General features: G+C 62.6%; 797 protein-coding genes, 20 tRNA genes, 13 rRNA genes, 13 pseudogenes and 2 riboswitches (2 of these 845 only partly in view). Of the genes and pseudogenes, 378 read left to right on the top strand and 465 right to left on the bottom strand.

Annotated elements, in window-relative coordinates:
- The 6 genes from RIN61_RS16490 to mreB form a co-directional block, all read right to left on the bottom strand.
- Nucleotides 1–3,478, bottom strand: the 5' portion of a protein-coding gene (locus RIN61_RS16490) for a YhdP family protein (RefSeq protein ID WP_313852908.1). Its footprint begins 344 nt before the window's first position; 3,478 of the gene's 3,822 nt are visible here — the first part of the coding sequence; it begins with the start codon at nt 3,476–3,478; its stop codon lies off the left edge, out of view.
- 82 nt (nt 3,479–3,560) lie between these two features.
- On the bottom strand, nt 3,561–5,018 hold the full coding sequence (gene rng, locus RIN61_RS16485; protein ID WP_112250764.1) for a ribonuclease G: 1,458 nt from the start codon (nt 5,016–5,018) through the stop codon (nt 3,561–3,563).
- A 54-nt stretch (nt 5,019–5,072) separates the two neighbouring features.
- Nucleotides 5,073–5,672, bottom strand: a complete 600-nt coding sequence (locus tag RIN61_RS16480) for a Maf family protein (protein ID WP_112250762.1) — start codon at nt 5,670–5,672, stop codon at nt 5,073–5,075.
- A 33-nt stretch (nt 5,673–5,705) separates the two neighbouring features.
- On the bottom strand, nt 5,706–6,194 hold the full coding sequence (gene mreD / locus RIN61_RS16475) for a rod shape-determining protein MreD (protein WP_015269051.1): 489 nt from the start codon (nt 6,192–6,194) through the stop codon (nt 5,706–5,708).
- Complete coding sequence (gene mreC, locus RIN61_RS16470) at nt 6,194–7,189, bottom strand: rod shape-determining protein MreC (protein ID WP_243432236.1); 996 nt, start codon at nt 7,187–7,189, stop codon at nt 6,194–6,196. The genes mreD and mreC overlap by 1 nt, the downstream gene beginning before the upstream one ends.
- Before the next feature lie 225 nt (nt 7,190–7,414).
- Nucleotides 7,415–8,452, bottom strand: coding sequence for a rod shape-determining protein MreB (gene mreB, locus RIN61_RS16465; protein ID WP_003255163.1), 1,038 nt, complete (start codon nt 8,450–8,452; stop codon nt 7,415–7,417).
- 205 nt (nt 8,453–8,657) lie between these two features.
- On the opposite strand from mreB, the gene gatC reads away from it, so the two are divergent.
- The 6 genes from gatC (at nt 8,658) to RIN61_RS16435 (ending at nt 13,879) form a co-directional block, all read left to right on the top strand.
- Nucleotides 8,658–8,945 carry an Asp-tRNA(Asn)/Glu-tRNA(Gln) amidotransferase subunit GatC gene (gene gatC / locus RIN61_RS16460; protein ID WP_056795914.1) on the top strand — a complete coding sequence of 96 codons (288 nt, stop codon included), beginning with the start codon at nt 8,658–8,660 and terminating at the stop codon, nt 8,943–8,945.
- A 15-nt stretch (nt 8,946–8,960) separates the two neighbouring features.
- Nucleotides 8,961–10,412, top strand: a complete 1,452-nt coding sequence (gatA, locus tag RIN61_RS16455) for an Asp-tRNA(Asn)/Glu-tRNA(Gln) amidotransferase subunit GatA (RefSeq protein WP_313852900.1) — start codon at nt 8,961–8,963, stop codon at nt 10,410–10,412.
- 11 nt (nt 10,413–10,423) lie between these two features.
- Entirely contained in the window at nt 10,424–11,869 is a 1,446-nt protein-coding gene (gene gatB / locus RIN61_RS16450) for an Asp-tRNA(Asn)/Glu-tRNA(Gln) amidotransferase subunit GatB (RefSeq protein ID WP_013971062.1), read from the top strand.
- Between the two features lie 143 nt (nt 11,870–12,012).
- Nucleotides 12,013–12,393, top strand: a complete 381-nt coding sequence (locus RIN61_RS16445) for a septal ring lytic transglycosylase RlpA family protein (protein WP_181457309.1) — start codon at nt 12,013–12,015, stop codon at nt 12,391–12,393.
- A 60-nt stretch (nt 12,394–12,453) separates the two neighbouring features.
- Complete coding sequence (locus RIN61_RS16440) at nt 12,454–13,497, top strand: calcium/sodium antiporter (protein ID WP_112250753.1); 1,044 nt, start codon at nt 12,454–12,456, stop codon at nt 13,495–13,497.
- A gap of 10 nt (nt 13,498–13,507) precedes the next feature.
- Nucleotides 13,508–13,879: a carboxymuconolactone decarboxylase family protein gene (locus RIN61_RS16435; RefSeq protein WP_112250751.1), complete on the top strand. Its 372-nt coding sequence runs from the start codon at nt 13,508–13,510 to the stop codon at nt 13,877–13,879.
- A gap of 120 nt (nt 13,880–13,999) precedes the next feature.
- Here RIN61_RS16435 and RIN61_RS16430 read toward each other — a convergent pair whose 3' ends face one another.
- From RIN61_RS16430 to RIN61_RS16415, 4 genes are all read right to left on the bottom strand, one after another.
- Nucleotides 14,000–15,358 (bottom strand): amino acid permease, encoded by a 1,359-nt coding sequence (locus RIN61_RS16430; RefSeq protein WP_112250749.1) that lies wholly within the window; start codon nt 15,356–15,358, stop codon nt 14,000–14,002.
- 56 nt (nt 15,359–15,414) lie between these two features.
- A complete protein-coding gene (locus tag RIN61_RS16425) occupies nt 15,415–16,356 on the bottom strand; it encodes an AEC family transporter (protein WP_112250747.1) in 942 nt (313 codons plus the stop codon).
- Between the two features lie 207 nt (nt 16,357–16,563).
- The gene (locus tag RIN61_RS16420; protein ID WP_025337806.1) at nt 16,564–17,124 is read right to left on the bottom strand and encodes a response regulator transcription factor; all 561 of its coding nucleotides are present in this window, start codon (nt 17,122–17,124) and stop codon (nt 16,564–16,566) included.
- Complete coding sequence (locus RIN61_RS16415) at nt 17,124–18,380, bottom strand: ATP-binding protein (protein WP_025337805.1); 1,257 nt, start codon at nt 18,378–18,380, stop codon at nt 17,124–17,126. The genes RIN61_RS16420 and RIN61_RS16415 overlap by 1 nt, the downstream gene beginning before the upstream one ends.
- Nucleotides 18,381–18,582: 202 nt before the next feature.
- Here RIN61_RS16415 and RIN61_RS16410 point away from each other — a divergent pair, with 202 nt between their 5' ends.
- The 13 genes from RIN61_RS16410 to RIN61_RS16350 all read left to right on the top strand — a co-directional run bounded on the left by RIN61_RS16410 (nt 18,583) and on the right by RIN61_RS16350 (nt 34,577).
- Complete coding sequence (locus RIN61_RS16410; RefSeq protein WP_015269044.1) at nt 18,583–19,299, top strand: SIMPL domain-containing protein; 717 nt, start codon at nt 18,583–18,585, stop codon at nt 19,297–19,299.
- A 470-nt stretch (nt 19,300–19,769) separates the two neighbouring features.
- The gene (locus RIN61_RS16405) at nt 19,770–21,395 is read left to right on the top strand and encodes an ABC transporter substrate-binding protein (protein WP_207877697.1); all 1,626 of its coding nucleotides are present in this window, start codon (nt 19,770–19,772) and stop codon (nt 21,393–21,395) included.
- 146 nt (nt 21,396–21,541) lie between these two features.
- Complete coding sequence (locus tag RIN61_RS16400) at nt 21,542–23,134, top strand: ABC transporter substrate-binding protein (RefSeq protein ID WP_215520306.1); 1,593 nt, start codon at nt 21,542–21,544, stop codon at nt 23,132–23,134.
- A 233-nt stretch (nt 23,135–23,367) separates the two neighbouring features.
- A complete protein-coding gene (locus tag RIN61_RS16395) occupies nt 23,368–24,747 on the top strand; it encodes an OprD family porin (protein WP_112250743.1) in 1,380 nt (459 codons plus the stop codon).
- A gap of 77 nt (nt 24,748–24,824) precedes the next feature.
- Nucleotides 24,825–26,435: an ABC transporter substrate-binding protein gene (locus RIN61_RS16390; protein WP_313852891.1), complete on the top strand. Its 1,611-nt coding sequence runs from the start codon at nt 24,825–24,827 to the stop codon at nt 26,433–26,435.
- 91 nt (nt 26,436–26,526) lie between these two features.
- Nucleotides 26,527–27,537, top strand: coding sequence for an ABC transporter permease subunit (locus tag RIN61_RS16385; protein WP_012316108.1), 1,011 nt, complete (start codon nt 26,527–26,529; stop codon nt 27,535–27,537).
- 10 nt (nt 27,538–27,547) lie between these two features.
- Complete coding sequence (locus RIN61_RS16380) at nt 27,548–28,474, top strand: ABC transporter permease subunit (RefSeq protein WP_025337799.1); 927 nt, start codon at nt 27,548–27,550, stop codon at nt 28,472–28,474.
- Nucleotides 28,475–28,484: 10 nt separating this feature from the next.
- Nucleotides 28,485–29,453, top strand: coding sequence for an ABC transporter ATP-binding protein (locus RIN61_RS16375; protein WP_003257886.1), 969 nt, complete (start codon nt 28,485–28,487; stop codon nt 29,451–29,453).
- The gene (locus RIN61_RS16370) at nt 29,453–30,421 is read left to right on the top strand and encodes a peptide ABC transporter ATP-binding protein (protein WP_313852888.1); all 969 of its coding nucleotides are present in this window, start codon (nt 29,453–29,455) and stop codon (nt 30,419–30,421) included. Before RIN61_RS16375 ends, RIN61_RS16370 begins: the two co-directional genes overlap by 1 nt.
- A 369-nt stretch (nt 30,422–30,790) precedes the next feature.
- Nucleotides 30,791–31,600, top strand: a complete 810-nt coding sequence (locus RIN61_RS16365) for an AraC family transcriptional regulator (protein ID WP_207877705.1) — start codon at nt 30,791–30,793, stop codon at nt 31,598–31,600.
- A 64-nt stretch (nt 31,601–31,664) separates the two neighbouring features.
- Entirely contained in the window at nt 31,665–33,071 is a 1,407-nt protein-coding gene (locus RIN61_RS16360; protein ID WP_207877707.1) for an NAD(P)/FAD-dependent oxidoreductase, read from the top strand.
- Between the two features lie 32 nt (nt 33,072–33,103).
- Nucleotides 33,104–33,445 carry a cupin domain-containing protein gene (locus RIN61_RS16355; protein ID WP_112250733.1) on the top strand — a complete coding sequence of 114 codons (342 nt, stop codon included), beginning with the start codon at nt 33,104–33,106 and terminating at the stop codon, nt 33,443–33,445.
- A 52-nt stretch (nt 33,446–33,497) separates the two neighbouring features.
- Nucleotides 33,498–34,577: a polyamine ABC transporter substrate-binding protein gene (locus tag RIN61_RS16350; protein WP_313852884.1), complete on the top strand. Its 1,080-nt coding sequence runs from the start codon at nt 33,498–33,500 to the stop codon at nt 34,575–34,577.
- Nucleotides 34,578–34,733: 156 nt separating this feature from the next.
- Here the strand turns inward: RIN61_RS16350 and RIN61_RS16345 are convergent, their stop codons facing one another.
- A complete protein-coding gene (locus tag RIN61_RS16345; protein ID WP_003257876.1) occupies nt 34,734–36,317 on the bottom strand; it encodes a peptide chain release factor 3 in 1,584 nt (527 codons plus the stop codon).
- Nucleotides 36,318–36,877: 560 nt separating this feature from the next.
- Between RIN61_RS16345 and RIN61_RS16340 the strand changes: the two genes are divergently transcribed.
- The 4 genes from RIN61_RS16340 to RIN61_RS16325 are packed head-to-tail and all read left to right on the top strand — an operon-like array spanning nt 36,878 to nt 40,323.
- Nucleotides 36,878–37,591, top strand: coding sequence for an ABC transporter permease (locus RIN61_RS16340; RefSeq protein WP_133970422.1), 714 nt, complete (start codon nt 36,878–36,880; stop codon nt 37,589–37,591).
- A 13-nt stretch (nt 37,592–37,604) separates the two neighbouring features.
- Entirely contained in the window at nt 37,605–38,519 is a 915-nt protein-coding gene (locus tag RIN61_RS16335) for a glycine betaine ABC transporter substrate-binding protein (RefSeq protein WP_112250727.1), read from the top strand.
- Nucleotides 38,516–39,169, top strand: coding sequence for an ABC transporter permease (locus RIN61_RS16330; protein ID WP_112250725.1), 654 nt, complete (start codon nt 38,516–38,518; stop codon nt 39,167–39,169). Before RIN61_RS16335 ends, RIN61_RS16330 begins: the two co-directional genes overlap by 4 nt.
- On the top strand, nt 39,166–40,323 hold the full coding sequence (locus RIN61_RS16325) for an osmoprotectant ABC transporter ATP-binding protein OsmV (RefSeq protein WP_215520303.1): 1,158 nt from the start codon (nt 39,166–39,168) through the stop codon (nt 40,321–40,323). Before RIN61_RS16330 ends, RIN61_RS16325 begins: the two co-directional genes overlap by 4 nt.
- Before the next feature lie 105 nt (nt 40,324–40,428).
- On the opposite strand, the gene RIN61_RS16320 is transcribed toward RIN61_RS16325, so the two are convergent.
- From RIN61_RS16320 to RIN61_RS16310, 3 genes are all read right to left on the bottom strand, one after another.
- Nucleotides 40,429–42,858: a TonB-dependent siderophore receptor gene (locus tag RIN61_RS16320; RefSeq protein ID WP_112250721.1), complete on the bottom strand. Its 2,430-nt coding sequence runs from the start codon at nt 42,856–42,858 to the stop codon at nt 40,429–40,431.
- A 107-nt stretch (nt 42,859–42,965) separates the two neighbouring features.
- Nucleotides 42,966–43,928: a FecR family protein gene (locus RIN61_RS16315; RefSeq protein ID WP_313852876.1), complete on the bottom strand. Its 963-nt coding sequence runs from the start codon at nt 43,926–43,928 to the stop codon at nt 42,966–42,968.
- A 20-nt stretch (nt 43,929–43,948) separates the two neighbouring features.
- The gene (locus tag RIN61_RS16310) at nt 43,949–44,446 is read right to left on the bottom strand and encodes a sigma-70 family RNA polymerase sigma factor (protein WP_112250717.1); all 498 of its coding nucleotides are present in this window, start codon (nt 44,444–44,446) and stop codon (nt 43,949–43,951) included.
- 493 nt (nt 44,447–44,939) lie between these two features.
- Between RIN61_RS16310 and RIN61_RS16305 the strand changes: the two genes are divergently transcribed.
- Nucleotides 44,940–46,103 (top strand): type III PLP-dependent enzyme, encoded by a 1,164-nt coding sequence (locus tag RIN61_RS16305; protein WP_043208127.1) that lies wholly within the window; start codon nt 44,940–44,942, stop codon nt 46,101–46,103.
- A 157-nt stretch (nt 46,104–46,260) separates the two neighbouring features.
- Here RIN61_RS16305 and RIN61_RS16300 read toward each other — a convergent pair whose 3' ends face one another.
- Nucleotides 46,261–47,010 carry a tetratricopeptide repeat protein gene (locus RIN61_RS16300; RefSeq protein ID WP_112250715.1) on the bottom strand — a complete coding sequence of 250 codons (750 nt, stop codon included), beginning with the start codon at nt 47,008–47,010 and terminating at the stop codon, nt 46,261–46,263.
- Between the two features lie 3 nt (nt 47,011–47,013).
- The gene (locus tag RIN61_RS16295; RefSeq protein ID WP_133978441.1) at nt 47,014–47,694 is read right to left on the bottom strand and encodes a Fe2+-dependent dioxygenase; all 681 of its coding nucleotides are present in this window, start codon (nt 47,692–47,694) and stop codon (nt 47,014–47,016) included.
- A 221-nt stretch (nt 47,695–47,915) separates the two neighbouring features.
- Between RIN61_RS16295 and RIN61_RS16290 the strand changes: the two genes are divergently transcribed.
- Together RIN61_RS16290 and RIN61_RS16285 are read left to right on the top strand one after the other, a co-directional pair.
- Nucleotides 47,916–50,228 carry a TonB-dependent receptor gene (locus RIN61_RS16290; protein WP_112250712.1) on the top strand — a complete coding sequence of 771 codons (2,313 nt, stop codon included), beginning with the start codon at nt 47,916–47,918 and terminating at the stop codon, nt 50,226–50,228.
- 267 nt (nt 50,229–50,495) lie between these two features.
- Complete coding sequence (locus RIN61_RS16285; protein ID WP_313857624.1) at nt 50,496–53,051, top strand: PepSY domain-containing protein; 2,556 nt, start codon at nt 50,496–50,498, stop codon at nt 53,049–53,051.
- A gap of 130 nt (nt 53,052–53,181) precedes the next feature.
- On the opposite strand, the gene RIN61_RS16280 is transcribed toward RIN61_RS16285, so the two are convergent.
- The 22 genes from RIN61_RS16280 to trmJ form a co-directional block, all read right to left on the bottom strand.
- Nucleotides 53,182–53,973: an amidohydrolase gene (locus RIN61_RS16280; RefSeq protein WP_087503096.1), complete on the bottom strand. Its 792-nt coding sequence runs from the start codon at nt 53,971–53,973 to the stop codon at nt 53,182–53,184.
- Nucleotides 53,961–55,109, bottom strand: a complete 1,149-nt coding sequence (locus RIN61_RS16275; RefSeq protein ID WP_112250711.1) for a pyridoxal phosphate-dependent aminotransferase — start codon at nt 55,107–55,109, stop codon at nt 53,961–53,963. The genes RIN61_RS16280 and RIN61_RS16275 overlap by 13 nt, the downstream gene beginning before the upstream one ends.
- A gap of 165 nt (nt 55,110–55,274) precedes the next feature.
- On the bottom strand, nt 55,275–56,297 hold the full coding sequence (locus RIN61_RS16270) for an RHS repeat-associated core domain-containing protein (RefSeq protein WP_112250710.1): 1,023 nt from the start codon (nt 56,295–56,297) through the stop codon (nt 55,275–55,277).
- A gap of 295 nt (nt 56,298–56,592) precedes the next feature.
- The gene (gene der, locus RIN61_RS16265; protein WP_114167747.1) at nt 56,593–58,056 is read right to left on the bottom strand and encodes a ribosome biogenesis GTPase Der; all 1,464 of its coding nucleotides are present in this window, start codon (nt 58,054–58,056) and stop codon (nt 56,593–56,595) included.
- 117 nt (nt 58,057–58,173) lie between these two features.
- Nucleotides 58,174–59,316: an outer membrane protein assembly factor BamB gene (gene bamB / locus RIN61_RS16260; protein ID WP_025337779.1), complete on the bottom strand. Its 1,143-nt coding sequence runs from the start codon at nt 59,314–59,316 to the stop codon at nt 58,174–58,176.
- Complete coding sequence (locus tag RIN61_RS16255) at nt 59,317–59,955, bottom strand: tetratricopeptide repeat protein (RefSeq protein ID WP_013971027.1); 639 nt, start codon at nt 59,953–59,955, stop codon at nt 59,317–59,319. It lies immediately after the preceding gene.
- A 39-nt stretch (nt 59,956–59,994) separates the two neighbouring features.
- Nucleotides 59,995–61,284, bottom strand: coding sequence for a histidine--tRNA ligase (gene hisS, locus RIN61_RS16250; protein ID WP_075043833.1), 1,290 nt, complete (start codon nt 61,282–61,284; stop codon nt 59,995–59,997).
- A 25-nt stretch (nt 61,285–61,309) separates the two neighbouring features.
- Complete coding sequence (gene ispG, locus RIN61_RS16245; protein WP_003257869.1) at nt 61,310–62,419, bottom strand: flavodoxin-dependent (E)-4-hydroxy-3-methylbut-2-enyl-diphosphate synthase; 1,110 nt, start codon at nt 62,417–62,419, stop codon at nt 61,310–61,312.
- A 2-nt stretch (nt 62,420–62,421) separates the two neighbouring features.
- Nucleotides 62,422–63,477 carry a RodZ domain-containing protein gene (locus RIN61_RS16240; protein WP_313852858.1) on the bottom strand — a complete coding sequence of 352 codons (1,056 nt, stop codon included), beginning with the start codon at nt 63,475–63,477 and terminating at the stop codon, nt 62,422–62,424.
- Nucleotides 63,474–64,235, bottom strand: coding sequence for a type IV pilus biogenesis/stability protein PilW (gene pilW / locus RIN61_RS16235; protein ID WP_112250705.1), 762 nt, complete (start codon nt 64,233–64,235; stop codon nt 63,474–63,476). Before pilW ends, RIN61_RS16240 begins: the two co-directional genes overlap by 4 nt.
- Nucleotides 64,236–64,249: 14 nt before the next feature.
- Nucleotides 64,250–65,395, bottom strand: a complete 1,146-nt coding sequence (rlmN, locus tag RIN61_RS16230) for a dual-specificity RNA methyltransferase RlmN (RefSeq protein WP_133970441.1) — start codon at nt 65,393–65,395, stop codon at nt 64,250–64,252.
- Nucleotides 65,396–65,419: 24 nt separating this feature from the next.
- Nucleotides 65,420–65,851 (bottom strand): nucleoside-diphosphate kinase, encoded by a 432-nt coding sequence (gene ndk, locus RIN61_RS16225; protein WP_023382208.1) that lies wholly within the window; start codon nt 65,849–65,851, stop codon nt 65,420–65,422.
- Nucleotides 65,852–65,940: 89 nt separating this feature from the next.
- The gene (iscX, locus tag RIN61_RS16220; protein ID WP_003257859.1) at nt 65,941–66,141 is read right to left on the bottom strand and encodes a Fe-S cluster assembly protein IscX; all 201 of its coding nucleotides are present in this window, start codon (nt 66,139–66,141) and stop codon (nt 65,941–65,943) included.
- Between the two features lie 10 nt (nt 66,142–66,151).
- Nucleotides 66,152–66,493, bottom strand: a complete 342-nt coding sequence (fdx, locus tag RIN61_RS16215) for an ISC system 2Fe-2S type ferredoxin (RefSeq protein ID WP_025337773.1) — start codon at nt 66,491–66,493, stop codon at nt 66,152–66,154.
- Nucleotides 66,494–66,496: 3 nt separating this feature from the next.
- The gene (hscA, locus tag RIN61_RS16210) at nt 66,497–68,359 is read right to left on the bottom strand and encodes a Fe-S protein assembly chaperone HscA (RefSeq protein ID WP_112250701.1); all 1,863 of its coding nucleotides are present in this window, start codon (nt 68,357–68,359) and stop codon (nt 66,497–66,499) included.
- A 42-nt stretch (nt 68,360–68,401) separates the two neighbouring features.
- Nucleotides 68,402–68,923: a co-chaperone HscB gene (gene hscB, locus RIN61_RS16205; RefSeq protein WP_015269012.1), complete on the bottom strand. Its 522-nt coding sequence runs from the start codon at nt 68,921–68,923 to the stop codon at nt 68,402–68,404.
- A gap of 8 nt (nt 68,924–68,931) precedes the next feature.
- Nucleotides 68,932–69,255: an iron-sulfur cluster assembly protein IscA gene (gene iscA / locus RIN61_RS16200; RefSeq protein WP_003257854.1), complete on the bottom strand. Its 324-nt coding sequence runs from the start codon at nt 69,253–69,255 to the stop codon at nt 68,932–68,934.
- A 28-nt stretch (nt 69,256–69,283) separates the two neighbouring features.
- Entirely contained in the window at nt 69,284–69,670 is a 387-nt protein-coding gene (iscU, locus tag RIN61_RS16195; RefSeq protein ID WP_003248539.1) for a Fe-S cluster assembly scaffold IscU, read from the bottom strand.
- Nucleotides 69,671–69,716: 46 nt separating this feature from the next.
- On the bottom strand, nt 69,717–70,931 hold the full coding sequence (locus RIN61_RS16190) for an IscS subfamily cysteine desulfurase (RefSeq protein WP_013971017.1): 1,215 nt from the start codon (nt 70,929–70,931) through the stop codon (nt 69,717–69,719).
- Nucleotides 70,932–70,977: 46 nt separating this feature from the next.
- Entirely contained in the window at nt 70,978–71,469 is a 492-nt protein-coding gene (gene iscR / locus RIN61_RS16185) for a Fe-S cluster assembly transcriptional regulator IscR (protein WP_008092572.1), read from the bottom strand.
- 179 nt (nt 71,470–71,648) lie between these two features.
- Nucleotides 71,649–72,434: a serine O-acetyltransferase gene (cysE, locus tag RIN61_RS16180; protein WP_112250699.1), complete on the bottom strand. Its 786-nt coding sequence runs from the start codon at nt 72,432–72,434 to the stop codon at nt 71,649–71,651.
- Nucleotides 72,435–72,437: 3 nt separating this feature from the next.
- Nucleotides 72,438–73,193, bottom strand: a complete 756-nt coding sequence (gene trmJ, locus RIN61_RS16175; protein ID WP_031325634.1) for a tRNA (cytosine(32)/uridine(32)-2'-O)-methyltransferase TrmJ — start codon at nt 73,191–73,193, stop codon at nt 72,438–72,440.
- A gap of 151 nt (nt 73,194–73,344) precedes the next feature.
- Here trmJ and suhB point away from each other — a divergent pair, with 151 nt between their 5' ends.
- Nucleotides 73,345–74,163, top strand: a complete 819-nt coding sequence (gene suhB, locus RIN61_RS16170) for a type III secretion system regulator SuhB (protein WP_025337769.1) — start codon at nt 73,345–73,347, stop codon at nt 74,161–74,163.
- Between the two features lie 168 nt (nt 74,164–74,331).
- On the opposite strand, the gene RIN61_RS16165 is transcribed toward suhB, so the two are convergent.
- The 6 genes from RIN61_RS16165 to queA form a co-directional block, all read right to left on the bottom strand.
- On the bottom strand, nt 74,332–74,874 hold the full coding sequence (locus RIN61_RS16165; protein ID WP_085623867.1) for a glycine zipper 2TM domain-containing protein: 543 nt from the start codon (nt 74,872–74,874) through the stop codon (nt 74,332–74,334).
- Nucleotides 74,875–74,993: 119 nt separating this feature from the next.
- Nucleotides 74,994–75,902, bottom strand: a complete 909-nt coding sequence (gene secF, locus RIN61_RS16160; RefSeq protein ID WP_013971011.1) for a protein translocase subunit SecF — start codon at nt 75,900–75,902, stop codon at nt 74,994–74,996.
- Between the two features lie 10 nt (nt 75,903–75,912).
- Nucleotides 75,913–77,775 (bottom strand): protein translocase subunit SecD, encoded by a 1,863-nt coding sequence (gene secD / locus RIN61_RS16155; RefSeq protein WP_112250697.1) that lies wholly within the window; start codon nt 77,773–77,775, stop codon nt 75,913–75,915.
- 63 nt (nt 77,776–77,838) lie between these two features.
- The gene (yajC, locus tag RIN61_RS16150) at nt 77,839–78,174 is read right to left on the bottom strand and encodes a preprotein translocase subunit YajC (protein ID WP_016713216.1); all 336 of its coding nucleotides are present in this window, start codon (nt 78,172–78,174) and stop codon (nt 77,839–77,841) included.
- 42 nt (nt 78,175–78,216) lie between these two features.
- A complete protein-coding gene (gene tgt, locus RIN61_RS16145; RefSeq protein WP_313857622.1) occupies nt 78,217–79,332 on the bottom strand; it encodes a tRNA guanosine(34) transglycosylase Tgt in 1,116 nt (371 codons plus the stop codon).
- Nucleotides 79,333–79,346: 14 nt separating this feature from the next.
- Complete coding sequence (gene queA, locus RIN61_RS16140) at nt 79,347–80,396, bottom strand: tRNA preQ1(34) S-adenosylmethionine ribosyltransferase-isomerase QueA (RefSeq protein ID WP_112250695.1); 1,050 nt, start codon at nt 80,394–80,396, stop codon at nt 79,347–79,349.
- Between the two features lie 107 nt (nt 80,397–80,503).
- Here queA and RIN61_RS16135 point away from each other — a divergent pair.
- Nucleotides 80,504–80,588 (top strand) — tRNA-Leu (locus RIN61_RS16135).
- A 212-nt stretch (nt 80,589–80,800) separates the two neighbouring features.
- On the opposite strand, the gene RIN61_RS16130 is transcribed toward RIN61_RS16135, so the two are convergent.
- Nucleotides 80,801–81,709, bottom strand: coding sequence for a LysR family transcriptional regulator (locus RIN61_RS16130; protein WP_207877716.1), 909 nt, complete (start codon nt 81,707–81,709; stop codon nt 80,801–80,803).
- A gap of 108 nt (nt 81,710–81,817) precedes the next feature.
- On the opposite strand from RIN61_RS16130, the gene RIN61_RS16125 reads away from it, so the two are divergent.
- Genes RIN61_RS16125 through RIN61_RS16115 form a run of 3 tightly spaced genes read left to right on the top strand, consistent with a single transcriptional unit; the run spans nt 81,818 to nt 84,368 of the window.
- The gene (locus RIN61_RS16125; RefSeq protein ID WP_313852845.1) at nt 81,818–83,059 is read left to right on the top strand and encodes a D-amino acid dehydrogenase; all 1,242 of its coding nucleotides are present in this window, start codon (nt 81,818–81,820) and stop codon (nt 83,057–83,059) included.
- A 28-nt stretch (nt 83,060–83,087) separates the two neighbouring features.
- Nucleotides 83,088–83,438 (top strand): RidA family protein, encoded by a 351-nt coding sequence (locus RIN61_RS16120; protein WP_112252058.1) that lies wholly within the window; start codon nt 83,088–83,090, stop codon nt 83,436–83,438.
- A 27-nt stretch (nt 83,439–83,465) separates the two neighbouring features.
- Nucleotides 83,466–84,368: a transporter substrate-binding domain-containing protein gene (locus RIN61_RS16115; RefSeq protein WP_207877720.1), complete on the top strand. Its 903-nt coding sequence runs from the start codon at nt 83,466–83,468 to the stop codon at nt 84,366–84,368.
- 95 nt (nt 84,369–84,463) lie between these two features.
- On the opposite strand, the gene RIN61_RS16110 is transcribed toward RIN61_RS16115, so the two are convergent.
- Complete coding sequence (locus RIN61_RS16110; RefSeq protein WP_207877722.1) at nt 84,464–84,709, bottom strand: helix-turn-helix domain-containing protein; 246 nt, start codon at nt 84,707–84,709, stop codon at nt 84,464–84,466.
- Between the two features lie 199 nt (nt 84,710–84,908).
- Here RIN61_RS16110 and RIN61_RS16105 point away from each other — a divergent pair, with 199 nt between their 5' ends.
- Nucleotides 84,909–85,802: a bestrophin family protein gene (locus RIN61_RS16105; protein WP_252378808.1), complete on the top strand. Its 894-nt coding sequence runs from the start codon at nt 84,909–84,911 to the stop codon at nt 85,800–85,802.
- 136 nt (nt 85,803–85,938) lie between these two features.
- On the opposite strand, the gene phnE is transcribed toward RIN61_RS16105, so the two are convergent.
- Genes phnE through RIN61_RS16085 form a run of 4 tightly spaced genes read right to left on the bottom strand, consistent with a single transcriptional unit; the run spans nt 85,939 to nt 89,193 of the window.
- Nucleotides 85,939–86,706 carry a phosphonate ABC transporter, permease protein PhnE gene (gene phnE, locus RIN61_RS16100; RefSeq protein ID WP_313852840.1) on the bottom strand — a complete coding sequence of 256 codons (768 nt, stop codon included), beginning with the start codon at nt 86,704–86,706 and terminating at the stop codon, nt 85,939–85,941.
- Complete coding sequence (locus RIN61_RS16095; protein WP_313852838.1) at nt 86,703–87,530, bottom strand: PhnE/PtxC family ABC transporter permease; 828 nt, start codon at nt 87,528–87,530, stop codon at nt 86,703–86,705. Before RIN61_RS16095 ends, phnE begins: the two co-directional genes overlap by 4 nt.
- Nucleotides 87,524–88,318, bottom strand: a complete 795-nt coding sequence (locus RIN61_RS16090; RefSeq protein ID WP_313852836.1) for a phosphonate ABC transporter ATP-binding protein — start codon at nt 88,316–88,318, stop codon at nt 87,524–87,526. Before RIN61_RS16090 ends, RIN61_RS16095 begins: the two co-directional genes overlap by 7 nt.
- 20 nt (nt 88,319–88,338) lie before the next feature.
- Nucleotides 88,339–89,193: a putative selenate ABC transporter substrate-binding protein gene (locus RIN61_RS16085; RefSeq protein WP_112252054.1), complete on the bottom strand. Its 855-nt coding sequence runs from the start codon at nt 89,191–89,193 to the stop codon at nt 88,339–88,341.
- 125 nt (nt 89,194–89,318) lie between these two features.
- On the opposite strand from RIN61_RS16085, the gene selD reads away from it, so the two are divergent.
- Together selD and mnmH are read left to right on the top strand one after the other, a co-directional pair.
- Nucleotides 89,319–90,353, top strand: coding sequence for a selenide, water dikinase SelD (gene selD / locus RIN61_RS16080; RefSeq protein WP_112252053.1), 1,035 nt, complete (start codon nt 89,319–89,321; stop codon nt 90,351–90,353).
- Nucleotides 90,353–91,465 (top strand): tRNA 2-selenouridine(34) synthase MnmH, encoded by a 1,113-nt coding sequence (gene mnmH / locus RIN61_RS16075; RefSeq protein ID WP_313852833.1) that lies wholly within the window; start codon nt 90,353–90,355, stop codon nt 91,463–91,465. Before selD ends, mnmH begins: the two co-directional genes overlap by 1 nt.
- 302 nt (nt 91,466–91,767) lie before the next feature.
- On the opposite strand, the gene RIN61_RS16070 is transcribed toward mnmH, so the two are convergent.
- The 15 genes from RIN61_RS16070 to hmpA all read right to left on the bottom strand — a co-directional run bounded on the left by RIN61_RS16070 (nt 91,768) and on the right by hmpA (nt 105,340).
- Nucleotides 91,768–92,154 (bottom strand): lysozyme inhibitor LprI family protein, encoded by a 387-nt coding sequence (locus tag RIN61_RS16070; RefSeq protein WP_112252061.1) that lies wholly within the window; start codon nt 92,152–92,154, stop codon nt 91,768–91,770.
- A gap of 22 nt (nt 92,155–92,176) precedes the next feature.
- A complete protein-coding gene (locus RIN61_RS16065) occupies nt 92,177–92,716 on the bottom strand; it encodes a hypothetical protein (protein ID WP_207877734.1) in 540 nt (179 codons plus the stop codon).
- 87 nt (nt 92,717–92,803) lie between these two features.
- The gene (locus RIN61_RS16060; RefSeq protein WP_112252050.1) at nt 92,804–93,367 is read right to left on the bottom strand and encodes a GNAT family N-acetyltransferase; all 564 of its coding nucleotides are present in this window, start codon (nt 93,365–93,367) and stop codon (nt 92,804–92,806) included.
- Between the two features lie 95 nt (nt 93,368–93,462).
- A complete protein-coding gene (locus RIN61_RS16055) occupies nt 93,463–93,714 on the bottom strand; it encodes a DUF3077 domain-containing protein (RefSeq protein ID WP_112252049.1) in 252 nt (83 codons plus the stop codon).
- Complete coding sequence (locus RIN61_RS16050) at nt 93,711–93,932, bottom strand: hypothetical protein (protein ID WP_181457336.1); 222 nt, start codon at nt 93,930–93,932, stop codon at nt 93,711–93,713. The genes RIN61_RS16055 and RIN61_RS16050 overlap by 4 nt, the downstream gene beginning before the upstream one ends.
- Before the next feature lie 484 nt (nt 93,933–94,416).
- Nucleotides 94,417–94,800, bottom strand: a complete 384-nt coding sequence (locus RIN61_RS16045; protein WP_112252047.1) for a YkgJ family cysteine cluster protein — start codon at nt 94,798–94,800, stop codon at nt 94,417–94,419.
- Between the two features lie 126 nt (nt 94,801–94,926).
- The gene (locus tag RIN61_RS16040; RefSeq protein ID WP_313852825.1) at nt 94,927–96,054 is read right to left on the bottom strand and encodes a hypothetical protein; all 1,128 of its coding nucleotides are present in this window, start codon (nt 96,052–96,054) and stop codon (nt 94,927–94,929) included.
- A 114-nt stretch (nt 96,055–96,168) separates the two neighbouring features.
- Nucleotides 96,169–97,377: an alanine transaminase gene (alaC, locus tag RIN61_RS16035; RefSeq protein WP_112252045.1), complete on the bottom strand. Its 1,209-nt coding sequence runs from the start codon at nt 97,375–97,377 to the stop codon at nt 96,169–96,171.
- Nucleotides 97,378–97,712: 335 nt separating this feature from the next.
- Nucleotides 97,713–98,600, bottom strand: coding sequence for a heme o synthase (cyoE, locus tag RIN61_RS16030; protein ID WP_025337747.1), 888 nt, complete (start codon nt 98,598–98,600; stop codon nt 97,713–97,715).
- A gap of 11 nt (nt 98,601–98,611) precedes the next feature.
- A complete protein-coding gene (gene cyoD / locus RIN61_RS16025; RefSeq protein WP_003259128.1) occupies nt 98,612–98,944 on the bottom strand; it encodes a cytochrome o ubiquinol oxidase subunit IV in 333 nt (110 codons plus the stop codon).
- A complete protein-coding gene (gene cyoC / locus RIN61_RS16020) occupies nt 98,944–99,567 on the bottom strand; it encodes a cytochrome o ubiquinol oxidase subunit III (RefSeq protein ID WP_025337745.1) in 624 nt (207 codons plus the stop codon). The genes cyoD and cyoC overlap by 1 nt, the downstream gene beginning before the upstream one ends.
- 3 nt (nt 99,568–99,570) lie before the next feature.
- Nucleotides 99,571–101,589, bottom strand: a complete 2,019-nt coding sequence (cyoB, locus tag RIN61_RS16015; protein ID WP_112252044.1) for a cytochrome o ubiquinol oxidase subunit I — start codon at nt 101,587–101,589, stop codon at nt 99,571–99,573.
- A gap of 3 nt (nt 101,590–101,592) precedes the next feature.
- Nucleotides 101,593–102,537, bottom strand: coding sequence for a ubiquinol oxidase subunit II (cyoA, locus tag RIN61_RS16010; protein ID WP_015268993.1), 945 nt, complete (start codon nt 102,535–102,537; stop codon nt 101,593–101,595).
- Between the two features lie 558 nt (nt 102,538–103,095).
- Nucleotides 103,096–103,602: a disulfide bond formation protein B gene (locus RIN61_RS16005; RefSeq protein ID WP_112252038.1), complete on the bottom strand. Its 507-nt coding sequence runs from the start codon at nt 103,600–103,602 to the stop codon at nt 103,096–103,098.
- Nucleotides 103,603–104,161: 559 nt separating this feature from the next.
- Nucleotides 104,162–105,340 (bottom strand): NO-inducible flavohemoprotein, encoded by a 1,179-nt coding sequence (gene hmpA / locus RIN61_RS16000; RefSeq protein ID WP_075043809.1) that lies wholly within the window; start codon nt 105,338–105,340, stop codon nt 104,162–104,164.
- 154 nt (nt 105,341–105,494) lie between these two features.
- On the opposite strand from hmpA, the gene norR reads away from it, so the two are divergent.
- The 11 genes from norR to RIN61_RS15945 all read left to right on the top strand — a co-directional run bounded on the left by norR (nt 105,495) and on the right by RIN61_RS15945 (nt 119,692).
- Nucleotides 105,495–107,048 (top strand): nitric oxide reductase transcriptional regulator NorR, encoded by a 1,554-nt coding sequence (gene norR, locus RIN61_RS15995; protein ID WP_112252037.1) that lies wholly within the window; start codon nt 105,495–105,497, stop codon nt 107,046–107,048.
- Nucleotides 107,049–107,237: 189 nt separating this feature from the next.
- On the top strand, nt 107,238–108,137 hold the full coding sequence (locus RIN61_RS15990) for a chemotaxis protein (RefSeq protein ID WP_112252036.1): 900 nt from the start codon (nt 107,238–107,240) through the stop codon (nt 108,135–108,137).
- Between the two features lie 88 nt (nt 108,138–108,225).
- The gene (locus tag RIN61_RS15985) at nt 108,226–108,537 is read left to right on the top strand and encodes a hypothetical protein (protein WP_112252035.1); all 312 of its coding nucleotides are present in this window, start codon (nt 108,226–108,228) and stop codon (nt 108,535–108,537) included.
- Nucleotides 108,534–109,268: a YkgJ family cysteine cluster protein gene (locus tag RIN61_RS15980; protein ID WP_313852818.1), complete on the top strand. Its 735-nt coding sequence runs from the start codon at nt 108,534–108,536 to the stop codon at nt 109,266–109,268. The genes RIN61_RS15985 and RIN61_RS15980 overlap by 4 nt, the downstream gene beginning before the upstream one ends.
- Nucleotides 109,269–109,599: 331 nt before the next feature.
- Nucleotides 109,600–110,763 carry an efflux RND transporter periplasmic adaptor subunit gene (locus tag RIN61_RS15975; protein ID WP_112252033.1) on the top strand — a complete coding sequence of 388 codons (1,164 nt, stop codon included), beginning with the start codon at nt 109,600–109,602 and terminating at the stop codon, nt 110,761–110,763.
- Complete coding sequence (locus tag RIN61_RS15970) at nt 110,760–113,858, top strand: multidrug efflux RND transporter permease subunit (protein ID WP_112252032.1); 3,099 nt, start codon at nt 110,760–110,762, stop codon at nt 113,856–113,858. Before RIN61_RS15975 ends, RIN61_RS15970 begins: the two co-directional genes overlap by 4 nt.
- A 3-nt stretch (nt 113,859–113,861) precedes the next feature.
- A complete protein-coding gene (locus RIN61_RS15965; RefSeq protein WP_025337735.1) occupies nt 113,862–114,536 on the top strand; it encodes a heavy metal response regulator transcription factor in 675 nt (224 codons plus the stop codon).
- Nucleotides 114,511–115,914 (top strand): heavy metal sensor histidine kinase, encoded by a 1,404-nt coding sequence (locus RIN61_RS15960; protein WP_215520296.1) that lies wholly within the window; start codon nt 114,511–114,513, stop codon nt 115,912–115,914. The genes RIN61_RS15965 and RIN61_RS15960 overlap by 26 nt, the downstream gene beginning before the upstream one ends.
- 289 nt (nt 115,915–116,203) lie before the next feature.
- Nucleotides 116,204–116,428, top strand: a complete 225-nt coding sequence (locus RIN61_RS15955; protein ID WP_085705421.1) for a hypothetical protein — start codon at nt 116,204–116,206, stop codon at nt 116,426–116,428.
- Nucleotides 116,429–116,633: 205 nt separating this feature from the next.
- Nucleotides 116,634–117,968 (top strand): OprD family porin, encoded by a 1,335-nt coding sequence (locus RIN61_RS15950; RefSeq protein ID WP_207879420.1) that lies wholly within the window; start codon nt 116,634–116,636, stop codon nt 117,966–117,968.
- Nucleotides 117,969–118,201: 233 nt separating this feature from the next.
- The gene (locus tag RIN61_RS15945) at nt 118,202–119,692 is read left to right on the top strand and encodes a diguanylate cyclase domain-containing protein (RefSeq protein WP_313852809.1); all 1,491 of its coding nucleotides are present in this window, start codon (nt 118,202–118,204) and stop codon (nt 119,690–119,692) included.
- Here the strand turns inward: RIN61_RS15945 and RIN61_RS15940 are convergent.
- Nucleotides 119,689–120,165 (bottom strand): ferritin-like domain-containing protein, encoded by a 477-nt coding sequence (locus RIN61_RS15940; RefSeq protein ID WP_112252027.1) that lies wholly within the window; start codon nt 120,163–120,165, stop codon nt 119,689–119,691. The two genes, RIN61_RS15945 and RIN61_RS15940, sit on opposite strands and share 4 nt — an antisense overlap.
- Before the next feature lie 202 nt (nt 120,166–120,367).
- Here RIN61_RS15940 and RIN61_RS15935 point away from each other — a divergent pair, with 202 nt between their 5' ends.
- Nucleotides 120,368–120,589: a DUF3820 family protein gene (locus RIN61_RS15935; protein WP_112252043.1), complete on the top strand. Its 222-nt coding sequence runs from the start codon at nt 120,368–120,370 to the stop codon at nt 120,587–120,589.
- A 121-nt stretch (nt 120,590–120,710) separates the two neighbouring features.
- Here RIN61_RS15935 and RIN61_RS15930 read toward each other — a convergent pair whose 3' ends face one another.
- The 3 genes from RIN61_RS15930 to ptsP are packed head-to-tail and all read right to left on the bottom strand — an operon-like array spanning nt 120,711 to nt 126,247.
- Nucleotides 120,711–122,450: a PTS fructose-like transporter subunit IIB gene (locus tag RIN61_RS15930; RefSeq protein ID WP_112252026.1), complete on the bottom strand. Its 1,740-nt coding sequence runs from the start codon at nt 122,448–122,450 to the stop codon at nt 120,711–120,713.
- A complete protein-coding gene (gene pfkB / locus RIN61_RS15925; protein ID WP_207879413.1) occupies nt 122,447–123,394 on the bottom strand; it encodes a 1-phosphofructokinase in 948 nt (315 codons plus the stop codon). Before pfkB ends, RIN61_RS15930 begins: the two co-directional genes overlap by 4 nt.
- Complete coding sequence (gene ptsP / locus RIN61_RS15920; protein WP_313852803.1) at nt 123,395–126,247, bottom strand: phosphoenolpyruvate--protein phosphotransferase; 2,853 nt, start codon at nt 126,245–126,247, stop codon at nt 123,395–123,397. It lies immediately after the preceding gene.
- A 284-nt stretch (nt 126,248–126,531) separates the two neighbouring features.
- On the opposite strand from ptsP, the gene cra reads away from it, so the two are divergent.
- Together cra and RIN61_RS15910 are read left to right on the top strand one after the other, a co-directional pair.
- Nucleotides 126,532–127,527, top strand: coding sequence for a catabolite repressor/activator (cra, locus tag RIN61_RS15915; protein ID WP_025337726.1), 996 nt, complete (start codon nt 126,532–126,534; stop codon nt 127,525–127,527).
- A gap of 2 nt (nt 127,528–127,529) precedes the next feature.
- Nucleotides 127,530–128,306, top strand: a complete 777-nt coding sequence (locus RIN61_RS15910) for a TatD family hydrolase (protein ID WP_207879409.1) — start codon at nt 127,530–127,532, stop codon at nt 128,304–128,306.
- A gap of 154 nt (nt 128,307–128,460) precedes the next feature.
- Here RIN61_RS15910 and ampE read toward each other — a convergent pair whose 3' ends face one another.
- The 3 genes from ampE to RIN61_RS15895 form a co-directional block, all read right to left on the bottom strand.
- A complete protein-coding gene (gene ampE, locus RIN61_RS15905) occupies nt 128,461–129,291 on the bottom strand; it encodes a regulatory signaling modulator protein AmpE (RefSeq protein ID WP_313852798.1) in 831 nt (276 codons plus the stop codon).
- On the bottom strand, nt 129,288–129,860 hold the full coding sequence (gene ampD / locus RIN61_RS15900) for a 1,6-anhydro-N-acetylmuramyl-L-alanine amidase AmpD (RefSeq protein ID WP_313852796.1): 573 nt from the start codon (nt 129,858–129,860) through the stop codon (nt 129,288–129,290). Before ampD ends, ampE begins: the two co-directional genes overlap by 4 nt.
- A 278-nt stretch (nt 129,861–130,138) precedes the next feature.
- A complete protein-coding gene (locus RIN61_RS15895) occupies nt 130,139–132,286 on the bottom strand; it encodes a DUF1631 domain-containing protein (RefSeq protein WP_207879407.1) in 2,148 nt (715 codons plus the stop codon).
- 242 nt (nt 132,287–132,528) lie between these two features.
- Here RIN61_RS15895 and nadC point away from each other — a divergent pair, with 242 nt between their 5' ends.
- A complete protein-coding gene (nadC, locus tag RIN61_RS15890; RefSeq protein WP_112252019.1) occupies nt 132,529–133,377 on the top strand; it encodes a carboxylating nicotinate-nucleotide diphosphorylase in 849 nt (282 codons plus the stop codon).
- 161 nt (nt 133,378–133,538) lie between these two features.
- Here nadC and trxB read toward each other — a convergent pair whose 3' ends face one another.
- Complete coding sequence (gene trxB, locus RIN61_RS15885; RefSeq protein ID WP_025337720.1) at nt 133,539–134,501, bottom strand: thioredoxin-disulfide reductase; 963 nt, start codon at nt 134,499–134,501, stop codon at nt 133,539–133,541.
- A 328-nt stretch (nt 134,502–134,829) separates the two neighbouring features.
- On the opposite strand from trxB, the gene cysZ reads away from it, so the two are divergent.
- On the top strand, nt 134,830–135,558 hold the full coding sequence (cysZ, locus tag RIN61_RS15880; RefSeq protein WP_112252018.1) for a sulfate transporter CysZ: 729 nt from the start codon (nt 134,830–134,832) through the stop codon (nt 135,556–135,558).
- Between the two features lie 171 nt (nt 135,559–135,729).
- On the opposite strand, the pseudogene RIN61_RS26820 reads toward cysZ, so the two are convergent.
- Both RIN61_RS26820 and RIN61_RS26815 read right to left on the bottom strand, forming a co-directional pair.
- A pseudogene (locus RIN61_RS26820) lies at nt 135,730–136,089 on the bottom strand (methyl-accepting chemotaxis protein); the annotation flags it as partial.
- Between the two features lie 234 nt (nt 136,090–136,323).
- Nucleotides 136,324–136,917 (bottom strand): annotated as a pseudogene (locus RIN61_RS26815) (PAS domain-containing protein); the annotation flags it as partial.
- Between the two features lie 302 nt (nt 136,918–137,219).
- Here RIN61_RS26815 and RIN61_RS15870 point away from each other — a divergent pair.
- Nucleotides 137,220–138,410, top strand: coding sequence for a glycosyltransferase family 4 protein (locus RIN61_RS15870; protein WP_207879405.1), 1,191 nt, complete (start codon nt 137,220–137,222; stop codon nt 138,408–138,410).
- 129 nt (nt 138,411–138,539) lie between these two features.
- Here the strand turns inward: RIN61_RS15870 and RIN61_RS15865 are convergent, their stop codons facing one another.
- On the bottom strand, nt 138,540–139,022 hold the full coding sequence (locus RIN61_RS15865; RefSeq protein ID WP_112252015.1) for a glutathione peroxidase: 483 nt from the start codon (nt 139,020–139,022) through the stop codon (nt 138,540–138,542).
- A gap of 143 nt (nt 139,023–139,165) precedes the next feature.
- The gene (locus RIN61_RS15860; protein WP_003247325.1) at nt 139,166–139,651 is read right to left on the bottom strand and encodes an FKBP-type peptidyl-prolyl cis-trans isomerase; all 486 of its coding nucleotides are present in this window, start codon (nt 139,649–139,651) and stop codon (nt 139,166–139,168) included.
- Here RIN61_RS15860 and RIN61_RS15855 point away from each other — a divergent pair.
- Both RIN61_RS15855 and pta read left to right on the top strand, forming a co-directional pair.
- Nucleotides 139,650–139,952, top strand: coding sequence for a DUF3565 domain-containing protein (locus RIN61_RS15855; protein ID WP_112252014.1), 303 nt, complete (start codon nt 139,650–139,652; stop codon nt 139,950–139,952). The genes RIN61_RS15860 and RIN61_RS15855 overlap by 2 nt on opposite strands.
- A gap of 31 nt (nt 139,953–139,983) precedes the next feature.
- Nucleotides 139,984–142,071, top strand: coding sequence for a phosphate acetyltransferase (gene pta, locus RIN61_RS15850; RefSeq protein ID WP_112252013.1), 2,088 nt, complete (start codon nt 139,984–139,986; stop codon nt 142,069–142,071).
- A 125-nt stretch (nt 142,072–142,196) separates the two neighbouring features.
- On the opposite strand, the gene RIN61_RS15845 is transcribed toward pta, so the two are convergent.
- The 8 genes from RIN61_RS15845 to RIN61_RS15810 form a co-directional block, all read right to left on the bottom strand.
- Nucleotides 142,197–142,916, bottom strand: a complete 720-nt coding sequence (locus RIN61_RS15845; protein WP_013970946.1) for a YiaD family glycine zipper/OmpA-like lipoprotein — start codon at nt 142,914–142,916, stop codon at nt 142,197–142,199.
- Between the two features lie 108 nt (nt 142,917–143,024).
- Nucleotides 143,025–143,669 carry an MBL fold metallo-hydrolase gene (locus tag RIN61_RS15840; RefSeq protein ID WP_313852787.1) on the bottom strand — a complete coding sequence of 215 codons (645 nt, stop codon included), beginning with the start codon at nt 143,667–143,669 and terminating at the stop codon, nt 143,025–143,027.
- 1,343 nt (nt 143,670–145,012) lie between these two features.
- On the bottom strand, nt 145,013–145,705 hold the full coding sequence (locus tag RIN61_RS15835; protein ID WP_112252010.1) for a sensor histidine kinase: 693 nt from the start codon (nt 145,703–145,705) through the stop codon (nt 145,013–145,015).
- Nucleotides 145,702–147,309 (bottom strand): tetratricopeptide repeat-containing response regulator, encoded by a 1,608-nt coding sequence (locus RIN61_RS15830; protein WP_215520288.1) that lies wholly within the window; start codon nt 147,307–147,309, stop codon nt 145,702–145,704. Before RIN61_RS15830 ends, RIN61_RS15835 begins: the two co-directional genes overlap by 4 nt.
- Before the next feature lie 146 nt (nt 147,310–147,455).
- Nucleotides 147,456–150,173 carry a winged helix-turn-helix domain-containing protein gene (locus RIN61_RS15825; RefSeq protein WP_313852784.1) on the bottom strand — a complete coding sequence of 906 codons (2,718 nt, stop codon included), beginning with the start codon at nt 150,171–150,173 and terminating at the stop codon, nt 147,456–147,458.
- A gap of 1,310 nt (nt 150,174–151,483) precedes the next feature.
- Entirely contained in the window at nt 151,484–152,848 is a 1,365-nt protein-coding gene (locus RIN61_RS15820; protein ID WP_215520286.1) for a DUF1329 domain-containing protein, read from the bottom strand.
- Between the two features lie 25 nt (nt 152,849–152,873).
- Entirely contained in the window at nt 152,874–154,760 is a 1,887-nt protein-coding gene (locus RIN61_RS15815) for a DUF1302 domain-containing protein (protein WP_207878478.1), read from the bottom strand.
- 332 nt (nt 154,761–155,092) lie between these two features.
- Nucleotides 155,093–156,775, bottom strand: a complete 1,683-nt coding sequence (locus tag RIN61_RS15810; RefSeq protein ID WP_313852778.1) for a fatty acid--CoA ligase — start codon at nt 156,773–156,775, stop codon at nt 155,093–155,095.
- Nucleotides 156,776–157,062: 287 nt separating this feature from the next.
- On the opposite strand from RIN61_RS15810, the gene RIN61_RS15805 reads away from it, so the two are divergent.
- The 3 genes from RIN61_RS15805 to RIN61_RS15795 all read left to right on the top strand — a co-directional run bounded on the left by RIN61_RS15805 (nt 157,063) and on the right by RIN61_RS15795 (nt 159,933).
- Entirely contained in the window at nt 157,063–158,028 is a 966-nt protein-coding gene (locus tag RIN61_RS15805; protein ID WP_252378795.1) for a 2-hydroxyacid dehydrogenase, read from the top strand.
- Nucleotides 158,029–158,082: 54 nt separating this feature from the next.
- Nucleotides 158,083–159,081, top strand: coding sequence for a class I SAM-dependent methyltransferase (locus RIN61_RS15800; protein WP_313852776.1), 999 nt, complete (start codon nt 158,083–158,085; stop codon nt 159,079–159,081).
- A gap of 39 nt (nt 159,082–159,120) precedes the next feature.
- A riboswitch (yybP-ykoY riboswitch) is annotated at nt 159,121–159,261 on the top strand.
- An 87-nt stretch (nt 159,262–159,348) separates the two neighbouring features.
- A complete protein-coding gene (locus RIN61_RS15795) occupies nt 159,349–159,933 on the top strand; it encodes a TMEM165/GDT1 family protein (RefSeq protein ID WP_133970279.1) in 585 nt (194 codons plus the stop codon).
- Between the two features lie 138 nt (nt 159,934–160,071).
- Here the strand turns inward: RIN61_RS15795 and RIN61_RS15790 are convergent, their stop codons facing one another.
- From RIN61_RS15790 to RIN61_RS15775, 4 genes are all read right to left on the bottom strand, one after another.
- Entirely contained in the window at nt 160,072–160,887 is an 816-nt protein-coding gene (locus RIN61_RS15790; RefSeq protein ID WP_025337703.1) for a M48 family metallopeptidase, read from the bottom strand.
- A 199-nt stretch (nt 160,888–161,086) separates the two neighbouring features.
- Nucleotides 161,087–161,707: an SOS response-associated peptidase gene (locus RIN61_RS15785; RefSeq protein ID WP_112252000.1), complete on the bottom strand. Its 621-nt coding sequence runs from the start codon at nt 161,705–161,707 to the stop codon at nt 161,087–161,089.
- Nucleotides 161,708–161,722: 15 nt separating this feature from the next.
- Nucleotides 161,723–161,983 carry a putative signal transducing protein gene (locus RIN61_RS15780; RefSeq protein ID WP_133970277.1) on the bottom strand — a complete coding sequence of 87 codons (261 nt, stop codon included), beginning with the start codon at nt 161,981–161,983 and terminating at the stop codon, nt 161,723–161,725.
- Nucleotides 161,983–162,165, bottom strand: a complete 183-nt coding sequence (locus RIN61_RS15775; RefSeq protein WP_012270508.1) for a CPXCG motif-containing cysteine-rich protein — start codon at nt 162,163–162,165, stop codon at nt 161,983–161,985. The genes RIN61_RS15780 and RIN61_RS15775 overlap by 1 nt, the downstream gene beginning before the upstream one ends.
- Before the next feature lie 125 nt (nt 162,166–162,290).
- On the opposite strand from RIN61_RS15775, the gene RIN61_RS15770 reads away from it, so the two are divergent.
- On the top strand, nt 162,291–163,457 hold the full coding sequence (locus RIN61_RS15770; RefSeq protein WP_112251999.1) for a 1-acyl-sn-glycerol-3-phosphate acyltransferase: 1,167 nt from the start codon (nt 162,291–162,293) through the stop codon (nt 163,455–163,457).
- Between the two features lie 33 nt (nt 163,458–163,490).
- Here the strand turns inward: RIN61_RS15770 and RIN61_RS15765 are convergent, their stop codons facing one another.
- Together RIN61_RS15765 and RIN61_RS15760 are read right to left on the bottom strand one after the other, a co-directional pair.
- The gene (locus tag RIN61_RS15765; RefSeq protein ID WP_046616028.1) at nt 163,491–163,751 is read right to left on the bottom strand and encodes a hypothetical protein; all 261 of its coding nucleotides are present in this window, start codon (nt 163,749–163,751) and stop codon (nt 163,491–163,493) included.
- Between the two features lie 166 nt (nt 163,752–163,917).
- Nucleotides 163,918–164,502 carry a YajG family lipoprotein gene (locus RIN61_RS15760; protein WP_013970929.1) on the bottom strand — a complete coding sequence of 195 codons (585 nt, stop codon included), beginning with the start codon at nt 164,500–164,502 and terminating at the stop codon, nt 163,918–163,920.
- Nucleotides 164,503–164,647: 145 nt separating this feature from the next.
- Between RIN61_RS15760 and RIN61_RS15755 the strand changes: the two genes are divergently transcribed.
- Together RIN61_RS15755 and mqo are read left to right on the top strand one after the other, a co-directional pair.
- Nucleotides 164,648–164,881, top strand: a complete 234-nt coding sequence (locus tag RIN61_RS15755) for a hypothetical protein (RefSeq protein WP_112251998.1) — start codon at nt 164,648–164,650, stop codon at nt 164,879–164,881.
- 600 nt (nt 164,882–165,481) lie between these two features.
- Nucleotides 165,482–166,990 carry a malate dehydrogenase (quinone) gene (mqo, locus tag RIN61_RS15750; protein ID WP_025337698.1) on the top strand — a complete coding sequence of 503 codons (1,509 nt, stop codon included), beginning with the start codon at nt 165,482–165,484 and terminating at the stop codon, nt 166,988–166,990.
- Nucleotides 166,991–167,169: 179 nt separating this feature from the next.
- On the opposite strand, the gene RIN61_RS15745 is transcribed toward mqo, so the two are convergent.
- From RIN61_RS15745 to RIN61_RS15730, 4 genes are all read right to left on the bottom strand, one after another.
- Nucleotides 167,170–167,460, bottom strand: a complete 291-nt coding sequence (locus RIN61_RS15745; protein ID WP_112252042.1) for a PA4642 family protein — start codon at nt 167,458–167,460, stop codon at nt 167,170–167,172.
- A 68-nt stretch (nt 167,461–167,528) separates the two neighbouring features.
- The gene (locus RIN61_RS15740; RefSeq protein ID WP_112251997.1) at nt 167,529–167,999 is read right to left on the bottom strand and encodes a hypothetical protein; all 471 of its coding nucleotides are present in this window, start codon (nt 167,997–167,999) and stop codon (nt 167,529–167,531) included.
- A gap of 187 nt (nt 168,000–168,186) precedes the next feature.
- Nucleotides 168,187–168,660, bottom strand: a complete 474-nt coding sequence (locus RIN61_RS15735; protein WP_112251996.1) for a WbuC family cupin fold metalloprotein — start codon at nt 168,658–168,660, stop codon at nt 168,187–168,189.
- 2 nt (nt 168,661–168,662) lie between these two features.
- Nucleotides 168,663–169,220 carry a hypoxanthine-guanine phosphoribosyltransferase gene (locus RIN61_RS15730; protein WP_003256346.1) on the bottom strand — a complete coding sequence of 186 codons (558 nt, stop codon included), beginning with the start codon at nt 169,218–169,220 and terminating at the stop codon, nt 168,663–168,665.
- A 161-nt stretch (nt 169,221–169,381) separates the two neighbouring features.
- Between RIN61_RS15730 and upp the strand changes: the two genes are divergently transcribed.
- Both upp and RIN61_RS15720 read left to right on the top strand, forming a co-directional pair.
- A complete protein-coding gene (gene upp, locus RIN61_RS15725; RefSeq protein ID WP_011532223.1) occupies nt 169,382–170,020 on the top strand; it encodes a uracil phosphoribosyltransferase in 639 nt (212 codons plus the stop codon).
- Between the two features lie 2 nt (nt 170,021–170,022).
- Nucleotides 170,023–171,294: a uracil-xanthine permease family protein gene (locus RIN61_RS15720; RefSeq protein WP_313852761.1), complete on the top strand. Its 1,272-nt coding sequence runs from the start codon at nt 170,023–170,025 to the stop codon at nt 171,292–171,294.
- Nucleotides 171,295–171,397: 103 nt separating this feature from the next.
- Here RIN61_RS15720 and hemH read toward each other — a convergent pair whose 3' ends face one another.
- Entirely contained in the window at nt 171,398–172,411 is a 1,014-nt protein-coding gene (gene hemH / locus RIN61_RS15715) for a ferrochelatase (protein WP_207878474.1), read from the bottom strand.
- 13 nt (nt 172,412–172,424) lie between these two features.
- Entirely contained in the window at nt 172,425–173,330 is a 906-nt protein-coding gene (locus RIN61_RS15710; protein WP_112251992.1) for a TIGR01777 family oxidoreductase, read from the bottom strand.
- Between the two features lie 187 nt (nt 173,331–173,517).
- Between RIN61_RS15710 and RIN61_RS15705 the strand changes: the two genes are divergently transcribed.
- The 5 genes from RIN61_RS15705 to RIN61_RS15685 all read left to right on the top strand — a co-directional run bounded on the left by RIN61_RS15705 (nt 173,518) and on the right by RIN61_RS15685 (nt 178,575).
- Nucleotides 173,518–174,504 (top strand): NAD(P)/FAD-dependent oxidoreductase, encoded by a 987-nt coding sequence (locus RIN61_RS15705; RefSeq protein WP_215520282.1) that lies wholly within the window; start codon nt 173,518–173,520, stop codon nt 174,502–174,504.
- A 97-nt stretch (nt 174,505–174,601) separates the two neighbouring features.
- Nucleotides 174,602–175,570 (top strand): YbgA family protein, encoded by a 969-nt coding sequence (locus tag RIN61_RS15700; protein ID WP_313852758.1) that lies wholly within the window; start codon nt 174,602–174,604, stop codon nt 175,568–175,570.
- Nucleotides 175,560–176,447, top strand: a complete 888-nt coding sequence (locus tag RIN61_RS15695; RefSeq protein ID WP_313852756.1) for a MerR family transcriptional regulator — start codon at nt 175,560–175,562, stop codon at nt 176,445–176,447. The genes RIN61_RS15700 and RIN61_RS15695 overlap by 11 nt, the downstream gene beginning before the upstream one ends.
- Entirely contained in the window at nt 176,438–177,880 is a 1,443-nt protein-coding gene (gene phrB, locus RIN61_RS15690; protein ID WP_207878470.1) for a deoxyribodipyrimidine photo-lyase, read from the top strand. Before RIN61_RS15695 ends, phrB begins: the two co-directional genes overlap by 10 nt.
- A complete protein-coding gene (locus RIN61_RS15685; protein WP_112251987.1) occupies nt 177,877–178,575 on the top strand; it encodes an SDR family oxidoreductase in 699 nt (232 codons plus the stop codon). Before phrB ends, RIN61_RS15685 begins: the two co-directional genes overlap by 4 nt.
- Before the next feature lie 123 nt (nt 178,576–178,698).
- Here RIN61_RS15685 and RIN61_RS15680 read toward each other — a convergent pair whose 3' ends face one another.
- The 6 genes from RIN61_RS15680 to hemA form a co-directional block, all read right to left on the bottom strand.
- Complete coding sequence (locus RIN61_RS15680; RefSeq protein WP_112251986.1) at nt 178,699–179,217, bottom strand: acyloxyacyl hydrolase; 519 nt, start codon at nt 179,215–179,217, stop codon at nt 178,699–178,701.
- A gap of 101 nt (nt 179,218–179,318) precedes the next feature.
- A complete protein-coding gene (gene murI / locus RIN61_RS15675) occupies nt 179,319–180,116 on the bottom strand; it encodes a glutamate racemase (RefSeq protein WP_252378791.1) in 798 nt (265 codons plus the stop codon).
- Entirely contained in the window at nt 180,109–180,864 is a 756-nt protein-coding gene (locus tag RIN61_RS15670; RefSeq protein ID WP_112251984.1) for a molybdopterin-synthase adenylyltransferase MoeB, read from the bottom strand. Before RIN61_RS15670 ends, murI begins: the two co-directional genes overlap by 8 nt.
- Nucleotides 180,858–181,688, bottom strand: a complete 831-nt coding sequence (gene prmC, locus RIN61_RS15665) for a peptide chain release factor N(5)-glutamine methyltransferase (protein ID WP_013970910.1) — start codon at nt 181,686–181,688, stop codon at nt 180,858–180,860. The genes RIN61_RS15670 and prmC overlap by 7 nt, the downstream gene beginning before the upstream one ends.
- Complete coding sequence (prfA, locus tag RIN61_RS15660) at nt 181,688–182,770, bottom strand: peptide chain release factor 1 (protein ID WP_013970909.1); 1,083 nt, start codon at nt 182,768–182,770, stop codon at nt 181,688–181,690. The genes prmC and prfA overlap by 1 nt, the downstream gene beginning before the upstream one ends.
- Nucleotides 182,767–184,044, bottom strand: a complete 1,278-nt coding sequence (gene hemA, locus RIN61_RS15655) for a glutamyl-tRNA reductase (protein ID WP_112251983.1) — start codon at nt 184,042–184,044, stop codon at nt 182,767–182,769. Before hemA ends, prfA begins: the two co-directional genes overlap by 4 nt.
- Before the next feature lie 553 nt (nt 184,045–184,597).
- On the opposite strand from hemA, the gene RIN61_RS15650 reads away from it, so the two are divergent.
- The 9 genes from RIN61_RS15650 to RIN61_RS15610 all read left to right on the top strand — a co-directional run bounded on the left by RIN61_RS15650 (nt 184,598) and on the right by RIN61_RS15610 (nt 193,290).
- Entirely contained in the window at nt 184,598–186,319 is a 1,722-nt protein-coding gene (locus RIN61_RS15650) for a tetratricopeptide repeat protein (RefSeq protein WP_112251982.1), read from the top strand.
- 4 nt (nt 186,320–186,323) lie between these two features.
- Nucleotides 186,324–186,941, top strand: a complete 618-nt coding sequence (gene lolB, locus RIN61_RS15645; protein ID WP_085626905.1) for a lipoprotein insertase outer membrane protein LolB — start codon at nt 186,324–186,326, stop codon at nt 186,939–186,941.
- 3 nt (nt 186,942–186,944) lie between these two features.
- Nucleotides 186,945–187,805 carry a 4-(cytidine 5'-diphospho)-2-C-methyl-D-erythritol kinase gene (gene ispE, locus RIN61_RS15640; protein ID WP_112251981.1) on the top strand — a complete coding sequence of 287 codons (861 nt, stop codon included), beginning with the start codon at nt 186,945–186,947 and terminating at the stop codon, nt 187,803–187,805.
- Nucleotides 187,806–187,825: 20 nt separating this feature from the next.
- Nucleotides 187,826–187,900, top strand: a tRNA-Gln gene (locus tag RIN61_RS15635).
- Nucleotides 187,901–187,947: 47 nt separating this feature from the next.
- Nucleotides 187,948–188,889: a ribose-phosphate pyrophosphokinase gene (locus RIN61_RS15630; protein ID WP_003247410.1), complete on the top strand. Its 942-nt coding sequence runs from the start codon at nt 187,948–187,950 to the stop codon at nt 188,887–188,889.
- Between the two features lie 121 nt (nt 188,890–189,010).
- Nucleotides 189,011–189,604 (top strand): 50S ribosomal protein L25/general stress protein Ctc, encoded by a 594-nt coding sequence (locus RIN61_RS15625; RefSeq protein ID WP_112251980.1) that lies wholly within the window; start codon nt 189,011–189,013, stop codon nt 189,602–189,604.
- Nucleotides 189,605–189,683: 79 nt separating this feature from the next.
- Nucleotides 189,684–190,268, top strand: a complete 585-nt coding sequence (gene pth, locus RIN61_RS15620; protein ID WP_009686183.1) for an aminoacyl-tRNA hydrolase — start codon at nt 189,684–189,686, stop codon at nt 190,266–190,268.
- Nucleotides 190,269–190,292: 24 nt separating this feature from the next.
- Nucleotides 190,293–191,393: a redox-regulated ATPase YchF gene (gene ychF, locus RIN61_RS15615; RefSeq protein WP_016713314.1), complete on the top strand. Its 1,101-nt coding sequence runs from the start codon at nt 190,293–190,295 to the stop codon at nt 191,391–191,393.
- Between the two features lie 184 nt (nt 191,394–191,577).
- On the top strand, nt 191,578–193,290 hold the full coding sequence (locus tag RIN61_RS15610; RefSeq protein ID WP_112251979.1) for a SulP family inorganic anion transporter: 1,713 nt from the start codon (nt 191,578–191,580) through the stop codon (nt 193,288–193,290).
- 89 nt (nt 193,291–193,379) lie between these two features.
- On the opposite strand, the gene RIN61_RS15605 is transcribed toward RIN61_RS15610, so the two are convergent.
- From RIN61_RS15605 to ehuR, 14 genes are all read right to left on the bottom strand, one after another.
- A complete protein-coding gene (locus RIN61_RS15605; protein ID WP_313852735.1) occupies nt 193,380–194,402 on the bottom strand; it encodes a DUF2955 domain-containing protein in 1,023 nt (340 codons plus the stop codon).
- A complete protein-coding gene (locus tag RIN61_RS15600; protein WP_112251977.1) occupies nt 194,392–195,489 on the bottom strand; it encodes an HlyD family secretion protein in 1,098 nt (365 codons plus the stop codon). Before RIN61_RS15600 ends, RIN61_RS15605 begins: the two co-directional genes overlap by 11 nt.
- Nucleotides 195,486–197,006, bottom strand: a complete 1,521-nt coding sequence (locus RIN61_RS15595) for an efflux transporter outer membrane subunit (RefSeq protein WP_313852733.1) — start codon at nt 197,004–197,006, stop codon at nt 195,486–195,488. Before RIN61_RS15595 ends, RIN61_RS15600 begins: the two co-directional genes overlap by 4 nt.
- A 13-nt stretch (nt 197,007–197,019) precedes the next feature.
- On the bottom strand, nt 197,020–198,117 hold the full coding sequence (locus RIN61_RS15590; RefSeq protein WP_215520276.1) for an AI-2E family transporter: 1,098 nt from the start codon (nt 198,115–198,117) through the stop codon (nt 197,020–197,022).
- Nucleotides 198,118–198,154: 37 nt separating this feature from the next.
- Complete coding sequence (locus tag RIN61_RS15585) at nt 198,155–199,351, bottom strand: monovalent cation:proton antiporter-2 (CPA2) family protein (protein WP_313852729.1); 1,197 nt, start codon at nt 199,349–199,351, stop codon at nt 198,155–198,157.
- Between the two features lie 36 nt (nt 199,352–199,387).
- Nucleotides 199,388–200,206: a polyphosphate kinase 2 gene (ppk2, locus tag RIN61_RS15580; RefSeq protein WP_112251973.1), complete on the bottom strand. Its 819-nt coding sequence runs from the start codon at nt 200,204–200,206 to the stop codon at nt 199,388–199,390.
- Nucleotides 200,207–200,470: 264 nt separating this feature from the next.
- Nucleotides 200,471–201,091, bottom strand: a complete 621-nt coding sequence (gene ycaC / locus RIN61_RS15575; RefSeq protein WP_010951959.1) for an isochorismate family cysteine hydrolase YcaC — start codon at nt 201,089–201,091, stop codon at nt 200,471–200,473.
- 125 nt (nt 201,092–201,216) lie between these two features.
- Entirely contained in the window at nt 201,217–202,602 is a 1,386-nt protein-coding gene (locus RIN61_RS15570) for an aspartate aminotransferase family protein (RefSeq protein WP_313852726.1), read from the bottom strand.
- Between the two features lie 12 nt (nt 202,603–202,614).
- The gene (locus RIN61_RS15565) at nt 202,615–204,081 is read right to left on the bottom strand and encodes an NAD-dependent succinate-semialdehyde dehydrogenase (protein ID WP_112251970.1); all 1,467 of its coding nucleotides are present in this window, start codon (nt 204,079–204,081) and stop codon (nt 202,615–202,617) included.
- Nucleotides 204,082–204,117: 36 nt separating this feature from the next.
- Nucleotides 204,118–205,137, bottom strand: coding sequence for a N(2)-acetyl-L-2,4-diaminobutanoate deacetylase DoeB (gene doeB / locus RIN61_RS15560; protein WP_112251969.1), 1,020 nt, complete (start codon nt 205,135–205,137; stop codon nt 204,118–204,120).
- A gap of 3 nt (nt 205,138–205,140) precedes the next feature.
- Nucleotides 205,141–206,331, bottom strand: coding sequence for an ectoine hydrolase DoeA (gene doeA, locus RIN61_RS15555; protein ID WP_207878459.1), 1,191 nt, complete (start codon nt 206,329–206,331; stop codon nt 205,141–205,143).
- A gap of 36 nt (nt 206,332–206,367) precedes the next feature.
- Complete coding sequence (gene eutC / locus RIN61_RS15550; RefSeq protein WP_112251967.1) at nt 206,368–207,360, bottom strand: ectoine utilization protein EutC; 993 nt, start codon at nt 207,358–207,360, stop codon at nt 206,368–206,370.
- A gap of 31 nt (nt 207,361–207,391) precedes the next feature.
- Complete coding sequence (gene eutB, locus RIN61_RS15545) at nt 207,392–208,363, bottom strand: hydroxyectoine utilization dehydratase EutB (protein ID WP_313852721.1); 972 nt, start codon at nt 208,361–208,363, stop codon at nt 207,392–207,394.
- 214 nt (nt 208,364–208,577) lie between these two features.
- The gene (gene ehuR, locus RIN61_RS15540; protein WP_112252041.1) at nt 208,578–209,972 is read right to left on the bottom strand and encodes a MocR-like ectoine utilization transcription factor EhuR; all 1,395 of its coding nucleotides are present in this window, start codon (nt 209,970–209,972) and stop codon (nt 208,578–208,580) included.
- A gap of 240 nt (nt 209,973–210,212) precedes the next feature.
- Here ehuR and ehuB point away from each other — a divergent pair, with 240 nt between their 5' ends.
- The 4 genes from ehuB (at nt 210,213) to ehuA (ending at nt 213,296) form a co-directional block, all read left to right on the top strand.
- Nucleotides 210,213–211,067 carry an ectoine/hydroxyectoine ABC transporter substrate-binding protein EhuB gene (ehuB, locus tag RIN61_RS15535; RefSeq protein ID WP_177421250.1) on the top strand — a complete coding sequence of 285 codons (855 nt, stop codon included), beginning with the start codon at nt 210,213–210,215 and terminating at the stop codon, nt 211,065–211,067.
- 62 nt (nt 211,068–211,129) lie between these two features.
- Nucleotides 211,130–211,789 (top strand): ectoine/hydroxyectoine ABC transporter permease subunit EhuC, encoded by a 660-nt coding sequence (gene ehuC, locus RIN61_RS15530; RefSeq protein ID WP_046616765.1) that lies wholly within the window; start codon nt 211,130–211,132, stop codon nt 211,787–211,789.
- A complete protein-coding gene (gene ehuD / locus RIN61_RS15525; protein ID WP_003256382.1) occupies nt 211,786–212,442 on the top strand; it encodes an ectoine/hydroxyectoine ABC transporter permease subunit EhuD in 657 nt (218 codons plus the stop codon). The genes ehuC and ehuD overlap by 4 nt, the downstream gene beginning before the upstream one ends.
- Before the next feature lie 59 nt (nt 212,443–212,501).
- Nucleotides 212,502–213,296 (top strand): ectoine/hydroxyectoine ABC transporter ATP-binding protein EhuA, encoded by a 795-nt coding sequence (ehuA, locus tag RIN61_RS15520; RefSeq protein ID WP_075046875.1) that lies wholly within the window; start codon nt 212,502–212,504, stop codon nt 213,294–213,296.
- Between the two features lie 130 nt (nt 213,297–213,426).
- Here the strand turns inward: ehuA and RIN61_RS26810 are convergent, their stop codons facing one another.
- Nucleotides 213,427–213,564 carry a Fic family protein gene (locus RIN61_RS26810; protein ID WP_353844704.1) on the bottom strand — a complete coding sequence of 46 codons (138 nt, stop codon included), beginning with the start codon at nt 213,562–213,564 and terminating at the stop codon, nt 213,427–213,429.
- A gap of 394 nt (nt 213,565–213,958) precedes the next feature.
- Here RIN61_RS26810 and RIN61_RS15515 point away from each other — a divergent pair, with 394 nt between their 5' ends.
- The 3 genes from RIN61_RS15515 (at nt 213,959) to RIN61_RS15505 (ending at nt 217,386) form a co-directional block, all read left to right on the top strand.
- Entirely contained in the window at nt 213,959–214,348 is a 390-nt protein-coding gene (locus RIN61_RS15515) for a YybH family protein (protein WP_112251964.1), read from the top strand.
- A 94-nt stretch (nt 214,349–214,442) separates the two neighbouring features.
- Nucleotides 214,443–215,942, top strand: a complete 1,500-nt coding sequence (locus RIN61_RS15510; RefSeq protein ID WP_207878455.1) for a purine-cytosine permease family protein — start codon at nt 214,443–214,445, stop codon at nt 215,940–215,942.
- Nucleotides 215,943–215,955: 13 nt separating this feature from the next.
- On the top strand, nt 215,956–217,386 hold the full coding sequence (locus RIN61_RS15505) for an aldehyde dehydrogenase family protein (RefSeq protein ID WP_313852709.1): 1,431 nt from the start codon (nt 215,956–215,958) through the stop codon (nt 217,384–217,386).
- Nucleotides 217,387–217,516: 130 nt separating this feature from the next.
- Here RIN61_RS15505 and RIN61_RS15500 read toward each other — a convergent pair whose 3' ends face one another.
- Complete coding sequence (locus tag RIN61_RS15500; protein WP_112251961.1) at nt 217,517–218,035, bottom strand: GNAT family N-acetyltransferase; 519 nt, start codon at nt 218,033–218,035, stop codon at nt 217,517–217,519.
- Nucleotides 218,036–218,208: 173 nt separating this feature from the next.
- On the opposite strand from RIN61_RS15500, the pseudogene RIN61_RS15495 reads away from it, so the two are divergent.
- Nucleotides 218,209–218,469, top strand: a pseudogene (locus RIN61_RS15495) (DUF3422 family protein); the annotation flags it as partial.
- A 69-nt stretch (nt 218,470–218,538) separates the two neighbouring features.
- On the opposite strand, the gene RIN61_RS15490 reads toward RIN61_RS15495, so the two are convergent.
- The 3 genes from RIN61_RS15490 to RIN61_RS15480 all read right to left on the bottom strand — a co-directional run bounded on the left by RIN61_RS15490 (nt 218,539) and on the right by RIN61_RS15480 (nt 223,056).
- Entirely contained in the window at nt 218,539–220,950 is a 2,412-nt protein-coding gene (locus tag RIN61_RS15490) for a DUF3772 domain-containing protein (RefSeq protein WP_313852706.1), read from the bottom strand.
- A 56-nt stretch (nt 220,951–221,006) separates the two neighbouring features.
- On the bottom strand, nt 221,007–222,059 hold the full coding sequence (gene ada / locus RIN61_RS15485) for a bifunctional DNA-binding transcriptional regulator/O6-methylguanine-DNA methyltransferase Ada (protein WP_112251959.1): 1,053 nt from the start codon (nt 222,057–222,059) through the stop codon (nt 221,007–221,009).
- Nucleotides 222,060–222,429: 370 nt separating this feature from the next.
- A complete protein-coding gene (locus RIN61_RS15480) occupies nt 222,430–223,056 on the bottom strand; it encodes a DNA-3-methyladenine glycosylase family protein (RefSeq protein WP_313852702.1) in 627 nt (208 codons plus the stop codon).
- A gap of 172 nt (nt 223,057–223,228) precedes the next feature.
- Between RIN61_RS15480 and RIN61_RS15475 the strand changes: the two genes are divergently transcribed.
- The 3 genes from RIN61_RS15475 (at nt 223,229) to RIN61_RS15465 (ending at nt 227,252) form a co-directional block, all read left to right on the top strand.
- Entirely contained in the window at nt 223,229–223,744 is a 516-nt protein-coding gene (locus RIN61_RS15475) for a sigma-70 family RNA polymerase sigma factor (protein WP_112251957.1), read from the top strand.
- The gene (locus RIN61_RS15470) at nt 223,731–224,687 is read left to right on the top strand and encodes a FecR domain-containing protein (RefSeq protein WP_313852700.1); all 957 of its coding nucleotides are present in this window, start codon (nt 223,731–223,733) and stop codon (nt 224,685–224,687) included. Before RIN61_RS15475 ends, RIN61_RS15470 begins: the two co-directional genes overlap by 14 nt.
- 96 nt (nt 224,688–224,783) lie before the next feature.
- A complete protein-coding gene (locus tag RIN61_RS15465; protein ID WP_313852698.1) occupies nt 224,784–227,252 on the top strand; it encodes a TonB-dependent siderophore receptor in 2,469 nt (822 codons plus the stop codon).
- A gap of 173 nt (nt 227,253–227,425) precedes the next feature.
- Here RIN61_RS15465 and RIN61_RS15460 read toward each other — a convergent pair whose 3' ends face one another.
- From RIN61_RS15460 to RIN61_RS15450, 3 genes are all read right to left on the bottom strand, one after another.
- On the bottom strand, nt 227,426–228,583 hold the full coding sequence (locus RIN61_RS15460; protein WP_112251954.1) for an MFS transporter: 1,158 nt from the start codon (nt 228,581–228,583) through the stop codon (nt 227,426–227,428).
- 83 nt (nt 228,584–228,666) lie between these two features.
- Complete coding sequence (locus RIN61_RS15455) at nt 228,667–228,804, bottom strand: hypothetical protein (protein WP_166674214.1); 138 nt, start codon at nt 228,802–228,804, stop codon at nt 228,667–228,669.
- Nucleotides 228,805–228,988: 184 nt separating this feature from the next.
- Nucleotides 228,989–230,203: an MFS transporter gene (locus RIN61_RS15450; RefSeq protein WP_112251953.1), complete on the bottom strand. Its 1,215-nt coding sequence runs from the start codon at nt 230,201–230,203 to the stop codon at nt 228,989–228,991.
- Nucleotides 230,204–230,385: 182 nt separating this feature from the next.
- On the opposite strand from RIN61_RS15450, the pseudogene RIN61_RS15445 reads away from it, so the two are divergent.
- Together RIN61_RS15445 and RIN61_RS15440 are read left to right on the top strand one after the other, a co-directional pair.
- Nucleotides 230,386–230,969: pseudogene (locus tag RIN61_RS15445) on the top strand (FecR family protein); the annotation flags it as partial.
- Nucleotides 230,970–231,058: 89 nt separating this feature from the next.
- A tRNA-Met gene (locus RIN61_RS15440) sits at nt 231,059–231,135 on the top strand.
- Between the two features lie 102 nt (nt 231,136–231,237).
- Here RIN61_RS15440 and RIN61_RS15435 read toward each other — a convergent pair.
- On the bottom strand, nt 231,238–231,855 hold the full coding sequence (locus tag RIN61_RS15435; RefSeq protein WP_112251951.1) for a LysE family translocator: 618 nt from the start codon (nt 231,853–231,855) through the stop codon (nt 231,238–231,240).
- Nucleotides 231,856–232,101: 246 nt separating this feature from the next.
- Between RIN61_RS15435 and RIN61_RS15430 the strand changes: the two genes are divergently transcribed.
- A complete protein-coding gene (locus RIN61_RS15430) occupies nt 232,102–233,019 on the top strand; it encodes a LysR substrate-binding domain-containing protein (RefSeq protein WP_207878440.1) in 918 nt (305 codons plus the stop codon).
- Here the strand turns inward: RIN61_RS15430 and RIN61_RS15425 are convergent.
- The 4 genes from RIN61_RS15425 to RIN61_RS15410 all read right to left on the bottom strand — a co-directional run bounded on the left by RIN61_RS15425 (nt 232,959) and on the right by RIN61_RS15410 (nt 235,661).
- Nucleotides 232,959–233,534: a D-Ala-D-Ala carboxypeptidase family metallohydrolase gene (locus RIN61_RS15425; RefSeq protein WP_112251949.1), complete on the bottom strand. Its 576-nt coding sequence runs from the start codon at nt 233,532–233,534 to the stop codon at nt 232,959–232,961. The genes RIN61_RS15430 and RIN61_RS15425 overlap by 61 nt on opposite strands.
- A 201-nt stretch (nt 233,535–233,735) precedes the next feature.
- Complete coding sequence (can, locus tag RIN61_RS15420; RefSeq protein WP_112251948.1) at nt 233,736–234,374, bottom strand: carbonate dehydratase; 639 nt, start codon at nt 234,372–234,374, stop codon at nt 233,736–233,738.
- A gap of 49 nt (nt 234,375–234,423) precedes the next feature.
- The gene (rimI, locus tag RIN61_RS15415; RefSeq protein WP_112251947.1) at nt 234,424–234,879 is read right to left on the bottom strand and encodes a ribosomal protein S18-alanine N-acetyltransferase; all 456 of its coding nucleotides are present in this window, start codon (nt 234,877–234,879) and stop codon (nt 234,424–234,426) included.
- Entirely contained in the window at nt 234,876–235,661 is a 786-nt protein-coding gene (locus tag RIN61_RS15410) for an energy transducer TonB (protein ID WP_207878436.1), read from the bottom strand. Before RIN61_RS15410 ends, rimI begins: the two co-directional genes overlap by 4 nt.
- 301 nt (nt 235,662–235,962) lie before the next feature.
- On the opposite strand from RIN61_RS15410, the gene mksB reads away from it, so the two are divergent.
- The 3 genes from mksB to mksF are packed head-to-tail and all read left to right on the top strand — an operon-like array spanning nt 235,963 to nt 240,777.
- Nucleotides 235,963–237,252, top strand: a complete 1,290-nt coding sequence (mksB, locus tag RIN61_RS15405) for an Mks condensin complex protein MksB (RefSeq protein ID WP_112251945.1) — start codon at nt 235,963–235,965, stop codon at nt 237,250–237,252.
- On the top strand, nt 237,242–237,949 hold the full coding sequence (gene mksE / locus RIN61_RS15400) for an Mks condensin complex protein MksE (protein ID WP_112251944.1): 708 nt from the start codon (nt 237,242–237,244) through the stop codon (nt 237,947–237,949). The genes mksB and mksE overlap by 11 nt, the downstream gene beginning before the upstream one ends.
- The gene (gene mksF / locus RIN61_RS15395) at nt 237,946–240,777 is read left to right on the top strand and encodes an Mks condensin complex protein MksF (protein WP_112251943.1); all 2,832 of its coding nucleotides are present in this window, start codon (nt 237,946–237,948) and stop codon (nt 240,775–240,777) included. The genes mksE and mksF overlap by 4 nt, the downstream gene beginning before the upstream one ends.
- Before the next feature lie 131 nt (nt 240,778–240,908).
- Here the strand turns inward: mksF and RIN61_RS15390 are convergent, their stop codons facing one another.
- The 5 genes from RIN61_RS15390 to rplU form a co-directional block, all read right to left on the bottom strand.
- Nucleotides 240,909–241,352 (bottom strand): CreA family protein, encoded by a 444-nt coding sequence (locus RIN61_RS15390; protein WP_313857617.1) that lies wholly within the window; start codon nt 241,350–241,352, stop codon nt 240,909–240,911.
- Between the two features lie 22 nt (nt 241,353–241,374).
- Nucleotides 241,375–242,493 (bottom strand): glutamate 5-kinase, encoded by a 1,119-nt coding sequence (gene proB, locus RIN61_RS15385; protein WP_112251941.1) that lies wholly within the window; start codon nt 242,491–242,493, stop codon nt 241,375–241,377.
- A gap of 85 nt (nt 242,494–242,578) precedes the next feature.
- A complete protein-coding gene (cgtA, locus tag RIN61_RS15380) occupies nt 242,579–243,805 on the bottom strand; it encodes an Obg family GTPase CgtA (RefSeq protein ID WP_112251940.1) in 1,227 nt (408 codons plus the stop codon).
- A 188-nt stretch (nt 243,806–243,993) separates the two neighbouring features.
- Nucleotides 243,994–244,251, bottom strand: a complete 258-nt coding sequence (gene rpmA, locus RIN61_RS15375) for a 50S ribosomal protein L27 (protein WP_003247464.1) — start codon at nt 244,249–244,251, stop codon at nt 243,994–243,996.
- A gap of 38 nt (nt 244,252–244,289) precedes the next feature.
- Nucleotides 244,290–244,604, bottom strand: a complete 315-nt coding sequence (gene rplU / locus RIN61_RS15370; RefSeq protein ID WP_003247466.1) for a 50S ribosomal protein L21 — start codon at nt 244,602–244,604, stop codon at nt 244,290–244,292.
- A 244-nt stretch (nt 244,605–244,848) separates the two neighbouring features.
- On the opposite strand from rplU, the gene RIN61_RS15365 reads away from it, so the two are divergent.
- From RIN61_RS15365 to RIN61_RS15355, 3 genes are all read left to right on the top strand, one after another.
- Nucleotides 244,849–245,817, top strand: a complete 969-nt coding sequence (locus RIN61_RS15365; RefSeq protein ID WP_112251939.1) for a polyprenyl synthetase family protein — start codon at nt 244,849–244,851, stop codon at nt 245,815–245,817.
- A gap of 187 nt (nt 245,818–246,004) precedes the next feature.
- Nucleotides 246,005–246,346: a zinc ribbon domain-containing protein YjdM gene (locus tag RIN61_RS15360; RefSeq protein WP_016713349.1), complete on the top strand. Its 342-nt coding sequence runs from the start codon at nt 246,005–246,007 to the stop codon at nt 246,344–246,346.
- A gap of 84 nt (nt 246,347–246,430) precedes the next feature.
- Nucleotides 246,431–246,676, top strand: coding sequence for a PA4570 family protein (locus tag RIN61_RS15355; protein ID WP_112251938.1), 246 nt, complete (start codon nt 246,431–246,433; stop codon nt 246,674–246,676).
- Nucleotides 246,677–246,818: 142 nt separating this feature from the next.
- On the opposite strand, the gene RIN61_RS15350 is transcribed toward RIN61_RS15355, so the two are convergent.
- From RIN61_RS15350 to RIN61_RS15330, 5 genes are all read right to left on the bottom strand, one after another.
- The gene (locus RIN61_RS15350; RefSeq protein WP_025337633.1) at nt 246,819–247,436 is read right to left on the bottom strand and encodes a BamJ family beta-barrel-assembly machinery protein; all 618 of its coding nucleotides are present in this window, start codon (nt 247,434–247,436) and stop codon (nt 246,819–246,821) included.
- 85 nt (nt 247,437–247,521) lie between these two features.
- The gene (locus RIN61_RS15345; protein WP_085626988.1) at nt 247,522–247,827 is read right to left on the bottom strand and encodes a DUF6482 family protein; all 306 of its coding nucleotides are present in this window, start codon (nt 247,825–247,827) and stop codon (nt 247,522–247,524) included.
- A gap of 157 nt (nt 247,828–247,984) precedes the next feature.
- The gene (locus RIN61_RS15340) at nt 247,985–248,473 is read right to left on the bottom strand and encodes a TIGR00645 family protein (protein ID WP_003247486.1); all 489 of its coding nucleotides are present in this window, start codon (nt 248,471–248,473) and stop codon (nt 247,985–247,987) included.
- Between the two features lie 194 nt (nt 248,474–248,667).
- Nucleotides 248,668–249,006: a PA4575 family protein gene (locus RIN61_RS15335; protein ID WP_003247487.1), complete on the bottom strand. Its 339-nt coding sequence runs from the start codon at nt 249,004–249,006 to the stop codon at nt 248,668–248,670.
- 161 nt (nt 249,007–249,167) lie between these two features.
- The gene (locus RIN61_RS15330; RefSeq protein ID WP_313852682.1) at nt 249,168–251,606 is read right to left on the bottom strand and encodes a Lon protease family protein; all 2,439 of its coding nucleotides are present in this window, start codon (nt 251,604–251,606) and stop codon (nt 249,168–249,170) included.
- 253 nt (nt 251,607–251,859) lie between these two features.
- Here RIN61_RS15330 and RIN61_RS15325 point away from each other — a divergent pair, with 253 nt between their 5' ends.
- The 4 genes from RIN61_RS15325 to RIN61_RS15310 all read left to right on the top strand — a co-directional run bounded on the left by RIN61_RS15325 (nt 251,860) and on the right by RIN61_RS15310 (nt 255,437).
- Complete coding sequence (locus tag RIN61_RS15325; protein WP_112251936.1) at nt 251,860–252,348, top strand: DUF3015 domain-containing protein; 489 nt, start codon at nt 251,860–251,862, stop codon at nt 252,346–252,348.
- Between the two features lie 74 nt (nt 252,349–252,422).
- Nucleotides 252,423–254,276 carry an Lnb N-terminal periplasmic domain-containing protein gene (locus RIN61_RS15320; protein ID WP_112251935.1) on the top strand — a complete coding sequence of 618 codons (1,854 nt, stop codon included), beginning with the start codon at nt 252,423–252,425 and terminating at the stop codon, nt 254,274–254,276.
- A gap of 239 nt (nt 254,277–254,515) precedes the next feature.
- Complete coding sequence (locus RIN61_RS15315) at nt 254,516–254,872, top strand: hypothetical protein (protein ID WP_207878432.1); 357 nt, start codon at nt 254,516–254,518, stop codon at nt 254,870–254,872.
- A 67-nt stretch (nt 254,873–254,939) separates the two neighbouring features.
- Nucleotides 254,940–255,437: a GreA/GreB family elongation factor gene (locus tag RIN61_RS15310; protein WP_313852677.1), complete on the top strand. Its 498-nt coding sequence runs from the start codon at nt 254,940–254,942 to the stop codon at nt 255,435–255,437.
- A 123-nt stretch (nt 255,438–255,560) separates the two neighbouring features.
- On the opposite strand, the gene gdhA is transcribed toward RIN61_RS15310, so the two are convergent.
- From gdhA to RIN61_RS15295, 3 genes are all read right to left on the bottom strand, one after another.
- The gene (gdhA, locus tag RIN61_RS15305) at nt 255,561–256,901 is read right to left on the bottom strand and encodes an NADP-specific glutamate dehydrogenase (RefSeq protein ID WP_313852675.1); all 1,341 of its coding nucleotides are present in this window, start codon (nt 256,899–256,901) and stop codon (nt 255,561–255,563) included.
- 313 nt (nt 256,902–257,214) lie between these two features.
- A complete protein-coding gene (gene ettA / locus RIN61_RS15300) occupies nt 257,215–258,882 on the bottom strand; it encodes an energy-dependent translational throttle protein EttA (RefSeq protein WP_085601695.1) in 1,668 nt (555 codons plus the stop codon).
- A 480-nt stretch (nt 258,883–259,362) separates the two neighbouring features.
- Nucleotides 259,363–259,776 carry a hypothetical protein gene (locus RIN61_RS15295; protein WP_112251931.1) on the bottom strand — a complete coding sequence of 138 codons (414 nt, stop codon included), beginning with the start codon at nt 259,774–259,776 and terminating at the stop codon, nt 259,363–259,365.
- A gap of 247 nt (nt 259,777–260,023) precedes the next feature.
- Here RIN61_RS15295 and RIN61_RS15290 point away from each other — a divergent pair, with 247 nt between their 5' ends.
- The 4 genes from RIN61_RS15290 to RIN61_RS15275 all read left to right on the top strand — a co-directional run bounded on the left by RIN61_RS15290 (nt 260,024) and on the right by RIN61_RS15275 (nt 267,836).
- Nucleotides 260,024–263,854, top strand: a complete 3,831-nt coding sequence (locus tag RIN61_RS15290; RefSeq protein ID WP_207879782.1) for a sensor domain-containing protein — start codon at nt 260,024–260,026, stop codon at nt 263,852–263,854.
- Between the two features lie 284 nt (nt 263,855–264,138).
- Nucleotides 264,139–265,392: a serine hydroxymethyltransferase gene (gene glyA / locus RIN61_RS15285; RefSeq protein ID WP_112251928.1), complete on the top strand. Its 1,254-nt coding sequence runs from the start codon at nt 264,139–264,141 to the stop codon at nt 265,390–265,392.
- Nucleotides 265,393–265,817: 425 nt separating this feature from the next.
- A complete protein-coding gene (locus RIN61_RS15280; RefSeq protein WP_207880112.1) occupies nt 265,818–266,789 on the top strand; it encodes an IS110 family RNA-guided transposase in 972 nt (323 codons plus the stop codon).
- A gap of 93 nt (nt 266,790–266,882) precedes the next feature.
- On the top strand, nt 266,883–267,836 hold the full coding sequence (locus tag RIN61_RS15275) for an arsenic resistance protein (protein ID WP_313852669.1): 954 nt from the start codon (nt 266,883–266,885) through the stop codon (nt 267,834–267,836).
- Between the two features lie 23 nt (nt 267,837–267,859).
- On the opposite strand, the gene RIN61_RS15270 is transcribed toward RIN61_RS15275, so the two are convergent.
- The 9 genes from RIN61_RS15270 to RIN61_RS15230 form a co-directional block, all read right to left on the bottom strand.
- Entirely contained in the window at nt 267,860–268,183 is a 324-nt protein-coding gene (locus tag RIN61_RS15270; protein WP_112251926.1) for a RidA family protein, read from the bottom strand.
- Between the two features lie 44 nt (nt 268,184–268,227).
- Nucleotides 268,228–269,646, bottom strand: coding sequence for an aldehyde dehydrogenase family protein (locus tag RIN61_RS15265; protein WP_313852667.1), 1,419 nt, complete (start codon nt 269,644–269,646; stop codon nt 268,228–268,230).
- A gap of 12 nt (nt 269,647–269,658) precedes the next feature.
- Nucleotides 269,659–270,702 carry a homoserine dehydrogenase gene (locus RIN61_RS15260; protein ID WP_207879778.1) on the bottom strand — a complete coding sequence of 348 codons (1,044 nt, stop codon included), beginning with the start codon at nt 270,700–270,702 and terminating at the stop codon, nt 269,659–269,661.
- A gap of 208 nt (nt 270,703–270,910) precedes the next feature.
- The gene (locus RIN61_RS15255; protein ID WP_085626668.1) at nt 270,911–271,348 is read right to left on the bottom strand and encodes an Lrp/AsnC family transcriptional regulator; all 438 of its coding nucleotides are present in this window, start codon (nt 271,346–271,348) and stop codon (nt 270,911–270,913) included.
- Nucleotides 271,345–272,733 carry a threonine synthase gene (locus RIN61_RS15250; protein ID WP_313852663.1) on the bottom strand — a complete coding sequence of 463 codons (1,389 nt, stop codon included), beginning with the start codon at nt 272,731–272,733 and terminating at the stop codon, nt 271,345–271,347. Before RIN61_RS15250 ends, RIN61_RS15255 begins: the two co-directional genes overlap by 4 nt.
- Nucleotides 272,734–272,756: 23 nt before the next feature.
- A complete protein-coding gene (locus RIN61_RS15245) occupies nt 272,757–273,641 on the bottom strand; it encodes a LysR substrate-binding domain-containing protein (RefSeq protein WP_112251922.1) in 885 nt (294 codons plus the stop codon).
- Between the two features lie 37 nt (nt 273,642–273,678).
- Nucleotides 273,679–275,127: an amino acid permease gene (locus RIN61_RS15240; protein WP_181457330.1), complete on the bottom strand. Its 1,449-nt coding sequence runs from the start codon at nt 275,125–275,127 to the stop codon at nt 273,679–273,681.
- 143 nt (nt 275,128–275,270) lie between these two features.
- A complete protein-coding gene (locus RIN61_RS15235) occupies nt 275,271–276,542 on the bottom strand; it encodes a cystathionine gamma-synthase family protein (RefSeq protein ID WP_112251920.1) in 1,272 nt (423 codons plus the stop codon).
- 169 nt (nt 276,543–276,711) lie between these two features.
- On the bottom strand, nt 276,712–277,596 hold the full coding sequence (locus tag RIN61_RS15230; protein WP_181457332.1) for a homocysteine S-methyltransferase family protein: 885 nt from the start codon (nt 277,594–277,596) through the stop codon (nt 276,712–276,714).
- Nucleotides 277,597–277,714: 118 nt separating this feature from the next.
- Here RIN61_RS15230 and RIN61_RS15225 point away from each other — a divergent pair, with 118 nt between their 5' ends.
- Both RIN61_RS15225 and RIN61_RS15220 read left to right on the top strand, forming a co-directional pair.
- Nucleotides 277,715–278,536, top strand: coding sequence for an ABC transporter substrate-binding protein (locus tag RIN61_RS15225; RefSeq protein ID WP_112251918.1), 822 nt, complete (start codon nt 277,715–277,717; stop codon nt 278,534–278,536).
- On the top strand, nt 278,533–279,354 hold the full coding sequence (locus tag RIN61_RS15220) for an amino acid ABC transporter permease (RefSeq protein ID WP_112251917.1): 822 nt from the start codon (nt 278,533–278,535) through the stop codon (nt 279,352–279,354). Before RIN61_RS15225 ends, RIN61_RS15220 begins: the two co-directional genes overlap by 4 nt.
- Nucleotides 279,355–279,563: 209 nt before the next feature.
- Here RIN61_RS15220 and RIN61_RS15215 read toward each other — a convergent pair whose 3' ends face one another.
- Nucleotides 279,564–280,493 carry a malate dehydrogenase gene (locus RIN61_RS15215; protein ID WP_313852656.1) on the bottom strand — a complete coding sequence of 310 codons (930 nt, stop codon included), beginning with the start codon at nt 280,491–280,493 and terminating at the stop codon, nt 279,564–279,566.
- 250 nt (nt 280,494–280,743) lie between these two features.
- Here RIN61_RS15215 and RIN61_RS15210 point away from each other — a divergent pair, with 250 nt between their 5' ends.
- Nucleotides 280,744–281,253 (top strand): ferritin-like domain-containing protein, encoded by a 510-nt coding sequence (locus RIN61_RS15210; protein ID WP_252379347.1) that lies wholly within the window; start codon nt 280,744–280,746, stop codon nt 281,251–281,253.
- Between the two features lie 42 nt (nt 281,254–281,295).
- Here RIN61_RS15210 and RIN61_RS15205 read toward each other — a convergent pair whose 3' ends face one another.
- The 4 genes and pseudogenes from RIN61_RS15205 to RIN61_RS26800 all read right to left on the bottom strand — a co-directional run.
- Nucleotides 281,296–282,171 carry a manganese catalase family protein gene (locus RIN61_RS15205; RefSeq protein ID WP_112251914.1) on the bottom strand — a complete coding sequence of 292 codons (876 nt, stop codon included), beginning with the start codon at nt 282,169–282,171 and terminating at the stop codon, nt 281,296–281,298.
- A 58-nt stretch (nt 282,172–282,229) separates the two neighbouring features.
- Nucleotides 282,230–282,322 (bottom strand): annotated as a pseudogene (locus RIN61_RS15200) (general stress protein); the annotation flags it as partial.
- Nucleotides 282,323–282,469, bottom strand: a pseudogene (locus RIN61_RS26805) (general stress protein); the annotation flags it as partial. It abuts the pseudogene before it with no gap.
- Nucleotides 282,464–282,583 (bottom strand): annotated as a pseudogene (locus RIN61_RS26800) (KGG domain-containing protein); the annotation flags it as partial. The pseudogenes RIN61_RS26805 and RIN61_RS26800, both read right to left, overlap by 6 nt.
- Nucleotides 282,584–282,918: 335 nt before the next feature.
- Here RIN61_RS26800 and RIN61_RS15190 point away from each other — a divergent pair.
- On the top strand, nt 282,919–283,050 hold the full coding sequence (locus RIN61_RS15190; RefSeq protein WP_286675422.1) for a hypothetical protein: 132 nt from the start codon (nt 282,919–282,921) through the stop codon (nt 283,048–283,050).
- Nucleotides 283,047–283,298, top strand: coding sequence for a hypothetical protein (locus RIN61_RS15185; RefSeq protein ID WP_313852649.1), 252 nt, complete (start codon nt 283,047–283,049; stop codon nt 283,296–283,298). Before RIN61_RS15190 ends, RIN61_RS15185 begins: the two co-directional genes overlap by 4 nt.
- Before the next feature lie 424 nt (nt 283,299–283,722).
- Here RIN61_RS15185 and RIN61_RS15180 read toward each other — a convergent pair whose 3' ends face one another.
- A complete protein-coding gene (locus tag RIN61_RS15180) occupies nt 283,723–283,950 on the bottom strand; it encodes a hypothetical protein (RefSeq protein ID WP_207879775.1) in 228 nt (75 codons plus the stop codon).
- Between the two features lie 1,012 nt (nt 283,951–284,962).
- Between RIN61_RS15180 and RIN61_RS15175 the strand changes: the two genes are divergently transcribed.
- The 3 genes from RIN61_RS15175 to RIN61_RS15165 all read left to right on the top strand — a co-directional run bounded on the left by RIN61_RS15175 (nt 284,963) and on the right by RIN61_RS15165 (nt 289,427).
- Nucleotides 284,963–287,146, top strand: a complete 2,184-nt coding sequence (locus RIN61_RS15175; protein WP_313852646.1) for a GmrSD restriction endonuclease domain-containing protein — start codon at nt 284,963–284,965, stop codon at nt 287,144–287,146.
- Nucleotides 287,147–287,282: 136 nt separating this feature from the next.
- A complete protein-coding gene (locus RIN61_RS15170; protein ID WP_313852644.1) occupies nt 287,283–288,665 on the top strand; it encodes an SIR2 family protein in 1,383 nt (460 codons plus the stop codon).
- Nucleotides 288,666–288,764: 99 nt separating this feature from the next.
- Nucleotides 288,765–289,427 carry a hypothetical protein gene (locus tag RIN61_RS15165; RefSeq protein ID WP_313852642.1) on the top strand — a complete coding sequence of 221 codons (663 nt, stop codon included), beginning with the start codon at nt 288,765–288,767 and terminating at the stop codon, nt 289,425–289,427.
- A 461-nt stretch (nt 289,428–289,888) separates the two neighbouring features.
- Here RIN61_RS15165 and RIN61_RS15160 read toward each other — a convergent pair whose 3' ends face one another.
- The 6 genes from RIN61_RS15160 to RIN61_RS15135 all read right to left on the bottom strand — a co-directional run bounded on the left by RIN61_RS15160 (nt 289,889) and on the right by RIN61_RS15135 (nt 294,988).
- Nucleotides 289,889–290,599 (bottom strand): hypothetical protein, encoded by a 711-nt coding sequence (locus tag RIN61_RS15160; RefSeq protein WP_313852640.1) that lies wholly within the window; start codon nt 290,597–290,599, stop codon nt 289,889–289,891.
- A 190-nt stretch (nt 290,600–290,789) separates the two neighbouring features.
- Entirely contained in the window at nt 290,790–291,065 is a 276-nt protein-coding gene (locus tag RIN61_RS15155) for a hypothetical protein (protein WP_313852638.1), read from the bottom strand.
- Nucleotides 291,062–292,042 carry an integrase domain-containing protein gene (locus RIN61_RS15150; protein ID WP_313852636.1) on the bottom strand — a complete coding sequence of 327 codons (981 nt, stop codon included), beginning with the start codon at nt 292,040–292,042 and terminating at the stop codon, nt 291,062–291,064. The genes RIN61_RS15155 and RIN61_RS15150 overlap by 4 nt, the downstream gene beginning before the upstream one ends.
- A gap of 895 nt (nt 292,043–292,937) precedes the next feature.
- Entirely contained in the window at nt 292,938–294,266 is a 1,329-nt protein-coding gene (locus tag RIN61_RS15145; RefSeq protein WP_313852634.1) for a tyrosine-type recombinase/integrase, read from the bottom strand.
- Between the two features lie 164 nt (nt 294,267–294,430).
- Nucleotides 294,431–294,506, bottom strand: a tRNA-Thr gene (locus tag RIN61_RS15140).
- 71 nt (nt 294,507–294,577) lie between these two features.
- Nucleotides 294,578–294,988 carry a pilin gene (locus tag RIN61_RS15135; protein ID WP_112251903.1) on the bottom strand — a complete coding sequence of 137 codons (411 nt, stop codon included), beginning with the start codon at nt 294,986–294,988 and terminating at the stop codon, nt 294,578–294,580.
- 215 nt (nt 294,989–295,203) lie between these two features.
- On the opposite strand from RIN61_RS15135, the gene RIN61_RS15130 reads away from it, so the two are divergent.
- Genes RIN61_RS15130 through yacG form a run of 4 tightly spaced genes read left to right on the top strand, consistent with a single transcriptional unit; the run spans nt 295,204 to nt 298,101 of the window.
- Nucleotides 295,204–296,412, top strand: coding sequence for a type II secretion system F family protein (locus RIN61_RS15130; protein ID WP_313852631.1), 1,209 nt, complete (start codon nt 295,204–295,206; stop codon nt 296,410–296,412).
- Between the two features lie 2 nt (nt 296,413–296,414).
- Entirely contained in the window at nt 296,415–297,281 is an 867-nt protein-coding gene (locus tag RIN61_RS15125) for a prepilin peptidase (protein ID WP_313852629.1), read from the top strand.
- Nucleotides 297,281–297,904 (top strand): dephospho-CoA kinase, encoded by a 624-nt coding sequence (coaE, locus tag RIN61_RS15120; RefSeq protein WP_112251900.1) that lies wholly within the window; start codon nt 297,281–297,283, stop codon nt 297,902–297,904. The genes RIN61_RS15125 and coaE overlap by 1 nt, the downstream gene beginning before the upstream one ends.
- Nucleotides 297,901–298,101 (top strand): DNA gyrase inhibitor YacG, encoded by a 201-nt coding sequence (yacG, locus tag RIN61_RS15115; RefSeq protein ID WP_003260624.1) that lies wholly within the window; start codon nt 297,901–297,903, stop codon nt 298,099–298,101. Before coaE ends, yacG begins: the two co-directional genes overlap by 4 nt.
- 260 nt (nt 298,102–298,361) lie before the next feature.
- Here the strand turns inward: yacG and RIN61_RS15110 are convergent, their stop codons facing one another.
- Nucleotides 298,362–299,045 carry an energy-coupling factor ABC transporter permease gene (locus tag RIN61_RS15110; RefSeq protein WP_112251899.1) on the bottom strand — a complete coding sequence of 228 codons (684 nt, stop codon included), beginning with the start codon at nt 299,043–299,045 and terminating at the stop codon, nt 298,362–298,364.
- A gap of 156 nt (nt 299,046–299,201) precedes the next feature.
- On the opposite strand from RIN61_RS15110, the gene RIN61_RS15105 reads away from it, so the two are divergent.
- The 3 genes from RIN61_RS15105 (at nt 299,202) to RIN61_RS15095 (ending at nt 301,518) form a co-directional block, all read left to right on the top strand.
- Nucleotides 299,202–299,831 carry a DUF1780 domain-containing protein gene (locus RIN61_RS15105; RefSeq protein ID WP_013970766.1) on the top strand — a complete coding sequence of 210 codons (630 nt, stop codon included), beginning with the start codon at nt 299,202–299,204 and terminating at the stop codon, nt 299,829–299,831.
- Between the two features lie 133 nt (nt 299,832–299,964).
- The gene (locus RIN61_RS15100) at nt 299,965–300,138 is read left to right on the top strand and encodes a DUF3094 family protein (RefSeq protein ID WP_013970765.1); all 174 of its coding nucleotides are present in this window, start codon (nt 299,965–299,967) and stop codon (nt 300,136–300,138) included.
- Nucleotides 300,139–300,222: 84 nt separating this feature from the next.
- On the top strand, nt 300,223–301,518 hold the full coding sequence (locus RIN61_RS15095; protein ID WP_025337608.1) for an NAD(P)/FAD-dependent oxidoreductase: 1,296 nt from the start codon (nt 300,223–300,225) through the stop codon (nt 301,516–301,518).
- A gap of 170 nt (nt 301,519–301,688) precedes the next feature.
- On the opposite strand, the gene RIN61_RS15090 is transcribed toward RIN61_RS15095, so the two are convergent.
- The 8 genes from RIN61_RS15090 to rluD form a co-directional block, all read right to left on the bottom strand.
- Nucleotides 301,689–301,764, bottom strand: a tRNA-Lys gene (locus tag RIN61_RS15090).
- Nucleotides 301,765–301,769: 5 nt separating this feature from the next.
- Nucleotides 301,770–301,846 (bottom strand) — tRNA-Pro (locus RIN61_RS15085).
- A 46-nt stretch (nt 301,847–301,892) separates the two neighbouring features.
- Nucleotides 301,893–301,968, bottom strand: a tRNA-Lys gene (locus RIN61_RS15080).
- A 6-nt stretch (nt 301,969–301,974) separates the two neighbouring features.
- Nucleotides 301,975–302,051 (bottom strand) — tRNA-Pro (locus RIN61_RS15075).
- Nucleotides 302,052–302,055: 4 nt separating this feature from the next.
- A tRNA-Asn gene (locus RIN61_RS15070) sits at nt 302,056–302,131 on the bottom strand.
- Nucleotides 302,132–302,596: 465 nt separating this feature from the next.
- Nucleotides 302,597–305,161: an ATP-dependent chaperone ClpB gene (clpB, locus tag RIN61_RS15065; protein WP_112251897.1), complete on the bottom strand. Its 2,565-nt coding sequence runs from the start codon at nt 305,159–305,161 to the stop codon at nt 302,597–302,599.
- A gap of 250 nt (nt 305,162–305,411) precedes the next feature.
- Complete coding sequence (pgeF, locus tag RIN61_RS15060; protein ID WP_313852623.1) at nt 305,412–306,152, bottom strand: peptidoglycan editing factor PgeF; 741 nt, start codon at nt 306,150–306,152, stop codon at nt 305,412–305,414.
- Nucleotides 306,149–307,111 carry a 23S rRNA pseudouridine(1911/1915/1917) synthase RluD gene (rluD, locus tag RIN61_RS15055; RefSeq protein WP_313852621.1) on the bottom strand — a complete coding sequence of 321 codons (963 nt, stop codon included), beginning with the start codon at nt 307,109–307,111 and terminating at the stop codon, nt 306,149–306,151. The genes pgeF and rluD overlap by 4 nt, the downstream gene beginning before the upstream one ends.
- A 147-nt stretch (nt 307,112–307,258) precedes the next feature.
- Between rluD and RIN61_RS15050 the strand changes: the two genes are divergently transcribed.
- The 10 genes from RIN61_RS15050 to RIN61_RS15005 all read left to right on the top strand — a co-directional run bounded on the left by RIN61_RS15050 (nt 307,259) and on the right by RIN61_RS15005 (nt 317,123).
- A complete protein-coding gene (locus tag RIN61_RS15050; protein ID WP_085626733.1) occupies nt 307,259–308,278 on the top strand; it encodes an outer membrane protein assembly factor BamD in 1,020 nt (339 codons plus the stop codon).
- Nucleotides 308,279–308,372: 94 nt separating this feature from the next.
- Nucleotides 308,373–308,603: a PP0621 family protein gene (locus tag RIN61_RS15045; protein WP_112251895.1), complete on the top strand. Its 231-nt coding sequence runs from the start codon at nt 308,373–308,375 to the stop codon at nt 308,601–308,603.
- 226 nt (nt 308,604–308,829) lie between these two features.
- A complete protein-coding gene (locus RIN61_RS15040; RefSeq protein WP_085626734.1) occupies nt 308,830–309,594 on the top strand; it encodes a FadR/GntR family transcriptional regulator in 765 nt (254 codons plus the stop codon).
- A gap of 90 nt (nt 309,595–309,684) precedes the next feature.
- On the top strand, nt 309,685–310,887 hold the full coding sequence (locus tag RIN61_RS15035) for an ABC transporter substrate-binding protein (protein ID WP_112251894.1): 1,203 nt from the start codon (nt 309,685–309,687) through the stop codon (nt 310,885–310,887).
- 65 nt (nt 310,888–310,952) lie between these two features.
- On the top strand, nt 310,953–311,813 hold the full coding sequence (locus tag RIN61_RS15030) for a branched-chain amino acid ABC transporter permease (RefSeq protein ID WP_039614952.1): 861 nt from the start codon (nt 310,953–310,955) through the stop codon (nt 311,811–311,813).
- Between the two features lies 1 nt (nt 311,814).
- Nucleotides 311,815–312,834, top strand: coding sequence for a branched-chain amino acid ABC transporter permease (locus RIN61_RS15025; RefSeq protein ID WP_085601755.1), 1,020 nt, complete (start codon nt 311,815–311,817; stop codon nt 312,832–312,834).
- Nucleotides 312,834–313,586 carry an ABC transporter ATP-binding protein gene (locus RIN61_RS15020; RefSeq protein WP_207879907.1) on the top strand — a complete coding sequence of 251 codons (753 nt, stop codon included), beginning with the start codon at nt 312,834–312,836 and terminating at the stop codon, nt 313,584–313,586. The genes RIN61_RS15025 and RIN61_RS15020 overlap by 1 nt, the downstream gene beginning before the upstream one ends.
- Nucleotides 313,586–314,281, top strand: a complete 696-nt coding sequence (locus RIN61_RS15015; RefSeq protein ID WP_112251892.1) for an ABC transporter ATP-binding protein — start codon at nt 313,586–313,588, stop codon at nt 314,279–314,281. The genes RIN61_RS15020 and RIN61_RS15015 overlap by 1 nt, the downstream gene beginning before the upstream one ends.
- A gap of 153 nt (nt 314,282–314,434) precedes the next feature.
- On the top strand, nt 314,435–315,712 hold the full coding sequence (locus tag RIN61_RS15010) for a Zn-dependent hydrolase (RefSeq protein WP_243432500.1): 1,278 nt from the start codon (nt 314,435–314,437) through the stop codon (nt 315,710–315,712).
- A 1-nt stretch (nt 315,713) separates the two neighbouring features.
- Nucleotides 315,714–317,123: an amidase gene (locus RIN61_RS15005; protein WP_215520196.1), complete on the top strand. Its 1,410-nt coding sequence runs from the start codon at nt 315,714–315,716 to the stop codon at nt 317,121–317,123.
- Nucleotides 317,124–317,237: 114 nt separating this feature from the next.
- Here RIN61_RS15005 and thiO read toward each other — a convergent pair whose 3' ends face one another.
- Genes thiO through RIN61_RS14980 form a run of 5 tightly spaced genes read right to left on the bottom strand, consistent with a single transcriptional unit; the run spans nt 317,238 to nt 320,065 of the window.
- Nucleotides 317,238–318,335, bottom strand: a complete 1,098-nt coding sequence (gene thiO / locus RIN61_RS15000) for a glycine oxidase ThiO (protein WP_112251889.1) — start codon at nt 318,333–318,335, stop codon at nt 317,238–317,240.
- Nucleotides 318,336–318,389: 54 nt separating this feature from the next.
- Complete coding sequence (locus RIN61_RS14995) at nt 318,390–318,779, bottom strand: type IV pilin protein (RefSeq protein WP_112251888.1); 390 nt, start codon at nt 318,777–318,779, stop codon at nt 318,390–318,392.
- Between the two features lies 1 nt (nt 318,780).
- Complete coding sequence (locus RIN61_RS14990) at nt 318,781–319,245, bottom strand: hypothetical protein (protein WP_112251887.1); 465 nt, start codon at nt 319,243–319,245, stop codon at nt 318,781–318,783.
- Nucleotides 319,242–319,886 (bottom strand): PilW family protein, encoded by a 645-nt coding sequence (locus tag RIN61_RS14985; protein WP_112251886.1) that lies wholly within the window; start codon nt 319,884–319,886, stop codon nt 319,242–319,244. The genes RIN61_RS14990 and RIN61_RS14985 overlap by 4 nt, the downstream gene beginning before the upstream one ends.
- Nucleotides 319,883–320,065, bottom strand: a complete 183-nt coding sequence (locus RIN61_RS14980; protein ID WP_112251885.1) for a prepilin-type N-terminal cleavage/methylation domain-containing protein — start codon at nt 320,063–320,065, stop codon at nt 319,883–319,885. Before RIN61_RS14980 ends, RIN61_RS14985 begins: the two co-directional genes overlap by 4 nt.
- Nucleotides 320,066–320,174: 109 nt before the next feature.
- On the opposite strand from RIN61_RS14980, the gene RIN61_RS14975 reads away from it, so the two are divergent.
- A complete protein-coding gene (locus RIN61_RS14975) occupies nt 320,175–320,690 on the top strand; it encodes a GspH/FimT family pseudopilin (protein ID WP_112251884.1) in 516 nt (171 codons plus the stop codon).
- Between the two features lie 136 nt (nt 320,691–320,826).
- On the opposite strand, the gene ispH is transcribed toward RIN61_RS14975, so the two are convergent.
- From ispH to murJ, 6 genes are all read right to left on the bottom strand, one after another.
- Complete coding sequence (gene ispH / locus RIN61_RS14970; protein ID WP_215520195.1) at nt 320,827–321,774, bottom strand: 4-hydroxy-3-methylbut-2-enyl diphosphate reductase; 948 nt, start codon at nt 321,772–321,774, stop codon at nt 320,827–320,829.
- A gap of 14 nt (nt 321,775–321,788) precedes the next feature.
- A complete protein-coding gene (gene fkpB, locus RIN61_RS14965; RefSeq protein WP_003258215.1) occupies nt 321,789–322,226 on the bottom strand; it encodes an FKBP-type peptidyl-prolyl cis-trans isomerase in 438 nt (145 codons plus the stop codon).
- A complete protein-coding gene (gene lspA, locus RIN61_RS14960) occupies nt 322,219–322,734 on the bottom strand; it encodes a signal peptidase II (RefSeq protein ID WP_112251881.1) in 516 nt (171 codons plus the stop codon). Before lspA ends, fkpB begins: the two co-directional genes overlap by 8 nt.
- Nucleotides 322,727–325,558, bottom strand: a complete 2,832-nt coding sequence (gene ileS / locus RIN61_RS14955; RefSeq protein WP_112251880.1) for an isoleucine--tRNA ligase — start codon at nt 325,556–325,558, stop codon at nt 322,727–322,729. Before ileS ends, lspA begins: the two co-directional genes overlap by 8 nt.
- On the bottom strand, nt 325,555–326,505 hold the full coding sequence (gene ribF / locus RIN61_RS14950) for a bifunctional riboflavin kinase/FAD synthetase (protein ID WP_112251879.1): 951 nt from the start codon (nt 326,503–326,505) through the stop codon (nt 325,555–325,557). Before ribF ends, ileS begins: the two co-directional genes overlap by 4 nt.
- Nucleotides 326,506–326,623: 118 nt before the next feature.
- Entirely contained in the window at nt 326,624–328,162 is a 1,539-nt protein-coding gene (murJ, locus tag RIN61_RS14945; RefSeq protein WP_112251878.1) for a murein biosynthesis integral membrane protein MurJ, read from the bottom strand.
- A 250-nt stretch (nt 328,163–328,412) separates the two neighbouring features.
- On the opposite strand from murJ, the gene rpsT reads away from it, so the two are divergent.
- Nucleotides 328,413–328,691, top strand: a complete 279-nt coding sequence (gene rpsT, locus RIN61_RS14940) for a 30S ribosomal protein S20 (protein ID WP_003247625.1) — start codon at nt 328,413–328,415, stop codon at nt 328,689–328,691.
- A gap of 245 nt (nt 328,692–328,936) precedes the next feature.
- Here rpsT and RIN61_RS14935 read toward each other — a convergent pair whose 3' ends face one another.
- The 8 genes from RIN61_RS14935 to RIN61_RS14900 form a co-directional block, all read right to left on the bottom strand.
- On the bottom strand, nt 328,937–331,237 hold the full coding sequence (locus RIN61_RS14935) for a PqiB family protein (RefSeq protein ID WP_112251877.1): 2,301 nt from the start codon (nt 331,235–331,237) through the stop codon (nt 328,937–328,939).
- The gene (locus RIN61_RS14930; RefSeq protein WP_015268842.1) at nt 331,230–331,853 is read right to left on the bottom strand and encodes a paraquat-inducible protein A; all 624 of its coding nucleotides are present in this window, start codon (nt 331,851–331,853) and stop codon (nt 331,230–331,232) included. The genes RIN61_RS14935 and RIN61_RS14930 overlap by 8 nt, the downstream gene beginning before the upstream one ends.
- A complete protein-coding gene (locus tag RIN61_RS14925) occupies nt 331,840–332,499 on the bottom strand; it encodes a paraquat-inducible protein A (protein WP_112251876.1) in 660 nt (219 codons plus the stop codon). Before RIN61_RS14925 ends, RIN61_RS14930 begins: the two co-directional genes overlap by 14 nt.
- Nucleotides 332,500–332,802: 303 nt before the next feature.
- A 5S ribosomal RNA gene (gene rrf, locus RIN61_RS14920) occupies nt 332,803–332,918 on the bottom strand.
- A gap of 144 nt (nt 332,919–333,062) precedes the next feature.
- Nucleotides 333,063–335,955 (bottom strand): 23S ribosomal RNA (locus tag RIN61_RS14915).
- A 292-nt stretch (nt 335,956–336,247) separates the two neighbouring features.
- Nucleotides 336,248–337,784: ribosomal RNA gene (locus tag RIN61_RS14910) — 16S ribosomal RNA — on the bottom strand.
- The 16S, 23S and 5S rRNA genes sit together here, the layout of an rRNA operon.
- Nucleotides 337,785–338,343: 559 nt before the next feature.
- The gene (locus RIN61_RS14905) at nt 338,344–339,837 is read right to left on the bottom strand and encodes a CoA-acylating methylmalonate-semialdehyde dehydrogenase (protein WP_023662877.1); all 1,494 of its coding nucleotides are present in this window, start codon (nt 339,835–339,837) and stop codon (nt 338,344–338,346) included.
- Between the two features lie 71 nt (nt 339,838–339,908).
- Nucleotides 339,909–341,255, bottom strand: a complete 1,347-nt coding sequence (locus RIN61_RS14900) for an omega-aminotransferase AptA (protein WP_112254165.1) — start codon at nt 341,253–341,255, stop codon at nt 339,909–339,911.
- Between the two features lie 118 nt (nt 341,256–341,373).
- Here RIN61_RS14900 and RIN61_RS14895 point away from each other — a divergent pair, with 118 nt between their 5' ends.
- From RIN61_RS14895 to RIN61_RS14875, 5 genes are all read left to right on the top strand, one after another.
- Nucleotides 341,374–342,291, top strand: a complete 918-nt coding sequence (locus tag RIN61_RS14895; protein ID WP_025337589.1) for a LysR family transcriptional regulator — start codon at nt 341,374–341,376, stop codon at nt 342,289–342,291.
- An 89-nt stretch (nt 342,292–342,380) separates the two neighbouring features.
- A complete protein-coding gene (locus RIN61_RS14890) occupies nt 342,381–343,043 on the top strand; it encodes a TetR/AcrR family transcriptional regulator (RefSeq protein WP_112254164.1) in 663 nt (220 codons plus the stop codon).
- 9 nt (nt 343,044–343,052) lie between these two features.
- On the top strand, nt 343,053–343,637 hold the full coding sequence (locus RIN61_RS14885; RefSeq protein ID WP_112254163.1) for an IMPACT family protein: 585 nt from the start codon (nt 343,053–343,055) through the stop codon (nt 343,635–343,637).
- Nucleotides 343,638–344,110: 473 nt separating this feature from the next.
- The gene (locus tag RIN61_RS14880; RefSeq protein ID WP_112254162.1) at nt 344,111–344,797 is read left to right on the top strand and encodes an SDR family oxidoreductase; all 687 of its coding nucleotides are present in this window, start codon (nt 344,111–344,113) and stop codon (nt 344,795–344,797) included.
- 86 nt (nt 344,798–344,883) lie between these two features.
- Nucleotides 344,884–345,831 (top strand): adenosine deaminase, encoded by a 948-nt coding sequence (locus RIN61_RS14875; RefSeq protein ID WP_112254161.1) that lies wholly within the window; start codon nt 344,884–344,886, stop codon nt 345,829–345,831.
- A 20-nt stretch (nt 345,832–345,851) separates the two neighbouring features.
- Here RIN61_RS14875 and RIN61_RS14870 read toward each other — a convergent pair whose 3' ends face one another.
- Nucleotides 345,852–346,565 carry an ArsR/SmtB family transcription factor gene (locus RIN61_RS14870; RefSeq protein WP_112254160.1) on the bottom strand — a complete coding sequence of 238 codons (714 nt, stop codon included), beginning with the start codon at nt 346,563–346,565 and terminating at the stop codon, nt 345,852–345,854.
- Nucleotides 346,566–347,052: 487 nt separating this feature from the next.
- Between RIN61_RS14870 and RIN61_RS14865 the strand changes: the two genes are divergently transcribed.
- A complete protein-coding gene (locus tag RIN61_RS14865) occupies nt 347,053–347,250 on the top strand; it encodes a hypothetical protein (RefSeq protein WP_133970167.1) in 198 nt (65 codons plus the stop codon).
- Here the strand turns inward: RIN61_RS14865 and RIN61_RS14860 are convergent.
- Nucleotides 347,201–348,382: a multidrug effflux MFS transporter gene (locus RIN61_RS14860; RefSeq protein ID WP_112254158.1), complete on the bottom strand. Its 1,182-nt coding sequence runs from the start codon at nt 348,380–348,382 to the stop codon at nt 347,201–347,203. The genes RIN61_RS14865 and RIN61_RS14860 overlap by 50 nt on opposite strands.
- A gap of 228 nt (nt 348,383–348,610) precedes the next feature.
- A complete protein-coding gene (locus RIN61_RS14855) occupies nt 348,611–348,808 on the bottom strand; it encodes a heavy-metal-associated domain-containing protein (RefSeq protein ID WP_087503147.1) in 198 nt (65 codons plus the stop codon).
- Nucleotides 348,809–348,952: 144 nt separating this feature from the next.
- On the opposite strand from RIN61_RS14855, the gene RIN61_RS14850 reads away from it, so the two are divergent.
- The 5 genes and pseudogenes from RIN61_RS14850 to RIN61_RS26790 all read left to right on the top strand — a co-directional run bounded on the left by RIN61_RS14850 (nt 348,953) and on the right by RIN61_RS26790 (nt 354,310).
- Nucleotides 348,953–349,339: a hypothetical protein gene (locus tag RIN61_RS14850; protein ID WP_112254157.1), complete on the top strand. Its 387-nt coding sequence runs from the start codon at nt 348,953–348,955 to the stop codon at nt 349,337–349,339.
- A 52-nt stretch (nt 349,340–349,391) separates the two neighbouring features.
- Nucleotides 349,392–351,791, top strand: a complete 2,400-nt coding sequence (locus RIN61_RS14845; protein WP_112254156.1) for a heavy metal translocating P-type ATPase — start codon at nt 349,392–349,394, stop codon at nt 351,789–351,791.
- Complete coding sequence (gene cueR, locus RIN61_RS14840) at nt 351,788–352,198, top strand: Cu(I)-responsive transcriptional regulator (RefSeq protein ID WP_112254155.1); 411 nt, start codon at nt 351,788–351,790, stop codon at nt 352,196–352,198. The genes RIN61_RS14845 and cueR overlap by 4 nt, the downstream gene beginning before the upstream one ends.
- 168 nt (nt 352,199–352,366) lie before the next feature.
- Nucleotides 352,367–353,452 (top strand): annotated as a pseudogene (locus tag RIN61_RS26795) (cache domain-containing sensor histidine kinase); the annotation flags it as partial.
- Between the two features lie 90 nt (nt 353,453–353,542).
- Complete coding sequence (locus RIN61_RS26790) at nt 353,543–354,310, top strand: methyl-accepting chemotaxis protein (protein ID WP_372239043.1); 768 nt, start codon at nt 353,543–353,545, stop codon at nt 354,308–354,310.
- A 122-nt stretch (nt 354,311–354,432) separates the two neighbouring features.
- Here the strand turns inward: RIN61_RS26790 and RIN61_RS14830 are convergent, their stop codons facing one another.
- Together RIN61_RS14830 and RIN61_RS14825 are read right to left on the bottom strand one after the other, a co-directional pair.
- Nucleotides 354,433–355,212, bottom strand: coding sequence for an AraC family transcriptional regulator (locus RIN61_RS14830; protein WP_112254153.1), 780 nt, complete (start codon nt 355,210–355,212; stop codon nt 354,433–354,435).
- A 39-nt stretch (nt 355,213–355,251) separates the two neighbouring features.
- Nucleotides 355,252–356,529: an acetyl-CoA C-acetyltransferase gene (locus RIN61_RS14825; RefSeq protein ID WP_112254152.1), complete on the bottom strand. Its 1,278-nt coding sequence runs from the start codon at nt 356,527–356,529 to the stop codon at nt 355,252–355,254.
- A gap of 117 nt (nt 356,530–356,646) precedes the next feature.
- Between RIN61_RS14825 and RIN61_RS14820 the strand changes: the two genes are divergently transcribed.
- From RIN61_RS14820 to RIN61_RS14785, 8 genes are all read left to right on the top strand, one after another.
- Nucleotides 356,647–357,999, top strand: coding sequence for a 3-oxoacyl-ACP reductase (locus RIN61_RS14820; protein ID WP_112254151.1), 1,353 nt, complete (start codon nt 356,647–356,649; stop codon nt 357,997–357,999).
- Nucleotides 358,000–358,001: 2 nt separating this feature from the next.
- Nucleotides 358,002–358,853, top strand: coding sequence for a MaoC family dehydratase (locus tag RIN61_RS14815; protein ID WP_207878858.1), 852 nt, complete (start codon nt 358,002–358,004; stop codon nt 358,851–358,853).
- 177 nt (nt 358,854–359,030) lie between these two features.
- Nucleotides 359,031–359,336: a MazG-like family protein gene (locus RIN61_RS14810; RefSeq protein ID WP_013970728.1), complete on the top strand. Its 306-nt coding sequence runs from the start codon at nt 359,031–359,033 to the stop codon at nt 359,334–359,336.
- Entirely contained in the window at nt 359,333–360,082 is a 750-nt protein-coding gene (locus tag RIN61_RS14805; RefSeq protein WP_100413275.1) for a methyltransferase domain-containing protein, read from the top strand. The genes RIN61_RS14810 and RIN61_RS14805 overlap by 4 nt, the downstream gene beginning before the upstream one ends.
- A gap of 21 nt (nt 360,083–360,103) precedes the next feature.
- A complete protein-coding gene (locus RIN61_RS14800; protein ID WP_112254150.1) occupies nt 360,104–360,739 on the top strand; it encodes a DUF4136 domain-containing protein in 636 nt (211 codons plus the stop codon).
- A 19-nt stretch (nt 360,740–360,758) separates the two neighbouring features.
- Nucleotides 360,759–361,328, top strand: coding sequence for a DUF4136 domain-containing protein (locus RIN61_RS14795; protein ID WP_112254149.1), 570 nt, complete (start codon nt 360,759–360,761; stop codon nt 361,326–361,328).
- 279 nt (nt 361,329–361,607) lie between these two features.
- Nucleotides 361,608–362,078: an A24 family peptidase gene (locus RIN61_RS14790; protein WP_207878856.1), complete on the top strand. Its 471-nt coding sequence runs from the start codon at nt 361,608–361,610 to the stop codon at nt 362,076–362,078.
- 119 nt (nt 362,079–362,197) lie between these two features.
- A complete protein-coding gene (locus tag RIN61_RS14785) occupies nt 362,198–362,974 on the top strand; it encodes a response regulator transcription factor (RefSeq protein WP_112254147.1) in 777 nt (258 codons plus the stop codon).
- Nucleotides 362,975–363,118: 144 nt separating this feature from the next.
- On the opposite strand, the gene RIN61_RS14780 is transcribed toward RIN61_RS14785, so the two are convergent.
- Both RIN61_RS14780 and pbpC read right to left on the bottom strand, forming a co-directional pair.
- Nucleotides 363,119–364,783 (bottom strand): ShlB/FhaC/HecB family hemolysin secretion/activation protein, encoded by a 1,665-nt coding sequence (locus RIN61_RS14780; protein WP_313852577.1) that lies wholly within the window; start codon nt 364,781–364,783, stop codon nt 363,119–363,121.
- Between the two features lie 225 nt (nt 364,784–365,008).
- The gene (pbpC, locus tag RIN61_RS14775; protein WP_112254145.1) at nt 365,009–367,363 is read right to left on the bottom strand and encodes a peptidoglycan glycosyltransferase PbpC; all 2,355 of its coding nucleotides are present in this window, start codon (nt 367,361–367,363) and stop codon (nt 365,009–365,011) included.
- Nucleotides 367,364–367,440: 77 nt separating this feature from the next.
- On the opposite strand from pbpC, the gene RIN61_RS14770 reads away from it, so the two are divergent.
- The gene (locus tag RIN61_RS14770; RefSeq protein ID WP_112254144.1) at nt 367,441–367,734 is read left to right on the top strand and encodes a hypothetical protein; all 294 of its coding nucleotides are present in this window, start codon (nt 367,441–367,443) and stop codon (nt 367,732–367,734) included.
- Nucleotides 367,735–367,895: 161 nt separating this feature from the next.
- On the opposite strand, the gene RIN61_RS14765 is transcribed toward RIN61_RS14770, so the two are convergent.
- The gene (locus RIN61_RS14765; RefSeq protein WP_313852571.1) at nt 367,896–372,797 is read right to left on the bottom strand and encodes an alpha-2-macroglobulin family protein; all 4,902 of its coding nucleotides are present in this window, start codon (nt 372,795–372,797) and stop codon (nt 367,896–367,898) included.
- Nucleotides 372,798–373,046: 249 nt separating this feature from the next.
- Between RIN61_RS14765 and RIN61_RS14760 the strand changes: the two genes are divergently transcribed.
- The 3 genes from RIN61_RS14760 (at nt 373,047) to RIN61_RS14750 (ending at nt 375,297) form a co-directional block, all read left to right on the top strand.
- Nucleotides 373,047–374,402: an MATE family efflux transporter gene (locus RIN61_RS14760; protein ID WP_313852569.1), complete on the top strand. Its 1,356-nt coding sequence runs from the start codon at nt 373,047–373,049 to the stop codon at nt 374,400–374,402.
- Nucleotides 374,403–374,537: 135 nt separating this feature from the next.
- Nucleotides 374,538–374,888, top strand: a complete 351-nt coding sequence (locus tag RIN61_RS14755; RefSeq protein WP_252192246.1) for a polymorphic toxin type 44 domain-containing protein — start codon at nt 374,538–374,540, stop codon at nt 374,886–374,888.
- On the top strand, nt 374,866–375,297 hold the full coding sequence (locus RIN61_RS14750) for a hypothetical protein (RefSeq protein WP_112254140.1): 432 nt from the start codon (nt 374,866–374,868) through the stop codon (nt 375,295–375,297). Before RIN61_RS14755 ends, RIN61_RS14750 begins: the two co-directional genes overlap by 23 nt.
- A gap of 35 nt (nt 375,298–375,332) precedes the next feature.
- On the opposite strand, the gene speA is transcribed toward RIN61_RS14750, so the two are convergent.
- The 4 genes from speA to RIN61_RS14730 all read right to left on the bottom strand — a co-directional run bounded on the left by speA (nt 375,333) and on the right by RIN61_RS14730 (nt 379,675).
- Nucleotides 375,333–377,246 carry an arginine decarboxylase gene (gene speA / locus RIN61_RS14745; protein ID WP_112254139.1) on the bottom strand — a complete coding sequence of 638 codons (1,914 nt, stop codon included), beginning with the start codon at nt 377,244–377,246 and terminating at the stop codon, nt 375,333–375,335.
- Between the two features lie 152 nt (nt 377,247–377,398).
- Complete coding sequence (locus RIN61_RS14740; RefSeq protein ID WP_112254138.1) at nt 377,399–377,770, bottom strand: translation initiation factor Sui1; 372 nt, start codon at nt 377,768–377,770, stop codon at nt 377,399–377,401.
- Nucleotides 377,771–378,068: 298 nt separating this feature from the next.
- Entirely contained in the window at nt 378,069–378,605 is a 537-nt protein-coding gene (locus RIN61_RS14735; protein WP_112254137.1) for an NUDIX hydrolase, read from the bottom strand.
- Nucleotides 378,606–378,607: 2 nt separating this feature from the next.
- Nucleotides 378,608–379,675, bottom strand: a complete 1,068-nt coding sequence (locus RIN61_RS14730; RefSeq protein ID WP_112254136.1) for a DUF2333 family protein — start codon at nt 379,673–379,675, stop codon at nt 378,608–378,610.
- 248 nt (nt 379,676–379,923) lie between these two features.
- On the opposite strand from RIN61_RS14730, the gene RIN61_RS14725 reads away from it, so the two are divergent.
- The 6 genes from RIN61_RS14725 (at nt 379,924) to accC (ending at nt 388,031) form a co-directional block, all read left to right on the top strand.
- Complete coding sequence (locus RIN61_RS14725) at nt 379,924–381,282, top strand: diguanylate cyclase (protein WP_112254135.1); 1,359 nt, start codon at nt 379,924–379,926, stop codon at nt 381,280–381,282.
- 225 nt (nt 381,283–381,507) lie between these two features.
- Nucleotides 381,508–383,469: a methyl-accepting chemotaxis protein gene (locus RIN61_RS14720; protein WP_112254134.1), complete on the top strand. Its 1,962-nt coding sequence runs from the start codon at nt 381,508–381,510 to the stop codon at nt 383,467–383,469.
- A 219-nt stretch (nt 383,470–383,688) separates the two neighbouring features.
- Nucleotides 383,689–385,461 (top strand): protein-disulfide reductase DsbD, encoded by a 1,773-nt coding sequence (locus tag RIN61_RS14715; protein ID WP_112254133.1) that lies wholly within the window; start codon nt 383,689–383,691, stop codon nt 385,459–385,461.
- Nucleotides 385,462–385,640: 179 nt separating this feature from the next.
- Entirely contained in the window at nt 385,641–386,096 is a 456-nt protein-coding gene (gene aroQ, locus RIN61_RS14710; protein ID WP_003255330.1) for a type II 3-dehydroquinate dehydratase, read from the top strand.
- A 100-nt stretch (nt 386,097–386,196) separates the two neighbouring features.
- On the top strand, nt 386,197–386,658 hold the full coding sequence (accB, locus tag RIN61_RS14705; protein ID WP_112254132.1) for an acetyl-CoA carboxylase biotin carboxyl carrier protein: 462 nt from the start codon (nt 386,197–386,199) through the stop codon (nt 386,656–386,658).
- Between the two features lie 17 nt (nt 386,659–386,675).
- Nucleotides 386,676–388,031 carry an acetyl-CoA carboxylase biotin carboxylase subunit gene (gene accC / locus RIN61_RS14700; protein WP_112254131.1) on the top strand — a complete coding sequence of 452 codons (1,356 nt, stop codon included), beginning with the start codon at nt 386,676–386,678 and terminating at the stop codon, nt 388,029–388,031.
- Nucleotides 388,032–388,315: 284 nt separating this feature from the next.
- On the opposite strand, the gene RIN61_RS14695 is transcribed toward accC, so the two are convergent.
- On the bottom strand, nt 388,316–390,169 hold the full coding sequence (locus RIN61_RS14695; protein ID WP_112254129.1) for a sigma-54-dependent Fis family transcriptional regulator: 1,854 nt from the start codon (nt 390,167–390,169) through the stop codon (nt 388,316–388,318).
- A gap of 283 nt (nt 390,170–390,452) precedes the next feature.
- On the opposite strand from RIN61_RS14695, the gene RIN61_RS14690 reads away from it, so the two are divergent.
- The 7 genes from RIN61_RS14690 to RIN61_RS14660 all read left to right on the top strand — a co-directional run bounded on the left by RIN61_RS14690 (nt 390,453) and on the right by RIN61_RS14660 (nt 398,395).
- A complete protein-coding gene (locus RIN61_RS14690; protein ID WP_207878840.1) occupies nt 390,453–391,508 on the top strand; it encodes an ATP-NAD kinase family protein in 1,056 nt (351 codons plus the stop codon).
- Nucleotides 391,509–391,530: 22 nt separating this feature from the next.
- Nucleotides 391,531–392,508, top strand: coding sequence for a thiamine pyrophosphate-dependent dehydrogenase E1 component subunit alpha (locus RIN61_RS14685; protein WP_015268810.1), 978 nt, complete (start codon nt 391,531–391,533; stop codon nt 392,506–392,508).
- A 33-nt stretch (nt 392,509–392,541) separates the two neighbouring features.
- Nucleotides 392,542–393,564 (top strand): alpha-ketoacid dehydrogenase subunit beta, encoded by a 1,023-nt coding sequence (locus RIN61_RS14680; protein ID WP_112254126.1) that lies wholly within the window; start codon nt 392,542–392,544, stop codon nt 393,562–393,564.
- Nucleotides 393,561–394,667, top strand: a complete 1,107-nt coding sequence (locus RIN61_RS14675; RefSeq protein ID WP_215521446.1) for an acetoin dehydrogenase dihydrolipoyllysine-residue acetyltransferase subunit — start codon at nt 393,561–393,563, stop codon at nt 394,665–394,667. The genes RIN61_RS14680 and RIN61_RS14675 overlap by 4 nt, the downstream gene beginning before the upstream one ends.
- Before the next feature lie 52 nt (nt 394,668–394,719).
- Nucleotides 394,720–395,784, top strand: coding sequence for a 2,3-butanediol dehydrogenase (locus RIN61_RS14670; RefSeq protein WP_243432387.1), 1,065 nt, complete (start codon nt 394,720–394,722; stop codon nt 395,782–395,784).
- 205 nt (nt 395,785–395,989) lie between these two features.
- Entirely contained in the window at nt 395,990–397,723 is a 1,734-nt protein-coding gene (locus tag RIN61_RS14665; RefSeq protein WP_313852549.1) for a C13 family peptidase, read from the top strand.
- Nucleotides 397,724–397,750: 27 nt separating this feature from the next.
- Nucleotides 397,751–398,395 (top strand): oxidoreductase, encoded by a 645-nt coding sequence (locus RIN61_RS14660; RefSeq protein WP_112254122.1) that lies wholly within the window; start codon nt 397,751–397,753, stop codon nt 398,393–398,395.
- 109 nt (nt 398,396–398,504) lie between these two features.
- On the opposite strand, the gene RIN61_RS14655 is transcribed toward RIN61_RS14660, so the two are convergent.
- The 4 genes from RIN61_RS14655 to RIN61_RS14640 form a co-directional block, all read right to left on the bottom strand.
- On the bottom strand, nt 398,505–398,792 hold the full coding sequence (locus tag RIN61_RS14655) for a YceK/YidQ family lipoprotein (RefSeq protein WP_252378999.1): 288 nt from the start codon (nt 398,790–398,792) through the stop codon (nt 398,505–398,507).
- The gene (gene ubiX / locus RIN61_RS14650) at nt 398,789–399,418 is read right to left on the bottom strand and encodes a flavin prenyltransferase UbiX (protein WP_013970698.1); all 630 of its coding nucleotides are present in this window, start codon (nt 399,416–399,418) and stop codon (nt 398,789–398,791) included. The genes RIN61_RS14655 and ubiX overlap by 4 nt, the downstream gene beginning before the upstream one ends.
- Nucleotides 399,415–400,764 (bottom strand): UDP-N-acetylmuramate:L-alanyl-gamma-D-glutamyl-meso-diaminopimelate ligase, encoded by a 1,350-nt coding sequence (gene mpl, locus RIN61_RS14645; protein WP_112254120.1) that lies wholly within the window; start codon nt 400,762–400,764, stop codon nt 399,415–399,417. Before mpl ends, ubiX begins: the two co-directional genes overlap by 4 nt.
- A 66-nt stretch (nt 400,765–400,830) precedes the next feature.
- Nucleotides 400,831–402,804, bottom strand: a complete 1,974-nt coding sequence (locus RIN61_RS14640; protein ID WP_215521448.1) for a sigma-54-dependent Fis family transcriptional regulator — start codon at nt 402,802–402,804, stop codon at nt 400,831–400,833.
- Nucleotides 402,805–403,059: 255 nt separating this feature from the next.
- On the opposite strand from RIN61_RS14640, the gene exaC reads away from it, so the two are divergent.
- The 17 genes from exaC (at nt 403,060) to RIN61_RS14555 (ending at nt 421,357) form a co-directional block, all read left to right on the top strand.
- Nucleotides 403,060–404,580 (top strand): acetaldehyde dehydrogenase ExaC, encoded by a 1,521-nt coding sequence (exaC, locus tag RIN61_RS14635; RefSeq protein WP_003257045.1) that lies wholly within the window; start codon nt 403,060–403,062, stop codon nt 404,578–404,580.
- Nucleotides 404,581–404,806: 226 nt separating this feature from the next.
- Nucleotides 404,807–406,255 carry an ethanolamine permease gene (gene eat / locus RIN61_RS14630; protein WP_025337550.1) on the top strand — a complete coding sequence of 483 codons (1,449 nt, stop codon included), beginning with the start codon at nt 404,807–404,809 and terminating at the stop codon, nt 406,253–406,255.
- A 46-nt stretch (nt 406,256–406,301) separates the two neighbouring features.
- Complete coding sequence (locus RIN61_RS14625) at nt 406,302–407,696, top strand: ethanolamine ammonia-lyase subunit EutB (RefSeq protein ID WP_112254117.1); 1,395 nt, start codon at nt 406,302–406,304, stop codon at nt 407,694–407,696.
- A gap of 8 nt (nt 407,697–407,704) precedes the next feature.
- Nucleotides 407,705–408,523, top strand: a complete 819-nt coding sequence (gene eutC / locus RIN61_RS14620; protein ID WP_025337548.1) for an ethanolamine ammonia-lyase subunit EutC — start codon at nt 407,705–407,707, stop codon at nt 408,521–408,523.
- Between the two features lie 109 nt (nt 408,524–408,632).
- The gene (locus RIN61_RS14615; RefSeq protein ID WP_003257044.1) at nt 408,633–409,091 is read left to right on the top strand and encodes a GNAT family N-acetyltransferase; all 459 of its coding nucleotides are present in this window, start codon (nt 408,633–408,635) and stop codon (nt 409,089–409,091) included.
- A 248-nt stretch (nt 409,092–409,339) separates the two neighbouring features.
- Nucleotides 409,340–409,987, top strand: coding sequence for a DedA family protein (locus tag RIN61_RS14610; protein WP_025337547.1), 648 nt, complete (start codon nt 409,340–409,342; stop codon nt 409,985–409,987).
- A 9-nt stretch (nt 409,988–409,996) separates the two neighbouring features.
- Entirely contained in the window at nt 409,997–410,812 is an 816-nt protein-coding gene (locus RIN61_RS14605; protein WP_112254116.1) for a M90 family metallopeptidase, read from the top strand.
- 93 nt (nt 410,813–410,905) lie between these two features.
- Complete coding sequence (gene ppa, locus RIN61_RS14600) at nt 410,906–411,433, top strand: inorganic diphosphatase (protein WP_003255365.1); 528 nt, start codon at nt 410,906–410,908, stop codon at nt 411,431–411,433.
- A gap of 439 nt (nt 411,434–411,872) precedes the next feature.
- The gene (locus RIN61_RS14595; RefSeq protein WP_112254115.1) at nt 411,873–412,574 is read left to right on the top strand and encodes an XRE family transcriptional regulator; all 702 of its coding nucleotides are present in this window, start codon (nt 411,873–411,875) and stop codon (nt 412,572–412,574) included.
- A gap of 432 nt (nt 412,575–413,006) precedes the next feature.
- Complete coding sequence (locus tag RIN61_RS14590) at nt 413,007–414,158, top strand: efflux RND transporter periplasmic adaptor subunit (RefSeq protein ID WP_313852537.1); 1,152 nt, start codon at nt 413,007–413,009, stop codon at nt 414,156–414,158.
- The gene (locus tag RIN61_RS14585; RefSeq protein WP_112254113.1) at nt 414,155–414,841 is read left to right on the top strand and encodes an ABC transporter ATP-binding protein; all 687 of its coding nucleotides are present in this window, start codon (nt 414,155–414,157) and stop codon (nt 414,839–414,841) included. The genes RIN61_RS14590 and RIN61_RS14585 overlap by 4 nt, the downstream gene beginning before the upstream one ends.
- On the top strand, nt 414,841–416,052 hold the full coding sequence (locus RIN61_RS14580; protein ID WP_112254112.1) for an ABC transporter permease: 1,212 nt from the start codon (nt 414,841–414,843) through the stop codon (nt 416,050–416,052). Before RIN61_RS14585 ends, RIN61_RS14580 begins: the two co-directional genes overlap by 1 nt.
- A complete protein-coding gene (locus RIN61_RS14575) occupies nt 416,052–417,248 on the top strand; it encodes an ABC transporter permease (RefSeq protein ID WP_112254111.1) in 1,197 nt (398 codons plus the stop codon). Before RIN61_RS14580 ends, RIN61_RS14575 begins: the two co-directional genes overlap by 1 nt.
- Nucleotides 417,249–417,628: 380 nt before the next feature.
- Nucleotides 417,629–419,374 carry a copper resistance system multicopper oxidase gene (locus RIN61_RS14570; RefSeq protein WP_112254110.1) on the top strand — a complete coding sequence of 582 codons (1,746 nt, stop codon included), beginning with the start codon at nt 417,629–417,631 and terminating at the stop codon, nt 419,372–419,374.
- A gap of 14 nt (nt 419,375–419,388) precedes the next feature.
- On the top strand, nt 419,389–419,718 hold the full coding sequence (locus tag RIN61_RS14565) for a hypothetical protein (RefSeq protein WP_112254167.1): 330 nt from the start codon (nt 419,389–419,391) through the stop codon (nt 419,716–419,718).
- Nucleotides 419,708–420,670 (top strand): copper resistance protein B, encoded by a 963-nt coding sequence (locus RIN61_RS14560; protein WP_207878824.1) that lies wholly within the window; start codon nt 419,708–419,710, stop codon nt 420,668–420,670. Before RIN61_RS14565 ends, RIN61_RS14560 begins: the two co-directional genes overlap by 11 nt.
- Nucleotides 420,671–420,679: 9 nt before the next feature.
- On the top strand, nt 420,680–421,357 hold the full coding sequence (locus RIN61_RS14555) for a c-type cytochrome (RefSeq protein WP_112254108.1): 678 nt from the start codon (nt 420,680–420,682) through the stop codon (nt 421,355–421,357).
- Nucleotides 421,358–421,713: 356 nt separating this feature from the next.
- Here the strand turns inward: RIN61_RS14555 and RIN61_RS14550 are convergent, their stop codons facing one another.
- The 3 genes from RIN61_RS14550 to RIN61_RS14540 form a co-directional block, all read right to left on the bottom strand.
- Nucleotides 421,714–421,977, bottom strand: a complete 264-nt coding sequence (locus tag RIN61_RS14550) for a DUF3077 domain-containing protein (protein ID WP_207879678.1) — start codon at nt 421,975–421,977, stop codon at nt 421,714–421,716.
- Between the two features lie 156 nt (nt 421,978–422,133).
- The gene (locus RIN61_RS14545) at nt 422,134–422,376 is read right to left on the bottom strand and encodes a hypothetical protein (RefSeq protein ID WP_112254106.1); all 243 of its coding nucleotides are present in this window, start codon (nt 422,374–422,376) and stop codon (nt 422,134–422,136) included.
- A 329-nt stretch (nt 422,377–422,705) separates the two neighbouring features.
- A complete protein-coding gene (locus RIN61_RS14540; RefSeq protein WP_313852528.1) occupies nt 422,706–424,883 on the bottom strand; it encodes a TonB-dependent siderophore receptor in 2,178 nt (725 codons plus the stop codon).
- Nucleotides 424,884–425,063: 180 nt separating this feature from the next.
- Between RIN61_RS14540 and RIN61_RS14535 the strand changes: the two genes are divergently transcribed.
- From RIN61_RS14535 to RIN61_RS14525, 3 genes are all read left to right on the top strand, one after another.
- Nucleotides 425,064–425,756: a response regulator transcription factor gene (locus RIN61_RS14535; protein WP_313852526.1), complete on the top strand. Its 693-nt coding sequence runs from the start codon at nt 425,064–425,066 to the stop codon at nt 425,754–425,756.
- Nucleotides 425,756–427,102: a HAMP domain-containing sensor histidine kinase gene (locus tag RIN61_RS14530; protein ID WP_207879683.1), complete on the top strand. Its 1,347-nt coding sequence runs from the start codon at nt 425,756–425,758 to the stop codon at nt 427,100–427,102. Before RIN61_RS14535 ends, RIN61_RS14530 begins: the two co-directional genes overlap by 1 nt.
- A gap of 82 nt (nt 427,103–427,184) precedes the next feature.
- Entirely contained in the window at nt 427,185–428,075 is an 891-nt protein-coding gene (locus RIN61_RS14525; RefSeq protein WP_112254102.1) for an alpha/beta hydrolase, read from the top strand.
- Nucleotides 428,076–428,122: 47 nt separating this feature from the next.
- Here RIN61_RS14525 and RIN61_RS14520 read toward each other — a convergent pair.
- Nucleotides 428,123–428,856 (bottom strand): annotated as a pseudogene (locus tag RIN61_RS14520) (RtcB family protein).
- 91 nt (nt 428,857–428,947) lie between these two features.
- Nucleotides 428,948–429,089: riboswitch (FMN riboswitch) on the top strand.
- An 80-nt stretch (nt 429,090–429,169) separates the two neighbouring features.
- Here RIN61_RS14520 and ribB point away from each other — a divergent pair.
- From ribB to dxs, 4 genes are all read left to right on the top strand, one after another.
- Complete coding sequence (ribB, locus tag RIN61_RS14515; RefSeq protein WP_112254101.1) at nt 429,170–429,820, top strand: 3,4-dihydroxy-2-butanone-4-phosphate synthase; 651 nt, start codon at nt 429,170–429,172, stop codon at nt 429,818–429,820.
- 207 nt (nt 429,821–430,027) lie between these two features.
- Nucleotides 430,028–430,270 carry an exodeoxyribonuclease VII small subunit gene (locus RIN61_RS14510; RefSeq protein ID WP_003255380.1) on the top strand — a complete coding sequence of 81 codons (243 nt, stop codon included), beginning with the start codon at nt 430,028–430,030 and terminating at the stop codon, nt 430,268–430,270.
- The gene (gene ispA, locus RIN61_RS14505; protein WP_112254100.1) at nt 430,267–431,154 is read left to right on the top strand and encodes a (2E,6E)-farnesyl diphosphate synthase; all 888 of its coding nucleotides are present in this window, start codon (nt 430,267–430,269) and stop codon (nt 431,152–431,154) included. The genes RIN61_RS14510 and ispA overlap by 4 nt, the downstream gene beginning before the upstream one ends.
- 208 nt (nt 431,155–431,362) lie before the next feature.
- Nucleotides 431,363–433,258, top strand: coding sequence for a 1-deoxy-D-xylulose-5-phosphate synthase (gene dxs, locus RIN61_RS14500; protein WP_112254099.1), 1,896 nt, complete (start codon nt 431,363–431,365; stop codon nt 433,256–433,258).
- A gap of 131 nt (nt 433,259–433,389) precedes the next feature.
- On the opposite strand, the gene RIN61_RS14495 is transcribed toward dxs, so the two are convergent.
- The 12 genes from RIN61_RS14495 to nrdR all read right to left on the bottom strand — a co-directional run bounded on the left by RIN61_RS14495 (nt 433,390) and on the right by nrdR (nt 442,223).
- Nucleotides 433,390–434,202, bottom strand: coding sequence for a cobalamin-binding protein (locus RIN61_RS14495; RefSeq protein ID WP_112254098.1), 813 nt, complete (start codon nt 434,200–434,202; stop codon nt 433,390–433,392).
- A complete protein-coding gene (locus RIN61_RS14490; RefSeq protein WP_075044459.1) occupies nt 434,202–434,621 on the bottom strand; it encodes an MFS transporter in 420 nt (139 codons plus the stop codon). Before RIN61_RS14490 ends, RIN61_RS14495 begins: the two co-directional genes overlap by 1 nt.
- The gene (gene ribA, locus RIN61_RS14485) at nt 434,618–435,235 is read right to left on the bottom strand and encodes a GTP cyclohydrolase II (protein WP_003260612.1); all 618 of its coding nucleotides are present in this window, start codon (nt 435,233–435,235) and stop codon (nt 434,618–434,620) included. The genes RIN61_RS14490 and ribA overlap by 4 nt, the downstream gene beginning before the upstream one ends.
- Before the next feature lie 260 nt (nt 435,236–435,495).
- Nucleotides 435,496–436,239 (bottom strand): substrate-binding periplasmic protein, encoded by a 744-nt coding sequence (locus tag RIN61_RS14480; protein ID WP_252379008.1) that lies wholly within the window; start codon nt 436,237–436,239, stop codon nt 435,496–435,498.
- A 16-nt stretch (nt 436,240–436,255) separates the two neighbouring features.
- Nucleotides 436,256–436,759, bottom strand: coding sequence for a phosphatidylglycerophosphatase A family protein (locus tag RIN61_RS14475; RefSeq protein WP_004376077.1), 504 nt, complete (start codon nt 436,757–436,759; stop codon nt 436,256–436,258).
- On the bottom strand, nt 436,756–437,724 hold the full coding sequence (gene thiL / locus RIN61_RS14470; RefSeq protein WP_112254095.1) for a thiamine-phosphate kinase: 969 nt from the start codon (nt 437,722–437,724) through the stop codon (nt 436,756–436,758). The genes RIN61_RS14475 and thiL overlap by 4 nt, the downstream gene beginning before the upstream one ends.
- Nucleotides 437,725–437,742: 18 nt before the next feature.
- The gene (nusB, locus tag RIN61_RS14465; RefSeq protein WP_013970674.1) at nt 437,743–438,243 is read right to left on the bottom strand and encodes a transcription antitermination factor NusB; all 501 of its coding nucleotides are present in this window, start codon (nt 438,241–438,243) and stop codon (nt 437,743–437,745) included.
- The gene (gene ribH / locus RIN61_RS14460; protein ID WP_003255395.1) at nt 438,240–438,716 is read right to left on the bottom strand and encodes a 6,7-dimethyl-8-ribityllumazine synthase; all 477 of its coding nucleotides are present in this window, start codon (nt 438,714–438,716) and stop codon (nt 438,240–438,242) included. Before ribH ends, nusB begins: the two co-directional genes overlap by 4 nt.
- Before the next feature lie 91 nt (nt 438,717–438,807).
- Nucleotides 438,808–439,899, bottom strand: a complete 1,092-nt coding sequence (ribBA, locus tag RIN61_RS14455; RefSeq protein WP_021783930.1) for a bifunctional 3,4-dihydroxy-2-butanone-4-phosphate synthase/GTP cyclohydrolase II — start codon at nt 439,897–439,899, stop codon at nt 438,808–438,810.
- Between the two features lie 18 nt (nt 439,900–439,917).
- The gene (locus tag RIN61_RS14450) at nt 439,918–440,583 is read right to left on the bottom strand and encodes a riboflavin synthase (RefSeq protein WP_112254094.1); all 666 of its coding nucleotides are present in this window, start codon (nt 440,581–440,583) and stop codon (nt 439,918–439,920) included.
- Between the two features lie 42 nt (nt 440,584–440,625).
- The gene (gene ribD, locus RIN61_RS14445) at nt 440,626–441,756 is read right to left on the bottom strand and encodes a bifunctional diaminohydroxyphosphoribosylaminopyrimidine deaminase/5-amino-6-(5-phosphoribosylamino)uracil reductase RibD (protein ID WP_252379009.1); all 1,131 of its coding nucleotides are present in this window, start codon (nt 441,754–441,756) and stop codon (nt 440,626–440,628) included.
- Nucleotides 441,757–441,758: 2 nt separating this feature from the next.
- Nucleotides 441,759–442,223 carry a transcriptional regulator NrdR gene (gene nrdR, locus RIN61_RS14440; RefSeq protein ID WP_003255402.1) on the bottom strand — a complete coding sequence of 155 codons (465 nt, stop codon included), beginning with the start codon at nt 442,221–442,223 and terminating at the stop codon, nt 441,759–441,761.
- A 106-nt stretch (nt 442,224–442,329) separates the two neighbouring features.
- Here nrdR and RIN61_RS14435 point away from each other — a divergent pair, with 106 nt between their 5' ends.
- The 3 genes from RIN61_RS14435 to trxA are packed head-to-tail and all read left to right on the top strand — an operon-like array spanning nt 442,330 to nt 444,358.
- The gene (locus RIN61_RS14435) at nt 442,330–442,782 is read left to right on the top strand and encodes a YbaY family lipoprotein (RefSeq protein ID WP_313852508.1); all 453 of its coding nucleotides are present in this window, start codon (nt 442,330–442,332) and stop codon (nt 442,780–442,782) included.
- A 15-nt stretch (nt 442,783–442,797) separates the two neighbouring features.
- Nucleotides 442,798–443,454, top strand: a complete 657-nt coding sequence (locus RIN61_RS14430; protein ID WP_243432469.1) for a class I SAM-dependent methyltransferase — start codon at nt 442,798–442,800, stop codon at nt 443,452–443,454.
- A 31-nt stretch (nt 443,455–443,485) separates the two neighbouring features.
- Entirely contained in the window at nt 443,486–444,358 is an 873-nt protein-coding gene (trxA, locus tag RIN61_RS14425; protein WP_112254090.1) for a thioredoxin, read from the top strand.
- 136 nt (nt 444,359–444,494) lie between these two features.
- On the opposite strand, the gene RIN61_RS14420 is transcribed toward trxA, so the two are convergent.
- The gene (locus tag RIN61_RS14420) at nt 444,495–444,839 is read right to left on the bottom strand and encodes a hypothetical protein (protein ID WP_313852504.1); all 345 of its coding nucleotides are present in this window, start codon (nt 444,837–444,839) and stop codon (nt 444,495–444,497) included.
- Between the two features lie 130 nt (nt 444,840–444,969).
- On the opposite strand from RIN61_RS14420, the gene RIN61_RS14415 reads away from it, so the two are divergent.
- The 5 genes from RIN61_RS14415 (at nt 444,970) to RIN61_RS14395 (ending at nt 448,962) form a co-directional block, all read left to right on the top strand.
- Nucleotides 444,970–445,548 (top strand): DUF2796 domain-containing protein, encoded by a 579-nt coding sequence (locus RIN61_RS14415; RefSeq protein WP_112254088.1) that lies wholly within the window; start codon nt 444,970–444,972, stop codon nt 445,546–445,548.
- Nucleotides 445,549–446,259, top strand: a complete 711-nt coding sequence (locus tag RIN61_RS14410) for an ABC transporter ATP-binding protein (RefSeq protein ID WP_112254087.1) — start codon at nt 445,549–445,551, stop codon at nt 446,257–446,259.
- Nucleotides 446,259–447,524, top strand: a complete 1,266-nt coding sequence (locus RIN61_RS14405) for an ABC transporter permease (protein WP_112254086.1) — start codon at nt 446,259–446,261, stop codon at nt 447,522–447,524. Before RIN61_RS14410 ends, RIN61_RS14405 begins: the two co-directional genes overlap by 1 nt.
- 162 nt (nt 447,525–447,686) lie before the next feature.
- Nucleotides 447,687–448,169 carry a DUF3299 domain-containing protein gene (locus tag RIN61_RS14400; RefSeq protein WP_313857614.1) on the top strand — a complete coding sequence of 161 codons (483 nt, stop codon included), beginning with the start codon at nt 447,687–447,689 and terminating at the stop codon, nt 448,167–448,169.
- Between the two features lie 109 nt (nt 448,170–448,278).
- Nucleotides 448,279–448,962 (top strand): OmpW/AlkL family protein, encoded by a 684-nt coding sequence (locus RIN61_RS14395; RefSeq protein WP_112254084.1) that lies wholly within the window; start codon nt 448,279–448,281, stop codon nt 448,960–448,962.
- Here the strand turns inward: RIN61_RS14395 and RIN61_RS14390 are convergent.
- On the bottom strand, nt 448,950–450,155 hold the full coding sequence (locus RIN61_RS14390) for an MFS transporter (RefSeq protein WP_112254083.1): 1,206 nt from the start codon (nt 450,153–450,155) through the stop codon (nt 448,950–448,952). The two genes, RIN61_RS14395 and RIN61_RS14390, sit on opposite strands and share 13 nt — an antisense overlap.
- A 103-nt stretch (nt 450,156–450,258) precedes the next feature.
- Here RIN61_RS14390 and RIN61_RS14385 point away from each other — a divergent pair, with 103 nt between their 5' ends.
- A complete protein-coding gene (locus RIN61_RS14385; protein ID WP_112254082.1) occupies nt 450,259–450,702 on the top strand; it encodes a winged helix-turn-helix transcriptional regulator in 444 nt (147 codons plus the stop codon).
- Between the two features lie 116 nt (nt 450,703–450,818).
- Here the strand turns inward: RIN61_RS14385 and RIN61_RS14380 are convergent, their stop codons facing one another.
- Together RIN61_RS14380 and RIN61_RS14375 are read right to left on the bottom strand one after the other, a co-directional pair.
- Nucleotides 450,819–451,751, bottom strand: coding sequence for an NAD-dependent epimerase/dehydratase family protein (locus tag RIN61_RS14380; protein WP_207879696.1), 933 nt, complete (start codon nt 451,749–451,751; stop codon nt 450,819–450,821).
- On the bottom strand, nt 451,744–452,628 hold the full coding sequence (locus RIN61_RS14375) for a sugar nucleotide-binding protein (protein ID WP_024086179.1): 885 nt from the start codon (nt 452,626–452,628) through the stop codon (nt 451,744–451,746). Before RIN61_RS14375 ends, RIN61_RS14380 begins: the two co-directional genes overlap by 8 nt.
- Nucleotides 452,629–452,890: 262 nt before the next feature.
- On the opposite strand from RIN61_RS14375, the gene RIN61_RS14370 reads away from it, so the two are divergent.
- Both RIN61_RS14370 and RIN61_RS14365 read left to right on the top strand, forming a co-directional pair.
- A complete protein-coding gene (locus tag RIN61_RS14370) occupies nt 452,891–453,364 on the top strand; it encodes a hypothetical protein (RefSeq protein WP_313852497.1) in 474 nt (157 codons plus the stop codon).
- A gap of 46 nt (nt 453,365–453,410) precedes the next feature.
- Nucleotides 453,411–453,734 (top strand): annotated as a pseudogene (locus RIN61_RS14365) (TSUP family transporter); the annotation flags it as partial.
- 7 nt (nt 453,735–453,741) lie between these two features.
- On the opposite strand, the gene RIN61_RS14360 reads toward RIN61_RS14365, so the two are convergent.
- A complete protein-coding gene (locus RIN61_RS14360) occupies nt 453,742–454,551 on the bottom strand; it encodes a helix-turn-helix domain-containing protein (RefSeq protein WP_112254080.1) in 810 nt (269 codons plus the stop codon).
- Nucleotides 454,552–454,730: 179 nt separating this feature from the next.
- Between RIN61_RS14360 and RIN61_RS14355 the strand changes: the two genes are divergently transcribed.
- A complete protein-coding gene (locus tag RIN61_RS14355; RefSeq protein ID WP_112254079.1) occupies nt 454,731–456,173 on the top strand; it encodes an alanine/glycine:cation symporter family protein in 1,443 nt (480 codons plus the stop codon).
- Nucleotides 456,174–456,244: 71 nt separating this feature from the next.
- Nucleotides 456,245–457,234, top strand: a complete 990-nt coding sequence (locus RIN61_RS14350) for an asparaginase (protein ID WP_207879698.1) — start codon at nt 456,245–456,247, stop codon at nt 457,232–457,234.
- 125 nt (nt 457,235–457,359) lie between these two features.
- On the opposite strand, the gene RIN61_RS14345 is transcribed toward RIN61_RS14350, so the two are convergent.
- From RIN61_RS14345 to RIN61_RS14305, 9 genes are all read right to left on the bottom strand, one after another.
- Nucleotides 457,360–457,455, bottom strand: a tRNA-Sec gene (locus tag RIN61_RS14345).
- A gap of 6 nt (nt 457,456–457,461) precedes the next feature.
- Entirely contained in the window at nt 457,462–459,384 is a 1,923-nt protein-coding gene (gene selB / locus RIN61_RS14340; RefSeq protein WP_313852489.1) for a selenocysteine-specific translation elongation factor, read from the bottom strand.
- A complete protein-coding gene (selA, locus tag RIN61_RS14335) occupies nt 459,381–460,808 on the bottom strand; it encodes an L-seryl-tRNA(Sec) selenium transferase (RefSeq protein WP_112254076.1) in 1,428 nt (475 codons plus the stop codon). The genes selB and selA overlap by 4 nt, the downstream gene beginning before the upstream one ends.
- A gap of 160 nt (nt 460,809–460,968) precedes the next feature.
- The gene (gene fdhE, locus RIN61_RS14330) at nt 460,969–461,889 is read right to left on the bottom strand and encodes a formate dehydrogenase accessory protein FdhE (protein ID WP_112254075.1); all 921 of its coding nucleotides are present in this window, start codon (nt 461,887–461,889) and stop codon (nt 460,969–460,971) included.
- A 4-nt stretch (nt 461,890–461,893) separates the two neighbouring features.
- A complete protein-coding gene (locus RIN61_RS14325; protein WP_112254074.1) occupies nt 461,894–462,550 on the bottom strand; it encodes a formate dehydrogenase subunit gamma in 657 nt (218 codons plus the stop codon).
- On the bottom strand, nt 462,547–463,497 hold the full coding sequence (gene fdxH / locus RIN61_RS14320; RefSeq protein WP_112254073.1) for a formate dehydrogenase subunit beta: 951 nt from the start codon (nt 463,495–463,497) through the stop codon (nt 462,547–462,549). Before fdxH ends, RIN61_RS14325 begins: the two co-directional genes overlap by 4 nt.
- On the bottom strand, nt 463,497–466,565 hold the full coding sequence (gene fdnG / locus RIN61_RS14315; RefSeq protein WP_207879399.1) for a formate dehydrogenase-N subunit alpha: 3,069 nt from the start codon (nt 466,563–466,565) through the stop codon (nt 463,497–463,499). The genes fdxH and fdnG overlap by 1 nt, the downstream gene beginning before the upstream one ends.
- Nucleotides 466,566–466,775: 210 nt before the next feature.
- Nucleotides 466,776–467,537, bottom strand: a complete 762-nt coding sequence (locus tag RIN61_RS14310; RefSeq protein ID WP_112254071.1) for an SDR family NAD(P)-dependent oxidoreductase — start codon at nt 467,535–467,537, stop codon at nt 466,776–466,778.
- Between the two features lie 22 nt (nt 467,538–467,559).
- The gene (locus tag RIN61_RS14305) at nt 467,560–468,345 is read right to left on the bottom strand and encodes a sulfite exporter TauE/SafE family protein (protein WP_313852481.1); all 786 of its coding nucleotides are present in this window, start codon (nt 468,343–468,345) and stop codon (nt 467,560–467,562) included.
- Nucleotides 468,346–468,660: 315 nt separating this feature from the next.
- Between RIN61_RS14305 and RIN61_RS14300 the strand changes: the two genes are divergently transcribed.
- Nucleotides 468,661–470,055 (top strand): aminotransferase-like domain-containing protein, encoded by a 1,395-nt coding sequence (locus tag RIN61_RS14300; RefSeq protein WP_207879401.1) that lies wholly within the window; start codon nt 468,661–468,663, stop codon nt 470,053–470,055.
- A gap of 323 nt (nt 470,056–470,378) precedes the next feature.
- Here RIN61_RS14300 and RIN61_RS14295 read toward each other — a convergent pair whose 3' ends face one another.
- Entirely contained in the window at nt 470,379–470,924 is a 546-nt protein-coding gene (locus tag RIN61_RS14295; RefSeq protein WP_003255446.1) for a single-stranded DNA-binding protein, read from the bottom strand.
- A 9-nt stretch (nt 470,925–470,933) separates the two neighbouring features.
- Complete coding sequence (locus tag RIN61_RS14290; protein WP_112254067.1) at nt 470,934–472,328, bottom strand: MFS transporter; 1,395 nt, start codon at nt 472,326–472,328, stop codon at nt 470,934–470,936.
- Between the two features lie 129 nt (nt 472,329–472,457).
- Between RIN61_RS14290 and uvrA the strand changes: the two genes are divergently transcribed.
- Complete coding sequence (uvrA, locus tag RIN61_RS14285; protein ID WP_313852474.1) at nt 472,458–475,292, top strand: excinuclease ABC subunit UvrA; 2,835 nt, start codon at nt 472,458–472,460, stop codon at nt 475,290–475,292.
- A 135-nt stretch (nt 475,293–475,427) separates the two neighbouring features.
- On the opposite strand, the gene bfr is transcribed toward uvrA, so the two are convergent.
- From bfr to tyrS, 56 genes are all read right to left on the bottom strand, one after another.
- Complete coding sequence (gene bfr, locus RIN61_RS14280; RefSeq protein WP_003257116.1) at nt 475,428–475,892, bottom strand: bacterioferritin; 465 nt, start codon at nt 475,890–475,892, stop codon at nt 475,428–475,430.
- A gap of 163 nt (nt 475,893–476,055) precedes the next feature.
- The gene (locus RIN61_RS14275; protein WP_313852471.1) at nt 476,056–477,495 is read right to left on the bottom strand and encodes a catalase; all 1,440 of its coding nucleotides are present in this window, start codon (nt 477,493–477,495) and stop codon (nt 476,056–476,058) included.
- A 172-nt stretch (nt 477,496–477,667) separates the two neighbouring features.
- The gene (gene rplQ, locus RIN61_RS14270) at nt 477,668–478,054 is read right to left on the bottom strand and encodes a 50S ribosomal protein L17 (RefSeq protein ID WP_003255451.1); all 387 of its coding nucleotides are present in this window, start codon (nt 478,052–478,054) and stop codon (nt 477,668–477,670) included.
- A gap of 42 nt (nt 478,055–478,096) precedes the next feature.
- Entirely contained in the window at nt 478,097–479,098 is a 1,002-nt protein-coding gene (locus RIN61_RS14265; RefSeq protein WP_003255452.1) for a DNA-directed RNA polymerase subunit alpha, read from the bottom strand.
- Nucleotides 479,099–479,120: 22 nt separating this feature from the next.
- Nucleotides 479,121–479,741, bottom strand: a complete 621-nt coding sequence (rpsD, locus tag RIN61_RS14260; protein WP_003257114.1) for a 30S ribosomal protein S4 — start codon at nt 479,739–479,741, stop codon at nt 479,121–479,123.
- 15 nt (nt 479,742–479,756) lie between these two features.
- Nucleotides 479,757–480,146 carry a 30S ribosomal protein S11 gene (rpsK, locus tag RIN61_RS14255; RefSeq protein WP_003255454.1) on the bottom strand — a complete coding sequence of 130 codons (390 nt, stop codon included), beginning with the start codon at nt 480,144–480,146 and terminating at the stop codon, nt 479,757–479,759.
- A gap of 18 nt (nt 480,147–480,164) precedes the next feature.
- Complete coding sequence (gene rpsM / locus RIN61_RS14250) at nt 480,165–480,521, bottom strand: 30S ribosomal protein S13 (protein ID WP_003257112.1); 357 nt, start codon at nt 480,519–480,521, stop codon at nt 480,165–480,167.
- 131 nt (nt 480,522–480,652) lie between these two features.
- Nucleotides 480,653–480,769 carry a 50S ribosomal protein L36 gene (gene rpmJ, locus RIN61_RS14245; protein ID WP_002555468.1) on the bottom strand — a complete coding sequence of 39 codons (117 nt, stop codon included), beginning with the start codon at nt 480,767–480,769 and terminating at the stop codon, nt 480,653–480,655.
- 28 nt (nt 480,770–480,797) lie between these two features.
- On the bottom strand, nt 480,798–482,129 hold the full coding sequence (secY, locus tag RIN61_RS14240) for a preprotein translocase subunit SecY (RefSeq protein WP_003257108.1): 1,332 nt from the start codon (nt 482,127–482,129) through the stop codon (nt 480,798–480,800).
- Nucleotides 482,130–482,564, bottom strand: a complete 435-nt coding sequence (gene rplO, locus RIN61_RS14235; protein ID WP_003257107.1) for a 50S ribosomal protein L15 — start codon at nt 482,562–482,564, stop codon at nt 482,130–482,132.
- A gap of 3 nt (nt 482,565–482,567) precedes the next feature.
- Entirely contained in the window at nt 482,568–482,744 is a 177-nt protein-coding gene (rpmD, locus tag RIN61_RS14230; RefSeq protein ID WP_003255463.1) for a 50S ribosomal protein L30, read from the bottom strand.
- A 2-nt stretch (nt 482,745–482,746) separates the two neighbouring features.
- Nucleotides 482,747–483,247, bottom strand: coding sequence for a 30S ribosomal protein S5 (gene rpsE, locus RIN61_RS14225; protein WP_003255465.1), 501 nt, complete (start codon nt 483,245–483,247; stop codon nt 482,747–482,749).
- Between the two features lie 3 nt (nt 483,248–483,250).
- A complete protein-coding gene (gene rplR, locus RIN61_RS14220) occupies nt 483,251–483,601 on the bottom strand; it encodes a 50S ribosomal protein L18 (RefSeq protein WP_009681973.1) in 351 nt (116 codons plus the stop codon).
- A gap of 10 nt (nt 483,602–483,611) precedes the next feature.
- Entirely contained in the window at nt 483,612–484,145 is a 534-nt protein-coding gene (gene rplF, locus RIN61_RS14215; protein WP_009681972.1) for a 50S ribosomal protein L6, read from the bottom strand.
- Between the two features lie 12 nt (nt 484,146–484,157).
- Nucleotides 484,158–484,550, bottom strand: coding sequence for a 30S ribosomal protein S8 (gene rpsH / locus RIN61_RS14210; protein ID WP_009681971.1), 393 nt, complete (start codon nt 484,548–484,550; stop codon nt 484,158–484,160).
- Between the two features lie 209 nt (nt 484,551–484,759).
- The gene (rpsN, locus tag RIN61_RS14205; RefSeq protein ID WP_110637824.1) at nt 484,760–485,065 is read right to left on the bottom strand and encodes a 30S ribosomal protein S14; all 306 of its coding nucleotides are present in this window, start codon (nt 485,063–485,065) and stop codon (nt 484,760–484,762) included.
- Nucleotides 485,066–485,078: 13 nt separating this feature from the next.
- Complete coding sequence (gene rplE / locus RIN61_RS14200) at nt 485,079–485,618, bottom strand: 50S ribosomal protein L5 (protein WP_003255474.1); 540 nt, start codon at nt 485,616–485,618, stop codon at nt 485,079–485,081.
- Nucleotides 485,619–485,638: 20 nt separating this feature from the next.
- Nucleotides 485,639–485,953 carry a 50S ribosomal protein L24 gene (rplX, locus tag RIN61_RS14195; RefSeq protein ID WP_016715319.1) on the bottom strand — a complete coding sequence of 105 codons (315 nt, stop codon included), beginning with the start codon at nt 485,951–485,953 and terminating at the stop codon, nt 485,639–485,641.
- 11 nt (nt 485,954–485,964) lie between these two features.
- Entirely contained in the window at nt 485,965–486,333 is a 369-nt protein-coding gene (rplN, locus tag RIN61_RS14190) for a 50S ribosomal protein L14 (RefSeq protein ID WP_002555479.1), read from the bottom strand.
- A gap of 23 nt (nt 486,334–486,356) precedes the next feature.
- Complete coding sequence (gene rpsQ, locus RIN61_RS14185) at nt 486,357–486,623, bottom strand: 30S ribosomal protein S17 (RefSeq protein ID WP_008089812.1); 267 nt, start codon at nt 486,621–486,623, stop codon at nt 486,357–486,359.
- Between the two features lie 2 nt (nt 486,624–486,625).
- On the bottom strand, nt 486,626–486,817 hold the full coding sequence (rpmC, locus tag RIN61_RS14180; protein WP_002555481.1) for a 50S ribosomal protein L29: 192 nt from the start codon (nt 486,815–486,817) through the stop codon (nt 486,626–486,628).
- Nucleotides 486,817–487,230, bottom strand: a complete 414-nt coding sequence (gene rplP, locus RIN61_RS14175) for a 50S ribosomal protein L16 (RefSeq protein WP_003255479.1) — start codon at nt 487,228–487,230, stop codon at nt 486,817–486,819. Before rplP ends, rpmC begins: the two co-directional genes overlap by 1 nt.
- Nucleotides 487,231–487,242: 12 nt before the next feature.
- Nucleotides 487,243–487,929 (bottom strand): 30S ribosomal protein S3, encoded by a 687-nt coding sequence (gene rpsC / locus RIN61_RS14170; RefSeq protein ID WP_003255481.1) that lies wholly within the window; start codon nt 487,927–487,929, stop codon nt 487,243–487,245.
- A 13-nt stretch (nt 487,930–487,942) separates the two neighbouring features.
- Entirely contained in the window at nt 487,943–488,275 is a 333-nt protein-coding gene (gene rplV / locus RIN61_RS14165; protein WP_003103908.1) for a 50S ribosomal protein L22, read from the bottom strand.
- Between the two features lie 11 nt (nt 488,276–488,286).
- Entirely contained in the window at nt 488,287–488,562 is a 276-nt protein-coding gene (rpsS, locus tag RIN61_RS14160) for a 30S ribosomal protein S19 (RefSeq protein WP_003255482.1), read from the bottom strand.
- A 16-nt stretch (nt 488,563–488,578) separates the two neighbouring features.
- A complete protein-coding gene (gene rplB / locus RIN61_RS14155; RefSeq protein ID WP_003255483.1) occupies nt 488,579–489,403 on the bottom strand; it encodes a 50S ribosomal protein L2 in 825 nt (274 codons plus the stop codon).
- Nucleotides 489,404–489,417: 14 nt separating this feature from the next.
- Nucleotides 489,418–489,717, bottom strand: a complete 300-nt coding sequence (rplW, locus tag RIN61_RS14150) for a 50S ribosomal protein L23 (protein ID WP_003255484.1) — start codon at nt 489,715–489,717, stop codon at nt 489,418–489,420.
- Entirely contained in the window at nt 489,714–490,316 is a 603-nt protein-coding gene (rplD, locus tag RIN61_RS14145; RefSeq protein ID WP_008089819.1) for a 50S ribosomal protein L4, read from the bottom strand. The genes rplW and rplD overlap by 4 nt, the downstream gene beginning before the upstream one ends.
- A 12-nt stretch (nt 490,317–490,328) precedes the next feature.
- On the bottom strand, nt 490,329–490,964 hold the full coding sequence (rplC, locus tag RIN61_RS14140; RefSeq protein WP_003257089.1) for a 50S ribosomal protein L3: 636 nt from the start codon (nt 490,962–490,964) through the stop codon (nt 490,329–490,331).
- A gap of 80 nt (nt 490,965–491,044) precedes the next feature.
- Nucleotides 491,045–491,356: a 30S ribosomal protein S10 gene (gene rpsJ, locus RIN61_RS14135; protein ID WP_003186070.1), complete on the bottom strand. Its 312-nt coding sequence runs from the start codon at nt 491,354–491,356 to the stop codon at nt 491,045–491,047.
- Nucleotides 491,357–491,497: 141 nt separating this feature from the next.
- Nucleotides 491,498–492,691: an elongation factor Tu gene (gene tuf / locus RIN61_RS14130; protein WP_013970626.1), complete on the bottom strand. Its 1,194-nt coding sequence runs from the start codon at nt 492,689–492,691 to the stop codon at nt 491,498–491,500.
- A gap of 27 nt (nt 492,692–492,718) precedes the next feature.
- Entirely contained in the window at nt 492,719–494,866 is a 2,148-nt protein-coding gene (gene fusA / locus RIN61_RS14125; protein WP_112249305.1) for an elongation factor G, read from the bottom strand.
- 30 nt (nt 494,867–494,896) lie between these two features.
- Nucleotides 494,897–495,367, bottom strand: a complete 471-nt coding sequence (gene rpsG / locus RIN61_RS14120; protein WP_003246741.1) for a 30S ribosomal protein S7 — start codon at nt 495,365–495,367, stop codon at nt 494,897–494,899.
- 106 nt (nt 495,368–495,473) lie between these two features.
- Nucleotides 495,474–495,845, bottom strand: coding sequence for a 30S ribosomal protein S12 (gene rpsL / locus RIN61_RS14115; RefSeq protein WP_003255492.1), 372 nt, complete (start codon nt 495,843–495,845; stop codon nt 495,474–495,476).
- A gap of 211 nt (nt 495,846–496,056) precedes the next feature.
- Nucleotides 496,057–500,256, bottom strand: coding sequence for a DNA-directed RNA polymerase subunit beta' (gene rpoC / locus RIN61_RS14110; RefSeq protein WP_112249306.1), 4,200 nt, complete (start codon nt 500,254–500,256; stop codon nt 496,057–496,059).
- Between the two features lie 64 nt (nt 500,257–500,320).
- Entirely contained in the window at nt 500,321–504,394 is a 4,074-nt protein-coding gene (gene rpoB, locus RIN61_RS14105) for a DNA-directed RNA polymerase subunit beta (RefSeq protein WP_013970631.1), read from the bottom strand.
- Between the two features lie 220 nt (nt 504,395–504,614).
- Nucleotides 504,615–504,980 (bottom strand): 50S ribosomal protein L7/L12, encoded by a 366-nt coding sequence (rplL, locus tag RIN61_RS14100; RefSeq protein ID WP_003255496.1) that lies wholly within the window; start codon nt 504,978–504,980, stop codon nt 504,615–504,617.
- Between the two features lie 77 nt (nt 504,981–505,057).
- Nucleotides 505,058–505,558, bottom strand: a complete 501-nt coding sequence (gene rplJ, locus RIN61_RS14095; RefSeq protein WP_016715872.1) for a 50S ribosomal protein L10 — start codon at nt 505,556–505,558, stop codon at nt 505,058–505,060.
- 197 nt (nt 505,559–505,755) lie between these two features.
- Nucleotides 505,756–506,451 carry a 50S ribosomal protein L1 gene (rplA, locus tag RIN61_RS14090; protein ID WP_085626170.1) on the bottom strand — a complete coding sequence of 232 codons (696 nt, stop codon included), beginning with the start codon at nt 506,449–506,451 and terminating at the stop codon, nt 505,756–505,758.
- Nucleotides 506,451–506,882, bottom strand: a complete 432-nt coding sequence (gene rplK / locus RIN61_RS14085; RefSeq protein ID WP_003255500.1) for a 50S ribosomal protein L11 — start codon at nt 506,880–506,882, stop codon at nt 506,451–506,453. Before rplK ends, rplA begins: the two co-directional genes overlap by 1 nt.
- Nucleotides 506,883–507,001: 119 nt before the next feature.
- Complete coding sequence (gene nusG / locus RIN61_RS14080) at nt 507,002–507,535, bottom strand: transcription termination/antitermination protein NusG (protein ID WP_003255501.1); 534 nt, start codon at nt 507,533–507,535, stop codon at nt 507,002–507,004.
- Between the two features lie 9 nt (nt 507,536–507,544).
- Entirely contained in the window at nt 507,545–507,913 is a 369-nt protein-coding gene (gene secE, locus RIN61_RS14075) for a preprotein translocase subunit SecE (RefSeq protein ID WP_112249307.1), read from the bottom strand.
- Between the two features lie 44 nt (nt 507,914–507,957).
- Nucleotides 507,958–508,033, bottom strand: a tRNA-Trp gene (locus tag RIN61_RS14070).
- A gap of 54 nt (nt 508,034–508,087) precedes the next feature.
- Nucleotides 508,088–509,281 carry an elongation factor Tu gene (tuf, locus tag RIN61_RS14065; RefSeq protein ID WP_013970626.1) on the bottom strand — a complete coding sequence of 398 codons (1,194 nt, stop codon included), beginning with the start codon at nt 509,279–509,281 and terminating at the stop codon, nt 508,088–508,090.
- Between the two features lie 78 nt (nt 509,282–509,359).
- Nucleotides 509,360–509,435: transfer RNA gene (locus RIN61_RS14060), tRNA-Thr, on the bottom strand.
- Nucleotides 509,436–509,464: 29 nt separating this feature from the next.
- Nucleotides 509,465–509,538, bottom strand: a tRNA-Gly gene (locus tag RIN61_RS14055).
- 24 nt (nt 509,539–509,562) lie between these two features.
- Nucleotides 509,563–509,646, bottom strand: a tRNA-Tyr gene (locus RIN61_RS14050).
- 152 nt (nt 509,647–509,798) lie between these two features.
- Nucleotides 509,799–510,224: a hypothetical protein gene (locus RIN61_RS14045; RefSeq protein WP_112254065.1), complete on the bottom strand. Its 426-nt coding sequence runs from the start codon at nt 510,222–510,224 to the stop codon at nt 509,799–509,801.
- 7 nt (nt 510,225–510,231) lie between these two features.
- On the bottom strand, nt 510,232–510,981 hold the full coding sequence (locus RIN61_RS14040) for a pantothenate kinase (protein ID WP_207879403.1): 750 nt from the start codon (nt 510,979–510,981) through the stop codon (nt 510,232–510,234).
- A complete protein-coding gene (birA, locus tag RIN61_RS14035) occupies nt 510,971–511,930 on the bottom strand; it encodes a bifunctional biotin--[acetyl-CoA-carboxylase] ligase/biotin operon repressor BirA (protein ID WP_112254064.1) in 960 nt (319 codons plus the stop codon). The genes RIN61_RS14040 and birA overlap by 11 nt, the downstream gene beginning before the upstream one ends.
- Nucleotides 511,931–512,221: 291 nt before the next feature.
- A 5S ribosomal RNA gene (rrf, locus tag RIN61_RS14030) occupies nt 512,222–512,337 on the bottom strand.
- A gap of 143 nt (nt 512,338–512,480) precedes the next feature.
- Nucleotides 512,481–515,373: ribosomal RNA gene (locus tag RIN61_RS14025) — 23S ribosomal RNA — on the bottom strand.
- 243 nt (nt 515,374–515,616) lie between these two features.
- Nucleotides 515,617–515,692 (bottom strand) — tRNA-Ala (locus tag RIN61_RS14020).
- A 24-nt stretch (nt 515,693–515,716) separates the two neighbouring features.
- A tRNA-Ile gene (locus tag RIN61_RS14015) sits at nt 515,717–515,793 on the bottom strand.
- 85 nt (nt 515,794–515,878) lie between these two features.
- Nucleotides 515,879–517,415 (bottom strand): 16S ribosomal RNA (locus RIN61_RS14010).
- Between the two features lie 714 nt (nt 517,416–518,129).
- Nucleotides 518,130–519,329: a tyrosine--tRNA ligase gene (gene tyrS, locus RIN61_RS14005; RefSeq protein ID WP_112251597.1), complete on the bottom strand. Its 1,200-nt coding sequence runs from the start codon at nt 519,327–519,329 to the stop codon at nt 518,130–518,132.
- A gap of 213 nt (nt 519,330–519,542) precedes the next feature.
- Between tyrS and RIN61_RS14000 the strand changes: the two genes are divergently transcribed.
- Complete coding sequence (locus tag RIN61_RS14000) at nt 519,543–520,964, top strand: peptidoglycan DD-metalloendopeptidase family protein (protein WP_112251595.1); 1,422 nt, start codon at nt 519,543–519,545, stop codon at nt 520,962–520,964.
- A 4-nt stretch (nt 520,965–520,968) separates the two neighbouring features.
- Nucleotides 520,969–522,060: an anhydro-N-acetylmuramic acid kinase gene (locus RIN61_RS13995; RefSeq protein WP_112251593.1), complete on the top strand. Its 1,092-nt coding sequence runs from the start codon at nt 520,969–520,971 to the stop codon at nt 522,058–522,060.
- Between the two features lie 57 nt (nt 522,061–522,117).
- Here RIN61_RS13995 and erpA read toward each other — a convergent pair whose 3' ends face one another.
- Both erpA and argC read right to left on the bottom strand, forming a co-directional pair.
- Nucleotides 522,118–522,468 carry an iron-sulfur cluster insertion protein ErpA gene (gene erpA, locus RIN61_RS13990; RefSeq protein ID WP_015268740.1) on the bottom strand — a complete coding sequence of 117 codons (351 nt, stop codon included), beginning with the start codon at nt 522,466–522,468 and terminating at the stop codon, nt 522,118–522,120.
- A 146-nt stretch (nt 522,469–522,614) separates the two neighbouring features.
- Entirely contained in the window at nt 522,615–523,649 is a 1,035-nt protein-coding gene (argC, locus tag RIN61_RS13985; RefSeq protein WP_112251591.1) for an N-acetyl-gamma-glutamyl-phosphate reductase, read from the bottom strand.
- 142 nt (nt 523,650–523,791) lie between these two features.
- Between argC and hemJ the strand changes: the two genes are divergently transcribed.
- The 6 genes from hemJ (at nt 523,792) to RIN61_RS13955 (ending at nt 528,218) form a co-directional block, all read left to right on the top strand.
- A complete protein-coding gene (gene hemJ / locus RIN61_RS13980) occupies nt 523,792–524,217 on the top strand; it encodes a protoporphyrinogen oxidase HemJ (RefSeq protein WP_313852439.1) in 426 nt (141 codons plus the stop codon).
- 28 nt (nt 524,218–524,245) lie between these two features.
- Nucleotides 524,246–525,202 carry an NAD(P)H-dependent flavin oxidoreductase gene (locus RIN61_RS13975; protein ID WP_112251587.1) on the top strand — a complete coding sequence of 319 codons (957 nt, stop codon included), beginning with the start codon at nt 524,246–524,248 and terminating at the stop codon, nt 525,200–525,202.
- A 67-nt stretch (nt 525,203–525,269) separates the two neighbouring features.
- The gene (locus RIN61_RS13970) at nt 525,270–526,052 is read left to right on the top strand and encodes an SDR family NAD(P)-dependent oxidoreductase (protein ID WP_112251585.1); all 783 of its coding nucleotides are present in this window, start codon (nt 525,270–525,272) and stop codon (nt 526,050–526,052) included.
- A gap of 63 nt (nt 526,053–526,115) precedes the next feature.
- Nucleotides 526,116–526,454, top strand: a complete 339-nt coding sequence (locus tag RIN61_RS13965) for a histidine triad nucleotide-binding protein (protein ID WP_012316537.1) — start codon at nt 526,116–526,118, stop codon at nt 526,452–526,454.
- A gap of 65 nt (nt 526,455–526,519) precedes the next feature.
- Nucleotides 526,520–527,167 (top strand): 2-polyprenyl-3-methyl-6-methoxy-1,4-benzoquinone monooxygenase, encoded by a 648-nt coding sequence (coq7, locus tag RIN61_RS13960; RefSeq protein ID WP_003258825.1) that lies wholly within the window; start codon nt 526,520–526,522, stop codon nt 527,165–527,167.
- Between the two features lie 10 nt (nt 527,168–527,177).
- Complete coding sequence (locus RIN61_RS13955) at nt 527,178–528,218, top strand: DUF2157 domain-containing protein (protein WP_313852434.1); 1,041 nt, start codon at nt 527,178–527,180, stop codon at nt 528,216–528,218.
- 132 nt (nt 528,219–528,350) lie between these two features.
- Here RIN61_RS13955 and RIN61_RS13950 read toward each other — a convergent pair whose 3' ends face one another.
- A complete protein-coding gene (locus RIN61_RS13950; RefSeq protein ID WP_112251581.1) occupies nt 528,351–528,773 on the bottom strand; it encodes an OsmC family protein in 423 nt (140 codons plus the stop codon).
- Nucleotides 528,774–528,965: 192 nt separating this feature from the next.
- Here RIN61_RS13950 and crp point away from each other — a divergent pair, with 192 nt between their 5' ends.
- Nucleotides 528,966–529,610: a cAMP-activated global transcriptional regulator CRP gene (gene crp, locus RIN61_RS13945; protein WP_112251579.1), complete on the top strand. Its 645-nt coding sequence runs from the start codon at nt 528,966–528,968 to the stop codon at nt 529,608–529,610.
- Here crp and RIN61_RS13940 read toward each other — a convergent pair.
- The 4 genes from RIN61_RS13940 to RIN61_RS13925 all read right to left on the bottom strand — a co-directional run bounded on the left by RIN61_RS13940 (nt 529,607) and on the right by RIN61_RS13925 (nt 532,944).
- Entirely contained in the window at nt 529,607–530,311 is a 705-nt protein-coding gene (locus RIN61_RS13940) for a lipoate--protein ligase family protein (protein ID WP_207879298.1), read from the bottom strand. The two genes, crp and RIN61_RS13940, sit on opposite strands and share 4 nt — an antisense overlap.
- Nucleotides 530,312–530,461: 150 nt before the next feature.
- Nucleotides 530,462–531,295, bottom strand: coding sequence for an indole-3-glycerol phosphate synthase TrpC (gene trpC / locus RIN61_RS13935; RefSeq protein ID WP_112251575.1), 834 nt, complete (start codon nt 531,293–531,295; stop codon nt 530,462–530,464).
- The gene (gene trpD, locus RIN61_RS13930; protein ID WP_087502057.1) at nt 531,292–532,341 is read right to left on the bottom strand and encodes an anthranilate phosphoribosyltransferase; all 1,050 of its coding nucleotides are present in this window, start codon (nt 532,339–532,341) and stop codon (nt 531,292–531,294) included. The genes trpC and trpD overlap by 4 nt, the downstream gene beginning before the upstream one ends.
- Before the next feature lie 9 nt (nt 532,342–532,350).
- Nucleotides 532,351–532,944, bottom strand: a complete 594-nt coding sequence (locus tag RIN61_RS13925; RefSeq protein ID WP_112251573.1) for an aminodeoxychorismate/anthranilate synthase component II — start codon at nt 532,942–532,944, stop codon at nt 532,351–532,353.
- A 369-nt stretch (nt 532,945–533,313) separates the two neighbouring features.
- Between RIN61_RS13925 and estP the strand changes: the two genes are divergently transcribed.
- On the top strand, nt 533,314–535,194 hold the full coding sequence (gene estP, locus RIN61_RS13920; protein ID WP_112251571.1) for an esterase EstP: 1,881 nt from the start codon (nt 533,314–533,316) through the stop codon (nt 535,192–535,194).
- Between the two features lie 132 nt (nt 535,195–535,326).
- Here estP and trpE read toward each other — a convergent pair whose 3' ends face one another.
- The 9 genes from trpE to RIN61_RS13875 all read right to left on the bottom strand — a co-directional run bounded on the left by trpE (nt 535,327) and on the right by RIN61_RS13875 (nt 546,232).
- Entirely contained in the window at nt 535,327–536,808 is a 1,482-nt protein-coding gene (trpE, locus tag RIN61_RS13915; RefSeq protein WP_013970606.1) for an anthranilate synthase component I, read from the bottom strand.
- 69 nt (nt 536,809–536,877) lie between these two features.
- Nucleotides 536,878–537,696: a phosphoglycolate phosphatase gene (locus RIN61_RS13910; RefSeq protein ID WP_112251569.1), complete on the bottom strand. Its 819-nt coding sequence runs from the start codon at nt 537,694–537,696 to the stop codon at nt 536,878–536,880.
- Nucleotides 537,693–538,367, bottom strand: coding sequence for a ribulose-phosphate 3-epimerase (gene rpe, locus RIN61_RS13905; RefSeq protein WP_027917448.1), 675 nt, complete (start codon nt 538,365–538,367; stop codon nt 537,693–537,695). The genes RIN61_RS13910 and rpe overlap by 4 nt, the downstream gene beginning before the upstream one ends.
- 194 nt (nt 538,368–538,561) lie before the next feature.
- On the bottom strand, nt 538,562–539,389 hold the full coding sequence (locus RIN61_RS13900; RefSeq protein WP_013970603.1) for an ABC transporter permease: 828 nt from the start codon (nt 539,387–539,389) through the stop codon (nt 538,562–538,564).
- A gap of 11 nt (nt 539,390–539,400) precedes the next feature.
- Entirely contained in the window at nt 539,401–540,648 is a 1,248-nt protein-coding gene (locus RIN61_RS13895; RefSeq protein WP_013970602.1) for an ABC transporter permease, read from the bottom strand.
- A 61-nt stretch (nt 540,649–540,709) separates the two neighbouring features.
- Nucleotides 540,710–541,744: an ABC transporter substrate-binding protein gene (locus RIN61_RS13890; protein WP_215521062.1), complete on the bottom strand. Its 1,035-nt coding sequence runs from the start codon at nt 541,742–541,744 to the stop codon at nt 540,710–540,712.
- A 40-nt stretch (nt 541,745–541,784) separates the two neighbouring features.
- Nucleotides 541,785–542,909 carry an ABC transporter ATP-binding protein gene (locus tag RIN61_RS13885; protein WP_112251565.1) on the bottom strand — a complete coding sequence of 375 codons (1,125 nt, stop codon included), beginning with the start codon at nt 542,907–542,909 and terminating at the stop codon, nt 541,785–541,787.
- 295 nt (nt 542,910–543,204) lie between these two features.
- Entirely contained in the window at nt 543,205–543,837 is a 633-nt protein-coding gene (locus tag RIN61_RS13880) for a response regulator (RefSeq protein WP_170929296.1), read from the bottom strand.
- Between the two features lie 7 nt (nt 543,838–543,844).
- Entirely contained in the window at nt 543,845–546,232 is a 2,388-nt protein-coding gene (locus RIN61_RS13875; protein ID WP_313852419.1) for a PAS domain-containing sensor histidine kinase, read from the bottom strand.
- Nucleotides 546,233–546,326: 94 nt separating this feature from the next.
- On the opposite strand from RIN61_RS13875, the gene RIN61_RS13870 reads away from it, so the two are divergent.
- Nucleotides 546,327–547,319 (top strand): alpha/beta hydrolase family protein, encoded by a 993-nt coding sequence (locus tag RIN61_RS13870; RefSeq protein ID WP_207879293.1) that lies wholly within the window; start codon nt 546,327–546,329, stop codon nt 547,317–547,319.
- A 126-nt stretch (nt 547,320–547,445) separates the two neighbouring features.
- On the opposite strand, the gene RIN61_RS13865 is transcribed toward RIN61_RS13870, so the two are convergent.
- The 3 genes from RIN61_RS13865 to RIN61_RS13855 are packed head-to-tail and all read right to left on the bottom strand — an operon-like array spanning nt 547,446 to nt 549,902.
- Nucleotides 547,446–548,213 carry a TerB family tellurite resistance protein gene (locus tag RIN61_RS13865; RefSeq protein ID WP_112251558.1) on the bottom strand — a complete coding sequence of 256 codons (768 nt, stop codon included), beginning with the start codon at nt 548,211–548,213 and terminating at the stop codon, nt 547,446–547,448.
- A gap of 1 nt (nt 548,214) precedes the next feature.
- Nucleotides 548,215–548,886 carry an N-acetylmuramate alpha-1-phosphate uridylyltransferase MurU gene (gene murU / locus RIN61_RS13860; RefSeq protein ID WP_112251556.1) on the bottom strand — a complete coding sequence of 224 codons (672 nt, stop codon included), beginning with the start codon at nt 548,884–548,886 and terminating at the stop codon, nt 548,215–548,217.
- Nucleotides 548,883–549,902 carry an aminoglycoside phosphotransferase family protein gene (locus RIN61_RS13855; RefSeq protein ID WP_112251554.1) on the bottom strand — a complete coding sequence of 340 codons (1,020 nt, stop codon included), beginning with the start codon at nt 549,900–549,902 and terminating at the stop codon, nt 548,883–548,885. Before RIN61_RS13855 ends, murU begins: the two co-directional genes overlap by 4 nt.
- 130 nt (nt 549,903–550,032) lie before the next feature.
- Between RIN61_RS13855 and RIN61_RS13850 the strand changes: the two genes are divergently transcribed.
- From RIN61_RS13850 to RIN61_RS13800, 11 genes are all read left to right on the top strand, one after another.
- The gene (locus RIN61_RS13850) at nt 550,033–552,834 is read left to right on the top strand and encodes an LPS-assembly protein LptD (protein ID WP_215521060.1); all 2,802 of its coding nucleotides are present in this window, start codon (nt 550,033–550,035) and stop codon (nt 552,832–552,834) included.
- On the top strand, nt 552,815–554,134 hold the full coding sequence (surA, locus tag RIN61_RS13845) for a peptidylprolyl isomerase SurA (RefSeq protein WP_215521059.1): 1,320 nt from the start codon (nt 552,815–552,817) through the stop codon (nt 554,132–554,134). The genes RIN61_RS13850 and surA overlap by 20 nt, the downstream gene beginning before the upstream one ends.
- Nucleotides 554,131–555,120: a 4-hydroxythreonine-4-phosphate dehydrogenase PdxA gene (pdxA, locus tag RIN61_RS13840; protein WP_112251548.1), complete on the top strand. Its 990-nt coding sequence runs from the start codon at nt 554,131–554,133 to the stop codon at nt 555,118–555,120. The genes surA and pdxA overlap by 4 nt, the downstream gene beginning before the upstream one ends.
- A complete protein-coding gene (gene rsmA / locus RIN61_RS13835; RefSeq protein ID WP_028699058.1) occupies nt 555,117–555,917 on the top strand; it encodes a 16S rRNA (adenine(1518)-N(6)/adenine(1519)-N(6))-dimethyltransferase RsmA in 801 nt (266 codons plus the stop codon). Before pdxA ends, rsmA begins: the two co-directional genes overlap by 4 nt.
- A gap of 287 nt (nt 555,918–556,204) precedes the next feature.
- On the top strand, nt 556,205–556,585 hold the full coding sequence (gene apaG / locus RIN61_RS13830) for a Co2+/Mg2+ efflux protein ApaG (protein WP_012270198.1): 381 nt from the start codon (nt 556,205–556,207) through the stop codon (nt 556,583–556,585).
- Nucleotides 556,585–557,451 (top strand): symmetrical bis(5'-nucleosyl)-tetraphosphatase, encoded by an 867-nt coding sequence (locus RIN61_RS13825; RefSeq protein WP_313852410.1) that lies wholly within the window; start codon nt 556,585–556,587, stop codon nt 557,449–557,451. The genes apaG and RIN61_RS13825 overlap by 1 nt, the downstream gene beginning before the upstream one ends.
- Nucleotides 557,452–557,465: 14 nt before the next feature.
- Nucleotides 557,466–557,795: a thiosulfate sulfurtransferase GlpE gene (gene glpE / locus RIN61_RS13820; protein WP_112251542.1), complete on the top strand. Its 330-nt coding sequence runs from the start codon at nt 557,466–557,468 to the stop codon at nt 557,793–557,795.
- 283 nt (nt 557,796–558,078) lie between these two features.
- On the top strand, nt 558,079–560,001 hold the full coding sequence (locus RIN61_RS13815) for a PrkA family serine protein kinase (protein WP_133970054.1): 1,923 nt from the start codon (nt 558,079–558,081) through the stop codon (nt 559,999–560,001).
- 130 nt (nt 560,002–560,131) lie between these two features.
- Nucleotides 560,132–561,403, top strand: coding sequence for a YeaH/YhbH family protein (locus tag RIN61_RS13810; RefSeq protein ID WP_112251538.1), 1,272 nt, complete (start codon nt 560,132–560,134; stop codon nt 561,401–561,403).
- Nucleotides 561,400–562,968, top strand: a complete 1,569-nt coding sequence (locus tag RIN61_RS13805; protein ID WP_112251536.1) for a SpoVR family protein — start codon at nt 561,400–561,402, stop codon at nt 562,966–562,968. The genes RIN61_RS13810 and RIN61_RS13805 overlap by 4 nt, the downstream gene beginning before the upstream one ends.
- Nucleotides 562,969–563,023: 55 nt before the next feature.
- Nucleotides 563,024–564,130, top strand: a complete 1,107-nt coding sequence (locus RIN61_RS13800) for a multifunctional CCA addition/repair protein (protein WP_112251534.1) — start codon at nt 563,024–563,026, stop codon at nt 564,128–564,130.
- Between the two features lie 111 nt (nt 564,131–564,241).
- On the opposite strand, the gene folK is transcribed toward RIN61_RS13800, so the two are convergent.
- A complete protein-coding gene (gene folK, locus RIN61_RS13795; protein ID WP_112251532.1) occupies nt 564,242–564,751 on the bottom strand; it encodes a 2-amino-4-hydroxy-6-hydroxymethyldihydropteridine diphosphokinase in 510 nt (169 codons plus the stop codon).
- Nucleotides 564,742–565,098: a dihydroneopterin aldolase gene (gene folB, locus RIN61_RS13790; protein WP_004375185.1), complete on the bottom strand. Its 357-nt coding sequence runs from the start codon at nt 565,096–565,098 to the stop codon at nt 564,742–564,744. Before folB ends, folK begins: the two co-directional genes overlap by 10 nt.
- A gap of 74 nt (nt 565,099–565,172) precedes the next feature.
- On the opposite strand from folB, the gene plsY reads away from it, so the two are divergent.
- On the top strand, nt 565,173–565,742 hold the full coding sequence (gene plsY, locus RIN61_RS13785; protein WP_112251528.1) for a glycerol-3-phosphate 1-O-acyltransferase PlsY: 570 nt from the start codon (nt 565,173–565,175) through the stop codon (nt 565,740–565,742).
- Between the two features lie 3 nt (nt 565,743–565,745).
- Here the strand turns inward: plsY and tsaD are convergent, their stop codons facing one another.
- Entirely contained in the window at nt 565,746–566,771 is a 1,026-nt protein-coding gene (gene tsaD / locus RIN61_RS13780) for a tRNA (adenosine(37)-N6)-threonylcarbamoyltransferase complex transferase subunit TsaD (protein WP_215521058.1), read from the bottom strand.
- 204 nt (nt 566,772–566,975) lie between these two features.
- Here tsaD and rpsU point away from each other — a divergent pair, with 204 nt between their 5' ends.
- From rpsU to RIN61_RS13750, 6 genes are all read left to right on the top strand, one after another.
- Nucleotides 566,976–567,191, top strand: a complete 216-nt coding sequence (gene rpsU, locus RIN61_RS13775) for a 30S ribosomal protein S21 (protein WP_003255575.1) — start codon at nt 566,976–566,978, stop codon at nt 567,189–567,191.
- Nucleotides 567,192–567,494: 303 nt separating this feature from the next.
- Nucleotides 567,495–569,477, top strand: coding sequence for a DNA primase (dnaG, locus tag RIN61_RS13770; protein WP_207879282.1), 1,983 nt, complete (start codon nt 567,495–567,497; stop codon nt 569,475–569,477).
- Nucleotides 569,478–569,544: 67 nt separating this feature from the next.
- Nucleotides 569,545–571,395 carry an RNA polymerase sigma factor RpoD gene (rpoD, locus tag RIN61_RS13765; protein WP_112251522.1) on the top strand — a complete coding sequence of 617 codons (1,851 nt, stop codon included), beginning with the start codon at nt 569,545–569,547 and terminating at the stop codon, nt 571,393–571,395.
- A gap of 185 nt (nt 571,396–571,580) precedes the next feature.
- Entirely contained in the window at nt 571,581–575,324 is a 3,744-nt protein-coding gene (locus RIN61_RS13760) for a bifunctional diguanylate cyclase/phosphodiesterase (protein ID WP_215521057.1), read from the top strand.
- Nucleotides 575,325–575,340: 16 nt separating this feature from the next.
- A tRNA-Ile gene (locus RIN61_RS13755) sits at nt 575,341–575,417 on the top strand.
- Nucleotides 575,418–575,737: 320 nt separating this feature from the next.
- Nucleotides 575,738–576,199: an Lrp/AsnC family transcriptional regulator gene (locus RIN61_RS13750; RefSeq protein ID WP_112251518.1), complete on the top strand. Its 462-nt coding sequence runs from the start codon at nt 575,738–575,740 to the stop codon at nt 576,197–576,199.
- A gap of 13 nt (nt 576,200–576,212) precedes the next feature.
- Here the strand turns inward: RIN61_RS13750 and RIN61_RS13745 are convergent, their stop codons facing one another.
- Nucleotides 576,213–576,503 (bottom strand): hypothetical protein, encoded by a 291-nt coding sequence (locus RIN61_RS13745; RefSeq protein WP_112251516.1) that lies wholly within the window; start codon nt 576,501–576,503, stop codon nt 576,213–576,215.
- Between the two features lie 604 nt (nt 576,504–577,107).
- On the opposite strand from RIN61_RS13745, the gene RIN61_RS13740 reads away from it, so the two are divergent.
- The 9 genes from RIN61_RS13740 (at nt 577,108) to RIN61_RS13700 (ending at nt 587,386) form a co-directional block, all read left to right on the top strand.
- Entirely contained in the window at nt 577,108–578,790 is a 1,683-nt protein-coding gene (locus tag RIN61_RS13740; RefSeq protein ID WP_112251513.1) for a flavin monoamine oxidase family protein, read from the top strand.
- 14 nt (nt 578,791–578,804) lie between these two features.
- Nucleotides 578,805–579,599 carry a carbon-nitrogen hydrolase family protein gene (locus RIN61_RS13735; protein WP_313852392.1) on the top strand — a complete coding sequence of 265 codons (795 nt, stop codon included), beginning with the start codon at nt 578,805–578,807 and terminating at the stop codon, nt 579,597–579,599.
- A gap of 158 nt (nt 579,600–579,757) precedes the next feature.
- Nucleotides 579,758–582,058, top strand: coding sequence for a pyrroloquinoline quinone biosynthesis protein PqqF (pqqF, locus tag RIN61_RS13730; RefSeq protein ID WP_313852390.1), 2,301 nt, complete (start codon nt 579,758–579,760; stop codon nt 582,056–582,058).
- 158 nt (nt 582,059–582,216) lie between these two features.
- Nucleotides 582,217–582,288: a pyrroloquinoline quinone precursor peptide PqqA gene (pqqA, locus tag RIN61_RS13725; RefSeq protein WP_003243383.1), complete on the top strand. Its 72-nt coding sequence runs from the start codon at nt 582,217–582,219 to the stop codon at nt 582,286–582,288.
- 78 nt (nt 582,289–582,366) lie between these two features.
- Nucleotides 582,367–583,278, top strand: a complete 912-nt coding sequence (gene pqqB / locus RIN61_RS13720) for a pyrroloquinoline quinone biosynthesis protein PqqB (protein WP_215521055.1) — start codon at nt 582,367–582,369, stop codon at nt 583,276–583,278.
- A gap of 159 nt (nt 583,279–583,437) precedes the next feature.
- On the top strand, nt 583,438–584,193 hold the full coding sequence (gene pqqC / locus RIN61_RS13715; protein ID WP_003255592.1) for a pyrroloquinoline-quinone synthase PqqC: 756 nt from the start codon (nt 583,438–583,440) through the stop codon (nt 584,191–584,193).
- On the top strand, nt 584,190–584,465 hold the full coding sequence (gene pqqD, locus RIN61_RS13710) for a pyrroloquinoline quinone biosynthesis peptide chaperone PqqD (RefSeq protein ID WP_085626239.1): 276 nt from the start codon (nt 584,190–584,192) through the stop codon (nt 584,463–584,465). Before pqqC ends, pqqD begins: the two co-directional genes overlap by 4 nt.
- Nucleotides 584,437–585,597 carry a pyrroloquinoline quinone biosynthesis protein PqqE gene (gene pqqE, locus RIN61_RS13705; RefSeq protein WP_252378496.1) on the top strand — a complete coding sequence of 387 codons (1,161 nt, stop codon included), beginning with the start codon at nt 584,437–584,439 and terminating at the stop codon, nt 585,595–585,597. Before pqqD ends, pqqE begins: the two co-directional genes overlap by 29 nt.
- The gene (locus RIN61_RS13700; RefSeq protein WP_313852384.1) at nt 585,563–587,386 is read left to right on the top strand and encodes a S9 family peptidase; all 1,824 of its coding nucleotides are present in this window, start codon (nt 585,563–585,565) and stop codon (nt 587,384–587,386) included. The genes pqqE and RIN61_RS13700 overlap by 35 nt, the downstream gene beginning before the upstream one ends.
- A gap of 132 nt (nt 587,387–587,518) precedes the next feature.
- Here RIN61_RS13700 and RIN61_RS13695 read toward each other — a convergent pair whose 3' ends face one another.
- Both RIN61_RS13695 and RIN61_RS13690 read right to left on the bottom strand, forming a co-directional pair.
- The gene (locus RIN61_RS13695) at nt 587,519–587,677 is read right to left on the bottom strand and encodes a YqaE/Pmp3 family membrane protein (protein ID WP_009681539.1); all 159 of its coding nucleotides are present in this window, start codon (nt 587,675–587,677) and stop codon (nt 587,519–587,521) included.
- A 153-nt stretch (nt 587,678–587,830) separates the two neighbouring features.
- Nucleotides 587,831–589,111 (bottom strand): aspartate aminotransferase family protein, encoded by a 1,281-nt coding sequence (locus RIN61_RS13690; RefSeq protein WP_313852382.1) that lies wholly within the window; start codon nt 589,109–589,111, stop codon nt 587,831–587,833.
- Between the two features lie 209 nt (nt 589,112–589,320).
- Here RIN61_RS13690 and RIN61_RS13685 point away from each other — a divergent pair, with 209 nt between their 5' ends.
- Nucleotides 589,321–590,244: a LysR family transcriptional regulator gene (locus RIN61_RS13685; RefSeq protein WP_112251499.1), complete on the top strand. Its 924-nt coding sequence runs from the start codon at nt 589,321–589,323 to the stop codon at nt 590,242–590,244.
- Nucleotides 590,245–590,628: 384 nt separating this feature from the next.
- Here RIN61_RS13685 and RIN61_RS13680 read toward each other — a convergent pair whose 3' ends face one another.
- The 9 genes from RIN61_RS13680 to bioB form a co-directional block, all read right to left on the bottom strand.
- Nucleotides 590,629–592,407, bottom strand: a complete 1,779-nt coding sequence (locus RIN61_RS13680) for an acyl-CoA dehydrogenase C-terminal domain-containing protein (RefSeq protein ID WP_112251497.1) — start codon at nt 592,405–592,407, stop codon at nt 590,629–590,631.
- A gap of 123 nt (nt 592,408–592,530) precedes the next feature.
- Entirely contained in the window at nt 592,531–593,814 is a 1,284-nt protein-coding gene (locus RIN61_RS13675; RefSeq protein ID WP_112251495.1) for a GGDEF domain-containing protein, read from the bottom strand.
- Between the two features lie 299 nt (nt 593,815–594,113).
- Nucleotides 594,114–595,919, bottom strand: a complete 1,806-nt coding sequence (locus RIN61_RS13670; protein WP_025337435.1) for a phenylacyl-CoA dehydrogenase — start codon at nt 595,917–595,919, stop codon at nt 594,114–594,116.
- A gap of 270 nt (nt 595,920–596,189) precedes the next feature.
- Nucleotides 596,190–596,486 carry a pyrroloquinoline quinone biosynthesis protein PqqE gene (locus RIN61_RS13665; RefSeq protein WP_112251493.1) on the bottom strand — a complete coding sequence of 99 codons (297 nt, stop codon included), beginning with the start codon at nt 596,484–596,486 and terminating at the stop codon, nt 596,190–596,192.
- Between the two features lie 230 nt (nt 596,487–596,716).
- Entirely contained in the window at nt 596,717–597,397 is a 681-nt protein-coding gene (gene bioD / locus RIN61_RS13660; RefSeq protein ID WP_313852374.1) for a dethiobiotin synthase, read from the bottom strand.
- A gap of 10 nt (nt 597,398–597,407) precedes the next feature.
- A complete protein-coding gene (gene bioC, locus RIN61_RS13655) occupies nt 597,408–598,226 on the bottom strand; it encodes a malonyl-ACP O-methyltransferase BioC (RefSeq protein WP_112251489.1) in 819 nt (272 codons plus the stop codon).
- Complete coding sequence (locus tag RIN61_RS13650) at nt 598,219–598,950, bottom strand: alpha/beta fold hydrolase (RefSeq protein WP_313852372.1); 732 nt, start codon at nt 598,948–598,950, stop codon at nt 598,219–598,221. Before RIN61_RS13650 ends, bioC begins: the two co-directional genes overlap by 8 nt.
- Nucleotides 598,943–600,115: an 8-amino-7-oxononanoate synthase gene (gene bioF / locus RIN61_RS13645; RefSeq protein WP_313852370.1), complete on the bottom strand. Its 1,173-nt coding sequence runs from the start codon at nt 600,113–600,115 to the stop codon at nt 598,943–598,945. Before bioF ends, RIN61_RS13650 begins: the two co-directional genes overlap by 8 nt.
- A gap of 1 nt (nt 600,116) precedes the next feature.
- Nucleotides 600,117–601,175 carry a biotin synthase BioB gene (gene bioB / locus RIN61_RS13640; RefSeq protein ID WP_013970556.1) on the bottom strand — a complete coding sequence of 353 codons (1,059 nt, stop codon included), beginning with the start codon at nt 601,173–601,175 and terminating at the stop codon, nt 600,117–600,119.
- A gap of 89 nt (nt 601,176–601,264) precedes the next feature.
- Between bioB and RIN61_RS13635 the strand changes: the two genes are divergently transcribed.
- The 4 genes from RIN61_RS13635 to rarD all read left to right on the top strand — a co-directional run bounded on the left by RIN61_RS13635 (nt 601,265) and on the right by rarD (nt 605,023).
- A complete protein-coding gene (locus RIN61_RS13635) occupies nt 601,265–601,996 on the top strand; it encodes a ComFC family protein (RefSeq protein WP_313852368.1) in 732 nt (243 codons plus the stop codon).
- Between the two features lie 172 nt (nt 601,997–602,168).
- Nucleotides 602,169–602,933, top strand: a complete 765-nt coding sequence (locus RIN61_RS13630) for a TOBE domain-containing protein (protein WP_252378491.1) — start codon at nt 602,169–602,171, stop codon at nt 602,931–602,933.
- 163 nt (nt 602,934–603,096) lie between these two features.
- Nucleotides 603,097–604,071 carry a serine/threonine protein kinase gene (locus tag RIN61_RS13625; RefSeq protein WP_313852362.1) on the top strand — a complete coding sequence of 325 codons (975 nt, stop codon included), beginning with the start codon at nt 603,097–603,099 and terminating at the stop codon, nt 604,069–604,071.
- 64 nt (nt 604,072–604,135) lie between these two features.
- Nucleotides 604,136–605,023 (top strand): EamA family transporter RarD, encoded by an 888-nt coding sequence (rarD, locus tag RIN61_RS13620; protein ID WP_112251477.1) that lies wholly within the window; start codon nt 604,136–604,138, stop codon nt 605,021–605,023.
- A gap of 352 nt (nt 605,024–605,375) precedes the next feature.
- Here rarD and RIN61_RS13615 read toward each other — a convergent pair whose 3' ends face one another.
- Nucleotides 605,376–605,894, bottom strand: coding sequence for a glycine cleavage system transcriptional repressor (locus RIN61_RS13615; RefSeq protein ID WP_112251475.1), 519 nt, complete (start codon nt 605,892–605,894; stop codon nt 605,376–605,378).
- Nucleotides 605,895–606,344: 450 nt separating this feature from the next.
- On the opposite strand from RIN61_RS13615, the gene RIN61_RS13610 reads away from it, so the two are divergent.
- On the top strand, nt 606,345–608,522 hold the full coding sequence (locus tag RIN61_RS13610; RefSeq protein ID WP_112251473.1) for a malate synthase G: 2,178 nt from the start codon (nt 606,345–606,347) through the stop codon (nt 608,520–608,522).
- Nucleotides 608,523–608,669: 147 nt separating this feature from the next.
- Here the strand turns inward: RIN61_RS13610 and RIN61_RS13605 are convergent, their stop codons facing one another.
- Nucleotides 608,670–609,146 carry a response regulator gene (locus tag RIN61_RS13605; protein WP_112251471.1) on the bottom strand — a complete coding sequence of 159 codons (477 nt, stop codon included), beginning with the start codon at nt 609,144–609,146 and terminating at the stop codon, nt 608,670–608,672.
- Nucleotides 609,147–609,324: 178 nt separating this feature from the next.
- Here RIN61_RS13605 and RIN61_RS13600 point away from each other — a divergent pair, with 178 nt between their 5' ends.
- The 8 genes from RIN61_RS13600 to RIN61_RS13565 all read left to right on the top strand — a co-directional run bounded on the left by RIN61_RS13600 (nt 609,325) and on the right by RIN61_RS13565 (nt 620,641).
- Entirely contained in the window at nt 609,325–611,262 is a 1,938-nt protein-coding gene (locus RIN61_RS13600) for a DUF294 nucleotidyltransferase-like domain-containing protein (protein ID WP_207878571.1), read from the top strand.
- A complete protein-coding gene (locus RIN61_RS13595) occupies nt 611,259–611,969 on the top strand; it encodes a 3'-5' exonuclease (protein ID WP_112251467.1) in 711 nt (236 codons plus the stop codon). The genes RIN61_RS13600 and RIN61_RS13595 overlap by 4 nt, the downstream gene beginning before the upstream one ends.
- A 236-nt stretch (nt 611,970–612,205) precedes the next feature.
- Nucleotides 612,206–612,724: an RNA polymerase sigma factor gene (locus tag RIN61_RS13590; protein WP_015268687.1), complete on the top strand. Its 519-nt coding sequence runs from the start codon at nt 612,206–612,208 to the stop codon at nt 612,722–612,724.
- Complete coding sequence (locus RIN61_RS13585; protein ID WP_207878573.1) at nt 612,721–613,677, top strand: FecR domain-containing protein; 957 nt, start codon at nt 612,721–612,723, stop codon at nt 613,675–613,677. Before RIN61_RS13590 ends, RIN61_RS13585 begins: the two co-directional genes overlap by 4 nt.
- Nucleotides 613,678–613,896: 219 nt before the next feature.
- Complete coding sequence (locus tag RIN61_RS13580) at nt 613,897–616,302, top strand: TonB-dependent siderophore receptor (RefSeq protein ID WP_112251463.1); 2,406 nt, start codon at nt 613,897–613,899, stop codon at nt 616,300–616,302.
- A gap of 157 nt (nt 616,303–616,459) precedes the next feature.
- Complete coding sequence (locus RIN61_RS13575; RefSeq protein ID WP_313852353.1) at nt 616,460–617,572, top strand: PepSY-associated TM helix domain-containing protein; 1,113 nt, start codon at nt 616,460–616,462, stop codon at nt 617,570–617,572.
- Nucleotides 617,569–617,754: a hypothetical protein gene (locus RIN61_RS13570; protein ID WP_112251460.1), complete on the top strand. Its 186-nt coding sequence runs from the start codon at nt 617,569–617,571 to the stop codon at nt 617,752–617,754. The genes RIN61_RS13575 and RIN61_RS13570 overlap by 4 nt, the downstream gene beginning before the upstream one ends.
- A 67-nt stretch (nt 617,755–617,821) precedes the next feature.
- The gene (locus RIN61_RS13565) at nt 617,822–620,641 is read left to right on the top strand and encodes a dermonecrotic toxin domain-containing protein (protein WP_313852351.1); all 2,820 of its coding nucleotides are present in this window, start codon (nt 617,822–617,824) and stop codon (nt 620,639–620,641) included.
- Here RIN61_RS13565 and RIN61_RS13560 read toward each other — a convergent pair.
- From RIN61_RS13560 to glnE, 8 genes are all read right to left on the bottom strand, one after another.
- Nucleotides 620,602–622,044, bottom strand: a complete 1,443-nt coding sequence (locus RIN61_RS13560; protein ID WP_112251457.1) for a lipopolysaccharide kinase InaA family protein — start codon at nt 622,042–622,044, stop codon at nt 620,602–620,604. The two genes, RIN61_RS13565 and RIN61_RS13560, sit on opposite strands and share 40 nt — an antisense overlap.
- The gene (locus RIN61_RS13555) at nt 622,044–622,796 is read right to left on the bottom strand and encodes a lipopolysaccharide kinase InaA family protein (RefSeq protein WP_207878579.1); all 753 of its coding nucleotides are present in this window, start codon (nt 622,794–622,796) and stop codon (nt 622,044–622,046) included. Before RIN61_RS13555 ends, RIN61_RS13560 begins: the two co-directional genes overlap by 1 nt.
- Nucleotides 622,793–623,527, bottom strand: a complete 735-nt coding sequence (locus tag RIN61_RS13550) for a lipopolysaccharide kinase InaA family protein (protein ID WP_112251455.1) — start codon at nt 623,525–623,527, stop codon at nt 622,793–622,795. The genes RIN61_RS13555 and RIN61_RS13550 overlap by 4 nt, the downstream gene beginning before the upstream one ends.
- Nucleotides 623,527–624,333, bottom strand: coding sequence for a lipopolysaccharide core heptose(I) kinase RfaP (gene rfaP / locus RIN61_RS13545; RefSeq protein ID WP_313852346.1), 807 nt, complete (start codon nt 624,331–624,333; stop codon nt 623,527–623,529). The genes RIN61_RS13550 and rfaP overlap by 1 nt, the downstream gene beginning before the upstream one ends.
- Nucleotides 624,330–625,454 (bottom strand): glycosyltransferase family 4 protein, encoded by a 1,125-nt coding sequence (locus RIN61_RS13540; RefSeq protein ID WP_207878581.1) that lies wholly within the window; start codon nt 625,452–625,454, stop codon nt 624,330–624,332. The genes rfaP and RIN61_RS13540 overlap by 4 nt, the downstream gene beginning before the upstream one ends.
- Entirely contained in the window at nt 625,454–626,512 is a 1,059-nt protein-coding gene (gene waaC, locus RIN61_RS13535) for a lipopolysaccharide heptosyltransferase I (RefSeq protein ID WP_015268679.1), read from the bottom strand. Before waaC ends, RIN61_RS13540 begins: the two co-directional genes overlap by 1 nt.
- Entirely contained in the window at nt 626,513–627,562 is a 1,050-nt protein-coding gene (gene waaF, locus RIN61_RS13530; protein ID WP_112251452.1) for a lipopolysaccharide heptosyltransferase II, read from the bottom strand. It abuts the gene before it with no gap.
- 222 nt (nt 627,563–627,784) lie between these two features.
- Entirely contained in the window at nt 627,785–630,718 is a 2,934-nt protein-coding gene (glnE, locus tag RIN61_RS13525; RefSeq protein ID WP_207878583.1) for a bifunctional [glutamate--ammonia ligase]-adenylyl-L-tyrosine phosphorylase/[glutamate--ammonia-ligase] adenylyltransferase, read from the bottom strand.
- 383 nt (nt 630,719–631,101) lie between these two features.
- Here glnE and aceE point away from each other — a divergent pair, with 383 nt between their 5' ends.
- The 5 genes from aceE (at nt 631,102) to RIN61_RS13500 (ending at nt 639,931) form a co-directional block, all read left to right on the top strand.
- Nucleotides 631,102–633,747 (top strand): pyruvate dehydrogenase (acetyl-transferring), homodimeric type, encoded by a 2,646-nt coding sequence (gene aceE, locus RIN61_RS13520; RefSeq protein ID WP_112251448.1) that lies wholly within the window; start codon nt 631,102–631,104, stop codon nt 633,745–633,747.
- 13 nt (nt 633,748–633,760) lie between these two features.
- Entirely contained in the window at nt 633,761–635,404 is a 1,644-nt protein-coding gene (gene aceF, locus RIN61_RS13515; protein ID WP_207878585.1) for a dihydrolipoyllysine-residue acetyltransferase, read from the top strand.
- Nucleotides 635,405–635,779: 375 nt separating this feature from the next.
- Complete coding sequence (locus tag RIN61_RS13510; protein ID WP_112251444.1) at nt 635,780–638,470, top strand: putative bifunctional diguanylate cyclase/phosphodiesterase; 2,691 nt, start codon at nt 635,780–635,782, stop codon at nt 638,468–638,470.
- Between the two features lie 165 nt (nt 638,471–638,635).
- Nucleotides 638,636–639,304 carry a peptide-methionine (S)-S-oxide reductase MsrA gene (gene msrA / locus RIN61_RS13505; protein WP_056805689.1) on the top strand — a complete coding sequence of 223 codons (669 nt, stop codon included), beginning with the start codon at nt 638,636–638,638 and terminating at the stop codon, nt 639,302–639,304.
- 3 nt (nt 639,305–639,307) lie between these two features.
- Nucleotides 639,308–639,931, top strand: coding sequence for a glutathione S-transferase (locus RIN61_RS13500; protein ID WP_207878587.1), 624 nt, complete (start codon nt 639,308–639,310; stop codon nt 639,929–639,931).
- Nucleotides 639,932–640,027: 96 nt separating this feature from the next.
- Here RIN61_RS13500 and rloA2 read toward each other — a convergent pair whose 3' ends face one another.
- A complete protein-coding gene (gene rloA2 / locus RIN61_RS13495; RefSeq protein ID WP_015268670.1) occupies nt 640,028–640,528 on the bottom strand; it encodes a retropepsin-like aspartic peptidase RloA2 in 501 nt (166 codons plus the stop codon).
- Nucleotides 640,529–640,710: 182 nt separating this feature from the next.
- On the opposite strand from rloA2, the gene RIN61_RS13490 reads away from it, so the two are divergent.
- Both RIN61_RS13490 and RIN61_RS13485 read left to right on the top strand, forming a co-directional pair.
- Nucleotides 640,711–641,598 (top strand): 1-acylglycerol-3-phosphate O-acyltransferase, YihG family, encoded by an 888-nt coding sequence (locus RIN61_RS13490; protein WP_207878589.1) that lies wholly within the window; start codon nt 640,711–640,713, stop codon nt 641,596–641,598.
- A 245-nt stretch (nt 641,599–641,843) separates the two neighbouring features.
- On the top strand, nt 641,844–643,193 hold the full coding sequence (locus RIN61_RS13485) for an APC family permease (protein ID WP_313852327.1): 1,350 nt from the start codon (nt 641,844–641,846) through the stop codon (nt 643,191–643,193).
- 247 nt (nt 643,194–643,440) lie between these two features.
- On the opposite strand, the gene RIN61_RS13480 is transcribed toward RIN61_RS13485, so the two are convergent.
- On the bottom strand, nt 643,441–644,028 hold the full coding sequence (locus RIN61_RS13480; RefSeq protein WP_112251436.1) for a DUF2780 domain-containing protein: 588 nt from the start codon (nt 644,026–644,028) through the stop codon (nt 643,441–643,443).
- A gap of 165 nt (nt 644,029–644,193) precedes the next feature.
- Between RIN61_RS13480 and RIN61_RS13475 the strand changes: the two genes are divergently transcribed.
- Nucleotides 644,194–645,120 (top strand): RHS repeat-associated core domain-containing protein, encoded by a 927-nt coding sequence (locus RIN61_RS13475; protein WP_313852324.1) that lies wholly within the window; start codon nt 644,194–644,196, stop codon nt 645,118–645,120.
- Between the two features lie 515 nt (nt 645,121–645,635).
- Nucleotides 645,636–645,845: a hypothetical protein gene (locus tag RIN61_RS13470; RefSeq protein WP_112251432.1), complete on the top strand. Its 210-nt coding sequence runs from the start codon at nt 645,636–645,638 to the stop codon at nt 645,843–645,845.
- Between the two features lie 42 nt (nt 645,846–645,887).
- Here RIN61_RS13470 and fdhA read toward each other — a convergent pair whose 3' ends face one another.
- From fdhA to RIN61_RS13435, 7 genes are all read right to left on the bottom strand, one after another.
- Nucleotides 645,888–647,087 (bottom strand): formaldehyde dehydrogenase, glutathione-independent, encoded by a 1,200-nt coding sequence (gene fdhA / locus RIN61_RS13465; protein WP_003255673.1) that lies wholly within the window; start codon nt 647,085–647,087, stop codon nt 645,888–645,890.
- A gap of 305 nt (nt 647,088–647,392) precedes the next feature.
- Nucleotides 647,393–648,250, bottom strand: a complete 858-nt coding sequence (gene purU / locus RIN61_RS13460) for a formyltetrahydrofolate deformylase (protein ID WP_112251430.1) — start codon at nt 648,248–648,250, stop codon at nt 647,393–647,395.
- 12 nt (nt 648,251–648,262) lie between these two features.
- The gene (locus tag RIN61_RS13455; RefSeq protein WP_112251428.1) at nt 648,263–648,895 is read right to left on the bottom strand and encodes a sarcosine oxidase subunit gamma; all 633 of its coding nucleotides are present in this window, start codon (nt 648,893–648,895) and stop codon (nt 648,263–648,265) included.
- 172 nt (nt 648,896–649,067) lie between these two features.
- Complete coding sequence (locus RIN61_RS13450) at nt 649,068–652,085, bottom strand: sarcosine oxidase subunit alpha (RefSeq protein ID WP_112251426.1); 3,018 nt, start codon at nt 652,083–652,085, stop codon at nt 649,068–649,070.
- Nucleotides 652,082–652,417, bottom strand: a complete 336-nt coding sequence (locus RIN61_RS13445) for a sarcosine oxidase subunit delta (RefSeq protein ID WP_039613194.1) — start codon at nt 652,415–652,417, stop codon at nt 652,082–652,084. Before RIN61_RS13445 ends, RIN61_RS13450 begins: the two co-directional genes overlap by 4 nt.
- Nucleotides 652,418–652,431: 14 nt before the next feature.
- Nucleotides 652,432–653,682, bottom strand: coding sequence for a sarcosine oxidase subunit beta family protein (locus tag RIN61_RS13440; protein ID WP_003255680.1), 1,251 nt, complete (start codon nt 653,680–653,682; stop codon nt 652,432–652,434).
- Nucleotides 653,683–653,697: 15 nt separating this feature from the next.
- Nucleotides 653,698–654,951, bottom strand: coding sequence for a serine hydroxymethyltransferase (locus tag RIN61_RS13435; protein WP_003255681.1), 1,254 nt, complete (start codon nt 654,949–654,951; stop codon nt 653,698–653,700).
- A gap of 338 nt (nt 654,952–655,289) precedes the next feature.
- Between RIN61_RS13435 and RIN61_RS13430 the strand changes: the two genes are divergently transcribed.
- Nucleotides 655,290–656,330: a threonine aldolase family protein gene (locus tag RIN61_RS13430; protein WP_112251425.1), complete on the top strand. Its 1,041-nt coding sequence runs from the start codon at nt 655,290–655,292 to the stop codon at nt 656,328–656,330.
- A gap of 153 nt (nt 656,331–656,483) precedes the next feature.
- Here the strand turns inward: RIN61_RS13430 and RIN61_RS26785 are convergent, their stop codons facing one another.
- The 4 genes and pseudogenes from RIN61_RS26785 to RIN61_RS13415 form a co-directional block, all read right to left on the bottom strand.
- The gene (locus RIN61_RS26785) at nt 656,484–657,212 is read right to left on the bottom strand and encodes a methyl-accepting chemotaxis protein (protein ID WP_370290110.1); all 729 of its coding nucleotides are present in this window, start codon (nt 657,210–657,212) and stop codon (nt 656,484–656,486) included.
- A 135-nt stretch (nt 657,213–657,347) separates the two neighbouring features.
- Nucleotides 657,348–658,376: pseudogene (locus RIN61_RS26780) on the bottom strand (HAMP domain-containing protein); the annotation flags it as partial.
- A gap of 223 nt (nt 658,377–658,599) precedes the next feature.
- On the bottom strand, nt 658,600–658,902 hold the full coding sequence (locus RIN61_RS13420) for a cell division protein ZapA (RefSeq protein WP_112251423.1): 303 nt from the start codon (nt 658,900–658,902) through the stop codon (nt 658,600–658,602).
- On the bottom strand, nt 658,899–659,129 hold the full coding sequence (locus RIN61_RS13415) for a hypothetical protein (protein ID WP_025337390.1): 231 nt from the start codon (nt 659,127–659,129) through the stop codon (nt 658,899–658,901). The genes RIN61_RS13420 and RIN61_RS13415 overlap by 4 nt, the downstream gene beginning before the upstream one ends.
- A 275-nt stretch (nt 659,130–659,404) precedes the next feature.
- Between RIN61_RS13415 and RIN61_RS26945 the strand changes: the two are divergent.
- Together RIN61_RS26945 and RIN61_RS26940 are read left to right on the top strand one after the other, a co-directional pair.
- A pseudogene (locus RIN61_RS26945) lies at nt 659,405–660,175 on the top strand (MCP four helix bundle domain-containing protein); the annotation flags it as partial.
- Nucleotides 660,158–661,030 carry a methyl-accepting chemotaxis protein gene (locus tag RIN61_RS26940; protein ID WP_404943662.1) on the top strand — a complete coding sequence of 291 codons (873 nt, stop codon included), beginning with the start codon at nt 660,158–660,160 and terminating at the stop codon, nt 661,028–661,030. The pseudogene RIN61_RS26945 and the gene RIN61_RS26940, both read left to right, overlap by 18 nt.
- A 126-nt stretch (nt 661,031–661,156) precedes the next feature.
- Here the strand turns inward: RIN61_RS26940 and gbcB are convergent, their stop codons facing one another.
- Nucleotides 661,157–662,257: a glycine betaine monooxygenase reductase subunit gene (gbcB, locus tag RIN61_RS13405; RefSeq protein WP_085626183.1), complete on the bottom strand. Its 1,101-nt coding sequence runs from the start codon at nt 662,255–662,257 to the stop codon at nt 661,157–661,159.
- A 295-nt stretch (nt 662,258–662,552) separates the two neighbouring features.
- On the opposite strand from gbcB, the gene gbcA reads away from it, so the two are divergent.
- Nucleotides 662,553–663,845 (top strand): glycine betaine monooxygenase oxygenase subunit, encoded by a 1,293-nt coding sequence (gene gbcA, locus RIN61_RS13400; RefSeq protein WP_313852313.1) that lies wholly within the window; start codon nt 662,553–662,555, stop codon nt 663,843–663,845.
- A 48-nt stretch (nt 663,846–663,893) separates the two neighbouring features.
- Here gbcA and RIN61_RS13395 read toward each other — a convergent pair whose 3' ends face one another.
- The 7 genes from RIN61_RS13395 to RIN61_RS13365 all read right to left on the bottom strand — a co-directional run bounded on the left by RIN61_RS13395 (nt 663,894) and on the right by RIN61_RS13365 (nt 673,231).
- A complete protein-coding gene (locus RIN61_RS13395; protein ID WP_313852311.1) occupies nt 663,894–664,640 on the bottom strand; it encodes an RHS repeat-associated core domain-containing protein in 747 nt (248 codons plus the stop codon).
- 776 nt (nt 664,641–665,416) lie between these two features.
- Nucleotides 665,417–666,187, bottom strand: a complete 771-nt coding sequence (gene etfB / locus RIN61_RS13390) for an electron transfer flavoprotein subunit beta (protein WP_112251418.1) — start codon at nt 666,185–666,187, stop codon at nt 665,417–665,419.
- 10 nt (nt 666,188–666,197) lie between these two features.
- On the bottom strand, nt 666,198–667,430 hold the full coding sequence (etfA, locus tag RIN61_RS13385) for an electron transfer flavoprotein subunit alpha (protein WP_313852308.1): 1,233 nt from the start codon (nt 667,428–667,430) through the stop codon (nt 666,198–666,200).
- Nucleotides 667,430–669,382, bottom strand: a complete 1,953-nt coding sequence (dgcB, locus tag RIN61_RS13380) for a dimethylglycine demethylation protein DgcB (RefSeq protein ID WP_133969981.1) — start codon at nt 669,380–669,382, stop codon at nt 667,430–667,432. Before dgcB ends, etfA begins: the two co-directional genes overlap by 1 nt.
- A 187-nt stretch (nt 669,383–669,569) precedes the next feature.
- Nucleotides 669,570–671,630 carry a dimethylglycine demethylation protein DgcA gene (dgcA, locus tag RIN61_RS13375; RefSeq protein ID WP_025337383.1) on the bottom strand — a complete coding sequence of 687 codons (2,061 nt, stop codon included), beginning with the start codon at nt 671,628–671,630 and terminating at the stop codon, nt 669,570–669,572.
- A 15-nt stretch (nt 671,631–671,645) separates the two neighbouring features.
- Nucleotides 671,646–672,176: a DUF5943 domain-containing protein gene (locus RIN61_RS13370; protein ID WP_013970507.1), complete on the bottom strand. Its 531-nt coding sequence runs from the start codon at nt 672,174–672,176 to the stop codon at nt 671,646–671,648.
- 77 nt (nt 672,177–672,253) lie between these two features.
- The gene (locus RIN61_RS13365; RefSeq protein ID WP_003257506.1) at nt 672,254–673,231 is read right to left on the bottom strand and encodes a dipeptidase; all 978 of its coding nucleotides are present in this window, start codon (nt 673,229–673,231) and stop codon (nt 672,254–672,256) included.
- A 286-nt stretch (nt 673,232–673,517) separates the two neighbouring features.
- Between RIN61_RS13365 and RIN61_RS13360 the strand changes: the two genes are divergently transcribed.
- The 3 genes from RIN61_RS13360 (at nt 673,518) to RIN61_RS13350 (ending at nt 675,365) form a co-directional block, all read left to right on the top strand.
- Complete coding sequence (locus RIN61_RS13360) at nt 673,518–673,919, top strand: lysozyme inhibitor LprI family protein (protein ID WP_112251414.1); 402 nt, start codon at nt 673,518–673,520, stop codon at nt 673,917–673,919.
- 116 nt (nt 673,920–674,035) lie between these two features.
- On the top strand, nt 674,036–674,752 hold the full coding sequence (locus RIN61_RS13355; protein WP_313852304.1) for a hypothetical protein: 717 nt from the start codon (nt 674,036–674,038) through the stop codon (nt 674,750–674,752).
- A 61-nt stretch (nt 674,753–674,813) separates the two neighbouring features.
- Entirely contained in the window at nt 674,814–675,365 is a 552-nt protein-coding gene (locus RIN61_RS13350) for a hypothetical protein (RefSeq protein ID WP_112251410.1), read from the top strand.
- A gap of 98 nt (nt 675,366–675,463) precedes the next feature.
- Here RIN61_RS13350 and RIN61_RS13345 read toward each other — a convergent pair whose 3' ends face one another.
- Entirely contained in the window at nt 675,464–676,408 is a 945-nt protein-coding gene (locus RIN61_RS13345) for a GlxA family transcriptional regulator (protein ID WP_112251408.1), read from the bottom strand.
- A gap of 145 nt (nt 676,409–676,553) precedes the next feature.
- Between RIN61_RS13345 and choX the strand changes: the two genes are divergently transcribed.
- From choX to RIN61_RS13320, 5 genes are all read left to right on the top strand, one after another.
- On the top strand, nt 676,554–677,498 hold the full coding sequence (gene choX, locus RIN61_RS13340) for a choline ABC transporter substrate-binding protein (RefSeq protein ID WP_215521038.1): 945 nt from the start codon (nt 676,554–676,556) through the stop codon (nt 677,496–677,498).
- 123 nt (nt 677,499–677,621) lie between these two features.
- The gene (locus RIN61_RS13335) at nt 677,622–678,506 is read left to right on the top strand and encodes a 3-dehydrocarnitine:acetyl-CoA trimethylamine transferase CdhC (RefSeq protein ID WP_207878597.1); all 885 of its coding nucleotides are present in this window, start codon (nt 677,622–677,624) and stop codon (nt 678,504–678,506) included.
- A 20-nt stretch (nt 678,507–678,526) separates the two neighbouring features.
- A complete protein-coding gene (locus RIN61_RS13330; protein ID WP_112251402.1) occupies nt 678,527–679,492 on the top strand; it encodes an L-carnitine dehydrogenase in 966 nt (321 codons plus the stop codon).
- A 10-nt stretch (nt 679,493–679,502) separates the two neighbouring features.
- Nucleotides 679,503–679,979, top strand: a complete 477-nt coding sequence (locus RIN61_RS13325; RefSeq protein ID WP_215521037.1) for a thioesterase family protein — start codon at nt 679,503–679,505, stop codon at nt 679,977–679,979.
- A gap of 385 nt (nt 679,980–680,364) precedes the next feature.
- Nucleotides 680,365–680,622, top strand: coding sequence for a hypothetical protein (locus RIN61_RS13320; protein WP_046614493.1), 258 nt, complete (start codon nt 680,365–680,367; stop codon nt 680,620–680,622).
- 119 nt (nt 680,623–680,741) lie between these two features.
- On the opposite strand, the gene gbdR is transcribed toward RIN61_RS13320, so the two are convergent.
- Both gbdR and RIN61_RS13310 read right to left on the bottom strand, forming a co-directional pair.
- A complete protein-coding gene (gbdR, locus tag RIN61_RS13315) occupies nt 680,742–681,848 on the bottom strand; it encodes a choline metabolism transcriptional regulator GbdR (protein WP_112251398.1) in 1,107 nt (368 codons plus the stop codon).
- A 498-nt stretch (nt 681,849–682,346) separates the two neighbouring features.
- Nucleotides 682,347–683,723, bottom strand: coding sequence for an L-serine ammonia-lyase (locus tag RIN61_RS13310; RefSeq protein WP_112251396.1), 1,377 nt, complete (start codon nt 683,721–683,723; stop codon nt 682,347–682,349).
- A 453-nt stretch (nt 683,724–684,176) separates the two neighbouring features.
- Between RIN61_RS13310 and RIN61_RS13305 the strand changes: the two genes are divergently transcribed.
- From RIN61_RS13305 to choV, 3 genes are all read left to right on the top strand, one after another.
- Nucleotides 684,177–685,124 (top strand): choline ABC transporter substrate-binding protein, encoded by a 948-nt coding sequence (locus RIN61_RS13305; RefSeq protein ID WP_112251394.1) that lies wholly within the window; start codon nt 684,177–684,179, stop codon nt 685,122–685,124.
- Between the two features lie 80 nt (nt 685,125–685,204).
- A complete protein-coding gene (gene choW / locus RIN61_RS13300) occupies nt 685,205–686,053 on the top strand; it encodes a choline ABC transporter permease subunit (protein WP_181457319.1) in 849 nt (282 codons plus the stop codon).
- On the top strand, nt 686,050–687,228 hold the full coding sequence (gene choV / locus RIN61_RS13295; RefSeq protein ID WP_112251390.1) for a choline ABC transporter ATP-binding protein: 1,179 nt from the start codon (nt 686,050–686,052) through the stop codon (nt 687,226–687,228). Before choW ends, choV begins: the two co-directional genes overlap by 4 nt.
- Nucleotides 687,229–687,348: 120 nt before the next feature.
- On the opposite strand, the gene hisF is transcribed toward choV, so the two are convergent.
- From hisF to RIN61_RS13265, 6 genes are all read right to left on the bottom strand, one after another.
- Nucleotides 687,349–688,119, bottom strand: coding sequence for an imidazole glycerol phosphate synthase subunit HisF (hisF, locus tag RIN61_RS13290; protein WP_025337372.1), 771 nt, complete (start codon nt 688,117–688,119; stop codon nt 687,349–687,351).
- A gap of 10 nt (nt 688,120–688,129) precedes the next feature.
- Nucleotides 688,130–688,867 (bottom strand): 1-(5-phosphoribosyl)-5-[(5-phosphoribosylamino)methylideneamino]imidazole-4-carboxamide isomerase, encoded by a 738-nt coding sequence (hisA, locus tag RIN61_RS13285; RefSeq protein ID WP_003257484.1) that lies wholly within the window; start codon nt 688,865–688,867, stop codon nt 688,130–688,132.
- Nucleotides 688,868–688,894: 27 nt separating this feature from the next.
- A complete protein-coding gene (locus RIN61_RS13280; RefSeq protein WP_046614499.1) occupies nt 688,895–689,155 on the bottom strand; it encodes a DUF2164 domain-containing protein in 261 nt (86 codons plus the stop codon).
- The gene (gene hisH, locus RIN61_RS13275) at nt 689,156–689,794 is read right to left on the bottom strand and encodes an imidazole glycerol phosphate synthase subunit HisH (protein ID WP_063914495.1); all 639 of its coding nucleotides are present in this window, start codon (nt 689,792–689,794) and stop codon (nt 689,156–689,158) included.
- Complete coding sequence (gene hisB, locus RIN61_RS13270) at nt 689,795–690,388, bottom strand: imidazoleglycerol-phosphate dehydratase HisB (RefSeq protein ID WP_003255736.1); 594 nt, start codon at nt 690,386–690,388, stop codon at nt 689,795–689,797.
- Nucleotides 690,389–690,634: 246 nt separating this feature from the next.
- Nucleotides 690,635–692,296 (bottom strand): OFA family MFS transporter, encoded by a 1,662-nt coding sequence (locus RIN61_RS13265; RefSeq protein ID WP_112251388.1) that lies wholly within the window; start codon nt 692,294–692,296, stop codon nt 690,635–690,637.
- 388 nt (nt 692,297–692,684) lie between these two features.
- Between RIN61_RS13265 and RIN61_RS13260 the strand changes: the two genes are divergently transcribed.
- The 4 genes from RIN61_RS13260 (at nt 692,685) to RIN61_RS13245 (ending at nt 696,430) form a co-directional block, all read left to right on the top strand.
- Nucleotides 692,685–694,931 (top strand): AsmA family protein, encoded by a 2,247-nt coding sequence (locus RIN61_RS13260; RefSeq protein ID WP_313852269.1) that lies wholly within the window; start codon nt 692,685–692,687, stop codon nt 694,929–694,931.
- Nucleotides 694,928–695,995, top strand: coding sequence for an A/G-specific adenine glycosylase (gene mutY / locus RIN61_RS13255; RefSeq protein WP_133969967.1), 1,068 nt, complete (start codon nt 694,928–694,930; stop codon nt 695,993–695,995). The genes RIN61_RS13260 and mutY overlap by 4 nt, the downstream gene beginning before the upstream one ends.
- Nucleotides 695,992–696,264 carry an oxidative damage protection protein gene (locus RIN61_RS13250; protein ID WP_003257478.1) on the top strand — a complete coding sequence of 91 codons (273 nt, stop codon included), beginning with the start codon at nt 695,992–695,994 and terminating at the stop codon, nt 696,262–696,264. The genes mutY and RIN61_RS13250 overlap by 4 nt, the downstream gene beginning before the upstream one ends.
- Nucleotides 696,265–696,354: 90 nt before the next feature.
- Nucleotides 696,355–696,430, top strand: a tRNA-Phe gene (locus RIN61_RS13245).
- Nucleotides 696,431–696,567: 137 nt separating this feature from the next.
- On the opposite strand, the gene RIN61_RS13240 is transcribed toward RIN61_RS13245, so the two are convergent.
- Nucleotides 696,568–696,870, bottom strand: coding sequence for an addiction module antidote protein (locus RIN61_RS13240; RefSeq protein WP_112251382.1), 303 nt, complete (start codon nt 696,868–696,870; stop codon nt 696,568–696,570).
- A 9-nt stretch (nt 696,871–696,879) separates the two neighbouring features.
- A complete protein-coding gene (locus tag RIN61_RS13235; RefSeq protein WP_112251380.1) occupies nt 696,880–697,170 on the bottom strand; it encodes a type II toxin-antitoxin system RelE/ParE family toxin in 291 nt (96 codons plus the stop codon).
- A gap of 148 nt (nt 697,171–697,318) precedes the next feature.
- Here RIN61_RS13235 and ppk2 (RIN61_RS13230) point away from each other — a divergent pair, with 148 nt between their 5' ends.
- Complete coding sequence (ppk2, locus tag RIN61_RS13230) at nt 697,319–698,299, top strand: polyphosphate kinase 2 (protein ID WP_112251378.1); 981 nt, start codon at nt 697,319–697,321, stop codon at nt 698,297–698,299.
- A 54-nt stretch (nt 698,300–698,353) separates the two neighbouring features.
- Here ppk2 (RIN61_RS13230) and RIN61_RS13225 read toward each other — a convergent pair whose 3' ends face one another.
- The gene (locus tag RIN61_RS13225; protein WP_112251376.1) at nt 698,354–698,587 is read right to left on the bottom strand and encodes a hypothetical protein; all 234 of its coding nucleotides are present in this window, start codon (nt 698,585–698,587) and stop codon (nt 698,354–698,356) included.
- A gap of 233 nt (nt 698,588–698,820) precedes the next feature.
- Between RIN61_RS13225 and RIN61_RS13220 the strand changes: the two genes are divergently transcribed.
- Nucleotides 698,821–699,264, top strand: a complete 444-nt coding sequence (locus tag RIN61_RS13220; RefSeq protein WP_112251374.1) for a hypothetical protein — start codon at nt 698,821–698,823, stop codon at nt 699,262–699,264.
- 181 nt (nt 699,265–699,445) lie between these two features.
- Here RIN61_RS13220 and gabP read toward each other — a convergent pair whose 3' ends face one another.
- Nucleotides 699,446–700,831 carry a GABA permease gene (gene gabP / locus RIN61_RS13215; protein WP_112251372.1) on the bottom strand — a complete coding sequence of 462 codons (1,386 nt, stop codon included), beginning with the start codon at nt 700,829–700,831 and terminating at the stop codon, nt 699,446–699,448.
- A 663-nt stretch (nt 700,832–701,494) separates the two neighbouring features.
- Between gabP and RIN61_RS13210 the strand changes: the two genes are divergently transcribed.
- The 5 genes from RIN61_RS13210 (at nt 701,495) to RIN61_RS13190 (ending at nt 705,806) form a co-directional block, all read left to right on the top strand.
- Complete coding sequence (locus RIN61_RS13210; RefSeq protein ID WP_003255746.1) at nt 701,495–702,268, top strand: ABC transporter ATP-binding protein; 774 nt, start codon at nt 701,495–701,497, stop codon at nt 702,266–702,268.
- An 11-nt stretch (nt 702,269–702,279) separates the two neighbouring features.
- The gene (locus RIN61_RS13205; RefSeq protein ID WP_075044342.1) at nt 702,280–703,035 is read left to right on the top strand and encodes an ABC transporter substrate-binding protein; all 756 of its coding nucleotides are present in this window, start codon (nt 702,280–702,282) and stop codon (nt 703,033–703,035) included.
- A gap of 54 nt (nt 703,036–703,089) precedes the next feature.
- On the top strand, nt 703,090–703,782 hold the full coding sequence (locus RIN61_RS13200) for an ABC transporter permease (RefSeq protein WP_112251370.1): 693 nt from the start codon (nt 703,090–703,092) through the stop codon (nt 703,780–703,782).
- A complete protein-coding gene (locus RIN61_RS13195) occupies nt 703,782–704,471 on the top strand; it encodes an ABC transporter permease (protein WP_015268628.1) in 690 nt (229 codons plus the stop codon). Before RIN61_RS13200 ends, RIN61_RS13195 begins: the two co-directional genes overlap by 1 nt.
- A 129-nt stretch (nt 704,472–704,600) precedes the next feature.
- Nucleotides 704,601–705,806: a methyltransferase gene (locus RIN61_RS13190; RefSeq protein WP_313857527.1), complete on the top strand. Its 1,206-nt coding sequence runs from the start codon at nt 704,601–704,603 to the stop codon at nt 705,804–705,806.
- Between the two features lie 364 nt (nt 705,807–706,170).
- On the opposite strand, the gene RIN61_RS13185 is transcribed toward RIN61_RS13190, so the two are convergent.
- Entirely contained in the window at nt 706,171–706,461 is a 291-nt protein-coding gene (locus RIN61_RS13185; RefSeq protein ID WP_313857525.1) for a DUF3077 domain-containing protein, read from the bottom strand.
- Between the two features lie 579 nt (nt 706,462–707,040).
- Here RIN61_RS13185 and RIN61_RS13180 point away from each other — a divergent pair.
- From RIN61_RS13180 to RIN61_RS13160, 5 genes and pseudogenes are all read left to right on the top strand, one after another.
- Complete coding sequence (locus RIN61_RS13180; RefSeq protein WP_112251364.1) at nt 707,041–707,289, top strand: hypothetical protein; 249 nt, start codon at nt 707,041–707,043, stop codon at nt 707,287–707,289.
- 98 nt (nt 707,290–707,387) lie between these two features.
- Nucleotides 707,388–707,463 (top strand) — tRNA-Thr (locus RIN61_RS13175).
- Between the two features lie 163 nt (nt 707,464–707,626).
- On the top strand, nt 707,627–708,946 hold the full coding sequence (locus RIN61_RS13170) for a tyrosine-type recombinase/integrase (protein WP_313857523.1): 1,320 nt from the start codon (nt 707,627–707,629) through the stop codon (nt 708,944–708,946).
- Between the two features lie 929 nt (nt 708,947–709,875).
- Nucleotides 709,876–710,107 (top strand): annotated as a pseudogene (locus RIN61_RS13165) (integrase domain-containing protein); the annotation flags it as partial.
- 194 nt (nt 710,108–710,301) lie between these two features.
- Nucleotides 710,302–714,030: an SIR2 family protein gene (locus tag RIN61_RS13160; protein WP_313857520.1), complete on the top strand. Its 3,729-nt coding sequence runs from the start codon at nt 710,302–710,304 to the stop codon at nt 714,028–714,030.
- A 385-nt stretch (nt 714,031–714,415) separates the two neighbouring features.
- Here RIN61_RS13160 and RIN61_RS13155 read toward each other — a convergent pair whose 3' ends face one another.
- Nucleotides 714,416–714,889 (bottom strand): helix-turn-helix domain-containing protein, encoded by a 474-nt coding sequence (locus tag RIN61_RS13155; RefSeq protein WP_061550697.1) that lies wholly within the window; start codon nt 714,887–714,889, stop codon nt 714,416–714,418.
- Nucleotides 714,890–714,935: 46 nt separating this feature from the next.
- Nucleotides 714,936–715,289: a type II toxin-antitoxin system HigB family toxin gene (locus RIN61_RS13150; protein WP_215521031.1), complete on the bottom strand. Its 354-nt coding sequence runs from the start codon at nt 715,287–715,289 to the stop codon at nt 714,936–714,938.
- A 177-nt stretch (nt 715,290–715,466) separates the two neighbouring features.
- Here RIN61_RS13150 and RIN61_RS13145 point away from each other — a divergent pair, with 177 nt between their 5' ends.
- The gene (locus RIN61_RS13145) at nt 715,467–715,673 is read left to right on the top strand and encodes a DUF3079 domain-containing protein (protein WP_112251351.1); all 207 of its coding nucleotides are present in this window, start codon (nt 715,467–715,469) and stop codon (nt 715,671–715,673) included.
- Between the two features lie 447 nt (nt 715,674–716,120).
- On the opposite strand, the gene RIN61_RS13140 is transcribed toward RIN61_RS13145, so the two are convergent.
- Nucleotides 716,121–718,418 carry a TonB-dependent siderophore receptor gene (locus RIN61_RS13140; RefSeq protein WP_207879660.1) on the bottom strand — a complete coding sequence of 766 codons (2,298 nt, stop codon included), beginning with the start codon at nt 718,416–718,418 and terminating at the stop codon, nt 716,121–716,123.
- 140 nt (nt 718,419–718,558) lie between these two features.
- On the opposite strand from RIN61_RS13140, the gene RIN61_RS13135 reads away from it, so the two are divergent.
- The 3 genes from RIN61_RS13135 to RIN61_RS13125 all read left to right on the top strand — a co-directional run bounded on the left by RIN61_RS13135 (nt 718,559) and on the right by RIN61_RS13125 (nt 722,568).
- Nucleotides 718,559–719,278: a response regulator gene (locus tag RIN61_RS13135; RefSeq protein WP_313857499.1), complete on the top strand. Its 720-nt coding sequence runs from the start codon at nt 718,559–718,561 to the stop codon at nt 719,276–719,278.
- Between the two features lies 1 nt (nt 719,279).
- The gene (locus RIN61_RS13130; RefSeq protein ID WP_313857608.1) at nt 719,280–720,647 is read left to right on the top strand and encodes an ATP-binding protein; all 1,368 of its coding nucleotides are present in this window, start codon (nt 719,280–719,282) and stop codon (nt 720,645–720,647) included.
- 253 nt (nt 720,648–720,900) lie between these two features.
- Entirely contained in the window at nt 720,901–722,568 is a 1,668-nt protein-coding gene (locus RIN61_RS13125; RefSeq protein ID WP_313857496.1) for an FMN-binding glutamate synthase family protein, read from the top strand.
- Between the two features lie 134 nt (nt 722,569–722,702).
- Here the strand turns inward: RIN61_RS13125 and RIN61_RS13120 are convergent, their stop codons facing one another.
- Nucleotides 722,703–724,022: an OprD family porin gene (locus tag RIN61_RS13120; protein WP_112251343.1), complete on the bottom strand. Its 1,320-nt coding sequence runs from the start codon at nt 724,020–724,022 to the stop codon at nt 722,703–722,705.
- Nucleotides 724,023–724,527: 505 nt separating this feature from the next.
- Between RIN61_RS13120 and RIN61_RS13115 the strand changes: the two genes are divergently transcribed.
- Nucleotides 724,528–726,603: a TonB-dependent receptor gene (locus RIN61_RS13115; RefSeq protein ID WP_313857493.1), complete on the top strand. Its 2,076-nt coding sequence runs from the start codon at nt 724,528–724,530 to the stop codon at nt 726,601–726,603.
- 133 nt (nt 726,604–726,736) lie between these two features.
- Here the strand turns inward: RIN61_RS13115 and RIN61_RS13110 are convergent, their stop codons facing one another.
- Nucleotides 726,737–726,934, bottom strand: coding sequence for a hypothetical protein (locus RIN61_RS13110; protein ID WP_080563721.1), 198 nt, complete (start codon nt 726,932–726,934; stop codon nt 726,737–726,739).
- Between the two features lie 184 nt (nt 726,935–727,118).
- Entirely contained in the window at nt 727,119–728,225 is a 1,107-nt protein-coding gene (gene aguA, locus RIN61_RS13105; RefSeq protein ID WP_112251339.1) for an agmatine deiminase, read from the bottom strand.
- Nucleotides 728,226–728,504: 279 nt separating this feature from the next.
- On the opposite strand from aguA, the gene rfbC reads away from it, so the two are divergent.
- From rfbC to RIN61_RS13085, 4 genes are read left to right on the top strand one after another with little or no spacing between them, the layout of a single operon-like run.
- Nucleotides 728,505–729,050 (top strand): dTDP-4-dehydrorhamnose 3,5-epimerase, encoded by a 546-nt coding sequence (gene rfbC / locus RIN61_RS13100; RefSeq protein WP_112251601.1) that lies wholly within the window; start codon nt 728,505–728,507, stop codon nt 729,048–729,050.
- Nucleotides 729,051–729,092: 42 nt separating this feature from the next.
- Nucleotides 729,093–730,907: a sensor histidine kinase gene (locus RIN61_RS13095; RefSeq protein WP_207879670.1), complete on the top strand. Its 1,815-nt coding sequence runs from the start codon at nt 729,093–729,095 to the stop codon at nt 730,905–730,907.
- Nucleotides 730,904–732,310 (top strand): sigma-54-dependent transcriptional regulator, encoded by a 1,407-nt coding sequence (locus RIN61_RS13090; protein ID WP_112251335.1) that lies wholly within the window; start codon nt 730,904–730,906, stop codon nt 732,308–732,310. The genes RIN61_RS13095 and RIN61_RS13090 overlap by 4 nt, the downstream gene beginning before the upstream one ends.
- The gene (locus RIN61_RS13085) at nt 732,310–732,765 is read left to right on the top strand and encodes a thioesterase domain-containing protein (protein ID WP_112251333.1); all 456 of its coding nucleotides are present in this window, start codon (nt 732,310–732,312) and stop codon (nt 732,763–732,765) included. Before RIN61_RS13090 ends, RIN61_RS13085 begins: the two co-directional genes overlap by 1 nt.
- A 48-nt stretch (nt 732,766–732,813) precedes the next feature.
- Here the strand turns inward: RIN61_RS13085 and cysQ are convergent, their stop codons facing one another.
- Both cysQ and nudE read right to left on the bottom strand, forming a co-directional pair.
- A complete protein-coding gene (cysQ, locus tag RIN61_RS13080) occupies nt 732,814–733,632 on the bottom strand; it encodes a 3'(2'),5'-bisphosphate nucleotidase CysQ (protein WP_313857489.1) in 819 nt (272 codons plus the stop codon).
- Entirely contained in the window at nt 733,629–734,195 is a 567-nt protein-coding gene (gene nudE, locus RIN61_RS13075; RefSeq protein ID WP_015268611.1) for an ADP compounds hydrolase NudE, read from the bottom strand. The genes cysQ and nudE overlap by 4 nt, the downstream gene beginning before the upstream one ends.
- A gap of 64 nt (nt 734,196–734,259) precedes the next feature.
- Here nudE and yrfG point away from each other — a divergent pair, with 64 nt between their 5' ends.
- The gene (gene yrfG / locus RIN61_RS13070; protein WP_085599973.1) at nt 734,260–734,922 is read left to right on the top strand and encodes a GMP/IMP nucleotidase; all 663 of its coding nucleotides are present in this window, start codon (nt 734,260–734,262) and stop codon (nt 734,920–734,922) included.
- 101 nt (nt 734,923–735,023) lie between these two features.
- Here yrfG and lysM read toward each other — a convergent pair whose 3' ends face one another.
- Nucleotides 735,024–735,464 (bottom strand): peptidoglycan-binding protein LysM, encoded by a 441-nt coding sequence (gene lysM, locus RIN61_RS13065; protein WP_313857482.1) that lies wholly within the window; start codon nt 735,462–735,464, stop codon nt 735,024–735,026.
- Between the two features lie 180 nt (nt 735,465–735,644).
- Between lysM and fdhD the strand changes: the two genes are divergently transcribed.
- From fdhD to RIN61_RS13050, 3 genes are all read left to right on the top strand, one after another.
- Entirely contained in the window at nt 735,645–736,475 is an 831-nt protein-coding gene (gene fdhD, locus RIN61_RS13060; protein ID WP_313857480.1) for a formate dehydrogenase accessory sulfurtransferase FdhD, read from the top strand.
- Nucleotides 736,476–736,480: 5 nt separating this feature from the next.
- Nucleotides 736,481–738,826, top strand: coding sequence for an FdhF/YdeP family oxidoreductase (locus RIN61_RS13055; protein ID WP_313857478.1), 2,346 nt, complete (start codon nt 736,481–736,483; stop codon nt 738,824–738,826).
- Between the two features lie 317 nt (nt 738,827–739,143).
- Complete coding sequence (locus RIN61_RS13050; RefSeq protein ID WP_112251322.1) at nt 739,144–739,626, top strand: YMGG-like glycine zipper-containing protein; 483 nt, start codon at nt 739,144–739,146, stop codon at nt 739,624–739,626.
- A 55-nt stretch (nt 739,627–739,681) separates the two neighbouring features.
- Here RIN61_RS13050 and RIN61_RS13045 read toward each other — a convergent pair whose 3' ends face one another.
- The 3 genes from RIN61_RS13045 to hslO all read right to left on the bottom strand — a co-directional run bounded on the left by RIN61_RS13045 (nt 739,682) and on the right by hslO (nt 742,978).
- Nucleotides 739,682–740,122 (bottom strand): acyl-CoA thioesterase, encoded by a 441-nt coding sequence (locus RIN61_RS13045; protein WP_112251320.1) that lies wholly within the window; start codon nt 740,120–740,122, stop codon nt 739,682–739,684.
- A gap of 235 nt (nt 740,123–740,357) precedes the next feature.
- Nucleotides 740,358–741,899: a phosphoenolpyruvate carboxykinase gene (locus RIN61_RS13040; RefSeq protein WP_133969941.1), complete on the bottom strand. Its 1,542-nt coding sequence runs from the start codon at nt 741,897–741,899 to the stop codon at nt 740,358–740,360.
- A gap of 179 nt (nt 741,900–742,078) precedes the next feature.
- Nucleotides 742,079–742,978: an Hsp33 family molecular chaperone HslO gene (gene hslO / locus RIN61_RS13035; protein ID WP_015268604.1), complete on the bottom strand. Its 900-nt coding sequence runs from the start codon at nt 742,976–742,978 to the stop codon at nt 742,079–742,081.
- 120 nt (nt 742,979–743,098) lie between these two features.
- Between hslO and RIN61_RS13030 the strand changes: the two genes are divergently transcribed.
- A complete protein-coding gene (locus RIN61_RS13030) occupies nt 743,099–743,893 on the top strand; it encodes a phosphatase PAP2 family protein (protein WP_313857474.1) in 795 nt (264 codons plus the stop codon).
- A 110-nt stretch (nt 743,894–744,003) separates the two neighbouring features.
- On the opposite strand, the gene RIN61_RS13025 is transcribed toward RIN61_RS13030, so the two are convergent.
- On the bottom strand, nt 744,004–744,405 hold the full coding sequence (locus RIN61_RS13025; RefSeq protein WP_013970457.1) for an RNA-binding S4 domain-containing protein: 402 nt from the start codon (nt 744,403–744,405) through the stop codon (nt 744,004–744,006).
- Between the two features lie 109 nt (nt 744,406–744,514).
- On the opposite strand from RIN61_RS13025, the gene rimB reads away from it, so the two are divergent.
- Nucleotides 744,515–744,997, top strand: coding sequence for a retropepsin-like aspartic endopeptidase RimB (gene rimB, locus RIN61_RS13020; RefSeq protein ID WP_041166351.1), 483 nt, complete (start codon nt 744,515–744,517; stop codon nt 744,995–744,997).
- The gene (rimK, locus tag RIN61_RS13015) at nt 744,994–745,899 is read left to right on the top strand and encodes a 30S ribosomal protein S6--L-glutamate ligase (protein WP_015268602.1); all 906 of its coding nucleotides are present in this window, start codon (nt 744,994–744,996) and stop codon (nt 745,897–745,899) included. Before rimB ends, rimK begins: the two co-directional genes overlap by 4 nt.
- A 129-nt stretch (nt 745,900–746,028) precedes the next feature.
- Here rimK and RIN61_RS13010 read toward each other — a convergent pair whose 3' ends face one another.
- Together RIN61_RS13010 and ompR are read right to left on the bottom strand one after the other, a co-directional pair.
- The gene (locus tag RIN61_RS13010; RefSeq protein WP_112251316.1) at nt 746,029–747,342 is read right to left on the bottom strand and encodes an ATP-binding protein; all 1,314 of its coding nucleotides are present in this window, start codon (nt 747,340–747,342) and stop codon (nt 746,029–746,031) included.
- 13 nt (nt 747,343–747,355) lie between these two features.
- Nucleotides 747,356–748,096, bottom strand: coding sequence for an osmolarity response regulator transcription factor OmpR (ompR, locus tag RIN61_RS13005; protein ID WP_112251314.1), 741 nt, complete (start codon nt 748,094–748,096; stop codon nt 747,356–747,358).
- 217 nt (nt 748,097–748,313) lie between these two features.
- Here ompR and RIN61_RS13000 point away from each other — a divergent pair, with 217 nt between their 5' ends.
- From RIN61_RS13000 to RIN61_RS12980, 5 genes are all read left to right on the top strand, one after another.
- Complete coding sequence (locus tag RIN61_RS13000) at nt 748,314–750,638, top strand: Tex family protein (RefSeq protein WP_207877579.1); 2,325 nt, start codon at nt 748,314–748,316, stop codon at nt 750,636–750,638.
- Nucleotides 750,638–751,021, top strand: a complete 384-nt coding sequence (locus tag RIN61_RS12995; protein WP_003257433.1) for a PaaI family thioesterase — start codon at nt 750,638–750,640, stop codon at nt 751,019–751,021. The genes RIN61_RS13000 and RIN61_RS12995 overlap by 1 nt, the downstream gene beginning before the upstream one ends.
- 286 nt (nt 751,022–751,307) lie before the next feature.
- Nucleotides 751,308–752,885, top strand: coding sequence for a glutamate--cysteine ligase (gshA, locus tag RIN61_RS12990; protein WP_215521027.1), 1,578 nt, complete (start codon nt 751,308–751,310; stop codon nt 752,883–752,885).
- Nucleotides 752,885–753,520, top strand: coding sequence for a TetR/AcrR family transcriptional regulator (locus RIN61_RS12985; protein ID WP_112251306.1), 636 nt, complete (start codon nt 752,885–752,887; stop codon nt 753,518–753,520). Before gshA ends, RIN61_RS12985 begins: the two co-directional genes overlap by 1 nt.
- Before the next feature lie 81 nt (nt 753,521–753,601).
- A complete protein-coding gene (locus tag RIN61_RS12980) occupies nt 753,602–759,091 on the top strand; it encodes a dermonecrotic toxin domain-containing protein (RefSeq protein ID WP_313857467.1) in 5,490 nt (1,829 codons plus the stop codon).
- 144 nt (nt 759,092–759,235) lie between these two features.
- Here RIN61_RS12980 and RIN61_RS12975 read toward each other — a convergent pair whose 3' ends face one another.
- The 8 genes from RIN61_RS12975 to RIN61_RS12940 form a co-directional block, all read right to left on the bottom strand.
- Complete coding sequence (locus tag RIN61_RS12975; protein ID WP_003255829.1) at nt 759,236–759,451, bottom strand: TOBE domain-containing protein; 216 nt, start codon at nt 759,449–759,451, stop codon at nt 759,236–759,238.
- Nucleotides 759,452–759,478: 27 nt separating this feature from the next.
- Nucleotides 759,479–760,291, bottom strand: a complete 813-nt coding sequence (gene ssuB, locus RIN61_RS12970) for an aliphatic sulfonates ABC transporter ATP-binding protein (RefSeq protein ID WP_207877583.1) — start codon at nt 760,289–760,291, stop codon at nt 759,479–759,481.
- Nucleotides 760,288–761,085 carry an aliphatic sulfonate ABC transporter permease SsuC gene (gene ssuC / locus RIN61_RS12965; RefSeq protein ID WP_112251300.1) on the bottom strand — a complete coding sequence of 266 codons (798 nt, stop codon included), beginning with the start codon at nt 761,083–761,085 and terminating at the stop codon, nt 760,288–760,290. The genes ssuB and ssuC overlap by 4 nt, the downstream gene beginning before the upstream one ends.
- A 10-nt stretch (nt 761,086–761,095) precedes the next feature.
- On the bottom strand, nt 761,096–762,244 hold the full coding sequence (gene ssuD / locus RIN61_RS12960) for an FMNH2-dependent alkanesulfonate monooxygenase (protein ID WP_207877586.1): 1,149 nt from the start codon (nt 762,242–762,244) through the stop codon (nt 761,096–761,098).
- A gap of 58 nt (nt 762,245–762,302) precedes the next feature.
- Nucleotides 762,303–763,268, bottom strand: a complete 966-nt coding sequence (locus RIN61_RS12955; RefSeq protein WP_252378462.1) for a sulfonate ABC transporter substrate-binding protein — start codon at nt 763,266–763,268, stop codon at nt 762,303–762,305.
- Between the two features lie 84 nt (nt 763,269–763,352).
- Entirely contained in the window at nt 763,353–763,946 is a 594-nt protein-coding gene (gene ssuE, locus RIN61_RS12950) for an NADPH-dependent FMN reductase (protein WP_112251296.1), read from the bottom strand.
- A gap of 289 nt (nt 763,947–764,235) precedes the next feature.
- A complete protein-coding gene (locus RIN61_RS12945; RefSeq protein ID WP_015268594.1) occupies nt 764,236–764,874 on the bottom strand; it encodes a peroxiredoxin in 639 nt (212 codons plus the stop codon).
- Between the two features lie 165 nt (nt 764,875–765,039).
- Entirely contained in the window at nt 765,040–766,374 is a 1,335-nt protein-coding gene (locus tag RIN61_RS12940) for an OprD family porin (protein WP_133978297.1), read from the bottom strand.
- Nucleotides 766,375–766,995: 621 nt separating this feature from the next.
- Here RIN61_RS12940 and tauA point away from each other — a divergent pair.
- The 4 genes from tauA to tauD are packed head-to-tail and all read left to right on the top strand — an operon-like array spanning nt 766,996 to nt 770,502.
- On the top strand, nt 766,996–767,967 hold the full coding sequence (gene tauA, locus RIN61_RS12935) for a taurine ABC transporter substrate-binding protein (protein ID WP_112251292.1): 972 nt from the start codon (nt 766,996–766,998) through the stop codon (nt 767,965–767,967).
- 28 nt (nt 767,968–767,995) lie between these two features.
- Nucleotides 767,996–768,784 (top strand): taurine ABC transporter ATP-binding subunit, encoded by a 789-nt coding sequence (gene tauB, locus RIN61_RS12930; protein WP_112251290.1) that lies wholly within the window; start codon nt 767,996–767,998, stop codon nt 768,782–768,784.
- On the top strand, nt 768,781–769,620 hold the full coding sequence (gene tauC, locus RIN61_RS12925; RefSeq protein WP_112251289.1) for a taurine ABC transporter permease TauC: 840 nt from the start codon (nt 768,781–768,783) through the stop codon (nt 769,618–769,620). Before tauB ends, tauC begins: the two co-directional genes overlap by 4 nt.
- A 48-nt stretch (nt 769,621–769,668) precedes the next feature.
- The gene (gene tauD / locus RIN61_RS12920) at nt 769,669–770,502 is read left to right on the top strand and encodes a taurine dioxygenase (RefSeq protein ID WP_112251288.1); all 834 of its coding nucleotides are present in this window, start codon (nt 769,669–769,671) and stop codon (nt 770,500–770,502) included.
- Nucleotides 770,503–770,621: 119 nt separating this feature from the next.
- Here tauD and betT read toward each other — a convergent pair whose 3' ends face one another.
- Entirely contained in the window at nt 770,622–772,583 is a 1,962-nt protein-coding gene (betT, locus tag RIN61_RS12915; RefSeq protein WP_166674205.1) for a choline transporter BetT, read from the bottom strand.
- Nucleotides 772,584–772,915: 332 nt separating this feature from the next.
- Entirely contained in the window at nt 772,916–773,848 is a 933-nt protein-coding gene (epsC, locus tag RIN61_RS12910) for a serine O-acetyltransferase EpsC (protein WP_112251286.1), read from the bottom strand.
- A 389-nt stretch (nt 773,849–774,237) separates the two neighbouring features.
- Here epsC and tcyJ point away from each other — a divergent pair, with 389 nt between their 5' ends.
- The 9 genes from tcyJ (at nt 774,238) to RIN61_RS12865 (ending at nt 783,276) form a co-directional block, all read left to right on the top strand.
- Nucleotides 774,238–775,032 carry a cystine ABC transporter substrate-binding protein gene (gene tcyJ, locus RIN61_RS12905; RefSeq protein ID WP_015268587.1) on the top strand — a complete coding sequence of 265 codons (795 nt, stop codon included), beginning with the start codon at nt 774,238–774,240 and terminating at the stop codon, nt 775,030–775,032.
- Nucleotides 775,029–775,697 (top strand): cystine ABC transporter permease, encoded by a 669-nt coding sequence (tcyL, locus tag RIN61_RS12900; RefSeq protein WP_252378459.1) that lies wholly within the window; start codon nt 775,029–775,031, stop codon nt 775,695–775,697. The genes tcyJ and tcyL overlap by 4 nt, the downstream gene beginning before the upstream one ends.
- A gap of 2 nt (nt 775,698–775,699) precedes the next feature.
- Entirely contained in the window at nt 775,700–776,458 is a 759-nt protein-coding gene (gene tcyN / locus RIN61_RS12895) for an L-cystine ABC transporter ATP-binding protein TcyN (RefSeq protein WP_112251285.1), read from the top strand.
- 329 nt (nt 776,459–776,787) lie between these two features.
- Nucleotides 776,788–778,029 carry an SfnB family sulfur acquisition oxidoreductase gene (locus RIN61_RS12890; RefSeq protein WP_112251284.1) on the top strand — a complete coding sequence of 414 codons (1,242 nt, stop codon included), beginning with the start codon at nt 776,788–776,790 and terminating at the stop codon, nt 778,027–778,029.
- Between the two features lie 136 nt (nt 778,030–778,165).
- Nucleotides 778,166–779,347, top strand: a complete 1,182-nt coding sequence (locus tag RIN61_RS12885; protein ID WP_313857454.1) for an SfnB family sulfur acquisition oxidoreductase — start codon at nt 778,166–778,168, stop codon at nt 779,345–779,347.
- Complete coding sequence (locus RIN61_RS12880) at nt 779,347–780,738, top strand: LLM class flavin-dependent oxidoreductase (RefSeq protein WP_313857451.1); 1,392 nt, start codon at nt 779,347–779,349, stop codon at nt 780,736–780,738. The genes RIN61_RS12885 and RIN61_RS12880 overlap by 1 nt, the downstream gene beginning before the upstream one ends.
- Nucleotides 780,731–781,531 (top strand): MetQ/NlpA family ABC transporter substrate-binding protein, encoded by an 801-nt coding sequence (locus RIN61_RS12875; RefSeq protein ID WP_196181228.1) that lies wholly within the window; start codon nt 780,731–780,733, stop codon nt 781,529–781,531. The genes RIN61_RS12880 and RIN61_RS12875 overlap by 8 nt, the downstream gene beginning before the upstream one ends.
- Nucleotide 781,532: 1 nt before the next feature.
- The gene (locus RIN61_RS12870; RefSeq protein ID WP_313857447.1) at nt 781,533–782,642 is read left to right on the top strand and encodes a methionine ABC transporter ATP-binding protein; all 1,110 of its coding nucleotides are present in this window, start codon (nt 781,533–781,535) and stop codon (nt 782,640–782,642) included.
- Nucleotides 782,632–783,276: a methionine ABC transporter permease gene (locus tag RIN61_RS12865; RefSeq protein ID WP_008096606.1), complete on the top strand. Its 645-nt coding sequence runs from the start codon at nt 782,632–782,634 to the stop codon at nt 783,274–783,276. Before RIN61_RS12870 ends, RIN61_RS12865 begins: the two co-directional genes overlap by 11 nt.
- Nucleotides 783,277–783,369: 93 nt before the next feature.
- On the opposite strand, the gene dibA is transcribed toward RIN61_RS12865, so the two are convergent.
- Nucleotides 783,370–785,265, bottom strand: a complete 1,896-nt coding sequence (gene dibA, locus RIN61_RS12860) for a phosphodiesterase DibA (protein ID WP_313857444.1) — start codon at nt 785,263–785,265, stop codon at nt 783,370–783,372.
- 146 nt (nt 785,266–785,411) lie between these two features.
- On the opposite strand from dibA, the gene desA reads away from it, so the two are divergent.
- Both desA and RIN61_RS12850 read left to right on the top strand, forming a co-directional pair.
- Nucleotides 785,412–786,596 carry a delta-9 fatty acid desaturase DesA gene (gene desA / locus RIN61_RS12855; RefSeq protein ID WP_112251272.1) on the top strand — a complete coding sequence of 395 codons (1,185 nt, stop codon included), beginning with the start codon at nt 785,412–785,414 and terminating at the stop codon, nt 786,594–786,596.
- 100 nt (nt 786,597–786,696) lie between these two features.
- Nucleotides 786,697–787,725, top strand: a complete 1,029-nt coding sequence (locus tag RIN61_RS12850) for a GGDEF domain-containing protein (RefSeq protein ID WP_112251270.1) — start codon at nt 786,697–786,699, stop codon at nt 787,723–787,725.
- Between the two features lie 115 nt (nt 787,726–787,840).
- Here the strand turns inward: RIN61_RS12850 and RIN61_RS12845 are convergent, their stop codons facing one another.
- From RIN61_RS12845 to RIN61_RS12825, 5 genes are all read right to left on the bottom strand, one after another.
- A complete protein-coding gene (locus RIN61_RS12845; protein ID WP_313857440.1) occupies nt 787,841–789,103 on the bottom strand; it encodes a response regulator in 1,263 nt (420 codons plus the stop codon).
- Between the two features lie 137 nt (nt 789,104–789,240).
- Complete coding sequence (gene gabT, locus RIN61_RS12840; protein WP_112251266.1) at nt 789,241–790,518, bottom strand: 4-aminobutyrate--2-oxoglutarate transaminase; 1,278 nt, start codon at nt 790,516–790,518, stop codon at nt 789,241–789,243.
- Between the two features lie 183 nt (nt 790,519–790,701).
- Nucleotides 790,702–792,144: an NADP-dependent succinate-semialdehyde dehydrogenase gene (gene gabD / locus RIN61_RS12835; RefSeq protein ID WP_015268576.1), complete on the bottom strand. Its 1,443-nt coding sequence runs from the start codon at nt 792,142–792,144 to the stop codon at nt 790,702–790,704.
- A 338-nt stretch (nt 792,145–792,482) separates the two neighbouring features.
- Nucleotides 792,483–794,159 carry an aryl-sulfate sulfotransferase gene (locus RIN61_RS12830; protein ID WP_112251264.1) on the bottom strand — a complete coding sequence of 559 codons (1,677 nt, stop codon included), beginning with the start codon at nt 794,157–794,159 and terminating at the stop codon, nt 792,483–792,485.
- 17 nt (nt 794,160–794,176) lie between these two features.
- Entirely contained in the window at nt 794,177–796,513 is a 2,337-nt protein-coding gene (locus tag RIN61_RS12825; protein WP_313857436.1) for a TonB-dependent receptor, read from the bottom strand.
- A gap of 192 nt (nt 796,514–796,705) precedes the next feature.
- Between RIN61_RS12825 and RIN61_RS12820 the strand changes: the two genes are divergently transcribed.
- The gene (locus RIN61_RS12820; protein WP_207877606.1) at nt 796,706–797,620 is read left to right on the top strand and encodes a LysR family transcriptional regulator; all 915 of its coding nucleotides are present in this window, start codon (nt 796,706–796,708) and stop codon (nt 797,618–797,620) included.
- 129 nt (nt 797,621–797,749) lie between these two features.
- Here RIN61_RS12820 and RIN61_RS12815 read toward each other — a convergent pair whose 3' ends face one another.
- The gene (locus RIN61_RS12815; RefSeq protein ID WP_133969912.1) at nt 797,750–798,655 is read right to left on the bottom strand and encodes a TauD/TfdA dioxygenase family protein; all 906 of its coding nucleotides are present in this window, start codon (nt 798,653–798,655) and stop codon (nt 797,750–797,752) included.
- 37 nt (nt 798,656–798,692) lie between these two features.
- On the bottom strand, nt 798,693–799,730 hold the full coding sequence (locus tag RIN61_RS12810) for an ABC transporter substrate-binding protein (protein WP_112251258.1): 1,038 nt from the start codon (nt 799,728–799,730) through the stop codon (nt 798,693–798,695).
- A gap of 297 nt (nt 799,731–800,027) precedes the next feature.
- Here RIN61_RS12810 and RIN61_RS12805 point away from each other — a divergent pair, with 297 nt between their 5' ends.
- Complete coding sequence (locus RIN61_RS12805; protein ID WP_243432227.1) at nt 800,028–801,629, top strand: ABC transporter permease; 1,602 nt, start codon at nt 800,028–800,030, stop codon at nt 801,627–801,629.
- Nucleotides 801,626–802,489: an ABC transporter ATP-binding protein gene (locus RIN61_RS12800; RefSeq protein WP_112251256.1), complete on the top strand. Its 864-nt coding sequence runs from the start codon at nt 801,626–801,628 to the stop codon at nt 802,487–802,489. Before RIN61_RS12805 ends, RIN61_RS12800 begins: the two co-directional genes overlap by 4 nt.
- A gap of 212 nt (nt 802,490–802,701) precedes the next feature.
- On the opposite strand, the gene RIN61_RS12795 is transcribed toward RIN61_RS12800, so the two are convergent.
- The 8 genes from RIN61_RS12795 to RIN61_RS12760 form a co-directional block, all read right to left on the bottom strand.
- Nucleotides 802,702–802,983, bottom strand: coding sequence for a DUF971 domain-containing protein (locus RIN61_RS12795; protein ID WP_112251254.1), 282 nt, complete (start codon nt 802,981–802,983; stop codon nt 802,702–802,704).
- Nucleotides 802,983–803,948 (bottom strand): HEAT repeat domain-containing protein, encoded by a 966-nt coding sequence (locus tag RIN61_RS12790; RefSeq protein ID WP_313857430.1) that lies wholly within the window; start codon nt 803,946–803,948, stop codon nt 802,983–802,985. The genes RIN61_RS12795 and RIN61_RS12790 overlap by 1 nt, the downstream gene beginning before the upstream one ends.
- Nucleotides 803,945–804,796: an ABC transporter ATP-binding protein gene (locus RIN61_RS12785; protein WP_112251250.1), complete on the bottom strand. Its 852-nt coding sequence runs from the start codon at nt 804,794–804,796 to the stop codon at nt 803,945–803,947. The genes RIN61_RS12790 and RIN61_RS12785 overlap by 4 nt, the downstream gene beginning before the upstream one ends.
- Nucleotides 804,796–805,578 carry an ABC transporter permease gene (locus tag RIN61_RS12780; RefSeq protein WP_112251248.1) on the bottom strand — a complete coding sequence of 261 codons (783 nt, stop codon included), beginning with the start codon at nt 805,576–805,578 and terminating at the stop codon, nt 804,796–804,798. The genes RIN61_RS12785 and RIN61_RS12780 overlap by 1 nt, the downstream gene beginning before the upstream one ends.
- A gap of 15 nt (nt 805,579–805,593) precedes the next feature.
- The gene (locus tag RIN61_RS12775; RefSeq protein ID WP_207877612.1) at nt 805,594–807,000 is read right to left on the bottom strand and encodes an ABC transporter substrate-binding protein; all 1,407 of its coding nucleotides are present in this window, start codon (nt 806,998–807,000) and stop codon (nt 805,594–805,596) included.
- Between the two features lie 118 nt (nt 807,001–807,118).
- Entirely contained in the window at nt 807,119–807,364 is a 246-nt protein-coding gene (locus RIN61_RS12770; RefSeq protein ID WP_046616397.1) for a 4Fe-4S dicluster domain-containing protein, read from the bottom strand.
- A 159-nt stretch (nt 807,365–807,523) separates the two neighbouring features.
- Nucleotides 807,524–809,248, bottom strand: coding sequence for a fumarate reductase/succinate dehydrogenase flavoprotein subunit (locus RIN61_RS12765; protein ID WP_313857426.1), 1,725 nt, complete (start codon nt 809,246–809,248; stop codon nt 807,524–807,526).
- Complete coding sequence (locus RIN61_RS12760) at nt 809,245–809,994, bottom strand: GntR family transcriptional regulator (RefSeq protein ID WP_207877616.1); 750 nt, start codon at nt 809,992–809,994, stop codon at nt 809,245–809,247. Before RIN61_RS12760 ends, RIN61_RS12765 begins: the two co-directional genes overlap by 4 nt.
- A gap of 208 nt (nt 809,995–810,202) precedes the next feature.
- Between RIN61_RS12760 and RIN61_RS12755 the strand changes: the two genes are divergently transcribed.
- Together RIN61_RS12755 and RIN61_RS12750 are read left to right on the top strand one after the other, a co-directional pair.
- A tRNA-Arg gene (locus RIN61_RS12755) sits at nt 810,203–810,279 on the top strand.
- A gap of 88 nt (nt 810,280–810,367) precedes the next feature.
- Nucleotides 810,368–810,559 (top strand): hypothetical protein, encoded by a 192-nt coding sequence (locus RIN61_RS12750; RefSeq protein WP_207877618.1) that lies wholly within the window; start codon nt 810,368–810,370, stop codon nt 810,557–810,559.
- Between the two features lie 6 nt (nt 810,560–810,565).
- Here the strand turns inward: RIN61_RS12750 and RIN61_RS12745 are convergent, their stop codons facing one another.
- From RIN61_RS12745 to RIN61_RS12735, 3 genes are all read right to left on the bottom strand, one after another.
- The gene (locus tag RIN61_RS12745; protein ID WP_112251240.1) at nt 810,566–811,885 is read right to left on the bottom strand and encodes an OprD family outer membrane porin; all 1,320 of its coding nucleotides are present in this window, start codon (nt 811,883–811,885) and stop codon (nt 810,566–810,568) included.
- Nucleotides 811,886–811,948: 63 nt separating this feature from the next.
- Nucleotides 811,949–813,337, bottom strand: coding sequence for an amidase (locus RIN61_RS12740; RefSeq protein ID WP_313857418.1), 1,389 nt, complete (start codon nt 813,335–813,337; stop codon nt 811,949–811,951).
- On the bottom strand, nt 813,334–814,650 hold the full coding sequence (locus tag RIN61_RS12735) for an MFS transporter (protein WP_112251236.1): 1,317 nt from the start codon (nt 814,648–814,650) through the stop codon (nt 813,334–813,336). The genes RIN61_RS12740 and RIN61_RS12735 overlap by 4 nt, the downstream gene beginning before the upstream one ends.
- A gap of 187 nt (nt 814,651–814,837) precedes the next feature.
- Here RIN61_RS12735 and RIN61_RS12730 point away from each other — a divergent pair, with 187 nt between their 5' ends.
- The 9 genes from RIN61_RS12730 to panB are packed head-to-tail and all read left to right on the top strand — an operon-like array spanning nt 814,838 to nt 824,688.
- Nucleotides 814,838–815,767, top strand: coding sequence for an asparagine synthetase A (locus RIN61_RS12730; RefSeq protein WP_112251234.1), 930 nt, complete (start codon nt 814,838–814,840; stop codon nt 815,765–815,767).
- A 57-nt stretch (nt 815,768–815,824) separates the two neighbouring features.
- Nucleotides 815,825–816,895: an LLM class flavin-dependent oxidoreductase gene (locus RIN61_RS12725; protein ID WP_112251232.1), complete on the top strand. Its 1,071-nt coding sequence runs from the start codon at nt 815,825–815,827 to the stop codon at nt 816,893–816,895.
- Nucleotides 816,888–818,111 (top strand): MFS transporter, encoded by a 1,224-nt coding sequence (locus tag RIN61_RS12720; RefSeq protein WP_112251230.1) that lies wholly within the window; start codon nt 816,888–816,890, stop codon nt 818,109–818,111. The genes RIN61_RS12725 and RIN61_RS12720 overlap by 8 nt, the downstream gene beginning before the upstream one ends.
- Complete coding sequence (locus RIN61_RS12715; protein WP_112251228.1) at nt 818,108–818,566, top strand: cobalamin B12-binding domain-containing protein; 459 nt, start codon at nt 818,108–818,110, stop codon at nt 818,564–818,566. The genes RIN61_RS12720 and RIN61_RS12715 overlap by 4 nt, the downstream gene beginning before the upstream one ends.
- A 34-nt stretch (nt 818,567–818,600) precedes the next feature.
- On the top strand, nt 818,601–819,839 hold the full coding sequence (locus RIN61_RS12710; RefSeq protein ID WP_313857414.1) for an ATP-grasp domain-containing protein: 1,239 nt from the start codon (nt 818,601–818,603) through the stop codon (nt 819,837–819,839).
- Nucleotides 819,836–821,332: a hypothetical protein gene (locus RIN61_RS12705; protein ID WP_112251224.1), complete on the top strand. Its 1,497-nt coding sequence runs from the start codon at nt 819,836–819,838 to the stop codon at nt 821,330–821,332. The genes RIN61_RS12710 and RIN61_RS12705 overlap by 4 nt, the downstream gene beginning before the upstream one ends.
- A 2-nt stretch (nt 821,333–821,334) precedes the next feature.
- Nucleotides 821,335–822,591, top strand: coding sequence for a methylaspartate mutase (locus RIN61_RS12700; RefSeq protein WP_112251222.1), 1,257 nt, complete (start codon nt 821,335–821,337; stop codon nt 822,589–822,591).
- A complete protein-coding gene (locus RIN61_RS12695; RefSeq protein ID WP_112251220.1) occupies nt 822,572–823,825 on the top strand; it encodes an ATP-grasp domain-containing protein in 1,254 nt (417 codons plus the stop codon). Before RIN61_RS12700 ends, RIN61_RS12695 begins: the two co-directional genes overlap by 20 nt.
- Nucleotides 823,826–823,872: 47 nt before the next feature.
- A complete protein-coding gene (gene panB / locus RIN61_RS12690; RefSeq protein WP_207877628.1) occupies nt 823,873–824,688 on the top strand; it encodes a 3-methyl-2-oxobutanoate hydroxymethyltransferase in 816 nt (271 codons plus the stop codon).
- On the opposite strand, the gene RIN61_RS12685 is transcribed toward panB, so the two are convergent.
- A complete protein-coding gene (locus tag RIN61_RS12685; protein WP_112251218.1) occupies nt 824,676–826,085 on the bottom strand; it encodes an aminotransferase-like domain-containing protein in 1,410 nt (469 codons plus the stop codon). The genes panB and RIN61_RS12685 overlap by 13 nt on opposite strands.
- Before the next feature lie 271 nt (nt 826,086–826,356).
- On the opposite strand from RIN61_RS12685, the gene RIN61_RS12680 reads away from it, so the two are divergent.
- Both RIN61_RS12680 and RIN61_RS12675 read left to right on the top strand, forming a co-directional pair.
- Nucleotides 826,357–828,087, top strand: coding sequence for a dipeptidase (locus RIN61_RS12680; RefSeq protein ID WP_112251216.1), 1,731 nt, complete (start codon nt 826,357–826,359; stop codon nt 828,085–828,087).
- A 233-nt stretch (nt 828,088–828,320) separates the two neighbouring features.
- Nucleotides 828,321–828,758: a CBS domain-containing protein gene (locus RIN61_RS12675; RefSeq protein WP_112251214.1), complete on the top strand. Its 438-nt coding sequence runs from the start codon at nt 828,321–828,323 to the stop codon at nt 828,756–828,758.
- Nucleotides 828,759–828,764: 6 nt separating this feature from the next.
- Here RIN61_RS12675 and RIN61_RS12670 read toward each other — a convergent pair whose 3' ends face one another.
- The 3 genes from RIN61_RS12670 to RIN61_RS12660 form a co-directional block, all read right to left on the bottom strand.
- A complete protein-coding gene (locus RIN61_RS12670) occupies nt 828,765–829,403 on the bottom strand; it encodes an NADH:ubiquinone oxidoreductase subunit N (RefSeq protein ID WP_112251212.1) in 639 nt (212 codons plus the stop codon).
- A gap of 69 nt (nt 829,404–829,472) precedes the next feature.
- The gene (locus tag RIN61_RS12665) at nt 829,473–829,715 is read right to left on the bottom strand and encodes a DUF2789 domain-containing protein (protein ID WP_112251210.1); all 243 of its coding nucleotides are present in this window, start codon (nt 829,713–829,715) and stop codon (nt 829,473–829,475) included.
- 60 nt (nt 829,716–829,775) lie between these two features.
- Nucleotides 829,776–830,234 carry an aminoacyl-tRNA deacylase gene (locus RIN61_RS12660; RefSeq protein WP_003260230.1) on the bottom strand — a complete coding sequence of 153 codons (459 nt, stop codon included), beginning with the start codon at nt 830,232–830,234 and terminating at the stop codon, nt 829,776–829,778.
- 98 nt (nt 830,235–830,332) lie between these two features.
- On the opposite strand from RIN61_RS12660, the gene RIN61_RS12655 reads away from it, so the two are divergent.
- Both RIN61_RS12655 and RIN61_RS12650 read left to right on the top strand, forming a co-directional pair.
- Nucleotides 830,333–831,679: an NfeD family protein gene (locus RIN61_RS12655; RefSeq protein WP_313857405.1), complete on the top strand. Its 1,347-nt coding sequence runs from the start codon at nt 830,333–830,335 to the stop codon at nt 831,677–831,679.
- Between the two features lie 2 nt (nt 831,680–831,681).
- On the top strand, nt 831,682–832,434 hold the full coding sequence (locus RIN61_RS12650) for a slipin family protein (RefSeq protein ID WP_025337287.1): 753 nt from the start codon (nt 831,682–831,684) through the stop codon (nt 832,432–832,434).
- A 72-nt stretch (nt 832,435–832,506) separates the two neighbouring features.
- On the opposite strand, the gene RIN61_RS12645 is transcribed toward RIN61_RS12650, so the two are convergent.
- The 3 genes from RIN61_RS12645 to abc-f form a co-directional block, all read right to left on the bottom strand.
- Nucleotides 832,507–833,139, bottom strand: a complete 633-nt coding sequence (locus RIN61_RS12645; protein ID WP_133969897.1) for a LysE family transporter — start codon at nt 833,137–833,139, stop codon at nt 832,507–832,509.
- Between the two features lie 199 nt (nt 833,140–833,338).
- Complete coding sequence (locus RIN61_RS12640; RefSeq protein ID WP_112251204.1) at nt 833,339–833,926, bottom strand: mechanosensitive ion channel family protein; 588 nt, start codon at nt 833,924–833,926, stop codon at nt 833,339–833,341.
- Nucleotides 833,926–835,836, bottom strand: coding sequence for a ribosomal protection-like ABC-F family protein (gene abc-f / locus RIN61_RS12635; RefSeq protein ID WP_112251202.1), 1,911 nt, complete (start codon nt 835,834–835,836; stop codon nt 833,926–833,928). The genes RIN61_RS12640 and abc-f overlap by 1 nt, the downstream gene beginning before the upstream one ends.
- A 50-nt stretch (nt 835,837–835,886) precedes the next feature.
- Here abc-f and RIN61_RS12630 point away from each other — a divergent pair, with 50 nt between their 5' ends.
- On the top strand, nt 835,887–836,369 hold the full coding sequence (locus RIN61_RS12630) for a TIGR02444 family protein (protein WP_112251200.1): 483 nt from the start codon (nt 835,887–835,889) through the stop codon (nt 836,367–836,369).
- Here RIN61_RS12630 and RIN61_RS12625 read toward each other — a convergent pair.
- Complete coding sequence (locus RIN61_RS12625; RefSeq protein ID WP_313857400.1) at nt 836,345–837,478, bottom strand: AlgP family protein; 1,134 nt, start codon at nt 837,476–837,478, stop codon at nt 836,345–836,347. The two genes, RIN61_RS12630 and RIN61_RS12625, sit on opposite strands and share 25 nt — an antisense overlap.
- Nucleotides 837,479–837,859: 381 nt before the next feature.
- On the opposite strand from RIN61_RS12625, the gene RIN61_RS12620 reads away from it, so the two are divergent.
- Entirely contained in the window at nt 837,860–838,498 is a 639-nt protein-coding gene (locus RIN61_RS12620; RefSeq protein WP_112251198.1) for an FKBP-type peptidyl-prolyl cis-trans isomerase, read from the top strand.
- A gap of 9 nt (nt 838,499–838,507) precedes the next feature.
- Here RIN61_RS12620 and rsd read toward each other — a convergent pair whose 3' ends face one another.
- From rsd to RIN61_RS12585, 7 genes are all read right to left on the bottom strand, one after another.
- Nucleotides 838,508–838,978: a sigma D regulator gene (gene rsd, locus RIN61_RS12615; RefSeq protein ID WP_112251196.1), complete on the bottom strand. Its 471-nt coding sequence runs from the start codon at nt 838,976–838,978 to the stop codon at nt 838,508–838,510.
- Between the two features lie 230 nt (nt 838,979–839,208).
- Nucleotides 839,209–839,715: a disulfide bond formation protein B gene (locus tag RIN61_RS12610; RefSeq protein ID WP_112251194.1), complete on the bottom strand. Its 507-nt coding sequence runs from the start codon at nt 839,713–839,715 to the stop codon at nt 839,209–839,211.
- A 221-nt stretch (nt 839,716–839,936) separates the two neighbouring features.
- The gene (locus RIN61_RS12605) at nt 839,937–841,175 is read right to left on the bottom strand and encodes a heme biosynthesis protein HemY (protein ID WP_112251192.1); all 1,239 of its coding nucleotides are present in this window, start codon (nt 841,173–841,175) and stop codon (nt 839,937–839,939) included.
- A complete protein-coding gene (locus RIN61_RS12600) occupies nt 841,172–842,272 on the bottom strand; it encodes a uroporphyrinogen-III C-methyltransferase (RefSeq protein ID WP_025337277.1) in 1,101 nt (366 codons plus the stop codon). Before RIN61_RS12600 ends, RIN61_RS12605 begins: the two co-directional genes overlap by 4 nt.
- A gap of 45 nt (nt 842,273–842,317) precedes the next feature.
- The gene (locus RIN61_RS12595) at nt 842,318–843,085 is read right to left on the bottom strand and encodes a uroporphyrinogen-III synthase (RefSeq protein ID WP_112251190.1); all 768 of its coding nucleotides are present in this window, start codon (nt 843,083–843,085) and stop codon (nt 842,318–842,320) included.
- Nucleotides 843,082–844,023 carry a hydroxymethylbilane synthase gene (hemC, locus tag RIN61_RS12590; protein WP_112251188.1) on the bottom strand — a complete coding sequence of 314 codons (942 nt, stop codon included), beginning with the start codon at nt 844,021–844,023 and terminating at the stop codon, nt 843,082–843,084. The genes RIN61_RS12595 and hemC overlap by 4 nt, the downstream gene beginning before the upstream one ends.
- 197 nt (nt 844,024–844,220) lie before the next feature.
- Nucleotides 844,221–844,964 carry a LytR/AlgR family response regulator transcription factor gene (locus RIN61_RS12585; protein ID WP_015268539.1) on the bottom strand — a complete coding sequence of 248 codons (744 nt, stop codon included), beginning with the start codon at nt 844,962–844,964 and terminating at the stop codon, nt 844,221–844,223.
- A gap of 295 nt (nt 844,965–845,259) precedes the next feature.
- On the opposite strand from RIN61_RS12585, the gene argH reads away from it, so the two are divergent.
- Entirely contained in the window at nt 845,260–846,654 is a 1,395-nt protein-coding gene (gene argH, locus RIN61_RS12580) for an argininosuccinate lyase (RefSeq protein ID WP_112251186.1), read from the top strand.
- A gap of 124 nt (nt 846,655–846,778) precedes the next feature.
- Here argH and RIN61_RS12575 read toward each other — a convergent pair whose 3' ends face one another.
- On the bottom strand, nt 846,779–847,441 hold the full coding sequence (locus RIN61_RS12575) for a glutathione S-transferase (protein ID WP_112251184.1): 663 nt from the start codon (nt 847,439–847,441) through the stop codon (nt 846,779–846,781).
- Nucleotides 847,442–847,588: 147 nt separating this feature from the next.
- On the opposite strand from RIN61_RS12575, the gene RIN61_RS12570 reads away from it, so the two are divergent.
- A complete protein-coding gene (locus RIN61_RS12570) occupies nt 847,589–847,891 on the top strand; it encodes a hypothetical protein (protein ID WP_023661318.1) in 303 nt (100 codons plus the stop codon).
- Between the two features lie 70 nt (nt 847,892–847,961).
- Entirely contained in the window at nt 847,962–848,207 is a 246-nt protein-coding gene (locus RIN61_RS12565; protein ID WP_015268535.1) for a TIGR02647 family protein, read from the top strand.
- Between the two features lie 133 nt (nt 848,208–848,340).
- On the opposite strand, the gene RIN61_RS12560 is transcribed toward RIN61_RS12565, so the two are convergent.
- Nucleotides 848,341–850,284, bottom strand: coding sequence for an FTR1 family protein (locus RIN61_RS12560; RefSeq protein WP_112251181.1), 1,944 nt, complete (start codon nt 850,282–850,284; stop codon nt 848,341–848,343).
- 290 nt (nt 850,285–850,574) lie between these two features.
- Here RIN61_RS12560 and RIN61_RS12555 point away from each other — a divergent pair, with 290 nt between their 5' ends.
- Nucleotides 850,575–851,030: an REP-associated tyrosine transposase gene (locus RIN61_RS12555; protein ID WP_112251179.1), complete on the top strand. Its 456-nt coding sequence runs from the start codon at nt 850,575–850,577 to the stop codon at nt 851,028–851,030.
- A gap of 203 nt (nt 851,031–851,233) precedes the next feature.
- On the opposite strand, the gene RIN61_RS12550 is transcribed toward RIN61_RS12555, so the two are convergent.
- The 10 genes from RIN61_RS12550 to RIN61_RS12505 form a co-directional block, all read right to left on the bottom strand.
- Nucleotides 851,234–851,485 (bottom strand): DUF3077 domain-containing protein, encoded by a 252-nt coding sequence (locus RIN61_RS12550; protein ID WP_112251177.1) that lies wholly within the window; start codon nt 851,483–851,485, stop codon nt 851,234–851,236.
- On the bottom strand, nt 851,482–851,757 hold the full coding sequence (locus RIN61_RS12545) for a hypothetical protein (RefSeq protein ID WP_112251175.1): 276 nt from the start codon (nt 851,755–851,757) through the stop codon (nt 851,482–851,484). Before RIN61_RS12545 ends, RIN61_RS12550 begins: the two co-directional genes overlap by 4 nt.
- Nucleotides 851,758–852,135: 378 nt before the next feature.
- A complete protein-coding gene (locus tag RIN61_RS12540) occupies nt 852,136–852,420 on the bottom strand; it encodes a helix-turn-helix domain-containing protein (RefSeq protein ID WP_003260206.1) in 285 nt (94 codons plus the stop codon).
- Nucleotides 852,421–852,433: 13 nt separating this feature from the next.
- Nucleotides 852,434–852,760: a type II toxin-antitoxin system RelE/ParE family toxin gene (locus RIN61_RS12535; RefSeq protein WP_112251173.1), complete on the bottom strand. Its 327-nt coding sequence runs from the start codon at nt 852,758–852,760 to the stop codon at nt 852,434–852,436.
- Between the two features lie 527 nt (nt 852,761–853,287).
- On the bottom strand, nt 853,288–854,706 hold the full coding sequence (locus RIN61_RS12530; RefSeq protein ID WP_313857388.1) for an efflux transporter outer membrane subunit: 1,419 nt from the start codon (nt 854,704–854,706) through the stop codon (nt 853,288–853,290).
- A complete protein-coding gene (locus RIN61_RS12525; RefSeq protein ID WP_023662453.1) occupies nt 854,703–855,578 on the bottom strand; it encodes an efflux RND transporter periplasmic adaptor subunit in 876 nt (291 codons plus the stop codon). The genes RIN61_RS12530 and RIN61_RS12525 overlap by 4 nt, the downstream gene beginning before the upstream one ends.
- Nucleotides 855,575–855,787 carry a DUF1656 domain-containing protein gene (locus RIN61_RS12520; RefSeq protein WP_003255905.1) on the bottom strand — a complete coding sequence of 71 codons (213 nt, stop codon included), beginning with the start codon at nt 855,785–855,787 and terminating at the stop codon, nt 855,575–855,577. Before RIN61_RS12520 ends, RIN61_RS12525 begins: the two co-directional genes overlap by 4 nt.
- Nucleotides 855,784–857,871 (bottom strand): FUSC family protein, encoded by a 2,088-nt coding sequence (locus RIN61_RS12515; RefSeq protein ID WP_015268530.1) that lies wholly within the window; start codon nt 857,869–857,871, stop codon nt 855,784–855,786. Before RIN61_RS12515 ends, RIN61_RS12520 begins: the two co-directional genes overlap by 4 nt.
- Nucleotides 857,868–858,320 carry a MarR family winged helix-turn-helix transcriptional regulator gene (locus RIN61_RS12510; protein WP_112251167.1) on the bottom strand — a complete coding sequence of 151 codons (453 nt, stop codon included), beginning with the start codon at nt 858,318–858,320 and terminating at the stop codon, nt 857,868–857,870. The genes RIN61_RS12515 and RIN61_RS12510 overlap by 4 nt, the downstream gene beginning before the upstream one ends.
- A 234-nt stretch (nt 858,321–858,554) precedes the next feature.
- Nucleotides 858,555–859,349 carry a tetratricopeptide repeat protein gene (locus RIN61_RS12505; RefSeq protein ID WP_112251165.1) on the bottom strand — a complete coding sequence of 265 codons (795 nt, stop codon included), beginning with the start codon at nt 859,347–859,349 and terminating at the stop codon, nt 858,555–858,557.
- Nucleotides 859,350–859,556: 207 nt separating this feature from the next.
- Here RIN61_RS12505 and RIN61_RS12500 point away from each other — a divergent pair, with 207 nt between their 5' ends.
- A complete protein-coding gene (locus RIN61_RS12500) occupies nt 859,557–860,117 on the top strand; it encodes a WCX domain-containing protein (protein WP_112251163.1) in 561 nt (186 codons plus the stop codon).
- A 119-nt stretch (nt 860,118–860,236) separates the two neighbouring features.
- Here the strand turns inward: RIN61_RS12500 and RIN61_RS12495 are convergent, their stop codons facing one another.
- The 6 genes from RIN61_RS12495 to RIN61_RS12470 all read right to left on the bottom strand — a co-directional run bounded on the left by RIN61_RS12495 (nt 860,237) and on the right by RIN61_RS12470 (nt 881,452).
- Nucleotides 860,237–861,100: an ABC transporter permease gene (locus RIN61_RS12495; RefSeq protein WP_112251161.1), complete on the bottom strand. Its 864-nt coding sequence runs from the start codon at nt 861,098–861,100 to the stop codon at nt 860,237–860,239.
- Nucleotides 861,101–861,114: 14 nt separating this feature from the next.
- Nucleotides 861,115–861,978: an ABC transporter ATP-binding protein gene (locus RIN61_RS12490; protein WP_112251159.1), complete on the bottom strand. Its 864-nt coding sequence runs from the start codon at nt 861,976–861,978 to the stop codon at nt 861,115–861,117.
- Nucleotides 861,979–861,984: 6 nt separating this feature from the next.
- The gene (locus tag RIN61_RS12485; RefSeq protein WP_207877648.1) at nt 861,985–863,004 is read right to left on the bottom strand and encodes an ABC transporter substrate-binding protein; all 1,020 of its coding nucleotides are present in this window, start codon (nt 863,002–863,004) and stop codon (nt 861,985–861,987) included.
- Between the two features lie 18 nt (nt 863,005–863,022).
- Nucleotides 863,023–863,922 (bottom strand): TauD/TfdA dioxygenase family protein, encoded by a 900-nt coding sequence (locus tag RIN61_RS12480; RefSeq protein WP_112251155.1) that lies wholly within the window; start codon nt 863,920–863,922, stop codon nt 863,023–863,025.
- A gap of 197 nt (nt 863,923–864,119) precedes the next feature.
- Nucleotides 864,120–864,461: a tryptophan synthase subunit beta gene (locus RIN61_RS12475; RefSeq protein ID WP_313857378.1), complete on the bottom strand. Its 342-nt coding sequence runs from the start codon at nt 864,459–864,461 to the stop codon at nt 864,120–864,122.
- A gap of 251 nt (nt 864,462–864,712) precedes the next feature.
- Nucleotides 864,713–881,452 (bottom strand): retention module-containing protein, encoded by a 16,740-nt coding sequence (locus RIN61_RS12470; protein ID WP_313857376.1) that lies wholly within the window; start codon nt 881,450–881,452, stop codon nt 864,713–864,715.
- Nucleotides 881,453–882,349: 897 nt separating this feature from the next.
- Between RIN61_RS12470 and RIN61_RS12465 the strand changes: the two genes are divergently transcribed.
- Nucleotides 882,350–884,506, top strand: a complete 2,157-nt coding sequence (locus RIN61_RS12465; protein ID WP_112251643.1) for a type I secretion system permease/ATPase — start codon at nt 882,350–882,352, stop codon at nt 884,504–884,506.
- Entirely contained in the window at nt 884,496–885,872 is a 1,377-nt protein-coding gene (locus RIN61_RS12460) for an HlyD family type I secretion periplasmic adaptor subunit (protein WP_112251644.1), read from the top strand. Before RIN61_RS12465 ends, RIN61_RS12460 begins: the two co-directional genes overlap by 11 nt.
- Nucleotides 885,873–886,045: 173 nt before the next feature.
- Here RIN61_RS12460 and lapD read toward each other — a convergent pair whose 3' ends face one another.
- Both lapD and lapG read right to left on the bottom strand, forming a co-directional pair.
- Nucleotides 886,046–887,992, bottom strand: a complete 1,947-nt coding sequence (lapD, locus tag RIN61_RS12455) for a cyclic di-GMP receptor LapD (protein ID WP_313857373.1) — start codon at nt 887,990–887,992, stop codon at nt 886,046–886,048.
- 10 nt (nt 887,993–888,002) lie between these two features.
- Nucleotides 888,003–888,764 carry a cysteine protease LapG gene (gene lapG, locus RIN61_RS12450; RefSeq protein ID WP_181457321.1) on the bottom strand — a complete coding sequence of 254 codons (762 nt, stop codon included), beginning with the start codon at nt 888,762–888,764 and terminating at the stop codon, nt 888,003–888,005.
- Between the two features lie 203 nt (nt 888,765–888,967).
- Here lapG and RIN61_RS12445 point away from each other — a divergent pair, with 203 nt between their 5' ends.
- The 4 genes from RIN61_RS12445 to RIN61_RS12430 all read left to right on the top strand — a co-directional run bounded on the left by RIN61_RS12445 (nt 888,968) and on the right by RIN61_RS12430 (nt 893,829).
- Entirely contained in the window at nt 888,968–889,657 is a 690-nt protein-coding gene (locus RIN61_RS12445) for a GntR family transcriptional regulator (protein WP_112251646.1), read from the top strand.
- Nucleotides 889,658–889,764: 107 nt separating this feature from the next.
- The gene (locus RIN61_RS12440) at nt 889,765–890,268 is read left to right on the top strand and encodes a sigma-70 family RNA polymerase sigma factor (RefSeq protein WP_112251649.1); all 504 of its coding nucleotides are present in this window, start codon (nt 889,765–889,767) and stop codon (nt 890,266–890,268) included.
- 4 nt (nt 890,269–890,272) lie between these two features.
- Nucleotides 890,273–891,223, top strand: coding sequence for a FecR domain-containing protein (locus RIN61_RS12435; protein WP_207877657.1), 951 nt, complete (start codon nt 890,273–890,275; stop codon nt 891,221–891,223).
- 191 nt (nt 891,224–891,414) lie between these two features.
- Nucleotides 891,415–893,829 (top strand): TonB-dependent siderophore receptor, encoded by a 2,415-nt coding sequence (locus RIN61_RS12430; protein WP_286675461.1) that lies wholly within the window; start codon nt 891,415–891,417, stop codon nt 893,827–893,829.
- Between the two features lie 130 nt (nt 893,830–893,959).
- On the opposite strand, the gene rrf (RIN61_RS12425) is transcribed toward RIN61_RS12430, so the two are convergent.
- The 9 genes from rrf (RIN61_RS12425) to RIN61_RS12385 all read right to left on the bottom strand — a co-directional run bounded on the left by rrf (RIN61_RS12425) (nt 893,960) and on the right by RIN61_RS12385 (nt 907,576).
- Nucleotides 893,960–894,075, bottom strand: a 5S ribosomal RNA gene (gene rrf / locus RIN61_RS12425).
- Nucleotides 894,076–894,184: 109 nt separating this feature from the next.
- Nucleotides 894,185–894,300: ribosomal RNA gene (gene rrf, locus RIN61_RS12420) — 5S ribosomal RNA — on the bottom strand.
- A 143-nt stretch (nt 894,301–894,443) separates the two neighbouring features.
- Nucleotides 894,444–897,336 (bottom strand): 23S ribosomal RNA (locus tag RIN61_RS12415).
- Nucleotides 897,337–897,628: 292 nt separating this feature from the next.
- Nucleotides 897,629–899,165: ribosomal RNA gene (locus RIN61_RS12410) — 16S ribosomal RNA — on the bottom strand.
- A 446-nt stretch (nt 899,166–899,611) separates the two neighbouring features.
- A 5S ribosomal RNA gene (rrf, locus tag RIN61_RS12405) occupies nt 899,612–899,727 on the bottom strand.
- Nucleotides 899,728–899,870: 143 nt separating this feature from the next.
- Nucleotides 899,871–902,763: ribosomal RNA gene (locus RIN61_RS12400) — 23S ribosomal RNA — on the bottom strand.
- Nucleotides 902,764–903,055: 292 nt separating this feature from the next.
- Nucleotides 903,056–904,592: ribosomal RNA gene (locus tag RIN61_RS12395) — 16S ribosomal RNA — on the bottom strand.
- 567 nt (nt 904,593–905,159) lie between these two features.
- On the bottom strand, nt 905,160–906,380 hold the full coding sequence (locus RIN61_RS12390) for a CaiB/BaiF CoA transferase family protein (RefSeq protein WP_207878727.1): 1,221 nt from the start codon (nt 906,378–906,380) through the stop codon (nt 905,160–905,162).
- 14 nt (nt 906,381–906,394) lie between these two features.
- Nucleotides 906,395–907,576, bottom strand: a complete 1,182-nt coding sequence (locus tag RIN61_RS12385) for an acyl-CoA dehydrogenase (RefSeq protein WP_112251756.1) — start codon at nt 907,574–907,576, stop codon at nt 906,395–906,397.
- 161 nt (nt 907,577–907,737) lie between these two features.
- On the opposite strand from RIN61_RS12385, the gene RIN61_RS12380 reads away from it, so the two are divergent.
- The 10 genes from RIN61_RS12380 (at nt 907,738) to RIN61_RS12335 (ending at nt 917,552) form a co-directional block, all read left to right on the top strand.
- Complete coding sequence (locus RIN61_RS12380) at nt 907,738–908,637, top strand: LysR family transcriptional regulator (protein ID WP_112251755.1); 900 nt, start codon at nt 907,738–907,740, stop codon at nt 908,635–908,637.
- Between the two features lie 437 nt (nt 908,638–909,074).
- Nucleotides 909,075–910,196 carry a Re/Si-specific NAD(P)(+) transhydrogenase subunit alpha gene (locus RIN61_RS12375; protein ID WP_112251754.1) on the top strand — a complete coding sequence of 374 codons (1,122 nt, stop codon included), beginning with the start codon at nt 909,075–909,077 and terminating at the stop codon, nt 910,194–910,196.
- Nucleotides 910,197–910,207: 11 nt separating this feature from the next.
- The gene (locus RIN61_RS12370) at nt 910,208–910,522 is read left to right on the top strand and encodes an NAD(P) transhydrogenase subunit alpha part 2 (RefSeq protein ID WP_003256966.1); all 315 of its coding nucleotides are present in this window, start codon (nt 910,208–910,210) and stop codon (nt 910,520–910,522) included.
- Between the two features lie 2 nt (nt 910,523–910,524).
- Nucleotides 910,525–911,961 carry an NAD(P)(+) transhydrogenase (Re/Si-specific) subunit beta gene (locus RIN61_RS12365; RefSeq protein WP_015268505.1) on the top strand — a complete coding sequence of 479 codons (1,437 nt, stop codon included), beginning with the start codon at nt 910,525–910,527 and terminating at the stop codon, nt 911,959–911,961.
- Nucleotides 911,962–912,147: 186 nt separating this feature from the next.
- Nucleotides 912,148–913,641 carry a succinyl-CoA:acetate CoA-transferase ScpC gene (locus tag RIN61_RS12360; RefSeq protein ID WP_112251753.1) on the top strand — a complete coding sequence of 498 codons (1,494 nt, stop codon included), beginning with the start codon at nt 912,148–912,150 and terminating at the stop codon, nt 913,639–913,641.
- 382 nt (nt 913,642–914,023) lie between these two features.
- Nucleotides 914,024–914,239: a DUF1127 domain-containing protein gene (locus RIN61_RS12355; RefSeq protein ID WP_112251752.1), complete on the top strand. Its 216-nt coding sequence runs from the start codon at nt 914,024–914,026 to the stop codon at nt 914,237–914,239.
- Between the two features lie 306 nt (nt 914,240–914,545).
- On the top strand, nt 914,546–914,863 hold the full coding sequence (locus RIN61_RS12350) for a DUF2388 domain-containing protein (RefSeq protein ID WP_112251751.1): 318 nt from the start codon (nt 914,546–914,548) through the stop codon (nt 914,861–914,863).
- An 85-nt stretch (nt 914,864–914,948) separates the two neighbouring features.
- Nucleotides 914,949–915,242 (top strand): DUF2388 domain-containing protein, encoded by a 294-nt coding sequence (locus tag RIN61_RS12345; protein WP_112251750.1) that lies wholly within the window; start codon nt 914,949–914,951, stop codon nt 915,240–915,242.
- A gap of 37 nt (nt 915,243–915,279) precedes the next feature.
- Complete coding sequence (locus RIN61_RS12340) at nt 915,280–915,600, top strand: DUF2388 domain-containing protein (RefSeq protein ID WP_003256970.1); 321 nt, start codon at nt 915,280–915,282, stop codon at nt 915,598–915,600.
- A complete protein-coding gene (locus RIN61_RS12335) occupies nt 915,597–917,552 on the top strand; it encodes a DUF7844 domain-containing protein (RefSeq protein ID WP_313857365.1) in 1,956 nt (651 codons plus the stop codon). The genes RIN61_RS12340 and RIN61_RS12335 overlap by 4 nt, the downstream gene beginning before the upstream one ends.
- A 126-nt stretch (nt 917,553–917,678) precedes the next feature.
- Here the strand turns inward: RIN61_RS12335 and RIN61_RS12330 are convergent, their stop codons facing one another.
- Nucleotides 917,679–918,080, bottom strand: coding sequence for a GFA family protein (locus RIN61_RS12330; protein WP_112251748.1), 402 nt, complete (start codon nt 918,078–918,080; stop codon nt 917,679–917,681).
- A 267-nt stretch (nt 918,081–918,347) separates the two neighbouring features.
- Here RIN61_RS12330 and RIN61_RS12325 point away from each other — a divergent pair, with 267 nt between their 5' ends.
- From RIN61_RS12325 to RIN61_RS12310, 4 genes are all read left to right on the top strand, one after another.
- A complete protein-coding gene (locus RIN61_RS12325) occupies nt 918,348–919,655 on the top strand; it encodes a CitMHS family transporter (protein WP_015268498.1) in 1,308 nt (435 codons plus the stop codon).
- Nucleotides 919,656–919,726: 71 nt separating this feature from the next.
- Complete coding sequence (locus RIN61_RS12320) at nt 919,727–920,497, top strand: TerC family protein (RefSeq protein WP_112251747.1); 771 nt, start codon at nt 919,727–919,729, stop codon at nt 920,495–920,497.
- 281 nt (nt 920,498–920,778) lie between these two features.
- Complete coding sequence (locus tag RIN61_RS12315; protein ID WP_112251746.1) at nt 920,779–922,437, top strand: Na/Pi cotransporter family protein; 1,659 nt, start codon at nt 920,779–920,781, stop codon at nt 922,435–922,437.
- A gap of 30 nt (nt 922,438–922,467) precedes the next feature.
- A protein-coding gene (locus tag RIN61_RS12310) for a M16 family metallopeptidase (protein ID WP_112251745.1) crosses the window boundary here: on the top strand, nt 922,468–922,746 show its 5' portion. 1,122 nt of this gene lie beyond the right edge of the window; 279 of the gene's 1,401 nt are visible here — the first part of the coding sequence; it begins with the start codon at nt 922,468–922,470; the stop codon falls past the right edge of the window.

Here is a 922,746-nt window from a genome sequence, read left to right as displayed (position 1 = left end):
CCAGGCCTTTGTCGAACAGGTCGGAAAAGTCCAGGCGCAAGCGCCGGCCGATGGAGTTGAAGTTCAGCAGGCCGAACACCCGTAGCGCTTGGGCACTGCCTTCGACCTCGACGAACTGGCCAGTGCGCAGCGCCGCATCCATGCTGCCGGAGAACCGCTTGAGGCTCACCGAGGCCGGCGAACCCGGCCAGCGGCCATCCACATCCAGACGGAAGTCGCGGCTGGTCGCTGTAGGGGCAAAGCCCCAGGCCTTGAGCACGTCCGCCAGGTTCTTGCCGTCCAGGCGCCCTTTGTACCAGCTGCTGGTGCGGCCCGGCTCACCTTCCCAGCCGCCACCACCATCAATACGCAGGCCTTTGAAGTCAAGGTCGATATCACTGGCGGTCACGCCACGCGCGGTCGGCCGCAGCTTGAGCGATGCACTGCCGTAAAGGTCGTCCCCGCGATAGAGCTTGTCGATGCTCAAGTCCAGCGCCGGCACCTTGCGCGGGTCGAACGAAGCCAGCGGGTCCGGGCCCTCCTCGGCCTGCTTTTCCGCGGCGCTGGCGGCGGGCAGGCGCAAGGTCTGCATGCGCACCACCATTGGCGCGCCCTTGGCATCCGGCACCCGGGCGTTGCCGATGACTTCCTTGCTGTCGAGGCGCAAGTCCCAGGCGGGGCCACCACGGGCCAGGCGCACCACAGCCTGGTTCAGGTCCAGGCCAAAAGCTTTCAGCTGGCCGATGCTCAGGTCTACGCCTTGCAGGTTCTGCCGCGCGCTACCGCCCGGGTCGCCGCCGGCCAGGCGCGCTGCCTGTTCCTGCCAGGGCGCCAGGTCCAGCGTCTCGAGGTGCCCACGCACTCGCAGCCCCTGGCCGGCAGGTACCTGGGCGTCGCCGGTGCCCAGCAGCAACTCGCCGCGGCCCTGGCCCAGCTTGTCGGCCGGTGCCGCGTAGGCAAAGCGGGCAAGGTCGCTGTAGGCGACATCGAAGCGCCGCTCCGGCCCCTGCAGGGTCATGCTGAAACGGGTGTCACGGGTATCACCCGCTGCCTTGCCGAAGGGCGCCGGCAAGTCCATGGCCAGGCCCTTGAGGCTGGAATCGACACGCAGGCGGTTGTCCCGGCTACCCAAGCTGACCTGCAACTGGTACGGCAAGTCGCCGGAAGCCGGCAAGGCCTGCTTGAACTGCAGCCAGTCGGTCAGAGCCTTGAGTGACACCTGGCCGCTGGCGTTGACGCGGGTCTGCATCTGCCCGGGCTGGCCTTCGGCGGTGATTTGCGCCGTAACCGGCTTGCCGAACGCTTGCAGGCTGATGCCCTTGCCGCTCAGGCCCTTGTCCAGATCGAAACTGAAGTCACCCTTCAGGCGGCTCAACTCCAGGCTCGGCGGCGCCACCTTCAGCCGCGCATCGTCGGTGGCGAAGTCCACCTGCACCTTCGGCCGCTGCCCGCGGGCCAGCGGAATGTCGAGCTTGACCTTGCCCTTGAGCGGCCCCTCGCCCTCCCACCCGGCAAAGATCTCGCCAGTGCCGATTGGCGCTTCCTTGAGGATCTTCAGGCCATCGCCCAGGCTGCCGTCGAAGTCGCCATCGAGGTACAGGTGGCTTTGCTGGCCCTCGTCGACATGCGGGATATCGACGCTCACATCGCTGACCTTGGTGTCGAGCAGTACGCCGCGCTGGGCCTTGATGCGCACGCCACTGTCCTCGATGAACACATCGCCATCCACGTGCTGCACCTGCGGCCAGCCCGGCTGGAAGTCCAGGGCTGCGTCACGCACCTTGAAGAACAGGCTGATGCTGCGGGCTTCCGGCGCGACGCCATGGTTCAGCGAGCCTTGGTACTGGAAGTAGCCTTCGTCCACCGTGCCTTTGACGATTGCACTGCGCAGCCATTCGTCGAGGGCGGGGCTGAGCACCTCGGGCAGGTACTTGGCGGTGTAACGGCCGTCGCCTTCGGTCAGGCCGACCCGCAGGTCCATGTAGTCTTCGCGGCCCTCCTCGAACAGCAGGCGAATGAGGAAATCACCGGCAATCTTGCCTTCCTCGCCCAGTACCTTGAGGTATGGCGCGACCAGGGTAAAACCATCCTTGTCCAAGGCCCAGGTCAGGCGCGCATTGGCCTTCTGGTAGTGCCAGGGTTTGGCGAAGATCGGGTACAGGTGCAGCATGAACGCATCGGTATCGAGGCGCAGTTCGCCATGGCCAAGGTCACCGCTGATGCTGCCGCTGACGTTACCGGCTGCCGGAGCATTGTGATAGGCATCGAAACCGACCTTCTCCAGGTTGGCTTCGAACTGCAGGCGCTGGTCGCCCTCGGCCTTGGGCCGGGCTTCCAGGCGCACATTGCGCAGCGCGCCGGTCACGTTCAGGCCATCGACCACGGCCATGACCTTGTCCGGCAGCGGCGCCAGGGCATCGATCAGCGGTGTCAACGGTGTGAGGTCCAGGCGGTCGGCCTGCAGTTGCCAGCTTTCCGCAGCAGCATCCTCGCCGGGGCGCTGCTGCAATTGCAGATGCGACTCCCAACGGGTCTTGCCGATATCCATGGCCAGGGAATCGACCACCACATCGAAGCCTTGCTCCTGGCGCTGGAACCAGGCGCCCAGTGCCAGGTTGTTCAGCTTGGCCGCCTTGCGCCCGGCATAGGCACCGTGCAGCTCCGGTGCATTGAGGCGTACAACGGCCTGCTGCAACTGCCCCTTGCTCCAGTCGACCCAGAACTCGCCTCCCGCCCGCAGGGCGTCGGCATGCCACTGGCCCAGCAGGCGTGGCGGTAGCCAACGCGCCCAGTCACTCTGTGGCAGGCTCAGGTAGGCTTCGACCTGGCCGTCGCGCCAGGCGTTGGCCGACGCACGACTGCGCAGGTTCAGCGACAGGGGCTGGCCATCGGGCAAGGTCGCGCGCAGGTCCAGGGCATGGCGCGAAGCTCCGGCCTGCAGGCCGACGCTTACATAGGTCAGGGTCAACGGGTCACGCTGCCAGGGGTGCAAGGTGACCTGACTGTCGAACACATCGATGCGGCCCAACTGGCGCAGGCGCTGCAACAACTCGGCGGGGTCGAGCGGCGCATCGTCCTTCTTCGGCAGGCCCTCGAGGTTCCAGGCGCCCTGCTCGTTCTCGCGCAGGATCAGTTGCAGGCCGCCCAACTGAATGCGCGCCAGGCGTACTTCGCGGGCGGTGAGGCTGGCCCAGACATCTGGGACCAGCTTGACGTCGTCCAGGCGCAGGGCCGTGGCCCCCTCGCCCAGTTGCAGGTCGCGCACCCGCAGCACAGGTGCCAGGCCGCTCCAGCGGCCTTCCAGGGCCCCCACGTGCACGGGCAGGCCCAATGCCTGCTCGGCCTTGCTCTCCACATCGGCGCGATACTCGGCCACCAACGGCACCAGTTCGCGACCGAGGCTGACATACAGCGCCACCAGTACCGCCAGCAGGGCGCAAGCGCCCAACCCCCAGCGGGTCAAGGCGACAAGAACGCGGGTCAGACGTCCCATGGCCATGGCCCTCCAGGTCGTTTATCCATGATGGCCCGTCGTCCCGGTTTTTCCAGCCCGGGCCACCCGCGGCGCATTTCAGAAGGCCTCAGAGCAGCACCACATCGTATTGTTCCTGCGAATACATCGACTCCACCTGGAAACGAATGGTTCGGCCGATGAAAGCCTCCAGCTCCGCAACGTTACCGGACTCTTCATCCAGCAGCCGGTCGACCACCTTCTGGTTGGCCAGCACGCGGTAGCCCTCGGCCTGATAGGCACGGGCCTCGCGCAGGATTTCGCGGAAGATTTCGTAACAGATGGTCTCGGGGGTTTTCAGCTTGCCACGCCCCTGACAGGCCAGGCAGGGTTCGCACAGCACCTGCTCCAGGCTTTCCCGCGTGCGCTTGCGGGTCATCTGCACCAGGCCCAGCTCGGTGATGCCGATGATGTTGGTCTTGGCGTGATCACGCTCCAGCTGCTTTTCCAGGGTGCGCAACACCTGGCGCTGGTGCTCTTCGTCTTCCATGTCGATGAAGTCGATGATGATGATGCCGCCAATGTTGCGCAGGCGCAGTTGCCGGGCGATGGCGGTGGCGGCCTCGAGGTTGGTCTTGAAGATGGTCTCTTCAAGGTTGCGATGACCGACGAAGGCGCCGGTGTTCACATCGATGGTGGTCATCGCTTCAGCCGGATCCACCACCAGGTAGCCACCGGACTTGAGCGGCACCTTGCGCTCCAGCGCGCGCTGGATCTCGTCCTCGACGCCGTACAGGTCGAAGATCGGCCGTTCGCCCGGGTAATGTTCGAGGCGGTCGGCGATTTCCGGCATCAGCTCGCCAACGAACTGCGTGGTCTTCTGAAAGGTTTCCCGCGAGTCGATACGGATCTTCTCGATCTTCGGGTTGACCAGGTCGCGCAGGGTGCGCAGGGCCAGGCCCAGGTCCTCGTAGATGACCGTCGGCGCGCCGCAGGTCTTGATCTGGGTGCCGATCTGCTCCCACAGGCGGCGCAGGTAGCGAATGTCCTGCAGGATCTCTTCAGCGCGTGCGCCTTCGGCGGCGGTACGCAGGATGAAGCCACCGGCGTCCTTGATGTTCTCGCTTTCCATGCAGCCGCTGACCACCTGCTTTAGGCGCTCGCGTTCGGCTTCGTCTTCGATCTTCAGGGAAATGCCGACATGACTGCTGCGCGGCATGTACACCAGGTAGCGCGACGGGATCGACAGCTGGGTGGTCAGGCGCGCGCCCTTGGTGCCGATCGGGTCCTTGGTCACCTGCACAACCAGGGCTTGCCCCTCATGCACCAGCGCGGTGATGTTCTCTACCGCCGAGCCTTCGCGCTGGGATATTTCCGAGGCATGGATGAACGCCGCGCGCTCCAGGCCGATGTCGACGAAGGCCGCCTGCATGCCCGGCAGCACGCGTACCACCTTGCCTTTGTAGATATTGCCGACGATGCCCCGGCGCTGGGTGCGCTCGACGTGTACTTCCTGCAGCACCCCGTTTTCCACCACCGCCACGCGCGACTCCATCGGGGTGATGTTGATCAGGATCTCTTCACTCATGGCAGGCTCTCGTCAAAGGTATTCGGTAATGATGGATCGCGGTCGGGTAGCTGGCTAGCGCGGTGCTGATACCTCGTGTTGCTGCCAGCATGGAATGGAAAACGCCTCCAGCAAGCGGGCGGTTTCGAACAGTGGAAGGCCGACAACGGTTGAATAACTGCCAATCAGCTCCCTGACGAAAACCGCACCCAAGCCCTGGATTGCATAGCCTCCAGCCTTGTCCAGCGGTTCGCCGGTAGCCCAGTAGCGCTCAGCCTCCTGTGGGCTGATAGCGCGAAAATACACATGGGTGCCGACGCACACGTCGAGACAGCGCGTGCCATCGGTCACGGCCACTGCAGTGATCACTTGATGATGGTCATCGGACAGTTCGGCGAGCATGGCCAGGGCATGTTCCCGATCACGGGGTTTGCCGAGAATCTGGCAGCGTGCCGATACCACGGTATCCGCAGCCAATACCACGCCAGGGCCACGCAATCGGGCAAAGCCTGCCTCGGCCTTGGCACGTGCCAGACGCACGGCGTAGGCCGAAACACCTTCATCGGGCAGCGGGGTTTCATCGATGGGGGCACTGATGACGGTGAACGGCACACCGATCTGGGTCAGCAGTTCACGTCGACGGGGCGAGCCGGAAGCCAGGTATAGCGGGTTCATGCAGACATCTCCCTGTCAGTCGCGGCGGCGCCGTCAGTTGATATGCAAGCGTCGACGCAGGTCGCGCAGGGCGAAACTGATCCACGGCCAGAGCAAGGCACTGATCACCGCCGACCAGACCAGCGCCAGGGTGGGCAGGCGGTTGCCGGTGAGCGCGCTGAGCCACAACTGGATCAGCTGGGCGATGCCGAAGATTACCAGGATCACCAGGCTCTGCTGCCACATGGGGAACATGCGCAGGCGCTGTTGCAGAGACAACACCAGGAAGGTGATGAGAGTCAGGATCAACGCGTTCTGCCCCAGCAGGGTGCCATACAGCACATCCTCGGCCAGGCCCAGCACGAACGCTGTAGTCATGCCGACCTTGTTCGGAACGGCGAGGGTCCAGAACGACACCAGCAAGGCCAGCCACATGGGCCGGAACACTTCCATGAACTGCGGCATGGGCGAGACGCTGAGCAGCAGGCCGATGGCGAAAGTCAGCCAGATGACCCAGCCGTTGTTGCGGCGTGATGCAGCCATCATTGCCTCCGGGTTTGGGCGGGTGCGGCAGGCGCTGCAGCCGGCGTGGCAGGTGCGGCTACCGGAACTGCAGGCTGCGCAGCCGGGGTTGCCGGGGACGCTGGTGTGGCAGGCGCGCTACCGGCAGGCGCACCCTGCTCGTCTGTCGTGGCCGGCTGGCCTGGGGCCGAAGTGCCCTTGCGGTCAGCTTCTTCCTGGGCCATACCGGCCTCGGTGGCGCGCTGCTCCGGGGTACGCCGGTCACTGAACACCAGCAGCATGTAGCGGCTACGGTTGAGCGCGGCGGTGGGGATGGCACGAACAATGGCGAACGGCTGGCCGGAATCGTGGATCACCTCGTTGACCGTGGCCACCGGGTAACCGGCCGGGAACCGTTGCCCCATGCCGGAACTGACCAGCAGGTCGCCTTCCTTGATGTCGGCAGTATCGGCCACATGGCGCAGCTCCAGTCGCTCCGGGTTGCCGGTGCCGCTGGCGATGGCGCGCAGGCCGTTGCGGTTGACCTGCACCGGGATACTATGGGTGGTATCGGTCAGCAACAGTACCCGCGAAGTGTACGGCATCAGCTCGACCACCTGGCCCATCAGGCCACGGGCATCGAGCACCGGCTGGCCAAGGAATACGCCATCACGCTCGCCCTTGTTGATCAGGATGCGGTGGGTAAAAGGGTTGGGGTCGACACCGATCAGCTCGGCCACTTCGACCTTTTCGTTGACCAGCGCCGAGGAGTTGAGCAACTCGCGCAGGCGCACGTTCTGCTCGGTCAGGGCCGCCAGCTTCTGCAGGCGCCCCTGCAGCAGCAGGGCTTCGGTCTTGAGCTTTTCGTTTTCGGCGATCAGTTCCGTGCGGCTGCCGAACTGGCCGGCCACACCTTGCCACGCACGCTGCGGCAGGTCGGTGATCCAGTACGACTCCATCAGCACCAGGCCCATCTGGCTGCGCACTGGCTTGAGCACGTCGAAGCGCGCGTCGACAACCATCAACGCGACCGACATCACCACCAGGACGAGCAGGCGAACGCCCAGCGAAGGGCCCTTGGAGAAAAGCGGTTTAATGGGCCGTTCCTCGTGAACGACTCAGGAGGTCATTGGACATGGGACAACGCACCAGCCTGGTTGCGGGTTGACGGATAAGGCGCCCGGAACGGGCGCCAGCCCAGCACATACAGGTAGCACTGTGTGTGCTACCTGTAAACCGGGCGCTCGTGACAGCGAGCGGGATCACTCGCTGGAGAGCAGGTCCATCGCGTGCTTGTCCATCATCTCCAGGGCGCGACCACCGCCACGGGCGACGCAGGTCAGCGGGTCTTCGGCGACGATCACCGGCAGGCCGGTTTCCTGCGCCAGCAGCTTGTCCAGGTCACGCAGCAGCGCGCCACCACCGGTCAGCACCAGGCCACGCTCGGCGATGTCCGAGGCCAGCTCGGGCGGCGATTGCTCCAGGGCACTCTTGACCGCCTGGACGATGGTCGCCAGGGATTCCTGCAGCGCTTCGAGCACTTCGTTGGAGTTCAGGGTGAAGGCACGCGGTACGCCCTCGGCCAGGTTGCGGCCGCGCACATCGACTTCGCGTACTTCGCCGCCCGGGTAGGCGGTACCGATTTCCTGCTTGATGCGCTCGGCGGTGGACTCGCCGATCAGGCTGCCGTAGTTGCGGCGCACGTAGGTGACGATGGCTTCGTCGAAGCGGTCGCCGCCAACGCGGACGGATTCGGCATAGACCACGCCGTTCAGGGAGATGAGCGCGATTTCAGTGGTACCACCACCGATATCGACAACCATCGAACCGCGGGCTTCCTCGACCGGCAGGCCGGCACCGATGGCGGCGGCCATCGGTTCTTCGATCAGGAACACTTCACGGGCACCGGCACCCAGGGCCGACTCGCGGATGGCGCGGCGCTCTACCTGGGTCGATTTGCACGGCACGCAGATCAGCACGCGCGGGCTCGGCTGCAGGAAGCTGTTCTCGTGAACCTTGTTGATAAAATATTGCAACATTTTTTCGCAGACGCTGAAGTCGGCGATGACGCCGTCCTTCATCGGACGAATGGCAGCAATGTTGCCAGGCGTACGGCCCAGCATGCGCTTGGCTTCGGTACCGACGGCGACGACGCTTTTCTGGTTGCCATGGGTACGGATGGCAACAACCGAGGGCTCATTCAGGACGATACCGCGCTCACGCACGTAAATAAGGGTGTTGGCAGTACCCAGGTCGATGGACAGATCGCTGGAAAACATGCCACGCAGTTTCTTGAACATGGGAAAGTGACCCTGGGGAAAGCGTGGGTAAAAAAGTGCGGCAAACTCTAACAATGGCAGGGATTTTGGGCAAGGAGCCAATATGTTAAATTGGCTGTTTTTCCGAGCAAGCCAGCAGAATTTCGCGGCCGTTAGACCGCCAGAAAGCTGACATGTTCCTCACTGCGGACCCAAATTCCGGTCTTTGTTTCCCCTGGAGATCCCCATGGCGCTTGAACGCTGCGACGTGGAAAAGATCGCCCATCTGGCCCGTCTGGGCCTGAATGATGGCGAACTGCCACGCATTACTGACGCACTGAACAGCATTCTCGGGCTGGTCGACCAGATGCAAGCGGTCGACACTACCGGCATCGAGCCACTGGCCCACCCCCTGGAGGCCAGCCAGCGTCTGCGTCCCGACCAGGTCACCGAGAGCAACCAGCGCGATACCTACCAGGCTATCGCGCCGTCGACCGAAAGCGGTCTGTACCTGGTTCCCAAAGTCATCGAGTAAGGGATAGAGCCTGCCATGCATCAATTGACCCTGGCCGAGATCGCCCGCGGACTCGCCGACAAGTCGTTTTCCTCCGAAGAGCTGACCGGCGCCCTGCTGGCGCGCATCAAGCAGCTCGACCCGCAGATCAACAGCTTCATCAGCGTCACCGAAGACCTGGCCCTGGGCCAGGCGCGTGCCGCCGACGCCCGTCGCGCCGCTGGCGAAACCGGCGCGCTGCTGGGTGCCCCTATCGCCCACAAGGACCTGTTCTGCACCAACGGCGTACGTACCAGCTGCGGCTCGAAGATGCTCGACAACTTCAAGGCGCCGTATGACGCCACCGTGGTCGCCAAGCTGGCTGAAGCCGGCATGGTTACCCTGGGCAAGACCAACATGGACGAATTCGCCATGGGTTCGGCCAACGAATCCAGCCACTACGGCGCGGTGAAGAACCCATGGAACCTCGAGCATGTTCCGGGCGGCTCGTCGGGTGGTTCGGCCGCGGCAGTGGCTGCGCGCCTGCTGCCAGCCACCACCGGCACCGACACCGGCGGTTCGATCCGCCAACCGGCGGCACTGACCAACCTTACCGGCCTCAAGCCAACCTATGGCCGGGTGTCGCGCTGGGGCATGATCGCCTATGCCTCCAGCCTCGATCAGGGTGGCCCGCTGGCCCGTACTGCCGAAGACTGCGCCCTGCTGCTGCAAGGCATGGCCGGTTTCGACGCCAAGGACTCCACCAGCATCGAAGAGCCGGTGCCGGACTACAGCGCCAGCCTGAATGCTTCGCTGCAGGGCCTGCGCATCGGCCTGCCGAAGGAGTACTTCGGTGCCGGCCTCGACCCACGCATCGCCGACCTGGTCCAGGCCAGCGTCAAGGAGCTGGAAAAGCTCGGTGCGGTGGTCAAGGAAATCAGCCTGCCGAACATGCAGCACGCCATCCCGGCCTACTACGTGATCGCCCCCGCTGAAGCCTCGTCCAACCTGTCGCGCTTCGACGGCGTGCGTTTCGGCTACCGCTGCGAAAACCCGAAAGACCTCACCGACCTGTACAAGCGTTCGCGTGGCGAAGGCTTCGGTGTCGAAGTGCAACGGCGCATCATGGTCGGCACCTACGCCCTGTCGGCCGGCTACTACGACGCCTACTACGTCAAGGCGCAGCAGATCCGCCGTCTGATCAAGAACGACTTCATGGCCGCCTTCAACGACGTCGACCTGATCCTCGGCCCGACCACGCCAAACCCGGCCTGGAAGCTCGGCGCCAAGAGCAGCGACCCGGTCGCCGCCTACCTCGAAGACGTCTACACCATCACCGCCAACCTGGCGGGCCTGCCGGGCCTGTCGATGCCGGCCGGCTTCGTCGATGGCCTGCCGGTCGGCGTGCAGCTGCTGGCGCCATACTTCCAGGAAGGCCGCCTGCTCAACGTCGCGCACCGCTACCAGCAAGTGACCGACTGGCACACCCGCGCCCCCAACGGCTTCTGAGGAATTCACACATGCAATGGGAAGTTGTGATCGGGCTGGAAATCCACACTCAGCTCGCCACCCAGTCGAAGATCTTCTCCGGCAGCGCCACCACATTCGGTTCCGAGCCGAACACCCAGGCCAGCCTGGTTGACCTGGGCATGCCCGGCGTACTGCCGGTACTGAACCAGGAAGCCGTGCGCATGGCGTGCATGTTCGGCCTGGCCATCGATGCCGAGATCGGCAAGCGCAACGTGTTCGCGCGCAAGAACTACTTCTATCCGGACCTGCCCAAGGGCTACCAGATCAGCCAGATGGACCTGCCGATCGTCGGCAAGGGCCACCTGGACATCGCCCTGGAAGACGGCACCATCAAGCGCATCGGGGTAACCCGCGCGCACCTGGAAGAAGACGCCGGCAAGAGCCTGCACGAAGACTTCAGCGGCTCCACCGGCATCGACCTGAACCGTGCCGGCACCCCGCTGCTGGAAATCGTCTCCGAGCCTGACATGCGCAGCGCCAAGGAAGCCGTGGCCTACGTCAAGGCGATCCACGCGCTGGTGCGTTACCTGGGCATCTGCGACGGCAACATGGCCGAAGGCTCGCTGCGTTGCGACTGCAACGTGTCGATCCGCCCGAAAGGCCAGGCCGAGTTCGGTACCCGCTGCGAGATCAAGAACGTCAACTCGTTCCGCTTCATCGAGCGCGCGATCAACAGCGAGATACAGCGCCAGATCGACCTGATCGAGGACGGCGGCAAGGTGGTACAGGAAACCCGCCTGTACGACCCGAACAAGGATGAGACCCGCTCCATGCGCAGCAAGGAGGAAGCCAACGACTACCGTTACTTCCCAGACCCCGACCTGCTGCCGGTGGTGATCGAGGACAGCTTCCTCGAAACCGTCCGCGCCGGCTTGCCGGAACTGCCGACGCAGAAGGTCGAGCGCTTCCAGAACCAGTACGGCCTGTCGGCCTACGACGCCAACGTGCTGGCTTCCAGCCGCGAACAGGCGGACTACTTCGAGGAAGTGGTAAAGATCGGTGGCGATGCCAAGCTGGCTGCCAACTGGGTCATGGTCGAACTGGGCAGCCTGCTGAACAAGCTGGGCATCGAGATCGATCAGGCGCCAGTCAGCGCCGCACAGCTGGGCGGCATGCTGCTGCGTATCCGCGACAACACCATCAGCGGCAAGATCGCCAAGACCGTGTTCGAGGCCATGGCCGCCGGTGAAGGCGATGCCGACAGCATCATCGAAAGCAAGGGCCTGAAGCAGGTCACCGATACCGGTGCGATCGACAAGATGCTCGACGAAGTGCTGGCGGCCAACGCCGAACAGGTCGAACAGTACCGCGCAGCCGACGAGGCCAAGCGCGGCAAGATGTTCGGCTTCTTCGTCGGCCAGGCGATGAAAGCCTCCAAAGGCAAGGCCAACCCGGGGCAAGTGAACCAATTGCTCAAGGCCAAGCTCGAAGGGTGATTGTTTTATCCCTGTAGTCCTGCGAGGGCTTCGCCCTCGTTCGCGGCTGAAGCCGCTCCCACAGGTACAGCGCTGCTCTCGAAGCGGTGGTGTACCTGTGGGAGCGGCTTTAGCCGCGAATGGGCCATATCGGAGCATCTGAGTTGCTAAAGCGATCCCTGAGCACCCTCGCCCTCTTCACCCTGCTGGCCGGCTGCGCCAGCCAGGACATCGACGTCGACCCCGACGGCTACGACAAGACCGGCACTGCTTCCTATTACGGCGCTCGCCACCACGGTAAACGCACCGCCAGCGGCGAACCGTTCAACCAGCATGGCCTCACCGCCGCACACCGCAGCCTGCCTTTCGGCACCCGGGTACGAGTGACCAACCTGGCCAACCAACGCAGCGTCGTGGTGCGCATCAACGACCGTGGCCCCCATACCCGCGGCCGTCTGATCGATCTTTCACGTGCCGCCGCAGAAAAAATCGGCATGATCCGTAGCGGAACCGCGCGCGTGCGAGTACAAGGGCTTAGCGACTGACGCGACAGGAGTCCGACCATTTTCGACCTGGCTACCCTTCCCACCTTCAGCCTTCTGCAACTGGGCATCGCGCTGCTGTTGCTGATCGGCGGTGCCGAACTGCTGGTGCGCGCATCCCTGCGCCTGGCCCAGCGCCTGCATGTACGCCCGCTGATCATCGGCCTGAGCCTGGTGGCCTTCGGCAGCACTGCCCCGCAAATGACCGTGAGCCTTCAGGCCGCCTACCAGGGCGCGCCAGATGTGGCGGTGGGCAGCGTGATCGGCAGCAACATCTTCAACGTACTGGTCATTCTCGGCCTGGCCGCACTGATAATCCCGCTGCGCGTGTCGCGGCAACTGGTGCGCCTGGACATTCCCCTGATGATCGTCGCCAGCGGCCTGGTCTATGCGTTATCCGCCAACGGCCACCTGGGCCGGCTCGAAGGAGGGCTACTGCTGATCGGCCTGGTCGGCTACCTGGCAATGCTTTGGCACCAGTCGCGCCACTACGCCCGCACCTACCCCGCACCGACCACCGTCACCAGCAGTACCGGGCGCTTCTGGTCGGGTACGCTGCTGCAGGTGCTGGCCGGCCTGGGTCTGCTGAGCCTGGCAGGCCACTTGTTGCTGGAGGCCGCCGTGGAGGTGGCCACCGACCTGGGGCTGTCCGAGCGCATCATCGGCCTGACTGTCGTTGCCATCTGCACTTCTCTGCCGGAACTGGCCGCTGCGCTGATCGCCGCCCTGCGCGGTGAACGGGAAATCGCCGTGGGCACAGTGATCGGCAGCAACCTGTTCAACCTGCTGGCCGTACTGGGCCTGACTGCACTGGTCACGCCCGAGCCGCTTTCGATCTCACCCAATGCCTTGGCCTTCGACCTGCCGGTAATGCTGGGTGTTGCTGTGCTGAGCCTGCCGGTGTTCTATTCCGGTTACCGCATCACCCGCGCCGAAGGCCTGGTGTTCCTCTGCCTGTACCTGGCTTATGGGCTGCATGTAGCCGCGTTTACCATGGGCATGCCACTGGCCGGCCGCCTGGAGCGGTTGATGCTGTTCTATGTATTGCCGGTGCTTGCCATGGTGTTGCTGTACACCACCGCACGAGCCTGGCGCCGCCAACACTAAGGAAAACAACATGGCTGATAGCAAGAAAACCGGCGAACAGATTCGGCGCCAGGTGATGGGCGATGCGTTCGTCGACCGCGCCTTGGGCAATGCCACCGACTTCACCCAGCCACTGCAGGATTTTGTCAACGAACATGCCTGGGGCAGTGTGTGGGCCCGCGACGGGCTGCCATTGAAAACCCGCAGCCTGATTACCCTGGCGACACTGACAGCGCTCAAGTGCCCGCAGGAGCTGAAGGGGCATGTGCGCGGGGCGTTGAACAATGGCTGTACGGTGGAGGAGATTCGCGAAGCGCTACTGCATTGCGCGGTGTATGCGGGGGTGCCGGCGGCGATCGATGCGTTCCGTGCGGCACAGGAAGTGATCGACAGTTACAAATAGGTTTTTCAGTACCGGCCTCTTCGCGGGTAAACCCGCTCCCACAGGTACTGCACAGGTTTCAGGGCCTGTGGGGTACCTGTGGGAGCGGGTTTACCCGCGAAGAGGCCAGTACTGTGTTACCTACCTTGCCTGGCGAGCCTTCTTCATCTTGAAGGCCACCCACAGCAGCAGGATCCACCCAGGGATCAGCATCACCGAGATGCGAATCGGCGGGGTCAGGTACATCACCACCAGGATCAGCACGATGAACGCCAGGCACAGGTAGTTGGTGACCGGGTGCCCCCAGCTCTTGTAGAACGGGGTAATCCCGGCCGCCAGCTTGGCCTTGCGGAACTTCAGGTGGGTAATACTGATGCTCGCCCAGTTGATCACCAGCGCCGACACCGCCAGGGCCATCAGCAAGCCAAAGGCCTCGCCCGGCATCAGGTAGTTGATCACCACGCACAGCCCGGTAGCGAAAGCCGACACACCCAGCGCGGTCAGCGGTACGCCGCTACGGCTTACCTTCAGCAACTGACGCGGTGCGTCGCCCTGGCTGGCCAGGCCGAACAGCATGCGGCTGTTGGCGTACACGCAGCTGTTGTACACCGATAGCGCAGCCGTCAGCACCACGATATTGAGGATGGTCGCCACCAGGTCACTGTCCAGTTCGTGGAAGATCATCACGAACGGGCTGCCACCCTGCACCACCTTCTGCCATGGGTACAACGACAGCAGCACCGCCAGGGCACCGATGTAGAAGATGAGGATGCGGTACACCACCTGGTTGGTGGCCTTGGGGATGCTCTGACGCGGGTTGTCGGCCTCGGCGGCGGTGATGCCCACCAGTTCCAGGCCACCAAACGAGAACATGATCACTGCCAGCGCCATCACCAGGCCGGTGACGCCGTTGGGGAAGAAGCCGCCGTACTGCCAGAGGTTGGCCACGCTGGCATCCGGGCCGCCATGGCCGCTGCTCAGCAGCCAGGCGCCGAAGCCGATCATGCTGACGATGGCCACCACCTTGACCAGGGCGAACCAGAACTCCATCTCGCCGTATACCTTCACCTGGGTCAGGTTGATCAGGTTGATCACCACGAAGAAGATCGCCGCCGTCGCCCAGGTGGGGAAGCCTGGCCACCAGTACTGAACGTAGATACCCACCGCTGTCAGCTCGGCCATGCCGACCAGTACATACACCACCCAATAGTTCCAGCCCGAGACGAAGCCGGCGAACTCGCTCCAGTACTGGTGGGCGAAGTGGCTGAAGCTGCCGGCCACCGGCTCTTCAACCACCATTTCACCGAGCTGGCGCATGATCAGGAAGGCCATGAGGCCGGCAATGGCGTAGCCCAGCAGGACGGAGGGGCCGGCCAGCTGGATGGTCTGGGCGATACCCAGGAACAACCCGGTACCGATGGCCCCGCCCAACGCGATCAGCTGGATATGGCGATTCTTCAGCCCGCGCTGTAACCGCTCGGGCGTGCTCTGGTCTTGCATGAAGTGTCCTTTAGCTCAGTGAGGCTGTGTTTTTTGTGTTGTTTGCAGTCAAGGATCTAGATCCATCCGCCCCACTGCAAGATGAAAATACCGATGTTGGTGGTGATCGCCGCCATCAGCGTGGTAATCACGATGATCGACGCCGCCAGCTCATGGTTGCCGTTGGCCGCCCGCGCCATGACGTAGCTGGCCGCTGCGGTCGGGCTGCCGATGTACAGGAACAGGATGCCCAGCTCGGCCCCGCGGAAGCCGCACAGCCAGGCACCGAGGGTGCCGAACAGCGGTAGCCAGACCATCTTCACCAGGCTGGCGTCGATGGCCAGCCTGCCACTGTCGCGCAGCGCCGCCAGCGACAGCGTGCCACCGATGCAGATCAGCGCCAGCGGCAGGGTCATCTGCGCCAGGTAGTCGCCCGAGGTCAGCAGCCAGTTGGGCAGCGGCACCTGGCCGTAGGCCATGGGCGTGGCCACCAGCACGCTGATGATCAGCGGGTTGCTGAGGATGCTTTTGCAGATGCTCCACGGGTCGGACTTCAGGTCCGGGCTGTACACCGCCAGCACCACTGCCGACAGCGAGTTGTACAGGAGGATGACCAGGCCGGCGAGCACCGCCCCCAGGGAGATGCCGTAGTCGCCGTAGAGACTGGCGGCCAGGGCCAGGCCGATCACTCCGTTGTTGCCGCGGAATGCGCCCTGGGTATAGATGCCCCGGTCGGCCAGCGGGCTGCGCCAGATGGCCAGGCCCCAGGCAATGGCGAAGCCGGCCAGGGTGGCGACGATGAAATAGAGAAGGACACCGGGCTTGACCGCCGTGGCCAGGTCGGCGTGATAGATGCCGAGGAACAGCAGCGCCGGCATGCACACGTTGAACACCAGCTGTGAGGCAACGCGGTTGAAATTGTCGTCGATCAGGCGAATACGTTTGAGCAGCACGCCCATGAACAGCATGGCGAAGACCGGTGCCGTGATGTTCAGTGTCTGGATAAGAAGGGCAAGCATGCGCAAGCGATCCTGGAGGGGTTGCCGTTAGGGGGCTAATGATACGCCAACGGCCGGGAGTTGCGGGGATCGCGGGGTGATAAAGAGAAGTTTCTGTCAGTTGCGGCCCTTTCGCGGGTAAACCCGCTCCCACAGGTACTGCACAGGTCTGGAGGCTTGTGAAATACCTGTGGGAGCGGGTTTACCCGCGAAGAGGCCGGTACTGAATCAGCGCCGAACCGGGCGCTTCTGCAGTTTGCGCTGCAAGGTCCGCCGGTGCATGCCCAGCGCCCGCGCGGTGGCCGAGATATTGCCTTCGTGCTCGTTCAGCACGCGCTGGATGTGCTCCCACTGCAGGCGGTCGACCGACATCGGGTTTTCCGGCACCAGGGTGTCCAGGTCGGTGTGCTCCGACAGCAGCGCCGCCAGCACATCATCGGCATCGGCCGGCTTGCACAGGTAGTTGCACGCGCCGCGCTTGACCGCTTCCACCGCGGTGGCAATGCTCGAGTAACCGGTCAGTATCACCACGCGCATTTCCGGATCCAGCTCCAGCAGCTTGGGCAGTAGCACCAGCCCGGAGTCGCCGTCCATCTTCAGGTCCAGCGTGGCGTAGTCCGGCAGGTCCTGCTGGGCCAGGATCAACCCTTCTTCGGCAGAGCTGGCAGTGCTCACGCGGAAACCGCGGCGGCTCATGGCACGGGCCATGACCCGGGTGAAGGTGGCATCGTCATCCACCAGCAGCAGGTGCGGCAGCTCTTCGCCTTCGACCTGGTTTTCTTCGCTCATCATTCATCTCCTCGCTTGCCATAGGGCAGGCGCAGTTCGGTCAGGGTGCCACCCTGTTCATGACTATAGAGTTTCACCGAACCGCCCGCACGGGTCACGCTGGCCTTGCTCAAGAACAGGCCCAGGCCGAAGCCTTTGCCTTTGGTGGTAATGAAGGGTTTGCCGATGGCTTCGGCGATGGCCGGTGGCACGCCGGGGCCATGGTCGCGGATGCTGATGACGATGTCATGGGCGTCCCAGTCCAGGCGCACTTCAAGGTCATCGGGGCAGGCATCGGCGGCATTGTTCAACAGGTTCAACAGCGCCTGGGTCAGGTCCGGCGGCGGGGTCAGGCGCGGCACCTGGCCGTCACGCAGGCGCTGGAAGCGGTAGCTGGCTTCCGGGCGCATCAGGTGCCAACGGTTGAGCGCTTCGTCCAGCCAGGCCGTCACGTCCTGCTCCACCACGGCCAGGCGGCGGTTGGCTTCGGCGGCGCGCACCAGCTGTTGCAGGGTTTCCTTGCACAGCTTCACCTGGTCCTGAAGGATCTGCAGGTCTTCCTGCAGCAACGGGTCGGCGTGGTCCTGGCGCATCTCATTCAGCAGCACGCTCATGGTCGCCAACGGCGTGCCCAGCTCATGGGCGGCACCGGCGGCCTGGGTGGCCACGGCCAGCAGCTGCTCGTCGCGCAGGCTTTCTTCACGCCGCTCGGAACGCAGCTGCTCCTGGCGGCGCAGCTCTTCGGCCATGCGCGCGGCAAAGAAGGTGATCACCGCGGCGGCCAGGGCAATGCTCAACCACATGCCATAGACCTGCATCTTGTCCCGCGCCATCGGCAGGCCTTCGAGCGGGTAGAACTGCACCAGCAGCAGGCTGTAGGCGGTCAGGGCAATGCCGGAAAGGATCAGCGAATACAACCACGGCAAGGTGACTGCGGCAATCGCCAGCGGCACCAGGTAATACGACACGAACGGGTTGGTCGAGCCGCCGGAGTAATACAGCAAGGCACTGTGGATCAGCAGGTCGCAGGCCAGTTGCAGGGCATACTCCAGCTCGGTGACCGGCAACGACAGGCGCAGGCGCAGCGCCGTGAAGGCGCACAGCAGCGAAGACAAGGCCAAGGTGCCGGCCAGCGACAGCCAGGGCAAGGGCAGCAGCTCGGTCCAGTAGGCGACCCCCACGGAGCCGGCCTGGGCAGCCAGGACCAGGACCCGAATGACGGTCAGGCGCCAGAGGTTCTGGCGGGTAGCAGACAGCGGTTGTACGGCGGCGAGCATGAGCTCTCCTGATGAGTGCTCCAGAAAAATCGGCTGGAGTATACCGAAGCCGGGCGCCTCGCTGCAGCGATGCGGCAAAGCGCCACACTTTGTCACAGGTTGATGATGGCACTTTTGAACCCACTACACTGTTGCCGGTCTGATGGGCCATGCGTGGAATGGATGACCACAACCCACGCCTTATATTGCCAAGGAGTACCACATGCAAATCCCACGTCGCGGCACCGCCCTGATCCTGTCCTGCGGCCTGCTCGCCAGCCTGCCGGCACTGGCTGCCGATGAGCCGCGCTACAACCAGGTCTCGCTGCGTGCCGAAGTCAGCAAGGAAGTGGCGCGCGACCTGATGGTCGTTACCCTGTACAGCGAAGCGCAGAACACCGACCCGGGCAAGCTCGCCAAACAGATCACCGAAACCATGAACAAGGCCGTACAGCAGTCGCGCCAGGTCAAGGACGTGAAGATCAGCCAGGGCAGCCGCAACAGCTACCCGGTATATGACAGCAAGGGCCAGAAGATCACCGGCTGGCGCGAGCGCGCCGAGTTGCGCCTGGAAAGCGCCAACTTCCCGGCCCTCTCGCAGCTGACCGCCGACCTGCTGCAAGAGCTGAAGATGGGTGGCATGGACTTCTCCATCGCCCCGGCCACGCGCAAGGCCAGCGAGGATGCACTGCTCAAGGATGCGGTGGATGCCTTCAAGGCGCGCGCGCAACTGGCTACCGAGGCGCTGGGTGGCAAGGGCTACAAAGTGGTCAGCCTGAACCTGAACAGCAGCGGTTACCCACGCCCGTACCTGCGCAGTGCGCCGATGGCGATGAAGGCCATGGGGGCTGATGAGTCGGCACCGGCGCCGGATATCGAGGCCGGGACCAGTGAAGTGAGCATGAATGCCGATGGCCTGATCGAAGTGCAGATGCCTTAGATCCACGAAATACCTGTGGGAGCGGGCTTTCCCGCTCTCATGGAACGGCACATAACTCATTGAATTAGCAGGGACCCTGTGGGAGCGGCTTTAGCCGCGAACACCGGCGCAGCCGGTGCCATGCACCGCGTTGGATTCTTCGCGGCTAAAGCCGCTCCCACAGGGTACGCGGATCGCTTGCGAATCCAGTTGTCCGTCAAATTAGGATTTTCGGAAGTTTCCTACGCACCAAAAAGGCGCTTCCTACACTAACCCCGCCTCGAAATTTCCCGCAAAAAGCCATCATTTTGCCTGCGCAAACGTTCAACTTCGTTGAAAGTTATAGCAATGCGACATTCATGTACGCGCGTACCACTTTTCTGGCGCCAATCATCCTTCCCCGTATTGCATTGGGAACAGCCCCTGCATAAGTATCCGCAGGTCGGCTCACGAGGCCACCTCAATCGAAAAATGACAACAATGAGGCCACCATGCTCAAACACGCAGTCATTCCGTTCCTGCTAGGCGCAGGCTTGCTCTCCGCCGCACCGTCGGCCCTCGCCGCGTCCAACCTGGTGTTCTGCTCCGAAGGCAGCCCGGCCGGCTTCGACCCGGGGCAATACACCACAGGAACTGACTTTGACGCCTCGGCCGAGACCGTGTTCAACCGTCTGACCCAGTTCGAACGCGGCGGCACTGCAGTCATCCCCGGCCTGGCGACCAAGTGGGAAGTCTCCGACGACGGAAAGACCTACACCTTCCACCTTCGCGAAGGGGTCAAGTTCCACACCACCGACTACTTCAAGCCCACCCGCCCCTTCAACGCCGACGACGTGCTGTTCACCTTCAACCGCATGCTCGACAAGAACCACCCGTTCCGCCAGGCCTACCCCACCGAGTTCCCGTACTTCACCGACATGGGCATGGACAAGAACATCGCCAAGCTGGAAAAGCTCGACGAACACACGGTCAAGTTCACCCTCAATGAAGTCGACGCCGCGTTCATCCAGAACCTGGCCATGAGCTTCGCCTCGATCCAGTCCGCCGAATACGCCGACCAGCTGCTCAAGGAAGGCAAGGCCGCCGACATCAACCAGAAGCCGATCGGCACTGGCCCGTTCGTGTTCAGCAAGTACCAGAAGGACGCGCAGATCCGCTTCAAGGGCAACAAGGACTACTGGCAACCCGATGACGTGAAGATCGACAACCTGATCTTCGCCATCACCACCGACGCCTCGGTGCGCATGCAGAAGCTGAAGAAGAACGAGTGCCAGGTCACCCTGTTCCCGCGCCCGGCCGACATCCAGCCGCTGAAGCAGGACCCCAAGCTGCAGATGCCGCAGCAAGCCGGCTTCAACCTCGGCTACATCGCCTACAACGTGATGGACAAGGTCAAGGGCAGCAACGAGGCCAACCCGCTGGCCCAGCTGAAAGTCCGCGAGGCGCTGGACATGGCCGTGGACAAGAAAAAGATCATCGAGTCGGTCTATCAGGGTGCCGGCCAGCTGGCGGTCAACGCCATGCCGCCAACCCAGTGGTCCTATGACGACAGCATCAAGGACGCCTCGTTCGACCCTGAAAAAGCCAAGCAGCTGCTCAAGGAAGCCGGCGTCAAGGAAGGTACTGAAATCACCCTGTGGGCGATGCCGGTGCAACGCCCGTACAACCCCAATGCCAAGCTGATGGCCGAGATGCTGCAGTCTGACTGGGCCAAGGTCGGCATCAAGGCGAAGATCGTCAGCTATGAATGGGGCGAATACATCAAGCGCTCCAAAAGCGGCGAACAGGGCGCCATGCTGATTGGCTGGAGCGGTGACAACGGTGACCCGGACAACTGGCTGGGCACCCTGTATGGCTGCGACGCCATGAACGGCAACAACTTCTCCAAGTGGTGCTACAAGCCCTACGACGACCTGATCAAGCAGGCCAAGGCCACCTCCGACCAGGCCAAGCGCACCGAGCTGTACCAGCAGGCACAGCACATCCTCAAGGAGCAGGTGCCGATCACCCCGATCGCCCACTCCACCGTGTACCAGCCCATGAGCGCCAAGGTTAAGGACTTCAAGATCAGCCCGTTCGCGCTGAACTCCTTCTACGGCGTCAGCGTGGACAAATAGGCTAGCCAAGGCACCCGCCGAGCGGCGGGTGCCCCGCCAACCTCGCACCCCTTCATGTCGTCCCGCGGCCATCCGCAGCGGGGTCGGCGACCTGTTGCCGCCATTCGTACCCCGAGGCGGCGCAAACAGACGTAAAAGGACTTTCCATGCGCCATACCACCCGCCTTTCCGCCCTGCTGGCCCTGGGCCTGATCAGCCAATCGCCGGCCCTGCTGGCCAAAAACCTGGTGTTCTGCTCCGAAGGCAGCCCGGCCGGCTTCGACACCGCCCAGTACACCAGCGCCACCGACAACGACGCCGCCGAACCGCTCTACAACCGCCTGGTCGAGTTCGAACGCGGCGGCACCGCCGTGCACCCTGCCCTGGCGACCCGCTGGGAAGTGTCCGAGGATGGCCTGCGCTACACCTTCCACCTGCGCGAAGGGGTGAAATTCCACAGCAACAACGCCTTTGCACCAAGCCGCGACTTCAACGCCGACGACGTGCTGTTCACCTTCAACCGCATGCTCGACAAGAACCACCCGTTCCGCCAGGCCTACCCGACCGAGTTCCCCTATTTCATCAGCATGGGCCTGGACAAGAACATCGCCCGTGTCGAAAAGACCGGTCCACTGACCGTGGTGTTCACCCTGAACAGCGTCGATGCCGCGTTCATCCAGAACCTGGCCATGAGCTTCGCTTCCATCCTCTCTGCCGAATACGCCGAACAGCTGATGGCCAGTGGGCGCCCCAGCGACATCAACCAGCAACCGATCGGTACCGGCCCGTTCGTGTTCCAGCGTTATCAGAAGGACTCGCAGATCCGCTACAAGGGCAACAAGGCCTATTGGTCACCGCAGGACGTGAAAATCGACAACCTGGTGTTCTCGATCAACATCGACCCTTCGGTGCGCATCCAGAAGCTGCGTCGCAACGAATGCCAGGTCACCCTGCACCCGCGCCCCGCCGACCTGCCGGCGCTCAAGGCCGACAGCAAACTGCAGGTGCTGCAGCAACCTGGCTTCAATCTCGGTTACATCGCCTACAACACCCAGCACCCACCGTTCGACCGCCTGGAAGTGCGCCAGGCGATGGACATGGCAGTGAACAAGCAGGCGATCATCCAGGCTGTGTACCAGGATTCCGGCCAGTTGGCTGTGAACGCCATGCCACCGACCCAGTGGTCCTATGACGACAGCCTCAAGGACGCGCCCTTCGACCCGGAAAAGGCCAAACAGCTACTGCAGCAGGCCGGGGTCAAGCCGGGCACCGAGATCACCCTGTGGGCCATGCCGGTGCAGCGCCCGTATAACCCCAACGCCAAGCTGATGGCGGAAATGCTCCAGGCCGACTGGAGCAAGCTCGGCTTCAAGGTGCGCATTGTCAGCTACGAATGGGGCGAGTACCTCAAGCGCATGAAAAGCGGCGAGCACGATATCGCCCTGATCGGCTGGACCGGGGACAACGGCGACCCGGACAACTGGCTGGGCACCCTCTACAACTGCGATGCCATTGGCAGCAACAACTACTCGCTGTGGTGCGATGCGCAGTACGACAGCCTGGTCAAGCAGGCCAAGCAAGTCACCGACCGCGCACAGCGCACCGCCCTGTACCAGCAGGCCCAGCAGCGGCTCAAGCAACAGGTGCCGATTACCCCGGTGGCGCACTCCACGGTCAACCAACCGCTCAGCGTCAAGGTTTCCGAGTTCAAGGTCAGCCCGTTCGGGCGCAATGATTTTTCCGGTGTGAGTGTTGATTGATCTTTAGCCCTCAAGGGCCTCTTCGCGGGTAAACCCGCTCCCACAGGTACGGCGCACATGCCGAAACCTGTGGTGCACCTGTGGGAGCGGGTTTACCCGCGAAAGGGCCGGCACAGCCAACACAACGCCCCGATTCTGCCCGGCGACCCCGGGCAACCCTGGCAACACCGCAGCAGGAAGCCCGGCCCACAAGGCCAGGCAATAACTAGAAGAACAGAAAGGGAGCTTTAACCTTGAGACTATTCACCTTGACCGCACTGGCTTTATCCATCAGTGCCTTATCCACCGTGGCCCAGGCCGACCCGCAAAGCCAGGACTACGTGCCCATCACCCTCAAAGGCAGCAGCGAGCAGGAGCAGGCCAGCGGCTTCGTCGACGGCCAGAGCCTGTCCGGCAGCACCCGCAACTGGTACGCCCGCGAGCGCGCCGCACGCGCCCCGCTGTGGAAGTACTACAAGAGCGACGGCACCCGCCACGACACCCACAGCCGCGAGAACTGGGTGCAGGGCACCATCCTCAACTACAGCTCCGGTTTCACCCAGGGCACCGTCGGTTTCGCCGTCGAAGCCGCCGGCTACAACGCCATCGCCCTGCAGCAGAGCCGCGAAGCGATCGCAGGGCCCAACAACCGCACCCTGACCCACAGCGACGGCGACCCGGTCGGCCAGTGGAGCAAGATGGGCCTTGCCAACGTCAAGGCGCGCGTGTCCAACACCACCCTCACCGTCGGCCGCCAGTCCGTGGACACGCCGATGATCGCCTACATCGGCAACCGCGCCCTGCCCTCGAGCTTCCAGGGCGCATTCCTGCACAGTGCCGAATTCGACAACCTGAGCCTCGATCTGGGCACTTTCGACCGGGTCTCGCCACGTACCGAACAGAGCCTCAGCAAGTTCCGCACCGAGTACAGTGCCACTGGCGTGGAAACCGACCGCGCCAGCACCGCCGGCATCAACTACCAGCCGTTCAAGAGCCTGAGCACCAGCCTGTACGCCACCAAGGTCGACGACTTCTGGAACCAGTACTACTTCGGCGCCAATCATGTGCTCGGCGACAGCGCGGTGCTCAGCCTGAGCACCGGCCTGAACTACTACAAGACCGTCGACGCCGGCAGCAAGAAGATGGGCGAGATCGACAACGACACCTACAGCCTGTCGTTCGGCCTGACACACCAGGCCCACACCCTCAGCGCCTCCTGGCAGCAGGTCAACGGCAACGAGTACTTCGACTACCTGCACGAAACCAACGGCATCTACCTGGCCAACTCGCTGCTGTCGGACTTCAACGGACCCAACGAGAAATCGCTGCAGATTTCCTACGTGCTGAACATGGCGCCGTACGGCGTGCCGGGCCTGAAGTTCAACTTGTACAACGCCCGCGGCTGGGGCATCGATGGTACCCATTACCGCGGTACCGCCTATGACGTGAACGGCCTGGATGGCGAAACCCATTACGAGTGGGGCTTCGGTACCAGTTATGCGGTGCAGAGTGGGCCGCTGAAAGACACCAGCATCCGTGCCACCTACACCGCGCACCGCGCCAGCAAGGCCCAGGGCGATGGCAGCCTGGACGAGTTCCGGGTGGTTACCACCATTCCATTCAACATTCTCTGACCGCCGGCGCCACGGCCTGCTTCGCTGCGGGCCGTGGCGGCTACGCTGGAATCAATGCAAGCAGGGAGTTTCAACCCATGCAGAGAGCTTTCATGAAATCGCGTCCACTGCGCCTGTTCCTGACCGCGCTGCTTCTGGGCGGCGCCACGCAGCTGGCAGCCAAACCGCTGGTGGTGTGCACCGAGGCCAGCCCGGAAGGGTTCGACGTTGTCCAGTACACAACAGCTGTCACCTTCGATGCCGCTTCCGAAACGCTGTTCAACCGCCTGGTCGACTTCAAGCCTGGTACCACCGACGTCCAGCCGGCGCTGGCCGAAGGCTGGGACATCTCGCCGGACGGACTGACCTATACCTTCCACCTCCGCCGGGGAGTGAAGTTCCACAGCACCGACTACTTCAAGCCCACTCGCGAATTCAACGCCGATGATGTGCTGTGGAGCCTGCGCCGCCAGCTCGATCCGGCGCACCCATGGCACGACAAGACCAGTGTCGGCTACCCGTACTTCGAAAGCATGGCCTTCAAGAGCCTGCTCAAGTCGGTGGACAAGACCGACGATCACACCGTAGTGATCACCCTCACCCGCCCCGAGGCACCGTTCCTGCGGGACATGGCCATGGGCTTCACCTCGATCTACTCCGCCGAATACGGCGACCAGTTGCTCAAGGCCGGCAAGACCGCCGAGCTGAACAGCAAACCGATCGGCACCGGCCCGTTCATCTTCCAGCGCTATAACAAAGACGCCCAGGTCCGCTTCAAACCCAACCCGGACTACTTCCGCGGCAAGCCACCAGCCGACGCCCTGATATTCGCCATCGCCACCGACAGCAATGTGCGCTTGCAGAAGCTTCGCGCCAATGAATGCCAGGTCGCGTTGTACCCCAAGCCGGAGGATGTGCCGTCGATCAAGGCAGACCCCACGCTAAAGGTTGCCGAGACCGAAGCGCTGGTCACCGGCTACATCTCGATGAACACCCAGCACAAGTACCTGAGCGATGTGCGTGTGCGCAAAGCCATCAACATGGCCTTCGACCGCCAGACCCATGTCGACCAGCTGTTTGGCAAAGGTAACGCTCAGGTGGGGGTGAACCCGTACCCGCCGAGCATGATCGGCTACAACAGAGAGAACAGGAACCCGCCCCGCGACCTGGCCAAGGCCCGTGAACTGCTCAAGGAAGCCGGGGTGCCGGAAGGCACAGTGATCACCCTGTTCACCCGCAACGGTGGCGGCCCGACCAACCCCAATCCGCGCTTGTCCGCCGAGATGCTGCAAGCCGACCTCAAGCAGATAGGCCTGAAGCTGGATATCCGCGTGATGGAATGGGCCGAAATGCTGCGCCGGGCCAAGAAGGGCGAAGCCGACCTGGTGTCAACCGGCTGGGCGGGCGACAACGGCGACCCGGACAACTTCCTCAGCCCCCTGCTCAGTTGCGATGCCGTCAAGAGCGGCGAGAACTACGCCCGCTGGTGCAACCCCGAATTTCAGGACCTGATCAGCCGAGCCCGCGAAGTGATCGACAACGACGAGCGCGCAAGGCTCTATAGCGAGGCATTGAAGGTGTACGATGATGACCAACCCTGGATCAGCATGGCTCACCCGAAGGTGTTCACGGCCATGCGTGACAACGTGGAGGGCTACGTAGTCAGCCCTCTGACCAACAACAACTTCGCCACCACCAAGGTGAAGTAGAACAACAACGACCGCCGGCACCCCACACGGGAACCGGCGGCACCACCGTAGCGGGCTGATCGCCCCACGGCCTGATGAGGTAACCCCGACAATGTTGAGCTTTATTGCCCGGCGCCTTGGCCTGCTGATACCGACCTTTTTCGGTATCACCTTGCTGACCTTCGCGCTCATACGCCTGATCCCCGGCGACCCGGTGGAAGTGATGATGGGCGAGCGCAGGGTCGACCCCGAAATGCATGCCCAGGCCATGGAACGCCTTGGCCTGAACAAGCCGCTGCCGGTCCAGTATCTGGACTACGTCGGCAAGCTGGCCCAGGGTGACCTCGGTGAATCGCTGCGCACCCGCGAAAGCGTGTGGAGCGAGTTCCTCACCCTGTTCCCGGCCACCCTCGAACTGGCCTTCGCCGCCCTGCTGTTCGCCGGCATCGTCGGCCTGCTGGCCGGGGTGATCGCCGCGCTCAAGCGCGGTTCGCTGTTCGACCACGGGGTGATGGGCATTTCCCTGGCCGGTTATTCGATGCCGATCTTCTGGTGGGGCCTGATCCTGATCATGTTCTTCTCGGTAAGCCTGGGCTGGACCCCGGTATCCGGGCGCATCGACCTGCTCTACGACATCGAGCCGAAGACCGGCTTCATGCTCATAGACACCCTGCTCAGCGACGAGGAAGGCGCGTTCAAGGACGCGGTGATGCACCTTATCCTGCCAGCCATCGTGCTCGGCACCATCCCGTTGGCGGTGATTGCCCGCATGACTCGCTCGTCGATGCTCGAAGTACTGCGCGAGGACTACATCCGCACCGCCCGCGCCAAAGGCCTGTCGCCGGCCCGCGTGGTGTTCGTGCATGGCCTGCGCAACGCACTGATCCCGGTACTGACCGTATTCGGCCTGCAGGTCGGCACGTTGCTGGCCGGCGCGGTGCTGACCGAAACCATCTTTTCCTGGCCGGGCATCGGCAAGTGGCTGATCGAAGCCATTGGTGCCCGTGACTACCCCGTGGTCCAGAACGGCATCCTGTTGATCGCCTGCCTGGTGATCCTGGTCAACTTCGTCGTGGATATCCTCTACGGCCTGGCCAACCCACGCATCCGTCATCAGCGCTGAGGCCCCCGCCATGACTAGCCCGATTCCGAAATCCGTCACACCGGTCAGCCCGGTGGACCAAAGCCTGCTCTACCCCTCGCCATACAAAGAATTCTGGCAAGCCTTCGCCCGCAACAAAGGCGCGGTGATGGGCCTGGCCTTCATGTGCCTGGTGGTGTTCTGCGCACTGTTCGCGCCGTGGGTGGCCCCGCACGACCCGAGCGAGCAGTACCGCGAGTTCCTGCTGACCCCGCCGGTGTGGCTCGAAGGCGGCAGCTGGCAGTTCATCCTCGGCACCGACGAACTGGGCCGCGACCTGCTTTCACGGCTGATCCAGGGCGCGCGGCTGTCGCTGCTGATCGGCCTGTCGTCGGTGGTGATGTCGCTGATCCCTGGCATCCTGCTGGGCCTGCTGGCCGGTTTCTTCCCGCAACTGCTCGGCCCGTCGATCATGCGCCTGATGGACGTGATGCTGGCCTTGCCCTCGCTGCTGCTGGCGGTGGCCATCGTCGCCATCCTCGGCCCAGGCCTGATCAATACCGTGATCGCCATCGCCATCGTGTCGTTGCCATCCTACGTGCGCCTGACCCGCGCCGCCGTGATGGGCGAGCTGAACCGCGACTACGTAACCGCCGCACGCCTGGCCGGTGCCGGGCTGCCACGGCTGATGTTCGTCACCGTGCTGCCCAACTGCATGGCACCGCTGATCGTGCAGGCCACCCTCAGCTTCTCTTCGGCCATCCTCGACGCCGCCGCCCTGGGCTTCCTTGGCCTTGGCGTACAGCCGCCGACCCCGGAGTGGGGCACCATGCTGGCTTCGGCCCGCGACTACATCGAGCGCGCCTGGTGGGTGGTGAGCCTGCCCGGCCTGACCATTCTGCTCAGTGTGCTGGCAATCAACCTGATGGGCGACGGCCTGCGCGATGCGCTGGACCCGAAACTCAAGAACGCCGCCTGAGGAGAACGCCATGTCACTGTTGCAGATCAACAACCTGAACGTGCGCTTCGGCGACGCCAATGCGGTACCGGTGGTCGATGGCCTGGACCTGACGGTGGAGGCCGGCGAGATCCTGGCCATCGTCGGCGAATCCGGCTCGGGCAAGTCCGTGACCATGATGGCCCTGATGGGCCTGATCGATGCGCCCGGGCGCATCACCGCCGACTCGCTCACCTTCGATGGCACCGACATGCTCAAGCTCAGCGGTCGCCAGCGACGCAAAGTGGTGGGCAAGGACATCGCCATGGTCTTCCAGGACCCGATGACCGCGCTCAACCCCAGCTACACCGTGGGTTACCAGATCGAGGAAGTGCTGCGCCAGCACCTGGGCCTGAAGGGCAAGGCCGCGCGCCAGCGTGCCCTGGAGCTGCTGAAGAAGGTCGAGATCCCGGCTGCGGAAAGCCGCCTGGACGCCTACCCGCACCAACTGTCCGGCGGCATGAGCCAGCGCGTGGCGATTGCCATGGCGATTGCCGGCGAGCCCAAGCTGCTGATTGCCGACGAACCCACCACTGCGCTGGACGTGACCATCCAGGCGCAGATCATGGAGCTGCTGGTCAACCTGCAGAAGGAGCGCAACATGGCGCTCATCCTGATCACCCACGACCTCGCCGTGGTCGCCGAAACGGCCAGGCGGGTGTGCGTGATGTACGCCGGCCAAGCCGTGGAAGTGGGCCAGGTGCCGGAGCTGTTCGATGTGCCCGCCCACCCCTACAGCGAAGCGTTGCTGGCGGCCATCCCCGAGCACAGCATCGGTGCCGAACGCCTGGCCACCCTGCCCGGCATCGTCCCCGGCCGCTACGACCGCCCCGTGGGTTGCCTGCTGTCACCGCGCTGCCCGTACGTGCAGGACAACTGCCGGCGCCAGCGCCCGCCCCTCGATCCGCAGGCCCATGGCCTGGTGCGTTGCTTCTACCCGCTGAACCAGGAGGTGGCGTGATGGCCGTCGTTCTATCCGCCCGGGAGCTGACCCGGCATTACGAAGTCTCTCGCGGGCTGTTCAAGGGCCATGCCCTGGTCCGCGCGCTGAATGGCGTGTCGTTCGAGCTTGAGGCCGGCAAGACCCTGGCCGTGGTCGGCGAGTCCGGCTGCGGCAAGTCGACCCTGGCCCGCGCCCTGACCCTGATCGAAGAGCCGTCGTCCGGCTCGCTGCAAATTGCCGGCACCGAAGTGAAAGGCGCCAGCAAGAGCGAGCGCAAGCAACTGCGCCGCGACGTGCAGATGGTGTTCCAGAGCCCCTACGCCTCGCTCAACCCACGGCAGAAGATTGGTGACCAGCTGGCCGAGCCGCTGCTGATCAACACCTCGCTGAGCAAGGCCGAGCGGCGTGAAAAGGTGCAGAAGATGATGGAACAGGTCGGCCTGCGCCCCGAGCATTACCAGCGCTACCCGCACATGTTCTCCGGTGGCCAGCGCCAGCGTATCGCACTGGCGCGGGCGATGATGCTGCAACCCAAGGTACTGGTGGCGGACGAGCCGACCTCGGCGCTGGATGTGTCGATCCAGGCCCAGGTGTTGAACCTGTTCATGGATTTGCAGAAGGAGTTCAACACGGCTTATGTGTTCATCTCGCACAACCTGGCGGTGGTGCGGCATGTAGCCGATCAGGTGCTGGTGATGTACTTGGGGCGGCCGGCGGAAATGGGGCAGAAAGAAGACATCTACGAGAAGCCGCTGCACCCGTACACCCAGGCGCTGCTGTCGGCGACACCGGCAATTCATCCTGATCCACTGAAGCCGAAGATTCGTATCGCCGGGGAGTTGCCCAACCCGCTGAACCCGCCGGATGGATGTGCGTTTCACAAGCGCTGCCCGTACGCGACCGAACGGTGTGCCAAGGAGGTGCCGGCGCTCAGGCAGGTGAGTACCCGGCAGGTGGCCTGTCACTATGCGGAGCAGTTTCTCTAGAGCGGCGTGAACTTCTTCGCGGGTAAACCCGCTCCCACAGGTTCTCCACAGTGTTCAAATCTGTGGGGTCCCTGTGGGAGCGGGTTTACCCGCGAAGGGCCGCACAGCGGCCCCGGCTTTTCAATGCATAAAGAACCAGATCAGGATAATCACCGGAATCGGCACCCCGATCATCCACAGTAGTATTGAGCGCATGGCCTTTCTCCTTGTTCGATGTTGAACAGACCGGTGCACTCGCCATGCCACCCCTGACAAAAAATCATACTCAGCCGAATCAACAGCTTACCTCCCAAGCCGCTTGGCAAAACCGTGCAAGATGCCGGATCCGCCCACTTGCAGCTGGGTGTTCTGCAATGCACTATCAGGCGCATGACCGCCACCACCCTCCCCGACGGCCCCGAGCAGGCTCCGCTCACCGCCGACACCGTGCTGCGCTACCACCTGTGCTGGAAGCACCGCGACCTCGACGGCGTCATTGCGCTCTACCATCCCGACATCCAGTACCACGACTTCTTCCAGAACCGCGTGCTCGGCTACCAGGAACTGCGCGACTATGTACGCGCCTGCCTGCCCCATGAAGCCGGCGAGGACATCGTCCACAGCGACCGTATCCGCGTTGATGGCTGTACCGCGTTCATCCAGTATCAGGTCACGGTGCAGGGCGGCGATGGCCTGGTGGCGTTCCAGTCCAGTGAGGCGATCACCGTCAAGGACGGCCTGATCTGGCGGGTCAACGAATACGCCACACTGGTTCGCCAGAACGGCAGTGGCCATACCAGCAGTGGCCCACGCCCGGCGACCAGCCGCCTGGGCCTGTCTCCCCGACAGCTATCGACCATGGCCCAGGACCTGGAACACTACTTCCAGCGTCAGCGCCCCTACCTGGACCCGGAGCTGGACCTGCAGCAGGTGGCCGACGCCAGTGGCTACAGCCGCAACCAGATCTCCTACCTGCTCAACCAGGTGCTCGGGCAGAGCTTTTACCGCTACGTCAACCAGGCCCGCCTTCAGCACCTGATGGCCAGCCTCGATGACGACAGCGTCGAGGCCACCATCGACGAGCTGGCGTTCAATGCCGGTTTCAACTCGCTGTCGGCGTTCTACAAGTGCTTCCGCGAACATACCGGGCTCACGCCCAAGGCGTACCTGAAGCAAATTTCCCTGCGTGCACGCACGTAGGACAGCCGCCTGCCGACACCACTAGCATCGCCCACAGACCTTGACGGATGTGGAGCCGAACCCGATGCAACCCCTGCGCACGCTCAGCCTGTGGATGGACCAGCTCGAAGAGCCACTGTGCACCCGCCCGGCCCTGCGTGAAGACCTGGTAGCGGATGTGTGCATCATCGGCGCTGGCTATACCGGCCTGTGGACCGCCTACTACCTCAAGCGCCAGGCGCCGCAACTGAACATCGCCATGATCGACGCCAACATCGCCGGCTTTGGTGCCTCGGGGCGCAACGGCGGCTGGCTGATGGGCAACCTGCTCGGCGAAGACCGCCTGTTGGCCAGCCTGTCGCCGCAGCAACGCCGTGCCAGCATCGACCTGCTGCACGGCATACCCGATGAAGTGCACAGCGTGCTGCAACGCGAAGGCATCGACTGCGACTACCGCAAAGGCGGCGTGCTGTACTGCGCCGCGCGTTACCCGGAACAGGAGCGCAGCCTGCGCGCCTACCTCGACGATCTTTACCGTCAGGGCATGAGCGAGGACGACTACCGCTGGCTACGCCCCGAGCAGCTGGACGCGCAACTGCGAGTCAGCAATGCCTATGGCGCCATCTACAGCCCGCACACCGCGACCATCCAACCCGCCAAGCTGGCGCGTGGCCTGGCCCGGGCTGTAGAAGCGCTGGGCGTACCCATCTACGAAAACACCCCAGCCATCGACTGGCAGCCGGGTGAGGTGCGTACGCCGTTGGCGCGCATCCGTTGCCAATGGATGGTACCCGCCGTGGAGGGCTACGCCGCCAGCCTGCCGCCATTGGGCAAACATCAGCTGCCGGTCCAGAGCCTGCTGGTGGCCACCGAACCACTGCCAGAGTCTACCTGGGACCAGATCGGCCTGAACCAGGGCCAGGCGTTCAGCGAAAGCAGTCGCCAGGTCACCTACGGCCAGCGTACCGCCGACAACCGCCTGGTATTCGGCGCCCGTGGTGGCTACCGCTTCGGTGGCCGCCTGCGCGAAAACTTCAACCTCGACGAACAGGAAATACAACTGCGCCGCTACCTGTTCAGCGAACTGTTCCCGCAACTGAAGCACGTGCGTATCACCCATTCCTGGGGCGGCAACCTGGGCATGGCGCGGCGCTTCCACCCACACATGCTCTGTGACCGTCAACGCGGCATCGCCCTGGCGGGCGGGTACGGGGGTGAAGGCGTCGGCGCCACCAACCTGGGCGGGCGCACCCTGGCGGCGCTGATCCTCAACCAGCACAACGAACTGACCGCGCAACCCTGGGTGCTCGACAACCGCCCGCTTTCAAGCCTGGCAAGTTGGCCACCCGAGCCCTGCCGCTGGCTGGGCTACAACGCAATCATCCAGAGCTTCGTCCACGAGGACCGGACCCTCGCCAACCCCGCAAGTGCGCCTTGGAGGCGGCGCCTTGCCAGCAATCTCGCAGACTTCATGGAAGGCTTCATGCACTGACTTCCCTTTTCCCGACACAGGATTTACCGGTCATGAGCATCACCCATTTCAAAAACACCGACAGCGCCGTGCTCGATAGCTCCAACCCCGTTGCGGTACCACTCTGCGAGCCCGTGGCGATCACCTCGGTCACCTGCGTGGAGCGCAACGACGGCGTCGAAACCGGCATCTGGGAGTGCACCCCCGGGCGCTGGCGGCGGCAGATCGTGCAGCAGGAGTTCTGCCATTTCATCAAGGGGCGCTGCACCTTCACCCCGGACGGTGGCGAGCCCCTGTCAATAGAAGCCGGAGACGCACTGATGCTACCGGCCAACAGCACCGGCACCTGGGATATCCAGGAGACCGTACGCAAGACCTACGTGCTTATTTTCTGATCCGCTGATCGCCTGCCTTCGATAACAACAGACAAAGCAAGGTAACCCCGACATGCGCACGCTCCTTCTCGCCCCCCTGATGTTGGCCGCCAGCGTGGCCGGCGCCGCCGAAACGGTGAAGATCTACAACTGGTCCAGCTACGTTGCCCCAGACACACTGAAGAACTTCCAGCAAGCCAGCGGTATCGTGCCCACCTACGACGTTTACGACAGCAACGAAACCCTCGATGGCAAGCTGATGACCGGCAACTCCGGCTATGACGTGGTGTTTCCGTCCAACCACTTCATGGCCCGGCAGATACAGGGCAAGGCACTGAAACGCCTGGACAGATCGCAGCTGCCCAACTGGCACAACCTCAACCCGGTGCTGCTCAAGGCGCTGGAGGTGAACGACCCGGGCAACCATTACGGCTTCCCGTACCTGTGGGGCAGTACCGGCATCGGTTACAACGTCGACAAGGTCAAGGCGGTGCTCGGTGACCACGCGCCGCTGGACTCATGGGACCTGATCTTCAAGCCTGAGTACATGAGCAAGCTGAAAAGCTGCGGCGTCGCCGTGCTGGACAACGGCCCCGAACTGTTGCCGATCGCCCTGCATTACCTGGGCCTGCCGCACCACAGCCAGAACCCGGCGGACTACGACAAGGCCAAGGCGCTGCTGATGCAGGTGCGGCCATACATCAGCTACTTCCACTCATCGAAGTACACCGGCGATCTGGCCAACGGCGATATCTGCGTAGTGGTCGGTTTCTCCGGGGATGTGTTGCAGGCGAAGAATCGTGCCGAAGAAGCGAACAACGGCGTGAAGGTGGGGTATTCGATCCCGAAGGAAGGTGCGCCGATGTGGTTCGACATGGTGGCAATGCCGGCCGATGCACCGGACGAGAAGGCCGGGTATGCCTACATGAACTACCTGCTGCAGCCGGAGGTGATGGCCAATATCAGCAACCATGTGCAGTACGCAAACGGCAACCTGAAGGCGGACACGCTGGTTGACCCGGCGATGAAGGGCAACACGATGATTTACCCGAGCGAAGAGGTGATGGGCAAGCTGTATGCGCTGGAGGCAATGCCGGCCAAGATCGACCGTATTCGGACGCGGATCTGGACCAGTATCAAGGCAGGGAATTGAATGCGGCCGTAACGTGGCCCCTGTGGGAGCGGGTTCACCCGCGAATGCGTCGGTAAATTCTACATCGCATTCGCGGGTAAACCCGCTCCCACAGGGTCAGTAGCAGACTCTCGAAGCCAGGAGCAGGCCCTGGAAATCAGGAGCAAGCTCCCGAGATCAGTGATGCTCGCGGGTAGCGCGGAACTTGATGTCCGGCCAGCGCTCTTCCATCAGCGACAGGTTGACGCGGGTCGGCGCCAGGTAGGTCAGGTGCCCGCCACCGTCGATGGCCAGGTTCTCCATGGCCTTATTCTGGAATTCCTCGAGCTTCTTCTTGTCGTCACAGCCAATCCAGCGGGCCGACCACACAGTGATCGGCTCGTAGGCGCACTCGACCTTGTACTCTTCCTTCAGGCGGCTGGCGACCACGTCGAACTGCAGCACACCAACCGCACCAAGGATGATGTCGTTGCTGCGTTCAGGGAAGAACACCTGGGTAGCACCCTCTTCGGCCAGCTGTTGCAGGCCCTGGCGCAGCTGCTTGGATTTCAGCGGGTCCTTCAGACGTACGCGGCGGAACAGCTCCGGGGCGAAGTGCGGGATACCGGTGAAGCCCAGCGCCTCGCCTTCGGTGAAGGTGTCGCCGATCTGGATGGTGCCGTGGTTGTGCAGGCCGATGATGTCGCCGGCATAGGCCTCTTCCAGTTGCTCACGCTCGGAGGAGAAGAAGGTCAGCGCATCACCGATACGCAGGTCCTTGTTGATCCGCACGTGGCGCATCTTCATGCCCTTCTCGTACTTGCCCGAGCAGATGCGCATGAAGGCGATGCGGTCACGGTGTTTCGGGTCCATGTTCGCCTGGATCTTGAACACGAAACCGGTGAACTTCTCTTCCACAGGCTCCACGGTGCGCTCGTGGGCAACACGGCCCAGGGGGCGCGGCGCCCAGTCGACGACGGCGTCAAGCACGTGGTCGACACCGAAGTTGCCCAGTGCGGTACCGAAGAATACCGGGGTCAGCTGGCCGTTGATGAACTCTTCCTGGTTGAACTCGTGGCAGGCACCCTGCACCAGCTCCAGCTGTTCGACGAACGAATCGTACTGGTCGCCCAGGTGGGCACGGGCTTCGTCCGAGTCCAGCTTCTGGATGATCTTGGCTTCGGTGCGCTCGTGGCCGTGGCCCGGGGTGTACACCACGATGTAGTCACCGGTCAGGTGGTACACGCCCTTGAAGTCGCGGTAGCAGCCGATCGGCCAGGTGATCGGCGCGGCCTTGATCTTCAGCACCGCTTCGATCTCGTCCAGCAGTTCGATCGGGTCGCGGATGTCACGGTCGAGCTTGTTGATGAAGCTGACGATTGGCGTGTCGCGCAGGCGGCACACGTCCATCAGGGCGATGGTACGTGGCTCTACACCTTTACCGCCGTCGAGCACCATCAACGCCGAGTCCACCGCGGTCAGGGTGCGGTAGGTGTCTTCCGAGAAGTCTTCGTGGCCGGGGGTGTCGAGCAGGTTGATCATGTGCTCGCGGTACGGGAACTGCATCACCGAGGTGGTGATGGAGATGCCGCGCTGCTTCTCCATTTCCATCCAGTCGGAGGTGGCGTGGCGGTCGGACTTGCGCGACTTCACGGTACCGGCGACAGCAATGGCCTTGCCCATCAGCAACAGCTTCTCGGTGATGGTGGTCTTACCGGCGTCGGGGTGGGAAATGATTGCGAAAGTGCGGCGCTTCGCGACTTCGGCGGCCTGGTTGGTCATGGGAAATCGCCTGACTTGGGGGATTAAAAAGGGGCGATATCATACCTGAAGTTGGGCCCGGGACCAAAACCTGAGGAATGCGTGGTGCCTGTACCGGCCCTTTCGCGGGTAAACCCGCTCCCACAGGTACTGCACAGGTATCGAATGCGGTGCGGTCACTGTGGGAGCGGGTTTACCCGCGAAAGGGCCCGTCCAGACACCACAAGTTCGCCAGGCAATCGCTTTATCACGACAAATGGCCACAGGGCAGTTGTTTCAACGCCTACAGCGCATCAAGCCACTGTTTTTTCTCGTCAAATTTCCGCAAGGGCAGTGATTAACGCTGGCCAAATGCCGCCCCAGATGGGAACCTTTACGCCCACGGAGACGTCCACTCCTCTGCAACCCGCTTCGGTTGGGGAGCTGTTTTCATCAGCATTTTCGGGCCCGACGGGGTTCGGCTCATGGCCTGATCGCAGCCTTCGGCGTGCGTCACGCTGCTACTCGCGAACACACCACCCGCCGCCAGGACTGGTCGGCAACCAAGAAGTGTGCTCGCCGACTACACAAGGAGTCCGCCTGTGGCTAAACGCTACGGAAAAGGGCTGTTGGGATGGGCCGCCGTGCTCGTCATCCTGGCCCTGCTGGTCCATTGGATCGGCATCGACACGATCGCGCGTTATCGCGACGATCTTGGGTTCTACCTGCAAGCGCACCTGGTACTGGTGCTGGCTTCGATGGCGGCGGCGCTGGCCGTGGGCATCCCTGCCGGCATTGCCTTGAGTCGACCGCACCGGGTCGACAAAGCCGAGCGTTTCATGCAGTTCTTCAACGTTGGTAACACCATCCCTCCCCTGGCCGTTCTGGCCATCGCCCTGAGTATCCTGGGCATCGGCGCCGGGCCCGCGATCTTCGCGCTGTTCCTCGCCTCCCTCCTGCCCATCGTGCGCAACACCTACGAGGGCCTGAAAAACGTCCCCGCCTCGCTCAAGGAAGCCGCCACCGGCATAGGCATGACCCCGCGCCAGCAACTGTGGCAGGTGGAACTGCCCAACGCCGTGCCGATCATCGTTGGCGGTGTGCGCGTGGCCCTGGCGCTGAACGTCGGCACCGCCCCCCTGGCGTTCCTGATTGGCGCCAACAGCCTGGGCAGCCTGATCTTCCCCGGCATCGCCCTGAACAACCAGCCACAGCTGCTGCTGGGGGCCGCCTGCACCGCCCTGCTGGCGCTGGCGCTGGACGCGGCGGTGAGTTTCTCCAGCAAGCGCTGGCTGGAACGTGGCCTGGCCCAATAAAGATAGGGAACGTATGAACAAGAGAATCGCCTTGCTGCTGGGCGCGGCCCTGCTGTTCGCAGGATTTGCCCAGGCAGCGGACAAACCGCTGATCCGCATCGGCGCGCGGGTGTTCACCGAACAGACCGTACTCGCCGAAATCACCGCCCAATACCTGCGCGCCAATGGCTATGACGTGCGCGTCACCACCGGCCTTGGCAGCAATATCGCGCGCCAGGCCCAGGAAACCGGCCAGCTCGACCTGATGTGGGAATACACCGGCGTGTCGCTGGTGTCGTACAACCATATCGACGAGCGCATGCCCAGTGCCGAGGCAACCTTCGCCAGGGTGAAGGCGCTGGATGCGAAGAAGGACCTGATCTGGCTGACCCCATCGAAGTTCAGCAACACCTACGCCCTGGGCTTGCCCAAGCAGGTAGCCGAGGCCTATCCGCAGGTCAACACCATCAGCGACCTCAACGCGGTACTGCGTGACGAAAGCCACCGCAACCACCTGGTGGCGCTGGACACCGAGTTCGCCAACCGCCCCGATGGCCTGGTCGGCCTGCGCGAGATGTACGGCCTGCCGCTGGACCGCCGCAACATCCGCCAGATGGACGGCGGCCTGGTGTACACCGCGATGCGCAACAACCAGGTGTTCGCCGGGCTGGTGTACACCACCGACGGCCGCCTGAACGCCTTCGACCTCAAGCTGCTGGAGGACGACAAGCACTACTTCCCCGACTACACCGCCGCGCCGGTGGTGCGCAAAGCCGTGCTCGAGGCCAACCCGCAGCTGGCCGGCCTGCTCAAGCCACTGGCCGAGCAGCTGGATGACGCAACCATGCGCCAGCTCAACGCGAAGGTCGATGTCGAGCACCAGAACCCGACTGCCGTGGCCGCCACCTTCCTGCGTGAGCACCCACTGAACAGCGAGGGCCAGCCATGAACCTGATCGATACTTTCAACCACCTGGACTGGGCCCAGGTGCTGCAACTGACCTGGCAGCACATCATGCTGGTGGGCGTCGCCGTGGGCCTGGCGATTCTGGTCGGGGTGCCGCTGGGCATCCTCATGACCCGTTTCCCGGCATTCGCCGGCCCGCTGCAGGCCAGCGCCACCGTGCTGCTGACCATCCCTTCCATCGCCCTGTTCGGCCTGCTGCTGCCGTTCTACTCCAGGTTCGGCCAAGGGCTTGGCCCGCTACCCGCGATTACCGCGGTGTTCCTGTATTCGCTGCTGCCGATCATGCGCAACACCTACCTGGCCCTGACCAACGTCGAACCCGGCATCCGTGAAGCCGCGCGCGGCATTGGCATGACCTTCGGCCAGCGCCTGCGCATGGTCGAACTGCCCATCGCCGTGCCGGTGATACTTGCCGGCGTGCGCACCGCCGTGGTGATGAACATCGGCGTGATGACCATCGCCGCCACCATCGGCGCCGGCGGCCTGGGCGTACTCATCCTCACCTCCATCAGCCGCAGCGACATGTCGATGCTGCTGGTCGGCGCCGTGCTGGTCAGCCTGCTGGCGATCATCGCCGACCTGCTCCTGCAAACCCTGCAACGTGCCCTGACTCCAGAAGGACTGCGCTCATGATCGAACTGAAGAACCTCAGCAAAACCTTCAACGTCAACGGCAAGGACGTCAAAGCCGTGGACTCGGTAAGCCTCACCGTCAACGAAGGGGAAATCTGCGTGTTCCTCGGCCCCTCGGGCTGCGGCAAGAGCACTACGCTGAAAATGATCAACCGCCTGATCACCCCCACTTCTGGCCAGGTGTTCATCAATGGCGAAGACACCACCGGGCTGGACGAAGTCACCCTGCGCCGGCATATCGGCTATGTCATTCAGCAGATCGGCCTGTTCCCCAACATGACCATCGAGGAGAACATCACTGTGGTGCCGCGCCTGCTCGGCTGGGACAAACAGAAGTGCCGTGAGCGCGCCCGCGAGCTGATGCACATGATCAAGCTGGAGCCCAAGCAGTACCTGCAGCGTTACCCGCGCGAGCTGTCCGGTGGCCAGCAGCAGCGTATCGGCGTGATCCGCGCCTTGGCGGCAGAAGCGCCGGTACTGCTGATGGACGAGCCGTTCGGCGCGGTCGACCCGATCAACCGCGAGATGATCCAGAACGAGTTCTTCGAGATGCAGCGGGCCTTGAACAAGACCGTGATCATGGTCAGCCACGACATCGACGAAGCGATCAAGCTGGGCGACAAGATCGCCATCTTCCGTGCCGGCAAGCTGTTGCAGCTGGACCACCCGGACACCTTGCTGGCGCACCCGGCGGATGAGTTCGTCAGCAACTTTGTCGGCCAGGACAGCACCCTCAAGCGCCTGCTGCTGGTGCGTGCGGAGGATGCGGCGGACAACGCGCCATCGGTGAGCCCGCAGACGCCGGTAAGCGATGCGCTGGAGCTGCTGGACGAGCACGACCGCCGCTACGTGGTGGTGACCGATGCGCAGAACAAGGCGCTGGGCTACGTGCGCCGGCGCGATATGCATCGCCAGCAAGGGGCCTGTGGCGACTTCCTGCGACCGTTCAATGCCACGGCGGCGCATGATGAGCATTTGCGCATCCTGTTGTCGCGGATGTACGAGTTCAACCGGGCGTGGCTGCCGGTGCTGGATGCCGAGCAAGTGTTCTTGGGCGAGGTGACGCAGGAGTCGATTGCGGCGTACCTGAGCTCGGGGCGTTCGCGAGGGGCCAAGACATCGATCGTGTCGCCGGCCGAGGCGCTGGTTTCCTAAGCCGGCCTCTTCGCGGGTAAACCCGCTCCCACAGGGTCGGCGCAAACTAAAGGCCTGCGCAGTACCTGTGGGAGCGGGTTCACCCGCGAAGCAGGCGACGCGGTGTCAGAACCCTACACTGGCCTGCACATAAAAGGTCCGCGGCTCACCCACATAGATGCCGGCATTGTTGTCGCTGGAGCGGGTGAAGTACTGCTTGTCGAACAGGTTCTTCACCCCCGCCGCCAGCTTCAGGTTGGACATCTGCGGCCCGAACTCATACCCGCCGCGCGCATGCCAGGTCACGTAGCCCGGAATATCTCCATACTGGCCATCGGCACTCGGCTCGGTGATGTAGTCACCGTTGAAACTGCCATCGGCATTGATCCCGGTACCCGGCGCGCGCTGCTTGGATTGGGCGTAGGCATCCAGGTTCCAGGTCCAGTGGTTGACCGCGTAACGTACGCCGGCAGTGGCCACCTGGCGTGAATAGAACGGCAGGTCACGGCCCTTGAAGCCAGGAATGTCCCCTTCATAAGTAGCGCGGGTATAGGTGTAGCCGCCGCTCACCGACAGCCCTTCCAGGCGCGGGTCCAGCCCGTCCAGGTCATAGCGCACCGAGGCCTCGATACCCTGGTGCTTGGTCGCGCCGAGGTTGGTCCAGCCGACATCGTTGCTGATGTACTGCAGTTCGTCGTCGAAGTCGATGTAGAACGCCGTCAGCTCACCGGCAAAGCCGCCATTGTCATAGCGGGTACCGATCTCGTAGGTCTTGGCCTTTTCCGGCTCCAGGCCATTGGCCGTGCTGTTGCCAGTACCACCCTGGCCCAGCTGGAAGTACTGCAGGCTGCCGAACGAGGTCTCGTAATTGGCGAACACCTTCCACGCATCGGAGATGTGATACATCACGCTAAGCGCCGGTAGCGGCTCGTTGCTGGTAATGCTGCGCTTCTTCTCCGCCACCGGCTGGCCGTTGGCGCCGAGCACCGGGCGGTCGCGCCAGTCGGTGTTGATGTGTTCGAAGCGGATGCCCGGGGTGATGGTCCAGTTACCCACATCGATCTTGTCGTCGATGTAGTAGGCGCTGGCCTCGGTACCGCCACTGCGGTCCTGGAACACATGGCCGTCGGAGCTCGGGGTTGGCGTTGGCACGTTGTCGATCAGCGCCAGGCGGGTCGTCTGCTCGCGCATCGCTTCTTTCAGGTAGCGATAACCGACGCTGACCTCCTGAGTGGTCGGGCCGGCGAAGAAGATCCGCGACAGCCGTGGCTCGATGGCGAACGTGTGGTAATTGCGCGGGTACGACGACAAGGTCTTCATATCGCGCGAGGCAATGCTGCTGCCACGGAAGCTGTCGGTGTAGTACGTCAGCACTTCGAACTGGGTGGCGTCATCGAGCTGCCGTTGCCATTTGAACGACACATCCTTGCGCCGGCCGGCGAAGTAGTCGTAGTCGCGCAACGACTGGTACGGGTTGCTGTCGTACTGGGCCTGGGTCAGCCCGCCGGGCATGTCGGCACGGCCATCGTAGTAATGGAAGTTGAGCCAGAACTCGTCAACGTCGGTCGGCGCCCAGTGGGTCTTGAGGATGACATCGTCGATGTCGTTGCCGTTGTTGCTTTCACGGTAACCGTTGCCATTCACCCCGGTGTACAGCAGCGCCACGCCCATGCCGTTATCCGCCGTGCCGCCGACGAAGGCCGACTCGGTGTGTTTCCAGCCACCATGCTGGGAGGTTTCCAGGGTGGTGGACAGCTCGGCCGAGGCCTTCTCCGGGATCGCCCGGGTAACGAAGTTGATCACCCCGCCGACGTTCTGTGGGCCATAGCGCACGGAGCCGGCGCCACGCACCACATCGATGCTGTCGAGGTTGCCCGAGGAAATCGGCGCCATCGACAGCTGCGGCTGGCCATAGGGCGCGAAGGCGGCGGGGATGCCGTCGATCAGCACCGTGGAGCGTGGCGACAGGCGCGAAGTCAGGCCGCGAACGCCCACGTTCAACGACAGGTCGCTGCCGCCGGTGCCGTTGGAGTCTTGCACCTGCACGCCCGGGATGCCGCGCAGCACATCGCGCACATTCATTGCGCCCTTCTCCACCATCGCCTCGCGGCGCACTACGGTACGCGCGCCGGGGTGGTTCTGCACCACGCTCTGCTGGGCATCGCCCAGCCAGTCACCCACCACCTTGATGTCGGTGGGTGCCAGCTCCAGGCTGCCGGTGGTGAGGGTGCCATCGGCCTGGGCCGGCTTGACCATCACGGCGCCCTGGGACATTTCGTAGGTCAGGCCGCTGCCTTGCAGCAACTGCTGTAGCGCCTGTTCGGGCGCCAGTTGGCCGGATACCGCCGGGGCCTGCTTGCCGGCCACCAGCTCGGGGCTGAAGAACAGCTGCAGGTTGGTCTGCTGGCCAAGCTGGTTCAGCGCTGAAGCCAACGGTTGGGCCTGGATCTGGATGGTGCTGCCGGCCTCTGCGGCCTGGCTGTTGACAGCCACGGCACTGACCGCCAAGGCCAGCGCCAGGGCGCGGAAGCGTGGGAAGGGCTTGTTGTTGTTCACGTCGTCGAACTTCCTGGAATACCGAATAAACGCCAACCGCATGCAAATGGAAATGCTTGGCAGTTGCAGCTGGCGAGGAAGACGAACGAACGGAAAAAAACCTGAATCTATTTCGCGATTATTTCGCGCGAGCCATCTTCATGGGCCTTGATGGCCACCGGCAGGATGCTCGGCAAGGCGCGCAGCAGCGCGTCGGTGTCGTCGGTACTGAAGGTGCTGGACAGCCGCAACTGCGCGGCTTTGCCGGGGGCGACCCGCAGCGGCTGACTGCGGTAGCGCGAAACCTCGGCCACCACCTCGGCCAGGGTGGCGTCGTCGAACACCAGCCTGCCTTTGCGCCAGGCAGTCAGGGCACCGGTATTCACCGCATAGGGCGCGGCCACCTGGCCTTGCGCATCTATATGCGAGCCTTGGCCCGCCGTGAGTTGCGCCAGCGAGGCGCCCTTGCCCTGCACACGCACCGAGCCCTGCTCCACTGCCACGCGGGTGCTGGCCGGGTCCAGGCGAACGTCGAAACGGGTCCCGGTGACAGTCACGCTACCCTGGGCAGTGTCGACCACGAACGGCCGGCCACTGTCGTGGGCGACGGTAAACATCACCTCACCCGCAATCAGCCGGACATGCCGCTGGCCGGCGCTGAAAGCGACCTGCACTTGGGTGCCGCCGTTGAGTTCAAGGTGCGAACCATCCGGCAGTTCGACCTGGCGGCGTTCGTTGAAGGCGGTCTGCAAGCTGCCCTGGTGATTCAGTTGCTGGTAGTGCCAGCCCCCCCAGCCCAGGCCCAACGCCAGCGCGGCCACGCTGGCAGCCAGGGCCTGGCGCACGAAGCGCCGACGTGGCAACTGGCGTACCGGGGCCGGCTGGCACAGCGCTTCGAGGCGCTGGCGCGGGATGAAGCCGGCGGCCTGCCAAAGGCGGGCGAGCTGCTGGTACTCTTCACGGTGCCGTGCATCACCTTCCAGCCAGGCGTGCAACTGCGCCTGCAGCCCGGCATCGCGAGGCGCATCCTGCACCCGGGCGAACCACGTGGCTGCCTGCTCGCGGACGGTATCGGTACCGTGCTGTTTCATCGAAAAGGTCTCCTGACTCATCATGCCGACACATCCAGGTGCTCACGCAGATGCCGGAGCGTGCGGATCATATACTTTTCGACCATGTTCTTGCTCAGCCCCATGCGCTCGGCAATCTCGGCCTGGGTCAGGCCTTCGAGCTTCTGCCAGATGAACACTTGCCGGCAATTGAGCGGCAACTCCGCCAGCGCCCGCTCGACGCTGTCGGCCAGTTCCAGGGCATGCATGTAGGCCTCCGGGTCACCATGGCCGGCCACGCCTTCGTCGAAGGCTTCCAGCTCCAGGGCTTGGCGACGGTCCTCGCGACGGAAACCATCCACGGCAATATTGCGTGCGGTCTGGTGCAGGTAGGCGCGTGGCTGTTCGACCTGCTCGCGCGGGTTTTCCAGTACCCGGACAAAGGCATCGTGGGTGAGGTCCTCGGCCTGCTGTCGACTGCGCAATTTGCGCGTCCAGGTGCCGATCAGCTCATGGTAGTGGTCGAGGAAGCCTTTGGGTCCGGACACGGTCGGGGTCATCAGGGAGGCAGACAAGGGTGCGAATAGTAATGTTTCTCATCAAGTACGGCAATTCCGCCAGTCGGTAACAAAAAATTTATCGTCTTTTTCATGCACGGCAGTGCCAGGGAATGTGGCCATAAATATGAACACCTGAGGCCTTTTCGCGGGTAAACCCGCTCCCACAGCGATAGCAGAAACCCTGTGGGAGCGGGTTTACCCGCGAAGGAGCCAACGCGTTCCATTCCACAATTTTTTACGCTTGAAACACTGCGGGGAACATCAGCCGGTCACACGAGTCGGTTATTCAAATGGCTGGTCGTCGATCGACGCCGATCAGGCCCGGATTACCTGTTGATTCTGCATTCTTCACGCCCTAAAGTGCGCGCCGAACGTCCATGCTGGAAACGATCCATCCGGCTCAAGTACTGAGTAGGCGAACCAAAGTGGGGATACGGAGGACGTTCAGTTTGCAGCCACTTAAATTTTCAGTTTGCCCATGGAGTCCCTGAGCATGTCGATCCAGGTCGAAGACTATTTCGCGCGTGACACCTTCCAGAAGATGAAGGCATTTGCCGACAAGCAGGAAACCCCGTTCGTACTCATCGACACCCAGATGATCAGCCAGGCCTATGACGACCTGCGCGCGGGCTTCGAGTTCGCCAAGGTGTACTACGCGGTCAAGGCCAACCCGGCCGTCGAAATCATCGACCTGCTCAAAGAGAAAGGTTCGAGCTTCGACATCGCCTCGATCTACGAGCTGGACAAGGTGCTGGGCCGCGGCGTGACTGCCGACCGCATCAGCTACGGCAATACCATCAAGAAGTCCAAGGACATCCGCTACTTCTACGAGAAAGGCGTGCGCCTGTATGCCACCGACTCGGAAGCCGACCTGCGCAACATCGCCAAGGCCGCCCCGGGCTCGAAAGTGTACGTGCGCATCCTCACCGAAGGCTCCACCACCGCCGACTGGCCGCTGTCGCGTAAATTCGGCTGCCAGACCGACATGGCCATGGACCTGCTGATCCTCGCCCGCGACCTGGGCCTGGTGCCTTACGGCATCTCCTTCCACGTGGGCTCGCAGCAGCGCGACATCAGCGTGTGGGACGCAGCCATCGCCAAGGTCAAGGTGATCTTCGAGCGCCTGAAGGAAGAAGACGGCATCGAACTGAAGCTGATCAACATGGGTGGCGGCTTCCCGGCCAACTACATCACCCGGACCAACAGCCTGGAAACCTACGCCGAAGAGATCATCCGCTTCCTGAAGGAAGACTTCGGTGACGACCTGCCGGAAATCATCCTCGAGCCGGGCCGTTCGCTGATTGCCAACGCCGGTATCCTGGTCAGCGAAGTGGTACTGGTCGCACGCAAGTCGCGCACCGCCGTCGAGCGCTGGATCTACACCGACGTGGGCAAGTTCTCCGGCCTGATCGAAACCATGGACGAGTCCATCAAGTTCCCGATCTGGACCGAGAAGAAAGGCGAGACCGAAGAAGTGGTCATCGCCGGCCCGACCTGCGACAGCGCCGACATCATGTACGAGCACTACAAGTATGGCCTGCCGCTGAACCTGGCCATCGGCGACCGCCTGTACTGGCTGTCGACCGGCGCCTACACCACCAGCTACAGCGCAGTGGAATTCAACGGCTTCCCGCCACTGAAAGCCTACTACCTGTAATGCACGACGGGGCCGCAAGGCCCCGTTTTCATGTGTGTGCTGTCAGTTCCGGCCTCTTCGCGGGTAAACCCGCTCCCACAGGTATTGCACAGGTTTCGGAATCTGTGAGGACCGTGTGGGAGCGGGTTTACCCGCGAAAGGGCCGGCACAGGCAACCTCAAGCTCCGCGCCGTTCGATCTCCTCGGCATACCGCCCCGCAAAGGCCATCAACACCGGCCCCGCACCCTGCAAGGTCACCAGTGCCGCGCGCAGGAAATTCATGTTCCCCTCGACCCGTGCTTTCTCCAGCCAAGGCGCGGCTTCCGCCACCTGCCCACGCTCGACCAGCACCAGCCCCAGGCTGAACATGCCACGAAAATCCCCCGCCTCGGCCGAACGCCGATACCAGCGCACCGCCCGAGCCGGGCTGGGCGCTGTGGCGATACCCTGCTCCAGGTAACGCCCATACAGGTTCATCGACTTGGCATGCCCCATGTGCGCGGCCTTCTCGTAACACACCAATGCCTGCGCCTGGTTGGCCGGTAGGCCCCGCCCGGTGGCGAACAGGTTGCCCAGGTTGTAAAGCCCCCAGTCCAACCCGGCATCGGCTGCCTGGGCATAGTGGATGGCCGCCTGCGAAAGGTCTGCACTGCCACCCCAGCCATGCTCCAGGCAACGCCCCAGCATGTTGTGCGCCATTGCGCTGCCGCCCTGGGCGGCAATGCCGAACCAGCGCCGGGCCACGCTGGCGTCCGCTTCGATGCCACGCCCGTCGAGGAGGATCTGCCCCAACAGCAATTGTGCCTCGACCGCGCCCTGCCCCGCCGCAGCCAGGATCGCCTGGGCGGCCTTGCCAGGGCTTTCTTCCAGCATGGCCTGCAAACCGGCCACATCCACCACTTCTTCACGCCGCAACTGATAGGACACGGCTCAGACCTCGGCCCAGCGGCGCAGCAGGTTGTGGTAGGTGCCGGTCAGCTGCAGCAGTGATGGGTGGTCCGGCACATCGGCAGTCAATTGCTGGATGGCATTGTCCATCTCGAACAGCAACGCCCGCTGGCTGTCCTCGCGTACCAGGCTCTGGGTCCAGAAGAACGCGGCGTATCGCTGGCCACGGGTCACCGGGTTGACCTTGTGCAGGCTGGTGCCGGGGTACAGCACCAGGTCACCGGCAGCCAGCTTGACCTGCTGCACGCCATAGGTGTCCTGGATCACCAGCTCGCCGCCGTCGTAGCTGTCCGGATCGCTGAGGAACAGCGTCGAGGACAGGTCGGTACGCACCCGCTCCGGGCTGCCCTTGGGCTGGCGCAGGGCGTTGTCGATGTGGAAGCCGAAATTTCCGCCTTCGCGGTAGCAGTTGATCAGCGGCGGGAACACCTTGTGCGGCAAGGCTGCAGACATGAAGCGCGGGTTTTGCCACAGGCGGTCAATCAACGCACTGCCGATTTCCTTGGCCAGCGGGTGCCCTTCGGCCAACTGCAGGTTGTGCTTGGCCTTGGCCGACTGGTAGCCGGCCGTGACCTTGCCGTCGGCCCAGTCGGCCTGCTCCAGCGCCTCGCGGATACGGGCCAGTTCATCGGCGTCGAACAGGCCGGGGATGTGAAGCAGCATGGCGGCACTACCGTTGGAAAATGTAAAGGCGTCAATGATATTGATTCCCTTTTGCGCTTCACAAGCCCCATTCGCCGCTTAAGACGTTTCAGCTTGATGAAACCGTAAAGGCAAATTGTAAAGATTGTAAATTCTTCACGAATGGTAACGACTCTCAATTGTGACTCACTATTGCTTACATTAAGATCCGCGGCCTTAACACCTTGGGGAAGGCCTTAGCAATGCGCCAGTACGTACCATCTGCAGTGAGCTCACCACGCCTGATCGTGTCTGCCATCGGCGTTGCCCTCAGCGCCTCGTCGGCCTACGCCGCCGACCCGGCCGCCAGCAGCGCGATCACCCTCGATGCCACCAGCGTCAACGGCAAGGCTGAACAGGCCAGCACCGATTACAAGGTCGACAAGGCCTCCTCGCAGAAGTACACCGCGCCGCTGGTAGACACCCCGCGCTCGATTACCGTGATCCCGCAGCAGGTCATCAAAGATACCAATGCCCTGAGCCTGCAGGATGCCCTGCGCACCGTGCCGGGCATCACCTTCGGTGCTGGCGAAGGCGGCAACCCGCAAGGCGACCGCCCGTTCATTCGCGGCTTCGACGCCCAGGGCGACACCTACCTGGACGGCGTGCGTGACACTGGTGCGCAAACCCGTGAAATCTTCGCCATCGAATCGGTGGAAGTGGCCAAGGGCCCGAATTCGGCCATCGGTGGCCGTGGTGCCGCTGGCGGTAGCATCAACCTGGTGAGCAAACGCGCGCACCTGGGCAACTCGCTGGATGGCGCCTGGACCTGGGGCAGCGATCAGACTCAGCGCTACACCTTCGATGGCAACTACCAGTTCAGCGACAGCGTTGCCGGCCGCCTGAACCTGATGACCCACGAAAGCAACGTCGCGGGCCGCGACAAGGTCAACTACGACCGTTGGGGTATCGCCCCGTCGCTGGCCTTCGGCCTGGGCACGCCGACCCGCGTCAACCTCGATTACTACCACCTGGAAAGCGACGACCTGCCGGATTCCGGCATCCCGTACACCATACCAACCGGTGGCAGCGCCGCACGCACCTCGGCACACCCGAGCAAGCCGTACGACGGCGGCGACAGCGACAACTTCTATGGCCTGACCGGTCGCGACTTCCGCAAGAGCCGTGTGGATATTGCCACCTTCGCCATCGAACACGACCTGACAGACTCGCTGACCATCAAGAACACCCTGCGCCATGGCAACAGCATGCAGGACTACATCCTGACCCAGCCTGACGACAGCAAGGGCAACGTCAACAACGGCAGCGTCTGGCGCCGTGCCAACACCCGCGTGGGCAACACCGCCACCACCACCAACCAGACCGATCTGTTCGGCGAGTTCTATCTGGGCGGCATGAAGAACAGCTTCTCGACCGGTATCGAGCTGAGCCGTGAAGAGAGCAAGCGTTCGAGCTACACCGTCGATACCGACACCGTCCCGGGCGGTGCTGCCAACACCAACTGCACCCCGGGCATGATCGGTGCCAACAGCGGTTACAACTGCACCTCGCTGAGCAACCCGAACCCGGATGATCCGTGGAACGGCAGCATCGCACGCAACTACGCAGGCACCGACACCAAAAGCAACACCCGTGCAATCTACGTGTTCGACACCCTCGAGCTGACGCCCGAGTGGCTGCTGAACATGGGCCTGCGTTACGACCACTTCGATACCCAGTACCGCACCTACGACGCCACCGGCGCCACCGTAGTCAACAGCAAGGGGGTGGTTTCCAAAGGCAAGGATACGAGCGAGTTCGTCACCGGCCAACTGGGCCTGGTGTGGAAGCCGACCGAGAATGGCAGCATCTATGTTTCCTACGCCACCTCGGCAACGCCACCCGGTGCGATGCTGGGCGAAGGCACGGAAGGCAACCCGCTGGGCAACACCACCGACCGCGCCGGCAACTTGCTGAGCAGCGACCTGGAGCCGGAAGAAACCACCAACTACGAAATTGGTACCAAGTGGGACCTGCTCGACCAGCGCCTGTCCCTGGCCGCCGCACTGTTCCGCACTGAGAAGGAAAACGCCCGTGTCCAGGTGGACACCACCACCTACGAAAACGTCGGCGAAACCCGCGTGCAAGGCATCGAGCTGTCGGCCAGCGGCAAGATTACCGACAAGTGGCAGGTATTCGCCGGCTACACCTACATGGAAGCACGCCAGATCGACGGCGGCGCGGTGAACAAGGCCAACGACGGCAACCAGCTGCCAAACACGCCGAACAACAGCGCCAGCCTGTGGACCACCTATTCCATCACGCCGAAGCTGACCGTTGGTGGCGGTGCGTTCTACGTGGATGACGTGTACGGCAGCGTGGCCAACACTACCATGGTCGACAGCTACGTACGCTACGACGCCATGGCCGCCTACAAGCTGACCAAGAACGTCGACCTGCAGCTGAACGTGCAGAACCTGACCAATGAGGTGTACTACGACAAGGCCTTCTCCACCCACTTCGCCAACCAGGCGGCCGGGCGGACGGCATTGCTGACCACCAGCGTGCACTTCTGATTTCAGGACGGGGCTGATCTTTTGAGAGGGCTACGCCTGTGCCGGCCCTTTCGCGGGTGAACCCGCTCCCACAGGTACTCCACTGGCTTCAGGTCCAGTGATATCTCTGTGGGAGCGGGTTCACCCGCGAAGAGGCCGGTACAGACAACACAAGCCTGACTGACTAGCCCACCCCGCCCCGTTCATTCCCGTGAGCGGGGCGTTTGCGTATCAAGGCATAATGCACGCCGCGCGGCATGCGGCATGCGGCAGAAACAAGGTGATCATGTGGTGAAGAAGACGCTGTTCCAATTGCACTGGTTCTTTGGCATCACCGCTGGCCTGGTGCTGGCCTTGATGGGCATCACCGGGGCCTTGTACTCGTTTCAGGAAGAACTGCTGCGCGCGTTCAATGCCGATGTGCTCAAGATAGAAGTGCGAGCCGAAGGCGTGTTGCCGCCGGCCGAGCTGGTACGTCGGGTCGAGGCCCAGCAACACGACAAGGTGGCGATGCTGTGGGTCGATGTGCGCGAAGGCAACGCCGCACGGGTCGCCTTCACCCCGCCACCAGGCGAGCGCCGCGGCCCGCTGCGCTATGCCGACCCGTACACCGGCGAACTCAAGGGAGAAGTGGCCGGGCAAGGCTTCTTCAACCTCATGCTCAACCTGCACCGCTTCCTCGCCATGGGCGACAGCGGCCGGCAGATCACCGGTGCCTGCACCCTGATGCTGGTGTTCTTCTGCCTCTCCGGCCTGTACCTGCGCTGGCCGCGCAAGGCGCTGGACTGGCGCACCTGGCTGACCTTCGACTGGGCCAAGAAAGGCCGCGCCTTCAACTGGGACCTGCACGCGGTGGCCGGCACCTGGTGCCTGATGTTCTACCTGCTGTTCGCCCTGACCGGGCTGTTCTGGTCCTACGAGTGGTACCGCGACGGCCTGAACAAGCTGCTGGCCGACGCGCCGGCCGCCGGCCAACAGCAAAAGCACGGCGAAGGCCGTGGCCGCCACGGGCCACAGAAAATCGACAAGAACGCCCCGCCGCTGGTGGTCGACTACGACGCGATCTGGGCCAACCTCAAGGATGCCGCCGGCCCGGGCCTGGCCATGTACAACCTGCGCCTGCCACCGGTAGGCGGCCGGCCAGCCAACCTGTTCTACCTGCTGGACAACGCCGACCACCCGCGTGCCTTCAATACCTTGGTGCTGGACCCGGCCAGCGGCCAGGTGAAAAAACATGACCGCTACACCGACAAATCCTTCAAGGCCCAGTTGCTGCAGAGCGTCTACGCCCTGCACGTGGGCGAATACTTCGGCCTGCCGGGGCGCATCATCGTCACCATCGCCAGCCTGACCATGCCGCTGTTCTTCGTCACCGGCTGGCTGCTGTACCTCGACCGCCGGCGCAAGAAGCGCCAGGTACGCGCGGCCCGTGGCAACGTCACCAGCAACACTACCAGCGGCGACAGCTGGCTGATCGGCTTTGCCAGCCAGAGCGGGCTTGCCGAACAACTGGCCTGGCAGAGCGCCGGGCAGCTTCAGGCCGCCGGCCTGCCAGTGCAGGTACGCGCCCTGGCCGAACTGGGTGAAAGCGACCTGCGCCAGGCCCGCCGTGCGCTGTTCGTGGTCAGCACCTTCGGCGACGGCGAAGCCCCCGACAGCGCCCGCGCCTTCGAGCGCAAGGTGCTCGGCCAGCCTTGGGCGCTGGACAACCTCAGCTATGCCCTGCTCGCCCTCGGTGACCGCCAGTATCCGCACTTCTGCGGCTTCGCCCGCCGCCTGCAGGCATGGCTGGGTGAACGCGGTGCCAGCAGTGCGTTCAGCCCGGTGGAAGTGGACAACGCCGACCAGGCCGCGCTGCAGCAGTGGCAGCAGGAACTGGCGCAACTGACCGGTGCCCAGCCGGTGACCGCCTGGCAGCCGCCGGGTTTCGGCAACTGGTCGCTGGTGCACCGTGAACTGCTCAACCCGGGCAGCCAGGGCCAGCCGGTGTACCTGTTGGGCCTGCGACCGGAACAGCCCGCCAGCTGGGAAGCCGGCGACCTGGTGGAGATCCTGCCGCTCAATGGCCAGCCGAGGATCGACACCTTCCTCGATGGCATGGCGCTGGACGCCGGGGCCAAGGTGCAAGTGAATGGCCTGGGCGAAACCCTCGCCCAGGCCCTGGCCGGCCGCCAGTTGCCGACCCGGCGCGATCACCTGGTCGGCTTGCAGCCGCAAGCACTGGTCGATGCACTGGTGCCGATCGGCAGCCGCGAGTACTCGATCGCCTCGATCGCCAGCGATGGCGTGCTGGAGCTGATCGTGCGCCAGGAGCGCCATGCCGATGGCAGCCTGGGCCTGGGTTCCGGCTGGCTGACCGAGTACCTGCCGTTGAATGGCATGCTGAGCCTGCGCTTGCGGCGCAATAGCAGCTTCCACCTGCCGGAAAGCGCAGCGCCCATGATCTTGATCGGCAACGGCACCGGCCTGGCCGGCCTGCGCAGCCTGCTCCGCGCGCGGGTGAATACTGGTGAGCAGCGCAACTGGCTGCTGTTCGGCGAGCGTAACCGGGCGCATGACCTGCTATGTGGCAGCGAGCTGCAAGGCTGGCTGGACAGCGGTGACCTGGCACGTCTGGACCTGGCGTTTTCGCGGGACCAGGCCGAGAAGGTGTATGTGCAGGATGTGTTGCTGCAGCAGGCTGAAGAGTTCAAGCGCTGGGTGGCGGAAGGCGCCTGTGTGTATGTCTGCGGCAGCCTGCAAGGGATGGCGGCAGGGGTGGACGCGGCGCTCAACGGTGTCCTCGGTGAAGCGCTAGTGCAGCAGCTGATCGAGGATGGGCGGTATCGGCGGGATGTGTACTGATTCATAGTTGATGCAGGCCCGCACCGGCCTCATCGCGGGTAAACCCGCTCCCACAGGTATTGCACAGGTTTCGGAATCTGTGAGGACCTTGTGGGAGCGGGTTTACCCGCGAATAGGCCGGTACTGGCTATCAGTGCAGCTCGAAGGTGTCAGCATCCAGGTTGGCCGGGAACTTGGCCCGGTAGGCCGCAAGCTCCGCCGCGCTCAACACCGCGGTGAACACCCCATCGGCCTCCCCGGCACTGAGCAGGCTCTCACCCTGGAAGTCCAGCACCTGGCTGTCGCCGGAGTAGGCAAAGCCCTTGCCGTCGGTGCCCACCCGGTTCACCGCCGCCACATAGCACAGATTCTCGATACCCCGCGCCGGCAACAGGCGGTTCCAGTGCTGGCGGCGCGCAGCCGGCCAGTTGGCGGTGTACAGCAACAGGTCGGTGTCCTGGGCATCGCGGCTCCACACCGGGAAGCGCAGGTCGTAGCAGATCAACGGGCGAATCCGCCAGCCCTTGAGCTCGAACTGCACCTGGCGCTCGCCAGGGGTGTAATGCTTGTGCTCACCGGCCATGCGGAACAGGTGGCGCTTGTCGTAATGCAGGATCTCGCCATCCGGCCGCGCCCACAGCAGGCGGTTGCGGTGGCTGCCATCAGCGGCCTGGATGATCACGCTGCCGGTAATCACCGTGTCGTACTTCTTCGCCTGGGCCTTCAGCCATTTGTAGGTCGGGCCATTCTCCGGCTCGCACAGGCTTTCCGATTGCATAGAGAAACCGGTAGTGAACATTTCCGGCAGGATCACCAGGTCCACTTCGCCCACCTGCTCCAGCAGCACCTCGAAGTGCGCATAGTTGGCCTCGCGGTCGTGCCAGGCCAGGGTGGTCTGCACCAGGGCGACTTTCAGGTTCGGCAGTGTGCTCAGATCGCGCATAGTCTTTCCGCTGCCTGACGCAGCGTCTCCTCTCGTTTGGCAAAGCACAGGCGGACCAGGCGTTGCTCGGGGATGGGCTGCTGGTAGAACACCGACACCGGAATGGTCGCCACGCCGTGCTCACGGGTCAGCCACAGCGACATGTCTACATCGTTCAGGTCCGGGCGGATCTGCGAATAGTCCACCAGCTGGAAATAGGTACCCGCCGTACGGGTGAAACGGAACCGCGAGCCTTCCAGCAAGCCGCAGAACAAGTCTCGCTTGGCCTGGTAGAAGGCCGGCAGTTCATCGATATGCTCGGGGTGCTCGGCCATGAAATCGGCCAGGGCGCACTGCAGCGGGGTCACCCCGCAGAAGTTGACGTACTGGTGCACCTTTCGCAGCTCGGCGCTCAGCGTCGGCGGGGCGATCACGTAGCCGGTCTTCCAGCCCGTGACGTGATAAGTCTTGCCGAACGAGCTGACCACGAAGGCACGCGGGTACAGTTGCTCGTGGGCCAGCACGCTGGCATGACGCACACCGTCGTAGACCAGGTGTTCGTACACTTCATCGCTGACCAGGTAGATATCGCGGTCAGCGATCAGCCGCGCCAACTGGTCGAGGTCATCGCGGGTAATCAGCGCACCGCTGGGGTTGTGCGGCGAATTGAGGATGACCATGCGCGTGCGCGGGCTGAGTGCATCGCTGAACTTCTGCCAGTCGATGCGGAAATCGCCGTCGCTCAGCTGTACATGCACGCAGCGCCCACCGGCCAGTTCCACGGACGGCTCGTAGCTGTCATAGCAAGGGTCGAAGACAATCACTTCGTCGCCAGCATGCACCACCGCCTGGATGGCGCAGAAGATCGCCTCGGTGGCGCCAGGGGTGATGGTCACTTCCTGGTCGGCATCCACCTGCGCGCCATACAGCCGCGCGACCTTGGCCGCGACCTGCTGGCGCAGGGCCGGCAGGCCGGTCATCGGCGAATACTGGTTATGCCCGGCGGCCACATGCCGGCCGACTGCATCGAGCAGCGCCTGCGGGCCATTGAAGTCGGGGAAACCTTGCGACAGGTTGAGCGCGCCCGTCTGCACGGCGAGCTGGGACATGGTGGTGAAGATGGTCGTGCCGACATTCGGCAGTTTGCTGCGGATCATGGAGCCCTCTTTCCTGGGGGGTATCCGGCACGGGGTGGAGTCCGAGCATAGCGGATCGAGCGGTCAGGAAAAAGCCGAGTGCTCCAATGACAACTGGTTTCGGCGCCAGCACAGGTGGGACAGGGCTCCCCACATCAGGGTTACGGGTCTAATTGAGTATCCACTTCAAAGCAATTTTCCTCGCAATATGTATACTTCATTTTGAAGCTCCGCTATCTGTAGATCGTATGGACGATTGTGAATTTCCCTTCTCCGTTCAAGACTATGTAAATCAGCATCCGAAAGGTCATAATCAAATTTACTACCATTCATTCGTCTACCCTTCAAGACCGCAATATGCTTCTCGCGACCCGCGATTTCACCATAAATCGGCGCATTATGGTTACCCCGAGTGATGTAGTCCTCATGAGCGCGTAAATGGCGATCCTGCAACATCTTCATATTACTCGTAAATGTTTCCGCTGCCTCACTAAAATTAGCCGCCCTTAGCCCGAGTTTATACTTACGGTCAAGTACACGAAATGCGGTGCTCCCTTCCTTCGCCCCAATACTTTCCAGCTTGGCCCCCAGCTCCTTAACTCCCTTCATGTGGTTTTCAATGGTCCTGGCAATACGGTTCGGATGTACAGATTCATCAAAATCGATCAAAGGAAAACTGTTCATCGATTTGGTAGAGCGCGAGACATCTTTAAACACGTTTTTCATCTTGAAATAGGATCTGCGAGAAAATAGCCCCCACGGAGCATGCCCGCTAGGATCAACATAATTGACAGGGTCCCCATTGCAATACCCATATGCGTTCATTACCCTGAAAGGTGCAAAACTGTCCGGGGAGTTAAATCTCATACCGTTAAATAATCTGTAGCCATTCCCCAGCATATACCCTTGAAGCAAGTCATCATAATACTCACCATTGAACCCTAGCGAGGAGCGCCCCGAAGAAAGGGAGGAACAATGGCCATAAGCGGTATAATCAAACGTCTCCCGACCACTCTCATGCGCCACGCCAACTACAGAGCCAGAGTTATCAACCGATAATAGGGCAATGCTATCTACAGCACTGTTCCTCGACTCGGCCAATAATTGCCCTCCGACCCGAAAAACAGTACCACTACCTTGATCACGAAGGATCGCATGCACATTACGACCACAATAAAACAGCCTCAAAGCTTTACGCTGAAGTTCCATACTTAGCCCCTGATTGACAGACAACTTAACCCAAGTCTTTCAAAGACTACAGCAACGGACAACTAGCATTTTTACCAGGCAGGGTCAGCAGCCCCTGCTTATGGGCGTGATGAGACAATAGAAGAAGAGCTCGAGCATAGCGAATCGAGCTGTCAGGGGAGGATTGAAGATGGTGGAAGTTATACTGGTTCAAGGGCCTCTTCGCGGGTAAACCCGCTCCCACAGGTACTCACAGAATTCGAAAACTGTGGGGACCTGTGGGAGCGGGTTTACCCGCGAAGAAGTCGACGCGGAATCAGCGCTTGTCGCGACGCTTCTTCTCGGCCTTCTTGTGGTGCGACATCAGGCGACGCTTCTTGTTGACCTGGCGATCGGTGAGGGTGTTCTTCTTGCCCTCGTACGGGTTCTCACCGCCCTTGTACTCGATGCGGATCGGCGTACCGACCAGTTTCAGCACGCGGCGGTAGGTGTTCTCCAGGTAACGCGAGTACGACTTGGGAATCTTGTCGGTCTGGTTGCCGTGGATCACGATCAGCGGCGGGTTGGCACCGCCGAGGTGGGCATAGCGCAGCTTGATGCGGCGGCCGTTGACCAGTGGTGGCTGGTGCTCGCTCACGGCATCTTCGAGGATTTGCGTCAGGCGGCTGGTTGGCCAGCGGGTTACCGCCGACTTGAACGCGGCCTGCACCGACTTGTACAGGTTGCCCACGCCAGTGCCATGCAGGGCGGAGATGAAGTGGATGTCGGCGAAGTCGACGAAGAACAACCGGCGCTCCAGCTCGGTCTTCACGTAGTCGCGCTCGCCCGGCTGCATGCCATCCCACTTGTTCAGGGCGATGACGATGGCACGGCCAGCTTCCAGGGCGAAGCCCAGCAGGTTCAGGTCGTGGTCCACCACGCCTTCGCGGGCGTCCATGACGAAGATTACCACGTTGGCGTCCTTGATCGCCTGCAGCGTCTTCACCACCGAGAACTTCTCGACTTCCTCGTGGATCTTGCCGCGTTTGCGCACGCCAGCGGTGTCGATGAAGGTGTACTTCTCGTCATCGCGCTCGAACGGAATGTAGATACTGTCGCGGGTGGTACCCGGCTGGTCGTACACCACCACGCGCTCTTCGCCGAGCATGCGGTTGACCAGCGTCGACTTGCCGACGTTGGGGCGGCCGATGATGGCGATCTTGATGCCATCCTTCTCGCTCGGGCCCGGGATACGCACCGCTTCTTCGCCTTCGGCGACTTCGGCGTCCAGCGCTTCCTCGACTTGGTCACGCGGGATGTGGCCAAGCACGGCTTCCATCAGCGCGTTGATGCCACGGCCCTGGGAACCAGCCACCGGAATGGCGTTGCCCATGCCCAGCGGCGAGAACTCGGCGCGGGCGACGTCGGCGTCGATGTTGTCGATCTTGTTGGCAACCAGGATCGCTTCCTTGTTCCGCTTGCGCAGGTGCTCGGCGATCATCTGGTCGGCGGCGGTCATGCCGGCGCGGGCATCGACCAGGAACAGTACATAGTCGGCTTCTTCGATGGCCATGAGCGACTGCTCGGCCATTTTCTCGTCCATGCCCACTTCGTCACCGGTGATACCGCCGGTGTCGATCAGGATGAAGGAACGACCCTGCCAGCTGGCATCACCATACTGGCGGTCACGGGTCAGGCCCGACAGGTCACCGACGATGGCATCGCGGGTCTTGGTCAGGCGGTTGAACATGGTGGATTTGCCGACGTTCGGGCGGCCCACCAGGGCGATTACGGGAACCATTCGGCTCTCCACTCTTGAATTCTTGAAAATGCAAAGGCCGCTGCAAGGCAGCGGCCGGAGTTCGGGCGGCGTGTCCTGCGCCGCGGCTTGAAGCCCGCCAAGGCTTCAAGCATAGCTTCAGCGGATGGTCAGTGCCTCGAGCTTGCCGCTGTTGCCGAAGACGTAGATGGTGTCGCCGACCACAAGTGGACGGGCACGCAGGCCATCACTGTCGATACGCTCACGGCCGACGAAGCGGCCATCGACCTGGCTCAGCAGGTGCAGGTAACCCTCGAAGTCGCCCACCGCCACGTAGCTGGAGAACACTTCAGGTGCGGTCAGCTGGCGGCGAGCCATGGTGTCATTGGTCCACAGGGCGCTGGACGAGCGCTCGTCGACGCTTTCGACAGTACCGGAAGCTTCGCTGACATAGACGTTGCCGTAGCCCTGGGCGACACCCACGTAGCTGGAGGCATCACGCTGCCACAGCACGCGGCCGCTTTCCAGGTCCAGGCCCGCGACGCGGCCCTGGTAGGTGCTGACGTACAGGGTACCACCCGACAGCAGCAGGCCGCCGTCGATATCGACCACACGGTCCAGCTCGGAACGGCCCTGCGGAATCGCCACGCGGCTTTCCCACACCGGCACGCCGTTGTTGATGTCCACCGCCACCACCTTGCCGGTGGACAGGCCGGCGACGGCCAGGCGGTTGGTGGCGATCGGCGCGCCGGTGCCACGCAGGGTCAGCACGGCCGGGGTGTTTTCGTAGATCCAGCGGCGGTCGCCAGTGGCGGCATCCAGGCCGATCAGGCGATCGTCCTGGGTCTGCACCACCACCACCTCACCGTTGTTGGCCGGCGGGGCCAGTACTTCGCTGGTCACCCGGGAGCGCCAGCGCTCCTCACCGGTGCTGGAGTCCAGCGCGATGACTTCACCCTTGAGGGTGCCGATCATGACCAGGCCGTAGCCCACGCCGACAGCGCCGGACACCGGCAGCTCGAGGTCCTTCTTCCACACCACGTCGCCGGTGATGCGGTCGAGGGCAAAGACTTCGCCGTTGACGTCGGAGGCGTAGATACGGTCGTTCTCGATGGCCGGTACCAGGGTGTTGTAGGTCTCGCCCTGGCCGTCACCGATCGAACGGCTCCACTGCTTCTTCAGCACCACTTCCTCGGTGAACTTGGTCAGCTCGGCCGGGGGCAGTTCCTTCTTGCTGTTGCTGCTGCAACCCGCGGCCAGTACGGCCAGGGTCAGCACTGCTGCATGTTTCCAACCGATCACTTACGCGTCCCCTTTGGCCAAGTCATCCAGCTTCAATTGCAGGCCACCGACCGCCGCCTCATCGGACAGCGCAGCCTTGGCTTTCTCGTAAGCGCTGTGCGCGTCGTCGGCGCGGCCCAGCTGCACCAGCAGGTCACCTTTCAACTCTTCGCGGCTGGCCAGGAAGGCCTTGTCGGCATCGCCGTCAAGCAGCTTGAGGGCGTCCTCGGCCTTGTTCTGGGCGGCCAGCACACGAGCCAGGCGCTGACGCGAAATTTCGCCCAGGGTGGCATCAGCCGGCTTGTCCAGCACGCTCTTCAGCTCGGCAGCAGCGTCGTCGAGCTTGCCGCTCTCGACCGCGACCTTGGCCACGAACAGGCTGCCGTACTGGGCGTAGGCGGTACCGCCGAACTCGCTCTTGAGCTTGCCGGCCAGTTCCGCGACCTTGGTCGCGTCAGGCTGGCCGGTCGGCGTCAGGCTGGTTTCCAGCAAGGCCTGGTACAGCTGCGAGGCACCTTGCGACTGATTGTTCTGGTACTTGTGCCAGGTATTCCAGCCCAACACCACCACGCCAGCCAGCAGGGCACCGGTCAGCAGCGGCTTGCCGTTGCGGTTCCACCAGTCCTTGACCCCTGCCAGTTCATCATCGGTACTCGACACCCCAATACTCCTTTTCGCCTATTCGCTTGTTGAACCGCGTTACGCCTGCGCGATCGCGGTTTCCAGGTGCTCTGCCAGAGCATCCCAGGCAATGTTCTGTTGTTCGCCCTGACCACGCAGGGGCTTGAAGCCGATTTCTTGCTTGGCCAGCTCGTCGTCACCGAGGATCAGTGCGAACAGCGCGCCGCTCTTGTCGGCTTTCTTGAACTGGCTCTTGAAGCTGCCACCACCGGCGTTGACTGCCAGGCGCAGGCCCGGCAAACGGTCGCGCAGGCCTTCGGACAGGCGCAGGCCGGCCAGCTCCGCCTGTTCGCCAAAGGCGCACAGGTAGACGTCGATCTGGCGGCTGATGGACTCGGGCACCTTGCCCAGGGTTTCCAGCAGCAGGATCAGGCGCTCGATGCCCATGGCGAAACCGACACCAGGGGTCGGCTTGCCGCCCATCTGTTCGACCAGGCCATCGTAACGGCCGCCGGCGCAGACGGTGCCCTGGGCGCCGAGCTTGTCGGTGACCCACTCGAACACGGTCTTGCTGTAGTAGTCCAGGCCGCGCACCAGCTTGGTGTTGATCACGAACGGGATGCCGGCAGCATCCAGACGGGCCTTGAGGCCCTCGAAGTGCACGCGCGACTCTTCGTCCAGGTAGTCTTCCAGCTTCGGCGCACCGACCAGCACCGCCTGGGTGTTCTGGTCCTTGCTGTCGAGGATGCGCAGCGGGTTGCTCTTCAGGCGGCGCTGGCTGTCTTCGTCCAGTTGCTCCAGGCGCGCCGAGAGGAACTCGACCAGCGCGTCACGGTAGCGTGCACGGGCTTCGCTGGTGCCCAGGCTGTTGAGCTCCAGCTTGACCGCATCCTGGATGCCCAGCAGGCCCCACAGGCGCCAGGTCAGCATGATCAGCTCGGCGTCGATGTCCGGGCCGTCCAGGTTGAACACTTCCACGCCGATCTGGTGGAACTGGCGGTAGCGGCCCTTTTGCGGGCGCTCGTGACGGAACATCTGGCCGATGTACCACAGTTTCTGCACCTGACCGTTACCGGTGATGCCATGTTCGAGCACGGCACGCACGCAGGCAGCGGTGCCTTCGGGGCGCAGGGTCAGCGAATCGCCGTTGCGGTCCTCGAAGGTGTACATCTCTTTTTCGACGATGTCGGTCACTTCACCGATGGAGCGCTTGAACAGCTCGGTGAACTCGACGATCGGCGTGCGGATCTGGCTGTACCCGTAGGTGTCCAGCAGGCCGGCCACGGTGCCTTCGAAGTAGCGCCACAGCGGCGACTGTTCTGGCAGGATGTCGTTCATGCCACGGATGGCTTGCAGCGATTTGCTCACGAAAAGTCCTTACGAATTCTGTGTGTCAGCCACGGACGATCAGCGCCGCGTCGGCTTCGGCCTTTTCGGCCGCTTTCTGGCGGATGAGCTTTTCCAGCTCGTCGACCAGGTTGTCGTTGGTCAGTTTCTGTGCCGGCTTGCCATCGATGTAAATCAGGTTCGGCGTACCGCCAGTCAGGCCGACATGCGCTTCCTTGGCTTCACCCGGGCCGTTGACCACGCAACCGATCACCGCCACGTCCAGCGGCACCAGCAGGTCTTCCAGGCGCCCTTCCAGCTCGTTCATGGTCTTGACCACATCGAAGTTCTGCCGCGAGCAGCTCGGGCAGGCGATGAAGTTGATGCCGCGCGAGCGCAGGTGCAGCGACTTGAGGATGTCGTAGCCGACTTTCACTTCTTCGACCGGGTCGGCCGCCAGCGAGATACGAATGGTATCGCCAATGCCTTCGGCCAGCAGCATACCGAGGCCGACCGCGGATTTCACCGTCCCCGAACGCAAGCCACCGGCTTCGGTGATGCCCAGGTGCAGCGGCTGCACGATCTGCTTGGCCAGCAGGCGGTAGGCTTCGACGGCCATGAACACATCGGAGGCTTTGACGCTGACCTTGAAGTCCTGGAAGTCCAGGCGGTCGAGGTGCTCGACGTGGCGCAGGGCCGACTCGACCAGCGCCGCCGGGGTCGGTTCGCCGTACTTCTTCTGCAGGTCCTTTTCCAGGGAGCCGGCATTGACGCCGATACGGATCGGGATGCCGCGGTCGCGGGCGGCATCGACCACCGCGCGCACACGGTCTTCACGGCCGATATTGCCCGGGTTGATACGCAGGCAGTCGACGCCCAGTTCGGCCACGCGCAGGGCGATCTTGTAGTCGAAGTGGATGTCGGCAACCAGCGGCACGCTGACCTGTTGCTTGATGCGGCCGAACGCCTCGGCGGCGTCCATGTCCGGTACCGAGACGCGCACGATGTCCACGCCGGCATCGACCAGGCGCTGGATTTGCGCCACGGTGGCGGCCACATCGTTGGTGTCGGTGTTGGTCATGCTCTGCACCGCGATGGGGGCATCACCACCCACCGGCACATTGCCGACCCAGATTTTGCGGGATTCGCGACGTTTGATCGGAGATTCGCCGTGCATGATTACTGTCCCAACTTCAGGCGAGCGGTCTCGCCACTGGTGAACGGGGCAACATCGACGGCCTGGCCGTTGTAGCTGACCTGGGCGCCACGGGCAAAGCCCAGGCGTACCGAGAACGGCGGCGTGCCGGTCAGCTCGAGGTTGTCCCCCTTGCGCTTGATGGCGCTGAACAGCACCTTGCCGTTGCCGTCGGTGACCTGGGTCCAGCAATCGGCGACGAACTGGATGGCGACCTTGGCGCTGCCAGCCGGCACTGCGACCGGAGCGGCAGGCTCGGTGGCGGCCACGGTCGCTACGGGCGTAGCAGGTGCAACCGCCGCCGGGGCCGGGGCCGGGGCAACCGGTGCTACCGGCGCAGGCGTGGCAGCAGGGGCGCTGGCGACCGGTGACACAGGCGCCTGCTGGGCCGGTGCCGGCACCGCGGCAGCGGTAGCGGCAGGTGCCGGGCTAGCCGGTGCCGGTTCGGCGGCGGCAGGCTGCTCGGCAGCGCCCTGCTCCAGCGGCAGCGGCGCGCTCTCGGGCTGCTGCCCAGCGGAAACAGCCTGGTCTTCAGGCTCATCGAGCGGGTGAATCTGGGTGGTACCGTCGGCGCTTTCGACTTCGACATGCTCCAGGGCGATCTTGGCCAGGTCCTTGCCACGCAGGCTGCCTTGATCCTGCCACCAGACGAAGCCGCCGCCGACCACCGCCACCAGCAGCAGCAGGCTGACGCCACGCAGGATATTGTGCGACAGGCGCACCGGCTCTTCGATACGGCCCAGCGAGTGCACGTCGCTGCCTTTGGCGTGGGTGCCGGTGTAACGGTCGAATGCGTCCACCAGGGCAGCCTGGTCCAGGTCCATCAGCTTGGCATAGGCGCGGATATAACCACGGGCGAAGGTATGCCCCGGCAGCTTGTCGAAGGCGCCGGTTTCCACGTGGTTCAACGAACTGACAGTGAGGTTGAGCTTGCGGGCCACCTCGGCTTGTGACCAGTCCCGGTTCTCACGGGCCTGACGCAAAAGCTCACCGGGGTTCTGGCCAGGCGCTACTGCTACTTCGGGATGCGCGGCTTTCATCGTTGCTCCGACAGGTATTGCTGATATTCCGGCGTACCGGGATAAAGTCGTTGTAATTGCTGGCCCAGCTCGGCCAGTGTGCCCTGCTCGTCGAATACCCTGGCAAGGCGACTGCCCAGCAGCAGGCTACGGGCATCGTGGTCGCTCAACTGGCTGAAACGATCGTAGTAGTCCCGGGCCGGCACATAATGCCTGTTTTCGTAGGACAACTCAGCCATTTCCAGCAACGCTTTCGGTTGCCGCTGGTTGAGTTGCAAAGCTTTCAGCAGATACGCGTGCGCCTGGTCGCGGCGCTCGAGCTTCAGGGCGGTCAGGCCCAGGTTCTCGTACACGCGTGAACGCTCAGGATACAGGGTATCGGCGCTGGCCAGGCGAAACATCTGCTCGGCCTCGGCAAATCGCCCCTGAGCATAAAGGAAACTGCCGTAATTGTTGCGAATTCGCGTGTCGTCCGTGCGTGCCTGCAGCGCCTTGCGAAAGTGCGCTTCGGCCAGCGCAGGCTCGCCTTCGGCCTGGAAGACCAGCGCCAGGGCGGCGTGGGCGTCGGCATCACCGCTATCCAGGGCCAGGGCCTTGCCCAGCGGCGCCTTGGCCTGCTCGGTCAACCCCTGTTGCAAATAACCCAGCCCAAGCTGCACGTAGGCCCGCCCCGCCTCTGCCCTGCCCTGGCGGCTAGCCAGGGGGTCGCTCGCGCCGCCCGACACGCAGCCGGCCAGCAGCGAAAGCGCAAGGATCGACAGCGCGGCGCGCAGGCTCATGGGCAAGGTCCCGGTCAGTGGCTGGCGGGGCTGTCTTGCAGCTCGGCGTCCGCGGACAGCTGGCGCACAGCGATGTAGCGCTCGCTGCGGCGGGTGCGGTCGTTGACCTGGCCGACCAGCTGGCCACAGGCAGCGTCGATGTCCTCACCACGGGTGGTACGGGTGGTGACGTTGAAGCCACCGTGGTGCAACAGGTCCTGGAAGCGGCGGATGGCGTTGTTGCTCGGCCGCTCGTAGCCGGAGTGCGGGAACGGGTTGAACGGGATCAGGTTGATCTTGCATGGCACGTCGCGCAGCAGCTCGATCATTTGCGCAGCATGCTCAGGCTGGTCGTTGACGTCCTTGAGCAGGGTGTACTCGATGGTCAGCACGCGCTTGCCACCCAGGGTGGACATGTAGCCCATGCAAGATTCCAGCAGCATCTTCAGCGGGTACTTCTTGTTGATCGGTACCAGCTTGTTGCGCAGCTCGTCGTTCGGTGCGTGCAGCGACAGGGCCAGCGACACGTCGATGTGCTTGGCCAGTTCGTCGATCATTGGCACCACGCCCGAGGTGGACAGAGTGACGCGACGCTTGGAAATGCCATAGCCCAGATCTTCCATCATGATCTTCATGGCGGCGATGACATTGTCGAAATTCAGCAGGGGTTCGCCCATGCCCATCATGACCACGTTGGTGATAGCGCGGTCGATCTTGGCCGGAACGGTCCCGAAGGATTTGTTGGCAAGCCACACCTGGCCGATCACTTCGGCGGCAGTGAGGTTGCTGTTGAAGCCTTGCTTGCCGGTGGAGCAGAAACTGCAGTCCAGAGCACAGCCGGCTTGCGACGACACGCACAGGGTGCCGCGATCGTCGGTGGGAATGTAGACGGTTTCGACGCAGCTGCCGGAGGCAACGCGGACCACCCACTTGCGGGTACCGTCGGCGGAAATGTCTTCACTGACCACTTCCGGGCCCCGAATCTCGGCAACGGCCTCGAGCTTTTCGCGCAAGGCCTTGCCGACATTGGTCATGGCGGCGAAATCGTCGACGCCAAAGTGGTGAATCCATTTCATGACCTGACCGGCACGAAAACGCTTCTCTCCGATCGACTCGAAGAATTTTTCCATTTCCTGCAGGGTCAGGCCCAACAGGTTGATCTTGCCAGTCATGTCACTCATGGAATCACCCAAGACCTGCTTCGCTTAGCGAATGCGGTCGCACAGCTCGGTAGCGGAGAAGAAGTAAGCGATTTCGCGGGCAGCCGAAGCTTCCGAGTCGGAACCGTGAACAGCGTTTTCGTCGATGGAAACGGCGAAGTCAGCACGGATGGTGCCGGCAGCAGCTTCTTTAGGGTTGGTGGCACCCATCAGCTCGCGGTTGGCCAGAACGGCGTTTTCGCCTTCCAGAACCTGAACGATGACCGGGCCGGAAGTCATGAAGGCAACCAGGTCAGCGAAGAAGCCGCGCTCTTTGTGCTCGGCGTAGAAGCCTTCGGCTTCGGCTTTGGACAGTTGCTTCATTTTCGAAGCGACGACGCGCAGGCCGGCTTTCTCGAAACGAGTGGTGATCTCGCCGATGACGTTCTTGGCAACGGCGTCAGGCTTGATGATGGAGAAAGTACGTTGAACAGCCATGGAAAACTCCAGAAATATGAGTGTTGCGAAAAATTAAACCCGCGAATTATACGCGGGTTCCAGGGGATTGCCTAACCTGCAGGACGCGTTCAGTCGGCTTCTTCGATCCAGGCCGCCTGGATGGCCTCGAGCACTTTCTCACCGCCGCGTGACGGATCGTCGCTGAATTCTGGCAAGGCCAGCACCCAACGGTGCAGATCGACGAAATTCACATAACGAGGATCGACTTCCGGCTTGCTTTCTGCAAGCTGAATGGCGATCTCAAGTACATCAATCCATTTCAGGCTCATGGGGCAAACCTCAGTGCGGCGCTTCGGCGGCGTGGTTGAGCGAATACTTGGGGATCTCGATGACCAGGTCCTGGTCAGCGACAACCACCTGACAGCCGAGGCGCGATTGAGCCTCCAGGCCCCAGGCCTTGTCCAGCATGTCCTCTTCCAGTTCGTCGGCTTCTTCAAGCGAATCGAAGCCCTTGCGCACGATGCAATGGCAAGTGGTGCAGGCCTTGACCCCGCCACAGGCGCTTTCCATCTCGATGTGATGGTCGTGGGCCAGCTCCAGGATGTTGGTCCCGGGTTCGACTTCCACGGTCAGCCCTTCAGGGCAGAACTTCTCGTGCGGCAGGAATGTCACCAGCGGCATCGGTTACTCCTCGATCTCATTCAGGTTGCGCCCGGCCAGTGCGGCTTTGACCGTCGAATCAAGGCGACGGGCGGCGAAGGCGTCGGTCACTTGCGACAGACGCTTGGTCTGTTGCTCGATGGCTGCGCCATCGGTGCCGGCCAGCAAATCACGTAGTTCCTGCATCTGGAATTCGATGGCATCACGCTCGTCACTGCTGAGCAGGCGCTCGCCATCGGCGTCCAGGGCGCCCTGTACCGCTTCGAGCAGGCGCTCGCCGTCGACCTGGTGCTCGCGCAGCTGACGGGCCTGCTTGTCGGAACCGGCGTGTTCGAAGGAGTCCTTGAGCATGCGGGCGATTTCGCCGTCGGTCAGGCCGTAGGACGGTTTGACCTGAATGCTCGCTTCCACGCCCGAGCCCAGCTCGCGGGCAGCGACGCTGAGCAGGCCGTCGGCATCGACCTGGAAGGTGACGCGGATCTTAGCCGCACCGGCGACCATCGCCGGGATGCCACGCAGCTCGAAGCGCGCCAGCGAGCGGCAGTCGCTGATCAGCTCGCGCTCGCCCTGCAGCACGTGGATCATCATGGCCGACTGGCCATCTTTATAGGTAGTGAATTCCTGGGCTCGCGCCACCGGGATGGTGGTGTTGCGCGGGATCACCTTCTCCATCAGCCCGCCCATGGTTTCAAGGCCAAGCGACAGCGGGATGACATCGAGCAACAGCAGTTCGCCGCCTTCGCGGTGGTTGCCGGCCAGGGTGTCGGCCTGGATGGCAGCACCGATAGCCACCACCTGATCGGGGTCGATCGACGTCAGCGGGGCGCGCCCGAACAGCGTGCCGACCGCTTCGCGCACTCGCGGAACACGGGTCGAACCACCGACCATGACCACGGCGCTGACTTCTTCCAGCTCGACGCCGCTGTCGCGCACGGCGCGGCGGCAGGCCTTGAGGCTGCGGGCAATCAGCGGCTCGATCATGGCTTCGAAACCGGCGCGGCTCAGCTGACCCTGCCAGGCACCATGGCTTACGTCGACCACATCGGCGTCGGTCAGGGCTTCCTTGGCGGCGCAGGCGGTTTGCAGCAACTGGCGCTGGGTGGCCGGGTCTAGGTCGGACGAGAGACCGGCCTGTTCGATGATCCAGCCGGCAATAGCGTGGTCGAAGTCGTCACCGCCCAGGGCGGTATCGCCACCGGTGGCCAGCACTTCGAACACGCCGGCAGTGAGGCGCAGGATGGAGATATCGAAGGTACCGCCGCCCAGGTCATAGATGGCCACCACGCCTTCGGCGTTCTGGTCCAGGCCATAGGCCACGGCAGCGGCAGTCGGCTCGTTGAGCAGGCGCAGCACGTTCAGGCCGGCCAGGCGCGCAGCGTCCTTGGTGGCCTGGCGCTGGGCGTCATCGAAATAGGCCGGCACGGTGATCACCGCCCCCACCAGCTCACCGCCGAGGGTGGCTTCGGCACGCTCGCGCAGCACCTTGAGGATATCGGCGGACACTTCCACCGGGCTTTTCGGCCCTTGCACGGTGTCGATGAACGGCATGTGCGACTCACCGCCAACGAAGCGGTACGGCAGCTGCTCGCCCAGTTGCTTGACGTCGGCGAGGCCGCGCCCCATCAGGCGCTTTACCGACAGCACGGTGTTCAGCGGGTCGCTGGAAGCGGCATCGCGTGCAGCCTGCCCCACTTCGTTGCGCCCTTCGAGGTAGCGCACCGCGGACGGCAGAATGACATTGCCCTGCGCGTCGGGCAGGGGCTCGCTACGGCCGCTGCGCAGTGCGGCGACCAGGGAGTTGGTGGTACCCAGGTCGATCCCCACCGCCAGGCGGCGCTGATGCGGCTGAGGGCTTTGACCGGGTTCGGCAATCTGCAGTAGGGCCATGCTTATCTGAATACCTTAGGTGCCATCACGGGCAGCACCGGGTTAATCGTCGAGGCGCTCTTCCAGTTGGCGCACTTCTTGGGCGAGCTTGTCGAGGAACTGCATGCGGCGCATCAGGCGTTCGGCCTTGTCGCGCTCGCCTGGGGCGTCCCAGCAGGCGGCAAAGTCCTCGTTCAGCGTGTCCTGGGCGACTTTCAGGCGCTTCTTGAACACGGCCACGCCATCGAGGTCGGCTTCGTCCTGCAGTTCTTCGAGCTCTTCACGCCACTGCATCTGCTGCAACAGGAAGTCAGGGTCGTGGACCGTGACCTCCTGAGGCACTTCGTGGCCGCCGATGGCCAGCAGGTAGCGGGCTCGACGCGGCGCACTGCGCAGGGTCTGGTAGGCGTCGTTGAGAGCCGCGGACTTTTCCAGTGCCACGCGCTGCTCGCGCTCGGAGGCGTCGGCAAAGCGGTCTGGATGAACTTCGCGGGCCAGCTCGCGGTAGCGAGTGGCCAGCTTGTCGAGGTCCAGGCGGAAGCTTGGCTGGAGGTCAAACAATGCGAAATGACAAGGAGTACCCACAGCCAGCCTCAAACGTTGAAGCTTTCGCCGCAGCCACACTCACCGCGCACGTTGGGGTTGTTGAACTTGAAGCCTTCGTTCAACCCTTCCTTGACGAAGTCCAGTTCGGTGCCGTCGAGGTAGACCAGGCTCTTGGGATCGATGATCACCTTGACGCCATGGTTCTCGAACACCTGGTCTTCGTCCGCCAGCTCGTCGACGAACTCCAGCACGTAGGCCAGGCCCGAGCAACCGGTGGTGCGCACGCCCAGGCGAATGCCTTCGCCCTTGCCGCGCCCTTCCAGGGAACGCCGCACATGGTTGGCGGCGGCTTCTGTCATGCTGATAGCCATCTGGACTCCTTACCTCGCAACAGGCGGCTTAGATCAAGCCTTTCTTCTGCTTGTAATCGCGTACGGCTGCCTTGATGGCATCTTCGGCGAGTACCGAGCAGTGGATCTTGACCGGCGGCAACGCCAGTTCTTCAGCCAGCTGGGTGTTCTTGATGGTTTCGGCTTCGTCCAGGGTCTTGCCCTTCATCCACTCGGTGGCGAGGGAGCTGGAAGCAATGGCCGAACCGCAGCCGTAGGTCTTGAACTTGGCGTCTTCGATCACGCCCTGCTCGTTGACCTTGATCTGCAGGCGCATCACGTCACCGCAGGCCGGGGCGCCGACCATGCCGGTACCGACATCCGGGTCTTCGGCATTCATCTTGCCGACGTTACGCGGGTTTTCGTAGTGGTCGATGACCTTTTCACTGTATGCCATGGTGCAATTCCTTCCTCATCAGGGAGCCGCTCTTGCCGGCGACTGCTTAGTGGGCGGCCCACTCGATCTTGGAGATGTCAACGCCGTCTTTGTACATGTCCCACAGCGGCGACAGCTCACGCAGTTTGTTCACGGCCTCGCAGACTTTCTGCGCGGCGTAGTCGACTTCTTCTTCGGTGGTGAAGCGGCCGAAGGAGAAGCGGATCGAGCTGTGCGCCAGCTCGTCGTTGCGGCCCAGGGCGCGCAATACGTAGGACGGCTCGAGCGACGCGGAGGTGCAGGCCGAACCGGACGATACGGCGATGTCCTTCAGCGACATCAGCAGCGATTCGCCTTCGACGTAGTTGAAGCTCAGGTTCAGGTTGTGTGGTACGCGGGCAGTCTTGCTGCCGTTGACGTACAGCTCTTCGAGGTCCGAGACCTGCTTGAAGAAGCGGTCGCTCAGGGCCTTGATGCGCACGTTTTCCGCGGCCATTTCCTGCTTGGCGATGGCGAAGGCTTCGCCCATGCCGACAATCTGGTGAGTCGGCAGGGTGCCCGAACGCATGCCGCGCTCATGGCCACCGCCGTGAATGATGGCTTCCAGGCGTACACGCGGCTTGCGGCTGACGTACAGCGCGCCGATGCCTTTCGGGCCGTACACCTTGTGCGCCGAGAACGACATCAGGTCGACCTTCAGCTTTTGCAGGTCGATTTCGACCTTGCCGGCCGACTGCGCGGCATCAACGTGGAACAGCACGCCGCGCGAGCGGGTCAGTTCACCGATGGCGGCGATATCGTTGATCGAGCCGACTTCATTGTTCACGTGCATCAGCGAAACCAGGATGGTGTCGTCGCGCAGCGCCGCCTCGACCATGGCCGGGGTGACGATACCGTCTTCGCCTGGCTCGAGATAGGTGACTTCGAAACCTTCACGCTCCAGCTGGCGAGCGGTATCCAGTACCGCCTTGTGCTCGATCTTGGAGGTGATGATGTGCTTGCCCTTGGTCTGATAGAAGTGCGCGACGCCCTTGAGTGCGAGGTTGTCGGACTCGGTGGCACCGCTGGTCCAGACGATTTCACGCGGATCGGCGTTGATCAGCTCGGCAACCTGGCGACGACCGTTCTCGACCGCTTCCTCGGCTTTCCAGCCGAAGACGTGGGAGCGCGAAGCCGGGTTACCGAAGTTCCCGTCGACCAGCAGGCAGTCGGCCATCTTCTGGGCCACGCGTGGGTCGACCGGGGTGGTCGCGGAGTAATCGAGGTAGATCGGCAACTTCATTTGTCTCTCCTATCAGGCGGTGGCGTCGCTCGTCGTCCCGGTGGGATCAATCGACGGCGGACGTCTCAATCTTGTCCAGCTGGGCGGTACGGCCTGCGACACGACGCAGGTCCTGACGCTGGGCGACTTCCTGCACCTCGCGGCGCATGACGAGGTCGGCCAGGCTTATACCGCTGAGGAATTCATGGATCTGCTGGCTGAGGTCGCACCACAGGTGGTGGGTCAGGCAGGTGTCACCGGCATGGCAGTCCCCGAGCCCCTGGCAACGGGTGGCGTCGACCGATTCGTTGACCGCATCGATGACCTGGGCCACCTGGATGGTTTCCATGCCACGCGACAGTTGGTAGCCACCGCCTGGACCACGCACGCTGGATACCAGGCTGCTGCGGCGCAGCTTGGCGAACAGCTGTTCCAGATAAGAGAGGGAGATGCCCTGGCGCTCGGAAATGTCGGCCAAAGACACCGGCCCATGCTGCGCGTGCAACGCCAGGTCGAGCATGGCGGTCACGGCGTATCGGCCTTTGGTAGTCAGTCGCATGGCTATTGGGTACCACGGGAGTTACAGGATGTGAGCGAGTATGCGATTCCCGAGCATTTAAGTCAACTATTAGACCTAGTGCTTTAGTCGGGTTTGCATCGGGGAGGCGGGCGCGATTGTAGCAGACAGGGGGCGTGAGCACACGCCCCGTATGTCACCGTGATTTCAGCGCGGCGCAATCAATGCGATTGAGTGTCGCGCTCAGCCACCTGGGCAACTTCCTTGAAGTCATCTTCCGGCAGGGCCGGCAGCTCCTTGGCGCAATAATCGCTGCCCATCTTGGTCAGGGCGCCGCACATGCCCTCCAGCCGCTCGTCGACTGCCTGCAGGTGATCGAGCATCTGGCCGATGGCACGGGCCACCGGGTCGGGCATGTCGCCACTGACGCCATAGGCATCGAAGCCAATCTTCTCGGCCATGGCCTTGCGCTTGGCCTCGACCTCATCGTTCTCGCTCTTGACGATGATTCGCCCAGGGATGCCGACCGCCGTGGCGCCGGCCGGCACCGCCTTGGTCACCACCGCATTGGAGCCGATCTTGGCCCCGGCACCGACGGTAAACGGCCCGAGCACCTTGGCCCCCGCCCCTACCACCACGCCGTTTTCCAGGGTGGGGTGGCGCTTGCCTTTGTTCCAGCTGGTGCCGCCCAGGGTCACGCCCTGGTAAAGGGTGACATCGTCGCCGATCTCGGCGGTTTCGCCGATGACGATGCCCATGCCGTGGTCGATGAAGAAGCGCCGGCCGATGGTGGCTCCGGGGTGGATCTCGATGCCGGTCAGCCAGCGGCCGAAGTTCGACACCAGGCGGGCCAGCCACTTGAAATCACGCTTCCACAGGGCATTGCCCAGGCGGTGCAGCCAGATGGCGTGCATGCCCGGGTAGCAGGTCAGCACCTCGAAGGCATTGCGCGCGGCCGGGTCACGATGGAATACGCTTTGAATATCTTCACGCAGGCGTTCGAACATCTGTCAGTCCTTCCGTTTATGCGGCTCGCCCCGGACCACTTTCTGGGTCTCGGTGAGGATGCCGCGCAAAATGCTCATTTCCGAACGCTCGACCGCCACCCGCCCATACAGCCGGCGCAGGCGCGGCATCAGGTGCTTGGGCTTTTCGGGGTCAAGGAAGCCGATACCGACCAGGGTCTTCTCCAGGTGGTCGTAGAACAGCTCCATTTCGTCCATTGTCGCCAGCTCGCTGGCGTCAACCTTCTCGACCTTGCCCGGCGCTGCACCGGCGGCCAGCCAGGCCATGCGCACCTCGTAGGAGAGTACCTGGACAGCGGCGGCCAGGTTCAGCGAGCTGAAGTCGGGGTTGGAGGGAATGTGCACGTGGAAGTGACATCGCTGCAGTTCTTCGTTGGTCAGGCCGGCGTGCTCACGGCCGAACACCAGGGCGATTTCCTCGCCACCGTTGGCATGCTCCACCGCCTTGGCCCCGCATTCGCGCGGGCCGATCAGCGGCCAGGGGATGCTCCGTTCGCGGGCGCTGGTGCCCATCACCAGGTTGCAGCCGACCAGCGCCTGCTCGAGGCTGTCGACCACCTGGGCGTTGTCCAGCACATCGTCGGCACCCGAGGCTCGGGCACTGGCATCCACGGCGGGGAACTCTTTCGGCTGCACCAGCACCAGACGCGACAAGCCCATGTTTTTCATGGCACGTGCAGCGCCGCCGATGTTGCCGGGGTGGCTGGTATTGACCAGAACAACACGAATATTTTGCAGCAAGGTGTTGTGCTCACAGATGCAGGAATCAGGGGGTTCGATCTTACAGAACCGACAGACGTAACGCCACGAAAGCAAATGTGACACTTCTGCCGCCAAAGTTTTCTGCTAGAATGATCGGCTTTCTTCTTTAACATCTCCAGGTGACCCGCCCATGCAGCCTATGCTGAATATCGCCCTGCGCGCCGCTCGCAGCGCCAGTGAACTGATTTTCCGCTCCATCGAACGCCTGGATAGCATCAAGGTCGATGAGAAAGAGGCCAAGGACTACGTTTCCGAAGTCGATCGCGCCGCCGAGCAGAGCATCGTCAACGCCCTGCGCAAGGCCTACCCGAACCACTCCATCCAGGGCGAGGAAACCGGCCTGCACGCGGGTAGCGGCGAAGAAGGCAAGGATTACCTGTGGATCATCGACCCACTGGACGGCACCACCAACTTCCTGCGTGGCATCCCGCACTTCGCGGTCAGCATCGCCTGCAAATACCGTGGCCGCCTTGAGCACGCCGTGATCGTCGACCCGGTTCGCCAGGAAGAATTCACTGCCAGCCGTGGCCGTGGCGCCCAGCTCAACGGTCGCCGTCTGCGTGTCAGCTCCCGCACCAGCCTGGAAGGCGCCCTGCTGGGCACCGGCTTCCCGTTCCGTGACAGCCAGATGGCCGACCTGGACAACTACCTGGGCATGTTCCGCGCCCTGACTGGCCAGACCGCCGGCATCCGCCGCGCCGGCTCCGCCAGCCTGGACCTGGCCTACGTGGCCGCCGGCCGTTTCGACGCCTTCTGGGAATCGGGCCTGTCCGAATGGGACATGGCGGCTGGCGTGCTGCTGATTCAGGAAGCAGGTGGCCTGGTGAGCGACTTCAACGGTGGCCACGACTTCCTCGACAAGGGCCATATCGTTGCGGGCAACATCAAGTGCTTCAAGGCCGTGCTGACTGCTATCCAGCCGCACCTGCCAGAGAACATGAAGCGCTAAGCGCGGATTGCCGGCAAACAAAAAGCACCCCTCGGGGTGCTTTTTTTGTGCCTGACAGTTTTGCATTGCCTGTGCCGGCCTCTTCGCGGGTGAACCCGCTCCCACAGGATTGTGCGATCACTGTGGGAGCGGGTTCACCCGCGAAGAGGCCGGTACAGGCAACTCAAATTACTGCCCGGCTTCGCTCAGGATCAGCTTGCCGTTCTTGTCCACCGGAATGGTCGACCCGGGCTCGTGATCCATCTTCACCTGCCCCACCTTGTCGCCAATGGTGTACTTCACGTTGTAGCCGACCACTTTCTCACTGATGTCGTTGACCGTGTTGCAGCGGGTTTGCGTGGTGGTGTAGGTGTCACGCTCCTGCATGCCCTCCTGCACCTTGTTGCCGGCATAACCACCACCGACCGCACCGGCCACGGTGGCGATCTTCTTGCCGCTACCACCACCAATCTGGTTACCCAGCAGGCCACCGGCAATGGCGCCCACCACGGTACCTGCAATCTGGTGCTGGTCCTTGACCGGCGCCTGCCGCGTCACGGCGACGTCCTTGCAGACCTCACGGGGGGTTTTTACCTGTTGTTTGATCGGTTGCACATCGGTGACCTGCGCATACTCAGGCCCCTTGTTGACCAAGCTGTAGGTCGCGACAGCACCTCCGGCAGTCACACCGACAGCACCCAGTACCGCACCCACAAGCATTGATTTGTTCACATGAACCTCCTGATCAAAACCCGCGGGTCCGACCCGCCTTCTCCCAGCCTTGGAGTAAAAAAAAAGGCGCGAGTTCAATACTCGCGCCTTTCTGGCCGCCAAACGGCGTGGAACACGCTTTACGGACGGTCGTCCACACCGTCGGTCTTGGCCGGCGGGATCAGGTCTTCGCTGCTCAGGTTCAGCCAGATCAGTACCACGTTGGCGATGTAGATCGACGAATAGGTACCGGCCATGACGCCGATGAACAGGGCCAGGGAGAAGCCGAACAGGTTGTCGCCACCGAAGAACAGCAGCGCGGCAATGGCCAGCAAGGTCGAAACCGAGGTGGCGATGGTCCGCAGCAGAGTCTGGGTAGTGGAAACGTTGATGTTCTCGATCAGCGAGGCCTTGCGCATGACGCGGAAGTTCTCGCGCACCCGGTCGAACACGACAATGGTGTCGTTCAGCGAGTAGCCGATGATCGCCAGCACCGCCGCCAGCACCGTCAGGTCGAAGGTGATCTGGAAGAACGACAGGATACCCAGGGTCACCACCACGTCGTGGATCAGCGAGACGATCGCGCCCACGGCGAACTTCCACTGGAAGCGGAAGGCCAGGTAGATAAGGATGCCGCCCAGTGCCAGGAGCATGCCCATGCCACCCTGGTCGCGCAGTTCTTCACCCACCTGCGGGCCGACGAACTCGACACGCTTGACCTTGGCCGGGTTGTCGCCGCCGGCCTTCTGCAGGGCTTCAGCTACCTTGTTGCCCAGCTGTGGGTCATCGCCCGGCATGCGCACCAGCAGGTCGGTGGTGGCGCCGAAGCTCTGCACCACCGCCTCGTGGAAGCCGGAGTTGACCAGTTCGGCACGCACCGCCTTGAGGTCGGCCGGGCGCTCGTAAGTCAGCTCGATCAGCGTACCGCCGGTGAAGTCCAGGCCGAAGTTCAGGCCCTTCTGCCACCAGCTGAACAGCGCCAGCACGGTGAGGAGCACGGTAACGGCGAACGCGACATTGCGCACGCCCATGAAGTTGATGGTTTTCATCGCAGCTCCCTCAAACCCACAGCTTCTTGATGTCACGCCCGCCGCAGGTCAGGTTGACCATTGCACGGGTCACCATGACGGCGGTGAACATCGAGGTGAAAATCCCGAGGGACATGGTGACCGCGAAGCCCTTGACCGGGCCGGTACCCATGGCGAACAGGATGCCGCCGACCAGCAGGCTGGTCAGGTTGGCGTCGATGATCGCGGTGTAGGCGCGGTTGAAGCCTTCGTGGATGGCGCGCTGCACCGACATGCCGGCGTTCAGCTCTTCGCGAATACGCGAGAAGATCAGCACGTTGGCGTCCACCGCCATACCCATGGTCAACACGATACCGGCAATACCCGGCAGGGTCAGGGTGGCGCCCAGCAGCGACATCAGCGCCAGCAGCAGGACCATGTTGCCCGCCAGGGCAATGGTGGCGATCACACCGAAGGCGCGGTAGATGGCGATGATGAACAGCGAGACGAACAGCATGCCCCACAGCGACGCATCGATACCCTTGGTGATGTTGTCGGCACCCAGGCTTGGGCCGATGGTACGTTCTTCAGCGAAGTACATCGGCGCAGCCAGGCCACCGGCACGCAGCAGCAGGGCCAGTTCGGACGATTCGCCCTGGCCGTTCAGGCCGGTGATGCGGAACTGGCTGCCCAGCGGCGACTGGATGGTCGCCAGGCTGATGATTTTCTTCTCTTCCTGGAAGCTCTGTACAGCAACGTCCTTCTCGACGCCGTCGACGGTCTGCTTGACGTAGCGGGTAACCGGCTTCTGCTCGATGAAGATTACCGCCATGCTGCGGCCGACGTTGCTGCGGGTAGCGCGGGTCATCAGCTCGCCACCGTGGCCATCCAGGCGGATGTTCACCTGCGGACGACCTTGTTCGTCGAAGCTGGCCTGGGCGTCGGTTACCTGGTCTCCAGTGATGATCAGGCCGCGCTCGACCGCAGCGGAACGGCCACCCTCACGGAACTCGAACACCTCGGTAGTGGCTTTGGACGCGCCCGGTTCGGCACCGAAGCGGAACTCCAGGTTGGCGGTTTTACCCAGGATACGCTTGGCCTCGGCAGTGTCCTGCACGCCTGGCAGCTCGACCACGATGCGGTTGGCGCCCTGGCGCTGTACCAGCGGCTCTGCCACGCCCAGCTCGTTGACACGGTTGCGGACGGTGGTGAGGTTCTGCTTGATCGAGTATTCGCGGATCTCGGCGACTTTCGCCTGGGTCAGCGCCAGACGCAGCACCGCCAGCTCGTTACGCTCGGTGGTTGTCAGGTCGAAATCATTGAAATTCTTGCGGATCAGGGCACGTGCCTGTTCGCGGGTAGCATCGTCAGCGAAGCCCAGCATGATGCCGCCATCCTGCTGAGGCAGGCTGCGGTAGCGGACGCGCTCTTTGCGCAGCAAGGTCTTGACCTCGCCTTCGTAGACTTTCATGCGGGCGCTCATGGCCTTGTCCATGTCCACTTCCAGCAGGAAGTGCACACCACCGGACAGGTCCAGGCCCAGCTTCATCGGGCTTGCGCCCAGGTTGCGCAGCCATTGCGGGGTAGTCTGGGCCAGGTTCAGGGCCACGACGTAATCATCGCCCAGTGCCTTGCGCACTACATCCTTGGCTGGCAGCTGGTCTTCCTGATTGGTCAGGCGGATCAGCCCGCTGCCCTTCTCACCCAGGCTGGCGCCCTTGACGGCGATGTTGGCATCGCCCAGCGCCTTGCTGACGCGGTCGAGGTCGGCCTGGTTCACCTGCAGCGCCGAGCTGGCACCACTGATCTGTACCGCCGGATCATCCGGGTAGAGGTTGGGTGCGGAATAAATGAAACCGACCACCAGTACCAGCACGATCAGTGCATATTTCCACAGAGGATATTTGTTCAGCATCACGCCGCCCGTTCAAGACGCGGGGCGCGTTGCGCGCCCCGACTGGAAAGAAAAACCGGTAACTCAGATAGCCTTGAGCGTACCTTTTGGCAGGGTGGCCGCGATGGCACCCTTCTGGAACTTCAGCTCGACGTTGTCGGAAACTTCCAGTACCACGAAATCATCGGAAACCTTGATGATCTTGCCGGCGATGCCGCCGTTGGTGACAACTTCGTCACCCTTCTGCAAGTTGCTCAGCAGGTTCTTCTGCTCTTTTGCACGCTTGGCCTGCGGGCGCCAGATCATCAGGTAGAAGATGACCAGGAAACCGACCAGGAAAATCCACTCGAAGCCGGTACCGGCTGGGCCGGCGGCAGGTGCAGCAGCGTCCGCGTATGCGGCGGGGATCAAGAAGCTCATTGGGCACTCCTAATGTAATTTTCTAATAATGAATGCGGACAGTCAGTCCAAAGGCGGCACAGGAAGCCCGCGCTTGGCGTAGAAGGCGTCGACAAAGGCGGCCAATTTACCCTGTTGAATAGCCTCGCGTAAACCGGCCATCAAGCGCTGGTAATGGCGCAAGTTGTGGATGGTATTCAGCATGCTGCTCAGCATTTCGCCGCACTTGTCCAGGTGATGGAGATAGGCGCGGGAGAAGTTGGTGCAGGTGTAGCAATCACAGGTCGGATCCAGCGGCGAATCATCGTGGCGATGGAACGCATTGCGGATCTTGATCACCCCTGTATCGACGAACAGATGACCGTTGCGCGCGTTACGCGTCGGCATCACGCAGTCGAACATGTCGACGCCGCGGCGCACACCCTCAACGAGATCTTCCGGTTTGCCTACCCCCATAAGGTAACGAGGTTTGTCAGCAGGCATCTGGCCCGGCAGGTAATCCAGCACCTTGATCATTTCGTGCTTGGGCTCGCCCACCGACAGGCCACCGATGGCCAGGCCGTCGAAGCCGATGTTTTCCAGGCCCTCCAGCGAACGCATGCGCAGGTCCTGGTACATGCCACCCTGGACGATACCGAACAGCGCCGCGGAGTTGTCGGCGTGGGCGTTCTTCGAGCGCTGGGCCCAGCGCAGCGACAGCTCCATGGACGCGCGCGCCACATCGTGCTCGGCCGGGTACGGCGTGCACTCGTCGAAGATCATCACCACGTCCGAGCCCAGGTCACGCTGCACCTGCATCGACTCTTCCGGGCCCATGAACACCTTGGCGCCATCGACCGGCGAGGCGAAGGTCACGCCCTCTTCCTTGATCTTGCGCATGGCGCCCAGGCTGAACACCTGGAAGCCACCGGAGTCGGTGAGGATCGGGCCTTTCCACTGCATGAAGTCGTGCAGGCCGTTGTGCTTCTTGATCACCTCGGTGCCCGGGCGCAGCCACAGGTGGAAGGTGTTGCCCAGGATCATCTCGGCGCCGATGGCCTCGATGTCGCGCGGCAGCATGCCCTTGACCGTGCCATAGGTGCCCACCGGCATGAACGCCGGGGTTTCCACGGTGCCACGTGGGAAGGTGATGCGGCCACGACGGGCCTTGCCGTCGGTGGCCAGCAGTTCGAAGGACATTCGACAGGTGCGACTCATGCTTGATCCTCGGGCCCGCGTGGCGCCGGATTGCGGGTGATGAACATGGCATCACCGTAACTGAAGAAGCGGTACCCCTGCTCGACCGCTGCCGCGTAGGCGGCCATGGTCTCGGGGTAGCCGGCGAAGGCCGAGACCAGCATCAGCAGCGTGGACTCCGGCAGGTGGAAATTGGTGACCAGCGCGTCGACCACATGGAACGGCCGGCCCGGGTAGATGAAGATGTCGGTGTCGCCGCTGAAGGCCTTGAGCACGCCATCGCGCGCCGCGCTCTCCAGCGAGCGCACGCTGGTGGTGCCCACCGCGACAACCCGGCCGCCGCGGGCGCGGCAGGCTTCGATGGCATCGACCACATCCTGGCCCACTTCGAGCCACTCTTTATGCATGTGGTGGTCTTCGATCTTGTCGACCCGCACTGGCTGGAAGGTGCCCGCGCCCACGTGCAAGGTGACGAAAGCCCGCTCGACGCCTTTGGCGGCGATCTTTTCCAGCAGCGCCTCGTCGAAGTGCAGGCCAGCGGTGGGCGCAGCGACCGCACCAGCGCGCTCGGCGTACACGGTCTGGTAGCGCTCACGGTCGGCACCCTCGTCCGGGCGGTCGATGTAAGGCGGCAGCGGCATGTGGCCGACGCGGTCGAGCAGTGGCAGCACCTCTTCGGTGAAGCGCAGCTCGAACAGCGTGTCATGGCGCGCGACCATTTCGGCCTCGCCGCCACCATCGATGAGGATCACCGCGCCTTCTTTCGGCGCCTTGCTGGCACGCACATGGGCCAGCACCCGGTGGCTGTCGAGCACGCGCTCGACCAGCACTTCCAGCTTGCCGCCGGAGGCTTTCTGGCCGAACAGGCGCGCCGGGATGACCCGGGTGTTGTTGAACACCATCAGGTCGCCCGGGCGCAGGTACTCGAGCAAATCGGGAAATTGCCGGTGCGCCAGCGCGCCGGTTGGCCCATCGAGCACCAGCAGACGGCTGCCATGGCGCTCGGCCAACGGGTGGCGGGCGATCAGGGAATCGGGGAGTTCGAAGGAAAAATCGGCGACGCGCATGATGATGTTCGGTTCGGCAGGGCCGGGAAGTTTAGCCCAATGTGTGAAAATTGACCATGAAAGCCGATTGACCGACCAGCGGTGGCTCTCTATACTGCGCGCCACATGCCCTGATGGCGGAATTGGTAGACGCGGCGGATTCAAAATCCGTTTTCGAAAGGAGTGGGAGTTCGAGTCTCCCTCGGGGCACCAAGATCCGGAAAAAACCGACTTTATGGTCGGTTTTTTTTCGCCTGCGATTTGGCCGCGCCCAGCCCTGTAGAAGCGGCCTTGTGTCGCGAAAGGGCCGCAACGCGGCCCCAGGATTGATGCGCAAAAATTGAAATTGCTGGGGCTGCGTTGCAGCCCTTTCGCGACACAAGGCCGCTCCTACAGAGATCGCGCCAACTTTTCTGTCATGTCCATCAGTAGCGCCAACGATCCAGCTGCCCCTGCGCACGGCTGCTGAACAGACTAAGCAGCTCGCGCAGGGTATGCGGTGGCGGCTCGGCAGTACGGGTCACCGCATACAAGGTGATCGGCAGCGCCGGGGCCAGGGGCCGAATGGTGGTGGCCGCGGGCGATGCGCCAAGCGCGGTGAACGGGTCGATGACCGCCAGCCCTGCACCGGATTCGACCATCGCCCGAGCCAGTGAATAGGTCTGCACCGCAATGCTGACCCGTGGCGGCGGCTCGACCGCCTTGAGGTAGCTGTCGAGGCGGACCGACAGCGGGTCGGCGCTGGACAGCCCGATCAAGGGCGCATCGGCCAAGGCCGTCAACGACAGCGGTTTGCCTTCATCTTCCAGCGGCCAGTAGCCTGCCGGTGCCAACGCCACCAACACCCCGCTGGCCAGCGCCTGGGCGCTGAGCGCGGGGTGATCGGGTGGTTGCAGGGTCAGGGCAACATCGATCTCGCGCATCAATAGGTTCTGCACCAGTTCGCGGCTGTGAGCACTGGACAGCTCGCAGGCGATGTCCGGATAACGCTGGACCCACTCGTGGATCGCCGGCGGCAGCAGCGACAGGGCCAGTGCCGGTGTCGCACCGATGCGCAGGCTGTGGCCCGGCTTGCGACGCAGGCTTTGCGCCAGGCGTCGCACCCCTTGCAGGCTCTCGGTGACCTTGTCCACCTCACGCTCCAGCTCCAGCGCTTCGGGCGTGGGCTGCAACTTGCCGCGCACACGCAGGAACAACGGGAAACCCAGCTGCTGCTCGGCGTGTTGCAGCACTTTGGTGACCGCAGGCTGGGAAACGTGCAGCAACTGCGCGGCACCGCTGACCGAGCCGGTCTGGCGGATAGCCTGGAAAATCTCGATATGGCGAAGACGCATGGCAAGTCCATAACCTTTGTTTATGGCTCAGCGATCTTTATTCATTTTTCGCCACCTGTCACCTGGCCCTAACCTCGGCCTCGTTCCAACAACGATTCAAGGACTGACATGGCTCAGCATGCAAGCATCATCGGTGGCGGCGTCATTGGTCTGGCAACGGCTTATGCGTTGGTGCGCGACGGCTTCGATGTGACCCTGATAGAGGCTCGCGACGCGCTGGGCAGTGAAACCAGCTTCGCCAACGGTGGCCAGTTGTCCTATCGCTACGTGGCGCCGTTGGCCGACGCCGGTGTGCCGCTGCAAGCCATAGGCTGGATGCTGCGCGGTGACTCGCCACTGAAATTGCGCCCGCGCTTCGACCCTGCGCAGTGGCGCTGGATGGCCGCTTTCCTCGCTGCTTGCCGCTCCTCGGTCAACCGCGCCAATGCAGGCCACCTGTTGCGCCTGGCGCTGTTGAGCCAAGCCACCTTGCAGGCCTGGCGTGAAGAAGATGGCCTGGAGGGTTTCCACTGGCGGCGCAATGGCAAGCTGGTCACCTTCCGCCAGGCCGGCAGTTTCGACCATGCGCGCAAGAACCTTGCTGCCCCCCAGCAACAACAGGTGCTGTCGCACGCAGACTGCGCCCGCCTCGACCCGGCCCTGGCGCAGACGCCCTTCGTTGGCGCCATCCATACCCCGGATGAAGAAGTGGGTGATTGCCACGCTTTTTGCCAGCAACTGGCCGCGCGCTTGCGGGCGTCGGGGCGTTGCGAATTCCGCCTGGGCCAGGCCGTGACCGGTATTCGCCATGCACATGGCGTGGTGAGTGCGATCGAACTGGGCGACGAAGTGCTGCCGGTGGAGCAACTGGTGGTTGCTGCCGGCCATCGCAGTACGATGCTGGCACTGCCGGGCATCGACCTGCCGCTGTATCCGCTCAAGGGTTACAGCCTGACAGTACCGATCGGCACGCAACACCGGGCGCCAGACCTGAGCATCACCGATTACGACCGCAAGATCGTCTATGCCCGTATCGGTGAGCAGCTGCGCGTGGCGGCGATGGTCGACATCGTTGGCTTCGATGCCTCGCTGGCCCCCAAGCGCCTGGCCCTGCTCAAACGCCAGGCACGCGAAACCTTCGCCAATGCCGGTGACTACGACCATGCCATCGAATGGGCCGGCATGCGGCCGGCCACCCCGAGCGGCGTGCCGCTGCTGGGCGCAACGGCCTATCGCAATCTTTGGCTCAACCTCGGCCATGGTGCGCTTGGCTTCACCCTGGCCTGCGCCAGCGCACGCTTGCTCAGTGAACTGATCGGCCAACGCCGCCCCTCCATCGACCTGCAGGGGCTCACGCCCCGCGCGGCCTGAACCCTGCGCCACCTGAAAGGACTACCCGATGACCATCGTCCGTATCCAGCCCAACCCACGCCTGTCCGCCGCCGTAACCTTCGGCGAGCTGGTGTTTCTCTCCGGCCAGGTGCCGGGCGACGCCACCGATGCAGGCGGCCAGACTGCCCAGGTACTGGAAAAGATCGACGCCTTGCTGGCCGAGGCGGGCAGCGACAAGGACCACCTGCTCAGCGCAACCATTTACTTGAAAAACATCGACCAGGATTTCGCAGCGATGAACGAAGTATGGTCCGCCTGGCTGTCGCCCGGCCAGGCCCCAAGCCGCACTACCTTGCAGGCCGAACTGGCGCGTGCGCAGGTGTTGGTGGAAATATCCGTGATCGCCGCACGTCGCTGACCCCTTTACCCACAACGGAGAACAACAATGCAAAAAATCACGTTGATCGGCTGCACCCTTGCCCTTTTGCTGGCGACTCAGGCCCATGCCGATGAAGCAGCGCAGGGCCCTACATTAAGCAAGATCGCCAAAGCCAACAGCATCACCCTGGGCTATCGCGATGCTTCGGTGCCGTTCTCCTACGTGGGCGACCACTCCGGCCAACCCATGGGTTACTCGGTAGACCTGGCGAGCAAGATCGTCGAGCGCGTGCGGCAGAAGCTGGCGTTGCCGCAGCTCAAGGTGAAGTACAACCTGGTGACATCGCAGACCCGCATTCCGCTGGTACAGAACGGTACCGTTGACCTGGAGTGCGGCTCGACCGGCGTCACCGCAGAGCGCCAGAAGCAGGTGGCGTTTTCCTATGGGTTCATCTATGTCAAAGGTCAATTACTGACGGCCAAAGACAGCGGGATCAAGAGTTTCGCCGACCTGCGCGGCAAGAACGTGGTAACCACCGCTGGCACCACCAACGAACGCTATCTGAAAAGCTACAACGTCGATAACAAGATGGACATGTACGTGATCAGCGCCAAGGACCACGGTGAAGCCTTCCAGATGTTGCAGTCCGGCCGAGCGGCGGCGTTCTACATGGACGATGCGCTGCTCTACGGAGAACGCGCCAAGGCCCGTGATCCGCACAACTGGGTGGTGGTCGGGGAAGAGCAGTCGCGGGAAATCTACAGCTGCATGGTGCGCAAGGATGACCCACAGTTCCTGGCGCTGGTAAATGCAGCGCTGGGCGAGCTGTACAGCTCAGGGGAAATCAACGGGATCTACCAGCGCTGGTTCCAACAGCCGATTCCGCCCAAAGGCTTGAACCTGGAATTCCCGATGACCAGCGAACTCAAGGCCATCTTTTCCAAGCCGGTGAGTGATCCGGTGCAGTAGCGCCGATTTGACGTCGAAACCCGCATGCGATGACCAGCAGCACGGCACCAGAAGAATGGTGTCGTGCTTCTATCTAAACACCGCAGGTTCAGGTTTTATCCACAGCTGGGCTTCGTGCCGTTCGGCATTGGGGATGCGGTAATGTCACGTGGCTGGCGTTTTAAAGATAAAGCGGGTGATTCAACAACCCGCTTATTTCTCGCCCGAGCTTCCTCTGTGTAAATAGTGGCTCGGGCTATTTCAGCATGATCAGCACCACTCATAACCTGAGACAAATATTCTTGAATGGCTTCTTCGCAATTCAGCAAATCCATTAGGTCAAACGGTATCAGTTTTTGCATCGACGTCCCCTGAACAGGCAACAAGAGCGTGACAGCCCCCTGTTAAGTACTCCACAGCGCACCCTCCTAAAAACTTGCAGTCCTTTTCTTACTCGCTTGACAGTGAACATGTCTGGTAACAACCCCTGACGAACCACACCGAACCATGCCCATCCCTCGACGTCCGATCCTGCATCCCCAGCGTTTCGAGGTACCCCATGTGAAAGACATCATCACCCGCAAGTACCGCCTGGCTGTGAAAACCATCGGCTACATCGGCTGGTCGCTGTTCTGGCTGCTGATCTGGGATGTGCTGGTCACCATCGACTTCATGCTGTTCTTCAACAGCAAGTTCACCCTGCCGCTGATTCCGTTGACCTTGCTGGGCTCGGCGCTGGTGGTGCTGGTGAGCTTCCGCAACAGCAGCGCCTACAACCGCTGGTGGGAGGCGCGCACGTTGTGGGGGGCATTGGTGAACAGCTCGCGCAGCTTCGCACGGCAGACACTGACCCTGATCGATGACCCGGGTGACGGCCTCAATCCGGTCAAAGCCACCCTGCTGCGCAGGCATATCGCCTATGTGAACTGCCTGGCGGCACACCTGAAGGGTGAGCGTTGCCCGGATGAACTGATGGCGTTCATCCCGCCGGCGGAATTCGAGCGACGCAACCGCTCGAACAACTTCGCCAACGACATCCTGAGTGGGTCGGCAGCGCTGCTGGCGCGGGAATACCAGGCCGGGCGGCTGGACAGCATTCGCCTGGCAAGGCTGGAGTCGACACTGGTGGACCTGTCCAATGCCCAGGGTGGCATGGAGCGAATCGCCAATACGCCGCTGCCCTACCCTTACGTGTACTTTCCGCGGCTGTTCATCACCCTGTTCTGCCTGATCGTGCCGGTGGGGCTGGTGGAATCGCTGGGCTGGTTCACGCCGCTGGCTTCGACGGTGGTGGGCTTCATGCTGCTGGCCATCGAGCGGATCGGGACGGATTTGCAGAGCCCGTTTCGCTTCAGTGAGCACCAGATCCAGATGGACAGCATTTGCGAGACGATCGAGCGGAACCTGGAGTCGATGCAGCGGGAAGCGCAGTGCGCGGACGTTGTTGGTGCCTGAGGGATCCGGGGCTGCGTTGCAGCCCATCGCGACACAAGGCCGCTCCTACAGGGACCGCGCAAGCATCCAAGCAGCGCTTCGCCTGTAGGAGCGGCCTTGTGTCGCGATAGGGCCGCAAGGCGGCCCCGACTATCTGTCAGGCCCGCACATAACGCTGGCGCAACACATCACTCAATGCATCCACCAGCAACACCAGCACCAGCATCCCCATGATCACGGTACTGGCCTGGGCCTCCTGGAACAGGCTCAAGGTGGTGTACAGCATCTGCCCCAACCCGCCAGCCCCGACAAAACCCAGCACGCTGGCCATGCGGATGTTGTTCTCCCAGCGATACAGGCTGTAAGCCAACAACTGCGGCCACAGATTGGGCAAGGTGCCAAAGCAGAATGCAGCAACCTGGCTACCACCCTGCAAGCGGATGGCTGCCGCCGGCTCCGGCGGTGCGTTCTCCAGCGCCTCGGCAAACAGCCGCCCCAGCACGCCAGCGGTATGCAGCGCCAACGCCAGGGTACCGGCATTCGGCCCAAGCCCGGCCGCCAGTACCGTCAGCGCGGCCCACACCAGTTCCGGGATGGCCCGCAAGGCATTCAGCAGCAACCGCGCGCAGGCCTGCAACGGCCAACCGAACCGGCCAGCGGCCGGCAGCGCCAACAGGATGCCCAACAGCATGGCCAACAAAGTACCCAAGCCCGACATGGCCAGGGTTTCCAACGCCCCGTGCGCAACCGCGCGCAGGTGCCCGGCAGACAGGTCCGGGTGCAGGAAACGCCCGGCATATTCGCCCATCTGCCCCAACCCACCGTTGCCGACCAGCGCCTGCAAGTCCAGCTCCAGGTAAGCGAACGAGGCCATCACCGCAGCCACGATGGCGCCCAGCACCAGCCAATTGATGACCCGGTTCATGCCAGCCTCCAACGCAGGAAGCGGCTGAGCAGGTCGGCCAGCATCACCAGCACCAGGAACGTCAGCAGCATGCTTGCCACTTCCGCTCCCGCGAACATGCGCATCGACAGGTCGATCTGCTGCCCCAGCCCACCAGCACCGACGAAGCCCATCACCACCGAGGCGCGTATCGCGCACTCCCAGCGGTACACGGTGTAGGACACCACTTCGGACACCGCACTGGGCAGGATGCCATAGAGAAATGCAGCCAGGCGGCCACTACCCGCCTGCAGCAATGCATGGGCCGGGCGCTGGTCGACCGACTCGAAAATCTCGGCATAGACCTTGCCGAGCATGCCACTGTAGGTAATGGCAATGGCCAGCACGCCAGCTGTCGGCCCCAGCCCTACGGCCCGCACGAACAGCAACGCCCAGACGATTTCCGGCACACTGCGCAGGAAAATCAGCAACCAGCGCACCGGCAGGCGCAGCAGGCGCGACCACAAACCGGCGCGACCACCACGGGAAGCGGCGCGCAGCGACAAGGCACGGCTGGCCAGCAACCCGGCAGGGACCGCCAGCAGCAACGCCAACGCCATGCCGACCGTGGCCACGGCCAAGGTCTGCAAGGTGGCTTCATACAGCAGCGAAAGGAAGTCGGCATCGTGTGCCGGCGGCCAGAAAGCGCTGGTAAAACTGGCGATCTGCTGGCGGTTCTGCGCCTGCAGCAGCACCACGGGGTTCAGTTCGCTCAACCGGATGCCAGGCCACAGCACCGCCACCGCCAGCAGGGTCAGCAGCAGCCGCGGCAGCAGCGCCGGGTCGCGGGCATCAAGCTTCAGCATCGTGGAATCTGCACGGTCAGGGTCGCCCCCTGGCTCGGTGGTGAAGCCAGTTGTTCGTTGGCGTACAAGGCGTCCAACAGCTGCTCGGTCACCGCTTGCGCCGGGCAGTCGAACGCCACCTGCCCTTCGCGGATACCAATCACCCGGGGGAAGTGCGCCAGCGCCAGGTCCACGGCATGCAGGCTCGCCACCAGAGTCACGCCATTGGCCTGAGCGTGGCGGTTGAGCAAGGCCAGGCTGTGGTCGGCCAGCACCGGGTCCATGGCCGAAACCGGCTCATCGGTCAGCAATACCTGCGGCCGCTGGTACAGCACCCGGGCAATGCCCACCCGTTGCAACTGGCCACCGGACAATTGCCCGCACTGCACGAACAGTTTGTCGGCCAACCCCAGTTCGGCCAGTGCCTGGCGCGCCCCAGGCACATCACTTGGGTACAGCAGGTTGAGCAGACCGCGCAGCACGCCCCACTGCCCCAGGCGGCCGGCCAGCACCGCCGTGACTACCCGCTGGCGCGGCGGCAAGGGCGGAGCCTGGTGCACCAGGCCTACCCGCGCACGCAGGCGCTGGCGGGCCCTGGCGGACAACGCCCAGGGCTGCTCGCCGAGCAGCTCCAGGCGCCCGCTGCTGGGCTGGACGGCGGTCGCCATCAGGTGCAGCAAGCTGGACTTGCCCGCTCCCGACGGCCCGATGATGGCGACGCGTTCGCCCTGGCCAATGCTCAGGCTTACGCCATCAAGTGCACGCACCTGGCCATGACGCAGCCCGGCCCCGTGCAGATGGATAGCCACGTTGGAAGCCACTGTCGATGTCACTTGAGCAGGCCGGCCTCGCGTGCAGCCTGTTCGGTGCCCACGTAGTTCTCAGGTTTGGTCTCGATGAAACGGCTGGCTGCCTGCAGGTCGAGGATCGCCTTGTGCTCCGGGTTGGCCGGGTCGAGGCCGAGGAAGGCTTTCTTGATCTTCTCTTTCAGCGCCGGGTCCATGTTGCCGCGCACGGTCCAGTTGTAGTCGAAGTAGGTCGGTGTGGTGGCGAACACCTTCACCTTGGCGGTATCGACCTTGCCGGCATCCACCAGCTTCTGCCACACGCTGGCGTTGAGCACGCCGCCATCGACCTTGCCGGCCTGCACCCAGGCCACGGTAGCATCGTGGGCACCGGAGTAGGCAACACGGCCGAAGTAGTCTTCAGGCTTGATGTTGTCCTGCTTGAGCATGAAGTAACGCGGCATCAGGCTGCCCGAGGTCGACGAAATGGAACCAAAGGCAAACGACTTGCCCTTGAGGTCGGCCAGGCTCTTCACGTCGGGGTTGGCGGTAATGAACTTGGAAGTGAACTGCGCATCCTGTTCACGCTGCACCAGCGGCGTGGCGGCAGGGTCCTTCAAGTGCACCTGCACGAAGGTGAAGCCCCCCAGCCAGGCCATGTCCAGGCGGTTGGAGGCCAGCGATTCGACTACTGCCGGGTAATCGGCCACCGGCACGAACTTCACCTCCATGCCCAGCTGCTTGGCCAGGTACTCGCCCAACGGTTTGAACTTGCGCTGCAGCTCGGTCGGCGCTTCGTCAGGAATGGCGCTGACTCGCAGGATGTCGGCGGCCTGGGTGACAACGGCACAGCAAGACAGCACGAGGCCGGCGGCGAGCGCCAGAGGGCGTTTGAGCATGGGTGTTCTCCGGTTCAATAGCGGGGAAGGTCGGTCTATGCGCCGACGACGGGAATTATAAGAGGCGCAGGCGCAAAGGCCAGCTTTGCTACAATCGCGCGACAATTTGACCTGCTGAGGTACATATGAGCGAGCCGATTCGCCTGACCCAGTACAGCCATGGTGCCGGCTGTGGCTGCAAGATATCCCCCAAGGTGCTGGATGTGATCCTCGCTGAAAGCGGCACCCAGGCCCTGGACCCGAAACTGTGGGTGGGTAACGCCTCGCGTGACGACGCTGCAGTGTACGCGCTGGACGACGAGCGCGGCGTGGTCTCGACCACCGACTTCTTCATGCCGATCGTCGATGACCCGTACGACTTCGGCCGCATCGCCGCCACCAACGCCATCAGCGACATCTACGCCATGGGCGGCGACCCGCTGATGGCCATTGCCATCCTCGGCTGGCCGGTCAACGTGCTGCCGCCGGAAGTGGCCCGCGAAGTGATCCGCGGTGGCCGAGCGGTGTGCGCCGAAGCCGGCATCCCGCTGGCCGGCGGCCACTCGATCGACGCCCCCGAGCCGATCTTCGGCCTGGCCGTCACCGGTGTGGTCAGCAAGCGCCACCTCAAGCGCAACGACACCGCCAGCGCAGGCTGCCGCCTGTACCTGACAAAGCCACTGGGCATCGGCATCCTCACCACCGCCGAGAAAAAGGCCAAGCTGCGCCCCCAGGACCAGGGCCTGGCCCGCGACTGGATGTGCACCCTAAACACCCCCGGCAGCCGCTTCGGCAAGCTCGACGGGGTCAAGGCCATGACCGACGTCACCGGTTTCGGCCTGCTCGGCCACCTGGTGGAACTTGCCGAAGGCAGTGGCCTTACCGCGCACCTGGACTATGCTGCCGTACCGCGCCTGCCAAGCGTCGACCACTACCTGGCCGAGGGCTGCATCCCTGGCGGCACCCTGCGCAATTTCGACAGCTACGGCCACAAGATCGGCGCCCTGAGCGACGACCAGAAGCACCTGCTGTGCGACCCACAGACCAGCGGCGGCCTGCTGGTGGCGGTTAGTCCGGAAGGTGAAGCCGAGTTCCTGGCGGTGGCCGCCGAACTGGGCCTGCAACTGGCGCCGATCGGCAAGCTGGTCGAGCGACAGAGCCATGCGGTCGAGGTGATCTGATGCGCCCCGACTGCACCGACTTCCGCCAGTTGTTCCTCGACGATGTGCCGATGATGGACATGCGTGCACCTGTCGAATTTGCCAAGGGCGCCTTTCCCGGTGCCGTCAACCTGCCGCTGATGAATGATCAGGAGCGGCAGAGGGTCGGTACCTGCTACAAGCAGAAGGGCCAGGCCGCCGCCATCGCCCTTGGCCACCAATTGGTCAGCGGCGCCACCAAGCAGGCACGCCTGGAGGCCTGGGCAGCGTTCGCCAAGACGCACCCGGAAGGCTACCTGTACTGCTTCCGTGGCGGCCTGCGCTCGCAGATCGTGCAAGGCTGGTTGCGCGACGAAGCGGGCATCCAGTACCCGCGCGTCAAAGGTGGCTACAAGGCCATGCGTACCTTCCTGCTGGAGACCACCGAGCAGGCTGTGGAGCAATGCGATTTCGTGTTGGTGGGCGGCCTGACCGGCACCGGCAAGACCGACGTGCTGCACCAGCTGGATAACGTGCTGGACCTGGAAGGCCATGCCAATCATCGCGGTTCCAGCTTCGGCAAGCGCGCCACCGCGCAGCCGGCGCAGATCGATTTCGAGAACCAGCTGGCCATTGACGTATTGAAGAAGCGCGCCCGTGGCATCGAGCAGTTCGTGCTGGAGGATGAAGGCCGCATCGTGGGCAGTTGCACGGTGCCGCTGGAGCTGTATCAGGGCATGCAGCATTACCCGCTGGTGTGGCTGGAAGACAGCTTCGCCAACCGGGTGGAGCGCATCCTGCGCGACTACGTGGTCAACCTGAGTGCCGAGTTTGTCAGCGTGCATGGCGAGGAGGAAGGCCGCCGGTTGTTTGCCGAGCGCATGTTGCAGAGCATGGCCAATATCTACAAGCGCCTGGGGGGCGAGCGTTATCAGCGCTTGTCGGAGATCCTGCGCGAGGCGCTGGAAGAGCAGCAGCGCAGTGGTGCGGTGGACCTGCATCGGGGCTGGATCGAAGGGTTGTTGAACGAGTACTACGACCCGATGTATGCCTACCAGCGGGCCGCGAAGGCAGAACGCATCGAGTTTGCCGGGGATGCGGTGGAAGTGCGCGAGTACCTCAAGGCCCGGGCCCTGCGCGAACCGCGCAAGTAGCACCAGGGCCGCTTCGCGCCCCATCGCCGCGGTTCGTCGCCACGACAAGCCAGCTTCCACCCCGACAGCGCTGCTCTCAAGACCTGCGCAATACCTGTGGGAGCGGGCGAGCCCGCGAAGCAGACAACGCAGTGGATGGCACGGGCTTCGCCCGTGTTCGCGGGCAAGCCCGCTCCCACAGTGATCGCAACAGCTTTCAACACTTGAGCAAGGCAGCTGCTCCAGCCGACCGCATGGGATTCGCGTCAGGTGCGGTCCCTGTGGGAGCGGGTTCACCCGCGAATAGGCCGGAACGGTCGCCCTCACTGCCCCGGGCTGAGCACCCGCTCCAGCTCCGCCGCCCGGTCTCGGGTCATGTTCATCAGACATGTCCCGCCTTCCAGCTGTGCCATGGTCCCGCCGCTGGCCTGCACATGGAACTGGCAGTTGCCATCGCGGTAGGCAATCCACTTGCGCTGCACATCGCGCAGGCTCTTCTGCTGCGCGGCGTCCAGCTTGCCCATCAGTTGCTTGTAAACCCGGTTCAGCCGCTGGTCCTGCATTTGCGTCTCAGCCTTGATACATTCGCCCATGGCCACGGTACTCGAAGCCTGGTCCATGCATTGCTGGTAACCCGGCGTGTAGTCCTCCGCCATGGCCAAGGGTAGTACAAAGGCCAGTCCCAGGCCGCTCAGGTAACGCTTGCTCATGTTCATGCTCCCCTGGTGAATATCAAAGCGTCTGCGGCTGCTCCGGCGGCATCAGTACGTTGCCCGGCTCGAAGCGCAACGCTGGCATCTGCGTAGCCGCATAAAACGCCACACCCAGCGCCGCAATCAGCACCACATCAAGCCAGGTCCAGCCCGGCATGTCATCGGCGCTGCGTGCCTTCCAGCAATGCCAGGCCTGCCCCATGCAGAACACCACCATCGCCGCCAGCCACAGGTAGAAACCGGCACCCAGGCCGGTCAGCTCATGAAACGCGTAGCTCTGGTTGTCCGGCAAGCGGTCAATTCCGAAACTGCTGGCCGCCAGATACACCGCCACCAACCCAGCCAGCAACGCCAGCCGCCGGAAGCGTCGATGGGCCAGGATCGCCAGGGCCAGCAGCGGGTTGGCGAACCATTGGTACAGGCCGAAGGGCATGCCCCATGGCCCGTACAGCAGCATCTGCAGGGCCGGCATGTGGCGGTCGCCACTCATCAGCGCGCCATCGAAAAACAGGGCGGACAGGTACAGCGCCAGGCTGATGCTCAGGTAGAAGACAGGCAAAGGGGATTCCTGGGGGAAACGGGACAGGCTGCGACCATAACCCAGGGCTCGCCCCGCTTCCAAACCTTCTATGGGGTGACAGGCCGATCAGGCAACCGGCGGCTCCAGCAACAGGCCGTAGATGCCTGAGTCAGACAGCTCACCGGCTACGCACCAGCGCGCGCGCAAAGTGCCTTCGAGGACGAACCCTTGGCGCTCCAGGGTGCGCGCCGAGCCGAGGTTGCGCGGGTCGATCTCGCCCTCCAGGCGGCGCATGTGCAGGGTATGGGCGAGGTAATCGATGAAACAGGTCAAGGCTTCGTCCATGTACCCCCTGCCTTGCACTGCACTGGCCAGGCAGTAACCGATCTCGCCACGGCGGGACACATCGTCGATGTTGAACAGCTGGACCATGCCGATCAGCTCGCCGTTGTCGCGGCGGTACATGCCGAGCTTGAGCTGGTCGCCATTGGCATAGGCTTCGCGGTCGGCGGCCAGGGCGCTTTCGGCTTCGGCCAGGTCTTGCCAAGGTGCATGGTGCCAATAGCGCATCACCTCGGGATCGGCCATGATCGCCAGCCATTGCGCGGCATCGGCATGGCGCATGGGGCGCAATTGCAGACGCGGGCTGTCGAGGCAGAGGTCACTGGGGAAACTGCGGGGTGGGGTCACGCCGGATCTCCTGTCCATTGCTGGGGAGATGACAGTTTAACGGCATGCGTATGGTTCGAGCATCCCGGGGCTGCTGCGCAGCCCCGGTTAAAGTTTCAGGCGCCGCGATTCAGGCCCACTTCCATATCATTGATCAGCGCCTTGGCCATGGCACTGAGAATTCTCGCTGCGCTGCCAGCGATCTTGTCACCCTCCATCTCGGCCTCTTCGTTCAGGTGCTTGATGCAGCCGATCAGCACCGACAGTTCATCGAATGCCAGATCCAGCGGAACGCCCGGCTCTACCCGGTACAGCTCGAGGAACTTTTCCACGCCGGCGGTGGTGCGGGATTTCAGGTGCTCGCTCATGCCTTCGTCTCCTGCGCTTTCATCTGGGCTAGCAGGGCTTGTAGCAGGTCGGTCTGGGCAGACATCGCTTCCAGCAGGCTGGAACGCAGGGCTGGGGCTTCGGCGTCGAGGTATTGGAGGATGGTACCGGAGAGGTTGTCCATGACCTGAGTGGCCTGGGACTTGGCGGCTTGGTAGGTAAGGTCTGAAACGGGTGGGTCAGGTACGGGTTTGTTCATGATCAACTCCAATGGGTTCAAAGGAGCAACCACCTGAATCCTTCTCACAGATTTGGGCGGCAGCCGTGCGCGTGGTGAGAAGCCCGTGTTGGAGTCACCACGGTCAGGCCGAAGCCTGCACGCGCACAGCTGCCATGAACTGGCAGGAAGACAACCAACAACGAGTTCTCACACTCGCTCGCCATATGGGCGAACGGCGAAATTACCGCTGTGATTCTTCCCTGCCTATCAGACGGCATCCGACTGAGGTCGTAGGATAATTCCCAATTCTAGAGAACCTGAAGCATTTGGTATCAAGTTCAGAATCTTCTTACAGCTGACGGCCCTTTCGCGGGTGAACCCGCTCCCACAGGTACTGCGCTGGCCTTGAAATGGCGGCGGTACCCATGGTCTCCACAGGTACTGCACCAGCCTTGAAAGCGGCGCAATTCCTGTGGGAGCGGGTTCACCCGCGAAAGGGGCGGTACAGGCTAACGAAGTACGATCAGGCCACCTCAGCCCCATCATCCGGCCAATGCGGCTCATTGGCCTCTGGCGGGGTCAGCGGTGGCAGCCCATACGCGGCCCGCGCATCGTCGCAGCTGGGGTTATGCACCCCACCCTCCCACGACGCCTCGAACTCGCGGCACGGGCTGGAGCGGTTGGCATAAATGCTACAAGCCACCTCTTTGCCGATCTCGCCCTCAAGGCTGACGCATCGGCAGGGTTTGGCATCGGTGCCGATCATGGCAACGCGGGTGGGGTTGATCTGTACCACCAGGTCGTCCGGCACAAGGCCCCCGGCAGACTGGCATTCGCCCCAGAAAAAGGACACACGGAAGTACCCGCAGCAGGCGCCGCAGTCAAGGCAAGGGTTATATTCGGACATGATGGCACGAAGGGAAGGTTGTTGTTATCGGGGCTGACCCGCGGCACCATTTTCAATCCAAGCGGGGGCGGCTGGATAGAGGGGCAATGCAAAAAAATCTGCCGCTGATCCGGCCGCCCGTTACGGCTAGCAGATGGCCTTGTAAGTCGCGGCATCCCAACGCTGCAAAGCCAAACCTGCGCTCGGGTCGTACTCCCCTCCCTGCACCTTGCTGAAATAAGTGCGGGCTTCACCGCAGTGCACCAGCCGGTCGTGCTTTTCGCCCTCGGTGAGTACGGTGTAGGACGCACTGCGCATGGCCTGATACTGCTTGTCGGCAGCCGCCATGAGCTGGTGATACTTCATCAACTGGCTGTCGCCCAAGGCCAGGCGCCTGTCCAACTGCACACCCCAGCGGGTCAGGCAGACCTCGGCAAAATGACGAACGATCAACCCCGGCTCCACCAGCACCTTGCCGTCGCCCGCACCATCCGCCGAGGCGTTACCCACCAACGTGGCATGCCGGCCTGGCATCGGGTAGACACATATCCGCGTATCGCTTGCGACTGTAGGAATCACACAAGCAAAACCCTTGGAGCGCTCATCCCGCGAGTAGAAGCCTACATACTCTTTGACGTTATCAGTCAGCGTTACGCGCTCGACCTGTACATTGCCAACTCCCGGCACCGGGTCAATGGCAAAGATGTTCACCGGTATGCCGCGCAACACAGGGTCCTGCGCCATGGCGTTAGCCAGCATGTGGCAACTGATCCCGCCCCTGCTCCAGCCCACCAGGTTCACCTGGGTCGGCAAGCGCGGCTTGCGGAACATGCTGATGATGCGCTCCTGCAATTCCTGCGGAGTTGGATGGCGATCACCGTAGTCGTAGGTACGCCAGAACCACGAGGCAGTAGAAGACACATCCGAAATGGGGACGCCAGCGTCCTTCAGGCGCTGGTACTCGTCCTCGTTCAGCTTGGTGCGCTGCCAGCTGGTTTCACCCTTGATCACCTGCAGCACATGGTTGACGTTCTCTTCCCAACCGCGGCCAAACAGCTGGCCGGTCCAGTTGAAATAGCCGCCGGGCTCGACGAACAGGTTGTCATCCTGGAGGTTGCCGCTGCCGGGGCCGTCAACGGCGATCCAGTGGGCGAATTCGCGGCCCTGGTCGTTGCTGGCCAGGGTCGAGACCAGTTCACCGTTCCAGAAGTTGGGGTTGGCGTCGTCGAAGCGGTGGGAACCGGTGCCGCAGAAATAGGCGGTGAAAACACTCATTTGTGTGTCTCTGTGGTGAGAAATGAGTGCAGAAAAATAGGTAAATCAATCGGTGGGATGCAGGTGGAAAACTCGCCTTTGAATCAGTTGGGGCTGCTTTGCAGCCCCCATGGCTTACTTGCGGATAAGCCCATCAGCCCGGAACATCTGCCGGATCCCGCGAATCGCCTGGCGAATACGGTCCTGGTTCTCGATCAGGGCAAAGCGCACATGGTCGTCACCATAGTCACCAAAGCCGATACCCGGCGACACGCACACCTTGGCCTCGGCCAGCAGCTTCTTGGAGAACTCCAGCGAGCCCAGGTGCGCATACTCTGGCGGGATCTTCGCCCATACGTACATCGAAGCCTTGGGGTTCTCGACCATCCAGCCCAGCTCATGCAGCCCTTTCACCAGCAGGTTGCGGCGCTGGCGGTATTGCTCGGCAATGTCGCGCACACACTGCTGGTCACCTTCCAGTGCGGCAATAGCGGCCACCTGCAGCGGGGTGAAAGTGCCGTAGTCGTGGTAGCTCTTGATCCGCGCCAGGGCGCTGACCAGCTCGGGGTTGCCGACCATGAAACCGATCCGCCAGCCGGCCATGTTGTAGCTCTTGGACAGGGTGAAGAACTCCACCGCGATGTCCTTGGCCCCCGGCACCTGCATGATCGACGGGGCTTTCCAGCCGTCGTAGACGATGTCGGCATAGGCCAGGTCATGCACCACCAGCACGCCATACTGCTTGGCCAGGGCCACCACGCGCTCGAAGAAGTCCAGCTCCACGCACTGGGCGGTGGGGTTGGACGGGAAACCGAGGATCATCATCTTCGGCTTGGGGATCGATTCGCGGATGGCTCGCTCGAGTTCGTTGAAGAAGTCCACTCCCGGCACCAGCGGTACCGAACGCACCTGGGCACCGGCAATTACCGCCCCGTAGATATGGATCGGGTAGCTGGGGTTGGGCACCAGCACCGTGTCGCCCTGGTCGAGGGTAGCCAGCATCAGGTGCGCCAGGCCTTCCTTCGAGCCGATGGTGACGATGGCTTCGCTTTCCGGGTCGATGTCGACCTCGTAGCGTTCCTTGTACCAGTTGGAAATGGCCCGACGCAGGCGCGGGATGCCGCGGGAGGTGGAGTAGCCGTGGGTGTCTTCACGCTGGGCGACCTGCACCAGCTTCTCGACGATGTGCGGCGGGGTGGCGCCATCGGGGTTGCCCATGCTCAGGTCGATGATGTCCTCGCCACGGCGGCGGGCGGCCATCTTGAGCTCGGCAGTGATGTTGAAGACGTAAGGGGGGAGACGATCGATGCGCGCAAAGCGGCGCGGCGAACCTGGGTTGGCCATGGCTTCCTCTGAGTACGTAAGCGCCCGGAACCGTCCGAGCGACGTTGGCCGATGTGGCGGCCTAAATCAGAAGATAGTGCCGAAACTGGAACTCTGTAAAGGATAATTTCCCGTTTCTATATAACTTTTCAGATGTATTTTTTGAAAACCTGAATTTTATGTTTTTAGTGCTGGCCTCTTCGCGGGTAAACCCGCTCCCACAGGACCTTGTACACGTTTCGAGTATGCTGCGGTCCCTGTGGGAGCGGGTTTACCCGCGAAGAGGCCGGCACAGGAAAACGCCCATAAAAAAACCCCGGCGCATGGCCGGGGTTTTCGTGAAACAGGCAGCAGTTTCAGCGTGCGTAAGTCATCAGCACATCCGCAGCAGTCTGGCTATCCACGCCCATCATCACGCTCAGGGCAGTGACGGTGAGAATGGAGAAGCCGAACACCTTGCGGGCCCACTTGCTGTCGTCCTCGGCCTTGTAGCCACCCCAGGCCATGTACAGCCAGTACAGGCCCATGGCTGCTGCCACGGCCAGGTAGCCGAGGCCGGCGTAACCGCCAAGGGTAAGCATCAGGGTCGCGAGCACGAAGGCCAGCACGTACAGCACGATCTGCTTCTTCGCCGCGAGGATGCCACGTGCCACCGGCAGGACCGGGATGTTGGCAGCGCTGTAATCCTTGAAGCGGAAGATGGCGATGGCGAAGCTGTGCGGCATTTGCCACAGGCTGAACATCACCAGCAGGGTAACCGCAGCCAGGTCGAAGCTGTTGCTGACGGCGCAATAGCCGATCACCGGAGGCATGGCACCAGACAGGCTGCCGACCAAGGTGCCGTGCACCGATTTACGCTTCAGCCACAGGCTGTAGAAACCGACGTAGACGATGAAGCCGATCAGCGCACAGAACGCCGACAGCGGGTTGGCCTGAACATACAGCAGGCTGAAACCCGCCACCCCGAGCAGGGTGGCGTAGATCAGCGCGAGGGGCAGCGACATGCCGCCCTGAACCATGACGCGGTTCTTGGTGCGCTCCATCTTGTGGTCGATGTCACGATCGATGCAGTTGTTGAACACGCATCCGGACGCGACCACCAGCGAAGTACCGATCACCACCGCCAGGAACAGGGCGAAATCCACATGGCCCTTCGAGGCAAGGAAGAAACCGCCTGCCACGGAAAGCACGTTACCGAAAATGATCCCCGGTTTGGTGATTTGGATAAAGTGCTTAACGGACATGCAGTCTTACCTCACTTGGCCAACATTTCGAAGTGGATGCTGAACATGATCCACAGAGACAGGCCGACAAGCAGAGCGATCACCAGAGTGGTGAACAGGAACGTCGAAACGTTGTTGCGTTGCTCTTTCGAGCGGTCCATGTGCAGGAAGTACACGAGGTGCACTACTACCTGGATCACGGCCATGGCAACAATGATCAGAACGGTCAGGTTCTTCGGCAGGCTTGGCGACATGGCCAGGCCGAACGGGATCGCGGTCAGGATGATCGACAGGATGAAGCCGATCATGTACGACTTGACGCTGCCGTGGTTACCTTCGTGATGAGTGTCGTGTGCGTTAGCCATTACAGAACTCCCAGCAGGTAGACGACGGTGAATACGCAGATCCAGACCACGTCCAGGAAGTGCCAGAACAGGCTCAGGCAGCTCATGCGGGTCTTGGCGGTCGGCGTGATGCCGTGCTTGTTGATCTGGTACATCATGATTGCCATCCAGATCAGGCCGGCGGTCACGTGCAGACCGTGGGTACCTACCAGGGCAAAGAAGCCCGACAGGAAGCCACTGCGCTGCGGGCCGAAGCCCTCGGCGATCAGGTGATGGAACTCGTAGATTTCCATCGCGATGAAGCCTGCACCGAACAGGAAGGTCACAGCCAACCAGCCCAGTACGCCAGCTTTCTTGCCATCGAACATCTTCAGCATGGCGAAGCCGAAGGTGATCGAGGACAGCAGCAGGAACAGCGTTTCAACAGCTACGAAATCGAGCTGGAAAATGTCATGACCCGACGGGCCGCCGGCAAAACTGCCGGACAGCACCGCGTAGGTGGCGAAGAGCGACGCAAACAGGATGCAGTCGGTCATCAGGTACAGCCAGAAACCGAGTACGGTCATCTGGCCCGAGTCGTGGTGGTGGTCGTCATGCCCATGGTCGTGACCATGAGCAGCACCGTGCATTACTTGACTGGACATTGATTACACCCGCTCAAACGATTCGACACGTGCGCCGGCAGGCAGAGCACCTGCTTTGGCCAGCGCTTTCATGCGCTCGCCTTCGATGCGCGCCACTTCTTCGGCCGGAACCATGTAGCCCTGATCGTCACGCGCAGCGTGGCGAACGAAGACAGCGATGGTTGCAACCAGGCTCGCGCCAACCAGCCACCAGATGTGCCAGATGAAGGCGAAGCCGAAGACGGTCAGGAACAGGCCCATGAACAAACCGGTAGAGGTGTTGCTCGGCATGTGGATCGCTTCGTACTTGGCCGCAGGCTTGTAGGCGACACCGGCTTCCTTGGCTTCGTGCCAGGCATCCAGGCCAACCTTCTCAGGCATGTGGGCGAAGTTGTAGAACGGAGGTGGCGACGAAGTCGACCATTCCAGGGTACGGCCGCCCCATGGGTCGCCGGTCACGTCCAGGTTCTGGTTGCGGTCGCGAACCGATACGTACAGCTGGATCAGCTGGCAGGCGATACCGAACAGGATCAGCACGGCGCCGACAACGGCTACGTACAGGTAGGGTTCCCACAGTGGGTTGTCGGAGTGGTTCAGACGACGGGTCATGCCCATGAAGCCCAGGGCGTACAGCGGCATGAACGCTACGTAGAAGCCCGAGATCCAGAACCAGAAGGCAGCTTTGCCCCACTTCTCGTTCAGGGTGAAACCGAAGGCTTTCGGGAACCAGTAGGCGAAGCCGGCGATGTAGCCGAATACCGCACCACCGATGATCACGTTGTGGAAGTGAGCAATTACGAACAGGCTGTTGTGCAGCACGAAGTCAGCACCTGGAACAGCCAGCAGAACGCCAGTCATACCACCGATGGAGAAGGTGATCATGAAGCCCAGGGTCCACATGATCGGCGCGGTGAAGCGCAGACGGCCCTGGTAGATGGTGAACAGCCAGTTGAACAGTTTCACACCGGTCGGAATGGAGATCAGCATCGTCGCCAGGCCGAAGAAGGTGTTGACGCTGGCGCCGGCACCCATGGTGAAGAAGTGGTGCAGCCACACGGCGAAGCCCAGCACGGCGATGGCGCCCGATGCGTAAATCATCGAGTGGTGGCCGAACAGACGCTTGCCGGAGAAGGTGGAGGTAACTTCCGAGAACACACCGAAGGCCGGCAGGATCAGGATGTACACCTCAGGGTGACCCCACGCCCAGAACAGGTTGACGTACATCATCGGGTTCCCACCAAGCTCGTTGGTGAAAATGTGGAAGTCCAGATAACGGTCAACAGTCAGCAGAGCGAGTGCAGCGGTCAGGATCGGGAAGGAAGCCACGATCAGCACGTTGGCCCAGGTGCAGGTCCAGGTGAAGATCGGCATGTCCATCAGCTTCATGCCAGGTGCGCGCATCTTCATCACGGTGACGAGGAAGTTCACGCCGGTAAGCGTCGTACCCAATCCGGATAGCTGTAGCGCCCAGATGTAGTAGTCGACACCCACCCCAGGGCTGTACTGGATGCCCGCGAGCGGCGGATAGGCAACCCAGCCGGTCTTGGCGAATTCACCAACGCCCAGCGAGATGTTGACCAGCAGCACGCCTGCCAGCAGCAGGTAGAAGCTCAGGGAGTTCAGGAACGGGAAGGCAACGTCACGTGCACCGATCTGCAGAGGAACCGCCAGGTTCATCAGGCCGGTGAAGAACGGCATCGCCATGAAGATGATCATGATCACACCGTGAGCGGTGAAGATCTGGTCATAGTGTTCAGGCGGCAGGTAGCCTTCGGAGCCACCGGTAGCGGCAGCCAGCTGGGTACGCATCATGATGGCGTCGGCAAAACCGCGCAGCAGCATGACCATCGCGACGATGATGTACATCACCCCGATTTTCTTGTGGTCGACAGTCGTCAACCACTCGCTCCACAAGTAGGACCACTTGCGGAAGTAGGTGATAGCACCGACGACAGCGATACCACCGAGCGCGATCATGGCAAGCGTCACCATGACTATCGGCTCGTGATAGGGTATCGCCTCCAGGCTTAGTTTACCGAACATCTCTTACTCCTCTGCACCGGCAGCTGGTTGCATACTCGATTCCACACCCTTGGTAGTGGCCAGATCTTTGCTGCCTGCTTCTTCGTGGCTCGGACGACCGCGGTTCATGCCTTCGTACTTGTCGACGATCAGCTGGAACTGGTCAGGCGAAGCCTCGCTATACAGCGCGACTGGGTTGTTTTCGCTTGGTTTGGCCAAGGCGTCGTATTCGGCCTTGTCCAGCTTCTTCGGCGACTGCTTGACCTCGGCGACCCACTTGTCGAAGTCTTCCTGAGAGGTGGCAGTAGCCTTGAATTTCATGCCGGTGAAGCCAGCACCGCTGTAGTTGGCGCTGATACCGTCGAACTCGCCGTTTTCGTTGGCGATCAGGTGCAGCTTGGTGGTCATGCCGGCCATGGCGTAAATCTGGCCGCCCAGGCCCGGGATGAAGAACGAGTTCATCACGGCGTCGGAAGTGACGCGGAAGTTGACCGGGGTGTTAGCCGGGAAGACGATCTTGTTGACCGTGGCAATGCCCTGCTCCGGGTAGATGAACAGCCACTTCCAGTCCAGCGCGACCACGTCGATCTGCACCGGCTTCACATCGGAATCCAGCGGACGGTACGGGTCCAGCTTGTGGGTGGAGTGGTAGGTGAAGTAGCCCAGGGCGATGATGATCAGGATCGGGATGATCCACACCGCGGCTTCGATCTTGGTCGAGTGCGACCAGTCAGGGGTGTAGGTGGCAGCCTTGTTGGAAGCACGGTACTTCCAGGCGAAAACCACGGTCATGATAATGACAGGAATCACCACCAGCAGCATCAGGCCGGTAGCGATCAGGATCAGGTTCTTTTGCTCAATGCCGACCTGACCTTTCGGGTCGAGCAGGGTCCAGTTGCACCCACTGAGTAAAAGCATGCCTAAAAAGGGCAATATGCCAAACAGTCTGGGGTAACGCTTTTTACTCATCTCACGACCTCTAGATCAGCTTGCTTCAATGCAATTTGTGTTTTGGTAGCCAACACTTCGTCCTGCCAAGTGCGGCAATTCGCGCCCGTACTCGCTCCTGCCCGGGTCCGGCTGCAGGACCTTGGCGTCAAAGCGTGTTAGCGGTGCTTATGGTTTCGTAGGCAACAGGCCTGTACTTCAGACCAAGTCCATTTGGTGCGGAAAACGCGGAGGGGGGTCCGCCCGGTATCGCCGTTTGGCGAAACTTGACGAAGTCAGCAAAAAGGAGCGCTGGGGCTTCCTTCAATCCTGCGACTCGCAAGCAGTGCCGAACGGAAATTGGGGGCGATTGTAGATAGGTCGCCAACCCTTGACTATGACTTATTGAGCAACAGTCCTTTACAGAATCCGTAACAATACTGCTCAAAAATTCAACTTCGCGACAGTTTGTCGCACCCCGCTTGATAGGCCCCAAAGCCGCATTCTGCAAGGCCTCTAGGTTGATCTGGATCAAGCGGGGAGCGGATTTCCCCTCTTCTCATGCGGCGTAAAAGACCCCATGCAATTCGGGACTTTTGTCTAAGCCCGGCGTCGGTTGCGATAGATCCCGAGCGGAACCAGGACAGCTGTCAGGACGAACGCCACCAGCGCCCATTGCGCCAGCGACAGACCGAGGATCGGCGGGTACGGCGTGCTGCAGAAGCCGTCGACCTGGAACACCAGCGGCCAGAGCTTGGCAAGCGGCAGGTCGTCCACGATCGGCTGCAGGGTGTCGATGCCGCAACTGACCATGGGGTTGGCGAGTATATACACATGGTTGCCGGCCGCAACGATTCCGCCAATGGCGCTGAGCACCACCAGTGCCTCGAAGAAGGTGAGGCTACGGCGCCCGGGCATCGCCGCGGCGATGAAGGCGAACACGGCGATGAACAACAGCGCATAACGTTGCAGGATGCACAGCGGGCATGGTGCCTCGCCCAGGACCACCTGCATGTAGAGGGCGCCACCGATCAGCGAAATGCAGATCAGGCCCAACAGTACCAGAAAGCGCCGTTCCCGATTCAGGCGCGATGTTTGTTCGTTCATTGCCGATTCCTTCGATGGATAGTGGCAGCGTGATCCGCCTGCCTGGCGCAAGTCTACACGCTGGGCAGGGCCTTTGAGCGTGCCGAGGAAGCGGCGTGATAGCGCTGCGCAGGGCTATCCGGTGTGGCTGAGACCGGCCGCAACGACGTCGGTTCAACGCCGGGCGGCAAAAAAGCGGCTGCCCGGATGCCGCGCAGGGGCAAGCCCCCTCGACACCCGGGAGTGAAGGATACCGTGATTAAAGGAGGATTAAAGATGAAAGCTGCACAGTCGCTTTCATCTCTCCTTTATATTGGCAGGAACATGAGGTGCGGCCCAGCCGCTGGCAAGCCAGCCCCCAGGCGACGAATGCGATCGACCGTTTCGTTCTCGATTACCCACGGGCGGGAGCAGTGCCGCAAGAGAGCTGGCTTGCCAGCGGCTGGGATGAATGTTTCATGAGCCTGTGCCGGCCCTTTCGCGGGTAAACCCGCTCCCACAGGGATCGCACAGGTCTCAGGCGCTGTGGGTTACCTGTGGGAGCGGGTTTACCCGCGAAAGGGCCAGTGCAGGCGCTACATCACTCCAGCGCAGCCGCCGGCCCGAAGAACTCGTAGCGGCTCTGCTGCTCTGGCACACCCAGGCCCTTCAACTGGCGCTTGACCGCCGCCATGAAGCCCTTGGGCCCGAGGAAGTAGGCATCCACGTCACGCTCCTGCGGCAGCCACTCGGCCAGCAGGTCCTCGCTCAGCAGGCCCACGGCATCGGCCGCGGCACCGCCCTGCGGCTCTGCATAGCAGTAGAAGCGCTTGAGCTGAGGGTGACGCTCGGCCAGCTCGTCGATCCAGTCGCGGAAGGCATGCACGGCGCCGTTACGGGCGCAGTGAATGAAATGCACCTCACGCTGGGTTTGCAGTGCCGCCTGCAGCATTGGCAGAGTCGGGGTAATACCCACGCCACCGCTGATCAGCACCAGCGGCTTGTCGCTCGCCGCCAGGGTGAAGTCGCCAGCCGGCGGGAACAGCTGCAGGGTATCGCCCACCGCCAGCACGTCGTGCAGGTAGTTGGAGACCTTGCCACCCGCCTCGCGCTTGACGCTGATGCGGTATTCCTTGCCGTCGCACAGCGCCGACAGGGAATAGTTTCGGCGCTGCTCGGCGCCGTCGATGTCCAGCTTCAGGCCGATATACTGGCCAGGCTCGGCCTTGAGCACCGGCTTGCCATCCACCGGGGCAAAATAGAACGAAACGATTTCGCTGCTTTCCTGCTCACGCCGTACCAGGCGGAATTCACGGGTACCGCGCCAGCCGCCTTCGGCTTCTTCCTTCTGTTTATAAAGGTTCTCTTCCGCGCCGATCAGAATGTCGGCCAGCTGGCCATAGGCCGCGCCCCAGGCGTCGATCACGGCGGGGGTGGCGATTTCCTTGCCCAGCACTTCTTCGATGGCACGCAGCAGGCAGCTGCCGACGATCGGGTAGTGCTCCGGCAGAATCTGCAGGGCAACGTGCTTGTTGATGATCTGGCCGACCAGGCCGCCAAGCTGCTCCAGCTGGTCGATGTGGCGGGCATACATCAGCACGCCGTTGGCCAGGGCGCGCGGTTGGTCACCGCTGGCCTGGTGGGCCTGATTGAACAGCGGACGCACTTGCGGGTACTCGCTGAGCATCATCTTGTAGAAGTGGGTGGTCAGCGCTTCGCCGCCGCTTTCCAGCAGGGGGACAGTGGCCTTGATGATTGCACGTTGTTCGGCATTGAGCATTGCAACAACTCCTGAGCCTGTGGCTTCAAATGACTGCCCGAGCTGTTACATCAATCATGCCAACTTTTATCTCCAGGAAAATCAGGGGGTTGACGCAGGTCATGTCAAAACGACCCACCCCAACGTATAGTCATATCGACCCACAGGAGTCCATATGACCACGAAGCCCCTGCTCACCACTCTGCTGCCCTTGGTCAGCGACCTTTCCCGTGACTTGCCCGACCAGGAACGCTATCGCCGCCTGCTACAGGCCATGCGTGGGCTGCTGCCCTGCGATGCCGCCGCGCTACTGCGCCTGGACGGTGAGTGGCTGGTGCCGCTGGCGGTGGACGGCCTGAGCCCCGATACCCTGGGCCGGCGCTTCCGGATCAGCGAGCACCCACGCTTCCAGATCCTGCTCAGCAGCCCGGAACCCACCCGCTTCGCCAGCGACTCCGAACTGCCCGACCCTTACGACGGCCTGGTCAACGCCCCCCATGCCAACCTGGAAGTACATGACTGCATGGGTTGCCCGTTGATGGTCGACGAGCGCCCTTGGGGCCTGGTTACCCTCGATGCGCTGACCCCTGGGCAGTTCCAGAGCCTGGAGCTGGGCGCCCTGCAGGCCTTCGCCAGCCTGGCCGCCGCCACGGTCACCGTGGCCGAGCGCATCGAGCACCTGGCCCTGCGCGCGGAAGACGAACACCACCGCGCGGAGATCTACCGCCAGGCCAGCGGCCAGGACAAGGAGCTGATTGGCCAGAGCCCCGCGCACAAGCGCCTGGTGGAGGAAATCCGCCTGGTCGGTGGTAGTGACCTGACCGTGCTGATCACCGGTGAGACCGGGGTCGGCAAGGAGTTGGTGGCCCAGGCCCTGCATCAGGCCAGTAACCGCGCTGGCAAACCGCTGGTAAGCCTCAACTGTGCCGCCCTGCCCGACACCCTGGTCGAAAGCGAACTGTTCGGCCATGTGCGCGGTGCCTTCACTGGCGCCCATGGCGAGCGCCGCGGCAAGTTCGAGCTCGCCAATGGCGGCACGCTGTTCCTCGATGAGGTCGGTGAACTGCCGCTGACGGTGCAGGCCAAACTGCTGCGGGTGCTGCAGAGCGGCCAGTTGCAGCGCCTGGGCTCGGACCGCGAGCACCGGGTGGATGTGCGCCTGATCGCCGCGACTAACCGCGACCTGGCGGCAGAAGTACGCGCTGGCAACTTCCGCGCCGACTTCTACCATCGCCTCAGCGTATACCCGCTGCACGTGCCGCCGTTGCGCGAACGTGGGCGCGATGTGCTGTTACTGGCTGGCTACTTTCTCGAACAGAACCGCTCGCGCCTGGGCCTGAACAGCCTGCGCCTGAGCAGCGAGGCCCAGTCTGCGCTGCTGGCCTATGACTGGCCGGGCAACGTGCGTGAACTGGAACACCTGATCGGTCGCTCGGCGCTCAAGGCGCTGGGCCAGCATTCCGACAGGCCGCGCATCCTCACCCTGGAGGCCATCGACCTGGACCTGCGCGCAACGGTAACGCCCGGCACCCCGCCCTCCCCTGCCGCGCCCCTGCCGGCGGCACCGCTACCCGAGGGGGGCCTGCGCGAAGCCGTCGACGACTACCAGCGCCAGGTGATCGAGGCCTGCCTGCAACGACACGAAGATAACTGGGCAGCGGCTGCCCGGGAACTCGGCCTGGACCGCGCCAACCTCAGTCGCCTGGCCCGTAGGCTCGGGCTGCGCTGAGTAGGAATCCTGGGGGCGCTTTGCGCCCCATCGCGACACAAGGCCGCTCCTACAAGGGACCGCGATCCCCTGTAGGAGCGGCCTTGTGTCGCGATGGGCTGCAAAGCAGCCCCAGAATCCCCACGCCCGCTAAAGCCCGACCAAAACAGGCCGATAACCGGTTATCCCCTGTTCCCCACGAAGGTCACCATGGCCACGCAAAATGCCCGCGCGGATTCGCTGTCCCTGCTGCTGTTCACCCTGCGCAGCGGCAAGTTGATGGCAATCAACCTGCTCAAGGTCAGCGAGATAATCCCCTGCCCGCCGCTGACCAAGCTGCCCGAATCGCACCCTCACGTGAAAGGCGTGGCGACCCTGCGCGGCAATCCGCTGTCGGTCATCGACCTGTCCCGCGCCATCGGCGAACGGCCGCTGGCCGACCCTGACGGCGGCTGCCTGATCGTCACCGAGATCAGCCGCTCGCGCCAGGGCCTGCATGTGCAGGCGGTCAGCCGCATCGTGCATTGCCTGAGCACCGACATCAAACCACCACCCTACGGCTCGGGCAGCCGCTCGTTCATCACCGGCGTGACCCGGGTCGACAACACCCTTGTTCAGGTGCTGGACATCGAAAAAGTCATCCACGCCATCGCCCCGCCGGCGCCCGAACAGCCTCACGGTACCTTGGACGAGGAAGACGCCAGCCTGCTGGCCGCCGCCAACATCCTGGTGGTGGACGACAGCCAGGTGGCCCTGCAGCAGTCAGTACACACCCTGCGCAACCTTGGCATCGAATGCCACACCGCCCGCAGCGCCAAGGACGCCATCAACGTGTTGCTGGAACTGCAAGGCACCGCGCAGGAAATCAACGTGATCGTCTCCGACATCGAAATGAGCGAAATGGACGGCTACGCCTTCACCCGTACCCTGCGCGAGACCCCCGACTTCCAGCACCTGTACATACTGCTGCATACCTCGCTGGACAGCGCCATGAGCAGCGAAAAGGCGACCCAGGCCGGGGCCAATGCCATCCTCACAAAGTTCTCCTCGCCGGAGCTGACCGATTGTCTGGTGGTGGCGGCGCGTACCGTGGTGTTCGCCGAGCGCTGATATATTCGGAGACAAACTCCCCGGCTTGCCGCCGGGGTCGAGTCGGGCATAATTCGCGCCCCTCGCAAGTAATTTGCCGGAATCGCGTATGAAGTTTCTCAGCTCTATCCTGATCACTTGCGCCCTCGTCAGCGGTATCGCCCAGGCCTCCAGCAGCCAGGCCTGGAACGAACAGCGCCAGCAGATGCTCAAGGCTTGCCTGGCCGCCAGCCAGTTCAAGGATGCCCACGCCCGCAGCAAGCCCGCCGAGTTCGATGACCAGGTCGGCATGAGCGCCCTGCTGATCGAAGGCGTCTACCCCCAGAAGCACATGCAGCAGCGTACCGGTACCGAGCTGTGCCTGTACGACCGCCAACAGCAGCGCGCCTTCGTCAGCGAATGGAGCCCGGAGGTCAAGTGACCGACAGCCTGCGTTTCGCCTGCACCGGCTGCGGCAAGTGCTGTACCGGCCACCACGTGCCCTTGACCCTGGCCGAAGCGCACCGCTGGGCGGACAACGACGGCCAGGTGGTGGTGTTGATCGAAGCCTTCGTGGCGGACGGCCCTGGCATGCCGGTAGAACAGCGTGATCATGTGCTGCGTCGTTCATATCCCGTGCCCTGCGGCGACAGCGAAATACGCGTCTCGGTGACCTTCGCCGCGTTCAACCCCGGACGCTGCCGCAACCTCGACGACAACGACCTGTGCACCATCTATGACCAGCGGCCGCTGGTATGTCGCATCTACCCGGTGGAAATAAACCCGCATATCCCGCTGCGGCCGGGCAGCAAGGACTGCCCGCCGGAAGCCTGGCAGCAGGGGCCGGAGCTGATCCACGGCAGCCAACTGGTGGATGCCGGGCTGGAGGCGCTGGTGCAGGCCTCTCGCCAGGCCGACCGCGAGGACATCGCCGCCAAAGTGGCGGTGTGCCAGGCGCTGGGCATGACCACCAGTGCGCTCAAGGGCAACGGGTTTACTGCCTACTTGCCTGACATGGGCGCGTTCAGCGCGGCCCTGGCCCAGGCACCGGAGGCTGGCCGGGTACAGTGGGCCCTGCATGTGGAGGACACGGCGCTGGTGGCGAGTTTGCAGGAACATGGTTTGCGCACCACTAACGAGCCCCCGGTGTATTACGCCTTCATCAGCTTCTAGCGATGCCTTTGACGGGGCAACTGTCCTGTTCCAGATCTATGAACCGACGCCAGCTCTGTGGGAGCGGCTTTAGCCGCGAACACCGGCGCAGCCGGTGCCATGCTCCGCGTTGGACTCTTCGCGGGTAAACCCGCTCCCACAGGGTACGCGGATCGCCCTGCTGATCAGCTCTGTGCGCTACAGCGGAGCGCAAAAGGCGAGCGATTTCCTGCGGCGCAGGCGAAACTGACAGCGCTGTCAGCCAGCAGTCACGCTGCCGACCCGGTCCGGGGACTATAAGCTTGAATACAGACAACCGCTCCCCACCCATCTGGCCAAGGTGCCCGCACTAATGCGACGACCGCCCCGCCCTGTCATCCTCGCCGCCCTGGCGCTCCTTGTCCTGGCGGTAGCGGGCATCTGGTTCGGCCATCGCCAGCCAGCACCTGCCGCCCGCGCGCAAACCGCCATCCCGGTGCGCGTGGTGAATGTCGTGCAGCAGAACGTGCCGCGCTATGCCAGCGCCATCGGCTCGGTGCTGTCGCTGCACAGCGTCGAGGTGCGCCCGCAAGTGGAAGGGGTACTGACCCAGGTTCTGGTCAAGGAAGGCCAGTGGGTGAAGGAAGGCGACCTGCTGGCGACCCTCGACGACCGCGCCATCCGCGCCAGCCTCGACCAGGCCCGCGCCGAACTCGGCCAGAGCCAGGCGCAGATCCAGGTGGCCAATGTCGACCTGCAGCGCTACCGCCTGCTGAGTACCGACAACGGCGTGTCGAAGCAGACCCTCGACCAGCAGCAGGCCTTGGTCAACCGCCTGCAAGCCACGGTCAAGGGCAACCAGGCAGCCATCGCCAATGCCGAGGTGCAGCTGTCATACACGCAGGTCCGCTCGCCAGTGACCGGTCGGGTGGGCATTCGCAACGTCGACCCGGGCAACCTGGTGCGTACCAGCGATACTCGCAGCCTGTTCAGCGTTACCCAGATCGACCCGATCGCCGTCGAATTCGCCCTGCCGCAGCAAATGCTGCCGACCCTGCAAAGCCTGCTGAAGGCGCCCACCCCGGCACTGGTGCAGGCCTACATGGATGCCGATGGCGAACGCAACCTGCTCGGTGAAGGCCACCTGGCACTGATCGACAACCAGATTTCCGCCACCACAGGCACCGTTCGGGTAAAAGCCGAATTCGACAACAAGGACGGCCGCCTTTGGCCGGGTCAGCTGGTCACCATCCGCTTGCGTACCGCCGTGGAAGAAAACGCCCTGGTGGTACCGCCGCCTGTGGTACAGCGCGGCGTCGACGGGCACTTCGTCTACCGCCTGGACGGTGACAAGGTCACCAGTGTGCCGGTCAAGGTGCTGTATCAGGACAGCGGGCTGAACATCATTGCCGGAGTCAAGCCGGGCGAGCGACTGGTGCTCGATGGCCAGTCGCGGCTCAAGCCTGGTTCGCGGGTCGAGGTAACCCCCGACGCCCCCGCGCCTTCGGAAATGGCCGACCGCCGGGGCCAGCCATGAACACGCGCAACGGTGTTTCGGCCTGGTGCATCGACCACCCCATCGCCACCCTGCTGCTGACCTTCGCCCTGGTGCTGCTGGGGGCCATCGCCTTCCCGCGCCTGCCGGTGGCCCCCCTGCCGGAAGCCGACTTCCCAACCATCCAGGTCACCGCCCAACTGCCTGGCGCCAGCCCGGAAACCATGGCCTCGTCGGTGGCCACGCCGCTGGAAGTGCAGTTCAGCGCCATTCCCGGCATGACCCAGATGACCAGCAGCAGCGCACTGGGCTCGACCAACCTGATCCTGCAGTTCACCCTCGACAAGAACATCGACACCGCCGCCCAGGAAGTGCAGGCGGCCATCAACACCGCCACCGCGCGTCTGCCACAAGACCTGCCCAACCCGCCGACCTGGCGCAAGGTCAACCCGGCCGACAGCCCGGTGCTGGTGCTGACGGTCAGCTCCAGCCAGATGCCCGGCAACGATCTCAGCGACTACGCCGAAACCCTGCTTGCGCGCCAGCTGAGCCAGATCGACGGGGTCGGCCTGATCAACATCACCGGGCAACTGCGCCCCGCAATTCGCGTGCAGGCGCAACCCGAGAAACTGGCCGCCATCGGCCTGACCCTGGCCGACTTGCGCCAGGCCATCCAGCAGACCAGCCTGAACCTGGCCAAGGGCGCGCTGTACGGCGAACACAGCGTGTCGACCATCGCCGCCAACGACCAATTGTTCCATCCCGACGACTACGCCCAGCTGATCGTCTCCTACCGCGACGGTGCACCGGTGCACCTGAAGGATGTGGCCAAGGTGATCAATGGTGCCGAGAACGCCTATGTCAAAGCCTGGTCCGGCGACCAGCCCGGGCTGAACCTGGTGATTTTCCGCCAGCCTGGCGCCAACATCGTCGATACCGTGGACCGGGTACTGGCTGCCCTGCCCAGGCTGCAGGAGATGCTGCCAGCCTCGGTCGAAGTGTCGGTGCTGCAGGACCGCACCCAGACCATCCGTGCCTCGCTGCATGAAGTGGAGCTGACCCTGATGATCGCCGTGGCCCTGGTGATCGGGGTAATGGCGCTGTTTCTGCGCCAGTGGTCGGCGACCCTGGTGGTGTCCAGCGTGCTCGGCGTATCGCTGATCGCCAGTTGCGCGCTGATGTACATCTTCGGCTTCAGCCTGAACAACCTGACCCTGGTGGCCATCGTCATCTCGGTGGGCTTCGTGGTAGACGATGCCATCGTCGTGGTGGAAAACATCCACCGCCACCTGGAGGCCGGCGACGACAGCCGTACTGCCGCGCTCAAGGGCGCCGGGGAAATCGGCTTCACCGTGGTGTCGATCAGTTTCTCGCTGATCGCCGCGTTCATCCCGCTGCTGTTCATGGGCGGCGTGGTCGGCCGGCTGTTCAAGGAGTTCGCCCTTACCGCCACCGCCACCATCCTGATTTCGGTGGTGGTTTCGCTGACCCTGGCGCCAACCCTGTGCGCACTGTTCATGCGCCGCCCGCCCGGAGAGCACAAGGGCGGCTTCGGCGAGCGGCTGGTCAGGTGGTACGAAAAGGGCCTGGACCGCGCCCTCGCCCATCAGCGCCTGACCCTCGGCATGTTCGGCCTGACCCTGGCCCTGGCGGTGGCCGGTTACGTGGGTATCCCTAAGGGCTTTTTCCCGCTGCAGGACACCGGCTTCATCCTCGGCACCAGCGAGGCGGCAGCGGATGTGTCGTACCCGTCGATGATCGAGAAGCACCAGGCGCTGGCCAGAATCATCCAGGCCGACCCGGCGGTGCGCGCGTTCTCCCACTCGGTGGGCGTCACCGGCAGCAACCAGACCATCGCCAACGGCCGCTTCTGGATCGCCCTCAAGCCGCGAGGCGAACGCGATGTGTCGGCCAGCGAACTGATCGACCGGCTGCGACCCAAGCTGGCTCAGGTGCCGGGCATCGTCCTGTACATGCGTGCCGGCCAGGACATCAACCTCAGCTCCGGCCCGTCACGCACCCAGTACCAGTACGTGCTCAAGAGCAACGACGGCATGGCGCTTAACCTGTGGACCCAGCGGCTGACCGAGCGCCTGCGGGAAAACCCGGCGTTCCGCGACCTGTCCAACGACCTGCAACTGGGTGCCAGCGTCACCCGCATCGATATCGACCGCCAGGCCGCGGCACGTTTCGGCCTGACCACCACCGACGTCGACCAGGCGTTGTACGACGCCTTCGGCCAGCGGCAGATCAGCGAATTCCAGACCGAGACCAACCAGTACAAGGTGATCCTCGAACTGGATGCCCGCCAGCGCGGCAAGGCCGAAAGCCTCAACTACTTCTACCTGCGCTCGCCGCTGAGCAACGAGATGGTGCCGCTGTCGGCAGTGGCCCATGTGGCGCCGCCCAGCACCGGGCCGCTGTCGATCAGCCACGATGGCCTGTTCCCGGCGGCCAACCTGTCGTTCAACCTGGCCCCGGGCGTGGCCCTGGGCGATGCGGTGACCATCCTTGAGCGCACCCAGCGTGAGCTGGGCATGCCCGACTCCATCAGCGGCAACTTCCAGGGCGCGGCCCAGGCCTTCCAGAGCTCGCTATCGAGCCAGCCGTGGCTGATCCTGGCAGCGCTGGTGGCGGTGTACATCATCCTCGGCGTGCTGTACGAAAGCTTCGTCCACCCGCTGACGATCATCTCCACCCTGCCCTCGGCCGGCCTCGGCGCACTGATCCTGTTGTGGGCCATGGGCCAGGACTTCAGCATCATGGGGCTGATCGGCGTGGTGCTGCTCATCGGTATCGTCAAGAAAAACGGCATCCTGCTGATCGACTTCGCCCTCGAAGCCCAACGCCGCCAGGGCCTGACCCCGGAGCAGGCGATCCACCAGGCCTGCCTGACGCGCTTCCGGCCGATCATCATGACCACCCTGGCCGCCTTGCTCGGTGCGGTGCCGCTGATGTTCGGCTTCGGCACCGGTTCCGAACTGCGCCAGCCACTGGGCATCGCCGTGGTTGGCGGCCTGCTGGTGAGCCAGGCGCTGACGCTGTTCACCACCCCGGTCATATACTTGGCCCTGGAGCGCCTGTTCCACCGCCGCCAGGTCGCCCATGCGGCGGCGCCCAGTGCCAACCAGGACTAGACCATGCGTGTGCTGATCATCGAAGACGAAGAAAAAACCGCCGACTACCTGCATCGCGGCCTCAGCGAGCAAGGGTTTACCGTCGACCTGGCGCGGGACGGCATCGATGGCCTGCACCTGGCCCTGGAAGGTGACTACGCAGTGATCGTGCTGGATGTGATGCTGCCGGGCCTGGACGGTTATGGCGTGCTGCGTGCCCTGCGCGCGCGCAAGCAGACACCGGTGATCATGCTGACCGCCCGTGAACGGGTCGAAGACCGTATCCATGGCCTGCGCGAGGGTGCCGACGACTATCTGGGCAAGCCGTTTTCCTTCCTCGAACTGGTTGCCCGCCTGCAAGCCCTTACCCGGCGTAGCAGCAACCATGAACCGTTGCAGGTGCAGGTGGGTGACCTGTGGATCGACCTGATGGCGCGCAAGGCCACGCGCGCCGGCCAGCGCCTGGAGCTGACGGCCAAGGAGTTCTCGCTGCTCAGCGTGCTGGCCCGCCGGCAAGGTGAAATCCTGTCGAAGACGGCGATTGCCGAGCTGGTCTGGGACATCAATTTCGACAGCGATGCCAACGTCGTCGAAGTGGCGATCAAGCGCCTGCGCGCCAAGCTCGACGGGCCTTTCGACAACAAGTTGCTGCACACCATCCGAGGCATGGGCTATGTCCTGGAAAACCGTGCGGGGTAATTCCATCGCGCTGCGCCTGTCGGCGCTATTCATCCTGGTGGCGCTCGGCGTGTTCCTGCTGATCGGTTCGGCGCTGTACCGCCAGGTCGACCGCAGCCTCGACCTGCTGCCACAGGCCGAGCTGGATGCGCGTTTCAGCGTGCTCGAGTCCACCCTCAACCGCTTCGGTACACCGGAGCACTGGGCCAAGATCAACAACAAGCTCAACCTGCTCAGCGAAGAGGACAAGCGCATTCGCTTCTGGGTGGTCAGCAGCAACCCGGCCTACGAATACGGTCACCCCAGCGAGCTGGTCCGCGCCTTCGCCGAAGGCGCGCAGGGCATGCGCGACCTGCGCCTGCCCGACCGGCCCTACCCTTACAAGGTGCTGGTCAGCGAACTGCCGGCACTGGGCGAGCGACCGCCGCTGCGCTTTCTGATCGGAATCGACACCGAAACCTTCTGGCAGGCCCAGCACAGCCTGCTGGTGGCAATTGTCGGGCTGGCGGTGCTCGGCGTGCTGCTGGCCTCGCTGCTGGGCTACTGGGTGGCGCGCATCGGCCTGCGCCCGCTGCTGGCGTTGTCCGTTGAGGCCCAGGCGCTGGCGCCACCGCGCCTGGACGGGCGCCTGCAGACTGAGAACCTGGCACCGGAGCTGGCCCAGTTCGCCGGCGCCTTCAATGCCGCACTGGACCGGGTCAGCCAGGCCTATACACGGCTCGAAGCCTTCAACGCCGACGTTGCCCACGAATTGCGCTCACCACTGACCAATCTGATCGGCCAGACCCAGGTGGCGCTGACCCGCGGGCGCAGCGCCGAGCACTACTTCGAAGTGCTGCAATCGAACCTTGAGGAACTGGAGCGCCTGCGCAGCATCATCAACGACATGCTGTTCCTGGCCAACGCCGACCAGGGCAGCAAGGCCACTGCCCTGACCCAGGCCTCGCTGGCCGAGGAGGTGGCGACCACCCTCGACTACCTGGACTACATTCTCGAAGACGCGCAGGTCAGCGTGAGCGTGAGCGGCGATGCCCAGGTGCCCATCGAAAAGGCCCAGCTGCGCCGGGCGCTGATCAACCTGCTGAACAACGCCGTGCAGCACACCGCACCGCACCAGGTGATCGCGGTGCAGATCGCGGACGGGCCGGAGCAGGTCAGCATCGCCGTGAGCAACCCGGGGCCGGCGATCGACGATGAGCACCTGCCATTGCTGTTCGAACGCTTCTACCGGGTGGATGCGGCACGTAGCAACAGTGGTGGCGGTAACCATGGGCTGGGGTTGGCGATCGTCAAGGCGATTGCGCTGATGCATGGTGGGGAGGTGTTTGTGCGTAGTGCCGCTGGGTTCAATACATTCGGCATCCAATTGCCAGTTCTGAGGCCTGCGCGGTCTCTGTAGGAGCGGCCTTGTGTCGCGAAAGGGCTGCGTAGCAGCCCCCGGCAATTGTTGCTGTGGCACAAAACCTGGGGCCGCTTCGCGCCCCATCGCGACACAAGGCCGCTCCTACAAAGGGCCGCGGAAGTGCTCTAGGCTGGGGGTTTGCGGCGAAAGTCCAATTGCTTTTTTCAAAGATAATTACCTTTTGCGCAACAGTGCTTATCGCACTTCGCTCTGTTTCAAGTGCATTGAAAGGACTAACTTTACCCCTGTCCTCATTAGCACTTGCACCGCAAGAAGGTAGTTTCAAATGTCCAACAGTATGGGTATTGCCAGCGTCTTCGTCCTGTCTTCCCTGTTGTTGTCGCCCCTGGCCATGGCCGAAGAATCCAAGGCTTTCGTCACCCGTAATGCCGAGTTCGCCGCGGTCCACCAAGAGGCCCGCGAAGCCGTAGCCGCACAGCAGGCCGACGCCGCAAAAGACGCAAACCAGACCGCTTCCAAGGTTTCTGTCGATGCTAACGCCGACAGCTGATCAAGCGCTGTCGCTGCTCCCGTTTTCCCTTGGCTACACCATGGGCACCACCGGTGCCGATATGTTAGCCTTTTAAAGCCGCTGCCGATCAGCGGCTTTTTTTATGTGCTTCAACTATCAGCCAGGCTGTAACGTTCACGTATAAGAAAGACGCACATTCGAAAATAAAAACTGCCCCACCGCCAGACCCAAGGAGCTAGTACCGGTGCCTTCCGCGTTTCGTTTTACCCCGCTGTTCATTGCGTTGACTGCAACGATCCCTTTCGCCGCTCAGGCAGATGAAGACAAGGCTGATGGCTTCATCGAAGGCTCGTCCTTCAACCTGCATTTCCGTAACGCCTACTTCAACCGCGACAACCACAACGCCGGCGTGCGCGACACCCGCGAGTGGGGCCAGGGCGCGGTTGCACGCTTCGAGTCGGGCTACACCCCGGGCGTGGTCGGCTTTGGCTTGGACGCCCACGCCATGCTGGGCCTGAAACTCGACGGTGGCGGCGGCCATGCTGGCACCAGCATTCTGCCAACCCACCAAAAGAACGAAGACGAACTGGGTGCTGCCCCGCACTCGTTCTCCACCGCCGGTGCCGCAGTCAAGCTCAAGGCGTTCGACACCGAGCTGAAAGCCGGTGACCTGTTCCTTACCAACCCGGTGATCGCCGGCGGCGAGACCCGCATGCTGCCGCAGACCTTCCGTGGTGTGAGCCTGACCAACACCAGCATCGACGGCCTGCTGCTCGAAGGCGGCCAGGTCAGCTTCACCAAGCCGTACAACCAGAGCGGCCACCGCCGCATCGACACTTACTACGGTTCGCTGGGCGAGCATGACAAGAGCAAGCACCTGAACTGGGCCGGCGCGTCATGGAGCGGTACCCCGAACATCACCGCCAACCTGTATGCGGCCGAGCTGAAGGACATCTGGAACCAGTACTACGCCGATTTCGACTACACCTACGTGGTCAGCGACCTGGTCAGCCTGAACCCGGGCGTGCACTTCTATCACACCCAGGACACCGGCCAGGCCCTGCTGGGCAAGATCGACAACAATACCTACAGCGTGCATTTCACCGTCAACGCCGGGTTCCACAGCGTCACCGCCGCCTACCAGCGGGTCAACGGCAACACGCCGTTCGACTACATCAACCTGGGCGACAGCATCTACCTGGACAACTCGCGCATGTACTCGGACTTCAACGCACCGAACGAGCGTTCGTGGAAGCTGCAGTACGCTTATGACTTCGCCGGCATGGACATTCCAGGCCTGACCACGGTGCTGTCGTACTCGCGGGGTGAGGCAGACCTGACCAAGGCCGTCCAGGACACCACCCACTACGATTACTACCGCGCCGATGGCAAGAACGCCACGCACTGGGAACGCGACCTGGATGTGAAGTACGTGTTCCAGGAGGGTGACCTGAAGGACCTGTCGGTACTGGTGCGCTATGCCACCCACCGTGGCAGCCAGGGTTATGCGTCGATCGACAGCAACAGCGACAACGATGAATTGCGGGTGATCGTGGATTACCCGTTGAACGTGTTCTGATCCAGGACCGCAAGCTAAAGATCCAACCTGTGGGAGCGGGCGTGCCCGCGAACACCGGCGAAGCCGGTGCCATGCACCGCGGCGCTTGCTTCGCGGGCATGCCCGCTCCCACAAGGTTCTCGGTCAGTCCAGAATAAGGTCTACCGCGATTCCGTCGGACAAATCTTGTTCGACAATCCCCGCTTCCCTAGAATGTCGCCGCCGCGAATGGCCCTGCCCACGCAGTAGCGAGCATGCCCCCCCGATCTCCGCGTTTCGCACTCTACAGGTCGCACCCCGAGCTGATCCTCAACCTGGGCAGTTGCCTTGCCGTGCTCGCCATCGTGGCCATCGTCAGCTACCTGCTGGCGCGCGAGCGCGACAATGTCGAGGTGTCGGCGATCCGCTCGTCCAACAATATCGTCCAGTTGATCGAAAGCGACATCCTGCGCAACGTCGAACTCTACGACCAGTCGCTGCAGGGCCTGATCTGGGCGGTCGGGCGCAAGGAGCTGCCGGAGATCCCCGGCCCGGTGCGCCAACGCCTGCTATTCAATGAAGCCTTCGTCGACCGCAAGCGCGGTGACGTGCTATGGCTGGACAAGCAAGGCAACGTGGTGGGCGATTCCACCAGCAGCGTGCCACGCAAGGCCAACTTCGCCAACACCGGGGTTTTCCAGGCGCACCTGCACAACGCCAACCTCGGCCTGCTGGTGGGCCCGCCGTTCAAGGCCAGGCTCGGCGACCTGGACTGGTGCATCAGTTTCAGCCGGCGTATCTCCGACGCCAAAGGCGAGTTCGCCGGCCTGGCAGCGGGCGCGCTGCGCCTGTCGTACTTCAGTGAACTGTTCCAGCGCCTGGATATCGGCGAAGACAGCAGCATCAACCTGCTCAACACCGATGGCCAACTGCTGGCTCGCCAGCCCAGCCGTACGCAAGACTCGCAAATCGGCAGCAACTATGCCGAGCGGCCCAATTTCAAACGTATTCTCAGCGAGCAGAGCGGCAGCTTTACCGCCCGCTCCAGCAGCAACGGCAAACCGCGCATGTACACCTTCGCCCGGGTCGCGCAGTTGCCACTGATCGTACTGGTCGTGCATTCGGCCGAAGATGTATTCGAATCCTGGCGGCGTACTGCGATCCTGGTCAGCGTTGCCACCGGTGGACTATGTGTGGGCATCCTCTGGCTGACCCTGCTGCTGGGCCGCGAATTGCGTCGCCGCCAGGAGGCCGAACAGGGCCTTGCGACGCTGGCCGCCACCGACAGCCTGACCGGGCTGGCCAACCGCCGACGCCTGGACCAGGTACTACGACAGGAATGGGCTCGTGCCCAGCGCAACCGCAAGCCGTTGGCAGTGCTGATGGTGGATGTGGACCATTTCAGGGCGTTCAACCAGCGCCATGGCCATGCCGGTGGCGACCATGCCCTGCGCGAAGTGGCCAAGACCATCGAGGCATGCATCCGCCGCCCGGCCGATGTGGCAGCGCGTTATGGGGGTGAGGAATTTCAGGTAGTGCTGCCGGAAACCGATCTGAGCGGTGCGCAAATGCTTGCCGAGCGCATTCGTAGCAGTGTCGAAGCGCTGGCACCGTTCGCCGATGATGCCCACTCGGTCACGGTCAGCATCGGCATCGGCCTGTCAGGCACCCAGCACGATCTGGCGAAGGTGCTGGGTGCTGCGGATGAAGCGCTCTACCGGGCCAAGGCCAAAGGCCGCAACCGGGTAGAGGGGCCGGCCGACTAGCTGCGAGCGTGCGCGGCGTTGCGCAAGGCCCTGACCTGATCATGGTTGCGCTGCACACCTTGCAGCTGTTTTTCCACCAGGGTGTAGGTCTGGTCGCTGGCGGTGCGGCCCAGCTTCACCAGTTTCTCGCGGGCTTCCTTGTAGGCCTTGAGGGCGTGGTCCTCGCCTCGCTCCACCTCGTTCAGCACCGCTTCCTCATCCTTGCCGGTGACCATCGCCTTGAGGTTGACCCAACCCCGATGCAGGTCACCGCTGATGCTGGTGGAGGTTTCCGGGTCGCCACCCAGGCGACGCACCTCGCTCTGCAGCTCGCCGGCTGCATTGGCACACTCACCGGCACGCTGAACGAAGAACGCTTTCAGTTCGGGGTTTTTCACATCATCGGCCGAGGCCTTGAAGCCTTTCTCGCCATCCTTGCTGTACTCGATCAGGTCGTTGAGCACGTCGATCACATCTTTGTTGGGATTGCTCATGGCACAAACTCCTTGGCAGGTGATAGTCATCTGTAAGAGAGCAGCGTTCATGCCAAGCGAGGCTCGCCCATGAAATCTTTTAAAATCAATAAGATAGAAATACAGGACTAAAGCTGGAACAGGGCGTTCTGCATGATTGCCGCTTGGGCCTTCGTGCAGATTGCAGTATGGTCGGCGCTTTCAACAGCCAGGTGCGCCGATGATGAAGCCGGAAACCCTCGAACTGCTGGTCACCCGTACCATGCCGTTTGGCAAGTACCAGGGACGAATCGTTGCCGACCTGCCGGGGGATTACCTGGCCTGGTTTGCGCGCAAGGGTTTCCCGGCGGGGGAATTGGGTGGGTTGCTGGCGCTGATGCATGAGGTCGATCACAACGGGCTGGGCGATCTGCTTGTGCCGTTGCGGCAGAAGCATCGGCGCTAGCCTGGACTGGCCCCTTCGCGGGTAAACCCGCTCCCACAGGTTCTCTGCAAGCTTGAAAATTGTGCAGTACCTGTGGGAGCGGGTTCACCCGCGAAGAGGCCAATAAAGCCAGCTGAAATCCCTAACCCTTCACCGGTGCCACCGCCAGCTCCACCCGCTCGCTCTTCTTGATCACCGCATACACCACCGCCGTCAGCAGGCTGCCCGCCACGATCGCCAACAGGTACAACAGTGCATGGTTGATCGCATTGGGGATCAGCAGCACGAACAGGCCACCATGCGGCGCCATCAGCTTGCAGCCGAAGTACATCGACAATGCACCGGTCAATGCCCCGCCGGCCACGCTGGCCGGGATTACCCGCAGCGGGTCCTTGGCAGCAAACGGGATTGCCCCTTCGGAAATGAAGCACAGCCCCAGCGCCAGGGCCGCCTTGCCCGCTTCACGCTCGCTCTGGGCGAACTTGCGCCGGGCCAGGAAGCTGGCAATACCCAGGCCAATCGGCGGCACCATGCCGGCTGCCATGGTCGCCGCCATCGGCGCATAGCTCGACGAGGCCAACAGCCCCACCGAGAAGGCATAGGCAGCCTTGTTGATCGGCCCGCCCAGGTCGACGCACATCATGCCGCCCAGCAACAGGCCCAGCAGGATTGCATTGGTGGTGCCCATGCTGTCGAGAAAATGCGTGAGGCCTTCCAGCATCGCCGCCACTGGCTGGCCGACCACGTAGATCATCACCAGGCCGGTGAACAGGCTGGCCAGCAGCGGAATGATCAGGATCGGCTTGAGTGCCTCCAGGCTGCTGGGCAGGCGCGCCCAGCGGGCAATGGCCTTGGCACTGTAACCGGCGAGGAAACCGGCGACGATACCACCGATGAATCCGGCGCCCAGGGTGCTGGCCAGCAGACCGCCGATCATGCCGGGCGCCAGCCCCGGGCGGTCGGCGATGGACCAGGCGATATAGCCCGCCAGCAGTGGCACCATCAGCTTGAACGCAGCCTCGCCGCCGATCTGCATCAATGCGGCCGGCAAGGTGCCCGCTTCTTTATAAGCCTCGATACCGAACACGAACGACAGGGCAATCAGCAGGCCGCCAGCCACCACCATCGGCAGCATGAACGACACACCGGTGAGCAGGTGCTTGTATACCCCGGTCTTCTCGCCCTTCGCTGGCGTGCTCGCCGCTGCGGCATCGCCGCTGTTTTCCACCTTGGCCTCAGCCAGGGCCTTGTCGAGGGTGGCACGGGCCTGCTTGAGGGCGATACCGGTGCCACAACGGTAGATGCGCTTGCCGGCGAAACGCGCGGTGGGCACTTCGATGTCGGCAGCCAGTAGCACTACATCGGCTGCGGCGATGGCTTCGGCAGACAAGGGGTTGCGCGCACCGACCGAGCCCTGGGTTTCGACGGTGAGCTGGTAGCCCAGCTGCTGCGCGGCCTGCTGTAAAGCTTCCGCAGCCATGAATGTATGCGCGACGCCAGTCGGGCAAGCCGTGACGGCGACGATGCGTGCGCCAGCGCTGCCAGCTTCGGCCGGAAGGCCTGGCACCGTGGCCAGCAGCCGGGCGTTGGAAGCCGCCTCATCGAGGAAGCCTTCGCGGTCGGCCAAAGCCTGGGACGGCGTGCTCTGGTACACGCGCTTGCCGACGAAACGGGCCAGGTCCACCGGGCCGGTGCTGACCACCAGCACCCAGTCGGCTTCGGCGATCTGCGCGGCGCTCAGTTGCCGCTCGGGGTGGCCGGCATCCTGCACTTCGACGCTGGTACTCCAGCCCCGCCGCTGGGCAGCGGCAGACAGCAAACGCGCGCTCAGCACACTCGACACCTGGCCGTTGGGGCAGGCAGTGACAATGGCAATGTTCATCGGCAACCCTCTTGTTGTTCTGTCAGTTGCACGGCGGCTTCCAGACGCGCCAATTGTTCGCGGTCGCGGATGCCGAACCCAACCTGGGTAACGGCCTGAGCAGCGATCGCGGTGGCCCGGGTCAAGGTCTGCGCCGGGGCTTCACCCAGCAGCAGGCCGTGGACCATGCCGGCCACCAGCGAATCACCTGCGCCCACCGTGCTGGCAACCTGCACCTTGGGTGGGCAAGCATGTACGGCATGGTCATGGGTAAACCAGCTCACGCCCCGTTCGCCCGCCGACACCACCACGTGTTCTACGCCACTGGCCAGCAGGCGCTCGGCAGCTGCGCGCTGCTGCGCCGGGTTATCCACAGCCAGGCCGAGCACCTCGCCCAGCTCTTCGGTATTGGGCTTGACCAGCCAGGGCGAGCTCTGCAGGCCGACACGCAGGGCTTCGCCGCTGCTGTCCAGGGCCACCTTGAGGCCTTGCGCCTTGAGCTGTTCGAGCAACTGGCGGAACCAGTCGGCACTGATCCCGCGCGGCAGGCTACCAGCCACCACCACCGCATCATGGCCCGGGGCAATCTGCGCCAGGCGGCGCAGCAACGCACTGCGCGCCGCTTCGTCGACTTCCGGGCCTTGGCCGTTGATGTCGGTGACACGGCCATCGGCCTCGACCAGCTTGATGTTGCTGCGGGTTTCGCCCGGCACGCGGACAAAGCAGTCGACGAAACCGCGCCAGCCGATCAACGCCTCGAAGGGCTGCAGGTTGTCACGCCCGAGAAAGCCGCCAACAGTGACGCTGTGCCCCAGGTCGGCAAGTACCTGGGCAACGTTCAACCCTTTGCCCGCGGCGTGGCTGTGCTGTTCCTGGCTGCGGTTGACCTGCCCGGGGCGCAGGGTATCCAGGCCGATGGTGATATCCAGCGCCGGGTTCAGGGTGAGGGTGAGGATCTTGGCCATTCAGTAACGCTCCACCAGCGCGCGAACCGCTGCGGCGCTGTCCTGTTGCAGGGCCTCGTGCGCCAGGGCGCGGGCCGTCTGGTAATCGGCCTGGCGAACCAGGGCCTTGACTTCGGCAATGCTGCGCGCGGCGACGCTGAGTTCGTCCACGTCCAGGCCCAGCAGCACGGCGACCGCCTGCGGGTCGGCCGCCAGCTCGCCGCACACGCCCACCCACTTACCATGGGCATGGGCGGCGCGCACGGTCATGTCGATCAGGCTGAGCACCGCCGGATGCAGGCCGTCGGCCTGGGCCGAGAGGCTGGGGTGGCCACGGTCGATAGCCAGGGTGTACTGGGTAAGGTCGTTGGTGCCGATGCTGAAGAAGTCCACTTCGCGCGCCAGTTGCGGTGCCAGCAGCGCTGCCGAAGGCACTTCGACCATGATGCCCAGCTGCAGGTCGGCTACCGGAATCTCGGCGCGCAGGCGCTCGACCATGGCACGCGCCTCGCGCCACTCATGCACCTGCCCGACCATCGGGAACATGATCCGCAGCGGGCGCTGGTCGGCAGCACGCAGCAAGGCGCGCAGCTGGTCTTCCATAACCTGCGGGCGCTGCAGGGTCAGGCGTACGCCGCGCACGCCGAGGAACGGGTTTTCTTCGGCAGCGATCGGCCAGTACGGCAGCGGTTTGTCACCGCCGACATCAAGGGTGCGCACCACCAGCGGGCGCCCGTCGAGGCCATCGAGCACGCGGCGATACTCGGCTTCCTGGGTCGCCACATCCGGGGCCTGGGTGTGGGCCATGAAAATCAGCTCGGTGCGCAGCAGGCCCACGCCTTCGGCGCCCTGCTCCACTACCTTGGCGATGCCGTTGCTCTCGCCGATATTGGCGAACACCTCGACAGCATGACCATCGCGGGTAACCGCCGGCTCGAAGCGGTTGGCCCAGGCAGCCTGCAAGCGTTGCTCGCGCAGGTCGCGCTCGGTCAGGGCCCGTTGCAGTTCATCCGCCGGCGGCGCCACGCTGACCACGCCACGCTGGCCATCGAGCAGCAACGGCGTGCCACTGTCCAACAGCAGTATCGACGCGCCCGCGCCCACTACCGCCGGGATGCCCAGGGCACGGGCTACGATGGCGCTGTGGGCGGTGGCGCCACCCTGGGCGGTGACGATACCGGCGACGCGGCTCGGGTCCAGCCGGGCGACATCGGACGGGCCGACTTCGGTCATCACCAGCACGTAGGGTTGTTCGGGTTCAGTCTGGGCCGGCACGCCACACAACTGCGCCAGCACGCGGCGGCCGATGTCCCGCAGGTCGGCAGCACGCTCAGCGAGCAAGGCATCGTGCAGCGACTCCTGCTGGCGCGCCGCCGCCTCGATCACTGCCATCCACGCTGCCGCAGCGCTTTCGCCCTGGCCCAGGCGCTGCTCGACATCGTCGGTAAGGGCCGGGTCGGCGAGCATTTCCTGATGGGTGATGAAAATTTCGCCAATGGCCTTGTCGCTACGCTGGATCAAGGCCTGCAGCTCGCCATTCACGGTCGCCACGGCTTCACGCAGCTTCTGCCGCTCCTGGGCGCAGGACTCGCCGCGCAGGGGGTAGTCGAATTCACGCTCGACACACACATGCGCCGGGCCACTGGCAATACCCGGCGCCGCACCTACGCCCTGGATGCGGCTACCGGCTTCGGGCGCTTGCAGCACCTCGACCACTTCGCCGGCTACGGTCGCCACGGTCTGCGGCAGTGGCTCCACCTCTTCGCCCAGGCCGTCTTCGATGGCGGCCAGCAGCACCGGCAAGGCATCGGCGGCGATGCCTGGCTCAGCCACCAGTTCCAGCGCCTGGCCACGCCGGGCGCCGAGACTGAGCAGCTTGCTCAGGCTCTTTGCCGACACCGCCGGCTGCGCGCTGTCGACCAGGCGTACACGGATTTCCCCCTCGAAACCTTTGGCCAGTTGCGCCAATACCTTTGCCGGGCGGGCATGCAAACCATGCGGGTTGGCCAGCACCACGCGCGCACTGGGCCAGTCCGCCGGCGCTTCACCGCCGAGCACTTCCAGTACCGCGCGGCTGCTGGTGGCCTGGTAGAGCATCTGCCCGCGGCCTTCGATCAGCACTTCGCACAGGCGCTCGAGCAAGGCCTGGTGGGCTGCACCGAGGCTGGCCAGGCAGAACAGGCCGTTGAGCGGCTGGTCGCGGTAACGCAGCGGCTGCTGCGGGGTGATGAAGGCCAGGCCCGGCTGGCGCACCTGACGCTCGCTGTGCAGCCACCACAGGCCCTCGCCCAGCGGCAGCGGCTCGGCCTGCTGCAGCACGGCGGCAAAACCGCTGTCGACGCAGTCGGCGCGCTGCAACAGGCGGGCGCCGCGCCAGGCCAGTTCGTCGAAGTCTTCGGCCGCCAGGTTCAGGCCGACCAGCTGTGCATCCAGCGCCAGTTCCTGCGGCGCGCCCTGCAACAGTTTCAGCAACGCCTCGGCGGAACCGGCGCGGCGCAATGCCTCCGCCAGGTCGGTCTCGCCCAGGGCGCGGGTCAGCAGTTGCAACAGGCGCAGGTGTTCGTCCGAACGGGCGGCGATGCCGATGGCAAGGTAGACCATCTGGCCATCGCCCCAGTCCACACCCTCGGGAAACTGCAACAGGCGTACGCCGGTGGCGTACACCAGGTCGCGGGTCTGCGGCGTGCCATGGGGGATGGCGATGCCCTGCCCAAGGAAGGTGGAGCCTTGTGCCTCTCGGGCCTGCAGCCCTTGCAGGTACCCCTCGGCGACCAGGCCGTCAGCGACCAGCCGGTCGGCCAGCAGGCGCAACGCCTCGGCCTTGTCGGCGGCCTTCTGGCCCATGGCTATCTGCTCCTTGGCGAGCTCGAGCATGACCTTCTCCTTTTGCAGTTCCCGGTCGGGTACTGGAGTATTGTTGTGAAATTCACTTGAACGGCCAGTTCAACAGCCTTGCACGGATGGCAGCCGAGGCAGAAAATTCGGCAGCTGAAACGATTAATCTGACCAGACGGCCACGTTACTCGATAATCTGCCGAGGAAAAAGCCCCATCCTGTCGGACAATTGCGACAATGGTCGTCTGCGCGTGGCGCCCTCGCCGGGTCAAACTACCCGGTCAGGGCTCACAGCCAGCCCCGGTAATAACAAGGAAAATTCGGTGAAACTCAGCGATATCGCCCGTCTGGCCGGTGTGTCCGTGACCACTGCCAGCTACGTCATCAATGGCAAGGCCGAACAGCAGCGCATCAGCAACAGTACTGTCGAGCGGGTACGCGCGGTGGTCGAGGCCCACGGCTTCACCCCCAACCCGCAGGCCGCTGGCCTGCGCAGCCGGCATACCCGCACCCTGGGCTTCATTCTCCCGGATCTGGAGAACCCCAGCTACGCCCGCATCGCCAAGCAGCTCGAGCAAGGTGCCCGCGCCCGCGGCTACCAATTGCTGATCGCCAGCAGCGACGACCAGCCCGACAGCGAGCGCCAGTTGCAGCAGCTGTTCCGCGCCCGCCGTTGCGACGCACTGTTCGTTGCCAGCTGCCTGCCGCCGGAAGACGACAGCTACCGCGAACTGCAGGACAAAGGCCTGCCAGTAATCGCCATCGACCGCCGCCTGGACCCTGCGCACTTCTGCTCGGTGATCAGCGACGACCGCGATGCCAGCCGCCAACTGGCCGCCAGCCTGCTGAGCGCCGCCCCGCGCAGTATCGCACTGATCGGCGCACGCCCCGAGCTGTCAGTCAGCCAGGCACGTGCCGGCGGCTTCGACGAAGCCCTGCAAGGCTATGCCGGCGAGGTTCGCCGCTATCAGGGCGAAGCATTCAGCCGTGAGTGCGGCCAGCGCCTGATGCAGCAACTGATCGACGACCTTGGTGGCCTGCCGGATGCCTTGGTGACCACCTCCTACGTGCTGCTGCAAGGGGTGTTCGACACCCTGCAGGCGCGCCCTGCCGACTCGCGCCAGCTGCAGCTGGGTACCTTTGGCGACAACCAGTTGCTCGACTTCCTGCCGCTGCCGGTCAATGCCATGGCCCAGCAGCATGGCCTGATTGCCGCCACCGCGCTGGAACTGGCACTGGCCGCGATCGAGGACAAACGCTACGAACCTGGCGTGCATGCCGTCGGTCGAACCTTCAAGCAACGCATTACAGCGGCCTGAACATGCGCCTGATCGACACCCACACCCACCTGGATTTCCCCGACTTCGACGCCGACCGCCCGCGCTTGCTGGCCAACGCGGCGGCGCGCGGGGTTGAGCGGATGGTGGTGCTGGGGGTGTACCAGGCGAATTTCCAGCGGGTGTGGGACCTGGCCTGTGCCGACCAGCGCCTGTTCGCCGCGCTCGGCCTGCACCCGATCTACCTTGACCAGCATCGCCCGGAGCACCTGGCGCAGCTGCGCGAGTGGCTGGAGCGCCTGCACGGCGACCCACGGCTATGTGCCGTGGGCGAGTTTGGCCTGGACTATTACCTCGAAGACCTGGACAAGGCCCGCCAGCAGAAGCTGTTCGAAGCGCAACTGCAGATGGCTTGCGACTTCGAACTGCCCGCCCTGCTGCACGTACGCCGCAGCCATGCCCAGGTGATCGCCACGCTCAAGCGCTACAAGCCGGCGCGGGCGGGGGTGATTCACGCATTTGCCGGCAGTTATGAAGAGGCCCGCGAGTACATCAAGCTGGGCTTCCGGCTTGGGCTCGGCGGCGCGGGTACCTGGCCGCAGGCCTTACGACTGCGCAAGACCCTGGCGCGGTTGCCGCTGGACAGCGTGGTACTGGAGACCGATGCGCCGGACATGGCGCCGGTGATGTACCCGGGGGTTAGGAACAGCCCGGAGCACCTGCCGGAAATTGCCGGGGCGTTGGCAGAGGTTATGGGCGTAGAGGTTACGGAGCTGGCTGAAGCCAGCACCCGCAATGCTTGTGAGTTGTTCAGATGGTAGACCTCGCGCGGTCGCTGTAGGAGCGGCCTTGTGTCGCGAAAGGGCCGCAAAGCGGCCCCGGCAATTCATGCGGCGAAGCTGACAGCCTGGGGGCTGCTGCGCAGCCCATCGCGACACAAGGCCGCTCCTACAGAGGTATGCGCCCGGCTTCAGATCAGACCAGCACCGTCCACAGCGCAAACCCGGCATACCACAGCACCGCACAGCGCAGCAGCAACTCCCACAGGCTGTCCAGCCGGCCCAGCCCGCGCTGGCTGTCTTCTTCCTCGGGAATATCATCGGCAATGCGCCCGACCCGCGCCACCAGGTGTGCGGCGCTGATGTGCCAGTTGAGCACTTCGTGCAGCATTACCCGGGTAACCGCGAGGAAGTTGCCTACCAGGGCAAAACTCAAGGCCAGCACCCGTACAGGCAGCCAGTCCATGATGTGCCTCAGCTGCTCGGCACGGGCCTTCAACGTCAGTTGCTTGCTGTGTTCGCCACACAGCGCCAGCAGGCGATAGGCCAGGGCTGCACCCGGACCCAGCACGAAGTACCAGAAGATCACCGCGAAAAAGCCCTGGTACACCTGCCACAGCAAGTTGCCCTGTACCCGCACCAACAGGCTGTGCGGCTCGTCGGCAACCAGCCCCAAGTCACGCTCGGCCACGTGCAGCGCGGCTTGGTCATCACCACGCCGCCAGGCATCGCGGAATGGCCCCAACGATGCTTTGGCATCGCCGCGGCCCAGGCTGTAGATCAGCACCAGCAGGTGCACCGGCAACGCCAGCAAGCCATACGCCACCGGGTCCAGCACATGCAGCAGCAATACCAGCAGCACTACCGGTGCAAATACCAGGATGGCCAGCGTCCACCAGGGGTGCACCTTGCCGCTGCGCTCCAGGCGCACCAGTTCGCCAAGGAAAAACCCGTCGCGCTGCACTTGATGGCGCAAGGCCGAGAACTTCTCGACCCACAGCGCCAGCAACAACACCAGAAAACTCATGCCTTGTCCTCGTTTTGCTGCAGCGCCTGTCGGTAGCGCGGCCAGTCGAAGGTCGGGCCGGGGTCGGTCTTGCGCTGCGGGGCAATGTCGCTATGGCCCTGGATGCGGCCCAGGTCGATGGCTGGCCAGGCACTACGGATGTGCCAGGTAAGTTGCGCCAGCACCGCATACTGAGCATCGGTATAGGGCAGGTCGTCGGTGCCTTCCAGTTCGATACCGATGGAGAAATCGTTACAGCCCTCACGCCCGTCGAAGCACGACACACCGGCATGCCAGGCGCGGTCGCGCAACGACACGAACTGGGTCACCGCACCATCACGCTCGACGAACAGGTGTGCCGACACGGTCAGGTGGTTGATGCTGGCGAAATATGGATGTTCATTGGGGTCCAGGCGGTTCTGGAAGAACTGCTGGACCTTGCCGGTGCCGAAGCAGGCAGGCGGCAGGCTGATGTTGTGGATCACCAGCAGGGAAATCGATTCGCCTTCGGGGCGGGCATTGAAGTTCGGCGAGGGGCAGTGGGTGATTCCGATTCCGTGGAACCAGCCAGTAGCACGGTCCAATTGCATGGGGCAGATCCTGAAAACGCCGTGAACAGAGCATCAGTATGCCCTGTGGACAATGCCGTTTGCATGTGAATGATTGTAATCCCGGCGGCGCTCTCATAGAGCTGCACAAAAATCATTAATTGAGCAGGGTCTCTGTGGGAGCGGGTTCACCCGCGAACACCGGCGCAGCCGGTGCCAAGCACCGCGCTGGATTCTTCGCGGGTGAACCCGCTCCCACAGGGTAAGCGAACTGCCTGCCGACCGTGCCAACTTGCAGGCTTTGCCCAGGACAGTTGCTGCTAACGGCGCAAACTGTCGAGCACCGCCTCCAGCGCCCGCTCGAACAACAGCCCGTCATCCAGCACCCGCACATCGCCCCGGTGCAGTGCCAGGGCCAGGCTGGCACCGTTCCATTCGCGCACTTTCATGCCGGTGCGGTTGGCGAATACCAGCCGGTCGCTGCTGTCGATGCGCGCCACCAGTTTGCAGCGCAGCGGTTCGTCCTCATCCAGCACCTCGACCCAGGTACCGATACGCAGGCGCTGCACCTGGCGCACGGCCGCAGCCTGCCCGTCGGCAAACTGCAACGGGGCACAAGCGGGTTCTTCGGCAATCGCCAGGACGATGTCCTCGGCCACAAACACCTCGCTCAGAGGATGGCCCTCACCACCGGGTTGCATCGATTCACCTGCGCAGGCACGCAGGTGCAACTGCTCCAGTTGCAGGAAGAATTCGCGCGTCGCTGCCGAGTCCAGGGCCACGCTGGCCAGGCCATCGCGCAGTGCCTTGAGCAAGCCCGGCACCTGCTGCAGCAAGGCATGCGGCTCATGCGGTGGAGTGATGCTGGCCAGCAGCGTGTCCATCGTCTGCAAGGCGTCCCGCCAGGCCTGGGATGCCTCACCCTGCTTGAGCCAGGCCAGCAGCAGTACCTGGCTCCAGGCCTGCACCAGCATCTGCACCACCACCTGCGGCAATAACCGGCCGCGCAGGCGCAGGTTGAGTACGCGCTGCACCTGCTGCCTGGCCTGCAGGGTTCGGGCACGCCCTTCTTCCGCGTCGCGGGTGCGTTGTTCAAGTAGCTCGTTGCGCCGCCGCTCGTCCTGGTTGAAAGCGAGGAAGTCCTCCAGCAGTTCAGCGAACAGGCTGGCATCTTCGGCAAAATCATTGAGCAGGCGCTGGACGATACGCTCCACCCGCAGATGCAGGCTGTCGCGCATGCCGTCGCCGCCACATTCCCAACCAATTGTCGCACCAGCAATCTCGTTGAGCAGCCGGCGGGCCGGGTGGCTGGCACGACTGAACAGCCCCTTGTCCAGCAGGGCCACTTTCAGCAGCGGAATATGCAGACGCCCGATCAGCGCACGCAGGCTGTCCGGCAGGTTGTCGTCGTCCTGGATGAAGGCGAACAGCAGACCAACCAGGTTGATCATGTCCTCATCAGCCACGTCGATGCGCCGTCGTGTGCCGCTGCGCACGCTGACCCGCAACAGCAATTGTTCAAGCTGCTGACCAAGCTCGAAATCGTCGACCTCGTGGGTAGCGGGCACGTAATGCTGCAGGTGCGAAAGCAGGCGCAACAGGTCGGCGGTGCTGATTGGCTGGGCGGCGGCCACCGCCTGCAAACGAGGCGCGAACTGCCCACGCATCGGGGCCAGCAGTGTTTGCAACGAGGTAAAGAAAGCCTGCCCTGCCGCGTCCGCGCCCACCTCGTGCCCCAGGTTCGCCGGCCCACGTCGCGCACTCATGCGCCGGTCTTCGGCACGTCGGCGCGGTGCCGAGGGCAACTCGGGCAGCACGCCAGCGGCGGCCAGCAACTGGTTGGCTTCACCATAGATCACGTCGGCATCGCGCAATACATAGCGCTCGAACAGTTTGAGCAGGACCAGCTTGACCCGCAGGCCAACCCCCAGATTGCGGCCAGCGTCGAGGAAGTAACTGCACAGCGCTGCGGGCCCCAACGGGTTGTGCTGCTCCTGCAGGGGGCGGTCGAGCAGTACCTGCAAGCGCAGGCCCAGTTGCTGCAGGGCGATGCCGTCGCGTGACAGCACCCGCGCGACCATGCCTTCGATCGCGGCAGCCCTTTCCGCCTGGGCCTTGCTGCGCAGGTTGCCGGGCTCGACCAGGTGCGCCAGCAGGTCGACCTGGCCGATACGGGCAAAGGCATCATGGAACGTGTCGAGAAAACCGCGCTCGATACTCTTGCGCTTCAGGCGCAGGTCGCGCATGGCCTCGAAGTACAGGTTCTGGTCAGCGCGGTCGAAGGCCTTGTCGGCCATCTCGAAGAGGGTGTCGTCGGCGTTGTCGAACAAACCCTGCAAGCCCTGACGCAACTGCAAGGCGGCCTTGTCGCGCACCTGCAGGAGCAACACCGGAAGGCAAGGCAGAGGCGCACGCCCGCCTCGATCGATGGCTGCCGCCAAGGCCACCACCTTGCCTTCTTTTTGCATCCCGTACTCCTTGCAGGGTGTCTCGCCCGAGGGGGCTGAAGATCGTCAAAGTCATGACGCCAAATACTGGTCACCATTATCGGTAAAAACCCGCACAGCTGCCAGCGCCGTTTCACTGGCTGGCTAATGACCTTGATTTACCCCGCTTGCTCACACCGGCCGACCAAAGGTCATCGCCAAGGCGACTGTACACACCGGCCCCCTGCCCTATAATCGCCGGCATCTAGCTTGTGGAGCCGACCATGCCGAACCTACGCCTTGCCGACCTGACCGCTGAAATCGAAGCCAACGTGCGCCGCGCGCTGTTGGAGGACATCGGCAGTGGCGATATCACTGCGCAGCTGATCCCGGCCGAGCGCCTGGCCAAGGCGACCATCATCACCCGCGAAGACTGCGTGATCGCCGGCACCGCCTGGGTCGATGCCGTGTTCCGCCAACTCGACCCGCGCGTGGCTGTGCACTGGCAGGTGGCAGATGGCGAGCGCGCCACGGCCAACCAGCCGCTGTTCCATCTGGAGGGCCCCGCGCGTTCGCTGCTCAGTGGTGAGCGCAGTGCACTGAACTTCCTGCAGATGCTGTCGGGGGTCGCCACCCGTGCGCGCTTCCTGGCCGAGCTGGTGGAAGGCACCCAGGTGCGCCTGCTGGACACCCGCAAAACCCTGCCGGGCCTGCGCCTGGCGCAGAAGTATGCAGTGACCTGTGGCGGTTGCGACAACCACCGCATCGGCCTGTACGACGCTTTCCTGATCAAGGAAAACCATATCGCCGCCAGCGGCGGCGTGGCTGCGGCCGTGGCGGCGGCGCACCGTATTGCGCCGGGCAAGCCGGTGGAAATCGAAGTGGAAAGCCTGGATGAGCTGCGCCAGGCACTGGCTGCAGGTGCCGACATCATCATGCTCGACGAGCTGAACCTGGAAGAAATGCGCGAAGCAGTGCGCATCACTGCGGGCAAGGCCAAGCTGGAGGCCAGCGGCGGGGTCAACGAGGCGACCTTGCGGGTAATTGCCGAGACTGGGGTGGACTACATCTCGATTGGTGCCATGACCAAAGATGTGAAGGCGGTGGACCTGTCGATGCGGTTGAGTCTGTAAGCTGATTGTGGACGCAAAAAAACCGGCCATTGAGCCGGTTTTTTGGGGGCGCTTTGCGCCCCATTCGCAGCACAAGGCTGCTCCTACAAAGGGTTACGTACGCCCTGTAGGAGCAGCCTTGTGCTGCGAATGGGCTGCAAAGCAGCCCCGGCGATTCAGAATCAGAACGAAGCGTTGGCCAAACCGTCCAGGTAACGCTCGACATCCAGCGCCGCCATGCAGCCGGCACCGGCCGAGGTAATGGCCTGGCGGTAAACGTGGTCAGCCACGTCACCGGCGGCGAACACGCCCTCGACGTTGGTGGCGGTGGCATTGCCTTCACGGCCGCCGTTGACCACCAGGTAGCCGTCCTTGAGGGTCAGCTGGCCTTCGAACAGCGAGGTGTTCGGGGTGTGGCCGATGGCGATGAACACGCCGTCGACCTTGATTTCGTCGCTGCTGCCATCGTTGTTCTTCAGGCGCGCACCGGTCACGCCCATGTTGTCACCCAGCACTTCGTCCAGGGTGGCGTTGAGCTTGAGCTCGATCTTGCCTTCGGCCACACGGGCGTGCAGCTTGTCGACCAGGATCTTCTCGGCGCGGAAGGTATCGCGACGGTGTACCAGGGTCACCTTGCTGGCGATGTTGGCCAGGTACAGCGCCTCTTCAACTGCAGTGTTACCGCCGCCCACCACGGCAACCGGCTTGTTGCGGTAGAAGAAGCCGTCGCAGGTGGCGCAGGCCGAAACACCCTTGCCCATGAAGGTTTCTTCCGACGGCAGGCCCAGGTAGCGGGCGCTGGCGCCAGTAGCGATGATCAGCGCGTCGCAGGTGTACTTGCCGCTGTCACCCTGCAGGGTGAAGGGCTTGTTGGCCAGGTCGACGGCGTTGATGTGGTCGAAGACGATTTCGGTTTCGAAACGCTCGGCGTGTTCCTGCATGCGCTGCATCAGCGCCGGGCCGGTCAGGCCGTGGGGGTCGCCCGGCCAGTTGTCGACTTCGGTGGTGGTGGTCAGCTGGCCGCCAGCCTGCATGCCGGTGATCAGCAGCGGCTTGAGGTTGGCACGGGCGGCGTATACCGCGGCGCTGTAACCGGCAGGGCCGGAACCGAGAATGATGACGCGCGAATGACGTACTTCAGACATGTCGAACTCCTGTCGAGCGGGCCGCAGGGCCGGCATCGTGTACCGGCTGCGCCAGCTTGGAAATTAAAAAGGACCCACGCAGCACTTGGGGAAGGCTACAACGCGCAGGCCCGGAAAGCAGAAAGTTGAGCGCACTGTAGCGAGGTCGCAAAGATTAAGGAAATATCCTTCGACAATCCACCTCATAGCAATCGTCTATTCAGCGATTTCATCGATAGCCAAGCCTTGCTGCTTTTGTTACAGCCCGTTTCCCGCTCGCTGCCCGCCTTTCGTCGGCGCGACAAACTCGGTAAGGTCAGCGCGTTTCCCTTCTCTGCGGAGTTTCTCGATGCAAGCCCCTGCACTCTCTGGCCCCCAGTACCTGCGCGAAGGCCTGAAACTGGTGCTGAGCCCGAACCTGCGTTTGTTCGTGCTGCTGCCACTGGCGGTCAACCTGCTGCTGTTCGGCGGCCTGATCTACTTCGCCGGGCATCAGTTCAGCCTGTGGGTGGACGCCCTTATGCCGAGCTTGCCGAGCTGGCTGAGCTTCCTCACCTACATCCTGTGGCCGCTGTTCGTCGCCCTGGTGGTGCTGATGGTGTTCTTCACCTTCACCCTGGTGGCCAACATCATTGCCGCGCCGTTCAATGGCTTTCTGGCGGAAAAGGTCGAGGTAGTGGTGCGTGGCCAGGACAACTTCCCGGCGTTCAGCTGGGGCGAACTGATGGCCATGGTGCCACGTACCTTTGGCCGTGAAATGCGCAAGCTGGGCTACTTCCTGCCGCGGGCCATCGGCCTGTTCATCCTGTCGCTGATCCCGGTGGTCAACGTGGTGGCGGCGCCGCTATGGCTGATCTTCGGTGTATGGATGATGGCTATCCAGTACATCGACTACCCGGCGGACAACAACAAGATGAGCTGGCAGGACATGCTCGCCTGGCTGCGCCAGAAGCGCTGGCAGTCGCTGGGCTTTGGCGGCATTACCTACCTGGCGTTGATGATTCCGCTGGTGAACGTGCTGATGATGCCGGCGGCGGTGGCCGGGGCCACATTGTTCTGGGTGCGGGAGCGCAACTGATCCCTATCGGACCTTGCGCGGCCTCCTGTGGGAGCGGCCTTGTGTCGCGAAAGGGCTGCAAAGCGGCCCCAGCAATTCGTGCATTGATGCTGAAATCCTGGGGCCGCTCTGCGGCCCTTTCGCGACACAAGGCCGCTCCTACAAAAAAGCAGACTGTGTCTGGTCTTGGTCCTACTGCCCCAATCGGCTGGAAAACTGCCCCACCACATCCACCACCCGCTTCGCCCCGTCCTGGATCTCGACAATCACGTTCCCTGTCTCGTCCGCCAGTGCCAGCCCCTGCTCGGCCTGACGCTTGCTGGTGTCGATGATCGCCACAGCCGCCTGGGCCAGTTGTTCGTTCTGCTGCACCACCCGGGCGATTTCCTCGGTGGCGGTGCTGGTACGCGAGGCCAATTGGCGCACTTCATCGGCAACCACGGCAAACCCACGCCCCTGCTCGCCGGCGCGGGCCGCTTCGATGGCCGCGTTCAGCGCCAGCAGGTTGGTCTGCCCGGCAATGTCGCTGATGGTCTTGATGATCGAACCGATCACCCGCGACTGGGTATCCAGCGCCTGGATGCCCTCTGCCGCCTCTTGCATCGAAGCTTCCAGCCCGCGCATCACGCTGACACTCTGGGTGACCACATCGGTGGCCTTGCGAGCGCTGGCATCGGTACCCAGCGAGGTGTTGTAGGCGACATCTGCCGCTTCGGCCACCGCAAGCTCCTGGTTGACCTGGTCGGTGATGACGGTGGCGAACTTGACCACCTTGTACAGCACGTCATGGGCATCGAAGATGGGGTTGTACGAAGCCTCCAGCCAGACCACCCGGCCATGGGCATCGATACGCTTGAAGCGTTCGGCAACGAACTCGCCACGGCGCAGCTTGTCCCAGAACGCCTGGTAACCGGCCGAGTTGGCCTCCTCCGGCTCGCAGAACATACGGTGATGCTTGCCACGGATCTGCTCCAGGCGATAACCAAGGGTAGCCAGGAAGCGTTCGTTGGCGGTGAGCACGGTGCCATCCAGGGCGAATTCGATCACGGCGGTGGAACGCATCAGCGCCTTGATCAGGCTTTCGTGCTCGCGGGAGGTCTCGATGGTGCGGGTAAGGTCGCTGGAGTGCAGCGTGAAATACTTGATGCGCCCTTCACTGTTCTTGACTGGCTGCAGGATGGACCGTAACCAGGCCTCCTGGCCATTGCCGCGCAGCAGGCGGAATGCACCGTTCAGGTGTTCACCGCGGCTGATTGCGCCTTTCATGCGCTGGTAGAAATCCAGCGTCTTCACATGGGCGGGGACGATGTCCTCGATGTTGCGCCCAAGCAACTGTTCGGCACGGTAGAGCATCTCGCTCTCGAAGTTGCCGTTGACCATCTCGATCCGCCCCTGGGGATCGAGTTGCAGCACCAGCATCTCGCTGTCGAGGCTACTCTTGACCTGTTCGATGGACATCAGGTCTTCGCGCAACTGCCGGATTTCTTGCTTGAGCTTGTTGTTGAACATCACCGCTCTCCTGGAGCGCATCGTCTGATGCATCTTCATCGGCTGCCGGTGCCCCCTCTTGAGCACCCTTGCAAGGAAAAATTCACAAGGCCAAAAGCGTCGGCGATCAGGCGTCATCTGTACGTCACATTTCAGTCACATCGGCGCAATCCAGCAGGCGGACACTTTTTGTCATGAATACACCCGCCCTACGCATTACCCTGGTCAGCGAAACCTTCCCACCCGAGATCAACGGCGTGGCCAACACCCTTGGCCGACTCAGCGAAGGATTGCGCCAGCGCGGCCATGAGATCGAAGTGGTGCGCCCGCGCCAGGCCGGTGAAGCACCGCTGCACAACGACCCGAACCTGGTGCTGTGCCGTGGCTGGCCACTGCCTGGTTACCCGGGCTTGCAGTGGGGCGAGGTGTCGATGCACAAGCTGGTGCGTCGCTGGCGCCGGCAGCGCCCGGACGTGCTGTACATCGCCACCGAGGGGCCGCTTGGGCTGAGCGCATTGCGCGCGGCCCGGCGCCTGGGGGTAGCGGTGGTCAGCGGCTTCCACACCAACTTCCCGCAGTACTCCGGCCAGTACGGGCTGGGCCTGCTGACGCGCCTGCTCACCCACTACCTGCGCTGGTTCCATCGGCGCACGGCGATCACCCTGGTACCCAGCCTCAGCCAGCGTCTGGAGCTTGAACGCCGTGGCTTCGAACGCCTGGAGCTATTGGCCCGAGGGGTCGATGCCTGCCTGTTCAACCCGGCCCGGCGCAGCCCCGCATTACGAAAAAGCTGGGGGCTTGGGCCGGATGACATCGCAGTCCTGCATGTCGGGCGGCTTGCGGCGGAAAAGAACCTGGGCTTGCTGCGTCCGAGCCTGCAGGCACTGCAGAATACTTTTCCGCACAAACGCATGCGCCTGGTCATCGTGGGGGACGGCCCACAGCGTGCCACCCTCGAACAGCAGGTACCGGATGCCGTGTTCTGTGGCGCCCAGCGTGGCGAGGTACTGGCCGAACACTACGCCAGCGGTGACCTGTTCTTGTTTCCGAGCCTGACCGAAACCTTTGGCAATGTGGTGCTCGAAGCCATGGCCTCGGGGTTGGCAGTGGTCGCATATGACGAGGCAGCCGCTGCGCAGCACCTTCGCCATGGTCATAGCGGCGCACTGGCCATGCCGGGGGATCAGGCAGCGTTCATCGATGCAGCCTGCTGGTTGCTGGAGGAAGAAGAAACGTTACGGCGGGTGCGCCTGAATGCACGAAAGCATGCCAGCCGCCAGGGCTGGCCGGCGATTGTCGAGCAGTTCGAGGGGTATCTGCATGCAGCCCGGAACCAGGCTGCGACTTCATCAGCTTCGAGGCTGGGTGCTACGCGATCTGTGTAGGAGCGGCCTTGTGTCGCGATCGGGCCGCAAAGCGGCCCCCGGATGCCAGCATTGCCACTACATCGAGGGGCTGCTCTGCAGCCCGATCGCGACACAAGGCCGCTCCTACAGGGGGACCTCGTCAGGCGCTCAGGCCAATGCCTTCTCGATAGCCTGCACCACCGCTGGATCATCCGGAGCAGTGCGCGGCGAAAAGCGCGCCAGCACCCGCCCATCCTTGCCCACCAGGAACTTCTCGAAGTTCCAGGTAATATCCCCCGGGAACTCTGCCCCCTCACCCGCCAGCAGGCGGTACAGCGAGTGGCGCTGCGGCCCGTTGACCTCCAGCTTGGCACCCAGCGGGAAGCTCACCCCGTAATTGAGGCTGCAGAACTCCTGGATTTCCTTTTCGCTGCCAGGCTCCTGGCCGGCAAACTGGTTGCACGGCAGACCAAGCACGTTGAAGCCCTTGTCCTTGTATACCTGGTAGAGGTTCTCCAGGGCCTTGTATTGCGGCGTGAGGCCACACTTGGAGGCAACGTTGACCACCAGCACCACTTGGCCCTTGAATGGCGAGAGGGGCAGTTCCCCGCCGTTCAACGCGTCCAGTTTCAGGTCGTGAAATGCACTCATGATGAATCCCTCTCAGGTTCCCGGTTGCCGCGCAGGCGAATTCCGCCCACTAAAAAGGCGCTCGTCCAAGCCGTCCACCTCCCGTAGGAAGGCAAATCGGCTTGCCCGAGCGCCTGGCGACTTTCTGAGCTTAGCGCAGAAAATCAGTGGTGATGGCCACCTTCACCGTGGATGTGACGGTGAGCGATTTCTTCGTCGCTGGCATCACGCACGTTGACTACCTTGACCTGGAAGGTCAGGCGCTGGCCGGCCAGCGGGTGGTTGCCGTCGACGGTCACGTCGTCGCCGTCGATGTCGCGGATGGTGACGATCTGCATCTGGCCATCCGGTGCCGAAGCGTGGAACTGCATGCCCACTTCCAGCTCGTCGACACCTTCGAACAGGCTGCGGTTCAGGGTGCTGACCAGCTCGGCCAGGTACTCGCCGTAGGCCTCTTCCGGCTCGATGGAAACGTTCAGCTCGTCACCGGCCTGCTTGCCTTCCAGGGCTTTTTCCAGGCCCGGGATGATGTTGCCGGCACCGTGCAGGTAAACCAGCGGTGCACCGCCGGCGGAGCTGTCGATGGTCTCCCCGGCGTCGTTGGTCAGGGTATAGTCGATGGAGACAGCCTTGTTGGCGGCGATCAGCATGGGGCAAGACCTTTTGCAAAAGAATGTAGAGCGGACAAGTGTAACCAAGCCATCGCCCGATTGCGAACGCACCGCGGACGAGCAACGGCCCATCAGTCGGATCACCGGCTTCCACCAGGACGAAGAGGGCCACTGGGTGGCCGAGCTTTCCTGTGGCCACACCCAGCACCTGCGCCACCAGCCGCCGTGGCAGGCGCGCCCCTGGGTGCTCGACCCGGCCCAGCGCGCGCAACGCATCGGCCAGCCTTTCGCTTGCGGCTGGTGCGCACAAGGGGCCGATAGCGCTACCCTTGGCCGTTAATTTCTTGCACCGCTTATTTCGAGAAGCACGCATGCAGACATTTTTCATTGCGCCGACTGATTTCGGTGTCGGCCTGACCTCCATCAGCCTGGGCCTGGTGCGCACCCTTGAGCGCGCCGGCCTGAAGGTCGGCTTCTTCAAGCCGATCGCTCAGCCCCACCCGGGTGACACCGGCCCCGAGCGCTCCACCGAGCTGGTCGCCCGCACTCATGGCATCAAGCCTCCTGTGCCGCTTAGCCTGGCCCATGTCGAGCGCATGCTTGGCGATGGCCAGCTGGACGAGTTGCTCGAAGAAATCATCCGCCTGTACCAGCAAGCCTGCATCGGCAACGACGTGGTGGTGGTCGAGGGCATGGTGCCCACGCGCCACGCCAGCTATGCGGCACGGGTCAACCTGCACCTGGCCAAGAGCCTGGATGCCGAGGTGATCCTGGTATCGGCGCCGGAAAACGAAGTGCTCAGCGAGCTGTCCGGTCGGGTCGAACTGCAGGCCCAGTTGTTCGGCGGCCCGCGCGACCCGAAAGTGCTCGGGGTAATCCTCAACAAGGTGCGCACCGAAGAAAGCATGGCGGACTTTTCCACCCGCCTGCGTGAGCACTCGCCGCTACTGCGTGGCAACGACTTCCGCCTGCTGGGCTGTATCCCCTACCAGCCCGAACTGAACGCCCCGCGCACCCGTGACGTGGCCGACCTGCTCGGTGCCCAGGTGCTCAATGCCGGTGACTATGAACAACGGCGCATGAGCAAGATCATCATCTGCGCGCGCACCGTGGCCAACACGGTACCGCTGCTTACCTCGGGTACCCTGGTGGTGACCCCGGGCGACCGCGACGACATCATCCTCGCCGTCAGCCTGGCGGCGATCAACGGCGTACCGCTGGCCGGCCTGCTGCTGACCAGTGACGGTAAGCCAGACCCTCGCATTTTGGGCTTGTGCCGTGGCGCCCTGCAGGCCGGCCTGCCGATCCTGTCGGTCAGCACCGGCTCGTACGACACCGCCAACCAGCTTAACTCGCTGAACCGCGAAATCCCGGTGGACGACCGCGAGCGCGCCGAATTCATCACTGACTTCGTCGCCAGCCACCTCGACGCCGCCTGGCTGCACCAGCGTTGTGGTACCCCGCGCGAGCTGCGCCTGTCGCCGGCGGTGTTCCGCTACCAGTTGATCCAGCGGGCGCAGCAGGCCAACAAGCGCATCGTCCTACCGGAAGGCGCCCAGCCGCTGCTGGTGCAGGCTGCGGCCATCTGCCAGGCCCGCGGCATTGCCCGCTGCGTGCTGCTGGCCAAGCCCGAGGATGTCGACGCCGTGGCCCGCGCCCAAGGCATCACCTTGCCGCCGGGCCTGGAAATTCTCGACCCCGATGTGATTCGCCGGCGCTATGTTGAGCCGATGGTCGAGCTGCGCAAGAGCAAGAACCTCAATGCACCAATGGCCGAACAGCAACTGGAAGACCCGGTGGTGATCGGTACCATGATGCTGGCTCTGGACGAAGTGGACGGCCTGGTCTCGGGCCTGGTGCACTCCACCGCCAACACCATCCGCCCGGCCCTGCAATTGATCAAGACCGCACCGGGCTCGAGCCTGGTGTCGTCGGTGTTCTTCATGCTGTTCCCCGAGCAGGTGCTGGTGTACGGCGACTGTGTGATGAACCCGCACCCGAGTGCTGTCGAACTGGCCGAGATCGCCCGGCAGAGTGCCGAATCGGCGCAGGCCTTCGGCATCGCACCACGGGTGGCGATGATCAGTTATTCAAGCGATTCGGCCAGCGACGAGGAAGTCGAGAAAGTGCGCGAAGCGACCCGCCTGGCACAAGGCGCGGCGCAGGAGCTGCTGATCGACGGGCCGTTGCAGTATGACGCGGCGGCCAACCCGGCGATTGCTCGCGAGCTGGCGCCGGACAGCCCGGTGGCAGGGCGTGCCACGGTGTTCGTGTTCCCTGACCTGAACACCGGCAACACGACGCACAAGGCGGTACAACGCAGTACCGACGGGGTCAGCCTGGGGCCGATGCTGCAAGGGTTGCGCAAGCCGGTGAACGACTTGCCACGCGGGGCGCAGGTTGACGATATCGTGCATACCATCGCCCTGACGGCGATTCAGGCCAGCGTGGTGCGCTAAAAACCGGGGCTGTCTTGCAGCCCCTGTGGGAGCGGGTTCACCCGCGAAGAATGCGACGCGGTGTTTGGCACCGGCTACGCCGGTGTTCGCGGGTCAACCCGCTCCCACAGGGTCACTCCGGTCAATCAGGGATACTGCTGAACCTGACCTTGCTGGTCATACTGCTGACCCGGAATCGGCTTCAGGTTCACTTCCACGCGGCGGTTCTGCGCGCGGCCATTGGCATCGGCGTTGCTGGCGATCGGCTGGTCCGGGCCCATGCCACGTACGGTGATACGCGAGGCATCCACACCCTGCGAGGTCAGGTAGGTGCTGACCGCCTGTGCACGGCGCTGGGACAGGTCCATGTTGTGCTGGCGGCTGCCAGTGCTGTCGGTGAAGCCGACCACTTCGATGGTGTTCTGGTTGAACTGCTTGAACGAGCCAGCCAGGTTGTTCAGCGGCGAGTAGAAGCTTGGCGCGATGTTGGCCGAGTCGGTGGCGAAGGTGATGTTGCCCGGCATGATCAGCTTGATCTGGTCACCCTGGCGCTGCACTTCCACACCGGTATTGGCCATCTGCGCGCGCAGTTCGGCTTCCTGCTTATCGGCGTAGTAGCCATAACCGGCTGCGGCGGCACCTACGGCGGCAGCGCCGATCAGGGCACCCTTGCCACGGTTGTTGTGGTCGATGGCAGCACCGGCGATAGCACCGGCCAGCGCGCCCAGGCCGCCGTACTTGGCGGTTTTGCTCATCCCTGTGGAGCCCTGCGCCTGCCCCTGGCTGTCATAAGGGTTCTGGCCGGCACAGCCGGTCATCAGGGCAGCGGCGGTTGCGACGATAATCAGACGACGCATGGTGAACATGGACAAGCTCCTACTGAATTCATGAATGCGGCAGATCATAAAGGGATCTATGCCAGCCTTGGATTGCATCGGCAACGAAAAATTCCGTGAAAGTGCCTTCATGTGCCATCAGGCACGCACGAAGGGGTTTTCGCGCATTTCGTCGCCCAGCCGGGTATCGGGCCCGTGGCCAGTCACAACGATAGCCTCCTCGTCCAACTGGTACAGCCGCTCCTTGATGGAACGCACGATGGCCCGCTGGTCGCCACCCCACAGATCGGTACGGCCAATGCCACGGCGGAACAGGGTATCGCCGGCGATCAGCAGCTTGGCGTCGGAAAACCAGAAGCTCATCGAGCCTGGCGTGTGGCCTGGCGTATGCAAGGCCACGCCACAACCGCAGGCCAACTCTTCGTCATCTCCCAGCCAGCGGTCTGGCGCAGGTACCGGGGTGTAAGGCACGCCGAACATCTGGCACTGCATTTCCAGGTTGTCCCACAGCGCCTGGTCGTCCTTGTGCAGGTGCAGCGTGGCACCGGTCAGTTCCTTGAGCTTGCCCGAGGCAAGGAAGTGATCGAAATGCGCATGAGTGTGGATGATGCTCACCAGCGTCAGCCCGTGGGCCAGCAGGCGGGCAAGGATCTTGTCCGGGTCACCGCCCGGGTCGACGACGATGGCCTTTTTGGTGAGCGGGTCGCCGATCAGGGTGCAGTTGCACTGCAGGGGGCCTACAGGGAAGGTTTCGCGGATGAGTGAAGACGGGGGTTGGGTCATTGACGTTCTCATGAGGAAAGCGCAGCGCGCTAAAAGCGTCGAGTCTATATATCCATTCAAGCGCAGGCAGGTCGCCGGGATTGCAAGTTGCCCCCTGATGCAAACGAAAAACCGGCCAATAGGCCGGTTTTCAGACTAATACGAATGTGCAGCAAGGCTGCATATCCCAAGGCCTGACGTGCTGTCGTTCAGGACGGAATTCCTGCCAGAGGGCCTGCGGGCTCAAGCTCTGCCCCCTTCGCCTTCGCGACCTGCAGAAACCGGAGCTGGTTACTGGAGACTCGACCAGCAAGACGTCTGGCTTCAGCCTCGAATCTTGCAATGGCAAGCAATTCTACCTGTCTCGTTTTGGATCGCATGGTTACCTCCAAAAGCTTGATCGACGCAATCGATGTTATTAGGGATCAACCTGGATCACAAGCCGACCCTTGGCGGTCCAGGTGAAACCAAGCGCCTCATAAACTGACTTTGCGCCTTCAACAGGGTCTTGTATTTCAATCTCTTGACAACCCAACATGCGAGCGTAGAAGTCTATCGATGTCAGCGCCAAGCCAGCGATCTCTCCCCGGAGTGGATGCGACCTGCTGGGATTACCTTGGAGCAGAATAACCTTGATACATAAGCGACTCTTTCTAGGGCTTGCGTAGCAGAGACCACAGAGCTCGCTTCCGAACCAGATGGCAAGATCGAACCCTTTGGGATCGCTATCCTTCCAGTCGACAATATCCTCCCAAGGAAACAGACACCCACTTGTCAGCCATTCAAGGCTAGCGCTGACGGCCTCGTGCGTTATGGGCTCTATCCGGACTTGATCCAGCTCGACATCTCCGCTCAGTAGTTCTGGCTGCCGACACAGTAACTCATGAGTGAGGGTACGGGCTTGGGAGCGAAATATTTGGTATCGGAGTTTGCTGATTCGCCTTCTCATGCAAGCTCCGCATTCGAAATGGAGCCTCCGTCCATTTAGAACTCACGACCTACTGGTTGCATGCGGTCCCACGTCCGCATGTCTTTCGGTTGCGGGACATTGAAGTCGCACTGACCGAGGAGCGACGCAAGGTCATAACGGTTTACGCCGAAACCTGCATTCTTCTGATGCTCATTCGCCCGCAAGCTTTCAGTCGGTGAGCAATGGTTCAACTCCTGAGTAAATCTTTTCATAACCGCTCTGCTGGTAGTCATCGAAAACCGAATAATTACCAGCGTGAACGCCGATGAAAAGAGCTCAAAGGCCCGTTTGGTTTAGATCAGATTGCTCCTACAACTCACGACGAAGCGTCGCCGCTGTATTAGCAGGAAGCGTTGCTTGATGTGTCAATACGGGCGTGCTCTGCCAGCTTCTCTTAAGGCAAGAACAACCTGAACAACCCACCCCCAAGCGCCCCGCCGTTGGAGATCTCGATCCGCCCGCGCACCCCGCCGCTTTCATGCAGTGCCGCGATCCGCGCCGCAAAATACAGGCCCAGGCCGGTACTGCCGCTGGTCGAATCGATACCCTGGATGAATTCTTCCTGCCGTTCGAGCATGCGCTGTGGATAACCCGGGCCGTCATCGTTGACGCAGATGGCCAACTGGTTGTCTGCCTCTTCGATGGTGATCAGCAAGGCATGCGCGGCAAAGCGGGTGGCGTTGGTAATCACGTTGGCGATCACCGAGGCCACCAGCTCGCGGTCGAAGAAGCCCAGCGGGTTGTCGGTGTCGATGCGCCAGGTGGCAAGGATGTCCTTGTGCTTGAGCACTTCCTCGTGCGCGGCCAGCTGGGCTTCGATGAAATCGTCCAGTTCGTGGTAGTCAGGGCACACTGGCAACTGGTTCACGCCCAGTTTGTACAACCCAAGCAACTGCACCAGCATGCCGTTGAGGTGGCGAAACTCATGCTCCATCACCCCCTGCTCGGCACCACCGCGAAGTTCCTCGGGCAAGCGCTGCATCCACTGGTTGTGGGACTGGATCAGCGCCGACAGGGAGTTCTTCAGGTCGTGCACGGTGGAGGCGATCACCGTGGAAAAATCCAGCCCCTGGTTTTCTTGATTCATGCGCCGAACACTCGGATGTGCAGTTTGCGGTAGCGGTCGTAGCGGTTGTCACTGGCAGGGATGCCGGCCACGCTGGTCAGGGCGTCGCGGCACTCCTGCATGATCGCGGGCTGAGGGCTGTCTCCGCCGATGCGCAGCAACGCCTGGGCGGTGTTGAGGGCAATGCTGATGTTCTTTGGCTGCAAACCTAGCGCCTTGCGGAACAGCTGCAATGCCTCGCCGAGCTGCCCCCCCTGGTAACTGCGCACACCTTGGCGATTTAGCGTGACCGCTTCGGTTATGGCGTTGAGCACGCTGGGGTCGTCCGTCAGCTTGCCGACCCTCTCCATGACCTTGGGGTCGTCGCCATAACTTTCCACGCAGTTCTTCAGCACGCCGATGGCGGCGGCCTCTTGCCCCATGGCCTGCAACTGCGCGGCAACGGTCAGGGCCGAATCCACCGAGAAGAACTGGTTCATCTTGTCCAGGCGCTGGATCGCCTGCTCGGTCAGCTTGGCAGCTGTTTCGGGGTCGCCGGCCTGCTGCAGGCTGGCGGCCTTCATCATACGGGCACGCACCTGCAGCCCCTGGTCCTCGGGGTTTTCCTTGGCTACCTCGCTGAGCGTGGCGTTGATCTCGACCCGGGTGCGCGCATCCAGGCCAAAACCGGCATTCTTGTTCATCAACGCCTGCACCAGCCCCAGGTTGTTTTCTGCGTCCTTGTAGCGTGAGCTCTGACCCTGGGTCACAGCGTGACGGAACGCCTTCGAAGCGCTCTCGAAGTCTTCGTTTTCCAACGCCAGCTTGCCCAGCGTCGACTGCCGGCGCACCGATAAAGGCGAGAGGCGCACGGCTTCTTCGAGCATGTTCTGCGCACGCCTGGTTTCGCCTTGGGCCACCAGCACCTCGGCCATGCCATCGTACAGGCCCGGCATGATCGGGAAGGCCTTGAGCGCCTGCTCGTATACGCCCTGGGCCTGGGCGTTCTGGCCACGCTTGTGCATCAGGCTGCCCAACGCCGAGTACACCCACGGCTGCGGGCGGCTGGCCAGGATGGCTTTGAGAAACTTCTCCAGCTCGTCGAAACGGTTGAGGTTGCGCAAGGCATCGGCCCGATAGCGCAGGCACAGCGGGGCCAGGCGTGGGTCGCGCTTGCACAGCTCGGCGCAGGCCGCCAGCACCTCGGCGGGGCGACTGCGGTCCAGGGCCTGCAGAATCGGCTTGAGCAGGGTCTTGCGCTGGTACAGCTTCTCGACGCGCTGGGCCAGGCCAACCCGGTTGAACGGCTTGGTCAGGTAGGCATCAGGCTCGTGCTCGATGGCGCTGAGGACAATGGCCTGGCTGCTCTCGGCAGTGACCATGATGAATATGCACTCATGGCTGATGTGCTTGTCGAGAATCAGGTCTTCGAGCACCTGCTGGCCGTTCTTCTTGCCGTCGCCCAGGTGGAAGTCCTGCAAGATGACGTCATAGCGCTTTTGCGCGCACATACGCAGCGCCTGCTCGCCGCTGTCGGCGGTGTCCACGTCACGCACGCCCAGTTCGCGCAGCATGGAACGGGTCGACGTGCGAAAGTCGGTAAAGTCGTCGACGATCAGAAAGCTCTTTTGCCCGTACTGCAGCATCAACACGACCTGCCTTGGAATGATTGAAAAATCGCGCGAGGCGATGCCACCGATAGCTGTATCGGCAGCTGGTCGGGAAAGATGAGGGTAGAGCGTTGGCGGCCACGGGCCATCCGTTCAGCGAGCTACGACCTGCAAGGCCAGTACTACGTCAGCAGCCCCAGGGACTTGGCCCTTGCCACCGCCTGGGTACGCCGCTCCACCCCCAGCTTGCTGTTGATATGGCTGGCGTGGGTTTTCACCGTGTGCAGGGAAATGAACAGCCGCTCGCTGATCTGCTGGTTGGAACACCCCTGGGCAATCAGCTCGAGCACAGCCAGTTCGCGGCCACTCAGGGCCTCGCCGCTGCCGGTGCTGGCGCTCGGCAGCGGCGGCAGGCGCTTGAGCAACTCGGCCTGCACCGGGCAGGCGGCAACTGCCTGCAGTTGTTCATGAAGCCACTGCGGGTGCTGCTCCAGCAAAGGCTGGAACGGTTGCAGCACGCCGCCTTGGGCTGCCTCCAGCAACCGTGGCAACAACTGGGCGGCCTGCTCTTCGCGGCCTTCGCCCAGCAACAAACCAAGCCATTGGCACAGGGCACTGACGCTGAGCATCATGCCGCCACTGGCCTGGCCGCGCTCGACCAGGCTGGCCAGGCGTTGCACCGCGTCGTCGCTACGTGACTGGATACGCTCCAGCAACGCCTGCTGCAAGGCGATGTGCAACGGCAGCAGCGGGTGAAACTCCGGGGCCGCCGCCGGTTGCTCGCCGCCATAGGTCTGGCCCAGGCGCAGGAGCCAGGACTCGGCCAGGTCGATGCGCCCCTGGGCCAGCCACAATTCACATTTGACCAGGGTGATCATGGCCAGGTAATACACCGGCGGTACATCCCAGATATGCATCAGCCGCTCGGCCTCGGCCAGTTCGGCAAAGGCCTCGGCAAAGTGCCCTTCCCGGCCATCGAGCGTAGCGATCACGCAGTGGCCGATGAGCACACTGATATCACGGCAGGCGCGCGCCTCGCCCAGCCCAGCACGCAAGCGGGCACGGCCCTGGGATGGCTGCAGCCGCGATACCAGCAGGTAGCCTTCGTAAAGCGTCAGGCGGGCGCGCACGGCATACAGCCGCTGTGCCGACAGCCCTTGCAGGCGCTGCAGCCCCTGACGCACTTCGTCCAGCGCGCGCAGTACCTCGCCACGGGCATGCAGCACCCGCGCCCGGTCGTAATGGGCCAGGGCCTCGAACAATGGGTTGCCGACGCGCTGGGCCAGCTCCAGGGCCTCGCGGTTCCAGCCGCGGGCCCGCCAGAAATCGCCATCGGCAATCGCCAGGTTCGACAGCGTCGAGAGGCACACCAGGCGTTGGCCATACCGCTTGCTCGGCAGGCTCTGCAGCGCTTCGCCGCAATAGGCCAGGGTGCGCTCGCGGTCGCCTCGGCCACGGGCGATCACACCACTCAGCGCCAGCCACTGGGCCAGCATGGACTTTTGCGCGGTCGCCGAAGGCGCGGGCAGGAAGCGGCTGAGATAACCCGCCAACTCTTCGGCCGCGTCCAACTGGCAAGCCAGGCCCAACGCCCAGCTGTACAGCACGATCAGCCGCGGCGTGCTGATCAGCAGGCTGTCGGGCAGGTCCATCTTCCAGCGCAGCAGCATGCCGACGTTCTGTTCGGCCAGCAGTTGCTCCTCGGACAGGCTCTGCACCAGGTCGGCGGCAACATCAAGATGACCGGCCCGCAGCGCCTGCTCCACCGCTTCGTCCAGCAGGCCCTGGCTTTCGAACCAGCGACAGGCGCGCAACTGCAGGCCGACCAGCGGCTCGCTGGCCTGGCGGCTGCGCAGCAGGTCGGAGAACAGGTGGTGATAACGGAACCAGTGGCCATGCTCGTCCAGCGGCACCAGGAACACTTGGTGCGCCTGCAAAAAGCGCAGGATCGTGGCACTGTCGTGGCGGCCGCGCATGGCATCGCACAGCGGGGCGCAAAAACGTTCCTGGCAGGCCGTTTCGTACAGGAAGGCCTGTACGTCGGTGGGCAGCATTTCGATGACTTCTTCTAACAGATAGTCGCGGATCAGGCCTTCACCGCCATGCAAGGCCTGGGGCAAGGCCTGTTCGTCAGCCGACTCGCTGGCCGCCAGTTGCCAGAAACGCAACCCGGCCACCCAACCGTCGCTGCGCTGGATCAGGTTGTCCAGAGCCTGGCCACGCAGAGCGGTGGGTTGGCGACCGATCACCGCCAGCGATTCTTCGGCGGTCAGGCGCAAGTCCTGTTCGTTGAGCTCGACCAGTTGCCGCGACAGGCGCAGGCGCGCCAGGTGCCAGTCCGGGCGTTGGCGGCTGGTGACCAGCAGCACCAGGCCAGGGGGCAAGTGATTGAGGAAGAACTGCAGACAACGGTCGAGCACTGGCCCCTGGGCCAGGTGATAGTCGTCCAGCACCAGCAACAAGGGAGTATCGGCTTGCAGGTACAGCGCCAGCTCGTCGAGCAGGCCGTCGAGCCATTCCTCGAAGGCGAACGGCTGGTGGCGCTGGCGCATTTTCAGCAGGCCCATGGCCTGGCCGCCCAGCGCTGGGCAATACTGCTGCAGGCCTTCGAGCAAGCGCTCCAGGAAGCGGCCAGGGTCGGCATCCCGTTGGCTCAGGCCCAGCCACAGGCTACGCCAGTGCTCGGGCAGCGCTTCGCAAAATTCGATGGCCAGGGAGCTTTTGCCGAAACCCGCCGGGGCATTGACCAGCAACAACCGCCCGCCAAGGCCGGCTTGCAGCCGCTGGCACAGGCGCAGGCGCGGCACATGGCCGTCCGGCAAGGGCGGCCGGAAGAAACGCCCGTCCAGCAGGCCCAGAGCCTGGCTGGCGAATCCATGCGTACGGGACAGATCTGTCATGGCCGGCTCGTTCTGATTGGAAGACTACGGCGGTATGGATGCTTGCGAGACTAGCGGGTAACGCTGCGCATTTGAAGGTAAAGGGCGCGATTACGGAGGAAAAGACTGCGACAAAAAGCAACATGGCTGACAGACAAGGGCTGCGGCGGGGGTTTGCTGAGGTATTCACCAGATTGATTGCCTGCTCCGGCCTCTTCGCGGGTGAACCCGCTCCCACATGGGATTGGCGCAGGCCTGGGCTCGCGCTGTACCTGTGGGAGCGGCTTTAGCCGCGAACACCGGCGCAGCCGGTGCCATGCACCGGATCGCTTGCTTCGCGGGCTTGCCCGCTCCCACATGGGATTGGCGCAGGCCTGGGGCTCGCGCTGTACCTGTGGGAGCGGCTTTAACCGCGAACACCGGCGCAGCCGGTGCCATGTACCGTGTCGCTTGCTTCGCGGGCTTGCCCGCTCCCACATGGGATTGGCGCAGGCCTGGGGCTCGCGTTGCACCTGTGGGAGCGGCTTTAGCCGCGAACACCGGCGCAGCCGGTGCCATGCACCGGATCGCTTGCTTCGCGGGCTTGCCCGCTCCCACATGGGATTGGCGCAGGCCTGGGGCTCGCGCTGTACCTGTGGGAGCGGCTTTAACCGCGAACACCGGCGCAGCCGGTGCCATGTACCGTGTCGCTTGCTTCGCGGGCTTGCCCGCTCCCACATGGGATTGGCGCAGGCCTGGGGCTCGCGTTGCACCTGTGGGAGCGGCTTTAGCCGCGAACACCGGCGCAGCCGGTGCCATGCACCGGATCGCTTGCTTCGCGGGCTTGCCCGCTCCCACATGGGATTGGCGCAGGCCTGGGGCTCGCGCTGTACCTGTGGGAGCGGCTTTAACCGCGAACACCGGCGCAGCCGGTGCCATGTACCGTGTCGCTTGCTTCGCGGGCTTGCCCGCTCCCACATGGGATTGGCGCAGGCCTGGGGCTCGCGTTGCACCTGTGGGAGCGGCTTTAGCCGCGAACACCGGCGCAGCCGGTGCCATGCACCGGATCGCTTGCTTCGCGGGCTTGCCCGCTCCCACATGGGATTGGCGCAGGCCTGGGCTCGCGCTGTACCTGTGGGAGCGGCTTTAGCCGCGAACACCGGCGCAGCCGGTGCCATGCACCGTGTCGCTTGCTTCGCGGGCTTACCCGCTCCAACAGGAATCGAGCTGGTCTGGGCTTGCGCGACTCCTGTGGGAGCGGGCGCGCCCGCGAAGGGGCCGGAACAGGAAATAGAAACGCCCCGGGCAAGCCGGGGCGCTCTGGGGATAACATGGTGTGACGTGTTTTCAGATCAACGAATACCCGACTGGCGCAGTGCCGCTGGCTGGAAGTCAGCCTTGCTGGCGCTGAAACCGAAGTCGTAGGCGCGCTTCTCTTCGTTCTTCATGCCCAGGGCCAGGTAACGGCCCGACTGCAGGTCGTAGATGGTCTCCAGGGTGTACCACGGCACTTCCACGTTGTAGTAAGGCTGGGCATGTGCCTCGGACACCCGCCACAGTTGGCCACGGCCGTCGTACTGGTCGATCACCGCAGCCTGCCAGGTGTCCTCGTCGATGTAGAAGTCACGCTTGGCATAGATGTGCCGCTGGCCCGGCTTGAGGGTCGCGACCACGTGCCATACGCGGCGCAGCTCGTAACGGGAAAGGTCCTGGTTGATGTGCCCGGCCTTGATGATGTCGGTGTACTTGAGCTTGGGGTCGTCGAGCTTGAAGGCGTTGGACGCGATGTACATCTCCTTCTTGCCTTCCAGCTTCCAGTCATAGCGATCCGGCGCACCGTTGAACATGTCCAGGTTGTCCGAGGTGCGCAAACCGTCGGCAGCGGTACCCGGGCCGTCGTACGACACTTGCGGTGCCTGGCGCACGCGGCGCTGGCCGGCGTTGTAGATCCACGCCTTGCGCGGTTCCTTCACCTGGTCGAGGGTTTCGTGCACCAGCAGCACGGTACCGGCCAGGCGCGCAGGCGCGGTCACTTCCTGCTTGAAGTAGAACAGGATGTTGCCCGGGTTGTTCGGGTCGTAATCCTTCATCTTGTCGCGGAAGACGAACTGGTCAGAGAAGTACACAGGGTTGAAGGAGCCGTTCTGCTGCGGCGTGGCCTGGGTCACCAGGCGGCTGACGCTGCCGCCCCGGTAGCGGGTGATGTGGTTCCAGATCACCTCCAGGCCGCTTTTGGGGATCGGGAACGGTACAGCCGTGCGGAAGTTGCTCAGGCCGTTGCCGCCTTCGACCAGGGTGGTCTTGGTGGCATTCTCCTTGATGGCGGCGAACACGTCGGCCGGCACCGTGGAGCCACGATGGGTCTTGAATACCGGGATCTTGAAGGTGTCCGGGTAGCGCTTGAGCATGGCCAGCTGGCCCGGCGAGAGCTTGTCCTTGTACTGGTCGGCGTTCTGCGCGGTGATGGTGAACAGCGGCTTGTCACTGCCGTACGGGTCGGGCAGGAAACCCTTGGCGTCGGCGCTGCCCGCGCTCTTCGATAGCGGCTCCCACGGGCCTATCGAGCCATCGGCGTTGCCGGCCTTTTCGGCGCCCATCGGGGTCAGGGTACTGCCCAGCTTGGCCGCCTCGTCGGCGGATACTGCAGCCATGACGCTGGTCGCCAGCAGGGACAGGCCCAGCACACCGGCTTGCAGCAGACTTCTGGTCTTGTTCATGTCGTGTCGTCCTGGATCTGTATGCTTAGAAGTTCACGCCGAAGCTGAGCGCGACGAAGTCACGGTCATCCACGGTGGTGTACTCGCCATCGAAGAAGTTGGTGTACGACAGGCTAGCCGTATAGGTGTTCTGGTACTCGGCATCGAGGCCCAGGCTGACGGCCTTGCGGCCTTCCTCGAAGTTGGCGCCAGGGCCCGGCGAGTAGCCGGAGACGTCGTGCGACCAAGCCACGCTGGGTTTCAGGTTGATCCCGGCGAAGACGTCGTTGTAGTCCCAGATGACCCGGGCGCGATAGCCCCAGGAAGTACTGGTGGTAAAACCATCGTTCTCGCAGTTGCGGCTCAGGTTGGCAGTGGAGGCACCAGCACCGGCGCCTGCGATGGTGCTGGCATTGAGTGCCTGACAGGTATTGGCCCCACCCGTGGATGGCAGCGGGCCTGGACCGTACACCGGGTCGCGACCGTAGCGGGTATCGTGTGCGCTCTCCAGGCCACCCACATGGGTGACACCGAGTTCACCCACCACGGTCATGCGGCTGGCGCCCATCACCTGGTCGAAGAAATGCGTGAGGGTGGTCTGGAACTGGGTGATCTCCTTGCGGCGATACCCGTGCAGGTCCTGCCCCGGCGTACCGGTCAGCAGCGAAGCGTTGCTCAACGCGCCGCCAATGGGGCGGACCCCGGCGAACAGAATATCCGTGGTATTGAGTTGCACCGGTGCGTTGGGGCGGTAGCTGAGCTCGCCGCTCCAGGCGGTCCCGGTGGGCAGTGTGGTTGAGAAGCTCAAACCATAAAGGCGGATATCCTCGGGATATTCGACGAAGTACTCGGAGTTACCCGCCACGATCAGCGGCGCCAATGCACGCAGCTGCGCAGGTAGGGCGCTCAACCCGGCGAACACTGAAGGCGGGGCCCCGGTGGCGCTGAAGATTGGCGCGCGGCTGTGGTAATTCATGAAGTAGGCGCCAAACTCGGTGTCCAGCGGCTCGAACATGTAGCGCATGGCCACGCCAAACTGGCCGCTGTCACGCGCGTCACGGTCGGCACCGCGGCGCACCATCACCCCTTCTTCGTTGATGTTCACGCCCCGGGTAGCAAGGAACTGCTGCGCCGCCCCCGGCACTGTGCGGCTGCTGTTGAGCACGCGCAGGTTGTCGGTACAGCCGTCGGCAATGATGTCCGGCTGGGAGAAGAACGTGCCGCAGTTGTCGACGACCGTCTGGTCCCACTCGATCTGGTAGAAGGCCTCGGCCGACAGGTTGTCGGTCAGGCTTTGCGAGATGTAGAACATGTTGACCGGAATCAGGCCTTCCTTGATCTCGGCCCCCGGGCGGCGAAACGCCGACACGTCGATCGGGTTGATCGAGTTGATGCCACCACCGATGAAGGTACTTTCACCCCAGCTCACCACCTGCTTGCCCAGGCGCACCGAGCCTGGCTGATCGCCGATGGAGTAGTTGTGATAGACGAATGCGTCGAGCAGCTCGGCACCGGACGATTTGGCGCCTTCCTTGCGGTTGGAGTCACTGATGTCCTTGAACTCGCGGCCTTCGTCCTTCAGTTCGAAGTCATACCAGTACTTGCCACGGACGAACACGCCGGTATCGCCGTACTTCAGTTCCAGGTCATGGATGCCCTTGAAGATCTTCGAGAAAGTTTCGCCCTTCTTGAAGTTCAGGTGGCCATCGTCGGATGTCTGCGACAGGCCCTTGCCGCCGTTGTTCACCCCGATCAGGTTCTTGTTGGGGTTTGCCGTCGACCAGCTGGCGCCGATGGAGAGCGACGAGTCGAACTGGCCTTCGATTTCACCAATGTTGAAGCTGACAGCGAAAGCAGGACTTGCGAGCGTGGAAGCAAGGCTGACGGCCAGGGGCAACTTGGCCCGGCGCCAGAACAGGTTTGCAGATTTCATCGACGCTACTCCATGTACTTTTTTTGTTATGGCAGTGAGTCCTTTCAAGAACGGCCCGAGCGACCGGTTTGCAGGCTTGCGCCTGCGGCGACACGGCTTGCGCATGTCGCCTTCCCCCATTCCTGAAAATCCCCTGGCCCCGACTATAGCCAGCAAGGCACAGGCGCTTGATCCCTCTAAAGTGTGATTTGCGCTCCGTGCGGCCAACTCGCTGCAATGTTGCCCAGGCTGCGTGCTGGCAGTGCTAAAGGATGGCGTATTTCTGCCGTTTGGCAAGGCTCCACCCCTCTAGCATGCGGGTCGCGTGCTGCGGTACGCGACCCGCATGGCGGTTACAGCGTGGAGAGGAATGCGCTGTTGCTGGCCTGCCACTGGACGATGTCCTGGCGGATGCGTTTCTTGTCGAGCTTGCCGACACTGGTCTTGGGAATTTCAGTAACAACGGCGATCTGGCTTGGAATCGCCCACTTGTTGATATGCCCTTGCTCGACAAATGGCTTGAGGTGTTCCTTCAGTGCCTTGGCATCGATGACCTGGCCTTCGCGCACCACCAGCAGGGCAAACGGGCGCTCGCCCCACTGCGGGTCGGCCACCCCCACCACCGCCACTTCGCGCACGGCCGGGTGGCGGCTGACCAGGTCTTCGAGGTCGAGCGAGGAAATCCACTCGCCACCGGTCTTGATCACATCCTTGATACGGTCGCGGATGTCGAGGTAGCCCATGCCGTCGAGGGTGGCGACATCACCGGTATGCAGCCAGCCACCCTGCCACAGCTCCTCGCTCTTTTCCGCCTCCTTGAAGTAGCCCATCGTCAGCCACGGCGCACGCAGCACCAGCTCGCCCTGGGTTTCACCATCGGCAGGCAGGAAGTTGCCGTCGCCGTCGACGATGGCCGCCTCGACCAGCGGCACCGGCACGCCAGCCTTGATACGGTAGGTGACGCGCTCATCCTCGCTGCCGGCCTGCAGTTCGTCGTTGAGGTGGGCGGCGGAAATAAGCGGGCAGGTCTCGGACATGCCATACGCGGCAGTCAGCTGGATGCCGCGGGCCAGGGCGGCCTGGTACAGCGAGCGGTTGAGTGCGCTGCCGCCGATGATGATCTTCCAGCCGCCGAAGTCCTGGCCCTGGGAAGTCGGGCAGTTGAGCAGCATCTGCAGGATGGTAGGCACGCAATGGGAGAAAGTGACCTTTTCCTCACGCCACAGCGTGATCAGCATGTCCGGCTCGTAGCGCCCCGGATACACCTGCTTCATGCCAAGCATGGTGGCGGCGTAGGGAATACCCCAGGCGTGCACGTGGAACATCGGGGTGATGGGCATGTACACGTCGTTGCTGCCCAGCAGGCGCACGCTGTCGATGCTGCCGGTCACCGAAGCTTCGGCCAGGGTATGCAGCACCAGTTGCCGGTGGGTGAAGTACACCCCCTTGGGGTTGCCGGTGGTGCCAGTGGTGTAGAAGGTGGTGGCTACCGAGTTCTCGTCGAAGTCCGGGAAGTCGTAGCGCGGGCTGGCAGCGGCCAGCAGTTGCTCGTACTCGCCCACCAGGTTGGGCAACTCGGCTGTCTTGTCCGCGCCGTCGGTCAGCAGCAGGGTCTTGTCGACGGTGGTCAGTTGCCCGGCGATGGCCTGGTACAGGCCGACGAAGTCGCTGTTGACCAGCACCACGCGGTCTTCGGCGTGGTTCATGGTGTAGAGGATCTGCTCAGGCGACAGGCGCACGTTGATGGTGTGCACCACCGCGCCAATCATCGGGATGGCGAACATGCATTCGAGGTAGCGGTGGCTGTCCCAGTCCATCACCGCCACGGTGTCACCAGCCTTTACCCCGGCTTCGGTCAGCACGTTGGCCAGGCGCGCGATGCGCTCGTTGAGCTGGGGATAGGTCAGCCGCAACTGGTCGCGGTAAACGATTTCGCGAGTCTTTTCATAGCGGCTGCCAGACATCAGCAGGCGCTTGATCAGCAGGGGGTAGGCGTAGGCGCCCTCGGCGGGCTTGATGATGCGGGTCTGCAACATGGGTATCCCTTTTCTGAAAAGCGGGCCGGACAAGTCTGGGAGTTACTGTAGTTCGCCAATGTGACGGCTAAATCAGCCGAAGGAATGATTTGCATGGCGAAGGTATGAGTGGCGGGCGTTGACGGGCGGCAAGGTTGAGCTAGACACTGCGGCGCTGAGGGCCTATTCGCGGGTAAACCCGCTCCCACAGGTACTGCACCAGCCTCTGCAATGGTGCAATACCTGTGGGAGCGGTTTAACCGCGAATGGCCGCGACACCGAAATCCCGCCCATCCCCGGAGGCCTTCATGCCCAGCCCGCGTCGCGCCGTGTTTCTCGATCACCAGTCCCTGGACCTGGGCGATCTCGACCTCTCGCCCCTGAAGCAGCAGTTCGACGAGTTCGAACTGTTCGCCGCCACCCGCCCGGAGCAGGTCGCCGAACGCCTGCAGGGCGCGGTGACGGTAGTCAGCAACAAGGTCATGCTCGACGCCGCGTCCCTGGCCGCCAACCCACAACTGAAGCTGATCCTGGTGGCCGCCACCGGCACCAACAATGTCGACCTGGCGGCAGCGCGCGCCCAGGGCATCACCGTGTGCAACTGCCAGGGCTATGGCACCCCGTCCGTCGCCCAGCACACCCTCGCCCTGCTGCTGGCCCTGGCCACCCGCCTGTGCGACTACAACCAGGCGGTAGCCGATGGCCAGTGGGCCAAGGCCAGCCAGTTCTGCCTGCTGGACTTCCCCATCGTCGAACTAGAGGGCAAGACTCTTGGCCTGCTGGGCCACGGTGAACTGGGCGGCGCGGTGGCGAGGCTGGCCGAGGCCTTTGGCATGCGCGTGCTCAGCGGGCAGATCCCTGGCCGCCCGGAACGGGCCGACCGGTTGCCACTGGACGAATTGCTGCCGCAAGTCGACGCCCTGACCCTGCACTGCCCGCTGAACGAGCACACCCGACACATGCTCGGGGCACGCGAGCTGGCCCTGCTCAAGCCGAACGCGCTGGTGATCAACACTGCCCGCGGCGGCCTGATCGACGAGCAAGCGCTGGCCGACGCCCTGCGCAGTGGCCACCTGGGCGGAGCCGCCACCGACGTACTGAGCGTGGAGCCGCCGGTCAACGGCAACCCGCTGCTCGAACCCGGCATCCCGCGCCTGATCATCACCCCGCACAGCGCCTGGGGTGCGGTGGAGTCGCGCCAGCGCATCGTCGGCCAGCTCAGCGAGAACGCCCAGGCCTTCTTCGCCGGGCAACCACGCCGCGTGGTCAGCTGAGCCCGGCGCCCGCCTCTGCTACACTGCGCCACTTTTTTCCAGGAGGCGTCGTCCATGGACCCGCGCAGTGAAGTGTTGCTCCGCCAGGCAGAGCTGTTCCAGAGCCCGCTGCTGCTCGCCGGCGCCCCCGCCGACGGCCTGCTTGGCCAGTTGCCCCAGGCCCGGGCCTGGACTTGGCATGCTGGCGATCAGGCCATGCTCGAAAGCCGCTTCGCCGGGCGCAGCCACTATGCAGTGGAGCCCCCTGAAGTGGCGTTCGACAGCGCCGTGCTGTTCCTGCCCAAATCCCGCGAACTGGCCGCCTACCTGCTCAACGCCCTGGCCTCGCGCCTGGCTGGCCGCAAGCTATACGTGGTCGGCGAGAAACGTGGCGGCATCGAGGGCGCGGCCAAGCAGCTGCAGGCCTTTGGCAAGCCACGCAAGCTCGACAGCGCCCGCCATTGCCAGCTGTGGCAGGTGACCATCGAACACGCACCAGAAGCCAAGCCCCTGGAAAGCCTGGCCGAACGCTTCGAACTCAGCCTGGAAGACGGCCCACTGCAGGTTATCAGCCTGCCCGGTGTGTTCAGCCATGGCCGCCTCGATCGCGGTACCGCCCTGCTGCTCAAGCACCTCGACGGCCTGCCGAGCGGGCATGTGCTGGACTTCGGCTGCGGTGCCGGGGTACTGGGCGCAACGGTAAAGCGCCGTTATCCGCAAAACCGGGTAACCCTGCTGGACGTGGATGCCTTCGCCGTGGCCGCCAGCCGCCTGACCTTGGCCGCCAATGGCCTGGAAGGCGAAGTGATCAGCGGTGATGGCATCGACGCGGCGCCGACCGAGCTGAGCCTGATCCTTAGCAACCCGCCGTTCCACACCGGGGTTCACACCAACTACCAGGCATCGGAGAACTTGCTGAAAAAATCGGCTGTTCATCTGCGAAAAGGTGGCGAAATGCGCCTGGTTGCCAACAGCTTCCTGCGTTACCAGCCGCTGATCGAAGGGGCGCTGGGCAACTGCCAGACATGCGACGAGGCGGACGGCTTCCGCATCTACCGGGCAACACGCGGTTAAAAACAGCGCTTGCCGAAAGCGTTTTGCCTAGGCAGAATCCGCACCGTCCTAGGGGAGTAGTCTCCCGCGAGCGCCCAGCTCGCCCGGTACGCGTCAACATACTTGGTCCACAGACCATGGCGCGTGCGACCCACCATGCCAGCCTGCATGGCGAGATCCGCATAGACGGATCCGGGGTTTGACAAGACCTATGACACGCACACCTTACCCGGGGCGGGGAGGCTGTACGTGTCATAGCCGTGTCGACCCGCCCCCGTAGGAATCCTGATGCTGGAATCACTGCTGGTCCCCACCGCCATCGTTGCCCTCGCCGAAATCGGCGACAAGACGCAATTGCTCGCGCTCATACTCGCTGCCCGCTTCCGCAAACCCTGGCCGATCATCGCCGGCATCATCGCCGCTACCCTGGCCAACCATGCCGCGGCCGGTGCCGTGGGCGCGTGGGTCGGCAGCTTCTTCAGCGACTCGGCACTGCACTGGATCCTGGCTGCGAGCTTCACCGCCACTGCGCTGTGGACCCTGGTTCCGGACAAGATGGATGACGACGAGAACCCGGCACGCCGCTTCGGGCCGTTCCTGACCACGCTGATCGCGTTCTTCCTGGCTGAAATCGGCGACAAGACCCAGGTCGCCACGGTGATGCTGGCGGCACAGTATCCGCACCTGATCATGGTCATTATCGGCACCACCCTGGGCATGCTGATTGCCAACGTGCCGGTGGTACTGGCGGGTAACTTCGCTGCGGACAAACTGCCACTGACGCTGATCCGTCGCCTGGCGGCCACGGCGTTCTTCGTGCTGGCGATCGTGGCCGTGTACTCGGCGATGAAGGCCAGTGGCTGGGTGGGTTGACTGCTGACGGGGGCCGCTCTGCGGCCCAATCGCCGGCAAGCCAGCTCCCACAGGTATTGCACAGGCCTTGAGGCCGATAGAGCACTCTGTGGGAGCTGGCTTGCCGGCGATTGGGCTGCAAAGCAGCCCCTTACGGTCTTACTTCTTGGCCGCCTGATACAGCGGCATCACCTTCGGAATCGCCGCCTGCAGCGAAGCAATGCGGCTCTGGGACGCCGGGTGAGTGCTCATGAACTCAGGCGGCGCGCCTTCGGACGCCTGGCTCATCTTGTTCCACAGGGTAATCGCGGCATTCGGGTCGTAACCGGCACGCGCCGAGAGCTCCAGGCCGATCAGGTCGGCTTCGTTCTCGTTGGCCCGGCTGTTGGGCAGGGTCATGGCATAGTTCACTACGGTATCGGCCATGGCCATGCTGCCCTGGCCGAGGCCAAAGAGGGCACCGGCGCCCTGACGCGCCATTTCGACGCCGTACGCCTTGGACATCGCCTCGCGGCTGTGCTCACGCAGGGCGTGGGCGATCTCATGGCCCACCACCGCAGCAATTTCCGCATCGGTGAGCTTGAGCTGATCGATCAGCCCGGTGTAGACGATGATCTTGCCGCCCGGGCCGCAGTTGGCGTTGAGCTCGTCGCTCTTGATCACATTGACTTCCCAGTTCCATTGCGCGGCATCCGGGCGGAACTTGGGGGTCTGGGCGATCAGGCGGTTGGCAATTACCTGTACACGCTTGGCAACTGCGCTGGACTTGTCGAGCACGCCTTTGTTCGATGCCTCACCCAGGGTCTGCTGGTACGACTGGGCGTACATCTGGTTGACCTCATCGGTCGAGAGCATGCTGAACATGTACTGCTGGCGCTCGACGCCGACAGCACCGCCGCTGGTGGTATTCACCGCCTGGCAGCCAGCTAGCAGGATGCCAGCACTCAACAGACTGACGACAAAAGACTTACGCATGAAAACACTCCCTTTTTACATGCGCCGTATCGTAGGCCGAGTCGCCGCTGGGCCGCCATAGCCGCACGGAAGAATTTATTTGCCTGCACCGGCCTCTTCGCGGGTGAACCCGCTCCCACAGGGACTACACAGGTTTCAAATTCGGTGCAGTACCTGTGGGAGCGGGTTTACCCGCGAAAGGGCCGTCAAAGGCAATGCATCAAGCCGGGGTCAGGCACTCCGGTGCATCCAGCTTCGGATCGTTGACGAAATTCGCCAGGGCCCGCTCACGCAGCGTCGCCGGCGGGCTGGCCAGCAGCTCGTGCAAACGGGTAACCGGCGTGTCCGGGTCAAGCCAGGCTGCCTGCCCTGCCTCGTCCAGTATCAGCGGCCGACGCTGGTTCATCGCCGCCTGGGTCACCACCGCACAACTCAGCCAAACCTGGTCCTGCACCGGGTAGGCCTCCCACACGGCGGCGAAGTACAGCGAAGCGCCCTCCCCCGGGGTCAGCCAGTACGGGCGCTTGCGCACGCTACCGCGCCATTCGTAAAAGCCGTTGGCCGGCATCAGGCAGCGGCGCTGGCGAAACGCGTCGCGAAACATCGGCTGCTCGGCCAGGGTCTCGGCGCGGGCATGGGCGGGGGTTCGGGACAGGTCGGTGAGCCAGGCCGGGGTCAGCCCCCAACGCGCCTTGGCCAATTGCAGCTGGCCGTCGAGCTGGCGCTGGATCAGCACCGAAGCCCCCGGCGAGATGTTCCATTGGGCTGGCTGGCCGACGGGAAAGCCCGGCAGACTGGCAAGAGCCTGGGGCCAGCGAAACAGGGCATAACGTCCACACATGGGCGAATTCAGAACCTAGCAGATCAAGGTACCGGGGAAACTCTCCGGTTCGTCGCCAACCAGTGGCTGGGCGTCATTGTACGCATCGATCAGCTGCCGTGCGTACTCGGCCTGCTCGTCAGCCACGGCAAGCCCCAGCAGGCCCTGCAGCGGCAACTCGCCGGCAGCACCGACCAGGTCACGGCCGACCAGGTGCGCCTCGACCCCCTCGCTGGCGAGCATGCCCGCCAGCATTTCAGCCTCGAGCAGGCTTTCCGGTTCGTAGATACGCTGCATCAGTCATTCTCACCGAATACATCCAGCATCCACTCCTCGCCATGAACCTGCAGCACGAAGCGGATAGGCTTGCAGCAAACCTGGCAGTCCTCGATGTATTCCTGATCGCCACCGGACAGGTCCACCGTGGTTTCGACTTCTTCGCCACAATAAGGGCAATCGTAGATCGCAGTTTCCAGCATCGCGGCCTCCGGGGTGACTTATGCGTATAATTGCCGGTCTGTTTACAGGGCCTGTGTGTGTCCGAGCCGTTTTTCGGAACCCGTCCCTACCTTATTACCCTAGCCGTTTCCAACAAGAGAGCATGATGGGCGAATTCGATGCCATCCGACCGTACGACGACGCTGAGGTCCCTGCCGTTCTGGCACGCCTGCTCAGCGACCCGGCATTCCTCGATATCCTCACCCACTTCCGCTTCCCGCGTGCGGCCGGTGCTCTCGGCTGGTTGCTCAAACCGCTGATCGCCCGCCGCCTGCGCAAGGAATTTGCCGGCGTCACCTGCGTCTCGACCTTGCAGGACAAAGTCGAGTACTACGTCGACCAGACCATCGACCGTGCCACCGACGGCGTCACCTATACGGGCGTGGAGCAACTCAAGGCCGGCACCGCCTACCTGTTCCTGGCCAACCACCGTGACATCGTCATGGACCCGGCGTTCGTCAACTATGCGGTGTACCACGCCGGCCTGCCCACGCCGCGCATCGCCATTGGCGACAACCTGCTGCAAAAGCCGTTTGTCAGCGACATGATGCGCCTGAACAAGAGCTTCATCGTGCACCGCTCGATCAGCGGGCGCCGCGAGAAACTGGCGGCCTACCAGCTGCTCTCGGCCTACATCAACCACTCGATCCGCAACGACGCCACGTCGATCTGGATCGCCCAGGCCGAAGGCCGGGCCAAGGACGGTGACGACCGCACCGACTCGGCGATCCTCAAGATGTTCCACATGAGCCGCAAGGACGAGCCGTTCGGCGCGGTGATCCAGAGCCTGAACCTGACGCCGGTGTCGATCAGCTACGAGTATGACCCGTGCGACCAGGCCAAGGCCCGCGAGTTGTACATCCGCGCCACCACCGGCACCTACAAGAAGGCGCCGGGCGAGGACGACAACAGCATCGCCAAGGGCATTACCGGCTACAAGGGCCGGGTGCACATCAACTTCGCCCCGCCGGTGACCGAGTTCCACGAGGACACCAAGCAGCTGGCGGTGGAAATCGACCGGCAGATCCTCGGTGGCTACCGGCTGTTCCCGGTGCACTACCTGGCCTATGCGATGTGGGAAGGCAAGGATGAGGCGCTGCAGGTGCCGAGCGCCGAGAAGGTGTTCCCGGCTGAGGAACTGGCTCGGGCCAAGGAAGAATGGCAACGCCGCCTGGATGCCTGCCCCGAGGAGCAGCGGCCGTACCTGGTGTTGCAGTATGCGACGCCGGTGCGCAACCAGTACCAGGTCAGGCAGCAGGCGCCGGTTGCCTGATCGATCCCAGGGCTGCTTTGCAGCCCCGGGTTCTCAAACCCAGGTACTGAACCAGGACAGCAGCAACGCCATCGCCAGGCACGAAAAACCGAGAATGTAGAAGTACCGGGGTACCCGCAGGTCGAACGCGTCCACCACCCCATCGTCCACCGCCATGTATTCGCGGGTCTCGGCCTCGCGCCGCCGCGCACTGTGCAGCAGCAACCCGCCCGGGCAGGTCAGCAGCAGCGCCAGCAGATTGATCAGCTTGGTCGGGTGGGCGGCCAGGAACCCCCAGAGCACTTGCAAGGACATCACGCAACCTCGGTATGAGCGACGGCAAAGGCCGGCATTCTACCCAAGTCGCGCCCTGACGCCCGGCCCAGGCGACAAAATGTCATTGAATTTCATCCAGGTCACAGGCAACAAAAAACCCGCTGCCTGGAGCACAGGCAGCGGGTTTTGTTTTACAGCTGAAGCCTTACTGCCCCAGCACCTGACCGATGGTCGGGTCCTTGAACATGCGGGTCAGCGCATCGCTCAGCACATCGCCCACCAGCTGGGTGTTGGTTTCCTGGTTCGGCGCCATGCCGAAACGCTGGTCCAGCGAAGCACCGTAACGGCCACTGTAGCGGCGGCCGCCATTGGACACGTCAGCACGGAAGGTGGCACCGATGGTAGCCTCGGTCACGTACAGGTTGTCTTTCGGCGACTGGTACTTCAGTTCGGCCAGGGTCACGGTCAGCTGCGGCGCGTTGTAGGCGTTCGGCGTCGGGGTGAAGCCGAGCAGGCGCACGGCTGCTTCGGCCTGGGCCTGCAGCTTGGGCACGATGTCGTTACCGCTGACGCTGATGGTGCTGGTCTCGGGGTACATGCCACCGCGAGTGCCCAGGGACTGCGAGGCCCGGCCGTCAACCACCCGGACCACTACCGGCTGGCCATGGCCGACCGGGGCGAGCTGGGCCTTGAGCGTGGGTTGCGGGTTGAGTTGTTGCGGGCTGTGGGCACAACCGACCAGGCTGAGGCTGGCCACGGCGATCAAACCGAACAACAGACGTTGCAACATGCGCGTTACTCCAGAAAAAGCGGCGAAGGCCCACAGTATACCTAGCCACGCATCGACCAGTCATCGGCCTGGCCCGCTTGTCACAATCGTTTCATCGCCGCGCCCTTATCCTTGCGCCAAGCCCTAACACACAGGACTCGCTGCCATGGCCTCGCTCTGGACCCTGCTCTTCCAACGCCCGCGCCACAACACCTATGCCCGCCTCGATGACGACGGCAAATGCCTGGCCTTCAAGCAATGCAGCCAGGCACCAAGCGGCAGCGGCTGGGTCCAGATCGGCGAAATCCAGCTCGCCTGGCTGGGCCGCGAACTGCCCGCCAGTGCCCGGGTTTGCGCCCGCGCAAGCCGCCGCTGGCACCAGCGCATCCTCGCGGCCTGACAAAGGCTGCAATAAAAACCACGAATGGCGACATTTCTGCCCGCGACATCGCTATAATCTCCCCCCGATTATAAGGACGTCTCCTGATCGGGCCCCGCACTCGCCGATTGACCCCGGCAACTTCAACGCTTCGCCCACAGAGAGCCTTCCACTCAGGTCTTGCATCGGCTGTCGTGCCTGCTTTTCCGGCCCTTCACACTGCATGAACCTGCGGGTTGCCATCGCGCAGTCCCCTTTTGAGGTTCACGTCTCCAAAAGAGCGTGAAAAAACGGTTTTCACAACTTCACAAGAGTGTGGCGAGCAAATGAACAGTCTGGCATGTGCAAAAGCGGCAGATGTGTCCCGAACAGCCCTGAACAGGCGGCAAATGCGCTCATCTCGTATGAGTGTCTGAGCCGTTCCATAACGCACGCATGACACCTTGACCATAAGTCGAATTGCCGCACCCGTGGCAAACCGCGTTCAATACCCGAACCCGAAGACTGATTGGCGGTGTCCGCGGAAGTTGCAAGAACTGCGAAAAGTCGGACATGGCGACCCTGGCGAACCCAGGTCCTATGCTGTCAATTAGGTAGCTGTAGATTGTGGAGACGCGTTAAATGGCGCAGAACGAATCGGTTGATGTGGTACTGGTAGGCGCGGGCATCATGAGTGCCACCCTGGCCGTACTGCTCAAGGAGCTCGACCCGACCCTGAAACTTGAGGTCGTGGAGGCGATGGACTCCGGAGCCGCGGAAAGCTCCAACCCCTGGAACAACGCAGGCACAGGCCACGCCGGCCTTTGCGAGCTTAACTACACGCCCCAGGCCGCCGATGGCAGCATCGACATCAAGAAGGCCGTGCACATCAACACCCAGTTCGAGGTTTCGCGCCAGTTCTGGGCCTACCTGAGCAAGAAAGGCAACTTCGGCTCGGCGCGTGCCTTCATCAACCCTGTCCCGCACCTGAGCTACGTCGAGGGTGACAAGGGTGTTTCCTTCCTCAAGAAGCGCTATGAGCTGCTCAAGCAGCACCATGCCTTCGCCGACATGGAATACACCGAAGACAAGGCCGTGATGAACGACTGGATGCCGCTGATGATGCCAGGCCGCCCAGCCGACCAGCACATCGCCGCCACCCGCGTGCTCAAGGGTACCGACGTCAACTTCGGCGCCCTGACCAACAAGCTGCTGAAGCTGCTGGGCGACTCGCAAGACGCCCAGGTCAAGTACAGCAAGAAGGTCGTTGGCCTGCGCCGTAACGGCAAGGGCTGGACCGTAAGCATCAAGGACGTCAACAGCGGCGGCAGCCGTGAAGTGGACGCCCGCTTCGTCTTCCTCGGCGCCGGTGGCGCGGCCCTGCCGCTGCTGCAGCTGTCGGGCATTCCGGAAAGCAAAGGCTTCGGCGGCTTCCCGGTCAGCGGCCAGTGGCTGCGTTGCGACAACCCGGAAATCGTCAAGCAGCACCAGGCCAAGGTCTACAGCCAGGCCGCGGTCGGCGCCCCACCGATGTCGGTACCACACCTGGATACCCGCGTGGTCGATGGCAAGAAATCGCTGCTGTTCGGCCCATATGCCGGCTTCACCACCAAGTTCCTCAAGCACGGTTCGCTGATGGACCTGCCGCTGTCGGTGCGCATGGGCAACATTGGCCCGATGCTGGCCGTGGCCCGTGACAACATGGACCTGACCAAGTACCTGGTCAGCGAAGTGATGCAGTCGATGGAGCAGCGCCTGGAAGCCCTGCGTCGCTTCTATCCGCAGGCCAAGGCCGAAGACTGGCGCCTGGAAGTGGCTGGTCAGCGCGTGCAGATCATCAAGAAGGACCCGAAGAAAGGCGGCGTGCTGCAGTTCGGTACCGAGCTGGTCTCGGCCCAGGACGGCAGCCTGGCTGCACTGCTCGGCGCATCGCCGGGTGCTTCGGTAACCGTATCGATCATGCTGGAACTGATCGAGCGCTGCTTCCCCGAGCAGGCCAAAGGCGCCTGGGCTGCCAAGCTCAAGGAAATCTTCCCGGCTCGCGAGAAGACCCTGGCAACCGATGCAGCCCTGTACCACAAGATCAGCGCCGACAACGACGTGGCACTGGACCTGGTGGAAAGCAGCCCGGCGGCCAAGCATTACGCCTGATTCGGCCGGTAACGAAAAAACGCCCCTTGGGGCGTTTTTTTGTGCCTGGATCTTAGTAAGCCTGTTCCGGCCCTTTCGCGGGTAAACCCGCTCCCACAAGGATCAGAGCCACAGACAAGGGCTGCGCTGTACCTGTGGGAGCGGGTTTACCCGCGAAGAGGCCGGAGCAGGTTTAAAAATCAGCCACGGGCCTTGGCAATGATCTCGATGTACTCCGCCGCATTGCGCTGGTCGGCGATCTGCTCGACAAAGGTCTTGCCATGCTCGTCCTTGCCATCCAGGTCCAGCCCGGCTTCGATGAAGAAGCCGACAAAGCGCTCGAAATCGTCGATGCGCAGGCCACGGTACGCCTTGACCAGCTTGTGCAGCGACGGCGAGGTCACGCCATCGGCCGGCTCGAACTGAAGGAATGCCTTGATGTAGTCGTCGCTGATCTCGTCACCGATTACCTGTTTCTTGTCTTTACGCATTGCCGACTCCAACTGGACCATCACGAAATTTCCAAGGCCGGCAGTGTACCCCCCGCAGGCCGGGCGCCTCAACGCGTACGTACGGTACCGGTGTGCAGGTCGGCCCAGACGTGGCCGTTGGCGTACGTGAGGAACTGCACATACAGTGTCTCGTTGCGCAGCAGGTCCATGATCACGCGGTAGTCGCTGAGCGGGTAGTTCAGGCTCAAGGTGCGGGTTTTCTCGTCGTAGACGGGTTTCTTCAGGCTCTTGGCCGCTTCACCGTCAAAGGTCAGTAGCACCTGGGCGATGGTCGCGCCCTTGCTCAGCGGCTTGCCCTTGAGGCGCACCTGCAACGACGAGGTGATCGGGATCGGCTGCTGGTCGGACTGGCGCTGGGTACCCACCACCACCGAGTAGTCGGTCACTTGCAGCAATTGCTGGCCGGTCGGCGCTTCCTGGCGCAGTGACTGGTCGTCAGGTGGCAGGAACTGGCTGTGCAGCGGTGCGGCGGCGAGTGGCAGGCTGACCGCCAACAGGAGGGGAAGAAACGCACGCATGTGAGGCTCCTTGAATGAAGGAGCACTCTAGCACGGCCTGCACAGGCTCTTGTAGGAGCGGCCTTGTGTCGCGATGGGCTGCAAAGCGGCACCGGCCATGTTGGTGGCGAAGCTTCAATCGAGGGGCTGCTGCGCAGCCCGATCGCGACACAAGGCCGCTCCTACAGTTGAGTGCGCCGGCCTGACATCAATCGAACTGCGCGATCATCCAGGCCTGGTACTCGGCCACGCCTTCTTCACCTTCGCGCGGCGCCCAGTGCGCATGTTCACCTTCACCCACCGGCCGATACGGCCCAGCCTTGCACTCGAACAGAATGCTGTCCGGCTCCAGCACCACAAGCCCATGGAAGGTTCCAGGCGCCAGGTCCACACCCAGGCAATCGCCGCCCGCCTGCATCACCCGCTTGTCGGTCACAGCGCCCTGCTCGTCGAAGATCAGCAGGCCAAGGCACCCCTTTAGCACGACCAGCGTTTCGGCCTTGTCATCGCTGAGGTGACGATGCGGCGGGATATAGGTGCTCGGTTGCAGCCCGACCGCCATGCGGTGGCAAGGCTCTGCCATCTCATGGAAATTGTGGTGCTGCCGCCCGCGCGGGTTGGCGGCAGCCTGTGCGGCCAGCCCGGCGAACAGCGATTGGTCGATGAACGCGGGCTGGCGCATGATCACAGCCCCTTTACGGCGAAAATGCCGTTGGCGTTGCGCCAGTAGCCTTTGTAGTCCATGCCGTAACCGAAGATGTAGCGGTCGACGCAGGGCAGGCCCACGTAGTTGGCCTTGAGCTCCGGGCTGGCCTTGCGGTCATGGTCCTTGTCGATCAGCACCGCGGTGTGCACCGAGCGCGCACCGGCATGCTTGCAGAACTCGATGATGGCGCTGAGGGTGTGGCCCTCGTCGAGAATGTCGTCGACGATCAGTACGTCACGGTCGATGAACGACACTTCCGGCTTGGCCTTCCAGAACAGTTCGCCGCCGCTGGTCTGGTTGCGGTAGCGGGTGGCGTGCAGGTAGCTGGCTTCCAGTGGGAACTGCAGGTGGGTCAGCAGTTTGCCGGAGAAGATCAGGCCGCCGTTCATCACGCAGAACACCACCGGGTTCTTGTCGTGCAGGTCCTTGCAGATCTGCTCGCCGACTTTGGCGATGGCCGCTTCGACTTCGGCTTCAGTGTACAGGCAGTCAGCTTCACGCATGACTTGACGGATATGCTCGAGATCGGCGGACATGGCGCTCTCCGGGGGTGCATTTTGGAAAAGCGGGCAAAGGTACGCATCCGCTCGTCACAGATCAAGCATTTATGGACTAACGTCCAGAATGACCAGACGACAGCACAGGCTGAATAGATTAATCTAGCGCGGTTTTTTTGCCCGCCTTTCGGAGCCCCCCTATGCCCACTCGTGAGATCCGCCATCCGCTGATCCGCCACAAGCTCGGCCTGATGCGCCGTGCCGATATCAGCACCAAGAATTTTCGCGAACTTGCCCAGGAAGTCGGCGCGCTCCTGACCTACGAAGCCACCCAGGACCTGCCGCTCGAAACCTACGAGATCGACGGCTGGTGCGGCAAGGTGCAAGTTGAAAAAATCGCCGGCAAGAAAATTACCGTGGTGCCGATCCTGCGTGCCGGCATCGGCATGCTCGATGGCGTGCTCAGCCTGATCCCGGGTGCCAAGGTCAGCGCTGTCGGCGTTGCCCGCAACGAGGAAACCCTCGAAGCCCACACCTACCTGGAAAAGCTTGCGCCGGACATCAACCAGCGCCTGGCGCTGATCATCGACCCGATGCTGGCCACCGGCGGTTCGATGGTTGCCACCATCGACCTGCTGAAGAAGGCCGGCTGCAAAGAGATCCGCGCCATGGTTCTGGTCGCCGCGCCAGAAGGCATCGAAGTGGTGGAAAAAGCCCACCCGGACGTGCAGATCTACACCGCCTCGATCGACCAGCGCCTGAACGAACACGGCTACATCGTGCCGGGCCTGGGCGATGCCGGTGACAAGATCTTCGGCACCAAGCAAAAGGACGCCTGACCATGCAGGACGGCTTCAACGACCCGCTTTGGCGCCAGGTCGTTTCGGGCGCGCAGATGCTCTTCGTGGCATTCGGCGCGCTGGTGCTGATGCCACTGATCACCGGCCTCGATCCGAACGTCGCGCTGTTCACTGCCGGCATCGGCACCCTGCTGTTCCAGCTGGTCACCGGCCGCCAGGTACCAGTGTTCCTGGCCTCGAGCTTTGCCTTCATTACCCCGATCATCCTCGCCAAGGGCCAGTTCGGCCTGGCCGAGACCATGGGCGGCGTGATGGCCGCAGGTTTCGTGTACACCTTCATGGGCCTGATGGTGAAAATCAAAGGCACCGGTTTCATCGACCGCATGCTGCCGCCGGTGGTGATCGGCCCGGTGATCATCTCCATCGGCCTGGCCATGGCGCCGATCGCCGCCAACATGGCGATGGGCAAGGCCGGTGACGGCAGCGTGCTGCTGCCCTACCAGACCGCCATGATGATCTCGATGCCGGCCCTGCTGACAACGCTGATCGTCGCCGTGTTCGGCAAGGGCATCTTCCGCCTGGTGCCGATCATCGCTGGCGTGCTGGTGGGCTTTGCCCTGTCGTTCGCCTTTGGCGTGGTCGACACTGCCAAGATCGCCGCCGCACCGTGGCTGGAGGTGCCCAACTTCACCGCACCAGCGTTCAACTGGCAGGCCATCCTGTTCATCGTCCCGGTTGCCCTGGCACCGGCGATCGAGCATATCGGCGGGGTGATCGCGGTCGGCAGCGTGACGGGCCGCGACTACCTGAAAAAGCCTGGCCTGCACCGCACCCTGCTGGGTGACGGCCTGGCCACCACGGCAGCCGGCCTGTTTGGCGGCCCGCCCAACACCACCTATGCCGAAGTCACCGGCGCGGTGATGCTGACCAAGAACTACAACCCGAAGATCATGACCTGGGCGGCGGTCTTCGCCATCACCCTCGCCTTCATCGGCAAGTTCGGTGCATTGCTGCAAAGCATCCCGGTACCGGTGATGGGTGGCATCCTGTGCCTGCTGTTCGGCTCGATCGCGGCGGTGGGCATGAACACCATGATCCGCCACAAGATCGACCTGTCCGAAGCGCGCAACCTGGTGATCGTGTCGGTCACCCTGGTGTTCGGTATCGGCGGTGTGCTGATCGGCAGCGGTGACGGCCCGGATGACTGGGGCCTGAAGGGCATCGCCCTGTGCGCCGTCGTGGCTATCGCGCTGAACCTGATCCTGCCGGGTAATGATGGCTGGAAGCACAAGAAGCTGGATGATCAGCTTTGACCTGATCTGGCCCCTTCGCGGGTGAACCCGCTCCCACAGGCATTGTACAAAACCTGTGGGAGCGGGTTTACCCGCGAAGAGGCCGGCAAAGGCAACCTGACAATCAGGCCTTTTCGCACATGTCGGCCAACACCCTCACCCACTCCGGGTGATCATTCAGGCAAGGCACCAGCACCAGCTCCTGCCCGCCAGCCTCGACAAACTGCTCGCTGCCGCGCATGCCGATTTCTTCCAGCGTCTCGATGCAATCTGCAACGAACGCAGGGCACATAACCAGCAACCGCTTCACTCCGGCCTTGGCCAGTTCGTCCAGCCGGGTTTCGGTGTAGGGTTCGATCCACTTGTCGCGCCCGAGGCGCGACTGGAACGATACCGACCACTTGCCGTCCGGTATGCCCAGCTTCTGCGCAAAAGCCTTGGCCGTGGCCAGACACTGCCCGCGATAACACACCGCACGCACCTCGGCACTGGCACCTTCGCAACAATCCGCCGCGCGCAGGTCATGCTTGCCGGCCGGGTAGAGCTTCTTCAGGTGCCGCTCCGGCAAACCATGAAAGCTCAGCAACAGGTGATCGTAGTCCTGCTCCAGGTAAGGCCTGGCGCTGGCCGCCAGTGCCTCGATGTAATCCGGGTGTTCGTAGAATGGTTGCAGCACGCGCATCTGCAACGGCAGCTGGCGCTCGCTGATCGTCTGCCTGGCCAGCTCCACCACCGTGGTCACCGTGCTGTCGGCAAACTGTGGATACAGCGGTGCCAAGGTCACCTTGCGTACACCCTGGGCCGCCAGGCGCTCGAGCACTTCGGGCAAGGCCGGCTGGCCATAGCGCATGGCAATCTCCACCGGGCCATGGGGCCAGTGCTCGACCATCGCCGCCTGCAGGCGACGGGTCAGCACTACCAACGGCGAGCCCTCTTCCCACCAGATAGAGCCATAGGCATGGGCCGACTGTTCCGGGCGCTTGATCAGGATCAGCGACACCAGCAGCCGCCGAAGCGGCCACGGCAGGTCGACCACATAGGGATCCATCAGAAACTGGTTGAGGTAGCGGCGTACATCGGCCACCGATGTGGAGGCCGGGGAACCCAGGTTGACCAGCAGCAGGGCGTGATCGGTCATGCAGCATCCTATGTCAGAGGCGGCTGGACAGGTTGTCCAGGGCCGATTGCAGATCGTTGAAGCGGAAGGTGAAGCCTGCCGCCAGCAAGCGTACCGGGCGGGCGCGCTGGCCGCCGAGCAGCAGGGTCGACAGCTCACCCAGCCCGGCCTTTAGCAGCAGTGCCGGCACTGGCAGCAACGCCGGCCGGTGCAAGGTGCGGCCCAGGCACCTGGCGAACTCGCGGTTGCGCACCGGCTCGGGGGCGCAGGCATTATAAGGACCGCTGGCATCCTTGTGCTGCAAGAGAAAATCAATAAGGGCGATCTGGTCGTCTATATGGACCCAGGGCATCCACTGCCGCCCGTCGCCCAAAGGCCCGCCCAGCCCCAATTTGAAGGGCAGGCGCAGACGCGACAAAAAGCCGCCATCACTTGCCAGTACCAAACCGGTTCGCACCAGTACAACGCGAATGCCCTGGGCCTGTGAACGCATGGCCGTCTCCTCCCAGGCAATGCACAGCTGGCTGGCGAAATCTTCGCGCACCGGCGGTGAAGCCTCGGACAGCTCGCGTTCGCCGCCGTCTCCGTACCAACCCACCGCAGAGCCGGAAATCAGCACTTCCGGGCGCTGCTCACGGCTGCCCAGCCAAGCCAGCAACTGCTCGGTGAGGGTGACGCGGCTGGCCCACAGCAGGTTGCGCCGGGCCGCCGTCCAAGGCCGGTCGGCAATCGGCGCGCCGGCCAGGTTGATCACTGCGTCCAGCTGATCATCCGGCTCCAGTTGCTCCAGGCGTGCGATGCCGCGCACGCCAGCCCCACAAATTTTCGGCACCTGCTCAGGTCGACGGCTCCATACCGTCAGGCGATGACCCTGGCCGAGCCAGTACTGACACAGGTGCTTGCCAATCAACCCAGTGCCGCCTGTCAGCAATATATGCATGGCTGTGTCCTCGCAGAATGCGGCGGTGGTCTATTTTTAACAACAAGGCACTTTTTTGACCCGACGCTCTCGGATAAACATAGGCCAAGCTGCCTGCCAACACGGAATAACCTTATACAAAATTTTAGCATTGTACAGGTTTGCCTGACAGCGTAGTCTGCTTACAGCAAGGTTTGAAGAGGCCATCATGACAGTACCTATCGCCATAATCGGGGCCGGTATCGCCGGTCTGTCAGCCGCCCAGGCCTTGCAGAAGGCCGGGCAATCCGTGCATTTGTTCGACAAAGGCCACGGCAGTGGCGGGCGCATGGCCAGCAAGCGCAGCGAAGCTGGCGCGCTGGACCTCGGCGCCCAGTATTTCACTGCCCGTGACCGGCGCTTCGTCGAGCAGGTACAGCAGTGGGTTGCCGCTGGTTGGGCCGAGCAATGGAAGCCACAGCTGTACAACTACCGCGATGGTGAACTCACCCCGTCCCCCGACGAGCAGACACGCTGGGTGGGCGTGCCGCGCATGAGTGCAATCACCCGCGGCCTGCTCAAGGATGTGACGGTCAACTTCGGCTGCCGCATCGCCGAAGTGTTCCGCGGCAAGCAATACTGGCACCTGCAGGACACCGAAGGCTGCAGCCATGGCCCCTACAGCCGCGTCGTGATTGCTGTGCCGGCACCGCAGGCCACGCCGCTGCTGGCCTCTACCCCGAAGCTCGCCGCCGTGGCCGCAGGTGTGCAGATGGAGCCCACCTGGGCTGTCGCCCTGGCCTTCCAGACCCCGCTGGACACCCCGATGCAAGGCTGCTTCGTACAGGACAACCCGCTCGACTGGCTGGCCCGCAACCGCAGCAAGCCCGGGCGTGACGAGCAGCTGGATACCTGGGTACTGCACGCCACCTCGGACTGGAGCCGGCAACACATCGACCTGCCCAAGGAAGAAGTGATCGAACAGCTGTGGGGCGAGTTTGCCGAGCTGGTCGGCTGCGTGGTACCAGCCCCTACTTTTGCCTTGGCTCACCGCTGGCTGTATGCCCGCCCGAGCAGCAACCATGAATGGGGCGCGCTGGCCGATGCAGATCAAGGCTTGTACGCCTGCGGCGACTGGTGCTTGTCCGGCCGCGTCGAAGGCGCCTGGCTCAGTGGCCAGGAAGCAGCGCGTCGGCTGCTCGAACACCTCGAATAGAGCTGTACAAAAAAACTGGTTTGCATAACTTCTGGGTTGTGCTGCAATAAACCTGTACAACTTTATAGTCTCGTACAAGTTTTATTGGAGACAGCCCATGCACGACTCATCCGCCCACAGCAAGCCGCGTATCGCCATCAGCGCCTGCCTGACCGGGCATAGCGTGCGCTATAACGGTGGCCACAAGGCCTCCGACTTGTGCCGTATGCAGCTCGAGGAACATTTCGACTGGTTGCCGGTGTGCCCGGAGGTGGCCATCGGCCTGGGTGTACCGCGCGACCCGATCCGCCTGGTCGGCGACCCCAGCCGGCCCGAAGTGGTAGGCACCCGCAACCCCGGCATGGACCTGACCGGCCCACTGCGCAGCTATGGCGAGCAAATGGCGGCCGAGCTCGACGATATCTGCGGCTACATCTTCATGCAGAAATCGCCTTCCTGTGGCCTGGAGCGGGTCAAGGTGTACCAGGACAATGGCCACCCGGCCTTCCACAGTGGGCGGGGCGTGTATGCCCAGGCGTTCTGCGCACGGCGCCCGGACCTGCCGGTGGAGGAAGAAGGCCGCCTGCACGACCCTGTGCTGCGCGAGAACTTCATCAGCCGCGTGTATGCCTACGCCGACTGGCAGCGCCTGCTGGCCGAAGGCCTGAGCCGTGGCGCCCTGGTGCGCTTCCACTCGCGCTACAAGTACCTGCTGATGGCCAACAACCCGCAGGCCTACCGCAGCCTGGGGCGCCTGCTTGGCAGCATGAGCAAGGACGACGACCCGCAAAGTATCGGCCCGCGCTATTTCAGCCAACTGATGCAGGCCCTGCGCCGCTGTGCCAGCCGTGGCACTCACTGCAACGTGCTGCAGCACCTGAGCGGCTACTTCAAGGACACCCTCACACCACAGGACAAAGCCGAGCTGCAAACCATCATCGGCCAATACCAGCAAGGCGTGGTGCCGCTGGTAGTGCCGCTGACCTTGCTCAAGCACCATTTGCGCAAGCACCCCGACCCGTATCTGCAGCAGCAGGCCTACCTGCAGCCGCATCCCGAGAGCCTGGGCCTGCGCAATGCCGTCTGAAATCCTTCTGCCCATCGGCGAGCTGGCTCGCCGCACGGGCGTCAATCCCGTCACCCTGCGCGCCTGGGAGCGCCGCTACGGCCTGCTCAAGCCCCAGCGTACCGCCAAGGGCCATCGCCTGTATCCGCTGGAACAAGTCGAACGCGTCGAGGCGATCCTCGCCTGGCTGCAGCGCGGTGCCTCCGTCAGCCAGGTACGCGAGCTGCTCGACAAACCGGCCAGCACACCGCCCAAAGGCGACTGGCAAGCCCGGCAGTTCCAACTGATCGAGGCCATCGCCACGTTGTCACAGCGCGCCCTGGACCAGCAGCTCAACCAGGCCATGGCCCTTTACCCGGCCGTCACCCTATGCGAGCAATTGCTGTTGCCGCTGCTCGACCTCCTCGACCTGCGCTGGCGCAGCTATTTCAATGCACGGCTGGAGCAGGTGTTTTTCCACAGCTGGCTGCGCAGCAAGCTGGGCGCCCGGGTCTACCACGACAACCAGCTGCTGCAAGGCCCTGTCATCTTGCTGGCCGAAGACAGTGAACACACCTTCAGCCCTGGCTTGTGGTTGTGCGCCTGGCTGTTCACCAGCAACGGCGTGCCGGTCGAAGTGCTGGAGCACACCATTGGCGGCGCGCACCTGCAACGCGCCGTCACCATGCTCAAGCCGCGTGCCGTGCTCCTGCACCTGGGGCCACGACTCGATGACAAGGTGCTGCAACGCCTGCCCGTACCGACCCTGGCCGGCGGGCCGATGCTGGCGCCGCACGAAGCCCGGCTGCGCGCCCTCCGCCTGCCCAACCTCGAACTGTTCGATACCCCACAGGCGGCATTGCGTTTGCTGCAAGCCCATGGCCGCCAGCCTGGAGAGATGACCGCACCATGCACCTGACTTGGCTGCGCAGCGACCTGCGCATCGATGACAACACCGCGCTCGCCGCCGCCAGCGAGCGCGGGCCGACCCTTGCCCTGTGGCTGGTCAGCCCCGGGCAATGGCTGGCCCATGACGACGCCGCGTGCAAAGTGGACTTCTGGCTGCGCAACCTGCGCGACCTGCGCCAGTCGCTGGAGCGCCTGAACATACCTCTGCTGATCCGCAGGATCGACATCTGGGACCAGGCGCCGCAGGCCGTGCTAGACGTCTGCCGCCAACATCAGGTGCAAAGCGTGCACTGGAACGAGGAGTACGGCATCAACGAGCAACGCCGCGACGACGCTACCCGCGCGCTGCTGGAAAAGTCGTCCATCCAGGCCCACAGCCATCTCGACCAGCTGTTGTTCCGCCCGGGCACCATCCTTACCCGCAGCGGTGACTACTTCCAGGTGTTCAGCCAGTTCAAGAAGAACTGCCTGGAGCACCTGCACCGAGGCCTCCCGGCCCTGGCCCACCGGGTAAAACGCCAGGCACCACTGCAGATCACCAGCGACCCGATCCCTGAGCACGTGGACGGTTTCGAAAAACCCGCGCAAACACTGCGCGACCACTGGCCGGCCGGCGAAGCCGAAGCGCAGGCGCGGCTGGCCCGCTTTCTCGACGAAACCATCGACGACTACCACCAGCTGCGTGACTTGCCTGCCAAGCCCGGTACCAGCCAGCTCTCCACCTACCTGGCCGCTGGCGTGATCTCGCCGCGCCAGTGCCTGCACGGCGCCCTGGCCAGCAACCGCGGTGAGTTCGACAGCGGCAGCAGTGGCGTGCAAACCTGGGTCAACGAGCTGCTCTGGCGCGAATTCTACAAACACATCCTGGCCGGTTATCCACAGGTCTCGCGTCACCGCGCCTTCCGCGCCCAGACCGAAGCCCTGCCCTGGCGCGACGCACCGGCCGACCTCGAAGCCTGGGAACAGGGCCGAACCGGCTTCCCCATCATCGACGCCGCCATGCGCCAGCTGCTGGATACCGGGTGGATGCACAACCGCCTGCGCATGATCGTGGCCATGTTCCTCAGCAAGAACCTGCTGATCGACTGGCGCAAGGGCGAGCGACATTTCATGCGCCACCTGATAGACGGCGACCTGGCCGCCAACAACGGCGGCTGGCAGTGGAGCGCGTCCACTGGCACCGACGCGGTGCCCTATTTCCGCATCTTCAACCCGGTTACGCAGTCGCAGCGTTTCGACCCGCAGGGGCGTTTCATTCGGCACTGGCTGCCGGAATTGCAAAGGCTGGATGAAAAAGCTATTCATCTTCCCTTAATATCAGCCGATCTTTTTGCCAGACAATCCTACTACCGTCCAATCGTCGATCTCGACAGCAGTCGCCAGCGCGCACTGGAGGCATTCAAGAACCTCCCGCGCCGGCAGGATCAGAGGGCAGCATCTTGAACAACGCACGCAGTATCTGGGTGACGGGAGCAGGCAATGGACTAGGCCTGGCGTTAGTGGAGGGGTTGCTCCGGCAAGGACACCGGGTAGCTGCAAGCGGCAAGCATGGCGAGGCACTGGATGCCTTGGCTGCACGCTATGGCAGCCAGCTGTTGCGCTTGCCTTGGCAGTTGCACGAAGAACATCAGGCGGCCCAGGCCTGCCAGCAGATTTGCCATGCCTGGTGCGCGCTGGACGGCTTGATCATCAACGCCGGTACCAGCGATTACCTGGCGGACAATGTGGCGGACAGCGAGTTGTTCGAGGCTATCGTCACTGGCAACCAGCTGGCCGGCGAGCATTGCCTGGCCAGTGCGCTGCCGTTGCTGGCGAAGGGCGACTCATCGCAGGTGATGGCGGTGTTCAACCGTTATTCGGCGTTGCAGTTGCATGCACCGACGCAGGTGACTGCGGGCTGGAACAATATGCCGCAATGGATGCGCGAGCAGCGTCAGGCGCTGAAGGCGCAAGGGGTTGAGCTGACCGTGGTGGGGCCGCAGTCGTTGAAGACGCCTGTGACATCGGCGCAGGCGATACCGGAGGCGTGGACGCCGCAGCAAGCGGCAGAAGAGCTGCTGCTGCGGTGGCCACAGAGGGAACCTGAGCTGGTGCTGGAGGTTTTGGAGCTCAGTAGCCTGTGGCCGTTGATGCGATAGCATCTGATATCGGCATCGCCTTCTTCGCGGGTAAACCCGCTCCCACAGGACTCCCTGCACCTTGAGTCCAGTGATATACCTGTGGGAGCGGGTTCACCCGCGAAGAGGCCGGCCCAGGAGAGCTCAGAGCGCCATGCGGTAATGCAGGCTGTAGCTCTCCACCCCATCGTTGGGCTGCTTGATGCCTGCGTTGGAATAGTGAATCGCCCGCACGCCAATCTCATGCCCACCGGCAAAGCGCAATCCAAAGCCGATACGGTCTTCGAACTGGAATGACGAGCCCAGCTCGTTGTCTTCCAGTTCGGTACTGGAGAACGCCGCAACGCCGATCCCCGCCTCGATGTAAGGCTTCACCGACTCCCCGGCAAACTCATAAACAAACACTGGCGCAAACGACAGGCTGTGGTTGCTGGCCGTCTCGTCACCATCCCAGTAGCTATAAGCCCCATCCCAATAACCGGTCAGGCGACCCACGCTGGTCTGCCACCAGCTCGCGTCCCAGTTCGATTGCAGCCCCAGCCGGTAGACCATGGTCGAGTCGCCGGTCTGCCCCACCGAAAACGAAACGTCAGCAGCTTGCGCCGACAGCGCTTGCCCCAAGGTAAAGGCAGCAACCGCCGCCAAGCCGAGCAGCTTCTTCATGAGCAACATCCTTCTTTGCTGTTATTGGTGTCCGCCTTAGGTCAGGCAAAGCGGTAGAAAGCGGCACTGGTACGATAGTTCAGGTGCTTTTCACATTTTTTTCACAGCGGAAAGCTTTGCACACTGTCGGACTGATGCCACAGCAAAGGTAGGATTTTTCTTAGCGACTGCGGGTCAGCGCTGGTCCAGAACCGGGTATCACCTGCTGGCCCATCGGCCAACAGGCCATGCCCCCCCAGCAGTCGCTGCAGCTGACGCGCCACTGCGGCGCCGGTGTCGATGATGGCCACATCGGCTGGCACCATCTCGGCCAGCAACGGGCGCAGGAAGGGGTAATGAGTGCAGCCGAGGATCAGCGTGTCGCAACCCGCCGCCAGCAGCGGCTGCACGTAGCCCGACAGCAACTGGCGCAGCGCCGGGCTGACCAGGTCGCCGGTCTCGATCCGCTCGACCAGGCCCGGGCAAGGCTGGGTGATGACCTGTACGTCGTTGGCGAAGCGATCGAGCAAGGCGGCGAACTTGGCGCTTTGCAGGGTACCAGTGGTGGCCAGCACCCCGACCACCCCCGAGCGCGTGGCCGCGGCAGCGGGCTTCACCGCTGGCTCCATGCCCACCAGCGGCCAGAGCGGATACAACTCGCGCAAATCGGCGACTGCCGCCACCGTGGCGGTGTTACACGCAAGCACCATGGCCTTGGCGCCTTGTTCATGGAAGAACCCGGCAATGCGCCGCAGACGCTCGCGGATGTAATCGGGTGATTTCTCGCCATAGGGCACGTGGCCACAATCGGCCACGTACAGCAGCGTCTCGTTCGGTAGCAGGCGCTGGATCTCGGCGAGCACCGACAAGCCGCCGACCCCGGAGTCCATCACGCCGACCGGCGCCGAGCGCTCAGCCATCGCGCTGGCCGCAGACCGCACAGGCCGGGTCGCGCTTGACCCGCAATTCGCGGATACGAGTGCCGAGAGCATCGATCAACAGCAGGCGGCCGACCAGCGGCTCGCCGAACCCGGCCAGCAGCTTCATCGCCTCCAGCGCCTGCAGGCTGCCCACCAGGCCCACCAGCGGGCCGATCACGCCGGCTTCGCTGCAGGTCAGTTCGGCTTCGCTGCCATGACCGTACAGGCAGTGGTAGCAGGGGCTGTAGTCACGCCGTGGGTCGAATACCGACAACTGCCCTTCCAGGCGGATCGCCGCACCGCTGACCAGCGGCTTGCCAGCCGCGACACAGGCGGCGTTGACCGCCTCGCGAGTACCGAAATTGTCGGAGCAGTCCAGCACCAGGTCGACCGCTGCCACAGCGGCTGCCAGCGAGTCCTCGTCCAGAGCCTGGCGATGGGCAACCAGGCTGATTTCCGGGTTGATCGCCTGCAAGCGCTGCAAGGCCGAATCGACCTTGCTCATGCCGACGCTGGCACTGTCGTGGATCACCTGGCGTTGCAGGTTGGTCAGGTCGACGGTATCGAAGTCGGCCAGGTGCAGCTCACCCACCCCGGCAGCGGCCAGGTACAAGGCAACTGGCGAGCCAAGGCCACCGAGCCCGACGATCAGCGCCTTGCTCTGCTTGAGCCGCAACTGGCCGTCGATGTCGATCTGGGCCAGCAATACCTGCCGGCTGTAACGCAGCAGTTCCTGATCACTCAGCATGGCAGGCGCCCCAGGGTAATGCGTTCATGGCCGCCCAGGTCCGTGCGGCTGGCGACCTCGATGAAGCCTTGTTCAGCCAGCAAGGCGCGCACCGCCGCTGCCTGATCGTAGCCGTGTTCCAGCAGCAACCAGCCACCCGGCACCAGGTGCGCGGGGGCCTGGGCAGCGATTACGCGCAAGTCGTCCAGGCCATCGGCGCCGGCCACCAGCGCGCTGCTGGGTTCGAAGCGTACATCACCGGCGACCAGGTGCGGGTCTGCGGCGGCGATGTAGGGCGGGTTGCTGACAATCAGGTCGAAACGCTCGCCGGCCAGGCTGTCGAACCAGTGGCTGAGCCGTACCTGGGCGTTCGCCAGGCCCAGGCGCTGGCGGTTGCGCTCGGCCAGGGCGGCGGCCTCCTCCACCCGGTCCACTGCAGTCACCTGCCAGGCCGGGCGATCGCTGGCCAGGGCCAGGGCGATGGCGCCGGTGCCGGTGCCCAGGTCAAGGACCTTGGCCGGCGTGGCGGGTTGCAGCTCAAGCGCGGCTTCGACCAGCAGCTCGGTATCCGGCCGCGGGATCAGAGTATGCGGTGCCACCTCCAGGTCGATCTTCCAGAAGCCCTGCAGCCCAAGAATATAGGCAACCGGCTCGCCGCCACGGCGGCGCTGCAGGTAGCCGGCATAGGTCTCGGCATCTTCGCTGCTGACGATTCGCTCGGGCCAGGTGTGCAGGTAGCTGCGCGACTTGCCGATGGCCGCGGCCAACAGCAGCTCGGCATCCAGCCGCTCGGTGGGCGATTCTGGCAACTGCGCGTTGCGCAGCAGGCTGGCGATGATGGTCATCAGTCCCCCAGGGCGGCCAGTTGATCGGCCTGGTATTCGGCCAGCAGCGGTTCGATCACCGCCTCCACGCCGCCGGCGAGGATGTCGTCCAGCGAGTACAGGGTCAGGTTGATGCGGTGGTCGGTCACCCGGCCCTGTGGATAATTGTACGTACGGATGCGCTCGGAACGGTCACCCGAGCCGACCAGCAGCTTGCGCTCGGTGGCGATGGCGTTCTGCGCGGCGCTGGTCTGCATGTCGTTGAGCTTGGCCGACAGCCAGGACATGGCGCGGGCGCGGTTCTTGTGCTGCGAGCGCTCTTCCTGGCACTCGACCACGATACCGGTGGGCAAGTGGGTGATACGGATCGCCGAGTCGGTCTTGTTGACGTGCTGGCCGCCGGCACCGGATGCGCGGTAGGTGTCCACGCGCAGGTCGGCCGGGTTGATCTCGATGGCCGCCTGTTCGTCCGGCTCGGGCAGTACCGCCACGGTGCATGCGGAGGTGTGGATACGGCCCTGGGATTCGGTCTCGGGCACGCGCTGTACGCGGTGCGCGCCAGACTCGAACTTGAGCTTGCCGTACACACTCTCGCCTTCGACGCGGGCGATGATTTCCTTGTAGCCGCCGTGCTCGCCTTCGTTCTCGGAGAGGATTTCCAGGCGCCAGCCACGCTTTTCGGCGTAGCGCGAATACATGCGGAACAGGTCGCCGGAGAAGATCGCCGCCTCGTCGCCACCGGTGCCGGCACGGATCTCGAGGAACACGTTACGGCCGTCGTTGGGGTCCTTGGGCAACAGCATGCGTTGCAGCTGCGACTCCAGCGTCAGCAGTTGTTCCTTGGCTTCACGCACTTCTTCCACGGCCATTTCGCGCAGGTCCGGGTCACTGTCCTTGAGCAGCGCCTGGGCACCTTCGAGGTCGTCCTGGACTTTGCGCCACTCTTTATAAGCAGCGTAGACCGGCTCGACTTCGGCGTATTCACGAGAATAGGCGCGAAAGCGCGTCTGGTCGGAAATGACCTCGGCATCACCGAGCAGTGCGGTGAGTTCTTCGAAGCGGTCCTGGAGGATTTCCAGTTTGTTCAGCAGCGACGCTTTCATTGCGGGGATTTGTCCGTCGAGCCCTCGTTGAGGGCAAAGAGTTCCTGGGCCATGGCCAGCGCATCGAGGCGGCCCTCGGCCGAGAGCCTTTTCAATTGCACGCTGGGCGCGTGCAGGAGTTTGTTGGTCAGCCCCCGGGCCAGTTGGGCCAGCACATCTTCGGGGTTGGCGCCGTTGGCCAGCAGCCGCTGGGCCTTTTGCAGTTCTTCGTCGCGCAGGCGCTCGCTTTGTTGGCGATAGGCCTTGAGCACATCCACCGCGGCCAGCTCGCGCAGGCGCAGCATGAAGTCTTCAGCCCCTACCGACACCAGCTCTTCGGCGGCCTGGGCCGCGCCCTGACGACTCTTGAGGTTTTCCGCCACCACGTCGTGCAGGTCATCGACAGTGTACAGGTAGACGTCGTCCAGTTCGCCGACTTCGGTTTCGATATCGCGGGGTACGGCAATGTCGACCATGAAAATCGGCTTGTGCCGGCGCTGCTTCAGCGCGCTTTCGACCGCGCCCTTGCCGAGGATCGGCAACTGGCTGGCGGTGGAGCTGATAACGATGTCGCTGTTGGCCAGTTCCTGAGGGATGTCGGCCAGCAGAACGGCGTGCGCACCGAACTGCTCGGCCAGGATGCTGGCCCGCTCCAGGGTACGGTTGGCCACGACGATGCGACGCACGCCCTGCTCATGCAGGTGGCGGGCGACCAGGGTGATGGTTTCGCCAGCGCCGATCAGCAAGGCCTGGCTACGGCCCAGGTCGCTGAAGATCTGCTTGGCCAGGCTGACCGCGGCAAACGCCACCGACACCGGGTTTTCGCCAATGGCGGTGTCGGTACGCACTTGCTTGGCGGCACTGAAGGTGGCCTGGAACAGGCGCCCGAGCAACGGGCCGACGGTGCCGGCCTCGCGCGCCACCGCGTAGGCGGACTTCATCTGGCCGAGGATCTGCGGCTCGCCGAGCACCAGCGAGTCCAGGCCGGAGGCCACCCGCATCATGTGCTTCACCGCCTCGTGCTCTTCGTGCACGTAGGCGCTGGCGCGCAACTCGTCCAGGCTGAGGCGGTGATAGTCGGCGAGCCATTGCAGCACGACATCGGCGGACAGGTGGTCCTGCTCGATATAGAGCTCGCTACGGTTGCAGGTCGACAGGATTGCCGCTTCGCGGCTGGATGTCAGCCGGCAGAGCTGCTGCAGGGCGTCTACCAGCTGCTCTGGGGTAAACGCCACGCGCTCGCGTACGTCTACCGAGGCAGTCTTATGGTTGATACCAAGTGCAAGAAAGGCCATGCAAGGTCGCTGGTTGTGACGGGAAGCCGATAATTGTCCTCTTTCGCAGGTTTCAGGACAACCACCGTTCGCTATTGCGCTGATAGTCAGGTGGTGCACTTCGCGGGTGTTCGGCTTTTCACCATCTTCGCCAGTGAGATCGAGCGCCGCCCGCGCGGCGCTTCGCGGGACAAGCCCGCTCCCACATTTGTTGCAACGTGGCCATGTCTGTTGGAGAGGCGTTGCCAGCTTTGGGGCATGTCTTAAGACAGGTGGGGCGGCGGATGTGTCCACCTCGAGATCGAGTCGGGCCAACAAGGCGGGCAACCATGGCCTGACAAGTTCGGTACGTTGCAACAAATGTGGGAGCGGGCTTGTCCCGCGAAGCGCCGCGCGGGCGGCGCTCGATCTCAAAGGCGCAGAAAGTGTCAAGCCATACACCCGGCACAACCAACCTGCCCGGAACCCTTCCCCCCCTCAAAGGTCGCAGTTAACCAGCCACAGCACAGGTGGGTTTGCCCCCGCGCTTGTGTCATCATGCTCCGACCGCCGGTGAGTCCTCTCAAAGCCTTCTATGAACAAACCATACGCATTGCTGCTTGCCTTCGCCCTGCTCCAGGGCTGCCAGAGCCTGGCCCCGCAAAAAGCCGAGCCTCCCGTCGCCGAGGCCGGCAAGAGCGAGGTGGAAAAGCCCGTGGTGTATGGCTCGTTCAAGCAGGACACGCTCTATAGCCTGCTGGTGGCGGAGCTGGCTGGCCAGCGCAATCGCTTCGACATCGCCCTGGCCAACTACACCGACCAGGCCGCGAAAACCCAAGACCCAGGGGTATCCGAGCGCGCCTACCGCATTGCCGAATACCTCGGCGCCGACGAACCGGCACTGGACAACGCGCTGGTCTGGGCCCGCAACGACCCGCAGAACCTCGACGCCCAGCGCGCCGCTGCCATCCAGCTGGCCCGCGCAGGCCGCTATGACGACTCCATGACGTACATGGAAAAAGTCCTCCAAGGCCAGGGCGACACCCATTTCGATTTCCTCGCCCTGTCCGCCGCCGAAACCGACCAGAGCACCCGCGACGGCCTGCTGCAAAGCTTCGAGCGGCTGCTGGTGAAGTACCCGGACAACAGCCAGCTGGTGTTCGGCAAGGCCCTGCTGCTGAACCAGGACGGCAAGGCCGAAGAAGCCTTGGAGCTGCTCGAGTCGCACCCGCCGCAAAACGGCGAAATCGCCCCGATCCTGCTGCGCGCGCGCCTGCTGCAAGCCCTGGACCGTGGCCCGGAGGCCCTGCCACTGCTGCGCGGGGCGATTCGCGACAACCCGGACGACAAGCGCCTGCGTCTGACCTACGCCCGCACCCTGGTCGAACAGGACCGCATCGCCGATGCCAAGGGCGAGTTCCTCAGCCTGGTCCAGCAATACCCCGAGGACGACGAGCTGCGCTATTCGCTGGCCCTGGTGTGCCTGGAGAACAAGGACTGGGATGAAGCCGAGGGCTACCTGCAGGAGCTGATCGAACGCGACAGCAACGTCGACGCCGCACACCTGAACCTGGGCCGCATCCGCGAGGAGCGCCACGACCCTGCAGGCGCCCTGCGTGAATACGCCCTGGTCGGCCCCGGCCCCGACTACCTGCCGGCGCAACTGCGCCAGGCCGACATCCTGATTGCCAACGGCCGTGGTACCGAAGCCTCGCGCCTGCTCGCCGATGCCCGCGAAGCCCAGCCGGACTACGCCATCCAGCTGTTCCTGATCGAATCGGAAAGCTATAGCAACAACAACAAGGACACTCAGGCCAGCCAGGTGCTGCAACAAGCCATCCAGCGCTACCCGGACGACCTCAACCTGCTGTACACCCGCGCCATGCTGGCCGAAAAGCGTGACGACCTGCCGCAGATGGAAAAAGACCTGCGTGCCATCATCACCCGCGAGCCGGAAAACGCCATGGCCCTGAACGCCCTCGGCTATACCCTGGCCGACCGCACCACCCGCTACAGCGAAGCCAAGGCGCTGATCGACAAGGCCCATCAGCTGACCCCCGACGACCCGGCGGTACTCGACAGCCTGGGCTGGGTCAATTACCGCCTGGGCAACCTCGACGAGGCTGAAACCTACCTGCGCAAGGCTTTTGCCAGCTTCCCCGACCACGAAGTGGCCGCCCACCTGGGCGAAGTGCTGTGGGCCAACGGCAAGCGACGCGAAGCCCGCCAGGTCTGGGCCAAGGGCTTCGAAGCCCAGGCCGACAGCCCCATCCTGCGCAAGACCCTCCTGCGCCTGACCGGATCCGAGACTCTCTAACGCCATGTTCCTGCGCCATTGCATTACCTTCACCCTGATCGCCCTGCTCGCCGGCTGTGCCGGCTTCGGTAGCCGCGAGGCCCTGCAGGGCCACGGCGACCCGCAGCAGTGGCGCGCCCATAAAGAGCAGCTGAGCAGCCTCGATGGCTGGCAGATCAACGGCAAGGTCGGCATCCGTGCCCCGCGCGACTCCGGCAGTGGCACGCTGTTCTGGCTGCAACGCCAGGACTACTACGACATCCGCCTGGCCGGCCCGCTGGGCCGTGGCGCCGCACGCCTGACCGGTCGCCCCGGCAGCGTGGTACTGGAAGTCGCCAACCAGGGCCGCTACGAGGCCCCAAGCCCCGAAGCCCTGCTGGAAGAGCAACTGGGCTGGCAGTTGCCGGTCTCGCACCTGGTCTGGTGGGTACGCGGCCTGCCCGCTCCCGACAGCAAGAGCAAGCTGACGTTGGACGGCGACAGCCGCCTGGCCAGCCTCGACCAGGATGGCTGGCAGGTGCAGTACCTGAGCTACACGGAGCAGAACGGCTACTGGCTGCCCGAGCGCCTGAAGCTGCACGGCAAGGACCTCGACGTGACCCTGGTGGTCAAGGACTGGCAGCCGCGCCAGCTGGGGCACTGATACATGCAGACCCTTACCCTGCCCGCCCCGGCCAAGCTCAACCTTTGGCTGCACATCATCGGCCGCCGCGCGGACGGCTACCACGAGCTGGAAACCGTCTTTCAGTTTCTCGATCACGGCGACGAGCTGAGCTTCGCCGTGCGTGACGACGGCGTGATCCGCCTGCATACCGAAATCGAGGCGGTGCCGCACGACAGCAACCTGATCGTGCGTGCCGCGCGCAAGCTGCAGGAACAATCGGGCACGACGTTGGGCGCCGACATCTGGCTGAGCAAGGTGCTGCCCATGGGCGGCGGCATCGGCGGCGGCAGCTCGGATGCCGCCACTACCCTGTTGGCCCTCGCCCACCTGTGGCAACTGGACTGGAGCGAAGACCGCCTGGCCACCCTGGGCCTGAGCCTGGGCGCCGACGTACCGGTTTTCGTGCGCGGCCACGCGGCGTTCGCCCAGGGCGTGGGTGAACAATTGACCCCGGTCGACCCGGAAGAGCCGTGGTATGTCGTGCTTGTGCCGCAAGTGTCTGTCAGCACAGTAGAAATTTTTTCACATCCACAGTTGACACGTGATTCGCTCCCCCTTAAGATGCGCCCCGTTCCCGAGGGAAACAGTCGAAATGACTGCCAACCGGTGGTAGAGCAGAGTTACCCGGAAGTTCGCAATGCGTTGAATTCACTGGGTAAGTTCACTGAAGCTCGACTGACCGGTACTGGAAGTTGTGTGTTTGGGGCCTTCCCAAGCAAAGCCGAAGCTGATAAAGTTCTGGCCCTTCTTTCAGCGACCCAAACAGGGTTTGTGGCGAAAGGAAGCAACGTTTCGATGTTGCATCGCAAGCTGCAAAGTCTGGTCAAGAAGTCGAGCGCATAAGCGTTCGCAGCAACAGATACAGGGGCGTCGCCAAGCGGTAAGGCAGCAGGTTTTGATCCTGCCATGCGTTGGTTCGAATCCAGCCGCCCCTGCCATTTTCCTTATACTCATCCAGGTTACCCTCAGCCTTCAGGTACTGCGCGTGTCCAAGATGATGGTCTTTACGGGGAACGCTAACCCCGATCTGGCTCGGCGTGTCGTACGTCAGCTGCATATCCCTCTCGGTGACGTCTCTGTCGGTAAGTTCTCCGACGGCGAGATCAGCACTGAGATCAATGAGAATGTCCGCGGTAAAGACGTCTTCATTATTCAGCCGACCTGTGCCCCGACCAACGATAACCTGATGGAACTGGTAGTGATGGCCGACGCCTTCCGCCGCTCCTCAGCATCCCGAATCACCGCCGTGATTCCTTACTTCGGATACGCCCGCCAGGACCGCCGTCCGCGTTCGGCACGTGTAGCCATCAGCGCCAAAGTCGTCGCTGACATGCTCACTGTCGTAGGTATCGACCGTGTACTCACCGTCGACCTGCACGCTGACCAGATCCAGGGTTTCTTCGATATCCCGGTCGACAACATCTACGGCTCGCCCGTACTGGTCGACGATATCGAAGACCAGCGTTTCGAGAACCTGATGATCGTCTCCCCGGACATCGGTGGTGTCGTGCGCGCACGTGCCGTCGCCAAGTCCCTGGGCGTCGACCTGGGTATCATCGACAAGCGCCGCGAGAAGGCTAACCACTCCGAGGTCATGCATATCATCGGCGACGTCGAAGGGCGCACCTGCATCCTGGTAGACGACATGGTCGACACCGCCGGCACCCTATGCCACGCGGCCAAAGCCCTGAAAGAACACGGCGCTGCCAAGGTTTACGCCTACTGCACGCACCCTGTCCTGTCGGGCCGCGCGATCGAGAACATCGAGAAGTCGGTACTGGACGAGCTGGTGGTGACCAACACCGTTCCGCTGTCCGCCGCTGCTCAAGCCTGTGACCGTATCCGCCAGCTGGATATCGCACCGGTTGTCGCTGAAGCGGTCCGCCGCATCAGCAACGAAGAATCGATCAGCGCGATGTTCCGCTAAGCGGAACACACGCTGACGAAAAGCGCCCCGCCCCAACACTGGTTGTTGGGGCGGGGCTTTTTTGCCATCCCCGTTGGCGCTGGTCGCAAACGCCCTCGGGGGGCTATTTTGGAGAAACAAAATGACCGAATTCACTCTGAACGCCCAAGCGCGTACTGACCTGGGGAAAGGTGCGAGCCGCCGCCTGCGTCACTCCGCGAACATCCCAGCCGTTGTCTACGGTGGTAACCAGGAAGCTCAGTCCCTGACCATCCTGGCCAAGGAAATCACCAAGCTGTTCGAAAACGAAGCTGCCTTCAGCCACGTAATCGAGCTGAACGTTGACGGCGTCAAGCAGAACGTCATCATCAAGGCCATGCAGCGTCACCCAGCCAAGCAGTTCATCATGCACGCCGACTTCATTCGCGTCGTTGCTGGCCAGAAACTGACCGCCAAGGTACCGGTTCACTTCATCAACGAAGAAGCCCCGGTCAAGAAAGGCGGCGAGATCTCCCACGTAGAAGCCGAGATCGAAGTTTCCTGCGAAGCCAAAGACCTGCCTGAGTTCATCGAAGTCGACCTGGCCAACGCTGAAATCGGCACCATCATCCACCTGTCGGACCTGAAAGCTCCGAAAGGCGTAGAGTTCGTAGCTCTGGCCCACGGTGATGACAAAGCTGTTGCCAACGTTCACGCTCCACGCGTTGCTCCAGAAGCAGAAGGCGCTGCCGAGTAATCCACTCGCACGCCGGCGTTGATCGGGTTACAGTGCCGCGCGCCCTGTAACCCACCAACTCCAAGGAAGAGCCCCTGACGTGACCGCCATCCAGTTGATCGTCGGCCTGGGTAACCCCGGCCCCGAATACGAACAGACCCGGCATAACGCAGGGGCTCTTTTCGTTGAACGCATTGCCAGCGCCCAGCGCGTTTCGCTGACCGCTGACAAAAAGTATTTCGGCCTGACGGCTAAATTCAGCCATCAGGGCAACGACGTTCGTTTGTTGATCCCCACCACCTACATGAACCGCAGCGGCCAGGCCGTGGCGGCGTTGGCCAATTTCTTCCGCATCAAGCCGGAGGCGATCCTGGTGGCGCATGACGAACTCGACCTGCCTCCGGGCGTCGCCAAGCTCAAGCGCGGCGGTGGCCATGGTGGGCACAACGGCCTGCGCGACATCATCGCGCAGCTCGGCAACCAGAACGACTTCCACCGCCTGCGGCTTGGCATCGGCCACCCGGGCGACGCCAAACTGGTCTCCAACTTCGTCCTGGGCCGCGCGCCGCGCGCCGAGCAGGAGAAGCTCGACGCCAGCATCGATTTTGCCCTCGGCGTGCTGCCGGACGTGCTTGCCGGCGACTTTGCCAAGGCGATGCGCGAGCTGCACAGCCAGAAGGCCTGATTTCCTTTAGAGAGGGGAATACCCATGGGTTTCAATTGCGGCATCGTCGGCCTGCCCAACGTCGGCAAGTCCACCCTGTTCAACGCCCTGACCAAGTCTGGCATCGCGGCGGAGAACTTCCCCTTCTGCACCATCGAGCCTAACAGCGGCATCGTGCCGATGCCCGATGCGCGCTTGAATGCCTTGGCTGAAATCGTCAAGCCAAACCGCATCCTGCCGACCACCATGGAGTTCGTCGACATCGCCGGCCTGGTGGCTGGTGCCTCGAAAGGTGAAGGCCTGGGCAACAAGTTCCTCGCCAACATCCGCGAAACCGACGCCATTGCCCACGTGGTGCGCTGCTTCGAAGACGAGAACGTGATCCACGTTTCCAACAGCGTCGACCCCAAGCGCGACATCGAGATCATCGACCTCGAACTGATCTTCGCCGACCTCGACAGCTGCGAGAAGCAACTGCAGAAGGTTGCCCGCAACGCCAAGGGCGGCGACAAGGAAGCCCTGGCGCAGAAGGCCATCCTCGAACAGCTGATCCCGCACTTCACCGAAGGCAAGCCTGCGCGCAGCCTGATGAAGAACATGAGCGCCGAAGACAAGGCGGTCATTCGCGGTTTCCACCTGCTGACCAGCAAGCCGGTCATGTACATCGCCAACGTGGCCGAAGACGGCTTCGACAACAATCCGCACCTGGACGTGGTCAAGGCCATCGCCGAGGAAGAAGGCGCGGTAGTGGTGCCGGTGTGCAACAAGATCGAAGCGGAAATCGCCGAGCTGGACGACGGTGAAGAGAAGGACATGTTCCTCGAGGCCCTGGGCCTGGAAGAGCCTGGCCTGAACCGCGTGATCCGCGCCGGTTACGAGCTGCTGAACCTGCAGACCTACTTCACTGCCGGCGTGCAGGAAGTACGTGCCTGGACCGTCCGCGTCGGCGCCACTGCTCCGCAGGCAGCCGGGGTTATCCACACCGATTTCGAAAAAGGCTTCATCCGCGCTGAAGTGGTGGCCTATGACGACTTCATCCAGTTCAAGGGTGAAAGCGGTGCCAAGGAAGCCGGAAAATGGCGCCTGGAAGGCAAGGACTACATTGTCAAGGACGGTGACGTGATGCACTTCCGCTTCAACGTCTAAGCGCCAGCCTGCAGTACCCACAAACCCCTTGAGGCCAACGCCTCAAGGGGTTTTGTTTTTTCTGGCATTTGGCAGGGCGCGCGTCCCCTGTGGGAGCAGCCTTGTGTCGCGAAATGATCGCAAAGCGGCCCCGGAATTCAGCATCTAAGCTGTGATTCAGCACCCTCCCCCGGACGCGCGCATCATGCCCGAAAAACCCCGCCTCGACTGGCAACGCTGGCTTCCCGGCCTGGTCACCCTGCTCCACTACCAACCCGCCTGGCTACCCAAAGACATCGCCGCCGGCCTGGTGCTCACCACCATGCTGGTGCCGGTGGGCATCGCCTATGCCGAAGCGTCCGGCGTACCCGGAATCTATGGCCTGTACGCCACCATCATCCCGCTGCTGGCCTATGCCCTGTTCGGCCCCAGCCGCATCCTCGTACTGGGCCCGGACTCGGCACTGGCCGCGCCGATCCTGGCGGTGGTGGTGCAATATGCCGCCAGCGAGCCGCAACGGGCTATCGCCATCGCCAGCATGATGGCCCTGGTTGCCGGGGCGTTCTGTGTGATCGCCGGTTTGCTGCGCCTGGGCTTCATCACAGAGTTGCTGTCCAAGCCGATCCGCTATGGCTACATGAATGGCATTGCCCTCACGGTGCTGATCAGTCAGTTGCCCAAACTGTTCGGCCTGTCGGTCGACAGCCAGGGCCCGCTGCGGGATACCTGGAACCTGATCCAGGCCTTGCTCGCCGGCCAGGGCCATTGGCCAAGCTTCGTAGTCGGTGGCGGTAGCCTGGCGCTGATCCTGCTGCTCAAGCCGTTCAAGCGCTTGCCGGGCATTCTCATTGCGGTGGTGGCGGCTACGCTGGCGGTGAGCCTGCTGGGGCTCGACCAGCAAGGCGTGAAAGTGCTCGGCGAACTGCCCCAGGGGCTACCCAGCCTGGTCTTCCCCTGGGTCAACGATATCGACCTGGTGGAAGTATTGCTAGGCGGCATCGCGGTGGCACTGGTGTCGTTCGCCGATACCAGCGTGCTGTCGCGCTCCTATGCCGCGCGCATGAAGATGCCGGTCAATCCGAACCAGGAAATGTTCGGCCTGGGTGTGGCCAACCTGGCCTCCGGACTGTTCCAGGGCATCCCGATCAGCAGCAGCTCGTCGCGTACCCCGGTGGCCGAGGCGGCGGGTTCGAAAACCCAACTTACCGGTATCATCGGCGCGCTGGCGGTAACCCTGTTGCTGCTGGTCGCGCCCAACCTGATGCAACACCTGCCCAACAGCGCCCTGGCGGCGGTGGTAATCGCCGCAGCGTTGGGCCTGTTCGAGTTTGCCGACCTCAAGCGCATCTTCCGCATGCAGCAATGGGAATTCTGGCTGTCGTTCACCTGCTTCGTCGGCGTAGCGGTATTCGGGGCCATTCCCGGTATCTGCATTGCCGTGGCGATATCGGTGATCGAATTCCTGTGGGACGGCTGGCGGCCGCATCATGCGGTGCTGGGACGGGTGGATGGCACCCGCGGTTACCATGATGTGCAGCGTTATCCACAGGCCCGACGCATTCCGGGGCTGGTGCTGCTGCGTTGGGACGCGCCGCTGTTCTTTGCCAATGCCGAGCAGTTCCAGAGCACGGTGATGGCGGCGGTGGACGCATCACCTACCCCGGTTCAACGGCTGGTGATTGCGGCGGAGCCAGTGACCAGCATCGATATCACCTCGGCGGACATGCTGGCCGAGCTGGACCGGGCGCTGGAGGCGCGGGGGGTGGAGTTGCAGTTTGCCGAGATGAAGGACCCGGTAAAGGACAAGATGCGGCGGTTCGAGTTGTTCGAGCATATGGGGGAGTCGGCGTTTCATCCCACTGTCGGTGCGGCGGTGGATGCCTATCTGGAAGAGAGTGGGGTTGACTGGAAGCCCTAGGTTTTCCTGGACTGGCCTCTTCGCGGGTGAACCCGCTCCCACAGGCATGGCGTTGCCCATGGGATCACACAATCCTTGTGGGAGCGGGTTTACCCGCGAACAAGCCCACGCCTTGTCCGAAGCCGATCAATCCATATGAGCATGGCACTGGCATACACCGACACCGCCAGAAACAGCGCCATGCGCACGGCAAAGGCACGATACACATCCTGCCCGCCCGCGCTGTCCTGCACCGACTGCCCCAGCAAGATCAGCATGGTCGTCAGGCAACTCACCCAGTATGCCGGGCTTTGCCTGGTATCCACCGCACGGTAAAGCCTGCGCCCCTGCCAAAGGACGAACAGCAGCACCCACAGGAAAAACATCCACAGGTGCACGAACAGGCTCAACGCGGCCCACGTCAGTATCGCCAGCAACCCGGCAAGCAAGGTCGAGCCGATCAGCTCGCGGCTGGCATGCCGCGCGCGGGTTTCGCCGGCCTGCTGCCCCAGGCTCACTGCCTTCATGATCAGCGGCATGTACTGGTCCGGGGCGATCAGCGCCAGCAAAAAGGCCGGCATGACGATCAACGTGGCACGCAAGGCGACCCAGCTCACCTGATCACTATCGAGCAGAGGCGGTGCCGGTTGTGCCGGCGCATCGGCCGGCTCGGGAAACAGCACATGTGCTGCAGCGCTACCCAGTACCGCCAGCAGCATGCCTTTGGCCAGCGCTTCGACCACCGACAGCGCCAGGGTGAAGTCGCTGGTGCCGGCGGCGGCAATCATGGTCAGGCCGATCACCAGCAAATTGGCCAGCAGGCCGTTGCCGCCTTTCAGCGCATAACGCAAGGTCAGGAAAACCCCAACCCCCACCAACAACACCCCACTCGCCGGGGCATGGCGCAACAGCGGAATCAGCAGCAGCCCGCTGCCACAGGCAAGCAGCACCAGCACCGCCAGGGCCGGTGCCGCACGCAGGGGCAAGGGCTGGCTGCGCATGGCCAGCAACAGCACCGCAAATACCGGCGCCAGGATCGGCACCGGCAGGCCGATGCCGAAACTCACCGCTAGGCACAGCGCCACGCCCCATGCCAGGCGCAGGGCGCGCAGGCGGCGCAGCTCAATAGGCATACGACAGCCAGCTCATCAGCCACATGAACAGCCGGCCCAGCAGGTTCAATGGGTTGCCCTCGCTTGGCAGGGCCATGACTTCGGCCTGGCCGCCAACCCGCAAACCGCTCTTGTCCTGCAACTGGTCACGCTCCAGTTCGACGATCACCGGGAAGCGCTGCGCAGAACGCAGCCACTCGCGGCTGTTCTGCACGGTCGGCAACGTGCCCGGCGGATTACTCTGGCCCACGCTCACGCCGTAGCCGATGCTGCGAATGCGCCCCTTCAGCACCGTGCCGGGCAGCGCATCGAGCACTACCAGTACCGGGGTTTCAGGGCGCAGCCGAGCGAGGTTGTTCTCGGTCATGTCGGCACTTATCCACACGTCATGGATGGCGATCAGGGTCATCATCGGGCTGCCGGCACCGACATAATGGCCAACGTCGGTGCGCAGGTCGGTAATCAGCCCGTTTGCATCGGCGCGTACCACAGTGCGCGCAAGGTCCAGTCGGGCCTTTTCCACATTGGCCGCCGCGCTGCGCAGTTGGGCGTTGTCGTCCTGCGCCCCGCCCTGCTGCTCACGGGCCCGCTCAACTTCGGCACGGGCTGCCGCCACCTGGCTGATAGCCTGGTCGCGGGTGGCCTGGGCACCCTCCAGGCGGCGCACCGACACCGTTCCCGGGTCTTCATCGATCAAGCGCTTGAGCCGTTCGGCGTCTTGCCGCGCCTTGCGCTCGTTGGCCTGGGCCGCCACCAGCGCCGCCTGGGCCGAGTCGATGCCAGCGGTGTGAGCGCCGATCTGCCGGCGTACCGCGTCCAGGTCGGCTTCGGCGCGGGCCAGGGCGATGCGGTATTGCTCCTGGTCCAGTTCGAACAGCACATCGCCCTTGCGTACTTCCTGGTTGTTGCCCACCGCCACACGCTTCACCTGCCCGGCCACCTCGGCACTCACCGGCACCACGTAGGCCTGCAGGCGGGCCTGCTGGGTATAGGGCGTGAAGCGGTCGGCCAGCAGGTACCACAGCAGGCTCACGGCAATCAGCAGCAGCACCCAGCGCATGCCGCGATCGGGGGCTGGCGGGGGTGGCGTCGGCGTAGCGTCGCTCATTTCGTTTCACCTTGTGCATGGGCGCTGGGGCCCGGCTCGTCGAGCAGTTCGCCCCAGTCTGTGCGTTGCTGCATCTGTTGGCGGGTGGCCGGGTCGATCGGTGTGCGGCTGGCGTCCCAGCCGCCGCCCAGGGCCTTGTACAGCGTCACCAGGCTGCTGACGGCATTGCCGCGGCTGACCAGGTAGCCGTCCTGTTGCTGCAGCAGCAGTTGCTGGGCGTCGAGCACGCGCTGGAAGTCGGCAAAGCCTTCGCGGTACTGCGAGCTGGCCAGGTTCAGCGAGCGCTGTGCGGCCTGCGAGGCCTGGTCGCGGATACTTGCGCTCTGCAGCGAACGCACCAGCCCGCTGGCGGCATCGTCGGCCTCGCGGGCGGCTTCGCGCACACCTTGGTGATACAACTCGATCAGTTGCTGCAAGCGGGCGTCTTCCACGCGCACGGCGTTCTTGCGGCGGCCGTAGTCGAACGGATTCCAGATCAGGCTGGGCCCGGCGGCGATGTCGAAGGTATCGGGCAGGTGATTGGCCGTGACAAAGCTCCAGCCGATGCTGCCCAGCAGGCTCAGCTGTGGATAAAGATCAGCCTCGGCCACCCCGACCAGCGCCGACTGCGCCGCCACCGCCTGCTCGGCGGCGCGGATGTCCGGGCGGCGCTGCAGCAGGCTGGCGGGCACGCCCTGCAGCACGGCACGGTCCGGCAACGGCAACTGGCCGTGGCCGGCATCCAGCTGTGGCAGCGGCCCGGGCGGCCGACCCAGCAGCGAGCACAGCACGTTGCGCAGGGCATTGAGCTGGTTCAGAAACTCGGGGATGGTGGCCTGGGTAGCCAGGTACTGGGTGCGCGCCTGTTGCCAGTCGAGTTCATCGTTTTCGCCATGACGGAACAGCCGCTCGGTTATCTCCAGGCTGCGCGCCTGGCGGCGGGCGTTTTCTTCGGCGATATCCAGCCGCGCCTCGGTGGTGCGCAGGGCAAAGTAGGTGTCGGCCACCTGCGCACGCAACAGCAACAAGGCATCGGCGTAATTGGCCTGGGAGGCGAAGTAGACGGCGTCGGCGCTTTCGATGGCGCGGCTGAAGCGCCCCCAGAAGTCGATTTCCCAGCCGATGTCGAAGCCCGCGCTGGATTGCCAGAACACCGAATCGCGAGCGGTGGCAGTACCGGACTGGTCCTGTTTCAGGTACAGGCTCTGGGCGCGCAGCTGCTGCAGCTGTGGATAACGCCCGGTCTGCACGATGGCCAACTGGGCGCGGGCTTCGGCAATGCGCAAGCCGGCCACGCGCAGGTTGCTGTTATTGGCATCGGCCTCGGCGATCAAGGCATCCAGCGCCGGGTCGGCGAACACGGTCCACCACTGGCGCAGGTCGGGCGCCGCGGCCTGCTGCCCGGCCTGCTCTAGCAGCGGGGTGTTCCAGGTGCCCAGCCATGGGTCTTGCGGCGGCTGGAAGTCCGGGCCCACTTGAGTGCAGCCCACCAACATGGCCACCAGGCTCAGTGCACAACCATAGACGCGTCCGGGCATGGCAGTCCTTGGCTCACGCCGTCGGTTCGACGGGGTTTTCCGGCACCTGCAGCGCTACCCACTGCCAGAACAGTACATAAGTGACGCCCAGGATCACGGGGCCAATGAACAGGCCGATGATGCCTTTGACCACCATCCCGCCCAGTGCCCCGATCAGCACCACCGGCATCGGCACGTCCACCCCGCGCCCCAGCAGCAGCGGTTTGAGCACGTTGTCGGCAAGCCCGGCGACGAAGGTATAGATGGCGAAGATGATGGTCGCCACGGTAAAGCCCTCGGCGTTGAATACGTAGATAATCACCGGCAACGTGATCAGCGTGGCGGGGGCCTGGGCAATCCCCAGCATGAGGATGACGATCGCCAGCATCCCGGCACCCGGTACCCCTTTGATGACGAAGCCGACGCCGATCAGCAGCATCTGGATGAAGGCAATGCCGATCACGCCCTGGGCCACCGCGCGAATGGTGGCTGTGCACAGCTTGGCCAGTGGCTTGCCGCGCTCCTCGCCCGATACCCGCATGGCGATACGCTGAGCCGCGATTTCACCGCGTTGCCCGAAAGCCATGATCACCCCCGAGATGATGATTGCACCGATGAATAGCAGGAAGGCCCCACCAGCGCTGGCCGCCGCCCCCAGTACCGTGCGCCCTGCCCCCTTGAGCTGGGGCATCCACTGGTTCAGCACACTGGCCATGTTTTCGGAGGCCGCCAGCCACAGGGCATGCACCTTCGGCCCGATCAGTGGCCAGGCCGCCACCGACTCGGGAGGTGCCGGCACGCTCCAGGCACCGCTCTTGAGCAGCGTCACCAGGCTGTCCACCGATTCGCCGATGGACATCACCACCAGGTAGATCGGCACCAGCAGCACCACCAGTACCAGTAGAACGACCAGCGTCGCCGAAAGCCCGTCCTTGAGCCCTGTGCGGCGCTGGATGCGGCAATGCAACGGGTACAAGGTCACCGCCAGGATCACCGCCCACAACATCAGCTCCAGGAACGGCTGGAACGTCTGGAAGGCGAAAATCACCAGGGCGGCCACCAGGCCGGCCTTGATGAGTACATCGAGCAAGCCCCGCGACAGGCTGCTGTCCAGCTTGATACCCGGCTGCATGCTTCACCTCCGAATCAGGTGCGCCATGTGGCGCGTTTCAATGGCCCGTTTCAGGGCTTGCCTGGGCTGGGCTGTCGTCACGCAACTGCCGCGCCAGGGCCATCATTACCAAGGGCACCACCGCCATCGACAAGGTGATGGCCAGCACCAGCAGGTCGTGCACCTGCTGCGCCAGCACCTGATGGTCCAGCGCCAGCTTGAACACCACGAAAGCAAACTCGCCGCCAGACGCCAGCACCACGCCCAGGCACAATGCCTGGGCCTGGTTGAGCCCACCGGCCATGCGGCCCAGGCCATACAGCAGCGGCAGCTTGATGACCACCAGCAGCAGGGTCAGCCCCAGCACCAGCAGCGGCATGCCGAACAGCAGACGCAGGTCGGCGCTCATCCCCACCCCGACGAAGAACAGCCCCAGCAGCAAACCCTTGAGGGGCTCGATCTGGGATTCCAGTTCGTGGCGGAAAGGCGACTCGGCCATCAGGACGCCCGCAAGAAATGCCCCCAGTGCCATGGACACACCCACGTGCTCCATCACCCAGGCGGTGCCCAGCACCACCAGCAAGGCGGTAGCGGTAGACAGTTCGGGCAGGCCCGAACCGACTGTCCATTTGAAGACAGGGGTCAGCAGGTAGCGGCCAAAGATGATCACCACACCTATGCCAACCGCCACCGCCAGCATCGGCCAGGCACCTTCGTCGGCGGTACTGACATCACCACCGAGCAGTGGCACCACGGCAATCAGCGGGATCGCGGCAATGTCCTGGAACAGCAGGATCGCCACAGCGAGGCGGCCGTGCGGCTTGCCCAGATCCTTGCGCTCGGCCAGTACCTGCAGGCCAAACGCGGTGGACGACAACGCAAGGCCCACCCCCAGCACGATGGCAGCCGGCTTCGATTGGTCGAACAGCCAGTACGCCAGCAGGCCAAGCACCACAGCGCTCAGGCCCACTTGTAGCGAGCCAACGCCAAACAACGCGCGGCGCATGCTCCACAAACGCCGCGGCGACAGCTCCAGGCCGATGACGAACAGCAGCATCACCACGCCCATCTCCGACAGGCGCGCCACGTTATCCGGGTTGTTCAGCAGGCCAAACACCGATGGCCCTATCAGAATGCCCGCCAGCAGATAGCCAGGCACCGCCCCCATTTTCAAACGCTGCGCCAGCGGTACCAGAAGTACCACGGCCAGCAAAAACACCACCGTCGCCTGTAGCAGGCTGCCGTCATGTGGCATAGGTTTGCACCCTCGCTGCTCCCCGCAGGGAGGGGATCAGAAACGCTGTTCCACTTCTTTGAACGGGTAGGCAACGGCCTTGTACTTGCCGATCTTGCCGCGTCTGGGCAGCTTCACTGCCTGCTCTCGGGTGATGTCCTTGTAGGGAATGCGTGTCAGCAGATGGCTGATGATGTTCAGCCGGGCACGCCGCTTGTCGTTGGAGTGGGCCATGAACCAGGGCGCCCAAGCGGTATCCGAGGCGGCAAACATCTCATCACGGGCCTGTGTGTAGTCATCCCAGCGGGTGTAGGACTTGAGGTCCATGGGCGACAGCTTCCACAGCTTGCGGCCGTCGTTGATGCGGTCCTGCAGGCGCCGGGTCTGCTCTTCGGCGCTGACCTCGAGCCAGTACTTGATGAGGATGATGCCCGACTCGACCATGACCTTTTCGAACAGCGGCACGCCAGCCAGGAACCGGTCGGCCTGTTCGTTCGAGCAGAAGCCCATCACCCGTTCGACCCCGGCACGGTTGTACCAGCTGCGATCGAAGATCACCACTTCACCTGCGGCCGGCAGATGGCCGACATAGCGCTGCAGGTACATCTGGGTCTTTTCCCGCTCGGTCGGCGCCGGCAGTGCCACCACGCGGAATACTCTGGGGCTGACACGCTCGGTGATGGCCTTGATGGTACCGCCCTTGCCGGCACCGTCGCGGCCCTCGAAGACAATGCACACCTTCAGGCCCTTGGCCACCACCCACTCCTGCAGCTTCACCAATTCCACATGCAGCTGCTTGAGTTCCTTCTCGTAGGCCTTGCCGCCCAATTTCTCCGACTGGTCCTTGGCGTCTTTCTTCCTGGACGACTTCGACATGGCACTCTCCTGAGGGCGAATGAAGAGTCAGTATGGTCGATCCATGGCAGTTTGCCGCTTCGCTTGTTGTTTTCGCAGGTTGTGCGTCTAGTCGATTGATTTGTTGGGTATTCGGCTGACTGTGGGAGCGGGTTCACCCGCGAAAGCGTCGGCAGCTTCACTGACGCATTCGCGGGTGAACCCGCTCCCACAGGAACGCGCCAGCCTTTAGAAATCGAGTAAGACAGTTGCTCCCACAGGGTAGGGTGTGGCCTCGAGGCCGGATTACTTGGCCAGCTTGTTGTAGCTGGTCATCAGGTTGCGGTAATCCGGAATATGGTTGGAGAACAGGGTCCCCAGCCCTTCGATGTCATTGCGCCAGTCACGGTGCAGCTCGCAGGCCACGCCGAACCAGGTCATCAGTTGCGCACCGGCGGCCTCCATGCGCCGCCAGGCCGAGTCACGAGTCAGTTCGTTGAAGGTGCCGGAGGCGTCGGTGACGACGAATACCTCGAAGCCCTCCTCCAGAGCCGACAGTGCCGGGAAGGCCACGCACACTTCAGTCACCACGCCGGCGATCAGCAGCTGCTTCTTGCCGGTGGCCTTGACGGCCTTGACGAAGTCCTCGTTGTCCCAGGCGTTGATGTTGCCGGGGCGGGCGATGTACGGGGCGTCGGGGAACTGCTCTTTCAGTTCGGGCACCAGCGGGCCGTTGGGGCCGGTCTCGAAACTGGTGGTGAGAATGGTCGGCAGCTTGAAGTACTTGGCCAGGTCCGACAGGGCCAGGACGTTGTTCTTGAAGCGGTCGGGGTCGATGTCCCTTACCAGCGAGAGCAGGCCGGTCTGGTGGTCGACCAGCAGCACGGCGGCGTTGTTCTTGTCCAGACGCTTGTATTGGAAGGCCATGACGGTTCTCCTTGCTTCAGCAGGTTGGGATTATCAGCGTAGGCAAGGATGAGGGGTGGGTGGGACCGTCAGTCGGTTCGCCTGCCGAGGCCGGCGATGGGGCCGCACGGCGGCCCCTGCAATGCTCAGCCGAGCACCTTGCCAGCCACCTCATCGACCGCCGCCTTGGTGATGGCGACGATCTTTTCGGCATCCTCCTGGCTCAGCACCAACGGCGGTGCAAAACCGAGAATGTCACCATGCGGCATGGCCCGGGCGATCATCCCGCGCTCAAGGCACGCTGCCGACACCTGTGGCCCTACTTTCAACGCCGGGTCGAACGCCGTGCGCGCCTCGCGATCGGCCATGAACTCGACCGCGCAAAGCATGCCGTCACCCCGTACTTCACCTACCAGCGGGTGGCCTTCGAAGGTTTCGCGCATGCGCCGGTTGAGGTAAGCCCCCACCACTTCGGCATTCTCGGTCAGGTTCTCGCGCTCGAGAATATCCAGGTTGGCCAGCGCCGCCGCTGCGCAAATCGGATGCCCGGAGTAGGTCCAGCCGTGGCCCATGGGGCCGGCTTTCTGCGAGCCTTCTTCGATCACGTTCCACACCTTCTCGCCAACGATCACGGCCGACAGAGGCGCATAGGCGCTGGTCAGGCCCTTGGCCGTGGTGATCAGGTCCGGGCGGATGTCATAGCGCTGGCTGCCCATCTTCGAGCCCAGGCGGCCGAAGGCGCACACCACTTCGTCGGCGATCAACAGCACGTCGTAGCGATCAAGCACCGCCTGGATCGCCTGCCAGTAACCCTTGGGCGGCACGATGATGCCACCGGTGCCCATCAGCGGCTCGCCAATGAACGCGGCGACGGTGTCGGGGCCTTCGGCCAGGATCAGTTGCTCCAGCTCGTCGGCGCAGTAGCGCACGAAGGCCTGCTCGTCCATGCCGGCCGGTGCCTTGCGGTACCAGTGCGGGCAGACCGTATGCTTGACGCCCTCCACCGGCAGGTCGAAATGCTGGTGGAAGCTGGGCAGGCCGGTAAGGCTGCCGGTCATGATGCCCGAGCCGTGATAGCCACGGTCGCGCGAGATGATCTTCTTCTTGAGTGGACGCCCCAGGATGTTGTTGTAGTAACGCACCAGCTTGACCTGGGTCTCGTTGGCATCGGACCCCGACAAGCCGTAATAGACCTTTTTCATCCCGGCCGGCGCCCAGTCGATGATGCGGCTGGAAAGCTCGATGATCGCCTCGGTCGAGTGGCCGACGTAGGTGTGGTAATACGCCAGCTCCTTGGCCTGGCGATGGATGGCGTCCGCGACCTCGGTACGCCCGTAACCGATGTTCACGCAGTACAGGCCGGCGAAGGCGTCGATCAGTTCGCGGCCTTCGTGGTCACGCAGGCGGATGCCCTCGGCACCGGTGATGATCCGGCCCTTGAGCGCGCCGCTGGCGTGGTCATGGGCGTGGGTCGAAGGGTGCATGAAGTGGGCGCGGTCCTGATCGAACAGCTGGCTGAAATCTTGGCTCATGGCAAACACTCCTTAGAACTGACCGTGGTGGTGCAAGCAAACGTATTTGGTTTCGACGAAGGGTTCGAAGCCCTCGCTGCCGCCTTCGCGGCCCAGGCCCGAGGCTTTCATGCCGCCGAACGGGATGGGGTGGCCGGTGAACTTGACGCCGTTGATCGCCACCATCGCGTGGTCGAGCCGGCGCACCAGCGGGTGCACCACATCGAGGCGGTTGCCGACGATGTAGGCAGCCAGGCCGTACTCGGTGTCATTGGCCATGGTGATGGCCTGCTCCAGCGTGTCGAACGGCATGACCCCGGCAATCGGCGCGAAGTTTTCTTCCTGGTAGATGCGCATCGCCGGCGTGACATCGGCAAGCACCGTCGGCTGGAAGAACCAGCCACCCAGCGCATGGCCCTCGCCACCGACCAGGCGCCGGGCGCCACGCTGCAGGGCGTCCTCGACCCGGGCCTGGGTGGCATCGAAGGCGGCCTGGTGCATCAGCGGGCCGACCTCTGCCGCCGTCTCTTCGCCATCGACCATCGCCGGGCCAACCTTCAGCGCCCGCACTGCTTCTGCAAAGCGCACCAGGAATGCTTCGTACAACGGCCGCTGCACCATGATCCGGTTGGCCGCACAGCAGTCCTGGCCAGACGTCTGGAACTTGGCTGCCACGGCCACCCGTACGGCCAGCTCCAGGTCGGCATCGGCGCAGACGATGAACGGCGCGTTGCCGCCCAGCTCCAGCGCCACTTTCTTCACATCCTGAGCCGCGGCTTGCAGCACCAGCTTGCCGACCCGGGTCGAGCCGGTGAAGCTGACCGCCCGCACGCGGCTGTCGCGCACCAGGGTTTCCATGGCCATCTGCGGCTCGCCGATCACCACGTTGAACACCCCCGGCGGGAAGCCGGCGTCCTCTGCCAGCTGGGCCAGGGCCAGCGCCGAGAACGGTGTTTCGTGGGCCGGCTTGACCACCACCGTGCAGCCGGCCGCCAACGCCGCAGCCGCCTTGCGGGTGATCATGGCGCTGGGGAAGTTCCACGGGGTGAGCAGCGCGCAGACCCCGACGGGCTCCTTCAGCGTACTCAGCTGGGCACCCGCAATATGGCTGGGGATGGTCTGCCCGTTGAGGCGCCGGGCCTCCTCGGCAAACCAGGGGATGAAGCTTGCCGCATAGGCGATTTCACCGCGTGCTTCGGCCAGCGGCTTGCCCTGCTCCTCGCTGAGAATGCGCGCCAGCGCCTCCTGGTGCTCGAGCATCAATTCGGCCCAGCGCCGCAACAGCGCAGCGCGGCTGTCCAGGCTCTGCTGGCGCCAGGCCGTGAAAGCCCGATGGGCGGCATCCACTGCAGCGACGATCTGCTCGTGGTCAAGCAGTGGCACATGGCCGATCACCTGGCGGTTGGCCGGGTCATGCACGGCGATGCTGTTGCCGCTGTGGCTGTGCAGCCATTGGCCATCGACGTGGCACAGGCTGTTGAATGGGTAGTGGTGTGACATGACTGTTCTCCATACCTCGTTGTCTTGGCGCCAGGTTCAGGCCAGTACGTCGGCGATCACCGCCAGGGTGTCGCCGCACTGCACCAGCCCGGGAAAGTGCCGGGCTGCGAGCAAGCCACTGCGGCGGGCGCGGTACTCGACCGGGGCACTGCCGGTGCGGCGGATGTCATGGATACGGGCGATCACTTCACCCTGGCTGACCGTTTCGCCCAGGTCGCGGCACATCTCCAGCAAGCCGTCGTGCTCGCTGGCGATGAAGCAATCGCCATCGGGCATGTCCAGCAGGGTTGTCTCGCCCTGCTCCACTTCGCCGGCGAGGATGCCGGCGTGGATCAGCACATTGCGCACGCCACGCTCCGCCAGGGCCACGCTTTTCGCCGTGGAGGTGCCACCACCGCCCAGTTCGGTGGTGATGAACACCTTGCCCTGCTCTTCTGCCGCGGTGTCGTACATCGCCTGCGCATCCAGCTCGAGCATGCGCATGCTGTAGGGCGCGGCGAAGGCCCGCATGCCGGCTTCACAGCGGGCCTGCTGGGCCTTGTCGGGCAGTACATGGCATGCAGCGAACGGCAGGAAGTCGAGGGTGCGACCACCGGAGTGGATGTCCAGGACGATATCGGCCAACGGCAGCAAGGTGCGGCGGAAATAGTCGGCGATCTTTTCCGTCACGCTGCCATCAGGCCGGCCAGGGAAGCTGCGGTTGAGGTTGCCCCGGTCGATCGGCGAGGTGCGGGTGCCCGCCTGGAACGCCGGTGTGTTCATGAACGGCACGATGATCACCCGCCCGCTTACCTGCCCGGCCTGCAGCTGCTGGGCCAGCTTGCTCAGCGCCACCGGGCCTTCGTATTCGTCACCGTGATTGCCGCCCGTGAGCAAGGCTGTCGGGCCATTGCCGTTCCTGACCACCGTCAGCGGAATCATCACCGCCCCCCAGGCCGAGTCGTCACGCGAGTACGGCAGCTTGAGGAAGCCGTGCTGCACGCCGTCCTGCTCGAAATCCAAGGTACAGGTGATGGGGTTGGCCACCGTGGCGGCGGCCTGTGCGATCGCATTCATGGGTCAGTCCTTCACGAACAGCTGGCGCGGCACGTTGCACAGGGTCTCGACCCCGGTCTCGGTGATAAGGATGCTTTCGGTGATCTCCAGGCCCCAGTCATCCATCCACAGCCCCGGCATGAAGTGGAAGGTCATGCCCGGTTGCAGCACGCTGGTGTCGCTCGGGCGCAGGCTCATGGTGCGCTCGCCCCAATCTGGCGGGTAGCTGATACCGATCGGGTAACCACAGCGGCTGTCCTTGTGTATGCCGAACTTCTCCAGCACGCGGAAGAACGCCCTGGCGATGTCACCGGTGGTGTTGCCTGGCCGCGCGGCATCGAGGCCGGCCGCGATACCTTCGACCACCGCCTTTTCGCCATCGAGAAAGTGTTGCGGCGGCTTGCCCAGGTACACGGTGCGCGACAGCGGGCAGTGGTAGCGCTTGTAGCAGCCGGCAATCTCGAAGAACGTGCCGGCGCCGCGGGTGAACGGGGAATCGTCCCAGGTAAGGTGCGGCGCGCTGGCATCAGCGCCAGTCGGCAACAACGGCACGATCGCCGGGTAGTCGCCGCCATGGCCATCGACACCGAGGATGCCGCTGCGGTAGATCTCGGCCACCAGCTCGTTCTTGCGCATGCCGGGCTCGATACGCTCGAGGATGCACCCGTGCATCTTTTCGACGATGCGCGCAGCGATGCGCATGTATTCGATTTCCTGCGGCGACTTGACCGCCCGCTGCCAGTTGACCAGCCCGGCGGCATCGCTGAAACGCGCCTGCGGCAAGTGCTTGCACAGCGCCTGGTAAGCCGCCGCGCTGAAGTAGTAGTTGTCCATCTCCACGCCGATGCTCAGGCCGCCCCAGCCCTTGGCCAGAATCACCTCCTGGCACAGGTAGTCCATCGGGTGGCGCTCGCGTGACTGCACATAGATGTCCGGGTAGCCGACGATGTTGTCGTGCTGCATGAACACCGTGCGCCTGGCGCCGTTGGCGTCCTGGCCGCGGCCAAACCAGACCGGCTCGCCATCGAGCGCCAGCAGCACGCACTGGTGCACGTAGAACGACCAGCCGTCATAGCCGGTGAGCCAGGCCATGTTCGATGGATCGGTTACCAGCAAAAGCTCCAGGCCCTGTGCCTGCATGGCAGCGCGGGTCTTGGCCAGGCGCTGGGCGTACTCCTGCCGACTGAACGGCAGGTTGACCACTGTCTGTGACATACGGATGCCCTTCTTGTGAGTGGGTTGCGAAAACTGTCAGCTGTTAAACGCCAGGCCTTTGTGGGCGGCGATTGCGCGTTCGAAGGCAAGGTTGGCGATGGCGGTGTCCTGGGCCCCGGTGCCGGTCAGGTCGCACAGGGTGACCTCTTCGGCCTGTACGCGGCCCGGGTGCAGGCCGGCGATGATCTGGCCCAGCTCGGAATGAACGGCCTGTTGGCTGACTGCGCCAGCGCGCAAGGCGTGGTGCAGTTCGCCCAGCACGCGGGTCTGGCTCAGGCGGTCGGCGACATAACGGTCGAGCCGGGCCAGGGCCGTGGGCGCGATCTCGTTCTTGTGCTCGGCATCCGAGCCCATGGCGGTGATGTGCAGCCCCGGTTGCAGGTGATGCGGCTGGATCAGCGGCTCGCGGCTGGGGGTACAGGTGATGGCGATATCGACCGCCTGCATGGCCTGGTCGACACTGTCGCAAGCCTTTACCTGCAGTTGCCCATCGCGCCCCAGGTCATCACATAACGCTGCGGTTCTCTGCGCATCGCGCCCCCACACCTTGACCTGCTCGATCGGCCGCACCAGGCGCAGTGCCTGCAGCTGCAGGCGTGCCTGTTCGCCACTGCCGATCAGGGCCACGCTGCGGCTGTCCTGCCGCGACAGCCAGCGTGCAGCTACCGCACCGGCTGCAGCGGTGCGCACGGCTGTGAGGTAGCCATTGTCGAGGAGCAAGGCATCGAGCAGGCCAGTGCGGGCTGACAGCAGCATCATCATGCCGTTGAGGCTGGGCAGGCCAAGCTTGGGGTTGTCGAAAAAGCCCGGGCTGACCTTGATCGCGAAACGCTCCAGCCCCGGCAGGTAGGCGGTTTTCACATCTACCTCGCCGTTGTGCTCGGGCACATCCAGGCGCAGGATCGGTGGCATCGCCACCTTGGCCGTGGCAAGCAGGGCAAAGGCCTGCTCGATAGCATCGATCGCGTCGCGGTCGAGGGTGATGCAGCTACGCAGGTCGGCTTCGCTGAGCAAGGTGATGGCCGGCATTCGAATACCTCCAGTGAAGGAAACGTGAGTTTCAGGCGTCGCCGCCGTTGATGACGCGCTGATGCTGTGCGCTGTCGACGTTGCGCCCGCTGACCACCACCACGACCGGGCCGCGGGCCGTCACCAGGCCGTCGAGCAGCGCGGCGATGCCGACCGCGCCGGCACCTTCGAGTACCAGCCGTTCGTGCTGGTAGGCGTGGCGCATGCCATTGGCGATCGACGCTTCCGGCAGCAGGTGAAGGTGGTCGAGCAGACGCTGGGTCATGCTCAGGGTGTGCTGGTTGCCCAAGCCGATGCCGCCGCCGAGCGAGTCGGCAAGGGTCGGCAGTTCCTCCACCTCGACCGGTTTGCCGGCCTGCAGGCTGGCGTACATCGCCGCGCCGCGCTGCATGCTGATGCCGTGGGTGGTGATCGCCGGCTTGATGCTTTTCATGGCCAACGCCACACCCGCGAACAGGCCACCACCGGACAGCGGAATCAGCACCTGCTCCACCTCGGGCAACTGCTCGATGATTTCCAGGCCCAGCGTGCCCTGGCCGGCGATGACCTGGGGGTGATCGAAAGGTGGAATCAGCGTTGCGCCCTGTTGCTCGGCATGTTGTTGCGCGGCCTGTTGGGCATCGTCCTGGGAATGGCCGATGACGCAAACTTCGGCACCCAGGTCGCGGATGGCCTGGACCTTGTTGGCTGGCACCAGTTGCGAAAGAAACACGGTTGCCTTCACACCCAGTTGCGCAGCAGCGTGGGCCACCGCCCGCCCGTGATTACCGGTGGAGGCCGTAACCACGCCGCATGCGCGTTGTTCAGCGCTGAGTACGGCGATGGCGTTGCTGGCGCCGCGCAGCTTGAAACTGCCGGTGGTCTGCAGGGCTTCGAGCTTCAGGTAGACCGGCGTACCCAGGCGCCGTGACAGGCTGGGGGAAAGTTCCAGCGGCGTGCTGCGCACCAGGCCGTGGATACGCTGGCGGGCGAGGTAGAGATCGTGAAGCGAGAGCACTGACATGACCGGGACCCAACAAGTGAGCTGATGTTGGGCGGAGTGTATGAGGCGAAAATTGTCACGATGAATGTACTAGGGCAATTTGCCGGGGAATTTGTTTTTGCCTGCGCCGGCCTCTTCGCGGGTAAACCCGCTCCCACAGGAATCGCGCATTTCCTGAACCCCACACGGAACCTGTGGGAGCGGGTTTACCCGCGAAGAGGCCGGTACAGGCCGCTCAAAGCTCGTGGATCTGCGGGTACTGCCCGAACAACTCCCGCATATCGCCCAAGGCCTGGCGCAGCTTTGCGTCCGAACACTCGGCGCCCACGCACAAGCGCACGGCCCGTGGCCGCGGTGTACCGCGCACCAGGAACGGCTCCGGTGGCGTCACCGCAATCTGCCGGCGGCGCAAGGCACGTACCAGGCTGTCCACTTCCCAGCGCTCGGGAATGTTCAGCCACGCACCTAAGGCATGGGCGTGCTGGCCACGTACATATTCCCCCAGGTACTCACGCAACAACGCCTGGCGCTCGCCCAGCAAGGTGCGCTGCAACGCCACCAACTGCGCCGCGCGCCCGTCATTGATCCAGCGCGATGCAATCTCCGCCACCAGGGGTGTAGCCATCCAGCTGTTGACCCGCAAGATGCTCTCGGTGCGCAGCGCCAGGCGCTTGGGCATGGCCAGGTAGCCCACGCGCAGGCCGGTCAGCACCGACTTGGTCATGCTGGTGCAGTAGAACGACAGTTCCGGCGCATAGGAACTGAGCGGCCTGGCATGGCTGCCACCCAGTAGCGGCCCGTAAACGTCATCTTCGATGATATGCACGCCAAAGCGCCGGGCAATTTCGGCAATCTCCTGGCGCCGGCTGTCGGGCATCAGGCTGACGGTCGGGTTGTTGAGATTGGGCGTGCACACCAGCGCGGTCACCCGCTCGTTGCTGCAGATGTCCTCGAAATGCTCCGGGTTGATGCCCTCGCGGTCCATCTCCAGGCCTTTGAGGGTGAAGCCGAGCACCTGTGAATTGCCAATCACGCCATGGTCGGTCAACCCCTCGCACAGCACCACGTCATCCGGCCCGGCCAGCGAGGCCAGGGCCAGGAAAATGGCGTGGGCGGCGCCGTTGGTGACCAGCACATCGTCACGCTCGACCTGCATGCCCAGGCCGGCAAGCCAGCGTACCGCGGCCTCGCGGTGGCTCTCGAAACCGGCGATGGGCCGGTAGGCATGGATCCACGGCTGCTCCTCTTCCACGGCCAGCTCGGCGCAGGTGTCGCGCCAGATGCGCTCATGCACCTGGGTGTGCAGGATGCGGGTGATGGAGAAGTCGACCAGGGTACGCTCGGGCAGGTCGATGATGTCATCCGACACACGGTCGCTCATGCGCCGGCTGACGAAACTGCCACGGCCGATCTCGCAACGCACCAGGCCTTGGCGTTCCAGCTCCTTGTAGGCATTGGTCACGGTCTGCACGCTGATGCCCAGGGCATCGGCTACCTGCCGCTGCGGTGGCAGGCGCTGGTCATGTACCAATACGCCGCGCTCGATCTCGCTGGTGACGGCCTGCACCAGGATCTTGTATTTGGACTCGCCGATGCGGGCGGCGTCCAGGGCTGCCTTCCAACTGTGCATCATGATGTTCGCTTCACTTGCCGGGGCCAGGGTCACAGCATCCCCTGTACATGTGCCCCGGGCAATTGTCCTAGTGCAATGCCATCGCCGTTTCAGCTTTTGTATGCTCGGCCCAAGGTCGAACTCCCGCTGCCTGGCAGCTTCGAACAAACGACCCACCCTGCTTTCGCTGTTTTGCTCCACTGCCTCCTAACACAGAGCCGTCGACGACGGTTTTTATAACAAACAGGAGTTTCATTGATGAGCCAGCCTTTCAACGTTCCACGCCCCTTCCAGCGCCTGCTGATGGCCTGTGCCACCTTCGGCGTGCTCGCCAGCGCCCAGGCCGCGAGCCTGGACGAGATCAAGGAAACCAGCCATATCCGCATCGGCTACGCCAACGAAACCCCGTTCGCCTTCACCGAAACCGATGGCCGGGTAACCGGGGAGTCACCGGAAATCGCCAAGGTCATCTTCGAGAAGATGGGCATCAAGCAGGTCGATGGCGTGCTCACCGAGTGGGGTTCGTTGATCCCAGGCTTGCGCGCCGGGCGCTTCGATGTGATTGCCGCCGGTATGTACATCACCCCGGCACGCTGCAAGCAGGTGATCTTCACCGACCCGCAGTACGCCCTGCCCGACACCCTGCTGGTGGCACAGGGCAATCCGAAGAACCTGCACAGCTACGCCGACATCGCCAGGAACCCGGACGTGAAGCTGGCGATCATGGCCGGCACGGTCAACCTCGCCTATGCCCGCGACTCCGGCATCACCGATGCGCAGATCCTTCAGGTGCCGGACACCACCGCCCAGTTGCAGGCCGTGCGCGCCGGCCGTGCCGATGCTGCCGTGGGCACCCAGCTGACCATGAAGGGCCTGGCGAAAAAGGGTGGCGACAAGGTCGAGGCGATCAGCGACTTCACGGATGACCCGGCCCACACCGGCTACGGCGCCCTGGCCTTCCGCCCCGAGGACAAAGCGCTGCGCGATGCGGTCAACGCCGAGATGAAAAAGTGGCTGGGCAGCGAGGAGCATCTGAAGACCGTCGCACCGTTCGGCTTCGATCGCAGCAACGTGACAGACAAGACCGCCGCCGAGCTCTGTGCCCAGCAGTGAATCGAGGTGGCATGGCGCTTGCCATGCCAGTCCCTGTGTAATCCGATTATTCAGGTCGAACCATGGGTGAATTGATACCGTTGTTACTGCAAGGCGCCTGGGTCACCATCCAGGTCACCTTCTTCGGCTCGCTGCTGGCCATCGTCGCCGCGATCCTCGCCGCCCTCGGCCGGCGTTCGTCATGGCGGCCATTGAGCTGGCTGTGCGTGGCCTACATCGAGCTGTTCCGCGGCACCTCGTTGCTGGTGCAGTTGTTCTGGCTGTTCTTCGTATTGCCGCTGCCACCGTTCAACCTCGAACTCAGCGCCTACACCGTGGCCATCGTCGGCCTCGGGCTGCATATCGGTGCCTACGGTGCCGAAGTGATGCGCGGGGCGATCAGCTCGGTGGCCAAGGGGCAGTACGAAGCCTGCACCGCGCTGAACATGCCCGCCACCATCCGCTTCCGAAGGATCATCCTGCCGCAGGCATTGCTGGCGGCCATCGCACCTGGCACCAACCTGCTGATCGAACTGCTGAAAAACACCTCGCTGGTGTCACTGATCACCCTGTCGGACCTTAGCTTCCGCGCCCGTCAGCTGGACCAGGCGACCTTCCAGACCCTGGAAATCTTCAGCCTTACCCTGCTGCTCTACTTCGTCCTGGCGCAGGTCATCAACTTCCTCATGCGTCGGGTCGAACGGCGCCTGAGCCGCGGTCGCCTGCGGGGGAGCCTGTCATGAATTTCTGGGACTGGAACTACGTCGCGCAAATCCTGCCCGACTTGCTGCAGGCGTCGCTGAAAACCCTGGGCATCACCTTGGTAGGCTTCCTGATTGCGGTGGTACTGGGCCTGTTCCTGGCCATCGCCCGGCGCAGCCGCCAAGCCTGGCTGTCGTGGCCGGTAGCACTGCTGATCGAGTTCATCCGCAGTACGCCGCTGCTGATCCAGGTGTATTTCCTCTACTACGTGCTGCCCAACTACGGGGTCAACATGACGGCCATGCAAGCCGGCATCATCGGTATCGGCGTGCACTACGCCTGCTACCTGGCCGAGGTTTACCGCGGTGGCCTCGACTCGGTGGCGCGCAGCCAGTGGGAAGCGGTGGTCGCCCTCAACTTCGCGCCGTGGACCGCCTACCGGGCAGTCATCCTGCCCCAGGCGATTCGGCCGATCCTGCCGCCGCTGGGCAACTACCTGATCGCCATGCTCAAGGACACCCCGGTGCTGTCGGCCATCACCGTGGTGGAAATCATGCAGCAGGCCAAGAACGTCGGCTCGGAAAGCTTCCGCTACCTCGAGCCGATCACCCTGGTCGGTCTGTTCTTCCTGGCCTTGAGCGTCGCTCTGGCCTACCTCGTTCGGCGCCTTGAAGTGCGCCTGGAGCTCCGCTGATGATCGCCCCTGTGACCCACTTCGCCACTGCCACCGCCACCCAGCCGCTGGACACCCACATGCCCACACCGGCCATCGCTCAACCGATCGTCAGCTTCAAGGACGTGACCAAACGCTACGGCAGCTTCACCGTGCTCGACGGCCTCAACCTCGATGTCGCCCCCGGCGAAAAGGTGGCGATCATCGGCCCCAGCGGCTCGGGCAAGTCGACGTTGCTGCGGGTACTGATGACGCTTGAGGGCATCGACCAGGGCATGATCGAAGTCGATGGCGAATCGCTCACCCACATGCCCGGGCGCAACGGCGCGCAACTCATCGCCAACGAGCGCCATGTACGCAAAGTGCGGGCGAAGATCGGCATGGTGTTCCAGAGCTTTAACCTGTTCCCGCACATGAGTGCCTTGCAGAACGTGATCGAGGCCCCGGTCCAGGTGCTGGGCGTGAAGCCGGCCGAGGCGCGCGAACGGGCAGCCGAGCTGCTGGAGATGGTTGGCCTGGGCAACAAGTTCGAGCATTACCCGTCGCAGTTGTCCGGTGGCCAGCAACAACGCGTGGCGATTGCCCGGGCGCTGGCGATGCGGCCCAAGGTGATGCTGTTCGACGAAGTGACCTCGGCGCTGGACCCGGAGCTGTGTGGCGAGGTGCTGAACGTGATCCGCCGGTTGGGCAGCGAGCACAACCTGACCATGCTGATGGTGACGCATCAGATGGGCTTTGCCCGCGAGTTCGCCGATCGGGTGTGCTTCTTCTATAAGGGGCAGATCCACGAACAGGGGACGCCGGCGCAGATCTACGAAAACCCGCAGCAGGAGCGGACCCGGGCGTTCCTGAGTGCAGTGCGGGAGGCGAACTGACCTGCGATCGTCGCTTCAGTATTTCCCTGTGGGAGCGGGCGCGCCCGCGAACACCGGCGAAGCCGGTGCCATGCACCACGCTGGATTCTTCGCGGGCACGCCCGCTCCCACAGGATGCGCGGCGCGAAACCTACCTTGCAACCCGCCGATATTGCTGTTTGGGGCTCCGTTGTGATTCGGGATCAGTCATTTCGATCAACCCGACAGCCGCCGGGTACAAGTAACTCTTGCGGAATGTGGCACGGTGCGAGAGGCCAAGTTGGTGCATCAATTCGCTACTCTTAATGCAGCAGGCGAGTGCCGCGATAGATGCTTACCCCTCAACGCCGAACCCGCTTTGAATATTCGTTGCAGTCAGATGACAGTTGGATAGCTGAAAGCCCTTTGGGCTGCGCTGTCGCCTAGAGAACTGCATTCGCAAGCGGTCCGCATACCCTGTGGGAGCGGCTTTAGCCGCGAAGAATCCAACGCGGTGCCTGGCACCGGCTGCGCCGGTGTTCGCGGCTAAAGCCGCTCCCACAGGATGCGGCGCGAAACCCAAACAAGCGCAGCCATCACTTCACAAATTTCTGAACTGATTATTTGCCCGCAGCGATTTTTCCCCTCGCCAACCGCCACCAGAATCGCTTCACCACAATCACAAGAACCGTGAGGCCACTCCCGTGGACCAGACACTCCAGGTACGGCAAGCCGCCGCCGACCTCGTTGCCGCGTTCGCCAGCAACGACACTGCTCGCTATTTCGCCTGCTTCAGCGAAGACGCCACCTTCCTTTTCCACACCCTGCCGCAACCGCTGCTGTCGCGCCATGCCTACGAGCAACTCTGGGCCCGGTGGCAGGCCGACGGGTTTGCGGTATTGGCCTGCGAATCGGGCAATGCCCAGGTGAGCCTGCAAGGTGATGTGGCGATCTTCATGCACGATGTGGCCACGCACATCCGCATCGCCGGCGAAGAACACAAGTTGAGCGAGCGCGAGACCATCGTCTTCCGCCGCCACGGCGAACGGTGGCTGGCCTGCCACGAGCACCTGTCGGTCGTATCGCCGGCCTGATCATCCCTTTACGCGGCCCTGCCGCCCTGCCATCGCACCCACAATAAGGCCCGCGTACTGCGCCGGCCCACAACAACCGCGCTGGAGCATCACCATGAGCCACTCGACCGGTATCGAGACCAACGGCGTCGAACAGATCCCCGACGATCAACGCGACGCCTCCCCGCTGGACCTGTTCCGCCTGATCTTCGGCGGCGCCAATACCTTCGCCACGGCCGTACTGGGCAGCTTCCCGGTGCTGTTCGGGCTGTCGTTCCAGGCCGGCGTGTGGGCGATCCTGCTCGGCGTCGTCGTGGGCGCGCTGATCCTCGCGCCCATGGGCCTGTTCGGCGCGCTCAACGGCACCAACAACGCGGTGTCGTCGGGTGCACACTTTGGCGTGCATGGGCGCATCGTCGGTTCGTTCCTGTCGCTGCTTACCGCGGTGGCGTTCTTTTCGCTGTCGGTGTGGAGCTCGGGCGACGCCCTGGTCGGGGGCGCCAAGCGCCTGGCTGGCCTGCCGGAAACCGACCTCACCCTGGGCCTGGCCTACGGCCTGTTCGCGGTACTGGTGCTGGTGGTATGCATCTTCGGCTTCCGCTTCATGCTGTGGGTGAACAAGATTGCCGTGTGGGCATCGAGCTTGCTGTTCCTGCTGGGCATCGTTGCCTTTGCCGGGCCGTTCGATGCTGGTTACGCGGGCAGCGTCAACCTCGGCCAGGCGGGCTTCTGGGCGGCCTTCGTTGGCGCGGCGATCCTGGCCATGAGCAACCCGGTGTCGTTCGGTGCGTTCCTGGGCGACTGGTCGCGCTACATCCCGCGTGAAACGCCCAAGGCGCGCATCATGCTGGCGGTGATCGCGGCCCAGGGCGCGACACTGATCCCGTTCCTGTTCGGCCTGTGCACCGCCACCCTGGTGGCCACCCAGGCGCCGGACTACATCGCTGCCAACAACTACGTCGGTGGCTTGCTGGCGGTGGCGCCAAGCTGGTTCTTCCTGCCGGTGTGCCTGATTGCGGTAATTGGTGGCATGTCCACCGGCACCACGGCGCTGTACGGCACTGGCCTGGACATGTCCAGCGTGTTCCCACGCCTGCTCAGCCGTGCCGGCGCCACACTGCTGATCGGTGTGCTGGCGATCGGCTTCATCTTCATCGGCCGCTTCACCTTCAACCTGGTGCAGAGCGTGTCGACCTTCGCCGTGCTGATCATCACCTGCACCAGCCCGTGGATGGTGATCATGATCCTCGGCCTGATCACTCGCCGCGGCTTCTACCATGCCGACGACCTGCAGGTGTTCACCCGCGGCCAGCGTGGCGGCCACTACTGGTTCCTGCATGGCTGGAACTGGCGCGGCATGGGGGCGTGGATCCCCAGCGCGGCGGTCGGCCTGTGCTTCGTCAACCTGCCAGGGCAGTTCGTCGGCCCGCTGGGCGACCTGGCCGGCGGCATCGACCTGAGCCTGCCGGTCACCCTGGGGCTGGCCGGCGTGCTGTACCTGCTGCTGCTCAACCTGTTCCCCGAACCTGCTGGCGTGTATGGCCCCCTGGGCCCGCGTTGGGTGCGTTGCAAAAGCACCGCGCACACGCCGGTAACCACTGCCGAAATGGCCTGACTGGAAACCGACCATGACCACTTCCCACTACATCGCCGGCCGCTGGGTCGAAGGCCAGGGCAGCGACTGCATCAGCGTCAATGACCCTGCACTGGGGCAACCGTTCGCCGAACTGATGGCCGCCAGCGTCGCCCAGGTAGACCAGGCCGTGACCGCTGCCCGTGGCGCCCTGCCCGCCTGGAAAAACACCAGCGCCAGCGAACGCGCCGCCTACCTGCGCGGTTTTGCCGAACAGCTCGGGCAGCGCCGTGAAGCGTTGATCAGCTTGCAGATGCGCAACAACGGCAAGCCACGTCACGAGGCGGAAATCGACCTGGACGACGCCATCGCCACCTTCGGCTACTACGCCGAACTGGCCGAGCAACTGCCATCGAAGAACCGTGACGTACCCTTGGCTGCACCGGGTTTCACTGCGCGCACTCGCCTGGAGCCGGTGGGCGTGGTCGGCCTGATCGTGCCGTGGAACTTCCCGCTGGTGACCAGCGCCTGGAAGCTCGCCCCGGCCCTGGCTGCCGGTTGCACCGTGGTGCTCAAGCCCTCGGAAGTCACCCCGCTGATCGAACAGGCCTACGGCCAGATCGCCGATGCCCTGGGGCTGCCGGCCGGGGTGTTGAACATCGTCAACGGCAAGGCCGAGACTGGCGCCGCACTGAGCAACCACAACGGCCTGGACAAACTGTCGTTCACCGGCAGCAACAGCGTCGGCAGCCAGGTGATGCGCAGCGCGTCGGCGCAGTGCCGGCCGGTGACGCTGGAACTGGGTGGCAAGTCGGCGATCGTGGTGTTCGATGATTGCGATGTCGACCAGGCTGTGGAATGGATCGTCGCCGGCATCACCTGGAATGCCGGGCAAATGTGCTCGGCCACTTCGCGGCTGCTGGTGCAGGACGGCATTGCCGATGCGCTGCTAACGCGCTTGCAGGCTGCACTGGAAAACCTGCGGGTCGGTAATCCGTTGACCGAAGAGGTCGATATGGGGCCACTGACCAGCCAGGCCCAGTGGTTGAAGGTGGCCAGCTACTTTGCCACGGCGCGGGAAGAAGGCCTGCAGTGCCTGGCCGGTGGCAAGGCGCTGGACCGGGATGGCTGGTTCGTCAGCCCGACGCTGTATGCCGATGTGCCGAAAGACAGCCGCCTGTGGACCGAGGAAATCTTTGGCCCGGTACTGTGCGCACGGCGCTTTGCTACCGAGGAACAGGCGATTGCCGAGGCCAACGACAGCCGTTTCGGGCTGGTGGCGACGGTGTGCTCCGCCGACCTGGAGCGCGCCGAGCGAGTGGCCGATGCGCTGGAGGTTGGCCATGTGTGGATCAACTCGGTACAGGCGGTGTTCGTCGAGACCTCATGGGGTGGTACCAAGGGCAGCGGGATCGGGCGTGAGTTGGGGCCGTGGGGCTTGTCGGCCTACCAGTCGGTCAAGCATGTGACGCGGTGTCTGGGCTGAGATTTCTGCGGCCGCTCCCACAGGGATAGCGCAGGCCTGAAGGGCAGCGCCGTACCTGTGGGAGGGGGTTTACTCGCGAAGAGGCCGGTGCAGGCAACACATGCCATGCGGCCCATTCGCCGGCAAGCCCCTACCCCAGGCGGTGATACACAACCGCTTCATGGCCCGGCTTGTTGTCGAGCAACTCGAACCCTAGCCCGACGACCTTGAACCCCACCCGGCTCAACACCTTGGCGGACGCAATGTTCCGCTTCAGGCAACTGGCCGCCAGGGTATGGATCCCCAGCTCATCAATGGCATACCGGCAAACCCGGCTGGCAGCCTGGGTGGCATGGCCATTGCCCCAGAACGCCTTGCCCAGCCAATACCCCAGCACCGGTGCTGCACCGCCCAGCTCCCGCAACGAAATCACTCCCATCAGCGTTCCCTCATCACGGCAGCAGATCCCCCACACCACCCCTTCCCTGGCCACCCAGAGCTGTGGGTGCCGGCCAATCCAGGCACTCGCCAGGCCTGGCGGGTAAGGAAAGGGAATGAGCGAGGTCATCTGGGCGATTTCCCGGTCCTGCAGCAAGCCCTCGATGGCAGACGCATCGCGCTGGGCGAGGGGGCGAAGCTGCAAACGTGGCGTATACAGTGTGGGTTGCATTCGGTTCTCCCTGCTCGTCGAATAGCTACTGTATGCGCAATCTCGCGGTAGCTGCCGGCTGCGCTGCGACAATATGTGTCACTGGAAATGTGTCACCAACAGGTAACTTTCACGGCCCCCGGCAAAGTCCCACTCCCTGGTCCCCCCAATCACAACACCAGGCCGGACCACCCATGCACCCTCAACGCACCGCCTTGCACAATGAACTGCACGCCCGCCCGTCGCTGTATTTCGACGGCCCGGCGCATGTCTTCCACCTGGCCTTGCTCGGCGGCGACGCTGCTGCCCGGATGCCCTGGACACCGCAACCGCCCAGGGCATCACCCGCCTGGATGGGCATCCGTTCAAGAGGGAGCGGCACACCGAGTTCTTCACCCTGACCCTGGTGGTGCCCTGCACTGCAGCCGGTGCTGGCCGAGGCTATCGCCCCGCAACCCACAGGTACTGCGTATGGCTTGAAGACGACGCGGCCCTTGTGAGAGCCGGCTTGCCGGCGATTGGCTTCACACCGACTCGTCAGCCGAGCGAGCGCCCTCTTGCACCAACACCATGCTCTGCGGCGACGACAAGGAAATGCCTTCATCACGCAGGCGCCCAAGAATGGTGAACAGCAGGTCGCTACGGGTACCAGACACCTGCCGCGGCCCCGCCACGTAACCACTCACGCCAATCACCATCCCGCTGCTAGTCAGGTCCTTGAACGACACCGAGGTGGCCGGCGCATCCAGAATCGCCTCGTGCTCCTGGTAAGCCGCCAGCAGCAATTCACGCACGCGGTTGGCATCGGTCTCCAGCGGCAGCGTCAGCGTAATGCCGACCACGCCCAAGGCATTGCCCATGGTCACGTTGCGCACGTTCTGGGAAATGAACTGCGAGTTGGGCACGATTACCGTCGAACGGTCGGACATCTGGATCTCGGTGGCACGCACGTTGATACGGCGAATGTCGCCCTCGACGCCCGCCAGGCTGACCCAGTCGCCCACCTTCACTGGGCGCTCGGTCAGCAGGATCAGGCCAGAGATGAAGTTCTGCACGATCTGCTGCAAGCCGAAACCGATACCCACCGACAGGGCACTGACTACCCAGGTCAGGCTGGTGAGGTTGATGCGCAGGGTCGACATCACCAGCATGGCCAGGAAGATGAAGCCCAGGTAACCCACCAGGGTCACCAGCGAGGCACGCATGCCGGCGTCCATGTCGGTTTCCGGCAGCAGGCGATCGCTCAGCCAGCGCTTGACCACGCGGATGGCGAACAGGCCGCCGAGGAACATCACCACCGCCAACAGGATGTCCTGGGGGACAATGTTCATGTTGCCGAGCAGCTTGCCGCCGGTTTCGTCCCAATCACCCAGGCTCAGCAGCAGCTCGCTGGGGCTGGTGCCCGATGGCATCAGTGCCAGCAACAACGCCAGAAACAGCACCACGGTGCGGCCGATGCCGGCCAGGATGGTGCTGGCCTGGGCCTGGTGACGTGGCGCCAGGCCCAGGGTCGAGGCCAGCGCCAGGCCGCCGGGTTGGCGGGGCGACAGCAGGGTTTCGCAGAGGTCGCCAAAGAAGGTGGTCAGCAGGTAGGCACAGGTGATCACCAGGCTGACCCACAGCAGCTTGGCAGTGAGGAAGTAGGCCAGTGTCAGGTAACCGGCGAGCAAGGCCAGCAGGATCAGCGTCAGCCAGATCACCATCACGAACGGGATCAGCCCGGCCAGGCCCGTGGGGCGCTCCAGGTCATGCTTGCGCAGGGTGCGGCGGTAACGCAGCAGCGCACCGGCGAAGGTGACCGCCACGACCAGCGCGGTCAGGCCGTTGACCGCCACGGTCAGCGCCAGGCTGGCACCGATCACGCTGTTGATGCGTTCCATGGTCATCATGACCATCAGCGCCAACGCCAGCACCTTGGGGAACCAGCCCAGGGCGCTGGCCACTTCGTCGTGAATCGGCGGCAGGCGCCAGGACGGGCGCTGCAGCATCAGCATGGCGCGGCCCAGGCCGGTAATGAAGGCGCTGAACACCACCAGCGCGAGCACATGGTTGGCCAGGCTGGCGATATCGGAGCCCAGCTCGGCGCTGCTCTCCAGCCCCCAACGCAGTAGCGAGACCGAGCCGGCGATGGTACCCAGGGTTGCCAGGCTCACCCCCAGCGCCAACGCACTGCGGCGCAGGCGGCCTTCGGGTAGCCAGCTGACCATGGCGCCGGCCAGCAGGCGCTCGAGCATGCGACGCACCAGGGTCCATACCAGGATTGCCGCCACCAGGCTGGTAATGAACAGCCAGCGATGCTCGGCGCTGAAGGCGCTGGCAATGGCATCGGCAGTCTCGCCACGCAGGTCACGCAGGCGTGCCACATCGTCCTGGGTGGGGCGAATGATGCTCTGCCAGAACGCCGGGCTCAGCGGTGAGGCCGCGCGGCTGGTGATCTGCGAGTTGAACTGGCTGCGGCGCAGGTTGACGATTTGCGTGGACAGGTCGCGGGCCGACTGGGTCAGCTTGGTCGCCTGCTCCTGCTGGGCTACCAAGGCCTTTTTCTCGGCCTCCAGCTCCTTGCGCTGCTGGGTCAGGGTGGCGGCCTCGTCCGGCTGGACCGGGCCGATGACCTTGAGCTTGTCGTCGACTTTCTCCACATCGGTGGTGCGCAGGGCACTTAACGCATCGGCCTGGCGCTGGACCTGCATGGCGCCCAGGCGCAGTTGCGACAGCAGATCGTCGTTGGCCTCGCTGGTTACCCCCTGGCGAATCTGGTCCAGTCGATCGCTCAACTGCTCGATGCTGGCGTTTTCATCCAGCACGTTCGCTTCGGCAACCGCCAAATTGGACAAAGGCGTGGCCGGGGCCGACCAGACCGGGCTGGCAATGGCCAGCATCAGGGCCATGAAAACCATCAGGCCTGGGCAATAACGGGCAAGGCTGACACGCCTCATCGAATATTCCTCTTTACAATTCGATTTGGCGGGGGATTCTACGCGGCTTCAGGCAATCAGGAGAGTGCCGTTTCTCGTTTGAGCAGTTGTTGTTTGCGCTCGACACCCCAGCGGTAGCCGCTGATGTCGCCGTCCCGGCGCACCACCCGATGACAAGGGATGGCCACGGCGATGTGGTTGGCCGCGCAGGCCATGGCCACCGCACGCACCGCCTTGGGCGCGCCTATGCGCTCGGCGAGGTCGGTGTAGCTGACCCGGCTGCCGGCCGGCACCTCGCGCAGGGCTTGCCACACCCGTTCCTGAAACGCTGTGCCTTGCACATCCAGTGGCAAGGCCAGGCCCAGCGCAGGGGCTTCGACGAAGCCCACTACCTCGGCGACCAACCGTTCGTAAGCACTGTCGCCGCCGACCAGGTGGGCCTTGGGAAACTGGTCCTGCAGGTCGCGCAGCAAGCCCTCGGGGTCGTCGCCCAGCAGGATCGCGCAAATGCCCTTCTCGCTCTGGGCCACCAGGATCGCGCCCAGAGAGCACTGGCCGAGGGCGAAGTGGATGGTTGCCCCGGCACCGCCGGCGCGGTATTGCCGCGGGCGCATGCCCAGGCGCTGGTCGGCGCTTTCGTAGAAACGGCTGTTGGAGTTGTAGCCAGCGTCATAGATGGCATCGGTGACAGAGCGCTGGCCATCTTCCAGATGCGCGCGCAGGCGCCGGGCACGGAAAGCAGTGGCATAGGCCTTGGGGGTGAGCCCGGTTTCGGCCTTGAACAGGCGGTGCAGGTGGAAAGGGCTGATGGCCAGTCGGGCGCTGAGTTGGTCGAGGCTGGGCGCAGGGTCGCTGGCTTCGATCAGCCGGCAGGCGCGGGTGACCAGCTGGCTGTGGCGCGTGGCGCTGGTGGTGGCGATGCAACGTTTGCAGGCGCGGTAGCCGGCGGCTTCGGCGGCGGCAGGGGTGTCGTAGAACTCGACGTTGGTTCGCTTGGCCAGGCGTGATTTGCAGGCGGGGTGGCAGTAGATACCGGTGGTGCGCACGGCGTAGACGAAGTGACCGGTGGCGGCGGTTTCGCGGGATGCTACGGCTTGCCAGCGTTGGTCGGGGGTGGTGTAGGAGCTCATGGGTAAATGTCCAGGTAGGTTGTTGCCTTTACCGGCCTCTTCGCGGGTAAACCCGCTCCCACAGGGAGCGTGTCGGTTTCGGATGTTGTGTCTGCCTTTGAGGCGGGTTCACCTACAACTTCCAGAAAGGTTGTTGGCTGTGCCGGCCTCTTCGCGGGCATGCCCGCTCCCACAGGGACCGTGTCGGTTTCGGATGTTGTGCCATGCCTTTGAGGCGGGTTCACCTACAACTTCCAGAAAGTTGTTGGCTGTACCGGCCCTTTCGCGGGCAAGCCCGCTCCCACAGGTACTGCATAGACTTTCAAGGCTGTGGAAGTCCCTGTGGGAGCGGGTTTACCCGCGAAAGGGCCGGCACAGGCAGTGCAAGACCTCAGGCCCGCCACAGGTACCAGGCCGCCACGGTGCGGTACGGTCGCCAACCTCCGCCCAGCGAACGCATTTGCGCCGGCGTCGGCGCCTTGTCCAGCCCCTTCAGCCGCCGGTACCCCTCGCGCACGCCAAAATCGTCGACCGGCAGAACATCCGAACGCGCCAGGCTGTAGATCAGCAACATCTCCACCGTCCACCGCCCTACCCCGCGCAATGCCACCAGCCGCTCGATCAACGCCTCGTCAGCCAGGGCCAGTGCCTCCTCCCGGCTCGGCACCAGGCCATCCAGCCGGCCTTGGGCAATACCCTGGATAGTCGCCATCTTGCTCGCGGAAAAACCACAGGCGCGCATGGCTTCCGGTGTAACCGCCAGCAACTGTTCCGGCCCAGGGAACTCGGCCTCCGGAAACAGCGCCAACAACCGCCCCAGAATTGCCTCGGCAGCGCGGGCATGCAGTTGCTGGTAGGCAATCGCCCGCACCAACACCTCGTAAGGTTCACGCCCCGGCGTGGCCTGGTGCAGGCAAGGCCCCGTCGCCGCGATATGCCGCGACCAGTCAGGGTCGAGCGCCGCCAGGTATTCGGTGGCCTCGCGGTACGCGTCAGGCGAAAGGTCGGCCAGGATCATGGCACCTCCATCAAGTCGATTGCAGGTCCAGCTTAGCGCAGCCGCTCATCGGGCAAACGCCGGTTCTTGCGCGGCTAATTCCTGGCATGCCATTGCTCCGCGCCATCGTCCCCGCATAGAATTGAGAACAATTCACAATCGCATATATCCACAGGACCGGGCCTTCGCCAAGATGCAGATCAACGACACGCTCAAGCCGACCGAGGTTGCTCTGCTCTACCAGGCCCACCACAGCTGGCTCAGCGGCTGGCTGCGCAGCCGGGTCGGCTGCAGCGAGCACGCCGCCGACCTGGCCCAGGATACCTTCGTGCGGCTGTTGCGGGCCCGCCAGCTGTCGCCGCTGAAGGAGCCACGCGCCTACCTCAGCAGCATCGCCCGTGGCCTGATGATCGACCAGTTCCGCCGCCGTGCGCTGGAACGGGCCTACCAGGAAAGCCTGGCTCACCTGCCCGAAGCCGAAGTACCCAGCGAAGAAGATCGACTGGTCATCCTCGATACCCTGGCGCGCCTCGACCGTGCCCTGCACCAACTGAAACCGCGTGCCCGCCAGGCATTCCTGCTGGCCCAGCTCGACGGTTTGAGCATCGTACAGATCGCCCTGCGCCTGGGTGTATCGCGGGCCACCGTCGAACGCGACCTGGCCAAGGCCCTGGGCGTCTGCTACCGGTTGCGCTATGCCGACGCCTGACAGCGCGCCCGCGCAGGCGCAGGTCGACCAGGCCATCGACTGGCTGGTGAAGTTGCGCTTCGACAGCCCCTGCCCGCGTACCGAGCAACAGTTCCAGCACTGGCTGGCCAGCCATCCGCACAATCCCTTGGCCTGGCAGCGGGTCAGCCACCTCGGTGACGAACTGGCCGGGCTGCCCAAGGCCTTGAGCCGGCGCACTCTGGATGGCAGCCAGCGCCAGCACATCAACCGCCGCGACCACCTCAAGTTGCTGGCCGTGCTGGCCGTGGGCGGCAGCCTGGGCTGGGCCGCGCGCGAACCGCTGGGCATACCCCAGCTGCTTGCCGACAGCAGTACTGCCACCGGCGAGCGCCGCCAACTGCAAGGCAGCGATGGCAGCCGCATCCAGCTCAATACCGCCAGCGCCATCGACCTGAGTTACAGCGCCGAGCAGCGCCGGCTGCAACTGGTGCGTGGCGAGGTGAGCCTGGACAGCAACCCCAACGACAACCGCCCGTTCCGCATCGACACCCGCGTCGGCCAACTGGCCACTCTCGACAGCCACCTGCTGCTGCGCGAGAACGACCTGGGCCTGTTGCTGGCGGTACGCCGGGGCGACGTCACGCTGTTCCCCTCCTCGGCCTCGCCACGCCGGGTGCTGCCAGGCGAAACCTTGCAGGTGTGGGCCAACGGCAGCTTCCAGGCGGTGACGCTGCACAGCGACCCCTGGGGCTGGACCGACGGCGTGCTCAGCGTGCAGCAAATGCCGCTGGGCGAGTTCATCGCCGAAGTGGCGCGCTACCGCCCGGGCCTGCTGCGCTGCGCCCCGGAAGTGGCAGAGCTGAAGGTATCCGGTACCTACCAGCTGGCCGACACCGGGCAGATCCTGCAACTGCTCACCCGCAGCCTGCCGGTGCGGGTCGACTACCGCACGCGTTATTGGGTGAGCATCGGTGCGGCCTGAAAAATTTTCGAAAATAAATGAGGTGGAATCTCATTCTCGTCCGGCCTGAAGGAACAAAACCCGAAAAGTGGTCTTCACAACCTTCAGGAGCGCTTCATGATTGCCCCGTGTTCCCCTCGCAACGACAGGCTGCGCCGTGCCGTACGCGCGGCCGTGTTCGGCCTTGGCCTGGCAGCTGGCGGTGCCTTCCCGGCCATGGCCCAGGCTGCAGTGGCCAGCCAGAGCCAGCAGACCGACTGGAACATCCCGCCCGGCCCGCTGGCTCCGGCGCTGGACCAGTTGGCCCGCCAGGGCGGCCTGAGCCTGTCGTTCGACGCGAACAGCCTGCAGGGCAAGACCACCCGCGGCGTACAGGGCCGACATGACGGTGCAGGGGCGCTATCGATCCTGTTGCAGGGCAGCAACGTGCAGGTCCAGCAGGAAAGTGCAACCAGCTTCCTGCTGATGCCGGCGCTGGATGTGGGAAACGCCCTTGAGCTGGGCGCTACCAGTATTTCCAGCGACCGCCTGGGCGAAACCACCGAGCACACCGGCTCCTACACTACCGGTGAAGTGATCATCGGCAAGATGCCGCAAACCCTGCGCCACACCCCGCAATCGGTAAGCGTGGTAACCCGCCAGCGCATCGATGACCAGAACATCACCAACCTGACCAACCTGCTGGAGCAGACACCCGGCGTGGTGGTCAACTACACCGACAGCGAGCGGGTGCAGTACTACTCGCGTGGCTTTGCCATCGACGCCATCCAGTACGACGGCGCCACCGTGGTGCAGAGCAGCGGTGGCGGTTCGTTCATCCAGACCGACTCGGCGTTCATCGACCGCGCTGAAGTGCTGCGTGGCGCCACCGGCATGCTGCGTGGCGCCGGCAACCCGTCGGGCACGGTGAACCTGGTGCGCAAGCGCCCGACCCATGACTTCCAGGCTACGGGCAGCGTGACCCTGGGCTCGTGGAATGCACAGCGCTACGTGGCCGATATCTCCGGCCCGCTGACCGAAACCGGCAACGTACGCGGGCGGGTGATCGCCGTGCATGACGACCGCGACCTGTTCCAGGACTCGCGCATGGAGCGCAAGGAGGCGTTCGGCGGCTCGCTGGCCTTCGACCTGGACGACAGCACCACGCTGACCACCGGTGTCGAATGGACCAAGCTCGACGCCACCGGAGCCTGGGGCAACCTGCCCGCCGACGCCAGCGGCGCCCCCCTGCCTTTCGGACGCAGCACCTACCTGGGCGCCGACTGGAACCGCTGGGACCGCAGCAACCTGAACACCTTTGCCGAACTGGAACACCGCTTCGACAACGACTGGACCCTGAAGCTGATGGCCCTGCGTACCCACTTCGAGCTGGACGACCATGGCTTCAAGCAAACCTACATGGAGCGCGCACCGGCCAACCTGAACCCCACCGGCAACCCGTACCTGATGCAATACCAGGTTACCGAAGGCGACGGCGGCGAGAGCCTGCAGAACAACCTGAGCGCCACCCTCAACGGCCCGTTCGACCTGTTTGGCCGCACCCACGAGCTGATGGTCGGCGTCGAACGGATTCGCAACGACTCCTACGCTTCGGCCACCAACCGGGTAATTTCCGGGCTGTACGACATCCGCTACTGGGACCCGAAAACCAGCCTGCCCGAGCCAGACATCGACATCACCGCACACCCGGTGCGCACCCGTACCACCCAGCAAGCGGCGCATGCCACCTGGCGCATCTCGCTGGCCGAACCGCTGACCGCGATCATCGGCGCACGGGCCAACTGGTATGACTACGAGCAGGAAAACAACACCGGTGCCAACGGCAAGTTCAGCGTCGACGAGAAGATCGTGCCGTATGCGGCGCTTATCTACGACCTGGATGACCACTTCAGCGTGTATGCCAGCTACACCGAGATATTCAGCCCGCAGACAGTGGTGGACAAGAACAACTCGGTGCTCGACCCGATCATCGGCGAAGCCTACGAAACGGGTATCAAGGGCGAGTTCTACGATGGCCGGCTGAACACCAGCCTGGCGTTTTTCCGTATCAACCAGGTCGGTACGCCGGTGGATGACCTGTCCACGCCAATCGGCTGCAACGGCACCACCGGCCGCTGCAAGATCGCCTCGGGCAAGAGCCGCAGCGAGGGCATCGACCTGGAGATTTCCGGCGAAGTGCTGCCGGGCTGGCAGGTTACCGGTGGCTACACCTACAACACCACCGAGTACCTGAAGAACTCGGCAGCCACCAATGGCAACGCGATCCGCACCACCGACCCGGAGCACATGCTGCGGCTGTTCACCAGCTACCGCCTGCCGGGCAGGCTGGACGCCTGGACCATTGGCGGCGGCGTACAGGCGCAGAGCGACATCTATTCCGAAAGCGGCACGGCGAAGGCGACCCAGGCGGGGTATGCGGTATACAACGGCATGCTCGGGTATCGCATCAACCACAACTACTCAGTGCAACTGAACGCCAACAACATCTTCGACAAGAAGTACTACCGGCAGATCGGCACCACGGCGACGGGGTACTACTGGGGGGAGCCGCGCAATGTGTCGGTGACCTTGCGCGGGAGTTTCTGACAGGCATTTGCCTGACCGGCTGGCACCATTCCTGTAGGAGCGGCCTTGTGTCGCGATAGGGCCGCAAAGCGGCCCCCGGGCCTCAGCAGCGCCGCAGATATCGCCGGGGCTGCCTTGCAGCCCTATCGCGACACAAGGCCGCTCCTACAGGGACCGTGCAGCCCTGGAGGACCTCAGTCCACCACCGCCCGCAACCGCCCAGCGCGCCGGTACGACTGCCGGGCAAAGCACACGAACAACCCGGCCATCAGCGCCAGCGCGATGGGCAGACCATGCGGCGCCACATCCATCGCCGCACCGCTGACCAGCGGCCCGACCAGGCTACCCACACCCCACAGCAAGCCCACGCTGGCATTGGCGGTAACCAGGTCCTGCCCCTTGAAGCGCTGCCCGATCAGCACCAGCGCCAGGGTATAGATGCCTCCTGCCACAGCGCCCAGCAGCACCAGCAGCGGCCACAGCAACCAGGTCAGGTTCAGCAGCCAGGGCAGGCCGATCCCGATCGCCATCGCCAGCAGCCCGCACACCAGGTGCAGCCCGGTGCGCTCCACCCGGTCGGCCAGCCAGCCAAGCGGCAACTGGAACAACATGTCACCGGCGAACACCACGGTCACCATCAGTGCCGCCACGCCCACGGCAAAGCCATGGCTGGTGGCATACACCGGCAGCAGCGACAGCACCACGGCATCGAAGAACGAGAAGAACAGCACCGCCACGCACAACGCCGGCGCCACACGGAAGAAACCAGCCAGGCCGAAGCTCTTTTCACCCTCTTCATGTTCCACATGGTCGTTGGGCACGGTCAGCACAATGCACAGCAGCGCCAGGCCATAACAGGCGGTGACCACACCGGTGATCCACGGGCTGTTGGCGCCCAGCACTGCCAGCATGGCCGGGCCGAGCACCTGGAAGCCGGTGAAGCTGGTGGCGTACAGGGCCATGATCTTGCCGCGGTTGTGCTCCGGGCACAGCTCGTTGACCCACGACTCGCCGAGGATGATGGCAATACCCATGCCCAGCCCCAGGCCCAGGCGCAGCAGCGCCAGCAGCCACAGCGAGCCGAACGCCGACTCGAGCAAGCCGATGCTGAGCATGCACAGGCTGAAGCACAGCAGGTAGATGGTGCGCCGGGTGAGGTGGCGACAGCAGGCGTCGACCAGGAACGCCGAGAGCATCATGCCCGCAGCGGGTATGGCCGAGATGATGCCGATTTCCAGGGTGCTCGCACCGGCTTCATGCAGGCGCAACGACACCAGCGGCAGGCTGGCCCCCAGACTGAAACCCACGACCGAAACGGCGAACAACAAGCCCGCCAGCAAACGCATGTTCATGTACCACTCCTTGCAAACCGAAAAGACGTGCAGACACAGGCGCGCACGCCAGGGCGGCGAGCGACGCGAAAGCGCAGATCAGTTCAGGCGAGGTGTGGCGAGAAGGTGAAGGCAAACAGCACGCTGCGGCGACGCTTGAGCACCGTGTCGCTCGGCCACGCACGACGCAGGGCCTGGAAGGCAGGCTGGCGGGCGTTTGGCAGGGACTGGGTACGGCACATTGCTTTGACTACTACGCAGGTGGTTGGGGAAAGGCGGACTCTAGGCCACCGCAGGTTGGCTCGTCAATTGCCCAGGGGGCCTCTACGAGGCCCTTTCGCGACACAAGGCCGCTCCTACAACAGTACGCGGTCCCCTGTGGGAGCGGCCTTGTGTCGCGATGGGCTGCAAGCAGCCCCGGCAATATCAACGCTTGCCGGTACTCGGCAAGAACACCGCCAACAACCCGAACAACGGCAGGAACGAACACACCTCGTACACGTACTCGATGCCACGCATGTCCGCTACATATCCCAGCAAGGCCGCACCGATGCCACCAAAGCCAAACATCAGCCCGAAGAAGATCCCGGCAATCATGCCCACGCTGCCCGGCACCAGCTCCTGCGCATACACCACGATCGCGGAAAACGCCGAGGCCAGGATAAAGCCGATCACCACGCTCAACACGGTGGTCCAGAACAGGTCGGCATACGGCAATACCAAGGTAAACGGCGCCACGCCAAGGATCGAGAACCAGATCACGGCCTTGCGCCCGATGCGGTCACCGATCGGCCCGCCAAAGAAGGTTCCCGCCGCCACCGCACCGAGGAACAGGAACAGGTGCAGCTGCGAGCTGGCCACCGACACGTCGAACTTCTCGATCAGGTAAAAGGTGAAGTAGCTGGTAAAGCTGGCCATGTAGAAGTACTTGGAGAACACCAGCAGGCCCAGCACGATCAGCGCCGCAACCACCCGCCCACGGGAAATGCCATGGGTCGCCTGCACTGCCTTGCGCGCCTTGGCCTGGTTGAGGTGCTCCTTGTACCAGCCACGCAGCATCAGGGTGACGCCGAGGAAGAACAGCGCAGCCAGGCCGAACCAGGCCACGTGGCTCTGGCCGAACGGAATGACAATGGCCGCCGCCAGCAGTGGGCCCAGGGCAGAGCCGGTGTTGCCGCCGACCTGGAAGGTTGACTGGGCCAGGCCAAAACGCCCGCCCGAGGCCAGGCGCGCAATACGCGAGGTTTCCGGGTGGAAGGTCGACGAGCCGATCCCCACCAGCGCCGATGCCAGCAGAATCATGGGGAAGCTGCCGACGAAGGCCAGCATCACGATACCCACCAGGGTACACAGGGTGCCCAGCGGCAGCAGGTTCGGTGCCGGTCGGCGATCGGTGAAGAAGCCGACCCACGGCTGCAGCAGCGAGGCAGTGATCTGGAAGGTCAGCGTGATCATGCCGATCTGGGCGAAACTCAGGTCGTAGTTGGCCTTGAGCATCGGGTAGATCGCCGGCAGCACCGACTGGATCAGGTCATTGATCAGGTGCGCCAAGGCGCAAAAGCCGATGATGCGCATCACCAGCGGCGTGGCTTGGCTCGCCGCCGCACCGGTGGGCGCCGTAGAGGCGCTACTGATAGCCATGTGCCTGAATCTCCATCCGTAGTTTGGGATCCGATTATCGGGAAACGAATAGATACATAGCTACCTTTTTTAATTCTCTGCGGCAGCGTACTTGTAAATGGTTCTCAATATTATTAGCATCTTCGGCTCGATACCCTGCAATCATTGGGCGAAACAACCCTTACAGCGAGCAGACCGAACTCATGAGCCCGATGCCTGCTCGCCCCCGTCCACGACAGATCACTACGCGCGCCAGCCATTTGAGCAAATGGCTGGCGCTACTGTTCCTGTTGGGGCTGGGCACCGCCGTCTACCTGTACTGGCCGCTGATGCAGCGTCTGGGCAGCCAACTGCACACCGATACAGGCGAACGCCGCAGTGTCCGCCTGGCCGATGGCACCACTCTGCACCTGGGCAGCGCCAGCGCGATGAACGCTGACCTGCGCGGGCGCACGCGCCAGCTGCACCTGGTGCAGGGCCGGGTGTACCTTGAAGTGACGCTCGACGGCCGAGCCATGGAGGTGGCGGTGGGCGACGCGCGCATCCAGGTGCTCGGTACCCGCCTGCAGGTCGCCCGCCATGCCGGCCATGACGAACTGGTAGTGCTCAGTGGCAAGGCCCTGGTTAACCAGGGTGCCGAACAGCGCATGATATCGGCGGGCGAGCGGGTAACCTTCGATGGCGCGCGTATCGGCCCGGTACAGAAAGCCGACCTCAAGGCCGCCGATGGCTGGCGTACGGGCAGCTGAAAGCCGGCGACATGCCGTTGGGCAAGGCAACGGCCCGGGCTTGGCCGCTAAGTTTTTGAAAGCGTGCAAATTTTTTTTGAAATGAGTGTTGACAGGGGGGCCGTTCAAGAGAATAATGCGCGCCATCGGCTACATAGCTCAGTTGGTTAGAGCATAGCATTCATAATGCTGGGGTCCGGGGTTCAAGTCCCTGTGTAGCCACCAAACAAGACGAAGGGCTTACCGCAAGGTAAGCCCTTTTTCTTTGCCTGCGAAAAACTCCCCACAGGCCTGCCCCCTTCCCGCACAGGGCATTCGATCCCCGGCTCAACGCATGCCGGTCACCGCCACGGCCAGCCCCAACCCGATCAGTGCCAGGCCGATTACCCGGTCCACCAGCCCTTGCCGCTCGATCATCGCCTTGCGCAATGCCGTACTGGAGAAGAACACCGCCACCAGGCTGAACCACAGCCAGTGGGCAACGGACATGAAAGCGCCGTAGGCAAAATCCAGCGCCAGCGAGCTGCCAGGTTGCACCACTTGGGTGAAGGCGCTGATGACGAACAGCATGGTCTTTGGGTTGAGGGCGTTGGTCAGAAAGCCCGTGCGCAATGCCTGCGTTACGCTGGCGGCTGATGATGCGGCAACCCCGTCGAGGCTGATGCGTCGGGTGTTGGTCAGTGACTGGTAGCCCAGGTAGACCAGATAACCCGCGCCCAGCACTTTCATGCCCAGGAACAGGGTCGGGCTCTGGCTGATGATCACCGCGATGCCCAGCACCGTGTACAGGACATGCACCTGCACTCCCAGGGCAATGCCCACGGCAGCAGCCAGCCCGGCCTTGCGACCCTGTGCATAACTGCTGCGGGTGACCATGGCGAAGTCGGCACCGGGGCTGATGACGGCGAGCAAGGTGAACAGGGCGACGGCGATGATTTCGGTCATGCTGGTGGCTCTCGATAGGCGATGGAAATGCACAGACCAGGTAATTATCGAGAGCTTATGGACAGGGGAAAATCGATTTATAGTGGGGCAAATCTGATAGCTTTACTCACAGATATATAGAACCTGTGCCGGCCTCTTCGCGGGTAAACCCGCTCCCACAGGGACTTCACCAAACCTGAGGGTTGCGTATCACCTGTGGGAGCGGGTTTACCCGCGAAAAGGCCTGCAAAGGCACAAAGGGATGCTATGAAACTGCCCCCACTCAACGCCTTCCGCTACTTCGACATCGCCGCCGCAACCGAGAGCTTCGTGCGCGCCGCCGAGCATCTGCATGTCACCCATGGTGCAGTCAGCCGCCAGGTGCGCCTGCTTGAAGAAAGCCTTGGTGTGGAGTTGTTCGAGCGCCGCAACCGGGCCATTTTCCTCACCCCTGCCGGGCGTGCCTTGCAAGGCACCACCCAGGCGATCTTCGAGCAGCTCGAAGGCGCCGTGCAGCGCTTGCAGCAACAGGCCCGCGACAACGTGCTGGTGCTGTCTTGCGAGCCGACAATCGCCATGCGCTGGCTGATCCCGCGCCTGCCCCGCTTCCATGCCATCCATCCCGACCTGCAGTTGCACCTGGTGGCCGCAGGCGGGCCACTGGATTTCGCCCGCAGTGGTGTCGACCTGGCAATACGCCGCGATGACTTCCACTGGGACGAGCAGCTGTACAACCAGAAGATCTGCGACGAATGGATCGGCCCGGTCTGCCGCCCCACCGCCCCCATCCAACTCGAAGGCCAACGCCTGCTGCACAGCGCCACTCGCCCCGGCGCCTGGCCCAACTGGCTGCGCCTGAGCGGCCAGCAGGCCCGGCACACCGAGCGCAGCGACTACGAGCATTTCTACCTGTCGATCCAGGCCGCAAGCGCCGGCCTGGGCCTGGCCATGGCCTCAGCCCTCATGGTGCGCGACGAGCTCGACAACGGGCAGCTGCAGGCGCCGTTCGGCTTTGTGCGTGACGGCTCGGCCTATCACCTGCTCAGCCCCCAGCCACTGGAAGACAACGGCAAGCGCCAGCGCTTCGCCACGTGGGTGACGGGCGAATGCAGGAGCTGCCTGGCTCATCTGGGCTTGATACAGAACGACGAACCCGCACGGCCGTCACCGCCCCAGGTACGGTAACCCGCCGTATCCACATGTATACGCCCGGACGGATAGCGCCCCAGGCCCATGTTCCAGGCCTGGCCATACTGCTGCCAGAAACGGCACAGCGGGTTGGGGTCCGCCCAGTCGGGTAGCAGGATATCGACGGCGAACGCCCGGGTATGCGCGCTGTTGGCCGCCCCGCCGGCGCAGACGTTCAGCCGTGGGTCGCGATAGGCCGAAACCACCTCGAACTGGCGCAGGATGCCTTGCTCGTCGAGCGTCTTGATCAGCGAGAGCGTTGACCGCACTTGCGGCCAGTTGCTGGCAGGTGGCACGGCGAAGGGGGACGCGCGGCACAGCTTCCAGTCCGAAGCCGAACGCAGCAACTGATGGATCGGCACCACGCCATACAGGCGGGCATCCACCAGCATCTCGCGAAACGGCCGGGTCTGATGGTCCCCAGCCCATTGCGCGAACAACCACAGGTCGCGTTCGTCGGCGTGGGCAGTGGCCGCTACCAGAAGGCCTGCCGCCAGAAGCAGTCTTTTCATCCTTCACCCATCCCTGCACATGGAACATAGGCTGCCACGCCGCCTTACGGCAACTGTCCTACTGAAAACCCAAACGCTTGCACGATCCCTGTGGGAGCGGGTTCACCCGCGAACACCGGCAAAGCCGGTGCCATGCACCGCGTCGCCTTCTTCGCGGGTGAACCCGCTCCCACAGGGTCTGTGCCAGGCTTGCAAACGTCACTACTCCAACGCCCGCAACCGGTACTGCGGCGGCAGTTGGGCGAAGCCGCTGATGGTGGTGTCCAGGCTTTTCCACCGGCCATCCTTGATGCCATAGATGCAGCCATGCACCGACAGTTCCTGGCCACGGTGCCAGGCGTTCTGCACGATGCTGGTATGGGCCACGTTGGCCACCTGCTGGATGACGTTCAGTTCGCACAGGCGGTCGACCCTCGCCTCTTCGTTGTCCAGCTTGGCCAGCTCGGTGCGCTTTTCGTAATACAGGTCGCGGATCGAGCGTAGCCAGCCATCGATCAGGCCCAGCTGGCGGTCCTGCATGGCGGCGCGCACGCCACCGCAACCGTAGTGGCCGGTAACCAGGATGTGCCGCACTTTCAATACCTCCACCGCGTACTGGATCACCGACAGGCAGTTGAGGTCGGTGTGCAGCACCACATTGGCAACGTTGCGGTGGACGAACAGATCACCCGGTAGCATGCCGACGATTTCGTTGGCCGGCACGCGGGCGTCGGAACAGCCGATCCAGAGGAACTCCGGAGTCTGCTGGCGGGCCAGCTTGGCGAAGAAGTCGGGGTCGCGCTGGTTGATCGCGTCGGCCCAGCGGGCGTTGTTGTCGATCAGTTCCTGCAGGTCATGCATGGTCGTTGCCTCATCAGGGTTTGCCTGCATGACTCCAGCCCCTGCAAGGTCAGTCCTCGAACAGGGTGCAGGCCATCACCAGGGCGTCTTCACGGCCGCCGGCAACCGGGTAGTAGTCGCGGCGGCGGCCGATTTCATTGAAACCGTAGCGCTCGTACAAACGATAGGCCGACTGGTTGCTTGCGCGCACTTCCAGGAAGCACTCGCGGCCATTGAGCTGGTAGGCCCGTGCCATCAGGTGCTCGAGCAGGCGCAGGCCCAGGCCGCGGCCCTGGTTTTCCGGCTTGACGGTGATGTTGAGCAGGTGCGCCTCGTCGATGATCACGTTGATCACGCCATGGCCCACCTGCTGCTGGCCGTCGAACATCAGCCAGACTTCGTACGATTTGAGTGCATCCTGAAAGATCCCGCGGGTCCAGGGATGACTGAACGCGGCATATTCGATCTTAAGTACGGCATCCAGATCCGCCTCGGTCATCGGGCGGAAGCTGATCGAGTCACTCATTCAACGCTCTTCCAGCGCGCCATCAGCTGGCGCATGGCTTTCCAGACGTCCGCCTTGCGCTGCGGCTCGTCCATCAACAGTTCAAGGCCCGGCAAGGCCCAGGCTTCGCCAAGGCCCTCGAGCTTCAGGGTTTGGTAATAGGCCTCGCCGTCGGCATTGGCGGCAAAGCGCAGAGCCGGCACGCCGATCAGCCACAGGCAGCTGCACGGCGCCTCTTCCAGGCGCGCCTGAACAAAGCCCTGGACGAAATCGCGCGCGGCCTCCGGGCCCTGGTCCATGTTGCCGCGCACCAGCAGCGGCCAGCGCACCGGTTCGCCGATGATCTGCGGGGCGTCGGGCAGCCCGGCGGCGCGCAGCATGTCCTTGAGCAGCAGATAGGACGGGTCGCGGCTCTGAAATGGTTGGCCGGTGGCCAGCTCCACCAGCAGCAGGCAGCTGCCGGCGCGCAGCAACTGCAACGAGAAGCGCGGGGGCGGTACCGGGGCCGGGCGCGGTGGCGCGGCCTGCTCCTCGGACTCGACTGGTTTGGCGGCCGGTTTTGGCGCACTGCCCGGGCGCGGAATCTCGATTTTTGGCCGCTCGCCGGAGCGAGCCTGGGGGGCGGCTGGTGCCTCGGTAGCCGCCGGTGCGGGCCTGACGTCGAAATCGAGGTCCTCGACCGGCGCCACCGGCAACAGCAGCTCGGGCCGCGACGGTGCGGCGAACGGCAGCTCGGCGCGCGGCAGCCAGTGCACCACTTGCATGGCGGAAAGGTAGGCGCGGCGACGGGGTTCGGTGAGCAAGAGCGGGTATCCGAGGGGTGGAGACAGTGGGGCATTCTAACGCTGTTGGCATTCGAGTGCCGCAACTGGTCGGCGGATTTTTGTTGCCTGTACCGGCCTCTTCGCGGGCACGCCCGCTCCCACAGGTACTGCACACAGTCTGAAATGTGCGCAGTGCCTGTGGGAGCGGGTTCACCCGCGAAGAGGCCAGTGAATCCCCTGCAAGTATCAAGGTTATCGCTCATTACAGACCAAGGGGTGAAAACCTCCCCCCCGGATGCAGTACAATCGCCCCCTTTTTCTTGGCAACGAGTCGAAGCCAATGATCGAACCCAAGCGCGTCCTGCGCGCCCTAGCCGAACACTGGGCCCTGATCGAGCCGCTGTGCGAGCGTTTCGACCAGGGCACCCTGAGCCTGGTCGAATTGCGTCAGCATGTGGGCCGCCAGCAGGTCGAGAGCACCCCGCAGGACATCACCCAGCTGCTCGACGTGTGGATCCGTCTGGATATCCTGGTCCCGGTGGCCAAGAGCCCGAACCGTTTCGAGCTCAACGCGCAGATCCATGACTTCCTCGCCTACCTGCGCCGCGAACACCGGCTGGGCCTGTGCCTGGAGATCGAAGCCTACCTGCGCCACCTGGAACGCCTGGCCGGGCATATCCAGGACGCCTTCGACAACCGCGACAGCGACGACCTGGCACGCCAGCTGCGCCTGCTCGACATGCGTGTGCGCGATGTACTGAAGAAGCTCGACAATGACGAGCAGGCACTGGTGGCCGTGGCCGAGCGGGCCAAGACCAGCAACCGCCAGATCCCGCTGCGCCAGCGCTATGCCGAAGTACTGGCGACCTGGGACGAGTACGTCGAGCCGATGATCCAGCTGGTCAACGCCGACGGCGCCTTCGAACAGGGCGTGCGCAAAGTCGAGACCGTGCTGCTGAAGCTGCTGGGCGAACAGGCGCGCCTGGGCCACCTGGTCGACGACGACATGCTGCTGCGGACCCACGCGCGCATCCTGGAAATGCAGACCAGCGCCCAGCTGACCCTGCGTCACGCCCGCGAACTGCTGCTGCCGCTGCGTGAGGAAGCCCGCCGGCACAACGCCGTGACCCGTGGCGCCGCGCTGGCCCTGTCGGTGATCCGGCGCAAGGGCATCGACGCCGTACCGCAAGCGGCCATGCCGATGTTCACCCGCCCGCAAAGCACCTTCCTCGGCAGCGCCAGCCAGGTGGAAGCCTATGTCTACGCCCTGGCCCGCTTCGAGCCCAAGCCGGCGCGTTTCCCCAAGGCCCACAAGACCCAGTCCGGCGCCCTGCCCCGTGCACCGCGCACGGTCAAGGAAATGGCCGAACGCTGCGAACAGGCCCTGCCGCTGCCCGACCTGATGGTCTGGCTGCTGGAGCAGGAACCCGAAGGCGCCACCGACGAGCTGCTGTACTGGTTCTCGCGCCTGTCGCGGGAAAAGCGCTTCAAGCGCGAACGCCTCGACCGCCGCGAGTACATCACCCAGGAACACCTGGTCAGCCTGCGCTCGTTCGCCCTGACCTCCAGCCGCGAAGACGCCGCCAGCGCGCCTACCGAATCCAACGCGAGCCCAGCCCATGCATCTTGATCTTTCCGAACTGTCCCAGCTCGCGCCGATCTTCCGCGAGCTGTTCAAAGGCTTCCACGTCAGCCGCCGCGACCCCGAGCTGTATGCTCAGCTGTCGAACTTCCAGGACCAGTACCGCACCCTGTTCAAGGCTCTGGGCTTCGAACTGGTGTGCGATACCCGTGGCTTCTACTACTTCGTGCCGGACATGGCCGCCGCGCAGGTCAACAAGACCGCGCAGCGCCTGTCGCTGTTCACCTTCATCCTGGTCGAACACCTGGCCGACCAGGGCCGCGACCCGATGGCCGTGCTCGATGGCGGCAGCATCGGCCGTGACGAACTGCCCTCGCTGCTGGACAAGTACCGCGACCTGTTCCTGCAGGCCGAAGTGCAGACCGTGGACGAGCTGGAAGAAAAAATCCTGCGCCGCATGACCCAGCTCGGCTTCGCCTTCGAGGAAGGCGGCATCTACCGCTTCCTGCCGCCGATGCACCGGTTCCTCGATGTGTGCCTGGCGGTGCAGCAGGACCGCGACCTGGCGGCCACCCTGCACAGCGACCTGCCGCTGCCGACCCCGGTGCTGGTCGAGGAAGAAAGCCCCGAAGAACTCAACCGCACCGACGACCCGCTCGACCTCAGCCCCTTCGAGGGCGAGGAAAGCGAAGAGGAAGCCCTGGCCCGGGCGATCCGCGAAGAGCAACAGGAGATTGACGCATGAGCCAGGAACGCTACGGCATCCGCCGCTTCGCACTGCTCAACACCGCCGGCTACAGCCTTGGCCTGTTCCCGCTGGAGCACCCACTGTCGGTATACGGTGCCAACAACCTGGGTAAATCGGCGTCGATCAACGCCCTGCAGTTCCCGATCCTGGCGCGCATGTCGGACATGAGCTTCGGCAAGTACAGCCTCGAGCAGTCGCGCCGCTTCTACTTCGCCAGCGACACCTCGTACATTCTCTGCGAACTGAGCCTGCCCCACGGCCCGCACGTCATCGGCGTGGTCGGCCGCGGCCCGGGCGGCGGTTTCGGCCACCAGTTCTTTGCCTACAAGGGCGAACTGGACCTGGCCCACTACCAGAAGAACGACACCTGCCTGCGCCAGAAAGAGCTGTTCACCAACCTCGAGCGCCTGGGGATCAAGGCCTACGAGCTGAAGCCGGATGAACTGCGCCGGCTGCTGGTCGGCGGCCACACCTCGGTGCCGCTGGACCTGACCATGATCCCGCTGCGCTCGACCAGCGAGCAAAGCCTGAAAACCTTCCGCGCGCTGTTCATCAACCTGCTGCACATGCGCGAAATCACCGCCGCCAAGCTCAAGCAGCTGTTCCTCGACGCCTTCGAGCACAGCCTGCGCTCCGGCAGCGTCGACTACATCGCCGCCTGCGAGGAAGCCTTCCGCGACGTGCGCCGCATGGAGCAGGACTACAACGCCCTGGTCGCCGCCGGCCCGCTGGTCGAGGCCCTGGCCGGTGGCGTGGCCCAGCGCGACATCCTGCGCGGCAAGCTGCACCGCATTTCGCCAGTGCTCGACACCCTGCTGGGCACCTGGCAGGAATACGCCATGGCGCGCAAGGAAGAGCTGGTGATCCAGGCCGAGCACTACCGTGGCGAGCAGGACCGCCTGCAGAACGACCAGCGCGGCGGCACCCAGGAACTGATGCGCCTGGAGCGTGAAATCACCGGTATCCAGCGCTGGCTGGGCGAGCTGTCGGTGCTCAAGCACCGCTTCGCCCTGGTCGATGACGTCAAGGTGCTGGAGCAGCAACTGCTGGCGGCCAAGGACGCCCACGACGAGTTGGCCGGTGCCCTGGCCCAGTCGCGGCAGTTCAGCGCCGAAGACCTCGACGAGCGCGTACGCGACCTGGAAAAACGCCTGAAGCAGGTCAAGCAACAGCTCGACCACGCCGACAACAACAGCTACGCCCGCCTGCGCGAAGAGTTCTCGCAGCAGGACGTCGACCGCCTGATGCGCCTGTTCAACGGCGCGCTGTTCAGCCTGCCGCTGGGTGACCGCGGCATCGAACTGGACGACAGCGACCTGTGGGTAAAATCGCTGGAGGCGGTGCTCGACGGCTTCAAGGGCGAACGCTTCGAAGCCCCGGGGCTGTCCATCGACCTGTCGCACATCGACCCACCAGCACTGCAGGCCCTGGCCGACCGTGCTGCCCTGCGTGACCAGAAAGAGCGCCTGGAAAAGGAGCTCAAGCAGCTCAAGACCCAGCAAGCCGTGGCCGCCGACCGCTCCGCCTCCAAGGCGCAGACCGAAACCCTGTACCAGGAAGTACTGGACGCGCAAAAAGCGCTGGAAGACTTCCGCCGCAGCGAAACCCTGGCCGCCGAAGAGCCCGAGAAGCTGGAACAGCTGTCGCAGCTCGAAGCCGCCCAGGACGAACTCAAGCGCTCCAGCGACGCCTTCACCGAACGTGTCCAGCAACTGTCGGCCAAGCTGCAGCTGGTCGGTAGGCAGATCGGCGACCTCGAGGCCAAGCAGCGCACCCTGGAAGACGCTCTGCGCCGTCGCCAGCTGTTGCCGGCCGACCTGCCCTACGGCACGCCGTACATGGAAGCCGTCGACGACTCGATGGACAACCTGCTGCCACTGCTCAACGACTACCAGGACAGCTGGCAGGGCCTGCAGCGGGTGGACAACCAGATCGAGGCGCTGTACGCCCAGGTGCGCCTGAAAGGCGTGGCCAAGTTCGACAGCGAAGACGACATGGAGCGCCGCCTGCAACTGCTGGTGAATGCCTATGCGCACCGCACCGACGAAGCCCTGACCCTGGCCAAGGCCCGCCGCGCGGCGGTCACCGACATCGCCCGGACCCTGCGTAACATCCGCAGCGACTACGACAGCCTCGAGCACCAGCTGGCCCTGTTCAACCGCGAGATCAACAAGCGCCAGGTATCCAACCTGGAGAGCTTCCGCGTGGTGCTGGCGCCGAACAAGGAAGCGCTCAAGCACATCGACCAGATCATCCACAGCGCTGGTCAGTACGAAGAAGGCGAAACCCTGTCGGTATTCGACCTGACCCAGAGCGCCGAGCAGGACAACAAGAACGAAGAGGCCAAGGAATACCTGGCACGGCTGGTGGCGGCCAACCACAACCAGCTGGGCCTGAAGGACCTGTTCGAGCTGGCGTTCGAGATCACCAAGGTCAACGGCCAGCCGGTGATCCATGCCGACATCGACGGCGCGGCATCCAACGGCACCACCATGACCATCAAGGCGCTGACCAACATGTACCTGTTGCTGCACCTGATGGACCGCGACCTGGCCGGGCGCATTCGCCTGCCGTACTACCTGGACGAAGCGGCGGACATCGACGAACGCAACCAGGCTGCGCTGCTGGAAACCAGCCTGCAGCTGGGCTTCGTGCCGATTCTGGCGAGCGTGAAGCCGCAGGTTTCGGCGCGCGTGGCGATCGACCTGGAAGGTGGCAGCGGGCCGAATGGCATCTACATCGACGAAGCGGACTGGAAGTTCATCAGCCGTCGGGATGAAGTGAAGGCTGTTGTGCGAGAGGATCAGGCCGAAGAATTGGCCTGATATCGGGGTAATGGGGCCGCTTTGCGGCCCTATCGCGACACAAGGCCGCTCCTACAGGGATTCGCGTTCCCTGTAGGAGCGGCCTTGTGTCGCGATGGAGGCCAAAGGCCTCCCGGCGATCTGTCAGGCGATCAATGCGCCCAAGGCAGGATCGGAATCGCTGTCACCGCATTCTGCGGGCTACCTTCGACGATGCGGTCGCTGTACACCAGGTACACCAAGGTATTGCGCTTCTTGTCGAGGAAGCGCACCACCTGCATGGTCTTGAACACCAGCGAGGTGCGTTCCTTGAACACTTCCTCGCCATCCTTCAGCTCACCCCTGAAACTGATCGGCCCGACCTGACGACAGGCAATCGATGCCTCCGCCCGGTCCTCCGCCAGCCCCAACCCACCCTTCACGCCGCCCGTCTTGGCCCGCGACAGGTAGCAGGTCACGCCCTCGACCTTGGGGTCGTCGAACGCCTCGACCACAATACGATCATTCGGCCCGAGGAACTTGAACACGGTGGACACCTGGCCGATTTCCTCGGCCCCGGCCAGCATCGGCAACGCCAGTGCCGCCACGGCAATCATCCTTTTCAGCACGCGCACGTCCTCAGACCAGAACCAGGTTGTCACGGTGCACCAACTCGGGCTCCGCGATATAGCCCAGGATGCTTTCGATGGCATCCGACGGCTGGCCGATGATCTTCTGCGCCTCCAGGGCGCTGTAGTTGGCCAGGCCGCGCGCCACTTCAAGGCCGTCCGGGCCGACGCACACCACCATCTCGCCACGACGGAAGCTGCCCTGCACGGTCTTCACGCCAACCGGCAGCAGGCTCTTGTTGGCCTGGCGCAGCGCCTGCACGGCACCGGCATCCAGCACCAGGGTGCCACGGGTCTGCAGGTGGCCAGCCAGCCACTGCTTGCGCGCCGCAAGCATGCCGCGCTCGGGCGACAGCAAGGTACCCAGGCGTTCGCCAGCCTTGAGGCGATCCAGCACGCGCTCGATGCGGCCACCGATGATGATGGTGTGGGCACCGGAACGGGCTGCCAGGCGCGCGGCGCGCAGCTTGGTCTGCATGCCGCCACGGCCCAGAGCACCGCCGGTACCGCCGGCTACGGCGTCCAGTGTCGGGTCGTCGGCGCGGGCCTCGTAGATCAGCTGGGCTTCGGGGTTGTTGCGCGGGTCGGCGTCGAACATGCCATCGCGGTCGGTAAGGATCACCAGCAGGTCAGCCTCGACCAGGTTGGCCACCAGCGCCGCCAAGGTGTCGTTGTCGCCGAAGCGGATCTCGTCGGTGACCACGGTATCGTTCTCGTTGATCACCGGCACCACGCCCAGGTCGACCAGCGTGCGCAGGGTACTACGGGCGTTCAGGTAGCGCTTGCGGTCGGACAGGTCGTCGTGGGTCAGCAGGATCTGCGCGGTGTGCTTGCCGTGCTCGCCGAAGCTCGACTCCCAAGCCTGCACCAGGCGCATCTGGCCGATCGAGGCAGCCGCCTGCAGCTCGTTCATCGCACTCGGTCGCGACGTCCAGCCCAGCTGGCTCATGCCGGCAGCCACGGCCCCGGAGGAGACCAGTACCAACTCCACGCCTGCCTCACGCAGCGCAACCATCTGCTCGACCCAAACGGCCATGGCACCGCGGTCGAGGCCTTTGCCATCGGCGGTCAGCAGAGCACTGCCAATCTTCACGACCCAGCGCTTGGCGCCCGTCACCTTGCTTCGCATCTTCTTCCAACCTATGTCGAATCTGTAGATACCGTGGATACAAAAACGCCGCTCCAAAGAGCGGCGTTTAGTGTACTGCAACCGGTCAGTCGCGCACGTAAATGATTTCCGGGCCGTCTTCGTCGTCCTCGAAATCATCATCCCAACCGTCATCGTCGCCAATGTCGTGCACGCTCTTGACGCCGGTACGGCGCAGGGTACGGGCGTCGTCCAGGGCCTGCAGCTGGGCGCGGGCTTCGTCTTCGATGCGCTGGTCGAGGTCGGCCAGCTCTTCGGCGTAGGCCGGGTCGTTGGCCAGGCGGTCGGCGCGGTCTTCGAGGTAGCGCATCAGGTCGTGGCTGAGCTTTTCGGTGCCCTGCTTGGAGATGGCCGAGATCACGTAGACCGGGCCTTCCCACTGCAGGCGCTCGACCACTTCCTTGACCCGCTCGTCGCGCTCGTCATCCATGACCATGTCGGCCTTGTTCAGCACCAGCCAGCGCTCACGCTCGGCCAGCGACGGGCTGAAGCGGGTCAGCTCGTTGACGATGACTTCGGCGGCATCGGCCGGGCTGCTTTCGTCCAGCGGCGCCATGTCCACCAGGTGCAGCAGCACGCGGGTACGCGCCAGGTGCTTGAGGAAGCGGATACCCAGGCCGGCGCCTTCGGAAGCACCTTCGATCAGGCCGGGGATGTCGGCGATGACAAAGCTCTTCCAGCGGTCGACACTGACAACGCCCAGGTTCGGCACCAGGGTGGTGAATGGGTAGTCGGCCACTTTCGGCTTGGCGGCCGAAACCGAGCGAATGAAGGTGCTCTTGCCGGCGTTCGGCAGGCCCAGCAGGCCGACGTCGGCCAGCACTTTCATTTCCATCTTCAGGTCGCGCTGCTCACCCGGCTTGCCAGGGGTGGTCTGGCGCGGCGCACGGTTGGTGCTGGACTTGAAACGGGTGTTGCCCAGGCCGTGCCAGCCGCCCTGGGCGACCATCAGCTTCTGGCCCGGGGTAACCAGGTCACCGATCACTTCCTGGGTGGAGGCGTCGATCACGGTGGTACCGACCGGCACACGCAGGAACAGGTCTTCGCCTTTCTTGCCGGTGCAGTCGGTGCTGCCACCGTTGGCGCCACGCTGGGCCTCGTGGTGACGGGTGTAGCGATAGTCGACCAGGGTGTTGAGGTTTTCGTCGGCGATCATGTACACCGAACCACCATCACCACCGTCACCACCGTTGGGGCCACCGTTCTCGATGAACTTCTCGCGACGGAAGCTCATGCAACCGTTGCCGCCGTCACCGGCCTTGACCCGAATGGATACTTCGTCAACAAACTTCATTAAAACCGCCTCTCGTCGGTAGACGAGCTGAATGACTCAAAAACATGAGGCTCTTGCAAAAATGAGCGCGGCGGCCCCGTACGACCGTAGAAACTCACGCCGGCAGCCCATACAAACAGCTTTGCAAGAGGCTCACCACAAACGAAAAAGCCCCGTCGCGTGACGGGGCTTCTGGAGCGACGTCGCGATTAAGCGGCGACGATGCTCACGTAACGGCGCATGAACTCGCCTTTCTTCTCGAACTTGATCACGCCTTCGATCTTGGCGAACAAGGTGTGATCCTTGCCCATGCCAACGCCGTAGCCAGCGTGGAATTCGGTGCCGCGCTGACGGACGATGATGTTGCCTGGCTTGATAACCTGGCCGCCATACATCTTCACGCCAAGGCGTTTCGATTCTGAGTCGCGACCGTTACGAGTACTACCACCAGCCTTCTTGTGAGCCATGGTTCAATTCTCCAAATAAATTCAGGGGATCTAGGGGATTAAGCCTGGATGCCGGTGATTTTGATCTCGGTGAACCACTGGCGGTGGCCCATACGCTTCATGTGGTGCTTACGACGACGGAACTTGATGATGCGAACCTTGTCGTGGCGGCCTTGCGAAACGACTTCGGCCACTACTTTAGCGCCAGCAACAACTGGAGCACCGATGGTGACTTCTTCACCGTTGGCGACCAGCAGGACGCGATCGAAGGTCACGGATTCGCCAGTGGCGACTTCCAGTTTTTCGATCTTGAGGAATTCACCTTCAGCGACTTTGTACTGCTTGCCGCCGGTAACGATTACTGCGTAAGACATGGTATTTCTCCGATAATCCTGCTCACCCAGCGCTTTATATGATGAGTATTGGCTGGCATGGCTGCACAGGGCTGGAACGGCCCGGCGCAATTGCGTAAGGCAGGTGCTGCCCAGGAAGTTAGGGTGCGCGATTGTACGCAACCGCGGTTTTGCTTGCAAGTACCGCCCCCGGCGCGCTGGCACCGCGCCTTGACACGCCGGGACCCGCGACCTAGCATGCCGCGCAACCTCACTGGAGCAGCCGATGCAACCCCAATCCTTCTACCGCGCGGTGGCTGATGATTTCAGCGCCGTCGACGAGATCATCAAGAAGCAGCTGACCTCGCGCGTGCCGCTGGTATCGAAGATCGGCGACTATATCACGTCCGCCGGTGGCAAGCGCCTGCGCCCCCTGCTGGTGCTGCTGTGTGGCAAGGCCCTGGGCCGCGAAGGCGACGACCTGCGCCTGCTGGCTGCCACCATCGAATTCCTGCACACCGCCACCCTGCTGCACGACGACGTGGTCGACATGTCCGGCATGCGCCGTGGCCGCTCCACCGCCAATGCCCTGTGGGGCAACGCACCGAGCGTGCTGGTGGGCGACTTCCTCTATTCGCGCTCGTTCGAGATGATGGTCGAACTGGGCTCGATGCCGGTCATGCAGATCCTGTCCAAGGCCACCCGCGTGATTGCCGAGGGTGAAGTGCTGCAGCTGTCGCGGGTACGCGATGCCAGCACCACCGAGGAAGTCTACATGGAGGTCATCCGCGGCAAGACCGCGATGCTGTTCGAAGCGTCGACCCACAGCGCCGCCGCGCTGGCCGAGGCAACCGACGAACAGCGCGAGGCCCTGCGCACCTTTGGCGACCACCTGGGCGTGGCCTTCCAGCTGGTCGACGACCTGCTGGACTACAAGGGCGACTCGCAGACCCTGGGCAAGAACGTCGGTGACGACCTGGCCGAAGGCAAGCCTACCCTGCCGCTGATCTACACCATGCGCGAAGGCACTGCCGAACAGGCTGCGCTGGTGCGCCAGGCCATTCAGAAAGGTGGCCTGGAAGACCTGGAGCAGATTCGCGTGGCGGTAGAAGAGTCGGGGGCGCTGAAGTACACCGCGGAGCTGGCGCGTGACTACGTCAAGCGTGCCATCGCCTGCCTGGAAGTGCTGCCGGCCAGCGAATACCGGGATGCGCTGGTCGAGCTGAGCGAGTTTGCTGTCGCGCGTACTCACTGATAGACCGAGTCGCCTTCATTCGCGGGTAAACCCGCTCCCACAGGGATATCACAGGGCTCTGGGCCTATGCGGTACCTGTGGGAGCGGGTTTACCCGCGAAGCTTTTGTCCGGACATAATCACTTTCGCAGAAATACCTTTTACAATGCGGGTTTTCAACCGCCCGTCTGTTTGTTTGAGGAACCGAAGTGAGCACTCTGCCACCCTGCCCGAAATGCAACTCCGAATACACCTATGAGGATGGCACTCAGCTGATCTGCCCTGAATGCGCCCACGAGTGGTCGGCCAGCGGCGACACCGAAGCGGCCAGCGACGAGGTGGTGAAGAAGGACTCGGTCGGCAACATCCTGCAGGATGGCGACACCGTCACCGTTATCAAGGACCTCAAGGTCAAGGGCTCGTCCCTGGTGGTCAAGGTCGGCACCAAGGTCAAGAACATCCGCCTGTGCGACGGCGACCACGACATCGACTGCAAGATCGACGGCATCGGCGCCATGAAGCTGAAGTCCGAATTCGTACGCAAGGTCTGATTTTTCTTAAAACCGCCAATTGGCGCTTGCTATTCAGATAATAAGAATTATTCTCATTGGGACTGCTATCCAAGGAGAATAGCCATGACTTATCTGATCGACGCCTGGCTGGACCGCCCTCACCCCTACCTGCGCATTCTTCATCGGGAAACCGGTGAAGTGTGCGCGGTGCTTGAAGAAGAAGCGCTCGACGAGCTGCGTGACCTGGGCGACCTGGACATGAGCGGGCTGAATTCGAGTGAACCGGGGGTGCTCAAGGAGCTGGTGCGGAATCTGTTTCTGTTCTGCTATGCGCGGGCGTTGCGCCCCGGGGGAACAGACTGGAATTGAGGCTGGCAGGGCCGGCCTCTTCGCGGCGGTTCGTCGCCACGATGAACCCGCTCCCACAGGGACTCCACAGCATCTGAATCCTGCGCTGTACCTGTGGGAGCGGGCTTGCCCGCGAATGGGCCGCAAAGCGGCCCCAGCGGCATTACAGAACGTCGAGCAGCTCGACGTCGAACACCAGCACGCTGTGCGGCGGGATGCTGCCAACGCCTTGGGCGCCGTAGGCCAGCTCGCTCGGCACGTACAGGCGCCATTTGCTGCCAGCGTTCATCAGTTGCAGGGCTTCGGTCCAGCCAGCGATCACACCACCTACCGGGAATTCAGCCGGCTGACCACGGTCGTAGGAGCTGTCGAACACAGTGCCGTCGATCAGGGTGCCGTGGTAGTGGGTGCGCACGTTGTCTTCGCGGGTCGGCTTGGCGCCTTCGCCAGCGGTCAGTACTTCGAACTGCAGGCCCGAAGCCAGGGTGGTGATGCCGTCACGCTTGGCGTTCTCGACCAGGAATGCCTTGCCAGCGGCAGCAGCGGCTTCAGCCTTGGCGGCTGCTTCGGCTTGCATCACGTCGCGGATGACCTTGAAGCTGGCCGACAGGTCGGCTTCGCTGACGCGGCTGTCGGCGCCGTTGAAGGCGTCGGTCAGGCCGGCCAGGATGGCTTCCAGGCTGACGCCTGGTGGCGGGTTGTCGCGCAGCTGGCCGCCCAGCTGACGGCCGATGCCGTAGCTGACGCGAGTTTCGTCGGTGGACAGGTTGAGTTCGGACATTGTCGTGCTCCACTGCAGGGCGCAGTGAAGCCGCGCCCTTGATGAAAAGGGCGAGCAGCCTAGCATACTGGGGCGCTGCGAGCAGCTACCAGGCCGAGCGCTGGGAAATCGGCACCTTCAAGTCTTCTTCCGGGTGCGTGCCCATGCCGCACATTTCGTCCTGCACCGACCAGTGCACCAGGTTCATCGAGACCATGGGGATGGTTTGCAGCAACTTGCGCGCATCCTCCACCGAGTGCACGCGCAGGCGTTCACCACGGGGGTCTGAGAGGGGGTGGGCGTGGCCTTTGATCCGGGCCTCGAGCAGGTAGTCACCGCCTTCGATGGCGATCAGGTTCAGTTCGTCGACATGGCCAGCCCTGGCCTCGGTGTTGAGCTGATGCAGGTTCATGAAAGCACCTCGCGATGAGAACCACGCATGAGAGCTCATTTTTTGTACAGAATGGACGAATGCACAAGGCATGACTGACGCCGCTCGTCAGGTGGACCGTACCGGCCTCTTCGCGGGCTTGCCCGCTCCCACAGGGATCGCGAAGAGGCCTGAAGGCTCAGTGCTTGGTCAGCTTGTCCAGGTAGCCCATGCAGAATGCCGAGACCACGAAGGTCATGTGGATGATCACGTACCACATCAGGTAATCGGTGGAGATGTTCTGCGCATCCATGAACACACGCAGCAGGTGGATGGACGAGATGGCCACGATCGACGCGGCAACCTTCATCTTCAGCGACGAAGAGTCCATCTTGCCCAGCCAGTTGAGCTTTTCCTTACTCTCGTCGATGTCCAGTTGCGAGACGAAGTTCTCGTAGCCGGAGATCATCACCATCACCAGCAGGCCGCCCACCAGGGACATGTCGATCAGCGACAGGATCACCAGGATCAGGTCGGCTTCGCTGAGGGCGAAGACGTTGGGCAGGACGTGAACCACTTCCTGGAAGAATTTCAGCGCCAGGGCCAGCAGGCCAAGGGACAGGCCGAAGTAGATAGGGGCGAGCAGCCAGCGCGAGGCATACATCGCGTTTTCGAGGATACGTTCCATGGAGTGTCGGGACTCATCAGGTGACTAAAAAAGCGACGGCGAGTATAGCCAGCCACCTGTTACAGCAAAAGCCCGGTGAAATGGGGGCTGCTTTGCAGACCATCGCGACACAAGGCCACTCCTACAAGAGATCGCGGTCCCTTGTAGGAGCTGCCTTGTGTCGCGATGGGCCGCAAAGCGGCCCCCGGCCTCAATCAGGTCTCAGGATGAAACTGGTAATCCCCCAGGTTCCGGCAACGCTCACCATTGATCCGCCGCAACTGCGCCTGTAAATGCAAGCACCAGATCTGCGGATCCTCGGCCACCTGATAGCCATGCAAGGTCAGGCTGTCGACAATGGCATTGAGCACCGATTCGGCCACCAGCGGCCCATGGAACGGCCCTTGGGCCTTGATCGCGGAGGGTTGTTCACCGGCCATGCCGGCGGCGAACAGCAGTGTCCACATGCCGTTGTCCCCGGCCAGCGGACGAATGCTGCATTCGATGCGGGTCACCAGGCCCAGGCACTGGCGTGTGAGGCTGAGATTGCGCATGGCCGCGCCCCCTCCAATAAGCCTTGTTCAGCCTGAACCTCAGGCTGTTTCCATCCTGAACGCTGATACCGTCCTTAAGTTCCAGCATAGAAGAACGGTATAGAAAGATGGAAAACCGGCGCTGAACGGTAGCACATCGCCGCCAGCGCCGGTTTATTGACTCAGGCCGGTTTGGCCTGGGCGATCACCTCTTCCAGGCGGTCTTTCTCCGCCTTCTCGATTTCTTCCTCGCTGATCATCTCGGCGATCTCACGCAGGCGCTCAACCACCCGGGCGTTGACGCTGCCTTCGGTGAACTGGCCCTTGTCATCCGGCACACCGGCCTCCTCGCCCACCAGCAAGCTCAACGCCTCGTCGGCCTGGCTGACCGCGTACACGTGGAACATGCCGTTCTCCACCGCCTGCAGCACGCGCTCGTCGAGCATCAACGTGGCAACGTTGGCACGCGGGATGATCACCCCTTGCTCGCCGGTCAGGCCGCGCGCCTCGCACAGGCGGAAGAAGCCCTCGATCTTCTCGTTGACCCCGCCCACTGCCTGCACTTCGCCAAACTGGTTGATCGAGCCGGTGATGGCGAAGCACTGTTTGAGCGGCGTGCGCGACAAGGCCGAGATCAGCGTGCAGGCTTCGCCCAGCGAGGCGCTGTCACCATCCACATAGCCGTAGGACTGTTCCAGGGCGATGCTCGCCGAGATCGCCAGCGGGAACTCCTGGGCATAGCGGCTGCCCAGGTAGCCGGTGAGGATCATCACACCTTTGGAGTGGATCGGCTGGCCGAGGTTGACCTCACGCTCGATGTCGACGATACCGCTGCCACCCGGATACACGGTGGCGGAGATACGCGCCGGCATGCCGAACGCCGAATCGCCCACTTCCAGCACCGTCAGGCCGTTGCACTTGCCGATGGCCGCGCCTTCGGTGTCGATCAGGATGATGCCGGCGAGCATGTCGTCCAGCACCCGCTGCGAAACACGCCCGGTGCGGGTGGCCTTGGCCTTGAGCGCACGCTCGATGTGCCCGGCGTCGGTCATTTCGTCACTGGCCAGCTGGCGGATGAAATCGGCTTCGCTGACCAGCTGGAACAGGTCGCCGATACGTGCCGACAGGCGCGACTGGTTTTCGGCCAGGCGGGCACTGTACGTGGCCAGGCGCGCCACCGCGTCGCTGGTCAGTGGCGCCATGCCTTCTTCGTTGGTGCGGGTGCGCAACAGCTGGGCGAACTGCTCCAGGTTCTCATCGACCATGGGCATGTCTTCGTCGAAGTCCACCAGCACCCGGAACATCTCCTGGAAGTCCGGGTCGTGGTCCTGCAGCGCGTAGTACAGCTGGCGCGAACCGATGATGACCAGCTTGATGTTCAGCGGGATCATCTGCGGCGTCAGGCTGACGGTGGCGACCCGGCCCAGCTCGCCGAGCGGCGACTCCATCTTCAGCTTGCGCGATTGCAGCGCGCGCTTGAGCGCGTCCCAGACGAACGGCTCGCCCAGCATCTTCTCGGCTTCGAGGATCAGGAAGCCGCCATTGGCGCGGTGCAGCGCGCCCGGGCGTAGCTGGCGGTACGAGGTGTACAGCGCGCCCTGATCGGTGCTGTATTCGATACGTCCGAACAGGTTGTCGTAAGTCGGGTGCGGCTCGAACACCACCGGCGCACCGCCGTCGGCGTGGTGGCCGACCACCAGGCTTGGGGCGTACTGCTCTTCCAGCAGTTTGCGCGCGGCAGCGTCAGTCTTGCTGTCTTCGACCAGTTGCTCGACCACGGTACGCAGCAGGTTCAGCTGCACCGACTGCAGGTAGGCGCAGACGGCAGCGTTCTCGGCGTACTTCTCCGACAGCGGCGCCAGCAATGGCTGCAGGGCCAGGGTGATGGTTTCTTCGTTGAGCTGGCGCAGCTGGTTGTTCGACTCGCGTTTCCATTGCGGCAAACTGGCCAGCTCTTCGTTCAGGCGTTCCTCGAGCAGGGCGATATCTTCGTGGAACTGCTCGCGCACCTCTTCCGGCAACTGGGCAAATTCGGCTTCATCCAGCGCCTTGCCGTCGGCCATCGGGGTGAAGGCAACGTTGCTGGCATCGCGGTACAGGGCCACATCCTTTTCCAGCGAGGCGCGCTCGATCACATCCAGGGCGCGGTCGTAACGCTGGTTGAAGGCGCGGTCGATGGCGCCTTTCTTCTGCTGGTACGAAGGGTGCTCGAACACCGCCGGGAAGGTCGACAAGAGGTTGTCGATCAGCCCGTTCATGTCGGCGATGAACGCCCCGGCGCTGCCGGACGGCAATTCCAGCGCACGCGGTTCGCGGGTGTCATCGAAGTGGTTGACGTAGACCCAGTCGGCAGGGGTTTGCTGTCGCTTGCCCTCGGCCTTGAGGTAGCGCTTGACGAACGAGAAGCGGCCGGTGCCGGGCTCGCCCATCACATACACGTTGTAACCAGGGCGCGGCATGGCCACGCCGAACTGCAGGGCCTCGACAGCACGCTCCTGGCCCAGGACTCCGCGAAACGGCTCCAGATCGTCGGTATGGGTAAAGGCAAACTGCTCGGGGGAGAAACGCCGGGTCAGGGCTTCAGGCGCGAGACGCAGGCGCGCAGCGACAGGATCGGGCATTGGGTTTCCTTACTTCGGCGGGGCAGATACGCAGCATTCTGGCGCTGCCCGCGCGCGCCTTGCAAGGCTCCGCAGGACTTTATGTCGCAGCCGAAGCAGGTCATGGAACAGCAAATTTTTCGCAATCAACAACGCAACCTTTAGATCGTGCCTAAACTCCAAGCTGCGCGGGTGGGTGAAAAGCTTTCCCGACCTGGCAACCGAGTTGCCAGAAACCCTGACCCTTGGTTAAGTCAAATAGAGAACAAATGCTATGAAACGGATTCTTCTGGGTACTCTGTTCACCGTGGTCTCGATCAATGCCATGGCCGAAGCGCCAGGCGGCCCGAACTGCGGCTGGGGCAACATGCTGTTCGAAGGCCAGCGCGGCACTCCGGCACACTTCCTGGCTTCCACCACCAACGGCACCTCCGGTAACGCCACCTTCGGCATGACCTCCGGCACCAACGGCTGCTCGACCAGGGCGTCGCTGACCTACGGCGGTAAGTCCTGGTTCGCCATGAATGGCATGATGAACGAACTGTCCGAAGACATGGCCATGGGCCAGGGTGAAGCGCTGACCACCTATGCCGTGGTCCTCGGTGTGGCTCCGGAAGACCGTGGCTACTTCGCGTCGGTCACCCACCAGCACTTCAACCAGATCTTCAGCAGCGCCGACGTCACTGCCGAAACCGTCCACAGCAACACCTTGGCCGTTCTGAAGAACGACCCACGCCTGGCCAAATACGCAACCGAGGCCTGAGTGCAGCTGCTCCCGCCCCGGTTCCGGGGCGGGTTTCGCCTTTTTTCGGCATCGTTCAGAAGTAGTTGCCCGACATGCTCAAACGCTTCGTATCCCTGGCGCTGTGTGCCTGCGCCCCTGTTCATGCCGCGCCCGTGCTGGACCAAGGCCGTGTCCAGCAACTGGCCAACACCCCTTACTGGATTGCCCTGGGCCATTACGAAACCGCCAAGCTGGGTGGCTGGCGCAGCTACGTGGACGATGAGGCGTTCTTCCTTGCCGAGGACGGCGCGCACCACCCCGATCAGGAGCTGCAAGCCACGGTCGAAGCGCTGTACGCGCCGGCCAACCTCGGCGACAAGCATGCCCAGTGCGTGTTCCCGGCGCGCACCCGCTGGCTGCGCGAACAGCTCGACCTGCAGGATTTGCCACAACCAAACTGCCAGGAATTCACCACCTGGTACCAGTCGATCGACCCGCACAGTGCGGCGCTGATCTTCCCGGCGGCCTACCTGAACAGCCCGTCATCGATGTTCGGCCACACCTTGCTGCGCATCGACCAGTCCAACACCCGCAGCGACGACACCACGCTGCTGAGCTACGCGATCAACTTCGGCGCCTACATCGAAGGCAGCGACAACAGCATCCTGTATGCCTGGAAAGGCCTGATGGGCGGCTACCCGGGCCTGTTCGCGCTGATGCCCTACCAGGAAAAACTGTCCGAATACCGCAGCCTGGAAAACCGCGACCTGTGGGAGTACCAGCTGGACCTGACCCCGGAAGAAACCGGGCGCATGGTCGAACATGTGTGGGAGCTGAAGCAGATCCAGTTCGACTACTTCTTCTTCGACGAGAACTGCTCGTATCGCCTGCTGGAACTGCTGCAGGTGGCCCGCCCGAGCCTGGACCTGACGTCGCAGTTCCCGCTGACCGCGATCCCGACCGACACGGTGAAGGCCGTGAAGCAGTCCGGCATGGTCGCCAGCGAAACGTACCGCCCTTCTCGCGAACGCGAACTGTTGGCCCGGGCCGAGCCGCTTGATCACGACGAGAAGCGCCAGGTGCTGGCTGTAAGCGCCGACACCGCGCAATTGCAGAGCCCCGAATTCAAGGCCCTCCCCCGCCAGCGCCAGGCGCTGGTGCAGGATGCCGCGTACCGCCTGGAGCGTTACCGCGCCAATGGCCAGGAGCGCGACCCTGGGCAGGCCAAGCGCAGTTTCGAACTGCTGCGGGCAATCAACAGCAACCCGCCACCGCCCCTGCAGATCGAGCGCCCGGGCCTGCCCGAGGACGGCCATGATTCGCGCACCTGGCAGCTGGGCGTGGGCACCCGCGAAGACCGCGCCTACGCCGAGTACGGCCTGCGCATGGCCTACCACGACCTGAATGACAACGCCTATGGCTTCCCGCTGGGTGCGCAGATCGAGATCCTGCAGCTGAAGCTGCGCCAGTACGAAGGCAATGACTGGCAGGTACAGCGCCTGGACCTGGCCACCATTCGCTCGCTGACGCCGCGCAACGAGCTGCTCAAGCCTTGGTCGTGGCAGGTGGCCGGCGGGCTTGAGCGCGTGCCGGGCAAGCATGATGACGAAGTGCTGGTGAGCCATGTGAACGGCGGGGCCGGTGGCACCTGGCAACTGGCCGACGGGTTGCTGGGCTTTGCCCTGGGCACGGTGCGGGTCGAGCACCACAATGATTTTGCTCAGTTCATCGCCCCGGCGGCGGGCTTCAATGGCGGGCTGCTGTGGCGCAACGGGCTGGGCAACATGACGCTTGAGGCCAAGGGCGATTATTTCGCCAATGGTGAGGTGCGGCGCAGTGTGAGCCTGAACCAGCAGTGGGAGATCAGCCAGAACCTGGGCGTGCGGTTGAGTGCTTCGCGGGAGTTCAGCCACCTGGCTACGGCGCAGAACGAGGTGATGCTTGAGCTGAAGTGGTATCACTACTGAAGCGGACTTTGTGGGAGCTGCCTTGCGTCGCGAAAGGGGTGCGAAGCGCCCCCAGATTGTTGCACTCATGCAGAATTGCCGGGGCCGCTTTGCGGCCCTTTCGCGACGCAAGGCCGCTCCCACAAATGACCGCATCACGGCTGACCTATGTGAACCAACCGAGTCTTTGACACTGTTTTGACGGTTCCCCGACAGAACGCCACCTAGACTTTCCAGTATCAACCGGAGGTTTTGTGGTTATGTCGCGGTACTGGTTCGGCGTGTGCATGGCGTTGTTGCTGTCTGGTTGCGAAACCACCCACGAGCAGATGATCAATCAGGGTTATCCCCCCGCCTATGCCGATGGTTTCCAGGACGGCTGCAGCAGCGGCCGCCAGGCGGCGGGGCTGATGGTCGGTGGTTTTCGCAAGGACGTGCCGCGCTACCTGCACGAGCGCCAGTACGAAAGCGGCTGGGACGACGGTTTTCGCCAGTGCCACGCCATGCAGAACAGCGAAGAACAGCGCCAGTACCACGAGCGCTTCTGGGACCAGCGCGAACGCGACTGGGAGCAGGAAAAAGACCGCGATGCCGCACGCGCCTATCGCCACAACTGAGTCGCAAACGGACATTCCTTGAAACCGGCAGCCTGCGATGATGGTCTCCTGCACAAGGAGGCCACACATGAGCCGAGCATTCGTCAACGAAGACCAGGCCGCCGCCCAGGCTGATCAGCCGGTCGAGCGACGGGTCAGTGAACAACCCAACTACGTCACCGCCAGCGGCCTGCGCCAGCTGCAGGAGCGCGTGGCCGAACTGAATGCCCTGCGCAGCGAATTGCAGGCCCAGGGCGAACGGGGCGACAAGCAGCGGCTGGCGGATACCGAACGGGACCTGCGCTACTTCAGCGCGCGGGTGCAGAGTGCCCAGGTGGTGCCGGCGGCGACTTCCCGCAGCAAGGTACAGATTGGTAGCCGGGTGCGGTTTGTCGATACGCAGGATCAGGAACATGTGGTGCGGCTGGTGGGCGAGGATGAGGCGGATGCCGGGCGGGGGCTGATCAACTGGGGGGCGCCGTTGGGGCGGGCTTTGCTGGGGGCGGGGCCTGGGGATGAGGTGGTCTGGCGGCGGCCGGTCGGGGAGCAGGTGATCGAGGTGGTTGAGGTTATGAGTGAAGGTTGAGGGCCTTGGGGGCTGCTTTGCAGCCCATCGCGACACAAGGCCGCTCCCACAGGAGTACGCAATTCCCTGTGGGAGCGGCCTTGTGTCGCGAAAGGGCCGCAAAGCGGCCCCAACGGCCTCGAATCAAACCACGCCCTGCGCCAGCATCGCATCAGCCACTTTCACGAAGCCTGCGATGTTCGCACCTTTGACGTAGTTGATGCTGCCATCCGCCTCTTCACCGTAATGCACGCAAGCATGGTGAATCGACTGCATGATGTTGTGCAGCTTGCTGTCCACCTCACCGGCAGTCCATAGCAGGCGCATGGCGTTCTGCGACATCTCCAGGCCCGACACAGCCACGCCACCAGCGTTGGAGGCCTTGCCCGGGGCGTACAGGATGCCCGCTTCGAGGAAGATATCCACAGCCTCCAGGGTAGTCGGCATGTTGGCGCCTTCGGCCACGCAGATGCAGCCATTGCGCAGCAAGGTGCGGGCGTCTTCGGCGCCCAGCTCGTTCTGCGTGGCACACGGCAGGGCGATGTCGCACGGCAGGCTCCACGGGGTCTGGCCCTTGCGGAACTCCAGGCCGAACTGCGCAGCCAGCTCGCTGATGCGGCCACGCTTGACGTTCTTCAGCTCCATCACCGCATCCCACTGGGCATCGGTCAGGCCGGCTTCGGCGTACAGGGTGCCTTCGGAATCAGACAGCGAAACCACCTTGCCGCCCAGGTCCATGACCTTGCGCGCAGCATACTGGGCCACGTTACCCGAACCGGAAATCGCCACGCGGCAGCCATCGATACGCTTGTCCTGGCGCTTGAGCATTTCTTCGGCGAAGTACACGCACCCGTAGCCGGTGGCTTCCGGGCGGATCAGGCTGCCGCCGTAAGTCATGCCCTTGCCGGTCAGCACCGAAGTGAACTGGTTGGCCAGGCGCTTGTACTGGCCGAACATGAAGCCGATTTCGCGGGCACCCACGCCGATGTCGCCGGCCGGGACGTCCAGGTCAGCGCCGATGTGGCGGTACAGCTCGCTCATGAACGCCTGGCAGAAGCGCATGACTTCGGCATCGCTCTTGCCTTTGGGGTCGAAGTCCGAGCCGCCTTTGCCGCCGCCCATGGGCAGCGAGGTGAGGGAGTTCTTGAATACCTGCTCGAAGGCCAGGAACTTGAGCACGCCCAGGTTGACCGACGGGTGGAAGCGCAGGCCGCCCTTGTACGGGCCGATGGCGCTGCTCATCTGAATGCGGTAGCCGCGATTGACCTGCACCTTGCCCTGGTCATCGACCCAGGACACGCGGAACAGTACGGCGCGCTCGGGCTCGACCATGCGTTCCAGAATACCCGCCTGCAGGTAATGCGGGTTGGCCTCGAGGAATGGCCACAGGCTGCGCAGCACTTCTTCCACCGCCTGATGGAATTCAGGTTGGCCCGGGTCGCGTTGCTTCAGGCGCGCGAGGAAATTGTCGACAGATTCGATCATGGTAGACATCTCACCAAGAGGATTGGACTTATTGGTTTTTTTCAGGAATGTACCAAGAAGCAATCGCACCGGAATAGGGCGAAATGTCGTTTTTTTGAAATTATTTGGTGCGTTTTCTATAACTGTATACAAACCCACCGTCAGTGATGGCATCTTCGCGGGTAAACCCGCTCCCACAGGGGTTTTGCAAAAGTTTAAAACTGTGGGCTTTCCTGTGGGAGCGGGTTCACCCGCGAAGAAACCCACACCACTTTCCAGCCAGGCACAAAAATGGGGCCGCGAAGGCCCCATTCCTGTGCATCAGAACACCGGCTTACTGGGCCAGCTTCTTGTGCCGTACACGGTGCGGCTGGGCTGCAGCATCGCCCAGGCGCTTCTTGCGGTCGGCTTCGTACTCGGTGTAGTTACCCTCGAAGAACACCACGTTCGAGTCGTCTTCGTAGGCCAGGATGTGGGTAGCCACACGGTCCAGGAACCAACGGTCGTGGGAGATCACGATCGCCGCGCCCGGGAAGTCCAGCAGGGCTTCTTCCAGCGAACGCAGGGTTTCGACGTCGAGGTCGTTGGACGGTTCGTCGAGCAGCAGGACGTTACCGCCCTCCTTCAGGGTCAGGGCCAGGTGCAGGCGGCCACGCTCACCACCGGACAGGTCCTTGACGAACTTCTGCTGGTCGCCACCCTTGAAGTTGAAGCGGCCCACGTAGGTACGCGACGGGATCTCGTAGTTGCCGATGCGGATCATGTCGGAACCGTCGGAAATCTGCTGGAACACGGTCTTGGCACCGTCCAGGTCCTCGCGGCTCTGGTCGACGCAGGCCAACTGCACGGTTTCACCGATCTCGATGCTGCCCGAGTCCGGTTGTTCCTTGCCCATCAGCATGCGGAACAGGGTCGACTTACCGGCACCGTTACCACCGATCACACCGACGATGGCGCCTTTAGGCATGGAGAACGACAGGTTGTCGATCAGCACGCGATCGCCGTAGCCCTTGGTGACGTTCTTGAACTCGATGACCTTGTCGCCCAGGCGCGGACCGGCCGGGATGTAGATCTCGTTGGTTTCGCTGCGCTTCTGGAATTCCTGCGACTGCATTTCTTCAAAGCGCTGCAGACGGGCCTTGGACTTGGACTGGCGGGCCTTGGCGCCTTTGCGCACCCATTCCAGTTCCTCTTTCATGGCCTTTTCGTGGGCGCTCTGCTGCTTGGATTCCTGCGCCAGGCGCTCGGACTTGGCTTCCAGCCAGCCCGAGTAGTTGCCTTCGTACGGGATGCCGGCGCCGCGGTCCAGTTCCAGGATCCAGCCAGCGACGTTGTCGAGGAAGTAACGGTCGTGGGTAATGGCTACCACGGTGCCCGGGAAGTCGTGCAGGAAGCGCTCCAGCCAAGCCACCGAGTCGGCATCCAGGTGGTTGGTCGGTTCGTCCAGCAGCAGCATGTCGGGGGCCGACAGCAGCAGGCGGCACAGGGCCACACGGCGCTTCTCACCACCGGACAGGTGCTCGATGCGCGCGTCCCAGGCCGGCAGGCGCAGGGCGTCGGCGGCAACGTCCAGCTGACGCTCCAGGTTGTGGCCGTCGGCGGCCTGCAGGATGGCTTCCAGCTTGGCCTGCTCGGCGGCCAGCTTGTCGAAGTCGGCATCCGGTTCGGCGTAGGCCGCGTAGACCTCGTCCAGGCGCGCCTGGGCGTCCTTGATCACGCTGACCGCTTCCTCGACCACTTCGCGCACCGACTTGTTCGGGTCCAGTTGCGGTTCCTGTGGCAGGTAGCCAACGTTGATGTCGGGCATCGGACGGGCTTCGCCGTCGAATTCCTTGTCGACGCCCGCCATGATCCGCAGCAGAGTCGATTTACCGGCGCCGTTCAGGCCGAGCACGCCGATCTTGGCGCCCGGGAAGAACGACAGGGAAATGTTCTTGAGAATTTCCCGCTTCGGCGGCACGACCTTGCTCAGCCGATGCATGGTGTAGACGTATTGAGCCAAAACCAAGCCCTCTAATCAGATAGGTAAAGACATCGACGATCGCCCCGGCGCGCTGGCCAGGGGGATGTATTTACGGGGTGTCATTGAACAAAGTCGACCATTCTACGCCAACGCGCGGCGTTGCATAGGAGGGGCGGATGGTGGGAGTGGGATCGGAATCTATTGCCTGGACCGGCCTCTTCGCGGCTAAAGCCGCTCCCACAGGTACTGCACAGTATTCAAAGGCAGTGATATCCCTGAGGAGTACCACAGGAACTGCACAGAACTCAAAGGCAGTGATATCCCTGAGGAGTACCACAGGAACTGCACAGAACTCAAAGGCAGTGATATCCCTGAGGAGTCCCACAGGAACTGCACAGAACTCAAAGGCAGTGATATCCCTGAGGAGTCCCACAGGAACTGCACAGTATTCAAAGGCAGTGATATCCCTGTGGGAGCGGCTTTAGCCGCGAAAGGGCCGGCACAGCAGCCAACGATGGCTCAGACGTGACGCTGCCTGGCCTTGCCCCGCGGCAAGCGGCAACGCTCGCCCTGCTCGGCCAGGCGCGCGGCCCAGGCGGACTTCACACTGAAGCCACCGCTGCGAGCCGGCTGCTGTTCGGCAGCCTTGGCCGGTTTGGCCGGTTTGGCGGCCGCAGGCACATTGCTGACGACCTTGGCCGCCGGCTTGGCCTCGGCCACGGCAACTGCTGGCTCTGCTGCCGCCTTGGCGGTCTTGCGCAGTTCAGCCAGCGACGGGCTCTTGCTCTTGGCGACAGCTGCCGCCTCGGGTTTGCTCAGCGAACGCTGGCAAGACTTGCAGGATACGTCCTCGGTCACGGCAGTGCTGACAAGGGTCTGACTGCTGCGCCCGCAGGCGGAATCGAGGCCATTGGAGGAAAAGTGAGTAACCAAAACCGAACATCTCCGATGCGTTGTCATTTGAAGCGGGCGCATTCTCGCACAGGTTGCAGGAGCTTGCCGAACCACCGGGCAGGCACCATCGGTCATATCGGCTGGCACTTTGCCATAATTCTCGGCATGCTAGCTCGTTTCGGGTGTCCGGCCTTATAGTGCGCCACCGCGGTCTGGCAACCAGACACCGGCACACACCGTGCATGATCCATCCCTGCCATCGCCAGCCCAATCGCAGGATCAACGCTTGACCAATCTTACTCATCCGTCGTCATTGCGTTCCGCGCCACAGGCGCCCGCCGCCTCGCTGCGCGGGTCGATCAAGGGTGCGTTGGCGCTGCTGGCCCTGATCCTGCTGGGCCTGCTGCTGTGGCAACTGTTCGCCCAGTTCAACCATACCCAGGCCGACCTGCGCAAACAGAGCCTGGACGCCACCGCCGAACTGGCTGACCACCTGAGCCTGAACATGGCGTTCAAGGCCCAGCAGGCCATGAATGTGGTGCAGCCCTACGTCAAGCCGCCGACACCCTCGGCCCTGCCCAGCCTGCTGGGCACCCTGCGTGAGCGCCTGCCAGCCCTGCAGAGCATGGCCTGGCTGGACGCCAACGGGCAGGTGCAGGCCGACAGCCTGGCCGGCAGCCCCGACCGCCATTTGCTTGACGAACTGCTCAGGCTGAACCAGGGCAGCCCGTATTTCTTCACCAATTCGGCCGACAACCGCACCCTCTACCTGTTGCTACGCCAGGCCACCGAACAGGGCCGTGGCTACTGGCTGCTGCGCCTGTCACCGGACTACTACCGCACCCTCACCCTCCACCTGGATGGTGCCGGCCACCCGCTGTGGCTGCTGGAAAACAGCCGCAACGGCGAGGTACTGCAAAGCCATGCGCCAGCCGACACCAGCAACGAGCCGCTGCAAAGCGTGATGCTGGCCTTCATCGATAACAGTACCTGGCAGTTGCGCGGCCTGTTCGACGCCAAGCTGGCCCAGCAGAAGCTGCTGCCGGCGCTGCTCGGCAAATGCCTGCTGGTGCTGTTCTGCGCCCTGTTGCCGGTACTGGCCTTGATCAACATGCGCCGCCGCCAACGGGCGCTGCAGGAAGACCGCCGGCGCTATCAGGAAATCTTCGAAGGCACCGGCGTGGCCTTGTGCGTGCTCGACCTGTCCAGCCTGCCCGGCCAACTCGACCGCTACCACCTGCGCAACCGTGCCGCGCTCAAGCACAGCCTGGCCCTGGACCCGAACCTGCGCCGCTCGCTGCTGCTGGAGCTGAAGATCACCGAGATCAACCAGGTGGCCCGCCAGTTGTTGAACATCGACAGCCACGAAGGTGCCTGGCAGCGCCTGATCGACGGCACTGGCGATGGCCGCGACAGCATCGGCATGCAACTGATCGACGCGCTGATCGAACAGCGCCCGCTGCTGGAGCTGGAAGTACGCCTGCCGGCGCCGCTGGGTGGCGAGCTGCACCTGTGGCTGATGGCCCGCCTGCCGCAGCAGCGCCGTGACTACCAGGCGGTCATCCTCAGCATCAGCGACATCACCAGCCGCAAGCAGGTGGAGCTGTCGCTGCTGGAGCGCGAAAGTTTCTGGTCGGACGTGGTGCGCACCGTGCCCGATCAGTTGTACGTGCAGGACGTGCTCAGCCAGCGCATGATCTTCAGCAACCGCCACCTCGGCCAGACCCTGGGCTACGACCGTACCGAGCTGGCGCAGATGGGCGACCGCTTCTGGGAGCTGCTGCTGCACCCCGAGGACGCCGCGCACTACCAGGCGCTGCGCCAGCAACAGCGCGACAGCGGCCATGACCAGCCGCTGCACTGCCAACTGCGCTTCCGCCACCGTGATGGCGGCTGGCGCTGCTACGACATCCGCGAACAAGTGCTGACCCGTGACGCCGACGGCCTGGTCACGCGCATCATCGGCGTAGGCAAGGACGTGACTGTGCAGATCGAGGCCAGCCAGTCACTGCGCGACAGCGAACAGCGCTACCGCATGCTCGCCGAAAGCATCAGCGACGTGATCTTCTCCACCGACAGGCTGCTCCAGCTCAACTACGTAAGCCCCTCGGTGCAGAGCGTGCTGGGCTACCAGGCCGACTGGATCTTCACCAACGGCTGGCAGTCGATCGTTGCCAACCCGTCCCAGCTCACTGGCATCTACAGCCTGATGGAGCGCGTCAGCAAGGCCATGGGCGACCCGGCCCAGCTGGCCCAGCTGCGCAGCCAGTTGCCTACCCAGCTGTTCCTGTTCGACTGCCTGCGCGCCGATGGCCGCAAGATCCCGATCGAGCTGCGCCTGGTGCTGGTTTGGGACGATGAAGAACGCTTCGAAGGCGTGCTCGGGGTGGGCCGCGACATCAGCCAGCAACGCCGCGCCGAAAAAGACCTGCGCATGGCCGCGACGGTATTCGAGCACTCCACCTCGGCCATCCTCATCACCGACCCGGCAGGCTATATCGTCCAGGCCAACGAAGCGTTCAGCCGCGTCAGTGGCTACGCCGTCAGCGAGGTGCTCGACCAGTTGCCGGGCATGCTTACCGTCGACGAGCAGCAGGAAGGCCACCTACGCTACGTGGTCAAGCAGCTGTTCCAGCGCGGCAGCTGGGAGGGCGAGGTGTGGCTCAAGCGCCGCGACGGCGACCACTACCCGGCCTGGGTCGGTATTACCGCAGTGCTGGACGATGAAGGCGACCTGGCCAGCTACGTGTGCTTCTTCACCGATATCAGCGAGCGCAAGGCCAGCGAACAGCGCATCCACCGCCTGGCCTACTACGATGCCCTCACCCACCTGCCCAACCGCACGTTGTTCCAGGACCGCCTGTACAACGCCCTGCAGCAGGCCGAGCGGCAAAAGGCCTGGGTGGTGCTGATGTTCCTGGACCTGGACCGCTTCAAGCCGATCAACGATTCCCTCGGCCATGCCGCTGGCGACCGCATGCTCAAGGACATGGCCCAGCGCCTGCTGGCCTGCGTGGACAACGACGACACCGTGGCGCGCATGGGCGGTGACGAGTTCACCCTGCTGCTGCAACCGCGCGCTACCCGCGAGATGGCACTCAACCGCGCCATCCACGTGGCCGAGAACATTCTTGCCAGCCTGGTGCGGCCGTTCGTGCTGGAAAACCGCGAGTTCTTCGTTACCGCCAGCATTGGCATCGCCCTCAGCCCGCAGGACGGCAGCGAGCTGAGCCAGCTGATGAAAAACGCCGACACCGCCATGTACCACGCCAAGGAGCGCGGCAAGAACAACTTCCAGTTCTACCAGGCGGAGATGAACGCCAGCGCCCTGGAACGCCTGGAGCTGGAGAGCGACCTGCGCCATGCCATGGAGCAGAACGAGTTCATTCTCTACTACCAGCCGCAGTTCAGCGGCGACGGCAAGCGCCTGACCGGCGCCGAAGCCCTGCTGCGCTGGCGCCACCCGACCCGCGGCCTGGTGCCGCCGGGCGATTTCATCCCGGTGATCGAAGAGCTGGGCCTGGTGGTGGACGTGGGCGACTGGGTGCTGCGCGAGGCCAGCCGCCAGCTCAAGGCCTGGCACAAGGCCAAGGTGCGCGTGCCCAAGGTGTCGGTGAACATCTCGGCGCGGCAGTTCTCCGACGGCCAGTTGGGCACGCGCATCGCCACCATTCTGGAAGAAACCAGCCTGCCACCGGCATGCCTGGAGCTGGAGCTGACCGAAAGCATCCTGATGCGCGAAGTGAACGAAGCCATGCAGATTCTCGCCAGCCTGAAAAACCTCGGCCTGAGCATCGCGGTGGACGACTTCGGCACCGGTTACTCGTCGTTGAACTACCTCAAGCAGTTCCCGATCGACGTATTGAAGATCGACCGCACCTTCGTCGACGGCCTGCCTGAAGGCGAGCAGGATGCGCAGATTGCCCGGGCGATCATCGCCATGGCCCACAGCCTCAACCTGGCGGTAATCGCCGAAGGGGTGGAGACCCACGAGCAGCTGGAGTTCCTGCGCGAGCATGGTTGCGACGAAGTGCAGGGCTACCTGTTCGGGCGGCCGATGCCGGCGCATCAGTTCGAGGCGCAGTTCGCCAACGAGACGTTGTTCATGTTCCATTGATGCGTTGCCTGCACTGGCCTCATCGCCGGCAAGCCAGCTCCCACAGGTACAATGCATGGCTTGAGGCCAGCGCAGTCGAAGTGGGAGCTGGCTTGCCGGCGATGGGGCGCAACGCGCCCCCAAAAGCGGACTTCCAGGTCAACTCCGATCCCCGCCCAGCCCAGACACGGCGCGGGATGCAACATGAAGCCCATTGGTCCGCGACTTGATGCCACTTCATATGCCAGCCGCGAATCAATCGGTTAGAATGCCCCCCCAATTCACCCCGATCCTTGAGGACCGCCATGTTCAGCCGTGATTTGACCATTGCCAAGTACGACGCCGAGCTCTTCGAAGCCATGCAGCAAGAAGCTCTGCGCCAGGAAGAGCATATCGAGCTGATCGCTTCGGAAAACTACACCAGCCCGGCAGTCATGGAGGCACAGGGCTCGGTCCTGACCAACAAGTACGCCGAAGGCTACCCGGGCAAGCGCTACTACGGTGGTTGCGAGTACGTCGACGTCGTCGAGCAGCTGGCCATCGACCGTGCCAAGCAACTGTTCGGCGCCGACTACGCCAACGTCCAGCCGCACGCCGGCTCCCAGGCCAACGCTGCCGTCTACCTGGCCTTGCTGTCGGCCGGTGACACCATCCTGGGCATGAGCCTGGCCCACGGTGGCCACCTGACCCACGGTGCTTCGGTAAGCTCCTCGGGCAAGCTGTACAACGCCATCCAGTACGGCATCGACGGCAACGGCCTGATCGACTACGACGAAGTCGAGCGCCTGGCTGTCGAGCACAAGCCGAAGATGATCGTTGCCGGCTTCTCTGCCTACTCGCAGGTTCTGGACTTCGCCCGCTTCCGCGCCATCGCCGACAAGGTCGGTGCCTACCTGTTCGTCGACATGGCCCACGTTGCCGGCCTGGTTGCCGCTGGCGTGTACCCGAACCCTGTTCCGTTCGCCGACGTGGTCACCACCACCACCCACAAGACCCTGCGCGGCCCGCGCGGCGGCCTGATCCTCGCTCGCAAGAACGAAGAGATCGAGAAGAAGCTGAACTCCGCCGTCTTCCCGGGCGCCCAGGGTGGCCCGCTGGAGCACGTCATCGCTGCCAAGGCCATCTGCTTCAAGGAAGCCCTGCAGCCTGAGTTCAAGGCTTACCAGCAGCAGGTAGTGAAGAACGCCCAGGCCATGGCCAGCGTGTTCATCGAGCGTGGTTTCGACGTGGTTTCCGGTGGTACCCAGAACCACCTGTTCCTGCTTTCGCTGATCAAGCAGGAAATCTCCGGCAAGGACGCTGACGCCGCCCTGGGCAAAGCCTTCATCACCGTCAACAAGAACTCGGTACCGAACGACCCACGTTCCCCGTTCGTCACCTCGGGCCTGCGTTTCGGCACCCCAGCCGTTACCACCCGTGGTTTCAAGGAAGCCGAGTGCCGCGAGCTGGCTGGCTGGATCTGCGACATCCTGGCTGACCTGAACAACGAAGCGGTGATCGACGCCGTGCGTGAGAAGGTCAAGGCCATCTGCAAGAAGCTGCCGGTTTACGGCAACTGATTGGCGATTGCCTGACAGCGAAAAGCCCGGCCTAGTGCCGGGCTTTTTCGTTTTCGGGGGGCTGTCGGCAATCCTGTAGGAGCGGCCTTGTGTCGCGAAAGGGGCGCGCAGCGGCCCCACGATTGCAGCGTTGCCGCCGAAATCGCCGGGACCGCGTTGCGGTCCTTTCGCGACACAAGGCCGCTCCTTGTATCTCGACTTTCGCCTCACAAGAGGCGAAAGTTCTCGACTGATCATCGAGGGAGGGTCATGAAGCGGAGCCGCTCCAAGGGCATCGAGCCCGTATTGTAGATAACGCTCTGGCCCTCCAACCCCACTCGAACAGTTCGAACGGTATCTAGTGCCGCCCCCCGGCGTGAGCACGCATTCGCAAGGTTGAACCGAGTGCTGGGTGATCGAAACTTCGTTGTCTGAGGGAGAAGATCATGTCTGTTGTTGTTGGCGTCGATGTAGCCAAGCGATCTTTCGATATTGCAACTCCACTTCCCAATGGGAAAGTCCGTACCAAAGCCAAGCTGGCCAATAATCCGAGTGGTTTTGAGCAATTCGCAACCTGGCTTGAGCAACATGCCGAACCACGTGCCTGGGTTATCATGGAGGCCACTGGCACTTATCACGAAGCGCTTGCTGAGTGCTTTCATGCCAAGGGTTACCGGGTGTGTATTCTGAATCCCGCCGTGATTGCCAAGTTTGCCGGAGCGGACCTTCGACGCGTCAAAACTGATAAGGCTGATGCCAAGGTTATTGCTGCTTACGGTCAGCAGAAAAAAGATTTGCTTCGTCAGTGGAAGCCTGAGCCGCCAGCTCAGCGGCGCTTGCGGGCCTTGGTGCGGCGTCTGGACGACCTGAAAGAGATGCAGCAGATGGAGCAGAACCGTCTGGATGTGTCGCAGATCGCTGTCCAGGAATCGATCAGAGCTGTAATTGGGCACATCAGCGAAGAAATAGCGAAAACCCGTAAGGCTATTGAGCAGACGATCGATGACGATCCAGACCTGCGCCAGCGACGAGAACTGATTACGTCGATTGATGGCCTGGGAGACACCACGGCCGCGCTGATCCTTGCAGAACTGGGTGATCCGCTGAAGTACGAAAGCCCGTCAGCCATGGTTGCGTTTGCAGGCCTCAACCCGATGATCCATCAATCGGGAGAGAAGATTGGCCAATCGACCATTTCCCGTACAGGAGCCCCAAGATTGCGCGCCGGCTTGTGGATGCCAGGCACTGTCTCGATCAGATACAACCCGGTCGTGAAGGCACTGGCAGAGCGTTTGAGCAATCGGCGTAAAGCCTACAAGCAGATAGTCTGCGCTGCTATGCGTAAGCTTTTGCACCTGGTGTATGGCGTAGTGAAATCCGGCAAACCGTTTGACCCTCAAATCGCTCTTGCGGGGTGAGGGTCAAGACGGTATCTACAAAAAAGCGCGACACCCTGCTGATGGTGCGTATTACCCTGTATGCCTTTTCATCCAGCAAACACAGGCCATACCTTGACCAGAGCGCAACTCGAAACCCAACAGGTCCCGATCTACTTCGCCGCCGTGCTCGTCGCCGTCACGTTCGGCCTGCTGGCCAGCGACACTGCACGCCACCTGCAAGCCCTGGTCACCCCCGCCATCGCCGTACTGATGTACGCGATGTTCCTGCAGATCCCCTTCCTCGACCTGCGCCAGGGCCTGGGCAACCGCCGCTTCATCGCCGCCCTGCTGCTGGCCAACTTCATCCTCGTGCCGCTGCTGGTCTGGGCCATCACCCGCGGGCTGGTCGAACACCCGGCGATCCTCATCGGCGCGCTGCTGGTGCTGCTGACACCGTGCATCGACTACGTGGTGGTGTTCACCCACATCGGCAAGGGCGACGCCCGCCTGACCCTGGCCGCCACCCCCGTGCTGCTGTTGGTGCAACTGGCGCTGCTACCGCTCTATCTGGCCCTGATGCTGGCTGACAGCAGCAACGTGGCCATCTCCGTCACCCCGTTCGTGGAAGCCTTCGTGCTGCTGATCGTGCTGCCGATGGTTCTTGCCGTGCTCACCAGCGCCGGTGCCCGTCGCTCGCGCACGGTCTCGACCTGGAACGACGCCTGGGCGTGGATGCCGGTACCGGCCATGGCCCTGGTGCTTGTGGTAGTGATCGCCTCGCAGATTGCCGTGGTGCTGCGTGACTTCGACCGTTTGCTGCCGGTGATTCCGGTGTACATCGGCTTCATGCTGTTGGCGCCAGTGCTCGGGTTCGTTGCCGCGCGCTTGCTGCGTTTGCCGGTGACCGAGGCACGCTCGGTCACCTTCAGCGCCGCCACGCGCAACTCGCTGGTCGTACTGCCGCTGGCGCTGGCGTTACCGGAAGACATGCGCGGGTTGGCGGCAGCAGCGGTGATTACACAGACACTGGTGGAGCTGGTAAGCGAACTGATCTATGTAAGGGCGGTGCCCCGCGCCGTGTGCTGACCCGGGGCATCGGTCGCTCGGGGTCAGGAGCGCTCAGGGCACACGGCAAACACCTGCACCTCGACCAGGTAGCCCTCTCCCAGGTCTGCGCCTACACAAGCCCGGGGTGGTTTCGGACAACCCTGCAACCAGGCGTCGTACACCTCATTGACCAGGTCGAAGTGGCTGTAGTCGGCAATCCATAACTGAACCCGGGTCAAGTGTTCCTTGCCCACGTTGGCCTCTGCCATCAACCCATCGATCGTACTCAACGCCTGGCGCAACTGCCCCTGCACATCCTGGCGCAGGTCGTCCGCGACCACGCCTGCCGTTTCGAACAGGCCCCTGTAGCTGACCGCCAGCGACATCCGCTCGCCTGATCCATACCGTTCGATCATCAAAGCTCCTCCCCTTAACCCAACTGGTTGAGGCAGACGACTTTGGGCTGGGTCATGTCCTCGTAGGCGAACCGTACCCCCTCACGCCCGAGGCTCCCATACTTGGAACCACCGAATGGCATGGCATCGAAGCGGTAGTCGGACGAGTCGTTGATCATCACCCCACCCGCCTCGATTCGCCGGGCCAGGCTCAACGCCAGCGACAGGTCGCGGGTAAACACACCGGCATGCAAGCTGTACTCCGGGGCGTTGGCCAGTGCTATCGCCTGCTCGATATCCTCGAAAGGCGCCAGCATCACCACCGGTGCGAATACCTCCTCACGCCACAGCCGGCTGGCGTGGTCAACGCCTTCCAGCACCGTCGGCGCATAGGCCGCCCCCTGGCGTCGATGGCCGCAAAGCAGGCGAGCACCGTCCTGAAGGGCCAGGTTCACGCGCTCTTCAATCTGCCGGGCCGCGCCTTCGGTGATCATCGGCCCCATGTCGGTTTCGCGCAGGCCTGGATCACCCACCACCATCGCCTGGGTCAAGGCAACGAAGCGCTGGCGGAACGCCTCATAGATCGAAGCGTCCACCAGGATGCGCTGGGTGCCGATGCAGTTCTGCCCGGCCGCCCAGAATGCGCCAGACACACAAGCCTCGACAGTGGCCTCGAGGTCGCAGTCCTTCAGTACCAGTACCGGGGCGTTGCCGCCAAGGTCCATGGCAAGTTTTTTCAGGCCCGCCCCCCGGGCAATCTGTTCGCCCGTGGCGAAGCCGCCCGTGAAGGAAATCATCCGCACTTCACGCACGGCCACCAGGGCCTTGCCCAGCTCGGCACCGCCAGTGGCCACGGTGACGACAGCCTCCGGCAGCCCTGCATCAACCAGGTACTGCACCAGCTTCAAGGCGGACAGCGGGGCCAGCTCCGAGGGCTTCAGAATGACCGCATTGCCTCCGGCAATCGCTGGCCCCAGCTTGTGCGCCACCAGGTTGAGCGGGTCGTTGTACGGGGTAATGGCCAGGATCAGCCCCAACGGCTCGCGGGTGAACCAGCCCTGGCGCGACTCGGAGCCTTCATAGGCATCAAAAGGCACCACCTCGCCGGCGTTGCGCCGCGCTTCCTCGGCAGACAGCTTGAGCGTGTTGATGCAGCGTTTCACCTCCTTCTCGGCCTGACGCAGGGTCTTGCCCGCTTCGTCGACAATCAGGCCGGCAAAATCCGCGGCGTCACGTTCGATGAGTCGGGCGGCCTGCTCCAGAATGCTGGCGCGGCGGTGCCGGGGCAGCGCGGCACTCTCGCGCACGCCCTGGCGAGCACGGACGAGCAGACCTGGCACGGCATCGGCAGCAAGGTTGGCGACGCTGCCGACCAGGCTACCGTCGAAGGGGCTGTACACATCGATCAAGGTGGGTTGCTGGACGGCTACCCGGGACACGGAAGTCAGGCTCATGACGGTTGCTCCTCAGGCCGAGCGGCCAGCGGTGTGGATGGCGACGATATCCGACAGCAGGGCGAATGCCGTTTCGACACGTCCCGCACCCGGGCCGGACACGGTCACAGCGCCCAGCAATTCGGTGTTGAACGCAACCGCATTGGTGGCACCGGAAATACCCGCCAGGGGGTGATTGCCGGGTAGCAGGCGCGCTTCGACGCTGGCACGCACCGAGCCATCGGTTTCACGGCTGGCACTGCCGATCAGTTTCCAACGCTGGCCCGCCGCCTGCGCTTGCTGGATAGCCGCGCTGTCGAGGTTGCTGATGCCGCTGCAGCTGACATCGTTCACCTGCAAGCAGGCACCGAGCAGCTCGTTGGCGAGAATGACCACCTTCAGGCGCACGTCATACCCCTCCACATCGGCGCTCGGGTCTGCCTCGGCGTAGCCAAGTGCTTGCGCCTGGGCCACCGCATCGGCAAAGCCCAGCCCCTCTTCCATACGCGTCAGCACATAGTTCGAGGTGCCGTTGAGGATGCCCTCGAAGCCCACAAGGCCTGCACCGGCCAACGTCTGGCGCGCCATGCGCAGCACCGGTGTACCGCTCATCACCGCGCCTTCGTATTCGAACGACACGCCATTGGCCTTGGCCAAGGCTTTCAGCGCCTGGGCATGCAAGGCGATCGGCCCCTTGTTGGTAGTGACCACATGCTTGCCCGCTTCCAGCGCCCAGCGGCAGAAGGTTGCCGCCGGTTCACCGTCCTTGGGGTTGGTGAAGGTGGCCTCGGCGATGATGTCGGCACCAGACTGCTTGATCACCGACTCGTTGAACGCCTCTGCCGAACCTTGAGGGATCTGCGCCAGCGCACCCTTCTGAGCGGGCAGAGCAGCCAGCGTGGCCGCATCCAGGCCATTGCGGTCGATTGCCGAACCCAGGAACAGGTCGGTGACGCCAACGATCTTCAGGCCGAAGCCCAGCTCTTTCTGCCAGCGCGCATTGCGTTCGGCGATCAGTTGGGCCAGGGCACGGTTCACGCCGCCAAAGCCAACGAGTGCGATCTTGTATTCGGTCATGGTTTGCTGTCCTTTCCAGGCGATTGGTCGATGAGGACAAGCGTAAGAGCCGTGCAATGCCAGTTGAATATGGCAATCCGCTGTATTTACTGGCCAATCTGACCAGTGCCTGATGCATGCCTGGGCGCCGCCGGAATGCACAACGCCGCCAGGGCGCAAGCCCGGGCGGCGTTGTTGTAGCGAGGGTTGGCAAACGGCAGCGGGCGTCTCAGATCACCGTGGCCAGGACGAACGATGTGACGGTGTTCTCGACCCCCGGCATGGCGGCAATCTCCTTCCATACATGGTGCACCCGTTCCGGGCTGGAAGCCTCGACGCGCAGCAGCAGGTCGAATTCACCGCTGAGCACTTCACACTGGATCACCTCGGGAATCTGGCGCAATGCATCGAGCACAGCTTCTCCGCGCATGCGGTCATAGCGGTAGACGAAGATGACCGCGTTGATCAATGAACTCGGTCGTCGTCCCTCACCGATGCGCAGGGTATAGCCCTGGATGGCCCCGTCACGCTCCAGGCGCTCGATGCGCTGGCGTACCGCGTTGCGCGACAGGTTCACCTTGAGCCCCAGTTCGGCATGGGCAATGCGTGCATTGGCGGTGAGTTCGGCGAGGATACGCTCGTCCAGGGGATCGAGGATGCGCTTCATCGTCCGGCCTGCAACCGGGCCAGCAGCTCATGAACCCCCGCCAGGTCGTCGGGTGCCAGCAGCGGCCCGCCGCCTGCAGCAGCCACGACACTGGCCGGTACTTCGCCATGCCAGGCCCCCAGCTCCGCCAGCAGCCCGGCGGACTTTTCTGGGGCAAACTGCCCCAGCGTGACGATGGGCGCGCCAATGTTGCGCCGGTGCAGGCGCCCGGCGAATGCCCCGGTGGCGGCATGCGGGTCTACTGCGCTGCCGGTTTCGTGGAACAGCGTGACGATTTCTTCGCGGATCAGCGCGTCGTCCACGGCATAGGAGTCGAACAGCATGCGCGCATGCAACCACTGGCGGTTGCCGATGCTCAACTCGCCACATTCCTCGAAGTGCTCCATCAGCGCCCGGGTCGCCCCGCCATCGCGGTCATACAGCTCCCAGACGAAGCGCTCCAGGTTGGAGAACAGCGAGAAGTCCATGACCGGCGACAAGGTCTGGCTGGTTGAGCCACGGCTGTAGCGATTGCAGTGGATGAACCGGTGCAAGGCATCGTTGCGGTTGGTGGAGACGATGATCTGGTTGATCGGCAGGCCCATTTTCTGGGCAATGAACCCTGCGTAGATCTCGGCAAAACTGGCCGTGGGGATACTGAAGCCCACCGGCCGAATCCCCCCGCCCAGCTGCAGCGCGGCGTGAAAATAGAACACGATCTGCGCCAGCACGCCGACCCAGTTGGTCGAGTTGAAACTCACGGGAATCAGCCCGGGGCATGGCCATGCACGCAGCAGCGCCGACACCAGCGACTGGCAGTCATCGAAGCTGCCGTCCACGGCCACGCAGCTGACGCTGTCGGAAGCGGCACTGCGCATCACCGCCGCCCGGTCGGCCGGTGTCCCGGCACTGGGGTACAGCGCCAGCAAGCGTGCCGTCGGGCAATGCCGCAAGGCTTCGATTGCGGCCACCGCCGTATCGCCGTTGCTGGCACCGACCAGCATGACCCGTTCGCAATCGGCCCCCAGGAAATGGCGGATGAGCCGCGCCTGCAACTGCGCGGCGAAATCCTTGGAGGACCGGGTAGGCCCGTGAAACAGCTGCAGGATCCATTCGTTGTGGCCGATCTGCTGCAACGGCGCGATGCCACGGTGCCTGAACCCTCGGTAGCTGTCGCTGACCAGCGCCCTGAGGGTCGGCTCATCGAGGGTATCGCCAACAAACGGTGCGATCACCCGCCAGGCCAGTTCGTCGAACGGCAACCACGACCAGCTGGCAATTTCCTGCTGGCTGAAGGTCGGCACCGCGGCAGGCACGTATAGCCCGCCATCGTCGGCCAGCCCGGAAAGCAGCGCCGTGCGGAAATCGACCCGTATCTCGTTGCCGCGCGTGGATGTGTACTGCATCGGTGCTCCAGGTAACTATTTGATTAACGGTGGGCCATTGCCACCAACCAGTGGCTGAAGGCCTGGGCATCCGTGGACAACGCCTCGCCCAGGCCACGTACCAGGTAAAACGACTCGCTCGCCTCGATGCGCTGGGCAAAAGGCGCTACCAGCCGCCCCTCCCGCAGCAAGTCCTCGACCAGCGACGAGCGCGCCAGCGCCACCCCAAGCCCCAGTTCCGCCATGCGCAAGGTCGCCACGAGGGTGTCGAACTGCAGGCCGCTGGAGGAGTCGACCTGATCGGCGCCAACCCGCTCCAGCCAATAACCCCACCCCTCCTCGTAACCCAGCACATGCAGCAACGGGACGCGGGCCAGGTCGCGCGGCTCGCGTAGCGGGGCGTCGGCAATCAGCGCAGGCGAGCAGACCGGCACCAGCATGTCGCGGGTCAGGCGCTGCGCCTCCACGCCCGCCCACTGGCCGCTGCCCCAACGGATTTCCAGGTCATCCTCGGCATCCAGTTCCTTGACCCACAGGTTGCTGATGTAGCGGATGTCCACCTGCGGGTGCGAACGACGAAAATCGGCCAGTCGGGGCGCCAGCCAGAAGTGCAGGAACGACAGGCTGCCGCGTACTTTCAAGGGCCGACGCTGGCGTTGCCCGAAAATTTCATTGGTGCCCACCGCCAGGCGGCTGATCGCGTCCTGCACCACCGGCAGGTAGGACTGGCCCTCTTCAGTCAACCCCAGCCCCCGGGGCAGGCGCTTGAACAGCGCCACCCCCAACTGGCTCTCCAGGTGGCGAATCTGCTGGCTCACGGCCCCCTGGGTGAGGTGCAGTTCCTCGGCTGCATGGGTGAAGTTCAGGTAACGCGCCGACACTTCGAAGGCTCTGAGCCAGTTCAAGGGGGGCAGGGTTTTCTGGGTCATCGGCGGTTTCTCGTGGCAACGTTCCGGTGGCCTAGTATCACCCTGCTCTGGCAGCCTCGGAACCTGGCGCGACCACTTCCAGCGGGCCTGCCTGGCGGCTGCGGAACTTGCACGTCAGCCAATAGGCCAGGTAGCACCAGGCGATGAAGGGCAAGCCGAAGTACAGGGCCACGCGCTGGGCGGGGTCGAAGGCAATACCGACGCAGGCCAACACGCAGCAGAAGATGGCGGCTAGCGGGACGAACGGGTAGCCGCGCACCCGGAACTTCAGGTCTGCGAGGTTGCCGCCATTGGCGAGGTAATGGCGGCGGAAAGCCATTTGGCTGGCCGCGATGCTGATCCACACCACCACCACCGCCAACCCGGAAATGGACACCAGCGCCAGGTAGATGGTGTCAGGGGCAAACACGCTGCTGAGCAGCGAAGCCATGCCGCCCGCCATGCTCAGGACAATGGCGTTGAACGGCGTGCCACGACGCGACAGTGCCGCATACCGGCGGGGCATGTTGCCTTGGTCACTGAGGGTCCACAGCATGCGCGCCGCAGCATAGAGCCCGGAATTGGCCGCCGACAGCAGCGCAGTGATGATGACGAAGTTCATGATGTCTGCGGCATAGGGGATACCGATCATGGCAAAGACCATCACGAACGGGCTTTCAACCAGCCCGGCCTGTTCACGCGGCAACAAGGTTGCCAATACAAAGATGGTGCCGACGAAGAACAGCGCCAGGCGCAGGACCGTGGTACGGATGGCCTTGGGCACGTTCTTTTCCGGGTCGCGGGTTTCGCCGGCGGCGATGCCGATCAACTCGGTGCCCGAGAACGCGAAGGCCACCGCCAGCAGGGTCATGGCGATCGACCAGAAGCCCGTAGGGAACAGCCCTTCGCGGGTGAAGTTGCCCAGCCCGACACTGTGCGCCTGGGTAATTTCGAAAACGCCCAGGATCGCGCCGCCGCCCACCACCAGGAAGGCAATCACCGCCAGCACCTTGATCAGTGACAACCAGAATTCGGTTTCGGCAAACGACCGCACCGAGATGATATTGCTGATGAACACTGCAAACCCGAACAGCGCACTCCATATCCATACCGGCGTATCGGGGAACCAGCGCACCATCAGGATACCGGCGGCGGTGAATTCCGAGCCGATGGCCACGGTCCAGGTCAGCCAGTACATCCAGGCCACCATGTAGCCTGTACCCGGCCCGAGGTAGCGTGTGGCGTAACTGCTGAACGAGCCGACTTCCGGCATGTGTACCGCCAGTTCGCCCAGGCACATCATCACCAGGTAGACCATGATCGCGCCGAGGACATAGGCGATGACCGCCCCCAGCGGGCCCGCCTGGTTGACGGTGTAGCCCGACGTCAGGAACAGGCCGGTACCAATGACACCACCCAGCGCCAGCATGACGATATGGCGGGTTTGCATATCCTGCTTGAAGCTGTGCGCCGAAGCATTTCTCGTTGTCGTTGTCTGCAGGGACATTGTGGTTTACTCATGAAAGTTGGCGGGCAAGGACGTTGCAACGACCTCGTCTTGGCAGAGCGAAGCGAATTGCCTTGCATATTGTTTTTGTTCGACTTCATGAAGTGGCACCCACCGCAAGCAGCGGGTGCTACGTGCCAGCCTCAGGCCTGTGCTTCGGCCAGGCAGGCGCCTTCGTCACCGTGCAGTTCCTTTGCTGCGGCCAACTCCTGACGCACCGATGCACAGGCCTGTGCCAGGTCTGCCAGCAGGTCCTCGGTGTCCTCGATGCCCACCGAAATGCGCACCAGCCCTTCGGAAATGCCCAGGGCCAGCCGTTCTTCGAGGGTGTTTTCCACATGGCTGGTGGTTCGCGCCGGGCCATAGATGGTCTCGACTGCCCCCAGGTTGCCCGCCCGATGGGCGTACTTCAGGCGCGGCAGCAACCGCGCCACGGTGGGCATGCCACCTTTGAGCACGAAGCTGACGATGGCTCCGAAGCCGCGCATCTGCGCCTTGGCAATTGCATGGCCCGGGTGCTGGGGCAAACCGGGGTAGTTGACCGCTTCAACCAGCGGTTCGGTCGTCAGGTAATTCGCCAGGGCCTTCGCGCTGGCCTGTTGCTGACGCAGGCGCAGGGCCAGGGTCTTGATACCGCGGATGATCAGGTAGGCGGAAAACGGGTCCAGCGCCGCACCATTGATTTCACGGTAGTGGCGTACCTGCGCCATCAACGACTCTGCACCGCACACCACGCCACCCAGCACGTCACCGTGCCCGGACAGGAACTTGGTCGCGCTGTGCACTACCACGTCCACGCCCAGGGCCAACGGGTTCTGGTTCAGCGGCGTGGCGAAGGTGTTGTCGGCCACTACCACAGCGCCGGCCTGCCGGGCAGCAGCGCTCAGGCGCTGGATGTCCAGTACCTTCAGGGTGGGGTTGGTAGGGGTTTCCAGATACAGCAGGTCGCAACCTGCGGCGATCTCGCGCTCCAGCGCCTCGGTGTCGAGGGTGTCACACAGGCAGACTTGCACGCCCATGCGCGGCAGGAACTCTTCGAAAATCTTGTTGGTGCCGCCGTAACTGTCGCGGGTCGATACAACGCGCTTGCCGCTTGAGAGAAAGGTATGCAGCACGGCACTGATGGCAGCCATGCCGCTGCTGAATGCCACCGCCGATTCGGACTGTTCCAGCTCGCACAGCTTCGCTTCCAGCGTGGCGACTGTCGGGTTGCTCATGCGGCTGTAGATGTAGCCCGGCAATTTGCCCTGCGCCACGTCGTACCAGGCATCGATGTCGTTGTAGCCGTAGGCGGCACTGACCACGATCGGGGTCTGGGTAGCGTTGTACGGGTGCTGGACCTGTTCCCCGCTCCACACTACTCGCGTGCCGATACCGACCGCTGCATTGCCCACGATTTTTTCGTTGTTGTTCATATCCGGTTCCCGCACCGCTGAGTTGTGTACACCGATTCGGCATCGGCTTTCAGCGGACTATAGGGGCATGGCGGGGGACTGAAAAACGATGGAATCCGGGTCTGAGTAACGTTTTTTTTAATGGCTGGATGCCAAGCGGTCGCACAAGCCGCCCGGCACCCTGCCGGCTTCACCCCAGGTTGCGTTTCAGCTCGGCAATGTGCTCCGGGCCGATGCCACAGCAGCCACCGACCATGCTGGCACCGCGCTTGCGCCAGTCAGCGGCCCATGCCAGGTAACCCGGCGGGTCCAGGTCTTCGCGCAGCTCATCCAGGCCATCGTTGGCGGTGGCTTCCTTGGGCTGCGGCGGAAAGGCGTTGGCATAGGCGCCAATGGCGACGTCAGCGTTGTGGCGCTCGATCACCGAGCGCGCCACATCGACCGCAGCGCCGATTACCTCGGGCTGGCTGCAGTTGAACAGCACGGCCGCCACACCCAGGCCGACCACCGCTTCGATGGCATCGGCCACTGGCTCGCCGGAGCGCAGGCGCGGCGTTTCGTCCACGTCCTCGTCCTGCAAGGTGAACGACACCCAGAACGGCTTGCCGTCTTGCGGCAGGTGGGCGTGGATGGCCCGCACTTCGGCAATCGAGCTCTGGGTTTCTGCCAGCCACAGGTCGACGTGCGGGGCCAGGCCTTGCAGCAGCGGGGTCAACACCTCCCCGACGCGCTCGGGCTGGAACAGGTCCGGGCGGTAGGAACCGAACAGCGGCGGCAGCGAGCCCGCTACCTTGACCGGGTGCGCCCCGGCATCGGCGGCGTGCCGCGCCAGCTGGCCTGCGATATTGGCGAGCTGGCGCCCTTCCTTGGCAAAACGCTCCTCACCAATGTGAAAAGGCACCACCGCGTAACTGTTGCTGGTAATGACCTGGGCACCGGCACCGATGAACGCTGCGTGCACACCAACTACCGCTTCGGGCGCCTCGCTCAGCGCCAGCGCCGACCATTCAGGCTGGCGAAACGGCGCCCCACTGCGCTGCAGCTCACGGCCCATGCCACCGTCGAGAATCACCATCGCTCGCTGTTTCATATAACTACTCTGCAGGTTCTTATGAACAAAATTCATTATGTGAGTTGCGTTTATAACTATTAAATACACTTTCTCCCAATTGGCCAACATTTCAGGTATGTACATGCGATTCTCTACTGTGCTCGGTGCGGGCCTCGTGCTGCTCGCAACTGCTTCCCAAGCCTTTGCTGGCACCACGCTGGAGCGGGTTGAATCGCGCAAGGAACTGGTCAACGTGCTGATGGAAAGCTACCCGCCGTTTTCCTTTCTCAACGACCAGAACCAGCTGGACGGTTTCGACGTGGATGTGGCCAAGGCCGTGGCGGACAAGCTGGGCGTCAAGCTGCGGCTGGAAACCCCCTCGTGGGACGTGATCGCCGCTGGCCGCTGGAGCGGCCGCTATGACATCTGCATCTGCTCGATGACCCCGAGCAAGGCCCGCGCCGAAGTGTTCGACTTCCCGGTGGAGTACTACGCATCGCCTGCGGTGATCGTGGTCAACGCCAAGGATGAGCGCATCCATGGCGCCAAGGACCTGGAAGGCCGCAAGGTGGGTTTGACCAGTGCCTCGAGCTACGAGAGCTACCTGAACAAGAACCTGGTGATCGAAGGCAACGAGGACAAGAAGATCGACTACCCCTTTGACTTCGTGCAGATCGCGCCGTACGACACCGACAACGTCGCCTTCCAGGACCTGGGCCTGGGCGCTGGCGTACGCCTGGATGCCATCCTCACCAACCTGGTGACCGCGCAGCCGCGCCTGGACCAGGACAAGCGCTTCAAGCTGGCCGGCGCCCCGTTGTATGAAGAGCCGAACTCGGTGGCCATCGAAAAAGGCGACCCCGAGTGGGATGCCAAGGTGCGCCAGGTATTTGCCGAACTGAAGGCTGATGGCACCCTGGCCAAGCTGTCGCAGAAATGGATTGGCGCCGATATCAGCAAATGAGCACCTTCCCATCGTCCCCCAAGCCCGTGGTCAAGCCCACGGGCAACAGCCTGTTCGGCTTTCGCACCCGGTTGCTGCTGACCTGGCTGGCGCTGTTCGGGCTGTTTGTCGCGTTTTTCCTCAGCTTCGACCTGAAGTTCTCGATCATTCTGGAGAAATTCCCCAACCTCGCCGGTTTCAAGCTGGGGCCCAACGGCTTTCTGCAAGGCGCGGCGCTGACCCTGTTCCTGTGCCTGTGCTCGATGCTGGTGTCGGTGCTGTTCGGCTTTGCCGCCGCGCTGGCGCGGTTGTCGAACAGCGCGGTGCTGGTGGGTGTCGCCAGCTTCTACACCTCGTTCTTCCGTGGCACGCCGCTGTTGATCCAGATTCTGCTGATCTACCTGGGGCTGCCGCAGCTGGGCCTGGTACCGGGCGCCATCAGCGCCGGCATCATCGCCCTGTCGCTGAACTACGGGGCCTACCTGAGCGAAATCTTCCGGGCCGGCATTCTCGGCGTCGCGCGCGGGCAACGTGAAGCGGCACTGGCGCTGGGCATGCGAACGCCGCAGATTTTCTGGCATATCGTCCTGCCCCAGGCCATGCGGGTGATCATTCCGCCTACCGCCAACCAGTTCATCTCGATGCTGAAGGATTCATCGCTTATATCGGTGATGGGGGTGTGGGAGGTGATGTTCCTGGCGCAGTCATACGGGCGGTCGAGCTACCGGTACCTGGAGATGCTGACCACGGCGGCGGTGATCTACTGGGTGCTGTCGATCTTGCTGGAGCTGGTGCAGGCGCGGCTGGAGCGGCATTTTGGCAGGGCCTATCAGCGCTAGGGGCTGAATTGGCAGGGCAACTGTCTTGCATAAGCCTGGCCCTTGTAGGAGCGGCCTTGTGTCGCGATGGGCTGCGCAGCAGCCCCAGGGTTTGCGCACAGATGCACACATTGCCGGGGGCTGCTGCGCAGCCCATCGCGACACAAGGCCGCTCCTACAGGGATCGCGCCAGCTTCTAGAAATTGAGCCAGACAGTTGCTCCCACAGCGTCACAGCGCCTTCATTTCAACAATATCCCGCGCCACCTGGTCTGCCGATTGATCGAACATCGCCTGCTCCTGCGCATCCAGCGGCAACTCGATCACCCGCGCCAGCCCCTCTTCTGCCAGTACGCAGGGCACACCCATGGCAATATCCGTGCGCCCGTACTCGCCCTCCAGAATCGCCACCGCCGGCAAGATGCGGTTTCGCCCGTTGGCGATCGCATCCACCATCTGCGCAATCGCCACGCCCGGCGCATCGCAGGCACTGCCCAGCTTCTTCAGCCCCAAAATCTCGCCACCACCCTTGCGCGTGCGCTCCACGATCTGCTCGATCTGCTCGCTGGAGAGGAAGTGCGACAGCGGCACCGAGCCGATCTGGCAATAGCGCATCAGCGGCACCATGCTGTCGCCATGCCCGCCCAGGACCAGCGCCGTGATAGCCCGGGCAGAAAACCCGGTCTGCTCGGCGATGAAACACTTCATGCGCGCGGTATCCAGCACCCCCGCCTGGCCGAACACCTTGCTGCGCCCCTGCCCGCTGAGGCTCCAGGCGCGGTAGGTCAGCACATCGACCGGGTTCGACACCACCAGCACCGTCGCCGTTGGCGCATGCTGTTTGATATCCGCCATGATGCTATCGATAATCGGCAGGTTGATGCTGAGCACGTCCTGACGCGACTGCCCTGGCTTGCGCGGCACGCCTGCGGTGATCACCACCAGCTCAGCCCCGTCCAGCATTTCAGCCTTGGCCCCGCCGTGAACGCGGGTATCGGACCCCGACTCGACTGCCGCCTGCCACACATCCAGCGCCTTGCCCTGGGCCAACTCGCCCTGCACATCCATCAACACCAACTCACGGCACAACTCTTCCCGGGCGATGATCTGCGCCGCCGCCTCGCCGACCATGCCGGCACCCACGATTGCTAGTTTGTTCACGTGACACCTCCCAGCGGCGCGCGCCACCAGGAACACGCCTGCAATACAGAAGTATTGCCCGCTGAGGCGAAAAGGCCACTCGAAGGTTGATGCGAGCCATCCCCTGGTGCAGCACCCCGCCGACCAGATCCGTACTTCTTCGCGGATGTCCTCGGCCTCGCCTTCGCTTGCCCCGTTCGTCGGTCCAGCCGACCGTGGCAGCGGTAGGGTTCTCTGAACAGATACCCATCACTGGAAACGAGGACTGATCATGGCAACTCCAAGGGAAAACCTGCTCGACTGGCTGCGTGATGCCCATGCGATGGAGCAGCAAGCGGAAAGCATGCTCAAAGGCCAGGCCGAGCGCCTGGAGCACTACCCGGAACTCAAGGGCCGCATCGTCAGGCATATTGAAGAGACCCAAGGCCAACAGCGCGTGCTGGTTGAGTGCATCGAGCGCTTGGGCGGCAGCACATCGACCTTGAAGGACCTGGCCGGCAAACTCATGGCGTTCGGGCAGGCAGTGGGCGGGATGGCCATGAGCGATGAAGTGGTCAAAGGCGCCATGGCAGGGTACGTGTTCGAGAACATGGAAATCGCGTCTTACACGGTGCTGATCGAGGCAGCTGAGGCCGCCGGGGACAGCGCCACTGCCCAAGCATGTCGTTCGATTCTGAAGGAAGAAGTCGCCATGGCCGAATGGCTGAAGGAGCACCTGCCGGAGGTAACCCGGGCGTTCCTCGCCCGCTCGGCCGACCCTGACGCCACAGCCAAGCGCTAAGTGTGACGCCCCGCGCCGGATCAACTCCGGCGCGGGCATTTCTCATTGCTGTCCGCTGTTGACCTTGCCCAGCTCCGCTCCAGTCAGAGGTTGCGCCTCCGGGTTCGACTGGGTGCGAAGCTTCATTGCCTCGACCGCCGACGCACTCTGCTCGTCCAGCTGGACGCTGGCAGAGCCATCGCCGCCGTCTACCGCCGGGTGCGGCTCGTCGACATAGATCCAGTCCTGCCCCTGGTTCCACGCCCCACGCATTTCACCGCCCTGGGACAGGTTGAAATAGGTGCGGTTGAGCTCTGGATCACCTGGCAACTTGCCTTGCGGGAAGTTTGGCTGGATGGCGTGCAATGCCTTTTCGAACGACATCTGGTGGGCGATTTCGCGGCTCATCAGAAAGCCCAGCGCGTCCTTGATGCCTGGGTCGTCGGTGACGTTGATCAGCCGTTCATAGACGATCTTGGCCCGCGCCTCGGCGGCAATGTTCGAACGCAGGTCGGCAGTGGGTTCGCCAATGGTATCGATGTAGGCAGCGTTCCAAGGTACGCCGGCGGAATTGACCAGCGGCGCCCCGGCCCCATACAGCAGGCTGGTGACATGTGAGTCGTTGCCGGCACCGGTCAGCGAGCGGTAGAGCTCGCCCTCGGCCTCCACGCCTTCAGCAAGGTTGCCCTTGGCCCCTTTGTTGAGCATCACCACGATCGAACCGATGATCTCCAGGTGGCTGAGTTCCTCGGTCGCGATGTCGTAGAGCATGTCCTTGCGGCCTGGGTCGTCCTCACTGACCGCTTGGGTGAAATAGCGCATGGCCGCAGCCAGCTCGCCCTGCGGGCCACCGAACTGCTCCAGCAACAGGTTGGCCAGGCCGGGATCAGGTTGTGCCACGCGTACGGTGTATTGCAATCGCTTGTTGTGCATGAACATAAGCAGGTCCTCAGGCATGCAGGGGCAGCGCGGCTGCCCCTGCGTTTTTCACGGATGACTAGCGGTTGTCGTCACTCTTGCGACCACCGCCGTGGCTATGCTGGCCACCGACCCGTCCGGCCTCCGAAGCCTTTTCCCGGTCATTGGCGAAGTTGCCCCCGGACTGCTGACCGCCCTTGCGGCCAGCTTCGGACGCACGCTCAGGGTCGTTCTTGAAATTGCCACCCGACGCCTGGCCACCCTTGTGGCCTGCTTCCGAGGCGCGCTCTGGATCGTTCTTGAAGTTACCCCCTGACATCTGGCCGCCTTTCTGCCCGGCCTCCGATGCCTTTTCGCGATCGTTGGCAAAGTTGCCTGGATTGGTATTGGCGTTGCCACCTTGGTTACCGCGGTTGTCCTGATTGCTAGCCATGATTGACACCTCATGTCGGTAGTTACACAGGAAGGTCTGTGTTCATCAGTGACAGAGCCCAAGCGGCGCATCTTGCAACGAATTCTGAAAGAGCTGACGAAATGCCCTAATGGAAGTGGCCCCTGCTTCTTGCGAGAACGATCATGGTGGCGAGGTATACAAATCGCGTTTATCAGCGGCCCTCAAAGCCTTGTCCAAAAACAATCGCTCGCTCGTCTGTGGGGGAAACACCGTTTGATTCGCAGCCAGCCATCTATCCGGCTGAACGGATGCGGCTCGATCGGGATCAACCTAACTGAGTCGCTTGTCCCAGTTCCGCCAAGAGGGCATTCGCAATGGTCAACTACCTGTACTTGATCCCCTGCATCCTCGGCCAGCCCGGTACCTGCGAGTTGCGCAGTGACCAGGAAGACTTGTACTGCAAAGTGTCATCGCTCGCTGATGTGCATGCGCAGTTTTCGGCATGAACGCGTTCAGCAAGGAGATAGCCCAGGGACAGCGCCGGCTCGAAGCGATCAATCGCTGGTTTCTGCTGTACGACGACGTCGAGCAAAGACGAAACTGCCCTAGCACCCACCACGAGGAATTGTTGCGCCTGGCCGACGAGATGGACCGCCTTGGATTGGTGGACTGGCGCGAGTGGCGGGACCTGCGGCGGCTGGCCGATCGAGGCTTTCTGAGAGCGATTGCTGGCTCTGACTATCACGACGTTTAGTGCTGGCCGGCTGTGGTGGACAAGGAAAGAACCCGCCACAAATCGGGTTTCAGGAGAGCGTGCCATTTGCCCCAGCGCCTTCCCACTGCCGCAGCCAAAGCAGATACCCCAGGATTTCGCGCCCCCTGTAGGAGCTGGCTTGCCTGCGATGGGCTGCACAGCAGCCCCCTTACCCACACCTGGCAGGAATAAACCCCAGGCGGCCTTCGGTAGAGGGCCAGTCGTTTTGCCGTTTCCCCGCACCTGCCCCACTGCCACAGGTAAAGCACATATCCCGCGATTAGCGCGGTCCCTGTAGGAGCTGGCTTGCCTGCGATGGGCTGCAAAGCAGCCCCATACTCTACCTGGTAGAAATAAACCCCAGGCGGCCTTCGCCAGAGGGCCAGTCGCCAATATCTGGCCCGCCATCCAACAATGATCTTGCCTAACTCTCAGGCCCCTGCCCGTTTCGCTCCATCACCTTCCCACACTGCTCACTGGCCAAACGGCTGATGATCCGGATCGCCTGATGGATACCGGCCGTGTTGCGAAAGCTCAGGTGTGGGTTGTGTTCGCACTCCAGCATTTCGTCGTGCTGGACCAGGGCTTCGCCTAGCAGTTCGAGGGTCCAGGCGTAGCTTTGGATTGTGGATAGGCGTTCTTGGTTAGTCATGGTGTGCCTCCGATTGGGCGAAGGCGGAACGGGAGTGGCTGGAGGTGAGGTAACTGAGCGTGGTGCAGGAGTGATGGTGGAGAACGTATGTGAGTATCTTTAACGGACTTAAGGTAGACATGCATGCGGTCCTTTTCGGTTGAAGCACCACGCTGACCGTCGCCAAACGGTTAGGGTGGCAGCTGTACGCAGGTTGGCGAACCGAGGAAAAGGAACCCGGCAGACCCGAAGGTCTCCCACGCACAGCCGCCATTACACGAAACTGCGGACGCAAAAAAAGCGCCTGCAATCGAGGTCGGGGCGCCGTTGCGCCTTTTCGTTCGGGTCGCCAAACCCGGTCGCGGAATTGGCCGCGACTGGAGCAAGGTATCGCTGTAGGGGCTCTGATGCAAGGTTCTGCGTTGTATGAATATTCGCGGGCGACTGTAGGAAAAATCCAGGCGGGAGGCGAAACAAAGCTAGAGAACCTGACACACGCCAACTCAGTCTGGTGCGGAGACAGACGGACGGTTGTTGGCCGTGAGGGCCCGGTTTTCGCGGGGCTGGAATTTGGTGGATTTTTTGATGTACCTCATAGGGTATCTATAAAAAAATCAGCTAGTTATGGCTTTCTGTGGAATCGAATCGGGAATTTTGGGGCTCCAGTGAGAGCTACGACCACCCGCTTCAAATGCTAAGTGGGGAACAGCAGAAAACGACCTAGACAGTGTGAAAACCCAAACGGATCTCTGAAGAGCGCGAGCGTACGTGAAATCCGCAATAGCTGGGTTATTCAGCTAACCCAAATTTCGCGCAGTAGCTCTAAACTCTGGTCGTTTTCTAACCAGCCGGATCGCGCCGAACGTTTTCACAGCCTGGCCCCATAGCGGCCACTCGTGGAGAGCTGCTGACGGCTAGAAGCGGACTGATACAAGCGGGTATCCAAACACTCAGTGCTACACATTGCCACTACGCGCCTGAGTCCGCCATCATTGGGCCATCCATACGTCAAGCGTTCAACGAAGGACCGGCCGTGAAGAATAAAAACCTTTCAATCCGAAAAGTCGTTCAATACCTCAACAATGTTGAGAATGACGGCGGTTTCTGGCTACCGAATATCCAAAGGCCTTTCGTCTGGAGCCAGGAGCAGATCGAAAAACTTTTCGACTCCCTGATGCGTGAGTACCCCATCAGCACCATGTTGGTGTGGCGCACCCGCTCGAACATCAAGCGCCGCAAGTTCATCGATAACTACCGCGATGACCTACGGCTCGCTCAGTTCCAGGTACCAGAAGACAACGGCATCAAACTACTGGTATTGGACGGCCAGCAGCGTCTGCAAAGCCTCTTCATCTCCTTGCGCGGCAGCCACAACAAAGAGGAGCTATTTTTCGATGTGCTCAGTGGCGCATCAGCGGACCCTGAAGAGGTACGTTACAAATTCCGATTCCTGAACCCTGCCAAAGCAATATTCCCATGGGTGAACTTCAAAAAGATCGTGTTCAGTGATGCCATGCCGAACCTTCTGGCTAATGAGTTGATGGCTCAAGGGGGTATGACGTTAGACGCCGGACGACAGGAGACGTTGATCAAGAACCTATGGCAAGCCAAGAAAGTATTTGTGATGGAGGAAGCCATCGGCTATCAGGAACTCGACAGCGTTGATAACCCAGACACGTATACCGAAAACGATGTGGTGGAAATCTTCATCCGTGCCAACTCGGGCGGCACCAAGCTAGGCAAGTCCGATCTGCTGTTTTCTTTGCTCACGGCATCGTGGGACGAGGCAGACGAGGCAATGGAGGACTTAATCTCCGAATTGAACGCGAGCGGCTACGAGTTCACACGGGACTTCATCCTCAAGACATGCTTGGTATTGCTGGGCAAGGGGGCGGCTTACGACGTCAAAAAGTTTCGTGATGATGTGACTAAGCAGGAGATCGTTGCCCAATGGTCGCGCATATCTGCCGCCATACGGGATGTTCGCGATTACTTATACCGCAAAACCTATATCCGTTCAGACCAAGCGTTGCCGTCTTACCTGACGTTGATCCCAGTGATCTACTTCCGCTTTCACTATCCTCAGCGCTGGGCTCAAGTGAAAGGGTTGGACACCTACCTGCTTCGCACTTTACTTTGCGGAGCGTTCAGTGGTCGCCCGGATGGGTTGATCGACAAGTGCGTGCGCTGCATCAGGCAACATGAGCGATTCGCGGTGGAGGACTTGTTCGAGGTAATCCATAACGATGGGCGCAACCTGGATGTGTCAGAGGAAAGCTTGCTACAGGCTAGCTACGGTTCGAAGCAGATCCATCTGATCTTCAACCTCTGGTACCGGCAGTTCGATTATCAACCCGCTTATGCGGGTAATCTGCCGCAGGTGGACCACATTTTCCCGCAGTCGCTCCTACGCTCAGTGAAGGATTTGAACAGTAAGACAGGTCGGCAATCGTTGATGCGCTATCAGGCGGCGGCACGGGATCAGTTGGCCAACTGCATGTTGTTGACGGCGGACGAAAATGGTTTCCAAGGGAAGTGTGATGCGGAGCCAAAGGACTGGTTTGCAGACAAGTCCCAAGCCTACCTGGACATGCATTTGATTCCTGCAAAGCCGGGACTGTGGGAGCTAGAAAAATTCGACAAATTCATCTCGGCACGCAAGCAGTTGATCGTAAGCAAGTTACGGCAGTTGATTACAGATATTGATGTAGCGACGGACTCTGCTGCACCGGATCCGGCAGACGAGCATGTCCCACCCGTGACGGAGCAGGTTAACGCGCTATCCCAAGAGGTGGTTGAGGCGGAGCCGGTCGGAGCGCCTCGGCTCGCTGCGCCTATCTCGCCCATTCAGTCCCCAAATACCGGGCAGGCGGCTGTTGCGCGTTCGGAAATCGAGGCGTTGCTGAGTAGTTTCTGTACGCCGATAGCAGAGCCGTCAAAATACATCGCTGGGTTCCGAACCTCTGATGGCAAGGAAATCGCGCTGGAGCGTGAAACCTCGGTCATTACGCTGTGGACCCAGTGCGTGTCGGTGGAGGATGCCGAGATCAAGCCGGCACGGCGGTATTCCAATACCGATACCCGCAACTCCAACCTTAATCGAAAAAACTGCCCGGCGTTGCGGCTGGGCAACCCGGCTTTGGTCTGGAAGCTATCGGATCGGGACGAGTTAGTTGATTTCATAAATTGGTATGGTGGAATCGAATTCACTGAGTAAGCGCTAGTGATCCGAACTTGAAAACAAGGCCGGCACTGATGAGCCGGCCCTGTTCGTTCAGTGTTGGATTTCGGAAGCTAAGTGAGTTAAAAACCTACCTGACATAGTGCCATTACCGCAAAGAGAGGAAAGGGAGATGCCTAGGGACTACGCGAAATACATCGAAGATGTAACGGAGGACATCAAAACCTGTATAGGAGATATGGCGTGCCAGCCCATATTGTTTGTGGGGTCGGGCTTCACGAAGCGCTACCTAAAGGGCCCTAACTGGGAAGAACTATTGAAGGAGCTAGCGGCGCGCTGTCCAGAGATTACACGACAGTTCGCCTACTACAAGCAACGCTACCCCGACTTCGTGGACATTGGCACTGAATTCTCGGAGAGGTACAACGATTGGGCGTGGGGTGCTGGCCAAGACCAGTTTCCACAGGAGCTATTTGAAGAAACGACCTCGCCACAGGTCTACATCAAATACACCGTAGCCACGATTCTCAAAGAGCTTCTGGCAACGGAAAAGACCGGCCTACAGGATGAGATCGAACTTCTGCAGAAAATTCGGCCGCACTCCGTGATTACGACCAATTACGATGAGCTGCTGGAGGGAATCTTCCCCGATTATGAGGCTATCGTGGGGCAACGGATCCTTTACGCCAACCATTCGAGTATCGGAGAGATATTTAAAATCCATGGCTGCGTCTCTCAATCCGAAAGCATCGTACTAACGCGAACTGACTATGAGGAATTTGTCAAACGCAAGAAATATCTGTCCGCAAAGCTTCTCGCGTTTTTCGCTGAACACCCGTTAGTGTTCATTGGCTACAGGGCTGAAGACCCCAACATTAAAGCAATTCTTGCGGACATTGACGAAATTCTGTCGGAGGAAGGCAAACTCATACCGAATATTTACATTCTTGAGTGGGAAAACCGTGATCTCGTGGAAGAGTACCCTCGTCGTGAAAGACTTATTCCGGTTTCAGATCACCGCAGTGTGATCATCAAAAGTATCGTCGCCAATGATTTTAGTTGGGTCTACTCAGCCTTTGGCGCAAATGAAGCGCTTAAGAATGTGAACCCAAGATTACTAAGGGCTTTGCTCGCTCGTACCTACCAACTCGTGCGGACCGACATTCCCAGAAACCCAATTCAGGTCGATTATAAAGTGCTGGCCAACGTTACAGAGGCTGACGGGGAATTGGCAAAATTATACGGAATAGCCGACGGCGCTGATGGTCTGGCCTTTAACCTTAATTTTCCTTACACGCTTACCACTCTGGGTCAAGCGATGGGATATCAGGCATGGCATGCTTGTGATCGCTTACTCAGGACAATTTCTGAAACTGCTGGAGTCGACCTTAAGAAGTTCGACAACAAGTATCATTGCGCGATAATGAACGGAGCAGAAATTCAGTCCCACCGTTATTCTGAAGCATGCAAAGATCTCTTGGAGAAAGTTCGAACGGGAGAAGATTACGTTCAGGAGGTGCAGAAAGAAGCGGAGGCCAAAGGCCATCGTAATTAAGCACTCACAACAAGGCGACAGGGAAAAGTACCCTGAGGCAAAGGCTGGAGCACTTGTCGAAAGCACATCTCCATTTACAAGGACTCGAAGGGACATCGCATGCCTGATTCACAACATTTAAAAAACTTCAAGGCTGTATGGGGTGACTCATGCCAGTCGATGTGGGCTGAAATTCTGTCCATTACGATGGCAGAGTCATACATCATATCAAACTACAGCGATATACCTGCCGGGCAATTGATTGCAGAACGATTCTATGCACCTGAATTAAAGGACAGACTAAGGGACCTTACGCGCTCTACCTTTTTGGAAAGAGTTGACCTGTATAAGGAGAAAGTAATTACTAACAGGGCCGTTATATTGTCAGCCGTGTTCGAGACTTACTTTTCGGATTTTCTGGATACTTACATCAAGAGCAAGCCTAAGCTATTTGACAAGTCATCGGATTCAAGAACAGATTCTGGGAACAAATTCTACGGCACTATAAAAAAAGAGCCAGGCCTGTCTAATCGCGTCCTAAAGTTCGCAGAAATTGCACCAGCAAAAATTAAGTCAATCACTCCGCTGCTGACTTATCTAGATGACATCTACAACCTAAGAAATATAATTGCGCATAATGCAGGGCTTGTTAGCACCACGGAAAAATTTTCTCATGTCGATTTTTCAGCGGGCTCGAGGATTGTATTGACATCAGAAAAACTTCTTGAACTCGCAGCGCCAGTCGTAAAAATTGCTGAAAAGCTAGATGAGAAGATAACATAGATGATTAAGCTCATAGTAACGTGATTGTTTTAACCTAGATCTAATCTCCTGCCTGCGCCGACAGGCTGCAATAGGTCGGATGAAACAGTTCACGGCTGGCATATATGACCCGAAGCTGCCCTTCACCACGGGCAGCTAACGGCCATAAGCGGACCCTGGACATGACATCAATGCGCCATCGCGCCCGTTTTCCGCCGCTACTGAGCAACTTATCTATATCGGTCACGGTTGCAAAGCACGACAGTGCAAGCGGCTGTAATTAGTGGTTAAAGCAAATGCAAATGATCCGTCAAACTATGTCAACAAGACCGCCGAACATACGTTCACTTTTCACCCCTCCATCGACCGCTAACATTAAGACTAAATCGCGCACGCCCGGCACGGCCCGGTCGCCTCGACGCAACAGTCACTTACGCTCTCTGAGGTCCAAAACTAGGGAAATTGAAGTTAACAGATCCAGACTAGCTGAGAGGGATCCGCTCCATCTGCAATGCCTCACTATTGTCGTTGAGGTAGCGTGCAAGCCACTCCACTTTGGATTTCACGCGGGGATCATTGCTATTTTCCAAGTCCGAGACTATCTCGCTGCGTACCAGCGACAAGATGGGCTCTCTAGGGGAGGGAGGCCCGAGAATTAGCGGCCCCAGCACCAGGTAATCCATAAAGTACAAACCGTCGACATCCTGTTTAGCCTTCCAGATGTTCGTTGCCGGTACATTGCAAGCAAGGCTGATTACCGAATCGTCGAAAATTACCCTAGGATAGATTGCAGTCCGACTTTCCAGTTCATAGGCTCTTACCAGCCCTTCACCGAGCACTACGCTACTAGTGTGATGCAGTTTTCCAATGGTAATGGCCCCCCGCGCGTATACCCCTTGCGTCAGGAGCCTTGCACATAATGTAGCGCATACAGTAGTAACAATCGTAAAACCCATGGGGTCGAGCTGACCTGAAATAACGATATTATCTGAGAACGTAGACACTCGAAGCACATTTTCGAAGCCTTGGGTTGCAGACATGTTTTGGCTTAATGCTGGATAGTGCGTGGCCATCTCATTCAAAATTTCAAGAAGCTTCTCTAGCTTTTCAGGATTAGTGTTGATGGACCTAATGTGATCGCGAAATCCTAAAATGTCGACGAAGGCGACATACCGCTCGTTGTAGTCAGTCACTTAATATTTTTCCTTGAAGCGTTTCACTTTTTTGTGGCATGGATAATTTCTCTATTATTTCCAGCACGACCGTCGCGGCATTGTAGTGGCCAAAAGTTCAAACGTCAGCTATTGGCTGTTATTCGCCATCCATCGAGAGCGGCTGTGGAACGATTGCTATCAGTCGTGCCTATCAAAATCAAATCCTCACTCAGAGCTTGAGCACCCATGTTTTTTGTAAACGACGAGTGAGCAGCCGCACAGTCAGCAAATAGTAATACCGCGTCGCCTCACTATGCCGCCCTAGGCGATGTTCGAGAAACCAAGCCACATGCTTCCTCTGCCAAGCCCAAGGCGTCTCTCGCTGCCAGCGCTCTGCGATTTCGGCCTGGATGATTCTCGCCTGCCGCAAATGGCGTTGTTGAGTGGCGTGCGATCCGCTCAGCACCCCAGCCAAGAACAGGTCCATATCGAACGCCTTACTCATACTCGCCGCCCAATGTAGGCCGCGACCACGTCGAGCCGACCGTGCCCCAGCTCGTAGCTGATTTGCCTCCGTGCCTCACGATCAAAGCTTCTATCGACCTGGTAACATTGGTCGCCGTTGATAGGCGCGCGGTGTTGGGTGATTTGCTCGTAGCGCTCACATGCGTATGCCGCTCTTAGCTCATGGAAGCCATTGAGGTGGCTTGCATGCAGGATGTCGCGCGCAGGGCGGACGATTTTCTGCAAAACATCCAGGTAGCTTTCACTTGGCGCAACTAAGTTGCGGCTACCGGTAGGCGACACCTGCCATGCAAACCCAAGCGCACCACGAACATGATCATCCACCGTAATCCAGCGGGGTGCCGAGGCGCCAGCGCGGCCGCCTTTGGTGCCATCCTGAATGTTTATCCTGCCTAGGTCGTTAGCCTCACGGCTTAGCCGTGGCAGATCCGCCAAGATGGCTTCACGCAAACGCATACCGGTAGCACGCGCCAACAAAATGATCGCGGCGGCCCGTAGATGATGATGACGGCAAAGCGCATCGACGGTCTGCTTAACCTGTTCGCGGTCTTGGCCCTGCGGCACTGAGTGTCGACCCCTGCTGCGCTGCATACCCAACGCCTTGCTCGGGCTGGGTAATTTCACGCACTGATCACCGCGAAGCGCTGCCATGGTTTTGTTAACGCTGGATAGCCGATTTTGAGCGGTGCTGATGGCCAGGTCACCGCGCCCAACAACGTCGCGCAGATAAGCTGCATAGTCGGCCAACACCCTCCGATCAATCTGCCGCGCATCATTGATACCAGGCCCCTGATCGGACCGGCACCACCTCACGAATGCCAGCCACCGATCGCTGTGCGCCTTGACCGTGCCGTAGTGGCCACCGCCGAACATGTCTTTCAGCGCCTGAGGTCCTGCGTAACTCAATTGCCTGCCGTAGCCGAAATTACGGCCATCGCGTCTACCCACCAATGCCATGTCGAATCACCTCATCGCCTGGTCTCCAATCCTCGCCCCACGTCATCCCGCCAAGAATGCTGAGTGTTATCAGGGATCAAGGCCCCTGCGACCTGTGGGGAATGTCCTCTACGCGGGACTGGCGGCTCCTTACGTCCAGGAGCAAGGGCACCTCATGTCTGGCCCCCTGAGCACCGGTACCGGTGGGCGGGTGGAGGCTGCATTGGCTGACGAGACCAGCGCCGCGAGATCCTGAGCCAGGTGCAAGCAGCAATGCGATGACCGGGGCATGCCTGACTGTCAGTCAGGTGCAGTCCATTCCTTGGTCTGCGGCACCATCATCTACAGCGCTGTTGCTGGTGACATCGGCGTTTGTCACGCCGATTGTCACGAGGGGGAATGCCGCAAAGCCTTGTGCGATCAGAGCTGCAGCAGTGGTAGAAGTGCCCGTCTCTTTCCAGAAGAAAGAGACGGGCACAGGTTGGCGCAATAGTCGGCCACGCGGATAGGTTGCTGCAGGGCAGCACAGTACGGTGTAGCTGGCGCACGAGGGCCATGAGATTAGAGAGCATCCATCACCGGGGAGGTAACCGGGCGAGCTGCCGGATGCGAATCGCCCTTGGGGAGAACCACCGCAAGAGCGGCGTGACCTTTAAGGCTCGGGTCACCTGGGGTGCTGTCATCGACAGCCTTTGCACGGCCAGTTCTACGCCTGTGGATAAACCCGGTCAAGGGCCGAGATTCAGCGCTCTTGGGGACGTGAAAAGCGGTTATCCACCGGTGGAATTCCGTGGTAAACCCCGGACAACGTCGTAGCTTTTAGCTTTTGAAAGTGAGGTCCATCCGAACAGGGCGGCTTTGCAGCCCTGTTCGGATGGACCCGCGCAAAAGAGCAGCCAGCACCGATCTTGCAGGCTCACCCGCGATTGAATGCGCCATGGCCATTTGGCAAGGCGGTGACGTTGCCGCCTACCGGATGGGCGAACTCATGCGGGGTGACATGGCCCGATCTGTTCGCATCGATGTAGTTACTCCACCACGCCATGATCAACCGACGCTGCTCCAGAAATTGGGCCTTGTGGATATACGCGGCGCGCACGCGGTTACGCTCCTGATGGCTCATCTGCCGCTCAATTGCCGCGTCCGTCCACAGCCCTGATTCGAGCAAGGCGCTACAAGCCATGGTCCGGAAACCATGCCCGCACACGTCCTTGGTGGTGTCGTACCCCATATTGCGCAGTACCTGGTTAACCGTATTCTCCGACAAGGGTTTCCAGTACCTGTGGTCACCAGGCAACACCAGTTCAGAGAACCGATTCAAGCTGCGTAGCTGTTCAAGGATTTCGATGACTTGAGGCGACAGCGGCACTATCTGAATGTCACCACTCATCTTGGTCCCGCGTGTGGAATAGCGGACGCCTTCAATCGGCTTGCGGGTATCGGGGATCTCCCACATTGCCCGTTGCAGATCGAATTCATCCCACCGGGCGAAGCGCAGTTCGCTGGAGCGCACAAACACATGCAGCGTCAGCAGCACTGCAAGCCGGGTCAGCTCGCGACCGGTGTAGTTGTCGATTCGGTCCAAGAGTTCAGGAAGGCGGTTTAGCGAGAGTGCAGGACGGTGCACGGTGCGCGGCGCTTGAATCGAGCCGGCCAGATCGAGCGCCGGATTTTGAGTGATCTGCCGCGCCCGCTTCGCACCCCGCATGATCGTGGATAGATAGTTCTGCACACGCAGCGCTACATCCATGGTGCCGCGATCCTTGATTCGCTGGGTGACCTCAAGCAGATCGTGGGTGTCGAGTTCAGCGATAGGCCGCTGGCCAATCAGTGGAAACACGTGGGTGCGCAACCTGCTCAGCACCGTCTTGGTGTGCCCGTCAGTCCAGCGCCGGGACATTTCGACATGCCACTCCAAGGCGACAGTTTCAAAGAGAAGACTCGCCCGCTGGGCAGCAATCTTGGCCTTCTGCTTTTCTTCCATCGGATCAAGGTTGTCGAGCAACAGGGCCTTGGCCTCATCACGCTTGGTCCTCGCGACGGCCAACGAAACGATGGGGTACTTGCCGATGATCAGCGTACCTTCCTTGCCGTTGGGTTTGAAATACCGCAGCCGCCAAGTCTTCGAGCCACAGGGCGTGACGTAAAGGTACATACCCCCGCCGTCGAACAGTTTGTAGGCCCGATCACGCGGCTTGGCCGTGCGGCATTTGAGGTCGCTGAGCGGAATGGCTAGCCGTGGCATAGGGGTACGTTCTCCATTCAGGAAAGACGCTGTACCCCAAAAATACCCCCGGTTATGGGGGATTTTGTTGGTTCCCGACGGAGGGTCGTGGAAACGAAAAACCGGCCAGAAGGCCGGTTTAGAGGGCTTCCAAAGCATTCTGCGGAATGCAGTGGAGCTGGATGTGGTGCCGGAGACAGGAATCGAACCTGCGACCTTCGCGTTACGAGTGCGCTGCTCTACCGACTGAGCTACACCGGCGTGTAGCGCAACGTACCACTGCTCGCACCCGTTACGCAAACCCCTGTTTCCGCTAGTTTATTGCCCTACCCTCAAGGCGCCTTGCACCCCTTCGGCGCCAGGTCTTCCTCGATGTCGGTCGTACACGCCCACCCGGTAGCCGAACGTGTCAGGGTCAGGGCCTTGCCCAGCACAGTAGCCGGTGCATCCACCAGCGTGCACACGATACTCCCGGTGCCATCCGCCGCCTTGCCGCTAGCCGTGATCGCACAGTGCGCCGTCGCCGGCTGGCCACCCAGCTCGGCCACGCCCGCCACGTCCTTGCCGTCATTCAACCGCAGGTCCATCGCGGTCTTCAGCGCGCTGATCTCCAGCAACCCGGCCGCAGCCTTGGAGCGTGACTGGTGGTTGGTGTACATCGGTAAGGCGATGGTCGCCAGAATGCCGATGATCGCGACAACGATCATCAGTTCGATCAGGGTGATACCGCGTTGCCCTTTCATGAACGTTTCCTTTTTGATACGGGTACTCGTTGAGGTCAGGCTCGACCCCGGCTGGCAGCGGCGCAGTAGGCCTGAACAGACACCTTTTGTCACCCCTGCCCGCTCGGGCGTCGTCTTCGCTGAACTACTCTAGTGAGCATCACGGACGCGCGCCCTTGCATGGACGCGGCAAGCTGTTTCCAGGCTTGTCGCACGGGCAGGAAAAGGACCTTTGCATGACCCAATCCACACTCCTCTACTCCTGGCACGGCACCGATGCCAACGGCACGCCGGTCAGTGGCCAAACGCCCGGGCGCAGCCCGGCCTATGTGCGGGCCGGGCTGATCCGCCAGGGCATCAAGGTCGCCAGCTTGCGGCCTGCCGGTGGGCTTAAGTTCAGCTTGCCAAAGCGGCGGGAAAAGGCCGACCCGGCGGGGTTCAGCCGGCAACTGGCGACCTTGCTCAAGGCCGGGGTGCCGTTGTTGCAGGCGTTCGAGGTGATGGGGCGCAGTGGCTGCGATGCGGCGCAGGCGGCATTGCTGGATAGATTGAAACAGGATGTGGCCTCGGGCCTGGGGCTGGCGGATGCGTTGCAGCGCCACCCGGGGTGGTTCGATGGGCTGTACTGCAACCTGGTGCGGGTGGGTGAGCAGTCCGGCACGCTCGACCGGCAGCTGGAACAGCTGGCGGGCATGCTGGAGCAGCGTCGGGTGCTGCACAAGAAGGTGCGCAAGGCGATGATCTACCCGCTGATGCTATTGCTGACGGGGCTGGGGGTTTCGGCAATCCTGTTGCTGGAGGTGATTCCGAAATTCGAGAGCATGTTCTCTGGCATGGGCGTGGCGTTGCCGGCATTTACCCAATGGGTGATCGACTTGTCCACAGGGCTGAGCCGGTTTGCCCCGCTGCTGCTGGTGATGGCCGTGGTACTGGGTTTTGCCATGCGCCAGCTCTACCGGCAGCATGCGCCAGCGCGCCTGTGGATATCTCGCCGGGTGCTGGGCTTGCCGGTGTTCGGCACGCTGCTGGGGCAGGCGGCGCTGGCGCGCTTTGCGCGTAGCCTGGCAACGTCCTATGCCGCCGGTGTGCCGTTGCTGGATGCGCTGGGCACTGTGGCCAGGGTCAGTGGTGGCGACCTGCATGAGCAGGCGGTGTTGCGGCTGCGTCAGGGCATGGCCAATGGGCAGGGGCTGCACCAGGCGATGGCCGCCGAGCCGCTGTTTCCGCCGCTGCTGGTGCAACTGACGGCCATCGGCGAATCCAGTGGCACGCTGGACCAGATGCTGGAAAAAGCCGCCAGCCACTACGAGGAACAGGTCGGCCAGGCGCTGGACCAGTTGACCAGCCTGCTGGAGCCGGCCATCGTGCTGGTCCTGGGCCTGCTGGTGGGCGGCCTGGTGGTGGCGATGTACCTGCCGATCTTCCAGTTGGGTAGCTTGATCTGAACATGACTTTATGGACTTTGCTGGCTGAGCAGCCGGCGTATTTTCTCACCCTGGCCACGGTGCTCGGCCTGCTGGTGGGCAGCTTTCTCAATGTGCTGGTGTACCGCCTGCCGATCATGCTGGAGCGGCAATGGCAGCGTGAGGCGCAGGAAATGCTGGAGTTGCCGATCACGCCGCACGAGCGTTTCGACCTGTGGCTACCTGCCTCGCGCTGCCCGCATTGCGCGCATCGAATTCGCGCGTGGGAGAACATTCCGGTCATCAGCTACCTGGCCTTGCGCGGGCGTTGTTCAGCCTGCAAAACCCGCATCAGCCCGCGCTACCCGTTGGTGGAGGTGGCCAGTGCGCTGCTGTCGCTGGTGGTGGCCTGGCGCTTTGGTGTTTCGCCCGAGGCCTTGCTGGCGTTGCCACTGACCTGGTGCCTGCTGGCCCTGAGCCTGATCGATGCCGAACACCAGTTGCTGCCGGATGCGCTGGTGCTGCCGCTGCTGTGGCTGGGGCTGATCGTCAACGCCTTCGGCCTCTACGTCCCGCTGAGCAGTGCGCTGTGGGGCGCGGTGGCCGGGTACCTCAGCCTGTGGACGGTGTACTGGGTGTTCAAGCTGGCCACTGGCAAGGAAGGCATGGGCTATGGCGACTTCAAGCTGATGGCGCTGATCGGGGCCTGGGGTGGCTGGCAGGTGTTGCCATTGACCTTGCTGTTGTCATCGGTGGTCGGGGCGCTGGCTGGGCTGTGCCTGCTGCGTCTGCGCCGCCATGCCATGGGCACGGCGATCCCGTTCGGGCCTTATCTGGCGATTGCGGGGTGGATTGCCGTGCTCTGGGGTGATGAAATATACGCTTCATACACACAACTGCTTGGATTCTGATGACCACTGCGGCCTTTACCCCCTGGATTCTCGGCCTGACCGGCGGCATTGGTAGCGGCAAGAGCGCCGCTGCCGAGCGTTTCGTCGAGCTTGGCGTGCACCTGGTCGATGCCGACCAGGCGGCGCGTTGGGTCGTCGAGCCTGGCCGCCCTGCCCTGGCCAGCATCGTCGAGCGCTTCGGCGCCGGTGTGCTGCAGGCGGACGGCCAACTCGATCGTGCCGCCCTGCGCCAGCTGATCTTCGCCGACCCGGCGCAGCGCAAATGGCTGGAGCAATTGCTGCACCCGCTGATCGGGCAGGAAATTTTCAGCTACCTGGCCAAGGCGGAGTCGCCGTATGCGGTTTATGTGTCGCCGCTGCTGATCGAGTCGGGCCAGTACCAGAAAACCCAGCGGGTGCTGGTGATCGATGCGCCGCAGGAGCTGCAGGTGGCGCGTACCCTGGCGCGTGACAACACCAGCGCCGAGCAGGTGCAGGCCATTCTCAAGGCCCAGCTGGCCCGCGAGGAGCGCCTGCGCCATGCCGATGATGTGGTGGTCAATGACGGCGACCTGGCCGCGCTGCATGAGCAGATTGACCGCCTGCACCACTTTTACCTGACTTTACGAGGAGGCCAGCCATGAGCCAGCCATTGACCGTCGATTGCCCGACCTGTGGCGCACCTGTGGAATGGAACGAGAAAAGCCCGTTCCGGCCATTTTGTTCGGACCGTTGCAAGCTGATCGACCTGGGGGCCTGGGCGGCTGAAGAGCACAAGATTCCAGGGGCGGAAGAGTCCGAGGATGAGCTGTATTCTGGGGACTTGGAGCCGCGGCATTGAGCTGATAGCAAGGTGCCCTTCAGGGCCCTTTCGCGGGTAAACCCGCTCCCACAGGTATTGCACCAGCCTTGAAAACCGCAGGGTCCCTTTCAGAGCGGGTTTCACCCGCTCCCACCGGTATTGCATCAGCCTTCAAAACCGTAGGGTCCCTGTCAGAGCGGTTTCACCCGCTCCCACAAATATTGCACCAGCCTTGAAAGCCGCGCGGTCCCTGTGGGAGCGGGTTCACCCGCGAAAGGGCCGGTACAGCCATCACAAATTCACCGCTCATCCTCCTTCCACGGCGCCTGCAGATACCGCGTGCGGTTGAAGGTTTCCAGCCACTCCGGGCAAAACACCACCAGCGCACTGATCACCGTGCCGTTGATGAACGCTTCGGGGAACATCATCAGCCACAGGTAGCCGACAAAATCGCTGAGCCACTCCGGCATGGCGAAGCGCCCGTCCAGCCACAACAGCCCCAGCGCGGTCGACAGGCAGGCCAGTACGGTCAATGCTGCCGGGAAGAACCCTGAACAGAAGATATACACAAACAGGTTCCGCGGCTGGGCGCGCTCGACCCCTATTGCGCACGCCTCGGCTATCAGCACCGGCAGGCCAACCAGCAACAGGCCATTCACCCCCAGCGCCGCCAGGTCGTGGCGCCCCAGCAACAGCAAGCCTAGCTGGGCCATGAACCCGCCAAGCACCGCCAGTGGCCAGTCCAGCAACAGCGTGACCGCCGTCATGCCAATGAAGTGGTACGACACCCCGGTATCGAAATCGCGCCGCACCAACCACAACGCAAACAGGCAGAACACCGTGCCAAACAGCAGATGCTGGCGGCGCCGGTCAGTGAACAGCTCAACCCAGCGCACCTGGCTGGCCGCCCAGATCAGCAACGGCACATAACCCAGCCAGCCAAGCGTAAGGGTGGTGCCGGACAACACCTGCGCGCTGATCACCTGATGAATGCCCCTTGCTACCTTGTGGATAAAGCCGAGTCTACACCCATTCTCCGTTTCATCTGGCAGGGGTCCCGCAACAGTGCCCCGGTGCCGGGCTGATTTCTGCGCACAAACAGCATCTTATCGTCATCGATTAACGTCTAAGCTTGTCCCATGGATGACTCAGACTACCTGCGCCTGCTTACTATCCAGGCCGAACAAGCCAATGCCTTTCTCTCCAACGCCCGCAAGTGGGAACGGGAGCGTTGGGTGTGCCAACGCCTGTTGCAGGGGCTGAACATCCCCTACCGCAGCGAGGACTTCACCCCGGCCGGGCAAGAACCGCCAGATGTGCTGTTCCGCGATGCGGCCTTCGAGGTGTTTTTCGTGCTCGACGAGGGCCGCCGGCTAAATGATGAATGGCGCGAAGAGCTGCAGCGCCGGCGCAGTGCGTTCTCCCTGGCGCAGCTGGTACGCCGCGAAGCGCGCCCGCGGCGCATCAGTGCCACCGAGCTGCTGGGGCGCCTGGCGCCGACCTTGCGCAAGAAGGCGCACAACTACCGGGAACGCGGGCTGGAGCTGAACGAGCTGGACATCATTGCCTTCGCCAGCCTCAAGCGCGAAGTGCTCGACCTCAACACCCATTTTCCGCCGCCCACCGAATACCTGCGCCAGGGCTGGCGCTCGCTGTCGCTGGTCGGGCCAACCTTCGCCCGGGTGCTGTTCGCCCACCCCGATGCGCCGGACTTCCTGCGCGGTAACCTGGGCCGCAGCATTGTTTTCGACGTGGGCATCAGTCTTTGATCCAGTGCAGCGAGTGTTTGCGATGGCGTAAACTCGGCGCCAGCTATAGAAAGCCTTATCATTTGTTTCATGCGCTTGCGTGAACACTGTAGCGTTTACGCAGTCACAAACGTCTACCTGACGAGGCCCCACCATGACCAGCCGCCTGAATCCGGAAGATCAGCGTCGTGTCGATGAGTATCTGCGAGCCCCCCAGCACCAAGTCGAGCGCCGGCCCTTCCGGCCGTGGCTGCTCCTTGTGCTGGTGGTGGCCGTGACCATCGGGTTGGGTCTCATCAGCCGCCTGCTCAGTGGACTGGTGCTATGAGCCGCTTCGCGCTCGCCCTCCCCTCGTGCAGTTTGCGGCCGGCCCCCGGGGCCACGAATTCCGTAAACCTTATGAGATATCCCAATGACTCATCGCATCGTGATTGTCGGCGGCGGCGCCGGCGGCCTGGAACTGGCGACCCGCCTGGGTAAAAGCCTGGGCAAGCGCAAGCAGGCCGAGATCACCCTGGTCGACGCCAACCTCACGCACATCTGGAAGCCACTGCTGCACGAAGTGGCCGCCGGCTCGCTCAACTCCTCGGAAGACGAACTGAACTACGTGGCCCAGGCCAAGTGGAACCACTTCAACTTCCAGCTGGGTCGCATGAGCGGCCTGGACCGTGAAGGCAAGCAGATTCAACTGGCCGCCACCCTCGATGAAGAGGGCCGCGAGCTGCTGCCTGCGCGCACCCTGGGCTACGACACCCTGGTGATTGCCGTGGGTTCCAACACCAACGACTTCGGTACCCTGGGCGCGGCGCAGCACTGCTTGTTCCTCGACACCCGCAAGCAGGCCGAGCGTTTCCACCAGCAGTTGCTCAACCACTACCTGCGTGCCCATGCCGGTGATGTGGCGAGCGAGAAGATCAGCGTGGCCATCGTCGGTGCCGGTGCCACCGGTGTGGAACTGGCAGCCGAGCTGCATCACGCGGCCCACGAACTGGCGGCCTATGGCCTGGACCGCATCCAGCCCAAGGACATGCACATCACCATTATCGAAGCGGGCCCGCGCGTGTTGCCGGCACTGCCAGAGCGCATCAGCGTGCCGGTGCACAAGACCCTGGAAAAACTCGGGGTGAAGGTGATGACCAACGCCGCAGTCAGTGAAGTGACCGAGGATGGGCTGAAAACCAAGGACGGTGAAGTGATCCAGGCCAGCCTGAAGGTGTGGGCGGCCGGTATCCGTGCGCCGGGCTTCCTCAAGGACATCGATGGGCTAGAAACCAACCGCATCAACCAGCTGGTGGTGCGCCCTACCCTGCAGACCACGCGCGATGACAATATCTTTGCCTTCGGCGACTGCGCTGCCTGCCCGCAACCGGGCAGCGACCGCAACGTGCCGCCACGGGCACAGGCGGCGCACCAGCAGGCTTCGATGCTGGCGCAGAGTTTGAAAGCGCGGCTGGAGAACAAGGCGTTGCCGACCTACGAGTACAAGGACTATGGCTCCCTGGTGTCGCTGTCGCGCTTCTCGGCGGTGGGCAACCTGATGGGTAACCTGATGGGCAGCGTGAAGCTGGAGGGTTGGCTGGCGCGGATGTTCTACGTGTCGCTGTACCGGATGCACCAGATGGCGTTGTATGGGTTCTTCCGTACGGCGTTGATGATGCTGGGTAGCAAGATTGGTCGGGGTACCGAGCCGCGCCTGAAGCTGCACTGACAGGCGCCAGCATGCCCTGTGGGAGCGGGTTTACCCGCGAATGCGATGGTGAACCTGCTGACGCATTCGCGGGTGAACCCGCTCCCACAGAGGATTGTGTGGGCCCCAAGAGCGCATCTTAATTTCGAGGCAAAAAAAAGGGCATCTCATGCGAGATGCCCTTTTTTTCATGGTGGGTCGTGTAGGATTCGAACCTACGACCAATTGGTTAAAAGCCAACTGCTCTACCAACTGAGCTAACGACCCGGAAATGGTCGGGGTGAGGGGATTCGAACTCCTGACATCCTGCTCCCAAAGCAGGCGCGCTACCGGACTGCGCTACACCCCGTGATACTTAAAGAAAAAGGGCATCTCGCTGAGATGCCCTTTTTACATGGTGGGTCGTGTAGGATTCGAACCTACGACCAATTGGTTAAAAGCCAACTGCTCTACCAACTGAGCTAACGACCCGGAAAATGGTCGGGGTGAGGGGATTCGAACTCCTGACATCCTGCTCCCAAAGCAGGCGCGCTACCGGACTGCGCTACACCCCGAGATTGGCTCCGCGACCTGGACTCGAACCAGGGACCCAATGATTAACAGTCATTTGCTCTACCGACTGAGCTATCGCGGAACTGAACTTCGGTACATCTTTACAGCTTCGAAGCTTGTGTTAGCTTCGGTCTCTTTGGCTATCCGCTTTCGCGTTACAGCTGCTGAGGCCGGCTATTCTACATTCTTCGTTTTGCTTGTCAACCACTTTTTTTCATTCAACTTACTGATTTGTAAGTTGTTTTGCGGTCACCGGTATTGCTGGTGATTCGCTTAGTGCCTGACAACGCGGCGTATATTAGGGTCACTCGATTTTAGATGCAAGCAAAAAATTCAAAAATTTCAGCAAGTTATCCAGAAAGCCTGAAAAGCCTTGGTTTCGCGGGGCCTGTGCTGGCCTCTTCGCGGGTAAACCCGCTCCCACAGGTGCTGCGCAAGCCTCGAGGCTGTCGGTATTCCTGTGGGAGCGGGCATGCCCGCGAAGAGGCCAGCACAGGAAAACAGGCAAAAAAAAGCCCCGCAGATGCGGGGCTCATGGTGAAACAGATCAGCCAAAGACGATTTCGTCGCCTTCCACCTTGGCAGTAATCGCCGTCCCCGGCATGAACTTGCCTGCCAGGATCAACTGCGCCAACGGGTTTTCGATCCAGCGCTGGATCGCCCGTTTCAGCGGCCGTGCGCCGTACACCGGGTCGTAACCCACGGCAATCAGCTTGTCCAAGGCCTCCGGGCTCAGGCTCAGCGACAGTTCGCGCTCCAGCAGTCGGCTGCGCAGGCGGCCCAGCTGGATTTCGGTAATGCCGGCAATCTGCTCGCGGCCCAGTGGCTCGAACACCACCACTTCGTCGATACGGTTGATGAACTCCGGACGGAAGTGCGCACCCACCGCATCCATCACCGCCGCACGCTGTGCCTCGCGGTCCCCCACCAGTTCCTGGATCTGCGCCGAGCCCAGGTTGGAGGTCATCACGATCACGGTGTTGCGGAAGTCCACGGTGCGCCCGTGGCTGTCGGTCAGGCGGCCGTCTTCCAACACCTGCAGCAGTACGTTGAACACATCCGGGTGGGCCTTCTCCACCTCGTCCAGCAGCACCACCGAGTATGGCTTGCGCCGTACTGCCTCGGTCAGGTAACCGCCCTCTTCATACCCTACATAGCCTGGTGGGGCACCGATCAGGCGAGCCACGGAATGCTTCTCCATGAACTCGGACATGTCGATGCGCACCATCGCCTCTTCAGTGTCGAACAGGAACTCGGCCAAGGCCTTGCACAGCTCGGTCTTGCCCACCCCGGTCGGGCCGAGGAACAGGAACGAACCACTTGGCCGGTTCGGGTCGGACAGCCCGGCACGCGAACGGCGCACGGCGTTGGCCACGGCGGTTACCGCCTCGCCCTGGCCGATCACGCGCTGGTGCAGCAGCTCTTCCATCTTCAGCAGTTTCTCGCGCTCGCCTTCGAGCATCTTGGCCACCGGGATACCGGTCCACTTCGACACCACTTCGGCAATTTCTTCCTCGGTTACCTTGTTGCGCAGCAACTGGTTCTCGGTCTTGCCGTGCTGGTCGACCATCTGCAGGCTGCGCTCCAGGTCCGGGATCACCCCGTACTGCAGCTCGGCCATGCGGCTCAGGTCGCCTTTGCGACGGGCGGTTTCCAGCTCCTGGCGGGCCTGCTCGATCTTTTGCTGGATCTGCGCCGAGCCCTGCACCTCGGCTTTCTCGGAGGCCCAGATTTCTTCCAGGTCGGCGTACTCACGCTCCAGCCGGTCGATTTCCTCGGTCAGCTTCTCCAGGCGCTTTTTCGCCGCTTCGTCTTCTTCCTTCTTCAGCGCCTGCGATTCCACCTTCAGCTGGATCAGGCGACGGTCGAGGCGGTCGAGCACTTCCGGCTTGGAGTCGATCTCCATGCGGATGCGGCTGGCCGCTTCGTCGATCAGGTCGATGGCCTTGTCCGGCAGCTGACGGTCGGTGATGTAGCGGTGGCTGAGCTTGGCCGCGGCAATGATGGCGCCGTCGGTGATGGCCACCTTGTGGTGCACTTCATAGCGCTCTTTCAGGCCACGCAGGATGGCGATGGTGTCTTCCTCGCTCGGCTCCTCGACCAGCACCTTCTGGAAGCGGCGCTCCAGGGCTGCGTCCTTCTCGATGAACTGGCGGTACTCGTTCAGCGTGGTGGCGCCAACGCAGTGCAGCTCGCCACGGGCCAGGGCCGGCTTGAGCATGTTGCCGGCGTCCATGGCGCCCTCGCCTTTGCCGGCGCCGACCATGGTATGCAGTTCGTCGATGAACAGGATGATCTGGCCTTCCTGTTTGGAAAGCTCGTTCAGCAGGCCTTTGAGGCGCTCTTCGAACTCGCCGCGGTACTTGGCACCGGCAATCAGCGCGCCCATGTCCAGCGCCAGCAGGCGCTTGCCCTTGAGGCCGTCGGGCACTTCACCGTTGATGATGCGCTGGGCCAGGCCTTCGGCGATGGCCGTTTTACCTACGCCAGGCTCACCGATCAGCACCGGGTTGTTCTTGGTACGGCGTTGCAGCACCTGCACGGTACGGCGGATTTCGTCGTCACGGCCGATCACCGGGTCCAGCTTGCCTTCTTCGGCGCGCTTGGTCAGGTCGACGGTGTACTTGTCCAGCGCCTGGCGCGACTCCTCGGCGTTGGCATCGTTGACAGCCGCGCCGCCACGCAGGTTGTTGATGGCGTTTTCCAGGGCTTTCTTGCTTACGCCCTGGCCCAGCAACAGCTTGCCGAGCTTGCTGTTCTCGTCCATGGCGGCCAGCAGCACCAGCTCGCTGGAAATGAACTGGTCACCCTTCTGCTGGGCCAGGCGGTCGGCCTGGTTGAGCAGGCGCGCCAGGTCCTGCGACATGTTCACGTCGCCAGTGGGGTTCTGGATTTTCGGTAGCTGGTCGAGTTCTTTCACCAGCGCCTGGCGCAGGCTGTTGATGTCGAAGCCAACCTGCATCAGCAGCGGCTTGATCGAACCGCCCTGCTGCTCGAGCAGTGCCTGCAACAGGTGCACGGGCTCGATGGCGGGGTGGTCCATGCCAACGGCCAGGGATTGGGCATCGGATATTGCAAGCTGCAGCTTGCTGGTCAAACGGTCTATTCGCATGGGGTACCTTCCTTTAAAGGGCAGGTCGGAGCGATGGACAGCGCCTGTTTATGAAGAAACCTGCCTGAGATGACCTTATAGATAAGGCTGATTCTGGAAGATTCAAGCGTAGCGGGGTTGACCCGAGTCAACCTGTTGGATTAGTGGGGGGCCATTCGCGGGTGAACCCGCTCCCACAGGATCCTCACAGACCTTGAGAGCGATGCAGTACCTGTGGGAGCGGGTTTACCCGCGAAGAGGCCCCTACAGGCTAGCGCGGCTCCAGCCACACCAGTGAAGCAAAGCGCCCACCCTGCGGGGTACGGCGATAGGAGAAGAACCGCTCATCGCTGACCGTGCACAAGCCACCGCCATAGACAGCAGTAACCCCACGCGCCGCCAGCCGAATACGCGCCAGCTCATAGATGTCGGCCATCAACTTGCCCGGCCGGGCACCATCGACAAAGGCCCTGGCCGCTTGCGGGTGCACCGCCGTAAAGGCATCGCGCACCTCCAGCCCCACTTCGAACGCCTGCGGGCCAATCGCCGGCCCCAACCACACCAGCACCTCTTCAGGCGGCAGTGCCAGGCGATCCAAGGTGGCCTCCAGCACACCACCGGCCAACCCGCGCCAGCCAGCATGCGCCGCCGCCACGCGGGTACCGGCCCGGTCGCAGAACAGCGCAGGCAGGCAATCGGCAGTCATCACAGTACAGGCAATGCCGGGCTGGTCGGTCCAGCTGGCGTCGGCCTCGGCCACCACGGCCGGGTCGGCATCCGCCACCACCAAACCATGCACTTGCTTGAGCCAGGCCGGCTGGATGGCGAATTCGTCGCTCAGGCGGCGACGGTTCTCGGCCACCGCGGCAGGGTCGTCCCCTACATGGTCGCCAAGATTGAAGGCTTCATAGGGCGGCAGGCTTACGCCGCCCTGGCGGGTGGTGACACAGGCGCGCACCGAGGCCGGGGCCGGCCAGTCGGGGAACAGCAGCGACTGCGTCAGGCCACTCATCCGATAAAGCTCTCGCGGTCCTGGTTCAGCAGCGACAGCAACCAGACGAAGTCGTCCGGCAGCGGCGATTCCCACTTCATGACTTCACCGGTAATCGGGTGGGCCAATGCCAGGAAGCGCGCATGCAGTGCCTGGCGCGGGAAGGTTTTCACCGCCTCGACCATGGTCGGGCTGGCTGCCGGCGGAATGCGGAAGCGCCCGCCGTACGTCTGGTCGCCGACCAACGGGAAGCCAACGTGAGCCATGTGCACGCGAATCTGGTGGGTACGGCCGGTTTCCAGCTTGACCCGCACGTGGGTGTGCGAGCGGAAGCGCTTGAGTACACGGTAGTGGCTGACCGCCGGCTTGCCGCCGTCGGTAACCGCCATGCGCTGGCGCATGCCGCCATGGCGGCCGATCGGGGCATCGATCTTGCCGCCGGCAGTGACCACGCCAATCACGATGCACTCGTAGATGCGGCTGACCTTGCGCGCCTGCATCTGCTCGACCAGCCGGGTCTGCGCCTGCAAGGTCTTGGCCACTACCATCAGGCCGGTGGTGTCCTTGTCCAGGCGGTGGACGATACCGGCGCGCGGTACGTTGACGATGTCAGGCACGTGGTGCAGCAGTGCATTGAGCAAAGTCCCGCTGGCATGCCCGGCGGCCGGATGCACAACCAGCCCGGCAGGCTTGTTGATCACCATGATATGGTCGTCTTCGTAGACGATATCCAGCTCGATATCTTCGGCGACCCACTCGCCCTGGGCCTCTTGCTCGGCCTCAAGGACAAGTTGCGAGCCACCATGGACGAGGTCTCGAGGGCGCGCCACGGCACCATCGACCGTCAGGCGGCCTTCTTTGATCCACGAAGTCAGCCGGGAACGCGAGTACTCGGCGAACAATTGGGCGGCGACCTGGTCGAGGCGTTGACCGCCCAGTTCGGACGGGACCTCTGCGCTAAGTTGAATGATCTCGGACATGCTCGATTCGGCGGGCGCACAGCCTTTGGTTTCGGCTGCGAGCTTGTGGTTAAATACGACTTCTTTTGTCCCGGGGTTGGCCGGGGCGCTCATCATAACAGGACGGCACCGCCCAAGACAGCGGCCGTCAAAGGGACGCAAGCCGCCATGCAAGTGAAACACCTGCTGCTGATCGCCATCCTCGGGCTCACCGCGGCCTGTTCCTCCAATAAAGAAGTGATTGACGAGAACCTCAGCGAGGCCGAGCTGTATCAGCAGGCGCAAGCTGACCTGGACAACTCCAGCTACACCAGCGCCGTGAACAAGCTCAAGGCCCTGGAGTCGCGCTACCCGTTCGGCCGCTATGCCGACCAGGCGCAGCTCGAGCTGATCTACGCCAACTACAAGAACTCCGAGCCAGAGGCTGCCAAGTCGGCGGCCGAGCGCTTCATCCGCCTGCACCCGCAGCACCCGAACGTCGACTACGCCTACTACCTCAAGGGCCTGACCTCGTTCGACCAGGACCGTGGCCTGGTGGCGCGCTTCCTGCCGCTGGACATGACCAAGCGTGACCCAGGTGCCGCCCGCGACTCGTACAACGAGTTCGCCCAGCTGACCAGCCGCTTCCCCAACAGCCGCTACGCGCCCGACGCCAAGCAGCGCATGATCTACCTGCGCAACCTGCTGGCCTCGTACGAAATCCATGTTGCCGACTACTACCTGAGCCGCCAGGCCTATGTAGCTGCCGCCAACCGTGGCCGCTACGTGGTGGAGAACTTCCAGGAAACCCCATCGGTCGGCGACGGCCTGGCGGTGATGGTCGAGGCGTACCAGAAGATGCACCTGGACGAACTGGCCGCCACCAGCCTGGAAACCCTCAAGCTCAACTACCCTGACCACCCGAGCCTGGCAGATGGCGAGTTCCAGCCAAAGCAGACCGAGTCTGACGGCCGCGGCTGGCTGTCCAAGGCAACCCTGGGCCTGATCGAAACCGACACCCCGCTGCCGCCGGGCGAAACCCGCGCCAACCAGGATGTGGTCAAGCAGTTCCAGGATGCTCGTGACGAGATGCCGCGCGAGCTGCTGCCGACTGACGAGAACGGTGACCCGATCGTGCCGGAAGGGCCGAAGGAAGCCGAGAAGGACCGCTCCTGGTTCAGCTACATGACCTTTGGTCTGTTCGACTGATACGCAGCGGTACATGAAAGGGAGGCCTTGGGCCTCCCTTTTTTATTGGCCGCGTCCTAGACTGTCGGCTTCTTCAACCGACAAGCTGGACACCATGGTTCGCCTACTTTTCTGGATCGCCCTGATCGCCGCCGCGTTCTGGCTGTGGCGCAAGTTCAAAGCCAGCCAACAGTCGCACCCCGAGGCGAAGCTGGATGCGCCGCTGAAGATGGTGCGTTGCGCCCATTGCGGCGTGCACCTGCCCAATGACCGGGCGCTGCAACAGGGCGACGAGTGGTATTGCAGCCAGGCACACCTGCAACAGGGCCCCGGCCGCCAGAACTGAACACAGTAGCCTGTGGGAGCGGGTTCACCCGCGAATGCGTCGGTAGCTTCACTGCAGCATTCGCGGGTAAACCCGCTCCCACAGGTGGTGCGGTGAATCCCAACATCACTTATCCCTCCCCGACCCTTTCGCACCATTTGCGACCCCTCCCCCGCCGCCAGCATTGACCCACCCCGGCAAAACTCGCTAAATCCTATTTATCCGCATAAATATGAAAAATAGCGAAATGCTCAAACCCAAACGCAAGCGCCAGAAGCTGTCCGATGTGATCGTCGAATCGGTAAAGCGCTCGATCGTCACCGAAGCGCTGCACCCCGGCGACCGCCTGCCCACCGAGCGTGAGCTGATGGAGCATTTCGAGTGCTCCAAGGGTACCGCCCGCGAAGCGCTCAAGGCCCTGGAGGTCGAGGGCCTGGTCAGCACCCGCACCGGCCCGAGCGGTGGCGCCTACCTCAACGAAGTCGGCACCGAACCTGCCAGCCGCGCACTGCGCAACTACCTGCACTTCCAGCACCTGGACGGCGAACAGGTGTACCAGTTGCGTAAGGTCATCGAGGTGGAACTGGCGGTGTCGGTGATGGGCAAGCTGAGCGAAGCCGACTACGCCGCGCTGCAGGCCAACATCGACTTCTGCAGCGCACCGGAGGACAGCGAGGAAGGCCAGCGCGAACAGCGCCTGGCCGAGCTGGAGTTCCACACCCTGCTGGCCGACCGCTGCTCCAACCCGCTACTGCGTTTCATGGCGGTGTTCCTCAACGACCTGCTGCGTGACCTGGTGGTGCTGAAAAAAGCCTACCTGCCCAAGCGCCAGCAATTCGCCGCTGCCAACATCGCCTACCACAAGCAACTGCTCACCGCCCTGCGCGCCAGCGACGAGCCCGCCGTGCGCCGGCTGATGCACGAACACATGTGCGACGCCGAACACCACATGACCGCGCTGGAAGGCGAGGTTGCCCGTAACTTCCTGCTGGAGTTCGAACACCACCACTGATCCGCCTGGAAAGAGGCCTGCACACAGGCCCGACCGTACCCGCTTTGTCATTGCCACTCCTGCCTAATAACCACAACCAAGGAGTTACTCATGCAAAGACGTACCCTGCTCAAGGCAGGCCTTGCCCTGGGTGCCTTAGGTAGCCTCCCCCTGGGGGCGCACCGGGCATTCGCCGACCAACCGTTGACCTTCTATGGGCTCAAGTCGATGTCTGGCGCCTTCGCCAGCTACGGCAAGTACGCCGACATGGGCTCGCGCCTGGCTATCGCCGAACACCCGCAACTGCTCGGCCACCCGCTCAAGTACAAGGTCATCGACACCGAAGGCAACGCCGGCAAGGCGGTGCGCAAGGTGCAGGAAGCCATCGGCCAGGATGGCGCACGCTTCTTCCAGGGCTGCACGCTGTCGTCCTCGGCACTGGCGGTGTCGAAGGAAATCCACAAGGCCGGCGGCGTGTTCATGACCCCTGTCGGCGCCGATGAAATTACCGGCAAGGACTGCAATGCCTCGACCTTCCGCTGGTCGGTGCCCACCTACGGCGCCATCCGCGAAACGCTGGTGCCGATGAGCCGCCAACTGCCCCAGGCCAAGCGCTGGTACACCATCACCCCGCAGTACGTGTTCGGCGATGCCCTGCTGGACAATGCCCGCAAGGTGTTCGCCGAGCTCGGCGTGGAACACATCGGCAACAGCTACCACTCGCTGCAGGAGCAGGAGTTTTCCGGCTACCTGACCAACGCCATCGCCGCCAAGCCCGATGTGCTGGTGCTGCTCAACTTCGGCAGCCAGGCGTCCAACGCCCTGCGCCAGGCAGTGAACTTCGGCATCAAGGAGCGCATGAAAGTGCTGATGGTGTGGTCCGCCGGCCTCGACCAGTTCCAGGAGCTGGGCAGCGACGTGCTCGAAGGCGTGTACCTGGGCGCGCAGTACTGGCACCAGGTCGATACCCCATTGAACAAACAGCTGGTCGCCGCCACCCGCAAGGCCTATGGCATCAACCCCAACTACCCGCTGGCGGCCGACTACATCGGCACCAAGGTCATGCTCGAAGCCATCATCAAGGCCGGCAGCCTGGATGGCGCCGCGGTGTCCGCGGCGTTGCAGGGCATGCGCTTCCAGGGCCCCACCGGCGAAGAACTGATCCGCCCGGGCGACCACCAGGTGCTCAAGGACTACTACCTGCTGCGCGGCAAGCCCCAGGGGCAGATGCGCGACGAGGACGACCTGGCCGAAGTCATCAGCTCGGGCCGCTCGTTCGTCGAAGTCGACCACACCGGTTGCGCCCTGGCCTGAAGCCACGGCGTCAGTCACACACACTCGTACAGGCAGCCGCACCGCGCGCTGTCGAGGGCACGCTCATGCTCGATTTGTACCTGTTCCAACTGCTCAACGGCCTGGGCCTGGGGATGATCTACTTCCTCATCGCCGTGGGCCTGACGATCATTTTCGGCCTGCTCAACTTCGTCAACTTCGCCCACGGCGCGTTTTTCTTGCTGGGCGCCTACCTGTGCTACACCGCCGTGGCCATTACCGGTAATTTCTGGCTTGCCCTGCTGATCGCACCACTGGTGGTGGCGGCGCTGGCCTGGGCGGTCGAGCGCCTGCTGATCAAGCGCATCTACCACCTGCCGCACACTTTCCAGATCCTCGTCACCCTTGGTATCGCGCTGATCATCCAGGAAGCCTCGGTACTGATCTGGGGCCCGGTGGGCAAGAACATCGCGGTGCCACCGGAGCTGCGCGGGGTGCTGATCGTCGGCGACTTCATCTACCCCTACTACCGGCTGTTCCTGATCGGTTTCGCCGCGCTGATCGGCCTTGGCCTGTGGCTGCTGCTGGAGCGCACCCGCTTCGGCGCCCTGGTGCGGGCCGGCAGCGAAAGCACCGAAACCGTGTCGCTGCTGGGCACCAACATCTTCCGCCTGTTCTCCCTGACCTTCGCCCTGGGCGTGGGCCTGGCCGGCGTGGCGGGCGTGCTGTTCGCACCGCTGCGTGGCGCCCAGCCCTTCGTCGGCCCGGAAATCCTCGGCATCGCCTTCGTGGTGGTGGTGATCGGCGGCATGGGCTCGTTCGGCGGTGCACTGGTCGGCGGCCTGCTGGTGGGTGTGGTGCAAAGCATGATGACCAGCCTCTGGCCGCAAGGCGCCAGCCTGATGATCTACGGCGCCATGGCCGCAGTGATCCTGGTCCGTCCCTATGGCCTGTTCGGGAGAGCCTGAGATGAGCGAGAAAAACCCATTGCCGGTCGCCAAGGGCCGCGCCCCGGCCCTGCTGTTGCTGGTGGTCGCCAGCCTGGTGGCGCTGCCGCTGCTGCTGCCATCGGCCACCCTGGCCACCGAGATCCTGATCTTTGCCCTGGCGGCGCTGGCCTGCAACCTGCTGCTCGGCTACACCGGCCTGCTGTCGTTCGGCCAGGGCATCTTCTTTGGCGTGGGCGCCTATGGCGCGGCGCTGCTGATGATCCACCTGCAGTGGGGCATGTTCGCCGCGCTGCTTGGCGCCGCCGTGTTCGGTGCCTTCCTGGCGCTGCTGGTAGGTGCCCTGGCGATCCGCCGCACGGGTATCTACTTCGTCATGCTGACCCTGGCCTTCAGCCAGATGGCCTACTTCCTGGCCTACACCCTCAGCGGCTGGACCGGCGGTGACAACGGCCTGCTCGATGTGCCCCGGCCCAATATCGAAATCGCCGGCCATGTGCTGGTCGACCTGGCCGACCCAAGGCACTTTTATGTATTCGTCGCGGTGCTGTTCCTGCTGATCTTTGCCGGCGCCCTGCGGGTGATCCGCTCACCATTCGGCAGCACCCTGCTGGCCATCCGCGAAAACGAGACACGCGCCGCAGCCATCGGCTACGACACCCGTCACTTCAAGATCCTGGTGTTCATGCTGTCGGGTGCCATCACCGGTATTGCCGGGGCGCTGTACGCCATGCTGCTGCACTTTGCGCCGCTGTCGAACATCGACCTGATGATGAGCGAGAACATCCTGATCATGACCATCGTCGGTGGCACCGGCTCGCTGTTCGGCTCGCTGCTGGGGGCCGGCGCCATCGTGTTGCTGGGTGACGTGCTGTCGGAGCTGTGGCCGCGCTGGCTGATGCTGCTTGGGGTGATCCTGATCCTGGTGGTGGTGTTCATGCGTGGCGGCCTGTGGGGCGGCCTGGCAGAACTGGGCAAGCGCCTGCTGGCTAACCGCAATGCCGATGACAAACCCCAGGCCAAGACCAAGGAGACCCTGTGATGAGTGACTACCTCCTGGAAACCCGCCAGCTGGAGCTGGCCTACGGCCCGTTCAAGGCGGTTGCGGGCGTCGACCTCAAGGTCCGCGCCGGCTCCATCCACACCATCATCGGCCCCAACGGCGCCGGCAAGACCAGCCTGTTCCACTGCCTGACCGGCGAGCGCCAGGCCACTGCGGGCAAGATCCTGTTCAACGGCCAGGACATCATCCGCAAGCCGTCCCACGGGCGCGTGGCGCTGGGCATGGCCCGTTCGTTCCAGCTCACCAGCCTGTTCCAGAACCTGTCGGTGCGCGAAAACCTGCGCCTGGCCGCCCAGGGCCGCGATGGCCTGGGTGCGCTGAACTTCTGGCGTAGCGTCGAGCACAAGCGCAGCCACTGGAACACTGCCGACCAGGTGCTGGAGCGCCTGAAGCTGACAGCCCGCGCCGAGACCCTGGCCGGCGAGTTGTCGCACGGCCAGCAACGGGTGCTGGAAGTGGGCATGTCGATCTGCGCCAAACCTGCACTGCTGATGCTCGACGAGCCCACTTCGGGCATGGGCATCGACGATATCCCGGTGATGACCGACCTGATCAGCGACCTCGGCCGCGACCACACCGTGCTGCTGATCGAGCACAACATGAGCATCGTCATGTCAATCAGCCAGCGCATCACGGTGATGAGCCACGGCCAGATCCTGGTCGAGGGTACCCCTGAACAGGTGCGCAACGACGAGCGTGTCCGCACCGCCTACCTTGGAGAGACCGCCTGATGCTCAACGTCGATTCGATCCATTCCTACTACGACAAGAGCCATGTGCTCGAAGGCGTCTCGCTCAAGGTCGAGGCTGGCGAACTGGTGACCCTGCTGGGGCGCAACGGCGCGGGCAAGACCACCACCCTGCGCAGCATCCTCGGCATCGTCCGCCCACGGCAGGGGCAGATCAGCTTCAACGGCCAGCAGCTGGTCGGCCGCGAAATCTTCGATATCGCCCGGCTCGGCATTGCCCTGGTGCCGGAGCACCGCGGCATCTTTCGCCAGCTAAGCGTTGAGGAAAACCTGAGGATTGCCGCACGCAAGGACAGCCGCTGGCAGCTGGAAGACGTGTACAGCATGTTCCCACGGCTGAAGGAGCGGCGCCGCAACGGCGGTTTCGCCCTTTCCGGCGGCGAACAGCAGATGCTGGCCATCGCCCGCGCCCTGCTCAACGGGCCGAAGCTGCTGATCCTCGACGAACCGACTGAAGGCCTGGCCCCGGTGATTGTCGACGAGCTGGTGAAGATTTTGCGGCGGATCAAGGACGAAGGCCTGTCGATCCTGCTGGTGGAGCAGAACCTGATGGTCTGCGACGCCCTGGCTGACCGCCATTACGTGCTGGAGCAGGGTCGGGTTGCCTACCAGGGCAGTGCGGCGCAGTTCCGCGAGGACCCGAGTGTCAAGAACCGGTATCTGGCCCTGAGCGCCTGACCCAGACCTTGTTTACCTGTGCCGGCCTCTTCGCGGGTAAACCCGCTCCCACAGAGACCTCACTGTCTTCAGGCCGGTGATATCCCTGTGGGAGCGGGTTCACCCGCGAAGAGGCCGGTACACGCAACCCAGTCATTTCAGGAGAGATGAACCATGAACACCCGCATCGATCCCTCGCAACACCTGCTCGGCCAGGGCCCGCTGGTCAGCCGCGAACGCCTCTGGCGATCGCTGATGGACCTGGCCCGGCTCGGCGCCACCGCCAAAGGCGGCGTATGCCGCCTGGCCCTGACCGACCTCGACCGCCAGGCCCGCGACCTGTTCGTGCGCTGGTGCGAAGAAGCCGGTTGTACGGTCAGCATCGACGCCATCGGCAACATCTTCGCCCGCCGCCCCGGCCGCAACCCGGCACTGCCACCGGTGATGACCGGCAGCCACATCGACACCCAACCCACCGGCGGCAAGTTCGATGGCTGCTACGGCGTCATGGCCGGCCTCGAGGTGCTGCGCACCCTGAACGACCTGAACCTGACCACCGAAGCCCCGCTGGAAGTGGTGGTATGGACCAACGAGGAAGGCTCGCGCTTCCCGCCATGCATGATGGGCTCGGGGGTGTTCGCCGGTAAGTTCGGCCTGCAGGAGACCCTGGCCAAGGTCGACGACCAGGGCCTGTCGGTAGGCGCGGAACTCCAGCGCATTGGTTACGCCGGCCCGCGCGTGCCCACCGGGCATGCCGTCGGCGCCTACTTCGAGGCGCATATAGAACAGGGCCCGGTGCTGGAAGACCAGCGCACCACCATTGGCGTGGTCCAGGGCTGCCTTGGGCAGAAATGGTTCGACCTGGTACTGACCGGCGTAGAGGCCCATGCCGGCCCTACTCCGATGCACCTGCGCAAGGATGCCCTGGTCGGTGCCGCCGAGGTGGTGGCTGCGGTCAACCGCGTGGCGCACGCCCACCAGCCGCATGCCTGCGGCACCGTCGGCTGCCTGAACCTGCACCCGGGCTCGCGCAATGTCATCCCCGGCCAGGTGCAGATGACCATCGACCTGCGCCACCTCGACCCCGAGCACCTCGCCACCATGGTCAGCGAAGTACGCGCAGCCATTGAAACCAGCACGGCAAGGCACGGATTGAGTTTTGAACTGACGCCAACCGCCGACTTCCCGCCGCTGTACTTCGCCGAGCAGTGCGTTGACGCCGTGCGCCAAGGCGCGCGGGAGCTGGGCCTGAGCCACATGGATATCGTCAGCGGCGCCGGCCACGACGCAATCTTCCTCGCCGAACTGGGCCCGGCCGGGATGATCTTCGTGCCCTGCGAGGGCGGCATCAGCCACAACGAAATCGAAAATGCCGCGCCACAGGACCTGGCCGATGGCTGCGATGTTCTGCTGCGCGCCATGTTCCAGGCCGCCAACCCGGGAGCCCGTTGAAATGACCCAGAAAACCGCGATTGGCGAGTTCACCGCCGTCGAACTGCTCGAGTTGTACCAGCGCCGCCAACTGTCACCGGTCGAGGTGATCGACGATGTGCTGGCGCGCATCGACCTGCACAACCCGGCGGTCAACGCCTATTGCCATGTCGACGGCGAAGGTGCCCGCGTCGCCGCCCGCGCCAGCGAACAGCGCTGGCAGCGTGGCGAGCCCTGCGGCCGGCTGGATGGCGTACCCGCCTCGATCAAGGACCTGACCCTGACCCGCGGCATGCCCACACGCAAGGGCTCGCGCACCACCTCGGGCGCCGGCCCGTGGGAAGTCGATGCGCCCTTCACGGCCTTCATGCGCGAAGCCGGCGCTGTATTGGTGGGCAAGACCACCACGCCGGAGTTCGGCTGGAAGGGGGTGACCGACAACCCGCTGTACGGCATCACCCGCAACCCCTGGGATACGCGGCTGACCGCCGGCGGCTCGTCCGGTGGTGCCGCGGCGGCAGCCGCACTGAACCTGGGCGTACTGCACCAGGGCAGCGATGCCGGCGGCTCGATTCGCATCCCCTGCGCCTTTACCGGCACGTTCGGCATCAAGCCGACCTTTGGCTACGTACCGCAATGGCCCGCCAGTGCAATGACCGTGCTGTCGCACCTGGGGCCGATGACGCGCACCGTCGACGATTCGGTACTGATGCTCGACTGCGTCGCCCGCCCCGATGCCCGTGACGGGCTGGCTGGCGCACCCAGGCAAGCGCCGTGGCTGGGCCAGGAGCAGGACCTGAGCGGCCTGCGCATCGCCTACAGTGCCAACTTCGGCTACGTGCAGGTCGACCCGCAGGTCCAGGCACTGGTGGCCCAGGCCGTGCAGCGCCTGGCACGGCTGGGCGCACAGGTTGAAGAAGTCGACCCGGGGTTCGGCGACCCGCTGGAGACGTTCAACACCCTGTGGTTTGCCGGTGCGGCGCGGTTGGCCAGTGCGTTCAGCGATGAACAGCGGGCGCTGCTTGACCCAGGGCTGCGCTGGATTGCCGAACAGGGAGCGCGAATCAGCCTTGGCGAATACACCCAGGCCCTGGAGGCACGGGCAGAGTTGATCGCCAGGATGAATGCCTTCCACCAGCGCTATGACGTGCTGGTATCGCCGATGCTACCGCTGGTGGCATTCGAGGCCGGGCACAATGTGCCGCCTGGTTCGGGGATGGCGCAGTGGATGGAGTGGACGCCGTTCAGCTATCCCTTCAACCTGACCCAGCAGCCGGCGGCTTCGGTGCCGTGCGGGTTCACCCGAGAGGGGTTGCCGGTGGGGCTGCAAGTGGTCGCCGGGCGCTTTGCCGATGAGCAGGTGCTGCGAGTGTGCAAGGTGTATGAGCAGCATTACCCGAGCCGGCACTTGCAGGCACCGATTACCGGCTGAAACCCCTACTGCCCTCTCCGGCCCTTTCGCGGGTAAACCCGCTCCCACAGGTACATCGCAGGTTTCGAAAACCGTGCGATCCCTGTGGGAGCGGGTTTACCCGCGAAGAGGCCCTCAGTTCAAACGCCCGACTGGCGCATACGGCGCCGGGTCAATGATCGGCTCTGCCCCGGTCAACAGGTCGGTAAACAGTTGGCACGAAGCCGGCGCCAGCACCAGCCCGTTGCGGTAATGCCCACAGTTCAACCACAACCCCTGATGCCCCGGCACCGGCCCGATATACGGAATACCTTCCGGCGACCCCGGCCGCAGCCCGGCCCAATGCGCCACCACCGGGGCCCCCTCGAGCTCAGGCAGCAACTCCACCGCCGACGCCTTCAGGCTCTCCAACGCTTCGCCGGTCGGGGTCTTGTCATACCCGGCATGCTCCAGCGTGCTACCCACCAGAATATGCCCGTCACGCCGGGGGATCGCATAGCGCCCCTTGGCCAGCACCATGCTCGGCAGGAAGTCGTCGGCACACTTGAACAAAATCATCTGGCCCTTCACCGGCTCCACCGGCAGCTCCAGGCCTAGCGTACGCAGCAGGTCGCCACTCCAGGCGCCGGCACTCAGCACCACCTCATCCGCTGCCAGCACACCGTCTGCCGTCTGCACACCGGTCACGCGGCCGCCTTGCTCGACGAAGCCGGTAATCTGGCAGTGCTCACGCAAGGTCACGTTGGGCAACGCCAGCAACGCCGCCTTGAGCGACTTCACCAGGCGCGGGTTGCGCACGTTGGCCACGCCGGCCATGTAGATCGCACGCTTGAAGCCTGGGCCCAGCACTGGCACTGCGTCATAGGCCGCCGAGATATCCACGGCACTCAGCGGCCGCTGCTCACGCTCGGCCCAGGCCAGCGCTTCGGCCTCGTCGTCCAGGTCGAGCCAGTACAGGCCGGTAGTGTGCACTTCGGGGTCGACGCCGGTGCTGGCGAACAAGCGCTCGCCCAGCTGTGGATAAAAGTCTTGCGACCAGTGTGCCAAGGCGGTCACCGCAGGGCTGTAGCGCCACGGGTACAGTGGCGAGACGATGCCACCGCCGGCCCAGGACGACTCGCGGCCGACTTCACCCTGATCACACACCACCACCTGCCCGACCTTCGCCGCCAGGTTGAATGCCGTCAGCAGGCCGATCACCCCGCCACCGACCACCACTACTTGCTTGCTCATCTGTCGATCCAACACCTGAAGTAAATCCGCGATGCACCGGGCATCATTCAACCTTCAGCTTCCCCAGCAGTGCACGCTGTCTTCGACGGCCCCCGGATTGCGCTGCACGCCAGCCTGGTCGAGCTGGAAATCGCCGCAGCGGTCCTGTGCCATCAGCCCGTTCGGCAGCCGCCGGGCGCGCAGCGTGAAGGTGTCGCTGTCACGCTGGGCCTGCAGGCTGTAATAGCGGGTACCATCGGGCAAGGCCGGGTCGCCCTCGGCGTATTGGCCAGTGCGTACGCGGTGGCGTTCCAGGCGCAGGGCGGCATCATGCAGCAGGCCAACCACTTCGCTGCGCGCAGCTCGCCGTAACTGGTCGCTGTAACTGGGGTAGGCAATGGCTGCCAGAATGCCGGTCACGGCCAGCACAATCAACAACTCGATCAGGCTCAAGCCTTGCTGCATGTCAGTCTCCTCGCAATCTCTGCCGCCAGGCAATGCGCCGGGTTGTGTCGCCGTCCATGGCATAGACCGCTTCCAGCACATGCCGTGACTGGGTTTGCAGGCTGACGGCGGTGACTCGGTACAGGGTGACCTGCTGCCCTTCCGGCATATGCGCGGCGTAATCGCTGGTACCCAGATTCTGCAAGTGGAAGTAGCCAGTTCGTGTGCGCTGCCACTGCCCGCTCAGATCGTGCGGTCGAACTGGTGGCGGGCACACTTTGCAAGGGTCGGGAGGAGCCCGTTCGAGCTCGCCTGCCCCTGCCAGCAACGTGTCCTCGGCCTGCTCCAGCGCCAGCAGGCCTTCGCTCAGATAACCAGTCATCCGCGTTGCCGCTAGCGCATCACGCAGGGCGGACGCCGCAAGCAACCCCAGCAGCGTGCTCAAGACCAGGGCCACCAACAGGACGATGCCACGCTGACCACTCATGAGGCCGGCACCGGATTGCGGATCGCCACGCTCAGTTCATGGCGTTGTTCGAGTTCGAGCGTGGGTTCGTAAAGCGTCAGGGCAATATCCACCCGCTCACCTTGCGCCACTTGCACACGCTGGAAACGCATGGACCGCACATTCTCAACCAGCGGCTGGAAGTTGCTGTTGTTGCGTTTGAATTTCAGCGTATTGCCCTGGAGCTGGTAGACATATCTGCTGATGGGGTAAACCTGTGGGTAGCCCTCCTTCAACTTGTCATCCACAGACACTTCGCTTGTGCAGTCCGTGTGCAGGAACCACAGCGGCGCCCCGGCTTGCCCAGGCAACTCCGTCACGACCAGGCTCAGGGTGGATGCTTCGACTTCCATCGGCCGGGTAAATGCGTGCTCTGCGCTGGAACTGCTGAAGTGCTGTGGCCGAAGTCGCAGGCAGCCGAACATCCCGGTCATGCGGATATCCTGGGCCATTCGCAGCAATGCCAGGCGTGCCTCATCCTGCATGCGTACTGCCGTGCTTTGCAGCCGCCATGCGTGGTGGGCCGAGGTAAAGAGCTGGCTGGCGGCCGCCAACAGCAGCAACCCGATGGTCAGCGCCAGCATCACCTCAAGCAAGCCGAAACCACGCTGGCCGCGCCTCATGGCCGCCCCCTTTCCTGCTCACTGTGCGCCGCCATCAGCGCCTGCCCATCGCGGCGCGCGTCCTCGGCAGCTTGCAATGCCCGCAGTTGCAAGCCTGCTGCTGCGAACATACCCACGGCCACCACGCCCACCGCCAATAACACTTCCAGAAGCGTCATGCCCCGTTGTATTGCGCGCATCCCTGCACCTCCTGCGACTTTTCCTGCAATTGCATTGAACCCGGGCGACTGGACCGCCGGTCCAACGACCGTGAAGCTATAGCCAAGCACTTCCAGGGAGGAATGCACGGTGAAGCAACGAGGTGTAACACTGATACAAATGTTGTCGGCCCTGGCGGTGGCCATATTGCTGACACAGCTCGGCATGCCGGCCTACGCCAGATTGAGCGACGACCTGCACAGGGCGGCGGCTGCGCGTGACTTGGCGCAGGCGCTGCGCAGTGCGCGCAGCCATGCCATGCTGCAGAGCCAGCCGGTGCTGGTGCAGGCGCTGGATGGTGATTGGGGGAATGGTTGGCGGGTGATGCTGGAGCATAACCAGCAGGTGCTGCGCGAGCAGCGCCTTTCACGGCCGCTGACGATCACCAGCAATGGCGGCGGGCAACTGAAGTTCAGTGCGCAGGGGGTTCCGCTGGGGGCGAACAATAACTGGTTTGGTTCAACGATGGAGGTTTGCGAGCGCTTGACCCCAACTAGCCAGTATCGAGTGGTGATGGCACAGACTGGCAGGGTCAGGGTAGAAATGGGAGAGGCCAGAAACTCCCGGTGCAAAGGCTCCGCCAGCAGATCGACGCAGTCTCTGTAGGAGCGGCCTTGTGTCGCGAACGGGCCGCAAAGCGGCCCCGGCAATGCCAGCTCTAACGCTGAAATCTTGGGGCTGCCTTGCAGCCCGTTCGCGACACAAGGCCGCTCCTACAGGGAGATCGCGCCCGAAAGCGCGGTCAGATCAGCGACCGAACCCGCAGCTCCTTGGGCATGGAGAAGGTGATGTTCTCTTCCCGCCCATCCAGTTCTTCAGCGCCGGTGGCACCCCAGGCCTTGAGCTGTTCGATCACGCCACGCACCAACACTTCAGGGGCAGAAGCACCGGCGGTGATGCCGATCCGCGCCGTCTGGTCGAACCAGCCACGCTGCAGGTCCTCGGCACCGTCGATCAGGTAAGCCGGGGTGCCCATGCGCTCGGCCAGCTCGCGCAGGCGGTTGGAGTTGGAACTGTTCGGGCTGCCGACCACCAGTACCACATCACACTCGTCCGCCAGTTGCTTGACCGCGTCCTGGCGATTCTGGGTGGCGTAGCAGATGTCGTCCTTGCGCGGGCCACCAATGTTCGGGAAACGCGCACGCAGGGCGTCGATGACGCGGCTGGTGTCGTCCATCGACAGTGTGGTCTGGGTAACGAACGCCAGGTGGTCCGGGTCCTTCACCTGCAGGCTGGCAACATCCTCCTCGTCTTCGACGAGGTAGATGGCGCCACCGTTGCTGGCGTCGTACTGGCCCATGGTGCCTTCGACTTCCGGGTGCCCTTCGTGACCGATGAGGATGCACTCACGGCCGTCGCGGCTGTATTTGGCCACTTCGATGTGCACCTTGGTCACCAGCGGGCAGGTGGCATCGAACACTTTCAGGCCACGGCCAGCGGCTTCCTGGCGCACGGCCTGGGAAACGCCGTGGGCACTGAAGATGACGATGACATCGTCCGGTACCTGGTCCAGCTCTTCGACGAAGATGGCGCCACGGTTGCGCAGGTCTTCCACCACGAACTTGTTGTGCACCACTTCGTGACGCACGTAGATCGGCGGGCCGAAGACTTCCAGCGCGCGGTTGACGATCTCGATCGCCCGGTCGACCCCCGCGCAGAAGCCGCGAGGGTTGGCGAGTTTGATTTGCATGCTCGGCTCCAGGCTTACAGGGCCTTCACCTCGAGGATCTCCACCTCGAAGGTCAGGGTCTTGCCAGCCAATGGGTGATTGAAGTCGATGGTCACCTGGTCGTCATCGAACGCTTTGACCACACCTGGCAGCTCGGTGTTGGCGGCGTCGTTGAAGATGATCAACAGCCCTTCGGACAACTCCATGCCCTCGAACTGGGACCGCGGCATGACTTGCACGTTCTGCGGGTTGGGCTGGCCGAAGGCGTTCTCCGGGGCCACCACGACGGTACGCTTGTCACCGCCTTTGAAGCCGAACAGCGCGTTCTCGAAACCTGGCAGCAGGTTGCCATCGCCAACCTTGAAGGTGGCCGGGGCCTTGTCGAACGTGCTGTCGACGGTGTCGCCGTTTTCCAGGTGCAGCGCGAAGTGCAGGGTGACTTCGGTGTTCTGGCCGATACGGGTGTCAGTCATGGACCGGATCCTCGGACTTCTTGCTCTTGAACATATCCAGCGCCAGCATCACCGCACCGACGGTGATGGCGCTGTCGGCCAGGTTGAAGGCCGGGAAGTAATGGCGGTTCTGCCAGTGCACCAGGATGAAGTCGACCACATGGCCGAGCACGACGCGATCGTACAAGTTGCCGATCGCGCCACCCAGCACCAGCGCCAGCGCCACGGCCAGCCAGGTCTCGTTGCGCCCCAGGCGCTTGAGCCACACCACCAGCACGGCACTGACCGCCACCGCGATCAGGGCGAACAGCCAGCGCTGCCAGCCGGAGCTGTCCGCCAGGAAGCTGAACGCCGCGCCGGTGTTGTAGGCCAGGGTCCAGCTGAAGTAGTCGGGGATGACGACGATCTGCTGGTACATGGTCAGGGCGTTGTTGAAATACAGCTTGGTGGCCTGGTCGAGGACCAGTACCACCAGGCTCAGCCAAAGCCATGCAAGGCGCCCGAAGCGCCCCGCTGCAGGGTTAGGCATAGTGGCGCACCTCGCCGGAACCGCTGAGGTTGTCGACGCAACGGCCGCAGATTTCCGGATGCTCCGGGTGGCTGCCGACGTCGGCGCGGAAGTGCCAGCAACGGCCGCACTTGGCGTGGCCGGACTTGACCACTTGCAGCTTGAGGCCTTCGACTTCGGTGGCCACGGCTTCGGCCGGCGCCTGTACGAACGGCACCACACTGGCAGCCGAGGTGATCAGCACAAAGCGCAGTTCGTCGCCCAGCTTGCCCAGGTCGGCACTCAGGCCTTCGTCGGCGTACAAGGTGACTTCGGCTTGCAGGTTGCCGCCGATGACCTTGGCGGTACGCTGGTTTTCCAGTTCCTTGTTGACCGATGCCTTGACGGCCATCACGCGGTCCCAGTAGGCGCGGTCCAGTTCGCTGCCTTCTGGCAGCTCGCTCAGGCCTTGGTACCAGCCGTTGAGCATTACCGACTCGTTGCGCTCGCCTGGCAGGTACTGCCAGATCTCGTCGGCGGTGAACGCCAGGATCGGCGCGATCCAGCGCACCAGCGCCTCGCTGATGTGGTACAGCGCGGTCTGGCAGGAACGGCGGGCGACACTGTTGGCGCCGGTGGTGTACTGGCGGTCCTTGATGATATCGAGGTAGAAGCCGCCCAGTTCCTGCACGCAGAAGTTGTGCACCTTGGAGTAGACGTTCCAGAAACGGTACTCGCTGTAGTGCTCTTCCAGCTCGCGCTGCAGCAGCAGGGTACGGTCTACGGCCCAGCGGTCCAGCGCCAGCATGTCCTCCGGGGCCAGCAGGTCGCGGGCCGGGTCGAAGCCGGACAGGTTGGAGAGCAGGAAGCGTGCAGTGTTGCGGATACGTCGGTAGGCGTCGGCGCTGCGCTGCAGGATCTGCTCGGAAACGGCCATTTCACCGGAGTAGTCGGTAGCGGCAACCCAAAGGCGCAGGATATCGGCACCCAGGGTGTTGTTGACCTTCTCCGGCTCGATGGTGTTGCCCAGCGACTTGGACATCTTGCGGCCGTTCTCGTCCACGGTGAAGCCGTGGGTCAGCAGTTCGCGGTACGGCGCGTGGCCGTCGATGGCGCAACCGGTCAGCAAGGACGAGTGGAACCAGCCGCGGTGCTGGTCGGAACCTTCCAGGTACAGGTCGGCACGCGGGCCAGTGGCGTGGCCGATGTCGTGCGAGCCACGCAACACATGCCAGTGGGTGGTACCCGAGTCGAACCACACATCGAGGGTGTCGGTGATCTTGTCGTACTGCTCGGCTTCAGCGCCCAGCAGTTCGGCGGCGTCCAGCTTGAACCAGGCCTCGATGCCTTCCTGTTCGACGCGCTTGGCCACTGCTTCCATCAGCTCGACGGTGCGCGGGTGCAGCTCGCCGGTCTGCTTGTGCAGGAAGAATGGGATCGGTACGCCCCAGTTGCGCTGACGCGAGATGCACCAGTCCGGGCGGTTGGCGATCATCGAATGCAGGCGCGCCTGGCCCCAGGCCGGGACGAACTTGGTGTCCTCGATGGCTTTCAGTGCACGCTCACGCAGCGGCTCGCCGGTGGTCGGCTGCTTGTCCATACCCACGAACCACTGCGCGGTGGCGCGGTAGATCAGCGGGGTTTTGTGGCGCCAGCAGTGCATGTAGCTGTGGCTGATGGTTTCGGTGTGCATCAGCGCACCGACTTCGCTCAGCTTCTCGACGATGGCCGGGTTGGCCTTCCAGATGAATTGACCGCCGAAGAATGGCAGGGAGTCGACATACACGCCGTTGCTCTGCACCGGGGTGAGGATATCGTCGTTGACCATGCCGTAGCGCTTGCAGGTGACGAAGTCGTCTTCACCGTAGGCTGGCGAGGAGTGCACCACGCCGGTACCGGCGCCCAGTTCGACGTAGTCGGCCAGGTAGACTGGCGACAGGCGGTCGTAGAACGGGTGGCGGAAGTTGATCAGTTCCAGCGCCGAACCCTGGGCGGTGGCGATGACCGAGCCCTCCAGGCTGTAGCGCTTGAGGCACGACTCGACCAGCTCTTCGGCCAGTACCAGCAGGCGCTCGCCGGTGTCGACCAGGGCGTACTTGAACTCGGGGTGGATGTTCAGCGCCTGGTTGGCCGGGATGGTCCACGGGGTGGTGGTCCAGATCACGATGGCGGCCGGCTTGGCCAGCGAAGCCAGGCCGAAGGCAGCGGCCAGCTTGGCCTCGTCGGCTACCGGGAAGGCAACGTCGATGGTCTGCGATTTCTTGTCGGCGTACTCGACTTCGGCCTCGGCCAGGGCCGAACCGCAATCGAAGCACCAGTTCACCGGCTTCAGGCCCTTGAACACGAAGCCTTGCTTGACCATTTCGGCCAGGGCGCGGATTTCACCGGCCTCGTTGGCGAAGTTCATGGTCTTGTACGGGTTGTCCCAGTCACCCAGCACGCCCAGGCGGATGAACTCGGTCTTCTGCCCTTCGATCTGCTCGGCGGCATATTCGCGGCACAGCTCGCGGGTGCGGTCGGCGGACAGGTGCTTGCCGTGGGTGACCTCGACCTTGTGCTCGATCGGCAGGCCATGGCAGTCCCAGCCCGGCACGTACGGCGCATCGAAGCCGGCCAGGGTCTTGGAACGGACGATCATGTCCTTGAGGATCTTGTTCAGCGCATGACCGATGTGAATCTTGCCGTTGGCATAGGGCGGGCCGTCGTGCAGGACGAACTTGGGACGATCCTTGCCAATTTCGCGCAGCTTCTGGTACAGGCCAATGCTGTCCCAGCGCTGCAGGATCTGCGGTTCGCGCTGAGGCAGGCCGGCCTTCATGGGGAAGGCGGTGTCCGGAAGGTTAAGCGTGGCTTTGTAGTCGGTCATTTCAGGCTCTTCGTTAACGGTTGAGCGTGCCAATGTGCACGTGCGGCGGCGATATCCGCATCGATCGCCGACTTCAGCGCCTCCAGGGAGGCGAAACGCTGCTCTTCACGCAGCTTGTGGTGGAACTCCACCGTCAGGCGCCGGCCATACAGGTCGCCGGCATAATCCAGCAGATGAATCTCCAGGTGCGGGCGCCCGTCACCGGCAACGGTGGGGCGCACGCCGATATTGCCGACACCCGGCCAGGCCTTGCCGTCGATTTCGATGCTGGCCAGGTAGACCCCGGACAGCGGTACGCGGCGGCGCTTGAGCTGGATGTTGGCGGTAGGTGTGCCGAGCTGGCGGGCCAGCTTCTGGCCATGCAGCACGCGGCCGCTGATGCGGTACGGGCGGCCCAACAGGTGCTCGGCCAGCTCGAAGTTGCCTTCGGACAGGGCCTTGCGCACTTCGGTGCTGCTGACACGCAGGCCGTCCTGGATCACCGTGTTGGCGGCCTCGACGGTGAAGCCGTACTGCTTGCCGGCCTCGACCAGGAAGGCGAAGTCGCCGGCGCGGTCGCAGCCGAAGCGGAAGTCATCGCCCACTTCGAGGTGGCGTACACCCAGGCCGTCGACCAGGATGGCCTTGACGAAGTCATCGGCACCGAGCTTGCTCAGGCGCTGGTTGAATGCCAGACACAGCACCCGGTCGATACCCTCGCCCGCCAGCAGTTCGATCTTGTCGCGCAGGCGGGCCAGGCGGGCCGGCGCGGTGTCGGGGGCGAAGTACTCGCGTGGTTGCGGTTCGAAGATTACCACGCAGGTCGGCAGGCCCAAGGCCTGGCCGCGCTCGCGCAGGCGCGCCAGGATCGCCTGGTGGCCGCGGTGAACCCCGTCGAAGTTGCCAATGGTGGCGACACAGCCCCGGTGCTCGGGGCGCAGGTTGTGAAGACCTCGAACCAGCTGCATAACGCGCTTCTTGCTCATAAAGTGGCCGATTATAACCACACCCGGGCGCCGGTGACAGGCAGCAGCGCCCAAGGGCGGCGTGGAATGCGAAAAACCGACGCCTGACCCGCCCGAAGCCTCAGTGCAAGGCCTTGCGAGCGAAATGCCGAGGGCGGAAGCCGCACAGGTACAGGCAGCCGAAATAGGTCACGACGCCCGCCAGAACCAGAGCCCCCAAACGCACCAGGCGCTCGAGCATGTTGCCCTGCTCCCAGGCCGGCAGATAATGCATGCCGGCCAGCAACACCGCCGACATCAGCCCCACCGCCAGCACCAGCTTGAACAGGAACATCCCCCAGCCTGGCTGCGGCTGGAACAGCTGCTTGCTGCGCAGCTTCCAGAACAGCAAGCCGGCGTTCAGGCAGGCCCCCAGGCTGATCGCCAGGGCCAGGCCGGCATGCGCCAGCGGGCCGATCAGGGCCAGGTTGAACAGTTGGGTGCAGACCAGCGTGAATACCGCGATCTTCACCGGTGTACGGATATTCTGCTGCGCATAGAAGCCGGGTGCCAGTACCTTGACCAGGATGATTGCCAGCAAGCCTACGGAATAGGCAATCAGCGCCCGCTGGGTCATGGCCGCATCGGTCGCGGTGAACTTGCCGTACTGGAACAGCGCCACGGTCAGTGGCTCGGCGAGGAGGGCCAGGGCCAGGGTGCAGGGCAGCACCAGCAGGAAGCACAGGCGCAGGCCCCAGTCGAGGATCCGCGAGTACTCCTCGCGGTCCTTGTTGGCGTAGGTCTTGGCCAGGGTCGGCAACAGTATGGTGCCCAGGGCCACGCCCAGTACGCCGGAAGGCAGCTCCATGAGGCGGTCGGCGTAGTACATCCACGACACCGAGCCGGCTACCAGGAAGGAGGCGAAAATGGTGTTGATGATCAGCGAGATCTGGCTCACCGACACCCCGAGGATCGCCGGCAGCATCTGCTTGAGCACCCGCCACACACCAGCATCACCCAGGTTCAGGCGCGGCAGCACGAGCATGCCGATCTTCTTCAGCGCTGGCAGCTGGTACAGCAACTGTGCCAGGCCACCGGCCAGCACGCCCCATGCCAAGGCCATGATCGGCGGGTCGAAATACGGCGTGAGCAGCACCGCGAAGGCGATCATCGCCACGTTCAGCAGGGTCGGGGTAAAGGCCGGCACCGAGAAGCGGTTCCAGGTATTGAGGATCGCACCGGCCAGGGAGGACAGCGAGATCAGCAATATATAAGGAAAAGTCACCCGCAACAGGGCGGTGGTCAGCTCGTATTTTTCGGCACTGTCGACAAAGCCTGGCGCAGTCGCCCACACCACCCACGGCGCCGCCAGGATGCCGATGGCTGTCACCAGCGCCAGAACCAGGGTCAGCAGGCCGCTGACATAGGCAACGAAGGTGCGGGTCGCCTCCTCGCCTTGCTGGGTCTTGTATTCAGCCAGAATCGGCACGAAGGCCTGGGAAAACGCGCCCTCGGCGAAGATGCGCCGCAGCAGGTTGGGCAGTTTGAAGGCAATGAAGAAGGCATCGGTGGCGATGCCGGCGCCGAATACACGCGCCAGGATGGTGTCGCGGACAAAGCCCAGCACCCGCGAAATCATGGTGATCGAGCTTACCGCAGCCAGGGATTTGAGCAGGTTCATCGAAAAGATTCACGCCAAGGGCAGAGGACGCTGCCAGACAGCGTCCGAATGTGCGATACTCCCGCGCCTTCGCAGGGGAGCCAAAAAATCCCGAGTTTACAGGTCGCGCAGCAGAAAGGAATATTTCCCTCTTGTTGGCGCACCGCTCGGCGGAACCTTGCAGGTGGCCTTGACATCCGTTCGACTGATCGGCATGATTCGCGGCCTATTTTGTTTGCTATTTACCTAAAGTCTTTCGAGGAGCTCGACGGTGGCCAACACACCTTCCGCCAAGAAACGTGCAAAACAGGCTGAGAAGCGTCGCAGCCACAACGCCAGCCTGCGTTCCATGGTCCGCACCTACATCAAGAATGTAGTCAAGGCCATCGACGCAAAAGACGCCGAAAAAGCGCAAGCCGCTTACGTTCTGGCTGTACCTGTAATCGACCGTATGGCCGACAAGGGCATCATCCACAAGAACAAGGCTGCTCGTCACAAAGGCCGTCTGAATGGCCACATCAAGGCGCTGAAAGAAGCTGCAGCTGCCTAAGCGACGTGCTAGTCGAAAAGCCGACCCTAGGGTCGGCTTTTTGTTGCCTGCGATTTGTGTTTGCGCCCCCTCTGCGGGAACAGCCTTCTGTGGGAGCGGCCTTGTGTCGCGAAAGGGTCGCAAAGCGGCCCCCAGCAATTTCAGCATCTGCGCTGAGATAAGGGGGCCGCTGCGCGCCCCTTTCGCGACACAAGGCCGCTCCCACACAAAAAAAGCAGGGCCATGTTTGGTAGCCCTGCCATATGCTACTTCGCTATCTGAATCTTCGGCGCCCACTGCAGCCATTCATCCTCGGCCTTGTCGAACAAGGCAAAGGTCTGCTGCGGCCGTGCCGGGTTGCCCATCTGCTCGCCATCCGGCGTGGCAAAGGCGATACCGCCGTCGATCATGGTCTCCACCGACTCGGTACGCACCGTAGCCCCCTTGAACAGCCCCCAGTCGAAACCGAAGCCACTGCTGTTCCAGAAGCGGCTGCCGCTGCGCACCAGGGCCGCATAGCGCGGCTCGATCAGGATGTGGATCAGTACACGGTCAGCGCTCTGGCCCAACTCGAAGCCCGTCACCTTGCCCACCGCAACCTCACGGTAGGTTACCGGCACGCCCGGCTTGATCGAGCCACGGCGCGGGGCGCTTAGTGTCAAAGGCAGACCAACCTCCGGCCCTGCCACCTGCGGGGCGTCGGCCAAGGCGATGAAATCGCGCTGCGGGCCACGGTCCTTGGCAGCCGGCTGCACCTCCAGATACTGCCCACCCACCAACGTGTCGAGGTTCTGCGTGCGCACCAGGCCAAAGGCTGGCTTGACCACCCAGAACTGCGTACCAACGCGGGCGATACGCTCCGCCGCTTCGGTAATGCGCGCCCGCAGCAGCACCGCCTGCAAGTCATCGGTCAGGTCGACGCTCTCGATGCTGCCCACATCCAGGCCGCGGAAGCGAATCGCCGTGCCCGGCTTGAGGCCATCGGCACGGTCCACGCGAATGGTGATCAACGTACCCGCGCGATTGACCGCTTCCTGGCTGTCATGCAGGCGGAAGCGTGGGATGTGGCGCTTGAGCGGCACATCGGGCCGTGGCGTGTCGAACGCAATACCACCAGCCATCAGGGTTTGCAGTGATTCACTCTTGATCTTGATGCCCGACAGGCCGCCCGTCAGGGTGATACCGCTGACATTCCAGAAGCGCGACGAACCATTGACCAGTTTTTCGTATTCCTTCTCGATATGCACACCGATCAGGATGCGGTTGCTGTTGCGGGCGAACTGGTAGCTCTGCACGCTACCCACCTTCACCTGGCGGTACATGACCGGGCTACCGACTTCCAGCGAACCCAGGGTGTCGGCGAACAACACCATGTGCAGGCCTGGTGCCTTGAGGTCGAGCGGCGGCGCCTTGGCACGGGCTTCGAACTCACGCTCGGGCCGCGCCCCCTTGTCACCAGGGCGAATGGCGATGTAGTTACCCTTTACCAGCGCCTCCAGGCCGGTGATACCCGCCAGGGAAATCGATGGCTTGACCACCCAGAACTGCGTGCCCTCGACCAGATAGTCCTCGGCCAACGGGTCCAGCGTAAGCTCGGCCGATGCACTGGCCAGGTTGTCTGCCATTGTCAGGGATTTCAGCGAGCCCACCTGGATGCCCTTGTACATGACCGGTGTACGGCCCGCCTGCAGGCCCTCGTAATCGCTCAATTTCACCTTTACCCGGATACCTGCCTGGGCCGCATCGAAGTCCTCATACAGACGGAACGGCAGGTTCGAGTCGGTGGGTGGGCTGTCCTTGCGGTGTTCCGGTGTGGCAAAGGCGATACCACCGGCAACAATGCTCGACAGCGATTCGCTACGCACTTTCACGCCCGAGAGCGAGGCGTCGATGCTGACGCCGCTGGCATTCCAGAAACGCGTATGCTTGCGCACCAGGCTGGCATAGGCCGGCTCGATGAAGACTTTGATCTCGACGGTGCTCTGGTCTTCGGACAGGCGGTAGCTTTTAACCCGGCCAACCTGGATCTGCTTGTAGAACACCGGGCTGTCACGGTTGAGCGACCCCAGCCGCTCGGCCTTCAGGGTAAGGTGCAGGCCCGGCTCGGTATCCGACAGTGGCGGCGCCACCTTCAAGGCGGTAAAACGCTTGGTGCGCTCCCCCTCCCCCGGGCTGACGGCGATGTAGTTGCCTGATACCAGTGTTTCCAGGCCGGAAATACCCGCCAGGCTGACACTCGGCTTCACCAGCCAGAAACGCGTACCCTTGGTCAGATGAGGCTCGGCAGCCTTGTTCATCTCGATGGTGGCGATCACCCCCTGGTTCTCACCCTTGGCGTCTAGCACCAGGCTTTTGACCTTGCCAACCGGCATGCCCTTGTAGATCACCTCGGTCTTGTTGGCGACGATACCCTCGCCCGACTCGAAGCGGACTTCAATTTCCACCCCGGCATCACGGTAAGCCTGCCACGCAAGCCAGCCACCGATCATCAAGGCGATCAAAGGCAGGATCCAGATGGCCGACCAGTTCGAGGCTGGGCGGGTTTTAGCCGTTGGCAGGTCACTCATGGTCGTCATCCGACTCCGTGTTATCCCAAATCAGTCGGGGATCGAAAGTTAAAGCGGCAAGCATTGTCAGGATCACCACAGTTGCAAAGGCGACAGCGCCCAGGTTGGCTTCGACACTGGCTATTCGGCCGAAATTCACCACCGCCACCAGGATGGCGATAACGAAGATATCGAGCATGGACCAGCGTCCAATGAATTCGATGAAGCGGTACATCAATATCCGTTGCCGCGCCGAAAGCGGCTGGCGACGCTGAACGGAGTACAACAGCAAGCCGATGCCCACCAGCTTGAACGTGGGCACCAGGATACTGGCAATGAACACCACGGCAGCAATGGGCACCATGCCATGCTTGAGCAAGGTGATGACGCCGGACATGATCGTGTCGGGGCTGCCTTGGCCCAAGGTACTCACGGTCATGATCGGTAGCATGTTGGCCGGGATGTACAGGATCGACGCAGCAATCAGCAGCGCCCAAGTGCGTGCGATGCTGTTCGGCCGACGGGCATGCACTATGGCGCCGCAGCGCGTACAGGTCTGTGAAGTGCTGTCTGGCTGTTGCCTGTTCAGCTCGTGACATTCATTGCAGACGAGAATGCCTGCATCAATCGCCCGCATGCAGGTCCTCTCCTGATAGTGCACTCCAGATCTGGTGCGGTGACATCACCACCTCGAGCCACACCTGGATCAACAACAGGCTGATGAAGCAGAACAGCCCCAGCCCCACGGTCAGTTCGGCCAGGTCCACCAGCTTGACGATGGCCACCAGCACGCCCATGAAATAGACCTCGAGCATGCCCCAGTCACGCAAGTGGTGATAGATGCGATAGAACAGCAGGCCGAAACTACGCCCCACGTTCAGGCGGATACTCAAGAGCACCAGCAGCTGACAGAGCAGTTTTGCCAGAGGGATGGCCATGCTGCACAGGAACACTACCACGGCCACGCCGCGCATTCCCGAGTTGTACAGGCCCAGCACGCCGCTCCAGACGGTATCGTCCGATGTCTGGCCCAGCAGGTGCAGCTGCATGATCGGCAGGAAATTGGCAGGCACAAACAGTAGCAAGGCAGTAAGTACCAGAGCCAGGCTGCGGTTGACCACATTGTGCCGATGAGCGTAGAGCTCATAGCCACAGCGTGGGCATTGGGCCTTCTCGTCATGCTGGAGCATGGGCTTGCGCAGCAGCAGGTCGCATTCATGGCAGGCGACAAGCTCGTCCAGCGGCAACTGGGCCAAGGTTTCAGGTTCGACAGGTTTGGGCATATAGCGCTTCTGAATAGGTGCGTGGGCCTATTCTAGTGTTCTGGCTCGAATTGTGGGAGGCGACATAACAGCGGGCCTGCGCGATCTTTGTAGGAGCGGCCTTGTGTCGCGACCGGGCGCGCAGCGGCCGCAATCCGGGCGACGCGGTTTACCTGGGAGATCGAGGAGGCAGGTTTGGCGGCCGCTGCGCGCCCGATCGCGACACAAGGCCGCTCCTACAGGGGCCGCGTATGCCTGGAAGTTTTTGCGCCAGAAAGACAAAACCCCTACCTGCACGCGCAGATAGGGGTTTTGCGAAATGAATCTTGACGATGACCTACTCTCACATGGGGAAACCCCACACTACCATCGGCGATGCATCGTTTCACTGCTGAGTTCGGGATGGGATCAGGTGGTTCCAATGCTCTATGGTCGTCAAGAAATTCTGTTGCCAGAATGTCCAGATGGACAGCCCAGCGAATTCGGATATGCGATATTTGTGGTGCTTTTGTGAGCAGTGCGAACTTTCGGTTCGTTTCGTCTTCACCACCGCAATCTGCGTCAGCAAATTGCTTGGGTGTTATATGGTCAAGCCTCACGGGCAATTAGTATTGGTTAGCTCAACGCCTCACAGCGCTTACACACCCAACCTATCAACGTCGTAGTCTTCGACGGCCCTTCAGGGGATTCAAGATCCCAGTGAGATCTCATCTTGAGGCAAGTTTCCCGCTTAGATGCTTTCAGCGGTTATCTCTTCCGAACATAGCTACCCGGCAATGCCACTGGCGTGACAACCGGAACACCAGAGGTTCGTCCACTCCGGTCCTCTCGTACTAGGAGCAGCCCCTCTCAAATCTCAAACGTCCACGGCAGATAGGGACCGAACTGTCTCACGACGTTCTAAACCCAGCTCGCGTACCACTTTAAATGGCGAACAGCCATACCCTTGGGACCGGCTTCAGCCCCAGGATGTGATGAGCCGACATCGAGGTGCCAAACACCGCCGTCGATATGAACTCTTGGGCGGTATCAGCCTGTTATCCCCGGAGTACCTTTTATCCGTTGAGCGATGGCCCTTCCATACAGAACCACCGGATCACTAAGACCTACTTTCGTACCTGCTCGACGTGTTTGTCTCGCAGTCAAGCGCGCTTTTGCCTTTATACTCTACGACCGATTTCCGACCGGTCTGAGCGCACCTTCGTACTCCTCCGTTACTCTTTGGGAGGAGACCGCCCCAGTCAAACTACCCACCATACACTGTCCTCGATCCGGATAACGGACCTGAGTTAGAACCTCAAAGTTGCCAGGGTGGTATTTCAAGGATGGCTCCATGAGAACTGGCGTCCCCACTTCAAAGCCTCCCACCTATCCTACACAAGCAAATTCAAAGTCCAGTGCAAAGCTATAGTAAAGGTTCACGGGGTCTTTCCGTCTAGCCGCGGATACACTGCATCTTCACAGCGATTTCAATTTCACTGAGTCTCGGGTGGAGACAGCGCCGCCATCGTTACGCCATTCGTGCAGGTCGGAACTTACCCGACAAGGAATTTCGCTACCTTAGGACCGTTATAGTTACGGCCGCCGTTTACCGGGGCTTCGATCAAGAGCTTCGCTTGCGCTAACCCCATCAATTAACCTTCCGGCACCGGGCAGGCGTCACACCCTATACGTCCACTTTCGTGTTTGCAGAGTGCTGTGTTTTTAATAAACAGTCGCAGCGGCCTGGTATCTTCGACCGGCATGGGCTTACGGAGCAAGTCCTTCACCCTCGCCGGCGCACCTTCTCCCGAAGTTACGGTGCCATTTTGCCTAGTTCCTTCACCCGAGTTCTCTCAAGCGCCTTGGTATTCTCTACCTAACCACCTGTGTCGGTTTGGGGTACGGTTCCCAGTTATCTGAAGCTTAGGAGCTTTTCTTGGAAGCATGGTATCAACCACTTCGTCGCCTAAAGGCAACTCGTCATCAGCTCTCGGCCTTGAAATCCCGGATTTGCCTAAGATTTCAGCCTACCACCTTAAACCTGGACAACCAACGCCAGGCTGGCCTAACCTTCTCCGTCCCTCCATCGCAATAACTGGAAGTACAGGAATATTAACCTGTTTTCCATCGACTACGCTTTTCAGCCTCGCCTTAGGGACCGACTAACCCTGCGTCGATTAACGTTGCGCAGGAAACCTTGGTCTTTCGGCGTGCGAGTTTTTCACTCGCATTGTCGTTACTCATGTCAGCATTCGCACTTCTGATACCTCCAGCAAGCTTCTCAACTCACCTTCACAGGCTTACAGAACGCTCCTCTACCGCGTCATCGTAAGATGACACCCGTAGCTTCGGTGCATGGTTTGAGCCCCGTTACATCTTCCGCGCAGGCCGACTCGACTAGTGAGCTATTACGCTTTCTTTAAAGGGTGGCTGCTTCTAAGCCAACCTCCTAGCTGTCTAAGCCTTCCCACATCGTTTCCCACTTAACCATGACTTTGGGACCTTAGCTGACGGTCTGGGTTGTTTCCCTTTTCACGACGGACGTTAGCACCCGCCGTGTGTCTCCCATGCTCGGCACTTGTAGGTATTCGGAGTTTGCATCGGTTTGGTAAGTCGGGATGACCCCCTAGCCGAAACAGTGCTCTACCCCCTACAGTGATACATGAGGCGCTACCTAAATAGCTTTCGAGGAGAACCAGCTATCTCCGAGCTTGATTAGCCTTTCACTCCGATCCACAGGTCATCCGCTAACTTTTCAACGGTAGTCGGTTCGGTCCTCCAGTCAGTGTTACCTAACCTTCAACCTGCCCATGGATAGATCGCCCGGTTTCGGGTCTATACCCAGCGACTAAACGCCCTATTAAGACTCGCTTTCGCTACGCCTCCCCTATTCGGTTAAGCTCGCCACTGAATATAAGTCGCTGACCCATTATACAAAAGGTACGCAGTCACCTAACAAAGTAGGCTCCCACTGCTTGTACGCATACGGTTTCAGGTTCTATTTCACTCCCCTCTCCGGGGTTCTTTTCGCCTTTCCCTCACGGTACTGGTTCACTATCGGTCAGTCAGTAGTATTTAGCCTTGGAGGATGGTCCCCCCATATTCAGACAAAGTTTCTCGTGCTCCGTCCTACTCGATTTCATTGACAAGAGATTTTCGTGTACGGGGCTATCACCCACTATGGCCGCACTTTCCAGAGCGTTCCACTAATCTCAAACCAACTTAAGGGCTGGTCCCCGTTCGCTCGCCACTACTAAGGGAATCTCGGTTGATTTCTTTTCCTCAGGGTACTTAGATGTTTCAGTTCCCCTGGTTCGCCTCTTGCACCTATGTATTCAGTACAAGATACTCAGCTTATGCTGAGTGGGTTCCCCCATTCAGAGATCTCTGGATCACAGTCTGTTTGCCGACTCCCCAAAGCTTATCGCAGGCTACCACGTCTTTCATCGCCTCTGACTGCCAAGGCATCCACCGTATGCGCTTCTTCACTTGACCATATAACCCCAAGCAATCTGGTTATACTGTGAAGACGACATTCGCCGAAAATTCGCATGTTGCTCTTTCGAGCAGAACTCACAAATTTTACCTTAGCCTGATTAACCAGCAGTGAAACTGGTCATCAGTCTATATCTATCACATATCCGAATTTTTAAAGAACGATCTGACAAAAGTCAGAAATCAACATTCGAAGCGAATGCTCATTTCCGAGTTCTGACCAGGAACAACGTCTTCAACCATGAATCAAGCAATTCGTGTGGGAGCTCATCAGTAGGCTGATGTCGTCGATTAAGGAGGTGATCCAGCCGCAGGTTCCCCTACGGCTACCTTGTTACGACTTCACCCCAGTCATGAATCACACCGTGGTAACCGTCCTCCCGAAGGTTAGACTAGCTACTTCTGGTGCAACCCACTCCCATGGTGTGACGGGCGGTGTGTACAAGGCCCGGGAACGTATTCACCGCGACATTCTGATTCGCGATTACTAGCGATTCCGACTTCACGCAGTCGAGTTGCAGACTGCGATCCGGACTACGATCGGTTTTGTGAGATTAGCTCCACCTCGCGGCTTGGCAACCCTCTGTACCGACCATTGTAGCACGTGTGTAGCCCAGGCCGTAAGGGCCATGATGACTTGACGTCATCCCCACCTTCCTCCGGTTTGTCACCGGCAGTCTCCTTAGAGTGCCCACCATAACGTGCTGGTAACTAAGGACAAGGGTTGCGCTCGTTACGGGACTTAACCCAACATCTCACGACACGAGCTGACGACAGCCATGCAGCACCTGTGTCAGAGTTCCCGAAGGCACCAATCCATCTCTGGAAAGTTCTCTGCATGTCAAGGCCTGGTAAGGTTCTTCGCGTTGCTTCGAATTAAACCACATGCTCCACCGCTTGTGCGGGCCCCCGTCAATTCATTTGAGTTTTAACCTTGCGGCCGTACTCCCCAGGCGGTCAACTTAATGCGTTAGCTGCGCCACTAAAATCTCAAGGATTCCAACGGCTAGTTGACATCGTTTACGGCGTGGACTACCAGGGTATCTAATCCTGTTTGCTCCCCACGCTTTCGCACCTCAGTGTCAGTATCAGTCCAGGTGGTCGCCTTCGCCACTGGTGTTCCTTCCTATATCTACGCATTTCACCGCTACACAGGAAATTCCACCACCCTCTACCGTACTCTAGCTCGCCAGTTTTGGATGCAGTTCCCAGGTTGAGCCCGGGGCTTTCACATCCAACTTAACGAACCACCTACGCGCGCTTTACGCCCAGTAATTCCGATTAACGCTTGCACCCTCTGTATTACCGCGGCTGCTGGCACAGAGTTAGCCGGTGCTTATTCTGTCGGTAACGTCAAAACAGCAAGGTATTAGCTTACTGCCCTTCCTCCCAACTTAAAGTGCTTTACAATCCGAAGACCTTCTTCACACACGCGGCATGGCTGGATCAGGCTTTCGCCCATTGTCCAATATTCCCCACTGCTGCCTCCCGTAGGAGTCTGGACCGTGTCTCAGTTCCAGTGTGACTGATCATCCTCTCAGACCAGTTACGGATCGTCGCCTTGGTGAGCCATTACCCCACCAACTAGCTAATCCGACCTAGGCTCATCTGATAGCGCAAGGCCCGAAGGTCCCCTGCTTTCTCCCGTAGGACGTATGCGGTATTAGCGTTCCTTTCGAAACGTTGTCCCCCACTACCAGGCAGATTCCTAGGCATTACTCACCCGTCCGCCGCTGAATCAAGGAGCAAGCTCCCGTCATCCGCTCGACTTGCATGTGTTAGGCCTGCCGCCAGCGTTCAATCTGAGCCATGATCAAACTCTTCAGTTCAATACTGCTTGGGTTTTTAAGAAACCCTAAACTTGGCTCAGCAATCTCAAATGACTATGTGATTTCTCGCATGGCCACTTGTGATGCTGATAATCTTTGTGACTATCAGTCCGTACTCACAAGCACCCACACGAATTGCTTGATTCGATTTGTTAAAGAGCGTTTGGTTAAGAGCCTTTCGTCTCAACCGAGGCGCGCATTCTACGCTTTCCTCATTTGCTGTCAAGCGTTTATTTTGAAGTTTTTTGCGAGAAACTCGTTTAGCTTCAAACACTTGACTCGCTGCGATCTCTCGTAGCGGGAGGCGAATCATACAGCGTTTAAAAGCGCTGTCAACCATCATCTCAACCGCTGTCGATCAGTTGATCGTAGCGCTTTCAGCTTCTTCTTAACTACTTAACCCCTTGATGAACAAGGAGTTTTTCGTTCCGATGTCGCTGGAAGTGGGGCGCATTATAAGGGGATTCGAGAGGGCGTCAACCCTTAATTTCAAGAAACTTTAATATCGCTGAAAAACAAAGCGGGGAGGCCTGTCGGCCTCCCCGCTTCTGCTCATCCCTTACAAACTAGGGAAGGCAAACTGCGAAGCCTCATGGCTGGCCCGCTGCGGCCAACGCTGGGTGATCGCCTTGCGGCGGGTATAGAAGCGCACACCGTCCGGGCCATAGGCATGCAAGTCACCGAACAGCGAGCGCTTCCAGCCACCAAAGCTGTGGTAAGCCACCGGCACCGGCAGCGGCACGTTCACACCAACCATGCCCACTTCGATCTCGTCGCAGAACAGGCGCGCCGCTTCACCGTCACGGGTGAAGATGCAGGTGCCGTTGCCATACTCGTGATCGTTGATCAGCTGCATGGCCTGCTCCAGGCTGTTCACACGCACTACGCACAACACCGGGCCGAAGATCTCTTCCTTATAGATGCGCATCTCCGGGGTCACCTTGTCGAACAGGGTGCCACCAACGAAGTAGCCATCCTCATTACCGGCCACACGGAAGCCACGGCCATCCACCACCAGCTTGGCACCAGCAGCGACACCGTCATCAATGTAGCCTACTACCTTGTCACGGGCAGCAGCCGTGACCAGCGGGCCCATGTCCAGGCCGCACGAGGTGCCGGCACCAATCTTCAGCGCCTTGATCTGTGGTTCCAGCTTGGCAATCAGGGCGTCGGCCACCTGATCACCCACGCACACCGCCACCGAAATGGCCATGCAACGCTCACCGCACGAACCGTAGGCAGCACCCATCAGTGCGCTAACGGCATTATCCAGGTCGGCATCCGGCATCAGCACCGCATGGTTCTTCGCACCACCCAGGGCCTGCACACGCTTGCCGCGCTTGGTGCCTTCAGCGTAGATGTACTCGGCGATCGGGGTCGAACCGACGAAGCTCAAGGCTTTCACTTCCGGCGCTTCGATCAGCGCATCCACCGCTTCCTTGTCGCCGTGCACCACATTGAGGATGCCCTTCGGCAGGCCGGCTTCCAGCAGCAGCTGGGCGATGAACAGGGTCGAGCTCGGGTCGCGCTCGGAAGGCTTGAGGATGAAGGCGTTGCCGCAGGCGATGGCCAGTGGGTACATCCACAGCGGTACCATGGCCGGGAAGTTGAACGGGGTGATACCGGCAACCACGCCCAGCGGCTGGAAGTCGGACCATGCATCGATGTTCGGGCCGACGTTGCGGCTGTACTCGCCTTTCAGCACTTCCGGTGCGGCGCAGGCGAACTCGACGTTCTCGATGCCACGCTTCAGTTCGCCGGCAGCATCTTCCAGGGTCTTGCCGTGCTCTTCGCTGATCATCTGCGAGATACGCGCTTCGTTCTGCTCCAGCAGTTGCTTGAAGCGGAACATCACCTGGGCGCGCTTGGCCGGAGGGGTGTTGCGCCAGGCCGGGAAGGCCGCCTTGGCCGAGTCGATCGCTTCCTGCACGGTCGCGCGGCTGGCCAGTTCGACCTTGCGCACGGCCTGGCCGGTGGACGGGTTGAAGACATCGGCGGTGCGCTCACCCTTGGTAACCAGTTCGCCGTGGATCAGGTGCTGAACAATGCTCATGCAAAACTCCAGATAAAGAAGGTTGAGGCAGGCGCGATGTGTTCACGCGCCTGGCATCAGAATCGGAAAGATTAGTCGATCAGGTTCAGGGTTTCGCCCACTGCGTCGAACAGGCGGTCCAGCTCCTGCGGCGTGGTGTTGAAGGTTGGGCCGAACTGCAGGGTGTCGCCACCGAAGCGTACATAGAAGCCTGCCTTCCACAGTTTCATCGCCGCTTCGTACGGACGCACGATGGCATCACCGTCGCGGGCTGCGATCTGGATCGCACCGGCCAGGCCGTAGTTGCGGATATCGACGATGTTCTTGGTGCCTTTCACGCCATGCAGCAGCTTCTCGAAGTGCGGTGCCAGCTCGGCGGCGGCCTGTACCAGGTTTTCCTTCTGCAGCAGGTCCAGCGCGGCGATGCCGGCGGCACAGGCTACCGGGTGGGCCGAGTAGGTATACCCGTGCGGGAATTCCACGGCGTATTCCGGGGTCGGCTGGTTCATGAAGGTCTGGTAGATCTCGCTGCTGGCGATCACCGCGCCCATCGGGATGGCGCCGTTGGTCACCTGCTTGGCGATGCACATCAGGTCCGGGGTCACGCCGAAGGCTTCGGCGCCAGTCATTGCGCCCATGCGGCCGAAGCCGGTGATCACTTCGTCGAAGATCAGCAGGATGTTGTGCTGGGTGCAGATTTCACGCAGGCGCTTCAGGTAACCCTTCGGCGGCGGCAGCACACCAGCCGAACCCGCCAGCGGCTCGACGATCACAGCAGCGATGTTGGAGGCGTCGTGCAGCTCGATCAGCTTGAGCATCTCGTCAGCCAGGGCGATACCGCCCTCTTCCGGCATGCCTTTGGAGAAGGCGTTCACCGGCAGCACGGTGTGAGGCAGGTGGTCGACATCCAGCAACTGACCGAACAGCTTGCGGTTACCGTTGACACCACCGAGGCTGGTGCCGGCGATGTTCACGCCGTGGTAGCCACGGGCACGGCCGATGATCTTGGTCTTGGTCGCCTGGCCTTTAAGGCGCCAGTAAGCTCGCACCATCTTCAGCGCGGTGTCGGCACACTCGGAACCGGAGTTGGTATAGAACACATGGTTCAGGTCGCCCGGGGTCAGCTCGGTGATCTTCTCGGCCAGCTGGAACGACAGCGGGTGGCCGAACTGGAAGGCCGGGGAATAGTCCAGAGTGCCGATCTGGCGAGCCACCGCCTCGGTGATTTCCTTGCGGGTATGCCCGGCGCCACAGGTCCACAAGCCGGACAGGGCATCGAAGATCTTGCGCCCCTGGTCGTCGAACAGGTAGCTGCCTTCGGCCGCCACAATCAGGCGTGGGTCGCGCTGGAAGTTGCGGTTGGCGGTGTAGGGCATCCAGTGGGCATCCAGCTTGAGCTGGCTGGCGATACCGGCGGTAGCGGTTTCGGGCATGTTCATCGGCGGTTCCTCGGAAGACGATTAGGCAACGATGGATGTTGTTGCAGCTAAATTGGCACGGCGATAAAGTCTGAAAAAGCCAACATTTCTAATCTTCAGACAGCCCCTGAGTAAACTAATGAGCCGACGCCCCGATCCACTCGCCCAAGTCAGCGATTTCGACATCCGCCTGCTGAAGATCTACCGCAGTGTCGTCGAGTGCGGCGGCTTCTCGGCCGCGGAGAACGTGCTGGGCATTGGCCGTTCGGCCATCAGCCAGCAGATGAACGACCTCGAACAGCGGCTCGGCCTGCGTTTATGCCAACGCGGGCGCGCCGGCTTCTCGCTGACCGAAGAAGGCCGCGAGGTCTACCACTCAGCCCTGCAACTGCTCAGTGCCCTGGAAAGCTTCCGCACAGAGGTCAATGGCCTGCACCAGCATTTGCGTGGCGAGCTGAACATTGGCCTGACCGACAACCTGGTGACCTTGCCGCACATGCGCATTACCCATGCGCTGGCCGAACTCAAGGACCGCGGGCCCGATGTGCGAATCCAGATCCGCATGATCGCACCCAGTCAGGTCGAGCACGGCGTGCTCGATGGCAGCCTGCATGTCGGGGTAGTGCCGCAGACCAGCCCGCTTTCGGGCCTCGAGTACCAACCGTTGTACAGCGAGCGCTCGCTGCTGTACTGCGCGGTCGGCCATCCGCTGTTCTATGCCGACGACCAGCAGATCGACGACGACCGCCTGAATAGCCAGGAAGCCATTACTCCCACCTTCCGCCTGCCGGCTGAAATCCAGGCGCATTACCAGGCGCTGAACTGCACGGCCAGCGCTTCGGACCGCGAAGGCATGGCGTTTCTCATCCTTACCGGGCGCTACATCGGCTACCTGCCAGACCACTACGCTACATTCTGGGTGCAGCAGGGTCGCTTGCGTGCTCTCAAGCCCCGGCAACGCTTCTATGACCTGAGCCTCAGCTGGGTAACGCGCAAGGGCCGGCGGCCGAACCTGGTGCTGGAAAGCTTCCTCGAAAGCCTGGCTGCGACACGCTGATGCCAGTCTGTGCCGCAAACGCTTGTCACTTCGGCACAGGCAGGTAATCTTGTCGACAGCCGCAGCCACTGACCCGTACGGAATCGTCCATGACCCTAGAAGTCCCTGCGCATCGCCTCTCCGCCTCGGGCAAGCCCGCGGGCCGCATCCGCCAGAAGAACGAACAGGCCATTATCCAGGCCGCCGAAGACGAGTTTGCCCGCCATGGTTTCAAGGGCACCAGCATGAACACCATCGCCCTCAAGGCGGGGTTGCCCAAGGCCAACCTGCATTACTACTTCACCAACAAGCTGGGCCTGTACATTGCCGTGCTCAGCAACATCATCGAATTGTGGGACAGCACCTTCAACGCTTTGAGCGTCGACGACGACCCTGGCGAAGCCCTGAGCCAGTACATCCGCACCAAGATGGAGTTCTCGCGGCGCAACCCGCAAGCTTCGCGGATCTTCGCCATGGAGGTGATCAGCGGCGGCACCTGCCTCAGTGAGTACTTCAGTGCCGACTACCGCGAATGGTTCCGCGGCCGGGCCGCAGTGTTCCAAGCCTGGATCGAAGCCGGCAAGATGGACCCGGTCGACCCGGTACACCTGATCTTCCTGCTGTGGGGCAGTACCCAGCATTACGCCGACTTCGCCACCCAGATCTGCCAGGTAACCGGCCGCAGCCGCCTGACCAAACAGGACATGGAAGACGCGAGCAACAATCTTATCCACATCATTCTGAAGGGCTGCGGCATCAAGCCGGTTGCCTGATCGTCATTTATGCCTTCTACCCTGCTCGACCTCTGCGAATACCGCGAGGAAATCCGCAAAAGCCGCTTCATCACCCTGGCCGGGCCGATCAGCAGTGCCGCCGATGCGATGAGTTTCATCGAACGCCACAGCGACCTGGCCGCCACCCACAACTGCTGGGCCTGGAAGCTTGGCGCCCAATACCGCAGCAGCGATGACGGCGAACCTGGCGGTACCGCGGGGCGGCCGATCCTCGCGGCCATCGAAGCGCAGGACTGCGACCAAGTGGTGGTGCTGGTGATCCGCTGGTACGGCGGCATCCAGCTGGGCACCGGCGGCCTGGCCAGGGCCTATGGCGGCGGCGCCAACAAGTGCCTGCAACAGGCCCCCAAGCGGCTGCTGGTGCAGCGCAGCGAATTCACCTGCAGTTGCAGTTTCAGCGAACTGGCACTGGTGAAGCTGCGCCTGGCGGAGGTTGACGGCCTGGTCCTGGATGAACAATTCACCGCCAATGGCGTGGACCTGCTGATTGCACTCGGCGACACCCACCTTGCGCCACTGCAGCAGCAGTTGGCCGACTTGAGCCGCGGGCGCATTCTGCTCGAAGCACGTTGAACATTGCCCACAGCAACTGTGGGCCGGCCTGTGGATAAGCTTGGGGCACTCGCTTGCAGGCTAATGTTTTCAAGGCCCGCAGAGCTTTGATCATATTTTGATCACTGTTTGATGACAGCCGCAACGTGCTGAATGCGCGGGAGTTATCCCCAGCGCAAGGCCGCAAGCGCCAGTCTGCGGCTCCTCAGCTTGCACACAATAACTGTGGAACAGCCTGTGGATAACCCGTGCGTCAACAGGCGAAGCGCCCGGCCACGCAAGGCTACGGGGCGACTGATCGTTTTTTAACCAGCTAGCGGGCAAGGCTTGAGATTGCCGGGGCTGCTTTGCAGCCCTTTCGCGACACAAGGCCGCTCCTACAGGGGATCGCATACTCCTGTAAGAGCGGCCTTGTGTCGCGATGGGCCGCAAAGCGGCCCCGGTGCATTATCCTCAATACCTTTCCTCGCCAACCGATCACGGAGCGCATCCACATGGCTAACGCAAAAACCGCACTTATCGTCGGCGCCTCGCGCGGGCTGGGCCTGGGCCTGGTGCAACGCCTGCACGAAGACGGCTGGAACATTACCGCCACCGTGCGCAACCCGCAGCAGCCCGGCGCCCTGGCGGATGTGCCAGGCGTGCGCATCGAACAGCTGGAAATGAACGACACAGCCCAGCTCGATGGCCTGAAGCAACGCCTGCAAGGCCAGGTGTTCGATCTGGTGTTCGTCAACGCGGGCGTCATGGGCCCCCTGCCACAAGACCTGGAGACGGTGCAGAACAAGGACATCGGCGACCTGTTCATGACCAACGCCGTGGCGCCTATCCGCGTGGCCCGCCGCCTGGTCGGTCAGGTACGCGAAGGCAGCGGCGTGCTGGCCTTCATGAGCTCGATCCTGGGCAGCGTGACTATCCCCGACGGCGGCGAAATCTGCCTGTACAAGGCCAGCAAGGCGGCCCTGAACTCGATGATCAACAGCTTTGTCGTGGAACAGCAACGGCCCGACCTGTGCGTGCTGGCCATGCACCCGGGCTGGGTGAAAACCGACATGGGTGGCGAAAACGCCGAGATCGACGTACTGACCAGTACCCGCGGCATGCTCGAACAGATCAAGGCACAAAGCGGCAACGCTGGCCTTCGCTTCATCAACTACAAGGGCGAACCCTTGGTCTGGTGATTCACCAGGTCGCAGCCTGGCCGGGCGCAATGCCCGGCCAGGCTCTGTAGAATGGCGGCAACCGTACCTGATCGAGATGACCCACTATGTATGACTGGTTGAACGCCCTGCCCAAGGCCGAACTGCACCTGCACCTGGAAGGCTCGCTGGAGCCCGAGCTGCTGTTCGCCCTGGCCGAGCGCAACAAGATCGCCTTGCCCTGGGCCGATGTGGAGACCTTGCGCGGTGCCTATGCTTTCAACAACCTGCAGGAGTTCCTCGACCTGTATTACCAGGGCGCCGACGTGCTGCGCACCGAGCAGGACTTCTACGACCTGACCTGGGCCTACCTGCAACGCTGCAAGGCGCAGAACGTCATCCACAGCGAACCGTTCTTCGACCCTCAGACCCACACCGACCGCGGCATCCCGTTCGAAGTGGTGCTCAACGGCATCAACCAGGCGCTGAAGGACGGCCGTGAACAGCTCGGCATCAGCAGTGGCCTGATCCTCAGCTTCCTGCGCCACCTCAGTGAAGAGCAGGCGCAGAAAACCCTCGACCAGGCGCTGCCGTTTCGCGACGCGTTCATCGCCGTTGGCCTGGACAGCTCGGAAATGGGCCACCCGCCGAGCAAGTTCCAGCGTGTGTTCGATCGCGCCCGCAGCGAAGGCTTCGTCGCCGTGGCGCATGCTGGCGAGGAAGGCCCACCCGAATACATCTGGGAGGCCCTGGACCTGCTGAAGATCAAACGCATCGACCACGGCGTGCGCGCCATCGAGGACGAGCGGCTGATGCAGCGCATCATCGACGAGCAGATCCCGCTCACGGTGTGCCCACTGTCGAACACCAAGCTCTGCGTGTTCGACCACATGAGCCAGCACAACATCCTCGACATGCTCGAGCGCGGCGTGAAGGTAACCGTCAACTCGGATGACCCGGCCTACTTCGGTGGCTACGTCACCGAGAACTTCATGGCCCTGCACACCCACCTGGGCATGACCGAAGACCAGGCCCGCCGACTGGCGCAGAACAGCCTGGACGCGCGATTGGTGTGACTGGAACGGCGACGTTGCGCTCAACCAACCTGTAACGTCGCCACGCGGGCAATGCGATTGATCTGCTGGATACCCAGCGCAGAAATATGCAATGCCCGCGAATCCTCGGCCTCGCGCATCCAGCCAGATTGCAGGAACAGCCGGAACAAGGCCTGCCCCAGCACGCCGCCCAGGTGCGGCCCCTGGTCGTTCCACTCGGTGCAGCGGCAGATCACACAGCCGCGTTGCTGATGCGGCGCCAAGGCGTCGATGTAGACCCCGACCAAAGCCAACTGCGTCCGCCCCTCCTCGCTTACCATCAGCTGTCGACCACTACCCTCCAGCCAGCCGGCCACCACCAGACGGTGATACAGCTCACCGGCCAGTTCCCCGCCCAGGTGATCGCCACAGCGACGCGCCCTGCGTATCGACATGGGCAGCGATGATACCGGCGCCTTGGCCCGTTCCCCCCTGGCGCTCTCCAACTGGACACTGGCCAAGGCCTCCACCGCTGCCCCGACTTGCGGGGTGGCCAGCCGGAAATAGCGCTTGCGGCCCCGTGCTTCATGCCGGAGCAAGCCGGCCGACGACAACAACGAAAGGTGAGCGCAGGCCGATGACGAGGTCAGGCCTGTCATTACCGCGAGTTCGTTGGCCAGCCGCGGCGTGCCATCGATCAATGCCCACAACATGGCACTGCGCTTGGGGTCGGCCATCAGGCTGGCAATCTGGCTGATACTGCTGGCTGCGTTCATGTCCCTGTAACTCCCTGCAAGTTCACTTTGTGGATGCGATGGCCACCCCTGGCAGGGAAGCGCCTCTCGCTGGCACTGGCCTGGTTCGCCAGTATAAGCCGCAAAAAACGCCATTCAGGCAGCGCCACGCAGTGGCACCACCGGCAAAAAACCACTGGGTATACCTACCCATGGCAAGCAGCGAAACTGTGCGCGAAACCTGCCTGGACCGCGCGGGCAAGCAGCCCGGCACACATGGCAGGAGCAAGGAAACGACAGGCGGAAAAAACACCGGATGCAACTTCGGACGCGGCCGACAACCAATTTCCACAAGTAGCGCAAGCTAAAGCGAAGGTTCCACGGGCTTGCGGGCATTGCGTCCCAAGCAGGAAAAAACATGTAGAAAACGTTTCCGCCGACCGTCAGTCAGGTCACTGATGCAGGTCATGGCAGGCAGAAGGTGTAACGCTACACTTCATCCGCTCTCCCCCTTTGGAGGTATGCCGCGATGAAAATTGTCGTCAGCGCGTCGAGCCGAAACCCAGCCTGCCCCTGGCAGGTCCAGCTCGATCAACACGTGGTCAGTTTCCGCAGCGAGGCCGAGGCGCGTGCCTTCGTCGCCACGCTGGAAAACCGCCTGCAGGCACCTCACCCGCTTATGCGGGAGCCTTGGCCGACAAGCGTCGGGTCAGCAGCGCGACACTGACCACCAGCGCCCCGCACAGGCTGATCACCAGCGCCATCGGCACCGCACTGCCATCATGCAGCAGCCCGACCAGCGCCGCTGCGCCGGCGGCGACGCTGAACTGCAGGCAGCCCATCAGCGCCGAGGCACTGCCGGCCCGTGCGCCCTGCCCGCTCATGGCACAGGCAGAGGCGTTGGGGATGATGCAGCCGAGGCTGGAGATGCAGACGAAAAGCGGTACCAGCAGTGGCCACAGCTGTGTTGGATGCATTGCCGCCACGCCCAGCAACACCAGGCCCGCAGCCAGGTACAGCCACACTGCACGCGCCAGCAGGAACGCCGGCCCGCGTTTGGCCAGCAAGCGTGCATTCACCTGCGCCACAAGGATAAAGCCGGCGGCATTGGTGCCGAACAACCAGCCGTAATGCTCGGCCGGCACGCCGTAGAGCTTGATGAACACGAAAGGTGAACCGGCGATGTAGGCAAACATGCCGGCGATGGCGATACCACCGGTCAGGGCATGGCCGATGAACACCCGGTCAGCGAACAGGCGCAAGTACTGGCGCAAGGCGCCAGACAGCGGTTGCCGCGGTATGTGCTCGGGCAGGCTTTCCGGCAGGCCCAGGCTGACCGCCAACAGGCAGCCGGCGCTGAACAGGCTCAGGGCGAGGAAGATCGATTGCCAGCCGGCCACGTTCACCAGCACCCCGCCCAGCATCGGTGCCAGGATTGGCGCCAGGCCCATGACCAGCATCAGTTGCGAGAACACCTTGGCCGAGGCCACCGGGTCGCACTTGTCACTGACGATGGCCCGCGACAGCACCATCCCGGCGCAACCGCCCAACGCCTGGACGAAACGCGCCAGCACCAGGGTGTCGAGGTTGGGGGCATAGGCACAGGCCAGGGATGCCAGGGTGAACAGGGTCACCCCGAACATCAGCGGCTTGCGTCGGCCAAAGCGGTCAGCCACCGGTCCGTAGGCCAGTTGCCCGATGGACAGGCCAAGGAAGTAGGCGGCCAAGGTGGCCTGGACATGTTTTTCGTCGGTGGCGAACGCCTGCGCCATGGCCGGGAAGGCCGGCAGGTAGAAGTCGATCGCCAAGGGCCCGAACGCACTGAGTGCGCCCAGGATGAGCACCATTCGCAGGTTCATCAGGAATCCATAGCAGGCTAAGCAAGTGCTCGATTCTACCTGCTGTGGACCCCTTCAGTACGAAAACATTTGCAACAAACTGACCCCTGCAAGGGCAACTGCCTTGCTCACAACCCACGGGCTGGCGAGGTCCCTGTGGGAGCGGGCGTGCCCGCGAAGCAGGCGCCGCGGTGGATGGCACCGGCTGCGCCGGTGTTCGCGGGCGCGCCCGCTCCCACAGGTAAGTGTTCAGGCAAGTTCGGCCTGATAGCCTTCATCGCGAATGGCCGTGAGGATCTGCTCCTGCGCCAATTCACTCTGCACCCGCACCTGCCTGGCCGCCAGGTCGACCTCCACCTTGGCCGCAGCATCCTGCTCCTGCACCGCCCGGGTCACGGCCTTCACGCAATGGCCGCAGGTCATGCCTTGTACATTGAACACTTGCATGGGGTTATCTCCTTCAGGTTTTCCAAGAGTTTCAAGCTTGCCATCGGGGCAAGGTCAAGACTTGCCGACTACAGCCGGGGTGGAAATCCGCGCTCGCGTCGGCCAAGCTGCGCCTTTGATGATCAGGCAAGCAGGAGATTCTTCATGTTCAGGGCAGCATTGGGCGTCGTCGGGCTATTGAGCACGCTGGCTGCAGTGCCACCGGCCAGTGCCGAGGGCAACTCGGACTACAGCGTGCTGATCATTTCCCGGGAGCGCCTGGAGGTGGCCACCAGTTGCGAAATCGGCATCTACCTCAACGATCAGCTCTCCGGGCGCGTGTTCCAGGAGCAGTCCACTTCGTTCAACCTGCCGCCCGGCCCGGTGGACGTGCGCCTGCGCCTGCTTCCCGGGCAAATGCCCGGCTGCGCCCCCGGTGTGGAGGACCAACGCAGCACGCGACTGAACCTGCAGGCGGGCCAGATCAACAAATACCGGATCGCCATGGGGCAACATGGGCTGGAGTTGAAGCGAGCCGGCCTGGGCTATTGACCTTACCTGCGTGGCAAGGTTGATGCTGGAGGCCTGTCCAAGGAGGAGAGCCATGCCCGCATCCACCACATACGACCTGCCGATCTCCGGCATGACCTGCGCCAGCTGTGCTGGCCGGGTCGAACGCGCCCTGCGCAAGGTCACCGGCGCTGAACAGGTCAGCGTCAACCTCGCCACCGAACAGGCCCGGGTCCAGGCCCCGGCCAACAGCCTGCCCGCACTGGTCGATGCCGTACGCGAAGCCGGCTACGGCGTGCCCACCCGCACCGTCGAACTGCAGATTGGCGGCATGACCTGCGCCAGTTGCGTCGGCCGCGTAGAGCGCGCCCTCGGCAAGCTGCCGGGGGTTGAACAGGTCAGCGTCAACCTGGCCAGCGAACGCGCGCACCTCGAAGTGCTCGCTGCCCTCGACGACAACCAGCTGATCGACGCCGTGCAAAAGGCCGGTTACAGCGCCAGCCTGCCGCAAACCGCCAGGGACGACCAAAACGCTGCCCAACGCCGCCTGCGTAACGAACGCCTGGCGGTCGGCGCAGCTTTGCTGCTCGCCCTGCCGCTGGTAGTGCCAATGGTGGTGCAACCGTTTGGCATGCACTGGATGTTGCCAGCATGGGTGCAGTTCCTGCTGGCCACACCGGTGCAGTTCATTCTCGGCGCGCGGTTCTACGTGGCCGCCTGGAAGGCCGTGCGCGCCGGTACCGGCAACATGGACCTGCTGGTGGCCCTGGGCACCAGCGCCGGCTACGGCCTGAGCCTTTACCAGTGGGCGCAAGCCCCCGCCGGCATGGCCCCTCATCTGTACTTCGAAGCCTCGGCCGTGGTGATTGCCCTGGTACTGCTGGGCAAGTACCTGGAAAGCCGTGCCAAGCGCCAGACTGCCAGCGCCATCCGTGCCCTCGAGGCCCTGCGCCCGGAACGGGCCTTGCGCCTGGTCGATGGCCGGGAGGAAGACGTGGCCATTGCCCAACTGCGCCTCGGCGACCTGGTGCTGGTCAAACCCGGCGAGCGCTTCCCGGTCGATGGCGTGGTGGAAGACGGCAGCAGCCATGCCGATGAAGCCCTGATCAGCGGCGAGAGCCTGCCAGTGCCCAAGCAGCCAGGGGACAGCGTCACCGGTGGGGCCATCAACGGCGAAGGCCGGCTGCTGGTACGTACCCAGGCACTGGGTACCGAAACCGTGCTGGCACGCATCATCCGCCTGGTGGAAGACGCCCAGGCGGCCAAGGCTCCGATCCAGAAGCTGGTCGACCGGGTCAGCCAGGTATTCGTCCCGGCCGTGCTGGTACTGGCGCTGATCACCCTGGTCGGCTGGTGGCTGGCCGGCGCACCGCTGGAAACCGCGCTGATCAATGCCGTCGCCGTGCTGGTCATCGCCTGCCCGTGTGCACTCGGCCTGGCCACGCCCGCAGCAATCATGGCCGGCACCGGGGTCGCCGCCCGCCACGGCATTCTGATCAAGGACGCCGAAGCCCTGGAGCGTGCCCATGCGGTCAACCGGGTGGTGTTCGACAAGACCGGCACCCTCACCTCCGGCAGCCCACGAGTGGTCCACAGCGAGGCGCAGGTGGGCAGCAACGCCGACCTGCACCGCCTGGCCGGCGCCCTGCAGCGCGGCAGTGAACACCCGCTGGCCAAGGCGGTGCTGGATGCCTGTGCCGAACAGGGTCTGGAGGTACCCATCGTCGCCGACAGCCAGTCGCTGACCGGGCGTGGCATCGCCGGGCGCGTGGAAGGCCGTGAACTGGCGCTGGGCAACCGCCGCCTGCTCGACGAAAGCGCATTGCCACCCGGTGACCTGGCCGCCAAGGCCCAGGCCTGGGAAGCCGAGGGGCGCACCCTTTCATGGCTGATAGAACGCGGCGCGCAGTCGCGGGTGCTGGGCCTGTTCGCCTTTGGTGACAGCCTCAAGCCCGGCGCCGCGCAGGCAATCGATACCCTGCACGCGCAACACATCAGCAGCCACCTGCTGACCGGTGACAACCGCGGCAGCGCCAAAGTGGTGGCTGAAGCGCTCGGCATCGACGACGTGCATGCCGAAGTGCTGCCAGCCGACAAGGCCGCGACCGTGGCCGCGCTCAAGCAGGATGGTGTGGTCGCCATGGTTGGCGATGGCATCAACGATGCGCCGGCTCTGGCCGCCGCCGATATCGGCATTGCCATGGGCGGCGGTACCGATGTGGCCATGCAGGCCGCCGGCATCACCCTGATGCGCGGCGACCCCCGCCTGGTACCGGCCGCCCTGGAAATCAGCCGCAAGACCTATGCGAAGATCCGCCAGAACCTGTTCTGGGCGTTCATCTATAACCTGATCGGCATCCCGCTGGCCGCGCTGGGTTATCTCAACCCGGTACTGGCCGGCGCCGCCATGGCCCTGTCCAGCGTCAGCGTGGTGAGCAACGCGCTGTGGCTCAAGGCTTGGAAACCCATCAGCAACAACCAGGAGGCCCCATGAACATAGGCCAGGCCGCCCGTCGCAGCGGGCTCAGCACCAAGATGATCCGTTACTACGAGTCCATCGGCCTGCTCAAGCCCGCCACGCGCAGCGACAGCGGCTACCGCCTGTACCAGGCGGAAGACTTGCACAGCCTGGCCTTCATCAAGCGCTCCCGCGACCTGGGCTTTTCCCTCGAGGAGGTCGGCAAGCTGCTGACCTTGTGGCAGGACCGCCAGCGCGCCAGCGCCGATGTGAAGGCGCTGGCCATGCAGCACATCGATGACCTGAACCGGCGCATCGAAGAGCTGGTGAGCCTGCGCGATACCCTTGGCGAACTGGTATCGCACTGCCAGGGAGACGAGCGCCCGGACTGCCCGATCCTCAAAGACCTGGCCAATGGCGCTGCGGGTGGCTGCTGTCACTGAGCCAGCCCGCAATCCTTTGGTATGCCATATACGTCCAAACACGACCGAATAGTCACCAACTGCGACTTTCTCCAATAAATACGGGCGTTTTCCTACATTAAACCCGGATGCTGCCGATGCAATTGATACCTGCCTCGTGTATCGAAAACAAAAAATCCGGGAGCGTCGATGAGCATCAAACAGAAACTGACCTGGGCATTCGCGGTCATCGCCGGCTTGCCCATCGTACTTGTAGCCACTTTGGTGGTCCTCAACCTGCGTGGCGAAGCCCGCGACGGATTCCTCGATGGCAGCAGCCGGGAAATCCGCCAGGTCAGCAACGCGATGAACATCTTCTTCCAGGGCATCAACCAGAACGTCGAGTACATGGCCGCGCAGCCCCTGGTCGCCGCCACGGGCAGCGAACTGAACAAGTACATGAGCGCAACCCCGTCCTATGAGCTGGGCGAACAGGCCAGCAAAGTGCTGGAGTTCATGACTCGCCTGGCCACTACCCATCCCAGCTATGCGTACCTCTCCTACGGGGTGAGTGATGGTGGTTACGTCGGCTGGCCGGCCGGGCAGAAGTTCGTCAATTACGACCCGCGCACCCGTCCCTGGTACCAATTGGCAATGGCCAACCCTGGCAAGACCTTGCGTACCGGCGCCTACTACTGGGCTGCCGACGACGCCGTGCTGGTCAGTACCGTGCGCACCGTCGCCAACCAACTGGGCAACCCTGGTGGCGTGGTCAACGTCGACGTGTCGCTCAAAGGCCTCACCGAGATCGTCCAGCAGATCAAGCTGGGTGAAAGCGGCTACGTGCTACTGGTGGAAAACAACGGCAACGTGCTGGTCGACCCCCGTGACGCCAAGCACAACTTCAAGCAACTGGCGAGCTTTGGCGACGGCTACGCCGAGCTGGCCAAGCACGGCAAGGGGCTGGCCGAAGTGGAGCTCAATGGCGTGCGCTACATGGCCAACATCTATCCGGACGAACAGCTGGGCTGGACCCTGATCGGCCTGATCGAGCAGAGCGAAGTGATGCAGACCACCACCCGCCTGACCTGGTTGATCGGCGTAGTGGCCCTGGTACTGGCTGCGCTGTTCGCCGTGGTCGGTGCCACCTTTGCCAAGCTGATCGTGCGCCCGATCAACAGCGTTACCAGCGGCCTTGAAGACATCGCCCAGGGCGAGGGCGACCTGACCCGCAACCTGGAAATCCGTGGCCGCGATGAAACCGCGCAACTGGCCAGCTGGTTCAACCAATTCCTCGGTGCCATTCGCAGCCTGATCCAGCATATCGGTGCTGCCGCCAACAAGATCCTCAGCACCTCCAGCAGCTCGACCCGGGTTTCCAGCGACATGGCCGAAGCCGCAGGCCGCCAGCGCGAAGCGGTGGACATGGTCTCTACTGCTTTCCACGAAATGGTCGCCACCGCCAACGAAGTGGCACGTTCATGCAGCCAGGCGGCGCAGTCGGCCGACAGCGGCCAGCAACAGGCGCGCGAAGGCCAGCAGCAGATTGATGCGGCGGTACATAGCGTTGACCGCCTGAGCCAGGAGATCGAGCAGTCGGCGCAGTCGATCCAGCAGCTGGAGCGTGACAGCAACGCCATACAGTCGATCCTCGGCACCATCCGCTCGATTGCCGAGCAGACCAACCTGCTGGCGCTCAACGCCGCCATCGAAGCCGCCCGTGCCGGCGAGCAGGGCCGTGGCTTTGCCGTGGTTGCTGACGAAGTGCGGGCGCTGGCCAAGCGTACTGCCGACTCCACCGCCGAGATCGACGGCCTGCTGGGCAACCTGGCCAGCCGCACTGCCGAAGTGGCCGCACAGATGCACGCCAGCCTGGAGGTTTCACAGCAGTCGGTGAGCCGCATCGGCCTGGCCCGTGACAGCTTCGGGCAGATCCGCGAGTCGGTGGATGTGATCCGCGACATGAACACCCAGATTGCCACGGCGGCCGAAGAGCAACACCAGGTAGCGGAGGACATCAACCGCCACATCAGCCAGATTCACGGCGATGCGCAACTGGTGGCCGAACTGGCCCAGGCGGCGCGGGTGGATTCGGAGAGCCTGGCCGGGTTGTCCAATGAGCTGGATGCGCTGGTGCGCAGGTTCCGTACCTGATGTATTGTTTTTGCTGGTCTCTTCGCGGGTGAACCCGCTCCCACAGGTACAGCGCTAGTCTCAAGGGCAGCGCAATACCTGTGGGAGCGGGTTCACCCGCGAAGGGGCCCGCACAAGCAACACTACAACTTGAGCTCCCCCGGGGTAGCCCCAAACAACTGCTTGAACGCCGCAATGTAAGCCGAGGTGGAGTCATACCCACACCCCAACGCCGCCTCGGTCACACTCTCCCCTGCCTCCAGCAACGCCAGCGATGACAACAGCCGCATGCGCTGCCGCCAGTTGCGAAAGCTCAGCCCCGTCTCCCGCTGGAACAGCCGCATCAGCGTCTTCTCCGAACAGCCCAGCTCCCGCGCCCATTGCTGCAGGGTCTGCGGCTGATCCGGCGCCGCAATCAACCCATTGCACAGTGCCAACAACCCCGGGTGCCGCGGCAGTGGCAGCGAAAAGCCGACCTCGGGGAGCATGCGCAACTGGTCGAGCAGCACCGCCACCAGCCGCGCTTCGGCGCTGTCACCCTCCGGGTAGTCTGCCGGGAACAGGCAGAACTGCTTGATCAGTTCGCGCGCAAGCGGGGTCACTTCCAGTACCCGGCATTGCTCCGGTGCCCACGGGCAGGCATCCCGGCGCACATAAAGGCTACGCATTTCGGCCTGCATCGAGGTGACCACCTCGTGTTCGGCATCGGCTGGTATCCACACGCCCCACTGGGGTGGGGCGAAGTAGCTGCCTTCGCGGGTATACACCCCGAGAACGCCGCTGATGGCGTAGGAGAACTGCACCCAGTCGTGCTGGTGGCGGGTGGTCCACGAGCCGGCGCCGAGGCTTTCGGCTCGTGCATAGAGCGGCCTGGGCAGGTGGTCCAGCGCCGGAATGGGGCGGGGATGTCCGATGATGGGCATGGTGGCTTCTTGTAGTTCTGACCAGACAAGCCTAACAGCTCAGCGCTCGACGATGACGGTCACCCCCTGCCCACCCGCTGCGCAGATCGAAATCAGCCCCCGTCCCTTCCCCGCCTTCGCCAGCAACTTGGCCAGGTTGGCCAATATCCGGCCCCCGGTCGCGGCAAACGGGTGCCCGGCCGCCAGCGAACTGCCCTTGACGTTGAGCTTGCTGCGGTCAATTGCCCCGAGCGGCACATCCAGCCCCAACCGCTCACGGCAATAATCGGCATCTTCCCAGGCCTTGAGCGTGCACAGCACCTGGGCGGCGAAGGCTTCGTGTATCTCGTAATAGTCAAAGTCCTGCAGCGTCAGGCCATTGCGCGCCAGCAGCCGCGGCACCGCATACACCGGTGCCATCAGCAAGCCTTCGCGACCAGTAACGAAATCCACCGCAGCGGTTTCGCCATCGACCAGATAGGCCAGCACCGACAGCCCCTGCTGCTCGGCCCACTCCTCGCTACCCAGCAATACCAGCGAAGCACCATCGGTCAGCGGTGTGGAATTGCCCGCCGTCAGTGTCCCCTGCCCGCTGCGATCGAAGGCTGGCTTTAGCCTGGCCAGTTGCTCAAGGGTCAGGTCGGGGCGCAGGTTGTTATCACGGGTCAACGACAGAAACGGCGTCAGCAGGTCATCCTGCCAGCCTTCGGTGTACGCTGCAGCCAGCGCCTGGTGGCTGAGCAACGCCAGTTCGTCCTGTTCGGCACGGCCAATGCGCCACGCCTGGGCCATGCGTTCGCAATGCTCACCCATCGACAACCCGGTGCGCGGTTCGCCGTTGCGCGGCAATTCGGGTTTCAGGTGGTGAGGGCGCAGCTTGAGGAATGGCTTGAGCCGCTCGCCCAGGCTTTTGCCACGGTTGGCCTGCAGCAAGATATGGCGCAGGCCTTCATTGACCGCGATCGGCGCATCGGAGGTGGTGTCCACGCCGCCGGCAATGCCGCAGTCGATCTGCCCCAGGGCAATCTTGTTGGCCACCAGCAACGCCGCCTCCAGCCCGGTGCCGCAAGCTTGCTGGATATCGTAGGCCGGCGTCTGCGGCGACAGGCGCGAGCCCAACACGCACTCCCGGGTCAGGTTCATGTCTCGCGAGTGCTTGAGCACCGTACCAGCCACCACTTCCCCCATGCGCAACCCATGCAAGCGGTACCGTTCGATCAGCCCCTCAAGGGCGACGGTAAGCATCGCCTGGTTGCTGGCCGTGGCGTAGGCACCATTGGAGCGGGCAAAGGGAATTCGGTTGCCGCCCAGGATCGCGACCCGGCGAAGTGAACGCATGCGCTTGTTCCTCCTGAAACAATTTGATCCGTACAGCCTAGGTGTTTTTACCGCATTCGAACGACCTTGCCACAAAGTTGGTCCACACTTTCAAGCTTGCCTTCCGGGAGACCACTCATGAGCGATCGCTACCTCGGCTTTGCCAACTCCAACCTCGGCCGCCGTCTCGTGGATGCCCTTGGCCTGCCACGCCCAGCGCCGCTGGAGCGCTGGCAGGCCGGCCGCCTGCGCCCGGTCGAAGGTGCCCTGGTACTGGGTGGCGGGCCACTGGCGAGCCAGGTCGAAGCCATTGCCCCGCGCCTGACCGACACGCTTTACAGCTTCAATACCGACCACCTCCAGGCCGAGCCGTGGGTGGCTGGCCTGGGGCCGAAGATCAAGGCCGTGGTATTCGATGCCAGTCACCTGTCCGACAGCGACGCGTTGAAGCAGTTGCGCGAATTTTTCCAGCCACTGCTGCGCAGCCTGGCGCCGTGCGCCCATGTGCTGCTGCTGGGCCGCGCACCAGAAAGCCTCGACAACCCGTTGGCCAGCATTGCCCAACGGGCCCTGGAAGGCTTCAGCCGCTCGCTGGCCAAGGAACTGCGCAACGGTGCGACCGCGCAGTTGCTGTATGTCGGCCCCGGCGCGGAAGACCAGCTGGAAGGCGCCCTGCGTTTCTTCCTTTCGCCCAAAAGTGCCTTTATTTCCGGCCAGGTGCTGCGCCTGCATGCCTGCGCCAGCCAGGTCGAGGACTGGACCCGGCCGCTGGCTGGCAGACGCGCCCTGGTGACCGGCGCCGCGCGCGGCATCGGTGCGGCCATTGCCGAAACCCTGGCGCGCGATGGTGCCGACGTGCTGCTGCTGGATGTGCCGCAAGCCAGCCAGGACCTCGACGCCCTGGCCGCACGTTTGGGCGGCAAGGCGCTGCCCTTGGACATCTGCGCCAGCGACGCCGCAACACAACTGCTTGCGGCCCTGCCCGACGGCATCGACATCGTGGTGCACAACGCCGGCATCACCCGCGACAAGACCCTGGCCAACATGACCCCGGAATACTGGGACGCGGTGCTGGCGGTCAACCTCAAGGCACCGCAGGTACTGACACAGGCGCTGTACGACAACGGTGCCCTGGGTGAAAACGCGCGCATCACCCTGCTGGCCTCGGTCAGTGGCATCGCCGGCAACCGCGGGCAAGCCAACTATGCCGCGAGCAAGGCCGGGCTGATCGGCCTGGCCCAGGCGTGGGCGCCCCGGCTCGCCGAGCGCGGCGGCAGCATCAATGCCGTGGCACCCGGTTTCATCGAAACCCACATGACCGCCGCCATGCCCATGGGCCTGCGCGAGGCCGGGCGACGCTTGAGTTCGCTTGGCCAGGGCGGCCGCCCGCAGGATGTCGCCGAAGCCATCGCCTGGCTCAGCCAGCCGGGCTCCGGTGCAGTCAACGGCCAGGTGCTGCGGGTATGCGGCCAGGCCTTGATGGGGGCTTGATCATGAGCCGACACTGGCATGACCTGCACAGCCCGGCTTCGCGCGCCAGCCTGTACCTGCGCGCGGCCAGCAAGCGCACCATCAGCGGCGACCAACTGCCGGACGACGGCCTGCGCTGTTTAATCCGCGTCCAGCCGGGCAACCTGGCCGCCTATCGACGGCTGTGCCACTTCACCGACGATGGCCGCCTGCCAGGCACTTATCCACATGTCATGGCGTTCACGCTGCAGTTGCAGTTGATGACCGCGCCTAACTTCCCCTTCCCGCTGCTTGGCCTGGTGCACCTGCACAACCGCATCGAAGTGGTACGCCCACTGGGCGGTATCGAAGGGCTGCGCTTTGCGGTGCATGCAGGCAACCTGCAAGCGCATGCCAAGGGTGGCACCTTCGATCTGGTCACCGAAGCCGAGGACGGCATCGGCCTGCTCTGGCGCGAGACCAGCCGCATGCTGGTGCGCGGGCTGAAGCTGGAAGGTGCGGCAGGTGAGCCTGCCGAGGACGAGCCACAAGTGCTGCCAGAGGTGACCCGCTGGTACGCCGACAGCGATATCGGCCGGCGCTATGCCAAGGTCTGCGGGGACTACAACCCGATCCATCTCAGCGCAGCCAGTGCACGGCTGTTCGGCTTTCCCACGGCCATTGCCCATGGCATGTGGAGCCAGGCCATGGCCCTGGCGGCACTGCGCGGTCACCTGCCCCACAGTGGCTATGCCTTCGAGGTGGATTTCCGCAAACCGGTGCGGTTGCCGTCGGAGGTGGTGCTCGGTGCCAGTGAGGCCGGGGTTGCAGGTGAGCTGCGGCTGGACGGGCATGGCGGGGTGCTGCATATGGTCGGGCGCTGGGCCCCCCTTTAAATCGTGAGGCTGCTTCGCAGCCTTTTCGCGACACAAGGCCGCTCCCACAGCTACCGCGTTCGGTTTGATGCCAGTGACCTCTTGTGGGAGCGGCCTTGCGTCGCGATGGGCCGCATAGCGGCCCCCTTGCTTTGCATCGGGCCTGCGCAGAAGCTATGCAGCATTAGGAGACCCCCGATGAACCTGCAAGAACTCACCCAACGCCTGCACCAGATCCGCGACAACAACGACTGGCGCGGCTTCCACAGCCCGAAGAACCTGGCCATGGCCGCCAGCGTCGAAATGGCCGAACTGGTGGAAATCTTCCAGTGGCTGAGCGAAGACCAATCGCGCCAGCTGCCCGCCGACAAGTTGGCCCATGCCGGCCAGGAAATCGGCGATGTGGTGCTGTACCTGTTGCTGCTGTGCAGCGAGCTAGGCCTGGACATGGACCAGGTGGTGCGGGCCAAGCTGGCCGACAGCGAGAGGCGCTTCGCCCGATGAACGACCGTCACTTCGATGAGCTGGCCACCCGCTTTGCCGAGAAGATCTACGGCGGCGCCAAGGGCGCCATCCGCCTGGCCGTGCTGCAGGCCGACCTGGCCGAGGCCTTGCCCGACCGCCCGCTGCGTATCCTCGACATCGGCGCCGGCTTGGGTCACATGGCCTTGTGGCTGGCTCAGCGCGGTCACCAGCTGACCCTGGCCGAACCCGCCGCGCCGATGCTCGACGGCGCACGGGCGCGCTTTGCCGAGGCTGGCCAACCGGCCACCTTCATCCAGGCCCCATGGCAGGACCTGCTCGGCCAGCTGACCGAGCCCTACGACCTGGTGCTGTGCCACGCCGTCCTCGAATGGTTGGCCGAGCCCGAAAGCATCCTGCCGGTGCTGCACCAGCTCACGGCCCCTTCCGGGTGGCTGTCGCTGGCCTTCTACAACCGCGACGCCCTGGTCTATCGCAACCTGCTCAAGGGCCACTTCCGCAAGTTGCGCAGCAACCGTCTGGAAGGTGAAAAGCAGAGCCTGACCCCGCAAAAACCACTTGATCCGCGCGAACTCAGGGCGCAACTTGAACCTATGTGGCAGGTTGAAAGCGAAAGCGGCGTGCGGGTGTTCCACGACTACATGCCCAAGGAATTCCAGGGCAAGGCCGAGCTGCTCGACCTGCTGGAAATGGAACTGGCCTACCGTCGACACCCCAGCTTCGCCGGGCTCGGCCGCTACCTGCACTGGGTCTGCCGCCCCCGTTGACCTGCCCGCCGGGAGGAATACATGCCGTACCGTCTGTTGTGCCTGGCCGTGCTGCCGCTTGCCCTGGCTGGCTGCCAGGGCAGCAACCCCTATGTGGCCAGCAGCCGCCCGTTACCACCGGCACCGGCCCAGGCGGCCAGCACCTTCGACGCCAGTGCCTACCCGACACCGGCCCGTGATTACGGGCACTACCGCAGCTGGAGCTGGCGTAACGGCCAGTTGCCCAGTGGCTCGGTCGATACCGACCCGGCGCAACTGGCCGATGCTGTCAGCGGCGCGCTGGACCAGCATGGCCTGCGTCCCGCCCGGGGCGGCACCGTCGACTTGCTGGTCAGCGCCGACATACGCCTGGAAAAACGCTTGCGCCAAGTACGCGACTACGATGCCTACGACCCTTACTACGGCCCGTACCCCTACGGTGGCGTCGGCTATGGCGGCTACCGCCATGGCTATGGTGGCTATGCCAGCGTGCCCATCGTGCGCACCTACGAGGTGCAGGTGATGGTGGTGCGTATCGACCTGTACGACGCCCGCAGCGGCCAGCCGGTATGGAGTGCCAGCGCCGAGAGCGGCAGCGACAAGGACTCGCCGCGTGAACGCGAAAGCGCCCTGCGCGATTCTGTGCACAAGGCGCTCAACGGCTATCCTCCCAGTTGATATCCAACGGAGAACCATCATGTTGCGCCGCCTTGTTCTACTGTCATTCGCGTTATTGCTCGCCGCCTGTTCCAGCAATAACGTCCAGCAGGATTTCGATGCCAGCCGTGACTTTGCCGCCTACCGCAGCTGGGCATGGCAGGAACCGGGCCTGCAGTACCGCCCGGACGACCCACGAATCAAGAGCGACCTGACCGAGCAGCGCATTCGCCAGGCAGTCGCAAGCCAACTCGACCAGCGCGGCCTGCGCCCGGTACAAGGTGGCGCGCGGCCGGACCTGACAGTGCGCGCTTACCTGATCGTCGAGCAGCGCCAGCAACAGATCACCACCAATTACGGCGGTGGCTGGGGAGGCTACTGGGGCGGCTACTGGGGTGGCCCGATGTACAACGAAACCCGCAGCGTCGACTACAAGGTCGCCACCATCCAGATCGACCTGTTCGATGGGCGTGACGGCAAGCTGGTGTGGCGCGGCAGTGCCGAGCAGATCATGAACAACTACCCGCCAAGCCCGGAAGAGCGCAACAGCGCGATCCAGAACACCGTGGCCAAAGTGCTGGGCAACTATCCGCCGGGTAGCAGGAAATAACTCCGAACGCGTTCATGCATGCGCCAAAGCCCCTGTGGGAGCGGGTTTACCCGCGAAGAGAACGACGCGGTGCATGGCACCGGCTTTGCCGGTGTTCGCGGGTGAACCCGCTCCCACAAGGGTCGCCTGCAAGGCCTGTTTCAACAGCGACAATACCCTTCCCGGCCACGCCTTTTTCCCTCTCCCGCTCCACTCCCCGCAGGTTCTTGTCTATCTTCACTTAAGGAAACCTGACTGACCGGGTAGATGCGTTCAACATTTGGGAAAGGCGACCTGCCAATGCAAAGCATTGTTCTCCTGCTGTGGCTTGCCTTGTGCTGCGAACAGGATGTGCGTCAACGCCAGATATCCAACATGCTCACCCTTGGCGTGGCTACCTGCGCACTGGCCTGGCTTTTCGCCACCGGGCACAGCTGGATCGGCGCGGATGCCAGCGATGCCGGCTGGGCGCTGGCCATCGTCATGCTGCTGACCCTGCCCGGCTACATGCTAGGCCGTTTCGGCGCCGATGACGTCAAGCTGATGGGCGCGCTGGCCCTGGCAACCAGCCCGCAATACGTGCTTGGCACCTTCATCGGCGCCGGAGTCAGCGTGTTGCTGTGGCTGCTCACCCGTCGGCGACTCTGGACATTGCTCAACCCCAAGGTGAAAAAACGTTTGCAAGCGCTGACCGAGGAAATGGGCGACAAGCAGGCGTTCGTCCCCTATGTGCTGGCCGGCTTTCTTTTGACAGCGGTATGGGTCCAATGAGCTGGCCTGCGGCCCTACACCTTGTACAAAACTTGTACATATTCGCTTGGTGCGACTATTTTTAAACTGCCAGAGCGTCTGGCCCAGGAGCAGGGCCGTATACGAACAGGGAGTGGATCGTGTCCAGACAAGTGAGTGAGTTGAAGGTTTTGGTGGTGGATGACCAATCGGTCATTGTCGAACAACTCTGTGATTTCCTCGAAACAAAGGGTTACCTCTGCGTGCCGGCCCATTCTACTGACGAAGCCATCGAGCGCTATATGGCAGACCCGGGCATCGGCCTGCTCATCTGCGACCTGCACATGCCGGGACGGGATGGCATCGAACTGATGCGCACCTTGAAGCAGGCCAACGGCAACCAGCGCATGTTCGAGGCAATCATGTTGACCGGGCGTGCCGAAAAACAGGATGTAATTCGCGCGCTACGTGAAGGTTTTGCCGACTACTACCAGAAGCCAGTGGACTTCGATGAACTGCTCGAAGGCGTACGTCGGCAGGAAGAAGCGTTGCTGGAACGCCAGCGCAACTTCCGCGACCTCGGCGGATTGAACCAGCGCCTGCAGGATCTGGCCGAATCGATTGACGAGCTCTACCAGGATCTGGAAAAAGCCCGCGGCCAGGGAACCCATCGGCGTGCCACGGATGTGGAAGAAAGTGAAAGCGAGCTGCCAGCGGCGTTCGGGAAGCTGTCGCCACGCCAGTTGGAAGTGGCCCGCCTGGTGGGCAAGGGCAAGACCAACTACCAGATCGCCTGTGAGCTGGGCATTACCGAAAATACCGTGAAACTGTATGTGTCCCAGGTGCTACGCCTGACCCACATGCACAACCGCACCCAGCTGGCACTGGCAATGACCCCCAGTTCGTCGCCGGTGCATCAGCGGTTTACTACCCACTAAACAGGTAGCTTCAGGATCTTGGCGGCTGCGATGCAGCCACATCGCGACACCCGTGGGAGCGGGCGCGCCCGCGAACACCGGCGCAGCCGGTGCCATGCACCGCGTTGGATTCTTCGCGGGCGCGCCCGCTCCCACAGCAGCCCCTTACAATTGAATGCCAATACTCAAGGTAAGCCGAGGCCCGCGGTCCAGGCTATCCAGTGCGATATCCGCCAAAGGCTTGGCCACCTCCAGCGCCACATTGAACAAGCGCCCATCGCCCAACCGCACACCAAGCGCCGCCGACGCTAAGTGAGCATCCTCCACAGGCCCCCGGTTGTGCCAGGCCTGCGCCGTATCCAGCACCACATAGGGCTGCACCAACGCCAGCCAGCTGCCGTGCATGCTGTAGTTCACCTCGTAAGCCACACCCCAGCCCTTGTCCCCGTCCGCCTGGTCGCGCGGGTAGCCACGGCCGAAACTCTGCCCGCCAAACCCCGCACGCTCGCTGTCGGGCAAGCGGTCATCACTCCAGTACAACGCCCCGGAGACCACCCCCTGCCAGTTACCGGGCAACCTGTCGCTCTGCAAGCCGGACAGCCGCAACCGCAGAAAATCCAGATCGTAGTCGGCATCGCTGCGCGCCCCCAGGTAATCCAGGCCCTGATAGACGCCGGCACTGACTATACGCAAACGGCCCCCTTCCACCTTGCGCCAGTCGCCTTCGAATGACAGCGCACGCACGTAGGTGTCGTAGTCCCGTGCCGTTGGCAGTCCATCCACCTGGTCTTCGAAGTGCTCACTGACCGAATACACCTGCCCCTGCACCGCCATCCATTCATCCGGCCTGACGATCACCGGCTGGCGCAGGCCGATCGCGTAGTGATCGCTGTCGCGCTTGCGGGTGATGTCACGGCCATCGTCCAGCCGAGTTCGCGTGCCCGGTTCGCTGCGGTAGCGCGAGGCCGACACCAGCAGCTGGCTGCCACCCGCGTCCAGGTACTGGCTGTAGGCCAGACGCTGGTAATGCACCTGGTCATTCCCCGGTGGCAGCAACAAGCTGGCCTCGATCTGTTCGGCAAAGCGGGTCTGGGCGTGGCTGATTGCCGTCAGCAGCGCCTGCGCATCGTCGCGGTTGCCATCAGTCACGGTAACAGCAGCGCTGAACGGCTTACGTCGCGCATGCACGGTCAACCGCGCGGCACCATCAGCGGTTTGCGCCACGGCCAGCTGCGGCTCTAACGTCACCCCTGGCAGGCGCTCGGCCAGGCCCAGGTAGCGCTCCAGCGTTTCCCGGGTCAGCGGGCGCTCGGCTGCAAGCCGTTGCAGGAGCTGCTGCAGATAGGCGCTGGCCGGGCCGATATCGCCGTCTACGTGGTAATCACGGATATAACCTTCGACCAGTACCACATTGGCCCGGCCCTCGGTCACCTCCTGCGGCGGCAGGTAGGCGTACGACAACAGGTAGCCTTCCTGCCGATAGCGCTGGGTCAGGCGCGCGGTGTATTGCTGCAGCTCGCCCAACGTGGTCTGGTGCCCGATCAGCGGTTGGTAGTGTTCGCGCAGCTCGCTCAGGGGGAACACCGTGCCGCCCTCGAAGCGCACTTTATGCAGCACCAGCCGGGTATCGGCAGGCGCCCAGGCGGCGCTGCCGCCATCCACCGCGGCCATCTGCAGGTGAGCGCTGACCGGGCGGTAGGCGTCTATCGGCAGGTTGGCGGCGGGCAGGCGACGTTCGTACTCATGGCTGTCGAGAAAACCCGGCAAAGGCTCGGCATGGGCCGCAAGCGCCCAAGGCAGCAACAACAGGGGCACGGCCAGAGGACGCATAGGGCGCTCCATGTTCCCTGGGGCTGCGTTGCAGCCCTTCGCGGGCGCGCCCGCTCCCACAGAGATCGCGCTTTCCTGAACCCAGCGCCAAACCTGTGGGAGCGGGCGTGCCCGCGAAGGGCCGCAAAGCGGCCCCAAATTGCTTGACTGACAGGCATCAGGGGCGCCAGCCGGTCACACCCGTTACTTGCAAGCGTAGGTGCTGCCTCGGCCCTCGTCGAACGGCTACTCACTGACCTGGAACGCCACGCGCGCGGTCTCGCCGCTTTCATCCAGCGCGCTGATTTCGGCCTGGCCTACCTGCTGGAAGCGCACCAGCAGGCTGTCCTGCCCCTGGGTTTCGCCCAATGGCTGGCCGTTGAGGAACCACCAGCGCCGACCGCCGCCCCCCAGCGCCGACACATATAGCTGCAACGGTTCGCTGCTGGTGGCCGGACGGCGAAGGTTGTCGCCCGGGCGCACGCCCACGATCGAAAGCGGTGGAGCGCTGGCCGGCACCTGCGGCGGGCAGGTCGGGTCGATGGCCGGCAGGCGCGCCGCACGCCGCTCCACGCGTGGCAGCCAAGGCTCCAGCGGCGCGGGCCATAGAGCGATGTCGCGGGCCTTGGCGCCCGGGCAACTGCCATCGACGCGCAGCCCCTGGCCGTTGACCCATACGCTTTCACGCAGGCCCAGGCCGAGTGGCTGGTCGGCGGCCTGCAGGGTTGGCGGCGTAGTGCCGTCCAGAGTCCAGGCGAAACGCTGTCGCCGGCAATTGGGGTCCTGCTTGTTCATTGGCTGGCCCAGCGGCCAACAGATCGCCGCCACACCGACATTCGCCGGCACCCGCTCCACCGGCACGCTGATGCCACGCTGGCTGTCACGGTTGCTCAGCAGGTCGTGCACCTGCAGCATCAGCGGCGCTGCCGAAGCCAGCCCGAATTGGCCGGGTACCGGTGTGCCGTCGGGGCGGCCGATCCATACGCCGATCAGGTAGCGCGGGCCCACGCCGATCGACCAGGCGTCGCGAAAGCCATAGCTGGTGCCGGTTTTCCAGGCCAGTTGCGGGCGTTGCACCAGCTCGGCATGCGGGTCGCGGTCGGGGCGCGCCTGGCCGCTGAGGATGCGCCGGATGATCCACGCAGCCCCCGGTGACAACAGGCGCCGCTCCAGCAACGGATCCTGCGGTTGCAGGCGCACCCGCGCACTGTTGCCACCCCGCGCCAGCGCAGCGTAGCCACCCACCAGATCCTCCAGGCGGCTACCCGCGCCACCCAGGATCAACGACAGGTTGGGCTCGGCCAGGGGCGGCAGTATCAGCGGCATGCCCGCCGTGCGCAGTTGCGCGGCAAAGCGTTTCGGGCCGTAGGCCTCCAGCAGCTGCACCGCCGGCAGGTTGAGCGACAGCGCCAGCGCCGAACTGGCCGACACCGGCCCGCTGAAGCCCATGGAGAAGTTGCCGGGGCGGTAGTCGCCATAGCGTCGCGGCACATCCTGCAGCAGCGACTCGGAATGGATCAGGCCGTCATCCAGTGCCATGCCGTAGAGGAACGGCTTGAGGGTAGAGCCCGGCGAGCGCAAAGAACGCACCATGTCGACATGCCCGAAGCGGCGCTCGTCGGCCAGGTCGATCGAGCCGAGGTAGGCACGCACCGCCATGGTTTGCGCATCGACCACCAGTATGGCGGCGGAGGTGCGCTCCGGCAGCCGCGCGCGCCAGCCCAGCAGCAGGTCTTCAAGGCGCCGCTGCAACGCGGCGTCGAGCGTGGTGCGGATCAGCGGCGGGCTGTCGGCGCTGTTCAGGCGCCGGGCCAGCAGCGGCGCCAGGGTTGGTTCCTGACGTGGCGCCAGCACCAGCGGTTCTTCGCCAGCCTCACGGATTTGCCGAGCCGGCCACACCTGGTATTCGGCCAGGCGTTGCAGCACTTTGTCCCGGGCGCGCTGGGCTCGTTCGGGGTGGCGGTCCGGGCGCAGGCGGCTGGGCGCCTGGGGCAGCACGGCCAGCAGCGCCGCTTCGGACGGGGTCAGGTGCATGGGCGACTTGCCCAGGTAGGCCCAGCTGGCGGCTGCCACGCCCTGCAGGGTGCCGCCGAAGGGCGCACGGTCCAGGTAGATCTGCAGGATTTCGCGCTTGGACAGATGCCATTCCAGCTGCGCCGTGCGCCACAACTGGCGCAGCTTGCCGGCCAAGGTGCGCTCATGCGGGTCGAGCAGGCGCGCGACCTGCATCGACAGCGTGCTGCCACCCGACACCACACGCCCGCCACGCAGGTTCAGCCAGGCAGCGCGGGCCAGGGCCAGCGGATTGACCCCGGGGTGGCTGTAGAACCAGCGGTCCTCGTAGGTGAGCAACGCCTGCAGATACAGCGGCGAAACCTCGTCGGGGCTGACCGGGTAGCGCCACACGCCATCGGCATCGGCGAAGCGCCACAGCGGCGTGCCGTCCTCGGCCAGCACCACCCGGGCCAGGTCGTCGCCGGGCATGGGCAGCGGCCAGAGGCGGTCGGCCAGCCACAACAGGCCGAACAGCACCACCAAGCCGATCACTGTGGCGCGCAACAGCCTGCCCGCACGGGTACGCGGCCGCGTTAAGCTTGGCATCGGGAACCGACCTGGCCAGGTGATGGCCAAAGGCTTGGGAACGGCAACATCGCCGATTCGTTCATCAGGAAGCAACTATGCATGTAGAAGGTTTTTTCGAGTGGCTGGGCCAGGCGCTGGGGTCGTTGATCCGCTTCATCGTCGACGCATTGAGCGGGCTGTTCAACCTGCTGGCCAATGCCGGTGGCAATTTCATCGATGGCCTGGCGCGCACCTTGGGCATGGACACCTCGCTGCTCAGCATCCTCGCCCTGATCGTCGGGTTGGCGCTGCTATATTCGGCCATCCGTGCGTTCATGCGCGCCTCGATCATCCTCGGGATCATCTGGCTGCTGCTGGGGTTGTGGGTTATGAGCTGGGTGATTCACTGACATTGAACTGCCCGGCGCAGACCTGTGGGAGCGGCCTTGTGTCGCGAAAGGGCTGCGCAGCAGCCCCAGGATCTCAGCTCCGCCGCTTGAAATGCCGGGGCCGCTTTGCGGCCCTTTCGCGACACAAGGCCGCTCCCACATAGTGCGCGCAAGGCAGGTGCTTAGCGGGCTTTTACGGTCATCTCCCCTTGCCCATCCCCCACGGCCTGCAGGTTTGGCCGGTACATCGATTCGACCTGCGGCGGCGGCACGCGGTAGGTGCCCGGGGTCACCGCCCGTGCCAGGTAAAGCAGGTGGGTGGTGCCGTAGCTGTCCAGCTTGAGCGCCGCGACGTAACGGTCATCGCGATATTCCTGGTGCACAACGCTGGCGTTCTGCATCGACTCGAGCCATTCCTTCACCGCACTGCTGGCGTTGTCCAGGCTGGCGGCACTCTGCGCCAGGTTCTGGTTTTCCAGCTCCAGGCCTGCCGGTAGCAAGTCCACCACCAGCGCATCCGGCACCCTGTCTTCAGCCTTGAGCGCCAGGTGCACCAACACCAGGTCGCCGCTGCGCAGGTTGTGCAGGTCCAACGGCTGGCCATTCATGCCCAGGTACTCACGGCGGATCTGCATGCCGTTGCCGCTGGCAGCAGGCGCCTGGCGTGGGTAACCCGACAAGGTCAGTTGCTGGTACAGCGTCTCGCTGCCTTGGTTCTGCACGCTCAGCGGCGAAGCCAGCAACGGGCCTTCGAGCTTCATGCCGGACTCGGCATTGTTGAACTCGCGAACTTCGCCCGCGCTGTCCAGGCGCGCCTGCCACTGGCCTTCCGGCTTGCCCAGCAGGCCACGGCCGGCCAGGAACAGCGCATTGCGCTCCTGGGTCGACAGCCAGCGGTTGGCCGCCAGCTCATCCGACAGGGCGAACAGGCGCTGGTCGACCTGACGGCTGGCCAGGTTGCTTTCCTGCAGCAGCGCCAGGATCAGTGCCTGGTCGCGCAGAGCGCTACCATAGTCGGCCATCCAGCCTTTACCGCGGCTGATGCCCAGGCCCGCCTGCAGGGCCTGCTCGGCACGCGGCTTGTCACCCATCTTGTCCAGCGCCACCGCCAGTTGCACCAGCGGCAGGCCAGAGCGGGCGTCGGCGCGGCGTTCGAACAGGCCACGCAAAGCGCCCAACGGCGCCTGCTGACTGCGCGACAGCACCAACGCCGCATAAGCCTGCACGGCGAACCGGGTGTGTTCGGCGTTCTCGCTGTAGTCGACTTCGATCAGGTTGCGCTCCTGCAGGTAGCGCAACAGGCGTTCGCTGGCCTTCTTCAGCGCTTCGGCCGGCACACCATAGCCTTGGTCACGGGCGCGCAGCAGGAAGTCGGTGACATAGGCGGTCAGCCAGTACTCTTCTTCGCTGTCCGAGCTCCACAGGCCGAAGCTGCCGTTGTAGCGCTGCATGCCCAGCAGGTGCTCGATACCCATCTCGATCTTGCGCTTGCGCACATCGGCAGGCTCGCCCTTGATGCCCAGGCGCTTCAGGCTGTCGGCATCGGCATACAGCGACGGGTAGAGGCCGCTGGTGGTCTGCTCCAGGCAACCGTAAGGGTAGGCTTCGAGGGCACGGATCTGCTCGGCCAGGTTCAGCGGCGGCCGGCTCGACAAGGCCAGGCTGGCTTCAAGCCCGGCGGGTTCGAAGGCGGCCAGGTCTGCTTCAGGCAGGGTCCATGGCTGGTCCTTCAAGGCCACGCGGTAGTGCTTGAGCATCGCCGGGTAGGCCGGGCGCACGCCCAGCGTCCACTCGCGCTCGAACGCGCCGGTCGGCTCGTTGGGCAGCTGCAGGCCAGTGACCCGCACATGCACCTTGCCTTGCCCCAGGCCACCCTGGGCCTGTACCGGGATCATCAACGTCGAGCGCTGGCCTTCAGCCAGGGCAACGTTCTGCACGGCGTTGGCCGCCAGACTCAGCTGACCTTCGGTACCGATTTCGACGTTCAGCTGCTGGGCACGCCCTGACAGGTTGGCGAGGTCCAGCGCCAGGCTGGTGCGGTCGCCACCGGCCAGGAAACGCGGCGCCGAGAGCTCGGCGATCAGCGGCGCGGCGACCACGGTCTTGCCTTCGGCCATGCCGAACTGTTCCTCGGTCCAGGCCTGGGCCATGAGCCGCAGTTCGCCATTGAAGTCAGGGATATCGACCGTGGCCTGGCCCTCGCCCTTGTCGTCCAGGGTCACCGGCAGGCTCTGCTGGGCGACGATGGTCACAGTGGTGTTGGGGCGCTTGCCACCCTTGGCCATCGCCGCGTCACCGCCAAATGCCAGGCTGGCCAGGCGGCCCTGGCCGGCTTCGATCAACTGGCCGTAGATATCCAGCTGGTCAGCACCGTAGGCCTTGCGCCCGAACAGGCTGGCGAACGGGTCGGGGGTCTTGAAATCGGTAATGTTGAGGATGCCCACATCCACCGCCGACAACAGCACATGCACCTGTTTGGGCACGCTGCCATCGGCATTTGCAGCCTTGATCTTCACGGTCAGCGGCTGTTTCGGACGCATTTTCTCCGGTGCCTGCAGGCTCACCGCCAACTTGCGTTCGGCGCGGTTCAGCGGCAGGTGCAGCACGCCTACCGCGCGTTTCGGCGTGGCGTTGGCCTTGCGCTCACCCGGGCGGATCACCAGCGCGCTGATGTACAGGTCGTGGCGTGCCCACTGCTTGTCCAGCTCCACGTCGAACGTCTTGCCCTCGGCGGGTACGTCAATCTCCTGCCACCACAGCGGGCCATCGCTGGACTCGATCATCAGGTAGCCACTGCCGGCTGCGGGCGGGGTGACGGTAACCTTGGCGGTAGCGCCGTCGGCGTAGGCCGGTTTGTCTAGCGCCAGCTTGACCTGGTCCGGCCGCACCGCACCGCCTTCGGCGTTGTCCTGGGCGCGATAGCCGGCCCAGAAGCGCGCGCTGGACACCAGGCCAGTCTGCGGGTCTTCCACCTCGACACGGTACGGGCCCCATTCCACCTGGAAGCTCAGCTTGGCAGTGGAGCCGGCCTTGACGCTGACGGTCTCTTCGCTCTGGGTGAGGAACTTCTCGTTGTAGGCGTAGCTCCAGCCATCGCTCTGCGAGTAGTTCCAGTAGTAGTCACGGCGCTCGCGTACCAGCCGCACCTTGAGGTCGTTGGCCGCCAGCTTCTTGCCGTTGCGGTCGGCCACCAGGAACTCGAACTCCACCGGCCCGTCACTGTCGGTTTCCTCGCCGTCGAACAGGCCGCGCAGGCCCGGCAGTCGCTCGGCCGGCCAGATGGGTTGTTCCAGGCGCCGGGTGATCGGCCGGCCACCCGACTCCTGCAGGCTGGCCTGCACGGTCAGTTGCAGCGGCGAGCGGGCTTCGGCCCAGCGGCTTTCGATGTCGACCACGGCCTTACCGGCCTGGTCGAGGGTGACTTCGTCCAGCTCCAGGTCCTGGTTCAGCTCGGTTTCGGTGACCGAGCCGAACTGGTAGCCAGGCAGCGCCGGTACCGCCTCGCGCAGCGGGCGAACATAGGCCTGGCCGCTCAGGCGGTTGCCGGCAGCCGGGGCGCCGTAGAGGTAACGGCCATTGACCTGGATGCGCGCATCCTGATCCGGAGACAACGGTTTGCTGCTGCCCTTGAGTTCCAGCGCCAGGCGCTCGGGCAGGAAATCTTCGACGAGGAATTCATACACCTGCTTGCGCCCGCCACCCAGGTCGAGCAGCAGTTGCCAGCGGCCGGTCGGGGCTTCGCCGGCCAACTGCATCTGGTACTGGTACAGGCCATTGCCGTCGGCTTCCCAGACGAACTTGCGGCTGACCTGCTCGTCCGGGCGGCGCACCTCCACGCTCACCGGCTGGGCCTTGACCGGCTTGCCGTCCTGGTCGCGCAGCAGGCCGTTGAGCAACACCGTTTCGCCTGGGCGATACAGGTCACGCGGGCCGAAGATGAAGAACTGCAGCGGGTTGGCCTGCGGGCCGGTGATGTCGAACTCGGCCAGGTCCAGCGCCGCGCTGCTCAGGCGCAGCAGGGTGGTGTGCACCCCTTGGGTGGCGATCAGGGTGTCGGCCTTGGGCGTGATCGGCAGTTGGGCATGGCCATCGCTATCGGTGCTGGCCTGGGCCAGCAGCTTGCCCTTGTCGTCATGGATTTCCAGGTTCACGCCACTCATGGCCTTGCCGCCTTCCAGGGCCTGGGCGAACACATCGAGGCGGTCTCGGTAGCGGTGCGCGGACACGCCGATATCGCTGAGGGTGAACAGGGTCGCGGGTTGCGAGTAGTCGTAGGTGCCCGAGGCACGCATCACCGCCAGGTACACGCCTGGCTCCTGCAGCGGCTTGATACCGGCGATCGGCAGCAGCACGGTCTCGCGGGTGTTGCGGGCAGGGTTGAGGTCGAAGCGGCCGCTGTAGACCAGCTCGGCCATGTCCAGGGTTTCCTTGGACTGGTAGTAGTACAGGCTGCTGTTGCGCCCCCAGTTGACCAGGAAGGTCGAGAGCATGTCCGGCTTCACGCGGAAGAACTCGACATCGACCTTGTCAACGTTGAGCGCGATCACCGGCAAGCCTTCGGCCAGGCGCGTGGGCAGCAGCGAACCGCGGCTGGCGAAGCCGATGGTCGGCTGCATGTCGCGGGTTTCCAGGCGGGTTATCGACTCGCTGTCCAGCTGCTTGCCGTTGACCGCCAGCAGGCCCTTGTCGACGGTCAGCACCAGCTTGCGCTGCGGTTCCAGGTGGCGCAGGCGCAGTTCCATCTGGTTGTCGGAGAGTTCCCAGGCGCCGTCGAGCTTGCCTTTGACCGTGTCGACCAGGTGCACTTTGCTGGCGAAGTCCTGCTTGGCATCGAGTGGTGCGGAGAAGCTGATCGACAGCGTTGCCGCGCCATCGAGCTGCACTTCGGAAACATCCAGCACCGTCAGTTCGCGGCCTTCGTAGCGCTTGGCGAGTACGGCCGGGTCTTCGCGCTGGGGGGCCGCGGTGGCGGCGGGTGCTGTGGCCGCCGGTTTTTCGGCTGGCGCCGGTTTGCCCGGCGTCGAAGAGTCACAGGCACTGAGCAAAGCCAGCGCGCAGGCCAGCAACAATCCTTTGTTGAACATGGAGTAGAACTCTTTGGCAGCGTGTACGTTGAGGGCAGCAACTATAGCGCAACTATGGTCGCGCGAATTGGCTGTTTGGCCGGTACACTGCTGGCTATTCAGAAAAGCGGGGGCGCTCTGCGCCCCTTTCGCGACGCAAGGCCGCTCCCACAGGTACTGCACAGGCTTGCGGTTTGCACGCCCGCTGTGGGAGCGGCCTTGTGTCGCGAAAGGGCTGCGCAGCAGCCCCAGGATGCCCCAGGACACCCGATGACCTCACTGACCACCGACTGGCAGCACCGCCCCACCCACCACAAGGTCTGGGCCCTGGCCGCGCCGATGATCCTGTCCAATATCTCCGTACCGCTGGTAGCCCTGGTCGACAGCACGGTCATCGGCCACCTCCCTCACGCCCACCAGTTGGGTGCCGTGGCCGTGGGTGCCACGCTGTTCACCTTCATGGTCGGCCTGATGGGCTTCCTGCGCATGGGCTCCACCGGTTTCGCTGCTCAGGCCGCCGGCCGTGGCGACGGTGCAGCGTTGCGCCAAGTGCTGGTACAAGGGCTTTTGCTGGCAGTCGGCTTCGCCCTGCTGATCGGCCTGCTGGCGCTGCCCTTCAGCCAGCTGGCGTTGCACGCGATGCAACCCAGCGCGGCTCTGCAGCACGCCACCGAAGACTTCTTCCATACCCGCCTGCTCGGCCTGCCGGCGGCACTGGCCAGCTACGCCCTGGTCGGCTGGTTCCTCGGCACCCAGAACGCGCGGGCGCCGCTGGCCATCCTGCTGACCACCAACCTGCTGAACATCGCCTTGAACCTGTGGTTCGTGCTTGGCCTGAACTGGGGCGTGCTGGGTTCGGCGCGGGCGTCGGTGATTGCCGAATGGAGCGCTGCCCTGCTCGGCCTGGCCCTGACACGCCCGGCCTTGCGTGCCTACCCAGGGCAGATCGTATGGGCGGCGCTCAAGCGCTGGCAGGCCTGGCGGCCGCTGCTGGCGGTGAACCGCGACATCTTCCTGCGCAGCCTGGCGCTGCAACTGGTGTTCCTGCTGATAACCGTGCAGGGCGCACGCCTCGGTGAGGCTACCGTGGCGGCCAATGCCCTGCTGCTTAACGGCCTGCTGCTGACTGCCTATGCGCTCGACGGGTTGGCGCATGCGGTGGAGGCCCTGTGCGGCCATGCCATTGGCGCCCGCGACCGCGACACCCTGCGCCGCTCGCTGGTGGTGGCCTGTGGTTGGTCGATGATCACCAGCGTGGGGTTTGCCGGGTTGTTCCTGCTGGGTGGGCACCTGTTCATCGATTTGCAGACCGACATCGAGAGCGTTCGGGCAGCGGCTTATCCGTACCTGCCGTACCTGGCATTGCTGCCGTTGATTGCGGTATGGAGCTACTTGCTGGATGGGCTGTTCATTGGCGCGACCCGGGCGCGGGAGATGCGCAATGCGATGTTGCTGTCGGTGCTGATTGCGCTTCCGTTGGGCGTGCTCATGGGTGGGTTTGGCAACCATGGGTTGTGGTTGGCCTTCCTCGGGTTCATGGCGTTGCGGGCGGTGACGCTGGGGTGGGTGGGGTGGAAATTGAACCTGCAAGACAAGTGGGTGGCGGAGCAGGAGAACACAATATGAAAGAATTGCTCAGTTGACTGCATTAGATGGCTCAAGGCAAAAAAAGAGCTCTGCCCACGGAGGGGGCGTCATCTTCCATGCCATGAGCAAGGAGCCATCATGTACCCACCACCTGCACCTTCTGGCGTCTGTGTAATGAGCAACATGCATGCTGCCAGCCGAGAGCGTGATTACTTCAAAAATGGCGGCACCGGCTTTTTAATATCGTGGTTCTATTCCATGGTTCGAAATGGAGGTAAGTGGGACTACAAGCAACAAGGAAGGAAGTATGAGGCCTTGGGAAATTTCAATTACGGCGCAACCGGAACTGCTGCTGGTCTCTCGGAAGAATTCTTGTTGAGAGGCGCCGGGTGGGCGCAAAGCCGTGCTGGCACCAGTAACTCTACATTTGGCTCATGGTGGGGGGACCCGCCTTATGGTGACGATCCCGAAGATCAGGAATGGATCAAGGCAGGTATCAGATATGCGAAGACGTTCGGCTACTAAATGGCTGATAGCCGCCCTGCTTCTGCTCGCCCTCGGACAAGCCCTATGGATTCTCACCTCAGGCTCCAAACCTGTGTTGACCAAGGTTGTTTCTGTCACCCCTATTGGCAAACACAGCGCAGTCTATGAAGTGCTAAGCAATGACGGTGGGGCGACGGTGCCGCTGATTTATTTGTACTTTGTGGCTGAACAAACCCAGCGAGATGAGCAGGTACTACCGAATCTAGAGAGACTTAAACCTTTTCTGGTGACACGGCAATCTGGCGCGATAGAGCACGTGGAGGGTTTGAAAATAGCGGCCCGAACTCAGGATACGGTGTACAGCTATTCGAGCACATCGATTCTCAAAGAGAATGGTGCTGTTGTGCCAATCACTATCGAGCTCACGGCAACAGCTCACCCAAAGTAGAAAAAGAAGGGGCCGCATAGCGGCCCCTCTTGCAGTCAGGAAGACAGGTACGAAGACCGGGTCAGACCAAGGCGCAGGGCATCCAGGTACTGGGTCCGCTCACGCGCGGTGATCCTGGCGCTGGCCACCTTGTCACGGTAGTGCGTCATCAATTCCTCCGGCGACAGGTGCACGTAGCGCAGCATGTCTTCGATGGTATCGTGGGTCTCGATACCGGCGTGGTACACACTACCGTCGGCGTTCTGGTAGATGTTCACCGAGTCGGTGTCACCGAACAGGTTGTGCATGTCACCGAGGATCTCCTGGTAGGCACCGACCAGGAACACACCCAGCAGGTAATCCTCGCCCTCCTTCACCGCATGCACCGGCATGCTGGTCTCGATGCTCTGCTCGTCCACGTACTGGTTGATCTTGCCGTCGGAGTCGCAGGTCAGGTCCTGCAGCACGGCACGACGCATCGGCTCTTCGTCCAGGCGGTGCAGCGGGATGATCGGCAGTACCTGGCCGATGGCCCAGGTGTCCGGCAGGCTCTGGAACACCGAGAAGTTGCAGATGTACTTGTCGGCCAGCTTGTCGTTCAGCTCGTCCAGCACCTGACGGTGCGAGCGCTGGCGGGCTTTCAGCGAGTTGTGCAGGCGGCGGCACACGGCAAAGTAACACTGCTCGGCCAGGGCTTTCTCGGCCAGGCTGATCTTGCCATCGGCATACTGCGCAGCCACGTCACCCATGTAGTGGGTGGCGCGCCAGTAGGTCTCGGTCACCATCTCTATGTCGGTCGGGCCGAGCAGGTCGACCAGCCACTGCACGGTCTCGGGCAGGGCTTCCTTGTTCTCGATGGTCGGCACGTCGTCGTTGTGCTTCTCGACGTCGGTCACCTGGATGACCAGCATGGCGTGGTGCGCGGTCAGCGAACGGCCGCTCTCGGAGAAGATGTGCGGGTGCGGCAGGCCCTGCGCGTCGCAGAACTCCTTGAGCATGCCCACCACCACGCCGGCGTAGTCGTCCATGTCGTAGTTGATCGAGCTGGCATTGCGCGAGTGGGTACCGTCGTAGTCCACGCCCAAACCGCCGCCCACATCGATATGGTCGACCGGCAGGCCCAGCGCACGCAGCTCACCGTAGTAACGGATGGCTTCCTTGAAGCCGTGCTGGTAGTCGGCCAGGTTGGCAATCTGCGAACCCATGTGGAAGTGCAGCAGGCGGATACCCTGGTCCAGGCCGGCATCGCGGAAGCGCTGAACCACCGAAATCAGCTGGGCGGCGGACAAGCCGAACTTGGACTTCTCGCCGCCAGTGTCGGCCCACTTGCTCGAAGCCAGCGACGACAGCCGTACACGCAGGCCGACCTGTGGCTTGACCTTGAGCTCGGCGGCCTCCTCGATCACCAGAGCCACTTCCGACTCTTTCTCGATGACGATGAACACGTTGTGGCCAAGCTTCTGGCCCATCAGCGCCAGGCGGATGAACTCGCGGTCCTTGTAGCCGTTGCAGACGATGGTGCCGCCCTTCGGTGCCAGCGCCAGCACGGCCAGCAGCTCTGGCTTGGAGCCGGCTTCCAGGCCAATGGAGACGTTCTGCGTGGCGATGATGTTTTCCACCACCGCTTCCTGCTGGTTGACCTTGATCGGGTACAGCGCGGTGTACTTGCTCTGGTATTCCAGGCGCGCGATGTTGGCATCGAAGGCGCCGGTCAGCTGGCGCACGCGGTCCTGCAGAATGTCGGGGAAGCGCACCAGCAATGGCAGCGACAAGCCGCTCTGGCGCAATTCGTCGACCTGTTCGAACAGGTCGATCGGTGCGCTTTTCGGGCCGTTGGGGCGCACTTCGACGCGCCCGGCTTCATTGATGGCGAAATAACCAGCGCCCCAATGGCGGATACCATAAACACTGCGGCTGTCGGCCACGGTCCATTGGCTACCATCGTCTTTGCGTGTGCGTCGTACGGACATTCAAGTCCCCTATAGATAAGTCGAAGACACTGCCCCGCAAGGTGGCGGGCGCAGTGTAAAAGCCAAAAATGACGATTCGTCCGTGCCCTGGGGTAGACCCTGGTCATGGCAACGAGTTTAGAAAGCACTGGGCAAAAAATCGCGTGGCCGCATCAGCCGCCGGACTTTTTCGCCTTGAAGCCCTGTTTGGTCAGCTCACCGATCAGCAGCTCGACATGGTCGCCCTGGATTTCGATGACCCCATCCTTCAGGGCGCCACCGGTACCGCAACGGCGCTTGAGGGTAGCGGCCAGCTCCTTGAGCTGGTCGAGCGGCAGCGGCACGCCGGTGACGGTGGTCACGGTCTTGCCGCCGCGGCCCTTGCTTTCGCGGCGCACACGGGCAATGCCATCGCCTTCGGGGATGACCTGCTGCTTGCAGGTACAGGCATCCACCGGCTGGCCACAGTCGGGGCAGTGCCGACCGGCGTCGGTGGAGTAAACGAGACCGCCAAGGGCGGCGAAGGAAGAAGCTTTCTTGGCCACTTTTGTTCCTCTGTGCTGAGGACAAAAACTGGTCGGCCCCAGGGGGTTGAGCCCGACCGCGAAGCCCCACTCTGGCAGGGGCGGCGCTACCACCGCAAGACCTGCGGCAGCCCGAAAAGGGCGCGCAGTGTAACGATAAATCCGGCTGTTGCTAAGTACCGGAATGCGGCATTTTGCGAATGTTTTGCGACCCCTTCGCGGGTAAACCCGCTCCCACAGGTATTGCGCAGGTTTCACGGCCTGTGAAATCCCTGTGGGAGCGGGTTTACCCGCGAAGGGGCCGGCATGGCCCACGCATCTATTTGAGGCTGGCTTTATAGCGCTGCAACGCCGCCAACGAGTCCGGGCAATACGGCTTCGTCAGGCTTTCTTGCTCAGCCTGCTCCAGACCAATGAAGCGCGCCTCGATCACCTCTTCCGGCTGCAAGCGCAACGGCGCATTCGACACCGCCGAATACACCGCACACCACAAGTGGTTATCCGGCTGGTCAAAGTAGAACCGCTCATGAAAACGCAGCTCCACACCGTCGATCCCCAGCTCCTCGGCCAGCTCTCGCGCTGCCGAATCGGCATACGCCTCCCCGGCCGTCACCATGCCGCCTGCCGCCACATCCCAGTACCCCGGGTACAGCGCCTTGCTCAGGGTGCGCCGGTGCACGCACAGTTCACCGGCACTGTTGAACAGCAGAATGAACGTGCAACGCCCGATCAGGCCGCGCTCGCGCAGTTCGGCACGGGGCAAGGCCCCCAGCACCTGGTCGGCTTCGTCCACCCAGGTGACCAGTTCTCGGTCGGAAGCTGCCCGGTGGGCGGCCTCGTTCGGGCTGATAGCCATCATCAACCTTGCGACAGCAGCTGACGCAGGTCGATGACCGCCGCGTTGGCGCGGGAAATGTAGTTGGCCATGACCAGCGAGTGGTTGGCCCACATGCCGAAGCCGCTGCCATTGAGCACCATCGGGCTCCACAGTGCTTCCTGCGAGGCTTCCAGCTCACGGATGATCTGGCGCACGCTGACCGTGGCGTTCTTCTTCGCCAGCACGTCGGCAAAGTCCACCTCGATGGCGCGCAGCAGGTGCGACAGCGCCCAGGCCTGGCCACGGGCTTCGTAGAACACGTTGTCGATCTGCAGCCATGGGGTTTCCACCAGTTCCTCGTCCACCTGCGGCGCCTGGCCGGCGACCACCGACTCGGTCTTCAGCGTGGTGTTGAGCTTGACCCGGCCAACGCTGGCCGACAGGCGCTGCGACAGCGAGCCCAGGCGGGTGGCCACATCACCCAGCCAGTTGTTCAGGTTGTCGGCACGGGTGTAGAAGATCGCACCCTTGTCGCCGGCAGCCAGACGGGTCTGGTAGCGGGTAAGCGACTTGATGCCCTCTTCGAACTCCGACTCGCTCGACGGCAGGATCCAGCTCTTGTTGTCGAAGTTGAACCGCGGCTCGGCCTTGGCCAGGTCGGCGTCTTCGGTGGACTGCGACTGCGAACGTGCGAAGTCCTTGCGCAGGGCGCGGGACAGGTCGCGCACCTGGACCAATACGCCATATTCCCAGCTCGGCATGTTGTCCATCCACAGCCCTGGCGGGAAGCGGTCGTTGGAAATGTAGCCACCCGGCTTGTTCAGCAAGGTGCCGGCCACGGTCTTGAGGGTTTCGATAGTGGTGTAGCCCACCACCATCTGCTGGCCAGTGCGCTCGGCTGCAGCCTGGGCGCTCTGCTGCACCGGGAACAGCTCCGGCTCCTGGCTCCAGTACCAGCCAAGGCCGATACACACCAGCAGGTACAACCCGATCAGGGTCCCCAGGGCACGGCTCCAGAGGCCGCCAAGGTAGCTACGGGCAGCGGCGCCACGGCCGTCGACACGCTCGCGGGGCTCGGCTTTGGCCTCACGGTTTTTCCAGTCCAGCATGGCTTTGTCCTTAATCAGTCACGACGGTTCAGGGGCTTGGACCACAGGCCTGCGCCAGGGTGCCACGGCAAGCCCGCGTGGCAGCACTATAAAGCAGACACCGCCTTACGCATAAGCGACCAATCGGTCAGCAACTGAATAATCGTTCTGGCCGCTTTGTTGATGCAGGGCAGTCACGCGCCTGAAAAGAACTGCTAGCATAGAGCCATCATTGCCCCTGCACACCCCAACCTACAAGTAGCCAGGACATGAGCCAAGCAGCCGAGCCGAGCCCGCTGTGCCCCGCCCAACAGCTGACGCGTAGCGGCCTGCGCAAGGACGACCCGCTCGACCAGGTGCTGCTGCCGCCCCTGCGCAGGCCGGTGTACATCCTGCTGCAGGACCACGAGCGAGCCCAGCGCCTGGCCCAGCAACTGGAATTCTTTGGCCTGGTGGTGCAGACGCTTGCCAGCGCCGCAGCTTTTCTGGCCTCGATCAGCGAATATCCGCCCTCGGCCATCATCATGGATGTCGACTTCAATGGTGCCGGCCAAGGCCTGCTGCTGGCTGCCCAGGTGCAGCAGGGGCTGGCCCGGCATATACCGCTGCTGTTCTTCAGCCACCACGAAACCGACACCCCGACCCGCCTGGCAGCAGTGCGCGCCGGTGGCCAGGACTTCCTCACCGGCACCCTGGAAGCCTCCAGCCTGCTGGAAAAGGTCGAACTGCTGACCAATGCCACCCCGCACGACCCGTTGCGCGTGCTGATCATCGACGACTCGCGCACCCAAGCCCTGTACACCGAGCGTGTGCTGGCCAGCGCCGGCATGATCACCCGCAGCCTGACCGACCCGATCCGCACCATGGCCGAGCTGGCCGACTTCCAGCCCGACCTGATCATCCTCGACCTGTACATGCCAGCCTGCACCGGCCCTGAGCTGGCCAAGGTGATCCGTCACAGCGACCGTTATGTCAGCGTGCCGATCATCTACCTGTCTGCCGAGGACGACCTGGACAAGCAGCTGGATGCCATGAGCGAAGGCGGTGATGACTTCCTGACCAAACCGTTTCGCTCACGCCACCTGATCACCACCGTGCGCAACCGCGCCGCCCGTGCCCGGCACCTGAAGGCGCGCATGGTGCGCGACAGCCTGACCGGGTTGTACAACCACACCCACATCCTGCAACTGCTGGAAGACTGCAGCTTCCGCGCCCGTCGCGAGCAGCAGCCGTTGAGTTTTGCGATGCTCGACATCGACCACTTCAAGAAGATCAACGACCGCCACGGCCACCCCATGGGCGACCGAGTGATCAAAAGCCTGGCGCTGTTTCTCAAGCAGCGCTTGCGCAAGACCGATTTCATTGGCCGTTACGGTGGTGAAGAGTTCGCCATTGTCATGCCCAATACCGCACTGGACGCAGCGCACAAGGTGCTGGACGAAATCCGCCGGCGCTTTGCCGAGATACTCTACCCGGCGCAGCCGCGGGACTTGCAGTGCACCTTCAGTGCAGGGGTGGTGCAGCTGGATGAGGGGCTGGACGCGCTGACCATGGCCAGTGCGGCGGACGAGGCGCTGTATCGGGCCAAGCATGCCGGGCGTAATTGTGTGGTGCGTGTAGAGCCCTGAATCAAACTTTGCCTGTGCCGGCCTCTTCGCGGCTAAAGCCGCTCCCACAGGGATTGCGCAGTCCCTGTGGGAGCGGCTTTAGCCGCGAAGAGGCCGGCACAGGTTAGAATAGAGGCACTGTGCCACTTTTTTATGGCGCCAACCGCCTGTCGTCATCACCCCGTCACAAAATCGCAATAACTTCAGCCACCGACCTCTCCCCTCCCCCGCAGGAAGCTCGCGGCTATGCGCCTGAAGTGGCTGACCAATTTCAACACCCTGTTGCTGGTAACCGTGTGTATCGCCCTGGGCGCCACCTTGTGGTGGTCGCAGCGGGCCCTGGAGCGCCCCTACCAACTGATGGAGCGCTACCTGGGCCTGTCCCAGCAGTTCCAGAACCAGGCGGCCCGCAACATTCAGGCCTACCTGGGCAGCGGCGATGCCCTGCGCCACGCTGCGGCGATGGAGGCCAACCAGCAGCTGCAGGCCGCGCTGGCCGAATGGCCTGGCGAACTGGCCGACAAACTGCGCCCCAGCCTGGACAACCTGCAAGCCTTTACCGCCGAAGAGCTGCTGGCCGCGGGCAAGCTGGCCGGCGACCCGCAAGCGCTGCTGCTGCAGGCCGAGCGGGAACTGGGCGCCAACTTCGAACAACTGGCCGGCTACGCCCGCGACAGCGGCAGCGCCGACGCCAACCGCTACCTGGTGCCACTGCTCGACGCCACCGTGCACCTCGGTCGCCTGTCGCTGGCCCGGGACAAGTTGGTCAGCAGCGGCCGCCCGGAGCTGGCCGACGAAGTGGAGCGCGAGCTGCAACTGATCCGCGCCCAGGCCCAGGCGATCGATGCCTTGCCCTTGCTGGGCGTAACCCGCACCGCTGAATCCGGTGCCGACGACTTCGCCGCTTTGATGGGCCTGGAAACCCAGGCCAGCACCCAACAGGAAGACATTGCCGTTGGCCTCAAGCGCGAGCTGCAGAGCCTGCTCGGCCGCTACCCGTCCGAACTGCAGCGCACCCGCGAACAGATCGAGCGCCGCGTCGCCCTGGCCGCCAGCACCGGCCAGCGCCTGGAGGCCGTGCAGCAGGCCATTGCGGCGCTGGAGCCCGAGGTACGCGCCCTGCATGCGAAAATTGCCGCCGAAGTACGCATCATCCAGGGCCTGATGATCGGCCTGATCCTGCTTATCGCCCTGCTTATCGACACCTTGCAACGCCGCCTGGCGCGTACCCTTACCGGCCTGGCCCCAGCCCTGTCGCGCTGGGCCGAGGGTAACTTCGCCGAGGTCATTGCCCTGGGCAGGACCAACCGCGAACTGCGCGACATCCAGGAATCGCTCAACCGCCTGCGCCAGTACCTTGTGGAGCTGGTCGGCACCATCCGCCACAACGCCGAGCAGGTGGCTGGCAGCAGCCATGCCCTGGCCGGCATGAGCGCCGCCCTGCATGACGGCGCCGAACGCCAGGCCGGCGACACCGGGCAGATCCGCGATGCCCTGGGCGAACTGGAAGCGACCATCCAGCAAGTGGCCGGCGACGCCAGCGCCGCAGCCGATGCCAGCCGCGATGCAGGGCGTGCAGTGGAGCAGGGCCAGGCGGTGATCGGCCAGAGCCTGTCGGGTTTGCGTGAGCTGGTCGACGAGGTGCAGGGCAACGCCCGCATGATCGAACAACTGGCGGAGGAGTCTGCAACCATCGGCGGCGTGCTGACGGTGATCCGCTCGATCGCCGAGCAGACCAACCTGCTGGCGCTGAATGCCGCGATCGAAGCGGCCCGCGCCGGTGAAATGGGCCGTGGCTTTGCCGTGGTTGCCGATGAGGTGCGTTCGCTGGCACAGCGCACCACCGGGGCTACCGGCGAAATTCAGGCCCTGATCGACCGCTTGCAGCAGGCAGCCAGAAGTTCGGTGGCCGGGATGCGTGCGCAGCTTGAGCATGCCGAGGCCACGGCCAACCAGGCCCAGGCGGCGGATGGGGCGCTGGACGAGATTGTCTGCGCCATTCGCACCATTTCGGACACTGCGGTGCGGATTGCCGATGTCACGGCGCAGCAGAGTGGAGCCGTGAGCGAGATCCGCGACCACAGCGAGCGGATTCACGAGCTGGGTGAGGACAACCTGCAGCGCATTGGCGAGGGGCGCGAGCAAGGGGAGCAGTTGCTGAGCCTGGGGGGTGAGCTGAACCGGGCGGTGCGGGCATTCAGAGTCTAGGTTGGCCTGTGCTGGCCTCTTCGCGGGTAAACCCGCTCCCACAGGGTCAGCGCAGGGCTTGAAGCCCATGCGGTCGAGGTGGGAGCGGGTTTACCCGCGAAGAGGCCGGCACAGGCAGCACATGAGCCAGCGGCCATGTGTCGCCCCCGATACCAGCATGGCCCCAACCCGCACCAACTCCGCTATCATGCCCAGCACGTTCCACCTCGCGAGTCCGCCATGCGCCGCCTGTTTTTCCTGCTGTTCCTGCTGCTGGCCAGCCCTGTCTTCGCCGCGGGCCTGCTCGACAACCGCCCCAGCGCCACCCTCGGCGCAGCCTCGCTGGCCAACAACGCCGACTTCCTGCCGGTACACGAGGCCTTCAAGCTCAGCCTGGTCCAGGCCGATGCGCAAACCATCAAGCTGCGCTTCGTCGCTACCGACGGCTACTACCTTTACCGGCACCGTTTCCAGTTCCGCACCGAACCGGCCGACATTGCCCTGGGCACACCAAGCATCCCCGAGGGCGAAGCCAAGCACGATGAATTCTTCGGCGATGTCGAGGTGTACCACGGCGTGCTCGATATCGAGCTGCCGCGCAACGACCCGCGTGCCTTCACCCTGCTGGTGGGCTACCAGGGCTGCGCTGACAAAGGCCTGTGCTACCCACCGGAAACCGCACGCCTGAGCATTGATGGCGAAGGCCGCGCAAGCACCCCGGCCAGCGCTGAACACGCCTGGAGCTGGAAGTCGCTGCTGCTGTTCTTCATTGCCGGGGTCGGCCTGACGTTCACCCCCTGCGTGCTGCCGATGCTGCCGATCCTCTCCGGCGTGGTGCTGCGTGGCCAGGCCGGCGGCCTGCGCGGGCTGGCGTTGTCACTGGCCTACGTGCTGCCGATGGCAGCCAGCTTCGCGGTACTCGGAGCCCTGATGGGGTTGTTCGGCGCCGGCCTGAACCTGCAGGCGCGCCTGCAGTCGGCCTGGGTGCTGGTGCCCTTCGCGCTGTTCTTCGTGGTGTTCGCCCTGGCCATGTTCGGCCTGTTCGAACTGAAACTGCCGCAAGCCCTGAACAACCGACTGAACAATGTCGCCAGCCACACCCGAGGCGGCTCGCTGCTGGGCGCGGCAATACTGGGCGTACTCTCCAGCCTGCTGGTTTCGCCCTGTGTGTCGGCGCCGCTGGCCGGTGCGCTGCTGTACATCAGCGCCAGCGGCGATGCTCTGGGTGGCGCACTCAAGCTGTTCGCCCTGGGCCTGGGCATGGGCGCACCATTGCTGCTGGTGGCCACCGGCGGCGCAGCCTGGCTGCCGAAGAGCGGCCCTTGGCTGAACACGGTGAAAAACGCCATCGGCGTCCTGCTGCTGGGCTTGGCCATCGGCTTGCTCAGCCGAGTGCTGCCAGGCCCGCTGACCTTGCTGCTGGTCGGTTTCCTCGCCGCTGGCGTGGCGCTGTTCCTCGGCGCCCTCGAATTCGTGGTCAAGCCCGCGCGCCAGCGCCTGGCCCAACTGCTCGGTCTGGCCCTGCTGGTGTACGCCCTGGCCTGCTGGTACGGCGCCCTCAGCGGCCAGGGCGACCCGCTGCGCCCGCTGCCGCCGGCAACCCTGGTGGCCACCGGCAACGGGCCGGCGGTGCAGGCGGATAGCTGGCAGACCATCATTACCCCCGCCGCACTGGAAGCTGCGTTGGCCCAGGCCAAGGCCGCCGGCCAGCCAGTGCTGCTGGACTGGTACGCCGACTGGTGCATCAGCTGCAAGGTGATCGAACGTGAGGTGCTGACTGCCCCGCAGGTGCAAGCGCAACTGGCCGGCTTCAAACTGCTGCGTTTCGACATCACCGAAAGCAATGCCGAACAACGCAGCCTGCTCGACCGCTACCAGCTGTTCGGCCCACCCGCCCTGTTGTTCTTTGCCGCGAACGGTAGCGAAATAACCGCTGATCGGGTCATTGGCGAGATAAATACCGGTGAATTTGCGCAAACGTTGACACGCGTGCGCGGCAAAGTCGGTCTATAACTTCCCGCGTGCTGTGAAAAAACCTCAAATCAGTGACCGAATTTAAATATTTGGTCACATACTTCGCGCGAACCTCGGACATCGTGCTGGCTATTGCCGGGAACTGGACACTTGCCGTCGCTTTACGGCACACTCGCCGCGCTGTGTCGAATTGCCCTACAAATCCAAGGAATCCGCAGATGGCAACGCTACTGGTGCTTCACGGCCCCAACCTCAACCTGCTCGGTACCCGCGAGCCTGGCCACTACGGCGCCGTGACCCTGGCCCAGATCAACCAGGACCTGGAGCAACGTGCCCGCGCCGCAGGCCACCATCTGCAGTACCTGCAGAGCAATGCCGAATACGAACTGATCGACCGCATTCACGCCGCACGCAACGAGGGTGTGGACTTCATCCTGATCAATCCGGCTGCTTTCACCCATACAAGCGTCGCATTACGTGACGCATTGCTTGCGGTGAGCATCCCATTCATCGAAGTGCATCTGTCCAACGTGCACAAACGCGAACCGTTCCGCCACCACTCCTACTTTTCCGATGTTGCCGTAGGAGTGATCTGCGGCCTGGGCGCCAGCGGTTATCGCCTGGCCCTGGAGTCCGCGCTGGAACAACTGGCTGCCAACGCACAGCCCAAATGATGAAAACCCTGGCCTCAGTGGGCCAGGGTTCGAGAGAAACGTTTCAGATACGTTTTTTTGTATTTCGCCCCCTGACCGAACCTTTGGGAGTTGATGATTAATGGATATCCGTAAAGTCAAGAAACTGATCGAGCTGCTGGAAGAGTCTGGCATCGACGAGCTGGAGATCAAGGAAGGCGAAGAGTCGGTCCGTATCAGCCGTCACAGCAAGACCCCGGCTGCCCAGCAGTTCTACGCACCTGCCCCGATGGCTGCCGCTCCTGCTGCTGCCCCGGTTGCCGCTGCTGCCCCTGCCGCCGAAGCCGCTGCCGCCGCCCCGGCTCTGAAAGGCACCGTGATCCGCTCGCCAATGGTAGGTACCTTCTACCGCAAGCCTTCGCCGACCTCGCCGAACTTCGCTGAAGTTGGCCAGACCGTGAAGAAAGGCGACACCCTGTGCATCGTCGAAGCCATGAAGATGATGAACCACATCGAAGCCGATGTTGGCGGTGTCATCGATGCCATCCTGGTAGAAGACGGCCAGCCGGTTGAGTTCGACCAGCCGCTGTTCACCGTCGTTTGAATCGCGGAGAGCCAACGATGTCTGGGAAGCTCGAAAAAGTCCTGATCGCCAACCGCGGGGAAATTGCCCTGCGGATCCTGCGTGCCTGCAAAGAGCTGGGTATCAAGACAGTCGCCGTGCACTCCACCGCCGACCGTGAACTGATGCACCTGGGGCTGGCAGACGAGTCGGTCTGCATCGGCCCTGCATCGTCCAAGGATTCCTACCTGCATATCCCGGCGATCATCGCTGCCGCCGAAGTGACCGGCGCCACCGCGATTCACCCGGGCTACGGCTTCCTGGCGGAAAACGCCGATTTCGCCGAGCAGGTGGAAAAATCCGGTTTCGCCTTCATCGGCCCGAAAGCCGACACCATTCGCCTGATGGGCGACAAGGTTTCGGCCAAGGACGCGATGATCAAGTCGGGCGTACCGACCGTGCCGGGCTCCGATGGCCCACTGCCGGAAGACGAAGAGGTCGCCCTGGCGATCGCTCGTGACGTCGGCTACCCGGTGATCATTAAGGCCGCCGGTGGCGGTGGTGGTCGCGGCATGCGCGTGGTGCACAAGGAAGAGGACCTGATTGCCTCGGCCAAGCTCACCCGTACCGAAGCCGGCGCCGCCTTCGGCAACCCGATGGTCTACCTGGAGAAGTTCCTGACCAACCCACGCCACGTGGAAGTACAGGTACTGTCCGACGGCCAGGGCAACGCCATCCACCTGGGCGACCGTGACTGCTCGCTGCAGCGCCGTCACCAGAAGGTACTGGAAGAAGCGCCAGCCCCGGGCATCGACGAAAAAGCCCGTCAGGAAGTGTTCAAGCGCTGCGTCGATGCGTGCATCGAGATCGGCTACCGTGGTGCGGGTACTTTCGAGTTCCTGTACGAGAACGGCCGCTTCTACTTCATCGAGATGAACACCCGCGTGCAGGTTGAGCACCCGGTGTCGGAGATGGTGACCGGTATCGACATCGTCAAGGAGATGCTGAGCATCGCCGCTGGCAACAAGCTGTCGTTCCGCCAGGAAGACGTGGTCATCCGTGGCCATGCGCTGGAATGCCGTATCAACGCCGAAGACCCGAAGAAGTTCATCCCGAGCCCAGGCAAGGTGAAGCACTTCCACGCCCCGGGCGGCAACGGCGTACGTGTGGATTCGCACCTGTACAGCGGTTACTCGGTTCCGCCGAACTACGACTCGCTGATCGGCAAGCTGATCACCTACGGCAAGGACCGCGACGAAGCCATGGCGCGCATGCGCAATGCCTTGGACGAGATCGTCGTCGACGGCATCAAGACCAACATCCCGCTGCACCGCGACCTGGTGCGTGATGAAGGTTTCTGCAAAGGCGGCGTCAACATTCACTACCTCGAGCACAAACTGGCTAACGAAGAGTGATCGAGTAGTGTGATGTACCGAAAACCCCGGACTTGTGCCGGGGTTTTTTATTGCCTGCCAGGGCCTCGTCGCGGTCCTACAGGATGCATGCTGCCCTTGAGGTTTGTGCGGTAGCTGTGGGAGCGGGTTTACCCGCGAAGAATGCGACGCGGTGCATGGCACCGGCTTCGCCGGTGTTCGCGGGTGAACCCGCTCCCACAGGTATCGCGCATACCTCAGGAGCGACGCCGTTCTTGTAGGAGCGGCCTTGTGTCGCGAAAGGGGCGCACAGCGCCCCCAGGGCCCTACCCCTTCATCCGCGGCATCTCGATGTGATGCTCATGCACCCGCCGGTACAAGGTCGCCCGCGAGATCCCCAGAGCCCGCGCCGCATCAGCCGGCTTCCAGCGATGGCGGATCAGCGCATCCAGCAACAACTGCCGGGCCGGACAAGACGTGCTGCTTTCAGCCGAAGCGACCACCTCGCCGCGTACTTCCTGCGGCAGGTCCTGCACCTGCACCCGACCGCCCTCACTCACCGCACAGGCATAGCGCAACACCTGCCGCAGCTGGCGCAAATTCCCCGGCCAGCGATAAACCAGCAGCGCCTGCAGCGCATCATCCGCCAACACCACCTCGACCCCGCAGGCATCTGCCTCTTCGGCCAGCAACTGGTGAATCAACCCCAGGCGGTCCTCTCGCTCGCGCAGCGGTGGCAACTCGAAGCGGGCATTGGCCAGGCGGAAGTACAAATCCTCACGAAAACGCCCATCCTCCACCATCGCCGCCAAATCGCGATGGGTCGCGCAAATCACCTGGATATCCACCTGCTCCCGCCGCGCCGCGCCCAGCGGCGCCACTTCACCCTCGGCCAGCACACGCAGCAACCTGGTTTGCAGGTTCAGCGGCATGTCACCGATTTCGTCAAGGAACAGCGTGCCGCCATCGGCCTGCTGCAACAGCCCCTGCATGCCTTTGCTGGAAGCCCCGGTGAAGGCCCCGGCCACATAGCCGAACAGTTCACTCTCGATCAGGCTTTCCGGGATGGCCGCGCAGTTCAGGGTGACGAACGGGCCATCGCGACGCAGGCTTTGCTGATGCAGTTGGCGAGCGAATACTTCTTTGCCGGCCCCCGTCTCGCCTTGCACCAGCACCGCCAGGTTGCAGTCCTTGACCCGCGTGGCCAGGCGCAGATGCTGCTCGATGCGGGCGTCCTGGGCCTGGCGCAACGGCTGCGCACGCTGGCGCTGGCTGGGTGCGCTGACCCGGCCGTACAGCCCACCCAAGCCCGGCAGGCGTTGAGCGGACGATGCATTCACGCGGCGCAGCTGGTCCATGTCGAACAGTTCGCCAATGTGCTCGGGCAAACGCCCCAGGCGTTCCACCAGGCGCTGCCGAGCCAGGCTGTTGATCGCCTGCAGGCGGCCATCAGCGTCCCAGGCCAGCAGGTAGTCGGGCTGGCTTTCCACATAGCCCGGCGTGCCATGGGCACGCATCACCCAATGGCCCTGGGCACTGTGCATGAAGAAGGCATTTTCGATCTCGCGGGCAGTCTGCTCGACCAGTTGGCGGATCAGGTGCTGGCTGCGGCGGTCATCCGGCGATTGCAAGGCCGAGACATCCACCACGCCCAGCAACTCGCCCAACGGGTCGAACACCGGTGCCGCCGTACAGGTCAGGCCAATGAACGCAGCGCGGAAGTGATCGCGCTTGTGCACCGTGACCGGCGCTTTGCTGGTCAACACCGCCGCCACGCCGCAGGTGCCCTCCTCGCCCTCCGACCAGCAGGTGCCCAGGTACAACCCGGCCTTGCGGCAGTCGTTGCGGATGGCCGACTCGACCCGGTAATCGATGGTGCGCCCCAGGGCATCGGTAAGCAGCACGCAGTAATCGGCACCGCGTACCCGCTCATGCAGGCGGGCCACGGCATCGCTGGCGATGCGCAGGAACAGTTCGGCGCGTTCGCGGCATTCGTTGAGCAGGCTTTGAGACAGGATGCGCGGCCCCTGCTGGGAACCGGGGTCGAGGCGGTACAGCTCCATGGAACGGCGCCATGAATCGAGGATCAGCGGCGGCACCGGCGCCTGCGGCAGGCGGTCGGCATTCTTCAGCACCCTGCTGACACAGTCGACATGGGCTCGGGAGTTCGCGGCAAGCATTCGGGCCCTCCGGTTCTCGTTGCTGTTTTTATCGTTGTCCGGCCATTAAGCGCCTCCTGGCATGCCTCGACAAGCACTGCGTGATTACCGGCCGGCTTGAGACGCAGCGTCTCAGCGTCTCGGTCATGCCGGCCCGGCGTTGGCACCCTGCGTCTCGCCGGCGCCGCCCTGGCTGCGCGCCTGAATGCCAACCAACCCCTCTAACGCGCCATTTTCGGCCACCCGAAAGAAAGCTGGCACCGGGCTTGCTCCTGCCTTGGCAAACAAGAATACGAGGTGCGCCATGCCGCTGCCCGCCCCGACCGTCGGGATCATTGCCAACCCTGCCTCTGGCCGCGACCTGCGCCGCCTGACCGCCAATGCCGGGCTCTATTCGAGCACCGACAAGGCCTCGGCGATCCAGCGCCTGCTGGCCGCCTTCGGTGCCACCGGCATCGGCCAGGTGCTGCTGCCCAGCGACATGACCGGCATTGCCGCCGCCGTGCTCAAGGCCGGCCAGGGCCCGATCGCCCGTGACCAGCACTGGCCAGCCATCGAGATACTTGACCTGCCGCTGACCCAGACTGTTGCCGATACCCGCCTGGCCACCCGCCTCATGGTCGAGCGCGGTGTGGCGATGATCGCCGTGCTCGGTGGCGACGGCACCCACAAGGCAGTCGCCGCCGAGGCCGGTGACGTACCGCTGCTGACCTTGTCCACCGGCACCAACAATGCCTTCCCCGAACTGCGCGAAGCCACCAGTGCCGGCCTGGCTGGCGGCCTGCTTGCCAGCGGCCGGGTACCGGCCAGCATCGGCCTGCGCCGCAACAAGCGCTTGCTGGTTAAGGTGCCCGAACAACATCTTGCCGAATGGGCCCTGGTGGAGGTGGCGGTGTCGCCCCAACGCTTCATCGGCGCTCGGGCCCTTAGCCGCAGCGAGGACCTTTGCGAAGTCTTCGCCTGTTTCGCCGAACCCCATGCCATCGGCCTGTCGGCCCTGTGCGGCCTGTGGTGCCCGGTGTCGCGCCAGGACCCGCACGGCGCCTGGGTACGCCTGAACCCCGGTGCCGAACAAGCACTGTTGGCACCGCTGGCACCCGGCCTGCTGCAAGGCTGCGGCATCACCGCCAGCGGCCCGCTGACGCCTGGCGTTGCCCATCGCCTGAGCCTGGCCAGCGGCACGCTGGCGCTGGACGGTGAACGCGAAATCGAATTCGCCGAACACGACACCCCCACCATCACCCTCGACCACCAAGGCCCGTTGAGCGTGGACGTCGAGGCCGTGCTGGCGCATGCCGCTCGCCATCACCTGCTGGCGGTACCTCGCGGCCACCGGTTGCACCCTGCAAACCCGTGTTGAGACAACCCTGGAGAACAACAAGATGTCCAATCAACTCAGTACCGAACAATTGCTGCATGCCTATGAAGTGATGCGCACCATCCGCGCCTTCGAAGAACGCCTGCACGTGGAGTTCGCCACCGGCGAGATCCCCGGCTTCGTCCACCTGTATGCCGGCGAAGAAGCTTCCGCCGCCGGGGTCATGGCCCACCTGCGTGACAGCGACTGCATCGCCTCGACCCACCGCGGTCATGGACACTGCATCGCCAAGGGCGTGGATGTGTACGGCATGATGGCCGAAATCTACGGCAAGAAGACCGGCGTGTGCGGGGGCAAAGGCGGCTCGATGCATATTGCCGACCTGGAAAAAGGCATGCTCGGCGCCAACGGCATCGTCGGTGCCGGTGCCCCCCTGGTGGCCGGGGCCGCACTTGCAGCCAAGATCAAGGGCCGTGACGACGTGTCGGTGGCCTTCTTCGGCGATGGCGCTTCCAACGAAGGCGCGGTGTTCGAAGCCATGAACATGGCGTCGATCATGAACCTGCCGTGCATCTTCGTCGCCGAGAACAACGGTTACGCCGAAGCCACCGCCTCGACCTGGTCGGTGGCCTGCGACCATATCGCCGACCGCGCTGCAGGTTTCGGCATGCCCGGGGTCACTATCGACGGTTTCGACTTCTTTGCCGTGTACGAGGCCGCCGGCGCTGCCATCGAACGCGCACGCTCCGGGCAAGGCCCGTCGCTGATCGAGGTCAAGCTCAGCCGCTATTACGGCCATTTCGAAGGCGATGCACAAACCTACCGCGCCCCTGATGAAGTGAAGAACCTGCGTGAATCCCGCGACTGCCTCATGCAGTTCCGCAACAAGACCACCCGCGCCGGCCTGCTCACGGCTGCGCAACTGGACGCCATCGATGCCCGCGTAGAGGACCTGATCGAAGACGCCGTGCGCCGCGCCAAATCCGATCCCAAGCCACAGCCCGCCGACCTGCTCACCGACGTCTACGTCGCCTACCCCTGAGCCGCGGATTACAAGAACAACAGGAGAACCACCATGGCAAGAAAGATCAGCTACCAGCAGGCCATCAACGAAGCCCTGGCCCAGGAAATGCGCCGCGACAACACGGTATTCATCATTGGCGAAGACGTTGCCGGCGGTGCCGGTGCCCCTGGCGAGGATGACGCCTGGGGTGGCGTGCTGGGCGTGACCAAGGGCCTTTACCACCAGTTCCCGGGGCGTGTACTCGACGCGCCGCTGTCGGAAATCGGCTACGTCGGCGCCGCCGTCGGTGCTGCCACCCAGGGCCTGCGCCCAGTGTGCGAGCTGATGTTCGTCGACTTCGCCGGCTGCTGTCTGGACCAGATCCTCAACCAGGCCGCCAAATTCCGCTACATGTTCGGCGGCAAGGCGGTCACCCCGCTGGTGATGCGCACCATGTACGGTGCCGGCCTGCGCGCGGCGGCCCAGCACTCGCAGATGCTGACCTCGCTGTGGACGCACATTCCAGGCCTGAAGGTGGTGTGCCCCTCCTCGCCGTACGATGCCAAGGGCCTGTTGATCCAGGCAATCCGCGACAACGACCCGGTGATCTTCTGCGAGCACAAGCTGTTGTACAGCATGCAAGGCGAGGTGCCGGAAGAGGTCTACACCGTGCCGTTCGGTGAAGCCAACTTCCTGCGCGATGGTGACGATGTGACCCTGGTCACCTATGGCCGCATGGTGCATGTGGCGCTGGAAGCAGCCAACAACCTGGCCCGCCAGGGTATCGACTGCGAAGTGCTGGACCTGCGCACCACCAGCCCGCTGGATGAGGACAGTATCCTGGAAAGCGTGGGAAAGACCGGCCGCCTGGTGGTGATCGACGAAGCCAACCCGCGTTGCTCCATGGCCACCGACATCAGCGCGCTGGTGGCACAGAAGGCCTTCGGCGCGCTCAGGGGCCCGATCGAAATGGTCACCGCCCCGCATACTCCTGTGCCGTTCTCCGATGCCCTGGAAGACCTGTACATCCCCGACGCGGCAAAGATCGAGGCTGCGGTACGCAAAGTGATCGAAGCCGCAAGGAGTGCCGCATGAGCCAGATCCATACCCTGACCATGCCCAAGTGGGGCCTGTCGATGACCGAAGGCCGGGTGGACACCTGGCTCAAGCAGGAAGGTGACGAAATCAACAAGGGCGACGAGGTGCTGGACGTCGAGACCGACAAGATCAGCAGCAGCGTCGAAGCCCCGTTCAGCGGTGTGCTGCGTCGCCAGGTGGCCAAACCGGATGAAACCCTGCCGGTCGGTGCGCTGCTGGCGGTGGTGGTGGAAGGTGAAGCCGAAGAAGCTGAAATCGATGCCGTGGTGCAGCGTTTCCAGGCCGAGTTCGTCGCCGAAGGTGGTGCCGACCAGGCCCAAGGCCCAGCCCCGCAGAAGGCGGAAGTGGGCGGTCGCCTGCTGCGCTGGTTCGAACTGGGCGAAGGCGGAACGCCGCTGGTGCTGGTGCACGGTTTTGGTGGCGACCTGAACAACTGGCTGTTCAACCACCCGGCACTGGCTGCTGAACGACGGGTAATCGCCCTCGATCTGCCGGGCCATGGCGAGTCGGCCAAGGCCCTGCAACGAGGGGACCTGGATGAGTTGAGCGAAACCGTGCTGGCCCTGCTCGACCACCTGGATATCGCCAAGGCCCACCTGGCCGGCCACTCCATGGGTGGCGCGGTCAGCCTGAACGTGGCGCGCCTGGCACCGCAGCGGGTTGCCAGCCTGAGCCTGGTGGCCAGTGCCGGGTTGGGCGAGGCGATCAACGGGCAGTACCTGCAAGGCTTCGTCGCTGCCGCCAACCGCAATGCCCTCAAGCCGCAGATGGTGCAGCTGTTTGCCGACCCGGCACTGGTCACCCGGCAGATGCTGGAGGACATGCTCAAGTTCAAGCGCCTGGAAGGGGTAGACGAGGCGTTGCGACTGCTGGCATCGGCCATCGCCGACGGCGACCGGCAGTGCCATGACCTGCGCGGGATACTGGGGCAACACCCGGCCCTGGTGGTGTGGGGCGGCAAGGACGCGATCATCCCGGCCAGCCATGCCGAAGCGCTGGAGGCTGAGGTGCTGGTGCTGCCCGAGGCTGGGCACATGGTGCAGATGGAGGCGGCCGAACAGGTCAACCAGCAACTGCTCGCGTTCCTGCGCAAGCACTAAGCCCTTTCCGTGAGCCTGGAGAACAACAATGAATGACCTGAGCCACACCCACATGCGCGCCGCCGTCTGGCATGGCCGCAATGACATTCGCGTCGAACAGGTGCCCCTGCCGGCCGACCCTGCGCCCGGATGGGTGCAGATCAAGGTGGACTGGTGCGGCATCTGCGGCTCCGACCTGCACGAATACGTCGCCGGCCCGGTATTCATCCCGGTAGAGGCACCCCACCCGCTGACCGGCATCCAGGGCCAGTGCATCCTCGGCCACGAGTTCTGCGGCCAAATTGCCAAGCTGGGTGAAGGCGTGCAAGGTTTTGCCGTCGGTGACCCGGTGGCTGCGGACGCCTGCCAGCATTGCGGCACTTGCTACTACTGCACCCACGGCCTGTACAACATCTGCGAGCGCCTGGCCTTCACCGGCCTGATGAACAACGGCGCCTTTGCCGAACTGGTCAACGTGCCCGCCAACCTGCTGTACAAGCTGCCGCAGGGGTTTCCGGCGGAGGCCGGGGCGCTGATCGAGCCGCTGGCAGTGGGCATGCATGCGGTAAAGAAGGCCGGCAGCCTGCTTGGCCAGACAGTGGTGGTGGTCGGTGCCGGCACTATCGGCTTGTGCACCATCATGTGTGCCAAGGCGGCAGGCGCGGCGCAGGTGATCGCCCTGGAAATGTCCTCGGCGCGCAAGGCCAAGGCCAAAGAGGTGGGCGCCAGCGTGGTGCTGGACCCCAGCCAGTGCGACGCCCTGGCGGAAATCCGCAAGCTGACTGCCGGGCTGGGGGCGGATGTAAGTTTTGAATGCATCGGCAACAAGCACACGGCCAAGCTGGCCATCGACACCATCCGCAAGGCCGGCAAGTGCGTGCTGGTGGGGATATTCGAGGAGCCTAGCGAGTTCAACTTCTTCGAGCTGGTTTCCACCGAAAAGCAGGTACTGGGGGCGTTGGCCTACAACGGCGAGTTCGCCGATGTGATCGCTTTCATCGCTGACGGCAGGCTGGACATTCGCCCGCTGGTGACCGGGCGGATCGGGCTGGAGCAGATTGTCGAGCTGGGCTTCGAGGAATTGGTCAACAACAAGGAGGAGAATGTAAAGATCATCGTTTCGCCGGGCGTGCGCTGAGCCGCACAGGCAGCGCACAACCCTGTGGGAGCGGGCGCGCCCGCGAAGCAGGCGACTCGGTGCATGGCACCGGCTTCGCCGGTGTTCGCGGCTAAAGCCGCTCCCACAGGTATTGCGCAAAGCTGAAGTCCCACAAGGATCGCGTTCGCTGTTTCAGGATCCCATTCTGCGGCATACTCGGCAAACCTATTGCCCGGTTCTCGCCATGCGTCCACTGCTCCCCATCACCCTGGTCCTGCTGCTCGCCGCCTGCGGCGATGGCGAATCGCTGCTCCCGCCGGACGCGCGCCTGCCTGACGGCGGGCGGTACCGGGGGCAGGTGGTCGATGGCCTGCTGCAAGGCGAGGGGCGGATCGACTACCCCAACGGCAGCTGGTACGCCGGTACTTTCAAGGACGGCCAATGGCACGGCCAGGGCGAATGGCACGGCCGCAACGGCGAGGTGTACCGCGGCCAGTTCGCCGCAGGGCTATTCCAGGGGCTGGGTGAGCTGACCACCCCGGGCAGCCACTATGCGGGCACCTTCAGCCACGGCCGCCGCGACGGCGAAGGCACCCTCAAGCAAGCCGACCAGACCTACCGCGGCCAGTTCAAGGACGACCTGTACGAAGGCGCCGGCGAGCTGGAGCTGGCAGACGGCAGCCGCTACCAGGGCCTGTTCGCCAAGGGCAAGCCCAACGGTGCCGGGGTGCGCAGCGATGCCAGCGGCAACCAGTTCAGCGGCCACTTCATCAATGGCCAGCTGGAAGGCAGCGGCACCTACGACAGCGTCGACGGCGAGCAATACATCGGCGAGTTCAAGGACAACCGCCTCGAAGGCCGTGGCCGCTACGAAAATGCCGATGGTGATGTGTGGATCGGCGAATTCAAGGACGGCTCGCTGGTCGGCGAAGGCGAACTGCTGGGCAGCGATGGCAGCCACTACAAGGGCACCTTCGCCGACTGGCGCCTGTCGGGCCAGGGCAGCCTGCAGCTGGCAGACGGCAGCAAATACATCGGTGGCTTCCTCAACGATGCCTACCACGGTCAGGGCCGGCTGATTCTGGCCAACGGTAAGGTCGAAAGCGGCACCTGGAGCAACGGCGTGCGCGTGCGCGACCAGAACGGCAAGCTGTTGCCCGACCCGCTGGACCTGGCGTTGCTCAACCAGGGCCGTTTGCTCGACGAAGCGCTGGCCCGGGTACCGCGCTCGGCGCCATCGGTCCAGTTGTACAGCCTGGTAGTGGCCGGCGATGGCCAGCAGAGCGTGTTCCTGCGCGAAGCCGATTACGTCAGCAACATGCTCAAGGTACGCTTTGGCGCCCGCGGCCAAGTGACCTTGGTCAACCACCGCGACCACATGACCACCCGCCCCATGGCCACGCGTGAAAACCTTACTCGCGCCGCCCGCACTCTGGCCGAGCGCAGCGGCCCCGAAGACCTGGTGTTCATCTACCTCACCAGCCATGGCAGCCACGACCATCAGCTGGTGTTCGACCAGCCGCGCCTGCAGCTGGCCGACCTGTCCGCCGACGAACTGGCCAGTGCCCTGGCGCCGCTGAAGGACCGCGACAAGGTCATTGTCATATCCGCGTGCTATTCCGGGGGCTATATCGCCCCGCTCAAGGATGAGCGCACGCTGATCATGACCGCCGCCCGGGCCGACCGCGTTTCCTTCGGTTGCTCTGAAGAAGCCGACTTCACCTACTTTGGCGACGCCCTGTTCGCCGAAGCGCTGAATCAGACCGACGACCTTAAACAAGCGTTTGAACTGGCGCGCGCCAGCGTTGCCGAAAGAGAACAAAGGGAAGGTTTCGAGGCCTCCGAACCGCAGCTGTGGGCGCCGCCAAGCGTGCTGGAGCACTGGCAGCACCTGCGCCGGCAACAGGCCGAAGAAGCATTGCGTAACGCCGCACAGGCCGATGTGGGGGAACAGGCGCAAACGCCACCCAGCCACTAAGCTTGTGTGTAACAAGGGAGAGACATCATGTATTTGACGCCTCAGCATGTCCTGCTTGCCGGTGCCACGGGTCTGACAGGTGAACACCTGCTCGACCGCCTGCTCAACGAGCCCACCATCACCCGCGTCCTGGCGCCTACCCGCCGGCCACTGGCCGAGCACCCGCACCTGGAAAATCCGGTGGGTGACCCGGCGGTATTCCTGCCGCAGCTGGCCGGGCGGGTCGATATCGCCTATTGCTGCCTGGGTACCACGCTGAAGCAGGCTGGCTCAGAATCGGCTTTCCGCGCGGTGGATCTGGACATGGTCGTGGCATTCAGCAAGCGGGCCCGGGAGTTGGGCGCGCGGCATCTGCTGGTGGTCAGTGCGTTGGGCGCCGACCCGAAATCATCGATTTTCTACAACCGGGTCAAGGGCGAGATGGAAGAGGCACTCAAGGCGCAGGATTGGCCGCAGCTGACCATCGTGCGGCCGTCGTTGTTGCTGGGCGAACGGATTCAGCCACGGCTCAGTGAACGGCTGGCTTCGCCGTTTGCCAAGCTGATACCTGGGAAATATCGGGGGATCGAGGCTTGTACCCTGGCCCGGGCGCTGTGGCGGCTGGCGCTGGAGGAAGAGGACGGGGTGCGGATTGTGGAGTCGGATGAGTTGCGCAGGTTGGGCAAGAAGTAGGCTTTACCTGCCAGGGCCTCTTCGCGGGTAAACCCGCTCCCACAGGAGTTGCACCGATCTCAGGCCTGGTGCAGTACCTGTGGGAGCGGGTTTACCCGCGAAAGGGCCCTTACAGGCCACCGGTGGCCTGGAAGCCTACACCGGCTGCCGTGAGCAACGACAACGGCAACAACAGAGTATCGAGCAACATGCTCCCCGGCAGGTCCAGCCCCGGATACGCCGGCGCTTCAGCCCCATAATGATCCCGCGGGCAGCAGCCGCCATTGATCACATACAAGTCCAACCGGGTACCGGCATATACCACCGGCGCCCCGGGTTTGTTAGCATCCAGCGTGCGCACAGTGGCGCAGCCACCGAGCACCACCAGCGCCAGCAAGCCCGCCAGCGCTCGCTTCAATCATCCACCCCGAAGTGGTGCTCACCCCAGCGCGGCAACATGTCCTGGGGAATGTTCAGCAGGTTGAGAATGCGCGCCACCACGAAGTCGACCAGGTCGTCGATGGTCTGCGGCTGGTGGTAAAAGCCGGGCGCCGCCGGCAGGATCACCGCGCCCATCTGCGACAGCTTGAGCATGTTTTCCAGGTGGATGGTGGAGAACGGCGCCTCGCGCGGCACCAGGATCAACTGGCGACGTTCCTTGAGGGTAACGTCGGCAGCACGTTCGATCAGGTTGTTGCAGGCACCGGTGGCAATCGCCGACAAGGTGCCGGTGGAACAGGGCACCACCACCATCGCCGCCGGGGCGCCGGAGCCCGAGGCCACCGGCGACATCCAGTCTTCCTTGCCATACACGCGGATCTGCCCGTCGGCAGCGCCGGTATATTCGGTGAGGAAGGCCTGCATCGCCTGTGGCTTGGCCGGCAGCACCACGTCGGTCTCCGTGGCCATCACCAGTTGCGCGGCCTTGGAGATCAGGAAGTGCACCTCGCGGTCCTCACGCACCAGGCAGTCGAGCAGGCGCAGGCCATACTGGGCGCCAGAGGCACCCGTCATGGCCAGGGTGATGCGTTCCGGCCCGCTCACTTCAGTGCCTCGGCCAGCTTGCCGTGCAGGCCGCCGAAGCCGCCGTTGCTCATGATCACTACATGAGTGCCTGGGCGGGCCTGGCCCTTGACCCGCTCGATGATCGCTTCGAGGCTGTCGGCCACCACGCTGGGCACTTTGCATTGCGCGGCGGTGGCAGCCAGGTCCCAGCCAAGGTTGGCCGGGGCGTACCAGATCACCTGGTCGGCGTCGTTGACGCTTTCCGGCAGGCCGTCGCGGTGGGCACCGAGTTTCATCGAGTTGGAGCGCGGCTCGATCACGGCGATCACCGGGGCCTCGCCGACGCGCTTGCGCAGGCCGTCGAGGGTAGTGGCAATGGCGGTCGGGTGGTGGGCGAAGTCATCGTAGATGGTCACGCCCTGCACTTCGGCAACCTTCTCCATGCGCCGCTTGACGCTCTTGAAGGCGCTCAGGCCTTCGATGCCCATGGCAGGCACAACGCCTACATGACGCGCCGCTGCCAGGGTGGCCAGGGCGTTGGCGACGTTGTGCTGGCCAGTGAGTGCCCAATCCACCACGCCCTGCGCTTCGCCGTCGAACAGCACTTCGAAGCGCGAGCCGTCAGGGCTGAGCAGGCGAGCTTGCCACTGGCCACCTGCGCCGGTGGTTTGCACCGGGGTCCAGCAACCCATGCCGATCACCCGTTCCAGCGCCTGCTCGGTGGTGGGGTGGATGACCAGGCCTTCGCTGGGGATGGTGCGCACCAGGTGGTGGAACTGCCGTTCGATCGAGGCCAGGTCGGGGAAGATGTCCGCATGGTCGAACTCAAGGTTGTTGAGAATCGCCGTGCGCGGGTGGTAGTGGACGAACTTCGAGCGCTTGTCGAAGAAGGCGCTGTCGTACTCGTCGGCTTCGACCACGAAGAACGGCGTATCGCCCAGGCGCGCCGAAACCGAGAAGTTCTGCGGTACACCGCCGATCAGGAAGCCCGGGCTCATGCCGGCATGTTCAAGCACCCAGGCCAGCATGCTGCTGGTAGTGGTCTTGCCGTGGGTACCGGCAACGGCCAGCACCCAGCGGCCCTGCAACACGTGGTCGGCCAGCCACTGCGGGCCGGAAACATAAGGCAGGCCCTTGTTCAGCACGTACTCTACCGCCGGGTTGCCACGCGACATGGCGTTGCCGATGACCACCAGGTCTGGCGCCGGGTCCAGCTGGGCCGGGTCATAGCCTTGGGTCAGCTCGATGCCCTGGGCTTCGAGCTGGGTGCTCATCGGGGGATAGACGTTGGCGTCCGAGCCGGTGACGCGGTGGCCAAGTTCCTTGGCCAGCACCGCCAGCGAGCCCATGAAAGTGCCGCAAATACCGAGAATGTGAATATGCATGGTCGACCTCGCAAAACATCGAGGCAGGGTAGCCCAGGGCGCGACAAATCGCACCAGATGTTTCGCTCAGTCGGCCCTGGTAATGCCGTGTTTGCGCAGTTTTCGATACAAGGTATTGCGGCTGATGCCCAAGTGCTCGGCGACACGGGTGAGGTGCCAGTGTTTTGCCTGCAAGGTCGCCAGCAGTGCATGACGCTCGGCATCCTCCAACGCAGCTGGCCCTATCGCCGGCAAGCCGGCTCCCACAGGGTTTGCACAGGGCTTGAAGCCAGTGCCGTCAAGGTGGGAGCTGGCTTGCCGGCGATCGAGGGCGCAGCCCTCGCGAACAATGGCGGGGAGATCAGGGAACATGATCCGGGAGTCTTCGCAAAGTGCCACCAGGGTACGCAGCACGTTGCGCATCTGCCGCACGTTGCCCGGCCAGGCGAAGTCGAGCAGTGCCTGGCGCGCCCTCGGCTCGATATCGATCGGTTCTCCCTGTGCCTCCTGACGCAGCAGAAAGTCCAGCAACTGCGCCTTGTCACTGCGCTCGCGCACCGCCGGCAATGCTACCTCCAGGCCATTGAGGCGGTAATACAGGTCCTCGCGGAAAATGCCCTGCTCCACCCGTTCCAGCAGGTCACGGTGGGTAGCGCTGACGATGCGCACGTCAACCGCCTGCGGCTCGCCACCGATGGGCACCACCTGGCGTTCTTCCAGCACGCGCAGCAGGCGGGTTTGCAGGGCCAGTGGCATGTCGCCGATCTCGTCCAGCAGCAAGGTGCCGCCGTCGGCCTGCAGCAGCTTGCCGCGCATGCCCTCCTTGCGCGCACCGGTAAAGCTGCCGCCGCGGTAGCCGAACAGTTCGCTCTCGATCAGGCTCTCCGGTATCGAGGCACAGTTGATGGCGACGAACGGCTTGCCGCGCCGCTCGCTGGCCTGGTGCACGGCCTGGGCAAAGGCCTCCTTGCCGCAGCCGGTCTCGCCGCGCAGCAGCAGCGGCACATCGCGCTCGAACACCCGCACGCTGCGGCGGAAGTCGTTCTGCAAGGCCGGGTCGAGCAGGCAGACAAGCGGCTCCACTTCCCGCGCGGGTCGCGGCTGGGCAGCCGGCACCGACCACACCGGGGCGCGCGCCTGGCCACGCAGGCTGGCGAACACCTGGCGCCCGTCCAGGGTATGCAGCGGCCAGGCCGTGCTGCCGCCGGGCGTGGCGCGGCTGAACAGTTCGTCGTGGCTGCAAGCGAAAAAGCGTTCCAGCGGTTTGCCTAGCACGCCACCACGCACCGTGCCCAGCAGGTTCAGCGCGCTCTGGTTCGCGGCGCAGATACGCCCGTCACCGTCGAACGCCAGCAGGCCTTCGCTGAACAGGCCGACCGACTCGGCCTGCAGGTGAAAACGCAGCAGCCATTGCTGTTCGAAATGGCGCAGGAAGTAGCAGCTTTCGATCATCTTCGCCGACAGGTTGACCAGGGCCATGGTGTGGAACTGGCTCTGCCGGGAAACGTCGGGCCGTGCCGAAGACACATCCAGCACTGCCAGCAACTCGCCATGCGGGTCGAACACCGGGCTGGCCGAGCAGGTCAGGCCGGTGTGGCGACCACGGAAGTGCTCGTTCTGGTGAATGGTCAGCGCCTGGCGCTCGACCAGGCAAGTGCCAATGCCGTTGGTGCCCTCGCGCGCCTCGCTCCAGTCAGCGCCCAGCCACAGCCCGGCACGCTCGAAGCTGCGCCGCTCGGTCGGCGCGCTGACACAATTGAGGATCACCCCCCGGGCATCGGTCAGCAGCACCGCATGGCCGGCCCCGGAAAGCTGCTGGTGCAGGCTGTTCATTTCATGGTCGGCAATCTGCAGCACCTGGCGCAGGCGCTCGCGGCTTTCCAGCAGGCGCCCATGCTCGAGCACCACCGGGGCCTCGATCACCGACGGGTCGAGGTGGTAGTCCTCCAGGCAGCGCAGCCAGGAGCGGGCGATGGACGGGTCACTGCCGCCCTCCCCGGCGCCACCATGGGCGACGGTATGGACTTGCTGGGCATGGCGACTGAAATGATTGCTCTGCATTGTTGTAGTTCTCCGCAGATAGAGAGTCCCGCCAGCATCCTCCACCCGGGAGGGCTTTGCAATGCACCCTCCGGTTACGTGTCGCAAATGGCACAAAGTGTCACCCCCGCGCGTACCGGCGCTGGCACAGCGACGGTGGGCCAGGCCCCGGCAACCGAGCCAAGTCATTGATTTGCCTGGTGCTCGCAACGCTGGCCCAACCTTTGCTCTACGCTTTCCAACTCCCTAACAAACACAATAGCCAGGAGACACCCCATGCGTTACGCACATCCCGGTACCGAAGGCGCGAAGGTTTCCTTCAAGAGCCGCTACGGCAACTACATCGGTGGTGAGTTCGTTCCTCCGGTAAAGGGGCAGTACTTCGAAAATACCTCCCCGGTGAATGGCAAGCTGATCGCTGAATTCCCTCGCTCCACTGCCGAAGACATCGATAAAGCCCTGGATGCCGCCCACGCTGCGGCCGATGCCTGGGGCCGCACTTCAGTGCAGGACCGCTCCAACGTTCTGCTGAAGATCGCCGACCGTATCGAGCAGAACCTCGAACTGCTGGCCATTACCGAAACCTGGGACAACGGCAAGCCGATCCGCGAAACCCTCAATGCCGACATTCCGCTGGCGGTCGACCACTTCCGTTACTTCGCCGGCTGCATCCGCGCCCAGGAAGGCGGCGCCGCGGAAATCAACGAAGGCACCGTGGCCTATCACATCCACGAGCCGCTGGGCGTGGTCGGGCAGATCATCCCGTGGAACTTCCCGATCCTGATGGCCGCCTGGAAGCTCGCCCCGGCACTGGCCGCAGGCAACTGCGTGGTGCTCAAGCCGGCCGAACAGACCCCGCTGGGCATCACCGTGCTGCTGGAGGTGATCGGTGACCTGCTGCCAAAAGGCGTGCTCAACGTGGTGCAAGGCTATGGCCGCGAAGCCGGTGAAGCACTGGCCACCAGCAAGCGCATCGCCAAGATCGCCTTCACCGGCTCGACCCCGGTCGGCTCGCACATCATGAAATGCGCCGCCGAGAACATCATCCCTTCAACCGTCGAACTGGGCGGCAAATCGCCAAACGTGTATTTCGAAGACATCATGCAAGCCGAGCCAAGCTTCATCGAGAAGGCGGCCGAAGGCATGGTGCTGGCGTTCTTCAACCAGGGCGAGGTATGCACCTGCCCTTCCCGGGCACTGGTACAGGAGTCGATCTACCCGCAGTTCATGGAAGTGGTGATGAAGAAGGTGCTGCAGATCAAGCGCGGCGACCCACTGGACACCGACACCATGGTCGGCGCCCAGGCCTCGCAACAGCAGTTCGAGAAGATCCTGTCGTACCTCGACATCGCCCAGAAAGAAGGCGCCGAGCTGCTGACCGGCGGCAAGGTCGAGAAGCTGGAAGGCTCGCTGGCCACCGGTTACTACATCCAGCCGACCCTGCTCAAAGGCAACAACAAGATGCGCGTGTTCCAGGAAGAAATTTTCGGCCCGGTGGTCAGCGTCACCACCTTCAAGGACGAAGCCGAAGCCCTGGCAATCGCCAACGACACCGAGTTCGGCCTGGGTGCCGGCGTGTGGACGCGCGACATCAACCGTGCCTACCGCATGGGCCGGGGGATCAAGGCCGGGCGCGTGTGGACCAACTGCTACCACCTGTACCCGGCGCATGCCGCGTTCGGTGGCTACAAGAAGTCGGGGGTCGGGCGTGAGACGCACAAGATGATGCTCGACCACTATCAGCAGACCAAGAACCTGCTGGTGAGCTACGACATCAATCCGTTGGGCTTCTTCTAAACCGCGTCGCCTTCTTCGCGGGTAAACCCGCTCCCACAGGTACTGCGCCTGCTTAAGGTGCTGTACACCCCCTGTGGGAGCGGGTTCACCCGCGAAAAGGCCAGGCCTGCTTACACAAAACCCAGAGCGGCAACCGTGCACCAACCGCTCTGGCTCGCTTCCTGCAATACCCATCACCATCGGCCCGGAACCCGTCCGGCCACCAAGAAAAACAACAGGTGAATCTATGCCAAGCGATCACTCCGCCGGCTCGCCGGCAGGCTCTTCCGTCGACTTCGAAAAGGTCGGCTCGGACTATTTCCAGCAACGTGAACTGAAAAAAGGCGCCGCCGGCTGGGTCCTGCTGGTCGGCCTGGGCGTGGCCTACGTCATCTCTGGCGACTATGCCGGCTGGAACTTCGGCCTGGCCCAGGGCGGATGGGGCGGCATGTTCCTCGCCACGCTGCTGATGGCCACCATGTACCTGTGCATGTGCTTCTCGCTGGCCGAGCTGTCGTCGATGATCCCCACCGCAGGCGGCGGTTACGGCTTTGCCCGCAGCGCCTTCGGCCCTTGGGGCGGCTTCCTCACCGGGACGGCGATCCTCATCGAATACGCCATCGCCCCCGCCGCCATCGCAGTGTTCATCGGTGCCTACTGCCAGTCACTGTTCGGCATCGGCGGCTGGATGATCTACCTGGCGTTCTACATCGTGTTCATCGGCATCCACATCTTTGGCGTGGGAGAGGCGTTGAAGCTGATGTTCATCATCACCGCCATCGCCGCCATCGCCCTGGCCGTGTTCCTGGTGAGCATGGTGCCCCATTTTGATGCAGCCAACCTGTTCGACATCGCCAAAACGGACGCCGTGGGCGCCAGCAGCTTCCTGCCGTTCGGCTATGTCGGCGTGTGGGCGGCCATCCCCTACGCCATCTGGTTCTTCCTCGCCGTCGAGGGCGTGCCGCTGGCTGCCGAAGAGACCAAGAACCCCAAGCGTGACCTGCCACGCGGCCTGATCGGCGCCATGCTGGTGCTGCTGGCCTTCGCCCTGCTGATCCTGGTGGTCGGCCCTGGCGGCGCAGGCTCCGAAGCACTGAAAGCGTCCGGCAACCCACTGGTGGAAGCCTTGTCCAAGGCCTACGGCGGTAGCACCTGGATGGGCGGCTTCGTCAACCTGGTCGGCCTGGCCGGGCTGATCGCCAGCTTCTTCTCGATCATCTACGCCTACTCCCGGCAAATCTTCGCCCTGTCCCGCGCCGGTTACCTGCCGCGCAAACTGTCGGAAACCAACAAGAGCAAGGCCCCGGTACTGGCCCTGGTCATCCCCGGGATCATCGGCTTTGCCCTGTCGCTGACCGGCCAGGGTGACCTGCTGATCCTTGTGGCGGTGTTCGGCGCTACCCTGTCCTACGTGCTGATGATGGCCGCGCACATCACCCTGCGCATCCGCCGACCGAAGATGGAGCGCCCATACCGTACCCCCGGTGGCATCTTCACTTCGGGCCTGGCCCTGGTACTGGCTTGCATCGCTGTGGTCGCCGGTTTCCTGGTCGACCCAAGGGTGGTGATTGGCGCCGCAGTGATCTATGCGGTATTAATTGCCTACTTTGCTTTCTACAGCCGCCACCACTTGGTCGCGGGCACACCGGAAGAGGAATTCGCCGCGATCCAGAAGGCCGAAGAGGCCTTGCACTGATCGCCGCCACCCGCCGCGGGGCAACCCGCGGCTCTGGAGAGTCTGTATGGCAAGTTTCGTACACACGGTCGGCCATCTGGTCTACCGCTTCGACAGCCTCAAGGAAGTGATGGCCAAGGCCAGCCCCGCCCGCTCGGGGGACTACCTGGCGGGCGTGGCGGCCAGCAACGACGGCGAACGCGTCGCCGCGCAGATGGCCCTGGCCAATATCCCGCTGTCCCATTTTCTCAACGAAGCGCTGATTCCTTACGAAGAGGATGAAGTCACCCGCCTGATCCTCGACACTCACGATGCCCAGGCCTTCGCCCCGGTCAGCCACCTGACCGTAGGTGGCCTGCGCGACTGGCTGCTGAGCGAAGAGGCCGACGAGGCCAGCCTGCGCAGCCTGGCGCCCGGGCTGACGCCGGAAATGGCCGCAGCGGTGTCGAAGATCATGCGCGTGCAGGACCTGGTGCTGGTGGCACAAAAGATTCGCGTGGTCACCCGGTTCCGCGGCACCATGGGCCTGCGCGGGCGCCTGTCGACCCGGCTGCAGCCCAACCACCCGACCGACGAGCCGGCCGGCATCGCCGCCAGCATTCTCGACGGCCTGCTGTACGGCAACGGCGATGCCATGATCGGCATCAACCCGGCCACCGACAGCATCGCTTCGATCTGCGCCTTGCTGGAAATGCTCGACGCCATCATCCAGCGCTACGACATCCCCACCCAGGCCTGCGTGCTGACCCATGTCACCACCTCGATCGAGGCGATCAACCGTGGCGTGCCACTGGACCTGGTGTTCCAGTCCATCGCCGGCACCGAAGCGGCCAACGCCGGGTTCGGCATCAACCTGAACGTGCTGCAGGAAGGCTACGAAGCGGGCCTGTCGCTGCAACGCGGCAGCCTCGGGCAAAACCTGATGTACTTCGAAACCGGCCAGGGCAGCGCCCTGTCGGCCAACGCCCACCACGGCGTCGACCAGCAGACCTGTGAAACCCGCGCCTATGCCGTGGCCCGCCACTTCAAGCCGTTCCTGGTCAACACGGTGGTAGGTTTCATCGGCCCGGAGTACCTGTACAACGGCAAGCAGATCATCCGCGCCGGCCTCGAAGACCACTTCTGCGGCAAGCTGCTGGGCGTGCCGATGGGTTGCGACATCTGCTACACCAACCACGCCGAAGCCGACCAGGACGACATGGACACCCTGCTGACCCTGCTGGGCGTGGCCGGGATCAACTTCATCATGGGCATCCCCGGCTCCGACGACATCATGCTCAACTACCAGACCACCTCCTTCCACGACGCGCTGTACGCACGTCAGACCCTGGGCCTGAAGCCCGGGCCGGAATTCGAGGCATGGCTGGCCCGCACCGGCATCTTCACCCAGGCCGATGGCCGGGTGCGCTTTGGTGACAACCTGCCGCCGGCCTTCCGCCAGGCCTTGGCACAGCTTGCATAGGGATGACCATGGACCACCGCACGCCTACCCCCGACAACCCTTGGCTGGCCCTGCGCAACCTGACCCCGGCACGCATCGCCCTGGGCCGCACCGGCACCAGCCTTCCGACCGGGGCGCAACTGGACTTCCAGTTCGCCCATGCCCAGGCTCGCGACGCCGTGCACCTGGCCTTCGACCATGCTGGCCTGGCTACCCAGCTGAGTGACCGCGGGCGCGAAAGCCTGGTGTTGCACAGCGCCGCCAGCGACCGCAACCAGTACCTGCAACGCCCGGACCTGGGGCGACGGCTGAACGAAGATTCGGTTGCTGCGCTGCGCCAGCACGCCCAAGCCAACCCCGGCGGAGTCGACCTGGCCATCGTCGTCGCTGACGGCCTCTCGGCACTGGCCGTGCACCGTCACACCCTGCCCTTCCTGGCGCGCTTCGAGGAACAGGCCGCCGCCGACGGCTGGACCAGCGCCCCGGTGGTGCTGGTGCAGCAGGGCCGCGTGGCAGTGGCTGACGAGGTCGGTGAACTGCTGGGCGCACGGATGACAGTGATGCTGATCGGCGAACGCCCGGGGCTCAGTTCGCCCGACAGCCTTGGCCTGTATTTCACCTATGCACCGAAGGTCGGCCTGACCGATGCCTATCGCAACTGCATTTCCAATATCCGCCTGGAGGGGCTGAGCTATGGCATGGCGGCGCACCGCTTGCTGTACTTGATGCGCGAAGCCTGCCGGCGCCAGCTATCCGGGGTGAATCTGAAGGACGAAGCCGAGGTCCATAGCCTGGAGAGTGAACACAGCACCGGCCAGAAAGGTAACTTCCTGCTCGGCAAAGGGTAAAAAACATGTCACGGAAGGCGGATTGCACTCGCATCGCGCATTGGGCAGCATGCCCTTGAAAGCTGCAGGCAATCCGCTGTTTCCCCCTAATGGACTCTGAGGGCCGCACATGCGCATCATCAAGGCAACCCTGGAACACCTCGACCTGCTCACGCCGATGTTCGTCAAATACCGTGAGTTCTATGGGCAGCTACCCTACCCCGACAGCTCGCGCAGCTTCCTGGAAAAGCGCCTGAAGCGGGATGAGTCGGTGATCTACCTGGCGCTACCCGATGATGATGACGGCAAACTGCTGGGCTTCTGCCAGCTGTACCCGAGTTACTCGTCGCTGTCGCTGAAGCGGGTATGGATTCTCAACGATATCTATGTGGCCGAGGATTCGCGGCGCATGCTGGTGGCCGACCACCTGATGCGCGAGGCGAAGAAAATGGCCAAGGAAACCAACGCCGTGCGCATGCGGGTGTCGACCAGCGCGGACAATGAAGTAGCGCACAAGACTTACGAATCCATCGGGTTTCGTGAGGATAACGAGTTCAAGAGCTACATCCTGCCGATCAGCCAGGATTGACCGTTCCGACCTCTTCGCGGGTAAACCCGCTCCCACAGTGATAGCAACGCATCTGAAATCGGTGCTGTACCTGTGGGAGCGGGTTCACCCGCGAAGAGGCCGGCACAGGAATACCCCTCCCGTAACCCCCCGCTACAAACTCCCCGGGCATGTTCCTGACTTAGCCGTATAATGGCCCACCTGTCATGTGTGAAAATTTACCCATCGCCAGGTAACCGAGCCTACGCCCAAGAACACAGGTGCTGTACATGGATTTCAACCCGCTGGACCTTATCCTGCATCTCGATGCCTACCTCGATCTGCTGGTCACCAACTACGGTCCTTGGATCTACGCCATCCTCTTCACCGTGATCTTCTGTGAAACCGGGCTGGTGGTCATGCCCTTCCTGCCCGGCGATTCGCTGCTGTTCATTGCCGGCGCCGTAGCCGCCGGTGGCGGCATGGACCCGTTGCTGCTGGCCGGCCTGCTGATGGCCGCCGCAATCCTCGGCGACAGCACCAACTACGTGATCGGCCGCACGGCCGGCGAGCGGTTGTTCAACAACCCCAACTCGAAGATCTTCCGTCGCGATTACCTGCAACGTACCCACGACTTCTATGAACGCCACGGCGGCAAGACCGTGACCATGGCGCGCTTCCTGCCCATCCTGCGCACCTTTGCACCCTTCGTCGCCGGCATCGCCCACATGCACTACCCGCGCTTCCTCGGCTTCAGCGTCGCCGGTTCGCTGCTGTGGGTCGGCGGCCTGGTGACCCTGGGCTACTTCTTCGGCAACGTGCCGTTCATCAAGCAGCACCTGTCGCTGATGGTGGTGGGGATCATCATCCTGTCGCTGGTGCCGATGATCCTCGGCCTGCTGCGTGGCCGCCTGGGCCGCACGGCCAAGGCGCACTGAAACCTGCCGATGTGGTCGTTCAGCGCCTGGCGGCGCAAGCGCACCCTGGCGCGCTACCCCATCGCCCCCCAGCAATGGCAGGCCGTGCGCGAGCGCCTGCCGATGCTGGACGGCATCACCGACGAAGAGGACCGCTGGCTGCGTGAAGCCTGCATCCTGTTCCTGCTCGACAAGCACCTCACCTGCCTGCCCGGCGTCGACCCGGACGACGAGCAGCGCCTGGTGCTGGCCGCCCAGGCGCAGTTGCCGCTGCTGCACCTGGGCGAGCTGAACTGGTACCAGGGTTTCCACGAAATCATCCTCTACCCCGACGACTTCAAGAGCCCCCAGCGCCACCGCGATGCCAGTGGCGTGGAGCACGTATGGGACGGCGAGCACAGCGGCGAGGCCTGGCAGCAGGGCCCGATCATCCTTGCCTGGAACGGCGTGCTGGCCAGTGGCGGCTGGGAAGCCTACAACCTGGTCATCCATGAACTGGCGCACAAGCTCGACATGCTCAATGGCGACGCCAACGGCCTGCCGCCGCTGCACAGCGGCATGCCTGTGGATGAATGGGCAACCGCCATGCAACAGGCCTATGACGACCTCAACCGCCAGCTGGACGCCAACCCCGACGCCGAAACCGCCATCGACCCGTATGCTGCGGAGAACCCCGCGGAGTTCTTTGCCGTAACCAGCGAGTACTTCTTTAGTGCTCCCGACCTGCTGCAACAGGCTTATCCACAGGTCTACCGCCAGTTGTCGCTGTTCTACCGCCAGGACCCGCTGGCGCGCCTGTGCCGGCTGCAGGCCGAACACCCGCAATACCGCGAAAGCCACGCCTGACGGGGCCGCACATCAGGCCAGGCGTGGCATGCCCATGCAGAATGTGCCTATAATCGCCGCCACTTTTTTGGTCAAACACGGGGGCACTGCCCAATGAGCTACAGCAAGATTCCGGCGGGCAAAGACCTGCCGAACGACATCTACGTCGCCATCGAGATCCCGGCCAACCACGCGCCGATCAAATACGAGATCGACAAGGACAGCGATACCCTGTTCGTCGACCGTTTCATGGCTACCCCGATGTTCTACCCAGCCAACTACGGCTTCATCCCGAACACCCTGGCCGATGACGGTGATCCGCTGGACGTGCTGGTCGTTACCCCTTACCCGGTAGCCCCAGGTTCGGTTATCCGCGCCCGTCCGGTCGGCGTACTGAACATGACCGACGACGGCGGCGGCGACGCCAAGGTCATCGCTGTTCCTCACGACAAGCTGTCGCAGCTGTACGTCGACGTGAAGGAATACACCGACCTGCCAGCCCTGCTGATCCAGCAGATCGAACACTTCTTTGCCAACTACAAAGATCTCGAGAAGGGCAAGTGGGTCAAGATCGAAGGCTGGGAAGGCGCTGATGCCGCCCGTGCCGCGATCACCAAATCGGTTGCCGCCTACAAGGGCTGATACCGGTTGCATGAAGAACCCCGCCTTGGCGGGGTTTTTTTATGCCTGATGGATGGTTGGCTTCGCCACCCGTTGTAAAGACGGATTGTGGGGGCGCCCGCTCTCATAGAACTACACATAACTCATTGAATTAGCAGGGACACTGTGGGAGCGGCTTTAGCCGCGAACACCGGCGAAGCCGGTGCCATGCACCGCGTTGGGTTCTTCGCGGCTGAAGCCGCTCCCACAGGTACGCAGACCGCTTGCGAATTCAGTTCTCTGTGCGACAGCGCAGCCCAAAGGGCTGGGTGATCTCACACAGGAACCGTGCACTTGCTTGGGAGAGTAAAAAATCCTACGCAATCCTACTCCAACGCCCTACAAACAGGCGCTTTTCACACAACGCCCGTCAACATCCGGTTCATATCCTTGCTGGCACACCGCCGCTACACTCGCCGCCATGAACACATCTGGCGACCGACTCAAAGCCCTCCTCCACGAATGTGGCCTGACCCCTTCCGATTTCGCCGCCCAGCGCCGCGTTACTCCCCAGCACGTCAACAACTGGTTCAAGCGCGGCGTACCCCTGGCCCGGCTGGACGAAATGGCCGACTTGTTCTGCGTGCATCGCCGCTGGTTGCGCACCGGCGAAGGCCCCAAACACCACAGCCCGATCCTGCGCAACAGCCCGCCAGGGCCGCCGCCCGCCAACCCACACACGCCGCTGTCGGCGCAAGGCGGCCGGGCACGCAAGGTGCCGTTTTACGAAATGCACAACGGCCTGCTGTCGCCCGTGGTCGGCAAACACCTGTGCCTGCCCGCAAAATCCCTGAAAGGGTTGGGTGTGCAGGCCTGTAACGCCATATGCCTGGCCATGCCCGCCAGCAACATGACCCCGCTGATTCCGCTCCAGGCCATCCTCGCCGTCGACCTGGGCATGACCCAGGTGGTCGAGGGCGAAACCTATGCCCTGTTGCACAACGGTGTGCTGAGGGTGAACAACCTCAGCCTCGGCCAGCACGACACGCTGTACCTGCACAGCCATGATCGGCGCAACTACGCGGTCGAACGTTACACCGCCGCCCAGCGCCAGACACAGGGGCTGGAAATCCTGGGCTGGGTGTTCCACTGGTCACATTTCCGCCAGCAACGGCCTGGCTGAAACAACCTGTGCCATTTTTTGCTGGGCATCCTGCGCGCGCCCTTGTATGCTACGCCGCACATTCAGCCCCGGCCGGCGCAAGCCGCGTTCCAGAGGGCTCGGCGATATCCCACACGGGCATCTGCCATCTCTTTCAGGCCCTTGATGGCCACACAGTTAAGGCGATTGCGGCTTACCATAAATTAGTCGGAAGCGTCCCCGAGAAGCCGGCCACAAGCCGGCTTTTTAATGCCCGCCATTCTCATCCCCTGAAACTTTCTGCAGTCTTCCCATGGCCTGAAATCGCCGCTGCGTGAGCGAAAAAAATCTCATTCGCCATTTATATGACGCTAGACTAACGATCATCCGTAAATCGTCGGATAAATGACGTTTCGCATGGTGCTTTCACCCTCCTGGATCTAGGCTCAAGCCATATGGGAGGAGGTGTAGTCCATGCGCAAATTATTGATTGGCTCGTCGATCCTGGCTTGTCTCGTGGTGTTGGGCGGCTGGTTGAGTCGACCGCAGCCGTTGCCGGTCAGACTACTGGAGGTCGAGCGAGGGCCGGTGGAGACGGTGGTAGCCAACACGCGCGCGGGTACGCTGAAGTCCTGTCGACGCTCGCACCTGTCCTTCAATGTCGGAGGTCAGGTTGCCGAGTTGCTGGTCAGCGAGGGCCAACGGGTCCAGCCGGATCAGGTGCTCATGCGCCTGCGGCAGGACGAGCAACAAGCCAGGCTACAGGAGGCCGAAGCGCGGCTGGAGGCCCAGCGCAACACCCGCGAACAGCGCTGCCAGCAAGCTCTTCTGGACCGGCGCGACCTTGATCGCCTGGGCCAGTTGGCCGACCGCAAGTTGATTGCCGCCGATCGCCTCGACCAGGCCGCAACCAAGGCCAACCTGGCGAAGCTGATGTGCAGTGCCAGTGCCGTGCTGATCCGCGAGGCCGACGCCAGCCTGCAGTTGCAGCGTTCGCTGCTGGAACAGACGACCCTGCGTGCGCCATTCGCCGGCATCGTCGCAGAAATCAACGGCGAGCTCGGCGAGTTCGTCACCCCTTCACCGCCGGGTATTCCCACGCCGCCGGCAGTCGACCTGATCGACGACAGCTGCCTGTATGTAGAGGCACCGATCGATGAGGTGGACGCTGCCCGCGTTCACCCCGGCACAGCCGTACGGATCAGCCTGGATGCCTTCCGTGGCCAGCATTTCACCGGGCGCGTCAGCCGCATCGCGCCCTATGTGCGCGAACTGGAGAAGCAGGCGCGCACCGTCGATGTCGAGGTGCGCTTCGACAAGCCGCCAGCAGACCTGGCCCTGCTGACCGGCTATAGCGCCGATGTCGAGATCCTTCTGGAGCAGCACGCAGGGGCCCTGCGCATCCCCACCGAGACCCTGCTGGAGGGGCAGCGTGTGCTGCGTTATGACCCGAGCGCCCGGGTGTTGCGCGAGGTGCAGGTGCAAACCGGGCTGAGCAACTGGCGCTGGACCGAGGTACTAGCAGGGCTGGACGAGGACGCACGTATAGTCGCCAGCCACGAACAGGAAGGGCTCAAGGATACCGTGGCGGTGATCCCGGTGGATGCTGCGGAGACCGAGAAATGATCCGCCTGCGCGGCGGTAGCCGCAGCTTCCAGCTGGGCGAACAGCAGGTGATGGGCCTGGACGGCCTGGACCTGGACATCGCCGCTGGCGACTACATGGCGGTGATGGGCCCGTCGGGCTCGGGCAAGTCGACCTTGCTCAACATCCTCGGCCTGCTCGACGCGCCGAGCGCCGGCGAATACTGGCTGCAAGGCGAGGCCACTGCGGCGCTGAGCGAGGCGCGCCGCGCCCAGTTGCGCAGCCGGCTGATAGGTTTCGTGTTCCAGTCCTACCACCTGATCGCACGGCTGACGGTGCTGGAAAACATCGAGCTGCCGATGGTTCTCGCCGGCATCGGTGCGGCACAACGGCGCAAGCGCAGCAGCCAGTTGGTGGCACGCCTGGGGCTGGGCGAGCGCATTGCCCATCGCCCGGCCGAGCTGTCCGGTGGCCAGCGCCAGCGCGTCGCGATCGCCCGGGCGATGGCCATGCAACCGGCGCTGCTGTTGGCCGACGAGCCCACCGGCAATCTCGATAGCCAGGCCGGCGCAGAGGTTTTCAGCCTGCTGGAAGAGCTCAATGGCGAGGGCCTGACCCTTATAGTGGTGACCCACGACGCCAGCCTGGGCGCCCGCGCACAGCGCCAGCTACACATGCGTGACGGGCGCATCCACAGTATTGCGCCGCAGCGGGCGCTGGCCTGATGCGCGCTGCCGATGCCCTGGGCTTCTGGCTCGGCGCCTTGCGTGGGCATCGCTCGCGCAGCCTGATGCTACTGCTGGCCATCGCTATCGGGGTGGTCGCGGTCAACCTTCTCACCGGTCTCGGCGCGGGGGCACGGGCCTTCGTCCTGAACGAGTTCTCGCTGCTCGGGCGCGACATACTCATTGTTTTCCCGGGGCGCAAGGAAACCACGGGGCGAATGCCGCCGCTCACCGGGCTGACGCCGCACGAGTTGACCTTGCAGGATGTCCAGGCCATCACCCGGTTGCCGGGCATACGCCGGGTCGCGCCGCAGCAGGCCGGGCAGCTGGAGGTGATAGTCGGCAACCGCAACCGTGAGGTACTGGCTCTGGGCACCACCCGGGACTTCTTCGCCATTCGTCAATTGACGGTCGTCCAGGGCCAACCCCTGCCGACGCTGGACCCGGGGCAGGCCGAAGCCGTCTGTGTGATCGGCGGCAAACTCCGACGCGAACTGTTCGGGGCTCGCCCGGCCTTGGGTGAATGGTTGCGCGCCGGTGACCGGCGCTTCCGGGTGGTTGGCATTCTCGGTGAGCGGGGCGAATCGCTGGGGATGGATTTCGCCGAAATGGTGATCATCCCGGTGGCCAGTGCCCAGGCCTTGTTCAATAGCGAGGGGTTGTCGCGGGTGTTTGTCGAAGTGCATGGTCCGAGCTTTCTCGACCGTAGCAAGCGGCTGATACTCGCCGCGCTCAAGGAGCGCCACGAGGGTGAGGAGGACATTACCCTGGTCAGCCAGGACAGCCTGCTCAGCGCCTTCGACCAGATACTCGCGGTGCTGACCCTGGCGGTAGCCGGCATCGCCGCGATCAGCCTGCTGGTGGCTGGCATCCTGATCATGAACGTGACCTGGATTGCAGTGAGCCAGCGCAGCGCCGAGATCGGCCTGCTCAAAGCCATAGGCGTGACGGCGGCGCAACTGCGCCTGCTGTTCCTTGGCGAGGCAGCGCTGCTGGCCCTGACAGGGGCGCTGGCAGGGCTGCTGCTGGCCGAAACCTTGCTCTGGCTGGGGCGCCTGGCGTTCGATCTGCCGCTCTATGCCCCCTGGTGGGCGCGGGCGGGTGCCGTGCTGCTGGCACTCGGCACGGCGCTGCTGTTCGCCTGGCTGCCGGCCGCTCGGGCCTCGGCACTGGAGCCGGTGGCAGCGCTACGCCCACCGGGGGCGCACTGATGCGCTGGCAAGATGGTTTGCGGCTGACCAGCTCGGCGCTGACCTGCCGCCCGCTGCGCAGCCTGCTGACCCTGCTCGGGGTAGCGATCGGCATAGCCGCCGTGGCGCTGCTCACGGCCATAGGCGAAGGCGTGCGCGGCTATGTGCTGGAGAACTTCTCGCAGTTTGGCACGCGGATCATCACCGTGCGCCCGGGCAAGACCCAGACCAGCGGCCTCGGCGGCCTGCTTGGCAGCGTGCGGCCACTGACCATCAGTGACACCGACGCCCTGCGGCGCTTGCCGCATGTCGAGGCGGCGGTGCCGATCATTCAGGGCAGCGGGAATATCCAGTTCGGTCAACTGAGCCGGCGCAGCGACATTCTCGGTGGCGGCCATCAGATGGCGCAGGCCTGGCGCATGCAACTGAGCCTGGGCGAGTTCCTGCCCCCGGCGCGTGACGGCCGTTCGCCGCCCTATGTGGTGCTCGGCCATCAGCTGCGTACCGAGCTGTTCGGGGCGCGCAACCCGCTGGGTGAGCTGATCCGTGTCGGCGGCGTGCGTTTCCGGGTGATCGGCGTGATGGCGGAGAAAGGCCAGTTGCTCGGCTTCAACCTCGACGATGTCGCCTACATCCCGGTTGACTGGGCGCAAAGCCTGTTCAACCGCACCGGTGTGGTCAAAGCCCATGTGGTGTTTGGCGCAGGTACCACTTCACGGGCGTTGAGCCGGCAGATTCGCGAAGTGCTCGGCGAACGACACGGCGTTGAGGACTTCAGCCTGACCACCCAGGACGACATGCTGCGCAGCTTCAACCGCGTTCTCGGCACCCTGAGCCTGGCCATTGGTGCCTTGGGGGGCATTTCGCTGCTGGTCGGCGCCGTCGGCATTCTCACCATCATGACAACCACTGTGGGCGAGCGCACGGCAGAAATCGGCCTGTTGCGGGCGATTGGCGCCAGCCCGCGGCAGGTACTTGGGTTGTTTCTGGCTGAAGCGACGCTGCTGTCCCTGGCTGGTGGCTTGCTCGGCCTGCTGTTAATGGGCCTGCTGCTGGGGCTACTGCACCTGGCCATGCCGAGCCTGCCCCTGGCGCTGCAACCGCTGTTTCTGCTGCTGGCACTCCTGCTGGCGGCGGTGCTCGGCATTCTCGCCGGCCTGGCCCCGGCCGTGCGGGCGGCCCGCTTGCATCCGGTGGCGGCGCTGCGCATCGAGTAGCGGCCAGGCCAAATAGCCCCTTGATGGGGCTGCTTTGCAGCCCTTCGCGGGCACGCCCGCTCCCACAGAATACATAACCCAAAGATTTCGCAGGGCACTGTGGGAGCGGGTTTATCGAAGCGTCGAACCGCCGCGAACACCGGCAAAGCCGGTGCCATACACCGCATCGCATTCTTCGCGGGTGAACCCGCTCCCACAGGGTGCGCGGCGTGCTTGCTGAACTCGACCCACCGCAAGCTGACAGAAAAGTAATCTGAACCTCAGCCAGCTGACAGCGCAGACCCGCTAGCGTTAAGGAAGATGGTGGGGCTTCTCGCCCCCCGAGCTGGCATTCAACCGCCCGAACAACAGCAACTTTTCGACTGACTGGACGCAACGGCATGCAAAGCAAAACCACCAGACGCTCCTTCGTCAAAGGCCTGGCCGCTACCGGACTGCTTGGCGGGCTGGGCATGTGGCGCGCACCGGTCTGGGCCGTGACCAGCCCCGGCCAACCGAACGTGCTGAGCGGCACCGACTTCGACCTCTACATCGGTGAGCTGCCGGTCAACATTACCGGCGCTGCGCGCACAGCAATGGCAATCAATGGCTCCATTCCCGGGCCCATCCTGCGCTGGCGCGAAGGCGACACCGTCACGCTGCGTGTGCGCAACCGCTTGCAGCAGGACACCTCCATCCACTGGCACGGCATCATCCTGCCGGCGAACATGGACGGCGTGCCGGGCCTGAGCTTCCATGGCATCGCGCCCGACGGCATGTACGAGTACAAGTTCAAGGTCCAGCAGAATGGCACCTACTGGTACCACAGCCACTCCGGTTTCCAGGAGCAGGTCGGGGTGTATGGTGCTCTGGTCATCGATGCGAAAGAGCCTGAGCCGTTCACCTATGACCGCGATTACGTGGTCATGCTCAGCGACTGGACGGATGAAGACCCTGCACGGGTGCTGTCCAAGCTCAAGAAGCAGTCCGACTACTACAACTACCACAAGCGCACGGTGGGTGATTTCGTCAACGATGTGAGCGAGATGGGCTGGTCCGCCGCGGTAGCCGACCGCAAGATGTGGGCCGAGATGAAAATGAGCCCCACCGATCTCGCCGATGTGAGCGGCTACACCTACACCTACCTGATGAACGGCCAGGCCCCGGACGGTAACTGGACGGGGGTGTTCAAGCCGGGCGAGAAAATTCGTCTGCGCTTCATCAACGGCTCGGCAATGACGTATTTCGATGTGCGAATTCCCGGCCTGAAGATGACCGTTGTCGCAGCGGACGGGCAGCATGTCAAACCCGTTGCGGTCGACGAGTTCCGCATCGCCGTCGCCGAAACCTACGATGTCATCGTCGAGCCCGAAAGCGAGCAGGCTTACACCATCTTCGCTCAATCCATGGACCGTACCGGGTATTCCAGGGGCACCCTGGCCGTTCGCGAAGGCTTGCAAGCCCCTGTTCCAGCTGTTGACCCACGGCCGACCATTTCCATGAGCGATATGGGCATGGACCATGGCGGCATGAGCGGCATGGACCACGGCAGCATGGCTGGCATGGATCACGGTGACATGGCCGGCATGGACCATGGCGACATGGCTGGCACCAGCGCGCCCATGCAGAGCCACCCAGCCTCCGAGACGGACAACCCCCTGGTCGACATGCAGACGATGACCCCGACGCCAAAACTGGGCGATCCGGGCATCGGCCTGCGCGACAACGGCCGCCGTGTACTGACCTATGCAGACCTGCGCAGCACCTTCCCGGACCCGGACGGCCGCGCGCCAGGTCGCACAATCGAACTGCACCTCACCGGTCACATGGAAAAGTTCGCCTGGTCGTTTGACGGCATCAAGTTTTCCGATGCCGAGCCTCTGCGCCTCAAGTATGGCGAGCGCCTGCGCATCACCCTGGTCAACGACACCATGATGACTCACCCCATCCACCTACATGGCATGTGGAGCGACCTGGAGGATGAGAACGGCAACTTCATGGTGCGCAAACACACAATCGACATGCCGCCTGGCTCGAAACGAAGCTATCGCGTCACGGCAGACGCCTTGGGGCGTTGGGCCTATCACTGTCACCTGCTGTTCCACATGGAAATGGGCATGTTCCGCGAAGTTCGTGTGGACGAATGAACTGGAGATCCGAGATGAACAAACCAATGAAACGAAGCGCGTTTTTCCTTTCTGCAGTAATGGCGGGCCTGTTCACCGTTTATGCCCCGTCGTCGTGGTCCGGCGACAACAATCAGCAGCCTGCCGATGCCGCAAAAGCCAAGAGCACCCAAGGCATGGACCATGGTGCGATGAAGGGCATGGATCACGGCGCCATGAAAGGGATGGATCACGGCTCGATGAAAGGTATGGACCATGGCGCCATGAAGGGTATGGACCATGGCTCGATGCAAGGCATGGACCACGACAAGATGATGGAATCGCATGGCCGCGACAAAGCTAAGGCAGGGAAAGATGCTCAATAGCCTGGCACGACCATCGCTGCTGGCATTGACCGTGTCGCTCAGCGCGCTGGGTGCCACGCCCAGCTTCGCTGCTGAAGAAATGGACCATTCGATGATGGACCACGGCAAGATGAATCATGGCAGCATGCAGGGCATGGAACATGGCGCCATGGATCATGGAGCTATGGATCATGGAGCTATGGACCATGGCGCTATGGATCACTCGACAATGAACCACGGCTCGGCGGATACGCCGACGACCAGCCGTACCCCGATCCCGGTGCTGACCGATGCCGACCGCCAGGCGGCCTTCCCCCCGCTGGGCGGGCATCATGTGCATGACAGCGCGATCAACAGCTTCTTTCTGCTGGATCAGCTCGAGTACCAGGATGCCGATGAAGGCAGCACGCTGGCCTGGGATGCCTCTGGCTGGATAGGCGGCGATATCAACCGGCTGTGGATCCGCTCCGAAGGCGAACGTACCAACGGTGTCACCGAGGATGCCGAATTGCAGTTGCTGTACGGCCGCTCGATCAGCCCGTGGTGGGATGTGGTTGCCGGGGTGCGCCAGGACCTCAAGCCTGAATCCCCACAGACCTGGGCGGCGTTCGGTATCCAGGGCATGGCGCTTTACGACTTCGAAGCCGAGGCTACCGCGTTCATTGGCGAAAACGGCCAGACTGCCGCCCGCCTGGAAGGCGACTACGACATTCTGCTGACCAACCGCCTGATCCTGCAGCCGACCGCTGAAGCCAATTTCTATGGCAAGAACGACCCGGAGCGCGGTGTGGGCTCGGGCCTTGCCAATACCGAAGTCGGGCTGCGCCTGCGCTACGAAATTGTCCGCCAGTTCGCCCCCTACATCGGCATCACCTGGAACCGCTCCTACGGCAAAACCGCCGATTTCATCCGCGACGAGGGTGGTGATGTGGATGAAGCGCGTTTCGTTGCCGGTATCCGCATGTGGTTTTGAGAACCAGACATGAAAAGAACAATAACAACGCTTGTTGCAGCAGGCGCAGTGGCCAGCGTGGCCGTGCTTGGCGCTGCATACTCCGGCTTGGTCAACGTCGGCGCCGATGATCCCCATTTCCCCGCCGTGCATGCCTTTCTGGCCATGGCACGGGACCGCTCGATCGCCGTGCGGGCCAGGGACATCGAGGTACCAGACCTGAAGGATGAAGCGCTAATTCGTACCGGCGCCGGTAACTACAACGCCATGTGCATCGGTTGCCACCTTGCCCCAGGCGTCGAGAAGACCGAGCTCAGCCAGGCGCTGTATCCATCGCCCCCCAACCTGACCAAAAGCGGGATCGGTGACGACCCCGCTGCGGCGTTCTGGATCATCAAGCACGGCATCAAGGCCTCTGGCATGCCGGCCTGGGGCAAGAGCATGGGCGATGAGTACATCTGGGGCATCGTCGCTTTCCTGGATCAGCTACCCCAGTTGAACGCCCAGCAGTACCAAACGATGGTCGCGGCCAGTGGCGGCCACCAGCATGGTGGTGGCGAAAGTGAAATGCATGACCATGAAGGCCAGCATGGCGACAACATGCCTGGTCACCAGGGTGAGCGGGCCTCGGGCGCAGGCCAGCATGATGAGGGGCATTCAAAGGCGCATACTCATCGCGATGGCAAGCAGCACATGCATAAAAACTGAAGGCAGGATACGTATGCCGACAGGTTTGCAGCGCCTATGAGACCGAGCGCCGCCCGCGCGGCGCTTCGCGGGGCAAGCCCGCTCCCACATTTGTTGCAACGTACCAAACCTGTCAGGCCATGGTTGCCCGCTTTGTTGGACTGGCGATATCTCCCCGTTGGCGCTGCTGCCGCCCCACCGATCTTGAATCTTGCGCCAAGGCTGACAACCATGGCCTCCCAGGCATGGCCACGTTGCAACAAATGTGGGAGCGGGCTTGTCCCGCGAAGCGCCGCGCGGGCGGCGCTCGGTCTCATAGGCGCTGAAATTGCTAAGGCGAACACCTTGCGGCCCTCATGCGAACTGAAGGCAAGCACTCACTGCTTCATGCCCAGCTCAGCATCATCCATCAGCGCCTTGGCCATTGCACTCAGGTAGTGGGCAGCCCAGATCATCATCGGTTTCTCGTCCATAAGGCCGGTGATGGTCAGTTCGCGGACATAGCCCATCAGTTCCGAGGACTGCTCGCGGGCGTCCTTGCACGGGATACCGGGTTCGATGCGGAACAGTGGGTGGGTGCCGTTTTCGCCTTGGTAGAAGGTGGTTTTGCCGACGGTGAATTGGGTGTCTTCTGTGGTCATTTTTGAATCCCCTGAAAATTCTCGACTGCCTGGACGGGCCCTTTCGCGGGTGAACCCGCTCCCACAGGTACTGCATCTACCTCATGGCTTGTGGAGATCCTGTGGGAGCGGGTTTACCCGCGAAGAGGCCAGCCCAGACAACACATCACTCAAGCCTCAGTGCAAAGTCCGAGGCCCAGTGGGCATCTGCACCTGAATCAGTGCCGACTCCAGCAAAGCCCGCAACGTCTCCAGTTCATGCATCGACGTCATCATCAAAACCGACGCCGGCGATTTGGGCTGCAGCAGCATGGCCTGATGCACAACGGTCGCAGCGCACAGCGCGTAGTCCGTGGCCTGGATCAGGGTGTCTTCAAGGGAATGGGTAGCGTGGGGCGGATCGGGGACAATTTTTAGCATAGTGACATTCTCTGTAGGTTAATCAGAGACCGGCACTCATGACTTGCAGTGTGATGGGTGGCGGCCACGTACGGGTCTGCAAGACCGGACAGAGAACGAAACCGGCAGGTTCGAAAACCTCCCGTACGCAGCCACCATAAAGCGCGCGCAATGGCATGCCATTGGCTATCGGTGATCGGTAATCGTTCTCTGAGCGGGCTTGCAGGCCCGGTCGCTGATTTGGCAACGACAGGGCCACACTAGGCCGCCAGGAACAACACCGCAATGGCTCAAGGGCGCTAGGAAGCTATTTCAGAAATGGCCTACGCGCAACGGGAAAAATCTGATTATCAGAAGTCATACCGCGCCCCAACCATCATGCTCCGCGACGGCCCGTAGAAGTTGAACGTCGAGGTCGACCCCACCCGCGACAGGTAGTCCCGGTCGAACAGGTTGTTGACGTTGAAGGTGGCCGTCAGCTTCGAGGTAACCGGATACGACAGCATTGCATCCACGGTCGCATAGCCTGGCGCGTCGATGCGCACACCGCCGTTCTCGGAATAGAAGTTGCTCCTCGCCGAGATACCGCCACCAATCGCCAGGCCGTTCAGCGGCCCTTGGCTGATGGTGTACTTGCTCCACAGCGATGCCTGGTTGCGCGGCATGATGAAGAAGGTGGTTTCGGCATCGCCCTTGAGGGTTTCGGTTTCCATCCAGGTGTAGCCGGCCAGCACTTCCCAGTTCGGCGCCAGCTTGCCGCTCACTTCCACTTCGGCGCCTTTCACACGGGTCTTGCCGGATGCAACAGAGTCAGTGGTAGCCACACCGTCGGCGTCATACACGGTGGTCGCGCGGTTCTTGTCGGTCAGGCGGAACACCGAGAAGCGGGTATTCAGGTCGCCACCGAAGTAGCTGCTCTTGAGGCCAAACTCGTACTGCTCGCCCTCACGCGGCTTGAGTACCCGGCCATTGCTGTCGGTGTCGGACTGCGGCTTGAACACCTGCGAATAGCTGGCGTACAGCGCATGGTTCTCGGTCAGGTCGTAGACCAGGCCGCCATACGGGGTGAAGTGGCCATCCACGCGCTTGCTGTCGTTGGTGGTGGCGCCGCTGCTGAGAGTAGTGGTGTAGAAATCACCGCGATACCAGCTGAAGCGGCCCCCGGCGATAAGCGCCAGACGCTCGACCGGGCGGAAGGTGACCTTGGAGTACAGGCCGTATTCCTCTTCCTGCATACCAGTCTCGGTGCTGTAATTGGGCGATGGCTTGGCGAACTGCTTCGGCGAGTATGTATTGACGTTGATGGCGCCAAGGTTGGTTGTGCCGTTGAGGTACTCGGTGTCGTAGTTCTTGTAGTCGCTGCCGACCACGAATTCGCTGACCTGGCCGAAGGTTTCGAACGGCTGGCTGTAGCTGGCGTCCAGCGAGTAGGTGTCCTGGGTGAAATCGCGGGCGCTGGCGCGCTCGGAGTTCGCGCCAGTGGTGGCGTTGGTCGCGGTGAAGGCGTACAGGTAATTGGTGTCGCGATGCGAACCACGTGCTGCGACACGGCCATAGCCGCCGTTGTCGAAGCGGTGGGTCAGCTCAGCGACCAGGTCGGTGGTCTTGCCGTCGAAGTAATTCCAGTCAGCCCCCAGGAACTTCGAATGGCTGAAGTCGGGCACTTCGCCGGACAGCGTTGCCGGGTAGCCATTGTGCGGGGTGATGTTCTTCACTTCATGAATCAGGCCGAACGACAGGGTGGTGGCGTCGTCCAGGTCGACGTCCAGCGCACCGTAGTAGCTGTTGCTGGTGTTGGCGTTGTAGTCGACCTCGCCATTGGTGTCGTCCCGCGAGGCGATGAAGCGCCCGCGCACGCGGCCGGCATCATCCAGCGGCCCGCTCAGGTCGATTTCTTCGTGGTTGGTGTCCCAGGTGCCATAGCTGCCTTCGACGTGCCCCTGGAACTCGGCGGTCGGGCGCTTGCGCACCATGTTGACGATGCCGCCCAGTTCGCTGGTACTGCTGAACAACCCGGCCGGGCCACGCATGATCTCGACACGGTCGAATGCCGCCAGCGATGGTACTGTACCGAAGATGCTGGCCATGGGCGCCGGCAGGCCGTCGATATTGAACTCACTGTACTCGTAGCCACGGGCGTAGATCGACGAACGGCCACTGTCGTTGGTCAGGGTTCGCAGGCCGGCGGTGTACTTGGCCAGGTCATCGAGGTGCACGAACCGGCGGTCCTTGACGTAGTCCTGGGTGTAGACGGTGATCGATTGCGGAATGTCCTTGAGCGCTGCGGGGGTCTTGGTACCCACGGTGGCGGCGTCCACGCTGTAGCCGCCGGTGTCTTCCGACGGCAGCATGTCGTACAGGCGGTTGCCTTCGATGGTCAATGCTGGCAAGTCAAGCGCGTTGTCCTCGACAGACGCCTGGGTCGCTACCGTTTCGGCAAGTGCCGACAACGAAAACGGCGCCAGCACCCCCAGCACCAGCCAGCCCCGAACCCTTCGCGAGTCCCCCAAACTTTTGAAACTGCTCATGACACCCTTTCCCCAAATGGTAGTAATTCGCAAACGAAACAAGTTGCTTTTTGCGAACGATACCGAAGGGAAATCGGGGGTGCAGCAGGATTAACCTTCTTAACACATCAAGGCGTTGCCCTCGCCCTGCCGGCAATGGGATGATTCGTAATTGATACGAATTCTCATTCAAGGCTCGCCGTGCCCACCTCACTCCTCCTCGCCGAAGACGACGCACGCCTGCGTCAGGACCTGGAACGTCATTTCCTCAACCGGGGTTTCCGGGTGCACGCATGCGCCACCGGCGCCCAGGCCCTGAATGCCATACAGCAATCACAGTTCGAGCTGGTGCTGCTGGATATCATGCTGCCGGGCATCGATGGCCTCAGCCTGCTCGACGAGTTGCGCCGGCAGCAGGCGGTGCCGGTCATGCTGATGTCGGCGCTGGGGGCCGAGCAGGATCGCATCAGTGGCTTTACCCGGGGCGCGGACGATTACTTGCCCAAGCCCTTCAGCCTGGCCGAGCTGGATGCCCGGGTCGATGCGTTGCTGCGGCGTGTGGCGTTCGATCGTGGTACGGCGCTGCGTGCCGACGTCGGCGAGGTGATGCTCGACCATGACCGCCAGGACGTTATCCACAAAGGCAAGGCTGCCGGCCTCACCGCCTCCGAATTCCGCTTGCTGGCCACCCTGCGGGCCCACCCCGGCGAAGCCTTGAGCAAACCGTTTCTCTACCAGACCGTGCTGCACCGGGCCTACACCCGCCTGGACCGCGGCCTGGATGTGCATGTATGCAACCTTCGCCGCAAGCTGGCCGACATCGCTGCCCAGCACCTGCAGATCCAGGCCGTACGCGGCCAAGGGTACATCCTGGTCGACACGGAACAAGCCTGATGCGCCGTCATCCCTTGCTATGGAAGCTGGCCGTACTGCAGGTCGGCTTCTGCCTGTTGCTGACCTGGCTGATCTGGACCTGGGGCCTGTCGGTGGAGCGCAGTACCTACTTCCTGTCCCAAGCCGACCAGGACTACCTGGCGCGCTTTGCACAGCAAGCCGAACAGGCCTGGGAGCAAGGCGGCGCGGCGGGTGCCGAGGCCTGGCGCAGGCAACTGGAACAGGCCGAGGGCACTTGGGTGGCGCTGGTCGGGCCGCATCTGCAGAGCCTTGGCAGCACCCCACTGAGCGCTGAGGAAGCCAGCCACCTGACCTTCATGCGCAAGCTCGACTGGCCGATGAGCCGGCGCCTGCAGGATGAACTGCCCTACGTCAGCATCGAGTTCCCGCAGCACCCCGAACATGGTCGCCTGGTAATGCAACTGCCCGAACACCTGTTGCCTACCGGCCTGACCCCATGGACCCATGTGATCACCCATGGCGTTGCCCCCACGCTGCTCGCCCTGCTGCTGGTTCTGGCGCTGTACCGCCACCTTGTGGTGCCACTGAACCGTCTGCGCGACCGTGCCGACGCCCTGCGTGCCGATGACCTCGACAGCCCGGCCCTGCCCCTGCAGGAGCGGCGCGATGAGCTTGGTGAACTGGCGCAGGCCTTCGAGCACATGGCCGGGCGCCTGCGCCAGAGCCTGGAGCAGCAACGCCTGTTGCTGCGCACGCTGTCCCACGAACTGCGCACGCCGCTGGCGCGGCTGCGCATCGCCCATGACAGCAGCTTGCCGCCAGCCCAGTTGCGCGAGCGCCTGGACCGCGAGGTCGCCGACATGCAGAAGCTGCTGGAGGACACGCTGGACCTGGCCTGGATGGACACCGAACAGCCCAGCTTGCCGACCGAACCGGTGTTGATGGTTTCGGTGTGGGAAGCCTTGTGCCAGGACATCTGCTTCGAAAGCGGCTGGGACCGCGCCCGCCTGCCCTGCTCGCTCGGCCCCGACTGCGTGGTGCAAGCCCACTTGGACAGCCTGGCCCAAGCCTTGGAAAACCTGATGCGCAATGCCATCCGCCACTCGCCGGCCGAGGGCCGGGTCAATCTGGATGGCTGGCTGGAGGGCGATTGCTGGCACCTGCGCCTGAGTGACCAGGGCCCCGGGGTGCCGCACGCCGAGCTCGAACGCATCTTCAAGCCCTACCAGCGGCTGGCCGACAGCGGCGCGGGCTTCGGCCTGGGCCTGGCCATCGCCCGCCGCGCCATCGAACTGCAAGGCGGGCGCTTGTGGGCCAGCAATGGTCACCCGGGCCTGTGCCTGCACATGACTTTGCCGATGGCCCAGGACTGTTTAGAAAGTTAATGCGCTTTACGCTCAATCAGGACTGATTATCATCTGGACGTTCCTGCCTTGCGCTCCTTGCAAAGCCCTGATGAGACACCTGATGAGCAAGATGACCCTGACGCTGGCTTTGGTGCTGGCCCTTGCGGCCCCTGCTGCCCTGGCGCAGCCCGAGCATCAACAGAAGATGGATACCTCGCTGCTGCAGCGCCAGGACCTGGCCTACCGCTTCAGCCAGCTCGACCTGGACTCGGCCGATGGCCAGCGTCATTACCGCTTGTGGGTCGGCCAACCAGACCGCCCGGCGCCAGCGGCAGGTTACCCGGTGCTGTGGATGCTCGATGGCAATGCCGCGCTGGGGACGCTGGACAGCCTGCTGCTGGGCAAGCTTGCCGCCGGCCAGGCGCCATTGCTGGTGGCCGTGGGGTACCAGACCGATCAGCGGATCGAGCGGGTCGGGCGTACCTATGACTACACCCCGGCGCTGCCTGGGCAGGCTGAGCAGCTGGACCCGTTGACCGGGCAACCGAGCGGTGGCGTGGACGAGTTCCTCGATCTGCTGAGCGAGCGCATGCGGCCGCTGGTGGCGGGTGTGGCACCGATCGACCTGCAGCGGCAGACTTTGTGGGGACATTCCTACGGTGGGTTGGCCGTGCTGCATGCGCTGTTCACCCGGCCTGGGGCTTTCAGTGACTATGTGGCGGCCAGCCCTTCGCTGTGGTGGCATGATGGTGCGATCGTGCGTGAGGCGCAGGGGCTTGGACAGCGCTTGGGTAGCAGCCGGCCTCGATTGTTACTGATGCGCGGGAGTGAGGAGCCGGCTAACCCCCGCATGCCGGTGCAAGGCGATGGAGAACGGGCGGCGCGAGAGCTGGCGGCAGACCTGGCCAAGGTGCCGGGGTTGCAGGTACGGTTCGAACGATTTGACGGGCTGGGGCATGGGCCGATGTTACCGGCCTCGCTGAAGCGGGTGATTGAAGGGATGTCTCGATAATCCTGCACTGGTCTCTTCGCGGGTAAACCCGCTCCCACAATGCCTCTTCAGCCCTTCACACATACCACCTGCCGCAAGGTGTGCACCACCTCCACCAGCTCCTGCTGCGCGCGCATCACCGCATCGATGTCCTTGTAGGCCATGGGGATCTCGTCGATCACCTCCTTGTCCTTGCGGCATTCCACATGCGCCGTGGCCCGCCGCTGATCTTCCCCGGTGAAGCGGCTCTTGGCCTTGGTCCGGCTCATCAGGCGACCGGCACCATGGCTGCAGGAACAGAACGACTCCTCGTTGCCCAGCCCTCGAACGATAAAGCTCCTGGCCCCCATTGAGCCGGGAATGATCCCCAACTGCCCTTTCTGCGCCGACACCGCCCCCTTGCGCGTCACCAGCACTTCCCGGCCAAAATGCTGCTCGCGCTGCACATAGTTGTGGTGGCAGTTCACCGCTTCCAGGCTGGCCTCGAACGGCTTGCCCAGCGCCTTGCGAGCCGCACCGACCACCGCCAGCATCATCAGCTCGCGGTTCTGCCTGGCGTAATCCTCATGCCGTAGCCGATATCCACCCCCACTGCGGCGGGGATGATCGCGCCAACTGTGGGGATCACACTGCCAATGGTCGAGCCCTTGCCCAGGTGCACATCCGGCATCACCGCCAGGTGCTTGAAGATGAACGGCATCCTGGCCGTGTTGAGCAGTTGCTTGCGGGCATCGTCTTCCACCGGTACGCCGTCGGTCCACAACTTTACCGGCTTGCCGTCGGCGACCTGGAGAATATCCATGGGGCTGTTCCTCGAATGCATAACCGCATGATACCGCCAAAGGTCGTAGAGCCGTGGATTGCCTGCGGGGTGGCAATGTGCTGTATGCTTGGCCGGTCTTCAGGGCGGGGTGAAAGTCCCCACCGGCGGTAAATCGAAAGATGAGCCCGCGAGCGCCCCGGCCATGCCGGGGGTCAGCAGATCTGGTGAGACTCCAGAGCCGACGGTCATAGTCCGGATGAAAGAAGGCGTCAGGCAGGGGCCATACGGGCGCCCCTGCGCGCGCATTTTGTTCGCCCCGAGACGTTCATCGATCATTCACGAGGAGCGTTTCATGTCCACCATGCACCACCCGCAATTCCCCAATGTCAGCGCCGCCATCGCCGCCTTCCAGGCCGGGCGCCCTGTGCTGCTGCTCGACGACGACGACCGCGAGGACGAAGCGGACATCATCGCCGCCGCCGAGAACATCTCGCTGCAGACCATGGCCATGATGATTCGCGATTGCAGCGGCATCGTCTGCCTGTGCCTGGACGAGGCCACCGTCGACGAACTGCAACTGGCACCCATGGTGCAGAACAACCAGGCCCGCCACGGCACCGGCTTCACCGTCACCATCGAGGCGGCGGAAGGCATTACCACCGGAGTGTCGGCCCAGGACCGCATCACCACCGTTGGCGCGGCACTGCGCTCCACTGCCGACCAACGCCATATCGTCAGCCCGGGGCATGTGTTCCCGCTGCGCGCCCGCAATGGCGGGGTGCTGACCCGCCGTGGCCACACCGAAGGCTCGGTAGACCTGGCACGCCTGGCCGGGTTGCGCCCGGCGGCGGTGCTGTGCGAGCTGATGAACCCCGATGGCACGATGGCCCGTGGCGAGCAGGTGGCGGTGTATGCGCGGCAGTACAATCTGCCGGTGCTGACCATCGAAGAACTGGCGCGGTACCGTGAGGCCATGCTGGAGCTGGAAGCAGAGCCAGCCTGATCCACCGCACGGGGCCGCTTTGCGGCCCATTCGCGGGTAAACCCGCTCCCACAGGGACCGCGCAGACTCGGAACCGGTGCAGTACCTGTGGGAGCGGGTTTACCCGCGAAGAGGCCGGCAAGTGCAACCTCAGGCTGCCGGAAGTTTGCTCCCCCCGCCCCGCTCTGCTAGTGTCGCGCCGTTCTGAATGCCACCGAGACAGTCGCCATGGCCCGCAAAAAAGCCTCCCTCGATTTCGAGCAATCCCTCGCAGACCTGCAAGCACTGGTCGAGCGCCTGGAGAACGGCGAGTTGTCGCTGGAAGAGTCGCTGGCCGCCTTCGAGCAAGGCATCGCCCTGACCCGCGATTGCCAGGGCGCCCTGGCCCAGGCCGAACAGAAGGTGCAGATCCTGCTGGAACGCGATGGCGAGCTGGCTGCCCAGCCCTTCGACGCGGAGCCGGAAGCATGATCGGCACCTACCAGGCCAGCTGCCAGGCCCGGGTCGACGCCGCCCTCGAGCCGTTGTTCGTCGCCCCGACCAAGGAACTCGAACGCCTTTACGCCGCCATGCGCTACAGCGTGATGAACGGTGGCAAACGTGTTCGTCCGCTGCTGGCCTACGCGGCCTGCGAAGCCTTGGGCGCCCCGGCCGAACAGGCCAACGGCGCAGCCTGCGCCGTGGAACTGATCCACGCCTACTCGCTGGTGCATGACGACCTGCCGGCCATGGATGACGACGACCTGCGCCGCGGCCAGCCGACCACCCACAAAGCCTTCGATGAGGCCTGCGCGATCCTCGCCGGCGACGGCTTGCAGAGCCTGGCCTTCAGCGCCCTGCTCGACCCGCGCCTGAGCCCGCAGGCTGACAGCATTCGCCTGGCCATGGTCCAGGCTTTGGCCAAGGCGGCCGGCCCGGCAGGTATGGTTGGTGGCCAGGCCATCGACCTGGGCTCGGTTGGCCTGAAGCTGGACCAGCAGGCGCTGGAGTTCATGCACCGGCACAAGACCGGTGCGCTGATCGAAGCCAGCGTGCGCCTCGGCGCCCTGGCCAGCGCCCGCGCCGAACAGGCGCAACTGGCTGCCCTGCAGACCTATGCACAGGCCATCGGCCTGGCATTCCAGGTGCAGGACGACATCCTCGATGTGGAAAGCGACACCGCGACCCTGGGCAAACGCCAAGGGGCTGATATCGCCCGAGACAAACCGACCTACCCGGCGCTGCTGGGCCTGGAAGCGGCCAAGGCCTATGCGGTCGAACTGCGCGACCAGGCGCTGGTCGCACTGAGTGGGTTCGGCGACAAGGCCGAGCCGCTGCGAGCGCTGGCACGCTACATCGTCGAACGCCGCAACTGATTTGATTGGGGCCGCTGGGCGGCCCATCGCCGGCAAGCCAGCTCCCACAGAGCCCCCACAGGCCTTGAGCATTGTGAACAACCTGTGGGAGCTGGCTTGCCGGCGATGGGCTGCAAAGCAGCCCCCATGCGACACCCGTCTGAATGGGCAGTATTTCCTACAATGGGGTAAACTGCCGCGTCTTCACACACCTATAACGACTCGCCTGATGCCCACGACGTTTCAAGAGATCCCCCGCGAACGCCCGGTCACGCCGTTGCTCGACCGCGCTGACACGCCTGCCGGCCTGCGCCGGCTGGCTGAAGCCGACCTGGAGACCCTGGCCGACGAACTGCGCCAGGAGTTGCTCTACACCGTGGGTCAGACCGGTGGGCATTTTGGTGCCGGCCTGGGCGTCATCGAGCTGACCATCGCCCTGCACTACGTCTTCGACACCCCCGACGACCGGCTGGTGTGGGACGTGGGCCACCAGGCGTACCCGCACAAGATCCTCACCGGGCGCCGTAACCGCATGCTCAGCCTGCGCCAGAAGGACGGCATCGCCGCCTTCCCGCGCCGCAGCGAGAGCGAGTACGACACCTTCGGCGTCGGCCACTCCAGCACCTCGATCAGCGCTGCACTGGGCATGGCCATTGCCGCCCGCCTGCAGCACAGCGAACGCAAGTCGATCGCGGTGATCGGTGACGGCGCGCTGACCGCCGGCATGGCCTTCGAGGCATTGAACCACGCCCAGGAAGTCAACGCCGACATGCTGGTTATCCTCAACGATAACGACATGTCGATTTCGCGCAACGTCGGCGGCCTGTCCAACTACCTGGCCAAGATCCTCTCCAGCCGCACCTACGCGAGCATGCGCGAAGGCAGCAAGAAAGTGCTGTCGCGCCTGCCTGGCGCCTGGGAAATTGCCCGCCGCACCGAGGAGTACGCCAAAGGCATGCTGGTGCCGGGCACGCTGTTCGAAGAACTGGGCTGGAACTACATCGGCCCGATCGATGGCCACGACCTGCCGACCATGATCGCTACCCTGCGCAACATGCGTGACCTCAAGGGCCCGCAGTTCCTGCACGTGGTGACCAAGAAGGGCAAGGGCTTCGCCCCGGCCGAGATCGACCCGATCGGCTACCACGCCATCACCAAGCTGGAGCCGGCCGACAAACCCGCCGCACCAAAGAAAGCCAGCGGCCCGAAGTACTCCGCAGTGTTCGGCCAGTGGCTGTGCGACATGGCTGCCGCCGACAACCGCCTGGTGGGCATTACCCCGGCGATGAAGGAAGGCTCCGACCTGGTCGACTTCAGCGAGCGCTACCCGGAGCGTTATTTCGATGTGGCGATCGCCGAGCAGCATGCCGTGACCCTTGCGGCCGGCATGGCCTGCGAGGGCAGCAAGCCGGTGGTGGCGATCTACTCCACCTTCCTGCAGCGCGCCTACGACCAGCTGATCCACGACGTGGCGGTACAGAACCTCGACGTGCTGTTCGCCATCGACCGCGCCGGCCTGGTCGGCGAAGACGGCCCGACCCATGCGGGCAGCTACGACCTGTCGTACCTGCGCTGCATCCCGGGCATGCTGGTGATGACCCCAAGCGACGAGAACGAATTGCGCAAGATGCTCAGCACCGGCCACTTGTACAACGGCCCGGCGGCTGTGCGCTACCCACGTGGCACCGGCCCGAACGCGCCGATCAGTGGTGACCTGGAGCCGCTGGAAATCGGCAAGGGCGTGGTCCGTCGCCAGGGCGAGAAAGTCGCCTTGCTGGTGTTCGGCGTACAACTGGCCGAGGCCATGCAGGTGGCTGAGCAGATCAACGCCACCGTGGTCGACATGCGCTTCGTCAAACCGCTGGATGAGGCGCTGGTGCTGGAACTGGCTGCAAGCCATGAGCTGCTGGTGACCATCGAAGAAAACGCCATCATGGGCGGTGCCGGTGCGGCTGTTGGTGAGTTCCTGGCCAATGAGGCGATCGTGAAACCGCTGCTGCACCTGGGGTTGCCGGACATTTATGTCGAGCATGCCAAGCCTGCGCAGATGCTGGCTGAGTGTGGGCTGGATGCGGCCGGGATCGGGGCTTCGGTGAAGGCTCGGATGGCCAGGCTAGGCCTGTAAACCCTGGGGCCGCTTTGCGGCCCATTCGCCGGCAAGCCAGCTCCCACCTCGACCGCGCCAGCCTCAAGACATGCGCTATCCCTGTGGGAGCCTGGCTTGCCAGCGATCGAGGGCGCAGCCCTCGCAGAAGCTCACTTGGCCGCCGGCGCTTTAGCCTTGAGCAGCGCACACAACCGCGCCGTAGCTTCGACCATCTGCCCACTGGGCCGCTCCAGGCCTTTGTCTGGCACCACCAGTAAACGATCATCAGCCACCGCACGCAATTGCGGCCACGCCTTCCAACTCGCCAGCTGCGCTTCATTACCCGCCAGAATGACCTGCGGGTTGCGCAGCAGCACAGATTCCACATTTACCTGCGGCGCCGGCTGGGTAAGATCGGCGAAAACATTACGCGCCCCGCAAACGGCCAGAGCATCGCTGACCACCTGCTGGCCACCGAGCGTATACAGCGGCCGGTCCCAGACCTGGTAGAACACCTGCAACGGCTCGTCCCGTCGGTACTGCTGGCGTAGCTGACGCAACCGCTCACGCAAGGCTTGTGCATACCGATGGCCCTGTTCGGCACGGCCGATACGTTCGGCGATGGCTTCGATCTGCTCGATCAGCTGGTCGATATCATGGGGTTCTGCGCTGAAGGTGGCGATGCCCAGGCGCTTGAGCTGGTCACTTTGGGCCGGCGGCACGCTGCCCGGCCACAGCAGCAACAGGTCGGGGCGAAGGCTGAGCAGGCGTTCGAGGTTCAGTTGGCCCAGGCGCCCCACCGAGGGCAACTCGCGCAGCGCCGCCGGCCGTTCGCCACCGTCGAGCACACCTACCAGCAGGTCATCGGCCTGCAGTTCGAGCATGATCTCGCTCATCGACGGGGCCAGGCTGACCACCCGCAGGGGTTCGCCGGCCAGTGCGGCGCAGGCGAACAGCGCCAACAGAGCGGGCAGCAGGCGCATCAGCCGAGCTGGCGTGGAATGCGATAGAGGTAAAGCACCACTGCGGTGGACAACGCCAACAGGATCTGTGGCACCGCCTCGAGGCCGACCAGTACTGACAAAGCGGCGACCCAGGCCGGGAAGCAGGCATACAGCATGGCCAGGCGCCGCACCCGCGCCAGCTCGATCCAGGCGGCGGGCTCTTCGCCAGTGCCGAGCACCTTTGAAGTTGCGATGAGGGCGCGCTTGTAGGCACCGAAGCGCGGCAGGCTGAGGAACATGGTCGCCGCGCCGGCAATGAACAGTGGCATGGCCAGCACCGAGGCCAGCGCATCACCACCACCGAAAGCCCAGGCCATCACTGGCAGCGGCACCAGGCCGACCGCCAGGTATTGCCACCAGGCCAGCGCCAGGCGCCGCTTGACCTCGGCGCGGGTCACGCCTGGGGCACCTCGCCCTGATGCTCGTTACCCAGCATGTGGCCCAGCTTGCCGGCCTTCGTCGCCAGGTAGTAGCGGTTGTGCGGGTTGTGCCCGGTATGCAGCGGCACGCGCTCGGCGACGACGATGTTCATGTCGGTCAGGGCTTTGACCTTGCGCGGGTTGTTGGTCATCAGGCGCAGCGACTTCACGCCCAGGTGTTCCAGCATCGGCAGGCACATGGCGTAGTCGCGCTGGTCGGCGGCAAAGCCCAGGCGCTCGTTGGCCTCGACGGTATCGGCGCCACCATCCTGCAGCTCGTAGGCGCGAATCTTGTTCAGCAGGCCGATGCCGCGGCCTTCCTGACGCAGGTACAGGAGCACGCCACGGCCTTCACGGGCGATGGCTTGTAGCGCGGCTTCCAGCTGCGAGCCGCAGTCGCACCGCTGGCTGAACAGGGCATCGCCGGTCAGGCACTCGGAGTGCAGGCGCCCCAGCACCGGCTGGCCGTCCGCGATGTCACCCAGGCTGAGCACCACGTGCTCACGGCCGGTGGCTTCGTCGAGGAAGCCATGCATGGTGAAGGTCGCGAAAGGAGTCGGGAGTTTAGAGGCGGCAACAAAGACGACGGGCACGTTGTGCTCCTGGATAAGTAGGAAATTTCTCGTGAGCCGATTGTATCAGCAGGTTGGGGGATGTGGGCTGGCTGAATACCGTGGCTTAAGATCGAAAAGTTCGATGCTTATTAGGCCACCAATCAACCGTGCCCCACGCGGTTTCTGTGGGAGCGGGTTTACCCGCGAAGAAGCCAGCGCGGTGCCTGGCACCGGCTTCGCCGGTGTTCGCGGGTAAACCCGCTCCCACAGGGACCGCACATGCCTTGGCGCTCTGCGTCTCAATGCGGTTTGCTATCCGGGCTGAACGGATACGGCTGCTGCCAGCGCTCGAAAATCGGCTTCAGCTCGCCACTGCGCACCAGCTCGGCCATGCGCTTGTCGAACAGGTCGCGCAGGGCCTTGGCCTGGTCGTTGCGGGCAAAGGCCAGGTACAGCGGCAGTTCGGCCAAATGGCTGCGGCGGAAGCGCTCGGGGTGAGAGGCCTGGCCAAGCACGTAGTCGACCTCGGTCAGTGCATCGATGTAGTAGTCCACGCGGTCATGCTCGAGCATCGGTAAAATGCCTTCGCGGCGCTGGACTTCGCGAAACTCATGCACATTGGGCAGGTAGCTGCCGAAGTCGTAGCCACGCACCCAGGCCAGGCGATACTGGCCTATGGTCTGCTGGGTAGGCACAGGCTTGTTGACCAGCCCCAAGGCGTAGATGTGATCCATGTCGAAATGCCAGCGCGGGTACAGGTTGTCGTCGTTCTCTTCCTTGTACGAGCCTACCCAGGCGTCAGCCTCGCCACGCTTCACCAGCCCGATCGCACGGCTGTAGGGCGCGCTCTGGGTCACCACCTTGACCCCGGCCGGCTCGAATACCTTGCGCAGCACATCCCAGGCCACCCCGGTACCGTCGGCGTTGGTGTAGTCGAGCCACTCTTCGCTGACCAGGTGGATCTGCTTCGGCACACCTTCGGCAGCCGCCGCCCACGGGGCAAGGCTCAGCAGCATTGCCAGCAGCACCGTCCTCATGGCCATCCACACGCTCCCTGTATCAGGCAACCGCCCACACCAGAACCTGCATCCCCAGCCAGGCAAACACGCCGGCCAGGATATCGTCGAGCATGATTCCGACGCCCCCATGCACATGGCGGTCGACCCAGCGGATCGGCCACGGCTTGAGGATGTCGAAGAAGCGGAACATCAGGAACCCCGCCAGCAGCCACTGCCAGCCTTCCGGCACCAGCCAGAGGGTTATCCACATGCCGACGATCTCGTCCCAGACAATGCCTTCATGGTCGTGCACGCGCAGGTCATTGGCGACCTTGCCACAGAGCCAGAAGCCGAACAGCATGCTTACGCCAAGCAGCAGCCAGTAGCCCCAGTCGGGCAGCATCTGCCACAGCGGAATGAACGGTATGGCCACCAGCGAGCCCCAGGTGCCCGGCGCCTTGGGCAAGGTGCCGGAACCGAAGCCGAAGGCGATGAAGTGCCACGGGTTGCGCCAGACCGAAGGCGGAACGAACTCCGCAGGCACCTGGTTGGGGTGATCGGTCACGGTGTCTCCCTAAAATGTTGATAGCCCCGCTGCTCGGGGGTGATGTCCCGGCCTTGTGCATCACGCAGGGTCACACCCTGCCCTTCGAGCACACGACCAATGGTATGCACCTCGATGAAACCGAGGTTCGCCAGAGGCGCCAGCGCTTCGGGCGGCAAGGTGAAGGCCAGTACATAATCGTCGCCACCGCTGAGCGCTGCCTGCAATGCCGCTTCGCGACCGAGGAACGCCACTAGAGCAGGAGACACTGGTACCTGGGCCAGGTTCACCTCAAGCGCCACACCGGACGCCTTGGCGATATGCCCGCAATCGGCCAGCAGGCCGTCGGAGATGTCCAGCGCCGCCGTTGCCCGCCCACGTAGCCACTCGCCCAGGGTAAGCTGCGGCATCGGCGACCAGTAATGGGCCAGCAGCGGCTCGGCCTGGGCAGCAGGCGCCTCGCGCTCACCCAGCACCAGCGGCAAGGCACCGGCGGCCTTGCCCAGCGTGCCGCCAACACACAGCAGGTCGCCTGGCCGAGCGCCGCTGCGGCGCAATGCCTGGCCAGCCGGCACGCGGCCGAACACGGTGACGGTGATGCTCAGCGGACCACGGGTGGTATCCCCGCCAATCAGGCTCATACGGCAGCGGTGGGCCATGCGGCTGAGGCCATTGGCGTAGGCCGCCAGCCAGTCCGGGCCTACATCAGGCAGGGTCAGGGCGAGGGTAAAGCCGATGGCAGTTGCGCCCATGGCTGCCAGGTCACTGGCCGCCACGGCCAGGGAACGCTGGCCCAGCAGTAGCGGGTCGCAGACAGCAGGGAAATGCACCCCGGCGACCAGCGTGTCGGTCGACACTGCCAGGTGTTCACCGGGGGGAAGCGCCAGCAGGGCGCAGTCATCGCCGATACCCAGGGCCACGCCTTCGCCGCCCTGCGCACAGGGCGCGGCGGCGAAGTAATGGTTGATCAGCTCGAACTCACCCATGGTTCGCAAGCGCCAGGATCAGCGCTTGTTCGCCTTGACTTCTGCTTCGCGCAGGTTTGGCGCCAGCTTGTCCAGTACGCCGTTGACGAACTTGTGACCGTCGGTGGCACCGAAGACCTTGGCCAGCTCGACACCTTCGTTGATCACCACGCGGTACGGTACGTCGACGCGCTTGATGAACTCCCAGGTGGACAGACGCAGCACGGCCAGCTCGACCGGGTCGAGTTCTTCCAGTGCCAGGTCCAGGCATGGCTTCAGGGCGCTGTCGATTTCGCTCTTGATCGCCGGGACCCCGTGCAGGATCTCGCGGAAATAAGCGCCATCGACATCGGAGAAATCGTTATCGACCCGGAACTGCGCTTCGATCTCGTTCAGCGAATGCTGCGCCATGTGCCACTGGTACAGCGCCTGGGTCGCGAGCTTGCGGGCTTCGCGGCGCTTGGCGCTCTTCGAGGGCTTGCCGGCATCCGCAGGTTTTGGATCGCGCGGGTTGAAACGATCGCTTTCGTCGCTAATCACTTGGCCTCCAACTGCGCCAGCAGGCTGACCATTTCCAGAGCGGACAGGGCAGCTTCAGCACCTTTGTTGCCGGCCTTGGTGCCGGAACGCTCGATGGCTTGTTCGATGGAGTCGACGGTCAGTACGCCGAAGGCCACCGGAACACCGAACTCCATGGACACCTGGGCCAGGCCCTTGGTGCATTCGCCCGCCACGTATTCGAAATGCGGGGTACCACCACGGATCACGGCGCCCAGGGCGATGATCGCGTCGTAGGCGCCTTGCTGGGCGACCTTCTGTGCCACCAGCGGGATTTCGAATGCACCCGGGGCACGGATGATGGTGATGTCGCTTTCGCTGACACCGTGGCGTACCAGGGCATCAACTGCACCGCTTACCAGGCTTTCGACGACGAAGCTGTTGAAGCGGCCAACCACCAAAGCATAGCGACCTTTGGGGGCGATGAAGGTACCTTCGATGGTCTTCAGGGTCATTCCGATATTCTCATCTTCAAGAGCGAGGCCGCATACAAGCGGCCTCGACAGGGGTCTGGACTCGAGCAGAGGGCGTCATTGCCGCCTCAAGTCACTCGGAGGGCACGTATTCTACAACTTCCAGATCGAATCCGGATATCGCGTTGAACTTCATCGGCGAACTCATCAGGCGCATCTTGCGCACACCAAGGTCACGCAGGATCTGCGAACCGGCACCCACGGTGCTGTAGGTGGTCGGTGCCTTGGTGGGTGCATCGCCCGCGCTTTCGCGGATGTGCGCCAGCAGCACGTCACCGTCCAGCGGGTGGCCCAGCAGCAATACCACGCCGCTGCCGGCCTCGGCCACGGCGGCCATGGCGGCGCGCAGGCTCCAGCGGCCCGGCTGCTTGACCAGCAGCAGATCGCGCAGCGGGTCCATGTTGTGCACGCGCACCAGGGTCGGCTCTTCGGCGCAGATCTTGCCCAGGGTCAGGGCCATGTGCACGTCGCCTTCCACCGCGTCGCGGTAGGTGACCAGGTTGAACTCGCCCAGCTCGCTCTCGACCGATTGCTCGGAGACGCGCTGCACGGTGCGCTCGTGGATCATGCGGTAGTGGATCAGGTCGGCGATGGTGCCGATCTTCAGGCCGTGCTCGGCGGCGAACACTTCCAGCTCGGCGCGGCGCGACATGGTGCCGTCGTCGTTCATCACTTCGCAGATCACGCCGCTCGGCTCGAAACCGGCCATGCGCGCCAGGTCGCATGCGGCCTCGGTGTGGCCGGCACGGGCCAGGGTACCGCCAGGCTGGGCCATCAGCGGGAAGATGTGGCCAGGGCTGACGATGTCTTCGGCCTTGGCGTCCTTGGCGGCGGCCGCCTGCACGGTGCGGGCGCGGTCAGCGGCGGAGATGCCGGTGGTGACACCTTCGGCGGCTTCGATCGACACGGTGAACTTGGTGCCGAAGCCCGAGCCGTTGCGCGGCGCCATCAGCGGCAGCTTCAGCGTTTCGCAACGCTCGCGGGTCATGGGCATGCAGATCAGGCCACGGGCGTGCTTGGCCATGAAGTTGATGTGCTCAGGCAGGCAGCACTCGGCTGCCATGATGATGTCGCCTTCGTTTTCGCGGTCTTCGTCATCCATGAGGATGACCATTTTGCCCTGGCGGATGTCTTCGACCAGTTCTTCGATGCTGTTGAGCGCCACGCGGCACCCCCTTCTCAATCAGGATTTCAAGAAGCCGTTGGCGGCCAGGAAGCTTTCGGTAATGCCACTGCCCTTGTTCGGTTCGGCAGCCTTGTCACCCAGCAGCAGACGCTCCAGGTAACGGGCCAGCAGGTCGACCTCAAGGTTTACCCGACGCCCTGCACGGTAGTCGGCCATGATGGTTTCGGACAGGGTGTGCGGGACAATGGTCAGCTCGAACTCGGCGCCATTGACCTCGTTGACCGTCAGGCTGGTGCCGTCGACGGTGATCGAACCCTTGTGGGCGATGTACTTGGCCAGTTCCTTCGGTGCACGCACGCGGAACTGGATGGCGCGGGCGTTATCGCTGCGCGAGATGATTTCGCCGACCCCGTCGACGTGGCCGCTGACCAGGTGCCCGCCCAGCCGGGTGGTGGGAGTCAGGGCCTTTTCCAGGTTGACCTTGCTGCCGCTCTTGAGGTCAATGAAGGCGGTGCGCTTGAGGGTTTCGACGCTGACGTCGGCCCAGAAGCCGTCGCCCGGCAGTTCGACGGCGGTCAGGCACACGCCGTTGACGGCGATGCTGTCGCCGAGCTTGACGTCACCCAGGTCGAGCTTGCCGGTTTCGACGTAGACGCGCACGTCGCCACCCTTGGGGGTCAGGCTGCGGATGGTGCCGATGGATTCGATGATGCCGGTGAACATGGGGTCTTCCTCAAAAACGGTTTGCGCGGGGCAAGCCCGGCATTATACGCCGGGCGCCGGCAGGGGGATGGCCGTGACCCGCCAGTCATCGCCCACTGCACGCATTTCGGTAATTTTCAGCCGCGGCGCTTCGCTCATCTTGTCCAGTGGCCAGTCCAGCAGCGGGCGGGCCTGGGAACCGAGGAAAGTGCCGGCGACGAACAACAGATACTCGTCGATCAGACCTTGCCGGGCGAAGGCGCCGACCAGGCCGGCACCGGCTTCCAGCAGGATTTCGTTGATGCCACGGGTCGCCAGGGCCTGCAGCAGCGCCGGCAGGTCTACCTGGCCATTGTCACCCGGCAGGCTGAGCAGTTCGTGGCCGGCAGCGGCATAGCGCGGGTCATCTGCGACAGCAGTCACCACCAGCGCCGGGCCAGCCTGGAAGAACGGGGCATCCAGCGGCAGGCGCAGGCGGCCATCGACCAGCACGCGCAGCGGTGTGCGGCTGAGTGCCAGGGCGGTGGTTTCGGCATCCAGGCCCAGCTCTGTGCCGCGCACGGTCATCCGCGCGTTATCGGCCAACACGCTGGCGGCGCTGGTCAGTACCACGCTGGAGCGGGCACGCAGGCGCTGCACCGCCGAGCGGGCGGCCGGCCCAGTGATCCACTGGCTTTCGCCACTGGCCATGGCGGTGCGGCCATCCAGGCTCATGGCCAGTTTGGCGCGAACGAACGGCAGGCCGTGCTCCATGCGCTTGAGGAAACCGGGGTTGAGTGCACGGGCCTCGGCCTCGAGCACGCCGCTGGCCACTTCGATACCAGCCTCGGCCAGGCGCCGCAGGCCCTGCCCCGCCACTTGCGGGTTGGGGTCCTGCATGGCGGCCACCACCCGTGCCACGCCGGCCTTGACCAGCGCTTCGGCGCACGGCGGCGTGCGGCCATGGTGGCTGCACGGCTCGAGAGTGACATAGGCACAGGCGCCACGGGCACGCTCACCGGCCTGGCGCAGGGCATGCACTTCGGCATGCGGCTCGCCGGCGCGCACATGCCAGCCTTCGCCGACCACCTCGCCATCGCGCACGATCACGCAGCCAACGCGCGGGTTAGGGTGGGTGGTGTACAGGCCCTTGCGCGCCAGCTCCAGCGCGCGGGCCATGTAGTGGGCGTCGAGGATGGCAGCTTGGCTGGGCATGGTCACTCTTTAGCTGGCTCGCGAGCCAGGCGGTCGATTTCTTCGCGGAACTCGTCGAGGTCCTGGAAGCGACGGTAAACCGAGGCAAAACGGATATAGGCCACTTCGTCCAGCTTGCGCAGCTCGGCCATGACCATCTCGCCCACCACCAGCGATTTGACTTCACGCTCACCGGTGGCACGCAGGCGGCTCTTGATATGCGCCAACGCAGCTTCCAGGCGCTCGACGCTGACCGGGCGCTTTTCCAGTGCCCGCTGCATCCCGGCACGCAGTTTTTCTTCGTCGAAGGGTTGGCGCGTGCCGTCCTGCTTGATCAGCCGGGGCAGCACCAGCTCGGCGGTTTCGAAGGTGGTGAAGCGCTCGCCGCAGGCGACGCATTCGCGGCGGCGGCGCACCTGCTCGCCCTCGGCGACGAGGCGAGAGTCGATGACCTTGGTGTCGTTGGCACCGCAAAAGGGACAGTGCATGGTGGCAGGCAACAAAAAAAGGGAGGGCCATGGTAGCGCATCCCACTGGCAAGACAAGCCAAAGGGGTTAACATCCATGGGAAATCTGCCCGTGAAGGACTACCCCATGCACTACCGAGCGCTCGTCGTGCTGTGCTGCGCCGCCCTGCTCGCCGCCTGCGGCAGCGACAGGCCGAAGCCCGACCCCCCTCCGGCACCCACGCCAGCCCGCACGGCCAAGCCGGCCGCAGTACTGGGCCCGCTGCCGGCCTACCAGCGCGAGCTGAGCGGCACCTTGCTGGAAATCCCGGCCGGTGCCGACGTGGAGCTGGCCTTGCTGGTCATCGACGAACGCGACCGCCCGCAGCGCCTGCTGGCCAGCAGCAACCTCACAGGCACCGGTCAGGCCCTGCCCTACCAGCTGCGCTTCAACCCCGAGGCCTTCCCCGCCGGTGCCCGGGTAGAGTTGCGCGGCCGCGCCAGCAGCTCTGGCCAACTGATCATGCACCTGCCGCCGGTGCGCATTACCCAGGCCCAGACCCAGGCCGTCGGCCCGCTGCGTTTCGAGAAGGCGCCGTAAGTGGCGCCAGTGTCCCTGCAACAGTCTCTGCAACAGGCCCTCAGCGGCCTGATCGGCGAAGCGCGTCTTGTCGTCAGCGAGCTGCCCGGCTGCGACCTCAAGCTTTGGCTGATCGACGACCAGAACATGGACCGTGCCTTCAGCAGCGAAGAGACCCGGCGCATTCTTGAAGAACCGCCCTACTGGAGCTTCTGCTGGGCAAGCGGCCTGGCCATGGCCCGTTACCTGGCCGAGCACCCGGAATGGGTAGCCGGCAAGCGCGTGCTGGATTTTGGCGCCGGCTCCGGTATTGCCGGTATTGCCGCCGCCCGCGCCGGTGCGCTGGAAGTGGTGGCCTGCGACCTCGACCCGCTGGCACTCGATGCCTGCCGCGCAAATGCCGCGCTGAACGGAGTGGAACTGGGTTACAGCAGCGATTTCTTTACCGAGGACGACCGCTTCGACCTGATCCTGGTGGCCGATGTGCTGTACGACCGCGCCAACCTGCCGCTGCTGGATGCCTTCCTCGGCCGCGGGCGGCAGGCGCTGGTGGCCGACTCGCGAGTGCGCGACTTCAGCCACCCGCTGTACCAGCAGCTGGGCGTGCTGGAAGCGCTGACCCTGCCGGACCTGGCCGAGCCGCACGAATTCCGCCGGGTCAGCCTGTACCACGCCAGCCGCGACACCTTATAGTGGTGGCATTAACGAGTTTGCGAGAGTCGCGATGACCCAAGACACGTCCTACATTTTCGACGCTACCGATGCCACCTTCCAGCAACTGGTTATCGAGAACTCCTTCCACAAACCGGTGCTGGTGGACTTCTGGGCCGAGTGGTGCGCGCCGTGCAAGGCATTGATGCCGCTGCTGGCGAAGATCGCCGAGGGGTACCAGGGCGAACTGCTGCTGGCCAAGATCAACTGTGATGTGGAGCAACAGGTGGTTGCCCAGTTCGGCATCCGCAGCCTGCCGACCGTGGTGCTGTTCAAGGACGGCCAGCCGGTGGACGGTTTTGCCGGTGCCCAGCCGGAATCGGCTATCCGCGCCATGCTCGAGCCGCACGTGCAACTGCCCGCCGCCCCGAGCGCATCGCCGCTGGAGCAGGCCAAGGGGCTGTTTGCCGAAAGCCGTTTTGCCGAGGCCGAAGCACTGTTGCAGGCCTTGCTGGGTGAGGACAACAGCAATGCCGAGGCACTGATCCTGTATGCCCGTTGCCTGGCCGAGCGTGGGGAGCTGGGGGAAGCCCAGGTGGTGCTGGATGCGGTCAAGACCGACGAGCACAAGGCTGCGCTGGCCGGCGCCAAGGCCCAGCTGACCTTCCTGCGCCAGGCCGCCAGCCTGCCGGAAGTGGCCGACCTGAAAAGCCGCCTGGCACAGAACCCGCAGGATGACGAGGCGGCTTATCAGCTGAGCATCCAGCAACTCGCGCGCCAGCAGTATGAAGCGGCGCTGGAAGGGTTGTTGAAACTGTTCCAGCGTAACCGTGGCTATGAGAACGGGTTGCCGCAGAAGGCGATGCTGCAAGTGTTCGAGCTGCTGGGCGGTGATCACCCGCTGGTCGGCGTGTATCGTCGCAAGTTGTCGGCGGCGATGTTCTGACCTGAGGCTCATTGCGAGGGCTTCGCCCTCGTTCGCGGCTAAACCCGCTCCCACAGGAACTGCACAGGCCCCAAGTGCTGTGAAATCCTGTGGGAGCGGGTTTACCCGCGAATAGGCCAGCACAGGCAATACAGATTTATCCCACCCAGTGATACACCGGCGCGTCCACGCCACTTTCCACCTTAACTTCACTGCTATGCCGCAAGCGCACCAGCAGCCGCTTACCCGCCGCCGTACTCCCCGCCAGCCCTTCCAACCGATCCAGCAATTCCGGCCCGCTCATCTGCCCTGCCAGGCGCAACACCTCACGTGCCGCAATCCATTGCCCGTCATCCTGGCGAGTTGTCGCCACGGTTTCCGTTGCTGCGGTCTGCGACACCGCGGGCAATTCGACCTGCCGCCCCAGTTGCGCCCACTCTTCAGGCGCCAACTCGATGGTCAGATCCACAGGCCAGTCACCAATCTGTCCACGAATTCTCATGCTGCATTCCCTGAAGCCAAGTCAATGCCGCCATCCTACCGCAACATGAAACCTGCGTGATGCAGGCTGGCGGCGCGCAGAAAAGTTGTTATAACATAACTCAACCTTCCCGCCCGCTCCGGAGTCGTCCATGCGTCGCCTGTTGCTCGCCCTGCCCTTCGCCTTGCTGCCCCTGGCCGTGGCCCATGCCCACGATGATGACCATGATCACGACCACGCCCACGGCACCCTTGGCGCCCACGAGCATGGCGTGGCCAAGCTCAATGCCGTGCTCGATGGCAATACCCTTGAGCTGGAGCTGGACAGCCCGGCAATGAACCTGGTCGGCTTCGAACATGCTGCGAGCAGCGACGCCGACAAGGCCAAGGTCGCGGCGGTGCGCCAGCAACTGGAGCAGCCACTGAAGCTGTTCGGCCTGCCCGCTGCCGCCGGCTGCAAGGAAGACCAGCAGGAACTGGAAAGCCCGCTGTTCGGTGATGCCCCGAAAGCCGACGACGAGGGTGACGAGCACGAGCATGGCCACCAGCACAGCGACATTGGCGCCCATTACCAGCTGACTTGCGCCAACCCCGACAAACTGGCGCAGCTGGACCTCGCTCCGCTGTTCAAGGCCTTCCCGGCCACGCAGAAGATAAACGTTCAACTGATTGGCCCCAATGGCCAGAAAGGCGTGGAAACCACGCCGGCCAAGGCCGCGGTCGCGTTCTGAATGCGCCAGCCGTTGATCGAACTGCATGACCTGGTGTTCGCCTGGCCCGGCCAGCCGGCGCTGCTGGATATTCCGGCATTCCGCCTTGAGGCTGGCGAGGCCCTGTTTCTCAAGGGCCCCAGCGGCAGTGGCAAAACCACATTGCTGGGCCTGCTGGGTGGGGTGAACGTGCCGGGCCAGGGCCGCATCCAGCTGCTCGGCGAGGACCTCGGCAGCCTGGGCCAAGGCTCCCGTGACCGCTTCCGGGTCGACCACACCGGTTATATCTTCCAGCAGTTCAACCTGCTGCCGTTCCTCTCGGTACGCGAAAATGTCGAGCTGCCCTGCCGCTTCTCGCGCAGTCGCAAGGCCCGCGCCGAGCAGCGCCATGGCAGTGTCGACCAGGCAGCCAGCACGCTGCTGGCCCACCTGGGTCTGGACGACCCCGCCATGCTGGCCCGGCGCGCCGACAGCCTGTCGATCGGCCAGCAGCAACGGGTTGCCGCCGCCCGCGCACTGATCGGCCAACCCGAACTGGTGATCGCCGACGAACCGACCTCGGCGCTGGATGCCGACACCCGCGAAGCGTTCATCCGCCTGCTGTTCGATGAATGCCGCGCCGCCGGTGCCAGCCTGCTGTTCGTCAGCCACGACCAGAGCCTGGCGCCATTGTTCGACCGCCACCTGTCGCTGGCCGAACTCAACCGTGCCGCCAAGCCCCGGGAGGCCTGATGTACCTGCTCCGCCTTGCCCTGGCCAGCCTGGCCAACCGCCGCTTCACCGCATTCCTCACCGCCTTCGCCATCGCCCTGTCGGTGTGCCTGCTGCTGGCCGTGGAGCGGGTCCGTACCGAAGCCCGGGCCAGCTTCGCCAGCACCATCAGCGGTACCGACCTGATCGTCGGCGCCCGCTCCGGCTCGGTGAACCTGCTGCTGTACTCGGTGTTCCGCATCGGTAACGCCACCAACAACATCCGCTGGGACAGCTATGAGCACTACGCCAAAGACCCGCGGGTGAAATGGGCTATCCCCATCTCGCTGGGCGACTCGCACCGCGGTTATCGGGTAATGGGCACTACCGGCGACTACTTCAGCCATTACCAGTACGGCCGCCGTCAGCACCTGGAATTGAGCCAGGGTCGCGCGTTTGCCGATGATCCGTTCGAGGTGGTGCTCGGTGCCGAAGTGGCCGAGGCATTGCACTACAAGTTGGGCGACAAGCTGGTGCTGGCGCATGGTGTCGCAGCTATCAGCCTGGTCAAGCACGACGACAAGCCGTTCACCGTGGTCGGTGTGCTCAAGCGCACCGGCACGCCGGTAGACCGTACGCTGCATATCAGCCTGGGCGGCATGGAAGCCATCCACATCGACTGGCACAACGGCGTGCCGGCCCGTGGCGCCGGGCGTATCAGCGCCGAGCAGGCGAGGACCATGGACCTGCAACCTGCCGCCATCACTGCATTCATGCTCGGCCTGAACAGCAAGATCGCGACCTTCAGCCTGCAGCGGGAAATCAATGAATACCGCAACGAGCCGTTGCTGGCGATCCTGCCAGGGGTAGCCCTGCAGGAGCTGTGGAGCCTGATGGGCACTGCGGAGCAGGCATTGTTCGTGGTGTCGCTGTTCGTGGTACTGACCGGCCTGATCGGCATGCTTACGGCAATTCTCACCAGCCTGAATGAACGCCGCAGGGAGATGGCGATACTACGCTCGGTTGGCGCCAGGCCGTGGCATATCGCGGGGCTGCTGGTGCTGGAGGCGCTGTCGCTGGCGGCGGTCGGGATCGCTGCCGGGCTTGGTTTGCTGTATGCGGGTATCGCCCTGGCACAGGGGTACGTGCAGGCCAACTATGGTTTGTATTTGCCGCTGGCCATGCCGAGCGCTCATGAGTGGACGTTGCTGGCTATCATCCTGGGAGCCGCGCTGCTGATGGGCAGCGTGCCGGCGTGGCGGGCCTATCGGCAGTCGCTGGCCGATGGCTTGTCCATTCACCTCTGAGGGCGTGCAATGATCCAATATCTCATTGGCCTCTTCGCGGGTGAACCCGCTCCCACAGGGTCCACCAAAAGCTTCAAGGCCTGCGCAAGACCTGTGGGAGCGGGTTTACCCGCGAAGAGGCCAGCACAGGCAGTACAACTTCTACTGGTTGTGCTGCTTTCAATGGCATCGCCTGCCTGGGCCTCGGAGCCCCGCGAACTGGACTGGCCCGCCCTCATCCCCGAAGGCGCCCCGCTTATCCAGCCCCAACTCGCCCCGCTGCACGATATGTCGCAACTCAGCAACGCCCTTTCCGCCGAGTCCGCCCCACCGGCGCGCCAGCAGGCCCCCGATGCCCCGGTGGTAAAAAGCCTCGACGGCCAGCAGATCAAACTGCCCGGCTACATCGTGCCGCTGGAAGTGAGCGAAGAAGGCCGCACCACCGAGTTCCTGCTGGTCCCCTACTACGGCGCGTGCATCCACGTGCCACCACCACCTTCGAACCAGATCGTGCATATTTTCAGTGACATGGGCGTGCGCGTAGAAGACCTCTACCAACCCTACTGGATCGAGGGAAAGCTGCAGGTCAGAGCCTCCAGCAGCGAACTGGCAGACGCCGGCTACCAGATGGAAGCCGAAAAAATATACGCTTATGAGCTGAGATGAGAACTGTTTCGAATTCGTGACGACGCTTCTTTGAGCTGGGTCAAACTTTCTGTTTAACCGCATCCGTACCATTGGACTACTCGATTACTCACGTCCTTTGGGAGCTTCCATGAACAAGTCCTTGCTCAGCGCCGCCCTCGCGGCCCTGGCGCTCGCTGCCCCCGTCGCCCACGCCCACCAGGCAGGCGATGTCATCGTCCGCGCCGGTGCCATCACCACCGCTCCCAACGAAAGTAGCGGCGACCTGAAATTCGACGGCAACAAAGTCTCGGGCACCAAGGCGACCCTGGACAGCGACACCCAGCTGGGCCTGACCTTCGCCTACATGCTCACCGACCACATCGGCCTGGAGCTGCTGGCAGCCACCCCGTTCAAGCACACCGTCGGCGTCAAAGGCCTGGGCGGCGGCCTGGACGGCAAGCTGGCCGACATCAAGCAACTGCCACCGACCCTGTCGCTGCAGTACTACCCGATGGAGCCGACTTCCAAGTTCCAGCCGTATGCCGGCGTCGGCATCAACTACACCCTGTTCTTCGATGAAGACCTCAGCAGTGCACGCAAGCAGCAGGGTTTCAGCAACCTGAAGCTGCAGGACTCGGTCGGCATCGCCGGTCAGCTGGGCATGGACTACATGATCACCGACAACCTGCTGGTCAACGCCTCGGTCTGGTACGTCGACATCGACACCAAGGCCAGCGTCAACGGCCCGTCCGCACTGGGCTACAGCAAGACCAAGGTCGACGTCGAGGTCGACCCATGGGTGTACATGGTCGGCCTTGGCTACAAGTTCTGACCTGAACACGGCAGGGCGGCTTCGGCCGCCCTCGCGCGTTGCAGCCATAGCCAGTACCCCAGCGCGACCGCGCTGATGCCCATCCCAAGCCCACACACCGCTGCCCAACCCCAATGGGCATACACCCAGCTCGCCAGCACCGCCCCCGCTCCACTTCCAAGCGAATAACAACACATGTAGGCGCCGATCAACCGGCTGGCCATTGCGCCACGCCCGGCGAGCAGCATGCTCTGGTTGGTGACATGCACCGCCTGCACGGCAAAGTCCAGCATCAGCACACCCAACCCGAACGCCACCAGTGAATGCCCGACGAAGGCCGTAGGCAGCCATGACAGCAGCAGCAGAGCCAACGCCACCCCGGTGGTCCGTTCCCCCATCCCCTGGTCGGCCAGGCGACCGGCGCGCGCTGCCGCCAATGTGCCGGCAACACCCGCCAGGCCGAACAGGCCGATCTCGGTATGGCTCAGCGCCAGTGGCGCAGCACTCAGGGGCATGACCATGGCACTCCAGAGCACGCTGAACGCCGCGAAGATCAACACGCCGAACAGCCCGCGCTGACGCAGCAACCGGTCGTTCCGGTACAGCCTGAACTGGGCAACGATCAGCGCCCGGTAGCCAGACCGCAGCGCCACTGGTTGCCCTGTGGGCAGGCTGCGCCACAGCACCAGGGCCAGCAACAACAACAGCCCTGCGGCGATCAGGTACACGCTGCGCCAGCCAGCCAGGTCGGCAAGGCCACCCGAGACCAGCCGTGCCAGCAGAATGCCCAGCACTATGCCGCTGGTGACGGTACCCACGGCCTGCCCCTGCTGGCCGGGAGCGGCAAGGCTCGCTGCATGCGCCACCATTACCTGCACCATGACCGCCATCAGCCCGGTGATGGCCAGGGCCAGCAGCAATAGTGCCCAGTTCGGTGCCATGCCTACACCAACCAGCGCCACGGCCGAGAACAGCAACTGCCCGAGCAACAGGCGCTTGCGGTCGATCAGGTCCCCCAGCGGCACAATCAGCAACAACCCCAGGGCATAGCCCGCCTGGGTCGCGCCAACAACCCAACCGATCTGCTGCTGTGCCACGCCCAGGTCAGCGGCCATCGACTCGAGCAGAGGCTGGGCGAAATACACTGTCGCCACGGCCATGGCGCTGGTGATGGCCAGCAACAGGGTTATCCAGCGTGTCAGCGTAGGGTTCATCGGGCTGGCCTCGTCAATCTGGTTTCGAATTGAAACCACATACTGGCTATTTAGCAAATGTGGTTTTAATCTGCAACCAGATGATCACAGAAGGCTCCCACACATGCTCGATGAAAATAATGCGCAATGCCCTGTAGCCAGGGCCCTGGAGGTACTGGGAGACCGTTGGGCGCTAATGATCCTGCGCGACGCTTTCGATGGCTTGCGGCGCTTCAGTGAGTTCCAGAAGAACCTGGGGCTGGCGAAGAATATCCTCGCCTCACGGCTGAAGTGGCTGGTGGAAAGCGGGCTGCTGACGCTGCAGCCGGCGTCGGATGGCAGTGCCTACAAGGAGTATGTGCTGACCGAGAAAGGGCGATCGGTGTTTCCGGTGGTGGTTGGCTTGAGGCAATGGGGGGAGCGGTTTCTGTTCGAGGCGGGTGAGTTGCGTTCGGAGTTGGTGGATGGTGATACGGGGCAGGCGCTGGAAACACTGCAGGTGCGGGCCCGGGATGGGCGGGTGCTGGCGGCAGGGGATTGCCTGCGAAAAGTGGTGCGGCATGAGTGATTCTGGGGCTGCTGTGCAGCCCAATCGCCGGCAAGCCAGCTCCCACAGGGACCGCGGACTCGCTCTTGTGGGAGCTGGCTTGCCGGCGATTGGGGCGCAAAGCGCCCCCAGGGATTTCAGCCCTTGCCCAACAGCCGCGCCAGCCCTTCGACCATCGGCGTCGCCTGCGGAAACTCGAACCGCGCCAACAAGCGCTGGTTATCCGCCCGCGAATGGCGAATGTCACCCGAACGTGCTGCCACATAGCTGACCGCCGGCAAACTGCCCACCACCTTCTCCAGCGCCGCCAGCAACTGGTTCAGCGATGTGGCCTGGTCGAGGCCGATATTCACCGCCCCCTCCTCGACCTGCGGTTGCTCCAGCGCCTGCACCATCACCTGCACCAGGTCGCCCACGTAGAGAAAGTCCCGGGTCTGTTCGCCATCACCGAACACCGTGATCGGCAAGCCCTTCACGGCGCGCTCGGAGAAGATGCTGATCACCCCGGAATACGGCGAGGACGGGTCCTGGCGCGGCCCGAAAATATTGAAGAAGCGGAACACCACCGGCTCCAGGCCATGCTGGCGACGGTAGAAGTCCAGGTACTGTTCACTGGCCAGCTTGTCCACCGCATAAGGGGTCAGCGGCGCCTTGGGGGTGTCTTCGGCGATCGACTCGCCTTCGCCATTGTTGCCATACACCGCCGCACTGGAGGCGAACAGCACCCGACGCAGGCCATGCACGCGCATGGCTTCGCACACGTTGAGGGTACCGATGAAATTGCTCTGGTGGGTCCGCACCGGGTCATCCACCGAGGCCTGCACCGAGGCCACCGCTGCAAGGTGCACCACGGCACTGCAGCCAGCCGCAACCTGCGTGACCAACTCGGCATCGGCGACATCGCCTTCAACCAGCTCCAGCCGTGGGTGGCCGACCTGCAGGTTGCCCCGCTTCCCAGTGGAGAAGTCGTCGAGAATGCGTACGGCGTAGCCTTTGTCCAACAACGCATCGCACAGGTGGGAGCCAATGAAGCCGGCACCGCCGGTGATCAGGATGGGGGCGTCAGCCATGGCGGTAGAAACGGTCCAGTAGAGGCGGCAAGCCGGCGCGCCAGGCACGCGGCTTGATGCCGAAGGTATGAAGGATTTTCTTGCAGGCCAGTACCGCGTGCTGCGGCTCTTCGCTGGCATCCGGCCGTGCGGCATGGGCCTGCGGCGTCGGCGCCTGCACGGCCAGCTGGCGGTACTGGCCTGCTTCAGCAAGGATCGCCTGGCCCAGCGCCAACGGTGTGGTCGCTTCATTGCCGGCGTAATGGTAGGTGCCCCACAGCGGCGCACTGCAATCGAGTTGCTTGAGCACCGACAGGATCACCCGGGCGGCGTCGTCGACCGGCGTCGGGTTGCCACGCCGGTCATCGGCCAGCAGCAGCTCCTGAGGTTGCTCGGCGCGGGTCAGGAAGCGGCCCAGCGCCCCGTCGATGCTTTCGTCGAGCAGCCAACCAAAGCGCAACAGCACGTGTTGCGGGCAAGCCGCGCGCACGCTCTGCTCGATGCGCCACAGCGCCTGGCCACGCAGGCCCAGCGGTACCGGCTCGTCCTTTTCGCTGTAGGCCGTGGCCCGCGAACCATCGAACACCCGGTAGCTGGAAGGCTGCACCAGGGTGATCTGGTGGTGCTGGCAAAGCTCCGCCAAGCGCTCCACAGCCCGCTCCTGCTGGGCCAGGCGCTGCTCGCTGACCGACTCGGCCTGGAACCAGTCGAAGTAATAGGCCAGGTTGACCAGGGCATCGGGACGATGATCGTCGAGCAACTGGGTGAGGCTGGCCGGCGTCCAGCCGTTCTCAGGCGGGCGCGGCGCCAGGAATGCAATGTCCTCCTCGGCCCCAAGACGAATCAGCGCTTGCCCGAGGGCATTGCCACCACCCAACAGCATTAGGCGCATACGCATAGAGTCAGCAGATCCGGAGAGGTTGATTGAAGGAAAGTGGCCATTTTGCGGTTTCCGGGCGGGGAAGTCCAACACCGGACCCGTTCGATGCCACAGCCGGTAGTGATTCCAAAGTTCCCCGTTCAATACCACCACAGGCAGAAATCTCCTACGAAATACCAGGAACGAGCTGACTTCCATGCAGCAGCACAACCGCATTGAATAGTCGACGCCCCACTTGCCAGCCGGGGAGCTTCACAAAAACAAGTACAGGGAACGTTCAATGCCTCATTCGGAAGTTGCATACCTGGATTTCAGCCCGGAGCAAAGCAAGGCCATAACCTTTGCAAGCCAAACCATTGCTGACTTGGGGGGACCGGAGGCCAAAGGCGTAGCACTTCAAGCTCGTATATTCGCCGATCAGCTCGAGCAAGCCTTGAGTGAGGATCAGCGTGCGCTGCTCCAGCGCTTCAATGAAGGCCGACTATCTGCCTTGATGTACAGGCAAATGCCTTGCAACAACGAACCAGTACCAGAATATCTACCCGACATTACCGCCCTGGCGCAGAGCCCTCGTTGCCAATACCTCGCCTCGCGCAATCAACTGCTGCTGGAGCTCGCGCGCCACCGCAGTCAGCGCGCTGTTGATCAACAACAGCCGAGCCTTGCACGGCCGCGACATGCTCCAGGACAACCGGCGCCTGCTCATCCGTCAATTCGGATACTCCCCCTTCGCAGTACCGTTGGTGCTCGCTGAAGACCCGCTGCTGGTGCGTGGCTGATCACAGGAAAACTCTCAATGAGGCTCGTTCTTCATGCTGGCCTGCGTGATCCTGCTGGGCCAGCACCTGATACAAGCCGTGTGTACCAGCAAGCTTTTGAACGCAGCCTGCAACCTGGGCGCATTGTCAGTCTTTTCACTCAGCGGGGCGATCATCTGGCCACTGGCGCTGGCAATGGCGTTCGCGGCTTTTGTGGGGGCTCAACTGGGCGCACGCTGCGCAGTGCACTTTGGCCCCCGGCTGATCAAGCCATTGCTGGTCTGTGTTTGCTGCATCATGGCAACCAAGTTGCTGCTCGACCCAGGCAACCCGATTGGCGAGTGGTTACGTCAACTCGTTCTCTGACGATACATCACTCGATCTCGAACAGACTGTTACGCAACGGCCCTACGCTCAGGCGCTCACGCACATCGTCATCTATGCGTGGATCATCCGGCCGATACAGTTTTACCTGCCGGTAGGCATTGATGCGATTGATCTCCTCGCCCAGGTACTCCCACACCACCCGGGTGCAGGCAGGGTTGCGCCGGTCGCCGCTGGATACGCCGGCCTTCAGGCCGTTCAGGCGGGTGATGCGGCTTTTGAAACTGGGGATGAGGATGGTCTGGCTCATCTCGTTGTAGGTCAGCGACTCGTAGTCGACCAGAAACATCCTGTCCTGCAACTGGAACGCCGCCCCCAGGTAGCGGCAACGCACCTCGGCATGGGGGTCGGTGGCGCTGGAGCGTTCCTGGCGCTCCTGGCGCTCGAACAGAAAGCGCCCGCGCTCTTCCCACAGGTGCACCAGCGACACCAGGATCGTGCCCGGCACCGACATGCAGTTGGAATACTCCAGGTAATAGCCGCAATAGCGCGACAGGTTCCCCGCGTGGTCGTGCAACGGGCGGAACAGTTCGCTGATCGGATCGCCGTGCTGCTCGGCCGGGGTTGATACGCGGGCACCGATCAGGCGGCTGAACTGTTCGGGTGGCAAATTCAGTTCGTAATCCTCGACGCCGAAGAAATCACCAATGCGCTTGAGGTTGTAAGCCGTCGGGCGGCTCTGCCCGCTCAGGTACTTGTTGAATTGCGCACGGTTTATCGAAAGCTGGCGGCAAACTTCGGAGATAGAGCGGTAGTGGCTGCAGGCCAGTTTGAGGTTGGTAGCGAAATGATCGCTCATGACAGGGGACTCAGGTGACGCGAATGGCGCAAGTGTAGCATCAAGTCGCACCAAAACAGAGCAAGCCGCGAAATTGTAACCACTCTTGTCATAGCCAACCATGCGCCCCAACGAATAGCGGTGCGCCTGCCGTCCGCTGGTCTTTCCACACGAACAATAAGAATCGAGGTCATTTTCCAATGCTCGAAGTACTCAACGATTTCCTCTCGGGGAAACTTCTCATTGTGCTGATCGTAGGGCTGGGTAGCTACTTCACCATCCGTTCCCGGTTCGTCCAGTTCCGTCATTTTGGCCACATGTTCGGTGTGTTCAAAGAATCGCTGCGTGGCCAGGCAGGCCAGCTGAGTTCCTTCCAGGCCCTGATGCTGAGCCTGGCCGGCCGCGTGGGCGCCGGTAACATCGCTGGTGTCGGCATTGCCGTGACCCTGGGTGGACCAGGTGCGGTGTTCTGGATGTGGGTTACCGCACTGGTGGGCATGTCCAGCAGCTTCTTCGAATGCACCCTGGCCCAGGTCTACAAGCGCGCCGATGGCGACGGCCTGTACCGTGGTGGCCCGGCCTACTACATCCAGCACGGCCTGAAGCTGAAAAGCATGGCCATCGTGTTCTCGATCCTGCTGCTGGTCACCTACGGCTTCGCCTTCATCGGCCTGCAGTCGTACACCGTGACCCACTCGCTGCAGAACGCCTTTGCCTTCGACCCCAAGCACACCGGCATCGTACTCGCCGTGCTGCTGGCCATTACCTTCATCGGCGGCATCAAGCGCATCGCCGCGGTGTCCGACCTGCTGGTACCGGTCAAGACCCTGGCCTACATCGGCGTGACCCTGTACGTGATCGGCACCCAGATCGAGCACGTGCCAGCCATGCTGGAAACCATCTTCAAGAGCGCCTTTGGCCTCGACCCGGCATTCGGCGGCCTGCTCGGCAGCGCCATCGTCATGGGCGTGAAACGTGGCGTGTTCGCCAACGAAGCGGGCCTGGGCAGTGCGCCGAACGTCGCCGCCGTGGCCGCGGTGAAACACCCGGGCGCCCAGGGCGTGGTCCAGGCCTTCAGCGTGTTCCTCGACACCTTCGTGATCTGCACCTGCACCGCGTTGCTGATCCTGCTGTCGGGCTTCTACACCCCGGGCTTCGAAGGTGACGGCATCGTCCTGACCCAGAACTCGCTGGCCGCCGTAGTGGGTGACTGGGGCCGTGTGTTCGTCAGCGTGGCGTTGTCGCTGTTCGTGTTCACCTGCATCCTCTACAACTACTACCTGGGCGAGAACAGCCTGCAGTTCCTCAGCCGCAACCGCGTGGTACTGATGGTGTTCCGTGGCCTGGTGCTGGCGCTGGTGGTATGGGGTTCGATGCAGGACCTGTCGACCGTGTTCGCCTTTGCCGACATCACCATGACCTGCCTGGCCTTCGTCAACCTGATTGCCCTGGCCCTGCTGTTCAAGGTCGGCCTGCGGGTGATGCGCGACTACGACGAGCAGCGCAAGGCCGGTGTCAACCAGCCGGTGTTCGACTCGAGCAAGTTCGCCGACCTGGACCTGGACCGCAATGCCTGGCCTGCCAATCCTCAGGCGGAAACAGCAACTCACAAAGCAGTCGGCGAAGTCCAGACGCAGCGCTGATATTCTCCCCTGCCAGCCGCCCCGTCCGTGGGCGGCTTACCTTTCTCCGCTCACCGCTACGGATACTTCCCATGCGAGCAGTAAAGAATCTCCTCGTACTCTATACCGGGGGCACCATCGGCATGCTCGAAACCCCCGAAGGCCTGGCGCCGGCAGGTGGTTTCGAAGCGCGCATGCGTGAACACTTCGCCCACATGAGCGATGCGCCACAGCTGCGCTGGACCTTGCAGGAACTGGACCCGCTGCTGGACAGCGCCAACATGCAGCAGCACAACTGGCTGGCGATGCGCGATGCCATCGTCGCAGCGGTAGAAGTGGCTGGCCATGATGGCGTGCTGGTGCTGCATGGCACTGACAGCATGGCCTACAGCGCGGCGGCATTGTCGTTCCTGCTGCTGGGCCTGCCGGTACCGGTGCTGCTGACTGGCTCGATGCTGCCGGCAGGCGCTGCAGACAGCGATGCCTGGGGTAACCTGTGCGGCGCCCTGCGCCAGTTCGAACAGGGATTGGAAGATGGCGTGCAGCTGTACTTCCATGGCCAGCTGTTGCATGGCAGCCGGGCGACCAAACTGCGCAGCGAGGCATTCGACGCCTTTGTCGCGCTGCCGCGTCATCGTGACAGCGAGCGCGCCACGGCGATCCCTGCCGAGCTTGGCTACAAGCACCCGCGCCAACCGGTGAACCTGGCGGTAGTGCCGGTGTTCCCGGGCTTGCAGGCCGCGCACTTGCAGGCACTGCTGGGCAGTGGCGTGCAAGGGTTGCTGCTGGAGTGCTACGGCAGCGGTACCGGGCCGTCAGATGACCAGGCATTGCTCGATGTGCTGAGCGCGGCACGCCAGCGCGGCGTGATGCTGGCGGCGATCAGCCAGTGCCCTGAAGGGTCCGTGGTGTTCGATACCTATGCAGCCGGTAACCGCTTGCGCGGGGCCGGGCTGGTCAGCGGTGGCGGCATGACCCGCGAGGCGGCGCTGGCCAAGATGGTTGCGCTGCTGGGGGCCGGGCTGGATGTCGATAGCGCGGAGCGTTGGTTTGCGCTGGACCTGTGTGGGGAGCGGGCCTGACTGCTGCCTGCTCTGGCCTCTTCGCGGGTGAACCCGCTCCCACAGGGATAGCATCAGCCTGAGGGCTATGCAGGCCCTGTGGGAGCGGGCGTGCCCGCGAAGAGGCCCTGACAGGCAAAAGAAAATGGCGGAAGGCAGCGGGAGTCGAACCTGCCCGGGAACGGCTGCCGTCCCCAACCGGGTTTGAAGCCCGGCCGCGCCACCGGGCGCGATTGCCTTCCTTGAACTCAGTGCCTGGCCTGCTGCTGGGCCAGGGCGCTGTCGGCGCGAATGTGACGCTGGTCGGCTACCCTCCGGGTCAGGCCGATGCGGTCGAAGTATTCCAGAATCTGCACACTGCGCTTGCGACCGATGCCCAACATATCGCGAAACGCAGCAACCTGCACTATCGGCGTTTCACTGGCCTGCCCGAGCAGCAGCTCTGCCATGCGCTGTAGCGTCGCCTCGGGGTAGAACAGATCGCGCACCACCTGGTGCACCATGCCCAACCGGGCCAGCTTGCGCAGCAACAGGCGCACATCGGCCTCGGCACAATTTTCCTCACTCGCCAGCGTCCTGACCCAGGGCGGATCGTATTGCCCCGCCAGCAACTTCGGTTGCAGGCTCGCCCATAACGCACTGTCGGCTTCGCTCAACTGCACCTTGTGATCGGGCAGGTGCAGCCAAGGCCCGCTGCTGGCAATTGCGCCGTCCCCGAGTAACTCATCCAGCAGGCTGACAAAAGCGGGCCGCTCCAGCGGCAAGGCAGCAAAGCGGCGCAGGCGATCGCGGTCCGGGCCGAGCTGGTCGGGCTCCTGTTCATGGAACCGCGCCAGCTGCTCCAACACCTGACGCTTGAGCGCCTGCCACCGGGCGCTGGCAAACAACAGTTGGCCCTGCCGCGTGGCCACCACCAGTACATGTTCCGGCAACTGCCAGGTTTCGCGCAGGCGATTGAATTGCCGCTCCAGGCGCTGCGGGTCGATACCCCCTGGTGCGCTGGCGAGCAGTGCAGGCAGGGCCTGCTCAAGGTCCTCGGCATCACGCAGCACCTGCAATTGGTGCAGGCGCTCATCACTGCGACGCTGACGGCTTGGCGCGAACGGGTCGAGCATCTTGCCACCACCCAAAGTGCGCTGGGCACGCTGGTCGCGCAGCACCAGGCGATCGCCGTGTACCGCCTGCAGCGGCGCGTTGAGCAGCAACTGGGCGAACATGCGCTGGCCCGCAGCCAGGGTTTCACCCTCGAGCAAGGCCACCCGCGCGGTTACGTCCTGGGTGCCGAGGTGCACGTGCACAGCGCTGAAATGTTCGAAGGTACGGGTCTCGCCAGGCAACAGGTTCAGCTCGATATCCACCCGCACACTGGGGGCGTGCAGCCACTCGGGCACCAGCCAGTCACCTCGGCGCACCTGCTCCACCGCCAGCCGTTCGGCAGCGATGTTCAGTGCCACCCGCTGGCCCGCCTCGGCCACCAGCGCGGCCTGGTTCTGCGCATGCAGGCCACGCACCCGCACCGGTTTGCCGGCCTTGCCCAGCAACAAGGTGTCGCCGGCACTGACCCGCCCAGCCAGCGCCGTGCCCGTGACCACCACACCCGCACCGGTAACGGCGAAGGCGCGGTCGACGGCCAAACGGAAACCGCCGCGCACGCTGCGCTGGCGCACGCGCTGTTGCGCGGCCAGCACGGCCTGGCGCAGGGCATCGATACCTTCGCCGGTCACACTCGACAACGGAAACTGCCGCGCTCCGGCATATGGGCCCGGCGCCAGTAGTTCGCTGACTTGTGCCTGCACTTCGGCCAGGCGGGCAGGCTCTACCCGGTCGCATTTGCTGATCGCCACAAGAGCCTGTGGGATGCCCAGCAGCTCGATGATCGCCAGGTGCTCGCGGGTTTGCGGCATCACTCCGTCGTCGGCCGCCACCACCAATAGCACCAGGTCGATGCCGTGGGCGCCCGCCAGCATGTTGTGGATAAAGCGCTCATGGCCCGGTACGTCGATGAAACCAGTCAGCGCTGCCCCCTCGGTCAGCGCCGCATAGCGGTAGCCGAGGTCGATGGTCATGCCACGGGCGCGCTCCTCCTGGCGATGGTCACCGGCCTGGCCGGTCAGGGCCTGGAGCAGTGCGGTCTTGCCATGGTCGATGTGGCCGGCGGTACCAACGATCACTGTACCGGCCCCAGTTGCAGGGCGGGCAACTGCGCCAGCCACTGGGCCTCATCATCCAGCTGGCGCAGGTCCAGCCACAAGGCGTCGTCGGCGATGCGGCCGAGCACCGGCACCGGCAAGTCACGCAAGGCCCGCTCCAGCACATGCAGGCTGCGCCCGCGCAGTTTCTTCGACACCTGCGGGCGCAGGCACAACGCTGCACTCGGCAGGCGAGCCACCGGTTGGCTGCCGCTGCCGATCATGCCCAGCGCTGGCTCCACGCTGAGCGCCCATTGCTCCCCGAGGCGGGCCTTGAGTTCTGGCGCCAGGCGCTCGGCCTGGGCCTGGATTTCGGCTTGGCTGCGGGTCAGCAGGCGCAGGCTGGGCAGGCGCTCGGCCAGGCGGTCGGGGTTGCGGTACAGCGCCAGCACCGCTTCGAGTGCGGCAAGGGTGATCTTGTCGACCCGCAGCGCGCGCTTGAGCGGGTTCTTCTTGATCCTGGCGATCAGCTCCTTGCGCCCGACGATGATCCCGGCTTGCGGCCCACCGAGTAGTTTGTCGCCGCTGAAGGTGACGATATCGGCGCCGTCAGCCAGGGCCTGGCGCACGGTCGGCTCGGCGGGCAGGCCCCAGCGAGTAAGGTCGAGCAGGCTGCCACTGCCCAGGTCTTCAAGCAGCGGCAAGTCCTGTTGGTGGGCGATGCGCGCCAGCTCGGCGGTGGGCACCTGGGTAGTGAAGCCCTGGATGCTGTAGTTGCTGCAATGCACTCGCATCAGCAGGCCGGTACGTGGGTTGATGGCAGCCTCGTAGTCGCGGGCATGGGTGCGGTTGGTGGTGCCGACTTCGTGCAGCTTCACGCCGGCGCGGGCCATGATGTCGGGAATGCGGAAGGCACCGCCGATCTCGATCAGTTCACCGCGCGAGATGATGCCTTCCTTGCGCGCGCCCAGGCTGTTGAGCGCCAGCAGCACGGCGGCGGCGTTGTTGTTGACCACGGTGACGGCTTCGGCGCCGGTCAGCTCGCGGATCAGGCCTTCGATCAGGTCGTCACGGTCGCCACGCTTGCCGGTGGCCAGGTCGAATTCCAGGTTGAGCGGGTAGCGGGCGGCGGTCTGCATGGCCTCGATGGCCTCTTCTGGCAACAGGGCGCGGCCGAGGTTGGTGTGCAGCACGGTGCCGGTGAGGTTGAACACACGGCGGACCTGGCTGCGTTGCTGGGTGGCCAGGCGCTCGCCGGTGCGGCCCAGCAGCACTTCTGCGGCCAGTTCGGCGGCACTGAGCTGGCCGTTGCGGACGGGGTCGCGCAGGTCGTCGAGCAGTTGGCGCAGGGTGGCCAGGACTGCGTCACGGCCGTGGCGGTCGATCAGCGGAAGACAGGCTGGGTGGCGCAAAAGGGTGTCGATGGAGGGCAGGCGTGGGGTGTCGCTGGCTAGATTGGAGGACATGCGGTACTACCTTGGACTATTCCGTTGTCTGTACTGGCCTCTTCGCGGGTAAACCCGCTCCTACAGGGGCCGCGCAAGCCTAAAAAGCTGCGAGGGCCCTGTGGGAGCGGGTTTACCCGCGAAGAAGGCGACTCGGTCTTACAGTGTAGACACTCAGCCACTATCCGGGTGCGAGCATCAGGTTCGGTGCCAGGCGATGAAAGCCCTCCTCGTCCAGGCGAATGTCCAGCGCCAGGCTGGCCAGGTCGTCGGCCAGCGGTTCGGCCGCCGCATCGTTTTCCAGGTAGTTCTGTTTCAGGTAGCTGTCGCACCCCGGGCAACACTCGGCGCGCAGCGGCGCCTTGCCCGGCGCATGGCGGTCATCGTCGAGGCTGGTGTAGCGCAGGTCCTTGCTCGACTCGCAGTACACGCACTTGACCCGCACCACATGCCACTCGCAGGCACACAGTGAACAGGCCAGGTAGCGCAGGCCATTGTGCTTGCCACGGTTGCGCACCACCCCGGCCATCGCCGGCGAACCGCAGGCCGGGCACTGGGCAAGGCTGCCAGCAGGCTTGAGTTCGGGCGCGGGCAATGCCAACAGCCAGCTGGACCACGCCGCCTGCAAGGCCGCGCCAATGAACGGGACCAGCGCTGCGGGTACCGCGTCGTACTGGCCGCCGAGCAAGGCGATGCCCCAGCCCTTGCGCTGCTCGCCATCACTGCCGCGCAGCACCTGCAACGTATCACCCAGCGGACCGCCGGTTTCACCCTCAAAGCGTTCGAGCAAGGCCTGCAACCAGACCAGCCACGGCCCTTCACGCACCAGACTGTCCGCGGCCAACGGCGGCAAGCCATGACTTATGCACAGGCGCTGACGCTCCTCGGCCACCGGCATGCCAGCGGGCGGGTTATCCACAAGCTGCTGCTGGATACGGCACAAACGAGCCACCAGCTTCAGGTATTGGCCAAGGGCATTGCCCTCGGCCAGCTGCTCCAGGCGCGCGGCGCGCAGTTCGAACAGGTTGGCGGGGGGCAGGTGCAGAAACGGCGGCATCACCGCCGACGCTTCGATCTGCCCGGGTTCGAGTATCGTGCTCAAGCGCTCATCCTTCTTTTCGTCCGTGATTGCCCGGCGTCTTGTCACCGGTCACTTCCCGGTACCACAACTCATGGTGCTTGCGCGCCCAGGCGCGGCTGACCCAGCCATGCAGCATGGCGCCGATCGAGCCCTTGATCCAGATGCCGGCGTAGATGTGCACGATGATGCTGAGGATCAGCACGAACGCCGCCAGGGCGTGAAGCAAAGTGGCGAGGCGAATGGCGCCGATGTCGAAGTAATGACTGAACCAGGCACGCCAGATCACCACGCCGCTGATCAACAGCACCAGCATGCACAGCAACAAGGTCCAGAACAGCAGCTTCTGACCGGCGTTGTACTTGCCGATCGGTGGCACGCCGTCCTCCCTGTTCAGCATGACCCGATCGATACGCCGCAGCCATAGCCGATCATTGGCAGTGATGAAGTTCGCGCGCCAGAACCGCAACACCAGGCCGAGGAAGAACACGAACATCGCCACACCCAGGAACGGATGCAGAATACGCGTCCACGGCCCACCGCCGAACAGGTGGCTGAGCCAGAACAGCGCCGGATGGAACAGCGCCAGCCCCGACAGGCCAGCCAGGATGAACAGGATCGCGACGACCCAGTGGTTGCTGCGCTCGTTGGCGTTGTAGCGCAGGATGGGTTTGTTGTCGTTCATGGTCGCTGCTCCCCTTGCCCACCGGGCTTGGTCGGATCATAGACATGGACCGACGGGTCCACCTGTTGCACGCTTTCATCCGCAGGTGTCGGGTGTTCGTCCTCCTCCACCCGCTGTGGCCCGACCCGCACATAGTGGAAGAACCCGGCCAGCACCGCCGCGCCCATGGCCAGCAGCGCCAGCGGCTTGGTGATGCCCTTCCACAGCCCGACCAGCGGGCTGATCACCGGCTGATCCGGCAGGCCGGCATACAGCTTCGGCGTGTCGGCATGGTGCAGCACATACATCACGTGGGTGCCACCGACGCCATCCGGGTCGTACAGCCCGGCATTGTCGTAGCCTCGCGACTTGAGATCGACGATGCGCTCGGCAGCATGCACCTTCATTTCGTCCTTGGTGCCGAACACGATTGCGCCGGTCGGGCAGGTTTTCACGCAGGCCGGCTCCAGGCCCACGGTCACGCGGTCGGAACACAGGGTGCACTTGTATGCCTTGTGGTCCTTCTGCGAGATGCGCGGGATGTTGAACGGGCAACCGGTGATGCAGTAACCGCAACCGATGCAGTGGTCCTGGTTGAAGTCGACGATGCCGTTGGCGTGCTTGATGATCGCCCCCGGGCTCGGGCAGGCCTTCAGGCAACCTGGCTCGGCGCAGTGCATGCAGCCGTCCTTGCGAATCAGCCACTCCAGGTTGCCGTCGTCGCGCTCGTGCTCAGTGAAGCGCATCAGGGTCCAGGTCTCGGCAGTGAGGTCCTGGGGGTTGTCGTAAGTGCCGTGGTTGTGGCCGACCTCGTCACGCAGTTCGTTCCACTCCGAACACGCCACCTGGCAGGCCTTGCAGCCGATGCACTTGGTGGTGTCGATCAGCTTGGCGACTTCCTGCTGCTGGCGTACCGAAGGCGGTACGGTGGTGGTGGCCGAGCGGGCGATGATGTCTTGGCTGGCCATCAGAGTTTCTCCACTTTGACGAGGAACGACTTGGACTCTGGCGTCTGGGTATTGCCGTCACCCAGGAAAGGCACCAGGGTGTTGGTCAGGTAGCCATGCCGCGTAGTCCCGGTGAAGCCCCAGTGCAGCGGGATGCCGATCTGGTGCACGGTCTGGTTGTTGACCTTGAGCGGGCGAATCCGCTTGGTCACCACCGCCACCGCATCGATATGCCCGCGTTTGCTCGACACACGCACCCGGTCACCGGCCTTGATACCTTTCTCGTTGGCCAGGACCTCGCCGATTTCGACGAACTGCTCCGGCTGGGCGATAGCGTTGAGCCGGCAATGCTTGCTCCAGAAGTGGAAGTGCTCGGTCAGCCGGTAGGTGGTCGCCGCGTAAGGGAACTCGTCGTGCTTGCCGAGGGTGTCCCACACCGAGTCGAAAATCCGTCCGGCCGGGTTGCTGGTAGCCTTCTTGTTCTGCGGATGCAGCGGGTTGATGCCAATCGGCGTCTCGAACGGCTCGTAGTGCTCGGGGAACGGGCCTTCGGCCATCTTGTCGATGGCGAAGAACCGCGCCACGCCTTCAGGGTTCATGATGAACGGGTTCATCCCCGCCTCAGGTGGCGAGTCGACCTTGAAGTCGGGCACATCGGTGCCGGTCCAGGCCTTGCCATTCCACCATACCAGGCGCTTCTTCTCCGGGTCCCACGGCTTGCCTTGCGGGTCGCTGGATGCACGGTTGTAAAGGATGCGGCGGTTGGCAGGCCAGGCCCAGGCCCAGTTCTGCACCTGGTGCATGCCGTACGGGTCGCTGTTGTCACGGCGAGCCATCTGGTTGCCCTGCTCGGTCCAGCTGCCGGCGAAGATCCAGCAGCCGGACGCGGTGCTGCCGTCGTCCTTGAGCTGGCCGAAGCCCGCGAGTTGCTGGCCAGCCTTGAGCACTGCGCCAGTCGGGTCGGTGACGTCGGTCACCGCCCAGCCGTTCATTTCCTTGGCAAGCTCCTCCGGGGATGGCTCTTCAGGGACCTTGTATGGCCAGTTGATGTTCATCAGCGCATCTGGGTAGGCGCCGCCCTCGGCCTGGTAGCGTTGGCGCAAGCGCAGGAACAGCTCGCTCATGATGTGAACGTCGGTGCGGGTCTCGCCCGGACCGTCGGCACCTTTCCAGTGCCACTGCAGCCAGCGGCTGCTGTTGACCAGCGAGCCGTCTTCTTCAGCGAAGCAGGTGGTGGGCAGGCGGATCACTTCGGTCTGGATATTGGCCGTATCGACATCGTTGAACGGCCCGGCGTTGCGCCAGAACTCCGAGGTCTCGGTGGCCAGCGGGTCCATGATCACCAGCCACTTGAGCTTGGCCAGCGCCGCGGTGACGCGGTTCTTGTCCGGCAACGCGGCAATCGGGTTGAAGCCTTGGCACATGTAGCCGTTGACCTTGCCCTGGCCCATCATCTCGAACATGCGCAGCACGTCGTAGGCCGGCACATCGAGCTTGGGCAGCCAGTCGTAGCCCCAGTTGTTCTCCGCCGTGGCATTGGCGCCGTACCAGGCTTTCATCAGGCTGACATGGAACTTGCCGTAGTTCTGCCAGTACGACAGTTGCCCAGGGCGCAGCGGCTTGGAGGCGCGCTTGTCGATGTACGCGGCGTAGTCCTGCTCGGCATCGCCGGCCAGGGTCAGGTAACCCGGCAGCGAGTTGGACAGCAGGCCGAGGTCGGTCAGGCCCTGGATGTTGGAGTGACCACGTAAGGCGTTGACCCCGCCACCCGGCATGCCGACGTTGCCCAGCAGCAACTGGACCATGGCCGCACTGCGGATGATCTGTGCGCCGATCGAGTGCTGGGTCCAGCCAAGCGCGTAGAGGATCGTCATGGTCTTGCCCGGAATCGAGCAGGTGGCGATCTCTTCCCAGATCTTCAGCATGGCGTCTTGCGGCATGCCACAGGTCATGCTGGCCAGTTCCGGGGTATAGCGGCTGTAGTGCTGCTTCATCAGCTGGAACACGCAGCGCGGGTGCTGCAGGGTCGGGTCGACCTTGGCAAAACCGTCCTCACCCAGCTCGTACCCCCAGCCGGACTTGTCGGCATACACGCGCTTGGCCTCGTCGTAACCGCTGAACAGGCCATCCTCGAAGCCATAGTTCTCTTTGACGATGAACGACACGTCGGTGTAGTTGCGCACGTACTCGTGCTGGATCTTGTCGTTGCTCAGCAGGTAATTGATCAGCCCGCCCATGAAGGCGATGTCGGTACCGGTACGGATCGGTGCGTAGTAGTCCGCCACCGAAGCGGTACGGGTAAACCGTGGGTCGACCACGATCAGCCGCGCCTTGTTGTGCGCCTTGGCCTCGGTCACCCACTTGAAGCCGCAAGGATGCGCTTCTGCTGCGTTGCCACCCATCACCAGGACCAGATTCGCGTTGGCGATATCGGACCAGTGGTTGGTCATGGCGCCACGGCCGTACGTCGGGGCAAGACTTGCCACCGTCGGGCCATGTCAGACACGAGCCTGGTTATCGAACCCCAGCATGCCTGTTGCGCGGACGACCTTGTGGGTCAGGTAACCAGCCTCGCTGGAAGCGGCGGAGGCAGCGAGAAAACCGGTGGTGAGCCAGCGGTTGACCGTTTGCCCCTGGGCGTTCTTTTCGATGAAGTTGGCGTCGCGGTCCTGCTTCATCAGGTCGGCGACGCGATCGAGCGCCTCGTCCCAGCTGACCCGCACCCACTCCTTGCTGCCCGGCTTGCGTACCTCGGGGTACTGCAGGCGGCTCGGGCTGTGGATGAAATCCAGCAGGCCGGCGCCTTTAGGGCAGAGGGTGCCGCGGTTGACCGGGTGGTCGGCGTCACCTTCGATATGGATGATGTTCTGTTTGACGTTCTTGCCCGCATCGCCCTGGCTGTACATGATCAGGCCGCAGCCGACCGAGCAGTAGGGGCAGGTGTTACGGGTTTCCTTGGTATGCGCCAGCTTGAAGTGACGCACCTGCTCGGCGAATGCTGGTGTCGGGGCCATGCCCAACGCCGCAAGGCTCGAGCCTCCAAGGCCGACGGCGGCGACCTTGAAGAACTGCCGACGGTTCAGGTCCATCGTGCACTCCTGATCAGATGGTGGACGCACGGAACATGGCCGGCGCCTCTTGGTAGTCACGGTGGCGGCCGGTTGATGGCCGCCAACAGGTAAGACTAGCCAAGAATCAGGAAGGTGCGATGACATGGGTCAGCTGAGGGCGCTGTGTTGCCTGATTCGCGGGTGAACCCGCGAACACCGGCAACGCCGGTGCCATCCACCACCGGCCGATCAGCAGCGCGGCAGGTTGCGCACCACGTTCAGCGCTGCACTGCTCTGGGCCACCGGCATGATTTCGATGGTATTGATGTTCACATGTGCCGGCTGTTCGGCAATCCAGGCCACCGTGGCCGCAATGTCCTCGGGCAGGATGGCTTGCACGTCCCGGTACAGGGCCTGCACGGCATCCAGATCACCGTTCAGGCGCACCACCGAGAAATCGGTGCCCGAGCACAGCCCCGGCTCGATATTGCTCACCCGCACGCGAGTGCCTGCCAGGTCGGCGCGCAGGTTGAGGCTGAACTGGCGGACAAAGGCCTTGCTGGCGCCATACACATTACCGCCCGGGTAGGGGTAGGTGCCGGCGATCGAGCCGATGTTGATGATCATGCCGCTGTCGGCTTCCACCATCTGCGGCAGGACCTTGTGGGTGACCATGGCCAGGCCGGTAATGTTGGTGTCGATCATCCGCTGCCAGTTTTCTGCGCTGCTGGCCTGGGCACGGTCTACGCCCAGCGCCAGCCCGGCGTTGTTGACCAGCAGGTCGATCTGCAGCGAAGCATCGCGGATTTGCCCGACTGCCGCCTCGAGCGACGCCGGGTCGGTCACATCGAGTGTCAGCGGAATGAAGTTGACGCCCAGTTCGGCTTCCAGCGCCTGCAACTTGTCCATGCGCCGGGCGCCACCGATCACGCGGTAGCCTTTGCCGATCAGGGTACGGCAGATGGCGCGGCCAAAGCCCGAGGAGGCGCCGGTTACGAATGCGGTTTTCATCAGTTTTCTCCTATGGATGGGGTCAGGCCAGGTACTTCACGCCCAGGCTGGTGAACAGGCAGAGCATCGAGAACACCAGCACCTTGCGTACCACTTCGTTGCCCTTGCGCAGGGCCAGGGCGCTGCCCAAGTGGTTGCCGAGGATGTTGCAGGCCACCAGCGGCAACGCCAGCAGGTAGACGACCTTGCCGGCCATGATGAAGGCCACCAGGGCGCCGATGTTGGATGCGAAGTTGAAGGTCTTGGAGTTGGCCGAGCTGGAGACCAGGTCCATGCGCAGCAGGTAATGGAAGGCGATGATGAACATGCTGCCGGTACCAGGGCCGAAGAAGCCGTCATAGAAGCCGATGGCCAGGCAGGTCAGCGGGACCACGGTGAACAGCATCCGCGATGACAGTTCGCGCTCCTCGACCGGGCGATCCTTGGGCGTGAGGAAGATGAGGATGCCCAGCGGGATCAGCGCCAGGATGATCTTGCCCACGGTTTCCTGGGAGATCGACACGATCAGGTGTGCGCCCAGGTAGGCACCGAGCAGCGAAAACGGCACGCCGACCAGCGCCACCTGCCAGACCATCTTGCTGTTGGCCAGGAAGTTGCGGATGGCCGCCAGGGTGCCAAGGGTACTGACCAGTTTTTCCTGGCCGAGCGCCATTTGCGGCGGCATGCCGACCAGCAGGAAGCCCGGCACCAGGAACAGCCCACCGCCCCCGGCGATGCTATCGACGAAGCCGGCGGCGAAGGCGATCGCGCCCAACATGAAAAGTGCCAGCAACCAGTGCTCCGCCCAGAAAGCGCCTAACAGCTCCATAACGGTATTTCCCTTACCTTGGCGATTGAATCGATTCAATGATTGTATTTATAGAAATAACATCGATTCAATTGGTTTTTTGCGCGATCACGCAGCCCATTTCAAGTAAAGTCTCAACTTATTGAATCTAATGAATTTTCTGATAATTGTTTGACCGGGCGCTTCGAGATCAAGCGGTACAGATTGCGGAGCAGTACACCTACCTGGGGAACGTGGCCGATGTAATCAAGGTAATTTATGCGCAGCGGCTGAGAATTACACCCCTCAGTCCTTTCATGCTAGGCTTCGGCGTTCTCGCAGATTCTGGTGCTTTCCATGTGGGTTCCTCACTACAGCGACCTGGCGCAGCCGGTCTACCTGATGATCGCCGATGCCTTGGAGCAAGACATTGGCAGCGGCCGGCTGGTGGCTGGCGAACGTTTGCCGACGCTCAAGGACTTGGCCGAATCCCTTGATGTGACCCCTGGCACCATTGGGCGAGCCTATGACGAAGCCGCCAAGCGCGGCTTGGTAGTGGGCGAAGTGGGCCGCGGTACCTTCGTACTGCCGCAACCACACTTGCAAAACCGTGCCCCGGTCATCCAGGCAAAACCCGTGGTTTCCGAGCACGCGAGCGACCAGATTGACCTGTCGATCATCAAGCCCAACGATGCCCACATGACCGACTGGCTGCGCGAAGCCATAATCGAGCTGGCTGCGTCGTCCGACCTGGCGCAGGTACTCGACTACGTCACCGATGGCGGCCATGCGACCCACAAGCAGGCCGGTGCCACCTGGATCCAGCGCTGGCTGCCCGAGGCGCGTTGGCAGCAGGTGGTGCTGACTTCCGGGGCCCAGCACGGCCTGCTGGTGGCCATCAGCAGCCTGTCGAAGAGCGACGATGTGGTGCTGTGCGAGTCGTTCTGCTACCCGGGCATCATCTCCCTGGCGCACAGCATGGGCCGCCGACTGCGCGGCGTGGCCATGGACGAGCACGGCCTGATTCCCGAGGCATTGCGCGCGGCGTGCCTGGAGCACCGCCCTTCCCTGCTGGTGTGCGTCACCACCCACCAGAACCCGACCAATTCGATCATGCCCCACGCACGGCGCCAGGCTATCGCCGAGATCGCCCGAGAGTTCGACTTGTTCATCGTCGATGACGATATCTACGGCTTTCTCGAGCCCGCACCGGATTACCAGCCACTGGCCGCTTATGCGCCCGAGCGCTCGGTGTACCTCACCAGTCTGTCCAAAAGTGTGCTGCCGGCGCTGCGCATCGGCTATCTGTACGCCCCACCGCAAACCCTCTCGCGGCTGTCGTCGATGGTACGCAGCAGTGTCTGGATGCCGTCACCGTTGATGGCGCAGCTGGCCAGTAACCTGATCAACAGTGGCATGGCCGACCAGCTTGTGCGGGAACAACAGGAGGAGGCGGCCGCGCGCCAGCAAATGGCCCGGGAGATTCTTGGCAAGTACAAGATCCGCAGCCAGCCGAACAGCTTCCACATCTGGCTGGAATTGCCGGAGCCGTGGACCAGCGACGAGTTCGCCAACCTGGCACGCAACAACGGCGTCACGGTAGTCAGTGGCAGCCAGTTCCTGCCAGAACGCAGCCACGCCACCTGCGGCGTGCGCATCGCCTTGATGGCGCCCAAGCGCGAGGAACTGGGGTTTGCCTTGACCAAGTTGGCCAGCTTGCTTGATTCCCCGGAGCCGCGGTTGTTCTATTGAAGCGTTGGCTGATTGGACCCGCCCTCACAGGATTGCGCCATAGCAGAAACCCACGCAGCGCTGTGGGAGCGGGCACGCCCGCGAACACCGGCGTAGCCGGTGCCATCCATCGCGTCGCCTGCTTCGCGGGCTTGCCCGCTCCCACAGGGCACGTCCCATGAAAAAGCTTCATCACCAAATGCTGAAATTAGCAACCGGTGATGTACTCGCCGGGAGATGAGCACCTGGCAGCCCTCACCTCCTCTTCTGCATTCCCCACAAATGAAAAAACCCAGGGCAACTGCCCTGGGTTTCTGGTCCTGCTAGACGCTCAAACGCTCTGATCAGAACGGAATATCGTCATCGAAGCTGTCGAAGTCAGCCGCCGGCTGCGGGGCTGGCTGCTGCGGTGCCGGGCGCTGAGGAGCCTGCTGCGGGCGCTGGGCCTGCTGGCGTGGCGGAGCCTGGTTGTACTGTTGCTGCTGGCCGCCACCGTAGTTGCCGCCACCCTGGTTGTATGGGTCACCGCCCTGCTGCTGGCCCTGCGGACGACCGCCGAGCAGCTGCATGGTGCCATTGATGTCGACGATGATTTCGGTGGTGTAGCGCTTGATACCGTCTTTTTCCCACTCGCGGGTCTGCAGCTTGCCTTCGATGTAGCACTGCGAACCCTTGCGCAGGTATTCGCCGGCAATTTCGGCAACCTTGCCGAACAGCGACACACGGTGCCACTCGGTACGCTCGACCTTCTGGCCCGATTGCTTGTCGGTCCACTGCTCGCTGGTGGCCAGGCTCAGATTGGTCACGGCGTTACCGTTGGGCAGGTAGCGGACTTCGGGATCCTGGCCACAAGTGCCGACCAGAATGACTTTGTTAACCCCACGGGCCATAACGTTCTCCTAGGCTTCGCACGCCGAAGAGGCCGGGTTCACCAGGCGCTCGAGGGTCGTACGGTCCAAAATTTTCGTATCCAGTTTGATATAGATGGCAGCTTCTTCCGCCACCACGACGGCGTCGGTCACACCCGGCACGGCCATCAGGCGCTCGATCAGGCCGGCTTCCCGGACCGCCTCTGGCGTCAGCGGCATGCGCAGGCTGGTCACATAGGGCGGCTCGTTCATGCGCAAGGCGACGACCAACCAGATGGCACACAGTACCGCACAACCGAGGAACACCATGTTCAGCCCGCCGTGCTGGAACAACCAGCCACCGAGGATTCCTCCCAGGGCAGCGCCGAGGAACTGGCTGGTGGAGTAGACCCCCATTGCCGTCCCCTTGCCACCTGCAGGCGACACCTTGCTCACCAGCGAAGGCAGCGATGCCTCCAGCAGGTTGAATGCAGTAAAGAATACCACGGTGCCGATCACCAGTCCGCGCAAACCGTCAGCCCACTGCCAGAAGAACACCTCCACCAGCAGCAACACACTGACCGCCCCGGCCAGCACGCGTTTCATCTTGCGCTTTTTTTCGCCATAGATGATGAATGGGACCATTGCAAAAAATGAGATGAACAACGCGGTCAGGTACACCCACCAGTGCTGTTCCTTCGGCAGGCCGCCGCGCTCGACGAAGGCCAGTGGCAATGCAACGAAGCTGGCCATGAGGATGGCGTGGAGGATGAAAATACCCACATCCAGGCGCAGAAGGTCCGGATGGCGCAGGGTCGGGCCGATGGCCTGGCGCGCCACACCCGACTCTCGGTGCTGCAGAATGCTGTGGGCATTGGGCACGACAAAGGCGATCAGCAGGATGCCGACCAGGGCAAGTCCTGCCGTGGCGAGGAACAATCCTGACAACCCGAAGGCGCTGGTCAACAATGGGCCGACGACCATGGCGACAGCGAACGACAGGCCGATGCTCATGCCAATCATGGCCATTGCCTTGGTCCGGTGCTGCTCGCGAGTGAGGTCGGACAGCAGCGCCATGACCGCAGCGGAAATCGCCCCGGCGCCCTGCAGGATACGCCCGGCAATCACCCCCCAGATGGAGTCGGCCTGGGCCGCCAATACGCTGCCCAGGGCAAAGATGACCAGCCCCAGATAAATCACCGGCCGGCGGCCGATGCGATCGGAAATCATCCCGAACGGGATCTGCAATACGGCCTGGGTCAGGCCATAGGCGCCAATGGCCAGGCCGATCAGCGCAGGCGTGGCACCGGCCAGGTCCATGCCGTAGGTGGCCAGCACCGGCAAGACCATGAACATGCCCAGCATACGAAAGGCAAAGACCAGGGCCAGGCCGCCAGCGGCGCGGGTTTCGCCGCCACTCATGCGCTCGTTGTGGGTGTCGTGCATGGATTAACCTCGTGTGAACCGGCGGCGATTCTATCAGTCCGACAGCTTGACGGCATCTACGCGACGCTTTGCCGCGTACTGGCAGGGGGCCGTATAATTCTTTGTTTATGCCCGCCAAGCGAGGCCGCAGTGGACAAGATCCTGATTCGTGGGGCACGCACCCACAACCTGAAGAACATCGACCTGACCCTGCCCCGGGACAAGCTGATCGTGATCACCGGCCTGTCCGGTTCCGGCAAGTCGTCCCTGGCGTTCGACACCCTGTACGCCGAAGGCCAGCGTCGCTATGTGGAATCGCTGTCGGCCTACGCCCGGCAGTTCCTGTCGATGATGGAAAAGCCCGACGTCGATACCATCGAAGGCCTGTCGCCAGCCATTTCCATCGAGCAGAAGTCGACCTCGCACAACCCCCGCTCCACGGTCGGCACCATCACCGAAATCTACGACTACCTGCGCCTGCTGTACGCCCGCGTCGGCACCCCACGCTGCCCGGACCACGATATCCCGCTGGAGGCGCAAACGATCAGCCAGATGGTCGACCTGGTACTCGAGCGACCGGAAGGCAGCAAGCTGATGCTGCTGGCGCCAGTGGTTCGCGAGCGCAAGGGCGAGCACCTGGCAGTGTTCGACGAGCTGCGCGCCCAGGGCTTCGTGCGCGCCCGGGTCAATGGCAAGCTCTACGAACTCGATGAACTGCCCAAGCTGGACAAGCAGAAGAAACACAGCATCGATGTGGTGGTGGACCGCTTCAAGGTTCGCGCCGACCTGCAACAGCGCCTGGCCGAATCGTTCGAGACTGCACTCAAACTGGCCGACGGCATCGCCCTGGTGGCGCCGATGGACGACGAACCCGGTGAAGAGACAATCTTCTCCGCGCGCTTCGCCTGCCCGGTCTGTGGCCATGCCATCAGCGAGCTGGAGCCGAAGCTGTTCTCCTTCAACAACCCCGCCGGCGCCTGCCCGACCTGCGACGGCCTGGGAGTGAAGCAGTTCTTCGACACCAAGCGCCTGGTCAATACCGAGCTCACCCTGGCCGAAGGCGCGATCCGCGGCTGGGACCGACGCAACGTGTACTACTTCCAGATGCTCGGTTCACTGGCCGCGCATTACGGCTTCAGCCTCGAGGAACCATTCGGCCAACTGTCGGCCGAGCACCAGAAGGTGATCCTGCAGGGCAGCGGCAAGCAGAGCGTCGACTTCAAGTACCTCAACGACCGAGGCGACATCGTCAAGCGCTCGCACCCGTTCGAAGGCATCGTGCCGAACCTGGAGCGTCGTTACCGCGAGACCGAATCAGCCACCGTGCGCGAAGAACTGGCCAAGTTCCTCGGCACCCAGCCCTGCCCGGATTGCCGCGGCACCCGCCTGCGCCGTGAGGCAAGGCATGTGTGGGTGGGCGAAAAAACGCTGCCGGCAGTGACCAACCTGCCGATCGGTGAAGCCAGCAACTACTTCGGCAAGCTGACCCTGACCGGTCGCCGTGGCGAGATTGCGGCGAAGATCCTCAAGGAAATCTGCGAGCGCCTGCAGTTTCTGGTCAACGTCGGTCTCGACTATCTCACCCTCGACCGCAGCGCCGACACCCTGTCCGGTGGTGAAGCACAACGTATCCGCCTGGCCAGCCAGATCGGCGCCGGCCTGGTAGGGGTGATGTACATCCTCGATGAACCGTCCATCGGCCTTCATCAGCGCGACAACGACCGCCTGCTGGCCACCCTCAACCACCTGCGCGACCTGGGCAATACGGTGATCGTGGTAGAACACGATGAGGACGCCATCCGCTTGGCCGACTACGTGGTGGACATCGGCCCTGGGGCCGGCGTGCACGGCGGGCAGATCGTCGCCGAGGGGTCGCCGCAGGAGGTCATGGACCACCCCGACTCGCTGACCGGCAAGTACCTGTCCGGGCGCAAGAAGATCGTCGTGCCGGCCAAGCGCACGCCGCGCAACAAGAAGCTGCAACTCAAGCTCAAGGGCGCGCGTGGCAACAACCTGCAAAACGTCGATCTGGAAGTCCCGATCGGCCTGCTGACCTGCGTGACCGGGGTGTCCGGCTCGGGCAAGTCGACGCTTATCAACAACACCCTGTTCCCACTGGCCGCCACCGCCCTGAATGGTGCAAGCAGCCTGGAAGCGGCGCCGCATGCCAGCATGGATGGCCTGCAGCACCTGGACAAGGTGGTGGATATCGACCAGAGCCCGATCGGCCGCACCCCTCGCTCGAACCCGGCGACCTACACCGGCATCTTCACGCCGATCCGCGAACTGTTCTCCGGTGTGCCGGAGTCGCGTTCACGCGGCTATGGTCCGGGGCGTTTCTCGTTCAACGTCAAGGGTGGCCGTTGCGAAGCCTGCCAGGGCGATGGCCTGATCAAGGTGGAGATGCACTTCCTGCCGGACATCTACGTGCCGTGCGATGTGTGCAAGAGCAAGCGTTACAACCGCGAAACCCTGGAGATCAAGTACAAGGGCAAGAACATCCACGAGGTGCTGGAGATGACCATCGAGGATGCCCGCGAGTTCTTCGACGCCGTGCCGGCGCTGGCGCGCAAGCTGCAGACGTTGATGGATGTGGGGCTGTCCTACATCAAGCTGGGGCAGTCGGCGACCACCCTGTCGGGCGGTGAGGCACAGCGGGTGAAACTGTCGCGTGAACTGTCCAAACGTGACACCGGCAAGACCTTGTACATCCTCGACGAACCGACCACGGGTCTGCACTTTGCCGATATCCAGCAGTTGCTGGACGTACTGCATCGCCTGCGTGATCACGGCAATACGGTGGTGGTGATCGAGCACAACCTGGATGTGATCAAGACCGCGGACTGGCTGGTGGATCTGGGGCCGGAGGGTGGCTCGAAAGGTGGGCAGATCATTGCCTGCGGTACGCCGGAAGAACTGAGCGAGATGAAGCAGTCCTATACCGGGCATTACCTGAAACCGCTGCTGGAGCGGGATCGGGCTTAACAGTAATGGGGGCTGGTTTGCAGCCCTATCGCGACACAAGGCCGCTCCTACAAGCGATCGCGCAAATCCAAATATTTGCGATCGCCTGTAGGAGCGGCCTTGTGTCGCGATAGGGGCGCAAAGCGCCCCCAACATTTACATCTGCGATTGCAGGTAGTTTTCCAGGCCAATTGCCTTGATCAACCCCTGCTGCTTCTCCAGCCAGTAGGTGTGATCTTCTTCGGTATCAGCCAACTGAGCGCGCAGGATGTCGCGGCTGATGTAGTCCTTGTGCAGCTCGCACAGCTCGATGCCTTTGCACAGCGCGCCGCGTACCTTGTACTCGAGCTTGAGGTCGGCCTCGATCATTTCCGGCACGGTGCTGCCCACTTCCAGGTCGTCCGCGCGCATGTCAGGGGTGCCTTCGAGCATGAGGATGCGACGCATCAGAGCATCGGCATGCTGCGTCTCTTCTTCCATTTCATGGTTGATGCGCTCGTAGAGCTTGGACAGGCCCCAGTCTTCGTACATACGCGAGTGAATGAAGTACTGGTCGCGCGCCGCCAGTTCGCCCTTCAGCAGCGTAACGAGGTAGTTGATTACGTCCGGGTGACCTTGCATCGCCCTGCTTCTCCATGTGAAAACGTCTATGCCACATAGTGTGAACCAGCTTTTGCCTGCGGTCACTGAGAACCGCGCAATAAGAAGCAAAAAAACGGTTAAACAGTAGTGATATTCATTGAAAAACCGCCCAAATGAGGGCGGTTCTTCTTATCACTTCGACTTAGGCGAGATTGATGCCCAAAGCCTTGGCAACCCCTTCGCCATAAGCCGGATCGGCCTTGAAGAAGTATTGCAGCTGACGCTGAATCACGTCTTCGCTTACGCCTGCCATGGTGCCGGCAATATTGCTTATCAGCAGGGCTTTCTGCTCATCATTCATCAGCCGGAACAGCGCGCCGGCGTGGCTGTAGTAGTCGGTGTCCTCGCGATGGTCGTAGCGGTCTGCGGAACCCTTCAGGGCCAGTGCGGGCTCGGCATGGCGTGGCGACTGCTTCGGTGCATCGCTGTAGCTGTTAGGCTCATAGTTCGGCGCGCTACCGTAACTGCCGGTAGCCATGGAACCATCACGCTGATAGCTGTTGACCGGGCAACGTGGCGCGTTGACTGGCAGCTGCTGGTGGTTGGTACCGACCCGATAGCGGTGCGCATCTGCGTAGGCGAATACCCGCCCTTGCAGCATGCGGTCTGGCGACAGGCCGACGCCCGGCACCATGTTGCTCGGGCCAAACGCGGCCTGCTCTACCTCTGCAAAGTAGTTGAGCGGGTTACGGTTGAGTTCCAGCACGCCCACTTCAATCAGCGGGTAGTCCTTCTGCGACCAGGTCTTGGTCACGTCAAACGGGTTCTCGTCGCGGCTGGCGGCCTCGGCCTCGCTCATCACTTGAATGCATACGGTCCAGCGTGGGTAATCGCCTCGCTCGATGGCTTCGAACAGGTCACGCTGGGCGTAGTCCGGGTCAGTACCTGCCAGGTGTGCGGCTTCTGCCGGTGCGAGGTTCTTGATGCCTTGCTGGGTCTTGAAGTGCCATTTGACCCAGGTGCGCTCACCTTTGGCATTGATCAGGCTGTAGGTATGGCTACCGAAGCCGTGCATGTGGCGGTAACCGTCCGGGATGCCGCGATCGGAGAACAGAATGGTCACCTGGTGCAGCGCCTCGGGAGAGTGCGACCAGAAGTCCCACATCATCTGGGCGTTCTTCAGGTTCGATTGCGGATGACGCTTCTGCGTATGGATAAAGTCTGGGAATTTCAGCGGGTCGCGGATGAAGAACACAGGCGTGTTGTTCCCGACGATGTCCCAGTTGCCTTCCTCGGTGTAGAACTTGACGGCAAAACCACGAGGATCGCGCTCGGTATCAGCGGAGCCACGCTCGCCACCAACGGTGGAGAAACGCAGGAAGGTTTCGGTCTGCTTGCCAACCTGTTCAAACAACTTGGCACTGGTGTAACCGGTGATATCGCGGGTAACGGTAAAGGTGCCGTAGGCACCCGAGCCTTTTGCGTGTACGCGGCGCTCAGGAATGTTCTCGCGGTTGAAATGGGCGAGCTTCTCGATCAGGTGGAAGTCGTCGAGCAGCAGCGGGCCGCGCGGGCCGGCGGAACGGGAATTCTGGTTGTCTGCTACGGGTGCACCGCTGGCGGTGGTGAGAATCTTGCTCATGGGCTCTCCTTATCGGTCTTCAAGCGCCGGCTAATCGGCTATGGAGAGAGTATTGACGAGCAAGGTTACAAGAACAAATGCATTACATGACTTGTATCAATAGAAATAAACAATGTACCTAGATACAAAAAACCGGGCACTAGGCCCGGTTCTCTGTAGCAGACAGAACGTCTTACTCAGCAGCTTCTACAGCACCGCCGACCGGACGATCAACCAGCTCGACGTACGCCATAGGGGCGTTGTCGCCAGCGCGGAAACCGCACTTCAGGATGCGCAGGTAGCCGCCCTGACGGGTGGCGTAACGCTTGCCCAGGTCGTTGAACAGCTTGCCAACAGCGGACTTCGAACGGGTACGATCGAAGGCCAGACGACGGTTAGCTACGCTGTCTTCCTTGGCCAGGGTGATCAGCGGCTCGGCAACGCGGCGCAGTTCCTTGGCTTTCGGCAGGGTGGTTTTGATCAGCTCGTGCTCGATCAGCGACACTGCCATGTTCTGGAACATAGCCTTGCGGTGAGAGCTGGTGCGGCTCAGGTGACGTCCACTTTTACGATGACGCATGATTCATTCCTTACCAAACACTACGTTCGGTGATTACGACGATCAGGCGGTCGCCTTGTCGTCTTTCTTAAGACTTGCAGGCGGCCAGTTGTCGAGGCGCATGCCGAGAGACAGACCACGAGAGGCCAGGACGTCCTTGATTTCAGTCAGGGACTTCTTGCCCAGGTTAGGAGTCTTCAACAGCTCTACTTCGGTACGCTGAATCAGGTCGCCGATGTAGTAGATGTTCTCCGCCTTGAGGCAGTTGGCCGAACGTACAGTCAGTTCCAGGTCGTCAACCGGACGCAGCAGGATCGGATCGATCTCGTCTTCCTGCTCGACTACGACAGGCTCGCTGTCACCTTTGAGGTCGACGAACGCGGCCAGCTGCTGTTGCAGGATGGTCGCAGCGCGGCGGATAGCCTCTTCAGGATCCAGGGTGCCGTTGGTTTCCAGATCAATGACCAGCTTGTCCAGGTTGGTACGCTGTTCAACACGGGCGTTCTCGACCACATAGGCGATACGACGCACCGGGCTGAACGAAGCGTCCAACTGCAGACGGCCAATGCTACGGCTTTCGTCTTCGTCGGTTTGACGGGAGTCGGCCGGCTCGTAACCACGACCACGAGCTACGGTGAGCTTCATGTTCAGGGCGCCGTTCGACGCCAGGTTCGCGATTACGTGATCGGGGTTGACGATCTCGACATCGTGATCCAGCTGAATATCGGCAGCGGTAACCACCCCCGAACCCTTTTTCGACAAGGTCAGCGTAACTTCGTCACGACCGTGCAGTTTGATAGCCAGGCCTTTCAGGTTCAACAGGATTTCAATGACGTCTTCCTGAACACCTTCGATCGCGGAGTACTCATGGAGTACGCCGTCGATCTCGGCCTCGACTACTGCACAGCCAGGCATGGAGGACAACAGGATGCGGCGCAGCGCGTTGCCCAGGGTATGGCCGAAACCACGCTCGAGAGGCTCGAGCGTGATCTTGGCGCGGGTCGGACTGACTACCTGCACATCAATGTGGCGGGGAGTCAGGAACTCATTTACCGAAATCTGCATGGATGCACCTATTTTCTAGCCCTTACTTGGAGTAGAGCTCGACAATCAGGTTCTCGTTGATGTCGGCAGACAGGTCGCTGCGAGCAGGAACGTTCTTGAAAACGCCCGACTTTTTAGCAGCATCCACGTCAACCCACTCAACGCGGCCACGCTGGGCGCACAGTTCAAGGGCTTGAACAATGCGCAGCTGGTTCAGCGACTTCTCACGAACCGCGACCACGTCACCCGGACGAACTTGGTAGGATGGAATGTTTACAGTCTTACCGTTGACGCTGATCGCTTTGTGCGAAACCAGCTGACGGGACTCGGAACGAGTCGAGCCGAAGCCCATACGGTAGACGACGTTATCCAGACGGCACTCGAGCAGTTGCAGCAGGTTCTCACCGGTTGCGCCTTTTTTCGAGGCTGCAGCCTGGTAGTAACCGCGGAACTGACGCTCCAGAACACCGTAGATACGACGAACTTTTTGCTTCTCGCGCAGCTGGGTACCGTAGTCGGACTGACGGCCACGGCGCTGGCCGTGGATACCTGGGGCTGCTTCGATGTTGCACTTCGATTCCAGAGCGCGAACGCCGCTCTTCAGGAACAGGTCAGTGCCTTCACGACGAGACAGTTTGCATTTTGGACCAATGTAACGTGCCATTTATCTGTCTCCTGATTACACGCGACGCTTCTTCGGCGGACGGCACCCGTTATGCGGGATTGGCGTCACGTCGGTGATGCTGGCGATCTTGTAGCCGCAGCTGTTCAGTGCACGAACGGCGGACTCACGACCTGGACCTGGACCCTTGACGTTAACGTCGAGGTTCTTCAGACCGTATTCCAGCGCAGCTTGACCAGCACGCTCAGCAGCGATCTGGGCTGCGAACGGGGTGGATTTGCGCGAACCACGGAAACCCGAACCACCGGAGGTCGCCCAGGACAAAGCGTTGCCCTGACGGTCGGTGATGGTCACGATGGTGTTGTTGAAAGAGGCATGGATGTGGGCGATGCCATCAACCACTGTCTTTTTGACTTTCTTACGAGGACGAGCAGCAGGTTTTGCCATGTCTATATTCCTGGGCGATTACTTGCGGATCGGCTTACGCGGGCCCTTACGGGTGCGTGCGTTGGTCTTGGTGCGCTGACCGCGAACCGGCAGACCTTTACGATGACGCAGGCCGCGGTAGCAACCCAGGTCCATCAAGCGCTTGATCTTCATGTTGATGTCACGACGCAGGTCACCTTCGGTGGTGAACTTCGCGACTTCGCCACGCAGGGTTTCGATTTGCTCGTCGCTCAGATCCTTGATCTTAGCGGCTGGGTTTACACCAGCGTCTGCACAGATCTTCTGTGCAGTAGTGCGACCGACACCATAGATGTAGGTCAGCGAGATAACAGCATGCTTGTTATCTGGAATGTTGACGCCTGCAATACGGGCCATTCAGTGGGACTCCAATTGACAGCTACCTACGCCCCGGAAGCCAAGAAATAGGGCGCGAGATAATATCGCTGTAGAAACGAATAATCAACCCAGCAGCACACTAGCTGCTGGGTTTGAAGCGCAGATCACACTCAGCCTTGGCGCTGTTTGTGACGCGGTTCCGCGCTGCAGATCACTCGTACGACGCCTTCGCGACGGATGATCTTGCAGTTACGGCACAGCTTTTTCACCGATGCACGAACTTTCATTACCGACTCCTCGAACCTTAGGGGCGTATCAGCGCAGCAGACCGCTGCCACCGTAGCCTTTCAGGTTGGCTTTCTTCATCAGGGATTCGTACTGGTGCGAAACGAGGTGCGATTGTACTTGGGACATGAAGTCCATCACAACCACTACCACAATCAGCAACGAGGTCCCGCCAAGGTAGAACGGCACATTTGCTGCCACCACCAGGAACTGGGGCAGAAGGCAGACGGCCATCATGTAAAGAGCACCGAACATGGTCAGACGGGTCAGAACGCCATCAATGTAGCGCGCCGACTGCTCACCAGGACGGATACCCGGAATAAAGGCACCGGACTTCTTCAGGTTTTCCGCTACGTCTTTCGGGTTGAACATCAACGCTGTGTAGAAGAAGCAGAAGAAAATGATCCCTGCACTAAACAGCAGAATGTTCAACGGCTGACCAGGAGCGATCGACTGCGAGATGTCCTGCAGCCAGCCCATACCTTCGGACTGACCGAACCAGGCACCCAGCGAAGCCGGGAACAGCAGAATGCTGCTCGCGAAAATGGCCGGGATAACCCCCGCCATGTTCACTTTAAGCGGCAGGTGGCTGGTCTGCGCAGCGAAGACCTTGCGGCCCTGCTGACGCTTGGCGTAGTGAACGGCGATACGACGCTGACCACGCTCAATGAACACCACGAAACCGATAATCGCTACTGCCAGCAAACCGATAGCGACCAGGGCGAAAATGTTGATATCGCCTGTGCGCGCAGACTCGAAAGACTGCCCGATTGCTCTCGGAAGACCGGCAACGATACCTGCGAAGATCAACATCGAGATACCGTTGCCCACACCGCGCTCGGTGATCTGCTCGCCCAGCCACATCATGAACATCGCGCCCGCCACGAAGGTGGAGACGGCGACGACATGGAAGCCCAGCCCTACAGAAAACGCCACGCCCTGGTTGGCCAGGCCAATGGACATGCCAATGGCTTGAACCAGTGCCAGGATAACGGTGCCGTAGCGGGTGTACTGGCTGATCTTGCGACGGCCAGCTTCACCTTCCTTCTTCAACTGCTCCAGTTGCGGGCTGACCGCCGTCATCAGCTGCATGATGATCGATGCCGAGATGTACGGCATGATCCCCAGTGCAAAGATGCTCATGCGCTCGAGCGCGCCACCGGAAAACATGTTGAACAAGCTAAGAATGGTCCCCTCATTCTGCCGAAACAGATCCGCCAGACGGTCTGGATTGATGCCAGGAACCGGGATATGCGCACCTATCCGATAGACGATGATCGCCATGAACAGAAAGCGCAGACGAGCCCAGAGTTCCGACATCCCGCCCTTACCGAGCGAAGAGAGAGCACCTTGCTTAGCCATTTATTCCTCGAACTTGCCGCCAGCTGCTTCGATAGCCGCACGCGCACCCTTGGTGGCTGCGATACCCTTGATGGTGACTGCGCGAGTGACTTCGCCAGACAGCATGATTTTCACGCGCTGTACGTTCTGGCCGATCACGTTGGCATCCTTCAGGGATTGCACGGAGATCACGTCGCCTTCCACCTTGGCCAGCTCGGACAGACGCACTTCGGCGCGGTCCATGGCTTTCAGGGAAACGAAGCCGAACTTCGGCAGACGACGGTGCAGCGGCTGTTGACCGCCTTCGAAGCCAGGAGCGATCGAACCACCCGAACGGGAAGTCTGACCTTTGTGGCCACGGCCGCCGGTCTTGCCCAGACCGCTACCGATACCACGACCTGGACGATGCTTCTCGCGACGGGAACCCGGCGCTGGACTCAGATCATTGAGTTTCATCGATTAACCCTCGACCTTCAGCATGTAGTAAGCCTTGTTGATCATCCCGCGGTTCTCGGGAGTATCCTGGACTTCTACAGTGTGACCGATGCGACGCAGACCCAGGCCTTTAACGCACAGCTTGTGGTTAGGCAGACGGCCCGAGACGCTCTTGATCAGCGTTACTTTTACGGTTGCCATGATCAGAAGATCTCCTCGACGCTCTTGCCGCGCTTGGCAGCAATGGATTCAGGAGATTGCATGGCTTTCAGACCCTTGAAGGTGGCGTAAACCACGTTCACAGGGTTGGTCGAACCGTAGCACTTGGCCAGAACGTTCTGAACACCAGCAACTTCCAGGACAGCACGCATTGCGCCACCGGCGATGATACCGGTACCTTCCGAGGCAGGCTGCATGTAAACCTTCGAGGCGCCGTGGGCGGCCTTGGTGGCGTACTGCAGGGTGGTGCCCTTCAGGTCAACCTGGATCATGTTGCGGCGAGCAGCTTCCATGGCTTTCTGGATCGCGGCAGGTACTTCGCGCGACTTGCCACGGCCGAAGCCAACACGACCTTTACCATCACCTACCACGGTCAGCGCGGTGAAGGTGAAGATACGGCCGCCTTTTACGGTTTTGGCAACGCGGTTAACTTGAACCAGCTTCTCGATGTAGCCTTCGTCGCGCTTTTGATCGTTATTTGCCATAACTTAGAACTCCAGCCCGCCTTCACGAGCAGCATCAGCCAGCGCTTTGACGCGGCCATGGTACTTGAAGCCGGAACGGTCAAAGGCAACTTGAGATACACCGGCGGCTTTCGCACGCTCAGCTACCAGCTTGCCAACCTTAGTGGCCGCGTCGATGTTGCCAGTGGCGCCATCACGCAGTTCTTTGTCCAAGGTCGAGGCGCTTGCCAGAACCTTGCTGCCGTCGGCCGAAATGACCTGGGCATAGATGTGCTGCGAGGAGCGGAACACGCACAGGCGCACGACTTCGAGTTCGTGCATCTTGAGGCGTGCTTTGCGAGCGCGACGCAGTCGGATAACTTTTTTGTCGGTCATTTGCTAGGCCCTACTTCTTCTTGGCTTCTTTACGACGGACTACTTCGTCCGCGTAACGCACACCCTTGCCCTTGTAAGGCTCTGGCGGACGGAAGTCGCGGATTTCAGCGGCCACCTGACCCACCAGCTGCTTGTCGATACCCTTGATCAGGATGTCGGTCTGGCTTGGGGTTTCAGCGGTGATGCCGGCTGGCAGTTCGTAGTCCACTGGGTGCGAGAAGCCCAGGGCCAGGTTCAGGACGGTGCCCTTGGCCTGTGCCTTGTAACCAACACCGACCAGCTGGAGCTTGCGCTCGAAGCCTTGGCTTACGCCCTGGACCATGTTGTTCACCAGAGCACGGGTAGTACCGGCCATGGCGCGAGCTTGCTGGTCACCGTTGCGAGCGACGAAACGCAGCTCGCCAGATTCTTCGGTAACTTCAACAGACGAGTGAACGTTCAGTTCGAGAGTGCCTTTGGCACCCTTCACCGAAAGCTGCTGGCCGGCGAATTTGACTTCGACGCCTGCTGGCAGCTTAACGGGGTTCTTAGCGACGCGAGACATGCCTATCTCCCCTTAGAACACTGTGCACAGAACTTCGCCGCCGACACCGGCAGCGCGCGCAGCGCGATCAGTCATCACACCTTTGTTGGTGGAGACGATAGACACGCCCAGGCCGCCACGTACTTTCGGCAGTTCTGCGACGGACTTGTACTGGCGCAGGCCTGGACGGCTGGAGCGCTTCAGTTCCTCGATGACCGGACGGCCTTCGAAGTACTTCAGTTCGATCGACAGGGAAGGCTTGGCCTCACCAGTAACCTGGTAGCCAGCGATGTAACCTTCGTCTTTCAGAACTTTGGCAACCGCGACCTTCAGGGTGGAGGAAGGCATGCTTACGACGGACTTTTCAGCCATCTGGGCATTACGGATGCGAGTTAGCATGTCCGCTAACGGGTCCTGCATACTCATGGGCTAGATGCTCCTGATACAAGAATTATTAGCCTTGCGGCTATCACAACCACCTGAGCGGACAGGGCAAAAAACCCAGGCTCAGGTGAGCCGGTCATTCTAGACACAAGGTAGAAACGAAACAAGCCCCATATAGGGGCTTGTTTGTTGGCGAGGTCACCGGCGGTCGGAAGATTGCTCCCCTTCCGCCGGGATCCAGCCTGCAGTGATTACCAGGAGGCCTTGACCAGACCTGGTACGTCACCGCGCATTGCAGCTTGACGCAGCATGTTACGGCCCAGGCCGAACTTACGGTATACACCGTGAGGACGACCGGTCAGGCGGCAACGGTTGCGCAGGCGCGAGGCGCTAGCGTCACGTGGCTGCTTCTGCAGAGCGACAACGGCAGCGAAACGCTCTTCTGGAGAGGCGTTCTGGTTGACGATGGTCGCTTTCAGCTCAGCACGCTTCTTAGCGAACTTGGCTACCGTGAGCTGACGCTTCAGCTCGCGGTTCTTCATGCTCTTCTTGGCCATTTTCCTACTCCAATCAGTTGCGGAACGGGAACTTGAAAGCACGCAGCAGAGCGCGGCCTTCGTCGTCCGAACGAGCAGTGGTGGTCAGGGTGATGTCCAAACCGCGCAGAGCATCGATCTTGTCGTAGTCGATTTCCGGGAAGATGATCTGCTCTTTCACGCCCATGCTGTAGTTGCCACGACCATCGAAGGACTTGGCATTCAGGCCGCGGAAGTCGCGAACCCGAGGCAGGGAGATCGCCAGCAGGCGGTCCAGGAATTCGTACATCTTGTCGCTACGCAGGGTCACCTTGACGCCGATCGGCCAGCCTTCGCGGACTTTGAAGCCAGCGATGGATTTGCGAGCGAAAGTCACGACCGGCTTTTGACCGGTGATCTTTTCCAGGTCAGCTACTGCGTGCTCGATGACTTTCTTGTCGCCGATCGCTTCGCCCAGACCCATGTTCAGGGTGATCTTGGTAACGCGAGGAACTTCCATCACGTTCGACAGCTTAAGTTCTTCCTTAAGCTTAGGAGCGATTTCGTTCCGGTAAATCTCTTTCAGTCGTGCCATGGTCTTCTACCTAGCAGTGTTCAAGCATCAACCGCTTTTTGGGTCGACTTGAAGACACGAATTTTCTTACCGTCTTCTACTTTGAAACCAACGCGGTCAGCCTTGTTGGTTTCGCCGTTGAAGATGGCAACGTTGGAAGCGTGCAGAGGCGCTTCTTTCTCGACGATACCGCCCTGAACGCCCGCCATCGGGTTAGGCTTGGTATGACGCTTGACCAGGTTCACACCACCAACGACCAGACGGTCATCAGCCAGAACCTTCAGCACCTTACCGCGCTTACCTTTGTCTTTGCCGGCGATCACGATGATCTCGTCGTCACGACGAATCTTTTGCATGTCGGATCTCCTTACAGCACTTCAGGGGCGAGCGAGACGATCTTCATGAACTTCTCGGTACGAAGTTCACGGGTCACTGGCCCGAAGATGCGAGTGCCGATCGGCTCTTGCTTGTTGTTCAGCAGAACAGCAGCGTTGCCGTCGAAACGAATGATGGAACCGTCAGCGCGACGTACACCGTGACGGGTACGGACGACAACAGCGGTCATCACCTGGCCTTTCTTGACCTTACCGCGCGGAATTGCTTCCTTGACGGTTACTTTGATGATGTCACCGATGCCGGCGTAACGGCGGTGCGAACCGCCGAGAACCTTGATGCACATGACGCGACGAGCGCCGCTGTTATCGGCCACATCGAGCATGGATTGAGTCTGAATCATAAAATTTCTCCGACCCCTAGCCCTTAGACTTCAACAGCGCGTTCGAGGACTTCAACCAGTGCCCAGGACTTGGTCTTGGCCAGCGGACGGGTTTCACGGATGGAAACCTTGTCGCCGATCTTGCACTGGTTGGATTCGTCGTGCGCGTGCAGCTTAGTCGAACGCTTAACGTATTTACCGTAGATCGGGTGCTTTACGCGACGCTCGATCAGAACGGTGATGGTCTTGTCCATTTTGTCGCTGACGACACGGCCAGTCAGCGTACGGACGGTTTTTTCAGCTTCAGCCATGATCACTTACCTGCCTGCTGGTTGAGCACAGTTTTCACGCGAGCGATGTCACGCTTAACTTGCGAGAGCAGGTGCGACTGCCCCAACTGGCCAGTTGCTTTCTGCATACGCAGATTGAACTGGTCGCGCAGCAAGCCGAGCAGTTGCTCATTCAGTTGCTGTGCAGATTTTTCACGAAGTTCATTCGCTTTCATCACATCACCGTCCGCTTAACAAAGGAGGTGGCGAGAGGCAGCTTTGCAGCAGCCAGGGCGAAAGCTTCGCGCGCCAGCTCTTCAGAAACACCTTCGATTTCATACAGGACTTTGCCTGGCTGAATCTGGGCAACCCAGTATTCCACGGAGCCCTTACCTTTACCCATACGAACCTCGAGAGGCTTCTTGGAGATCGGCTTGTCCGGGAACACACGGATCCAGATCTTACCGCCACGCTTGACGTGACGGGTCAGCGCACGACGTGCGGACTCGATCTGGCGAGCGGTGAGGCGACCGCGAGCAACAGCTTTCAGGGCGAATTCGCCGAAGCTGACTTTGCTACCGCGCAGTGCCAGACCACGGTTGTGGCCAGTCATCTGCTTGCGGAATTTTGTACGCTTTGGTTGCAACATTTGGCGTACCCCTTACTTAGCAGCTTTTTTACGAGGCGCTGGTGCTTGTGGTTTCAGTTCTTCTTGGCGACCACCAATAACTTCGCCTTTGAAGATCCAAACCTTCACACCGATCACACCGTAGGTGGTGTGAGCTTCGTAGGTGTTGTAGTCGATATCGGCACGCAGGGTGTGCAGAGGCACACGACCTTCGCGATACCACTCGGTACGAGCAATCTCAGCACCGCCGAGACGACCGCTCACCTGGATCTTGATGCCCTTGGCACCAATACGCATGGCGTTCTGTACGGCGCGCTTCATGGCGCGACGGAACATTACGCGGCGTTCCAGCTGCTGAGCTACGCTCTGCGCAACCAGCATAGCGTCGAGTTCCGGCTTGCGGATCTCTTCGATGTTGATGTGCACAGGCACACCCATCTGCTTGGTCAGGTCCTGACGCAGCTTCTCGACATCTTCACCTTTCTTACCGATAACGATACCGGGACGAGCGGTGTGGATGGTGATGCGTGCAGTTTGAGCCGGACGATGAATATCGATACGGCTTACGGACGCGCTTTTTAGTTTGTCTTGGAGGTACTCACGCGTTTTCAGATCCTTCAACAGGTAATCTGCGTAAGTAGCACCGTCTGCGTACCAGACGGAGGTGTGCTCCTTGACGATTCCCAGGCGAATGCCAGTGGGATGTACTTTCTGACCCATCTGATCGACTCCGTTACTTGTCCGCAACCTTGACAGTGATATGGCAAGACCGCTTGACGATGCGATCAGCACGGCCTTTGGCACGTGGCATGATGCGCTTCAGCGAACGCCCTTCGTTGACGAAGACGGTGGAGACCTTCAGGTCATCAACGTCTGCGCCTTCGTTGTGTTCGGCGTTGGCAACGGCCGACTCGAGGACTTTCTTCATGATTTCAGCGGCTTTTTTGCTGCTGAAGGCCAACAGGTTGAGCGCTTCGCCCACCTTCTTCCCGCGGATCTGGTCGGCGACCAAGCGGGCTTTCTGGGCGGAGATGCGAGCGCCCGACAACTTAGCGGCTACTTCCATTTCCTTACCCCTTAACGCTTGGCTTTCTTGTCAGCCACGTGCCCGCGGTAGGTGCGGGTACCGGCGAACTCGCCCAGTTTGTGGCCGACCATGTCTTCGTTCACCAGAACTGGGACATGTTGACGACCGTTGTGTACCGCGATGGTCAGACCGACCATTTGTGGCAGGATCATCGAACGGCGCGACCAGGTTTTAACTGGCTTGCGATCGTTCTTCTCCACCGCCACTTCGACCTTCTTCAGCAGGTGAAGATCGATAAAAGGACCTTTTTTCAGAGAACGTGGCACTGTCGTATCCCTCTAGTTACTTGCGACGACGGACGATCATGTTGTCGGTACGCTTATTACCACGGGTTTTAGCACCCTTGGTTGGGAAGCCCCATGGCGATACCGGATGACGACCACCGGAGGTACGACCTTCACCACCACCGTGTGGGTGGTCAACCGGGTTCATGGCAACACCACGAACGGTTGGGCGAACGCCGCGCCAGCGTTTGGCACCAGCTTTACCCAGCGAACGCAGGCTGTGCTCGGAGTTCGAGACTTCGCCCAGGGTCGCACGGCACTCAGCCAGGACTTTACGCATTTCACCAGAGCGCAGACGCAGGGTCACGTAGACACCTTCGCGAGCGATCAGCTGAGCCGAAGCACCAGCGGAACGAGCGATCTGAGCACCTTTACCCGGCTTCAGTTCGATGCCGTGAATGGTGCTACCTACTGGAATGTTGCGCAGCTGCAGGGAGTTACCGGCCTTGATTGGGGCCAGGGCACCTGCGATCAGCTGGTCGCCAGCGCTCACGCCTTTAGGGGCGATGATGTAGCGACGCTCACCGTCTGCGTAGCACAGCAGGGCGATGTGAGCAGTACGGTTCGGGTCGTATTCGATACGCTCGACAGTGGCTGGAATGCCATCTTTGTCGTTGCGACGGAAGTCGACCAGACGGTAATGCTGCTTGTGACCACCACCAACGTGACGAGTGGTAATGCGGCCATTGTTGTTACGACCACCAGACTTCGATTTTTTCTCGATCAGCGGTGCGTGAGGAGCGCCTTTGTGCAGCTCCTTGTTGACCACCTTGACCACGAAACGGCGGCCAGGGGAAGTCGGTTTGCATTTAACGATTGCCATGATGCACCCCTTCCTTACTCAGCACTGCTGCTGAAATCGAGATCTTGGCCTGGCTGAAGGGAGACGATCGCCTTCTTCCAGTCATTACGCTTGCCCAGACCACGTGCGGTACGCTTGGTTTTACCCAGGACGTTAACAGTCGACACGTTTTCAACTTTTACGTTGAACAGGCCTTCGACAGCTTTCTTGATTTCCAGCTTGGTTGCATCGGTAGCAACCTTGAATACGAACTGGCCTTTTTTCTCAGCCAGAACGGTAGCCTTCTCGGAAACGTGCGGGCCAAGGAGGACTTTGAATACGCGTTCCTGGTTCATCCCAGCAGCTCCTCGAATTTCTTCACGGCCGAGACAGTGATCAACACTTTCTCGTATGCGATCAGACTGACCGGGTCGGAACCTTGTACGTCACGTACATCGACGTGCGGCAGGTTGCGAGCAGCCAGGTACAGGTTCTGATCAACAGCGTCGGAAACGATCAGTACGTCGTTCAGACCCATGCCGTTCAGCTTGTTCAGCAGATCTTTGGTTTTCGGCGCTTCAACAGCGAAGTCCTGAACCACGACCAGACGGTCGCTACGCACCAGCTCAGCGAGGATGGAGCGCAGGGCTGCGCGGTACATCTTCTTGTTGAGCTTCTGCGAGTGATCTTGAGGGCGAGCTGCGAAGGTTACACCACCGCCACGCCAGATCGGACCACGAGTGGTACCAGCACGAGCACGGCCAGTACCCTTCTGACGCCATGGGCGCTTACCGCCACCAGCCACGTCGGAACGGGTCTTCTGCTGCTTGGTGCCCTGACGGCCGCCGGCCATGTAGGCCACGACTGCTTGGTGTACCAGCGTCTCGTTGAATTCGCCACCGAAAGTCAGTTCGGAAACTTCGATCGCCTGAGCGTCATTTACATTGAGTTGCATGTCAGTTTCCCCTTAACCGCGAGCCTTGACAGCTGGACGTACAACCACGTCGCCGCCAGTAGCGCCTGGAACGGCACCCTTGACCAGCAGCAGGTTGCGTTCAGCGTCTACGCGAACAACTTCCAGGGACTGAACAGTCACGCGCTCGGCGCCCATGTGACCGGACATTTTCTTGCCCTTGAACACACGACCAGGAGTCTGGCACTGGCCGATGGAACCTGGGACACGGTGCGACACGGAGTTACCGTGGGTGTTGTCCTGGCCACGGAAGTTCCAGCGCTTGATGGTACCGGCGAAGCCTTTACCTTTGGACTGACCAGTAACGTCTACCAGCTGGCCTGCAGTGAAGAGTTCAGCTTTGATCAGATCGCCAGCCTGGAAATCGCCTTCTTCAAGACGGAACTCCCAGACACCGCGACCAGCGGCAACGTTGGCCTTGGCGAAGTGACCTGCCTGAGCGGCAGTCACACGCGAAGCACGACGCTCGCCGACAGTGACTTGCACTGCACGGTAGCCATCGGTTTCTTCAGTTTTGAACTGGGTGACGCGATTCGGCTCGATCTCAATGACCGTGACCGGAATGGAGACACCTTCTTCGGTGAAAATGCGGGTCATACCGCACTTGCGACCGATTACACCAATAGTCATGTTGTAAACCTCATGAGTGTACGGGGCTTTCACCCGCTATGGCCGCCCATTTCAGAGCGTTACACGACTAGACCGAAGTCTTAGCCGAGGCTGATCTGTACTTCCACACCTGCCGCCAGATCAAGCTTCATCAGCGCATCAACGGTTTTATCCGTTGGCTGGACGATGTCCAGAACACGCTTATGAGTGCGGATCTCGTACTGGTCGCGCGCGTCTTTGTTGACGTGCGGGGAAACCAGAACGGTGAAACGCTCTTTGCGGGTAGGCAGTGGAATTGGACCACGCACTTGTGCACCAGTACGTTTCGCGGTTTCCACGATTTCCTGGGTGGATTGGTCGATCAGGCGATGGTCGAAAGCCTTCAACCTGATACGGATTTGCTGATTTTGCATTGGATTTCAGACTCCAGGCTGTTCCCAACGGACGCACTACGCCCGCTAAAAGGAGGCGTGATTCTATAGACGCCCCCATTTAGTGTCAACCCAATAAAAAAAACCCCCGCTGAGCGGGGGTTTTTTCAATCGGTCGAGTGATTACTCGATGATTTTGGCTACGACGCCGGCGCCGACGGTACGACCGCCTTCACGGATAGCGAAGCGCAGACCGTCTTCCATTGCGATGGTCTTGATCAGGGTAACAGTCATCTGAATGTTGTCACCTGGCATTACCATTTCAACGCCTTCCGGCAGTTCGCAGTTACCGGTCACGTCAGTGGTACGGAAGTAGAACTGAGGACGGTAGCCTTTGAAGAACGGAGTGTGACGACCGCCTTCTTCCTTCGACAGAACGTAGACTTCTGCGGTGAACTTGGTGTGCGGCTTGACCGAACCTGGCTTGACCAGAACCTGGCCACGCTCAACGTCGTCACGCTTGGTACCACGCAGCAGAACGCCGCAGTTCTCGCCAGCACGGCCTTCGTCCAGCAGCTTGCGGAACATCTCAACACCGGTGCAGGTGGTGGTGGTGGTGTCACGCAGACCAACGATTTCCAGCGGATCCTGAACGCGGACGATACCACGCTCGATACGACCGGTAACAACGGTACCACGACCCGAGATCGAGAATACGTCTTCGATCGGCATCAGGAACGGCTGGTCAACGGCACGAACTGGCTCAGGGATGTAGGCATCCAGAGTTTCTACCAGCTTCTTGACAGCGGTAGTACCCATTTCGTTGTCGTCTTTGCCTTCCAGCGCCATACGAGCCGAACCGATGATGATCGGGGTGTCGTCGCCTGGGAAGTCGTAGGTGGACAGCAGGTCGCGAACTTCCATCTCGACCAGTTCCAGCAGCTCGGCGTCGTCTACCAGGTCAGCCTTGTTCAGGAAGACCACGATGTAAGGAACGCCTACCTGACGGGACAGCAGGATGTGCTCACGGGTTTGTGGCATCGGACCATCGGCGGCCGAGCAAACCAGGATCGCGCCGTCCATCTGGGCAGCACCGGTGATCATGTTCTTCACGTAGTCAGCGTGACCTGGGCAGTCAACGTGAGCGTAGTGACGAATGTTCGAGTTGTACTCGACGTGAGCGGTGTTGATGGTGATACCGCGCGCTTTTTCTTCCGGAGCCGAGTCGATCTTGTCGAACTCAACGACTGCCGAACCGAAAACTTCGGAGCAGACGCGAGTCAGAGCTGCGGTCAGAGTGGTCTTACCGTGGTCAACGTGGCCGATAGTGCCGACGTTAACGTGGGGAAGGGAACGATCAAATTTTTCTTTAGCCACGACAGTGAACCTCTTGCCTAAAGGGGATTAGCCTTGTTTTTTAACGAGTGCTTCGACGATGTTCGACGGAGCTTCGGCGTATTTGGAGAATTCCATGGAGTAGCTTGCGCGACCCTGAGACATGGAACGAACGTCGGTTGCGTAACCGAACATCTCTCCGAGCGGAACTTCAGCGCGGACGACGCGGCCAGAGACCGACTCATCCATACCCTGGACCAGACCACGACGACGGTTCAGGTCACCCATCACGTCACCCAGGTAGTCTTCCGGGGTTACAACTTCGACCTTCATGATCGGCTCGAGAACCACGCCACCGCCTTTCTGGGCCAGTTGCTTGGTTGCCATCGAAGCAGCGATCTTGAACGCCATTTCGTTGGAGTCGACGTCGTGGTACGAACCGTCGAATACCGCGGCCTTCAGGCCGATCAGAGGATAACCGGCAACAACGCCGTTTTTCATCTGCTCTTCGATACCCTTCTGGATCGCAGGGATGTATTCCTTAGGAATCACACCGCCAACGACTTCGTTGGAGAACACCAGACCTTCGGTGATGTTGCCCTTGTCGTCCTGATCCGGCTCCGAGAAACGGATCCAGCAGTGACCGAACTGACCACGACCGCCCGACTGACGAACGAACTTGCCTTCGATCTCGACGTTGGACTTGGTGATCTTCTCGCGGTACGAAACCTGCGGCTTGCCGATGTTGGCCTCGACGTTGAACTCGCGCTTCATGCGGTCAACGAGGATGTCCAGGTGCAGCTCACCCATACCGGAGATGATGGTCTGACCAGTTTCTTCGTCGGTCTTGACGCGGAACGACGGGTCTTCCTGAGCCAGCTTGCCCAGTGCGATACCCATCTTCTCCTGGTCGGCCTTGGTTTTCGGCTCTACGGAGAGCGAAATCACAGGCTCAGGGAAGTCCATACGCTCGAGGATGATCGGCTTGTCGGCGTTGCACAGGGTGTCACCGGTGGTGACGTCCTTCATGCCGATCAGAGCAGCGATGTCGCCTGCACGTACTTCCTTGATTTCTTCACGCTGGTTGGCGTGCATCTGCACCATACGACCAACGCGTTCTTTCTTGCCCTTGACCGAGTTGATGACGGAGTCACCGGAGGTCAGGAAGCCCGAGTAAACACGAACGAAGGTCAGAGTACCAACGAACGGGTCGGTGGCAATCTTGAACGCCAGGGCCGAGAACGGCTCGTTGTCGTCAGCGTGACGCTCGTCGAACTGCTCAGGCTTGACTTCGTCCTTCGGCACGTCGATCAGGTCAGGGTGGATACCCTTGATCGCCGGGATTTCGGTCGGAGCAGGCAGGAAGTCGATAACGGCGTCGAGAACCAGGGGAACGCCCTTGTTCTTGAACGACGAACCGCAGACAGCCGGAACGATCTCGCTGGCCAGGGTGCGCGCGCGCAGGCCTGCCTTGATCTCTTCGACGGTCAGCTCACCTTCTTCAAGGTACTTGTTCATCAGCTCTTCGTTGGCTTCGGCGGCGGCTTCAACCATGTTGTTGCGCCATTCGTTAGCCAGCTCGACCATATCCGCAGGAATTTCTTCCTCGCGGTAGGTAGTGCCCTTGTCGTCGTCGTTCCAGTAGATGGCTTTCATCTTGATCAGGTCGACCTGACCCTGGAAGTCGTCTTCTGCACCGATAGCCAGCTGGACCGGAACCGGGGTGTGACCCAGGCGGTTCTTGATCTGGCCGACAACGCGCAGGAAGTTGGCACCGGCACGGTCCATCTTGTTCACGTAGACAACACGTGGAACGCCGTACTTGTTGGCCTGACGCCATACGGTTTCGGACTGCGGCTCAACGCCGGAGGTGCCGCAGAACACAACGACCGCGCCGTCGAGTACACGCAGCGAACGCTCTACTTCAATGGTGAAGTCAACGTGGCCGGGGGTATCGATGACGTTTACGCGGTAGTTGTCGTACTGACCACGGGAACCTTTCCAGAAGGTGGTAACGGCAGCGGAGGTAATGGTGATACCGCGCTCCTGCTCCTGCACCATCCAGTCGGTGGTCGCGGCGCCGTCGTGCACCTCGCCCATCTTGTGGCTCAGACCTGTGTAGAACAGGATCCGCTCGGTAGTGGTAGTCTTGCCCGCGTCAACGTGGGCACAGATACCGATGTTACGGTAGCGGTTAATTGCTGTAGTACGAGCCATAAAGCCCTCGCAAAATAATTGATGCTTGAATTAGAAGCGGTAGTGCGAGAACGCTTTGTTGGCTTCGGCCATACGGTGCACGTCTTCACGCTTCTTGACTGCAGCACCCTTGCCTTCAGCAGCATCCAGCAGTTCGCCGGCCAGGCGCAGGGCCATCGACTTCTCGCCGCGCTTGCGGGCGTAGTCTACGAGCCAGCGCATTGCCAGAGCGTTACGACGGGATGGACGAACTTCAACCGGAACCTGGTAAGTGGCACCGCCGACACGGCGGGACTTTACTTCGACCAGCGGAGCGATGGCGTCGAGAGCTTTCTCGAAGATTTCCAGGGGGTCGCTGTTCTTGCGTGCTTTGACGGTATCCAGGGCACCGTAAACGATGCGCTCGGCTACGGCCTTCTTGCCGCTTTCCATCACGTGGTTCATGAACTTGGCGAGAATCTGGGATCCGTACTTCGGATCGTCAAGGATCTCACGTTTTGCTGCTACACGACGTCTTGGCATGATAAGCCCTCAAACGGTCTTCAGGTTAGCCCGGGACGTGGGTCTTCGACCCCTGCCCGACCTTACTCTTATCGACTCAAATAAATGGATGTCTGCAAACGACCGATTACTTCGGACGCTTGGTACCGTACTTCGAACGACCCTGGTTACGGCCTTTGACGCCCGAAGTATCCAGAGAGCCGCGAACGGTGTGGTAACGAACACCTGGCAAGTCTTTTACACGGCCGCCACGAATCAGGACGACGCTGTGCTCTTGCAGGTTGTGGCCTTCACCACCGATGTACGAGGAAACCTCGAAACCGTTGGTCAGACGCACACGGCATACTTTACGCAGTGCCGAGTTAGGTTTTTTCGGCGTGGTGGTGTACACGCGGGTGCACACGCCACGACGCTGCGGGCAGTTCTGCAGCGCAGGAACGTCGGACTTCTCGACCGAACGCTTACGCGGCTGACGTACCAGCTGGTTGATAGTTGCCATCTACTAGCTCCACTGATTGTCTTGCGACTCTATTGTCTTGCAAGAAAGCCAAAAATTGGCGAGACGGAGCCTCACCAAATTTAAGGGTACAAAAGTCTAAAGAGGATCTTGCACCCAGTCAAGACGAGGCCCCGGCCCTCCCCGCCCGATCATCGGCAACATTTCATGTCGTCGATGACCGTTCGAGGCTTGCCGGGGCCCTGCCCTGTACTTAGTTACCGCTGGAGTTCAGCGCTTCGGTCAGTGCGGCTTCCACCTCACTGGCGCTCACACGCAGCGGCTTGTCGGCATCACGGCGACGCTTGCGCTCGCTGTGGTAGGCCAGACCAGTACCGGCCGGGATCAGACGACCCACGACCACGTTCTCTTTCAGGCCGCGCAGGTAATCGCGCTTGCCGGTTACCGCCGCTTCGGTCAGTACGCGGGTGGTTTCCTGGAAGGAAGCCGCGGAGATGAACGACTCGGTCGACAGCGACGCCTTGGTGATACCCAGCAGCACGCGGGTGAACTTGGAGACGAACTTGTCCTCGGCGGCGAGACGCTCGTTCTCTACCAGTACCTGGGTCAGTTCCATCTGGTCGCCCTTGATGAAGCTGGAATCGCCCGACTCGGAGATCTCGACCTTGCGCAGCATCTGACGCAGGATGGTCTCGATGTGCTTGTCGTTGATCTTAACGCCTTGCAGACGGTAAACGTCCTGGATCTCGTTGACGATGTACTTCGCCAGCGCGCTCACACCCAGCAGACGCAGGATGTCGTGCGGATCGCTCGGGCCGTCGGAGATAACTTCGCCGCGGTTTACCTGTTCGCCTTCGAAGACGTTCAGGTGGCGCCACTTCGGAATCAGCTCTTCGTACGGATCGCTACCGTCGGTCGGAGTGATGACCAGACGACGCTTGCCCTTGGTCTCTTTACCGAACGCGATGGTGCCGCTGACTTCAGCCAGAATCGAGGCTTCTTTCGGACGGCGCGCTTCGAACAGGTCGGCAACGCGCGGCAGACCACCGGTGATGTCACGGGTCTTCGACGTTTCTTGCGGGATACGCGCGATAACGTCACCAACGCCGATCTGGGCACCGTCAGCCACACCGACAAGGGCGTTGGCCGGCAGGAAGTACTGGGCAGGTACGTCGGTACCTGGCAGATACAGATCCTTGCCAGAAGCATCGACCATCTTGATTGCCGGACGGATTTCCTTGCCAGCGGCAGGGCGATCCTTGACGTCCAGGACTTCGATGTTGGTCAAACCGGTCAGTTCGTCGGTCTGACGCTTGATGGTGATGTTTTCTTCCATGCCCACGAAGGTCACGGTACCTTTCAGCTCGGTAACGATCGGGTGGGTGTGCGGGTCCCACTTGGCGACGATGGCGCCAGCTTCGACCTTGTCACCTTCCTTGACCGAAATCACCGCACCGTAAGGCAGCTTGTAGCGCTCACGCTCACGACCGAACTCGTCGGCAATCGCCAACTCGCCCGAACGCGATACAGCAACCAGGTTGCCATCGGCACGCTCTACCTGCTTCAGGTTGTGCAGACGCACCATACCGCCGTTCTTCACCTGGACGCTGTCGGCAGCCGAGGTACGGCTTGCAGCACCACCGATGTGGAACGTACGCATGGTCAGCTGGGTACCCGGCTCACCGATCGACTGTGCAGCGATAACACCGACAGCTTCACCGATGTTCACCTGGTGACCGCGAGCCAGGTCACGACCGTAGCACTTGGCGCAGATACCGTAGCGGGTTTCGCAGTTGATCGGCGAACGCACGACTACTTCGTCGATGCTGTTCAGCTCGATGAACTCTACCCACTTCTCGTCGACCAAGGTGCCGGCCGGAACGATGACGTCCTCGGTGCCTGGCTTGAACACGTCACGGGCGATGACACGACCCAGTACACGCTCACCCAGCGGCTCTACAACATCGCCACCTTCGATGTGCGGGGTCATCAGCAGGCCCTGGTCGGTGCCGCAGTCGATCTCGGTAACCACCAGATCCTGGGCAACGTCTACCAGACGACGAGTCAGGTAACCGGAGTTAGCAGTCTTCAGTGCGGTATCCGCCAGACCCTTACGAGCACCGTGGGTCGAAATGAAGTACTGCAGAACGCTCAGGCCTTCACGGAAGTTCGCCGTGATCGGCGTCTCGATGATGGAGCCGTCCGGCTTGGCCATCAGGCCACGCATACCGGCCAGCTGACGGATCTGGGCTGCGGAACCCCGCGCACCGGAGTCAGCCATCATGTACATCGAGTTGAAGGACTCTTGCTCGACTTCCTTGCCTTCGCGGTCGATGACCTTCTCTTTCGAGAGGTTGGCCATCATCGCCTTGGACACTTCGTCGTTCGCCTTCGACCACAAGTCGATGACCTTGTTGTACTTCTCGCCCTGGGTTACCAGGCCGGAGGCGTACTGGCTCTCGATCTCCTTCACTTCATCGGTAGCGGTACCGATGATGCGGGCTTTTTCATCCGGGATAACGAAGTCGTTAACACCGATGGAAACGCCGGAAATGGTCGAGTAAGCGAAACCGGTGTACATCAGCTGGTCAGCGAAGATCACGGTCTCTTTCAGACCAACCACGCGATAGCACTGGTTGATCAGCTTGGAGATCGCCTTCTTCTTCATAGGCTGGTTGACCACGTCGTACGGCAGACCTGCCGGTACAACCTGGAACAGCAGCGCACGGCCGACGGTGGTGTCGACGATACGGGTGTTCTTGACCACGGAACCATCACGCTCTTTCACGGTTTCGTTGATACGAACCTTGATTTTCGCGTGCAGGGCAGCCTCGCCGGCGCGGAATACGCGGTCGACTTCCTGCAGGTCGGCGAATACGCGACCTTCGCCCTTGGCATTGATGGCTTCACGGGTCATGTAGTACAGACCCAGTACCACGTCCTGCGACGGAACGATGATTGGCTCACCGTTGGCTGGCGACAAGATGTTGTTGGTCGACATCATCAGCGCGCGCGCTTCGAGCTGGGCTTCCAGGGTCAGCGGCACGTGAACGGCCATCTGGTCACCGTCGAAGTCGGCGTTGTACGCGGCGCAGACCAGTGGGTGCAGCTGGATGGCCTTACCTTCGATCAGAACCGGTTCAAAGGCCTGGATACCCAGACGGTGCAGGGTCGGTGCACGGTTGAGCAGCACGGGGTGTTCGCGGATCACCTCGGCGAGCACGTCCCACACCTCTGGCAGCTCGCGCTCGACCATCTTCTTGGCAGCCTTGATGGTGGTCGCCAGACCACGCATTTCCAGCTTGCCGAAAATGAACGGCTTGAACAGCTCGAGAGCCATTTTCTTCGGCAGACCGCACTGGTGCAGACGCAGGGTCGGGCCTACGGTAATTACCGAACGGCCGGAGTAGTCCACACGCTTACCGAGCAGGTTCTGACGGAAGCGACCTTGCTTACCTTTGATCATGTCGGCCAGGGACTTCAGCGGACGCTTGTTCGAGCCAGTGATGGCGCGACCGCGACGGCCGTTGTCCAGCAGGGCGTCGACCGCTTCCTGCAACATGCGCTTTTCGTTGCGCACGATGATGTCCGGCGCCGACAGATCCAGCAGGCGCTTCAGACGGTTGTTACGGTTGATCACCCGACGATACAGGTCGTTCAGGTCGGAGGTCGCGAAGCGGCCACCATCCAGCGGTACCAGCGGACGCAGGTCCGGCGGCAGCACTGGCAAGACGGTCAGGACCATCCACTCAGGCAGGTTGCCCGAGCCCTGGAAAGCTTCCATCAGCTTCAGGCGCTTGGACAGCTTCTTGATCTTGGTTTCCGAGTTGGTCTGCGGAATCTCTTCGCGCAGGCGACCGATCTCGTGCTCCAGGTCGATAGCGTGCAGCAGCTCGCGGACAGCTTCGGCACCCATGCGGGCGTCGAAGTCGTCACCGAACTCTTCCAGCGCTTCGAAGTACTGCTCGTCGTTCAGCAGCTGACCCTTTTCCAGAGTGGTCATGCCCGGGTCGATAACGACGTAGCTCTCGAAGTAGAGCACGCGCTCGATGTCACGCAGGGTCATGTCCATCAGCAGGCCGATACGGGACGGCAGCGACTTCAGGAACCAGATGTGGGCAACAGGCGAGGCCAGTTCGATGTGCGCCATGCGCTCACGACGAACTTTTGCCAAGGCAACTTCAACGCCGCACTTCTCGCAGATCACGCCGCGGTGCTTGAGGCGCTTGTACTTGCCGCACAGGCACTCGTAGTCCTTGACTGGGCCAAAGATCTTGGCGCAGAACAGGCCGTCACGCTCAGGTTTGAACGTACGGTAGTTGATGGTTTCCGGCTTCTTAACTTCACCGAACGACCACGAACGGATCATTTCAGGCGACGCCAGACCGATGCGGATGGCGTCGAACTCTTCGACTTGACCCTGGTTTTTCAGCAAATTCAGTAGGTCTTTCAAGGCCTTTCCTCCTGGCGGAGCAGGGAGCGGGCATTACCTGCCCCACTCCCCTTCGCGTCACGTGTTATTCGGTTTCCAGATCGATATCGATACCGAGCGAACGGATCTCTTTGATCAACACGTTGAAGGACTCGGGCATGCCCGGCTCCATACGGTGATCGCCATCCACGATGTTCTTGTACATCTTGGTACGGCCGTTCACGTCGTCCGACTTCACTGTGAGCATTTCTTGCAGGGTGTATGCCGCGCCGTATGCTTCCAGCGCCCACACTTCCATCTCCCCGAAACGCTGACCACCGAACTGCGCCTTACCACCCAGCGGCTGCTGGGTAACCAGGCTGTAGGAACCAGTGGAACGCGCGTGCATCTTGTCGTCCACCAAGTGGTTCAGCTTGAGCATGTACATGTAACCAACGGTCACAGGACGCTCGAACTTGTTGCCGGTACGGCCATCGAACAGCACCATCTGGCCGCTCTCTGGCAGGTCGGCCAGCTTCAGCATGGCCTTGATCTCGCGCTCCTTGGCACCGTCGAAGACCGGGGTAGCCATTGGCACGCCCTTCTTCAGGTTGTGGGCCAGGGCCAGGATCTCTTCGTCGGTGAACTCGTCGAGGTTTTCCTGACGACCGCCGATCTCGTTGTAGACCTCGGTCAGGAACACGCGCAGTTCAGCGGCCTTGCGCTGCTCTTCGATCATGCGATCGATCTTCTCGCCCAGCCCTTTGGCTGCGAGGCCCAGGTGGGTTTCGAGGATCTGACCGACGTTCATACGCGAAGGTACGCCCAGCGGGTTCAGTACGACATCGACCGGAGTACCGTTGGCGTCGTGCGGCATGTCTTCGACCGGCATGATTACCGAGACAACACCCTTGTTACCGTGACGACCGGCCATCTTGTCACCCGGCTGGATGCGACGGCGGATTGCCAGGTAAACCTTGACGATCTTCAGTACGCCCGGTGCCAGGTCATCGCCCTGCTGCAGCTTGCGCTTCTTGTCTTCGAACTTGTCGTCCAGCAGACGGCGACGGTCGACGATGTACTGCTGAGCCTTTTCCAGCTGCTCGTTCAGTGCATCTTCAGCCATGCGCAGTTTGAACCACTGGCCGTGCTCCAGACCGTCCAGCACTTCGTCAGTGATCACGGTGCCTTTCTTCAGGCCCGCGCCACCGTCGACCACCTGGCCGTTCAGGGCGGAACGCAGACGCTCGAAGGTTGCGCCTTCGACGATGCGGAACTCTTCGTTGAGGTCCTTGCGGATCTCGTCCAGCTGCATCTTCTCGATGGCCAGGGCGCGGCTGTCGCGCTCGACGCCATCACGGGTGAAGACCTGTACGTCGATGACGGTACCCTTGGTGCCGGTCGGCACGCGCAGGGAGGTGTCCTTAACGTCGCTGGCCTTCTCACCGAAGATTGCGCGCAGCAGTTTTTCTTCCGGAGTCAGCTGGGTTTCGCCTTTTGGCGTGACCTTGCCGACCAGGATGTCGCCAGCGCCGACTTCGGCACCCACGTAGACGATACCGGCTTCGTCCAGCTTGTTCAGTGCGGCTTCACCCACGTTCGGGATGTCCGCAGTGATTTCCTCTGGGCCAAGCTTGGTGTCACGCGCCACACAGGTCAGTTCCTGGATGTGGATGGTGGTGAAGCGGTCTTCCTGGACCACACGCTCGGACAGGCAGATGGAGTCTTCGAAGTTGAAGCCGTTCCACGCCATGAACGCGATGCGCATGTTCTGACCCAGTGCCAGTTCACCCATATCGGTGGACGGGCCGTCGGCCATGATGTCGCCACGCTGAACCTTGTCACCCTTGCTCACCAGCGGACGCTGGTTGATGCAGGTGTTCTGGTTCGAACGGGTGTACTTGGTCAGGTTGTAGATATCCACACCTGCTTCGCCGGTTTCCACTTCGTCGTCGGCAACGCGAACAACGATACGGCTGGCATCGACCGAGTCGATCACACCACCGCGGCGAGCAACCACGCAGACACCGGAGTCACGAGCAACGTTGCGCTCCATGCCGGTACCTACCAGCGGCTTGTCGGCGCGCAGGGTCGGTACAGCCTGACGCTGCATGTTCGAACCCATCAACGCACGGTTGGCGTCGTCGTGCTCGAGGAACGGAATCAGCGACGCAGCGACCGAAACAACCTGCTTCGGCGAAACGTCCATCAGGGTGACGTCTTCCGGCGCCTTGACGGTGAATTCGTTCAGGTGACGAACAGCTACCAGCTCATCGATCAGTTGCTTCTTCTCGTTCATCGCGGCCGAAGCCTGGGCGATGACATGATCCGCTTCTTCAATGGCCGACAGGAACACGATGTCGTCGCTGACCACGCCTTCCTTCACCACGCGGTACGGGCTTTCCAGGAAGCCGTACTGGTTGGTGCGGGCGTAGGCTGCCAGGGAGTTGATCAGACCGATGTTCGGACCTTCAGGGGTCTCGATCGGGCACACACGGCCGTAGTGGGTCGGGTGTACGTCACGGACTTCGAAGCCGGCACGCTCACGGGTCAGACCGCCAGGGCCGAGCGCGGAGACGCGGCGCTTGTGGGTGATCTCGGAGAGCGGGTTGTTCTGGTCCATGAACTGGGACAGCTGGCTGGAACCGAAGAACTCTTTCACTGCCGCCGCTACCGGCTTGGCATTGATCAGGTCCTGCGGCATCAGGCCTTCGCTTTCCGCCATCGACAGGCGTTCCTTGACCGCGCGCTCGACGCGCACCAGGCCAACGCGGAACTGGTTCTCGGCCATCTCGCCGACGCAACGTACGCGACGGTTACCCAGGTGGTCGATGTCGTCGACGATGCCTTTGCCGTTACGGATGTCGACCAGGGTCTTCAGAACCTCGACGATATCTTCCTTGCTCAGCACGCCCGAACCTTCGATCTCGGTACGACCGATACGACGGTTGAACTTCATGCGGCCAACGGCGGACAGGTCGTAACGCTCGGCGCTGAAGAACAGGTTGTTGAACAGGGTCTCGGCAGCGTCCTTGGTTGGCGGCTCGCCAGGACGCATCATGCGGTAGATCTCGACCAGGGCTTCCAGCTGGTTGCTGGTAGTGTCGATCTTCAGGGTATCGGAGATGAACGGACCGCAGTCGATGTCGTTGGTGTACAGGGTCTCGATACGGACGACCTGTGCCTTGGCGACCTTGATCAGCAGTTCGGTGGTCATCTCGGTATTGCATTCGGCCAGGATCTCGCCGGTAGCCGGATGCACGATGGCCTTGGCGGTAGTGCGGCCCAGGACGTATTCCATAGGAACGTCCAGCTGCTTGACGCCGGCCTTCTCGAGCTGGTTGATGTGGCGCGCGGTAATACGGCGGCCCTGCTCGACGATGACTTTGCCGGTTTCGTCATGGATATCCATGACTGCAACCTCACCACGCAGACGCTGCGGTACCAGTTCCAGGCTGAGTTTCTCGCCGGAAATGTGGAACACGTTGGTGGTGTAGAAGGTGTTCAGCACTTCTTCAGTGCTGTAACCCAGGGCACGCAGCAGCACCGAGGCCGGCAGTTTGCGGCGACGGTCGATACGTACGAACACGCAGTCCTTCGGGTCGAACTCGAAGTCCAGCCAGGAGCCGCGGTAAGGGATGATGCGAGCGGAGTACAGCAGCTTGCCGGAGCTGTGAGTCTTGCCACGGTCGTGGTCGAAGAACACACCAGGCGAACGGTGCAGCTGGGAAACGATCACACGCTCGGTACCGTTGATAACGAAGGTACCGTTCTCAGTCATCAGGGGGATTTCACCCATGTAGACTTCTTGCTCTTTGATGTCCTTGATCGCTTTGTTCGACGATTCCTTGTCGAAGATGATCAGGCGCACCTTGACCCGCAGTGGGACTGCAAAGGTCACGCCACGCAGGACACATTCCTTCACATCGAAGGCGGGTTCGCCCAGGCGATAGCCTACGTACTCCAGGGCAGCATTGCCGGAGTAGCTGATGATCGGAAATACCGATTTGAAGGCCGCGTGCAGGCCGACGTCGCGGAACTGATCCTTGGATGCTCCCGCTTGCAGGAATTCGCGATACGAATCCAGCTGGATGGCCAGGAGGTAAGGCACATCCATGACGTCCGGCAACTTGCTAAAGTCCTTGCGGATACGTTTTTTCTCAGTGTATGAGTAAGCCATCAGCGTTCCCCAGCTTGGTCACCTGCTTGTTTGGCTTCTCCCGGCGGGAGCAGCCAGAAAATCGTGCAAACCCCTTGGTTTGCGCCACCCACATGGGTGTCTTGCAGCTTGTTATCGGGGCCGGCCTGACCGGCCACCAATAACGGAAAAAGGCCGGTGGCATAAGCCACCAGCCATCAGCCCTTCGCTCAACGCTCGGACTGGAGTCGCAAGGTCGAGATTACTTCAGCTCGACTTTAGCGCCAGCTTCTTCCAGCTTCTTCTTAGCGTCTTCAGCGGCTTCTTTCGAAACGCCTTCAGCTACAACCTGAGGAGCGCCATCGACTTTCTCTTTGGCTTCTTTCAGGCCCAGACCGGTCAGTTCGCGAACGGCTTTGATCACGTTCACTTTCTTGTCGCCGGCTTCAACCAGAACAACGTTGAACTCGGTCTGCTCTTCAACAACGGCAGCAGCAGCAGCTGGGCCAGCAGCGGCAACAGCAGCGGTAACGCCGAAGGTTTCTTCCATAGCTTTGATCAGCTCAACAACTTCCAGAACGGTTTTCTGGCCGATTGCTTCGATGATTTGTTCGTTAGTCAGAGACATGACTTAAATCCTGTATTGGGGTGACAGCCTACGCAGCCATCAAATTAAACGTATGATTTTGAAAGAGTTCGCACGCGTTAGGCGGCGGTAGCTTCTTTCTGGTCGCGAATGGCTGCCAGAGTACGAGCCAGCTTGCTGGTGGCGCCTTGAATAACGCTCATCAGTTTTGCGATAGCTTCGTCGCGGGTCGGCAGGGTAGCCAACACGTCGATCTGGTTCGCTGCAATGAAATTGCCGTCAAACGCAGCTGCCTTGATCTCGAACTTGTCCTGACCCTTGGCGAACTCTTTGAACAGACGAGCAGCAGCGCCCGGGTGTTCGTTGGAGAAAGCAATCAGGGTCGGGCCTTTGAACGCGTCGTTGAGGATCGAGAATTCGGTGCCTTCAACAGCGCGCTTGAGCAGGGTGTTACGTACGACACGTACGTAAACGCCAGCTTCGCGGGCCTCTTTACGGAGTCCGGTCATTGCGCTTACAGTCACACCACGGGCATCAGCCACGACAGCGGACAGAGCGACTTTGGCAGCCTCGTTGACTTCAGCGACGATGGCCTTCTTGTCTTCGAGTTTAATTGCCACGGGTTTACTCCTGGTTTTTACCGTTTCATCTGGCCGAAGCCGGATGTCGTTTTGGTGTCTGATTCGGTAACGAATCGGGAGCACCATCTGCGTGGGCTGGTGTTTTAAGGCTCGCGCCGCCTACGGTCTTGGATAGCCCCCGCCAGGCAGGGACCCCAATTTTTGCAGGTGGCGCGACAAGTCGCGCCACCATGTTCTTACACGTTCAGCGAGCTCTGATCGATGACCAGACCTGGGCCCATGGTGGTGCTCAGGGTAACGCGCTTGACGTAGATACCTTTCGAGGAAGCTGGCTTGATACGCTTCAGATCAGCGATCAGGGCTTCAACGTTTTCCTTCAGCTTGCCGGCTTCGAAGCCGATCTTGCCAACGGAGGTGTGGATGATACCGTTCTTGTCGGTACGGTAGCGAACCTGACCAGCCTTGGCGTTCTTGACGGCGCCGGCTACGTCTGGGGTTACGGTACCAACTTTCGGGTTAGGCATCAGGCCGCGAGGACCCAGAACCTGACCCAGCTGACCTACAACGCGCATGGCATCAGGCGATGCGATGACGACGTCATAGTTCAGGTCGCCGCCTTTCATTTCGGCAGCCAGATCGTCCATACCTACGCGGTCAGCGCCGGCAGCCAGAGCGGCTTCAGCAGCTGGACCCTGGGTGAAGACAGCAACGCGAACGGTCTTGCCAGTGCCGTGTGGCAGCACGGTAGCGCTACGTACGACCTGGTCGGATTTACGCGGGTCAACACCGAGGTTAACGGCGATGTCGTAGGACTCTACGAACTTGGCAGCCGGCAGCGAAGCCAGCAGAGTGGCCGCTTCTTCGAAGTTGTAGGCCTTGCCTGCTTCGATTTTCTCGGCGATTGCCTTTTGGCGTTTGGTCAGCTTAGCCATTACACACCCTCCACGTTCAGGCCCATGCTGCGGGCAGAGCCAGCGATGGTGCGTACAGCAGCGTCCAGGTCAGCGGCAGTCAGATCAGCCTGTTTAGCCTTGGCGATGTCTTCCAGCTGAGCACGGGTAACGGTACCGACTTTAACGGTGTTCGGACGAGCCGAACCACTGGTCAGGCCAGCAGCTTTCTTCAGCAGAACCGAGGCAGGGGTGCTCTTGGTCTCGAAGGTGAAGCTACGGTCGCTGTAGACAGTGATGATCACAGGAGTCGGCAGGCCGGCTTCTTGACCCTGAGTACGGGCGTTGAAGGCCTTGCAGAATTCCATGATGTTCACACCGTGTTGACCCAGTGCTGGACCAACGGGTGGGCTTGGGTTGGCCTGGCCGGCCTTAACTTGCAGCTTGATGTAAGCCTGAATCTTCTTAGCCATGAGCTACTCCAAAATCGGGTACGAACGCCTGATGGCTCCCCGGATGACTTGCGTTTTATCCCAGTGACGACAAAACCCCGCAGCACACAGGGCTGCGGGGTATGGGATGCTTCGTCCGCCTAGACCTTTTCGACCTGGCTGAACTCGAGCTCTACCGGAGTAGAGCGACCGAAAATGAGCACTGCAACCTGCAGGCGGCTCTTCTCGTAGTTAACCTCTTCGACACTACCATTGAAGTCAGCGAACGGACCGTCAATGACTCGAACCACTTCACCCGGCTCGAACAGTGTCTTCGGCTTCGGCTTGTCGCTACCGTCGGCTACGCGACGCAGGATGGCCTCAGCTTCTTTATCAGTGATCGGCGCAGGCTTGTCTGCGGTACCACCAATAAAGCCCATCACACGAGGGGTATCCTTGACCAAGTGCCAAGTCCCTTCGTTCATCTCCATCTGGACCAATACATAGCCAGGGAAGAATTTACGCTCACTCTTGCGCTTCTGGCCGTTGCGCATTTCGACGACTTCTTCGGTCGGGACCAGGATCTCGCCGAAACCGTCTTCCATGCCAGCCAGCTTGACGCGCTCGATCAGGGAGCGCATTACATGCTTCTCGTAACCCGAGTAAGCATGCACAACATACCAACGCTTAGCCACGGATCACCTTTAGCCAACGATCAAGGAGACCGCCCAGCCGAGCAGGGAATCAAGACCCCACAGCAGCAGTGCCATAACCAGCACAACAGCCACGACAATCAGCGTGGTCTGGGTGGTTTCCTGGCGGGTCGGCCACACGACTTTACGAATCTCGGTACGAGCTTCCTTCGCCAGCGTAAAGAACGACTTGCCCTTCGCAGTCTGCAAGGCAACAAAGCCCGCGACAGCAGCCAGGACGAGAAGTGCAAGGACGCGATACAGGATCGGGGACGCGGAGTAATACTGGTTACCCACTACGCCGACAACCACCAAAGCCACTACAGCCAGCCACTTGAACAGATCAAAACGCGATTCTTGGGCTTCAGTTTTGGGAGTCATCGAGGAGGATCCTGTAAGAAGAAAGCCATCACACCGAAGTGAAATGGCAGGTCAGGAGGGAATCGAACCCCCAACCTACGGTTTTGGAGACCGTCGCTCTGCCAATTGAGCTACTGACCTGTAACGCTGTATCAGGCCGGCCATTATACCGGCCTGATCAAGTAAATCAACTACTTATTCAATAATTTTTGCTACGACGCCGGCGCCGACGGTACGACCGCCTTCACGGATAGCGAAGCGCAGACCGTCTTCCATTGCGATGGTCTTGATCAGGGTAACAGTCATCTGAATGTTGTCACCTGGCATTACCATTTCAACGCCTTCCGGCAGTTCGCAGTTACCGGTCACGTCAGTGGTACGGAAGTAGAACTGAGGACGGTAGCCTTTGAAGAACGGAGTGTGACGACCGCCTTCTTCCTTCGACAGAACGTAGACTTCTGCGGTGAACTTGGTGTGCGGCTTGACCGAACCTGGCTTGACCAGAACCTGGCCACGCTCAACGTCGTCACGCTTGGTACCACGCAGCAGAACGCCGCAGTTCTCGCCAGCACGGCCTTCGTCCAGCAGCTTGCGGAACATCTCAACACCGGTGCAGGTGGTGGTGGTGGTGTCACGCAGACCAACGATTTCCAGCGGATCCTGAACGCGGACGATACCACGCTCGATACGACCGGTAACAACGGTACCACGACCCGAGATCGAGAATACGTCTTCGATCGGCATCAGGAACGGCTGGTCAACGGCACGAACTGGCTCAGGGATGTAGGCATCCAGAGTTTCTACCAGCTTCTTGACAGCGGTAGTACCCATTTCGTTGTCGTCTTTGCCTTCCAGCGCCATACGAGCCGAACCGATGATGATCGGGGTGTCGTCGCCTGGGAAGTCGTAGGTGGACAGCAGGTCGCGAACTTCCATCTCGACCAGTTCCAGCAGCTCGGCGTCGTCTACCAGGTCAGCCTTGTTCAGGAAGACCACGATGTAAGGAACGCCTACCTGACGGGACAGCAGGATGTGCTCACGGGTTTGCGGCATCGGACCATCGGCAGCCGAGCAAACCAGGATCGCGCCGTCCATCTGGGCAGCACCGGTGATCATGTTCTTCACGTAGTCAGCGTGACCTGGGCAGTCAACGTGAGCGTAGTGACGAATGTTCGAGTTGTACTCGACGTGAGCGGTGTTGATGGTGATACCGCGCGCTTTTTCTTCCGGAGCCGAGTCGATCTTGTCGAACTCAACGACTGCCGAACCGAAAACTTCGGAGCAGACGCGAGTCAGAGCTGCGGTCAGAGTGGTCTTACCGTGGTCAACGTGGCCGATAGTGCCGACGTTAACGTGGGGAAGGGAACGATCAAACTTTTCCTTAGCCATCGATACAATCCTCCGCAGAAGAAATAGTCTTGCGCTGATAAAACAAAGGCAGATATTTTCATATCTGCCTTGTTTATATGGAGCTCTTGAGCGGACTTGAACCGCTGACCTCACCCTTACCAAGGGTGTGCTCTACCAACTGAGCTACAAGAGCGAAACACTTTGTGCAAAATCCAGCAAACTTGGAGCGGGTAGCGGGAATCGAACCCGCATCATCAGCTTGGAAGGCTGAGGTTCTACCACTAAACTATACCCGCGGAGCTTGCGGCTCTCGCTAAAACTGGTGGAGGGAGAAGGATTCGAACCTTCGAAGCTCTCGCAACGGATTTACAGTCCGTCCCCTTTGACCGCTCGGGAATCCCTCCAGATGTGGCCGGCATTCTATTTGTCTGCCGTCCTAGTGTCAAGCGTTTTTTCAAATTTTTTCAATCAAATCTGAAACTTAGCTGCTTTGACACCGCTTCCAGCTCTACCACCTGAGTGGTGTTCCCTGTGAAGCGGGCGCCATTCTATCAAGCTATTCGCCAGTTGCAATACCCTGGCAGAAAATAATTTTGTGTTTTAAGTCTTTGAAATCGTTGGAAAGAATTGCGATGACGGTTTGGTCCAGCAAACGCTCGCTTTCAGCGGCAACCTTGAGCCAACGACCCTCCGCTCCCGCTAGCTGGCCCGCCACCGGTAGCGTGGAAATATCCAGGCTTAACAGACGCTGACGCAGTGCATCGAGCTCCCCCTGACCCATAACGCCGCCGACTACCAGGCACTCATCCCGACGTTTGGGTGGCGCCGACACACCTGTTTCACGCAACAGACGGATTTCTTGCTGATTCCCCTTGTACAGCGAAAGGGGTGCCACTTCCTTGACCTTCAGCGGGGCTTCCTGCTGGTGCCACACGTAATAAAAGACGTTGAGCACCAGTAACAGCAGAAACAACCAACGCATAGGCACCTCAATCCAATGGGCAGGCCATGGCCAAGCCAACGAAAACCAGGTCAGGCACGACGCGCGCCTGCGGCACGGCCTCTTTTACCAACGGCGCGTCACCGCCGGTGAGAAAGACTGCAAAATCGTCCCCCCACAGCGCCCGCGCCTGTTCGAGCTGGGTACGCGCGAAACCCTGGAGCATCAAAACGCATCCGCGCTCGACCGCCTCGACAGTCGAACGCCCTGGCGCCAGGCTTGCCAATGCACGCTCAGCCGAGGCATCGTCATAACGGATACGCCGGGTGTGCGTACGCAACTGGCTACGCATCAATGGCATACCCGGGCAGATGTAGCCACCCAGGTGCTCGCCGTCCGCTGCAACGAAATCCGCTTTTGCAGCGGTGCCCAGATCAATGACCAGGCATGAGCGCCCGGCCAGGTGAAAGGCTCCCAACGCCGCCAACCAACGGTCCATGCCCAGGCGCTGGTAGTCGTCATAGCCATTGCGCACACCCGCCAGTTCCTGGGCCGGGTGCGCCACTCGCGCTTGCACGGCAAACGCCTGGGCAATCAGCGCGCAAAGCGCGTCGGTTTCTTCTTCACTGCGCACACTGACAATGCGGCAGCCGGTAAGACGCACGGAAGCAAGTGCAGCCACCTCGGCCACCAGCGCCTGATCGGAGTCGACGATACCGCCGCTTTCGATCGCTGCATCAGCGACATGGATTACCCGCCACTTGATGAAACTGTTACCGCAATCGAGCTCAAGAATCATCGCGCAACCTCAAACTGAGCTCACCACCACTAAAGCTCTTTTCCACCCCGTCCACCTCAAGGCGCAAACCGCCCTGCCCGTCGACACCAAGAACCACACCATCGATATGTGTGTTACCGGCAATCAGAGAAACCTTGCGCCCCTGCCAGAGGTGCGCCTGCTCCCATTCTTCCTGGAATGCAGCAAACCCGTAGCGACGATGCCGCGCCAATTCGTGCTGCAACTGCTGGCTGAGCAACGCTACCAGCCGGTTACGGTCGACTGCCGCCCCTGCTTCGCGGCGCATCGAGGTCCACAGCTGGTCGACCTGATCGTTGAGCTGCATGTTCACATTGATGCCGATACCCAGCACCACATGGCATACATCTGCCGGGTCGCCCACCAATTCCAAGAGGATACCGGTGATCTTCTGTCCGCGAACGAGGACATCATTGGGCCATTTGAGCCCTACATCCTTCACCCCAAACGCCTGCAGGGTACGCATAACCGCCAACCCCACCACTAGACTCAAGCCCTCGAGCTGGCGCATGCCGCCATCCACACGGAGTACCAGGCTGTAATACAGGTTTTCGGCAAACGGGCTGACCCACTGCCGACCGCGCCGACCACGGCCGGCGCTCTGGCGCTCAGCCAGGATCAGGAATGGAGCAATCTGCCCTTCCGCGGCGAGCCGCAGGCCTTCGGCATTGGTCGAATCGATGGTGTCGTGGATAAAAACAGGCCACTGCTCGCCTTCGGTAAACTCGGCAATCGCTTGTGCATCGAGCAAAGCCAGTGGCGCCGATAGCTGATAGCCGCGCCCACGAACCTTGTGAATAGTGAGGTTCAGTTCGCTCTCCAGGTGCTGCAGCTGCTTCCAAACAGCGCTGCGACTTACCCCGAGGGCGGCCCCCAAAGCTTCTCCGGAATGGAACCGTCCATCCTTGAGGAGATTCAACAACTTCAGCATGCCAGTCTCGACTTGGAATAAGGCAGGCATGATAGCTATGGGCTGTTGGCTTGCATAGGAAAAGGGCCTGCCGGCAGGATGGAGGCCACCCCCCGCAGCCCCCCCCTCGAAGACCGCGCCGCACTTGAGGGCTTTAACCGCGAAGCAGACAGCGCGGTGGATGGCACCGGCTTTGCCGGTGTTCGCGGGTGAACCCGCTCCCACAGAGAAGGGTTGTGCAGGCCTGTGGCTTCCGGGCCACAAAGACAAAACCCCTACCTGCATGCGCAGATAGGGGTTTTGCGAAATGAATCTTGACGATGACCTACTCTCACATGGGGAAACCCCACACTACCATCGGCGATGCATCGTTTCACTGCTGAGTTCGGGATGGGATCAGGTGGTTCCAATGCTCTATGGTCGTCAAGAAATTCTGTTGCCAGAATGTCCAGATGGACAGCCCAGCGAATTCGGATATGCGATATCTGTGGTGCTTTTGTGAACAGTGCGAACTTTCGGTTCGTTTCGTCTTCACCACCACAATCTGCGTAGCAGATTGCTTGGGTGTTATATGGTCAAGCCTCACGGGCAATTAGTATTGGTTAGCTCAACGCCTCACAGCGCTTACACACCCAACCTATCAACGTCGTAGTCTTCGACGGCCCTTTAGGGGATTCAAGATCCCAGTGAGATCTCATCTTGAGGCAAGTTTCCCGCTTAGATGCTTTCAGCGGTTATCTCTTCCGAACATAGCTACCCGGCAATGCCACTGGCGTGACAACCGGAACACCAGAGGTTCGTCCACTCCGGTCCTCTCGTACTAGGAGCAGCCCCTCTCAAATCTCAAACGTCCACGGCAGATAGGGACCGAACTGTCTCACGACGTTCTAAACCCAGCTCGCGTACCACTTTAAATGGCGAACAGCCATACCCTTGGGACCGGCTTCAGCCCCAGGATGTGATGAGCCGACATCGAGGTGCCAAACACCGCCGTCGATATGAACTCTTGGGCGGTATCAGCCTGTTATCCCCGGAGTACCTTTTATCCGTTGAGCGATGGCCCTTCCATACAGAACCACCGGATCACTAAGACCTACTTTCGTACCTGCTCGACGTGTTTGTCTCGCAGTCAAGCGCGCTTTTGCCTTTATACTCTACGACCGATTTCCGACCGGTCTGAGCGCACCTTCGTACTCCTCCGTTACTCTTTGGGAGGAGACCGCCCCAGTCAAACTACCCACCATACACTGTCCTCGATCCGGATAACGGACCTGAGTTAGAACCTCAAAGTTGCCAGGGTGGTATTTCAAGGATGGCTCCATGAGAACTGGCGTCCCCACTTCAAAGCCTCCCACCTATCCTACACAAGCAAATTCAAAGTCCAGTGCAAAGCTATAGTAAAGGTTCACGGGGTCTTTCCGTCTAGCCGCGGATACACTGCATCTTCACAGCGATTTCAATTTCACTGAGTCTCGGGTGGAGACAGCGCCGCCATCGTTACGCCATTCGTGCAGGTCGGAACTTACCCGACAAGGAATTTCGCTACCTTAGGACCGTTATAGTTACGGCCGCCGTTTACCGGGGCTTCGATCAAGAGCTTCGCTTGCGCTAACCCCATCAATTAACCTTCCGGCACCGGGCAGGCGTCACACCCTATACGTCCACTTTCGTGTTTGCAGAGTGCTGTGTTTTTAATAAACAGTCGCAGCGGCCTGGTATCTTCGACCGGCATGGGCTTACGGAGCAAGTCCTTCACCCTCGCCGGCGCACCTTCTCCCGAAGTTACGGTGCCATTTTGCCTAGTTCCTTCACCCGAGTTCTCTCAAGCGCCTTGGTATTCTCTACCTAACCACCTGTGTCGGTTTGGGGTACGGTTCCCAGTTATCTGAAGCTTAGGAGCTTTTCTTGGAAGCATGGTATCAACCACTTCGTCGCCTAAAGGCAACTCGTCATCAGCTCTCGGCCTTGAAATCCCGGATTTGCCTAAGATTTCAGCCTACCACCTTAAACCTGGACAACCAACGCCAGGCTGGCCTAACCTTCTCCGTCCCTCCATCGCAATAACTGGAAGTACAGGAATATTAACCTGTTTTCCATCGACTACGCTTTTCAGCCTCGCCTTAGGGACCGACTAACCCTGCGTCGATTAACGTTGCGCAGGAAACCTTGGTCTTTCGGCGTGCGAGTTTTTCACTCGCATTGTCGTTACTCATGTCAGCATTCGCACTTCTGATACCTCCAGCAAGCTTCTCAACTCACCTTCACAGGCTTACAGAACGCTCCTCTACCGCGTCATCGTAAGATGACACCCGTAGCTTCGGTGCATGGTTTGAGCCCCGTTACATCTTCCGCGCAGGCCGACTCGACTAGTGAGCTATTACGCTTTCTTTAAAGGGTGGCTGCTTCTAAGCCAACCTCCTAGCTGTCTAAGCCTTCCCACATCGTTTCCCACTTAACCATGACTTTGGGACCTTAGCTGACGGTCTGGGTTGTTTCCCTTTTCACGACGGACGTTAGCACCCGCCGTGTGTCTCCCATGCTCGGCACTTGTAGGTATTCGGAGTTTGCATCGGTTTGGTAAGTCGGGATGACCCCCTAGCCGAAACAGTGCTCTACCCCCTACAGTGATACATGAGGCGCTACCTAAATAGCTTTCGAGGAGAACCAGCTATCTCCGAGCTTGATTAGCCTTTCACTCCGATCCACAGGTCATCCGCTAACTTTTCAACGGTAGTCGGTTCGGTCCTCCAGTCAGTGTTACCTAACCTTCAACCTGCCCATGGATAGATCGCCCGGTTTCGGGTCTATACCCAGCGACTAAACGCCCTATTAAGACTCGCTTTCGCTACGCCTCCCCTATTCGGTTAAGCTCGCCACTGAATATAAGTCGCTGACCCATTATACAAAAGGTACGCAGTCACCTAACAAAGTAGGCTCCCACTGCTTGTACGCATACGGTTTCAGGTTCTATTTCACTCCCCTCTCCGGGGTTCTTTTCGCCTTTCCCTCACGGTACTGGTTCACTATCGGTCAGTCAGTAGTATTTAGCCTTGGAGGATGGTCCCCCCATATTCAGACAAAGTTTCTCGTGCTCCGTCCTACTCGATTTCATTGACAAGAGATTTTCGTGTACGGGGCTATCACCCACTATGGCCGCACTTTCCAGAGCGTTCCACTAATCTCAAATCAACTTAAGGGCTGGTCCCCGTTCGCTCGCCACTACTAAGGGAATCTCGGTTGATTTCTTTTCCTCAGGGTACTTAGATGTTTCAGTTCCCCTGGTTCGCCTCTTGCACCTATGTATTCAGTACAAGATACTCAGCTTATGCTGAGTGGGTTCCCCCATTCAGAGATCTCTGGATCACAGTCTGTTTGCCGACTCCCCAAAGCTTATCGCAGGCTACCACGTCTTTCATCGCCTCTGACTGCCAAGGCATCCACCGTATGCGCTTCTTCACTTGACCATATAACCCCAAGCAATCTGGTTATACTGTGAAGACGACATTCGCCGAAAATTCGCATGTTGCTCTTTCGAGCAGAACTCACAAATTTTACCTTAGCCTGATTAACCAGCAGTGAAACTGGCTATCAGTCTATATCTATCACATATCCGAATTTTTAAAGAACGATCTGACAAAAGTCAGAAATCAACATTCGATCTGAATGCTCATTTCTAAGTTCTGACAAGTTACTGTGTACTGCGGAAGTGGTGGAGCCAAGCGGGATCGAACCGCTGACCTCCTGCGTGCAAGGCAGGCGCTCTCCCAGCTGAGCTATGGCCCCGTATTCTACGGCTGAACCATGTAATGGTAGGTCTGGGCAGATTTGAACTGCCGACCTCACCCTTATCAGGGGTGCGCTCTAACCAACTGAGCTACAGACCTATAACAGGGTCGCGTTACAGCATCGTCTTTTACAATGAATCAAGCAATTCGTGTGGGAGCTCATCAGCAGGCTGATGTCGTCGATTAAGGAGGTGATCCAGCCGCAGGTTCCCCTACGGCTACCTTGTTACGACTTCACCCCAGTCATGAATCACACCGTGGTAACCGTCCTCCCGAAGGTTAGACTAGCTACTTCTGGTGCAACCCACTCCCATGGTGTGACGGGCGGTGTGTACAAGGCCCGGGAACGTATTCACCGCGACATTCTGATTCGCGATTACTAGCGATTCCGACTTCACGCAGTCGAGTTGCAGACTGCGATCCGGACTACGATCGGTTTTGTGAGATTAGCTCCACCTCGCGGCTTGGCAACCCTCTGTACCGACCATTGTAGCACGTGTGTAGCCCAGGCCGTAAGGGCCATGATGACTTGACGTCATCCCCACCTTCCTCCGGTTTGTCACCGGCAGTCTCCTTAGAGTGCCCACCATAATGTGCTGGTAACTAAGGACAAGGGTTGCGCTCGTTACGGGACTTAACCCAACATCTCACGACACGAGCTGACGACAGCCATGCAGCACCTGTGTCAGAGTTCCCGAAGGCACCAATCCATCTCTGGAAAGTTCTCTGCATGTCAAGGCCTGGTAAGGTTCTTCGCGTTGCTTCGAATTAAACCACATGCTCCACCGCTTGTGCGGGCCCCCGTCAATTCATTTGAGTTTTAACCTTGCGGCCGTACTCCCCAGGCGGTCAACTTAATGCGTTAGCTGCGCCACTAAAATCTCAAGGATTCCAACGGCTAGTTGACATCGTTTACGGCGTGGACTACCAGGGTATCTAATCCTGTTTGCTCCCCACGCTTTCGCACCTCAGTGTCAGTATCAGTCCAGGTGGTCGCCTTCGCCACTGGTGTTCCTTCCTATATCTACGCATTTCACCGCTACACAGGAAATTCCACCACCCTCTACCGTACTCTAGCTCGCCAGTTTTGGATGCAGTTCCCAGGTTGAGCCCGGGGCTTTCACATCCAACTTAACGAACCACCTACGCGCGCTTTACGCCCAGTAATTCCGATTAACGCTTGCACCCTCTGTATTACCGCGGCTGCTGGCACAGAGTTAGCCGGTGCTTATTCTGTCGGTAACGTCAAAACAGCAAGGTATTAGCTTACTGCCCTTCCTCCCAACTTAAAGTGCTTTACAATCCGAAGACCTTCTTCACACACGCGGCATGGCTGGATCAGGCTTTCGCCCATTGTCCAATATTCCCCACTGCTGCCTCCCGTAGGAGTCTGGACCGTGTCTCAGTTCCAGTGTGACTGATCATCCTCTCAGACCAGTTACGGATCGTCGCCTTGGTGAGCCATTACCCCACCAACTAGCTAATCCGACCTAGGCTCATCTGATAGCGCAAGGCCCGAAGGTCCCCTGCTTTCTCCCGTAGGACGTATGCGGTATTAGCGTTCCTTTCGAAACGTTGTCCCCCACTACCAGGCAGATTCCTAGGCATTACTCACCCGTCCGCCGCTGAATCAAGGAGCAAGCTCCCGTCATCCGCTCGACTTGCATGTGTTAGGCCTGCCGCCAGCGTTCAATCTGAGCCATGATCAAACTCTTCAGTTCAATACTGCTTGGGTTTTTAAGAAACCCTAAACTTGGCTCAGCAATCTCAAATGACTATGTGATTTCTCGCATGGTCACTTGTGATGCTGATAATCTTTTTGACTATCAGTCCATACTCACAAGCACCCACACGAATTGCTTGATTCGATTTGTTAAAGAGCGTTTGGTTAAGAGCTTTTCGTCTCAACCGAGGCGCGCATTCTACGCTTTCCTCATTTGCTGTCAAGCGTTTATTTTGAAGTTTTTTGCGAGAAACTCGTTTAGCTTCAAACACTTGACTCGCTGCGATCTCTCGTAGCGGGAGGCGAATCATACAGCGTTTAAAAGCGCTGTCAACCATCATCTCAACCGCTTTTGATCATTCGATCGTAGCGCTTCCGGCTTCTTCTTGACTACTTAACTCGTTGATTAACAAGGAGTTTTTCGTTCCGATGTCGCTGGAAGTGGGGCGCATTATAAGGGGATTCGGAGGGGCGTCAACCTTTAATTTCATATATTTGAAATATTCCAGGCGAAGACCTTATCGAGGCCACCAGGTGCTCGCAGGCGCCAGAAAACCCAAGGCAGGCAGATCTCAAAACCAATGCCATCCCAAGACAGGCCCATAACCCCCACCTGACACCCGCTACAGCAACAACCAAAACCCAAACCCCAAAAACAAAGCGGGGAGGCCTACCGGCCTCCCCGCTTCTATATAGCTACACCCCAAGACAATCACTCAGCCTTCAAGGTTACCCGCGCAAAGGATTTCTTGCCCGCCTGGCACACATGGGTGGCACCCAGCGCAAACATGAAGTCACGATCAACCACTGCGCCATCAACCTTGACCGCACCGCCGCTCAGCAAATCCCGCGCCTGAGCCGAGTTCTTCACCAGGCCAGCCCGGTTCAGCACGGCAGCAATCGGCAGGCTTTCCGCCGCAGCCACTTCAACTTCCGGCAGGTCTTCCGGCAGCTCGCCTTCCTTCATACGGTTGCCCGCGGCACGGTGAGCGTTGGCCGCGGCCTCCTCGCCATGGAAGCGCGCGACGATTTCTTCCGCCAGCTTGATCTTGATGTCGCGCGGGTTGGCACCATTGGCGACATCGGCACGGAACTGCTCGATCTCGTCCATCGAACGGAAGCTCAGCAGCTCGAAGTAGCGCCACATCAGGGTATCCGGGATCGACACCAGCTTGCTGTACATCACCCCCGGCGCTTCCTGGATACCTACATAGTTGCCCAGCGACTTGGACATCTTCTTCACGCCGTCGAGCCCTTCGAGCAGCGGCATGGTCACGATGTTCTGCGCTTCCTGGCCATAGGCGCGCTGCAGTTCCCGCCCCATCAGCAGGTTGAATTTCTGGTCAGTACCACCCAGCTCGACATCAGCCTTCAGCGCCACCGAGTCATAGCCCTGCACCAGCGGGTACAGGAATTCGTGTATGGCAATAGGCTGGTTGGTGGTGTAGCGCTTGTCGAAGTCATCACGCTCCAGCATGCGCGCCACGGTGTACTGCGACGCCAGGCGAATGAAGTCGGCCGGGGTCAGCTTGTCCATCCAGGTGGAGTTGAACGCAACCTCGGTCTTGGCCGGGTCGAGGATCTTGAACACCTGCTGTTTGTAGGTCTCGGCGTTTTCCAGCACCTGCTCGCGGGTCAACGGCGGGCGAGTGGCGCTCTTGCCGCTCGGGTCGCCGATCATGCCGGTGAAGTCACCGATCAGGAAGATGACCTGGTGCCCCAGGTCCTGGAACTGGCGCAGCTTGTTGATCAGCACCGTGTGCCCAAGGTGCAGGTCGGGGGCGGTCGGGTCGAAGCCGGCCTTGATGCGCAGAGGCTGGCCGCGCTTGAGCTTCTCCACCAGTTCCGACTCGACCAGTACTTCTTCCGCACCGCGCTTGATAAGCGCCAGCTGCTCTTCAACCGACTTCATAGACAAACCCGCAAGGCTCAGATTCAGGGGGAGCCAACCATACAAGATCGGCCGTCAATTACAAGTTTCGCAAAGGAATGTGACCCGAACACGGGCTTCCGGCGTCTACGCGCCCTTGCGTGAAAATGGATTTGGTTATATTTTATACAGTTATTTCATCTTCATCATGTCATTCATCTTTTCCATTTCACCTTTTTCAAAGTCACCTTGCCCATGACCAACGAACCGCCTAAAGCGCCCCCGCTTTATCCGAAAAGCCATCTGTTGGCCGCCAGCGGCATCGCCGCCCTGCTCAGCCTGGCCCTGCTGGTGTTCCCTTCCAGCGAAGTGGAAGCCAAGAAAACCACCCTCAACCTCGAGCTGGAGAGCCCTGCCGAACAGTTGAAGGACGAATCCCGCGCTGCCCCCCTGGTGCAGGCAGAAGGTGAGCAAAGCTCGCCATTCGCCCAGATAGAGGATGCAGCCCCCGAAACCCAGAAGGCCGAACAGGAAGCCCCTGGCGCCGCGCCGGTCGTCGAAGCCACCAAGGAACCCAGCCACCGCGAAGTCACCGTGGCTCGTGGTGACACCCTGTCCACTCTGTTCGCCAAGGTCGGCCTGCCAAGCAATGCGGTGCACGACCTGTTGGCCAGCAACAAGCAGGCCAAGCAGTTCAGCCAGCTCAAGCATGGCCAGGTGCTGCAGTTCGAACTCGACAAGGACGGCCAGCTGGCCAGCCTGCACAGCAAGGTCAGCAACCTCGAAACCATTCGCCTGACCAAGACCGACAAGGGCTACACCTTCAATCGCGAAATCAGCAAGCCGGTAGTGCGTACCGCCTACGCCCACGGCGTGATCAAAAGCTCGCTGTCAGCTTCGGCCCAGCGCGCCGGCCTGTCCCACAGCATGACCATGGACATGGCACGCGTGCTGGGTTACGACATCGATTTCGCCCAGGACATTCGTCCGGGCGATGAATTCGATGTGGTCTACGAGCAGAAGGTGATGGACGGCAAGGTCGTCGGCACAGGCAACATCCTGTCCGCGCGCTTCACCAACCGCGGCAAGACCTACACCGCCGTGCGCTATACCAACAAGCAGGGCAACACCAGCTACTACACCGCCGATGGCAACAGCCTGCGCAAGGCCTTCATCCGCACCCCGGTCGACTTCGCCCGCATCAGCTCGCGCTTTTCCGCCGGCCGCAAGCACCCGATCCTGAACAAGATCCGCGCCCACAAAGGCGTCGACTATGCCGCCCCACGCGGCACTCCGATCAAGGCAGCCGGTGACGGCCGCATCGAGCTGGCCGGGCGTCGCGGTGGTTACGGCAACACCGTGATCATCCAGCATGGCAACCGCTACAAGACGCTGTACGGCCACATGCAGGGCTTTGCCAAGGGCATCAAGACCGGCAGCTCGGTCAAGCAGGGCCAGATCATCGGCTACATCGGCACCACCGGCCTGTCCACCGGCCCGCACCTGCACTACGAGTTCCAGGTCAACGGTGTGCACGTCGACCCGCTAAGCCAGAAAGTGCCGATGGCCGACCCGATAGCCAGGAACGAGCGCCAGCGTTTCCTGCAGCAGAGCCAGCCCCTGATCGCCCGCATGGATCAGGAAAAGGCCACCCTGCTCGCAGCGAACAAGCGTTAATCCAATGGCGCTCTACCTGGGAGTGATGTCCGGCACCAGCCTCGATGGCGTGGACATTGCCTTGATCAAGCAAGGCGAGCAGCTAGAACTGCTCGCCACCCACTACCTGCCGATGCCCGGCGACCTGCGCCAGGAGCTGCTGAGCCTTTGCAGCAGCGGCCCTGACGAGATCGCCCGCGCCGCACTGGCAGAAAACCGCTGGGCCAGCCTGGCAGGCGAAGGTATCCGCCAACTGCTGGTCAGGCAGGGGCTGCAGGCCGAAGCCATCCGCGCCATCGGCAGCCACGGCCAGACCATCCGCCACGAGCCTGCACGCGGTTTTACCGTGCAGATCGGCAACCCGGCGCTGCTGGCCGAGCTTACCGGTATCAGCGTGGTCGCCGACTTCCGCCGTCGCGATGTGGCCGCCGGTGGGCAAGGTGCACCCCTGGTGCCGGCCTTCCATGAAACCCTGTTCAGCCACTTGGGCCAACGCCTGGCCATTCTCAATGTGGGTGGTTTCAGCAACCTCAGCCTGATCGAACACGACAAGCCGGTCCATGGCTTCGACTGCGGTCCGGGCAACGTGCTGCTGGATGCCTGGGTCGAACGCAAGCGCGGCCAGGCCTACGATGCGGATGGGGCTTGGGCTGCCTCGGGCGTGGTGCAGGCCGACTTGCTCGACGCATTGCTGGCCGACCCGTTCTTCGCCGGCAGCGGCCCGAAGAGCACCGGCCGCGAAGTGTTCAACCTCCCCTGGCTGGATGGTCACCTGGCCCGCCTGCCCGCTTACCGCGACGAGGACGTACAGGCTACCTTGCTGGAACTGACCGCACGCAGCATCATCGACTCGTTGAGCAACGCCCAGCAAGGCACCGAAGCGCTGCTGGTTTGCGGTGGCGGTGCGCGCAACGGCGCCCTGATGACGCGCCTCAGCCAGTTGCTGCCCGACACCCGTGTCGCCAGCACCGGCGCCCATGGCGTGGACCCGGACTGGGTCGAAGCCATGGCTTTCGCCTGGCTGGCCCACTGCTGCCTGGAGGGCATAGCCGCCAACCGCCCAAGCGTGACAGCGGCCAAGGGCCTGCGCGTACTCGGCGCAATCTACCCGGCCTGAACTAAGCCAGAAAGCAAAACGCCGCGCAATTGCACGGCGTTTTCGTATGGCCAGGCCTCAGATCGAGAACGAGGAACCGCAGCCACAGGTGGTAGCAGCGTTCGGGTTCTTGATCACGAAGCGCGAGCCTTCCAGGCCTTCCTGGTAATCCACTTCGGCACCGGCCAGGTACTGGAAGCTCATCGGGTCGACCACAAGGGAAACACCCTCGCGCTCGACGATGGTGTCGTCTTCAGCCACGTCTTCATCGAAGGTGAAGCCATACTGGAAGCCCGAGCAACCGCCACCGGTGACGAACACGCGCAGTTTCAGACGATCGTTGCCTTCTTCGGAAACCAGGTTCTTCACCTTTTGCGCAGCGCCGTGGGTGAATTCCAAAGCGGTAGGGGTGAAGGTTTCGACGCTCATGTTGATTCTCCCGGCGTGGTAGCCGCCATAAAACTCGATGACGCGCATTATCCGCTTTCCCGAGAAAATCGGTCAAGAATTGTGCGGCTTTAGTCGCGACATACAAAAAGGCCCGCACGACGCGGGCCTTTTCGAACGCTGGCTGCTTACGGCAGCAGGCCCGCGTGGGAGAGGCCCATGCGCTCGTCCAGGCCAAACAGGATGTTGAGGTTCTGCACCGCCTGGCCAGACGCGCCCTTGACCAGGTTGTCGATCACCGACAGCACCACCACCAAGTCGCCACCCTGCGGGCGATGAACGGCAATACGGCAGACGTTGGCACCGCGCACGCTGCGGGTTTCCGGATGGCTGCCAGCTGGCATCACATCGACGAACGGTTCAGCGGCATAGCGTTTCTCGAACAGCGCCTGCAGGTCGATCGAAGTGTCGGCAACGGTAGCGTACAGGGTGGCGTGGATGCCACGGATCATTGGCGTCAGGTGCGGCACGAAAGTCAGGCCGATATCCTTGCCAGCGGCCAGGCGCAAGCCCTGGCTGATTTCCGGCAGGTGGCGATGGCCCTTCACTGCGTACGCTTTCATGCTTTCGCCGGCTTCGCAGAACAGCGAGCCCACCGCCGCACCACGGCCAGCACCGCTGACACCCGACTTGCAGTCGGCGATCAGGCGCGACGGGTCGGCCAGGCCAGCTTCCAGCAGCGGCAGGAAGCCCAGTTGGGTGGCGGTCGGGTAGCAACCTGGAACAGCAATCAGGCGCGCCTGGCGAATCTTCTCGCGGTTGACTTCAGGCAGGCCGTATACCGCGTCCTTGAGCAGCTCTGGCGCACCGTGCGGCTGGCCGTACCACTTGCCCCACTCGGCGGCGTCCTGCAAGCGGAAGTCGGCAGACAGGTCGATCACCTTGGTACCCGCCGCCAGCAGCTCGCCGGCCAGGGCGTGGGCAACACCGTGCGGGGTGGCGAAGAACACCACATCGCAGGCGGCCAAGGTCTTGCTATCTGGCACGCTGAACGCCAGCCCGTCATAGTGGCCGCGCAGGTTCGGGTACATGTCCGCCACCGCAACGCCCGCCTCGGAGCGCGAAGTGATGACCGCCACTTCGGCCTGTGGATGCTGTGCCAGCAGACGCAACAGTTCGACGCCGGTGTAACCCGTGCCGCCGACGATACCGACCTTGATCATAACGCTTGCCCCTTATCAACGAGCCGTCTGGAAAGCGCACGATAATAGGGGCGCAAGGCGCCTGTAACAACTCTTCGGGTGACCCTTCGGGCGCTTGACCACTACTATCTGACGACCGTGAATCCCTGAAGGAACTCCCCCCATGCTTTACCTATGGATCAAAGCGCTGCATATCGTCAGCGTGGTCTGCTGGTTCGCCGGCCTGTTCTACCTGCCGCGGTTGTTCGTCTACCACGCCCAGAGCCAGGACAGCATCAGCCAGGACCGCTTCGTGACCATGGAACGCAAGCTGTACCGCGGCATCATGAACCCGGCAATGATCGCCACCTACGTGTTCGGCGCCTGGATGCTCTATCTCAACCCGGGCTGGCTGAGTCAGGGCTGGCTGCATGCCAAGCTGGCCCTGGTCATCCTGCTGACCGGCTACCATCACGTGTGCGGCGCCCAGCGCAAGCGCTTCGCCAGCGGTAGCAACACCCGCAGCCACGTCTACTATCGCTGGTTCAACGAAGTGCCCGTGCTGTTCCTGCTGGGTATCGTAATTCTGGTGGTGGTCAAACCGTTCTGACATAGCCACCCGCTCAAGGAGCCTTGCCATGTCGTTACCTGCCTCCCTCGAACAACGCCTGCGCCTGCCCGTGGTTGCCGCACCGATGTTCCTGATCTCCAACCCCAGGCTGGTTCTGGCTTGCTGCTCCAGCGGCGTGGTCGGCAGCTTCCCGGCCCTCAACCAGCGCGACAGCGCCGGCTTCAAGGCCTGGTTAGAGGAAATCGAGGCGGGCCTGGCGCAACTGCAGGCGCCAGCGCCCTATGCCGTCAACCTGATCGTCCACCCGACCAACCCGCGCCTGCAGGCCGACCTGGCGTTGTGCGTGGAGCACCGCGTACCAATCGTCATCACCAGCCTCGGCGCGGTGAAGGAAGTGGTCGATGCCGTGCATGGCTACGGCGGCCTGGTGTTCCATGATGTCACCACCCGCCGCCATGCCGAGAAAGCCGCCGAAGCCGGTGTCGACGGCCTGATCGCCGTCGCCGCAGGAGCAGGCGGCCATGCCGGCACCTGGAGCCCGTTCGCCCTGGCCGCGGAAATTCGTCAGTTCTTCGACAAGACCTTGCTGCTGGCCGGCTGCCTCAACCACGGCCACGAGATCCTCGCCGCGCAAATGCTGGGGGCGGATCTTGCGTACATGGGCACCCGCTTCATCGCCACCGCAGAAAGCCAGGCTCCGGGCGCCTACAAGCAGATGCTGCTCGATTCCCATGCCGCCGACATCATTCACACCCCGGCGGTGTCCGGCGTCCCTGCCAGCTTCCTGCGCCCGAGCCTGGAGCAGGCTGGCTACGACATGGAAGCCCTGAAGGGAGGCCACGAGCAAGGCAAACTCAAGCCGATCGACGACGAAGCCAAGGCCTGGAAGACCGTGTGGTCGGCGGGCCAGGGCGTCGGCGGTATCGACGACCTGCCCAGCGCCAGCGCGCTGATCGAGCGGCTGCATCACGAGTACCGGGACGCCCTGGAACGCTGTCAGGCCCTGCGCACCCGTACCCCGTAGCAAAAGGCAACACCTTGCCTGGCCAAGCTGTACACTAGGCGCCCTCTTCAGCCCCCAGGAGCCTTGCATGACCCGTTACGCCATGATCACTGGTGCTTCCAGCGGCCTGGGCCTGGCCCTGGCGGAAGCCCTGGCGCGGCGCGGGCGCAACCTGATCCTGGTGGCACGCCAGCGTGAAACGCTGGAGCCGGTGGCCATCGAATTGACCCAACGTTTCGGGGTGGAGGTGCTGTTCCGTGCCTGCGACCTCAGCCAACCGTTGCGCCTGTCGGGCTTCGTGCTGGAACTGGAAGAAGGCGAGCGGCGCATCGACCTGCTGGTCAATTGTGCCGGCCTGCGCACCTACGGGCCATTCCTGGCCCATGAGTGGGCCGACGAGCAGGACCTGCTGGAAGTCAACGTGCTGGCCCTGAGCCGCCTGTGCCACGCCATCGGCAACCTGATGGCCGTGCAGGGCGGCGGGCAAATCCTCAATGTCGCCGGCCTGGCCGGGGTGGCGCCTGGCCCGTGGATGGCCGCCTATTCCGCCAGCAAGGCCTATGTGCTGAGCTTCTCCCAGGCCTTGCGCGAAGAACTCAAACGCACCGGCATCAAGGTCTCGGTACTGTGCCCCGGCCCGGTGCGTTCCTCGCGCCGGCGCATTCCACGGCTGGATGGCAAGCCGCGCTGCCTCAGCCCTGAGGAGGTGGCCCTGTATACCGTGCGCGCGCTGGACAAGAACCGCGCACTTATCCTGCCCGGCCGGCGCAACCGTTGGCTGGCGTTCGCCCCACGCCTGCTGCCACGCTGGCTGGTGCGCAAGCTGGCCGGGGCCATCCACCGCCGCTATTGCCCGGTCGGCATGGAATAGCTACTGGGCGAGCGGCGCCCGGCTGAGTACACTCGGCCCGACCCTCACCATGGAGCAAGTGCTGTGGACGATTTATTCATCAAGATCATCAACCGGGAAATCCCGGCGAAGATCATCTACGAAGACGACCAGGTCCTGGCGTTCCACGATATCGCCCCCCAGGCGCCCGTGCATTTTCTTGTCATCCCGAAAAAGCACATCCGCACCCTCAATGACTTGACCGAAGAAGACAAAGGCCTGGCTGGCCACATCTTGTTCACCGCCCAGCGCCTGGCCAAGGAACTTGGCTGCGAGGACGGCTTCCGCGTGGTCATGAACTGTAACGAGCAAGGCGGCCAGACCGTCTACCACATCCACATGCACGTGCTTGGCCAGCGCCAGATGCACTGGCCGCCGGGCTGATCCACGGCAAGCGACCCTGCCACTATTGCGGTAAACTATCGGGCACATTCTTGCGGAGGTGCCCGATGGCTACCGAACGTCACTACTCGCCGCTTGACCGCTTGTTGCTGCAGGCCGATACGGCCATGCGTACCTTGCTGCCCTTCAGCGGCCAACCCGCCCGCCCATCGCCGGCCATCGTCCAGCCGGACGTCGACCTGGACGAACAACAGGCCCGCCATGTTGCCGGGCTGATGCGTATCAACCACACCGGTGAAGTCTGCGCCCAGGCGCTGTACCAAGGCCAGGCCCTGACCGCCAAGCTGCCCGAAGTGCGCAAGGCCATGGAGCACGCCGCCGAGGAAGAAGTGGACCACCTGGCCTGGTGCGAACAGCGTATTCGCCAGCTGAACAGCCACCCCAGCGTGCTCAACCCATTGTTCTACGGCATGTCGTTCGGCATCGGCGCACTCGCCGGGCTGGTCAGCGACAAGGTCAGCCTGGGCTTCGTCGCCGCTACCGAGCACCAGGTGTGCAAGCACCTCGACGAACACCTGGAGCAGATCCCGCAGGAAGACGAAAAGTCCCGGGCCATCCTCGAACAGATGCGCGTCGATGAGGAGCAACACGCCGAGTCCGCACTGGAAGCCGGCGGCTATCGTTTCCCTGCCCCTGTCCGCTTTGGCATGAGCCTGTTGGCCAAGGTCATGACCAAGAGCACCTACCGTATCTGAAGGCATCGCCATGACGGACCGTTTCGACGCCAAGGACCTGGCGCGCGCCGTGCAAGCCGGCATTCTCCAGCCGGGCCAGGACCAGGCCCTGCTGGCCTTCCTGCGCCAGCAACCAGCACAACGTGGTAGCTTCCAGCTGGCCCATGTCGCCTTTTACTTTGGCGCCATGCTGATCATGGCTGCAATGGGCTGGTTGCTCACCGAAGCCTGGATGCGCATCGGCGACTGGGCGCTGCTGGTCATCGCCAGCCTCTATTTCCTTTTGCTCACGCTGTTCGCCGTTAACCTGCAACGGCGCGCACAACCCGTCGCGGCCGGGGTACTGGCGGCGGTCGCGGTCAGTATCGTGCCGCTGGTGGTATTCGCCATCGAACGTCTGGCCGGCTGGTGGCCGACGGATGATGCGCAGGCCGACTACCACCAGTACTACACCTACGTGCAGGGCAGCTGGCTGGCAATGGAAGCGGCCACAGTGCTCGCCGGGTTGCTGATGCTGAGGTTGATTCCCTACCCGTTCATCGTCATGCCGATTGCCGTGGCTTTGTGGTTCATGTCGATGGACCTGAGCGAATGGTTCTTCGGTTCGCCATTCAGCTGGGAGCAACGCCGCGAGGTTTCGTTGTGGTTCGGGCTGGGGTTGCTTGTAGTATTCCTGGTGGTGGACGGGCGCACTCGCGACGATTACGCCCGCTGGGGTTACCTGGCCGGGTTGGCGGCATTCTGGGGTGGGCTGACGCTGATGGACAGCGGCAGTGAGCTGGGCAAGGCCCTGTACTGCCTGATCAACATTGCCCTGATGGGCATGGCGGTGCTGCTGCGCCGGCCGGTGTTCATGGTGTTCGGGGCGTTGGGCGTGGCGGCTTACCTGGGGTACCTGTCGTACGAGGTATTTGCCGAGTCGCTGCTGTTCCCAGTGGTGGTAACCCTGATCGGGCTGGGGGTTATCGGGTTGGGGCTGGTTTACCAGAAGCGGCGAGAGCGGTTGAGCCGGGTGATGCGTGGATACTTGCCAGGATGGGTGAGGGCCGCACTGCCGGCGCTTCGCAGCTGAAATTGCCAGGGCCGTATGTGGGAGCGGGTTTACCCGCGAACACCGGCGCAGCCGGTGCCACCCACCGCGTCGCCTGCTTCGCGGGTAAACCCGCTCCCACATGGGCTGCGCAGCAGCCCAACAATCATGGCTTTAACCCAGTTCTACGATTTCATGGCCGTGGGTAATCTCAACCCCGGCACGCTCGAGCATGATCGAAGCCGAGCAATATTTCTCCGCCGACAGCTCTACCGCACGCTTGACTTGGGCCTCCTTCAGCCCACGCCCCTTCACCACGAAGTTCATGTGGATCTTGGTAAACACCTTCGGGTCTTCGCTGGCACGCTCGGCCTCCAGGAACGCCTCGCAGCTTTCCACCGCCTGGCGGGACTTCTTCAGAATGCTGACCACATCAAAGCTGCTGCAGCCACCCAGGCCCAGCAACAGCATTTCCATCGGGCGCACGCCCAGGTTGCGGCCGCCGGCCTCGGGCGGGCCGTCCATCACAACGACATGGCCGCTCCCCGATTCGCCGAGGAACATCGCCTCACCGGCCCACTGGATACGTGCCTTCATCTACCCGGACTCCTGATTTACGGAAAAGGGTGTCAGCTTAGACCTTGTGCGGCTGTGGGAAAAGTACGAGTCGTGTCGGTTTAGTACCGAAACATCCTGTAGTGTCTGATAAGCTGGCGCCAAATGACTGGCGCGCACCGCCAGCCAACCTTTATAAAAAAGCCTATGCGTCATATCGAACAGGATTTCGTGATGGTTGCTTCTGCCCTACCCGCCAAGATCAAGAACATCGACAAGCTGCTGGTGCACTGCCAGCGCCGTCGCTATACCGCCAAAAGCAATATCATCTGCGCCGGCGACCGGGCCGAGACACTGTCGTTCATCATCAAGGGCTCGGTCACCATTCTCATCGAGGACGACAACGGCCATGAAATGATCATCGCCTACCTGAACAGTGGCGACTTCTTCGGCGAGCTGGGCCTGTTCGAACCGGCCGAAGGCGATCAGCAACGCAGTGCCTGGGTGCGCGCCAAGACCGAATGCGAAGTAGCCGAAATCAGTTATGAGAAGTTTCGCGAACTGGCGCGCCAGGACCCGGAAATCCTCTACGCCCTGGGCAGCCAGATGGCCCAGCGCCTGCGCAACACCACGCGCAAGGTCGGCGACCTGGCGTTCTTCGACGTTACCGGGCGTGTCGCCCGTTGCCTGCTGGAGCTGTGCAAGCAACCCGACGCCATGACCCACCCCGATGGCATGCAGATCAAGATCACTCGTCAGGAAATCGGCCGCATCGTCGGTTGCTCGCGGGAAATGGTCGGCCGCGTCCTCAAGGACCTTGAAGAACGCAGCCTGGTGCAGGTCAAAGGCAAGACCATGGTGGTCTACGGTACCCGCTAGTCCTTGGGCAGGTCAGCCAGCACCGTGGCATAGGCCTGCGACAGCCGCTCGAACCATGGGGCCGCGGGCGCTACCTCATGCAGGGCGATGTGCGCATCGGCGCGGCAGCGCTGTTCCAGGTCGCAGCACTCGTTGAAACGGTTGACCGCCGCCACCATCGATTCACGCTCGTTGTCCAGCAGCAGCGCACCGTGCACCAGCACCACCGGGCGCTTGCCGCCCAGCCCTTGGCGCCAGCGTTGGGCAGTGCCCACCAGCTTGCGGCCATTAAGGTTGACGTTATAGCGACCATCGCAGAAAGCGCCGTCGATTTCGCCCACCGACGCCACCCCACCCCACTCGCGCAGCACATCGCACAGCGGCAGGCACAAGCGCTCGTAGGCATTTTCGATACGGCCGTGATCGCCTTCGCTGCGGGGGGCTACATAGACCAGGGCGACGTTCACCGTGGCGTGTGACTGCGGCACCGGTTCGCCGCCGGTTTCACGCAGCAGCACCGGCCAGCCGGCAATTGCCAGCTCCGCGCAGGCGGCTTCGAAATTGTCCAGGCGGCTCATGCGCCGGGGCATGACCAGTGCGTGGTCGGTCGGGCGCCAGAACAGCACGCCACTGTCGCGTTCGCCGCGACAGACAGCGGCCAGCAGTTCCTGTTCGGCGTGCAGGCCTTGTTCGACGGTCAGGGCCAGGGGGTGATCGGTCATTGATCCACCTTTGATATTGTTTTCGAGGGCCTCTTCGCGGGTGAACCCGCTCCCACAGGATAACCACGGTGTTCAAGACCTGTGGAGTACCCGCGAATGGGACCATGGCAGGAGTACAAAAAAGCCGACAAAAACGCCGGCTTCATTTGATCAGTCCAGTTGCTGAACAGTCTTCTTCACCTGTTCCGGGAAGAACAACCGCTGCAGTTCCAGCCCTGGCTGCTCGGCGCGCATGAACGCTTCACCCACCAGGAACGAATAGACTTCGTTGATCGTCATCAGCTCCACATCGACCCGGTTCAAGATGCCGCTCTCGGTAATCGCCAGGCGATCACGCGGAATACGTGGCAGCAGGTCGAGGGTGGTTTCCAGGCTGACCTCGAAGGTGTGCAGGTTGCGGTTGTTCACCCCCACCAGCGGGGTATCCAGGGTTTTCAACGCGCGCTCCAGTTCATCGCCGTCGTGCACTTCCACCAGCACGTCGAGGCCGACATCCTTGGCCGTAGCCGCCAGTTCGGCCATTTTCACATCATCCAGCGCCGACACGATCAGCAACACACAGTCCGCGCCCAGGGCCCGGGCCTCGACGATCTGGTACGGGTCAACCATGAAGTCCTTGCGGATCACCGGCAGCGACACCGCCGCACGGGCCTGCTGCAGGTACTCGTCGGCGCCCTGGAAGTAATCCACATCGGTCAGCACCGACAGGCAAGTTGCCCCGCCCTTCTCGTAGCTGACGGCGATTTCCGCCGGCACGAAATGGTCGCGAATCACGCCCTTGCTCGGCGACGCCTTCTTGATTTCGGCAATTACCGCCGGCTGCTTGCGCGCAGCTTGCTCGATCAGGGCCTTGGCAAAGCCACGCGGAGCGTCGGCAGCCTTGGCCAGGCCCTCCAGTTCGGCGAGGCTGACGCGCGCGCTGCGCTCGGCCACTTCCTGAAACTTGCGGGCAATGATCCTTTCCAGCACCGTCGGCACACTCATGCTTCGTTCTCCACCTTGAATACTGCAGTAAAGGCACCCAGCTCCTGCAGCTTCTCCCAGGCCAGCCCGGTGTGCAGTACGTCGTGGGCCAGTTCCACACCGGCTTTCAGGCTCATGGCATGGTCAGCGGCATACAGCGCCGCGCCCGCATTGAGCACGATCATCTCGGCAGCCTTCTGGCCGTTTTCGGTCTTGCGCCGGCCCAACGCATCGCGGATCAGCTCCAGCGACGCCTGCGGGTTCTCGACGGCCAGGCCGTGCAAGCTCTGGCTCTTCATGCCGAGGTCTTCCGGCTCTACCCAGTATTCGGTGATCTCGCCATTCTTCAATTCGGCGACAAAGGTAGGCGCAGCCAGGCTGAACTCGTCCAGGCCGTCCTTCGAGTGCACCACCAATACATGCTTGCTGCCCAGGCGCTGCAGCACCTCGGCCAGCGGGCGGCACAGGGCCTGGGCGAACACGCCGACCACCTGGTGCTTCACCCCGGCCGGATTCGTAAGCGGGCCGAGCATGTTGAACAGGGTACGCAGCCCCAGGTCGCGACGCGGGCCGGCAGCGTGCTTCATGGCCGAATGATGGCTTTGCGCGAACATGAAGCCGATGCCCAGGCTATCGATGCAGCGGGCCACCTGGGTTGGCGTCAGGTTAAGGTAAATGCCGGCGGCTTCCAGCAGGTCGGCACTGCCGCTCTTGCCCGACACCGCGCGGTTGCCATGCTTGGCAACGGTGCAACCCGCCGCCGCCAGGACGAACGACGAGGCGGTGGACACGTTGAAGATGTTGGCGCCATCACCGCCGGTACCGACGATATCGACCACGCCATCGAGGCTTTGCAGTTCGACCTTTTCGGCCAGCTCGCGCATTACCGACACCGCACCAACGATCTCGTCGATGCTTTCGCTCTTCATGCGCATGCCCATCAGGAAGGCGCCGATCTGCGCTTCGCTGCACTGGCCGGTCATGATCTGGCGCATGACGTCGCGCATTTCTTCGGTTGAAAGGTCCAGTTGGCCGACGATACGGCTCAACGCGCTCTTGATATCCATGTTCGATCCTTAGCGGCGGCCGCCGGTCTGCTTGAGGAAGTTGGCGAACAGTTCGTGGCCCTGTTCGGTCAGGATCGACTCGGGATGGAATTGCACCCCTTCGATATTCAGCGTCTTGTGGCGCAGGCCCATGATCTCGTCGACCGAACCGTCAGCATGGGCGGTCCAGGCGGTCACTTCCAGGCACTCTGGCAAGGTTTCGCGCTTTACCACCAAGGAGTGGTAACGGGTCACGGTCAAAGGGTTGTTGAGGCCAGCGAACACGCCCAGGTCACGATGATGTACCGGGCTGGTCTTGCCGTGCATCACCTGGCGGGCACGAACCACATCACCGCCAAAGGCCTGGCCGATGGACTGATGGCCCAGGCATACACCGAGAATCGGCAGCTTGCCGGCAAAGTGCAGGATGGCCTCGATGGATACGCCCGCCTCGCTCGGCGTGCATGGGCCAGGGGACACGACGATGCGCTCGGGGGCGAGGGCTTCGATCTGGGCGATGGTCATTTCGTCATTGCGAATGACCTTTACCTCGGCACCCAGCTCGCCAAGGTACTGAACGACGTTGTAAGTGAATGAGTCGTAATTGTCGATCATCAGTAACATCGGGTTAAACCTCTTGAATCTACTGACTTCAGAATTCGAACCTTTCTGCACCAGCCAACAGGCGCGGCTTTGCCACAAGGGGCGGTAGACAGGAAGGCAAACGGGGGCGGGCCGGACGGGCCGGCAGGGGATAAAGTCAGGCGCGCCAACGCCAACGGGCGTGGGCCTTGATTACGCGCATCAAGAGTTTGCTGACGATCAACACAGGATAGGTCTCGCTCATACGTCCCGGCACAGTAGCCTACCGGCGCGGCGGGCGCAATATGCCCGTAAACACGGGGAAACGAATGGACTTGGGAGGGATGCACCGCGATTTGCTAAGGTCGATCGGGCAATCCTTCATAAATACAAGGAAAAGGATGTTCACCGATGCGAAAAGCACCATTCCTGCGCTTTACCCTCGCCTCACTGGCGCTGGCCTGCAGCCAGGCGTTCGCGGCACCGTCGCCGTACTCCAGCATGATCGTGTTCGGCGACAGCCTCAGCGACTCGGGGCAGTTTGGCGGCATACGTTTCACCAACCGCGATGCCAATGGCAATTATGCGCCCGTGTCACCCATGATCCTGGGCGGACGACTGGGCGTGAACCCGGCTGAACTTGGCCCCTCCACCTCGCCGATCAACCCCATCCTTGGGGTGCCTGATGGCAACAACTGGGCAGTTGGCGGTTACACCACCCAGCAGATTCTGGATTCGATCACCACCACCTCCGAAACCATCATCCCACCAGGGCGCCCCGGGGCCGGGCTGGTACTGCGTGACAGACCGGGCTACCTGGCCAACGGCCTGCGTGCCGACCCCAACGCACTGTACTACCTGACCGGCGGCGGCAACGACTTCCTGCAAGGCCTGGTCAACAGCCCGGCCGACGCCGTGGCCGCCGGTTCCCGCCTGGCCGCCAGCGCGCAGGCCCTGCAGCAAGGCGGCGCCCGCTACATCATGGTCTGGCTGCTGCCCGACCTCGGGCAAACACCGAACTTCAGCGGTACACCGCAACAAGACCCGCTATCGCTGCTATCCGGCGCGTTCAACCAGTCGCTGCTCAGCCAGCTGGGGCAGATCGATGCCGAAATCATTCCGCTTAATATCCCCGTGCTGCTGAGCGAGGCATTGGCCAGCCCCGAGCAGTTCGGCCTGGCCAGCGGCCAGAACCTGGTCGGCACCTGCTACAGCGGTGAGGGATGCGTGGAAAACCCGGAGTATGGTGCCAACGGCGCCACGCCGGACCCGACCAAGCTGCTGTTCAACGACTCGGTGCACCCGACCATCGCCGGCCAGCAATTGATCGCCGATTACGCCTACTCGATCCTTTCCGCCCCATGGGAACTGACGCTGCTGCCCGAAATGGCCCACGCCAGCGTACGCGCCCACCAGGACGAACTGCGCAACCAGTGGCAGACACCCTGGCAGGCGGTGGGCCAGTGGCAAGCCTTTGTCGCCAGCGGCGCCCAAGACCTGGATTACGACGGCCAACGCAGCGCGGCCAGCGGTGACGGCCGGGGCTACAACCTGACCCTGGGCGGCAGCTACCGCCTGAATGACGCCTGGCGCCTGGGCCTGGCCGGCGGCGTGTACCGGCAGAAGCTGGAAGCCGGCGAGCAGGACTCGGACTACAAGCTGGACAGCTACCTTGCCAGCGTCTTCGCCCAATACCGCCAGGACCGCTGGTGGGCCGACGCGGCGCTGACCGCCGGGCACCTGGACTACAGCGACCTCAAGCGCACCTTCGCCCTTGGCGTGAACGACCGCAGCGAAAAGGGTGATACCGATGGCGAAGCCTGGGCGATGTCGGGGCGGCTGGGCTACAACCTGGCGGCCGAGAGCAGCAGCTGGCAGCTGGCGCCGTTCATCAGCGCCGACTATGCGCGGGTGAAGGTGGATGGCTATGACGAGAAAAGCGGGCGCTCGACGGCGCTGGGCTTCGATGATCAGGAACGTACATCACGCCGTTTGGGCGTGGGATTGCTGGGCAGTGTGCAGGTGCTGCCGAGTACCCGACTGTTCGCCGAAGTGGCGCAGGAGCATGAGTTCGAGGATGACCAGCAGGATGTGACGATGCACCTGACCAGCCTGCCGGCGAATGACTTCACCCTGACTGGGTATACGCCGCACAGCGACCTGACCCGGGCGAGCCTGGGGGTCAACCATGAAGTGGTGGCGGGGGTGCATTTGCGCGGTAACTACAACTGGCGCAAGAGTGATGAGTTGACGCAGCAGGGGGTGAGTTTGGGGGTTAGTGTGGACTTCTGAATCTTGGGGCCGCTTTGCGGCCCATCGCGACACAAGGCCGCTCCTACAGGGGAATGCGATTGCCGAAAAAAAAGCGATCCCCTGTAGGAGCGGCCTTGTGTCGCGATGGGCTGCACAGCAGCCCCAATCAATTTATTTGGCGGAAGTCTGCTCAGCCAGCGCCACCGCGCGGAACATCGCCCGGCGCTTGTTGATGGTCTCTTCCCACTCCAGCGCCGGCACCGAGTCGGCGACGATGCCGCCCCCGGCCTGCACATGCAGTTCACCGTCCTTGATCACCGCAGTACGGATGGCAATCGCGGTATCCATGTTGCCGTTCCACGCGAAGTAACCGACGGCACCGCCGTAAACCCCACGCTTGACCGGCTCCAGCTCGTCGATGATCTCCATCGCACGAATCTTCGGCGCACCCGACAAGGTACCGGCCGGCAGGATCGCCCGCAGTGCGTCCATCGCCGTCAGCCCTTCGCGCAGCTGGCCGGTAACGTTGGACACAATGTGCATCACGTTGGAGTAACGCTCGATCACCATCTTCTCGGTCAGGCGCACGCTGCCGGTCGAGGACACGCGCCCGACGTCGTTACGGCCCAGGTCGATCAGCATCAGGTGCTCGGCAATTTCCTTGTCATCCGACAGCAGGTCGTCTTCCAGCGCGCGGTCGGCCTCTTCGGTAGCACCACGCGGGCGGGTGCCGGCAATCGGGCGCACGGTGACCAGGTTGTCCTCGACGCGCACCAGCACCTCGGGCGAGCTGCCGACCACATGAAAATCGCCAAAATTGAAGAAGTACATGTACGGCGTCGGGTTGAAGCAGCGCAGCGCACGGTACAGGTCGATTGGCGCAGCCTTGAAGTCGATCGACATGCGCTGCGACGGCACCACCTGCATGCAGTCACCGGCCAGGATGTATTCCTTGATACGGCCGACAGCGTTCTCGTAATCCTCGCGGGTATAGCTGGAGCGGAATTCCGGCTCGGCAGCCTGCGGGCCACTCAGGTCCAGACCACGGCGTGGGGTGATCGGCTGACGCAGGGTTTCCAGCAGGCCTTGCAGGCGTGCCTGGCCCTGTTCGAAAGCCTGCTCTTCAGCCGGGTCGACCAGCACGATCGCGTGCATCTTCCCCGCCAGGTTGTCGAACACCACCACTGCATCGGACACCATCAACAGGATATCCGGCACACCCAGCGGGTCCGGGTTGGGGCTGGCGCCCAGGCGCTTTTCCACATAGCGCACGCAGTCGTAGCCGAAGTAGCCGACCAGGCCGCCGTTGAAGCGCGGCAGGCCAGGGATATCGGCGACCTTGTAACGGTCCTTGAAGGTTTCGACGAAGGCCAGCGGGTCTTCGACGTCGTGGCTTTCCACCTCAACGCCATCCTGCAGGATGCTGACGTGGTAACCGTGCACACGCATCACGGTACGCGACGGCAGGCCGATCATCGAGTAACGGCCCCACTTCTCGCCGCCCTGCACCGATTCGAGCAGATACGAGTTGGGCTGGTCGGCCAGTTTCAGGTAGATCGACAGCGGCGTGTCGAAGTCGGCCAGGGTTTCGCAGGCCAGGGGAATGCGGTTGTAGCCGGCAGCGGCCAGGCGCAGGAATTCTTCGCGGGTCATGGGTAGCCTCGTGGCAAGCAGCAATAGGTCAGGCAAACGGACGGGCCGGCACGCGCCGGCAGGCGGAAGTCAGGCGCGCCAACGCCAACGGGCCAGGGCCTTGATGACTTTCATCCAGAATTTGCCGGTAACCGCCACGGTGGACTCTCTGTCTTGTGAGGCTTGAAGGTCCGCCAACGTTATCCCAGTGGCCGGGTCTGCGCAACCGGGCAACAGTGCGCGCAGGTCGTCGATCACCAGGCTGGGGGATTCGTCGTGGATCGGCCGGCCGTGGTTGTAGCCGTAGGTCAGGCCCACGCACTGCACGCCAGCCGCCTTGGCCGCCAGCACGTCGCTGCGTGAATCGCCAACGAACAGCGATTGCTGCGGGGTAACACCGGCCATCTGCATGACAAACAGCAGCGCCGCAGGGTCTGGCTTTTTCTGCGGCAGGGTGTCGCCACCAATGATCCAGCGGAAGTAGTTGCCGATCTTCATCTGGTCCAGCAGCGGGCCAACGAAGCGCTCGGGCTTGTTGGTGATCAGGGCCATTTCCACGCCCTGCTTGCGCAGCCAGCGCAGGGTATCCTGCACACCGGGGTAGACCACGGTCAGTTCGTGGCTTTCGGCATAGGCGTCCATGAACAGCGCCAGTGCCTGGTCGGCCAGCGCATCGTCCACGGCAGCGTGGTCGATGCTGCCGGCCAGGGCCCGGCGTACCAGGACCTGGGCACCATTGCCGACCCAGTGGCGCACGGCCTCGAGGCCAGCAGGCGGACGGCCCAGTTCGAGCAGCATGCGGTCCACGGCGGCGGCCAGGTCCGGTACCGAGTCGATCAGGGTACCGTCCAGATCGAACATCACCAGCCTGGGCAGCGTCCCGGGGAACAGCTGCTCGAAGCCACTCATGGGCGGGCCTGGGCCAGTTCGGCGCGCATCTTGGCGATGACTTCCTGATAGTCCGGGGCATTGAAGATCGCCGAGCCGGCAACGAACGTATCGGCGCCAGCGGCAGCGATCTCGCGGATGTTGTTGACGTTGACGCCACCGTCGATTTCCAGACGGATATCACGGCCGCTGGCGTCGATCAGCGCACGCGCTTCGCGCAGCTTGTCGAGGGTGCCAGGGATGAACTTCTGCCCGCCAAAGCCCGGGTTGACGCTCATCAGCAGTACCATGTCGACCTTGTCCATCACGTACTTCAGGGCGTCCAGGCTGGTGGCCGGGTTGAACACCAGGCCGGCCTTGCAACCACCATCCTTGATCAGCTGCAGCGAACGGTCGATGTGCTGCGAGGCTTCCGGGTGGAAGGTGATGTAGGTGGCGCCAGCTTCGATGAAGTCGCCGATGATGCGGTCGACCGGGCTGACCATCAGGTGCACGTCGATCGGGGCGGTGACACCGTACTTGCGCAGGGCGGTGCAGACCATCGGGCCGATGGTCAGGTTGGGGACGTAATGGTTGTCCATGACATCGAAGTGGACGATGTCGGCACCCGCAGCCAACACCTTGTCGACGTCCTCGCCCAGGCGGGCGAAATCGGCGGAGAGAATGGAGGGGGCAATAGCGTAGGGCTGCATGGCGCACCTGTTGGCAGAATCACGGTGGCGCGCATTGTAACCCAGGGAAGCGGATGAAGGCTGATTAGCATCAACCTGTGCCGGCCTCTTCGCGGCTAAAGCCGCTCCCACAGGGACCGCGCAGGCCTCGAAAGCTGCACAAATCCTGTGGGAGCGGCTTTAGCCGCGAAGAGGCCGGTACAGGCAACACCCCTTCAACCAGGCTGCTGGGTCCTCAGCTTCTCGCTACGCCCACGCAACCACTCCAGGGTCAGCAGCAACACCACCGAGAAGGCAATCAGCAAGGTCGCCGCAGCGGCAATGGTCGGGCTCAGGTTCTCGCGAATACCGCTGAACATCTGCCGCGGCAGGGTCGCCTGCTCCGGCCCGGCCAGGAACAGTGTCACCACGACTTCGTCAAACGACGTGGCAAAGGCGAACAACGCACCCGAAATTACCCCCGGCGCGATCAGCGGCAGGGTCACCCGGCGGAACGTCAGCAGTGGCGAGGCGCCCAGGCTGGCCGCGGCGCGCACCAGGTTGTAGTTGAAGCCCTGCAAGGTCGCCGACACGGTAATGATGACGAACGGCACGCCCAGTACCGCATGCACCAGGATCAGCGAGGTGAAGCTGTTGCCCATGCCCAGGGGGGCAAAGAACAGGTAGCTGGCCACGCCGATGATCACCACCGGCACCACCATCGGCGAAATCACCAGCGCCATCACCAGCGACTTGCCCGGGAAGTCGCCACGGGTCAGGCCGATTGCCGCCAGGGTGCCGAACACCATGGCCAGCACCGTGGCTGCCGGGGCGACGATGATGCTGTTCTTCAGGGCCCGCATCCACTCGGCCGAGCCGAAGAAGTCCTGGTACCACTGCAGCGAGAAGCCCTGCAGCGGGTACACCAGGAAACTGCCACTGTTGAACGACAGCGGCACGATCACCAGCACCGGCAGTATGAGGAACAGCAGGATCAAACCGCAAAGAATGCGCAGGCTGTAGAACCACACCCGCTCCACGGGCGACATGTAAGGGCTCAGCATGACAAGGCTCCTCAGCTCAGGCGCAGGCGGCTGGCGCCGACCAGCCAGCTATAGATCAAGTACAACAGCACGGTCGCCAGCAGCAACAGCCCGCCCAGCGCGGTGGCCATGCCCCAGTTGATGCTGGTGTTGGTATAGAAGGCCACGAAGTAGCTGACCATCTGGTCATTCGGGCTGCCCAGCAATGCCGGGGTAATGTAGTAGCCGATGGCCAGGATGAACACCAGCAGGCAGCCAGCGCCAACCCCGGCGTAGGTCTGCGGGAAGTACACCCGCCAGAAGCTGGCGAACGGGTGGCAGCCCAGCGAGATCGCCGCACGCATGTAGCTGGGCGAAATACCCTTCATCACGCTGTAGAGCGGCAGGATCATGAACGGCAACAGGATGTGCACCATCGAGATGTACACGCCGGTGCGGTTGAACACCAGTTCCAGCGGCTGGTCGATGATGCCCATGGCCATCAGCGCGCTGTTGATCAGGCCACCCGACTGCAGCAGCACGATCCACGCTGCTACCCGCACCAGGATCGAGGTCCAGAATGGCAGCAGCACCAGGATCATCAGCAGGTTGCTCTGCCGGGTCGGCAGGTTGGCCAGCAGGTAGGCCAGCGGGTAGGCCAGTACCAGGCAGATGGCGGTAATCACCACACCCATCCACAGGGTGCGGGCGAAGATGTCCAGGTAGATGGCCTGGTCCGGGGTGGCCTTGGCCAGTTCGCCAAGGTCATCGATACGGTGGTCGAGCGAAGCCAGCAGGTAGAACGAGGTGACCGTGCTGGTGTTGCGGCGGATCGCCTGCCAGTAGGCCGGGTCGCCCCAACGCTCGTCGAGGGCCTGCAAGGCATCTTTATAGGAAGCGGGTTCGCTCTTGAACGGCAGCGCCCGCGCGGTCTTGGCCAACAGGCTGCGGTAACCGGCCAGCTCCATGTTCAGGCGCTTGGAAAGGTCGCCCAGGGTCTGGTTCTTGCGCGATTCGGCCAGGTCCTGGCTCAACGCCTTGTACACGTCTTCGCCCGGCAGGCTCTTGCCGTCCCACTGGGTGATGACGCCCACGGTGCGCGGCAGGCCGCCGACCACTTCCGGGTTGCCGACGCTCTTGTACAGCAGCGCCGCGATCGGCACCAGGAACACCAGCAAAAGGAACAGCGCCAGCGGCGCGATCAACGCCTGCGCCTTCCAGCGGTTGACCCGCTCGGCGTGCTTGAGGCGCTGCTTGAGGCTTGGACCTGCGCCTTCTTTGAGGGGCACTGCAATGGCCATGGCGAACTCCGCGATACAAACTGAAAGATGGGGCTGCTGCGCAGCCCCCTACGCTGGTCCTTTACTTCTTCGCCGCCCAGGCATTGAAGCGTTGCTCCAGCTGCTCGCTGTTGTCAGCCCAGAAGGCCACGTCGATCTGCACCTGGTTGGCAATGTTTTCAGGCGTGGTCGGCATGTCCTTCTTCACATCATCCGACAACAGGCTCACGGCCTTGGAATTGGCCGGGCCGTACGCAATGTTCTCGGAGTAGGTCTTCTGCTGCTCAGGCTGCACGCTGAAGGCGATGAATTTCTTCGCTTCTTCGATATCCTTGGCACCTTTCGGGATGGCCCAGGCGTCGAAGTCATAGATGCCGCCATTCCACACAACCTTCAGGTTGCTCTCTTTCTGCACTGCAGCAATGCGACCGTTGTAGGCCGAGCTCATGACCACGTCACCCGAGGCCAGGTACTGTGGCGGCTGGGCGCCGGCTTCCCACCACTGGATGCTTGGCTTGAGTTCGTCGAGCTTCTTGAAGGCGCGGTCCACGCCCTCTTTGGTGCCCAGCACCTGGTACACATCCTTCGGCGCCACACCATCGGCCATCAGGGCGAATTCCAGGGTGTACTTGGCACCCTTGCGCAGGCCGCGTTTGCCCGGGAATTTCTTGGTGTCCCAGAAGTCGGCCCAGCTGGTCGGTGCAGTCTTCAGCTTGTCGGCGTTGTAGGCCAGCACCGTGGACCATACGAAGAAGCCCACGCCGCATGGCTGGATGGCACCCGGCACATAGTCGGCCTCATTGCCGAACAGGGCCGGGTCGAGTTCTTCGAACATGCCCTCGTCACAGCCGCGGGCCAGTTCTGGCGACTCCACTTCCACCAGATTCCACGACACGCTCTTGGTGTCGACCATGGCTTTGACCTTGGCCATTTCGCCGTTGTACTCACCCGCGACGATCTTGCCCTTGCCGGCCTTTTCCCACGGCTCGTAGAACGCCTTGACCTGGGCCGCCTTGTTGGCGCCACCGAACGAGACCACGGTAAGGTCTGCGGCCATGGTTTGGCCGGCGGCGAACAGCCCCAGGGCCAGGGCGGTCAGTTTCAACTGCTTGCGCATTATTATTCTCTCCACAGTACAGGGTTGGTGAAGCAATCCATCAATGGGCTTCGGCAATCGGATCGAGCGCGCGGGCGTGCTCCACCTCCCAGCCCAGCGGTACCACATCGCCCACGGCCAGGGCCGGGTCGAGTTCGGCAATCGGCTGTTTCACGAAGAAGTCGCCCTTGCCGCAAACTTCCAGGCGCACCCGCACGTGGTCACCCAGGTAAATGAATTCGGCCACCCGGCCCGAGAAGCGGTTCACGCAGCTTTCGCTATGGCCGTTCAGGCGCACGCGCTCCGGGCGGATCGACAGGGTCACCGGCTCGCCGGCCTGGCCGACATTCACCGCCAGCGCCTCGACCCGCTCGCCGCGCGGCAACTGCACCTGGCAGCGCTTGCCGTCACTGGCGAGCAAGGTGCCGTTGATGCGGTTGTTCTCGCCGATGAAGTTGGCGACAAAGGTGTTGCAGGGTTCTTCATACAGCGTGCGCGGGTCGGCGATCTGCTGGATTTCGCCCTGGTGGAACACGGCCACCCGGTCGGACATGGTCAGCGCTTCGCCCTGGTCATGGGTCACGTACACCACGGTCACGCCCAGGCGCTGGTGGATGTGCTTGATCTCCATCTGCATGTGCTCGCGCAGCTGCTTGTCCAGCGCGCCCAGCGGTTCGTCCATCAGCACCAGCTGCGGCTCGAACACCAGTGCCCGGGCCAGGGCCACACGCTGCTGCTGGCCGCCTGACAGCTGGCCGGGGTAACGCTTGGCGAAGGCGTCGAGCTGGACCATGTTCAGCACCCGCTTGACCCGCTCACTGATGTCGGTCTTGCTCAGGTTGCGCACGGTCAGCGGAAAGGCCAGGTTCTCGGCCACGGTCATGTGCGGGAACAGCGCGTAGTTCTGGAACACCATGCCGATGTCGCGCTTGTGCGGCGGCACGTTGTTGATAGAACGCCCGGCCAGCTGGATTTCACCGGCGGTGGGGGTTTCGAAGCCGGCCAGCATCATCAGGCTGGTGGTCTTGCCCGAGCCGGACGGGCCAAGCAGGGTAAGGAACTCGCCCTTGCGAATATCCAGGTTGAGGTTTTTGACGATCAGCGACTCGCCGTCGTAGCTCTTCTGCACACCACGGAAGCTGACCAGCGTTTCGCTGGTTGCAGCGTTCGACTTCGCCTCGCTCATGCCTGCACCTTCTTGTTGGATGACTGCGTAGACAAAGACTAGACAAGCGGCAAGCGCCGGAAAATCGGGGGTGCTGAGAGAATGCCATCATCCGGATGGAAGATTTGTTGTAGGGATTCCCCTACAAAGATGGCGGGTTTGGAATGCTCCCCTCAGGCCTGCGGCGCCCCCTGTGGGAGCGGGTTCACCCGCGAAGAGGCCGGCCCAGGCACCGCGCATGGCAGGTCGGGCCCTTTCGCGGGTAAACCCGCTCCCACAGGGGACACGTTGCAGGCGCAGGAAGTGCATGTCGCAATCAGACCAGCTTGTGCTCCATGGCGTACTTCACCAGCTCCGCCAGCGAGTTCACTTTCAGCTTCTGCATCAGGCGCGCCTTGTGGGTGCTGATGGTCTTGCTCGACAGCGCCAGCTGCTGGGCGATGTCGTTGACGTTGGCGCCCTGGGCCAGGCGTTCGAACACCGAAAACTCCCGCTCCGACAGCAGCGTGTGCAACGGCCTCGACTCGGTAAGGCCCACCTCGAAGACCATACGGTCGGCCAACGCCGGGTCGATATAGCGCCCGCCAGCGGCAACCCGGCGAATCGCGGTCAGCAACAGCGCCGGGTCGCTGTCCTTGGTGGCATAGCCCGCCGCCCCGGCCTTCAGCGCCCGCGCCGCCATCTGCGCTTCATCGTGCATCGACAGCATCAGGATCGCCGGGGCGTCGTGCAGCGCGCGAATCCGTGGGATAGCCTCCAGGCCATTCACACCCGGCATCGAGATATCCAGCAGTACCACCTCGCACGGCGTATGGCGCAAGGTTTCCAGCAACTGCTCGCCGTTACCGGCCTCCCCCGCCACCTGCATGTCCTTGGCCAGGCCAATCAACTGCTTGATGCCCTCACGGACAATGGTGTGGTCTTCGGCCACCAACACTCGAATCACGATCGCTCTCCTACTCCAACGGTATGGCTACGCTCAGGCTGGTGCCTTCGCCCGGTTCACTGTCCAGCGCCATGCTGCCGCCCAGCATCAGCACCCGCTCACGCACCCCTACCAGGCCGAACGAGGTGGGCCGGGGCTGGTCGCGGCAAAAGCCCTGGCCATCGTCGCTGACAGTCATGCGCAATTGCCCGTGCTCACGCACCAGTTCGATTTCCACGCTGTGCGCCTGGGCATGGCGCATCACGTTGGTCAGCGCCTCCTGGAGAATACGGAACAGCCCGGTGGCCTTGGCGTCGCTCAATGCTGGCAGATTATCCGGTACTTGCACCAGGCAGGGGATTTGCGTGCGTGTTTCAAAACGCCGCGCCTGCCATTCGATCGCCGAAGCGATGCCGGCATCGAGAATCGGCGGACGCAGAGCGGTGGCCACGTCGCGTACCAACTGGAACAGTTGGGCGATCAGGCGCTTCATGCTGGCCAGCCGCTCGTTCAAGCCCGGGTCCAGCTCGGCGAAGGCCAGCTCGCACATCGACACCTCCAGCTTGAGCACAGTCAACATCTGCCCCAGTTCATCGTGCACTTCCCGGGCGATGCGGGCCTTTTCCTCTTCACGCACGCTCTCCAGGTGGGCCGACAGTTCGCGCAACTGCTCCTGGGACTTGGCCAGCGCCAGCTCGGCCCGCTTGCCCTGGGTGATATCCCACACCACTCCGTCCCACACTACCTGGCCATTGCCCAGGCGCCGGGTACTGGCCTTGATGTCGGCCCAGCGCTGCTCACCCTGGCGGGTGAGGATGCGCCCTTGCCAGGACCAGTCCTGGTCGCTGGCCAGGGCCAGGTCCTGTACCCGGTGGTAATCGGCGCGGTCGTCGGGATGTACCAGATTGCGCAGGCCCATCTGCGGGTGCTGGATCTCGCTGGGCGAATAGCCTACCAAGGCCTCGCTGCCCTCGCTGATGTAAGGGAATTCCAGGTCGCCCTCAGCCGGGTCGCGCTCCAGGCGGAACACCAGCCCCGGCACGTTGCCGGCAATGCCCTTGAGCCGCGCCTCGCTTTCGCGCAGGGCCGCCAGGGCGCGGTGGCGCTCGGTGACATCGGCGAGGTACACCACCAGGTATTCGGAGTCACGAAAGCGCAGAAAGCTCAGCGACAGCTCGACCGGCAGCAGGCTGTGGTCAGCCCGCCGGCACTGCGTTTCGAACTGGCCGACACCGCCCGCACCGGTGCGCGCGCCCTTCCACAGCTCCAGCCAGCGGTCCATGGTCAGGCTGGGTTCAAAGTCGCTCAGCGGCCGCTCCAGCAGCGCGCCTTCGCCGTAGCCCAGCATGCGTTCGGCGGCATGGTTGGCGTAGCGTACGTGGCTGTCCCAGTTGACCCAGAGGATACCCACAGTGCTCTGGTCGATGGCGAACTGGCTCAGGCGCAATGCTTCTTCACGCACTTGCCGCTCCACCAGGCTTTCGCGCGTGGCCAGCAGGCTGCGCTCCAGCTGGCGCTGCTGCCGACGCTGCCACACCAGGGTGGCCAGCGCGCACAACAGCAGCATGGCGGACAGCAAGGCCAGGTTCTGCCAGAAACCCGTCGACTCACTCAGACGCGGGTACTTTGGCTGCAGCCAACGCTGGTGCAGTTGCTCCAGCTCCTTGGCCGGCAGCGCCTGCAGGCCACGCTCGAGCACATCGGCCAGCAGCGGCCAGTCGCGCCTCGAACCGATACGCAACAGTTGCGGCAGGCCGATATCGCCGACCACAGCCAGCTCGCCGAACTCGCTTTCGCGCGACAGGCGGCTGAGCTGGGCTTCATCCAGCACCGCGAAACTGGCCTGGCCGCCCACCACCAGTTGCAGGGCCTCGCGCTCGTTGGGCACCCCTTGCAGGTTGAGGTTGCCGTAGTTGCCGCGCAGGTAGTCCGCCAGTTGGCTGGGCATGCGCACCGCCACCCGCTGCTCGGCCTCGAGCGTTTCCAGTTCCACGGCCATGTTTCCGGTGCGCGGCCCCACCACCAGTTGCGGCACGCGCATGTACGGGTCGCTGAACAGCCACAGACGCAGGCTGGCGGGAGTCTGGGTAAGCCCCGGGGCAAAGTCGATTTCACCGGCCTGCAGGGCATGCTCAAGGCTGGCCTGGTCAGCGAAGTTGCGCCAGGTAAGGTCCAGTCGCAGCGCCTGCGCCAGGCTGCTCACCAGTTCCACGTTGGCCCCGTACAGCTGCTGCAGGCGCCGGTCGAACTGAGCGTAGGGCGCCTGCAACACCAGGCCGACACGCAGGCTGCGGTGTGTATCCAGCCATTGCTGCTGGGCAGGTTCCAGGGCAACCGTGGGCACGGCCTCGGGCCTGGCTAATGCAATCAAGGGCAGCCACAAGCAGCCGATAACCAACAGGCGACGCACTCGCTTCATCTACACGCTCGTCTTGGCAAAGCGGCCATGCAGCATGGCCGTCACGGGCAAATACTATTAGGCTGCCGGTATCATTCTGGCCCTGGGTTGACTCATGTCCACACTTTATCGCACGACGCTGGCAATGTGCTGCCTGGCCTCGATCCTTCCAATCGGCGCCCTGGCCGCCGATGCCGAAAAACCATCCACCAGCACCGAGGCACCCGCTGTCCAAGCCCCTCGCCCACCATTGCTGGAGCGTAGCCAGGAGGATGCCCAGGCGCTCGAGCGGCTGGTGCCCAAGGCCGAACAGCAGACGCTGCAAGCCGGCGCCGACAACTTCCTGGCCCTGTGGAAGCCGGCCAACGACAGCGATCCACAGGGGGCGGTCATCATCGTCCCAGGGGCTGGCGAAACGGCTGACTGGCCAAACGCGGTCGGCCCGCTGCGGCAGAAGTTCCCCGATGTCGGCTGGCACAGCCTGAGCATCAGCCTGCCCGACCTGCTGGCCGACAGCCCGCAGGCGCGGGTCGAGGCCAAGCCGGCTGCCGAGCCGGAGCCAGACAAGGGCGAAAGCGCCCCGGCCAAGGATGTGCCGGCCGATGCCAATGCCAACGTCGCCCAGGCTACGGCAGCCGATGCAGACACCGCAGAGAGCACTGACGCCAAACAGGCCAGCGAGCAAACCGACCCGGCCGATGCCGAGCGCGTTTTTGCCCGACTGGATGCTGCGGTGGCCTTTGCCCAGCAGCACAACGCCCGCAGCATCGTGCTGATTGGCCATGGCAGCGGCGCATATTGGGCGGCCCGCTACCTGAGCGAGAAACAGCCACCGCAGGTGCAGAAACTGGTGATGGTCGCCGCGCAGACGCCTGCGCGGGTGGAGCATGACCTGGAAAGCCTGGCGCCGACCTTGAAAGTGCCGACTGCCGACATCTACTACGCCACCCGCAGCGCGGACCGCAATGCAGCCGCGCAGCGCCTGCAGGCCAGCAAGCGGCAGAAGGACAGCCAGTACCGGCAGTTGTCGCTGATTGCCATGCCGGGGAACAAGGCGGCCGAGCAGGAGCAACTGTTCCGCCGGGTGCGGGGGTGGATGAGCCTGTAGGAGCGGCCTTGTGTCGCGATGGGCCGCAAAGCGGCCCCAGCGGTATCTGTTGGGAAGCTGACTACTTGGGGCCGCTACGCGCCCCATCGCGACACAAGGCCGCTCCTACAGCTACCGCGCAGGCCATCAAAGCCCCCGCCGCTTGCGGATCATGGCATAAGCCTGATGCAGCTCACGGGTCCGCTCGGTCGCTTCACGCACCTGCGCCTCGCTGGCACCAGTGCCCGCCAGCTTGTCCGGGTGGTGCCGGCTGACCAGCCGACGATACGCCTGCTTGACCTTGTCGCCATCGGTATCCGCCTCTACCGCCAGCAAGCGCAAGGCCGCCGCATAGGTCATGGCGACCCCTTCCGGAACCGCCGCCTTGCGTGGCTCGTACTCCAGCGACATGGCCTGTACCTGCCGCCGGCTCAGGCCCAGTTTCTGCCCCCAGTCCAGCAGCAGTTCTCGCTCCTTGTTGCCCATCTTGCCGTCGGCCCAGACCATGCGCCAACAGGCACGCAGGGTGCCCTCGGCCGCATGCGGCTGCTGGCGAATGCGCCGTAGGTGCCCACCCAGCCGGTCCTTGCCCGCCTTGCCACGGTTGAACGCGGCAATCGCGCGCAGCCGGGCCGCTTCGGCCAGGTCCAGGCGCACCATCTCCTGACGCGCCTGCTGGATATGCTGCTCGCCCACCCGGCCATCGCACTTGGCCAGGCGGCCGAGCATCACGAACAGCAACTCGTCATCCTGCAAGGCCGGGCGCCCGCCAAGGCGCTCACGCATGTCCTCCCAGCCCTGCAAACGCAGGCGGCGGTCCATGGCCTGCCCAAGCAACGCGCCGAGCAAGGCCCCGGGAATGCTGGCAACCGCAAAGCCGGCACCGGCACCAATCACCGTGCTTGGCCACCACATGTCAGGCGCGCTCGCCGATCAGGCGCTCGGCCTCGGCCAGGCGTTCGAGCGTACCGACATCCACCCAGTGCCCACGGTAGTGCTCACCACTGACCTGCCCCGCAGCCATGGCCTGGCGCAGCAACGGCGCCAGCTTGAAGGCGCCAGGCTGGCAGCCTTCGAACAGCGCCGGGTGCAGCACCGAAAGGCCGCTGAAGGTCAGCGTGCCAGGCGCATCGTCACCATCGACCACCCGCTCGCCCACCAGGCGGAAGTCGCCACGGCCGTGATGGCCAGGGTTATCGACCAGCACCAGGTGGGCCAGGCCTTGCAGTGGGGCCAGCAGTCGCGCGAAGTCGTAGTCGGTCCAGACATCGCCGTTCACCAGCAGAAACGGCGCATCACCCAGCAATGGCAGGGCCTTGAAGATGCCACCGCCGGTTTCCAGCGGCTCGCCTTCGGGCGAATAGCGGATGCTCAAGCCGAAACGGCTGCCGTCACCCAGGTGGTCCTCGATCTGCTGGCCGAGCCAGGCGTGGTTGATCACCACCTCGGTCACGCCTGCTGCAGCCAGGGCCCGCAGGTGGTACTCGATCAGTGGCTGACCGGCGACCGGGACCAGCGGTTTAGGGGTGTGCAGAGTCAGCGGGCGCATGCGCTCGCCTTTGCCCGCAGCCAAAATCATTGCCTTCATGCACGCGCTCCGGCCTGCAACTCGGCAATCAGCTCACCCAGCTCCGCCAATTCGGGCCGGCGGCTGATCACTTCTTCTATATAGGCGAAGAAGCGCGGCACGTCGCCCAGGTAACGGGGTTTGCCGTCGCGGTGGCAGATACGGGCGAAAATACCGATCACCTTCAGGTGGCGCTGCACACCCATCAGGTCACTGGCACGCTGGAACGCCTCGAAGTCGGCCTGCACCGGGATGCCGGCAGCCTGTGCCTTCTGCCAGTAGTCGCGCAGCCAGCCTTCGACCCGCGCCTGCGGCCAGCTGAGGAAGGCGTCCTTGAACAGGCAGGTGATGTCGTAGGTGACAGGGCCATATACGGCATCCTGGAAGTCCAGCACGCCTGGGTTGGGTGTGCTCTGCATCAGGTTGCGCGGCATGTAGTCGCGGTGCACCAGCACCTTGGGCTGGGCCAGCGCGCTGTCGATCAGCAGCTGACTGACTCGTTGCCAGGTGGCTTTCTGGGCATCGCTGAAGGCCAGGCCAAGCTCACGACCCACGTACCACTCGGGGAATAGTTCGACTTCACGGCGCAGCAGCGCATCGTCGTAGCTGGGCAACGGTGCGTCCATCGGCAGGCGCTGGAACGCCAGCAGCGCGTCGATGGCATCGGCGAACAGGCCGTCGGCGTTGTCTGCATCAATGATATCAAGGTATGTCTGGTGGCCCAGGTCACCCAGCAGCAGGAAGCCACGCTCAAGGTCCTGGGCGTGGATCAGCGGCACGTGCACATCGGCGCTGGCAAGCAGGTGGTCGATGGCGACGAACGGTCGGCAGTTTTCCTGCGGCGGTGGCGCATCCATGATCACGAAGCTGTGGCCGGCGCCCTGCCAGCGGAAATAACGACGGAAGCTGGCATCGCTGCTGGCCGCGGTCAGGCTGCCTGCGGGGACATCGCCCCAGGCGTTTTTCCGGAAAAGATCATTGAGCTGCTCATCGAGCCAGACCGTCAGTTGTTGCAGGCGTACATCGTGTTCAGGCATTACAAGGGTCTCCGACGGCCCTAGCCGTCAAGCGGGTCATGCTTTATTATCCAGCATCTTTTTCAGACCATCGAGAGGCGTGCGGCCCCACACGCGGGCAGATGGCACGCAGGAAGCCCGGACTAATAAGATGGCATTGAAATCCCCCGCGTTTCGTAGAAAGTTTCCGTTGCTGGTAACCGGCGGTCTGCTGGCCCTGCAACCTCTGGCCACGTCTTACGTGGTGGCAGCCGAACAGTTTGACTGCCAAGTGTCCGCCTCCGGTGGTTGGGACTGCAAGCCCAAGACCCCAGCCAACAACCTGCCGCCGCGCCCGGTGCACGAGGGTGCTGCTGTCAGCACCGGCACCGAAGCCGCAAGCGAAGGCGAAACCGCGGACCGGCCTATGCTGGTCACCGAGGCCAAAGGCCGTGGCCTGAAGTCGCGTAGCGAAGACTACAGCCACCTGGACTGGGTTCCGCGTGAAAAGCTCACCGCCGCACAGCTGGCCGAAACCGGCCCGTACTGCGGTGGCGCGTACATCGAGCCAACCCGCCCAGGCATGGCCGACACCACGCCGAAGGACGAGTCGCCGACCTACATCAACGCCAAGGTATCCAAGTACCAGCAGGAGCAGCAGATCGCTACCCTCGCCGGTGATGTGGTGATGCGCCAAGGCAGCATGCAGGCCGAGGCCGACGAGGCCAACCTCTACCAGACCGAAAACCGTGGCGAGCTCAAGGGCAACGTCAAGATCCGTGACAACGGTTCGCTGGTGGTCGGTGACGAGGCACAGATCCAGCTCGACACGGGCGAAGCCCAGGTCGACAACGCCGAATACGTGATGCACAAGTCGCACATCCGCGGCAGTGCCCTGTACGCCAAGCGTGGCGAGAACGCCATCATCCGCCTCAAGGACGGTACGTACACCACCTGCGAACCGGGCAGCAACGCCTGGCAGCTGAAGGGCAACAACATCACCCTGAACCCGGCCACCGGTTTCGGTACCGCGACCAACGTCACGCTGCGGGTCAAGGATTTCCCGGTGTTCTACACACCGTACATCTACTTCCCGATCGACGACCGTCGCCAGTCCGGCTTCCTGCCGCCATCGTTCAGCAGCACCAGCGATACCGGCTTCATGCTGGTCACGCCGTACTACTTCAACCTGGCACCGAACTACGATGCCACGTTGTACCCGCGCTACATGACCAAGCGCGGCCTGCTGATGGAAGGCGAGTTCCGCTACCTGACGCCTTCCAGCGAAGGCCAGTTCGGTGCTGCGTACCTCAACGACAAGAACGACGACCGCAAAGACCAGACTGACTACAAAGAACAGCGCTGGATGACCAACTGGCAGCACAAAGGCGGGTTGAACGAGCGGTTGATGACCGAGGTGGATTACACCGACATCAGCGACCCGTTCTACTTCCAGGACCTGGAATCCGACCAGATTGGTGTTGAAACCCAGGACCTGCTGAACCAGCAGGGTGCACTGACCTACCGTGGCGACAGCTACACCGCGCGGTTGAACGTGCATGCCTACGAGATGGCGACCATCTCGAAGATCACGCCGTATGACCGTCTGCCGCAGATTACCTTCAATGGCAAACTGCCGTACGAGCCGGGTGGGCTCAATATTGCCTACGAAACCGAGGCAGTCCGTTTCGATCGTGACCTGAAAGACGACTTCGTATTGAATGAAGACGGGCTTCCAGACACCTCGGCTGGTGCGCCTGGTCGTCGCCTGGACCAGAACGTCAGTGGCATCGCTCGCGCCAACGGCAACCGTTTCAACGTTGCACCGTCGATCAGCCTGCCGATGGAAGCCAGCTACGGCTTCCTGACCCCCAAGCTGAAGTATGCGTATACCCACTACGATCTGGATTTGGACAGCCAGGGCAAAACCCAGGCTATCGCGCAATCGGCCAACCCAGCGTACGGCAGCTATAACAGCTCGCTGAACCGCGACGTCCCGATCTTCAGCGTCGACAGCGGCCTGTACTTCGACCGTAAAACGTCGCTGTTCGGCACCGACTACAAGCAAACCCTCGAGCCGCGTCTGTTCTACCTCTACGTCCCATACAAGGACCAGAAGGACATCCCGCTGTTCGACTCGGGTGAAACCCTGTTCAGCTACGATTCGCTGTTCCGCGACAACCGCTTCAGCGGCACCGACCGTATCGGTGACGAGAACAAGCTGTCGCTGGGCGTGACCACCCGCTGGATCGAAGAAAACGGTTTCGAGCGTCAGAACTTCAGTATCGGTCAGGCTTACTACTTCAAGGATCGCAAGGTCCAGCTGCCAGGCATCAATTACAAAGAGCGCGCGGACTCGCAGTCCGACGTGTCCCCGTACGCCCTGGTGTACAACTACTTCTTCAACCGCGACTGGCGCTTCAATTCGGACTTCAACTGGGACCCGGACAGCCGCAGCACCCGCTCGGGTAGCGCGATGTTCCACTACCAGCCTGAAGACAACCCGAACAAAGTGGTCAACCTCGGTTATCGCTACCGAAACGACACCATCTCCTACGACTCCACGACCGGTACCTGGAAAGTGGGCGGTGGCGACTATGGCGTCCCAGGCAGCGAGAACTACATCAAGGACTACTACAAGATCCAGCAGCATGACTTCTCGGTCATCTGGCCGATCGTCCCGCAGTGGAGCGTCATCGCTCGCTGGCAGCATGACTACAACCGCAACCGCACCCTGGAAGCCATGGGCGGTTTCGAGTACGACAACTGCTGCTGGAAGCTGCGCCTGATCAACCGTTACTGGATCGACTACGACGACTTCAGCCAGGCTCTTCCGCAGAACGAAAAAGGCGACCACGGCATCTTCCTTCAGATCGTCCTGAAAGGCCTCGGTGGTGTAGTCGGCAACAAGGTCGAATCTTTCCTCGACCAAGGCATTCAAGGTTACCGTGAACGTGAAGACCAAGCTTATTGATCGACTGCGCCCGGCGTTGCTGGGCGTTGCATTGCTGAGTGGCGCGGTGCATGCCGCGGTGCAACCTCTTGATCGCGTGGTGGCCATCGTCGACAACGACGTGGTCATGCAAAGCCAGCTGGACCAGCGTGTCCGCGAGGTCCAGCAAACCATCGCCAAGCGCGGCGGCGGCATGCCGCCTGCCGGTGCGCTGGACCAGCAGGTACTGGAACGCCTGATCGTCGAGAACCTGCAGCTGCAGATCGGCGAGCGCTCCGGCATCCGCATCACCGACGAGGAACTGAACCAGGCCATGGGCACCATTGCCCAGCGCAACGGCATGTCGCTGGAGCAGTTCCGCGCCGCCCTGGCCCGTGACGGCATGTCGTTCGACGACGCCCGCGAGCAGATCAAGCGCGAGATGATCATCAGCCGCGTGCGCCAGCGCCGTGTGGCCGAGCGCATCCAGGTCTCCGAGCAGGAAGTGAAGAACTTCCTCAACTCGGACCTGGGCAAGATGCAGATGTCGGAAGAGTACCGTCTGGCCAACATCCTCATCCCAACCCCGGAAGCGGCCAACTCGGACGACATCCAGAAGGCTGCGCGCAAGGTCGGCGATGTCTACCAGCAGCTCAAGCAAGGCGCTGACTTCGGCCAGATGGCGATTGCCAACTCGGCCAGCGAGAACGCCCTGGAAGGCGGCGAAATGGGTTGGCGTAAAGCCGGCCAGCTGCCACCGGACTTCGCCAAGATGCTCAGCAGCATGCCGGTAGGTGAAATCACCCAGCCGATCCGCATCCCCAACGGCTTCATCATCCTCAAACTGGAAGAGAAGCGCGGTGGCAGCGAGAACGTGCTGCGTGACGAAGTGCACGTGCGCCACATCCTGATCAAGCCGAGCGAAATCCGCAGCGAGGCGGCCACCGAGCAACTGGCCGAGCGCCTGTACGAGCGCATCAAGAACGGCGAAGACTTCGGCGAGCTGGCCAAGAGCTTCTCGGAAGACCCGGGTTCGGCGCTCAACGGCGGTGACCTCAACTGGGTTGACCCGAACAGCCTGGTACCGGAGTTCCGCGAGCAGATGGCCAACGCCGCCCAAGGCGAAGTCACCCGTCCGTTCAAGACCCAGTACGGCTGGCATGTCCTGGAAGTGCTGGGCCGTCGCGCCACCGACAGCACCGAGCAGGCGCGTGAGCAACAGGCCATGAACGTACTGCGCAACCGCAAGTACGACGAAGAGCTGCAGACCTGGCTGCGCCAGATCCGCGACGAAGCCTACGTTGAAATCAAGCTGCCTGGCGCTGACCAGGCCGCCCAGTGAAGCCCCTGCGCTTCGCCGTCACCCCCGGCGAGCCGGCCGGCATAGGCCCCGACCTGTGCCTGCTGCTCGCCGCAGACGCCCAGCCCCACCCCCTGATCGCCATCACCAGCCGTGACCTGCTCGCCGAGCGGGCCACGCAGCTGGGGCTGGCCGTCAACCTGCTGCCGGTAGCGCCGGGCCAATGGCCCGAGCAGCCGGCACCAGCGGGTAGCCTGTACGTCTGGGATACCGCTCTGGCGGCCCCGGTAGTGCCAGGCCAGCTCGATAAGGCCAATGCGTCGTTCGTGCTGGAAACCCTGACCCGTGCCGGGCAAGGTTGCCTGGACGGGCATTTCGCCGGGATGATCACCGCCCCGGTACACAAGGGCGTGATCAACGAAAGCGGTATCGCCTTCTCCGGGCATACCGAATTCCTTGCCGAACTGACCCACACCGCACAAGTGGTGATGATGCTGGCTACCCGGGGCCTGCGCGTGGCCCTGGTGACTACGCACCTGCCGCTGCGCGACATTGCCGACGCCATCACTGCCGAGCGCGTCGAGCGTGTAACCCGTATCCTGCATGCCGACATGCGCGACAAGTTCGGCATTGCCAACCCGCGCATTCTGGTGTGCGGCCTCAACCCGCACGCGGGCGAGGGTGGCCATCTGGGCCGCGAAGAAATCGACATCATCGAGCCGACACTGGCCCGCCTGCGCACCGAAGGCATGGACCTGCGCGGGCCGCTGCCGGCCGATACCCTGTTTACCCCCAAATATCTGGAGCACTGCGATGCGGTGCTGGCGATGTACCACGACCAGGGCCTGCCCGTACTCAAGTACAAAGGCTTCGGCGCTGCGGTCAACGTTACCCTGGGCCTGCCGATCATCCGCACGTCGGTAGACCACGGTACCGCCCTGGACCTGGCCGGCACCGGCAAGGTCGACACCGGCAGCCTGCGCGTCGCGCTGGAAACCGCCTACCAGATGGCCGAGAACCGACCATGAACGAGCAATACCAACACCGGGCGCGCAAGCGCTTCGGCCAGAACTTCCTGCACGACGCCGGCATCATCGACCGCATCCTGCGTGCCATCAATGCCAAGGCCGGCGAACATCTGCTGGAAATCGGCCCCGGCCAGGGCGCCCTGACAGAAGGCCTGCTGGGCAGCGGGGCACAGCTGGACGTGGTGGAACTGGACAAGGACCTGGTGCCGATCCTGCAGCACAAGTTCGCCGACCGCAGCAATTTCCGCCTGCACCAGGGCGACGCCCTGAAGTTCGACTTCAACCAGCTGGGCGTGCCACCGCGCAGCCTCAAGGTGGTGGGCAACCTGCCCTACAACATCTCCACCCCACTGATCTTCCATCTGCTCAGCCATGCCGGGCTGATCCGCGACATGCACTTCATGTTGCAGAAGGAAGTGGTCGAGCGCATGGCCGCCGGCCCGGGTGGTGGTGACTGGGGGCGTTTGTCGATCATGGTGCAGTACCACTGCCGGGTCGAGCACCTGTTCAACGTTGGCCCCGGCGCCTTCAACCCGCCGCCGAAAGTGGACTCGGCCATCGTCCGCCTGGTGCCGCACGAAGTGCTGCCACACCCGGCCAAAGATGCAAAACTGCTGGAGCAGGTGGTACGCGAAGCCTTCAACCAGCGCCGCAAGACCCTGCGCAACACCATGAAAGGGCTGCTCGACAGTGCGGCCATCGAAGCTGCCGGCGTGGACGGCAGCCTGCGCCCTGAACAGCTGGACCTGGCCGCATTCGTGCGCCTGGCTGACCAGTTGGCCGATCAGCAAGCCTGATTCGCCTGTACCGGCCTCTTCGCGGGTAAACCCGCTCCCACAGGAATTGCACAATCCTTGAAATCTGTGTGGCCCCTTGTAGGAGCGGCCTTGTATCGCGAAAGGGCCGCACAGCGGCCCCAGACTTTCAGCCTCGCTGCAGATATCGCCGGGGCCGCTCAGCGGCCCTTTCGCGACACAAGGCCGCTCCTACAACTGACCGCGCCAGCCGATCAGGATGGCGCTGGCCCTCCCCCCTCCCAATGGCCTAGACTGCATTATTGCGTCAGTTCGCCCAAGGCCCTTGCATGTCCGACCCCCGCTATCAGATCGACGTCAGCGTCGTGACCCGCTACCTCAAAGAACAATCCGACCCCGAAAACAGTCGTTTCGCTTTCGCCTACACCATCACCGTGCAGAACAATGGCTCGCTCAAGGCCAAGCTGCTGTCGCGCCACTGGCTGATCACCAATGGTGACGGCGAGGTCGAGGAAGTGCGTGGCGCCGGCGTGGTAGGGCAGCAGCCCAACATCGACCCAGGCCAGAGCCATACCTACAGCAGCGGCGCGGTCATCAGCACCCGCGTGGGCACCATGCAGGGCAGCTACCAGATGTTCGCCGAAGACGGCAAACGCTTCGATGCCGAGATCGCCCCGTTCCGCCTGGCGGTGCCCGGGGCGCTGCACTGATGGCTACCTACGCCGTCGGTGACCTGCAGGGCTGCCTGCAGCCACTCAAGTGCCTGCTCGAACGGGTCAACTTCAACCCCGCCGTCGATCGTCTATGGCTGGTCGGTGACCTGGTCAACCGCGGCCCCGAGTCGCTGGAAACCCTGCGCTTCCTTTATTCGATCCGCCAGTCGCTGGTGTGCGTGCTGGGCAACCATGACCTGCACCTGCTGGCCGCCTGGCACAATGTCGAACGCCTGAAGAAAAGCGACACACTGCGCGAAATCATCGAAGCGCCGGACGCCGACCAGCTGTTCGACTGGCTGCGCCAGCAAAAGCTGCTGCATTACGATGAACCCCGTGGCATTGCCCTGGTTCACGCCGGCATTCCACCGCAATGGACCTTGGGCAAAGCCCTGGAGCTGGCCGCCGAGGTCGAGGAAGTGCTGCGCGACGACGAGCGCCTGAAACTGTACCTGGACGGCATGTACGGCAACGAGCCGAACAAGTGGAGCAAGAACCTCAGCGGTATCGAGCGCCTGCGGGTCATCACCAACTACCTCACGCGCATGCGCTTCTGCACCGCCGAGGGCAAGCTCGACCTCAAGAGCAAGGAAGGCCTGGATACCGCCCCCAAAGGCTACAAGCCGTGGTATGCACACAAGGGTCGCCGCTCACGCCACGTGAAAATCATCTTTGGCCACTGGGCCGCCCTGCAAGGGCAGGTCGACGAGCCTGGCATCATTGCCCTGGACACCGGTTGCGTGTGGGGCGGTGCCATGACCCTGTACAACGTCGACAGCGGCGAATACCACCGCTGTGACTGCAGCGACGACGGCAACTTACGCCTCCCCAGCCAAACGCCTACACTGAACGATCAAAACTGAAGGAAGCCGTACCCATGAGCGAATTCAAGCGCATCCCTCCCGATCAGGCCCTGGCCCTGCGCGCGCAAGGTGCGGTAGTCGTCGACATTCGCGACCCGCAGGCCTTTGCCGCCGGCCACATCACCGGTGCCAAGCATCTGGATAACCATTCGGTCGCCGAGTTCATCCGCAATGCCGACCTCGATGCCCCGACCCTGGTGGTGTGCTATCACGGCAATTCCAGCCAGAGCGCCGCGGCCTATCTGGTGAACCAGGGCTTCTCGGACGTATACAGCGTCGACGGCGGCTTTGAGCTGTGGCGCGCCACTTACCCGGCCGAGACTGCCCAAGGCACTGCCGAATAATTTTTTCATTTTTACTGCAGCCCGCGCCCCGTGCGGGCTTGCGGCTTATCTGACGAACGGTCGTTCGCAACTTCTCCGCCCCTCGCCCTTGACCTTGCGGATAACCAACTATTCTTAAGCGCAGGCCATCCAGAAAAAGGGGAGAGCCGGTACACCGGCGTGCGGGTCATCGGTAGCGTTACAGGGTGTTCTGGGGGGTATACAGCAGCCGGCAAACCCGGTTGCATGCCAGCATCAGCTGACTGATCCGGCGTCGTCTCCACGTATCGAGCGAGGTGACGTCATGAGTATTTTTAGCCACTTCCAACAACGTTTCGAGTCTACGCGCCAGGAAGAACTCTCGCTGCAGGAGTACCTCGAGCTGTGCAAAGAGGATCGCAGTGCCTACGCATCGGCGGCCGAACGGCTGTTGCTGGCCATCGGTGAGCCGGAGCTGATCGACACCTCAACCAACTCCAGACTGTCGCGAATCTTCTCCAACAAGGTTATCCGCCGCTATCCGGCCTTTGCCGACTTCCATGGCATGGAAGAGTGCATCGACCAGATCGTGTCCTACTTCCGCCACGCCGCTCAAGGCCTGGAGGAAAAGAAACAGATCCTCTACCTGCTGGGCCCGGTGGGCGGCGGCAAGTCGTCGCTGGCCGAAAAACTCAAGCAGCTGATGGAAAAGGTACCGTTTTACGCCATCAAGGGCTCGCCGGTATTCGAGTCGCCCCTGGGGCTGTTCAACGCCACCGAAGACGGGGCCATTCTCGAGGAAGAGTTCGGCATCCCGCGGCGCTACCTGAACACCATCATGTCGCCCTGGGCCACCAAACGCCTGCAGGAGTTCGGCGGCGACATCAGCAAGTTCAAGGTGGTGAAACTGTACCCGTCGATTCTCAACCAGATCGCCATCGCCAAGACCGAACCCGGCGACGAGAACAACCAGGACATTTCGGCCCTGGTCGGCAAGGTCGATATCCGCAAGCTCGAAGAATTCCCGCAGAACGACGCCGACGCCTATGCCTATTCGGGTGCGCTGTGCCGGGCCAACCAAGGCCTGATGGAATTCGTCGAGATGTTCAAGGCCCCGATCAAGGTCCTGCACCCGCTGCTCACTGCCACCCAGGAAGGCAACTACAACAGTACCGAAGGCCTCGGCGCCATCCCCTACTCCGGGATCTTGCTGGCCCACTCCAACGAATCGGAGTGGCACACCTTCCGCAACAACAAGAACAACGAGGCGTTCATCGACCGGATCTACATCGTCAAGGTGCCGTACTGCCTGCGCGTCAGCGACGAAATCAAGATCTACGACAAGCTACTGATCAACAGCTCGCTGGCCAAGGCCCACTGCGCGCCAGACACGCTGAAGATGCTCGCCCAGTTCACCGTGCTGTCGCGCCTGAAAGAGCCGGAAAACTCCAACATCTATTCGAAGATGCGGGTGTACGACGGGGAAAACCTCAAGGACACCGATCCGAAGGCCAAGTCGATCCAGGAGTACCGCGATTCCGCCGGCGTCGACGAAGGCATGAACGGCCTGTCGACCCGCTTTGCGTTCAAGATCCTGTCCAAGGTGTTCAACTTCGACCCGCATGAAGTGGCCGCCAACCCGGTGCACCTGCTGTATGTGCTGGAGCAGCAGATCGAGCAGGAACAGTTCCCGGCCGAAGTGCGCGAACGCTACCTGCGCTACCTGAAGGAGTACCTGGCCCCACGCTACATCGAGTTCATCGGCAAGGAAATCCAGACCGCCTACCTGGAGTCCTACAGCGAATACGGCCAGAACATTTTCGACCGCTACGTGCTGTATGCCGATTTCTGGATCCAGGACCAGGAATACCGCGATCCGGAAACCGGCGAAATTCTCAACCGTATCGCCCTCAACGAAGAACTGGAGAAGATCGAGAAGCCGGCCGGCATCAGCAACCCGAAAGATTTCCGCAACGAAATCGTCAACTTCGTGCTGCGTGCCCGTGCCAACAACAACGGCAAGAATCCGAGCTGGCTGAGCTACGAAAAGCTGCGGGTGGTGATCGAGAAGAAAATGTTCTCCAACACCGAGGACCTGCTGCCGGTCATCAGCTTCAACGCCAAGGCAAGCAAGGAGGACCAACAGAAACACAACGACTTCGTCACGCGCATGGTGGAGCGTGGCTACACCGACAAACAGGTTCGTCTGCTGTCGGAATGGTACCTGCGGGTCAGGAAATCGCAATAAGGCGACAAGCTACCCACCGCGCGCCCAGGGCTGCTATGCCAGCCCTGGGCGGCGGCAGCTGCTTTGCTGCCATTGCTTGCAGCAGCTCGTAGCTTGAAGCGTGCAGCTGTTCCCAGCTACCGGAGGGACCATGAGCTACGTTATAGATCGACGCCTGAACGGCAAGAACAAGAGCACGGTGAACCGCCAGCGCTTCCTGCGGCGGTACCGCGAACATATCAAGAAAGCCGTCGAAGAGGCGGTAAGCCGCCGTTCCATCATGGACATGGAACATGGCGAGCAGATCAGCATCCCGGGGCGCGACATCGACGAACCGGTGCTGCACCATGGTCGCGGGGGCAAGCAGACCATCGTGCACCCAGGCAACAAGGAATTCACCGCCGGTGAACACATCCCCAGGCCACAGGGTGGCGGCGGTGGCGGCGGCCGTGGCAAGGCCGGCAATTCCGGCGAGGGCATGGACGACTTCGTCTTCCAGATCACCCAGGAAGAATTCCTCGAGTTCATGTTCGAGGACCTCGAGCTGCCCAACCTGGTCAAACGTCACCTGACCGGGGCCGACACCTTCAAGACCGTGCGCGCCGGTATCGCCAACGAAGGCAACCCGTCACGCATCAACATCGTGCGCACCCTGCGTTCGGCCCATGCCCGGCGCATCGCCCTGACCGGCAGCAGCCGCGCACTGCTGCGCGAAGCGCAGAAGGAACTCGCCCGCCTGAAGGTTGAGGAACCGGATAATTTCACCGATATCCAGGAAGTCGAACACGAGATCGAACGCCTGAAGGCACGTATCAATCGCCTGCCCTTCCTCGACACTTTCGACCTCAAGTACAACCTGCTGGTCAAGCAACCCAACCCCAGCTCCAAGGCGGTGATGTTCTGCCTGATGGACGTGTCCGGCTCGATGACCCAGGCCACCAAGGACATCGCCAAGCGCTTTTTCATCCTGCTGTACCTGTTCCTCAAGCGAAACTACGACCGCATCGAAGTGGTATTCATCCGCCACCACACCAGCGCCCGTGAAGTCGACGAGGAAGAATTCTTCTATTCGCGGGAAACCGGCGGCACCATCGTTTCCAGCGCGCTGAAGCTGATGCAGGAGGTCATGGCCGAACGCTACCCGGCCAGCGACTGGAACATCTACGCCGCCCAGGCTTCCGACGGCGACAATTGGAACGACGACTCGCCGATCTGCCGCGACATCCTGGCCAAGCAGATCATGCCGCATGTGCAGTACTACACTTACGTTGAAATCACTCCTCGTGAACACCAGGCGCTGTGGTACGAATACGAGCGCATAGGCGAAGCCTTCCCCGACACGTTCGCCCAGCAGCAGTTGGTATCGGCCGGCGATATCTACCCGGTCTTCCGTGAACTCTTCCAGCGCAGGTTAGCCACATGACCGCCAGAGCACAGAGACGCCAACCTATTTCCACCGGGTCCGAGTGGACGTTCGAACTGATCCAGACCTACGACCGGGAAATCAGCCGCCTGGCCGAGCGTTACGCCCTGGACACCTACCCCAACCAGATCGAGGTGATTACCGCCGAGCAGATGATGGACGCCTATGCCTCGGTCGGCATGCCGCTGGGTTATCACCATTGGTCCTACGGCAAGCAGTTCCTCAGCACGGAGAAGTCCTACAGCCGTGGCCAGATGGGCCTGGCCTACGAGATCGTGATCAACTCCGACCCGTGCATCGCCTACCTGATGGAAGAAAACACCATGTGCATGCAGGCACTGGTGATCGCCCATGCCTGCTACGGCCATAACAGTTTCTTCAAGGGCAACTACCTGTTCCGCACCTGGACCGACGCCAGCTCGATCATTGACTACCTGGTGTTCGCCAAGCAGTACATCGCCCAGTGCGAAGAGCGCCATGGCATCGATGCCGTGGAAGACCTGATCGACTCCTGTCATGCCCTGATGAACTACGGTGTCGACCGTTACAAGCGGCCTTATCCGATTTCCGCCGAAGAGGAGCGGCGGCGGCAGAAGGAGCGCGAGGAACACCTGCAGCGGCAGATCAATGACCTGTGGCGAACCATTCCGAAGAGCGCCGACAAGGGTAACGATCGAGATGATGCGCGCTTCCCCGCCGAACCGCAGGAAAACATCCTCTATTTCATCGAGAAGAACGCCCCGCTGCTGGAGCCCTGGCAGCGTGAAGTGGTGCGCATCGTGCGCAAGATCGCCCAGTATTTCTACCCGCAGCGCCAGACCCAGGTGATGAACGAAGGCTGGGCGACATTCTGGCACTACACGCTGATGAACGACCTGTATGACGAGGGGCTTATCACCGAAGGCTTCATGATGGAGTTCCTGCAGTCGCACACCAGCGTAGTGTTCCAGCCCGGCTTCGACAGCCCCTACTACAACGGCATCAACCCCTACGCACTGGGCTTTGCGATGTACACCGACATCCGCCGCATGTGCGAAAACCCGACCGAAGAAGATCGCCGCTGGTTCCCCGACATTGCCGGCAGTGACTGGCTTTCTACCATCAAGTTCGCCATGAGCAGCTTCAAGGACGAGAGCTTCATCCTGCAGTACCTGTCGCCAAAGGTCATGCGCGATCTCAAGCTGTTCAGCATCCTCGATGACGACCAGCGCGACGACCTGTATGTACCTGCCATCCACGACGAGGCCGGCTACCGGACCATTCGCGAACTACTGGCGGCGCAGTACAACCTGGGCAACCGCGAGCCAAACGTACAGATCTGGAGCGTCGACCGCCGCGGTGACCGCTCGCTGACCTTGCGTCACCAGCAACACAACCGCAAACCGCTGGGCGACTCGACCGAGGAAGTGCTCAAGCACCTGCACCGCCTGTGGGGCTTCGACATCCATCTGGAGACCGTCCAGGGCGAGCAGGTGATGAAGACGCACCATATGCCACCACGCGGCGAGCACGGCGAAAACGCCGATTACGGGCGCATGGACCTGGCGGTCATCCACCACCTCTGATGCTACCCCATGGCTGCCGACGGGTTATCCTGTCGGCAGTTATGGAGAGTTGCACATGCACATCTACAAAGTCGGCGGCGCGGTACGCGACCGCCTGCTCGGCCGCCCTGTCAGCGATATCGACTGGCTGGTGGTCGGCGCTAGCGTCGAAGAAATGCTTGCCAAAGGTTATCGCCCGGTCGGGGCTGATTTCCCGGTGTTCCTGCACCCGAAAACTGGCGAGGAATACGCCCTGGCGCGTACCGAACGCAAGAGCGGCCGCGGCTACGGCGGGTTCACGTTTCACGCCAGCCCAGATGTGACCTTGGAAGAAGACCTGATCCGCCGCGACCTCACGATCAATGCAATGGCCGAGGATGAAGCCGGCACGGTTTATGACCCGTACAACGGTCAGCAAGATCTCGATCAGCGCCTTTTGCGGCATGTTTCCCCGGCATTCGCCGAAGATCCATTGCGCGTGCTGCGTGTCGCGCGCTTTGCTGCCCGCTATGCACCGCTGGGTTTCAGGGTTGCCGACCAGACCCTGGAGTTGATGCGCCTGATCAGTGCCTCGGGCGAGTTGCAGGCACTGACCGCCGAGCGCAGCTGGAAAGAAATCGAGCGCGCGCTGATGGAGGCGCAGCCGCAGGTGTTCTTCCAGGTGCTGCGCGTTTGCGGGGCCTTGCCAGAGCTGCTGCCTGAGCTCGATGACGATACCCAAGGCCTGGCAGCGCTGGAGCAGGCCGCGCTGCACGAACAGGCTCTGCACGTGCGCTGGGCCTGCCTGTTGCACACGCTGCCCCCCGCCTCGATCAAGGCGGTTAACCAGCGCCTCAAGGCGCCGCGGGAATGCCAGGAACTGGCGTTGCTGACCGGTGAGTGCCTGGCGAAAGCTGGCCAGGCGCCGGAGTTGCCTGCCACGGCAGTGCTGGAGTTGTTGCACCAGTTCGATGTGTATCGACGGCCGCAGCGATTCGAGGACTTCCTGATCGTTTGCGAGATGACAGCACTGGGCGAGGGCAAATCGGTTTATCCACAGGCCGACTATCTGCGAGGGGCAGCAGCGGCGGCGCGGGCAGTGGATGTGAAGCCGTTGGTGCAGGCAGGGCTGACTGGCCAGGGCTTGGGTGAAGCGCTCAAAAGTGAGCGGCTGAAAGCGCTCGAGGCTTACAAGCTCGGTTGAACATACCGGCCCTTTCGCGGCTAAAGCCGCTCCCACAGGAACCGCGCATTTTCTGAACCTCGCACCTAAACCTGTGGGAGCGGCTTTAGCCGCGAAAGGGCCAGTACAGGCTCATGCTGGAGTCAGCTGCAGCCCCCGCCACTCGAAGGCAACCGGAGCCAACACCTGATCAATCCGCGCCTCCTGCCACAACTGCGCCATTGTCTTGCCTACCCCCGGATGCAACAACTCGGGCGCCAGCAGCGACAGCGGCCACAGCACAAAGGCGTTCTTCAGGATCTCGGCACGAGGCAACACCAGCCCATCGAAGGTGCCGTTCAAGTCGTCATACATCAGCACATCGATATCCAGCGGCAGCCCCTTGCGGTCCGGCGCATAGCGGCCATTGTCGGCCTCGATGAACTTCAACCGGCGGTCCAGTTCGATCAACGGCAACGCGGTCTGCCCGGTCACCACGAAGTTGATGAACGGCCCGCTCTTGATCCCCACCGCCTGGCTTTCGAACGCCGGCGAACAGCGCATGTCGGTCAGGATGCCCGCCAACGCATCGAGCCCGGCGCACAAGTGCACCTCGCGGTCGACATTGCTGCCAAGGCCCAGGTAAACCGTGCTCAGAGACATCCGCGCTCGATCTCCACGCCAACACCACCACGGGCCGCCGGCACCGCACCTGGCTTGGTCAGCTTCAACCGCACCCATGGGATGTGGAACTCCTCCATCAACGTCGCCACCAGGCGCTCGGCGAAGGTTTCCACCAGCTCGAAACGGGCCTGTTCGGCAAACGCCTGGATGCGCGCCGATACACTGGCATAGTCCAGCGCCAGGTTCAGGTCGTCACCGGCCGCAGCCGGGCGGTTGTCCCAGGCAAAGCTCAGGTCCAGGCGCAAGCACTGGCGAATATCCCGCTCCCAGTCATAGGCACCGATAACGGTATCGACTTCCAGGCCTTCGATGAACACTCTGTCCAAGCACTTCTCTCCACAGCACGACAAGGGCGACTGGCGCCGTTAGAATCAGGGCGTCCTCGCCCGGAATAGTTAGCATGTTTTGGTTACTGGCGTTGCTCGCCTACCTGCTCGGCTCGCTGTCCTTCGCCATCGTCCTCAGCCGCCTTACAGGCAGCCCGGACCCGCGTTCCAGCGGTTCAGGCAATGCCGGCGCCACCAACATGCTACGCCTGGCAGGCCGTAAACTGGCGATCCTGACCCTGCTTGGCGACCTGTGCAAGGGCCTGTTGCCGGTATTGCTCGCCCGCGGTACCGGGCTGGACCTGCACGCGCAGGCCTGGGTTGGCGTGTGCGCAGTGCTGGGCCACCTGTTCCCGCTGTACTTCCGCTTCCAGGGCGGCAAGGGCGTGGCAACAGCCGCCGGCATGCTCATGGCCCTGTACTTCCCGGCCGCGCTGCTGGCCATTGGCGCCTGGCTGCTGACCTTCTACCTCACCCGCACCAGTTCGCTGGCGGCGCTGATCGCCACACCCCTGACCCTGCCATTGCTGGCCTGGCGCGAGCCAGAGGCCCTGCTACCGATAACCGTGCTGACGGCGATGATCGTATGGCGCCACCGCAGCAACCTGCGCGACCTGTTCGCGGGCCGTGAACGGCACTTCTAACGCTCAAACCGGCGGCAGCTGCTCCATTGGCCAGCGTGCCTGCACGCTGATTGCCAGGTCCTGCTGCTGCCCGGCCAACAACCGCTGGCAGCCGGCATAGGCAATCATTGCGCCGTTGTCGGTGCAGAACTGCGGACGCGCGTAGTACACGTTGCCCTTGATGCTGCCGAGCATGTCCTCAAGGGACGCACGCAGGGCCTTGTTGGCGCTGACGCCACCGGCAATGACCAGGCGCTTGAGGCCGGTCTGCTTCAACGCCCGCTTGCACTTGATGGTCAAAGTCTCCACCACCGCCTGCTGGAATGCCAGGGACAGGTCGCAACGGGTTTGCTCATTGTCGTCGCCGGCATCGCGGCACTGCTGCCAGGTGTTCAGGGCAAAGGTTTTCAGGCCGCTGAAGCTGAACTCCAGGCCCGGGCGGTCGGTCATCGGCCGCGGGAACACGAAGCGGCCAGGCACGCCGCGCTCGGCCAGGCGGGCGATTTCCGGGCCACCGGGGTAGTTCAGGCCGATCAGCTTGGCGGTCTTGTCGAACGCTTCGCCGGCAGCGTCGTCCAGGCTCTCGCCCAGCAGCTCGTAGTGACCGATGCCATCGACCCGCACCAGCTGGGTGTGGCCACCGGAAACCAACAAAGCGACGAACGGAAACTCCGGAGGGTTTTCTTCCAGCATGGGTGCCAGCAGGTGGCCTTCCATGTGGTGTACGCCAATAGCCGGAATGTCCCAGGCAAAGGCCAGCGCCTGGGCGCAGGAGGCCCCCACCAGCAGGGCACCGACCAGGCCAGGACCTGCGGTGTAGGCGATGGCGTCGATCTCGGTCGCGACGCAGCCGGCCTCGTCCAGCACCTGGCGGATGAGCGGCAGCATGCGCTTGACGTGATCACGCGAGGCAAGCTCCGGCACCACACCGCCGAACACGCGGTGCAGGTCGATCTGGCTGAACAGCGCGTCGGCCAACAAACCGCGCTCGCTGTCGTATAATGCGACGCCAGTTTCGTCGCAGGATGTTTCCAATCCCAGTACTAGCATGGGTTCGTCCCTTGTGGGGGCTGAATTCGAAGCCGCGCATGATAGTCCCCGTGTTGGATGCCGACCAGCGGTTTTCGATCAGAGGCTTTGCATTCCGGCTTGCTAAGGGTTAACATCCGCAACCCTTGAAAACCGACGTTCTCCAGCACACCTTTGTTTTGCCAGGAGCACGTCTACCCCGGTAATGAATTAAGGTAGCCCTGGATGCCAGCCGTCAAAGTTAAAGAGAACGAACCCTTCGACGTAGCTCTGCGTCGTTTCAAGCGCTCCTGCGAAAAAGCCGGTGTACTGGCTGAAGTTCGTAGCCGCGAGTTTTACGAGAAGCCGACCGCCGAGCGTAAGCGCAAAGCAGCTGCTGCTGTTAAGCGTCACGCCAAGAAAGTTCAGCGCGAACAGCGCCGCGCCGTTCGTCTGTACTAATACAGACGTTCTACGCAAAGCTTCTGCCCTGCCCGGCTAACCGCCGGGCGATGGCAGTGGCAGTTTCAAACTTGAGCAGCTAGCTCAAGGCCCTGCACGAGCGTCATGCGAACTGCACATGGGCAACCTGCCTGAAACGTCAGAGCTGGTCCTCCTTGTTGTATGACCAGACGTGCACGTCCGACTGACGGGCCCTCAGGGGCTGGCGACGAGCACACATTCCCTCGCACTTCCCCAAACGGCACTCGCCCCATTCGGCGCGTGAGCGATTAGACTTGCCAGTTGCCAGATGACGAGACTGCCATGGCCGGGCTGATTCCCCAGAGTTTCATTGACGACCTTATCAACCGCCTCGACATCGTCGATGTGGTGAGTTCGCGCGTCCAGCTGAAAAAAACCGGCAAGAACTACTCCGCATGCTGCCCGTTCCACAAGGAAAAGACCCCTTCCTTCACGGTCAGCCCCGACAAGCAGTTCTACTACTGCTTCGGTTGCGGCGCCGGCGGCAACGCCCTGGGTTTCGTCATGGACCACGACAACCTGGACTTCCCCCAGGCCGTCGAGGAACTGGCTCGCGCCGCCGGCATGGAAGTACCCCGCGAGCAAGGCCGCCGCGACCACAAGCCGCGCCAGCCAACTGATTCGCCGCTGTACCCGCTGCTGGACGCCGCCTCGGAGTTCTACCGCCAGGCCCTGCGCAGCCACCCGACCCGCAAGGCGGCGGTGGATTACCTCAAGGGCCGCGGCCTGTCCGGGGAGATCGCCCGTGACTTCGGCCTGGGTTTCGCCCCGCCAGGCTGGGACAATCTGCTCAAGCACCTGGGTGCCGACACCCTGCAGCAGAAGGTGATGATCGATGCTGGCTTGCTGATCGAGAACGCCGAAAGCGGCAAGCGCTACGACCGCTTCCGCGACCGGGTGATGTTCCCGATCCGCGACAGCCGCGGGCGCATCATCGCCTTCGGTGGCCGGGTGCTTGGCGACGACAAGCCCAAGTACCTGAACTCCCCGGAAACCCCGGTGTTCCACAAGGGCCAGGAACTGTATGGCCTGTACGAGGCGCGCAAGCACAACCGCAACCTTGACGAAATCATCGTCGTCGAAGGCTACATGGACGTCATTGCCCTGGCCCAGCAGGGCCTGCGCAACGCCGTGGCCACCCTCGGCACCGCCACCAGCGAAGAGCACCTCAAGCGCCTGTTCCGCGTGGTACCCAGCGTGCTGTTCTGCTTCGACGGCGACCAGGCCGGGCGCAAGGCCGCATGGCGCGCCTTGGAATCGACCCTGTCGAACCTGCAGGACGGCCGCCGCGCGCGCTTCCTGTTCCTGCCCGAAGGCGAAGACCCGGACAGCCTGGTGCGCGCCGAAGGCACCGATGCCTTCATGGCCCGCATCAACCAGCACGCCCAGCCGCTGGCCGATTACTTCTTCGAGCAACTAGGCGTCGAAGCCGACCCGCGCTCGCTGGAAGGCAAGGCGCACATGGCGACCCTGGCCGCACCGCTGATCGAAAAGATCCCCGGTGCCAACCTGCGCCAGCTGATGCGCAACCGCCTGAAGGAAATCACCGGCCTCGACCCACAGCAGGTCGAACAACTGGCACAACACGCTCCGGCCACCAGCAGCGTGCCGGACTACGACCCTGGCTACGACTACGATGCCATGGCCAGTTACACCCCCGATTACGGCGACATGCCGCAGCACGACTTCGCCCCCGTTCATCAGGAACAGGAATGGAAGCCGAGCAAGGGCGCCGGCAAGAAGCAGTGGAGCGACAAACCCTGGGACAAGAACCGCAAGGGCGGCAAGCCATGGCAGCAACGCGACGAAGCGCCGCCGCGCGTGCCGGCCCCGGTCGAGCCGCCTACCCTGGCCGCCCTGCGCACCCTGCTGCACCACCCGCTGCTGGCCGGCAAGGTGGAGGATGCCAGCCACTTCGCCGACGAAGAACACCTCTACAGCCAGCTGTTGGTCGCACTGATCGAAGCCGCGCAGAAAAATCCTGGGCTAAGCTCAATGCAGCTGATCGCACGATGGCACGGCACCGAACAGGGGCGCCTGCTGCGGGCCCTGGCGGAAAAGGAATGGCTGATCGTTGCCGACAACCTTGAACAACAGTTTTTCGACACTATAACTAGCTTGTCCGCCCGCCAACGCGAGCGCAGCCTGGAACAACTGCTCAGGAAATCACGTCAAAGCGAATTGACCAGCGAGGAAAAAACCCAGCTCCTCGCCCTGCTGAGCCGGAATGTTCCCGCACAAACGCCGACCTCATCTGGCGCGTGAGGCCCATGCTCGGGTATAATCCTCGGCTTGTTTTTTGCCCGCCAAGACCTTCAGTGGATAGGGTGTTATGTCCGGAAAAGCGCAACAGCAGTCTCGTATCAAAGAGTTGATCACCCGCGGTCGTGAGCAGGGCTACCTGACTTACGCGGAGGTCAACGACCACCTGCCTGAGGATATTTCAGATCCTGAACAGGTGGAAGACATCATCCGCATGATCAACGACATGGGGATCAACGTATTCGAGAGTGCTCCGGATGCGGATGCCCTTCTGTTGGCGGAAGCCGACACCGACGAAGCCGCGGCCGAAGAAGCCGCTGCTGCGTTGGCGGCAGTTGAAACCGATATCGGCCGCACGACCGACCCGGTGCGCATGTACATGCGCGAAATGGGTACCGTCGAGCTGCTGACCCGCGAAGGCGAAATCGAAATCGCCAAGCGTATCGAGGAAGGCATTCGTGAAGTCATGGGCGCCATCGCCCACTTCCCGGGCACTGTCGACTACATTCTCGGCGAATATGACCGTGTCACCACCGAAGGTGGCCGTCTGTCCGACGTTCTCAGCGGTTACATCGACCCTGACGACAATATCGCCGCGCCGACCGAAGAAGTGCCGATCCCAGGCGCCAAGGCCGCCGCCGCGAAGGAAGAGTCCGACGACGAAGAGGAAGAATCCGAAAGCGGTGACGACGAGGAAGAGGCCGAGAGCGGCCCGGACCCGGAAGTCGCGCGCCAGCGTTTCGGTGCGGTCAACGACCAGCTGCAGGCCACCAACAAGGTTCTGAAGAAAAATGGTCGTGCCCACAAGGAAAGCGTCGAGGCCCTGCAGGCTCTGGCCGACCTGTTCATGCCGATCAAGCTGGTACCGAAGCAGTTCGAGGTACTGGTAGAGCGTGTTCGTGACGCCTTGAACCGCCTGCGTCAGCAGGAACGCGCCATCATGCAGCTGTGCGTGCGTGACGCCCGCATGCCGCGTGCCGACTTCCTGCGCATGTTCCCGAGCAACGAAACCGACCAGACCTGGAGCGGTGACCTGGCCAAGCGCAACACCAAGTGGGCTGCCGCCCTGGGTGAAAAGGACGCTGCCATCGTCGCTTGCCAACAGAAGCTGATCGACCTTGAGACCGAAACCGGCCTGACCGTTGCCGAGATCAAGGAAATCAACCGTCGCATGTCGATCGGTGAAGCCAAGGCCCGCCGCGCCAAGAAAGAAATGGTCGAGGCGAACCTGCGTCTGGTTATCTCCATCGCCAAGAAGTACACCAACCGTGGCCTGCAGTTCCTCGACCTGATCCAGGAAGGCAACATCGGCTTGATGAAAGCGGTGGACAAGTTCGAATACCGTCGCGGCTACAAGTTCTCGACCTACGCCACCTGGTGGATTCGCCAGGCGATCACCCGTTCGATCGCCGACCAGGCACGCACCATCCGTATTCCGGTGCACATGATCGAGACGATCAACAAGCTCAACCGTATTTCCCGCCAGATGCTGCAGGAAATGGGTCGCGAACCGACCCCGGAAGAGCTTGGCGAGCGCATGGAAATGCCTGAGGACAAGATCCGTAAGGTACTGAAGATCGCCAAAGAGCCGATCTCCATGGAAACCCCGATCGGTGATGACGAAGATTCGCACCTGGGCGACTTCATCGAGGACTCGACCATGCAGTCCCCGATCGATGTGGCCACGGTCGAAAGCCTCAAGGAAGCCACCCGTGACGTGCTCTCGGGCCTGACCGCACGCGAAGCCAAGGTGCTGCGCATGCGTTTCGGTATCGACATGAACACCGACCACACCCTCGAAGAGGTAGGCAAGCAGTTCGATGTGACCCGCGAGCGGATCCGTCAGATCGAAGCGAAGGCGTTGCGCAAACTGCGCCACCCGACTCGGAGCGAGCATCTGCGCTCCTTCCTCGACGAGTGATGACAAAACCCCGGCCCAGGCCGGGGTTTTTCTTTCCACCTTGCACTGCCTGTTCTGGCGATGGGCTGCGCAGCAGCCCCTTTTACCCCTTCCGACAGCCAGAACACAAAGCCCGCCCTTCCACTGCACAGCTGCAGCAATGCCGGTCTACACTCGACTTCATACCATTTGAATGCGAGGCCGCTATGCACCCGATGCCGGCCATCCTGTTGCTGCTCCTGATTTTGTGGAACACAACGGCCGGCGCCCTGACCCTGACAGACGAGGAGAAAGCCTGGTTGGCTGCCCATCCGCAGCTGAGCCTGGGTGTAGACGCCTCTTGGCCACCGTTCGAGTTTCGCGACCAGGAGGGCCGGTACCAGGGATTGGCCGCCGATTACATCGCCACGATCCAGCAACGCCTGGGTGTGACGCTCAAACCGGTCGAACCCAGTAGCTGGACCGAGGTACTGGCGCAAGCCCGCGAAAGCCGCATCGACCTGCTGCCCGGCATCATGTCCACCCCCGAACGCCAAGGCTACCTGGCCTTCACCCGACCGTACCTCGACTTCCCCATCGTCATTCTCGCCCACAAAGGCGGCGCACAGCCGCGCAACCTGGACGACCTTTACGGCCTGAAGATTGCCGTGGTCGAAAACTACGCCCCGCACGAACTGCTGCGCACCCACCATCCAGACCTCAACCTGGTGGCCCTGCCCAACGTCAGTTCTACCCTGCAGGCCTTGGCCACCGATGAAGTGGATGCGGTGGTCGGCGACCTCGCTTCAAGCATCTGGAGCCTGCGCCAGCTCAAGCTCGACGGCCTCTACGTCAGCGGCGAAACGCCCTATCGCTACCAGCTGGCCATGGCCACCCCCCGCGACAAGAAGGAACTGGTCGGCATTCTCGACAAAGTGATAGCCGACATGAGCAGCGCCGAGGTCAGCCAGATCCAGCAACGCTGGGTGGGCAATGTGGTCGACCAACGCATGTTCTGGTCGGACCTGCTGGTATATGGCCTGCCCGCAGTGCTGGTATTGATGGCAGTGCTGGCAGTGGTCATCCGCATCAACCGCCGGCTCAGTTCGGAAATTTCCCGGCGGATCGCCCTGGAACAGGAACTGCGCAGCAGCGAGTACCACTATCGCAGCCTGGTCGAGAGCCTGTCCGCCATCGCCTGGGAGGCCGACGCCAACGACTTCACCTACAGCTACGTCTCGCCCCATGCCGAAGGCCTGCTCGGCTACCCACTGGCTGACTGGCTCAAACCCGGCTTCTGGCGCAGCATCCTGCACCCGGATGATGCGCTCTGGGCCCAGGCCTACTGCGACAGCGAAACGGCTGCCGGGCGCGACCACAGCCTCGACTACCGGGTGATCAGGGCCGATGGCCAGCCACTGTGGGTACGCAACATCGTCAGCATGATCGAGCATGGCCACCGGCCAGTGATGCGTGGCCTGATGATCGATATCAGCGAAACCAAGCGCACCGAGGACGCTCTGCGCCTGTCCGAGCAGAAGTTCGCCTCGGTGTTCCAGCAGTGCCCCGACATCCTGCTGATCGCCCGCCACAGCGACGGCTGCCTGCTGGAGGTGAACGAAGCCTTCGAAGAGCAGATCGGCCTCACCCCTGGCCAGGTGATCGGCCGCACTGCCACCGAGCTCAACCTGTGGGGCGTCGAAGGCACCGGCCCGCGGCTGCTCGAACGCCTGCACCAGGGCGGTATCCGCAACCTGGAAATGAGCTTCCGTCGCAGCAACGGCCAACTGTTCACCGGCCTGACCTCGGCCGAAACCTTCGAACTCGACGGCAACCTCGCGCTGGTGGTGGCGGTACGCGATATCAGCCAGCTCAAGGAAACCCAGGAGCAGTTGCAAACTTCCGAAGAAAAGTTCGCCAAGGCCTTCCACGCGTCGCCCGACGGCCTGCTGCTGTCGCGCCAGAGCGACGGCTTGCTGCTCGAAGTCAATGAAGGCTTCTGCCGCCTCACCGGCTATGACCTTAGCCCGACCCTCGACCAGACCTCGCTGGACCTGGGCATCTGGGTCGACCTCAACGAGCGCAAGCGCCTGGTCGAACAGCTCAACCGCGACGGTTTCGTTCGCGACTTCACCTGCCACCTGCGCCGCAGCGATGGGCAGATTCGCCTCTGCGAGCTCTCTGCACGGCCGCTGCCGATTGCTGGCGACGACTGCATGCTGACCATCGCCCGCGACATCACCGAGCGCCACTTGATGCAGGAAAAGCTGCAGCTGGCCGCCACAGTGTTCGAGAACACCGCCGAAGGTGTGCTGATCACCGACATCGACCAGCGCATCAGTGCCGTCAACCGCGCCTTCAGCGAAATCACCGGTTACAGCGAGATCGAAGCCCTCGGCCAGACCCCGCGCCTGCTCGCTTCGGGCCAGCACGACAGCGCGTTCTATGTCGCCATGTGGCACCAGCTGACCGATGAGGGCCACTGGCAAGGCGAGATCTACAACAAACGCAAGAACGGCGAGCTGTACCCCGGCTGGCTGACCATCAGCGCCGTGCGCAACAGAGAGCGCGAAATCACCCATTTCGTCGCCGTGTTCGCCGACATTTCCAGCCTCAAGCACGCCCAGGCCAAGCTCGACTACCAAGCCCACCACGACCCGCTGACCGGCCTGCCCAACCGCGCCCTGTTCGAGAACCGCCTGCAGGCCGCACTCACCTGCTCGCAGCTGTCCAACCGCAAGGGCGCGGTGCTGTTCCTTGACCTGGACCGTTTCAAGCACATCAATGACAGCCTCGGTCACCCGGTCGGCGACCTGCTGCTCAAAGGCATCGCCCAACGCCTGAAGGAGCAGGTGCGTGATGTCGACACCGTGGCCCGCCTGGGTGGCGACGAGTTCATCATCCTGCTGCCCGGCCTGCACAAACCCAGCGACGCCAGCGCCATTGCCAACAAGCTGCTGACCTGCTTCAACGCGCCGTTCCAGGCCGGCGAGCACGAGTTCTTCACCAGCGCCAGCATCGGCATCAGCCTTTATCCACAGGACGGCACCGACGTTGCCACACTGATTCGCAACGCCGACGCCGCCATGTACCGCTCCAAGGCCAAGGGCCGCAACCGCGTCGAAACCTACACCCTCGACCTCACCGCCCAAGCCAGCGAACGCATCGCCCTGGAGCACGAACTGCGCCGCGCCATCGAACGCAACGAACTGAGCCTGTGCTTCCAGCCCAAGCTCAGCCTCAAGACCCAAAGCCTGGTCGGCGCCGAAGCACTGATCCGCTGGAGCCACCCGAGCTTTGGTGAAGTGCCGCCAGAGCACTTCATCCACCTGGCTGAAGAGAACGGCACCATCCTCCAGATCGGCGACTGGGTACTGGAACAGGCCTGCCGGCAGATGCAGGCCTGGAAGCTGCACTACGAACCGTTCGGCCCATTGTCGATCAACCTCGCCGGCGCCCAGCTGCGCCAACCTCACCTCGCCCGGCGCATCGAACAGTTGCTGAAGCACTACCAGCTCAAGGCCGGCGACCTGCAGCTGGAAATCACCGAAAACTTCATCATGAGCCAGGCAGAGGAAGCCCTGGCCGTGCTGTACCAGCTGAAGAAACTGGGCGTGCAACTGGCCATCGACGACTTCGGCACCGGTTATTCATCGCTGAGCTACCTCAAGCGCCTGCCGCTGGACATCCTCAAGATCGACAAGTCGTTCATCCGCGGCCTGCCCGACGACCCCCACGACGCCGCCATCGCCCGAGCGATCATCGCCCTGGGCCGCAGCATGCAGTTGACCATCATTGCCGAGGGTGTGGAAAACCAGGCCCAGCAACGGTTCCTGGCGGCTGAAGGCTGTGAGCAGATCCAGGGCTACATCGTCAGCCTGCCCCTGCCGCCGGAGGAGTTCGCGGCGACGTTTCTTCGCATAGCACTATCGGATCTTTCAGATGGCACTGGTGCGAAACCCTCGTTATAATCCGGCGACTTACTGAGGGCCTATAGCTCAGTTGGTTAGAGCAGAGGACTCATAATCCTTTGGTCCACGGTTCGAGTCCGTGTGGGCCCACCAGAAAACTCAAAGGCCTACGTTGCAGAACGTAGGCCTTTTTCTTTTCGGCAGTTCTGCCGGATGAAAAAGCTACGGCTGATGTTTACATCCTGGGCCAGGCCGCCGCGGTAGCTGTAGGAGCGGCCTTGTGTCGCGAAAGGGCCGCAAAGCGGCCCCAGCAATATCTGCATCGACGCTGAAATCCTGAGGCCGCTTTGCGGCCCTTTCGCGACACAAGGCCGCTCCTACAAAGGGACCGCGGTGGCGCGGCCAGCTGTGACTGCCCTTGCTCTGGCCTGCACTGGCTGGCTAGGCTAGCAGGCCAACCGTAGAGACTCGCCATGTCGGACTCCCGCTCCATCACGCTGGATGAAATCGATCGCCAGCTGATCGCCCTGCTGCAGATCAACGCCCGCGAAAGCGTCGCCACCCTCGCCCGCCAGTTGGGCATCGCCCGCACCACCGTGAACTCGCGCCTTGAACGGCTGGAGAAGAACAAGGTCATCTCCGGCTATGGCGTGCGCCTGGGCCAGCGGGTGCTGGGCGGTGGGCTGCAGGCGTATGTGGGGATCAAGGTGCAGCCGCGCTCGGGCAAGGAGGTGGTGCGGCGCCTGAGTGCGATGGGCCAGGTGCAGCAGTTGTGCGCCGTGAGCGGTGAGTTCGACTATGTGGCCTGGCTGCGTACGGATTCGCCCGAGCAACTGGACCAGTTGCTCGATCAGATCGGCAGTGTCGACGGGGTGGAGAAGACCACCACATCGATCATTCTCAGCAGCAAGGTGGACCGCGGGCAGCCGCTCTGAACCTGGCTGGCGGTCAGGCTTCCTGGCCGTCGAGCAGGCTTTCCAGAATCGCCGAAAGGCTTTCGGCGGAATGCTGCATCGACCAGACGATGTCGCGGCTGCGTTCGGGGGCGTGATGCTGGGCGTAGTCGGTGGCGATCTGATCGAGGCCACGGGCCAGCAGGCAGGCGTGGACCAAGGCGTCTGCGGCGTCGATGCCGGGGCGGATGGCGAATAATGGCGGGTGGCTGGATTCGCAGTTGCAGAAGGTTTTTTCTGCGGTGGGTTTAAGCTTTTCGGGTTGGTTGGAATCAGTCTTCTTCATGATGCAATTTCCAAATTGAGTCTTGAGGAAACCGCTCACCAACTCCTTCTCACGGGAAATGGGTGGCAGCCATGCACGGGGTGAGAACCGGCCAACTTGGAAATCCGGCCAGGCGAAAGCCTGCCCGCGACGGCTGCCATGACATAAGCCTTGGTACGAAGTTGGAGATGGGTTCTCACACCCAGTCGCCCGAACAGCGGCGACCCAGTGAAGTTAACAATGAGGCTTTTCCCACGCAGCCAGACCGAGGCTATAGCGGGCGTAGGGTAATTCTTTAATTCCCGCCATGGGTGTAGGAATTTGCTGATCATCCACGATCCCAAGCACAACACAGCCCCCTGTGGGAGCGGGTTTACCCGCGAACGCGTCGGTAGATTCACTGCAGCATTCGCGGGTAAACCCGCTCCCACAGAGACCGGTGCTGCCCCTGGAGATCTCTACATTCGTCATAAAAGATGAAAAATCATTTATTTAGACGAAACAAGCGACATTCAGACAACACTCTGCATCTTAATAACGAACATCCCACTCCCTAAAATGGCCCCCAGGCATCTCCTATACTCAGGCTCCGCCCGCTGCGCAGCCTCTCTGGCAAGGTCACTTCATGAACAAGAAAAACCGCCACCCCGCCGACGGCAAAAAGCCCATCACCATCTTCGGCCCGGACTTCCCCTTCGCCTTCGACGACTGGTTGGAGCACCCCGCAGGCCTGGGCAGCATCCCGGCCGAGCACCATGGTGCGGAAGTGGCAATCGTGGGCGCCGGTATCGCCGGCCTGGTAGCGGCCTACGAACTGATGAAGCTGGGCCTCAAACCGGTGGTGTACGAAGCCTCCAAACTGGGTGGCCGGCTGCGCTCGCAAACCTTCAACGGCACCGACGGGGTCATCGCCGAACTGGGTGGCATGCGCTTCCCGGTGTCGTCCACCGCCTTCTACCACTACGTGGACAAGCTGGGCCTGGAGACCAAACCGTTCCCCAACCCGCTGACTCCGGCTTCGGGCAGCACGGTGATTGACCTGGAAGGCCAGACCTACTACGCCGAAAAACCCACCGACCTGCCCAAGCTGTTCCACGAAGTGGCCGACGCCTGGGCCGACGCGCTGGAAAGCGGTGCCCAGTTCGCCGACATCCAGCAGGCCATCCGCGACCGTGACGTACCGCGCCTGAAAGAGCTGTGGAACAAACTGGTACCGCTTTGGGACGACCGCACCTTCTACGATTTCGTCGCCACCTCGCGCTCGTTCGCCAAGTTGAGCTTCCAGCACCGCGAAGTGTTCGGCCAGGTCGGTTTCGGCACCGGCGGCTGGGACTCGGACTTCCCCAACTCGATGCTGGAAATCTTCCGCGTGGTGATGACCAACTGCGACGACCACCAGCACCTGGTAGTCGGCGGTGTCGAGCAGGTACCGCAAGGCATCTGGCGCCATGTACCGGAGCGCTGCGTGCATTGGCCGGAAGGCACCAGCCTGAGCGCTCTGCATGGCGGCGCGCCGCGTACCGGGGTCAAGCGCATCGCCCGCGCCGCCGATGGCCGCCTGGCGGTCACCGACAACTGGGGCGACACTCGTCACTACAGTGCCGTGCTCGCCACCTGCCAAACCTGGCTGCTGACCACCCAGATCGACTGCGAGGAATCACTGTTCTCGCAAAAGATGTGGATGGCCCTGGACCGCACCCGCTACATGCAGTCGTCAAAGACCTTCGTCATGGTCGACCGGCCGTTCTGGAAGGACAAGGATCCGGAAACCGGCCGCGACCTGATGAGCATGACCCTTACCGATCGCCTCACCCGCGGCACCTACCTATTCGACAACGGCAACGACAAGCCGGGAGTGATCTGCCTGTCGTACTCGTGGATGAGCGACGCGCTGAAGATGCTGCCGCACCCGGTGGAAAAACGCGTGCAACTGGCCCTGGACGCACTGAAGAAGATCTACCCGAAGACCGACATCGCCGGGCACATCATCGGCGACCCGATCACCGTTTCCTGGGAAGCCGACCCGCACTTCCTCGGCGCCTTCAAGGGCGCCCTGCCGGGTCACTACCGCTACAACCAGCGCATGTACGCGCACTTCATGCAGCAGGACATGCCTGCCGAGCAGCGCGGCATGTTCATCGCCGGTGACGACGTGTCGTGGACGCCGGCCTGGGTGGAAGGCGCGGTACAGACATCGCTGAATGCGGTGTGGGGTATCATGAACCACTTCGGTGGCCGCACTCACCCGGACAACCCCGGCCCAGGCGACGTGTTCGACGAGATCGGCCCGATCGCTCTGCCGGACTGAGACAAGGAGGCAGCATGCGCATTGCTCTGTTCCAGGGCGCACCCAAGCCACTGGACGTGCCCGGCAACCTGCAACGGTTGCGTCATCAGGCGCAACTGGCGGCCGAACGCGGCGCCCGGTTGCTGGTGTGCCCGGAGATGTTCCTGACCGGCTACAACATCGGCCTGGCCCAGGCCGAGCGGCTGGCGGAGGCCGTCGATGGCCCTGCGGCCATGGAGGTGGTGGAGATCGCCCAGGCACACCGCATCGCCATCGTCTACGGCTACCCGGAGCGTGGTGATGATGGCGCGATCTACAACAGTGTGCAGTTGATCGATGCGCACGGCCGCTGCCTGAGCAACTATCGCAAGACCCACCTGTTCGGCGAGCTGGACCGCTCGATGTTCAGCGCGGGCTCCGACCATTTCCCGGTGGTGGAGCTCGATGGCTGGAAGGTCGGCCTGCTGATCTGCTACGACATCGAGTTCCCGGAAAACGCCCGGCGCCTGGCGCTGGACGGTGCCGAGCTGATCCTGGTGCCGACGGCGAACATGGCGCCGTACGACTTCATCTGCCAGGTGACCGTGAGGGCCCGGGCGCAAGAAAACCAGTGCTACCTGGTGTATGCCAATTATTGCGGCTCGGAAGGCGAGATCCAGTATTGCGGGCAGAGCAGCATCATCGGCCCGGATGGCAGCCTGCTGGCCATGGCCGGGCGGGACGAGTGCCAGTTGCTGGCGGAGCTGGAGCATGAGCGGGTGGTGCAGGGGCGCGGGGCGTTTCCTTACCTGAGCGATCTGCGCCAGGAACTGCACCTGCGTAAAGGCTGACAGGGGCCGCTGTGCGGCCCATTCGCGGGTAAACCCGCTCCCACAGGTTAAATTACAGGTCTGAAAGCTGTGCAGTGCCTGTGGGAGCGGGCGTGCCCGCGAAGAGGCCGAGCCTGCAAACAAATGGGTTAGCATGGACAGCAGTTACCGGAGCTCCCATGCCTGACGCCACCCGCCACCTCACCCTCGCCAACGGCCTGCAGCTAACCCTGCGCCACGCCCCGCGCCTGAAGCGCTCGGCCGCCGCACTGCGGGTACATGCGGGCAGCCACGATGCGCCGAGCAGATGGCCCGGCCTGGCCCACTTCCTGGAGCACCTGTTCTTCCTCGGCACCTCGCGCTTCCCTCTGGACGACGGCCTGATGCGTTACGTGCAGGCCCTCGGCGGCCAGGTCAATGCCAGCACCCGCGAACGCACCACCGACTTTTTCTTCGAGGTCCCGCCCGGCGCCCTGGCCGGGGGGCTGGAGCGCCTGTGCCAGATGTTGGCCGAGCCAGACCTGGGCATCGAGCGCCAACGCCGCGAACGTGAAGTAATCCATGCCGAATTCATTGCCTGGTCGCGTAACCCTCAGGCCCAGCAGCAGTTCGCCTTGCTGCAATCCGCAGCACCAGGCCATCCACTGGGCGCTTTTCATGCCGGTAACCGGCACACCCTGGCCTTGCAGGATCCTGCCTTCCAGCAAGCGCTCGGTGGCTTTCACCAGCGCTTCTACCAAGGCGGCCAGATCACCTTGAGCCTGTGCGGCCCGCAACCGCTGGATGAACTGGAATCGCTGGGCCGGCAGCATGCCAAACTGTTCGCAACGGGTGAACGGGTGCCACAAGCTCTGCCACCGCCTTTATCGGCGACCGACACGCACCTGCTGTTCAGCCACGAAAACCTGCCGGCAGGTGCCGAGCAGGCCCTTGAGTTGCTGATCGCCTGCCTCGGCGATAGCCGCCCGGGCACCTGGCTGGATGGGCTTCGCCAGCGTGGCTGGCTGCAAGGCTTCAAGGCCGAGGCGCTGTACGCCTTCGCCGGGCAGTTGCTGTGGCACATTGAACTGAAGCTCAGCGAGGACGCCTGTGTCGAGGAAGCCGGTGCCCTGTTGCAGGGCTGGTTCGGCTTTATCCGCCAGTCCGACCCTGGGCAATTGAATACCGAATTCGAACTGCTGCAGCAAAGCCGCGAACGCAGTGCCAGTGCGCTTGAGCTGGCCCGCCGGGACAGCGCCGGCCAGCCGTTCAGCGGTTTGGACACACAAGGCTTGCAGGCCCTTCGTGCCCTGCTGGAAGGACTGCCGGGCCGCGAGCATGGGCACTGGCAGCTGCCGGCGGTCGACCCCTTGCTCCTGGCCGATTTGCCTGCTGCCAGGCCGCAGCCGCTGCCAGCGGCACTGAAGGTCAGCGACCAACTGCCTGGCGCTCGTCAGTATGCGGCGCTGTACCTGCGCTGGCATGTTCCTTCACCCTTGCGCCAGCGCCTGCATGCGCAGCTCGAACGTGCCCTGCAGCCCCTGCAGGAGCGCTGCGAGCGGGTATCGGTGCAGTTGCAGTTCAGTGCCGCTGGCGAATACTGGCAACTGCGCTGCGCCGGGCTACCGGCAGCGGTGCTGCGCACTGTGGAACAGGCCTTGGCACCGATGCTCGAGCCCCCGGCAGGCAGCTGGCTACCCTGTTCGACGCAGCCTCCGGCACTGATCCCCATCCGGGCACTGCTCAAGCAGTTGCCCGACGCTGTGCTGGGCGCCAGGCCTGCACCTGTTCCGGCCTGCAACCTGACACAAACGCATCTCGACAACCTGTGGCAGCAAACACGCTGGCACGGCCTGGCTACCGGCTTCGACGATGCTGCCCTGAGCGCATTGGGCACCGTGCTGCAGCACTGCCCTGGCCAAGGCTCGGCGCCTGGCCCTCTACCCGCCTGGGCCAACCGCCGTTGGCAACATGCCGAAGTACCCGGCAGCGAGCATGCCGTGCTGCTGTTCTGCCCACTGCCGGCGGCCATGGAAGCCCCTGGCCGTCTGCTCGCCCAATTGCTGCAAGGGCCGGTTTATCAACGGCTGCGGGTAGAACTGCAGCTCGGCTATGCAGTATTCAGTACCTTTCGTCAGGTGGAGGGGGTCGGCGGCCTGCTGTTCGGGGTCCAGTCGCCTCATGCCAGCCAGGTACAGATCCTCGACCACCTGCTCACCTTGCTGCGCCGGGGCGTTACCCTGGCCCCTGCCGCTCGTCAGGCCCTGGCCGGGCAATTCGATGAAGCGGCGATGGGCAACGCCGAAGTCGCCGAATGGGCGTGGCAGACATACCTGGCCACACAACCCGGCAGGCTGGATGCATTGCGCAGGTCTATCCTGAAAACGCGGCAGACGGATCTGGACCACCTGCTGAGCCATCTGCTCGATACAGATTCCCCTTGGCTATGCCTTGCCAACGCTGCCGCACCAGATGCTTCCTGGCTGGGCTCGACCCCATGATTGTTACGAAAACCGCAAGGGAGTTTTCGAATAATTAACCTTTCGGTACAAATTTTTCTTGTAAGATAGCGCAATCCCAGCCAGGGGAACCTCCAGCCAATGGCGGTACCCAAGTAGTAGCTGACAAACCCACCCCCTCATCCGGAAGGAGTAATTCCATGTGGACCAAACCTGCATACACTGATCTGCGCATCGGCTTCGAAGTCACCATGTACTTCGCCAACCGCTAAGCCCGGCTTACGGTTCAACGCCTCGGCCTGCCGGGGCGTTTTCGTTTTTTCGCTACGGTTTCTGCAGAGAGAGTGGCCATGTACATCCAGGTTCTCGGTTCCGCCGCCGGCGGCGGGTTCCCACAGTGGAACTGCAACTGCGTCAATTGCAAGGGCTTGCGTGACGGCACACTGCGGGCCACGCCGCGCACCCAGTCGTCCATCGCCCTGTCCGACGATGGCGTGCACTGGGTGCTGTGCAATGCCTCGCCCGACATTCGCGCGCAGCTTCAAGCCTTTGCCCCGATGCAGCCGGCCCGCGCCCTGCGCGACACCGGCATCAACGCCATCATTCTGCTGGACAGCCAGATCGACCACACCACCGGCCTGCTCAGCCTGCGCGAAGGCTGCCCACATCAGGTATGGTGCACCGACATGGTCCATCAGGACCTGACCACCGGCTTCCCGCTGTTCAACATGCTCAGCCACTGGAACGGCGGCCTGCAGTGGAACCGCATCGAGCTGGAAGGCAGCTTCGTCATCGACGCCTGCCCCAACCTGCGCTTCACCCCGTTCCCCCTGCGCAGCGCCGCCCCGCCCTATTCGCCGCACCGCTTCGACCCGCACCCGGGCGACAACCTTGGCCTGCTGGTCGAGGACACCCGCACCGGCGGCAAGCTGTTCTACGCTCCGGGCCTGGGCCAGGTGGACGACAAGCTGCTGACGATGATGGACGGCGCCGACTGCCTGCTGGTCGACGGCACCCTGTGGGAAGATGATGAAATGCAGCGCCGTGGCGTGGGTACCCGTACCGGCCGCGAGATGGGCCACCTGGCGCAGAACGGCCCCGGCGGCATGCTGGAGGTGCTGGATGGCTTCCCGCGCCAGCGCAAGGTACTTATCCACATCAACAACACCAACCCGATTCTCGACGAAGACTCGCCCGAGCGTGCCGAAGTGCTGCGCCGGGGTGTGGAAGTGGCCTTTGATGGCATGAGTATCGAGTTGTAACAGCCAGATCGCACAAAGCAACACAGGCCCTGTGGGAGCGGGTTCACCCGCGAAGACTCCCACACAGTGTATGGCACCGGCTTCGCCGGTGTTCGCGGGTAAACCCGCTCCCACAGGGTGCGTGCCAGCTAACAAGTTTGTCGTACAGGAGCCAGCCGAATGAGCGACGCACTGCCAATGTCCCCTGCCGAATTCGAGCAGGCCCTGCGCGCCAAGGGCGCCTACTATCACATTCATCACCCGTACCACGTGGCGATGTACCAAGGCCGCGCCACCCGCGAACAGATCCAGGGCTGGGTGGCCAACCGCTTCTACTACCAGGTCAACATCCCGATGAAGGATGCCGCGATCCTGGCCAACTGCCCCGACCGCGAAGTGCGCCGCGAATGGATCCAGCGCCTGCTCGACCACGATGGCGCACCCGGCGAGGACGGTGGTATCGAAGCCTGGCTGCGCCTGGGCCAGGCCGTGGGGCTGGACCCGGACCAGCTGCGCTCACAGGAACTGGTACTGCCCGGCGTGCGCTTCGCCGTGGACGCCTACGTCAACTTCGCCCGCCGGGCCAGCTGGCAGGAAGCAGCCAGCAGTTCGCTGACCGAGCTGTTCGCCCCGCAGATCCACCAGTCGCGCCTGGACAGCTGGCCGCAACATTACCCGTGGATCGACCCCGCGGGCTATGAATACTTCCGCACCCGCCTGGGCCAGGCCCGACGTGACGTGGAGCACGGCCTGGCGATTACCCTGCAGCACTACACCACCCGCGCGGGCCAGGAGCGTATGCTGGAGATACTGCAGTTCAAGCTGGATATCCTGTGGAGCATGCTCGACGCGATGAGCATGGCCTACGAGCTGAACCGCCCGCCCTATCACTCCGTCACCCAGGAACGGGTGTGGCACAAAGGGATCACCCTATGAGTTTCAACCGTAATCAAGTGCCGAACTGGCGCCCCGGTTATCGCTTCCAGTACGAACCGGCGCAAAAGGGCCATGTGCTGCTGTACCCAGAGGGCATGATCAAGCTCAACGACAGCGCGGCCCTGATCGGTGGCCTGATCGACGGCCAACGCGACGTTGCCGCGATCATCAGCGAACTCGAACAACAGTTCCCCGGTGTCCCGGAAGTGGCCGATGACATCGAGCAGTTCATGGAGGTGGCCCGTGCCGAACACTGGATCGTCCTCGCCTGAGTTACCGCCCACGCCAGCAGTCGGCCTGCCGCTTTGGCTGCTGGCCGAGCTGACCTACCGTTGCCCGCTGCAGTGCCCGTACTGCTCCAACCCGCTGGACTTCGCAGCCCAGGGCCAGGAGCTGAGCACCGCGCAGTGGTTCAAGGTAATGGCCGAAGCCCGGGAAATGGGTGCCGCGCAAATCGGCTTTTCCGGCGGAGAACCGCTGGTACGCCAGGACCTCGCCGAACTGATCGGCGAGGCCCGCCGGCTGGGCTACTACACCAACCTGATCACCTCGGGCATCGGCCTGACCGAAGCGCGCATCGCCGACTTCAAGAAAGCCGGCCTGGACCATATCCAGATCAGCTTCCAGGCCAGCGACGAGCAGGTGAACAACCTGCTGGCCGGCTCGAAGAAGGCCTTTGCGCAAAAGCTGGAAATGGCCCGTGCGGTGAAGGCCCATGGCTACCCGATGGTGCTCAACTTCGTCACCCACCGGCACAACATCGACAAGATCGACCGCATCATCGAGCTGTGTATCGCCCTTGAGGCCGACTTCGTCGAGCTCGCCACCTGCCAGTTCTACGGCTGGGCCCACCTCAACCGGCTGGGCCTGCTGCCGACCCGCGCGCAGCTGGAACGGGCCGAACGCATCACCAACGAGTATCGGGACAAGCTCAAGGCCGAGGGCAACCCGTGCAAGCTGATCTTCGTCACCCCGGACTACTATGAGGAGCGCCCCAAGGCCTGCATGAACGGCTGGGGCAGCCTGTTCCTCACCATCACCCCGGACGGCACCGCCCTGCCCTGCCACGGCGCGCGTCAGTTGCCGGTGCGGTTTCCCAACGTGCGCGACCACGACCTGCACCACATCTGGTACGACTCGTTCGGCTTCAACCGCTTCCGTGGCTATGAGTGGATGCCCGAACCCTGCCGCTCCTGCGACGAGAAGGAAAAGGACTTCGGCGGCTGCCGCTGCCAGGCCTTCATGCTCACCGGCGATGCCAGCAACGCCGACCCGGTGTGCGCCAAGTCGGCCGACCACGGCATCATCCTCAAGGCCCGCGAAGAGGCGGAAAGCGCCCAGCTCACCATTGAACAGATGACCTTCCGCAATGAACGAAACTCCCGTGTCATCGTCCGCGGCTGAGTTCAGTGCGGCCCAGGCTGTTGCCGCAGGCACGGACTTCGCCGAACTCAAGGTCAGCGACGCGGGGCTGTTCTGGAACGAATTCCGCCCGGCCGATGGCGCCTGTCGCATCTGGCACTGGCAGCATCAGCAGGCCCGCTGCCTGACACCCGATGGTTTCAGTGTGCGTAGCCGGGTCTACGAATATGGCGGTGGCAGTTTTTGCCTGGGTGGTGACGGGTTGGTGTTCGTCAACGAAAAAGACCAGCAGGTCTATACCCAGGCCCTGGAAGGCGCGGTACCGCGTGCCCTGACCGAAGATGCCAGCTGCCGCTACGGCGATGTGCAGTGGCACGACGGCCGGGTGCTGGCAGTCGAGGAGCAGCATGGCGAACGGGTCGAGCATCGTCTGGTCGCCCTGGGTGAACATGCCCGCGAAGTGCTTGCCGAGGGTGCCGACTTCTATGCTTCGCCTACGGTGAGTGCCGATGGCCAGCGCCTGGCGTGGGTCGAATGGAATCGCCCGGCACAACCCTGGACCATCACCAGGCTGATGTGCCGCGCACGTGATGCAAGTGGCCACTGGGGCCCGGTGCAATGTATTGCCAGTGCTGACGAGTCGCTACAGCAGCCGCGCTTCGATAGCGAAGGCCGACTCTATTGCCTGTCCGACCGCGATGGCTTCTGGCAACCCTGGGGCGAGGTCGATGGCTGCTGGCAGGCCTTGCCTGCCGAGCCCGCGGACCACGCTGCAGCCCCCTGGCAACTGGGCGCCAGTACCTGGTTGGCGCTGGGGCAGCAAAGTTATCTGGCCAGCTGGTTCGAAGACGGCTTCGGGCAACTGGGGCTGCGCACTGCCGATGGCCGCGTGGAGCGTTTCGCCAGCGCCTACACGCGCTTTCGCAGCCTGGCCATGGATGCAGAACACCTGTACGCCATTGCCGCCTCGCCGATCAGCCCGCCGACGGTCATCGCCATCGCCCGTAGCAACCACGAAGTCAGTGTGCTCGCTGGTGGCGCCGAAGTGCTGCCGGCAAGCCATATCAGCCTGCCGCAGTCGATCCACTACGGCAGTGACGGTCACCGCGCCCACGGCTTCTTCTACCCGGCAGCCCGCTCGCAAGGTGCCTCGCCGCTGGTGGTGTTCATCCATGGCGGGCCAACCTCGGCCTGTTATCCCGTACTCGATCCGCGCATCCAGTACTGGACCCAACGCGGTTTCGCCGTCGCCGACCTGAACTACCGGGGCAGCACCGGCTATGGCCGTGAATACCGTCAGGCCTTGCATCTGCGCTGGGGCGAAAGCGATGTGGCCGATGCTTGCGCGGCGGTGGAATACCTGGCCGGACGTGGGCTGGTCGACAGCCGCAAGGCGTTCATCCGCGGCGGTAGCGCGGGCGGCTATACCACCCTCTGTGCCTTGGCGTTCCATGATGTGTTCCGCGCCGGCGCCAGCCTGTACGGGGTCAGCGACCCGGTTGCCCTGGGCAGGGCCACCCACAAGTTCGAAGGGGACTACCTGGACTGGCTGATCGGCGACCCGCTGCAGGACGCCGAGCGCTATCGCCAGCGTACCCCGTTGCTGCATGCGGGGCAGATCAAGGTGCCGGTGATTTTCTTCCAGGGCGAACTGGATGCGGTGGTGGTGCCGGAGCAGACGCGGTCGATGCTGGCGGCGCTGCAGGCTAACGGGATAGAAGCCGAAGGGCACTTCTATGCGGGGGAGCGGCATGGCTTCCGCAAGGCGGAGAACCTGGCGCATGCCTTGGAAGAAGAGTGGAAGTTCTATTGCCGGGTGTTGGGGGGCTGAGATTCTGGGGCCGCTTTGCGGCCCATCGCGACACAAGGCCGCTCCTACAGGGATCGCACAAGCCCGAATGTGGCGCTGTACCTGTAGGAGCGGCCTTGTGTCGCGATGGGCTGCAAAGCAGCCCCAAAAATCTCAGCGCTTGGCGATGATATACACCGCATGCACGATCCCCGGAATGTACCCCAGCAGGGTCAGCAAAATATTCAGCCAGAACGCCCCACCAAACCCCACCTGCAGGAACACGCCCAGCGGTGGCAGGATGATGGCGATAATGATGCGTATAAAGTCCATGCGAGTCTCTCCTGAAGGGGTTACATCAGAGACTAGCCGCCCGCCACAGAGGTTCAACAGGCAAAAAAAAACGCCCCGGGCCGAATGAAACAGGCCAGGGGCGATGCGCAGGAACGCCAGACGGTTCGTAGAATTCTCGATGTCACCAGGCCGCTAGGCTGGCATTTCGCGGCGGGCCTGCTGCTGGGCGTGCAGGCGGGCAAAGGCACGGGCCAGGCGCAGCAGCATTTCGTCGATGTTGCCCTTGCTCACGGTCAGCGCCGGCGAAAAACGCACCACATCCGCCTGCGGTGCGTTGAGCAACAGGCCTTCGTGCAAGGCAGCCGCCACCAGTTCGCGAGCCAGGTTTTCCTGCATCTGCAGGGCCCACAGCAGGCCTTGCCCGCGCACTTCGCCCTGGCCATAACGCCCGGCCAGCCGGCTCAGGCCGTCACGCAGGTGGCGGCCGTTGTCCTGCACCTGGGCGAAGAAGCCAGGCTCCAGCACGGTATCCAGCACGGCCAGGCCAGCGGCGCACATCAGCGCGTTGCCATGGTGGCTGCCTTCCAGTTCGCCAGGCTCTGCGCAGCACGCCGTACCCCGAGCCAGCAACGCCGCCAGCGGCACGCCCCCGCCCAGCCCCTTGCCCAGGGTGATGATGTCGGCGCGCACGCCATAGGTTTCTTCGGCCAGCAGCGCGCCACAGCGGCCGACGCCGGTCTGCACCTCATCAAGGATCAGCAGGATGCCCAGCTCGCGGCACAGCGTTTCCACACCCTTGAGGTACTCCTGCGTGGCCGGAATGACACCCGCCTCGCCCTGGATCGGCTCAAGCATGATCGCCACGGTGCGCGAGTCCACCTCGGCGTGCAGCGCCGCCAGGTCGTTGAACGGCACCTTGCTGAAGCCCGGCAGGCCTGGCTCGCAGCGGTTGCACGGCAACGGGTCGGACGCCGACAACGCGCCCAGGCTGCGGCCATGGCAGGCCTGGGTGGCGGTGATGATGTGATAGGCGCCGTTGCGGTGCAGTTGGCCCCATTTGCGCGCCAGTTTGATCGCGCCTTCGCAGGCTTCGGCACCACTGTTGAGCAGGTACGCCTGGTCGCTGCCGGTGCTCTGGCACAGGCGATTGGCCAGCCCCAGCAGGCCACGACTGTGGAAACCCGAACCTGGGTTCATCAGCGCCTGGGCCTGGTTGCCCAGCGCCTTCACCAGCACGCTTGGGCTGTGGCCCAGGCTATTGACTGCGCCGCCCTGGGTGAAGTCCAGGTAGGCATGCCCTTCGTTGTCCCACAACCAGGAGCCCTGGCCACGCACGAACACCTGCGCTGCGCGTTCGGTGCTGGGCATCAGGCGCTCACGCGACAGCTGCGGCGCTTCCGGCAGGATCACCGGCGCACGCTTGGGCTCGGCGACGGCAGCAGGGGCCGGGCGGCGCAGGTTGAACAGGTTCATCAGGGCTCCAACCAATCACGACAGGGGCGGCCACGGTGCGGTCTGGGTACCGGCACTCGATATTTTGCCTTTCCTATCAAAAGTGTTTTTCATCCGGGGTAACAATCGACCGTTTCATCGCTGTAACCCATTGGAATACGGCGATAGACTAGGGCTCACGAGGGTTTTCGACCATTTCGTTTTTCCAGCATTTTCGATAAGTAGCACTTATGGATTTCCGCCAACTGCGTTATTTCGTCGCGGTGTATGAAGAAGGTCACGTGGGCCGCGCCGCCGAGCGCCTGTCACTGTCCCAGCCAGCGCTTTCCCAGCAGATCCGCCAGCTGGAGCACAGCCTCGACCTGAGCCTGTTCGAACGCAGCAACAAGCGCCTGCTGCCAACGCTGGCCGCCCATACCCTGTACAACCACGCCCTGCCGCTGCTCGACGGCCTGCAGCGCGCCCATGAGGCCATGCGCAATTTCAAGGGCCAGTCGTTGCGTACCTTGGCCATCGGCGTGCTGCAGACCGTGCGGCCGAGCCTGGTACCGCAGTTGCTCGAGCGCCTGCGCAGGGCACAGCCGCACCTTGTGGTGCAGATCTACGAATTGTCGGGGCTGGAGATAGAACGGCGCCTGCTCAATGGCAGCCTGGACATCGGTATCAGCTACCTGCCGCCACGCCAGCCAGGGCTGCATGGTCTGCTGCTGTACGAAGATGAGCTGCAACTGGTCATCCCCGCTACCCACCCGCTGAAGGACTTCAAGAAGGTGTCCATCCGCCAGGCCGCCGAGCTGCCCATGCTGATGCTGGGCGAGGAATTCCAGATCCGCCAGATCTGGCAGGCGCAGCTGGCCAGCCAGGGGCGTCGGCCGCAGGTACAGGCAGAGATGAACAACATGGCAGGGATTCTCGACAGCCTTGCCCATACCGCGCTGGCCACCATCCTGCCAGGGCGGGCCAAGGAGGCCGCCGAGGATGACCAAGGGCTGCTGTGGAAGCCGTTGAGCGAGCCGCGAGTACCGCTGAAGGTTGGTTTGGTATTCCGCGACGCCCAGCGCCAGCAGGCTTCTGTGGAGCTGCTGCGCACGCTGTTGGAGGAAGAGACGGACGCACGCCTGTCGGGCGCATCACCGCTGGATGTGCTGGGTTGAAAACACGCGCACAAAGAAAACCCCGCCGAAGCGGGGTTTTCCAGACTGTTTCCCTGTGACATCCGTATCGCCCCACCATCCTGGCAGGTGGTCCTTCGTCGTCGTCCTTGATCTGTCCTTTGCGCTTCCTGCGCAACGTCCATGTGGTAAAGATTAGCCCTGGATCCAATCTGAGAACAGTGGCGAAAAGTCACCACGTTGTGTAGGAAAAAGCTTACACAGGAGGATTCATTCCCAGATTTGCCTGGAATTGGAGCCGCTTTGCGGCCCATCGCGACACAAGGCCGCTCCTACACAGGGACCGCAACACCCTAAGGGCCTGCGCTGTACCTGTAGGAGCGGCCTTGTGTCGCGATGGGCTGCAAAGCAGCCCCCAAAAACCCCTCAGAACTGCTCGGCATCCAGCAAGTACAGCGACTCACTCCCCGCCTTCACCGAAGCCACCAGCGAATCCACCCTCGGCAGCAATCGCGCAAAGAAGAACCGCGCCGTGCCCAGCTTGCCCGTGTAGAACGCCTCGTCCCCTTCACCCGCCTTGGCCGCCCGCGCCATCAACGCCCACATGTAGGCATAGGCGACATAACCAAAGGCATGCAGGTACTCGACCGAAGCCGCGCCAATTTCGTTCGGGTTGCCCTTGGCCTGCTCCAGCACCCACTCGGTCAGCCCGTCGAGTTGATCGAGATAAGCACCCAACGGCTTGGCAAATTCATCCAGCTCGCTGCCCGCGCTGGCGATGAACTGGCGAATCTCGTCGGAGAACAGTCGGTAGTACGCCCCACCACTGGCCACCACCTTGCGCCCCATCAGGTCGAGGGCCTGGATACCGTTGGTGCCTTCATAAATCTGCGTAATACGCACATCGCGCACCAGTTGCTCCTGCCCCCATTCGCGAATGTAGCCATGCCCGCCGAACACCTGCTGGCCGTGCACCGTGCACTCCAGGCCCAGGTCGGTGAGGAAGGCCTTGGCCACCGGTGTCAGCAGTGCCACCAGCTCTTCGCTGCGCTTGCGCACGGCGGCGTCTTCGCTGTACTTGGCACTGTCCAGTTGCATGGCCACGTAGCTGGAGAAGGCACGGCCACCCTCGATCAGCGACTTCATGGTCAGCAGCATGCGGCGAACATCAGGGTGAACGATGATCGGGTCAGCGGCCTTGTCCTTGGCTTGTGGCCCGGTCGGGGCGCGGCTCTGCAGGCGGTCGCGGGCGTACTCCACGGCATTCTGGTAGGAGCGCTCGGCCGAGGCCAGGCCCTGGATACCAACGCCCAGGCGCTCGTAGTTCATCATGGTGAACATGGCCGCCAGGCCTTTGTTCGGTTCACCGACGATGTAACCGACCGCCTCGTCGAAGTTCATCACACAGGTGGCCGAAGCCTGGATGCCCATCTTGTGCTCGATCGAGCCACAGGTGGCCGCGTTGCGGGCGCCCAGGCTGCCGTCTTCATTTACCAGGAACTTCGGCACCAGGAACAGCGAAATGCCTTTCGGCCCTGCCGGTGCGTCCGGCAGCTTGGCCAGCACCAGGTGGATGATGTTCTCCGTCAGGTCGTGCTCGCCACCAGTGATGAAGATCTTGGTGCCGCTGACCTTGTAGCTGCCGTCGGCCTGGGGCTCGGCCTTGGTGCGGATGATGCCCAGGTCGGTACCGGCGTGCGGCTCGGTCAGGCACATGGAACCGGCCCACACGCCGGCGTACATGTTCGGCAGGTACTTTTCCTTCAGCGCTTCACTGGCGTGGGCATTGATCGACAGGCAGGCGCCGGCAGTCAGCATCGGGTACAGGCCAAAGGACAGGCTGGAGGCATTGACCATTTCCTCGACCTGGGCCGAGATGACCTTGGGCATGCCCATGCCGCCGAACAGCGGGTCACCGCCCACGCCCACCCACCCGCCTTCGGCGTAGGTGTTGTAGGCCTCGATGAAACCGGCCGGTGTGCGCACCGCGCCGTTGTCCCAGTGGCAGCCCTCTTCATCGGCAGCGCGGCTGAGCGGCGCGATGGACCGGGCAGTGACCTTGCCGGCTTCTTCCAGCACCGCCATGGCCGTGTCGGTGTCGACAACATCGGCCAGCCCGGGCAGTTGCGCCCACTGCTCGGCCACGTTGAAGACTTCATTCAGTACGAAGCGCATGTCGCGCAGGGGCGCTTTATATTCAGCCATGACAACCTCTCGCTAGTCGGGTCGGGGCGGTCTCGGGGAACCGCGACACTGGGTTGCAGGCAGTGTAACCGAACAACTTTTACGAGACATAGGGTCATCACTAGACCGCATAGTCTATTTCGGTCACGCCGTGCGCACTGCCCCTCGCTGCGATTGTTGCCCATGCACCATGACACAATTGCGCCCCGCGCCCTTGGCGCTGTACAGCGCCTGGTCGGCAGATTTCAACACTGCCTCGGGGTTGCGATGATCGGCCTGGCGCTCGGCCACGCCGATGCTGATGGTGACCGACACCGAGCCGCCACTGCTGCCCGCCCGTCGCTGGCGCCCGGCGGTATCGTCCTGCGGGCGGTTGTGCTGGTCGCGCAGGTGCATCACGTAGTTGGCGATCACTTCGCGCACGGCTTCCACATGCGGCACGCATTCCTCGGCGGTCTTGCCGGCAAACACCAGGGCGAACTCCTCGCCGCCATAGCGGTAGGCGCGGCCACCCCCGGTGACCTTGGACAGGCGGCTGGCAACCAGGCGCAGCACCTGGTCGCCGACATCGTGGCCGTGGGTGTCGTTGAATTTCTTGAAGTGGTCGACATCGGTCATGGCGATCACATAGTTGCGCCCCAGGCGCTGCATGCGCTCGTTCAGCGCACGGCGCCCCGGCAGCCCGGTCAGTTCGTCGCGGAAGGCCATCTGGTAGGCCTCGTGCGCCACCGCTGCGGCGATCATCAGCATTACCTGGCTGCACATGATATTCAGGGTAAACGGCAAGATGAAGGTTTGCGGCAGCATCCAGAAGATCCCCAGCAGGCCCATCACCTGCGCAGCATGCAGCGGCCGTGGCGCACGCAGGTATTGCACCACCAGCAGGATGAACACGCCGAGGAACAGCGGGTAGACCATCTGGATAAGACTCATCCACTGGCCATGCAAGGTTGGCCAGCGGATTTCCGCCAACCAGGTCAGCAGTGCTTCCGGGTAGCTTTGCTCCAGGGCCACTGCCACGCTGCCCACGGCGAACAGCACCGCGCCACGGGCGAGCAGGTCCTGCAGCAGGTGGGTACGCTCCTGCCAGGCACCATACAGCCCGAACAGGGCGGGCAGCAGCAGGCACACGAGGTGGAATATCACCGCCGCGTCCTCGCGCACGCGGCCATGGTCACGGTAGAAGTCAGTCTGGGTGTCGAGCAGGTAGTAGGCGATGTACACCGTGAGCATCAGGAACAGCTCGCGCTGGCGACGGTACACCGCACAGTAGGCACCGCCCAGCAGCAGGACCAAGGTGGGCAGGACATTGAACAGCGATGTGAAAAAGACACTGAGGTCTCTCACATAGGCCGCGGCGAGGCCTGCCAGCAAAAGAATCAGCGACGGCAGGAAGTGGCTCGCGCGAACAGCGTTAAGACGAAACAAGGGTAATCTCCGACCCGGCAGATCAATAATGGCATTGTGCCCTTACTTCATCGGCAGTGCACATGAACAGTTGAATATGCGGAAGGAATGAACAGCAAATTCCGGCGTGCACTCGATCATTGTGGGAGCGGGTTTACCCGCGAACACCGGCAAAGCCGGTGCCATATACCGCGTCGCATTCTTCGCGGGTAAACCCGCTCCCACAAGGATCGTGTAAAACACAGGGATCGCGTGCAGCCCCAAAATGCAAAAACCCGCCTGCCGGTGAAGGCAGGCGGGTTTGCTTTACAGCGGCAGGATCAGTACGACAGGCCGAAGTGTTCTTCGTCCATCGCCATCAGGTTGTTGGCACCCGAGAGCATGGTCGCCACATGAGTACGGGTACGCGGCAGGATGCGCTGGAAGTAGAAGCGCGCGGTCTGCAGCTTGGCGGTGTAGAACGCTTCTTCGCTGGTGCCGGCAGCCAGTTTTTCGGCCGCCAGGCGGGCGATGTCGGCCCAGAAGTAGGCCAGGCAGGCGTAGCCGGAATACATCAGGTAATCGACCGAGGCCGCACCCACTTCCTCGCGGTCCTTCATGGCGGCCATACCCACTTTCATGGTCAGCTCGCCCCATTCCTTGTTCAGCGCCGCCAGCGGTTCGACGAACTCCTTGACCGCTTCGTTGCCTTCCTGCGCCTGGCAGAACTTGTGCACGATCTTGGTGAAGCCCTTCAGCGCTTCGCCCTGGGTCATCAGCACCTTGCGACCGAGCAGGTCCAGGGCCTGAATACCAGTGGTGCCTTCGTACAGCATGGAAATACGGCTGTCGCGTACGTTCTGCTCCATGCCCCACTCGGCGATGAAGCCGTGGCCGCCGTAGATCTGCACGCCATGGTTGGCGGCTTCGAAGCCGACTTCGGTCATGAACGCCTTGGCGATCGGGGTCAGGAACGCCAGCAGGGCATCGGCCTTCTTGCGTTCTTCTTCATCCTGGCTGTACTTGACGATGTCCACCTGCTTGGCAGTGAAGTACACCATCGCGCGGTTGCCTTCGGCGAAGGCCTTCATGGTCAGCAGCATGCGACGCACGTCCGGGTGGACGATGATCGGGTCAGCAGCCTTGTCCGGTGCCTTCGGGCCAGTCAGCGAACGCATCTGCAGGCGCTCACGGGCGTACTTCAGGCCACCCTGGAACGCCACCTCGGCGTGGGCCAGGCCTTGCAGCGCGGTACCCAGGCGAGCGGTGTTCATGAAGGTGAACATGCAGTTCAGGCCTTTGTTGGCCGGGCCGATCAGGTAGCCGGTAGCGCCGTCGAAGTTCATCACGCAGGTGGCGTTGCCGTGGATACCCATCTTGTGTTCGATCGAGCCGCAGCTCACGCCGTTGCGCTCGCCTACACCGCCTTCGGCGTTGGGCAGGAACTTCGGCACGATGAACAGCGAGATGCCCTTGGTGCCAGCCGGTGCGTCCGGCAGGCGGGCCAGGACGATATGGACGATGTTGTCGGCCATGTCGTGCTCACCGGCCGAAATGAAGATCTTGGTGCCCGACACCTTGTAGCTGCCGTCGGCCTGTGGCTCGGCCTTGGTGCGCAGCATGCCCAGGTCGGTACCGCAGTGCGGCTCGGTCAGGCACATGGTGCCGGTCCACTCGCCGGATACCAGCTTGGTCAGGTAGGTGTGCTGCTGCTCGGCAGTACCGTGCGCGGAGATGGTGTTCATCGCGCCGTGCGACAGGCCCGGGTACATGCCCCAGGACCAGTTCGAACCGCCGACCATCTCGCTCAGTGCCAGGCCCAGCGACTCCGGAAGGCCTTGGCCGCCGTGCTCGACGTCATGCGCCAGGCTGGGCCAGCCGCCTTCGACGAACTGCTGGTAGGCCTCTTTGAAGCCGGTCGGGGTTTTCACGCCCGATTCGCTCCAGGTGCAGCCTTCCTGATCACCCACACGGTTCAGCGGCGACAGCACCTGCTCACAGAACTTCGCGCCTTCTTCGAGGATCGCGTCGACCATGTCGGGCGTGGCGTCCTGGCAACCCGGCAGGCTCTGATAGTGCGCCTCATAACCGAGCAGCTCGTCGCGAACGAAGCGGATATCACGCAAGGGGGCTTTGTAATCAGGCATTGCGATGAACCTCTAGGTGAGTTCTGTGGGGTGACACGCGCTTGGCGGCCGTCGATCAAACAGTTGTTTGAAACTTACGTTTAGCTCCGCCTTATGTCAAGGATGGACTATGGTGCCATTTACGCCACGAAAAATGGCAAAGCCGCCAAAGCATGGCGTGATACCCGCGAAGAGGCCGGCCCGGAAAACAAAGTTGTCCGGGCTGACGCATTCGCGGGTAAACCCGCTCCCACAGGTTGAGGGCGCTGGTATTGGGGAAGACGCCAAAGATCAGGCGTAGGTGTCGATGAACCGGCCGAGCATTTCGTCGGATGCCTTGGCGACCTTTGCGCCAAGCTCGACCTCAAGTTTGCCCACGGCCAGCTGCACGGTGCTGGTGGCCAAGTCCATCTGCTGGCTGCGGTCGACCGCGCGCAGGCGTTCGGCCTGATAATCACTGGACTGGCTGGTGGCGCTACGTTCGGCGGTGGTGCTGGCGATCTGGCTGGCGGCCTGATCGACGCGGTTCTGGCCGGTCTGGATTGCGCTCAGGCCCGCGTAATAGGCGGAGCTACCGGTGATTTCCATGTCAGGACTCCATTGACGCTGGATGACGAACAGGCCCAATTAAAGCAGGCCAGGGGCGAAAAGGCCCGTTTAAATCCCTAATGGCCCGGTGCCAGTTGATAGGCCTTGGGTATTCCTGCACTGGCCTCTTCGCGGGTAAACCCGCTCCCACAGGTACTGCACAAGTCTCCAAAACTGTGGAGATCCTGTGGGAGCGGGTTTACCCGCGAAAAGGCCAAGCCTGGAAACGGCTAATCCAGCAGATCCAGCTGCAAATGTTCAGCCACCATGTCGGCACTGGCCTGCTTCAATTTGGGCACCCGCCCCAGGCATGGCGCCGGCAAGCGCTCGGCCAGGCTGGCCAGGTTCTCTTCCAGCCGCGAAGTACGCGGCTCTATGATGTTCGCCACCCACCCCGCCAATTGCAGGCCGTCACGGGCAATTGCCTCGGCGCTGAGCAAGGCGTGGCTGATGCACCCCAGCCGCACTCCCACCACCAGGATCACCGGCAGCTTGAGGGCAATGGCCAGATCGGACAAGTTATCTTGCCCCGACAACGGCACGCGCCAGCCACCAGCCCCTTCGATCAGGGTGAAGTCGGCATTCTGTTGCAGCACATTGCGCATCGCCGCCAACAGCTCCGACACGGCAAGCGTTACCCCCGCCTCGCGCGCTGCCACATGGGGTGCGATAGCCGGTTCGAAGGCAAACGGGTTGACCTGTTCGTAGGGCAGCTTGATCGTGCTTTCGTCGATCAGCGCCTGGGCGTCGCTGTTGCGCAAGCCTTTCGATGTCATCGTGCAACCGGAGGCCACCGGCTTGGCCCCCAGCGTACTCAAGCCTTGCGACCGTGCCGCATGCAACAGCCCGGCAGCGATGGTGGTCTTGCCAACATCGGTATCGGTACCGGCAATGAAATAGGCCTGGCTCATCTCGCTCCCCTTACACCTGTGGCTTGCGCAACAAACCATAGACCACCTGATAGGTGGCTGGCAGCCCCTCGGGCTGGCGAAACGCCTCATAAGCCTGCAGCAGGCCCTGCATGCGCGCCCGGCCGGTAAGCCCGGAAGGGCGGCCGGGGTTCAGGTTGTGGGCGCCGAGGGCCTTGAGCTCATGGGTCAAGCTGCGTACATCCGGGTAGTGCAGCACGTGTGGGCAGCGCTGCAGCCCAAGCTGTTCGAAGCCGCTGGCGGCGCACAGGCGCTGATAGTCCTCGAAACGGCGAAAGCGGTTCACATGCACCAGGCCGTCCACCGCTTGCCAACTGGCGCGCAGTTCATCGAGGGTGCCCACACACAGGCTGCTGAAGGCCAGTACGCCGCCCGGGCGCAGCACTCGCAGCGCTTCTGCCAGCACGCTGGCGAACTGATCGCACCACTGCACGGCCAGGCTGGTGAACACCAGGTCGACGCTGGCATCACGCAGCGGCAAACGCTCGGCGTCACCGGCCACGTGATAGAGGGCCCCGCCCTGTTCGTTGCGGGCATGGCACAACATACCCTCGGCGATATCCACCGCCACGCCGCTGGCCTGGGGGAAACGCTCGGCCAGCGCCCGGCTGAAATGACCGGTGCCGCTGCCCAGATCCAGCCAGCGTGACGGCTGCAGGCCTTCTGGCAACTGCTCCAGCAAGCTCGAACCCACCGCACGCTGCAAGGCTGCCACGCTGTCGTAGCTGGCGGCGGCGCGGGAGAACGAGGCCGCTACCTGGCGCTTGTCGGGCAGCGCGCCGGGCAGGGTCGGACGGGAAAGGTCAGTCATCGCCACTCTCATGCAGGAAACTCTTGATGCCCGCCGCCAGTTCCTGCGGGTACTCCAGCAGGAACGCGTGGGAACTGTCTTCAACCAGGCCCACTTCCACATCGGGCAGCAGCTCGCTCAGCGCTTTTGCCGCCTCTGCCGGCACCAGCGCATCGCTGCCGGCGAACAGGTGCAACTGCGGGCCACCGTAGGCCTGCAGTGCTTCGCGGGTGTCCAGCTTGGCCAGCACCTCAAGGCCGGTGGCCAGGTACAGCGGGTCGGTGTCCGGCACGCCGACACCCAGCTGGCGCAGCAGGGTACGCGGCTGCTGGGCACCGTCGCTGCACAAGGTACGGAAGCGCTTCAGGGTGACCTGGGTATGGCTGCGGCAGCCGTCGAGGAAGGTGCCGAAAGTGTCTTCGGCCATGCCATGCGGCCAGTCCGGGCGGGCCACGAAACTGGGGTTGCTGGCCAATGTCAGCAGGCCGCAGCAGTGGTCGCCACGTTTGTGCGCCAGCGCGCTGGCCAGCATGCCGCCGAGCGACCAGCCGCCCAGCCAGACATCGCTGGGCAACTTGCGGTCCAGGTGGTCAAGCCAGGCGTCCACGTCGCTGTGGGCCAGTTCTGGAAGGGGCATCAGCTCTACCTGCAAGCGAGCATCCTGGGCACGCAGGCTGGCCGCCAGCGGCTCCAGTGCCGCTGTGCCCAGGCCCCAGCCAGGCAATAGAACAAGTCGATTACGCATCGGCGTTCTCCAACTGTGGATAACACTCGGCCAATGCATTCAACAATAGCTGCACCTGCGCCTCGCTGTGCGCGGCACTCAAAGTCACCCGCAGGCGTGCGCTGCCCGCCGGCACAGTGGGCGGGCGGATGGCCGTCACCAGCAAGCCGCGCTCGCGCAGCATGCGTGACAGGCGCAGGGCCTGCGCGCTGTCGCCGATGACGATGGGCTGGATCGGGGTCGGGCTGTCCATCAATTCCAGGCCGATCTGCTGCGCGCCTTCACGGAACTGGCGGACCAGCGCGGCCAGATGCTCGCGGCGCCAGGTCTCGCGGCGCAGCAACTCCAGGCTCTTGAGGGTGGCGCAGGCCAGCGCCGGTGGCTGGCTGGTGGTGTAGATGTACGGGCGGGCGAACTGCACCAGCGCCTCGATCAACTCTTCGCTGCCGGCCACAAAGGCACCGGCGGTACCACAGGCCTTGCCCAGCGTACCGATCAACACCGGCACATCCTCAGTGCCCAGGCCGAAGTGCTCGACGATACCGCCGCCCTGGGTGCCGAGGGTGCCCAGGCCATGGGCATCGTCAACCATCAGCCAGGCGCCGCGAGCGCGGGCGACATCGGCCAGCGCCGGCAGGTCGGCCAGGTCGCCGTCCATGCTGAACACGCCATCGGTGACTACCAGGGTATTGCCGATAGCCTTGTCCAGGCGGCTGGCCAGGCTGGCCGGGTCGTTATGCAGGTAGCGGTTGAAACGGGCGCCGCTGAGCAGCCCGCCATCCAGCAGGGAGGCATGATTCAAACGGTCTTGCAGCACCGTGTCACCCTGCCCCACCAGCGCGGTGATGGCGCCCAGATTGGCCATGTAGCCGGTGGAGAACAGCAGCGCACGCGGGCGCCCGGTGAGCTCGGCCAAGGCCTCTTCCACCTGGTGGTGCGGCGTACTGTGGCCGATCACCAGGTGCGAGGCACCGCCGCCGACACCCCAGCGCTCGGCGCCGGCCTGCCAGGCGGCAATCACCTCGGGGTGGTTGGCCAGGCCCAGATAGTCATTGCTGCAGAAAGCCAGCAAGCGCTGGCCATCGACAACCACTTCCGGCCCCTGCGGGCTCTGCAGCAGCGGCCGCTGCCGATACAGGTCTGCGGCGCGCCGTTCGGCCAGGCGCGCCGCCAGGTCGAAGGCCATCTCAGGCCGTCGCGGCGTTGTAGAACATCTCGCTGCTGCGCTGTTCGACCAGCGCCTGCTCGATGGCCGCCTGGTGCACTTCGTCGGCGTGTTCTTCACGCGCTTCGGGCTTGATGCCCAGGCGTGCGAACAGTTGCATGTCCTTGTCGGCCTGCGGGTTGGCGGTGGTCAGCAGTTTTTCGCCGTAGAAGATCGAGTTGGCGCCAGCCATGAAGGCCAGGGCCTGCATCTGTTCGTTCATCTGCTCGCGGCCAGCGGACAGGCGCACGTGCGACTTGGGCATGAGGATACGGGCCACGGCCAGCATGCGGATGAAGTCGAACGGGTCGACGTCCTCTTCCTCGGCCAGCGGCGTGCCGGCCACCTTGACCAGCATGTTGATCGGTACCGATTCCGGGTGCTCGGGCAGGTTGGCCAACTGGATCAGCAGGCCGGCGCGGTCGTCCAGCGACTCACCCATGCCGAGGATGCCGCCGGAGCAGATCTTCATCCCGGCATCGCGCACATAGGCCAAGGTCTGCAGGCGCTCGCTGTAGGTGCGGGTGGTGATGATGCTGCCGTAGAACTCCGGCGAGGTATCGAGGTTGTGGTTGTAGTAGTCCAGGCCGGCCTGGGCCAGGGCCTTGGTCTGCTCCTGGTCGAGCTTGCCGAGGGTCATGCAGGTTTCCAGGCCCATGGCCTTCACGCCTTTGACCATCTCCAGCACGTAGGGCATGTCTTTGGCCGATGGGTGCTTCCACGCCGCACCCATGCAGAAGCGGGTAGAACCAATGGCTTTGGCGCGGGCAGCTTCTTCCAGCACCTTTTGCACTTCCATCAGCTTCTGTTTTTCCAGCCCGGTGTTGTAGTGGCCGGACTGTGGACAATATTTGCAATCTTCCGGGCAGGCGCCGGTCTTGATCGACAGCAGGGTCGAAACCTGTACGCGGTTCGGGTCGAAATGCGCGCGATGCACGGTCTGCGCCTGGAACAACAGGTCATTGAACGGTTGCTGGAACAGCGCCTTGACCTCGGCCAGGGACCAGTCGTGACGTGTTGTTGCAGTTGTGCTGGCGCTCATTGGCGTTTCCTTGTTTAGGCTCAAGCAGGCGCCGGGACAGGAAAGCCCTCCAGCGCATCACGGATAGCTCGCATAGTCATGGAAGGCCTATGAACTGTCAACCATACTGGAAAATACTGGTTTACAAGTGCTCACTTATTAATCAATCGTGCTTGCTGTGCGATGAACCCGCCGAGCAGGCCTACCCGCTGTGCGTCGCCTGCGAGCAGGAACTGCCCTGGCTGGGCGATCAGTGTCTGCGCTGCGCCCTGCCATTGCCGATGGCCGGCCTGGTTTGCGCCCCGTGTCGCCGCCACGCACCGGCCTTCGAGCAGGTGCTTGCACTGTGGCATTTCGGCTTTCCGGTGGACACGCTGATCAGCCGTTTCAAGCACAACCGCCAATGGCCTTTGGGGCGCCTGATGGCCGAATTGCTCGGACATGGGCTGCTTTACCGCTTTGCAGAGGGGCTACCCCGCCCCGATCTGTTGTTGCCTGTACCCTTGGCTAAACGTCGACTACGCGAGCGTGGGTTCAACCAGGCGGCGATGCTCGGGCGCTGGCTGTCGTCGCACCTGGGGGTATGTTGCGACGAGCGGTTGCTGCTGCGCACACGGGAGACGCCTGCGCAGCAACAACTGGACGCGAAGGCCAGGCGACGCAATTTGCGCCAGGCGTTTGCGGTCACGGGCGAGCTGACAGGCAAGCACGTCGCCATTGTCGATGACGTGTTGACCACCGGTGCTACCGCACAGGCGGTTGCCGAAGTGGTGCGCCAGGCCGGTGCGCGACGGGTGGATGTGTATTGCCTGGCGCGTACGCCCAAGCCGGGGTACGTATGAGCAAGTGCGGATCGCCCGGTGTCGGAGCGGCCTTGTGTCGCGATCGGGCTGCGCAGCAGCCCCAGCGATATTTGCCAAGGCATGAATCTTGGGGCCGCTTCGCGCCCCTTTCGCGACACAAGGCCGCTCCTACACACTATCCACCCTCAGGCCCCCATAAGACCCAATACCCATGCCCCTGCCCCCCCACCTCACCCAGCACATCGCCCGCCGCCCCCAGCGCATCGCGCTGCTGCAGCACATTGCCGAACAAGGATCGATCACCCGCGCCGCCAAGGCTGCGGGCATCAGCTACAAGGCCGCCTGGGACGCCATCGACGAACTCAACAACCTGGCCAGCCAGCCCCTGGTGGAGCGCAGTACCGGGGGGCGTGGTGGCGGTGGTGCCCGCCTGTCGCCGGAAGGCCAGCGGGTGCTGCGCCTGTATCAGAGGCTGCAGGCCCTTCAGGCGCAAATTCTCGAAGCGGCCGAGGAGTCCAGCGACCTCGACTTGCTCGGCCGGCTTATGTTGCGTACCAGCGCACGCAACCAGTTGCAGGGCCAAGTCAGCGGCCTGCGCCGTGAGGGCCGGCATGATCGCGTCAGCCTGGCGTTGGGCGGAGGGTTGGAGATCGAGGCGTTGATCACCCACGACAGCACCGCAAGGCTGGAACTGACGCTGGGTACGACGGTAGTGGCGCTGCTCAAGGCGGGGTGGGTGCGGTTGTTGGCCGACGAGGAAGAGGCCGAAGCGGGCAGCAATTGCCTGCTGGCGACGGTGGAAGAGGTGCTGGCAGAGGCTGATGGGCCTGGAGAGGTCAGGTTGGCGCTGGGTAATGGGCAGACGTTGTGTGCGTTTGCCGAGGCGGATTGGTTGGCTGGGCAGCGGGTGGCAGAAGGCAGTTCGGTGCGGGTTCAGTTTCATCCCTCTTATGTATTGCTTGGGGTTCCTGCATAGCCTGGCCGCGCTTTGCGCGGTTCGCGGGTAAACCCGCTCCCACAGGTGCATCGTTTCCCTGGCGGCTGCGCCGTACCTGTGGGAGCGGGTTCACCCGCGAAGAGGCCGGTACAGGCATTAACGCGCTACCATGGCCCCCACGCCGCCTACCCCCGGAGCCACCATGTCCCACCCCTTCGACACCCTCACCCCCGACCTGGTCCTGGACGCAGTGGAAAGCATTGGCTTTCTCAGCGATGCCCGGGTGATGGCACTGAACAGCTACGAGAACCGCGTCTACCAAGTGGGCATCGAAGATGCACAACCGCTGATTGCCAAGTTCTACCGCCCAGGCCGCTGGAGCGACGCGGCCATCCTCGAAGAGCACAGCTTCACCGCCGAACTGGCCGACTGCGAAGTGCCGGTGGTCGCCCCGCTGCACCACGACGGTCGCACCTTGTTCGAGCACCAGGGCTTCCGTTTCACCCTGTTCCCCCGCCGCGGCGGCCACGCGCCAGAGCCGGGCAACCTCGACCAGCTCTACCGCCTCGGCCAGTTGCTCGGCCGCCTGCATGCCGTGGGCGCCAGCAAACCGTTCGAGCACCGCGAAGCGCTGGCTGTGGACAACTTCGGCCACGCCTCGCTCAATACCCTGCTGCAAGGTGACTTCGTCCCCCGCGAGCTGCTGCCGGCTTTCGAATCGGTAGCCCGCGACCTGCTAAAGCGAGTGGAGGACATCTACGCCCGTTCGCCGCACCAGCTCATCCGCCTGCATGGCGACCTGCACCCCGGCAACCTGATGCACCGCGACGAGGTGTACCACGTGGTCGACCTCGACGACTGCCGCATGGGCCCGGCGGTGCAGGACCTGTGGATGATGCTGGCCGGCAGCCGCGAGGAGCGCCTGGGGCAGCTGGCCGAACTGATCGACGGCTACAACGAGTTCCACGACTTCGACCCGCGCGAGCTGGCCCTGATCGAACCCCTGCGCGCCCTGCGCCAGTTGCACTACAGCGCCTGGCTGGCGCGGCGCTGGGACGACCCGGCATTCCCGCCCAGCTTCCCCTGGTTTGGCCAGCCACGCTACTGGGGAGACCAGATCCTCGCCCTGCGCGAGCAAATGGCAGCACTGGATGAAGCGCCGCTGAAATTGTTCTAGAAGCGCGCCCGCCTCTGTCTACAATAGGCGTCGCTTTATTTAGCTACCTAAGCAAGGATTCTGCATGCATGCCGCAAACCCGCGTCGCGGGTATTTACTAGGCCTCAGCGCCTACATCATCTGGGGCTTGTTCCCCCTGTACTTCAAGGCAATCCAGAGCGTCCCGGCGGTGGAGATCATTGTCCACCGGGTGCTGTGGTCGGCTTTGTTCGGCTCGTTGCTGCTACTGGTGTGGAAACACCCCGGCTGGTGGCGTGAACTGCGGGAAAACCCGCGCCGGCTGGGCATCCTGGCCCTGAGCGGGGCACTGATCGCCGGCAACTGGCTGACCTACGTATGGTCGGTGAACAACGGGCGCATGCTCGAGGCCAGCCTGGGTTACTACATCAACCCGCTGATCAATGTGCTGCTGGGCATGCTGATTCTCGGCGAGCGCCTGCGCCGTATGCAGTGGCTTGCGGTAGCCATGGCCACCGTGGGTGTTGCCCAGCAGGTGTGGCAGGTAGGCAGCCTGCCGTGGGTGTCGCTGGTACTGGCGCTGAGCTTCGGCTTCTATGGGCTGATTCGCAAACAGGCACCGGTAGCGGCACTGCCGGGCCTGGTGGTGGAAACCTGGATGCTGGTACCGCTGGCCCTTGGCTGGCTGTTGCTGCACCCGGCGGCAGCAAGTGCCCAGGGCGCGTTCTACACCAGCAGCGAAGCTTTGTGGCTGATGGCTGCGGGGCCGGTGACACTGGTGCCGCTGGTGTGCTTCAACGCTGCCGCGCGGCACTTGCCGTACACCACGCTGGGCTTCCTGCAGTACCTGGCGCCGACGCTGGTGTTGCTGCAGGCGGTGCTGCTTTTCGATGAGCACTTGTCGTCAAGCACTTTGGTGGCGTTCATGTTCATCTGGGCGGGTTTGGCGATTTATAGCGTCGATGCGTGGGTCAGTTTGCGCAAGCGTAGCTGATCAAAAAATGATCATAACCCTGCAGGCCTTGTGCTTCGTGGCCTGCAGAGACATCTCCAAAGGTTATCCACACCCTCGTCCCCGTGCTTTGTGCACAAGCTGCTGATTATTGGCTGTTTTTTGAGCAAATCCTCGGAGGGCCTGATTTGCCTGGCCTGGAGAGGTGAGCCCCCAGGTTATCCACAAGGCCTTCCCCGTGATATCGGGATAACCGCAGGGGGCTGCTTTGCAGCCCATCGCGACACAAGGCCGCTCCTACAGGGGTACACGTTTACCGGCGGATTACGCGTGCCCCTGTAGGAGCGGCCTTGTGTCGCGAAAGGGCCGCAAAGCGGCCCCCGGCGATTCCGGATCACTCCTCCGGCCGCAGTTTCAACTCGACCATCAGATCGTCCGCCAAGCTTTCCAGCTTCTGCTGCAAATCCTCCAGCGACAGGGTCAACGGCAATGCCAGCAAGGCATCGGCATGGAATAGCGGCTCGCTGCTCATGGGCGCCGGCCGCACCTCCGTGGTAAACCGCTCAAGGTTCACCCCCAGGTCCGCCAGCAAGCGGGTGATGTCACGCACGATCCCCGGCCGGTCATTCCCTACCAGCTCCATGGCAATCGGCTTCCAAGTACAAGACGGCTCGATTCCGCTCTCGGCGATCAGCACACGAATGTCATATCGGGCCAACCCCTGCAGCGAAGCCACCAGCTCGTCGTAGTTTTCCGCCGGCACCGCCACCCGCAGGATGCCGGCAAACTGCCCGGCCATACGCGACATGCGGCTTTCCAGCCAGTTGCCACTGTGGTCAGCGATGCACTGGGCAATGCGCTCGACCTGGCCGGCCTTGTCAGGGGCAATTACAGTCAGTACAAGATGATCCACAAGCCCTTCCTCGTGTCGGACCGCGCCGTGCGGCAGAAAATCGGGGGATCGACTCAGTATAGGCAAGGCGCGGCAACCTGCCGCAGGGCAATCTGCACAACGAATCGTGTACTGTTTCAAGATTTATCTGGAACAATCCACCTGTTTTTTGCGAACATACCCACTCCCAGCGTGACCATACGCGACCAACGGGTCGCATAACGGCGCTTTTAGTCTGATTTTGCCCCGCCTACTGCTTCATGTAGTATCCCGTGGCGCGGACTACAAAACGTCGTTTGGATGTCTGCCAAGGCGCCTGTGAAAATACGCACACTGTCTGCCAGCCAGTCTGGCAGGCCGCACCCAGCCGCGCTCGGGCTCTACTCGGGGGCATGCACTGGTGCCGTGTTTAGAGAAGCGCTACAGGCTTAATACAGAAGAGCGAAATAGCTGAGCAGAGTGAGGCAAGCAATGACTGGATACGTTCAAGTCGGTGGCCTTCAGGTCGCCAAGGTCCTGTACGACTTCGTGAACAACGAAGCGATCCCAGGGACCGGCATCGTCGCCGAGCAGTTCTGGGCGGGTGCAGAGAAGATCATCAATGACCTCGCTCCAAAGAACAAAGCCCTGCTCGCCAAACGCGACGAGCTGCAAGCCAAGATCGACGCCTGGCACCAGGCACGCAAAGGCCAGGCCCATGACGCCGTAGCCTACAAAGCATTCCTCCAGGAAATCGGCTACCTGCTGCCACAAGCCGACGATTTCCAGGCCACCACCCAGAACGTCGACGAAGAAATCGCCCACATGGCCGGCCCGCAGCTGGTCGTACCGGTGATGAACGCCCGCTTCGCCCTGAACGCCGCCAACGCCCGTTGGGGTTCGCTGTACGACGCGCTGTATGGCACCGATGCCATCAGCGATGAAGGCGGCGCAGAGAAAGGCCAAGGCTACAACAAGGTGCGTGGCGACAAGGTCATCGCCTTCGCCCGCGCCTTCCTCGACGAAGCCGCGCCACTGGCAGCCGGCTCGCACGTCGATTCCACCGGCTACCGCATCGAAGGCGGCAAGCTGGTAGTTGCCCTGAAAGGCGGCAGCAACAGCGGCCTGCGTGACGACGCCCAGCTGATCGGCTTCCATGGCGATGCCGCCGCGCCGACTGCCGTGCTGCTCAAGCACAACGGCCTGCACTTCGAAATCCAGGTCGATGCCAGCACCCCGGTCGGCAGCACCGACGCCGCCGGCGTGAAAGACATCCTGATGGAATCGGCGCTGACCACCATCATGGACTGCGAAGACTCGGTTGCCGCCGTCGACGCCGACGACAAGGTGGTCGTCTACCGCAACTGGCTGGGCCTGATGAAAGGCGACCTGGCCGAAAGCGTCAGCAAGGGTGGCAAGACCTTCACCCGCACCATGAACCCGGACCGCGAGTACGCCGCGCCCAACGGCGGCAGCGTGACCCTGCACGGCCGTTCGTTGCTGTTCGTGCGCAACGTTGGCCACCTGATGACCAACCCGGCGATCCTCGACGCCCAGGGCAACGAAATCCCCGAGGGCATCCAGGACGGGCTGTTCACCAACCTGATCGCCCTGCACAACCTCAATGGCAACACCAGCCGCAAGAACACCCGCAGCGGCAGCGTGTACATCGTCAAGCCGAAGATGCACGGCCCGGAAGAAGTAGCCTTCGCAGCCGAGATCTTCAGCCAGGTCGAAGACCTGCTGGGCATGAAGCGCAACACCGTCAAGGTCGGCATCATGGACGAGGAGCGCCGTACCACGGTCAACCTCAAGTCGTGCATCAAGGCCGCAGCCGAGCGCGTGGTGTTCATCAATACCGGCTTCCTCGACCGCACCGGCGATGAAATCCACACCTCGATGGAAGCCGGCGCCGTGGTGCGCAAGGGTGCCATGAAGAACGAGAAGTGGATCGGTGCCTACGAGAACAACAACGTCGACGTCGGCCTGGCCACCGGCCTGCAAGGCCGTGCGCAGATCGGCAAGGGCATGTGGGCCATGCCCGACCTGATGGCGGCCATGCTCGAGCAGAAGATCGCCCACCCGCTGGCCGGTGCCAACACCGCCTGGGTGCCGTCGCCGACTGCAGCCACCCTGCATGCCCTGCACTACCACAAGGTGGACGTACAGGCACGTCAGCGTGAACTGGCTTCGCGCACCCCGGCGTCGGTAGACGACATCCTGACCATCCCGCTGGCCGCCGACACCAACTGGTCGGCCGAAGAGATCCGCAACGAACTGGACAACAACGCCCAAGGCATCCTCGGCTACGTGGTGCGCTGGATCGACCAGGGTGTGGGTTGCTCGAAGGTGCCAGACATCAACAACGTCGGCCTGATGGAAGACCGCGCCACCCTGCGCATTTCGGCCCAGTTGCTGGCCAACTGGCTGCGCCATGGCGTGGTCAGCCAGGAGCAGGTACTGGAAAGCCTCAAGCGCATGGCGGTGGTGGTTGACCAGCAGAACGCCGGTGATGCCCTGTATCGCCCGATGGCACCTGACTTCGACGACAACATCGCATTCCAGGCCGCTGTGGAGTTGGTACTGGAAGGTGGAAAGCAGCCGAACGGTTACACCGAGCCGGTACTGCACCGCCGTCGCCGCGAGTTCAAGGCGCGTAACGGGTTGTAAGCGACATCTGCGACAGGGGGCCGCTTTGCGGCCCTTTCGCGACACAAGGCCGCTCCTACAGGTACCGCGCAAGGCTGAAGTCTGGCGCGGTACTTGTGGGAGCGGCCTTGTGTCGCGAAAGGGCTGCAAAGCAGCCCCACTCCTGCACTACTGGATCTTCAGTTCTTTCTTCACCAGCTCCAGCAGCCTGTCCAGATCCACCGGCTTCAGCAGAAAATCCACCACCCCAAGGTGCATCACGTCCACCGCCTCTTCCACATCGGTGTCGCCTGACACCACGATGATCGACAACGCCGCCCGCTCCGACTCGCGAATCTGCCGGATCAGCTCCAGGCCATCCTCGGGCTGCATGCGCAAATCCGTGATCATCAAGCCGATCCGCTGCTGGTAATGCAGGTAAAGCCTGGCTTCCTCGGCCCCATCCGCGCCTACGCAGTCAATGCCCCGGCTTTTCAGGTACAGGATCAGCGCCTCACGGTTCACTGCATTGTCATCCACCACCAGCACCAGCGGCTTGGCTGCCACAGGCGCACTCACGACGGCCAATGCCTCGCGCTCGGCGTCGCTCAGGATGTCGTGTTGCTCAGGCATGCTCATCTCGTCAAAAAAATTCCGCTTCAGCATTAGGACCGCAGAACTTGCGTAACCCGGCTGGCCTTTCGTCGGGTCTTTGACAGGGCGCTCATAGACTTACGTCCAATGGGCACCACCTCGCCGCAAGCCGACCATGGAGGCAGAGAACAACATGGCCGGCACCTATATATATAGATATATAGTTCGGCATAGCGATACGGTCAGTTTCATGAGCAAAAAGGACGCCTACAGCCAGGCGGGCAGGACGGCAGTGCTGCAGAACATCCAGGGCACCTTGCAGTTCCTGCAGCGTTTTCCGCCATTCAACCAGATGGAACACAGCCACCTGGCCTACCTGGTCGAACAGTGCCAGCTGCGCTTCTATGCCAGCGGCGAAAGCATCGTCAAACCTGCCGACGGGCCGGTCGAGCACTTCTACGTCGTCAAGCAAGGCCGCGTGGTGGGTGAGCGCCAGCACCTGGTCAAGCCTGGTGTGGAGACCACCTTCGAAATCACCAGCGGCGAATGCTTCCCGCTGGCGGCCCTGCTCGGCGAGCGAGCGACTCGAACCGAGCACCTCGCGGGTGAGGACACCTTCTGCCTGCAACTGAACAAGCCCGCGTTCATCCGCGTATTCTCCATGTCGGAAGTGTTTCGGGATTTTGCCCTGCGCGGGGTCAGCAGCCTGCTCGACCAGGTCAACCAGCAGGTACGCCAGCGCGCGGTGGAAACCCTCGGCACCCAGTATTCGCTGAATACGCCACTGGGAGAACTGGCCATGCGCCACCCGGTAGTGTGCAACCCCGAGACGCCCCTGCGCGACGCCGTGCGGCTGATGCACGAGCAGCAGGTCGGCAGCATCGTGGTGGTCGACCCGCAGCGCTACCCCACCGGTATCTTCACCCTGCGCGACCTGCGCCAGGTGGTGGCCGCGGCCGACGCCGACCTAGGTGCGCCCATCGCGCGCCACATGACCGCCCAGCCGTTCTACCTCAGCCCCCAGGCCAGCGCCTTCGACGCAGCCATGGCCATGACCGAACGGCATATCGCCCATGTCTGCCTGGTGGAAAACCAGCGCCTGTGCGGTGTGGTTTCGGAGCGCGACCTGTTCTCCCTGCAACGGGTCGACCTGGTGCACCTGGCGCGCACCATTCGCCATGCGCCACGCCTGGATACACTGGTCTCGCTGCGCGGCGAAATCAGCCAACTGGTCGAGCGCATGCTGGCCCATGGCGCGTCCTCCACGCAGATCACCCAGATCATCACCCTGCTCAACGACCACACCGTGTGCCGGGTGATCGAGCTGGCGCTGGCCGAGCGCGGTGACCCGGGCGTGCCGTTCAGCTGGCTGTGCTTTGGCAGCGAAGGGCGACGTGAACAAACCCTGCATACCGACCAGGACAACGGCATCCTCTTCGAAGCCGCCGACAGCGACGAGGCCGACGCCATCCGCGCGCGCCTGCTCCCGCTGGCGCAATACATCAACCAGTGCCTGGCCCAGTGTGGCTTCACCCTGTGCAAGGGCAACGTCATGGCCGGCAACCCCGAGCTGTGCCTGTCCCGCAGTGAGTGGGCGCGGCGTTTTGCCGGTTTTGTCCGCGAGGCCAGCCCGGAGAACCTGCTGGGCTCGAGCATCTATTTCGACCTGCGCGTGGTGTGGGGCGACGAGCAAGGCTGTGAGCAGTTGCGCCAAGGCCTGCTGGACCAGGTGGCTGACAACCGCATCTTCCAGCGCATGCTGGCTGACAACGCCCTGCGCCAGCGCCCGCCGGTAGGCCGCCTGCGCGAGTTCGTGCTGACCCGCCAAGGCAACGACAAGGCCGCCACCCTCGACCTCAAGGTCCAGGGCCTGACGCCCTTCGTCGATGGTGCCAGGCTGCTGGCCCTGGCCAACGGCATCGGTGCCTGCAATACCCTGGAACGTCTACGTCAGCTGGTGGCCAAGGGCGTGATCGAGGCACTGGACGGCGCAGCATATGAAGAGGCCTACCACTTCATCCAGCAAACCCGCATGCAGCAGCACCAGCGCCAGACCCGCGACAACCTGCCGTATTCCAACCGCCTGGACCCGGACAGCCTCAACCACCTGGACCGGCGCATCCTGCGCGAGTCCCTGCGTCAGGCCCAGCGCCTGCAAAGCAGCCTGGCCTTGCGGTACCAGCTATGAGCCTGTTCGCCTGGCTGCGCCCCAGTGCGCCCGAACTGGACCATGCCATGCGCCAGCGCCTGGCCCGGCTGCCCAAGGCCGCACCACTGGGGGTGTGTACCCTGCGCGAGCAGCGCTGGGTGGTGCTGGACCTGGAGACCAGCGGCCTGAACCCCAACCGTGACCAGGTACTGTCGGTTGGCGCCGTGGCCATCGAGGATGGCGCCATCGACTTTGCCCAGCAGTTCGAACGCACCCTGCACCGGCCTTTGCAGAAGACCAACGCCAGCGTGCTGATCCACGGCCTGGGCCCGAGTGCCCTGGCTGCCGGTTGCGACCCGGCCGAGGCCTTGCTCGATCTGCTCGACTTCATTGGCAATAGCCCGGTGCTGGCATTCCATGCGCCGTTCGACCAGCGCATGCTGGCCCGGGCGCTGAAGGAAAGCCTGGGCTATCGCTTGCAGTCGCACTTCCTGGATGTTGCCGAGTTGGCGCCGATGCTCAACCCCGACACAGTGCTGCGCGAGGCCGGGCTGGATGACTGGGTGGCGCGGTTTGGCCTGCACGTGGAAGAGCGCCATCATGCCAGCGCCGATGCCTTGGTGACCGCCGAACTGGCGCTGATCCTGTTCAGCCAGGCCCGGCGCCAGCAACTGGACAGCCCGCTGCAGCTGGAGCAGCGGTTGCGCGGGTGGCGCAGGCGCAAGGTGCACAACCACGGCCTGTAGCTTTTCACCGCCCTTGCTGGCCTCTTCGCGGGTAAACCCGCTCCCACAGGTACTGTGCAATGCTCAAGGCCTGCGCCGTACCTGTGGGAGCGGGTTTACCCGCGAAGAGGCCTGTACAGGTGATGCACCTTCCATGATGGCCATCCGATAAGCGTCCATTGCACCCACCCCCTCCCCTCTGCAACAATCGCGAATAATTATCGTTAGTTAATGCATTCGTTCCGGGGGGACGCTGCTTGTCTTCTGCACAGAGCCCACACGCCGATCTGGTCGGTGCGCTGTACCGCGACCACCGCGGCTGGCTGCTCGCCTGGCTGCAACGCAGCATGGCCTGCCGCCAACGTGCCGAAGACCTGAGCCAGGACACCTTCGTGCGCCTGCTCGGCCGTGCGCAACTGGATACGCCCCGCGAACCCCGCGCATTCCTGGCCGCCGTGGCCAAAGGCCTGATGTTCGACCACTTCCGCCGCGCCGCGCTGGAACAGGCCTACCTGGCCGAACTGGCCCTGATGCCGGAAGCCGAACAACCTTCCCCGGAAGTGCAGCATCTGATCCTCGAGGACCTCAAGGCCATCGACCGCCTGCTCGGCAAGCTGTCGAGCAAGGCCCGCGCAGCATTCCTGCACAATCGCCTGGACGGTATGAGCCATGCCGAAATCGCCGAGCGCATGGGGGTTTCGGTGTCGCGGGTGCGCCAGTACATCGCCCAGGGCATGCGCCAGTGCTACGTGGCCCTGTACGGGGAGCCGACGTGAGCAGTGCACCGGTTTCGTCCCGGGTGCTGGAAGCCGCCATTGCCTGGAAACTCAGCCTCGACAATGGCAGCGGTACACCTGACGAGCGCAGCGAATTCATGCGCTGGCATGCCGCCAGCGAGGAGCACGCCCGCGCCTGGCGCCAACTCGGTGCCATGGACCAGCGGGTGAACGCCGCTGCCGGCCCGGCACGCCAGGCCCTGCTGCAATCGCGCGCCGGCCTGCGCCGACGTATCGGCAAGGTCGGCGGCGGGCTGGCCGGCATGTTTCTTCTGGGCTCGCTGCTGGCCTGGGTCGGCGCGCCATCGCTGGCACCGAGCTACTGGCTGGCCGACCAGCGCACCGCTACCGGCGAACTGCGCACCCTGCGCCTGGAAGACGGCACCTTGCTGAGCCTGAACAGCCACACTGCCGTGGACATCGACTACGCCGGCGAGCAACGGGTGATCGTGCTGCACCAGGGCGAGATCTCGGTCGAAACCGGCCATCAGGACCCGCGTCCGCTGCTGGTGCGCACCGACGATGGCCGCCTGCGCCCACTGGGCACGCGCTTCCTGGTGCGCCGCGAGGATGACGGCACCCGCCTGGAAGTGCTGCAAGCCTCGGTCGCCGCCATGCCGCTGAACAGCGGCGACGAACAGGTGCTGCGCGAAGGCCAGCAGGTGCTGATGAACGCCAACGGCCTTGGCCGGGTCGGCACGGTGCCAGCCGGAGCCGACGCCTGGACCCGCGGCATGCTGGTGGTGGACAACGTGCGCCTGGCCGACCTGCTGGCCGCGCTTGGCCAGTACCGCAGCGGTTACCTCGGGGTAGACGACAAGGTCGCCGATCTGCGGGTGACCGGCAGCTTCCCGCTGACCGACACCGACCTGGCGCTTTCGTCGCTGGTGCCGGCACTGCCGGTGAAGGTCGAGCGGCATACCCAGTGGTGGGTGACCGTCGGCCCCAAGTAGGCCTGCACCGGCCTCTTCGCGGGTAAACCCGCTTCCACAGGATTGCACCAGCCTCAAAGCCCCCGCGATCCCTGTGGGAGCGGGTTTACCCGCGAAAAGGCCGGTACAAGCAGAAACCAACTTCAAATAATTCTCAATTTTTTTCAGATTCGCCCTGTCACTTTTCAAATCTCGCTCGGCAAGGAAGCAGAAAGCACTTATCCGTCGAGGAGCCGCTGCATGTCCCGTGCTGTTGATCGTATCTTGCGCCCCAGCCTGATGGCCCTGGCCATCGCCGTGGCCGCGCCATTGGCCAGCCCTGCCCTGTTCGCCGCCGAGCAATCCGCTCAGCGTGCCTACGACCTGCCCAGCGCCCCGCTGGCCACCACCCTCAACCAGATCGCCAGCCAGGCCGGCATTACCCTGGCCATCGACCCGGCACTGGTCAGCGGCCGTACCTCGGCCACGGTGAGCGGGCAGTACGATGGCCTTGGTGCCCTGCAGGCTGCCCTGCGCGGCACTGGCCTGCAGCTGCAGCAAAGTAGCGTGGGCAGCTTCAGCCTGGTGGCTACGCCGGAAGGGACACTGGCGTTGCCGGAGACCGCGATCAATGCGACTTCCAACTATGAAAGCGCCTGGGGTGCCTCCAGCGGCTACGTGGCCACGCGCACTGCCGCGGGTACCAAGACCGACACACCAATCGTCGAGACCCCACGCTCGCTGACTGTCATCACCCGCCAGCAACTGGACGATCGCCAGGTACTCAACCTCAATGACGCCCTGCGCTACACCGCTGGCGTGCAAAGTAGTGGTTACGGTTCGGACTCGCGCGCCGACTGGCTGCGTGTGCGTGGTTTCGAGCCGACCCAGTTCCTTGACGGGCTGCCGCTGCCCAAGGGCTCGTTCGCCAATCCCAAGGTCGAGCCGTGGAACCTCGAACGCATTACCGTACTGCGCGGACCGGCGTCGTCGGTGTATGGCCAGACACCACCGGGCGGCATGCTCGATATGGTCAGCCGCCGTCCGCAACTTGAGAGTGCGCATCAGATCGAAGCCCAGGTGGGTAGCAACGAACACAAGCAGATCAACTTCGACAGCACCGGCAAGATCGACGACGAAGGCAAGTTTCTATACCGCGTGAGTGGTGTGGTGCGTGACAGCAATTCACCCGTCGACCATATCCCGGACAAGCGCTACAACATCGCACCCAGCCTGACCTGGAATATCGATGAAGATACCAAGCTGACCTTCATCTCTCAGTACACCCGGGACGATACCGGTATCACTGGTCAGTTCCTGCCACTACAAGGAACCAAACTGGACGGCCCGACCGGCAAGATTTCCCACCACAAGAACCTTGGCGAACCGGACTGGGACTTCTACGACCGCAGCTACTACGCGTTGGGATATGCCTTCGAGCACCGACTCAACGACACCTGGCAGTTCCGCCAGAACCTGCGCTACACCAAGAGCGATTTGTCGTTCCAGGCCGTGCAGGTAGCCACCATCAACAGCATCGATGCCGATGGCAACGTCAATCGCGAGTCGGGTATCGTCAACGAAGACATCAGCCAGTTCGCCGTCGACAACAACTTCCAGGCCGACTTCCAGACCGGCGACATCAGCCACACAGTGCTGCTGGGCCTGGACCATCAGCGTTCGAATACCAATTATCAATGGCTGTATGGCATGGGCGTGCCTCCGATCAATGTCAACCGCCCGGTATATGGCGCCGACCTGTCGAACGTCACCTACTTTGCCATGCAGGACTTCCAGCAGAAAACCCACCAGACAGGTGCCTACGTTCAGGACCAGATGTCACTCGACAACTGGCGCCTGACCTTGGGTGGTCGTGAAGACTGGATTCACACCGGCACTGTGTTCCACAACAGCGCCGACGCAACCAATACCCAGCGCGACAAAGCCTTCAGCGGCAACGTCGGCCTGAGTTACGTTTTCGACAACGGCATCACGCCGTACTTCTCGTACACCGAGTCGTTCCAGCCGGCCAGTGGTGCCAACGTCAAATCCACGGAATCGTTCAAACCAACCGAAGGCCGCCAGTATGAAGTGGGTGTGAAATACCAGCCCGTCGGGACTGACACCCTGCTCACTGCAGCGGTGTATGACCTGAAGCAGCAGAACGTCAGCGTCACGGAAGGCAGCATCACCCGCCAGGTGGGTGAACTGCAGGTTCGCGGCGTCGAACTGGAGGCCTCCACTCAGGTTACCGAGAACCTCAAGGCCATCGCGTCATACACCTATACCGACACCGAGATCCTGAAGGGTGACGACAAAGGCAACCGCATGGCGCTGATCCCGCGCAACCAGGCAACCCTGTGGGCCGACTACACCTGGCACAGCGGGCCACTGGACGGCTTCGGCATTGGTGGTGGTGTGCGCTATGTGGGTGACACCTACGGCAACACGGCCAACACCGAACTGGCCCATGTGGGTTCGTACACTGTGTACGACGCTTCGGTGCACTACGACCTGGGCCGCCTGGACAGCAGCATGAAAGGCCTGACGGTAGCAGTGGAGGCGAAGAACCTGTTCAACAAGGACTACCTGGCCAACTGTGACGGTTACTGGTGCTACTACGGCGACGAGCGCAACGTGGTGGCCAGTGTCAATTACAAGTTCTGAGTAAGCAGGGACTGCTTCGCAGCCCGATCGCCGGCAAGCCAGCTCCCACAGATTCAGCGCATTGCCCGAGGCCTGCGCTGTACCTGTGGGAGCTGGCTTGCCGGCGATTGGGCCGCACTGCGGCCCCAGGTTCCAACAGGCAAACACCGGTATCGTGATGAAAAGCCCAACCATTCGCCGCTGGTCCACAATCCATACCTGGAGCAGCCTTGTCTGCACCCTGTTCCTGCTGTTGCTGGCGCTCACCGGCCTGCCGCTGATCTTCCACCACGAACTCGAACACCTGCTCGGCGACGCGCCCGAACTGCGCGAAATGCCGGCAGGCACCCCACACCTCGACCTGCAGCAGCTTGTGATCAAGGCCGAGCAGCACCGCCCCGGCGAGGTCATGCAGTACTTTGGCTACGACGAGGACGAAGCCAACGGCTTGGTGGCCATCACCGCTGCCACCGCCGGCACCGAACCCAATTCGTCGCACACTTTCATGCTCGACGCCCGCACCGGCGAAGCCGTGGCCATGCCGGCCGCCAACGGCGGCTTCATGATGACCATGCTGCGCCTGCATGTGGACATGTTCGCCGGCCTGCCCGGCAAGCTTCTGCTGGCCTTCATGGGCGTGCTGTTCGTCGTGGCGATCATCTCCGGCACCGTGCTCTATGCACCATTCATGCGCCGCCTGGACTTCGCTACGGTACGCCACGGCAAATCCCGCCGCCTGCGCTGGCTCGACCTGCACAACCTGATCGGCGTGGTCACCCTGGCCTGGGCACTGACGGTAGGCGTGACCGGTGTGATCAGCGCCCTGTCCGACCTGGTCATCGCCGCCTGGCGCAATGACAGCCTGGCCGCCATGGTCGCGCCCTACCGTGATGCCCCACCGCTCATCGAGCGCGCCCCGGCCACCCGCCTGCTAGGCATCGCCGAACAGGCCGCACCCGGCATGCGCCCGGACTTCATCGCCTTCCCCGGCACCCGCTTCTCCAGCGAACACCACTACGCGGTGTTCATGAAAGGCGCCACGCACCTGACCTCGCACCTGCTCACCCCGGTGCTGATCGATGCACGCACGCTGGAAGTTACTGCGGTCGGTGAACGCCCCTGGTACATGGACGCCATGGGCCTGTCGCAACCGCTGCACTTCGGCGATTACGGAGGGCGGCCGATGCAGGTCCTCTGGGCCGTGCTCGACGTGCTGACCATCATCGTGCTCGGCAGTGGCCTGTACCTGTGGTGGGGCAAGCAGCGCAAGCCCAAGGGGGCAACCGCATGAGCCACAAGTCGCGGTCAACCCGGCGCATCTACGCCTGGCCGGCGCTTATCGCCCTGCTCAGTGCCGGCGGGTTATTCGCAGCCCTGCTGGGCGACGGCATCTGGGACAGCCTCGCCTGGCTAGGCCTGGGCGTTTCGGCCGTGCTGGGCCTGCGTGGCTTGTGGCCCCGGCGCCGGCAATAACCGGCTACCACCCACCTCGCACATTGCCTCGACATGGTGTGGCTCCCTTAACCCACGGAACTACACCATGACCCCGCTACAACGCCTCGAAGCCCTGGACACCCAGATCACTGCCCTGCAACGAGGGCAGCCCGCCCCGGTCGACGGCCTGGCGCACTTGCAGCTGCGCCAGCGCTTTTTCGGTGACCTGGCACTGTTCTGGAAGGAAGCCCCTGCCGGGGGCCAAAGCCGCTTCCAGCGCTTGCTGCAACTGCGTCACGAGCAGCTGCTTGCGGAGCTTGAGCTGCGTCTGGCCGACCAGACCCTCGGCTACGATGCTATCGTGTTGCTACGCACCTGCCTGGCTTCGCCACGGGCCTGGCAGCGCCGACATCTGCCCACCATGCAGCGCGCACAGCTGTACCGCCCGGTTTTCAGCAGCCTGAGCCCCAACCGCCGGCTGCATCTGCGGGGCGCACTGGTGCTGGTGGCCGGTAGCCCGGAGGGCAGCGCTGCATTACCCGGCACAGCCAGCGGCCTGGCCTTGCTGTGCAGCCTTTCACATGGCATCGAGGCATTCGCCAACCTCGCCGAACTGCACACCGAGCTGTGCGAACGTCTCGACGACCCGCTGCAAAGCCAACCCATGCTGCAGTTGCTGCCTCGCATTGAAGACCAGCAACTGATTCAGCAAGCAGACCAGCTGCGTTACGAGTGGTTTGCCGAGGACATGGTCGAGCAGCAGGTTCAAGACCTGATCGATGTGCAGCGCGAACGCCTGGCAATTACCTGGCAAACCGCCTGGCAGCATGAGCATGCGCCCGACCTGGCAGACTTCAGCGCCATGCTGGCCAACCAGCAAGGCTTGCTGAGCCTCATGGGTTGCAAGCATGCCCTGGCCACGCGTTATGCACTGCTGCTGGAAAAACATTTGCCCAGCTGGCTGCGCAATGCTTCCGCACAAGGTTTGGCGCACATCATGCAAACCATGCAGGAGCTCGCCGGAGCCATCACCCAGGCCGCCGCGCCCGGGCTGCTGACCCTGGAGCAGTTCAGCCAGCATAATCACTTGCTGGCATGGGTCCGTGACCGCCTGGGCGAACAGCTGCGCCGGGAACACGGCATCCACACGCCTGCCGAGCAGATCCTCGTCAAGGTCACCATGGCCCGGCGCAAAGGCCCGCTGCTGAATCCGCTGGCACCCTCCAGCTACATCGCAGCAGCAAGCCGCCCACAGGTGGGCGATACCATCGAAATGGTACCGCTCAGCTACCGCCTGGACGAGTTGGCTCTGCTCAACATCGCCTGGTTCGATGTCGAATACTGGCTGACCGCCCGGGTCCAGCGCGCTGACGGAAGCGCCTTGCCCAGGCTCACGCCTGCGCATGTCAAACGACTGGTGCGCAACCTGGATGCTGGCAGTGGCTACCTTCGCTACCTGCGCCACCACCTGCTCGACTCCGCCGCCGGTCGCTGGCGCATGCAGGCCCATGGCGCCATAAACCGTGCGCGCATGCACGCCGAAGCGGCCAAGGCCCGCTACGCCGGGCACTTCCTGAACGACCCGCTGGAGCAGGGCTATCGCTGGGTCAGGGCAATCATTCACTACCCAGACAGCGGCTGGCGGCCGACCATCGAGGAACACCGCATCGTGGTCCGCCAGTTGCTCATCGACGGCCATACCCTGCACGGTGTACTGCTGCTCAATGCCGAGGTCGCCAGTGTCCAGTCGTTGGTGGTCTACACCCCGGATGCGCCCGACCGCCGTGCCTGGCGCGAATTCCGCAACACCCGCGACCTGTTACGGACCTTGCGCAATACCCCGGCGCTGCGCGAATACGTGATTCAACGGGCGCCCCAAGCCAACCGCAAACGGCTGGACAAACTGCTGCGCATGGGGCGCCTGGGGCCCTACGTGCAACGACCGATCATTACCGGCAACCTGTACCAAGCCTGCTACCGGGCAGAGGTGCAAATGCTGATGGCCGAGGCCGACAGCAACAGCCGCAGCAACAACGAAGTGCTGGGCGAGTTCAGCCTGGCCACCCTGCGCCTTATCCTCGACCTGATCAGCTTGGTGCTGCCTGCACCCGCCATGTCGGCACTGGCCTTCGGGCGCATGGCCATTTCCATCTGGGATGGCGTGGAAGCGATGCATCGGGACGACTACGAAGCCACCCTGCACCACGCCATTGCCGCGCTCAGCCACACCGCCGACGGGCTAAACAGTTTTGCCGGCTCAACCTTGATGCGCCGGGCCCTGCGCGGTTTGCCACCACAGCCACCGAGGCCGCTACCGAAAAGCCACGAAGCCGCGGTCGACATCAGCAAGCTGCGCTACCGGATCGACGGTATTCACGGGGAGAAGGTCTACGAACAGATCAGTGCTACAGCAGGGCCGGACCGCTATTTCGTCAAGGACAGCCATGGGCGCATGTACAGCGTAAACTTCGACGGCCAGCGCTGGCGGGCACTGGACCCCAGGCAGCCGGACGCCTACGTGCAACTGCCGCTAAAGCGCCTTCGCGATGGTACCTGGGTGGTCGACTCGCCCGTGCTCTGGCACGACGGTTTGCCCGACCTCAGCCACCTGTTCGAAACCTGCCGCCTGCAACCCGAACGCGAAGGCCTGGCGCTAGCGACCGAGGACGACCTGTACGAGGCCGATGGGCAACTTTACCTGCTGCTGGCGGGCAAGCAGCTACCGGTGCGCCGGCACCTGCTCCCAGGCCATTACCATCTAGGCATCCCGCAACACGCGCTCGGCGCGGTGCACGCCTGGGCGGTGCTGCGCCGCCAGGACGGCCAGTGGCGCATTCGCGTGCGCCAGCCAGGCCGCAGCAGCGACTGGCTGACACTGCCGGCGGATTACTCGGCCAGCCTGGGCAGCAGCCGGTCCAGCCGCTGATGCAGGGCACTGCCACTCGGCCAGTTGCGCAGCAACCGCGCCCGGTCACGGGCGTAGGCCGGGGCGAAGCTGAGCTGGGTGGCGTGCTGGCACATGGCATCGAGGTCGATCAGCGACCACTGGCCGTTGTCCCAGAACAGGTTATGGCCCTTGAAATCGCCATGGCTGATACGCTCGCGAATCAGCTGCTGCATCACATGTACCAGGGCATCGACCTGCTCTTCGGGTGCATCGCCGTTTTCCACATAGGGTGCGAAGCACTCGGCCAGGTCCGGGCCATCGACATACTCGGTGACCAGGTAGGCACGGCTGCGCAGGCCCATGACCCGCTGCTCCAGCACCGCCAACGGGCGCGGCGTGGCGATGTCGAGGAACTCCAGGCGATGCCCTTCGATCCACGAATGCCAGGCCCGGCTCGGCCGCCAGAATCGCTTGAACCAGTGTGCGGTGTTCTTGATGTTGTAGCGCTTGAGCACCAGTGTGCGGCCGCCAACCTCGATGCGCGCCACACTGGCAGCGCCACCGGTCTTGTACAGGTGGCCCTGGTCGATCAACGCGTCGGCCTGCTCCAACACCGGCAGCATGGCTTCAACCTCGTTGCGGCGGACCGCCCGCAAGCCCGAAAGGCTGCGCTCGACACTGAACAGGCTGCATTCACGGCCAGCCTTTTCCAGGTAATCCTTCTGGCGCCAGCTGCGCACCTTGTCCACCTGCTTCTGCAAGGCTTCCAGCGGCAACGCATGCTCGGCGTTGGCCAGCAGATAGTGCACCAGCAGCTCTTCGATGAACGGTTCCAGGCGCTTGGGTAGCTGGGCGAAGAATACCCCAAGGTTTTCCAGCACACGCGGGCGCGACAGCTGCTGGCCAGGTGTTTCCGCCTTGATGCCGGCGCCGTCGATCAGGTAAAGCTTGCCCCCATGGCGCAGCAGGTTGTCCAGGTGCAGGTCTTCCTGCCACAGGCCTTGGGCGTGCATGTGCGCCACTGCGGTGAGCGCCTCGCCCAGCACCAGATGCTGCTCATCGGCCAGCACCGGCAAGCTCTCCACTGCCGCCCAGGCATCGGCCAGGCTTTCGGCCCCGTCGAGGAACTCGAACAGCAGCCAGCCACCCTCGCCTTCCTTGAGGCCATCGGCCAGCAGCTTCGGCGTGGTCAGGCCCTGCTCGGCCAGCAGCTTCACGCCTTGCAGTTCGCGCTGGAAATGCCGTGCAGCGTTACCACCGACCAGCAGTTTGGCCAACACCGGTGTACCGCGCCACACGCCGGCGCCCACATAGCGCTGGCCCGGCAGCACGCGCAGCAGGCTGAGCAATTGCAGGTCGGCCGTGCCGGCGGCATCGGCCAGGGTGATACTCAGGGGCAACGAAGGGCTGCGCCCGGCCTCTTTCAATTCAGACAAACGCATCAGCGGGCCTCTTTTTCACGACGGCGTTGCGTCAGGCGTTGCAGCCAGGTATCGACCAGCGTGCCGTCGGCAGGCTGCGCCAGGTAGCTGGCCAGCAAGCTACGTACATCGCGCCCGCTCCAGACAGGGGCGCGACGCAGCAGCGGCTCAAGGTCCTTGAGACGGTCACGCATGCCGAACAGCAGGGGGCGGGTCTTCTCCAGGTCGATCAGTTGCGCGTCCCAGCCTTCGCGGCGCTGGCGCAGGAAGATGTGCTTGGGGTAGAAGCAGCCATGCACCTGGCCGGCGCTGTGCAGGGTACGCGCCAGCTGGCCGCAAGCCTGCAGCACGCCGTTGCGTTCAGCATCGCTCAGTTGTGGCCACCGGGCCAGCAGGCTGTCGAGGTCGGCCCATTCGTCCAGGGCGCGAGTCATCAGGATCGCCCGGTGCGTGCCGCCTTGCTTGCGCTCGCCATAGAACACCGCCTGCAAGGCCGGAATCTGCAGCTTCTGGTAACGGCTGATGTTGCGGAATTCGCGGGCGAAGGTCGGTTCGCCAAATGGCCGGTGCAGGGTACGGGTCAGGTAGTCGCTCTGGCGCTTGAGGTAGTAGCCCTTGCCTTCGAGCTCCAGGCGGAACACGCTGCTCCAGCCACCGCGGCCGGTGTTTGGTTCGTCCACGGCATCCAGTTGCAGCGCCCACAGCGCCTCGAAGTCGTCCAGGCCATGGCGTTTGAGCAGCGCGATGTCCGCGCTGGCCAGATAATCGGTCATTCCCTTCCCTCGAAAAAGCTCACCACCTGGCGAATGCGTTTCTTGTCACGCACATTCAGCCGGTCGCGGCCACGGTATTGCAGGTAGAAACGCAGGCGCTGGGTTGCCGACAGGTGGTATTTGGCCACTTTGTCCAGGCACGCCAGGTCCTTGATCATCCGGTGCCGCCACATGAAGCCGCGCCAGAAATCACCGGTGGGGCAGTCGATGAAGAATAGCGTGCCATGGTCGTCGACCAGCAGGTTGCGCCACTTCAGGTCGTTATGGGCGAAGTGGTGCTGGTGCATGACCCGAGTATGGCGCGCCAGCTGGCTGCTGACATGCCCGACCCAGGCGCGATCGGCCAAGCGTGCATCGTTGCGCTCGGCCAGCGCCGACAGGTCTTCGGTGCGTGGCAGTTCGCGGGTGATCATCGCCCCCCGACCAAAAGCCAGGCCATTGCGCTCCAGGCCCCAGGCCACCACTTCGGCAGTGGGGATGCCCCATTTGTCGAACTGTTTGAGGTTCTGCCATTCGGCCTTGATCCGCGGCCGGCCCAGGTAACGGCGCATGTGCTTGCCGGCCCCGGTGTAACGCTTGACGTAGTAGTTGACCCCGCCACGTTCGACGCGCACCACCTCGCTGATCGGGTCGCGGGTCAGGCGCTCGCCTTGCAGGGCAAATACCGCTTCCAGGCTGCCGAAGTCCGCCGCCAGGTGTTCATAGCCCGGCGCCAGTGTCCACCCCGCCATCAGAGTGCATCCCCATAGCGTTGCTTGCGATCGTAGAGTTTCTGCGCCTTGCGCTCCAGCCAGGCGAGCAGTGCGGCTTCGCCCTTCAGGATCTGCCGCAGCGGGCGCTGGAAGTAACTGCGCAGGAAGCGCAGCTTGTCGCGCTGGGTCAGGCCGATGTCCAGCGCCGAGAAGTACAGCGCGGCCAGGTCCTTGTCGCGCCAGCGGCGGCTGATTCTCGCCCGGGTCTGCGCGCGGTGCAGGTCGATCACCGACAGTTTGAAGTCGTCCGCCGTCACCGGGCGGTCGGTGTGCAGCAGGAAGTGGCAGATGTAGCAGTCGCGGTGGTTGACCCCGGCGCGGTGCATGCCGCCGGTCATCTTCGCCACTTCGGCGATCAGCGCACGCTTGAGGCGCGGCTCGGGCGGCTGCCTGACCCAGTCGATGCTGAAGTCTTCCAGGCTGATGGTCGGCGCCAGTTCTTCGGTGATGATGAACGAGTGCTGCGCGGCCGGGTTGCTGCCACGCTCGCCATAGGCGACGGCAGTCATGGTCGGCACGCCAACCTGGTGCAGGCGCTGGATGGCCTGCCATTCCTGGCCGGCGCCGAGCACCGGCAGCTTGGCGGTGAGCAGGTTCTTGAAGATCTCGCCCCAGCCGATGCCGCGGTGGATCTTGACGAAGAAGCCCTCGCCAGCGACTTCGGTGCGTAGCGTGCGGCGCCCTTCCAGTTCGCGATAGACCTCGCCTTGCAGCGCCTCAACGGCATCGAAGGCATCACGCCCGGCCCACAGGCGCTTGAACGGTTCGGCCAGTATCAGCTTCATGCGGACTCCTGCCCCAGGATCACATCAGCGGCATGCTGCGGCATGCTGTACAGGTCGGCGGTTTCAGCAAACGCCAGGCCGTTGCGCGACCAGCTGGCGCGGGCCTGTTGGTCCTCGAGCATGCGCTGCAGGTAGCCATTGAGCTGTTCCTGCTCGAACGGCTCGTCCAGCACCAGCCCGCTGTCGGCTTCGGCAATGTAGTGGGCGTAGCCGCACACTTTGGAGACCAGCACCGGCAGGCCGGCCACCAGCGCCTCGAGCAGCACCGTGCCGGTGTTCTCGTTGTACGCCGGGTGGATCAGCAGGTCGGCGCCCAGCAGGAAGCGCGGGATGTCGCTGCGGCCCTTGAGGAACTGCACCTGATCGCCCAGGCCCAAGGTAGCGCTTTGCAGCTGGAACACCTTGGGGTCATCCTGGCCGATCACCATCAGCCTGGTGCGCTTGCGCAGGGCCGAAGGCAGTGCGGCCAGGGCCTTGAGGCTGCGGTCGACGCCCTTGGTCTTGAAGCCCGAGCCAATCTGCACCAGCAGCAGGTCGTCGTCGCCCAGGTTGAATTCCTTGCGGAACTCCGCGCGGATCTCGCTGGCATTGGCCGGCGCGCGGCGGTCCTGGGAAATGCCCGGCGGCAGCAGGTGGAAACGCTCCACCGGGGTGCCGTAGTGCTTGATGAACAGCGGCTGCTGAACTTCGGAAATCATCAGCACTTCGGTATGGGCATCCTTGGCGAACACCGCACGTTCGTACTCGGCAAAGTGCCGGTAGCGGCCCCAGCGGCGGTACAGGCCGCCACGCAGGGTCTGCGCCTTGTCCTCGAAACAGCCATCGGCGGCGTAGTACACATCCAGCCCAGGCATCTTGTTGAAGCCGATCAGGCGGTCGACCGGGCGCTTGGCCAGGTCGGCGGCCATCCAGGCGCTGAGCTTCTCGTTGCGGCGGTGGTTGAAAATCGCCTTCACCGGCGCCACCAGCACTTCGAAGCCCGGCGGAATGTCACCCTCCCAGATCAGCGTGTACACACGGATCTGATGGCCCCGCTTCTGGCATTCCAGGGCAATGCGCATGAAGTCGCGCTGCAGCCCGCCGAAGGGGAAATATTTGTAAAGTACGAAAGCCAGTTGCATCAACGGACATCCTCAGCCAGCAGCAACGCGCTCAAGCGGCTCGCCACATGCTCGGGATTCAGGCGAGTGAAGCACAGCGGCCACTCGCGTTTCAGATCGAACCGGCGCAGGTCGTCGGCGCTCGGTTTATAGGTGCACTTTTTCTGCAGGCAGGGCGCGCAGGGCCAGTCACTGGCCTGGTGAATCTGGGTCCGTCCGTAGGCGCCGGTCAGGCCCGGGTTGGTCGGGCCGAACAGCGAAATGGTGGGCACATCAAGTGCCGCCGCCAGGTGGCCAAGGCCGGTATCGACCGCCACACAGGCTTTTGCCGCCGCCAACACGCGGGCGACGCCGGCAAGGTTCAATTTGGGGAGTACCTGGCAATTGTTCAACCCCTGGGCGATGCGCTCGGCCCGCGCCTTCTCGGCAGGGTTGCCCCACGGCAGGCGCACCTCCAGCTTGCGCCGGCCCATGCGCTCGGCCAGTTCGCGCCAGTAGGCTTCGGGCCAGTGCTTGGTCGCCCAGGTGGTGCCATGCAGGAACACCACATAGGGGGCGGCAGGCGGCAGTTGCAGGCGCTCGAGGTCGAGGCCGTAATTGCCGATGCCTTCCGGCAGGTCATAGGCCAGGGCCATGGCGAACAGCTGGCGCACCCGCTCTACCGCGTGCTGGCCGGTAGCAACCGACAGGCGCCGGTCATAGAAGCGGCTGGCCCAGCCTTCGCGGGCCGAGTAGCGGTCCAGGCCAGCCACCGGCGCCTTCACATAGCGGGTCAGCCAGGCCGACTTGACCAGGCCCTGGGCGTCGATCACCAGGTCGTACTTGCGCTCGCGTACACGTTGCTTGAACGCCTTCCACTCGCCGCTCTTGATGGTTTGCCAGAGGTTCTTGCGCCAGCGGCGGATGGCCACCGGGATCACCTGGTCGACCGCCGGGTGCCAGCTGGGGATTTCGGCGAAGCCTTCTTCCACCACCCAGTCGAAGCGGATGCCCGGGATGGCGTGGGCCGCATCGGTAAGCGCCGGCAAGGTGTGGATCACATCCCCCAGCGACGAAGTCTTGATGATCAGTACCCGCACTTAGTCGACCTCGGCCACGGTATCGATCAGGTCCGGCCCGCTCAGGCTGTGCAGGGCGGCAATGACTTTGCCAGGTTCCAGCAGGCGCAGGCAGTTGTAATGGCCGAAGCGGCAGGTGCGGTCGAAGCACGGGCTGCACTCGATACCGGTGCGCACCACTTCCACGTGCTCGGCCAGCGGCGGGGTGAAGCCCGGCGAGGTCGAGCCGTAAACGGCCACCAGCGGGCGGTTCAGCGCGGCGGCCACGTGCATCAGGCCGGAGTCGTTGGACACCACGGCATGGGCACAGGACATCAGGTCGATGGCTTCGGCCAGCGAGGTTTCCCCGGCAAGGTTGGACGATTCTTCACGCAGCCCCGGGATCAGCCGATCGCGGATCTGCTCACCGACCGGGTGATCGTTCTTCGAGCCGAACAGCCACACCTGCCAGCCCTGGCGGATCATCGCATCGGCCACGCTGGCGTAGTGCTCGGCCGGCCAGCGCTTGGCCTCGCCGAACTCCGCACCTGGGCACAGCGCCAGCACCGGGCGGTCCAGCTCCAGGCCGAACTTGGCCAGGGCGGCGTCGCGGCTTTGCGCTTCGATCTGCAGGCTGGGGCGCGGGTACGGCTGCGGCAGCTCGGCGCCGGGTGCGTAGGCCAGGGCCATGAAGCGCTCGATCATCAGCGGGTAGCGGGCCTTGTCCAGCTTGCGCACATCGTTGAGCAGGCCGAAGCGCATTTCGCCGCGCCAGCCGGTGCGCTTGGGGATACCGGCAAAGAACGGCACCAGCGCCGACTTGAGCGAGTTGGGCAGCAGGATGGCCTGGTCGTACTGGCCGGCCAGGGACTTGCCGATGCGTCGCCGCGTGGCCAGTTCCAGTGCGCCGTGGCCGAGCGGGAAGCTCAGGGCCTGACGGACCTCGGGCATGCGCTCCAGGATCGGCCGGCTCCACTCGGGGGCCAACACATCGATCACGCAGTCGGGGTGCTGCTGTTTCAGGCACTGGAACAGGGTCTGCGCCATCACCATGTCGCCGACCCAGCTGGGGCCAATGATCAGTATTCTCATGCTTAGTCCAGAAACGCTCGGGGAGGCTACAGGCTGCGGTACAGCCTGGCCTCCCCTCTTTATATTCAGGCTATGTGGCGGACAGTGTACCACTCAGGCATATCCGTCGCTGACTGCAGACCCTGTGGGAGCGGGTTTACCCGCGAACACCGGCGAAGCCGGTGCCATGCACCGCGTGGCCTTTTCGCGGGTGAACCCGCTCCCACAGGGTTGGCGAGGCCTTCAAGTCAGACCCAATTCACCCCAGATCCGCCGCACCTCACGGCGTTCATCGGCAAACTGCGCTGCATCGATCACCCCAGCCTCCTTTTGCAGAGCCTGGCGGTGCGAGGCCGAGCGGAACGCCTTGTACACTTCACGCAACAGCACCGCGTCACTGGCCGGCATCAAACCCGCCTGCTCCAGCTCTTCCAGAATGCGGATGTTATCGGTCCATCGGAGTATGGCCGGGTGGTCGTGGGACCAGGCCAAAGCGGCGTATTGCACCATAAATTCGATATCGACGATACCGCCGGCATCCTGCTTGATATCGAACGGCACACCGGCCTCGAAAGCGTTGGCTGCGGTACCGGCAGCGGTGGCCTTGGTGCCGAGGTTATCGCGCATCTTGGCGCGCATTTCGCTCACTTCGCTGCGCAGTTTTTCCAGGTCGCGGGCCTGGCCCAGAACCTTGGCGCGCACACCTTCGAATGCCGTGCCCACCTGCTTGCAGCCCACCAGCACCCGGGCCCGCACCAAGGCCTGGTGCTCCCAGGTCCAGGCCTCGTTCTGCTGGTAGCGCTCGAACGCACCCAGCGAGCTCACCAGCAGGCCCGAGGCACCCGACGGGCGCAGGCGCATGTCCACGTCATACAGCTGGCCCGAGTTGGTCTGGGTAGTCAGCAGGTGAATGATGCGTTGGCCCAGGCGGGTGAAGAACTGCGCACTGTCGATCGGCTTGGCGCCGTCGGTTTCCGCCTGCGGGTCGCCGTCATGGATGAATACCAGGTCCAGGTCCGAGCCGTGACCCAGCTCCAGGCCACCTACCTTGCCGTAGCCGATGATGATGAAGCCCGGGTCGCACAGGCTGCCGTCGCTGCGCTTGGGCTGGCCGTGGCGGGCCACGGTCTGGCGCCAGGCCAGGGCCAGTACCTGGTCGAGGATGGCCTCAGCCAGCCAGGTCAGGTAGTCGCTGACCTTCATCAGCGGCAGGTTGCCGCTGATTTCCGAGGCGGCCACGCGCAGGCTGTGGGCCAGCTTGAAGTGGCGCAGCGCCTCCATTTGCTGTTCCAGGTCGTCCTCGGGGATGCGCGTCAGGCGTTCGCGCAATTCGCTGGCCAGCTCCGGCGCCAGTGGCGGGCTGAACAGGCGGCCTTCATTGAGCAGCTCGTCGAGCAGCAGCGGGTAGCGGGCAATCTGCTCGGCAATCCATGGGCTGGCGGCGCACAGGGTCAGCAGGCGGCGCAAGGCGCCGGGGTTTTCGGTGAGCAACACCAGGTAGGCAGAACGCCGCGCCACGGCCTCGACCAGCGGCAACACGCGCTCGAGCACCAGGTCGGGGTTGTCATGCTCCACAGCCTGGGCCAGCAACCGCGGGATAAAGGCGTCCAGGCGCTCACGGCCAATCCGCTGCATCGAACGCAGCTGCGGGCTGGAGCGCAGCGCGGCCAGGCGCCGCAGGGCTTCGGCGGGCTGCTGGAAGCCGGCCTCCTGCAGCTGACGGCCAGCGGCCTCTTCATCCTGCGCCTGCTCCCACAGCGGCGACCATTCGCCACCCACCACCAGCTCGCCTTCGCCGTCTTCATCATCCGGGTCGGCGATCACCTGACGGAAATGCCAGTCAATGCGGCCACGCCAGTGCGTCAGTTGGTCATGGAAGCTTTGCCAGTCGGCATAACCGAGCATGTAGGCCACCCGCGCCTGATCGGTCTCGCTGTCCGGCAGCATCTGCGTCTGGCGGTCGGCGATGGCCTGGATGGCGTGCTCGGTATAGCGCAGGAATTCATAACCCTCGCGCAGCTCGGCGACCACGGCTGGCGGCAGGTAGCCCTGGCCCTCGAGGGTGGCCAGCACTTTCAGCAGCGGCCGCTGTTGCAGGCTGAGGTCGCGCCCGCCGTGGATCAGCTGGAAGGCCTGGGCGATGAATTCCACCTCGCGAATGCCCCCGGCACCCAGCTTGATATTGTCGGCCATGCCCTTGCGCCGCACTTCCTGCTGGATCAGCTGCTTCATGGTGCGCAGCGCTTCGATCGCGGAAAAATCCAGGTAGCGGCGGTACACGAACGGCCGCAGCATCTCCTGCAGCTGCGCGCCGGCCGCCTGGTCGCCGGCCACCACCCGCGCCTTGATCATCGCGTAGCGTTCCCAGTCGCGGCCCTGGTCCTGGTAGTACTGCTCCAGGGCATTGAAGCTGAGCACCAGCGCACCGGCCGATCCGTAGGGGCGCAGGCGCATGTCGACGCGGAACACGAAACCGTCGACGGTGACCGGGTCCAGGGCCTTGATCAGGCGCTGGCCCAGACGGGTGAAGAACTCCTGGTTGTCTAGCGAGCGCTTCACCCCTTCGGTTTCGCCACCTTCGGGGAAGGCGAAGATCAGGTCGATGTCCGACGACAGGTTCAGCTCCACCGCGCCCAGCTTGCCCATGCCCAGCACCACCATGTGCTGCGGCTGGCCGCTGCGGTTACCGACAGGCGTACCGAACTGCTGGCAGTGGCGCGGGTACAGCCACTGGTAGGCTTCGTCGATGGCGGCATCGGCCAGGTCGGACAGGTCGCGGCAGGTTTCGCCCAACTCGGCCTGGCGAGTGATATCGCGCCAGATGATGCGCAGCTGTTGACGGTTGCGCTCGCGGCGCAGGTTGCGCGCCAGCTCGTCTTCGCTCTGCGCCGCCTGGGCCGTGGCGGCGATGTGCCCGCGCAGTTCACCGGCAGCGTAGCGCCGGTCCAGCTCGCCGCTGGCCAGCAGGCCGAACAGCATGGCCGGCTCGCGCCGGGCCAGGCCGAGGACGAAGTCGCTGGCGGCGGCTACCTGGTCGAACTGTTGCCGATGCAGCGGGCTCCAGATGTGCAGGTCGAGTTCCGGGTGGGCAGCCACCGCATCGCTGAGGAATTGCTGGTTGCGAATGATCAGCGGCTGCAAGGTGGCGGGCAGATCGGACGGCAAAGGTAGGCGCATGGTCTATCCTTGATCGGCGTGAAAGAGAGGGGAACAAGCGGCCAAGGGGAAGCCGGACCACGGTTGGACTGTCGTACAAAAGTTGGAAATAGCTGAAAAAAACGGAAAATTGGTAGCAAACATCAAGAATTACCCGCTCGCGACACAACGCCAACCAACATGAACGTTTTTCCTCACAAGCCAACATGCGACGAAACGTCGCACAAATGTAGTTTTACTACTACTCGTGTCGTGTAAAAGCATGAAATGCGAAAGCAAATGTAGTAAAACTACACGGCGCCGGAGGACACCCCGGTAATCCAAGAATTCACGACGTCTGCCCATAAGGCCAGTCGCAACTTCAGGCAATCGATTCTGGTTGCCTTTCCGCCCTGGAGCAAGCCATGCAAGACCTCGATCCAATCGAAACCCAGGAATGGCTGGATGCCCTGGAGTCGGTCCTCGACAAAGAAGGCGAAGACCGCGCTCATTACCTGATGACCCGTATGGGCGAGCTGGCCACCCGTAGTGGCTCCCAGCTGCCGTATGCGATCACCACGCCATACCGCAACACCATCCCTGTCACCCACGAAGCACGCATGCCTGGCGACCTGTTCATGGAACGCCGCATTCGCTCGATGGTGCGTTGGAACGCCCTGGCCATGGTCATGCGTACCAACCTGAAAGACTCGGACCTGGGCGGACACATCTCCAGCTTCGCCTCCAGCGCCACCCTGTACGACATCGGCTTCAACTACTTCTTCCAGGCCCCGACCGAAGAACACGGCGGCGACCTGATCTTCTTCCAGGGCCATGCTTCGCCAGGCGTCTACGCCCGTGCCTTCATGGAAGGCCGCATCAGCGAAGACCAGATGAACAACTTCCGTCAGGAAGTGGACGGCAACGGCCTGTCTTCGTACCCGCACCCATGGCTGATGCCTGACTTCTGGCAGTTCCCGACCGTATCGATGGGTCTGGGCCCGATCCAGGCCATCTACCAGGCACGTTTCATGAAGTACCTTGAAGCCCGTGGCTTCATCCCGGCCGGCAAGCAGAAGGTCTGGTGCTTCATGGGCGACGGCGAGTGCGACGAGCCGGAATCCCTGGGCGCAATCGCCCTGGCCGGCCGCGAGAAGCTGGACAACCTGATCTTCGTCATCAACTGCAACCTGCAGCGCCTCGACGGCCCGGTTCGCGGCAATGGCAAGATCATCCAGGAACTCGAAGGCGTGTTCCGTGGCGGTGGCTGGAACGTCAACAAGGTCGTCTGGGGCCGTTTCTGGGACCCACTGTTCGCCAAGGACACCAACGGTGCCCTGCAGCGCCGCATGGACGAAGTCATCGACGGCGAGTACCAGAACTACAAAGCCAAAGACGGCGCGTACGTTCGTGAGAACTTCTTCAACACCCCAGAGCTCAAGGCCATGGTCGAAGACCTGTCCGACGAAGAGATCTGGAAGCTCAACCGTGGCGGCCACGATCCGTACAAGGTCTACGCGGCGTACCACCAGGCGGTCAACCACAAGGACCAGCCTACCGTCATCCTGGCCAAGACCATCAAGGGTTACGGTACCGGTGCCGGCGAAGCCAAGAACACCGCGCACAACACCAAGAAGGTCGACGTCGACAGCCTGCGTCACTTCCGTGACCGCTTCGACATCCCGGTCAAGGATGCTGACCTTGAGAACCTGCCGTTCTTCAAGCCGGAAGAAGGTTCTGCCGAAGCCAAGTACCTGGCCGAGCGCCGTGCTGCCCTGGGCGGTTTCGTACCTCAGCGCCGTGCCAAGAGCTTCAGCGTGCCGACCCCGCCACTGGAAACGCTGAAAGCGATCCTGGACGGCTCGGGTGACCGCGAAATCTCCACCACCATGGCCTTCGTGCGTATTCTGGCGCAGCTGGTCAAGGACAAGGAAATCGGCCAGCGCATCGTCCCGATCATCCCGGACGAAGCCCGTACCTTCGGTATGGAAGGCATGTTCCGCCAGCTGGGCATCTACTCGTCGGTCGGCCAGCTCTACGAGCCAGTCGATAAAGACCAGGTGATGTTCTACCGCGAAGACAAGAAGGGCCAGATCCTCGAGGAAGGCATCAACGAAGCCGGCGCCATGTCGTCGTTCATCGCTGCCGGTACCTCGTACAGCTGCCACAACCAGCCGATGCTGCCGTTCTACATCTTCTACTCGATGTTCGGCTTCCAGCGTATTGGCGACCTGGCCTGGGCTGCCGGCGACAGCCGCACCCGTGGTTTCCTGATCGGCGGTACCGCCGGCCGTACCACCCTGAACGGTGAAGGCCTGCAGCACGAAGACGGTCACAGCCACATGATGGCGGGCACCATCCCGAACTGCCGCACCTACGATCCGACCTACGGCTACGAGCTGGCGGTGATCATCCAGGACGGCATGAAGAAGATGACCGAAGAGCAACAGGACATCTTCTACTACATCACCGTGATGAACGAATCCTACCAGCAGCCAGCCATGCCGGCCGGTGTCGAGGAAGGCATCATCAAGGGCATGTACCTGCTGGAAGAAGACACCCGCGATGCCGCGCATCACGTACAGCTGATGGGCTCCGGCACCATCCTGCGCGAAGTCCGCGAAGCCGCGAAGATCCTGCGTGAAGAGTTCAACGTCGGTGCCGACGTATGGAGCGTCACCAGCTTCAACGAACTGCGTCGTGACGGCCTGGCCGTGGAACGCGCCAACCGCCTGAAGCCTGGCCAGAAGCCACAGCAGACCTACGTCGAGCAGTGCCTGAACGGTCGCAAGGGCCCGGTCATCGCCTCCACCGACTACATGAAGCTGTTCGCCGAGCAGATTCGCCAGTGGGTACCGAGCAAAGAGTTCAAGGTCCTGGGTACCGACGGTTACGGTCGCAGCGACAGCCGCAAGAAGCTGCGCCACTTCTTCGAAGTCGACCGCCACTTCGTGGTGCTGGCTGCCCTGGAAGCCCTGGCTGACCGTGGCGAGATCGAACCAAAGGTTGTTGCAGACGCTATCGTCAAGTTCGGTATCGACCCGGACAAGCGCAACCCACTGGACTGCTGAGGAGTATTTTTAAGTGAGCGAACTCATTCGCGTACCTGACATCGGCAGCGGTGAAGGTGAAATCATCGAGCTGTTCGTCAAGGTCGGTGATCGTATCGAGGCTGACCAGAGCCTGCTGACCCTGGAGTCCGACAAGGCCTCCATGGAGATCCCGGCTCCCAAGGCCGGCGTGATCAAGGAACTGAAGGTCAAGCTGGGCGACCGCCTGAAAGAAGGCGACGAGCTGCTGGTCCTGGAAGCCGAGGGCGCCGCTGCTGCGGCCCCTGAGGCCCCGGCCGCTGCTCCGGCCCAGGCTGCTGCGCCGGCTCCTGCCGCCGAAGCCGCCCCTGCCCCTGCTCCGGCCGCAGCCCCGGCTGCCGCCAGCGTGCAGGACATCCACGTGCCGGACATCGGTTCGTCGGGCAAGGCCAAGATCATCGAAGTGCTGGTCAAGGTCGGCGACACCGTCGAAGCCGACCAGTCGCTGATTACCCTGGAGTCCGATAAGGCCTCCATGGAAATCCCGTCGCCGGCTGCCGGCGTGGTCGAAGAAGTCCTGTGCAAGCTGGAAGACGAAGTCGGCACTGGCGACCTGATCTTCAAGCTGAAAGTCGCCGGCGCTGCCCCGGCTGCTGCTCCGGCACCTGCCGCTGCTGCTGCCCCGGCCAAGGCTGAGGCGGCTCCAGCCGCCGCACCTGCCGCTGCTGCCTCGGCTGCTGCCCCTGCACCGGTTGCTACCGCACCGGCTGCCGGCAGCAACGCCAAGGTTCACGCAGGCCCGGCGGTTCGTCAGCTGGCCCGTGAATTCGGCGTCGACCTGGGCGCGGTTGCCGCGACCGGTCCGCACGGCCGCATCCTGAAAGAAGACGTGCAGGTCTACGTCAAGGCGATGATGCAGAAGGCATCGGCCGCACCGGCAGCCGCTGGTGCAACCGGTGGCGCCGGCATCCCGCCGATCCCTGCCGTGGACTTCAGCAAGTTCGGTGAAGTGGAAGAAGTGGCCCTGACCCGCCTGATGCAGGTCGGTGCTGCCAACCTGCACCGCAGCTGGCTGAACGTGCCGCACGTGACCCAGTTCGACTCTGCCGACATCACCGAGCTGGAAGCCTTCCGCGTTGCGCAGAAGGCCGTGGCCGAGAAGGCTGGCGTGAAGCTGACCGTGCTGCCACTGCTGCTCAAGGCCTGCGCCTTCCTGCTCAAGGAACTGCCGGACTTCAACAGCTCGCTGGCGCCAAGCGGCAAGGCCATCATCCGCAAGAAGTACGTGCACATCGGCTTCGCCGTGGACACCCCGGACGGCCTGCTGGTCCCTGTGATCAAGAACGTCGACCAGAAGAGCCTGCTGCAACTGGCTGCCGAAGCGGCTGCGCTGGCCGAAAAAGCCCGCACCAAGAAGCTCTCGGCCGACGAGATGCAAGGCGCCTGCTTCACCATCTCCAGCCTCGGCCACATTGGCGGCACCGGCTTCACGCCGATCGTCAACGCGCCGGAAGTGGCTATCCTGGGCGTCTCCAAGGCGACCATGCAGCCGGTCTGGGATGGCAAGGCCTTCCAGCCGAAGCTGATGCTGCCGCTGTCGCTGTCCTACGATCACCGTGTGATCAACGGCGCTGCCGCCGCGCGCTTCACCAAGCGCCTGGGCGACGTGCTGGGCGATATCCGCACCATGCTGCTGTAAGGCAGCACACTGCCCCTCTCTGCGAGGGGCAGTACCCTTTTCGAGCTGCCACGCTCGTACCTCAACCCCGTCGATTGGCGGGGCTTTTTTTTGCCTTGATTTTCCCGGTGGGCTGCACCCTCTGTGGGAGCGGGTTCACCCGCGAACACCGGCGCAGCCGGTGCCATGTACTGTGTTGGATTCATCGCGGGTAAACCCGCTCCCACAGGCCGCAAAGCGGCCCCAGGATCTCCAGTCAACCTACAGATTCCGACCAAACAGCCGATAACCCATCCACAGCATCAAGCTCGGCCGCTTGCCAGCCCCCGGGACATGATGCAACCTTGCCAGACCTGCCGCCCCAAAGGCCGCGTTCCCTCTTCAAGCGAGTCTTCGATGAAAAGCCAACCCGATGCCGCCAGCCGTGTGGCGGCCGAGGTCGTCACGCAGTTACCCGTGCCCTCGCGGCTCGGCATGCTGCGTTTCGAAAGGCTCAACGAAGCCACCTGGACCATGCTCTACCTCGACCCGGCCTGCGAGCGCCAGTTCGGCCTGCACGCCGGCGACCTTTGCGCCCTGGTAGACGCACCCTACGCCAGCTTGATGGAACCCGAAGCCCGTTACCGGCTGCACGACGAGATCCAGTCGCAACTGGCCCAGCGCGGCTACTTCCGCGTGCGATACACCTTGCACACGCCAACTGCATCGCTACGCCTGCTGGAAACCGGGGAAGCCTACAAGCAGCACAACCGCCACCTGTTGCGCGGCTACCTGAGTGTGCTCGACGACCACGCCGAAGATACCGGCGAGGCCGGTGCCAGCGACCTGGAATCGCGCAACAACCGCCTGCAATTGGCGCTGCAACTGAACCAGCGCACGCAGCAGGAACAACTCGAGCACCTGGAACGGGTTCGTGGCCAGCAAGACCTGATCCTGCGCCTGGCCCGCCAGCGCTACAGCGCCGGGAATTCGCTGCGCGAAGCCGCCCAGCTGATTACCCAGAGCGCCTGCGAGATCTACAAGGTCGACAGCGCCAGCATCTGGCATCTGGAAGACCAGCGCCTGGAGCCGATCATCGCCTGGTACCGGGACGCGCAGGAGCACCGCCAGCCCGAAGCCATCGATGCCAGTCGCTTCCCCGACTACCTCGACGCGCTGCACGCCAGCCGTGCCATCGACGCCCACAATGCCGGCCATGACCCGCGTACCCGCGCCCTGGCGCAAAGCATGTGTCCGGAAAACAAGGCCATGCTCGATGCCAGCATCCGTGTCGATGGCCAGGTAGTCGGCGTGCTGTGCCTGGAGCAGACCGGCCAGACACGCGCCTGGCAATCGGACGAAATAGCCTTTGCCGGCGAACTGGCCGACCAGTTCGCCCAGGTCATCACCAACCACAACCGGCGCACCGCCGCCAGCGCCCTGCACCTGTTCCAGCGTGCGGTCGAGCAGAGCGCCAGCGCCTTCCTGCTGGTGAACCGTGACGGCGTGGTGGAGTACGTCAACCCCAGCTTTACCGCGATCACCCAGTACAGCACCGAGGAAGTGCAAGGCCGCCACCTGGGCGAGCTGCCGGCGCTGGAGAACCTGAGCGAGCTGCTGTTCGACTCGCCCTCGAGCCTGGCCATGGGCAACAGCTGGCAGGGCGAGTTCAAGAGCCGGCGCAAGAACCTCGAGCCCTATTGGGGCCAGCTGTCGATTTCCAAGGTATACGGCGACAACCGTGAGCTGACCCATTACATCGGCATCTACGAAGACGTCACCCAGACCAAGCTGGCCCAGCAACGCATCGAGCGCCTGGCCTACACCGACAACCTGACCAACCTGGGCAACCGCCCGGCGTTCATCCGCAGCCTGGACGAGCGCTTTGCCCGTGATGGCGAGCACTCGATGTGCCTGCTGCTGGTGGACATCGACAACTTCAAGCGCATCAACGACAGCCTCGGCCACCAGACCGGCGACAAGCTGCTGATCAGCCTGGCCCGGCGCTTGCGCAACAGCCTGCACACCGGCGGTATCCTGGCGCGCTTTGCCAGTAACGAGTTCGCCGTACTGCTCGACGACACCAGCCTGGAAGATGGCCAGGGCGTCGCCCAGCAATTGCTGCGCACCCTCGACAAGCCGATGTTCGTCGACAACCAGCTGATCAACGTGACCGCCTCGGTGGGCCTGGCCTGCGCTCCGCTGCACGGCGCCGACCCGGCCAGCCTGATGAAAAACGCCGGCCTGGCACTGCACAAGGCCAAGGCCAACGGCAAGCACCAGGTGCAGGTGTTTACCGAAGTGCTCAATGCCGAAGCCAGCTACAAGCTGTTCGTCGAGAACAACCTGCGGCGCGCCCTGACTCAGAACGAGCTGGAGGTGTTCTACCAGCCCAAGCTGTGCCTGCGCAGCGGCCGCCTGCTGGGGCTGGAAGCACTGCTGCGCTGGAACCACCCCGAGCGCGGCATGATCCGCCCGGACCAGTTCATCAGCGTGGCGGAAGAAACCGGCCTGATCATCCCCATCGGCAAATGGGTGGTGCGCCAGTCGTGCCGCATGAGCCAGCAACTGCGCGAGGCCGGCATGGGCAACCTGCATGTGGCCATCAACCTGTCCCCCAAGCAGTTCTCCGACCCGGACCTGGTGGCATCGATCAGCACCATCCTCGAGGAAGAAGCCCTGCCCCCGCACCTGCTGGAGCTGGAGCTGACCGAAGGCCTGCTGCTGGAAGCCAGCGAAGATACCCACCGCCAGCTGGATGAGCTGAAGGCCCTGGGCCTGACCCTGGCCATGGACGATTTCGGCACCGGTTATTCGTCGCTGAGCTACCTGAAGAAGTTTCCGATCGACATCCTCAAGATCGACCGCAGCTTCATCAACGAGATCCCGGACAACCAGGATGATATGGAAATCACCTCAGCGGTGGTGGCCATGGCGCATAACCTCAAGCTCAAGGTGGTGGCCGAGGGAATCGAGACGCCGGAACAACTGGCGTTCCTGCGTCGGCACCGCTGCGACGTGGGCCAGGGCTACCTGTTCGACCGGCCGATTCCGGGGCGCGAGCTGGCTGAACGGCTGAAGCGCTATCCGCGTGGCCCACTGGCCTGACAGCCGGGTAAACCTCGGGCACTATAGAACCTATACGGGTCCCTTCGCGGGTAAACCCGCTCCCACAGGTACACCACAATATTCGAAATCTGTGGGGTATCTGTGGGAGCGGGTTTACCCGCGAATGCCCCAACACCTATTCAACTGACATTCAGAGGAACGGCCATGGTCCTGCGTTCGGAAATCCTGGTGAACAAAAACGTCATGCCAACAGCGGAGCAGGCCCTGCCTGGCCGCGAAACGCCAATGAAGCTGCCCGAGTTCCACTACGTGTTCAAGGACACGCCGCTGCTCGGCCCCTTCTTCGAAGGCGCCATCGACTTCGCCATCTTCGGCCTGGGTTGCTTCTGGGGCGCCGAGCGCCGCTTCTGGCAGCGTGAAGGCGTGGTCAGCACCGTGGTCGGCTACGCCGGCGGCTTCACCCCCCACCCCACCTACGAAGAGGTCTGCTCGGGCCTGACCGGCCACACCGAGGTGGTGCTGGTGGTGTTTGACAAGGACAAGGTCAGCTACCGCGAGCTGCTGGCGATGTTCTGGGAGCTGCACAACCCGACCCAGGGCATGCGCCAGGGCAACGATATCGGCACCCAGTACCGCTCGGCCATCTACTGCACCAGCCCAGAACAGCTGGAACAGGCCAAGGCCAGCCGCGACGCCTTCCAGGCCGAACTGAGCAAGGCCGGCTTCGGCGAGATCACCACCGAAATCGACCAGGCACCAACCGTGTATTTCGCCGAGGCCTACCACCAGCAGTACCTGGCCAAGAACCCGGACGGCTACTGCGGCATCGGCGGCACCGGTGTGTGCCTGCCACCCAGCCTGCAGGGTAACTGACGCATGAGCACGATGACCCTGTTCCACTCGCCGTTGTCGCCTTTCGTGCGCAAGGTCATGGTGGTGTTGCACGAGACCGGCCAGCTTGAACGCGTGCAAGTGCAGCCGGTAAACATCAGCCCGGTCAGCGGCGACCCAAACCTGAACCAGGACAACCCGATCGGCAAGATCCCGGCCCTGCGCCTGGAGGACGGCACCGTGCTGCATGACAGCCGGGTGATCTGCGAGTACCTCGACCTGCAGCATGTCGGCCTGCCGCTGCTGCCGCGCGAAGGCTCGGCACGTTGGCGCCGCTTGACGCTGGTGTCACAGGCCGATGCGATCATGGATGCGGCGGTGTCGTCGCGCTATGAGAGCTTCCTGCGGCCTGAAGACAAGCGCTGGGACGGCTGGCTGCAGGCACAGGGCGACAAGATTCGCCGTAGCCTGGCCAACCTGGAGCAGGCGCATTTGCCTGAGCTGATGTCCGGGTTCGACCTGGCAGCGATTGGAGTGGCCTGTGCGCTGGGGTATCTGGATTTGCGCCAGCCCGAGTTCGGCTGGCGTGAGCAGCAGCCTGGGTTGGCGGCGTGGTATGCCGAGGTGATCAAGCGGCCTTCTATGGTTGCCACCGCGCCGGTAGCCTGAAGGGCCTCTTCGCGGGCACGCCCGCTCCCACAGGGTATGCGCCCTACCTGTAGGAGCGGGCGTGCCCGCGAAAGGGCCGCTACAGGCGCCTCGCCATCAGCAGCCCGGCTTGCCAGCGGTAAACTTCTTGGCCGGGTTGACCGCTGCCTTGAACTCGCGTAACGCCTTGGAGCCCACCAGCAGGGGGTAGTTGAAGCTGCTGCGGTCGACCAGGTTGACCTCCACGGTGCGCTTCACGTCACCCAGGCACAGCTCCAGGTCGACCACCGGGCGCTTGGAGATTTCCGGCGCATCGCCTTCCTCCTCTTCATCGGCCCGGCCCTTGATCTTGCTGATGCGCGAGACCTTGTGCTCGTACACCTTGCCGTCCGAGTCCTTGGTTGCCAGGCGGAAGCGTACCCACTCGTCACCATCGCGGGTAAATAGCTCGATATCCTTGGCCGACAGCGACGCGGTAAAGGCACCGGTATCCATCTTGGCTTTCAGGGTTTCGCCCAGTTCGGGCAGGGCTATGTTCTCGTAACGGCCGTAGATAGTGGGTTCAGCGGCCATGACCGGCAGTGCCAACAACGACAACAGGGCAAGCAGAGGTTTCACAGGCAGGCTTCCTTGAGGAGTGTCAGTGCTTAGACTGCACTGGCAGGATAGGTTCGCTGTCACAAGCCTAACCAACATAATGTGAAACATTTGTCCTCGCCGCAGGGCACTGGAAATTTGGCGTAGGCCACGGCCCTGCTTATCATTGCCAACCGTTTATCTCCTACAACAAGAGTCTCTTTATGCGTCGCCTGCTGACCGGCATCCTCACTACCATCCTGCTGCTGCTCAATACCCTGGTGTTGATCTGCCCGCTGCTGGTCTTCGCGCTGCTCAAACTGGTGCTGCCGGGGCGTGGCCGTGACTATGCCTCGTGGGCGGTGATGTGGGTGGCCGAGACCTGGTCGGAGATAGACAAGGCCATCTTTGCCCTGTGCATTCCGACCCAGTGGGACATCCGCGGCGTCGAGAACCTGCGCAAGGACACTTCGTATCTGGCCGTCAGCAACCACCAGACCTGGGTCGATATTCCGGCGCTGATCGAGAGCCTCAACCGCCGTACACCGTTCTTCAAGTTCTTCCTGAAGAAGGAGCTGATCTGGGTACCTCTGCTGGGTCTGGCCTGGTGGGGGCTGGACTACCCGTTCATGAAGCGCTACAGCAAGGCCTTCCTGGAGAAGCACCCCGAGCTGAAAGGCAAGGACCTGGAAATCACCAAGGCTGCTTGCGAACTGTTCAAGCGCCAGCCGGTGACCGTGGTCAACTACCTGGAAGGCACACGCTTCACCGAAGCCAAGCGTCAGCAGCAGCAATCGCCGTATCGCTACCTGCTCAAGCCCAAGGCGGGTGGCGTGGCGTTCGTGCTGGCGGCATTGGGCGAACAACTGGATGCCTTGCTGGACGTGACCATCGTCTACCCCGGCAACAAGGCGCCAGGGTTCTGGGATTTGCTCAATGGCAGCATCAACCGGGTGATTATCGACATTCGCGTGCGTGAACTGGACCCGATGCTGTGGGCGGGGGATTACGAGAATGATCCTGAGTTCAGGCAGACCGTGCAGGCCTGGGTGAACCAGTTGTGGGTGGACAAGGACCAGCGGATCGAGCAGTTGCGGGGGGAGATGGGCTGAGGTCTTTTTCGCCTGCCCGGGCCTCTTCGCGGGTAAACCCGCTCCCACAGGGACCACGCCACCTTCAAGGCCTGTGGTAATCCTGTGGGAGCGGGTTCACCCGCGAAGAGGCCAGACCAGGCACTACAGAAAACTGATTAGAACCCAGGCTAATAATCAGCATAAGGATTACTTTTTTGTCATCCCCCACCTAAGTGGATAAAAATCGACCAAAGCACAACTACAAAAATGCTCTGGATCGAACGATGGCCAACCCACCCAACTCTACCCCCGTCCAGCTTCGCCGTGTTCTCGGCCTGCCCGCCCTGGTGTTCTTCGGCCTGGTGTACATGGTCCCGCTGACCATCTTCACCACCTACGGCATCGTCACCGAACTTACTGGTGGCCGCACGGCTGGCGCCTACATCGTCACACTGGTGGCCATGCTGTTCACCGCCACCTCCTACAGCTTCATGGTCAAACGCTTCCCGGTCGCTGGCTCTGCGTACTCCTACACCAACATGGCCTTCGGCCCGAACGTTGGCTTCCTGGCCGGCTGGTCGCTGCTGCTCGACTACCTGTTCCTGCCGATGATCAACTACCTGCTGATCGGCCTGTTCCTCCACATCGCCTTTCCCGCCATCCCCGCGTGGTCGATTGCGCTGGCCTCTATCGCCCTGGTCACGGTGCTCAACGTGGTCGGCATTCACTCTGTGGCCAAGACCAGCAACCTGATCGTCGGCGCACAGATCGTCTTCATCGTGGTGTTCGTCGCCCTGTCCTGCCAGTCCCTGGCCGGCCAGCCGCTCGACCTGCTTTCGCCACTGCTGGGCGATGGCTCGCAGCCTGGCTTTGGTGCGCTGATGGCTGGTGCAGCGGTGCTTTGCCTGTCGTTCCTCGGCTTTGATGCTGTCTCGACCTTGGCCGAAGAATGCCGCGATGCCCGCCGCGATGTGCCACGGGCAATCATCCTAACCACCCTGTTCGCCGGTTTGCTGTTCACCGTGCTGGCCTATGTAAGCCAACTGGTACTGCCGGGCACTACCTTTGCCAATGCCGATGCGGCGGCCAACGAGGTGATGTTCAAGGCGGGCGGGCAGTTCCTGGCCAACTTCTTCACTGCTGCGTATGTCGCCGGCAGCCTGGGCTCGGCGCTGGCCTCGCAGGCGGCGGTGTCGCGCATCCTGTTCACCATGGGGCGCGATAACGTACTGCCGCGGCGAACATTCGGCTACCTGTCACCGCATTTTGGCACGCCGGTGTTCGCCATTCTGCTGGTTTCGGCGTTCTCGTTGCTGGCGTTGGTGATCGACCTGGCGACCCTTGCCTCACTGATCAGCTTCGGGGCGCTGGTAGCGTTTTCGGCGGTGAACCTGGCGGTAGTGAAAACCCACCTGATGGATGATGGCGCCCAGCGTAACCTCAAGGAGTTGCTGAGCTATGGCCTGGTGCCGCTGGTGGGGTTGGGGTTGACACTTTGGCTGTGGACCAGCCTGTCGGCGCTTACCTTGGTGATTGGCTTGTGCTGGTTCGCTCTGGGTCTTGCGTACCTGGCAGTACTGACCGCCGGCTTCCGCCGCCCGGTGCGCCTGGTGGACTTCACTGAAGCTGCCTGACTGCCGGCCCGACGCAGATCTGCTTTTGTTTTGTGGGAGCGGGCGCGCCCGCGAAGAATTCAGCGCGGTGTCTGGCACCGGCTTCGCCGGAGTTCGCGGGCATGCCCGCTCCCACAAAAACAGCGCAGGCTCTTGAACTTTGATCAAGACAGATGCCACACAGGTACAGCGCCAGTCCTTGAGGCCTGTGATAACCCCGTGGGAGCTGCTTGCCGGCGATAGGGCCAGCACTGCCCCTACAAAACCTTCAGACCGAAGGCTGGGCCAACGGCGCCGGCGTCGGCGTAGTCCACAAGCTCCCCAGGTTCTGCAACAAAGCCCCGGCAATACCCTGCTGCCCCAGGTACTGCAGCAGCAACGGCGCAAACTGCCCGATCATCCCGGTATCCATGCCCAGTGCCTTGAACGCATTGTCCAGGTCACTGCGGTTCTGCACATTGCTACCCAGCGCATTGCTCAACGCCGACGGGTTCTCACTGTTCTTGCCCAGCAAATCACCCAACCCACTCAACCCACCCAGCGCACTGGCGCCAGCCAGCAGGTCCAGCCCCGGCACCGCCTTGGTCAGCTGGCCATAGTCCTCGCTGCTGAGGTTGTTACGCGCCAACCCCAACATCGCCCCTGCCCCACCCACGGCTTGTTCGGGGGTGATCTTCAATTCGCTGCCCAAGGTGTTGAGCAGATTGGCCTGCGCCTCGGGCGCCTGCACCTGGCCTTGCTGGCTTTGATTCTGGTTCTGCATGGCCGACACGGCGTTGGCGGCGTCGCTGAGGTTGAAGGCGAACACCGGGCTTGCGGCCAGGGTCATCAGGGTTGCCAGGGTGACTGCTTTCATCGGGAGGGACCTCGTTGGCCGGGATGGCCTGGGAAACGAGGGGTTTGACTCGTGGGTTGGGGGTTTGTTCCGACCATTCGTTACCTGACAAAACTGCTAGTTGTAGCGGTCGAAAATGTTGGGCACAGTCAAATCAACATCGCACAGTTCCTTGGGTGACAAACCATGACCAACAACGTCGAACCCAGCAACGGAGATGCAGCGGCTACCATCAAGGTGCAGCCAAGCAAGGAGAAAAATGTTAGCCATATGCATTTTTACCAAAATGACTTGCTGACTACCAAAGTTTCTGCGCAGAGGAGTTTTCAACTTCTCCGGATGCAAGACGTGGCATTGGCTCAGCTTGAGCAAAAACAAGCGCCAAAAATGCTGCTCACTGACAGCTCCAAATCTGTTATGGGCATGCCTCCGAACTCGATGACCTATTCGCCCTATGGCTATCTGCACGCAATACATTCAAATGCGCTTCTCGCTTACAACGGGTACGAGTACGACCCAATAACACAGGGGTATCTACTAGGTAACGGCTATAGACTATTTAATTCGTGCCTAATGCGGTTTTGCTGCCAGGATTCTATGAGCCCCTTCGGTAGAGGCGGCTTGAATGCCTACGCATACTGCATAGGCGACCCGGTAAATAACACTGATGCTAATGGGCATTTCAGGATCCCTTTCCTTAAACGGAGCCCAATTTCGAAACTTAGCCACTACACCACCAAAAAACAATTACTGGCAGACAAAGAAATAAAGATCAAAAATAAAATTTCACATTACGAGACGAAAATTCAGGAACTTACCGGCGAGAGAAACCAGTGGCGAACAGCGGCCTTAGACAATAATTACCCTGATCGGCGCGGCAATCGACCCTCAGAGCAAGTAGCAACCCTAAATCACGATATAGGCAGAAATGAAGCCAAACTTAACAAACAGGACAACAAACTGACAAAACTAGAAGCATACATTGAGCGCACCCACGAAAAATTTCTCAACGCCCAGCAATTAGTTGCATCTCAAACACCAGCGACTAATAATGAGCTACCTGGCTATGCAACGCTTACTCAACAGCAGACACAAGTTAGAGCGTCCCCCTAACATCTACTGATTTAGCTATTGCGGCGCGGATCCCATGTCGCTTCTTGATTTACTAGCTGATCTACCTGCTGAAGGCCGTTGCTCCGCAAGGGGCACTAATATTGAGGCTCGGGTGCTCAGCACAACAATCGCTCTCAGAATTTCGGAATTTCCCCCTTACTTGCTGGACGCTTCTGAATTACAGTCCCAAGCCGCTTAAGCCATTGCGATGATCTGGACTGGGCTCTAGTCTCGGACGGTCGCTGCGAAATCAGTGACCGGCTTTGACAGGCCACCTTCGTCAACCACATGACTTTTGCCGCTATCTGGTCGCGCTGGCCAAGGCGCTGATGGATGATGCCGAACTGGGAATGATGCGCTGAGCCTTGTGCTGGCCTCATCGCCGGCAAGCCAGCTCCCACAGAGCCCGCGTGAGCGTCGAAAACTGTTATTTCTGCCAGTATCAAAATCCCTGCGGCTGTTCAGAATGGGCTGCAAGCAGCCCCCATTCATCCAGCACCGCAGGGACTTGAACCATGAGCAAAGCAACGAACGGTACGCTTTTCTTCTACCAGGGCGACAAGCTGATCACTGTGAAACAAGGCGACCAGCAACGCGCCATTTTCCGCAACGGGGCACAACCGCTGGCAGAGCTGAGTACAGACGAAACCCACACCGGAGGCTTGTTGGCCACCGATGACAAAGGCTCTGTCCTTGTCGTGCAGGACGCCGGCGAGCAGCCATAAAAAAGCCCCTCATATCGAGGGGCTCGTTATTACATCACGCGATCACGCCGCGCCCCACATCTTGTGCGGGTCGATCACGAATTTCTTCGGCACACCTGCATCGAACTCGCCATAACCTTCCGGCGCCTGATCCAGGTTGATCACCTGCACACCCACCACTTCAGCGATGTTGATGCGGTCCCACATGATCGCCTGCATCAGCTGGCGGTTGTACTTCATGGTCGGGGTCTGACCAGTGTGGAAGCTGTGCGACTTGGCCCAGCCCAGGCCGAAGCGGATGCTCAGCGCGCCGATCTTGGCGGCGGCATCCACCGCGCCCGGGTCTTCGGTCACGTACAGGCCCGGGATACCGATGTTGCCGGCAACGCGGGTCACCTGCATTAGCGAGTTCAGCACGGTGGCTGGCGCTTCGTGCTTGGCACCTTCGTGGCCATGGCCGCGGGCTTCGAAGCCTACGGCGTCGACGGCACAGTCCACTTCCGGTTCACCGAGGATGTCGACGATCTGCTCGTGCAGCGGGGTGTCCTTGGACAGGTCGACCACTTCGAAGCCCTGGGACTTGGCGTGGGCCAGGCGGGCCGGGTTCAAGTCGCCGACGATGACGCAGGCAGCGCCCAGCAGGCGCGCCGAGGCAGCGGCGGCCAGGCCGACCGGACCAGCGCCAGCCACGTAGACGGTGCTGCCTGGGCCGACGCCAGCAGTCACGGCACCGTGGTAGCCGGTCGGCAAGATGTCGGACAGGCAGGTAAGGTCACGGATCTTCTCCATGGCCTTGTCGCGCTCGGGCAGTTTCAGCAGGTTGAAGTCGGCGTAAGGCACCAGCACGTATTCGGCCTGGCCGCCGGTCCAGTCGCCCATGTCGACGTAACCGTAGGCACCGCCGGCGCGGGCCGGGTTGACGGTGAGGCAGACACCGGTGTGCATTTCCTTGCAGGAGCGGCAGCGGCCACAGGCGACGTTGAATGGCACCGAGACCAGGTCGCCAATCTGCATGCGCTCGACGTCACGGCCCTTCTCGACGATCTCGCCAGTGATTTCGTGGCCCAGGACCAGGCCGACCTGGGCAGTGGTGCGGCCACGGACCATGTGCTGGTCGGAGCCGCAGATGTTGGTGGAGACCACCTTCAGGATCACGCCGTGCTCGATCTTCTTGCCGCGTGGGTCCTGCATTTTCGGGTAGTCGATCTTCTGCACCTCGACCTTGCCGGCGCCGAGATATACCACTCCACGATTGCCAGACATGCTCTTACCTCGCTTGATTTTTATTTATGCAGCGGTGGTTGAACGCGCCGCCTTCCGTGGGCGGCATGTGTTTCTGGAATGAGGGGAATTGTGGGCCTGATAGGGCGGGATGCACTGACTGGGAGCGACAGGGAGATGCCATTTAGCGGCAGGGTTGTCGTTGGAAGATATGGGGGCAAACAAAGGTGGCGGCGTGTGCTGGCCTCTTCGCGGCTGAAGCCGCTCCCACAGGTACTGCGCCAGTCTTTAAACCTGCACAAACTCTGTGGGAGCGGCTTTAGCCGCGAAGAGGCCGGTACAGGTTGTTACAGAACAACGGTCCGGTTGGCGTTGAGGAACACCCGCCGCTCGATGTGATAACCGACAGCCCGCGCCAGGGTCAGGCATTCGATGTCGCGCCCTTTGGCAATCAGGTCTTCGGGGTAATGGCTGTGGTCGACCACTTCCACACCCTGGGCAATGATCGGCCCTTCGTCGAGGTCGTTGTTGATGTAGTGCGCCGTGGCACCGACCATCTTCACGCCTTTGTTGTATGCCTGGTGATAAGGCTTGGCGCCCTTGAACCCTGGCAGCAACGAGTGGTGAATGTTGATCGCCCAACCATCCAGTCGCCGGCACAGCTCTGGCGACAGCACCTGCATATAGCGCGCAAGAATCACCAGCTCGGCGCCGGTTTCCTCGATCACCTGAAGCACCTTGCGCTCTTGCCCAGGCTTGTCCTTGGGGTCGAGGGCGAAGTGGTAGTAAGGGATCTTGTGCCAGTGCGCCAGGGGTTCGAGATCGGGGTGGTTGGACACCACCGCGACCACGTCCATGGCCAGCTGACCGATACGCTGGCGATACAGCAGGTCGTTAAGGCAATGGTCGGCCTTGGACACCATGATCACCACCTTGGGGCGGTGGTTAGGGGCGGTCAGCTCGAAGGTCATGCCGAACGCATTGCTGCGCTCGGCGAGGCCGGCCCGGAAACCTGCCTCGTCGAAATCGTCCGGCTGGCGGAACTCCACGCGAATGAAGAAACGCCCCGACAGCCGGTCATCGAAGGAATGGTGCTCCGTCACGTAGCAGCGCTGCTCGAAGAGGTAACGCGTCACCACGTCGACGGTGCCGAGCATGCTCGGGCAGTCGGCGGTGAGAATCCAGGTATCCGGTGCCCGACTCATGTTCTGCTCTCCTTAAGCCTCGATGCTCAGGCCGTACTCGGCCGAAGCGTCCTGCAGCCACAGCCACCAGTAGTCGGCGAAGCTGCGGCGAATCACCAGCTCCCAGGTGTCTTCGGCGGTGCGGCGGATCACCAGTTGCGACTTGGCGAACACGGTGCCGACTGCCTTGCCCACCGGGAAGTTGTTCGGGTGAACATCATAGCTGGTGGACTTCATCAGCACTTCACGCACGTTCGGGCCGCGCAGTTCCAGCAGGCTCTGCCCGCCGCTGACATTGACCACCTGGATGTGCTGGCCTTCGAGGGCGGCGCGCAGTTTCTGCTCGACCGCCAGCTCCTGGCCGCCTGGCACGATCAGCAGCCACTCGTCTGGGCCGACCCATTGCAGCGACATTTCGTTGTTGGCGACCACCGTCAGAGCCACTGGCAGCTCCAGGCCCAGGGCCTTGTGCACGCCGGCGGCGAATTCCGGGTCGTGGCCGTCGCCACGGAGGGTCAGGTGGCCGAGGAACTTGCGTTCACGCAGGGTCACGCCTGCGTTCTTGCGGCCTTTGCCAACCAGGCTGGCCAGGTCGGCGTGGTGCAGTGGCGACTGGGCCTTGGCCTCGGCGCCGGGGTTTTGCTGGAAGACGTTGATAGCGCTCATTTCTTACCTGCCTTGAATTCTGTAGGTCGCATGCGGTGCTGTGGCTGTTGGTGCACTCTGTGGGAGCGGGTTTACCCGCGAATGCGATGGTGGATTCACCGCCCTCTTCGCGGGTGAACCCGCTCCCACAGGGACCTCATTACCAGTCAGGCACCGTGTGCCATCCGGGGCCTTAGACGTTCTGCCGCTCACCCTTCGGATCGAAGAACACCGAAGACACGATCTCCGCCTCGATCACGCTGCCATCCGCCTGCGGCGAGTAGACGCGCTCGCCCATGCGTTTGAGGCCGCCCTTGACCACACCCATGGCGAACGAATAGCCCAGGGAGTTGGAGGCGTAGCTGGAGGTGACGTGGCCAACCATGTCCATCGGGATCGGCTGCTTCGGATCGAACACCAGCTGGGCGCCTTCCGGCAGCCATTTGGTCGGGTCGATCGGCTTCAGGCCTACCAGCTGCTTGCGGTTCTCGCGCAGGCAGTCTTCGCGGTTCATGCCACGCAGGCCGATCCACGAGAATGGCTTGTTGCGGCCTACGCACCAGCTCATGTTCAGGTCGTCCGGGTTCATCGAACCGTCGGTGTCCTGGCCAACGATGATGAAGCCCTTCTCGGCACGCAGTACGTGCATGGTCTCGGTGCCATACGGGGTCAGGTTGTACTTCTTGCCTGCCTCGATGATCTGTTCCAGTACGCCCATGGCGTAGTTGGCTTGCACGTTGACTTCGTACGACAGCTCGCCGGTGAAGGAAATGCGGAACACGCGGGCAGGTACGCCGCCGACGTTGCCTTCCTTCCAGGTCATGAACGGGAAGGCTTCCTTGTCCATGTCGATGTCGGTCAGCTCGCTGAGCAGCTTGCGGCTGTTGGGGCCGGACAGGGTCATGGTGGCCCAGTGGTCGGTGACCGAAGTGAAGTACACCTTCAGTTCCGGCCATTCGGTCTGGTGGTACAGCTCCATCCACTGCAGTACCCGGGCGGCGCCGCCGGTGGTGGTGGTCATGATGAAGTGGTTATCGCCGACGCAGGCGGTTACACCGTCGTCGAAGACCATGCCGTCTTCCTTGCACATCAGGCCGTAGCGGGCCTTGCCCACGTCGAGCTTGGTCCAGGCGTTGGTGTAGATGCGGTTGAGGAACTCACGCGCATCGGGGCCCTGGATGTCGATCTTGCCCAGGGTCGAAGCGTCCAGCAGGCCCACGCTGTCGCGCACGGCCTTGCATTCACGGGTCACGGCGGCGTGGATGTCTTCACCGGCTTTCGGGAAGTACCAGGGGCGCTTCCACTGGCCGACGTCTTCGAACTCGGCGCCGTTCTTCACGTGCCAGGCATGCAGGGCAGTGAAGCGTACGGGCTCGAACAGGTGACCACAGTGACGGCCCGCTACCGCGCCGAAGGTTACCGGCGTGTAGTTGGGGCGGAACATGGTGGTGCCCATTTCCGGGATAGTGATGCCGATCGAACGGGCGGCGATGGCCAGGCCGTTGATGTTGCCCAGTTTGCCCTGGTCGGTACCGAAGCCCAGCGCGGTGTAGCGTTTTACGTGCTCGACCGACTCGAAGCCTTCGCGGGTGGCCAGTTCGATGGCGGCTGCGGTGACGTCGTTCTGCTGGTCGACGAACTGCTTGGGTGCGCGGGCAGTGCCCTTGTCGTGCGGCACCTGGAACAGCGCCACGGTGGCCTCTTCCTTGCGCGCAACGGTTTTCGGCAGGCTGCCGACGGTGGCCTTGAAGCCCGCTTCGGTGGCTGCGCGAACGCCGCCTTCGAAGCCATCGGCGATCACGTCGCCCAGGGCGTAGACGCCGTTGATGCCACCCACGCATTCGCGTTTCTGCGGAGCATCGCCCGGTACGAAGCCGAGGATGTCTTCACGCCATACCGGGCGACCACCCAGGTGCGAAGCCAGGTGCACGATCGGGCTGTAACCACCGGAGGTAGCGATGAGGTCGCAGTCGAGGGTTTCGCCCGGGCTGGTGACCTTGTGTGCCTGCACGTCGATGGCGGCCACACGGGCGCCGGTAACGTGCTTGGTGCCCTTGGCCTCGATCACGGCGCTGGATGTGAGGATGCGGATGCCTTTGGCACGTGCTTCTTCAACCAGCGAGCCACGCGGGTTGTGGCGAGCGTCGGCAATGGCGACCACTTGCAGGCCGGCATCGTGCCAGTCCAGCGCGGCGCGGTAGGCGTGGTCGTTGTTGGTCGACAGCACCAGCTTGCGGCCCGGGGCCACGCCGTAGCGGCGCACGTAGGTGGAAACTGCACCGGCCAGCATGTTGCCCGGCACGTCGTTGTTGCCGTACACCAGCGGGCGCTCGTGGGCGCCGGCAGCCAGCACCACGCGCTTGGCGCGGACGCGGTGCACGCGGTGGCGCACCTGGCCGATCGGGGCGCGGTCGCCGAGGTGGTCGGTGAGGCGCTCGTGAATGGTCAGGAAGTTATGGTCGTGGTAGCCGTTGACCGTGGCGCGTGGCAGCAGGGTCACTTCCGGCAGGCTTTCCAGCTCCTTGACCACGGCGTTGACCCAGTCGGTGGCAGGCTTGCCGTCGAGGGTTTCGCGGGTGTCGAGCAGGCTGCCGCCGAACTCTTCCTGTTCGTCAGCCAGGATCACGCGGGCACCGCTGCGGGCAGCGGCCAGCGCGGCGGCCAGGCCAGCAGGGCCGGCGCCGACGATCAGCACGTCGCAGTGCTGGTTCATGTAGTCGTAGCTGTCCGGGTCGTTCTGCAGCGGCGCGCGGCCAAGGCCTGCCGCTTTACGGATGTACTTCTCGTAAGTCATCCAGAACGATTTCGGGTACATGAAGGTTTTGTAGTAGAAGCCCGGCGGCATCATGCTGCCGCCAACCTTGCCAAGGATGCCCATGACGTCGTTGTTGACGTTCGGCCAGCCATTGGTGCTGGTGGCTACAAGCCCGGCGTACAGCGCCTGCTGGGTGGCACGCACGTTGGGGATCTGGGTGGCTTCGCTGGAGCCGATCTGCAGGATGGCATTCGGCTCTTCGGTACCGGCGGCGATGATGCCGCGCGGACGCGAGTACTTGAAGCTGCGGCCGACAATGTCGACGCCGTTGGCCAGCAACGCGGCGGCCAGGCTGTCACCGGCATAACCCTGGTAGGTCTTGCCGTTGAAAGTGAAGTTCAGGACCTTGCTGCGGTCGATACGGCCGCCGCTGGCGAGGCGATAGGTCTGGCTCATACTTTTTCCCCTTGGCCTTTGACGGTCGACGCGGCGCTGCTTTGCTTGCCGCTGGCGGTCACTTGCGGCTTCTCGCCAATCTTGTAGGTTTCCAGAATCTCGTAGGTCACGGTGTCACGGGTGACGTTGAAGTACTGGCGGCAGCCGGCAACGTGGTCCCACAGTTCGTGGTGAATACCGCGCGGGTTGTCACGGTAGAACATGTAGGTACCCCACTCCTCGTCGGAGCAGGCGTTGGGGTCCAGCGGGCGGGCGATGTGGGCCTGGCCAGAGGCGTGGAACTCTTCTTCGGAGCGCAGCTCGCCGCAGTGGGGACAGAAAATATGCAACATGACGGTGTCTCCGGTTAGTGGGCGACGGCGGCGGCGCCGTGTTCGTCGATCAGTGCGCCGTTGTAGAAGCGGTCCATGGAGAACGGCGCGGCCAGTGGGTGCATTTCGCCCTTGGCCAGGCTCGCGGCGAAGACGTTGCCCGAACCCGGGGTCGCCTTGAAGCCGCCAGTACCCCAGCCGCAGTTGAAGAACATGTTCTTGACCGGGGTCTTGGTGATGATCGGGCAAGCGTCCGGCGAGGTATCGACGATGCCGCCCCACTGACGGTTCATGCGCACGCGCGAGAGGTTGGGGAACATCTCGACGATGGCCTGCAGGGTGTGCTCGATCACCGGGTACGAACCGCGCTGGCCGTAGCCGACCCAACCGTCGATACCGGCACCGATCACCAGGTCGCCCTTGTCGGACTGGCTGATATAGCCGTGCACGGCGTTGGACATGATCACGCTGTCGATGATCGGCTTGATCGGCTCGGATACCAGTGCTTGCAGCGGGTGCGATTCCAGCGGCAGGCGGAAGCCGGCCAGCTTGGCCATGTGCCCGGAGTTACCGGCGGTGACCACGCCGACGCGCTTGGCGCCGATGAAGCCTTTGTTGGTTTCCACGCCGATGACCGCGCCGTTTTCCTTGCGGAAGCCGATTACTTCGGTCTGCTGGATCAGGTCCACGCCCAGGGCGTCGGCGGCACGGGCGAAGCCCCAGGCTACGGCGTCGTGACGGGCCACGCCGCCACGGCGCTGCACGGTGGCACCGAGGATCGGGTAGCGGGTGTTCTTCGAGCAATCCAGGTACGGGATCTCGGCTGCGACCTGGGCGGTGTTGAGCAGCTCGCCGTCCACGCCGTTCAGGCGGTTGGCGCTGACCCGGCGCTCGGAGTCACGCATGTCCTGCAGGGTGTGGCACAGGTTGTACACGCCGCGCTGGGAGAACATCACGTTGTAGTTGAGGTCCTGGGACAGGCCCTCCCACAGCTTCATGGCGTGCTCATACAGGTGCGCCGACTCGTCCCACAGGTAGTTGGAACGCACGATGGTGGTGTTACGGGCGGTGTTGCCGCCGCCCAGGTAGCCTTTCTCGATCACGGCAACGTTGGTGATGCCGTGTTCTTTGGCCAGGTAGTAGGCGGTTGCCAGGCCATGGCCGCCACCGCCGACGATGACCACGTCGTAGACCTTTTTAGGGGTTGGCGTGCGCCACATGCGCTGCCAGTTCTCGTGGTGGCTGAGGGAGTGCTTGAAAAGGCCGAAGCCCGAGTAACGTTGCATGGTGTGTGACTCCACTCAGCGGTAAACAGGGAAATCTGCGCACAGGGCCGCGACGTTCTTCGCCACATCGGCTTCGACGTCTGCGTCACCGAGGTTGTCGAGGATGTCGCAGATCCAGCCGGCCAGGGCTACACATTGCGCGACCTTGAAGCCACGGGTGGTAACGGCCGGGGTGCCGATGCGCAGGCCCGAAGTGACGAATGGCGACTGTGGGTCATTCGGCACGGCGTTCTTGTTGACGGTGATGTGCGCGCGGCCCAGGGCGGCGTCGGCATCTTTGCCGGTGAGGCCCTGGCGGATCAGGCTGACCAGGAACAGGTGGTTGTCGGTGCCACCGGAAACCACGTCGTAGCCGCGGTCGATGAACACCTGGGCCATGGCCTGGGCGTTTTCGATCACTTGTTGCTGGTAGGCCTTGAATCCAGGCTCCAGCGCTTCCTTGAAGCACACGGCCTTGGCGGCGATCACGTGCATCAGCGGCCCGCCCTGGGCACCAGGGAACACCGCAGCGTTCAGCTTCTTCTCGATCTCTTCGTTCGACTTGGCCAGGATCAGGCCGCCACGTGGGCCGCGCAGGGTCTTGTGGGTGGTGGTGGTAACCACATCGGCGAACGGGATCGGGTTCGGGTACAGGCCAGCGGCAACCAGGCCGGCTACGTGGGCCATGTCGACGAACAGCAGCGCACCGACCTTGTCGGCGATGGCGCGGAAGCGTGGGAAGTCGAGGGTCTTGGAGTAGGCCGAGAAGCCGGCAACGATCATTTTCGGCTTGTGCTCGACAGCCAGGCGCTCGACTTCGTCGTAGTCGATCAGGCCAGTGTTGGTGTCGATGCCGTATTGCACAGCGTTGTACAGTTTGCCCGAGGACGACACCTTGGCGCCGTGGGTCAGGTGGCCGCCGTGAGCCAGGCTCATGCCGAGGATGGTGTCACCAGCCTGCAGCAGGGCCAGGTAGACAGCGCCGTTGGCCGAGGAGCCGGAGTGCGGCTGGACGTTGGCGTAGTCGGCACCGAACAGCTGCTTGGCGCGCTCGATGGCCAGGGCCTCGACCTTGTCCACGTGCTCGCAGCCACCGTAGTAGCGCTTGCCCGGGTAGCCTTCGGCGTACTTGTTGGTCAGGCCGCTGCCTTGGGCCTGCATCACGCGCTTGGAGGTGTAGTTTTCCGAGGCGATCAGCTCGATGTGGTCTTCCTGGCGCTGTTCTTCGGCATTCATCGCCGCCAGCAGTGCATCGTCGTAACCCTGGATCTGGTCTTGCTTGCTGAACATCGTGTATCTCCCGGCAGCGATCATTTCTTGTCTTGGGGCACTGTGGCCCTTTGTGGCGATGTTATGACTGGCCGGGACGGGTCAGATGCCTGCGCACGCCTTGCAATGGCGCGTTTACGACATTGGCATTTGTGTTGACCATGCCGGCCCTTTCGCGGGTGAACCCGCTCCCACAGGTACGGCGATGCTTTAATGCTTGTAATGTCCCTGTGGGAGCGGCTTTAGCCGCGAAGAGGCGAGTACAGGCAATGCCGAAATCAAACGATCCACAGCTTGTATAGGCAACCGCTGAATCGATGGTTTACAGTGCTGTTCTGCGTCGTTCACAGGACAGTGCCATGACAGACAAGAGCCAACAATTCGCCAGCGACAACTATTCCGGTATCTGCCCCGAAGCCTGGGCGGCGATGGAAAAAGCCAACCATGGCCACGACCGCGCCTACGGCGACGACCAGTGGACCGAACGCGCCGCGGAATACTTCCGCAAGCTGTTCGAAACCGACTGCGAGGTGTTCTTCGCCTTCAATGGCACCGCCGCCAACTCCCTGGCCCTGGCCTCACTGTGCCAGAGCTACCACAGTGTGATCTGCTCCGAGACCGCCCACGTCGAAACCGATGAGTGCGGCGCGCCAGAGTTCTTCTCCAACGGCTCCAAGCTGCTGACCGCGCCCAGCGTCAACGGCAAGCTGACGCCGCAGTCGATCCGCGAAGTGGCGCTGAAGCGCCAGGACATCCACTACCCCAAGCCACGGGTGGTGACCCTGACCCAGGCCACCGAGGTCGGGACCATCTACCGCCCCGATGAGCTCAAGGCGATCAGCGCCACCTGCAAGGAGCTGGGCCTGAACCTGCACATGGACGGCGCACGCTTCAGCAATGCCTGCTCGTTCCTGGGCTGCAGCCCGGCAGAGCTGACCTGGAAGGCCGGCGTCGACGTGCTGTGCTTCGGTGGCACCAAGAACGGCATGGCGGTGGGCGAGGCGATCCTGTTCTTCAACCGCCAGCTGGCCGAGGACTTCGACTACCGCTGCAAGCAGGCCGGGCAACTGGCATCGAAGATGCGCTTCCTGTCGGCGCCTTGGGTAGGCCTGCTGGAAGATGGCGCCTGGCTGCGCCATGGCGCGCATGCCAACCATTGTGCGCAGCTGCTCGCCTCGCTGGTGAGTGACTTGCCGGGGGTGGAGCTGATGTTCCCGGTGGAGGCCAACGGGGTGTTCTTGCAGATGCCGGAGCACGCGATCGAAGCGCTGCGCGGCAGAGGGTGGCGGTTCTATACCTTCATTGGTAGCGGCGGGGCGCGGTTCATGTGCTCGTGGGATACCGAGGAAGAGCGGGTGCGCGAACTGGCGGCGGATATCCGCGCCATCATCGGCGCCTGACAGGCCGCATTCGCGGGTAAACCCGCTCCCACAGGGATCGCGCAGGTTTCAAGGCCTGAGGTGAGCCTGTGGGAGCTACAGATACAGCTCTGCCCTCAAAAGCAATGATGAACCTGTGGGAGCGGGTTTACCCGCGAAGAAGCCAACACTGATCTAAAGCCTGAACCCGCCCATCTGCCGCGCCAGGTCATCCGCCAGGCCACGCAGCGCCTGGCACTCTTCGCGGCACCCCTGCACCTCTGCCGCCGTCTCCCGCGCCAGGTCGGAAATCCCCTGCACCGTACGGTTGATCTCCTCGGTCACCGCCGATTGCTCTTCGGTCGCAGTAGCCACCTGATGGTTCATGTCGCTGATGTGCTCCACCTGGTCGGTAATCGCGCCCAACGACGCCCCGGTACGCTGGCTCGACTCCACGCCACTGCCGGTAGCCTGCTGCCCCGCCTGCATCGAACTCACCGCCGAACCCGCGCCCTGCTTCAAGCGCTGGATCATCTGCTGCACTTCGTCGGTGGACAGCTGCGTGCGCCGGGCCAAAGTACGCACCTCATCAGCCACCACGGCAAATCCACGCCCCATCTCCCCTGCCCTGGCCGCCTCGATGGCGGCATTCAGCGCCAGCAGGTTGGTCTGTTCGGAAATACTACGAATCACCGCGAGAACTTCGTCGATCGAGGCCACTTCATCAGCCAACTGGCTGACTGCATCGGCCGCCTTGCCGATATCACCCGACATCCCCTCGATACCCCGGATCGAGCGTTGCACCACTTCACGCGCCTGCAAGGCTTCCTCCCGCGCCGACTGCGAGGCCTGGGCCGCATCGCCGGCATTGCGGGCAATGTCCTGCACGGTCAAACCCATTTCGTGCACGGCGGTAGCGACCATTTCGGTCATTTCCTGCTGGCGTCCGGAACGCTCGGCGGTGTTGTCCACCACCTGTGTCACCTGCTCGACCGCCAGGTGCAGCCGCTCGGAAGTGTGCAGTACCTCGCCGATCAAGCGGCGCTGGCTGTCGAGGAAACGGTTGAAGCCACGCGCCAGGTCACCCAGTTCGTCCTGGCGTGAATCGTCCAGCCGGTGGCTGAGGTCACCCGCGCCGCTGCCAATCTGCACCAGCGCCGCTGTGACGCGGCGGATCGGCCGCACCAAGCCACGCGCCAGCAGCACCACCAGCAGCAGCGACACCAGGGCCACGGCTCCACCGATCAGACTTGTCAGCCATACCGCCTGATGCATTTGCGCGTAGATTTCCTCCTCGGGCACCTCGGCCACCAAGGTCCAGTTGAGGTCGCGCAGCGGCAGGCCGAGCGCCAGGTAGCTTTCGTCGTCACGGCTGAAGCGGCTGCTGCGCAGGCCTTCGCCGCCGGTCATCAGCGCCTTGGCGGCATCCGCGCCAAGCTGTTCCGTGAGCTGGCGTTTGCCGCTGAAGGCAGCATCCGGATGAACCTGGATCAGGCCATCGTTACGCACCAGGAACACCTTGCCGTGCTCGCCAAACTTAAAGTCATGGATCAGTTTCGACAGCTCGGTCATGCGCAGGCCCATGCCGGCCACACCGACCAGTTGGCCGTTCTTTTCCACGCGATAGTCGATGAACAGGGCGAGCTCGCCGGTAGCACCGTCGATATCGATGTTGATCAGGCGTTCGGCGCCGCTGTCGATGTAGCCGTAGAACCATTTGTCCTTGGGATTGCTGCGGCTGAGGGTACGGTCCAGGCCATTCTCGTTGTAGTAGCGGCCGGTTTCGGTCGAGACGAATAAAGTGGTGAAGGCCTGGTTGCGCTGCTTGGCGGCGGTCAGGTATTCGATGAATGGTGCGACCTGCGCGGGGTCTTCGCCGGCGGCTAGCCAGTCGCGCAGCAGGGTGTTGCCGGCGATGTCCGCCGCCGCCACCAGCGGCTGGCCAAACATGCGCTCGATGTCGTTGCGGATGGCCTCGATGCTGGCGGGCAGGGCCGTGTCGACCAGGTAGCGCTCGGTGAGGCGGTTGAGCGCCACCGTGAAAATGATGACCACCACCAGGATACTCGCCAGCAGGGCAGCGCCCATGCTGGTGATCAACTGCCACTGGATGCTCTTGCGCCAGATACGCATGCCCTACTCCCCGCATAATTATTGTTTTGCGGAAAGTGTATACACTTGCGTATCCAGTTAATCCAGTGGTCTGAAGCAATCATATGCCCTGTGGGAGCGGGTTTACCCGCGAATGCGATGCTGAATGCACTGACGCATTCGCGGGTGAACCCGCTCCCACAGAGGTCGATGCAAGGCCTTATTGTTCGGCTATGGTCCGCACGATGGCGTCCACCGTGGCGTCGATCTGCGCCTGGGTACGCTCCAACGTCTTGCGGTGCTCATCCTGTAGTTCGATCTGCCGCGAACACAGGTTCAGCGCGGCCAGTACCAGCAACTTGTCGCCGATCAGGGTCGGGTACTGACGCTTGGTCTGGGCCAGGGCGGTGTTGAGCATCTGCACCGCCTGGGCCAGGGTCGCTTCCTGGCCTTCAGGCGCCTTGATCGAATAGTCGTTGCCGAGGATCGACACGACATTGATCGGCTGCGCTTGCAGTGTCATGCGCCTACGACGCCGGCGTTGGCGCGCTCGAGCAGGGCCTGCAGGCGTGCGGCGGTGCTGCCGTTCTTCTCTTCCTGCTCCATCAGCGACAGCTGCAGGGTTTCGTTCTCTTCCTTGGCCTGGGCCAGTTCCTGGCCGAGGGCGGTGTTCTGCTCGGTGAGTTGAGCGTTCTTCTGCATCAGGTCGCTGACCAGTTGCTCGATTTGGTTAAGGGAAGCTTCCAGCATGGGTCTATCTCAGGTTGTTGCGAGGGGCGCACACGATAAAGAAAAGTGCGGCCCATCGCCATTAAATATCGGATTCACGAGGTGTCTAACCCGCAGATTGACAGAGGAACCACCCCCTTGTTCCGACCTGGGTCAACCGCCGGTCAGGAAAAGGTTAGCAACCTCACAATTTTCGCCAATAGCACTCAAGACTGAGCAGTCACAACCGATAGCCCGGCAAGTCATGTTTTGTCGCACTTGCGCACCATTTTTCCCTTGCCTGGATCGTCCCCTCCATGTCTCTACGCAATATGAACATCGCCCCGCGCGCGCTGCTCGGCTTCGCGCTCATCGGCCTGCTGATGCTTGGCCTCGGTATCTTCTCGCTCATCCAGATGGGCAACATCCGCCAGGCCGGCGTCGTAATCGAACAGGTCAGCGTGCCCAGCATCAAGATCCTCGACGAGCTCACCGCCCTGAACCTGCGCATGCGCACCCTCTCCTATCGCCTGCTGCTCAACCGCGAGCCGGCAACCCAGCGCGAGACCCTTAGCCTGCTGGACGAGCGCAACAGCCAGATCGACCGTGCACGCCAGGCCTACCTGCCGATGATCGGCGCCGCCGACGAGCAAGCTGCGTTCGACCAGTACGGCCTGTTGCTCAACCAGTACCGCCAGCTTGAGTCGCGCTTGCGCAGCCTGAGCCAGGCCGACCGCGTCGACGAACTGCGCGACCTGCTCAACCGCGACCTGCTGGCCAACTCCGAACAGATCAACAAGGTCATGGACACCTTGGTGCGCATCAACACCGACCAGACCCGCGCCACCAACGAGAAGGCTGCCAACCAGTATGCCGCTGCCTTCGCCCTGGTGATCGGCCTGCTGGTCGCCGCCACCGTGCTGACTTTCGTCTGCGCCTTCCTGCTGACCCGCAGCATCGTCAAACCGATTGAAGAAGCACTCAAAAGCGCCGAACAGGTCGCCGACGGAGACCTGACCCACATCATCCGCGCCGAAGGCACCGATGAAGCCGCGCGCCTGCTGCGCGCCATGGCCCGCATGCAGGACAAGCTTCGCGACACCCTGCAACAGATCGCGGGCTCCGCTACCCAGCTGGCCTCGGCGGCCGAAGAATTGAATGCCGTCACCGACGAAAGTGCCCGTGGCCTGCAGCAGCAGAACAACGAGATCGAGCAGGCTGCCACTGCGGTGACTGAAATGACCAGCGCTGTGGAAGAAGTGGCGCGCAATGCCGTAAGCACCTCGGAAGCGTCCAGTGAAGCCAGCCGCTCCACCGGCGATGGGCGTGACCTGGTAATGGAGACCGTGGGTGCCATCGAGCGCATGAGCGGCGATGTGCAGGCCACTGCCAAACTGATTACTCACCTGGCCGAACAGTCGCGCGATATTGGCAAGGTGCTGGACGTGATCCGTGGCCTGGCCGACCAGACCAACCTGCTGGCGCTGAACGCCGCCATCGAGGCGGCACGTGCCGGTGAGGCGGGCCGTGGTTTTGCCGTGGTGGCCGATGAGGTGCGGGCGCTGGCTCATCGTACCCAGCAGTCGACCAGTGAGATCGAGCGGATGATCGGCAGTATTCAGGGGGGTACGGAAGAAGCGGTGGAATCGATGCGCACCAGCACCGAGCGCGCCGAATCCACACTGAACATTGCACGTGGCGCAGGTATGGCGCTGGACACCATCGCCGGGGCGGTGGCGCAGATCAACGAGCGTAACCTGGTGATTGCCAGCGCGGCGGAAGAGCAGGCGCAGGTGGCGCGGGAAGTGGATCGCAACCTGGTGAACATCAATGATCTGTCGGTGCAAAGTGCTACCGGGGCGCATCAGACCAGTGCGGCGAGTGCGGAGTTGTCGCGCCTTGCTGTAGACCTCAACGGCCTCGTAGCCCGTTTCCGCACCTGAAGAAGCTGGGGCCGCTTTGCGGCCCATCGCCGGCAAGCGCGGCTCCCACACCGGCCGCAAGCGCAGTACCTGTGGGAGCCGCGCTTGCCGGCGATGGGCTGCAAGGCAGCCCCCTGCATAGCCGGATCAGTAATCGATCCGCACATCCCCTTTCGGCACGCTGCAGCACGACAGGATGTAGCCCTCGGCTTCGTCTTCTTCGGTAATGCCGCCGTTGTGTTCCATCTCCACTTCGCCGCCCAGCTTGAGCACCTTGCAGGTGCCGCAGATACCCATGCCACAGGCTTTCGGGATCATCAGGCCAACCTTGGCAGCCGCCGCGTGCACGGTCTCGCCCGGGGCGATGCGGATGCTCTTCTCGCTGCCGATGAACTCCACCAGGTTGAGATCGGCCGCATCCAGCTCCGGTGCGTCGGCCGCCTGCTCGGCATGCTCCACCGCATCGGCCTTGGCCTCGGGCGGCGTCGCACCGAACGATTCCTCGTGATAGTTCTTCATGTCGAAGCCGACCGCTTCGAGCATGCGCTTGACCGCGCTCATGTAGGGTGTCGGGCCGCAGCAGAACACCGTGCGCTCCATGTAGTCCGGCGCGATCAGCTCCATCAGGCGCTGGTTGAGGTAGCCGCGATAACCCGCCCAAGGCTCACCCAGGCCATGCTTTTCACAAATGATGTGCAGGCTGAAGTTGGGGATGCGCGAGGCCATCTGCTCCAGCTCGCGGTGGTAGATGATGTCCTTCGGCGAACGGGCGCTGTGCACGAAGACCATGTCGACATTGCCGTTGGTATCGTAGAACCAGCGGGCCATCGACATCACTGGCGTAATACCGACACCGCCGGAAAGGTACAGCACCTTCTGCGCCGGGAAATCGATGGCGTTGAACAGCCCCACCGGGCCGTGCACCGGCAGCTCGGCACCTTCGTGCATGGTGTCGTGCAGGAAGTTGGAAACCAGGCCACCCGGCACGCGCTTGACGGTGATCGAGAAGCTGTACGGCACCGACGGCGAACTGGAAATGGTGTAGGAGCGCATCACCGGCTTGCCTTCGATCTCAAGCTCCAGGGTGACGAACTGCCCTGGCTTGAAGAAGAACATGATCGGTTGGTCGGCCATGAAGCAGAACGTGCGCACGTCCCAGGTCTCCTGGATGACCTTGACGCAGCGCACGATGTGGCGGCCGTTGGCCCAGGTCTGGGTAGTGACCGGATTGAGGAAGGTATCGGACATGTTCATCTCCAGCAGCCGACTATTGGCCTTTTTATGGCTTGGATAATGCGCAAGCTGAAGACGACGTACATTCCTGCCTGCGACATCGGCGTGCTTATCGCGACCAGCCCCGCGCTGCAAGGGCTGGCGCGTCGTAATTCAAATCGGCCATGTCGCCCATGGATACGGTTCATGACGCCTTCGGACGCACACTCCACGGCAAAACAACCAGCTGTTTCTTGATAAGCAGCCTTGCGGCACCACAACAACGATTAGCCACCTTTTGCCGGCCGCACACGGCCCCGAGGAATACACGATGGACGTCACCGCAACCCTGAGCCTGGGCGATCCACTGGAACCTGCACGCAAGGCCACCGCCGAAATGCTGCAGACCCGCGAACGCACCTATTCGCTGCCCCAGCCTTTCTACACCGACGAGCGTCTGTTCCAGATCGACATGCAGGAGATCTTCCACAAGGAGTGGTTGATCGCCGGCATGACCTGCGAGATCCCGGCCAAGGGCAACTACATCACGCTGCAGATCGGCAAGAACCCGATCATCGTGGTGCGTGGCGCCGAAGGTAAGGTGCATGCCTTCCACAACGTCTGCCGCCACCGTGGTTCGCGCCTTTGCGTCAGCGAAAAGGGCAAAGTGGCCAAGCTGGTCTGCCCATACCACCAGTGGACTTACGAGCTGGATGGCCGCCTGCTGTTCGCCGGCACCGAAATGGGTGCCGACTTCGACATGAACCAGTATGGCCTGAAGCCGGTGAACGTGAAGGTCGCCGGCGGCTACATCTTCATCAGCCTGGCGGAAAACCCGCCTGCCATCGACGAGTTCCTGGCCACTCTGGACCACTACATGGAACCGTACGACATGGAAAACACCAAGGTGGCGGTACAGACCACCTTGATGGAAAAGGCCAACTGGAAGCTGGTACTGGAAAACAACCGCGAGTGCTACCACTGCAACGGTTCGCACCCGGAGCTGCTGCAAACCCTGCTGGAATGGGACGACACCAACGACCCACGCGCCAGCCAGGACTTCAAGGACCACGTGGCCGCCTCCGCTGCCGCCTGGGAAGCCGAGAAGATCCCGTACCTGCACAAGAGCCATGGCCTGCGTAACCGTATCGTGCGCATGCCGCTGCTCAAGGGCACCGTGTCGATGACCATGGACGGCAAGCAGGCCTGCCAGAAGCTGATGGGCCGCATCAAGAACCCGGACCTGGGCTCGATGCGCATCCTGCACCTGCCGCACTCCTGGAACCACTGCATGGGCGACCACATGATCGTGTTCACCGTGTGGCCGATCAGCGCCCAGGAAACCATGGTCACCACCAAGTGGCTGGTGCACAAGGACGCCGTGGAAGGCGTGGATTACAACCCGGAAAACATGCGCAAGGTGTGGGACGCCACCAACGACCAGGACCGTCGTCTGGCCGAAGAGAACCAGCGCGGGATCAACTCCACTGCTTACCAGCCAGGGCCGTACTCGAAGACTTATGAGTTTGGCGTGGTGAACTTCATTGACTGGTACAGCCAGCGAGTGTTGAACAACCTGGGGGCGGAGCCGGCGGCGTATTTGAAGGAAGTGCAGGCGCAGTAATACATACACACCCGCCATGCTTCGGCAGCAGGCCGAAGCATGGCGCTTTTACACCGCTGTATCTGGCCGCTGTGCGTCTGTACGCACATGATAAGCCATCGGTTGTATCGGATAGCGCCGTTCGGCAGACGACGTTGCCAACCCATAAAGCTCATAAGCTGACAGGGCCGTAGCAACTGAGGACATCCCAAAATCAACCCAGGCCAACCCCTCTGCCGCCGGTGTGAACAGCCGTCCGATAGCCGTGCCAATACTCATCGAGGCGATGACGCCTCCAGCGACCGAAAGCGCCTTATCCTGCTTAGTCCATGGTGCGACGGGTTGCTCTGCCGTGTTGTAAGTCAAAACCCCAGAGCGGCTTGCCGGGTAACCACTATTCAGGGCGAAGTCTCGCTCGACACGGTAGTTCCGGTACGCTTTCACGGCACTGATTGCCAGGTTGATCACCCCCGTGACGATGTTCCTGATCGGCGCCATGATGGCGGGGAAACGACCACTTGGGTCAACAAAGTTGACAGGGTCGCCTTGGCAGTAGGCATAAGCATTGAGCCCCCCCTTGCCGAACGGGCTTAACGCGTCAGGGCCAATGAACCGCCCCAGGCTCGGGCTGTAGACGCGGTGGCCATTGCCCAACGGGTAGCCATCCGTCACTGGATCACGATACTGACCACAGAACGCCAGCCCCGGCACAGCGGCAGCTGCCATGACGCCATAGGGTGAATAAGCTTTCACTTGAAAAGGAATGCCGCTCAAAACCGAATGCTGCCGATCGGTCCCCAACAAACGTCTGGCCATGATTTATCCACAATTAGGCGCTTTCGTGGATACGCTAACCAGCGCCTGCAAGTTTTGATACTGGCAAAAATATCAGGCCGTACATTGATCATTATTTGATCATAACGGCCAACGCGGTGTCATTCCTGGGCTACAGCGGAGTTCGTACACCTTGTCCACAGAGCCACCAACAGAGTTTGTGAGCAACCCATAAGTGTTTTGCGATCGCCCTGTTGATAAGTCACCCAAGAGCTTGATTTTCAGGCATTCCGGAGGATCCTGGCGGAATTGATCAATTTTTGAGCAAGTCTGTCAAACCCTTTCACTACGCCGCTTACAGGAGATACCGAACAGATTATCCACAGACCGGCTAACAGCGATTGTGGGCAAAATCAGGAGGGTGCTGCCGCGCGTTGCATGCGAAGGCAGGATAAGACTGATCGTTTTTTGATCAAAAGCTTGGAAACCCCGTCATACAAGGGCTGCGGCTATGCGCCAACACTTTATCCACATGTTGGCGAACAGATTTGGTGGGCAAAATACGCAGTGGTTCTGGATATTGAGTGGGAGCTAATGTGTTGGGTTGTCTGTAAGGGCCTCATCGCTGGCAAGCCAGGCTCCTACAGGGACTGCGCATGGCTTGAGGCAATGCGATCTATGTGGGAGCGGCCTTGTGTCGCGAAAGGGCTGCGTAGCAGCCCGGCAATTTCTGCGATATTGCAGAAACCTGGGGCCGCTATGCGGCCCTTTCGCGACACAAGGCCGCTCCCACAAAGAGTTACATGACGCTTCAGGCTCTAGCGCAGCACGCCCTCTTCCACCAGCAGCTTGAGGATGGCCTCGGCGCCTTCCTGAGGCGAAACATCCTTCAGCACCTTGCCACCGCCGCCACTGGCCTTGGCCGTCGCTGCCTTCATGCGGTCGGCGCCGCTCTTGGCCTTGATCACCTTAAGCCGCTTGGGCCGCGGGCGAGCTGGTTGCAGTTCGGCTTCGGCCAGCAGTTCATCTTCGACAATCGCTACGTTGCGCGCCGCCAGTACACCCCGGCGCGCCGGCCCGAAAGCGCTCTGGCGCGGCTTGGGCGCAGCGTTATCCACAGTCGCCAGCAACGGCAGGCGCACCTTCAGCCGACGCCGCTGACCACGCGGCAACGCCTGCAGCACCTGGGCGGTGTCGTTGTCGATCGACTCCACTTCAGCCAACCCGACAATCAGCGGCCAACCAAGCTTTTCCGCCAGCAGGAAGGGCAGCATGCCCGAGCCTTCGCCGGTTTCGGCCTGGCTGCCGGTCAGCACCAGCTGTGCCCCGGCGTCGCGCAGGTAATCGCCGAGGACGCCCAGTACGTCGGCACCGGCGGGCTGCTCCAGCACATCCAGATGGTCCAGGCCCATGCCCAGGTAGGCGCGCAGTGCTTCCTCCCGAGGGTCGCCGGCATGCACCACCTGCAAGTTATCTCCAGCCAGCTGCAAACCCAGCTCCACAGCGCGTGCATCCTGCTCGGCGCGGCGAGCGCGGCCCGAGCTGGGGTGGGCACCGATGGAAACCAGGCTGATCACTTTCGTACTCATGCTCGTGCCCTTATGCCGCGTCGCGCTGGCCGCCGCTGCGGTAGTTGTCCACAGCCTCGATCAGTGCCTGGAGAATCGCCGAACTGTCGCCAATCACCGACAGGTCAGCCCGTTTGATCATGTCGCAGCCCGGGTCCATGTTGATCGCCACCACCTTGTCGCAGGCACCGATGCCCTGCAGGTGCTGGATCGCGCCCGAGATACCCACAGCCACGTAGACCCGCGCGGTAACCCAGGTACCAGTGGCACCCACCTGGCGATTGCGCGGCATGAAGCCGTCATCCACCGCCACCCGCGAGGCGCCTTCGGTGGCACCCAGGGCCGCGGTGGCCCTGTGGTACAGGTCCCAGTCCTTGACGCCGTTGCCGCCCGAGACGATGAACTCGGCCTCGGCCATGGCAATGGTGGCCGGGTCCACGGCCACCGAACCAAGGTCTTCGATGCGCGACAGGCTGCGCGCCACGCTTGTGGACAACTCCACGGGCAGCGCTTCGTGACGGGTCTCGCTGACTGGCTCGGCGCACTCGGCCGCCGCCAGGATCAGGCGTGGTACGGCGCGCTGCAGGTCTTGCTGGCCGGCACCGGCACGGCCGATGCACTGGCCGTCCTTGACCTGCCAAACCCGCGTCGCCGGGCGCTCGCCCAGTGCCGCGCCCAGGCGCCGGCCCAGTTCGCCACCACCGGTGCGGCTGTCGGGCAGCAGCCAGTGACGTGGCGTGAACTGGTTATCCACAGCACGCAGGCCCTGCACCAGTTGCTCCGGTGCATAACCTTCGAAGGCTTCGCCCTCGATAACCAGCAGGCGGTCGACCCCGGCTGTGGAAAAGTTGCTTTCCTTGTGCTCGCCAAACACCACTGCCAGCACCGCACCGTCGCTGCCGGCCAGGCTGTGGGCCAGGCCGAGCAGGTCACGGTCATGGCTGCTCAGGCGGCCACCGACCATGTCCGGTACAACGGCGATGTAGAACGCCGGCGCCGGCACCTGGTGCAGCGGCAGCTTGACCTCCGCCGCCGCCGTGCGTCGCCCGCCCACAGCGGTGCCCTGCTGGGCGCCGCTGCGGTCGATGCGCTTGAGCCCGGCCGGGCCGATGAAACCCGCAGCAATCGCATGGGGGTTCTTGCGGATGAGGCCGTTGGGCCCCATCCAGCTGGTCTGCTGCGTCTGCATCGCTGCATGCAGCGGGTGCAGACGGTTACGGGCGATCCACTCGGCGCGCGGGTCGCGGCGGATAATGTCGCTCATCAGTGCACCTCCGCAGGTTCACGTTTGGCCGTTTGCGGCTTTGCGGTGGCCGGCGCATCCTCTTCGATCAATACGTCGGCAACCAGCTCGGCCAGGTCCTTGATCTGTGGGCGCGGTTCGACCACGCCTTCGAGCATCGCGGTGCACTGTGGGCAACCCACGGCCACCAGCTCGGCCTCGGTCTGGCGAATGTCGTCCATGCGCATGTCCGGGATACGCTGCTTGCCAGGGATATCGGTGATCGGCGCACCGCCGCCACCACCGCAGCAGCGGGAGCGGAAGCCCGAGCGCTCCATTTCGCGCACTTCGATGCCCAGCGCCTTGAGTACTTCACGCGGGGCTTCGTATTCGCCGTTGTAACGGCCCAGGTAGCAAGGGTCGTGGTAGGTGACGCTGCCACCCTTGTGCTGGCCCAGGTTGAGTTTTTTCGCTGCGATCAGTTCGGCGATGTAGGTGCTGTGGTGCTGCACCTGATAGTCGCCGCCCAGGGCACCATACTCGTTCTTCAGCACATGGAAGCTGTGCGGGTCGCAGGTGACGATGCGCTGGAACTTGTACTTGGCCAGTGTCTGGATATTGCGTTTGGCCAATTGCTGGAAGGTCGCTTCATCGCCCAGACGACGCGCCACGTCGCCGCTGTCGCGCTCTTCCAGGCCGAGCACGGCAAAGTCCACGCCAGAAGCCTTGAGCACTTTGACGAACGAGCGCAGGGTGCGCTGGTTGCGCATGTCGAACGCACCGTCACCGACCCAGAACAGCACTTCGGTGGATTTCACCTCCGACAGCAGTTGCAGGTTGAGGTCGGCGGCCCAGTTCATGCGCCCGCCAGGAGCGAAGCCGCCCGGGTTGTCGGTGGCGATCAGGTTGTCCAGCACTTCGGCGCCCTTGTTCGGGGTGGCGCCTTTTTCCAGGGTGAGGTGACGGCGCATGTCGACGATGGCATCGACGTGCTCGATCATCATCGGGCATTCCTCGACGCAGGCACGGCAGGTGGTGCACGACCACAGTGTTTCGGCGTCGACCAGGCCATTGACGATCGGCTGGTGCGGATGGCCGCCATGCTCACCGATCGGTTTGCCCGGGTATGGGCTGCCGGCGAACTGCGCGTCGGTGCCACCGGCCAGGCCGATGACCATGTCCTGAATGAGCTTTTTCGGGTTCAGCGGCTGGCCGGCAGCAAAGGCCGGGCACATGGCTTCGCATTTACCGCACTGTACGCAGGCGTCGAAGCCCAGCAGCTGGTTCCAGGTGAAGTCCACCGGCTTTTCCACGCCCAGCGGCGCGTTCGGGTCTTCCAGGTCCAGCGGCTTGAGGCCGGTGGAACGGCCGCCGCCGAAGCGTTCGGCGCGGCGGTGCCAGGCCAGGTGCAGGGCACCGGCGAAGGCGTGTTTCATCGGGCCGCCCCAGGTCATGCCGAAGAACAGCTCCGACACGCCCCACAGCACGCCCAGGCCGAGAATGCCCACCATCACCCAGCCGCCAGTATTGGCCGGCAGGATGCCGGCGACTGGCAAGGTGGCGATGAAGAAGCTCACGGCAAACGCCAGCAGGCTCTTCGGCAGGCGCATCCACGGGCCTTTGGACAGGCGCGAAGGCGGGTTGAGGCGGCGCTTGAAGACGAAGATGGCGCCGCTGAACATGATCACGGTGGCCACCAGCAACGCATAGCCAAGGATCTTGCTCTGCAGGCCGAAGCCGTGCACCAGAATCGCCAGCACGGCTGACAGCACGAAGCCGCCAGCGGTGGCCACGTGAGTCTTGGACATGTACTTGTCGCGTTCGACCACATGGTGCAAGTCCACCAGGTAGCGGCGCGGCATGGCCAGCAGGCCGCCGATCAGGTTGACCTTGGAAGGCCGGCCACGCCGCCACATGCGCACCCGGCGCAGGGCGCCGAGCACCGCCAGGCCAAGGGCAGCGAACAGCAGGATGGGTAGAAGGGTGTTCAACATGGGAGGCTCCCACAACAGCTGGATTCTTGCGCCACTCTCAAGGGCGGCGCGGACCCTGTGGGAGCGGGTTCACCCGCGAATGCGTCCGATCAGGCAACGATGTTGTCAGTGCTGACGCATTCGCGGGTAAACCCGCTCCCACAGGGGGCCAATCCCGCCCTCGGGGGCGGTGTTCATGCCAGTGCGATCAGAAGTCCTTGCACAGGCGCAAGGCGTCGTAGATCGCCGCATGCACGTTGCGCTGGGCCACGCAGTCGCCGATGCGGTACAGCAGGTAGCCTTCGCCCGGCTGGCTGAGGATCGGCTGTGGCTTGATGGCGAACAGTGCCTCCACGTCGATCTGGCCTTTGTTGCGCGAACCTTCCTTCAGTGCGTAGTACAGCTGCTCGTCAGGACGCACGCCGTTCTCTACAACCACCTGGTCGACCACGCGCTCTTCCTTGGCGCCGGTGTATTCGTTCTCCAGCACCGCCACCAGCTTGTCGCCTTCGCGGTAGACCTTTTCCAGCATCATGTCGCCGGTCATGATCACTTCTTTCGGGTACATGCTGCGGTAGTAGGTCGGGAACGTCGTACCGCCCATGGCCACACCCGGCTTGATGTCGTCGGTGACGATCTCGACCTGGCTGCCCTTGTCAGCGATGAAGTCCGCCACCGACATACCGGTGAACTCGCAGATGGTGTCGTACACCAGCACGTTCTTGCCCGGTGCAACCTTGCCGTCGAGCACATCCCAGCTGCTGACCACCAACCCTTCGGCGGCGCCCCAGTGCTCGTTCTGCTCCAGGAAGGAATGCCCACCCACCGCCAGCACGATGATGTCCGGGCGCAGGTCCTGGATGGCGGCCACGTCGGCAGCGGTGCCCAGGCGCAGGTCGACCTTCAGGCGCGCCAGCTCCAGCTGGTACCAGCGGGTGATACCGGCGATCTGGTCACGCTGCGGAGCCTTGGCGGCGATGGTGATCTGCCCGCCGATCTGCTCCTTTTTCTCGAACAGGGTCACGTCATGGCCGCGTTCGGCAGCCACGCGGGCCGCTTCCATGCCGGCCGGGCCGGCGCCAACCACCACCACCTTGCGCTTGGCGCCGGTGGTCTTCTCGATGATGTGCGGCACACCCATGTATTCACGGGAGGTCGCGGCGTTCTGGATGCACAGCACATCCAGGCCCTGGTATTGGCGGTCGATGCAGTAGTTGGCACCGACGCACTGCTTGATCTGGTCGATCTGGCCCATCTTGATCTTGGCGATCAGGTGCGGGTCGGCCATGTGCGCACGGGTCATGCCGACCATGTCCACGTAGCCGCCTTCGAGGATACGCGTGGCCTGGTTCGGGTCCTTGATGTTCTGCGCGTGCAGCACCGGGACCTTGACCACTTCCTTGATGCCGGCCGCCAGGTGCAGGAACGGCTCCGGCGGGTAGCTCATGTTCGGGATGACGTTGGCCAGGGTGTTGTGGGTGTCGCAACCCGAGCCGACCACGCCGATGAAGTCGAGCATGCCAGTGGCATCGTAGTAGGCGGCGATCTGCTTCATGTCCTCGTGGCTGAGGCCATCGGGGTGGAACTCGTCGCCACAGATACGCATGCCCACGCAGAAGTCGTCACCGACCTCGGCGCGCACAGCCTTCAGTACTTCCAGGCCGAACTTCATGCGGCCTTCGAAGGTGCCGCCCCATTCGTCGGTACGCTTGTTGACCCGCGGGCTCCAGAACTGGTCGATCATGTGCTGGTGCACGGCCGACAGTTCCACGCCGTCCAGGCCACCTTCCTTGGCGCGGCGGGCAGCTTGGGCGTAGTTGCCGATCACGCGCCAGATCTCTTCCACCTCGATGGTCTTGCAAGTGGCGCGGTGCACGGGTTCACGGATACCCGACGGCGACATCAGGGTCGGCCAGTTGAAACCGTCCCAGCGCGAGCGACGGCCCATGTGGGTAATCTGGATCATGATCTTGGCGCCATGCTTGTGCATGGCGTCGGCCAGGTTCTGGAAGTGCGGGATGATGCGGTCGGTCGACAGGTTGACCGACGCCCACCACTCCTGCGGGCTGTCGATGGCCACCACCGACGAACCGCCGCAGATCGCCAGGCCGATACCGCCCTTGGCCTTTTCTTCGTAGTACTTCACGTAGCGGTCGGTCGTCATGCCGCCGTCAGTGGCGTAGACCTCCGCGTGCGCGGTGCTGAGCACACGGTTGCGGATGGTCAGTTTGCCGATCTGGATCGGCTGGAACATTGCTTCGAATGCCATGACGCTATCTCCGGCTTACAACGGCTTTGTAACGAACAGGCCATCTTCGTGGCCTTCTTCCGACCCGCCATAGACCTGTTCGGCCACGGTGCGGATCGAGCTGCCGCGGGCAGCGAGAATCTGGTCCATGGCGCCGGCGAACCAGCCGGTGAACATGTAGTCGACCTTGCGGCCGCACTTGCCATAGACGTACACGAACGCAGAGTGCTTGAGCTTGACGCTGCAGGTGCCCTTGTCGAGGTCGATGTCCTGGATTTCGAACAGGCCCCAGCCACGCTGGCTCAGGCGCTTCATGTAGTGCTCGAACACCGCCACGCCTTCCAGGCCGTGGCACTCGGCTTCTTTTTCACACCAGTGCCAGGCGGACTTGTAGCCGGCCTTGTAGAGAATCTCGGCGTACTTGTCAGCGCCCAGGACTTCTTCGATACCCATGTGGTTGTTGACGAAGAAATGGCGCGGCACATACAGCATCGGCAAGGCGTCGCTGGTCCAGACACCGGTCTCGCTGTCTACTTCGATTGGCAATTGCGGGGCGATCTTGGCCATGGAAACTCAACTCCATAAAATTTTTTATTGGGATGCCCCGGCGTTGCTGGCAGGGGCTTTCAGGCTTGGAGAGCGGCTTACTCGCCCCACACGTCCTTGAGGACGTTGACCCAGTTCTCACCCATGATCTTGCGCACCACGCGCTCGGAGTGGCCGCGCTTGAGCAAGGTTTCGGTGAGGTTGGGGAATTCGCCCACGGTGCGGATGCCCAGCGGGTTGATGATCTTGCCGAAGTTGGTCAGGCGACGGGCGTAACCCTTGTCATGGGTCAGGTACTCGAAGAAGTCCTGGCCGTGGCCCTGGGTGAAGTCGGTACCGATACCGATGGCGTCTTCACCGACGATGTTCATGGTGTACTCGATGGCTTCGGCGTAGTCGTCGATGGTCGAGTCGATGCCCTTGGCCAGGAACGGCGCGAACATGGTCACGCCGACGAAGCCGCCGTGGTCGGCGATGAACTTCAGCTCTTCGTCCGACTTGTTGCGCGGGTGCTCTTTCAGGCCAGATGGCAGGCAGTGTGAATAGCAGACCGGCTTTTTCGACTCGAGGATGACTTCTTCGGAGGTCTTGGAGCCTACGTGGGACAAGTCGCACATGATGCCGACGCGGTTCATTTCGGCAACGATCTCGCGGCCGAAGCCCGACAGGCCGCCGTCACGCTCGTAGCAGCCGGTGCCGACCAGGTTCTGGGTGTTGTAGCACATCTGCACGATGCCCACGCCCAGCTGCTTGAACACGTCGACGTAGGCGATCTGGTCTTCGAAGGCATGGGCGTTCTGGAAGCCGAAGAGGATACCGGTCTTGCCCAGCTCCTTGGCCTTGCGGATGTCGGCAGTGGTGCGTACCGGCATCACCAGGTCGCTGTTGTCGCGGATCAGCTTCTGGCTGGCGGCGATATTGTCGACAGTTGCCTTGAAGCCTTCCCAGACCGATACCGTGCAGTTGGCCGCAGTCAAACCGCCTTTGCGCATGTCCTCGAACAGCTCGCGGTTCCATTTGGCAATGATCAGGCCGTCGATGACGATGCTGTCGGCGTGAAGTTCGGCTGGGCTCATCAGGCTGTCCCCTTTTATTGAATGGGTTTGCGCCAAACCTTGTGTCGGCGCTTTGGGGCCAGCATATGCCTGTGCCCAAAGGCGCCCCGATGCAAAAACGACAGGGGGTTTGCCGAAAGCGTCAATGCGCGACATCGCGCCCTCTGGCACGCCGTCTGGCGATGAGAGACAGTCTCGATAACGACATTTCCGGCCGTTTCATGAACATTTCTTCAGGGAGCTATCGTCTTGTCTGCGGCTGAGCGAGAATCCAGCCAATTCGTCAGCCTTGTTGAGGAGAAAACGGATGAAATCAATGGCATGGCTGGTATTACTGGCTGTGGTATCGGGCGCCCAGGCCGGCGAGGAGGAAAGCACCCCGTGCGACAACGTTGAGAGCGACCAGCAGACATTCGCTTGCGCGGCGTTCAACAAGCAGACGGCCGAGCGTGAACTGAAATCCGCGTATGACGACCTGATCCAGCGCATTCGCGACCAGTACGCCGACGAAGGCGACAAGGCTGCGGCCTTGGCCGGGCGCATGGAGGCGGCCGAGAAACTTTGGACGCAACTGCGCGATGCCGACTGCAAGGTCGAAACCTACGCCGAGAAGCCCGGCAGCAAGGCGTTCGAAGCGGCGTGGAACACCTGCGTGGCACAGCGCAGCGATGATCGCTCGGAGTACCTGCAGTCCATCGGCCAGCAGTAGGGGGACTTCCTCCGCAGGAAAGGCTTTCGGCTTATCTGTCTTGACGCCCCGAACCAAAGTACGTCCCAGGCGCCTCGCCCGAGGCGCCGATGATGAACTTGATCGGAAACCAAGACATGACCACCACTATCAGCAAGACCGACATGAACAGCGCCATCGCCGCCCTGAAGAAAGAAGGCGAAGAACGCGCCGTCATGGTTGCCAACACCGTCTGCATCTTTGCCCCTGATGTGCCCGCCAGCGTTGCCGAAGATGTGCTTGATGGCATGCGCCTGATGAACCTGTCGGCGAACAAGAAGTTCGACAAGGAAACCCAGCAGCGCGAGTGGTACAACTTCTACAACGACGGCCTGGGCAAGTTCGGCTGGACGCTGACCGGCGCCGCCCATGTCGAGGAAGCTATCGACAAGGACACCCACACGCTGGCCACCCTGGTGCCTCAGATCGTCACCGTCCAGATCGGCGCCAGCCACCGCCTGAGCCGCTGTGTAAAACGCTCCTTCGAAGTGATCGTGAAAACACCGAAGGCGCAGCAACTGCTTGAAGAAAGCAGCGTGAGCGTTTCGGGCAAATCCAGCACCATTCAGATTTCGGCTTGCGAGATGACACCTCAAGGCCTGCCGATCATGCACATGACCAGCGTTCAGCTGAGCTATGACAAGGCCGAGAAAACCGCAGGGTCCGCTGGCCGCATCATCGACAAGTCGAACACCCGGGTATATCGGGCCTCGCAACAGGGCTCGTTCAGTGTTCGCCACTTCGCCGCCATGCGCGAAGCCGTCAGGCTGAAGCTGGCCAGCCAGGCGTTCGACATCCTGGCGCTGGACATCTGACCTGGACCTGGCGCCGCCCTGCGGCGCCAGGCCCCCCTCCTCCTGCCGCGAGGCCAGAAGCATGCCCACCAAACCTGCCGACCAACCCTGGGAAGACCTTCATGCCTGCCTGCGCCTGGCGCAACTGGAGGCCAACCAGGTTCACGATCGCCAACAGGATGGCCAGCGCTGGTTCAGCCGTTTTCTGCAGGGCCTGGAAGACAGCGGTGTCAAACTGATCGAACGGACGACGAAAAGCCTAGACTACGTACCCACGGATGCCGTGTTCGAAGACGTCTTCAGCGGCTGGATTCCAGCGCCCCAGAGGCGCAACCTCAAATTCGAGCGGGCTGCCAAGGACATACTCCATGGCTTGCAACAGCCAGACCTCGCCCTGCTGCGCAGCACCTCGGCCAGCTCGCACCTGCGCATCGAATTTGACCTGGATGACAGCGGTAGCCCGGTAGCGATCGTCTTTAACCTTTGCTGTTCGACCGACCCGGATACCCCGCGGACGCGCCTTGCCCTGCAGCTGGACCACATGGGCGCGAAGCTCGACGCCCGGGCTTTCGAGATGCGGCGAGAACAGGTCGAAAAACGCCTCCAGGCGCTATCCGATCTCGATCAGTTCTAGCCAGGCGGCATTGCACGCTGCGCGGGGTCCCACCTCGTCTAACCAAACAGGTTTTCCAGTAACGCGAGAGTTGAACCTCGAAGACTAACGAGGACCAGTCACACCACTCGGACCAACCGATCCTCCCGCGGACACCGCTCGAACCGTGCCCGGTAACTCCGTGTGAAATACGACGCCGACTCGAACCCGCACGCCACCGCCACCTCCAGCACACTCATGTCGGTCTGGCGCAATAGCTGCCGAGCCTTGTCCAGTCGCAATCGCAGATAGAAGCCACTGGGCGTGTCGTCCAGATGCAAGCGGAACAGGCGCTCCAGCTGCCGCCGGGTCACCTGCACTGCATCGGCCAGCACCTGGGTATTGAGCGGCTGCTCGATATTTCGCTCCATCTCGCCGATCACCTTCACGAGCTTCTTGTTGCTGATGCCGTAACGGCTGGCGATCTGCATGCGCTGGTGGTCCTGGCGTTGGCGAATGCGCCCGAGCACGAACTGCTCGGATACCTGCACAGCCAGCTCGCTGCCATGGGCCTGGCCGATCAGGTCAAGCATCAGGTCGATTGACGCGGTACCGCCTGCGCAGGTAATGCGCCGCCGATCGATCTCGAATAGCTCCTGGGTCACCTGCAAGCGTGGATAGCGCTCCTTGAATGCCTCCAGCGCCTCCCAGTGCACGGTGGCGCGGTGGCCGTCGAGCAGGCCGGCCTCGGCCAGCACCACCGCGCCGGTATCGATGCCACCCAGAACAACTCCCTCATGGTCCAGGCGGCGTAGCGCCTGCTGCAGTGCCGGCCCGTAACAGGCCAACGGCTCGAAGCCCGCGACGATCAGCAGGATGCCGCCAGGTTCGCCCGCCGCCAGCGCTGCATCGGCGTTTACCGACATGCCATTGCTGGCCAGCACCGGCCCGCCGTCCAGGCTCAACACCTGCCAGCGATACAACGGGCCCTTGAAACGATTGGCCACCCGCAGTGGTTCCAGAGCACTGATGAAACCCATGGCCGAGAAACCGGGTAACAACAGGAAATGAATGATTTGCGGCATTGCATGCTCCACGGCAAAGGTGGTCGCCTCCGTGCAAATGTTGGTCGCCAGGGTGCGATTTACCACCCTGGCAGCAGCGTAGCGTGTTCACACGGCCCAGAGAGGCCGGCCCCTATAAAAAATGCCCTGCCGATGGAGAGCCACCATGCAACGCTTGATCCGCCGCAGCCTGTTATCCGTAGCCCTGACCACTATCGTCGCTTCCCCGCTGTATGCCGCGGAACCCGCGGCCTGCAAGAACGTCCGTCTGGGCGTGGTCAACTGGACCGATGTCATCGCCACCAGCGCCATGGCGCAGGTGCTGCTCGATGGCCTTGGCTACCAGACCAAGCAGACCAGCGCTTCGCAGCAGATCATCTTCGCCGGCATCCGCGACAAACGCCTGGACATGTTCCTGGGTTACTGGAACCCGATCATGACCCAGACCATCACTCCGTTCGTCGACGCCAAACAAGTCAAGGTACTCGACAAACCCAGCCTGGAAGACGCCCGTGCCACCCTGGCGGTGCCCAAGTACCTGGCCGACAAGGGCCTGAAGACGTTCGCCGATATTCACAAGTTCGAAAAGGAACTGGGCGGGAAAATCTACGGCATCGAACCAGGCTCCGGCGCCAACACCCAGATCAAGGCGATGATCACCAAGAACCAGTTTGGCCTTGGCAAGTTCCAGCTGGTCGAATCCAGCGAGGCCGGCATGCTCGCCGCCGTCGACCGCGCGGTGCGGCGCAACGAAGCTGTGGTGTTCTTTGGCTGGGCACCGCACCCGATGAACGTGAATATCGACATGGTCTATCTGGGCGACAGCCAGGACGCCCTGGGCCCTGACGAAGGCCGCGCGACAGTGTGGACGGTGACTGCGCCGGACTATGCCGAACGCTGCCCCAACGCCCACCGCCTGCTGGCCAACCTGAACTTCAGCGCCGAGGACGAGAGCCGCATGATGCAGCCGCTGCTCGACCACAAGGACGCGCTGGAATCGGCCCGCCAGTGGCTCAAGGACCACCCCGAGGACAAGGCCCGCTGGCTGGAGGGTGTGACCACCTTCGATGGCAAGCCGGCTGCGGACAACCTCAAGCTCACTGCCAACTGACAGGGCCCCTTCGCAGCACAAGGCTGCTCCTACAGGTACAGCGCAAAGCTCAGGGTCACTGCTGACCCTGTGGGAGCGGGTTCACCCGCGAAAAGGTCACCAGACACTACAAGGAACACCGCCATGAACCACGACGTCATCATCACCTGCGCCCTCACCGGCGCTGGCGACACCGCCTCGAAAAGCCACCTTGTTCCAGTCACCCCCAAGCAGATCGCCGAGTCTGCCGTAGAGGCCGCCAAAGCCGGCGCCACCGTAGTCCACTGCCACGTGCGCGACCCGCAAACCGGCCGCTTCAGCCGTGACGTGGCGCTGTATCGCGAAGTCATGGAACGCATCCGCGAAGCTGACGTGGACATCATCGTCAACCTTACCGCCGGTATGGGTGGCGACCTGGAAATCGGCCCGGGTGAAACACCACTGGAATTCGGCCCGGGCACCGACCTGATCGGCCCACTGGAACGTCTGGCCCATGTCGAAGCGCTGCTGCCGGAAATTTGCACCCTCGACTGCGGCACCCTCAATTTCGGCGATGGCAACTCGATCTACGTCTCTACCCCGGCGCAACTGCGCGCCGGTGCCAAGCGCATCACCGAGCTGGGAGTGAAAGCCGAGCTGGAAATCTTCGACACCGGCCACCTTTGGTTCGCCAAGCAGATGATCAAGGAAGGCCTGCTCAACGACCCGCTGTTCCAGCTGTGCCTGGGCATCCCGTGGGGTGCGCCGGCCGATACCACCACCATGAAGGCCATGGTCGACAACCTGCCAGCCAACGTCACCTGGGCCGGCTTCGGCATTGGCCGCATGCAGATGCCGATGGCCGCCCAAGCGGTGCTGCTGGGTGGCAACGTGCGGGTGGGCCTGGAAGACAACCTGTACCTGGACCGTGGCGTACTGGCCAGCAACGGTCAGCTGGTCGAGCGGGCGGCAGAGATCATCACCCGCATGGGTGGCCGCGTGCTCAGCCCGGCAGAAGGCCGGGAAAAAATGAACCTCAAGCGCCGCTGATTCCCTTTCAGGAGACCGATATGCCCTTCATCACCGAGATCAAGTCCTTCGCCGCCCTGGGTAGTGGCGTGATCGGCAGCGGCTGGGTCGCCCGCGCCCTGGCCCATGGCCTGGACGTGGTCGCTTGGGACCCGGCGCCCGGCGCCGAGCACGCCCTGCGCAAACGCATCGCCAACGCCTGGCCTGCACTGGAGAAACAAGGCCTGGCGCCAGGTGCAGCGCAAGACCGGCTGAAATTCGTGGCCACCATCGAGGAATGCGTGCGCGACGCCGATTTCATCCAGGAAAGCGCACCCGAGCGCCTGGACCTCAAGCTCGACCTGCACGCGAAGATCAGCGCTGCCGCCAAGCCCAATGCAATCATCGGCTCCAGTACCTCGGGCCTGCTGCCCAGCGAGTTCTACGAGTCATCCACTCACCCTGAGCGTTGCGTGGTCGGTCACCCGTTCAACCCGGTTTACCTGCTGCCGCTGGTGGAGATCGTCGGCGGCAACCGCACGGCACCCGAAGCTATCGAGGCCGCGAAAACCATCTACACCGCACTCGGCATGCGCCCGCTGCATGTGCGCAAGGAAGTCCCTGGCTTCATCGCCGACCGCCTGCTCGAAGCGCTGTGGCGCGAGGCCCTGCACCTGGTCAACGACGGCGTGGCCAGCACTGGCGAGATCGACGACGCGATCCGCTTCGGCGCCGGCCTGCGCTGGTCGTTCATGGGCACCTTCCTCACCTACACCCTGGCCGGTGGCGACGCCGGCATGCGCCACTTCATGGCCCAGTTCGGCCCGGCGCTGAAGCTGCCCTGGACCTACCTGCCGGCACCGGAGTTGACCGACAAGCTGATCGACGATGTGGTCGAAGGCACTTCGGAACAGCTGGGCGAACGCAGCATCGCTGCGCTGGAGCGCTATCGTGATGACACGCTGCTGGCAGTGCTGGAGGCGGTGAAGACCAGCAAGGCCAGGCACGGTATGGCTTTCGGCGACTGAGGAGACTGCGATGCCCGCACTGATCACCTACCGCACCCCGGTCCAAGAGGACTGGGTAGACTACAACGGGCATCTGCGCGATGCCTACTACCTGCTTATCTTCAGCTACGCCACTGATGCGCTGATGGAGCGCATCGGCCTGGATGCCGACAGCCGCGGCCAGAGCGGTAACTCGCTGTTCACCCTGGAGGCGCACATCAACTACCTGCACGAAGTGAAGCTGGGTACCGAAGTGTGGGCGCAGACGCAGATCATCGGCTTCGACCGCAAGCGCCTGCATGTCTATCACAGCCTGCACCGGGCAGGCTTCGACGAAGCACTGGCGGCCAGTGAGCAGATGCTGCTGCATGTGGACCTGGCGGGGCCGAAGTCGGCGCCGTTCAGTGAGCGTAGCGTCGGGTTGCTGCAAGGGTTGGTGGATGAGCAGCAGGGCCTGCCGTCGGCTGAATTCCTGGGCAGGGTAATAGGCCTGAACACAAAATCCTGAAGGTGACTGCGCGCCCTGTGGGAGCGGGTTCACCCGCGAATGCTTTGGTAACTTCACCATCGCATTCGCGGGTAAACCCGCTCCCACAGGGATTTGTGCATCCTTCAAGTGTTGCTTCGGGAAAAAAATAACCCCGGAAAGCCGTGAGCATCCGGGGCCAAGAGCGAGCAACATCCACTGTGCATGAACGAGGGTGACCAAACCCTCAGGAACCGTGAATGGCTTCAGTGTGCGGCCTTCCAAGGTGCTCGATTTAGCCGGAAACGACCTGTTCTTAGCCAATGCAGCCATGGCGCCATTCTGTTGTTGCGGGCATGTCGCCGGCGTCACAGAATCGGTCGTAAATCACAGCAGCACTCTCTTAGCGATAAAAGGGACAACAGCCATGATGCATGCGGATTTGATTGACCAGGACGATCTGGCAGGCCACCTGCGCGCGCGCGGGTTCGAGATTCCGGCCGGCGCTACTGCCGAGCAGGCGTGCGAAGCGGTGGTGCGCGGGCTGACCGAGCCCAATGCACGGGCGCTGAAGGGGATGGTGGAGCAGATGTATACCGGTAGTGCGACGATCCTGCCGGCGGTGCGCCAGGCCATCGACAAACAGCTGTTGCCGGCGTTGGCGCAGTTCAACAAGCGCGCCTGAATCGTTTTCCTGTACTGGCCTCTTCGCGGGTGAACCCGCTCCCACAGGTTCTGCACTGAACTCGAAAGCAGTGCAGTACCTGTGGGAGCGGGTTCACCCGCGAAGAAGCCGGCTCCATATCAGAGCCTCACACTGGCAAAGGTCGACTCGTTGCGCGCCTGGCTCAGGGCCGCCATCGGCCCGCTGTGCGGCGACAGAGTCATGGCCTGCGGGATCGGCATCATCGCCACCTGCTGCGCGGTGTTGGAGCCCACGCGCTCATCACGCGGCGGAATGCCGAAGTACTCGCGGTAGCACTTGGAGAAGTGCGGGGTCGACACGAAGCCGCATACCGACGCCACCTCGATGATCGACATCGGCGTCTGCTTCAGCAACTGCCGGGCGCGGATCAGGCGCAGCTTCAGGTAGTAACGCGACGGCGAACAGTGCAGGTACTTCTGGAACAGGCGCTCGAGCTGCCGGCGCGATACCGACACGTATACCGCCAGTTCGTCCAGGTCGATCGGCTCTTCGAGGTTGGCCTCCATCAGCGCGACGATTTCCTGCAGCTTCGGCTGGTTGGTGCCAAGCATGTGCTTGAGCGGCACGCGCTGGTGATCCTGCTCGTTGCGGATGCGTTCGTAGACGAACATTTCAGAGATTGCCGCCGACAGTTCACGGCCGTGATCGCGGCTGATCAGGTGCAGCATCATGTCCAGCGGCGCAGTGCCGCCGGAGCTGGTGAAGCGGTTACGGTCGAGGGTGAACAGGCGGGTGCTCATGTTGACCCGCGGGTAGGCCTCCTGCATGGCAGCCAGGCATTCCCAGTGCACGCTGCAATCGAAGCCATCGAGCAGGCCGGCGCAGGCCAGGGCCCAGCTGCCGGTGCACACTGCACCCAGGCGTCGCGACTGGCGAGCCTGGGCCTGCAGCCAGGTGACATGCTCACGGGTAACGGTGCGCTGGATGCCGACGCCGCCACAAACAATCACTGTATCCATCGGCGGGGCGCTGTGCATGGCCGCGTCGGGGGTGATCTGCAGGCCGTCGCTGGCCCACACCTGGCCGCCATCGACAGTCAGGGTGTGCCAGCGGTATAGCTCGCGGCCGGAAAGCTGGTTGGCCATGCGCAGCGGCTCGACGGCCGACGCCAGGGAAATGAGAGTGAAATTGTCCAGTAGGAGAAACCCGATGGACTGGGGGGCTGTGCGGTTCTGGGTTGGGGTCCCGGAGGTGTACGACGTCATCGCGATTTCTCCTCACACAAATGCAGGGTGTGCCTCAGGCGAGCACTGATTTCTTGTTATGTATGGCCCCGGTTTCATGTGCAGGGGCCTTGGTGCCAATCTCAACGCAAACGCCGTGCCTGAAATTGAACGGCTATCCAAAAAAACCTGAAAACGACGCCTTTATCAGGCAAATCAGGTGTTTTGATCGAGTTGGCCAATCTTCGTAGAACGGGCGTGCTAGGCGCTGTGCGTGTAACGGCTGAGCAATTTGGTGACACGCGCAGTGTAGGATGCCCAGAAACGACACTCTTGAGTGTCACCGACAACGCCCACACTGATAACGACACCCGACGATCGGTATGCGTCGCGCTGCACCATAAAGAGACATTTGTGGCTGTGCTGCACCTGTTTCAATCTCAAGGGCCCCTTCGCGGGTGAACCCGCTCCCACAAGGATAATGCAGTCCCTGTGGGAGCGGGTTCACCCGCGAAGAGGCCCTTAAGGTCAGATCAAGAGTCAGCATTCAATGGCGCTGACCGCCAGGCCACCACGCGAGGTCTCTTTGTACTTGTCGTGCATGTCGGCCCCGGTATCGCGCATGGTGCGGATAACCTGGTCGAGGGAAATGAAGTGCTCGCCGTCACCACGCAGGGCCATCTGCACCGCGTTGATGGCCTTGACCGCGGCAATCGCGTTGCGCTCGATGCACGGCACCTGCACCAACCCGCCGACCGGGTCGCAGGTCAGGCCCAGGTTGTGCTCCAGTGCAATCTCGGCAGCGTTCTCCACCTGCGGTGGGGTCGCGCCCAGCACCTCAGCGAGGCCCGCCGCGGCCATGGCGCAAGCCGAACCGACTTCCCCCTGGCAACCCACTTCGGCACCAGAGATCGACGCGTTCTTCTTGCACAGAATGCCCACCGCGGCGGCAGCGAGGAAGAAATCGACCACGCTGGACTCGTCCACCGCATCACTGAAGCGCATGTAGTAGTGCAACACCGCCGGGATGATGCCCGCCGCGCCGTTGGTCGGCGCGGTAACCATGCGCCCGCCGGCGGCGTTTTCTTCGTTGACCGCCAGGGCGAACAGGTTGACCCACTCCATGGCGCTCATGGTCGAGCCGATCACGTTGGGCTTGCCGATTTCCTGCAGGCTGCGGTGCAGCTTGGCGGCGCGGCGGCGTACGTTCAGCCCGCCGGGCAGCGTGCCTTCGTATTTCAGGCCATTGTTGACGCATTCCTGCATGGCTTCCCAGAGCTTGTGCAGGCCGGCGCGGATCTCTTCCTCGCTGCGCCAGACCTTCTCGTTGGCCATCATCAATTGCGACACGCTGAGGTCGTTTTGCTTGCACAGGCGCAGCAGTTCGGCGGCGCTGTCGAAGTCGTACGGCAGCACCGTCTGGTCGGCATCCAGCACGCCGCTGGCGGCCTGGGCGGCATCGACCACAAAGCCGCCACCCACCGAGTAATAGGTGTCGCGGTGCAGCTCGCCCTGCTCGCCTTCGGCAATCAGGGTCATGGCGTTGGGGTGGTACGGCAGGTTCTCGTCCAGCAGCAGCATGTCGCGGGCCCAGACGAATTCGATGGGCAGGCGGCGGTCCAGCTGCAGGGTATTGGTTTCGCGCAGGTCGGCGATACGCGGCGCGATCTGGGTCGGGTCGATGGCGTCCGGCCATTCGCCCATCAGGCCCATGATGGTGGCATTGTCGGTGCCATGCCCCACACCCGTGGCCGACAGCGAGCCATACAGGCGCACTTCGATCCGCTTCACACGTTCCAGCTCGCCACGCTCGCGCAGGCCCTGGACGAACAGAGCGCCAGCACGCATGGGGCCGACGGTGTGGGAGCTGGAGGGCCCGACACCGATCTTGAACAGGTCGAACACGCTGATGGCCATTGTTGAATCACCTCTTGCTGGGCTTGTCTCTGCGCGCCATGCGCAGGGCGGGGCAGCTGCTAGGCTGAAGCAGCGGGCCGCCTTGAATGCACGCATCATCGGGCTTTTACCGCACCCCTCGCCGTCTGCAACCGACGTACTTTTGTCCAGCAGCGCCGCGCTGTTTTCTACCGGGAAGTAGCCCTCACCAGGCCGCTTTCCGGCGGCCTGGTGACGTAAAAATGCGGCTGAGGGGGTGGAAAAATCCATAAACGACATCGCCCATACTGGATACGACCCGTTCCGTACTGGTTACGACCCCACCAGTAGGCGATTGCCCGGCGCTGGAGGATTATCGAAAGCGACTCGTAAAGCACGGCCACGCATCCTGCCCTCTGCAGGCCTGGTCGACCGGACCCTGAGAAAGCCCGGCGACCCACGCGAACCCGAAGACAAAATCACAGGAGTCCATCCATGAAAGGTTCACCCTCGCTGTTGCTGGTTGCGATGCTGTCCGCGCCTTTGCTGGCCCAGGCCGCCGAACCCGAGCAATGCAAGACGGTACGGTTCTCGGATGTCGGCTGGACCGACATCACGGTCACCACCGCGACCACCAGCGTTGTGCTCGAAGCACTGGGTTACAAGACCCACACCACCATGATCTCGGTACCGGTGACCTACAAGTCGCTGGCCACCGGCAAGGACCTGGACGTGTTTCTCGGCAACTGGATGCCGACCATGGAGAACGACATCAAGCAGTACCGCGACGCAGGTACTGTGGAAACCGTGCGCGCCAACCTGGAAAACGCCAAGTACACCTTGGCTGTGCCCCAGGCGCTGTATGACAAGGGCCTGAAGGACTTCAGCGACATTCCCAAGTTCAAGCAGGAACTGGGCGGCAAGATCTACGGCATCGAGCCTGGCAACGATGGCAACCGCACCATCCAGAGCATGATCGACAAGAACGCCTTCGGCCTGAAGGACGCCGGCTTCAAGATCGTCCAGTCCAGCGAGGCCGGCATGCTGTCGCAGGTCGACCGCGCGCAGAAACGCGGCGAGGCGCTGGTGTTCCTCGGCTGGGAACCGCACCCGATGAACACCCGCTTCAAGATGCAGTACCTGACCGGTGGGGACGAGTTCTTCGGCCCCGACTTCGGCAAGGCGACCGTATTGACCAACACCCGCAAGGGCTATGTGCAGGAATGCAGCAACGTTGGCCAGCTGTTGAAGAACCTGTCGTTCGAGCTCAAGGATGAAAGCACCATGATGGGCTATGTCCTGGACGACAAGATGAAACCCGAGGCGGCTGCCAAGAAGTGGCTCAAGGACAACCCTGGCAAGCTGGATGCCTGGCTGGCCGGTGTCACCACCGTTGATGGCAAACCAGGCCTGGAGGCGGCCAAGGCCAAGCTGACGCAATAACGCAATACGCCATAGCGCTACCTCGGGGCAGGCCGTGCCTGCCCCGGGTTGATTTCAATCTATGCAGGTGGAAGCTCGCTATCATGCTTATCGATCAGAAAATACCCCTGGGTGAGTACATCGCGTCGTTCGTCGAGTGGCTGACCCAGAACGGCGCGAACTACTTCGACGCCATCGCGCAGGGCCTGGAGTTCATGATCCATGGCGTCACCAGTGCCCTGACCTTCTTCAATCCGTTCGTGCTCATCGCTCTGTTCGCCGCCCTGGCGCATTTCATCCAGCGCAAGTGGGCGCTGACCGCATTCGTCGCCCTGTCGTTCCTGCTGATCCTCAACCTGGGTTACTGGCAGGAAACCATGGAAACCCTGGCGCAGGTCACCTTTGCCACGGTGGTTTGCGTGGCCATCGGCGTGCCACTGGGCATCGTCGCCGCGCACAAACCGATGTTCTATACCGCCATGCGCCCGGTACTCGACCTGATGCAGACGGTACCTACATTCGTCTACCTGATCCCCACCCTGACCCTGTTCGGCCTGGGTGTGGTGCCGGGGCTGATCTCGACGGTGGTGTTCGCCATCGCCGCGCCGATCCGCCTCACCTATCTGGGCATCTGCGATGTCCCGCAGGAGCTGATGGACGCCGGCAAGGCCTTTGGCTGCTCGCGGCGCCAGCTGCTCACCCGTATCGAACTGCCGCACGCGATGCCGAGCATCGCCGCCGGCGTTACCCAGTGCATCATGCTGTCGCTGTCGATGGTAGTGATTGCCGCCCTGGTCGGTGCTGACGGCCTGGGCAAACCTGTGGTCAACGCACTGAACACCGCCGATATTTCCCTGGGCTTCGAAGCGGGCCTGGCGATCGTGCTGCTGGCGATCATGCTCGACCGTATCTGCAAGCAACCGGACCTGCCGGTAAGGGGTGAAGCATGAGCATCATTCGTTTCGAAGACGTCGACGTCATCTTCTCCAACAAGCCGCGCGAAGCGCTGGCCCTGCTCGACCAAGGCCAGACCCGCGAGCAGATTCTCAAGCAGACCGGCCTGGTTGTGGGGGTCGAGAAGGCCAACCTGGATATCCAGAAGGGCGAAATCTGCGTGCTGATGGGCCTGTCCGGTTCGGGCAAGTCGAGTTTGCTGCGCTGCATCAACGGCCTCAACACCGTCAGCCGCGGCAAGCTGTTTGTCGAGCACGAAGGCAAGCACATCGACATTGCCCACTGTACCCCCGCCGAACTGAAGATGATGCGCACCAAGCGCATTGCCATGGTGTTCCAGAAATTCGCCCTGATGCCCTGGCTGACGGTACGCGAGAACATCAGCTTTGGCCTGGAAATGCAGGGCCGCCCCGAGAAGGAACGGCGCAAGCTGGTCGACGAAAAGCTCGAGCTGGTGGGCCTGACCCAGTGGCGCAACAAGAAGCCGGACGAACTGTCAGGCGGCATGCAGCAGCGCGTGGGCCTGGCCCGGGCGCTGGCGATGGATGCCGACATCCTGCTGATGGACGAACCGTTCTCGGCACTGGACCCGCTGATCCGCCAGGGCCTGCAAGACGAGTTGCTTGGCCTGCAGGCCAAGCTGAGCAAGACCATCGTGTTCGTCAGCCACGACCTGGACGAAGCGCTGAAGCTGGGTAGCCGCATCGCCATCATGAAGGACGGGCGGATCATCCAGTACAGCAAGCCGGAAGAGATCGTGCTCAACCCGGCCGACGAGTATGTGCGTACCTTCGTCGCCCATACCAACCCGCTGAACGTGCTGTGCGGGCGCAGCCTGATGCGCAGCCTGGACAACTGCAAGCGGGTGAATGGCTCGGTGTGCCTGGACCCGGGTGGCGATTCGTGGCTGGACCTGGGCGAAGGCAACTCGATCAAGCGTGCGCGCCAGGGGCAGAACGGGCTGGAGATGCAGAACTGGGCACCGGGGCAGTCGGTGGAAGGGCTGGGCCGCAAACCGACCCTGGTGCATGCGGATATCGGCATGCGCGATGCGCTGCAGATTCGCTACCAGACCGGGAACAAGCTGGTGCTGCAGGAGAATGACAAGGTGGTGGGGATTCTGGGCGACAGCGAGCTATATCACGCGCTGCTCGGCAAGAACCACGGTTGATGCCATTGGGGCCGCGTTGCGGCCCTTTCGCGACACAAGGCCGCTCCTACAGGGGAACGCATATCCCTGTAGGAGCGGCCTTGTGTCGCGAAAGGAGGGCAAAGCCCTCCCAACAATGGGTCAGCGAACGACGATCCCGCGCGAAGCCATGTAGGCCTTGGCCTCCGGCACCGTGTACTCGCCAAAGTGGAAGATACTGGCCGCCAGCACCGCACTGGCATGCCCTTCCAGAATGCCGTCAGCCAGGTGCTGCAGGTTACCCACCCCGCCCGAGGCAATCACCGGAATACCCAGCGCATCACTGATCGCGCGGGTAACGCCAAGATCGAAGCCGTTCTTCATGCCGTCCTGGTCCATGCTGGTCAGCAGAATCTCGCCGGCCCCCAGGCCTTCCATCTTCTTCGCCCATTCAACGGCATCCAGCCCGGTCGGCTTGCGCCCGCCGTGAGTGAAAATCTCCCAACGCGGCTGCTCACCCGGGCCGGATACCTTCTTGGCGTCGATGGCCACAACGATGCACTGCGAACCGAAACGGTCCGCGGCCTCGCCAACAAACTCCGGGTTGAACACCGCGGCCGTGTTGATCGAGACCTTGTCGGCACCGGCATTGAGCAGGTTGCGGATGTCCTGTACGGTGCGCACGCCACCGCCCACGGTCAGCGGGATGAACACCTGGCTGGCCATACGCTCGACGGTATGCAGGGTGGTGTCACGGCCATCGACGCTGGCAGTAATGTCGAGGAAGGTGATTTCGTCGGCACCTTGCTCGTCGTAGCGACGGGCGATTTCCACCGGGTCGCCGGCATCACGGATGTTCTCGAACTTGACGCCCTTGACCACCCGGCCGTTGTCCACGTCCAGGCAAGGGATGATGCGCTTGGCCAGTGCCATGGTTCAGTCCTCAGCCTTGGTAGTTGTCGCAGAAGGCTTGGGCCTCGGCGACATCGAGGGTGCCTTCGTAGATGGCACGGCCGGTGATGGCGCCGATGATGCCCGGGGCCTTGGCGTCCAGCAGGGCCTTGATGTCACCCAGGTTGTGGATGCCGCCCGAGGCGATCACCGGGATCGAGGTGGCTTCTGCCAGCGCCTTGGTGAACGGCACGTTGCAGCCCTGCATCATGCCGTCCTTGGCGATGTCGGTGTAGACGATCGCCGAGACGCCATCGGCCTCGAAACGCTTGGCCAGGTCGATGACCTGCACCGAGCTCACTTCAGCCCAGCCGTCGGTGGCGACGAAGCCGTCCTTGGCGTCCAGACCGACGATGACCTTGCCCGGGAAGGCCTTGCACGCTTCAGCGACGAATTCCGGCTGCTTGACCGCCTTGGTACCGATGATCACGTAGCTGACGCCAGCCTTGACGTAGTGCTCGATGGTTTCCAGCGAGCGGATGCCACCGCCGATCTGGATCGGCAAAGTCGGATAGCGCTTGGCGATGGCAGTGACCACTTCACCGTTGACCGGCTGGCCTTCGAAGGCGCCGTTGAGGTCGACCAGGTGCAGGCGGCGGCAGCCACCCTCGACCCACTTGGCGGCCATGCTCACCGGGTCGTCGGAAAATACCGTGGAGTCTTCCATGCGGCCTTGGCGCAGGCGCACGCAGGCACCGTCCTTCAGATCGATAGCGGGGATAATCAGCATCTTGGGAACCTGTCTGTTCTTGGGGTTTCAGGGCTTTTCGAGCGCCCACAGATCGCTTTCGATGCTCTCGAACCGCTCCTTGAGGTGCAGCTGAACATCGGCAATCGCCCTGTTGTAGTAATGGGGTGCAATTTCTTTGCTGAACAGCTCGAGGACCTCGGCCACTTCGAACGACCCCAGCTCCAGCTCGAAACGGTCTTCGAGGAAGCGCTTGAGCGTGTGCAGCGCTTCGCGCTCCTGCTCGGGGGCCAGGGTGATGACCGGGGCCTTGGTCTTCGACCTGCTCATTTACCAGCGCCCGTCCCAGGCGACGAAGTTCTGCAGCAGCTGCAGGCCATGGGTATGGCTCTTCTCCGGGTGGAACTGCACGGCAAAGCGCGAGCCATCGGCCAGCGCAGCGGCGAAATCGACACCGTAATGGCCGCGGCCGACCACCTGGGCCGGTTTGCCGGCATTGATGTAGTAGCTGTGCACGAAGTAGAACCGCGCACGGTCGGGGATGTCGTGCCACAGCGGGTGGTCGTTGGTCTGGCCGACTTCGTTCCAGCCCATGTGCGGCACCTTCAGGTGCTCGCCGTCTTCCTGCAGGTCTTTGCCGAAGAAGCGCACCTGGCCCGGGAACAGGCCGATGCAGTCGACACCGTCGTTTTCTTCGCTGTGGTCGAGCAGTGCCTGCATGCCCACGCAAATGCCGAGGAACGGGCGGTCCTGGCTGACTTCGCGCACCAGGCTGTCGAAGCCCAGGCGGCGGATTTCGGCCATGCAGTCGCGAATCGCGCCCACGCCCGGAAATACCACGCGGTCGGCTTCGCGGATGACCGCGGCATCGCTGGTGACCAGCACCTTGCCGGCCCCTACATGCTCGAGTGCCTTGGCCACCGAGTGCAGGTTACCCATGCCATAGTCGATTACGGCTACCGTCTGCATTTACAGGCACCCTTTGGTGGAAGGCATCTGCCCGGCCATGCGCTCGTCGAGGGTGATGGCCATGCGCAGGGCGCGGCCGAAAGCCTTGAACACGGTTTCGATCTGGTGGTGGGTGTTGTGGCCACGCAGGTTGTCGATGTGCAGGGTCACCAGGGCGTGGTTGACGAAGCCCTGGAAGAACTCCTGGAACAGGTCGACATCGAAGCCACCGACGCTGGCGCGGGTGTACGGCACGTGCATCTGCAGGCCCGGGCGACCGGAGAAGTCGATGACCACGCGCGACAGCGCTTCGTCCAGAGGCACGTAGGCGTGGCCGTAGCGGAAGATGCCCTTCTTGTCACCGATGGCCTGGGCGAATGCCATGCCCAGGGTGATGCCGACGTCTTCGACGGTATGGTGATCGTCGATATGCGTGTCACCCTTGCACTCGATATCCAGATCGATCAGCCCATGGCGGGCGATCTGGTCCAGCATGTGTTCAAGGAAAGGCACACCGATATCGAATCGGGCCTTGCCACTGCCATCGAGGTTGATCGAGCACTTGACCTGGGTTTCCAGGGTATTGCGCTCGACGGAAGCCTTACGTTCGACCATCACCAGCTCCGCAAAATCATTAGGCGAAAAGGGTTTCATTATAGGCCTAGAACGCGCCCGCTTGAAACGCGGATGACATATGGCAAAGCAAGCAATTACGGGAGCTGGATACTATTACAGGTCTATACAACCCGCTCTTTTGGGGCTGCTTCGCAGCCCATCGCGACACAAGGCCGCTCCCACAGGGGCATGCGGTCACCTGTGGGAGCGGCCTTGTGTCGCGAAAGGGGCGCAAAGCGCCCCCAATCAATGGAACAGCACAGCCGTCTTTTGCAGGGTAATCCACACCCCCCAAGCCAACGGCACGACCACCACAGCCCAGGCCAGCAGCACCAGGGGCAGGCTGCCCGGTGCCGCCTTCCACTCCAGCGAGCGCGCCCCATCGGCGCCCTTGTCATGGCTCAACGCCCGCTCGGCAGCCAGTTCGGCATCGCTCATGAAATGCCTGTCGGCCACCGGTCGCACCAGCATGTTGCAGACAAAGCCCAGCACCAGCAGGCCGGCGAGGATGTACAAGGTCATGTCATAGGCAGCCGCACGCTCCACCCCGGCTGCCAACTGGTACTCGCGCAGGTAGGTGATAAGCACCGGCCCCAGCACTCCCGCCGCCGCCCAGGCGGTCAGCAGGCGGCCATGGATGGCACCGACCATCTGCGTGCCGAACAGGTCGGCCAGGTAGGCCGGTACCGTGGCAAAGCCACCGCCGTACATCGACAGGATGATGCAGAACGCCGCCACGAACAGCGCCACGTTACCCAGGTGCCCCATGTTCGGTACCAGGCTGTACAAGCCCACGCCCAGGGCGAAGAAGGCGAAATAGGTGTTCTTGCGGCCAATGTAGTCCGAGAACGACGCCCAGAAGAACCGCCCGCCGATGTTGAACAGGCTCAGCAGGCCGGTGAAGCCGGCGGCGATCGCGGCAATCTGCGCCAGCTGGGTGCTGTTCAGCTCGCTGAAGCTCAACCCGTTGCCCAGCAGCTTGCCGGCGAACACTTCCTGCAGCAACGGCGAAGCCATGCCGAGGATGCCGATACCCGCCGACACGTTCAGGCACAGCACCAGCCAGATCAGGGCGAACTGCGGGGTCTTCCAGGCCACGCTGACGTGCACGTGGCGGTCGGTGACCATGGTGTTGCCAGCTTTCTTCACCGGGGCGCTCCAGCCTTCGGGCTTCCAGCCGGTTGGCGGTACGCGATACGCCAGGGCACCGGCGGTCATGAACACGAAGTAGATCGCCGCCATGACGACGAAGCTCTGCCACACGCCCACTTCCTGCGCATTGCCGAAATGGCCCATCAGCGCGGTGGCCAGCGGTGCACCGACCATGGCCCCGCCACCGAAGCCCATGATCGCCATGCCGGTGGCCATGCCGCGCTTGTCCGGGAACCATTTGATCAGGGTCGAAACCGGCGAGATGTAGCCCAGGCCCAGGCCGATACCGCCGATTACGCCGGAGCCCAGCCACATCAGCCACAGCTGGTGGGTCTTCACGCCAATGGCTGAAATAAGCATGCCGCCGCACCAGCACAACGCCGACACCAAGCCGGCCTTGCGCGGGCCGGCGTGTTCCAGCCAACCACCCAGCACGGCTGCCGAGCAACCGAGGAAGACGAAGAACAGGGTGTAGATCCAGCTCAGCATGGAAATCGGCCAATCGCATTCGGCGCTGAACATTCGGGCCATGAAGCCCATGTCCGCTGCGCAGGCGACCGGGGCGGTGATGCCGAGGGCTTGCGACAGTGGCAGCCAGAACACCGAGAAGCCATAGGCCATGCCGATGCACAGGTGGATGGCCAGGGCGGCTGGCGGGACCAGCCAGCGGTTGAAGCCCGGGCGGGCGATGATGCGCTCCTTCGACAGGAAGCCTGGCGCACTGGCCAAGGTCCCCGCCGCGACGGTACTGCTCATAGGATTAGATCCTTCTTATAGGGAGGGTGCAGGCAAAGCGGCGCAAGGGTAGCAGCATCAAGTGGCGTGAAAGCAATCTGATATCGTTAATTTTTGCTCGGCTGAAACGGTCATGTGGCCTGTACCGGCCCTATCGCCGGCAAGCCAGCTCCCACAAGTACCCCACCGACCTCGGGAACAGCGGGATCCCTGTGGGAGCTGGCTTGCCGGCGATAGGGCCAGTACAGGCCACACATTCGGAACTGACAAAATCGTGGCTGTCGAAAGCCGTACCATCTGCTGTACACGTAGGAAATGCCCCGTATCTCTGGTCGAATACGCAGGGGCAACCACTGCGGCGCTATACTCTGCCGCCTGAATTTCAAAAACGGACTACAAGGACTCGCCCATGAAAGCGTTCGGCAAAATCCTGGGACTTGGGCTTCTCGGGTTGCTGCTGATCATCGTGGCACTGGGCTTCGCCCTGACCCACCTCTTCGATCCCAACGACTACAAAGACGAGATTCGCCAGCTGGCACGTGACAAGGCTCACGTCGAGCTGACCCTCAACGGTGACATTGGCTGGAGCCTGTTCCCGTGGCTGGGCCTGGAGCTGCACGAGGCGAGCATCGCCACCTTGAACAAACCCAAGGAGCCATTCGCCGACCTGCAGATGCTCGGCCTGTCGGTACGTGTGCTGCCACTGCTGCGCCGCGAAGTGCAGATGAGCGACGTGCGCGTGGAGGGCCTGAACCTGACCCTGGCCCGTGACGAACACGGCCATGGCAACTGGGAAGACATCGGCAAGCCGCTGCCCGCGCAGAACGGCGCCAGCGCCGATACGCAGGCCGGTGCCCCGGCCCAGGCGCCGGCCGAACAGCCGTCGGCACCGGTCGCCAGCAACGAGCGCGCCGTCAAGCTGGACATCGACAGCCTGACCGTCAACAACGCCCGTGTGCAGTACACCGATGCCAAGACCGGTCAGAACTACAGCGCCGAAAGCATCCAGCTGAGCACCGGCCCGGTCCACGAAGGGGCGAACATTCCGCTCAAGGCCAGCGCCTTCCTCAGTGCCAGCCAGCCGAACATCAAGGCTCGCACCGAACTGGCCGGCGAGCTGCGCTTTGACCGCAAGCTCAAGCGCTACAACTTCGAAGACATGCGCCTGTCGGGCGAAACCTCGGGTGAGCCCACCGGCGGCAAGACCGTGACCTTCGCCGCCCAAGGCCAGTTGCTGGTCGACCTGGCCGCCAATGTCGCCTCGTGGAACGGCCTGAAAGTCTCGGCCAACCAGCTGCGCGCCCTGGGCGAACTGAACCTGCGGGACCTGGACAAGGCGCCACAGCTGAGCGGCGGCCTGTCCATCGCCCAGTTCGACCTGCGCACCTTCCTCGACAGCATCGGCCGCCCGCTGCCGGCCACCAACGACCCGGCGGCCTTCGCCAAGCTGGAACTGGTCACCCGCCTGCAGGGCACGCCGAACAGCCTGGCCCTGGAAGACCTGGCGGTGAAGCTGGACGACAGCACCTTCAGTGGCCGCGTGGCCATCGATGACTTCGCCAAGCAGGCCCTGCGCCTGCAGCTCAAAGGCGACACCTTCAACGCCGACCGCTACCTGCCGGCCAAGAGTGAAGAAGCCAAGGGCGCCACCGCCGCGCGTCAGGCCGAGGTCAAGCAACAGGAAGCCAGCGCGGTCGCCGGCCCTGGTACCACGCCGCTTCCCAACGCCCCGACCCAGGTCGCCTGGAGCGACGACAAGCTGCTGCCGGTCGACCGCCTGCGCGCCCTCGACTTGCAGGCCGACCTGGCCTTCGGCTCGCTGACCCTGGACAAACTGCCGATCGAAGACGCCCAGCTCAAGGCTATCGGCCAGGGCGGCCTGCTGACCTTGCAAACCCTTCGCGGTGAACTGTACAACGGCACCTTCGAGGCCAAGGGCACCGTCGACGTGCGCCCTGCCGTGCCGCAACTGGGCGTCAATACCAGCATCCAGCGGGTGCCGGTGGAACATTTCATCAAGACCGAGGGCAAGGAACAGACGCCACCGGTCAAAGGCCTGCTGACGCTGACCAGCGACCTGACCGCCACCGGCAACAGCCAGAAGGCCCTGGTCGATACCTTGAACGGCAACGCCAACTTCGTCATCAACGACGGCGTGCTGGTCAATGCCAACCTGGAACAGCAGCTGTGCAAGGCCATCGCCACGCTGAACCGCAAATCGCTCACCGGCGAGCCACGCGGCAAGGACACCCCGTTCCAGGAACTGCGCGGCAGCCTGGTGGTGCGTAATGGCGTCGCCAGCAACCCGGACCTCAAGGCGCGCATTCCGGGCCTGACCGCCAATGGCCATGGTGACCTCGACCTGCGTGTACTGGGCATGGACTACAACGTTGGCGTGGTCGTCGAAGGCGACCAGCGCGCCATGCCGGACCCGGCCTGCCAGGTCAACGAACGCTATGTCGGTGTCGAAATACCGCTGCGCTGCCGCGGCCCGCTGGAGCTGGGCGCCAAGGCCTGCCGCCTGGACCAGGACGGCCTGGGCAAGGTAGCTGCCAAACTGGCCGGCAACCGCCTGCAAGACAAGATCGATGAAAAACTCGGAGACAAAGTGAGCCCGGAACTGAAAGACGCGCTCAAGGGGCTGTTCAAGCGATGAGCCCCGAGCAGTTCTCCAGCGCAGTGCTGGACTGGTATGACGAACACGGCCGGCACGACCTGCCCTGGCAACAGGGCATCAACCCGTACCGGGTGTGGGTGTCGGAAATCATGTTGCAGCAGACCCAGGTCAGCACCGTGCTCAACTACTTCGACCGCTTCATGCAGGCCCTGCCGACCGTGCAAGCCCTGGCCGAAGCGCCGGAGGACGAAGTGCTGCACCTGTGGACGGGCCTGGGCTACTACACCCGGGCACGTAACCTGCAAAAGGCCGCGAAGATCGTGGTCGAACAGCATGGCGGCGAATTCCCGCGCAGTGTCGAGCAGCTCACCGAGCTGCCCGGCATCGGCCGCTCGACTGCCGGTGCCATCGCCAGCATCAGCATGGGCATCCGCGCACCGATCCTCGACGGCAACGTCAAACGCGTACTGGCCCGCTACACCGCCCAGGCCGGCTACCCCGGTGAGCCCAAGGTGGCCAACCAACTGTGGGCCACGGCCGAGCGCTTTACCCCGCAACAGCGGGCCAACCACTACACCCAGGCAATGATGGACATGGGCGCCACGCTGTGCACCCGCAGCAAACCCAGTTGCCTGATCTGCCCGCTGCAGCGCGGCTGCGAAGCGCACCTGCACGGTGAAGAAACCCGTTACCCAGAGCCAAAGCCGCGCAAGGCACTGCCGCAACGCCGCACACTGATGCCACTGCTGGCCAACCACGAAGGCGCCATCCTGCTTTACCGCCGCCCGTCCAGCGGACTTTGGGGTGGCTTGTGGAGCCTGCCGGAGCTGGACGACATCGCCCAGCTCGACGACCTGGCCTACCAGCACGGCCTGCGCCTGGCTGGCAGCCGCGCCATGGACGGCCTGACCCATACCTTCAGCCACTTCCAGCTGGCGATCGAGCCCTGGCTGGTGCGCGTCGACCCGGTCGGCCAGCACGTGGCCGAGGCCGACTGGCTCTGGTATAACCTCGCCACCCCGCCGCGCCTGGGCCTCGCCGCCCCGGTGAAAAAGCTGCTCAAACGCGCGGCCGACGAACTGACTGCAGGAGACGCCCGATGACCCGCACCGTGATGTGCCGCAAGTACAAAGAAGAACTGCCAGGCCTGGAGCGCCCGCCCTACCCCGGCGCCAAGGGCCAGGACATCTTCGAACACATCTCGCAGAAGGCCTGGGCCGACTGGCAGAAGCACCAGACCATGCTGATCAACGAAAAGCGCCTGAACATGATGAACGCCGAGGACCGCAAGTTCCTCCAGGGCGAGATGGACAAGTTTTTCGCCGGCGAAGAATACGCCCAGGCGGAAGGCTACGTTCCACCGTCGGAATGACCCCACGGAACGTAAGCGACGGAATTAATTTAAAATTTTTTCAAAAAGTCGTTGACGAGCGGTCTGAAAGTCTATTTAATTCACCTCGTCGCCCAGATAGCTCAGTCGGTAGAGCAGAGGATTGAAAATCCTCGTGTCGGCGGTTCGACTCCGTCTCTGGGCACCACCTTCAAGCTTCTGGTGGTTGCAAAGTTACCCGAAGCGACAACAAGAAACCCGCCTAGTGCGGGTTTTTTGTTGTCTGTCATTTTTGCTGAAAGAATGGCAGCCTACCGGCCTTGCTATCCATCCCAAGCACCAACCTTATCCCGCTGCGCGCGGGAGCACCTCGGCATGAAGCCTTACCCCCAGCGCCGCCATCACTTTCATGATGGTCGCCAGACTCGGGTTACCTTCCGCAGACAACGCCTTGTACAGCCCTTCCCGTGTCAGCCCGGTGTCACGTGCCAACTGAGCCATACCTCGGGCCCGGGCGATGTCGCCCAAGGCAGCAGCAAGCAGTGCCGGGTCGTTTTCCTCCAGACACGCCTCAAGGTACAAGGCCATGTCTTCCTCTGTCTTCAAATGGTCAACGGCGTCCCATTTGCTCAGCTTGATATTTGTCATGGTGGCCTCCTAAAGGTCGCGTGCCAGCTTGAGGGCAGATTTGATATCTCTGGATTGGCTGGCCTTATCGCCACCCGCCAAGAGGATGATCACCTCATAGCCTCGTTGAACGAAATACACCCGATAGCCCGGACCATAATCGATCCGCAGTTCGAATACTCCCTCAGCAACCGGCTTACAGTCACCCATCACTCCTAGCTCCGCTCGACGCAACCTGACGTTGATGCGAGCCTTTGCCCGCGGATCACGCAAAGCAGCGAACCACCGTCGGTAAGTTTCGGTTTGGATTAGTGTATGCATGAGCAAAATGTAAACCGTAGTTCACACTACATTCAATTTGCAGCTGTTTCAAACTGTTTATCGACACACTGTTGACCAGCATCAAAAGGCCATTAATCGCTGGGCCTAAAATGCCGGAGGCTACCCGACTCGACCAGCAAGGACCTCCATGAGCGAAGAATCCCCCCTCCTGCTCCCCGCCCCCAGCGAGCCCGCCATCACCACAGCCCGCACGCGCCGCCCACGCCAGCGCAAGCCGGAGCCGACGATCACCAGCATCAGCCAGCAACCCGCAGCACTGGAAGTTGCCACCGCCCCCAAGGGCAGCAACGAAGACAGCACATCAGCCCGTCTGCCAGGCAGTTACCCCTACCGCACCCGTATGCGACGCCAAGACTACGAAAAGGCCAAGCATGCGTTGCAGATCGAGCTGCTGAAGGTGCAGAGCTGGGTGAAGGAAACCGGCCAGCGCGTGGTGATCCTGTTCGAGGGGCGCGATGCTGCGGGCAAGGGCGGCACCATCAAGCGCTTCATGGAACACCTGAACCCGCGTGGCGCGCGCATCGTCGCCCTGGAAAAGCCTTCCGAGCAGGAAAAAGGCCAGTGGTACTTCCAGCGCTACATCCAGCACCTGCCCACGGCGGGCGAAATGGTGTTCTTCGACCGCTCCTGGTACAACCGCGCCGGGGTCGAGAAGGTGATGGATTTCTGCACGCCGCTGCAGTACCTGGAATTCATGCGCCAGGCCCCGGACCTGGAACGGATGCTGTGCAACAGCGGCATCCTGCTGTTCAAGTACTGGTTCTCGGTGAACCGCGAAGAGCAGCTGCGCCGCTTCATCTCGCGCCGGGACGACCCGCTCAAGCACTGGAAGCTGTCGCCCATCGACATCAAGTCGCTGGACAAGTGGGACGACTACACCGCAGCCAAGGAGGCGATGTTCTTCCATACCGACACGGCCGATGCGCCGTGGACGGTGATCAAGTCCGATGACAAGAAACGGGCGCGGATCAACTGCATACGCCATTTCCTGCATTCGCTGGACTACCCGGGCAAAGACCCACAGGTGGCACACGCCCCGGACCCGCAGCTGGTAGGCCGGGCTTCACGTGGTTTCGAAGAAGACGAGACACCACAGCCAGCAGGCTGACGCCCGACCTGCCATCGACAAACGCCGCAGCCCGAGACGGGCTGCCGGCGCATCTTAGTCGCCTGACATGGAGCGAAGATGCTCGAAAGCATCTTGGGTCATGCAGCCCATATAGGAGATTCCGTGCAGACCAAGCGGAAACTCACTGTCTTTCTCGGCTTTTTCGCTAATTGCAAGAACGTCAGCCTTTGTGATCGACTGTCGGTCGCACTCGGCGAAACCGGTGGCATAAAAAAGCTTACCCTCCTCGTCATAGCCATACAGGGTTACAAGATAATAATGCTTCATGGCTCTCTCCTTACGCGCAGCTGCGCGCATTTTGCAAACGCCGATTGACATAGCAGTGAGCCGCCATCCAGACATGGATGACGGTGCAGAGACGTTATGCAGTTCAGGCAGCGGGCATAAGCAGGAGGCATGTCCATAGCAGAATGCATCAGCCCAGTGTCGGCACACGGCTTGGGTTTATCGGGCAATTGCGCTTCAATACGCGCAATTTTCAGCAGCCTCAGGATTGCCCCATGGCCACCCCAACCAAGCAACAGAAACGCGCCAAGCGCGCCGCCAGCAAGGCCAAGCAGAACCGCATGGTGCGCAGCGGCCAGGCGGTCAAGGCCAGTGCCGGTGACAGCGCCAGCGTCGAGCAGGTGTACAACAAGGCCATGGAGTCGGGCAGCTACGACCCGCTGTTCAAGAAAATGAAGGAAGCCCAGGAAGGCGGCCTGGTGCCGATGATTTCGGTATTCCTGGTGGACCCGCTGTTGGCCCTGGTGCTCAAGGGGCACAAGGAAGAACACGCCACCGACTACATCGTGCTGGTGTTCAACGCCTACCGTAAATGGCTGGATGGGGCCGATGAAGAAGCCACCATGGCCTGGCTGGAAAGCGATGAGTTCCAGGCAGCCTATGTGGCGGCTTCGGAGGCGGTGGCCAAGCAGCAGCAACAGCAGAAGCAGTTTGGCTGATATGGCTGCGTGAACTGTGTCGGCCTTTTCGCGGGTAAGCCCGCTCCCACAAGGATCCCACTGGCATCCAGGCCTGTGATGAACCTGTGGGAGCGGGTTCACCCGCGAAAGGGCCGGTACAGGCAACAAAAAAGGCCGCGCCCTGCACAGGACGCGGCCTTTTCATTTCAACCAGCGCGGATCAGTTATCCAACGCCACCCGCCCGGCAGCTTCGCGCTTGCGGTGCACCAGCAAGCCAGCCGCCACCACACCAATGCTCAGCAGTGCGGTCGCGATGATTTCGGCGCGGTGGTCCTCACGCAGCGCCATTACCACCAGGATGGCAACGATGAAGGCAATGGTTGCCCAGGTCAGGCCCGGGAACAGCCACATCTTGAAGGTGATCTTCTCGCCACGGGCCTCGCGCTGGGCACGCATGCGCAGCTGCGACACGGCAATCACCAGGTAAACCAGCAGGGCAATGGCGCCCGAGCTGGCCAGCAGGAACTCGAACACCTGGGCCGGGGCCACGAAGTTGGCGAACACACAGAGGAACGCCGCTGCAGTGGACAGCAGAACCGCCACATGCGGGGTAGCCGACTTGGTGGTGCGCTGGGCAATGGCCGGGGCGTCACCACGCTTGCTCAGCGAGAACAGCATGCGCGACGAGGTGTACAGCGCCGAGTTCAGGCAGCTGGTCACGGCAATCAGCACGACGATGTCGACGATCAGCTTGGCATTCGGCACGCCAATGCGGCTCAGCACGGTCTGGTAGGAACCGGTCTCGGCCAGCGCCGGGTCGTTCCACGGTACCAACGCCACGACCAGGAAGATCGACACCAGGTAGAACAGGCAGATACGCCAGATTACCGAGTTGGTGGCGCGGCTGATCTGCTTGCCCGGGTCTTTCGACTCGGCAGCGGCGATGGTGACGATTTCGGTACCCATGAACGAGAACATGGTGGTCAGCATGGCTGCCAACACCGCGCCCAGGCCGTTAGGCATGAAGCCCTGGGTGTCGAACAGGTGGCTGGCACCGCTCACCTGGCTGCTCGGCACAAAGCCGAACATGGCCGCACAACCCACAGCAATGAAGCCAATGATTGCCAGCACCTTGAGCAGGGCGAACCAGAACTCGAACTCGCCGTAGTTCTTCACGCTGCACAGGTTGGTCAAGGTCAGCGCCAGGGTGATGACCAGCGAGAACGCCCAGAGGTCTACCGCAGGGAACCAGGCATGCAGGATGGCCGCGGCGGCGTTGGCCTCCAGCGGAATCACCAGCACCCAGAACCACCAGTACAGCCAGCCAATGGTGAAACCGGCCCAGCGCCCGATGGCGCGGTCGGCATATGTAGAGAACGAACCGGTGTCAGGCGAGGCGACTGCCATTTCACCCAACATGCGCATGACCAGCACGACCAGCGTACCGGCGGCAGCGTAAGCCAGCAGCACAGCTGGGCCGGCAGCAGCGATGGCGTGGCCGGAGCCAACGAACAGGCCGGCACCGATGACGCCAGCGATGGACAGCATGGTCACATGCCGTTGTTTGAGCCCCTGAGCGAGGTCATTGGAATTGTTACCGCTCATTGAAACTACCTTTGTAAGGAGTGGACCACTCCGACTGCGTTTACAGAGCGCGCCCGGGGTTGACCTGGGCGTCGCTGCAATCGGCGGTTTCCTACTGGCAATAAGCGCGCCATGTGCTGAATGCATTCGTCAGAAAAGTCGGCGGCCCTTTTGGCATGCGGTTTGGAGGGCTTTCGGCCAGTGGCTGACCGAAAGGCCGCCAAATCATCGGATTACTGAAATACCCACTTACAAACGCACCAAAGGTGCTCCACGGTAACACCTGTGCACCAGCGCAATGCAGAAAAGTGCAACCGCGGGGTACAACTTCGAGATCTGGGCGGCCCCTTCGCGGGCGCGCCCGCTCCCACAGGTAAGGTGCAACCATTTCGGCTATTTACAGATGCAGTGGGAGCGGGCATGCCCGCGAATGGTCTAAAACCGCTTCCATGAGCGGGCCAAAGCTGGCACCATCGCGCCTTTTTTCATCAAGGCTCTGGTGCTGGGCGACACCTGCGCGGACATCCGCGCGACGTTGCGCTGCAGCGATGCGACAAACTGCCCCACCAGCGCCCCGAGTCCCCAGCAACCCTGTTGGCCGTGATAATGCCGCTATGCTAGCTTGGCGCACGCCAGGAAGGCCGCCAACAGCTGGGAACGCACCCGTACACATGAGGACCGCACATGGCTCAGGCCACGCCCGCGCTGGAAATCCGCAATCTGCACAAACGCTACGGCGAGCAGGAAATTCTCAAGGGCATTTCGCTGACCGCGCGCGACGGTGACGTGATCTCTATCCTGGGGTCGTCCGGCTCCGGCAAGTCCACCCTGCTGCGCTGCATCAACCTGCTCGAAAACCCGCACCAGGGCGAAATCCTGGTCGCCGGTGAAGCCCTCAAGCTCAAGGCCGCCAAGAACGGCGACCTGATCGCCGCCGACAACCGCCAGATCAACCGCCTGCGCAGCGAGATCGGTTTCGTCTTCCAGAACTTCAACCTGTGGCCGCACATGTCGATTCTCGACAACATCATCGAGGCGCCACGCCGCGTGCTCGGCCAGAGCAAGGCCGAGGCCATCGAAGCCGCCGAAGCCCTGCTGAACAAGGTGGGCATCTACGACAAGCGCCACAGCTACCCCGCCCAGCTTTCCGGTGGCCAGCAACAGCGCGCCGCCATTGCCCGTACCCTGGCCATGAAGCCCAAGGTCATCCTGTTCGACGAGCCAACTTCGGCACTCGACCCGGAAATGGTCCAGGAAGTGCTAAACGTTATCCGCGCATTGGCCGAAGAAGGCCGTACCATGCTGCTGGTGACGCACGAGATGAGCTTTGCCCGCCATGTGTCCAGTGAAGTCGTCTTCCTGCACCAGGGCCTGGTAGAAGAGCAGGGATCGCCGCAGCAGGTCTTCGAGAACCCGACCTCGGCGCGTTGCAAGCAATTCATGTCCAGCCACCGCTAACGGAGCAATACATGCACACTTACAAGAAGTTCCTCCTGGCAGCTGCTGCCACGCTGGTGATGTCGGCCAACGCCCTGGCCGCAGAAAAACTGCGCATGGGTATCGAAGCTGCCTACCCACCGTTCAACAACAAGGATGCCAGCGGTAACGTGGTCGGCTTCGACAAAGACATCGGCGACGCCCTGTGCGCCAAGATGAAAGTCGAGTGCTCGGTCGTCACCTCCGACTGGGACGGCATCATCCCGGCCCTGAACGCCAAGAAGTTCGACTTCCTGGTGTCGTCGCTGTCGATCACTGACGAGCGCAAGCAGGCCGTGGACTTCACCGAGCCGTACTACTCCAACAAGCTGCAGTTCATCGCGCCGAAAAACGTCGACTTCAAGACCGACAAGGCCTCGCTCAAAGGCAAGGTGATCGGCACCCAGCGCGCCACCCTGGCTGGCACCTGGCTGGAAGACAACTACGGTGACGACGTAGAGATCAAGCTGTACGACACCCAGGAAAACGCCTACCTCGACCTGGTTTCCGGCCGCATCGACGGCATCCTGGCCGACAAGTACGTGCAGTACGAGTGGCTGAAGAGCAAAGACGGTTCGAACTTCGAGTTCAAGGGCGAGCCGGTGATGGACAGCGACAAGATCGGCATTGCCGTGCGCAAGGGTGACACCAAGCTGCGCGACGACCTGAACAAGGCCCTGGCAGAGATCAAGGCCGACGGCACGTACAAGAAGATCAACGACAAGTACTTCCCGTTCAGCATCGAATGATCCGCCCCGACCGGCGCGCCCTTGCGGCGCGCCAGTCCCTAGAATGACCTGCCCATGAATATCGACCTGCACGGATTCGGTCCGGCCATGATGGCCGGCACCCTGATGACCGTAAAACTGGCGCTTTGCGCCTTGCTGCTGGGCCTGGTCCTGGGCCTGCTCGGCGCCCTGGCCAAGACTTCCACGATCAAGCCGCTGCAATGGCTTGGTGGCTTCTATTCCACCCTGGTTCGCGGCGTGCCCGAACTGCTCTGGGTACTGCTTATCTATTTCGGCACCGTGGGCTTGATGAATGCCCTGGGTGAAGCCCTTAACCTGCCTGGCCTGGAACTCAGCGCCTTCGCTGCGGGTGTGATTGCCTTGGGCCTGTGCTTCGGCGCCTATGCCACCGAGGTGTTCCGTGGCGCCATCCTGGCAATCCCCAAGGGCCACCGCGAAGCCGGCTTGGCGCTGGGCCTGTCCAAGGGCCGCATCCTGTCGCGGATCATCCTGCCGCAGATGTGGCGCATCGCCCTGCCCGGCCTTGGCAACCTGTTCATGATCCTGATGAAGGACACCGCCCTGGTGTCGGTGATCGGCCTGGAAGAAATCATGCGCCACGCACAAATCGGCGTGACCGTGACCAAAGAGCCGTTCACCTTCTACATGGTCGCGGCCTGCATTTACCTGAGCCTGACCGTCATTGCCATGACCGGCATGCACTTCATGGAAAAACGCGCCGCTCGCGGCTTTGCGAGGGCCGAATAATGAATTGGGAAGTCATCATCAAGTGGCTGCCACGCCTGGCCCAGGGCGCCACCTTGACCCTGGAGCTGGTGGCCATCGCGGTAGTTGCCGGGTTGATCCTGGCCATCCCGCTGGGCATCGCCCGCTCCTCGCGCCACTGGTACGTGCGCGCGGTGCCGTTCAGCTACATCTTCTTCTTCCGTGGCACGCCGCTGCTGGTGCAGCTGTTCCTGGTCTACTACGGCCTGGCGCAGTTCGACGCGGTGCGTTCGAGTTCGCTGTGGCCGTACCTGCGCGACCCGTTCTGGTGCACCGTGCTGACCATGACCCTGCACACTGCTGCCTACATCGCCGAGATCCTGCGCGGCGCGTTGCAGTCGATCCCCAAGGGTGAGATCGAGGCGGCACGGGCGCTGGGCATGTCGCGGGGCAAGACGCTGTTCTACATCATGCTGCCACGCGCCGCGCGCATCGGCCTGCCCGCGTACAGCAACGAAGTGATCCTGATGCTCAAGGCCAGCGCCCTGGCCAGTACCGTGACCCTGCTGGAACTGACCGGCATGGCCCGTACCATCATTGCCCGCACCTACCTGCCGGTGGAGATCTTCTTTGCCGCCGGGGTGTTCTACCTGGTGATCTCGTTCGTGCTGGTGCAGGGCTTCAAGCTGCTGGAGCGCTGGCTGCGCGTGGATGCCTGCCAAGGCCGCTGAGACCACTTAGCCTTCTTCGCGGGTAAACCCGCTCCCACAGGAACCCCACAGCCCTCAAGCTGTGCACTGTACCTGTTGTGGGAGCGGGTTCACCCGCGAAGAGGCCCTAAAACCCAACACACTTCTCCCATGCCCAACCACCTCCACAGCCCCCACCTAAGCACCCGCTTCCAGGCCCTCGACCAGTTCCTGATCGAGCACCAACAGCTGTGGAAACCCCGGCCCTTCACCACCCTGCAACTGGCCTGGGAAACCGCCCACCCCGAGCTTGCCGCCCACCTGCGCCAATGCTCCCTGGCAGACGCCGAAACCGAAAACGCCGCCGAAATCTTGCCCGCCCCGTTCCCGCAACTGGCCCAGCATGCCCGACAGCTTTCGGCCGTCGGCAGCCTTCCGGCAACCGACCTGCCCCCCGCCGCCCACCGCCTCGACGTCGCCGTCCCCGGCCGTAAATGGCAACAGATCGAAGCCTTCGCCAGCCACCTGGCCTTTCGCGAACAGCCCCATCATTGGCTGGACTGGTGCTCCGGCAAAGGCCACCTCGGCCGCCGCCTTCTGCAACCCGGTCAACACCTGACCTGCCTGGAATACGACGCCGAACTGGTCGTCGCCGGCCAGGCCCTGAGCGCGCACCACCACCTGCCGGCGCAACACGTGCACCAGGATGTGATGGCCAACGACAGCGCCCGCCACCTGGCTGGCGACAAAAGCGTGGTCGCCCTGCACGCCTGTGGTGACCTGCATGTGCGCCTGATGCAACTGGCCAGCCAGCAAGGTTGCCGGCAACTGGCCGTGGCGCCCTGCTGCTACAACCGCATCGCGGCGCAGCAGTACCAGGCGTTATCCACAGCCGCCCAAGCCTCCAGCCTGCGGCTGTCACTGGACGACTTGGGCCTGCCCTTGAGCGAAACCGTTACCGCCGGCGCCCGCGTGCGGCGCCAGCGCGACACCTCGATGGCTCGGCGCCTGGGCTTCGACCTGCTACAACGCCAGCAGCGCCAAACCGACGCGTACCTGCCGACCCCGTCACTACCCGTGGCCTGGCTGGAGAAGCCCTTCGAGCAGTACTGCGGCGACCTGGCCGACCTCAAGCAATTGCAGCTGACTGGCAACCCGGACTGGGCAGCCCTGGAAGCCGCCGGTTGGCAGCGCCTGGCCGAGGTCCGCAACCTTGAGCGCGTGCGCAACCTGTTCCGCCGGCCGCTGGAGCTGTGGTTGGTACTCGATCGTGCCCTGTTCCTCGAAGAACAAGGCTACAACGTGCGCCTTGGCCTGTTCTGCGACTACCCACTCACTCCACGCAACCTGCTCATCCTCGCCGAACGCGACTGTTAGCCGCAGCACAACCTGTGGATAACTCTGTGAACAAGCTTGTGATTACCTGTTGGATCCAAGCGCTATTTCAAGCGTTCGGCTTATTCCCGCTTGCACGCCAAGGCCAGTAAAAACAGGCGTTTGCGCAAAGACCAGCGGTGTAGCGGTCCGGCATGCCTTTCGCGCAAGTCGCCGATGCCACTTGTGCATAAACATTTCTTGTGGTTGGAGTTAGAGCTGCATACACGGTCTTTTGTAGGAGCGGCCTTGCGTCGCGAAAGGGCTGCAACGCAGCCCCGGCGATTCCTGAAACTGCATCGAAAATGGGGGCCGCCTTGCGGCCCATCGCGACACAAGGCCGCTCCTACACTGACCGCGTGAGCCTTCAGTGCGTCTTGTTCTTGGCAATCTCGATATCGTTCATCAGCGCCTTGGCCATGTCGCACAGATAATCGGCAGCGCCCAGGAATTTATGGTCATCCTCCATATCCCCCTCGCGCACCAGATGCTTGATGTAGCCCATCAGGATCGAGACATGCTCATAGGCAGCATCGACCGGGACACCGGGCTCGACGCGTAGCAGATTGAGGGATGGGTTACCGGCTGCGAGGAAGGTTTCCACGCCTGCGGTGGTGATTGGCTTGGGGCTGCGGGGATCAGTATCGATCGTTTTCAATTTTCAAACTCCTATATTCCTCAAGGAGTTACCGCCTTCATTCTTTCTCACGGAATAAAGGGCGGCAACCGTGCACGGGGTGAGAAACCGAGTGAATATAGGAAGCCTCGGCCAGACCGAAGTCTGCCCGCGCACGGTCGCCATACGGGGCCGCTAAATTCGTAATCGGGTTCTCACACCCGGTCGCCAGAGCGACCCGACAACGGTATCCGTGAGCCATTTCCCCGACAACAGCGATACTTCGGCGGCGCCCGTAGGATAGTTCCGAAGCATCCAAACGCTGAAGCCATTAGCCCCCTAGTTCAGAATCTTCGTACAGCTGATGGCCCTTTCGCGGGTAAACCCGCTCCCACAGGAATCTCACAAGGCTTGAGAACAGTGATATACCTGTGGGAGCGGGTTCACCCGCGAAGAGGCCTGAACAGGCAACAAAAAAGCTAAAGCTTCACCGCTGATCCCGCCCTACGGTGTATCATCCGCCCCCCAAATCATTAAAAAGTGACGTCGCGCGCTGCCCGCCAGCCCCGCGACCTTCTGGCGTTGCGCCAGAACCGACATGGACTAACGGACCCGACCATCGTGACCCAGACCAAGCCCCTCGCCCTGCTGACCCTTGCCCTGGCCCTGACCGGCTGCGCCAGCGGCACCGCGCCCCACCCCACCAGCAGCCTGGGCTGGAACCACCCCGCCATGCAGCTGGGCGGCGACAACGGCCTGCCCCTGCGCACCGAAAGCCCCTGCCGCAAGCGTGGCTGCGACAACGACAAGCTGTTCTTCAACCCGGGCAAAACCGAGCCGAGCGTCACCACCATCCATCGCGGCTGGTAGGAAAATTCTTCTTTCAGGTCGGTGACTTAGGTCATTTGCGAACATTCGCAACGAAGTGGTTTACAGGCGCCAACCGATCGTTATAATGACGCCCCATTGCCGGTATAGCTCAGATGGTAGAGCAACTGACTTGTAATCAGTAGGTCCCGGGTTCGATTCCTGGTGCCGGCACCATTCAAGGTTCCATAGAAAGCTTTCAAAATCTCTGGAACCCCCGAAAAACCCGCCTTCTGGCGGGTTTTTTCGTTTTGGCGTTCCGTCGGATTCCGAGGGTAGCCAGCGCTAATAAGGGTAGTTTTAAGGATAGAGGTCCGTTTCGATATCGGAGACTACCCTTATGGCCCGCACCACTGCCCCGCTCACAGACACCGCCTGTCGCACAGCAAAGCCCAGAGAGCGCGAGTACAAGCTCTTCGACGGCGACGGTCTTTACCTGCTTGTGCAACCCAACGGCCGCAAAGGCTGGCGGCTCAGGTACGTGAAACCCGATGGCCGCGAAGGCCTGACCGCCCTCGGCAGCTATCCGGTGGTCGGGCTGGGCGACGCACGCCGCAAGCGCTTCGAGATCAAGCAGCAGCTCGCCAACGGCATAGATCCCATCCAATCCAAGCAACAAGCCAAGACCCAGGCCGTGATCAACGGGCGGACCTTCGAAAGCGTTGCGCTCGACTGGCATGCGAGCATGGTGCCGAAATGGGCACCCAGCCACGCCAAGACAGTGCTCAGCCGCTTGAAGACCCACGTCTTCCCTCTACTTGGTGCCAGGGCAATCGTTGAGCTCGACACTCACGACCTCATGCAGCCACTGGAGGCCGTGACGAAGCGCGGCACCATCGACGTGGCGCTCAGGATCAAGAACTACCTGCAAAGCATCATGCGTGAAGCCAAACGGCTGCGACTGATCACGGCGAACCCGGCTCACGACCTTGATGGTTCGATAAAGACTCCTCGGGTAACTCACCGACCCGCACTACCCCTATCGCGGCTCCCAGAGCTATTGGCATGCATCGAGGACTACAGAGGTCGCCCGCTCACGCGCCTCACGGTGATGCTATCGCTGCACGTGTTTGTACGCTCCAGCGAACTGCGCTTCGCACGCTGGAACGAGTTCGACCTCAATCGCGGCATCTGGGAGATCCCCGACACCCGCCCGGCGCTGGACGGTGTGCCCTTTTCCACAAGGGGTACAAAGATGGCCGGGGACATTCACGTTGTACCCTTATCGCCGCAGGCAGTGGCCTTGCTTGAGCAGATCCACGCGATCACCGGCAAGTTCGAGCTGGTGTTCGCGGGAGATGCCAAACCGTGGAAACCGATGTCCGAGAATACGGTGAATGCCGCGCTCAGGACGATGGGCTACGACACCAAGGTGGATATCTGCGGCCACGGGTTCCGAGCTATGGCGTGCAGTGCGCTGGTCGAGTCTGGGCTGTGGTCGGAGACGGCCATCGAGCGGCAGATGAGCCACAAGGAACGCAACAACGTGCGGGCCGCTTATACCCACAAGGCCGAATTCCTCGAAGAGCGCCGGATGATCATGACCTGGTGGAGCCGGTTTCTGGAGGCGAACCGCGAGGACCATGTGACGCCGCATGAGTTTGCCAAGCAGACGGGCGAGAACGTCACGCGGCTTCGCAGTGCCAAGAGGACCGAGTAACCCGCCGCACCACCCCCTCAAACTCGCTGTGAAGTTACCCACAGCACCGCATGAAGCTCCTCCGCGCGGGTCCTTTCAAACGGGGCTGCAAAGCCGCCCCGTTTGAAAGGACCATACCTAAGAAAAAAACCGCAGGCACAGCGTACGTCTGTGGAAAACCACTGATGTCCACCGGGGATAGTTTTATCCACAGGCGCTAAATCCCTGAAATCGCTTTGCTTGACGAACATTGTCCACAGGCGTAGACCGGGAGTTGCAAGCGCTGTCGATGACAGCACCCCAGGTGACCCGAACCTTAAAGGTCACGCCGCTCCCGCGGTGGTTCTCCCCAAGGGCGATTAGCATTCGGCAGCTCGCCCGGTCACCTCCCCGGTGATGGATGCTCTTTCACATATGGCGCTCGTGCGCCAGATACACCGTACCTCGCTGCCCTGCAGCAACCTATCCACTTGGCCGAATATTGCGCCAACCTGTGCCCGTCTCTTTCTTCTGGAAAGAGACGGGCACTTCTACCACTGCTGCAGCCCTGATCGCACAAGGCTTTGCGGCAATCCCCCTTGTGACAATCGGCGTGACAAACGCCGATGTCACCAGCAACAGCGCTGTAGATGATGGTGCCGCAAACCAAGGAATGGACCGCACCTGACTGACAGTCAGGCATGCCCCGGTCATCGCATCGCTGTGTTCACCCGGCTCAGGATCTCGCGGCACTGGTCTCGTCAGCCATTGCAGCCTCCACCCGCCCACCGGTAACGGTGCTCAGGAGGCCAGATCATGAGATACCCTTGCTCTTGGTCGCAAAGAGCCGCCAGTCCCGCGTTAGAGGGCATCCCCACAGGTCGCAGGGGCCTTGATCCCTGATAACACTCAGCATTCTTGGCGGGATGACGTGGGGCGAGGATTGGAGAACGGGCTATGAGGTGATCGACATGGTATTTGTGGGTAGATGGGATGGCCGCAATTTCGGCTATGGCAGACAGTTGAGCTACGCAGGGCCGCAGTTGCTGAAAGACATGTCTGGCTGTGGCCACTATGGCACGATCAAAGCGCACTCTGATCGTTGGGTGAAACTCGTGAATGTGGTGCAGCTCCGAAGAGAGCGCGCGGCAGATTAATCAGGAGATGTTGGTGGATAACACAACGTATCTGCGCGGTCTGGTAAATCGCAAATCTACAGAACCTCAGAGTTTAAGGGGCGGCGATCGGTTTTCTCCGGATTCCGTACAAAGCCTAGAATGTTCTGAGCGATTAAGTTATGAGGACTTTTCTACCGTAAAATCAAACACAGAGGATCTCTGTCACATCACTCTATCCAGGAGCTCTGGTTTGCTTCCCTATGGATTTCTTATTAACTCGTGCGTGCTACGTGGATCGTAATTGACACCGGCCTGGCAATTTACAATCAAGGAACCGATGAGCACCGGGCGATTAAAAGCCATCATATTTTTGTTAACTTTACACTCAACAAATTCTTAAATCATTGGTTTAGCATGATGACAAACTTAAAAAAAATACTGGCTCAACCAGACACGATTATATTTATCGGATCTGGAATTTCACTATGGTCTGGTCTCCCAACATGGTCGGGGATGATAGAAGAGCTTGCAAAATTTTTGGAGAGAGGTGCTGGAGGCGCGGAATTAGTAAGGGCCGAAGCGAAAAAGGGCGATTTACTGCAAGCAGCAAGCTATGGTTTCGACAAACTTACAAAGCAACAAATTGGCGAATTTATACGTGAGGCGTGTCGTTATGGCAGAGCAAGGCCTCATGAAATCCACCATAAAATAGTATCGTTAGGCCCGCGCTGCTTCATCACCACCAACTATGACGACTTAATTGAACAAAGCTTAAGGGAGTGGCAGCCAGATAGATTCTATCGCCCACCCGTTACAAATAGACACCTGACTGAAACCGCGGAAATTGTGCATGCTAGATCCATAGACTTTATATTCAAACCGCATGGGGATGCTGCTGACAGTGAAAGCATCATCTTAACAAGGGAGCAATATAGACGATTATTGCCCCAGGGTGAAAATCAAGCAGCACTAGAATCTGTAAAAATGTTACTCGCAAGCAGGCCCGTCCTGTACTTAGGATTCGGACTTCGTGACCCAGATTTTATATATGTTAGGGACTTGCTGGCCAACACTTACAAAGGAGGAATCCGTGATCACTATGCAATTATGGCAGATGTCCAAGAACAAGAAATCGACTATTGGAGAAGAAATTATGGCATTCATCTTTTAGGCTACAACACGGCTGAACAAGCAGACGGGGCAAAAGATCACTCACCGCTACTCACATTGCTGGACAGCTTCTTAGAACGTCCTACTACACAAAGCATTTCGACATTCAATCCAAACTCTGCTGATGTACTTCTTGCATTAGCTCGGCACGCAGCGGTTTTGGGTAGGTACTCCATTTGTCATCCTGAGCTCCCTATCCGCGTAAACCTTGATCGTGAACAAAAAAAATTGGCTGCAACTGAAGTCCGACGTTTCGACTATGGTTTGGTTGAAAAACTGCTCGACTCTGGGCCAGAGCGCCTGGTGCTAACAGGGCTGCCTGGCGCAGGAAAAACATATTCTCTACATAGGGCGGCGGCTAGACTAGCTGACCAACTCAATGAAATTTGCCTTTCAGACTCTTTCAATAAAGAAAGCATCACCATACCGATAATTGTCGACTTAAAATTTTACAAAGGAGACTTGAACGCTCTTATAAGCCAAATATTACCAGAGGGATTACCATTCCAAGACCTGATCAAATCATATAAAGTCAAAATATTTATCGATTCATTTAACGAAATGCCTAGAGAGTACCTGGAGAGCGCTTCCTATGAGGCTGACTTTTTAAGCTTCATCTCAGCAATAGGTCAGTCATCATTAATAATTGGATCTCGAACAACCGATGGACTGTCTCGACTAGAGCTACCAAGCTTCCATCTAGATCAAATCGAAAGAAAAGCAATAGAAAGAGAACTAATACGTTTAGGCATAAACTTTGAAGGTAGATTTAGCAATGAGATATTTGACTTAGCTCAAAGACCTTTCTACTTTCAGCACATTATCTCAGGACGGATAAACCTACCTAAAGAAGCGCACCCTAGAGATTTCTATAGATGCTTTTTTGACAAACTCAGAAGTGCATTCTTTGTACGATTTGATTTAGATTTTGATATTGAAAAAGCCCTTTCAAATACAGCTTATGCAGCCCTCGACAAAGGCTCAGAAGCATTCCTTATCTCACTACTTATAGGGGAACTAAGCGCTCTACTACCCATGAACTGTAGAGTTACTCCAATGGAGTTAATCAACTGGCTAGTCTCAGAATCCATTTTAATTCCATACTCTAAGGGCAGAATCGGTTTCGTTCATCAGTCTATCACTGAGTACTTAGCTGCAACGGAGTTAGCCAGGCGCTACGAATCTGACCCCCGAGAACTAAAAGAAAAGCTTGCTCTAAGAAGATGGGACCAAGCATTATTTCTGGCTTTGAGTTTCCTTTCTAATCTCCAGGCAAAAGATTTTATAGATGACGTTGTGAGAGCCGATATGACTCTTGCGATCAATGCATCTAAATATATAGAATCTGGCCGCGATGAAGTTGTCCTTGCTCTACTCAATAAACTATACGAACTGAAAGTTATCGGCAACGAATTTAGTGGCCGCATTGATCATGCACTTGCACTTGGGGTACAAGCCTCAGAGGTGCATGAAACTATAATTCGAAAATTTATTGATTTTGGAAGCACTTTAGGCGGTGCTGCTGTTTGCCTTCTACTCTCAATTAAAGGGGCAGAGGTCAAGCAGGAAGTAATTCATATGCTTTACGAGCGCAGAGGGGACTTTAACTTCGGCCTGAGAATCGGAGACATTCTCGCTCCACATATCACTGAAGAAGACTCTTCATTAATAGCTAGCTTGGCCGACTTAATTCAAAGCGAGACCGAATCAAATCCAGAACTTGATGAAGATAGCTATAGCGGATTCATATATGCCACTGGGAAACTTCTATCAAAACTAGAACTCCCAGCATTGGCGCGCTCTTTCTCGTTGGAAACCAAAGAGCTCGTAAGAAATCCATTTCGGGCAAAACTCCTATGCAAAATTCTTGGCGACAATATTTCCACAGAAGCGCTTTTATATGCAGGGGATTTGTTACTAAACGGCATTGATGAAGCTGCTTCTACGATGGCTAAAATTGCGGTCTTTTCTGATGACGAAGATAATATTTGCTGGGATGGATTAAACTATAAGCATGCAGCACGGCTTCAAGATCTGATAGGAAAGTTTCTGGTTCCTAAGGCTCTACAGGCACTTTGCCGAGAACGCTCAGACATTGCGACATATATTAAGACTAGAGCTCAAGAAAATGAAGGCTTGCTGAAGGCCCTTCTACTTCATTGTGCCAACCCCAAAGATATGGCTCCTGTTTTCTCCGAGCTGGAAAGAATTGCAGCTCTTGAAATCAAAGAGCGTGAAGGTATGTCTTTTGATTTACTTACTAGCATAGACATTGATTGGCAAGGGCACGAATCGCTTTTTGTTAAATTGCTTAAGCTAAGAGACGTTAATCTAACCAACGAACTTCTGGGAAGCTCCATCCCTGTGCACATTAAAAACTTAGGAATCTTAGAATTAGGCGATATAAGATGGTGGCTCGAATGGATGCGGGATGAGGATGAGTCTGCCAAGGATGTCAAATATTGGTTTTTGGCCAAGCTCGGTGACGTTTTAGGTCACTACATTAGCAAGCACACCAGGGCTGCTTTTTTGGAAGAATTCAATCAAAGATCAGAATTCCGCAGGTTAATTTATAAGTTCATAATCCCGAGAATGGATGTAACGACTGATGAAATTGGCAGTGAGGCTACATCATTTTTACTGGCGGAACTGTCACGAGGAAAAATTCGACCTTGGTCGAGAGACAACATACTAGGGGCAGCAGCAACTGAAGGTTTTATTGCAGAGCGATTAATGCCTTTATTAATTAATGCACAGGAACCACTTAAAGGTAACCTTTTACTTATTTTAGAGCTGGCAGGTACTAGGCATGGGCGCCGCTATCTTGTAGAAAGCTGAATTCTGACGATAGTACTGGGTCGCACAAATAAAATTATGCACTATGAACCACCACTGACTCTTATTTCTGATCAGTTAGTTATTTACTTTTTAGAGGCCCAGCAACCGAAAATTTCAGACCTCAAACCAGAGAGGCGTTGCCACTAATGGTGGCGCCTCCAGCCACCACTCATAATTTGGCTTTTTATATCTATGGTGGACAGTCCAGTGTCAAAGGATAGCTTTAGAGATATAGATCAACATTCAATAATAAAAATTGTTTTAAAATATATACTTAGGGGAAATTTCGACTCCTGGTGCCGCACCATACGCAGTATCAAAAAAGGCTCACCGAAAGGTGGGCCTTTTTTGCTTTCTGTGTCCCGTCCCAGCGCCCCTACCGATTTCAAACCACCCCATGCATGAAAAATTCAACCGGTACGCTGAAAAACTCAGCAAAGCCTTTTATCTGGGCAACCGTCATCTTCCGCTTGTTGTTCAAAATCTCTGAAACCGCGCTCTGAGTTGCTATCGAGGCAAGGTCCTTCTGCTTCACCCCCCTGTCCGACAGCAGGAAGGCCAACGCTTCGGCTTGGCTCGCAAACGGCACGAGTACCGACTCACTCTCATACTCGTAGACACGATCCGCCACCATCTCCGCAAAGCGCGCTGCTGCGTGACCTTCGCTGTCGGCATGCGAGTAAAGCTCATCGATCAATGCCATTCGCGCCTGGAGCTCAGCATCGTCCTTGATGGGGTCATGGCAGGCAGCAAGAAGCTGGGCCATGGTTGCCATTTGGGCGTTCAGGCCATCCAGCATGGGTGAAATATTAGCGATGAAGGCATCTAGTCCATTGGCTTCGATTTTATCCCGCTTCATGGTTGTCACCTGTCGAATCGGTAGGTTTTGGGCAAGTGCCAGGCGGCTACCTGACATCGCTCTTGCACCACTTGTCGTACTCCGCGTGCGACAGAATGGCCTTGATATAGAGGGTGCCCGTTCGTGTGTTGAGCCATGCGATCAGACGGCATTCGTTTTTCTTGATATCGAACACATAGACATCAAGCGGCCCTTTTCGGCTGGAGGGCCTGAGTTTTGAACAAGGAATGCGGTCAACGTTCCAGCCAGAGGCGGTAGACCACGTATCCCTTCGCTGCTCAAAAGACTCGAAGCGCAGCGTCGCCCTATCAAAGGTCGTGAGCCACAGGCTCAGGGGGGCTTTCCACTGGGCGTGAGCTTCGATGGCTTTGGTAACCGCCGCTTTCGTAATCACTCGCATCGTGTTGTCTCGGCGTACCAAGGTGCCTACAAATTATTCCGGATCCAGATATCTGTCAAGCAGATATCTGGATCCGGAATATGCGCTCCGCTGAGGGTCACCTGGATATTGATGTCGATCAAGCTGAATAGCGGGCCGAGGTATAGGTTTGGGACATAGTCCTGAGGGAAGCTGACCATGGCCAAGAAGTTCCCCACAAACCCCAGCCACCCGGAGCGCATCTGCTGGGGCTGCGACCTGTATTGCCCGGCCAAGGCATTGGCCTGTGGCAATGGGGCGAGTCGCACCATGCACCCGGTGGAACTGTTTGGTGAGGACTGGGACAGTTTCGAGGATCGGCTGGAGAAGCCGGTTGATCGCGAGCAAGGGACTGGCCCTAGGTGAAATAGGGCAGCTTTACGGCCCATAGCCGGCAAGCCAGGCTCTCATAGAGCTGGACATAACTCATTGAATTAGCAGGGGCCTTGTGGGAGCGGCTTTAGCCGCGAACAGCGGCGCAGCCGGTGGCATGCACCGCGTTGGATTCTTCGCGGCTAAAGCCGCTCCCACAGGGTACGCGGATTGCTTGCAATTTCAGTTATCTACGCGACAGCGCAGCCCAAAGGGCTGGGCCATCTACCACAGGTACAGCGCATGGTTTGAGCCTGGCGCCGCCCCAGCGAATCAGGTGCTGTGGTGGATGGCACGGGCTTCGCCCGTGTTCGCGGGCGCGCCCGCTCCCACAGGGATCGCGCCACCTGTTAGAAATTGAGCAAGGCAGTTGCTCCCAAAGTAGCGGTGGGAGCCCGGCTTGCCGGCGATGGGCTGCGCAGCAGCCCCAGGTGCGTTTGATCAGAACGCTGTGCTGACCGTCAGCGACAGGTTGCGTGGGTCACCATAAATCGCCCCGGCATAGAACCCATAGCGGGTGTAGTAATGCTTGTCGAAGAGGTTGTTGGCGTTGAGGCTGACGCTGGTGTCGTCGGTCAGCTGGTATTTGGCCATGGCATTCCAGATGGCATAACCGGACCAGTTCACATCAGTGGCACCGGTGCTCACACCATTGCTCGGCTGGCCCGCCGGGCTGGAGATTGCGCGGATGTTGCTCTGCGCAGTCACCCCGGCGCCCAGGGTCAGGCGGTCGAGCGGGCCGGAAAGGCGGTAGGTGGTCGAGGCCTTGAACAGGTGCGATGGGTCGCTGCGGCCGTCGCTGTCGACGCGGCGGAAGTGCAGGTAGGTGTAGCCGGCGTACACGTTCCAGCTGGGGGTCAGGGCGCCGGCGATTTCCAGGTCGATACCGTCGGTTTCCTGGCCGGAACCGGCTTTGTAGGCGTCGCCACCGGTGGGCGTGGTCAGGTCGCCGTCGAGCACTGCCTTGTTTTCCTGCTTGGTGCGGAAGTACGCCGCCGAGGCGTTCAAGCGGCCATCGAACCACTCTCCCTTGATACCCGTCTCGTAGCTTTGCCCGCGAATCGGCTCGACCTTGCTGCCGCTGCTGGTTTCAGCGGTTTGCGGGGTGAAGATGTCGGTGTAGCTGGCGTACAGCGAGTAGTTGTCGTTGAGGTCGTACACCGCGCCCAGGTACGGGGTGACGATGCCGTTTTCTTCCTGGCTGGTACGTGCGCCAGCCACGCTGCGGGTGGTGGCCGAGTAGTTGCTGGTGCGCACGCCGAGGATGACCGACAATGGGTCGGTGATGCTCAGGCGGGTTGCCGCGTACATGCCCTGCAGGCGGGTGGTGGTCTTGCTGTGGCGGCCGGTGCGCGAGGCGATGATGTTGTAGTCGTCATCCACGCCATTGTGCCAGTCGGTCAGCGGGAAGCCGTTGTTGGCGCGGAACTGGCACCCCAGCGCAGGCGCACTGGCCATGCCGTCGCCAACCATGGTGCAGGTGTATTCCGGTGACCAGGCCACGGTGCGGCTGTCGTTGTAGCCGACCATCGCCTGGTGGCTACGGCCGAACAGCTGGAACGGGCCGGACAGGTCGATCTGCGCCGATTGCTGGGTGGTGTCGGTGGAGCTGTGCAGGCCGTTGAGCACGGCACCGCTGCCATCCTGGTCCCAGTAGCCGCCGTAACTGCCTCGGCCCGCCGAGTTGACCTTGGCCAGGCCGCGGTGGTTGAGGGTTTCGGCGGTGCTCTGGGCGGCTTTCAGGTCCAGCGTCCAGTCGTTGTCGAAGCGGTGCTCCAGCGAGCCGAACGCGGTGCGGGTGGTGTACTCGCCAAAGCTCCAGCTGGGTACCACGTTGGTGCTGCGCGGCAGGTCGGTCTTGCTGCCATCGCGGTACCAGATCGGGATGTTCGCGCCCCAGCCACCGCCGACAATCTTGTTGTACTCGTACTGGTAGCCGGCACCGAGGGTGGTGGCGTCGTCCAGGTCGAACTCGAAGTTGGCCAACGCGGCGCGGGAGCGCTCGGACTGGTTGTCGCGGAATGAGTTGGCGTCCTGCTGGGTCATCACGAAGCGCGAACGCAGGCGGCCGTCTTCGGACAGCGGCAGGTTGAGGTCGGCGCCCAGGCGGCGTTTGTCCCAGCTGCCGTAGGTGGCATAGGCGCTGCCGCCGAACGTCCTGGTCGGCGCCTTGCGGATCAGGTTGACGGTGGCCGACGGGTCGCCGGTACCGCCCAGCAGGCCATTGGCGCCGCGCACGATGTCGATGCGCTCGTAAAGGTCCATGTTCAGCGCGTTGCCGCCACCACTGAAGTCGGAGCCACCCTGGAACTGCAGGCCATCGACCTTCCAGTTGCTGATCGAGTAACCACGGGCACGGTAGTCGGTACGCCCGCCCACTTCGGACTTGCTCGCGGTCACACCTGGGGTGGTTTCCAGCGCTTGCTCGATGGTGTGGATGTCGCGGTCATCCATCTGCTGGCGGGTAATGGTGGTGACCGACTGCGGCGTCTGGCGCGGCGTCAGCGCCAGGCCGGTGGAGCTGCGGGTGCTTTCGACCGTGTAACCCAGCTGGCCGGCTTCGTCGGCAGGCAGCAGGGCGCTGTCTTCGATCTGCGTGGCGTCCAGCTCCAGGGGCTTGCTGTCGGCAGCCATCGCGCCACCGCTGACGGCCACGGCAATGAACAGGGCCAGCGGTTTGAGGCGCGTGCCGCCTCGGCTGATGGAGGAGAAGGCGTTCGGGGTGCTCTCGGAGTTCATTTGGGAAGGCTTCGTATTTGCAGATGATTTTTTGTTAGGATTCTAGGGATCGGTCCCCCGGGCTCCAGACCCGGCTTGTACGGGGATGTAATCGAACGTAACGAGCGCCACCGGCCCTCACCGAACAGGTGTTTTTCTGCATGAGCACAACTTTGCTTGTTGTCGACGATGACGACGAGATTCGCGAACTTCTTTGTGATTACCTGACAGATGCCGGCTATAACGTGCTGGCAGCAGCTGACGGCGAGCAGATGCGCGAGCAACTGGCCCGGCACAAGGTGGAGCTGGTGGTGCTCGACCTGATGCTGCCCGGCGAGGACGGCCTCAGCCTGTGCCGCCAGTTGCAAGCCACGCCCGGGCTGGCGGTAATCATGCTGTCGGCCAAGGGCAGCACGCTGGACCGCATCATCGGCCTGGAAGTGGGTGCCGATGACTACCTGGCCAAGCCGTTCGAGCCACGCGAGCTGATCGCCCGGATCAAGGCCGTGCTGCGCCGTCCGCAACGCCTGGATGCGCCCGCCGCAGAGCCGGTAGAAGATGCCCAGCTGTTCGCCGGCTTCCGCCTGGAACACATGAAGCGCCTGCTCACCCGCCCCGATGGCCAGATCCTGACCTTGCCCCGCTCCGACTACCGCGTACTGCGCGAACTGCTGGAAGCCAACAACCGTGTGGTGTCCCGCGACCAGCTGACGCGCAGTGCGTTCGGCCGCGACCACCTGCCCGACGACCGTTCAGTGGACATGTGCGTCAGCCGCTTGCGCCAGCACCTGCGCCACGCGCCGGCGGGTGCCGCGCAAATTCTCACCATCCGCAACGAAGGCTATTTGCTGAGCATCGCCGCCAACGGGGCCGATGCCTGACATGCGCTGGCTGCGCCGGTTGTGGCCACGCACATTGTTCGGCCAGCTGCTGCTGATAATGGTCAGCGGCACCGTGCTGGTCCAGTTGATGTCCAGCAGCATCTGGTTCGATGTGCGTTTTGCCCAGGTACTCGAGGCCCCTGTCCGGCTCATCGCCGCACGCAGCGCGCCGTTGATCGCCCAGGCTGACTGCCGCGCCGGTGCACTGCAGGCGCCAGCGCATTACCAACTGCGTTGCAGCGAAGCCCAACCCACGCCTGTGCAGGACGAACGTCGCGGGCGCAGGCGTGTCGAGCTGTTGCTGCACCAGGCCCTCGAGTACGAGTTGGGGCATGCCCAGGACGTGCGCCTGATCAAGGTGCAATTGACCGATGAACAGGGCCAGCCGATCGTCTGGCGCAGCCTGTTCGGCCTGCGCACCGCCCAGGCGCATCTGCAGTTCGCGGTGCCGTTGGCCGATGGGCACTGGCTGACCATCGAGGGCCAGGAACTGCAAGGCTGGAGCGGCGAGTCGGCCTGGGTGCTGATCAGCGATTATCTGTTGCGGGTGTACGCGCTGCGCATCGTCGCGGTATTGCTGGTGTGCCTGATCGCCGTGCGCCTGTGCCTGCGCCCGTTGCGGCGCCTGGCCGATGCCGCGCGCGGCCTGGGCAGCAACCTCGAGCAGCCGCCCTTGGCGCTGGATGGCCCGGAGGAAGTGCGCCAGGCCGCACAGGCCTTCAACGCCATGCAGCAGCGGCTGATCGCGATGGTCAACGACAAGGCTTACTTCCTGGCCGCCGTGTCCCACGACCTGCGCACCCCGCTGACGCGCATGCGCCTGCGCCTGGAGCGCCTGCCGGACGACGAACACCGGCAGCGCCTGCGGCAGAACATCACGCAGATGGACGACATGATCGGCCAGGTACTCGATTACCTGCGCGCGGGGGAGCAGCAGAACTTGCAGCAGGTAGACCTGAACCGGCTGGTGGTGCGCCAGTGCGCGGAGCTGGCCACTGCCGAAGAGCCGCTGCCGGTGCATGGCCGGGCGGGCAGCCTGCGGGTCGATGCCCTGCTGCTGCAGCGCTGCCTGCAGAACCTGCTGGTCAATGCGTTGCGTTATGCCAAAGAGGTTTCGGTCACGCTGGAACAGGCGACCACGGGGGTGTTCATCCATGTCGATGACCGCGGGCCGGGGATTGCGCCGAGCCTGCTGGCGACCATCATCGACCCGTTCGTGCGCGGTGAGGGGTCACGCAACCAGGCTTCCGGGGGGTATGGGCTGGGGTTGAGTATTGCTCAGCGGATTGCCACCAGCCATGGGGGCGAGTTGCTGCTGGCGAACCGCGAGGGGGGTGGGTTGCGGGTTAGCGTGTTATTGCCTCGCTAACACCTTTTTGTGGGAGCGGCCTTGTGTCGCGAAAAGGCTGCGTAGCAGACCCAGCGATCTTCGCTATGGCTGCGAATTCTGGGGCTGCTGCGCAGCCCTTTCGCGACACAAGGCCGCTCCCACATGGACCGCATCGGCCTTGAGCCATGTACAGAGCCCTACATTCAAGTAACAGTCTTTTACCGATTACCCAGGTTTTCCCCTCCCCACCTTTGCCTATCCTAGGCCCGGTCATCCTGCCTGCGATGGACCCATGAAACACTCTCTACCCAGCCGCTACGCCTGCCTCGCCCTCTGCCTGCTGTTCACCTTCGCCAGCCTGCCGCTGCTACCCCAGCATGCCTGGCTGTGGCCGTTGACGCTGATCACCGCGCTGCTCAGCCTGGTCGGCCTGAACGACCTGCGGCAAAGCCACCACGCCGTGCGCCGCAACTATCCGATCCTGGGCAACATCCGCTACCTGATCGAAACCATCCGCCCGGAAATCCGCCAGTACCTGATCGAGGGCGACGACGACAAGCTACCGTTCTCCCGTTCGCAGCGTTCGCTGGTTTATGCCCGGGCCAAGAACGAAAGCGCCGAGAAAGCCTTTGGCACCCTCAACGATGCCTACAAGCCCGGCTTCGAGTTCATCAGCCATTCCATGCTGCCAGTGGCCACGCCAGACCCGGCGTCGTTCCGCATCGCCATTGGCGGGCCGCAATGCCGCCTGCCCTATTCGGCGTCGATCTTCAACATCTCGGCCATGAGCTTCGGTGCCCTCAGTGCCAAAGCCATCGCTGCCCTGAACCGCGGTGCACGCATGGGCCGCTTTGCCCATGACACCGGCGAAGGCAGCATCAGCCCGTACCACCGCGAACATGGCGGTGACCTGATCTGGGAAATCGGCAGTGGCTACTTCGGCTGCCGCACCGAGGACGGCCGCTTCGACCCGCAGCGCTTCGCCGAGCAGGCTCGCTCGCCGCAGGTGAAGATGATCGAGATCAAGCTCAGCCAGGGCGCCAAGCCGGGTCACGGCGGCATCCTGCCGGGGCACAAGGTCAGCCCCGAGATTGCCGCAACCCGTGGCGTGCGTGAGGGCGAGGATTGCATCTCGCCGGCAGCGCACAGTGCCTTCCGCACCCCGGTCGAGTTGCTGCAGTTCGTTGCCAGCCTGCGCGAGCTGTCGGGCGGCAAGCCGGTGGGGTTCAAATTCTGCCTGGGCCACCCTTGGGAATTCATGGGCATTGCCAAGGCTATGCTGGCCACTGGCATCACTCCGGACTTCATCGTCGTCGATGGCAAGGAAGGCGGCACTGGGGCGGCGCCACGCGAGTTCAGCGACAACATGGGCGTGCCGATGCGCGAGGGCCTGATGTTCGTGCACAACACTCTGGTCGGCCTGAACCTGCGCGCCGGCATCCGCATTGGCGCAGCGGGCAAGATCGTCAGCGCCTTCGACATCGCCAGCGTGCTGGCCATCGGGGCGGACTGGGTCAACTCCGCGCGTGGCTTCATGTTCGCCATTGGCTGCATCCAGTCGCAGAGCTGCCATACCAACAAATGCCCGACCGGCGTGGCTACGCAAGACCCGTTGCGCCAGCGCGCCCTGGTGGTGCCAGACAAGGCCGAACGGGTAGCCAGTTTCCACCGCAACACGCTGCATGCGCTGGCCGAAATGTTGGCTGCTGCGGGCCTGGAACATCCTGCGGAGCTCAAGCCCAAGCATCTGGCACGGCGTATCAGCTCCAGCGAAATCGGGCTGTTCTCGGACCTGCACACGTTCCTCAAGCCTGGCGAATTGCTCAGTGGCTCGATTGAAAGCGAGTTTTATGCGCGGATGTGGCGGATGGCGCGTAGTGACAGCTTTGCGCCGGAGACTGGGGAGGGAGAGGTGAAGGTTGCCGGGGTGCGGCGCAAGGAAGTGGTGGAGACGGCATGAAAGCCTGGGGCCGCGTTGCGGCCCTTTCGCGACACAAGGCCGCTCCCACAATGGTCCTGCGCATGCCGGTCAATGTGGGAGCGGCCTTGTGTCGCGATGGGCTGCAAAGCAGCCCCTAGGCCATCAGATCAGGATCAGAAGATGCTGATCGGGTACTCGACGAATACGCGAACTTCGTTGCCGTCGTCGTTGTAACCGTTCTGCTGCACGGCGTTGTTGGTACGCACGAACGAGCTACGCAGCTTGATCGACAGGTCCTTGGCCGGGCCGTCCTGCACCACGTAACGGATCTGGTTGAAGATCTCGCGCTCTTTACCTTCACCGAAGCCCTGCGGGTTGGCGACGTTGCGGGTGTTGATGTTGTCGCCCACCACGTAGGCCAGCTTGTAGGTCAGGCCCGGGATGCCGTAGGCACCGAAGTCCAGGCCGTAGCCCAGCTGCCAGGAGCGCTCGTCTTCGGCGTTGAAGTCGGACCAGTACGAGTTGGCCAGGTAGATGGTCGAACCACCGTCACCCACGCCACCCGCGTTCTGGTACCAGCCGTAGTTGTAGCCGGTGCTGCCGGTGCTGCGCTGGTGGGCGATGGTGAACGAGTGCGCACCATACGCGTAGGTGGCTGCCAGGCTCCAGATGGTGTTGGAGTCGCCGTTGAGTTCGGCGCTCTTGACGAACTTGTTGTCGATGTCCGACTTGTAGCCGTTGAAGTCCAAGGTCAGGGACTGGTCGTTGGCGATCGGGAAGACGTAGTTCAAGCCCAGGTAGTGCTTTTTCATCACATCTTCGTTGTCGGCGGTGTACAACGAAGCGGTGAAGTTGTCGGTGAACTTGTAGCTACCGCCGAAGACGTTGATCGACTTCAGGCCGCCGCCGTCACGGCGCTCGGCGCTCTTGCGCGCTTCCTGGGTGAAGCGACCGGCGTTCAGTTCCAGGCCCTGGATCTCTTTGGAGGTGATCAGGGTACCGGTGAAGCTTTCTGGCAGCAGACGGGCGTCGTCGTACTGCAGTACTGGCAGTGCCGGCATCTGGTCACCGTACTTGAGCACGGTGTTGGAGATGCGGAACTTCACTGCAGCGCCACCACGGGCCAGGTTGTGCGGCGAGTTGGCGTTGCCGTTCTCGTCCTTGAAGTCCGAAGGCTTGAAGAAGTCGACACCGGCGCCACCGTTGTGGCCCTTGCCGCCGTCAAGACGCACGGCGTACAGGCCGAATGCATCGACGCCGACACCGACGGTGCCTTGGGTGAAGCCGGAGGAGAAGTTGGCGATGACACCCTGGCCCCATTCGATCTGGTCGTCGGTGCCGTGTTTCTTGTCGCGGTTGATGTAGGCGTTACGCAGCAGGACGTTGGCGTGGCTGTCCTCGATGAAGCCTTTGCTGTCGGCCTGATCATTGGCCTGTGCCTGGGTCGCGGCGATCATCGCCAGGGCGACCAGGCTGATCCTGGTTTTCAACATGTTGTTTTCCTTATTTCCTAATCAAAAACGCTCTGCAATATGACGCCAGGAACCAACGCCCCTTCGTAGGTTCGACGCTATGCGGATCCAGACTGGAAGGCCTGCCGATAACAACACGGCGGCCTCTGGCAGCAGCATGGCCAAAATCATGGCCAGCAGGCGTTGGCCGAATCCTAGCCGTGTGCGATTACAAATGTCAAAAACTCGTGAAATGCAGGTTGATATAACCAAAATCGCCGGCGGCTCTGGTGCATTTCCATGCAGGTTCGCGCTATCAGCGGAGAATTTATCTTGTGTAGGAAATAGCCTTTTGATCGAACGGACAATTTTCCTGTCAGGGCGCCTTCGCAGCGCAAGGCTGCTCCTACAGGGAAAGGCGACAGGGCAGGAGCTGTAACAACCTGACACAGATGTAATGACAACCCTTTACAAATACTCGGGCAATAGCAAATAGCAAGCATTACCATCCGCATCTCTTTTTCACCTGCTCGATCCGGATGTCCCCATGCTTGTACCCTGCCGTCTTTCACCCCTGGCGCTTGGCCTGTCGCTGCTGTTCAGCGCCAGCCTGGCCAGTGCCGCCACCACCACCCTGCCGGAACTGTCGGTTAACGCCGACAGCGATCGCGAAAAGGACAACCCGCAGGTCAAGGAGGTAAGCACCGCGACCCGCACCTCGACGCCGGTGCGCTACGTGCCGCAGGCCATCGACACGGTGAAGACCGTCAACGTGCTGGACTACGGCAGCCATACCCTGGGCAAAGCGCTGGAAGGCATTCCCAACGTCAGCAGCGGTGCCGACACCCGCTTCGACAGCGTGCGCATTCGCGGCTTCGAAGCCAGCAACGACTTCTACCTGGACGGCATTCGCGACGACAGCCAGTACATCCGCGACCTGAATAACATCGAGCGGGTCGAAGTACTCAAGGGGCCGGCAGCGGTGCTGTATGGCCGTGGCAGCCAGGGCGGTATCGTCAACCGGGTGAGCAAGGCGCCGGAGCCCGGCCGCCGTTCAAGCATCGAGGCGCAGGCCGGCAGCGAAGACCTGCGCAGCCTGTATGCCGACCTCAGTGCCGACCCCAGCGACACCGTCAGCCTGCGCCTGAACCTGGGCAACCAGGACAACAACAGCTTCCGCGACGGTATCGATGGCAGCCGCCAACTGTTCGCCCCGTCGATCATGTGGCAGGTCAGCCCCGACCTGAACTGGCTGGTGCAATACGAGTACAGCCGCTACAACCGCACCCCGGATCGTGGCGTCCCGGGGGTCAACGGTCGCCCGGCCGATGTCAGCCGCAGCACCACTTATGGCGACCAGCGCGACTACATCGACGACCGTGCCCAGTCGCTGCGCTCGCGCCTGAACTATCAGCTGAACGAAACCTGGCAGCTGCGCCATACCTTGGGCCTGTTCAAGCTGGACAGTGAGTTCGACAACACCTACGTCACAGGCTACAACGCCAACACAGACACCTTGACCCGCCAGCGCTGGCAGCAGGACCTGAACACCCGCAACCTGTTCAACACCTTGGAGGCCGAGGGCGACTTCGACACCCTGGGCCTGGAGCACAAGCTGTTGCTGGGCCTGGAATTCGGCAACCAGAAGCGCGACCCGGTGCTGTATAAAGCGGTCGACCAGAAGCTGCAGGGCCTGGGCAAGCCCGGCCGCGACCAGCAGCTCAATGGCCCAATGACGTTGTTTAGTGACAACCATACCGTGGTCGATAGCCGCGGCCTTTATCTGCAAGACCAGATCCGCTTGGACGATCAGTGGCAAATTCTGGCTGGCGTACGCTTCGACCAGTTCAAAGTGGAAACCACCAACAAGGATGGCGTGCGCGAAACACAGGACAGCAACAGCACCAGCCCACGCCTGGGTGTGGTCTACACACCGTGGCGCGACCATTCGTTCTACGCCTCGTGGAGCAAGACTTTCTCGCCGGTTGGCGGCGGTCTGATCGGCATCACTCCGGGCGCAAAGGGCAACGGTAACGACGCCAAGCCGGAAGAAACCCGCCAGAAGGAAATCGGCGTGAAGAGCGACTGGCTCGACCAGCGCCTGACCACCACCCTGGCCATCTACGAGCTGGAGCTGTACAACCGTCGCACCCGCGATCCGCTGGTCCCGGAAAACATCTTGCTCAGCGGCATGCAGCGTTCACGCGGCATCGAGCTGACCGCCACCGGCAACATCGTCGGCAACTGGTATCTACGTGGTGGCATCGGCCTGCAGGACGCGACCATCGTCAAGGACAACAACGGCCAGGAAGGCAACCGCATCAATGACGTGGCAAAGCGCAACGGCAGCCTGTTCGTGACCTGGAAACCGGAACTGGGCTGGTACGCCGAAACCGGCCTGACGCTGGTGGGCGAGCGTTATGCGGACAACCAGAACACCACGGTGCTGCCGGGGTATGGCCGCTGGGATGCATTGGCCGGGTACCGCACGCATGACTGGGATGTGCGGGCGGCACTGAGCAACATTGCCGACAAGACCTATTACAGCTCGGCGACCAGTGCGGCACAGATCCAGGTGGGTGACCCGCGTAGCCTGGTAGTGACTGGCAGCTACAGCTTCTGATCTTTATTGCCTGTGCCGGCCTCTTCGCGGCTAAAGCCGCTCCCACAGGTATCCCACATGTATCGAGCCCAGTTGGGTACTTGTGGGAGCGGCTTTAGCCGCGAAGAGGCCGGTACAGGTAATACCGATTCGATCAGTGCCAAACCGCCATCAGCGCCTGCATTTCTGCTTCGCTGATCAGCCCTTGGGGATATCGTCCGGCAAGCAGACGTCGTGGGTCGGTCGTCCTGACCCTGATGCTTCCATGGTGTTTCAACCACTTCGCCACAAGCCTGAGCGATTGGTGATTCACTGCCGATGGGCGCAAAGCCGACTCACTTGCTGCGTTCATTTCTACACGTACTCCCTGGCCCGTGAGCGGCTAATCTACGTAAGGATTGTTACAGATCCGAGAGCGCGGCATGGCCGAGCTATCTGACTGAAAACAATACAAAACATATGCCAGCACAGGCCTGCGGACAGCCCCGGAAACAAAAAGGCCCGTCATGTGACGGGCCCCTTCATTCACCGAGCGCTCAACGCTTGACCGGCGCCGGCTGCTGCTGGGTCAGGCAGTGGATGTTGCCACCGCCCAACAACAGCTCGCGACCAGGGATCATCACCACTTCGTGGTCGGGGAAGATCTTCGACAGGATCGCTCTGGCCTCGGCATCTGCCGGGTCGTCGAAGCTTGGCGCGATGATGCCGCCGTTGACGATCAGGAAGTTAACGTACGAGCCAGCCAGGCGCACCGATGGGTCACGCTCCTGGCTGCCTGCCACCTGATCGACACCGGCACACTCTTCGGCGGTGGCGAACAGCGGGCCCGGGATCGGCATCTTGTGCACGATGAACTCACGCCCCTTGGCATCGCGGGTGCTCTTCAGCACCTCCATGGCAGCATGGCAGCGGGCATAGTTGGGGTCGTTGGAATCATCGGTCCAGGCCAGTAACACTTCACCCGGGCGCACGTAACAGCAGAAGTTGTCGACGTGGCCGTCGGTCTCGTCGTTGTACAGGCCATCCGGCAGCCAGACCACGGTGTCCACCGCCAGATGATCGCGCAGCACCGCTTCGATCTGCTCGCGGTTCAGGTGCGGGTTGCGGTTGCGATTGAGCAGGCATTCTTCAGTGGTGATCACGGTGCCTTCGCCGTCCACATGGATCGAGCCGCCCTCGAGTACGAAGCCTTCGGTGTGGTAGCGCTGGCATCGCTCCATTTCCAGCACCTTGGCCGCCAGTTCCTCGTCGCGGTTCCACGGTGCGTACAGGCCGCCGTCAAAGCCGCCCCAGGCATTGAAGCCCCAGTCCACGCCACGCACTTCACCCTGGTCGTTGATGACGAAGGTCGGGCCGGTGTCGCGCACCCAGGCGTCGTCGTTGCTGATCTCGACCACACGGATGTTCGGCTGGTCGAGCTGGCGGCGGGCATTTTCGTACTGGCCAGCCGAAACCGCGACGGTTACTGGCTCGAAACGGGCAATGGCCTTCGCCAGGGTCACATGGGCAGCTTGCGCTGGCTTGCCACCCAGGCGCCAGTTGTCCGGGCGCTCCGGCCAGACCATCCACACCTGGGTTTGCGGGGCCCACTCGGCGGGCATGTGGAAACCATCGGCACGGGGAGTGGAGTTGAGGGTTTTCATGGTTGACCTCTGTGATGGCCCTGAGCCGGACTGTGCTGGGGCGTTTGTCAATTTATAACCGATATATATCGATATTAGAAGCCCGAAAATCGGGAAAACAGTAAAGCCTGAGGCAAATAAATCGATAACAATCGATACAGACGCATCGCTGGCCGCGAACCACTGCGGCACGACATCAACCATAGCCAGCCCTGGTGCATGCCGTTGAAGCCCTAGGCGGAAAAAACGGGCCAGACCGGCTAGGGTCAATACATGAGCAAAACGGGCAAGCGCACCACCATGAACATCATCCCCACCGCAATTCCTGATGTACTGATCATCGAGCCGAAGGTGTTCTGTGACAGCCGTGGTTTTTTCTTCGAGGCGTTCAACGCCCGTGAGTTCGCCCGGCAAACCGGCGTGAATGTCGAGTTCGTCCAGGACAACCACTCGCGCTCGATCAAGGGTGTGCTGCGTGGTCTGCACTATCAGGTGGCAAACACCCAAGGCAAGCTGGTGCGCGTGGTGCACGGGGAAATCCGTGATATTGCCGTGGATGTGCGCAAGAGCTCGCCAACCTTCGGCCAATGGGTCGCGGTACAGCTGTCGGCCGACAACCATCGCCAGTTGTGGATCCCACCCGGCTTCGCCCATGGCTTTGCGGTGATGAGCGAGTCGGCCGAGTTCCTCTACAAGACTACCGACTACTACAACCCGAGCGCCGACCGCTGCATCCGCTGGGATGACCCGACACTGACCATCGACTGGGGGCTGCAGCAGCCACCGGTGCTGTCGGACAAGGACAAGCTCGGCCTGCCGCTGGCAGAGGCGGAACTGCTGCCTTAACTAGCGCATAATTGCGGCAGACTTTTCTGGCGCCTTTACGTGATGATTGCAAAACCCACGCCCCCACGCCGTCCCCGCTGGCGCAGCCTGGCCCTGTTGGCCCTGTGCCTGGCCCCGTTACTGTGGCCCCTGCATCACCTGGCCGAACGCTACTACCAGGAAGAACTGGCCTCGCAGAACCGCCAGACTCTCGACCTGTACGTCGCCAACCTGCTCGGTACCCTGCACCGCTACGAAACCTTGCCGCAGATACTTGGTGACCTGCCGGCGCTGCGCGGGGTACTGGCCGACCCGTTGCGCCTGGAAGCAGTGACCAACGCCAACCGCCTGCTCAAGGACATCGTCCAGCAGACTGGCGCCGAGGTGATGTACCTGATGGACGTCAGCGGCAACACCCTGGCGGCCTCCAACTGGGACAAGCGCGACAGCTTCGTCGGCCGCAACTTCGCGTTCCGCCCCTACTTCAACGAAGCCATGGCCGGCCGCCTGGGGCGCTTCTTCGGCCAGGGCACCACATCGGCCAAGCGCGGCTACTTCTTTGCCGCCGCCGTGCATGACCGCGAGCGCATCGTTGGCGTACTGGTGGTCAAGGTCGATCTCGACCACACCGAAACCCTGTGGGGCCGCACCCCCGAGCAGCTGTTGCTGACCGACCACAATGGCGTGGTCATCCTGACCTCGCAGCCGGACTGGCGCTTCCGCGCGACCCGCGCGCTGACCGAGGCCGAGCGCCAAGCCATCATCGCCATCCAGCCCTACCCGACCCAAGCCCCGCAGCCGCTGGTGCTCAACCAGGACGCCTGGATCACCCAAACCCGCGACATCAAGGAAACCGGCTGGCAGGTCAGCATCCTCGCACCCCGCACGCTGGTCGACCGTTCGGTGCAAACCGTGATGGCCATCGGCGCTGGCACCCTGCTGGTGCTGATGCTGCTGGCCGGCCTGGTGATGCAGCGGCGCCGCCACTACATCGACCGCATCGACTTCGAGGCGCGCGGCCGCCAGGAACTGGAAAAGCGCGTGGCCGAGCGCACCGCCGACCTCGAAGGCCTGAACACCCGGCTCAAGAGCGCCGTGCTGGAGCGCGAGAACGCCCAACAGGAGGCCGTGCGCGCCCAGGACGAACTGGTGCAGGCCGGCAAGCTGTCAGTGCTTGGCACCATGTCGGCCAGCATCAGCCACGAGCTCAATCAGCCGCTGGCCGCCATCCGCAGCTACGCGGAAAACGCCGAGATCCTGCTCGACCACCAGCGTATCGAAGACGCCCGCGGCAACCTCAAGCTGATCGGCGAGCTGACCGGACGCATGGCCTCGATCATCGCTCACCTGCGCGCCTTCGCCCGCCGTGACCGCCATGCCCCGGAGAGCGTGGCCCTGCAGCCGGCCCTGGACGATGCCCTGGCGCTGCTGGCCAAGCGCCGTCGGGCAATGGCCGTCGAGCTGATTCGCGACCTGCCGGAAGCCACCTTGTGGGTACAGGCCGGCGAAACCCGCCTGCGCCAGGTGCTCGGCAACCTGCTGGCCAATGCCCTCGACGCCCTGACCGAAAAGGCCAACCCGCGCCGCCTGTGGCTAAGTGCCGAGCAGCGCGATGACTGCGTCTACCTGTACATTCGCGACAACGGCCCCGGCTTCAGCCGCCAGGCCCTGGAGCACGCCAAGGAGCCGTTCTTCACCACCAAGACCCGCACCCAGGGCCTGGGCCTGGGCCTGGCCATCTGCGAGAGCCTGATGCGCGCCCTGGGTGGTGAACTGCTGCTGGCCAACCACCCGGAAGGTGGCGCACTGCTGACCCTGCAGCTGCGTGTGGCCGCACCTGGCGCTACTTTGCCCAATTCGGAGGACCCCTCGGCATGACCACCGAGACACTGATCGACAGCCGAGCCCAGGTCATCCTGGTCGATGATGACCCGCACCTGCGCCAGGCCCTGAGCCAGACCCTGGACCTGGCCGGGCTCAAGGTGGTCGCCCTGGCCGATGCCCAGGGCCTGGCCGAACGCATCGAGGCTGACTGGCCGGGGGTGGTGGTCAGCGACATCCGCATGCCAGGCATCGATGGCCTGCAACTGCTGGAACAACTGCACGGCCGTGACAACGAGCTGCCGGTACTGCTGATTACCGGCCACGGCGATGTGCCGCTGGCGGTGCAGGCAATGCGCGCCGGCGCCTATGACTTCCTGGAAAAACCCTTTGCCAGCGACGCCCTGCTGGACAGCGTGCGCCGCGCCCTGGCCCTGCGCCGCCTGGTGCTGGACAACCGCAGCTTGCGCCTGGCCCTGAGCGACCGCCAGCAACTGGCCACCCGCCTGGTGGGCCAGTCGCCGTCCATGCAGCGCCTGCGCGAGCAGATCGGCGCCCTGGCCGGCACCCGCGCCGACGTGCTGATCCTGGGTGAGACCGGTGCCGGCAAAGAGGTGGTGGCTCGTGCCCTGCACGACCTGTCCAGCCGCCGCGACGGGCCGTTCGTGGCGATCAACGCCGGCGCACTGGCCGAGTCGGTGGTCGAAAGCGAGCTGTTCGGCCACGAGCCCGGGGCGTTCACCGGCGCGCAAAAACGCCGCATCGGCAAGTTCGAGTTCGCCAACGGCGGCACGCTGTTCCTCGACGAAATCGAAAGCATGAGCCTGGACGTGCAGGTGAAACTGCTGCGCATGCTGCAGGAACGGGTAGTCGAGCGCCTGGGCGGCAACCAGCTGATCCCGCTGGACATCCGCATCATCGCCGCGACCAAGGAGGACCTGCGCCAGTCGGCCGACCAGGGGCGTTTCCGCGCCGACCTGTATTACCGCCTGAACGTGGCACCGCTGCGTATTCCGCCGTTGCGCGAACGCGGCGATGACATCCTGGTGCTTTTCCAGCACTTCGCCGACGCCGCCAGCCAGCGCCATGGCCTGCCGCCGCACGCCCTGCAGCCGGTCCAGCGCGCCATGCTGCTGCGCCATGACTGGCCCGGTAACGTACGCGAGTTGCAGAACGCCGCCGAGCGTTTCGCCCTTGGCCTGGAGCTGGCACTGGACGGCCAGGCGCCACCTGCGGCAATGCCTGCGGTACCGATGCCGAGCGGCAACCTCAGCGAACAGGTCGAGCAGTTCGAACGCTCGCTGATCGCTGCCGAACTGGCCCAGCCACACAGCTCCATGCGCAGCCTTGCCGAGGCGCTGGGCATCCCCCGCAAGACCCTGCACGACAAGCTGCGCAAGCATGGCTTGAGCTTCGACGGCGGTAGCGGCGGGCATGATGATCAAGAGGACAATCGTTAATGAACACCGATAGCCAGTACCTGCAGTCCGTACTGCACGGCGACATCCCCCTGACCCGCGAGATGGGCCTGGAAGTGCTCGATTGGCAGCAGCACACCCTGCGCCTGCAATTGCCGCTGGCGGCCAACGTCAACCACAAGAGCACCATGTTCGGCGGCAGCCTGTACTGCGCCGCGGTGCTGGTGGGTTGGGGCTGGCTGCACCTGCGCCTGCGCGAGTCGGGTATCGATGACGGGCATATTGTCATCCAGGAAGGGCAGATCAGTTATCCGTTGCCAGTTACCGGGGCAGCGGTGGCGCGCTGTGCGGCGCCGGATGAGAAGACCTGGGAGCGGTTCTTGGCCCTGTACCAGCGCCGTGGGCGGGCGCGGCTGACGCTGGAGACCACGGTGAGCAATGCCGGTAGTGACGAGCCTGCGGTGAAATTCAGCGGCCAGTACGTGCTGCACCGCTGACACGGACCACTTGGTAACAGGCTGGCACGATCCCTGTGGGAGCGGCGATCAGATCAGGTTCAGGAAAGCTTGGCGCCACGCAGCATTTGCCGGCAACGCCAGGAAATGCGGGTTGAGCAACGACTCCCGCGCCGGATACCGGAACGGCAGGCCATCCAGCCCGATCACTTCACCACCAGCCCCTTCCACCACCCCCTGTGCCGCCGCAGTATCCCACTGCGAAGTCGGCGCCAGGCGCGGGTAACAATCGGCGCTACCCTCAGCCAACAGGCAGAACTTCAACGAACTGCCGATATTGGCCAGCTCAAGGTCACCCACCGCAGCCCCCAACCCGGCCAACAGCGCTTCCTGTTCCGGGCTGGAATGGCGACGGCTGGCAACCACGGTGAAACGCCCCCCCGCCGGCGGTGCGCTGCGAACCTGGATCGGCTGGGCAGTCTCACCCGTTTCCGCACGCCAGGCGCCCAACCCGCGACCGCCGAAGTAGCAGCGCCCCTTGGTCGGCATGGACACCACGCCAAACACCACCTCACCGTTTTCGACCAGGGCGATGTTGACCGTGAATTCCTCGCTGCCGGCAATGAATTCCTTGGTGCCATCCAGCGGATCGACCAGCCACCAGCGGCTCCAGCCCTGGCGCTCGGCCAGCGGAATGTTGCTGTCCTCTTCGGACAGCACCGGGATCTGCGGCGCCAGCGCCAGCAGGCCATCGGCTATCACCCGGTGCGCCGCCAGGTCAGCGGCGGTAACCGGCGAATCGTCGGCCTTGTTGGTCACGGCCACATCGGCGCGCCAGAACGGCAGGATCGCCTCGCCAGCCGCAAGGGCCAGCCTGACCACTTCGTGCATCAGTTGCAGGTCGTTCATGCTTCCAGCAGCCCCCGCTGAATCAGCAGGTCACGGGCCAGGTACAGCGCTGCCAGCGCCCGACCTTCGGTGAACTGCGGGTGCATGGCCAAGGCCGAGAGTTCGCGCAGGTTGACCTTGTCGACCCGCATCGGCTCCGGCTCGTCGCCCTCCAGGCGCTCCTCGTAAAGATCGCTGGCCAGCACCACCTGAATCTTCTGGCTCATGTAGCCCGGCGACAGCGACAGCTCGGTCAGGTGCTCCAACTGGCGCGCGCCAAAACCGGCTTCTTCCTTGAGCTCCCGGTCGGCTGCCGCCAGCACATCCTCGCCCGGCTCGATCAGGCCCTTGGGCAACGACAGCTCGTATTCGTCGGTGCCGCCGCAGTATTCCTCCACCAGCACCGCGTGCTCGGCATCGAGCATGGCCACGATCATGACCGCGCCGTAGCCATTACCCCGGCCCACCAGGCGCTCGTAGGTACGCTCGTTGCCATTGCTGAAGCGCAATTGCACGGCTTCGACGCGAAACAGGCGGCTGCTGGCGACGATTTCGCGGCTGAGGACGGTGGGTTTCTGGCGCATGGGGCGGCTCCTTGGCGTGAACGGGTTACTATACCGTGGCTTGCCGACTGATCGAGAGTTTCCCATGCCTGTTCTTCCCTGGTCTGCCATCGATACCGTCCTGCTGGACATGGATGGCACCTTGCTTGACCTGCATTACGACAACCGCTTCTGGCTGGACCACCTGCCCCAGCGCTATGCCGAGCTGCACGGGGTAAGCCGGGCCATGGCGGAAATGGAGCTGCAGCCGCTGTTCGAACGCAATGCCGGCACGCTGAACTGGTATTGCCTGGACTTCTGGAGCCGCGAACTGCGGCTGCCCATCCGCGAGCTGAAACAGGAAATCGCCGACCTGATCGCCCTGCGACCGGATGCCGATACCTTCCTGGCAGCTATCCGCAACGCGGGCAAGCGCGTGGTGATGATCACCAATGCGCATCGGGATTCGCTGTCGCTGAAGCTGGAGCGGGTGGAGTTGGCGCCGTATTTCGAACGGCTGATCAGCTCGCATGACTATGGCTACCCGAAGGAAAGCCCGCAATTCTGGGACGCATTGCAGGCGGACATCGGCTTTGAACCGGAGCGCAGCCTGTTCATCGATGACACCCTGGCGATTCTGCGCAGTGCGCGGCGGTTTGGCGTGGGGCACCTGCTGGCGGTGCGCCAGCCGGATAGCCAGGCCGGGCCGCGGGATACCGAGGAATTTGCGGCGGTCGAGGATTACCGGGAGCTATTGGTCGGCCTGTGAGGCCCCATTCGCGGGCATGCCCGCTCCCACAGGATCACCACAGGTCTGAACTGTGTGCGATCCCTGTGGGAGCGGGCGAGCCCGCGAATAGGCTGCAGAGATCAGTCAGGAATACGCAACACCTGCCCCGGGTAGATCTTGTCCGGGTGCTTGAGCATCGGCTTGTTGGCCTCGAAGATCTTCTGGTACTTGTTGGGGTCGCCATACACCTTCTTCGAAATGGCGCTCAACGTATCGCCCTTCTCCACCGTCACGAACCGCGCGGCCTGGGCTACCGGGCCAGTCACGGTGATCTGGTCATCGACACTGGCAACCCCGGCGATGTTGCCCGCCGCCAGGATGATCTTCTCCTTCTCCTCCTGGCTGGCCACCTCACCCTTGAGGATGATCGTGTCACCCTCTACAGTGGCCGTGATGTTCGGGTTGCCCAGGCCGACACTTTCCACGTGTTTCTTCAGCTGCTCTTCGGCATTGGCATTGCCGGGGGTCAGCAGGTCGATCAACTTCTCGCCCGCTTCCTTGACGAAACTGAACAAGCTCATAGCGCTCTCCTTGTTGACGAAACCTTGGACACAGCAGTCTAGGCCAGCTTTTCCCCTTGCGCCCCCGTGCGACCAATCGACGCGGTCTATCAAGGCATAGACCCTAGCGATTAGACGCCGCCGGCCCACACGCCTAGGCTTGTGCTATCAAAGAGCTGCCGATAGCCCGATATCGCCCCGATGAAAAGCAAGCCTCCGGTCTGCGCGGCCTCATCGCCCTTGTCCATGCCCGCCGCCAGCAACACCTACGATTACGTCCAGCTCAGCGACGCCAGGCGCGACAGCACGCCCTTGGCCGAAGAAGTGGCCCTGGCCATTGTCTACAACGGCCTGAACCAGGCGGTGATGCTGGTCAGCCCCACCGACCTGGAAGACTTCGCCGTTGGTTTCAGTGTCGGCAGCGGCATAGTGGAAGGCACCACGGAAATCTACGACCTGAAACTCTCCGGCAGCGGCTCGGCAATGTATGCCGACCTGGAGATTTCCAGCCGTGCGTTCTGGAACCTGAAAAACCAGCGCCGTCAACTGGCCGGCACCAGTGGTTGCGGCCTGTGCGGGGTCGAAGCGCTGGAGCAGGCACTGCCAGAGCTGGCCAAACTGCCTGGCGCACCCTTGCCACCGGCGCAGTGGCTGGTCGGCCTGCGTGAGCGCATCGATGCCTTCCAGCCCCTCGGCCAGCACTGCGGCGCGGTGCATGCGGCGCTGTTCATGGACCGCCATGGCGAACTGCTGCTCGGCCGCGAAGACATCGGCCGGCACAACGCCCTCGACAAGCTGATCGGCGCCTTGCTGCGCCAGGGCATCGACAGCCAGGGCGGCCTGGCCATCGTCACCAGCCGCTGCAGCCTGGAGCTGATCCAGAAGGTGCTGCGGGCCGGTATCCAGACCCTTGTCAGCCTTTCGGCGCCCACCGGCCTTGCCCTGCAATGGGCGCGCAAGCACAACCTCAACCTTATCCATCTGCCCAAGCACAGCGTACCGCGGGTCTACAGCCCAGCGGCGGAGTCGTAACTGTCGTGACCTCGTACCAACACCTCCCGGAAAACGCCCCAGCCTCCTCCCCTCGCTACAAGCCCTACCACGGCCCCGCCGGTGGCTGGGGTGCGTTGCGCAGCGTGGCCAAGGCCTGGGTCGGCAGCGATAACGCGCTGAAGAACATTCGCGCGCTGCTCAAGACCAATCAGAACGGCGGTTTCGATTGCCCCGGCTGTGCCTGGGGCGACTCGCCGGAAAGCGGCATGGTCAAGTTCTGCGAGAACGGTGCAAAGGCAGTGAACTGGGAGGCGACCAAGCGCCGCGTCGATGCCGCCTTTTTCGCCCGCTACAGCGTCACTTCGCTACTGCAGCAGAGCGACTACTGGCTGGAGTACCAGGGGCGCCTGACCGAGCCGATGGTCTATGACGCACTCAGCGACCGCTACCAGCCGATCAGTTGGGACGCCGCCTTCACCCTGATCGCTCGCGAGCTGAACAAGCTGGCCAGCCCTGACCAGGCCGAGTTCTACACTTCGGGGCGCGCCAGTAACGAAGCAGCGTACCTGTACCAGTTGTTCGTGCGAGCCTACGGCACCAACAACTTCCCGGACTGCTCGAACATGTGCCACGAGGCGAGTGGCGTGGCCTTGGGGCAAAGCATCGGGGTCGGCAAGGGCACCGTCACCTTCGACGACTTCGAGCACGCCGACGCGATTTTCGTCTGGGGCCAGAACCCCGGTACCAACCACCCGCGCATGCTCGACCCGCTGCGCGATGCGGTAAAACGCGGTGCCCAGGTGGTGTGCATCAACCCGCTCAAGGAGCGTGGCCTGGAGCGCTTCCAGCACCCGCAAAACCCGCTGGAAATGCTGACCAACAGCGACCGGCCGACCAACACCGCATTCTTCCGCCCGGCCTTGGGCGGCGACATGGCGATGCTGCGCGGCATGGCCAAGTTCGTCCTGCAATGGGAACGCGAAGCCCAGGCCAACGGCGAACCGGCAGTCTTCGACCACGCCTTCATCGCTGAACATGGCCACGGCATCGACGACTACCTGGCGGTAGTGGACGCCACGCCATGGGAGCACATCCAGGCCCAGTCCGGCCTGGCGCTGGCAGACATCGAACTGGCCGCGCGCATGTACTGCCGTGGCAAGCGGGTGATCATGTGCTGGGCGATGGGCATTACCCAGCACCGCCACTCGGTGCCGACCATTCAGGAAATCGTCAACCTGCAGATGCTGCGCGGCAATATCGGCGCACCAGGTGCCGGCCTGTGCCCAGTGCGAGGCCACAGCAACGTGCAGGGTGACCGCACCATGGGCATCAACGAGCGCCCGCCGGTGGCCCTGCTGGATGCCATCGAGCAGCGCTTCGGCTTCCCCGTGCCTCGGCATAACGGCCACAACACCGTCGAGGCGATCCACGCCATGCTCGACGGCCGGGCCAAGGTATTCATCGGCCTGGGCGGCAACTTCGCCCAGGCTACGCCAGACACCGAGCGCACCGCCCAGGCACTGCGCAACTGCGAGCTGACCGTGCACATCAGCACCAAGCTCAACCGCAGCCACCTGGTGCATGGCAAGCAGGCACTGATCCTGCCGTGCCTGGGGCGCACCGACATCGACCTGCAGACCGAAGGGCCACAGGCGGTAACGGTAGAAGACTCGTTCAGCATGGTTCACGCCTCCAATGGCCAGCTGAAGCCGTTGTCGACGCAGATGCGCTCGGAGCCGGCGGTCATCGCCGGTATCGCCGCCGCCACCCTGGGCAAGAAGCCTGTGGACTGGCACTGGCTGGTGGCTGACTACGACCGTATTCGCGAGCTGATCGGCGACACCATCGCCGGCTTCAGCGGCTTCAACCAGCGCCTGCGCGAGCCGGGCGGTTTCTACCTGGGCAACAGCGCCGCCAGCCGCGAATGGAAGACCAGCACCGGCCGCGCCAACTTCAAGGCCAACCTGCTGCCCGACACGCTGCTTGACGAACGTGTACGCGCCAGCGGCCAGGTGCCGGACCTGATCATGCAGTCGATGCGCTCGCACGATCAGTACAACACCACCATCTACGGCCTGGACGACCGCTACCGTGGCGTGCGTGGCCAGCGCGAGGTGCTGTTCGTCAACGAAGCCGACATCATCCGCCTGGGTTTCCAACCGGGGCAGCAGGTCGACATCGTGTCGTTGTGGGGAGATGGGCATGTACGCCGTGTGCACGGTTTCACCCTGTTGGCCTTCGACATCCCGGCCGGGCAGGCGGCGGCGTACTACCCGGAAGTGAACCCGCTGGTGCCGCTGGAAAGCATTGGCGATGGCAGCCATACGCCGACGTCGAAGTTCATCGCCATCAAGCTGGAGCGGGCGCGGGACGACGGGCGTATCCTCTAGAAATGCGCCGGCCTCTTCGCGGCTAAAGCCGCTCCCACAGGGAAATCACAAGGCCTGGGAGCAGTGGTATCCCTGTGGGAGCGGCTTTAGCCGCGAAGAGGCCAGAAGCCGTGCCGCCAAAAACGAAAAAAGCCCTGTTCCAATGTGGTTCAGGGCTTCGTCATAAAGGTTTAAGACAGCGAAAAAACGATAAAGTTTCACAGTAAATACAGTAAGTTAGAGAATTGTGTACAACTCGTGTTACTCGTCGGATTTCCGTTGCCAGGCGCGCCCGTAAGGCTCAAAAATCGCCTCGTCATCCTTATGAGGCTTTCTTGATGAAGAAGTACTCCTCGATACTGTTGTTGTCTTTCAGCTTGCTCAGCGGCGTTGCCATGGCAGGCGGCACCACCGAGGCCGGCATTGGCGGCGCATTGGGTGGGGTACTGGGCTCTGTCGTGGGCCAGTCCATTGGTGGTAGCACAGGCGGCGCGATCGGTGCTGGCCTGGGCGGCGCAGCTGGCAGTGCGGTCGGTGCCGACAAGCACCAGCGTGGTGAGGCAGCCATCGGTGGCGCATTGGGCGCCGCAGGCGGCAACGTGGTCGGCCGCTCCGTGGGCGGTACTACCGGTAGCTACATTGGCGCGGCAGCCGGCGGTGGCGCCGGTGGCGCACTGGGTAACTACATGGGTAAAGAGGCCGACAGAGACGATTACCACGAAGGCCGCCGCTACCGTCGTGGTTATGACGACGACCGTCGCCACTGGGACCGTGGCCACCACTACGGCCATCGCAAGCACAAGCGCCACTGGCGCGACTAACGCCTGAGGGCCTTGCCCCGGCAACAAAAGCCCCGCCCCTGCCAGCGGGGCTTTTTCATGCCTGCTGTTCCTGCAGTACACCAGACAGGATCACCTGCAGCGTCTGTGGCAAGGCCACTGGCCGGCCGCTGGCCCGTTCGATGAACACCTGCACCACCGTGCCTGCTGCACACGCCTCCGGCTCCCCTGGGCGGAACAGGGCCAGGCGGTACTCCACCGTGCTGCCCGCCAGGCGCGCCACCCCCAGCCCCACTTCCAGCACATCCGGGAAGCCTGGCAGCGCGTAGAAATCCGCCGCCGAACTGACCACGAAGGCCGCGAGCTCGCCGTCACGCAGGTCCAGGTCGGCCTGTTCGACAAGAAACGCCTGGATGGCGGTTTCGAAGAAGCCGTGCACGGTGGCACCGGCAATGTGGCCGTTCAGGTCGTTGTCCTGGGGACGGGTGAGGATGGGGTGGAAGTGGGAGAAGGCAGTGCGCTGAGGGGATTCGGTCATCTGGCTGGCTCTTGTCTTCGCAATGGATGCTGACAGTGAAACAGAAAAACCGGATTTTCGCTGCCTGTGCGGGCCTCTTCGCGGGTAAACCCGCTCCCACAGGTGTGGCGTGAGTCTTGAGGGCGGCGGAGAACCTGTGGGAGCGGGTTTACCCGCGAAGAGGCCCGCACAGGCTTGTAGAAAAAACAAAAAAGCCGCCCGAAGGGGGCGGCTTTCTCGTTGCGGGCGGGTCAGCTTACAGCTGCGGGCCAGCGGCCTTGATGGCATCGGAAACTTCAAACTTCTTGAAGTTTTCGATGAACAGCTTGGCCAGGCCTTTGGCGGCCTCGTCGTAGGCAGCCTTGTCAGCCCAGTTGGTGCGCGGGTTGAGCAGCTCGGTATCAACGCCCGGAACGGCCTTGGGCACATCCAGGTTGATGATGTCCAGGTGTTCGGTTTCAGCGCCGATCAGCGCGCCGCTCTGGATCGCAGCGATCACGGCACGGGTGGTCGGGATGCTGAAGCGCTTGCCAACGCCGTAGCCACCGCCGGTCCAGCCGGTGTTGACCAGGTAGACCTTGGAGTCGAAGCCCTTGATACGCTTGATCAGCAGTTCGGCGTACTCGCCAGCCGGGCGCGGGAAGAACGGGGCGCCGAAGCAGGTGGAGAAGGTCGACTTGATGCCGCTGCCCGAACCCATTTCGGTGGAACCGACCAGCGCGGTGTAGCCGGACAGGAAGTGATAGGCCGCCTGTTCGTTGTTCAGGATCGAAACCGGAGGCAGAACGCCAGTCAGGTCGCAGGTCAGGAAGATGACTGCGTTCGGCTCGCCGCCCAGGTTCGCTTCGGAACGCTTGGCAACGTGCTCCAGCGGGTAGGCCGCACGGCTGTTCTGGGTCAGGCTGACGTCGCTGTAGTCGGCGTGCTTGTTGGCGTCGAGAACGACGTTTTCCAGCACGGCGCCATGCTTGATGGCTTTCCAGATGACCGGCTCGTTCTTTTCGGACAAGTCGATGCACTTGGCGTAGCAGCCGCCTTCGATGTTGAAGACCACGCCCTCGCCCCAGCCGTGCTCGTCGTCACCGATCAGGTAACGGCTTTCGTCGGCCGACAGGGTAGTCTTGCCGGTACCGGAAAGGCCGAAGAACAGGGTCACATCGCCTGCTTCGCCGATGTTGGCGGCGCAGTGCATCGGCAGTACGTCGGCAGCCGGCAGCAGGAAGTTCTGCACCGAGAACATGGCTTTCTTCATTTCGCCGGCGTAGCGCATGCCAGCGATCAGCACCTTCTTCTGGGCGAAGTTGATGATCACGCAGCCATCGGAGTTGGTGCCGTCACGCTCAGGCTCGCACACGAAGTTGGCGACGTTGAGGACCTGCCACTCGCCACGGCCAGCCGGGTTGTACTGCTCCGGGTTGATGAACAGGCAACGACCGAACAGGTTCTGCCAGGCAGTCTGGGTGGTCATCTTCACCGGCAGGTAGTGCTCGGCGGCCGCCCCTACGTGAACGTAGGAAACGAAGTGATCCTGGGCGTTGTTGAACGCCTCGACGCGAGCCCACAGGGCATCGAACTTGTCGGCCGGGAACTTGCGGTTGATCGGGCCCCAGGCGATGGCGTCCTGGGTGGAAGGCTCTTCGACGATGAAACGGTCAGCCGGCGAACGGCCAGTACGGTGACCAGTCTCCACGACCAGTGCGCCAGTATCGGCTAGTACGCCTTCACCGCGTTGCAGCGCTTCTTTTACCAGCTCATCGACGCTCAGGTCGGTGTACACGGTGTTGTTGGCTTGCGTCATGAGATACCCCATCCGGCCCGAGGCCGAGTGCTCCAAACGTTTTGTAGTTGTCTCAAAAAAACTACTACAGCGAAAAAAGTGGCCGGATTATGCCAGAAACGCCCAAAAAAAGTAGGCCCCTCCTGTCAGAACTGCGCTTTTGCGCAATTCGACAGGAGATTGTCCTGTAGTTAAACGTTTCAGTGACGAGTTTCTGAGGCTACGTCCGTACCGCCACCGGCAAACAATTGCGCCACATCACTGGCGTCGAAGAAATAGCGCTCGTTGCAGAACTGGCAATCGATCTCCACCTGCCCGCCGCACTCTTCCACCAGCGCCTTGGCATCGTGCTCGCCCAAACTGACCAGCGCATTGCCGGAACGTTCGCGCGAGCAGCTGCAATTGAAGCGCAGCGGCTGGATATCGAACAGGCGTACGGCATCTTCGTGGTACAGGCGGTGCAGCAGTGTTTCGTTGTCCAGCGCCCACTCATCAGCCTTGAGCGTGGTGGCCAATGCCACAACGTGCTGCCAGCTTTCTTCACGCTCTTCATCGTCCGGCTGGCGGTCGCGCGGCAGTTGCTGCAGCAGCAGGCCACGTGCCTTGCCGCCTTCGGCGTTGAGCCAGAAGCGCGTGTTGAGCTGTTGCGACTGGACGAAGTAGTTGGTGAAGCACTCCGACAGCGTGGCGCCATCGAGGTCGACGGTGCCCTGGTAGCGCTGGCCCTTGACCGGATCGATGGTCAAGGTCAGGTGGCCGTCGGGCATCAGCTGCGACAGGGTTGCATCCGCCGGAATCTGGTCCGCTTCGTAACGGGCCATGCCGCGGATATCGCGGTCGCCGGAGCATTCGACCATCAGCAGCGGGATCGGCCCGGCAGAGCGCGCCTGCAGAATCAGCAGGCCGTCGAACTTCAGCGCCCCGACCAGCAAGGCGGTGGCGGCCATCAGCTCGCCCAGCAGTGCCTGCACCGGCTGCGGGTACTCATGACGCGCCAGCACCGCGGCGTAGCTGTCATCGAGAGACACCCACTCGCCGCGCACATCGCGCTCGTCGAAGATGAAACGTTGGGTGAAATCGGTATCAGGCAAATCGCTCATAGGTTTTGGCTATCTGAAAATGATGACAAAATGGTTACAAGGGTTGTCGAAAACAAGCGAGAACCCCATGACAGAGCGCTCACAAGGCGCTCCGATTCCTGTTTGCAATAGAGGTATTTTATGGACAATCGACCACTGTTCCAAGCAAGGTGGTCCTGGGGGCCATTGGCAGCCTGTACGCTGCTTCCCATCGCTCTACTGTGTTTCTGGTTATGGCCCATTGGCCAGATCTTGTGCCTGACTTTCGACGAGTGGCTGTTCCACAGCCTGAATGCGCCGCTAGCCGACAACACTACCTGGCGCTATATCTGGACTGTCGGCAGCTTGCGCCCGTTCGACATCGTCGTCGGCCTGATCCTTCTGGCAGTGCTTATCCGAGGCGACTGGGTGTTCAAGGCAACCCAGGTGCGCCAGGCCTTTTTCGGCTTCCTGGTCACGCTAATCCTCTTAGTGGTGATTCGCGCGCTGTTTTCCAAGTGGGTGGATGCAGCCGGCTGGCAGCACAAGAGCCCGTCGATGATGTTCGACGAGATGGTGCACCTCAGCGACTACTATCCGGACCTGGAGGCGGCCTGGGAGCTCAAGGACCGTTCCAGCAAGAGTTTCCCGGGGGATCATGCCTCGGTGCTGCTGGTCTGGGCGCTGTTCATGAGCGTGTTCAGCCGCCGCCTGGTGCAGTACCTGGTGGTCTGGGGGTTGGCGGTATTGTTCATGTTGCCGCGCCTGGTGGCCGGTGCCCACTGGGGGCAAGATGACTACATCGGCGGGCTGCTGATGGCGGTGCTGGCGCTGGGCTGGAGCTGCTACACGCCGCTGGCGGCCAAGGGAAGTGCGGTGCTGCTGCGCTGGACGGCGCCGTTGTTCAACCTGCTGGCCCGGTTACCGCTGGTCGGACGGATGGCTGTCACCCGTTAGGGCCATGGGGTACTGCGTAGCCCATCGCGACACAAGGCCGCTCCTACAGGGGGCCGCGATTTCCTGTAGGAGCGGCCTTGTGTCGCGAAAGGGCCGCAAAGCGGCCCCGGCTATTCGAAGCTCCCATGCAACTGGTGAATCTGCCGCCGCTGCTTCTTGGTCGGCCGGCCATCGGTTGTAACGCCCATCGCCCCGGCCTTGCGCAATTCCGCCGCCTGCTCACGCCGGCGCACGCTGTCTTCGGTCTCTTCGTACAACGTCTGCGCCTCTGGCGCACCACGCCGCACCACCGACAAGGCCTTCACCACCACGGTGCGCTCATCGAACCCGGTGCGCAGCACGAACTCGTCCCCCACCCGCGGTTCCTTGCCCGGCTTGCAGCGCTCACCCCGGCAATGCACCTTGCCACTCTCGATCGCCGCCTTGGCCAGCGCACGGGTCTTGTAGAAGCGTGCCGCCCACAGCCATTTGTCCAGGCGGACCTTGTCGTCGTCTTCGGCTTTTTGTGCCATCCCGTTACCTCGAACGCTGTGTTTCATCGAACTGTACTACCGTAACGATCGGATGCAAAAAATCCCCGCCGTGCTTACAGTTCATCACCTCATTCGCAGGGTGCGTTTCGTGAAGACATTTGACCATTTGACTGTGATCGGCCTGCGCGAGTGGGTCGCCCTGCCCGACCTTGGCGTGGCCGGGCTGCGCGCCAAGATCGACACCGGCGCCAGCACCTCCAGCCTGCACGCCACCGAGGTGGAACCGTTCGAGCGCGACGGCCAGCCCTGGGTCCGCTTCACCGCACACCTTGGCTCGGTGGTGCAGTTGCGCCACCGTCGCTGCGAGGCACCGCTGGTGACCATGAAAACCATCAAGAGCTCCAATGGCCAGGCCCAGACCCGCTATGTCATCCGCACGTCACTGGCCCTGGGCGATGGTGTGTGGGAGGTGGAGTTCACCCTGGCCTGTCGCAAGAACATGCGTTATCGCCTGTTGCTGGGGTCCAAGGCCCTGATCCATGGCCAGTTGGTGGTCAACCCGGGTCTCAAATACGTACAAGACAAACCGGCCTTCCCGGCCACCCTTTCTCCTGTAACAGGTGCTGCATGAAGATCGCTGTGCTGTCGCGCAATCCGCGTCTGTATTCCACCCGCCGCCTGGTCGAGGCCGGTACCCAGCGGGGCCACGAAATGGTGGTGATCGACACCCTGCGGGCCTACATGAACATTGCCAGCCACAAACCTCAGATCCACTACCGCGGCAAGCCGCTGGAAGGCTTCGACGCGGTGATCCCGCGCATTGGCGCATCGGTGACTTTCTATGGCTGCGCGGTGCTGCGCCAGTTCGAGATGATGGGTGTGTATCCGCTCAACGAGTCAGTAGCGATCGCCCGCTCCCGCGACAAGCTGCGTTCGCTGCAACTGCTGTCGCGGCGCGGCATCGGCCTGCCGATCACCGGCTTTGCCCACTCGCCGGACGACATCCCCGACCTGATCCAGATGGTCAACGGCGCCCCGCTGGTGATCAAGGTGCTGGAAGGCACCCAGGGCATCGGCGTGGTGCTGTGCGAAACCACCAAGGCCGCCGAATCGGTGATCGAGGCGTTCATGGGGTTGAAGCAGAACATCATGGTGCAGGAATACATCAAGGAAGCGGGTGGCGCGGATATCCGCTGCTTCGTGGTCGGCGACAAGGTCATCGCCTCGATGAAGCGCCAGGCCAAACCGGGTGAATTCCGCTCCAACCTGCACCGCGGTGGTGTGGCCAGCCTGATCAAGATCACCCCGGAAGAACGCATGACTGCCATTCGCGCGGCCAAGGTGATGGGCCTGAGCGTGGCGGGTGTGGATATCCTGCGCTCCAACCATGGGCCGCTGGTGATGGAGGTGAATTCGTCGCCGGGGCTGGAAGGCATCGAAGTGACCACCGGCAAGAACGTGGCCGGGATGATCATCGAGCATCTGGAGAAAAATGGCGGGCCTAATCAGACCCGGACCAAGGGTAAGGGCTGAGATTTTGGGGCTGCTGCGCAGCCCATCGCGACACAAGGCCGCTCCTACAGGATTACCGCAACCTTCAGGCTTGTGGATTACCTGTGGGAGCTGGCTTGCCGGCGATAGGGCCGGCGCAGCCAACCAGATTCATACAGCATTACGCGGCAGCAACAACCCCAGCGGCAACCTCACCCGCGCCTCTATCCCGCCACCAGAGCGATTGCGCAACTCCACATTCCCACCATGCTGCGCCGCGATCCGCTTGACGATCGCCAGCCCCAGTCCGGTGCCCTTGCCCCCCCGGGCCCGGTCACCACGAATGAACGGGTTGAAGATGGTCTCCAGCTCCGACTCGTCTATCCCCGTTCCACGGTCCAGCACGCTCAGCACCACGTACGGCGCACTCTCGTCGCCCGACACATAGGCGGCCACCTCCACCCCCTTGCCGGCGTGGTGCAAGGCATTGCCGATCAGGTTGCCCAGCATGCGCTTGAGCGAAACCCGGCGCAGCGGGAACGGCGGGATCGGCTCCAGGCACAGGCGCACCCGTTCTTCCGGCTGGTTGTACGGCGCCACCACCTCGCGCACCAGGTCGGCCAGGTCGACCTCTTCAACCGGCTCGTCACGGCCATCGCGGATAAAGGCCAGGAACTGGTCGAGGATCGCATCCATGTCCTCGATATCGCGGACCATGTCGTCACTCAGTTCGTTGTCGCTGTCCAGCAACGACAACGACAGGCGCAGGCGCGTCAACGGTGTGCGCAGGTCGTGGGAAACCCCCGCCAGCATCAGCTCGCGCTCGCGCCCGGCCTGCTCGACATCCTCTGCCATCTGATTGAAGGCCTTGTACACCTCGGTCATTTCGCTGGGCGTGTCGCTGATCGGCAGGCGCACGCTGCGCCCCTGGCCCAGCTGCCGGGCAGCAAACACCAGGCGCTTGAGCGGCTGGTTCAGCTGGCGCACGAAGATCCAGGCCGAGGCGGTGGACAACAGGCCGATGGCCAGGAACCAACCCAACACGTTCCAGATCTTCTGCCCACGCAGCGGGTGCGGGTACAGCGGTACCTTCAACCAGCCCGGGCCCAGGCTTGGCGCATTGACCCACAACGCTGGCGGCGCATGAATGCGCAGCCGTACCTCGGTGTCCTCGCCCAACTCGGCCTGCATCTGCCGTTGGTAGATTTCACTGTAGGGCCAGTGCTGCTCGCCCTCGGGCACGCCCGAACCGGTGACCCGGATAAGGCCTGCCGCTTCGGCGATCTTGTCGCGGTTTTCTTCGTCGGCCGCCCAATAGGCGCGCAGGGTCAGCGCCACACCGTGGCTGTACTGACGGTCGACCAGCACGTCCTCGTTCATCAACAGGTAGACCAGGGTCAAGGCCTTGGAGAACAGGACGACGATCAACACCAGCCACAGGGTGCGGGCGAAGAAACTTTGCGGAAACCAGAGCGGTGTCTTCATCGATGGCGCGGCATCATTTACCGGCGATTCCGTCCGGCACGAACACGTAGCCCACACCCCAGACGGTCTGGATATAACGCGGCTTGGACGGGTCCGGCTCGATCATGCGGCGCAGACGCGAGATCTGCACATCGATGGAGCGTTCCAGCGCATCCCATTCACGGCCACGCGCCAGGTTCATCAGCTTGTCGCGGGTCAGCGGCTCGCGCGCGTGCATCACCAGCGCCTTGAGCACGGCGAACTCACCGGTGGTGAGCATGTGCACTTCGTCGCCACGCTTGAGTTCGCGGGTAGCCAGCGACAACTCGTAGTCGCCGAAGGTGACCGACTCGTCTTCGCTGCCAGGCGCACCCGGCACGCTCGGTGCCTGGCGGCGCAGCACGGCCTTGACCCGGGCCATCAGCTCGTCCGGGTTGAACGGTTTGCCCAGGTAGTCGTCGGCGCCCAGCTCCAGGCCCTTGATACGGCTGAACTCGTCGCCCTTGGCAGTGAGCATGATGATCGGGATCTGGTTGTTCTGCTGACGCAGGCGCTTGCACGCCGACAGGCCATCCTCGCCGGGCAGCATCAGGTCGAGCACCACCAGATTGAACACCTCACGCTGCAGCAGGCGGTCCATCTGCTCGGTGTTGGGTACTGCGCGGGCACGGTAGCCCTTGCTGGTGAAGAAACGTTCCAGCAGGCTGCTCAGCCCCGGGTCGTCGTCGACGATGAGAATCTTGTCACCTTCAGCGGTGTTTGGCGTGCCGGTCATGAATAACTCCTCTGATATCGCCGCGCATTATGGCGTAGCCATTGCTGCACGTAGCGTGAGCATTGTTAGCAGATTTTTCCCCCGGCGCCAGTTCCGACTGGCCGGGCGCCATCACCGCAAGCCGTTTGCGATGGGTATAATGCGCGGCTTTCATCCAGCGCCGCCGGGCGAGAGACCCACAGGCGACCCCCGTATTCACAAATGTCAGGTGGTTTACATGGACAGCATCAACAGCCGTATCGCCGAGGAACTGGGCGTACGCCCCCAGCAGGTCGAGGCGGCCGTGGGCCTGTTGGACGAAGGCTCGACCGTGCCCTTCATCGCCCGTTACCGCAAGGAAGTGACCGGTAGCCTGGACGATACCCAGCTGCGCCATCTGGAAGAGCGCCTGCGCTACCTGCGCGAACTCGACGAACGCCGCGCCAGCATCCTGGCCAGCATCGAGGAGCAGGGCAAGCTGACCCCGGAACTGGCCCGCGAAATCAAGCTGGCCGATACCAAGACCCGCCTCGAAGACCTGTACCTGCCGTACAAGCAGAAGCGCCGCACCAAGGGCCAGATCGCCCTGGAAGCCGGCCTCGGCGAGCTGGCCGACGGCCTGTTCAACAACCCCGACCTGGCCCCGGAAAGCGAAGCCGCACGCTTCGTCAACGCCGAAAAGGGCGTGGCCGACGTCAAGGCCGCGCTGGAAGGCGCAAAGTACATCCTCATGGAGCGCTTCGCCGAAGACGCCGCCCTGCTCGACAAGCTGCGCAGTTTCCTCAAGCAGGAATCGGTGCTCAGCGCCCGTGTCGTGCCTGGCAAGGAAGAAGAAGGCGCCAAGTTCCGCGACTACTTCGCCCATGACGAACTGCTGCGCAACGCCCCGTCGCACCGCGCCCTGGCAATTTTCCGCGGGCGTAACGAAGGCGTGCTGAGCGCCTCGCTGAAAGTCGGTGAAGAACTGCCCGGCACCCTGCACCCGTGCGAACTCATGATCAGCAACCATGTCGGCATCGAGAACCGCAACCGCCCTGCCGACAAGTGGCTGGGCGAAGTGGTGCGCTGGACCTGGAAGGTCAAGCTGTACACCCATCTGGAAACCGACCTGTTCGGCGAGCTGCGCGACAACGCCGAAGGCGAGGCGATCAATGTGTTCGCCCACAACCTGCACGACCTGCTGCTAGCCGCCCCGGCCGGCCCTCGCGCCACCCTGGGCTTCGACCCGGGCCTGCGTACCGGCTGCAAGATCGCCGTGGTCGATGCCACAGGCAAGTTGCTGGACCACACCACGGTCTACCCGCACGCGCCGAAGAACGACTGGGACCGCACCATTTCCATCATGGCGGCGTTGTGCGCCAAGCATTCGGTAGAGCTGATCGCCATCGGCAATGGCACCGCCAGCCGCGAAAGTGACAAGCTGGTGACCGAACTGGTCAAGAAGTACCCGGCCTTGAAGATCACCAAGGTCATGGTCTCCGAAGCCGGCGCTTCGGTGTACTCCGCCTCGGAGCTGGCCGCCCGTGAATTCCCGGACCTGGACGTGTCGATCCGTGGTGCCGTGTCGATTGCCCGCCGCCTGCAGGACCCGCTGGCCGAACTGGTGAAGATCGACCCGAAATCCATCGGTGTCGGCCAGTACCAGCACGACGTGTCCCAGCTGAAGCTGGCGCGTGGCCTGGACGCCGTGGTCGAGGACTGCGTGAACGCCGTGGGTGTCGACGTCAACACTGCGTCGGTGGCGCTGCTGACGCGCATCTCCGGCCTCAACGCCACCCTGGCGCAGAACATCGTCGCCCATCGCGATGCCAACGGCCCGTTCGCCACGCGTGCGGCACTGAAAAAGGTCAGCCGCCTGGGTGAGAAAACCTTCGAACAGGCAGCCGGCTTCCTGCGCGTGATGAACGGCGACAACCCGCTGGACGCCTCCGCAGTGCACCCCGAGGCCTACCCGCTGGTGCAGCGAATTGCCGCCGATACCGACCGCGACATTCGCTCGCTGATCGGTGACAGCAGCTTCCTCAAGCGCCTGGACCCGAAGAAGTTCACCGATGAAACCTTCGGCCTGCCGACCGTCACCGACATCCTGCAGGAACTGGACAAGCCTGGCCGCGACCCACGCCCCGAGTTCAAGACCGCCACCTTCCAGGACGGCGTCGAAGACCTCAAGGACCTGGAACCGGGCATGATCCTCGAAGGCGTGGTGACCAACGTCACCAACTTCGGTGCCTTCGTCGACATCGGCGTGCACCAGGACGGCCTGGTACATATTTCGGCGCTGTCGGAGAAGTTCATCAAGGACCCACGTGAAGCGGTCAAGGCCGGCGACGTGGTCAAGGTCAAGGTCATGGAAGTGGACATCCCGCGCAAACGCGTCGGCCTGTCCATGCGCATGAGCGACACCCCGGGCGAAAAGGTCGAAGGCAACCGCGGCGGTAACCGTGGTAATAGCGGCAACCGTCAGCAGCAGGCGCCGCGCCAGCGCGAAACCGCCACTGCAGCCCCGGCCAATAACGCGATGGCCGCGCTGTTCGCCAACGCCAAGCAGCTGAAGAAGAAGTGATGGACGTACCACGCGAGTACGTCGAAAGCGCCTTCAGCCAGCTCCTGGGCTGCCGCCTGCAACGCCTGGAAACAGGTGTTGCCGAGGTAGCCCTGGCGCTCGAGCCACACTTGCGCAACCGTGGCCAGAAGCTGCACGGCGGGGCGATCTTCAGCCTGGTGGACATCGCCATGGGCCTGGCCTGCTCGGCCAGCCATGGCTTCGACCAGCAAAGCGTCACCATCGAGTGCAAGATCAACTACATGCGCGCCGTCAGTGACGGTGAAGTGCTGTGCACCGCCCGTGTGCTGCACGCCGGGCGGCGCACCCTGGTGGTCGACGCCGACGTAGTTCAGGGCGACAAGCTGGTGGCGAAAGCGCAAGGAACCTTTGCCGTTCTCTAGCCCACCAGGCGGTATCTGCGGTATTTTCGGCAACAGCAAGGGGCCGCTTCGCGCCCCATCGCCGGCAAGCCGGGCTCTCACAGGTAATCCACAAGCCTGAAATCGTGGTGCACCTGTTGGAGCCCGGCTTGCCGGCAATGGGCTGCGAAGCGGCCCCCGAAGTCGGCGCTGCGCAATGCCGGAACCGCGTAAACCAGGCGACAACGCCAGTTCCTTTTCCCACTACCCTTGTAGACCGTCTTTTCTACCCCCATATTGGGGCGACTGACGCGTGAAGGAATACATCTTGAGCGACCTCCTCAACCGCCGCCTGAGCCTGCTCGGCGCCAATCTCCCCCTGCTCAAGCAGTGCCTGCACGGTATTGAGCGCGAATGCCTGCGCGTGACCAACGAAGGTCGCCTGGCCCAGACCCCGCATCCGCAAGCCCTGGGATCGGCGCTGACCAACGAGCAGATCACCACCGATTATTCCGAGTCGCTGCTGGAGTTCATCACCCCGGCCCTGCCCGACCCGGCCAAGGTGCTGGAAAGCCTCGAAGAGACCCACCGTTTCGTCTACAGCAAGCTGGGCGACGAATACCTGTGGAGCCCGTCGATGCCCTGCACGCTGCCGGCCGAGGAGGACATCCCGATCGCCGAGTACGGCAGCTCGAACATCGGCAAGCTCAAGCACGTCTACCGCAAGGGCCTGGCCCTGCGCTATGGCCGCACCATGCAGTGCATCGCCGGTATCCATTACAACTTCTCGCTGCCCGAAGCTTTGTGGCCGTTGCTGCGCGCCGCAGAAGGCGGCAGCGAGAGCGACCGCGACTACCAGTCGTCGGCCTATATCGCGCTGATCCGCAATTTCCGCCGCTACAGCTGGCTGCTGATGTACCTGTTCGGCGCCTCGCCGGCACTGGACAAAGGCTTCCTGCGTGGCCGCCCGCACCAGCTCGAAGAGCTGGACGCCGAAACCCTGTACCTGCCCTACGCCACCAGCCTGCGCATGAGCGACCTGGGCTACCAGAGCAACGCCCAGGCCGGCCTCACGCCGTGCTACAACAACCTGGCCAGCTATACCGACAGCCTGCGCAAGGCGGTGGGCACGCCCTACCCGCCTTACGTCGAAGTCGGCACGCACGTGGATGGCGAGTGGGTACAGCTGAACACCAACATCCTGCAGATCGAGAACGAGTACTACTCGAACATTCGCCCCAAGCGCGTCACCTACACCGGCGAGCGGCCGATCCAGGCCCTGACCTCGCGCGGCGTGCAGTACGTGGAAGTGCGTTGCCTGGACATCAACCCGTTCCTGCCGGTGGGCATCGACCTGACCGAGGCACGCTTCCTCGACGCGTTCCTGCTGTTCTGCGCGCTGGAAGACAGCCCGCAACTGGATAACGGCGAATGCGGCCAGTGCACCAGCAACTTCCTGACCGTGGTCAAGGAAGGCCGTCGCCCGGGCCTGGAACTGCGCCGCAATGGCCAGCCGATTGGCCTGAAGGCCTGGGCCAGCGAGCTGATCGAGCATATCCGCCCACTGGCCGAGCTGCTCGACCAGGCGCAAGGCAGTGCAGAACACGGCAAGGCCCTGGATGCCCAACAGGCCAAGGTCGACGATGCCTCGCTGACGCCTTCGGCCCAGGTGCTGGCACGCATGACCGAGCATGACGAGAGCTTCGTCCAGTTTTCCCTGCGCCAAAGCCGTATCCACGCCGAAACCTTCCGCGAGCAGCCACTGCCGGTCGAGCGCCAGCAGGCTTTCGAAACCCTCGCCCGCGACTCGCTGGCCGAGCAGTCGCGCCTGGAACAGCAGGAGGTCGGCGACTTCGATCTGTTCGTCGGCGCCTACCAGGCCAGCATCCTGGCGATCAGCAACTGATGACCCGCACTGCTTCCCCGCGCAGGCCGCGCGCCAGCAGCCAGGCCAGGATCGAGGCGATTCTGGCGGCTGCCCGCGAGTTGCTGGCCGAGCAAGGCGTAGCGGCGCTTTCGATCTATAGCGTGGCCGAACGCGCACAGATTCCACCGTCGTCGGTGTACCACTTTTTCGCCAGCGTGCCGGCTTTGCTGGAGGCGTTGACGGCCGACGTGCACCGGGCGTTTCGCGAGGCCTTGAGTGCACCGATCGACAGCTGCGCCTTCAGCACCTGGCACCAACTGTCGCGGCTGGTCGAGCAGCGCATGCTCGATATCTACAACGAGGATGCCGCAGCGCGTCAGTTGATCCTTGCCCAGCACGGGTTGAGCGAAGTAGTGCAGGCCGACCGCCAGCACGACATGGAACTGGGCGAATTGATGCATAGCTTGTTCGATCGGCATTTCCAGCTGCCGACGATGCCTCACGATGTGGATGTCTTCGCCTTGGCCATGGAGCTGAGCGATCGCGTCTACGCGCACTCCATGCAGCTGTTCGAACAAATCACACCGCGCATGGCCGAGGAAGGCATGCGCGTGTTCGAAGCCTATCTCTCGCTTTACTTGCCGCCCTTCCTGCCACTGCGCTGCAGCGGCTGAGATACAAGTACCACCCCTCGTACCACCGCGATCAATTCAATAAAGGGCAGTCAACACCAGCCCTTGAAGAGACGATTGCTCATGCCCACCTCTGCAAACCACCAGCGCGATCTGGTCAAGACACTGCCTGTTACCGGTACCGGCAGCCCCCGTCATCTACTGGCCGGCAAAGGCAACCTGCTCACGGCAGCGCGGCAATCCCTGGAACGCAGCGCCAGACAGCTGCGAACCCTGTTGAGCCAGGCACCCAGCCTGCAGCAAACCGTGCACGACACCTTGCAGGCTCAACTGCAACTGGACCCCAGCCATTGCGGCTTGCGCCATGGCGAGAGCCAGGTGAGCATGCTGACATTCGCCACCCGCCTGCTGGCTGGCCCGGTCTTTGCCAATCCATTTGCCGACTGGACCCCGTGGGGCTTCACCGATACAGCGGCATACGCAACGACCACTGCCGATACATGGGCGCAGAACCTCGGCCCCGTGGTCAGGGCAGCGCAGTTTCACGCTGCGGGCAATTACTGGGATGGGCGCATGCCCGGTACCGATACCTCGCGAAAAGCCCAGGCAAGCAAACTGCTTCGCCAGCATTTCACCGGCAGTCTGGACACTGCATATGGCCTGGGCACGATAGATATCAAAGGTTGGCTGCGCGGCAGGGAGCCCTCGGCGCAACACGCCCTGCTGGAATGGCAACTGTCGCCAGGAAACACGCTGACCAGTACAGCCGCATTATTGATCCGCCCTCACGCAGGCCAGACACCCTGGCTGCTCTACCTGCCAGCCAGGTTGCATCCGGTGCTGGCGTTCAGCGATCTTGAATCTTTGCGTGACTGGGTCTTCGCCAATCGATCCTGGTTCTGGTCGGACCCCAGATCTTCCATTGTCGAAGGCGCACGACAGAACGTCGTCGTCACCGATGTGCAAAGCGATGGCTTCAGTGCACTACTGGCGGAAATGCTCCGCCAGGATCAGGAAATTACCCAGCACCACCTGCTTCAAGCCTGCCTGCAAAGCGAAACGGACTCACTGGACTTGTCCGACCTGCAAACCTGGGAACGCCAGCGCAGCGATCTGGTTCGCGGGGCACTCGATGCGACGCTGAAAAGCGCCATCGACCAGGTGAACGCTGACGATACCGCCCTGGCGGAGGAAGAGGCTCACTTCGCCGGCCTGGAACAACACCTGCCCATCGTCTGGCGCCAGCAGTCGATAGAGCGTCAGGAAACACTGCTGGAGCAGTATCTGGCCGGAGAGACAGCGCCCACCTCTGCCAAGGTCACGCTCCTGAGGGAACGCCAGGCAGCGCTCGAGGTACTGAAAGATGCCCGGGACGTCTATTTGCTGGAACTGCCAGCCGTGCTGACGAGCACCAACCTCAAGGAACGCGTGGGTGACAACACGCCACTTGAACAGATCAGCGGAGGGCTTTGCCAAGCCTTGCTCAAGGAAGCTCGCCTGCAGCACACGATGGGGGAGCTGTCAGATACGCATCTGGACTGGATCGAGCAGCTCGTCGACAGGCCCAAGCCTGGCCTGCAACGCCTGGTACAGGCCAGCACCCTGGAGCTGGTGATTGCAGAACAGAGCTGGCAGTTGCACGGTTACATGACCTTCCGTGCCCTTCCCGGAGAAAACGACGACACCCACGCCCCCGGCATACTGCTTTACAGGCCAGGCCAACGTGGCGGGCTGCGGGCTTTCGAACACGAGGCGGCCCTTGCCGGAAGTCTGCTGGCTACGCTGCATGGCGCATGGCCGGACGCACTGCTGGAAGCGGCGCAGCCGGCCGACAGCCTGCAATTGCTGGAGGCTCTGGCCAACGCCACATCGGTATCGTTCAGCCATACAGCGATCGAGTCGCACTTCATGCAGCATTGCGTGGAGGCTATTGTTGCAGCGCTGCCTGCCGACATCTCGAAGGAGCATGTCCGACAGCGCCTGTGCATAAGCGCGAACCGCGCCAGGGAGATGGCCCTGGCACGGTTCGCGGAGAAGAACCGTACCAGCAACATGCACGCACAGCTTGCCCCCTTACGTCACCTTGACCCGCAGCAGCTCGACGGTATGGCCAAACAGGTCGATGCGTTGCGAGGCGCACTGCTTGCCTCAAGTGACCTGCTCAGGATCAGCTTGCCGTCACGCAAGCAATTCACCCGCCACCTGTTGCATCAACATCTGCGCAACGAATTTGCCATTCAGGACATTCCGCAGATCATCCTCGACATCGCCGACAGCGTAGCCGTGAAAAAGGTGGTAACCGGCCAATCGGCCACTGGCGGCGCTGGGTCCCGGGATATACCGGTGTTCAGCGAAAAGCGCAGTGACGTTAATCTGGAAGCCTTCATACTGCTGGCACTGGATGACAATCGGCGGCTCAGGCTGGGCAATGCCACAATCAGGTGCAAGCCGGCGAACCGCACGCTGGAACTGGCCCTTACGCCAGCCTATATCACCAGGCTGATTACCCAGCTGGATGCCGCCGGCAGCTACGAACAACGTATCGTCAAGGCCTACCTGGGCTTTGCCCACGAGTCCGGCTGGCAGGCGCAATGGCGCCAGGAAACCCTGCGTGAGCCTTACGAACACCGCCTGCGGCTGCTGACCTTGAGCAGGCCAGCCAGCCTTGACACCGCAGGCCAGCAGCTATTGGAAAGGTTCTGCCATGAGCAGGTCGACGGCACTGTCGCCAGAACCATCACCTACCACGCGCTGGTGCTGGCACCGGGCACTGCTGCTGACGGGTCCAGTAACAGCGTGGGCCTGTCGGGTATCAGCGTCATCAAGGGTATGGCGGGGCCGGTACTGCTGTATATGCCGGATGCCCCCAACGGCAGGATCATCACTCAGCATGCAACCCCCCAGGTCGCCTGCGAGGCGCTGCAAACGATGGCGCTGGAGCGTGGCATGGCCCACTATCTGGCAACCCGGACGCAGGCCGGTAACCCGGATGAACATGAGCGGTACATCAACCAGGCATTGCGAACCGGATTCCACACCTTCATAGGCATGGGTTCGGTGCGCAATGAAACCTTGCCAACCTACGAAGCCGCCCAGGACATGGGTGAACTCATCCGCACTCATCGCGCCACCTCGCGTAGCCAGGCCGACATGGCGCTTGCCGAGCCCGAGGTGTTCAACCGTTACTTCTTTCTCGGCTTGAGGCTGGCACTCAGCATATTGCCCGGCGCAGGCACAGCGTTGGCGCTGTACGATGGCTGGCACACGGCGAACGCCGCTGTCTCGGCATTCGACAGGGGTGAGCTGGAAGAGGGCCTGCAACACCTGGTCAGCCTGCTACAGTCGTTGACCGATGCCCTGCTCACGCTTGCACCGGTGACGGCCACCGCAGGCAATTCCGCAGCCACTGCACGCCAGTTGACCCGACAACGCCAGCGTCTTGACCCGTTCAGGCCAACCGGCGGAATTCGCAAGACCCCGCCAAGCCCATTCGCGGGTTACGAGGCAGAATTACCAGCAGGCCCGATGGTACCTTCCGCCCATCCCCAAGGGGCGAGTGTGTTCGAACACACTGCAAGCCAACAACACTTCATCTCGCGCAACAACGCCTGGTATGCAGTGGGCTGGAACCCGGCGCACGCCACCTGGCGGCTCAAACCCCAAGGCCTGCGCACCTACCGCCAACCTGTGCGCTTGAGTGAACAGGGGCTCTGGGAAACCCCGGGAAGGCTGAGCGGCCTGCTGGTCGACAACGGCCTGCAAGGCGGCGGCGGCATACTCACCACCCTGCACAATCAGGGCATCGCATACTGGCGCAGGCTCCTTCGCCGACACCCCCGGCAATTGACCGGCATGGATCTCGCGCACGATGTAAACGACGGGCTGGTGCGTACGCGAGATAGCCTGAGGACCAGGGAAGCCAGCTACCGCACGGCCCGCCAGGCAGTCGCAGATGGGGTTCGCCCGACCGACTCGCAAAGGGTTGCGCTCGCCAACGCACGTCGTCAGCTGGTCGAAGAACTCAACCGCAACATCGAGTTCAACACGCGCAGCCTTGTGCGCCTGCGCGAACAGCGTTCCACGCTGAGCAGGGCGGACCACGCCAGGTTCGCCGCAATATGTGAGGAAAACATCAGCGAGATGAGCGTCCACGAGATGCGCCTGGTGTCGGAACGCTTCACCCTGGCGACGAATGAGGTCCAGCGTGCTAAAGCTGCGTTCCAGGCCCTGCATGGGCACACTGCCACCATCGAACGGGTGGAGCGCCTGACCCAGGAGGTATTGACGGCCAATCGTGAGCTGATCGAAACCTTGCAGGAAGTGGAGCGCTTGGCCATTCGTCATCAGGCCAGGCGCAATACCTTGCAAGGCAGCGCATTGACCCGTTACCAGCTGTTGGTAGAAGAGACAGGATTGGTCCTCGATCTTACCAATGCACGACTTGTCCGGGCATCGATTCTTTCGCTGACGCTATTCAAGGCAAGCGCCGTCGGACATCCGCAGATCAGCGCATTCATGACACACTTCCACGAGCAAGGCGTTGCATTGCGCAGCACCCTCTACAGCCACCTGCAATTGCCCCAGGCCAGTCTAAGTCGAGCCCAGGAGCGCAACTTCCTGCGAAGCGCACAAAGCCACTACGCACGATTCCTGAACTACGTCAGGGCGTGGGAAGACAATTTCCAGAACCTTCTGTCGCCCGAGGAAAACCGTTCGCTGCGACAGCTGCTGCGTCAGCTGATCGACGACATCGAAAACAGCCTCGACAGGGCCAATGCCGCCCGACAACGCACCGGTCGCCAGCCTGGGCAGGGAATTAGCCGGCCACGCCTGTTCGAAACCGTGGAAGGCCCGCTGATCGGCACCGAGTACGTCGAGCGAGGGCAGGCACGCATGCGTATCAACCAGCCACATTCCGATCAAGCCCATACCACTTATGCCAGGAACGAAACAGGCCAATGGCAGTTGTCGACAACACAACGCGCGGCGCCCACCCAGGCAATGGCGAACCTGGTGGAAACCGCCACGGCTCGTCTGGACGATATTCCCAGGCAGCAGGCCAAGCTACGCCGGTATCAGACGCCGCAAGCAGTCCCTGCCGACCTGGAGGACATCGCCCAAGGGCACGCGCAGCAGCTGCGCTTCATTGCCGACAGGATTGGTCAGAAAGCAGGGGATGCAATGACCGATGGGCAACGAACCTTGACGCAAAGGCTGAATACCGCTGCCGAGCAGATGGAGGCACTTGGCCGCGAATTGCGCATCGCCCAGACCAAGGTCACCAGAAAGCCTACCGTTGGTTATCTGGAATACCTGCTTGCCGAGCGGGAAGTCGAAATTGCCTGGTCGCGCACTTTGAATCCCAAGCTGGACCGCAAAGGCAACCCGGTCGAATACCTGGAGGAATATCGCATCCTTGATCGGAGTAGCCGGCAGGCCTTGTGGTATGCACACTTTCACTTCCGACAAAAACCGGCACAAGGTTTCAACCGGCTGGAAGCAGGCCACCTGAAACTGGCGAGCGAACGTGACATGGGGAACGGCGCCTGGCGCGGCAGCATGAACGAGACCCAGGCCAACCGGCTATTCGGCAACCTGCGGCCGGCCAGCTGACGCAGCATCATTGGAGCCGCTGTGCGGCCCTTCGCGGGCACGCCCGCTCCCACAGGGTCCGCGCAAAACCTGAAACCTGCGCAGGACCTGTGGGAGCGGGCGTGCCCGCGAAGGGCTGCCAAGCAGCCCCATGGTCAACGCCCATCACAGCTTGGCGATAGACACTTCGGTCGATTTCACGAAGGCAATCACTTCACTACCCACTTGCAACTCCAGCTCACGCACGGAGCGGGTAGTGATGACCGAAGTGACGATGCCCGAGGCAGTCTGCACGTCGATTTCCGACAGTACCGGGCCTTCGAGGATTTCCTTCACGGTGCCTTTGAACTGGTTGCGAACGTTGATGGCTTTGATAGTCATGATTTGCTTCCTTTTGGCTTCTGGGGTTCAGTGCGCCCAACGCAGTTGCGTGGGCAAAGGGGCTACAGGATCCGGCTCGGGCGCAGCGCCCGGGGCCGACAGAACACGGTTGAGCACTTCGCTTTCCAGCGCGGCCAGGCGGTGCGAACCACGCGCCCGAGGCCGTGCAAGGTCGACAGTGAGGTCGAGCCCGACCTCGCCATCCTCGATCAGGATCACCCGGTCAGCCACGGCGACTGCCTCGCTGACATCGTGGGTAACCAGCAACACGGTGAAGCCGTGCTGACGCCACAGGCGCTCGATCAGTTGCTGCATCTCGATACGAGTCAATGCATCCAGCGCACCGAGCGGCTCGTCCAGCAGCAGCAGGCGCGGCTGATGAATCAGCGCCCGGGCCAAGGCCACGCGCTGCTTCTGGCCACCCGACAGAGCCGCCGGCCATTCATTGGCGCGGTCGGCTAGGCCAACCGACTCCAAAGCTTCCCGCGCACGCGGGCGCCAGTCGCCAGACAGGCCCAGGCCAACGTTGTCGATTACCTTCTTCCACGGCAGCAGGCGTGCGTCCTGGAACATCAGGCGGGTTTCTTCGCGGGCCTGTTCCAGCGGCGCCGCACCGGCCAGCAACTGGCCTGCAGTGGGCTGGTCGAGACCAGCCAGCAGGCGCAGCAAGGTACTCTTGCCGCAACCACTGCGGCCGACGATGGCGACAAACTGACCGGCAGGAATGTGTAGCTCGATGCCCTTGAGCACTTCGCGCTGGCCAAAGGTCTTGCGCAGGCCGCTGGAAGCCAGCGGGATGCCACGCAGCAGGCGCGGCGGCTGTTCCTTGAGTACGGTCATGCGCCCTCCTTCTTCGCCACTTGATAGGCCGGGTGCCAGCGCAGCCACACACGTTCCAGGCCGCGGGCGGCGAGGTCGGCGAGTTTGCCGAGCACGGCATACAGGACGATCGCCAGCACCACCACGTCGGTCTGCAGGAACTCACGAGCGTTCATTGCCAGGTAGCCGATGCCGGAACTGGCCGAAATGGTTTCGGCAACGATCAGGGTCAGCCACATGAAGCCCAGAGCGAAACGCACGCCTACCAGGATCGAAGGCAGCGCCCCAGGCAGGATCACCTGGCGGAACAGGCTGAAGCCGGACAGGCCGTAGCTGCGCGCCATTTCCACCAGCGCCGGGTCGACGTTGCGGATGCCGTGGTAAGTGTTCAGGTAGATCGGGAACAGCGTGCCCAGCGCGACCAGGAAGATCTTTGCCGACTCGTCGATACCGAACCACAGGATCACCAGCGGGATCAGCGCCAGGTGCGGCACGTTGCGGATCATCTGCACCGAGCTGTCGAGCAGGCGTTCGCCCCAGTTCGAAAGGCCGGTGATGAAACCCAGCACCAGGCCGATGCTGCCACCGATGAGGAAACCCAGCCCGGCACGCCAGCCACTGATGGCCAGGTGGGTCCAGATCTCGCCGCTGCGCACCAGCTCGACGCCGGCACTGAGCACGGCGCTGGGCGCCGGCAGGATGCGCGTCGACAGCCAGCCGGCGCTGACCGCCAGCTGCCAGACGGCCAGCAGCAGTACCGGCAGCGCCCATGGTGCCAGGCGCTGGCCTAGGTTGTTGGAGGTTGCACGACTCATGGCCTGGTCCTCAGCTCTGCGCAACGGACTTGGGCAGGATGTCGTTGGCCACCATTTCGCCAAACGGGCTCACATAACCACCGGTCTTGGCTTGCTCCGGGCGTTGCACATCCAGGTGCGGGAACAGCAGCTCGGCCACCCGGTACGACTCTTCCAGGTGCGGGTAGCCGGAGAAGATGAAGGTATCGATACCCAGCTCGGCGTACTCCTTGACCCGCGCCGCGACGGTCGGGCCGTCACCCACCAGCGCGGTGCCGGCACCACCACGCACCAGGCCGACACCAGCCCACAGGTTGGGGCTGACCTCCAGCTTGTCACGGTTGCCGTTGTGCAGGGCTGCCATGCGTTGCTGGCCGACCGAGTCGAAGCGCGCCAGCGAGGCCTGGGCGCGAGCGATGGTGTCGTCGTCCAGGTGCGAAATGAGTTTGTCGGCAGCGGCCCAGGCTTCTTCGTTGGTTTCCCGCACGATCACGTGCAGGCGGATGCCGAAGCGCACCTGGCGGCCCTGGGCGGCAGCTTTCTCACGCACCTGGGCGATTTTTTCAGCGACCGCACTCGGCGGCTCGCCCCAGGTCAGGTACAGCTCGACCTGCTCCGCGGCCAGGTCCTGTGCGGCTTCGGAGGAGCCGCCGAAATACAGTGGCGGGCGTGGTTGCTGGATTGGCGGATAGAGCAGCTTGGCGCCCTTCACCTGGATGTGCTTGCCGTCGTAGTCGACCACTTCGCCTTCCAGCACCTTGCGCCAGATACGGGTGAACTCCACAGAGGCTTCATAACGTTCCTGATGGTTCAGGTGCAGGCCGTCACCGGCCAACTCGTCCGGGTCGCCACCGGTCACCAGGTTGAACAGCGCGCGGCCGTTGGACAGGCGATCAAGGGTTGCTGCCTGGCGTGCCGCCACGGTCGGCGAAATGATTCCGGGGCGCAGGGCGACCAGGAACTTCAGGCGCTGGGTCACCGGTATCAGCGATGCCGCAACCAGCCAGGAATCCTCGCAGGAACGCCCGGTAGGGATCAGCACGCCACCAAAGCCAAGCCGGTCGGCCGCCTGGGCGATCTGCTGCAGGTAGCCATGGTCGACGGCGCGCGCGCCATCGGAGGTGCCCAGGTACTTGCCGTCACCGTGGGTAGGAAGAAACCAGAAGATGTTCAGGCTCATTGGAGTTGTCTCCTCAAGGGGGCTCAGCCAGGGCGACGCCCCGGCGCAGGCAAATCAATCAAGGCGCACTGGCGACCTTGGCCGGGGGTGTCCAGATCACGTCCTTGATGCTCAGCGGCTTGGGAATCAGCTTCAGTGCCTGGAACGTGTCAGCGATCTTCTGTTGCGCAGCCACCACTTCCGGGGTGAGCGGCGCGGCACCGTAGCCTTGGCGCTTGACCGAGGTCAGGGTGATGTCGGCGGGCAGGCCGAGCAGCGGTGCGACCTGGTCGGTCACTTCCTGCGGGTTGGCCCGGGACCATTCACCCACGGCGCGCACTTCTTCGATCAGGGTGTTGATCACCGCCGGGTGCTGGGTCGCGTAGTTGCGAGTGGCCAGGTAGAACTGATGGTTGTCGACCAGGCCCTTGCCGTCGCGCAAGGCATGAGCCTGCAGCTGTTTCTCGGCGGCAGCCTGGTACGGGTCCCAGATCACCCAGGCATCCACGCTGCCGCGCTCGAAGGCGGCCCGGGCATCGGCCGGGGGCAGGTACACCGGCTGGATATCGCTGTATTTCAGGCCTGCGTCGTCCAGGGCGCGAACCAGCAGGTAGTGGACGTTGGAGCCTTTGTTGAGAGCGACTTTCTTGCCCTTGAGGTCTTTGACCGACTGGATGGGCGAGCCCTTCGGCACCAGGATCGCCTCGCTGTGCGGCGCTGGCGGCTCGTAGGCGACGTACAGCAGGTCGGCACCGGCAGCCTGGGCGAACACCGGTGGGGTTTCGCCGGTCACGCCAAAATCGATGGAGCCAACGTTCAGCCCTTCAAGCAGTTGCGGGCCGCCGGGGAACTCGGTCCATTGCACCTGCACGCCCTGCTCGGCCAGGCGCTTTTCCAGCGTGCCCTTGGCCTTGAGCAGCACCAGGGTGCCGTATTTCTGGTAACCGATACGCAGGCTCTCGGCCTGGGCTTGGGTAATGGCGCCGAAGGACACAGCCGCCGCAAACAGGGCGACCAGACCGCGACGCAAGAAGACTGTGCGCATGGCGCTCTCCTGTGCGAGTGGGTTCGGGTTGCACCTGCTTGCCTCGTTGTCGGGCGAGTAAGGTGGTGAAGCGGGTCAAGCCAGTCAGATGCTCCAGCGAGCGCTGATCAGGCGTTCGTTCAATACGCCGGGAGCCACGGGGCGCGGCCGGCGGGCCAGCGCAACATGGAAGGTTTCCAGCGCGTCCTGCAGGCGTTCTTCCAGCGCCGCTGCCAGCTGCGCGGGTCTGCTGCCTTCTGCGTAGGCGACCTGGCTGTCGTCGGCGAAGATCCCTTGCAGGGTCTCTTGCGCCTTGAGTGCCGACAGCACGGGTTTCAGTGCGTAATCCACCGCCAGCATGTGGGCGATGCTGCCGCCGGTGGCGATTGGCAACACGATCTTGTGTGCCAGGGCGCGTTCGGGCAGCAGGTCGAGCAAGGTTTTCAGGGCACCGGCGAACGAGGCCTTGTACACCGGAGTGGCGACGATCAGGCCATCGGCCTGGGCCACCAGCTGCTGGAAGTGCTGCACCTGCGGGCTGTCGAAACGGGCGTGCAGCAGGTCTTCGGCGGGAAAGTCACGTACCTGGAACGTCACTACCTCGACGCCCTGGTCCTGCAGCCACTGGCGAGAACGCTCCAGCAGCACGCCGGAGCGTGAACGGGTACTGGGGCTTCCACCGATTGATACGACCAGCATTGCAGCGCTTCCTTGTGTTCTGTTGGAGGTGACATTAACAGCCGACGCATATATCTAGAAATCATATTTTTTCATTTGTTTATTCCATTTTTATCAATTTCCTATTTTGGCCCTTTCGCGGGTAAACCCGCTCCCACAGGGACCGCACCAGGCCTGGGGCTTCCGTTATCCCTGTGGGAGCGGGTTTACCCGCGAAGAAGCCCATGCAGTTTCAGCAGGCATAAAAAAGGGCCGTCGAAACGGCCCGAATATCCCTGCTATGGCTAAGAGCAATGCAACGAGGAATCCTTTAGCGATTGGGCTGCGGGGTCAGCCGCAGATAGGGTTTGACCGCCCGGTAACCCTTGGGGAAGCGCTGCCTGATCTCTTCCTCATCCTTCAGCGACGGCACGATCACCACATCGTCACCGTCCTGCCAGTTCCCTGGCGTGGCGACCTTGTGGTTGTCGGTCAGCTGCAGCGAGTCGATCACCCGCAAGATTTCGTTGAAGTTGCGCCCGGTACTGGCCGGGTAGGTGATGGTCAGGCGCACCTTCTTGTTCGGGTCGATGACGAACAGCGAGCGCACGGTCAGGGTGTCGCTGGCGTTCGGGTGGATGAGGTCGTACAGGTCGGACACCTTGCGGTCGGCGTCGGCGATGATCGGGAAGTTGACCACGGTGTTCTGGGTTTCGTTGATGTCATCGATCCAGCGGTGGTGCGAATCGACCGGGTCTACCGACAGGGCAATGGCCTTGACACCGCGTTTGGCGAAATCGTCCTTCAGCTTGGCGGTCAGGCCCAGCTCGGTGGTGCAAACCGGGGTGAAGTCGGCCGGGTGGGAGAACAGAACCCCCCAGCTGTTGCCCAGCCACTCGTGGAAGCGGATCTTGCCTTCGCTGGAATCCTGTTCGAAATCGGGGGCGATATCGCCGAGTTTTAGGCTCATGGGCTGCGGCTCCTGTGCTGGGTTCTGTACCGTGTAGGTTCAATGTGCCTGCATTCGATTAAAAATAAAAAGAATAAATACTGATTTATTTATAACCATAAGGCATACGGAATTGCAGGCATGAAAAAGCCTCGCACTAGGCGAGGCTTCTTGTTCAGCTACGGCTTACAGGAAGTTGTAAGTGTAGTTCACGATGAAGCGAGTCTGGTCTTTGTCCAAAGCGCTCTCACCGCTACCACGGTAGACACCTTGACGCAGGCTGAAGCCCAGGCCTTTGAGAGCGCCTTGCTGAAGGGTGTAGTCGACGCGTGCGTCGCGTTCCCATTCGTTGTAGCTGCCGTCGCCCGACTTGTTGCGGACATCGTCACCACGCAGGTAGGCCACCGAAGCCTTCAGGCCTGGAACGCCCAGAGCCGCGAAGTCATAGGAGTACTGACCGAAAGTGGTGTTTTCACCGGCGCGAGCGAACTGGTTGATCATGCTGTCAGTGAACAGGTAGAAGCTTGCGCCACCATTGCCTTCCAGCGAGGAAGTGGAGCCGTCCTTGCGGACGCTACCCTGGTTCAGCCAGACGAAACCACCATCGTCACCCACTTGCTGGTGACCGAGCATCAGCGCGTGGCCACCCAGGGTGTAGGTGAACATGGCGCTCCAGGTCTTGTTGTCGACCTCGCCCGCGTTTTTCGCGTAGCCACCGTTGTTGTCGAAGGCGTAACCGGTCTCGCCATTCTTGCCGTCGCTGCGGCTATCGAAGTAGCGCAGGTCGGTCTTGAACGACTGGTTGTCGGCGATCTTGAAGACGTGAGTGGCACCCAGGAAGTGCTGCTTGTAGAAGTCTTCCAGGTTCGAGTAGTAGTACTGCAGGGTCAGGTCTGGAGTGAGCTTGTAGTCACCACCGGCGAACTGGAACTTGTTGCTGTCGCGGAAGGCACCCGAAACCGACAGACCGGTACGGTTGCTCGAAGCACGACCCATGGCGTGGGTCAATTGACCTGCGTTGAGGGTCAGGTTGTCGATTTCCTTCGACTGAAGGGTGCCACCCTCGAAGGTCTGCGGCAGCAGACGGCCGTCGTTGGACACCAGGATCGGCAGCATAGGCGCCAGGGCGCTACCGTAGTGGACCTCGGTCTTGGAGAAGCGAGCCTTGGCGTTACCACCAATGCGTGCCCAGTCGTGGACTGCCGAACCATCGGAGTCGCTTGGGAAGAAAGTATTGTTGGCATCAGGACGGCTGCCACGGCCACCATCCAGGTGAATGCCCCACAGCGCTTGAACATCGACACCGAAGCCCACGGTGCCTTCGGTGAAGCCAGACAGGTAGTCGAGCTTGAAGCCCTGACCGCTTTCTTTCTGGTCGATACCGCTTTCACGGTTGTCGTCGTTGAAGTACATGGTGCGCGAGCTGAGCGACAGTTTGCTGTCTTCAACGAAACCGGCAGCGCCTGCTTGTTGGGCGAGAACCCCCAGTGCCACGGCCAGGGCCAGGCTGGACTTGTACATGTTTTGCTCCTCTACGTTCTAATTTTTGTGTATCTCTGGCGGTGGGATCTGCTGCCCCGCTCACCGTGGATTGGCGATTTAGTCCCAAAGCGTGACCATGAAGTCAATCGTTTCTAAACGTTTCGCGACTTTGGTCTAAGACGCCAGCTGCGCTACAGGATAATGACAATCCTATAAATCCAAAATGACCGTTTTATGAATTGCTAAGATTTTTACGGAATATGTTAGGAACTGTTACTGCATTTCGTTGTATCAACGGCCATTGTCATAACTAAAGGTTATTTGCAAACGTTTGCTCATAACCTAATTCCGGATCGTTCTATCGGGACGGAAAAGCCTAGCAGCGGTCTCTGGTTTCGCCATTGAGCGAAATCACCCCGAGTCGCGCCGTAATGCGATCGATGTGGGAGCGGGCATGCCCGCGAAGCAGGCGACGCGGTGGATGGCACCGGCGTCGCCGGTGTTCGCGGGCACGCCCGCTCCCACATCGGTCGCACTACGGTGGCATGGATTAGCAATTGGCTCCTAAGCTAATGCAAAAAAGTTATTTATTTTAGTTTTCTTAGATCATTTAGCCTTCTCGCCATCCATCACACCCGATTGCCTGACGAGAGGTTCACCATGATCCCGCACGCTCCGCTGCGCCTGTTCGCCGCCCTGACCCTCGCCAGCGCCAGCTGGTTGGCCCAGGCCGCAGACCTCACCGTGGCCTACCAGACCACCGTCGACCCAGCCAAGGTGGCGCAGGTCGATGGCAACTACGAAAAAGCCAGCAAGGCCAGCATCGACTGGCGCAAGTTCGACAACGGCGCCGACGTGATCACCGCCGTAGCCAGCGGCGATGTGCAGATCGGCTACCTGGGCTCCAGCCCGTTGGCCGCCGCAGCCACCCGCAAGCTGCCGGTCGAGACCTTCCTGATTGCCACGCAGATTGGCGCCGGTGAAGCACTGGTCGCCCGCGACAGCATCAAGACTCCGCAAGACCTGGTCGGCAAGAAGGTCGCCGTGCCGTTCGTCTCCACCGGCCACTACAGCCTGCTGGCTGCGCTGAAGACCTGGAACATCGACCCGTCCAAGGTGCAGATCCTCAACCTGGCGCCGCCGGCAATCATTGCTGCCTGGAAGCGCGGCGATATCGACGCCACCTACGTCTGGGACCCGGCCCTGGGCGTGGCCAAGGAAAACGGCAAGGTGCTGATCACCTCCGGCGAGCTGGCCAAGAAAGGTGCGCCGACCTTCGACGCATGGATCGTGCGCAAGGACTTCGCCGCCAAGCACCCCGACGTGGTCAAGGCCTTTGCCAAGGTCACCCTTGACGCCTACGCCGACTACCGCAAAAACCCGCAAGCCTGGCTGGCCAACCCCGACAACGTGAGCAAGCTGGCCAAACTGTCGGGCGCCAAGCCTGCTGACATCCCGGTGCTGCTGCAGGGCAACGTCTACCCGCTGGCCGCCGACCAGGCCAACGCACTGGGCGCGCCGACCACCCAGGCGCTGACCGACACGGCCACCTTCCTCAAGCAGCAAGGCAAGGTCGACGCGGTACTGCCGGACTACTCACCGTACGTCAGCGCCCAGTACCTCCCCAACTAAGCCTGTAGAAAACCGACCGGAGCCTGCCATGGCCTTGCTCGAACTGGAGCGCATCAGCGCACAGTACCCCGGTGCCGAAACCCCGGTACTGGCCGACATCAACCTGAGCCTGGGGCCACGCCAACTGCTGGTGGCCCTGGGGCCTTCCGGCAGCGGCAAGACCTCGCTGCTCAACCTCATCGCCGGCTTCGTCGCCCCCAGCGGCGGGCGCATCACCCTGGACGGCGTGCCCGTCCAGGGCCCCGGTGCCGAGCGCGGCGTAGTGTTCCAGGACGATGCGCTGCTGCCCTGGCAGAACGTGCTGGGCAACGTCGCATTCGGCCTGGAACTGGCCGGCGTGCCGCGCGCCGAGCGTGAAGCCAAGGCTCGCGAAATGCTGGCCCTGGTCGACCTCGAAGGCTTTGGCGAACGGCGTATCTGGCAATTGTCCGGTGGCCAGAAGCAGCGCGTCGGCCTGGCTCGGGCATTGGCAGCCAACCCACGGGTGCTGCTGATGGACGAACCGTTCGGCGCACTTGATGCCTTCACCCGCGAGCAGATGCAGGAGCTGTTGCTGCAGGTATGGCAACGCACCGCCAAGCCGGTGTTCCTTATTACCCACGACATCGAAGAAGCAGTGTTTCTTGCCAGCGAGCTGGTACTGCTGGCGCCCAACCCGGGGCGCGTGGTGGAGCGCCTGCAACTGGACTTCGGCCAGCGGTACGCAGCCGGTGAACCGGCGCGGGCGATCAAGTCCGACCCGGCCTTCATCGAAACTCGCGAACACGTACTGGCGCGGGTGTTCTCCCAACGTCAAAACCTGCAGGAGCGCGCATGAGCAGCCTGGACCTGCCGGTCGCCGGCAAACACAACCCCCAACCCCGGCCAGCCACCAAGCTGCGCCGCACCCTGCCCACCCGCTGGATCAGCACCCTGACCCTGGCCAGCTTGCTGTTGGCCTGGTGGCTGGTGACAGCGGCCGGCTGGATCGAGCCGCTGTTCCTGCCCTCGCCCGCCGACATCCTGGCCAAGGCCGGGACCTTGCTGACCCAAGGCTACATGGATGCCAGCCTGTGGCAGCACCTGGGTGCCAGCCTGGGGCGCATCGGCGTGGCCCTGCTGGCGGCCACCCTCACCGCCATCCCGGTGGGTATCGCCATCGGCTACAACCGCGTGGCCCGCGGCATTCTCGACCCGCTGATCGAGTTCTACCGGCCGATCCCGCCGTTGGCCTACTTGCCGCTGATCGTCATCTGGTGCGGCATCGGCGAGCTGTCCAAGGTGCTGCTGATCTACCTGGCAATCTTCGCCCCCATCGCCATTGCCACCGCCACCGGTGTGCGCACGGTCGACCCGGCCAAGCTGCGTGCCGCGCAGTCGCTGGGCGCGACCAAGGCCCAGCTGATCCGTCATGTGATCCTGCCCAGCGCCCTGCCCGACATCCTCACCGGCATCCGAATTGGCCTTGGGGTCGGCTGGTCGACCCTGGTGGCCGCCGAACTGATCGCCGCCACCAGCGGCCTGGGCTTCATGGTGCAGTCGGCGGCACAGTTCCTGGTTACCGATGTGGTGGTGCTGGGCATCCTGCTGATCGCCCTGATCGCCTTCGCCCTGGAAATGGGCCTGCGTGCCCTGCAACGCAAGCTGGTGCCTTGGCACGGGCAGAGCCACTGAACCCTGTTGACCACGCCAGCAGCCTGGCGCCTGATTGAAGAGACCGACATGAGCCTGACCATCACCCCCCTCAGCCCGGCGCTTGGCGCCCAGATCAGCGGCGTGGACATCAGCCGTGATATCACCGTCGAAGAACGTGACGCCATCGAGCAGGCACTGCTGCAACACCAGGTGCTGTTCTTCCGCGACCAGCCGATCAACCCGCAGCAGCAGGCGCGTTTTGCCGCCCGCTTCGGCGACCTGCATATCCACCCGATCTACCCCAACGTTCCGGAAACCCCGCAGGTACTGATCCTCGACACAGCGGTGACCGATGTGCGCGACAACGCGGTGTGGCACACCGATGTGACCTTCCTGCCGACCCCGGCCCTGGGCGCGGTGCTCAGCGCCAAGCAGTTGCCGGCCTACGGTGGCGATACCTTGTGGGCCAGCGGCATCGCTGCCTTCGAAGCCTTGTCGGCACCGCTGCGCGAGATGCTCGACGGGCTGACCGCCACCCATGACTTCACCAAGTCGTTCCCGCTGGAGCGCTTTGGTACCACGCCGGAAGACCTGGCGCGCTGGGAAGCAACCCGGCGCAACAACCCGCCGCTGTCGCATCCGGTGGTGCGCACGCATCCGGTGAGCGGGCGCAAGGCGCTGTTCGTCAATGAGGGGTTCACCACGCGCATCAATGAGCTGAGCGAGCTGGAAAGCGAGGCGCTGCTGAAACTGCTGTTCGCCCATGCGACGCGGCCGGAGTTCAGCATTCGCTGGCGGTGGCAGGAGAATGACGTGGCGTTCTGGGACAACCGCGTGACCCAGCATTTTGCCGTGGATGACTACCGACCGAACCGGCGGGTGATGCATCGGGCGACCATCCTCGGGGATGCGCCCTTCTAGTTTTTGCCTGTACCGGCCTCTTCGCGGGTAAACCCGCTCCCACAGGTGCTACACAGGCTTCAAAACCAGCGCCGTACCTGTGGGAGCGGGTTTACCCGCGAAGAGGCCGGTACAGGTTATTACCTGACCAGATGCAGGAACTGCATGTGCCGCTCGTACTGGTCGAGGATGTCGTTGATGATCTGCTCTTTGCTGTAGCCCACCAGGTCATAGTTCTGGCTGCCTTCGCTCAGGTGCACCTCCGCCCGGTAGTAACGGCGGTTCTTCAACTCCTGCGTACCCAGCCCACCCAGGGCGAACGATGGCGTGAAGTAGCCACGCATCTGCACCTGGTAAATGAACGGCTGTTCCTCGCCATGGCCAATCTTCAGGCTGACGTTGTCATGGCTCGGGTCGTCCTGGGTAATCAGCACCAGGCCCTTCTGTTCGAACACTTCACGCACATCGGCAATTGCCGGGCGCACCACGTCGTCCATGAAGCGGTACACCTCATCACGCGACGGGAAGTGCACCGCCTGGCTCAGGCGCTGGCGCCAGCCGCCACGGCCGCGGCGTGACTGGGCGAACGGGGCCAGCGAATGCATCTGTGCGATCTGCCGTTGCGACTCCAGGTAGAACGCCTTGTGCAGCCCCCACATCATGCACAGCAAGATAAGCGAGAACGGCAATGAGGTCAGCACCACCGCCGATTTCAGCGAATCGATGCTGCCAGCGAACAGCAGCGCACTGGTGATCAGCGCCGTCATCGCCCCCCAGAAGATACGCAGCCAGTTCGGCCCGTCCTCGTCGGCATCGCCACCCTTGGCCGACAAGGTCGACAGCACCACGGTACCCGAGTCGGCAGAGGTGACGAAGAACACGAAACTGATGAACACCGTCATGGCGATCACCGTCTTGCTCCAGGGGTAGGTCTCCAGCAGCAGGTACAGGCTCATCGACGGATTATCCAGCGCCGACTGGCCCAGCGCTGTCATGCCGTGGTTGATGACCTGGTCCAGGGCGCTGTTGCCGAAGATGGACATCCACGCCAAGGTGAAGCCCAGCGGAATCAACAGCACGCCAAAGACGAACTCGCGGATTGTGCGGCCACGGGAGATGCGGGCGATGAACAGGCCCACGAACGGCGCCCAGGCAATCCACCAGGCCCAGTAGAACACCGTCCAGCCGCCCAGCCAGTCGCGATTTTCGCCATAGGCATAGACGTCGAAGCTCTTGCGCGGCAAGGCACCCAGGTAGTCGCCGAGGTTCTGGATCAGCGTGTTGAACAAATGCTGGGTAGGCCCGGCGAACAACACGAACAGCAACAGCGCGCAGGCCAGGAACAGGTTGATGTCGCTCATCACCCGCACGCCCTTCTCCACCCCGGCGACGGCGACCGCCACCGCCGCGCCCATCATCAGTGTGATGAGCAGCACCTGCACCCACTGGCTGTGGTCGATGCCGAACAGGTAGTCGAGGCCGGCGTTCAGGTGCAGCACGCCAAACCCCATGTCGGCACCCAGGCCGAACACCGTGGCGATGATGCCGAAGCCGTCCACCGCATAGCCGATCGGCCCGTTGATGCGCTTGCCGATCAGCGGGTACAACGCCGAACGCAAGGCCAGCGGCAGGTTGTGCCGGTAGGCGAAATAGGCGAGGGCCATGCCGACGAAGGCGAACACGCCCCAGCCATGCAGGCCCCAGTGCAGGAACAGGATCTGCATCGCCTGGCGCCCGGCCTCGGCCGTGCCCGCTTCGCCCTGGGGCGGCTGCAGCATGTGCGTCAGGGGTTCGGAGACGCAGAAGAAGAACAAGGTGATGCTGATACCGGCGGCGAACAGCATGCCGGCCCACGACAGGTAACTGAACTCGGGCTCGTCGTGGTCGGCACCGAGCTTGATCTTGCCGTAGCCGGACAAGGCGGTGACCACCACGAAGACCAGGTACAGCGTCATCGCCAGCATGTAGTACCAGCCGACCGTGTTGGCAGCCCAGTTCTGCGCCGCCAGCAACCAGTCACCTGCTGCTTGCGGAAAGGAAATGACCACCAGGCCGAAGATGAGGATGAAACTTGCCGCGAAATAGAACACCGGAGGGTTCATGCGGATCTTGCCATTGGCAAGGGAAGGGGTCGGTGCACTCATTGGGGGCGCACCTCGTCGAATGACGTAAGGCTCGGAATGAACGGGTTCAGCAAAGGAATCCTCCTGTTGAACACCGGCAGCGGACCAGCGTTTTTCATTGAACAAGCGTTCAAGTTAAACATGGATCGGATTTCAATGCGAATTGGGGCGCTGATTGGTGTCCTCCTGTTCCGGCCCTTTCGCGGGTAAACCCGCTCCCACAGATACTGCACAGAATTCAAAATCTGTGGGGGTTCTGTGGGAGCGGGCAAGCCCGCGAAGAGGCCGGTACAGGCTGAAGAGATGCTAGATCAATTCTTGTCCTGGCAATCCAGCTGCAGGTTGGCCTGGGTGATGTTGCTCTCGGCCGGCACGCTGCGGGTCAGCCACACATTACCGCCAATGGTCGAGCCTTTGCCGATGGTGATTCGCCCCAGCACCGTGGCCCCGGCATAGATAACCACATCGTCCTCGACGATCGGGTGGCGTGGCAAGCCCTTGTGCAGGGTGCCCGACTCATCGCTGGGGAAGCGCTTGGCGCCCAGGGTCACCGCCTGATAGATGCGCACGCGCTCGCCGATGATCGCGGTTTCGCCGATCACCACGCCGGTACCGTGGTCGATGAAGAAACTCGGGCCGATCTGCGCCCCGGGGTGGATGTCGATCCCCGTGGCCGAATGCGCCAGCTCCGAGCTGATCCGCGCCAGCAGCGGCAGGCCGGCCTGGTACAGGTGGTGCGCCAGGCGGTGATGAATGATCGCCAGGATGCCCGGGTAGCACAGCAGCACTTCATCGACACTGCGCGCCGCCGGGTCGCCGTGGTAGGCGGCCAGCACGTCGGTGTCGAGCAGCACGCGCAGGCCCGGCAGAGCGGCGGCGAAGCCCTGCACCAAGCTCAGCGCATGGGCATCGACGCCGGCCAGCTCGCCTTTGCTTTGCCGTGCGGCGTAGCGCAGCTCCAGGCGGGCCTGGGCCAGCAAGGCGGTCAGCGCGGCATCCAGGGTATGGCCGACGTAGAAGTCTTCGCTTTCTTCGCGCAGGTCGACCGGGCCAAGGCGCATCGGGAACAGCGCGCCGCACAGTTGCTCCAGAACCTGCCGCATCGCCTCGCGCGAAGGCAGCTCACGCCCGCCTTGCTCGCCAATGCTGCGGCCGTTGCGGGTACGCCATTGTTCACGCGCGCCGCGCAGGCCGGTGACGATGCTCTGCAACTGCCAGTGCCCGGATGAAGGTTGTTCGCTCACGGTTTTCTCCTGCCTGAAGAGGCCAACTATTTTTATCGGCAGGGCCGGCCCTTTCGCGGGTAAACCCGCTCCCACAGGGACCCCAGGAGGCACAAGATCTGTGGAGTCCCTGTGGGAGCGGGTTTACCCGCGAAAGGGCCATGCCTGCCTACATAAAACCACTCTACGACAATCCGTCCCTTGGAAAAAACAACGCTTTATTCCATCCTGCGCTAAGTCAGGCATAAGCCGCGATGACGAAGCAGGCAACCTCGCCTACCCTCAAAGCAGCCAGCACCTGGCAAAAACAAAAAAGGGAATAACAAAATAATTTTTTAGTATTTCCTGGCCTAAGCAGCCGCACCTATAGTCGCCACCCACTACTTCCACAACAAGCGCGGGGCTCTGAAATGTCGAAATTCGCCAAACCGCTACTCAACGCCAGCCTGGCTCTCTTGCTGGGTGCCGGCCTGCTCAGCCAGGCCTTCGCCGGCGAGCAACTGAAGACCATCCAGGAAAAAGGCGTGATCAACGTCGGCCTCGAAGGCACCTACCCACCGTTCAGCTTCCAGGACGAAAACGGCAAGCTGACCGGCTTCGAAGTGGAACTGTCCGAACTGCTGGCCAAGGAACTCGGGGTAAAGGCCAAGGTGCAGCCGACCAAGTGGGACGGCATCCTCGCCGCACTGGAGTCCAAGCGCCTGGACGTAGTGATCAACCAGGTGACCATTTCCGAAGAGCGCAAGAAGAAGTATGACTTCTCCGAGCCTTACACCATCTCCGGCATCCAGGCGCTGATCCTGAAGAAGAAGGCCGAGCAGCTGAATATCCACAAGGCCGCAGACCTGGCAGGCAAGAAGGTCGGTGTAGGCCTGGGCACCAACTACGAGCAATGGGTCAAGAAGGATGTGCCGCAAGCCGATGTGCGCACCTATGAAGACGACCCTAGCAAGTTTGCCGACCTGCGCAACGGCCGCATCGACGCCATCCTGATCGACCGCCTTGCTGCGCTGGAATACGCGCAAAAAGCCAAGGACACCGAACTGGCCGGCGATGCCTTCTCGCGCCTGGAAAGCGGCGTGGCCCTGCGCAAGGGCGAGCCAGAACTGCTGGCGGCGATCAACAAGGCGCTGGACAAGCTCAAGGCTGACGGCACGCTGGCCAAGCTGTCCGAGAAATACTTCGGTGCCGATGTCACCAAATGATTGCTGAAAGCCTGCAACTCGTTGTCGACTCCGCGCCCTTCTTGCTGAAGGGCGCGGGTTATACAGTGCTGCTCAGTATTGGCGGCATGTTCTTCGGCCTGCTGCTGGGGTTTGCCCTGGCACTGATGCGGCTGTCGAAGATCTTGCCGCTGAACTGGCTGGCGCGGGTCTACGTGTCGTTCTTCCGCGGCACGCCGCTGCTGGTGCAACTGTTCGTCATCTACTTCGGCATGCCGCAGATCGGCATCGAGCTCGATCCGATCCCGGCATCGCTGATCGGCCTGTCGCTGAACATGGCCGCCTACATCTGCGAAATCCTGCGCGCGGCGATTTCCTCGATCGACCGTGGCCAGTGGGAGGCTGCCGCCAGTATCGGCATGACCCGCGTCCAGGCCATGCGCCGGGCGATCCTTCCCCAGGCATTGCGCACCGCACTGCCGCCGTTGGGCAACAGCTTCATCTCGCTGGTCAAGGACACCGCCCTGGCGGCGACCATCCAGGTGCCCGAACTGTTCCGCCAGGCCCAGCTGATTACCGCGCGCACCTTCGAAGTGTTCACCATGTACGTGGCGGTGGCGGTCATCTACTGGGTGCTGTGCAGCATCCTCGCGCACTTCCAGAACCGCATGGAAGCGCGAGTCAACCAGCATGACCAGGAGCACTGAGCATGATTGAAGTCAAAGGCCTGACCAAGCAGTTCAAGGGCCAGACCGTGCTCGACGGTATCGACCTGACCGTGCAACCCGGCGAAGTGGTGGCCATCATCGGCCCCAGCGGCTCGGGCAAGACCACCTTCCTGCGTTGCCTGAACCTGCTGGAAACACCCGATGCCGGGCAGATCCAGATCGGCGACATCAGCATCGACGCCAACCGCCCGCTGGGAGGGCAGCAAAGTGCGATTCGCCGCTTGCGCCAGCAGGCCGGGTTCGTGTTCCAGAACTTCAACCTGTTCCCTCATCGCACCGCCCTGGAAAACGTGATCGAGGGGCCTGTTATCGTCAAGAAGACGCCCCGCGAGCAGGCCATGGAACTGGGCCGGCGCCTGCTGGCCAAGGTCGGCCTGGCGGGCAAGGAAGACGCCTACCCGCGGCGCCTGTCCGGTGGCCAGCAGCAACGGGTGGCCATCGCCCGCGCCCTGGCCATGGAGCCGGAGGTGATCCTGTTCGACGAGCCAACCTCGGCGCTGGACCCCGAACTGGTAGGTGAAGTGCTGGCGACCATCCGCGGCCTGGCCGAGGAAAAGCGCACCATGATCATCGTTACCCACGAGATGAGCTTTGCCCGGGATGTGGCGAACAGGGTGATCTTCTTCGACAAGGGCGTGATCGTGGAACAGGGCGAGGCCAAGGCGCTGTTTGCGGCGCCGAAGCAAGAGCGTACCCGGCAGTTCCTGCGCAAGTTCCTCGGTACTGCTGCCTCCGAGTAAGCCTGCACTGGCCTATTCGCGGGTAAACCCGCTCCCACAGAGAACCTCCACAGCTCTCAAAACCTGTGGAGGCCCCTGTGGGAGCGGGTTTACCCGCGAAGAGGCCGGCACATCTGTAGCAAATCCCTCCTTCTATACATATTCCAAAGTGTTAGTTCATAAACCTTTTATAAAGCATTAGGGTATATGAACCGGACCACCGGACCAGCACATATCTGTCGCGATCAGCTGTAGCGGCATTCATTTTTTGTGAGGTCAGGAATGGTCAGGATCACAATCACCCCAGTGCGTAACGCCAGGGCATTGAGTGCAGCCAAGGAGCGGTACTGATGTCCAGCCAACCCAATACCCAACTCCACAGCGATCTCGACAGTTCGCCACTGCTGCTGCCGGCCAAGGTACTGCGCAACGACGCCGAAGCCCTGCAAGCAGCCCGCGAACTGGCCGAGGTCGCTCGCGAGCAGGCCGCCCGCCGCGACCAGCAACGCAAACTGCCATGGGCCGAGATCGAACTGTTCACCCGCAGCGGCCTGGGCAGCATCAGCGTACCCAAGGCCCATGGCGGCCCGGATGTTTCGTTCGAGACCGTGGCCGAAGTATTCCGCGTGATCAGCGCCGCCGACCCGGCCTTGGGGCAGATCCCGCAGAACCAGTTCGGCATGCTGCAACTGCTGCGCCTGACCGCCACAGAGGCACAGCAGGCGGTTATCTTCCGCAGCGTGCTCGACGGCTGGCGCATCGGCAATGCAGGCCCAGAACGCGGCACCAAGGACACCCTGACCCTCAAGGCCAGGATCACCCGCGTCGGCGACAGCTATCGCATCAGCGGCGAGAAGTTCTATTCCACCGGCGCCCTGTTCGCCCACTGGGTGGCGGTCAAGGCACTCGACGACGAAGGTCGCCAGCGCCTGGCATTCGTACGCCGAGGCAGCCCGGGGCTGCGCATCGTCGATGACTGGTCCGGGTTCGGCCAGCGCACCACTGCCAGCGGCACCGTGCTGCTCGACCAGGTACCGGTGGATGCCGACCTGGTGATCGACAACTGGCGCCAGCGCGACACTCCCAACATCCAGGGCGCGGCCTCGCAGCTGATCCAGGCGGCGATCGATGCCGGCATTGCCGAAGCGGCGATCGAAGACGCCATCAGCTTCGTGCGCGAAAAAGCCCGGCCATGGATCGAGGCCAAGGTCGACCGCGCCAGCGACGACCCCTATGTGATCGCCGATATCGGCCGCCTGAAGCTCGAACTGCACGCCGCCGAAGCCCTGCTGCGCAAGGCCGCGCGGGTGCTCGACGAGGTCAATGCAGCACCGGTGGATGCCGCCAGCGCAGCACGGGCGTCGATCGCGGTGGCCGAGGCCAAGGTACTAACGACCGAAATTGCCCTGCAGGCCAGCGAAAAGCTGTTCGAACTGGCCGGCAGCCGCGCCACCCTTGCCGAGTTCAACCTCGACCGCCACTGGCGCAATGCCCGGGTGCACACCCTGCATGACCCGGTGCGCTGGAAATACCACGCGGTTGGCGCTTACCACCTCAACGGCACCTTGCCCGCGCGGCATTCCTGGATCTGATTTGTAGCCTTTGGGGCTGCTGCGCAGCCCTTTCGCGACACAAGGCCGCTCCCACAAGTAGTGCGCGGTTCCCTGTGGGAGCGGCCTTGTGTCGCGAAAGGGCCGCAAAGCGGCCCCAAGGCCCCGGAGACACACCATGACTACAAACATCATCACCAGCGACACCGAAGCCCTGGCGGTCGCCGAAGAAGTCGCCCAACAACTACGCCGCGACAGCGCCCTGCGCGACCGCGAGCGCCGCCTGCCGCACGCCGAACTGGAACTGTTCACCCGCTCCGGCCTGTGGGCCATCAGCGTGCCCAAGGCCTTTGGCGGGGCCGGCGTGTCCAACATCACCCTGGCCAAGGTCATCGCCCGCATCGCTCAGGCCGACGGCTCGCTCGGGCAGATCCCGCAAAACCATTTCTATGCACTGGAAGTGCTGCGGGTAAACGGCACGCCTGAACAGCAACAACGCCTGTACGCCGAAGTACTGGCGGGCAAGCGCTTCGGCAACGCTCTGGCCGAACTGGGCACCAAGACCGCCAACGAGCGCACCACTCGCCTGACCCGCGACGGCGATGGCTTTCGCATCAACGGCCGCAAGTTCTACTCCACCGGCGCCATCTACGCCCAGCGCATTCCCACTTCGGTGGTCGATGAACAGGGCGTGCAGCACCTGGCCTTCGTCCCGGCCGACAGCCAGGGCCTGAAGGTTATCGACGACTGGAGCGGTTTTGGCCAGCGCACCACAGGCAGCGGCTCGGTGGTGTTCGACAACGTTTATGTCAACGCCAACGATGTGGTGCCGTTCCAGAGCGCCTTCGAACGCCCCACCCCGGTCGGCCCGCTGGCGCAGATCCTTCATGCGGCCATCGACACCGGCATCGCTCGCGCCGCATACGAAGATGCCCTGCACTTCGTGCGCACCCGCAGCCGCCCTTGGGTCGACTCCGGCCTGGACGAGGCCAGCGATGACCCGCTGACGCTGAAGAGCTTCGGCCACCTGGCGATCCGCCTGCACGCCGCCGAAGCCTTGCTGGAGCGCGCCGGCGAATACCTGGACCGCGCCCGTGACGACAGCACTGCCGACAACGTGGCTGCCGCATCCATCGCGGTGGCCGAGGCCCGCGCCATCAGCACCGAGATTTCCCTCGCGGCCGGCACCACGCTGTTCGAACTGGGCGGTAGCCAGGCCACCCTGGCCGAACACAACCTCGACCGCCACTGGCGCAACGCCCGCGTGCACACTTTGCACGACCCGGTGCGCTGGAAGTACCACGCCATCGGCAACTACTACCTGAACGATGCCAACCCACCACGTCGGGGGACCATCTGATGGCCAAGCAGATCTTGCTCAATGCCTTCAACATGAACTGCATCGGGCACATCAACCACGGCCTGTGGACCCACCCACGGGACACCTCGACCCAGTACAAGACCCTGGACTACTGGACCAGCCTGGCGCGCCTGCTGGAGCGCGGCCTGTTCGACGGGCTGTTCATCGCCGACATCGTCGGCACCTACGACATCTACGGTCAGTCGCTGGACGTCACCCTCAAGGAGTCCATCCAGCTGCCGGTAAACGACCCGCTGCTGCTGGTCTCGGCCATGGCCGCCGTTACCCGCCACCTGGGCTTCGGCCTTACCGCCAACCTCACCTACGAGGCGCCATACCTGTTCGCCCGGCGCCTTTCCACCCTGGACCACCTGAGCAATGGCCGGGTGGGCTGGAACATCGTCACCGGCTACCTCGACAGCGCCGCTCGGGCCATGGGCCTGACGCAGCAACCCGAGCATGACCGTCGCTACGACCAGGCCGACGAATACCTGCAGGTACTGTACAAACTGCTGGAAGGCAGCTGGGCCGACGATGCCGTGGTCGCCGACCGCCAGCAGCGCGTCTATGCCAGGCCCGAAAAGGTGCGCAAGGTCAACCACCAGGGCGAGTTCTACAAGGTCGACGGCTACCACCTGTGCGAGCCCTCGCCACAGCGTACACCGGTACTGTTCCAGGCCGGCAGCTCGCAGCGTGGCCTGGCCTTCGCCGGTAACCATGCCGAATGCGTGTTCATCAGTGGCCAGGACAAGGCCGCCACGCGCGCCCAGGTCGACAAGGTGCGCGCCGCCACCCAGGCCGCTGGCCGCGACCCGCAGGCGGTCAAGGTGTTCATGGGCATCACGGTGATCGTCGCCGCCACCGAGCAGCAGGCCCAGGCCAAGCATGCCGAGTACCTGCGCCATGCCAGCGCCGAGGCCGGGGTCGCGCATTTCGCAGCGTCCACCGGCATCGACTTCGCCGCCTACGCCCTGGACGAGCCTATTGCCTTCAGCCAGGGCAACGCCATCCAGTCGGCCACGCGCCAGTTGCAGGACAACGCCTGGACCCGCCGGCGCCTGCTGCAGCAGCACGCCCTGGGTGGCCGTTACGTGACCCTGGTCGGCGCGCCCGAGCAGGTGGCCGAGCAGTTGATCGCCTGGATCGATGAAACCGGCCTGGACGGTTTTAACCTGACCCGCACCGTAACCCCGGAAAGCTTCGAGGACTTCATCGACCTGGTCATCCCGCAGTTGCAAAAACGTGGCCGCTACAAGACCGCCTACGCCGAAGGCACCCTGCGCGAAAAACTGTTCCAGGCCGACCACCCGCACCTGCCCGCCGACCACCCTGGCTCGGCTTACCGCTTTCCCTCTACCCCTGCCCCGACTGGAGCCCTGCACCATGCTTGATAAACTGTTCCGGCCCGTCGCGGCCATTGCTCTCACCCTTGGCCTGTCTGCCAGCGCGTTGGCTGCCGAACCGCTGAAGATCGGCACCACCTCGGCCTTTGCCATCCCGCTGGAAGCCGCAGTGGAAGAAGCGCACAAGCAAGGCCTGGAAGTGAAGCTGGTCGAGTTCAGCGACTGGATCGCCCCCAATGTCAGCCTCAACAGCGGCGACATCGACGTGAACTACTTCCAGCACATCCCGTTCCTGGAGAACGCCAAGGCAGCTGCAGGCTTCAACCTGGTGCCTTACGCCCCCGGCATCATCAACAACGTCGGCCTGTACTCGAAAAAGTACAAGAGCTTCGCCGACCTGCCCGAAGGCGCCAGCGTGGCCATCGCCAACGACCCGATCAACAGCGGCCGTGGCCTGCAGCTGCTGGCCAAGGCCGGGCTGATCACCCTCAAGCCTGGAGTGGGCTACAAGGCCACCGAGGACGACATCGTCGCCAACCCGAAAAAACTGAAGATCCTTCAGGTAGAGGCTGTGCAGCTGGTACGTGCCTATGACGACGCCGACCTGGTGCAGGGCTACCCGGCCTACATCCGCCTGGCCAACAGCTTCGACGCCGGCTCCGCACTGCTGTTCGACGGCCTGGAGAACAAGGAATACGTGATCCAGTTCGTCATTCGCCCGCAAAGCAAGGATGACCCTCGCCTGGCCAGGTTCGTCGACATCTACCAGCACTCACCGGTAGTACGCGCAGCCCTGGACAAAGCCCACGGCAAGCTCTACCAGGCCGGTTGGGAGGGCTGACATGAGCCAGGCCAGCGCGCTCCGGGCGCCTACCATACAAGCACTGCCGCCAACGGCCAGGGAGCAGGCCTTGCGCCCGGAGGTCAATGAAGCCCATGTGCGCTTCATCGGCCTGGGCAAGACCTACCCGGGCCAGGCGCAACCGGCCTTGCAAGGCATCGACCTGAACATCCGCCATGGCGAAATCTTCGGCATCATCGGCCGCAGTGGCGCCGGCAAGTCATCGCTGCTGCGCACCATCAACCGTCTGGAGCAACCCAGCCAGGGCCGGGTGCTGATAGATCAGGTGGACATCGCGCCCTTCGACGAGGACCACCTGGTAGCCCTGCGCCGGCGCATCGGCATGATCTTCCAGCACTTCAACCTGATGTCGGCCAAGACCGTGTGGCAGAACGTCGAGCTGCCCCTGAAGGTGGCCGGCGTGGCCAAGGCCGAACGCCAGCGCAAGGTGCGCGAACTGCTGGAGCTGGTCGGCCTGCAGGAAAAGCACCACGTGTACCCGGCGCAGCTGTCCGGCGGGCAGAAGCAGCGCGTGGGCATTGCCCGGGCATTGGTGCATGACCCCGAGATCCTGCTATGCGACGAGGCCACCTCGGCGCTGGACCCGGAAACCACCGCTTCCATTCTGGAACTGCTGCGCGATATCAACCAGCGCCTGGGCCTGACCATCGTGCTGATCACCCACGAGATGGCGGTAATTCGCGATATCTGCCACCGGGTGGTGGTGCTGGAACGTGGCGAAGTGGTGGAGCAAGGTGAAGTCTGGCGGGTATTTGGCTCACCACGCCACGAGGTCACCCGTACCCTGCTGGCACCGTTGCAAGCCAGGTTGCCAGCTGCGCTGCAAGCCAGCCTGCGGGCCAGCCCGGCAAGCCGCGACAGTGCCGTGGTGCTGAGGCTGACCCTGCTCGGCGAGCCCGAACTGTCTGCCCTGTTCAACGACCTTGGCGGCCGCGTGCGCCTGCTGCAGGGCGGTGTGGAGACCATAGGCGAGCATGCTCTGGGGCAGTTGATCCTGTCAGTGCAGCACTCGCCGCACGACACCCATCAATTGCTGGAACGCGCCCACCGCTGGGCCGAGGACGTGGAGGTACTGGGCCATGTGGTTTGATCGCCTGCTGGAAGGCTTGCTCGATACCCTGCTGATGGTTGGCGTGTCGTCGCTGATCGCGCTGCTGGTGGGGGTACCGATGGCGGTGCTGCTGGTCACCAGCGACAAGGGCGGGATTTTCGAGGCGCCGCTGTTGAACCGGGTGCTGGGTGCCTTCGTCAACCTGTTCCGCTCGATTCCGTTCCTGATCCTGATGGTCGCGCTGATCCCCTTCACCCGCTTGGTGGTGGGTACCACCTATGGCGTGTGGGCCGCGGTGGTGCCGCTGACCATTGCCGCCACGCCGTTCTTCGCGAGGATTGCCGAGGTCAGCCTGCGCGAAGTCGACCACGGCCTGGTGGAAGCTGCGCAGGCCATGGGTTGCCGACGCTGGCACATCGTCTGGCATGTGCTGCTGCCAGAGGCGCTGCCGGGGATCGTGGGGGGCTTCACCATTACCCTGGTGACCCTGATCAACTCCTCGGCCATGGCCGGAGCGATCGGTGCCGGGGGCTTGGGGGATATTGCCTACCGGTATGGCTACCAGCGTTTCGATAGCCAGATCATGCTGACCGTGATTGCCATGCTGGTGGCGCTGGTGGCGTTGATCCAGCTGGGTGGGGACCGCTTGGCGAAAGGCTTGAACAAGCGTTGAATTCTTCGCGGGTAAACCCGCTCCCACAGGGATATCACAGCCATCAAACCCTGTGCAGTACCTGTGGGAGCGGGTTTACCCGCGAAGAGGCCCTCAACCCCAGTGCAGATCCTCGGCAGGCACCGGTCGCCCGAACCAGTACCCCTGCCCCAGCTGACACAGCTCCTGTAGCAGGAAGCTGGCCTGCTCCGCCTGCTCGATACCTTCGGCATGCACCTGCATGCCCATGCTGCGGGCCAGGGCTATGATCACCCGGACAATCGCGATGTCGTCCTCATCCAGCGGCAACCCGGCAACGAAGCCCTGGTCGATCTTCAGCTTCTGCACCGGCAAGCGTTTCAGCCGCAGCAGCGATGAATAACCGGTGCCGAAGTCGTCGATGGCCAGGGTCACCCCCAGCTCGCGCAAGCGGTGCAGCTGCTCCAGCGCCACCTCCGGGTCCTCCATCACCGCACTCTCGGTCACCTCCAGCTCCAGCACGGCCGGGTCCAGGCCGGTGTCGTGCAGCACCTCGGCCACCTGCTGGTACAACTCGGGCTGGCCAAACAGGCGGCTGGAGATGTTCACCGCCACGAACGCCAACTGCCGCCCTTCACCCTGCCATCGCACCATCTGCCGACATGCCTGGCGCAGTACCCAAGCGTCGATCTCGGCAATCAGCCCGGTGCGCTCGGCAATCGGGATGAACTCACCCGGTGGCACCAGGCCGCGCTGGGGATGCTGCCAACGCACCAGGGCTTCGACGCCAACCTGGCGGCCGGTCGCCAGGTCGTGCACCGGCTGGTAGAACACCCGCAGCTCGTCCTGCTCCAGGGCGCGGCGCAGCTCGCCGGCGGTTTCGACCCTGTGCTGGGCGTGAGCGGTCAGCTCTTCGGTATACAGCGCATAGCAGGCTCGCCCGTTGCTCTTGGCCTTGTACAACGCCGAGTCGGCATTGCGCAGCAACTGCTCGGCACTCAAGGCATCGCTGGGGAACAGGCTGATGCCCACACTGACGCTGATGAACAGGCGGTGGCCGTCGAACACGAACGGCTCGCGCATGCGCTCGATGATGCCCTGCGCCAGCTTGCCCGCCTGGCCGACCTCATGGCAGTTTTCCGCCAGCACGCCGAATTCGTCGCCCCCCAGGCGCGCCAGGGTCACGCCGCTGCCCAGCACCTCGCCCAGGCGTTCGCCAACCAGCTTCAGCAACTGGTCGCCGATGGTGTGGCCAAGGCCGTCGTTGATGCTCTGGAAGTGATCCAGGTCCAGCAGCAGCAAGGCGCAACCGCGCTTGTTGGCCTGGGCTGCGGCCAGGGCCTGCTCGGCCCGGTCGTTGAACAGCAAGCGGTTGGGCAGACCGGTCAGTGGGTCGTGGTGGGCCAGGTAGGCCAGTTCCTGTTCCGAATGCTTGATCGCGCTGATGTCGCTGAACACCGCCACGTAGTGGCTGAGCTCGCCTTCATCGTCACGGATGGCGCAAATGGTCTGCCACTGCGGGTAGATTTCACCGCTCTTGCGCCGGTTCCAGATTTCGCCGCTCCACTCGCCCTTTTCCGCCAGGGTGGCGAAGATCTGCTGGTAGAACGCCAGGCCATGGCGACCCGACTTGAACTTGTTCGGGCGCTGGCCGATGACCTCGTCCTGCTGGTAGCCGGTGATGCGCATGAAGGCACGGTTGACGTGCACGATCAGGCCATCGCGATCGGTCACCAGCACGCCTTCGAGGGTGCTGTCGAACACCGCCGCAGCCATGCGCAGGCGTTCACGGTCTTCGCCACGCATACGCGCGCCAACCCCGATGAAGTCGAGCAGCCGTACCCGCGACACATAGATCAGCACAGCGCTGAGCAGCACCCAGACCACCAGGTTGATCTGCCGGCCCACGTTCAGTGCAAGAGGGTCGTCGGTCATGCCGTGCAACACCACCTCGGCCAGCGTCAGGCAGAGGACCGAGAGCACCACATACAGCGCAGCCATGCGCAAGGCGTCGCGAACTGAAACAGACATGTCGGGTGCAATTGCCCATAGAAAATGATGGGGCATTATAAAGGCTGAAACATGCCGTGACTTCCTATCTGAACGGTTGACTGGTTTTATTTCCCGGTCAAGGGATAATCGGCCCTTCCCCCTGCATTTCGAGGGTATCTACACCTATGTGGTACAACGGCCTGCTCGACTTGTCGGCCTGGCAACTGGTCGGCATCACTTTGTTGATGACCCACGTGACCATTGTCAGCGTCACGGTCTACCTGCATCGCTACTCCGCGCACCGGGCCCTTGAGCTCAATGGCGCGCTCAAGCACTTCTTCCGTTTCTGGCTGTGGCTGACCACGGCGCAGAACACGCGCGAGTGGACTGCCGTCCACCGCAAGCATCACGCCAAGTGTGAAACCCCCGAGGACCCGCACAGCCCCGTACACAAGGGCCTCAGTACAGTGCTGCGCAAAGGTGCCGAGCTCTATCGTGAGGAGGCGCGCAACCCGGAAACCCTGCGCATCTACGGCAAGAACTGCCCGGATGACTGGATCGAGCGCAACCTCTACTCCCGCTACAAGCTGGGCGGCATCGCGCTGATGGCGGTGATCGACCTGCTGCTGTTCGGCACCATCGGCATCACCATCTGGGCAGTGCAGATGATGTGGATTCCGTTCTGGGCCGCCGGGGTGGTCAACGGCCTGGGCCACGCGCTCGGCTACCGCAACTTCGAATGCCGCGATGCCGCCACCAACCTGGTGCCGTGGGGCATCGTCATCGGTGGCGAAGAGCTGCACAACAACCACCATACCTACCCCAACTCGGCCAAGCTGTCGGTCAGGCGCTGGGAGTTCGACATGGGTTGGGCGTGGATCCGCCTGTTCTGCCTGCTGCGCCTGGCCAAGGTGCAGCGCGTGGCGCCGATCGCCCACCGGGTCGAAGGCAAAGGCAACCTGGACATGGACACCGCCATGGCCATTCTCAACAACCGCTTCCAGATCATGGCCCAGTACCGCAAGCTGGTGATCGGCCCGCTGGTCACCCAGGAACTGGCCCGCGTCGATGCCTCGCTGCGCCACCACTTCCGCCGTGCCAAGCGCCTGTTGTCGCGCGAGACCAGCCTGCTGGAAGACCGCCACCACGTGCGCATCGAGTCGATGCTCGCCCACAGCCAGGCGCTGAAGACCATCTACGAAAAACGCCTGGCCCTGCAGCAGATCTGGGCGCGCACCAGCGCCAACGGCCACGACATGCTGGCCGCCATGAAGGACTGGGTACACGACGCGGAAACCAGCGGCATCCAGGCTCTGCGCGACTTCGCGGCACAGCTCAAGACCTACTCCCTGCGCCCGACCGGCGCCTGACCGCCGTTGATCGGCACGCCCCTCTGGCGGGGCGTGCCGACCGGAACTTCGCCCTCTCGTTTACACTCATATCTGGCACATCGCCCGCGTGGCGGGCCAGATGCTGGCCGCACGCTTTCACGCCGAGATCTGCTCCGTGCACATGGCCAAGAACATTCCAACGATACTGCCCGGCACCCCGCCTCCCGAAGCCGCCCAGACCTTGCTTGCGCTGTTCCACGCCCAGGGTGAGGTTGCCCGCCTGAGCGAGCGCGAGCAGCTGTTCAGCTCGCTGCTCGACAGCGTCAACGCGGTGCTATGGGCCTTCGACTGGGAAACCCGTCAGGTGCTGTACGTCAGCCCCGCTTACGAGCGCATCTTCGGCCGCCCGGCCAGCCTGGTGCTGGCCGACTACAACGAGTGGCGCGACAGCATCTACCCCGACGACCTGGAGTTCGCCGAGCGCAGCCTGGCCCAGGTACTGCTCAAGGGCTCGGTGGAAGACCGCGAGTACCGCATCCTCAATGCCGACGGCCAGCTACGCTGGCTGAGCGACAAGTGCTACATCAATCAGCAACGCGATGGCGACCGGGTGATCATCGTCGGCATCGCCGAAGACATCACCGAGAAAAAGCAGCTCGAAGGCGAGCTGCAGCGCCTGGCCACCACCGACGTGCTGACCCAGAGCAGCAACCGCCGGCACTTCTTCGAATGCGCCCAGCAAGCTTTCGACAGCGCCCGCGAAGACGGTACGCCACTGGCCTTCCTGCTCTTGGACATCGACGATTTCAAGCGCATCAACGACAGCTATGGCCACCAGGAAGGCGACCAGGTGTTGCAGCAGATCGCCGACAGCGGCAAGGCCGTGCTACGCCGGGGCGACGTGTTCGGGCGTATTGGCGGTGAGGAGTTCGCGGCGGTGTTTCCGGGCTGTACTGCCCAGGTGGCGGAACAGATTGCCGAGCGCTTGCAGCGGCATATCCAGCGGCTGAGCTTCAGCCATGGGGAGCAGACCTACGGCGTGACGGTAAGCCAGGGAGTGACCGGGCTGACTGACGAGGATGCGGCGCTGGACAGCCTGTATGCCAGGGCCGATGCGGCGATGTACCAGGCCAAGCGCCAGGGCAAGAACCAGATCGTCCGCGGCTGAGCCTTTGGGGGGGCTTTGCCCCCCTTTCGCGACACAAGGCCGCTCCTACAGGCAACCGCGTACCCGTGTAGGAGCGGCCTTGTGTCGCGATGGGCTGCAAAGCGGCCCCAAGATCTCAGCCCGAAACTTCACCCTCAGCTAAAGGCGGTTCTTCCTGCTGCGGCTTCACCTCCGGGTTCTCCACCTTGCGCAACCGCCTCAGTTCCGGCAGGCCAAGCTTGAGCAGCCGCGCAGTCTTGCTGCTGGCCACCTTCTCCAGCCCCTGCTCGGCCGGCAGCCGCGACAACTGCCCGGCCAGGTTCATGGCCAGGATCTCCCGCGAATACACCCCGCCGCCCAGTTGGTAGATTGCCGCGATCAACTCGCGCAACCCCAGCGGCAACCGCCAGCGCGTACGCAGCGCCGAGCCGAACGCCGCACCGAACTCATTGAGCGACAGCTGCACCTGGTCCTCATCCAGCTCGCCCCCGGCCAGCCGCCACTCCTGCAGGCAGCGCAGCACCGCCAAGTCGCCCAGGCAATGCAGCAACCCCGCGCAATAACAAAGCCCTTCGTCCAGCTCGAGCATGCGTGCCAAGGTGCGGCCATATTCGGCAGCATGCAGCGACAACTCCCAGTAACGGGCTGCATGCTCCGCCAGCAGCGGGTCACTGAGACGCGCACTGCGCTTGAGGGTCATGCCCAGGATAAGGTTCATGCTCTGGGTGCTGCCAAGCTTGTTCAAGGCCTGCAGCAACGTCTGCACCGGTGCTTCGCGGTGCAGTGCTGCGCTGTTGGCCGCAGCGATCAGCACGGCGGTGATCTGCGGGTCGCCCTGCACTTGCTCTTCAAGCACTCTCAGGTTCAGGCCATGGGGGTTGAGCGCGCGCTTGATCGCCACCTGCACATCGGCCAGCAACGGCCCGCCATCGGCGGTAGCGCGACGCTGCTCGAGGTAGGCCGGCAGGCTCGCACCTGCCTGCAAGGCCGGCACTGGGCAGGCGATTTCTTCGCCAACCGCCAGCAGCAGCTCTTCCAGGCGCTTGCGCAGGGTGTCCAGGTTCAGCGGCTTGCTCAGGTAGGCCGTGGGGTGCAGGGGCAATGCTTCGCGCACACTGGCACTGTCGCTGCGGTTGCTCATGAGGATGAACGGCAACCCCGAGCCTTTGGCGCGCACCTTGCGCAACAGGTCGAGGCCATCGACACCAGCCAGTTCGCGCGCGGCGATGATCAGGTCGGGCTTGCTGGACAGCGCGCTCAAGGCCTGCGAGCCGTCGGCGCAGACCTGCAGGCGGGCATCACAGCGCACGCTCAGCAGCATTTCGCTGAGCATGTCGCGTACCCAGGGGTCGCCCTCGACAATCAGCACGCTTGGTGGGGTGGGGTCTGCAGCGTTCATCGCCAACTCCTGAATAGCCCTGACACACAGTCCATCGCAGCTTCCTGAGCAAATCCTCCGACAACGATAGCGCTCCATGGCTTTCCTGGGCACAAAAAAAAACCCGCCGAAGCGGGTTTTTTCTGAAGCGCGTCACATCAGGCGAGTTCAGCGAAGCACTCTTCGATGATAGCCAGGCCTTTGTCCAGCAGTGCGTCTTCGGCGGTCAGCGGAACCAGGATACGCAGGACGTTGCCGTAGGTACCGCAGGACAGCAGGATCAGGCCCTTCTCGCGAGCCTTGGCGACAACCTGGCCAACGGCAGCAGCGTTCGGGGTGTGAGTGCCTTTCTCGAAGACTTCGACAGCGATCATCGAGCCCAGACCACGGACGTCGCCGATGATCGGGTACTTCTTCTGGATTTCGCGCAGGCCAGTGGTCAGGCGCTCACCCACAGCTTTGCTGCGGTCCAGCAGTTTCTCTTCTTCGAACACTTCGATCACGGCCAGGGCCGCGGCGCAAGCGATCGGCGAGCCGGCGTAGGTACCGCCCAGGCCGCCAGGAGCGATGGCGTCCATGTACTCGGCCTTGCCGCACACACCGGCCAGCGGGAAGCCGCCAGCGATGGATTTGGCGAAGGTGGTCAGGTCAGGCGCAACGCCCATCTGCTCCATGGCGAAGAAGGTGCCAGTACGGCCAGCGCCGGTCTGTACTTCGTCGGCGATCAGCAGGATGCCGTGCTGGTCGCACAGGGCGCGCAGGCGCTGCATCAGCTCTTTCGGCGCTGGCAGGAAGCCGCCTTCGCCCTGTACCGGCTCGAGGATGATCGCGGCGATGTCACGCGGCTCGGCGTCGTTCTTGAAGATGCGCTCGACCGAGGCGATGGCGTCGTCAACGCTGATGCCGTGCAGTTCGCTCGGGAACAGGGCGCGGAAGATGCCACCTGGCATCAGGCCCATGCCAGCGGAGTACGGCACGACCTTGCCGGTCAGGCCCAGGGTCATCATGGTACGGCCGTGGTAGCCGCCGGTGAAGGCGATGACACCAGCGCGGCCAGTGGCGGCACGGGCGATCTTGACGGCGTTTTCAACGGCTTCGGAGCCGGTGGTGACCAGCAGGGTCTTCTTGTCGAAGTCGCCTGGGACCAGCTTGTTGATCTTCTCGCACAGCTCTACGTAAGGCTCGTAGGCCAGCACCTGGAAGCAGGTGTGGCTGACCTTGGTCAGCTGCTCTTGCACGGCCGCAACCACTTTCGGGTGCAGGTGGCCGGTGTTCAATACTGCGATGCCGCCGGCGAAGTCGATCAGTTCGCGGCCTTCAACGTCGATCACGGTCGAGTTCTTCGCGGTATCGACGAAGATCGGGTGGATCTGGCCAACGCCACGTGGGACGGCGGCTACACGACGTTGCATCAAGGATTCGTTGGTCTTGCTCATAATGCCCTCATTGCGCCGGTCTGGAGTGGCGCTTTTATTCGGGGGTGGCTGGGAGTGCTCGCGAACAGTATTCGTTGATCGACTGCCATGAACGCCCTGGCCACCAGGTACTGCGATGTAAAAAAGGCCAGCGAGACGTCGCTCTCGCGCCCCGCTGGCAGAGGTAAAGCCGTTACCGTGCGATCAGACGCTGATGCACAGGTATTTGATTTCGAGGTAGTCCTCGATACCGTACTTGGAACCTTCGCGGCCCAGGCCCGAGGCCTTGATGCCACCGAACGGTGCCACTTCGTTGGAGATCAGGCCGGTGTTGATACCTACCATGCCGTATTCCAGGGCTTCGGCAACACGGAACACACGGCTCATGTCGCGGGCGTAGAAGTACGAGGCCAGGCCGAACTCGGTGTCGTTGGACATGGCGATGACTTCGGCCTCGTCCTTGAAGCGGAACAGCGGCGCCAGTGGGCCGAAGGTCTCTTCCTTGGCGACGGCAGCGGTCTTCGGTACGTCGACCAGAATGGTCGGCTCGAAGAAGTTGCCTTCGATGATCTTGCCACCGGACAGTACCTTGGCGCCTTTGCCAACGGCGTCTTCGATGTGTTCCTGGACCTTGGCGACAGCCTTGCCGTCGATCAGCGGACCAGTGGTGGTGCCTTCTTCCAGGCCGTTACCGATCTTCAGCTTGGCAACAGCGGCGGCCAGCTTCTGGGCGAACGCGTCGTAAACGCCGTCCTGCACGTAGATACGGTTGGCGCAGACGCAGGTCTGGCCGTTGTTGCGGTACTTGGAGATGATCGCGCCCTCGACCGCCTTGTCCAGGTCGGCGTCGTCGAACACGATGAACGGGGCGTTGCCACCCAGCTCCAGAGAAACCTTCTTGATGTCCTTGGCGCATTCTTCCATCAGCTGGCGACCGATTTCGGTCGAGCCGGTGAAGGACAGCTTGCGGACCAGGGAGTTGCCGGTCAGTTCGCCGCCAACTTCGCCAGCGCTGCCGGTAACCACGCTCAGCACGCCAGCCGGGATGCCGGCACGGTGAGCCAGTTCGACCAGGGCCAGGGCGGAGTAAGGGGTCTGCGAGGCAGGCTTGAGCACCATGGTGCAGCCAGCGGCCAGGGCCGGGCCGGCTTTACGGGTGATCATGGCGGCCGGGAAGTTCCACGGGGTGATGGCCGCGGTAACGCCGATTGGCTGCTTGATGACGATCAGGCGCTTGTCTGGCTGGTGGCCCGGGATGGTGTCGCCATAGACGCGCTTGGCTTCTTCGGCGAACCACTCGATGAACGAGGCAGCGTAGGCGATTTCGCCCTTGGCTTCGGCCAGCGGCTTGCCTTGTTCGGTGGTCATCAGGCGAGCCAGGTCGTCCTGGTTCTCGATCATCAGTTCGAACCAGCGACGCAGCTTGGCCGAACGCTCCTTGGCGGTCAGGGCACGCCAGGCCGGCAGGGCCTTGTCGGCGGCTTCGATGGCGCGGCGGGTTTCCGCGGTGCCCATCTTCGGCACGGTACCGATGACTTCACCAGTGGCCGGGTTGGTGACCTTGATGGTCTGGCCGTTGTCCGCATCCAGCCACTCACCATTGATGTAGGCTTGCTGGCGGAACAACTGAGCGTCTTTGAGCTGCATGTCGGCTTCCCGAATTGTTGATTGTTGAAAAGCGCCCAAGGCAGGGCATCGAGCGTTTGAAATCTCAAACGAATGCTAAGCGGCTGCTGGGGTGTTGGACAATAGGCTGTTCGAAAAAAAGAACGAATGGTTGAACACCCTGGCGGAAAATTCATGATTTGCATAATGGCAACCGGCCTCTTCGCGGGTAAACCCGCTCCCACAGGATCTGCACAGCATCCAGAATTTGTGCAGTACCTGTGGGAGCGGGTTTACCCGCGAAGAGGCCAGTACAGGTTAGACGAAGGAGCTGAAGGAAATGTGATGGGAGGACCGACGGCCCTCCCGGAAGGGGTTGATCAGAACGCCTTGGCCAGGTCGATCACCAGGGCCCGGTAACCCACGCTGCCCGGCTGCCGGCTGTGCACCTTCAGCTCCACCAGCACCTCCTGGGTCCCGCGCCGCACCTCGTTGAGCACGGTGGTTGTCAGTTTCTCCGGGGTCAGGAAGTTCACCGACGCCGAGTAGATGAACTGGGTGTCGGTCTCTGGCCGGTAGGCCACCACCGAAGTCACCGGGCTGTACCACTCGTCGCCGCGCTCCTTGCCGTATTCCCACACCTGCTCGACCGTGCCCTTGGCCTCGTCGATGCGGTACTCCACCGCCCGGCTGTAGTTGCCGGTCAGCCTGGTTGGCGCAAAGTCGCGGCCCCAGCCGTTGTCGAACACGGTCAGCGTGCCTTTGCCGGTCAGCCAGGCGGTGTGCTGGGTCCACGACCAGTCGAAGCCTTCGCTCGCCACCGGCTTCAGCACTTTTTCGCGCAGGCGCTCAGGCCAGCCTTGGGGCGAGGCGAGAATCCATTTCACCTGTTTGTCGCGGCCTATCTTCACCACGCCCTGGTGCCGTGCTGAAACGATGATGCTGTCGTCTTCGGCGTCGTAGTCGATGGCATTTACGTGTGCCCAGTTACGCCCGGTGCCCACTCCCGGGGTGTCACCAAAGGGCAGTTCACCCTCGGCCAACTCGTTGGCCAGCCGCTCGTCCTGTTTCTGCACCCCGGGCGGCAACTGGATGGCTGCCTTGCCCAGGGTTTCCAGCAGGTCGCCACGGTACGGGTCGAGGATCTGGTTGAGGTCCCAAAAGTCCAGTACATCACCGGCCTCGTTGACCTCGATGATGTGGTCGCGAATCGAGCGCACGCGCTTGCCGTCGGGCCGGCGATAGTCGCTGGTGCCCACCCGCAGCAGGTAGGTGCCATTGGCGGTTTCGCGGATTTCATGGGAGAAATCGGCAAACTTGTCGGGCAGCGTGCGTTGCCAGATGCGCCGGCCCAGCAGGTCGTATTTGGAATAGGTCTGGCCCTGGCCCCAGATCAGCTTGCCGTCGCGGGTCTGCTGGAAGCCCATGGTGCCGCCCAGGCCATCGCGGCGGTTGGAGTCGTGGATCTGCTCGATGTCCAGGTACCAGCGCACGTCACCATTGCTGTCGGCGATCCAGTTGTTGCCCACCTGGTCCCATTCTGCCGCACCGCCCAAGGCATTCCACTTGAAGGCGCGCCCGCCCGGGATGTCACCCTGCAGGTGGTTGAACAGGTACAGGCGCTTTTCAAAACCTGGCGCTACCTTGACCGGCTGTACTTCAGGCAAGGCAGCGGTCTGCTTGGCCACCACCGGCAAGCGCACGGCCGGGGCGTAGATCTGGTAATGCTCGCGGATGCGCTCGCCGTCAAGCTTGTAGGTCACTTCCACCTGGTTGACGTGATCCGGGTACAGGCCGAATACCGGGATGCCGCCGTAGGTCCACAACGAGCGGTCGGATACCTCGTAGGCGATGTCCACACCCCGCTCGCCCCGCCCCAGCACGCGCACGTGCGCGGCACTCAGGCTGCGCCCACCGTCGCGAATGATCGCGGTCAGCGGCGCCAGGCGATACGGGTTGACCACCACGTCGCCGAGCAGGGCACCGTCAGGTTCGGGGACCTTGGCGGTCAGGCAGGCGCCTTCAGGCAATGCAGGGGTTTCGGTCTTGGCATTCATGGCATAGCTCCTTGTGCTCAGAAGTCGTAACGGGCGGTGGCGCCAAAGGTGCGCGGGGTGCCGAGCACGCCGGCATAGCCACCGTTGGCGGAGTTCCAAAGGCTGGTGAAGTAGGTCTTGTCACCGGCGTTCTTCACCCACAGCGACAGGTCGACCACGCCGTCGCCCTGGTCCAGGCGCACACCGGCAGAAAGGTTGACCAGCGCGTAGCTGGGGATCTGGCCGAAATCGGAGTCGTCGATGGTGCCCACCGCCTTGGAGCGGAAGGCGTAGCTGGCGGTGACATAGGGTTCGATGTGCTCGCTGGCCTGCCACTTGTACTGGGTGTTGAGGTTGGCGATGTACTTGGAGGCGCCTACCACCTGGTGGCCGGACAAGTCGCAAGTGGCGGTGGCGTTGGCCAGGCTCACCTCCGGCGGGCATGGGGCGTCCTTGTACTCGGTGTAGCGCACATCGTTCCACGAGCCGTTGAAGTTGACCGTGAGGCCGCGCAGCGGTAGCGCCGTGGCTTCGAACTCCAGGCCACGCGAGCGCACCTTGCCGGCGTTGGCCAGGTACTGCACGCGGTCGACCTGGTCGTAGACGTTGGCCTGGTAGCCATGCACTTCGGCCCAGAACAGGTTGGTATTGAGCTGCAGGCGGTCGTCGAACAGCGAGCTTTTCAAGCCGACTTCGGCGTTGTTGACCCGCTCGGTGCCAACCAGCAGCGAGTCGGTGCCCAACCGAGGCGCAGCGCCAACGGTAAGGTTGATGCCGCCAGACTTCTCGCCGTGGGTCAGGGTGGCGTAGCCCAGCAACTGCTCGTTGAAGCGGTAGCTCAGGCCCAGCAGGCCAGAGGGGCTGAAGCTGTACTGGTTGAGGTCGCCTGAATCGTAGGCGCCTACCCGAGCCTGGCGCGCTGCTGCGGCGGCCCCGGTTACTGCTGCGCCGCCGGTTGGTGCATCGCGGGTCACCCAGGCGCTCTTTTCTTCATAGGTACCGCGAACGCCGGCGGTGAAGTCCAGGCGGTCGGTGATGTGCCAGGTACCCTGGGCGAACAGCGCGTAGCTGTCCGTGTCGATGTGCCCGTTGCCAATGGTGTCGACGTTGGCCAGGGCGCCAGCCGGGGTGAGGTTCCAGATATCCGCCTGCGGCCCGTAGTAAGTGAAGGATTTGTTGTCCAGGTCCTGCTTGAAGTAGTACGCGCCAAGCACGTAGTCGAAGGCACCACCGGTGGGCGAAGCCAGGCGGATTTCCTGCGAGTACTGCTTGTCGCGCACCGATACCCCGGCGCTGTAGAACACCGGCACGTTGAGGCCGTCGTCATTGCGCGGGGTGAAGTCCCACCAGCGGTAGGCGGTGATCGAGGTCAGGGTGAAGTCGTTGGGCAGGGTCCAGTTGGCCTCCACCGAGGTACCGCCCTGGAACACCGTCACTTGCTGGTCGGCGTCGAAGTTGACCTTGCGGTCCTTGCCCGACACCAACGTCGCGCCGGCCTGCGCGGCCAGGCTTTCGTAGCGGTTGACGCCATTGATGGTCGGGCCGGTGCTGTACAGGCTGAGGATGCCGTTGTCGGAGTCTTCTTCGTTGTATTCGCCGATCCAGCGCAGGTTGAAGGTTTCGCTCGGCTTGAACAGCAGCTGGGTACGAAAGCCTTGGCGCTTGCCGCCATTGAGGTCGTCGCCGTTGTGGATGTTCTTCACATAGCCGTCGTCCTCGGTGCGGTAGGCGCTGATGCGCCCGGCCAGTGTGTCGCTGATCGGCCCGGAGAAGCTGCCTTGGGTCTGCAGGTAGCCGTCTTCACCTATCGACTGCTGGATGCTGCCTTCGCGGTGGAAGGTGGGCTTGCGCGTGGTGATGTTGAGCACGCCGGCGGTGGTGTTCTTGCCGAACAGCGTACCTTGCGGGCCGCGCAGCACCTCCAGCTGCTCCACGTCCAGCAGGTCGAACACGGCCATGCCGGGGCGGCCGAGGTAGACGTTGTCGAGGTAGATGCCGACGCTGCCTTCCAGGCCATCGCTGGCGGGGTTGTTGCCCAGGCCACGGATCGAAATGCTCGACTGGCGGGCATGAACGTAGGCGACGTTGGTGCTTGGCACCAGTTGCGGCAGGTCTTGCACGCGGTAGATGCGTTGGCTTTCCAGGGTTTCGCTGTCGAGCACGCTGATAGGCGTGGGCACGCTTTGCGCGGTTTCTTCGCGGCGGCGTGCATTGACCGTGACGGTACCGAGCTTGGCTTCCTGCTCCACCGCCGGGGTGGCGTTGACTGGCTCTTCGGCGAAGCTGGTAGAGGATGCGGCCAGCAGCACGCCAGCAGCCAAGGGTTGCAAGGTGAAACGCGACGCGCGCGCAGGCCAACGGGAAACTCCGGACATGCAAATGCTCCTTGAGGCATGGGCCCTGGCGAGCATTTCCGTTGGCGGAACCGAATCGCGGTCAGTCGGGCTTATATTCTTTTAAGTGATATAAATATTTGCAATTCATATTTTGTGGAATAAGTGACACCCTTTATAAGGGGGCTAACCCTTGTCAGCAATTGCATTCGACCGAAAGTTTCAATGTAAAAAATGCATATCGATCTCCGTCAGCTGCGCCACTACATTGCCCTTGTCGAGCACCGCAGCTTCGTTGCTGCGGCGGCTGCGGTGAACCTGTCGCAATCAGCATTCAGCCGCAGCATCCAGACCCTCGAACACAACATCGGCTGCCGCCTGGTGGACCGCGCCAGCAAGGAGCTGGCGCCGACTCGCCAGGGCCTGTTGGTGCTGGAACATTCGCGGCGGCTGGTGCATGGGGCACACAACCTGGTTAACGAGATTCACCAGTTCAACGGTGCCACTACCGGCGTCGTGCGCTTCGGCTCCGGCCCCGCGCCGGCAGGGGGTTTGGTACCGCGGGCGGTGGCACGCTTCGTCGCCGAATACCCCGCGGCCCGTACCTGCTTCCAGGTAGATAACTGGCAGGCGCTGAACCGCAAGCTGGTTGCCGAGGAGATCGAGTTCTTCGTCGCCGACACCCGCCAGTTCGAATCTGATCCGGACTATCAGGTGCACAAGCTGGCGCCGCAGCGCTGGCATTTCTGCTGCCGCGTCGGGCACCCTTTGACCGAGCGCGAGAATGTGCAGGCGCGTGACCTGTTCGACTATCCCCTGGCCACCACCTTCCGCCCGCCGAATATCCGCAAGATCCTCAGCGACCTCAGCGGGCGGCAGGATTTTCTGCCGACGGTGGAGTGCGAGCATGGCTATGCGCTGCTGAATGTGGTGATGCATTCGGACACCATCGGCATTGCCTGCAATGCCAACTTGCGGCCGTATCAGCGTGACGGGGGATTGGTGGCATTGCAGCTGGCCGACCTGACGGTGGAGCAGGAGGAAGCGTTCTATACCCGTTATGGGGTGGTGAGCCGGGTGGGGTATGGGCTATCGCCGCTGGCTCAGGGGCTGGTCAGGCAACTGATTGCCTGCGATACCGAGTTGTAGCTGGCGGGGGCTGTGCCCCCGAATCGCCGGCAAGCCAGCTCCCACACCGACCGCGCCGAGTTCAAGCCATGTGCAGTACCTGTGGGAGCTGGCTTGCCGGCGATGGGCCGCAAAGCGGCCCCGGCAATATCAGCCTTTACGCGTAGTACGGCTGAGTTGCCCATCCACCCCGACCGGCACCTCACCCGCCAGGGTCACCCGCCGCACCACCCGCGGCTGGGTCCCGTAATCATCCACCGCATAATGCTGCGTCGCGCGGTTATCCCAGATGGCCACATCCCCAGCCTGCCAGCGCCAGCGAACGGTGTTCTCCAGGCGTGTCACATGCCCTTGCAGCACTGCGAACAGGTGTTGCGAATCCGCCAGCGAATAACCTTTGATGCGCTTCACGAAATGCCCCAACTGCAGCACCCGCTCGCCACTGATCGGGTGCACGCGCACCACCGGGTGCTCGGTCTCGTACACGGTGGAGGTGAACACCTTGCGGTAACGCTCAAGCTTCGCCGGGTCGACATCGGGCTTGAGGCTCGCGTAGTCATATTCGTTGCTGTGCACCGCCCACAACTTGTCGGCCAGCTCGCGCAACGGCTCAGGCAGTTCCTGATACGCCGCCGCAGTGTTGGCCCAAACGGTATCCCCACCGGATGCCGGCGCCACCACGCTACGCAGGATCGAGGCCTTGGGGTAGGCGTCGACGAAGGTCACATCGGTGTGCCAGGAGTTGGCCCGCTGGCCTTCGGCGCCATCGAGCTGCAACAGGTAGCTGGTGCCATCCACCACTGGCACGGTGGGGTGGGCGACCGGCTCGCCGAGCAACTTGGCGAAGGCTTCCTGGCTTTGGTCATCCAGGTGGGTCTGGCCACGGAAGAAGATCACCTTGTGCTTCACCAGCGCGGCCTGGATGGCGTCGAGGGTGGCGGCATCAAGGTCGGCGGACAATTGCACCCCGCGAATTTCGGCGCCGATGCGGCCGGCAACCGGGTGTATGTCGAGTTCGAGGGTTTGTGGCGCAGTGGCCAGGGCGGCGTTGCTCATGGTCGTGTCCTTGCGGTCATTGTCGGGTTTTCGGGTTTCAGCGGGCGGCCTGCACGGCCTGTTTCTGTTGCAGGGCGGCTTCGAGGAAGCGTGGTTCGATCCAGTCGGCCACCTGGAAGCCACGGCGGATCAGGCGCTCCTTGGCAGCCAGGTCCACGCCCTGCTGCAGCTGGCCGACAAATTCGGCGTCCAGCCGTGGATCGAAGTAATGGGCCAGGTCTTCCTTGGCCAGGTCGTCGGTAAGGATGCTGCGCGGCCAGTTGGCATTGCTGGCCACCAGCTCGACGTAGGCCTCGCGGTTGTGTTCGTCGCGCAGCCAGGCGCTGGCCTGTTGCTGGGCATTGACCAGGCGCTGCACCAGCTCGGGGTATTTGCGGATGAAGTCGCCAGTGCCCAGCAGCACCGCCTGGGTACTGCCGGCGCCTTCCAGGTCACGTGAGTTGACCGGTAGTTCGACCAGCCCGCGTTCGCGCAGCGACAGCAGGTTGGACAGGCCCCAGGTGGCGTCGATCTGCTTGGCGGCCAGTGCGGCGTTGGCGGCGTTGAAGTCCAGGTTGATCACCTTCAGATCGCGCTCGCTCAGCCCCTGGCTGGCCAGGGCGCTGGCGAACGACAGCTGGTTGGCGGTGCCACGGAACACCGCCACGCGCTTGCCCTTGAGGTCGTGCAGGGTCTTGATGCCGGAACCGGGCACCACGCCCAGGTAGCTCTTCACCCCACGTACGCCCGCCGACAGTACGCGGGTGTCCAGGCCATTGGCCTTGCCGACAATGGCGGCCAGGTCGCCGAGGTAGGCGAAATCGGCCTGGCCGTTGGCCAACGCTTCGTTCACCACCGGCCCGGCGCCCTTGAAGAAGTGCCAATCGATGCGAATGTTGTCTTTGGCGAATTCCTTCTCCAGCAGTTGCTGGTCACGCAGCACATCGACCACGCCACCGGCGCTGGGCTTGCTGCCCGCGCTGAGGTCGGGTACGGCGATGCGGATGCTTGCTGGCTTGGCCGGTTCAGCTGCGTGGGCGCTGAGGGTAAAGGCCAGCCCAAGGGCGGTGATCAGGTGACGCAGCGGGGTTTTCATGGCAAGGCTCCTTGGCAGGCTGCCACCGGCGATGGCCGGCGCTTTGGCCAGAAGCTAGGCAGGTCTTGTTAGAACCTACAAAGATCAAAACTTCATTCTTCAGTAACTGGAAAGCATAAATCAGGCGACATGCGGGCCTGCGGCGGGCTTGCGGAAAACGCATGGAAAATATGAGGAAAACGCAACGGCGAGGGGCTTCCGTATGCAGGAAGTGCATGCTCTTATCTCTTGAAAGTCGTTTTTGAGAATTTTTAATTCCATAAATGAATAATCTAACAATGCTTCGAGAGATGGCCGATGAATGGAATTCTGAGCAGAGGTCGGGATTGGTTTCGAGGGCCGCTGCGCGGCCCATTCGCGACGCAAGGCCGCTCCCACAAAGATCGCGCCAGCTTGCTGCCCTGGTTGTTGCCTGTGGTTATTGCGCTGCTGTGGGTAGTGGCCAGCCGGGAGCACTGGATGAGCGAGCAGATCCTGCCAGCGCCGGCATTGGTGTGGCAGAGCGCGGTGGAGTTTGGCTCCGGCGAGCTGTGGGGGCACCTGTGGATAAGCTTGCAGCGGTTGTTCTGGGGGTTGGCGGTCGGCATCGGCAGCGGCTTGCTGCTGGGAGTCTGGCTGGGGGCTTCGCGGCGGGCGCAGACGCTGGTGCTGCCTACTTTCGTGGCGCTGGCACAGATTCCTACCCTGGCCTGGATCCCGTTGTTCATGTTGTTCTTCGGGATCGGCGAATTGCTCAAGCTGGTGGTGCTGGTAAAAGCCGTGGTGGTCCCCGTTACCTTGCACACGCTGGTCGGTGTACGTGATGCCCAGCCCAAGCTGCGAGAGGCCGCTGCAGTGCTGCGCCTGCCTCGCCATCTGCTTTTTCTGCGGCTGCTGCTGCCGGCTGCACTGCCCGCCTTTCTAACTGGCGTACGCCTGGCCCTGGCCACCGGCTGGACCTCGCTGCTGGCGGTCGAACTGCTGGCCTCCAGCGAAGGGATTGGCTACCTGATGGTGTGGGGGCGGCAACTGTTCATGCTCGACCTGGTGCTGCTGTGCATCCTGGTGATCGGCCTGGTCGGCGCACTGCTGGAGCGCGGCTTCTCGGCCCTGGAAAAGCGCCTGCTGTACTGGCCGCAAGCGGCCACAGGGGAGCAGCACCGTGGCCCCGTGCCGCGGGGTTGGCAAAGCCTGCTGCTGCCACTGGCACTGTTGGCACTGTGGCAGGCCAGCAGCAGCTTTGGCTGGGTCGACAGCAACATCCTGACCTCGCCACTTGAAGTGTTGCGCACCCTGCTGACCGGCCTGGCCGATGGTTCGCTGCCTCAGGCCTTGCTGCTGAGCCTGCAGCGCGCCCTGGCCGGCTTGCTACTCGGCGGTGGCGCTGGCCTGCTGGTCGGTTTGCTGTTGGGGCTTTCGGCCAATGCCGAACGTATCTTCGGGCCAAGCCTGTCGGCCCTGCGTCAGGTGGCGCTGTTTGCCTGGGTGCCGCTGCTCACAGCCTGGTTCGGCCTTGGTGAAGGGGCCAAGCAGGTATTCGTCGGCATGGCCGCGTTCTTCCCGCTGCTGATCGCCACCCAGCGCGGTATCGCCAGCCTGTCGCCGCAGCTGGGCGAAGCGGCGCGCACCCTGCGCCTGAACCTGTGGCAACGCCTGCGCCTGCTGGTGCTGCCCGGCGCAGCCCCGGCCATTTTCGCCGGCCTGCGCCTGTCGCTGATCTACGCCTGGCTGGGCACCATTGGTGCCGAATACTTCATGCCCTCGGACGGCGGTATCGCCAGCCTGATGGTCGGCGCGCAGCAACTGTTCCGCATGGACCAGGTAATGGCCGCCATGCTGTTGATCGGCCTGGTCGGCGCCCTGCTCGGCACCCTTGGACAACGCCTCGAATCGCGCGCCACGCGCTGGAGAACCGCATGAACGCCTTCAATACCTCACACCTGCACGCGGCCAACCAGCCCGACGTCACTCCTCCCCTGGTCAGCTTCGAGGGGGTCGGCAAAGTGTTCAGCGTCGATGGCCAGCCGCTGGAAGCCATCCGCAACTTCAACCTGTCGATCAACCAAGGCGAATTCATCGCCATCGTCGGTGCTTCCGGCTGCGGCAAATCCACCCTGCTGCGCCTGCTGGTCGGGCTGGATACCGACTACAGCGGCAGTATCCGCGTCGACGGCCACACTGTCAGCGGCATTGGTAGCGAGCGCGGCATCGTGTTTCAGGAACACCGGCTGTTCCCTTGGCTGAGCGTGGAACAGAACATTGCTCTGGGCCTGGTCAACGAGCCGCTCATCCAGGGTGAACGCGCGCGACGGGTACACGAGTTCGTGCAACTGGTGGGGCTGGTCGGTTTCGAGTCGGCCTACCCACACCAGCTGTCCGGCGGCATGGCCCAGCGCGTGGCGATCGCCCGAGGCCTGGTAGCCAGCCCGCGTATCCTGCTGCTCGACGAGCCGTTCGGCGCGCTGGATGCGCTGACCCGCCAGCAACTGCAGGACGAGCTGCTGGCCATTCGCGAACGTGCCGGCATCACCACATTACTGGTCACCCATGACGCCGAAGAGGCTACCTACCTGGCCGACCGGGTGGTGGTTCTGGAGCCACGCCCGGGGCGGATCAAGTCGGTGGTGGAAATCGACCTGCCACACCCACGGTTGCGTACGGGCGTAGCACTTCACGGGCTGCGCGAGAAGGTACTGCACCAGATCACTGGGGATGGCGGCTACCTGACACCGCCGGTGCGACGGGTCGAAGGGCTGAGGCCGGAGCTGATTGCGCTCTGAGCCTGTGGGAGCGGGCGTGCCCGCTCTCACAGGACTGCACATGACTTTTGAATTAACAGGAACCCTGTGGGAGCGGCTTCAGCCGCGAACACCGGCGCAGCCGGTGCCATGCACCGCGTTGGATTTTTCGCGGCTAAAACCGCTCCCACAGGGTACGCGGACCGCCTGCGAATTCAGGTCTCCATGCGACAGCGAATGCCCGCGAAGAAAACTCACCGGGCACTCAGGTCTCGCAGGTAAGCCCAAGGGTAGATACCCCGTTCATGCCCATCGCTGAACACCAGTTGCACGCCATATCCTTGCGGCTCGATGTGCACCACGCGCACATCATCGCGAACCAGGCTGATGTTCCCCTGCAGCCGTGCCGCTCGGCATTGCGAGCAGGGGCAAGCACCGCGCAGGCGGGCATGGCTGAGGCTATGTTCGCCGTCTTGCCATTGCAGCATCAGTTGCCCGGGGCCGCGCATGTTGCGAAGAGCTTGCGGGGCGTTCATCAGGAGGCCCCGCGCAGTTGTGCCATGGCAATCCGCACAGCCTTGCGCACCTCGGGGTCGCTATCGGCCTCGGCAGCCTGCAGCACCGGCAAGGCACGCGCCTGGCCCAGCTCCCCCAGGGCCAGAGCGGCCTCCTTGCGCAGGTTGGCCATGCCGTGGCCAAGCAACTCGCCAAGCGCGTCCAGTGCCGCAGCATGACGTAGCCGCCCCAGAGACCGCGCCGCACGCAGACGTACTTGCCAGAAGTCATCGGCAAGGGCATTTACCAGTGCCGGGCCTGCAGGGGCCAAGCCCACCTTGCCTAGCGTGGTGGCGGCTTCTTCGCGCACTTGCCAGGCCTTGTCACTCAATGCCGCCACCAAGGCTGGCACCACCGCGCTGTCGCGCGCGAGCCCCAGCGCACCGATGGCCGCGCGGCGCACCTCGGTGTCCGGCTCGTCTTCGGCAAGCTTTGCCAAAGCTGGCAACGCCGGCTGGTGCTTGAGCCAGCCAAGAATACCCACCGCCTCACGCCGGACCGCGGCGTCGTCATCGGCCAGTGCAAGCAGTGCGGGCTCCGCAGCATCTTCCAGGCGCAGCTCGCGCAAGGCACGCAGGGCGCTGGCACGGACGAAGGCATCGGCATGCTTGACCCATGGCAGGATCAGCTGCCCGGTTTCAAGGCTCTTGAGCTCGCTGAGGCTCTGGGCGGCCGCCAGCCGTACCGGCTCGGCAGCATCGGCCAGCGCAGCGCACAGGGCCTGCACGACTTCGGGCTCTTCCCAGGCCTCGAGCAGGCGCGCGGCCTCGGCGCGCACCTCGTCGGCGGCATCCACCAGCAGCGCATCGGTGAGCCATGGCAAGCCATCGGGGTCTTCCAGGTCGGCCAGTTCGATCAGGCCGATACGGCGTACCCCCGCGTCAGCGGCCCCAAGGCGAGGCAGGAGGGCAAGGATGTCGGGGTTGTCAGTCGTTCGTTCAGTCATAGCGCGATCCGTAGCGGTGGGTGCTCAGTGTCCGGCAGGCCCAGCGGGGTCAGGCGCGGAAGTTCGCGGCCCTCCTCGTGACGGAGCAAGGCCAGACAGTGACGCTTGAGGTGAGTGAATTCAGGGCTGGTCAGCAGGCTGGCGCGGCGTGGGCGCGGAAAGTCCAGGTGCAGGTCTTCGATAAAGCGGCCAGGTCGCGGGCTCATCACCAAGATACGGTCGGCCAGGAACAGCGCCTCGTCGATGTCGTGTGTGACGAATACCACGGTGGTGCGGATACTTGCCCAGATATCCAGCAACAGCTCCTGCATGCGTGCACGGGTTTGCGCATCCAGGGCACCGAAAGGTTCGTCCATCAGCAAAAGGCGCGGGCGGTTGATCAGCACCCGGGCAATCTCGGCCCGTTGCTGCATACCGCCGGAAAGCTGGCTGGGCCAGCGCCCGGCAAAGTCATCCAGCCCCACCAGTTGCAGCATTTCGCGAGCCTGCCGGCGACGTTCGGCGCGGCCCTGGCCCTGCATCTTCAGGCCGAAGGCCACGTTGTCGAGCACGCTACGCCAGGGCAGCAAGGTATGGTGCTGAAACACCATGCCACGCTGCGGTGACGGCCCGGCAACAGCCTGGCCGTCCACGCTCAACTGGCCGCTGCTGGGTACCAGGTGCCCGGCCAGGGCACCGAGCAACGTCGACTTGCCACAACCGGAAGGGCCAAGGATGCAGACGAACTCGCCAGGCTCTACGGCAAAGTCCAGCCGCTGCACCGCTTCGAATGCTTCGCTACCGTGCCCCAGGCGTATCGACAGGCCACGCCCGTCAATACGCCCTGGGGCTGGTTGATAACTGTTCATCAGCTGGCCCTCCGCGTGCGGTACCAAGGCGTGGCCAACTCCCCAAGGCGCTTGACCAGGGCACTGCTACCCATGCCCAGCACGCCGATCAGCAGCATGCCGACGATGATGTCGGGGTAGTTTTGCAAGGTGTACGACTCCCAGGTGTAGTAGCCGATACCGAACTGCCCGGAAATCATCTCGGCGGTGACCAGGCAGAACCATGATGTACCCATGCCGATGGCCAGGCCCGTGACGATGCTTGGCAACGCTCCCGGCAACACCACTTCACGCAGAATCGACCACCGCTCTGCCCCGAGGCTGCGCGCCGATGCAACCAGGCGCGGGTCGACGGCCTCGACGCCGTGCACGGTGTTCAGCAGGATCGGGAACAACGCGCCAGTGAACGTTATGAACACCATCGACAGCTCCGACGACGGGAACATCAGGATCGCCAGCGGGATCCACGCCACCGCCGGAATCGGCCGCAGTACTTCCAGTGGCGGCAGCAGGGTGTCCTCGGCCCATTGCGAGCGGCCGATCAACAACCCCAGGGCCACGCCAGTCAGCGCTGCGGCGGCATAACCGGCAAACACCCGCGACAGGCTGCTGCCCAGGTGCGCCAGCAGGGCGCTGGAGGTCAGCAACTGCCAGGCAGCTTCCAGCACCGCCTTGGGTGTGGGGACATAGGTGAACGTCAGCAGCCCGAGGTCCAGCTTCACGCTCGCCGCTGCCTGCCAGAACAGCAGGCAGGCCAGCAGCGAAGCCAGGCGCACCGGCCAGCGCTTGAGGTTACGGGTCATGTCGGTGCCTCCCGGTCAGCGCTGGGCGACCAGCTTCTGGTTGGCGCTGACAAAGTCCAGCGCTTCACCGCCGTGGGCCTTGGCATACTGCTCGGCCTGGTCCTTGAGCAGGAACGCCGCGAGTTCACCCTTGGCGTTGCGCACGAACCAGGCCTGGTTCGCCAGCAACTTGATTCCGCTGTCGGCGGCCTGGGCGTAGATGGCGCGGATGTCCTTGCCCTCCTGCTCCAGCTGGGCCAAGGCGCCAAGCGCGGCCTCCGGCGAAGCGTAGTGGCGGACCTTGCCTTCACCGCGCACCCAGATCTGTGCCAGGCGGCTGAAGTCGGTAATCGGTTTGCCTGTCAGCGCGTCATTGGCCTTGAGTGGCTGCGGGTCGTAGTCTTTCAGCGCCTTGTCGTAGTCCAGGCCAGCCTCCTTGAAGGCCGCACGGATGTACTGGTCGTCGATGAACTTGTCGGTGTCGAGACCGCGATCGGTCTTTTTGAGCAGCTTGAGCGTATCGATGGAGGTTGCGACTGCCTGACGGTATTCAGGCTTCCAGGTCAGGTCGCGGGTCTGCAGGCCGAGCGGGCCGTGGAACAGGTAATTGACCTCGGCTTCGATGCCGGTGACTTTCTCGATCAACTCGCTGTACTTCTCAGGTTCCGCAGCGATCAGCCGATCGGCTTCGAGGCTGGCGCGCAGGTAGGCGGTGACCACTTCCGGGTACTTCTTCGCATATTCGGCATCGACCAAGGCGCCATGGAAGGTCGGTGCGTTGGCCTGGGCGCCGTCATAGATCTTGCGGGCGAAGCCGCGGTTGGGGAACAGTTCGGCGAACGGCACAAAGTCGGCATGGGCTTCGATGCGGTTGCTACGCAGGGCGGAACCGGCGATTTCCGGCGCCTGGGCGATGATGCGCACATCCTTCTGCGGGTCCCAGCCCTGGGCTGCCACGGCACGTAGCAGCATGCCATGGGCGGTGGAGGCGAACGGCACGGAAATGGTCCTGCCCTTGAGTTCAGCCAACGATTGCACGCTGGACGCCGCAGGTACGACGATGCCATTGCCGCTGCCGTGCACGCTGCCCGACAGCACGCTTATGAACAGGCTGCGTTTGCCGGCATCCAGGTGAGCAACGCCGTTGAACGAGCCGGGGAAGTCGGCCATGGCGCCGAAGTCGAGTTTGCCAGCGACCATTTCGTTGGTCAGTGGCGCACCGCTGGTGAAGTTCTTCCACTCAACCTGATACTTGGCATCTTTGTATTTGCCGTCATGCGGCAGGTACTTGTCCAACAGGCCAAGCTCGCGTATCAGCAGGCCGCCGGTGGCGCAGTTGATGGTGGTGTCCTGGGTGCCGATGGCGATGCGGATGGTTTCGGCACTGGCATTCAGACCAGTGAGCGCCAGCGCGAGGCCGGCCACGGTTGCAACAAGGCGCATGGGTGTTTCCCCTCGAGTCGTTATAAGAATTGGGTCGTCTCCGCCGCCCGGCTTGGGTGGTGGGAAACGAGGGGCAAAGCAGGAGGGCGTCCGGTGGTGCGCCGGATGGCGGGATGAATCAGCGCAGCAGGTACGGGATATCGACCTTCACCGCACCAGTGGGGCAGTCCTTTTCGCAGGGCATGCAGTACCAGCATTCGTCGAAGGCCATGTAGGCCTTCTGCGTGGCCGGGTTGATCGCCAGCAGGTCCATGGGGCAAACCTCGACGCATACGGTGCAGCCTTTGTCGGCGATGCACTTGTCTTCGTCGATGGTGACGGGGGCACTGCTGCGGAAGAAGATTTCTTGCGGCTGGTAGGCCATTTCACGGAGTCCTCGGGGCCTTCATTGGCTCCCTTCTATCTAGAGGCTTGCACGTTTCCCTGTGGGAGCGGGTTTACCCGCGAAGAATCCAACACGGTGGATGGCACCGGCTTCGCCGGTGTTCGCGGGTAAACCCGCTCCCACAAGGTGAGGTGTCGCTTAGGCGGCATCGGCTTTGACACGCAACCGGTCATAAGCGGTCTGCTCTTCTGTATCCAGGGCGATCAGGTAGGGTTCGACGGCCTTCTTGAAGCTGGTCATTTCACCGTTCTGGCCCTTTTTCAGATGGCAATGGCAGAACCACTCGCCATCGTTGCGCTCGGGGAAGTCCACCCGGTGGTGGTACAGCCCCCAGCGGCTTTCCTTGCGGAACAGCGAGGCCCGCGCCGCCATCTCGGCGCAATCGCGAATCACCGAAACTTCCATCGCACGCATCAGTTCATGAGGGTTGCTGGCTTTCATCTGGTCCAGGTCACGCTCGATCTCGGCAAAGCGCTCCAGGCCGATTTCCATTTTCCTGGTCACCTTCGGCGGTTGCAGGTAATCGTTGACCATGCGTCTGAGCTTGTACTCGACCTGCGCCGGCGGCAGGCCATGCTGACGCTGCAGCGGGGCGAACACCCGCGCGCGCTCGCGCTCGACCTGTTCGGCATCGACCTCGGCGAATTCGCGCCCGATCACGTAATGCGCAGCGTTCACACCGGCAAACCAGCCATAGGTGAAGGCCCCCAGCATGTAGTTGTGCGGCACCGCTGCCATATCGCCTGCGGCATACAGCCCTTTGACGCTGGTCTCGGCCTTTTCATTGACCCACACCCCCGACGCCGAATGCCCCGAGCAGAAACCGATCTCCGAGATATGCATCTCGACCATGTGCTGGCGATAATCCGTGCCACGCCCCGCGTGGAACTGGCCACGACTGGGGCGTTCGTTGCTGTGCAAGATCTCTTCGATGTTCTGGATGGTCTCCTCGGCCAAGTGATCGAGTTTGAGGAACACCGGGCCATTGCCGCCCTCGAGTTCCTGGTGGAACTCCCACATCATCTGGCCGCTCCAGTAGTCGCACTCGATAAAGCGCTCACCCTTGCTGTTGGCGGTATATCCACCCAGTGGGCCGGTGACGTAGGCACAGGCCGGGCCGTTGTAGTCCTTGATCAGCGGGTTGATCTGGAAGCACTCGAGGTTGGCCAGTTCGGCACCTGCATGGTAGGCCATGACGTATCCATCACCGGCGTTGGTCGGGTTCTCGTAGGTGCCCATCAAATAACCCGACGACGGCAAGCCCAGGCGCCCCGCCGCGCCGCAGGCAAGGATCACCGCCTTGGCCCGCACCACCCGGAACTCGCCGCTACGGCAGTCGAAACCCAGCACGCCAGCGGCCGCGCCTTCACCATCGAGCAGCACACGGGTGCAAACCATACGGTTGCTGATCTCGACCCGGGCACGCTTGAGCTGGCGGTACAACACCTTCTTGATGTCGTGGCCTTCGGGCATGGGCAGCACGTAGGCGCCCATGTGGTGAACCTTTTTCACCGCGTAGTCGCCGGTCTCGTCCTTCTCGAACTTCACGCCCCAGCGGTCAAGCTGCTCGATGGTTTCGAAGCTGTGGGTAGCGTAGGCATGCACCGTGGCCTGGTTGACGATGCCGTCATTGGCCACGGTGATTTCCTTGGTGTACTGCTCGGGGGTGGCGTGGCCTGGGATGATCGCGTTGTTCAGGCCATCCATGCCCATGCTGATGGCACCGCTGCGCTTGACGTTGGCTTTGTCCAGCAGCAGCACGCGCAGGCTTTTGTCCTGCTCCTTGGCCTTGATCGCAGCCATCGGCCCGGCGGTACCGCCACCGATAACGATGATGTCGTAGTCCTGAGTCTGGATGCTCATGCCTTGCTCCCCTTCTGGCGGTCGATGCGCAGGCGGTACTGGAAAGCATCGCCGCGGTAATAAAGGTGTTCGAAGTCCAGTGGCGTACCGTCGGCGGCATGGGTCAGGCGCTCGATACGCATGATCGGCGAGCCTTCTTCAACATCCAGGGCCTGGGTCAGGTCGCTGTCGGCCAGCACGGCATCGATGGCCAGGTCGGCGTGGCCAAGGGCAATGCCGCAGTCGTTTTCCAGGAGCAGGAAAATGTCGCGGGTGACAAGGTCGGCCTTCTCCAGCTTTTCGCCGACGGCCTTGGGCAACCAGGTCAGTTCCAGCGACACCGGCTCGCGGTTGATCAACCGCACCCGGCGGATCTCGGTGACCAAGCTGCCCTCCCCAACCTGCAGCCGCGCGGCCACCAGTGCATTGGCCGGCACATGGCGGAAGCTGCGCAGGCGGTTGATCACCTCGTAACCCATTTGCGTCATCGACTCGCCCAACCCCTGCAGGGTGCTGACGTTCTGGAACGCCTTGGGCTTGGCGACAAAGGTGCCCTTGCCATGGATCTTGAAAATCAGCCCTTCCTTCTGCAGGTCGCCCAGCGCCTGGCGCACGGTGATGCGGCTGACTTCGAAAGCCTTGCCCAGTTCGCTTTCAGAGGGCATGCGGCTATGCGATGGATAAGTGCCGTCGAGGATGCGCTCGCGCAGCAATTCCTTGAGCTGGGTGTAAAGCGGTACCGGGGACAGGGGGAGCAGTTCGGCCATGGGGTCTCTTCGCTGATCGGATACTTGTTATAACAAGTTGTGACCAGAGAATAGATGGCATAACAGCGACCATGGAAATATCGATATTGCATATGGATAGAGGCATTTGTGAGTGCCATTGCCGACCGTTTCACGGCTAATGGGAAAAATGGCTACAGATCAAGGTGATGGACGCCACCACCACAGATGGGTATCATGCGTGCGCGTTGCACTCGTAGCTCAGCTGGATAGAGTACTGCCCTCCGAAGGCAGGGGTCGTGGGTTCGAATCCCGCCGAGTGCGCCATCTTCTTCCCTTGTGTCACAAGGGGTCGGCGCTTCCGCGCAGAACCTGCCTGGTCCTGAAAATCGCCTTGCCAAAGCGCAACTGGCCGATGTATGTCTGGACTATCAATGAGCCGAAGATCGGCATCACCGCCAACCGTTTCGCTCAAGTCGGCAGGCTCACCCCCAACGTATTCTATTCCTGGCGCTATTTCAGGTACGGCCTGAACGTAACCCACTGGGCCGCATGGCTGCTGGCCTTGGGCACGCACTGGTACCGGCTGCACAAGGTGCTGGGTTGAGGAAGTTCAGAACAATCGCAGCGGCATGTTGACCACCAGCCGCACTTCGTCGTAGCTGCCGTCGATCTGCCCGCCATGGGCGCGATGGTTGTAGACGATGGTACGCACGCTGGTGTCGCGCCAGGCGCCGCCTTGTAGCACGTAGCCGATTACCAGGCCATTCTCCTCGTGCCGCGCGCCGCGCAGACCGCGCACGTTGTATCCGGCGTGGCGGCCATTACGGTCGCCCTGGTAGTGACTGCCATCTATGCCCCAGCCCTTGGCGTGCCACAGCCCCAGGCTCAGGCCCGGCACGCCGTAGGCGCTTGCATCGAAGTCGTAGCGCAACTGCCAGGAGCGTTCGTTCGGGCCGTTGTAGTCCGAATACAGCGAGTTGGCCATGTAGTTGCCAGTCGACTCCCACACATAGTCGAAATATTCGTTGCCCTCGACCTGCTGCCAGGCCAGCGTCAGACCATGGGCCTGGTGCTCCAGCGTGGCGGCCAGGCTCCAGGCCTGGTTGTCGATGAAGCCCAGCTGCTGCTGGCCGCTGTCGCGGGTGCGGTAGTAGTGAAAGGCCGGGCGCACAGCCAGCCTGGCCCGATCACCCAGCGTGCCGCCCAGCCCCACGTACAGTTGCTGCCAGGTGTCTGCCAGGTGCGAGCCGTACAGGCTGGCAGACAGGGCGCCGCTGTAACGGGCACCGACATAGCTGATCGAATCGGCCTTCACTGCCCGGTCACCGAAGGTGCTGGTCAGCCGCTCGCTGCCGGTGCCGGTGCGCGGGATTGCCCGGTCGAAGCGCCCGGCGTCCAGTTGCAGGCCAGCGATGCTCTGGTTGCTCAGCGCCACACCCTGAAAGCTCGACGGCAGCGCCCGGTTATCCTTGTAGCGCAGGATGGGATTGTCCAGGCGTTGTCGGCCAACCCGCAAGGTACTGCCGGCCAGGCGCAGGCGCAGCGCGCCGACAGCCAGGCGGCTCCAGGTGGGGATGGCGTCGCCGTCGCTGTCCACCAGTACCCGGTCGCCACCGTTGGCCACCCGGCCATGGCCGCGACTCAGGTTGATCGCGCTGTACAGCGAGGCATCGACGCCGATGCCGAGCACGCCCCGAGTGTAGCCTGACGCATAGTCGAGCATCGCCGCCTGCACCCAGGTCTCGCGCAGGCGCGTGGGGGTCAGGCGGCCGTCCTTGCGAATCGCCAGGTAGGTGTCGCCCTGCGTATGCTGGTTGGAGTAGTAGTGCCGCAGGTTGAGGTCCAGACGGCTGCCGTCGATGAAGCCGGGTTGGCCAGCTGCCACGCAGGGCGTGATGAGGGCGCAGCACAGAAATGTGCGTCTTTGCATGTGCAAGCGGTGTCCTGTCCGTGAACGAAGGTCGGTGCCGCGCCTGCCTGGCACGGCATGGGGTCACTCGGGCCAGTGCCGGATCGGCCCGCGCCAGGTTTCGAAGGCCTTGGCCAGGCGCAGCAGCCAAGTGTCGGCAAAGCGCGGGGCGACCATCTGCAAGCCAATGGGCATACCCTGGTCGTTGAAGCCGCAGTTGATCGACAGCGCCGGTTGCTCGCCCATGTTCCAAGGCACGGTGAACACGATGTGTTCGAACGGCAGTTGCGGGTCGTTGCCGGGGGAGGCCAGCTCGGCGAGATAGGCCTGCACCTGATTGGTCGGCGACAGCAGCAGGTCGCACTGCTCGAACAGCCGCGCAGCGCGCCGGCGCATCTCGAAGGTCTGGTTGAAGCCTTCCACCGCCTCCACCGCCGTCATGTGGCGGGCCGGCTCGGCCCACTGGCGGATGTACGGCAGCACCTGGGCCAGGCGCTCGGGCTCCAGCTGGCGGAGTTCGCTCCACTGCCGTGCGCGCCAGAAGCGGTCGAGGCCGTCGAGCAGACGACGCTCCATCAATGGCTTCACCTCCACCAGCCTGGCGCCCTGCGCCTCGAACAGCGCGGCGGCGGCGCGCACCGCGGCGCAGGTCTGCGCGTCGGGTTGCAGGCCGCAACCAGGTTCAAGCAGCAGCCCCACCCGCAGGCCGCGCACGCTCATCGGGCGCAGCCCCCAGTCGAGCTCGGCCGCCGGCAGGCTGGTGGCATCACGCAGGTCCGGGCGCGCCAGCACCGCCATCATTGCCGCGCAGTCGTCTACCGTGCGGGTCATGGGCCCGGCGCAGCGGCCGGTATAATACGGGTCGATGGGTATGCGCCCGAGGGTCGGCTTGAAGCCCACCAGCGCGCACCAGCCGGCTGGCAGGCGCACCGAACCACCGATGTCGGTGCCCAGGTGAAGCGGGCCGTAGCCCGCCGCTGCCGCGGCCGCCGCCCCGGCGCTCGAGCCACCGGGGTTGAGTGCCGTGTTCCATGGGTTTCTGGTGATGCCGTGCAGGCTCGACAGGCCCGAAGACAACATGCCGAAATCCGGCACGCAGGTCTTGCCCAGCAGTACCGCGCCCGCCTCGCGCAGGCGCGCCGCCGGTGGCGCGTCGGCCACTGCCAGGCGCGGCTCCAGGCCCGCGCACCCCTGGTCGAGTAGCTGCCCACGGGTGGCAATCAACGATTTCAAGGTCACCGGCACGCCATCCAACGGCCCGAGCGGCGCGCCCCTGGCCCAACGTTGGGTGGACGCAGCGGCCTGCTCCAGCACCAGCTCAGGGGTAAACTGGCACAGCGCATTCAGGGCCGGCTCGCGGCGCTGTACATGGTCGATCAGGTACTGGTGGTATTCCAGGGGCGACAGCTCGCGGCGATCATAGAGCGCCGTCAGTTCGGCCACCGACAGCCACTGCAAAGGGCCGCAGCTCATTTGGCACCTGCCGGCACACCGGCGTTTTCGACGTCCGGCCCGCGCCGGGCGAACAGGCGCACGCAGCAGAGCCCTACTGCGCCCATCAGCACGCTGAAGCCCACCGCGACCCACTGGTTCCAGGGCATCAGGGCGATCAGCAGCAACGGTGTAACGCTCGCCCACAACGCGTAGGCGATGTTGTAGGTTACGGATATCCCCGACACGCGAATGGCCGCCGGGAACAACCCGACCATGATCGACGGCACCACCCCGACCACGCCGCAGCACAGGCCGGCCAGCGCGTAGGCCACGCCGACCAGCGGCAATTCGAAAATCAGGCTGGCGTACAGCGCCGCCACCCCGACGGGCAGCAGTGCGCTGTGAATCGCCAGGGCGCGCCAGGGGCCGAGGCGGTCGGCCATGCGCCCGGCGAGGATGCAACCGATATTGAGGAAGACGATGCCCAGGCTGCTCAGGGCGAAGGTCTGGTCCGCCGGCAGTCCGAAGCGCTTCTGCATCACCGTCGGGGTAATCACCACCAGCACCACCACTGCCGAGGTCAGTAGGCAGGTCAGCAGTAGTGCCGGGGCGATGGCTCGCCGGTGCCCGCGCAGCACGGTGCGCAACGGCAGCTCCGGGTCGGCTGCGCGGCGCGCCTGCAGAGCGACGAATACCGGCGTTTCGCTGAGCCAGCGACGCAACCAGACACCGACCAGACCAAACACACCGCCCAGGATGAACGGCAGACGCCAGCCGTGATCGAGCATCTCCTGCGGGGTGTAGACCCGCGCCAGCACCGCCGCGGTGACCGCGCCCAGCAGGTAGCCGAAGGTCAGCCCGGCCTGCAACATGCCCAGGGCGAAGCCGCGGTGGCCGGCCGGTGCGTGCTCGGCGACGAACGCCCAGGCGCTGGGTACTTCGCCGCCTACGGCGGCGCCCTGCAGAATGCGCAGGGCCAGCAACAGCAACGGCGCCCAGTAACCAATCTGCGCGTAGGTCGGCATCAGGCCGATCAACAGGCACGGCAACGCCATCATCAGAATGCTCAGGCTGAACACACGCTTGCGCCCCAGACGGTCGGCGAAGTGCGCCAGCAGAATGCCCCCCAGCGGCCGCGCCAGGTAGCCGGTGACGAATATGCCGAAGCTCTGCAGCAAGCGCAGCCATTCAGGCATGTGCGGCGGGAAGAACAGCTCGCTGAGGATCAGCGCGAAGAACACGAAAATGATGAAGTCGTAGATCTCCAACGCGCCGCCCAGCGCGGCAAGGCCCAAGGTCTTGTAGTCGGTGCGGCTGAAGCGCGTGGAAAGGGGTCGAGGGTGGGCCGTCATTGGCATGGGTGTCCTGTAATCGGGTAACGAAGGCGCGGCAGAACCGGTCGGGCTCATGGTCACCGTCGCAGGCGGACAGGACAATAAAAAGCGCGTCTGGGTCGCTTTTTCACCTGAATCTGTACATTGAGTTTTGACAGCGAAAGCCAATAATCGGGCCACCTTTGACCCACAAGATGACCCCAACATGGAAGAAATTCAGCGCCAGATCGCCGCATTTGACCACCCGGACGTCGAAGCAGTGGCCATTATCCGTGGCCGTGTGCTGCATGCCCTACAGACCTTTTTGCTCGACCGTGACTTCCGCCAGTTGTTGCCGATACTGATGTCGCCGATCACCGACCCCCTGAACCACGCGGTGTACCCGGCCGAGATCCAGTACCAGCAGCGGCGCCTGAAACTCACCGCCAGCATGATCTTCCACAAGCAGCTGGCCCTGACCGCCCGCGGCCACGAGCGCATCTTCATCGTCGCGCCGAACATCCGCCTGGAAAAGCCGGAGATCAAGGACTCCCAGCGTCACCTGCTGGAGTTCTCCCAGTTCGATTTCGAGATTCGCGGCGGCACCATGCAACAGGCCATGCAGTTGATCGAGCAGATGGTCAAGCACACCCTGGACGAGGTGCGCGAACACTGCGCCGCGCAACTGGCCCAGCTGGGCCGTGAACTGCCGCGTTACGAAACCGCCTTCCCGGTGTACAGCACCGACGAACTGCAGGCCGAACTGGGCGATGACTTCGAGCGCCTGATGTCGGAAAAGGCCCATACGCCGTTCTTCATCACCAACCACCGCCGCGAATTCTACGACCGCGAGACCCCCGGCCAACGCGGCCACTACAACAACTATGACCTGGTCTGGCCCGAGGGCTATGGCGAGGCACTGTCGGGTGCCGAACGGGAGTACGAGCACGGTCAGATCCTCTACCGCATGAACGAGCTGGACATGGACCTGACCCCGTTCGGCAACTTCCTCGAAGCAGCCCGCCAGGGGCTGCTGCACCCCAGTGCCGGCGGCGGGCTGGGCATTGAACGGCTGCTGCGCTTCATCTGCGGCAAGCGCCATATCCGCGATGTCGCCCTGTTCGACCGCAGTGTCGGCAGCGACTTCCTGTTCTGAGCCCCACGCCCTCGCACCGGCCCGCTCTGACGGCGGGCCTTTTCCGGAGACACCCGCATGACCCCCTTGCGCATTCATTGGTGCTCGCCGCTCGACAGCGGCCAGCAGAAAGCCTCCGACAAGTACGACACCGGGCGCCTGGACTTCGCCGGTATCGTCGATTTCGCCCAGGAGGCCGACGAACTGGGCATCGACTCGCTGCTGATGGGCATCAGCTACCACATGCCCGACCCGCTGCCGATGATCGGCGCGCTGGTGCGCGAAACTCGCAACGTCAAGTTCATCCTCGCCTACCGCCCCGGGTTGCTGCACCCGACCCTGTTCACCCAGGTGGTCAACACGCTGTCGTGGATGTCCGACAAACGCATCGCCTTGAATCTGGTGGCCGGCATCTCGCCGGACGAGCAGGCGTACTACGGTGACTACGTTGCACACGATGGCCGCTATGCGCGCACCTGCGAGTTCATCGAAATTCTCAGGCGCTTCTGGGCCGGGGAAACTCCACTCAGCCACCATGGCGACTTCTACCAGCTGGACAACGCCCAGCTGGGCCTCCCGTTCAAGGACCTCGAGCGGCCACGCCTGTATCTGAGCGGCGCCTCAGGGATCGCCCAGCAGGTAGCGGTATCCCACAGCGACTGCTGGCTGCGCTACGGCGACACGCCCGAAGGCATCGCCGAGGCCGCGCGCGAAGTACTCGCGGCCGGACGTTCGGTAGGCATACGCATGCACGTGCTGGCGCGAGAAACCCGCGACGAGGCACTGGCCGAGGTCGAGGCAATGATGGAAAACCCCGACCAGCAGCACCGCGAATGGGTGCGCCAGTTTGTCGCCCGCTGCGACTCCGAGGCGGTCAAGACCTCGTTCCGTCTGGCCGAGGGTGCCCATCACGACTGGCTGTCGCCGATGCTTTGGTCGGGTGCTGTGGCCTACCGAGGCGGCCCGGCACTGTGCGTGGTGGGCAGCTACGAGGAAGTGGCCGCCTACCTGCTGGAGTACAAGAAGGCCGGGGTGAGCGAGTTCATCTTCTCCGGTTGGCCGACCCGCGACGAGATGCGCCGCTTCTGCCAGCACGTGTTGCCACGCTTGCGCGAACTTGAAGCCGACCTGGACCGCCAGCATGGCTGAGCACCCGCCCCTGCGCCACTTCGGCGCCGGCCTGCTGCTGGGCCTGATGGCCGAACAGACGGTGCTGTTCGCCGTCCCGCTGATGGTCTACCAGGTCACCGGCAGCCTGCGTTATTCCGGGCTGGTGTTCGCCCTGGAATGGCTGCCGGCGCTGCTCGCTTACCCATTCGCCGGGGTGCTGGCGGACCGTGTCGGCGGGCGCAATCTGCTGCAGTGGGCCAACGTGCTGCGCGCCGCCAGCCTGGGGCTGACCGTACTGTGCTGCAGCCTGGCGCCGGCCCTGACGGTCTGGGCGCTGGCGGCCAACGGCGTACTACTGTCGCTGCTGATGGCTCCGGTGCGCATGGCCGTGGAGCGCACCGTGCCGCAGGTGGCGCCGGCCGAGCGCCTGGCCCACACCCAGTCGCTGGTGCAGAACATGGAGCTGCTGGCGCAGGTGCTGGGCCCGGCCTGCGCCGCCGCGCTAGTGCTGTACAGCGGCAAGCTGGCGCTGCTGGGCCTGGCCGCCGTCGCGCTGCTGCTGGCAGCAATGTGCTGGCGCGGTCTGCCCAACGCCCACGCCGACAGCGTTCGGCAACCTGTGCTCGCCGCCCTGGGCCAGGGCTGGCAGCTGCTGCTGGGCAACCCACCCATCATCAGCCTGGCGCTGCTGAACTTCAGCATCAACCTGGCCTTCGCCTGTGTGCTCAGCGCCAATGCCTTCGTCGTCAGCGGCGTGTTCCAGGCCACCGACGGTGCCTTCGGCCTGATCAACAGCGCCGCCGGCGCCCTGGGCCTGCTGAACTTCCTGCTGGTGCCGTGGTTGCTGACGAGACTGTCGATCCACCAAGTGGGCGCGCTGGGTTTCGCCGTGCTGTGCGGCGGGATCCTGGCCATGGGGCTGGCCAGCGGCCTGCTCGGCTACGGTGCCAGCTTCGTCCTGGCCATGGCCGGCTGCACCCTGTTCAACGTGTTCAACCGCACCCAGCGAATCAAGGTTATCCCGCGGGAGCACCTGGGCAAGGTGATGGGCCCTTTCTACCTGGTCAACCTGGCTTCCTATCCGCTGGGTGGGCTGCTCAGCGCCAGCATCGGCCAGCGCTACGGCATTCAAGGCCTGATCCTCGCCCTGGGCCTGCTGCTGAGCGGGCCGGGCGCCCTGCTGTTCCACCTGACCACGCGGCGCCTGAACGCCGCACTTGATACTGATAACCCTGCCATGGAGGCCTCCCGATGAACAGCCAACACCTATGCCTGCTGGCCACGGTCGAATCCGATTCGCACATGTGGAATCTGGTGTACCTGCAACTGTGGTTGGGCGAGCGCGGCCTGGAGGTGAAGAACCTGGGCAGCTGCACACCGGCCCAGGCCGTGCTCGACGCGGTCGACCAGCACAGACACGCGCATCTGCTGGTGATCAGCAGTGTCAACGGCCACGGCTACTCCCAGGGCCTGGCACTGATCCGCGCGCTGCGCCAGCAACACCCGCACCTGCACGTGGTGATTGGCGGCAAGCTGACCACCTCCGAGGCGCAGACCCGCGCGGTCCGCGAGGAGCTGCTGGCTGCCGGGTACGACGCGGTGTTCACCGAGGCCGACGCCCTCGACGCCTTCCAGCGCCACCTCGATCGCCTGGCCCAGGTCCGTCACTCGCTGGTGCTCGGCACCGGCGACGTGACGCACTGGACCTGAGCCCCCTTCTGTCGCCCGAACAAGGAACGAACCCATGCATATCGTGATCGTCAACCGCTGGCCGCGCTTCCACGACGGCCAGCGCTGGGACAACGAACTGACCCGCTACGAAGCCTTCTTCGATCACCATGCCCACCGCATCAGTTATGTGGTCGACGGCCCCGGCGCTCTTGGCGTGCTGACGCCGCGCGAGCAGATCGCCCACATGGTGCAGGTCGAGGACGTGAACCAGTACCCTCAGTTGCTGGCCGCAGTGACTGAAGTGATCGAACGGGTCGGCCCGGTCGACCTGCTGATCGCCTTGTCCGAATTCACCCTCGAAATCGCCGCCCAGGTGCGCCAGGCACTGAACATTCCCGGCCATGGTCCGGACGAAGTGGGTGTGTACCGCGACAAGGCGCGGATGAAACAGGTGCTGCAAGAGCATGGCCTGGCCGTGCCGGCCTTCACCCGCTGCCACAGCCTGGAACACACCCTGGACTTCGCCAACGCAACCGGCTACCCGCTGATCGTCAAACCGGTGGACGGCGCCGCCAGCATCGGCGTGGTGCGGGTCGATGACGAGCGCCAGCTGCTGGCCGCGCTCGACGGCATCGACCTGGCGCGCCACGAAGTGGAGGCCTTCGTGGAGGGCCAGGTATACCACGTCGACGGCTACACCGACGCTACCGGTCAGGTGCCGTTCCAAGCCGTGTCGCGCTACCTCAACAGTTGCCTGGACTTCGCCCGGTACCAGCCGTTGGGCTCGGTGTTGCTGCAGGCCTCACCGTTGCGTACGCGCATCGCCGACTTCAGTCGCCAGTGCCTGCAGGCGCTGGGGCTGCGCGACACCGCGTTCCACCTGGAGCTGTTCGTGTGCGAGGACGGTCGCCTGGTATTCCTGGAAGTGGGTGCGCGGGTTGGCGGCAGCGAGGTGCCACACCTGATCAACCGGGTGTTCGGCGTCAATCTCTATGAGCACTGGCTGAAGAACCTGCTCGGCGAGCCTGCCACCCTGCCCGGCCAGGACAGCGACCCCAGCGGCGGCTGGCTGATCATCCCCAAGCCGCGGCAACTGCCGTGCACGGTGCTCGAGGCACCGTCGCAGCGCACCCAGGTCGCTTCGCTTTGGCGCGAGTTGCTGCCCCATCCCGGCGAGGTACTGGAGGCCGGCGGCGGCTACGACGCGCTGCAGGGCGGACGTTTCATTTTCACCGGTAGCGACCAGGCCGGCATCGAGCGAGACATCCGACACGTCATCGAACACTACCGCCTGGAGACGCAGCCAGCATGAACCACGCCGCACGTACCGAACACGACGACGCCGCGCTGCTGGCCCGGCTCACCCCTTACCTGAGCGACAACGACCAGAACGCCGTGCGCGTGTTCGGCGAACGCCTGATCGAGGCCGCCGGAGGCCTGGCAGGCCTGGCCGACTACCGCCTGATGGTCGCCTACGGCGGCGGCAAGGACAGCTCCTATACCGTGTCGCTGCTGCGCGCGACCCAGCTGCACCTGGCCATCACCCATGGTCGCACCTTCCATCTGCGCATCGCCAACATGCGTCATGCCGGGGTGGCCGACGCGGTGATGGCCAACATCGACCGGGTCTACCATGCCCTGGCGCTATACGGCGACGCGCGGGTCGAGATGCTGGTGGTCGACCACAGGCAGATCCGCCCATTCGAACGCCACCTGCCCTTCCCCAGCCAGGTGAAGGCGATGAACCGCTTCGACGTGCTGATGAACGGCCACCGCACCGCCGGCGACGGTCGCCCGACCTTCTGCAACAGCTGCAACCTTGCGGTGGCCGACTTCTTCGGCCGCGCCGCCTGGTGGCAGGGTGGCGTCGACGCGGTGGTCACCGGCGACTCGCGCAAGGAACAGAAGCACTACTTCACCTGGATCATGCGCCTGGCCGAACGCCTGGGGCTGAACGTCGAGGCCTGCCGCCGCCAAGGCTTCCGCGGGCTGCTGCAGGCGCTGGACGGTATCGCCCAGGCCTACTTCATCGAACTGCTCGGCGAAGGCTTCGACGCTGCACTTGACGAGCGTCGGGTCAGTACCGGCAACGCCGGAGAGGAACCTGCGTTCATCAGCATCTACGACCTGGTGAGCTACCGGGTCGACGACCACTGGGAGCTGATCACCGAGTTCCTTGGCTTCCGGTTCGAGGAGCTGGCGTTCAGCTTCACCGAGTCGGACTGCGCCAACCCGATGCTCATGGCCCACCTGCGCGGGCTCAAGGCCGAACAGGTGCAGGGACGCAGCTACGACGATGGCCTGGCCGAATACCTGGAACTGGCCCAGGCCTTGATGCGCAAGAAGGAAATGCCCGATCGTCTTATCGAGCTGGCCCTGGCGCCCTACGCCGGCGCCTCCGGCATGGCCAACCGGCGCGCCCTGGCCGACAGCTTCGCCCGCTCGGCTTTTGACCTCGACGAAGAGCAGCTTGTCTGCATGCAGTTCTCGCCCTTCGTCAGCCATGGCCGTGACCTGGCGCTATACCTGAGCCTGCGTCATCCCCAGATTGTCGGGCGCCTGGAAGACCTGCACGCGCTGCTTGACGGCCAGGCCGAGGACGAAATGCTCGGCCAATGGCTCGGTGAGGTCAGCGGCCTGCCGCTGGCGGCATTGCGCAGCCTTTACCGGCACGCGCCTATCGATTTCGACAGCGATGCCTCGCTGATCGCCCGAGTGCGCGCCGGCGACCCGCACAAGGGCCGGATCGTGCGTCACGATCCGATCACCGGTGAACAGGTGGTTGAACTGGTGTCGGGGCGTTGACCATGGCCAGCACCAATACCAGCCACTTCCAGCGCTTCATCGAACGCGCCCGCGAGCGCGGGCAGCTCGTGGTGCAGCCGCGCATGGGTTTCGCCGACATCCCCAGCATGCGTGCTGGCCTGGAGGCCGTGGCCCGCCAGCCGGGCGCCCTGGGCACCATCACCCTCGACAGCTACACCCGTGTCGGCGATTACCAGAGCGCCCTGCGCTGCCTCAACGACGGCAGCCCGCTCAATGGCTTTCCCATCGTCAGCCACCCGCTGGAAGCCCTGCGCGGCATGCTCGACGGACTCTACAGCGAGCACTTTCCGATCCAGGTACGCCATGGCACGGCCCAGCCGCAGAACATCTTCAAGCGCATGGCCGCAGTTGGCCTGGATACCACCGAAGGCGGCCCTGTGTCCTACTGCATGCCCTACAGCCGCTTGCCGCTGCTGCATGCGGTGGAAGCCTGGGGACAAAGCTGCCGTGCGCTGGCCGAGGGCACCGCGCATGGCCATATCGAGAGCTTCGGCGGCTGCCTGCTGGGTCAGTTATGCCCACCCTCGATGCTGCTGGCGGTCGGCCTGCTCGAAGCCATGTTCTTTCGCCAGTACGGCATCCGCAGCGTGTCACTGAGCTATGCCCAGGGCACCAGCATGGCCCAGGACCAAGGTGCGCTGCGCGCCTTGCGCCAGTTGGCGGCGCACTACCTGGGCGATATCCACTGGCACGTGGTGGTGTACACCTACATGGGCGTGTTCCCCTGCACCGAACATGGCGCCCGCCGGTTGATCGTCGACAGCGCCCGACTGGCCCAGGCCACCGGTTGCGAACGGCTGATCGTCAAGACCGTGGCCGAAGCCCGACAGATTCCCTCGGTGCGCGACAACCTTCAGGCGCTGGACATGGCCAGCAGCAGCGCGGCGCAGGCGCCAGCGGCGCTCGATCCTGCCAACCAGGGCTATTACGAGGAAATCCTGATGGAAACCAGGCAACTGGTCGACGCCGTGCTCGACCTGCACGCCGACCTGGGCATTGCGCTGCTGCAGGGCTTCGCCCGGGGCTTGCTGGATATTCCCTACTGCCTTCACGCCGACAACGCCGGCCGCGCCACCACCCTGATCGACGACCACGGTGCGCTGCGCTGGGCCACCCTGGGCGGCCTGCCGCTTGCGCGTAACCACGCGGCAGGCAACGCCGAACACGGCGTGCGCGCCGACCAACTGTTCAAGATGCTGCACTACATGGTGAACCGTTATGACCAACCCTTGCATTGAACCCGGCCAGCGCCCACTGGTACTGGTGGACGCCTACTCCACCGGGGCCTTCCTCGCTCGTGCCCTGGCCGAGCACCGCCCGCTGCTGCACGTGAGCTCGCGACGGGACATGCCGGCCGCCTTCGCCGCCAGCTGCCCGCAGGCCCTGTTCGCCCAGCGCTACCAACTGCACGAGGTCGGCTTCGAGCCACTGTGTCAGGTGCTGGCGGCCCAGCACCCCGAAGCCGTGCTGACCGGCAGCGAGTTCGGCGTTGAGCTGGCCGACCGCCTGGCCGCCACCCTTGGCCTGCCGGGCAACGACCCGACGCTGTCGGCAGCGCGCCGCGACAAGGCGCTGATGGCCGAGCAGGTGGCCGCCGCAGGTCTGCCGGTGGCAGCGCAATTGCGCACCGGCAGCGCCGAGCAGGCCTGCGCCTGGTTCCAGGCCCAGGGTGCGCGGCCGGTTGTGGTCAAGCCCCTGGACAGTGCCGGCTCCGACCAGGTGTTCATCTGCCGCAACACCAGCCAGGTCCGCGATGCCGCCGACGCCATCCTCGGCGGCACCAACCTGATGATGCGCGACAACCATGAAGTGCTGGTGCAGGAGTACCTCGAAGGCGACGAGTACGTGATCAACACCGTCAGCCACCAAGGCCGGCACTGGCTCAGCGATGCCTGGCGCTGCACCAAGACACTGAGCGAGGATGGGCGAAAGATCTACGACAGCGAATACCTGCTGGCCCCCGACGACCCATGCCTGGAGGCCCTGGTCGGCTATGTCGAGGGCGTGCTCGATGCCCTGGCCATCGGTGAGGGCCCGGCGCACACCGAGGTGATCCTCACCGCCGCCGGGCCACGCCTGCTGGAAACCGGCGCGCGCCTGTCCGGCCTGGCCAACCCACCCGCCCTGCAGGCTGCCACTGGCGCCGACCAGGTCAGCCTGACCGTCGAGGCCTGCCTGACCCCAGCGCGCCTGCTGCAGCGCCCACGGCGCTATCGCCAGCTGCAGGCGGCCTGCACCCTCAACCTGATCGCCCGTGGCCAGGGTCGCTTCGACCTGGGCCGGGTAACCTCGCGCCTCGACCAGCTTGCCTCGTACCACAGCGCCCGCTGGCGTTTCAGCGACGGCCGCGCCCTGGCGCCGACCGTCGACCTCAACAGTTCGCCGGGGGCCGTGTTCATGGTCCATCCGCAACCTGACCGCATCCGCCAGGACCAACTCGCCTGGCGGACGTGGGAGCAAGACTGGCTGTAACCGGGAGCCCCGATTACCGGGGCCGTTTCACAACTAAGGAGACACTGATGAGCACGCATATCCGTAACGGACGAATGACTGTCCCGCAACTGGTGGCCATGAAAGGCCGTCAGAAGATCGTCTCGCTGACGGCATACTCCAGCGCGATTGCCCAGGTAATCGACCCCCTGGTCGACTTCATCCTGGTCGGTGACTCCACCGCGATGGTCGGCTACGGCCGCAGCTCCACTCTGGGCATGCGCCTGGACGAGACCATCGCCCATACCCGCGCGGTGGTCGACAGCACGCGCCTGGCCTGTGTGATCGCCGACATGCCGTTCGGCAGCTACCAGGAGAGCCCCGAGCAGGCGTTTCGCAACTGTGCCGAGGTGCTTGCCCGTACCGGCTGCGCCGGGGTGAAACTGGAAGTCAACCAGGTGCTGGCCGGCACCGTGGAATTTCTGGTTGAGCGCGGTGTGCCGGTGATGGCGCACATCGGCCTGATGCCGCAGTTCGTCAACGTCATGGGCGGCTACAAGGCCCAAGGCATGAGCTCGGAAAGCGGCGCGGCACTGATGGCCGATGCACGCGCCAACCTGCGGGCGGGCGCCTTCGCGCTGCTGCTCGAAGGCGTCGCCGAGCCGGTGGCCCGGGCCATAACCGAGGACAGCGACAAGCCAACCATTGGTATCGGCGCCTCCCCGGCCTGCGACGGCCAGGTGCTGGTCACCGAGGACCTGCTGGGCTTGGGGGGTGAGCATGTGCCACGGTTCGTCAAGCAGTACGCCGATGTCGCCGGTGTGATTCGCAAGGCCTGCACACACTTCGCAGACGAGGTGCGTGACGGCACCTTCCCGACGCTTGACCACTGCTACGGCGTCTGAGCCTCGTCCTGGATCGCCTTGACCAGGCGTTGCAGCGCCTGGGGAATGTCCTTGCTCCAGTCCAGCGTGTAGCACAAGCGCAGATGGCTACGCCACAGGCCGCGCTGACTGAAGATTTCCCCGGGCGCGATGACAATGCGCTGGCTCAGCAGGCGCTGGAATACCCGGCGCATTTCCACCGGCCGGGTCGCTTCCAGCCAAAGGCTGGCCCCGCCCTGGGGCGCGACCCAGCGCAGGTAACCCTGGCCGTGGAGCTCCAGCAGGCCCTGCATGTGCTGCATGCGCTCGCGCAGCATGGCGCGCAGCAATTGCAAGTGCTGGTCAACCCGGCGTGAGGTGTACAGCTTGGCGATGGCCTTCTGGCGTATCGGCGATAGGCGGAAGGCACGTTCCAGAAACAGCTGCTGCAACTGCTCGGTTTGGCGCCGACACAGCAGGTATCCATAGGGCGCCTCGGATCCGATGACTTTGTCGAGCGTGGAAAACACCAGCAAGCGGTTGGGGTCGGCGAAGTCGCGATAGCAGGCCGGTGAGGCCTCGAAGCAGAACTCGCCGTAGCCATCGTTCTCGAACAGCCACACATCCCGCTCGGCCAGCCAGCGGGAGATCTGCCGCTTGTCCGCAGCCGGCATCAACCCGCCCTGGGGCACATTGGTGGCCGACGACAGCACCGCCAGGCGCACGGGCTGGGCATGCAGCAACTGACGGAACTGCTCCAGATCGAAACGGCCGTCGGCGCGCAAAGGCACCTCGACGATGGTCATGCGCGCAGCCAGCAACTGCCGCAGCACCGCCCAGGAACAGGGCGACTCGACCAGCGCCACCTGGCCTTCCAGGCCCAGGGCGCGCAGCGACAGCTCGAGGATGCTGCGCAGGTCCGAGCCGATGAAGACATGCTCGGCATGCCAGTAGCGCTGGGGCGAGCGAGTGTAGCGGTCGGCCAGCACACCGCGCAGCTCCGGCTCGCCGAACGGCTGGTACAGCGGCGCATGGGAACGGGGGTACTGGCGCGCCAGCTCGCGCTCGATCATCAGCAGCGGTTTCTCCAGTGACAGCAGCATGGCCGGCGCGTCGCTGCTCAGGGCCAGCATGCCGGGCTGGCGGGCGCTGGAGAACACCGTGTCGAGCAGGCTGGGTGAACATTCGCCGTGCAGCGGCGTCTTGCTGGCCCGGGTGAAATAACCGTGCCTGGGCCTCGCGTACACCCGGCCCTCGTCTTCGAGCAGCGAATAGGCGTACTTGGTGGAGGATACCGACACGTTCAGGCGCTGGGCCAGCTGACGCAACGACGGCAGGCGCTGTTCAACGTCCGACGGTGAGGCCTCGATCCAATCGAGCAGGTACCGGTACACGGCCTGGTAGGTGTAGTGGGACTTGGTATTGTTGTCTGCTTCCATACTCACGGGGTCACTTGTGAAAAAGCGCAGGCACAGGTTACACGCGAATCCCGCGCGCTGCGCTACGCCCCGGGCTGCAGGTATGAACCTTGCTCAGGACGGGACAGAAGCACAGAAAGGCCCCCGGTAAATTGCTGGGGGCTTTTTCGTTTGTGCGACATGTCGCGTTTCTGGCACTCCCGTGCCACGGGTCATTGGTGTTAGCGTGGGCGTCTTCCCGTTTCCCGACGGGTAACCCACAACAATGACTGGCGAAGGAATGCGCACAACCATGCACCTGAAAAAACTCACCGCCACCACCCTGCTGCTGGCCAGCATCGGCCTGTTCACCCAACCGGCCCAGGCCAACCTTACCCAGCAGCAGTCCGCGGCCATCGTCAAAGCGTTCGACGGCAGCGACCCAAGCGACTTCAAGCAGTTCCTCGGCAAGCTCAAAGGCAGCGACCTGGCCAAGGCCGACAACCTTGCGGCAACCCTGGATGCCTACCTGGGCGGCAAGCCATTGGCGGCCGAGCAGCAGAACGAGATCAACCGCCTGCTCGGCCTGTATACCCGCATCAAGTACGGCAAGGCTGCCAGCGAAACCCTGCGTGAGCTGGTGGCCATCCCCACCTTCAATGTCGAGGGCACGCCGCAGCACGAGAACCCCGAGTTCCTCAGGATCGCCGACAAGATCAAGGCCTTGGCTGACAGCTTCGGCCTGGCTTTCCGCAATATCGACAACCGGGTGTACGAGATCTCGCTGGGCAGCGGCAAGGAAGTGGTCGGCATCCATGCTCACGCCGACGTAGTGCCAGTCAACCCGGACAACTGGAAGCTGGCCGATGGCACGCGCCTGGACCCGTTCAAGGTCACCCTGGTCGGTGACCGCATGTATGGCCGCGGCACCGAAGACGACAAGAACGGCATTGTCGTGGCGATGTACGCGCTGAAAGTGGCCAAGGACGAGAACCTGCCGCTGGCCCGCCAGTTCAAGCTGCTGATCGACACCACTGAAGAAACCAGCGGCGATGCCATCCCCTACTACTTCGAGCGCAACCCCACGCCCGACTACAACCTGGCCCTCGATGGCGGCTACCCGGTGGTCATCGCCGAGAAAGGCTACGGCACGATCATGGCAAGCTTCAGCAAGCGCCCGGCCAGTGGCAAGGGTGCCGAGATCGTCAACCTGACTGGCGGCCTGGCCACCAACCAGATTCCGACTACCTCGGTTGCGACCCTGGTCACCGACAACCCGGCGAAGCTGGCCAGCCAGCTGGAAAAAGCCGGTGCCGATTACGTGAAGCGCAATGGCGGCGACTTCAGCATCGTGGCCAAAGCCGATGGCAAGCAGGTATTGCTCACCGTGACCGGCGTTTCCGCCCACTCTTCGGAGCCGGAATCCGGGGTCAACCCGGTAGCGCGCATGCTCGGCTTCATCAACGGCCTGGGCCAGGATGTGCCGCTCAAGCACAACCACTTCACCGACGCCGCCCGCTACGCCGCCGACAACTGGGGCCTGGACTACCTGGGCAACAAGCTCGGCGTGGCCTTCAAGGACCCGTTCATGGGCCCGCTGACCGCCTCGCTGACCTTTGTCGGGGTGGATGAAAAAGGCCTGAAGCTGGCGGTGAACCTGCGCATTCCGAAAGGCAAGCCAATTGCCACGATCAAGGACGAACTGGCCGACAAGCTGGGCAAATGGACCCGGCAGAGCCATACCTCGGTGGCCTTCGACTACAGCCTGGACGAGCCGATGTACCGCAACCCCGAGGGCGAATGGGTCAAAGCCTTGCTTGATGTGGCCACCGAGAACCTGGGCATGAAGCACGAGTTCGGTACCTCGGCGGGCGCCACCTCGGTACACGACCTGCCTAACGGCGTGCAGTTCGGCCTGGCCATGCCGGATGTGAAGTACACCGGGCACAACGACAACGAGTTCAAGACCGTGGAGCAGTTCATGCTGGACTTGCAGGTAGTGAGCGAGATGGTGGCGCGGATCGGGCAGATGCCGAAGCTCTGAGCCAACTCTGCTGGCCTCTTCGCGGCTGAAGCCGCTCCCACAGGGACTGCACCGCCTTTGAAAGCTGTGCGCTCCCTGTGGGAGCGGCTTCAGCCGCGAAGAGGCCAGCACAGGCGACCACTCATGACGTTTTTCAATCGACTCGATGCCGTTTCCTGCATTGCCGTGCAGAGCGCCGTGCCGGATGCTTTATTTACTCCGAGACATCGCTTTTTCCACCCGCAGAGGCCCGTATGAAGACCGTCGAACAAATCCTCAAGACCAAGTCCCAGCACCAGACCGTGTACACCATCGGCCCGGATGACTCGGTACTCGACGCACTGAAGCTGCTGGCGGAGAAAAACGTCGGTGCGCTACCGGTGGTCGAGGGTAACCAAGTCGTGGGTATCGTCAGTGAACGGGACTATGCGCGCAAACTGGTGCTCAAGGGCCGTTCGTCCGCCGCTACCCCCGTGCGCGACATCATGAGTGCGCCGGTGGTTACCGTGGAACCGAAGCAGAACCTCGAGTACTGCATGAACCTGATGACCAACCGCCACCTGCGCCACCTACCGGTGGTCAGCAATGGCGAACTGCTTGGCCTGCTGTCGATCGGTGACCTGGTCAAGGAAACCATCGCAGAACAGGCAAACCTGATCCTGAAACTGGAGCAATACATCCGCGGTGAATAAAGCGTCTCAATGGTAGGCGCGCTCCAGTTCGTCCAGCTGATGGTCAAAGCTGCGCAGGCGCGCCGACCAGGTGTACACCAGCACTTCCAGGTCCCGGTTGAGCACAGCGGTGTTGCCATGGCCGCTGCGGGTCGGCTCACCCAGGTCCAGCTGGTAGCGTTCACGAGCCATGGCCTGGGCCACGCTGGACAGGTCGCGGGCATTGGCCAGCCAGTGGTGATGGTGGTCATGAATTTCGCGGTCGAGCAAGCGGCACTGGCGTTTCAACGCATCCAGGCTCTGCTCCAGCGGCGTGCCCTTGAGTTCGCCCATGACCTCTTCGAAGGTGCGCCCCGAATGCCAGTAGCTGCCCCAGAAATAGCGGTCGAACACCGTCTCGACGCGGCGTAGCGCAACCTTGGTGTTCCAGATGGTCAGCAACGTTCGCCCCTGCACCACCTCACGCTTGTTCAGGTGCAGCTGCTGCCAGGCGATCCAGGTCAGCGCCACCAGTGCAACTGCCACAGTGACGGCGGCAGCGGCATACAGGAAGTGCACTGCCTGGTTCATCTGTTGCGTTTGCCTGATGCCGTAGAAATAACTGGCCGTCAACGTGCCCAGGATCGTCACGGAGCACCAGAAACCCGGTGCGTAGGGATCTTTCATCGCGCTATCCCCTTGTTGTTTTCCTGAGCATAGCAACGGCCAATCACTCGTCAGGCACCACTCGGCGCTTTATTTTTTGCGTGGGTGCAGCGCCTCGTTCAGTTGGTCGATCATCGGAATCCAGTCGTCATCGGCAATGTACTTCTCTTTCAGGAAGGCACGCTGGGAATCGTTCCAGAAAGGTGCATCAACCAGCTTTATATCGTCGTCGAGCGGCGAATGGGTGGTGATGAAACGGTCGATTTCGACCGGATCGTCTGGCAACCCCAGCTGTTGGAAAATCTCGGACAAAGGATGAATCGGCTTATCCATGGTTCCTCCTCGTCGCCAGACCGGTCGTCGACGATGCCGGCCCGGCATGGGTTGAGAGCATCAGCTGAGCTCACGCACTTCGGCGCGCGGCACCAGCTTCAGGTACTGCTCCATGCTCATGTGAATCAGATGATCGTGATCACCCGCCTCCAGATAGACATCGCCTTGGCGGGTAAGACTCGAATCAAGCAGCATCTTTATCTGATAGGCATCGCCCAGCGCCGGTACGGCACCGCGCTCGCAGTCGCCGAACAGGCTCGGCAGGCCGCTTTCACGGGTCAGTTGCCATGCCCCGGACATGCGCACCTTGGTCATGTCCAGATGCCGGTTGGCCGGTAGTACGGCCATGATGTAGTTGCCATGACGGTCATCGAGCATCACTGACTTGGCGACCCGCTCGGCGGGCACGCCGGCCGTGCGGGCCGACTCCAGGCTGGTGGCCGAATGTGGATGGGGAATGATGTCGTAGTCGCAGTTGGCCTTGTCCAGGCGATCCTGCAGGGTCTTTGCCATACGCATGATGCACCTCCGGTTTCGTCCCCCAATTTCCAATTTTAGGCCGGGTACCAGCAGGCAGGGCTAAACTTGTGCAATAGAGGCAAACGAGGTGACGACAGGTGATCGCCCGCTGCTGGCGCTGGCTGTTGCTGCTGTTGCTGCTTGGTATCACCCCAGGCGGTCAGGCAGCGCCCGGAGCAGTGTGGGTGCTGGGCATCGATGATGCCATCGGCCCTGCCAGCGCCGACTACCTGGTGCGCAGCCTCAGCCAGGCCCAGGCGCAGGGCGCGCAACTGGTGGTGATCCGCATGGACACCCCGGGCGGGCTGGACAGCGCCATGCGCCAGATGATCAAGGCGATTCTCGCCAGCCCCGTGCCGGTCGCCACCTTCGTCGCCCCCAGTGGTGCCCGCGCCGCCAGCGCCGGCACTTATATCCTCTATGCCAGCCATGTCGCAGCCATGGCGCCCGGTACCAACCTGGGTGCCGCAACCCCCGTGCAGATAGGCACCACGCCAGGCACGCCCAAGGACGACAAGGCCGAAGGCAGCGATGACGAAACCCTTGCGCGCAAACAGGTCAACGATGCGGCGGCCTACATACGTGGCCTGGCGCAGCTGCGCGGGCGCAATGCCGACTGGGCGGAAAAGGCTGTGCGCGAGGCGGTCAGCCTGTCCGCCAGCGAGGCCTTGCAGCTCGATGTGATCGACCTGGTGGCCGATGACGTACCCGACCTGTTGCGCAAGCTCGATGGCAAAACGCTCAATGTCGCTGGCCAGCCCCGGCAGCTGCAGACTGCCGGTGCCAGCCTGGTCGAGCACCTGCCGGACTGGCGCACCCGGGTGCTGGCGGTCATCACAAACCCCAGCGTGGCGCTGATCCTGATCATGATCGGTGTGTACGGCCTGCTGTTCGAGTTCATGAACCCCGGCTCGGCGGTAGGCGGCGTGGTCGGCGGCATCTGCCTGCTGCTGGCGCTGTATGCCCTGCAGCTGTTGCCGGTGAGCTTCGCCGGGGTGGCGCTGATATTGCTTGGCATCGCCTTCATGATCGCCGAAGCCTTCCTGCCCAGTTTCGGCGTGGTCGGCTTTGGCGGCATTGTCGCTTTCGTGGTAGGCGCGCTGATCCTGATCGACACCGATGCCCCCGGTTTCGGCATCCCGCTGGCCCTGATCGGCACCCTGGCGCTGCTCTCGGCGCTGCTGATCGGCGGTGTGCTGGGCATGGCCCTCAAGGCCCGCCGACGGGCCCTGGTCAGCGGTGACGCCGGCCTGGTCGGCAGCCTGGTCACCGTCACCCAGGTGAAGGCGGGTAACCCGTTCTGTGGCTTTGTGCTAGCCCAGGGCGAGCAATGGCAGGCGCAGTGTGCAACGCCACTGCAAGCGGGCCAGAACGTGCGGGTGACCGCGCGCCATGGCGTCATGCTGGAAGTGAGCGCCGCCGCGCCCGCGGCGCAAGGAGAATGACCATGTTCATGCAATTGGGCTTCGGCGCGGTACTGATCGTGCTGGCGATGCTGTTGCTGTCGGCGTTTCGCATCCTGCGTGAATACGAGCGCGGCGTGGTGTTCCAGCTGGGGCGCTTCTGGCAGGTGAAGGGGCCGGGGCTGATCCTGTTGATCCCGGTGATCCAGCAAATGGTGCGGGTCGACCTGCGCACCGTGGTGCTGGATGTACCACCACAGGATGTGATCACCCGCGACAACGTCTCGGTCAAGGTCAACGCCGTGGTCTACTTCCGCGTGCTCGACCCGCAGAAGGCGATCATCCAGGTCGAGGATTTCCTCGTGGCGACCAGCCAGCTGGCCCAGACCACGCTGCGCGCAGTGCTCGGCAAGCACGAGCTGGATGAACTGTTGGCCGAACGCGAGCAGCTGAACTCGGACATTCGCCAGGTGCTGGATGCACAGACCGATGCCTGGGGCATCAAGGTGGCCAACGTCGAGATCAAGCACGTCGACCTCAACGAATCGATGGTGCGCGCCATTGCCCGCCAGGCCGAGGCCGAGCGTGAACGGCGGGCCAAGGTGATCCATGCCGAGGGTGAGTTGCAGGCGTCGGAGAAGCTGATGCAGGCGGCGCAGATGCTGAGCAAGGAGCCGGGGGCGATGCAGTTACGTTATATGCAGACGCTGGGGACGATTGCCGGGGACAAGAGCTCGACCATCGTCTTTCCGCTGCCGGTGGATTTGCTCAAGGGGTTGGTGGACAAGCAAAAATAGCGGTGGCCGCTACACAATCCCTGTAGGAGCGGCCTTGTGTCGCGATGGGCTGCAAAGCAGCCCCCGGACCTATCAGACAGGCGCGCGGCGCAGAGTCGCCAGGAAGGTAGCCGCACCAATGAACAACCCGGCGAACGTCCGATTCAAACGCTTCTGCTGCTTGGGCGTACGCAGCAAGCGCAAAACCCGCGCCGCCAACCCGGTGTACCCCGCCATTACCAGCATGTCCACGGTGACCATGGTCACGGTGATCGCCACATACTGCGGCAACAGCGGTTCATGCGGGTTGATGAACTGCGGCAGCACCGCCAGCATGAACACCAGTGCCTTGGGGTTGCTGACGTTGACCAGGAAGCCACGGAACACCAGGCTCAGCGGTTTGCCGATCGGGCGCACGGCGGATTCATCGCTCATGTCCATCGGCAAGGCGCGCCATTGCTTGTAGGCCAGGTAGACAAGGTAGGCGACGCCGAACCATTTGATGACCTGGAAGGCCGTGGCCGAGGCGGCAAGGACGGCGCCGACGCCGGCGGCGATGATGGCGATCTGCAGGATCAGACCCAGTTGCAGGCCCAGGGCGTTCCAGTAGCCACGCCAGAAGCCGTATTGCAGGCCGCTGGACATCGAAGCAATCGCCCCGGCACCGGGTGAAAGGCTGATCACCCAACAGGCGGCAAAGAAGCCCAGCCACACTTCCATCGACATCACACACCTCGCTCGAACATATGTTGCAAAACGTTAAGCTAAGGTTTTGGTGAAAAAATAACCAGCAAATTCTGCAGGATTTGTTCTGCCTGTACCGGCCTCTTCGCGGGTAAACCCGCTCCCACAGGTATCGCGCTGTCCCCAAGGGCTGTGGAATTCCTGTGGGAGCGGGTTTACCCGCGAAGAGGCCGGTGCAGGTTCAGTCAGCCTCGGCGGACGACTCTTTGTGCATGGACTGCACCTCAGCCCCCCGCCAGCGCCGCACCGACTTCTGGAAGAACTGGCTATTGGGCACCTGCACCAGCGCCCCGCCCGTCTCGGGCATTTCCATCAACGTGGTGAACAGCAGGTTGATGGCAATCACCCGGCCTTTCACGCCCGGCTTGTCCAGGGTGTCGACCAGTTCGACCACATCACCGATGCGAAACGGCCCGACGGTGAAGATCAGCACCGCGCACAGCAGGTTGGACAGCACGCTCCACATGGCGAAGAAGGCCACCGCCGCCACCGCGACGAAGCCGGACAGTGCCGTCCACAGCACCGTCGCCGAGACACCCAGGCGTTCCAGCACGAACAGCAACGCGCTGCCCATGATCAGCCAGCGCAAGCCGCCACGCACCGGCACCAGCAGCTCCGCTGGCAACGGGTAACGCTGGCCCAGGCGGCTCAACCCGCGCGCAACGATGCGCTGCAGGACGAAGGCCGCGACCAGGATCAACAGGATCTGCAAGCCCAGCCAGAAGGTGTCCATCCATTGCCCTGGCAGCAGCGAACGCAGTTCCTCCATCAGGACAGCGCCTCGAGCTCGGCCTGCATGCTTTCAAGAGTTTCCAGCGCTTCCATCCAGGCCTCTTCCAGTTCCCCTTCGCGCTGCTTCAGCTTGGTCTGGCGCGCCAGCAGGTCACGCAACTCGTCCTTGCGCGACGCGTCGTAGAGGCCACCATCACCCAGCGCGGTCTCGATCTCGGCCAGTTGCGCATGCACCTGGTTGAGCTCGGCTTCCAGCTTGTCGGCGGCCTTCTTGTGCGGGGCCAGTTGCTGGCGCAAGGCTGCGGCGGCCTGGCGCTGGGCTTTCTTGTCGGTCTTGTCCGGGTTGACCGGGGCGGTACTGGCCGGCGCGCTGCGCTGGCGGTACTCGACCAGCCAGCGGCTGTAGTCGTCCAGGTCACCATCGAAGATGTCGACCTTGCCGTCGGCCACCAACAAGAAGTCGTCGGTGGTGCTCTTGAGCAGGTGACGGTCGTGCGACACCACCACCACGGCACCGGCAAACTCCTGCAGGGCCATGGTCAGCGCCAGGCGCATTTCCAGGTCGAGGTGGTTGGTCGGTTCGTCGAGCAGCAGCAGGTTCGGCCGCTCCCAGGCAATCAGGGCCAGCGCCAGGCGTGCCTTTTCACCACCAGAGAAGTTCACCACCGGCTCGTCGACGCGGTCGCCATGGAAGTCGAAACCGCCCAGGAAGTCGCGCAGGGTCTGCTCACGCTCGGTGGGGGCAATGCGCTGCAGATGCAGCAGCGGGCTGGCCTTGTCGTCCAGCGAGTCCAGCTGGTGCTGGGCAAAGTAGCCCACGGCCAGGTTCTCTCCCCGCACCAGGCGGCCCGACAGTGGCTCGAGCTCGCCTGCGAGGTTCTTGATCAGGGTCGACTTGCCGGCACCGTTGGGGCCGAGCAGGCCAATGCGCGCACCGGGGGTGAGCTGCAGCTTTACCTTGTCGAGAATTGCCTTGTCACCGTAGCCCAGGCGGCCTTCGGACAGGCTCAGCAGCGGGCTGGAGATTTTCTGCGACTCGCGGAAGACGAAATCGAACGGCGAATCGACATGCGCCGCCGACAGTTCTTCCATGCGCTCCAGGGCCTTGATCCGGCTCTGGGCCTGGCGGGCCTTGGTGGCCTGGGCCTTGAAGCGGGCAATGTACTTTTCCATGTGCGCACGCTGGGCCTGCTGCTTCTCGTAGGCCTGCTGCTGTTGCGCCAGGCGCTCGGCACGGGTGCGCTCGAAGGCGGTGTAACCGCCCTTGTACAGGTTCAGCTTGCGTTGCTCGACATGCAGCACATGGTCGACCACGGCATCGAGGAAGTCGCGGTCGTGGGAGATCAGCAACAGCGTGCCGGGGTAGCCCTTGAGCCAGTCCTCCAGCCACAGGATAGCGTCCAGGTCCAGGTGGTTGGTGGGCTCGTCGAGCAGCAGCAGGTCGGACGGGCACATCAGGGCCTGGGCCAGGTTCAGGCGCATCCGCCAGCCACCGGAGAAGTCGCCGACGCGACGGCCCATCTGTTCGTTGGTGAAGCCAAGGCCGGCCAGCAACTTGCGTGCGCGGGCGTCGGCGGTATAGCCGTCGGCGCTATCCAGCTCAATGTGCAGGCGCGCCAGGGCGGTACCGTCGTGAGCCTGCTCGGCTGCGGCCAGTTCAGCCTGGACCTTGCGCAGGCGCACGTCACCGTCGAGCACATAGTCCACGGCCAGGCGGTCAAGGGTGTCGACCTCCTGGCGCATGTGGGCGATGCGCCAGTCACCAGGCAACTGACAATCGCCGGCATCGGGCGACAGCTCACCGCGCAGCAAGGCGAACAGGCTGGATTTTCCGGCGCCGTTGGCGCCGATCAGGCCGGCCTTGTGACCGGTGTGCAGGGTCATCTCGGCGCCTTCTAGCAAGCGCTGCGGACCACGCTGTAAAGTGAGGTTGGATAGTCTGATCATGATGGTCGCGGAGTCTACCAGCTTCCTCGGCCCATAGCGCGAGTGGAACCATGCACACCGACCTGTGGAATCACGCCCTGGCCCTGTACGCCAGGCCCGGCGTGGAAGCCGCCTGCCTTGACCTGCAGACACTGGGTGGCGATGTCTGTCTGCTGCTGTGCGCAACCTGGCTGCAGGCGCGTGGCGTGGCCGTGCGAGAGGGACGCGTAACAGCATTGCGCGAGATTGCCGAGCCCTGGCAGCGCGACGTGGTCAACCCGTTGCGCAGCTTGCGCCAACAGTGGCGAGCAGCAGCGCAAGGTGATGCGCAGCTGGCGGTGCTGCGGGAGCAAGTGAAGGGATTGGAATTGCAGGCTGAGAAGGCCTTGCTGGAACGCTTGCAGGAGCGTTCGCGACAGTGGCCGGTGGGCGCCCATGAACCCATGGAAGACTGGCTGGACCGGCTGGCGCCGGACCAGGCCCGCCACCACGACGCGCTAGTTAATTTGCGCGTCGCGGCGGCAGCACTTCAGGACGCCGAAGACGGTGCCTGAGCCGGGGTGCTGGCAGGTGCCGATGATGCTACCGAAGCTGCCGGGGTGGCCGAGTTGGTCGCGGCGGCCGGAGTGCTGGCGGCTGGCGTAGCCGGTTTGGCTTCGGCTGGCTTGCTGGCAACAGGCTTGGCAGCTGCGGGCTTGACGGCCGCACGTGTTGGAGCCTTGGCGGCAGCTGGCTTGGCAGCGGTAGTGGCCTTGGCGGCTGGCTTGGCTGCAGGCTTGGCAGCGGTAGTGGCCTTGGCGGCTGGCTTGGCTGCAGGTTTGGCAGCAGCAGTGGCCTTGGCGGCTGGCTTGGCTGCAGGTTTGGCAGCAGCAGTGGCTTTGGCGGCTGGCTTGGCTGCAGGTTTAGCAGCAGTGGCTTTGGCAGCTGGTTTGGCTGCAGGCTTGGCAGCAGCAGTGCCCTTGGCAGCCGGCTTGGCTGCAGCAGTGGCCTTGGCGGCTGGCTTGGCTGCAGGTTTAGCAGCAGCAGTGGCTTTGGCAGCTGGTTTGGCCGCAGGTTTGGCAGCAGCAGTGCCCTTGGCAGCCGGCTTGGCAGCAGCAGTGGCTTTGGCAACTGGTTTGGCCGCAGGCTTGGCTGCAGGCTTGGCTGCAGGCTTGGCTGCAGGCTTGGCTGCAGGCTTGGCTGCAGCGGTGGCCTTGGCAACTGGCTTGGCTGCAGCAGCCTTGGTGACGAGTTTGGCGGCTGCCGGTTTGGAAGTCTTGGCAGCACGCTGGTCAAGCGCCTTGGCTGCAGCTTCACGAACCTTGCCTACACCTTGGGCCAGCTTGAGGCTGTCCTGGGCATCGCGCTTGAGTTGCTGGATATAAGAACGGGTCTGGGTTTGACGTTCCTTGAGGGAGTCGAGCAGCTCTTCAAGTTCGCCAATGGCTTTTTGCGCCTTGGTCTGCGCCTTGGCTTTACCTGCCTTGGCCGCGTCTTGCAGTTTCAGGCGACCGTTGTGCAGTTTCTCCTGAGCCTTGCCACGCTGCTTTTCCAACTTGGCCAGCAGTTTTTCCGCATCAGCCAGCGCTTGCGAGCAGGCATCTTCCAAGTGTTCGAGCAAGCTGCCCGAAAGTTGCTGGAGCAGGTGTAACGGCGTGCTTACTGGCTTCTTTTTAGCCGACATGGTTTACCTCCTGGCTGACGAGTTTGCGGCTCATACTATGCTTCTGCTGCTACCGCCGCTAGGGCATGTTGACAGTATTATTTACGCCGCGTTGCATGCCTGGGCAAAGTTGTTATCTTGCAGCTCCGAGCAAGTGTAGTTGCTGAATAAATCATTGCTGATATTTGGCAGTTATCTGTACTGCACAGCCCCTCTGTAGGAGCGGCCTTGTGTCGCGATGGGGCGCGGAGCGGCCCCCGGTTTCAGCGCCAGGGCAAATATCGCCGGGGCTGCTCTGCAGCCCTTTCGCGACACAAGGCCGCTCCCACAAGGACCATGAAAAGGCCAATACAAGTAGTGAACACTGGCATACTTCCCCGCTCATTGGCGCAGGAACTGACCATGTCTCGATATCTTGTTTTAGGTTTATGCCTGCTGGCACCCATCGCCTTGGCCGACAGCAAAGAACATGACCTTGCCTACAGCATCGGCGCCAGCCTGGGTGAGCGACTGCGCCAGGATGTGCCTGACCTGCAGCTGGATGCGCTGATAGAAGGCCTGCGCCATTCCTATGAGGGACAACCGCTGAAACTCGACAAGGCACGCATGCAGGCCTTGCTCCAACAGCAGGAAGCGCAGGAAGGCGATGCCGCCATGCAAAAGCTGCAAGCTGCTGAAACACGCTTCATGGCCAACGAGCGTGGTCGTTATGGCGTACGCGAACTACCGGAGGGCGTGCTCTACAGCGAACTGCAAGCAGGTACGGGCGCGCAGCCCAAAGCCGGTGGCAAGGTGCAGGTGCGTTATGTGGGCAGGCTGCCAGATGGCTCGGTGTTCGACCAGAACCAGACGCCCCAGTGGTTCAGCCTGGATTCGGTGATCGAAGGGTGGCAGGTAGCCTTGCCAAAGATGCACGCTGGCGCCAAATGGCGCCTGGTGATTCCCTCAGCGCAAGCCTATGGCGCCGAGGGCGCAGGGGACCTGATCGCACCCTACACACCCCTGGTGTTCGAGATCGAGCTGCTGGCGGTTGGCGATTGACGCCAACCCTCAGGCCTGGACCGCGCCTTCTTCCTTGTGCGCGTTGTGCAACACTTCGATCAGGCAGTCTTCCAGCTCGAAGCGCTCGTGCAGCAGGCCACCCAGCTTGCCCAGCTTTTCGGCAAAGCGTTCGGTGTCCTTGCACTCACCCTTGGCGCAATGGTCATTGAAGGCCAGTGCGATCTGAGTACTGTCATTGATCCGTGGGTTGATCTCTTCGGCCAGCTTCAACGCCTTCTCGTCTCCGAAGGCCTTGGCCTCACTGACCAGCTGCTCGCAGACCTCGAAATGCCACGCCGAAACGTAGTCGACAAGGAGCGCACAAAACTCCCCGTTCGTGTCCTTGTCGGCGAAGGCCGGCTTCGCATCGCGCAATGCGCGGAAAGCCTGCACCAGTTCCTGGCGCTCCTCCAGCCAGCGGTCGATCAGTTTATGAACCCCACCCCAGCGTTCCTGAGCGTTCTGGCAACTATCGAGCATGGCTATCTCTTCCCTTCTGGGTAGATGCCGCTGCACCTCGCACCACGACCATGCAGCACAAAGGTGACATCAGCAGGCGGCATCGAGCAGTTGTGTTTTCGGTATGCGTGCTGGGAGATTATTCCCGCACGGGCTGGCCTTCAAGGTACGCAGCGGACAAAGTTCATACAAGTGTTTAATACCCTGTTACACGGCCATTGGTCGTACCAATGGCGCAACCTTGCGCCAGGTCATGTTCTCGCCAGGCTGCGGAAACGATACGCCAGCAGGCAGCTCAAGGGCAGCAACGCCAACAGCAGGAAAGCCAGCAGGCTCCACTCGGGCAGGGTCAGGTCGAGAAAGCTCCAGGTCAGAGAGCTGCAATCCGGGCCGCCGAACAACAACTGCCGGGCCGCCTCGCCCCAGGATTGTTCGAACAGCCGACCGAGCGGCACCGGGCAGACAGGGATGGCCCCGTCATCCCCTTGCAACCAGACATGTCGCGCTGCCAGCAACGCCCCGGCCAGCGAACAGCCCAGCGTTGCCCGCGCGTAACAGCGAATGCCCGCCGTACCCGGCGCCTGCAGCACTGCCGCCAGGCACAGCAGCGCGTACACGCCAAGCAGCAGCCGCTGGCTGAAACACAACGGGCAGGGCACCAGCCCGAGGACGCTTTCCAGGTGGACGGACGCGGCCAGTACCGCCAGTGCAGCAAGGCAGGCAGGTAGGAAAAAGGTGCGCAAACGGGCCGGCAGCATGGGCGGTGAAGGTCCCGGGATAATGAAGTGGCTTGAAACGGTAGAGGAAAGACGCGCTTTGTTTCAAGGCGCGACGGCAATGACAAGTCGCTGAATCGCGAAGGAAATTTCCAACCATGCGGTAGGAAACGTCTGAAGAAATGGACTGCAGATCTAACTTACATCGAAAGGAAAGTTACCTGCCCCCGGAGCCCGCACCTTTGCGCGGGCCCTGGGGTAGGTCAGGCGCGTACGCCTTCGGGCAATGGCAGGGCTAGCAGGCGCTCGTCAAGCAGGCCGAGGCCCTCCTGGAACAGCTGGTTGCTGCGCTCGGTCTCGCCAAGGCCGGCGAGCAGGCGCGCCAGCTCGGCACAGGCCTCGGGGTTGCGCTCCATGCGCAGGCTGCTTTCGAGGTAGTCGCGCGCCTTGCCCCACAGGCGGTTCTGCAGGCTCAGGCGGCCCAGGGTAAGCAGCAGGCTTGCATCTTGGGGGTGGGCCTTGAGCCAACCTTCGGCCGTTTGCAGCTGGCGCGCCGGGTCATCGCCACGCACCAGGCCGTACAGGCGGGCCAGGTGGCTTTCGTAGTCACGCTTGAGGGCAGTGCGCAGCACCTGTTCGGCTTCGCTCTGGGCGCCCACTTGGCGCAGTTGCTCGGCATAGGCCAGCACCAGTTGTGGCTCCTGGCGCTGGGCTGCGGTCAGTTGCTGCCAGGCGCGCTCCAGCGCCTGACGGGCACTTTGCGCATCCTCGCCACGGGTGCTGGCCAAGCTCAGGTTCTGGCCCCAGGCACGTTGCTCGAGGGCCGCCAGTTCGGTAGCTGGCAGCACCTTGTGCTTGCGCAGGTCGGGCAGCAGGCGGATCAGTGCCGACCAGTCGCCGCGCTCCAGATACAGGCGCTGCAACAGGCGCAGCACCTGGCTGTTGTGCGGGTGGCGCTCCTGCATGGCCAGCAGGGTTTCCAGCGCACCATCGCTTTCGCCACGGTCCATCTGTAACTGCGCATGGGTCAGGGCGATGGCCAGTTCCGCTTGCGGCTGGCGCTCCAGGGCACGCTCCAGCAGGTTGTCGCTGTCTTCGGTACGGCCTTGCTCGTTGGCCGCACGCGCGGCACCGAGGTAGAACAGCAGCGGCTGTCGCTCGGCCTCGGCAGCCCGGTGCAGGTGGCGCTGGGCGCTGGCCCAGCGGCCCTCGGCGAGGTCCAGCTGGCCCTGCTCGATGGCCAGGCGAATACGCCGGCTGCGGTTACGCCGCGACCACGGGTTGACCACGCCGCTGGAGGTCAGCACCAGGCCGACCAGGTAGCGCACCAGCCACAGCAGCAGCACGACGGCCAGCAAACCCGCCAGGGCCGCCCACAGCCCCGACTGGTAACGGAAGCTGCCATACGAGATCAGCACGTAGCCGCTGTGCTTGGCGACCGCAATACCCAGCGCCGCGGCGACCACGATCGCCAGCACGGCCAGCAGGTAGACACGTTTCATGGTTTGCCCCCTTCTGCCTCGGCCGGCAGGTGGCGGCGCTGGATATAGGCCTGCACTGCAGCCAGGCTTTCGCTGAGGTCAGGGGTAACCACCGACACCGGCTGCTCGGCCAGGGCATTGAGGCTGTCAAGCATGGCCTTGCTTTGCGGGTTGTCGGCGTTGAAGTTGGCCAACAGTACGCTGCGGGCGTCGTCCAGCGCCTGGGTGTAAACCTTGCTATCGCCATTGAGCGCTGCCCACTGGGCCTGCTCGATGGTCAGGCTCAGGGCCAGGCGCAGCTGGTTCAGTTGCTGCCCGGCCAGTAGCGGACGCACGTTGTCATCGGCGTTGAAGTCGATCTGGAAGTACTTGGAGATCTCGGCCCACCACTGGGACAGGCGACTGGCGCCGTCACCATCGGCGGTGAGCGCGCCCAGGGCATCGGCATTGGTGTCGAACTCCGGCGACTGGGCGCTGAGTTGCTGCACCAGCTCGCGCTGAGCGGCCAGTTTCAGGAACAGGCCGGTACGGTCCGGTTGCTGGGTGCTGTTGAGCGTGGCCAGGCTGCGCGCCAGTTGCTCACGGGCGGCGAAGGCACCCGGATCGCTCTGCTCGCGCAGGATCTCGTCGGCACCCTCTACCAAGGCCTTGGCACTGGTAATGTCCTGCAGCGCAGACAGCCGCAGGGTGGCCAGGCGCAGCAGGTGCTCGGCCTCGGCCAGGCGCCATTCCTTGCGGCTTTCGCCCAACACGGTTTCCAGACGCTGGCTGAGGCGTTGCTGGTCGCCTTGCAGCTGTGCCACCAGGCGGCGGCGGTCTTCCAGCTCGCTGGCCGCCGGCAGGCTGGCCAGCTGTGCGCTGATCTGCTGTTCGCGCTGCTGCAGGGCCTCGGCGCGCTGGTTCAGCGCCTCGATGTGCTGGCCCTGGTTGAATTCGCTGCCTTGCAGCTGACGCACCTGCCAGACACCCCAGCCACCTACCGCCACTCCGGCCGCGCCCAACAGCAGGGCCAGCGTTGCCAGGCCACTGCCGGAGCGCTTGGCAGGTGGGGCGGTGACGGGTTCCGCCGGCGCCTGTGCCGACGGCTGATCGTTATTGGACAAGACAGTCTCGCTCACGTATCCATCCTTTGCATGGGGGCGCATCGCGTTCAGCTTAGCGCCTTAAGAGGCAGGTGCAGCGCTGCGCTGCACGGCTACCAGCAAGGCCGTGGCACTGGCGCCACGGCAATCCACAACCTGTTGGGCCCCGGCGGCCCTGGCCTGGTCTGCAACCCGAGGGCTGGGCACGAACAGCGGCAGACGCGCCAGCTGCGGCCAATCGGCGCCGGCCATCTGCTGCAAGTGTTCAAAACCCTGCCCACTGCTGACCACCAGGCCATTGAGGCGTTCCGCTTCGATGCGGCGCATCAGGGTGCCCGCCGGGTAAGCCGGCAGGCAGCGACGATACAGTTCCAGATAATCGACACTAGCACCTTGCTCTGCAAGACGCTCTGCCAGCAGTTCGCGACCTCCGACACCACGAACGATCAAGATCCGCGGTGCCGGCGTGGCAACTGCCTGGCGCAGGACCGGCAGTGCCAGCAAAGCTTCGCTGTCATCGCCACTTGGCGGGAAGCTCACCGTCAGGCCCGCCCGCTGCAGCACGGCGGCGGTCGCCTCGCCCACAGTGAACCAGCCTTGCACGGGTGGCTGCAGGCCGGCATCGGCCAGTTGCTCAAGCAACAACCGGGCTGCCGGCTTGCTGACCACAATGATCGCCTGGAAGCCCTGCAGGCCTTCCAGCAACAGGCGTTGCTGGTTATCCATAGCGACGGGCTCGATTGCCAGCAGCGGCAGGCAGCTGCTGGCTACCCCCGCCGCTGCCAGGCTTTGCGCCAGTGCCGCACAATCCTCGGCAGGCCGGGTCAGCAACAGGCGCCAGGAGCTCACGGGTGGCCGGCCTCGCCGTAGACTTCCTTGAGGATGGCCTCGGCGCCCTGCCCCAGCAGGTCCTCGGCCACCTGCACGCCCAAGGTTTCGGCGGCAGTACGGGGTGCGCGGGCATCGGCCACCAGCAGTGTACCGCCGCTGGGCTGGCCTACCAGGCCACGCAGCCAAAGCTGGTCACCTTCCAGCACCGCATAGCAGGCGATCGGTACCTGGCAGCCGCCATTCAGGCGTTTGTTCAGGGCACGTTCGGCCACCACCCGGTCGGCGGTATCGGCATGATGCAGCGGCGCCAGCAGCGCATGGATTTCCTGGTCGGCGCTACGGCACTCGATGCCCACCGCGCCCTGGCCGCCAGCCGGCAGGCTGTCATCGACGCTGATGGTGGAGGTGATTCGTTCTTCGAAGCCCAGGCGGATCAGGCCGGCGGCGGCGAGGATGATGGCGTCGTACTCACCGGCATCCAGCTTGGCCAGGCGAGTGTTGACATTGCCGCGCAGGAAGCGGATTTGCAGGTCCGGGCGACGCGCCAGCAGCTGGGCCTGGCGACGCAGGCTGGAGGTGCCGACGATACTGCCGGCAGGCAGCGCTTCGAGGCTGTCGAAGGTATTGGAAACGAAGGCATCGCGCGGGTCTTCGCGCTCGCAGATGCAGTACAGGCCCAGGCCTTCGGGGAAGTCCATGGGCACGTCCTTCATCGAATGCACGGCGATGTCGGCTTCATTGTCCAGCAGGGCAGTTTCCAGTTCCTTGACGAACAGGCCTTTGCCGCCGATCTTCGCCAGCGGCGCGTCGAGCAGCTTGTCGCCACGGCTGACCATGGGAACCAAGGTCACCAGCAGACCGGGGTGAGCCTGCTCGAGGCGGGCTTTGACGTATTCGGCCTGCCACAGGGCCAAGGCACTTTTACGGGTGGCAATGCGGATTTCGCGAGTGGACATGGAACGCCCCGATCCAGATAAATGCTGCCGATGATAACAGCATCGCCGGTATCGCTAGCAGATGTGGATCAGCTGAGGGCCTCTTCGCGGCTAAAGCCGCTCCCACAGGTTCATCACTGCCTTCAGAGCGGCACCATACCTGTGGGAGCGGCTTCAGCCGCGAACAAGGGCGCAGCCCTTACCATGGGGGCGCCGTATCAGAGGGTCTGCATCATCTTGCGCACACCGGCCACATGCCGGCGGCTTACGGTCAGGGCGTCGCCGTCAAGGCCTTTCAGGTACAGCTGGAAATGCCCCAGCGGCGTGCGCTGCAGGCGCTCGATACGCTCACGGGCGACCAGCGCATTGCGGTGGATACGCACGAAGCGTTCGCCAAACTCGTCTTCCAGGGCCTTGAGCGGCTCGTCGAGCAGCACCTCCCCGGCCTCGTGGCGCAAGGTCACGTACTTGTGGTCGGCAATGAAATAGATCACCTGGGGCAAAGGGATCAGCTCGATGCCTTTGCGCGTGCGGGCACTGATGTGGCTGCGCGGGCCGCCGCCTTCGTTGGCCGGCCTGGTGAGCGCCGCCAACTGGGCGCGGTTGGGTTTTTCGGCCTTGCGCAAGGCATCGCGCAAGGCCTGGGCCTGGAAAGGTTTGGTCACATGGCTGAGGGTACTGTCCTTGAAAGCCTCGGCACCGTATTCATCGTCCCCGGTGCAAAACACCACCGCCGGCGGCGCCTCGCGCTCGCACAGGCGAGCAGCAACCTGCAGGCCGTCCAGGCCTGGCATGCCGATGTCCAGCAGGACCACATCGGGCTTGAGGCTTTCGATCAGCGCCAAGGCCTCCTCGCCGTTGGTGGCGCTAGGCTCCAGCACGGTGTAACCCTCCAGTTCGCCGAGCAGCCGGCTAAGGCGCTCACGGCCTTGGGGTTCGTCATCAACGATCAGGACATTCATAATTGCGCTGGATTCCTGAATGAGTCTCGCACAGGTATAGCGTAGACAGGTATGGTTCGAGCGACACAAGGTCACGCTCTAGACCGGTGCGATGGCCAAAGATTCACTCGGCCGGCAGATTCACTGCCAGTCCTCTGTCCAACTGTAGACGGTCCGTGGAACACTGCCGTTCATTCCTTGAAATCCTTCTCAGCCATTTTCCGGGCATTTCTCTCGACCGGCGCCCTGCGGCAGCCAGTCCAACCCTGCTATTATCGGCGCCACTTTTTCGTTCACGCCTGCAATGAGTGAATCCATGAGCACCGACAAGACCAATCAGTCCTGGGGCGGCCGCTTCAGTGAGCCCGTCGACGCCTTCGTCGCCCGTTTCACCGCCTCGGTCGATTTCGACAAGCGCCTGTACCGCCACGACATCATGGGTTCGATCGCCCATGCCACCATGCTGGCGCAGGTCGGCGTGCTCAGCGATGTCGAGCGCGACACCATCATCGATGGCCTGAAGACCATCCAGGGCGAGATCGAGGCTGGCACCTTCGACTGGCGTGTCGACCTCGAAGACGTGCACATGAACATCGAGGCACGCCTGACCGACCGTATCGGCATCACTGGCAAGAAGCTGCACACCGGCCGTAGCCGCAACGACCAGGTGGCCACCGACATTCGCCTTTGGCTGCGCGACGAAATCGATCTGATCCTGGCCGAAATCACCCGCCTGCAGCAGGGCCTGCTGGAGCAGGCCGAGCGTGAAGCCGAAACCATCATGCCCGGCTTCACCCACCTGCAAACTGCCCAGCCGGTCACCTTCGGCCACCACCTGCTGGCCTGGTTCGAAATGCTCAGCCGCGACTACGAGCGCCTGGTCGACTGCCGCAAGCGTGCCAACCGCATGCCCCTGGGCAGCGCCGCGCTGGCAGGCACCACCTACCCGATCGACCGCGAACTTACCTGCAAGCTGCTGGGCTTCGAAGCCGTGGCTGGCAACTCGCTGGACGGCGTGTCGGACCGCGACTTCGCCATCGAATTCTGCGCCGCCGCCAGCGTGGCGATGATGCACCTGTCGCGCTTCTCCGAAGAGCTGGTGCTGTGGACCAGCGCGCAGTTCCAGTTCATTGACCTGCCAGACCGCTTCTGCACCGGCAGTTCCATCATGCCGCAGAAAAAGAACCCGGATGTGCCGGAACTGGTACGCGGCAAGAGCGGCCGTGTATTCGGCGCCCTGACCGGCCTGCTGACCCTGATGAAAGGCCAGCCGCTGGCCTACAACAAGGACAACCAGGAAGACAAGGAACCGCTGTTCGACGCCGCCGACACCCTGCGCGACTCGCTGCGTGCCTTTGCCGACATGATCCCGGCAATCAAGCCCAAGCACGCCATCATGCGTGAAGCGGCCCTGCGCGGTTTCTCCACCGCTACCGACCTGGCCGACTACCTGGTACGCCGTGGCCTGCCGTTCCGTGATTGCCACGAGATCGTGGGGCACGCGGTGAAGTATGGCGTCGACACCGGCAAGGACCTGGCCGAGATGAGCTTGGACGAACTGCGCCAGTTCAGTGACCAGATCGAGCAGGACGTGTTTGCCGTGCTGACCCTGGAAGGCTCGGTGAATGCTCGTAACCACATTGGTGGTACTGCACCGGCGCAGGTGCGTGCGGCGGTTGCCCGCGGCAAGGCGCTGCTGGCTTCGCGTTAAGGCCCATTGCGAGGGCTTCGCCCTCGTTCGCGGGTGAACCCGCTCCCACAGGTATTGCACAGGCTTCAAAAGCAGTGCTGTACCTGTGGGAGCGGGTTTACCCGCGAATGCCCCAACACTATTCTTAGCGTTTACCGCTACGAATCATCTCCATGAAGGCCGGCATCGCCGCCTCCTTGTCCGCCACGATCCGCGCCATGTGCGGGTTGTCGCCCATCAGCTGCAACAACGCCTTGGCCTGCGGGAAGTCCGCCAGGAAGTCGATGTTCAGCACTTTCTTGCCCACGGCACAGGCCAGGTCGACCGAGAAGCAGAACATCAGGTCTGCCAGGGTCAGTTGTTCACCCGCTACATAGGGTGCGAAGCGGCCGTTGCGCTTGAGCGTGGCAAAACCTGCCAGCAGGTCGGTACGGGCTTTTTCCTTTATCAGCGGCTCGACCTGCATGCCAAAGAAAGACTCGGCATAGCAGGTACGCGCCGGCAGCTCGATGTACAGCTCGATTTCCTTGAGCAGTTCGCGCACCTTGGCCTGCCCGAACGGGTCGGCCGGCAGCAGCGCCTTGCCGCTCTGGGTCTGCTCGATATAGTCGAGGATCACACTGGTTTCGCTGAGGAAGCCATGTTCGGTCTCCAGCACCGGCACCTTGCCTCGCGGGCTCACTTCCAGCGCCTGTGGCGCCTGGCCGCCATAGAAAGTGACTTCCTCGAAGGGCAAGCCTTTTTCCAGCAGGGCCAGCTTGACCATGTTGTAGTAGTTGCTGACAGAGAATCCATGAAGCTTGAGCATGAGGTAACAGCCTCCAGGCCGTAAGGGGTTGGCCCGGCTTTTATAGACCGTACGCCCGCCGCTGACCAGCGTCATGCGCCCCGTCAATGCCCGGGCATTGCCGCCACGGGCGTGGCACACTGTGCATCCCATCACAGGAGTACCGCCATGAGCGAGCCCACCGAAATCGACAATGACGACGACGAAGCCTTCGCCGAGGCAACGCTGACCCAGGCCATCGAGAACCAGATCGAAAGCGGCGACCCGGCGGCGGCGAAAGCCACGTTCAACAAACTGACCCTGGTCGGTTACGAGCGCGAAGACATTCTCAACCTGATGGCCCATGTACTGGCCTTCGAAATTGACAACATGCTGGTGGAAGACCGCGAGTTCGACCGCGAGTGGTACGAGAGCGCCCTGCGTGCGCTGCCCGAGCTGCCACCTGAGATGGATCAAGGCGAGGACGAATAACCCGGCTACACTCGAAGATCAGGCACCGTAGAACGGTGCCGTCATCCTTGTCTGGAAGTCAGGAGTCGCCATGCCTTTTACCCCCGATCTGATCGCTGAACTGGAAGTACTTTCGCTGTTCAAGCACGACAGCAGCCAGGAAGGCATCAAGATTCACAAGAACGCTTCCCCTGCCCTGGTAGCCGCCGCGCAACGCCTGCATGAAAAAGGGCTGACCGATCAACCTGATGGCGGCTATCTGACCAGCCTGGGTCATGACGCTGTCGAGAGTGTCCAGTTGCTGCAGAACATTCTCAAGGCGCCACAGCCGGCCTGAACTGATAATGCCAGGGGCTGCCTTGCAGCCCATCGCCGGCAAGCCGGCTCCCACAGGTACAGCAAATGGCTTGAAGCCGATGCGGTCGGAGTGGGAGCTGGCTTGCCGGCGATGGGCCGCAGCGCGGCCCTAATCAGTTGGCCGCTGCCCTGCGCCTTTCCGCCAGGCGCGAGCGCCCGTACAGGAACACGATGGCCAGCAAGGCCAGCGCCTGCGCCGAAAGCGAGTAGGCGTCAGCGTGAACCCCCAGCCAGTCGAACTCGAAGAACGCCACCGGCCGCGTGCCAAGTACCCCGGCCTCTTGCAACGCCTTCACGCCATGCCCGGCGAACACCACCGACAAGGCACATAGCAGCGCGGCGTTGATGCTGAAGAACAGCGACAGCGGCAGCTTGGCCGAGCCACGCAGGATCACCCAGGCCAACCCCACCAGCAGCACCAGCGCCGTGGCACCACCCGCCAGCACCGCCTGGTGCCCGGCTGGGCCGGCCTGCAGCCACAGGGTTTCGTAGAACAGGATCACTTCGAACAGTTCGCGGTAAACCGAGAAGAACGCCAGCACGGCAAAACCGAAACGTCCGCCACCACTGACCAGGCTGCTCTTGATGTAATCCTGCCAGGCGGCAGCATGGCGGCGGTCGTGCATCCACACGCCAAGCCACAGCACCATCACCGCGGCGAAAAGCGCCGTGCAGCCTTCCAGCAGCTCGCGCTGGGCGCCACCAACGTCGATCACGTAGGCTGCCAGCGCCCAGGTTGCGAAACCGGCCACCAGCGCCAGGCCCCAGCCGATGTTGACGCTGCGCACCGCCGACTGCTGGCCGGTATTGCGCAGGAAAGCCAGGATCGCCGCCAGCACCAGAATCGCCTCCAGGCCTTCGCGCAGCAGGATCAGCAAGCCGGATACAAAGCTCAGCGACCAGCTCAGGCCATCGCTGCCCAGCAGTTTGGAAGCCTGCTCGAGCTTGGCCTTGGCTTCGCTCAGGCGTTGCTCGGCCTGGGCCACGGGCAAGCCGTCCTGCAGCGACTGACGGTAGGCCATCAGCGATTTTTCGGTGTCCTTGCGCGCCTGGGTGTCGATGTTGTCCAGCGAGCTTTCCACCAGCTCGAAGCCTTCCAGGTAGGCCGCTACTGACAGGTCATAGGCCTGGTCGTGATCACCTGCGCGGTAGGCCGCCAGGCTCTTGTCCAAGGTGCTCGCGGTGTATTCGAGCAATTGCGCCGGGCCACGTTTGACCTGCGGCGGCTGCGCGCGCTGGGCGCGGAACGCCTCCACGGCCGTGGCACCTTCGCTGGCGGCGACTTCGGCCGGGGTCTGGCGGGCCAGGTCGGCGATGTTCCAGGCCTTGTCGCCTTTGCCGGCTTCTGGCTTGGCGGTGAAGCTGGCGATGTAGGCAGCCACATCCCAACGCTGGCGGTCGTCCAGCTGGTCGGCAAACGAAGGCATCTCGGTGCCATCGATGCCCAGGGCCAGGGTGTTGTAGAGGTCGAACAGGCTCAACTGGTCGAGGCGCGAAACATCGCGCAGGTTGGCGGGTGCAGGCTCCAGGCCCACGCCGGCCGGGCCGTCGCCGGCGCCAGTTTCGCCGTGGCAGATCGAGCAGTTTTGCGCATACAGCGAAGCGCCGCGGGCCGGGTCCGGAGTAATTACCGGAGCCTGGCTGACCTCGTAGGCCACCGCCAGGCGCGCACCCAGCTGGCGGGCCTGCCTGGCAACAGCCGGGCCGTCCTGGCGCTGGTCGATGGCCTGGCGCAGCGCCTGGACGCCCTGCTCCAGGGCTGCTTGTTCAGCATGCGCAGGCAGGCCTTTGACCAAGTCGGCCAATACCGCGCTGAACTCCTGCTGCTCGCGGTATTCACCATCGTCGATCACCTTGCCGTCTTGCACGGTGGGCGGGTAGTCGGCGCCAATGTAGTCCAGCAGGTGCAGGGCCTTGGTGGCCTCGGCGGGGGCTTCGGCCAGCGCCAGGGTGCTGCACAGCGCCAGCACCGGGCCGAGCAAAATAACCGGCAGCCAAGCAAGCAGACGGGAACGGGTTTTCATGGCCAGTCTCGAAGGGAATGCGAAAGAGAACATTGTTCACTCCCACTTTGCTTCACTCAAGGGTGCTGGGCGGATTTCATGAAAAATCTTGCTACAAATCAGATGAAGAGGGGGAATGCGCTGAACCTGTGGGAGATTCTGTCTTGTGTTGCCTGCCCACAGGTATTGCACATGGCTTGAGGGAGATGCGGTCGAGGTGGGAGCTGGTTTGCCGGCGATGAAGGCTGCGCCGATGTCACTGGAAACACCGGGTACCAATTGATTGGTTATTCGCAGATCCATAGCCACTAGCCTGAGGAGCAAACCATCAGGAGACAGGGAACATGGATCGTCCCCACTCAGACCAGTTACGGCTTGGCCGTTTTTCGGAAACCAGTCGATTGTATCTGCTTACCAGCACAACCCTTGACCGGGCCCCAATATTCAATGACCTTCACTCGGCCCGCTTGCTGGTTGCCGAGTTGCGCCAGGCTGAGGAGGAAGGTGCCGTAAGATCGCTGGCCTGGGTGGTGATGCCTGATCACTTTCATTGGCTGGTCGAGCTTGGACCGGGCAGCCTGAAGCGCTTGATGCGCAGGGTGAAATCTCGCAGCACCATGATGATCAACAGGTATCAAGGGCGAAGCGGCCAGCTCTGGCAGAAGGGATTTCATGACCGGGCATTGCGCCGGGAGGAGAATGTGCAGGCGGTGGCGCGGTACATTGTCATGAATCCGAAGCGGGCAGGATTGGTCGCGAGGGTTGGGGATTATCCGCATTGGGATGCAATTTGGCTTTGATGGGGCTTTGCCTGTCAGGGCCCTATCGCCGGCAAGCCAGCTCCCACAGAGTACTCATCAGGCCTGTGGCAGGCGCTGACCTGTCTGGGCCTCATCGCCGGCAAGCCACACAGGTAAGTCACAGGACTCGATAGCAGTGGCGTACAGGTGTGGGAGCTGGCTTGCCGGCGATGGGCCGCATAGCGGCCCCGGGGTCTTTAGGGTTATTGAAGAACCTTGTTCATCCCCCGCTCCATATCATCGTTCAAGGCCTTGGCCATCTCGCTTAGTATCCGCGCAGCGCTACCTGCAATGCGGTCGTTTTCCATTTCCGCTTCGGTGGTCAGGTGGCGTATACAGCCCAGCAGCACAGATAGCTGCGAGAAAGCATGGCTGAACGGCACATTTGGCTGCAGGCGGAACAAGTCGAAGGTTTCCACACCTGCGATTGCAGAGTCTCTTGGATCATCGCTCATCGGGTCGCTCCTTGATCGTGGCGGGTTGCATGGGTGCGGTCGCACACGGCATTGATCAGGCGGCAGAGCAATCGAATATTCATGCCCATGGCATTGCGCGTGTCGCCGGGAGGGTTGTCGAGCAGGACTATGGTGGTGTGGTCGATCGTCAGGGTGAGAGCGCTGATCAGCTCTTCGCAGTCTTTGGGGCTGAGAGGATCGATTAGTGAGAGCGCGGGAGGGTCGAGCAGAAGCAGATCGGTAACTGGTGGATCGGGGACGAGCTTGTTCATGGCAGAACTCCGTATGGGGGATTGAACTGCTCTCCTCCTTGTCTCACGAAGTTGGGTGGCAGTCGTGCACGGTGTGAGACACGGGACATACGGTAACCCCGGCCAGGCCGAAGCCTGTCCGCACACGACCGCCATAAAGCGGTGCTACCGAATGAAATCCGGGTGTCTCACGCCCGATCGCCTTGCGAGGCGACCCGACGACAGTATTCCGGGAACACTTTCCAGCCAAGACAGCACCTTCCGACAGGCGCTGTAGGATAATTCGACAGGGCATCCGAACTGAAGCATTTGGTTTCAGGTTCGGAAATGTCTTACGACGCCTCAGTTCGGTGCGGGTTGAAAACGGCAAGGCCTGGCCCTCATGGTCCAGCCACCGATTCAGGCGAGCTTTTCCTTCACCGTGAAATCCACTTCCAGATCGGCATTGGCCAGCAGATTTACCAGGGCATCCAGGGAAAACTTGTCAATCTTCCCATTCAAAAGCTCACTCAAGCGCGGTTGAGTGACATGTAGCCGACGCGCCGCATCCTTCTGAGGTAGATCCCAGGCACGCACCGTCTTGACCAAAATACGCATCAACTGCGAGCGCAGCCGAAGGTTGTCGGCCTCTTCTGGCGTATCAGCCAACGCGTCCCATACAGATGCCGAGCGTTCATTCGCCATTGTTGATCACCTCTCAGTCCAGCGACTTGAAACGGGCTTTCGCCACATCAATATCGCGCTTATCCGTCTTTTCAGTTGTCTTGCGGAATGCATGCAGGACATAGACAGCCTCCGGGCGGTTCACAACATAGAACACGCGAAAAGCACCGTCTTGACACTTGATGCGGATCTCCCGCACACCCTGCCCCACATTCTCCATCGGCTTCCAGTCGGTAGGTTCTTCACCGGACTGGATCAAGTCCAGCTGATACCCAGCCCGCTGCCTCGCCGCTGGTGGAAACCTGCGCACATCATCCTTGCTGCCGCCTACCCATTCGATAGGCTTCTGACCGTCCCACATGCCGCATACCCCTTCGCCATCGCTCCAATCGCCAGCTGCGCTTGCGCCTCATGCCTCACCCGTGTGTTTGGTCATGCCGCTGCACCTTTCTGGCGTACATGGCAATGCACAGATTTCAGGAGCCTGCACACAAATTATATCGATACCGATATAACATCAAGCCTGTAAATGTCCTTTATCGACAACGAATAAACAGAAAGGAATGGGCAACAGAAGTGAGGCAACTCACCTGAAAAGGCGAGCCAAGGACATTAAACCTGGTGTGCTTCCCAGCCAAGACAGCACCTTCCGAGAGGTGCTGTAGGATAATTCGACAGGGCGTTCGAACTGAAGCATTTGGTTTCTGGTTCGGAAATGTCTTCCAGCTCTAGAACCTGGGCGAGGGCTTTGCCCTCGATCGCCGGCAAGCCAGCTCTCCCATGGTCCGTACCAATTTCAAGGCATGCACAAGCCGGCTATCACAGGTGAACCACAGGTCTCAAAAGCGGTGGAGTACCTGTGGGAGCTGGCTTGCCGGCGATTGGGCCTCAAGGCTTGGCGGTGTCCTTCCACCCCCCACCCAACGCCAGGAACACACCAATCTGCCCCTGAGCCACCTGACTATTGGCCGCTGCCAGCTGCGCGCGCATGTCGGTGTAGGTGCGCGTCGCCTGCAGGTCGGCCAGGAACGATTCACGCCCCGCCTGGTAATACCGGTGCGTCTGGTCCGCCGCTTCCTTGGCCGACTTCTCCGCCTCGGCCAGCGCGTCACGCCGGTCCAGCAGGGCGCTGTACTGCGCCAGGCGGGTCTGGGTCTCGCGAATGGCGTTCAGCACCACCCCATCAAAATTCGCCAGGGCTGCCTGGGTCGAGGCTTCGGCCATGCGAATGCGGGCACGGGTGCCGTTGGTGGGAATGGTCCAGCTGATCTGCGGGCCAAAGCCCCAGCGGTTGGTCGCCGGCTCGCCAAGGTTTTCGAGGATACCAATGGTGCCAACCTGGGCGCCGATGCTGATGTCGGGGTACAGGGCGCCGGTGGCCACGCCGATGTAGGCAGTGGCAGCGGCCAGCTGCCGTTCGGCCTGGCGCACGTCTGGACGGCGCTTGAGCAACGCCGCGCCATCGCCCACCGGCACCAGCTGGTTCAGGTGTGGCAGCTCGGCACAATCGGCAGTGCCGGCAGGCAACTGATCGACCGGTTTTGCCAACAAGGCAGCCAGGGTATACATGCCGGTCTCGCGCTCCGCCTTGAAGCGTGGCAGCTCGGCACGCAACGATTTGAACTGGGTCTGCGAGCGGGTGACCTGGGTTTCGTCGCCACGGCCAGCATCGCGCAAGCGCTGGTTGAGCTTCACGCTCTGCTCCTGCAGGTCGAGCGACTCGCGGGCAATGTGGTATTCCTCGTTGGCCGAGCACACCTGGGTGTAGGCCTTGACCACATCCGCCACCAGGGTGATGCGGGCGGTATCGGCGGCGGCCTGCACTGCGTCGGCATTGGCCTTGGCCGCCTCGGTGCCACGCTTGAAAGTACCCCACAGGTCGAACTGGTACGAGGCACTGATGATGGCCTCGCCGATGTTGGCCACCGGCACTTTCTCTGGCAGCAGGAAGGCCTCGCCCGATTCCTGCAGGCGCTGGGCGCCAAGTTTGACGCCGCCGTTGAAGCCACCTTGCGACTCAGCCACTTCGACCTGGGCGCGCGCCTTGGCAATGTTGGCGGCAGCCACGCGCAGGTCGGTGTTGGCACTCAGGGCCTGGCGCACCAGCTCGTTCAGCCGTTGATCCTGATACAGCTGCCACCAGTCCTCAGGCACCGGTGCCGATACCACACTGTCGGCATCCTGGCGCAACGGGCCGTTGAGGTCGCTGCGTTGCACCGCCGCCTCCTTCGGCACGTCATAGTCGGGGCCGACCATCATGCAGGCGCCCAGCGACAGGCATAGCCCTGCCAGGATCAGCTGTTTCATGGGCGCTGCCCCTCGATGATCGACACCGTGGCAGTACGCCCGGCGATCATGCGGAAGTCTTGCGGCACTTCATCAAAGGCAATGCGCACCGGAATACGCTGGGCCAGACGCACCCAACTGAACGCCGGGTTGACGTTGGGCAACAGGTTGGCGCCACTGCTGCGGTCGCGGTCTTCGATGCCAGCAGCGAAGCTTTGCACATGGCCACGCAGGCGAGTGTTGTCGCCCATCACGCGGATGTCCACGGCATCGCCGATGTGGATGCCGCCCAGCTTGGTTTCCTCGAAGTAGCCGTCCACGTGGTATGAAGCGCTGTCGACCACCGACAGCACCGGGCGGCCGGCGGTGACGAATTCGTGATTACGCGGTGCTCGGTCGTTCAGGTAACCGTCCACCGGGCTGCGCACCACCGAGCGGTCGAGGTTGAGCTGGGCGGTATCGACGGCCACCTGTGCTTCGCTGACGGCCGAACGGGCACGGGCCTCGCGGGACTGGCTTTCTTCCACCTGTTCGGCGGCCACCAGATTGCCAAGCTTGCGGTTGCGCTGCGCTTCGCGGGTGGCCTGGGCCAGGGTTTCCTGGCGTTCACCCAGGGTCGCCTTGGCTTGGCGCAGGGCCAGGGTGAAGCGGTCCTGATCGATGGTGAACAGCACATCGCCGCGCTTGACGGTCTGGTTGTCACGCACCTCGACCTTCTGGATCAGCCCGGATACGTCCGGAGCAATCTGGATCACGTCGGCGCGGATGTGACCGTCGCGGGTCCAGGGGGCGAACATGTAGTACACCACCATCTGCCACACGAGCACGGCGGCGAAGGTCACTACCAGCAAGGTCAGGACCACGCGGCCCAAGGTCAGCAAAGGTTTTTTCATGGCAGCATCAGGTTTCGGCAAAAGTGGTCCACCGCACCAAGCAGCACGGCATACAGGGCAACGTTGAACAACGCCCGGTGCCAGACCAGGCGGTAGAAATGCAGGCGCACCAGCACCGCGTGCACCCCGAGGAACAGCAGGTAGGTGCCAAACATCATCACCAGCAGCGTGGGCAGGAATACCCCGCTGATATCCAGTTCACCAATCACAGGGGTGCTCCGTCGAGGCCGGGGGGCAGTTGCGGTTGTTCGGCTGGCTCGAGCATCACCTCCACGCCCGGCAGCAGTGCCAGGCGCAGGCCGCTCAGTGCGTGCAGCAGGTGGGTGCGGGCATCGCCGCGCTCGTACAGCTCATCCAGGTTCAGCGCCAGGCGCGCGCGCTCCATGTTGCGCAGCAGCGCGGCCGGGGCGTGCAGGCGCTCGCCGGCGCGCAGGCAGGCAGCGTAGTGCGCGCCGACTTCCTCGACTACCGTGTTCAGCCGCTCACGAGCCTGCTGCCCGGCACGCGGCATGTAGGCCAGCAGGTCGAGCAGGTTCAACCCCACCCGCAGGTCGCGCAGTGCCACGCCGCTGTCCTGCCCGGTTTGCGACAAGCGCGGCAGGTGCTGCATCAGGCGGTCGAGCATCTGCACACCGACCTGGCGGTGCTCGGCCAGGGTGGCCGGCTCGGTCATTTCGACGATGTCGCGCCAGGCGAAGCGGGTCATGCGCTTGGCCGCCAGTTCCACGCCGAACGGGCGCATTACCAAGGTCCAGATGAAGGCGAACAGCAGCCCCACGGGGCCGGCCAGGTTGGAATTGAGGAAGGTGAAGAAGTCAGCATCGTAGGCGCCCTGGATGCTGATGAAGGTCGAGGTGTTGACGATGGTCAGCAAGGTACCCAGGTAGAAGCGCGGCTGCACGGTCAGGGTGCCAACGCAGATGAACGGCACGGCGAAGGCAAGCACCAGCATCGGGAAGTCGTGCAGGTTGGGCAGCACCAGGAACAGGTACAGGCTGGAGAAGATGACCGACATCAGCGTCCAGAAGAAGAACCTGTAGATCTGCGGCGCCGGGTCGTCCATGGCGGCGAAGAAGCTGCACGACACGGCGGCGAGGATCACTGCGCTGGCGCCGTCGTTCCAGCCCAGGCCAATCCACAGGCCGCAGGCGACAACGATCGCCAGTACGGTTGAGGCCACCGAATACAGCATCAGGCCACGGTCGAAGAACGCCGTCAGGCGGCCCAGGCGCCAGTGGCGGTACACCGCGCGCCAGGGTTTGGAGTCGTCGCTGCGCAGGGCATGTTGCAGGCTGCAGCAGTCTTGCCACAGGTCGGCCCATTCGGTCAGGCGGTACAGAGCGTTGGACAGTAGCAATTCGGCGCGCTGGTCGAGGGCAGCGGCGCCCGGCTGCAGGCGCTCGATCTGTTCGTGCAGGGCGGTCCAGCGGGCGACCGAGGCGCTGTCGACGGTGCCCTTGAGCCATTCGCGGGCGGCATCGAGCAACGGTTGCAACTGGGCGAACTGTGCCGGGGCGCGGCCTTCGAGGGCGACCAGGGCGTCGTCGAGGGCATCGATCACGGGCAGCAGGTGGATCATGCGCCCGCGCAACTCGCGGGCATTCTTCAGGGTGTGCGGACCGGCGCCTTCATGCCCGAGCTGGCCGATCATCAGCTCCAGCGAGTTGAAGGTGGCAACCATCGCCCCGCGCATGCCGCCAACCTGGTCTGCGCTGGCTTGGCGGGCCAGGTAGGTGTCGCTATAGCGGATCGCCTCGGTGAACCAGCTACCAGTGGCACCGACTACAACCGGCGCCAGCCGGCGTGGCCAGAAGATCGCCCCGACCACCGCCGCACACACGATCCCCAGGCAGATTTCCTGGGCGCGGGAGGACGCCACGTCGAACACAGCAAGCGGGTTGTCGACCACCGCCAGGGCAATCATCGGCAAGGTGTAGCCGGCCAGCATCAGCACATAGTTGTTGGCGGTGCGCAGGTTCAGCGAAAGAAACAGCAAGGTGCCGGTCCACAGGGCGATGGCGATGCTCAGCAGCAACGGCGACTGCACCAGCGGCGGTACCAGGAAAATCGCCCCGCCAGCGCCGAGCAGCGTGCCCACGGCACGGTACAGGGCCTTGGAGCTGGTGGGGCCAAGGAACGGGCTGGAGACGATGTACACCGTGGCCATGGCCCAATAGGGGCGCGGCAACTGCATGAGCAGGGCGATGTACAGGGCGATCATGGAAGCGGCAAAGGTACGCACGCCATAGAACCAATCGCGAGCGGGTGGTACCGAGCTGAAGAAACCGCTCATGCTACCGCGCCTGTGTTGCCCAGGCCGGCGGCTTCGAAGGCACGCAGCACGCGCAAGGCGGCTTCCAGGTCCGCCTGGTCGATGCCATGCAGCACTTCGCGGCGCAGGCGCACCAGTTCGGCTTCGATGGATTCGGCCAGGGTGCGGCCTTCGGCGGTCAGGCTCAGGGCCTTGGCGCGGCGGTCCAGCGGGTCCTCGCTGCGGCATACCAGGCCAGCCTTGCACAACTGGTCGAGCAGGCGCACCAACGACGGGCTTTCCAGGCCGGCGGCCTGGGCCACGGCCACCTGATGCACACCGTCACCCAGGCGCACGATCATCAGCAGCGGCGCGGCACAGGCCTCGGAAATGCCGTAACCGGTCAGCGCGGCATGGCAGATGCGCCGCCAATGGCGAGCGGCAACCACCATGCCACTGCTGACTTGCAGGCGCAGGAGATCAAGGGACATGACAGGAACCAAGGATATTCATAGTTTGCTAACTATCAATATACGCCTGTGCCTCCCCCTGTCGTCAACCGGAGGCATGGATGAATTGTTGTTCATGCTGGGGTTATGGCCTGACTGTGCCGGCCTCTTCGCGGGTGAACCCGCTCCCACAGATGCTGAACAGGATTCAAGCCATGCACAGTACCTGTGGGAGCGGGTTTACCCGCGAAGAGGCCCGGACAGACAACAAAGAATTCAAGGCTGTATCTGGTCTTCCAGCTTCATGGTCAAGGCCAGTGTGCTGCCCATCTGCACCGCCCGGTCACGCCACTCCTGATAGCGGCCCTCGTCACGGCTGCTGAAATGCACCGCCAGCTCTTCGGCCGCCTGCACTACCCCCGCCGCAGCCGCCAGCTCCAGCCAGTACAACGCGGCCTTGAGATCAGCCTCCACGTACAGCCCGTGCATCAACCGGTAACCTACCTCGAAACGGCAGCGTGCCTCACCCCGCTCGGCCCCGCGCAAGAACCACTGGTAAGCCTCCACCAGGTCGACCTGCCACTGCAGGCCGCCATCACACACCTCTTCCTCGTACAGGTCACCCAGCGCGGCAGCGGCATGCAGCATGCCCCGCTCGAAAGCCTGCCGGTAGCACTCCGCCGCCTGCAGGTAAGAGGGCTCGATGCCTTTGCCGAAGTAATGTTGCTGCCCAAGGTTGAACCATGCCGCGGCATGGCCTTGCAGGGCCGCCATGCGCAACAGGTGGCCAGCCAATACGGTGTCGGCGCGCCAATACTTGCCATTGAGCCAGATCCAGCCAAGGTCGTTGAGCGCTGCCACGTTGCCTTGCAAGGCCTGGCGGCGCAGGTCGCTGTACACCGCCTGCAAGTCGCTGGCTTCGTCCAGGCGGCTGACCAGCAGCGAGCGCTGGCTGGGCAAGCCTATCCCGGCAAACAGCCGCTGTCGCCTTCCGACAGCGGCCGGTGGGGCGATCACCCGCTCGGGCAGAAGGCGGGCAAGCAGCGAATGGATATTGCTGGCAGCAGACATGTTCATCCTCATTGAACGACACACAACCCCAACCTTCGGCTGTGATGAGGCGTGATTCTGCGTGACGTAACGTCAAAACCTGTCGCGAACGATTCGGCACCAGGCAACCAAATGCGACTTCCTTGATCTGAGCAGGCTGTGGCCAATTGCCATGCCCCACGCCTGCCGCCATCCTGTTGCGGCAAGCCTAGACAAGGACGTTACCTTTTGCCGTTCGCCACCACTCGCGCCACCCTCAGCCGACAGTGGGCGCTGTTGCGCCAGCTGCCCAGCCGTTCCCCAGGCATTACCAGCGCCGAACTGGTCTGGCGCCTGCGTGACGTGGGCTTCACTGTCAGCAAACGCACTGTCGAACGTGATCTCAATGAACTGTCGTTGATATTTCCGCTGGAGCGCAATGACAAGAGCATCCCGTTTGGCTGGCATTGGTCGGCGAGCGCAGTGGGCGACTTGCGCGGCAATTTCGATTTGTTGACGCACCTGCGCGGTGATGCGCTGCAACCGGCTCGGGGTGAGGGGGTGGAGTTGGTGGCGCGGATCAGCGATACGCTGGCACGGCAGTTGCGGGTTGCGCCGTTGAGTAGCGACATGCAGCTGACGGCGTTGGAGCACGGGCATCGGTTGCAGGCCACGGTGAGCGACGGCTGGCCTTTGCGCTGGTGGCTGTTGAGCCATGGGGATGGGGTGGTGGTGGAACAGCCAGCCGGATTGCGCGAGGAAATTGGCAAGATCCTGAGCAATGCGGCTGCGCAGTATTTGAATTTTTAGCCTGTACCGGCCTCTTCGCGGGTAAACCCGCTCCCACAAGGTACTGCACCGCTCTCAAGGCCGATGGAAATCCTGTGGGAGCGGGTTTACCCGCGAAGAGGCCGGTGCAGGCTTACTGGCTAGCGCTGCATCCCCCAGCGCCGCACCGTCAGCCGCTCCAGGGTATTGAACACCAGCCCTTCCACCAGCAAGCCGATCAGGATCACCACCGCCAACCCGGCAAACACCTTGTCGGTGTACAGCTCGTTGCGGTTCTGGAAGATGTACCAACCCAACCCGCCTTTACCACTGCTGGCCCCGAACACCAGCTCGGCAGCGATCAGTGTGCGCCAGGCAAACGCCCAGCCGATCTTCAGCCCCGACAGGATCGACGGTAGCGCTGCGGGGACAAGGATATGCAGCACCAGCCGCAGCCCCTTCAGGCCGTAGTTGCGTCCCGCCATGCGTAGGGTCTCGGACACCCCGAGAAAGCCCGCATAGGTGTTCAGCGCCAACGCCCAAAGTACCGAGTGCACCAGCACGAAGATCAGGCTGTTGTCGCCCAGCCCGAACCACAGCAAAGCCAGCGGCAACAGGGCAATCGCTGGCAACGGGTTGAACATCGAGGTCAAGGTGCCCAGCAGATCGCGCCCAAGCTGGGTCGACACTGCCAGGCTGGTGAGGCCGAAGGCCAGGATGATCCCCAGCAAATAGCCCTTGAGCAGAATCACCAGCGACACGCCAACCTTGGCCGGCAACTCACCGCTGAGCAGGCCGTCCCACAGCGCCATTGCAGTCTGCAGGAAGGTCGGCAGCAGCAGGTCGTTGCCCTGATAGCGGGCGATGGCCTCCCATAGCGCTGCGATCGCCAGCAGGATGACCGCCTTGCGCAGCCAGCCGTGCTGCCACAGGCGCTGAGCCAACGGCAGGTTGCGTTCCACAGGCACACTGAGCAAAGGCTCCAGCTGCACCTCGTATTCCTGGCGTACAGGTGTAGTGGTCATGGCTGAAGCTCCTGTCAGTAGGCGATACGGATATCGTTGAAACCAAGATCGTCGGGCTGTTCGGGGCTGTCCGCCTCATCGAACAGCAAGCGATGGATGCGCCGGGCACTGGCCTGGAAGTCGCTGCCACCCAGGCTGCCCAGGTCGTACTGGTGGCTGTGCACTTCGGCACGCACCCGCCCTGGGTGGGGCGACAGCAGCAGGATGCGGTTGCCGACCACCAGTGCTTCTTCGATGGAGTGGGTAACGAACAGCAGCGTAAAACGCACTTCTTCCCACAGCAGCAGCAACTCTTCCTGCATCTTGCGCCGGGTTAGCGCATCAAGTGCCGCGAACGGTTCGTCCATCAGCAGGATCTTCGGCTGCGTGGCCAGGGCACGAGCGATCGCCACGCGCGCCTTCATCCCGCCCGACAGGGTATGCGGGTAGGCATCGGCAAAGGCTGCCAGGCCGACTTTTTCCAGGTAATGCAGCGCTCGCTCTTCGGCTTCGGCGCGTTTCAGCTGGCCCGACACCAGCAGAGGGAACATGACGTTCTGCTTCACCGTCTTCCACGGCGGCAGCTGGTCGAACTCCTGGAACACCACGATGCGGTCGGGGCCTGGGCCGCTGACTGGCTGACCTTGCAGCAGAATCTGCCCTTCCTGGGGCGAGATGAACCCGGCCACGGCCTTTAGCAAAGTGGACTTGCCGCACCCGGAGGGGCCGAGCAGCACGAAGCGGTCGGCACGGTCGACTTCGAAGCTGACCTGGTGAGTGGCCCGTACTACGCGTTGCGCGGTGCGGTATTCGAGGCTGAGATTATCCACCTTGAGCAAAGGTGGCGTTGCGACACGGCTCAGGTTGCTGGCCGTGTGGCCTGGCAATGGGGCGGTCATGATCGGTCAGCTCCCCTGCAGCGGGCGTTCATCCTGGAAGAAGTAGTCCTTCCACGATTCCGGCTTGTGCTTGATGGCGCCTACCCGATAGAGAAAGTCGGCCAGCTTGTAGGTGTTCTTTGGCGTGATGGTGAATTCGTACTGCGGGTTGTCGATCAGCTTGATCAACGTGTCGCGGTCGATCTTGGCCTTGGTCACGCGGATGTAGGTGTCGGCGGCGGCTGCCTTGTCCTTCTGGGCGAAGTCTGCGGCTTCGGTCAGCGCATCGACGAAGGCCTTGTAGGTCTTGGGGTTGTCCTTGCGGAATTTCTCGGTGGCGAACAGCAAGGTCGGCGAGTTGGGGCCAAGCAGGTCGTAGCTGTTGAGCACCACATGCACGTTCTTGTTGGCCAGCACCTGGTCCTGGAACGGCGGGTTGGAGAAGTGCCCGTTGAGTTCGGTGCCGCCGGCCAGCAGCGCGGCAGTGGCATCCGGATGCGGCACGGCCAGGGTGTACTTGTCGAGGCGGTTGTATTCCTTGTCGCCCCATTGCTGGGCGGCGGCATACTGCAGGAAGCGCGACTGCACCGAAACGCCTACCGCCGGCACGGCGATGCGGTCTTTGTCGGAGAGGTCGGCAATGGTCTTCACGTTGGGGTTGCTGCTGACCAGGTAGTACGGGAAGTTGCCCAGCGAAGCCACGGCCTTGACGTTCTGTCGGCCCTTGGTGCGGTCCCACACGGTCAACAGTGGGCCGACGCCAGCGCCGGCGATGTCAACCGAACCGGATAGCAGGGCGTCGTTGATGGCCGAACCACCCGACAGCTGGGCCCAATCGACTTCGATGTCGATGCCCTGCTCCTTGCCATGCTTTTCGATCAGATGCTGGTCACGTACTACGTTCAGCAGCAGGTAGACAATGCCGAACTGCTCGGCGATGCGAATCTTGCCTTCTGCTTGGGCCGCGGCGGGGGCCGCCAGGCTGCCGACAACCAGGCTTGCGCCCAGGCCGATGCTTGCCGCCAGGCGGCTGATGGATTTACGCATGATGGGTTTCCTCAGTCGTCAGAACGGGGCATCGCCCTGGATGGTGGTGCGGTAAAGCTTGCGCCGCAGGTGTGCAGGGCAGCCGGTGGCCAGGTGGATCAGCGAGCGGTTGTCCCAGAACACCAGGTCGTGGGGCTGCCACTGGTGGCGGTAGATGTTCTGCTCCAGCACGCTCAGGGCGTACAGCTGTTGCAGCACGTCGCGGCTTTCGTCGTCTGGCAGGCCGACGATGCGGGTGGTGAAGCCCTCGCTGACGAACAGCGCCTTGCGGCCGTTTTCCGGGTGGGTACGAACCACCGGGTGGATGACTTCCTGTACCTGCGCCAGCTGCTCGGCGGTCAGGGACGGACGCCAGTTGCCTTCGAACTTGGTCTCGGCGTAGCGGGCGGTGTAAGAGTGCGCAGCACTGCGGCCTTCGACAACCTTGCGCAGGGCCGCGGGTACGGCATCCCAGGCTTTGTGCATGTCGGCGAACAGCGTATCGCCGCCCTCGTCGGGCAGCTCCTGGGCATGCAGCATGGAGCCGAGGCTGGGCAGTTCCTTGTACGACAGGTCCGAGTGCCAGAACTTGCCGGCATCACCCAGGCCGATGTTCTGGCCGTTTTCAATGATGTTGGAAACGATCAGGATCTCGGGGTGGCCGGCGAGCAGGAACTGCTTGAGCACGTGGATCTGCAACGGACCAAAACGGCGGCTGAAGGCGATCTGCTGGTCGGGGCTGATGCGCTGGTCGCGGAACACCAGCACATGGTGGTCGAGGTGGGCGCGATGGATACGGGCGAAATCCTCGGCGTTGACTGGTATGGCCAGGTCCAGGCCGATGATCTCGGCGCCTACGGCGCCGGAGAACGGGCGGATTTCGAAGTGTTGCGGCTGGGCGCTGTCGATGATCGACAAGGCGTTCGAGGCGGCTGACATTTTTCACTCCCACGCAGTGCGCGACTTCAATGGCGCGCAACGATCAGAAACGCACGGGGATTTCCCGTGTGGGTTCAAGTCGTGCGGCGCATCGATTGGTCGACGGGTACGCAGTGGCAGTGACTATAAAGTCATAAGAGCAATAATTTAAATACCTTTAGAGAATAACCATAGCACCGGTATTTGCTCGCCGGTGATCAGATCAACCCGCCGTGCTCTTCTTCTTCAATGAGGTTGGTCAGGCTGCTGAGCGCCTTGCGCGCCTTGGAGCGGTTGAGCAGCTTGGCCTGCGCGCCAGCGGGCAGATCGGTGATGTTGAACACACCCTTGGCGGTCAGTACATCGATCAGGTCCTCGAGCACGCGGATCATGTCGAGGTCGCTTTGCTTGAGCTGGTTGAGGCTGTTTTCCACGACATCATCGGCAAACCATTCCTGGATATCGGCATGGTCGGCGGGGAGCATTTCGGTGAACTGGTCAAAAGCGGCTGCTTCTACCCGCAGCAGCTGGCCAGCGGCATCGCGTTGCACGTAGAACATGGCGGTGTCCCTCGTCACATTGGTTCCTTGGTGGTAGACAGCAGCATAGGCAAAGATCACCGGGCACGCAGGCCTGGCGCCAGAGTATGCGCTGTCGCGGGATGCCAGGAAAGAGCCGTGGCCGTTGAGCGGCCAATCGCCGGCAAGCCAGCTCCCACAGGTATTGTGCAGCTCTCGAGAGTTGCGCGGCCCCCGTGGGAGCTGGCTTGCCGGCGATCGGGCTGCAAAGCAGCCCGCTGGCGGATCAGCAATCAGCTGTCCTTGTTGTGAATGATGATGGTCGGGTCAGCACCGCTGATCAACGAGTTGATCGTGGTGTTGGACCAGTTCACCCCTTCCAGCTTGATGGTCACGTCGGCGTTGGCGATCCCACCGGTGGCATTGAGCTTGCCTTCGCTGCTGACCTGCAGCGTGGTCGTGCCTTCCACCGTAGTGAGCTTCAGGTAATTGTCGATGGTGCTGCCCTTCTCGCCCTGGAGCAGGTCCTTCAGGTCGATACGGTCGCCTTCGGCTACCTTGAAGTCCTTGATAACGTCTTTGCCGATATCGCCAGCCTTCCATACGAAGGTGTCGGCACCGCTGCCACCGGTCATGGTGTCATCGCCCTTGCCGCCAAGCAGGATGTCATTGCCTTCACCACCGAGCAGGGTGTCCTTGCCCACGCCGCCGATCAGGATGTCATTGCCCTTGCCACCGTCGAGGGTATCGTCGCCGCCCTGGCCGAACAGGAGGTCATTGCCCGAGCCACCGTTGAGGATGTCATTGCCATCGTTGCTGCGCGAGACATCGAATTCGCTGACGTGCTCGACGATGTACTTGTGCAGCACGCGACCGTCGACATCACCCAGGGCTACGCCCAGTTGCCCCGCGACATAGCCCTGTATGGCTTCGACACCGTTGCCGGCGACCGAACCGAAACTCACCAGGTCACCGAAGATGATGTCGTTGCCATCACCACCGTTGACGGTGTCGTTGCCAGGCACGGTGGCTTCGGTGTGGCCCAGGATCGCTTCCGCCAGTTTGCTCGGGTCGATATTGGTCTGCGGCTTGCTATCGGTGTCGTAAGGCTTCAGGTCGTTGACATTGACCGCGCTGTTGAGGCCAATGGCCTCCACGCCAGACAGCTTGGACAACAACAGGAAGCTCTGCTGGGAATTGAGGTCTGCATAGTAGTCGGTCCAGCGGTCGGAAGTAGCGTAGGAAAACTCATAGGTACCATCTCCCTGAGCGTGCAACTGTCCGCTTGCGTCACTGTCGTCACGCCAATTGTTGTTATTTGCGGTCCTGTACTGGGCGGTCATGTTACCAGCGGCATCAATGCTGACGCGGTTGTAGTTGCCCACCAGCTTGTTGATGACCACATCGCCCAACTTGTAGTTGATCGACTTCAGCGCGGCATCCAGTGTGTAGCTGGAATTCATGAGCGTGACCTCATGCTCGCCGGCCTGATACACGTTCGGCTGGCCGTCGGTGATGAAGAACGTCTGGCGGCTGCCGGTGTTGCCCGCGTCCATCAATTGCTTGAACCAGTTGGCGGTAGTCTTGAAGGCATCCTCGTAGTTGGTCGAGCCGCTGGAATAGAGCGTATTGAGTGCAGTGTAGAGCGAGCTCAACGCGTTCTTGTCGCCCAGGTTGACCGAAACCGTACTGTTCACCTGGGTGGAGAAGTCCACCAGCAGGATGTTCACTGTGCCGGACTGCGCACCCTTGACGCTGTTGGCCAAGGTATCGAACACCGACTTCAGCGAGTTGCGCGCGGCATCCACCGCACTGCCCATGCTGCCTGAGGTATCGACGATGAACGCAATGTTGTAGTCCTGACCCGGCGTCACGTGCAGGCCACTGATGTCGGCAACGATAACGTCGCTGGTTGCGGTGCCGGTGAAACTGTCGCTGTCGGTGGTCAGGTTGCTGGCGGTGTAGGTGTCCGGATAGACGGTTACCTTGATCGTGCCTTCGGTGGAGGCTTTGCTGCCGCCCACGTTCTCGGTGGCGGTCGAGGTTACCTTCACATCGAAACTGCCCTGGTAGTACGCCGGCGGCTTGATGCTCAGGCCGTTGAGGTTCCAGCCGGTGACGTCAACCGAAGTGGCGCCGATGGTTACGGTATGACCGGCGCCATCGCTGAGCACCGAACCTGCCGGAATGCCGTCCAGCTTGACGCTCAGGGTCTCGGAGCCGTCGGTGTCGGTCAGGTTGGCGGAAATGCCAACCAGCTTGACGGTGCCGTTCTCCGGCCCTTCATTGAGCTTGTAACCGTCGTAGTAGCCCTGGCCATCACTGCCATGGAGGTCGGACACGGAAAGCCCGGCGTTACCCATCGCCGCAACGTTCGGGTACATCGGGATGGCCGAGCTGCTCAGGTCGGTCACCGGGCCGTTACCGACCTTGACGTTGATATCCAGGCTACCCGGGCCGGACTGGTTGGCGTGGTAGATCTCCAGTGTGTAGTAGCCGCTGACAGGCGGCGAGAAGCTGCCTGAGATCGTACCGCCCCCACCCCAGGTGGCACCGACCACGCTGGTTTTGCCGATATAGACCTGCAGGCTGTCATCGGCGGTACCGCTGAAGGTGTAGGTCTGGCCAGCTTCCAGGTAGATCAGGCCGGAGGTCTTGGAGCCAGTGCCGGCGGCAACGCTGCCGCCCGAGTCGGCACTGGTAACCTGCTCGCTCTTGCTGGCACTGCCAGAGTTGGCGAACACGCTCTTCAGCGCTGTACCGCTGATACCGTTGCCGTTGGTGCCCAGGCCCGTGAGGCTGTTCCAGGTTTCCTTGGTCAGGCCAAGCGAATCGGGGGTGTTGCTGCCGATGTTCAGGCCAGGCTTGTCGGCTACAGGCGTGATATCGACCTTCAGTGTGGCCTCGCTGCCAGCAGCGGTACCGTCGGTAGGCTTGTACTTGATCTGGGCATAGTCGGCCTGCTTGTTGCCGACGCCCGTTCCGCCATATCCGTCGATACCCGACTCGTTGGGTTTCGGCACGAACCGCAGGTTGCCGGCAGCGATGTCGGCCTGGCTGACGGTCTGGTTCTGGGCGACGTTGACCCAGGCGGTGCCGTTGAAGAGCTGCAGCGAGCCTGCTGGCAGCTGGGTGAAGGTCACACCCAGGCTCGACAGGGCGCTGTCGACGTCGGAAATATTGAGGTCACTCCAGGTCAGCACCAGCGGCGTATCTTCGACCCCGGTGACGGCGCCGCCGGTGGCGACCGGTGCGTCGTTGACTGCGATCACGTTCACCGTGGTCGTGGCGGTGTTCGAGGTATTCACGCCGTCGGTCACCGTCACGGTGATGACGCGAGGCGTGGTGCTCGGGTTCTCGCTGCTGTTGATGAAGGTGATGTTCTTGATCGCCTGGATATAGTCGGCCAGCGATGCAGCGCCGCTCAGGGTCAGGACTACCTTGCCGTCTGTGCTGTTGGCGTTGACCGTGATGCCGTTGACACTGTTGCCCAGGTTCAGCGCGTCACCCGGCTGGCGGTTGGTCAGGGTGACCGTCGCGCCCGTCAGCTTCGAGCTGTCGAAGTCGGTGATGGTGACGTCCACATCGCCGATCGACACACCACTGCCTGGCTGGTTCTCGGTGAAGGTGGTCTGGTAGTCGGCACCGGTCTTGCCGCTGGAGTCGTTGCCATCCAGGTCCAGAACCGGGGCCGGCTCGAAGATCTGGGTGGTCACGCTGCCGGCGCTGGAGCTTATGTCGAGCTTCTCGAAGTTGCCGCCAGTGGCCGAATCGATCTTGACCGTGAAGTGCTCGGTACCCTCGGTGATGCTGTCCTTGAGGGTCGGGATGGTGAACGTTGCCTGCGTGGTGTTGGCCTTGATCACCACCGTGGCGACGCCGGTGTAGTCCGTGCCATCGGCTGCGGTGCCGGTGTAGCTCAGTTTGACGGTGACGTCGGTCTCGGCCTTGTTGGTCAGGTTCAGGACGTATGTGGCGTTGCCACCTTCAGCGACGGCAGTGGTACCGCTGAGGCTCAGGGTGGTGGTCTGGATGGTGTCCGAGACCGCGGTGACCGCCGCCGTATCGCTGACGTTCAGCTTCTCGAAGTTGCCACCGTTGGTTTCGGTGATCTTCGCCGAAACATTGCCAGCATCGATATAGACGTCATCGGCGGGCGCCGGAACGGTAACGGAGCCGGAGAACTTGCCCGCCTCAATGCTGATCACAGCACCGTTGCTGAGCTTGATCGTCATGTCGGTGCCAGCCTTGTTGGTCAGGGTGGCGACGTAGGTGATCTGGCCACCTTCTGCGACGGTCGGCGTGGCGCTCAGGCTCAGGCCGGTCTGGTCGATGGTGTCGGTGACCTTGGTAACCGCATAGGCACCGTTGGTTGCCAGCAGCTCGAAGTCGCCGCCAGTGGTACCGTCGATCTTGGCCTGAACGTTCCCTGCATCAACGTACACATCGTCGCCCGGGGCGTCGATGGTGATCGAACCCTGCTTCTGACCCGCCGCGATGGTGATGCTCTCGCCGTTGCTCAGCCTGACCACCAGATCGGTGCCGGCCTGGTTGCTCAGGGTAGCGGTGTAGGTGATCTTGCCGCCTTCGGCCACGGTGTCGGTCGCAGTCAGCGAGAGCGTGGTGATATCAGGGGTCGCAGGGTTGTCGGTGACGGTGGTCACTGGCTCGCCAACCGCCACGGTCTTCTCGTAGTTGCCGCCCGAAATGCTGGTGATCTTGTTGCTCAGGTCCAGGTTTGTGTTGTGGACGTTGTTCGGTGCGGTGAACGGCACCGATGCCGACGATTCGCCAACCGGGATGGTGATGGTCTGGCCGTTGGCCAGTTTCACCACCAGGTCGGAACCGGTGACTTTGTGGTTGACCGACGCGGTGTAGGTGACCACGCCACCTTCAGCGACAGTCGAAGTCGCCGTCAGGGTGACGGTGGTGGTGTCGATGGTGTCGGTGACCTTGGTCACAGCCGCCGTGCTGCTGACGTCCAGCTTCTCGAAGTCACCACCGGTGGTGCCGGTGACGGTCACGCTGAGATCTTTCGCATCGACGTACACGTCGTCGCTCGGCGCATCGATGATGATCGACGCTTCCTTCGAGCCGGCCGCAATGGTGATGGTCTCGCCGTTGCTCAGTTTGATCACCAGATCGGTACCCGCCTTGTTGCTCAAGGTGGCGGTGTAAGTGATCTTGCCACCTTCGGCCACGGTGTCGGTCGCAGTCAGCGAGAGCGTGGTGATGTCCGGGGTCGCCGGGTTGTCGGTGACGGTGGTCACTGGCTCGCCAACCGCCACGGTCTTCTCGTAGTTGCCGCCCGAGATGCTGGTGATCTTGTTGCTCAGGTCCAGGTTGGTGTTGTGGACGTTGTTCGGTGCAGTGAACGGCATCGAAGCAGACGACTCGCCTACCGGGATGGTGATGGTCTGGCCGTTGGCGAGCTTCACCACCAGATCGGAACCGGTGACCTTGTGGTTGACCGACGCGGTGTAGGTGACCACGCCACCTTCAGCGACAGTCGAAGTCGCCGTCAGGGTGACGGTGGTGGTGTCGATGGTGTCGGTGACCTTGGTCACAGCCGCCGTGCTGCTGACGTCCAGCTTCTCGAAGTCACCACCGGTGGTGCCGGTGACGGTCACGCTGAGATCTTTCGCATCGACGTACACGTCGTCGCTCGGCGCATCGATGATGATCGACGCTTCCTTCGAGCCGGCCGCAATGGTGATGGTCTCGCCGTTGCTCAGTTTGATCACCAGATCGGTACCCGCCTTGTTGCTCAAGGTGGCGGTGTAAGTGATCTTGCCACCTTCGGCCACGGTGTCGGTCGCAGTCAGCGAGAGCGTGGTGATGTCCGGGGTCGCCGGGTTGTCGGTGACGGTAGTCACTGGCTCGCCAACCGCCACGGTCTTCTCGTAGTTGCCGCCCGAGATGCTGGTGATCTTGTTGCTCAGGTCCAGGTTGGTGTTGTGGACGTTGTTCGGTGCAGTGAACGGCATCGAAGCAGACGACTCGCCTACCGGGATGGTGATGGTCTGGCCGTTGGCGAGCTTCACCACCAGATCGGAACCGGTGACCTTGTGGTTGACCGACGCGGTGTAGGTCACCACGCCACCTTCGACCACGCTTTGCGTGGCGGTCAGGGTCACGGTGGTGGTGTCGATGGTGTCGGTGACCTTGGTCACAGCCGCCGTGCTGCTGACGTCCAGCTTCTCGAAGTCACCACCGGTGGTGCCGGTGACGGTCACGCTCAGGTTGGCGGCATCGACATACACATCGTCGCTCGGTGCGTCGATGGTGACCGACGCTTCCTTCGAGCCGGCGGCAATGGTGATGCTCTCACCGTTGCTCAGTTTGACCACCAGGTCGGTACCGGCCTTGTTGCTCAAGGTGGCGGTGTAGGTGATCTTGCCGCCTTCGGCCACGGTATCGGTCGCAGTCAGCGAGAGCGTGGTGATGTCCGGGGCCGCAGGGTTGTCGGTGACAGTGGTCACTGGCTCGCCAACCGCCACGGTCTTCTCGTAGTTGCCGCCCGAGATGCTGGTGATCTTGTTGCTCAGGTCCAGGTTGGTGTTGTGGACGTTGTTCGGTGCGGTGAATGGCACCGATGCCGACGATTCGCCAACCGGGATGGTGATGGTCTGGCCGTTGGCGAGCTTCACCACCAGATCGGAACCGGTGACTTTGTGGTTGACCGACGCGGTGTAAGTCACCACGCCGCCCTCGACCACGCTTTGAGTGGCGGTCAGAGTCACGGTGGTGGTGTCGATGGTATCGGTCACCTTGGTCACAGCCGCTGTGCTGCTGACGTCCAGCTTCTCGAAGTCACCACCGGTGGTGCCGGTGACGGTCACGCTGAGATCTTTCGCATCGACGTACACGTCGTCGCTCGGCGCATCGATGGTGATCGAAGCTTCCTTCGAGCCGGCCGCGATGGTGATGGTCTCGCCGTTGCTCAGCTTGATCACCAGGTCGGTGCCCGCCTTGTTGCTCAAGGTAGCCGTGTAGGTGATCTTGCCGCCTTCGGCCACGGTATCGGTCGCAGTCAGCGAGAGCGTGGTGATGTCCGGGGTCGCCGGGTTGTCGGTGACAGTGGTCACTGGCTCGCCAACGGCTACGGTCTTCTCGTAATTGCCACCCGAGATGCTGGTGATCTTGTTGCTCAGGTCCAGATTGGTGTTGTGCACGTTGTTCGGCGCGGTGAACGGCACCGATGCCGACGATTCGCCAACCGGGATGGTGATGGTCTGGCCGTTGGCCAATTTCACTACCAGATCGGAACCGGTGACCTTGTGGTTGACCGACGCGGTGTAGGTGACCACGCCGCCTTCGGCGACAGTCGAAGTCGCGGTCAAGGTCACGGTGGTGGTGTCGATGGTGTCGGTGACCTTGGTCACAGCCGCAGTGCTGCTGACGTCCAGCTTCTCGAAGTCACCACCGGTGGTGCCGGCGACGGTCACGCTCAGGTCTTCAGCATCGAGGTAGACGTCGTCGCTCGGCGCATCGATGGTGATCGAGGCTTCTTTCTGACCTGCCGCGATGGTGATGCTCTCGCCGTTGCTCAGCTTGACGGTCAGAGCAGTACCCGCCGGGTTGGACAGCGTAGCGGTGTAGGTGATCTTGCCACCTTCGGCCACGGTGTCGGTCGCAGTCAGCGAGAGCGTGGTGATGTCCGGGTTCGCAGGGTTGTCGGTGACGGTGGTCACTGGCTCGCCAACCGCCACGGTCTTCTCGTAGTTGCCACCCGAGATGCTGGTGATCTTGTTGCTCAGGTCCAGGTTGGTGTGGTGGACATTGTTCGGCGCGGTGAACGGTACCGAAGCAGACGACTCGCCCACCGGGATGGTGATGGTCTGGCCGTTGGCCAATTTCACTACCAGATCCGAACCAGTGACCTTGTGGTTGACCGATGCGGTGTAGGTGACCACGCCGCCTTCGGCGACAGTCGAAGTCGCGGTCAAGGTCACGGTGGTGGTGTCGATGGTATCGGTCACCTTGGTCACGGCTGCCGTCTTGCTGACTTCCAGTTTCTCGAAGTCGCCGCCGCTGGCGCTATCGATCTTGGCCTGCACGTTACCCGAATCGAGGTACACATCGTCGCTAGGCGCGTCGATGGTAACCGAGCCTTCCTTCTGACCCGCCGCGATGGTGATGGTCTCGCCGTTGCTCAGCTTGACGGTCAGAGCAGTACCCGCCGGGTTGGACAGCGTAGCGGTGTAGGTGATCTTGCCACCTTCGGCCACGGTGTCGGTCGCAGTCAGCGTCAGCGTGGTGACGTCTGGCGTCGCCGGGTTGTCGGTGACAGTCGTGACTGGCTCGCCAACGGCTACAGTCTTCTCGTAATTGCCACCCGAGATGCTGGTGATCTTGTTGGTCAGGTCCAGGTTGGTGTTGTGGACGTTGTTCGGCGCGGTGAACGGCACCGATGCCGACGATTCGCCAACCGGGATGGTGATGGTCTGGCCGTTGGCCAATTTCACTACCAGATCCGAACCAGTGACCTTGTGGTTGACCGATGCGGTGTAGGTGACCACGCCGCCTTCTGCTACGGTCGAAGTCGCCGTCAGCGTCACGGTAGTGGTGTCGATGGTGTCGGTGACCTTGGTCACGGCTGCGCCGCTGTTTACATTCAGTTTCTCGAAATCACCACCCGAGGTTCCGGTCACTTTGACCTGAAGCACTTCAGCATCGATGTAGACGTCGTCGCCCGGGGCATCGACAGTGACCGAGGCCTCCTTCGAGCCGGCAGCAATTGTGATGGTCTCGCCATTGCTCAGTTTGATGACCAGATCGGTGCCCGCCTTATTGGTCAAGGTCGCGGTGTAAGTGATCTTCCCACCCTCGGCAACCGTCGGTGTCGCGCTCAGGGTCAGGTGGGTCATGTCCTTGGTGCCTGGCCCGTCGGTCACGGTCGTTACCGGCTCGCCCACAGCTACGGTCTTCTCGTAGTTGCCGCCCGAGATGTCGGTGATCTTGTTGGTCAGGTCCAGGTTGGTGTTGTAGGCATTGTCTGGCGCGGTGAACGGTACCGACGCAGACGACTCGCCAACCGGGATGGTGATGGTCTGGCCGTTGGCCAGTTTCACCACCAGGTCGGAACCGGTGACCTTGTGGTTGACCGACGCGGTGTAGGTGACAACGCCGCCTTCAGCGACAGTCGAAGTCGCCGTCAGGGTGACGGTGGTGGTGTCGATGGTGTCGGTGACCTTGGTCACAGCCGCCGTGCTGCTGACCTCCAGCTTCTCGAAGTCGCCCCCGGTGGTGCCGGTGACGGTCACGCTCAGGTCTTTCGCATCGACATACACATCGTCACTCGGTGCGTCGATGGTGATCGAAGCTTCTTTCTGACCCGCGGCAATAGTGATGCTCTCGCCGTTGCTCAGTTTGACCACCAGATCGGTGCCGGCCTTGTTGCTCAAGGTGGCGGTGTAGGTGATCTTGCCGCCTTCGGCCACGGTGTCGGTCGCAGTCAGCGAGAGCGTGGTGATGTCCGGGGTCGCCGGGTTGTCGGTGACAGTGGTCACTGGCTCGCCAACGGCTACGGTCTTCTCGTAGTTACCACCCGATATATTGGTGATCTTGTTGGTGAGGTCCAGGTTGGTGTTGTGGACGTTGTTCGGCGCGGTGAACGGCACCGATGCCGACGATTCGCCAACCGGGATGGTGATGGTCTGGCCGTTGGCCAATTTCACTACCAGATCGGAACCGGTGACCTTGTGGTTGACCGACACGGTGTAGGTGACCACGCCGCCTTCGGCGACAGTCGAAGTCGCGGTCAAGGTCACGGTGGTGGTGTCGATGGTATCGGTCACCTTGGTCACAGCCGCAATGCTGCTGACGTCGAGTTTCTCGAAGTCACCACCGGTGGTGCCAGTGATCGTTACGCTGAGGTCTTCGGCATCGCGGTACACGTCGTCGCTCGGCGCATCGATGGTGATCGACGCTTCCTTCGAGCCGGCCGCGATGGTGATGGTCTCGCCGTTGCTCAGCTTGATGACCAGGTCAGTGCCAGCCTTGTTGCTCAAAGTGGCGGTGTAGGTGATCTTGCCGCCTTCGGCCACGGTATCGGTCGCAGTCAGCGAAAGCGTGGTGATATCCGGGGTCGCAGGGTTGTCGGTGACGGTAGTCACTGGCTCGCCTACAGCCACGGTCTTCTCGTAGTTGCCACCCGAGATGCTGGTGATCTTGTTGCTCAGGTCCAGATTGGTGTTGTGAACGTTGTTCGGTGCGGTGAACGGCACCGAAGCAGACGACTCGCCAACCGGGATGGTGATGGTCTGGCCGTTGGCCAGTTTCACCACCAGGTCCGAACCGGTGACTTTGTGATTGACCGATGCGGTGTAGGTGACAACGCCGCCCTCGACCACGCTTTGCGTGGCGGTCAGGGTTACGGTGGTGGTGTCGATGGTGTCGGTGACCTTGGTCACAGCCGCAGTGCTGCTGACGTCCAGCTTCTCGAAGTCACCACCGGTGGTGCCGGCGACGGTCACGCTCAGGTCTTCAGCATCGAGGTAGACGTCGTCGCTCGGCGCATCGATGGTGATCGAGGCTTCTTTCTGACCTGCCGCGATGGTGATGCTCTCGCCGTTGCTCAGCTTGACGGTCAGAGCAGTACCCGCCGGGTTGGACAGCGTAGCGGTGTAGGTGATCTTGCCACCTTCGGCCACGGTGTCGGTCGCAGTCAGCGAGAGCGTGGTGATGTCCGGGTTCGCAGGGTTGTCGGTGACGGTGGTCACTGGCTCGCCAACCGCCACGGTCTTCTCGTAGTTGCCACCCGAGATGCTGGTGATCTTGTTGCTCAGGTCCAGGTTGGTGTGGTGGACATTGTTCGGCGCGGTGAACGGTACCGAAGCAGACGACTCGCCCACCGGGATGGTGATGGTCTGGCCGTTGGCCAGTTTCACCACCAGGTCGGAACCGGTGACCTTGTGGTTGACCGACGCGGTGTAGGTGACAACGCCGCCTTCAGCGACAGTCGAAGTCGCCGTCAGGGTGACGGTGGTGGTGTCGATGGTGTCGGTCACCTTGGTCACAGCTGCCGTGCTGCTGACATCCAGCTTCTCGAAATCACCACCGGTGGTACCGGTGACGGTCACGCTCAGGTTGGCGGCATCGACATATACGTCGTCGCTCGGTGCGTCGATGGTGATCGAAGCTTCCTTTTGGCCCGCAGCAATGGTGATGCTTTCACCGTTGCTCAGTTTGATCACCAGGTCGGTGCCTGCCTTGTTGGTCAAGGTGGCGGTGTAGGTGATCTTGCCGCCTTCGGCCACTGTCGGCGTCGCAGACAGCGTCAGGCTGGTAGTGTCCTCGGAGCCTGGGCCATCAGTGACCGTTGTGCTGACTGGAGCCTTGTCCAAGGTCAGCTTTTCAAACTTCCAGGCGTCTGCGCCGCTGACCGCGTCGATCGCGTTCACTACGGGCTGAGCGCCTACATAGACATCATTCGGCGCGGTTACGGTGATCGAGCCAGTGTTGCTGTTGGCTGGCACCTCAATAACGGTCTTGCCGTCGCTGAGGGTGAAGTACAGCGGCTGATGGTTGTTGATCGGCAGGCCGTCCTGGCTGGTCAGCGTGACGGTGTAGGTGATCTGGCCGCCTTCGGTGACGGAATCGGTAGCCGTCAGCCTGGCCACCACTTCGTTGATGGTGTCAGTCACTTTCACCGACGCGTCGCCGCCAAACTGCAGGTTCTCGAAAGTGCTGCCTGCGCTATCGGTCGCCGCTTTGATCCCAACACCGATGGTGCCGGCATCCTGGTAGACGTCGTCACCCTGTTCGGTGTGGGTGTACTGCGCGCTGGTTTGCCCCGCCTTGATCGTGACCTGGGCATTGTTGCTCAACGTCACGACAAGATCGTGCGCCAGAACGGTGTTGACCCTCACGGTAAAGGTCGGGTTCTGGTTCTCGGGGACCGACACCTGGTCGGCCTCGATGCTGACCAGGACGAGATCGCCCCCAGTGCCGGGGGTGCCGGGCTCGTCAGTCACTGTGGTACTGACCTCGGTCTTGTCCAGGGTCAGTTTCTCGAATTTCCACACATCCGCACCGCTGACCGAGTCGATCGCGTTGACCACCGACGGATTGGCGCCCATGTAGACGTTGTCTGGCGCGGTAACGGTGATCGAACCGGTTGTGCTGTTGGCCGGTACCTCAACAACGGTCTTGCCATCGCTGAGGGTGAAATACAGCGGCGACTGGTTGTTGAGCGGCAGGCCATCCTTGCTGGTCAGCGTAACGGTGTAGGTAATTTCTCCACCTTCGGTGACGGACTCGGTAGCAGTCAGTTTGGCGACGACTTCACTGATGGTGTCCGAGATCTCAACGGTAGCCGGGCCTCCGAAGGTCAGCTTCTCGAAGGTGGCACCCGAGACGGTGGCATCCGTGACGCTGAGCGTGACGGAGCCGGCATCCTGGATGACGTCATCCCCCTGGGCGGCGGTCTTGTATTCCACTTCGGTCTTGCCGGCCTCGATGGTCACGGTGTCGCCGTTCGACAAGGTAACCGTCAACGGACGGTCCAGTGCCTGGCTTACTTTCACCGTGAAGGACGGCTGCTGGTCCTCGGTCACGTTGCCATTACTGACGATGCTAACGGTGACGGTATCGATGCTGTCATTGATGACAGTCGATGCTGGCGTCGGGTCTGGCGTCAGTTGCTCGAAATTGCCGCCGGTGGCGCTATCGATGGTGACATTGACGGTCGAGCCGTTGTTGTAGACGTCGTTGCCCGGGGTCTGGAAATCGACGCTGCCCTGGGTCTTGCCGGCTTCAACGGTGATGGTCTGGCCATTGGACAGGGTCACGGTCACCGGGGTCTGGGCTGGGTTGCTCAGGGTCACGGTGTAGGTGATCACACCGCCTTCGGTCACCGACGGAGTCGCCGTCAGGGTCGCGGTGGTGGTGTCGACCGAGTCGTTGATCGTGGTTTGAGCCGGGGTCGGAATCGGGGTCAGCTGCTCGAAGTTGCCACCGGTCGCACCGGTAATCGTGGTGCTGACGGTCGAGCCGTTGTTGTAGACGTCGTTGCCCGGGGTCTGGAAGTCGACACTGCCCTGGGTCTTGCCGGCTTCGACGGTGATGGTCTGGCCGTTGGACAGGGTCACGGTCACCGGACTCTGGGCTGGGTTGCTCAGGGTCACGGTGTAGGTGATAACACCGCCTTCGGTCACGCTTGGCGAAGCGGTCAGCGTCGCGGTGGTGTTGTCGACCGAGTCGTTGATCGTGGTCTGAGCCGGGGTCGGATTCGGGGTCAGCTGCTCGAAGTTGCCACCGGTCGCACCGGTAATCGTGGTGCTGACGGTCGAGCCGTTGTTGTAGACGTCGTTGCCCGGGGTCTGGAAGTCGACACTGCCCTGGGTCTTGCCGGCTTCGACGGTGATGGTCTGGCCGTTGGACAGAGTCACGGTCACCGGCGTCTGGGCTGGGTTGCTCAGGGTCACGGTGTAAGTGATAACACCGCCTTCGGTCACGCTTGGCGAAGCGGTCAGCGTCGCGGTGGTGGTGTCGACCGAGTCGTTGATCGTTGTTTGAGCCGGAGTCGGGTTCGGCGTCAGCTGCTCGAAGTTGCCACCGGTCGCACCGGTAATCGTGGTGCTGACGGTCGAGCCGTTGTTGTAGACGTCGTTGCCCGGGGTCTGGAAGTCGACACTGCCCTGGGTCTTGCCGGCTTCGACGGTGATGGTCTGGCCGTTGGACAGAGTCACGGTCACCGGCGTCTGGGCTGGGTTGCTCAGGGTCACGGTGTAGGTGATCACACCGCCTTCGGTCACCGACGGAGTCGCCGTCAGCGTCGCGGTGGTGGTGTCGACCGAGTCGTTGATCGTGGTTTGAGCCGGGGTCGGATTCGGGGTCAGCTGCTCGAAGTTCCCGCCGGTAGCACCGGTAATCGTCGTGCTGACAGTCGAGCCGTTGTTGTAGACGTCGTTGCCCGGGGTCTGGAAGTCGACACTGCCCTGGGTCTTGCCGGCTTCGACGGTGATGGTCTGGCCGTTGGACAGGGTCACGCTCACCGGAGTCTGGGCTGGGTTGCTCAGGGTCACGGTGTAGGTGATCACACCGCCTTCGGTCACCGACGGAGTCGCCGTCAGCGTCGCGGTGGTGGTGTCGACCGAGTCGTTGATCGTTGTTTGAGCCGGAGTCGGGTTCGGCGTCAGCTGCTCGAAGTTGCCACCGGTCGCACCGGTAATCGTGGTGCTGACGGTCGAGCCGTTGTTGTAGACGTCGTTGCCCGGGGTCTGGAAGTCGACACTGCCCTGGGTCTTGCCGGCTTCGACGGTGATGGTCTGGCCGTTGGACAGAGTCACGGTCACCGGCGTCTGGGCTGGGTTGCTCAGGGTCACGGTGTAGGTGATCACACCGCCTTCGGTCACCGACGGAGTCGCCGTCAGCGTCGCGGTGGTGGTGTCGACCGAGTCGTTGATCGTGGTTTGAGCCGGGGTCGGATTCGGGGTCAGCTGCTCGAAGTTCCCGCCGGTAGCACCGGTAATCGTCGTGCTGACAGTCGAGCCGTTGTTGTAGACGTCGTTGCCCGGGGTCTGGAAGTCGACACTGCCCTGGGTCTTGCCGGCTTCGACGGTGATGGTCTGGCCGTTGGACAGGGTCACGGTCACCGGAGTCTGGGCTGGGTTGCTCAGGGTCACGGTGTAGGTGATCACACCGCCTTCGGTCACCGACGGAGTCGCCGTCAGCGTCGCGGTGGTGGTGTCGACCGAGTCGTTGATCGTTGTTTGAGCCGGAGTCGGGTTCGGCGTCAGCTGCTCGAAGTTGCCACCGGTCGCACCGGTAATCGTGGTGCTGACGGTCGAGCCGTTGTTGTAGACGTCGTTGGCCGGGGTCTGGAAATCGACGCTGCCCTGGGTCTTGCCGGCTTCGACGGTGATGGTCTGGCCGTTGGACAGAGTCACGGTCACCGGCGTCTGGGCTGGGTTGCTCAGGGTCACGGTGTAGGTGATCACACCGCCTTCGGTCACCGACGGAGTCGCCGTCAGCGTCGCGGTGGTGGTGTCGACCGAGTCGTTGATCGTGGTTTGAGCCGGGGTCGGATTCGGGGTCAGCTGCTCGAAGTTCCCGCCGGTAGCACCGGTAATCGTCGTGCTGACAGTCGAGCCGTTGTTGTAGACGTCGTTGCCCGGGGTCTGGAAGTCGACACTGCCCTGGGTCTTGCCGGCTTCGACGGTGATGGTCTGGCCGTTGGACAGGGTCACGGTCACCGGAGTCTGGGCTGGGTTGCTCAGGGTCACGGTGTAGGTGATCACACCGCCTTCGGTCACCGACGGAGTCGCCGTCAGCGTCGCGGTGGTGGTGTCGACCGAGTCGTTGATCGTTGTTTGAGCCGGAGTCGGGTTCGGCGTCAGCTGCTCGAAGTTGCCACCGGTCGCACCGGTAATCGTGGTGCTGACGGTCGAGCCGTTGTTGTAGACGTCGTTGGCCGGGGTCTGGAAATCGACGCTGCCCTGGGTCTTGCCGGCTTCGACGGTGATGGTCTGGCCGTTGGACAGAGTCACGGTCACCGGCGTCTGGGCTGGGTTGCTCAGGGTCACGGTGTAGGTGATCACACCGCCTTCGGTCACCGACGGAGTCGCCGTCAGCGTCGCGGTGGTGGTGTCGACCGAGTCGTTGATCGTGGTTTGAGCCGGGGTCGGATTCGGGGTCAGCTGCTCGAAGTTCCCGCCGGTAGCACCGGTAATCGTCGTGCTGACAGTCGAGCCGTTGTTGTAGACGTCGTTGCCCGGGGTCTGGAAGTCGACACTGCCCTGGGTCTTGCCGGCTTCGACGGTGATGGTCTGGCCGTTGGACAGGGTCACGGTCACCGGAGTCTGGGCTGGGTTGCTCAGGGTCACGGTGTAGGTGATCACACCGCCTTCGGTCACCGACGGAGTCGCCGTCAGCGTCGCGGTGGTGGTGTCGACCGAGTCGTTGATCGTGGTTTGAGCCGGGGTCGGATTCGGGGTCAGCTGCTCGAAATTGCCGCCGGTGGCGCTATCGATGGTGACATTGACGGTCGAGCCGTTGTTGTAGACGTCGTTGCCCGGGGTCTGGAAGTCGACACTGCCCTGGGTCTTGCCGGCTTCAACGGTGATGGTCTGGCCATTGGACAGGGTCACGGTCACCGGCGTCTGCGCCGGATTGCTCAGGGTCACGGTGTAAGTGATGACACCGCCTTCAGTCACGCTTGGCGAAGCGGTCAGAGTCGCAGTCGTGGTGTCGACGGTATCGGTAACCTGGGTAATCGCTGGCGTTTGCGGCACAGTCACCGTCAGCCCGCCGCCCCCGGTGGTGCCCGTTACGGTCGCCGAAATCTGGCCGCCGTCGATATATGGGGTATCGTTTGCCGGGACCACGACGTTGACGCTACCCGAGGTCTGCCCGGCCGGAATGACTATTACGGCCCCGTTGGAAAGGGTGATGACCAGGTTGGTACTCGGCGCTTGACCAACCGTAGCGGTATAAACGATTACGCCACCCGCTTCGCTGATGGAAGGGGTAGCGCCAAGAACCAGGTCGGTAGCAACGTTGGTGTCCGCCGTCGGTGTAGTCACCTGGTTGTTGCTGGTGGTATCCAGCACGCCAACCTCTTCTCCATCGAGCACGGCAGCAAAGCCCAGCCCGTCGGTCGGGAAGCCGACGGTAGGGTCGACCCGGCCCGCGGTTTCTTCGAGCATGACAAAGCTGTGGCCACCGCCCAGTGCGCCACCACCGCCCGCCGACGATGGGCCAGCCGCGGGCGCTTCAAGCTCGGTAGTCGGGTCGACACCGGCAGCGATCGCCTGTTGCAGTTCCTCCACCGACGGTGCGGCCTGCGCGGTAGCCTGGCTCAGGTCGGTGCTGCTTTCCGGCGCATCAGCGCTCCACTGGCTGTCTCGCCCAAGGTCGAGCACACGGCCATCGGCCAGTTCCAAAGTGACTGCACCGCCCGGGCCGGTGAGTACTTCCTCACCAGCCAGCAGGCGGTCCCCTTCGATCAGAACACGTCGAATGCCCTCTGGGGATACCGCAATAACCTGGCCGACAATACTTTTGACGATGGCTACAACGCTGCTCATTGGACTCTCCGTGTGACCCGATGGGTACTTCCCTGCCAGAGCGGCGCTCGCAGACCACTTCAGGCGGAACTATGTCGATGATCTCTGGCCGCTTACTGGCGTCAATATCCCGTCTATAACTTTTTGGAATTGACCAAATGCCAAACAATTGACCTTATATAATGCAATCCTAAACAATCAACAATGTAATGTCACATTGATATTTGGATCCTAGCCACGCGTTTTGTAAATAAGTGCCGTACATCATCGAAAGCGCGTTCAGTGGGTACTTTTCAGCATCTTCTCCCGACCTGAGTATCGTAAAGACCGCGCCAGGACAACCGCTCATCGGCAGCTAACAAAGATTCAAGCGTCAAGTTACTTTCGCTAGCTCGGGCCATTGCTTGGACACAAGCACAAACCTTGCCTGAAGGCGGTACCGCTGCGTAACTTGCTGTAGATCAAGGAGATAGCGACACTGTACAAATACTGCAAGCCCGAAAATGAGAAAGCTTTGCCGGTTGTCGAGCCAAGTCTGTTGGCGACCTGCTTGCCAACAAATATATCTTGCGCACTTACTTACTGAACACTGTCAATAAATAAGCGCCTGCTTATTGACATGGCATGAGTCGATACCGACTACACCTCTGTCGCCAGCCGGATGGCAGGCTATGCTGAAACTGATTCGGCTTGGAGCTGACTGGATCAAAAATGAAACATCCACCTCCCAGCATCGTCTGCCAGGAATGAAGACCGTAGAATTGTTTACTCAATACCGATTCAAGGCGACCATTGGCCCGTACGCCAAGGTGCCGTAGCCTCATGATCATTGCCTGGCAGCACCGTTGAAAGCCAGGGTGAGCCAGCCTGAACGGCGGCACACCCACCCCACCTACCCAAGGATGAAGAGAGCGCCGCGTGGAATCCGAAGTCAGTCGAGTCCAACTCAGCCACGATCCACGCAGTCAGCATGACGATCCCCTGCTGGATAGTCTGTTGAGCCTGTGTGTCCTGCATCAGAAACCCGCCAGCCGGGTCATGCTGACTACCGGCCTGCCGCTGCCGGCCCAGCGCCTGAGCCCCGAGCTGCTGCCCCGCGCCGCCGCCAGGGCCGGCCTGCAGGGGCGCCTGCTGCAGCGTAAGCTGGAGCAGATCCCGAGCATCGCCATGCCAGCCATGTTGCTGCTCAAGGAAGGCCGCAGCGCCGTCCTGCTGGGCTGGGAGAACGAAGACACCGCACGCCTGCTGCTCAGCGAGAGCGATGGTGGCGAGGTGCATGTCAGCCGCGAAGCCCTGCAGAGCGATTACAGTGGCCGGGTATTCTTTGCCCAGCCGCAGCACAAGTTCGACGTCAACCACGGCAACCTCATCCCCCGGGCCAAGTCGTGGTTCCGCGATACCTTGCTGCGCAGCAAATGGCTGTATATCGACGCCATTGCTGCCAGCCTGGTGATCAACCTGATCGCCCTGGCCGCGCCACTGTTCGTGATGAACGTATATGACCGGGTGGTACCAAACCAGGCCACCTCGACCCTCTGGGTCCTGGCCATCGGCATCGCCGGCGCCTACATCTTCGACCTGATCCTCAAGGGCCTGCGCGGCTTGTGCCTGGACCTGGCTGGCAAGAAGACCGACCTGATCATTTCGGCAACGCTGTTCGAACGTATCGTCGGCATGTCGATGAAGTACCGCCCAGCCAGAGTCGGCAGCTTCGCCCAGAACATTCACGAGTTCCAGGGCCTGCGTGATTTCCTCGCCTCGCTGACCCTGACCAGCCTGATCGACTTGCCGTTCACCGTCCTGATCCTGGTCGTCATTGCTGTCATCGGCGGGCACCTGGTGTGGATCCCGATCATCGCCTTCCCGCTGGCCCTTGGCATCGGTTACGCACTGCAAAGGCCACTGATGGCGACCATGGAGCGGACCATGGCCCTGGCCTCGGAGCGCCAGTCCAGCCTGATCGAGACCCTTGCCGGCCTGGATGCGGTAAAGGTCAACAATGCCGAAAGCGAACGCCAGTACATGTGGGAGCAGACACTCGGCACCCTCAGCCGCCTGGAACTGCGGGTGAAGGTGCTGTCGAGCCTGGCAATGAACATCACCCTGCTGATCCAGCAACTGGCAGGCGTGGCAATGATCTGCGTTGGCGTGTACCTGATCATCGACGGCAACCTGAGCATGGGCGGCCTGGTGGCGTGCTACATGCTCAGCGGTCGCGCCCTCGGCCCGCTGGGCCAGCTCAACGGGCTGCTCGCTCGCTATCAGCAAGCCAAGGTGACCATGGTCTCCACCGATCACATGATGGAACTGCCGCAAGAGCGCAACTTCGAAGAACGCCCGCTGAGCCGCAAGGTGCTACAGGGCAGCGTAGAGTTCCGCGGGGTCGATTTCACCTACCCGAACCAACAGAACCAGGCGCTGAAGAACATCAACCTCACCATCCGCCCCGGCGAGAAAGTGGGCATTATCGGTCGCAGCGGCTCGGGCAAGAGCTCGCTGGCCAAGCTCATCGTCGGCCTGTACGAGGCCGATGGCGGCTCGCTGCTGGTCGATGGCGTGGACATTCGCCAGATCGACGTCAGCGAGCTGCGCCACAACATCGGCTACGTGCCTCAGGACATCCAGCTGCTGGCCGGTACCCTGCGCGATAACCTGGTAAGCGGGGCCCGCTACATCGAGGATGAGCTGATTCTGCAGGCTGCCGAACTGGCAGGCGTGCACGAGTTCGCCCGGTTGCACCCGGACGGCTACGAGCTGCAGGTGGGTGAGCGTGGGCAGAACCTGTCCGGCGGCCAGCGACAGAACGTCGCCCTGGGCCGTGCACTGTTGCTCAACCCGCAGATTCTGCTGCTGGACGAACCGACCAGCGCCATGGACAACACCGGCGAAGAACGCCTCAAGCAACGGCTGCAGGCGGTAGTGGAAAGCAAGACGATGCTGCTGGTCACGCACCGTGCCTCGCTGCTGTCACTGGTGGACCGACTGATCGTGATCGATCGCGGGCAGATTGTCGCCGACGGCCCGAAAGCCGCGGTCATGGATGCGCTGAAGAAGGGGCAGATCAGTGTTGCATAAGCTGGATGTAGGGCAATTCAAGGACGGCCTGCGGCGTTATTTCAAAGGTTCCGATTCATTGGGTGGCCAGCCGCTGCCAGAGGTCAACAAGGCCCTGATCGAGGATGCGCCACGAGTCGTGCGGCTGACCATCTGGGGCGTGATCCTGTTCTTCGTGTTCTTGATCGTGTGGGCCAGCGTCGCGCCCATCGACGAAGTTACGCGGGGTGAAGGCAAGGCCATTCCGTCGTCCAAGGTGCAGAAGATCCAGAACCTGGAGGGCGGTATCGTCGCCGAGATCTTCGCCAAGGAAGGGCAGATCGTCGAAGTGGGCCAGCCATTGCTGCGCCTGGATGAAACCCGCTTCGCCTCCAACGTGGGTGAAACCGAGGCCGACCGCCTGGCCATGGCCTTGCGCGTCGAGCGCCTGAGTGCCGAAGTGGGTGACACCCCGTTGAAGATTGATGAGGAACTGCGCAAAGCCGCGCCAAGCCAGGCAGCAAACGAAGAATCGCTGTATCAGAGCCGGCGCCAGCAACTGCAGGACGAAATTGGTGGCTTGCAACAACAGCTGGTCCAGCGCCAGCAGGAACTGCGTGAGTTCAGCTCGAAGCGCGCCCAGTACGCCAACAGCCTGCAATTGTTGCGCAAGGAGATCAGCATGTCCGAGCCCCTGGTGGCCACCGGCGCGATCTCCCAGGTTGAGGTGCTGCGCCTGCGCCGTGCCGAAGTGGAGAACCGCGGTCAGCTGGATTCCACGGCGCTGGCCATCCCGCGTGCCGAGGCGGCCATTCGCGAGGTGCAAAGCAAGATCGAAGAGACCCGTGGCAAATTCCGCAGCGAAGCACTGACCCAACTGAACGAAGCGCGCACCGAGCTGAGCAAGGCCACGGCGACCAGCAAGGCGCTGGATGATCGCGTGCACCGGACCATGGTCACTTCGCCGGTACGCGGTATCGTCAAGCAGCTGTTGGTGAACACCATTGGCGGGGTGATCCAGCCCGGCAGCGACATCATAGAAATCGTGCCGCTGGACGACTCACTGGTCATCGAGGCGAAGATCCTGCCCAAGGACATCGCCTTCCTCCACCCGGGGCAAGAGGCGACGGTCAAGTTCACGGCCTATGACTACACCATCTACGGTGGGCTGAAGGCCAAGCTGGAGCAGATCGGTGCCGATACCATCACCGATGAAGACAAGAAGACCACCTACTACCTGATCAAGCTGCGCACCGACCGCAGCCACCTGGGCACTGACGAGAAGCCACTGCTGATCATTCCGGGGATGGTGGCGACGGTCGATATCATGACCGGCAAGAAGACCATCATGAGTTACCTGCTCAAGCCGATCATGAAAGCGCGTTCGGAAGCGTTGCGCGAGCGTTGATCGCCATCCCTACCGTGATCGCGGCAGGAGCGGCCTCGTGTCGCGAAAGGGCTGCACAGCAGCCCCAGCGATTTATGCATATTTGCTGAAATCCTGGGGCCGCTGTGCGGCCCTTTCGCGACACAAGGCCGCTCCTACAAGGGACTGCATACCTCGTCGATACTTGCAAGTTGTCAGCGCCAGGGGGCAGGCTCACCAACCAACTGCCCCTGAATCCCGCCCACACCCATTTCCCTCAACACCAACCGCTCACCTTCCGTCTCGACCCGCTCGGCAATCAGCGGCAGATCGATGCTGTGTGCGGCGCGCTGGATCGCTTCGATGAACAGCCGCTTGTGCTGCTCCTGGTCAATGTTGCGGATGTAGCTGCCATCGATTTTCAGGTACGCCAGGCCCAGGTGCGCCAGGTTGCCGATCATGCTGAAACGCCCACCAAAGCGTTGCAGCGCCAGGCCGAAGCCAAGCGCGTGCAGGCGCCGGGTGAGTTGCTCCAGGGCCGCCTGCTCAGGCAACTGTTCCTCGCCAATTTCGAAAACCAGCCTAGGGCCGAGGGCCGTGTTCTGGCCCAGTAGCTCGAAGACACGCTGAAGGGCCTTGGGATCGGCCAGGGTGGCGGCGGACAGGTTCAGTGCCAGCACCTGATCATGCCCTCGAAGGTGCGCCAGCACCTTCTCCAACACCAGCACATCAAGCCGCGGCATCCACCCGAAGCGCTCCAGCCAGGGCAGGAAGCGGCCTGCCGGCAGCGCCTCGCCCTGGCCATCCTGCAAACGCGAAATCACTTTGTGATGCAGTACCCGTTGCGCAGAGGCGCAATCCACCACTGGCTGGAAGAACAGTTCGAAATGCCCGTTGTTGAACGCCTGGTCCAGCCGCTCGTGCCAGACATACTGGCTATCCGCAGCAACTGCTGCCACACCTTGTTCAAGGCACACCCAGCCCGGCGTTGGCTGGTTCTCGGCGCGGGCCAGCGCCTCGTCGGCAAGCTTCAGCAATGCCTGTGGTGAATCACCGGGACTGAACGGCGCCAGGCCGATACAAGCCACCGGGTCGATATCACTGGCACCCGTTTCGTGCAGGCTGTGCAGTGTTGCTTCCAAGGCCTGGGCAAGCTGCACCGCCTCTTCATGCACCATGCCCGGCGCCAGCACGGCGAACTCGCCCCCGCGGCTGCGGGAAATCAGGTCGTTGGTCTCCGGGTAGCTGGCACAGGTGCGACGCAACTGCTCACCCACGGCCTGCAATAACTGGTCGGTGCGCTGGCCGCCAAGGCGGGCGTTCAATCCTGCCAGCCCCTGGACCCGCAACAACAGCAGGTACCCAGCACGCGCTTCTTCCAGGTTGCTCACCCGGGTGTTCAGCTGCATCTCGAAATAACGGCGGTTGGACAGCCCGGTCAGGCTGTCCTGGTAGGACTCGGTACGTAGCCGCTCACTGCGCTCGGCCTGCTCGGTGAACAATGCCTTGAGCTTCTCTACCATCTGGTTCATCGCCTGCACTACCCGACGCAGCTCCGGCGTGCGGGGCAACTCGGGCAGGCTGAGGAACTCGCGGCGGGCAATGGCGTGGGACTGCTCGACCATGTAGTCCAGCGGCCGCAACTGGCGACGCAGGAGCAAGGCGCCGAGTACCGCACTGGCCGCGCCACACAACAGCAGCCAACCCAGGCTGCCCAAGGCGCTTTGCCAGAGTTTGGCAACAGCGAACATCGGGTGGCTGATCACTTCAACGCGTGCGGCCTGCTGCCAGCCGCGGCTGACGATGGCATCGCCACCGGCGGCTTCCAGGCTGATCAGGTGCACGAACCAGCGCGGCACACCGCCGGGGTCCGGCTCGGCGTGGCGCTCCACCAGCACAGCATTGGAGCCCAGGTCGACAACCTTGATGCTCGAGTAGTAACCACTGTCGAAGATCGAACTGACCATCAGCTCGACCATCGCCGGGTCATCGATATTCGGCGTCAGCGACAGCGCCAGCGCTGTCGCCGCATCCTGGGCGTGCGAGCGCAACTGGTTGACGTACTGGCTGCGCGAGCTTTCCAGGCTGACCATGAAACTGCCACTGAAGGCGACTACCAGGAACAGGCAAATGGCCAACAGCAATTGTTTGAACAGTGACATCTGTGCTCCTTCAGTAAACCGGCTCGGCCGGGAACCCTTCGGCCTGCATTTTCTTCAGCAAATCCTGCCAGCGAGACAGCCGCTTGGTATCGCCGACCTTCTTGTTGCCTGCGGCGCCTGTCAGCCACAAACCCTCACCATTGAAGGCGTATACCGGCAGCAGGTCGGTACGCTGGCTGGCCGGCTTGATGGCATCCATCAGGCTGTCGAGCACCAATGGCTGTGCCTGTGGGCTTGAATAATAGGTCAGGACCATGTGTGCCCGGTTCTGTCGCAGCGCCTTGACGTAGGTGATGCGCAGCTTTTCGCTGGGGATGCCCATGCGCCGCAGGCTGAAATACTTGGCGATGGCGTAGTCTTCGCAGTCCCCTGCGCCCTTGATCAGTGCCTGCACCGGCGTGGCCCAATAATCGACCTCGCGCCACAGGTCGATATCCTCGACATAGCGCAATTGCTGGTTGAAGAAGCGGTTGACCACCTGCAGCCGCTCAAGCTCCGTACCCTGCTTCTGTGTTGCCATCAGGTTCTGCCAGGCATCGATACGGCCTTGCCCGGCACCCAAGGGGCCATACAGGGCCTGCGACTTGCGGCTGATCTGGGAAAAGTCCCAATCCGCGTGCAAGCCGCCCAGCAGCAGGCTGCCCAACAGCGCAGCAAGGCCGACACGTTGCACAACGGTTTTGAGCATCCAGGATATCGCCACTGCGTAGCCCTGTTCAGGCCAGTCGAAAGCAGCGATGGTGCGGCTTGCCAGGGCAAAAAACAATGGCACCCTGCAATCATGCACCCGCCGGTCAGTCGACCTACACTTTCTGGTTATAACCTTCTATAGGTCGCTTCCTTTGCCCGGCGACTTCATCCACCATAGCCGCGCTTTGGGGCGCCTGTTCCATCACAAGTACAGGTTTGACACCCCGAAGAGCTGTTACTAGTGTCATTGGATCCAACTTTAGTCATCGTTGAGGCAGGCGTCGCGTGGCCGAGAAAATCAAATTGAGCAATGTGCTGGCCAGCGAGCAGCTGTTGCCGCACCAGGCCCGTGGCGTGATTGAAGAACGCCTGCGCAGCGCCATTCTTGATGGCCGCTTGCCCCCAGGTACTGCCATACGCCAGCAAGAGCTCGCTACCTTGTTCGGTGTCAGCCGCATGCCCGTTCGTGAAGCCCTGCGCCAGCTCGAAGCGCAATCGCTGCTGAAGGTTGAGATGCACAAGGGCGCGGTTGTTGCGCCGTTGATCGGCGAGGACGCGGTGGACACCTATGCCCTGCGCGTATTGCTCGAGACCGAGGCGCTGCGCCAGTCCATTCCGTTGCTCGATGCCAACGACATCGCCAGCGCGCGCGGGTATATCCAGCAACTGGAAAACGAAACCCGTCACGCTGAAATCGGCCGCCTCAATCGCCTGTTCCACATGTCGCTGTACAACAAAGCGCCGAACAAGAAGCTGCTGCGCCTGATCGAGGACGAACTGAACGAGGAAGAGCGCTTCCTGCGGTTTCATCTTTCGTCCATGGGCCTGGGCAAGCTCACCCAGGATGATCACAACGCACTGGCGGATGCCGCTGGCGACAAGCTGGTGGATGAAGCGGTAACGGTGCTGGAACGGCACCTGAATAACGCATCGCGGGTAATCCGCAAGTACCTGGATACTCAACTGCGCCGCTAGCAAGTAGTGATTGCATCATGGGCGGTCGGATGGGTTGCAAATTGATCGGCACTTGTCAACAATGAGACTAATTATCATTCATGTCCATTGGTGGCAGCGCCCTCCCCATGCCGAGCAACGATTCCGTGCAAACGCTCTACAGTGACCACCACGGCTGGTTGCATGCCTGGCTACGCAGCAAGCTGGGCAACGCCGCCGATGCCGCAGACCTGGCCCAGGATACCTTCGTGCGCCTGCTGCAGCGTCGCGAACACTTGCAGCTGAACACTCCTCGGGCTTTCCTGCGAACTGTTGCGCGTGGGTTGGTGATCGATCACTGGCGGCGCGAAGAACTGCACAAGGCCTACCTCGAGGCACTTGCCCAGGTGCCGGAAGCACAGGCCCCCTCGGCCGAAACCCGTGAGCTGCTGCTGGAATTGCTGGAGCGCATCGCGCGCATGCTCGACGGCCTCAAGCCCAAAGTACGCCGCGCATTCCTGCTGGCCCAATGCGAGGGGCTAAAGCACCAGGCCATTGCCGACCAGATGGGGATCTCGGTACGTACCGTGGAGCGCTACATTGCCGACGCGCTCTACCATTGCTACCTGCTGCGTTACGCCGACGAGTGCTGACGCGATGACCGCCGCACAGCCTGGCGCAACAGCGGTAAAGCAGGCCATTCAGTGGATGCTGAGGCTGCGCGAGAGCGGGCATGACCCTGCCCTGCAGCAAGAGTGCAGGCAATGGCGCACAGCCCACCACCAACACGAACAGGCCTGGCAACGGGTGACTCACCTGCATCAGGACCTCGACCTGCGTGCCGTCCCTGGCGCCGGGCTGGCTTTGCAGACCCTGGAAACCAGCCAGCGCCGCCTGTACCGTCGGCAGGCACTGAAGCTGCTTGGCGGCGCTGCCATGGTGGGGACGGCGGCATGGGTGGGAAAAGACCTTGATACGGTCAACGCCTGGACATCGGACTACGCCACCGGCACGGGCGAACGACGCAGCTTTACGCTTCCCGATGGCTCGCTGATGCAACTCAATACCCGCAGTGCCGTCGACCTGGTCTTCAATAACCAGCAGCGCATGGTCCGCCTGAAGCAAGGGGAATTGATGATTGCCTGCAACCCGCAGCGTTCCTTGCTTGTAGAAACTCGAGACGCGTTACTGGAAGGGTTCGAAGGGCGCTTTGTGGTACGCCAGGACAGCGACTGCACGCAGGTCAGTGTCAGCCATGGCAGAGTGGCGATACACCGGCCTGGCCAGTTGCAATGGATCGAAAGCGGCCAGAACTGGCGCCTGGATGCGCTAGGTACACACCGACTAGAGCAGGTGGCGATGGATGCGATGGCCTGGACCGAGGGCCTGATCGTCACCCGGGACATGCGCCTGCTCGACTTCCTCGCGCAGGTCAGCCGTTATCGCCACGGTTACCTGGGCTGCAGCGACGACATTGCCGATTTACGCCTGTCCGGTGTATTCCGCCTCGAAGACCCGGAGCAACTGCTGCAGCTGCTGCCACGGACGCTGCCCATTCGGCTTCGCCAACGTACACGCTGGTGGGTTCGCGTGGAGGGGCTGGCCTGAACTGAAGGCGGCTATTGCGTTCAGGGCCGCTTCGCGCCGCAACAACTTTTTTGACGGGTTTTGAATGCCGGTCCGGCTAGGACAGTAAGCGACACCTCCTGCCCTCACACCTCAACGGACCCCTCATGCCTACCGACTCCGCGCACACATTTAACGCGAATGATTTTCGACCTGTCTTGCAATCAGCGCCACTGCGCAAAGCAGTCCGTGCTGCCCTGTTCGGCACCGCGTTGGGCCTGACAGCCGCACCGCAACTTTCCATGGCAGCTGAAACGGCCCAGGTGAGCCACTACTATGCGATCCCGGCCGGCCAACTGGATGACGTGCTCAACCAGTTCGCCCGAAAGGCTGGCATTACCTTGTCCAGTACACCTCAGCTCACCCAAGGCTTGCAGTCGAACGGCCTGCAGGGGCAGTACCCAACCGATCAGGCACTGCGCCAGTTGCTCAATGGCAGCGGCCTGGAAGCCGTCAGTCAGGATGGCCGCAGCTACGTGCTGCAGGCACAACCCCAGGGCGCTGCATTGTCATTGCCAGACACCGATGTCCGTAGCTTCACCCTTGGCAATGCGTTGGGCAGCATGGAGGGTTACAACGCTACCCACAGCCAGGTTGCGACCAAGACCAGCATGCCACTGGTAGAGACATCGCAATCGGTCTCGGTGGTCACCCGTCAGCAGATGGACGACCAAGGCTCCCAAACCGTCGCCCAAGCCATGCGCTACACACCGGGGGTGCTGACCAACCCCTACGGTGCGACCCATCGTTATGACTATGTGGCCATGCGTGGTTTCAACGACGGTTCGGTAGACAACATCTACGTCGACGGGCTCAAGTCGATGGGCGATAACGGAACCTACAGCACCATGCAGGTGGACCCGTACTTCCTTGAGCGCATCGATATTCTCAAGGGACCGTCTTCGGTACTGTACGGCCGTAGCTCCCCAGGAGGCCTGGTGGCACTGACTACCAAGAAGCCGCTGTTTACCCCCTACCATCAAGTCCAGGCTACCCTAGGTACACAGGGCCAACGTGGCACGGGTTTCGACTTCAGCGGCCCTTTGGATGACGACAAGCGTATCGCTTATCGCCTGACAGGCCTGGCGGATGCTTCCGACACGCAGTTCGACCACAACAAGGAAGAACGCTACGCCATCGCGCCGGCCGTCAGTATCGACTTCAACGAAGACACCTCGCTGACCCTGCAGGCCTACCTGCAACACGATCCAAACGGCGGCTACCACGGCGGTAACCCTGCAGACGGCATGCTGCACAAGCGCAACGGCTTGCGTCTGTCGGACCACTTCTTCGAAGGCGAGCCAGGTATCGACAACTACGAGCGCACCCAACAATCCTTCAGCTACCAGTTCGAGCATCGCTTCAACGATGTGTTCACTGCGCGACAGAACTTCCGCTACCAGGATTCTGACGTGTCGATGGACCAGGTGTATTCCGCCGGTTGGGCGGACGCCAACAGCAATATCCTCAACCGCGCCTATACCGGCGGCGACGAACGCCTGCATTCGTACATCATCGACAACATGCTGCAGGCCGAATTCTTCACCGGGGCCGCCAAACATACCCTGCTGCTGGGCGCCGACTACCAGCGACGCAAGGCCGACGTGGCCTGGCGTTATGGCACAGTCGACCCGCTGGATGCCGGCAACCCGCAGTACGGCAATGGCAACCTTCAGGTACTTGGCGAGAACCGCTACCAGCGGCGCCTGCAGCAAACGGGCGTTTACCTGCAGGACCTGGTGGAGCTGGACCAATGGCGCTTCTCGTTGGGGCTGCGCCAGGACTGGGTGAAGGTGTCCGAGGAGAATCGCGACAGCAACACAAAGGTCAGTGACCAGCGCTCCAGGTTCACTACCCGCGCGGGTGTGCTCTATCTGTTCGAGAACGGTATTGCGCCCTATGCCAGCTACTCGGAGTCGTTCAACCCCAATACCGTATCCGACCAGCAAGGCCGCCCTCTGGCACCGACCGAGGGCACTCAATGGGAGGCTGGTATCAAGTATCAGCCGCCGGGTAGCGACAACCTGTTCACCGCATCGGTGTTCCGCATCGAGCAGGAGAACCTGGCCTCGAAGCAGCCTGACGAGGACTTCTATCGCCCTGTAGGGCAAGTGCGCTCACAAGGGCTAGAGCTGGAGGCCCATGTGCAGCTGACCGATAGCCTGAAACTGCTTGGCGGCTATACCTTTACCGATATCGAGTACGCAAAGTCGATGCCCAGCCTGGTGTCGGCCAGTCTTGATAACAAGGGCAATTCACCAACCCAGGCACCGAAACAGATGTTCTCGCTTTGGGCTGACTACAACTTCCACCAGGGGGCACTGGATGGCCTGCGCTTGGGCGGTGGGGTGCGGTACGTGGGGTACAGCTGGGTGGATGCGGAAAACAGCATGAAGGTGCCTTCCTATACCTTGTTCGACGCCTCGATCGGCTATGACCTGGGCAAGGTCGGCCTCCGGGGGATGGATGTGCGCCTGAACGCCAACAACCTTACCAATGAAAGCTACATCGCCTCTTGTGCAAGCCTGAACTACTGCTACATGGGTGAAGAGCGCAATGTCAGCGCTACGGTCAGCTATCAGTTCTGAGTCTATGGCGGCCGCTGCGCTTCCGATCGCGACACAAGGCCGCTCCTACACGGGAAGCGCGCTCGCCTGATGCCCCACCGGAAAAGACAAAGCCCCTGTCTGCATCGCAGACAGGGGCTTTGGATTTGAATCTTGACGATGACCTACTCTCACATGGGGAAACCCCACACTACCATCGGCGATGCATCGTTTCACTGCTGAGTTCGGGATGGGATCAGGTGGTTCCAATGCTCTATGGTCGTCAAGAAATTCTGTGTGCTGGACCGTCCCTCGGACGTGCCTGCAAATCTCTGTAGTTCCTACTTAAAGACAAAACCCCTACCTGCGTGCGCAGATAGGGGTTTTGCGAAATGAATCTTGACGATGACCTACTCTCACATGGGGAAACCCCACACTACCATCGGCGATGCATCGTTTCACTGCTGAGTTCGGGATGGGATCAGGTGGTTCCAATGCTCTATGGTCGTCAAGAAATTCTGTTGCCAGAATGTCCAGATGGACAGCCCAGCGAATTCGGATATGCGATATCTGTGGTGCTTTTGTGAACAGTGCGAACTTTCGGTTCGTTTCGTCTTCACCACCACAATCTGCGTAGCAGATTGCTTGGGTGTTATATGGTCAAGCCTCACGGGCAATTAGTATTGGTTAGCTCAACGCCTCACAGCGCTTACACACCCAACCTATCAACGTCGTAGTCTTCGACGGCCCTTTAGGGGATTCAAGATCCCAGTGAGATCTCATCTTGAGGCAAGTTTCCCGCTTAGATGCTTTCAGCGGTTATCTCTTCCGAACATAGCTACCCGGCAATGCCACTGGCGTGACAACCGGAACACCAGAGGTTCGTCCACTCCGGTCCTCTCGTACTAGGAGCAGCCCCTCTCAAATCTCAAACGTCCACGGCAGATAGGGACCGAACTGTCTCACGACGTTCTAAACCCAGCTCGCGTACCACTTTAAATGGCGAACAGCCATACCCTTGGGACCGGCTTCAGCCCCAGGATGTGATGAGCCGACATCGAGGTGCCAAACACCGCCGTCGATATGAACTCTTGGGCGGTATCAGCCTGTTATCCCCGGAGTACCTTTTATCCGTTGAGCGATGGCCCTTCCATACAGAACCACCGGATCACTAAGACCTACTTTCGTACCTGCTCGACGTGTTTGTCTCGCAGTCAAGCGCGCTTTTGCCTTTATACTCTACGACCGATTTCCGACCGGTCTGAGCGCACCTTCGTACTCCTCCGTTACTCTTTGGGAGGAGACCGCCCCAGTCAAACTACCCACCATACACTGTCCTCGATCCGGATAACGGACCTGAGTTAGAACCTCAAAGTTGCCAGGGTGGTATTTCAAGGATGGCTCCATGAGAACTGGCGTCCCCACTTCAAAGCCTCCCACCTATCCTACACAAGCAAATTCAAAGTCCAGTGCAAAGCTATAGTAAAGGTTCACGGGGTCTTTCCGTCTAGCCGCGGATACACTGCATCTTCACAGCGATTTCAATTTCACTGAGTCTCGGGTGGAGACAGCGCCGCCATCGTTACGCCATTCGTGCAGGTCGGAACTTACCCGACAAGGAATTTCGCTACCTTAGGACCGTTATAGTTACGGCCGCCGTTTACCGGGGCTTCGATCAAGAGCTTCGCTTGCGCTAACCCCATCAATTAACCTTCCGGCACCGGGCAGGCGTCACACCCTATACGTCCACTTTCGTGTTTGCAGAGTGCTGTGTTTTTAATAAACAGTCGCAGCGGCCTGGTATCTTCGACCGGCATGGGCTTACGGAGCAAGTCCTTCACCCTCGCCGGCGCACCTTCTCCCGAAGTTACGGTGCCATTTTGCCTAGTTCCTTCACCCGAGTTCTCTCAAGCGCCTTGGTATTCTCTACCTAACCACCTGTGTCGGTTTGGGGTACGGTTCCCAGTTATCTGAAGCTTAGGAGCTTTTCTTGGAAGCATGGTATCAACCACTTCGTCGCCTAAAGGCAACTCGTCATCAGCTCTCGGCCTTGAAATCCCGGATTTGCCTAAGATTTCAGCCTACCACCTTAAACCTGGACAACCAACGCCAGGCTGGCCTAACCTTCTCCGTCCCTCCATCGCAATAACTGGAAGTACAGGAATATTAACCTGTTTTCCATCGACTACGCTTTTCAGCCTCGCCTTAGGGACCGACTAACCCTGCGTCGATTAACGTTGCGCAGGAAACCTTGGTCTTTCGGCGTGCGAGTTTTTCACTCGCATTGTCGTTACTCATGTCAGCATTCGCACTTCTGATACCTCCAGCAAGCTTCTCAACTCACCTTCACAGGCTTACAGAACGCTCCTCTACCGCGTCATCGTAAGATGACACCCGTAGCTTCGGTGCATGGTTTGAGCCCCGTTACATCTTCCGCGCAGGCCGACTCGACTAGTGAGCTATTACGCTTTCTTTAAAGGGTGGCTGCTTCTAAGCCAACCTCCTAGCTGTCTAAGCCTTCCCACATCGTTTCCCACTTAACCATGACTTTGGGACCTTAGCTGACGGTCTGGGTTGTTTCCCTTTTCACGACGGACGTTAGCACCCGCCGTGTGTCTCCCATGCTCGGCACTTGTAGGTATTCGGAGTTTGCATCGGTTTGGTAAGTCGGGATGACCCCCTAGCCGAAACAGTGCTCTACCCCCTACAGTGATACATGAGGCGCTACCTAAATAGCTTTCGAGGAGAACCAGCTATCTCCGAGCTTGATTAGCCTTTCACTCCGATCCACAGGTCATCCGCTAACTTTTCAACGGTAGTCGGTTCGGTCCTCCAGTCAGTGTTACCTAACCTTCAACCTGCCCATGGATAGATCGCCCGGTTTCGGGTCTATACCCAGCGACTAAACGCCCTATTAAGACTCGCTTTCGCTACGCCTCCCCTATTCGGTTAAGCTCGCCACTGAATATAAGTCGCTGACCCATTATACAAAAGGTACGCAGTCACCTAACAAAGTAGGCTCCCACTGCTTGTACGCATACGGTTTCAGGTTCTATTTCACTCCCCTCTCCGGGGTTCTTTTCGCCTTTCCCTCACGGTACTGGTTCACTATCGGTCAGTCAGTAGTATTTAGCCTTGGAGGATGGTCCCCCCATATTCAGACAAAGTTTCTCGTGCTCCGTCCTACTCGATTTCATTGACAAGAGATTTTCGTGTACGGGGCTATCACCCACTATGGCCGCACTTTCCAGAGCGTTCCACTAATCTCAAATCAACTTAAGGGCTGGTCCCCGTTCGCTCGCCACTACTAAGGGAATCTCGGTTGATTTCTTTTCCTCAGGGTACTTAGATGTTTCAGTTCCCCTGGTTCGCCTCTTGCACCTATGTATTCAGTACAAGATACTCAGCTTGTGCTGAGTGGGTTCCCCCATTCAGAGATCTCTGGATCACAGTCTGTTTGCCGACTCCCCAAAGCTTATCGCAGGCTACCACGTCTTTCATCGCCTCTGACTGCCAAGGCATCCACCGTATGCGCTTCTTCACTTGACCATATAACCCCAAGCAATCTGGTTATACTGTGAAGACGACATTCGCCGAAAATTCGCATGTTGCTCTTTCGAGCAGAACTCACAAATTTTACCTTAGCCTGATTAACCAGCAGTGAAACTGGTTATCAGTCTATATCTATCACATATCCGAATTTTTAAAGAACGATCTGACAAAAGTCAGAAATCAACATTCGAAGCGAATGCTCATTTCCGAGTTCTGACCAGGAACAACGTCTTCAACCATGAATCAAGCAATTCGTGTGGGAGCTCATCAGCAGGCTGATGTCGTCGATTAAGGAGGTGATCCAGCCGCAGGTTCCCCTACGGCTACCTTGTTACGACTTCACCCCAGTCATGAATCACACCGTGGTAACCGTCCTCCCGAAGGTTAGACTAGCTACTTCTGGTGCAACCCACTCCCATGGTGTGACGGGCGGTGTGTACAAGGCCCGGGAACGTATTCACCGCGACATTCTGATTCGCGATTACTAGCGATTCCGACTTCACGCAGTCGAGTTGCAGACTGCGATCCGGACTACGATCGGTTTTGTGAGATTAGCTCCACCTCGCGGCTTGGCAACCCTCTGTACCGACCATTGTAGCACGTGTGTAGCCCAGGCCGTAAGGGCCATGATGACTTGACGTCATCCCCACCTTCCTCCGGTTTGTCACCGGCAGTCTCCTTAGAGTGCCCACCATAACGTGCTGGTAACTAAGGACAAGGGTTGCGCTCGTTACGGGACTTAACCCAACATCTCACGACACGAGCTGACGACAGCCATGCAGCACCTGTGTCAGAGCTCCCGAAGGCACCAATCCATCTCTGGAAAGTTCTCTGCATGTCAAGGCCTGGTAAGGTTCTTCGCGTTGCTTCGAATTAAACCACATGCTCCACCGCTTGTGCGGGCCCCCGTCAATTCATTTGAGTTTTAACCTTGCGGCCGTACTCCCCAGGCGGTCAACTTAATGCGTTAGCTGCGCCACTAAAATCTCAAGGATTCCAACGGCTAGTTGACATCGTTTACGGCGTGGACTACCAGGGTATCTAATCCTGTTTGCTCCCCACGCTTTCGCACCTCAGTGTCAGTATCAGTCCAGGTGGTCGCCTTCGCCACTGGTGTTCCTTCCTATATCTACGCATTTCACCGCTACACAGGAAATTCCACCACCCTCTACCGTACTCTAGCTCGCCAGTTTTGGATGCAGTTCCCAGGTTGAGCCCGGGGCTTTCACATCCAACTTAACGAACCACCTACGCGCGCTTTACGCCCAGTAATTCCGATTAACGCTTGCACCCTCTGTATTACCGCGGCTGCTGGCACAGAGTTAGCCGGTGCTTATTCTGTCGGTAACGTCAAAACAGCAAGGTATTAACTTACTGCCCTTCCTCCCAACTTAAAGTGCTTTACAATCCGAAGACCTTCTTCACACACGCGGCATGGCTGGATCAGGCTTTCGCCCATTGTCCAATATTCCCCACTGCTGCCTCCCGTAGGAGTCTGGACCGTGTCTCAGTTCCAGTGTGACTGATCATCCTCTCAGACCAGTTACGGATCGTCGCCTTGGTGAGCCATTACCCCACCAACTAGCTAATCCGACCTAGGCTCATCTGATAGCGCAAGGCCCGAAGGTCCCCTGCTTTCTCCCGTAGGACGTATGCGGTATTAGCGTTCCTTTCGAAACGTTGTCCCCCACTACCAGGCAGATTCCTAGGCATTACTCACCCGTCCGCCGCTGAATCAAGGAGCAAGCTCCCGTCATCCGCTCGACTTGCATGTGTTAGGCCTGCCGCCAGCGTTCAATCTGAGCCATGATCAAACTCTTCAGTTCAATACTGCTTGGGTTTTTAAGAAACCCTAAACTTGGCTCAGCAATCTCAAATGACTATGTGATTTCTCGCATGGCCACTTGTGATGCTGATAATCTTTGTGACTATCAGTCCGTACTCACAAGCACCCACACGAATTGCTTGATTCGATTTGTTAAAGAGCGTTTGGTTAAGAGCTTTTCGTCTCAACCGAGGCGCGAATTCTACGCTTTCCTCATGGTCTGTCAAGCGTTTATTTTGAGGTTTTTTCGAGAAACTCGTTTAACTTCAAACACTTAACTCGCTTCGATCTCTCGTCGCGGGAGGTGAATAATACAGCATTCAGAAACGCTGTCAACCACCTTTTTACCACCACCGGCTGGCCTTCGGCCTACCAGGAGAAGCGACAGCTTCTACTTAAAGACAAAACCCCTACCTGCATGCGCAGATAGGGGTTTTGCGAAATGAATCTTGACGATGACCTACTCTCACATGGGGAAACCCCACACTACCATCGGCGATGCATCGTTTCACTGCTGAGTTCGGGATGGGATCAGGTGGTTCCAATGCTCTATGGTCGTCAAGAAATTCTGTTGCCAGAATGTCCAGATGGACAGCCCAGCGAATTCGGATATGCGATATCTGTGGTGCTTTTGTGAACAGTGCGAACTTTCGGTTCGTTTCGTCTTCACCACCACAATCTGCGTAGCAGATTGCTTGGGTGTTATATGGTCAAGCCTCACGGGCAATTAGTATTGGTTAGCTCAACGCCTCACAGCGCTTACACACCCAACCTATCAACGTCGTAGTCTTCGACGGCCCTTTAGGGGATTCAAGATCCCAGTGAGATCTCATCTTGAGGCAAGTTTCCCGCTTAGATGCTTTCAGCGGTTATCTCTTCCGAACATAGCTACCCGGCAATGCCACTGGCGTGACAACCGGAACACCAGAGGTTCGTCCACTCCGGTCCTCTCGTACTAGGAGCAGCCCCTCTCAAATCTCAAACGTCCACGGCAGATAGGGACCGAACTGTCTCACGACGTTCTAAACCCAGCTCGCGTACCACTTTAAATGGCGAACAGCCATACCCTTGGGACCGGCTTCAGCCCCAGGATGTGATGAGCCGACATCGAGGTGCCAAACACCGCCGTCGATATGAACTCTTGGGCGGTATCAGCCTGTTATCCCCGGAGTACCTTTTATCCGTTGAGCGATGGCCCTTCCATACAGAACCACCGGATCACTAAGACCTACTTTCGTACCTGCTCGACGTGTTTGTCTCGCAGTCAAGCGCGCTTTTGCCTTTATACTCTACGACCGATTTCCGACCGGTCTGAGCGCACCTTCGTACTCCTCCGTTACTCTTTGGGAGGAGACCGCCCCAGTCAAACTACCCACCATACACTGTCCTCGATCCGGATAACGGACCTGAGTTAGAACCTCAAAGTTGCCAGGGTGGTATTTCAAGGATGGCTCCATGAGAACTGGCGTCCCCACTTCAAAGCCTCCCACCTATCCTACACAAGCAAATTCAAAGTCCAGTGCAAAGCTATAGTAAAGGTTCACGGGGTCTTTCCGTCTAGCCGCGGATACACTGCATCTTCACAGCGATTTCAATTTCACTGAGTCTCGGGTGGAGACAGCGCCGCCATCGTTACGCCATTCGTGCAGGTCGGAACTTACCCGACAAGGAATTTCGCTACCTTAGGACCGTTATAGTTACGGCCGCCGTTTACCGGGGCTTCGATCAAGAGCTTCGCTTGCGCTAACCCCATCAATTAACCTTCCGGCACCGGGCAGGCGTCACACCCTATACGTCCACTTTCGTGTTTGCAGAGTGCTGTGTTTTTAATAAACAGTCGCAGCGGCCTGGTATCTTCGACCGGCATGGGCTTACGGAGCAAGTCCTTCACCCTCGCCGGCGCACCTTCTCCCGAAGTTACGGTGCCATTTTGCCTAGTTCCTTCACCCGAGTTCTCTCAAGCGCCTTGGTATTCTCTACCTAACCACCTGTGTCGGTTTGGGGTACGGTTCCCAGTTATCTGAAGCTTAGGAGCTTTTCTTGGAAGCATGGTATCAACCACTTCGTCGCCTAAAGGCAACTCGTCATCAGCTCTCGGCCTTGAAATCCCGGATTTGCCTAAGATTTCAGCCTACCACCTTAAACCTGGACAACCAACGCCAGGCTGGCCTAACCTTCTCCGTCCCTCCATCGCAATAACTGGAAGTACAGGAATATTAACCTGTTTTCCATCGACTACGCTTTTCAGCCTCGCCTTAGGGACCGACTAACCCTGCGTCGATTAACGTTGCGCAGGAAACCTTGGTCTTTCGGCGTGCGAGTTTTTCACTCGCATTGTCGTTACTCATGTCAGCATTCGCACTTCTGATACCTCCAGCAAGCTTCTCAACTCACCTTCACAGGCTTACAGAACGCTCCTCTACCGCGTCATCGTAAGATGACACCCGTAGCTTCGGTGCATGGTTTGAGCCCCGTTACATCTTCCGCGCAGGCCGACTCGACTAGTGAGCTATTACGCTTTCTTTAAAGGGTGGCTGCTTCTAAGCCAACCTCCTAGCTGTCTAAGCCTTCCCACATCGTTTCCCACTTAACCATGACTTTGGGACCTTAGCTGACGGTCTGGGTTGTTTCCCTTTTCACGACGGACGTTAGCACCCGCCGTGTGTCTCCCATGCTCGGCACTTGTAGGTATTCGGAGTTTGCATCGGTTTGGTAAGTCGGGATGACCCCCTAGCCGAAACAGTGCTCTACCCCCTACAGTGATACATGAGGCGCTACCTAAATAGCTTTCGAGGAGAACCAGCTATCTCCGAGCTTGATTAGCCTTTCACTCCGATCCACAGGTCATCCGCTAACTTTTCAACGGTAGTCGGTTCGGTCCTCCAGTCAGTGTTACCTAACCTTCAACCTGCCCATGGATAGATCGCCCGGTTTCGGGTCTATACCCAGCGACTAAACGCCCTATTAAGACTCGCTTTCGCTACGCCTCCCCTATTCGGTTAAGCTCGCCACTGAATATAAGTCGCTGACCCATTATACAAAAGGTACGCAGTCACCTAACAAAGTAGGCTCCCACTGCTTGTACGCATACGGTTTCAGGTTCTATTTCACTCCCCTCTCCGGGGTTCTTTTCGCCTTTCCCTCACGGTACTGGTTCACTATCGGTCAGTCAGTAGTATTTAGCCTTGGAGGATGGTCCCCCCATATTCAGACAAAGTTTCTCGTGCTCCGTCCTACTCGATTTCATTGACAAGAGATTTTCGTGTACGGGGCTATCACCCACTATGGCCGCACTTTCCAGAGCGTTCCACTAATCTCAAATCAACTTAAGGGCTGGTCCCCGTTCGCTCGCCACTACTAAGGGAATCTCGGTTGATTTCTTTTCCTCAGGGTACTTAGATGTTTCAGTTCCCCTGGTTCGCCTCTTGCACCTATGTATTCAGTACAAGATACTCAGCTTATGCTGAGTGGGTTCCCCCATTCAGAGATCTCTGGATCACAGTCTGTTTGCCGACTCCCCAAAGCTTATCGCAGGCTACCACGTCTTTCATCGCCTCTGACTGCCAAGGCATCCACCGTATGCGCTTCTTCACTTGACCATATAACCCCAAGCAATCTGGTTATACTGTGAAGACGACATTCGCCGAAAATTCGCATGTTGCTCTTTCGAGCAGAACTCACAAATTTTACCTTAGCCTGATTAACCAGCAGTGAAACTGGTCATCAGTCTATATCTATCACATATCCGAATTTTTAAAGAACGATCTGACAAAAGTCAGAAATCAACATTCGAAGCGAATGCTCATTTCCGAGTTCTGACCAGGAACAACGTCTTCAACCATGAATCAAGCAATTCGTGTGGGAGCTCATCAGTAGGCTGATGTCGTCGATTAAGGAGGTGATCCAGCCGCAGGTTCCCCTACGGCTACCTTGTTACGACTTCACCCCAGTCATGAATCACACCGTGGTAACCGTCCTCCCGAAGGTTAGACTAGCTACTTCTGGTGCAACCCACTCCCATGGTGTGACGGGCGGTGTGTACAAGGCCCGGGAACGTATTCACCGCGACATTCTGATTCGCGATTACTAGCGATTCCGACTTCACGCAGTCGAGTTGCAGACTGCGATCCGGACTACGATCGGTTTTGTGAGATTAGCTCCACCTCGCGGCTTGGCAACCCTCTGTACCGACCATTGTAGCACGTGTGTAGCCCAGGCCGTAAGGGCCATGATGACTTGACGTCATCCCCACCTTCCTCCGGTTTGTCACCGGCAGTCTCCTTAGAGTGCCCACCATAACGTGCTGGTAACTAAGGACAAGGGTTGCGCTCGTTACGGGACTTAACCCAACATCTCACGACACGAGCTGACGACAGCCATGCAGCACCTGTGTCAGAGCTCCCGAAGGCACCAATCCATCTCTGGAAAGTTCTCTGCATGTCAAGGCCTGGTAAGGTTCTTCGCGTTGCTTCGAATTAAACCACATGCTCCACCGCTTGTGCGGGCCCCCGTCAATTCATTTGAGTTTTAACCTTGCGGCCGTACTCCCCAGGCGGTCAACTTAATGCGTTAGCTGCGCCACTAAAATCTCAAGGATTCCAACGGCTAGTTGACATCGTTTACGGCGTGGACTACCAGGGTATCTAATCCTGTTTGCTCCCCACGCTTTCGCACCTCAGTGTCAGTATCAGTCCAGGTGGTCGCCTTCGCCACTGGTGTTCCTTCCTATATCTACGCATTTCACCGCTACACAGGAAATTCCACCACCCTCTACTGTACTCTAGCTCGCCAGTTTTGGATGCAGTTCCCAGGTTGAGCCCGGGGCTTTCACATCCAACTTAACGAACCACCTACGCGCGCTTTACGCCCAGTAATTCCGATTAACGCTTGCACCCTCTGTATTACCGCGGCTGCTGGCACAGAGTTAGCCGGTGCTTATTCTGTCGGTAACGTCAAAACAGCAAGGTATTAGCTTACTGCCCTTCCTCCCAACTTAAAGTGCTTTACAATCCGAAGACCTTCTTCACACACGCGGCATGGCTGGATCAGGCTTTCGCCCATTGTCCAATATTCCCCACTGCTGCCTCCCGTAGGAGTCTGGACCGTGTCTCAGTTCCAGTGTGACTGATCATCCTCTCAGACCAGTTACGGATCGTCGCCTTGGTGAGCCATTACCCCACCAACTAGCTAATCCGACCTAGGCTCATCTGATAGCGCAAGGCCCGAAGGTCCCCTGCTTTCTCCCGTAGGACGTATGCGGTATTAGCGTTCCTTTCGAAACGTTGTCCCCCACTACCAGGCAGATTCCTAGGCATTACTCACCCGTCCGCCGCTGAATCAAGGAGCAAGCTCCCGTCATCCGCTCGACTTGCATGTGTTAGGCCTGCCGCCAGCGTTCAATCTGAGCCATGATCAAACTCTTCAGTTCAATACTGCTTGGGTTTTTAAGAAACCCTAAACTTGGCTCAGCAATCTCAAATGACTATGTGATTTCTCGCATGGCCACTTGTGATGCTGATAATCTTTGTGACTATCAGTCCGTACTCACAAGCACCCACACGAATTGCTTGATTCGATTTGTTAAAGAGCGTTTGGTTAAGAGCCTTTCGTCTCAACCGAGGCGCGCATTCTACGCTTTCCTCATTTGCTGTCAAGCGTTTATTTTGAAGTTTTTTGCGAGAAACTCGTTTAGCTTCAAACACTTGACTCGCTGCGATCTCTCGTAGCGGGAGGCGAATCATACAGCGTTTAAAAGCGCTGTCAACCATCATCTCAACCACTGCGATCTAGCGACCGAAGCACTTCCGATACTACCTGAACCGCCTAACCAATTGATTTTCAAGAAGTTTTGCGCTTCGACTACGTCGGAAGTGGGGCGCATTATAAGGGGATTCGAAACCGCGTCAACCCTTAATTTCGAGAAACCCCGATATCGCTGAAAAGCAAAACGGGGAGGCCTGACGGCCTCCCCGCTTTTCATCAAGGCCAAACGCCCTTAAAGCACACCAGTACTGCGCAGCCGCTGCACCTCACCTGCATCCAGCCCCAATACGCCCTCCAGCACAGCCTCGGTATGCTCACCCAGCAGCGGTGGCGCGCGACGGTACTCAACCGGCGTCTCCGACAGCCGTATCGGGCTCGCCACCTGCGGCACACTCCCCGCCAACGGATGCGGAATACTTACCGCCAATCCGCGCGCCAGCACCTGCGGGTCCTGGAACATCTGCGCCAGGTCATTGATAGGGCCGCACGGCACCCCTGCTGCCTCCAGTTGGCTCACCCACTCCGCCGTGGTCTTGAAGACCGTGGCCTGGCGAATCAAAGGAATCAGCTCGGCCCGGTTGGCCACCCGCATCTTGTTGGTAACGAAACGCGGGTCGTCCGCCCATTGCGGCTGCCCGGCCACCTCGGCGAACTTGCGAAACTGGCTGTCGTTGCCCACGGTAAGGATGAAGTCGCCATCCGCGGTCGGAAAATCCTGATAAGGCACGATATTGGGGTGCGCATTACCCAGGCGACGAGGAGGGTTGCCCGTGGTCAGATAATTCATCGCCTGGTTCGCAAGGCAGGCCACCTGCACATCCAGCAACGCCATGTCGACATGCTGGCCCACCCCAGTCTGCTCGCGATGGGCGAGGGCAGCGAGGATTGCCACAGTTGAATACAACCCGGTAAGGATATCAGTCAGCGCCACCCCGACCTTGACCGGCCCCGCACCCTCTTCACCCTCCGGGCGGCCGGTCAGGCTCATCAGCCCGCCCAGCCCCTGGATCATGAAGTCATAACCCGCGCGCTTGGCATAAGGCCCGGTCTGGCCAAACCCCGTAATGGAACAATAGATAAGCCGCGGGTTGATCGCCTTCAGGCTCTGGTAGTCCAGGCCATAGGCAGCCAATCCGCCTACCTTGAAGTTCTCGATGACGATATCGGACTTCGCCGCCAGTTCACGCACCAGGCGCTGCCCCTCGGCCTGGGTGAAGTCGATGGTCACCGAGCGCTTGTTGCGGTTGGCCGACAGGTAATAGGCCGCCTCACTGGTGTTCTCACCCTCGGCATCCTTGAGGAAGGGCGGCCCCCACGAACGGGTATCGTCTCCACTGCCAGGGCGCTCGACCTTTATCACATCGGCCCCAAGGTCAGCGAGAATCTGGCCAGACCATGGGCCGGCCAACACGCGAGAAAGGTCCAGCACCCGCAGATGTGATAGCGCGCCCATGGGCTGGCTCCTTATCAATAGAAGGCCTGGATACCAGTCTGCGCACGCCCCAGGATCAGCGCATGCACATCGTGGGTACCTTCATAGGTGTTGACCACTTCTAGGTTGACCAGGTGGCGGGCCACGCCGAACTCATCGGAAATACCATTGCCACCCAGCATGTCACGCGCCATACGGGCAATATCTAGCGCCTTGCCGCAGGAGTTGCGCTTCATGATCGATGTGATCTCCACCGCAGCCGTGCCTTCGTCCTTCATCCGCCCCAGACGCAGGCAGCCCTGCAGCGCCAGGGTAATCTCGGTCTGCATGTCGGCCAGTTTCTTCTGGATCAGCTGGTTGGCAGCCAATGGACGGCCGAACTGCTGACGGTCCAGGGTGTATTGACGCGCGGTGTGCCAGCAGGCTTCCGCGGCGCCCAGCGCCCCCCACGAGATGCCATAGCGGGCGGAGTTCAGGCAGGTGAACGGGCCTTTGAGGCCGCGTACATCCGGGAAGATGTTTTCCTCTGGCACGAAGACGTTGTCCATGACGATTTCGCCAGTGATCGAGGCGCGCAGGCCGACCTTGCCGTGGATCGCCGGCGCACTGAGGCCCTCCCAACCCTTTTCCAGGACAAAGCCGCGGATATCACCCGCATCGTCCTTGGCCCATACCACGAATACATCGGCGATCGGGCTGTTGGTGATCCACATCTTGCTGCCGGTCAGGCGGTAGCCGCCCTCGACCTTCCGGGCACGAGTGATCATCGAACCCGGGTCGGAGCCGTGGTTAGGCTCGGTCAGGCCGAAGCAACCGATCCATTCACCGCTAGCCAGTTTGGGCAGGTACTTCTGCTTTTGTGCCTCGGTACCGAACTCGTTGATTGGCACCATCACCAGCGACGACTGCACGCTCATCATCGAACGGTAGCCGGAGTCGATACGCTCTACCTCGCGAGCAATCAGGCCATAGCACACGTAGTTCAGGCCACTGCCACCGTATTGCTCGGGAATGGTGGCGCCCAGCAACCCGACCTCGCCCATTTCACGGAAGATCGCCGGGTCGGTCTGCTCATGACGGAAGGCCTCGAGCACGCGCGGGGCCAGCTTGTCCTGGGCGAACTGATAAGCGCTGTCACGCACCATGCGCTCTTCTTCAGTGAGCTGCTGATCTAGCAGCAGCGGGTCGATCCAGTTGAAGCTTGCTTTACCGGCCATGAGCGAAATCCTCGAAATAGTGGGCAGTTTCTTGTGCCTTTGAGCCTAGGCCTGATCGTCCGCCGGGACAAACGAGGATTGCGCACCAATTAGTGATAATTTGTCACTTCGTAAATCGGCAAAACGCCATATTGACAGCCTGACGAGTGAGGTTGACGTACATGCGTCGCAAGATACCCAGCACCGCCGCCCTGGTATGCTTCGAGGCAGCGGCGCGCAACGAGAGCTTTACCAAAGCCGCCCAGGAACTTGCCCTGACCCAAGGCGCCGTCTGTCGGCAGATAGGTGGCCTGGAAGCTTTCCTTAATGTGGAACTGTTCCGTCGCTCGCGCCGCGGCGTGAAGCTGACCGAAGCCGGCCTGTCCTATAGCCGGCAGGTGGCCGCCCAACTGGACGCGGTAGAGCGCGATACCTTGTCGGTAATGCGCCAGCAGGGCGCCAACGTGATCGAGCTGGCCGTCGTGCCCACCTTCGGTACCCAATGGCTGCTACCGCGCCTCAAGGACTTCCAGCAGCGCCACCCGGAGGTCACCGTCAACCTCACCAACCGCACCCGGCCATTCCTGTTTGCTGACACCACCTTCGATGCCGCTATCTATTTCGGCGATGCCGACTGGTCCGGCACGCAGTCGCACCGGCTGATGGGGGAAAACCCGGTACCGGTGTGCAGCCCAGCGCTGCTGGCCGGGCAGGGCGAACTCGACGCGCTGCGCATTGCCCAATTGCCACTGCTGCAGCAGAGCACGCGCCCCTATGCCTGGCGGCAATGGTTCGGCAGCGTCGGCATGAATGTGGAACGCGACATGACAGGCCCGCGCTATGAACTATTCTCGATGCTCGCCCAGGCGGCCATGCATGAGATGGGCATCGCCCTGATTCCGCCGTTCCTGATACAGCGCGAGTTGGAGGAGGGTAGGTTGGTGGTCGCTAACAGGCATGCCCTGAGTAGTGACAAGGCCTACTATCTGATGATTCCGGAGCGCAAGGTTGAGTCGGCTTCGCTGCGCGCCTTCCGCGACTGGCTGGTAAGCCAGGCGCAGGCGTACACGGCCAAGACATGACAGAGCACGACAAAGCTGACCTCGTAGTCAATTATTTTTAACACCTACAGATATATGTATTTGTCGCATCCACATAAACTGTTATGCAGATGCAAAAATCCCCTTTAACCCTGCTTACGGCGCGGCTTTGCCGGTTATTTTGCGACATTCACAAAGCCATAAGCGAATTGACCGCAAATTTTTTGTTTTTTTCTCCTAATCTGCCAATAGCCCATGTTTGACGGGCCGCAGCCCGACTGTTGCGACATACGGTCACAGGGTGACTTGTAGTTTTAACTTCGTTTCGCTTCAGAACTGGTTGAAGGCCCCTGGCTTCGTCTGCAAAATGCTTCGCCCGCCCGGGATTCGGCGGGTCGGCGCTCCACAGCCGCCCCAGCGCACCATCCGAAGTGTGCTGGCTTTTACAAAGACAAAAGGTCACCGCAGGAGAAATAGTCGTGCACATTGGTGTTCCTCTCGAGACGCAGACCGGTGAGACAAGGGTCGCTGCGACCCCGGAAACCATCAAGAAACTGATTGGCCAGGGCCATCAGGTCACCGTCCAACGGGGGGCAGGGCTCAACGCCAGCATTCCGGACAGTGCCTATGAGGCCGTGGGCGCTTCCCTGGGGAGTGCAGCCGATGCCTACGGTGCCCAATTGGTGCTTAAAGTGGTCGCCCCCAGCGACCAGGAACTGGCCCTGATCAACAGTGGCAGCCTCCTGGTGGGCATGCTCAACCCCTTTAACAGTGAGCTGATCGGCAAGATGGCCGAGCGCGGCATTACCGCATTCGCCCTGGAAGCCGCGCCGCGCACCTCGCGGGCGCAGAGCCTGGACGTGCTGTCGTCGCAGGCCAACATCGCCGGCTACAAGGCGGTGTTGCTGGCTGCTCATCACTACCCACGATTCATGCCCATGCTGATGACCGCCGCCGGCACCGTAAAAGCCGCGCGCGTGCTGATCCTGGGCGCGGGCGTTGCCGGCCTGCAGGCCATTGCCACGGCCAAGCGCCTGGGCGCGGTGATCGAGGCGTCCGACGTACGCCCGGCCGTGAAGGAGCAGATCGAATCGCTGGGTGCCAAGTTCATCGACGTACCCTACGAAACCGATGAAGAGCGCGAGTGCGCCGAAGGTGTCGGCGGTTACGCCCGGCCGATGCCGGCAAGCTGGATGCAGCGCCAGGCCCAGGCCGTGCACGAGCGCGCCAAGCAGGCGGATATCGTCATTACCACTGCTCTGATCCCGGGGCGCAAGGCACCGACCTTGCTCAGCGCCGAAACCGTAGCGCAGATGAAGCCTGGCTCGGTGGTCATCGACCTCGCAGCAGCCCAAGGCGGCAACTGTCCACTGACTGTCGCCGACCAGGTGGTACAGGAGAACGGCGTGATCATCGTCGGCCCGACCAACCTGCCGGCCCAGGTGGGCGCCGATGCCTCGGCGCTGTATGCACGCAACCTGCTGGACTTCATGAAGCTGCTGTTCGACAAGGACGGCGCGCTGGTCATCAACCTCGAAGACGATATCGTCGCGGCCTGCCTGATGTGCCGTGATGGTCAGGTCGTCCGTAAGAACGGCTAAGGAGCACGACAATGGAAGACATGCTGATATCCCATGGCATCTACAACCTGATCATCTTCGTGCTGGCCATTTATGTGGGCTACCACGTGGTGTGGAACGTTACCCCGGCGCTGCACACGCCGCTCATGGCCGTGACCAACGCCATCTCCGCGATCGTCATCGTCGGCGCCATGCTGGCCGCCGCCCTGACGGTGACACCGGCCGGCAAGCTCATGGGCACCCTCGCAGTGGCGCTGGCCGCGGTCAACGTGTTCGGTGGCTTCCTGGTCACCCGTCGCATGCTCGAGATGTTCAAGAAGAAAACCAAGAACGAGGCGCAGAAGTAAGCATGAGCATGAATCTGGTAACGCTCCTCTACCTCGTCGCCTCGGTGTGCTTCATCCAGGCGCTCAAGGGCCTGTCGCACCCGACTACCTCGCGGCGCGGCAACCTGTTCGGCATGATCGGCATGGGTATTGCCATCGTCACTACGGTCGGCCTCATTTACAAGCTTGGGGCCGAGCTTGCTACCGCCGGTATCGGCTACGTTCTCGTGGGCCTGCTGGTCGGCGGCACCGCCGGATCGATCATGGCCAAGCGGGTCGAGATGACCAAGATGCCGGAACTGGTCGCCTTCATGCACAGCATGATCGGCCTGGCTGCGGTGTTCATCGCCATAGCCGCGGTGCTGGAGCCGCAATCGATGGGCATCGTTGCCGCCATGAGCGACCCGATCCCCACCGGCAACCGCCTGGAACTGTTCCTCGGCGCAGCCATCGGTGCCATTACCTTCTCCGGCTCGGTCATCGCCTTCGGCAAGCTGTCGGGCAAGTACAAGTTCCGACTGTTCCAGGGCGCACCGGTACAGTTCGCCGGCCAGCACAAGCTGAACCTGATCCTCGGCCTTACCACTATCGCCCTGGGCCTGCTGTTCACCTTTACCGGCCACTACAGCGCCTTCACCCTGATGCTGGTTTTGGCCTTCATCATGGGCGTGCTGATCATTATTCCGATCGGGGGCGCCGACATGCCGGTGGTGGTGTCAATGCTCAACAGCTATTCGGGCTGGGCAGCAGCCGGTATCGGCTTCTCGCTGAACAACTCGATGCTGATCATCGCAGGCTCCCTGGTCGGATCGTCCGGTGCCATCCTTTCGTACATCATGTGCAAGGCGATGAACCGTTCGTTCTTCAACGTCATCCTCGGTGGCTTCGGTGGTGATACCGATGCTGGCGCGGCGCAGGGCTCCAAAGAACAGCGCCCGGTGAAGTCCGGCTCGGCCGACGATGCCACCTTCCTGCTCAGCAACGCCGACAGCGTGATCATCGTCCCAGGCTATGGCCTGGCGGTGGCTCGCGCCCAGCATGCGCTCAAGGAACTGACCGAGAAGCTGAGCCACAACGGCGTGACCGTGAAGTACGCGATCCACCCGGTGGCGGGCCGCATGCCCGGGCACATGAACGTGCTGCTGGCGGAGGCAGAAGTGCCATACGACCAGGTGTTCGAGATGGAAGACATCAACGCCGAGTTCGGCCAGGCCGATGTGGTGCTGGTACTGGGCGCCAACGACGTGGTCAACCCGGCGGCAAAGAACGATCCGAAGTCGCCGATCGCAGGCATGCCGATCCTCGAAGCGTTCAAGGCCAAGACCATCATCGTCAACAAACGCTCGATGGCCAGCGGCTATGCCGGCCTGGACAACGAACTGTTCTACCTCGACAAGACCATGATGGTGTTCGGCGACGCCAAGAAGGTCATCGAAGACATGGTGAAGGCGGTGGAGTGACAACGGCCGCTGCAAACCAGCAGATATGAAGGAAGCCCCGGTCAGAATCTGCCGGGGCTTTTCTTTTATTGATCCGGATCAACGGCTCTATTCCAAGGCTCCTCATACGACCATGGTCGTGGGACGGCAGGGGGCGAAGTCTCTAGACTGCGCTGCAGTAGTTTCAGTAGCCCGAGATAACAATCCATGTACCGTGATCGTATCCGCTTGTCCTCCCTGCACAGCAAGGTAATGAGTGCGGCTGATGCCGCTGGTCTGATCGAGGACGGCATGACCGTCGGCATGAGCGGTTTCACCCGCGCCGGCGAAGCCAAGGCCGTACCACATGCACTGGCCGAACGTGCCAAGCAGTCGCCACTGAAAATCAGCCTGATGACCGGCGCCAGCCTGGGCAACGACCTGGACAAGCAACTGACCGAGGCTGGCGTACTGGCTCGCCGCATGCCGTTCCAGGTCGACAGCACCCTGCGCAAGGCCATCAACGACGGCCAGGTGATGTTCATCGACCAGCACCTGTCGGAAACCGTCGAGCAGCTGCGCAACCAGCAGCTGAAGCTGCCGGACATCGCGGTCATCGAAGCCGTGGCCATCACCGAGCAGGGCCACATCGTGCCAACCACCTCGGTGGGCAACTCGGCCAGCTTCGCGATCTTCGCCAAGCAGGTAATTGTCGAGATCAACCTCTCGCACAACACCAACCTCGAAGGCCTGCACGACATCTATATCCCGACTTACCGCCCGACCCGCACGCCAATCCCGCTGGTCAAGGTCGACGACCGTATCGGCAGCACCGCCATCCCGATCGACCCGGCCAAGATCGTCGGCATCGTCATCAGCGACCAGCCAGATTCGCCGTCCACCGTATTGCCGCCGGATGACGAAACCCAGGGCATTGCCGACCACCTGATCAACTTCCTCAAGAAAGAAGTCGAAGCTGGCCGCATGACCAACAAGCTTGGCCCGCTGCAGGCCGGTATCGGCAGCATCGCCAACGCAGTGATGTGCGGCCTGATCGAGTCGCCGTTCGAAGACCTGACCATGTACTCCGAAGTACTGCAGGACTCCACCTTCGACCTGATCGATGCCGGCAAACTGAGCTTCGCCTCGGGCAGCTCGATCACCTTGTCGACCCGCCGCAACGCCGACGTGTTCGGCAACCTGGAACGTTACAAGGACAAGCTGGTACTGCGCCCGCAAGAAATTTCCAACCATCCGGAAGTGGTCCGTCGCCTGGGCATCATCGGTATCAACACCGCGCTGGAGTTCGATATCTACGGCAACGTCAACTCCACCCATGTCTGCGGCACCAGGATGATGAACGGCATCGGCGGCTCGGGTGACTTCGCCCGTAACGCACACCTGGCTGTGTTCGTCACCAAGTCGATTGCCAAGGGTGGCGCGATTTCCAGCGTGGTGCCGATGGTCAGCCATGTCGACCATACCGAGCACGACGTTGACATCCTGGTCACCGAGCAAGGCCTGGCCGACCTGCGTGGCCTGGCGCCACGTGAGCGCGCCCGGGCGATCATCGACAACTGTGTGCACCCGGACTATCGCGCAGCGCTGAATGACTACTTCGATCGCGCCTGCCAGCGTGGCGGCCATACCCCGCACATCCTGCGTGAAGCCCTGAGCTGGCACGAGAATCTGGAAGAAACCGGGCGCATGCTGGCTAGCTGATCCAGTTGTGGTACGGAACGGCGGCCCTGCTTCCGCTGTTCCGGTCTTTATCCTTGTGATCCTGGGGCCGCTTTGCGGCCCTTTCGCGACGCAAGGCCGCTCCTACAGGCCAGCATTACAGTGTTTTGTAAAAAACTGTACTACTGTACTGGTTGCTTTTAGCTCTTCCGCCCGAAAAATCTCTTCACCGAAGCCATAACGCACCAAACAAGTGCGGACCAGTACAGTTGCGCCTATTTCGAGTGCAACAGTAGGGTTACACAGTTAACTGGACCATCGTCTTTCAACCGAACTGTATCTACTGTTATGGACGACAGAGGAGGATCATTGGCATCAGTTAAATCACTACCTAATCCCGCCATAAGCGGAAGGATGAAGCATCATGGAACGTACCCTCAGTTCCGGTCTGGTTTTCGAAAGCAACGCCCAGCAGTCCAACACTTCGCTGCCGCTGCGCGCCCTGTCTACCCTGCTGCTGTGGCAGCGCCGTATGGCCAGCCGCCGTCAACTGGCTCGCCTGGACGCCCGCCTGCTGGCTGACGCTGGTATCAGCGAGTCGCAGCGTTACGAAGAGCTGAGCAAGCCTTTCTGGCGCTAAGCTCCGGCTTGCCGGCTTCGGCCGGCACCGCGAATTCCCAAAACCCGTTGCAGGTGACTGCGACGGGTTTTTTGTTTGCAGACGGCACGCCAGAGCCTTTCGCAGGTACACGTGTACAGTTTCTAAAATCTAAAAAACGGCCAGAACAGTTTATTAGCGCGCTGTTCATTAACATCCAGAAACACCGGCGCGTGATACGCTTGGCGTAACAGTCTGGTAGAACGCACTGTTGAAAAGTACCGCGACGAGCTGTGCGAGCGTCCGATAAAGCAGAACCACCCGACCCTAGTCCAGGAGTCCACGATCATGTCCCGTAAATACCTGATTGGCGCCGCCCTGTTGCTGAGCCTGGCCGGCACCGCAAACGCCACCAGCTTCGTTGTCACCACCGACGCCGTCGTTGGCGCGGTAGCCGCGTCCACCGATGCAACATCCGATATTTCCTCCTCGTTCCGTGACGACAAGATCGTCCAGGCCGCCCGTGACGACGCCGCCAGCTTCGTTGGCAGCCAGGGCGACATCCGTGGTGCCAAGCTGGAAAGTGCTTTCCTGCACATCCGCTCGCAGATGCCAGCCCTGCAGGCCAGCGACGCACAACTGGCCCAGGCCATCCTGGCGCTTTGACACTGGCTGAGCAGTTCGGCTGTGCTGGCCACCAGCACAGCCTTATCCACCTTTGCCACTCACGCTTACAGCTGTTGTAGAGCCCATGCGTTATCTGTTGCCGTTGCTGTTCTCCGTTGTTGGCATGGCCAGCGCCCATGCCATGGATACCACTACGCAAAGCCTGGTCATCACAGGCTATGTCACCAGCCAGGTCACCACCGCACCGTTCGACCGCAAACTGGTCCGCCAGGCCCAGGACGATGCCGCGGCCTTCGTCGCCAGCGACGGCCAGATCCGCGGTGCGCGGCTGGAGGCGGCGCTGGAATCATTACGCCACAATTACGCTCGGCATACCGTCGGCGATCTGGAACTGGCGCAGGCAATTCTCGTCCAATAACTACATCTGACTCCCTGTATTTTTTCGGAGATGCTCCATGCGTAAACCGCTGATTGCCGCTACCCTCGGCATGCTGCTGCTGGCCGACCTGGCCCAGGCACAGACCCTGGTGGCCACCAGCAATATCATCGTGCGGGCCTTTGGCCGTTCGATCGATTTCACCTCTGACACCACCACCTCGATCCGCGATTCCAAAGTGGTGCGCGAAGCCCATGACGACGCCGCCAGCTTTGTCGCCAGCAACGGTGACATCCGTGGCGCCCAGCTCGAGGCCGCCTTCAACACCCTGCGCGAGCGCGTGCCGCAAGCGCGCGACGCCAGCGACCAGGTACTGGCTGAAGCCATCCTCGCGCTGTGAACCGCGTGCGCGCCTGGCTGCTCGGCTGCGCCCTGACGCTGCTCGGCACGCCCGCCCTGGCCGACCTGCAGCTCGAGCTGCAGGCGTCCGGCCTTGACTCGCAGCAGGCCCAAGCCACTCAGGCTCTGCTCGACGAAGCCATGGGCAAGCTGCCCCCTCGCTTCAAGCAACAGCTGAACCGCCGGGTGCGGGTCAGCTGGAGCGACAACATGCAGGCCGACGCCTATGGCCAGGCATCGCTGGTATCTACCCTCGAACTCAATCGCCGCCTGCTGCCCAGCCTCACCGATGGCAGTGCTGCCACCGAGCGCACCAACCGCCCGCATGGCACGGTGCGAGAAGAACTGCTGGCCACCGTGCTGCACGAACTCACCCATATCTACGACCGTGCCCGGCTGTGGCCCAGCGCCGAGAACGCGCTGATCGCCCGTTGCAAGCGCCAGCAAGGTACGTTGGGCAAAGTCGGCCTGCCAGAAGCCTGCCGTGGCCAGGCCGAACGCCGCTTCACCCTCAGCGACGACCCGCGCCTGCTCGACCTGGCCGGCTGGCAGCAGTACGTGGGCCGACGCGGCGAGCGCGAGCAGCACAACGGCCAGTTCGTGCGCAGCCCCGACAGCTATGAACTGAGCAGCCCCAAGGAGTACATCGCGGTCAACATGGAGTACTTCCTCCTCGACCCGAGCTACGGCTGCCGCCGTCCGGCGCTGAACCAGTACCTGCGCGAACACTTCGGCTGGGCACCGCAGCAGGACAGCTGCGCCAAGGGCCTGCCGTTCATCAATGCCGGCAGCGACTTCGCCCGCCAGCCTCTGGGCGAAATCGACCCCGAGCGGGTCTATGAGGTGGACTACCTGCTGGCCGAAGCCAACCAGAACCTGGTCAGCCGCTGGGGCCACAGCATGCTGCGCCTGGTGATCTGCAAGCCGGGCCGCCCACGCGGGCCGGAATGCCGCCTGGACCTCGACCAGAGCCTGGTGCTGTCGTACCGAGCCTTTGTCAACGATGTGCAGCTTTCCAGCTGGGACGGCCTGGTCGGCGCCTATCCCTCGCGCCTGTTCGTGCTGCCGCTGGGCCAGGTGATCGACGAATACACCAAGACCGAATTGCGCAGCCTGGCGTCGGTGCCCTTGCGGCTCAACCGCGAGGAGATCGAGAACCTGGTGCGGCAGGCCGCCGAAATGCACTGGAGCTACGACGGCAACTACTGGTTCCTGTCCAACAACTGCGCAGTAGAGTCGTTGAAGCTGCTGCGCAGCGGCACCGCCAACCCACGCCTGAACGACCTCGACAGCATCATGCCCAATGGCCTGCTGGCCGTGCTCAAGGGCAGGGGCCTGGCCGACACCAGCGTGCTCGACGACCCCCGCGAGGCGCTGCGCCTGGGTTATCGCTTCGATTCTTACCGCGACCGTTACCAGGCCATGTTCGAGGTATTGAAGAAGCAGTTGCCAATCAAGCAGGCCAAGGTCGAAGACTGGCTGGCCCTGGATGCCGAACAACGGCGGGGCTGGTTCGCCCAGGCCGACCTGCGCACCAGCGCCGCCTTGCTGCTGCTTGAGCAGGCCAGCTTGCGCCGGCAACTGCTGCTGGCCCAGGACGAGGTCAAGCAGCGCTACCTGAACGCCGCTGCGCTGAACGATGGCAGCGTCAGCAAGGCCGATGCGACCCTCAGGCAGATGCTTGCCAACAGTGGCTTCCTCAGCCGCCCGGCAGAGTTGCTCGACAGCAAGGGCTACGGGCTGCCTCAGCCGCAGGAGCGCAAGCACCTGGAGCAGGTCAGCAGCGAGCGGCAAGCGCAGTTGCTGCGCTTGAGCACGAGCCTGGACAAAGAGGTGAGGGCACTGCTGGAGCCGTCGCGGGCCAGGGAGATTGCAGCGGTGGAAGCCAATGTGAAGCAGGTGGGCGAGCATCTGCGGGCATTGCACAAGGCTGCAGGAGGCCTGCAGTTGTAAGTACGGCTGTACCGGCCCTATCGCCGGCAAGCCAGCTCCCACAAGACCACCACAGGTCTGAAGGTGGTGGGACACCTGTGGGAGCTGGCTTGCCGGCGATAGGGCCAGCAGCACCAACACAATCTCTTACAGGTTCTCCTCCGCCTCCGAAGGCAGATTTTCATCCAGGTGAAGCCAAGGCAACCGGCTACCCACCCAGATATGCCGGCTGGCCCGCACCCGTTCCGGGTAGTCCAGCGTCGCTACCGTCACATCCACCGTCTCCGGGCTGTGCGTTGTCACCAGCGCCACATGCGCCCCGCAATGCCCACAGAAGTACCGGCTGCAGCTGGCCGGTGCCACATAGCAGTTCGGCTCGCCTGCCAGCCACCGGAACCCCGAGCGGGGCAGGGTGAGCCAGGTCACCACCAGCCCGCCGCTGACCCGCCGGCAGATCGAACAATGGCAATGGGCAATGTCCGTCAGGTCGCCCTCCAACCGATAACGCAAGGCGCCACAATGGCAGCCACCCTCGGTCACATCCTGCATCACCTACCTCTCGTCGCCTTTGCTTCGGCGAAAGCTGGCTGAAAGCTTGCCCTCATAGGATAGCCCCCACTACCGGCACAAGACCGGTCAGCCAGGGCACCCGGTAACCACCGCGCCCGGCCCAATCAACAACAACAATGGTGATTCTGATGTATTCCTGTGCCCGATTTTCCGTAGCCTCCCTCCGCATGCTCCACGCACAGCGCCAAACGCGCTGATCCGCCCGAATCGACTTTCCTTTCGCCGCGCCACGCCTGGAGTATTGCCATGCTGACCTTCCTCGGCTTTGCCATGGTCATCACCTTCATGTACCTGATCATGACCAAGCGCCTGTCGGCCTTGATCGCGCTGATCCTGGTACCGATCCTGTTCGCCCTGTTCGGCGGTTTTTCCGCCAAGATCGGCCCGATGATGCTCGAGGGCATCAGCAAGCTCGCACCTACCGGCGTGATGCTGATGTTCGCCATCCTCTACTTCGCCCTGATGATCGACTCCGGCCTGTTCGACCCGGCCGTGCGCAAGATCCTCAAGCTGGTCAAGGGTGACCCGCTGAAAGTCTCGGTCGGTACCGCAGTACTGGCCCTGGTGGTCTCGCTCGACGGTGACGGCGCCACCACCTACATGATCTGCTGCGCCGCCATGCTGCCGATGTACAGCCGCCTGGGCATGAGCCCGCGGATCATGGCCGGCCTGATCATTCTCGCCGGCGGGGTGATGAACATGACCCCCTGGGGTGGCCCGACCGCCCGCGCCGCCAGCGCACTGCACGTGGACCCGTCGGACATCTTCGTGCCGATGATCCCGGCCATGCTGTTCGGCGTGCTGGCGATCCTGGCCATCGCCTACATGTACGGAAAGCGCGAACGTGCCCGCCTGGGCGAACTGCACCTGCCCACCGACGACATCGACCACAGCGAAATCACCGTTTCGCAGTACCCGGACGCACGCCGGCCAAAGCTGCTGTACTTCAACGGTGCCCTGACCGCAGCCCTGATGGTCGCGCTGATCGCCGGCGTGCTGCCGTTGCCGGTGCTGTTCATGATCGCCTTCAGCATCGCCATGATCGTCAACTACCCGTGCCTGCAGCAGCAGAAAGACCGCATCGCCGCCCACGCAGGCAGCGTGCTGGCGGTCACCGGGCTGATCTTCGCCGCTGGCATCTTCACCGGCATCCTGTCGGGCACCGGCATGGTCGACGCCATGTCCAAGAGCCTGCTGTCGGTCATCCCCGAGGCGCTGGGCCCATACCTGGCGGTGATCACCGCGATCGTGAGCATGCCGTTCACCTTCTTCATGTCCAACGACGCCTTCTACTACGGCGTGCTGCCGGTGCTGGCCGAAGCTGCCAGCCACTACGGCATCAGCCCGGTGGAAATGGCCCGTGCGTCGATCGTCGGGCAGCCGGTACACCTGCTCAGCCCCCTGGTACCCTCCACCTACCTGCTGGTGGCCCTGGCCGGCATCGAGTTCGGCGATCATCAGCGCTTCACCTTGAAGTGGGCAGTGCTGGTGTGCCTGTGCATAATGCTCGCCGCGCTGCTGATGGGCATTTTTCCGCTGTTCAGTAGTCTTTAATAAACGCGTATTTCCCTAACGCAACGCGCCCTGATACGGGCGCGTCGCCTTTACCGTTCGAAGGAAAACAAATGGAATGGCTGACCAGCCCGGAAATCTGGGTTGCCTTTTTTACCCTTACCGCGCTTGAGATCGTCCTCGGTATCGACAACATCATCATGATCTCGATTCTGGTCAGCCGCATGCCCAAGCACATGCAGCCGCGCACCCGGATCTTCGGCCTGGCCCTGGCCATGGTCACCCGTATCATGCTGCTGCTCTCGATCACCTGGGTCATGCGCCTTACCGCCGACCTGTTCGTGGTCCTTGGCCAGGGCATCTCCGGGCGTGACCTGATCCTGTTCTTTGGTGGCCTTTTCCTGCTGTGGAAAAGCTCGCAAGAGATCTACCACGGCCTGGAAGGCGAGGACGAGAACGCGGAAGAACCCAAAGGCGCAGGTGGCAAGTTCTTCTATACCATCATCCAGATCGCCATCATCGACATCGTGTTCTCGCTGGACTCGGTGATCACTGCAGTGGGCATGGTGTCCCACGTACCGGTAATGATCGCCGCGATCATCGTCGCCGTGCTGGTGATGATGCTGTGCGCAGGCGCCATCAGTGACTTCATCGACAAGCACCCGTCGCTGAAGATGCTCGCACTTTCTTTCCTGATCGTGGTCGGTACCGTGCTGATCGCCGAAGCTTTCGACGTGCATGTGCCGAAAGGCTACGTCTACTTCGCCATGGCGTTCTCGCTGGCAGTGGAAGCCATCAACATTCGCATGCGCACTGCCTTGGCCCGCAAGAACGGCAAAGAGCATGACCCAGTGAAACTGCGCAAGGACATTCCGGGTCAATAAGATCAGGAAGTGCAGGATATAAAGGGCCCTTCGCAGGGCCCTTTTCATTTTTGGATGACTGGAATGCAGCTTTTCTGTGCCGACCTCTTCGCGGGTAAACCCGCTCCCACAGGCCGCACAGAAATCATTCATTTCCCGTGTGTTTCAAATAAATGGCAGCCATGCGAAGCTGGCGACAGCTGCGCAAAACAACTAAAGCTTTGAGTGAGCACTGAAAATTCTTCAAACGCTCACGCTTCGTCTCTTGGCCCTCTGGGCCAATGCATCAGGGGGCCGTCGCCATGCTGACCCTGCTCAACCTGCTCTCGGCCGTTACGCTTCTGGTCTGGGGCACCCACATCGTGCGTACCGGCATCCTTCGGGTATTCGGCTCGAGTCTGCGGCGCATCATCAGCCAGAACATGAGCAAACGCCCGCTGGCGTTCGTCGCCGGCATTCTGGTCACTGCCATGGTGCAAAGCAGCAATGCCACAGCCATGTTGGTCACCTCATTCGTCGGCCAGGGGCTGATGGCCATGACTCCGGCCTTGGCGATCATGCTCGGCGCCGATGTGGGTACCGCCCTGATGGCCCGGGTGCTGACCTTGGACCTGTCCTGGCTGTCGCCTCTGCTGATCTTCCTGGGTGTGATCTTCTTCCTCTCGCGCAAACAGACGCGGGCCGGCCAGCTGGGCAGGGTAGGCATCGGGCTTGGCCTGATCATCCTGGCGTTGGAGCTGATCGTGCAAGCAGCTACGCCGATTACCCACGCCCAGGGCGTGAAGGTGCTGTTCGCTTCGCTGACCGGCGACATCATGCTCGACGCCCTGGTCGGCGCACTGTTCGCCATGATTTCCTATTCCAGCCTGGCCGCCGTGCTGCTCACCGCGACGTTGGCCGGTGCCGAAGTGATCAGCCTGCCGGTGGCCATCGGCCTGGTGGTTGGCGCCAACATCGGCAGCGGGCTGCTGGCCTTCATCAGCACCAGCATGCAAAACGCCGCCGGGCGCCGCGTGGCACTGGGCAGCTTGCTGTACAAGCTGATCGGCCTGCTGCTGATCATCCCCGTGCTGCACCCGCTGGTGGGCTGGATGGACTCACTGAGCTTCAGCGCACAGGAGCTGGTCATCGGCTTCCATCTGCTCTACAACACGCTGCGTTGCCTGATCATGCTGCCCACGGTCAAACCCATGGGCCGGCTGTGCAACAGCCTGCTGCCCGAACGGGAAAACGGCAACGGCCAGATCCGCCCGCGCCATCTCGACACCTCGGCGCTGGAAACCCCCAGCCTGGCCTTGGCCAACGCCTCCCGCGAAACCCTGCGCCTTGGAGATATCGTCGACAGCCTGCTCGAAGCCATGCTCGCGGCCCTGCGCGGCACCCAGGCCGCCCTGCCGCAACAGGTGCGCGCCTTGGGCGAGGATGCCGAAGCCCTGTATAGCGCGATCAAGCTTTACCTGGCGCAGATGACGCGTGAAGACCTTAGCGAGCAGGACAACCGCCGCTGGGCAGAAATTATCGAACTGGCGATCAACCTCAAGCTGGCCTGCGACCTGATCGAGCGCATGCTGCGCAAGGTGCAGCAGCAGAAAACCAGCCAGCGCCGGGAGTTTTCCCAGGTGGGCCTGGAAGAGCTGACCGGCTTGCAGGAACAGCTGCTGGCCAACCTGCGCCTGGGCTTGTCGGTGTTCCTCAGTGCCGACCCGGAAAGCGCCCGCCTGCTGCTGCGGGAAAAACGCCGTTTTCGCGCCCAGGAACGGCGCCTTGCCCACGCCCATGTCAGCCGCCTGCAGCGCAAGGTAGTGCAAAGTATCGAGACCAGTTCGCTACACTTGGAGCTGATCGCCGACATGAAACGGTTGAACTCTTTGTTCTGTAGCAGTGCCTATGTGGTACTGGGCGGCTCGGACACGGGCGGGCTGATGCTCGACAGCGTGCCGGACGAAGCCCGTTTGCCGTGATTTCGCCTACCTGAGGACCCAAGCTCGCCCATGCGTTGCCTGATGTTCGTTTGCCTGCTGATCTGCAGCCTGCCCTCGTTCGCCCTCGACCGCTCGCGGGTTGAAGGCTACCTGTTGCCCAATGGCCTTCAGGTCATCCTGAAAAACGGCTATGAACGTGACCATGTGGCGATTCGCCTGGTGGTCGGCGTCGGCCTGGATGACTTCAATTGCGAGCAGAAAGAGCTGCCGCACCTGCTCGAACACCTGCTGTTCAGCGGCATCGACGCAACCGGCGAGGGGGGCCTGGAAGAGCGCCTGCAATCGTTG

Source organism: Pseudomonas inefficax, assembly GCF_032164165.1.
Classification (GTDB): domain Bacteria; phylum Pseudomonadota; class Gammaproteobacteria; order Pseudomonadales; family Pseudomonadaceae; genus Aquipseudomonas; species Aquipseudomonas inefficax.
The sequence above is the reverse complement of the archived record's forward strand: the minus strand, read 5'-3'. Positions and strand labels throughout refer to the sequence as shown.

Excerpts from the sequence above, each read along its gene's own strand:
- rng (WP_112250764.1), bottom strand. The coding sequence starts at position 5,018 with ATGAGTGAAGAGATCCTGATCAACATCACCCCGATGGAGTCGCGCGTG.
- RIN61_RS16480 (WP_112250762.1), bottom strand. The coding sequence starts at position 5,672 with ATGAACCCGCTATACCTGGCTTCCGGCTCGCCCCGTCGACGTGAACTG.
- mreD (WP_015269051.1), bottom strand. The coding sequence starts at position 6,194 with ATGGCTGCATCACGCCGCAACAACGGCTGGGTCATCTGGCTGACTTTC.
- mreC (WP_243432236.1), bottom strand. The coding sequence starts at position 7,189 with ATGTCGGTCGCGTTGATGGTTGTCGACGCGCGCTTCGACGTGCTCAAG.
- mreB (WP_003255163.1), bottom strand. The coding sequence starts at position 8,452 with ATGTTCAAGAAACTGCGTGGCATGTTTTCCAGCGATCTGTCCATCGAC.
- gatC (WP_056795914.1), top strand. The coding sequence starts at position 8,658 with ATGGCGCTTGAACGCTGCGACGTGGAAAAGATCGCCCATCTGGCCCGT.
- gatA (WP_313852900.1), top strand. The coding sequence starts at position 8,961 with ATGCATCAATTGACCCTGGCCGAGATCGCCCGCGGACTCGCCGACAAG.
- gatB (WP_013971062.1), top strand. The coding sequence starts at position 10,424 with ATGCAATGGGAAGTTGTGATCGGGCTGGAAATCCACACTCAGCTCGCC.
- RIN61_RS16435 (WP_112250751.1), top strand. The coding sequence starts at position 13,508 with ATGGCTGATAGCAAGAAAACCGGCGAACAGATTCGGCGCCAGGTGATG.
- RIN61_RS16430 (WP_112250749.1), bottom strand. The coding sequence starts at position 15,358 with ATGCAAGACCAGAGCACGCCCGAGCGGTTACAGCGCGGGCTGAAGAAT.
- RIN61_RS16425 (WP_112250747.1), bottom strand. The coding sequence starts at position 16,356 with ATGCTTGCCCTTCTTATCCAGACACTGAACATCACGGCACCGGTCTTC.
- RIN61_RS16420 (WP_025337806.1), bottom strand. The coding sequence starts at position 17,124 with ATGAGCGAAGAAAACCAGGTCGAAGGCGAAGAGCTGCCGCACCTGCTG.
- RIN61_RS16415 (WP_025337805.1), bottom strand. The coding sequence starts at position 18,380 with ATGCTCGCCGCCGTACAACCGCTGTCTGCTACCCGCCAGAACCTCTGG.
- RIN61_RS16410 (WP_015269044.1), top strand. The coding sequence starts at position 18,583 with ATGCAAATCCCACGTCGCGGCACCGCCCTGATCCTGTCCTGCGGCCTG.
- RIN61_RS16405 (WP_207877697.1), top strand. The coding sequence starts at position 19,770 with ATGCTCAAACACGCAGTCATTCCGTTCCTGCTAGGCGCAGGCTTGCTC.
- RIN61_RS16400 (WP_215520306.1), top strand. The coding sequence starts at position 21,542 with ATGCGCCATACCACCCGCCTTTCCGCCCTGCTGGCCCTGGGCCTGATC.
- RIN61_RS16390 (WP_313852891.1), top strand. The coding sequence starts at position 24,825 with ATGCAGAGAGCTTTCATGAAATCGCGTCCACTGCGCCTGTTCCTGACC.
- RIN61_RS16385 (WP_012316108.1), top strand. The coding sequence starts at position 26,527 with ATGTTGAGCTTTATTGCCCGGCGCCTTGGCCTGCTGATACCGACCTTT.
- RIN61_RS16380 (WP_025337799.1), top strand. The coding sequence starts at position 27,548 with ATGACTAGCCCGATTCCGAAATCCGTCACACCGGTCAGCCCGGTGGAC.
- RIN61_RS16375 (WP_003257886.1), top strand. The coding sequence starts at position 28,485 with ATGTCACTGTTGCAGATCAACAACCTGAACGTGCGCTTCGGCGACGCC.
- RIN61_RS16370 (WP_313852888.1), top strand. The coding sequence starts at position 29,453 with ATGGCCGTCGTTCTATCCGCCCGGGAGCTGACCCGGCATTACGAAGTC.
- RIN61_RS16365 (WP_207877705.1), top strand. The coding sequence starts at position 30,791 with ATGACCGCCACCACCCTCCCCGACGGCCCCGAGCAGGCTCCGCTCACC.
- RIN61_RS16360 (WP_207877707.1), top strand. The coding sequence starts at position 31,665 with ATGCAACCCCTGCGCACGCTCAGCCTGTGGATGGACCAGCTCGAAGAG.
- RIN61_RS16355 (WP_112250733.1), top strand. The coding sequence starts at position 33,104 with ATGAGCATCACCCATTTCAAAAACACCGACAGCGCCGTGCTCGATAGC.
- RIN61_RS16350 (WP_313852884.1), top strand. The coding sequence starts at position 33,498 with ATGCGCACGCTCCTTCTCGCCCCCCTGATGTTGGCCGCCAGCGTGGCC.
- RIN61_RS16345 (WP_003257876.1), bottom strand. The coding sequence starts at position 36,317 with ATGACCAACCAGGCCGCCGAAGTCGCGAAGCGCCGCACTTTCGCAATC.
- RIN61_RS16335 (WP_112250727.1), top strand. The coding sequence starts at position 37,605 with ATGAACAAGAGAATCGCCTTGCTGCTGGGCGCGGCCCTGCTGTTCGCA.
- RIN61_RS16330 (WP_112250725.1), top strand. The coding sequence starts at position 38,516 with ATGAACCTGATCGATACTTTCAACCACCTGGACTGGGCCCAGGTGCTG.
- RIN61_RS16325 (WP_215520303.1), top strand. The coding sequence starts at position 39,166 with ATGATCGAACTGAAGAACCTCAGCAAAACCTTCAACGTCAACGGCAAG.
- RIN61_RS16315 (WP_313852876.1), bottom strand. The coding sequence starts at position 43,928 with ATGAAACAGCACGGTACCGATACCGTCCGCGAGCAGGCAGCCACGTGG.
- RIN61_RS16310 (WP_112250717.1), bottom strand. The coding sequence starts at position 44,446 with ATGACCCCGACCGTGTCCGGACCCAAAGGCTTCCTCGACCACTACCAT.
- RIN61_RS16305 (WP_043208127.1), top strand. The coding sequence starts at position 44,940 with ATGTCGATCCAGGTCGAAGACTATTTCGCGCGTGACACCTTCCAGAAG.
- RIN61_RS16295 (WP_133978441.1), bottom strand. The coding sequence starts at position 47,694 with ATGCTGCTTCACATCCCCGGCCTGTTCGACGCCGATGAACTGGCCCGT.
- RIN61_RS16290 (WP_112250712.1), top strand. The coding sequence starts at position 47,916 with ATGCGCCAGTACGTACCATCTGCAGTGAGCTCACCACGCCTGATCGTG.
- RIN61_RS16280 (WP_087503096.1), bottom strand. The coding sequence starts at position 53,973 with ATGCGCGATCTGAGCACACTGCCGAACCTGAAAGTCGCCCTGGTGCAG.
- RIN61_RS16275 (WP_112250711.1), bottom strand. The coding sequence starts at position 55,109 with ATGATCCGCAGCAAACTGCCGAATGTCGGCACGACCATCTTCACCACC.
- RIN61_RS16270 (WP_112250710.1), bottom strand. The coding sequence starts at position 56,297 with ATGGAACTTCAGCGTAAAGCTTTGAGGCTGTTTTATTGTGGTCGTAAT.
- der (WP_114167747.1), bottom strand. The coding sequence starts at position 58,056 with ATGGTTCCCGTAATCGCCCTGGTGGGCCGCCCGAACGTCGGCAAATCC.
- ispG (WP_003257869.1), bottom strand. The coding sequence starts at position 62,419 with ATGCACGGCGAATCTCCGATCAAACGTCGCGAATCCCGCAAAATCTGG.
- RIN61_RS16240 (WP_313852858.1), bottom strand. The coding sequence starts at position 63,477 with ATGAAAGCCGCGCATCCCGAAGTAGCAGTAGCGCCTGGCCAGAACCCC.
- pilW (WP_112250705.1), bottom strand. The coding sequence starts at position 64,235 with ATGAGCCTGCGCGCCGCGCTGTCGATCCTTGCGCTTTCGCTGCTGGCC.
- rlmN (WP_133970441.1), bottom strand. The coding sequence starts at position 65,395 with ATGAGTGACATGACTGGCAAGATCAACCTGTTGGGCCTGACCCTGCAG.
- ndk (WP_023382208.1), bottom strand. The coding sequence starts at position 65,851 with ATGGCTGTTCAACGTACTTTCTCCATCATCAAGCCTGACGCCGTTGCC.
- iscX (WP_003257859.1), bottom strand. The coding sequence starts at position 66,141 with ATGAGCCTGAAATGGATTGATGTACTTGAGATCGCCATTCAGCTTGCA.
- fdx (WP_025337773.1), bottom strand. The coding sequence starts at position 66,493 with ATGCCGCTGGTGACATTCCTGCCGCACGAGAAGTTCTGCCCTGAAGGG.
- hscA (WP_112250701.1), bottom strand. The coding sequence starts at position 68,359 with ATGGCCCTACTGCAGATTGCCGAACCCGGTCAAAGCCCTCAGCCGCAT.
- iscA (WP_003257854.1), bottom strand. The coding sequence starts at position 69,255 with ATGGCTATCAGCATGACAGAAGCCGCCGCCAACCATGTGCGGCGTTCC.
- iscU (WP_003248539.1), bottom strand. The coding sequence starts at position 69,670 with ATGGCATACAGTGAAAAGGTCATCGACCACTACGAAAACCCGCGTAAC.
- RIN61_RS16190 (WP_013971017.1), bottom strand. The coding sequence starts at position 70,931 with ATGAAGTTGCCGATCTACCTCGATTACTCCGCGACCACCCCGGTCGAC.
- iscR (WP_008092572.1), bottom strand. The coding sequence starts at position 71,469 with ATGCGACTGACTACCAAAGGCCGATACGCCGTGACCGCCATGCTCGAC.
- cysE (WP_112250699.1), bottom strand. The coding sequence starts at position 72,434 with ATGTTCGAACGCCTGCGTGAAGATATTCAAAGCGTATTCCATCGTGAC.
- suhB (WP_025337769.1), top strand. The coding sequence starts at position 73,345 with ATGCAGCCTATGCTGAATATCGCCCTGCGCGCCGCTCGCAGCGCCAGT.
- secF (WP_013971011.1), bottom strand. The coding sequence starts at position 75,902 with ATGAAAACCATCAACTTCATGGGCGTGCGCAATGTCGCGTTCGCCGTT.
- secD (WP_112250697.1), bottom strand. The coding sequence starts at position 77,775 with ATGCTGAACAAATATCCTCTGTGGAAATATGCACTGATCGTGCTGGTA.
- yajC (WP_016713216.1), bottom strand. The coding sequence starts at position 78,174 with ATGAGCTTCTTGATCCCCGCCGCATACGCGGACGCTGCTGCACCTGCC.
- tgt (WP_313857622.1), bottom strand. The coding sequence starts at position 79,332 with ATGTCCTTCGAACTGCTGGCCACCGACGGCAAGGCCCGTCGTGGCCGC.
- queA (WP_112250695.1), bottom strand. The coding sequence starts at position 80,396 with ATGCGCGTCGCCGATTTTTCCTTCGAACTCCCCGATTCCCTGATCGCC.
- RIN61_RS16130 (WP_207877716.1), bottom strand. The coding sequence starts at position 81,709 with ATGCGTCTTCGCCATATCGAGATTTTCCAGGCTATCCGCCAGACCGGC.
- RIN61_RS16125 (WP_313852845.1), top strand. The coding sequence starts at position 81,818 with ATGGCTCAGCATGCAAGCATCATCGGTGGCGGCGTCATTGGTCTGGCA.
- RIN61_RS16120 (WP_112252058.1), top strand. The coding sequence starts at position 83,088 with ATGACCATCGTCCGTATCCAGCCCAACCCACGCCTGTCCGCCGCCGTA.
- RIN61_RS16115 (WP_207877720.1), top strand. The coding sequence starts at position 83,466 with ATGCAAAAAATCACGTTGATCGGCTGCACCCTTGCCCTTTTGCTGGCG.
- RIN61_RS16110 (WP_207877722.1), bottom strand. The coding sequence starts at position 84,709 with ATGCAAAAACTGATACCGTTTGACCTAATGGATTTGCTGAATTGCGAA.
- phnE (WP_313852840.1), bottom strand. The coding sequence starts at position 86,706 with ATGAACCGGGTCATCAATTGGCTGGTGCTGGGCGCCATCGTGGCTGCG.
- RIN61_RS16095 (WP_313852838.1), bottom strand. The coding sequence starts at position 87,530 with ATGCTGAAGCTTGATGCCCGCGACCCGGCGCTGCTGCCGCGGCTGCTG.
- RIN61_RS16085 (WP_112252054.1), bottom strand. The coding sequence starts at position 89,193 with ATGCTCAAACGCCCTCTGGCGCTCGCCGCCGGCCTCGTGCTGTCTTGC.
- selD (WP_112252053.1), top strand. The coding sequence starts at position 89,319 with ATGAGCGAGCCGATTCGCCTGACCCAGTACAGCCATGGTGCCGGCTGT.
- mnmH (WP_313852833.1), top strand. The coding sequence starts at position 90,353 with ATGCGCCCCGACTGCACCGACTTCCGCCAGTTGTTCCTCGACGATGTG.
- RIN61_RS16070 (WP_112252061.1), bottom strand. The coding sequence starts at position 92,154 with ATGAGCAAGCGTTACCTGAGCGGCCTGGGACTGGCCTTTGTACTACCC.
- RIN61_RS16055 (WP_112252049.1), bottom strand. The coding sequence starts at position 93,714 with ATGAGCGAGCACCTGAAATCCCGCACCACCGCCGGCGTGGAAAAGTTC.
- RIN61_RS16050 (WP_181457336.1), bottom strand. The coding sequence starts at position 93,932 with ATGAACAAACCCGTACCTGACCCACCCGTTTCAGACCTTACCTACCAA.
- RIN61_RS16045 (WP_112252047.1), bottom strand. The coding sequence starts at position 94,800 with ATGTCCGAATATAACCCTTGCCTTGACTGCGGCGCCTGCTGCGGGTAC.
- RIN61_RS16040 (WP_313852825.1), bottom strand. The coding sequence starts at position 96,054 with ATGAGTGTTTTCACCGCCTATTTCTGCGGCACCGGTTCCCACCGCTTC.
- alaC (WP_112252045.1), bottom strand. The coding sequence starts at position 97,377 with ATGGCCAACCCAGGTTCGCCGCGCCGCTTTGCGCGCATCGATCGTCTC.
- cyoE (WP_025337747.1), bottom strand. The coding sequence starts at position 98,600 with ATGTCCGTTAAGCACTTTATCCAAATCACCAAACCGGGGATCATTTTC.
- cyoD (WP_003259128.1), bottom strand. The coding sequence starts at position 98,944 with ATGGCTAACGCACACGACACTCATCACGAAGGTAACCACGGCAGCGTC.
- cyoC (WP_025337745.1), bottom strand. The coding sequence starts at position 99,567 with ATGTCCAGTCAAGTAATGCACGGTGCTGCTCATGGTCACGACCATGGG.
- cyoB (WP_112252044.1), bottom strand. The coding sequence starts at position 101,589 with ATGTTCGGTAAACTAAGCCTGGAGGCGATACCCTATCACGAGCCGATA.
- cyoA (WP_015268993.1), bottom strand. The coding sequence starts at position 102,537 with ATGAGTAAAAAGCGTTACCCCAGACTGTTTGGCATATTGCCCTTTTTA.
- RIN61_RS16005 (WP_112252038.1), bottom strand. The coding sequence starts at position 103,602 with ATGAACGAACAAACATCGCGCCTGAATCGGGAACGGCGCTTTCTGGTA.
- hmpA (WP_075043809.1), bottom strand. The coding sequence starts at position 105,340 with ATGCTCAATGCCGAACAACGTGCAATCATCAAGGCCACTGTCCCCCTG.
- norR (WP_112252037.1), top strand. The coding sequence starts at position 105,495 with ATGACCACGAAGCCCCTGCTCACCACTCTGCTGCCCTTGGTCAGCGAC.
- RIN61_RS15990 (WP_112252036.1), top strand. The coding sequence starts at position 107,238 with ATGGCCACGCAAAATGCCCGCGCGGATTCGCTGTCCCTGCTGCTGTTC.
- RIN61_RS15985 (WP_112252035.1), top strand. The coding sequence starts at position 108,226 with ATGAAGTTTCTCAGCTCTATCCTGATCACTTGCGCCCTCGTCAGCGGT.
- RIN61_RS15975 (WP_112252033.1), top strand. The coding sequence starts at position 109,600 with ATGCGACGACCGCCCCGCCCTGTCATCCTCGCCGCCCTGGCGCTCCTT.
- RIN61_RS15970 (WP_112252032.1), top strand. The coding sequence starts at position 110,760 with ATGAACACGCGCAACGGTGTTTCGGCCTGGTGCATCGACCACCCCATC.
- RIN61_RS15965 (WP_025337735.1), top strand. The coding sequence starts at position 113,862 with ATGCGTGTGCTGATCATCGAAGACGAAGAAAAAACCGCCGACTACCTG.
- RIN61_RS15960 (WP_215520296.1), top strand. The coding sequence starts at position 114,511 with ATGTCCTGGAAAACCGTGCGGGGTAATTCCATCGCGCTGCGCCTGTCG.
- RIN61_RS15955 (WP_085705421.1), top strand. The coding sequence starts at position 116,204 with ATGTCCAACAGTATGGGTATTGCCAGCGTCTTCGTCCTGTCTTCCCTG.
- RIN61_RS15945 (WP_313852809.1), top strand. The coding sequence starts at position 118,202 with ATGCCCCCCCGATCTCCGCGTTTCGCACTCTACAGGTCGCACCCCGAG.
- RIN61_RS15940 (WP_112252027.1), bottom strand. The coding sequence starts at position 120,165 with ATGAGCAATCCCAACAAAGATGTGATCGACGTGCTCAACGACCTGATC.
- RIN61_RS15935 (WP_112252043.1), top strand. The coding sequence starts at position 120,368 with ATGAAGCCGGAAACCCTCGAACTGCTGGTCACCCGTACCATGCCGTTT.
- RIN61_RS15930 (WP_112252026.1), bottom strand. The coding sequence starts at position 122,450 with ATGAACATTGCCATTGTCACTGCCTGCCCCAACGGCCAGGTGTCGAGT.
- pfkB (WP_207879413.1), bottom strand. The coding sequence starts at position 123,394 with ATGGCCAAGATCCTCACCCTCACCCTGAACCCGGCGCTGGATATCACC.
- ptsP (WP_313852803.1), bottom strand. The coding sequence starts at position 126,247 with ATGCTCGAGCTCGCCAAGGAGCAGATAGCCATGGGCCAGAAGGCCGCC.
- RIN61_RS15910 (WP_207879409.1), top strand. The coding sequence starts at position 127,530 with ATGCGCCTGATCGACACCCACACCCACCTGGATTTCCCCGACTTCGAC.
- ampE (WP_313852798.1), bottom strand. The coding sequence starts at position 129,291 with ATGAGTTTTCTGGTGTTGTTGCTGGCGCTGTGGGTCGAGAAGTTCTCG.
- ampD (WP_313852796.1), bottom strand. The coding sequence starts at position 129,860 with ATGCAATTGGACCGTGCTACTGGCTGGTTCCACGGAATCGGAATCACC.
- RIN61_RS15895 (WP_207879407.1), bottom strand. The coding sequence starts at position 132,286 with ATGCAAAAAGAAGGCAAGGTGGTGGCCTTGGCGGCAGCCATCGATCGA.
- nadC (WP_112252019.1), top strand. The coding sequence starts at position 132,529 with ATGCCGAACCTACGCCTTGCCGACCTGACCGCTGAAATCGAAGCCAAC.
- trxB (WP_025337720.1), bottom strand. The coding sequence starts at position 134,501 with ATGTCTGAAGTACGTCATTCGCGCGTCATCATTCTCGGTTCCGGCCCT.
- cysZ (WP_112252018.1), top strand. The coding sequence starts at position 134,830 with ATGCAAGCCCCTGCACTCTCTGGCCCCCAGTACCTGCGCGAAGGCCTG.
- RIN61_RS15870 (WP_207879405.1), top strand. The coding sequence starts at position 137,220 with ATGAATACACCCGCCCTACGCATTACCCTGGTCAGCGAAACCTTCCCA.
- RIN61_RS15865 (WP_112252015.1), bottom strand. The coding sequence starts at position 139,022 with ATGAGTGCATTTCACGACCTGAAACTGGACGCGTTGAACGGCGGGGAA.
- RIN61_RS15855 (WP_112252014.1), top strand. The coding sequence starts at position 139,650 with ATGGGGCAAGACCTTTTGCAAAAGAATGTAGAGCGGACAAGTGTAACC.
- RIN61_RS15860 (WP_003247325.1), bottom strand. The coding sequence starts at position 139,651 with ATGCTGATCGCCGCCAACAAGGCTGTCTCCATCGACTATACCCTGACC.
- pta (WP_112252013.1), top strand. The coding sequence starts at position 139,984 with ATGCAGACATTTTTCATTGCGCCGACTGATTTCGGTGTCGGCCTGACC.
- RIN61_RS15845 (WP_013970946.1), bottom strand. The coding sequence starts at position 142,916 with ATGTTCACCATGCGTCGTCTGATTATCGTCGCAACCGCCGCTGCCCTG.
- RIN61_RS15840 (WP_313852787.1), bottom strand. The coding sequence starts at position 143,669 with ATGACCCAACCCCCGTCTTCACTCATCCGCGAAACCTTCCCTGTAGGC.
- RIN61_RS15835 (WP_112252010.1), bottom strand. The coding sequence starts at position 145,705 with ATGAATCAAGAAAACCAGGGGCTGGATTTTTCCACGGTGATCGCCTCC.
- RIN61_RS15830 (WP_215520288.1), bottom strand. The coding sequence starts at position 147,309 with ATGCTGCAGTACGGGCAAAAGAGCTTTCTGATCGTCGACGACTTTACC.
- RIN61_RS15825 (WP_313852784.1), bottom strand. The coding sequence starts at position 150,173 with ATGACAGATCTGTCCCGTACGCATGGATTCGCCAGCCAGGCTCTGGGC.
- RIN61_RS15820 (WP_215520286.1), bottom strand. The coding sequence starts at position 152,848 with ATGAACAAGACCAGAAGTCTGCTGCAAGCCGGTGTGCTGGGCCTGTCC.
- RIN61_RS15815 (WP_207878478.1), bottom strand. The coding sequence starts at position 154,760 with ATGAAATCTGCAAACCTGTTCTGGCGCCGGGCCAAGTTGCCCCTGGCC.
- RIN61_RS15810 (WP_313852778.1), bottom strand. The coding sequence starts at position 156,775 with ATGTTGCAGACCCGCATCATCAAGCCCGCCGAGGGCGCCTACGCCTAC.
- RIN61_RS15805 (WP_252378795.1), top strand. The coding sequence starts at position 157,063 with ATGCCCAGCCCGCGTCGCGCCGTGTTTCTCGATCACCAGTCCCTGGAC.
- RIN61_RS15800 (WP_313852776.1), top strand. The coding sequence starts at position 158,083 with ATGGACCCGCGCAGTGAAGTGTTGCTCCGCCAGGCAGAGCTGTTCCAG.
- RIN61_RS15795 (WP_133970279.1), top strand. The coding sequence starts at position 159,349 with ATGCTGGAATCACTGCTGGTCCCCACCGCCATCGTTGCCCTCGCCGAA.
- RIN61_RS15790 (WP_025337703.1), bottom strand. The coding sequence starts at position 160,887 with ATGCGTAAGTCTTTTGTCGTCAGTCTGTTGAGTGCTGGCATCCTGCTA.
- RIN61_RS15785 (WP_112252000.1), bottom strand. The coding sequence starts at position 161,707 with ATGTGTGGACGTTATGCCCTGTTTCGCTGGCCCCAGGCTCTTGCCAGT.
- RIN61_RS15780 (WP_133970277.1), bottom strand. The coding sequence starts at position 161,983 with ATGCAGCGTATCTACGAACCGGAAAGCCTGCTCGAGGCTGAAATGCTG.
- RIN61_RS15775 (WP_012270508.1), bottom strand. The coding sequence starts at position 162,165 with ATGCTGGAAACTGCGATCTACGATTGCCCTTATTGTGGCGAAGAAGTC.
- RIN61_RS15770 (WP_112251999.1), top strand. The coding sequence starts at position 162,291 with ATGGGCGAATTCGATGCCATCCGACCGTACGACGACGCTGAGGTCCCT.
- RIN61_RS15765 (WP_046616028.1), bottom strand. The coding sequence starts at position 163,751 with ATGTCCTTGCAAGTGCTCTGGGGGTTCCTGGCCGCCCACCCGACCAAG.
- RIN61_RS15760 (WP_013970929.1), bottom strand. The coding sequence starts at position 164,502 with ATGTTGCAACGTCTGTTGTTCGGTTTGATCGCCGTGGCCAGCCTCAGC.
- RIN61_RS15755 (WP_112251998.1), top strand. The coding sequence starts at position 164,648 with ATGGCCTCGCTCTGGACCCTGCTCTTCCAACGCCCGCGCCACAACACC.
- mqo (WP_025337698.1), top strand. The coding sequence starts at position 165,482 with ATGGCGCAGAACGAATCGGTTGATGTGGTACTGGTAGGCGCGGGCATC.
- RIN61_RS15745 (WP_112252042.1), bottom strand. The coding sequence starts at position 167,460 with ATGCGTAAAGACAAGAAACAGGTAATCGGTGACGAGATCAGCGACGAC.
- RIN61_RS15740 (WP_112251997.1), bottom strand. The coding sequence starts at position 167,999 with ATGCGTGCGTTTCTTCCCCTCCTGTTGGCGGTCAGCCTGCCACTCGCC.
- RIN61_RS15735 (WP_112251996.1), bottom strand. The coding sequence starts at position 168,660 with ATGCGCCAGCCCGCGTTCATCGACCAATCGCTGTTCGCCGGGCTGGCC.
- RIN61_RS15730 (WP_003256346.1), bottom strand. The coding sequence starts at position 169,220 with ATGTCCGCCGATCTCGAGCATATCCGTCAAGTCATGCGTGAAGCTGAC.
- upp (WP_011532223.1), top strand. The coding sequence starts at position 169,382 with ATGCCCACTCGTGAGATCCGCCATCCGCTGATCCGCCACAAGCTCGGC.
- RIN61_RS15720 (WP_313852761.1), top strand. The coding sequence starts at position 170,023 with ATGCAGGACGGCTTCAACGACCCGCTTTGGCGCCAGGTCGTTTCGGGC.
- hemH (WP_207878474.1), bottom strand. The coding sequence starts at position 172,411 with ATGACCGATCACGCCCTGCTGCTGGTCAACCTGGGTTCCCCGGCCTCC.
- RIN61_RS15710 (WP_112251992.1), bottom strand. The coding sequence starts at position 173,330 with ATGCATATATTGCTGACAGGCGGCACTGGGTTGATTGGCAAGCACCTG.
- RIN61_RS15705 (WP_215520282.1), top strand. The coding sequence starts at position 173,518 with ATGACAGTACCTATCGCCATAATCGGGGCCGGTATCGCCGGTCTGTCA.
- RIN61_RS15700 (WP_313852758.1), top strand. The coding sequence starts at position 174,602 with ATGCACGACTCATCCGCCCACAGCAAGCCGCGTATCGCCATCAGCGCC.
- RIN61_RS15695 (WP_313852756.1), top strand. The coding sequence starts at position 175,560 with ATGCCGTCTGAAATCCTTCTGCCCATCGGCGAGCTGGCTCGCCGCACG.
- phrB (WP_207878470.1), top strand. The coding sequence starts at position 176,438 with ATGCACCTGACTTGGCTGCGCAGCGACCTGCGCATCGATGACAACACC.
- RIN61_RS15680 (WP_112251986.1), bottom strand. The coding sequence starts at position 179,217 with ATGAAGAAGCTGCTCGGCTTGGCGGCGGTTGCTGCCTTTACCTTGGGG.
- murI (WP_252378791.1), bottom strand. The coding sequence starts at position 180,116 with ATGGCTGAGCGCTCGGCGCCGGTCGGCGTGATGGACTCCGGGGTCGGC.
- RIN61_RS15670 (WP_112251984.1), bottom strand. The coding sequence starts at position 180,864 with ATGCTGAGTGATCAGGAACTGCTGCGTTACAGCCGGCAGGTATTGCTG.
- prmC (WP_013970910.1), bottom strand. The coding sequence starts at position 181,688 with ATGACCATCATCGCCAGCCTGCTGCGCAACGCGCAGTTGCCAGAATCG.
- prfA (WP_013970909.1), bottom strand. The coding sequence starts at position 182,770 with ATGAAAGCGTCGCTGCTGAACAAACTGGAAATCCTCCAGGACCGCTTC.
- hemA (WP_112251983.1), bottom strand. The coding sequence starts at position 184,044 with ATGGCCTTTCTTGCACTTGGTATCAACCATAAGACTGCCTCGGTAGAC.
- RIN61_RS15650 (WP_112251982.1), top strand. The coding sequence starts at position 184,598 with ATGAACAAACCATACGCATTGCTGCTTGCCTTCGCCCTGCTCCAGGGC.
- lolB (WP_085626905.1), top strand. The coding sequence starts at position 186,324 with ATGTTCCTGCGCCATTGCATTACCTTCACCCTGATCGCCCTGCTCGCC.
- ispE (WP_112251981.1), top strand. The coding sequence starts at position 186,945 with ATGCAGACCCTTACCCTGCCCGCCCCGGCCAAGCTCAACCTTTGGCTG.
- RIN61_RS15625 (WP_112251980.1), top strand. The coding sequence starts at position 189,011 with ATGACCGAATTCACTCTGAACGCCCAAGCGCGTACTGACCTGGGGAAA.
- ychF (WP_016713314.1), top strand. The coding sequence starts at position 190,293 with ATGGGTTTCAATTGCGGCATCGTCGGCCTGCCCAACGTCGGCAAGTCC.
- RIN61_RS15610 (WP_112251979.1), top strand. The coding sequence starts at position 191,578 with ATGCCCGAAAAACCCCGCCTCGACTGGCAACGCTGGCTTCCCGGCCTG.
- RIN61_RS15605 (WP_313852735.1), bottom strand. The coding sequence starts at position 194,402 with ATGCCTATTGAGCTGCGCCGCCTGCGCGCCCTGCGCCTGGCATGGGGC.
- RIN61_RS15600 (WP_112251977.1), bottom strand. The coding sequence starts at position 195,489 with ATGAGCGACGCTACGCCGACGCCACCCCCGCCAGCCCCCGATCGCGGC.
- RIN61_RS15595 (WP_313852733.1), bottom strand. The coding sequence starts at position 197,006 with ATGCCCGGACGCGTCTATGGTTGTGCACTGAGCCTGGTGGCCATGTTG.
- RIN61_RS15590 (WP_215520276.1), bottom strand. The coding sequence starts at position 198,117 with ATGCAGCCGGGTATCAAGCTGGACAGCAGCCTGTCGCGGGGCTTGCTC.
- RIN61_RS15585 (WP_313852729.1), bottom strand. The coding sequence starts at position 199,351 with ATGCCACATGACGGCAGCCTGCTACAGGCGACGGTGGTGTTTTTGCTG.
- ppk2 (WP_112251973.1), bottom strand. The coding sequence starts at position 200,206 with ATGTCGAAGTCGTCCAGGAAGAAAGACGCCAAGGACCAGTCGGAGAAA.
- ycaC (WP_010951959.1), bottom strand. The coding sequence starts at position 201,091 with ATGGCCTTCCAATACAAGCGTCTGGACAAGAACAACGCCGCCGTGCTG.
- RIN61_RS15570 (WP_313852726.1), bottom strand. The coding sequence starts at position 202,602 with ATGAGCCAAGATTTCAGCCAGCTGTTCGATCAGGACCGCGCCCACTTC.
- RIN61_RS15565 (WP_112251970.1), bottom strand. The coding sequence starts at position 204,081 with ATGTCACACCACTACCCATTCAACAGCCTGTGCCACGTCGATGGCCAA.
- doeB (WP_112251969.1), bottom strand. The coding sequence starts at position 205,137 with ATGAATGCGATCGCACAGGCCGCCGCCACGGTGGCCAACCCCATCACC.
- doeA (WP_207878459.1), bottom strand. The coding sequence starts at position 206,331 with ATGTCACAGACAGTGGTCAACCTGCCGTTCAGTCGGCAGGAGTACGCC.
- eutC (WP_112251967.1), bottom strand. The coding sequence starts at position 207,360 with ATGCCGGCCATCACCTTGCTCAGCGAAGCCGACCTGCGTAGCTGCATC.
- eutB (WP_313852721.1), bottom strand. The coding sequence starts at position 208,363 with ATGTCAGTGCTCTCGCTTCACGATCTCTACCTCGCCCGCCAGCGTATC.
- ehuR (WP_112252041.1), bottom strand. The coding sequence starts at position 209,972 with ATGCACAGTTGGAAGGCAGCCCTGGACGCCGCCCGCATCGGCGAGTCC.
- ehuB (WP_177421250.1), top strand. The coding sequence starts at position 210,213 with ATGAGCCAGCCTTTCAACGTTCCACGCCCCTTCCAGCGCCTGCTGATG.
- ehuC (WP_046616765.1), top strand. The coding sequence starts at position 211,130 with ATGGGTGAATTGATACCGTTGTTACTGCAAGGCGCCTGGGTCACCATC.
- ehuD (WP_003256382.1), top strand. The coding sequence starts at position 211,786 with ATGAATTTCTGGGACTGGAACTACGTCGCGCAAATCCTGCCCGACTTG.
- ehuA (WP_075046875.1), top strand. The coding sequence starts at position 212,502 with ATGCCCACACCGGCCATCGCTCAACCGATCGTCAGCTTCAAGGACGTG.
- RIN61_RS26810 (WP_353844704.1), bottom strand. The coding sequence starts at position 213,564 with ATGCACCAACTTGGCCTCTCGCACCGTGCCACATTCCGCAAGAGTTAC.
- RIN61_RS15510 (WP_207878455.1), top strand. The coding sequence starts at position 214,443 with ATGAGCCACTCGACCGGTATCGAGACCAACGGCGTCGAACAGATCCCC.
- RIN61_RS15505 (WP_313852709.1), top strand. The coding sequence starts at position 215,956 with ATGACCACTTCCCACTACATCGCCGGCCGCTGGGTCGAAGGCCAGGGC.
- RIN61_RS15500 (WP_112251961.1), bottom strand. The coding sequence starts at position 218,035 with ATGCAACCCACACTGTATACGCCACGTTTGCAGCTTCGCCCCCTCGCC.
- RIN61_RS15490 (WP_313852706.1), bottom strand. The coding sequence starts at position 220,950 with ATGAGGCGTGTCAGCCTTGCCCGTTATTGCCCAGGCCTGATGGTTTTC.
- ada (WP_112251959.1), bottom strand. The coding sequence starts at position 222,059 with ATGAGCTCCTACACCACCCCCGACCAACGCTGGCAAGCCGTAGCATCC.
- RIN61_RS15480 (WP_313852702.1), bottom strand. The coding sequence starts at position 223,056 with ATGATCCTGGCCGACCTTTCGCCTGACGCGTACCGCGAGGCCACCGAA.
- RIN61_RS15475 (WP_112251957.1), top strand. The coding sequence starts at position 223,229 with ATGCAGATCAACGACACGCTCAAGCCGACCGAGGTTGCTCTGCTCTAC.
- RIN61_RS15470 (WP_313852700.1), top strand. The coding sequence starts at position 223,731 with ATGCCGACGCCTGACAGCGCGCCCGCGCAGGCGCAGGTCGACCAGGCC.
- RIN61_RS15465 (WP_313852698.1), top strand. The coding sequence starts at position 224,784 with ATGATTGCCCCGTGTTCCCCTCGCAACGACAGGCTGCGCCGTGCCGTA.
- RIN61_RS15460 (WP_112251954.1), bottom strand. The coding sequence starts at position 228,583 with ATGAACATGCGTTTGCTGGCGGGCTTGTTGTTCGCCGTTTCGGTCGTG.
- RIN61_RS15455 (WP_166674214.1), bottom strand. The coding sequence starts at position 228,804 with ATGTGCCGTACCCAGTCCCTGCCAAACGCCCGCCAGCCTGCCTTCCAG.
- RIN61_RS15450 (WP_112251953.1), bottom strand. The coding sequence starts at position 230,203 with ATGGCTATCAGTAGCGCCTCTACGGCGCCCACCGGTGCGGCGGCGAGC.
- RIN61_RS15435 (WP_112251951.1), bottom strand. The coding sequence starts at position 231,855 with ATGACCGAAATCATCGCCGTCGCCCTGTTCACCTTGCTCGCCGTCATC.
- RIN61_RS15430 (WP_207878440.1), top strand. The coding sequence starts at position 232,102 with ATGAAACTGCCCCCACTCAACGCCTTCCGCTACTTCGACATCGCCGCC.
- RIN61_RS15425 (WP_112251949.1), bottom strand. The coding sequence starts at position 233,534 with ATGAAAAGACTGCTTCTGGCGGCAGGCCTTCTGGTAGCGGCCACTGCC.
- can (WP_112251948.1), bottom strand. The coding sequence starts at position 234,374 with ATGCATGACCTGCAGGAACTGATCGACAACAACGCCCGCTGGGCCGAC.
- rimI (WP_112251947.1), bottom strand. The coding sequence starts at position 234,879 with ATGAGTGACTCGATCAGCTTCCGCCCGATGACCGAGGCGGATCTGGAT.
- mksB (WP_112251945.1), top strand. The coding sequence starts at position 235,963 with ATGATCGAACCCAAGCGCGTCCTGCGCGCCCTAGCCGAACACTGGGCC.
- mksE (WP_112251944.1), top strand. The coding sequence starts at position 237,242 with ATGCATCTTGATCTTTCCGAACTGTCCCAGCTCGCGCCGATCTTCCGC.
- mksF (WP_112251943.1), top strand. The coding sequence starts at position 237,946 with ATGAGCCAGGAACGCTACGGCATCCGCCGCTTCGCACTGCTCAACACC.
- RIN61_RS15390 (WP_313857617.1), bottom strand. The coding sequence starts at position 241,352 with ATGATTGCCGTGGCGGCACTGGCGTTGCCGATGCTGGCCGGGGCCGAG.
- proB (WP_112251941.1), bottom strand. The coding sequence starts at position 242,493 with ATGCGAAGCAAGGTGACGGGCGCCAAGCGCTGGGTCGTGAAGATTGGC.
- cgtA (WP_112251940.1), bottom strand. The coding sequence starts at position 243,805 with ATGAAGTTTGTTGACGAAGTATCCATTCGGGTCAAGGCCGGTGACGGC.
- rpmA (WP_003247464.1), bottom strand. The coding sequence starts at position 244,251 with ATGGCTCACAAGAAGGCTGGTGGTAGTACTCGTAACGGTCGCGACTCA.
- rplU (WP_003247466.1), bottom strand. The coding sequence starts at position 244,604 with ATGTCTTACGCAGTAATCGTTACCGGCGGCAAGCAGTACAAAGTCGCT.
- RIN61_RS15365 (WP_112251939.1), top strand. The coding sequence starts at position 244,849 with ATGCAACCCCAATCCTTCTACCGCGCGGTGGCTGATGATTTCAGCGCC.
- RIN61_RS15355 (WP_112251938.1), top strand. The coding sequence starts at position 246,431 with ATGACTTATCTGATCGACGCCTGGCTGGACCGCCCTCACCCCTACCTG.
- RIN61_RS15350 (WP_025337633.1), bottom strand. The coding sequence starts at position 247,436 with ATGTCCGAACTCAACCTGTCCACCGACGAAACTCGCGTCAGCTACGGC.
- RIN61_RS15345 (WP_085626988.1), bottom strand. The coding sequence starts at position 247,827 with ATGAACCTGCATCAGCTCAACACCGAGGCCAGGGCTGGCCATGTCGAC.
- RIN61_RS15340 (WP_003247486.1), bottom strand. The coding sequence starts at position 248,473 with ATGGAACGTATCCTCGAAAACGCGATGTATGCCTCGCGCTGGCTGCTC.
- RIN61_RS15335 (WP_003247487.1), bottom strand. The coding sequence starts at position 249,006 with ATGCGCAATCTCAGCCTCACACGCCAGTGCCTGGGCCTGGTGACCCGC.
- RIN61_RS15330 (WP_313852682.1), bottom strand. The coding sequence starts at position 251,606 with ATGCCCGATCCTGTCGCTGCGCGCCTGCGTCTCGCGCCTGAAGCCCTG.
- RIN61_RS15325 (WP_112251936.1), top strand. The coding sequence starts at position 251,860 with ATGAAACGGATTCTTCTGGGTACTCTGTTCACCGTGGTCTCGATCAAT.
- RIN61_RS15320 (WP_112251935.1), top strand. The coding sequence starts at position 252,423 with ATGCTCAAACGCTTCGTATCCCTGGCGCTGTGTGCCTGCGCCCCTGTT.
- RIN61_RS15315 (WP_207878432.1), top strand. The coding sequence starts at position 254,516 with ATGTCGCGGTACTGGTTCGGCGTGTGCATGGCGTTGTTGCTGTCTGGT.
- RIN61_RS15310 (WP_313852677.1), top strand. The coding sequence starts at position 254,940 with ATGAGCCGAGCATTCGTCAACGAAGACCAGGCCGCCGCCCAGGCTGAT.
- gdhA (WP_313852675.1), bottom strand. The coding sequence starts at position 256,901 with ATGATCGAATCTGTCGACAATTTCCTCGCGCGCCTGAAGCAACGCGAC.
- glyA (WP_112251928.1), top strand. The coding sequence starts at position 264,139 with ATGTTCAGCCGTGATTTGACCATTGCCAAGTACGACGCCGAGCTCTTC.
- RIN61_RS15280 (WP_207880112.1), top strand. The coding sequence starts at position 265,818 with ATGTCTGTTGTTGTTGGCGTCGATGTAGCCAAGCGATCTTTCGATATT.
- RIN61_RS15270 (WP_112251926.1), bottom strand. The coding sequence starts at position 268,183 with ATGTCGCTGGCGGTCAGCTACAGGGGCCTGTTCGAAACGGCAGGCGTG.
- RIN61_RS15265 (WP_313852667.1), bottom strand. The coding sequence starts at position 269,646 with ATGAGCCTGACTTCCGTGTCCCGGGTAGCCGTCCAGCAACCCACCTTG.
- RIN61_RS15260 (WP_207879778.1), bottom strand. The coding sequence starts at position 270,702 with ATGACCGAATACAAGATCGCACTCGTTGGCTTTGGCGGCGTGAACCGT.
- RIN61_RS15255 (WP_085626668.1), bottom strand. The coding sequence starts at position 271,348 with ATGAAGCGCATCCTCGATCCCCTGGACGAGCGTATCCTCGCCGAACTC.
- RIN61_RS15250 (WP_313852663.1), bottom strand. The coding sequence starts at position 272,733 with ATGCAGTACACATCCACGCGCGGCAACGAGATACGGGTCGATTTCCGC.
- RIN61_RS15245 (WP_112251922.1), bottom strand. The coding sequence starts at position 273,641 with ATGACCCAGAAAACCCTGCCCCCCTTGAACTGGCTCAGAGCCTTCGAA.
- RIN61_RS15240 (WP_181457330.1), bottom strand. The coding sequence starts at position 275,127 with ATGTCCCTGCAGACAACGACAACGAGAAATGCTTCGGCGCACAGCTTC.
- RIN61_RS15235 (WP_112251920.1), bottom strand. The coding sequence starts at position 276,542 with ATGAACAACAACGAAAAAATCGTGGGCAATGCAGCGGTCGGTATCGGC.
- RIN61_RS15230 (WP_181457332.1), bottom strand. The coding sequence starts at position 277,596 with ATGGTGATTCTCGACGGTGGCATGGGCCGTGAGCTGCAGCGCAGTGGG.
- RIN61_RS15225 (WP_112251918.1), top strand. The coding sequence starts at position 277,715 with ATGCGATTCTCTACTGTGCTCGGTGCGGGCCTCGTGCTGCTCGCAACT.
- RIN61_RS15220 (WP_112251917.1), top strand. The coding sequence starts at position 278,533 with ATGAGCACCTTCCCATCGTCCCCCAAGCCCGTGGTCAAGCCCACGGGC.
- RIN61_RS15210 (WP_252379347.1), top strand. The coding sequence starts at position 280,744 with ATGGCAACTCCAAGGGAAAACCTGCTCGACTGGCTGCGTGATGCCCAT.
- RIN61_RS15205 (WP_112251914.1), bottom strand. The coding sequence starts at position 282,171 with ATGTTCATGCACAACAAGCGATTGCAATACACCGTACGCGTGGCACAA.
- RIN61_RS15190 (WP_286675422.1), top strand. The coding sequence starts at position 282,919 with ATGGTCAACTACCTGTACTTGATCCCCTGCATCCTCGGCCAGCCCGGT.
- RIN61_RS15185 (WP_313852649.1), top strand. The coding sequence starts at position 283,047 with ATGAACGCGTTCAGCAAGGAGATAGCCCAGGGACAGCGCCGGCTCGAA.
- RIN61_RS15180 (WP_207879775.1), bottom strand. The coding sequence starts at position 283,950 with ATGACTAACCAAGAACGCCTATCCACAATCCAAAGCTACGCCTGGACC.
- RIN61_RS15170 (WP_313852644.1), top strand. The coding sequence starts at position 287,283 with ATGCCTAGGGACTACGCGAAATACATCGAAGATGTAACGGAGGACATC.
- RIN61_RS15165 (WP_313852642.1), top strand. The coding sequence starts at position 288,765 with ATGCCTGATTCACAACATTTAAAAAACTTCAAGGCTGTATGGGGTGAC.
- RIN61_RS15155 (WP_313852638.1), bottom strand. The coding sequence starts at position 291,065 with ATGAGTAAGGCGTTCGATATGGACCTGTTCTTGGCTGGGGTGCTGAGC.
- RIN61_RS15150 (WP_313852636.1), bottom strand. The coding sequence starts at position 292,042 with ATGGCATTGGTGGGTAGACGCGATGGCCGTAATTTCGGCTACGGCAGG.
- RIN61_RS15145 (WP_313852634.1), bottom strand. The coding sequence starts at position 294,266 with ATGCCACGGCTAGCCATTCCGCTCAGCGACCTCAAATGCCGCACGGCC.
- RIN61_RS15135 (WP_112251903.1), bottom strand. The coding sequence starts at position 294,988 with ATGAAAGGGCAACGCGGTATCACCCTGATCGAACTGATGATCGTTGTC.
- RIN61_RS15130 (WP_313852631.1), top strand. The coding sequence starts at position 295,204 with ATGACCCAATCCACACTCCTCTACTCCTGGCACGGCACCGATGCCAAC.
- RIN61_RS15125 (WP_313852629.1), top strand. The coding sequence starts at position 296,415 with ATGACTTTATGGACTTTGCTGGCTGAGCAGCCGGCGTATTTTCTCACC.
- coaE (WP_112251900.1), top strand. The coding sequence starts at position 297,281 with ATGACCACTGCGGCCTTTACCCCCTGGATTCTCGGCCTGACCGGCGGC.
- yacG (WP_003260624.1), top strand. The coding sequence starts at position 297,901 with ATGAGCCAGCCATTGACCGTCGATTGCCCGACCTGTGGCGCACCTGTG.
- RIN61_RS15105 (WP_013970766.1), top strand. The coding sequence starts at position 299,202 with ATGGATGACTCAGACTACCTGCGCCTGCTTACTATCCAGGCCGAACAA.
- RIN61_RS15100 (WP_013970765.1), top strand. The coding sequence starts at position 299,965 with ATGACCAGCCGCCTGAATCCGGAAGATCAGCGTCGTGTCGATGAGTAT.
- RIN61_RS15095 (WP_025337608.1), top strand. The coding sequence starts at position 300,223 with ATGACTCATCGCATCGTGATTGTCGGCGGCGGCGCCGGCGGCCTGGAA.
- clpB (WP_112251897.1), bottom strand. The coding sequence starts at position 305,161 with ATGCGAATAGACCGTTTGACCAGCAAGCTGCAGCTTGCAATATCCGAT.
- pgeF (WP_313852623.1), bottom strand. The coding sequence starts at position 306,152 with ATGAGTGGCCTGACGCAGTCGCTGCTGTTCCCCGACTGGCCGGCCCCG.
- rluD (WP_313852621.1), bottom strand. The coding sequence starts at position 307,111 with ATGTCCGAGATCATTCAACTTAGCGCAGAGGTCCCGTCCGAACTGGGC.
- RIN61_RS15050 (WP_085626733.1), top strand. The coding sequence starts at position 307,259 with ATGCAAGTGAAACACCTGCTGCTGATCGCCATCCTCGGGCTCACCGCG.
- RIN61_RS15045 (WP_112251895.1), top strand. The coding sequence starts at position 308,373 with ATGGTTCGCCTACTTTTCTGGATCGCCCTGATCGCCGCCGCGTTCTGG.
- RIN61_RS15040 (WP_085626734.1), top strand. The coding sequence starts at position 308,830 with ATGCTCAAACCCAAACGCAAGCGCCAGAAGCTGTCCGATGTGATCGTC.
- RIN61_RS15035 (WP_112251894.1), top strand. The coding sequence starts at position 309,685 with ATGCAAAGACGTACCCTGCTCAAGGCAGGCCTTGCCCTGGGTGCCTTA.
- RIN61_RS15030 (WP_039614952.1), top strand. The coding sequence starts at position 310,953 with ATGCTCGATTTGTACCTGTTCCAACTGCTCAACGGCCTGGGCCTGGGG.
- RIN61_RS15025 (WP_085601755.1), top strand. The coding sequence starts at position 311,815 with ATGAGCGAGAAAAACCCATTGCCGGTCGCCAAGGGCCGCGCCCCGGCC.
- RIN61_RS15020 (WP_207879907.1), top strand. The coding sequence starts at position 312,834 with ATGAGTGACTACCTCCTGGAAACCCGCCAGCTGGAGCTGGCCTACGGC.
- RIN61_RS15015 (WP_112251892.1), top strand. The coding sequence starts at position 313,586 with ATGCTCAACGTCGATTCGATCCATTCCTACTACGACAAGAGCCATGTG.
- RIN61_RS15010 (WP_243432500.1), top strand. The coding sequence starts at position 314,435 with ATGAACACCCGCATCGATCCCTCGCAACACCTGCTCGGCCAGGGCCCG.
- RIN61_RS15005 (WP_215520196.1), top strand. The coding sequence starts at position 315,714 with ATGACCCAGAAAACCGCGATTGGCGAGTTCACCGCCGTCGAACTGCTC.
- thiO (WP_112251889.1), bottom strand. The coding sequence starts at position 318,335 with ATGAGCAAGCAAGTAGTGGTGGTCGGTGGCGGGGTGATCGGCCTGCTG.
- RIN61_RS14995 (WP_112251888.1), bottom strand. The coding sequence starts at position 318,779 with ATGCAGCAAGGCTTGAGCCTGATCGAGTTGTTGATTGTGCTGGCCGTG.
- RIN61_RS14990 (WP_112251887.1), bottom strand. The coding sequence starts at position 319,245 with ATGAGTGGTCAGCGTGGCATCGTCCTGTTGGTGGCCCTGGTCTTGAGC.
- RIN61_RS14985 (WP_112251886.1), bottom strand. The coding sequence starts at position 319,886 with ATGAGGCGCGGCCAGCGTGGTTTCGGCTTGCTTGAGGTGATGCTGGCG.
- RIN61_RS14980 (WP_112251885.1), bottom strand. The coding sequence starts at position 320,065 with ATGCGCGCAATACAACGGGGCATGACGCTTCTGGAAGTGTTATTGGCG.
- ispH (WP_215520195.1), bottom strand. The coding sequence starts at position 321,774 with ATGCAAATCAAACTCGCCAACCCTCGCGGCTTCTGCGCGGGGGTCGAC.
- fkpB (WP_003258215.1), bottom strand. The coding sequence starts at position 322,226 with ATGACTGACACCCGTATCGGCCAGAACACCGAAGTCACCCTGCACTTC.
- lspA (WP_112251881.1), bottom strand. The coding sequence starts at position 322,734 with ATGCCTAACCCTGCAGCGGGGCGCTTCGGGCGCCTTGCATGGCTTTGG.
- ileS (WP_112251880.1), bottom strand. The coding sequence starts at position 325,558 with ATGACCGACTACAAAGCCACGCTTAACCTTCCGGACACCGCCTTCCCC.
- ribF (WP_112251879.1), bottom strand. The coding sequence starts at position 326,505 with ATGCAGCTGGTTCGAGGTCTTCACAACCTGCGCCCCGAGCACCGGGGC.
- murJ (WP_112251878.1), bottom strand. The coding sequence starts at position 328,162 with ATGAACCTGCTCAAATCCCTGGCTGCGGTAAGCTCGATCACCATGATT.
- RIN61_RS14935 (WP_112251877.1), bottom strand. The coding sequence starts at position 331,237 with ATGAGTGACCTGCCAACGGCTAAAACCCGCCCAGCCTCGAACTGGTCG.
- RIN61_RS14930 (WP_015268842.1), bottom strand. The coding sequence starts at position 331,853 with ATGCGGGCGATTGATGCAGGCATTCTCGTCTGCAATGAATGTCACGAG.
- RIN61_RS14925 (WP_112251876.1), bottom strand. The coding sequence starts at position 332,499 with ATGCCCAAACCTGTCGAACCTGAAACCTTGGCCCAGTTGCCGCTGGAC.
- RIN61_RS14905 (WP_023662877.1), bottom strand. The coding sequence starts at position 339,837 with ATGAGCATTGTTCAGCACCTGATCCACGGCGAACTGGTTACCAAGGGT.
- RIN61_RS14900 (WP_112254165.1), bottom strand. The coding sequence starts at position 341,255 with ATGAACATGCCCGAAACCGCTACCGCCGGTATCGCCAGCCAGCTCAAG.
- RIN61_RS14895 (WP_025337589.1), top strand. The coding sequence starts at position 341,374 with ATGAGCCGACGCCCCGATCCACTCGCCCAAGTCAGCGATTTCGACATC.
- RIN61_RS14890 (WP_112254164.1), top strand. The coding sequence starts at position 342,381 with ATGACCCTAGAAGTCCCTGCGCATCGCCTCTCCGCCTCGGGCAAGCCC.
- RIN61_RS14885 (WP_112254163.1), top strand. The coding sequence starts at position 343,053 with ATGCCTTCTACCCTGCTCGACCTCTGCGAATACCGCGAGGAAATCCGC.
- RIN61_RS14880 (WP_112254162.1), top strand. The coding sequence starts at position 344,111 with ATGGCTAACGCAAAAACCGCACTTATCGTCGGCGCCTCGCGCGGGCTG.
- RIN61_RS14875 (WP_112254161.1), top strand. The coding sequence starts at position 344,884 with ATGTATGACTGGTTGAACGCCCTGCCCAAGGCCGAACTGCACCTGCAC.
- RIN61_RS14870 (WP_112254160.1), bottom strand. The coding sequence starts at position 346,565 with ATGAACGCAGCCAGCAGTATCAGCCAGATTGCCAGCCTGATGGCCGAC.
- RIN61_RS14865 (WP_133970167.1), top strand. The coding sequence starts at position 347,053 with ATGAAAATTGTCGTCAGCGCGTCGAGCCGAAACCCAGCCTGCCCCTGG.
- RIN61_RS14860 (WP_112254158.1), bottom strand. The coding sequence starts at position 348,382 with ATGAACCTGCGAATGGTGCTCATCCTGGGCGCACTCAGTGCGTTCGGG.
- RIN61_RS14855 (WP_087503147.1), bottom strand. The coding sequence starts at position 348,808 with ATGCAAGTGTTCAATGTACAAGGCATGACCTGCGGCCATTGCGTGAAG.
- RIN61_RS14850 (WP_112254157.1), top strand. The coding sequence starts at position 348,953 with ATGTTCAGGGCAGCATTGGGCGTCGTCGGGCTATTGAGCACGCTGGCT.
- RIN61_RS14845 (WP_112254156.1), top strand. The coding sequence starts at position 349,392 with ATGCCCGCATCCACCACATACGACCTGCCGATCTCCGGCATGACCTGC.
- cueR (WP_112254155.1), top strand. The coding sequence starts at position 351,788 with ATGAACATAGGCCAGGCCGCCCGTCGCAGCGGGCTCAGCACCAAGATG.
- RIN61_RS26790 (WP_372239043.1), top strand. The coding sequence starts at position 353,543 with ATGGCCGAAGCCGCAGGCCGCCAGCGCGAAGCGGTGGACATGGTCTCT.
- RIN61_RS14830 (WP_112254153.1), bottom strand. The coding sequence starts at position 355,212 with ATGCCCATCATCGGACATCCCCGCCCCATTCCGGCGCTGGACCACCTG.
- RIN61_RS14825 (WP_112254152.1), bottom strand. The coding sequence starts at position 356,529 with ATGCGTTCACTTCGCCGGGTCGCGATCCTGGGCGGCAACCGAATTCCC.
- RIN61_RS14820 (WP_112254151.1), top strand. The coding sequence starts at position 356,647 with ATGAGCGATCGCTACCTCGGCTTTGCCAACTCCAACCTCGGCCGCCGT.
- RIN61_RS14815 (WP_207878858.1), top strand. The coding sequence starts at position 358,002 with ATGAGCCGACACTGGCATGACCTGCACAGCCCGGCTTCGCGCGCCAGC.
- RIN61_RS14810 (WP_013970728.1), top strand. The coding sequence starts at position 359,031 with ATGAACCTGCAAGAACTCACCCAACGCCTGCACCAGATCCGCGACAAC.
- RIN61_RS14805 (WP_100413275.1), top strand. The coding sequence starts at position 359,333 with ATGAACGACCGTCACTTCGATGAGCTGGCCACCCGCTTTGCCGAGAAG.
- RIN61_RS14800 (WP_112254150.1), top strand. The coding sequence starts at position 360,104 with ATGCCGTACCGTCTGTTGTGCCTGGCCGTGCTGCCGCTTGCCCTGGCT.
- RIN61_RS14795 (WP_112254149.1), top strand. The coding sequence starts at position 360,759 with ATGTTGCGCCGCCTTGTTCTACTGTCATTCGCGTTATTGCTCGCCGCC.
- RIN61_RS14790 (WP_207878856.1), top strand. The coding sequence starts at position 361,608 with ATGCAAAGCATTGTTCTCCTGCTGTGGCTTGCCTTGTGCTGCGAACAG.
- RIN61_RS14780 (WP_313852577.1), bottom strand. The coding sequence starts at position 364,783 with ATGCGTCCTCTGGCCGTGCCCCTGTTGTTGCTGCCTTGGGCGCTTGCG.
- pbpC (WP_112254145.1), bottom strand. The coding sequence starts at position 367,363 with ATGCCAAGCTTAACGCGGCCGCGTACCCGTGCGGGCAGGCTGTTGCGC.
- RIN61_RS14770 (WP_112254144.1), top strand. The coding sequence starts at position 367,441 with ATGCATGTAGAAGGTTTTTTCGAGTGGCTGGGCCAGGCGCTGGGGTCG.
- RIN61_RS14765 (WP_313852571.1), bottom strand. The coding sequence starts at position 372,797 with ATGTTCAACAAAGGATTGTTGCTGGCCTGCGCGCTGGCTTTGCTCAGT.
- RIN61_RS14760 (WP_313852569.1), top strand. The coding sequence starts at position 373,047 with ATGACCTCACTGACCACCGACTGGCAGCACCGCCCCACCCACCACAAG.
- RIN61_RS14755 (WP_252192246.1), top strand. The coding sequence starts at position 374,538 with ATGAGCAACATGCATGCTGCCAGCCGAGAGCGTGATTACTTCAAAAAT.
- RIN61_RS14750 (WP_112254140.1), top strand. The coding sequence starts at position 374,866 with ATGCGAAGACGTTCGGCTACTAAATGGCTGATAGCCGCCCTGCTTCTG.
- speA (WP_112254139.1), bottom strand. The coding sequence starts at position 377,246 with ATGTCCGTACGACGCACACGCAAAGACGATGGTAGCCAATGGACCGTG.
- RIN61_RS14735 (WP_112254137.1), bottom strand. The coding sequence starts at position 378,605 with ATGGCTATCAGCCCGAACGAGGCCGCCCACCGGGCAGCTTCCGACCGA.
- RIN61_RS14730 (WP_112254136.1), bottom strand. The coding sequence starts at position 379,675 with ATGCTGGACTGGAAAAACCGTGAGGCCAAAGCCGAGCCCCGCGAGCGT.
- RIN61_RS14725 (WP_112254135.1), top strand. The coding sequence starts at position 379,924 with ATGAGCCAAGCAGCCGAGCCGAGCCCGCTGTGCCCCGCCCAACAGCTG.
- RIN61_RS14720 (WP_112254134.1), top strand. The coding sequence starts at position 381,508 with ATGCGCCTGAAGTGGCTGACCAATTTCAACACCCTGTTGCTGGTAACC.
- RIN61_RS14715 (WP_112254133.1), top strand. The coding sequence starts at position 383,689 with ATGCGCCGCCTGTTTTTCCTGCTGTTCCTGCTGCTGGCCAGCCCTGTC.
- aroQ (WP_003255330.1), top strand. The coding sequence starts at position 385,641 with ATGGCAACGCTACTGGTGCTTCACGGCCCCAACCTCAACCTGCTCGGT.
- accB (WP_112254132.1), top strand. The coding sequence starts at position 386,197 with ATGGATATCCGTAAAGTCAAGAAACTGATCGAGCTGCTGGAAGAGTCT.
- accC (WP_112254131.1), top strand. The coding sequence starts at position 386,676 with ATGTCTGGGAAGCTCGAAAAAGTCCTGATCGCCAACCGCGGGGAAATT.
- RIN61_RS14695 (WP_112254129.1), bottom strand. The coding sequence starts at position 390,169 with ATGCTTGCCGCGAACTCCCGAGCCCATGTCGACTGTGTCAGCAGGGTG.
- RIN61_RS14690 (WP_207878840.1), top strand. The coding sequence starts at position 390,453 with ATGCCGCTGCCCGCCCCGACCGTCGGGATCATTGCCAACCCTGCCTCT.
- RIN61_RS14685 (WP_015268810.1), top strand. The coding sequence starts at position 391,531 with ATGTCCAATCAACTCAGTACCGAACAATTGCTGCATGCCTATGAAGTG.
- RIN61_RS14680 (WP_112254126.1), top strand. The coding sequence starts at position 392,542 with ATGGCAAGAAAGATCAGCTACCAGCAGGCCATCAACGAAGCCCTGGCC.
- RIN61_RS14675 (WP_215521446.1), top strand. The coding sequence starts at position 393,561 with ATGAGCCAGATCCATACCCTGACCATGCCCAAGTGGGGCCTGTCGATG.
- RIN61_RS14670 (WP_243432387.1), top strand. The coding sequence starts at position 394,720 with ATGCGCGCCGCCGTCTGGCATGGCCGCAATGACATTCGCGTCGAACAG.
- RIN61_RS14665 (WP_313852549.1), top strand. The coding sequence starts at position 395,990 with ATGCGTCCACTGCTCCCCATCACCCTGGTCCTGCTGCTCGCCGCCTGC.
- RIN61_RS14660 (WP_112254122.1), top strand. The coding sequence starts at position 397,751 with ATGTATTTGACGCCTCAGCATGTCCTGCTTGCCGGTGCCACGGGTCTG.
- mpl (WP_112254120.1), bottom strand. The coding sequence starts at position 400,764 with ATGCATATTCACATTCTCGGTATTTGCGGCACTTTCATGGGCTCGCTG.
- RIN61_RS14640 (WP_215521448.1), bottom strand. The coding sequence starts at position 402,804 with ATGCAGAGCAATCATTTCAGTCGCCATGCCCAGCAAGTCCATACCGTC.
- exaC (WP_003257045.1), top strand. The coding sequence starts at position 403,060 with ATGCGTTACGCACATCCCGGTACCGAAGGCGCGAAGGTTTCCTTCAAG.
- eat (WP_025337550.1), top strand. The coding sequence starts at position 404,807 with ATGCCAAGCGATCACTCCGCCGGCTCGCCGGCAGGCTCTTCCGTCGAC.
- RIN61_RS14625 (WP_112254117.1), top strand. The coding sequence starts at position 406,302 with ATGGCAAGTTTCGTACACACGGTCGGCCATCTGGTCTACCGCTTCGAC.
- eutC (WP_025337548.1), top strand. The coding sequence starts at position 407,705 with ATGGACCACCGCACGCCTACCCCCGACAACCCTTGGCTGGCCCTGCGC.
- RIN61_RS14615 (WP_003257044.1), top strand. The coding sequence starts at position 408,633 with ATGCGCATCATCAAGGCAACCCTGGAACACCTCGACCTGCTCACGCCG.
- RIN61_RS14610 (WP_025337547.1), top strand. The coding sequence starts at position 409,340 with ATGGATTTCAACCCGCTGGACCTTATCCTGCATCTCGATGCCTACCTC.
- RIN61_RS14605 (WP_112254116.1), top strand. The coding sequence starts at position 409,997 with ATGTGGTCGTTCAGCGCCTGGCGGCGCAAGCGCACCCTGGCGCGCTAC.
- ppa (WP_003255365.1), top strand. The coding sequence starts at position 410,906 with ATGAGCTACAGCAAGATTCCGGCGGGCAAAGACCTGCCGAACGACATC.
- RIN61_RS14595 (WP_112254115.1), top strand. The coding sequence starts at position 411,873 with ATGAACACATCTGGCGACCGACTCAAAGCCCTCCTCCACGAATGTGGC.
- RIN61_RS14590 (WP_313852537.1), top strand. The coding sequence starts at position 413,007 with ATGCGCAAATTATTGATTGGCTCGTCGATCCTGGCTTGTCTCGTGGTG.
- RIN61_RS14585 (WP_112254113.1), top strand. The coding sequence starts at position 414,155 with ATGATCCGCCTGCGCGGCGGTAGCCGCAGCTTCCAGCTGGGCGAACAG.
- RIN61_RS14580 (WP_112254112.1), top strand. The coding sequence starts at position 414,841 with ATGCGCGCTGCCGATGCCCTGGGCTTCTGGCTCGGCGCCTTGCGTGGG.
- RIN61_RS14575 (WP_112254111.1), top strand. The coding sequence starts at position 416,052 with ATGCGCTGGCAAGATGGTTTGCGGCTGACCAGCTCGGCGCTGACCTGC.
- RIN61_RS14570 (WP_112254110.1), top strand. The coding sequence starts at position 417,629 with ATGCAAAGCAAAACCACCAGACGCTCCTTCGTCAAAGGCCTGGCCGCT.
- RIN61_RS14565 (WP_112254167.1), top strand. The coding sequence starts at position 419,389 with ATGAACAAACCAATGAAACGAAGCGCGTTTTTCCTTTCTGCAGTAATG.
- RIN61_RS14560 (WP_207878824.1), top strand. The coding sequence starts at position 419,708 with ATGCTCAATAGCCTGGCACGACCATCGCTGCTGGCATTGACCGTGTCG.
- RIN61_RS14555 (WP_112254108.1), top strand. The coding sequence starts at position 420,680 with ATGAAAAGAACAATAACAACGCTTGTTGCAGCAGGCGCAGTGGCCAGC.
- RIN61_RS14550 (WP_207879678.1), bottom strand. The coding sequence starts at position 421,977 with ATGACCACAGAAGACACCCAATTCACCGTCGGCAAAACCACCTTCTAC.
- RIN61_RS14545 (WP_112254106.1), bottom strand. The coding sequence starts at position 422,376 with ATGCTAAAAATTGTCCCCGATCCGCCCCACGCTACCCATTCCCTTGAA.
- RIN61_RS14540 (WP_313852528.1), bottom strand. The coding sequence starts at position 424,883 with ATGAGCAGTTTCAAAAGTTTGGGGGACTCGCGAAGGGTTCGGGGCTGG.
- RIN61_RS14530 (WP_207879683.1), top strand. The coding sequence starts at position 425,756 with ATGCGCCGTCATCCCTTGCTATGGAAGCTGGCCGTACTGCAGGTCGGC.
- RIN61_RS14525 (WP_112254102.1), top strand. The coding sequence starts at position 427,185 with ATGAGCAAGATGACCCTGACGCTGGCTTTGGTGCTGGCCCTTGCGGCC.
- ribB (WP_112254101.1), top strand. The coding sequence starts at position 429,170 with ATGTCCACCATGCACCACCCGCAATTCCCCAATGTCAGCGCCGCCATC.
- RIN61_RS14510 (WP_003255380.1), top strand. The coding sequence starts at position 430,028 with ATGGCCCGCAAAAAAGCCTCCCTCGATTTCGAGCAATCCCTCGCAGAC.
- ispA (WP_112254100.1), top strand. The coding sequence starts at position 430,267 with ATGATCGGCACCTACCAGGCCAGCTGCCAGGCCCGGGTCGACGCCGCC.
- dxs (WP_112254099.1), top strand. The coding sequence starts at position 431,363 with ATGCCCACGACGTTTCAAGAGATCCCCCGCGAACGCCCGGTCACGCCG.
- RIN61_RS14495 (WP_112254098.1), bottom strand. The coding sequence starts at position 434,202 with ATGCGCCTGCTGCCCGCTCTGTTGGCGCTGTTCGCCTGCGCCGCACTG.
- RIN61_RS14480 (WP_252379008.1), bottom strand. The coding sequence starts at position 436,239 with ATGGCCATGAGGACGGTGCTGCTGGCAATGCTGCTGAGCCTTGCCCCG.
- thiL (WP_112254095.1), bottom strand. The coding sequence starts at position 437,724 with ATGGGTGAGTTCGAGCTGATCAACCATTACTTCGCCGCCGCGCCCTGT.
- ribH (WP_003255395.1), bottom strand. The coding sequence starts at position 438,716 with ATGACCCTGAAGACCATCGAAGGTACCTTCATCGCCCCCAAAGGTCGC.
- RIN61_RS14450 (WP_112254094.1), bottom strand. The coding sequence starts at position 440,583 with ATGTTCACCGGCATCATCGAATCCATCGGCACCATCCGCAGCCTGACC.
- ribD (WP_252379009.1), bottom strand. The coding sequence starts at position 441,756 with ATGCCCAGCCAAGCTGCCATCCTCGACGCCCACTACATGGCCCGCGCG.
- nrdR (WP_003255402.1), bottom strand. The coding sequence starts at position 442,223 with ATGCACTGTCCCTTTTGCGGTGCCAACGACACCAAGGTCATCGACTCT.
- RIN61_RS14435 (WP_313852508.1), top strand. The coding sequence starts at position 442,330 with ATGCACTACCGAGCGCTCGTCGTGCTGTGCTGCGCCGCCCTGCTCGCC.
- trxA (WP_112254090.1), top strand. The coding sequence starts at position 443,486 with ATGACCCAAGACACGTCCTACATTTTCGACGCTACCGATGCCACCTTC.
- RIN61_RS14420 (WP_313852504.1), bottom strand. The coding sequence starts at position 444,839 with ATGAGAATTCGTGGACAGATTGGTGACTGGCCTGTGGATCTGACCATC.
- RIN61_RS14415 (WP_112254088.1), top strand. The coding sequence starts at position 444,970 with ATGCGTCGCCTGTTGCTCGCCCTGCCCTTCGCCTTGCTGCCCCTGGCC.
- RIN61_RS14410 (WP_112254087.1), top strand. The coding sequence starts at position 445,549 with ATGCGCCAGCCGTTGATCGAACTGCATGACCTGGTGTTCGCCTGGCCC.
- RIN61_RS14405 (WP_112254086.1), top strand. The coding sequence starts at position 446,259 with ATGTACCTGCTCCGCCTTGCCCTGGCCAGCCTGGCCAACCGCCGCTTC.
- RIN61_RS14400 (WP_313857614.1), top strand. The coding sequence starts at position 447,687 with ATGGCATCGCCTGCCTGGGCCTCGGAGCCCCGCGAACTGGACTGGCCC.
- RIN61_RS14395 (WP_112254084.1), top strand. The coding sequence starts at position 448,279 with ATGAACAAGTCCTTGCTCAGCGCCGCCCTCGCGGCCCTGGCGCTCGCT.
- RIN61_RS14390 (WP_112254083.1), bottom strand. The coding sequence starts at position 450,155 with ATGAACCCTACGCTGACACGCTGGATAACCCTGTTGCTGGCCATCACC.
- RIN61_RS14385 (WP_112254082.1), top strand. The coding sequence starts at position 450,259 with ATGCTCGATGAAAATAATGCGCAATGCCCTGTAGCCAGGGCCCTGGAG.
- RIN61_RS14380 (WP_207879696.1), bottom strand. The coding sequence starts at position 451,751 with ATGGCTGACGCCCCCATCCTGATCACCGGCGGTGCCGGCTTCATTGGC.
- RIN61_RS14375 (WP_024086179.1), bottom strand. The coding sequence starts at position 452,628 with ATGCGTATGCGCCTAATGCTGTTGGGTGGTGGCAATGCCCTCGGGCAA.
- RIN61_RS14370 (WP_313852497.1), top strand. The coding sequence starts at position 452,891 with ATGCCTCATTCGGAAGTTGCATACCTGGATTTCAGCCCGGAGCAAAGC.
- RIN61_RS14360 (WP_112254080.1), bottom strand. The coding sequence starts at position 454,551 with ATGAGCGATCATTTCGCTACCAACCTCAAACTGGCCTGCAGCCACTAC.
- RIN61_RS14355 (WP_112254079.1), top strand. The coding sequence starts at position 454,731 with ATGCTCGAAGTACTCAACGATTTCCTCTCGGGGAAACTTCTCATTGTG.
- RIN61_RS14350 (WP_207879698.1), top strand. The coding sequence starts at position 456,245 with ATGCGAGCAGTAAAGAATCTCCTCGTACTCTATACCGGGGGCACCATC.
- selA (WP_112254076.1), bottom strand. The coding sequence starts at position 460,808 with ATGTCCTCCAATCTAGCCAGCGACACCCCACGCCTGCCCTCCATCGAC.
- RIN61_RS14325 (WP_112254074.1), bottom strand. The coding sequence starts at position 462,550 with ATGAACGACAACAAACCCATCCTGCGCTACAACGCCAACGAGCGCAGC.
- fdxH (WP_112254073.1), bottom strand. The coding sequence starts at position 463,497 with ATGGCCAGCCAAGACATCATCGCCCGCTCGGCCACCACCACCGTACCG.
- RIN61_RS14310 (WP_112254071.1), bottom strand. The coding sequence starts at position 467,537 with ATGAAAACCGCATTCGTAACCGGCGCCTCCTCGGGCTTTGGCCGCGCC.
- RIN61_RS14305 (WP_313852481.1), bottom strand. The coding sequence starts at position 468,345 with ATGGAGCTGTTAGGCGCTTTCTGGGCGGAGCACTGGTTGCTGGCACTT.
- RIN61_RS14300 (WP_207879401.1), top strand. The coding sequence starts at position 468,661 with ATGTGGGTTCCTCACTACAGCGACCTGGCGCAGCCGGTCTACCTGATG.
- RIN61_RS14295 (WP_003255446.1), bottom strand. The coding sequence starts at position 470,924 with ATGGCCCGTGGGGTTAACAAAGTCATTCTGGTCGGCACTTGTGGCCAG.
- RIN61_RS14290 (WP_112254067.1), bottom strand. The coding sequence starts at position 472,328 with ATGCACGACACCCACAACGAGCGCATGAGTGGCGGCGAAACCCGCGCC.
- bfr (WP_003257116.1), bottom strand. The coding sequence starts at position 475,892 with ATGCAAGGTCACCCGGACGTAATCAACTACCTCGTTACGCTGCTGAAG.
- RIN61_RS14275 (WP_313852471.1), bottom strand. The coding sequence starts at position 477,495 with ATGAGCAAGATTCTCACCACCGCCAGCGGTGCACCCGTAGCAGACAAC.
- rplQ (WP_003255451.1), bottom strand. The coding sequence starts at position 478,054 with ATGCGTCATCGTAAAAGTGGACGTCACCTGAGCCGCACCAGCTCTCAC.
- RIN61_RS14265 (WP_003255452.1), bottom strand. The coding sequence starts at position 479,098 with ATGCAGATTTCGGTAAATGAGTTCCTGACTCCCCGCCACATTGATGTG.
- rpsD (WP_003257114.1), bottom strand. The coding sequence starts at position 479,741 with ATGGCACGTTACATTGGTCCAAAATGCAAACTGTCTCGTCGTGAAGGC.
- rpsK (WP_003255454.1), bottom strand. The coding sequence starts at position 480,146 with ATGGCAAAACCTGCTGCTCGTCCTCGTAAGAAAGTCAAAAAGACAGTG.
- rpsM (WP_003257112.1), bottom strand. The coding sequence starts at position 480,521 with ATGGCCCGTATTGCAGGCGTCAACATTCCAGATAACAAGCATGCTGTT.
- rpmJ (WP_002555468.1), bottom strand. The coding sequence starts at position 480,769 with ATGAAAGTTCGTGCATCGGTGAAAAAGCTGTGCCGTAACTGCAAGATC.
- secY (WP_003257108.1), bottom strand. The coding sequence starts at position 482,129 with ATGGCTAAGCAAGGTGCTCTCTCTTCGCTCGGTAAGGGCGGGATGTCG.
- rplO (WP_003257107.1), bottom strand. The coding sequence starts at position 482,564 with ATGAAACTCAATGATCTGAGTCCAGCGCCGGGTTCCCGTCGCGAGAAG.
- rpmD (WP_003255463.1), bottom strand. The coding sequence starts at position 482,744 with ATGGCAACCGTAAAAGTAACGCTGATCAAGAGCGTCTCGGGCCGTCTG.
- rpsE (WP_003255465.1), bottom strand. The coding sequence starts at position 483,247 with ATGGCAAATAACGATCAAAAGCGCGACGAAGGCTACATCGAGAAGCTG.
- rplR (WP_009681973.1), bottom strand. The coding sequence starts at position 483,601 with ATGACCGACAAAAAAGTTATCCGACTGCGTCGCGCTCGCAAAGCACGC.
- rplF (WP_009681972.1), bottom strand. The coding sequence starts at position 484,145 with ATGTCTCGCGTCGCTAAGAACCCCGTTAAGCTGCCAGCAGGCGTCGAA.
- rpsH (WP_009681971.1), bottom strand. The coding sequence starts at position 484,550 with ATGAGTATGCAGGACCCGTTAGCGGACATGCTAACTCGCATCCGTAAT.
- rpsN (WP_110637824.1), bottom strand. The coding sequence starts at position 485,065 with ATGGCCAAGAAGAGCATGAAGAACCGCGAGCTGAAGCGTCAGCTCACG.
- rplE (WP_003255474.1), bottom strand. The coding sequence starts at position 485,618 with ATGGCACGACTGAAAGAGATTTACCGGAACGAAATCGCTCCTAAGCTT.
- rplX (WP_016715319.1), bottom strand. The coding sequence starts at position 485,953 with ATGCAAAAGATTCGTCGTGACGACGAGATCATCGTGATCGCCGGCAAA.
- rplN (WP_002555479.1), bottom strand. The coding sequence starts at position 486,333 with ATGATTCAGACTCAATCCATGCTCGATGTGGCCGATAACAGCGGCGCT.
- rpsQ (WP_008089812.1), bottom strand. The coding sequence starts at position 486,623 with ATGGCTGAAGCTGAAAAAACCGTCCGTACGCTGACTGGCCGTGTCGTC.
- rpmC (WP_002555481.1), bottom strand. The coding sequence starts at position 486,817 with ATGAAAGCGAATGAACTTCGTGAAAAATCTGCACAGCAACTGAATGAG.
- rplP (WP_003255479.1), bottom strand. The coding sequence starts at position 487,230 with ATGTTGCAACCAAAGCGTACAAAATTCCGCAAGCAGATGACTGGCCAC.
- rpsC (WP_003255481.1), bottom strand. The coding sequence starts at position 487,929 with ATGGGTCAGAAAGTACATCCCACTGGCATTCGCCTGGGAATCGTCAAG.
- rplV (WP_003103908.1), bottom strand. The coding sequence starts at position 488,275 with ATGGAAGTAGCCGCTAAGTTGTCGGGCGCTCGCATCTCCGCCCAGAAA.
- rplB (WP_003255483.1), bottom strand. The coding sequence starts at position 489,403 with ATGGCAATCGTTAAATGCAAACCGACTTCCCCTGGCCGCCGTTTCGTG.
- rplW (WP_003255484.1), bottom strand. The coding sequence starts at position 489,717 with ATGAACCAGGAACGCGTATTCAAAGTCCTCCTTGGCCCGCACGTTTCC.
- rplD (WP_008089819.1), bottom strand. The coding sequence starts at position 490,316 with ATGCAACTCAATGTAAATGACGCTCAGGCGATCGAAGTTTCCGAACTG.
- rplC (WP_003257089.1), bottom strand. The coding sequence starts at position 490,964 with ATGACTATTGGTGTAATCGGTCGCAAGTGCGGTATGACCCGCATTTTC.
- rpsJ (WP_003186070.1), bottom strand. The coding sequence starts at position 491,356 with ATGCAAAATCAGCAAATCCGTATCAGGTTGAAGGCTTTCGACCATCGC.
- fusA (WP_112249305.1), bottom strand. The coding sequence starts at position 494,866 with ATGGCTCGTACTACAGCAATTAACCGCTACCGTAACATCGGTATCTGT.
- rpsG (WP_003246741.1), bottom strand. The coding sequence starts at position 495,367 with ATGCCAAGACGTCGTGTAGCAGCAAAACGTGAGATCCTTGACGATCCG.
- rpsL (WP_003255492.1), bottom strand. The coding sequence starts at position 495,845 with ATGGCAACTATCAACCAGCTGGTACGTCAGCCGCGTAAGCGTTCGGTC.
- rpoB (WP_013970631.1), bottom strand. The coding sequence starts at position 504,394 with ATGGCTTACTCATACACTGAGAAAAAACGTATCCGCAAGGACTTTAGC.
- rplL (WP_003255496.1), bottom strand. The coding sequence starts at position 504,980 with ATGTCTCTGACTAACGAACAAATCATCGAAGCAATCGGCCAGAAAACC.
- rplA (WP_085626170.1), bottom strand. The coding sequence starts at position 506,451 with ATGGCTAAGCTGACCAAACGCCAAAAGGCAATCGCCGAGAAAATCGAA.
- rplK (WP_003255500.1), bottom strand. The coding sequence starts at position 506,882 with ATGGCTAAGAAGATTCAGGCTTACATCAAGCTGCAAGTTAAGGCCGGC.
- secE (WP_112249307.1), bottom strand. The coding sequence starts at position 507,913 with ATGACTCCCAAAACTGAAGCCCAAGAATCGCGTTTTGATCTGTTCAAG.
- tuf (WP_013970626.1), bottom strand. The coding sequence starts at position 509,281 with ATGGCTAAGGAAAAGTTTGATCGTTCCCTTCCCCACGTTAACGTCGGC.
- RIN61_RS14045 (WP_112254065.1), bottom strand. The coding sequence starts at position 510,224 with ATGCGTTGGTTGTTTCTGCTGTTACTGGTGCTCAACGTCTTTTATTAC.
- RIN61_RS14040 (WP_207879403.1), bottom strand. The coding sequence starts at position 510,981 with ATGATTCTTGAGCTCGATTGCGGTAACAGTTTCATCAAGTGGCGGGTA.
- birA (WP_112254064.1), bottom strand. The coding sequence starts at position 511,930 with ATGCTGAAGTTGTTGAATCTCCTCAAGGATGGACGGTTCCATTCCGGA.
- tyrS (WP_112251597.1), bottom strand. The coding sequence starts at position 519,329 with ATGAAGTCGGTTGAAGAGCAGCTGGCGCTTATCAAGCGCGGTGCGGAA.
- RIN61_RS14000 (WP_112251595.1), top strand. The coding sequence starts at position 519,543 with ATGACCAACGAACCGCCTAAAGCGCCCCCGCTTTATCCGAAAAGCCAT.
- RIN61_RS13995 (WP_112251593.1), top strand. The coding sequence starts at position 520,969 with ATGGCGCTCTACCTGGGAGTGATGTCCGGCACCAGCCTCGATGGCGTG.
- erpA (WP_015268740.1), bottom strand. The coding sequence starts at position 522,468 with ATGAGCGTCGAAACCTTCACCCCTACCGCTTTGGAATTCACCCACGGC.
- argC (WP_112251591.1), bottom strand. The coding sequence starts at position 523,649 with ATGATCAAGGTCGGTATCGTCGGCGGCACGGGTTACACCGGCGTCGAA.
- hemJ (WP_313852439.1), top strand. The coding sequence starts at position 523,792 with ATGCTTTACCTATGGATCAAAGCGCTGCATATCGTCAGCGTGGTCTGC.
- RIN61_RS13975 (WP_112251587.1), top strand. The coding sequence starts at position 524,246 with ATGTCGTTACCTGCCTCCCTCGAACAACGCCTGCGCCTGCCCGTGGTT.
- RIN61_RS13970 (WP_112251585.1), top strand. The coding sequence starts at position 525,270 with ATGACCCGTTACGCCATGATCACTGGTGCTTCCAGCGGCCTGGGCCTG.
- coq7 (WP_003258825.1), top strand. The coding sequence starts at position 526,520 with ATGGCTACCGAACGTCACTACTCGCCGCTTGACCGCTTGTTGCTGCAG.
- RIN61_RS13955 (WP_313852434.1), top strand. The coding sequence starts at position 527,178 with ATGACGGACCGTTTCGACGCCAAGGACCTGGCGCGCGCCGTGCAAGCC.
- RIN61_RS13950 (WP_112251581.1), bottom strand. The coding sequence starts at position 528,773 with ATGAAGGCACGTATCCAGTGGGCCGGTGAGGCGATGTTCCTCGGCGAA.
- crp (WP_112251579.1), top strand. The coding sequence starts at position 528,966 with ATGGTTGCTTCTGCCCTACCCGCCAAGATCAAGAACATCGACAAGCTG.
- RIN61_RS13940 (WP_207879298.1), bottom strand. The coding sequence starts at position 530,311 with ATGACCGATCACCCCCTGGCCCTGACCGTCGAACAAGGCCTGCACGCC.
- trpC (WP_112251575.1), bottom strand. The coding sequence starts at position 531,295 with ATGAGTGTGCCGACGGTGCTGGAAAGGATCATTGCCCGCAAGTTTCAG.
- trpD (WP_087502057.1), bottom strand. The coding sequence starts at position 532,341 with ATGGATATCAAGAGCGCGTTGAGCCGTATCGTCGGCCAACTGGACCTT.
- RIN61_RS13925 (WP_112251573.1), bottom strand. The coding sequence starts at position 532,944 with ATGTTACTGATGATCGACAATTACGACTCATTCACTTACAACGTCGTT.
- estP (WP_112251571.1), top strand. The coding sequence starts at position 533,314 with ATGCGAAAAGCACCATTCCTGCGCTTTACCCTCGCCTCACTGGCGCTG.
- trpE (WP_013970606.1), bottom strand. The coding sequence starts at position 536,808 with ATGACCCGCGAAGAATTCCTGCGCCTGGCCGCTGCCGGCTACAACCGC.
- RIN61_RS13910 (WP_112251569.1), bottom strand. The coding sequence starts at position 537,696 with ATGAGTGGCTTCGAGCAGCTGTTCCCCGGGACGCTGCCCAGGCTGGTG.
- rpe (WP_027917448.1), bottom strand. The coding sequence starts at position 538,367 with ATGCAGCCCTACGCTATTGCCCCCTCCATTCTCTCCGCCGATTTCGCC.
- RIN61_RS13900 (WP_013970603.1), bottom strand. The coding sequence starts at position 539,389 with ATGCTGAGCCCTTACATGTCGCCCGTGGAGCGGGTGTGGTTCTACAGC.
- RIN61_RS13895 (WP_013970602.1), bottom strand. The coding sequence starts at position 540,648 with ATGGCCATTGCAGTGCCCCTCAAAGAAGGCGCAGGTCCAAGCCTCAAG.
- RIN61_RS13890 (WP_215521062.1), bottom strand. The coding sequence starts at position 541,744 with ATGCGCAAGCAGTTGAAACTGACCGCCCTGGCCCTGGGGCTGTTCGCC.
- RIN61_RS13885 (WP_112251565.1), bottom strand. The coding sequence starts at position 542,909 with ATGAGCGAGGCGAAGTCGAACGCTGCAACCAGCGAAACGCTGGTCAGC.
- RIN61_RS13875 (WP_313852419.1), bottom strand. The coding sequence starts at position 546,232 with ATGAAGCGAGTGCGTCGCCTGTTGGTTATCGGCTGCTTGTGGCTGCCC.
- RIN61_RS13870 (WP_207879293.1), top strand. The coding sequence starts at position 546,327 with ATGTCCACACTTTATCGCACGACGCTGGCAATGTGCTGCCTGGCCTCG.
- RIN61_RS13865 (WP_112251558.1), bottom strand. The coding sequence starts at position 548,213 with ATGTGGTGGCCAAGCACGGTGATTGGTGCCGGTGCCGGCTTTGCGGTT.
- murU (WP_112251556.1), bottom strand. The coding sequence starts at position 548,886 with ATGAAGGCAATGATTTTGGCTGCGGGCAAAGGCGAGCGCATGCGCCCG.
- RIN61_RS13855 (WP_112251554.1), bottom strand. The coding sequence starts at position 549,902 with ATGCCTGAACACGATGTACGCCTGCAACAACTGACGGTCTGGCTCGAT.
- RIN61_RS13850 (WP_215521060.1), top strand. The coding sequence starts at position 550,033 with ATGGCATTGAAATCCCCCGCGTTTCGTAGAAAGTTTCCGTTGCTGGTA.
- rsmA (WP_028699058.1), top strand. The coding sequence starts at position 555,117 with ATGAACGAGCAATACCAACACCGGGCGCGCAAGCGCTTCGGCCAGAAC.
- apaG (WP_012270198.1), top strand. The coding sequence starts at position 556,205 with ATGTCCGACCCCCGCTATCAGATCGACGTCAGCGTCGTGACCCGCTAC.
- RIN61_RS13825 (WP_313852410.1), top strand. The coding sequence starts at position 556,585 with ATGGCTACCTACGCCGTCGGTGACCTGCAGGGCTGCCTGCAGCCACTC.
- glpE (WP_112251542.1), top strand. The coding sequence starts at position 557,466 with ATGAGCGAATTCAAGCGCATCCCTCCCGATCAGGCCCTGGCCCTGCGC.
- RIN61_RS13815 (WP_133970054.1), top strand. The coding sequence starts at position 558,079 with ATGAGTATTTTTAGCCACTTCCAACAACGTTTCGAGTCTACGCGCCAG.
- RIN61_RS13810 (WP_112251538.1), top strand. The coding sequence starts at position 560,132 with ATGAGCTACGTTATAGATCGACGCCTGAACGGCAAGAACAAGAGCACG.
- RIN61_RS13805 (WP_112251536.1), top strand. The coding sequence starts at position 561,400 with ATGACCGCCAGAGCACAGAGACGCCAACCTATTTCCACCGGGTCCGAG.
- RIN61_RS13800 (WP_112251534.1), top strand. The coding sequence starts at position 563,024 with ATGCACATCTACAAAGTCGGCGGCGCGGTACGCGACCGCCTGCTCGGC.
- folK (WP_112251532.1), bottom strand. The coding sequence starts at position 564,751 with ATGTCTCTGAGCACGGTTTACCTGGGCCTTGGCAGCAATGTCGACCGC.
- plsY (WP_112251528.1), top strand. The coding sequence starts at position 565,173 with ATGTTTTGGTTACTGGCGTTGCTCGCCTACCTGCTCGGCTCGCTGTCC.
- tsaD (WP_215521058.1), bottom strand. The coding sequence starts at position 566,771 with ATGCTAGTACTGGGATTGGAAACATCCTGCGACGAAACTGGCGTCGCA.
- rpsU (WP_003255575.1), top strand. The coding sequence starts at position 566,976 with ATGCCAGCCGTCAAAGTTAAAGAGAACGAACCCTTCGACGTAGCTCTG.
- dnaG (WP_207879282.1), top strand. The coding sequence starts at position 567,495 with ATGGCCGGGCTGATTCCCCAGAGTTTCATTGACGACCTTATCAACCGC.
- rpoD (WP_112251522.1), top strand. The coding sequence starts at position 569,545 with ATGTCCGGAAAAGCGCAACAGCAGTCTCGTATCAAAGAGTTGATCACC.
- RIN61_RS13760 (WP_215521057.1), top strand. The coding sequence starts at position 571,581 with ATGCACCCGATGCCGGCCATCCTGTTGCTGCTCCTGATTTTGTGGAAC.
- RIN61_RS13750 (WP_112251518.1), top strand. The coding sequence starts at position 575,738 with ATGTCGGACTCCCGCTCCATCACGCTGGATGAAATCGATCGCCAGCTG.
- RIN61_RS13745 (WP_112251516.1), bottom strand. The coding sequence starts at position 576,503 with ATGAAGAAGACTGATTCCAACCAACCCGAAAAGCTTAAACCCACCGCA.
- RIN61_RS13740 (WP_112251513.1), top strand. The coding sequence starts at position 577,108 with ATGAACAAGAAAAACCGCCACCCCGCCGACGGCAAAAAGCCCATCACC.
- RIN61_RS13735 (WP_313852392.1), top strand. The coding sequence starts at position 578,805 with ATGCGCATTGCTCTGTTCCAGGGCGCACCCAAGCCACTGGACGTGCCC.
- pqqF (WP_313852390.1), top strand. The coding sequence starts at position 579,758 with ATGCCTGACGCCACCCGCCACCTCACCCTCGCCAACGGCCTGCAGCTA.
- pqqB (WP_215521055.1), top strand. The coding sequence starts at position 582,367 with ATGTACATCCAGGTTCTCGGTTCCGCCGCCGGCGGCGGGTTCCCACAG.
- pqqC (WP_003255592.1), top strand. The coding sequence starts at position 583,438 with ATGAGCGACGCACTGCCAATGTCCCCTGCCGAATTCGAGCAGGCCCTG.
- pqqD (WP_085626239.1), top strand. The coding sequence starts at position 584,190 with ATGAGTTTCAACCGTAATCAAGTGCCGAACTGGCGCCCCGGTTATCGC.
- RIN61_RS13700 (WP_313852384.1), top strand. The coding sequence starts at position 585,563 with ATGAACGAAACTCCCGTGTCATCGTCCGCGGCTGAGTTCAGTGCGGCC.
- RIN61_RS13695 (WP_009681539.1), bottom strand. The coding sequence starts at position 587,677 with ATGGACTTTATACGCATCATTATCGCCATCATCCTGCCACCGCTGGGC.
- RIN61_RS13690 (WP_313852382.1), bottom strand. The coding sequence starts at position 589,111 with ATGAACCTGTTCAACCTGCGCCGCCCGGCCCCTGCTGCCGTCGCCGAG.
- RIN61_RS13685 (WP_112251499.1), top strand. The coding sequence starts at position 589,321 with ATGGATTTCCGCCAACTGCGTTATTTCGTCGCGGTGTATGAAGAAGGT.
- RIN61_RS13680 (WP_112251497.1), bottom strand. The coding sequence starts at position 592,407 with ATGGCTGAATATAAAGCGCCCCTGCGCGACATGCGCTTCGTACTGAAT.
- RIN61_RS13670 (WP_025337435.1), bottom strand. The coding sequence starts at position 595,919 with ATGCCTGATTACAAAGCCCCCTTGCGTGATATCCGCTTCGTTCGCGAC.
- RIN61_RS13665 (WP_112251493.1), bottom strand. The coding sequence starts at position 596,486 with ATGGAAATCACCGGTAGCTCCGCCTATTACGCGGGCCTGAGCGCAATC.
- bioD (WP_313852374.1), bottom strand. The coding sequence starts at position 597,397 with ATGAGCCAGGCCTATTTCATTGCCGGTACCGATACCGATGTTGGCAAG.
- bioC (WP_112251489.1), bottom strand. The coding sequence starts at position 598,226 with ATGACTGACCTTTCCCGTCCGACCCTGCCCGGCGCGCTGCCCGACAAG.
- RIN61_RS13650 (WP_313852372.1), bottom strand. The coding sequence starts at position 598,950 with ATGCGTAATCGACTTGTTCTATTGCCTGGCTGGGGCCTGGGCACAGCG.
- bioF (WP_313852370.1), bottom strand. The coding sequence starts at position 600,115 with ATGGCCTTCGACCTGGCGGCGCGCCTGGCCGAACGGCGCGCCGCAGAC.
- bioB (WP_013970556.1), bottom strand. The coding sequence starts at position 601,175 with ATGAGCGCCAGCACAACTGCAACAACACGTCACGACTGGTCCCTGGCC.
- RIN61_RS13635 (WP_313852368.1), top strand. The coding sequence starts at position 601,265 with ATGAACTGTCAACCATACTGGAAAATACTGGTTTACAAGTGCTCACTT.
- RIN61_RS13630 (WP_252378491.1), top strand. The coding sequence starts at position 602,169 with ATGCCCCTGCCCCCCCACCTCACCCAGCACATCGCCCGCCGCCCCCAG.
- RIN61_RS13625 (WP_313852362.1), top strand. The coding sequence starts at position 603,097 with ATGTCCCACCCCTTCGACACCCTCACCCCCGACCTGGTCCTGGACGCA.
- rarD (WP_112251477.1), top strand. The coding sequence starts at position 604,136 with ATGCATGCCGCAAACCCGCGTCGCGGGTATTTACTAGGCCTCAGCGCC.
- RIN61_RS13610 (WP_112251473.1), top strand. The coding sequence starts at position 606,345 with ATGACTGGATACGTTCAAGTCGGTGGCCTTCAGGTCGCCAAGGTCCTG.
- RIN61_RS13605 (WP_112251471.1), bottom strand. The coding sequence starts at position 609,146 with ATGCTGAAGCGGAATTTTTTTGACGAGATGAGCATGCCTGAGCAACAC.
- RIN61_RS13600 (WP_207878571.1), top strand. The coding sequence starts at position 609,325 with ATGAGCAAAAAGGACGCCTACAGCCAGGCGGGCAGGACGGCAGTGCTG.
- RIN61_RS13595 (WP_112251467.1), top strand. The coding sequence starts at position 611,259 with ATGAGCCTGTTCGCCTGGCTGCGCCCCAGTGCGCCCGAACTGGACCAT.
- RIN61_RS13580 (WP_112251463.1), top strand. The coding sequence starts at position 613,897 with ATGTCCCGTGCTGTTGATCGTATCTTGCGCCCCAGCCTGATGGCCCTG.
- RIN61_RS13575 (WP_313852353.1), top strand. The coding sequence starts at position 616,460 with ATGAAAAGCCCAACCATTCGCCGCTGGTCCACAATCCATACCTGGAGC.
- RIN61_RS13570 (WP_112251460.1), top strand. The coding sequence starts at position 617,569 with ATGAGCCACAAGTCGCGGTCAACCCGGCGCATCTACGCCTGGCCGGCG.
- RIN61_RS13565 (WP_313852351.1), top strand. The coding sequence starts at position 617,822 with ATGACCCCGCTACAACGCCTCGAAGCCCTGGACACCCAGATCACTGCC.
- RIN61_RS13560 (WP_112251457.1), bottom strand. The coding sequence starts at position 622,044 with ATGCGTTTGTCTGAATTGAAAGAGGCCGGGCGCAGCCCTTCGTTGCCC.
- RIN61_RS13555 (WP_207878579.1), bottom strand. The coding sequence starts at position 622,796 with ATGACCGATTATCTGGCCAGCGCGGACATCGCGCTGCTCAAACGCCAT.
- RIN61_RS13550 (WP_112251455.1), bottom strand. The coding sequence starts at position 623,527 with ATGGCGGGGTGGACACTGGCGCCGGGCTATGAACACCTGGCGGCGGAC.
- rfaP (WP_313852346.1), bottom strand. The coding sequence starts at position 624,333 with ATGAAGCTGATACTGGCCGAACCGTTCAAGCGCCTGTGGGCCGGGCGT.
- RIN61_RS13540 (WP_207878581.1), bottom strand. The coding sequence starts at position 625,454 with ATGCAACTGGCTTTCGTACTTTACAAATATTTCCCCTTCGGCGGGCTG.
- waaF (WP_112251452.1), bottom strand. The coding sequence starts at position 627,562 with ATGAGAATACTGATCATTGGCCCCAGCTGGGTCGGCGACATGGTGATG.
- glnE (WP_207878583.1), bottom strand. The coding sequence starts at position 630,718 with ATGCGCCTACCTTTGCCGTCCGATCTGCCCGCCACCTTGCAGCCGCTG.
- aceE (WP_112251448.1), top strand. The coding sequence starts at position 631,102 with ATGCAAGACCTCGATCCAATCGAAACCCAGGAATGGCTGGATGCCCTG.
- RIN61_RS13510 (WP_112251444.1), top strand. The coding sequence starts at position 635,780 with ATGAAAAGCCAACCCGATGCCGCCAGCCGTGTGGCGGCCGAGGTCGTC.
- msrA (WP_056805689.1), top strand. The coding sequence starts at position 638,636 with ATGGTCCTGCGTTCGGAAATCCTGGTGAACAAAAACGTCATGCCAACA.
- RIN61_RS13500 (WP_207878587.1), top strand. The coding sequence starts at position 639,308 with ATGAGCACGATGACCCTGTTCCACTCGCCGTTGTCGCCTTTCGTGCGC.
- RIN61_RS13490 (WP_207878589.1), top strand. The coding sequence starts at position 640,711 with ATGCGTCGCCTGCTGACCGGCATCCTCACTACCATCCTGCTGCTGCTC.
- RIN61_RS13485 (WP_313852327.1), top strand. The coding sequence starts at position 641,844 with ATGGCCAACCCACCCAACTCTACCCCCGTCCAGCTTCGCCGTGTTCTC.
- RIN61_RS13480 (WP_112251436.1), bottom strand. The coding sequence starts at position 644,028 with ATGAAAGCAGTCACCCTGGCAACCCTGATGACCCTGGCCGCAAGCCCG.
- RIN61_RS13475 (WP_313852324.1), top strand. The coding sequence starts at position 644,194 with ATGACCAACAACGTCGAACCCAGCAACGGAGATGCAGCGGCTACCATC.
- RIN61_RS13470 (WP_112251432.1), top strand. The coding sequence starts at position 645,636 with ATGAGCAAAGCAACGAACGGTACGCTTTTCTTCTACCAGGGCGACAAG.
- fdhA (WP_003255673.1), bottom strand. The coding sequence starts at position 647,087 with ATGTCTGGCAATCGTGGAGTGGTATATCTCGGCGCCGGCAAGGTCGAG.
- purU (WP_112251430.1), bottom strand. The coding sequence starts at position 648,250 with ATGAGTCGGGCACCGGATACCTGGATTCTCACCGCCGACTGCCCGAGC.
- RIN61_RS13455 (WP_112251428.1), bottom strand. The coding sequence starts at position 648,895 with ATGAGCGCTATCAACGTCTTCCAGCAAAACCCCGGCGCCGAGGCCAAG.
- RIN61_RS13450 (WP_112251426.1), bottom strand. The coding sequence starts at position 652,085 with ATGAGCCAGACCTATCGCCTCGCCAGCGGCGGCCGTATCGACCGCAGC.
- RIN61_RS13445 (WP_039613194.1), bottom strand. The coding sequence starts at position 652,417 with ATGTTGCATATTTTCTGTCCCCACTGCGGCGAGCTGCGCTCCGAAGAA.
- RIN61_RS13440 (WP_003255680.1), bottom strand. The coding sequence starts at position 653,682 with ATGCAACGTTACTCGGGCTTCGGCCTTTTCAAGCACTCCCTCAGCCAC.
- RIN61_RS13435 (WP_003255681.1), bottom strand. The coding sequence starts at position 654,951 with ATGTTCAGCAAGCAAGACCAGATCCAGGGTTACGACGATGCACTGCTG.
- RIN61_RS13430 (WP_112251425.1), top strand. The coding sequence starts at position 655,290 with ATGACAGACAAGAGCCAACAATTCGCCAGCGACAACTATTCCGGTATC.
- RIN61_RS26785 (WP_370290110.1), bottom strand. The coding sequence starts at position 657,212 with ATGGTCGCTACCGCCGTGCACGAAATGGGTTTGACCGTGCAGGACATT.
- RIN61_RS13420 (WP_112251423.1), bottom strand. The coding sequence starts at position 658,902 with ATGACACTGCAAGCGCAGCCGATCAATGTCGTGTCGATCCTCGGCAAC.
- RIN61_RS13415 (WP_025337390.1), bottom strand. The coding sequence starts at position 659,129 with ATGCTGGAAGCTTCCCTTAACCAAATCGAGCAACTGGTCAGCGACCTG.
- RIN61_RS26940 (WP_404943662.1), top strand. The coding sequence starts at position 660,158 with ATGGCCCGCATGCAGGACAAGCTTCGCGACACCCTGCAACAGATCGCG.
- gbcB (WP_085626183.1), bottom strand. The coding sequence starts at position 662,257 with ATGTCCGATACCTTCCTCAATCCGGTCACTACCCAGACCTGGGCCAAC.
- gbcA (WP_313852313.1), top strand. The coding sequence starts at position 662,553 with ATGGACGTCACCGCAACCCTGAGCCTGGGCGATCCACTGGAACCTGCA.
- RIN61_RS13395 (WP_313852311.1), bottom strand. The coding sequence starts at position 664,640 with ATGGCCAGACGTTTGTTGGGGACCGATCGGCAGCATTCGGTTTTGAGC.
- etfB (WP_112251418.1), bottom strand. The coding sequence starts at position 666,187 with ATGAGTACGAAAGTGATCAGCCTGGTTTCCATCGGTGCCCACCCCAGC.
- etfA (WP_313852308.1), bottom strand. The coding sequence starts at position 667,430 with ATGAGCGACATTATCCGCCGCGACCCGCGCGCCGAGTGGATCGCCCGT.
- dgcB (WP_133969981.1), bottom strand. The coding sequence starts at position 669,382 with ATGTTGAACACCCTTCTACCCATCCTGCTGTTCGCTGCCCTTGGCCTG.
- dgcA (WP_025337383.1), bottom strand. The coding sequence starts at position 671,630 with ATGGCATTCGAAGCAATGTTCCAGCCGATCCAGATCGGCAAACTGACC.
- RIN61_RS13370 (WP_013970507.1), bottom strand. The coding sequence starts at position 672,176 with ATGGCCAAGATCGCCCCGCAATTGCCAATCGAAGTAGACAGCGAGACC.
- RIN61_RS13365 (WP_003257506.1), bottom strand. The coding sequence starts at position 673,231 with ATGAGCCCAGCCGAACTTCACGCCGACAGCATCGTCATCGACGGCCTG.
- RIN61_RS13360 (WP_112251414.1), top strand. The coding sequence starts at position 673,518 with ATGAAATCAATGGCATGGCTGGTATTACTGGCTGTGGTATCGGGCGCC.
- RIN61_RS13355 (WP_313852304.1), top strand. The coding sequence starts at position 674,036 with ATGACCACCACTATCAGCAAGACCGACATGAACAGCGCCATCGCCGCC.
- RIN61_RS13350 (WP_112251410.1), top strand. The coding sequence starts at position 674,814 with ATGCCCACCAAACCTGCCGACCAACCCTGGGAAGACCTTCATGCCTGC.
- RIN61_RS13345 (WP_112251408.1), bottom strand. The coding sequence starts at position 676,408 with ATGCCGCAAATCATTCATTTCCTGTTGTTACCCGGTTTCTCGGCCATG.
- choX (WP_215521038.1), top strand. The coding sequence starts at position 676,554 with ATGCAACGCTTGATCCGCCGCAGCCTGTTATCCGTAGCCCTGACCACT.
- RIN61_RS13335 (WP_207878597.1), top strand. The coding sequence starts at position 677,622 with ATGAACCACGACGTCATCATCACCTGCGCCCTCACCGGCGCTGGCGAC.
- RIN61_RS13330 (WP_112251402.1), top strand. The coding sequence starts at position 678,527 with ATGCCCTTCATCACCGAGATCAAGTCCTTCGCCGCCCTGGGTAGTGGC.
- RIN61_RS13325 (WP_215521037.1), top strand. The coding sequence starts at position 679,503 with ATGCCCGCACTGATCACCTACCGCACCCCGGTCCAAGAGGACTGGGTA.
- RIN61_RS13320 (WP_046614493.1), top strand. The coding sequence starts at position 680,365 with ATGATGCATGCGGATTTGATTGACCAGGACGATCTGGCAGGCCACCTG.
- gbdR (WP_112251398.1), bottom strand. The coding sequence starts at position 681,848 with ATGACGTCGTACACCTCCGGGACCCCAACCCAGAACCGCACAGCCCCC.
- RIN61_RS13310 (WP_112251396.1), bottom strand. The coding sequence starts at position 683,723 with ATGGCCATCAGCGTGTTCGACCTGTTCAAGATCGGTGTCGGGCCCTCC.
- RIN61_RS13305 (WP_112251394.1), top strand. The coding sequence starts at position 684,177 with ATGAAAGGTTCACCCTCGCTGTTGCTGGTTGCGATGCTGTCCGCGCCT.
- choV (WP_112251390.1), top strand. The coding sequence starts at position 686,050 with ATGAGCATCATTCGTTTCGAAGACGTCGACGTCATCTTCTCCAACAAG.
- hisF (WP_025337372.1), bottom strand. The coding sequence starts at position 688,119 with ATGGCACTGGCCAAGCGCATCATCCCTTGCCTGGACGTGGACAACGGC.
- hisA (WP_003257484.1), bottom strand. The coding sequence starts at position 688,867 with ATGCTGATTATCCCCGCTATCGATCTGAAGGACGGTGCCTGCGTGCGC.
- RIN61_RS13280 (WP_046614499.1), bottom strand. The coding sequence starts at position 689,155 with ATGAGCAGGTCGAAGACCAAGGCCCCGGTCATCACCCTGGCCCCCGAG.
- hisH (WP_063914495.1), bottom strand. The coding sequence starts at position 689,794 with ATGCAGACGGTAGCCGTAATCGACTATGGCATGGGTAACCTGCACTCG.
- hisB (WP_003255736.1), bottom strand. The coding sequence starts at position 690,388 with ATGGTCGAACGTAAGGCTTCCGTCGAGCGCAATACCCTGGAAACCCAG.
- RIN61_RS13265 (WP_112251388.1), bottom strand. The coding sequence starts at position 692,296 with ATGAGCAGTACCGTCGCGGCGGGGACCTTGGCCAGTGCGCCAGGCTTC.
- RIN61_RS13260 (WP_313852269.1), top strand. The coding sequence starts at position 692,685 with ATGAAAGCGTTCGGCAAAATCCTGGGACTTGGGCTTCTCGGGTTGCTG.
- mutY (WP_133969967.1), top strand. The coding sequence starts at position 694,928 with ATGAGCCCCGAGCAGTTCTCCAGCGCAGTGCTGGACTGGTATGACGAA.
- RIN61_RS13250 (WP_003257478.1), top strand. The coding sequence starts at position 695,992 with ATGACCCGCACCGTGATGTGCCGCAAGTACAAAGAAGAACTGCCAGGC.
- RIN61_RS13240 (WP_112251382.1), bottom strand. The coding sequence starts at position 696,870 with ATGACAAATATCAAGCTGAGCAAATGGGACGCCGTTGACCATTTGAAG.
- RIN61_RS13235 (WP_112251380.1), bottom strand. The coding sequence starts at position 697,170 with ATGCATACACTAATCCAAACCGAAACTTACCGACGGTGGTTCGCTGCT.
- ppk2 (WP_112251378.1), top strand. The coding sequence starts at position 697,319 with ATGAGCGAAGAATCCCCCCTCCTGCTCCCCGCCCCCAGCGAGCCCGCC.
- RIN61_RS13225 (WP_112251376.1), bottom strand. The coding sequence starts at position 698,587 with ATGAAGCATTATTATCTTGTAACCCTGTATGGCTATGACGAGGAGGGT.
- RIN61_RS13220 (WP_112251374.1), top strand. The coding sequence starts at position 698,821 with ATGGCCACCCCAACCAAGCAACAGAAACGCGCCAAGCGCGCCGCCAGC.
- gabP (WP_112251372.1), bottom strand. The coding sequence starts at position 700,831 with ATGAGCGGTAACAATTCCAATGACCTCGCTCAGGGGCTCAAACAACGG.
- RIN61_RS13210 (WP_003255746.1), top strand. The coding sequence starts at position 701,495 with ATGGCTCAGGCCACGCCCGCGCTGGAAATCCGCAATCTGCACAAACGC.
- RIN61_RS13205 (WP_075044342.1), top strand. The coding sequence starts at position 702,280 with ATGCACACTTACAAGAAGTTCCTCCTGGCAGCTGCTGCCACGCTGGTG.
- RIN61_RS13200 (WP_112251370.1), top strand. The coding sequence starts at position 703,090 with ATGAATATCGACCTGCACGGATTCGGTCCGGCCATGATGGCCGGCACC.
- RIN61_RS13195 (WP_015268628.1), top strand. The coding sequence starts at position 703,782 with ATGAATTGGGAAGTCATCATCAAGTGGCTGCCACGCCTGGCCCAGGGC.
- RIN61_RS13190 (WP_313857527.1), top strand. The coding sequence starts at position 704,601 with ATGCCCAACCACCTCCACAGCCCCCACCTAAGCACCCGCTTCCAGGCC.
- RIN61_RS13170 (WP_313857523.1), top strand. The coding sequence starts at position 707,627 with ATGGCCCGCACCACTGCCCCGCTCACAGACACCGCCTGTCGCACAGCA.
- RIN61_RS13155 (WP_061550697.1), bottom strand. The coding sequence starts at position 714,889 with ATGAAGCGGGATAAAATCGAAGCCAATGGACTAGATGCCTTCATCGCT.
- RIN61_RS13150 (WP_215521031.1), bottom strand. The coding sequence starts at position 715,289 with ATGCGAGTGATTACGAAAGCGGCGGTTACCAAAGCCATCGAAGCTCAC.
- RIN61_RS13145 (WP_112251351.1), top strand. The coding sequence starts at position 715,467 with ATGGCCAAGAAGTTCCCCACAAACCCCAGCCACCCGGAGCGCATCTGC.
- RIN61_RS13140 (WP_207879660.1), bottom strand. The coding sequence starts at position 718,418 with ATGAACTCCGAGAGCACCCCGAACGCCTTCTCCTCCATCAGCCGAGGC.
- RIN61_RS13135 (WP_313857499.1), top strand. The coding sequence starts at position 718,559 with ATGAGCACAACTTTGCTTGTTGTCGACGATGACGACGAGATTCGCGAA.
- RIN61_RS13130 (WP_313857608.1), top strand. The coding sequence starts at position 719,280 with ATGCGCTGGCTGCGCCGGTTGTGGCCACGCACATTGTTCGGCCAGCTG.
- RIN61_RS13125 (WP_313857496.1), top strand. The coding sequence starts at position 720,901 with ATGAAACACTCTCTACCCAGCCGCTACGCCTGCCTCGCCCTCTGCCTG.
- RIN61_RS13120 (WP_112251343.1), bottom strand. The coding sequence starts at position 724,022 with ATGTTGAAAACCAGGATCAGCCTGGTCGCCCTGGCGATGATCGCCGCG.
- RIN61_RS13115 (WP_313857493.1), top strand. The coding sequence starts at position 724,528 with ATGCTTGTACCCTGCCGTCTTTCACCCCTGGCGCTTGGCCTGTCGCTG.
- RIN61_RS13110 (WP_080563721.1), bottom strand. The coding sequence starts at position 726,934 with ATGAACGCAGCAAGTGAGTCGGCTTTGCGCCCATCGGCAGTGAATCAC.
- aguA (WP_112251339.1), bottom strand. The coding sequence starts at position 728,225 with ATGAAAACCCTCAACTCCACTCCCCGTGCCGATGGTTTCCACATGCCC.
- rfbC (WP_112251601.1), top strand. The coding sequence starts at position 728,505 with ATGAACATCATCCCCACCGCAATTCCTGATGTACTGATCATCGAGCCG.
- RIN61_RS13095 (WP_207879670.1), top strand. The coding sequence starts at position 729,093 with ATGATTGCAAAACCCACGCCCCCACGCCGTCCCCGCTGGCGCAGCCTG.
- RIN61_RS13090 (WP_112251335.1), top strand. The coding sequence starts at position 730,904 with ATGACCACCGAGACACTGATCGACAGCCGAGCCCAGGTCATCCTGGTC.
- RIN61_RS13085 (WP_112251333.1), top strand. The coding sequence starts at position 732,310 with ATGAACACCGATAGCCAGTACCTGCAGTCCGTACTGCACGGCGACATC.
- cysQ (WP_313857489.1), bottom strand. The coding sequence starts at position 733,632 with ATGAACGACCTGCAACTGATGCACGAAGTGGTCAGGCTGGCCCTTGCG.
- nudE (WP_015268611.1), bottom strand. The coding sequence starts at position 734,195 with ATGCGCCAGAAACCCACCGTCCTCAGCCGCGAAATCGTCGCCAGCAGC.
- yrfG (WP_085599973.1), top strand. The coding sequence starts at position 734,260 with ATGCCTGTTCTTCCCTGGTCTGCCATCGATACCGTCCTGCTGGACATG.
- lysM (WP_313857482.1), bottom strand. The coding sequence starts at position 735,464 with ATGAGCTTGTTCAGTTTCGTCAAGGAAGCGGGCGAGAAGTTGATCGAC.
- fdhD (WP_313857480.1), top strand. The coding sequence starts at position 735,645 with ATGAAAAGCAAGCCTCCGGTCTGCGCGGCCTCATCGCCCTTGTCCATG.
- RIN61_RS13050 (WP_112251322.1), top strand. The coding sequence starts at position 739,144 with ATGAAGAAGTACTCCTCGATACTGTTGTTGTCTTTCAGCTTGCTCAGC.
- RIN61_RS13045 (WP_112251320.1), bottom strand. The coding sequence starts at position 740,122 with ATGACCGAATCCCCTCAGCGCACTGCCTTCTCCCACTTCCACCCCATC.
- RIN61_RS13040 (WP_133969941.1), bottom strand. The coding sequence starts at position 741,899 with ATGACGCAAGCCAACAACACCGTGTACACCGACCTGAGCGTCGATGAG.
- hslO (WP_015268604.1), bottom strand. The coding sequence starts at position 742,978 with ATGAGCGATTTGCCTGATACCGATTTCACCCAACGTTTCATCTTCGAC.
- RIN61_RS13030 (WP_313857474.1), top strand. The coding sequence starts at position 743,099 with ATGGACAATCGACCACTGTTCCAAGCAAGGTGGTCCTGGGGGCCATTG.
- RIN61_RS13025 (WP_013970457.1), bottom strand. The coding sequence starts at position 744,405 with ATGGCACAAAAAGCCGAAGACGACGACAAGGTCCGCCTGGACAAATGG.
- rimK (WP_015268602.1), top strand. The coding sequence starts at position 744,994 with ATGAAGATCGCTGTGCTGTCGCGCAATCCGCGTCTGTATTCCACCCGC.
- RIN61_RS13010 (WP_112251316.1), bottom strand. The coding sequence starts at position 747,342 with ATGAAGACACCGCTCTGGTTTCCGCAAAGTTTCTTCGCCCGCACCCTG.
- ompR (WP_112251314.1), bottom strand. The coding sequence starts at position 748,096 with ATGACCGGCACGCCAAACACCGCTGAAGGTGACAAGATTCTCATCGTC.
- RIN61_RS13000 (WP_207877579.1), top strand. The coding sequence starts at position 748,314 with ATGGACAGCATCAACAGCCGTATCGCCGAGGAACTGGGCGTACGCCCC.
- RIN61_RS12995 (WP_003257433.1), top strand. The coding sequence starts at position 750,638 with ATGGACGTACCACGCGAGTACGTCGAAAGCGCCTTCAGCCAGCTCCTG.
- RIN61_RS12985 (WP_112251306.1), top strand. The coding sequence starts at position 752,885 with ATGACCCGCACTGCTTCCCCGCGCAGGCCGCGCGCCAGCAGCCAGGCC.
- RIN61_RS12980 (WP_313857467.1), top strand. The coding sequence starts at position 753,602 with ATGCCCACCTCTGCAAACCACCAGCGCGATCTGGTCAAGACACTGCCT.
- RIN61_RS12975 (WP_003255829.1), bottom strand. The coding sequence starts at position 759,451 with ATGACTATCAAAGCCATCAACGTTCGCAACCAGTTCAAAGGCACCGTG.
- ssuB (WP_207877583.1), bottom strand. The coding sequence starts at position 760,291 with ATGACCGTACTCAAGGAACAGCCGCCGCGCCTGCTGCGTGGCATCCCG.
- ssuC (WP_112251300.1), bottom strand. The coding sequence starts at position 761,085 with ATGAGTCGTGCAACCTCCAACAACCTAGGCCAGCGCCTGGCACCATGG.
- ssuD (WP_207877586.1), bottom strand. The coding sequence starts at position 762,244 with ATGAGCCTGAACATCTTCTGGTTTCTTCCTACCCACGGTGACGGCAAG.
- RIN61_RS12955 (WP_252378462.1), bottom strand. The coding sequence starts at position 763,268 with ATGCGCACAGTCTTCTTGCGTCGCGGTCTGGTCGCCCTGTTTGCGGCG.
- ssuE (WP_112251296.1), bottom strand. The coding sequence starts at position 763,946 with ATGCTGGTCGTATCAATCGGTGGAAGCCCCAGTACCCGTTCACGCTCC.
- RIN61_RS12945 (WP_015268594.1), bottom strand. The coding sequence starts at position 764,874 with ATGAGCCTAAAACTCGGCGATATCGCCCCCGATTTCGAACAGGATTCC.
- RIN61_RS12940 (WP_133978297.1), bottom strand. The coding sequence starts at position 766,374 with ATGTACAAGTCCAGCCTGGCCCTGGCCGTGGCACTGGGGGTTCTCGCC.
- tauA (WP_112251292.1), top strand. The coding sequence starts at position 766,996 with ATGATCCCGCACGCTCCGCTGCGCCTGTTCGCCGCCCTGACCCTCGCC.
- tauB (WP_112251290.1), top strand. The coding sequence starts at position 767,996 with ATGGCCTTGCTCGAACTGGAGCGCATCAGCGCACAGTACCCCGGTGCC.
- tauC (WP_112251289.1), top strand. The coding sequence starts at position 768,781 with ATGAGCAGCCTGGACCTGCCGGTCGCCGGCAAACACAACCCCCAACCC.
- tauD (WP_112251288.1), top strand. The coding sequence starts at position 769,669 with ATGAGCCTGACCATCACCCCCCTCAGCCCGGCGCTTGGCGCCCAGATC.
- betT (WP_166674205.1), bottom strand. The coding sequence starts at position 772,583 with ATGAACCCTCCGGTGTTCTATTTCGCGGCAAGTTTCATCCTCATCTTC.
- tcyJ (WP_015268587.1), top strand. The coding sequence starts at position 774,238 with ATGTCGAAATTCGCCAAACCGCTACTCAACGCCAGCCTGGCTCTCTTG.
- tcyL (WP_252378459.1), top strand. The coding sequence starts at position 775,029 with ATGATTGCTGAAAGCCTGCAACTCGTTGTCGACTCCGCGCCCTTCTTG.
- tcyN (WP_112251285.1), top strand. The coding sequence starts at position 775,700 with ATGATTGAAGTCAAAGGCCTGACCAAGCAGTTCAAGGGCCAGACCGTG.
- RIN61_RS12890 (WP_112251284.1), top strand. The coding sequence starts at position 776,788 with ATGTCCAGCCAACCCAATACCCAACTCCACAGCGATCTCGACAGTTCG.
- RIN61_RS12885 (WP_313857454.1), top strand. The coding sequence starts at position 778,166 with ATGACTACAAACATCATCACCAGCGACACCGAAGCCCTGGCGGTCGCC.
- RIN61_RS12880 (WP_313857451.1), top strand. The coding sequence starts at position 779,347 with ATGGCCAAGCAGATCTTGCTCAATGCCTTCAACATGAACTGCATCGGG.
- RIN61_RS12875 (WP_196181228.1), top strand. The coding sequence starts at position 780,731 with ATGCTTGATAAACTGTTCCGGCCCGTCGCGGCCATTGCTCTCACCCTT.
- RIN61_RS12870 (WP_313857447.1), top strand. The coding sequence starts at position 781,533 with ATGAGCCAGGCCAGCGCGCTCCGGGCGCCTACCATACAAGCACTGCCG.
- RIN61_RS12865 (WP_008096606.1), top strand. The coding sequence starts at position 782,632 with ATGTGGTTTGATCGCCTGCTGGAAGGCTTGCTCGATACCCTGCTGATG.
- dibA (WP_313857444.1), bottom strand. The coding sequence starts at position 785,265 with ATGTCTGTTTCAGTTCGCGACGCCTTGCGCATGGCTGCGCTGTATGTG.
- desA (WP_112251272.1), top strand. The coding sequence starts at position 785,412 with ATGTGGTACAACGGCCTGCTCGACTTGTCGGCCTGGCAACTGGTCGGC.
- RIN61_RS12850 (WP_112251270.1), top strand. The coding sequence starts at position 786,697 with ATGCTGGCCGCACGCTTTCACGCCGAGATCTGCTCCGTGCACATGGCC.
- RIN61_RS12845 (WP_313857440.1), bottom strand. The coding sequence starts at position 789,103 with ATGAACGCTGCAGACCCCACCCCACCAAGCGTGCTGATTGTCGAGGGC.
- gabT (WP_112251266.1), bottom strand. The coding sequence starts at position 790,518 with ATGAGCAAGACCAACGAATCCTTGATGCAACGTCGTGTAGCCGCCGTC.
- gabD (WP_015268576.1), bottom strand. The coding sequence starts at position 792,144 with ATGCAGCTCAAAGACGCTCAGTTGTTCCGCCAGCAAGCCTACATCAAT.
- RIN61_RS12830 (WP_112251264.1), bottom strand. The coding sequence starts at position 794,159 with ATGAATGCCAAGACCGAAACCCCTGCATTGCCTGAAGGCGCCTGCCTG.
- RIN61_RS12825 (WP_313857436.1), bottom strand. The coding sequence starts at position 796,513 with ATGTCCGGAGTTTCCCGTTGGCCTGCGCGCGCGTCGCGTTTCACCTTG.
- RIN61_RS12820 (WP_207877606.1), top strand. The coding sequence starts at position 796,706 with ATGCATATCGATCTCCGTCAGCTGCGCCACTACATTGCCCTTGTCGAG.
- RIN61_RS12815 (WP_133969912.1), bottom strand. The coding sequence starts at position 798,655 with ATGAGCAACGCCGCCCTGGCCACTGCGCCACAAACCCTCGAACTCGAC.
- RIN61_RS12810 (WP_112251258.1), bottom strand. The coding sequence starts at position 799,730 with ATGAAAACCCCGCTGCGTCACCTGATCACCGCCCTTGGGCTGGCCTTT.
- RIN61_RS12805 (WP_243432227.1), top strand. The coding sequence starts at position 800,028 with ATGAATGGAATTCTGAGCAGAGGTCGGGATTGGTTTCGAGGGCCGCTG.
- RIN61_RS12800 (WP_112251256.1), top strand. The coding sequence starts at position 801,626 with ATGAACGCCTTCAATACCTCACACCTGCACGCGGCCAACCAGCCCGAC.
- RIN61_RS12795 (WP_112251254.1), bottom strand. The coding sequence starts at position 802,983 with ATGAACGCCCCGCAAGCTCTTCGCAACATGCGCGGCCCCGGGCAACTG.
- RIN61_RS12790 (WP_313857430.1), bottom strand. The coding sequence starts at position 803,948 with ATGACTGAACGAACGACTGACAACCCCGACATCCTTGCCCTCCTGCCT.
- RIN61_RS12785 (WP_112251250.1), bottom strand. The coding sequence starts at position 804,796 with ATGAACAGTTATCAACCAGCCCCAGGGCGTATTGACGGGCGTGGCCTG.
- RIN61_RS12780 (WP_112251248.1), bottom strand. The coding sequence starts at position 805,578 with ATGACCCGTAACCTCAAGCGCTGGCCGGTGCGCCTGGCTTCGCTGCTG.
- RIN61_RS12775 (WP_207877612.1), bottom strand. The coding sequence starts at position 807,000 with ATGCGCCTTGTTGCAACCGTGGCCGGCCTCGCGCTGGCGCTCACTGGT.
- RIN61_RS12770 (WP_046616397.1), bottom strand. The coding sequence starts at position 807,364 with ATGGCCTACCAGCCGCAAGAAATCTTCTTCCGCAGCAGTGCCCCCGTC.
- RIN61_RS12765 (WP_313857426.1), bottom strand. The coding sequence starts at position 809,248 with ATGAGCATCCAGACTCAGGACTACGACATCATCGTTATCGGTGGCGGT.
- RIN61_RS12760 (WP_207877616.1), bottom strand. The coding sequence starts at position 809,994 with ATGGCCGAACTGCTCCCCCTGTCCCCGGTACCGCTTTACACCCAGCTC.
- RIN61_RS12750 (WP_207877618.1), top strand. The coding sequence starts at position 810,368 with ATGTATGTCTGGACTATCAATGAGCCGAAGATCGGCATCACCGCCAAC.
- RIN61_RS12745 (WP_112251240.1), bottom strand. The coding sequence starts at position 811,885 with ATGCAAAGACGCACATTTCTGTGCTGCGCCCTCATCACGCCCTGCGTG.
- RIN61_RS12740 (WP_313857418.1), bottom strand. The coding sequence starts at position 813,337 with ATGAGCTGCGGCCCTTTGCAGTGGCTGTCGGTGGCCGAACTGACGGCG.
- RIN61_RS12735 (WP_112251236.1), bottom strand. The coding sequence starts at position 814,650 with ATGACGGCCCACCCTCGACCCCTTTCCACGCGCTTCAGCCGCACCGAC.
- RIN61_RS12730 (WP_112251234.1), top strand. The coding sequence starts at position 814,838 with ATGGAAGAAATTCAGCGCCAGATCGCCGCATTTGACCACCCGGACGTC.
- RIN61_RS12725 (WP_112251232.1), top strand. The coding sequence starts at position 815,825 with ATGACCCCCTTGCGCATTCATTGGTGCTCGCCGCTCGACAGCGGCCAG.
- RIN61_RS12720 (WP_112251230.1), top strand. The coding sequence starts at position 816,888 with ATGGCTGAGCACCCGCCCCTGCGCCACTTCGGCGCCGGCCTGCTGCTG.
- RIN61_RS12715 (WP_112251228.1), top strand. The coding sequence starts at position 818,108 with ATGAACAGCCAACACCTATGCCTGCTGGCCACGGTCGAATCCGATTCG.
- RIN61_RS12710 (WP_313857414.1), top strand. The coding sequence starts at position 818,601 with ATGCATATCGTGATCGTCAACCGCTGGCCGCGCTTCCACGACGGCCAG.
- RIN61_RS12705 (WP_112251224.1), top strand. The coding sequence starts at position 819,836 with ATGAACCACGCCGCACGTACCGAACACGACGACGCCGCGCTGCTGGCC.
- RIN61_RS12700 (WP_112251222.1), top strand. The coding sequence starts at position 821,335 with ATGGCCAGCACCAATACCAGCCACTTCCAGCGCTTCATCGAACGCGCC.
- RIN61_RS12695 (WP_112251220.1), top strand. The coding sequence starts at position 822,572 with ATGACCAACCCTTGCATTGAACCCGGCCAGCGCCCACTGGTACTGGTG.
- panB (WP_207877628.1), top strand. The coding sequence starts at position 823,873 with ATGAGCACGCATATCCGTAACGGACGAATGACTGTCCCGCAACTGGTG.
- RIN61_RS12685 (WP_112251218.1), bottom strand. The coding sequence starts at position 826,085 with ATGGAAGCAGACAACAATACCAAGTCCCACTACACCTACCAGGCCGTG.
- RIN61_RS12680 (WP_112251216.1), top strand. The coding sequence starts at position 826,357 with ATGCACCTGAAAAAACTCACCGCCACCACCCTGCTGCTGGCCAGCATC.
- RIN61_RS12675 (WP_112251214.1), top strand. The coding sequence starts at position 828,321 with ATGAAGACCGTCGAACAAATCCTCAAGACCAAGTCCCAGCACCAGACC.
- RIN61_RS12670 (WP_112251212.1), bottom strand. The coding sequence starts at position 829,403 with ATGAAAGATCCCTACGCACCGGGTTTCTGGTGCTCCGTGACGATCCTG.
- RIN61_RS12665 (WP_112251210.1), bottom strand. The coding sequence starts at position 829,715 with ATGGATAAGCCGATTCATCCTTTGTCCGAGATTTTCCAACAGCTGGGG.
- RIN61_RS12660 (WP_003260230.1), bottom strand. The coding sequence starts at position 830,234 with ATGCGTATGGCAAAGACCCTGCAGGATCGCCTGGACAAGGCCAACTGC.
- RIN61_RS12650 (WP_025337287.1), top strand. The coding sequence starts at position 831,682 with ATGTTCATGCAATTGGGCTTCGGCGCGGTACTGATCGTGCTGGCGATG.
- RIN61_RS12645 (WP_133969897.1), bottom strand. The coding sequence starts at position 833,139 with ATGTCGATGGAAGTGTGGCTGGGCTTCTTTGCCGCCTGTTGGGTGATC.
- RIN61_RS12640 (WP_112251204.1), bottom strand. The coding sequence starts at position 833,926 with ATGGAGGAACTGCGTTCGCTGCTGCCAGGGCAATGGATGGACACCTTC.
- abc-f (WP_112251202.1), bottom strand. The coding sequence starts at position 835,836 with ATGATCAGACTATCCAACCTCACTTTACAGCGTGGTCCGCAGCGCTTG.
- RIN61_RS12630 (WP_112251200.1), top strand. The coding sequence starts at position 835,887 with ATGCACACCGACCTGTGGAATCACGCCCTGGCCCTGTACGCCAGGCCC.
- RIN61_RS12625 (WP_313857400.1), bottom strand. The coding sequence starts at position 837,478 with ATGTCGGCTAAAAAGAAGCCAGTAAGCACGCCGTTACACCTGCTCCAG.
- RIN61_RS12620 (WP_112251198.1), top strand. The coding sequence starts at position 837,860 with ATGTCTCGATATCTTGTTTTAGGTTTATGCCTGCTGGCACCCATCGCC.
- rsd (WP_112251196.1), bottom strand. The coding sequence starts at position 838,978 with ATGCTCGATAGTTGCCAGAACGCTCAGGAACGCTGGGGTGGGGTTCAT.
- RIN61_RS12610 (WP_112251194.1), bottom strand. The coding sequence starts at position 839,715 with ATGCTGCCGGCCCGTTTGCGCACCTTTTTCCTACCTGCCTGCCTTGCT.
- RIN61_RS12605 (WP_112251192.1), bottom strand. The coding sequence starts at position 841,175 with ATGAAACGTGTCTACCTGCTGGCCGTGCTGGCGATCGTGGTCGCCGCG.
- hemC (WP_112251188.1), bottom strand. The coding sequence starts at position 844,023 with ATGTCCACTCGCGAAATCCGCATTGCCACCCGTAAAAGTGCCTTGGCC.
- RIN61_RS12585 (WP_015268539.1), bottom strand. The coding sequence starts at position 844,964 with ATGAATGTCCTGATCGTTGATGACGAACCCCAAGGCCGTGAGCGCCTT.
- argH (WP_112251186.1), top strand. The coding sequence starts at position 845,260 with ATGAGCACCGACAAGACCAATCAGTCCTGGGGCGGCCGCTTCAGTGAG.
- RIN61_RS12575 (WP_112251184.1), bottom strand. The coding sequence starts at position 847,441 with ATGCTCAAGCTTCATGGATTCTCTGTCAGCAACTACTACAACATGGTC.
- RIN61_RS12570 (WP_023661318.1), top strand. The coding sequence starts at position 847,589 with ATGAGCGAGCCCACCGAAATCGACAATGACGACGACGAAGCCTTCGCC.
- RIN61_RS12565 (WP_015268535.1), top strand. The coding sequence starts at position 847,962 with ATGCCTTTTACCCCCGATCTGATCGCTGAACTGGAAGTACTTTCGCTG.
- RIN61_RS12560 (WP_112251181.1), bottom strand. The coding sequence starts at position 850,284 with ATGTTCTCTTTCGCATTCCCTTCGAGACTGGCCATGAAAACCCGTTCC.
- RIN61_RS12555 (WP_112251179.1), top strand. The coding sequence starts at position 850,575 with ATGGATCGTCCCCACTCAGACCAGTTACGGCTTGGCCGTTTTTCGGAA.
- RIN61_RS12550 (WP_112251177.1), bottom strand. The coding sequence starts at position 851,485 with ATGAGCGATGATCCAAGAGACTCTGCAATCGCAGGTGTGGAAACCTTC.
- RIN61_RS12545 (WP_112251175.1), bottom strand. The coding sequence starts at position 851,757 with ATGAACAAGCTCGTCCCCGATCCACCAGTTACCGATCTGCTTCTGCTC.
- RIN61_RS12540 (WP_003260206.1), bottom strand. The coding sequence starts at position 852,420 with ATGGCGAATGAACGCTCGGCATCTGTATGGGACGCGTTGGCTGATACG.
- RIN61_RS12535 (WP_112251173.1), bottom strand. The coding sequence starts at position 852,760 with ATGTGGGACGGTCAGAAGCCTATCGAATGGGTAGGCGGCAGCAAGGAT.
- RIN61_RS12530 (WP_313857388.1), bottom strand. The coding sequence starts at position 854,706 with ATGAAACAGCTGATCCTGGCAGGGCTATGCCTGTCGCTGGGCGCCTGC.
- RIN61_RS12525 (WP_023662453.1), bottom strand. The coding sequence starts at position 855,578 with ATGAAAAAACCTTTGCTGACCTTGGGCCGCGTGGTCCTGACCTTGCTG.
- RIN61_RS12515 (WP_015268530.1), bottom strand. The coding sequence starts at position 857,871 with ATGAGCGGTTTCTTCAGCTCGGTACCACCCGCTCGCGATTGGTTCTAT.
- RIN61_RS12510 (WP_112251167.1), bottom strand. The coding sequence starts at position 858,320 with ATGTCCCTTGATCTCCTGCGCCTGCAAGTCAGCAGTGGCATGGTGGTT.
- RIN61_RS12505 (WP_112251165.1), bottom strand. The coding sequence starts at position 859,349 with ATGTCTGCTGCCAGCAATATCCATTCGCTGCTTGCCCGCCTTCTGCCC.
- RIN61_RS12495 (WP_112251161.1), bottom strand. The coding sequence starts at position 861,100 with ATGACCACTACACCTGTACGCCAGGAATACGAGGTGCAGCTGGAGCCT.
- RIN61_RS12490 (WP_112251159.1), bottom strand. The coding sequence starts at position 861,978 with ATGACCGCCCCATTGCCAGGCCACACGGCCAGCAACCTGAGCCGTGTC.
- RIN61_RS12485 (WP_207877648.1), bottom strand. The coding sequence starts at position 863,004 with ATGCGTAAATCCATCAGCCGCCTGGCGGCAAGCATCGGCCTGGGCGCA.
- RIN61_RS12480 (WP_112251155.1), bottom strand. The coding sequence starts at position 863,922 with ATGTCAGCCGCCTCGAACGCCTTGTCGATCATCGACAGCGCCCAGCCG.
- RIN61_RS12475 (WP_313857378.1), bottom strand. The coding sequence starts at position 864,461 with ATGTTCTACGTGCAACGCGATGCCGCTGGCCAGCTGCTGCGGGTAGAA.
- RIN61_RS12470 (WP_313857376.1), bottom strand. The coding sequence starts at position 881,452 with ATGAGCAGCGTTGTAGCCATCGTCAAAAGTATTGTCGGCCAGGTTATT.
- lapD (WP_313857373.1), bottom strand. The coding sequence starts at position 887,992 with ATGTCACTGTTCAAACAATTGCTGTTGGCCATTTGCCTGTTCCTGGTA.
- RIN61_RS12440 (WP_112251649.1), top strand. The coding sequence starts at position 889,765 with ATGCCGAGCAACGATTCCGTGCAAACGCTCTACAGTGACCACCACGGC.
- RIN61_RS12435 (WP_207877657.1), top strand. The coding sequence starts at position 890,273 with ATGACCGCCGCACAGCCTGGCGCAACAGCGGTAAAGCAGGCCATTCAG.
- RIN61_RS12390 (WP_207878727.1), bottom strand. The coding sequence starts at position 906,380 with ATGGGCGCGCTATCACATCTGCGGGTGCTGGACCTTTCTCGCGTGTTG.
- RIN61_RS12385 (WP_112251756.1), bottom strand. The coding sequence starts at position 907,576 with ATGGCCGGTAAAGCAAGCTTCAACTGGATCGACCCGCTGCTGCTAGAT.
- RIN61_RS12380 (WP_112251755.1), top strand. The coding sequence starts at position 907,738 with ATGCGTCGCAAGATACCCAGCACCGCCGCCCTGGTATGCTTCGAGGCA.
- RIN61_RS12370 (WP_003256966.1), top strand. The coding sequence starts at position 910,208 with ATGGAAGACATGCTGATATCCCATGGCATCTACAACCTGATCATCTTC.
- RIN61_RS12365 (WP_015268505.1), top strand. The coding sequence starts at position 910,525 with ATGAGCATGAATCTGGTAACGCTCCTCTACCTCGTCGCCTCGGTGTGC.
- RIN61_RS12360 (WP_112251753.1), top strand. The coding sequence starts at position 912,148 with ATGTACCGTGATCGTATCCGCTTGTCCTCCCTGCACAGCAAGGTAATG.
- RIN61_RS12355 (WP_112251752.1), top strand. The coding sequence starts at position 914,024 with ATGGAACGTACCCTCAGTTCCGGTCTGGTTTTCGAAAGCAACGCCCAG.
- RIN61_RS12350 (WP_112251751.1), top strand. The coding sequence starts at position 914,546 with ATGTCCCGTAAATACCTGATTGGCGCCGCCCTGTTGCTGAGCCTGGCC.
- RIN61_RS12345 (WP_112251750.1), top strand. The coding sequence starts at position 914,949 with ATGCGTTATCTGTTGCCGTTGCTGTTCTCCGTTGTTGGCATGGCCAGC.
- RIN61_RS12340 (WP_003256970.1), top strand. The coding sequence starts at position 915,280 with ATGCGTAAACCGCTGATTGCCGCTACCCTCGGCATGCTGCTGCTGGCC.
- RIN61_RS12330 (WP_112251748.1), bottom strand. The coding sequence starts at position 918,080 with ATGCAGGATGTGACCGAGGGTGGCTGCCATTGTGGCGCCTTGCGTTAT.
- RIN61_RS12325 (WP_015268498.1), top strand. The coding sequence starts at position 918,348 with ATGCTGACCTTCCTCGGCTTTGCCATGGTCATCACCTTCATGTACCTG.
- RIN61_RS12320 (WP_112251747.1), top strand. The coding sequence starts at position 919,727 with ATGGAATGGCTGACCAGCCCGGAAATCTGGGTTGCCTTTTTTACCCTT.
- RIN61_RS12315 (WP_112251746.1), top strand. The coding sequence starts at position 920,779 with ATGCTGACCCTGCTCAACCTGCTCTCGGCCGTTACGCTTCTGGTCTGG.